This window comes from Pseudomonas putida, from assembly GCF_005080685.1.
In the GTDB taxonomy this organism is placed as follows: Bacteria; Pseudomonadota; Gammaproteobacteria; order Pseudomonadales; family Pseudomonadaceae; genus Aquipseudomonas; species Aquipseudomonas putida_V.
The window spans coordinates 5,089,311-6,003,545 of the sequence record NZ_CP039371.1 but is presented as its reverse complement, the minus strand read 5'-3'; the positions used below and the strand labels follow the sequence as shown (position 1 = coordinate 6,003,545).

Sequence of the window (914,235 nt, the reverse complement as noted above, 5' to 3'; positions counted from 1 at the left end):
CCGTATGCTCGACGTTGCACAGCACTACCTGCACGTCGTCCACCCAACCCGCACCAAACAGCCCTGAAGGACTGCATTCATGACCGTGTTGAAGATGACCGACCTCGACCTGCAAGGTAAGCGCGTACTGATTCGCGAAGACCTCAACGTACCTGTGAAGGACGGCGTTGTCGCCAGCGACGCGCGTATCCAGGCCGCGCTGCCGACCATCAAGCTGGCCTTGGAAAAGGGCGCTGCGGTCATGGTCTGCTCGCACCTGGGTCGCCCGACCGAAGGCGAGTTCTCGGCCGAGAACAGCCTCAAGCCGGTCGCCGAGTACCTGACCAAGGCCCTGGGCCGCGAAGTACCGTTGGTCGCCGACTACCTCGAAGGTGTCGAGGTCAACGCCGGTGACCTGGTGTTGTTCGAGAACGTGCGCTTCAACAAGGGCGAGAAGAAGAACGCCGACGAACTGGCGCAGAAATACGCCGCCCTTTGCGATGTCTTCGTCATGGACGCCTTCGGTACCGCCCACCGCGCCGAGGGCTCGACCCATGGCGTCGCCAAGTTCGCCAAGGTCGCTGCCGCCGGCCCGCTGCTGGCTGCCGAGCTGGATGCCCTGGGCAAGGCCCTGAAGGCTCCGGCCAAACCGATGGCAGCCATCGTTGCCGGCTCCAAGGTGTCGACCAAGCTGGACGTGCTCAACAGCCTGAGCTCGGTCTGTGACCAGCTGATCGTCGGCGGCGGTATCGCCAACACCTTCCTCGCCGCAGCGGGCCACCCGGTCGGCAAGTCGCTGTACGAAGCCGACCTGGTCGACACCGCCAAGGCCATCGCCGCCAAGGTCAGCGTGCCTCTGCCGGTCGACGTGGTAGTGGCCAAGGCGTTCGCCGAGAGCGCCGAGGCTACCGTCAAGGCCATCGCCGACGTCGCTGACGACGACATGATCCTGGACATCGGCCCACAGACTGCAGCCAACTTCGCTGAACTGTTGAAGTCGTCCAAGACCATTCTGTGGAACGGCCCGGTCGGCGTGTTCGAGTTCGACCAGTTTGGCAACGGCACCAAGGTGCTGGCCAAGGCCATCGCCGACAGCGCAGCGTTCTCCATCGCTGGCGGCGGCGACACCCTGGCGGCGATCGACAAGTATGGCGTAGGCAAGGATATCTCCTACATTTCTACCGGTGGCGGTGCGTTCCTCGAGTTCGTCGAAGGCAAGGTTCTGCCTGCCGTGGCAATCCTGGAAGAACGGGCCAAGGCCTGACAATGGCAGCGCCTGGCAAACGGAGCGACCTGATGGTCAAGCTATTGCCTTTGATGATCACCGCCGGTCTGCTGGGCGCCTGCTCCAGCAGCCCGTCTTCGGACGACCCGGCGCAGCCGCCCAAGGGCGGTTGCTACCAGTCGCAGTGGCAGGCCGAGACCGTGCCGGTGATCAACAAGCGCGTGGGCCCGGAGGGCCTGGAAAAGTACGATGAAGAACACCAGCGCCAGGCCCCGGGTTGCCCTTGATCGGTAATCGGGCAACCTAATCGGCATTTGGTGGTCTTGAACACAGGGGCCGCACCGCAGCCCCCCGCGGAGTAATGTGATGAAAGCGCTGATGGCCTCCATGGCCCTGGCGACACTGGCAGGATGCTCGCTGCTGCAGTCGGCGCCAGAGGCCCCGGCTGATGACTGGACCCGCTGGGTCTGCGACACCCAGGCTGAGGTGCTTTGGCGCTTCGCCGACGCGCAACGCGACGCGGTCGACGTGCGCCTTGGCGGCGGCGACCAGGTCTACCGGCTCAAGTCCGAGCCGGGCGCTTCGGGCGCGCTTTACAGCGATGGCGTGCTGGCGTTCCACACCAAGGGTGAGGAAGGCCTGGTCTACTGGGTGGCGACCAACGATCTGATTGGGCGGGGCTGCAAGGCACCGTGACTGGCCGGGCCGCATCGATGGCCCACACTACTTGAACAGCAACCGCCCCTGCGGCAGGCTTGCACGAAACAAACGACGCTTGTCGGGAGAGAGATACACAATGGCACTCATTAGCATGCGCCAGATGCTGGACCACGCCGCCGAGTTCGGTTACGGCGTTCCAGCTTTCAACGTCAACAACCTCGAGCAAATGCGCGCCATCATGGAAGCCGCCGACAAGACCGACTCTCCGGTCATCGTCCAGGCGTCGGCCGGTGCGCGCAAATACGCCGGTGCGCCATTCCTGCGCCACCTGATCCTGGCGGCCATCGAGGAATTCCCGCACATCCCGGTGTGCATGCACCAGGACCACGGCACCAGCCCTGACGTGTGCCAGCGCTCCATCCAGCTGGGCTTCAGCTCGGTGATGATGGATGGCTCGCTGAAGGAAGACGGCAAGACCCCGTCCGACTACGACTACAACGTCCGTGTGACCCAGCAGACCGTGGCATTCGCCCACGCCTGCGGTGTGTCGGTAGAAGGCGAACTGGGCTGCCTGGGTAGCCTGGAAACCGGCCAGGCCGGTGAAGAAGACGGTATCGGCGCCGAAGGCACCCTGGACCACAGCCAGATGCTGACCGACCCGGAAGAGGCCGCCGACTTCGTCAAGAAGACCCAGGTCGACGCCCTGGCCATCGCCATCGGCACCAGCCACGGTGCCTACAAGTTCACCAAGCCACCAACCGGTGACATCCTGGCGATCGACCGCATCAAGGAAATCCACAAGCGCATCCCCAACACCCACCTGGTGATGCACGGCTCGTCCTCGGTACCGCAGGACTGGCTGGCGATCATCAACGAGTACGGTGGCCAGATCAAGGAAACCTACGGCGTGCCGGTCGAAGAGATCGTCGAAGGCATCAAGTACGGCGTACGCAAGGTCAACATCGATACCGACCTGCGTCTGGCCTCGACCGGTGCCATCCGTCGCTACATGGCCGAGCACCCGAGCGAGTTCGACCCACGCAAGTTCTTCGCCGAAACCGTGAAGGCCATGCGTGACGTGTGCATCGCCCGTTACGAAGCCTTCGGCACTGCCGGCAATGCCTCGAAGATTAAGCCGATCTCGCTGGAAGGTATGTTCCAGCGTTATGCCAAGGGTGAGCTGGCCGCCAAGGTCAACTGATTGGCTCTTGCCGTTCAGGCCCCGAAAAAACCCGCAGCGATGCGGGTTTTTTTTTGGGCTTGGGGCTTTGGGCTTGGGTGGTTGGTTCGAGGGATGTAGCGGCGCTACTGGCCCCTTCCGCCTTTACGGCGGGCAACTTTTTTCTTGGAAAAAGTTGCTCAAAACCGCTTGCTCCCACATACGGCCCTCCGCTGCGCTACGGGTCCCCTCGCTTCGGCGGCTTGCGGGCCCGCGCGGCCTACGACTTGCTTCGCAAGTCTACGTCTCGCGCCTTCGGCTGCGCCGAAGGGTGCTGCGCACCTGGCCCTCCAGCCGCCTACGCTCGGCCTCCTGAGGTCGCGGGTAGATCAAGATCAACAGCAAGAGCAAGATCAACAGCCAGAGCAACGGCAGGCGAATCGCTGCGCTCTCGCTGTTTACCTATCGCTTTGTGTTGCAGCGGATAGCGCGGTGTCTCTTTCGAAGATAACGCCAGTGCAGGCGCCGCCCCTAACTTCGCGACGTCAGGAGGCCGAGCGTAGGTGCCTGTAGGGCCAGGTGCGCAGCACCCTTCGGCGTAGCCGAAGGCGCGAGATGTAGACTTGCGGAGCAAGTCGTAGGCCGCGCGGGCCCGGAAGGCGCCGTAGCGAGGGGACCCGTAGCGCAGCGGAGGGCCGGATGCAGGAGCGAGCGGTTTTGCCTACTTTTTCCAAGAAAAAAGTAGGCCGCCGTAAAGGCGGAAGGGGCCAGTAGCGCCGCTACACAAAATGGATCAGCTCACGATCTAAATGCCAAGCCAAGCCAGCTCCCCGACAACCCGTGAAGAACCTTGTTTCGCCTGCACAAACCGGTTGCCCCAACATAGGGTTGGCAAGCTGACCGTTAGTCGGCTAGTTTCATAATTGATGGCGGATGGCCACTTGGTCACGTTGCGAGTTTCCTGCCCACCGCTAGAGTAAACAATCGGATCCAATTGCAAGTCGAAGTCGATCTAACAAGAGACGCAGCATGGATGGCGCTAACCCTCACCCCCCGGAAAACCGTTCGGTCCTTCTGGTGGTAGATGATTACCCCGAGAACCTCATCAGCATGCGGGCGCTGCTGGCCCGTCAGGATTGGCAGGTGGTCACCGCCAGCTCAGGTATGGAAGCCCTGAGTGCATTGCTCGAATATGAGGTCGACCTGGTCTTGCTGGACGTCCAGATGCCGGAAATGGACGGCTTCGAAGTCGCCCGGTTGATGCGTGGCAGCCAGCGCACCCAGCTCACTCCGATCATTTTCCTCACCGCCAACGAGCAATCCGAAGCCGCTGTGCTCAAGGGATACGCCAGTGGAGCGGTGGATTACCTGTTCAAACCCTTCAATCCGCAAATCCTCAAGCCGAAGGTCCAGGCGCTGCTGGACCAGCAACGCAACCGGCGCATGCTGCAGCGGCTGACCCGCGAGCTGGAGGCGGCGCGGGCGTTCAATGCCTCGATTCTGGAGAACGCCGCCGAGGGCATCCTGGTGGTCGACGAGCAAGGCATCATCGGCTTCGCCAATCCAGCGATCTGCGGGCTACTGGAAACCCCCCTGGAGCAGCTCCAGGGTACCCAACTGCTGGGCTTGCTGGCCGTGACTGGCAGTAGCCTGTGGAGCGACTCCGACTTCTACAGGGCCTACCAGGCCAGGCAGATCTTCCGCGTGCACGATGCCCAGTTGCGTACCCATGGCGGGCAACTGGTGCCGGTGGCGCTGTCCTGCGCGCCGTTGCCAGCCGAGCAACGTGCCATGGTGGTGACCGTGCTCGACATGTCGGCGGTGCGCAACCTGCATCAGCAACTGGAATACCAGGCCGTGACGGATCCTTTGACCGGCTTGCTCAACCGCCGTGGCTTCTATCAGGCGGCCGAGGGCGTGTTGCTGCGCAACGAGCGCTCGGAGAAGGCGCAGGCGCTCATGTACATGGACCTGGACGGCTTCAAGCGAATCAATGATTCGCTCGGCCACGAGACCGGTGACCATGTATTGCGTTGGGTTGCCGAGCAACTCAAGGACTGCCTGGGCAGCGAAGCCCTGCTGGCGCGCATGGGCGGTGACGAGTTCACCGCATTGTTCGATGGCCTGCCGTATCCCGAGCAGGCTGGGCGTTTTGCCGAGAAGCTGCTCGAACGCATGTCGGTGTGCCAGCAGGTCAATGGCCTGGACCTGAGCCTTGGCGTCAGTATCGGCATTGCCACCTATCCCGACTGCGGTGCCACGGTCGAAGGCTTGCTGCGTGCTGCCGACGCCGCGATGTACGCGGCAAAGCAGGCGGGCCGCCAGCAGTACCGCTTCTACGACCAGGAACTCAACGGCCGGGCGCGCTCGCGGCTGATGCTCGAAACCAGCGTGCGCAGCGCCATCGAGCAGCGCGACTTCAGCCTGGTCTACCAGCCCCAGGTAGGTTTCACCGACGGCCGTCTGCGTGGCTTCGAGGCCTTGTTGAGGTGGCAGCATCCCAGCGTTGGCGACGTGCCGCCGGGGCTGTTCATCCCCTTGCTGGAGGAGGCGCGCCTGATCAGCCGCCTGGCCAGTTGGATCTATCGCCAGGGGGCCGCCCAGCGCCAGGCTTGGCGCGAACGTTTCCCGGCGGACCTGGTACTGGGTATCAGCTTGAGCAGGGCCCAGTTCACCATGCCCAATCTGGTGGAGGAGTTGCGCCAGGTGATCGAGGCCTGCGAGCTGGAGCCATCGCAGTTGGAAGTCGAGATTGCCGAAACCTCGTTGATGTACAACATCGATGCCGCGGTGAAACAGGTGCATCGCCTGCGCACCCTGGGCGTGCGGGTGGCGCTGGACGATTTCGGCGCTGGCGACTGTTCGCTGCGGATGATCCGTGATCTGCCCATCGATACCCTCAAGCTCGACCGCCACCTGGTGGCGCGGCTGCCTGAGTCGGCGCAGGACGCAGCGTTGGTGCGCAGCGTCATCGGCCTGTGCGCCGAATACCGCATCACGGTGATCGCCGAGGGCGTGGAAACCCAGCCCCAGGCGGCCTGGCTCAAGGCCAACGGTTGCGCCTACGTGCAGGGTTTCCTGGTTGCCCACCCGCTGACCGCAGCGGATGCCGGCAACTTTGCGCCGATTTTCCCCTGGCCGGCCCGCTAGTTGGATAAACTCGCGTCTGTTATCCAAGATTGCCGGGCCATGACCGTTTTACGCTACCTGCAAGCCTACCCGCCGCACCTTCAGGAACAGGTTCGCCAGATGATCGACAGCGATCGCCTGGGCGAGTACCTGCAGCGGCGTTATTTCGAGCGTCATGACGTGCAGAGCGACAGGGCGCTGTACGACTACGCCCAGGGCCTGCGCCAGCAGTACCTGCGCAGTGCGCCGAACCTCGACAAGGTGCTGTTCGACAATCGCCTGGACCTCACCCACCGGGCCCTGGGCCTGAATACCGCGGTGTCGCGGGTGCAGGGTGGCAAGCTCAAGGCCAAGAAGGAAATCCGCATCGCCTCGCTGTTCAAGGAGGCCGCGCCGCAGTTTCTACGCATGATCGTCGTGCACGAACTGGCCCACCTGCGCGAGCGTGACCACAACAAGGCGTTCTACCAGCTCTGCCAGCACATGGAGCCGGACTACCACCAACTGGAATTCGACCTGCGCGTCTACCTGACCTATCGGGAGCTGCCGGGCCACGCTTGAGGACCACGCAGCATGGAAGTGAGCAAGACCAAGAGCAGTTTCTATCGGCGCCTGTACGTGGCCTGGCTGATCGACAGCCAGACCGCCACCAGTGTCCCGGCATTGATGGAGGCTACCGGCATGCCTCGGCGCACTGCCCAGGACACCATCCTCGCGCTGGCCGACCTAGACATCGTTTGCGAGTTCGAGCAGCAGGAGGGGGCGCGCAACCACGCCGGGCATTACCGCATCCACGATTGGGGCGCGATCGACAAGCAATGGATCATCCAGCACCTGCGGCAGATCCGCGAGGTGCTGGGCTACCCTTGACGGCTCAGCCTTTGCGCATGCCGATGTGGGGAATGTCGTCTTCCAGATACGCCTCGCCGGCCACTTCGAAGCCGTGCTGGGCGTAGAAGCCCTGCAGGTGCGCTTGTGCCGAAAGGTAGACCGGGGTGCCTGGCCAGCAGTGTTCGGCCGCTTCCAACCCCTTGAGCAGCAGCGGGTGGCCCAGTTTGGAGCCACGCGCCTGGGGTGAAGTCACCACCCGGCCGATGACCACGTCCCCGCCTTGGGATTGTGGGTCGAGCAGGCGCAGGTAGGCGACCAGCTGATCATCCTGCCAACCCATCAGATGCAGGGTGTCGCCGCTCAGGTCCTGGCCGTCGACTTCCTGGTAGGCGCAGCGTTGCTCGACCACGAACACTTCGGTACGCAGCCGCAGGATGGCGTAGAGTTGCTCCTTGCTCAGGTCGGTATGGTGCTTGCAGATCCAGTCGATGGACATTGGGAAGGCTCCTGAAAAAGAGCTCGATCATCGCAAATCGGTGCGGCGGCGACGAGTGGATCAGTGCTTCATGTCATGTCGACCGAGGCTCGGCCAAAATAGAGGCTAATTGACATTATTGGCGGCTGCCCAGCCGGGCGGCTTTGTGTAATCTCGTAATTCTGGTGTATTGCCTCCACAGCGTGTCCCCCGTTGCAAAAGGACTTGAGCATGAGGTCACTGCTTTGCGTGCTGGGCCTATTGAGCGTAATGCTGTCGCCTCCCATCCTGGCGAAGGACACGCTGCGCCTGGTGGCCGACAACTGGCCGCCCTTCACCGATGCCAGCATGCCGGGCGCAGGCTTGGCGACGCGCATCGTCAGCATGGCGCTGTCGCGCGCCGGCTACACCTGCGTGACCGAGGAAGTGCCTTGGGCGCGCGCGCTGATGGGCATCGGCGAAGGGCGTTACGATGTGCTGGTCAACGCCTGGTACAACGATTCGCGGGCGCGCATCGGCCAGTTCTCCAAGGCCTATCTGACCAACCGCATCCGGCTGCTCAAGCGCAAGGGCGATGACTTTCGCTACCAGCGCCCGGCCGACCTGTACCCGCGCACCATCGCCGTGGTCCGCGACTATGCCTATTCTGCGCAGTTCGATGGCGATAGCCGGTTACGCAAGGTCGAGGTCGTCAACTTCTCGTCTGCCGTGCGCATGCTGGCGGCCGGGCGCGTGGACCTGGCGGTCGAGGATGAATACGTGGCGCGTTACAACCTGCAGCGTGAGCCGGCGCAGGTACGTGAAGCGATCACCTTGGTGGAGCCGCCTTTGGCGGAGAACACCTTGCACATTCTGGTGAGCCTCAAGCATCCCGGGCATGAACAGATAGTCGAGCGCTTCGAGCAAGCTATCGTGGCGATGAAAGCCGATGGCAGCTATGCGCGGTTGTTGCGCCAGTATGGCTTTTGATGGGGGCCGGGCTTGAGGGCCTCTCTTTCAAGCCGGCGCACTCTCCTTGATCAGATGGGCGGCCATGGTCCGTAGTGGCGCCAATTGCCGGCAGATCAAGGCCAGCTGGGTTTGAACCAGGCGCTGATGTTCATCCAGCTCCTCGGGCATCTGTTCCAGTTCGTTGGCCAGGGCTTCCTCGGCATCGCTGTGAATGGCCACCGGCAGGCGAGCGGCCAGGCCATTGGCGATCTCGTCCAGGCTGTTGGCCAGGCTTTGCGCCGCGCCATCGATCAGTTGTTCCTGCACCTCGGCCGGCAACGCGGTGTCGCGGTGCGCGCCGAGGCCCGAGAGGTAGCTGAGCAAGGTGTGTGACAGCACCAGGAAGCGGAAGCCCACGTCGGCTTCCTTGCGAAAGTGCCCAGGCTCCATGAGCATGTTGGCCAGGGTGGTGGACAGCGCCGCGTCGGCGTTGTGGGCGTTGCGCCGGGCCAGGCGGTAGGCCAGGTCGTCACGCTTGCCGTGGGCGTACTGCTGCATGATCTGGCGCAAGTACACGCTGGCGCAGGCCAGGGTGTTGGCCAGCGCCTTGTTCAGGCGCCGACCCTGCCAATCGGGCAGGAACAGGAACACCGCCAGGATGGCGATCAGGCTGCCCACCAGGGTATCGAACAGGCGCGGCAGGAACAGGCCGTAGCCGTCGCCGATCTGGTTGAAGCAGAACAGCACCATCAGGGTGATCGCGGCGGTGGCCAAGGTGTAGCGGGTCGTGCGGTTGACGAAGAAAACCACCCCGGCGACCACGGCGAACATCGACTGGATGATCGGGCTGGGGAACAGGTCGAACAGCGCCCAGCCCACGGTCAGGCCGATGGCCGTGCCGATCACCCGCTGCACCAGCTTGCGTCGGGTGGCGCCGTAGTTCGGCTGGCAGACGAACAAGGTGGTGAGAATGATCCAGTAGCCTTGGGTCGGGTGGATCAGGTGCACCATGCCATAGCCGATCGACAGCGCCAGCGACAGGCGCAAGGCGTGGCGGAACAATAGCGAAGTCGGCGTGAGCTGGGTGCGCAGGCGCGTCCAGACATCCTTGAAGTTGCGCGGCGAGCGGTCCAGCAGGCTGCTGTCACTGGCGTCGGCGAGGCTGTCGGGGTTGCTGGCGGCGCCCAGCAGGCGGTCGAGGGTGGCGAGGTTGGCCGCCAGTGCACGCAGCGAACGCAGCAGGCCGCGCCAGGCCGGATTGCTTTGCTGGCGCAGGTGTTCGAGCGAGGCGTTGAGGTCTTCCAGGGCGTCGGCGAAGCGGCTGTCGAGGACGAACGGCTGGCGCAGGCGGATCGACCGCGCCAGCTCCTGGCACGCCGAGCCCTGCTGGCGCAGCAGGCGCTGGCAACGGAACATCACGTCGCTGTGGAAAAAGGCCTCGGCCAGGGCGTTGTAGGGGTAGTGCGAGGCGCTGACGCGCTCATGGATGTCCTGGGCCAGGAAGTACAGCTTCAGGTAGCGGCTGACCTTGGAGTTGGGCTGGCTGTTGCCGACGCGGTGCAGGATGATTTCCTTGGCGGTGTTGAGCGCCGCCACCACCTTGCCATTTTGCTGAGCAAGCTCCAGGCGCCGGGCTTCGAGGTCAAGGTTGCGGATCGGCTCGAACAGGTTGGCCTTGAGCTTCAGGTACAGGCCCAGCTCCTGGAACAGCTTGGCCAGGCTCTGCTGAACTGGCTGGTTGGAAAACAGCAGTTGCCACAGCACCGATAGCAGGCCATACCAGGCCGCGCCTGCGACCAGCAGCATCGGCTCGTGCCAGAAATCGCTGACCTGGCCGCCGCGCTGGTCGACACCGATCATGGTGTACACCGCCAGGATCAACGTCGCCGAGGCGATCGCCCCATAGCGCTCGCCCAGGGCGCCGAGCATGGTCAGGCCAAACGCCGCCAGGGCGAGGGCGGCGACGAAGATCCAGGGGTAGGGGAACAGCAGCTCCACGGCCAGCGCGGCGATGGCGAAACACACCAGGGTCACGGCCAGGGCGCTGAGCCGGCCTTGCCAGCTATCGTCGGTTTCGGCCAGGGCGCTGGCGATGATGCCCAGGAACAATGGAATCAGCAGGGCCATCTCGTCCTGGTACCAGCACAGCGCCATGCTGCCGGTAAGCGCAACCGTTACCCGGATGCTGTAGCTGAACTTGTCTTGGCCCCACAGGCGACGCAGTGACTGACGGAACGAGCTCGATGACATGATGGCCTGCTAGGCAGTGATCGATTGAATGCATGAGCGCACGGACCAGCAAGAAGCGTTCCGTGCTGCTCGATGGATTCTACTCTACACGAACTGCGCAGCGGCGTTGGCAGAGGCCCAGGCCCACTGGAAATTGAAGCCGCCGAGGTGGCCGGTGACGTCGAGTACCTCGCCGATGAAATACAGGCCCGGGCTCTTCAGCGATTCCATGGTCTTGGACGACACCTCGCGGGTGTCGACACCCCCCAGGGTCACCTCGGCGGTGCGGTAGCCTTCGGTGCCGGCTGGCACCAGTTGCCACGCTGCCAGCTTGTCGGCGATCTGCGTCAGTTCTGCCGGGGTGTACTGCTTCATCGGCCGTGAGTCGAACCACTGCTCGGCCAGCAAGTTGGCGAGCTTGCGGGTGAAGACCTCGCCCAGCACGGTCTTCAGCTCGCTGTTGGCGCGCTCGGCCTGCTGCTGTTGCAGCCATTGCAGGGCATCGCGGTCGGGCAGCAGGTTGAGCTCCAGGGTGTCGCCGGCTTCCCAGAACGACGAGATCTGCAGGATCGCCGGGCCACTGAGACCGCGATGGGTGAACAGCAGGTTTTCCCGGAAGCTGGTGCCATTGCAGCTGGCGATGCAGTCCAGCGAGGTGCCGGAGAGCTCGGTGCACAATGCCTTGAGTTGGGGCTCGGTGATGGTGAACGGCACCAGTCCGGCGCGGGTCGGCAGCAGTGTGTGGCCGAACTGGCGGGCCACCTGGTAACCGAAACCGGTGGCGCCCAGGGTCGGGATCGACAGGCCGCCGGTGGCGATCACCAGCGACTGGCAGGCGAACGGTCCGGCGCTGGTCTGCAGCAGGTAGCCGGCTTCGGTTTTCTCGATGTGCTCGATGCTGGTGTGCATGCGCAGCTCGGCACCGGCCTCGTCGCATTCGGCAAGCAGCATGTCGAGGATGTCGCTGGCCTTGTTGTCGCAGAACAGCTGGCCGAGCTTCTTCTCGTGGTAGGGCACGCCGTGCTTGGCCACCAGCTCGATGAAGTCCCACTGGGTGTAGCGGGCCAGGGCCGACTTGCAGAAGTGCGGGTTGTGCGAGAGGAAGTTGGCGGGCTCGGTGTACATGTTGGTGAAGTTGCAGCGTCCGCCGCCGGACATGAGGATCTTCTTGCCAGGCTTGTTGGCGTGGTCGAGCAGCACCACCCGGCGGCCACGGCGAGCGCTGAGCTGGGCGCACATCAGGCCGGCGGCGCCAGCGCCGATGATGATCACGTCGGTGGTGTGCACGGTGTTACCTCTTGAATGTTTCTGGGACTGCTGTGCCGCCCATTCGCGGGGCAAGCCCGCTCCCACAGGATCTCCATGATCCTTCAGACGGGGGAGTACCTGTGGGAGCGGGCTTGTCCCGCGAATGGCCCGTGCAGCGGCCGCAAAGAATGGTCAGACGATACGAACTTTCAGCGATCGGCCCTTGATCTTGCCGCTGTTGAGTCGCTGCATGGCCTGTTTGGCCAGCGCTCGCTCGACGGCGACGAACGCCTGGAAGTCGAAGATGGCGATCTTGCCCACCTGCTTGCCGGGGATGCCGGCGTCGCCGGTCAGCGCGCCGAGGATGTCGCCTGGGCGCAGCTTGTCCTTGCGCCCGGCGGCGATGCACAGGGTGCTCATGATCGGCAGCAGCGGCTCGCCGCCCTTGTTCTTCAGGCTGTCCAACGGGTCCCAGCGCAGCGGGTTCTTTTGCAGGTCCTCGATGGCCTGGGCGCGGTGCCCTTCGGCTGGGGCCACCAGGCTGACGGCGATGCCTTTTTCGCCCGCACGGCCGGTACGGCCGACACGGTGCACATGGATTTCGGCATCACGGGCCAGCTCGACGTTGATGACCATGTCCAGGCCATCGATGTCCAGGCCTCGGGCGGCCACGTCGGTAGCCACCAGCACCGAGCTGCTGCGGTTGGCGAACATGGTCAGCACCTGGTCGCGGTCACGTTGCTCCAGATCGCCATGCAAGGCCTGGGCGACGATGCCCTTGGCCGTCAGGTGGGCAACGACGTCCTCGCACTGCTGCTTGGTGAAGCAGAACGCCACGCACGATTGCGGGCGATAGTGGCCGAGCACACGGGTCACCGCCTCGAGGCGCTGCTGCGGGTCGATCTCGATGAAGCGCTGCTCGATCTGGTTGTCGGCGTGCAGGCTCTCGACCTTGACCTGCTGCGGCTTGCGCATGAAGTCGGCGGCCAGTTGCTCGATGCCAGCTGGGTAGGTGGCCGAGAACAGCAGAGTCTGGCGGCGCGACGGGGTCTTGCCGATGATGCTGGCGATGGCATCGAAGAAGCCCATGTCGAGCATGCGGTCGGCTTCGTCGAGCACCAGGGTGTTGAGCCCGTCGAGCACCAGGGTGCCTTTGTCCAGGTGTTGCTGGATGCGCCCCGGGGTGCCGACGATGATGTGCGCGCCATGTTCCAGCGAGGCGATCTGCGGGCCGAGCGAAACACCGCCGCACAGGGTCAGGATCTTGATGTTGTCCTCGGCGCGAGCCAGGCGGCGCAGCTCCTTGGCGACCTGGTCGGCGAGTTCGCGGGTGGGGCACAGCACCAGGGCCTGGCAGCCGAAGTAACGTGGGTTGATCGGGTTGAGCAGGCCGATGCCGAACGCCGCGGTCTTGCCGCTGCCGGTCTTGGCCTGGGCGATCAGGTCCAGGCCCTTGAGGATGATCGGCAGGCTTTGCGCCTGAATCGGTGTCATCGAGGCATAGCCGAGGGCGTCCAGGTTGGCCAGCATGGCGGCGGACAGCGGCAGGGAGGCGAAGGCGGTAGAGTCGGTGGTCACGAGGCGGGCCTGCGGTGCGAAGCGAAAAATGTCGCACAGTCTACCAGCCTCATGGCCATTCGCCCTACGATTCCATGTGCGCTTCCGGACGACGGGCACGCCTTCCGTCCGTCGGCGACAACTGCAGGAAGATCGCCGCCGCCAGCATGGCCATGACGCCGATGGTCACGAAGGTCAGTTGGAAGGCCCCCAGGGTGCTGTCCACACCTTCGGCGCTGCCGGCTGCGGTGAACCCTCCGAGCAGTGCACCAGCGCACGCCACACCGAGGCTCAGCGACAGCTGCGCGACCACCGACAGCAGGCTGTTGCCGCTGCTGGCGTGGGCATCGTCGAGGTCGATCAGGGTCACCGTGTTCATGGCTGTGAACTGCATCGAGTTGACCGCGCCGAGCAGGCCGAGGTGGATGAGCAGCACCACGTAAGGGGTCTGCTCGTCGACCAGCCCGAGGCTGGCCAGCAGTATGCCCAGCAGCAGGGTATTGGCGGTGAGGATGATGCGGTAGCCAAAGCGCTCGATCAGCGGTCGGGCAATGGATTTGGCGACCATCGCCGCCGCGGCCAGGGGGATCATGCTCATGCCGGCCTGGGCCGGGGAGTAGCCTAGCGCCACTTGCAGCAGCAGCGGCACGAGGAAGGGCAGGGCGCCGCTGCCCAGGCGGGCGAACAGGTTGCCGAGGATACCGATGGCGAAGGTCCGCACGCGGAACAGGCTGGGCGAAAACAGCGGCTCCGGGTCGCGCCCGGCGCGTAGCCAGTAGGCAGCCAGGCAAGCCATGCCGGCGAACAGCAGCAACATCACCCGCAGGTGCGGCAGGTGCAGCTCGCCCAGGCCCTCCATGGCGATGGTGATGAGCACCATCGCTGCGCCGAACAGCAAGAACCCAGGTCCATCGAAGGTGGTGCGCTCGGCACCGCGCAAGTCGGGGATGAATTTCCACACCGCGTAGCAGCCCAGGACGCCGACCGGCAGGTTGAGCAGAAAGATCCAGTGCCAGCTGAGAATCTCCACCAGCCAGCCGCCCACCGTAGGGCCCAGCAGTGGCCCGAGCAGGCCAGGGATGGTGATGAAGCTCATGATCCGCACCAGGTCGCTGCGCGGGTAGGCGCGCAACACCACCAAGCGCCCGACCGGAAGCATCAGCGCCCCGCCCAGACCCTGCACGACCCGCGCGAAGATCAGAAAGCCCAGGCTGTTGGCGGCGGCGCACAGCAGCGAGCCGAAGCTGAACAGCAGGATCGCGCTGAAGAAGATGCGCTTGGTGCCGAAGCGGTCGGCGATCCAGCCCGAGGCCGGGATCAGCAGCGCCACGGTGAGCATGTAGGCGATGATCACCCCCTGCATGCGCAGCGGGTCTTCGGCCAGCGAGCGGGCCATGGCTGGCAGCGCGGTGTTGAGGATGGTGCCGTCCAGCGATTGCATGAAGAAGGCGATGGCCACCACCCAGGGTATCCAGCGGGCAGTGACAGGGTCCAGCGGGGTGCGTTCGGGCATGACGTCCTCGTTTGTCAGTGCCGGCCCTTTCGCGGGGCAAACCCGCTCCTACATGGATTGCATGATCATCCTGGAGCGGGCTTGCCCGCGAAAGGGCCAGTGGTGCCAATCACAATGTCAGGGTCAGCCCTTTGACCAGCGCCCCCGGCAAATGACTCGATCCGGTACTGCGCTGTCCATAGGTGCTGGTCGACAGAATCATCTCGCGCTCCTGGGTCAGCGCCTCCAGCTCGCTGCCCAACAGGTTGTACAGGCTGTCATCGAAGCGCATGGTGCTCACCGGCCCCTGGATCTCGCCGTTCTCGACCCAGAAGGTGGCGAAACGGGTCAGCCCGGTCATGCGCGCGGCGGGCAAGTCCGAGTAGTTGAGGTACCAGAGGTTGCTGATATATAGGCCGGTGCCGAGCCGCTCGAGTATCTGTGCGTTGGCCAGGTGGCCTGCGGCCAGGCTAAGAGCGCAAGGCGATTCGTAGCTGTCGGCGCCATTGCCCTGCAGTGCGAACTCGGCGGCGCTGCGGGCGCTGATCAGTCGTTCGTGGGCCTGGCCTTGAGTGATCAGAGGTACATCGAGGCGTGGCGCGCCCTCATCGGAAAACGCCGGGCTCAGCGAGCCGCTGATTTGCTCGGCGAAACTCACCAATGGGCTGAGCGTTGCGTCGCCGTTGTACAGGCGCTGCAAGGCGCTGTTGCCGGTGGCCAGGGCCTGTGCCGAGAACCCGCCCCAGCACAGCATGCCGGCGATCTCGTCCATGGCCGCCGGTGCCAGGTAGGCGCGGTAACTGCCAGGTTGCAGGGTAATGGCCGCAAGGCCGAGGAAGCCCAGTTGCTCGCGCGCCTGGCGCAACCTCGCGGTGAAGTCCTCGGCGCTCCAGGCCTGGCCGGCATAGTTGGCCTTGACGGCCTGGCCATTGGCGTGAAACAGGCTCCAATCGAAGTTGAAGCTGTTCGCCTGATGCCAGCCGAAGGCCCCGAACGAGCTGGCGAAGCCCCGGCAGATCGGGCCGGCGGCATAAATGCCGACCAGGTCCAGGTCGCCGGCCTCGCGCTCGACCAGTGCCAGCACCTCGTCCAGCTCGGGCAGGGGATGCTGCTGTTGGCTGTGGGTGTGCCAAGCGCTCTCGTCCAGGCTCAGGTAAGGGTCGACGGCCAGCAGCGGCAGGGTCTGGCGCAGTTGCTGCAACGCTTCGCTCAGGCGGTGCTGATCCAGTTGCGCATCGTCGCTCAAGGTCACCTGCTGCTGCGCCTGGCGACCCTCGTGGACTAGCCGCAGTTGCACACTGGCCTGGGCAACGGTACCGGCCTGGCGCACCTTGGCGTGGTTGAAACGGACGAACTGCGACTGCTCGGCGCTGTAGCCGAGGGTGAACTGTTCACCGGAGCGCAGGGCTGCGCGCAACGCGCTGACCAGCGCCTCGAAGCGGTGTTGTGGCGTGGCGCTCATCAGGCGTCTCCTCCGAATACGTCGATCTGGCGGAACACGCAGGCAGGCGAGGCATGGCCGACGCGCACCACCTGGTTGGGTTCGCCCTTGCCGCAGTTGGGCGTGCCGAGCACCTCGAATGTGCTGCGATCTCCCACTGCCGAAAGGTTGCGCCAGAACTGCGCGGAGATACCGCGGTAGTTGGGGTTCTTGACGATGCCCTTGAGTTCGCCGTCTTCGATCAACTGGCCCCACTCGCAGCCGAACTGGAACTTGTTGCGCGCATCGTCGATCGACCAGGAGCGGTTGTTGCTCATCAGGATGCCCCGCTCGATGCCCTCGACCAGCTGTTGCAAGGTCTGGTCGCCGGGTTCGAGGTTGAGATTGGCCATACGGTCGATCGGTGCGCGGTTCCAACTGCAAGCCCGGCTGTTGGCCACGCCGCCCAGGCCCGAGCGGAACTGCGACAGCGCGCCGCCGAGTGGGCGAACCAGCAGACCGTCACGGATCAGGAACTGCTTGCTGGCCGGTGTGCCGTCGTCGTCGAAGCTGTAGCTGGCCAGTTCTTGTTCGAGGGTCGGGTCGAAGGTGACGTTGAGCAGTTCGGAGCCATAGCGCAGGTGGCCGAAGTCGCTGGCCTTGACGAAGCTGGTGCCGGCGTAGTTGCGCTCGTCGCCGAGGATGCGGTCCATCTCCAGCGGATGGCCGATGGACTCATGGATTTGCAGCATCATCTGGTCGGGCATCAGCAGCAGATCGCGCGGGCCGCCTGGGGTATTGGGTGCCAGCAACAATTGCAGGGCTTCGTCGGCGATGCGCCCGGCAGCACCGATCAGCCCGCAGCGTTGAACGACTTCGAAGCCTCCTTGCTGCCCGAAGTTGCTCAGCCCCAGGCTGCGGCTCTGGCTGTCCTGGCCATCGCTGGCGGTCACACTCAGGCCTGGGTACAAGAAGCGCTGGGCATGGCGCAACTCGGCGCCGGTGGAGTTCAGGTAGGTCTGTTCGACCAGGCTCATGTGCAAGCTCGCCAGCCAGTCCACCAGGCGGCTGTCCTTGGGCACGCTGGCCGACTCGCTGGCCAGCAGGCCAAGGCAATCGGCGAGGCTGGGCAGAGGTTGGTCGAGGTTGGGCGAAAGATGGTCGTGGCGGTCGCTGGTCACCGGTTGCTCGCGCAGGTCGAGCAGGCTGTGCCTGGCGATCTGCCTGGCCAGTGTCTCGGCCTGTTCCAGGGCCCTTTGCAAACCTGCCTGGGACAGATCGGCGGTGGCGGCGTAGGCCTCCACGCCGTTGACCCGTACCGTCAGCATGGCGCCTTCATCCTGGCTGAACGAGGGCGGCTCGGCGACATTGCGCCGCACGCAGAGTGTTTGGTGCGACTGTTTGACGTGGCGCAGGGAAAACACTTCGGCCGTGCTACGCAGCGCGGTGAAGCGCTGGCGCAGCAGGGCGCTGGAATCGAACATGGACAAGCCTCCGTCTACACGGTGGCTCCCCCTAGAACCACCCGTCTTGCATACCGAGGCAAGTGTCGTCGCGGGCCTCGAGCAATGCCAGGTCATTATGGCAGCCAGGCACCTCCCAGGTCAGGAAATAACGCGCAGCCTGCAGCTTGCCCAGATAGAAGTCGCGATCGGCGTGGTTGCACTGAAGCAGGCCGAGTTCGGCGTGGATCGCCTGCTGCAGCCAGCGCCAGCCGATCACGCAATGGCCGAAGGCGTTGAGGTACAGGGTGGCGTTGGCCAATGTCGCGCTGACCTTGCCTTGCGCCAGGTCGCCCAGCAGCGCCAGGGTCACGCCTTGCAGGCGGTTGACCAGTTGCTCCAGTGGCCGGCGCAGGGCGTCCAGGTTGGGATGATGGCTGGCACGTTCGGCGGTGGCGGCGATCAGGCGGATCAGTTGCTTGAGCCCGGCACCGTCGTGTTGGGACAGTTTCCGGCCGAGCAGGTCGAGTGCCTGGATGCCCTCGGTGCCTTCATGGATGGGGTTCAAGCGGTTGTCGCGATAGTATTGTTCGACCGGGTATTCGCGGGTGTAGCCGTGGCCGCCGAGAATCTGCACGGCCAGTTCGTTGGCCTTCAGGCAGTACCGCGATGGCCACGACTTGACGATGGGCGTCAGCAGGTCGAGCAATGCCTGGGCTTGCTGGCGTTCGATCTGGTCTGCCGCGGTATGGGTGTCGTCGAACAGCCGCGCGGCATACAGGCCCAGGTCGAAGGCGCCCTCGACGTAGGCTTTCTGCGCCAGCAGCATGCGCTTGACGTCGGCATGCTCACTGATCGCCACGGGCGGACTGTGTGGGTCCTTGTTGTCCGGCAGGCGGCCTTGTGGCCGCTGGCGGGCGTATTCCAGCGAGTAGAGGTAGCCGGCGTAGCCGAGCATCACTGCGCCCATGCCGACGCCGATACGGGCTTCGTTCATCATCTGGAACATGCATGCCAGGCCTTGGTGGGGCTGGCCGACCAGGTAGCCGACGCACTGGCCGTCGTCACCGAAGTTCAGCGCCGTGGAGGTGGTGCCGCGCCAGCCCATCTTGTGGAACAGCCCAGCCAGCACTACGTCGTTACGCGGGCCGAGGCTGCCATCGGCGTTGACCCGGTACTTGGGCACGATGAACAGCGAGATACCTTTGACCCCGGGTGGCGCATCCGGCAGCTTGGCCAGAACCATGTGCACGATGTTCTCCGACAGTTCGTGGTCGCCGCCAGAGATGAAGATCTTGTTGCCCTTGATCCGGTAGCTGCCGTCGCCTGCCGGTTCGGCGCGAGTGCGGATATCGGCCAGGGAGGACCCGGCGTGGGGTTCGGTCAGGGCCATGGTGCCGAAATAGCGGCCCTCGATCATCGGCTCCAGGAACAGGTGCTTCTGCTCATCGCTACCGAAACTCTCGATCAGGTTGGCTGCGCCCATGGTCAGGAACGGGTAGGCCGTGGTGCCGGCGTTGGCGGCCTGGAAGTGAGCGAAGCAGGCTTGCGAGACCAGGCTGGGCAGTTGCATACCGCCGACTTCCAAGTCGCGGTTGGCGTTGAGGAAGCCGGCCTGGAGGAAGGCTTCTATGGCGGGCTTGACCTCGGGGATCAGCTCGGCCCGGCCCTCGGCGTAGCGAGGCTCGTTTTCATCGGCTTTGCGGTTGTGCGGTGCGAAGAACTTCTCGGCGACGGTGCGAGCGGTCGCCAGCGCGGCGTCGAAGGTTTCGCGGCTGTGCTCGGCGAAACGCGGGCGCTGGGTGAGGGCTTGGGCGTCGAGGACTTCGTAGAGTTCGAAGGCCAGGTTACGGGCGCTGAGCAGGGTGTCGGGCATGGGGGCGGTCCTGGGGCGGGGTGCTGCGAGTCTAGGATCGGTTAGTCAGGTATGGCTACCAAGATTGATCCAGCTTATAGCGATACAGATGTTTCCCACGAAACGCGTTGGGCCTGGACTACTGCGCGTTGGGTGCTGCCTGGTTTTGAATTTGCTCCTTTGTTCATAAGGAAGCGCTTCTCATGAGTGATATTCAGAACGACAAACCTACTGCTGCCGAGGGTAGTGAGCCTTCCTTCTTCGTGGTCGCACCGATGAAGCTTTCTGTTATGACGTTTTTTACTCTGGGCTTTTACTGGGCGTACTGTTTTTACCAGAACTGGAAGTTGCACAGATCTCGAACGGGCGAGAACGTCAGTCCATTCTGGAGGGCAGCATTCGCTCTATTTTTCATCTATCCATTGTTGAGCCGGGTAGACGGCTGTATCCGTGACTCGGGAAGAGTCTATTCGTGGTCCATACCGACACTGGTATGGGGCAGCTATGCGCTAGTTGTGGTCTCGATTACCGCGAGTGTCGTGCTTTTGGAGCAGGTGGTGGCTAGTTATATCGCGGGGCTGGCCTTCCACCTGACCATGTTAGCTATCTTGGTTTCTATGCAAAAAGGGATCAATTTTAGTGCAGGTGATAGTCACGGGGCGGCTAATCGTAGCTTCACGATGGCTAACTGGCTTTGGTTGTTGCCCGGCGCCGCACTTAAACTGGCGGAGCTGTACGGGGTGTTCATGATTGCCTCTATGGATTGAAGTCGCTGGTGAGCGAACAATAAAAAAGGAGAGCCGAAGCTCTCCTTTCCCGTCAGCAACCGCCCACCATCAACCGATGGTCATCAGGCTCGCGTTACCGCCAGCGGCTGCGGTGTTCACGCTCACCGCGCGCTCGATCACCAACCGCTCCAGCGCAATCTGATGGTCGCCGCTGGACAGCCCATGCACACCGACGATGGCGCCGGCGCGCTTGGCCACCTGCTGGCAAACGCCGCGCAACTGGTCCGAGTCGCCATGATGGATCACGGCATCGAACGCCACTTCGTCCTTGTTCCAGTCCGCCACCAGCTTGACCTTGGCCTGCAGCTCCTTCGGCAGGCGGCCACGCAGGGCCTTGCCGGGTTCGCCATCGACCCATACCGCCGAGCTGCCCACCGCCAGTACAGCGGCAAATTGCGCCAGCAGGTCCGCTTCGTTGTCAGCCAGGCACAGCACGTGCTCGCGCGGCAGGATGGTGTAGCTGTTGCGCTCGCCGGTCGGGCCGGGCAGCAGGCGGGCGATGCCGCTCTGCGACTGGCCGGCGAACTGCTCGCACAGCGTGGCCAGTTCGGCCTGCTGGCTGCCCTGGGCCCAGGCCTTGAGCGCGTGCAGCGGCTTGATCAACTGGTCGTGCAGGGCGCGATCCGGCTGGCCGGCGCCATCCTGCTGCTGGAAGTGGCGACCGATCGCGTCGGCCGGGCGGGTCGACAGCAAGCGGTACAGGTACAGCGGGCCGCCCGCTTTCGGGCCGGTGCCGGACAGGCCTTCACCGCCAAACGGCTGCACGCCGACCACCGCGCCGACGATGTTGCGGTTGACGTACATGTTGCCGGCATTGGCGTTTTCCACCACCTTGGCGATGGTCTCGTCGATGCGGGTATGCACGCCGAGGGTCAGGCCGTAGCCGGAGTCGTTGATCTGCTGGATCAGCTGGTCGAGGTTGCGGCGGTTGTAGCGCACCACATGCAGCACCGGGCCGAAGATCTCGCGCTTGAGCTCGTCGAAGCTCTCCAGTTCGATCAGGGTCGGCATGACGAAGGTGCCGCGCTTGACCTCGGCGGCATCGGCGATGGCCACCTGGTAGACCGAGCGGCCTTTCTCGCGCATGCCCTGGATGTGCTTCTCGATGCCGGCCTTGGCTTCGGCGTCGATCACCGGGCCGATGTCCACGGCCAGGCGATCCGGGTTGCCCAGGCGGCTTTCGGCCATGGCGCCCTTGAGCATTTCGATCACGCGGTCGGCGGAGTCTTCCTGCAGGCACAGGACGCGCAGGGCCGAGCAACGCTGGCCGGCGCTGTCGAAGGCCGACGACACCACATCGATGACCACCTGCTCGGTCAGCGCCGAGGAGTCGACGATCATCGCGTTCTGGCCGCCGGTCTCGGCAATCAGCGGGATCGGGCGGCCCTGGTTGTCCAGGCGGCCGGCCACATTGCGTTGCAGCAGGCGGGCGACTTCGGTGGAGCCTGTGAACATCACGCCCTTGACGCGCTCGTCACCGACCAACCCGGCACCGACGCTCTCGCCCTGGCCTGGCAGCAGTTGCAGCACGCCTTCCGGAATGCCGGCTTCGAGCAGCAGGCGCACGGCTTGGGCCGCGATCAGTGGGGTCTGTTCGGCAGGCTTGGCCAGTACCGGGTTGCCTGCAGCCAGTGCTGCAGCCACTTGGCCGGTGAAGATCGCCAGGGGGAAGTTCCACGGGCTGATGCACACCACCGGGCCCAGCGGGCGGTGGGCGTCGTTGCTGAAATCGTTGCGCGCCTGGACCGCGTAGTAGCGCAGGAAGTCCACTGCCTCGCGCACTTCGGCGATGGCGTTGGCGAAGGTCTTGCCGGCTTCGCGGATGAGCAGGCCCATCAGCGGCTGTATCTCGGCCTCCATCAGGTCGGCGGTACGCTCGAGAATCGCGGCACGCTCGGCGGGTGGGGTGGCCTGCCAGATCGGCGCGGCATTGAGTGCGCACTGGATGGCGTTGTCGACATCGGCAACGGTGGCTTCGTGCACGTGGCCGACCACGTCGCGGTGATCCGCTGGGTTCAGCACCGCAATCGCCGGGCTTTCGCTGGCGGCGCAGGCCAGCAGCGGGGTGGCCTTCCAATCGTTGTGTGCGGTGGCCAGCATGGCGCAGGACAGCGATGCCAGGCGGTGTTCGTTGGCCATGTCGATGCCGGCCGAGTTGGCCCGTTCGCTGCCGTACAGTTCGCGTGGCAACGGGATACGCGGGTGCGGCAGGCCGATGCCGCCTTCCTGGGTGGCCATGCGCTCGATGCTGGCGACCGGGTCGGCGACCAGCTCCTGGATGGAAATCGAGTGGTCCGCGATGCGGTTGACGAACGAGGTGTTGGCGCCGTTTTCCAGCAGGCGGCGAACCAGGTAGGCCAGCAGCGTCTCATGGGTGCCAACCGGTGCGTAAACGCGGCAAGGGCGGTTCAGCTTGCCTTCCGAGACCTTGCCGACCACCTGCTCGTACAGCGGCTCGCCCATGCCGTGCAGGCACTGGAACTCGTACTGGCCGGGGTAGTAGTTCTGCCCGGCGATATGGTAGATGGCCGACAGGGTGTGGGCGTTGTGGGTGGCGAACTGCGGGTAGATGGATTCCGGCACTGCCAGCAGCTTGCGTGCACAGGCGACGTAGGACACGTCGGTGTAAACCTTGCGCGTATAGACCGGGTAGCCTTCCAGGCCTTCGACCTGGGCGCGCTTGATCTCGCTGTCCCAGTAGGCGCCTTTCACCAGGCGGATCATCAGGCGGTGGCGGCTGCGCTTGGCCAGGTCGATGACGTAGTCGATCACGTACGGGCAACGCTTCTGGTAGGCCTGGATGACGAAACCGATGCCGTTCCATCCAGCCAGCGACGGCTCGAAGCACAGGCGCTCGAGCAGGTCCAGGGACAGCTCGAGGCGGTCGGCCTCTTCGGCGTCGATGTTCAGGCCGATGTCATATTGCTTGGCCAGCAGGGTCAGCGACAGCAGGCGAGGATACAGCTCTTCCATCACGCGCTCGTATTGGGCGCGGCTGTAGCGCGGGTGCAGGGCCGACAGCTTGATGGAGATGCCCGGGCCTTCATAGATGCCGCGGCCATGGGAGGCCTTGCCGATCGAGTGGATCGCCTGCTCGTAGGAGGCCAGGTATTTCTGTGCGTCATGTTCGGTCAGTGCGGCTTCGCCGAGCATGTCGTAGGAGTAGCGGAAGCCCTTGGACTCGAAACGGCTGGCGTTGGCCAGGGCTTCGGCGATGGTCTCGCCGGTGACGAACTGCTCGCCCATCAGGCGCATGGCCATGTCCACGCCCTTGCGGATCATCGGTTCGCCGCTCTTGCCGATGATGCGGGTGAGCGAGGCGGAGAGGCCGGATTCGTTGTGGGTGGAGACCAGCTTGCCGGTCAGCAGCAGGCCCCAGGTCGCGGCGTTGACGAACAGCGACGGGCTGTTGCCCAGGTGCGGTTGCCAGTTGCCGTTGCTGATCTTGTCGCGGATCAGGGCATCACGGGTGCCTTTGTCGGGGATGCGCAGCAGCGCTTCGGCCAGGCACATCAGCGCCACGCCTTCCTGCGACGACAGCGAGAACTCCTGCAGCAGACCCTGGACGATGCCGGCGCGCCCGCCTGCGCTCTTCTGATTGCGCAGCTTCTCGGCGATACCGGCAGCCAGCTTGTTGGTGGCCTCGGCCTGGGTCGTGCTCAGGCGCGCCTGCTCCAGCAGCATGGGCACCACTTCCGGCTCGGGGCGGCGGTAGGCGGCGGTGATGGCCGAGCGCAATACCGATTGCGGGAGAATGCTTTCGGCGAACTCAAGGAAGCACTGGTGGCTGTGGTCTGCCTGGACCTCGCCGGCATCGTCTGCCAGGTTGCTGGCGTGACCGTTGAGTTCGGTCAGGGTGGCACCACCCTCGAGCTTCTCCAGGTAATTGAAGATCGCTTGCTTGATCAACCAGTGCGGCGTGCGGTCGATGGACTGCGCAGCTGCCTTGAGTCGCTCACGGGTCGGGTCGTCGAGTTTGACCCCCAGGGTGGTCGTCGCCATTTCTTATCCTCGTTATTGCCACGGTTGTGGCCTAAGCTGGCGCCAAGATTAGCTGTAGGCGATTTCGGGTGCAACTAGGTGCAACCTGAATTTTTTGCGGCGTGGTTTCGCTGTGTCACCCAGCGTTATCCACAACCTGAAAATGGTCATTTTAAGTGCAGTTTTTTCTTAAAAAGGCCGTTCTTGCTCCAGAAAGGAGCAAAAAGTAGGCAATTTCGGAAAAATACGCCTTGGTGCAACTGGCGCGGCAAAAAGGGTTGCACCGTATTTGCGTTGTTGCATAGGATGCGCCACCTGGGTGCAACCGTCTCTCGGCGGTTTGTACATGAGATAAAAACAAACGCCAGGGCACACGCATGGGCAATCCACTCACGATCACTTTCGTGATCTACATCGCTGCAATGGTGCTGATCGGCTTCGCTGCCTATCGCTCCACCAAGAATCTTTCCGATTACATCCTGGGTGGTCGCAGCCTCGGCAGCGTGGTCACCGCGCTCTCCGCCGGCGCCTCCGACATGAGCGGCTGGTTGCTGATGGGCCTGCCGGGCGCCATCTACTTCTCCGGCCTCTCCGAAGCCTGGATCGCCATCGGCCTGACCGTCGGTGCCTACCTGAACTGGCTGTTCGTTGCGGGGCGCCTGCGGGTGCAGACCGAGCACAACGGCGACGCGCTGACCCTGCCGGACTACTTCGCCAGCCGTTTCGAAGACAAGAGCGGCCTGCTGCGGATCATCTCGGCCATCGTCATCCTGGTGTTCTTCACCATCTACTGTGCCTCGGGCATCGTTGCCGGCGCACGCTTGTTCGAAAGCACCTTCGACATGCCGTACGAGACTGCCCTGTGGGCAGGCGCCGCGGCCACCATCGCCTACACCTTCGTCGGTGGTTTCCTGGCAGTGAGCTGGACCGATACGGTGCAGGCGTCGCTGATGATCTTCGCGCTGATCCTCACCCCGATCATCGTGCTGATCTCCACCGGCGGTTTCGACACCACCTTCCTGGCGATCGAGGCGCAGAACCCGGCGAACTTCGACATGCTCAAGGGGGCGACCTTCATCGGCATCATCTCGCTGATGGGCTGGGGTCTGGGCTATTTCGGCCAGCCGCACATCCTGGCGCGCTTCATGGCTGCCGATTCGGTGAAGTCGATCGCCAATGCCCGTCGCATCTCCATGACCTGGATGATCCTGTGCCTGGCCGGTACCTGTGCAGTGGGCTTCTTCGGCATCGCCTATTTCTCGGCGCACCCTGACCTGGCAGGTCCGGTCTCCGAGAACCACGAGCGCGTGTTCATCGAGCTGGCGAAGATCCTGTTCAACCCCTGGATCGCCGGTGTGCTGCTGTCGGCCATCCTGGCGGCGGTGATGAGCACCCTGAGCTGCCAGCTGCTGGTGTGCTCCAGCGCGCTGACCGAGGACTTCTACAAGGCATTCCTGCGCAAGAACGCCTCTCAGGTCGAACTGGTATGGGTCGGCCGCCTGATGGTGCTGGCCGTGGCGTTGATCGCCATCGCCATGGCTGCCAATCCGGAGAACCGCGTACTGGGCCTGGTCGCCTACGCCTGGGCTGGCTTCGGTGCCGCCTTCGGTCCGGTGGTGCTGATCTCGGTACTGTGGAAGGGCATGACCCGCAACGGCGCCTTGGCCGGTATCGTGGTCGGTGCAGTCACCGTGATCCTGTGGAAGCAGTTCGACACCTTGGGCCTGTACGAAATCATCCCGGGCTTCCTGTTCGCCAGCATCGCCATCGTGCTGGTCAGCAAGCTGGGCAGCCCGTCGCAGGCCATGCTGCAGCGCTTCGAGACCGCCGATGCGGCGTATCACGCTGAGAAGTAACATCGGCTGAATCGGTGGCGGTGCCACCGCCGGCAAGCCGGCTCCTGCAGGAGCATGACGAACCTGTAGGAGCCGGCTTGCCGGCGATGGCCCTACCACCGACCGACAGCCAGGCCTGACGTCGCCTGCAAGGCAAGGTAAACTTGCCCTCCCCGCAGGAGTTGCCATGAACTATCGTCACGCCTTCCACGCCGGTAACCATGCCGACGTACTCAAGCACATCGTGCTGACCCGCCTCATCGCCCTGATGTCGCGCAAGGAGCAACCGTTCGCCTACATCGACACGCACGCCGGCCTTGGTCTGTATGACCTGCAAGGCGACCAGGCGAGCCGTACCGGCGAATACCTCGAAGGTGTCGCGCGCCTGTGGAATCGCGACGATCTGCCGGCGATGACCGCCGACTACCTGCGCATCATCAAGCGCCTGAACGCCGATGGCGAATTGCGCTACTACCCAGGATCGCCCGAGCTTGCCCGGCGGCTGATGCGTCAGCAGGACCGTGCACTGCTCAACGAGAAGCACCCGGAGGACGGGCCGCTGCTCAAAGAGAACATGAAGAAGGACCCGCGAGTGGTCGTCCACCTGGGCGAGGGCTGGCATGTGCCGCGAGCGCTGCTGCCCGTGCAGGAAAAGCGCGCGATCATGCTGATCGACCCGCCGTTCGAGCAGGCCGACGAGCTCAAACGCTGCACGGTCGCGATGAAAGAGGCGATCAGCCGCATGCGCCAGACCGTCGCCGCCATTTGGTACCCGATCAAGGACCAGCGCGCGCTCACGCGTTTCTATCAGGATCTGACCAGCACGGGTGCGCCCAAGCTGCTGCGCGTCGAGCTGTACGTGCATCACCAGGACAGCCCGCAGGGCCTCAACGGCTCCGGCCTGGCCATCGCCAACCCGCCATGGGGACTGGAGGACGAGCTGCGCGAGTTGCTGCCTTGGCTGGCCAAGGAACTGGCGCAGACCGCTGGCAGCTTCCGCATGGACTGGTTGATCGCCGAGTAAGCGAGCAGCAGTGTCCCTGCAACGCATGCGTTGCGGTTGAACGCCTGGGGCCGCTGTGCGGCCCAATCGCGCCACAAGGCCGCTCCCACAGGCACAGCGCCATGCCTGTGGGAGCGGCCTTGTGGCGCGATCGAAGGCGCAGCCCTCGCAGGGGCATGCGCATGCTGTGCTTTGCGTTATAATCCCGCTCTTTAGCCGCCAGCCACCCAAGAGGCCGCTGGCGCATCTCTACCGAATGAAGAGGCTCATCCCTTGGCATTGACGATTCTTGGCCTGTCCGGCGCCCTTAGCCATGACCCTTCCGCGGCGCTGTACATCGACGGCAAGCTGATTGCCGCCGCCGAAGAAGAGCGCTTCGTGCGTGACAAGCATGCGAAGAACCGCATGCCCTACGAATCGGCGAAGTTCTGCCTGGAGCAGGCTGGCATCAAGCCATCCGACGTCGACGTGGTGGCCATTCCGTTCGCCCCGATCAGCCTGTTCGGCAAGGCTCGCTGGCACTATGCCAAGCGTTACTGGTACGCCCCGGATCGTGCGCTCGACGCCATCCTGATGGGTAACCGTCGCTACAAACGCTACCGCAAGAAGATTGTCTGGTGCCTGGAGCAGCTGGGCTTCGACCCGAAGAAGGTCAAGATCGAGCCGGTCGAGCACCACCTGGCCCACGCCTCCAGCGCCTATCACTGCTCGGGCTTCACGGAAAAGACCGCGATCCTCGGCATCGACGGCAAAGGTGAGTACGCCACCACCTTCTTCGGCTACGGCGAAAACGGCAAGATCCACAAGATCAAAGAATTCTTCGACCCAGATTCCTTGGGCGGCCTGTATGGCGCGATCACCGAGTTCCTCGGCTTCGAGATGCTCGATGGCGAGTTCAAGGTCATGGGCATGGCCCCTTATGGCGATGCCAGCAAGTACGATTTCTCGCGCCTGGCCAGTTTCGAAAACGGCGAACTGGTGATCAACACCGAGTACGCCAACGTCATCGGCCTGCGTCGTTATAAAGAGAAGGGCAAGGGGTTCTACTTCTCGCCCAAGCTGATCGAATGGCTGGGCCCCAAGCGCGAAGGCGATATCGCCGACGAGCCGTACATCCATTACGCGGCCAGCATGCAGGCGCTGTTCGAGAAGCTGGCGCTGCAGATGATCGACCACTACCTGGGCGACACCCTGCGTGAAACCGGCAAGCTGGCCTTCGCCGGCGGCTGCGCGCTGAACGTCAAGCTCAACCAGAAGATCATCGCCCGTCCCGACCTCAAGGAACTGTTCGTCCAGCCGGCGTCCGGCGATGCCGGTACTGCGGTGGGTGCTGCTGCTTACGTGTCCCACGCCCGCGGCGTGCCGGTCGAGAAGATGGAGCACGTCTACCTCGGCCCTGCCTACTCGAACGAAGACGTGATCGCCGCCTGTGCCCGTCATCCGAACGCGCCCAAATGGCGCAAGCTCGACGATACGCCGCAGCGCATCGCCAAGATCATGGTCGACGGCAATCCCGTGGCCTGGTTCCAGGGCCGCATGGAATTCGGCCCGCGTGCCCTGGGTGGTCGCTCGATCATCGGCTGCCCGAGCGTGCCGGGCGTGGCTGACCGGATCAACGAACAGATCAAGTTCCGCGAGCGCTGGAGGCCTTTCTGCCCGTCGATGCTCGACACCGTCGCCCCGCAGATGATCAAGGTCGACCACCCGGCGCCGTTCATGACCTTCACTTTCGAAGTCGCCGAAGAGTGGAAGACCCGCGTCCCGGAAGTTGTCCACGAGGACGGCACTTCGCGCGCCCAGGTGCTCAAGCGCGAGTACAACCCGCGCTACTACGACATGATGAAGGCGCTGGAAGACCTGACCGGCAACGGCGTGTCGCTGAACACCTCGCTCAACCGCCGTGGTGAACCCATGATCTGCTCGCCGACCGACGCCCTGAACATGTTCTTCGGCTCGGATCTGCAGTACCTGATCATGGAAGACATCCTGGTGGTCAAGGACGGCGCGGCCCTGTATGACCAGCCGCTCTGAGCCACGCGTACTGCAGTTCTGCCATGGCTACGACGGGCCGTTCCTCGACTGCGCCCGTCAGTACGCCAGCCTGTTCCAGGGTAGCGGCTACAAGGTCACCACGGTGTTCCTCACTGGCGCCGCCGACCCGCAGGTAGCCGCTGGCTGTGCGTCGGACGAGGTGCTGTTCCTCGAGTTCAGCTCCAAGGCCGTTCGCGGCCTGAAGCTGGGGGCGATCCGCGCGCTGCGCCGGATCGCCGCCGAGCGCGATTTCAGCTTTTGCATCGCCCATCGCTTCAAACCGATCTACATCACCCTGCTGGCGACCGGTCTGCCGGTGATCGGCGTGCACCATGCCTTCGGTGACTACCAGCGCAAAGGCCGTCGGTTGTTCGCCAACCTGTTCCGTCAGCGCCTGAGCCTGCTCGGTGTGTCGGACGCGGTGCGCGACGACATGCGTCGTTGCCTGCCGCAGTGGCCGGCCGAGCGTATCCAGACGCTTTATAACCGCATCGACATTCCGGCATTGCAAACTGCCCTGGTGCCCCGCGCCGAGGCGCGCGCGGCCTTGGGCCTGGATGCGCGGGCGTGGGTCGTGGGCAACGTCGGTCGGCTGCATCCTGACAAGGATCAAGCCACCTTGCTGCGCGGCTTTGCCCAGGCGTTGCCGTCGCTGCCGCCCGGCGCACGCCTGGCGGTGCTCGGGCAAGGTCGCCTGGAGGACAAGCTCAAGGCCCTGGCCACGGAGCTGGGCATTGCCGCCCAGGTCGATTTCCTTGGTCAGGTGCCGGATGCGCGGCGTTATTTCCAGGCCTTCGACGTGTTCGCCCTGAGTTCCGATCATGAGCCGTTCGGCATGGTCCTGCTCGAAGCGATGGTGGCCGGTGTACCCCTGCTGGCTACCGCTTGTGGCGGTGCCCGCGAGGTGGTCGAAGGTGTTGGCGTGCTGTTCCCGCTGGGCGATGCCGCGCAACTGGCCGAGGGCCTGACGCACATGGCCGGGCTGGATGCCGAGCAGCGCGAGGCCTGCGCCGAGCACATGCTGCAGCGCTTGCACGAACGTTTTTCCGACCACGCCGTGCGCGAGGCCTTCTGGCAGTTGCCGCAGGTGCGGGCGCTGGTGGGGCAGGCCTGATGCTCAACCACCTGCAAGCGTTTCGCGAACGCGGTTGGACGCCCATCGACGCGGTTGCCTATGCCGAGGCCTGGACGCGCTTTGGCGGCAGTGTCGCCAGCCATCCACTGGTGATCGAGCAACTGGCCGACCTGGCGCAGATCCCGGTGCGCTACCTGGGCTGGTACCAGGCTGGTGAACTCAAGGCCGCGCTGCCTGCCTGGGGGCGCCACCTGGCGTTGTCCAAGGACGTGCTCAAGCGCGTAGGTAAAAAAGGCCTGTTCGATCTCGGCAACGCCGAGATCATCCTGCCGGCCGATGCCCAGGCCGGTGCCCCGCTGCGTCATGCCGGTCGCTACCTGTCCGAGTTGAATCAGGGGCGCTTCGTCGGCCTCAAACCACAGGCCGAGCAACTGGCCATGGCCCGTGCCCATGAAGACCTGTCGAAGAAATTCCGCTACAACCAGCGCCGCGAACTGCGCCTGCTGGAAGAAGCCGGTGGGCAGGTCATGCCGATCGGCGATTTCGGCTCTGTCGAGATCGCCGCGATGTACTGCGACCTGTTCCAGCGCCGCTGGGGCTTCCCGGCCACCGGAGCCGAGCGCATGGCCGAGGTGCTGGAACGCTTGCGTTCACTGTTGATCGGTTCGGTGCTGTTGCTTGAAGGCAAGGCCATCGCCATTCAGCTGGTGTATCGGGTCGAGGCGCCGGAATGGATCAGCGTCGAGTACGTCAATGGCGGCGTCGACCCCGAGACCAAGGCCTTCAGCCCTGGCAGCGTCCTGAGCTTCCTCAATACCCAGGCTGCCTGGGAAGACGCCCAGGCGCGTAACAAGCCGTTGCGGTTCTCGTTCGGCCGTGCCGATCGCGAGTACAAGGACCGTTGGTGCAACCCTGTGCCGGTGTTCCAGGTGTGAGCCGCAAGCAGCAGTTGCTCAAGCGCCATCGGCGCAACAAGCGCCTGGGCCTGCTCGCGGCACTGGTCGCGCTGCTGTTGCTGGGTGTGTTCAGTTGGTGGTGGTTGCCACTGTTGCTGTTGCCGCTGCTCTGGGCTGGGCATGAGGCCTGGTTCGCCGACCATCTGTTCTACGCGCCAGGCGAGGACTACGCGTACGATTTCGGCGAGCACGCTGTCGAAACGACCGTGAGTCTGCGCGGTGGCATGCTCGTTACCGATGTTGCCCTCGCGGGCGATGAAACCCTGGTGCTGGCGCTGCGCGTCAAAAGTACCTGGCTGGGGCGTTTTCTCGACCCCCGGATCGAGCTGATGGCCGGTGCCCAGAGCGACCGCCAAACGTTCGAGCGCGGCGTCGACGGCCTGCGCTACCTGAACCTCACAGGGCTGGCCGCACCGCTGCAGGCCGGTGGGCTGCGCCTGCGCGGTCGTCACTGTCGGCTGCAGGGCGAGCCACGCCTTTGGGTCACGCCCAGCGTCGAGTTGCGCCGCCGCCGGGTGATGGTCATCGCCCCGCATGCCGACGATGCGGAGCTTGCAGCCTATGGTCTGTACAGCCAGGCCGAGGAGACCTGGGTGGTGACCCTGACCGCGGGTGAAATCGAGGCCGAGCACTACCAGCAGATGGGAATGGGCCAAGCCGATGCCGCACGCCTCAAGGGCCGTCTGCGCGCCTGGGACAGCATCGCGGTGCCGCGCTGGGCGGGCGTGCCGGAGTCGCAGTGCATCCAGTTGGGCTACTTCTGCCTGCAACTGCCAGCGATGCAGGCAGACCCCGACGTGCCTATGGCGTCACGCGAGGCCGAGCTGGACGATATCCGCACCTTCCGTCAGTTCAATCCGCTGCAGTTGCCTGGCGATGTCGACGGTGCACCGACCTGGCGCAACCTGCTGGCCGACCTGCGCGCCCTGCTGGAGCTGGCCAAGCCCCAGGTGCTGGTCATGCCGCACCCACAGCTCGACCCGCACCCCGACCATATCTGCGCCCAGGCGGCGGTGCTCGAGGCCCTCGAAGGCCTGGCCTGGCAGCCGCAGACGCTGCTGTGCTATGCCAACCACCTGCATGACAACGACCGCTGGCCGATGGGCGAGAGTGGCGACGGCGTGGCCTTGCCGCCACAACTCGAAGCCGGCCAGCCATGGGCACCGTGCAGCCTGGTGCTCGACCTGGCTATCCAGCGCGACAAGGCCATGGCCCTGGGCATGATGCATGACCTGCAGCCACCAGCCCCGTTCAAGCGCCGTTTGCGTCGCCTGTTGCAGCGCTGGCTGGCCGGGCGCCGCCCGTCGCCATACGGAGAGAACGAGTTTTTCCGCAAGGCTGTGCGTCGCCATGAGTTGTTCTGGCGGCGCGAGCTGAACAACGACCTTTGATTGAGCGCAATGGCGTGAGCGCCCAAGGAACGCAATGAAAGTCCTATTTCTGGTGCAGCAGGAACAGCGGGCGATCCTCGACCGTTTGTACGATGGCGTCGCGGCCAACTGCGAGTGTGATATCCGTTGGGTCAGCGATGAAGACCAGCGCAACCTGCGCCGCTACTTCAAGCGCGAGATCGATGTCGAGCGCTACGATCGCATCCTGTTCTTCCTGCGTTTCAAGAAGGAAATGCGCCAGGCGTCGTTCATCCGTACCGTGCCCAACCTGGTGATCCTCGAGCACGATGCCTACCAGAACTACATTCCTTGCAAGTACACCGGCAAATTCAGCGCGCACTACCGCAAGATGCCCTGGGCGCGGGTGATCAGTTCCGGTTACAACGTCAGCGAACGCCTGCGCCTGGAAGGTTTCGATGCGGTGTTCGTGCCCAAGGGTTATGACGAGCGACTGCTCAGCGACCAGGGCCGTGAGCGCGACATCGAACTTGCCTTCGTCGGCAGCACCGGCAGCGTCGCCTACAGCGGCCGCAAGGCGTTGCTCGATGAGCTGGGGCGGGTGGAGAACCTGGTGGTGACCAAGACCAAGTCGGGCGAGGACTACTGCAATACCCTCAACCGCATCCGCTTCTTCGTCAGTGCCGACGTCGGCATGGGCGAGTACATGATCAAGAACTTCGAAGCGATGGCCTGCGGTTGCGTGTTGTTCGCCTTCGACCAGGGCGAGGAGGAAAACCGTGCCCTGGGTCTGCAGGACATGCACAACATCGTTTTTTACAAAGATATTCCTACGCTACAAGAGAAACTTCGTACACTGCGTTCGGACTTAGGCCTGGCTCAGCAGATTGCAGAGAACGGTCGCCGTTTGGCAGTATCTCGATTCGCTTTCGGCCAGGTTGGTCGTAGCATCGTCGAACACATGCGCCCTGAACTGAGGCCGCATCCGCCACTTTCGGCCTGGCAGCGCCTGCGCCAGCGCCTGGGAGTCTGATAACAGTACTTTGATGCCCACGGACGGGGTATACAAAGTCGCCTGCTGCAACTCGGAGGGAGTCCGTGCGCTTTTCTGATGACAGTGACATCACGCTGGTGGTGACCAGCTGTGGGCGCTTCGACCTGCTCAAGGACACCTTGGCCAGTTTCGATCGCTACAATACGGCGCCCGTGCGGGAGGTTTTCATTACCGAGGATTCCGGCGACGATGCGGTGCACGCAGCCGTGCCGGAGCACTGGAAGAGCCACTGCACGGTCTTCGTCAACCGTCCCAAGCTAGGCCAGCTACCGTCCATCGACCTGGCCTACAGCCACGTCAAGACGGCCTACATCTTCCATTGCGAGGACGACTGGCAGTTCTACCGCCAGGGCTTCGTCGAGGACTCGCGGGCCATTCTCGAAGTCAGCCCGAACCTGTTGCAGGTCTGGCTGCGCAGTTATGCCCACGACCTGGCGGTGCACAGTCCGTATATCCACCTGGGCGATCGACAGGTCATCGCCGGCGTGCCGTGCTACCCGCTGCTTTCCGAAAAAGCCGAATGGCAGGCGTTCTCGCTCAACCCCGGCCTGCGCCGCTTGAGCGATTACCAACGCTGTGCGCCATTTGCCGCCTATGCTGGAGAGAAGGCACTCTCCCGGCGTTATGCGGAGCTGCAGCTGACGGCCGTCACCCTGGAAGGTGACGCGGTGTTGCACACTGGTTTCGGCAGCCATGTGACCCTGCCGGAAGAGGTCCAGCGCAAGGCCAAGCGGCGTCAACGCGATCGGATCAAACTGGCGGCAACGCTGGTGTTCGGCGCCCTCATAGGCACGGGAATCACCCTTCTTGTTCAATGAATACGCTGTCCCACCTGGCTTGTGCGGGAGAGGGGCGCTGACCCTATGAACATCGTCAACGTGATGTGGGCGGGCGGTTCGCCGTACATGTCGGTGCACAAGGTGCACCGGCAGGTATTGTCGTTGGTTGGTGCGGATGCACGGATCAGCAACTGGCTGCTCACCGGCCACGGCTTGTGCCATGGCCTGGGATCGACGCTCGAGTGGCGTATGCCGCAGCGGGCGTTGAAGGGGCGGGGCTTGTGGCGCCTGATCCGGCCTTGGTTGCGCTATCGCCTGGGCAAGGCGCTGGCAGAGGCCCAGGCCGATGTCGTGCTGATCGATGGGGTAGGGGTCGCACGCATGGTGCTGCCGCTGCTGCATCGGTTGCCCAACCTGCGCGCCAAGGTCATGTTCCATGGCGAAACGCGTCTTAGCGCCCGGGACGTGCGCCTGCTCAACGGTTTTACACCCGAGCGGGTGGCTTTGGCCGCCGTTTCGCGAACCCTGGGTGAGCATCTTGGACAGATCTTGCAGCGCCCTGTGCAGACCTTGCGCATGGCCCACGAGCCGCAGGCGTTCGGGGCCAGCCTGATGAGCCGTGAACAGGCGCGCCAGGCGCTCGAGCTACCACTGGAAGGCGGCCGGGTGTTCGGTGCAGTCGGGCGGCTGGTCGAGAGCAAGGGTTTCGAGATGCTGATCCAGGCCTTTGCCCTGGCCCATGCACAGCATCCGGAAATCCGCCTGGTGGTGCTGGGCGAAGGCAGCGAACGCGCGAGTTTGCAGGCCTGCATCGAGTCGCGGGGGCTGGCCGATTGCATTACCTTGCACGGCCACCGCAAGGACATGCAGCAGCTCTATCGCGCCTTCGACTGGCTGCTGGTGCCGTCCCGCGCCGAAGGCCTGGGCCTGGTGGTGCAGGAGGCGGTGCTGGCGGATGTGCCGGTAATCTGCAGCGAGTTGCCGGTGTTCCGCGAGCAGTTGCAAGATGCTGGGTGCTACCTGCCGATTGGTGATGCCCAGGCCTGGGCCGTGGAGATCCAGCGGGTGGTCAGCCTGAGCCCGCAGGACCAGGTCCGCCAACAGCGCCAGGCCTTGGCGCCCGAGCAATCGTGGCAGGCCTTCAGGGATGGCTCCGAACGCCTGCTGCGCGATTGACCTCAGTCGCCCAGCAGGGCGGCCTGGAAGTCGGCGAGCGGGAAGCGCTCGCCGAGCTTTTCACGCTCGATGTAACGCACCATGTGCTGCACGTTGCGCCGGATCATCCGGGCGGACAACGGTGCGCGCAGGAAACGCATGTCGGCGACGTCGATCAGGCCCAGGCGATCGTCGGGCGTCACCACCACGTTGCCCAGGTGCAACGAGCGGAAGTACACCCCCGAGCGGTGCAGTTGGTGGATCAACTCGACCAGCCTGGGCAGGTAGACATCCCAGCTGAAATTTTCTTCACGGGCCATCTGCAGCAGCGTCCGCCCTGGCAGCGGGCGATACAACACCGCCGTGCGTCCTGGCAGGTCCAGCTTGTGGTGGCTGATCACCTCGAGGGTGGGAATGCCCAGTTGCGCCAGGCGCAGGGCGTTGTCGATGAAGCGCTGGGAGTAGGGGCGCAGCAGCGCGGATGAAAACAAGCGCTTGCGACGAAAAACCTTGAGGAAATTGCCATCGCCAAGCAGGTAGACTTTGGCGCCGTAACTATCCGCCTCCAGAATCTGGGCGCCAAGTGTCAGCTGATCGAAGTCGACCTGAGGTAGCCGGGAGCATTGCATGGATAGGAGCCTTGTCGTCTGGCAAGCAAATTGACCGGCAATAATGCCGAAAATAATGCCGCAGCACCATGATGGTGTCTTGATGATTCACCGGGGGGATGGATGTTGTATCAGAAGAGCTGGGCACGTGCTTGGCTAGGGTTTGGCTTGGTGTGGTTCCTGGGCGCAATTGCTTTGGCGCCCAGTAACAAAATCTATCAACAGGGCATCATTCTCTTTCTGTGGTTGCCTGCATTGGTGATGGCTTGGTCGGGCAGGCGGGTGCTGGTGCAGGCCTGGCGACTGCAACCCGCCTTATGGATCAGCATTTCGCTGCTGTTGGCCTGGAGTGCCATAAGCCTGACCTGGTCGACCACAGCGGAAGGTGGACGCGACGGCAAGCGTTTGCTCTACATCCTACTGTTCCTGATAGCGTTCCCCTTGCTGGCGCAAGCAGGTCTCGGCCGCGTGCGTTGCCTGCTTCAGGTCGGAGCCGGGCTTCTGGCCGTTGCCGCATTGGCATCCATCGTTGTTTTCTATGGCGTACATGGGCGACTCTGGCTTGCGCGGCTGCAAGGGATCGGCGAAATCTCCCACCCCATTCTTGGCGCTTATGTGATCGCGGCTGCAGTGCTTTGCCTACTCCATAACGTGCCACGCCAACGTGGCGCTCAGCTTGCCTGGGTGTTATCCCTGGCGGCGCTGGGAGCGTTCGTGGTGTTGAGCCAGAGTCGCGGTGCTGCTGTTGCACTGGTGCTGACGGTTGTGGCCAGGCCACTGTGGTATCGCAGCCGCCAGAGCCAGGTCTTTGCAGGTTTAGCCGTTGTCGCGACGGGCGTTGCTTTTTACTTGATGTCTGCGGTGATCCTGAGGCGAGGTGCATCCTATCGACCGGAGATTTTCGACGCTGCGCTGCAGATGATTGGTCAACATCCCTGGAGTGGCTTGGGGCTGGGGACGGTCTATCACGTTGTCGTAGGCCGGGCTCAGTTCGATCATACCCACAATATGTTCACCCACGTGGCTGTGGAGTTGGGTATCCCGGGGATGATGCTGTGGATAGCTGTCTGGCTGTTTGCATTTGCAGAAATCGTACGTGCCCGCCATACCGGCATCGGCAAGGCTTTGTTAGGCCTGTGGCTATTTTCAACCCTCGCCATGCAGTTCGACGCAGCGAGCCTTACCGATACTCCGCGGGCCGAGTGGTTCATCAGTTGGCTGCCAGTCGGTTTGGTCATGCTGTTGCCATGGGTGCGTGCCGAAAACAAAGCCTGTGGTAAAATTTCCGGTTCAACCTGAACAGCGAGCTCGATGATGGCCGAAACACCGCGACCGGCGGAGCACAACTCCAGCCTGAAGATCTATTTCCGGCTGCTGAGCTACGTGAAACCCTATGTCGGCATTTTCCTGCTGAGCATCGTCGGTTTCGTGATCTTCGCCTCGACCCAGCCGATGCTGGCCGGGATCCTCAAATATTTCGTCGATGGCCTGAGCAACCCACAGGCAGTCCTGTTCCCCAACGTGCCCTACCTGCGAGACCTGCAGCTGTTGCAGGCGGTGCCGTTGCTGATCATCCTGATCGCTGCCTGGCAGGGCTTCGGCTCGTTCCTGGGTAACTACTTCCTGGCCAAGGTCTCCCTGGGCCTGGTCCACGACCTGCGGGTGGAGTTGTTCAACAAGCTGCTGGTACTGCCCAACCGCTATTTCGACAACCACAACTCCGGGCACCTGATCTCGCGCATCACCTTCAACGTGACCATGGTCACCGGTGCCGCCACCGATGCGATCAAGGTGGTCATCCGCGAGGGGCTGACCGTGGTCTTCCTGTTCGGCTACCTGGTGTGGATGAACTGGCAACTGACCATGGTGATGCTGGCCATCCTGCCGGTCATCGCCATCATGGTCAGCGTGGCCAGCAAGAAATTCCGCAAGCAGAGCAAGAAGATCCAGGTGGCCATGGGCGATGTCACCCACGTCGCCTCGGAAACCATCCAGGGCTACCGGGTGGTGCGCAGCTTCGGCGGTGAAACCTACGAGCAGAAGCGCTTCGAGCGGGCCAGCCAGAGCAACACCGACAAACAGCTGAAGATGACCAAGACCGGTGCCTTGTACACCCCGCTGCTGCAATTGGTGATCTACACCGCCATGGCTGCGTTGATGTTCCTGGTGCTGTTCATGCGTGGCGATTCGTCGGCCGGTGAGCTGGTGGCGTACATCACCGCCGCAGGCCTGCTGCCCAAGCCGATCCGTCAGCTTTCGGAGGTCAGCTCGACCATCCAGAAAGGCCTGGCTGGCGCCGAGAGCATCTTCGAGCAGCTCGACGAAGCGCCCGAGGTGGATACCGGTACCATCGAGAAGGACCGTGTGGAAGGCCGCCTGGAAGTGCGCAACCTGAGCTTCAGCTACCCCGGTACCGATCGTGAAGTGCTGAGCGATATCAGCTTCGTCGCCGAGCCTGGGCAGATGATCGCCCTGGTGGGCCGCTCGGGCAGCGGTAAATCGACCTTGGCTGCGTTGATTCCGCGCTTCTACCACCACGACCAGGGCCAGATCCTCCTCGATGGCCTGGAAATTTCCGATTACCGTCTGCGCAACCTGCGTCGCCATGTGTCCCAGGTGACCCAGCATGTCACGCTGTTCAATGACACCGTGGCCAACAACATCGCCTATGGCGACCTGGCGGGCGCCCCGCGTGCCGACATCGAGGCGGCCGCCGCCGACGCCTACGCCAAGGAGTTCGTCGACAAGCTGCCCAAGGGCTTCGATACCGACGTGGGGGAGAACGGTGTGCTGCTGTCCGGTGGCCAGCGCCAGCGCCTGGCGATTGCCCGGGCCTTGCTGAAAAACGCGCCGCTGCTGATTCTCGACGAAGCCACCTCGGCCCTGGACACCGAGTCCGAGCGGCATATCCAGGCCGCCTTGGATCACGTGATGAAGGGCCGTACCACGCTGGTGATCGCCCACCGCCTGTCCACCATCGAGAAGGCCGACCTGATCCTGGTCATGGACCAGGGCCGTTTGGTGGAGCGCGGCACTCATGCCGAGTTGCTGCAGGCCAACGGTCACTACGCCCGTCTGCATGCCATGGGGCTGGACGAGCCAGAAAAGGCCGATATCACCTGAAACACCGATGCGGGGCCCGTGCGGCCCCGATTGTCACCGGGATTTTCCAGAGCCCAACTGGCCGTAAGGCCGGTGCCGGCCCTGTGCTAATATCCTGCCCCTGTTCATTATTTCTTTTGGGTTGCCCATGAAGTTGTCCATGCCGCGTTTCGATCAAGCCCCGGTACTGGTGGTCGGCGATGTCATGCTCGACCGCTACTGGCATGGCGGTACTTCGCGTATTTCGCCGGAGGCGCCGGTGCCGGTGGTCAAGGTCGATCAGATCGAGGACCGCCCCGGCGGCGCGGCCAACGTCGCCTTGAACATCGCTGCCCTGGGCGCGCCGGCATCGTTGGTCGGCGTCACCGGCCAGGACGAGGCCGCCGAGAGCCTGGCCAACAGCCTGCAGGCTGCCGGTGTGCGCTCGCTGTTCCAGCGCATCGCGCACCAGCCGACCATCGTCAAGCTGCGGGTCATGAGCCGTCACCAGCAATTGCTGCGCATCGATTTCGAAGAGCCGTTCGCCACCGATGCGGTGTCGTTGGGCACGCAGGTCGACAGCCTGCTCGAAGGCGTCAAGGTGCTGGTGCTGTCCGACTATGGCAAGGGCGCCTTGAAAGACCCGCAGGGCCTGATCCAGGCCGCCCGAGGCCGCGGCATTCCGGTGCTGGCCGACCCCAAGGGCAAGGATTTCACCATCTATCGCGGTGCCAGCCTGATCACCCCGAACCTCAGCGAATTCGAAGCCATCGTGGGCCGCTGCGCCGACGAGACCGAACTGGTCGCCAAGGGCCTGCAATTGCTGCAGGACCTGGACCTCGGCGCGCTGCTGGTGACCCGTGGCGAGCACGGCATGACCCTGCTGCGCACCGGCCAGCCTGCATTGCACCTGCCGGCTCGGGCCCGTGAAGTGTTCGATGTCACCGGCGCCGGCGATACCGTCATTTCCACCCTCGCCGTGGCCATCGCTGCTGGCGAAGACCTGCCCCATGCCGTGGCCCTGGCCAACCTGGCGGCGGGTATCGTGGTCGGCAAGCTGGGTACCGCGGCCATCAGTGCCCCGGAACTGCGCCGGGCGATCCAGCGCGAGGAAGGTTCCGAGCGCGGGGTGCTGGGCCTTGAGCAACTGCTGCTGGCGATCGACGATGCACGTGCGCACAAAGAGAAGATCGTCTTCACCAATGGTTGCTTCGATATCCTCCACGCCGGGCATGTGACCTACCTGGAGCAAGCCCGTGCCCAGGGCGATCGCCTGATCGTCGCGGTCAACGACGACGCCTCGGTCAGCCGCCTCAAGGGCCCTGGCCGGCCGATCAACAGCGTCGACCGGCGCATGGCCGTGCTGGCCGGCCTGGGCGCGGTGGACTGGGTCATCAGCTTCCCCGAAGACACCCCGGAAAACCTGCTGGGCGAGGTAAAGCCGGATGTGCTGGTCAAGGGCGGCGACTACGGCATCGAGCAGGTGGTCGGTGCCGATCTGGTCAAGTCCTATGGCGGTACCGTGAAGGTGCTCGGGCTGGTCGAGAACAGCTCGACCACGGCCATCGTCGAGAAAATCCGCAAGAACTGATACTGCTGGGGCCGCATCGCGGCCCCGGGGATCATTTGTGCATCGAGGTCCGCGCTCGCGCCAGCAGCGCCCGGGCCTTGTCGCCGAAGCGTTGCAGGTGGGAGGCGCGGGCCGGCTTGTGCTCTTCCAGCCCTTGCTGCTTCACCCAGTCCTTCCAGCGAATCCGCTCTTCCCCGACCACCCATCCGTCTTGACGGGCAAAGCTCTCGGCCAGGTACAGCCCACGCGTACTGGCGCGCACCAGTTCGTCCTGGCGCAAGGTGTACAGTTCGGCCAATGGCTGGCCGTCCTTCAGCGGCATCAGGTACAGGTCGGGACGCTTGCGGTTGAGCCGTGCTACCAGCTGGTCGCCTTCCAGGCGTTCATCGACGTGGAACAGGCTGAGCTTCTTGGCCTCCCGAGGTACCTGCAAGCGCATGTCGTAGATCAGTTGCAGCGATGCGGTGGGCAGGTGCACGTACGCCCGAGGACGCTCCAGCAGCATCAGGTTGGCGCAGTGCACGGGGCGGGCGGCGCCGGACTGCGGCGTCAGCACGAACGGCAGCGCTTCACGGTAATGCAGGGCCGCGGCATAGGGCGCCGGCAGCCAGGTATCGTTGAAGCGTCCGCCCAGCCAGCCTTCCGGGGTCTCCAGCAGGCACTCTTCGGCCACCTCTTGCACGGCGGTGTGCAGCGGCAGGTTCAGCTCTTGCGCGGGTACGTAGCCGGAGATCAGCTTGAGCACCACGTCGCCCCGGTCCTGGCGCCGCTGGCGTACCAATACCCAGTAGTCGCGGTTCTGCCAGTTCAGGGTCAGGCGCACCGAAACCCCGAGGTTGGCCAGCTCGGCTACGAACCGTTGCGTGTCGGGTAGTTGAATAGCGCGGCGGCGTTGCTGGGTCTGGTTGAAATTCAGCGGCATGCCGATGCTCTGATAGGCCAGCCCTTCCGGGGTGGCCTCGACATGCAGGGGCAGGGTCTTGAAGTTGCTCGGGTTCTTGCGGATCAACGTTCGCGGCACGAGGCTCCTCCTTGCGTCGGTCGCCCTCGCGGGCGTGGCTCAATGCTGGCCCAGGATGCGGGCGACGGTGGCTACGTTATGGGCCAGATGCAGCGGATTGATGGTGCCGACGATAGCACTGCTGACGCCTGGATGGGAAAACAGCAACTCGAAGCTGGCCTGCACCGGGTCTACCCCTGGTGCCAGGCAGATGTGCCCGCTGGCCAAGGCCTTTTTCACCAGGATGGCCTTGCCGTGAGCCGCGGCGTAGTCCAGTACCGGGCGCTCGGCCTGCTCGTTGAGGTTGTAGGTGACCATGGCGCAGTCGCCCTGCTCGAGCGCCTTGAGGCCCCCCGCGGCGGTCTTGCCGGAGAAGCCATAGCCAAGAATCTTGCCCTCGCGCTTGAGCTCGGCGAGGGTCTGGTAGACCTCCTGCTGTTCGAGGATCGCCAGGTCGTTGCCGTCGGAATGCACCAGCACCAGGTCGATGCGGTCGGTTTCCAGGCGTTGCAGGCTGCGCTCCACCGAACGACGGGTGTGGGCGGCGCTGAAGTCGAAGTGCGATTGGCCGTGCTCGAACTCTTCACCGACCTTGCTGACGATCACCCACGCATCGCGCTGTCCGCGCAGCAGTGGGCCCAGGCGCTCTTCGCTACGGCCATAGGCCGGCGCGGTATCGATCAGGTTGATGCCCAGCTCGCGGGCCTGGTTCAGCAGCAGGCGGGCCTCGTCGTCGGCGGGAATGGTGAAGCCGTTGGGGTACTTCACGCCCTGGTCGCGGCCGAGCTTGACCGTGCCCAGGCCCAGCGGCGACACCTTGAAACCGGTGCTGCCCAGGGGGCGGTAGAAGTCGTGCAGGGTCGGCAGGCTCATGGCAGCAGTTGCTCCCAGGCCGGTACGCCGAGGGCTGGGCGTGGCAGGTCGGCAAGTCCGGGCTGAGCTGCCGGGCGCACGCCATCGCGTTCCAGGCTGGCCAGCACGCGGTCGCTGAAGTCCGGTGCCAGCGCCAGTTTGGTCGGCCAGCCGACCAGCAGGCGTTGCTGTTCGGCGAGGAAGGCGTTGTCCGGGCGTACCAGGCCGGATTGCGCGGGCTCTGCGCGGTCGACGCGCAAGGTGGCCCAGCGCATTAGGCTCTGGTCGACCCAGGGCAGCAGGTTGGCGATTTCCTTTTGTGCGGCGGCGATCTGCGCCGCAGGTTCGCGGGCCACGCCATCGGCTTCGGCCAGGTCTCCGCCGAGGTACCAGACCCACTGGCCATCGGCTGCCGGATGGGTCGTGACGGTCACCCGTGGCTTGGGTCCGCCGCCCAGGCAGTGGGCATACAGCGGCTTGAGGTTCGGCCCCTTGGCCATGACCATGTGCAGTGGCCGCAGTTGCATGGCCGGCTGCTCCAAGCCCAGGGCGTGCAGGAGGTCTGCGGTACCACCGCCGGCGCTGAGCACGATACGTTGCGCGCGGATCTGCCGACCGTCGACGCTCAGGCCGACCAGCTCGTCGCCCTCGCGCAGGGGCTCGATGCGCTCGCCGGCCAGCAGGCTGTCACCGGCCAGGTCGGCCAGGTTGGCCAGCAGGCTCGGCACGTCGATCACCAGCTCGGAAAGGCGATACACCTTGCCCTTGAACGCCCGGTCCTGCAGGGCAGGTGGCAGTTGCTCGCCCTTGACCTGCTCGACCCGGCTGCGCACGGCCTTGCTGGCGAAGAAGCTGGTCAGGTTGCCGGCCAGGGTCCCGGGCGACCACAGATAGTGGGCATCGGACAGCAGCCGGGTACCGCTCAGGTCCAGCTCGCCACTGCCGGCCAGGGCCTCGCGCCAGCGTCGCGGCATGTCGGCGATGGCCTCCGAGGCGCCGGTCAAGGCGCCGTGCAAGGCATACTTGGTGCCGCCATGGATGATGCCCTGGGATTTGACCGTCTGTTCGCCACCGAGGCTGGCGCGTTCCACCAATACCGTCGAATAGCCCAGGCGACGCAGCCGGGCATTGAGCCAGAGGCCTGCGACCCCGGCGCCGACGATCAGCACGTCAGTGGAAATGGCAGATGGCATGGCGGTACCTCGAAGACTGGGACAGCTGGCAAGTATACAGGGTGTGCGAACGATCAGTGCCCGACGCTCTTGGAGAACAGCTGGATCACCACCACGCCGCCGACGATAATGGCCATGCCCAGCATTGCCGGAACGTCGAGCTTCTGCCCGTAGATCACCAGCGCCGCCACGCTGATCAGCACGATGCCCAGGCCCGACCAGATGGCGTAGGCGATCCCTACCGGAATGCTGCGCACTACCAGGGTCAGCATCCAGAAGGCGACGGCGTAGCCACACACCATCAACAGCAATGGCAGCGGTGTGCTCAGGCCCTTGACCGCCTTCATCGAGGCAGTGGCGATGACTTCGGCGCAGATGGCGATGGCCAGGTAGGTATAAGCATTCATGATGGGAATCTCCGGTAACTGGGGCGCATTCTAGCGGTTGCCCGGATGGGGTAAAGTCATTACCTATCTGGTCAGGAGATAGGTCGATGCCTCAGCAGTGGAACCTGGAACAACTGCGCACGTTCGTGCGCGTCGTCGAGTTGCGCTCGTTCTCCGCCGTCGCCCGTGAGCAGCACAAGGCGCAATCGGCGATCAGCAATGCCATCGCCCTGCTTGAGGCGGACCTTGGCGTGGCGTTGTTCGACCGCAGCAGTGGGCGGCAACCGAAATTGACCGAGAATGGCGCCGCCCTGCTCGAGGATGCCCATGAGTTGTTGCGCCAATGCGAGCGCATGCAAGGGCGGGCGCTGGCCTTGATGCGCGGGCAGGAAGCGCTGCTGCGCGTGGCCCAGGATGAAGCCATGCCTTATCAGCCGGTGATCGACAGCCTCGACGAGCTGGCCAGCCGTTATCCCTACCTGCAGGTGCAATTGGCCAGCGGAGCCCAGGGCGATGTCGCGCGCAAGCTGGTGGAGCGCCGCGCCGACCTTGGCCTGTTCTTCAACCATGAGCGTATGCCGGCCTCGCTGGAGCGGCGTGCCCTGGGCAGCGTGGAAATGGTCACCGTCTGCGCGGCCGGGCACCCGCTTGCCGGACAGGGCAGGGTCACCTGCCAGCAGTTGGCGCGGCACCGTCAGTTGTTGATAACGCCGCAGGAAAGCGGCTATCCCGGCGGCGAGGTGGTCAGCCCGCAGGTCTGGCGCGCCGACAGTTTCTACGCCATGGCCGAGCTGTTGATGCGCGGCTTGGGCTGGGCCTGGTTGCCGCGTCACGTGGTGCAGTACCCCACCTACCAGGCGCACATGGTCGAACTCGATTGCGAGTGGTGCCCGCCGGCACTGGTGGTGGAGCTGGCCTGGCGTCGCGACGAGCCGCTGGGGCCGGCCGCACAGTGGCTGGCCGAGCGCTTTGCGGTGCACCTGCGCGCGATCGGTTAAACTCCGCCGCCATGAACAGAACACTCTATACCCTGCTATTCCACCTGGGCCTGCCGCTGGTTGCGCTGCGCCTGTACCTGCGGGCGCGCAAGGCGCCCGCCTATCGCCAGCGCATCGCCGAGCGCTTCGCCTGCAACCTGCCGCCGATGCAGCAGGGCGGGATCTGGGTGCATGCCGTGTCGGTGGGCGAAAGCATCGCCGCGGCGCCCCTGGTGCGTGCGCTGCTCAAGGCCTACCCGGGCATGCCGATCACGCTGACCTGCATGACCCCGACCGGCTCCGAGCGCATTCGCGCCCTGTTCGATGGCGAGCCGCGTATCCAACACTGCTACCTGCCCTACGACCTGCCTTGGGCTGCAGGGCGCTTTCTCGACCATGTCCGCCCGCGCCTGGGCATCATCATGGAAACCGAGCTGTGGCCCAACCATATCCACCAGTGCGCCAAGCGCGGCATCCCGGTGGCCCTGGCCAACGCGCGGTTGTCCGAGCGCTCGGCTCGTGGCTACGCGCGCTTTGCCAAGCTGACCCGGCCAATGCTTGCCGAGATGAGCCTGATCGCGGTGCAGACCGAAACCGAGGCCCAGCGCTTTCGTGACCTGGGTGCACGGCCCGAATGCGTGCAGGTGACCGGTTCGATCAAGTTCGATCTCAAGGTCGACGAGCAATTGTTGCCGCGTGCGCGTGCGCTGCGTGAGCAGTGGGGCGCTACCCAGCGTCCGGTGTGGATCGCCGCCAGTACCCATGAGGGCGAGGATGCCTTGATCCTGCAGGCGCACCGGCAGTTGCTGCAGGTGCATGGCGACGCGCTGCTGATCCTGGTGCCTCGTCATCCCGAGCGTTTCGCTGCGGTGCACGCCTTGTGCAGCGAGCAGTTCGCCACGGTGCGGCGCTCATCGGGGGCGGCGGTGGAGGCACAGACCGCGGTGCTGCTTGGCGACACCATGGGCGAGTTGCTGTTTCTCTATGCCCTGGCCGATATCGCCTTCGTCGGCGGCAGCCTGGTCGCCACCGGTGGCCACAATCCACTGGAGCCGGCGGCGCTGGCTTTACCGGTGATCATGGGGCCACACGTGTTCAACTTCCTCGAAATCAGCGCGATGTTGCGTGAGGCGGGAGCGCTGCAGCAAATCGACGATGCCGAGGGGCTGAGCGAGGCGGTACGGCGGCTGGTGGAACTGCCACAGGATGCGCGGCGCATGGGCGAGGCGGGCAGGGCGGTGATGCAGGCCAACCAGGGGGCGTTGCAGCGCTTGCTCGATGGCCTGGGCCGGTTGGTTGGCTGAGGTCCTCATCGCCGGCAAGCCGGCTCCTACAACTACCGCGCCGTTTTTAGCATCTGTGTAGGAGCCGGCTTGCCGGCGATGAGGCCAACACCTGTCTCAAGGGCGCCGCTCGAAATTCTTCGCCGCCGCTGCCGCGAGGTCCGGAGGCAGGAAGTCCTTGTGCGGGTTGTAGTCCGCCTTCAGGTAGCGCTTGAGGTCCTGCAGGTCCTGCGGGCTCAAGGTCCCCGCCGCCTGCTTGAGGCTCAGGTTGTCGAGGATGTAGTCGTAGCGGCTGTTGTTGTAGTCACGCACCGAGGTGTACAGCTGGCGCTGGGCATCGAGCACGTCGACGATGTTGCGGGTGCCGACCTGATAGCCGATCTCGGTGGCCTCCAGCGCGCTCTGGTTGGAGATGATCGACTGCTTGCGCGCCTGCACCTGCTCCACATCGGTATTCACTGCCCGGTGCAGGTTGCGGGTGTTTTCCACCACCTGGCGACGCAGGCTCTCGCGCTGTTGCTCGCTCTGGCTCAGGCGCTGGTACGCCTCTCGCACTTGCGAACTGGTCAGGCCGCCACTGTAGATCGGGATGTTCAGTTGCAGGCCGATGCTGGTCTGCTCCACATCGCCGGCGTAGCGCACGCCGACCTGCGGGTTGCTGAATCCGAGGCTGTCGTTGTCACCCTTCTGATAGCGCGCCACGGCATCCAGCGTCGGCGCATGGCCGGCCTTGCGCTGGCGCAGGGTTTCTTCCGCGGCGTCGACGGCATGGTTGGTCGCCAGCAGGTTGAGGTTCTGCCGCGCCGCGGTATCGACCCAGGCCTTGGCGTCATTGGGGGTCGGCACCTGCACCGGCAAGGTGTGGACCACGCCCTGGATGGCCGAATACTCGCGGTTGGTCAGTGTCACCAGGGCTTCGAAGGCATCCTGCACCTGGCGCTCGGCGATGATCCGGTTGGCCCGGGCGGTGTCGTAGCTGGCCTGGGACTGCAGCACGTCGGTCTTGTCCGACAGGCCCACGTCGAAGCGTTCGTTGGACTGGTCGAGCTGGCGTTTGAAGGCGGCTTCCTCGGCCTTGGTCGCGGCCAGGTTGTCCTGGGCGCGGAGCACGGCGAAGTAGTTCTGCGCGGTTTGCAGGATGAGGTTCTGCTCGGTGGCCGAGAGTTCCAGCGCGGCCTGCTCGTTGACCGCTTCGGCGGCCTGCAACTGGAACCAGCGGTCGGCGCGGAAGATCGGCTGCGACAGGGTCGCGCTCCAGGAGTTGCCGCTGCGCGTGGCGGTGGTCGACGGTTCGTCGAGCTTGGTCCGGGTGTTCATCATTTCGGCACCGGCCGACAGGTTCGGCAGCAGGCCGGCCCTGGCCTGGGGCACCACTTCGCGACGGGCGCCATAGTCGGCGCGGGCCGCTGCCAGGTCGGCGTTGTTCTCGACCGCTTCCTGGTAGACGCTGACCAGGTCGGTCTTCACCGTCGTGGGCACATCCGCTGCCCAGACCACTCCGTTGGACGCACAAGACACGGCTATCGCCAGTGAAAGTTTGCGCAGCATAGAGGCAATCCTTGTACGAAATTAATTACTGAACTATTGAGTATCGAAAGACGGGCCAGTGTAGTGCCATGTCCTGCTGGCAACAATCGTAGTGCGTTCCTTTCATCATTACCCGGTTCTACGCGCTTGGCTTTGCCGACCACTCCAGTCTAGACTGCGCATGTTCTTGTCGGGGTGCCTTGAAGCAAAGGCTGAGATCGCAAAGTTGCGGATCCCGTTGAACCTGATCAGGTTAGCGCCTGCGTAGGGAACAAGATTGCTCGCCTTCCCGGGGAGCCTCTTGTGCCAGGTCCGGGAATGTCTCAGCTCCAGCAGCTTCAGGCACTCCATGTATCCGGCACTGCACTCGTCACAGAGTGCGTCCGCGCCTTTCAGGTTCACCCCGACATTCCATCCGCTAGGAAGCTGTCTGGAGAGCCTGTGATGAGCAAACAAGAAAAAACGATCAACCTCAGCGAGTCGGCGCAAGTCGACCAGCAGTCCGTGCAACCCTTCCCTCGTTCACGCAAGGTCTATGTCGAAGGCTCGCGCCCGGACATCCGCGTGCCCATGCGCGAAATCAGCCTGCACGACACCCCCACCGATTTTGGCGGCGAGAGCAATGCGCCGGTACTGGTCTATGACACCTCCGGCCCGTACACCGACCCTGACGTGATCATCGACGTGCGCAAGGGCCTGGCCGATGTGCGTTCGGCCTGGATCGACGCCCGTGGCGACACCGAGCGCCTGGGTGGCCTGAGCTCGAACTTCGGCCAGCAACGCCTGAACGATGCCGAGCTGGCCAAGCTGCGCTTCAACCATGTGCGCAACCCGCGTCGCGCCAAGGCGGGTGCCAACGTCTCGCAGATGCACTACGCCCGCCAAGGCATCATCACCGCCGAGATGGAATACGTCGCCATCCGCGAGAACATGAAGCTGCAGGAGGCTCGTGCGGCCGGCCTGCTGAGCCAGCAGCACGCCGGTCGCAGCTTCGGCGCCAGCATCCCCAAGGAGATCACCGCCGAGTTCGTCCGTGAGGAAATCGCCCGTGGCCGCGCGATCATCCCGGCCAACATCAACCACACGGAACTTGAGCCGATGATCATTGGCCGCAATTTCCTGGTGAAGATCAACGGCAACATCGGCAACAGTGCCCTGGGTTCCTCGATCGAGGAAGAAGTGGCCAAGCTGACCTGGGGCATCCGCTGGGGTTCGGACACGGTCATGGACCTGTCTACCGGCAAGCATATCCACGAGACCCGCGAGTGGATCATCCGCAACTCGCCGGTGCCGATCGGTACCGTGCCGATCTACCAGGCCCTGGAAAAGGTCGGTGGGGTCGCCGAGGACCTGACCTGGGAGCTGTTCCGCGACACCTTGATCGAACAGGCCGAGCAGGGCGTGGACTACTTCACCATCCATGCCGGCGTGCTGCTGCGCTACGTGCCGCTGACCGCCAAGCGGGTGACCGGCATCGTCAGCCGTGGCGGTTCGATCATGGCCAAGTGGTGCCTGGCGCATCACAAGGAAAACTTCCTGTACACGCATTTCGACGAGATCTGCGAAATCATGAAGGCCTACGACGTCAGCTTCTCGCTGGGCGACGGCCTGCGCCCGGGGTCGATCGCCGACGCCAACGACGCTGCCCAGTTCGGTGAGCTGGAAACCCTCGGCGAGCTGACCAAGATCGCCTGGAAGCACGACGTGCAGTGCATGATCGAAGGCCCTGGCCACGTGCCCATGCAGCTGATCAAGGAGAACATGGACAAGCAGCTCGAGTGCTGCGACGAAGCGCCGTTCTATACCCTTGGCCCGCTGACCACCGATATCGCCCCGGGCTACGACCACATCACCTCCGGCATCGGCGCGGCGATGATCGGCTGGTTCGGTTGCGCCATGCTGTGTTACGTCACGCCCAAGGAGCACCTGGGTCTGCCGAACAAGGACGACGTCAAGACCGGCATCATTACCTACAAGATCGCCGCCCACGCCGCCGACCTTGCCAAGGGGCACCCGGGCGCACAGATACGCGACAATGCGCTGTCCAAGGCGCGTTTCGAGTTCCGCTGGGAAGACCAGTTCAACCTCGGCCTGGACCCGGATACCGCACGCGCCTTCCATGACGAGACCCTGCCCAAGGAATCGGCCAAGGTCGCGCACTTCTGCTCGATGTGCGGGCCGAAGTTCTGCTCGATGAAGATCACCCAGGAAGTGCGTGAATATGCCGCCAAGATCGAGGCCGTGGACGTGACGGTCGAGCAGGGCATGCGTGAACAGGCCGAGCGCTTCCGTCAGGAAGGCAGCCAGCTTTACCACAAAGTGTAAGAACGCTGGGGCCGCTTTGCGGCCCTTTCGCGACGCAAGGCCGCTCCCACAGGGACCGCGCAAGGCCCGATGCTTGCGCGGTCGTTGTGGGAGCGGCCTTGCGTCGCGATTCGAGGACGAAGTCCTCGCCAAGAACACCAACAACATTGCCGGCGAGCGCCAACCATGACATCACCCAGCCACTTCTCCCCCGACCACCCGGTTCCCACCCGTCAGCGCCTGTTCGGCGCCCGCGACCTGTTCTCGCTATGGTTTTCCCTCGGCATTGGCCTGATGGTCCTGCAGGTCGGCGCCTTGCTCGCCCCCGGCCTGGGCCTGTCCGGCGCGCTGCTGGCGATCGTCCTGGGTACCGGCGTCGGCGTGCTGCTGCTGGCCGCGGCGGGTGTGGTCGGCAGCGATACCGGGCTGTCGGCCATGGCCACCCTGCGCCTGACCCTGGGCGGCCACGGCGCGCGGCTGCCGGCCGTGCTCAACCTGCTGCAACTGGTGGGTTGGGGCTCTTTCGAGATCATCGTCATGCGCGACGCCGCCAGCCTGCTGGGCGCGCGCACCTTCGGCGAAGGCAGTGCCTGGAACAACCCGCTGCTGTGGACCCTGTGCTTCGGCGCACTGGCCACCCTGCTGGCGGTCAGCGGCCCCTTGGCGTTCGTGCGCAAGGTGCTGCGCAAATGGGGCATCTGGCTGTTGCTCGGCGCCTGCCTGTGGCTGACCTGGAACCTGTTCGCCAAGGCCGACCTCGCCGCCCTGTGGGGACGTGCCGGGGACGGCTCGCTGTCGTTGGCGGTGGGTTTCGACATCGTCATCGCCATGCCGCTTTCGTGGTTGCCGCTGATCGCCGACTACTCGCGTTTCGGCCAGCGTGCCAGTCGGGTGTTCGGTGGTACCGCGCTGGGCTTCTTCCTTGGCAATGCCTGGCTGATGAGCCTGGGCGTGGCCTACACTCTGGCGTTTGCCGCCGATGGTGAAACCAATGCGCTGCTGCTGGCCCTGGCCGGTGCCGGGTTGGGTATCCCACTGCTGTTGATTCTGCTGGACGAGTCGGAAAACGCCTTCGCCGACATTCATTCGGCCGCAGTGTCCACGGGCCTGCTGGTGCGCCTGAAGGTCGAGCACCTGGCCCTGGCCATCGGGGTGCTGTGTACCCTGATCGCGCTGCTGGCCCCCCTGGCCCAGTACGAGAACTTCCTGCTGCTGATCGGCTCGGTGTTCGCGCCCTTGTTCGGCGTGGTGCTGGTCGACCATTACCTGGTGCGTCGACGCCGTGCGCCGGCGCAGGTGGCGGGTCTGCATTGGCCAGCGCTGCTGGCCTGGGCAGTGGGGGTGGCGGCGTATCACCTGATCGCCGCGCAGGCACCGGACTTCGGCGCGACCCTGCCAGCCTTGCTGCTGGCAGGTGTACTGCACGCGTTACTGTGTCTCAGCCGCGGCCGGGAAACAGCTCGGGCTTGATCACGCCATTGAGGCGCGGGTACGGAATCTTCAGCTCGACGTGGCCCATGGAGTAGGGCGCGATGGCATAGACTTCGTACTTGACCACTACCGCGCCGTACGTCAGGGCGACGTGCGGCGAGCGCTTGAACGGCCAGGTCTTGACGAACTCGGCGTCTTTGTCCATGCCGACGCTGATCAGCCAGGCCTTGTGCGACTCTTCTACGGTTTTCCAGAAGGTCTCTTCCTGGCCGGGCACCAGCATGTCCTGCAGGGTCAGCACCTTGTCCAGCTTGCGCGAGTAGTTGATGAAGCCCCGCCCTGGCATGCCGTGGGCGCCGCCGCTGTCGAGGTAGCTCGACAGTTCGATGATCACCAGCCCGTCATGCTGTTCGCGTACCTTGGCCTGCAGGTAGCTGCTGTTGCGCTTGTCGGCGCTGGCCAGATACTGCTGCTCGTAGGCCTGCAGGGTTGCCGGGGCGGTGCCGTGCTGGTTGTCCTCGGTCAGTTGCAGCAGGCGTTTTTCGACGATGCCGTCGAGCTTGGGCAGGGCCGGGAAGTGGATGGTGTCGATGTTCACCAGCGGGCAGTCGCTTTCGCTGCAGCCGGGTTTGACATGCTCCCAGGCGTCGCGCTTGACCTCGAGCGGAGCCCGGTAATTGGGCGTGAACAGGCTTTGGCAGGCGCCCAGTGCCAGTGCCAGCACGGCCACGGAAGTCAGTTTGACGAGCGTCATGATGATCCTTGCAGAACAGGGAAAAGTCGGCCTTTGACCGTCTGCGCGGCCTTCAGTTCGCCACTAAGCTAACAGAGTAGGCGCTCGCTGTCCCGACCGTGCGAACGGTTGCCCAAGGGGGGTGAAACGTGAAAGCGTGCAGAGTAGGATGGCGCGATGCGGTAAACGAGGTAGTGAGGATTTTCATGTCGGATACGTTGAATTCGGTGCCCAGGACGGTCGAGATCGTCGAACGGGCCAATTGCTTCCAGGGCTTCTACAAGCTCGACAAGGTGCGCCTGCGCCACGAGCTGTTCGCCGGGGGCCTGGGGCGCGAGATCAGCCGTGAGCTGTTCGTGCGCCATGACGCGGTCTGTGTGCTGCCGTACGATCCGTTGCGTGATGAAGTGGTGCTGATCGAGCAGTTCCGTGTCGGCGCCCTGGACAAGGTCGACAACCCCTGGCTGATCGAGATGGTCGCCGGCTTGATCGACAAGGACGAGCAGCCCGAAGAGGTCGCCCACCGCGAAGCCGAGGAAGAAGCAGGCCTGGCCTTCAGCGCCCTGTGGCCGATGACCCGTTATTTCCCGTCTCCGGGCGGCAGCGATGAATACGTGCATCTGTTCCTCGGTCGTTGCAGCAGCGAAGGCGCCGGTGGCCTGCATGGCCTGGAGGAAGAAGGCGAGGACATTCGCGTGCGCGTCTGGTCGTTCGACGACGCGCTGCAGGCGGTGCGCGATGGGCGCATCTGCAATGCCGCGACCATCATTGGCCTGCAATGGCTGGCGCTGAACAAGGACGAAGTCCGAGGTATGTGGAAGTGAACCTGCTGCGCGAGCGTTATCGGGTCGACCTGGCCGGGCTGCAAGCAGCCTGCGAGGCCAACTACGCCCGGCTCATGCGCTTGTTGCCCGAGATGCGCTCTACCATGAGTTCGCGGCGTATCGGTATGGCCCAGGGTGACCAGATGCTCGGCGTGCTGGTGCTCGATGTGCTGCTGGCCTGCCCGTACACCACCACCTTGCGCGTGCGCCAGGAACACAGCCTGCCGTGGTTGCCGGTGCCGCAAATGGAGGTGCAGGTGTACCACGACGCACGCATGGCCGAAGTGGTCAGTGCCGAGCATGCCAGGCGGCTGCGCAGCATCTACCCCTACCCCAACGAAGCGATGCACCAGCCCGACGAGAAGGCCCAGCTCAACCTGTTCCTCGGCGAATGGCTGAGCCACTGCCTGGCCTGCGGTCACGAACTGGCAAGCGTGCGCTGAAATGTGACGCCGTGCTCGTAACAGAGGGTGTGCTGGCTGTTTTCTGACGACCGTTCGCCCGCCATAATTGCCGCTGAATCCGTTCGAGGAGACGGCCGTTGCCGCACCCAGATCCACTCCAGGCCCCCGTGCACGTCGTGCAGTTGACCGATGCCCATCTGTTCGGCGATGCGGCCGGTACCCTGCTTGGCCTCAATACCCGCGACAGCCTTCGCCATGTGATCGCCCAGGTCCGCCGCGAGCAGCCGCGCATAGACCTGCTGCTGTGCACCGGCGACCTGTCGCAGGACGGCAGTGTGGCGTCCTATGAGGCGTTTCGTCAGTTGACCGGCGAGATCCAGGCGCCGACCCGCTGGTTGCCGGGCAACCACGACGAGGCCAGGGTCATGGCCGAAGTAGCGCCGGAGCTGGTCCAGACAGTCACCGATATCGGTGCCTGGCGTGTGGTGATGCTCGATTCGTCGGTGCTCGGCGCCACCCATGGCCTGCTGGAACCTGATCAACTGGCGTTGCTCGACCAGGCCCTGGTCTCGGCAGCAGGGCGTCACTGCCTGGTGTGCTGCCACCACCAGCCGGTCGACATTGGCTGTGCCTGGATCGCGCCGATCGGCCTGCGCAATGCCGACGACCTGTTGCAGCGCCTGAAAGGTTATCCACAGGTCAAGGCGTTGCTCTGGGGGCACATTCATCAAGCGTGGGACGAGCAACGCGATGGCATCCGTTACCTGGCCACGCCATCGACCTGCATCCAGTTCGCGCCGGGCAGCGAGGACTTCAAGGTGAGTGAGGAGCTACCGGGCTATCGCTGGCTGCGCCTGCACGGCGACGGTCGCCTGGAGACCGGCGTCGAGCGGGCTCGCGACTTCGAGGTGCGGCTCGACTTCGACAGCCCAGGCTATTGAGGTGGAGCCATCGCCGGCTTGCCGGCGATCGGGCCGCTGCGCTTGAAGAATATGTTGCAAGACAATCGAGCCAGCACCAAAGCCCGGTGAACACGCTACACTGCGCGTCCCAGCGCCCACCTGTCCGGGCGCGAAGCCACAGACTCCGGGGGCAGCATGTCGGGTTCCATCCTCTATATCCATGGCTTCAACAGCTCGCCATTGTCGACCAAGGCCCGCCAGCTCGAGGCGGTGATGCAACAGCTTGGCCTGGCCGAGCAGTTGCGCGTGCCCCAGTTGCACCATCACCCGCGCCAGGCCATCGCCCAGCTCGAGGCATGCATCGCCGAGCTCGACGCGCCGTTGCTGGTCGGCAGCTCGCTCGGCGGCTACTATGCCACCCATCTGGCCGAGCGCCATGGCCTCAAGGCCCTGCTGGTCAACCCGGCGGTTACCCCGCACAAGCGTTTCGATGGTTACCTCGGCACCCAGCGCAACCATTACAGTGGTGAAACCTGGGAGCTGACGCTGGACCACGTACAGGCGCTGGCCGAGCTTGAAGTCGTACCGCCCGCAGACCCCGGCCGCTATCAGGTATGGTTGCAGACCGGGGACGAAACCCTGGATTATCGCCACGCCGAGCAGTACTACCGAGGCTGCGCCCTGCGTATCCAGGCCGGTGGCGATCATGGCTTCCAGGGCTTCGCCGAACGCCTGCCGGCGCTGCTGGCATTCGCCGGGCTTGCCCCCGGGCAGTATGCGGCGATCGATTTTTCTGTATTTTGACCTTTTTGCATTCACCAGACTGACGACGAGAACCCATGGCCAATCCCAGCGCTAGCGCCTATAACGCAGACGCCATCGAAGTCCTCTCGGGCCTTGACCCGGTCCGCAAGCGGCCGGGCATGTACACCGACACCAGCCGGCCCAATCACCTGGCCCAGGAAGTCATCGACAACAGCGTCGACGAAGCCCTGGCCGGTCACGCCCGTTCGGTGCAGGTCATCCTCCACGCCGACCACTCGCTGGAAGTCAGCGACGACGGCCGCGGCATGCCGGTGGACATCCATCCCGAAGAGGGCGTCTCGGGGGTCGAGCTGATCCTCACCAAGCTGCACGCCGGCGGCAAGTTCTCCAACAAGAACTACCAGTTCTCCGGCGGCCTGCATGGCGTCGGTATCTCCGTGGTCAACGCCCTGTCGACCCAGGTGCGCGTACGCGTCAAGCGCGACGGCAACGAGTACCAGATGACCTTCGCCGATGGCTTCAAGGCCAGCGAGCTGGAGGTGGTCGGCTCGGTCGGCAAGCGCAATACCGGCACCAGCGTGTACTTCAGCCCTGACCCGAAGTATTTCGACTCGCCCAAATTCTCCATCAGCCGCCTCAAGCACGTGCTCAAGGCCAAGGCCGTGTTGTGCCCTGGGCTGCTGGTCAGCTTCGAGGACAAGGCCAGCGGCGAGAAGGTCGAGTGGCACTACGAGGACGGCCTGCGCTCCTACCTGGTCGACTCGGTCAGCGAGTTCCAGCGCCTGCCTGACGAACCGTTCTGCGGCAGCCTGGCCGGCAACAAGGAAGCTGTAGACTGGGCCCTGCTGTGGTTGCCCGAAGGGGGCGACAGCGTCCAGGAAAGCTACGTCAACCTTATTCCCACCGCCCAGGGCGGTACCCACGTCAATGGCCTGCGCCAGGGCCTGCTCGACGCCATGCGCGAGTTCTGCGAGTTCCGCAACCTGCTGCCGCGCGGCGTCAAGCTGGCCCCCGAGGACGTGTGGGAGCGCATCACCTTCGTGCTGTCGATGAAGATGCAGGAGCCGCAGTTCTCCGGGCAGACCAAGGAGCGCCTGTCGTCCCGCGAGGCGGCGGCGTTCGTCTCCGGCGTGGTCAAGGACGCGTTCAGCCTGTGGCTCAACGCCCACCCCGAACTGGGCATGCAGCTGGCGGAGCTGGCGATCAGCAATGCCGGGCGCCGCCTCAAGGCGAGCAAGAAGGTCGAGCGCAAGCGTGTCACCCAGGGCCCGGCATTGCCTGGCAAGCTGGCCGACTGCGCCGGGCAGGACCCGATGCGCGCCGAGCTGTTCCTGGTCGAGGGTGATTCTGCCGGTGGCTCCGCCAAGCAGGCCCGCGACAAGGAATTCCAGGCCATCCTGCCGCTGCGCGGCAAGATCCTCAACACCTGGGAAGTGGACGGCGGCGAAGTCCTGGCCAGCCAGGAAGTGCACAACATCGCCGTGGCCATCGGCGTCGACCCGGGCGCCACCGACCTGTCGCAGCTGCGCTACGGCAAGATCTGCATCCTCGCCGACGCCGACTCCGACGGCCTGCACATCGCCACGTTGCTGTGCGCGCTGTTCGTCCAGCATTTCCGGCCACTGGTCGAGGCCGGGCACGTCTACGTGGCGATGCCGCCGCTGTACCGCATCGACCTGGGCAAGGAAATCTACTACGCCCTCGATGAGGCCGAGCGTGACGGCATCCTCGACCGCCTGGTGGCCGAGAAGAAGCGCGGCAAGCCGCAGGTCACCCGCTTCAAGGGCCTGGGCGAGATGAATCCGCCGCAGTTGCGCGAAACCACCATGGATCCGAACACCCGGCGCCTGGTCCAGCTGACCCTGGACGACCTGCAGGGCACCACCGAGATCATGGACATGCTGCTGGCCAAGAAGCGCGCCGGTGACCGCAAGAGCTGGCTGGAAACCAAAGGCAACCTGGCCGAGGTCCTGGTTTGATTCGTCTGTTTCTGGCGGTCTGCCTCGCCCTGTTTGCCCTGCCGAGCCTCGCGGGCGATTGGCCGCAGCTCAAGCTCACCGCCGAGCACCCCATCGAGGGGATGCGCGGCGGCAATCTTTCCGGCCTGGCCTGGTGCCGTGGAGCCTTGTGGGGCGTTTCCGATCGGGACGACGACCGCATCTACCGCTTCGACCAGCAGGCCGCGGTGTGGCGCGCCCAGCCGTTGACCTTCGCGCCGCCACCGGTGCCGGAAAGCGGTTTGCCCTGGGGCCTGAGGTCGCGTAACTGGGCCGCGGCCCTGGTGCGTGGCGGCGAGTTGGACTTCGAGGGCATCACCTGCGACCAGGCGGGCACTATCTTCCTGGTCAGCGAGGCCCATGCCGCCGTGCTGCAGTTGCCCCTTGAGGGCGAGCCCGACTGGCTGAAGATAGACCCGGCCATGGTGCGCCACGCGCGCGCCAGCGGCATGTTGCTGAACTTCAACGCGCTGTTCGAGGGGCTGGCGATCAACCCCGCCGGCGATCGCCTGTGGCTGGCGGCCGAGCGCGAGCGCCGCGGGCTGGTAGCGATCGAGCGCCAGCAGTCGGTATGGACCTGCGGGCGCCGTTGCGTGCTGCTGAGCGAGGCCGGTGTCGAGATGCAACCGCCGCAAATGCCCAACCCGCGGCCTCTTTCGCGCGATTTCTCCGACCTGGCCTGGTTCGAGGGTAAGCTGTTCACCCTCGAACGCAATGCCTTCCGCGTCTGCCGCCGCGATGCCGACAGCGGCAAGGTGGAGCGCTGTTGGTCGTACGCTGCCGCCGCTCTGGTGCCTGAGCGGCGCTACGACCAGCCGTTCGGCCTGGCCGAGGCGTTGGTGATCGACGCCAAGGGTGCCTGGATCGGCCTGGACAACAACAGCGGCGATCGCGCCGATGGCGAAACACGGCCGATCGTCTGGCGCTTCGAGGCGCCGCAAGGCGGTTGGAGCGCCGAGCCATGACCCAGCCAGCGGGCAAGCGCGCCGGCAAGGTATTGATGATCGTCGCCTGGGCGGCGGCGCTGTTCCTGGCCACGCGTTTCTTCGGCCAATGGGAGGACCGCCAGCGCAACCCCAATGCGCAGGTGCAGTCCGAGCATGGCGATGGCTTCATCGAGGTGCGCCTGCTGGGCAATGGCCAGGGCCACTTCGTGCTGGACGGCGCGATCAACGGCCAGGTGGTGCATTTCATGCTCGACACCGGCGCGACCGACGTGGCGATTCCCGAGGCGCTGGCCAACGAGCTGGGCCTGGCGCGCGGCAGTTCGGTCACCTTGAGCACCGCCAATGGCCGCACCGAGGGCTACCGCACGCGGCTCGACAGCCTGCAGCTTGGCGATATCCGCCTGCAGGGCGTCCGCGCCCTGGTGGTGCCCGGCCTGGACGGGCAGACCGTGCTACTGGGCATGAGCGCCTTGAAACAACTTGAATTTACCCAGCGCGGCGGCACCATGTTGCTGCGCCAGAACCTGAAATGACGAGGCCCGCATGAGCGACTCACTGGAACTCAGCCTGGACGGCGTCGAACGCCGCTCATTGGCTGACTTCACCGAACAGGCCTACCTCAACTATTCCATGTACGTGATCATGGACCGGGCCTTGCCGCACATCGGCGACGGCCTCAAGCCGGTGCAGCGACGCATCGTCTATGCCATGAGCGAGTTGGGGCTCGATGCCGATGCCAAGCACAAGAAGTCGGCGCGTACCGTCGGCGACGTGCTCGGCAAGTTCCACCCCCACGGCGACTCGGCCTGCTACGAGGCCATGGTGCTGATGGCGCAGCCGTTCAGCTACCGCTACACCCTGGTCGACGGCCAGGGCAACTGGGGGGCTCCGGACGATCCAAAGTCGTTCGCGGCCATGCGTTACACCGAAGCGCGCCTGTCGCGCTACTCCGAGGTGCTGCTCAGCGAACTGGGCCAGGGCACCGTGGACTGGGTGCCGAACTTCGACGGCACCCTGCAGGAGCCTGCGGTGCTGCCGGCGCGCCTGCCCAACATCCTGCTCAACGGCACCACCGGTATCGCGGTGGGCATGGCCACCGACGTGCCGCCACACAACCTGCGTGAAGTGGCCAGCGCCTGCGTGCGCCTGCTCGATGAGCCCAAGGCTACCCTCGAACAGCTGTGCGAGCACATCCAGGGTCCGGACTACCCGACCGAGGCCGAGATCATCACGCCGCGTGCTGAGATCCTCAAGATATACGAAAGCGGTCGCGGCTCGATCCGCATGCGTGCGGTGTATCGCGTCGAGGACGGCGATATCGTCGTCACCGCCTTGCCGCATCAGGTCTCCGGGGCCAAGGTGCTGGAGCAGATCGCCGCGCAGATGCAGGCCAAGAAGCTGCCGATGGTCGCCGACCTGCGCGACGAGTCGGACCACGAGAACCCTTGCCGCATCGTCATCATTCCGCGTTCCAACCGGGTGGATGCCGACGAGCTGATGCAGCACCTGTTCGCGACCACCGAGCTGGAAAGCAGCTATCGGGTCAACGTCAACATCATCGGCCTCGATGGCCGGCCACAGTTGAAGAACCTGCGCGCCCTGCTGCTGGAGTGGCTGCAGTACCGTATCGGTACCGTTCGTCGCCGCCTGCAGCATCGCCTGGAAAAGGTCGAGAAGCGCCTGCACCTGTTGGAAGGCTTGCTCACCGCGTTCCTCAACCTGGATGAAGTGATCCACATCATCCGCACCGAGGAACACCCCAAGCAGGCCCTGATCGCCCGCTTCGAGCTGACCGAGATCCAGGCCGACTACATCCTCGAGACCCGCTTGCGTCAGTTGGCCCGCCTGGAAGAGATGAAGATTCGTGGCGAACAGGACGAGTTGCTCAAGGAGCAGGCCAAGCTGCTCGCCCTGCTGGGCGGTGACGCCAAGCTGCGCAAGCTGGTGCGCAGCGAACTGATCAAGGACGCCGAAACCTATGGCGACGACCGCCGGTCGCCGATCGTCGAGCGTGCCGAAGCCAAGGCGCTGTCCGAAAACGAGCTGATGCCGACCGAGCCGGTGACAGTGGTGTTGTCGGAAAAAGGCTGGGTGCGCTGCGCCAAGGGCCACGACATCGACGCCACCGGTCTCTCCTACAAGGCCGGGGACGGCTTCAAGGCCGCCGCTGCGGGGCGTTCGAACCAGTTCGCCGTACTCATCGATTCGACGGGGCGCAGCTACTCGCTGGCGGCCCACAGCCTGCCGTCGGCGCGTGGCCAGGGCGAGCCGCTGACCGGCCGCCTGGCGCCACCGCCGGGGGCTACCTTCGAGTGCGTGCTGCTGCCTGAGGATGACGCGTTGTATGTGGTGGCCTCTGACGCCGGCTACGGTTTCGTGGTCAAGGGCGAGGACCTGCAGGCCAAGAACAAGGCCGGCAAGGGCTTGCTCAGCCTGCCCAACGGCGCCAAGGTCATCACGCCCCGACCAGTGGCCAACCGCGACCAGGATTGGCTGGCGGCGGTTACCACCGAGGGCCGCCTGCTGGTGTTCAAGGTCAGCGACCTGCCGCAGCTGGGCAAGGGCAAGGGCAACAAGATCATCGGCGTGCCGGGCGACCGTGTCGCCAGTCGCGAGGAATATGTCACCGACCTGGCGGTGCTCGCCGAGGGGGCGACGCTTGTATTGCAGGCCGGTAAGCGTACGCTGTCTCTGAAACCCGACGACCTGGAGCACTACAAGGGCGAGCGTGGCCGGCGCGGCAGTAAGCTGCCACGCGGCTTCCAGCGGGTCGATGGGTTGCAGGTGGAAGGTCCGGCGTAATCTGGCGAAACGCCTGGAGCGGCAATATCAGCGTCGCTCCAGGCGGAAATGCTGGAGTCGGACGGTCATTTCGCGGATGATAGTGCCCTTGCGGTGCCGGCGTGGCCGTGTGCCCAAATGAATCTATATCAGTATCATTGCGGTTTGCTCTGTAGCAGCCGCCTGGATGGGATGATGAAATTTCTGCGCCTTCCATTTGCGCTGTTGATGACGGGTTTGCTGGGGCTTGGCGGATGCAGCATGCATCAGCCGATGGCCCTGTATCAACTCGACAGCGGTGATCCTGGCCAGCCTTCGCAAAGCGCGGGCATGGCCGTGGTGCTTGGCCCGGTTTCGATTGCCGATTACCTGCAACGCGAAACCTTCCTGCAGCGCCAAGCTGATGGCAGTCTGAGTTCGGCGACCGACGGTCGTTGGGCGGGCAGCCTGTCATCGGATATCGACCAGCTGCTGGTTCGCCAGCTGGCTTGGCGTCTGGACAGCCAGCGCGTCGTGCTGGCACCGGCAAGCACCGGTTTTTCGCCGGATGTGCAAGTCCTGCTGTCGATCACGCGCCTGGACTCGGGGAAAAACCAACCGGCCGTGCTCGATGCCCAATGGCGCCTGCTCGACCGTCGTGGTCACGTACGTGACAACCGCATCGTGCACCTCGAGCAGCCGCACGAGGGCAGCGAGTCGTCGCAGGTACAGGCCCAGGGCCAATTGCTGCAGAAACTCGCCGAGCAGTTGAGCACGGCGGTCAAGCCGCTGGCCAACCAGCCGGCGATTGCCGAAGAGACGCCGAAGAAACAGGCGGCACCGGCCCAGGTCAAGAAAGGACCGGAAAAAGCCAAGATTCCAATGGCTTCGCCGATTCGTACGGACATGGAGGTGTATCGGTTCTGACCGAGCCGAACACCCACAAAAAAGCCCGCGCTCATGCGGGCTTTTTTGTGGGTGCCGAAAGTACTGGGGCCGCTTCGCAGCCCTATCGCGACACAAGGCCGCTCCCACAAGCCGCTGGACCTGTGGGAGCGGCCTTGTGTCGCGATAGGGCTGCAAAGCAGCCCCAAGGATCTCGAATCAGCCTCGTCGCTCGTCCATCCGCGCCAGCTGGCGTTCCAGCATCGACGGGTATGGCTCCATCAGCCGCTCTACACAACAGGCGCCTTCGGGGCTGGCAATCGGGCGGATGCGCGCGCGTTGGCGGATCAGCGCATCGTCGCTGATCTGCCGCTCGACCAGCAGCAGGTTGCGGCTGTGCTGCGAGAGGGCCAGGGCGTCCTGGGCCTTTTCGGTCATCAGCAGGTCGACCTGCTCCAGCCCCTGCAGGTCGTCGCCATGCACCAGGCCCAGCTGCAGTTGCAGGGTAATGCCGCTGTCGGCCACCTCGATCTGCAGGGCATGACCCAGGGCGCGCAGCAGCTCGCCGCAGCAGATGGCGTTGGTCAGGTAGTCCTCGCCACTGTCGCGGCTGTGGAACAAGACCAGGGTGCTGCCATCGTTGAGTGTGTAGGTTTCGCCATCGTACAGCGAGGCCGCTTGCTCCAGGCAGTCGCGATAGCGCTCCAGCAGTTCGGTCAGGCGGGTACGCGGCAGGCGCCGCAATTGCTCCTGGGAACCCAGTTGCACGGCCAGCACGGCGCTGTTCTGCGGTTCGTCCGATTCGACCATGGCGGCCCTGGGCGCTGGTTCGTCGTTGTCCAGCAGGCCGGCAAAGGCCTCGTCATCGTCCTCGTCGGCGTGAGCCACGCTGCCTGGCCTGGCGACGGCACGCGGCGCGGGTGGCGCATCGTGGTGAGGATCGTCGTGCAGGTCGTCGAAGTCGCCTTCGTCTTCCTCTTCTTCCTCTGGCTCCGGTGGCGGCGGCGGCGCCAGGCGGGTGTGCAGTTGGCGCGCCAGGTCGCCGATCTCGTCCTGGCGGTCGATGGCCGGTGTGTAGGGGTGCGGGTCACGCAGCCAGACACGCAGCTGCAGCAGCGGCGTGGTGATGTAGCGCCCCTGGCGCAGGCTCAGGCTCAAGGCCAGGGCCAGCAGGATCGCGGCAAGGATGCCCATGCTCTGCAGGCTGATCAGCATCGGCTGCTGGAACTGGCTCATGTCCAGGCTGATGCGTAGCTGCCCGGCGGTGACGTCCTGGAAGGTGATCTTGGTCTGGTACAGGCCCTCGGCCTCGCCCAACAGGCTGTTGCGCGGACGCTGGCCGGCCTCGGCGAGGATCCGGTTGTCGACGCTGTAGATCGCCGCGTGCGCCACCAGGGGGTTTTTCACCAGGTTGCCCAGCAGCACGTTGAGACTGAGGATGTCGTTCGACACCAGCAGCTCGGTGGCCGAGGTTGCGGTCTGGGTGGTGAGGCTCTGGCCGAGGGCGTCAGCCTGTTCATGCATGGCCTGCTTGAACTGCAGGCCCATGACACAGGCATAGATCACCAGCGCCAGCGCCACCAGGAATATGTTGGTGCTGGCGATGCGCAGTGCCAGTGGAACGCGACGTTGACGCAGGGCACGGAAGATCATCAGGAAGAAGTTGTCTGGCTTGACGGGCGTGGGCCGGTTCACAGAGCGCGGCTCTTAATGGCAGAAAAGTGTTGCGCAGTATAGCGAGCCGTAATTTGTCGGCAAAGTAGCGATGGTGCCCGATGGTCACGGAAAATCGGTAGAATGCGCATTTTTCATCGAAGTCGGAGCCAGGTTGTGCGCGAAATCGTCCTGATCAACATCACCGGTGAAGACCGTCCCGGTCTCACTGCCGCCCTGACCGGCGTCCTGCTCCAGGGTGGTGTGAACATCCTCGACATCGGCCTGGCGGTCATGCACGGCACCTTGTCGTTCGGCATCCTGGTCGATATCCCGGATAACGAAGTGGCCACCAACCTGCTGCAAAGCGTGCAGGCCAAGGCTCATGAATTGAACCTGCAGGCCCGCTACACGCCGATTTCCGAGGCCGACTACCAGCATTGGGCCGATGGCCACGGCGAGGCGCGACACATCGTGACGCTGCTCAGCCGCAAGATCAAACCTGAGCAACTGCAGCGGGTGAGTGCGGTGATCAGCCAATACGGCCTGACCATTGAGCGCATCGAGCGTCTGTCGGCCCGTGTTTCGCTGGAGGCCGAAGCCGACAAGGGCAAGGCCGCCCTGGAGATTTCCGTACGTGGCGTGCCAAGCGATGCCCAGGCACTGCGCAGCGACTTCTTCGCCCTGGCCGAGGCGCTGGACATCGACATCGCCTTCCAGAAGGACGACCTGTTCCGCCGCAACCGCCGCCTGGCGGTGTTTGACATGGACTCGACGCTGATCGAAGCCGAAGTCATCGACGAACTGGCCAAGGCCGCGGGTGTCGGTGAGCAGGTAGCGGCGATCACCGAGCGGGCCATGCGTGGCGAGCTGGACTTCCGCGCCAGCTTCAAGGAGCGCATGGCGTTGCTCAAGGGCCTGGACGTAGGCGTGCTGGATCAGATCGGTGCTTCGCTGCGCCTGACCGAAGGCGCCGAGAACCTGTTCGCCGAGCTCAAGCGCCTGGGCTACAAGACCGCGATCCTGTCCGGTGGCTTCAGCTATTTCGCCAAGCAGGTGCAGGCACGCCTGGGCATCGACTACGTCTTCGCCAACGAGCTGGAAGTGGTCGACGGCAAGGTCACTGGGGTGGCCGTGGAGCCGATCGTCGACGCCCAGCGCAAGGCTGACTTGCTGCAAAAGCTGGCCGCTGACGAAGGCCTGCAGCTCGAGCAGACCATCGCCGTGGGTGACGGTGCCAACGACCTGCCGATGCTGGCCCTGGCCGGGCTGGGCGTGGCTTTCCGCGCCAAGCCGCTGGTGCGCCAGTCGGCCAAGCAGGCGATCTCGACCCTGGGCCTGGATGGCGTGTTGTACCTGTTGGGTCTGCGTGACCGCGAAGCTCGCGGCTGATCAGATAACGTGGGGCTGCTTCGCAGCCCAATCGCGACACAAGGCCGCTCCCACCGGTTAGGCGCTGCATTAAAAATATGCACCTAACCTGTGGGAGCGGCCTTGTGTCGCGATTGGGCCGCAGAGCGGCCCCGGGGATTCATCAGGCAATCAGGCCTGGGCAGGCGTTGCCAGCAACTCGCCCATGCGCACGGCCGAGCCGGCACCCAGGGTCTGGGCCCACTTCACCTGCTCGGGGCCAAACAGCACGATGGCGGTGGAGCCCAGCTTGAAGCGGCCAAGCTCGGCGCCTTTTTCCAGGTGGATCGGCGCGCGGCTGCCTTCGTCGTAGCGGAAGGTCTTGATCTCACGCTTGGGCGGCGTAACCAGGCCGGCCCAGACGGTTTCGATCGAGGCGACGATCATCGCACCGACCAGCACCACGGCCATCGGCCCACGCTCGGTGTCGAACAGGCACACCACGCGCTCGTTACGAGCGAACAGCTCCGGCACGTTCTCCGCGGTGGTCTGGTTGACCGAGAACAGGCGACCGGGCACGTAGACCATCTCGCGCAGGGTGCCGGCCAGCGGCATGTGCACGCGGTGGTAGTCCTTGGGCGACAGGTACACGGTGGCGAATTCGCCGCCCATGAACGGCGCGGCCAGGGCCGGATCGCCGCCCAGCAACTCCTGGGCACTGAAGCTGTGACCTTTGGCCTGGAAGATGCGGCCATGCTCGATCGGGCCGAGCTGGCTGATCGCGCCATCGGCTGGGCTGAGGATGGCTCCCGGGGTCTCGTCCAGCGGGCGTGCACCCGGTTTGAGCGCGCGGGTGAAGAAGGCGTTGAAGTGCTCGTAGGCGGTGAGGTCCTCGACCAACGCTTCGCTCATGTTGACCTGGTAGCGCTTGGCGAACCAGGCGGTGAAGGCATTCTTGAACCAGCGCGCGCGACACTCGGCAACGCAGCCGGCCAGCCGTGACAGCAAGTGGTGCGGCAGCAGGTACTGGCTGATGATGAACAAACGGGATTTCATGCAGGTTCCTTAGACTTCTACAGGCGTGTCCGGGTGGTTGCCCCATTCGCTCCACGAGCCGGCGTACGCCTTGACCCGTGGGTAGCCGAGGGCCTTGGCCACCAGATAGGTGAAACCGGAGCGGCGGTGGGTCTGGCAGTGGGTGATCACTTCCTTGTCCGGGGTGATGCCCAGGCGCTCGAGCACCTCGGCGATGTCCTTGCGGATGCGCTGGTGATCGTTGAGGTCCATGCCGGCGGTCCACTCGAAGTTGACCGCACCGGGGATGTGTCCGCCCTTGGCCGCCAGCACTTTCTCGCCGTTGTATTCCTGCGGGCCGCGGGCATCCCAGATGACCAGGTCGTCGGCGCCCAGGCGGCTTTGCAGGTATTCGCGGGTGGCGGTCGGCTCGCCGTGCAGCTGCAGCGCCACCTGGGTGTTGCAAGGCGGTGGCACCTCGGTGGTGAGCTTGTCCGCCGGCCAGGCCTGGATGCCGCCGTTGAGGTAGTGGTAGGCCTTGTGGCCGATGACGTCGAGCAGCCAGATGAAGCGCCCGGCCCAGCCGCCGCCCTCATCGTCGTAGACCACGTAGACGGCGTCCTCGCGATGGCCGAGTTCGCTAAACAGTTTCTCCAGGTCGCCCACGGCCGGCAGCAGGCCAGGGGCCGGCGGCTGGCCGAGTTGGGTACGCTTGCCTTCGACGAAGCGGGCGCCGGGGATATGCCCGCTGATGTAGCGATTGGCGCTGCTCAGGTCGACCAGGATCAACTGTGGGCAATCCAGGCGCGGCAACAGGTCTGCGGGCTCGATCACCAGGGGCAGGCCGGAAAAATCAGTCATCCACGTTCTCCAGTGTGGAAAGAGGGCGATTGTAGCGCAAGGCTCAAGGGTTGCGGTTGGCAAACACGGCCAGCGCCCGCTCGATGCATTGCGCGGTTTTGCCGAAGGCCTGCACGCTGACATCGGCCAACGGCTTGCCGCCCTGGTCGGCCACCGCCAGCATCAGGACCTGGTCATCCACCGCCAGCGAGCGCAGCAGCAGGTGCTCGCTGTGGAACAGCGCGCGCAGCGGGGCGGGCAACAGGGCGGCGAACTGGCCGTGGTTCTCGGGCGTCAGGCGCAGTTGCGCAGCCTTGCTCACCAGCTTTTGCAGCAACCTGTTCTGCGGCACTTGCAGGGCAATGGCCGCCGCTTCCTTGGGCAACCCACTGGCCTGCTGCACGCGCAGGTAGTCGCTGGCGCGGTCCAGAGTCAGCAGCAGGATGCGTTGCATGCCGCAGGCCTGCAGCGCCTCGCGGGCCTGGGTGGCCAGGTGCACGGCGTTGGCGAAGGGGCTGGGTTGCGCCAGCAGTTCCTGGCAGAGCTTGCGCCAGCGCGCCAGGTCATCGCTGCCGGGAGGCGGCGGGGTGAGCATGTCCGGGTGCGGGCGACGTTGCTGCCAGGGCCAGATCAGTGCCTCTGCGGGGTGGAACACGGCGTGCCGGGCGTGATGGCGGGCACTGGCCGCAGCCTGCTGGTGCACCTGCTGCTGCACGTCGTCCAGTGAGGTTTGCAGGTACAGCGCGGTCAGCAACTGCCAGCGCAGCAGGTGAGGGTTGTCCCAACCGACCTGGGCAGCCAGGGCCAGGTTGTTGGCCAGCAGCACGGTATTGGCGGGCTGGTTGAACCACCGGCGCAGGCCGGGCTCCTCGTCCAGGCGGTGCTGCTGGCTGAGTTCATCCGGATCGCGGGCGATATTCAGTACCAGCGCCAGTTGCTCGCGCTCTTCGAGCAGCAGCCGGTAGCCCTGGGTAACCCATTGCGGCAGGCGCCAATGCTCGGCCACCGCCTGGCAGAGGGCCATGATGCGTACGCCGAACAGCTCCTGCTCAACGTGCGTGGCGTCCTCGCCCTTGTGGATAACCCGCAGCTCCCACGCGTCGAGCAGCTTGGGGTAGGCCAGGGCCAGCGGCCATAGCGGCGCCAGGAACAGCAAGCTGCCCCAGTGGATCTCCTGCCACAGCCGCGCCAGGCGGCTGGCGAACAGGCCGCTGGCCTGCTGCGAGGCGTGCTGGCTGATCAGCAGGAACTGGCACAGCACCGGCGGTAGCTCGTCTTCCGGCAGCGACGGCAGGCGTTTGAGCAGCTGTTCGCTGCGTGCCAGGCCCAGGCGGTTGAGCGCGATTTCCAGGCTCTCGGCGGGCTCGGCCTGGCTCGGGTTGCCCGGGTGGTTGGCCTCGCGCATCACCGAGAGCACCAGGGCCGGGCTGTCCTGCATCAGTTCGGCGATGTCGCGCAGGGAACGGCGGCTATCGTTGATGGCGGCCATGACCCGGTCGTAACTGTTCTTGGGCACCGGCAGGCGGATGCCGTCGAGTAACGTTACCCAGGCCTTCAACGTGCGCGGAATCTCAGCAGGTACCTTAGTTTCAATTGGCATTTTGACATCAGTCCGAACTGGCTTTTCGCTTTTAGTGGCTATAGTCTGGCGCAGTTCTGCCGATAAGTAGAAGAAGAGTTTTAAAGCTCCCGTCCCCGACCCTGACCACGACTGCAAGTGCTTTGAACCTATGGCTAAAATTATCGGCATCATCGTCGTATTCGCGAGCGTGCTCGGCGGATACGTTCTTTCCCACGGCAAGATTGCGGCGCTGATCCAGCCATTCGAAGTGCTGATCATCGGCGGTGCGGCCTTCGGTGCGTTCCTTCAGGCCAACCCCGGTTACATGACCATGCATGTAATCAAGAAGTCGATGAAGATGTTCGGCTCGCGCTTTACCCATGCCTACTATATGGAAGTGCTGGGCCTGGTCTACGAGATCCTCAACAAGAGCCGCCGTGAAGGCATGATGGCGATCGAGAGCGATATCGAAGATGCCGCGGCCAGCCCGATCTTCGCCAAGTACCCCTCGGTGTTGGGCGATGAGCGCATGACCGCGTTCATCTGCGACTACCTGCGCATCATGTCCACCGGCAACATGGCACCCCATGAGCTCGAAGGCCTGTTCGACATGGAGCTGTTGAACATGAAGGAAGAGCTCGAGCACCCATCGCACGCGGTCAACGGCATCGCCGACGGCATGCCGGGCTTCGGTATCGTCGCGGCGGTACTGGGCATCGTGGTGACCATGGCTTCGCTGGGCGACGGCGACCAGGCCTCGATCGGCCTGCACGTGGGCGCGGCGCTGGTCGGTACCTTCTTCGGTATTCTCGCGGCCTACGGCTTCTTCGGTCCGCTGGCCAAGTGCCTGGAGCACGACGCCAAGGAAGAGATCAATCTCTACGAATCGATCAAGGCCTCGCTGGTTGCCTCGGCCTCGGGCATGCCGCCGTCGCTGGCCGTCGAGTTCGGCCGCAAGGTGCTGTACCCCAAGCACCGCCCAAGCTTCTCCGAGCTGGAACAAGCGGTTCGTGGTCGCTGAGTCATGGAAAACAATCAGCCGATAATCATCAAGCGCGTCAAGCGCTTCGGCGGCGGCCACCATGGCGGAGCCTGGAAGATCGCTTTCGCCGACTTCGCCACGGCGATGATGGCGTTCTTCCTGGTGCTGTGGCTGCTGTCCACGGCCACGCCCGAGCAGAAGATCGCCATTGCCGGATACTTCAAGGACCCGATCGGCTTTTCCGAAAGCGGCACGCCCTACGTCATCGACCTGGGCGGTTCGCCACAACTGGCGCCGGAAAAGACCATCAACCCGGAAGAAAAGTCAGAGCCTACGCCCAATACCAGCATCCAGCTGGACAAGGACCAGGTCGAGACCCTGGCCGAGCAGGTCGAGCGTGAACGCCTGGAGCTGTTGCTGCAGGAGTTGCAGAACAAGGTCGAGGAAAACCCCGAGCTGCAGAAGTTCAAGGACCAGATCCTGTTCGAGATCACCCAGGACGGTTTGCGCATCCAGATCATGGACGCCGAGAACCGGCCGATGTTCGACCTCGGCAGTGCCCGCTTGCAGCCGTATTTCGAGGACATCCTGCTGGCGATGGCCGACACCATCAAGGCGGTGCCGAACAAGATCAGCATCAGTGGCCACACCGACGCCAAGCCCTATGCCGGCACGGGAGATTTCGGCAACTGGGAGCTGTCGGCCAACCGGGCCAACGCGGCGCGTCGGGCGCTGGTTGCCGGAGGCTACCCGGACGAGCAGGTGGCGCGAGTGGTCGGCTACGCCTCGTCATCGCTGTTCGACCGCAAGAACCCGTTCAACCCGGTCAACCGTCGCATTGACATCATCGTCCTGACCAAGAAGGCCCAGCGCGATATCGAAGGCCAGCAAGGCGCGCCGGACGCCGCACCTGCACCTGGCGCCAACCCGCCACCCGCTACGCCTGGCGCACCTGCCGCGCCAGCGGCCTCGGCGACGCCGGGGGCGGGCGATACGCCGATGCAGCCGCGCGAACTGCGGCAGAAGCTGAACATCTTCGAGGATGGCGTGTTGAAGATGGACGAAGCCAAGGGGCAGTAGACGGTGTGGAACATGGGGCCGCTACGCGCCCCTTCGCGGCACAAGGCCGCTCCTACAGGGGAATGCATATCCCTGTAGGAGCGGCCTTGTGCCGCGAAGGGGCGCGTAGCGGCCCCAATTGCATCAGTAGCTGTCTTGCGTGAGGCTGGCGATGATCGAGCGATAGCTGTTCATGCGCTGTGGTTTGATCCGGCCGTCTTCCAGGGCCTTGAGCAGCGCGCAGCCAGGTTCCCGGTCATGCTTGCAATCGCGGAAGCGGCAGGTGCCGAACAGGTCTCGGAACTCGATGAAGCCTGCTTCGACGTCGTCGCGGCTGACGTGGGCCAGGCCGAATTCGCGAATGCCCGGCGAGTCGATCAGGTCGCCGCCGTTGGGGAAGTGGTACAAGCGTGCGGTGGTGGTGGTGTGGGTGCCCTGGCCGGACCACTCGGAGAGGTCGCCGACCCGCGTCCCGGCCTCGGGTAGCAGGCTGTTGACCAGCGACGACTTGCCCACGCCCGATTGCCCGACGAACACGCTGATGTGGCCGTCCAGCATCTGCTGCAAGCGCTGCATGCCATCGCCCTGATGGGCCGAGACTTCCAGCAGCGGATAGCCCAGCTCGCGGTACACCTCGAGCAGCTCATGCAGGCCGGGGCCGTTCTGCTCGTCGATGAGGTCGGCCTTGTTCAGCAGCAGCAGCGGGCGGATGCCAGCATGCTCGGCCGCCACCAGGTAGCGGTCGATGAGGTTGGGGTGGGGTTCGGGGGCCGGGGCGAAGACGATCACGATCAGGTCGACGTTGGCCGCCACCGGCTTGAGCTGACCATGGTTGTTCGGCCTGCACAATTCGGTGCTGCGTGGCATCTGCGCGACGATCACGCCGATGCCCTGGTTGCCGGCACGCCAGACTACGCGATCACCGGTGACCAGCGCTGGCAGGTTGGCCCGCAGGTGGCAGCGGAAGACCTGGCCGGCTGACTCGCCGTCCTGTGCCTCGACTTCCACCTGCACACCGAAGTGGGCGATCACCAGGCCCAACTGTTCAGGCCCCAGGTCGCCGCCCTCCAGTTCCTGCAGCGCATGCTGCTCGCGTTTGGCGGCGCGGGCGGCGCGTTCGTTCTGGATTTTTTCGATACGCCAGTTCTGGCGGCGATTGAGTTGGCGTTTGGCCATGAAGGTTCCGTGTTGGCGGGGCGGTAAGAAAACGGCTGGCAGTTTAGCACGCCGGGCGCTCGACCAGCGGGCTTAGCTGTCGCGGCGCGAATGCACCACGCCGCCTGGCTAGGCTACTATAACGGCCTATACGAGGAGTCTTTCATGCACAACCCACAGAACCTGATCTGGATCGATCTGGAAATGACCGGGCTCGACCCGGACAGCGACGTCATCATCGAGATGGCGACCATCGTCACCGACAGCGAGCTGAACACCCTGGCCGAAGGCCCGGTGATCGCCATCCACCACAGTGACGAGGTGCTGGCGCGCATGGACGAATGGAACACCCGCACCCACGGCGCCTCGGGCCTGACCCAGCGCGTGCGCGACAGCCGCATCGACATGGCCGAGGCCGAGGCGCAGACCCTGGCCTTCCTGGAGCAATGGGTGCCCAAGGGCAAGTCGCCGATCTGCGGCAACAGCATCTGCCAGGATCGCCGCTTCCTCTACCGGCACATGCGCAGCCTGGAAAACTACTTCCACTACCGCAACCTCGACGTGTCCACCCTCAAGGAGCTGGCGGCGCGCTGGGCGCCGGACGTACGCGACAGTTTCAAGAAGGGCAGCACCCACCTGGCGCTCGATGACATCCGCGAATCGATCGCCGAATTGCGTCACTACCGCGAGCACTTCATCAAGGTGTGATCCATGGGGGGCGATCTTCCTGCGCGCGCCCTCTTTTGGTGCCAGAGGCAACTGGTTAGACTGCGCGCCTTTCCCGCACGGACCCGCGCCATGTTGTTGATGCTCTACCTCATCGCCATTACCGCCGAAGCCATGACCGGCGCCTTGTCTGCAGGCCGTCGCGGCATGGACTGGTTCGGCGTGGTGCTGATCGCCTGCATCACCGCACTGGGCGGTGGCTCGGTGCGCGACGTGTTGCTCGGGCACTACCCGTTGACCTGGGTGAAGCACCCCGAGTACTTGGTGCTGACCAGTTGCGCCGCGCTGCTGACGATCTTCATCGCACCGATGATGCGGCGGTTGCGCTCGTTGTTTCTGGTGCTCGACGCCCTGGGGCTGGTGGCGTTTACCCTGATTGGCTGCATGACCGCGCTGGAGATGGGGCAGGGCATGTTGGTGGCCTCGCTCAGCGGGGTGATCACCGGGGTGTTCGGTGGGATCCTGCGCGATATCTTCTGCAACGATATCCCGCTGGTGTTCCGCCGCGAGCTGTATGCCAGCGTGTCGTTCGCGGCGGCCTGGTTCTACCTGGGCTGCGTGTACTTCGAGGTGCCAGCGGAGCAAGGCATGTTGCTGACCTTGTTCGGTGGGTTCCTGCTGCGCTTGCTGGCGATTCGTTTCCACTGGGAAATGCCCAAGTTTCATTACAACGACCAGCAGTGATGACTCCCGAGGCTGTGTTTTGGCTCATCGCCGGCAAGCCAGCTCCTACAAAAGGCGGGGTGGTTACGGGATGCCGTGTCTGGCCAGCGCCCACTCCACATGCTCGCGCACCAGCGCCGAAGCGTCCTCGCGTCGCGCCTTGAGCGCCTCGACCACCGGTATCGTCGTGGGCGCATTGCCAAGCCCCACCGCCAGGTTGCGCAACCAGCGCTCATACCCCGCCCGCCGCAGCGGTCCACCCTCGGTCTTGCGCAGGAAGGTTCGCTCGTCCCAGAGGAACATTTCCGCCAGTTCGGCATTCTCCAGGCCGTGGCGAGGCTGGAAGTCCTGCTCCTTGCTGGGATTGGCGAAGCGGTTCCACGGGCAGACGATCTGGCAGTCGTCGCAGCCGAACACCCGGTTGCCCATCATCGAACGCAGCTCCACCGGGATGGCGCCTTTCAGTTCGATGGTCAGGTACGAGATGCAGCGCCGGGCGTCCAGCACGTAGGGGCCGACGAAAGCCTGGGTCGGGCAGATGTCCAGGCACGCCTGGCAGCGCCCGCAGTGTTCGCTGGTGGTGGCCTCGTCCAGCGGTAGCGGCAGGTCGACGAACAGTTCGGCGAGGAAGAAGTAGCTGCCAGCCTTGCGATTGAGCAGCAAGGTATTCTTGCCGATCCAGCCGAGCCCGGCCTGTTCGGCCAGGGCCTTTTCCAGCACCGGGGCGCTGTCGACGAAGGCGCGGTAGCCGAACGGGCCGATGGCCTCCTGGATGCGATCGGCCAGGTGCTGCACGCGCTTGCGCACCAGCTTGTGGTAGTCGCGGCCCAGGGCGTAGCGCGAGACGTAGGCTTTTTCCGGCTGTGCCAGGCGCTGGGCCATCTGGGTGTCGCCGGGCAGGTAGTCCATGCGCAGCGATACCACGCGCAGCGTGCCGGGGATCAATTGCTCAGGGTGCGCACGCTTGCTGCCGTGGGCCCCCAGGTATTCCATCTCGCCCTGGTAGCCGGCGTCGAGCCAGCGTTGCAGGTGGTGTTCGTGCTCGCCAAGGTCGATCCCGGCGATGCCGACGTGGGCAAAACCGAGTTCTCGGCCCCAATCCTTGATCGATTGGGCCAGGTTGGCGAGGTCAGGTGTGGAGGCAGGCATGGATGGGTAAGGCAATACGGGCTCAGGTGCGTATAATTCTGCCAGACATTGGAGCCTTTGACCCTATGCCCCAGACCAAACACCCCGGCCACACCCCACAATTGCTCAGCAGCCTCAGCGTTCCACACCTGGCAGCGCGCCCGGCGCATGCGCACAAGGGCGATTTCGGCCATGTGTTGGTGGTTGGCGGAGACCTGGGCACGGGCGGGGCGGTGCTACTCAGTGCCGAGGCCGCGTTGCGCTGCGGCGCTGGCCTGGTCAGCGTGGCCACGCGCCCCGAACATGTCGGTGCGGCCCTGGCCCGTCTGCCGGAAACCATGTGCCTGGGGGTGAGCTCAGCCAACCAGTTGATGGGCGTGCTCGAGCGCGCCTCGGTGCTGGTGGTCGGTCCGGGTCTCGGTCAGGCGGCCTGGGGGCGCAGCCTGCTGTCGGCGGTGGCCAACGCCGAGCGTCCGCAGGTGTGGGATGCCGATGCACTCAACCTGCTCACGCCATTGGCATTGCCGCCAGGCAGCGTCCTCACCCCGCATCCGGGGGAGGCGGCGCGCTTGCTCGGGGTTTCCACCGAGGCGGTGCAGGCCGACCGGCCGGGTGCGGCGCTCAAGCTGGCGCGCCGTTATGCCAGCGTCTGCGTGCTCAAGGGCGCGGGCACCCTGGTCGCCGACCCCGGCGGTCGGCTGGCGCTGTGCGAGCGCGGCCACCCGGCGATGGCCGGTGCCGGACTGGGCGACGTGCTGACCGGGGTGCTGGCGGCGTTGCTGGCCCAGGGTCTAGATGCCTGGGGCGCCGCGTGCCTTGGGGTATGGCTGCATGCCTGCGCGGGCGAGCGGTTGGGAGTAAAGGGCAGGGGACTGGCAGCCAGTGACCTGGCGCCGATCATTCGAGAATTGTTGGAGGAGCATTCTGCGTGTCTGGGTTAGAACTGTTTCTGGCCGATGAAGCGGCCATGGTCGCTTTTGGTGCGCGCCTGGCCGAGGTGACCAATGGTCATGGTGTGATTTTCCTGGAAGGCGACCTCGGGGCAGGCAAGACTACCCTGTCTCGCGGCCTGATCCGCGGCCTGGGCCATACGCGGGCAGTGAAAAGCCCGACGTTCACCGTGGTGGAACCCTACGAGATTGGAGACGTTCGCGCCTTCCACTTCGACCTGTATCGTCTGGTCGATCCGGAGGAGTTGGAGTACATGGGGATCCGTGACTATTTCGAAGGCGACCCGCTGTGCCTGTTCGAGTGGCCACAAAAGGGTGCGGGCATTTTGCCAAAGCCCGACCTGACCATTACCATAAGGCCCAAAGCGAGCGGACGCTCGCTGATCCTGTCGCCGCAGGGGGCTCGCGGCGAGGCCTGGTGCGTGGCACTGGCCGAATACCATAATCAGTAAGTGGGGTAGGTATGCGCATACGCGCACTGGTCGCTGTAGTTGGGCTGCTGCTGACAGCGGTGACCGTTGACGCTCTGGCCGTCACTCAAGTCAAGAGCATGCGCCTGTGGCGCGCGCCGGACAACACACGGCTGGTCTTCGACCTGTCAGGGCCGGTGCAGCACAGCGTCTTCACCCTGACTGCCCCGGACCGCCTGGTGATCGACATCAATGGCGCGACCCTGGGCGGGCCGCTGAACGTTTCCACTTCCAATACTCCGATCAGCAGCGTGCGCTCGGCCCAGCGCACGCCTACCGACCTGCGCGTGGTGGTCGACCTGAAGAAGTCGGTCACGCCCAAGAGCTTCACCCTGGCCCCCAATGCCCAGTACGGCAATCGCCTGGTGGTCGACCTGTACGACCAGGAAGCCGACGCCATCGCCGCCAGCAACCCGACGCCGGCGCCAACCCCTGCGCAGACCCCCGTGACCACGCCGGCGGTACCGGTGACGCCGGCCCAGCCGGCAATCAAGCTGCCGCCGGTGCCAAATGGCAAGCGCGACATCGTGGTGGCCATCGACGCCGGCCACGGTGGCGAAGACCCGGGGGCGTCCGGGTCGCGGGGCCAGCACGAAAAGGACATCGTGCTGCAGATCGCCAAGGAACTGCAGCGCCAGATCAATACCGAGAAAGGTTTCCGCGCCGAGTTGACTCGCACTGGCGACTATTTCATCCCGCTGCGTAAACGGACTGAGATCGCCCGCAAGAAGGGCGCCGACCTGTTCATCTCGATCCACGCCGACGCCGCGCCATCGCGCGCCGCCTTCGGTGCCTCGGTGTTCGCCCTGTCCGACCGCGGCGCCACCTCCGAAACCGCGCGCTGGCTCGCCGACACGGAAAACCGTTCCGACTTGATCGGCGGTGCCGGCAACGTCAGCCTCGACGACAAGGACCGCATGCTCGCAGGCGTGCTCCTCGACCTGTCGATGACGGCGACCTTGAGCTCGAGCCTGAACGTCGGGCAGAAGGTGCTGGGCAACATGGGGCGCATCACCTCGTTGCACAAGCAGCGCGTCGAGCAAGCAGGCTTCATGGTGTTGAAGTCGCCGGATATTCCCTCGATCCTGGTCGAGACCGGGTTCATCTCCAACAATGCCGAGGCGGCCAAGCTGGCCACTCGCAGCCATCAGCAGGCCCTGGCCCGTTCGATCCACACCGGCGTGCGCCAGTACTTCCAGCAGAACCCGCCACCGGGCACCTACATCGCCTGGCTGCGCGACAGCGGCAAGATCGCCCAGGGCCCGCGTGAACACACCGTGCGTCCTGGCGAGACCTTGGCGATGCTCGCCGTGCGCTACCAGGTCAGCGTTGCCAGCCTGCGCAGCAACAACAGCCTCAAGAGCGACGAACTCAAGGTCGGCCAGCGCCTGGATATTCCTGCTACCACCCTGGCCTCGCAGCAATGAGTGGCGGCGCGCGCATCCAGCTGCTGACGCCGCGGCTGGCCAACCAGATCGCCGCTGGCGAGGTGGTCGAGCGCCCGGCTTCGGTGGCCAAGGAATTGCTGGAAAACAGCCTGGACTCCGGTGCCCGGCGCATCGATGTCGAGGTCGAGCAAGGTGGCGTCAAGCTGTTGCGGGTGCGTGACGATGGCGGCGGGATCTCCGCCGACGACCTGCCGCTGGCCCTGGCCCGTCACGCCACCAGCAAGATTCGCGAGCTCGAAGACCTCGAAGGCGTACTGAGCCTGGGCTTTCGTGGCGAGGCACTGGCTTCGATCAGCTCGGTGGCGCGCCTGACCCTGACCTCGCGTACCGCCAGCGCCAGCGAAGCCTGGCAAGTGGAGACCGAAGGCCGCGACATGACCCCGCGCGTGCAGCCGGCGGCACACCCGGTAGGCACGTCGGTCGAGGTTCGTGACCTGTTCTTCAATACGCCGGCCCGGCGCAAGTTCCTCAAGGCCGAGAAAACCGAATTCGATCACCTGCAGGAAGTCATCCGGCGCCTGGCCCTGGCCCGCTTCGATGTCGGCTTCCATCTGCGCCACAACGGCAAGAGCATCCTCAGCCTGCACGAGGCCCATGACGACATGGCGCGGGCGCGGCGGGTCGGCGCCATTTGCGGTGCCGGCTTCATGGAGCAGGCGCTGCCCATCGACGTCGAGCGCAACGGCCTGCGCCTGTGGGGCTGGGTCGGCCTGCCGACCTTCTCGCGCAGCCAGGCAGACCTGCAGTATTTCTTCGTCAATGGCCGGGCGGTACGCGACAAGCTGGTCGCCCACGCCGTGCGCCAGGCGTACCGGGATGTGCTGTTCAACGGGCGGCACCCGACCTTCGTACTGTTTCTCGAGCTCGATCCCACCGGGGTCGACGTCAACGTGCACCCGACCAAGCACGAAGTGCGCTTTCGCGAAGGGCGTTCGGTGCATGACTTCCTTTACGGCACCTTGCACCGTGCCCTGGCTGACGTGCGCCCGGAAGACCAGCTTGCCGCCCCGGCAGCAGCCAGCGAGATCGTCCGGCCGAGCGGCTTGCAGGTGGGCGAATTCGGGCCCCAGGGCGAGATGCGCCTGGCCGCTTCGGTGCTCGAACAGCCGCAGGTGCCGCAGCATGCGATTTCCAATGGCGGCAGTGGCGCGGGCTACCAGTACCAGTACACCCCTCGGCCTTCGCAGCCGTTGCCGGTCGCTGAGTCCCAGGCTGTCTATCGCGAGTTCTACAAGCCCCTGAACGACGGCGCCGCGGCGCCTGGCACGACGACGCTGCCGGAAAGCCAGGGCGACATCCCGCCCCTGGGTTATGCGCTGGCGCAGCTCAAGGGCATTTACATCCTTGCCGAGAATGCCGTCGGCCTGGTGCTGGTCGACATGCACGCGGCCCATGAGCGGATCATGTACGAGCGGCTCAAGGTGGCCATGGCCAGCGAGGGCCTCAGCGGTCAGCCGCTGCTGGTGCCCGAGTCCTTGGCGTTGAGCCAACGCGAGGCCGATTGCGCCGAAGAGCATGCCCAGTGGTTCCAGCGCCTGGGCTTCGAGTTGCAACGCCTGGGCCCGGAAACCCTGGCCATCCGCCAGATTCCCGCGCTGCTCAAGCAGGCCGAGGCCAACCGCCTGGTCCAGGACGTGCTGGCAGACCTCATGGAATACGGCACCAGCGACCGCATCCAGGCCCACCTCAACGAGCTGCTCGGCACCATGGCCTGCCACGGTGCGGTGCGCGCCAATCGCCGCCTGGCCATCCCCGAGATGAACGCGCTGCTGCGTGACATGGAAAACACCGAACGCAGCGGCCAATGCAACCACGGTCGACCGACCTGGACCCAGATGGGCCTGGATGACCTGGACAAACTTTTCCTGCGCGGTCGATGAAATGAGCGGCAAGCCTCCTGCGATATTCCTCATGGGCCCGACGGCGGCCGGCAAGACCGACCTCGCCATCGAGCTGACCAAGGTCCTGCCGTGCGAACTCATCAGTGTCGATTCGGCGCTGGTCTACCGTGACATGGACATCGGCACCGCCAAGCCATCCAAGGCGCTGCTGGCCGCGCACCCGCACCGCTTGATCGACATCCTCGACCCGGCCGAGAGCTACTCGGCCGCGCGCTTCTGCAAGGATGCCCTGACGGCCATGGCCGAGATCACCGCGCGCGGCAAGATTCCGCTGCTGGTGGGCGGCACCATGCTGTATTACAAGGCGCTGGTGGAAGGCCTGGCGGACATGCCGCCTGCCGATCCCGCGGTGCGCGCCGAACTCGAGGCCGAGGCCCTGGCGCTGGGGCTGGCCGAATTGCACAGGCAATTGGCCGAGGTCGACCCGGAGTCGGCGGCCCGCATCCACCCCAACGACCCTCAGCGGCTGATCCGCGCCCTGGAGGTCTACCGGGTGAGTGGGCAGAGCATGACAGCCCATCGCCAGCGTCAATTCGCGGAAAGTAGCGGCGCAGACGCAGGCGCTGACGGGCATTTGCCCTATACTGTCGCAAGTTTGGCGATTGCTCCTACAGATCGTCACATTCTGCATCAGCGAATTGCGTTACGATTTTCACAGATGCTGGAACAGGGCTTCGTCGACGAGGTCCGATCGCTGCGAGCCAGAAGTGACTTGCACGCCGGGCTGCCGTCTATACGGGCAGTGGGGTACAGGCAGGTCTGGGATTACCTCGATGGCCAGCTGACTGAGAATGAGATGCGTGAACGCGGTATCATTGCCACACGCCAGTTGGCCAAGCGGCAGTTCACCTGGTTGCGTGGTTGGAACGACGCGCACTGGCTCGATAGCCTGGCCTGCGACAATCTGTCCCGCACCTTGAAATACCTGGGAGCCGTCTCCATATTGAGCTGAGTCCCTGCTGATAGCCGTCTATTCTTGCGAAGGGGCGGCCTAATTTATCGATTTTCTTTGATTTTCTACTATTGATCCTTACAGGAGTGCGGCATATGTCAAAAGGGCATTCGCTACAAGACCCTTACTTGAATACCTTGAGAAAAGAAAAGGTCCCGGTTTCCATCTACCTGGTCAACGGCATCAAGCTGCAGGGCTCGATCGAATCCTTCGACCAGTTCGTGGTGCTGCTGAAGAACACCGTCAGCCAGATGGTCTACAAGCACGCCATTTCGACCGTGGTTCCTGCCCGTCCGGTTCGCCTGCCAAGCCCGTCCGATTCCGACAGCGGTGACAGCGAGCCAGGCAACGCCTGATAGGAGCCTGCATTGTTCTTTGAGCGCCACGGTGGTGGTGAGCGGGCGTTGCTCGTTCACTTGGAAGGTCAGAACCCTGAGGCGCGCGAAGATCCGCAGGAGTTTCAGGAGTTGGCTCTGTCGGCCGGAGCGGAAATCGTTTCGCTGGTGACTGTAGCGCGACACCAGCCTACGGCCAAATACCTGATTGGCAGCGGCAAGGTCGAGGAATTACGCGACCTGGTCAAAGCCGAACAGGTAGATCTGGTGATTTTCAATCACACCCTCACGCCCAGCCAGGAACGCAACCTCGAGCGCGTCTTCGAATGTCGCGTGCTGGATCGCACCGGGCTGATCCTCGATATCTTCGCCCAGCGGGCGCGTACCCATGAAGGCAAGCTGCAGGTCGAACTGGCCCAGCTCGAGCACATGAGCACGCGGCTGGTGCGCGGCTGGACCCACCTTGAGCGGCAGAAGGGTGGTATCGGCCTGCGCGGCCCGGGCGAGACTCAGTTGGAAACCGACCGCCGCTTGCTGCGGGTGCGCCTGCGGCAGATCAAGGCACGCCTGGAGAAGGTTCGCAGTCAGCGCGAGCAGGCCCGCCGTGGCCGTCGTCGCGCCGAGATCCCGTCGGTTTCGCTGGTGGGCTACACCAACGCCGGCAAGTCCACCCTGTTCAACGCCCTGACCACCTCCGAGGTCTACGCCGCCGACCAGCTGTTCGCCACCCTCGACCCGACCTTGCGCCGGCTGGAGCTGGCTGACCTGGGTCCGATCGTGCTGGCCGACACCGTAGGCTTCATTCGCCACCTGCCACACAAGCTGGTCGAGGCATTTAGGGCTACGCTCGAAGAGTCGAGCAATGCCGACTTGTTGCTGCATGTGATCGACGCTCACGAGCCCGACCGCATGGAACAGATCGAGCAGGTGCTGGCGGTATTGGGCGAGATCGGTGCCGAAGGCTTGCCGATCCTCGAGGTCTATAACAAACTCGACCTGCTTGAAGATGTCGAGCCGCAGATTCAACGCGATGCCGATGGCAAGCCTGAGCGGGTCTGGGTTTCCGCCCGTGATGGTCGAGGCCTGGAGTTGGTGGGTCAGGCAGTCGCCGAGTTGCTGGGGGACGATCTGTTTGTCGGTATTTTGTGCCTGGAGCAACGTTTTGCCCGCTTGCGCGCGCAATTCTTCGCTTTGGGTGCGGTGCAGAGTGAAGAGCATGACGAAGAAGGGCGCAGCCTGCTGAGCGTGCGACTGCCCAGGGTCGAACTGAATCGCCTGGTCAGCCGTGAAGGCATGGAGCCGCAAGTGTTTGTCCAGCAACACACTTTGCAATAAATGCCCGGCGAGGTGGCCGGGCAGCAGTGACAGGCATTCTGTAGCATTGGACGGCGCGCCGTGGGTGCGTCTTTGCTTTATCAGATGGAGAGCGCTATGGCTTGGAACGAGCCGGGTGGCAACTCGAACAATCAGGATCCCTGGGGCGGTCGCCGTGGTGGCGGCGGCGGTGGTGGTGACAAGAAAGGTCCGCCGGATCTGGACGAGGCCTTCCGCAAACTGCAGGACAGCCTCAATGGCATGTTCGGCGGTGGCAAGAAACGTGGTGGCGGTGATCGCAATGTCGGCAGGGGCGGTGGCCTCGGGCTGCTGGGCATCGGCCTGGCAGTGCTGGCCGCGATCTGGCTGTACAGCGCCGTGTACGTGGTCGACGAGCAGGAGCAGGCCGTGGTGCTGCGCTTCGGCAAGTACTATGAGACGGTCGGTCCCGGCCTGAACATCTACTTCCCGCCAATTGATCGCAAGTACATGGAAAACGTCACGCGTGAGCGTGCCTATACCAAGCAGGGGCAGATGCTCACCGAAGACGAGAACATCGTCGAGGTGCCACTGACCGTGCAGTACAAGATCACCAACCTGCAGGACTTCGTGCTCAACGTCGACCAGCCCGAGGTGAGCCTGCAGCATGCGACCGATAGCGCCCTGCGCCACGTGGTGGGTTCCACCTCGATGGACCAGGTGCTGACCGAGGGTCGTGAGCAGATGGCCGTGGACATCCGCGAACGCCTGCAGCGCTTCCTCGACAACTACCGTACCGGTATCACCGTCACCCAGGTCAACGTACAGAGCGCGGCAGCCCCGCGTGAAGTGCAGGAAGCCTTCGACGACGTGATCCGTGCCCGCGAAGACGAGCAGCGTGCCCGCAACCAGGCCGAGTCCTACGCCAATGGCGTGGTGCCCGAGGCCCGTGGTCAGGCCCAGCGCATCATCGAGGACGCCAACGGTTATCGCGACGAAGTCATCGCCCGCGCCAAGGGTGAAGCGGATCGCTTCACCAAGCTGGTCGGCGAATACCACAAGGCCCCTGAGGTGACGCGTCAGCGTCTGTACCTGGAGACCATGCAAGCGGTCTACAGCAATTCGAGCAAGGTCATGGTGGCGACCAAGGATGGGCAGAACAACCTGCTCTACCTGCCGCTGGACAAGATGGTCGAAGGCAGCCGCAACCCGTCCGCGCCATCGGCCAGCGTGTCGCCATCGGTCAACGATGCGGCCAGCCGTGCAGCGCAGGACATGCAACAGCAACAGCAGCCGCTGCGTACTAGGGAGAGCCGCTGATGAGCAATAAATCGCTGATCGCCCTGATCGCCGCAGTGGTGCTGGCCGTCGTGGCCTGGAACAGCTTCTACATCGTGTCCCAGACCGAACGTGCGGTCCTGCTGCAATTTGGCCGTGTGGTCCAGGCCGATGTCCAGCCAGGCTTGCACGTGAAGGTTCCTTACGTGAACCAGGTGCGCAAGTTCGACGCCCGCCTGATGACCCTCGACGCCCCGACCCAGCGGTTCCTGACCCTGGAGAAGAAAGCGGTGATGGTCGACGCCTACGCCAAGTGGCGCGTCCAGGATGCCGAGCGCTTCTACACCGCCACGTCCGGCCTCAAGCAGATCGCCGACGAGCGTCTGTCGCGTCGTCTGGAAAGCGGCCTGCGTGACCAGTTCGGTAAACGCACCCTGCACGAGGTGGTCTCCGGTGAACGTGACGCGCTGATGGCCGACATCACTGCCTCGCTGAACCGCATGGCCAACAAGGAGCTGGGGATCGAGGTCATCGACGTCCGCGTCAAGGCCATCGACCTGCCGAAGGAAGTCAACCGCAGCGTGTTCGATCGTATGAGCACCGAGCGTGAGCGTGAAGCCCGCGAGCACCGCGCCAAGGGTAACGAGCTGGCCGAAGGTATTCGCGCCGACGCCGACCGTCAGCGCCGTGTACTGCTGGCAGAAGCCTATCGCGAAGCGGAAGAGACCCGTGGTGATGGCGACGCCCAGGCGGCCTCCATCTACGCCAAGGCCTACACCCAGGACGCTGATTTCTACGCGTTCTACCGTAGCCTGCAGGCCTACCGCGACAGCTTCTCCAGCAAGAGCGACGTGCTGGTCCTGGATCCGAAGAACGAGTTCTTCCGCTTCATGGACAAGAGCAAGCCCTGATCGTCCGAACCGGAATCACCCCGCCCGGCAGCTAATGCACCAGGCGGGGTGCATCCTGAAGGAAAAGGGGTGTATGATGAGTCAGCCGGGAAATTTCCCGGCTTTTTTGCGTCTGCAAGGTTGATTGGCGAACCGCCGGTTGACGGTTTGGTCAGCTCGCAAGGCAATTAGAGGGTATTGGGTACGGTGGTGGCGCTGGGATCAGTGCTGCCTGCTGCTGTGCGCCAATGCCTGCTTTACTGACGGCTCGCCTGCTGGCAAGCCGCCCGGACCAGAGGGGAAATGGCGTAATGGCAACGGTAGACCGCTGGCTGCTGCCAGATGGCATCGAGGAAGTACTGCCACCGGAGGCCGCGCGTATCGAGATCGCGCGGCGCCAGGTGTTGGACCTGTTCCAGAGTTGGGGCTACGAACTGGTCGTCACCCCGCATATCGAGTACCTGGAGTCGCTGCTTACCGGCGCCGGCCAGGACCTGGACCAGCGCACCTTCAAGGTGGTCGACCCGCAGTCTGGCCGTTTGATGGGCTTTCGCGCCGACTTCACACCGCAGGTAGCGCGCATCGACGCCCATACCTTGCGCCGTGAAGGCCCGAGCCGCCTGTGCTACGCCGGCAGCGTGCTGCACGCCCAGCCACGTGCCCTTTCCACCTCGCGCAGCCCGATCCAGCTGGGTGCCGAGCTGTACGGCGATGCCAGCCCAACCAGCGACGTCGAAGTCATCAGCCTGATGCTCGCCACGCTGCAACTGGCCGATGTGCCGGATGTGCACATGGACCTTGGCCACGTCGGTATCTACCGCGGCCTGGCCCGTGCTGCCGGCCTGTCCGGCGCGGTCGAGCAGCAGCTGTTCGACGCCCTGCAGCGCAAGGCGGTCGATGAAGTGCAGGCGCTCACCGCCGACCTGCCGAAGGACCTGGGCAACATGCTGCGCGCCCTGGTCGAGCTGTGCGGTGGCCGCGAAGTGCTGGCCGAGGCCCGCGTACGTCTCGGTCGTGCTCCGGCCAGCGTGCTGGCGGCGCTGGACGACCTGCTGGCGATCGCCGATCGCCTGGCGTCGCGCTTCCCGGACCTGCCGCTGTACTTCGACCTCGGCGAGCTGCGTGGCTACAACTACCACACCGGCGTGGTGTTCGCCGTGTTCGTGCCCGGTGAAGGCCAGTCCATCGCCCAGGGCGGTCGTTACGACGACATCGGCGCCGATTTCGGCCGGGCACGCCCGGCTACCGGATTCTCCACGGATTTGAAGACCCTGGTCACACTGGGGCGAGCGGAGGTCGTATTGCCAACTGGCGGCATCTGGATGCCGGACAGTGGTGACGCGGCCCTCTGGCAGCAGGTCTGCCAGTTGCGCACCGAGGGCCAGCGTGTGGTCCAGGCTCTGCCTGGCCAGCCGTTGAGTGCTGCTCTCGAGGCGGATTGTGATCGGCAATTGATTCAGCAAGACGGGCGCTGGCAGGTTCTGCCGCTGACCCACTGAGTTTCTGCGTCGGCAGTAGGCCGGCACCAAGTTTGCGTGAATGAGGACCAATGTAATGGGTAAGAATGTCGTCGTCCTGGGCACCCAGTGGGGTGATGAGGGCAAAGGCAAGATCGTCGATCTGCTGACCGAACATGCTGCCGCCGTAGTGCGCTATCAGGGTGGCCACAACGCGGGCCACACCCTGGTGATCAACGGTGAAAAAACCGTTCTGCACCTGATTCCGTCCGGCATCCTGCGTGAAGGCGTACAGTGCCTGATCGGCAACGGCGTGGTCGTAGCGCCAGATGCCCTGATGCGTGAAATCACCAAGCTGGAAGAGAAGGGTGTACCGGTGCGCGAGCGCCTGCGCATCAGCCCGGCTGCTCCGCTCATCCTGTCGTACCACGTGGCCCTGGACCAGGCTCGCGAAAAGGCCCGTGGCGAAGCCAAGATCGGCACCACCGGTCGCGGCATCGGCCCAGCCTACGAAGACAAGGTTGCGCGCCGCGGCCTGCGCGTCGGCGACCTGTTCCACCGCGAGCGTTTTGCCGCCAAGCTGGGTGAGCTGCTGGACTACCACAACTTCCAACTGGTGAATTACTACAAAGAGCCGGCAATCGACTTCCAGCAGACCCTGGACGAGTGCATGGCCTACGCCGAGCAGCTCAAGCCGATGATGCTCGACGTCACCGCCGAACTGCACAACCTGCGTCGCGCCGGCAAGGACATCATGTTCGAAGGCGCCCAAGGCTCGCTGCTGGACATCGACCACGGTACCTACCCGTACGTCACCAGCTCCAACACCACCGCTGGCGGTATCTCCACCGGTTCCGGCGTTGGCCCGATGTACCTCGACTACATCCTCGGTATCACCAAGGCCTACACCACCCGTGTCGGTTCCGGTCCGTTCCCAACCGAGCTGTTCGATGAAACCGGCGCCACCCTGGCCAAGCGCGGCCACGAGTTCGGCTCCACCACCGGCCGCGCTCGTCGTTGCGGCTGGTTCGACGCCGTGATCCTGCGTCGCGCCATCGACGTCAACAGCATCTCGGGCATCTGCCTGACCAAGCTGGACGTACTGGACGGCCTGGAAACCATCAACATCTGCGTAGGTTACAAGGATGAAAATGGTGAAGTGATCGAAGCCCCTACCGACGCCGACAGCTACATCGGCCTGCAGCCGGTGTACGAAGAGCTGCCGGGCTGGAGCGAATCGACCCTGGGTGCCAAGACCTTGGAAGAGCTGCCGGCCAATGCGCGTGCCTACATCACTCGCATCGAGCAACTGATCGGCGCGCCGATCGACATCATCTCCACCGGCCCGGATCGCAACGAGACTATCGTGCTGCGTCATCCGTTCGCCTGATCAGCCTTCCGGCTGGTCCGACGCCGCAGTCCCGAAAGGGCCTGCGGCGTTTTTCTTGGTGGGTACCGAGGCTTGGCCGATATCCCCGCCGCGCCCGGCACAGCTCTTGCTCTGACAACGCCTTCGTGGATGCCATCAAAATAGTGGCGCCAGAGAACACGAGGGTTACACCGTGTCTGCCATCTTTTCACTGTTACGAAGCCGCCTGTTGCGGCCTGTGTTTGTAGCGCTTGGTATCGCCCTTTTGGTGCAGGTGCTGGTTGCCGTAGCGCTGACCCGGAGCACCGTCACCGCCTTGGAAGCCGACCTCGGCCAGCGCCTGGGCGCCGACAGTCGCGCGCTTGCCGGCGAGCTGGAGCAGGCTGGGCAAGATGTGCGTTCGGGCCTTGAGAGCCTTTCCAGCAGTACCCGCCAGCGCCTCAGTGCCGGTCTTTCGGCGCGTTTGCAGGCTGAGCAACAGCAGTTGCGAGTGACGCTGGAGAAAAGCCTCAAGGAGTCTGCCAACGACATGGCCGAACTGCTGGCCTCGGTAGCGCCCCGGGCCATCTGGGACAACGATGTGCCGACCTTGTCTGAGTTCGCTCGTCGTGCGCAGCGCAATCCGAACGTGTTGTTCGTGATCTATGACGATGCCCAGGGGCAGCACCTGACCCGCTACCTGAACCGGCAGAATCCGATCAACCAGGCGCTGATGGAAAAGGGCCAGGGCGAGCGGGCACTGGACAAAGTGCTCGATGCTGCCCGGCGCGACCCATCGGTGTACTACGTCGAGGCTTCGATCAGCCCTAATGGTGCGCAGATCGGCAAGGTGCTGATGGGGGTGTCCACTGCTGGCGTGGAGCAGCAGCTGACGGCGCTCGATCAGCGTTTCGCGGCGTTGATCGACAGTGGCGAGCAACTGGTGGGCGACAGCCTTGGCGCCGCTGCCGCCGACAGCGGCAAGGCCCTGCGCGAGCGCCTGGCCACGGCCCAAGGCAGTGCCGCAGCTATGCAGGCCAATACCGCGCAGGCCGTGCGCGAGGCCGCTGAAACGCTGCGCTGGCGCATTGGTCTGGGGCTGGCGCTGGTTGGCCTTGGGGTGCTGCTGGCGGTGGCCCTGGTGCTTGGGCGGCGGGTGCTGAGCAAGCTGCGCCTGTTGATCGCTGCGCTCGATGACTTGGCGGCTGGCGAAGGCGACCTGACCCGCCGCGTTCCACTCGACAGCCGCGATGAGATCGGTGATATGGCCTCGGCGGTCAATCGTTTCGTCGACAAGCTGCAGCCCATCGTCCGCGAGGCCGGCGAGGTGGCCCAGCGCACCGGTATCGAGATCGACAGCATGGCGCAACGCAATGCCGGTGCCGATGCTGCCGCTGCGTTACAACGTGACGAGGTTGCGGCCAGCCTGCGTGCTCTGTCGAGCATGGCCGACGAGGCGCAGGCCGAAAGCCATGCGATGCAGGCTGCCTTGCAGCAGGTCGTGGACATTCGTCAGGCCACCGACCAGAACAGCCGTTCCTCGACGCAACTGGCGAGCCTAATCGAGAGCCTCGCCAGCCAGGTCGAGAACGGCTCCCAGGTCATTGAGCGGCTGGCCAAGCAGAGCGAGCAGATCGAAGTGGTACTGACGGTCATCCACGGCATTGCCGAACAGACCAACCTGCTGGCGCTCAATGCCGCCATCGAAGCTGCGCGGGCCGGTGAAACCGGGCGTGGCTTTGCCGTGGTGGCGGATGAGGTGAGGGCGCTGGCGAGCAAGACGCAGAGCTCGACGGGGGATATCCAGGCGCATATCGCTGCCTTGCAGAAAGGTGCGAAGGAAGCGGTGGCGACCATTGGCCAGGCCGGGCTCAAGGCCAGCGAAGGTTTGCTGGTGCTGCGTGACAACGAGCGTCGGCAGCAATCTGTACAGGCGGCGGTTGAACAGGTGCATGCCGCCATTGGCCTGGCGACCCGCGCCGCCGAGCAGCAGGCCCATGGCGCTCAGGCGGTGCGTGGTCGGGTGGAGAACATCCACGCCCAGGCTGAGCGCTCGGCCGAGGTGGTGATGCAGACCACTGCCAGCAGCAAGGTGCTGGATGATCTCGCGGCCCAGTTGCGGGCGAGCCTGGGGCAGTTCAGGGCTTGAGTGGAGGCTGTCGGGTTGGGAGCTTCGCGGGCAAGCCCGCGAAGCAGGCTACGCCTTGTTCAGGTACATCCGCGTGGTCAGCAGATACACCGGCAACCCCGACACCACGATCAGCAGGGCAGCATAAGGCGCCGCCGCCGCGAACTCGACGTTGGCGGTATGCGCCCAGACCTCGGTGGCCAGGGTGGTCATGCCGGTCGGGCTGAGCAGCAGGGTGGCGGTCAGCTCCTTCATGGCATCCAGGAACACCAGGGCGAAGGCGGCTGCCAATGCCGGGAAGATGATCGGCAGGGTGACCCGGCAGAATGCCGCGAAGCTGCTCGCCCCCAGCGTACGAGCGGCCTCTTCGAGGGTTGGCGAAGCCTTGTTCAGCGCGGTACGTACCGGTGCCTGGGCCAGCGGCAGGAACAGCAGTGCGTAGGCCAGCAGCAACAGTGCGGTGGTCTGGTACAGCGCCGGCACGTAGTGCAGCGAGAACACCACCAGGGTCAGGGCGATGACCAAGCCGGGCAGGGCGTGCAGCAGGTAAGGCAAGCGCTCGGCCCAGATCGCCAGACGACCTTTGTAGCGTACAACCAGGAAGCTCACCGGCAACGCCAGCAGCACGCAGAAGCCTGCGCCGCCCAGTGAGACCGACAGCGAGGTGATCAGGGCCTTGCTGATGGCTGCCACCGGGAATGCAGCCGACGAGCCGACGCTCAGCCAGTAACCGAGCATGGCCAGCGGAATGCCGCTGCCCAGGATCGCCAGGCCCAGGCAGAACAACTGGGCCAGCGGCATCCAGCCGCGCAGGCGCACCGGCTGGCCGCGGCGTGCCACGCCCTGGCCGATGCGCACGTGGCGCGCCTTGCCGCGTACGCGCAGCTCCAGCCACAACATCAACAGGCACAGCGCCAGCAATACTGCCGAAAGCATGGCGGCGTTAGCGTTGCTGAACTCCAGTTCGAACTGCTGGTAGATCGCGGTGGTGAAGGTCTGCAGCCCGAGGATCGACAGCGCGCCGAACTCGACCAGCATGTGCAGGGCGATCAGCAGTGCACCGCCGAGCATCGACGGCCACAGCAGCGGCAGGGTGATCTTGCGGAACACGCCCCAGCTGCCATAGCCCAGGGTGCGGGCCGATTCCTCAACCGAGGTGTCGAGGTTGCGCAGGGTCGCCGCCACTGGCAGGAACACCAGCGGGTACTTGGACAGCGCCATGACCATGATCGCGCCGCCCAGGCCTTCGAAGTCCGAGCTCAGCGACACCCAGGTGAAGCTGCTGACGAACGATGGCACGGCGAACGGCAGGCACAGCACCACGCCCCAGAGCCTGCGGCCCGGCAGGTTGCTGCGCTCGAGCAGCCAGGCCAATGCCAGGCCGACCACCATGCAGGTGAGCGTCACGCCGGCCATCAGCATCAGGGTGTTGCGCATCAGGCCCCATACGAACGGGCGCCAGAGCAGGTGCAACGCTTCGCGCCAGCCTGCTTCCCAGGCCTTCATGGCGACGTAGAGCAATGGCAGCAAGCTCATTGCCACCAGGAACAGCACAGGCAGCACCACCCAAATGGAGGCGCGCTTGCGGCGGGGGACGAAGCGTACCGGCACCGGTTCGGACAGGGCGGCAGTCATCAGAGCAGACCGATCTCGCGTTCAAGCTCCAGCGCTTCCTCGGCATTGCCCAGGTCGGCCGGCGAGATCTTCGGCGGGCGCAGGTCTTCGAACGGTTTCAGGCCGCGGTCGGAGACCATGCCCTTGTGCAGAGGATACTCGGCGGTGGTCTGGGTGATCACGCGCTGGCCTTCTTCGCTGGCCATCCAGTTGAGCAGGGCCTGGGCTTCCTTCGGATGCTTGCTGGCCTTGACCGCGCCGGCGCCGGAGATGGTCACCAGGTTACCGGCATCGCCATCGGCCAGGTAGTACAGCTTGGAGTCGAGCTTGCCGCGCTCGCGCTCCAGGGCGTACCAGTAGTAGTTGTTGACCAGGACGGCGGCGACTTCACCTTTCTCCACGGCCTTCAGGGCGACCATGTTGTTGGTGTAGGTTTTGCCGAAGGCTTTCAGGCCGGTCAGCCATTCTTCGGTAGCTTCGCGGCCATGCATCTTGAGGATGGCCACGGCCTGCTCCTGGAAGGCGCCGCTGGTCGGCACGTAGCCGACACGACCATCCCACTCGGGGTTGGCGAAGTCCATCACCGTGGTCGGCAGGTCTTTCTCGTCGATCTTCTTCGGGTTGAACACCACCACACGGGTACGTGCGGTCACGCCCATCCAGGTGCCGTCGGCGCCGACATACTCCTTGGGCAGCATGTTCAAGGTCGCGTCGTCGATCTTGGCCAGCAGGCCCAATTGACCGAGGTTGTTCAGCGGTGGCGACTCTTCGGTATAGATGATGTCGGCCGGCGAACGGTCGCCTTCCTCGATGATCTGGCTGGCCAGCTGGTTGCTGCTGCCCTTGCGGATATTGATATGGATACCGGTCTTGGCCTCGTAGGCCTTGGCGATGGCTTCGCCGATTTCCTTGTGCTGGCCGTTGTACATGGTCAGCGTGACAGGCTCGTCTGCCATGGCGGCCGGAGCGCCGATCACCAGGCTTAGAACAGCGGCGGCCAGGGTGCGCATCAGCGGTTGCGGGCGGATCGTCATGCGGGTACTTCCTCGCTTACGGCTACATATTTGGCAACAATGGTAAACGAAATCGGTTCTCAAGTGGCCCGGCGACGAGAAATTCATCAGGGCTTTCGGCGAGGGCAATCGCCGGGAAATGCCGGCAGGGGAGGGCGATGCAAAAATCGCAGGCAAGAAAAAACCCACTAGCAAGCTAGTGGGTTTTTGTATGGTGCCCAGGAGAAGACTCGAACTTCCACGACCGTTAAGTCACTGATACCTGAAACCAGCGCGTCTACCAATTCCGCCACCTGGGCAAAGCTTTGCATCATCTGAAGAAGGCGACTATTGTTCGCTTCACTCAGTCGTAATAGATCCTTGGTCATCTATTACTTGAAAATCATTGGTGCCCAGGAGAAGACTCGAACTTCCACGACCGTTAAGTCACTGATACCTGAAACCAGCGCGTCTACCAATTCCGCCACCTGGGCACACATTTCGTCGAGGTCACATGATGCTTTACATCGCGCTTCATCTCAACTACAACGTCGGCTGTCCGTCGTTGTGGTGCGCACTATACGGACGCCTCCGAGGGCTGTAAAGCCCCCGATCAAAAAAAAATTCAAAAAATTCAACTTGTTGATTCCACAGGCCTATTGCCGTTACCTGGACATGCCTCTGGGGCTGTCCAATGCCGAGATTTCCGGTTTCAATACGCCTATGCCAGAATTCATATCTATATACCCCAAGGTGAACCCCTTCTGATGGCCGATTGGCAATCCCTCGATCCCGAGGCCGCTCGCGAAGCGGAAAAATACGACAACCCCATCCCCAGCCGTGAGCTGATCCTGCAGCGCCTCGCCGACCGTGGCGAACCGGCCGCACGCGAGGAGCTGGCGGCCGAATTCGGTCTTCACGAGGAAGACCAGATCGAAGCTCTGCGCCGCCGACTGCGTGCCATGGAACGTGACGGCCAGCTTATCTATACCCGGCGCGGCACCTATGCCCCGGTAGACAAGCTGGACCTGATCTGTGGCCGTGTCTCCGGCCATCGCGACGGCTTCGGCTTCCTGATCCCCGATGACGGCAGCGACGACCTGTTCCTCAGCCCCGCGCAGATGCGCCTGGTGTTCGACGGCGACCGGGCGTTGGCCCGGGTCTCCGGTACCGATCGCCGCGGCCGCCGCGAAGGCGTGTTGGTGGAGGTCATCTCCCGCGCCCATGAAAGCGTGGTCGGCCGCTACTTCGAAGAAGGTGGCATCGGCTACGTGACCCCGGACAACCCGAAGATCCAGCAGGAAGTGCTGGTGACCGCGGGCCGTAACGGCGGCGCCAAGATCGGCCAGTTCGTCGAGATCAAGATCACCCACTGGCCGACCCCGCGTTTCCAGCCGCAGGGTGACGTGGTCGAGGTGATTGGCAACTACATGGCCCCAGGCATGGAAATCGACGTGGCGCTGCGCAGCTACGACATTCCGCATGTCTGGCCCAAGGACGTGATCAAGGAAGCGCGCAAGTTCCGCTCCGAAGTCGAGGAAAAGGACAAGGAAAAGCGCATCGACCTGCGCCATCTGCCCTTCGTCACCATCGACGGCGAGGATGCCCGCGACTTCGACGACGCCGTGTACTGCGAGCCACTGGGCAAGCTGCGCCTGTTCTCCGGTGGCTGGCGCCTGTACGTGGCCATCGCCGACGTTTCCAGCTACGTGCGCCTGGGCTCGGCCCTGGATGTCGAAGCCCAGCAGCGCGGCAACTCGGTGTACTTCCCCGAGCGCGTGGTGCCGATGCTCCCCGAGGAGCTGTCCAACGGCCTGTGCTCGCTGAACCCGCACGTCGATCGCCTGGCCATGGTCTGCGAGATGACCATGAACAAGGCCGGCCAGATGGTCGACTACCAGTTCTACGAAGGCGTGATCCACTCCCACGCCCGCCTGACCTACAACAAGGTCAGCAGCATGCTGGAGCATTCGCGTACCCGTGAAGGCAAGGCGCTGCGCGAGGAGTACAAGGAGGTCCTGCCGGACCTCAAGAACCTGTACAACCTGTACAAGGTGCTCGTCGACGCCCGTCATGCCCGTGGCGCGATCGACTTCGAGACCCAGGAAACCCGCATCATCTTCGGCGATGAGCGCAAGATCGCGGAAATCCGCCCGACCGTGCGCAACGACGCTCACAAGCTGATCGAGGAATGCATGCTGGCGGCCAACGTCGCCACTGCCGAGTTCCTGCAAAAGCACGGCGTACCTTCGCTGTACCGCGTGCACGACGGCCCGCCTCCGGAGCGCCTGGAAAAACTCCGCGCCTTCCTCGGCGAACTGGGCCTGACCCTGCACAAGGGCAAGGACCCCTCGCCAAAGGATTACCAGGCCCTGCTGGCGAGCATCGCCGGGCGCCCGGATTTCCACCTGATCCAGACCGTGATGCTGCGCTCGCTGAGCCAGGCGGTGTACAGCACCGACAACAACGGCCACTTCGGCTTGAACTACGAGGCGTACACGCACTTCACCTCGCCGATTCGCCGTTACCCGGACCTGCTGGTGCATCGTGCCATCCGCAGCGTCATCCGCTCCAAGGTCGATACCCCGCACGTCAAGCGTGCCGGCGCGATGAGCATCCCCAAGGCGCGCATCTACCCGTATGACGTGAACACCCTCGACCAGCTCGGCGAGCAGTGCTCGATGACCGAGCGCCGGGCCGACGAGGCCACCCGTGACGTGGTCAACTGGCTCAAGTGCGAGTTCATGAAAGACCGCGTCGGCGAGACCTTCCCGGGTGTCATCACCGCGGTCACCGGTTTTGGCCTGTTCGTCGAGCTCACCGACATCTATGTCGAGGGCCTGGTGCATGTCAGCGCACTGCCCGGCGACTACTACCACTTCGACCCGGTGCACCACCGTCTGTCGGGCGAGCGCAGCGGTCGCAGTTTCCGCCTCGGCGATACCATCGAGGTCAAGGTCATGCGCGTCGATCTGGACGAGCGCAAGATCGACTTCGAAGTCTCCGACAAGCAGCTCGCCGCACCGGTCGGTCGCAAGGGGCGTGGCGCTGCGCCTGTCACCGAGAAGGCCGAGCCTGCGTCGGAAACCCCGGCCAGGGCCACGCCCAAGCCGCGCAGCCGCAAGAGCGAAACCGCCGAAGCGTACTTCCCGAAGGACGCCGTGCAGCGCAATGCCGAAGTGCGCAAGAGCCGCGAGATGAAGAAGGCGCTGATGAGCGAGGCCCGCACCGGCGGTCACGCCAGCAGCAAGTCGGACAAGGGCGGCAAGTCGTCCGGCAAGCCGACCAAGCACCGTAAGGGGCCGTCGAAGTCCGGCGCGCCACGCAAGAGCAAGAGCAAGTCATGAGTCAGCTGGAAAAGATCTACGGCGTGCACGCCGTGCAGGCATTGCTGCAGCACCATCCGAAGCGGGTCAAGCAGATCTGGCTGTCGGAGGGGCGCAGCGAGCCGCGCGTCCAGGCGTTGCTGGCACTGGCCGCGGAGAACCGCGTGCCGGTCGGCCAGGCCGAGCGCCGTGAACTGGATGCATGGGTAGAAGGCGTGCACCAGGGGGTGGTGGCCGAGGTCAGTCCGAGCCAGGTGTGGGGCGAATTGATGCTCGAGGAATTGCTCGAACGCACGCAGACGCCGCCGCTGATCCTGGTGTTGGACGGTGTCACCGATCCCCATAACCTGGGCGCCTGCCTGCGTACTGCGGATGCCGCCGGTGCCACGGCGGTCGTGGTGCCGAAGGACAAATCGGCGACCCTGACGCCGGTGGTGCGCAAGGTGGCCTGCGGCGCGGCGGAAGTCATTCCGCTGGTGGCCGTGACCAATCTCTCGCGTACCCTGGAAAAACTCCAGCAGCGTGGCCTGTGGGTGGTCGGCACTGCCGGCGAGGCCGAACAGGAGATCTACCAGCAGGACCTGACCGGGCCGCTGGTGATGATCATGGGTGCAGAAGGCAAGGGTATGCGCCGCCTGACCCGCGAGCATTGCGATTTCTTGGTGAAGCTGCCGATGGCCGGTAGCGTCAGCAGCCTGAACGTCTCGGTAGCGACCGGCGTTTGTCTGTTCGAGGCCGTGCGCCAGCGTCAGGCCAAGCGCTGATTGTGATCTTTTAGCCGGGCGCCAGCTCTTGTAGGAGCGGCCTTGCGTCGCGAAAGGACCGCAAAGCGGTCCCGGCGATCTGTAGCTTGACGCATAAACCCTGGGGCCGCTTCGCGGCCCTTTCGCGACGCAAGGCCGCTCCTACAGGCGATCAAGGGCAGGACGGGTCTAAAGTGTTTCCGGCTGTTCAAATATTCACCACTCACCTTGCTTGTGCGCCCCGCCTTCTCTACAATTGCGCCCCTTGCCGAGCTGGCAGGCGCGCATGCGCCTCCCCTCCATGGCAAGACATACAGTGTCATTCACTCCTTGTCTGACCAGATTCGCTGGCAGACTACTAACCCGTAAGGAGCATTCATGCGTCATTACGAAATCATCTTCCTGGTTCACCCGGACCAGAGCGAGCAAGTCGGCGGCATGGTTGAGCGTTACACCAAGCTGATCGAAGAAGACGGCGGCAAGATCCACCGCCTGGAAGACTGGGGCCGTCGTCAACTGGCCTACGCAATCAACAATGTTCACAAGGCTCACTACGTGATGCTGAACGTTGAGTGCACCGGCAAGGCCCTGGCCGAGCTGGAAGACAACTTCCGCTACAACGATGCCGTGATCCGTAACCTGGTCATCCGTCGCGACGAAGCCGTTACCGGTCAGTCCGAGATGCTGAAGGCCGAAGAGAACCGCAGCGAGCGCCGTGAGCGTCGTGAGCGTCCTGAGCATGCTGACTCCGCCGAAGGCGACGACAGCAATGACAGCGACTCCAGCGATAACGCTGACGAGTAATCCACGGACCTTTTGAGGAGCCTATTACATGGCACGTTTCTTCCGTCGTCGTAAATTCTGCCGCTTCACCGCTGAAGACGTGAAAGAGATCGACTTCAAAGATCTCAACACCCTGAAAGCTTACGTATCCGAAACCGGCAAAATCGTTCCAAGCCGTATCACCGGTACCAAAGCTCGTTATCAGCGTCAGCTGGCTACCGCTATCAAGCGCGCCCGCTTCCTGGCCCTGCTGCCCTACACCGACAGCCACGGCCGCTGAGACCGGGTCGTCGACAAGTAGTAAGGGATAAGCATGCGAGCGTTGGCTGATTTCATCATGCGCGGTCGTGTGCAGGCCACCCTGGTGGTGGTTGCAAGTGCGGTATTGCCGCTGCTGTTCTGGTTGAGTGCCGCTGCCGGGAGTCTCGTGCTCCTGCGGCGCGGGTTCAAGGACGCTTCAACGGTCATCGCCTGGGGGCTTTTGCCCGCGGTGGCCATTTGGGTCTTCGGCGACCCGAGCACCTTGCTGGTGTTCGTCGGTACGCTGGGGCTGGCCGCCTTGTTGCGAGCCGGGCATTCCTGGAGCCGGGTGTTGTTGTCCAGTGTGTTGTTGGGGTTGGTCTATAGCCTCATCCTGGACGCGGTACTGCGCGACACCTTCGAAGTACTGGCCAAGGCGCTTGTAGAAGCCCTGCCCAAGTTCGAAGGCAAGCCGGTGATTCCCGGTGAGCTGATCGGCCCCGTGCTGGTCGCTTCCACAGCGGTGATGTTGCAGTTGTTCAGCGTGCTGGCTCTGATGCTGGCGCGTTATTGGCAAGCTGCGTTGTACAACCCTGGAGGCTTCGGTCGCGAGTTTCGCGCCCTGAAGTTGCCGCGAGTGGCCATGCTGGCCCTGGTTGCAGTGATGGTGTTGGGCCCGTTCATCGGCCCGCAGTTCATCGTCCTGGCTTCCGCTTCCAGCCTGGTGCTCGTCCTGGCCGGTGTATCCCTGATGCACGGTCTGGTGGCACAGGGGCGACTGGCCGGTTTCTGGCTGGTAGGCATGTACGTCACGCTGGTGCTGGTGATGCAGCTGATTTATCCGTTACTCGTGGTCCTGGCCATTGTCGACAGCCTGATTGATTTTCGCGGTCGCAAGTCCCCTGAGGGGAATGACTCCGCGAACGGTGAAGGTTAAAAGTTAAGAGGTTTTACCAAATGGAACTGATCCTGCTGGAAAAAGTCGCTAACCTGGGCAACCTGGGCGACAAAGTTAAAGTTAAGGCTGGTTACGGCCGTAACTTCCTGCTGCCGTTCGGCAAGGCCACCGTTGCCAACGCCGCCAACCTGGCCGCGTTCGAAGAGCGTCGCGCCGAGCTGGAAAAAGCAGCTGCTGACCGTAAATCGTCGGCTGAAAGCCGCGCTGCCCAACTGGCCGAGCTGGAAGTGACCATCACTGCCACCGCTGGCGACGAAGGCAAGCTGTTCGGTTCGATCGGCACCCACGACATCGCTGACGCCCTGACCGCCTCGGGCGTCGAAGTGGCCAAGGCTGAAGTTCGTCTGCCGAACGGCACCATCCGTCAGGTTGGCGAATACGACGTAGCCGTGCACCTGCACAGCGACGTTGAAGCCACCGTACGCGTGGTCGTCGTAGCTGCCTAAGCTGCGCTGATCGGCTGGCCGCTCGCGGCCAAGCCGGTTAACATCGGGCACGGTCCTGTTCCGACAGGCCGTGCCCTTTGTCTTTTTCATCCTCCAGAATTCTTTCGTGGCCATGAACGAGATCACCAACCCCGAACAACTCGACCTGCAGACCGCAGCCCTGAAGGTCCCGCCCCATTCCATCGAGGCCGAACAGGCTGTGCTCGGTGGCTTGATGCTGGACAACAACGCCTGGGAGCGCGTGCTGGATCAGGTGTCGGATGGCGATTTCTATCGACATGACCATCGCCTGATTTTCCGTGCCGTGCACAAGCTGGCCGACGCCAACCAACCGTTCGACGTCGTGACCCTGCACGAGCAGTTGGACAAGGAAGGCCTGTCGACCCAGGTCGGTGGGCTTGCGTACCTGGCCGAGCTGGCCAAGAACACCCCGTCGGTGGCCAACATCAAGGCCTACGCCGCGATCATTCGCGAACGTGCCACGCTGCGCCAGCTGATCAGCATCAGTACCGACATCGCCGACAACGCGTTCAACCCGCAGGGTCGCAACGCCGAGGAAATCCTCGATGATGCCGAACGGCAAATCTTCCAGATTGCCGAAGCGCGACCCAAGACTGGCGGCCCGGTGGGGGTCAACGAACTGTTGACCATGGCCATCGACCGCATCGATACACTGTTCAACTCCGACAGCGACATCACCGGCGTCTCCACCGGCTTCACCGACCTGGATGAGAAGACCAGTGGCCTGCAGCCTGCCGACCTGATCATCGTCGCCGGCCGTCCTTCGATGGGTAAGACCACCTTCGCCATGAACCTGGTGGAAAACGCCGTGCTGCGTACCGACAAGGCGGTGCTGGTGTTCTCCCTCGAGATGCCAGGCGAATCGCTGATCATGCGTATGCTTTCGTCCCTGGGCCGCATCGACCAGACCAAGGTGCGTTCCGGCCAGCTGGACGACGACGATTGGCCGCGCCTGACCTCGGCGGTGAACCTGCTCAACGACCGCAAGCTGTTCATCGACGACACGGCCGGTATCAGCCCCTCGGAAATGCGCGCGCGTACTCGCCGCCTGGCCCGTGAGCACGGCGATATCGCCATGATCATGGTCGACTACCTGCAGCTGATGCAGATCCCGGGTTCTGCCGGTGACAACCGGACCAACGAGATTTCCGAGATCTCCCGCTCGCTCAAGGCCCTGGCCAAGGAATTCAACTGCCCGGTCATCGCCTTGTCCCAGCTCAACCGTTCCCTGGAACAACGTCCCAACAAGCGCCCGGTGAACTCCGACTTGCGTGAATCGGGTGCGATCGAGCAGGACGCCGACGTGATCATGTTCGTGTACCGGGACGAGGTGTACCACCCCGAGACCGAGCACAAGGGCGTGGCGGAAATCATCATCGGCAAGCAGCGTAACGGTCCTATCGGTTTCGTACGCCTGGCGTTCATCGGCAAGTACACCCGCTTCGAGAACCTTGCGCCGGGCATGTACAACTTCGACGACGACGAATAACGCATTGAGTTAACAGGGGCTGCTGCTATAGGGGCTGGGAGTGCAATTCAGGTTATGTGCGAGCGGTAGGTAGCCCAGTGTTTTGAGCGATCTTCGTTTCCGCTTGCTTGATGATCCGTCCCTCGCTCAGGGTGATCACCCGGTCAAATCGTTGCAGGGCACTCTGATCATGCGTTACGCAGATTAGCCCTTTCCCTTGCAATGTTTCAAACAGCAGATCCCAGGTCCTGGCAGCCGATCCGGCATCGAGCCCAGCTGTGGGTTCATCAAAGAAATTGAAGTCTCCAGGCCGGTTAAGCAAGCGTAGCAACGTCAACCTGCGGGCTTCGCCACCCGAAATGGATTCTGCCCGTGCATCCAGATCCAGTTCGTACCACTCTTTGCTCAGCCCCAGCCGTTCAAGCCATCGTTCGATTAGAGCGCGATCATGTGCTTGCTCGAACAGCACTGCGCGGGGCAGTGGGCCAGGTATGAAGTGCGCGTCCTGTGGGCAGAGTCGTAAACGACGGAACTGCTCACACCCGTGGAGCGCAGCCAGGCACCTGCCGTGCAAGTAAACATGCTCCCGTAACTGGAATACCGTTCCTGCCAGCGCATGCAGAAGTGTCGACTTGCCACACCCGCTGGGCCCAACCAGTGCGACCCTTTCACCTGCACGTATGGTCAAGGGCTCATCGATCAGCAGTTGCAGCACGTTCCGAGCGCTGAGTTGGCAGGGGGTAATGCGAAGTCCTGCGTCTTTTTCTGAGGGCTCGGTCTCTATGGATTCTGTCGGGCCGAACACCGGAAGTTGGAGCCAGTGTTCGAGCTTGCGTTTGTCGAGTCGGAACTGGTCGAGCACCCGCCAGGCTTCTGCCAGTTGTGCAACGCCGGCGAGCAATCCACTCACCAGAGTAAAGAGGGCAACAAGCTCGCCCAGGCTCAGATGCGGTGTTGCCTGGGATTGATCATGGATACCCCACACCAGCAAACCACTGCTACCCAGGCCTATGAAAAGAGTACGCAAGCCTTGAAGCCATCCGCCACTGTAGGCAACCCCTACCGCTGAGTCGGCATAGTCCGTCAGTGTTTGCTTGACCGGAAACATCGCGGCATCTTCGGCCTTCTCCAGCTTGACCGTTGACGCACTGGCGAAGGTATCTACCCATTGTTCCGCCAGTTCGTCTTCCCGCGAGTTTACTGCCTCAATACGGGGGCGGCGCCAGTGCACCAGGCGATTATTTGCCCACAGATAGGCCAAGCTCAGGGGTACGAGACCGATCAATGCCGAGGTGGCGCCAAGGTATGTGAACAGGGTTACCAGAACCACCGCTTCGGCCAGTACTGGCCACGCCGAGCCAATCAGAAAGCCTAGCCATCGCTCCTGGGCCGTTATTCCCCTATCCAGTACCTTTACCAAGGTTCCGCCATGGAGTTGTCCATAGGCCTCGAAGCGTTTGTTCAGCAACTCTCGGCACCACTGGATGGAAAGCTGCTTCACGCGCTCTTGGCAAAGCCGCGCCAGGCACCAGGCTTGTAAAGGGATCAACGAGGCTTGCAGTGCGACAAGGCATATGAAGGCACCGAGCAGGAAGACAGAAGATGAGGCCGAAGTGGACAGGTTGTCGATAATGTCAGCCAAGATCAGGGCGGGTACGACGGTCGCGACTTTCAATACTAATGTCGCACTCAGGGCGACGAAGAGGCCTCGGTAGGTATGCATATCATTGCCTATAGCCGTTGAATGCGCTCTGTGGCGCGACTGGCATTCCGGACCTTATCAAGTGGAAGCGCTCCAGTCCGGGTATAAAAACTTGTACGGCCGTGGCGAGGTTTGGGTGCTCGTATAGGGTGCGATAGAACACAGATTTATTTTGCTTGCGCAAGTTGGTCAATGTGCGCTTGATCTGCCCGCGAACGCTGAGCTCAATGCGCGGCGGATGATATGTGGGCACATCGTACCGAGGGCACGGGTGTAAAAGTGGGCTGAGTCGTGCTGATTGGGCAAGCATTTTCTTCGTGGTGAGATCGTCTTGTTTTTCTTTCGAGCCAGAAAGCTGCTCGCATTGAATTAGTTCAGTAACAGCACGATACATTGCTGTGGATGGATTTATGGAGCTTCCCGACCCTACGCTGCAGAGAGAGCCTTCTTTTTTGCTGCGAGTAATGGCAATGCAAAATGGCACATCATAGAAGTCGTGGGTCAAGTATATTTCCAATTTGCTCGCGTGGCGGAGAAGCTTTCTGTCGTGGACGAAGGTGTCTTCCAGAAAAGAGTCGGAGGGTCGGTAGATCTGTGGAGGTGAGGTCAGCTTGCAAAGCGACAAGTAGTACATCGACAGGGCGTGGCGCTCTATAGATTCATTGAGGGCGTGCAAGAGGGCTTCGCTCTCGGTACAGCCAATAGCTGTACCAGAGTTTGTCGAATATTTGGCAAGAAACCCTGCTGCAGTCTTCTGAATTTCATCAATGTTTCTGGCTCAGTAAATGTGTAGTTCATGGCTTGAGTGATCTGCAGCATGTTGATTTCAGAACGGCGACGTCCCATGGCTTTTACTCCTTTAGGGATGGTCTGAAGTAGCCATGTGCTTCTGGCCGGCTTCGACCATCGCTGATTTTGAAAGTGGCGAGTCGACCCAAAACGCTCAGATCACTGACTCATTCCTGTCTTTTTAGCCGCAGCGAGCACCTCGCGGCGGCTATTCCCCACATTACAGGCGCACCTCTCCTGCATTGCTCAGTAAATGTCGACGGGCCATCCACAGATTCGACAGGGCAAACAGCGTCAGCAGCTGTGCCGTGTTCTTGGCCAGGCCACGGAAGCGCGTCTTCACATAACCAAACTGGCGCTTGATCACCCGGAACGGGTGCTCGACCTTCGCCCTTACCTGCGCTTTGGCTTTTTCGATCTTGCGCTTGGCTTTGTACAGGACGCTGCGCTTGCCCAGTTTCTGGTAGGTGCTACGCCGGGCGGCAATTTGCCAGATGACCTGACGACCTTCATGCTCGGGGCGTTTCTCCACTCCGGTATAACCGGCATCGGCACAGACCACGTTTTCGTCGCCGTGCAGCAGCTTATCGACCTGCGTGACATCGGCCACATTGGCCGCCGTGCCCACCACACTATGCACCAGGCCCGACTCGTCATCCACACCGATATGGGCCTTCATGCCGAAGTACCATTGATTGCCTTTCTTGGCCTGGTGCATTTCCGGGTCGCGCTTGCCGTCCTGGTTCTTGGTCGAACTCGGCGCATGAATCAGCGTGGCATCGACGATGGTGCCCTGGCGCAGCGACAGGCCGCGATCTCCCAGGTAGCCATTGATCACGCCCAAAATCCCTGCCGCCAGCTCGTGCTTTTCCAGCAGGCGACGGAAGTTGAGGATGGTGGTTTCGTCGGGAATGCGCTCCAGGCTCAGCCCAGCAAACTGGCGCAGAATGGTCGTTTCGTAGAGCGCTTCCTCCATTGCCGGATCGCTGTAGCCGAACCAGTTCTGCATCAGATGTATGCGCAGCATCGCCATAAACGGATAGGCCGGACGACCGCCTTCACCCTTCGGGTAGTGCGGCTCGATCAGGGTAATCAAACCCTTCCACGGCACCACCTGATCCATCTCGATAAGGAACAATTCCTTGCGGGTCTGCTTGCGCTTGCCGGCGTACTCGGCATCGGCGAAGGTCATCTGCTTCATCAGGCGTCTCGGCGGGTGAGATCAGGCATTCTGCCAAATCTGGAAGTCCTCTTCAGAGTTTCCTTAGGGTTGGTTTAAATGCGCTTTGTGCGCAGAGCTTTTGTATCACTTGTTTTTTTCTTAGTTCAAGAGCTGTCCGGGATTTACAGGGGGAGCTTGTTGTGGGGATTGTTTCCGGTGCTTGTAGTATTAATCCTCAAATTATTCGGGTTGACAGAAAAACCATCCGTTAATTAGTGGCTTGGCGCTTGCGAAGGGTTAATGGCTGTAAATAATTTGTGAAAATTTAAGGGTTACGACCCCTCGGCACAGAAGCAGGTGATGAGCCGTCCGGTCGGAAGCAGTTTTTCCTGGGGAATCTTCTGGGTCCTGGTGTTTTTCTAGATACGAGGCACCGCGAGCGCAGCGGCCAGAAGCCCAGCTCCAGCCACCGATATTTCCCATAGCTCCAATGGTCGCCCGCTCCACCAATCCCCACGAACCTAGTCGGATTTGGTCAAAATTTGTGCTATATTCCGCGCCCGCGATTTCCCTGCACACCAGAACCGGTCACTGACATGCAAGCAGCCAAACCACTCTACGACTATCCCAAGTACTGGGCCGAATGCTTCGGGCCAGCACCTTTCCTGCCGATGAGCAGGGAGGAGATGGATCTGCTCGGCTGGGATTCCTGCGACATCATCATCGTGACCGGTGACGCCTACGTCGACCATCCGTCGTTCGGCATGGCCATCATCGGCCGGCTGCTGGAGGCCCAGGGCTTCCGCGTGGGCATCATCGCCCAGCCGAACTGGCAGTCGAAGGACGACTTCATGAAGCTCGGCGAGCCGAACCTGTTCTTCGGCGTCGCAGCGGGCAACATGGACTCGATGATCAACCGCTACACCGCGGACAAGAAGGTCCGTTCCGACGACGCCTATACCCCTGGCGGCCTGGCCGGATCGCGCCCGGATCGCGCCAGCCTGGTGTACAGCCAGCGCTGCAAGGAAGCCTACAAGCACGTGCCGATCGTGCTGGGTGGCATCGAGGCTTCGCTGCGCCGTATCGCCCACTATGACTACTGGCAGGACAAGGTTCGTCATTCGATCCTGATCGATGCCAGCGCCGACATCCTGCTGTTCGGCAACGCCGAGCGTGCGGTGGTCGAGGTGGCTCAGCGCCTGTCCAATGGCGAGAAGATCGAGACCATCACCGACGTGCGCGGTACTGCCTTTGTGCGTCGCGACACCCCGCAAGGCTGGTACGAGATCGACTCCACCCGAATCGACCGCCCGGGCCGCGTCGACAAGATCATCAACCCTTACGTCAACACCCAGGATACCCAGGCCTGTGCCATCGAGCAGGCCAAGGGCGAGGTGGAAGACCCGAACGAAGCCAAGGTCGTGCAGATTCTCGACAGCCCGGCGGTGACCCGGGAAAAGTCGGTGATCCGCCTGCCGTCGTTCGAAAAGGTCCGCAACGACCCGGTGCTCTACGCCCACGCCAACCGCGTGCTGCACCTGGAGACCAACCCGGGTAACGCCCGCGCCCTGGTGCAGAAGCATGGCGAGGTGGATGTGTGGTTCAACCCGCCACCCATTCCGATGAGCACCGAGGAAATGGACTACGTGTTCGGCATGCCCTACGCCCGTGTGCCGCACCCGGCCTACGGCAAGGAGCGCATCCCGGCCTACGAGATGATCCGCTTCTCGGTGAACATCATGCGCGGCTGCTTCGGCGGCTGCACCTTCTGCTCGATCACCGAGCACGAAGGTCGCATCATCCAGAACCGCTCCCACGAGTCGATCCTGCACGAGATCGAGGAAATGCGCGACAAGGTACCGGGCTTCACCGGCGTGGTTTCCGACCTCGGTGGGCCGACTGCCAACATGTACCGCATCGCCTGCAAGAGCCCCGACATCGAGAAGCACTGCCGCAAGCCGTCCTGCGTGTTCCCGGGCATCTGCGAGAACCTCAACACCGATCACAGCTCGCTGATCGAGCTGTACCGCAAGGCCCGTGCCCTGCCGGGTGTGAAGAAGATCCTGATCGCCTCGGGTCTGCGTTACGACCTGGCGGTGGAGTCGCCGGAGTACGTCAAGGAGCTGGTCACCCACCACGTCGGTGGCTACCTGAAGATTGCCCCGGAGCACACCGAGCGTGGCCCGTTGGACAAGATGATGAAGCCGGGTATCGGCACCTACGACCGCTTCAAGCGCATGTTCGAGAAGTTCTCGAAAGAGGCGGGCAAGGAACAGTACCTGATCCCGTACTTCATCGCCGCGCACCCGGGCACCACCGACGAAGACATGATGAACCTGGCCCTGTGGCTCAAGGCCAACGGCTTCCGCGCCGACCAGGTGCAGGCTTTCTACCCGTCGCCTATGGCCTCGGCGACGGCCATGTACCACTCGGGCAAGAACCCGCTGCGCAAGGTGACCTACAAGAGCGAAGGGGTGGAGATCGTCAAGAGCGATGAGCAGCGCCGCTTGCACAAGGCGTTCTTGCGCTACCACGATCCGAAGGGCTGGCCGATGCTGCGTGAGGCCCTGCAGCGCATGGGCCGTGCCGACCTGATCGGTCCAGGCAAGCACCAGCTCATCCCGCTGCACCAGCCGCAGACCGATACCTATCAGAGTGCGCGTCGCAAGAACTCGACCCCGGCCGGTAGCCACAAGGTGGGCAAGGATCAGAAGATCCTGACCCAGCACACCGGTCTGCCGCCGCGCGCCAGTGATGGCAGCAAGCCGTGGGACAAGCGTGAGAAGGCCAAGGCCGAGGCGTTTGCGCGCAACCAGCAGGCAGCCAAGGAGCGCAAGGAAGCGGCCAAGGGTGGCAAGGGCCGCAAGCCGCGCCAGCCGGTGATTCCGCGCTGATCTTACCGGCAGCCTGGAAAACCTGTGGGAGCGGGCTTGTCCCGCGAATGCGAGGGTGAACGCACCGACGCATTCGCGGGCAAGCCCGCTCCTACAGGGAGGGCGGCGTCCGACCGATCAATCAGGCTTCTTGTCGACCCACTTGGGCAGCACCGGCGCCTCGAACCGTTCCATCCCGTCCAGCAGCGCATCGGCCTGCTGCTCGAGCAACAGCATCGCCCGATGCTGCGGCCGCACGAAGCCTTCCTCGACGATATGGTCGAGGAACCCGCCGAGCTTTTCATAGAAGCCGTTCACATCCAGCAGCCCCAGCGGCTTGGCGTGGTAGCCGAGCTGGCCCCAGGTCCATACCTCGAACAGCTCCTCCAGCGTGCCCAGGCCGCCAGGCAGGGCGATGAATGCATCGCTCAGTTCAGCCATGCGCGCCTTGCGTGCATGCATGCCATCGACGACTTCGAGGCGGGTCAGGCCCTTGTGGCCGATCTCGGCGTTCATCAGGCTCTGCGGGATGATCCCCACCACCTCGCCGCCAACGGCCATCGCTGCGTCGGCGACGGTGCCCATCAGGCCCACCGCGCCGCCGCCATAGACCAGGGTCAGGCCACGCCGGGCAATGGCCTGGCCAAGCGCTACGGCCGCGTCACGGTAGGCCGGGTTGGCGCCGATACTGGCGCCACAGAAGACACAAACGGAACATACAGGCATTGCTCATCTCCCTTCACACAGGGTGACAGGGTACGGCGCATGCCCGTCGCTTCCAAGGCCGGCGTCACTCCGGGCGGGTGAATTCGCAGGTTGCTCCTGTGCTCGCGTGGGCGTAGGTAGCGAGCAGAAATTGCATGAAATGTAGGTGGGACATGGGATTGGGCCTAAATGAGAGGTTGTCCCATCGTCCATTAAAAGGGCATGATGTGCTCTTAGATTGGTTGTATACAATCCATTGAACAATTCTACTGGCTGGCCGCTTGACACCCCTTTGATGCATATCAGCCAGCGGGTGCGCGGTTTCAGGCAGTCTTGCGATTGATAAAAACCCCTGCCAAGGAGATTCACGATGTTTGCGAAAGCTGTAGCGGTATCCCTGCTGACCCTCGCCAGCGCCTCCGTCTTCGCAGCCGAGTGTTCGGTAACTGTCGACTCGACCGACCAGATGTCCTACACCAGCAAGGAATTCACCGTCGACAAGAGCTGCAAGGAATTCACCGTCAAGCTGACCCACTCGGGCAACCTGCCGAAGAACGTCATGGGCCATAACCTGGTCATCAGCAAGACGGCCGACATGCAGGGCATCGCCACCGAGGGCATGGGCCAGGGTCTGGACAAGGATTACATCAAGGCCGACAACGCCGCGATCATCGCCCACACCAAGATGATCGGCGCGCCGGAGAAGGAAACCGAAGTGAAGTTCGACACTTCCAAGCTGGAAGCCGGTGGTGACTACAGCTTCTTCTGCACCTTCCCAGGCCACATCTCGATGATGAAGGGCAAGGTTGTAGTCAAGTAACGAAAGCTGGATCGGCCTCTCGGGCCAATTCGCGGGACAAGCCCGCTCCCACAGGTCCATTTATCAGAATCCTGTGGGAGCGGGCTTGTCCCGCGAAGCTTTTTACGGGGCGAACGGCAGTTCGCGCTTGTGCTGGGTCTTGCGGTAGGTGGCGACGATGATGTCGAACGCCTGCTGGTCGACCGGCTGCCCATGCAGGAAAGCGTCGATCTGCGCATAGGTGATGCCATGGGACGCTTCGTCCGGCTTGCCCGGCTCCAGGTCTTCGAGGTCTGCAGTCGGCACTTTCTCCACCAGTGATTCCGGCGCGCCGAAGCTGCGAGCGATCGCCCGGACCTGGTTCTTCACCAGCCCGCTCAGCGGTGCCAGGTCGCAGGCACCATCACCGAACTTGGTGAAGAAGCCCATCACCGCCTCGGCGGCGTGGTCGGTACCGATCACCAGGCCGGCACGGGCGCCGGCGATGGTGTACTGGGCGACCATGCGGGTGCGCGCCTTGACGTTGCCGACGACGAAGTCGACCAGGGTCGGCGAGCCGTTCTTCAACTCGACAACCTCGGCGGCCAGCGCCTTCACGGCTGGGGCGATATCGACAGTGTGCACTTCGTCGGCGTTGATCACGTCCAGGCAGGCCTGGGCGTCATGCTCGTCATGTTGCACGTGATAGGGCAGGCGCACGGCGATGAAGGTGTATGCCTGGTCGCCCGTCTCGGCGCGCAGCTCGTTGATGGCCCGCTGGGCGAGCAGGGCTGCGGTCAGCGAGTCGACGCCGCCGCTGATGCCCAGCACCAGGGTCTTGAGCCGGGCATTGCCCAGGCAATCCTTGATGAATGCCACGCGCCGGGCGACTTCGGCCTCGAGCGCAGCGGCATCGGCGAATGGCGGCTGCACCTTCAGCGCCTGGGCAATCTCTTGCTGAACCGCTTGCATGGGTTACTCCTTGCTGGGGACTTTGAAAACATGCCGCATGTAGGCGACGAAGTTGGGGTCGCGGCACTGGGTCTTGGCCGACTCGTCGGAGATTTTCGCAACCGGCGAGCTGTTGCAGTCGGTCATCTTCAGCACGATGTTCATCGGCGCGACGTTCGGGATGTCGCAGGTCAGGTTGGTGCCGATGCCAAAGCTGACGTTGATCCGACCGCGCAGGGCGCGGAATATCTCCAGCGAGCGGGTGAGGTTGAGGCCATCGGAGAACACCAGGGTCTTGGTCATCGGGTCGATGCCCAGCTTCTGGTAATGGGCGATGGCTTTCTCGCCCCAGGCCACCGGCTCGCCTGAATCGTGGCGCAGGCCGTCGAACAGCTTGGCGAAGTACAGGTCGAAATCGCCGAGGAAGGCATCCATGGTGATGCAGTCGGTCAGGGCGATACCGAGCAGGCCGCGGTATTCGCGCACCCAGCAGTCGAGTGCGGCGATCTGGCTGTCGATCAGGCGCGGGCCGAGCTGCTGATGGGCCATGAACCATTCATGGGCCATCGTGCCTAGCGGCTTTATATCCAGTTTCCATGCCAGGTCGACGTTGCTGGTGCCAACGAAACGGGCCGGGAAGTCGTCGCGCAGCACCCGCACCACCTCTTCCTGCACCCGGCTGGAGAAGCGCCGGCGGGTGCCGAAATCAGCCACCTGCAGCTCGGAGAGTTCTTCCTCGCTGGCGTGCGCGCGAAGCCAGTCGAACTTGCGGTACAGCTGGTCGCGGGCTTCGGCCAGGCGCATGTGCGGATGCAGTTGGCGGTTGCGCACTTCACTGATGATCGCCAGCAAGGGCACCTCGAACAGGATCACGTGCAGCCAGGGACCGCGCAGGCGCAGGCACAGCTGGTCATTCTCGATGCCCAGACGCACATAGCGCAGGTTGAAGCGGAACAGGCCGAGAAAGCGCAGGAAGTCGGGTTTGAGGAAGCTGATGCGTTCGAGGAAGGCCAACTGCCCCTCGTCCAGGGTCAGTTCGCCGAGCCGTTCGATCTGGTTGCGGATCTCGCCCAGATAGGGGCGCAAGTCCTCGCCGTTGCGGCAGCGGAATTCCCACTCGACATCGGCGTCCGGATAGTTGTGCAGCACGGCCTGCATCATGGTGAGCTTGTAGAAGTCGGTGTCGAGCAGGTTGTGCACGATGCGCTCGGCGAATGCGCTCTCGCTCATTGGTGGCCTCCAAGGCTGCGAATGCCGGCCATTGTGCCAGTGTTTTGCGTTGTGTTGGGTCTGTGCCGGCCCTTTGGCGGGTAAACCCGTTCCTACAGGTAGGGCGCTGAAGGATGGATCGGGTGTTTTTCCGTGCACCGGCTAGCCTTGAAAAGGTGCCGCCTGTAGCAGTCGCGCACCATCGGTGTGCACTTCGGTGACGTCGGCTGTTACAGGGCGGTTGCACGTTAACACTTGCCAGGGTTGCAATGATGGCACTCGACGGTTGCTCCTTGTCTGTACGTGTGGTGGCGCCCGCCCCATGGCAGACGGTTGCACGCTCAATAAAGAAAAGGCCGTCGGTCGCCTCAGGGCGATTCGGACAGTGTGTTTCTCCGGATGACAAAACCAATGGCACGGCCCTTGCTCGGAGCAAAGGGCTGAGAAGTTGTAGTGCCAACCAAAAAAAACTCTAGGAGCACCGCCTCATGTCGCAGACGTTTTACAAGAAAGGTTTCCTGGCCCTGGCCGTGGCTACGGCCCTGGGTGTTTCTTCGTATGTTCAGGCCGACATCAAGATCGGCGTCGCGGGCCCGATGACCGGGGCCAACGCAGCGTTTGGCGAGCAATACATGAAAGGTGCCCAGGCGGCGGCCGACAAGATCAACGCCGCCGGCGGGGTGAACGGCGAGAAGATCGTCCTGGTCAAGGGTGACGATGCTTGCGAGCCCAAGCAGGCCGTGGCCGTGGCCAACCGCCTGGTCGATCAGGACAAGGTCGCCGGCGTGGTCGGCCACTTCTGTTCCTCCAACACCATCCCCGCCTCCGAGGTTTACGACGAAGCGGGTGTGATCGCCATCACCCCCGGCTCCACCAACCCGCAGGTCACCGAGCGTGGCCTGAGTGCCATGTTCCGCATGTGCGGGCGTGACGACCAGCAGGGCATCGTCGCCGGCGACTATATCGTCGACGTGCTCAAGGGCAAGAAGGTCGCGGTGCTGCACGACAAGGACACCTACGGCCAGGGCCTGGCCGACGCGACCAAGGCTCAGCTGGAGAAACGCGGCGTCAAGCCGGTGCTGTACGAAGGCCTGACCCGTGGCGAGAAGGACTTCAGCGCCGTGGTGACCAAGATCCGCGCCGCCGGTGCCGACGTGGTCTACTTCGGTGGCCTGCACCCGGAGGCCGGCCCACTGGTTCGCCAGCTGCGCGAGCAGGGCCTGAAGGACGTCAAGTTCATGTCCGATGACGGTATCGTCACCGACGAGCTGGTGGCCACCGCAGGTGGTGCCCAGTACGTCGACGGCGTGTACATGACCTTCGGCGCCGACCCGCGTCTGCTGCCAGACAGCAAGGCGGTGGTAGAAGAGTTCCGAAAAGCCGGCACCGAACCCGAGGGCTACACCCTGTACGCCTACGCCTCGGTCCAGGCCCTGGCTGCCGCCTTCAACGGCGCCAAGTCGAACAAGGGCGAGGATGCCGCCAAGTGGCTCAAGGCCAACCCGGTGCAGACCGTCATGGGCGAGAAGAAGTGGGACAGCAAGGGTGACCTGACCGTCTCCGACTACGTGGTCTACCAGTGGGATGCCAGCGGCAAGTACCACCAGCTGGAAAAACAAAAATAACAACGGCCGCCAGCCCGGGTTCAGGCCCGGGCTCAAGCCCCTGCGGTACCTGTCCTTATTTGGAGACCTGCACGGTTCTGCGCTGCTAGGGCCGCTTCATCCGTGGCTTTGCGTGGTCGGCGCTCGTGCAGTCTCGCTCAGGTGAGATTGCGTTATGGATGGTATTTTCCTGCAGCAACTGGTCAACGGCCTGACCCTCGGGTCGGTCTATGGCCTGATCGCCATCGGCTACACAATGGTCTATGGCATCATCGGCATGATCAACTTCGCGCACGGCGAGGTGTACATGATTTCCGCGTACCTCGCGGCGATCAGCCTGGCATTGCTGGCCTACTTCGGTATCGAGTCCTTCCCGCTGCTGATGCTCGGCACGCTGTTGTTCACCGTGGTCGTCACGGGCGTCTACGGCTTCACCATCGAGCGCATCGCCTACAAACCCCTGCGCAACTCTACTCGCCTGGCGCCACTGATCAGCGCCATCGGTATCTCGCTGATCCTGCAGAACTACGCGCAGATCAGCCAGGGCGCCCGCCAGCAAGGCGTGCCGACCCTGCTCGAAGGCGCCATGCGCATCGAAGTCGGCACCGGCTTCGTGCAATTGACCTACACCAAGATCTTCATCCTGGTGGCGGCCTTCGTCGGCATGGGCCTGCTGACCTACGTGATCAAGTACACCAAGCTCGGCCGCATGTGCCGCGCCACCCAGCAAGACCGCAAGATGGCCTCGATCCTCGGTATCAACACCGACCGGGTGATTTCCTACGTGTTCGTCATCGGCGCGGTAATGGCCGCACTGGCTGGCGTGCTGATCACCATGAACTACGGCACCTTCGACTTCTATGCGGGCTTCATCATCGGCATCAAGGCGTTCACTGCCGCGGTGCTCGGCGGCATCGGCTCGCTGCCAGGGGCCATGCTCGGCGGCATCATCCTGGGCATCTCCGAGTCGTTGTTCTCCGGCTTGATCAACTCCGACTACAAGGATGTGTTCAGTTTCTCGCTGCTGGTGGCGATCCTTATCTTCCGCCCGCAAGGCCTGTTGGGTCGCCCGCTCGTGGCTAAGGTGTGAACATGTCCATTGCCAAAACTGCCTCCATTTCCGAAACCAAGGGTTTCGATCTCAAACGCAGCCTGCTGGAGACCCTCGTCGCCGGCCTGCTGGCGCTCATCGTGTTCGGGCCGGTCGTCGGCGTGGTGCTCGACGGCTACAGCTTCAACGCGCAACCGGCGCGGGTGGCCTGGTTGGTCGGCGGGGTGATGGTCGGGCGCTTCCTGCTCAGCCTGTTCCTGCAGACCGCCAGCGGCCAGCGCATGCTGCAGGGCTTCGACAGCGGCGGCTCCGGTGTGCACGTGCTGGCGCCGGGCTACAAGTCGCGGCTGCGCTATATCATCCCGGCGCTGATCGTCATCGCCATCGTGTTCCCGATCTTCGCCAACAAGTACCTGCTGACCGTGGTCATCCTCGGCCTGATCTACGTGTTGCTGGGCCTGGGCCTGAACATCGTGGTCGGCCTGGCGGGGCTGCTCGACCTGGGCTACGTGGCGTTCTACGCCATCGGTGCCTATGGCCTGGCGCTGGGCTACCAATACCTCGGGCTGGGTTTCTGGAGCGTGCTGCCACTGGCGGCCATCGCTGCGGCCCTGGCCGGGTGCATCCTCGGTTTCCCGGTGTTGCGCATGCATGGCGACTACCTGGCGATCGTGACCCTGGGCTTTGGTGAAATCATCCGCCTGGTGCTCAACAACTGGTTGTCGTTCACCGGTGGCCCGAACGGTATGCCGGCGCCTGCGCCAACCTTCATGGGCCTGGAGTTCGGCCGCCGGGCCAAGGACGGCGGGGTGCCGTTCCATGAGTTCTTCGGCATCGACTACAACCCCAACCTGAAATTCCTGTTCATCTACGCCGTGCTGTTCCTGGTAGTGCTGGCAGTGCTGTACATCAAGCATCGATTGACCCGGATGCCGGTCGGGCGCGCCTGGGAAGCGCTGCGCGAGGACGAGATCGCCTGCCGCTCGATGGGCCTGAACCACGTACTGGTCAAGCTCTCGGCATTCACCCTCGGCGCCTCCACCGCAGGTCTTGCCGGGGTGTTCTTCGCCACCTACCAGGGCTTCGTCAATCCGTCGTCGTTCACCTTCTTCGAGTCGGCGCTGATCTTGGCCATCGTCGTGCTCGGGGGCATGGGCTCGACGGTGGGCGTGGTGATCGCCGCCTTCGTGCTCACCGTGGCGCCGGAGCTGCTGCGCAGCTTCTCGGAATACCGGGTGCTGCTGTTCGGCGTGCTGATGGTGCTGATGATGATCTGGCGACCGCGAGGGTTGATCCGCATCAGCCGTACCGGTGTGGTTCCGCGTAAAGGAGTGGCGCCATGAGCGACGACATCATTCTCTCGGTCGACAACCTGATGATGCACTTCGGTGGCATCAAGGCGCTCAGCGACGTGAGCCTCAAGGTACGACGCAACCAGATCTTCGCCCTCATCGGCCCCAATGGCGCGGGCAAGACCACGGTCTTCAACTGCCTGACCGGTTTCTACAAGGCCAGTGGCGGGCGTATCGAGCTGAACCTGCGCGGCAGCCAGACCAACGTCATCCAGTTGCTCGGCGAACGCTTCCAGGCGGCCGACTTCGTTTCGCCAGCGCGCTTCGCCAAGCGCGTGTACTACAAGATGTTCGGCGGCACCCACCTGGTCAACCGCGCCGGGCTGGCGCGGACCTTCCAGAACATCCGTCTGTTCAAGGAAATGTCGGTCGTGGAAAACCTGCTGGTGGCCCAGCACATGTGGGTCAACCGCAACCTGCTGGCCGGTGTGCTCAACACCAAGGCCTACCGCAAGGCCGAAAGCGATGCCCTCGACCATGCCTTCTACTGGCTGGAGGTGGTCGACCTGGTCGACTGCGCCAACCGCCTGGCCGGCGAACTTTCCTACGGCCAGCAGCGCCGTCTGGAGATCGCCCGAGCCATGTGCACGCGGCCGAAGATCATCTGCCTCGACGAGCCCGCCGCCGGCCTCAACCCCCAGGAAACCGAGGCCCTGAGCCGCATGATCCGTGTGCTGCGCGACGAGCACGACATCACCGTGGTGCTGATCGAGCACGACATGGGCATGGTCATGAGTATTTCCGACCATATCGTGGTGCTCGACCATGGCAACGTGATTGCCGAGGGCGCGCCACAGGACATCCGCCACAACCCGACGGTGATCGCCGCCTACCTGGGTGCCGACGAAGAGGAGCTGGTATGAGTGCACCCATTCTCGAGCTACGCGAGCTGGACGTGTTCTACGGGCCGATCCAGGCCCTGAAGAAGGTCTCGATGCACATTGGCGAGGGCGAGACGGTGAGCCTGATCGGTGCCAATGGCGCCGGCAAGTCGACCCTGCTGATGTCGATCTTCGGCCAGCCGCGGGCGGCGTCCGGGCACATCTTGTACCGCGGCACCGACATCACCCGCAAATCGTCGCACTACATCGCTTCCAATGGCATTGCCCAGTCGCCGGAAGGGCGGCGGGTATTCCCCGACATGACCGTCGAGGAAAACCTGATGATGGGTACCATCCCCATCGGCGACAAGCATGCCGATGAGGACATGCAGCGCATGTACGAGCTGTTCCCGCGGCTCAAGGAGCGGCGTAACCAGCGAGCCATGACCATGTCCGGCGGCGAGCAGCAGATGCTGGCCATCGCCCGGGCGCTGATGAGCCGGCCCAAGCTGTTGTTGCTGGACGAGCCTTCGCTGGGGTTGGCGCCGATCGTGGTCAAGCAGATCTTCGCCACCCTGCGCGAACTGGCCAAGAGCGGCATGACCATCTTCCTCGTGGAGCAGAACGCCAACCATGCGCTGAAGCTGTCAGACCGCGCTTACGTGATGGTCAACGGGCAGATACGCATGACCGGCACGGGCCAGGAGTTGTTGGCCAACGAAGAGGTGCGTAACGCATACCTCGGCGGGCATTGAAGCCTTGTCGCCGGCTTGCCGGCGATAAGACCCGAAAAAGCCCTGCACGACCAATGTGGACAACTTGTCGCATAACCTTCTGCCGCCATCCCACATTTCCCTCGCAAGCCATTGTTTCCACAGGCTGATCTTTTCCACGGATAATGTGGAAGCGCCTGTGGAAAACATGGTGGCATCTCGCTGTATCCCTTATTGGCAAAGGCGCCCAGAGCATTGATCGTTTTTTGATCAACGGTTCCTTGTGGATGATTTCATTGAAGTTTCAAGGGCGCGAAGGGTCGCGAAAATGCCTTATCCTGCCTGTGGATAACTCTGTGCAAAAGCCTTGGACAGACCGCTGCAGCCAGCACCCTTGAAAGCCTTGAGCCATTATCGAGAAATGCCCTGCGGGACCCTCGATGGCTGAAAGGGTTCCGCCCCTCCGTCAAGTTGCCCCCAATCCGTGGGGAAAGGCTTGTGGATAACATGCGCATAGTTGCCGTGCGGCCCTCTGCTACAAGGGTTTGGCGGGTATGTACAAAAAATGATCAAGCACCTTTACGGCTTGCTGCGCGCGCCTGTGGCGGGCATGCTGCAATCCCCTGCCGATGACCTATCTACAAGCGAGGAACACAGCATGACGTCCACCGTATTCATCACTGGTGCCACTTCCGGGTTTGGCGAGGCCACTGCACGGCGTTTTGCCGATGCTGGCTGGAAGCTGGTCCTCACCGGCCGGCGCAAGGAGCGCCTGGACGCCCTCTGTGCAGAACTGTCGGGCAAGACCGAAGTGCACGGCCTGGTGCTCGACGTGCGCGACCGCAAGGCCGTGGAAGCGGCGATCGCCAGCCTGCCACCGGCTTTCGACAAGCTGCAGGCACTGGTCAACAACGCGGGCCTGGCGCTGGGCGTTGACGCTGCGCAGAACTGCAGCCTCGACGACTGGGAAACCATGGTCGACACCAACATCAAGGGCCTGATCTACACCACCCGCCTGTTGCTGCCGCGCCTGATCGCCCACGGCCGTGGGGCGTCGATCCTCAACGTAGGTTCCGTGGCGGGCAACTACCCGTATCCGGGCAGCAATGTGTACGGCGGCACCAAGGCCTTCGTCGGCCAGTTCTCGTTGAGCCTGCGCTGCGACCTGCGCGGCACTGGCGTGCGGGTGAGCAACATCGAGCCGGGGCTGTGCGAAAGCGAGTTCTCGCTGGTGCGCTTCGGCGGTGACCAAGCCAAGTACGACGCCACCTATGCTGGCGCCGAGCCGATCCAGCCGCAGGACATCGCCGAGACCATCTTCTGGATCCTCAACCAGCCTGCACACATCAACATCAACAGCCTCGAGTTGATGCCCGTGAGCCAGGATTGGGCGGGGTTCTCGATCGATCGGTCGAAAGGATGAGCTGGAAGCAGTGAGTGCTACTTGGAGATCATCTTCACGTAGGTTTCGTGCGTTTTAAGCACGCCCAGCTCCTGCAGTACATCGTTGACGGCATCATGCAGCCCATGGTCTTCCCAGGTTGCGGTGCCGTCGAGCACACGGCGGACGCTTTGCAGGAACACAAGCTGGCCTTTGGCAATGTCATGCAGGTCGCCCTCTGGCTTTTTCTTGAACTGGTTGGTGGCCGCTTCGATTTCATTGCTAATGAATTTATCGAACGTTTTTTGGCTCATGATGAAGGCTCCCGACTGTGGAGCCTTCAATCTAACAACCCGTCTACAGGATCGGAACTGGCAGAAATGCCAGGTCAGCCGGCGCCGATCAGCCCCTCAAGACAGGTCGCCAAGTGATAGGGCGTGGTCGAAGGCATGTCGTGCCGACTGACCGCTCCAGCACCATCGCGGCACTCATGCCAACCTCCCTCGTGCAGGAAGCGCGTTGCCAACGCCTCTAGCTGGGTGCGCAACTTCGCCTCGTTGCCAGGGCGCAGCGCCAGCGCCCGCAGGTACTCAGCCTGGGCCCAGATGCGCTGGGTGGCATCGAGCACGTTGCCTTCCACATCGAGCATTGCCAGCACCGCCGAATCCTTCACACCCCACTGTTCGGCAAAGGCGAAGGCGCGGTCGATGGAGCTGTGCAGGGCAGTGCCTCGCAGCAGGGGTGAGGTGTCCAGAAGGTAGAACCACTCGAACTGGTGGCCTGGCTCGAACCAGTTATCCACAGCCCCGCGAGGCTTCTCCAGCATCAGGCCGTGCTGGGGGTCGATGAAATGCGCCTGCAACGCTTCGCACAATTGCAACAACGCCTGGCGGACCGCTGGATCGTCGCGCACGGCGAGCACCTGCAGAAAGGCCTCGGCCAGATGCATTTGCGGGTTCTGCAGCGGGCCGCTGGCAAGATCGGCCCAGTCCTCGGCAAGGCTTGCCTCGTAGAGGCCGTCGTCGCGGGCGAACTGCTGGGCAATCACTTCGAGGGCCGCATTGAGCGTGGATTCCACCAGGCTGTCACCACTCTTGCCCCAGTAGTGCGCGCAGGCGAAGACGATGAACGCGTGGGTGTAGAGGTCCTTGCGCCGATCCAGCGGTTTGCCGGCGGCATCGATGCTGTAGAACCAGCCACCGTGCTCGGCGTCGTGGAAGTGCTTTTGCAGCGAGCGGAACAGCGCGGCTGCCCGCTGCGCTGCGCCCGGTTGCTCGATGCGGCTGCTGAACAGGTACAGCTGGCGGGCGCAGGCCATGGCCCGGTAGCGCTGCACGGGCAGTGGCCGGTGCTCGGCGTCCAGTGCCTCGTAGGGCAGGGCTATTTCGGCGTTCCAGCCTGGGCCTTGCCACAGCGGCACGATGCGTTGGGCAAAGTGCTGGTTGAAGCGAGCCAGTTCGGGCAGGGTAAGGCGGGGGTCGGACATGAAGGCGCTCGTCGCAATCGGGCAGTGCGCCATGGTAGCAGAACGTGATTGTGGGGTGTCTGTGCGGACCCTGTCGCCGGCAAGCCGGCTCCTACCGAGGCGGGTTGTATGTGCAGGCGTCGGCTTACCGGCGATAGGGCCGATTGGTGCGACAGATCAACCGGGGCTGCCCAGCCCTTGCCAATACCGCGCCCCGACGAAAATGAAGCGCAGCTGCTGGGTGATCTTTTCCTGCGCGCTCAAGGCCTGTGGATAACCTGGTCCGGAGCTGTCGATCAGCTCGGGCAAGGTGGCGAACACGGTCTTCACCACCAGGTCGGCCATCACCGCCAGTGCCGCGCCGTCGAGGTGCTGCCAGCGCTGCATCCGCGCAAGATCGGTGGCCAGGTCGTCACTGATGTCCTGGCGCAGGCGGGCGATCGCCTGGCGCACCGCCTGCGAGCCGCCGTACTGCTCGCGGGCCAGGAACAGGAACTGGGCATGGTGGGCGGCTACCACGTCGAGGAAGATCCGCACCGAGGCATCGGTGATGCCGCCCATTTCGAGTTCGTTGTGGCGGACCAGGCGGATGGTCTGGCGGAAAGTGGTGTCGACCTCGGCCACCAAGGCCAGGCCCAGGGCGTCCATATCGGGAAAGTGGCGGTAGAATCCGGTCGGCACGATGCCTGCAGCCTTGGCCACTTCACGCAGGCTGATGCTGCCGAACCCGCGGCCGCTCTCCATCAGCTGGCAGGCAGCATCGAGCAGGGCCTGGCGGGTCTGTAGCTTCTGTTCGGCACGCGGCAGCATGGGGCACGCTTCTTTGGCGGTTGAGGCTCGGCACTCTAGATAAAAAAACGAAGCCCGGTCAATGGACCGGGCTTGGAGGGGAGCAGGCGCGATTGGGTGGGTTGTTCTTCTCGGCCATGGCGATCAGCTCATGTGGCTGAGTTCGACCAGGCGATCGGAGCCACCCTCGGCGACGCGGCCAGAGCGTTCGATGAGGCGATCGGAGCCACCTTCGGCGACGCGACCGGAACGTTCGATGAGGCGATCGGAGCCACCCTCGGCGACGCGACCGGAACGTTCGATGAGGCGATCGGAGCCACCCTCGGCGACGCGGCCAGAGCGCTCGATCAGGCGATCGGAGCCACCTTCGGCGACGCGACCAGAGCGTTCGATCAGGCGATCGGAGCCACCCTCTGCTACTCGACTCGAACGCTCGATCAGACGATCAGAACCGCCTTCGGCAACGGTTTTCAGCGGTTGGGCAACGGCGGCGGCGCTCGAACGCGCTTCGGAAGTCAGTGCTTGGTCATCGGCCGGCATGGCGAATGCGTTGGCGGCGAGGATGGACAGGGTAAGGGTCAGCAGATGGCGTTTCATGTCTCGGTGCTCCTCTGGGGGGCAGGAAAGTGGGTACGAAGCCAATGCTACGCGCGCCCCCGCCAGAGAAAAGTTCATCCGGGTAATGGTAACAATCGACGCGATTGATAGCGTCTCGCGAAGGCTCTGGGTAGGGCCTTGCAGGGGTGATAGTGGCCATGTGCTGGTAGGCGGGCCAAGCCTGGATGCTACCTTTGTCCAGAAGCAAAGCTGAGCAAAAAGGCAAAAAACATTGGCTATCATGGCGCCGCGATAAAACCCTCGGGGCTTTCATCAGTCCCATTTATCAAGAGCCATCTAGGTCACCGCCGCACCCGTTTCGTGCCGTGTCGAAAGGAGAACAACGCAATGACGCGTCCCGCCAGAATCCTCGTCTGGACCCTCGCCAGCCTATTGACCCTGCTGGCCATCCTGGTGGTGCTGATCGCTACCTTCGACTGGAACCGCGTCAAGCCGATGTTGAACGACAAGGTCTCCGAGGCCCTGCACCGGCCCTTCGCGATCAACGGCAACCTCGCCGTGAAGTGGCGCACCGAACCCGAGGAAGGCGGCTGGCGCGCCTGGGTGCCATGGCCGCACTTCATCGCCGAGGACATCACCCTGGGCAACCCAGACTGGCTCAAGGAGCCGCAGATGGCGGGCCTTGAGCGCGTCGAATTCCGCCTGGCGCCGCTGCCGCTGGTGTTCCAGCAGATCGTCATCCCACGTGTCGACCTGACCAAGCCCACCGCCAGCCTGACCCGCCTGGCCGATGGCCGGGCCAACTGGACCTTCGACTTCGGCCCCAAGGACGAAAACGAAGAACCCTCGAAGTGGCAGCTGGACATCGGCGCCATCGGCTTCGACCAAGGCAATGTCAGCTTCGACGACCAGACCCTGAAAACCCGCATGAAGGTGCAGATCGACCCGCTCGGCAAGCCGATCCCGTTCAGCGAGATCGTCGGCAAGGCCAGTGCGGAGAAGGCCGGCGGCGCCCAGGACTATGCGTTCGGGCTCAAGGCCGAGGGCCGCTACAAGAACCAGCCGGTGTCCGGTACCGGCAAGATCGGTGGCCTGCTGGCGCTGCAGGACGCCAAGCAGCCGTTCCCGCTGCAGGCCGACGTGCGCATCGCCGATACCCACGTGGTCCTGGCCGGCACCCTGACCGACCCGCGCAACCTTGGCGCGCTGGACCTGCGCCTGCGGCTGTCGGGCGCGAGCCTGGGCAACCTCTACCCATTGACCGGCGTGACCCTGCCGGACACCCCGGCCTATTCCACCGATGGCCATCTGCGCGCCAACCTGCATGCAGCGCAAGGCGCCACCTTCGATTACCAAGGTTTCAACGGCAAGATCGGCGACAGCGACATCCATGGTGACCTGTCCTTCGTCGCCAGCCAGCCGCGCCCCAAACTGTCGGGTAACCTGGTGTCCAACCAGTTGCTGTTCAAGGACCTGGCGCCGCTGATCGGCGCCGATTCCAATGCCGAGCAGAAGGCCCGGGCGGTGCCAGCAAGCAGCCGACCGGCAAGGTACTGCCGGTGGAAGAGTTCCGTACCGAACGCTGGCGCGCCATGGACGCCGACGTCACCTTCGCCGGCAAGCGCATCGTGCACAGCGAGAAGCTGCCGTTCAACGACCTGTCGGCCCATGTGATTCTCGACGACGGCCTGCTGCGCTTGCAGCCCCTGCGCTTTGGCGTGGCAGGAGGCAACCTCGCTTCGATGATTCGCCTGGATGGCCGCAGCGTACCGCTGCAAGGCCATGCCAAGCTGACCGCGCGGGGGTTCAAGCTCAAGGAGCTGTTCCCAGGGTTCGCGCCCATGCAGACCAGCTTCGGTCAGCTCAACGGCGATGCCGACATCCGCGGTCGGGGCAACTCGGTGGCGGCCTTGCTCGGCACGGCCAATGGTGACCTGCGCATGTTGATCAACGATGGTGCCATCAGCCGCAGCCTGATGGAGATTGCCGGGCTCAACGTGGGCAACTATGTGGTCGGCAAACTGTTCGGCGACGAAGACGTGAAGATCAACTGCGCGGCGGCGGACGTGGGCATCAAGGATGGCCTTGCCACTACCCGGCTGTTCATCTTCGATACCGAGAACGCGATCATCCACATCGACGGCACCGCCAACTTCGCCAGCGAACAGTTGGACCTGAAGATCACACCCGAATCCAAGGGCCTGCGGCTGTTCTCGCTGCGTTCGCCGCTTTACGTTCGCGGGCCGTTCGCCAAGCCGGGCGCGGGGGTCCAGGCCGTGCCTTTGGCACTGCGAGGCGCGGGAATGGTGGCCTTGGGTGTGGCGGTGGGGCCGGCGGCAGGGCTGCTGGCGTTGATTGCGCCGAGCAGCGGCGACGAGCCCAACCAGTGCACGCCGTTGCTCGAGCAGATGAAAGCCGGCAAGGCGCCGGCTGCAGTGAAGGGCAAGAAGTAAAGGACGCTGGCGTTGCCGGCAAACGGGTAAAAAAAAGGCCGCGAAAGCGGCCCTTGGTGATCACAGCCCTTGCAGCAAGTCCGACATATCGTCGGCGTGCTCCTCTTCCTGGGCCAGGATGTCCTCGAAAATACGCCGCGTGGTCGGATCCTTGTCGCCGATGTACTGGATGATCTCGCGGTAGCTGTCGATGGCGATACGCTCGGCCACCAGGTCCTCGAGGACCATTTCCTTCAGCGAGCTGCCCGCGACGTACTGGGCATGGGAGTTCTTGCTCAGGTTGTCCGGGTTGAAGTCTGGCTCGCCGCCAAGCTGCACGATGCGTTCGGCCAGTTTGTCGGCGTGTTCGCTTTCCTGGTTGGCATGCTCGAGAAATTCCGCTGCCGCCACGCTCGCCTTGATGCCGCTGGCCATGAAGTAATGACGCTTGTAGCGCAGCACGCAGACCAGCTCGGTGGCCAGGGATTCGTTGAGCAGGGTGATGATGCGCTCGCGGTCGGCATGGTAACCCTCGGTCACGGCGCCGTTTTCCACATGCTGGCGGGCACGCTGGCGCAGGGTCTGCACATCGGTCAGTTCAGTGGCGTTCATGTTCATCTCCGAAAGAATCAGGGTGGTCATGGGATGTCTCGAGACTTACGCGCCGTGGGCGGCGTCGCTGTCTTCTTGGCGTTGTTTACAGGTCTTGAAACCCTTGGCGTCGACATGCCCGGTAGCGTCGAAGCGCACGTAGTAGGGCTGCTGGTGGCCGTCACGGTTGAGGATGTAGTCGTTGCAGATGCCGCCGTGGGGCAGATCGATGGCGTTGGACGGACTGCCGCCGATGGCGATGACCTTCTGCATGGTCATGCCGTTCTCGACCTGCTTGACCAGCGGCTCGTCGCGGTAGGTGACGTAGTCCACCGGGTTTTCCGGGCGGCTGCCGCAGGCGGCGAGGGTGGCGCTAGCCAGAAGGACTGCCAGGGTCTGCTTGTACATGGTCCCGCTCCTTGCTCAAGGGTCTGTTCAGGTTTGGAACCTCACGCGGCGCCGGGAGTTCGATTGCGATAGCCATTGGCCGCAAGCTAAGGTGATGCCTGCATCCATTGGAAGGGGCTGGGGCATGAGTCGGGAACTGGCTACGCGATACCCGTTGGTGCTGGTGCCGGGCATGCTCGGCTTCGTTCGCGTGCTGCTCTACCCGTACTGGTTCGGCATCGTGCCGGCGCTGCGCAAGGGTGGGGCGCAGGTGTTTCCGGTACAGGTCTCGCCGCTGCATTCCAACGAGGTGCGGGGTGAGCAACTGCTGGCGATCATCGAAGACATCTGCCAGCGCACTGGCGCTGCCAAGGTCAACCTGATCGGCCACAGCCAGGGCGCCCTCAATGCCCGCTACGCCGCGGCCAAGCGCCCCTGGCGAGTCGCCTCGGTGACCTCGGTGGCCGGCCCCAACCATGGCTCGGAACTGGCCGACCACCTCTCGCGCTCGGCACCGGGAGACTCACCGCGGGGGCGCTTGCTCAGGGCGGTGCTGTACGCCTGGGCACGGCTGCAGATGTGGCTGGAGACCGGTTGGCGCCGCGAGTCGCTACCCCTCGATGTGCATGCCTCGCACCAGTCCTTGACCAGCGCCGGGGTAGCACTGTTCAACCAGGCTTATCCACAGGGTCTGCCCGAGACCTGGGGCGGCCAGGGGCCGGCCGAGGTCGACGGCGTACGCTATTACTCCTGGTCGGGCACCGTGCAGCCAGGTCGTACCGACCGGGGCCGCAACCGTTTCGATGGCAGCAGCTATTTCTGCCGGCTGTTCGCGCGCAGCTTCGTCAAGGAAAAGGGCCAGTGCGATGGCATGGTCGGGCGCTTCAGCTCTCACCTGGGGCAGGTGATCGGCGACGATTACCCGCTCGACCACCTGGATATCGTCAACCAGTCCCTTGGCGCCGTGGGCAAGGGCGCCGAGCCGCTGCGCCTGTTCACCGAACACGCCGCCCGGCTCAAGGCCGCCGGCCTCTAGCGGCGCACGGGTGTGGTCCAGCGCTCGGCCAGCACCACACCGGCCAGGGTCAGCAGGCCGCCGGTGAGGTGGTAACTGGCCAGGCGTTCGTCCAGCACCCCTGCGGCGATCACCGCCGTCACTACCGGCAGCAGGTTGAAGAACAGGGTCGTGCGGCTTGGCCCCAGGCGATGCACGGCCTGCATCCAGACCAGTGGGGCGATCATCGAGGCGAGCATGCAGGCATACAGCACCAGGCCGATGTTGCGGCTGTTCAGGCCGGTCTTGTCCGAGAGCAAGAACAGCGGCAGCAATACCACGATAGCCACCAGCACCTGCAGGTACAGCACCTGCATCGGCGGCAGGCGCAGCTGCCATTTTTTCAGCAGGAAGCTGTACAAGGCGTAGGCCACGGTGGCAAGCAGCATCAGCAGGTCGCCGCCGTTGAGCCCCTGGGCCAGCAGGTTGCTGGGGTGGCCGGCGGACACCACGGTGACCACCCCGATCAGCGATACCAAGGCGCCGACCAGGGCGCCATAGCTCAGACGCTGGCCCAGCCAGGCAATGGAGAGGGCCAGCGACATCAGCGGCATCAGCGACAGGATGATGCCCATGTTGGTGGCGCTGGTGATGCCGGCGGCGAAGTAGGCCAGGCTCTGGTACATGGCCATCCCCAGCACGCTGAGGATGGCGATCTTGCCCAGGTGCGGGCGGATCGCCGCGCGGTTGCGCCAGGTGGCGGGCAGCAGGAACGGGGTGAACAGCAGGCCCGCCAGCAGCCAGCGATAGAAGCCGATCTCGGCGGGAAAGATGGCGCCGGCGGACATCTTGGTGACCACGGTATTGCCGGCCCAGATGAGGATGGCGATCAGGGGAAACGCGTAGTTCATGCAGCAGGGGGCTCGTCGTGCTGGCGCAGGCGCCTTGGCCGCACAGTATGCAGGTTGATGCCCCGATGGAATGTAAAAAAATTTGTCTACACTTCAGGCGCATCCCGTGCATCGGGCGCGGAGACAAGGAGATCACTCCATGAAGATGTTGCACGCTCCATTGCTGGTCCTGGCCGTGCTGTTCAGTGCACAAGGATTCGCAGCGACTGCCCAGCAAGAGAAGATGAAAACCTGCAACGCCGATGCCACCGCCAAGGCGCTCAAGGGCGATGAGCGCAAGGCGTTCATGAGCACCTGCCTGAAAAAGGACGTCCCACAGACCCAGCAGGAGAAGATGAAAACCTGCAACGCCGATGCCAACACCAAGGCGCTCAAGGGTGACGAGCGCAAGGCCTTCATGAGTGACTGCCTGAAGAAGAAGTGAGCTGCGCCTATGCCTGCAGGACTAAGGCTGGCAGACTGCGGATCTGTCCTGTTGTCTGCCGTTGAGGCTGTATGACCTTTACCCCCCGCCAGATCACCCTGGCCAGTTGGATCATCGTGTTTGCCGGCCTGTTGCTGGCGCTGCCCCTGAAATTGCTCCCCAGCCTGTTGGCCGGGCTGCTGGTGTTCGAGCTGGTGAACATGCTCACCCCGCGCCTGCAGCCGCTGATCGCCGGGCAGCGCGCGCGCTGGCTGGCGGTGGCGCTGCTCGGCACCCTGGTGGTCACCACCCTGACCTTGCTGATCGCTGGCGCGTTCAGTTTCCTGCTGCACGAAGCGGAAAACCCTGGAGCCTCGCTGGACAAGTTCATGGCCCTGGTGGAGCGCGCCCGTGGCCAGTTGCCGCCGTTCATCGAGGGTTACCTGCCAGCCAGCGCTGCCGAGTTCAAGGTTGCCATCGGCGACTGGTTGAAGAGCCACCTGGGCGAACTGCAGCTGGTCGGCAAGGGCATGGCACACATGTTCGTCACCTTGCTGATCGGCATGATCCTCGGCGCCATCGTCGCCTTGCAGCGCATTCCCGACATTTCCCGGCGCAAGCCGCTGGCCGCGGCGTTGTTCGAGCGCTTGAACCTGCTGGTGCAGGCGTTTCGCAACATCGTCTTCGCGCAGATCAAGATCTCGCTGCTCAACACCACCTTCACCGGCATCTTCCTGGCGGTGGTGCTGCCGCTGTTCGGCGTGCACCTGCCGTTGACCAAGACCTTGATCGTGCTGACGTTCCTGCTGGGCCTGCTGCCGGTGATCGGCAACCTGATGTCCAACACGCTGATCACCATCGTCGGGCTGTCGCTGTCGATCTGGGTGGCGATGGCGGCGTTGGGGTATTTGATCGTCATCCACAAGGTCGAGTATTTCCTCAACGCGCGGATCGTTGGTGGGCAGATCAGTGCCAAGTCGTGGGAGCTGTTGCTGGCGATGCTGGTATTCGAGGCGGCGTTCGGGTTGCCTGGGGTGGTGGCGGGGCCGGTGTACTACGCGTATCTGAAGAGTGAGTTGAAGCGGGCCGAGCTGGTCTGAGTCTGTCTGTACCGGCCCTTTCGCGGGCAAGCCCGCTCCTACACGGGTAGCACCGCCCACGAAACCGGCGCAGATCCTGTAGGCGCGGGTTTACCCGCAACGAGGCCAGTGCAGTCAGTCGCACACTATCAGACCGCCCCGTACCGCTTGCGCGCCTCGATCGCCAACCCGCTGCCGATGCTGCCGAAGATGTTGCCTTCGACATGCCGCGCATTCGGCAGCATCGCCGCCACGCTGTTGCGCAGCGCCGGGATCCCGCTCGAACCACCGGTGAAGAACACCGTGTCGACCTGGGTCTGGCTCACGCCGGCCTTGGCCAGCAGCTCGCTCACGCTGCCGCGCACACGCTGCAGCAGCCCCTCGATGGCTTCCTCGAACAGCACCCGGGTCAGTTCCGCGGCCAGGGCCGGCTCGACCCGGCCCAGGTCGATGTTGCGGCTCGGCTGTTCGGTCAGCTCGATCTTGCTGGCTTCCACTTCCATCGCCAGCCAGTGCCCTGCGCGCTGTTCGATCAACTTGAACAGACGGTCGATACCCTGGGTGTCCTCGATGTCGTAGCGCATGCTGCCCAGGGCCAACTGCGATTTCTGCCCGTACAGGGCGTTGATGGTGTGCCAGGTAGCCAGGTTCAGGTGGTAGCTGGTGGGCATCAACGCACCGCTCTTCATCCGGCTGCCATAGCCGAACAGCGGCATCACGCCCTGCAGGCTCAGCTGCTTGTCGAAGTCGGTACCACCAATGTGCACGCCGCCAGTGGCGAGGATGTCGCTCTGGCGCTCGGCCACTTGATGGCGCTCGGGCGAAAGGCGGATCAGGGTAAAGTCCGAGGTACCCCCGCCGATATCGACGATGAGCACCAGTTCTTCACGGCTGATGCCCGACTCGTAGTCGAACGCCGCGGCAATCGGCTCGTACTGGAACGACACGTCCTTGAAGCCGATCTTGCGCGCCACGTCTGCCAGGGTGTCCTCGGCCTCCTGGTCGGCGGCCGGGTCTTCGTCGACGAAGAACACCGGGCGACCCAGCACGACCTGGTCGAAGCTGCGCTCGGCGGCGGCCTCGGCGCGCTTTTTCAGCTCGCCGATGAACATCCCCAGCAGGTCCTTGAATGGCAAGGCGCTGCCCAGCACGCTGGTGTCGTGCTTGATCAGCTTGGACCCCAGCAGGCTCTTGAGCGAGCGCATCAGGCGGCCTTCGTAGCCCTCGAGGTATTCATGCAGGGCCAGGCGGCCATAGACCGGACGACGCTCCTCGATGTTGAAGAAGACCACCGAGGGCAGGGTGATCTTGCCGTCTTCCAGGGCAATCAGCGACTCGCTGCCAGGGCGGTGCCAGCCGACCGTGGAGTTGGAGGTGCCGAAGTCGATGCCCAGGGCGCGGGCCGGGGATACGTCAGACATGGGAAAAAGCTTCCGAAGGCAAAACGGCCGCGCAGTGTATGCCAGTTGGCTACAGAATCAAGACCGGTCGTCTGCCCCAAGACAAAGCCAAGCGAACCTTGAAAGGCTATGCTTGGCCCTTATCTTCAGATGCAACATGCAAATTCACACGGGTGTTCCGTAGATGGACTTCAAAGACTATTACAAGATACTTGGCGTAGAGCCCACGGCGGACGAGAAGGCGATCAAGACCGCCTACCGCAAGCTTGCGCGCAAGTATCACCCCGACGTCAGCAAAGAGCGTGACGCCGAGGAGAAATTCAAGGAGGCCAACGAGGCCTACGAAGTGCTGAGCGATGCCGAAAAGCGCGCTGAGTTCGACGAGATCCGCAAGTACGGCGGCCAGCACGGTCGGCCCTTCCAGGCCCCGCCGGGCTGGGAGAGCCGAGGCGGCGCGGGCGGCGGCTTCGAAGGCGGCGACTTTTCGGATTTCTTCAGCTCGATCTTCGGCGCACGTGGCGGCAATCCGTTCGGCGGTGGGCGTGGTCAACAACGCAGTGCCGGCAGGCGGGGGCAGGACGTGGAACTGGAACTGGCGATTTTCCTCGAGGAAACCCTCAACAAGGAATCCAAGCAGATTAGCTTCCAGGTGCCGCAGACCAACGCCGCTGGCCAGCGTACCGGTTTCACCACCAAGACCCTGAACGTGAAGATCCCCGCCGGGGTTACCGATGGCGAGCGTATTCGCCTCAAGGGCCAGGGCGCTCCGGGCGTTGGCGGCGGGGCCAATGGCGACCTGTTCCTGACCATCCGCATGGCACCGCATCCGCTGTTCGATGTCGAAGGTCATGACCTGATCATCACGGTACCGCTGGCACCGTGGGAGGCCGCGTTGGGCACCAAGGTGGCCGTGCCGACCCTGACCGGCAAGATCAACCTGACCATCCGCCCCGACAGCCAGAGCGGCCAGCGCCTGCGGGTGCCAGGCATGGGCCTGGCCAACAAGAAAGGCGAACGTGGCAACCTCTACGCGCAGTTGAAGGTGGTGATGCCGCCGACTTCAGACGAGTCTGCCCGCGAACTGTGGACCAAGCTTTCGGAGAAGGCTGCGTTCGATCCGAGGACACAATGGAGTAAGTGACCATGAGCAGCACCCTGATCGTTCAACTGGACATGCGTACCCTTTGTCAGGAAGCCGATATCACGGCTGACTACGTGATCGAGATCGTCGAGCACGGGATCGTCGAACCGTTGGGGCGAACGCCGGAAGACTGGCTGTTCGACGATCAGGCGCCGCTCGTGGCCAAGCGCGCGGCGAAGTTGCACCAGGAGCTGGAGCTCGAATGGGAAGGTGTGGCGCTGGCCCTCGAGTTGCTGCAGGAGGTGCAGCAGTTGCGTCACGAGAACAGCATGTTGCGCCAGCGCCTGGGGCGGTTCACCCAGATGTAAATTTGTTTGCCTGCACCGGCCTCTTCGCGGGACAAGCCCGCTCCCACAGGTACCCCACTATTTTCAGATTCAGTGGGGTACTTGTGGGAGCGGGCTTGTCCCGCGAAGAGGCCGGTGCAGGCAGTGAGAATTCAAGCGGGCTCCCACAGGTACCCCACTATTTTCAGATTCAGAGGGGTACTTGTGGGAGCGGGCTTGTCCCGCGAAGAGGCCGGTGCAGGCAGTGAGAATTCAAGCGGGCTCCCACAGGTACCCCACTATTTTCAGATTCAGTGGGGTACTTGTGAGCGGGCTTGTCCCGCGAAGAGGCCGGTGCAGGCAGTGAGAATTCAAGCGGGCTCCCACAGGTACCCCACTATTTTCAGATTCAGTGGGGTACTTGTGGGAGCGGGCGTGTCCCGCGAAGAGGCCGGTGCAGGCAGTGAGAATTTAAGCGGGCTCCCACAGGTACCCCACTATTTTCAGATTCAGTGGGGTACTTGTGGGAGCGGGCGTGTCCCGCGAAGAGGCCGGTGCAGGCAGTGAGAATTCAAGCGGGCTCCCACAGGTACCCCACTATTTTCAGATTCAGAGGGGTACTTGTGGGAGATTCTATGGTTTTCAGCAAACCAATTTCCCGCCTTTTGTGACGTATTCGTCCTGATTTTTCATCAGGGCGAATGCTACCCGCGCAAGCTTTCTTGCCAGGATTACTAAAGCTTGGGTTGTGGCTTTACCTGTGCTCCGATGCTGTTCGTAAAACCCTCTCCAGGCAGCCGATCTGCTGGCAGCCATCGCAGCGTTATGCAATAAGCGACGAATTTCTGAACAACCTCGCTTGGTGAGGCGGCGGCGTCCATTCTTTTGTCCGGAATCACTCACTCGCAGATCCATTCCCAAGAATGCAATGTACGAGTCACTGCTTTTGAATTCGCCCCTCATAAAAGCCATCACCAACGCGGTGGCGGTGAGAAAACCAATACCCTCTACCGCCTGGCAGCGAGCGACTTGCTCGTGCAGCCCAGCCTCTCGGAGTACTTCTTTAATCTTCTTTTGGATCAATTGATCCAGTCGATCTATCGACTTTAAGAAGGTCTCGAAGGCGGTTTTCAAAAGGCTTTCATTCGCCCAGCTTTGAGTCATAGCCGTGCGAGCAGTCACCAATCTGGCTCTGCGCCGAAGGAGACTCTGAAGCTTGCTGTAGACAGCAGGAGGCGGGCTCCAAGGGCGGAGGTCCTCACCTTCGTTTTTCAGAAAACGGGACAGCAACCGAGCATCAGACGGATCGGTTTTTACCCGCCCACCGACACTTTTTCTGTAGTTGCTGAGTTGAAAGCCATCAATGACATAAACCTCAAAACCCAGGTGATGGGCCAGCTCGACCAAGTCCAGGTGATAGACATTGGTTGCTTCAACTGCGATAGCAGTATTGAGAGGCTGCTGCTTCAGCCACCTTTTGATTTCGAGTTTGGAATTTTTCAGCCTGATGATCTCATCACGATCATCGTGATGGATAACCAGTTCTACTTTCGCGACATCCACCCCCCATGATCAACTTGCTTACCTGCATTGCCATGGGCGGCTCCTCACGTTATGGTTTTTCGGCTTGAAGGGGTTTCACCCAGAGGCGCTGGCTTGCTTCTATCGTCGCTTGCAAACGATGCATTCTTTATCGGCGCTTTGGTGGAAGGGGTGGGGCGATGTCTCCCACGGTCTGTACTGCTGCGAACAGTCAGAATCGGGTATTTAGTCCCACCACCCCTTCAAGTCTAACCATACAAGCGGGCTTGTCCCGCGAAGAGGCCGATGCAGGCAGTGAGAATTCAAGCGGGCTCCCACAGGTACCCCACTATTTTCAGATTCAGTGGGGTACTTGTGGGAGCGGGCTTGTCCCGCGAAGAGGCCGATGCAGGCAGTGCAGCATTCAAGCGGGCTCCCACAGGTACCCCACTATTTTCAGATTCAGTGGGGTACTTGTGGGAGCGGGCTTGTCCCGCGAAGAGGCCGATGCAGGCAGTGCAGCATTCAAGCGGGCTCCCACAGGTACCCCACTATTTTCAGATTCAGTGGGGTACTTGTGGGAGCGGGCTTGTCCCGCGAAGAGGCCGATGCAGGCAGTGCAGCATTCAAGCGGGCTCCCACAGGTACCCCACTATTTTCAGATTCAGTGGGGTACTTGTGGGAGCGGGCTTGTCCCGCGAAGAGGCCGGTGCAGGCAGTGAGAATTCAAGCGGGCTCCCACAGGTACCCCACTATTTTCAGATTCAGTGGGGTACTTGTGGGAGCGGGCTTGTCCCGCGAAGAGGCCGATGCAGGCAGTGAGAATTCAAGCGGGCTCCCACAGGTACCCCACTATTTTCAGATTCAGTGGGGTACTTGTGGGAGCGGGCTTGTCCCGCGAAGAGGCCGATGCAGGCAGTGAGAATTCAAGCGGGCTCCCACAGGTACCCCACTATTTTCAGATTCAGTGGGGTACTTGTGGGAGCGGGCTTGTCCCGCGAAGAGGCCGATGCAGGCAGTGAGAATTCAAGCGGGCTCCCACAGGTACCCCACTATTTTCAGATTCAGTGGGGTACTTGTGGGAGCGGGCTTGTCCCGCGAAGAGGCCGATGCAGGCAGTGAGAATTCAAGCGGGCTCCCACAGGTACCCCACTATTTTCAGATTCAGAGGGGTACTTGTGGGAGCGGGCTTGTCCCGCGAAGAGGCCGATGCAGGCAGTGAGAATTCAAGCGGGCTCCCACAGGTACCCCACTATTTTCAGATTCAGTGGGGTACTTGTGGGAGCGGGCTTGTCCCGCGAAGAGGCCGATGCAGGCAGTGAGAATTCAAGCGGGCTCCCACAGGTACCCCACTATTTTCAGATTCAGTGGGGTACTTGTGGGAGCGGGCTTGTCCCGCGAAGAGGCCGATGCAGGCAGTGCAGCATTCAAGCGGGCTCGGCCCCCGGATTCAACACCAACTGCATGAGCGTCAAATCCAGCCAGCGCCCGAACTTCACCCCCACCTGCGGCATCTGCCCGGTGATCACGAACCCCAGCCGTTCATGCAGGCGCACCGACGCCGCATTGCCACTTTCGATGGCCGCGACCATCACATGCTTGCCGCAGCCCCGCGCCCGCTCGATCAACGCAGCCATCAACAGCGGCCCCAGGCCCTTGCCGCGCTGGTCGTCACGCACGTACACCGAGTGCTCCACGGTCAGGCGAAAGCCCTCGAAGGGCCGCCAGTCGCCGAACGAGGCATAGCCCAGTACGCCGCTGTCATCGACCGCCACCAGGATCGGATAGCCCTGTTCGGCGCGGGCGGCGAACCACGCCTGGCGGTTGGCCAGGTCCACCGGCGTTTCGTTCCAGATCGCGGTGGTATTGCGCACCGCGTCGTTGTAGATGTCGAGGATGCCCGGCACGTCGGTGGGCTGGGCGTCGCGGATGTCGTGGCTCATTGCAGGGTCTCACAGGGTCGATCGGTGCAGATTAAATGGTTACCAGCCCGCGCACACCTTCGGCCTGCATGTTTTCACCGCGCCCACGCTGGACGATCTCGCCGCGGGCCATGACCAGGTACTGGTCGGCCAGCTCTTCGGCGAAGTCGTAGAACTGCTCGACCAGCAGGATGGCCATGTCGCCACGCTCGGCCAGGCGCCGGATGACCGCGCCGATCTCCTTGATCACCGATGGCTGGATGCCTTCGGTGGGTTCGTCGAGGATCAGCAGGCGGGGGCGGCTGGCCAGGGCGCGGCCGATCGCCAGCTGTTGCTGCTGACCGCCGGAGAGGTCGCCACCACGGCGCTGTTTCATCTGTTCCAGTACCGGGAACAGCTCGTAGATGAAGGCCGGGACTTCACGGGCCTCGCGGGCGCTGAAGCGCGAAAGGCCCATCAGCAGGTTCTCTTCCACGGTCAGGCGCGGGAAGATCTCGCGGCCCTGGGGCACGTAGGCGATGCCGGCATGGACCCGTTGTTGCGGCTTGAGCGAGGTGATCGGCTTGCCTTCCCATTCGACGCTGCCTTCGCGGGCCGCCACCAGGCCCATCAGGCAGCGCAGCAGGGTGGTCTTGCCGACGCCGTTGCGTCCGAGCAGGCAGGTCACTTCGCCGACCTTGGCCTCGAAGGACAGGCCGCGCAGGATATGGCTGCCGCCGTAGTATTGGTGCAGGCTGTCGATTTTCAGCATATTTTGTCCTTGGTATTGATCAGCGACCCAGGTAAACCTCGACCACCCGCTCATCGGCCTGCACCTGATCCAGCGATCCTTCGGCCAGCACGCTGCCCTGGTGCAACACGGTGACATGGTCGGCAATGCTGCCGACGAAGCCCATGTCGTGCTCCACCACCATCAGCGAATGGGTGCCGGCCAGGCCCTTGAACAATTCAGCGGTGAACTCGGTCTCGGCATCGGTCATGCCCGCCACCGGCTCGTCGAGCAACAGCAACCGCGGCTCCTGCACCAGCAGCATGCCGATCTCAAGGAACTGCTTCTGCCCGTGCGAAAGCAGGCCCGCCTGGCGCTGGGCCAGGGGCAGCAGGCGCAGGGTGGTCAGCACCTCTTCGATGCGGGTGCTCTGCTCACCGCTCAAGCGCGCGGCCAGGCTGGCCCACACCGACTTGTCGGCCTTGAGCGCAAGCTCCAGGTTCTCGAACACCGTCAGCGCCTCGAACACCGTGGGCTTCTGGAATTTGCGGCCAATGCCTGCCTGGGCGATCTGGTACTCGCTCATGCGGGTCAGGTCGAGGGTGTCGCCGAAATATGCGCTGCCGGTGTCCGGGCGGGTCTTGCCGGTTATCACGTCCATCATCGTGGTCTTGCCGGCGCCGTTGGGGCCGATGATGCAGCGCAGCTCGCCCACGCCGATGTACAGGTTCAGGGCGTTCAGCGCCTTGAAACCATCGAAGCTGACGCTGATGTCCTCGAGGCTCAGCACCGTGCCGTGGCGGGTGTCCAGGCCGGCCTTGCGGGCGTGGCCGAGGCCGATCGCCTCGCGGCCAGAGCCCAGTTGGTCGAACACCGGTTCGAGCATGAATTCCGGGTGTACCGGTGGCAGGCCTTTCATGGCTGGCTCCTTTTCTTCAGCAAGCCGACAACGCCCTTGGGCAGGTACAGCGTGACGAGGATGAACAGGGCCCCGAGGAAGAACAGCCAGAATTCCGGGAAGGCCACGGTGAACCAGCTCTTCATGCCATTGACCAGGCCTGCGCCCAGCAGTGGACCGATCAGCGTGCCGCGCCCGCCGAGGGCCACCCACACGGCGGCCTCGATGGAGTTGGTCGGCGACATCTCGCTGGGGTTGATGATGCCCACCTGGGGCACGTACAAGGCACCGGCCAGGCCGCACAGCACGGCGCTCAGCACCCATACCAGCAGCTTGAAGCCACGAGGGTCGTAGCCACAGAACATCAGGCGGTTCTCGGCGTCGCGCACAGCGGTGAGCAGGCGCCCGAACTTGCTGGTGGTCAGGCGCCAGCACAGGTACAGGCTGGCCAGCAGCAGGCCGACGGTGAGCGTGAACAGCACCGCCCGGGTGCCCGGCGCGGCAATCTCGAAGCCAAGGATGCTGCGGAAACTGGTGAAGCCATTGTTGCCGCCGAAGCCGGTCTCATTGCGGAAGAACAGCAGCATGCCGGCGAAGGTCAGGGCCTGGGTCATGATCGAGAAATACACGCCCTTGATCCGTGAGCGGAAGGCGAACCAGCCGAACACCAGGGCCAGCAATCCAGGGGCCAGGACCGCCAGGCACAGGGCCCAGGCGAAGTGCTGGGTGCCGGCCCAGTACCAGGGCAATTCGGTCCACGACAGGAAGGTCATGAAGCCAGGCAGGCCATCGCCTGCGGCCTGGCGCATCAGGTACATGCCCATGGCATAGCCGCCCAGGGCGAAGAACAGGCCATGGCCGAGCGAGAGCAGCCCGGCATAACCCCAGACCAGATCCAGGGCCAGGGCCACGATGGCGTAGCACAGAACCTTGCCGATCAGGGTCAGCGTATAGGCCGAGACCTGCAGGGCATGGTCCGCCGGCAGCAGTGACAGCAGCGGCAAGGCCAACAGCAGCAGGACGACGACGGCGCCGACGGCCAGCGACAGGCGCGGCCCGGCTTTTTGCGCAGCGGTGACAAGCAGTGGCTGGTTCATCAGTCGATTACCCGTCCCTTGAGGGCGAACAGGCCTTGCGGTCGCTTCTGGATGAACAGAATGATCAATGCAAGGATGAGGATCTTGCCAAGCACCGCACCGATCTGCGGCTCCAGCAGCTTGTTGGCGATGCCCAGGCCGAACGCTGCCCACAGGCTGCCGGCCAGTTGCCCGACGCCGCCCAGCACCACCACCAGGAACGAGTCGATGATGTAGCTCTGGCCCAGGTCCGGGCCGACGTTGCCGACCTGGCTCAGGGCCACGCCGCCGAGTCCGGCGATGCCTGAGCCGAGGCCGAAGGCGAGCATGTCGACGCGGCCGGTGGACACGCCGCAGCAGGCGGCCATGTTGCGGTTTTGGGTCACCGCGCGCACGTTCAGGCCCAGTCGTGTGCGGTTGAGCAGCAGCCAGGTCAGCACCACCACGGCCAGGGCGAAGCCGATGATCACCAGGCGGCTGTAGGGCAGCACCAGGTTGGGCAACAGCTGGATACCGCCGGACAGCCAGGCCGGGTTGCTGACCTCGACGTTCTGCGCGCCGAACAGCAAGCGGATGGCCTGGATCAGGATCAGGCTGATGCCCCAGGTCGCCAGCAGGGTTTCCAGCGGGCGGCCATACAGGTGGCGAATGATGGTGCGCTCCAGCGCCATGCCGACCCCGGCGCTGACGGTGAAGGCCACCGGCAGGGCGATCAGTGGGTAGAACTCGATGGCGCCGGGGGCGTAGCGCTGCACCAGCACCTGGACCATGTAGGTGCTGTAGGCGCCGAGCATGAGCATCTCGCCATGGGCCATGTTGATCACCCCGAGCAGGCCGAAGGTGATGGCCAGGCCCAATGCCGCCAGCAGCAGGATCGAACCCAGCGACAGGCCGCTGAAGGCCTGCCCGAGCAGTTCGCCGAACAGCAGCTTGCGTTTGACCTGGGCGAGGCTGGTCTCGGCGGCGCTTCGCACGTTGGCGTCGGTTTCGGCACCGTCCTGCAGCAACGCTTCGAGGCGGGTACGTGCCAACGGATCGCCGGTTTCCCCGAGCAGGCGCACGGCGGCCAGACGCACCGCAGGTTCGCTGGCACCCAGTTGCAGGTTGGCCAGGGCCAGGCTCAGGGCGGCGTGCACGGCGGGATCGGTTTCAGTGGCAAAGCGCCGGTCGAGGTAGGCCATCTGCGCGGGTTTTGCACTTTTTTGCAGTTGCTGGGCAGCCGCGAGGCGCACGGCGCTGTCGTCGCTGAGCAATTGATGGCTGGCCAGGGCGTTGTCGATCAGGCCGCGCAGGCGGTTGTTCAGGCGCACCTTGCGGGAGTCGTCCGCGGCGATGCGGCCCTGGCGCAGGTTTTCAAGCAGCGCCAGGCGTCCGGCATCGGGTTGCGCCGCCCAGCCTTCGAGCAGGCGGGCTTGCTCGGCGGGCTTGGCGGTGAGGAAGAATTCGCCCTCGCTGGCCTGGGTTGCCAGGGGCAGCAGGAGCAGGAGGGTGAGCAGGAATCTGAGCATTAGGTATTCCTGTGAAGTCAGAATAAGGCGAGGGCTTTGCCCTCGATCGCGACACAAGGCCGCTCCCACAGACAGGACGCGTACCCATGTGGGAGCGGCCTTGCGTCGCGAAAGGGCCGCGAAGCGGCCCCAATCACTTAATTGGCTTTCACCGCGTAGTCAGGCCGCTTGTCGTTGCCCGGGATGAACGGGCTCCAAGGCTGGGCGCGCAGCGGTTGCTCGGTCTCCCACACCACGCTGAACTGACCGTCGTCCTGGATCTCGCCGATCATCACCGGCTTGTGCAGGTGATGGTTGGTCTTGTCCATGGTCAGGGTGAAGCCCGACGGCGCCTTGAAGGTCTGCCCGGCGAGGGCCTCGCGGACCTTGTCGACATCGGTCGACTTGGCCTGCTCGGCTGCCTGTGCCCACATGTGGATGCCGACATAGGTGGCTTCCATCGGATCGTTGGTCACGGCCTTGTCGGCACCCGGCAGGTTCTTGGCCTTGGCGTAGGCCTTCCAGTCGGCGACGAACTTCTGGTTGACCGGGTTATCCACCGACTCGAAGTAGTTCCACGCTGCCAGGTGACCGACCAGTGGCTTGGTGTCGATGCCGCGCAGTTCCTCTTCACCCACCGAGAACGCTACCACCGGGACGTCGGTGGCCTTCAGGCCCTGGTTGGCCAGTTCCTTGTAGAACGGCACGTTGGAGTCGCCGTTGACGGTGGAGATCACAGCGGTCTTGCCACCGGCGGAGAACTTCTTGATGTTGGCGACGATGGTCTGGTAGTCGCTGTGGCCGAACGGGGTGTACACCTCTTCGATGTCCTTGTCGGCCACGCCTTTGCTGTGCAGGAAGGCACGCAGGATCTTGTTGGTGGTGCGCGGGTAGACGTAGTCGGTACCCAGCAGGAAGAAGCGCTTGGCGCCGCCGCCGTCTTCGCTCATCAGGTATTCCACTGCGGGAATGGCCTGCTGGTTCGGCGCGGCGCCGGTGTAGAACACGTTGGGCGACATTTCTTCGCCTTCATACTGCACCGGATAGAACAGCAGCCCGTTGAGCTCCTCGAACACCGGCAGCACCGACTTGCGCGACACCGAGGTCCAGCAGCCGAACACCACCGCGACCTTGTCCTGGGTCAGCAGCTGGCGGCTCTTTTCGGCGAACAGGGGCCAGTTGGAGGCCGGGTCGACCACCACCGGTTCGAGCATCTTGCCGTTTACACCGCCCTTGGCGTTGATCTCGTCGATGGTCATCAGCGCCATATCCTTGAGCGACGTCTCGGAAATGGCCATGGTCCCCGACAGCGAATGCAGGATGCCGACCTTGATGGTCTCGGCGGCCTGGATGCTCCAGCTCAGCCCCATCGCCGCGATCGATGCGCTGAGGGTAAAGGCCTTGATCAGACTGCGACGCTTCATGTGCTCTCTCCGATGCGTGTTTTTTTGGTTTTGGCCAAGCGGAGATAGGCATTGCAAGGGGTGTGCCGGGTGGCAAAAGGGGCAAGATAGAGCGGTTGTGCGAGGTATTGGGGCGTTGCTGCGGTCCAGGTTGGTGCCTGGCGAATTTGCGTGCACAGCATTGGGGCTGCAAAGCAGCCCCGATTTCAATCAGCCGTTACGCACCGCGGTGCGGGGATGGCGCTTGCTGCGCACGAACTGGTAGGTGATCGCCAGCACCACGAACCAGATCGGCGTTACGACGAGCGCCGCGCGGGTGTCCGACTCCAGGCTCAGCAGCACCAGGATGAAGGCGAAGAACGCCAGGCACACGTAGCACATGAAGCGCCCGCCCGGCATCTTGTAGCGCGATGCCTGGTGCAGCGCCGCACGTTGCTTGCGGTAGCTCAGGTACGACAGCAGGATCAGTGTCCAGACGAACATGAACAGCACCGCCGACACCGTGGTGACCAGGGTGAAGGCTTCGACCACATCGGGTACCAGGTAGATCAGCACCGCGCCCAGCAGCAGGCAGGCGCAGGAGAAGTACAGGCCGTTGGCCGGCACGGCGCGCCGCGACAGGCGCTCGAACGCTTGCGGTGCATCGCCTTCCTGGGCCAGGCCGTAGAGCATCCGGCTGGTGGAGAATACGCCGCTGTTGGCCGACGACGCCGCCGACGTCAGCACCACGAAGTTGATGATGCTGGCCGCCGCTGGCAGGCCGGCCAGCACGAACAGTTCGACGAACGGGCTCTTGCCCGGTACCACGTCGCGCCATGGGGTGACCGCCATGATGGCGATCAAGGCTAGCACGTAGAACACGATGATGCGGATGGGGATCGAGTTGATCGCTCGCGGCAAGGTGCGCTCGGGGTTCTTCGCCTCGGCGGCGGTGGTGCCGACCAGCTCGATGCCGACGAAGGCGAACACGGCGATCTGGAAGCCGGCGAAGAAGCCCATCAAGCCGTTGGGGAACATGCCGCCATCGTTCCACAGGTTGGCCAGTTGCGCGGTGCTGCCGCTGGGCGAGGTGAAGCCGGTGACGACCATGTACAGGCCGGTGGCAACCAGGCCGAGGATGGCGACGATCTTGATCAGGGCGAACCAGAATTCCATCTCGCCGAACAGTTTCACCGTGACCAGGTTCAGCGACAGCAGCACGGCCACGCAGGCCAGCGCCGGTTTCCACTGCGGCAGGTCGGGGAACCAGAACTGCGTGTAGGCGGCGATCGCCACTACGTCGGCGATCCCGGTGACCACCCAGCAGAACCAATAGGTCCAGCCGGTGAAATAGCCGGCCCAGGGGCCGAGCAGGTCCGCCGAGAAATCGATGAACGACTTGTAGTTGAGGTTCGACAGCAGCAACTCGCCCATCGCACGCATGACGAAGAACAGCATGAAGCCGATGATCATGTAGACGAACAGGATCGACGGCCCGGCCAGGCTGATGGTCTTGCCCGAGCCCATGAACAGGCCGGTGCCGATGGCGCCGCCGATGGCGATCAACTGGATGTGGCGGTTGGTCAGGTTGCGCTGCAGATGTTGTTCATCTGGCGCTGTGGGTGAAGTTTGCGTCATTAAGCTGCATTCCCTTGAGAGTCAGTCTTCTTGTGTGAAATAGCCGGGTAGGCTAACACGCGCGTCCCAATTCGGGGCGCGACAGATCGACTCGACTTTTGGGTAACAGTATTCCTCCTGCACTGGCCTCTTCGCGGGTAAACCCGCTCCTATAGGCACGGCACAGGCTTCGAAACCGGTGCTGTACCTGTGGGAGCGGGTTTACCCGCGAAGAGGCCGGTGCAGGCTAGGACTCAGGCGCTGGCCAGCAGCCGACGGCGCCTCACCACCAGGCTATCGACCACCCACATGACCACCATCGACACCCCCACCAGCGGGAACAACACCCCGAGCACCAGCATCACCCCCACGGCGGTCTTCCAGCGCGGCAGGTCATGGCGCAGCGGCGGCACGCCCAGCCCGCCCTGGGGCCGGCGCTTCCACCACATCACCAGGCCGCTCACCGAACCCAGCAGAATCATCAGGCACACCAGCAGGATGACGATCTGGTTCAGCGCCCCGAACATCTTGCCCTCGTGCAGCATCACCCCCAGCTCGGTGGCCCGTGCCACCGGGTTGTAGTGGGCCCAGCGCACGTCGGCCAGCACTTCCCCGGTGTACTGGTCGACATGCAAGGTGGCATCGTTGCGCGGGTCGTCGGCGAACACCGAAACGGTGAACACACCGTCGGCGGTGGTCGGCAGGGTGATGCTGTAGCCAGGTTCGACCTTGCGCGCGCTGGCGATGTCCTCGACCTGTTGCAGGCTGACCTGCGGCGCGGCCGGCATGTCGGACATCATGTGATGCCCGGCATGTTCGGCATGCGCCCCGGACTGGGGCATCGGCGTGTTCTCCATCGCCCAAGGCACGGTCTGGCGGTGGGCGTTGTTCAGTTCGCCTGCCTGGCGGTCCGACTTGGGCACATCGTTCCACATGGCTGCCGGGAAGCGGTTCCACACATCGGCGTACTGCTTGCCCCACATGCCGGTCCAGGTCATGCCGCTGAGCAGCATCAACAGCAGCAGCGCCGAGCCCCAGAACCCGCTCACCGCGTGCAGGTCGCGCCAGAGCACGCGCCCCTTGGCGCCGACCCGCGGCCATAGCACGCCCTTGGCGTTGCGCCCGCGCGGCCACCACAGGTACAGGCCGGACACCACCAGCACGATGCCCCAGCCGGCCGCCAGCTCCACCAGGCGGTCGCCGACCGTGCCGACCATCAGCTCGCCATGCAGGGCGCGGGCGATGGCTTGCAGGTTCTGCTTGGCGTCCTGCTCGCCAAGCACCTTGGCGCTGTATGGGTCGACGAACACATTCAGTTCGCGGCCAGCGTCATGCACCACGAACTGCGCGCTGCGCTCGGCGTCGACCGGCGGCAGGTACTGGCCGACATGGCCTTGTGGGTAGGCCTTGCGCACCTCGGCCAGGAGCGTGTCGGCGCCCTGTCGGTGGTGGCCGGCCTCGACGACCATCAGGTCGCGGTACATCCACGGGTCCAGCTGTGGCTTGAACAGGTAGATGATCCCGGTGATCGCCAGCAGGATCATGAAAGGGGCGACGAACAGCCCGGCATAGAAGTGCCAACGCCAGGCCAGGTTGTAGAAGGAAACGCGTGTTCCGCTCATGGGAACCTCCTGTGTGACCAGCTGAAGGCGCGCCCGTGGACGCGCCCGTTGTTGTTGTCAGAAGCTGAAATCGACCTTGGTCCAGAAGGTCCTGCCTGGCTCGTTCACCGGCTGTGGATCGGTGGCCGGGTAGCCGAACCCGGCATTCCCGGCCAGGTTCAGGTGCTCGGCGTAGGTCTTGTCGAACAGGTTGTCGACCCCCGCGCTGAGCTTGAGGTTGTTGTTCACCTTGTAGGCGCCGTTGAGCGAGAACACGCCGAAGCCGGCACTCTTGTCGTAGTCCTTGCCGACCACGTTGCCCTGGTTTTCGGAGATGCGGTTCTGCGCCGCCACCAGTCGCCACAGGGCACCGGCACTCCAGGTGTCGCGGCTATAGGTCAGGCCCAGGCGGCTTTCCAGAGGTGGCATCTGCGGCAGGGCCTTGCCGTCACTGCTGTTCTTGCCCCAGGCGTAGGCCAGGGTGGCGTCGGCCTTCCACTGCTCGGTGAGCTTGTACGCCGCGCCCAGTTCACCGCCCATGATGCGGGCGTCGATGTTCTGTGCCTGGGTGCTGCTCATGCCCATCATGGCGCTGCGATAGTCGAACAGGATGTAGTCGCGGACCTGCCCGACATAACCCGAGGCCCAGGCCTCCAGGCGCGCGTCGCGGTACTGGATGCCGAAGTCGAGCTGGGTGGTCTTCTCCGGCTTGATGCTGTCGAAGGCGTTGAGCGAGCCGGCAGGGCCCTGGTCCGGGGAAAACAGCTCCCAGTAGTCAGGGAAGCGTTGGGCATGGCCGAGCCCGACGTAGGTGGTGGCTGGCAGTGCAGTCAGGTCATGTTCGTAGCGTACGAAGCCGCTGGGCAGGGTGTCGGCGCGGGTGTTGCCGTTGGTGGCGCTGTCGTCGCGAAAATCCCGCGCCGAGGCGCGGTCCAGGCGCAGGCCGGTGATCAACCGATCCTCGCCGGTGGCGTACCAGGTGAGTTCGCCGAAGGCACCGTAGTTGTGGAAGTCGGCGTCCTTGGTCCAGGGCTCGTTCTTGTAGGTGTCGACACCCATGGCGCTGCGGGCGCGGTGCTCGTTGGTCTGTGCGTCGATGCCGCTGATCAGTTGCACATCGGCCCAGCGCCAGGTCGCCTTGATGCGCGCGCCCAGGGTGCGGCGGTCCACGGCCGCGGCCATGGGGCCGGCCATCATGCCGGTGCCCGACGGCGTGCGCAGGCTGTAGTTGTCCATCACATGGTCGGCGTAGTTGTAGTAGACCTGTGCCTCGACCTTGTCGAGCACCTCGCCCAGGTTGGACTTTTCAAAGCGCAGGCCGAGGCTTTCGCGCTTGAACTGCGCGCCGTCCATGCCACGCCCGGCATAGCGCGCCTCGCCATCGCCCTTGCCGGCGGTGAGTTCGAGCAGGGTGTCCTGGTCGGGGGTCCAACCCAGGGTCACGTCGCCGTTCCACTTCTCCCAGCGCGACGGCACGGTATCACCGTTGCCATCCTGGTAGTCGTCGGAGCGTGACTGGTTGCCGACGAAGCGTGCATACGCCTGGCTGTTACCGGCGGCGGCATCGAGCACCTTGTCGAAGCGGCCGTTGGAGCCGGCCAGCAGGCTGGCGTTGACGCGGCTGCCGAGACTGCCGAATCGTTCCGGTTCGCGTTCGAAGAGGATGGTACCGGCCGAGCCGCCTGGGCCCCAGATCACGCTTTGCGGACCTTTGATCACGGTGAGGCGGTCGTAGGTTTCCGGTGAAATGTACGAGGTCGGCGCGTCCATGCGGTTGGGGCAGGCGCCGAGCATCACGCCACCGTTGGTGAGGATGTTCAGGCGCGAGCCGAACATGCCGCGCAGCACCGGGTCGCCGTTGGTGCCGCCGGCACGGATGGCGGAGAACCCCGGGATGGTCTTGAGGTAGTCGGCGCCATCGCTGGCCGGCACCGGCTGGCGTGGGTCCTTGGGGTTGGTGACCACGGTCAGCGGCGAGCTCGGCGCCAGCGCGGTGATCACCGTCGGGCTCAGTTCGGGCGATGTTTGCTCATGGCCTTCATGGCCTGGCTCGGCAGCCAGGGCCAGGGGCGCGATCAGCGAGCCGCACAGGGCAGCGAAGGTCCCTCGCAGGGACAGGGCGGATACAGGGGTGCAGCCGGACATAGTGATTCCAGTCGATCAGTCATGAGTGTGCGCGGGGCCAGTGGGCTCCGTGCTGCAAATAGGTGATTCAGACGACGATCGAAAGGGGCGGGGCGCGGCTGCGGGCGCCGGGGAACACTGCCTGTCGGGCATGGCCGTCAAGCGTTGGCGCGGGTAAGTGGGCGCTGGGCGCGACAGCGCCAGCGGTGAGCGGGCTGAGGGTCTGGGGCAATGCGGGGCAGTTGAACAGCAGGCTGCAATAGCCGCACTTTTCCCACATCACATGCAGTTGGCCATCACCCCCGTGACCATGATGATTGTCCGCCCCGTGCTCGTCGGCCATGGCCATGCTCATCGGCATGCTCATGTCCATCGGCATGTTCATGCCGGCGTGGTGCTCCATCGGCATCGACTGGGAAACCAGCGGTCCGATGAAGATCATCCACATGGCGAACAGGCTCAGCCAGCTGCCCCTGGTGCGTGCGCGTTCAGGGCGTGCGGTGTGGCGTGAGCGATAGCGCGGCAGGCTCATGGCCGGTGCCTGTCAGTGGCTCAGTGCGCGTGTTCGTGCGCCGCTGGCTGATCGCCAGGCGGCTGCTTCTGCACGGCCACCTCGACGGTGACGTCGCCGGCCTTCTCGAAGTGCAGGGTCAGCGGGAAGCGCTTGCCGTCGCTGAGCAGGCTGCGGTCCTTCGGTTGCATGAGCATCACATGGTAGGCGCTGGGGGCGAAGGTCACGTCCTTGCCAGCAGGCACCGCGACGTCGGCGACCTGACGCATCTGCATGGCGCCGCTGGCGGCCTGGGCGTGCTCGTGCAGTTGGACGTCGTCGCTGATCGGGCTGTCGACCGAAAGCAGGCGATCATCGGCCTTGCCGTTGTTGTGCACGACGAAATAGGCCGCGACGTTGGGGGCGTTCGGTGGCAGCTGCAGCGACCATGGATGGGCGATATGCAGGTCGCCGACGGTGTATTCGTGAGCATTGGCGTAGGCGCCAGGCAGCAGCAGGGCAGCCAGTACGAGGGCATGCTTGAGCATGGGGTGATTCTCCGTTGCGTTCAGGTTCAGGCGGTCAGCGTGATGAACTCAGGTCAGCGGAGAGGCACGGGGATTGAGCGCAGGCCATAGCTGGCGCGGCGTCGGTTGGTAGTTGGCAAGCGTTAGCAGGTGCCCGGCCAGCAGCGTGGGCGGGTTGTGCAGTTGTGGCGGATAACCGGGCAAGGCCAGCAGCGGCGCGCCGCCGGAGCAGCACCAGCAGTGCTGCATGTTGGAATGGTCGTCGCTTTGCGTGCCCAGGTCGATCTTGGCCAGGGCCTGGACGTCGGCCTTGGCCTTGCCGGCCATGCTGGAACAGAAAGCCCCCCACAGCAGCTGTTCGGCCGGCCCCTTGGGCGCGGCAGAAGACAGCGGCATGGCCAGCAGGTTGAACAGCACTGCTAGGCAGGCTATCCAGGCTATGTGCCGACGTGGGGGCATGGAGAGATCCGGTCAGGAATCGTGGGCGGTATTGTAAGTCGGAGTATAGGTAAAAAGATCGGGTGCGGTGAAGTGACGCAGTTGGACGGCAAGATGCAGCGGAAGCGGTGCCGTCCACTTCGCGGGCAAGCCAATGTCAGACCTTGCTGCGGCCCATCAGCCCGCGCACGGTCTCCTGCAGGTCGGCCGGCAGCACCACGACCTTGGCGTTGTCGCTGCCCGCCAGGTTCTCCATGGCGCCGATGTAGCGTTCGCCCAGCAAGTACATGGCCGGCACCGTCTCGCTGCCCACGGCTTCCTTGACCAGCGAGATTGCCCGCGCCGAAGCCTCGGCCAGGTTGATCTGCGCTTCGGCGTCGAGCTTGGCCGATTGCAGCCGCGCCTCGGCCTCGAGGATAGCCGCCTGCTTGGCACCTTCGGCACGGGTCACGTCGGCTTTACGTTCACGCTCGGCGGCCGCCTGGCGTTCCATGGCCATCTGCATGTTCTCGGAGGGTTTGATGTCCTGGATTTCCACCGAGCGCACGGTCACGCCCCAGTCTTCGGTTTGCTCGGACATCGCTTCGCGCAGGCGTGCCTTGATCTGCTCGCGGCTCGACAGCGCTTCGTCGAGGTCCATGGCGCCGACGATGGCGCGCAGCGAGGTCATGGTCAGGCTGGTGACGGCGAACGAGAAGTTCTGCACGCCATAGGAGGCCTTCTGCGGGTCGACCACCTTGGCGAAGCACAGGGCATTGGCGACGATCACGGCGTTGTCGCGGGTGATGATTTCCTGCTGCTGGACGTCGAGGATGATGTCCTTGGTCGGCAGGCGGTAGGCGACCACATCCATGTAGGGGATGACGATGTTCAGGCCGGGCTTGAGCGTGCTGTGGTAACGGCCCAGGCGCTCGACGATCCACTCTTCGCCCTGGGGCACGATGCGCACGCCCTTGAACACGGTGATCAGTACGAACACGGCGAGGGCGCCGACGACGATGAGGCTGGTCATGTTGCTAAGTTCCTTTTAGTGCGGGCGTTCGGGGTAGCGTCAGGCGCGAACGACCCGGGCGATGTTGCCTTCGATGGCGACGAGGCGCACGCGCTCGCCGGCGGGGATGTCGCTGTCGGCGACGCAACTCCACTCCTCGTTGCCGAGGATCGGTTTCTGGAAGCGCACGCGGCCTTTCTGGAATTGCGAAACGCTACCGGTCAGCAGGCCGACCTCACCGATGACGCTGTCGGCGGTCCAGCGCACGTCCGGCTTCTTGCGCCGGAACAGCTTGAACCACAGCACGGTGGTCAACGACGAGAACAGCACCCACAGCAGCACCTGCATGTCGAGTTGCAAGCTGGGTACGGCGAGGGCGATGAGCGAGACCAGTACGGCGCCGATGCCAAACCAGATGATGAAGAACGTTGGCAGGACCAGTTCGAGCAGGGTCAGGCCGATGCCGAAGACCAGCCAGATCCACCATTGCATTTCCATATGGGTGACGCCTTCCGAGGGGAAGACCTGAGTGTACGGCAGCGGAGCGGCAGAGGGCCACTTGTGAGGAGGTTGGAATATCTGAAAGAGTTGTGGGAACGATGCCTTACGGTGCCTGTTCAGGCATCTTCGCCGCATTCGCCAACGCCGCTGTCAGCTCCGCCGCCGAGGCGAACACCCGGTCCACTGCCGGCAACAGCGGGCGCTTGAGGATCAGCACCGGTACGCCGCGTTCGCGTGCCACCTCGAGCTTCGGCTCGGTGGCCACGCTGCCGCTGTTCTTGCTCACCAGCACATCGATGGCGCGTCGCTCGAACAGCCCCCGTTCGTCTTCGATACGAAACGGGCCGCGCGCACCGATCACTTCGCAGCGTTCGTTGCCCGGGCAGGCATCCAGTGCTCGCAGGGTCCAGAACTGCCGGGGCGGAATCTCATCGAGGTGCTGCAGTGGCTCGCGGCCAAGGGTGAACAGCGGCCGTTCGAACGGCGCGAGTGCCTTCATCAGGGCGGCCCAGTCGTCCACCTCCCGCCAGTCGTCACCGGGCTGGGCCTGCCAGGCCGGACGGTGCAGGGCCCAGCAGGGAATGCCGGCCATGCGTGCGGCGCAGGCGGCGTTGCGGCTGATCTGCGCGGCATAGGGGTGGGTGGCGTCAACCAGCAAGGAGATGCCTGCCTCGTGCAGGTAGGCGGCCAGACCTTCTGCGCCGCCGTAGCCACCGACCCGTACCTGGCAGGCGAGGTCCTGCGGCACACGGCCGATGCCGGCCAGGCTGTACACGTGCTCGGGGCCCAGCTGGCGGGCGATGGCCAGGGCTTCGGTAACGCCGCCGAGCAGCAGGATGCGCCGGCTCATTGCACGCCTGCCTTGCCAACGATGCCGCCCTGGCGGTCGATGGCGAACACCTCGACCTGGACCTGGGCCGGCACCACGCTGCGCGCGAAGGCCAGGGCGTGCGCGCACACCGCGTCGCCCAGGGCGATGCCGGCGGCGTGGGCCAGCGCCAGAGCCTGCTGGCTGGTATTGGCCGCGACGATCGCTGCCTGCAGCTCGGTGTCGGCGCCGATGTCGGCGGCCCAGCCGGCCAATTGCGGCAGGTCGATGCTCGAGTGGCGGCTGTGCAGGTCCATGTGCCCGGCGGCCAGCTTGCTGATCTTGCCGAAGCCGCCGCACAGGGTCAGCCGCGCCACCGGCACCTTGCGCAGGTGCTTGAGCACCGCGCCGACGAAGTCGCCCATCTCGATCAGGGCGATTTCCGGCAACCCATAGACCCGGCGCATGCAGTCTTCGCTGGCGTTGCCGGTGCAGGCGGCGATGTGCGTGTAGCCATTGGTGTGGGCGACATCGATGCCCTGGTGGATCGAGGCGATGTATGCCGAGCAGGAAAACGGCCGGACGATGCCGCTGGTGCCGAGAATCGACAACCCGCCGAGAATGCCCAGGCGCGGGTTCATGGTCTTCAACGCCAGTTGCTCGCCGTCCTGCACGTTCACCGTGACTTCGAAGCCGCCGGCATAGCTGCAGGCGTCGGCCAATTGCTGCAGGTGCTCGCTGATCATGCGCCGTGGCACCGGGTTGATCGCAGGCTCACCCACCGCGAGTACCAGCCCGGGGCGGGTGACGGTACCGACGCCCACGCCGGCGACGAAGCGGATGCCGGGGGCGTCCAGCAGTCGCACCTGGCTATAGAGCAAGGCGCCGTGGGTGACGTCGGGGTCGTCGCCGGCATCCTTGAGCGTACCGGCCTCGGCGCGCTCGCCATCGCGTCGACAGAACTCCAGGCGCATCTGTACCACTTTGCCTTTGGGCAGGGTAATGCTGACCGCGTCGCTGCCTTCGCCGGTGAGCAGCAGGCGTGCCGCGGCCAGGCTGGTGGCGGTGGCGCAGCTGCCGGTGGTCAGGCCGCTGCGCAGGGGCGCCGGTTGTTCGTGGGTTTCTTCACGCATCGGCAGGCTTCACCACGTCGAGCAAGGTGATCGGCAGGGCCTGGCGCCAGGTATCGAAGGCGCCCAGCGGCTGGGCCTGGGCGACATGGAGGCGGGTCAGCTCGCCGCCGTGGCGCTCGCGGAAATGCGCCAGGGCCAGCTCGCTTTGCAAGGTCACCGCGTTGGCCACCAGGCGTCCGCCGGGGCGCAGGCGGTCCCAGCACAGCGCCAGTACGCCATCGCGAGTGACGCCGCCGCCGATGAAGATCGCGTCGGGCCGCTCGAGCTCGGCCAGCGCCTCCGGCGCCTTGCCGCGCACCAGTTGCAGGCCGGGCACGCCGAGCGCGTCGCGATTGTGCTCGATGAAGCCCTGGCGGCCCTCATCGGCTTCGATGGCCAGCGTGCGACAGGCTGGATGCGCGCGCATCCACTCGATGCCGATCGAGCCGCAGCCTGCACCGACGTCCCACAGCAACTGGCCCGGTTGTGGCGCCAGGCGGGCCAGGGTGATGGCGCGCACGTCGCGTTTGGTCAGTTGGCCGTCATGGCGAAATGCGTCATCGGGAAGGCCGGCTATCCGTGACAGGCGAGGCGCATCGGCGCTGGCCTGGCACTCGATGGCGAGCAGGTTGAGGTCGGCAACCTGAGGGTGCGGCCAATCATCGGCGCAGCCCGATAGCTGGCGCTCGGCGTTGCCACCGAGGTGCTCGAGCACATGCAGGCGGCTGGGCCCGAAGCCGCGCTCGCGCAACAGCGCAGCGACGGCGGCGGGGCTGTGGCCATCGTTGCTCAGCACCAACAGGCGCAGGCCGCTGTATAAATGGGCATTGAGCGCCGCCAGTGGCCGTGCCACCAGCGACACCACCTGCAGGTCCTGCAACGGCCAGCCCAGGCGGGCGGCGGCGAGGGCGCAGGACGACGGCATCGACAGCACCTGCATCTCCTCGGCCGCGACCTGGCGCGCAAGGCTGGCACCGACGCCATAGAACATCGGATCGCCACTGGCCAGCACGCACACCGGCTCGCCGCGCAGCGCCAGCACCGGGTCCAGGGAGAATGGGCTGGGCCAGTTCTGGCGGGTGGCGCTCACGCAGCGCGGCAGCAGTGCCAGTTGCCGTGGGCTGCCGATGATTCGCGTGGCGCCGAGCAGGGCCCGACGGGATTGCTTGCCGAGGCCGCTGAAGCCGTCTTCGCCGATGCCTACTACTGTCAGCCAGGGTGCCATGGGTACTTTTCCGTTATTGCGTTGGGCTGCGTCGTCCTTTTCGCGGGCAAGCCCGCGAAAAGGGCGACGCCGTCCTGAATTTTTTCGCACGATCGCGACGATGCTCGACCACCGGCTTTTCATGCCGCAGGCCAAAGCAGGCATAATACCGCGCCTTCTACACTCAAGCGCATTTTCAGCGATTGCCGGACGCCCCTTTGAAGCAGGTTCATCCCCCTACCGTTTCGCCCCGCCCCTCGGCCTGCCCGGGGTTGTGGCGCATCGTCGCGGCGCGCGACGGTGGGATCTGCCGCATCAAGCTGCCCGGCGGCCTGCTGCGGGTCGACCAGGCCGACGCGCTGGCCAGCGCGGCCGAGCGCTTCGCCGCTGGCGTGATCGAGGCGACCAACCGCGGCAACCTGCAGATTCGCGGCATCGGCACCGACCATGCGGGTTTGATCGAAAGCCTCCTGGGCGCCGGCCTCGGCCCGCGCGAGGCGGCCAGCGATGACGTGCGCAACCTCATGCTCAGCCCCTTGGCCGGGCTCGACCCTTCGATGTTGACGGACGTGCGGCCGTTGGCCGGGCAGATCCTCGACCTGCTCCAGGGCACCCCAAGGTTTCATGAGCTGTCGGCCAAGTTCGCCATCCAACTCGATGGCGGTGAAGGCCTGGCAATGCTCGAACACCCCCACGACCTGTGGCTTTCGGTGCTGCGCCTGGAGCAGCGAACCTGGCTGGCCTTCGGCCTGGCCGGATGCCCCAGCGACGCGCCGCTCGGTGCGGTGCCGCTGGAGCAAGGCCTGGCCCTGGTGCGGGCTGTGCTGGAGCGCTTCCTCGACCTGGCCACTCCCCAGCAGGCGCGCATGCGTCAGCTACTCGAGCAGGTTCCGGCCCTGGCCTTCGTCGATGGGTTGGGGCTGGCTATCCGACGCGATGCCGCCGTGCTCCAGTGGCGGCGTGCGAGCACTTGCACTGCGTGGCTGGGACCGGTGTTGCAACATCAGGGCCTGGCCCTGGGCGTCGCGCCGCCGCTGGGTCGGTTGACACCTGCCATGCTGCGCGGTGCGGCGGGCATCGCCCGGCAGTGGGGCGATGGCAGCTTGCGGATCAGCCCCTGGCAAAGCCTGCTGTTGCCCAATCTGCTGCCAGCGCGCCTCGACCAGGCTCAGGCCGAGCTGGCCGCCCTCGGCCTGTTGTGCCATGTCCATGAGCCCTTGGCCCGCATGGTCGCCTGCACCGGCAGCCACGGCTGCGCCAAGGCCAATGCCGAGACCAAGACCGACGCCGTTACCCTGGCCGCCTTGCTGCATCGCGGCGGGCCAGCCAGCGTGCACTTGTCCGGTTGCGCCCGGTCCTGCGCCGTGGCCCATGTTGCCCCGGCCACCTTGCTGGCCCGTGCACCTGGGCGCTACGACCTCTATCAGCGTGACGCGCACCTGCCGGGCCTGGGTGCCCTGCGCGGCACCGACCTCACCTTGAACGAAGCAGGCGCCATGCTCGACCTGCCGACGGAGCACCTTGATGATTGATTACATCCGCGATGGTCAGGAGATCTATCGCAATTCCTTCCGGATCATCCGCGAGGAAGCCCGGCTCGAGCGGATTCCCGCAGACCTCGAAAAACTCGCCGTGCGCGTGATCCACGCCTGCGGGATGGTCGAGGCGATCGATGGCCTGCAGTTCTCCGAAGGCGCCGGTCAAGCCGGTCGCGACGCCCTGGCCAAAGGCGCACCGATCCTCTGCGACGCGCACATGGTCGCCGAAGGCATCACCCGGGCGCGCCTGCCGGCGGACAACGCGGTCATCTGCACCCTGCGCGATCCGAGCGTGCCAGGCATGGCCAAGGAAGCGGGCAACACCCGTTCGGCACTGGCCCTGGAGCTTTGGCGCCCACACCTGGAAGGCAGTGTAGTGGTCATCGGCAATGCGCCGACCGCGCTGTTCTACCTGCTGGAAATGCTCGACGCCGGTGCACCCAAACCCGCGCTGATCCTCGGCTTCCCGGTAGGCTTCGTCGGCGCTGCCGAGTCCAAGGCGATGCTTGCTGCCGACAGCCGTGGTGTGCCGTTCGTGATCATGCAGGGCCGCCTGGGCGGTAGCGCGATGGCGGCCGCCGCCGTCAATGCCCTGGCCACGGAGGTGGAATGATGGCGCCCCGTGGACAATTGCTGGGCCTGGGCGTGGGCCCGGGTGACCCCGAATTGATTACCCTCAAGGCCCTGCGCCTGCTGCGCGAGGCCCCGGTGGTGGCGTACTTCGTGGCCAAGGGCAAGCGCGGCAACGCTTTCGGCATCATCGAAGCGCACCTGCAGGCCGAGCAGACCCTGCTGCCGCTGGTGTACCCGGTGACCACCGAGGCGCTGCCCGCGCCGTTGTCCTACGAGCAGGTGATCAGCGACTTCTACGACGAAGCCAGCGTGCAGGTCGCCGAGCACCTGGATGCCGGGCGTGACGTGGCGGTCATCTGCGAGGGCGACCCGTTCTTCTACGGCTCGTACATGTACCTGCACGACCGCCTGGCGCAGCGCTACCAGGCCCAGGTGATCCCCGGTGTCTGCTCGATGCTCGGTGGCGCCTCGGTGCTGGGCGCACCGCTGGTATACCGCAATCAGAGCCTGTCGGTGCTCTCGGGCGTATTGCCGGCCGACGAACTCAAGCGCCGCCTGGCCGATGCCGATGCCGCAGTGGTCATGAAGCTGGGACGCAACTTCCCCAAGGTGCGCCAGGTGCTCGGCGAGCTGGGCTTGGACAAGCGCGCCTTGTATGTCGAGCGAGCGACCATGGCCAATCAGAAGATCGTTGCCCTGGATGACGTCGACCCGCAGTCGTCGCCGTACTTCTCGCTGATCATCGTGCCGGGTGAAAAATGGCAGGGATGAACATGCAGGCACCGGCAATCGTCATCCTTGGCCAAGGCAGCCTGGAAACCGCACGGCGTATTCAGCAGCGCTACCCCGAGGCTTCGATCCATGGCCTCAAGGGGCGGGTCGAAGGCGCCGATCAGGACTACACCTCGTTCGGCGAGACCTTGCGTGCGCTATACCGGCAGGCCACGCCGATCATCGCCCTGTGCGCGGCGGGCATCGTCATTCGCAGCCTGGCCAGCCTGCTCGATGAAAAGGGCGCCGAGCCGCCGGTATTGGCGGTGGCCGAGGATGCCAGTGCGGTAGTGCCGCTGCTCGGAGGCCTGGCTGGGGTCAACGTCATGGCCCGCGCCATCGGCGAGGCGCTAGGCGTGGCAGCGGCCATCACCACCAGCGGCGAACTGCGTTTCGGCACCTGCCTGCTGAACCCGCCTGAGGGTTATGCACTGGCCGACCTGGAGCAGGGCAAGCGCTTCGTCTCCGACTTGCTGGCCGGTGAATCGGTACGCATCGAGGGCGACGCACCCTGGTTGCAGCAGGCGAACCTGCCGGCCAGCGAGTCGGCCCAGCGCACCATTCATGTGGGTTGCGTGGCGCGGCCGACCAGCCCCGATGAGTTGCTGATCCATGCCCGTGCCGTGGTCGTGGCGGTGGCGCCGGGCACCCCGGCGCTTGCCGACAGCGTGCGCCAGGCCTTGCACGAAGCGGGTATCGCCCAAGCCTCGCTGGCCTGCCTGCTGGCCGCCGAGCAGGCCATGGCCGACCCGGCGCTGCATGATGCGGCGCAGGCGTTGGGTGTAGCGCTGCGCTTCGCGCCCGCAGCCAGCGGTCTTGCCGACATGGCCGGCAAGACCCTGCCGCAGGCGCGTCTGCATGAACAGGGCAGTTGCGTGATCGCAGTCGCACCGGCACCGGTCGAGGTCGAGCTGGTCGGTCAGCGCCGTGGTCGTCTGGCGGTGATCGGCCTAGGCCCTGGCGCTGCCGAGCTGATGGTGCCGGCGGTCAGGGCCGAGCTTGCGCAAGCCCAGGACATCCTCGGCTACGAAACCTACGTGCGCATGGCCGGGCCGTTTCGCGACGATCAGGTCCAGCATTGCACCGACAACCGCGAAGAGATGCAGCGCGCCCGCCACGCGTTCGGGTTGGCCGCCCAAGGCCGCTCGGTGGTGGTGGTGTCCTCCGGCGACCCAGGCGTGTTCGCCATGGCCTCGGCCGTGCTCGAGGCCTTGCACGGCTCCAGTGACGAGGCCTGGCACCGGGTCGAGCTGGAGATCCTGCCGGGTGTCTCCGCCTCGTTGGCCACCGCAGCCCAGGCCGGTGCACCACTGGGGCATGACTTCTGCGTGATGTCGCTGTCGGACAACCTCAAGCCTTGGGCAGTCATCGAGCAGCGGCTGGACCTTGCCGCCCAAGCCGACCTGGTGCTGGCCTTCTACAACCCGATCTCACGTTCCCGGCCTTGGCAGTTGGGCGTGGCGCTGGACATCGTCCGTCGCCATCGGGAGGGGCAAACGCCCGTAGTCCTTGGTCGAGATATCGGTAGGCCAGGGCAGACGCTGAAGGTAGTCTCGCTGGCTGAGCTGCAGCCAGAAATGGTCGACATGCGCACCATGGTCTTGGTCGGATCGTCCACTACCTGCACCTTCGACCGCGCCGATGGCGGTCTGTGGGTGTACACGCCGCGCTGGTATCCGCAGGCACGCTGAGTCATTCGGGAAGGGCTTCCTGCCTGGCAGACCTGCGTTCGGGCAGTAGGGTGAAACCACCTCGACGGCTCGCGTCGAGGTTCACTCCCGAGGAAGTCCAGCATGACCACTGATATCACTCAGAGAAGCGACCGACCATCTGCAGCTGTCATCGAGCAAATTCTACTGGGGTTCGGCGTTGGCATAGAGCTGGCAGCCGTATCCGACATCAAGTTCGCCATTCACTTCGCATCGCTAGCCGCGAGTAAGAAATTTCCAGGCAGAGGCCAGACCGAGCAATGGTTGGGCGTGTTCGTCGCAGTGATGCGCGACGTCGGCTGGGTGCCGCTCCAGCGATCCTATGACCACGAAGCTTCGTCCTCACAATCGTTGAAGCTCGGCGCGGTAGCCTACAAGGGCATTAAAGTGGTGGGTGAGGCCATCCTCAGCAATCCTGCATCCGATGCGCTGATGCAGATGGCCGCCAAGGCGCTCGAAGGCCTGGGCAATGTTACCGAAGCCCAGAAAGTGCTCGAACGAAATCTCAAGGAAAAGGATGCCGGAACCGTTGGCCTGGCTTCCTGCATCCAGAACGAGGCGGGAGAAATCATCCTGGCCATGAGCGCGGTTGATGCCACGCCGTTCGACGATCATCAACTGGACACCGTGGTGTTCGAGTGGGAGAGCAAGGCGAAGAGAATCTACTCCGGCACCGCTGTGTTCGTCTTCAATCGCGATTTGTACTCTGCCGTCCGAGAGATCATCAAAGACAGGCTCAAAGACTATACCGTCCGTCGCACCCTGGATTGGCAAATCGCGTAAATCGCAGATGCCCTTCGGGGCATCCTCGCCTTCAGGAGGGGTGATGATGAATGACGAAAAATACACGCTATGGCTGGTGTGTGGAGCGGCCTTGCTAATCGACACCACGCTGACGCTGGAGCAGCGCCAGGATGTACTCGACAGTGTGCTCTACGCGCAACTGCGCGCCAACACCCGTTCCCAAGGGCGCTCCAGTGATTATGCCGGTTGGTGGAAACTGCATGTGGGCAGTTTCGATGACCTGGGCTGGTTCCAGCTACAACGCCACCGAAATCAGCCAGAGGCGCAATCGGCCTTGACCTCGCCCTTCCAGCCAATGCGCGATTGGCTGTTGGGGCACGATCAATCGTTGATCGGCGAACTCGATGCCACTGCCCACGCCTTGGGCGCATCGACGGCGCAGAAACACCTCGCTCGCTTCATTGATGATCAGCAAGGGCCGGTGCATGAGCTTGGGGTGGTGTCGAGCGGTAATGTTCTTGCGTTGTGCAGCCTGCACCGCGGGAGCCTGGCGTCGAGCGAGGAAGGCACACTCTCGACTCGGCGACTGCAACTGTGCGCCTGGGTGGGCAGCCCCATCGAGGAGCTCTTCGCGTTGCGCCGCACAGAGTTGCGAGCACTGATCGAAAGCAAGAGTAGCGGCGACTACATCACGTACATCGGGAAGCTTTCGGCAGGTGGTGTGCATGGACAGGCATGAAGCTGCGGTAGTGGGCGGCAGCTTGATATCGTTCCTGCCAGGTTTGACTGTCCAGCAGCGTGAGGCCGTTGAGTTGGCGATCCTGTTCACCGACCGGGTGACTGAAACCGACCGTGCCGGCGGTCTCGTCGACGACTGGTACAGCTACTTCCGCCGGCGCTTGCAGTTTCTGGGATGGGATGCGATCAACCCAGAGCAGGTCCATTGGCCGCAGCGCCGGCGCCAGGCGATTGTCGACAAAGCCTTGTCGATAGTCGAACACGTCGGCGGTGAAAAGTATGCGAGCGGCCTGTCCCTGGCATTGCCGGCACTGCTGCGTAGCGACCAGGCCTTGTTGCACTTGGAACAGCGAAGCCGGGATCGTGGGCTATTTCAGCTGCTACCCTGCGCGCCAGCAAAAAACGGCTATGTCGAAATGGTCCTCTATCATGAGGCGGGTGATCGCCAGGCGTTCACCTCTGGGTTCTTCACCCGCGTGCTCGACTCGACCACGATCAAGGCCGAACTCGTGCGTTTCAATGTTCGCCTGTTCCAGCAGGAATTCCAGGCCGACGTACGCAGGAATGTGGACCGTCTCAGACTAAGAGAGATACGGGCAGTCCAACTCTATGGGACCAGGTAGCCTTTGATGCCAGTGAAGATGATCTGCGCCGCCAGGGCACAGACGAACAACCCCATCAACCGGCTGACGATCTGCAGGCCCTGCTCGCCGAGGATCCGTTCGATGCGGTGGGACAGATAAAGCACCAGACCCACCGTGAAACTGGCCAGCGCGATACTGACGATGGCCAGTAGCTTTTCGTCCCAATGCGGCTGGCTCACCCCCATCACCAGCAAGGCACCGATGGTGCCGGGGCCGACGGTCAGCGGAATGGTCAGTGGCACGATGGTCACGTCCTGCTGCACGTTGTCGGCCTGCACCGCCGATTTGCCCTGGGCCATGCCCAGCGCCGAGATGAACAGCACGCTGCCAGCACCGATGCGGAAGGCGTCGGCGGTGATGCCGAAGACCCCGAAGATCAAGCGCCCGAACAGATACAGCAGCACGCTGGCGACGAACGCGGCGAAGGCGACGCGCCAGGCCAGTTGCTTGCGCTCCTTGCTGGAGTGACCGCGGGTCAGGCCGATGAAGCACGACAGCACGAAGAACGGGCTGTAGAGCACGAGCATCTTCAGGTAGACGCTGGACAGGTCGTGCAGCATGGGGCGGTTGTCCATGGCAGGTAAGGTGAGGGCAAGTGTATCAGCAGCTTCGGGGTTGTCTTCAGCGGTCCTGTCACACCTCAAGAGGTAGGCGCCGGATCCACCTTGGTTTCGCGCTTGTTGGCCCAGAACTGCACCAACTCCCGCAACTGCGACAACTCCACCGGCTTGGCCATATGCCCGTCCATGCCGGCAATGCGCGCGCGTTCCTTGTGCTCGGCCAGTATGTGGGCGGTCAATGCCACCACCGGCGTGCGTTGGCGCTGGGTTGCCGTTTCCCAGGCACGTAATTGTTCGGTGGCCGAGAAGCCATCGAGGATCGGCATCTCGCAGTCCATCAACACCAGGTCATAATGCTGGGCTTTCATGGCCTGCAGCGCTTCCTCGCCATTGCTGGCGGTGTCTGGCTCGAGGTTGAGCTTGCCCAGCATGCCGCGGATCACCTTGGTGGAAATGCTGTTGTCCTCTGCCACCAACACGCGGAAGTCGCTCGGCAGATCGACCGCCACGGCAGTGCCTGGCGGGGCAGGCGGCGGGGCTTGGTCACGGCCGCGCTGGGCCAGTTCCTCGGCCAGGGTAGTCTTGAGGGTATAACCCGCCACCGGCTTGGCCAGGATCCGCTTGACCCCGGCATTGCGCGCAATGATCTTGCTCGGGGCGTTGCTGATGCCGGTAAGCATGACCACCAGGATGTCGTGGTTCAGGCTCGGGTCTTCCTTGATCTTCGCCGCCAGTTGCATGCCGGTCATGCCGGGCATGTTCTGGTCCAGCAGGACCACGTCGAAATAGTCGCGCAGGTGCGCCTTGGTGCGCAGCAGCGCCAGCGCTTCCTTGCCCGAAGGCACTGCACTGACGTTCATGCCCCAGGCGCTGCATTGCTGCACCAGGACCTTGCGGCAGGTGTCGTTGTCGTCCACCACCAGCACACGGGCATCGCGCAGCGGCACGTCGAGGTCGGTCGGTGGTTGTTCCAGGCGCGAAGGGTCGAGCGGCAGGGTCAGCCACAAGGTATTGCCCATGCTGGTGCTGCTCTTGATGCCGAACTCGCCCTGCATCAGGCCGATCAGCTGCTTGGCGATGACCAGGCCGAGGTGGCCGCCAAGCTTGTTGCTGGAAAGAAATTGATGGCTGTGCAGTTCGGCTTGCAGCAGTGCCTCGCGTTCGGCCACCGGCAACGGCGCGCCGCTGTCTTGCACGGCGATGCGCAGGCGCGGGGTTTCGCCGCGCTGGTCGAGGGCCACCACCAGCAGGATTTCGCCCTGGTCGGTGTTCTTCAGAGCGTTGTCCAGCAAACTGGAAAGCGCCTGGCGCAGGCGCGTCGGGTCGCCGCTGATGACCCGCGGCACCTGAGGCTGGGTGAAGCTGATCAGCTCGATGTTCTGCTGCTCGGCCTTGGCGCGGAAGATGTTCAGGCAATCCTCGATCAACGCGTTGAGGTCGAACTGCACGTCATCGAGCTCGATCTGCCGCGACTCGAGCTTGGAGATGTCGAGAATCTCGTTGATCAGGGTCAGCAGCTCGTTGCCGGCGCTGTGGATGGTCTGGACGTAGTCGCGTTGCTTGACCGACAAGGGCGTGCCCAGCAGCAGCTCGGTCATGCCCAGCACGCCATTCATCGGGGTGCGGATCTCGTGGCTGATCTTGGCCAGGAACTCGGCCTTGGCGTTGATCTCGGCGTCACTGGCCGCCAGCGCCCGGCTGACGCTGTAGCGCTCTTCGCTGAGGCGCCGCAGGCGTTCGCTGACCGCAAGGTTGAGCAACAGGCCACTGGCTACCGTGAGGCCGAGCAGTATGCACAACAACCAGGGCGTGGACGTGCGGGTGAGCCCCAGCAGTGCCGGTAGCAGCACCAGGCCGCCGAGGTTGAACACCACCATGGCGACGCTGAACAGGCGCGCCGGCGCATAGCCCCGATACCAGTGATAGCTGCTGACCAGCAGCATGGTCACGCTGCCCAGGGCGAGCAGGGCGTAGGTCATCAGGTTCAGTGGCAGGGTGTCGACGAACAGCAGGATCAGGCCACTGACGCCCACCACCAGCATCTCGCCCTGGAGCAGGCGGTTGATCTGTGGCGAGTTGCAGGACTGGAAGAACTGCTGGGTGAAGTACAGGCCGGCAAGGCCCGCCAGCACCAGGGTCAGATAGGCGGCTGGCGTTTGCGCGGCATGCCAGAGGTGCCACCACGGGCCGCTGAGGTTGAGCAGGATCAGCCCGCTGAGCAGCATGAGGCCGTGGTACAGCGCCAGGTACAACGAGGCGCCGGAGCGGGTGTAGATGAAGCGGATCAGGTTGTGCACCATCAGCATCACCAGGCCGCCCAGCAGCATGCCGAACAGCAGCTCGCGGCTGTGGTCGGAGGCTGCCTCGGCTGCAGGCTCCAGGCTGATGGCCGGGCGCAGCTGGTGTTCCGAGACCAGGCGCAGATAAACGTCTACCGGTTGGCTGCTACGCGGCAGCGGCAGGATATGGTCGCTGCCGCGCAAGGTCGGGCTGCCATTGCTGGCCTGGCGGCCGTGGTGCAGCTGGCGCAGCAGTTTGTCGCCATCGAGGGCGTAGAGGTCGAGGCGAGAAAGATCGGGGCAAACACCCTCAGCAGTTGCTCCTGGTCGCCCGGTTCCAGGCGGTAGTGCAACCACAGCGCCTGTTCGGCGGGGGCGGCGTCCAGTTCGTTGAGGGTCAGGGGGCTGAACTGGTTGCGGTAGCGCTCGGAGCGCACGTCGCTGAGCTGCAGGTTGGCCTGTTCGTCGAGCAGAACGGACCAGCCGGCGCCCTGGTCGGCCGAAGCCGGGAGCAGGCAGAGCAGGGTCAGCAAGCTGACGATCAGAGCTATGGCAATCCGAAGCCGACGCACGACGAGATCCCTTCTAGGCTGATGTGCCGGATACCTACTATGCGCGGGGCCCCAAGCCGAAGGCAAGGCCCCGGCCGGGCCCCGTCGGCGAGCCAATTGCCGCGTCGCCTGGGCGACGCGACAATTGGCAGGGGTTTACTGCTGGTGCTCACCGCGCTCACGGGCGATGGCCCGGTAGCCGATGTCGGTACGGTAGAAGCTGCCGTCCCATTTGACCTGCTCGGCCAGGCGGTAGGCCTGCTGCTGGGCAGCCTCGACCGTTTCGCCCAGGGCGGTGGCGCACAGCACGCGGCCACCGGCGGTGACCACCTGGCCATCCTTCAGTGCAGTACCGGCATGGAACACCTTGCCTTCGAGCTTGGCGGCGGCGTCCAGGCCCTGGATGGCCGCACCCTTGGCGTAGTCACCCGGGTAGCCACCGGCAGCCAGCACCACGCCCAGGCTCGGACGCGGGTTCCACTGCGCCTCGACCTTGTCCAGGGCCTTGGCGAAGGCGGCTTCGATCAGCAGCACCAGGCTCGACTCCAGGCGCAGCATGACCGGTTGGGTTTCCGGATCGCCGAAGCGGCAGTTGAACTCGATGACCTTGGGGTTGCCTGCCTTGTCGATCATCAGGCCTGCGTACAGGAAGCCGGTGTAGACATTACCTTCTTCGGCCATGCCGCGCACGGTCGGCCAGATCACCTGGTCCATCACGCGCTGGTGCACGTCGGCGGTGACCACCGGCGCCGGGGAGTAGGCGCCCATGCCGCCGGTGTTCGGGCCGGTGTCCTTGTCGCCGACACGCTTGTGGTCCTGGCTGGTGGCCATTGGCAGCACGTTGTGGCCGTCGACCATGACGATGAAGCTGGCTTCCTCGCCGTCGAGGAACTCCTCGATCACCACACGCGAACCGGCATCGCCGAAAGCGTTGCCGGCGAGCATGTCACGCACGGCGGCTTCGGCTTCCTCGAGGGTCATGGCGACGATCACACCCTTGCCCGCGGCCAGGCCGTCGGCCTTGATCACGATCGGTGCGCCTTTTTCGCGCAGGTAGGCCAGCGCCGGCTCGATCTCGGTGAAGTTCTGGTAGTCGGCGGTCGGGATCTTGTGACGTGCCAGGAAGTCCTTGGTGAATGCCTTCGAGCCTTCCAGCTGGGCCGCGCCCTTGGTCGGGCCGAAGCAATCCAGGCCGCGGCTGCGGAACAGGTCGACGACACCGATCACCAGTGGCGCCTCGGGGCCGACGATGGTCAGGTCGACGTTCTGCTCGGCGAAGTCCGCCAGTTGCTCCAGGGCGCAGACGTCGATGGCGACGTTCTCGCACTTGGCCTCGATGGCGGTGCCGGCGTTGCCTGGGGCAACGAAGACCTTCTCGACGCGTGGGTCCTGGGCGACTTTCCAGGCCAGGGCGTGCTCACGGCCGCCGCTGCCGATGATCAAAACTTTCATGTCAAAACCTCGAATACTGTCTGGCGCCGATCCCGCGTCTTGTGGGAGCGGCCTTGTGTCGCGAAAGGGGCGCGTAGCGCCCCCAGGTTTTCAGCTTCGCAGCAAAAATTGCCGGGGCCGCGTTGCGGCCCTTTCGCGACACAAGGCCGCTCCTACAAGGGCCGGGGATCGGCCCAGCATCTGTTTAGTGGCGGAAGTGGCGCATGCCGGTGAACACCATCGCGATGCCGGCTTCGTCGGCAGCAGCGATGACTTCTGCGTCACGCATCGAGCCACCCGGCTGGATCACGGCGCTGATACCCACTTTGGCCGCGTTGTCGATGCCATCACGGAACGGGAAGAACGCGTCAGAGGCCATGACCGCACCTTGAACCTGCAAACCTGCGTGCTCGGCCTTGATGGCGGCGATGCGCGCGGAGTTGACGCGGCTCATCTGGCCAGCGCCGACACCGATGGTCTGGCGCTGCTTGGCGTAGACGATGGCATTGGATTTGACGAACTTGGCCACTTTCCAGGCGAATACCAGGTCGTGGATCTCTTGCTCGGTCGGGGCACGCTTGGTAACGATCTTCAGGTCATCGGCGGTGATCATGCCGATATCGCGGCTCTGCACCAGCAGGCCACCGTTGACGCGCTTGAAGTCCCAACCGGCGGCACGCTCGGCTGGCCACTCGCCGCATTCCAGCAGACGCACGTTCTGCTTGGCGGCAACCACTTCACGGGCGGCCTGGGAAATTTTCGGCGCGATGATCACTTCGACGAACTGGCGCTCGACGATGGCCTTGGCGGTTTCGCCGTCCAGCTCGCGGTTGAAGGCGATGATGCCGCCGAACGCCGACTCGGTGTCGGTGGCATAGGCCAGGTCGTAGGCCTTGCGGATGCCGCCTTCGTCTTCAGGTACCACGGCCACGCCGCACGGGTTGGCGTGCTTGACGATGACGCAGGCCGGCTTGACGAAGCTCTTCACGCACTCCAGCGCGGCGTCGGTGTCGGCCACGTTGTTGAACGACAGTTCCTTGCCCTGCAGCTGGATGGCGGTGGAAATGCTGGCTTCGCCTTTCTTGGCCTCGACGTAGAACGCCGCGCTCTGGTGCGGGTTCTCGCCGTAGCGCATTTCCTGGGCCTTGACGAACTGGCTGTTGAAGGTGCGCGGGAACTCGCTGCGCGCTTCGGTGGACAGGGTGTCCTTGGCCTGGTCGATGGTGCCCATGTAGTTGGCGATCATGCCGTCGTAGGCAGCGGTGTGCTCGAACGCCTTGAGCATCAGGTCGAAGCGCTGGGCGTAGGTCAGGCCGCCGGCCTTGAGGCCTTCGAGGACGCCGGCGTAGTCGCTGGCGTTGACTACGATAGCCACGTCTTTGTGGTTCTTGGCTGCCGAACGGACCATGGTCGGGCCGCCGATGTCGATGTTCTCGATGGCGGTCGGCAGGTCACAGCCAGGCTTGGAGATGGTGGCTTCGAAGGGGTACAGGTTGACGGCGACCAGATCGATCGGCTTGATCCCGTGCTCGTTCATGATGGCATCGTCGGTGCCGCGACGGCCAAGGATGCCGCCGTGGATCTTCGGGTGCAGGGTCTTGACCCGGCCGTCCATCATTTCGGCGAAGCCGGTGTAGTCGGCCACTTCCACCGCGTTCACGCCGTTGTCCTTGAGCAGCTTGTAGGTGCCGCCGGTGGACAGGATCTCGACACCGAGCTGTTGCAGCTCACGAGCGAATTCGAGGATACCGGTCTTGTCGGAGACGCTGATCAGGGCGCGGCGGACTGGCAGGCGGGTAGTCTGGTCGGTCATTTCGGGTTCCAATAACGCGGTGGAGTCAGCAAAAAAGGCGTCTCCGTGCAAGGAGCCGCCTTTTTTGATTGGGATTCTGGCTTTACAACAAGTCGTACTGCTTGAGCTTCTTGCGCAGGGTGCCTCGGTTGAGCCCGAGCATCTCGCTGGCCTTGGTCTGGTTGCCCTTGACGTAGTTCATCACGCTTTCGAGCAGGGGCGCCTCGACTTCAGAGAGCACCAGGTTGTACACGTCCGTGACGGTTGCGCCTTCCAGGTGCGCGAAGTAGTTGTGCAGCGCCTTCTCGACGCTGTCGCGAAGGGTCTGGCCCTCTTCGCTCGGCGTGTTGAGGTGCTGTTTGAGGTTGGCGTTGTCGCTCACGGGCGTTGTTCCACTCACTAATGTCTCGGTCATCATCGTCATGCGGCCACCCCTTGTTCGTCCTCTGTCTCAAGGCTCTGTCGACGCTCGCTGAAATAGGCGCGAACGTTGGCGCACTGCGCTTGTGTTTCTTCCAAAGCGTTGAACCGGGCGCGAAACTCCTTGCCCCCGGGTCGGGTTGCCAGGTACCAGCCGACGTGCTTGCGGGCGATACGTACGCCCATCACATCGCCATAGAAGGCATGCAGCGCGGCCAGGTGCTCTAGCAGAATGCGTTCCACTTCGTCCAACTGCGGGGCCGGCAAACGTTGGCCGGTCTCCAGGTAATGCTCGATCTCGCGGAAGATCCATGGCCGCCCCTGGGCGGCCCGGCCGATCAGCAGGCCGTCGACCCCGGTGGCATCCAGCACCGCCCGGGCCTTTTCTGGCGAAGTGATATCGCCGTTGGCGAAAACCGGGATCGACACCGCCTGCTTGATTGCCGCGATGGTGTCGTATTCGGCAACGCCGGTGTACAGGTCGGCGCGTGTGCGGCCATGCACCGCTAGCGCCTGGATGCCGGCCTCTTCGGCAATTCTTGCGACGTTCAGGCCGTTCTTGTTTGCCCGGTCCCAGCCGGTGCGGATTTTCAGGGTCACCGGGACGTCCACAGCGCCGACAACGGCGTGGAGAATCTCGCTGACCAGAACTTCATCTTTCAATAAAGCAGAGCCTGCGGCTTTGTTGCAGACTTTTTTTGCGGGGCAGCCCATATTGATATCGATGATCTGCGCGCCCGCGGCGACGTTCGCCTGGGCGGCCGCCGCCATCATCTGCGCATCGCCACCGGCGATCTGTACCGAGCGTGGCTCGGGATCACCTTCGTGGATGCGGCGCAGGCTCGACTTGCGGCTGTTCCACAGGCTCATGTCGCTGCTGACCATTTCCGACACCACCATGCCCGCGCCCAGGCGCTGGCAAAGTGTACGAAAAGGCTGGTCCGTGACCCCGGCCATGGGCGCTAGGATCAGGTTGTTGCGTAGTGTGTAAGGGCCGATGCGTACCGCCGACATAGGTGTTCCCTGTTGTGGGGCCGAATCATTGGAGTTCGAAAAAGGGTTGGCATAATACCCGCTCTCGATGACCGGATAAAGATGGATTTGGATAAATTCTGAACAGTTGTCGGCTTATGCCGTTTGGTATGTCCGAGGATTTGGGGCTGCACTGCAGCCCCGGCAATCGTGCCCGTTATTCCGGCGAGCGGAAGCTCAGGCTGTAGTTCACGGCCTTGGGGCCTGGGTCGAGGATGTCCAGGGCGATGTGGATCGGCGTCTGGCTGGGCATTTCGCCACGTCCTGCCAGTTCGCCAGACAGATACTCGCTGGGCTTGAAGCGACGGCTGGCGATCAGTTGGCCGTTGAGGTCGGCGAAACGCAACTCGAGCAGCGGGAATGGCTGGGCGAAGGGCGCGCGGTTGTAGATGATCGCGTCGACGATCAGCGCCCCCTTGAAGTCGGGATGGCTACGGACCACCAGGTTGCTGCTCTTGATCCGGGCGATATCGACGCGGGTCGGCACCTGACAGCCGAACATCGGGCACACCTGCTGGAAGATCGGCCGGTACTGGTCCTGACGGGCCAGTTCGTCGAAGTGGAACCACACGTACTGGAACGCCAGCAAGCCGGCGGCCAGCAGGGTCAGCAGGCCCCACAGCAGGCGCCGCCCCCAGTTGGCCTGGGGTTTTTCCCAGTCCAGTTGCAGCGGGTCGTCGACCACGTCGACCAGCGGCTCCTTGCGCGAGGGCCGCTCGGCCTTGGCCGCCAGGCCAGGTTCCAGGCGCTCCATGGGCAGTGGCGCGATGACATCGACATCGTCGTCATCCCGGGCTGACACATGCAGCTCGGGTTCGTCATCGTCCCGGGCACTCAGACCGGTTTCGTGGATTGGCTCGTCATCGTCATGCGTGTCGACGTCGCGTTCGAGGGCGTGAGGCGCGTGGACGTCGTCGATATCGAGGTCGACAGCGGTCCCCAGGGTCGGCTCGGTCCGATCACCGGGGGCCGACTCGAGGTCCAGGTCTTGCGCGGGCTCCACCAGCATCGGTTCGTCGCCGTGGTCTTTCCGGGCTTCGACGGGGGCCTCGGTGGCGGTGCCGAATGGTTTGTCGGCCGCTTCGCTGCGGCGTTCCAGGCGCGCCAGTTCCTCATCCAGGTCGAGTTCGTCGAGTGCCTGGGCGGTCAGGGCCCAGTCCTCACGTGGCTCGGCGACTGGCTCGCTGGCCGGCGCGGCTGGGGGGATGGCCGCTACCGGTGCGGGCGCCGTCGGCGCGCTGGCAGGCAGCGCGCGGTTTTGCTCCAGCAACTGCTTCGCCGCGTTGAACACCTGCAGGCACTGCCCGCAACGCACGACACCACGCGCCACGCTCAGTTGGTGATGGGTGACGCGAAAGCTGGTCTGGCAATGCGGGCACTGGGTGACGAAACTGTCGGTCATGCGGCGATCCGGGAGCTGTGCAGAGGGTTAGTCTAGGCCCGCTTAGCGGCGCCGACCACTGATGCGCACCCAGCCGTCGCGTACGACGATCGGGTCGAGCGCGAAGTCGGCGGCGTAGGCCGCGGCCACTTCTTCACCCTGTTCGGCGAGGATGCCGGACAATGCCAGCAGGCCGCCAGGGCGGACCAGGCCGGACAATTGCGGCGCCAGCGAGACCAGCGGGCCAGCCAGGATATTGGCGACCAGCACGTCGGCCTGCATGGCCGGCATGTGCTCGGGCAGGTACAGGGCGAGCTTTTCGTCGGCAATGCCGTTGCGCCCGGCATTGTCGCGCGAGGCTTCGAGGGCCTGCACGTCGATGTCGGTACCGACCGCCTCGCGGGCGCCCAAGAGCAACGCGGCGATGGCCAGGATGCCCGAGCCGCAGCCGAAGTCCAGCACCTGGGTACCGTCGAGCTGCTGGCCGTCGAGCCACTCCAGACACAGCGCGGTGGTGGGATGGGTGCCGGTGCCGAACGCCAGGCCTGGGTCGAGCAGCAGGTTGACCGCATCCTTCTCCGGCGCGTCATGCCAGCTTGGCACGATCCACAGGCGCTGGCCGAAACGCATGGGCTGGAAGTTGTCCATCCAGCTGCGTTCCCAATCCTGGTCCTCGATCACCTCGGCCTGGTGCTCGGGCAGCGCGTCGGCGGTTAGCAGGCGCAGGTGGGCGAATACCTGCTCTGGGTCGGCATCGGCTTCGAACAGCGCCAGCAGGTGGGTGTGCGACCACAGCGGGGTGGTGTTGAGGTCGGGTTCGAAGATCGGCTGGTCTTCGGCGTCCATGAACGTGACCGAGACGGCACCTACTTCGAGCAGGGCGTCTTCATAGGTTTCGGCTTGTTCCGGGCTGATGGCCAGGCGTACTTGCAGCCAGGGCATGGCGGGCACCTTTGGTAAATCGACAGGGGCAGCCCGAGGCTGCGCGAAGGCTGGCAGTTTACGCGAGTGCAGGGGGTTTGTAGAGGAGGGGCTCAGACCGCGTGGGCTTCTTCGCGGGCAAGCCCGCTCCCACAGGATGAGCGGCGACTTCCTGTAGGCGTGGGCCTGCCCGCGAATTGGCCAGGACGGATCAATGCGCTCGCAGGAATTCCAGCAGTTTCTGGTTCACCTGCTCCGCGGCCTCCATCTGCACCATGTGGCCAACCCCCGGCACCACCAGCACCTCGGCCTCCAGCCCCTGCGCATGCGCCGCCGGGATGATCGCGTCCTCGGCGCCCCAGATCACCAGGGACGGATGCTGGCCCAGCACGTCACGCAGGTCATACCGCTGGCGGTCGCCTTCGGCGAGCGCCGCGCCAAGCTGGCGCAATGCTTGATCGACTCCCTCCAGACGCTTGAACTTGAGCATGTCTTCGAGCATCTGCCGGGTCACCAAACCAGGGTCGGCGAACAATTGCAGCATCGCCGGCTTCAGGGCGTTGCGGTTGGCGGCCGCGACGAAGCCTTGCAGGTAACTGCCATTGATCGCCTCGCCGAGCCCCGCGCTGGCCACCAGGCCCAGGCTGGCCACCCGTTGCGGGGCCAGGCGTGCCACGTTCAGGCACACCGCCCCGCCCATGGAGTGCCCGGCGAAGTGGGCGCGAGGAATGTCCAGGTGATCGAGCAATGCCAGCACGGCTTCACTCAGCTCATCCAGCGTGCCCTGCTGCAACGCCTTGGCCGACTCGCCATGCCCTGGCAGGTCCACGGCGATGACCCGGCGCTCGGCCGCCAGCGCCGGGTGGTTGAACAGCCAGTTATTGAGATCGCCACCAAAGCCGTGCACCAGCACCAGCGGCGTACCGCCCTCGCCAAGCTCGAACCAGCGCAGCAGGCGACCGGCCACCTCGGCCTTCTGCGGCTCGGGACCTTGGGCCTGGTCGGCGCCGCCCTGGGCGACGAACTCGGCCTGGAAGCGTTGCACCACCGCGTCGATTTCAACCTCTTCCACTTCGCCTTCCACGACCACCGCCAACAGGGCGCCGACCGGCAGGGTTTCGTCTGGCTTTGCCACCTGGCGCCGCAGTACGCCAGCGAACGGCGCCTCGACACTGCTGCTGATCTTGTCGGTCTCGACGTCCAGCACTTCGTCACCCTTGGTGATTTCGTCGCCTTCCTGCTTCAGCCACGTATCGACCCGGCCCTCGGTCATCGAGAGCCCCCATTTGGGCATGGTCAAGGTATGGATCTGGCTCATGCGGCGCTCCTTGCAGCTTCGATCACCTTGCGTACCGCTGCCTCGATCTTCGCAGCGTCGGGGATGTACAGGTCTTCCAGGGCATCGGAGAACGGCACCGGCGTGTGCGGCGCAGTGACCATCTCGATCGGGCCCTTGAGCGCCGCGAAGGCTTTCTGGGCGACCAGGGCGCTGATGTCGGTGGCCATCGAGCAGCGTGGGTTGGCTTCGTCGATGACCACCAGGCGGCCGGTCTTTTCCACGCTTTCCAGGATGCTGTCCTCGTCCAGCGGGCTGGTGGTGCGCAGGTCCAGCACTTCGCAGTCGATACCCTGACGGGCCAGGTTGTTGGCCGCCTCCAGTGCCACGTGGACCATGCGCCCGTAGGTCACCAGGGTCACGTCCTCGCCGTCGCGCAAGAAATTGGCTTCGCCAAAGGGCACGGTGTACACCTCTTCGGGCACTTCGCCTTGCATGCCGTAGAGCAGCTTGTGCTCGCAGAAGATCACCGGGTCGTTGTCGCGGATCGCCTGGATCAACAAGCCCTTGGCGTCGTAGGGCGAGGATGGGCACACCACCTTCAGGCCGGGGATGTGCGTCCACAGCGAGGTGAGCATTTGCGAATGCTGGGCGGCAGCACGCAGGCCGGCGCCGTACATGGTGCGCATCACCAGGGGGGTGATTGCCTTGCCGCCGAACATGTAGCGAAACTTCGCCGCCTGGTTGAGGATCTGGTCCAGGCAGCAACCGGCGAAGTCGACGAACATCAGTTCGCAGACCGGGCGCAGGCCTTGGGTAGCGGCGCCGACGGCAGCCCCGACATAGCCGATCTCGGAGAGCGGTGCATCCAGCACGCGGCCGGGAAACTGCGGGTAGAGGCCCTTGGTCACGCCGAGCACGCCGCCCCAGGCGTCTTCCTCGCCAGGGGCACCGGCGCCACCGGCCACGTCTTCGCCGATGATGAACACCGTGTTGTCACGGCGCATCTCCTGGGCCAGGGCCTCGTTGATGGCCTGCTGGTAGCTGATCTTTCTAGCCATGGTGATTCTCCTGTCGTTCTTGTTCTTCGGGCTCAGGGATAGGTGACGTAGACGTCGTTGAGCAGGTCGGCGGGTTGCGGCTTGGGATCGGACTTGGCGCGGCGCACGGCGTCTTCGATCAGGTCGTCGACGCGTGCGTCGATGGCATCGAGTTGCGCGGCCTGTAGCAGGCCGGCGCGGGTGGTCTTGTTGCGGAACTGCATCAGGCAGTCGCGGCTTTCGCGCAGGTTCTTCACCTCGTCCGCTGCGCGATAGGTCTGCGCATCGCCTTCGAAGTGGCCGTAGTAGCGGCTGAGCTTGACTTCGATCAGCGACGGGCCTTGGCCTGCGCGGGCGCGGTCGATGGCGGCGCCTGCGGCCTCGTGCACGGCGAAGAAGTCGAAACCGTCGATGGTCACGCCAGGCATGCCGAAGCCGGCGGCGCGGTCGGCGATATGGTCGCAGGCCACCGACCAGTTCGAGGCGGTGGCTTCGGCGTAGCCATTGTTCTCGGCGACGAAGATGCAGGGCAGGTTCATGATCGAGGCCAGGTTCATAGCCTCGAACACCGCGCCTTCGTTGGAGGCGCCGTCCCCGAAGAAGGCCACGGCCACATCGTCGTTGCCCTTGATCTTGGCCGCCAGCGCGGCACCGGCCACCAGGGGGGCTCCGGCGCCGACGATGCCGTTGGCGCCGAGCATGCCCTTTTCCAGGTCGGCGATGTGCATCGAGCCGCCCTTGCCACCGCACACGCCGGTCTTCTTGCCGTAGATCTCGGCCATCATGCCGTACACGTCGACGCCCTTGGCGATGCAGTGACCGTGGCCACGGTGGGTCGAGGCGATGCAGTCGCTGTCGCGCAGGTGCGCCATCACGCCGGCGGCCGAGGCCTCTTCACCGGCATAGAGGTGGACGAAGCCGGGGATCTCGCCCGTGGCGAACTCCACGTGCAGGCGTTCCTCGAAGGCGCGGATGGTGCGCATCACTTCATAGGCATGCAGCAATTGGTCTGAACTGAGCTGAGTGGACATCTTGTTGTTCTCCAGGGTTTGTCTCAACAGAGGGTTGCGGGGTGCAGCCGATGGCCGTGCGCGACGGCCAGCAAGTGATGGCGAGCGGCATGTGCCAGCACGGCCTCGACGTCGACGCTCAAGGGCCCGTGCAAGTCGAGGGTGACGGTGGGCGTGTCGCCTTCGGCGAACTCGATCTCGCGCTCGCCGTCCAGGGCCAGGGTGCCGGCCGCAAGGCTTAGGCGGTGAGGTACGCCAGGCGGCAGCGTGCCGCTGGCGGTAACGCCACAACCGTGCAGCAGGCCCGGCGCCAATGGCGCGATCAGGGCGTGCTCTGCACCCGGATTGAGGCGCACCCAGGCGCCATGCGTGGCCTGGCGGCTCACAGGGCACCACAGGCCGCACAGCGCTGACAGGCCGATGGCGTGGGGTTCGGCGAAGCAGGCGAAGACTTCGCTGATGTCTTCGCTGCGGCTGAGGGCGCGGGCGCCGATGAAGCGTTGCGGCGAGACGGCTACCTCGACCAGCGCCCATTCGCGCACGGCCTGTTGCGCTACCTCCACCAGCAGGCGCTTGTTGCGGCGCAGGGCGATGCTGGCAGGAATGCGGCCACAGGCGACCAGCCCGCCAGCCAGGCCCGCACTGGTGGCCTCGCGCAGTTCCGGAAAGGCATTGTTGGTGCCGGTGGACAGGGTCAGTAGCGGCGTGTCGCCGGCTTCGGCGGCGACCGCCTTGTGCGTGCCGTCGCCGCCGAGCACGGCGATCAGGACGACGCCGTGCTCGACCATCTGTCGGGTGGCCAGGCGGGTATCGCTGACAGTCTGGGTCAAGGGCAGTTCGAGGATTTGCAGGGGCGGCCAGTGCTGGTCGCGGGCCAGCGGGCCCTCACTGGCTTTGAGTACCGCGGCAGCGATGCCGGTCATGTCGCTTGGCAGCAGCACCTTGGTCACACCCGTGGCACCGAAGGCGGCGAGCAGGCGCTGGATGGCCGAGGCCTTGTCGGTGCTGGAGTAGAGCCCGGCGTTGGCGGTCAGGCGGCGCAGGTCGCGGCCCGAGGCAGGGTTGGCAATGATCCCGACGGTAATGGCGGGTTGCGGCATGGCGCACCTCGTATTCTTGTGTGTCTGGGCTTGAGCAAGCGCGGTGCCAGCTTTTCTCGGGTTGCCTGAAAGCACCGTTGCAGAGCGTTCGAGGCGATACCGCACAGGGCGAGGTCGCATGCCCGGGGAGACGCTGCGTGCCAGCGGCGGCCGGGCCTGGGCGAGACGCTGAGACGCAGCGTCTCAAGCCCACCGGTAATCACGCGGCGCTTGTCGGGGCTCGGCGGCAGGCGCTTAATGGCCGGACAACGACAAGAACAACAGGAACCGGAGGCCTCATGCTTGCCGCGAACTCCCGAGCCCATGTCGATTGCATCAGCCGGGTGCTGAAAAACGCCGAGCGCCTGCCCCAGGCACCGGTGCCGCCGCTGATCCTCGATTCATGGCGCCGTTCCATGGAGCTGTACCGACTCGACCCCGGGTCCCAGCAGGGGCCGCGCATCCTTTCCCAGACCCTGCTCAACGAATGCCGCGAGCGCGCCGAACTGTTCCTGCGCATCGCCAGCGATGCCGTGGCGCGCCTGCACCAGCGTGTACGCGGTGCCGACTACTGCGTGCTGCTGACCGATGCCCAGGGGCGCACCATCGACTACCGGGTCGAGTCGGCCATTCGCAACGACTGCCGCAAGGCCGGGCTGTACCTGGGCACCTGTTGGTCGGAAGGCGAAGAGGGCACCTGCGGAGTGGCGGCGGTGCTGACCAGCAAGGCGCCTGCCACGGTGCACAAGCGCGACCATTTTCGCGCCGCGTTCATTGGCCTGACCTGCACCGCGGCGCCGGTGTTCGACCCTTGTGGTGAACTGTTGGGTGTTGTGGATGTGTCGGCCTTGCAATCGCCGGATGACCGGCGCAGCCAACACCTGATCTTGCAACTGGTCGAGCAGACCGCTCGGGAGATCGAAAACGCCTTCTTCATGCACAGCGTCCAGGGGCACTGGGTGATGCGTGCCCATGGCACCCCTGGCTACGTGGAGAGCCAGCCCGACTATCTGCTGGCCTGGGATGGCGAAGGCCGCTTGCAGGCGATCAACAGCCTGGCCCGCGAACGCCTGCTGGCGCGCCACGGGCGTTTGCCCGAGCACATCGGCGAGCTGTTCGACATGGACCAGTTGCACCGCGCCAGCGACGCTTCGGCCCAGCGACTGCCGGGTTGGGGCGGACTCTACGGGCGCATCAGCGCGCCGCAGCGACGAGGGCGGGTGCAGCCTTTGCAACAACCGCAGGATCCGCGCATCGAACAGCATCTGAGGCTGGCCACGCGGGTCAAGGACTGCAACCTGGCAGTGCTGGTGCAGGGCGAGACTGGGGTCGGCAAGGAAGTCTTCGCCCGCCAGTTGCACCAGCAGAGCCAGCGCAGCGCGGGGCCCTTCGTGCCCCTCAATTGCGCGGCCATCCCCGAAAACCTGATCGAGAGCGAGCTGTTCGGCTATGTCGCCGGGGCGTTCACTGGCGCGTCGAGCAAGGGCATGCAAGGGCTGTTGCAGCAGGCCGATGGCGGCACTTTGTTCCTCGATGAGATCGGCGACATGCCACTGGGCTTGCAAACCCGTTTGCTGCGGGTGCTGGCCGAAGGCGAGGTGGCGCCGCTTGGCGCGGCGCGGCGCGAGCGGGTGGACATCCAGGTGATCTGCGCCACCCACCGCGACCTGGGGGCGATGGTCGGCGAAGGGCGCTTTCGTGAAGACCTGTATTACCGCCTGGCCAATGCCCGTTTCGAGCTCCCGGCCCTGCGCGAGCGCGAGGATCGCCTGGGGTTGATTCATCGTTTGCTGGTTGAAGAGGCGGATGCTTGTGGCGTGGATGTGACGCTGGCCGACGATGCGTTGCAGGCGCTGCTGGTCTATCGCTGGCCCGGAAACCTGCGCCAGCTGCGTCAGGTTTTGCGCTATGCCTGCGCGGTCAGCGAGGGTGGGCAGGTGGGTTTGGAGAACCTTCCACAGGAGCTGCGCGGCGATGCCGTGCCTTCGGCGCAGGTCGGGACCTCCAGCCCTGCTCGGCAACTGTTGCTCGATGCCTTGATCCGCCATCGCTGGAAGCCGGCGGAAGCGGCGCGGGCGTTGGGGATTTCGCGGGCGACCTTGTATCGACGGGTGCATGAGCATCGGATCGAGATGCCGCGGATGAAAGGGTGACAGCCTGCTTTGTAGGTGACGTGAGACATATGTATCTGATGGCGTGCAAGAGACGACTTTAAGGTGGAGGCCTCTTCAATCATTCGAGTGCTCTCCCATGAACGATATCGATGTCCTGCAGCAGCGGTTAACTCAGTGGTGTGTTTGTCGGGGAGCTTGGCTTGGCATTTAGATCGTGAGCTGATCCATTGTGTGTAGCGGCGCTACTGGCCCCTTCCGCCTTTACGGCGGGTCCCTTTTGTCTTGGCAAAAGGGACGCAAAACCGCTCGCTCCTGCATCCGGCCCTCCGCTTCGCTACGGGTCCCCTCGCTACGGCGCCTTCCGGGCCCGCGCGGCCTACGACTTGCTGCGCAAGTCTACATCTCGCGCCTTCGGCTACGCCGAAGGGTGCTGCGCACCTGGCCCTACAGGCGCCTACGCTCGGCCTCCTGACGTCGCGAAGTTAGGGGCGGCGCCTGCACTGGCGTTATCTTCGAAAGAGACACCGCGCTATCCGCTGCAACACAAAGCGATAGGTAAACAGCGAGAGCGCAGCGATTCGCCTGCCATTGCTCTGGCTTTTGATCTGGCTGTTGATCTTGATCTACCCGCGACCTCAGGAGGCCGAGCGTAGGCGGCTGGAGGGCCAGGTGCGCAGCACCCTTCGGCGTAGCCGAAGGCGCGAGATGTAGACTTGCGGAGCAAGTCGTAGGCCGCGCGGGCCCGCAAGCCGCCGAAGCGAGGGAACCCCGAAGCGCAGCGTAGGGGCCGTATGTGGGAGCAAGCGGTTTTGCGCTCCTTTGTCCAAGAACAAAGGAGCCCGCCGTAAAGGCGGAAGGGGCCAGTAGCGCCGCTACACACAATGGATCAGCTCACGATCTAAATGCCAAGCCAAGCCAAGCCAAGCCAAGCCAAGCCAAGCCAAGCCAAGCCAAGCCAAGCCAAGCCAAGCCAAGCTCCCCGACAATCCGTGAAAAACCATAAAAAAACCCCGGCACCAGGCCGGGGTTTTTCGTGCATGACATCACGCTAGCGCGATCACTCCTGGTTGGCCAGTTTGTGCTCGAGGTAGTGGATGTTCACGCCGCCTTTGCAGAAACCTTCATCACGCACCAGGTCGCGGTGCAGCGGGATGTTGGTCTTGATGCCGTCGACGACGATCTCGTCCAGGGCATTGCGCATGCGCGCCATGGCTTCGTCGCGGTCCTTGCCGTAGGTGATCAGCTTGCCGATCAGCGAGTCGTAGTTCGGCGGAACCGAGTAACCGCTGTACAGGTGCGAATCGACGCGTACGCCATTGCCGCCCGGCGCGTGGAAGTGCTTGACCTTGCCTGGGCTCGGAATGAACTTCTTCGGGTCTTCGGCGTTGATCCGGCACTCCAGCGAGTGACCACGGATGACCACGTCTTCCTGGCGGATCGACAGCTTGTTGCCAGCGGCGATGCTGAGCATCTCCTTGACGATGTCGATACCGGTGACCATTTCCGACACCGGGTGCTCAACCTGCACACGGGTGTTCATCTCGATGAAGTAGAAACGGCCGTTCTCGTACAGGAATTCGAAGGTGCCGGCACCGCGATAGCCGATCTCGATGCACGCGTCCACGCAACGCTTGAAGACTTCCTGGCGGGCCTTCTCGTCGATGCCGGGTGCCGGTGCTTCTTCCAGGACCTTCTGGTGACGACGCTGCAGCGAGCAGTCGCGGTCGCCCAGATGGATGGCGTTGCCTTGGCCGTCGGACAGCACCTGCACTTCCACGTGACGTGGGTTGGTCAGGAACTTCTCCAGGTAGACCATCGGGTTGCCGAAGGCAGCGCCGGCTTCGGTGCGGGTGAGCTTGGCCGAGGCGATCAGGTCCTCTTCCTTGTGCACCACGCGCATGCCGCGACCACCACCGCCACCGGCGGCCTTGATGATCACCGGGTAGCCGACGTCACGGGCGATCGCCAGGGCGACCTCTTCGTCTTCCGGCAGCGGGCCATCGGAGCCTGGTACGGTCGGTACGCCCGACTTGATCATGGCGTCCTTGGCCGAAACCTTGTCGCCCATCAGGCGAATGGTGTCGGCTTTCGGGCCGATGAAGGCGAAACCGGATTTTTCCACCTGTTCGGCGAAGTCGGCGTTTTCCGCGAGGAAACCGTAACCCGGGTGGATGGCGGTGGCACCTGTCACTTCGGCGGCGGCGATGATCGCCGGGATGTGCAGGTAGGAATCCTTGGACGATGCAGGGCCGATGCAGACCGACTCGTCTGCCAGGCCCAGGTGCATCAGTTCACGGTCGGCCGTGGAGTGCACGGCGACGGTCTTGATACCCAGTTCTTTGCAGGCACGCAGGATCCGCAGGGCAATTTCCCCGCGGTTGGCGATCAGGACTTTTTCGAGCTTCCCAGACATCGTTGGCTCTCCGCGATTCAAACGATGGTGAACAGCGGCTGGTCGAACTCAACCGGCTGACCGTCTTCGACCAGGATGGCGTCGATGACACCGCCGACATCGGCTTCGATGTGGTTCATCATCTTCATCGCTTCGACGATGCAGAGGGTGTCGCCTTTCTTCACGCTCTGGCCAACTTCAGCGAAGTTCGGCGAGGTCGGCGAAGGCTTGCGATAGAAGGTACCGACCATTGGCGAACGGATCACGGTGCCTTTCAGGGCCGGGGCGGCGGCAGCGGCTTCGGCGACTGGCGCAGCGGCGACTGGAGCGGCAACAGGCGCGGCGGCTACCGGAGCCGGGGCGAAGTACTGCTGGGCGGCTGGGGTCTTGCTGTGGCGGCTGATACGGACCGACTCTTCGCCTTCCTTGATCTCCAGCTCGTCGATGCCAGACTCTTCCAGCAGTTCGATCAGTTTCTTGACTTTACGGATATCCATTAATCATCAACTCCCAAGGTTCGGTCAGGGGGCGTAATTGAAAACGTGTTCAGAACGTTTCGCTCGAACCTCGGCCCACCTGGGCCAAGGTCTCTAAATCATCAGGGCTGTGCGTTGGCAGCCAGTTGTTCCAGCGCGGATTCCAGGGCCAGGCGATAACCGCTGGCGCCCAGACCGCAGATCACCCCTACGGCAACATCGGAAAAGTAGGAGTGATGACGGAACGGTTCGCGTTTGTGCACGTTGGACAGGTGCACTTCGATGAATGGGATGCTCACCGCAAGCAATGCGTCACGTAATGCGACGCTTGTGTGGGTGAAAGCAGCCGGATTGATCAGGATGAAGTCCACACCCTCGTTGCGTGCTGCGTGGATACGGTCGATCAGCTCGTACTCGGCATTGCTCTGCAAATACTGCAGGTGGTGGCCGGCGGCGCGGGCGCGCTGCTCCAGGTCCTGGTTGATCTGGGCCAGGGTCACGGCGCCGTAGTGGCCCGGTTCGCGGGTACCGAGCAGGTTGAGATTGGGGCCGTGAAGCACCAGTAGGGTTGCCATCTGCGGATTCCTTGGATTTGTAGGGCAATTCGACACAGCGCGGCGAGTGTGCCGTAAAGCGACGGCAAGTGTCCAGTTCCCGGCAATAGCCGGCACGATGACCGAGGTTCGCGCGAAGTATGTGACCAAATGTTTAAATCTGGTCACTCATCTCGCCGTTTCTCCCGGCCCGCGGGAAGTTATAGACCGAGTTTGTCGTGCACGCGCGTGAGAATCTCTGCGAATTCGGCGGCGTTTATCTCGCCAATCACCCGATCGGCGGTCATTTCGCTGCCGTTCGCGGCAAAGAACAACAGCGCGGGCGGCCCGAACAGCTGATAGCGGTCGAGCAGGGCGCGCTGCTCGGCATTGCTCTCGGTGATGTCGAAGCGCAGCAGCTTGAACGCGGTCAACTGTGGTTGCACCTCGGCGGCATTGAGCACTTCGTGTTCGATGACCTTGCAACTGATGCACCAGTCGGCGTACCAGTCGAGCAACACCGGTTGGCCGGCGGCCTTTGCCTCGGCCAGTGCAGCATCGAGGGCGGCAGGGGTGGTGATGGTCTGCCAGGCTCCGGCCTGGGTGGCAGGGCTGGCGACGTTGCTGGCCACGACGGGCGCGGGCAGTGGCGCAGTGGATCGCCTTGGCCGCTGAGGGCCCCGTACCAGCAGGCCAGTGCATACACCAGCAGGGCCAGGCCAAGCAGTTGCGCCAGGCGCTGGCGCGGCGCCTTGGGCACGAACTCCAGCGCCCCGAGGAACAGCGCCACGCCGGCGGCCAGCAGGCCGACCAGCAACAATGTCAGCGGCCCCGGCAGCACGCGGCTGAGCAGGCCGATGGCCAGGCCCAGCAGCAGCACGCCGATGGCGTTTTTCACCGTGTTCAGCCAAGGCCCGCTCTTGGGCAGCCAGGCAGCGCCGCCGGTGGCCACCAGCAGTAGCGGGGCACCCATGCCCAGGCCCAGGGCGAACAGCTTGAGCGCACCGCCCAGGGCATCGCCACTGGCGCTGATGTACAGCAGTGCCCCTGCCAGCGGTGCCGAGACGCACGGCGAAACCAGCAGGCTGGAGAGCACGCCGAGCACTGCCGCGCCCAGCAACGAGCCGCCCTGTGTGCGGTTGGCTACGCGGTCCAGGCGGTTGCTCAGGGCTTGCGGCAACTTGAGTTCGAACAGGCCGAACATCGCCAGTGCGAACACTGCGAAGAACAGCGCGAAGGGCACCAGCACCCAGGCCGACTGCAGTCGCGCCTGCAGGTTGAGGCTGGCGCCGAACATGCCCATCAGCGCGCCGAGCACTGCGAACGAGGCGGCCATTGGCAGCACGTAGGCCAGCGATAGACTCAGCCCGCGCAGGCCTCCGACGGCGCCGCGCAGCACCACGCCGGAGAGAATCGGCAGCATGGGCAGCACGCAAGGGGTGAAGGTCAGGCCGACCCCGGCGAGGAAGAACAGCAGCAGCGATTGCCAGTTCCATACCGCACCCGCGGCGCTCTTGCTGCCACCACCGGTGCCGGGGATGTCCAGTCGCTCGGTCTCCGGGGGGTAGCACAGGCCTTTGTCGGCGCAGCCCTGGTAGCCCACCAGCAGGGTGAAGGCACGGCTGTCGTCGGGTTTGCGCGGTAGCTCGATGTCGACCACGCCGTGGTACACCTCGACGTCGCCGAAGAACTCGTCGTGCTTGGCTTCACCTTTGGGGATGACGGGTGCGCCGAGCGCGATGTCGGCAGGTTCGGTGCGCAAGTTGAAGCGGTGGCGGTACAGGTAATAGCCATCGGTGGCGACGAAGCGCAGCTTGATGGTCTGGGCATCGGCCTGCACCAGGCTCAGCTTGAAGGCCTCGTGGACGGGCAGAAAGTCGGCATCGTTGGCCAGCGATGCCGCGCCGAGGGTGGCACTTGGGCGGTTGTCGAGCAGGCCCGTGGCGAAGGCGGGGCTGGCCAGCAGCAGGAACAGCAGGAAAAACAGGCGGCGCATGGCGAACTCGCGAGGTGGAACGTGCCGGGCATGATAACGGAGTTGACGGTGCTTGGCAGGGGGCCGGAGCGCGGGGCGACACATGGCCGCTGGCGGGAGGTTGCCTGTGCCGGCCCTTTCGCGGGACAAGCCCGCTCCCACAGGTACACCGCCAACTTCAGCAACGATGGAAGTCCTGTGGGAGCGGGCTTGTCCCGCGAAAGGGCCGGCTCAGACAAACGTTCAAACCCTGAAAGCCCGCACTGCCCGACTCAGTTCACCCCCAAGGCTCAGCAGTTGCTCCCCTTGCTCACGCCCCTCGCCTATGCGCTGCAGGTTGTCCTCCCCCAGCACATGAATCCGCTCACTGTGCCCGTGGATCTCGCTCACCGCCCCGGATTGCTGGGCCGTGACATCGGCGATGCGCACGGCGGTGTCGGAAATCGTGCGGATCGCACTGACGATTTCATCCAACGCGCCATCGGCCGCCTGGGCCTGGCCGGCGGTGGCCTCGGCATGTTCGAGCTGGGCGCGCATGCCGGTCACCGATTCCCGCGCGGCCTGCTGCAGGCGATCGATCAGCGCCTGGATCTCGCCCGTGGCGCCCGTGGTGCGCTGGGCCAGCGAGCGCACTTCGTCGGCCACCACGGCGAAGCCCCGGCCCATCTCGCCGGCGCGCGCCGCCTCGATGGCGGCATTCAACGCCAGCAGGTTGGTCTGCTCGGCAATCGAGCGGATCACGGTCAGCACGCCTCCGATGGTCGCCGATTCCTCGGCCAGTTGCTCGATCATGCGGGCGTTGCCCTGCACCTCATCGACCAGTTCGCGCAATCCGGACAGGCTCTGGCCGATCACTGTCTGCCCCTGTTCCACGGCGCGCCCGGCATCGCGGCTGGCATCCGCGGCGGCGCTGGCGTCGCCGGCCACCTGCTGGATGGTCGCCTCGAGTTCACCCAGGGCATCGCGGATCTGCCCGGTGTCGCCAGCCTGGCGTTCGGCGCCGTCGTGCAGCGCTGCGCTCATGCCGGCCAGGGCATGGCTGCTGCCCGCGACCTGCTCGGCGTTGTGGCGGATGGTGCCGACCAGTTCCACCAGGTACTGGCGCAGGCGGTTGAGCGAGTCCTGGATGTCATGCAATTCGCGGTTGGTCCGGCCCAGGGCGATGGGGGCGGCGAAGTCGCCTTCGGCCCAACGCGACAGGGCTGGCGCCAGGCTGGTGAGGGTCCGCGCCAGGCGGCGTTGGAGGGTGTCGACGAGCAGGGCGATGAGCAGGATCAGGCCGATCATCAGCCCCTGCATGAGGCGCACTTCGCTCGCGATCTGCGCATGCTGGGCGCGGACCTCCGGCTCAAGGGCGGCGATGGCCTGGCGCACGGCTTCGAGCCGCTGGTTGGTGCTGGCAGCCAGCACGGTACGGCGCTCGATCTGTTCGCGAGTGCGCTGCAGTTCGGCGGGGTAGCGCGTGAGCAGGCTCTGCAATTCGCGCTTGAGGCCCACCGCCACGTCTTCCTGCTGGGCGCTGGCTTCGGTCTGCAGGCCCATCATCGATGCGAAATCGTCGGCGTTGGACTCGGTGGCGCGGGTCACCCCCAGTAGCGGCAGGCCCTCGATGACCATGGCCTGGGCGCGGATCAGCTGCAGTTCGCGCTCGACTTCCTCGGCCAGCTCGGCGCGGCCGCTGCTGACCAGCTTGTCGCGTGCCAGCGACAGGCGGCCCAGATGGGCCGTGGCATCGAGCAGCGGCGGCAGGTAGCGGTTGGCCTCGGGGCCGCCACTGTCGCGGGCGTAGCCGGCCAGTTGCTCGAAGTTCGCCCCCAGCTCGCGTTCGGCCTGCAGCAGCAGTGCTTGCGGGTCACCGGCCAGCTTGCCGGCTGCCAGCAATTCGTTGGCAGTGAATGCCTGCAGGCTGTCCAGGCTTGGCTTGAGCTTGCTCGCCAACGCCTCGGGCCACTCGGTCAGCGAAGCCTTGAGTTGCTGGTTGGCGTCGACTGCCGCGGCATGGCGCAGGGCATCGCCACTGCCCAGGTAGGCCTGGATGTTGTGCGCCGAGCCGTTCTGGAACTGCTGCGAAAGGCCCAGGTAGCGCTCCATCAACTGGTAGGGACGCTCCAGTGCCCGCTGCGACCACCACAGCGTCATGCCCAGGGCGATACACACGGTCACAAGCAATAGGGTATTGAGGTTGGTCAGCCACTTCAGGCGCATAGCCACGCACTTCCTGCCAGGGGATGGAGGTAGGTGCCTGAAGTTATTGCGGTTTTGTGACCAGGTGATGACGACCCGGGGCTGGCGCCCTAAAAAAGTAGCAATGTGCCTCTATCGCTGCGCGACACCGCGTCGCTGCGATATTGCACGCTGTAGCAGTTGGTCGCTTATACCTATGGCGGTGTCTGCTTTATAGTGCTGCGCTACGGGCATGCCATGGCACCCTGGCACAGGCCTGTGGTCCAAGCCCCTGAACCGTCGTGACTGAAATTAAGGACAAAGCCATGCTGGACTGGAAAAACCGCGAGGCCAAAGCCGAGCCGCGCGAGCGCGTCGATGGCCGTGGCGCAGCCGCCCGTAGCTATCTTGGTGGTCTCTGGAGCCGTGCGCTGGGCACCCTCATCGGCCTGTACCTGCTGGTGTGCATCGGCCTGGGCTGGTACTGGAGCGAAGAGCCCGACCTGTTCCCGGTGCAGCAGAATGCCCAGGCCGCAGCCGAGCGCAACGGCCAGCAGATGGTGGTGGGCTATACCACCATCGAGACCCTCAAGACAGTCGCCGACACCCTGCTGACCAAGCCGGGCGGCTACATCTCCAACGACCGATTCCCGCCAGGCATCTGGATGGACAACATGCCAAGCTGGGAGTACGGCGTGCTGGTGCAGGTACGCGACCTGTCGCGAGCCCTGCGCAAGGACTTCGCCCGTTCCCAGTCGCAGTCCACCGAGGATGCCGACCTGGCCAAGGCCGAGCCGCGCTTCAACTTCGACAACAAGAGCTGGATCCTGCCGTCGAGCGAGTCGGAATTCGAAGAAGGCATCAAGTCGCTGAGCCGCTACCAGTCGCGTCTTGCCGCTGGCGACAAGGGGGCGATCTTCTACACCCGTGCCGACAACCTGAACAACTGGTTGGGTGACGTGGCCACCCGCCTGGGCTCGCTGTCCCAGCGCCTGTCGGCCAGCGTTGGCCGGGTCAAGCTCAATACCACGCTCAAGACCGAATCGGTGGTCGCAGGCCAGGCGCCGCAGGTGGACGAGCAACTGGTCGAAACCCCATGGCTGCAGATCGACAACGTGTTCTACGAGGCCCGTGGCCAGGCCTGGGCGCTGTCGCACCTGTTGCGTGCCATCGAAGTCGACTTCGCCGATGTACTGGCCAAGAAGAACGCGACGGTCAGCGTGCGCCAGATCATCCGTGAGCTGGAGGCGTCCCAGGAGCCGCTGTGGAGCCCGATGGTCCTCAATGGCAGCGGCTTCGGCATGTGGGCCAACCACTCGCTGGTGATGGCCAACTATATTTCGCGCGCCAACGCCGCGGTCATCGACCTGCGCCAGCTGCTGTCGCAAGGTTGAGCATGACCATCGATCCCGCCGAGGCCGCTCACCGGGCGGCTTCGGATCGCGAGCTGGTGGCCTGGGTGGACGAGGCCGACCAGGTGCTCGGCGCGCTGCCCAGGGCGGAACTGCGCGAGCGTGGGCTGATCGGCCGATGTACGTTCATCCTGCTGTTCAACGGCGCGGGCGAGCTGTGTGTGCACCGGCGTACCTTGAGCAAGGCGCTGTATCCGGGTTACTGGGATGTAGCGGCTGGCGGCATGGTGGCGGCCGGCGAGGCCTACAGCGACTCGGCGCGGCGCGAGCTTGCCGAAGAGCTGGGGATCGAAGGCGTCGAGCTGCGCTTTCATGAGCGGTTCTACTTCGATCAGCCGGATAACCGCTTGTGGTGCGCGGTGTATTCGGCAGTGTCGGATGCGCCTTTGCGCCTGCAACCCGAAGAAGTGATCGAGGCGCGGTTCGTCAGCTTGGCGCAGGCTGAGCGCGAGAGCCTGGAAAAACCGTATTGTCCCGACTCGTTGGCGGCGTTGCAGCGGTACAAGGCCAGCCTCGGGTGACGGCAGGGACCGCTTTGCGGTCCTTTCGCGGCGCAAGGCCGCCCCCACAAGACCCGCGTCGCTTGCAGTGGGAGCGGCCTTGCGTCGCGAAAAGGCTGCAGAGCAGCCTCCGAGCCTGCGTGGGGTCGCAAAACATTCGCAAAATGGCGCATTCCAGTACTTAGCAATCGCACCAATTACCGTTACACTGCGCGGCCTTTTCGGGCTGTCGCACGTTGTGTGGCAGTAGCGCCGCCCCTGCCAGAGTGGGGCTTCGCGGTCGGCACCCGCCGACCAGTTTTTGTCCTCAGCACAGAGGATCAAAAGTGGCCAAGAAAGCTTCTTCCTTCGCCGCCCTTGGCGGTCTCGTTTACTCCACCGATTCAGGTCGGCACTGCCCCGATTGTGGCCAGCCGGTGGATGCCTGCATCTGCAAGCAGCAGGTCATCCCCGAAGGCGACGGCATCGCCCGCGTACGTCGCGAGAGCAAGGGCCGTGGCGGCAAGACCGTGACCACCGTCACCGGTGTGCCGCTGCCCCTCGACCAGCTCAAGGCGCTGGCCGGCACGCTCAAGCGTCGCTGCGGTACCGGTGGCGCCCTGAAAGAGGGCGTGATCGAGATCCAGGGCGACCATGTCGAACTGTTGATCGGCGAGCTGACCAAGCAGGGTTTCAAGGCGAAGAAGTCCGGCGGCTGAAGCTGTCCGCGCGTTTTCGCCCAGCACTTTCTAAACTCGTTCCCGTGGGCAAGGTCTATGACTGCACACGGATGAATCGTCATTTTCAGCTTTTACACTGCGCCCGCCACCGTGCCGGGGGCAGTGTCTTCGACTTATTCATGGGGGACTTGAATGTCCGTACGACGCACACGCAAAGATGATGGCAGCCAGTGGACCGTGGCCGACAGCCGCAGTGTTTATGGTATCCGCCATTGGGGCGCTGGTTATTTCGCCATCAATGAAGCCGGGCGCGTCGAAGTGCGCCCCAATGGCCCAGACAGTGCCCCCATCGACCTCTTCGAGCAGGTCGACCAACTGCGTCAGAGCGGCCTTTCGCTGCCGTTGCTGGTGCGCTTCCCGGATATCCTGCAGGACCGCGTGCGCCAGTTGACCGGGGCGTTCGATGCCAACATCGCCCGCCTGGAATACCAGAGCCAGTACACCGCGTTGTACCCGATCAAGGTCAACCAGCAGGAAGCGGTGGTGGAGAACATCATCGCCACGCAGAACGTGTCGATCGGCCTGGAGGCCGGTTCCAAGCCGGAACTGCTGGCGGTGCTGGCGCTGGCGCCCAAGGGCGGTACCATCGTCTGCAACGGTTACAAGGACCGTGAGTTCATTCGCCTGGCGCTGATGGGCCAGAAGCTCGGCCACAACGTGTTCATTGTCATCGAGAAGGAGTCCGAGGTCGCCCTGGTGATCGAGGAGGCCGCCGAACTCAAGGTCAAGCCGCAGGTCGGCCTGCGCGTTCGCCTGTCGTCGTTGGCCTCGAGCAAGTGGGCCGACACCGGGGGTGAAAAATCCAAGTTCGGCCTTTCGGCTGCCCAGTTGATTTCCGTGGTCCAGCGTTTCCGTGATGCAGGGCTGGATCAGGGCATCCGCCTGCTGCACTTCCACATGGGCTCGCAGATCGCCAACTTGGCTGACTACCAGCACGGTTTCAAGGAAGCCATCCGTTACTACGGCGAGCTGCGTGCGTTGGGCCTGCCGGTCGATCACATCGACGTCGGCGGCGGCCTGGGCGTGGACTACGACGGCACCCATTCGCGTAACGCCAGCTCGATCAACTACGACATGGACGACTATGCCGGCGTGGTGGTGGGGATGCTCAAGGAGTTCTGCGACGCGCAGGGCCTGCCGCATCCGCACATCTTCTCGGAAAGTGGCCGTTCGCTGACCGCGCACCACGCGATGTTGGTGATCCAGGTGACCGACGTCGAGAAGCACAACGACGAAGTGCCGACCATCGAGAACAAGGAGGCCCTGCCGCAAACCGTGCAATGGCTGGTCGACCTGCTGGGCCCGACCGACATCGAGATGGTCACCGAGACCTACTGGCGTGCCACCCATTACCTGGGCGACGTAGCGGCGCAGTATGCCGATGGCAAGATCACCCTGGCCGAGAAGGCCCTGGCCGAGCAGTGCTACTTCGCCGTCTGCCGTCGCCTGCACAATTCGCTGAAGGCCCGCCAGCGTTCGCACCGCCAGGTACTGGACGAGCTCAACGACAAGCTCGCCGACAAGTACATCTGCAATTTCTCGGTGTTCCAGAGCCTGCCTGATACCTGGGCCATCGGCCAGGTGCTGCCGATCATCCCGCTGCACCGCCTGGACGAGGAGCCGCTGCGCCGCGCTGTGCTGCAGGACCTGACCTGCGACTCCGACGGCAAGATCAACCAGTACGTCGACGAGCAGAGCATCGAGACCAGCATGCCGGTGCATGCGGTCAAGGAGGGCGAGGACTATTTGCTTGGTGTGTTCCTGGTCGGCGCCTACCAGGAGATTCTCGGCGACATGCATAACCTGTTCGGTGACACCGACTCGGTGAACATCTACCAGAACGCCGATGGCAGCGTGTACCACGCGGGTATCGAGACCCACGACACCATCGAGGACATGCTGCGCTACGTGCACCTGTCGCCCGAGGAGCTGATGACTCACTACCGCGACAAGGTTGCCAGCGCCAAGATCAGCGCCCGCGAGCGGACCCAGTTCCTCGACGCGCTGCGCCTGGGCCTGACCCGTTCGTCCTACCTGTCGTCCTGACCGCCAGGGCCGCTCCTGCTCTTTCTGTGGGAGCGGCCTTGCGTCGCGATAAGAGGGCGCAGCCCTCACCTGAGTCACACACGGTAATCATCTCTTATCTTCGAGCAAGATCTGGCCGTGTACTTTTGAATGCAATGTTCAAGGGAGAGCGACATGGACGGTCCCAGTTCCCATCTACTGCGACGAGGCCGCTGGTCCGAGCCAGGGCGCCTTTATCTCGTGACCACCGCCACTCGGAATCGCACCCCTCTGTTCAACGATTTTCGATTGGCGAGGGCCGTCGTTCAGCAACTGCGAACAAGCGAAGAAAACAGGATGTGCAAATCACTGGCCTGGGTTCTGATGCCTGACCATCTGCATTGGTTAATCGAGTTGGGTAATGTCGGTCTGAGCGATTTGATGTGCGCATTCAAATCGCGAAGCAGTTGCGCGCTGTATCGAGCCGGGGTTGATCGACGCCATATCTGGCAGCCCGGTTTTCATGATCGTGCATTGCGGCGAGAGGAAGATATCAAGGCTGTGGCGCGGTATATCATTGCCAACCCCATCCGAGCCGGGCTGGTTAGTCGTGCAAGCGAGTATCCGCATTGGGATTGCATGTGGCTTTAGTTGGGCAGGTGAGGGCTGCGCCCTCATATCGCGATACAAGGCTGCTCCCACAAAGCCCTGCGTACGCCGATCGAAGTGGGAGCGGCCTTGTGTCGCGATAGGGCCGCAAGGCGGCCCCAGCATTATTGAATCCAGAGCCCTTTCTGCTGCAACCGCCACCCAATCCCCCCAGCGTCACCGCCCGCAATCCTGCTGTAGTTGGGCAGGTGAGGGCTGCGCCCTCATATCGCGACACAAGGCCGCTCCCACAAAGTCCTGCGTACACCGTTCGAGGTGGGAGCGGCCTTGCGTCGCGATAGGGCCGCAAGGCGGCCCCAGCATTATTGAATCCAGAGCCCTTTCTGTTGCAACCGCCACCCAATCCCCCCAGCGTCACCGCCCGCAATCCTGCTGTAGTTGGGCAGGTGAGGGCTGCGCCCTCATATCGCGATACAAGGCTGCTCCCACAAAGCCCTGCGTACGCCGATCGAAGTGGGAGCGGCCTTGCGTCGCGATAGGGCCGCAAGGCGGCCCCAGCATTATTGAATCCAGAGCCCTTTCTGCTGCAACCGCCACCCAACCCACCCCAGCGTCACCGCCCGCAATCCCATGAAGCCGAGAAACGCCAACCACAGCCCATGGTTGCCGAATCCGCTCATCAGCCATGCCACGGGCAGGGCGATCAGCACCGATACCAGCATCGCATTGCGCATCTCCCGCGCCCGGGTGGCGCCGATGAACAAGCCATCCAACAGGTAGCTCCACACCGCAACCAACGGCAGCACGGCCAGGTACGGCAGGTACGGGTAGGCCGCTGCGCGCACGCTGTCGATGTCGGTTTGCAGGTCGATGAACAGGTGCCCGGCGAGCAGGAACAGGCCGGCGAAGCCGAGGCTGGTGATCAGCGACCAGCCCCCGGCGACCACCAGCGAGCGGCGCAAGGTCGTGCGCTCGCCCGCACCGATGGCATGGCCGCACAGCGCCTCGACGGCATGCGCCAGGCCGTCGAGGGCATAGGCGGTAAGCAGCAGGCCGTTGAGCAGCAGGGCATTGGCCGCCACCGTCGCTTCGCCCAGCCGCGCACCCTGTACGGTGATGGCCAGGAACACCAACTGCAGCGCCAGGCTGCGCAGGAAGATATCGCGGTTCACCGCCAGCAGGGGGCGCCAGGCCTGCCAGCGCTTGAGCGCCGCCCAGGCGATGCGCCCGGGGTAGGCGCGCAGCGCCGGGCGAGTCAGGGCCAGGCCCAGCAAGGCGGCGCTCCACTCGGCAATCACCGATGCCCGTGCCGAACCCAACACGCCCCAGTCCAGCCCCAGCACGAACCAGAGGTTGAGCGCGATGTTCAGCAGGTTGGTGGTCAGCAGGATCGCCAGCGGCGCCCGCGCGTTCTGCGTGCCGAGGAACCAACCGACCAGGGCGTAGCTGGCCAGCGCCGCCGGCAGGCCGAGCAGGCGCGTATGGAAGAAGGCCTCGGTGGATTGCTGCAGCGCTGCGCTTGGCTGCATGGCCTGCAGGGCCAACTGGCTGAAGGGCAGGGCGAGCAGGCCAATCAGCAGGCCCAGGCCGGCCGCTAGCAGCAACCCTTGCGCCAACACCTGGCGCAGCGCCGCACCATCGGCGCGCCCGGCCGCCTGGGCGGCGAATCCGGTCGAGCCCATGCGCAGGAACCCGAGCAGGCCGACCATGAAGGTGAACAAGGTAGCACCCACGGCCACGGCGCCCAGCTGGTGGGCATGGGGCAGGTGGCCGATGACGGTGCTGTCGACCAGGGCCACCATTGGCACTGAGATGTTGGACAGGATCATCGGCGCGGCCAGTGCCCAGACCCTGCGGTGGGTAGGGCGGTCGCGCCAGTCGGTTAACACGGACATGGTCGTTCCTGATTCGAGGCAGGCCGCATTGTAACGGCCCGGCAACCAAAGCGTGCGAACACTGTCTCATTCGTCGGCCAGGCGCAGGTATCGCGCCGGTCGTTACGTTATAGTTGCTGACCTCATCGTTACGCTGCCCAAGAGTTCCTACTCCATGTTCAACAAAGGATTGTTGCTGGCCTGCGCGCTGGCCTTGCTCAGTGCATGTGACTCCTCCACCCCCGATACACCGACGCCGGCTGAAAAACCAGCCGCCAGTGCCCCCGCTGCGGCCCCAGCGCCCAAGCGCGAGGATCCGGCGGTGCTCGCCAAGCGCTACGAGGGTCGCGAACTCACCGTGCTGGATGTCTCGGAAGTGCAGGTCGACGGAGCCAGTGCCCTGTCCATCAGCTTCTCCGCACCGCTCGAGGCCGACCAGGATTTCGCCAGCCGCGTGCATCTGGTGGACACCGTCAAAGGCAAGCTCGACGGCGCCTGGGAGCTGTCCGACAACCAGATGGAGCTGCGCTTGCGCCACCTGGAGCCGCAGCGCAAGCTGGTGCTGACCGTCGACAAGGGCCTGCGCGCGGTCAACGGCCTGCAGCTGGCCAATGAATCGGTCAGCCGCCTGGAGACCCGCGACATGCAACCGACCGTTGGCTTCGCCAGCCGTGGCTCGTTGCTGCCTACGCGCCTGGCCGAAGGCCTGCCGGTCATCGCCCTGAACGTCGCCAAGGTCGATGTCGAGTTCTTCCGGGTCAAGCCGGAAATGCTCTCGACCTTCCTCGCCAACTGGGGGCGCAACAGCAGCCTGTACTACTACCAGTCGAAAGAGACGCTGAACATGGCCGACCTGGTCTACAGCGGCCGCTTCGACCTCAACCCGGCGCGCAACACCCGCGAGACCGTGCTACTGCCGATCGCCGGCATCAAGCCGCTGCAGGAGCCCGGCGTGTACCTGGCGGTGATGCGAGCCTCGGGCACCTACGATTACTCGCAGCCCGCCACGCTGTTCACCCTGAGCGATATCGGCGTCTCCGCTCACCGCTACCGCGATCGCCTCGACGTGTTCGCCCAGGCCCTGGAAGGCGGCAAGGCGCTCAAGGACGTCAAGCTCGAACTGCACGATGACAAGGGCAAGCTGCTGGCCCAGGCCAGCACCGATGGCGCCGGCCATGCACAACTGCCGATCACCGCCAAGGCCGATACGCTGATCGCCACCCAGGGCGTGCATACCACGCTGCTGCGCCTGAACACCGCAGCCCTGGACCTGGCCGAGTTCGACATCACCGGCCCCCAGGCCAACCCGTTGCAGTTCTTCATCTTCGGCCCGCGCGACCTCTATCGCCCCGGCGAGACGGTGTTGCTCAATGGCCTGCTGCGCGACCAGGACGGCAAGCCGGTCAAGGCCCAGCCGGTCAATGTGGAAGTGCGCCGCCCCGATGAGCAGGTGAGCCGCAAGTTCGTCTGGGAAGCCGATGCCAATGGCCTGTTCCAGTACCAGTTGCAACTGGCCGGTGAGGCCCCGACCGGGCGCTGGCAATTGCTGCTCGACCTGGGCGGTGGGCGCAAGCAGGTATACGAATTCCTGGTCGAGGACTTCCTGCCTGAGCGCCTGGCCCTGGAACTCAAGGGCAGCGCCAAGCCGCTGTCGCCAGAGCAGAATGCCCGCATCCAGGTCAATGGCCGCTACCTCTACGGCGCCCCGGCCGCTGGCAACCGCCTGAGCGGGCAGGCCTACGTACGACCGCTTCGCGAAGCGGTAGCGGCCCTGCCGGGCTACCAGTTCGGTGCGGTCACCGAGACCGACCTGAACCAGGACCTGGAACTGGACGAAGTCACCCTCGACCAGGCCGGCAAAGCCGTGCTGGATATCGAAAGCCGTTGGACCGAAGCCCGCTCGCCATTGCAACTGACCGTGCAGGCCAGCCTGCAGGAGTCCGGTGGCCGGCCGATCACCCGTCGCCTCGAGCAGCCGATCTGGCCCGCCGAGCGCCTGCCTGGCCTGCGTGGCCTGTTCGATGGTGACGAAACCGACAGTGACGGCCCGGTGGAATTCGAGTTTCTGGTAGCCGACCGTGAAGGGCACAAGCTCGCCGCCGACGAACTCAAGGTGCGGCTGGTGCGCGAGCGCCGCGACTACTACTGGAACTACTCCGACAGCGACGGCTGGAGCTACAACTACAACGAGAAATTCCTCACCCAGAGCGAGCAGACGGTCAGCGTCAAGGCCGGCTCCACTGCCAAGCTCACCTTCCCCGTCGAGTGGGGCCCTTACAGGGTCGAGGTCGAAGACCCGCAGACCGGGCTGGTGTCCAGTGAACGCTTCTGGGCCGGCTACCGCGCCCAGGACAATGCCGAGGGTGGCGCGGTACGCCCCGACCAGGTCAAGCTGGCGCTGGACAAGCCGGCCTACGCCGATGGCGCCAGCGCCAAGGTCACCGTGACCCCGCCAGCGGCCGGCAGCGGCTACCTGATGGTCGAGTCCAGCGATGGCCCGCTGTGGTGGCAGGAAATCGACGTGCCGGCCGAGGGCAAGACCTTCGACGTGCAGTTGGACAAGCAATGGGCCCGTCACGACCTGTACATCAGCGCCCTGGTGATCCGCCCAGGCGAGCGCAAGGCCAATGCCACGCCCAAGCGCGCCGTGGGCGTGCTGCACCTGCCGCTGGCACGTGCCGAGCGCAAGCTCGCGCTGAGCCTGCAGGCACCGGAGAAGATGCGTCCCAAGCAACCGCTGACGGTCCGTTTCAAGGCCGCCAACGCCGATGGCAGCATTCCCAAGCAGGTGCATGTGCTGCTGTCCGCCGTCGACGTGGGCATCCTCAACATCACCGACTTCAAGACGCCCGACCCGTTCGCCAGCCTGTTCGGGCGCAAGGCCTACGGCGCCGACCAACTGGACATCTACGGCCAATTGATCGAAGCCGGCCAGGGCCGCCTGGCCAGCCTGGCGTTCGGTGGTGACGCGGCGATGGCCAAGGGCGGCAAGCGGCCCAACACCACGGTGACCATCGTCGCCCAGCAAAGCCTGCCGGTGACCCTGAACGAGCAGGGCGAAGGCGAGGCGACGGTCGCCATCCCCGACTTCAACGGCGAGCTGCGGCTGATGGCCCAGGCCTGGACCGACGAGCACTTCGGCATGGCCGAGGGCAAGACCGTGGTGGCCGCACCGTTGATCGCCGAGCTGTCGGCGCCGCGCTTCCTCGCTGGCGGCGACCAGACCAACCTGGCGCTGGACCTGGCCAATCTGTCTGGCCGCGCTCAGCAACTCAACGTCGAGATCAGCACCGATGGCCAATTGAGCCTGGTCACCAGCGCCCAGCAGAATGTCGCCCTGGCCGAGGGCCAGCGCAGCACGTTGATGATTCCGGTGCAGGCCCAGGGTGGCCTGGGGCAGGGCAAGGTGCACGTGCGCGTCACCGGCCTGCAACTGCCTGGCGAGCCCGCCAATGCCTTCGAGCGTGAGTGGACCCTGGGCGTGCGCCCCGCCTATCCGGCGATGCTCAAGCACTACCGCGTGGCCCTCAAGGACCAGCCGTGGACCCTGCCCGAGGGCGACCTGGCCGCCTTCGAGCCTGCAGGCCTGGAAGCCAGCCTGGCACTCTCGAGCCGCCCGCCGCTGAACCTGGCCGAGCAGATTCGTGCCCTGGAAGCCTACCCGTATGGCTGCCTGGAGCAGACCACCAGCGGCCTGTACCCGTCGTTGTACGCCGATGCCGAAAGCCTCAAGCGCCTAGGGATCAAGGGCGAGCCGACCGAGGTGCGCAAACGCAAGATGGAAATGGGCATCGAGCACCTGCTGGGGATGCAGCGCTACAACGGTAGCTTCGGTCTGTGGAGTTCGGACAGCGAGGAGGAATACTGGCTGACCGCCTATGTCACCGACTTCCTGCTGCGCGCCCGTGACCAGGGTTATGGCGTACCCGCCGAAGCCTTGAAGAAGGCCAACGAGCGCCTGTTGCGTTACCTGCAGGAGCGTAACCTGATCGAGGTCGATTACAGCGAGAATGCCGAGCACACCCGCTTCGCCGTGCAGGCGTATGCGGCGCTGGTACTTGCGCGTAGCCAGCAGGCACCGCTGGGCGCCTTGCGCAGCCTGTTCGAGCGCCGTGCCGATGCGCGCTCCGGCCTGCCGCTGGTGCAACTGGCGGTAGCGCTGGACAAGATGGGCGACAAGCCGCGTTCGCAGCAGGCCCTGCAGGCCGGGCTGGGCATTGGCCGCAGCAAGGGTTGGATGGCCGACTACGGCAGCAGCCTGCGTGACCAGGCGCTGATTCTGGCGCTGTTGCAGGAGAACGACTTGGCCAGCGGCCAGGTCGACCAGCGGCTGTTCGCGCTCTCCGACGAACTGGCGGCCAATCGCTGGCTGTCGACCCAGGAACGCAATGCACTCTACCTGGCCGGCCGTGGCTTGCTCGGTAAGCCGGAAGGCCAGTGGCAGGCGCGCCTGGACAGCGCCGGCGAGGTGCGTGAGCTGAACAATGCCGAGTCCGGGATGAAACTCGAGGGGCCACTGCTGGCTTCCCCGCTGAGCGTACAGAACGAAGGCAGCGAGACCCTCTACCAGCAACTGACGTTGTCGGGATACCCGCGCCAGGCGCCTGCCGCCATGGGTAACGGCATGGAGATCCGCCGCGAATACCTGGGCATGAATGGCCAGGCGCTGGACCTGCACAACCTGCGCAGCGGCGACCTGGTACTGGTACACCTGGCGCTCAAGTCGCAGGACCGGGTGCCCGATGCGCTGGTGGTCGACCTGCTGCCGGCCGGCCTGGAGCTGGAGAACCAGAACCTGGCGCAGAGCGCGGCCAGCCTGGACAACGCCAGCAGCGCGGTGAAGCAGTGGCGCGAGTCGATGCAGAACGCCAGCGTGGTGCACCAGGAGTACCGGGACGATCGTTACGTCGCGGCGCTCAAGCTCGACGGCTATGGCACCACCCACTTGCTGTACCTGGCCCGTGCGGTGACACCTGGCACTTACCGCGTGCCGCCGCCGCAGGTCGAGTCGATGTACAGGCCGAACCTGCAGGCCGTGGGCGATGGGCAGGGAGAGATGACGGTCAAGGCCCGCTAGGGGGCGCGGGCCACCTTGTAGGAGCGGCCTTGTGCCGCGAAAGGGCTGCGCAGCAGCCCCAACGATAGCGGCACCACCGCTTAAACCTCGGGGCTGCTGCGCAGCCCTTTCGCGGCGCAAGGCCGCTCCTACACACAGCCGCGTCACGTAAGCTTCAGTGAATGACCCAGCTCATCACCCACAGCCCCAGCACCAGCCAGATGATCCCGGCGATGACCGAGGCACGCATGAAGGCGCGGATGGCCGAGTACAGCAGCAACAGGCCGATGACCAGGGCCAGGATGCTGACCAGCGAGGTGTCCATGCCCAGCGTGCGTGCCAGGCCATCGATGAAATTGCCCCCGGCATTGGCCAGCAGGTTGAACAACCCGCTCAAGACATCGACGATGAAGCGAATCAACGACCCCAGCGCCTGGCCAAGCCACTCGAAAAAACCTTCTACATGCATAGTTGCTTCCTGATAGACGAATCGGCGCGGTTGCCGCTTCCAAGCCTTTGGCCATCACCTGGCCGGGTCGGTTCCCGATGCCAAGCCCGATGCCTAGCTTAGCCCGGCCGCGCACCCGCATGGCAAGGGGGGGGCGCAACATGGCGTTAGGCATCGTGCTGATGCTCGGGCTGCTGTGGCTGGCCGACCGGCTGTGGCCGTTGCCAATGCCTGCCGACGACCTGGCGCGGGTGGTGCTCGCCGAAGACGGCACGCCGCTGTGGCGATTCGCCGACACCGACGGGGTATGGCGCTATCCGGTCAGCCCCGACGAAGTCTCGCCGTTGTACCTGCAAGCGCTGCTGACCTATGAAGATCGTTGGTTCTACAGTCACCCTGGGGTCAACCCGCTGGCCCTGGCACGTGCGGCCTGGCTCAACCTGCGTGGCGGGCGCGTGGTGTCCGGAGGCAGCACGCTGTCGATGCAGGTGGCGCGTCTGCTCGACCCACACGACCGGACCTTGGCCGGCAAGCTGCGCCAGCTGTGGCGCACGGCGCAACTGGAGTGGCACCTGTCCAAGCGCGAAATCCTCCAGTTGTACCTCAACCGCGCCCCCTTCGGCGGTACCTTGCAGGGTGTGGCAGCGGCAAGCTGGGCTTATCTGGGCAAGTCGCCGCAGCACCTCACTCCAGCCGAAGCCGCCTTGCTCGCGGTACTGCCCCAGGCGCCCAGCCGCCTGCGCCCCGATCGCCACCCCGAACGCGCCCAGCGAGCCCGTGACAAGGTGCTGCAACGCCTGGACGAATACCAGGTCTGGCCGGCCCGGCAGATCGCCGAGGCCCGCGAAGAACCCTTGCTCCTGGCCCCGCGCCAGGAGCCGGCACTCGCGCCACTGCTGGCACGCCGCTTGAACACGCCTGGCAGCCCGCCGTTGATCCGCACCACCCTGGACGCTTCGTTGCAGCGGCGCCTGGAAGACTTGCTGCTGGGCTGGCGGGCGCGCCTGCCCGACCGCACCTCGGCGGCGATCCTGGTGGTCGATGCGCAGAGCATGGCGGTGCGCGCCTACCTGGGCTCGGTCGATCTTGCCGATGAACGCCGCTTTGGCCATGTCGACATGGTGCGTTCGCTGCGCTCGCCGGGCTCGACCCTCAAGCCGTTTCTCTATGGCCTGGCCATGGACGATGGGCTGATCCACTCCGAGTCGCTGTTGCAGGATGTGCCACGACGTTATGGCGACTACCGTCCCGGCAACTTCTCGATGGGGTTCAGCGGCCCGGTGTCAGCCAGCTCGGCGCTGGCACTGTCGCTCAACCTGCCGGCGGTGCAGTTGCTCGAAGCCTACGGGCCGAAACGCTTCGCCGCGCAGTTACGCATGGCCGGTGTGCCCCTGGCGCTGCCGCCACTGGCCGAGCCCAACCTGTCGTTGATCCTCGGTGGCGCTGGCAGCCGCCTGGAAGACCTGGTCGGCGGCTACGCGGCGCTGGCCCGGGGCGGGCACAGTGCACGGGTACGCTTGCAGCCGCAGGACCCGTTGCTGGAACGACGTCTGATGTCGCCGGGAGCGGCGTGGATCATCCGGCGTATCCTCAGTGGCCAGGCGCGGCCTGACCGCGATCCGCACGCCGAGCTGGTGCAACGTGCGCAACTGGCCTGGAAGACCGGCACCAGCTACGGCTTTCGCGATGCCTGGTCGATCGGCGTGGGCCCGCGCTACCTGATCGGCGTGTGGATCGGGCGCCCCGACGGCACCCCCGTGCCGGGCCAGTTCGGCCTGGCTTCCGCCGCCCCGCTGATGCTCCAGGTGCACGACCTGCTGAGCAACCGCGACAGCCAGCGCGGCCTGAGTGCGCCCGTGGAGCAGGTGCCTGCCAGCGTCGGCGTGGCAGCGATCTGCTGGCCGCTGGGGATGCCGATGAATCGCCAGGATCCCAACTGCAGGCGCCAGCGCTTCGCCTGGACCCTCGACGGCACCACGCCGCCGACCTTGCAGGCGGCCGACCAGCCGCTGGGGCTGGGCTTGCACGAGCGGGTCTGGGTCGATGCCCAGGGGCTGCGGGTCGATGGCAGTTGCCCTGGTGCCACGGCACGCGATATCGCCCTCTGGCCGGCCCCGCTGGAACCTTGGTTGCCCCGTGGTGAACGACGGGCGGCGAGACTGCCGGCGGTGGCCGCCAACTGCCCACCCCAAGGCTCGCCGAGCGCGCCGCCGCTATCGATCGTCGGCGTGCGCCCTGGTGACAACCTGCGTCGCCCGGCACAGAGCAGCGAGCCGCTGCAGGTGTATGTGTCGGCCCTGGGCGGCGCTGGCCGGCGTTGGTGGTTCCTCAATGGGCAGCCGCTCGGCGAGACCGAGGCCCAGGGCAACCTGCTGGTGCGCTTCGAAACCACCGGCCAGGTCGAGCTCAGCGCCCTCGACGAGAGTGGCGAGACTGCGCGGGTGGCGTTCCAGGTCGAGTGACGCACAACGGTTGCAGGTCGACGCCCCCTGGTCGCTCGCCTAGGCTTGTGCTTGCAGACTGCGGCACGGATCGGGCGAGCAGGGAGTATCCGCATGCGTCAGTGGGTGGTGACCTGGTTGGCCCTGTGCTCGGCCTGCGCAGCGGGCGCCGCGCCGCTGCCCGGCTTCCTGACCGGCAGCGCCGATGAAAGCCTGCTGCCCGCAAGCAACCTGCCCATCGACGCCTACCGACCCATCGGCGCCGGGCAGTTGCTGCTGGTCGATGGCACGCACCCGCGTCCGGCACTGGACCTCAACGCCCGTGTGCACCTGCGCAAGGTGCGCTTCGAAGGCGGCACGGTCTATCCGTTGAGCGACCTTCGCGAGCACTTCCAGCCCCTGATCGGCCAGGACGTGACCCTGGGGCAGTTGGTCGACTACGCCGACCGCCTGACCCTGCGCTACCAGCAGGACGGCTACCTGCTTTCGCATGCCTACCTGGTGCCCCAGGACCTGGCCGATGGCCGGGTCAGTGTGGTGTTGGTGGAAGGGTATGTGAGCGACTGCGAGGTCCACGGCGATATCGGCCCGGCGAAGGCCTATCTTGAGCAATTGCTGGCAAAGCTCAAGGCCGAACGCCCGCTGACGCGTCAGTCGTTCGAGCGCTACATCGGCCTGATCGAGCGCATTCCCGGTGTGTCGTTGCAGGCCCAGGCGTTGCAGCCAGGTGCCAACGAGCAGGCCATGCACCTGGTGCTGCAGGTGACGCGCAAGCCCATTGGCGCCGCCATCACGTTCGCCGATGGTAGCCGCGACAGCCCGCAGGCGCTGCTGCGTGTCGCCAGCCAGGCGCAAACGCGCTTCGCCGAGCGGTTGAGCGCTGCGGTGCTGCTGCCGCCAGGAGAGGACCAAGCGCACTACTGGCGCCTGGACTACGGGCAGTTCGTCGATGGCGAGGGCAGCCAGGTATTGGCTTCGGCGATGCGTTATCGCAACGATTCGACCACCCGCATTCGCCTGGGTCACGGCGGCTACATGAGCCGCAACCGGGACAACGAGCGTTACAGCGTGGGCATCAGCCAGCCGTTGATCGCGACGGCGGACGAATGGCTGGATGCCGTGGCGCGGTTCGAGGTCGGAACCGATCGTAGCGATACCCAGATGGCGCATGGCGGTCAGCATCTTCGTGATGAGACGGACCTGCGCGTGCTGTCGTTCGAAGCCGATTGGCGCAAGGTCGAAGACGGGCGATTGCGCCTGGTCAGCGGCAGTGTCCATCAGGGCCTCGATCAATTCGGTGCCCGCAGCGATGGCGAGGCGGACCTGGACTTCCTGCGCCTGCACCTGGCGGGCGTGCAAAGCGATGACTGGCCTGGCAATTGGCAGGGCGTGCTGTCGGGCGCCTTTTACTGGAGCGATTATCACGTGCCGGACAGTGAGCGTGCGCCCTTCGGCGGGCAGAACTTCGGTCGCGGATACCCCAGTGACCAGGCCGCGGGCGACAAGGGCTGGGGGCTGGCTTACGAAATCAACTACCGGCTACGGCGCGAGGGCGCCTGGTTCAGCACCGTGCAACCCTACGCAGTACTCGACAGCGCCCGCGCATGGTTCAACCGTGGCGGCATCGAAGATGCGCGTCTGGGTTCCTTGGCCATGGGATTGCGCGCCGGGGATGGCAAGGCCTACAGCCTGGCTCTGGAGCTGGCCAAGCCGCTTGCGGACATCGCCCTGGACAGCCTCGACCGCCGCCCGCGGCTGACCTTGAGCGTCAGCCTGCAGCTCTAGCGGCAGCCTGCAAGGGCCGACTAATGGGTGGTGAAGCGTTGGTGCACTGGCGACGAACTGGGGGTGAGGGCCAGCGCCAGCTGGGTGCGGTTGTGCATGTGGGTCAGGCGCAAGACCTGGGACACGTAGAGTTTGACGGTATTTTCGGTGATGCCCAGCTCGCAGGCGATCTGGTAGTTGGTCTTGCCCTTGCCGACCAGGCGCGCCACTTCGAGTTGGCGAGGGGAGAGTTTCTCGAAGGCGGCGGGCAACTCGCTCTCGCCTTCCTCGACCTCGCCGGCACGGCGGTGCACGCCTTGGCCGCGCGCCTTTTCCAGGTCCTGGTAGAGGTCGTCGATGGACTCGGCGAGGTCCTGCAGGCGCTGGTTGAGGCCGCCCAGATCCTGGAAATTGTTCATACGTTCACGCAGCGCTTGTTCCTGGCGGCGTACGCCTGCGAGCAGCTCGTCCAGGTCCATCGGTTTCTGGTAATAGTCGGCAAAGCCTTCGCGCAGGGCACGGACCACGTCCTGCTTCTCGGCCCGGCCGGTGAGCATGATGGCTTCGAAGATGCGTTGGCGCCCGGCAATCTCCTTGAGCGCGCGGACCAGCTCGATGCCATCGCGCTCTGGCATGTGCAGGTCGCACAGCACCAGGCCGATGCTGTCATCGGCGCGATAGCATTCGATGGCCTGGTCGGTGGAATAGGCCGGGACGCATGGATGGCCCTGGCTTTCGAGAAACTCGCATAACTGCTCGACGATCAGAGGCTGGTCATCGACGACGAGGACCTTTACCTCACTCAATGGCTTGTTCACGGTCAACTCCCTGTTCCGTACCCTGTCCGACTCCAACTACCGTGCTTGACATGTTGGCAGCTAAAAAATAGTCGCACCTGGCGATTATGTACAACTTCTGTACAAGAGATCCGACCACAGGGAGGCTCATTGGATCCATACAGCTGTCAGTAGAAAGCCAACCAGCACGTAAGGTACGAACGCCTGCTTGTCGCCCAACTGCTCGGTCAGGGCCTGCAGGCGCTTCTTGATCTTGGGGTTGAGCAGCGTCCACAGCCGCCTGCGCCCAAGCAGCCAGAACACCACGGTGATACCCGCGCCGATGAACGTGCCGAGCACGTATTGCGGGCTGGTGGCCAACGCCAGGGCGCCCATCAGCTTGACGTCGTCGGCGCCGAAGCGGCCAAGCATGTAGCCGGGCAGGGTCAGCAGCATGACGATCGCCAGTGCCCAGCCGGCGTCGCTGGCGTCGGCGCCGATCCAGCTGTGGCCGGTGGCGAACAGCCAGACCAGTGCACAACCGGCCACGCCCAGTGTCAGCAAGTCGGAAATCTGCCGTTCGCGGATATCTTGTTCAGTGCACAAGGCAAGCCACATCAGAAGAACAATGCTTTGCATTGGCCAATTGCATCCCTATTCGTTGAACGGATCTGTACTGTCACGCAGGTTTCAATGTCAGGGTAGACGCGAACCTGCGAGCGAGCCTGGCGAGATGTGAAAAAGAGCTGGCAGTAGGATGACCGCCTGTGCAGGCCGGTGCCTGCAGGCTGGATGCTGTGCCTGCAGGCGTCGACGAGCCGGAGTTGGGGCGCTTACTTGGCCCGCCCCGGGGGATAGTTGCCCATGACCTTGGCCACGGTGTTGTGGATGGCGCTGGCGCGCTCTTCGGGGCTGGGTGGGTAGTTGTTCATGATCTGCTCGGCGCTGCCGCGCCAGACCAGCTTGCCGTCATGGCCGTCGAACAGGTCGACCTGGATGGTCGCCACTTTGTAGTCGACGGTTCGGGTTTCGTTGTACATCGGCCCACCCCAGTAGCCGCCCCAGTAGCCACCCCAGCCTCCGCCGTAGTTGGTGGAAATCTGCTGCTGGCGCTGCTCGACGATCAGGTAGGCCTGCACCCTGACGTCAGGCTTGGCATTGCCCTGCACCGGGCGCAGGCCACGCTGGTCGAGCTGATCGGCGACTGCCTGGCGGATACGTTGTTCGGTCAGGTCGCTCTTGATCCTGGGATCGTCCGGACGATATTGCAGCGCCGGTTCCTGCCATGCCCAGCTGCGGTAGGCGGCGAAATCGCGGCTGGCGTCGAAGTCCTGCTGCACATTGTTACTCGAGCAGGCGGCGAGTATTAACGCGAACGACAATAGAACGAGACGGCGCAACATGATGGATCTCCGTTGAACGTTAGCTAGGAGGATAGCCGCTGAGTGCCTTGTGCACCGAGTCGCGCAGGGCGGCCTCACGGTCGCGCGGCGAGTCCTTGTCGCTGCCACTCTCGGCGCTGGCGCTCCATACCGGCTGGCCGTTGCGGGCATCGAACAGGTCGATGCGCACCACCATCACCTCCACCTCGTAGGTACGCACGATCGGCACGCTGCCGTAGGCGCCGTAACCATTGCGGTAGCCGCCGAAACCGACGCCACCATAGGGGTACGGGCCGTAATAGGGGTCGTAGTAGTCGTAGTCACGCACCTGGCGCAGGCGCCGCTCCAGGCGGATGTCGGCGCTGACCAGCAGGTCGGCAGTGGCGCCCCTTGCCGGGCGCAGGCCTTGCTGGTCCAGGGCGTTGCTGACCGCCTCGGCCAGTTGCGCCGGGTCGGCGCTGGCGTTGGCGCTCGGCAACTGGCCGTCGCGCCAGCTCCAGCTGCGGTACTTGCCATAGTCGCGGGCCGGGGCCGGATAGGCACTGACATCGAAGGTGCTGGCGGCGCCGGGCGGTGCCGGCGGCAACGGGTTGCTGCTGGCAACGTAGGGGTTGCTGCCCTGGCAGGCGGCCAGGGCGAAGGGCAACAGGACCAGGCACAACGAACGGTACGACATGGTTCCTCCTGGCAGGCGGTTAGCGTGGACGGCAGACCCAGTGCAGGTAGCGGCCGAGCCCGGCGAAGCTGGGGTGTCGGCGGTGGGCCAGTTCCATTTCCAGCAGGTCGAGCAGCTCGGCCTTGGCCTGGAACTCCTTGGGCATGTAGTCGTGGAACACCCTCACGCCACTCTCGCTTTCGACCTGCCACATGAAATCAAGTTGCGCCTTGAGTTCACGCGGATCAAGCGGTTTTTGCGGGGTGAGGCTCTGCTTTTCGCCTTCCAGCCGGTTGCTGCGCAACTTGCGAAAATGCCCCTTCAGCAGGTTGCGGTAGACCAGCGCGTCGCGGTTGTAGAACGCCAGCGACAACCAGCCGCCAGGTGCGGTCAGTTGATGGAGCACCGGCAGGATGCTCTCGGGCTCGGCCAGCCATTCGAGCACGGCGTGGCACAACACCACGTCGAACGGCTCGGTCAGTTGGCCGAGCAGCTCCTGCCAGGGGGCCTGGACGAACGTGGCTTGCTGGCCGGCCTCGGCGAACCGCGCACGGGCGCCTTCGAGCATCGGTGCGGCAGGTTCGGCCAGGGTCACCTGGTGGCCGCGCTCGGCCAGCCACAAGGCCATGTGGCCGAGCCCGGCACCGACGTCGAGGATGCGCAGCGGGCGGTCAGGCAGGGCTTCGGCGAGGTCGGCCTGAAGCACGGCGAGGCGGATCGCGCCCTTGGCGCCGCCGTAGATCTTTTCGGCAAAGCGCGTGGCAAGCTCATCGAAATGGCGGTCGTTCATCGCGCGAAGCGCCTTTCGCTGTCGGCCAGCTTGGCGCGAACCACTTGATCCATGTCCAGGCCCAGTTCGCTGCACAGCAGCAACAGGTAGAGGATCACGTCGCCGACCTCCTGGCCGGCGTGGGCGAGTTTCTCAGGTGGCAGTTGGCGCGATTCATCCTCGCTCAGCCACTGGAATATCTCGACCAGCTCGGCCATTTCGACACTGGCGGCCATGGCCAGGTTCTTCGGGCTGTGGAAGCCGCGCCAGTCGTTGTTGTCGCGGATCTGGTGCAGGCGTTGGGTAAGTTCTTGCAGGTTCATCGGGGCTCTCCTAATGCCGTATAGCTTCGGCGCAGGCCCGGTGCAAAGCAAGAGGCTACAACCGACTCCAGCGCCCGACCATGTGCAGCAGGTCGCCGTGCCCATCCAGGCGCAGTTCCCCGCTGGGCCCGGCCGCGCTGGCACTGAGCACGACCTCCGAGGGCAAGCGCACCGGCTTGCGGAAGTCCACCTCGAAGGCATAACCGCTGTTGGGCAGGTGCGTGCGCAGGGCGGCCAGGGCCATGGCCTTGGTCCACATGCCGTGGGCGATGGCCGTGGGGAAGCCGAACAAGCGCGCGCTGACTACGCTCAGGTGGATCGGGTTGTAGTCGCCGCAGACGTTGGCGTAGCGCCGGCCGATATCGCTGTCGGCGTACCAGCGGGTGGCCTCGGGCAGGGGTTCGGGGGGCAGGTCTTCGGTTTCGCAGGCCTGGCCATCGAGGTGCAGCCCGCGTACCAGCATGCGGCTGGTCTCGCGCCAGAGCAGGCCCAGGCCATCCTCGGCTTCGCTGATCAGGTCGAAGGTGCCGCCCTTGGGGTGCGGTTGCAGGTTGTCGGCATGCACGGCGAAACGCAGGCCATCGATGCCGCCAAGCGGGCGGATCACCTCGATGCGGTTATGCAGGTGCACCAGCCCCAGCAATGGGAAGGGGAAGTCTCTGGCCGTCAGCAGTTGCAGTTGGAGGGGGAACGCCATGATGTGCGGATAGGTGGCCGGCAGGCGTCCGTCGTCGGTGAAGTGACAGAGCCTGCGGTACTTCGCCAGGTTGCCCGGTTGCAGGCGCACGAAGCAGCGCAGGCCGCCGGCTGGCAGGCTGTCGCCGCTGATCTTGCGCTTGCTGGCCGCGCGCAGGTAAAGGCTGGCGCTCGAGTCGGGGGTGTACAGGTCGTGCCATGGGCGGTTCATGTTCAGGCCCCCATCAGTGCCTGGCCACAGACCCGCAGGACCTGGCCATTGACCGCGCCGGAGCCTGGTTGGCTGAGCCAGGCGATGGCTTCGGCGACATCCTGTGGACGCCCGCCCTGTCCCAGCGAACTCAGGCGTCGTCCGGCCTCGCGCAGGCCCATGGGCATGGCGGCGGTCATGTGGGTTTCGATGAAGCCCGGGGCCACGGCATTGATGCTGCCACCGCGCTCGGCCAGCGTGTCGGCCCAGGCCTCGGCGAAGCCGATCAAGCCAGCCTTGCTCGCGGCATAGTTGGCCTGGCCACGGTTGCCGGCGATGCCGCTGACCGACGCCAGCAGGGTCACACGGGCATCGGCGCCGAGCGTGCCGGCCTCGAACAACGCCTGGGTCAGTACCTGCGGCGCCTTGAGGTTGACTGCCAGCACCGCATCCCAGTATTCCGGGGTCATGTTGGCCAATGTCTTGTCGCGGGTGATACCGGCGTTGTGCACGACGATGTCGATGCCGTCGGGCAGCGCCTCGATCAGTTGCGCCGGTGCATCGCTTGCACAGATATCCAGGGCCAGGGCCCTGCCGCCGAGGCGCTCGGCCAGGGCGTCGAGGTCGTTGCGTGCCTGCGGCACATCCAGCAGCGTCACCTCGGCGCCATCGCGGACCAGGGTCTCGGCGATGGCCGCGCCGATGCCGCGGGCGGCGCCAGTGACCAGCGCCCGGCGCCCGGCCAACGGCCGTGTCCAGTCCTCGACCTGGCGCGGGCAGGCCTGCAAGCGCAGCACCTGGCCCGAGATGAAGGCGCTCTTGGGTGAAAGGAAGAAGCGCAGGGCTCCTTCGAGCTGGTCCTGCGCAGCGTCGTCGACGTACAGCAGCTGCGCGGTAGCGCCATTGCGCAGTTCCTTGGCCAGCGAGCGGCTGAAGCCCTCGAGGGCGCGCTGGGCGACGCGGGCGAGCGGGTCGCTGAGGTGCTCGGGCGCGCGCCCGAGAATCACCACATGAGCGCAAGGTGCCAGACTGCGCAGCAACGGCTGGAAAAACTCGCGCAACTGCCGCAGCGCATCGCTGTCGCAGAGATGACTGGCATCGAACACCAGCGCCTTGATCTTCGGCCCCATGCCGGCGACCCAGGCGGGGGATTGCAGGCCGTCGCCGTTGAAGCTGTAGCGTTCGTCGGTAAGCCGTGCGGCGATGGCCTCGACCGCGCCAGCCAGAGGCCCGCCGCCGATCACCAGCGCGCCTTCCACCGGCCGCAGGCGACCGGCCTGCCAGCGTTCCAGGGGCGCCGGGCGCGGCAGGCCAAGGGCATCGACGAGGCGCCGGCCAAGGTTGGAATTGGCAAAGCCGAGATAGCGGTCGCTCATTGCGGGTCTCCCTGAAGGCAAGCTTGCAAGTGTGGACCAACTTTATGGCCAGGTCGTTCGAATGCGGTAAAAACACCTAGGCTCTACGGATCAATTTGTTTCAGGAGGAACATGCGCATGCGTTCATCTCGCCGGGTCGCGATCCTGGGCGGCAACCGAATCCCCTTCGCCCGCTCCAATGGCGCCTACGCCACGGCCAGCAACCAGGCCATGCTCACCGCTGCCCTCGAAGGCCTGGTCGAGCGCTATCGCCTGCATGGCCTGCGCCTGGGCGAGGTGGTCGCCGGCGCTGTGCTCAAGCATTCGCGCGACATGAACCTGACCCGTGAGTGCGTGCTGGGCTCGCGGCTGTCGCCGAGCACCCCGGCCTACGATATCCAGCAGGCCTGTGGCACTGGCCTGGAGGCAGCGTTGCTGGTGGCCAACAAGATCGCCCTGGGGCAGATCGAAAGTGGCATCGCCGGGGGCGTCGACACCACCTCCGATGCCCCGATCGCGGTCAGTGAGGGGCTGCGTCGCCTGCTGTTGCAGGCCAACCGAGGGCGTAGCCTGGGTGAGCGCCTGAAACCTCTGCTCAAACTGCGGCCAAGGCATTTGAAGCCCGAGTTGCCGCGCAATGGCGAACCGCGCACTGGGCTGTCGATGGGCGAGCACTGCGAGCGCATGGCCCAGACCTGGGGCATTGGTCGTGCCGAACAGGACGAACTGGCGCTGCTCAGCCATCAGCACCTGGCGGCGGCCTATGCCGAAGGTTGGCAGGACGACCTGCTGACCCCCTACCTGGGGCTCAGCCGTGACAACAACCTGCGCCCGGACTTGACCCTGGAGCCACTGTCCAAGCTCAAGCCGGTGTTCGAGCGGGGCGGGCGGGGCACGCTGACGGCAGGCAACTCGACGCCGTTGACCGACGGCGCCTCGCTGGTATTGCTGGGTAGCGAACAATGGGCAGAGCAGCAGGGTCTGCCGGTGCTGGCCTATCTGGTGGATGGCGAGACGGCGGCGGTGGACTTCGTCAAAGGCCAGGAAGGGCTGCTGATGGCGCCGGTGTACGCGGTGCCGCGACTGTTGGCGCGCAACGGGCTGAGCCTGCAGGACTTCGACTATTACGAAATCCACGAGGCGTTCGCCGCCCAGGTGCTGTGTACCTTGAAGGCCTGGGAAGACGCCGATTACTGCCGCGACAAGCTGGGCCTGGACACCCCACTGGGGGCCATCGACCGCAGCAAACTCAACGTCAAGGGCAGCTCCCTGGCAGCGGGTCACCCATTCGCCGCTACCGGCGGGCGTATCCTCGCCAACCTGGCCAAGCTGTTGGCCACGGCGGGCAAGGGGCGGGGCTTGATCTCGATTTGTGCGGCGAGTGGCCAGGGCGTGACGGTGATCGTCGAGCGTTGACCGGGCTCTGTTAGGCTTGGCAGGTCACAACCCTAAGAAACCACCATGCCGACCATCGGACTGCCTCGTCCCATTCCCACCCTGGAGCAACTGCCCAGGCCACTCTATGCCCGCGCCGAGAGCCTCGGCGCGGGCTCCTGGACCATGCGCCACCGTCACGACTGGGTGCAGTTCTCCTACGCCATCAGTGGTGTACTGGGGGTGTACACCGACGATGGCAGCTACTTCGCTCCGCCGCAGTGGGGCGTGTGGATACCTGCCGATGCCGAGCATGAGGTGGTGACGTCGGGGCAGGCGGAAATGCGCAGTCTCTACGTGCGTCGCGATGCCTGCCCGTGGGCTGCGCAGCAGTGCCGGGTGCTGGAGGTCACGCCGCTGGCCCGCGAGCTGATCAAGCAGTTCTGCCTGATGCCTGCCGATTATGCAGAAGGCGACAGTGCCGAGGCGCGGTTGGTGGCAGTGCTGCTCGATCAGTTACGTACGTTGCCCGAGGTGGGGTTCTCGCTGCCGCTTCCTCGTCACCCGGGGTTGCTCGCACTGTGCAATGGGCTGATCGCGCAGCCGGATCAACCGCAGACCCTCGGACAGTGGGCGTTGCAGTTGGGCTGCTCGGAAAAGACCTTGATGCGCCTGTTCCAGCGCGAGACCGGGCTGAGTTTTCGCAACTGGCGCCAGCGCATGCGGCTGCTGTCTTCGCTGGCGCTGCTGGAGGCGGGAGAGAGCGTGACCGAGGCGGCGTTGGGGTGTGGTTATGAATCCACGTCGGCGTATATCGCGGCGTTCAGGCAGTTGTTCGGGGCTACGCCTGGGGAGTTGAAGTTGTAGGGGCGCGGGGGATGGCGTGAGATTCGCGGTGGGGCGCATATCGAGCGCCGCCCGCGCGGCGCTCGATTTTGGCATCACCCTGGATCGCGAGACATGCGCCCGCCACCCCTATGCACTCAGGTCCTGAACCGCCGCACCAGCGAATCCAGTTCGTTGGACAGCCCAGCCAGGCTCTCGGAATCCTGACGCGCCGCTTGGGCCAGCTCGGCAACCAGCTGTGCATCGCCATGGATCTGGCTGATATGCCGGTTGATGTCCTCGGCCACCTGATGTTGCTCCTCGGCCGCAGTGGCGATCTGCGTGTTCATGTCGCGAATCACGTCCACCGACTCGCGGATCTGCCCGAAGCTGTCGCGGGCCAGGCCGATACGGCTCACCGACTGCTGCGACACTTCCAGGCTGGCGTGCATCTGCTCGGCCACTTCAGCGGTGCGGCTGGCCAGGTTGCCCAGCAAACCGTCGATCTCTGCGGTGGAGTCGGCGGTGCGCTTGGCCAGCGCGCGTACCTCGTCGGCGACCACGGCGAAGCCTCGGCCCTGTTCGCCGGCCCGCGCCGCTTCGATGGCGGCATTGAGGGCCAGCAGGTTGGTCTGCTCGGCGATCGAGCGGATGGTGCCGAGGATCGATTGGATGGCGTTGCTGTCACGCTCCAGTTGCTGGATCGACTGCGCCGACTGCTCGATCTCCTGGCTCAGGCGATCGACACTGTGTACCGCCGCGTCGATCTGCTGCTGGCCCTCGCGAGCCTGCTGCTGGCCGCTGTCGGCCGATTGCGCGGCCTGGCTGCAGGAGCGCGCCACTTCGTTGGCGGTGGCGACCATTTCGTGGAAGGCAGTGGACACCATGTCAACGGCTTCGCGCTGGCGCCCGGCGGCCTCGGCCATGTCGTTGGAGACTCGGGTCGAGCTGCTCGAGGTGCTGAGAATCTTGCCGGCGGCGCTACCGATGTGCTGGATCAGGCTGCGGATCGCGCCGAGGAACTGGTTGAACCAGCTGGCCAGTTGCGCGGTTTCGTCGCGGCCGCGAATCTCCAGGCTGCGGGTCAGGTCGCCTTCGCCCTGGGCGATGTCTTCCAGGCCATTGGTGACACTGTTGATCGGGCGCACGATGAGCTTGGCGAAGCCGGCGCCGACCACGGCGAACAGTGCCGCCAGCACCAGGGCGATGGTGCCGATCAGCCAGGTCAGGCGGGTGGTGGTTTGCATCACCTCGCTGTGTTGGATCAGGCCGATGAAGGTCCAGCCCAGTTGTGCGTCGGGGTAGACGTTGGCCATGTAGCGTACGCCGTCGATCTCGACCTCGACCAGGCCCTTGCCGGCCTTGGCCAGCTCGCTGTAGCCGCCGCCGAAGCTGTCCAGCTGCTTGAAGTTGTGGCTGGCATCGCGCGGGTCGACCATGACGTTGCCGTTGTTTTCCACCAGCATCAGGTAGCCGCTTTCGCCGAGTTTGATCTGCTTGACGATCTCGGTCAGGCCCTTGAGCGACACGTCGATGTTGACCACGCCGCCAGGGTTGCCCAGTTGGTTGGGCACGGCGCGCACGGTGCTGACCAGCACGGCGTCGTCCGGCGCCCAGTAGTAGGCACCGGTGCGCACGGTCTTGCCCGGGTTGGCCATGGCCAGCTGGTACCAGGGACGCGGACGCGGATCGTAGTTGACGAACTTCTGCCCGGCCGGCCAGCCGACATAGCCGCCATCGCTGACGCCGTAGGACACGTAGGCGTAGCCCGGGTGGGACTCGGCCAGGCGGGTGAACAGGTCGAGCAGTTGTCGGTCCTGGTCGCCGAGCGCGTAGGAGGGGTTGGCGCTCATGAACTTGTTCAGGTTGCCGCCGGTGCTGGCGACCAGCGGCTGGGCGGCCAGGAAGGCGACGTTCTGGTCGATGCCCTGGAAGAAGATGTTCATGGCGTTGCCGACCTGGCGGATTTCCCGACTGCTGTTGTCGAGGAAATCGTCGCGAGCCTCGCCGCGCAGGTTGACGACCACCAACGTGGCCACGAGGACGATGGGCAGGCCGGCGATGACGGCGAAGGCCCAAGTCAGTTTCTGTTTGATGTTCATCGACGCTCCCGGAAATTATTTTTTTCGACACGCGAGGCAGGTAGTCACTGCATCGGCAGCGCCCTGCGTTGTTTGAGCGCCAGCCCCCGTATTTGTGGGGCGAAGTCGTGGGGAGAGATGATTTCGTCGCGTTTAGGCTAATACGGCATACCAAACAGCCTCGGCAGCTTCATCGGCAGCAATCGCTGCCATTGGCAAGGTCCCGGAGAATCGGGCAATCGGGGCGGTCGTCGCCCTGGCAGTGGGTGATCAGCTCGCTCAGTGTGTCGCGCAGGCCGACCAATTCTTCGATGCGCTGGTTGAGTGCGTCGATGTGTTGAACGGCCAGTGCCTTCACATCGGCGCTGGCGCGTTGGCGGTCCTGCCAGAGGGCCAGCAACTTGCCGACTTCGTCCAGGGAGAACCCCAGGTCGCGCGAGCGCTTGATGAACGCCAGGTTATGCAGGTCTTGCTCCTGGTACAGGCGATAGCCGCTGTCGCTGCGCAAGGCCGGCTTGAGCAGGCCGATGGACTCGTAGTAGCGAATCATCTTGGTGCTGAGCCCGGTGCGGCGAGCGGCCTGGCCGATGTTCATGGTGCCTCCTGCGAGTGGTGGGTAGGTTTCCAGGTCTTGAGCCAGAGCGCGTTGCTCACCACGCTGACACTCGACAGCGCCATGGCGGCGCCTGCCAGCACGGGATTGAGGTAGCCCAGCGCGGCCAGGGGGATGCCCACCAGGTTGTAGATGAAGGCCCAGAACAGGTTCTGGCGGATCTTGGCGTAGGTCTTGCGGCTGATCTCCAGGGCGGCTGGGACCAGGCGCGGGTCGCCGCGCATCAGGGTGATGCCGGCGGCCTGCATGGCAACGTCGGTGCCGCCACCCATGGCGATGCCGATATCGGCGGCGGCAAGGGCCGGGGCATCGTTGATGCCGTCGCCGACCATTGCCACCACCCCATCCCGTTTGAGCTGCGCGACAGTGGCGGCTTTGTCGGCGGGCAGCACTTCGGCGTGCACGTCGTCGATGCCCAGACGCTCGGCCACCACCTTGGCGCTGCCGCGGTTGTCACCGGTCAGCAGGTGGCTGCTGATGTGTCGGGCGTGCAAGGCGGCGATGGCTTGCTCGGCTCCGGGCTTGAGGCTGTCGCCGAAGGCCAGCAGGCCGAGCACCTTGGGCTGGCTGCCACGTTCGATCAACCACGACAGGGTGCGCCCCTCGGCTTCCCAGTGCTCGGCCTGGTTCGCCAGGTCGCCGGGCTGCAGGTTGTTTTCGTCGAGCAGGCGGCGGTTGCCCAGGATCAGTTCGCGATTGCCCACGTTACCGGCGATGCCGCGGCCGGCCAGGGCCTGGCTGTGCTCGACGGTGGCAACCTGCAACCCGCGTTCGGCGCAGGCATCGAGCACTGCCTTGGCCAGCGGGTGCTCGCTGCCGCGCTGCAGGGCGCCCGCAAGCATCAGCAGTTCATCGCTATCGCCGGAGACGGCCTGGCTATGGACGACCTGCGGGCTGCCGGAGGTGAGGGTGCCGGTCTTGTCGAACACCACCCGGTTCACCGCGTGGGCGCGCTCCAGCGCCTCGGCGTCCTTGATCAGGATGCCGTGGCGAGCGGCGACACCCGTGCCGGCCATGATCGCCGCCGGGGTAGCCAGGCCCAGCGCACAGGGGCAGGCGATGACCAGCACGGCGACGGCATTGATCAGCGCGGTTTCGAGGGGGGCTCCGGCCAGCCACCAGCCGAGCAGGGTGATCAGTGCCAGCACCAGCACTGCCGGGACGAAGACCTGGCTGACGCGGTCGACCAGCTTCTGGATCGGTGCCTTGGCCGCCTGGGCATCCTCGACCAGGCGGATGATGCGAGCCAGTACGGTCTCGGTACCCAGCGCCTGGGTACGCACCAGCAGGCGCCCTTCGCCGTTGATCGCGCCGCCGGTGACGTTGTCGCCCGGTTGCTTGGGCACCGGCAGGCTTTCGCCGCTGATCAGGGCTTCGTCGGCATGGCTGCTGCCATCCTCTACGCTGCCATCGACCGGGAAGCGCTCGCCCGGCTTCACCAGCACCAGGTCACCCAGGCGCAGTTGGCTGATGGCGACATCTTCTTCCTTGCCATCGACCACGCGCAGCGCACGCTCCGGGCGTAATGCCTCGAGGGCGCGGATGGCGCTGGCGGTCTGGCGCTTGGCGCGGCTTTCCAGGTACTTGCCGAGCAGCACCAGGGCAATCACCACGGCGGAGGCTTCAAAATACAGGTGCGGTGCATGGCCGGCCGGGGCCTGCGCCCACTGGTAGAGGCTCAGGCCATAGCCTGCGCTGGTGCCCAGGGCCACCAGCAGGTCCATGTTGCCGGCCCCGGCGCGCACGGCCTTCCAGGCCGCCACGTAGAAGCGTGCGCCGAGAATGAACTGTACCGGCGTCGCCAGCAGCCACTGCGCCCAGGCAGGCAGCATCCAGTGCAGGCCCAAGGGCTGTACCAGCATCGGCAGAACCAGCGGCAGCGCCAGCAGCAGGGCCGCGGCCACGGCCAGGCGTTCGCGGCGCAGACGCCGTTGCGCGTCGGCCTGCTCATCGTGGTGGGCGTGCGCCAGGCTGGCGCTGTAGCCGGCCTTTTCGATGGCTGCGATCAACTGGTTGTCGTCGACGCAGGCGAGCACCTGGACATGGGCGCGCTCGCTGGCCAGGTTGACCGAGGCCTGTTCGACTCCGGCGACTTTGCCCAGGGCGCGTTCGACGCGCCCGACGCAACTGGCGCAGGTCATGCCGCCGACCTGCAACTCCACCGTGCGGTCTGGCACCTGGTAGCCAGCGTCGCGGACTGCGCCGAGCAGGGCCGGCAGGCTGTCGGCCGGCGCCTGGACCCGTGCCCGTTCGCTGGCGAGGTTGACGCTGACCTGCTCGGCGCCGCTGACCTTGCGCAGGGCGCGTTCGACACGCCCCGCGCAGCTGGCGCAGGTCATGCCGGAGATGGGCAAGTCGAAAGTTGTGGATGCGGGCATGGCACAGCTCCTTTGTTCAGGCCCCCAGCTTCAACCTTGCCACGCGGTCAAGGTCAATAGCCCAGATTGGCTCGCTTGAGTTCGAAGCCGGCTGGGCTGACCGCGATGCGGTACTTGCTGATCTGCCCGGCGTGCAGGGTCAGCCGCGTGCTGCGCTGGTCCTCGACCCCCGGGGCACAACCGGGTGCCTGGCCCGGCAGCAGGCGCAGGCGTACGTCCACCGATCCCGGTGGCAGGTTGAAGGAGGTCGACTGCTCCTGGAACAGGCGTCCGGCCAGTTGGTCGTTGAGGTAGATGCCGATCTCGCAACTGGTGGCCACTTCCAGGCGCTCCCGGGAAATGATCAGCACGCCATAGTCCGAGTTGCCCTCGGCGCTGGCGGGCGGCACGACGGCCAGCGCACCCAGTAACCCGACAAGGCCCAATGCTGCCCTGAACATGATGAATCTCCTGCTTGCAAAAATCGTCAAAGGCGCAGCTTGGCCGACCCGCGCGAGGATTTCCACCCCGACCGTTTGCCGCGGAACTTGACCTTGACCCGGTGGCAAGCTTGAAACTGAGGCAAATCCTGAAGGAGGCAACCCCATGCAAGTGTTCAACGTACAAGGCATGACCTGCGGCCATTGTGTCAAAGCCGTCACCCGTGCGGTGCAGGAGCAGGACGCCGAGGCCCGGGTAGAGGTAGACCTGGCGGGCAAGCAGGTGAAGGTGCAGAGCGGCCTGGCGGCCGAGGCCATCCTGGCAGCGATCCGCGAGGAGGGTTACCAGGCGCAGCAGGCATAGCCGCGACGGGGCTGGACGCAGCCCCTGATCGATGCAAATGTTTTCATCCAGGCGATGTCCACAGCAGGTAGAATGACTGGTTTGCTTAGCCTGCTATGGATTTCCCATGAACCTGCGAATGGTCCTGATCCTGGGCGCACTCAGTGCGTTCGGGCCACTGGCGATCGACTTCTACCTGCCCGCCTTCCCGGCAATGGCGCAGGCGTTCGCCACCGATGAACAACACGTGCAGACCACCCTGGCTGCGTATTTCCTGGGCTTGTCCATCGGCCAGCTGGCCTATGGTCCGGTAGCCGATCGGTTTGGCCGGCGCAAGCCGTTGCTGTTCGGCGTGACACTGTTCACTCTGGCGTCGCTGGCCTGCGCCTATGCGCCCAACCTCGACACGCTGATCGTGGCCCGCTTCGTCCAGGCCCTGGGCGGCTGCGCCGGCATGGTGCTGTCGCGGGCGATCGTCAGCGACAAATGCGACGCAGTGGGCTCGGCCAAGGTGTTCTCGCAGCTCATGCTGGTGATGGGCCTGGCACCGATCCTGGCACCGATGCTCGGTGGCGTGCTGGTCAACTTGGCCGGCTGGCAGTCGATCTTCCTCGCCTTGAGCCTGTTCAGCGCCGCTGCCCTGCTGGCGGTGAGCCTGGGCCTGCCGGAGAGCCTGCCGGCACACATTCCACGCCAGCCACTGTCGGGGGCGCTGCGCCAATACGTGCGCCTGTTGCGTGACCGGGTGTTCCTTGGCCATGCGGTGACCGGCGGAGTCGCGATTGCCGGCATGTTCGCCTACATCGCCGGTTCGCCGTTCATTTTCATCAAGCTGTATGGCGTGCCGGCGGAACACTTCGGTTGGTTGTTCGGCACCAATGCCGCGGGCTTCATTCTGGTTGCCCAGGTGAATGCGCGGCTGTTGTCCAAGCGCGGCCCGGCCTGGTTGCTGGTGCGGGCGGTGGGGGTCTACCTGGCCGCCGGGCTGGTGCTGCTGGCAGTCGCGGCGTCACGACCAGAGCATCTGTGGATGCTTTTGCTGCCGCTTTTCGTATGCATTTCCAGCCTTGGTTGCATCATCCCCAACGCCTCGGCCTGTGCCATGAACGGGCAAGGTGCCAGGGCTGGCAGCGCCTCGGCATTGATGGGCTGCGTGCAGTTCAGTGTCGCGGCCGGGGCCGCGGCGCTGGTCGGCCTGCTGCACGATGGCAGCGCCGTGCCGATGAGCCTGGTCATCAGCCTGTGCGGCGCGCTGGTGGTCAGTGTCGCGCTGCTGACCCGGCGTTTGCAGGCCAGGCAGCTTGCTGCATGAGGGGGTGAGGCGCATTCAGGCGGGTTTCGAGGGTGGCGACGAAGGCTCGGGCTTCGGCCTCGCTGCGGAAGTTCACCACATGCTCGTCGAGCCTCACCTGCCAACGGCAAGTGGGGCTTTGGTTCGAAGCGCTGACGACAATTTTCATCGCGGCATACCTTCGAGAAGGGGGCGGACGCTCTAGTGTAGCGCCGTCCTCTTCGCCCGCCATCGGTGCGACCGAGCGCCTGACTGACGGTCGTCAGGCCATTTCAGGCTCCAGGTCCCATGGCGGGGAGCAATGTTGATCCTTCGCTTTAACTCGCCTTATTTTCGGAAGCTACTCGTCGGCCAAGTCTTCGCTTGTGCTGGCTGTTGCCTGCGCTGTCGATCAACGCTTTACCAACTTTCTCGAGGGTGTGCCTACCCTCGGCGTATATCCAGTGAACTCCCGGGTTTTCACCTACCAGCGCGCCGCCTGCAGCGGCTTATACTGGCGCCTCGGCCAGCACCAGCGAGACAGGTTTCCCTCTTCAGGGACTGCTGCCAAAAGTGCGTGTAGGGCGCGCTGCCGGCGCTGGCCATCGCAGAGCAGCCGTGATCATTCAGGGAGAGTTCGAGCATCATGAATGCAGTGAGCAGTATCAGCCAGATTGCCGGCCTGATGGCCGACCCCAAGCGCAGTGCGATGTTGTGGGCGCTGATCGATGGCACGCCACGTCCTACCGACGAGATCGCCGTCATGGCCGGTCTCACCGCATCCTCGGCCTGTGCGCACCTCTCGCTGTTGTCGTCGGCGGGGCTACTGAGGCTGGAGGCACGCGGGCGCAAGCGTTATTTCAGGCTGGCAACGCCTCAGGTGGGCGCCGCGGTGGAGGCACTGGCCAGCGTCCAGTTGGGCAATGGCGAACGCCAGAGTAGCGCTGTGCAACTGCCGATGTCGCTGCGCCGGGCCCGACGCTGTGGTGATCACCTGGGCGGGGAGTTGGCTGCCGAACTGTACCAGCGGTTGGTAGTCGCGGGCTGGCTCGAAGGCAACGAGCGCCAGTTGATGGTCAGTGAGGAGGGGCGGGTGCAACTGGCGAGCATTGGGGTCTACATCGAGGCCTTGGCGCCACGTCAGCGTGGCAGCTGCGTGATCTGCCATTGCAGCGAATCGAGCGACCAGGGGCCGCATCTGGGTGGCAGCGTGGGGCAGGCATTGCTCAGGTTGTTCCTGCAGTCGGGGTGGATCCGCGAGCCGGAGGGAACCCGGGCGTTGCACATCTGCGCGGTGGGGGTACAGCAGATCAATCGGATCGCCCGAGTGACAACGTTGCAGATGGGATGAGCGCAACGTCGGCGAGGGAGCCGACGTTGCAGCGGGGTGGCGACTTAAACGAGCCTCGCGTCCAGGCTGTTCTGCGCAAGGCGACGGGCCTGGTCCTCGGTCATACCCAGGTGGGTATGGAGGGCGTGGAAGTTTTCGGTGACGTAGCCACCGAAGTAGGCAGGGTCGTCGGAATTGACCGTTACCTTCACGCCACGCTCGAGCATGTCGAGGATGTTGTGTTGGCTCATATGGTCGAACACGCAGAGCTTGGTGTTGGACAACGGGCACACCGTCAGCGGGATCTGTTCCTCGATGATGCGCTGCATCAGGCGTTCGTCCTCGATGGCGCGCACGCCGTGGTCGATGCGCTTGATCTTCAGCAGGTCGAGGGCTTCCCAGATGTACTCGGGTGGACCTTCTTCGCCGGCATGGGCGACGGCGACGAAGCCTTCGTCACGGGCGCGGTCGAACACACGCTGGAACTTGCTCGGTGGATGGCCCATTTCGGAGCTGTCCAGGCCCACGGCGATGAAGGCGTCGCGGAAGGGCAGCGCCTGGTCGAGGGTCTTGTGCGCTTCGTCTTCGCTCAGGTGACGCAGGAAACTGAGGATCAGGCCGCTGCTGATACCCAGCTGCTCGCGGCCATCCTTGAGTGCCTGGTGGATGCCATTGAGCACCACCTCGAACGGGATGCCGCGGTCGGTATGGGTCTGTGGGTCGAAGAACGGCTCGGTGTGGATGACGTTCTGCGCCTTGCAGCGCTGCAGGTAGGCCCAGGTCAGGTCGTAGAAGTCCTGCTCGGTGCGCAGCACGTCCGCGCCCTGGTAGTACAGGTCGAGGAACTCTTGCAGGTTGTTGAAGGCGTAGGCACCCCGCAGGGCCTCGACATCCTTCCAGGGCAGGGCGATCTTGTTGCGCTCGGCGAGGGCGAACAGCAACTCGGGTTCAAGCGAACCTTCCAGGTGCAGGTGCAGTTCGGCCTTGGGCAGGGCGTTCAACCAGTCATACATAAATAAAGCAATCTCGAATCAGGTACGTTCAGGGGGCATTCTACAGGGCCTTGCCGGACAATGCGCCCGGTAAGGCCCCTGGCGGCTCAACCAGCGATCAGCTCGGCGGCGGCCTGGCGGTGGTCGGCGATCAGCCCGCGCACGTCGAGCCCTTCGATCTGGCCGTCGACGACCCGCCACTGGCCGCCGACCATGACCCGGTCGGCGCGATCTGCGCCGCACAGCAGCAGTGCGCTAAGCGGATCATGGCTACCGGAGAAGCGTAGTTCGTCGAGCTTGAACAGGGCCAGGTCGGCCTGCTTGCCTGGCGCCAGCTCACCGATGTCCTGGCGCCCGAGCAGGCGCGCGGAACCACGGGTGGCCCAGCCCAGTGCGCGCTCCGGGGTGATTTGCTCGGCGCCGTAGCGCAGGCGTTGCAGGTACAGGGCCTGACGCGCCTCGAGAATCATGTTCGAGGCATCGTTGGAGGCCGAGCCGTCCACGCCGAGGCCCACGGGGGCTCCAGCGGCTTCCAGCTCTGCGCTCGGGCAGATACCCGAGGCCAGGCGCATGTTGGAACTCGGGCAATGGCAGATGCCGGTGCCCGCCGCGCCGAGGCGGGCGATTTCGTCAGGATTGAAATGAATGCCATGGGCCAGCCAAGTACGTGGGCCGAGCCAACCGACGCTGTCGAGGTAGTCGACGGTACGCAGGCCAAAGCGTTGCAGGCAGAACGATTCCTCGTCGAGGGTTTCGGCCAGGTGGGTATGCAGGCGCACGTCCAGTTCCTCCGCCAGGCTGGCGCTTGCGCGCATGATCTCTGGGGTGACCGAGAACGGCGAGCATGGCGCCAGGGCGATCTGGATCTGGGCGCCGTCGCCACGTTCGTGATAGCTGTGGATAAGTCTCTGGCTGTCGGCCAGGATGACCTCGCCCTGCTGTACCGTCTGTTGCGGCGGCAGGCCGCCATCGGCCTCGCCCAGGCTCATCGAGCCGCGGGTGAGCATGGCGCGCATGCCCAGTTTGCGCACTGCCTCGACCTGCACGTCGATGGCGTTGTCCAGGCCCTGCGGGAACAGGTAGTGGTGGTCGGCGGCGGTGGTGCAACCCGACAGCAGCAGTTCGGCCAGGGCGACTTCGCTGGCCAGTGCCAGTTTGCTAGGGGTCAGGCGCGCCCAGACGGGATACAGGGTTTTCAGCCAGGGGAACAGCGGCTGGTTCACCACCGGGGCCCAGGCCCGGGTCAGGGTCTGGTAGAAGTGGTGGTGGGTATTGATCAGGCCAGGCAGCACCACGTGCTCGCGGGCATCGAAGACGTGTTGGCAAGGGGCGCTGGGGCTCTGGCCGCTGGCCAGAAGTTCGCTGATGCGGCCATTCTCGATGACCAGGCCGCCACGGGCATCGCTGCCGTTGGCCGTGAAGATGGCAAGGGGGGATTTCAACCAGGTGCGGGTCGCAGGCATGGTGCCGGCTCCTCTGAAAGTGGGTTCAGGGTTAGCCAGCTCAGTGTTGCCCTGTCTGCTGATCCAGGTCCGCCGTGGGGGCGAGGCATGGAGTCTACTGCCTCGCCGCGCGGCTTTCAATTCACCAGGTCAGGGCTTCGCCCTTGTAGTTGATGAAGCGCAGGCCGCCCTGGCCCGCCTGGGCCTTGATCTGCTCGAGCATGCCACGGGTACTGGTGAGCACGTCGATCTCGGCGTTCTCACCGCCCATGTCGGTCTTGACCCAGCCAGGGTGCATGGCCAGAACGCACAGGTCCGGGCGCGCAAGCTCGGTGACGAAGCTGTTGATCATCGAGTTCAGTGCAGCCTTGCTCGCCTTGTACAGGCAGATTTCGCTGCCATCGGGGATGGCCACGCTGCCCAGCACCGAACTCATGAAGGCCAGCACGCCGGTGCCCTCGCGCACCTGGCCGACCAGGCGGCGGGCGACGCGGATCGGCGCGACTGCGTTGGTCATGAACAGGTCGCCGATGTCCGAACCCTGCACACGTTCCAGGTCCTGGGGCAGCGGGCCCATCACGCCGGCATTGACGAACACGAGGTCGAAGACTTCGCCTTGCAGGCGCTGCTTGAGGCCATCGAGCTGGGCGGTGTCGTTCATTTCCAGGCGCTCGATACGAACGCCTGGCACCTCGCCCAGGGCACCAGCCTTGGCGGGGTCACGGACGGTGGCGGTGATGTTCCAGCCATCTTCGTGCAGGCGCTGTACCAGGCCCAGGCCGAGCCCACGGGAGGCGCCGATGATGAGGGCAGTTCGTGAAGTTGCCATGGGAACGTTCCTTGAACGGTGGGGAAGGGGATTCAGGATAAATCACCCGAGGCGATGGCGCCTGTTTCGCTGCTGTGCAAAAAATGATCAATCACGTCAAAACCTGTCCAGGCGGGCGCTTGGCTTGTTGGCTAACGGGTTATCCACAGGCTGTTCCACAGTAAATGTGTGCAAGCCCTGCTCACCTCGCTGCGCCCCGCCGCATTCGTGTGGATAAGAACGCTTGGCCAATCAGCGGGTTGGCGTGATCGAGACCCTTGATCAAAATATGATCAAAGCCCTGCAGGCCTTGATATTACGGGCTTGTGTAAGAATGCCCCAAGCTTATCCACAGGCAGGCCCACAGTAGTTGTGAGCAACCGATCAACTGCCCTGCAGGATGATCCGTCCGCGACTCAGGTCGGCGAGTTGCTGTTGCAGCGCCGCCAGGTGTGCTTCGCCCAGGGCGATAGTCAGGTCGACGCCGTTGGCAGTGAACTGCTCGTCCAGCACCAGGCCGTCCACCTCTGCCAGGCGCAGCTTGAGCAATGCCAGCTCGCTGAAACTGCAACTGCAGGTGAATTCGCTGCGCTGCACCAGCAGCCGTTTGGGCGCCTGTTGCAGGCATTTGTTGGCACCGCCGCCATAGGCTCGCGCCAGTCCGCCAGTGCCGAGCTGGATGCCGCCGTACCAGCGGATCACCAGTACCACCACCTGGTCGCAATCCTGCGCTTCGATAGCCGCCAGGATCGGTCGCCCGGCGGTACCGCCCGGCTCGCCGTCGTCATTGCTGCGGTACTGGGCACCGAGTTTCCAGGCCCAGCAGTTATGGGTGGCCGCCAGGTCGCTGTGGCGTTCGATGAAGCTCATGGCTTCGGCGGCGCTGCTGATCGGCCCGGCGAGGGTGATGAAGCGGCTCTTGCGGATTTCCTCGCGAAACGCGCAGAGGTCTAGCAGGGTAGAAGGCATAGGCTATCAGGCGCTCGGCTGGATGCCGCACCCCTTGAGAATGATGTGGATAAGATTGTTGCTGGCATCTTCCATGTCCTGCTTGGTCAGGCGACTACGGCCGGTGACCTGGCAGATCTGCGTGGCGAAGTCGGCATAGTGCTGGGTGCTGCCCCAGAGCAGGAAGATCAGGTGCACCGGGTCCACGGCGTCCATCTTGCCGGCTGCGATCCAGGCCTCGAACACGGCGGCCCGGCCACGGAACCACTCGCGGTAGTCGGCGCTGAAGTACTCGGTCAGGCAACTGCCGCCGCTGATCACTTCCATGGCGAAGATCCGCGAGGCCTGTGGGTTGCGCCGGGAGAACTCCATCTTGGTGCGGATGTAGTTGCTCAGGGCCTCGGCGGGGTCGTCATCGACGCTCAGGGTGTTGAAGGTGCTGTCCCACAACTCGATGATGTTGCTGAGCACGGCGATGTACAGGCCCAGCTTGTTGGTGAAGTAGTAATGCAGATTGGCCTTGGGCAGCCCGGCTTTCACCGCGATGGTGTTCATGCTGGTGCCCTTGAAACCGTGGCGGGCGAACTCGTCTTCGGCGGCCTGGATGATGGCCTGTTCGTTCTTCTGGCGGATGCGGCCGGCGGGCTTGCCCGAGGCGGAAAGGCGGTGCGCAGGGACTTCAAGGGTCATGGACGATTCCGTAGCGGCGGTAATAACGGATGTCGGACAAGATTACCTGCCTGTGCACAGGTGACAAGCACTAGCGTCATGCAGAGGCATCAGCGTGTCGCGGCCAGGCTATCGAGGAAGCTTTCCAGCACCAGGTTTGGCCGCCGGCCTTTGCGCGTCACCCAGCTGAGGCTCAGGTCATAGAAGCGCTGGCCGGGCTTGAGCGCCCGCAGGCGACCCTGCTGGACCCAGAACGTGGCGTAGTGGTCGGGCAGGTAGCCGATGTAGCGCCCGGTGAGAATCAGAAACGCCATGCCTTCACGGTCCGAGGCGCTGGCCGTGCAATTGAGCGATTGGTAGTGCGCCTGGATGTCGGCCGGCAGGCGGAAGGTGGGGGCGATCGCCTCCTGCGCGTTCAGCCGGGCATCGTCGAGCTGCTGGTCGTCGGCATAGAACAGGGGGTGGCCGACGGCGCAGTAGAGCAGCGAGCGTTCGCTGTACAGCGGTTGGTATTCGAGGCCGGAAAGGGGGCTGGTCTGCGGCACCACGCCGACGTGCAGGCTGCCGTCGAGCACGCCCTGTTCGACCTGGCTGGGCGCGATCATGCGGATCTGGATGCGCACGTCCGGACCTCGGTCCTTGAGTTCGGCCAGGGCATGGGTGATGCGCATGTGCGGCAGGGTCACCAGGTTGTCTGTCAGGCCGATGTTGAGTTCGCCGCGCAGGTGCTGATGCAGGCCGTTGACCTCGGTGCGGAAGGTCTCCAGAGCGCTCAGCAGTTGCAGCGCCGAGTGATACACCTCGCGGCCTTCCTCGGTCAGCGAGAAACCGGCGCGCCCACGTTGGCACAGGCGCAGGCCCAGGCGTTGCTCCAGATCGTTCATCTGCTGGCTGATGGCCGAGCGGCCGATGCCCAGCACGTTCTCGGCGGCCGAGAAGCCACCGCATTCGACTACGCTGCGGTAGATCTTCAACAAGCGGATGTCGAAATCGCTGACTTGCGCAAGGGGGTCTGGGCGTCGGCTCATTGTTTAGCTCGGAGCTACCTGAAGGTTAGAAATGCAGGGTTTTTCAGACTTTATCCGCGTGCCAATTTAGCTGCAACAACATCCATCGTTGCCTAATCGTCTTTCGAGGAACCGCCGATGAACCAGCCCGTCAACGCCCCCATCGGGATCGCCAGCCAGCTCAAGCTGGATGCCCACTGGATGCCCTACACCGCCAACCGCAACTTCCAGCGCGATCCACGGCTGATCGTCGCCGCCGAAGGCAACCACCTGGTCGATGACAAGGGGCGCAAGATCTTCGATGCGCTGTCCGGACTGTGGACCTGCGGGGCTGGCCATACCCGCAAGGAAATCACCGAGGCGGTGGCCCGCCAGATCGGTACCCTGGACTATTCTCCGGCGTTCCAGTTCGGTCACCCGCTGTCGTTCCAGTTGGCCGAGAAGATCACCGAACTCACCCCCGGCGATCTCAACCACGTCTTCTATACCAACTCCGGCTCCGAGTGCGCCGACACCGCGCTGAAGATGGTCCGTGCGTACTGGCGCCTCAAAGGCCAGGCGACCAAGACCAAGATCATCGGTCGTGCCCGTGGCTACCACGGGGTGAACATCGCCGGTACCAGCCTGGGCGGCGTCAATGGCAACCGCAAGATGTTCGGCCAGTTGCTGGACGTCGACCACCTGCCCCACACCGTGCTGCCGGTCAACGCATTCTCCAAGGGTTTGCCGGAAGAGGGCGGCATCGCCTTGGCCGACGAAATGCTCAAGCTCATCGAGTTGCATGACGCTTCGAACATCGCCGCGGTGATCGTCGAGCCGCTGGCCGGTTCGGCCGGTGTACTGCCGCCGCCCAAGGGCTACCTCAAGCGCCTGCGCGAGATCTGCAGCCAACACAACATCCTGCTGATCTTCGACGAAGTGATCACCGGTTTCGGCCGCATGGGCGCCATGACCGGCGCCGAAGCCTTTGGTGTCACTCCGGACCTGATGTGCATCGCCAAGCAGGTCACCAACGGCGCCATTCCCATGGGCGCGGTGATCGCCAGCAGCGAGATCTACCAGACCTTCATGAACCAGCCGACCCCGGAATACGCCGTGGAATTCCCCCACGGCTACACCTACTCGGCGCACCCCGTGGCCTGCGCCGCAGGCATCGCCGCCCTGGACCTGCTGCAGAAGGAAAGCCTGGTGCAGTCGGCAGCCGATCTGGCGCCGCACTTCGAAAAACTGCTGCACGGCGTCAAGGGCACCAAGAACGTGGTCGACATTCGTAACTATGGCTTGGCTGGTGCGATCCAGATCGCGGCCCGTGACGGCGACGCCATCGTGCGTCCTTACGAGGCGGCGATGAAACTGTGGCAGGCGGGCTTCTACGTACGCTTCGGTGGCGACACCCTGCAGTTTGGCCCGACCTTCAATACCCAGCCGCAGGAGCTGGACCGCCTGTTCGATGCAGTCGGCGAAGCGCTGAACCAGATCGCCTGATTTCCCGGCCTTGTCTGGCTGGCCCCTGACTGCTTCACGGGCCAGCCTTACCCTTCTTTATATATGGAGTCCCGCATGAGCATTGTTCAGCACCTGATCCACGGTGAGCTGGTCAGCAAGGGCGAACGTACCGCCGATGTCTTCAACCCTTCCACCGGCCAGGCTGTGCGCAAGGTCGAGCTGGCAAGCCGGGCCACGGTCCAGGAAGCCATCGATTCGGCCAAGGCGGCATTTCCGGCCTGGCGCAATACTCCACCGGCCAAGCGTGCCCAGGTGATGTTCCGCTTCAAGCAACTGCTTGAGCAAAACGAAGCGCGCATTTCGCAGATGATCAGCGAAGAGCATGGCAAGACCCTGGAAGACGCCGCTGGCGAGTTGAAGCGCGGTATCGAGAACGTCGAGTTCGCCTGCGCCGCTCCCGAGGTGCTCAAGGGCGAATACAGCCGTAACGTCGGCCCGAATATCGATGCCTGGTCCGACTTCCAGCCGCTGGGCGTGGTGGCGGGTATCACCCCGTTCAACTTTCCGGCGATGGTGCCGCTGTGGATGTACCCGCTGGCCATCGCTTGCGGCAACGCGTTCATTCTGAAGCCTTCCGAGCGTGACCCGAGCTCGACCTTGTTCATCGCCCAACTGTTGCTGGAAGCCGGCCTGCCCAAGGGTATCCTCAATGTGGTGCACGGTGACAAGGAAGCGGTGGATGCGCTGATCGAGGCGCCAGAGGTGAAGGCCTTGAGCTTCGTGGGCTCGACGCCGATCGCCGAGTACATCTATGCCGAAGGCACCAAGCGCGGCAAGCGCGTGCAGGCCCTTGGCGGTGCCAAGAACCACGCGGTGCTGATGCCCGATGCCGACCTGGACAACGCGGTCAGTGCCCTGATGGGCGCGGCGTATGGTTCGTGCGGTGAGCGTTGCATGGCGATTTCGGTCGCGGTGTGCGTGGGCGATCAGGTCGCCGATGCGTTGATCGCCAAGCTGGAGCCGCAGATCAAGGCGCTGAAGATCGGTGCGGGCACTTCGTGTGGCCTGGACATGGGGCCACTGGTAACCGCAGCGGCTCGCGACAAGGTAGTGGGCTACATCGATGATGGCCTGGCCGCTGGTGCCAAGCTGGTGGTGGATGGTCGCGGCTTCCGGGTGGCGGGTAACGAAGATGGCTACTTCGTGGGGGGCACGTTGTTCGATAACGTCACCCCGGAAATGCGCATCTATAAAGAAGAGATTTTCGGGCCGGTACTGTGCGTGGTGCGAGTGAACAGCCTGGAACACGCCATGCAGCTGATCAACGACCACGAATATGGCAACGGTACGTGCATCTTCACCCGTGATGGTGAGGCCGCGCGTCTGTTCTGCGATGAAATCGAAGTGGGCATGGTCGGCGTCAACGTGCCGCTGCCGGTACCGGTTGCCTACCACAGCTTCGGTGGCTGGAAGCGTTCGCTGTTCGGCGACCTGCATGCCTACGGCCCGGACGGCGTGCGCTTCTATACCCGCCGCAAGGCCATCACCCAGCGCTGGCCGCAACGGGCTAGCCATGAGGCGTCGCAGTTCGCGTTCCCTAGCCTGTAAGGTCGGGAAAGAAGCGGGGAGGCCGGTAGGCCTCCCCGCTTTGCTTTTGGGCTTTTTGCTAAATATCTGATTATCTTCAAATTAAGTGTTGACGCCGTTTCTAATCTCCTTATAATGCGCACCACTTCCAGCGACAACGGAACGAAAAACTCCTTGAGATTCAACGAGTTAGATAGTTCGGTAGATGCTGAAAGGGCTTCGATCAACTGATCGGCAGCGGTGAAAAAGGCAGTTGACAGCGGTTTTAAACGCTGTATTATTCGCCTCCCGCTACGAGAGATCGCAGCGAGTCAAGTGTTTGAAGCTAAACGAGTTTCTCGGGAAAAACTTCAAAATAAACGCTTGACACGAAATGAGGAAAGCGTAGAATGCGCGCCTCGGTTGAGACGAAACGCTCTTAGCCAAACGCTCTTTAACAAATTGAATCAAGCAATTCGTGTGGGTGCTTGTGAGTACGGACTGATAGTCAAAAAGATTATCAGCATCACAAGTGACCATGCGAGAAATCACATAGTCATTTGAGATTGCTGAGCCAAGTTTAGGGTTTCTTAAAAACCCAAGCAGTATTGAACTGAAGAGTTTGATCATGGCTCAGATTGAACGCTGGCGGCAGGCCTAACACATGCAAGTCGAGCGGATGACGGGAGCTTGCTCCTTGATTCAGCGGCGGACGGGTGAGTAATGCCTAGGAATCTGCCTGGTAGTGGGGGACAACGTTTCGAAAGGAACGCTAATACCGCATACGTCCTACGGGAGAAAGCAGGGGACCTTCGGGCCTTGCGCTATCAGATGAGCCTAGGTCGGATTAGCTAGTTGGTGAGGTAATGGCTCACCAAGGCGACGATCCGTAACTGGTCTGAGAGGATGATCAGTCACACTGGAACTGAGACACGGTCCAGACTCCTACGGGAGGCAGCAGTGGGGAATATTGGACAATGGGCGAAAGCCTGATCCAGCCATGCCGCGTGTGTGAAGAAGGTCTTCGGATTGTAAAGCACTTTAAGTTGGGAGGAAGGGCAGTAAGCTAATACCTTGCTGTTTTGACGTTACCGACAGAATAAGCACCGGCTAACTCTGTGCCAGCAGCCGCGGTAATACAGAGGGTGCAAGCGTTAATCGGAATTACTGGGCGTAAAGCGCGCGTAGGTGGTTTGTTAAGTTGGATGTGAAAGCCCCGGGCTCAACCTGGGAACTGCATCCAAAACTGGCAAGCTAGAGTACGGTAGAGGGTGGTGGAATTTCCTGTGTAGCGGTGAAATGCGTAGATATAGGAAGGAACACCAGTGGCGAAGGCGACCACCTGGACTGATACTGACACTGAGGTGCGAAAGCGTGGGGAGCAAACAGGATTAGATACCCTGGTAGTCCACGCCGTAAACGATGTCAACTAGCCGTTGGAATCCTTGAGATTTTAGTGGCGCAGCTAACGCATTAAGTTGACCGCCTGGGGAGTACGGCCGCAAGGTTAAAACTCAAATGAATTGACGGGGGCCCGCACAAGCGGTGGAGCATGTGGTTTAATTCGAAGCAACGCGAAGAACCTTACCAGGCCTTGACATGCAGAGAACTTTCCAGAGATGGATTGGTGCCTTCGGGAACTCTGACACAGGTGCTGCATGGCTGTCGTCAGCTCGTGTCGTGAGATGTTGGGTTAAGTCCCGTAACGAGCGCAACCCTTGTCCTTAGTTACCAGCACGTTATGGTGGGCACTCTAAGGAGACTGCCGGTGACAAACCGGAGGAAGGTGGGGATGACGTCAAGTCATCATGGCCCTTACGGCCTGGGCTACACACGTGCTACAATGGTCGGTACAGAGGGTTGCCAAGCCGCGAGGTGGAGCTAATCTCACAAAACCGATCGTAGTCCGGATCGCAGTCTGCAACTCGACTGCGTGAAGTCGGAATCGCTAGTAATCGCGAATCAGAATGTCGCGGTGAATACGTTCCCGGGCCTTGTACACACCGCCCGTCACACCATGGGAGTGGGTTGCACCAGAAGTAGCTAGTCTAACCTTCGGGAGGACGGTTACCACGGTGTGATTCATGACTGGGGTGAAGTCGTAACAAGGTAGCCGTAGGGGAACCTGCGGCTGGATCACCTCCTTAATCGACGACATCAGCCTGCTGATGAGCTCCCACACGAATTGCTTGATTCTTTGTATAAAGACGATGCTGTAACGCGACCCTGTTATAGGTCTGTAGCTCAGTTGGTTAGAGCGCACCCCTGATAAGGGTGAGGTCGGCAGTTCAAATCTGCCCAGACCTACCATTACATGGTGCAGCCTAGAATACGGGGCCATAGCTCAGCTGGGAGAGCGCCTGCCTTGCACGCAGGAGGTCAGCGGTTCGATCCCGCTTGGCTCCACCACGTTTGCTGTAACGCGTAGTACTTGATCAGAACTTAGAAATGAACATTCGTGAATGAATGTTGATTTCTGGCTTTTGTCAGATCGTTCTTTAAAAATTCGGATATGTGATAGATATAGACTGAACATCAGTTTCACTGCTGGTGGATCAGGCTAAGGTAAAATTTGTGAGTTCTGCGCGAAAGCGCAACGTACGAATTTTCGGCGAATGTCGTCTTCACAGTATAACCAGATTGCTTGGGGTTATATGGTCAAGTGAAGAAGCGCATACGGTGGATGCCTTGGCAGTCAGAGGCGATGAAAGACGTGGTAGCCTGCGATAAGCTTTGGGGAGTCGGCAAACAGACTGTGATCCAGAGATCTCTGAATGGGGGAACCCACTCAGCACAAGCTGAGTATCTTGTACTGAATACATAGGTGCAAGAGGCGAACCAGGGGAACTGAAACATCTAAGTACCCTGAGGAAAAGAAATCAACCGAGATTCCCTTAGTAGTGGCGAGCGAACGGGGACCAGCCCTTAAGTTGATTTGAGATTAGTGGAACGCTCTGGAAAGTGCGGCCATAGTGGGTGATAGCCCCGTACACGAAAATCTCTTGTCAATGAAATCGAGTAGGACGGAGCACGAGAAACTTTGTCTGAATATGGGGGGACCATCCTCCAAGGCTAAATACTACTGACTGACCGATAGTGAACCAGTACCGTGAGGGAAAGGCGAAAAGAACCCCGGAGAGGGGAGTGAAATAGAACCTGAAACCGTATGCGTACAAGCAGTGGGAGCCTACTTTGTTAGGTGACTGCGTACCTTTTGTATAATGGGTCAGCGACTTATATTCAGTGGCGAGCTTAACCGAATAGGGGAGGCGTAGCGAAAGCGAGTCTTAATAGGGCGTTTAGTCGCTGGGTATAGACCCGAAACCGGGCGATCTATCCATGGGCAGGTTGAAGGTTAGGTAACACTGACTGGAGGACCGAACCGACTACCGTTGAAAAGTTAGCGGATGACCTGTGGATCGGAGTGAAAGGCTAATCAAGCTCGGAGATAGCTGGTTCTCCTCGAAAGCTATTTAGGTAGCGCCTCATGTATCACTGTAGGGGGTAGAGCACTGTTTCGGCTAGGGGGTCATCCCGACTTACCAAACCGATGCAAACTCCGAATACCTACAAGTGCCGAGCATGGGAGACACACGGCGGGTGCTAACGTCCGTCGTGAAAAGGGAAACAACCCAGACCGTCAGCTAAGGTCCCAAAGTCATGGTTAAGTGGGAAACGATGTGGGAAGGCTTAGACAGCTAGGAGGTTGGCTTAGAAGCAGCCATCCTTTAAAGAAAGCGTAATAGCTCACTAGTCGAGTCGGCCTGCGCGGAAGATGTAACGGGGCTCAAACCATGCACCGAAGCTACGGGTATCATCGTATGATGATGCGGTAGAGGAGCGTTCTGTAAGCCTGTGAAGGTGAGTTGAGAAGCTTGCTGGAGGTATCAGAAGTGCGAATGCTGACATGAGTAACGACAATGGGAGTGAAAAACTCCCACGCCGAAAGACCAAGGTTTCCTGCGCAACGTTAATCGACGCAGGGTTAGTCGGTCCCTAAGGCGAGGCTGAAAAGCGTAGTCGATGGAAAACAGGTTAATATTCCTGTACTTCCAGTTATTGCGATGGAGGGACGGAGAAGGCTAGGCCAGCTTGGCGTTGGTTGTCCAAGTTTAAGGTGGTAGGCTGAGATCTTAGGCAAATCCGGGATCTCAAGGCCGAGAGCTGATGACGAGTTGCCTTTAGGCGACGAAGTGGTTGATGCCATGCTTCCAAGAAAAGCTCCTAAGCTTCAGATAACTGGGAACCGTACCCCAAACCGACACAGGTGGTTAGGTAGAGAATACCAAGGCGCTTGAGAGAACTCGGGTGAAGGAACTAGGCAAAATGGCACCGTAACTTCGGGAGAAGGTGCGCCGGTGAGGGTGAAGCACTTGCTGCGTAAGCCCACGCCGGTCGAAGATACCAGGCCGCTGCGACTGTTTATTAAAAACACAGCACTCTGCAAACACGAAAGTGGACGTATAGGGTGTGACGCCTGCCCGGTGCCGGAAGGTTAATTGATGGGGTTAGCGCAAGCGAAGCTCTTGATCGAAGCCCCGGTAAACGGCGGCCGTAACTATAACGGTCCTAAGGTAGCGAAATTCCTTGTCGGGTAAGTTCCGACCTGCACGAATGGCGTAACGATGGCGGCGCTGTCTCCACCCGAGACTCAGTGAAATTGAAATCGCTGTGAAGATGCAGTGTATCCGCGGCTAGACGGAAAGACCCCGTGAACCTTTACTATAGCTTTGCACTGGACTTTGAATTTGCTTGTGTAGGATAGGTGGGAGGCTTTGAAGTGGGGACGCCAGTTCTCATGGAGCCATCCTTGAAATACCACCCTGGCAACTTTGAGGTTCTAACTCAGGTCCGTTATCCGGATCGAGGACAGTGTATGGTGGGTAGTTTGACTGGGGCGGTCTCCTCCCAAAGAGTAACGGAGGAGTACGAAGGTGCGCTCAGACCGGTCGGAAATCGGTCGTAGAGTATAAAGGCAAAAGCGCGCTTGACTGCGAGACAAACACGTCGAGCAGGTACGAAAGTAGGTCTTAGTGATCCGGTGGTTCTGTATGGAAGGGCCATCGCTCAACGGATAAAAGGTACTCCGGGGATAACAGGCTGATACCGCCCAAGAGTTCATATCGACGGCGGTGTTTGGCACCTCGATGTCGGCTCATCACATCCTGGGGCTGAAGCCGGTCCCAAGGGTATGGCTGTTCGCCATTTAAAGTGGTACGCGAGCTGGGTTTAGAACGTCGTGAGACAGTTCGGTCCCTATCTGCCGTGGACGTTTGAGATTTGAGAGGGGCTGCTCCTAGTACGAGAGGACCGGAGTGGACGAACCTCTGGTGTTCCGGTTGTCACGCCAGTGGCATTGCCGGGTAGCTATGTTCGGAAGAGATAACCGCTGAAAGCATCTAAGCGGGAAACTTGCCTCAAGATGAGATCTCACTGGGATCTTGAATCCCCTAAAGGGCCGTCGAAGACTACGACGTTGATAGGTTGGGTGTGTAAGCGCTGTGAGGCGTTGAGCTAACCAATACTAATTGCCCGTGAGGCTTGACCATATAACACCCAAGCAATTTGCGCGCTGAGCCAAATTGTGGTGGTGAAGACGAAGTAACCGAAAATTCGGCTCACAAATTAAAAGCAGCACAAATTCACATATCCGAATTCGCTGGGCTGTCCATCTGGACGTTCTGGCAACAGAATTTCTTGACGACCATAGAGCATTGGAACCACCTGATCCCATCCCGAACTCAGCAGTGAAACGATGCATCGCCGATGGTAGTGTGGGGTTTCCCCATGTGAGAGTAGGTCATCGTCAAGATTCATTTCGCAAAACCCCTATCTGCGCAAGCAGGTAGGGGTTTTGTCTTTTCTGGCCACGTCGGTCATGGCCCGAAACCCTTTAGCGACACAAGGCCTCTGCTACGAGGTATTGTGTCGTTCCCGGACCGACGCCCACCGCCACCCGAGATCTTTTCATGGCCAACACCACCTCACTTCATCCCGGCTTCATGATCGTGCACGGCAACCGCCTGGACGAACTGCGCAGCCTGGTAGTGAGCTGGATGCGCCGCTATCCCCTGGCGCCGCTGGAAAACGAAATCGCCCTGGTGCAGAGCAACGGCATCGCCCAGTGGCTGAAACTGGCCTTGGCCGAAGACCCGCAAGCCGACGACCAAGGTGGTTGCGGCATCGCGGCGGCGGTGGATGTGCAGCTTCCGGGCAGTTTCATGTGGCAACTGTATCGTCGGGTATTGGGCCGTGACGAGATCCCCGAGGTCTCGTTGCTCGACAAGGCGCCGTTGACCTGGCGCCTGATGCGCTTGCTGCCCGAACTGATCGAGCGCCCGCATTTCGAGCCGCTACGGCGCTTCCTGACCGATGACACCGACCTGCGCAAACGCTATCAGCTGGCCGAGCGCCTCGCCGACCTGTTCGACCAGTACCAGGTCTATCGCGCTGACTGGCTCAAGGACTGGGCGGCCGGCGAGCACGTGCTCAACTCCGCACGGGGTGAGCGTAAGCCGCTGGCCCCCGGCAATCGCTGGCAGGCCGAGCTGTGGCGGGCGTTGCTGCTGGATGTGGGGGAGGAGGGCATGGCCCAGAGCCGCGCTGGTGTGCACCAGCGCTTCATCGAACGCATGAATACCCTGGAGCAGCCCCCGGCCGGGTTGCCTGCCAGGGTGATCGTCTTTGGCATCTCTTCGTTGCCGGCCCAGGCGCTGGAGGCTTTGGCGGGCCTTGCCCGGTTCAGCCAGGTGTTGCTGTGTGTGCACAACCCCTGCCGCCACCATTGGGCCGACATCGTTGCCGACAAGGATCTTCTACGTCACCAGTACAAACGTCAGCAGCGCAAGCAGGGCATGCCCTTGGAGCTGGACGACGAGTCGCTGCACCAGCACGCTCATCCGCTCCTGGCGGCATGGGGTAAGCAGGGGCGTGACTACATCAACCTGCTCGACAGCTACGACGACCCTGGCAGTTACCGCGGGGTGTTCAGCGATGGCCGCATCGACCTGTTCAGTGACAGCGAGCCGACCACGCTGCTCAACCAGCTGCAGGACGATATTCTAGAGCTACGCCCCCTGGCCGAGAGCCGTGCGCTGTGGCCGGACATCGACCCCGGCAAGGACCGCTCGGTGCGTTTCCATGTGGCGCACAGCCCGCAGCGCGAGGTCGAAATCCTTCACGACCAGTTGCTCGCCCGTTTCAGTGCCGACCCAACCCTGCGCCCGCGTGATGTGATCGTCATGCTGCCGGCGATCGACACTTATGCCCCACATATCCGCGCCGTATTCGGCCAGTTGCAACGCAACGATCCCCGCTTCATCCCCTTCACCCTGACCGACCAGGGCCAGCGCGGTCGCGACCCCTTGCTGATCGCCCTGGAGCACCTGCTCAAGCTGCCCGAAAGCCGTTTTGCCGTGAGCGAGGTACTCGACCTGCTCGACGTGCCGGCGGTGCGTGCGCGTTTCGGTATCCGCGAGAGCGACCTGCCAACCCTGCATCGCTGGATCGAGGGCGCGGGTATCCGTTGGGGCCTGAATGCCGAGCAACGGGCCACCCTGGGCTTGCCGGCGGGCCTCGAGCAGAACAGTTGGCGCTTCGGATTGCGCAGAATGCTGCTCGGTTATGCCGTGGGAGTGGGCGAAGGCTGTGACGGCATCGAGCCCTATGACGAAATCGGCGGACTGGATGCCGCTTTGATCGGCCCTCTGGTGGCCTTGCTCGATGCGCTGGACGTCGCTTGCCAGGCATTGGCGCAACCCGCCACTGCCGGCGAATGGGGGGAGCGTCTCAATGCATTGTTGCAAGTGTTCTTCCTGGCCGAGGACGAGCATGACGAGTTCCTCCTGATGCAACTGCAGGACCTGCGCGACAGCTGGCTGGAGGTCTGCGAGACCGTTGGCCTGCAAGACCTGCTGCCACTGACCGTGGTCTGTGAGGCATGGCTGTCGGGCCTCGACCAGGGCAAGTTGTCGCAGCGCTTTCTTGCAGGCTCCGTGAACTTCTGCACGCTCATGCCCATGCGTGCGATCCCCTTCCGCGTGGTCTGCCTGCTGGGCATGAACGATGGCGACTACCCCCGGGCCCAACCGCCGCTGGATTTCGACCTGATGGCCAGCGATTATCGCCCCGGCGATCGTTCGCGCCGCGAAGACGACCGCTACCTTTTGCTCGAGGCATTGCTTTCGGCGCGCGACCAACTCTATATCAGTTGGGTAGGCCGAAGTATCCGCGACAACAGCGAGCGCCCGGCCTCGGTGCTGATCGGCCAGTTGCGCGACCACCTCGCCTCCGGCTGGCAATTGGCAGGTGCGCGCAACGGCGAGCAACAGCAAGCGGGTGAGCAGCTGCTGCATGCCTTGACCCAGGAGCATCCGCTGCAACCCTTCAGCCCACGCTACTTCCAGAAGGGCAGTGCTTTGTTCAGCTATGCCCATGAATGGCAGCATTTGCATCAGGACTCACCTGATACCGTCGATGGCGCGATCGGGCTGCCGCCGTACCAGCAAGATGAAGCATTGACCTTGCCGCAGTTGCAGGACTTTCTCCGCCACCCGGTGCGACATTTCTTCAGCCAGCGCTTGAAGGTCTTCTTCGAAGCACTGGAGGCGCCGACGCCGGACGAGGAACCGTTCGTCCTCGATGCGCTGCAGCGCTATGGCGCCAGCGAGAGCCTGCTGGGCGCCGCCCTGCTCGACCCCGATAACGCCGAGCAGGCGTTGCACTCCCAGGCCCGTCGCTTGCAAGCGTGCGGCCTTCTGCCCTTGGCAGGTTTCGGCGAACTGTTGCAAGCCGAGCTGGTGCAGCCGCTGCCTGATCTGCTGCAACGCCATCGGCAGTTGTTGCTGCGCTGGCCGACGCTGGTGGAGGGGGCGTTACCCATTCGGTTCGAGTACGCCGGACATGAGCTCGAAGGTTGGCTCGGTCGGGTCTATCAGGCCAATGATCAAAGCCTGCTGAGCATCTCGACCGTACCCAATACGATCAGCGCTGGGCGCAACAACCTCAAATGGCATCGTCTGGTCACTACCTGGGTCATGCACCTGGCCGCCTGCGCGGTGGGGTACCCGCTCAATAGCGCCCTGGTCGCCAGCGACCTCACCTTGCTGCTTGCGCCTTTGGCGCGCGAGCAGGCCAGTGAATTGCTCGGTGAACTGCTGGTGGCGCGCCAGGCCGGCATGAATGCGCCGTTGCCGGTGGCCGCCAAGACGGCATTCGCCTGGCTGGCCCAGGAAGACCCGGACAAGGCCCTGGCCGCCGCCGTGCGTGCCTACGAAGGCGACGAGCGCACCCATTTCGGCGAGCGCAGCGAAAGCGTCGCCTTGCTCCGGCAATTCCGTGACTTCACTGCACTCACTGCCGACGAGACCTTCGAAGGCTGGTGCGAAGCCCTTTATCGTCCCCTGTTTGCCGCCCCTTGGCAGACCCTGGGCAACCCGGAGGCCGGCGCATGACCACGGACCGCCCCCTGGCATTGCATTTCCCCCTGCACGGCAGCCAGCTGATCGAGGCCAGCGCCGGCACGGGTAAAACGTTTACCATTTCCGCCCTCTACCTGCGCCTGATCCTCGGTCATGGTGGCGAGCAAGGCTTCGACCGCGAGCTGTTACCACCGCAAATCCTGGTGGTGACCTTCACCGACGCCGCCACCAAGGAGCTGCGCGAACGTATTCGCGCCCGCCTGGCCGAGGCCGCGCGGTTCTTCCGCGGCGAGTTGGAGGCCGCCGATCCCTTGCTGCAGCAACTGCGCGACGACTACAGCCAGGAGCACTGGCCACGTTGCGCCAGCCGCCTGGAGATCGCCGTGCAGTGGATGGACGAGGCAGCGGTCTCGACCATCCATGGCTGGTGCCAGCGCATGCTGCGCGAGCATGCCTTCGACAGCGGCAGCCTGTTCACCCAGAGCCTTGAGACCGACCACAGCGAGTTGCTCGGCCAGGTGATGCGCGACTACTGGCGGCGCTTCTGCTATGGCATGCAAGGCGAGGCGCTGCTCTGGGTACGCAGCCATTGGAGTAGCCCCGATGCGTTGTTGCCGCGTATCCGGCCATTGTTCGGTCGCGTGCGTTCGCAGCAGGAGCAGGGCAGCGAAGAGCCACAAGCGTTGATCGAATCGGCGCTGCGCGAGCGCACCGAGCAGTTGTGCCAGCTCAAGGCGCCCTGGGGCGTGTGGGCCGACCAGTTGCACCAGCTATGCCGCGATGCGGTCGCCGCCAAGCACGTCGACGGGCGCAAACTGCAAGCCCGCTATTTCGACTCCTGGTTCGACAAGCTGCGGGCCTGGGCAGGTGACGCCGAGGTCCTGGAACTCGACCTGGGCACAGGCTTTACCCGCCTGACTCCGGCCGGGATGGCCGAGGCCTGGAAGGTCGGCAGTCCCCCCGATCATCCCGCGCTGGATGCCATGCAGAGCCTGCAGCAGCAGTTGCAAGGCCTGAGCAGCCCGGACGTGCGCCTGCTCGAGCATGCCGCGGCCTGGGTGTCGGCGCGTTTCGAACAGGAAAAACGCCGGCGCGCCGAAATGGGCTTCGATGACATGCTCCTGCGTCTGCAACACGCCTTGGCCAGTGAGGCAGGAGAACGCCTGGCAGGGCTGATCCGCGAGCAGTTCCCGGTGGCCCTGATCGATGAGTTCCAGGACACCGACCCCGTCCAATATGGCATCTTCGAGCGTATCTACCGGATCAGCGAGAACCGTCCGGAAACCGGCCTGTTCATGATCGGCGACCCCAAGCAGGCGATCTACGCATTCCGCGGCGCCGATATCTACACCTATCTTTCCGCTCGCCGTGCGACCGAGGGGCGTCTGCACAGCCTCGATACCAACTACCGCTCAAGCCAGGCCATGGTGGCTGCAGTCAACCAGGTGTTCCTGCAGGCCGAGTCACGCGGGTTGGGACGAGGCGCTTTCCTGTTCCGCGAAGCCGACGATAACCCGCTGCCTTTCATCGAGGTCCGGGCCAAGGGCCGCAGCGAGCAGTTGCTGATCGACGGCCAGGCCTGTGCGGCACTGCAATGCTGGCGGCTGGACAGCGAAGAACCGGTGTCCGGCGCGCTCTATCGTCAGCAGCTGGCAGCCAGTTGTGCCAGCCATATCGTCGCCATGCTCAATGGAGGCCAACAGGGCGTGACCGGCTTTGCCGACAGCAAGGGGCAACTGCGTCCATGCCAGCCGGCGGATATCGCCATCCTGGTGCGTGACGGCCACGAGGCGCAACTGGTGCGTGCCGAGCTGGCGGCGCGTGATGTGCGCAGCGTGTATCTGTCCGACAAGGACTCGGTGTTCGCCGCCCAGGAAGCCCATGATTTGCTGGCGTGGCTAAAGGCCTGCGCCGAGCCCGATTCCGAGCGCCTGCTCAAGGCCGCGCTGGCCAGCCTCACCCTCGACCTGTCGCTGGCCGAGCTGGACCGCCTGAACCAGGACGAGCGGGTTTGGGAAGACTGGGTCATGCGCTTTCGGCGCTACCGCGAAACTTGGCAGCGCCAGGGCGTACTGCCGATGCTGCGGCACCTGCTCCACGACTTCGCCTTGCCACGCACCCTGCTGCGGCGCAGCGAAGGCGAGCGGGTCCTGACCAACCTGCTGCACCTGGCTGAGCTGTTGCAGCAGGCCGCCGCAGAGCTGGACGGCGAGCAGGCCTTGATCCGTCACCTGGCCGAGCACCTGGCCAATGCCGGCCAGGCTGGCGAAGAGCAGATCCTGCGCCTGGAAAGCGACGAACAGCTGGTCAAGGTGGTGACCATCCACAAGTCCAAGGGCTTGGAATACCCGCTGGTCTACCTGCCCTTCATCTGTACCAGCAAGCCGGTCGACGGCACCCGCCTGCCATTGTCCTGGCACGACAGCCAAGGCCTGGCGCACCTGACCCTGGCACCGGACGCCGAGCAGATCGCCCGCGCCGACGACGAGCGCCTGGCCGAGGACCTGCGCCTACTCTATGTCGCCTTGACCCGTGCCCAGCATGCTTGCTGGCTCGGCGTCGCCGACCTCAAGCGGGGTAACCAGAAGAGCTCCCAGTTGCACCGCTCGGCGCTGGGCTACCTGCTGGGCGGTGGGCAGGCATTGCCAGGTTCCGGACAACTCGCCAGCTGGCTGCAGACCTTGGCCAGTGGCTCCCCGCATATCGCCTGCCCGGCGTTGCCCGAGGCGGATGAGCAGGCCTACCGCGCCCCCCGTGGCGAGCGCGACCTGGTGCCGGCACGCAAGCCGCGCCGTGCGGCCTCCGAGCATTGGTGGATCGCCTCCTACAGCGCCCTGCGGGTGGGTGAGCAAACCCTGGGTGCCGACAGTTCCCAGGCCCAGCAACTGCTCGATGACGAAACAGTGGAGGTGCCATTGCCGCGTCAGGTGGTGGCAGACAGCGGCGACATGCATCGCTTCCCGCGTGGCCCTGGCCCCGGTACCTTCCTCCATGGCTTGCTGGAGTGGGCCGGTCGCGAAGGGTTTGCCGATGTCGTCGCCGATCCCGAACGGATCGAACGCACTGTTGGCCAGCGCTGCAACCGCCGCAACTGGACCGGTTGGATTCCCACGCTCAGCCAGTGGCTGCGGGGTTTGCTTGCCGAGCCCCTGCCATTGCCTGGGCAGGAAACCGGCCTGACCCTCGCGCAGTTGCGGCACTACCAGATCGAGATGGAGTTCTGGTTCGCCAGCCATCGCGTGGACGCCGAGCAACTCGATCACCTGGTGGCACGTCATACCCATCCCGGCTTGGCGCGCCCGGCCGCACAGCCGACACTGCTCAACGGCATGTTCAAAGGCTTCATCGACCTGGCGTTCGAGCTCGATGGGCGTTATTACGTGGCCGATTACAAGTCCAACTGGCTGGGAGTGGATATCGACGCCTACGATGCCCCAGCCATGGAGAAGGCGATCCTCGAGCATCGCTACGACCTGCAGTACGTGCTCTACCTGCTGGCCCTGCATCGCCAGTTGCGTGCGCGCCTGCCGGACTACGACTATGACCGCAATGTTGGCGGTGCCTTGTTCATCTTCCTGCGCGGGGCCAGCAGCAGCCATGGGGTGTATTTCGCCAAGCCACCGCGTGCGCTGATCGATGCCCTCGACGCACTGTTCCGTGGCGAAAACCTGCCCGAGCAGCACGACCTGTTTGCCGGAGCCGCGCCATGAGCCGAAGCCTTGCCGATTTGCTGCCCACGCCATTGCACGCCGAGCACCTGCTGGCGTTGGCGCCGCAGCGTGACAGCAATGACCTGTTGTTGCTGCTCGACCGCTGGGTCGAGCGTGGATGGCTGCGTGCCTTGGATCGGGCGTTCGTGTCGTTTCTCGAAGAGCGGGTGCCGGGCAGCGATCCGTTGCTGCTGCTGGCGGCCGCCCTGGCCAGCCATCAACTGGGCCACGGCCATGTCTGTCTCGATCTGAGCCAGACCCTGGATGAGCCCGATTTCGCCCTGTCGCTGCCACCTGAAGGCGACGCCCTGACCGGGCCGTTGCTGCTGCCTTCGCAGTTGCTCGCCAATCTCGACTTGCCCACCTGGCTTGCACGCATTGCCGCCAGCCCGCTGGTGGCCGCAGGTTCTACGCCCGGGCATCAGGCGCGACCGCTGGTGCTCAGTGGCCAGCGTCTGTACTTGCGGCGTTATTGGAGCTACGAGCGGCAGATCGACCAGACGTTGCGTGAGCGCTTGCAACAGGGCGAGGCCACACCGGCCGACCTGCCCGAGCGACTCGCGCAGTTGTTCGACGATGGCGCCCTGGCTGGCCAGATCGATTGGCAGAAACTGGCCTGCGCCCTGGCCACCCGTTCTGGTTTCAGCATCATCACCGGTGGCCCCGGGACCGGCAAGACCACCACGGTGGTGCGCTTGCTGGCCCTGTTGCAGGCACCGGCGGTGGAGCAGGGGCGTCCGTTGCGGATCCGCCTGGCTGCGCCGACCGGCAAGGCGGCGGCGCGTCTGACCGAATCGATCGGCCAGCAGGTCGAGCGCCTGCAGGTTGGTGCCGAAGTGCGCGGGCAGATTCCGACCGATGTCAGCACGGTGCATCGGCTGCTCGGCAGCCGACCGGGCTCGCGGCATTTCCGTCATCACGCTGGCAACCCGTTGCCACTGGATGTGCTGGTGGTCGACGAGGCCTCGATGATCGACCTCGAGATGATGGCCAACCTGCTCGATGCGCTGCCGCCGCGGGCGCGCCTGATCCTGCTGGGCGACAAGGACCAGCTGGCGTCGGTCGAGGCGGGTGCGGTACTGGGCGACCTGTGCCGGGATGCCGAAGAGGGCTGCTACTCACCCGCGACCCAGGCCTGGCTGGAGCGCATCGGCGGCCAGTCGCTGCAAGGTAGCGGGCTCAAACCCGGTGATGGACAACGCCATCCACTGGCGCAGCAGGTGGTGATGCTGCGTTTTTCCCGGCGTTTTGGCGAAGGTAGCGGCATCGGTCAGTTGGCCCGCCTGGTCAACCGCCAGCAAGCGCAGCAGGCGCGGGACTTGTTGACCCTGCCACCGGCCGACGTGTTTGGCCTGGCCCTGCGTGGCGAGCATGACCGTGCATTCGATCGCCTGCTGCTCGACGGCCTGGGCCGAGGTGTCGAGGGGCCGCAAGGCTACCGCAGCTATCTTCGGGCTATCGGCCGTTATCGCCCGGCCCCCGGAACGGCATTCGACGACCCTCGTTGGGACGAATGGGCGAGCAAGGTGCTCCAGCACTTCGAGGATTTCCAACTGCTTTGCGCGGTGCGCAAGGGCGCCTGGGGCGTGGAGGGGCTCAACGAGCGGGTGACACGGGTCCTGCACAACGCTGGCCTGATCGATGCCCAGCAGCCGTGGTATGAAGGGCGACCTGTACTGGTTACGCGCAACGACTACGGCCTGAAGTTGATGAACGGCGACATCGGTATAGCCCTGCGCCTGCCCGACGAGCACGGCCTGCCCCTGCTGCGCGTGGCCTTCCCGCGCAACGATGGCAGTGGCGGAGTGCGCTTCGTGTTGCCCAGCCGTCTGAACGAGGTGGAAACGGTGTTCGCCATGACCGTGCACAAGTCCCAGGGCTCGGAGTTCAGCCACGCCGCCTTGGTGCTGCCCGACGCGCTCAATCCGGTGCTGACCAAGGAGCTGATCTACACCGGCATCACCCGCGCCAAGCATTGTTTCAGCCTGATCGAGCCGCGCCAGGGCATTTTCGAGGAAGCCGTGGCGCGCAAGGTGAGGCGTATCTCGGGCCTGATGTTGGAGCAGGTCTGAGGCGAGCAGCAACGGTTGGTAGTATTTGACCGTGCCTGCAAACTGCAGGAGTGGTGTTGGATAGAATTTATTTCTGGCTAGCGAGAAACTGTTTGATTTCCCCGTAAAGCTTAGTGATTAACGCGCTGCCCCATTCGTCACCGTCTTGGCTGTCCCCTGCGTTCAAGGCAGAACCGAGGATCATGGGCGTTTTGCTTGAGTAGTCAAACTCCTCCAGGATAGCAACAGCTTCCATCTCTACTTGTTCACGTAGTTCGTGATCTTCCACCATATCTAGCTTGTTCAGGAGTACGGCTATGATCGGAACACCGGCATTTTGGCAGAGCTTTAAGTGCTCCCTGGTTTGTTCCTCCGGCCCAGTAGCGATATCGCAAACTAGTATCGCTCCGGCTAGCGTCCCGTTGATCACGCTGTCGGCTGAGTTGCTATCCTTTGGGTATTCCTTTAACTCGAAATTTGGAGAGGCTGAGTGATATCCCATATAACGGTCGAATGCTGATATCAGCGTGCTCTTTCCGTGATTGCTGTGACCCATGACAAGCACCTTGTTCACGGTGGCGGCTTCAGGCTTGGTCATTGGTAAGACTCCTTCAATTAAGAGGTTTTGCCCCCCATATTCCACTTCTGATCTCGGGCTTCCGGCAACTGGCAGAATTACCAGGTGCTTCAAATCTTCTTCAACAGAGTGACTGTTTTTCCTTGAATCTCTGCGTTTGCGTCGCCCCCATCAGCATCGGTGAGTTCAGCTCGGTGACCTCGCGAATGTAATCCCACAGCAAGGTGATCCGCTTCAACTTGCGCAGGTCCTCGCGGCAGTACATCCAGAATTGCCGCGTGACCTCCACCTCATCGGGCAATACCGTGATCAGGCGCGGATCCTGCGCCGCCAGGAAGCACGGCAGTATCGCCAGCCCACGGCCTTGCAACGCCGCCGTGTATTGCGCGATCACGCTGGTGCTGCGCAGGCGGGCGTTGGCGTTGGGGATCAGGTTGGCCAAGTACAGCAACTCCGAGCTGAACGCCAGGTCGTCGACATAACTGATGAACGGATGGCCCGCCAAGTCGCCCAGCGTACGGATCGGCGCATGGTTGTCCAGGTAGTCCCGGGTGGCGTACAGCCGCAGGCGGTAGTCGCACAGCTTGCAGCACACATAGGGCCCATGCTCGGGGCGCTCCAGCGCGATGACGATGTCCGCCTCGCGCTTGGACAAGCTGATGAAGTGCGGTAGCGGCAGGATATCCACCGAAATCGCCGGGTAGGCATCGACGAAATGGCTCAGCTGCGGCGTCACGAAAAAGCTGCCAAAGCCTTCGGTGCAGCCCATGCGCACATGGCCCGACAGCGCCACGCCCGAGCCGGTCACCTGCTCGCACGCCATGTGCAAGGTACTTTCGATGGCTTCGGCATAGCTGAGCAGACGCTGCCCTTCGGCGGTGAGTACGAAGCCGTTGGTCCGCGACTTTTCGAACAACAGGGTGCCGAGCGCCGCCTCGAGCGAGCCGATGCGGCGCGACACCGTGGTGTAGTCGACGTTGAGGCGCTTGGCCGCGCTGCTGGCCTTGCGGGTGCGCGCGACCTCCAGGAAGAACTTGAGGTCGTCCCAGTTCAGGGAGCTTAAGGATGTGAGGTCTTTTTGCATGATGATCCGGTTTTTTTGTGCGTTCTTATGGGATGTATGCACATCTATACTCGAAAAAAGCCCCATGAACCAAGCGCCACCTCGCTGATGTTCAGGCACCGGCGTCGCGTCCGACAATAACTCCAAGGAGAACGCAGATGAACGCACCCCATACCCCCACCCAGACCCAGGTCGAGCAGGTCAAGCTGCTGATCGACGGCCAGTGGGTCGAGTCGAAGTCCAGCGAATGGCGTGACATCGTCAATCCGGCCACCCAGCAGGTGCTGGCGCGGGTCCCATTCGCCACCCCCGAGGAAGTGGACGCGGCCGTGGCCGCTGCCCAGCGGGCGTTCGCCTCGTGGCGCGACACTCCGATCGGCGCCCGCATGCGCATCATGCTCAAGCTCCAGGCGCTCATCCGCGAGCACACCAAGCGCATCGCCCAGACCCTGAGCGCCGAGCAGGGCAAGACCCTCGCCGACGCCGAAGGCGATATCTTCCGCGGCCTGGAAGTGGTCGAGCACGCAGCCTCCATCGGCACCCTGCAGATGGGCGAGTTCGCCGAGAACGTCGCCGGTGGCGTGGACACCTACACCCTGCGCCAACCGATCGGCGTGTGCGCCGGCATCACCCCGTTCAACTTCCCGGCGATGATCCCGCTGTGGATGTTCCCGATGGCCATCGTCTGCGGCAACACCTTCGTGCTCAAGCCTTCCGAGCAGGACCCGCTGTCGACCATGCAACTGGTCGAGCTGGCGCTGGAGGCGGGGGTGCCGGCCGGTGTGCTCAACGTGGTGCACGGCGGTAAGCAGGTGGTGGATGCCATCTGCACTCACCAGGACATCAAGGCGATCTCCTTCGTCGGCTCCACCGAAGTCGGCACCCACGTCTACAACCTGGCCAGCCAGCACGGCAAGCGCGTGCAGTCGATGATGGGGGCGAAGAACCACGCGGTGGTGCTGCCCGATGCCAACCGCGTGCAGACCGTCAACGCCCTGGTCGGTGCCGCGTTCGGCGCGGCGGGTCAGCGCTGCATGGCCACCTCGGTGGCGGTGCTGGTGGGCAAGGCCCGCGAATGGTTGCCGGATATCAAGGAAGCGGCGAGCAAGCTCAAGGTCAATGCCGGTTGCGAGCCAGGCACGGACGTCGGTCCCGTGGTCTCCAAGCGCGCCAAGGAGCGTGTGCTGGGCTTGATCGAGAGCGGTATCAAGGAAGGCGCCAAGCTCGAACTCGATGGCCGTGAGGTGCGTGTACCTGGGTACGAGCAGGGCAACTTCGTCGGCCCGACCCTGTTCTCCGGCGTGAAGACCGACATGCAGGTGTACACCCAGGAAATCTTCGGCCCGGTACTGGTGACCCTGGAAGTCGACACGCTCGACGAAGCCATCGCCCTGGTCAACCGCAACCCGTTCGGCAACGGCACCGGCTTGTTCACCCAAAGCGGCGCAGCGGCGCGCAAGTTCCAGAGCGAGATCGACATCGGCCAGGTCGGCATCAACATCCCGATCCCGGTCCCGGTGCCGTTCTTCAGCTTCACCGGCTCGCGCGGCTCCAAGCTTGGCGACCTGGGCCCGTACGGCAAGCAGGTCGTGCAGTTCTACACGCAGACCAAGACGGTCACTGCCCGCTGGTTCGATGACGAAAGCGTCAATGACGGTGTGAACACCACCATCAGCCTTCGCTAAGCCACACGTCTGCGTCAAGGAGAAAACCATGCGTATCGCATTCATCGGCCTGGGCAACATGGGCGCGCCCATGGCCCGCAACTTGATCAAGGCCGGGCACCAGCTGAACCTGTTCGACCTTAACCAGACCGTGCTGGCCGAGCTCGCCGAACTCGGCGGGCAGGTCAGCGCCTCGCCTAAGGACGCGGCTGCCAGCAGCGAGCTGGTGATTACCATGTTGCCGGCGGCGGCCCATGTCCGCAGCGTCTACCTGGGCGACGACGGCGTGCTGGCCGGCGTGCGCCCCGGCACGCCGACCGTGGATTGCAGCACCATCGACCCGCAGACTGCCCGCGAGGTCTCCAAGGCTGCGGCGGCCAAGGGTGTGGACATGGGCGATGCCCCTGTGTCCGGTGGCACCGGTGGCGCGGCTGCGGGCACCCTGACGTTCATGGTCGGCGCCAGCGCCGAGCTGTTCGCCGCGCTCAAGCCGGTGCTCGAGCAGATGGGTCGCAACATCGTGCATTGCGGTGAAGTCGGCACCGGGCAGATCGCCAAGATCTGCAACAACCTGCTGCTGGGCATCTCGATGATCGGCGTGTCCGAGGCGATGGCCCTGGGCAATGCGCTCGGCATCGACACCCAGGTGCTGGCCGGGATCATCAACAGTTCGACCGGGCGTTGCTGGAGCTCCGATACCTACAACCCGTGGCCGGGCATCATCGAGACCGCGCCGGCGTCGCGTGGGTATACCGGTGGCTTTGGTGCCGAGCTGATGCTCAAGGACCTGGGCTTGGCCACCGAGGCCGCCCGCCAGGCGCATCAGCCAGTGATCATGGGCGCACTGGCGCAGCAGCTGTACCAGGCCATGAGCCTGCGCGGCGATGGCGGCAAGGATTTCTCGGCGATCGTCGAGGGGTATCGCAAGAAGGACTGATTGGCGAGGTAAAACATCGCCGGCAAGCCGGCTCCTGCAGGTACGACACCGTCTGCGCGAACGGAGGGTTATCCGCAGGAGCCGGCTTGCCGGCGATGAGGCCGTTGGATGCGGCGACTTTCTCTGATCAGGCGAAGACGAAGTACTTGCGCACGGTCTCGACCACTTCCCAGGTGCCTTTCATCCCAGGTTCGATGACGAACACGTCGCCGGCCTTGAGATGCTTGGGCTCCTCACCTTCTGGAGTGATGATGCAGTAGCCGTCGAGGAAGTGGCAGAACTCCCACTTCTCGTAGTTGACCTCGAACTTGCCTGGGGTGCAGATCCAGGTGCCCATGATCTTGCTGCCGTCCGCCGACAGGTAGGCATTGAGGTTGACGGTGTGCGGGTCGCCGCCGATGCGCTTCCACTTGGTGGCGTCCACGACCGGCGTCGGGCAGGTCTCGCGCAGGACGGTGATGAAATCGGACATGGAACAACTCCTGGTGACTGGTTGGATGACTCGTCACCTTAGGGCCAACGGCCGAGCCGCAGTTGCCTGGGCTCGACGTCCAGCTGCCTGGCCGCGCTATGCCGACGCATTGATCTCGACAGTGATATGGGCCAGTTCCTCATGCACGGCCAGGGCCTGGCGCACGCTTTCGGCGCTGAGTGCGCCGGTGGTGGCCAGGCTGAGGATGCAGGCGTATCGGTCCTTGCCCACGCGCCACACATGCAAGTCGGTGATGCGCGCCGCCACCGGCAGTTGCGCGACCACCTCGCGAACTTCCTCGACCACTGGCGCATCCATCTCGGCATCCAGCAGCACCCGGCCGGTGTCACGCAGCAGGCCACGCGCCCAGACCGCCACCAGTACTGCGCCGACCAGGCCCATGGCCGGGTCGAGCCAGCCTGCCCCCCAGAGCTTGCCAGCCAAAAGGGCGATGATCGCCAATACCGAGGTGGCAGCGTCGGCGATCACGTGCAGGTAGGCCGAACGCAGGTTGAGGTCCTGGTGGTGATGACCATGGCCGTGGTGATGATCGTGGCCATGATCGTGGTGGTGCGTGTGATCGCCGCGTAGCAACCAGGCGCAGATCAGGTTCAGGGCCAGGCCGATCACGGCGATGAAAATCGCCTCGTCGTAGTGGATCGGGCCAGGGGCGAGCAGGCGTTCTACTGATTGGAAGGCCATCAGCCCGGCTACCCCGAGCAGCAGCAGGGCACTGGAGTAACCGCCGAGGATTTCGATTTTCCAGGTGCCGAAGGCGAAACGCCGGTCGCCGGCATAACGCCGCGCCGCGGCATAGGCCAGCAGCGACAGGCCCAGGGCCAGGGCGTGCGAGCTCATGTGCCAGCCGTCTGCGAGCAGGGCCATGGAGTTGAAGAACCAGCCGCCGGCGATTTCTGCCACCATCATCACGGCCGTCAGCCACACCGCCAGCCGGGTCTTGCGCTCGGCACCGAGGTTGCTGGTGTGGAACTGGTGGCTCAGCCGGCAATGGCCTGAGGTTTGTGTCGCCATGGTTTATCATGATCCGGTAAGGTCGAGAAACATACTATACCCCAGTATACCTATCATGGTGTGAAACGACATGGCACATACCCAGAAGGGCAAGAAGCAGCTGTTGACCCGGGTGCGCAAGATCAAGGGCCAGGCGGCGGCGCTGGAAACCGCGCTGGAGCAGGACAAGGACTGCCTGGCGATCCTGCAGCAGATCGCCGCCGTACGCGGCGCGGTGAACGGACTGATGGCCGAGGTGATGGAGGGCCACATCCGCGAGCATCTGGTGGCGGATGGGCTGAGTGCGCAGGAGCGGCAGGAAGAGGCGGATAAAGTGGCGTCGTTGTTGCGGTCTTACTTGAAGTGATACCCCAGGGGGGTATCTACATATCTGATTTCCTGCCTGTGGGTAGGAATAAGCCCACCTGATTCGTCCAAGCTATCCACTGGTCGCTTTAGGTGTGGATAGTGTGTAGTGCGCATGTTCTATTTCCCGGCAGTTTCACAGCTTGATCGCAGCGGAGATACACCATGAAGTTCCCAGTCGTGTTGCACAAGGACATCGATTCGGTTTACGGCGTCATCGTTCCGGATGTTCCTGGCTGCTTTTCCGCAGCGCAGACCGTTGGCCAGGCACTGCGAAATGTCCAGGAAGCCCTGGCGTTGCATTTTGAGGGATTGGTCGCCGATAACGAGGCACTGCCACAGGCACAGGAAGTCGATGTGCACATCGACAACCCCGACTACGCCGGTGACGTCTGGGCCGTTGTCGACTTCGACGTAACGCCTTATCTGGGAAAGGCCGTGCGCTTCAATGCGACGCTGCCAGAAAACCTGCTGCAGCGGATCGACGAAAAGGTCAAACGTGACCAGCGCTATGCATCTCGCTCAGGGTTTCTCGCCACGGCGGCGCTGCGAGAGCTGGCGCTCGAGCATTGAAGGCAAAAAGGCTACTGGCTGTGGCGCAGCTCGACATCATCATGGGAAGTGACGTTATCGCTCCTGGCGCACGCTCAATCTTTCCACCAACCCTGCGGCATACCCCGGCAGGCTTGGAAAGTCCCGGGCGCACAGCAACAGCTGGCGGTTGGCCCAATCCTCTTCCAGCGGCACCCACTGCATCGGCAGCACGCCTTCCCAGCGTCTTACCGAAGCCTGCGGTACCACGGCCACCCCAGCCCCGCCCGCAACCATGCGTATGACGCCGTCGAAGCCTTCGGCCCTGACGCGCACATGCATCCGCCGGCCTTCGCGCAGGGCCTGTTCCTCCAGGTGAAGAGCCAGTGCGCTGCTGGCGCCGAGGCCGACATGGCCATGGGCAAGGCTATCGATGAAGGTGGGGTTGGCCCGGTCCATCAGTGGATGCCCTGGCGGCATGACCAGTACCAGTGGGTCGTGGCGAAAGGGCAAGGTCTGCAAGTGCGTGCTCGGCGCGGCGGTGGAGATGATGCCGAGGTCGGCCATACCCTGGGTGATCGACTGGACGATGCGCAAGCTTGGCAGCTCCTGCACATCGACACTGACGCCAGGGTTGTCGGCCAGGTAGCTGGCCAGCAGTTCGGGCAGGTATTCGGTCAGTGCCGCGGTGTTGCACAACAGCCGCACCTGGCCCTGCTGACCCTGGGCGTACTGCGCCAAGTCGAATTGCAGGCGTTCGACCTGCTGGCCAATCAACCGCGCGTGCTGCAGCAGTGCCTGGCCGGCCGGCGTTGGCTGCACGCCACGGCGGTTGCGTTCGAGCAGCGCGACACCCAGCGAGGCCTCCATCGCACGGATGCGTGCGCTGGCCGCCGGCAACGAAAGGTGGCTACGGCGTGCCCCGGCGGTGATGTTGCCGCATTCGAGGGTGTGCTGGAACAGCGTCAGGTCGATCAGGTCGAAATGCATCTGCCTATGTCCTGGCAAGAGTCTGGCTCAAGTTATGCCAGATTTTCAGCCGCCGCGCCGCCCGGCATGATGCCGCCCATGAATACCTTGATCGCCTTCTACCAGAATATGGGCTTGCCATTGACCCTGCTGGTGCTCTTCACCTTCCTCCTGGCCGGCGCGGTCAAGGGCGTGATCGGCCTCGGTCTGCCGACTGTCGCCATGGGCTTGCTGGGCGTGGCTATGTCTCCGGCACAGGCAGCGGCACTGCTGATCGTACCTTCGACCCTCACCAACCTCTGGCAGCTTGCGGCGGGCGGTCACGTGCTGACGCTGTTGCGAAGACTCGGGCCGATGCTGCTGACAATCTTCATCGGCACCGGGTTCGGCAGTGCCTGGTTGGGTATCGACAGCGGGCCTTGGGCTGCCCATGCGCTGGGTGCAGCGTTGTTGATCTATGCCTGCTATGGGCTGGTTGGCCCAACCTTGCATGTGGCCCCAGGCAGAGAGCGTTGGCTGGGCCCGCTGTGCGGCCTGGCGACCGGGGTGGTGACGGCGGCCACAGGGGTATTCGTGATGCCAGCGGTGCCCTACCTGCAAAGCCTGGGCCTGAGTCGCGACGAGTTGATCCAGGCCCTTGGGCTGTCGTTCACCGTCTCGACCCTGGCGCTGGCCCTGGGCCTGGCTGGGCAGGACGCCCTCGGTGGCCAGGCCCTCGGGGCGTCGTTGACGATGGTGCTGCCGGCGCTGCTGGGCATGCTGATGGGGCAATGGCTGCGTCTGCGTATCAGCGCGGTGCTGTTCAAACGCTGCTTCTTCATCGGCCTGGCCGCCCTCGGCTGCCACCTGTTGCTCAACGGCTAGCCGAGGAGGGGCTGAGCATGTCGATGCGCTGGATATCGAACTCGCGCTCCAGGTAATCCATGCGTTTTTCGAAGAACTCGGCCATGTGCGGCAGGGCCGAATGTACGTCCAGGGCGGCCTTGCTGGCCCATACCTCGAAGAACACGAACAGGCTCGGGTCCTGCTGATCGCGCAGCATGTGGTACTCGATGCATCCTGGCTCCCGGCGGCTCGGCTCGACGTACGCACGGAACAGGGTCTCGAAGGCGTCGGACATTTCTGGGCGGGTCTTGGCTTGGAGGATGAATGCGTATGGCTCGTTCATCTATGACTACTCGCTGAAGGAAGATGTGGCGAGTTTAGGGCAATAATCGGCATTTGATTTGTGATGTCAGCGCAAATGTATTTTGCCACGTGGCTACTTTTTGCCCAGCTCACGAGCCTTTAATCTGCCGGTCAATCGATTTCCGATTCGACCCAGGCGGCAAGCCTCGGTCGACCCGAACAGACCCGAGGCCAGCATGAAAAAGATCCTTTTGCTCAACGGTGGTAAACAGTTCGCCCATTCCGAAGGCCGTCTGAACCAGACCCTGCATGACGTTGCCATGGCCTACCTGGACCGTGCTGGCTACGACGTCCAGCAGACCTTCATCGACGGTGGCTATGACGTGCAGGCCGAAGTGGAGAAATTCCTCTGGGCCGACGTGGTGATCTACCAGATGCCGGGTTGGTGGATGGGTGCCCCCTGGACCGTGAAGAAGTACGTCGACGATGTCTTCACCGCCGGGCACGGTAGCCTCTATGCCAGCGACGGCCGCAGCCGTTCGGATGCCTCCAAGCGCTACGGCAGTGGTGGCCTGATCCAGGGCAAGCAGTACATGTTGTCGCTGACCTGGAACGCGCCGCTGGAGGCCTTCGACGACCCTGCCGATTTCTTCGAAGGCAAGGGCGTGGATGCGGTGTACTTCCCGTTCCACAAGGCCAACCAGTTCCTCGGCATGACCGGCCTGCCAACGTTCCTGACCAACGATGTGATCAAGAACCCGGATGTGCCGGCGGCGTTGGCGGCCTATGAAGCGCATCTTGCAGAGGTGTTTGGCAAGGCTGAGTGATTGCGTTGCCTGTACCGGCCCCTTCGCCGGTACAGGCACAGCTGGACTTGGCATCGACAAGCGCTATCTAATCCCTGCAAAGTCCCAGCGAAGGCCCAGACGTGAAAACCCGATCCGAAGAGCTCCAGGTATTCGTCGCCGTAATCGACTGCGGCTCGATCTCCGCTGCCGCCGAGCAGATCGGCCAGACCCCTTCAGCGGTCAGCCGTACCCTGTCGCGGCTGGAGGCCAAGCTGGGGACCACCTTGGTCAACCGCACCACGCGGCGCATGGACCTCACCGAAGAGGGGCGGTTCTTCCTCGAACGCGCGCGCCTGGTGCTCGAACAGATGGACGACATGGAAGAGCGCCTGTCGATGCACCGCCAGACGCCGTCGGGGCGCCTGCGCATCAACGCCGCCGCGCCGTTCATGCTGCATGCGATACTGCCCTGGATCGGCGAGTTCCGCCGCCAGTACCCGGCCATCGAGCTCGAACTCAACACCGACGACCTGATCATCGACCTGCTGGAGCAGAGCACCGACGTCGCCATCCGCATCGGCGAGCTGGCCGATTCCAGCCTGCATGCCCGTTCTCTGGGCTGCAGCCCGGTACAGATCCTGGCAAGCCCCGACTACCTGGAACGCCACGGCACACCCACCCAGGTCGAGGATCTGAGCAATCACTGCCTGCTCGGTTTCAGCCAGCCCGAGTCGCTCAACCAATGGCCACTGCGCCATGCCCAGGGCGATCGCTGGAGCATCCGCCCGGCGCTGCTCGCTTCCAGTGGCGAGACCCTGCGCCAGTTGGCCCTGGCCGGCGAGGGCATCGTCAGCCTGTCGCACTTCATGACCCATGAAGACATCCGCGCCGGCCGCCTGCAGGTGCTGCTCGGCGAGGCCAACAACGGCTACCGCCAGCCGATCCATGCGGTGTATTACCGCAATACGCAATTGGCGCTGCGCATCCAGTGCTTCCTCGATTTCATCCAGGACAAACTGGCCCGATACGCCTGTTGAGTTGCCTGTACACGACAAATCCTGCCCCCAGGCGGCGAATTTTCCTTCAAGTGTTTGCACAGTCGGCTCGCTTCGGCCTTACTGACTGATCAACAAAAACAACACCAAGGAAGTGTCATGCGTATTGTCCCGTTCCAGTCCCTGGCGCTCGCGGCCGCGATATTGAGCTGTTCTTCGGCATATGCCTTAACCTTGGAGGGTGGCGCCGTGGCCGCGCCTGATCAATATGGCGCACAGGTGGCCGCCGATATCCTCAAGAAGGGCGGCAACGCAGTGGACGCCGCAGTCGCTACTGCCTTCACCCTGGCCGTGACCTACCCCGAGGCCGGCAACATCGGCGGCGGTGGTTTCATGACCCTGTTCGTCGATGGCAAGCCGTATTTCCTCGACTATCGAGAAGTGGCGCCCAAGGCCGCGACCCGCAACATGTACCTGGATGAAAAGGGCGAGGTGATCGAGAACCTCAGCCTGGTCGGCGCCCGCGCCGCCGGTGTACCCGGCACGGTGATGGGCCTGTGGGAAGCGCACCAGAAGTTCGGCAAGTTGCCCTGGAGCGAGCTGCTGACGCCCGCCATCGGCTATGCCCGCGATGGCTTCAAGATCGCCCGCAAGCAGTATCAGTATCGCGACGATGCCCAGGGCATGTTCAAGACCGCGACCAACTTCAACGACTACTTCGGCAACATGAAAGTCGGCGAGCCGTTCAAGCAGCCGGAAATGGCCCAGACCCTCGAGCGTATCGCCGACAAGGGCGCCAACGAGTTCTACCAGGGCAAGACCGCCGACCTGCTGGTGGCGCAGATGCAGACCGACAAGGGCCTGATCACCAAGGAAGACCTCAAGGACTACAAGGCGCTGTGGCGCGAGCCGATTGCCATCGAGTGGCGCGGCAACGTGGTCTATACCGCACCACCGCCGAGCTCAGGCGGCGTGGCGCTGGCGCAGCTGCTGGGCATCAAGGAAGACCGCGCCGCGGACTTCAAGGGAGTGGCGCACAACTCTGCGCAGTACATCCACCTGCTGGCGGAAATCGAGAAGCGCGTGTTCGCCGACCGCGCCGACTACCTGGGCGACCCAGGCTTCACCAAGGTGCCGGTGGACCAATTGGTGGCCAAGGACTACCTGGCCAAGCGCGCGGCGCAGGTCGACCCCAAGGCGATCTCACCCACCGACCAGGTCAAGCCGGGCCTGGAACCGCACCAGACCACGCACTTCTCGATCGTCGACAAAGAGGGTAACGCGGTGAGCAACACCTACACCCTCAACCTCGACTACGGCAGTGGCGTGGTGGTCAAGGGTGCGGGCTTCCTGCTCAACGACGAAATGGACGACTTCAGCGCCAAACCGGGAACGGCCAACGTATTCGGCGTGGTGGGCGGCGACGCCAACGCCATCGAGCCGGGCAAACGCATGCTCTCGTCCATGAGCCCGAGCCTGATGACCCGCGATGGCAAGGTGGTGCTGGTGCTGGGCACTCCCGGCGGCTCGCGGATCTTCACCTCGATCTTCCAGGTGATGAACAACCTGTACGACTACGACATGCCGCTGGAGAAGGCCGTGGCGGCGCAGCGCGTGCACCATCAGTTGCTGCCCAAGGACACCCTCTACTTCGACAGCTATGCGCCGCTGACCGGTGCGGTGGCCGATGAGTTGAAGAAAATGGGTTATGTGCTGGAGGATCAGGGCTGGGAGATGGGGGATATCCAGGCGATCCGGGTGAGCGGTGAGAAGCTGGAAACAGCCTCGGATCCGCGGGGGCGTGGGGTAGGGATGATCGTCAAGTAAACGGATGTCATTGAGGGCCTCATCGCCGGCAAGCCGGCGCCTACAGGATTCGTAGGCGCCGGCTTGCTTGCGATGAGGCCATATGATCAGACGCGGAACTGACTGACCAGCATCTGCAGATGCCCACCCAGGCGCGCCAGCTCGACGCTGGACGCCGCCGTTTCATCGCTGGCCGCGGCGGTCTGTTCCGACACGTCGCGCACATTGAGGATGCTGCGGCTGATCTCCTCGGCCACCGCGCTCTGCTGCTCGGCCGCTGCAGCGATCTGCTGGTTCATCGACTGGATGTTCGACACCGTACTGGTGATGTTCTCAAGCGACACACCGGCCTTGCGTGCCAGTTCCACGCTGCTGTCGGTCAGGGTGCGGCTACCTTGCATGGCATTGGCCACTTGCTGGGTACCGGCCTGCAGGCCTGCGACCAACTCCTCGATCTCCTCGGTGGACTTCTGCGTGCGCTGGGCCAGCCCGCGCACTTCGTCTGCGACCACGGCGAAGCCGCGCCCGGCTTCACCGGCACGGGCCGCTTCGATGGCGGCGTTGAGCGCCAGTAGGTTGGTCTGCTCGGCCACCGACTTGATCACGTCCATGACGCTGCCGATCTTCTGGCTTTCCTGTTGCAGCAGGTTCATCGCCTCGGTGGAGCGGTGCACTTCCTCGGCCAGGCGTTCGATCTGGCTGATCGCCTCGCCCACCACGCGGTCGCCGGCCCGGGCTTCGCCGTCGGCCCCGGTAGCGGCGTGGGACGCCTGTTCGGCGTTGCGCGCCACTTCCTGCACGGTCGCGGCCATTTCATGCATCGCAGTGGCGACCTGGTCGGTCTCGACCTTCTGGCTGTTGGCGCCTGCGCTGGTCTGCTCGGTGACCGCCGACAGCTCCTCGGCGGCGCTGGCGATCTGCGTGACACCATCGCGGATGCCGCCGATCAGCTCGCGCAAGGTGGTGCCCATGTGGCTGATGCCCTGTTGCAGCACGCCCAGTTCGTCGCGGCGGGTCACACGCAGGTTCTGGGTCAGGTCGCCGCTGGCGATCTTCTCCACCGCTTGCAGGGTTTCACGCAGCGGACGGGTGATCTGGCGAGTGATGATCACCGCGGCCAGCACGCCCACCAGCAACGCCAGCAACGTGGCGATGATCTGCATGCTGCGTGCCTGGGCGCTTTCGGCGTCGCGGCGCTCGATCTGGATCTGGTACAGGGCGTCGCTGTGCTTGACGATATCGGCGCCTTCAACGGTCATTTCGGCGCGTGCGGTGGTGATTTGCACCACTGCGTCGCGCAATTGCCGCACAGCGTCGCGGTAGGCCTGCACGGCTTGGTCGAACGGCTGCAAGCGGGCCGCCTCGTCAGGCAGTTGGCGCTTGAGGTTGTCGACCTGCGCCAGGGTGCTGTCGAGTTGGCCGAGGGCAGCCTGTTCGTTGGCCGCGCTGTTGTCGGCGATGTAGCCGCGCACGGCGATGCGCACCTGCAGCAGTTGCTGGCGCACGTTGCTGATCACCTGGTAGTGCTCCAGGCGCACGTTGTCTGACTCGGGCCGGGCCAGCACCTCGCGGCTGAGGTTGTCCATGGCCTGGTCGGCATTGGCCGCCGAAACGTTCATGGCTTCGCGGGCGGCCAGGCTGTTCTTGTAGCCGACGCGCATCTTGTTCAGCGAGACCTTGTATTGCTCGATGGTGGCGCCCAAGTCTTGCAACAGCTTGACGTTGGCCGGGCTGGTGAAGGTGGTGACCAGGTACTGCTGTTGTTTGGCGAAGGTGTCCAGCTTGGCCTGGGTATTGGCCGCCGCCGCATCGTCGCCGTTGGCGATCATGTACTGCAAGCGCGCGACGCGCAGTTCGGTCAGGTCCTTGTTGAGCTGGCCGATGTCGCCCATCCAGTTGCTACGGTCGATCAGGCTGCCCAGGCTGTTCCAGCCGGTCAGGGCCAGCAGTCCGGTCAGGACCAGGACCAGGCCGAAGCCCAGGCCCAGCTTGAGGTTGACGCTGATATTGGCAAACCAGCTGTTCATGCACGCTCTCCAGAAGTTATTCGCTCACTTGATCGTCGATCGCAGGGCGTTCTTGTTCTGCGAGCCCGCTGATTCGTGCAGGGGTTATCGGCAGGGCAGGGCCAAGCTGAAACGCTTTTTCAGCGGATATGTAACAAGACGAAAACGTTTGCGTCGTTTTTTGCTGACGCATTCGCGGCGAACCGCCGCGAATGGAGGTGAAGGGGAGTCAAAGACTGCGCGCGCTGAAGGTATCGCAGCTATTCACATCGCCCTGGGCGAACCCGGTCTTGAACCAGCGCACCCGCTGCGCCGAGGTGCCATGGGTGAACGAATCAGGCACCACGCGGCCCTGGCCCTGCTGCTGCAGGCGGTCGTCGCCGATGGCATTGGCGGCGTTCAGCGCTTCCTCGATATCGCCCGGTTCCAGCCAGTTCAGGCGCTGCTGCGCCTGGTACGCCCAGACGCCGGCCAGGCAATCGGCCTGCAGCTCCTGACGTACCAGCAGGCCGTTGTCGCCTTCCATGCGTTGGCCGGCGCGGCGCGCAGCGTCGACCTTGGCCGAGACGCCAAGCAAGGTCTGCACGTGATGGCCGATCTCGTGGGCGATGACATAGGCCTGGGCGAAGTCGCCTGCAGCGGCGAAGCGGGTTTCCATTTCGCGGAAGAACGACATGTCCAGATACACCCGCTGGTCGGCCGGGCAGTAGAACGGCCCCACTGCCGCCGAGGCGAAGCCGCAGGCCGAATTCACCTGGCCACTGAACAGCACCAGCTTGGGGTCGCTGTATTGCTTGCCAGCCTGGGAAAACAGCGCCTTCCAGGTATCTTCGGTGTCGCCCAGTACCGAGGCGACGAATTCGGCTTGCTCGTCGTTGGCCGGCGGAGCCTTGCCACCGGCGCCGCTCGGGGCGTGCTGCTGCTGTTCCATCTGGCCTGCGAGCTGACCAAGGATCTGCAAGGGGTCCTGCCCGGTGATCCAGCCGATGCCGACGATCAGCAGGATGGCCCCCAGGCCCAGCCCCTTGCCACCACCGAAGCGCATGCCGCCGCCACCGCCTTCTCCGCGGGCGTCGACGACGTTGTCGCTGCGCCGGCCTTTTCGCCAATCCATGAATAGCTCTCCAAAACCATGAAACATGAAGACATAGACTAGTTCACAGGCGGCGAATCGACTAATACATAACCATTTGGTTATGGATATAAAGGCTGAATTCAATATCCATCAGGTCTGGCCTGCTTGAAACTGCAAGTCCCCGAAGAGGGGCTTCACATAATTCCAAGAGAGGAAAACGGCATGCCCGCCCAGGACAACAGCCGCTTCGTGATCCGTGATCGCAACTGGCACCCCAAGGCCCTCACGCCCGACTACAAGACGTCCATTGCCCGCTCGCCGCGCCAGGCATTGGTCAGCATCCCGCAGTCGATCAGCGAAACCACCGGCCCTGACTTCTCCCACCTGGGCTTCGGTGCCCATGACCATGACTTGCTGCTGAACTTCAACAATGGTGGCTTGCCGATCGGCGAGCGCATCATTCTGGCCGGCCGCGTGCTCGACCAGTACGGCAAGCCGGTGCCCAACACCCTGGTGGAAATCTGGCAGGCCAACGCTGGCGGCCGCTATCGCCACAAGAACGACCGCTACCTGGCCCCGCTGGACCCGAACTTCGGTGGCGTCGGTCGTTGCCTGACCGACCGCGACGGCTTCTACAGCTTCCGCACCATCAAGCCGGGCCCGTACCCATGGCGTAACGGCCCCAACGACTGGCGCCCGGCGCACATCCATGTGTCCGTCAGTGGCCCGGCCCTCGCCACCAAACTGATCACCCAGCTGTATTTCGAAGGCGACCCGCTGATCCCGCTGTGCCCGATCGTCAAGTCGATCGCCAACCCAGAGGCCGTGCAGCAGTTGATCGCCAAGCTCGACATGGGCCACGCCAACCCCATGGACGCCCTGGCCTACCGCTTCGACATCGTGCTGCGCGGCCAGCGCAAGACCCACTTCGAAAACTGCTGAGGACACCGCCATGCCAATCGAACTGCTGCCGGAAACCCCTTCGCAGACCGCCGGCCCCTACGTGCACATCGGCCTGGCCCTGGAAGCGGCAGGCAACCCCACGCGCGACAAGGAAATCTGGAACCGCCTGGCCAAGCCCGACGCGCCCGGCGAACACATCCTGCTGATCGGCCAGGTGTACGACGGCAACGGGCACCTGGTGCGCGACTCGTTCTTGGAAATCTGGCAGGCCGATGGCAACGGCCAGTACCAGGATGCCTACAACCTGGAAAACGCCTTCAACAGCTTCGGCCGTACCGCCACCACTTTCGATGCCGGTGAGTGGACCGTGCACACGGTCAAGCCGGGTGTGGTGAAAAACGCCGCCGGTGTGCCGATGGCACCGCACATTAACCTCAGCCTGTTCGCACGGGGGATCAATATCCACCTGCATACCCGGCTGTATTTCGATGATGAGGCCGAGGCCAACGCCAAGTGCCCGGTGCTCAACCTGATCGAGCAGCCGCAGCGCCGCGAGACCTTGATTGCCAAGCGATGCGAAGTGGATGGGAAGACGGCGTATCGTTTCGATATCCGTATCCAGGGGGAAGGGGAGACGGTGTTCTTCGACTTCTGAGTGAAATTTGGGGGCCGCTCTGCGGCCCTTTCGCGACACAAGGCCGCTCCCACAAACAACACGCATACCTTCAAGATGGCGCGGTATTTGTGGGAGCGGCCTTGTGTCGCGATGGGCTGCAAAGCAGCCCCGGCAATCTTTGGATCAGCGCCGAACCAGCAACACCCCACTCTCCATGTGGTGGGTATAGGGGAACTGGTCGAACAGCGCGCAGCGCTCGATGCGGTGGGTGTCCTGCAGTTGGGCGATGTTCGCCGCCAGCGTCTCGGGGTTGCACGAGATGTACAGGATGCGCTCGAAACGTCGGGTCAGCTCGCAGGTGTCCGGGTCCATCCCGGCACGCGGTGGGTCGACGAACACCGTGCCGAACGCGTAGCTTTTCAGGTCGATGCCTTCCAGCCGGCGGAACGGGCGAACGTCGTTCAGTGCCTGGGTCAACTCTTCGGCCGACAGGCGCACCAGGCGCACGTTGTCCACGGCGTTCTCGTCGAGGTTGCTCAGCGCCGCGTTGACCGAGGTCTTGCTGATCTCGGTGGCCAGCACCTGGCGCACGCGGGTGGCCAGCGGCAGGGTGAAGTTGCCGTTGCCGCAATACAGCTCCAGCAGGTCGTCGTCACGCTCGCCGATGGCATCGAAGGCCCAGCTCAGCATCTTCTGGTTCACCGCGCCGTTGGGCTGGGTGAATGCCCCTTCCGGCTGGCGATAGCTGAACACACGGCCGGCCACGTCCAGTTTCTCCACCGCGTAATCGCGGCCGATCACCAGGCGCTTGCCTTTGGAGCGGCCGATCACGCTCACGTCGAGATCGGCGGCCAGCTGCCGGGCCGCCACTTCCCAGGCCTCGTCCAGCGGGCGGTGGTAGCACATCGTAACCATCGCATCGCCGGCCAGGGTGGTCAGGAATTCGACCTGGAACAAGCGGTTGTTCAGCGCCTCGCTACCCTGCCAGGCGGCTTTGAGGCGCGGCATCAGTTCGTTGATGCGCTGGCTGGCGATCGGGAATTCGTCGATCAGGATCGCCTTGTGCTTGTCGCCCGGGGCGAACATCGCATAGTGGCGCTGGCCGTCCTCGCGCCACAGGCGAAACTCCGCGCGCAGGCGGTAATGCTCGCGCGGCGAGTCGAACACGGCCGGCTCCGGCGCGCCGAAGGGCGCCAGCAGCTCGCGCAGGCGCGCGAGCTTGGCGTCCAGCTGCGTGGCGTAGGAGGAGGGGTCGAAGACGGCACTCATGCGTTGAACCAGCCCAGCTTGATGACGAACAGGATGGAAAGGATCACCAGAGCCGGGTTCAGGTCGCGGTGGCGGCCGGAGATCAGCTTGACGGCGGTCCAGGAAATGAAGCCGAAGGCGATGCCGTTGGCGATCGAATAGGTCAGTGGCATGGCCAGGGCGGTCACCACCACCGGTGCGGCTTCGGTGACGTCGTCCCAGTTGATTTCAGCCAGGCCCGAGGCCATCAGCACCGCGACGAACAGCAATGCCGGTGCGGTCGCGAAGGCCGGTACGCTCCCGGCCAGCGGGGCGAAGAACAGCGCCAGCAGGAACAACACCGCCACCACGATGGCGGTCAGGCCGGTGCGGCCACCGGCACTCACGCCAGCGGCAGATTCGATGTAGCTGGTGGTGGTCGACGTGCCCAGCAGCGAACCTGCCATGGCCGCGGTGCTGTCGGCGATCAGGGCGCGGCCCATCTTCGGCATGTGGCCATCCTTGCCCATCAGGCCGGCGCGCTTGGCCACGCCGATCAGGGTGCCGGAGTTGTCGAACAGGTCGACGAACAGGAAGGCGAAGATCACGCTGACCAGGCCGACGTCCAGGGCGCCCTTGATATCCAGCTGGAGGAAGGTCGGGGCCAGCGAAGGCGGCATCGAGACCACGCCACCGAACGGCGTCACGCCCATCAGGATCGAGGCGATGGTCACCACCAGGATGCCGATCAGCACGGCGCCGCGGACCTTCAGCGACTCCAGGCCGACGATCAGGAAGAAGCCCAGGGTAGCGAGGATCGGCGCCGGCTGCTTGAGGTCGCCCAGGCCAACCAGGGTCGCTGGGTTATCGACGACGATGCCTGCGTTATGCAGCGCGATCAGTGCCAGGAACAGGCCGATGCCGGCGGCGATCGCCGAGCGCAGCGGCAGCGGGATGCTGTTCACGATCCATTCGCGGATGCGGAAGATCGACAGCAGGAAGAACATCACCGCCGAGAGGAACACCGCGCCCAGTGCCACCTGCCAGGTGTGGCCCATGTGCAGGACCACGGTGTAGGTGAAGAAGGCGTTCAGGCCCATGCCCGGCGCGAGCGCGATCGGGTAGTTGGCGATCAGGCCCATGGTCACCGAGCCGATGGCAGCGGCCAGGCAGGTGGCGACGAAGATCGCGCCCTTGTCCATGCCGGTTTCGCCGAGGATGCTCGGGTTGACGAACAGGATGTAGGCCATGGCCAGGAACGTCGTGACACCGGCGAGAATCTCGGTGCGCACGTTGGTGTTGTGTGCTCTTAGTTGAAACAGCCTTTCCAGCATGCCCGCTCCCCAAGGCGCCTTCGGGGCGCCGTGAATGTATCGACCCCATCAGCAAAGCACAGTGCGTACCGGGTACGCAGGTTTTGTGTGGGGCGGAAAAAAGCCGCGCATCATACCAGCATGCAGGGCGGGGGCCTATGGCCGTTGGGGGGATGGGGCTGATGGTATCAGTACCGGCCTCTTCGCGGGGCAAGCCCGCTCCCACAAGATCACCAAAGATGGTGAAGTCTAGGAGTACCTGTGGGAGCGGGCTTGCCCCGCGAAGAGGCCGGTACTGGCATACATCAACCGTTGTGCAGCCTGTCCCGCTTGGCCAGGGTCGGAAACAGTTTTATCCACACCCCCGTCACCACCAGTGTCCCCACGCCCCCCAGGACTACAGCCGGCACCGTGCCGAACCAGTGCGCCGTGACCCCGGACTCGAATTCGCCAAGCTGGTTCGAGGCGCCGATGAACAACCCGTTCACCGCACTGACCCGCCCGCGCATTTCGTCCGGTGTCTCCAGCTGCACGAATGCGCCGCGGATCACCATGCTGATCATGTCCGCCGCGCCCAGCACCACCAGCACCGCCAGCGAGAACCAGAACGACGTCGACAGGCCGAAGGCGATGGTCGCCACGCCGAATATGCCGACTGCGGTGAACATGGTGCGCCCGACCTTGCGCTCGAACGGGAAGCGCGCCAGCCACACCGACATCAGCAGCGCTCCCACTGCCGGCGCCGAGCGCAGCAGGCCAAGGCCCAGTGGCCCGGTGAGCAGGATGTCCTTGGCGAACACCGGCAGCAGCGCCGTGGCCCCGCCCAGCAGCACGGCGAACAGGTCCAGCGAGATGGCCCCGAGTATATCCGGGCGGCTGCGGATGAAGCGGATACCGGCCAGCAGCGACTCCAGGCTGGCACGGCCGCGCTGGGCCACCTGGCCACGCGCGTCCAGGCTCAGGGTGAGCACGCAGGCGATGGCATACAGCGCCACAGTCGGCCCGTACACCCAGATGCTGCCGAAGGCGTACAGGAAGCCGCCCACGGCCGGCGCGACGATGGTCGCCGATTGGGTGGCCGATGCCGAGGCGGCCACGGCGCGCGGAAACAGCCCGGGCGGCACCACGTTGGGCAGCAAGGCCTGGGTCGCCGGCATTTCGAACGAGCGGGTCGCGCCCAGCAGGAAGGCCAGCACGAAAATGAGCTCGCGGCTGACGTTGTCGGTGGCACTGCCCAGCGCCAGGGCCAGCGCGATCAGGCCTTGCAGGCTCTGGCACAGCGCCGCGACCTTGCGCCGATCATAGCGGTCGGCGACATGCCCGGTGTGCAGCATGAACAGCACCCGCGGGGCGAACTCGACCAAGCCGACCAGGCCCAGGTCGAGCACGTTGCCGGTGAGCTGGTAGAGGTGCCAGCCAATCGCCACGGTGAGCATCTGGAAGCCGCTGGCGGTGAACACCCGGGCCAGCCAGAAGGCCAGGAACGGACGGTGATGACGCAACAACTGCGGTGCGGAATCGGACATCGAAAAACCAGTGGCCTCGGCGCAGTAGAGGGGTGCGCAGCGTATCATCTGTTTGTAACAAACAGTTACTGTTTGCCGCTATCGGCACTTTTTCACAGTTTCCGAAAGTGGGTGGGGCATCCGGTCACGCGGCAAACAACCACACGGCCTGCCTGGCCATTCCCGACTATGCTTCCTGTCAAACGTTGATCTGGATCAATGCTTCCAGACGCAACGATTCGTGCCTTCGGGCCAGATTCCCTGCGATCGAACAGAACAATTCCAACGCGCCGTACTCCACTGAAACGTAGGGGCCGTAGGCGACAAGGCCCACCGCCTGGACGCCGGATTTATCTGAAGAGGAAGCACCATGTTCGGAATAGAAGCCCTCGAGCTCGCCCGAATCCAGTTCGCCTTCACCGTTTCGTTTCACATCCTGTTCCCTGCCATCACCATTGGCCTTGCGAGTTACCTGGCGGTACTCGAGGGGCTGTGGCTCAAGACCCACGACAACGTCTACCGCGACCTGTACCACTTCTGGTCGAAGATCTTCGCCGTCAACTTCGGCATGGGCGTGGTCTCCGGGCTGGTCATGGCCTACCAGTTCGGCACCAACTGGAGCCGCTTCTCCGATTTTGCCGGCAACATCACCGGCCCTTTGCTGACCTACGAAGTGCTGACCGCCTTCTTCCTCGAAGCGGGCTTCCTCGGCGTCATGCTGTTCGGCTGGAACCGCGTCGGCCGTGGCCTGCACTTCTTCGCCACGTGCATGGTGGCGCTTGGCACGCTGGTCTCGACCTTCTGGATCCTGGCTTCCAACAGCTGGATGCAGACTCCCCAGGGCCACGAGATCATCGATGGCCGGGTGGTGCCGGTGGATTGGTTGGCGGTGATCTTCAACCCATCGTTCCCGTTCCGCCTGATGCACATGGCCACGGCGGCATTCGTCGCCACCGCCTTCTTCGTCGGGGCATCGGCGGCCTGGCACCTGCTGCGTGGGCGTGACAACCCGGCGGTACGCAAGATGTTGTCGATGGCCATGTGGATGGCCCTGATCGTGGCCCCGGTGCAAGCGGTGATCGGAGATTTCCATGGTTTGAACACCCTCAAGCACCAGCCGGTGAAGATCGCCGCCATCGAGGGGCACTGGGAAAACACGCCCGGTGAGCCAACGCCGCTGATTCTGTTCGGCATCCCCGACATGCAGGCCGAAACCACCCGCTACAAGATCGAGATTCCCGCGCTCGGTAGCTTGATCCTGACCCACAGCCTGGACAAACAGGTGCCGGCGATGAAGGAGTTCCCGCCCGAAGACCGGCCCAACTCGACCATCGTCTTCTGGTCGTTCCGCGTGATGGTCGCCCTGGGGCTGCTGATGATCGCGGCAGGGCTGTGGAGCTTGCTGCTGCGCAGAAGTGGTGGGTTGTACAGCAACCGCCTGTTCCTGCATTTCGTGATGTGGATGGGGCCGTCCGGCCTGATCGCCATCCTGGCCGGCTGGTTCACCACCGAGATCGGGCGTCAGCCCTGGGTGGTCTACGGCCTGATGCGCACCGCAGATGCGGTATCCCAGCATAGCTATAGCCAGCTCGGGTTCACCTTGGTGGCCTTCGTGGTCGTCTACTTCGCGCTGTTCGGTACCGGTTTCGGCTACATGATGCGCCTGGTGCGCAAGGGCCCGCATACCGGGGAGGGCGACGAGCAACGGCCGGGAGGGCCGGGCCAGAAGCGTACCCCGGCGCGGCCGCTGTCCGCCGCCGACGATGGCCATGAGGCCAACTCCGCCAGCTTGAGCAAGGAGAACTGAGCCATGGGTATCGACCTTCCGCTGATCTGGGCCGTGATCATCATCTTCGGCGTGATGATGTACGTGGTGATGGATGGCTTCGACCTCGGCATCGGCATTCTCTTCCCCTTCGTCAAGGCCGAGCGTGATCGCGACGTGATGATGAACACCGTCGCGCCGGTCTGGGACGGCAACGAAACCTGGCTGGTGCTGGGCGGTGCCGGGTTGTTCGGGGCGTTTCCGATGGCCTATGCCGTGGTGCTCGAGGCGCTGTACCTGCCACTGATCCTGATGCTGATCGGCCTGATCTTCCGCGGCGTGGCCTTCGAGTTCCGCTTCAAGGCCACCGCCGAGCGCCGGCATCTGTGGGACAAGGCGTTCATCTGGGGTTCGCTGGTCGCCACGTTCTTCCAGGGCGTGGCCCTGGGCGCCTTCATCGAGGGCTTCAAGGTGGTCGACCGGCATTACGCTGGCGGCTCGCTGGATTGGCTGACGCCGTTCAGCCTGTTCAGCGGCCTGGGCTTGATCGTCGCCTATGCATTGCTGGGCTGTACCTGGCTGATCATGAAGACCGAGGGGGCGTTGCAGGAGCAGATGCACAACCTGGGTCGGCCGCTGGCGCTGGTGTTGCTGGCGGTCATCGGCATCGTCAGCCTGTGGACGCCGATCGCCTATCCGCAAATCGCCGACCGCTGGTTCAGCATGCCCAACCTGATCTGGTTCATGCCGGTGCCGGTGTTGGTGCTGGTGACGTTCTACGGGCTGCTCAAGGCGGTGGCCCGCAACGCCCACTACACGCCGTTCCTGCTGACCCTGGTACTCATCTTCCTGGGCTACAGCGGCCTGGGCATCAGCCTGTGGCCGAACATCATCCCGCCGTCGATCTCGATCTGGGATGCCGCGGCGCCGCCGCAAAGCCAGGGCTTCATGCTGGTGGGCACGTTGTTCATCCTGCCGTTCATCCTTGGCTACACCTTCTGGAGCTACTACGTGTTCCGCGGCAAGGTGACCCATGAAGACGGCTATCACTAGGAGGGTCGCACGATGACCGGTAAGCATGGCCTGGATGAGAAAAGGCCGCTGTGGCAGCGCCTGGGTTGGCTGGTGCTGATCTGGGCGATGAGCGTGGCCGCCCTGGGCGTGGCGGCTTGGGTGATGCGCTTGTTCATGGGGGCGGCGGGGCTTACCACCCATTGAAATTGCAGGGGGCGCTATGCGCCCCTTTCGCGACACAAGGCCGCTCCCACAGTTGAAAGTATCGCGGTCTACTGTGGGAGCGGCCTTGTGTCGCGAAAGGGCTGCAAAGCAGCCCCCTGCGTTCTACTTGCGGGCCTTGAGGATCACGAACTTGGGCGTTGCCGCCACCTGCTCGACGCCCCGGAACAGCCGCGCCAGCTTGCTGTGATAGCCCAGGTGACGGTTGCCCACGATGTACAGCGCGCCACCCACAACCAGCGCCTCGCGGGCCTGCTGGAACATGCGCCAGGCGAGGAAGTCGCCCACGACCTGCTGCTGGTGGAACGGTGGATTGCACAGCACCACGTCCAGTGACTGCTTTTCGACCCCGGCCAGGCCATCGCCGGGCAGCACTTCGACGGGCCGCTCGCCCAGGGCCGCCTGCCAGTTCTCCCGGGCCGACTGCACGGCCATGTACGACTCGTCCACCAAGGTGTAGTGCGCATCCGGATTGGCCAGGGCGCTGGCGATCGCCAGCACGCCATTGCCACAACCAAGGTCGGCGACGCGGGCGTTGCCCAGGTCACGCGGCAAGTGCGCAAGGAAGGCGCGGGTGCCGATGTCCAGCCCATCGCGGCAGAACACGTTGGCATGGTTGATCAGTTCCAGTGCCGGTTCGTCGAGGCGATAGCGGCTCGGGTAGGGCGACTGGGCGGCGGGGCGACCTGCCCAGGTGGCGCTGAGCAGGCGCGCCTTCTTCTGTGCCAGGGAGGCCTGCATCGGGCCAATGTACGTTTCCAGCAGGTCGCCCGCCGCGCGTGGCAGGTGCTTGATCATGGCGCCAGCGATCACCTGCGCACCGGGGGCCAGGTGGCCTTGCAGGCGGATCAACTGTTCCTCGAGCAAGGCCAGGGTCTTGGGAACACGCACCAATACGCGGTCGAACGGGCCTTGCCAAGGCTCGCTGGCCGGGACGAAGGGTACGCTGTCGTACGCTCTGTCATTGCGTGCAAGGTTCTTTTCCAGGGCCATGCGCGCCAGGTGCGAGTCGCCGCTGCTGACCACCCTCAAGTGGCCGGCGAGGCTCGCGGCCAGTGCACCGAAACTGTCGTTGAGCACCAGCACCCGGCAATCGGCTCCCGGCGCCTGGGCATGCAACTGTTCGAGCAGGTACTCGTCGGCGGCGTCGAAGGCTTGCAGGGGGGCGTTGGCCTGGTCCGGCTGGCGGATCAGGTCGAGTTGGGCATACGGGGTGGTGAACAGGGGCATGGCGTCTGGCTCGGGTACGAATCTGCCCGCCGCAGGTCGCGCGGGCTTTTGCCGCAGATTCTACAGGGCTTTGCCGGGGATCGCAGGCAGGACGTCAGATCCATCCGCGCATGGCAGCTATGGCGATGGCGCCGGCTTTGTTGGCCGCGTTGGTCTTGGTGATCACGCTGCGGATGTGGAAGTTCACCGTGCTTTGCGACAACGACAGGATGCAGGCGACATCGGCAGCGGTCTTGCCCGCGGCAGACCATTTCAGCACCTCTAGCTCGCGGTCGCTCATCTTCGGTGTGGGCGGGCAGATCTCTTCCAGGTGATGCTCGCTGAGCACGGCGTGCAGGGTGTGGCACAGCCACTGCACGCTGCCAGCCTTGTCGTAGAGTTCGGTCATGCTGACCTTGGGCGTGGGCCTGGCCACGGTCAACTGGCTTTCATTGTGCTGCAGGTCGTGCACTGACTGCGTCCAGCCGTGGCGCAAGCCGTGTGCGCAGGCCGCTTCGCGAAAGAGCGGGGCTTCTGAGTACAACTCGTCTGTCCACAGCACGGGCATGGTCGAGCCATGGCTGTGTGCCGCTGCCGGGTCCTGGCGGTAGAAGTCATCGTGCTGGTAACGCTCGATCCACTCGCTTGGGTAATTGCTGTAGAGAAACAAGCGAGGGGTTTGCGTGGCCACCTGGATACGCAACTTCAAGCCCAGGTATTCCATACCTAGCTCTTGAGTCAGGTGTACCGCCAGGTTGAACAAGCGTCGCGGCGAGCGCTCGCTGACGAGCTGATGCAGCCGCTCGGAATTCCAGTGACGCGTGGGCATCTGGTCAAACTCCTGATTGTAGTAATTCCCAATCCATGTGAGTTACAGAGAGATTGTAGGAAAGTCCTAGCGGATTGTTGGGTTTTTTTTGCTATATGAGCCTTATTTTACTGGGCAATGGGCCACCCATTGACGCTAGCCCTACAAACCAGTGGTGTTTATTCACATCACTTTGCGCGAAACTTGGCCCATGCAATCCATGGAGTCCCTCATGACCGCCAGCGCCGAGAAATTCACCCGCCAAACCCTGCTCGAAGTCCATCCGTTGACGCCGAACCTGTTCAGCCTGCGGACCACTCGTGACACTGGGTTTCGTTTCCGTGCCGGCCAATTCGCCCGGCTAGGGGTGAGCAAGGCCGACGGCAGCGTGGTGTGGCGGGCTTATTCGATGGTAAGCGCGCCACATGACGAATTTCTGGATTTCTTCTCGATCGTGGTACCTGGCGGCGAATTCACCAGTGAGCTGAGCCGGCTGGGCGAGGGCGATACCCTGCTGGTCGATCGCCAGGCATTCGGTTACCTGACCCTGGATCGTTTCGTCGGCGGCCGCGATCTGTGGTTGCTCGCCACTGGCACGGGTATCGCGCCGTTCATGTCGATCCTGCAGGACTTCGAGGCCTGGGAGCGCTTCGACAACATCAAGCTGGTGTACTCGGTGCGTGAAGCCAAGGAGCTTGCGTACCTGGAGGAAATTGCCGGGTTGGAGCAGCGGGACTACCTGGCCGAGTTCGCCGGCAAGCTGCAGTTCATTCCGGTGGTGACCCGTGAGCAGCACCCGGGTGCCCTGAATGCCCGCATCACCACGCTGATCGAAAACGGTGAGCTGGAGAAAGCCGCAGGCCTCGAGTTCTCGCCCGAGCACTCGCGCATCATGCTGTGCGGCAACCCGCAGATGATCGACGAGACGCGCAAGGTGCTGAAGGCCCGCGACCTGCAACTGAGCCTGAGCAAGCGGCCAGGGCAGGTGGCGGTCGAGAACTACTGGTAAGACGAGGGCCGCCGCGCGGCCCATCCAGCCTTCAGGGCTGTCGGTTCTGGTTCTGCGCCTTGAGCAGGTCGCGGATCTCGGTCAGCAAGGTTTCCTGAGGAGTCGGTACGGGCGGTGCGCTCGGCGCTGCGGCCTCCTCGCGCTTCAAGCGGTTGATAGCCTTGACGCCCATGAAAATGGCGAAGGCGATGATGATGAAGTCGATCACCGTCTGGATGAACTTGCCGTAGGCCAGCACCACTGCCGGGATATCGCCTTCGGCTGCCTTGAGGGTGATGGCCAGGTCACTGAAATCGACGCCGCCGATCAGCAGCCCCAGTGGTGGCATCACCACGTCCCCGACGAACGAGGAGACGATCTTGCCGAAGGCCGCGCCGATGATGATACCGACCGCCATGTCGACGACATTACCTTTGACCGCGAAGGCCTTGAACTCACTGAGCATGCCCATGTTTGGTTCCTTGTAACAAATGGTGAGGTAAACGCAGTGTAAGCCACCGAAACGCTTCATGCGTGGCGCTCAGGGCTAATGACTGCCGTTAGAACGAATAGTTTTGTCGCGTCTCGACGCGTTCGGGACACGTCCGCCTCGGCTATCATGGCGGTTTTTTCCCAGGAGACCTGCCCCATGGCCAAGGCCAAGCGCTTGTATGGCTGCACCGAGTGCGGTGCGACCTTTCCCAAATGGGCCGGCCAGTGCGGCGAATGCGGGGCCTGGAACACCTTGGTCGAGACCATGATCGAGAGCGGCGGGGCCGCAGCGCCAAGCGGCCGTGCCGGTTGGACCGGGCAGCAGGCGCAGATCAAGACCCTGGCCGAGGTCAGCGTCGAGGAAATCCCGCGTTTCACCACCAGCAGTACCGAGCTGGATCGCGTGCTGGGCGGCGGGCTGGTGGATGGTTCGGTGGTGCTGATCGGCGGTGATCCTGGCATCGGCAAGTCGACCATCCTGTTGCAAACCTTGTGCAACATTGCCGTGGGCATGCCCGCGTTGTACGTCACCGGCGAAGAATCGCAACAGCAGGTGGCCATGCGTTCGCGGCGCCTGGGGCTGCCCCAGGACCAACTCAAGGTCATGACCGAGACCTGCATCGAGACCATCATCGCCACTGCCCGCCAGGAAAAACCGCGGGTCATGGTGATCGACTCGATCCAGACCATTTTCACCGAGCAGTTGCAGTCGGCGCCCGGCGGCGTCGCCCAGGTGCGTGAGAGCACGGCGCTGCTGGTGCGCTATGCCAAGCAGAGCGGTACCGCGATCTTCCTAGTCGGCCACGTCACCAAGGAGGGATCGCTGGCAGGTCCCCGGGTGCTCGAGCACATGGTCGACACCGTGCTGTATTTCGAAGGCGAGTCCGATGGCCGCCTGCGTCTGCTGCGTGCGGTGAAGAACCGTTTTGGCGCGGTCAACGAACTGGGCGTGTTCGGCATGACCGATCGCGGCCTCAAGGAGGTGTCGAACCCGTCGGCGATCTTCCTCAACCGCACCCAGGAAGAGGTGCCCGGCAGCGTGGTCATGGCCACCTGGGAGGGAACCCGGCCGATGCTGGTGGAGGTGCAGGCGCTGGTCGACGACAGCCACCTGGCCAACCCGCGGCGGGTCACCCTTGGCCTGGATCAGAACCGCCTGGCCATGCTGCTGGCGGTGCTGCACCGGCATGGCGGCATTCCCACGCACGACCAGGATGTATTCCTCAACGTGGTTGGCGGGGTCAAGGTGCTGGAGACCGCTTCGGACCTGGCCCTGTTGGCTGCGGTGATGTCCAGCCTGCGCAACCGGCCATTGGCCCATGGGCTGCTGGTGTTCGGCGAAATCGGCTTGTCGGGCGAGGTGCGGCCGGTGCCCAGTGGCCAGGAGCGGCTGAAGGAAGCGGCCAAGCATGGCTTCAAGCGCGCCATCGTGCCCAAGGGCAATGCGCCGAAGGAGTCGCCGGCGGGGCTGCAGGTGATTGCCGTCACGCGGCTGGAACAGGCCCTGGACGCCCTGTTCGAGTAATTCCTTATCTGCATCGGCCTCTTCGCGGGCAAGCCCGCGAAGAGGCCACTGCAGACAAAAGAAAAAAGGGAAGCCGACGATGCGCATCGGCTTCCCCCATCACCACTCAATCAGCGTTCAATGCTCGGCCACCGCACTGCGCCTGGGTGCCTCGCTGCTCTTTTCGCCCGGCTCCAGCATCGGCACTTCGTTGCCCTCGGCATCGAACAGCTTGCCATCCTTGAAGTAGTCGCCATCGCGTAGCGCCGAGATGTCGGAATACTGAATGGTGCGTTCGTAGCCTGCGGCGAAGACCGACTGCTGATCCGAATTGCCTTTGGTGAAGTGATTGAAGATCAGGTTAAGCAGGATGGCCATGATCGCCGCAGAGCTGATGCCCGAGTGGAAGATGGTTTCGAACCAGTTCGGGAACTGATGGTAGAAGGTTGGCGCGGCGATCGGGATCATCCCGAAGCCCAACGAAGCGGCGACGATGATCAGGTTGACGTTGTTCTTGTAGCTGACCTTGGAAAGCGTGCGGATACCGCTGGCCGCCACCGTGCCGAACAGCACGATACCCGCCCCGCCGAGCACTGGCGTCGGCACGGCGGCAATGATCCGGCCCATGATCGGCAGCAGGCCGAGCACCACCAGGATTACACCGCCAGTGGCCACCACGTAGCGGCTCTTGACCCCGGTCACGGCCACCAAGCCGACGTTCTGGGCGAATGCGCTCTGGGTGAAGGAGCCGAATACCGGCGCCAGGATGCTCGATGCCATGTCGGCGCGCAGGCCGTTGCCCAGGCGTTTGGAGTCGACCTTGGTGTCGATGATCTCGCCCACTGCCAGGATGTCGGCCGAGGTTTCCACCAGGGTCACCATGATTACGATGCACATCGACAGGATCGCCGCGATGTGGAAGGTCGGCATGCCGAAGTGGAACGGCGTGGGGAAGGCGAACATCGGGCCTTCGGTGACCTTGCTGAAGTCGGCCATGCCCAGGCTCCAGGCGATCAGCGTACCGACCACCATCGCCAGCAGGATCGACAGGCGCGAAATCGCGGCGTTGCCGAGTTTGCTCAGCAGCAGCACGATGGCGAAGGTCAGCGCGGCCAGGCCGATGTTGGCCACGCTGCCGAACTCCGGCGAGGTGCTGTTGCCACCCATCACCCAACGGGCCGCCACGGGCATCAGGGTCAGGCCGATGGTGGTGATGACGATGCCGGTCACCAGGGGTGGGAAGAACTTGGTGATGCGTGAAAACACCGGGGTGATCAGAAAGCCGATCAGCGATGCGGCCATGACCGCGCCCAACACCCCAGGCAGGCCACCGCCACCCTCGCTGCTGAGGATCGCCCCCATGGTCGCCACCCCCGCGAAGGACACGCCCTGCACCAATGGCAGCTGGCAGCCGAAGAAGGGCAGGCCGAGTGTTTGCAGCAACGTGGCCAGGCCACCGGCGAACAGCGAGGCGGCGATCAGCAGGCCGATCTCGGCCGGATTCAGGCCAGCCGCCTGCCCCAGGATGAGGGGTACGGCAACGATCCCCCCATACATGGTCAGCACATGCTGCAGGCCGTAGGCCAGGTTCGCCCCGAGGCCAAGGTTTTCGTCCTCGGGGCGCTGGGCGGGAGACGTGCTAGGAGACGTGGTCATGGAGCAGGCTCTCTGTTTATTTTTGTGTGGCTACTGTAGACAGTTCCTACAAATCATTGCCACAACAATTGTATACAATATTTTGATCGGAGCGCGCACAACGGTGCTCGCAGGGTGCGTAACACCTGAATGCAGATTGCGTTCCAAGTCTGTAGAGGCTGCGTTAGAGGGGTGTACACAAAATGCTGCGCACCAGGCAGAAAGCTGTCTGGGTAGACAGGAAACGCCTGCTGGAGGAGCTATTAGCTAGCTAAAAGATTTCAATATTCGATGAGTTCACGCAGCTCGCGCATCATTTCGGTGCTGTCGGCCACGTTCAATTCCACCAAACGGTGCAAGTGGCTCATCGAGTCGAGGTCCAGGTACAAGCAGATGAAACCCAGCCGGGTGGCTTCCTCGTGGCGCAATTCGACCTGCATCTGTACGTGGGTGCGGTTGTCCAGGTGGATGATGGCATCGAAGTCCTGGGTCAGGTCGGCATCCCAAGGCTCCGGTCGCTCGACCAGCAGGCCCTTGAGTGACAGGTCGAGCAGCCTTACCGGCCAGCGCCGCGCGCCCTGGCGCAGTTCGGTGGGGGCGTCGAAGTCGATGCGTTGGAACCGCCGGCGTTCGTCGTGTGGGTTCATGGTCGGGCTCTCCGAGAGGACATCCTGACTATAGTTAGCTTTATGTGCACATCCGGTGTCGCGAATCAGCCCGCAGAGGCTCTAGACCAAAGCAAGTATGGCAATGCGCGATGACTCGCCCTAGACTCGGTGGGCGGTCTTTCCAATCCACCAGCTGGAAGTAAACCATGAACAACAATAATAGCCTGCTACGCCACATTCCGTGGCTCGCGCTGGCCGTCATAGGAGCCTGTGCGCTGGGTGTGGTTGCCCTGCGTCGCGGCGAGGCGATCAATGCCTTGTGGATCGTGGTCGCAGCAGTGGCCATCTACCTGGTCGCCTATCGCTACTACAGCCTGTTCATCGCCACCAAGGTGATGCAACTCGACCCCCGTCGGGCTACCCCGGCGGTGCTCAACAACGATGGTCTGGACTACGTCCCGACCAACAAGCACATTCTGTTCGGTCACCACTTTGCCGCCATCGCTGGCGCCGGTCCCCTGGTGGGCCCGGTTCTCGCCGCGCAGATGGGCTACCTGCCCGGTACCTTGTGGCTGATCGCCGGCGTGGTGCTGGCCGGCGCGGTCCAGGACTTCATGGTCCTGTTCCTGTCCACCCGCCGCAACGGTCGCTCGCTGGGCGACATGGTGCGCGAGGAGATGGGCCGCATCCCCGGAACCATCGCCCTGTTCGGCTGCTTCCTGATCATGATCATCATCCTCGCGGTGCTGGCACTGATCGTGGTCAAGGCCCTGGCCGAGAGCCCATGGGGCATGTTCACGGTGATGGCGACCATCCCGATCGCCATGTTCATGGGCATCTACATGCGCTACATCCGCCCGGGCCGCATCGGCGAGATTTCGGTGATCGGTGTGGTGCTGCTGCTGCTGTCGATCTGGCTGGGGGGCCAGATTGCCGCAGATCCGGTCTGGGGCCCGGCGTTCACCTTCACCGGCGTACAGATCACCTGGATGCTCGTGGGCTACGGCTTCGTCGCTGCGGTACTGCCGGTCTGGCTGGTACTCGCGCCGCGTGACTACCTGTCGACCTTCCTCAAGATCGGCACCATCGTCGGCCTCGCCATCGGCATCCTGATCATCGCGCCCGAGCTGAAAATGCCCGCGCTGACCCAGTTCACCGACGGCACCGGCCCGGTGTGGAAGGGCACGCTGTTCCCGTTCCTGTTCATCACCATCGCCTGTGGCGCGGTATCGGGCTTCCATGCGCTGATCTCCTCGGGCACCACGCCCAAGCTGCTGGACAACGAAACCAACGCCCGCTACATCGGCTACGGCGGCATGCTGATGGAGTCGTTCGTCGCCATCATGGCCATGGTCGCCGCTTCGGTGATCGAGCCTGGCGTGTACTTCGCCATGAACAGCCCGGCCGCCGTGGTTGGCGCGGATGTCGCCTCGGTGGCGCAGACCGTCAGCAGCTGGGGCTTCCTGATCACCCCCGAGCAACTGGAAGCGGTCGCCCGCGACATCGGCGAGCACACCGTGCTGGCCCGTGCCGGTGGTGCGCCAACCCTGGCGGTGGGTATCGCGCAGATCCTTCACCAGGTCCTGCCAGGTGAGAACACCATGGCCTTCTGGTACCACTTCGCGATCCTGTTCGAGGCGCTGTTCATCCTTACCGCGGTCGACGCCGGTACCCGTGCCGGTCGCTTCATGCTCCAGGACCTGCTGGGTAGCTTCGTGCCAGCCCTCAAGCGCACCGAGTCGTGGACTGCCAACCTGATCGGTACCGCAGGTTGCGTCGCCTTGTGGGGCTACCTGCTGTACCAGGGCGTGATCGATCCGCTCGGTGGCATCAACACCCTGTGGCCGCTGTTCGGTATCTCCAACCAGATGCTGGCCGGTATCGCGCTGATGCTGGGCACCGTGGTCCTGATCAAGATGAAGCGCGAGCGCTATGTCTGGGTCACCCTGTTGCCAGCGGTATGGCTGCTGATCTGCACCACCACTGCGGGCCTGATCAAGCTGTTCGACCCGAATCCGGCGGTCGGTTTCCTGGCCCTGGCCAAGAAGTACAGCGCCGCGCTGGATGCCGGCCAGGTACTGGCGCCGGCCAAGGACATCGGCCAGATGCAGCACGTGATCTTCAATGCCTACACCAACGCCGGCCTGACCGTGCTGTTCCTGCTGGTGGTGTTCAGCGTGCTGTTCTTCGCCGTCAAGGTCGGTTATGCCGCACTTGGACGCAAGGAGCGCAGCGACAAGGAATCCCCGTTCCAGGCCCTGCCTGACGCTTGAGAGGACTGCAACGATGTTCAACGACCTGGGTCGACTGGGTAAATACCTGGGGCAGGCAGCCCGCCTGATGGTCGGCATGCCCGACTACGACAACTATGTCGAGCACATGCAGACCAAGCACCCGGACAAACCGGTGATGAGCTACGAGGCGTTCTTCCGAGAACGCCAGGAAGCGCGCTACGGTGGCAAGTCCGGGCCTAAATGCTGTTGATCCTCAACTGTTGTTAGCTTGCCCTGGCCCCATCGCCGGCAAATCGGCTCCTGCAAAACCGTAGGAGCCGGCTTGCCGACGATGGGGTCTGTGTTTTTTTGCCCAGGAGGCTTTCCGCGTGCATACGCCTATTCCCGTAACAGTGCTCACCGGTTTCCTCGGCGCCGGCAAGACCACGCTGCTCAAGTACATGCTCAAGGCCGAGCACGGCCTGAAGATCGCCGTGATCGAGAACGAATTCAGTGAGGCCGGCATCGACAGCCAGCTGCTGGGCGACGAGCCGGTGCAGGTCATGACCCTGGCCAATGGCTGCGTCTGCTGCAGCATCCACGGCGACCTGACGCGCGCCCTGTACCTGCTGCTCGAACGCCTGGATGCCGGGGAGATCGCCTTCGACCGCCTGGTCATCGAATGCACCGGCCTGGCTGACCCGGCGCCGGTGGCGCAAACCTTCTTCGTCGATGAAGAGTTGCGCGAGCGCTACATCCTCGATGGCATCATCACCCTGGTGGATGCGGCGCATGCCGACACACACCTGGCGCAAACCATCGCCCAGGCCCAGGTGGGCTTTGCCGATCGCCTGCTGTTGAGCAAGACCGACCTGGTCACAGCAGAGGCGGTGGAGGCCCTGCGCGTGCGCCTCGGTCGCATCAACGGCCGCGCGGCCCTGCGCGTGGTCGAGCATGGCCGCATCGACCTGGCCGAACTGCTCGACGTGCGCGGTTTCAACCTCAATCCGGACCTCGGTATCGCGCCCCGGCCAACCCTGCGGCCCATCCTCAAGCCCGCCACGCCGGATCGTATTTCCACCCTGGTGCTGCGCAGCGAGACGCCACTGGACATCGACCGCCTCAGCGACTTCATGAACGAGCTGCTGGAAAACCATGGCAAGCAACTGCTGCGCTACAAGGGGGTGTTGAACATCGCCGGGGATGACCGGCGCCTGGTGTTCCAGGGCGTGCTCAAGCTCTATGGCTTCGATTGGGATGCCGAGTGGGCAGAAGGTGAAGCCCGCGAAAGCGTGATGGTGTTCATTGCCGATGACTTGCCGGAGGAAGCGATTCGGGCTGGTTTTGAGGCTTTGTCTCACGCTTGAAGGCGCCCCGCTGACTCGATAATGCCGCCCAATGGCGGCATTTTTATTGGCCCAATGGAATTTAATCGGGCCAAGTTTCACGGCCCCTTGAAAGGAGTATCTTTTTTGGTACACTTGGCCGTATCGGATCACCAGATCAATGTTCTTTTCTTTCGCAGCGAGCTAGGTAACGAGCCTGTACGCGATTGGTTGAAGGGGTTGTCCCGGGAGCAACGTCAGCTGATCGGCTACGAGATCAAGTCTGTGCAGTTCGGCTGGCCGATTGGCATGCCCTTGGTCCGCAAGATGGAAAGTGGGCTTTGGGAGATTCGCGTCGATCTGGGAGATACAGCCGCGCGAGTCCTGTTCACGATGAGCGAGGGGGCGATGGTCCTGCTCCACGGATTCATCAAGAAATGCCAGAAAACGCCCTTGGTCGATCTCTCACTGGCCAGGCAACGCAAGACAAGCCTCAGGAGGCATATGCCATGAACCCTCATATCGGTTCCGGTTTCGATGATTTTCTCGCCGAGGAAGGCCTTCTGGAGCCCGTCACGGCAGCAGCCCTGAAACGGGTGATCGCCTGGCAACTGACAGAGGCCATGAAGCAGCAGAAGGTCAGCAAGAAGGCGCTCGCAGAGCGCATGCATACCAGCCGTGCAGCGGTAGACAGGGCCTTGGATCAGACCGACCCAGGCATGACACTGGCAACGCTAGCCAGTGCTGCCAGGGCATTGGGGCAGCGTGTGGACATACGCCTGGTGCCTGAACACGGCGTGTGCGCTGCAAGCCCGACGGCAGTCCTGTAGCTCGCATCCATTCGCCCACAAAAAAGCCCGGCACATGGCCGGGCTTTTTCACATCGGGCGATCGCCGATCAGTTGCCGTATACCGGCAGCTTCTTGCAGATGGCCTTGACCTTCTCACGCACGGCGTCGATTACCGCTTCGTTGTTCAGGTCGGCGAGGATGTCGCAGATCCAGCCCGCCAGTTCGCGGCACTCGGTTTCCTTGAAGCCACGGGTGGTCACGGCTGGGGTGCCGAAGCGCAGGCCCGAGGTGACGAACGGCGAACGTGGGTCGTTCGGTACCGAGTTCTTGTTGACGGTGATGAAGGCCTTGCCCAGAGCGGCGTCGGCGTCCTTACCGGAAATTTCCTGCTTGATCAGCGACAGCAGGAACAGGTGGTTCTGGGTGCCGCCGGAAACGACGTCGAAACCACGCTCGATGAACACGCTGGCCATGGCCTGGGCGTTCTTCACCACTTGCTGCTGGTAGGTCTTGAACTCAGGCTGCAGCGCTTCCTTGAAGCAGATCGCCTTGGCTGCGATGACATGCTCCAGCGGGCCACCCTGGGCGCCTGGGAAGACGGCGGAGTTGAGCTTCTTCTCGATTTCTTCGTTCTTGCGCGCCAGGATCAGGCCGCCACGTGGACCGCGCAGGGTCTTGTGGGTGGTGGTGGTGACGACGTCGGCAAACGGCACCGGGTTCGGGTACACGCCTGCGGCGACCAGGCCAGCCACGTGGGCCATGTCGACGAACAGGTAGGCACCGACCTTGTCGGCGATAGCGCGGAAGCGGGCGAAGTCCAGTACCTGCGAGTAGGCCGAGAAGCCGGCGACGATCATCTTCGGCTTGTGCTCGACAGCCAGGCGCTCGACTTCGTCGTAGTCGATCAGGCCGTTGCCGTCGATGCCGTACTGGATGGCGTTGTACAGCTTGCCCGACGAGCTCACGGAAGCACCGTGGGTCAGGTGGCCGCCGTGGGCCAGGCTCATGCCGAGAATGGTGTCACCGGCCGACAGCAGGGCCAGGTAGACCGCGGCGTTGGCCTGGGAGCCGGCGTGCGGCTGGACGTTGGCGTAGTCGGCGCCGAACAGTTGCTTGGCACGGTCGATGGCCAGTTGCTCGACCACGTCGACGTACTCGCAGCCACCATAGTAGCGCTTGCCTGGATAGCCTTCGGCGTACTTGTTGGTCAGTACCGAACCCTGGGCTTCCATGACGGCGGGGCTAGTGTAGTTTTCCGAAGCGATCAGCTCGATATGCTCTTCCTGGCGCAGGGCTTCTTGCTGCATGGCTTCGAAGAGCTCGGCGTCGTACTTGGCAATGGTCAAATCACGGCTGAACATGGCGGTCCTCAAGGATCGGGCTGAATTGGGGGGGCATTCTAACCGATTGCCTCGGGCCTGGCATATGAAGTGACGTCAAGTCGCGGACCAATGGGCCTCATGTTGCATCCCGCACCCTGCCTGGGCTGGCGGCGTGCAGGAGTTGACTCGAAAGTCCGTTTTCAGGTGCGGTTCAGTGCCGCCATGCGTCTTGGTGTGGGAGCGGCCTTACCGGATCAGCGGCAGCCCCTCGTCGGCGAACTGCGCCTCGAACTGGTGGGCCGGCATGGGCCGCCCGAACAGATAGCCCTGCACTTCGTCGCAGCCGTGCTCGCGCAGGAAACCGAGCTGCTCGTGGGTCTCCACGCCTTCGGCGATCACCGCCAGGTTGAGGCTGTGGGCCATGGCGATGATCGCCCGGGCGATTTGCGCATCCTGCTCGCCTTCGGGCAGGCCGTCGACGAAGGTGCGGTCGATCTTCAGCACGTCGATGGGGAACTGCTTGAGGTAGTTGAGCGAGGAATAGCCGGTGCCGAAGTCGTCGACCGCGATGCTCAGGCCCAGCTTCTTCAGGCTGTCGAGGATCTGCATGGCTTCGTTGACCTCGCGCATCAGGATGCTTTCGGTCAGCTCCAGCTCCAGGCACGCCGGTGGCAGGCCGGTCTCGTCGAGAATGGTCGCGATCCGCGTGCCCAACTGGCCATCGGAGAACTGCCGCGCGGAGATGTTCACCGACACCTTCGGTACCCGCACCTTGGCCTTGTGCCAGGCCTTGAGCTGGCGGCTGGCTTCACGCAGCACCCAGTCGCCGACATCCACCACCAGGCCAAGCTCCTCGATCACCGGGATGAAGTCGCCCGGCGGGACCAGCCCGCGCGTCGGGTGGCGCCAGCGCAGCAACGCCTCGGCGCCGGTCAGGCGCAGGCCGTCGCCGCTGAACTGCGGTTGGTAGTAGAGGATGAACTCGTTCTGCTCCAGGGCGTGGCGCAGGTCGCTTTCCAATTCCAGGCGTTCCAGTGCGCTGGCGTTCATCTCGGCTTGGTAGAACTGGAAGTTGTTCTTGCCGCGCTCCTTGGCGTGGTACATGGCGGTGTCGGCGTTTTTCATCAGCTGGCTCAGCTCGCTACCGTCCTGCGGGCTGAGGGCGATACCGATGCTGGCCGTGACGAAGAACTCGCGGCTTTCCAGCACGAACGGGGTCACCAGGCTGCCAAGTATGCTCTCGGCCACATGGATGGCACGGTTCAGCGCCATTTCGCGGGTGGCGCGCGGCTGCAGCAGCAGGGTGAACTCATCACCGCCCATACGTGCCACGGTGTCGTCTTCGTCGACGCAGGCCAGCAGGCGCAGGGCCATGTCCTTGAGCATGCTGTCGCCGGCGGCGTGGCCAAGGGAGTCGTTGATCGGCTTGAAACGGTCCAGGTCGAGGAACATCAGCACCACCCACGACTTCAGCCGCTCGGCCTGCTGCAGCGCGGTGTGCAGGCGGTCCTGGAACAGCGTGCGGTTGGGCAGGTGGGTCAGGGCGTCGTAGTAGGCCAGGCGGTGGATACGCTGCTCGCTGGCCTTGCGCTCGCTGATGTCGGTGAAGAAACACACGTAGCTGGCCAGGTCGCCTTCGTCGTCGAACACTGCGTTAATGCCGACCCAGGCCGGGTAGCGCTCGCCATTGCGGCGCTTGAGCCAGACCTCGCCTTCCCAGCTGTTGTGCTCGTGCAACTGCTTGATCACGTAGCGCAGGTGGCCTTCCTGCTGCTCATCCACGGTGAGCATGCCGGGCAACTCGTCGAGGACCTCATCGGCTGCGTACCCGCTGACCCGGCTGAACGCCTCGTTGGCCTGCACGATGTAGCCGGCGGGGTCGGTGATGAGGATGGCCGAGGTCGAGTGCTCGAATACCGTGGCAGCCATGCGCAGGTCTTTTTCCGCACGACGCTGCTGACTGATGTCGCGGCCGACGCCGAGCACGCCCTCGAAGCGCTGGTGATCGTCCCAGACCAGCACCAGGCGCAGTTCGATAGGGATCTTGCGGCCATCGGCGCGCAGGCAGTCGAACTGGAACAGCTGCATGGGCATCTGGCCACGCAGTTGCTCGAGTTGCTCAGGGTCGCCCATGGCCTTGCTGACCCGCTCCATGAGGCTGTAGATACCCGTGAGCTGGGCCGGGTTGGCGATGATCGAGTGCCAGCCATTGTCGAAGATCCATTCCACCGGGTAGCCCAGCACCGCCTTCACCGATGGGCTGACGTAGTTGAGCTGCAAGCCGCTGTCGGTGGAGAAGATCACGTCGCTGATGCTCTCGGCCAGCAGGCGGTAGCGCTGCTCGCTGTCACGCAGCGACTGGCTGGCCTCGATCTGCACGGTGACGTCCTTGCCCACGCCAATGATGCGGGTGACCAGGCCGTCGGCATCGCGGGTCAGCACCTGCTCGCGGATCTCGTAGCAACGCCAGTTGCCGTCACGGTGGCGGAAACGCAGCTGGCAGTGCAGCGACTCATCGTGGGCATTATCGCGTTGTTGCTGGCGCAGTCCCTGGTAGAGGGCGGCATCGCCTGGATGGAGCAGCAACTCCCAGAAGCGGTCACCCATCTGCGACAGCTCGGTGCGGTCGTAGCCCAAGGTCTGGCCCAGATGGCGGTTGGAGAAGATCATCCGCTGGGCAGACGTCCTGCACGTAGAGTTGGTCAGGCACTGTGCGGACCACGTCCGACCAGAAACTCTCGCGCTCGAGCAGCGAAAGCTCCACCTGCTTGCGGCTGGTGATGTCGCTGATGCTCAGGATCACCGCCTGGTAGTCGCGCCGCTGCTGGGGCAGGCGCGCCATCAGCCACAGGTGCAGCTCGCCGCCCAGCGGCGCCGGCAGGCGCACCTCCAGCTCAAGCAGCGGACGCTGTTCGATCAACGCATCGATCAACTGCATGCCGACGCTGTCGCGGCCATCGCCGCTGCCATCGATCAGGCGCTGCCAGGCGCCCTCGTGGCATTGGACATTGAGTAGCTGCCGGGCTACCTGGTTGATCTCGGTGATCTTCAGTTCCAGCAGCAGCGAACGGCGCAGGTTCGGGTCCAGGGCCAGGCTTTGCTTGAGCGCCGCGTGATTGCGCAGGTGGTAGCGGTCGAGTTGGCCGGGCAGGCTCGACAGGTCGAGCACGCACAGGGCCACTCCGGTGCCTTCGAAGATTTCCTGGTAGCGCCGGCGGTCATCCTGCAGGGCGCGCTGGCGGCGGCGCATGCTCATCAGCGCCAGCACCGGCAAGAGGGCACAGAGCAGCACCAGCAGGCACTTGCCGATCAGCGCCGGCAGCAGCTTCTGGCGTGCCAGGTCGGCGTCGTACAGACCGCGCAACTGCCAGGTGCTGTTGTTGATGAAGGCGAGCATCACGCTCTGCAATGGCGCCGCGCTCGAAGCGCTGGGGCCCTGGCGCTCGAGCACTTCGCCGCTGCGGCTGTTTTCCAGCACCCAGAGGGTGTCCCCTGGGCGCTCGAGGTGGTCGATGAGCGACCGGTAATACACCCGCGACAGGCGCAGCAACCAATAGCCGCGATCCTGCTCGGGCGACTGACGCAGGAGCAGGTAGATGGTCCGGTTGTCCGGGGCATTGGCGAACAGATAGCTGCGGCCCTGGTTGAGCGTCAGTAGTTCGCCAATCATCTGGCGGTCAGGGCTGCCGCTCAGGGTATCGCTGAGGATGCGCCCGTCATGGTCAAGCCAGGCCAGTTGCTGCAGGGTCGGCAGGCGATCGCGCAGGGTTGCCAGCAGGCTGGGCAGGGCGTCGGGCGCCGGCGCCTTGACGTAAGGCTGGACGACATTGGACGCCTGTTCGGCCTTCAGCGCCAGGTTGAGGCTCAGGTGATCGGCCAGTTCGGCGCTGGCCACCAGGTGTTGCTGGCGCTGTTCGGCCTGGGTGTGACGGAACTGGGCGAACAGCTGCCACAGCAGCAACCCCAGCAGAACCAGGGCCAGCAGGGCCAGCCCAGCCTTTACCGTGGCATGCAGCGAGGCTGCGGACGCCTGGCGCGCGAGGGGCGGCAATGACGGTTGATTGAGGTCGGTCAAGCGTTGGTCCTGCGAATGGGCTGGCGATGGCAGGTTCGGAATATGCACGGTATGTGCCGCTGTCAGGGTCGATCAAGGGCGCGCACTATAAGGCCGAGCGCCCGAAATCAGCTAGCATGCCTAGGATTATGTCAAACTGCCAGTATTCGTGCGCTGGTCGACCGACGCCGGTCCTGCGTTCGGCAAGGCCCCGCAAGTTGTGCGAGAATGCCGCCCGCTTCAATGACAACGCATCGGAGATGTTCGGTTTTGGTTACACACTATTCCACCAATGGCCTCGATTCCGCCTGTGGGCGCAGCAGTCAGACCCTTGTCAGCACTGCCGTGACCGACGACGTATCGTGCAAATCCTGCCAGCGTTCGCTGGTCAAGCCTGATCCGGCCGCTGCCGCCAAGGCCAAGTCGCCTTCTTTGGCCGAACTGCGCAATAGCGCCAAGGCCGCCGCACCAGCCGTGGCCCCGGTCGCCTCGGTTGCAGCAGCGCCTGCCGTTGCCGTGAGCAAGCCCAAGGCTGTCGCGGCACACACCAAGGTTGCCGAACAGCCCGCCCGCAGTGGTGGTTTCAGCGCGAAAGCCGCCTGGGCCGCGCGCCTGGCCGAGAAGGGCGACCGTTGCCGGTTGCCGCGGGGCAAGGTAAAGCAGCGTCACGTCTGAGCTGGCGGAACATTGTGCGGGTCGCCAAGAGGCCCGCACAGCCCAATACAAGTCTCCCGGCATCCCCACCATCCGACCACCCTGTGCAACGCTGCGCGTTGGCGTAGAATGGTCGTCTTTGTTCAACGACACCCGTCAACACGTCACCCGGCCGGCCAGGCTGGGCGATCGTCGATGTCTTTACCTATCTAAATTAGAGGGCTTGGTTTTGGCTCAATACGTCTACACCATGCATCGGCTGAGCAAGGTCGTGCCGCCGAAGCGGGAGATTCTCAAGAACATTTCCCTGTCGTTCTTCCCCGGCGCCAAGATCGGCGTGCTCGGCCTGAACGGTGCGGGTAAATCGACCCTGCTGCGGATCATGGCAGGCGTCGACAAGGAATTCGACGGCGAAGCCCGCCCGATGCCCGATATCAATGTCGGCTACCTGCCCCAGGAGCCGCAGCTGGATCCGACCAAGACCGTACGTGAAGTGGTCGAGGAAGCGGTCAGTGTGATCAAGGACGCCCAGGCCCGCCTGGACGAGGTCTATGCCGCCTACGCCGAGCCCGACGCCGACTTCGACAAGCTGGCCGCCGAGCAGGCCAAGCTCGAAGCCATTTTGCAGGCAGCCGACGGCCACAACCTCGAGCGCCAGCTCGACGTCGCCGCCGACGCCCTGCGCCTGCCGGCCTGGGAAGCGAAGATCGAACACCTCTCTGGTGGTGAAAAGCGCCGTGTAGCCCTGTGCCGCCTGCTGCTGTCGGCCCCCGACATGCTGCTGCTCGACGAACCGACCAACCACCTGGACGCGGACTCGGTTGCCTGGCTGGAGCGTTTCCTGCACGACTTCCCCGGCACCGTGGTGGCCATCACCCACGACCGTTACTTCCTCGACAACGTGGCTGGCTGGATCCTCGAACTGGACCGCGGCGCGGGCATCCCGTACGAAGGCAACTACTCGGGCTGGCTGGAGGCCAAGTCGGAGCGTCTGGCGCAGGAATCCAAGCAGCAGAGCGCCCATGAAAAGGCCATGAAGGAAGAGCTGGAATGGGTGCGCAAAGGCGCCAAGGCCCGTCAGTCCAAGTCCAAGGCACGTCTGCAGCGCTTCGAGGAAATGCAGTCGCAGGAATTCCAGAAGCGCAGCGAAACCAACGAGATCTACATCCCGGCGGGTCCGCGGCTGGGCGACAAGGTCATCGAGTTCAAGAACGTCACCAAGGGCTATGGCGATCGCGTGCTGATCGACAACCTGTCGTTCGCCATGCCCAAGGGCGCCATCGTCGGCGTGATCGGCGGTAACGGTGCCGGTAAGTCGACCCTGTTCCGCATGCTGATGGGCAAGGAACAACCGGACTCGGGCAGCATCGAGATCGGCGAAACCGTGCAGTTGGCCTGCGTCGACCAGAGCCGCGAAGACCTCGACGGCGCCAAGACCGTGTTCCAGCAGATCTCCGACGGTTCCGACCAGATCCGCATCGGCAGCTACGAGATCCCGTCGCGTACCTACGTCGGCCGCTTCAACTTCAAGGGCGGCGATCAGCAGAAGTTCGTCAAGGACCTCTCCGGTGGTGAGCGTGGCCGTCTGCACCTGGCCCTGACCCTGAAGGAGGGCGGCAACGTCCTGCTGCTCGACGAACCGTCCAACGACCTCGACGTCGAAACCCTGCGTTCGCTGGAAGAAGCCTTGCTGGACTTCCCTGGTGCCGCGATCGTGATTTCCCACGACCGTTGGTTCCTGGACCGTGTGGCCACCCACATCCTGGCGTACGAAGACGACTCCAACGTGGTGTTCTTCGAGGGTAACTACACCGAGTACGAGGCCGATCGCAAGAAGCGTCTCGGCGACGCGGCCACCCAGCCGCACCGCGTACGGCACAAGAAGCTGGCGCAGTAAGTCGGTTTTGGATGCACAGGAATGGGGCCTTTTTAGGCCCCATTTTTGTGCTTACCCGTAAGTCGCGGCGGCTGCTTCGCGGGCAAGCCCGCTCCTACAGATGATCCACAAACCTTGAGTATCACGAGAGTCCTTGTGGGACCGGGCTTGCCCGCGAAACAGACACCGCCGACAGGAAACTGTATACATTTATATAAAACGCACCAAAAAATTTCATAAAAACGACATTTTGCCCTGTTCCGGTGCGATTGCTTCTTGGTACATTCCTGAAAAAACCAATAAGTCCAATCCCTCTTGGTGAGATGTCTACCATGATCGAATCTGTCGACCATTTCCTCGCACGCCTCCAGCAACGCGACCCAGGCCAGCCTGAATTCCACCAGGCGGTGGAAGAGGTGCTGCGCAGCCTCTGGCCATTCCTCGAAGCCAACCCTCGTTACCTGCAGGCCGGTATCCTCGAACGCATGGTCGAGCCAGAGCGTGCCGTACTGTTCCGGGTGTCCTGGGTCGATGACCAGGGCAAGGTCCAGGTCAACCGCGGTTATCGCATCCAGATGAGCAGCGCCATCGGTCCCTACAAGGGCGGCCTGCGCTTCCACCCCTCGGTGAACCTGAGCGTGCTCAAGTTCCTGGCCTTCGAACAGGTCTTCAAGAACTCCCTGACCTCGCTGCCCATGGGCGGTGGCAAGGGCGGTTCGGACTTCGATCCGAAGGGCAAGAGCGACGCCGAGGTCATGCGCTTCTGCCAGGCCTTCATGAGCGAGCTGTACCGCCACATCGGTGCCGACTGCGATGTACCGGCCGGTGACATCGGCGTGGGCGCGCGCGAAATCGGCTTCATGTTCGGCCAGTACAAGCGCCTGGCCAACCAGTTCACCTCGGTGCTGACCGGCAAGGGCATGACCTACGGTGGCAGCCTGATCCGTCCAGAAGCCACCGGCTACGGCTGCGTGTACTTCGCCGAAGAGATGCTCAAGCGCCAGGACAAGCGCATCGACGGGCGCCGCGTGGCCATCTCCGGCTCCGGCAACGTGGCCCAATATGCTGCACGCAAGGTCATGGACCTGGGCGGCAAGGTCATCTCGCTGTCGGACTCCGAAGGCACGCTTTACGCCGAGGCCGGCCTGACCGATGCCCAGTGGGATGCGCTGATGGAACTCAAGAACGTCAAGCGTGGCCGCATCAGCGAGTTGGCCGGGCAGTTCGGCCTGGAGTTCCGCAAGGGCCAGACCCCGTGGAGCCTGCCATGCGACATCGCCCTGCCATGCGCCACCCAGAACGAACTGTGCAGCGAGGACGCCCGCACCTTGCTCAGCAATGGCTGCATCTGCGTGGCCGAAGGCGCCAACATGCCGACCACTCTGGACGCTGTGGATATCTTCATCGAGGCCGGCATCCTCTATGCGCCGGGCAAGGCATCCAACGCCGGTGGCGTGGCCGTCTCGGGCCTGGAGATGTCGCAAAACGCCATGCGCCTGCTGTGGACTGCCGGGGAAGTGGACAGCAAGCTGCACAACATCATGCAGTCGATCCACCATGCTTGCGTGCACTATGGCGAGGAAGCCGATGGCAGCGTCAACTACGTCAAGGGCGCAAACATCGCCGGCTTCGTGAAAGTCGCCGATGCCATGCTGGCCCAGGGCGTGGTCTGAGTCCGAAACCGCAGGGGCCGCTGCGCGGCCCTATCGCGACGCAAGGCCGCTCCCACACGTACTCTGCGCTTCGTTTGTGGGAGCGGCCTTGCGTCGCGATAGGGCTGCGCAGCAGCCCCAGAGCCCTAGCTCCTCCTAGTACTCTGCGTTTCGTTTGTGGGAGCGGCCTTGCGTCGCGATAGTGCTGCGCAGCAGCCCCAGAGCCCTAGCTCCTCCAAGTACTCTGCGTTTCGTTTGTGGGAGCGGCCTTGCGTCGCGATAGGGCTGCGCAGCAGCCCCAGAGCCCTAGCTCCTCCAAGTACTCTGCGTTTCGTTTGTGGGAGCGGCCTTGCGTCGCGATAGGGCTGCGCAGCAGCCCCCAGGGCCCTAGCCAGCACCGCCGATCTCGATCACCTCGATCGCCAAATCCCCCGCTGGCCGCCGCCACACCACCTCATCCCCCGGCCCTGCGCCCAGCAGCGCCCGCCCCAGTGGCGACCCCCAGTTGATCAACCCGCGCCCAGCATCGGCCTCGTCCTCGCCCACCAATTGCACCTGGTGCTCCTGGTCCTGTTCATCGACGAACCTGACCCGGCTGCCGATTTGCACCTTGCTGCGCGACGTCGCGGCAGGGACTACTTGGGCGCTCTGTACCCGGGCACTGAAATACCGCAGGTCACGCTCGACATCGGCCAGTTGCTGGCGGTCGGCGCGCTCTCCCTGCGCCTGCAGGTCGCTGCGTTGGGCATTGAGTTCGGCCACGCGCTGTTGCAGCTGGCGCAGGCCGGCGGCGGTGACGTAGTTGGGCTGGTCGCTGACGCGTCGCTCCACCGGCTGGCTGGCCTGGGCGGCAGCGTGGTCCTCGTTGACGAATGCTCGGCTCATGTAATGGCCTCCTTGTGCAGAAGACCATGGTGACAGGGGCGGGGTTTCGCCGAATGTCCCGGCGCGACCTACTTGCGTCGATAGGCGCGGGCGGCGTCGCGGTCTTTTTCCTGCTGCCAGTCGCGATCGCGTTCGTCCCAGTAGCGTTCGCGGTACTGGCGCAGGTCTTCGCTGTTCTGCATCGCCTGACACTGGCGGAAACCGTCGTCCCAGCCGTTTTCGTACTGGCGCTCATCCAGGTAGCGCGGCACGTCCTTGCGAAAGCCACCGACCATCAAGCCGGCGGCCTGGCGGCCACTGCTGCAGCCATCCTGAAAACCATCGGCGTAGGCCGGCGGGTATCCCCGTTCGAGCATCTGCTCGTGGGTGGTTTCACAGCCCCACAACGACAACACGACGCACAAGCCGAACACATACCGCCACATAGCCCCTGGACCTCCCGGTGATGCGGGAAGTCTAGGTGGCTATTTGTCGGAGAGGGGTCAAAAACGTGTCAAAGAGTCGGTGGGTTCACGGCCTGGCTCAGTAGTGGTACCACTTCAACTCCAGCGTCACCTCGTTCTGCGCGCTGGCCAGGTGGCTGAACTGCCTTGCTGCACTCAGGCGCACACCCAGGTTCTGGCTGATTTCCCACTGCTGATTGAGACTCAGGCTGCGCCGTACTTCGCCATTGGTGAAGTAGTCGCCCTTGGCCTCCAGGGTCATGTTGCCCAACCCATTGCGCCACAGCAGGCCGCCGTTGAAGCCCGTCGCCGGTGCCACGAACTGGGCGAAGTCGTTGTGATGCTCGACACGCAGCGTGCCCAAGGCAAAGCCCAGCAGGCCGTCGGCCAGTTGCCAGGTGCCGCCAGCGCCGCCGTTGACGTGGCTGACCAGCACTTCGTCGTCATGCTTGCCAGGCACCCGCTCCAGGCCGCCAGCCACTTGCCAGGACCAGGGCTTGAGCAGCTCGTTGCGCGGCGTCAGCGAACGGATGGTGGCCAGGTCCAGGCGTTGCACCTGCCAGTCGTTGCCCTCGTATTGGCGCACCTTGAGCTGGAGGATCTCGATCTGCGCCCCCAGCGGGAAGCCGTAGGCGTTGTCGTTGAGATCGTGGTAGGCCATGCGCAGGCCGTATTCGGCGTATGCCCGGTCTTCGCGAGTGCCCACGCCCAGTTGCCAGGTGCGCGAGTCATGGCCGTCCTCGGGCAACCCGGGGCGCTCGATCTCCAGCGGCGGCGGTGGGTTGCGGTTGATCGCCCGGAGCAACTCGAAGCTGCGCCGGGCCTGTTCGGGGTCGCGTTCCTGGCCGTTGGCGCGGTAGCGCTCCAGGCGGTATGCGGCATCCTGCACCAGGGCCTGGCGTTCGCGGGGCAGGGCGGTGAATTCGGGGGCTTGCAGTTGCCTGGTGTCGGCGCTGACGGCCAGTACCTGGCGCTTCTCGGCATGGTCGAGCGGTTCGGCGCGGGCCAGCAGTTCACGTTCACGCGAGGGCCGGTAGTTGATGCTCGACACCAGGCCCGACTGTTTCACCGCCTTGACCGTGTCGGTGGGGATGGCGGTAAGCGGAAACTGCGAGGTCAGGTCCAGACCTGGCCGCGCCACCTGCAGCAGTTCGAGCAGGCGGTAGGAGCAGTTTTCATCGAAGAAGAAGTAATCGAACTGGATCTGCTTGAGTTCCCACACATGCTCGACCATACGCCCGGTCTCTTCCGGCGTGAGGTCCAGCTGGTATTCCCACAGGTCGCGGTTTTCCAGGCTGCGGTATTCGGACAGTTTCTCCTGGTAGGGCATCAGCGCGAACAGGCCGGGGTAACCACCCATCAGGCCTTTCCAGGCGTAGAGAATGCTGTTGTCGCTGCCTTCGATATAGGCACCGAAGTTGATGGCGTAGCTCAGCAACGTCGTGTCGTCGCTGCGGGTATTGGATTGGTCGATGCGCAGCAGGGTATGGCCGAACATGGACGATGGGCTGTTCAGGTAGGCCGCCGGGAAGATCAGCGCAGCGCTGTGCGGGTCGATCGACTGGTACCAGGTCTTGAATTCCTGGCAGTCCGGTTGCGGCAGGTTCTGCAGGTCGAGCTGTTCACGCAGCCAACGGGTGCGTGCCGGGAAAACGCACTGGGCATGCTTGTCGCCGAGGTTGGCCGGTGCGTACAGCGCGTGCACCGTGGCCCGCAGCTCATGATCGGGATGGTGGGCGCCATCGGCGGCGAGGAAGAAAGCGTCATCGTCCACATAGCTGCGCCAGCCGCCGAGCTTGGCGGTCTCGTAGTGACCGAGGGCGATCCAGTAAGGCGTACCGGCCAGTTGCCGAACACGGGCGTCATCCAGCACGGGCGCTGCGTGAAGCGGGGCGCAGAACAGCAGCGCCAGGGAAGCGAGGCGTTTGAGCATGGGGGCAACTACTTCTCAACGATGCCGAAAGAAAAGCGAAACCCGCCCCGGTAGCGGGGCGGGAGATGCCGGACTCAGGCCTCGGTGGCGTATTTGGCCAGGCGTGGGTCGCTCTTCAGGACAGCCAGGGTGTTGGCATGAACGGTTTCGGCGTTCACGTCGGCGCTGCTGAAGATCTGGTTGAAGTGCTGGTGGGTGACCGATGCGAAGTAGCCGCGGTCTTCAGGTGCGACGCCCAGTACCACCGCATAGGTGGTCAGCGCTTCGCCTTGGCCCATGGCCATGTCTTCGGACAGCTCGTTCATCATGCCATTCATGGCGAACCAGGATTTGCCGCCGTAGGTCAGTGCAGCTTTGGTGGAGCAACCGTTGGTACCGGAGGTCATGCCGAAGGTGGCGTTACCGGAGGTGCCGTTGGTGGTGGAGGCCAGGAAGTGGGCCGGGGTGCCACGTTGGCCTTCGAACAGCAGGTTACCCCAGCCGCAGTTCGGGCCACCTGGCGCTTCGGCCATGGCGTTGAGGGAGACCACGGTGAACAGAGTACCCAGAAGAATCCGTTTCATAGCATTGTTCTCTATTTGTCTTAACCAAGGGTCAGGGTTGTCTGGCAACTCGGTTGCCAGGCGGGAAAGCGTTTTACCCACCCGCGCAGCTTGGAGTTTAGGCACGATCTAAAGGTTGCGTCGTTGATTGCGAAAAATTTGCTGTGCGCCAGGCGAGTACGGCTGCGACATAAAGTCCCAAGGAGCCTTGCAACCCGCGCGTTGGCAGCGCCAGAATGCTCCGTATCGCCCCGCCGAAGTAAGGAAACCCAATGCCCGATCCCGTCGCTGCGCGCCTGCGTCTTGCGCCTGAAGCCCTGACCCGGCGTTTTTCTCCCGAGCAGTTTGCGTTTACCCATACCGACGATCTGGAGCCTTTTCGTGGTGTCCTGGGCCAGGAACGTGCTGTCGAGGCCCTGCAATTCGGCGTGGCCATGCCGCGCCCCGGTTACAACGTCTACGTGATGGGCGAGCCCGGTACCGGGCGCTTCTCGTTCGTCAAGCGCTACCTCAAGGCCGAGGGCAAGCGCCAGCAGACCCCGTCCGACTGGGTCTACGTCAACCATTACGACGACACCCGCGAGCCTCGCGCGCTGGAGCTGCCCTCGGGGACCGCGCACGCCTTCATCGCTGATATGGGTGGGCTGATCGACAACCTGCTGGCCACCTTCCCTGCGGTGTTCGAGCACCCGTCCTACCAGCAGAAGAAAGGCGCCATCGATCGCGCCTTCAACCAGCGCTACGATCGCGCCCTGGATGTGATCGAGCGGGCTTCGCTGGAAAAGGACGTGGCCCTTTACCGTGACGCCAGCAACGTCGCCTTCACCCCCATGGCCGACGGCAAGGCCCTCGACGAAGCCGAGTTCGCCCAACTGCCCGAGGCAGTGCGCGAGCAGTTCCATGAGGACATCGCCGCCCTCGAAGAGCGCCTCAACGAGGAACTCGCCAGCCTGCCGCAGTGGAAACGTGAGTCGAACAACCAACTGCGCCAGTTGAACGAAGAAACCATCACCCTGGCCCTGCAGCCACTGCTGGCGCCACTTTCGGAGAAGTACGCCGAAAACGCAGCGGTGTGCGCCTACCTGCAGTCGGTGCAGTTGAACCTGCTGCGCACCGTGGTCGAACAACTGGTCGACGACAGCAAGGCCGACGCCGTGGCACGCAAGCTGCTCGAGGAGCAATACGCGCCGAGCCTGGTGGTCGGTCACCACGTCGATGGCGGCGCGCCGGTGGTGTTCGAACCGCACCCGACCTACGACAACCTGTTCGGGCGTATCGAATACAGCACCGATCAGGGCGCGCTGTACACCTCGTACCGCCAGCTGCGTCCCGGCGCCCTGCACCGGGCCAATGGCGGTTTCCTGATCCTCGAAGCGGAAAAGATGCTCGGCGAGCCGTTCGTCTGGGACGCGCTCAAGCGGGCGCTGCAGTCGCGCAAGCTGAAAATGGAATCGCCGCTGGGCGAGCTCGGCAGGGTCGCCACGGTGAGCCTGACGCCGCAGATGATCCCGCTCAAGGTCAAGCTGGTGATCATCGGCTCGCGCCAGTTGTACTACGCGTTGCAGGACCATGATCCGGACTTCCAGGAGATGTTCCGCGTGCTGGTCGACTTCGACGAAGACATGCCGATGGTCGACGAGAACCTCGAGCAGTTCGCCCAACTGTTGCGTACCCGCACCAACGAAGAGGGCATGGCGCCGCTGACCAGTGACGCCGTGGCGCGGCTGGCCACGTTCAGTGCACGTCTGGCGGAAAACCAGTCGCGCCTGTCGGCACGGATCGGCGATCTGTTCCAGCTGGTCAGCGAGGCAGACTTCATCCGCCAACTGGCCAGCGACGAGATGACCGACGCCGGGCACATCGAGCGCGCGCTCAAGGCCAAGGCCACGCGTACCGGCCGGGTCTCGCAGCGGGTGCTCGACGACATGCTCGCCGGCATCATCCTGATCGACACCGAAGGCGCGGCGATCGGCAAGTGCAACGGCCTCACCGTGCTCGAGGTCGGCGACTCGGCGTTCGGCATGCCGGCACGCATCTCGGCCACCGTCTACCCCGGCGGTAGCGGCATCGTCGATATCGAGCGCGAGGTCAACCTGGGCCAGCCGATCCACTCCAAGGGCGTGATGATCCTCACGGGCTACCTGGGCAGCCGCTATGCCCAGGAATTCCCCCTGGCGATCTCGGCGAGCATTGCCCTGGAGCAGTCCTATGGCTACGTCGACGGCGACAGCGCATCGCTGGGCGAGGTCTGCACGCTGATCTCGGCCCTCTCGCGTACGCCGCTCAAGCAGTGCTTCGCCATCACCGGCTCGATCAACCAGTTCGGCGAGGTGCAGGCGGTCGGTGGGGTCAACGAGAAGATCGAAGGCTTCTTCCGCCTCTGCGAGGCCCGTGGGCTGACCGGCGACCAGGGGGTGATCATTCCGCGCGCCAACGTCGCCACGCTGATGCTCGACGAGCGTGTGCTGCAGGCGGTCGAGGCCGGGCAGTTCCATGTCTACGCGGTCAAGCAGGCCGATGAAGCGCTCAGCCTGCTGGTGGGCGAGGAAGCCGGGGAACTCGACGACAACGGGCAGTTCACCGAGGGCAGCGTGAACGCCCGGGTGGTCGAGCGCCTGCGTGAAATCGCCGAAATGATCAGCGAGGAAGAGATCAAGGACGCGGAGAAGGAGCGCCTGGAAGAGATGGTGGCCCAGGCCAAGCCGGCCTGAGTCAAGAATCCGGCGCTGGCGGTCATGGCGACCGTTCAGCGCCGGTTTTCCAACTGTGCCGTCGGTCTTCTATGCTGGAGCATAAGGACGGCAGTACGGTCAGGATGTAAACAGCCTGCTCGTTCAGGCTGCACAGCGCTCTTGTGGAGAGGACGCGGCCATGCGCAACCTCAGCCTCACTCGCCAGTGCCTGGGCCTGGTGACCCGCATCGAATGCAGCATTCGCCCGCTGGCCGGTGACAACGGCATGTGGACGCTGCTGTTCGCCGCCGGCATGGCCGGTGAACAACCTTCGGCGATCAAGGCACAAGGGCCGTTCCATGGCCCGCTGGTGGCCGAGTCGGTACTCAACGCCATCGTCGACAGCCTCACCCTGCATGGCTACCAGGTGGCCGAGGATCCGCAGATCTGGTGCCTGCATTTGCAGGCGCAACTGCGGCGCATCAATGGCGAGCGTTGCCGCAATCTGGGGGACTACCAGTTCCATCCCGAGAGCTGAGGGCCTTCGAGGCTGTTGCTGACACAGGTGGCTGGCTATACTCGCCGTCGTTTTTACCACCTGACGAGTCCCAACCCTCAATGGAACGTTTTCTCGAAAATGCGATGTATGCCTCGCGCTGGCTGCTCGCGCCCATTTACTTCGGCCTGTCCCTCGGCTTGCTCGCCCTGGCGCTGAAATTCTTCCAGGAAGTGGTGCACGTCCTGCCCAACGTCTTCGCCTTGAGTGAGGCCGACCTGATCCTGGTGATCCTCTCGCTGATCGACATGTCGCTGGTTGGCGGCCTGCTGGTGATGGTGATGATCTCCGGCTACGAGAACTTCGTCTCGCAACTGGACATCGACGACAGCAAGGAAAAGCTCAACTGGCTGGGCAAGATGGATTCTTCGTCGCTGAAGATGAAGGTCGCGGCGTCGATCGTGGCGATTTCCTCGATCCACCTGCTGCGGGTGTTCATGGACGCGCAGAACATCTCCACGGATTACCTGATGTGGTACGTGATCATCCACATGACTTTCGTCGTGTCGGCCTTCTGCATGGGTTACCTGGACAAGCTGACCAAGCACTGATGCCTTGTGGGCCTCTTCGCGGGCTTGCCCGCGAAGGGGTTAGCGCCGCTCAACTGACGAGCGGCACCGGCAATGCCTTGTGTATTCCCTCGCCCTGTACAAAAAATGAACACTCATGCGTGATCCCCAGCGCGAGGTGTTTCCATGAACCTGCACCAGCTCAACACCGAGGCCCGGGCGGGCCATGTCGACGAACTGAACCTGATCGCCATCGAAGGCGGTGACTACCTTCTCGAGGCCCGTGTCAGTGGGCGAGCCCATCCGCTGGCCGACAATCGTGGCAAGCGCCTGCGGGTTCACTCGGTCGAGGACGCAAGGCTACTGCTGCAGGCCATTCCGCTGATGTCGATGAACCTGGTGCATTGGTCGGTCCAGGACGAAATGTGCGGCATGGGCACCCACCCCGAAGAAGACCTCAAGGTGCCGATTTCCCAGCGTTCGGCCTGGTAGCTGCTCGCAGGCGCCCAGTGTGCTAGGCTGCTCGCCCTTTTCATCAAGGGCGCGGCTGCACTGCGCCCTGCAGTGGAGCACGACAATGTCCGATATCAACCTGTCCACCGACGAAACACGCGTCAGCTACGGCATCGGCCGTCAGCTGGGCGGCCAGCTGCGCGACAACCCGCCACCAGGCGTCAGCCTGGAAGCCATCCTGGTCGGCCTGACCGACGCCTTCAATGGCGCCGAAAGCCGCGTCAGCGAAGCCGACCTGTCGGCCAGCTTCAAGGTCATTCGTGAAGTCATGCAGGCCGAAGCGGCTGCCAAGGCCGAAGCTGCCGCTGCTGCCGGCAAGGAGTTCCTGGTCGAGAACGCCAAGCGTGATGGCATCACCACCCTGGCTTCGGGCCTGCAGTACGAAGTGATCACCGCAGGTGAAGGCGCCCAGCCAACCCGCGAAAGCAACGTGCGCACCCACTACCACGGCACCCTGATCGACGGCACCGTCTTCGACAGCTCCTACGAGCGTGGCCAGCCGGCCGAGTTCCCGGTGGGTGGCGTGATCCCAGGCTGGACCGAAGCGCTGCAACTGATGAACGCTGGCAGCAAATGGCGCCTGTACGTGCCGAGCGAGCTGGCCTATGGCGCCCAAGGCGTTGGCAGCATCCCGCCGCACAGCGTGCTGGTGTTCGACGTCGAGCTGCTCGACGTTCTGTAATGCCCTCGGGGCCGCTTTGCGGCCCATTCGCGGGGCAAGCCCGCTCCTACAGCGATCGTATGCCCTGTGGGAGCGGGCTTGTCCCGCGAAGAGGCCGGCCTTGCCAACCTCAATTCCAGTCTGCTCCCCCAGGGCGCAATGCCCGCGCATAGCAGAACAGAAACAAATTCCTCACCAGCTCCTTGAGCACGATCGGTTCACTCGAACTCAACCCGTTCAAGTCCAGGTCGCCCTGGTCGCGTAGTTCGTCGAGTGCTTCTTCCTCGAGCACCGCGCACACTTCACCGGTTTCCCGATGCAGGATGCGCAGGTAGGGATGGGGGCGGTCCAGCCAGGCGTCGATCAGATAAGTCATGGCTATTCTCCTTGGATAGCGGTTCCAATGAGAATAATTCTTATTATCAGAATAGCAAGCGCCAATCGGCGGATTTTGTCATCAGACCTTACGCACGAACTCGGACTTGAGTTTCATGGCGCCGATGCCGTCGATCTTGCAGTCGATGTCGTGGTCACCGTCGCACAGGCGGATGTTCTTGACCTTGGTACCGACCTTGACCACCAGCGAGGAGCCCTTGACCTTGAGGTCCTTGATCACGGTGACGGTATCGCCGTCCTGCAGGACATTACCGACCGAATCCTTCTTCACCACCTCGTCGCTGGCCGCGTCGGGCTCGCCACTGGCCGACCACTCGTGGGCGCACTCGGGGCAGATCAGCTGAGTGCCATCCTCGTAGGTGTATTCGGAGTTGCATTTGGGGCAGGGTGGCAGCGTGCTCACTTCGGTTCCTTAGACTGACGGGTGGTTAAAAACCCACATTGTATAAGGTTTTGCTGTCGATGTGTTTTGTCCGGACAAAAGCGTCGCGGGCAAGCCCGCCCCTACAGGGATCCCAATCCTGTGGGAGCGGGCTTGCCCGCGAAGAATCCGGCTCGGTCTGTCAGTGCGTACGCGCGACCGCAAACTCGCTCAACTCGACCAGCGCATCACGATATTCACTGGCCGGCAGCACTTCCAGGCAGTCGATCGCACGCTTGACGTAGTCGCGCGCCAACTGCGCGGTGTAGGCCAGTGCACCGGAGGTCTTGACCGCCTCGCGGATCTGCTCGAGGTCTTCCAGGCCACCCTTCTGGATCGCCTGGCGCACCAGCGCAGCCTGCTCCGGCGTGCCTTCGCGCATGGTGTAGATCAGCGGCAGGGTCGGCTTGCCTTCGGCCAGGTCATCGCCGACGTTCTTGCCCAGGGCCTCGGCATCACCTTCATAGTCGAGCAGGTCGTCGACCAGCTGGAAGGCGACGCCCAGGTGGTCGCCGAAGGTGCGCAGGGCTTCGCGCTGGGCCTCGGTGCCACCGGCCAGGGCGGCGGCGCTGTGGGTCGAGGCCTCGAACAGCATCGCGGTCTTGCCGCGGATGACGTCCATGTAGATCTCCTCGGTGGTGCTGGCGTCGCGCACGCGCGACAACTGCAGCACCTCGCCTTCGGCGATCACCCGGGTGGCCTTGGAGAGGATCTGCATGACCGGCATCGAACCCAGTTCGACCATCATCTCGAACGAGCGCGAGTACAGGAAGTCGCCGACCAGCACGCTTGGCGCGTTGCCCCACAGGGCATTGGCGGTGGAGCGGCCGCGGCGCATGCCGGACATGTCGACCACGTCGTCGTGCAGTAGGGTGGCGGTGTGCAGGAACTCGATGGTCGCGGCCAGCAGGCGCAGGTCGTCGCCCTCGCGGCCTAGGGCCTTGCCGCAGAGCAGCACCAGCAGTGGGCGCAGGCGTTTGCCGCCGGCGGACGTGATATAGTCGCCGATCTTCGATACCAGCGGCACGCGCGAGGTCAGCTGTTTCTTGATGATCTCGTCGACGGCGCTGAAATCGTCAGCTACCGCGCGGTAGAAGGTTTGGGGTTGCATCGGCTGCTCCATTCAGGTTGCGCGGCATGCTAGGTCGCGGGTACCGGTGTGTCAAGGCGCGCTGCCCGTAGGGCTGGGGCGCCACTTGCAAGCAAAACCCGGGTTGCGTACAATCGCGCACCCTAACTTCCTGGGCAGCACCTGCCTTACGCAATTGCACCGGGCCGTTCCAGCCCAGTGCAGCCATGCCAGCCAATACTCATCATATAAAGCGCTGGGTGAGCAGGATTATCGGAGAAATACCATGTCTTACGCAGTAATCGTTACCGGCGGCAAGCAGTACAAAGTCGCTGAAGGTGAATTCCTCAAGGTCGAGAAACTGGAAGTCGCCACTGGCGAATCCGTGACTTTCGACCGCGTTCTGCTGGTTGCCAACGGTGAAGAAGTCACCATCGGCGCACCAGTCGTCGCCGGCGCTAAAGTGGTTGCCGAAGTCGTTTCGCAAGGCCGTCACGATAAAGTACGCATCATCAAGTTCCGTCGTCGTAAGCACCACATGAAGCGTATGGGCCACCGCCAGTGGTTCACCGAGATCAAAATCACCGGTATCCAGGCTTAATCCCCTAGGTCCCCTGAATTTATTTGGAGAATTGAACCATGGCTCACAAGAAGGCTGGTGGTAGTACTCGTAACGGTCGCGACTCAGAATCGAAACGCCTTGGCGTGAAGATGTATGGCGGCCAGGTTATCAAGCCAGGCAACATCATCGTCCGTCAGCGCGGCACCGAATTCCACGCTGGCTACGGCGTTGGCATGGGCAAGGACCACACCTTGTTCGCCAAGATCGAAGGCGTGATCAAGTTCGAGAAGAAAGGCGAGTTCATGCGCCGTTACGTGAGCATCGTCGCCGCTTAATCGCGACGTCGCTCCAGAAGCCCCGTCATGCGACGGGGCTTTTTCGTTTGTGGTGAGCCTCTTGCAAAGCTGTTCGTATGGGCTGCCGGCGTTGGTTTCTACGGTCGTACGGGGCCGCCGCGCTCATTTTTGCAAGAGCCTCAGGGTTTGTGTCATTCAGCTCGTCGGTCGACGAGAGGCGGTTTTAAATGAAGTTTGTTGACGAAGTATCGATTCGGGTAAAGGCCGGTGACGGCGGTAACGGTTGCATGAGCTTCCGCCGCGAGAAGTTCATCGAGAACGGTGGCCCCAACGGTGGCGACGGTGGTGACGGCGGCTCGGTGTACATGGTCGCCGACGAGAACCTCAACACCCTGGTGGACTACCGCTATACCCGTCACCACGAGGCCCAGCGCGGCGCCAACGGCGGCAGCACCGACTGCACCGGCAAGAAAGGCGAGGACCTGTTCCTGCGCGTGCCCGTGGGCACCACGGTGATCGATGCCACCACCCAGGAAGTGATCGGTGACCTGATCGCCCCTGGCCAGAAGCTGATGGTCGCCCAGGGCGGCTGGCACGGGCTGGGCAACACCCGCTTCAAGTCCAGCACCAACCGCGCACCGCGCCAGACCACGCCGGGCAAGCCTGGCGACCAGCGCGACCTGAAGATGGAGCTGAAAGTGCTGGCCGACGTCGGCCTGCTGGGCCTGCCGAACGCCGGCAAGAGCACCTTCATCCGTTCGGTCTCGGCCGCCAAGCCGAAAGTCGCCGACTACCCGTTCACCACCCTGGTGCCGAACCTGGGCGTGGTCAGCGTCGACCGCTGGAAGAGCTTCGTCATCGCCGACATCCCCGGCCTGATCGAAGGCGCATCCGACGGTGCCGGCCTGGGTATTCGCTTCCTCAAGCACCTTGCCCGTACCCGCGTGCTGCTGCACCTGGTCGACCTGGCGCCGCTGGACGAGAGCGACCCGGCCGATGCCGCCGAAGTCATCATCAACGAGCTGGCCCAGTTCAGCCCGTCGCTGATCGAGCGTGAGCGCTGGCTGGTGCTGAACAAGTGCGACATGTTGATGGACGACGAGCGCGACGAGCGGGCCAAGGCCGTGATCGAGCGCCTGCAGTGGGAAGGTCCGGTCTACATGATCTCGGCCATCGCCAAGCAGGGCACCGAGAAGCTCAGCCACGACCTGATGCGCTACCTCGAGGAGCGTGCCGATCGCCTGGCCAACGACCCGGCCTACGCCGAAGAGCTCGCCGACCTCGACCAGCGGATCGAAGACGAAGCCCGTGCCCAGCTGCAGGCCCTGGACGACGCGCGTACCCTGCGCCGTACCGGCGTCAAGAGCGTGCACGACATCGGCGACGACGATGGTTGGGACGATGATTTCGAGGACGACGAAGACGGCCCGGAAATCATTTACGTGCGCGACTGATCGGTTGCAGTACACTAAACGCCGCTCCTCGGAGCGGCGTTTTTGTATCTACGGTATCTACAGATTCGACATAGGTTGGAAGAAGATGCGAAGCAAGGTGACAGGCGCCAAGCGCTGGGTCGTGAAGATCGGCAGCGCCCTGCTGACGGCCGATGGCAAGGGCCTCGACCGCGGCGCCATGGCCGTTTGGGTCGAGCAGATGGTGGCATTGCGGGAAGCGGGCGTTGAACTGGTACTGGTCTCCTCCGGGGCCGTGGCCGCCGGCATGAGCCAGTTGGGCTGGACCTCGCGACCGAGCGCGATGAACGAGCTGCAGGCCGCCGCCTCGATCGGCCAGATGCGCCTGGTGCAGGCCTGGGAGTCGAGTTTCGGCGAGCATGGCAAGCACACCGCGCAGATCCTCCTGACCCATGACGACCTGTCCGACCGCAAGCGTTACCTCAATGCCCGCAGCACCCTGCGTACCCTGGTCGACCTGGGTGTGGTGCCGGTGATCAACGAGAACGACACGGTGGTCACCGACGAGATCCGCTTCGGCGACAACGACACCCTCGCCGCGCTGGTGGCCAACCTGGTCGAAGCCGACCTGCTGGTGATCCTCACCGACCGCGATGGCATGTTCGATGCCGACCCGCGCAACAACCCCGAGGCCCAGTTGATCTACGAGGCCCGCGCCGATGACCCGGCGCTGGACGCCGTGGCTGGCGGCACCGGCGGCGCCCTGGGCCGCGGCGGCATGCAGACCAAGCTGCGCGCAGCGCGTCTGGCGGCCCGCTCCGGTGCCCACACCATCATCATCGGCGGGCGCATCGAGCGCGTGCTCGACCGTCTCAAGGCGGGCGAGCGCCTGGGTACCCTGCTGTCGCCCGAGCGCGGCATGCTGGCGGCGCGCAAGCAGTGGCTGGCTGGCCACCTGCAGACCCGCGGCACGCTGGTGCTCGACGCCGGTGCCGTGCAGGCCCTGCGCCAGGCCAACAAGAGCTTGCTGCCGGTCGGCGTGAAAACCGTGCAGGGCAGCTTCCGCCGCGGCGAGATGGTTGTGTGCGTCGGCCCGGACGGTCTTGAGGTTGCGCGTGGCCTGGCCAACTACAGCGCGCTGGAGGCGCAGAAGATCATTGGCCAGCCGTCGGACGCCATCGAGTCCGTGCTGGGCTACATCGCCGAGCCGGAGCTGGTGCACCGCGACAATCTGGTGCTGGTATGAGCGTGCTGAAGCGGGCGCTGGGCGTCCTGGCATTGGCTTTGCCGATGGTGGCCGGGGCCGAGGAGATCGGTCAGGTTTCCACCGTGTTCAAGTTTCTCGGGCCAAACGACCGCATCGTCGTCGAAGCGTTCGACGACCCCAAGGTCGAGGGTGTGACCTGTTACCTGTCGCGGGCCAAGACCGGTGGAGTGAAAGGTGGGCTGGGCTTGGCCGAGGACCGTGCGGAGGCATCGATTGCCTGTCGTCAGGTCGGGCCGATCAGCTTCAGGGGTGAGCTCAAGGATGGCGAGGAGGTGTTTAAGGAGCGCACCTCGCTGGTGTTCAAGACCATGCAGGTGGTGCGCTTCCTGGACAAGAAGCGCAATACGCTGGTGTACCTGGTGTACAGCGACCGCATGATCGAAGGCAGCCCGCAGAATGCGGTGACGGCGATTCCGATCTTGCCGTGGGCTCAATGATCGCCTGGTAGATTGCAGGGAGGCCTTTGGCCTCCATTCGCGGGGCAAGCCCGCTCCCACAAGTACCGCGCTGCCCCGTATCTGTAGGAGCGGGCTTGTCCCGCGAAAGGGCCGCAAAGCGGCCCCCATACACCGAATCAGGCCAGTTCCTCGGCCTCATCCTCACGCACGATCGCCTTCACCTCATCGCGGCGGCTGATGAACTTCCAGTCCGCTTCGTCGATGTAGATGCCATTGGGCCCGCTGCCACCTTCCAGATCGATCGCCACGCGCGCCGAGACCTGCGGCTTCACGCTCGCCAGGATCGGCACGAAGCCCAGTTGCAGGCTGGTTTCCAGCAGCGCCGCCTGGTTGCGTTCGTCGATGTCCGCCGCCTCGTCGAGGTAGTAGGGCAGGCGAATGCGCCCGGCCAGGTCGCGGTCCATCAGGTGCAGCAACAAGTACATGTTGGTCAGCGCCTTGATGGTCATGGTGGTGCCGTTGGACGCGGCGCCGTCGATGTCGGCGTGGATCACCGGCTGGCTGTTGATCTTGGTGATCTCGAAGGCCAGCTCGAACAGGTCCTTGAGGCCCAGCTGGTTGTGGTTGGCCGCCACCAGCCGCGCCAGGTACTCCTTGGCCTCTTCGTTCTTGTGGTCCTGCTCGGCGCTCTGGGTCAGGTCGAACACCGACAGGGTCTCGCCTTCCTCGTACTGGCCGGCGCTGTGGATGATCTGATCGATGTGCTTGAGCGCTTCCTTGTTCGGCGCCAGGACCACGCGGAAGCTTTCCAGGTTGGACACCTGGCGCTTGTTGATCTCGCGGTTGAACAGGGCCAGCTGGTGCTCGAGGCTGTCGTAGTCGCTGCGGATGTTGCGCAGGGTCCGGGCAATGTCGGTCACCGCGGCGCGGCGTGCCTTGGCCAGGGTCAGGGCCTCGTCGGTGCGATGCGCATAGGCGTTCACCAGCAGCTGCAGGCGGCGCTCCATGTCGTCTTCGCTGTCGAACTTGGCCACGCCCTTGAGGCGCACCTGGGCGTACAGCGCCTCGATCTGGTTGTCGACCCGCTGCAGGCTCTGCCAGGCATCCTGGTAGTCGTTGAGCAGTGGCAGCAGGTTGTCCATCGAGTCGTCGACCGCTTCCATGAACGGCGTGCCGAACGGCAGGTCGGCCGGCAGCAACTGGCGGCGGCGCAGGGCGTCTTCGAGGGTGCGTTGCTTGGCTTCGAGGTCGGCGATCTGGCGGCCGACCAGTTGCAGCTTGGCCGACAGTTGCTGGACGCGCTCGGTGAACGCGTCGCTGGAGCGCTTTAGCTCATCCTGTGCGCCTTCGAGCTGCGCCAGTTGCTCGAGCTTCTCCGGCTCCTCGGCCGACAGGGTCTCGCTGCGGCGGTAGTCTTCCAGGGCCTTCTGCGCGTCCAGCACCTGCTGGTACAGCGCTTCGGTCTGCGCCTTGGAGGCACTGCGGTCGGCGGCGACCGACTGCTGGGTCTTGAGCTGCTTGAGCTCCTTCTCCAGGCGCTCCTTCTGGTCGCGCAGGGCGGCGCGGTCGGCCAGGGCCTGCAAGGCAGGCGGGTCGATGTGCGACAGGTCGATGGAGATGCCCGGCGCCTCGAAGCGCTCGCCCTTGAAGCTGTCCAGCACCGCTTCGAGAGATTTCACCCACAGGTCGCTGTCGTCCAGTTCGATGCCACGCTCGCCCAGCGGCAAGCTGAACAGCGCGCCGTTGAACAGGCGCATCAAACGATCGACGTCCTGTTGCGAGAACTCCTCGCGCAGACGGGCGTAGCTGTTGTTGTCGGCATGGTCGAGCTGCTGCTTGACCTGCTTGACGCGTTTTTCCAGGTCGCGCACGCGCTCGTCGAGGTCTTCGGCAGAGAACTGTCGCGACTGGGCAAGGGCGCCGGCGAGCTCGTCGTGGGCGTCCTTGGCCGCCAGCAACTGCTGCTCCAGGACCTTGGCGTCCTCGACCAGGGCGAAGCGGTGCTTGAGCACCGACAGCTCGCCGAGCCAGCGCTGGATACCGGTGATTTCACGCTCCAGGCGCATCAGCTCCTGGGTGCCGCCGCGCTGGTCGTTCTGCAGGCGGTCCTGCTCGCTTCGGAAGTGCTCGGCCTGGATCACCAGCTCTTCCTTGCGCGCCATGGCGTATTCCTGCCAGGTGCCCAGCAGGTTGTCGAGCAGGGGCGAAAGGCGGTGCAGCTTGCCGCGCAGGATGTCGCGCTGGGCGACGCCACCGGCCAGGGCCTCGACCAATGGGCCGGCGGCCACCAGGGCGTTGTAGTCCTGTTCCATGCGGCGTACGTCACGGAACGCTTCTTCGCAGGCGGCGATGTAGTCGACGCTGCCCGAGCGCAGGCTGTGCTCGAAGGCATCGAGGAACAGCTGCTTGAGCTTGGCGGCAGTGATCTCGCGCATGTGCAGCAGGTTGATGAACAGTGCGCGGAAGGTCTTCAGGCTCTGCTCGCTGGTCGAGCGTAGCGGAATCAGGGTCAGGTCCAGCGGCACCGAGGTATGGCCACCGACCAGCAGCCGGCGCAGTTCGTCCGGCTTGAGCTCGTAGGCCTTCAGGCCCAGGCGCTCGAGGTTGGTGAACAGCTCCTTCTGGCGCAGGCAGGTGTCGTTCTTCTGGTAGTGGGCCAGGTCCAGCTCGCCCTTGTAGGCGAAGAACTGGTGGCCGAAGCCGCCGCCCGGGCCGCGACCGACCACGCCGATCACGTGGGGGCCGTGGGGCAGGTTGAGTTCGCAGAGAATGTACGAGGTATCGCTGGCGAAGTAGAAGCGCCGCGACTGCTCCAGGCTGTACTTGCCGAAGCTCATGTCGGACATGCGTGCCAGGATCGGGAACTGCAGGGCGTTGATCGACGCCGATTTACCCAGGTTGTTGGCGCCGTAGACCGACAGCGGGTGCTCCAGAGGGAACAGACCGAGGCTGTAGCCGGCGGTGTTGAGCAATGCGAAGCGGCGGATGCCGTAGCGTTCCTGGCTCATGCGTCAATCTCCTGTTGCTCTTCGCGGATGGCCCGGGCCAGGGCGTCCTCTTCGCTTTCCTCGCCCTCGAATGGCGTGAGGTCGAGCGGGTCGTCGGTGCGGTTGAGTTCTTCGGGGCTTTCTTCCTCGACCAGCACGGGGGTCGGCAGCGGCAGGTCGCTGTGCAGGCTGGCGGCCAGGTCGCGGTCCTGCTGCACCGACAGGCACACGTCGAGGAAACGATGCATCGGGGGCAGGAAGCGGTAGATGCCGCCTTCTTCATGGGCAAAGCCGAGCTGGGTCATGCGGCGCATGATCTTTTCTTCCAGCTCGTCGACGGTCTGCACTTCGGCCTGCAGGAACAGGTCGCGGTACTTGTCCAGCAGCGAGGGCAGTTCGTCGCGGCCGATGCTGCCACCATCGAGCACGGCCATCGGGTCGCGGCCCTGGTCTGCCAGGTGCTCGACCAGGATGAAGGTGAACAGCGACAGGCGCTGGGCGGTCTTGTTGACCTGCGCGGCGGCCTGTTCGGGGACGAAGTAATAGAACCCGCGGGTGTCGCACACCAGCTCGAAGCCCAGGGCTTTGAACAGGGTGCGGTACTGATCCTGGAAGTTCGACAGCTGCGCGTACATCTCGGGGTCGCGGCGGCTGACGTGGAAGCCCTTGAACAGCTCGCGGAAGATCGGCGCGAGCTGGGACAGTTCGGAAAGATCAAGATGCATTGGCTGGGCTCGCGTTGGTTTCAGGTTGCGCTTCGCGGCTGGACGTCAGGGCAAAGGAGCGCAGGCTGACCAGGTGTTCTTGGGTGCTGTATTCACGGCGCTCGAGGCGTTCGCGCTTGAAGCGCTTCTCGCGCGACAGGCGCGAGAACCAGTACAGCAATTCGTCGGTGGCGCCTTCGGGCTCCTGATCCAGCAGCCAGACCATCAGGTCGGGCAGTGGCAGGGCGTCTTCGCAGCGCTCGAGCATTTCCTTGACCGTGCGTGGCGCACTCGGCAGTGGGCCCTTCTGGGTCTTGTGCGCCTTGGGGAAGCGCGCAGGCTTGGGCTCGAAGCGGGCGAGGGCGTAGACGTAGGCCTCGACCTGGCTGGCGCTGCCGAGGAAGGTGCTCTGCGGGCGGGTGAACAGCGGCATGGCCGCCTGCGGCACGGCGTCGATGCCCTTGCGCCGGATCACCGACAGGGCCAGCGCGGCGCCTCGGGTCACGGCGTTGTGCCGGCGCGCTTCCTCGCGCAGCGGCAGCAGCAGTTCGCGGGCGTGGCGCAGGGTCAGCTGGGCGCTGGTCTGCATCTCGAGGATGCGCGCGTGGGTGCGCAGCAGCATGTCGTCGTCGACCAGGTGGCCCAGGCGTGCCTGCTCGCCGAGCAGCTTCAGCAGCACGGTCTCGACCTTGCGCACGCCCTGCTCGAAGGCGCCGTCGGCGTTGACCAGCTGGATCATCGGCTCGACGTATTCGTCCCAGGTCGCCAGGACTTCGGCATAACGCTGGCGCAGCGGGATCTGGCGGTTGCTGGTCTTGGCCCGTTCGGCCACGGCCACCAGTGCCTGCTCGTCGTTGTCGAGCTTCTTGAGCACGTCGCGCACGCGCATGTCGAGCAGGCGCAACTGGCGCGCCAGGTCGTCGCTGTCGCGGTTGTCGAAGGCGTCCTGGATATGCCCGGCCAGGCGCTCCAGGTGGCGCAGGTAGGCCTCGATCTCCAGGCACAGGCCCAGGCGGTGTTCGCGGCGCAGGTAGGCGAGGAAGTCGTGGATCTGGGCATTGAGCTCGAAGCGGTTCGGGCTCTTGGCCACCGGCACGAGGATGTCCAGGCGGATCCACACATCGAGCAGCTGGGTGATGTCCTGCGGGGTGCTTTCCACCTGCTGGCGGCCCAGTTGCTGGCGCAGTTCCACCAGGCTCAGGGTGCCCTGGTCGAAACGCTCGCACAGCGGCTCGATGAGGGCCCAGTGTTCGGCTAGGGCGCGCAGGACGCGCTTGGGTTCGATCATTGGCGTCGACTCGTTGCCAAGTAAAAGGGGGCGATTGTACTGCATCCTAGGGGGAGGATTTCACCCCTTGGTCTGTAATGAGGGGTAACCCTTGTTTCTGTGAGGGAATCCGCTGGCCTGTTCGCGGGTAAACCCGCTCCAGGATCTCCACCCATTTCGAATCCCGAGGGGGATCTGTGGAGCGGGTTTACCCGCGAACGGGCCAGGCGAGGCAACAATTTTCTGCCGACCTGTTGAGGCGCCGGCCGCCCAACGGCGTTAGAATGCCCGACTGACTTCATCCCCCCGGATACCCGAGCCTTGCTGACCGAGCCCCGCCGCCGCGCCTACCTTTCCGCCATGCAAGTGGTGCATTGGCTGCCGCGCGCCGAACTGCCGTTCGCTGCGCCGTCGCGCCCTGAGCTGCTCCTGCCACAGGCGCCGATGGACGAGGTCGAGTTCGAGCCACGGCCCGCGGCAGCTGTCGCCAGCGAGGCACCGGCCGCGCCGCAAGCACGTGCCGTGGAACGCCCGAAGATCGAAGTGCCGCGCCCAGGCAGCACGGCCAAGCCCGTCGCCAAGGTGGTCGAAGCCGAGCAGGACGCCCCCGCCCCGCGCCCGGCGCCGGTCCCGCCGCCACGTTTTGCCCTGCAGCTGCTGCGCGCCGGCAGTTGCCTGCTGCTGGTGGAACTCGCCACTGGCCAGCCTTTCCAGAGCCGCGACCCGTCCTACCTGCTGCTCAAGGACATGCTGCGCGCCGCCGGCCTGCCCGATGCGCCGCAGATCATCGGCGAGCCGGTGCGCTGGCCGCTGTTGGTGCGCGGCAACATGGACCAGGGCCCGGACGCGGCGCGCGATTTCGTCCAGGGCTTCATCCAGGCGCGCCTGGAAGAAGCACCCAGTGCCTGCCTGTGGCTGATCGGCCTGCCGGCCCTGCGCTTCGCTGCCCATGTCGAGGCCGAGGCCTACTACCAAGAACTCAAGGTCGACGGCCTGGGCGATGCCTGGGCCTTGCCGGGCCTTGAACTGTTGATGGACGAGCCGCAGCGCAAGGCGGACGTCTGGAAAGCCATGCGCCAGCTGATGGCGCGCTGGAAGAGCGTTGAATGAGTGACTCGATCAGCTTCCGCCCGATGACCGAGGCGGATCTGGATGCCGTACTTAAGATCGAATATGCCGCGTTCAGTCACCCCTGGACCCGGGGGATTTTCCAGGACGCGCTCAAGTCGTATGAAGTCTGGTTGATGTTCGACGGCCAGCAACAGGTGGGCCACGGTGTGATCAACGTGATCATCGACGAGGCCCACCTGCTCAACATCACCGTCAAGCCCGAGAACCAGGGCTGCGGCCTGGGTCTGCGCCTGCTCGAGCACTTGATGGCGCGCGCCTACCAGCTCAATGGCCGCGAGTGCTTCCTCGAAGTGCGCGCCAGCAACCAGTCGGCCTACCGCCTGTACGAGCGCTATGGTTTCAACGAGATCGGTCGTCGCCGCGACTACTACCCGATCGCCGGTGGCCGTGAAGATGCCCTGGTCATGGCTTGCACCCTGCTCGAAGAGTGACTTGACTGCTTGTCAGTGCCCGCGTGTCTGACGCGAGCGTGCCCGATTGGTCAGGGGAGGGGCGATGCGCAGGATGGTGCTGGCGGCGATGATCTTGGCGGGGTTGGCTCAGGCCGATGAACGCGACCTGTGGATGTTCGCCCAATGGGCAGGAGACCACCAGACCCGGCCCTTTCGCGAGATGCTGGTGGATGCCCGGCTTTACGGGGTGGTGCCGATCCACCAGCTGCTGCGTTCGGCTTCCGACTGGAAGCAATGCCACGCTTCGCCGTTCGCGGTGCCGCCAGCCGGCAACTGGGCGGCGGTGCGCTCCACCCTGGCGCTGATCCATACCCTCGACCAGCAAGGCATCCTGCGCCAGTTCGAGGTGGTGTCTGCCTACCGCGATCGGCAATTGAACCGCTGCGCCGGTGGCGCCGTGGCCAGCGCCCATACCCGAGCGTTCGCCGTCGATCTCCTGCTGCCTGCCTGGTCCGACCCCAATCCGCTGTGCCGCTTTTGGCAGCAGCACGGCCAGGCCTGGAACATGGGCCTGGGGCGCTATCCCAGTGGGCGCATTCATATCGATACCGCCGGCTACCGGACCTGGGGCGGGGACGGCAGTGCCGGGTCGTCGTTCTGCGTGAAACCGATGCCTGCCAGCTAATGTTTTCTGCAGACAAAGAAAAAGGGCTTACCTTGCGGTAAGCCCTTTGACTTGTTTGGTGGCTACACAGGGACTTGAACCCCGGACCCCAGCATTATGAATGCTATGCTCTAACCAACTGAGCTATGTAGCCGATGGCGCGCATTATTCTCTTGCGGCGTACCGCTGTCAACACTCATTTGAAAAAAAATTTGCACGCTTTCAAAAACTTAGCCGTCAGCGGGCGCTTCAGCGCACGATCAGCCACTGGCCGAGCACGCTGTACAACTGCAACTGCTGCTCGGCGGCCAGCTTGGCCAAGGTTTCATCGCTGCGGTCGAGGTTGAAGGTTGCCGTCACACGCCGATAAGCGGCCTGCTCATTCCACAGCGTCAGGCGCTGGCCTCGATGAGCAGCCAGGCGCTCCAGGGCCTCGGCCAGGGGCATGTCCTTGGCGTGCAGATAACCGGTGCGCCAGGCCGTTGCGACCGTGCCATCGGCTTTTTGCACGGCGTCGATCCGTGCGTCGTCGAAGGTGACCCGTTCACCACTGGACACCATGCGCTGGTCGCCGCCCTGGATGACCATGGCCTTGCCGCTCAATACCGTCAGCTCGTTGTGGTCCGCCCGGCGGGCGAGCGTCAGCCGGGTGCCGAGCACCTGGATCCGCGCATCGGCGATTTCGATTTCCATGGCCCGGCCATCGAGCATCACCTCAAGGTCGACCTGGCCCTGCACCAGGTGCAGCAGGCGGGTACGCCCGCGCAGGTCGACGTTGACGGCGCTGGCGCTGTCCAGGTGCAGGGTGGAACCATCGCTCAGGCGCACGCTGCGCCGTTCACCGACATCGGTGTGCAGCTCGCTGCCCAGGCGCTGCATCAATGGCCAGTACAAGTAGGCCAATGCGCCGAGCACCAGCAGGAACAGCAGCGCCAGGCATTTGCCCAGGCGGCTGCGACGCGCCTTGATCGGTTGCGGGCGAGGGCGGGCCGGCGTTGCTGGCTGCAGTTGCTGCCAGCAGGCCTCGAGTTCGGCGTAGGCGTGAGCGTTGAGCGGGTCCTGGCACCAGACGGCGAACGCCTGGCGCGTCTGCGCGTCGCAACCCGGCTGGCGCAAAAGCGAAAACCAGCGCAGCGCCTCCTGCTGAGGGTCGGGTTGTGGCTGCGCGGCGGACATAGGGCTCATGGCGGCTGCTCGCTGAAGGTGGGCGTTTCGCCCAGCGATAACGGGGTGACAGGTTGAGGATGCTAAATATATTGAGAACCATTTACAAGTATGTAGGTGCCGGGTGGCAAATAAGGGTAGCTATGTATCTATTTGTTTCCCGATAATCGGATCCCAACCTGCGGACGGAGATCCAGGCCAATGGCCATCAGTAGCGCCTCCTCGGCTTCCACCAACGGTACGGCGAGCCAAGCCAACCCGCTGGTGATGCGCATCATCACCTTCTGCGCCCTGGCGCATCTGACCAACGACCTGATCCAGTCGGTGCTGCCGGCGATCTATCCGATGCTCAAGGCCAGCTATGACCTGAGCTTCGCGCAGATCGGCCTGATTACCCTGACCTTCCAGATCACCGCCTCGCTGCTGCAGCCGTGGGTGGGCTTCTTCACCGATCGCCGGCCAACGCCGAACCTGCTGCCGGTCGGCACGTTGTGCACCCTGGTGGGGATCGTGATGCTGGCGTTCGTCGGCAGTTTCCCGATGATCCTGCTGGCCTCGGCGCTGGTGGGCATCGGCTCGTCGACCTTCCACCCGGAAACCTCGCGGATCGCCCGCCTGGCCTCCGGTGGGCGCTTTGGCCTGGCCCAATCGACCTTCCAGGTGGGCGGCAACACCGGCTCGGCCATGGGCCCGCTGTTGGCGGCGGCCATCGTCATCCCGTTCGGCCAGACCCACGTGGCCTGGTTCGGCGTGGTCGGCCTGGCGTTCTTCGGCGTGACCCTGATGCTGCGCCGCTGGTACAAGGAGCACCTCAACCAGGCCAAGGCGCGCAAGGCCGTGCAGGCCACCCATGGCATCTCTCGCGGGCGGGTGATTGCGGCGTTGATCGTGCTCGGCCTGCTGGTGTTCTCCAAGTACTTCTACATGGCCAGCTTCACCAGCTACTTCACTTTCTACCTGATCGAGAAGTTCGGCGTTTCCGTGGCCAGTTCACAGCTGCACCTGTTCCTGTTCCTCGGCGCGGTGGCGGCCGGTACCTTCTTCGGTGGGCCGATCGGCGACCGCATCGGGCGCAAGGCGGTGATCTGGTTCTCGATCCTGGGGGTGGCGCCGTTCACCCTGGCACTGCCCTATGCCGACCTGTTCTGGACCACCGTGCTCAGCGTGGTGATCGGCTTCATCCTGGCCTCGGCGTTCTCGGCCATCGTGGTGTATGCCCAGGAACTGGTGCCGGGTAGCGTGGGTATGATCGCCGGGATTTTCTTTGGCCTGATGTTCGGCTTTGGCGGCATTGGCGCAGCACTGCTGGGGTACCTGGCCGACCTGCGCGGGATCGAGTACGTGTATGGGTTGTGCTCGTTCCTGCCGTTGTTCGGATTGCTCGCGGTGTTCCTGCCTAACACGGGTAAACGGTGATATCGCCGGGGCTGCTTTGCAGCCCATTCGCGGGCAGGCCCGCTCCTGCAGGGCCGGTGCGGCGATTGACGATCTGCCCTGCGTTCGCCTAGAGTGCCGGCCTCTTTCCCATACTCCGCGTAGTCAAACACCGCAATGCGCCGTAGCCAGCCCCTCGCCCACACCCGCCAACCTGCCCTGCAGGCCATGCGCCGTGCGTGGCCGAGCGACACGGTGCTCAAGCGGCGGCGCAGCGTGCTGTTCGCCTTCACCTTCTCGCCACACCTCGCCCTGAACTGAACCGCGCCCATGCATCGCCTGGCAACCCGGCGTGCACGTGGGCGCCTGCATTAGCGCGTCTTTTCAGTTTGCGAGGAGTGGTACATGAACATGCGTTTGCTGACCGGCCTTCTGTTCGCCGTGTCGGTCGTGGGCTTCAGCCTGGGGGCCAGCCTGCCGCTGGTGTCGTTGCGTCTGCACGAGGCGGGGGCCGGCACCCTGGAAATCGGCATCATCTCGGCCATTCCGGCAGCGGGGATGATGCTCTCGGCGTTCATGGTCGATGCCTGTTGCCGGCACCTGACCCGGCGCACCATCTACCTGTTGTGCTTCAGCCTGTGCACGGTGAGCATCGCCCTGCTCGAATCGGCCTTCGAGTCGCTGTGGCTGTTGGCTGCGCTGCGCCTGGGGTTGGGCATCGGCATGGGCATTGCGATCATCCTCGGCGAATCCTGGGTCAACGAACTCTGCCCGGACCACAACCGCGGCAAGATCATGGCCCTGTACGCCACCAGCTTCACCGGCTTTCAGGTACTGGGCCCGGCACTGCTGGCGCTGCTCGGCGCCGACAGCCCGTGGATCATCGGTGTGGTCACCCTCGGCTACGGCCTGGCGCTGCTGTGCATCCTGCTGACGGTGCCCAACGACACTGTCGAGCATGGCGAGGAAGGCGAGAAGAGCTTCGGCCTGGCGGGTTTCTTCCGTGTCGCCCCGGCGTTGTGCGTGGCGGTGCTGTTCTTCTCGTTCTTCGATGCCGTGGTGTTGTCGCTGTTGCCGGTGTATGCCAGCAGCCATGGCTTCGCCGTGGGCGTGGCGGCGCTGATGGTGACGGTGGTATTCGCCGGCGACATGGTGTTCCAGCTGCCGCTGGGCTGGCTGGCCGACCGCGTCGAGCGTACCGGGCTGCATTTGGTGTGCGGTCTGGTGGCGATGGCCATCGGCATCGCCTTGCCCTGGTTGCTGGACATGACCTGGCTGCTGTGGCCGATGCTGGTGTTGCTGGGGGCGGTGGCGGGGGCCATCTATACCTTGGCGCTGGTGCTGATCGGTCAGCGTTTCAAGGGCAAGGACCTGGTCACGGCGAATGCCAGCGTGGGCCTGCTGTGGGGCGTGGGTAGCCTGATCGGGCCATTGCTCAGTGGCGCGGCGATGGACGTCGCGCCGCATGGGCTGCCGATGGCGCTTGCGTTGATGGCGGGGTTGTTCGTGTGTGTTGCGCGCCAGTCGTATCGGCGGGTGGGGCGGATGCGAGCGGTGGTGGACTGAGGCGTTTGCAGGGCCTTTACCGGCCTCTTCGCGGGCAAGCCCGCTCCTACAGGGATCTTCACAGTACTTGTAGCGGGTTTATCCGCGAAGAGGCCACCTGGATCAGAAACTCGCGCGCAAGGTCATCGACAGGTTACGTGGAATCACCAGCAAGCTGTTGTCGCCTTGCCCGTTGTACCTGCAGGTTGTGTCAAGCCGCGCCGAGGCTGACCCAATAACGCGTGCGGTAATCGACACGTACTGGCAGGCCGCGTGCCAGCAGTTGCAGAATCTGTTCGGTATCGCCCAGCTGATAGGTGCCGGACACCTTCAACCCGGCGACCTCCGGTGCGCAGCGCAGCACGCCGGGGCGGTAGCGGGAAAGCTCGCTGACGAACTCGGCCAGCGGCATCTGCTGCACGCTGAGCACGCCATCGGTCCAGCCCCAGGGGTCGCCATGCAGGCCCGTCAGCGGGTAGGCGTCGCCTGTCGACACCTGCAGTACCTCACCCGCGCGCACCTGGCGTGGGGAGGGGGAGTGGGGGAACAGCGTGACTTCGCCGCGGCGCACGGCCAACAGCAGGCCTCGGTCGTTTTCGCGCAGCAGCAACAGGCCGTTGCGGGTACCCAGGTCGCCGAAGCGGGTGTTGATCTGGAACGGGCGGTTGTCGCCGGCGTTGCTGTCCAGGCTGACCTCGCCGCGCAGCAGGGTCAGTTCGCGCGCCTCGACGCTGTAACGCAGGTCGATGGCGCTGGCGGTGTTGAGCTGGATGCGGCTGCCGTCGATGCCTTGCAGTTGGCGGCGTTCGCCTGTGCCGGTGCTGGTGTCGGCCAGCAGCGCCGGCAGGCCCAATGGTTCGCGGGCGGCCCAACCGAGGCTGCCGCCTACCGCCAGCACTGCCAGCAGCTTGAGGTGGTCACGCCGGCTGACGCGCTGGCGCTGGCTGCCATCGAGGGTTCGCCGGGTCAGTTCGCTGGGTAGCCCGGCCAGCTCGTCGCTGAGGTTGCTGACCCGTTGCCAGGCCTGGGCGTTGTGCGGGTGAGCGGCCAGCCATTGCTGGAATCGCTGCACGGTTCGCGGGCTCGGATCGTCGAAGCGCAGCTTCACCAGCCATTCGATGGCCTGGTCGACCTGGGCTTGAGCGGGGTTGTGCTCAGTGTTCGGCATAGCGCATTCGGTAGCAGACGGCCAGGGCGCGGGCCAGGTCGCGCTCGATGGTGGCCCGGGAGACGTCCAGGCGCAGTGCGATCTGCGCGATGCTCAGGCCATCGAGTTGCGCCAGCAGGAATGCCTGGCGCGCGCGCGGCTTGAGCTGGTGCAGGGCACGGTCGAGACGCCCGAGGGTGTCGAGAATGACCAGCCGGTGTTCCTCGCTGGGCACTTCGCCTTCCGGTACATGGGCCAGGCTTTCCTGGTAGGCGCGCTCCAGCGCGCGGCGGCGGAACTGGTCGATCATCAAGCCACGGGCAATGCTGCTGAGGTAGGCGCGCGGCTCCTTCAAGGGCGACACCTGGCGGGCGCGCAGCAGGCGCACGAAAGTATCCTGGGCCAGGTCCGCGGCATGTTCGTGGCAACCGACGCGGCTGCGCAGCCAGCCACGCAGCCAGGCGTGGTGGGAACGATAGAGCAGGGCGACCTCGGTTGGCTTGAGCGTGTCGTTGATCTGCATCGTATCGAAAGCCTGGCCCGGTGAGCATATGTGACTGTGAATAGTTCTCAATTCTATGCGCGGATGCCGGCCCGGGGCAATGGCATACCAGGAATTAGCCGCGCAAGAACCGGCGTTTCGCCGCCTCGGTGCTGGGCTAAGATGAGTCGGGTCCGAACCTACAGGAGGCTTTCATGACTCCCGCTGACCCAGCGCCTGACGCTCACCGCGCGGCCATCGACTACCTGGCGACGCTGGACGCCGACTGGGCGCGGCATATCGCTGCGGTCGGGCCGTGCCTGCACCAGGCCAAGCCCGCGCAGGAGCCGTACGAGGCGCTGGTGCGGGCGATCGCCTACCAGCAATTGCATGGGCGTGCCGCCGAGGCGATCCTGGGGCGTATGCTGGCGTTGTTTCCCGACGTGGCGTTTCCGCAGCCAGAGCGGTTGCTGGCGGTGAGTCCCGAGACACTGCGCGCCTGTGGTTTTTCGGCGACCAAGCTGGCGACCATCCGGGGCATCGCCCAAGCGCGCCTGGACGGCCTGGTGCCCAGCCGGGCAGAGGCATTGATGTTGGACGACGAAGCGTTGATCGAGCGATTGGTCACCTTGCGTGGGGTAGGGCGGTGGACCGTGGAGATGCTGCTGATCTACTGCCTGGAGCGGCTGGACGTGCTGCCTGTCGACGATTTCGGCGTGCGCGCCGGGTATCGCCGGCTCAAAGGGCTGGAAAAACCGCCGACGCCGGCGCAATTGCGGGCCCTGGGGATGGCCTGGAGCCCGTTTCGGACGGTGGCGGCCTGGTACCTGTGGCGGGCCTGATGAAGGTTCAGTGGCAGGGCCGGCCTCTTCGCGGGTGAACCCGCTCCTACAGATGCAGCGCAGTTCTCAGGATCACACTATCCCTGTAGGAGCGGGTTTACCCGCGAAGAGGCCGGCACAGACGAAGCAAACATGAGAACCTCCCAGATGATGCCCTACACCACCGACACCCAACGCTGGCAAGCCGTGCAAGCCCGTGACACCGCCGCCGTCGGTCAATTCGTCTACGCCGTGCGCACCACCGGCGTGTACTGCCACCCAGGCTGCAAATCACGCATGGCCAAACGCGAAAACGTCGAGTTCTTCGACACCCCGGCCAACGCCGAAGCCGCAGGCTACCGCGCCTGCCGCCGCTGCCAGGCCAGGCCGGCCGACACTCGCCGCAGCGTGCTGATCACCCAAGCCTGCCGCCTGCTCGAAAGCCACGACAACCCGCCCAGCCTCGACCAGCTCGGCGCCCAGCTGGGGATCAGCCCCTTCCATCTGCATCGCTTGTTCAAGGCCGAGACCGGCCTCACCCCCAAGGCCTACGCCTCGGCCTTCCGCGCCCGGCGGCTGCGCGAGCGGCTGGGCGAAGGGCAGGGCTCGGTCACCGAGGCCATCTACGACGCAGGCTACAACTCAAACAGCCGATTCTATGCCAGCGCCGACCAACGTCTGGGCATGCAGCCGCGGGATTACCGGGCTGGCGGTGCTGGCGCGACCATCCATTTCGCCCTCGGTCAGTGCTCGCTGGGGGCGATCCTGGTGGCGCAAAGTGCCAAGGGCATCTGTGCGATCCTGCTCGGCGATGACCCACAAGCACTGCTCGAGCAGTTGCAGGATCAGTTCCCCAAGGCCGACCTGATCGGTGGCGATGCCGCCTACGAGCGCCTGGTCGCGCAAGTCGTGGGTTTCGTCGAAGCCCCGGCGCTGGGCCTGGACCTGCCCCTGGACGTGCAGGGCACGGCGTTCCAGGAGCGGGTTTGGCAGGCCCTGCGTGAGGTGCCCGTGGGCAGCCGGGTCAGCTACAGCGACATCGCCGAGCGCATTGGCGCGCCGCGTGCCGTGCGTGCGGTGGCCCTGGCCTGCGGGGCCAACCGCATCGCCGTGGCCATCCCCTGCCACCGGGTGGTGCGCCGCGATGGCGAGATCAGCGGCTATCGCTGGGGTGTGGAACGCAAGCGGCAACTGTTGGCGCGAGAAACGGCACTCTCCTGATTGCCTGAAGCCGCGTAGAATCTGCCGCCAAATCGAGATGTAAAGAGGAACATTCGATGAGGCGTGTCAGCCTTGCCCGTTTTTACCTAGGCGTATTGGCCATGATGCTGGCGCTGGCCAGCCCGGCCTGGTCGGCACCGGCCACGCCGCTGTCCAACCTGAGCGTGGCTGAATTGCCAGTGCTGGATGAGAATGCCAGCCTCGAGCAGCTCAGCGATCGTCTCGACCAGATCCGCCAGGGCGTCACCAGCGATGCCAACGACGACTTGCTGGCCCAGTTGCGCCTGGCCGCCATCCAGGTCCAGCGCCAGGCCGATGTACTCAGTGCGCAACGAACCGCCGACGTCGACAAGCTCGACGACAAGCTCAAGGTGCTGGGCCCGGTGCAACCGGACGAAGCCGAGGCCCTGACCCAGCAGCGTAAACAGCTCGATGCCGAGAAGAAGGCGCTGGTGGCCCAGCAGGACCAGGCGACCAAGCTGACCCAGTCGGCACGCGACCTGTCGACCCAGATCGTCAACCTGCGCCGTAGCCAGTTCAACTCCCAGGTCACCAGCCGCGCCGCCTCGCCACTGAGCCCGGCGTTCTGGCAGAGCATCATCCGCCCGACCCAGGATGACGTGGCGCGCCTGCGCGACTTGCGGGGCGAGGCCGCCGATGCCATCGCCAGTGCGTTCGATGCCGACCACCGCTGGCTGTTCATCACCAGCCTGGTCGCCGCGATCCTGGTATGGACCGTGGTGCGCGGCCTGATCGAGCGCTTGCTGGCGCATGCCATGGTGCGCTGGTTCCCGGAGGGGCGGCTGCGCCGCAGCGCCCTGGCCGTGGGCGTGAGCCTGGCGACCCTGGGCACCATTGCAGGCTCGGTATCGCTGCTGCGCTGGGGGCTGGAGAGCAGCGCCGAGCTGGGGACGGACATCGCCAGCGTCACCAACCATGTGCTGACCCTGGTGGTGTTCAGTGCGTTCATCACCGGCCTTGGCCGTGCCATGCTGATGTTGCAGCGGCCCTCCTGGCGGCTGCCGCCGATCCACGACGAAGTGGCCAGTGCGCTGGGCTGGTTCCCCAAGCTGCTGGCCCTGGCATTGATGGTCATGGTGACCATGGAACGCATCAACAGCGTGATCGGGGCCAGCCTGGCGCTGACCCTCGCGGTCAATGGCCTGACCGCCCTGGTGGTGGCGGTGATCTTCGCCACGGCCCTGGCCCGCTATCGCCGCACCTTGCGCAAGCATGACCTGGAGCGCCCCACGGGCCTTGCCGGGTTGATTCCCTTCGTGATGGTGCTTTGGCTGGCTGCGATCCTGTTGGCGCTGCTGGCCGGCTACCTGACCCTGGCCTATTACCTGACTGCCAAGCTGCTGTGGGTGAGCCTGGTCATCACCTGCGCCTACCTTTTGACCACCTTCCTCGGCGACCTGTGCGAGACGTTGCTGTCGCCGCGCCAACCCGGCGGCTTGGCCCTGGCCGCATCGCTCGGCCTGGCGCCACGGCACCAGGCCCAGGCCAGTACCATCCTGGCCGGGATCGGTCGTACGGTCTTGCTGTTCCTCGCCCTGTTGCTGGCGCTGATGCCCTCGGGCACCAGCCCCGCCGAGCTGCTGGCGAGCCTGGGCGATTGGGACGGCACCGGTGGCAAGGTGCTGGGCAACCTGAACATCGTGCCCCAGGACATCCTGGTCGCGTTGCTGATGTTTTTCGCCGGGCTGTTCGGCATTCGCGTGGTCAAGCGCTGGTTGAGCGAGCGCCTGCTGCCGGAAACCGACATGGATGCCGGCATGCGTGCCTCGCTGGTGACCCTGGTGGGCTACCTGGGCTTCATCTTCCTGGCCATGCTGGTGATGTCGACCCTGCACATCAACCTGACCAGCCTGACCTGGGTGGTCAGTGCGTTGTCGGTCGGTATCGGTTTCGGTTTGCAGCAGATCGTGCAGAACTTCATTTCTGGCCTGATCCTGCTCACCGAGCGGCCGGTCAAGGTGGGCGACTGGGTGAGCCTGGCCGGGGTGGAAGGCGACATTCGCCGGATCAACGTGCGCGCCACCGAGATCCAGATGTCTGATCGTTCGACGGTGATCGTGCCCAACTCGCAGTTCATCTCGCAGAACGTGCGCAACGTGACCATGGGTAATGCGCTGGGTGTGGTCGGTATTACCTTGACCTTGCCGTTGGAGACCGATGCCAACCGCGTGCGCGAGTTGCTGCTGGCGGCCTATCGTGAGCATGAAGGGATTCTCGATGCGCCGGCGTGTTCGGTGACGTTCAAGGACCTGACCGCCAGTGGCATGGTGATCAGTGTCAGTGGCTATGTGGCGGGGCCTCGGCAGGTGTCGGGGGCGCGTAGCGATCTGTTGTTCACCATCCTGGGGCGGTTGCGGGACGAGGGTATTGCCTTGTCTTCGCCGCAGAGCATGGTGTTGCTGCAGGATGGTGGGCGGTCGGGGGAAGAGCCGGTTTAGCGGGGGGGCGCGGGGTGTGCGCTTGAGATGTGCAGCGCGGCGGAAATCGAGCGCCGCCCGCGCGGCGCTTCGCGGGGCAAGCCCGCTCCCACATCTGTTTCGGGCCAATTATGTCCGATAGGCCATGGTTGTCAGCCTGGTGGGCCCGGCGCGATATCTGTGTTGGCGCAGGGCGCACCCCGATCTTCCGTGGTGCCCCCAAAGGCGAACAACCATGGCCTGACAGACAGTGGCACGTTGCAACAAACTGTGGGAGCGGGCTTGCCCCGCGAAGCGCCGCGCGGGCGGCGCTCGATTTCCGCGCCACTACAAAACCCCAGACGAGCCCCCCGCAAGCAACACAGTCCATATCCCACGCTGCTTTCAGATGCGTCCTACCCATCCGTACTGGCGGTCCCGCGCCCAGCGAAATACCCTACGAGTCGCGTCGACACGCGTCTGATTGTCCCGGAAATCCTGGCCCCCTAGGCTGTCCGCGTCGCTGATGTTCAGCGATCGGGTGTGGAAACCCGGACAATCATCAAGTACTTGCCGTAATGGCATCTGTGCGCGGGAGGCCGTGAGGCCTGCCGGGGTTCCTTGATGACCGGTTTTCCACCCCGCGTACAGTTGCCGCCCTTCGTGTGGAAACGGCGGTGGCAACTCCTGAAATCTTCAAGGAATTGCTATGAAAACAATCGTCCCCGACCCACCGCATTTCTACCAGATCCCCGACGGTAGCACTCTCAGCAATGCCATCATCGAGCGCCATGTGCCGTTGAACCATGTGGTGATGAACGTCACCCATTACCTGATGATCGCCTATAACCGATGCCGCTATGCCGTCGACAGCATCGAAGATGAAGCCATGCGCGAATCGGTCGAGAACGGCCTGCGCGCCATGCAGATTGCCTGGGCTCAGGCGGATGCCTTGTTGTTGGCATTGGAGCGCAAACCAAGCCTGCATTGATAGCGGCCTAACCGGCCTCTTCGCGGGTAAACCCGCTCCTACAGATACAGCGCCAACTTCAAACTCGGCGCTGTACCTGTAGGAGCGGGTTTACCCGCGAACACCGGCCCCGCCGGTGCCATCCCCCACCGAATTCAGGAAACCGCCCCCATGGACACAACCGACCCCACCCGCACCACCACCGCCGGCATCGAAACCTTCGACCTGTTCCGCCTGCAACCCGGCATCCCCTTCGACCACGCCTTCAGCCAACTCTCGATCCTGCTCGGCTGCATCCGCCACCTCACCACCGAAGCCGAAATGGAAAACGACCGCAAGGCCGGCAGCGCAGCGCGCATCCTCAGTGAGATGGCCAAGGCGCTGATCGACGACATCGAGTTGGGGCTGAACAAGACCCACTAACCTCTGTGGGAGCGGCTTTGCGTCAAGAAGGACCCTTTGAGACGCTCATATTCCCTTTGTATAGGACATTTTTTCGAGCAACTGCTTCTGATCCCCCAATCCTGACCGCCTGTAACGCAAATGGATTTACGTCTATACATTTGCGTTACGATTTTATAGGCTTGGATCAGTCGAGCGAATCGGTCGACCTGGCGGCCCGCGTGGAACGGGCAAGGAGTCATCAATGAGTGAAATGCACATCCGGGATCGCAGCAAGGCGGTTCCATTGAACATGCGAGTCGCCGAATATCGCCGGGATCTGATCGACGCGGCGGTAGAGGTCGTCGGCGGAGATCGCACCAGCTTCGTCTTGGAGGCAGCCTGCAAACGGGCCGAAGAGGTACTGATGGAGCGGCGCTTGTTCCTGCTCGACGAGGAGGCGTTCGATACGTTCACGCAGGCGCTGGAAGACCATCCCATCAGGAGTAACGAATGCGTGAAGAAACTGCTGGCCAGGCCGAAGCGCTGGAGTTGACTGCTCCGCAGGTCCTGAATATTTCCCATGATCTGAAACGGTTCGATTGCGGTGAACCTTCGATCAATAGTTATCTCTGGGAGAAGGCGTTAAAAGCTCAGCAGGCCAAGCATGCCGTGATTTATGTCACCTGCTTCAAGGGCTCGAATAGTGTCGCAGGGTATTACACGCTTTCGAACGGGTCGGTTGCCCGTACGCATGGGGTTTCGGCCAAGCTCAGACGCAATGCACCCGACCCTCTACCGGTGATTGTATTGGGGCGGATGGGGGTGACCCGTAGCGCTGCAGGACAAGGCGTGGCAACGGATCTACTGCAGGATGCGATCGAGCGAGCTTTGGCAGCCTCGGAGGTGGTAGGTTGCGTCGCGATGGTCGTTCATCCCCTGACCGAGCGATTGGAACAGTTCTATGCCAAGTACGCTGGATTCAAGCTTTGCCCTGAACTCTCGCCAAAGACGATGATGATGTCGCTGCAGTAACTCTAATGGTGTTCACTTAAGAATGCCGGGGGCCGCAAAGCGGCCCCAATGCCGGCGATGAGCTTTACCCCTTGGGGTAGTTATCTCCAAGCGGGCTTCATCGATGCACGCTTTGTTTTACCCCAGACACCGCGTCACATGCTTGACCGACTGATACGCCGCCAACCCCCAAGGCCCAAGCTCCCGGCCAATGCCGCTGCCCTTGGTGCCACCCCACGAAGTCTCGACGAACACCGCCTGGATCGAGTTGATCCACACATGCCCGACTTCCAGCGCATCGGCCACCCGTTCGGCACGTGCCAGGTCGGCCGAGCAAACGGTAGCGACCAGCCCGAAGCGGCTGTCGTTGGCCTCGGCGATGGCCTGGGCTTCGCTGGTGAAGCGACGGGCGCACAGCACCGGGCCGAAGATTTCTTCTGTCCACAAGCGGCTCTCGGTCGGCACATCGACATAGAGCGTCGGGCTGACGAACCAGCCGTCGCGCTCCAGCGCCTTGCCACCGGCCAGACAATTCAGGCCTTCCTCGCGGGCGGTGGCGAAGTAGCTGACCACCTTGAGCCACTGCGCCTGGCTGGTCAGCGGGCCCATCTGCACGTCCTCGCTCAGCGGGTTGCCCACCTGCAGCTCTTGCAGCGCTTGCTGCAAACGCGCCAGCAGGGTGTCGGCGATGCCATCCTGCACCAGCAAACGCGAGGTCGCCGAGCACATCTGCCCGGCGTTCCAGGTGATACCCGCGACGATCCACTGCACCGCCTGGTCCACGTCGCAATCGTCGAACACCACGATCGCCGACTTGCCGCCCAATTCCAGGGTCACCGGCCGGCAATAGGCCGCGGCGCTACGCATCACCTGGCTGCCGACACTGTTGCTGCCAGTGAACGACAGTTTGTCCAGGCCCGCATGGTTGCTCAGCGCGGCACCGACTTCGGCCTTGCCGTTGACGATGTTCAACACCCCTGCCGGCAACCCTATGGCATCGGCGATCTGGCCGTAGGCCTGCTCCACCAGCGGGGTGACTTCCGAAGGCTTGAGCACCACGGTGCAACCGGCGGCCAGGGCCGGGGCGATCTTCCAGGCGCTGGTCACCAGCGGGAAATTCCACGGCACGATCAGGCCGACCACGCCCACCGGTTCGAGCCGGGTACGGGCGCTGAAACCTGCAGCGGCCAGGGCCACATCGCGGTCTTGCAAGGGCAACTGTTCGGCCAGGTCGGCGTAGTAGGCGAAGGTCGCCTGGGCATCATCCAGATCAATTTCCGCCTCGTGCCGGGGCTTGCCGTTGTTGCGTATCTGCAGCTCGATCAACGCTTCCCGACGTTGCCCAAGCTGCTGGGCGAACCCGCGCAAGAAGGCGGCACGGGCCGAGGCGTCGACTCGCTTCCAGGCCGGCAGGGCCTGGCGTGCGGCGGCAACGGCCTCATCGACCTGGGTCACGCTGGCTGCCATCAGTTCAGCGAAGGGTTGCCCCAGGGCGGGATCGTTGACGCTGATGCAGTCATTGCCCAGGCCTTCGACCCAACGGCCGGCGATGTAGTGGGAGGTGGTCATGTTCAGTATCCAGTCAGGCCAGGTCGGCAAGGGTCACGGGGGTGTGCTGGGTGCTTTTGCAACGCACCCAGCGGGGGCCGTTGGGGCCGTATACGCCAGCAGGCTCGGGGAACAGGTTGAGCAGTAGCATGTACAGCAGGCCGGCCATGCCGAGGGTCACCGGCAGGCTCAGGTCGATGCCGTCGGCCAGATTCCCCAGTGGGCCGACGAACTGCCCAGGAAGGTTGACGAAGCACAGCCCGATCACTGCGCTGGGGATCCATGCGCCCATGCCGCGCCAGTTCCAGCCGTGCAAGAACCAGTAATGGCCGCCGCGCTGGCCGCGGGTGAACACCTGCAGGTCGTCGGCGTGGTAGAAGCCGCGACGGGTGACCAGGCCGAGGATCATGATCACCATCCACGGGCTGGTGCAGGTGATGATCAGCACGGCGAAGGTCGACACGCTCTGCACCAGGTTGAAGGTGAAGCGGCCGATGAAGATGAAGGCGATGGCCAGCACGCCGATCAGCAGGGTGGCGCCCGCGCGGCTGAGCAAGCGTGGGAACACGCTGGACATGTCCAGGCCCGTGCCGTACAGGGCCGTGGTGCCGGTGGACATGCCGCCGATCACCGCGATCAGGCACACCGGCAGGAAGAACCAGCTCGGCGAAACCGCCAGCAGGCCGCCGACGTAGTTGTTGGCAGCGATGTAGTCCGGCGCCTGGCTGGCCACCAGGGTGGCGGTGCACAGGCCGAACAGGAACGGGATCAGCGTCGCGGCCTGGGCGGCGATCACCGCCAGCATGATGCGTGCCTTGGGCGTGTGCCGCGGGATGTAGCGCGACCAGTCACCGAGGAAGGCGCCGAATGACACCGGGTTGCTCATGGCCAGGATCGCCGCGCCGACGAAGGCTGACCAGAAACCGGCCTGTCCGAGGTTCACGCTGCCGGCGTAGCCCGCGTCGAACGGCCCGGCGAAGGCGACGATACCCAGCAGGAACAGCAGGCTCGAGGCCCACACGGCGATCTTGTTCACCCACAGCATGAAGCGGAAGCCGAAGATGCACACCACCAGTACCAGCACTGCGAACAGGCCATAGGCCAGGCCCAGGGTCAGGTCGGTTTCCGGTAGCCCGGCCAGGCGCTTGGCGCCCCCGACCAAGGCATCGCCCGAACTCCACACCGACAGCGAGAAGAACGCCACGGCGGTCAGCAGCGACAGGAACGAGCCGACGATACGCCCGTGCACGCCGAAGTGGGCGCCCGACGACACGGCGTTGTTGGTGCCGTTCAGTGCGCCGAACAGCCCCATGGGGGCGAGGATCAGCGCGCCCACGCCAACCCCGAGCAGGATCGCCCAGACACCCGCCTGGAACGATAGGCCGAACAGCACCGGGAAACTGCCCAGCACGGCGGTGGCGAAGGTGTTGGCGCCGCCGAAGATCAGGCGGAACAGGTCCAGCGGGGATGCGTCGCGTTGATCGTCGGGGATCTGTTCGACGCCATTGGTCTCGATACCGGTCGAGTGGCTCATGGTGATGCTCCAGCGCGGTTGTTGTAGGCCCGGTGCGCGGGCCCTTTTGTGGGTGCGATGGCAGGGCGGCAAGGCCGCAGGAATTCGAATCAGGCCGCGGTCACGACCGAGAGGTGTTCATGGCACGCCAGCCAGCGTTCGCCGTGGCGACGGAAGACGATGGTCTCGCGTTCTGCCAGCAGGTGCTCTTCCCCGGCGCTGCGGATATGCGTGGCCACGTCGTGCATGAAGATCGCCACGTCGCCTTGCAGGCTGACCTGGGCGTTGCTCGACTGGCAACCGAGCACGGCAAAGCCCTCGGCTTGCCATTGGCCCCACAGTTCTTCATAGGCGCGGCGCGACAGCAGTGGCTGCGGCAAGGTGTGGAAGAGGAAGGTGGCATCTTCGCTGAAACAGGCGAAGTAGCGCGCGGTATCGTTGCTGGCGAAGGCTTCGACCAGGGCGGCGGCGGCCTGGCGTACCTGGAGTGTCTGGTCCACGGGAGTGGCCTCACGGTTATTGTGATTGTGGTCAGGCGATTCTGGTGGGGGGCGGCGGGTGGAAAAATCGCTGGGAGGAAATAATTAGTTCAGGAATTTGTGAACCAATGCTCCGGCTGCCTTTACCCATGGCTATGCAGTGGATAAGGTGACGACAAACGCTGGCGCGCAGCCGCCAGATGGATTGTCAAAGGATGCAAGCAATGAGCAAGTACGAGCCGCCGCTGACGCTAACGCCACGCATGTTGGCCCTGGTCGCAGAGATCAGTGAGCAGGTGGGGCTGTTGACGGCCTATCGGGATGATGCACTGACACCCCAGTTGCGTAGAGGCAACCGTATCAGGACCATCCAAGCTTCGCTCGCCATCGAGAACAACACACTGAGTGTCGAGCAGGTCACGGCATTGCTTGAGGGTAAGAGGGTTCTGGGATTGCCGCGTGAAATCCAGGAAGTCCGAAACGCCTTTGTCACCTACGATGCGATGCCTTCATGGCAGCCGGGCCGTCAAGCGGACTTGCTGGCAGCCCATGCCTTGTTGATGCAGGGGTTGATCGATGATGCCGGGCATTTCCGGCAGGGCGGGGTCGGTATCTATCGAGGCTCGCGATTGCTTCATATGGCGCCCCCCGCCAGTCGAGTGGCCGCTCTGATTCAAGATCTGTTGCATTGGTTATCCCACAGCGAATGGCACCCGCTGATAGTCAGTTGCGTGTTCCATTACGAATTCGAATTCATCCATCCATTCGCCGACGGTAATGGGCGGATGGGAAGGTTGTGGCAGACGCTTCTGCTCAGCCGATGGCGGGGCGTCATGGCATATTTGCCAGTCGAGACTGTCATTCGGGAGCAGCAAGATGCTTACTACGCCGCTCTAGCGAGTGCGGATCGGGCTGGCGAGGCGACGCCTTTTGTCGAGTTCATGTTGAAAGCCCTGCTGCAAGCTCTCGCCGAAGCAGGCTCTACCGATCAAGTGACCGATCAAGTGACCGATCAAGTAACCGATCAAGTAGCGAACTTGCTGAAAGTCCTGCCGGAAGGAAGTGCGTTGAAAGCCAGTGAATTGATGCAGCGGCTTGGGCTATCGCATCGCCCCACCTTCAGCAAGGCTTATCTTAAACCCGCTTTGGCTGCTGGGTTGATAGAAATGACGGAGCCTGGATCCCCACGCAGCCCCTCCCAGCAGTACCGGCGTCGGAGAAAGTAGTTCAGCCCCCACTGGCGCCGTGTCCCGACTGACGGTCTCTCTCACCCCTCATCCTTGCCTACGCTGATACTCCCAACCCTTTTGTTCCCCGGAGCTGCGCATGGCCTTCCAATACAAACGCCTGGACAAGAATGACACCGCCGTCCTGCTGGTCGATCACCAGGCCGGCCTGTTGTCGCTGGTGCGCGACATCGATCCTGATCGTTTCAAGAACAATGTCCTGGCCCTGGCCGACCTGGCCAAGTACTTCAAGCTGCCGACCATTCTCACCACCAGTTTCGAAACCGGCCCCAACGGGCCACTGGTGCCGGAGCTCAAGGCGCTGTTCCCCGACGCGCCCTACGTCGCCCGCCCCGGCAACATCAACGCGTGGGACAACGAAGACTTCGTCAAGGCGGTGAAGGCCACCGGCAAGAAGCAGCTGCTGATCGCCGGGGTGGTCACCGAGGTCTGCGTGGCCTTCCCGGCCCTGTCGGCGCTGGAGGAAGGCTTCGAGGTGTTCGTCGTCACCGATGCCTCCGGTACCTTCAACGAACTGACCCGCGATTCTGCCTGGCGTCGCATGGAAGCTGCCGGCGCGCAACTGATGACCTGGTTCGGCGTGGCCTGCGAACTGCACCGGGACTGGCGCAACGACGTAGAAGGGCTGGCGACGTTGTTCTCCAACCACATTCCCGACTACCGCAACCTGATGACCAGCTACGACAAACTGGCCAAATAACGGCACCGGCAGGGGCGCGCAACGCGCCCCTGCAACTCGGCAACAAGCGAAACGGCAAATCGTCATGGATCGACCATACTGACTCCTCATCACCCCTCGGGAGATCGCCATGGCCAAGTCGTCCAGGAAAAAACAGCCGAAAGAGCAGCCGGAAAAAAAACTGGGCGGCAAAGACTACGAGAAAGCACTCAAGCGCCTGCACGTCGAGCTGGTCAAGCTGCAGGAGTGGGTGGTCGCCAAGGGGCTCAAGGTGTGCATTGTCTTCGAGGGCCGCGATGGGGCCGGCAAGGGCGGCACCATCAAGGCCATCACCGAACGGGTCAGCCCGCGAGTGTTTCGCGTGGTGGCGCTGCCTGCGCCGACCGAGCGGGAAAAGTCGCAAATGTACGTGCAACGTTATCTCGGCCACATGCCTGCCGCAGGCGAGGTGGTGATCTTCGACCGCAGTTGGTACAACCGCGCCGGCGTCGAGCGGGTGATGGGGTTTTGCACCCCCGAGCAGGCCGACAAGTTCCTCACCGTGGTGCCGTTGTTCGAGAAAATGATGGTCGAGTCGGGGATCATCCTCATCAAGTACTGGCTCGAGGTCAGCCCCGAAGAGCAGACCCGCCGCCTGCAGGATCGTATCAACGATGGGCGCAAGCTGTGGAAACTGTCGCCCATGGACCTCAAGTCCTACACCCGCTGGGATGACTACACCCGTGCCCGCGACCAGATGTTCTGTGCCTCGGACTCGTCGTGGGCGCCCTGGTTCATGGCGCACTCCAACGACAAGCGGCGAGCCCGGCTGAACATCATCAGCCATCTGCTGACCCGCGTGCCCTACAAGGACATTACCCGCGAACAGGTGGTCAAGCTGCCCAAGCGCGGCAGAATCGGCAAGTACACGTCCATCGCCTATCCCTTCAAGGTGGTCGACGAGCGTTTCTGACACCTCTCCCTGCAGTGCATGCAAGGGTACGAAGCCATGCCACATGACGGCAGCCTGCTCCAGGCAACGGTGGTTTTCCTTCTAGCCGTGGTACTTCTGGTGCCACTGGCGCAGCGCTTGAAAATGGGCGCGGTCCCCGGATACCTGCTGGCCGGCATCCTGATCGGCCCGTCGGTCCTGGGCCTGCTCGACAATCCGCACAACGTCGCCCGCCTGTCGGAAATGGGCGTGGTGATGCTGTTGTTCGTCATCGGCCTGGAGCTGTCGCCACGGCGGCTGTGGAACATGCGCCGGGCACTGTTCGGCGTCGGTACCTTGCAGGTGGGGCTGACGGCGCTGGTGCTGGGCTTGCTGGCGTACTTCCTGTTCGGCCAGCCCAAACCTGCGGCGATCATCCTTGGCCTGGGGCTGGCGTTGTCTTCCACGGCCTTTGGCCTGCAGGTACTGGCCGAACGCAAGGAACTGGGCAAGCCACCGGGCCGCCTGGCCGTGGCGATCCTGCTGTTCCAGGACATCGCGGCGATTCCGTTGATTGCCGTGGTGCCGTTGCTCGGCGGCAGCGTCAGCAGCGCCGACGAAGGGGCCTGGCCGCTGCTGGCGGTGGCGCTCGGCATCACCGTGCTGATCGTCTTCGGTCGCTACCTGCTGACTCCGGTGTTCAAGTGGACGGTCGGCTCCGGCCTGCCCGAGTTGTCGACGGCGACCGCCTTGCTGGTGGTGCTGGGCACGGCCTGGGTGATGGAGCACGTCGGTGTTTCGATGGCGCTGGGGGCATTTCTCGCCGGCGTGCTGATGGCCGAGTCGCCGTTTCGTCACGAGTTGGAGACCCAGATCGAGCCGATCAAGGGCCTGTTGCTCGGGTTGTTCTTCGTTGGCGTGGGCATGAGCGCCGACCTGCGCCTGCTGTTCGGCATGCCCCTGGCCGTGTTCGGGCTGACGCTGTTGCTGGTGGGCATCAAGTTGCCGCTGCTGGTGGCGTTGGGGCGCCTGGCCGGCGGGCTCAACCGGCCCCAGGCGCTGTGCCTGGGCGTGGTGCTGGCATCTGGCGGTGAGTTCGCCTTCGTGGTGTTCAAGCTGGCACTCGGGCATCAGGTGTTGACCCAGCAGGTGCACGATCTGCTGGTGCTGGCCATCACCCTGTCGATGGCGGTGGTGCCCCTGGTGATGATGGCCCTGGCGCGGCGCCTGCGTGACGATGCGCCGCAACCGGTGGCCGAAACTGAGCATTGAATCGCGCCTGCAGGCGCATTGAACGTTCGGAGGTGAAGCATGCAGCCGCGTTTCAATCTCGACAGCGCCCTGTCCCGGGGGTTGCTGGACGTGCTGATCAAGGCGGGGTTGGTGGCCGCCCTGGTGATTTTCTCCTTCCAGGTATTCCAGCCGTTCCTGGAGTTGATGCTGTGGTCGGTGATCCTCGCGGTCACGCTGTACCCCCTGTATGGCCGCATCAAGCGCGGCACCGGGCTCAAGGACGGCTACGCGGCGACCTTGGTGGTGCTGCTGGTGCTGGTGGTGCTGCTGGTGCCGATCTACCTGGTGGTGATGTCCATCGGCGAGTCGGTGGACAGCCTGGTGACGCTGCTCAAGAGCGGTACCTGGAGCGTGCCGGCACCTGCGGAGTCGGTGGCCGGCTGGCCATTGATCGGGCCCAAGGTGTATGCGTTGTGGCTGTCGGCCTCGGAAAACCTGGCCAGCGTGATCAACCAGTGGCTGCCCCAGCTCAAGGGCGCCGGGCGCACGGTGCTGGGCGCCGCGGCGAGTGCTGGCGGCGCGTTCCTGTTGTTCATCGGCGCGATCATCATCTCCGGGGTGATCATGGCCTTCGGCGAGCGCGGGGAGATCGCCGCCCAGCGCATCGCCATGCGGGTGTCCGGCGAGGAGCGCGGCAAGCCACTGGCCAAACTGTGCACCGCGACCATTCGTGCCGTCGCCCAGGGCGTGATCGGTATCGCCTTCATCCAGATGCTGCTGATCGGCGTCGGCTTCGTGATCAAGGGGGTGCCGGGGGCCGGGATGCTGGCCATCGTCATCCTGATGCTGGGCATCGCCCAGGCACCGGCGACGCTGATCACGGTGCCGGTGATCATCTATGTGCTGAACGTCGAGGGCTTCACGGTGGCGACCATCATCTTCGCTGTCTATACCTTCGTCGCCGGCCTCGCCGACAACGTCCTCAAGCCGCTTTTGCTGGGGCGTGGCGTGGACGTACCGATGCCGGTTGTGCTGATCGGCGCGTTGGGCGGCATGGTGGTCAAGGGCATCATCGGCCTGTTCATCGGCCCGGTGATCCTGGGCGTGACCTACGTGCTGTTCTGGCAGTGGGTGGCATTGCAGGTGCCGGAGCAACCGGCCCTGCCGGCCCCTCCGGCTGCCTGAGCCAGGGCCTGCCATGCCCAGGCGCGTGCGCCCCTGTGCGTTGGGCCTGCTGGCGTTGATGGCCGGTTGTACCCAGGTCGGTCCGGACTTTGAAAAGCCCCCGGCCCCGTGGTTGGACCGCTGGAACACGGCGATGCTGGAGCAGGCCGGGCGCACCGCCCCGGTGCCCGACCTGCGACGCTGGTGGGCAGTGTTCGGCGATCCGATCCTCGATGGCTTGATAACCGAAGCCGATGCCAACAACACCAACCTGCGGGTGGCTGGCCTACGCATCGCCGAAGCCCGGGCGCAGTTGGCCATCGTCCAGACCGGACGTTATCCACAGCTGCAGCAGTTGCGGGCGCAGAGCCTGTACCTCAAGCAGGACCAATCCGGCACACCCACCGCCCGCGACTCGGTGTTCTGGCAGTCCAGCGTGGGTTTCGACATTGGCTGGGAAATCGACTTCTGGGGCCGTTTCAGCCGCGCCATCGAAAGCGCCGATGCCGTCTACTTTGCCTCGCGGGCCAACTTCGCCGATACCAGGGTGCTGTTGCGCGCACAGGTGGCCGATACCTACTTCGCCCTGCGCACAGCCGAGGCGCGGTTGGCCATCGCCGAAGAAAACGCCCGGCGCCAGGCGCGCAGCCTGGAGATCACCGAACGGCTGTTCCGCCATGGCGAGAACGACGAGCTCGACTGGCAGCAGGCCCGCACCCAGTACCTGGCGACCCAGGCCACCATTCCTCAGTTCGAAAACCAGCTCAACGCCCTGCGCAACACGCTCAGCGCCTTGCTGGGCCGGCCACCGGGACCGCTGCCGACCTTGCAGGCGCGCCACGGCCAGTTGCCGCTGCCTGATCGCGCAGTGCTGCAGGATGTGCCTGCTAGCCTGTTGCAGCGCCGCCCAGATATCCGCGCTGCCGAGCAAGCGGTGGTGGCGCAGTCGGCACTGGTCGGGGTGGCCGAGGCGGACCTTTATCCACAGCTGAGCCTGCTTGGCAGCATCGGCTGGAGTTTCGTTTCCGCCAGCCACTTGCCCGATACCTTCGACCTCGCCGCAGGCCCGAGCCTGATCTGGAACCCCTTCGACTACGGCCGGCGCAAGAATGCCGTGCGCGTCGAGGACGCTCGTCTGCAACAGCTGATCGAGCTGTATCAGCAGGCGGTACGCGAGGCGGCGCGGGAGGCCGACGATGCCGCCAGCGGCCTGGTGCGCTCGCTGCAAAGCGCCGGCATTCGCCAGAACGCCGCGCAGGCCGCGCAGCGTTCGCTGGACCTGGCCACGTCGCAGTATCGCGAAGGCTTCGCCGACTTCCAGCGTGTGCTCGATGCCCAGCAGCTGTTGTTGCAGCAGCAGGATGGCTACCTGGTCAGTCGCGGCAACGCCGTGAGCAGCCTGGTGACCTTGTACAAGGCCTTGGGCGGCGGCTGGGACAGCGGCCGCGAGCCGATCGATCCGGCCACCCGCAAGCGTATGCAACAGCGTACCGACTGGGGCGAGTTGCTCGACGAGCCGCCCCTCACCGCTCCCGAACAAGGTGAACCGAAATGAGCGACGCCACCTCCACGCCGCCCAGCCCCTCGTTGCCAGCGCAGGCTCCGGCCCCCGACCGGGGCATGCGCTGGGTGTTGCTGGTGATCCTGGTGAGCCTGGTCTGGTACCTGCTCGCCGACCGTTTCACGCCTTATACCCAGCAAGCCCGGCTGCAGGCCTACGTGGTGCCGGTGGCCGCCGAGGTCGCGGGGCAGGTCCGGCGGGTGGCGGTGGGCAACAACCAGGAGGTGCGCAAGGGCGAGGTGTTGTTCGAGTTGGACCAGGAGCAGTACCGCATCGCCCTGGCGCGGGCGGAGGCCGACCTGGACACCACGCGCCGACAGATCGGCGCCCATACCGCCGGCATCGACTCGGCGCAGGCCGCGCTGGTTGCGGCTCAGGCCAACGAGCGCAAGGCCCGCCAGGATGCCGAGCGGCTCAAGCGGTTGATCGAGGAAGATCCCGGCACGGTGTCGGTGCGCCGCCTGGAGGGCGCCCAGGCGACCCGTGACCAGGCGATCAGCCAGGTGGCCGCCGCCCGTGCCGAGGTCGAGCGGGCACGGGAGCAGCAAGGCGGGGACGAGGCGGACAACGCGCAACTGCGCAGCGCCGCAGCGAACGTGGAAAAGGCCCGCCTGGACCTCGCCCGCACGGTGGTGAAGGCAGATGCCAACGGGTTGATCACCGACCTGCGCACCGACGTCGGCCACTACGTGGGTGCCGGCAGCCCGATGATGACGCTGATCGCCATCCACGACCTGTGGATAAGTGCCGACATGACCGAGAACAACCTCGGTCGCCTGCGTCCGGGGTCGCCAGTGCTGGTGGTGCTCGACGCCTTGCCCGGTAGCGTGCTGAAGGGGCGTGTGCGCAGCATCGGCTATGGCGTCAGCGTTGGCCAGAGCACCCCGCCGGGTGGCTTGCCGACGGTGCAGAACAGCCGCGAGTGGTTGCGCTCGGCGCAGCGCTTTCCGGTGATCGTTGAACTCGACCGCGACCAGTTGGCAGACAAATCGGTACTGCGCGTGGGTGGCCAGGCCGAGGTCATGGCGCTGCCCAGCGAGGGCAACCCGTTGAACCTGCTGGGGCGCGTGTTCATGTGGTTGATGAGCTGGTTGTCGTATGCCTATTGAACTGCGCCGCCTGCGGGCGCTGCGCCTGGCCTGGGGCGTGGCGCTGTGCCTGGCGGCAAGTTTCGGCATGGGCCTGCCGGTACCGATCCTGGCGCCGGTGTTCGCCACGCTGCTGCTGGCCATGCGCAGCGCGCCCCTGCCGTTGAAGGCCGCGCCGGCGTTGGCGGTGCTGGTCCTGCTCGCATGCGGCAGCGGCCTGTTGCTGGTGCCGTTGCTGCGCCATGCCCCTCTGAGCGGGATCATGCTGGTGGCTGCCGGGGTATTTCTGGTGCTGCGGTACGCGCTCAAGGGCGGCAATGGCCTGGTGGCCAATCTGCTGGTGATCGGCCTGACCATGATCGCCGCAGCGGGCACCAGCGACTTCACCCTGGCGCTGTCGGTGGTGGAGGCATTGGCCAAGGGCATGCTGCTGGCGGTGCTCGGCACGGCAGTGGCGCATGTGCTGTTTCCGGAGCCCGCCGATGCGCCGATGCAGCCTGCGCCGCCATTGCTCGACGATGGGGAGGTCGGCTGGGTGGCGCTACGTGCCACGCTCATCGTCATGCCGGCGTTTCTCTTGGCGTTGATCGCGCCGGATCAATTCATGCCGTTGATCATGAAGTCGGTCAGCGTTGGTCAGCAGGCGGGCGAGACCCGCGCCCGGCATGCCAGCCGCGAGCTGATCGGCTCGACCTTGCTGGCCGGGGCGTTGGCGATACTGCTGTGGGGCGCGTTGAGCCTGTTCGTGCACCTGTGGATGTTCTTCCTCTGGGTGTTGCTGTTCACCCTGTGGCAGGGGCGGCGCTTGTATCGGGCGGTGGCGACCCGGCAGAGCCCTGCCTATTGGGTCAGCTGCCTGACGACCATGCTGATACTGCTGGGGCAGTCGGTACAGGACAGCGCGGGCGGGCAGGATGTATACAAGGCCTTCGCCGTGCGCCTGGCGCTGTTCCTGGCGGTGTCGGTGTATGCCAGTGCCATGTTGATCTGGATCGACCGGCGGCGCGTGAGGATTGCTTGATTTGCCTGCCCTGGCCCTTTCGCGGGCAACCTAAGGCTGCCAATCGACCCCAGTGTCCTCCAGATACGCATCCACCGCCGCACCGACCGTGGGATGGAAAGCCTTCTCGCCAATTCGCTCGAACAGCTCGAAGCGCTTCATCTTGTCCTTCACCGGGTCTTTCATCTCGGCAAACTGCAACTCCACGCCGCGTGCCTCCAATGCCCGGTCGAGCTCGTCGAGCATGTCCGCCGAGGTGATGTCGATGCTGGTGACCGGCTCGGCCGCGATCACCAGCCGCTGAACCGGTGTCGGCGATTCGTGCACCGCCGCCAGTACCGTGCCCTGGAACTGCTCGGCGTTGGCGAAGAACAACGGCGCATCCCAGCGCAGCAGCACCAGCCCCGGAATACGCCGGGCCTGTGGATAACGTTTCACGTCATGGTAGCCGCGGGTGCCGTCGACCCGCCCGAGCACCGCGTAGTGCGGGCGCCAACCATCCCAGAGGAATTCGATCACCGAAATCGCCACGGCGATGCAGATGCCGGGGATCGCACCGAACACCGCCACGCCGACGAAACAGGTGAACGACAGCCAGAACTCCCACTGCTGCATGCGGAAGATGCGCTTGAGGTCGGCGAACTCGAACAGGCCCAACGCTGCCGCGATCACCACCGCTGCCAGGGCGCTGTTGGGCAGGTGCTGCATGAGGTTGGGCGCCACCAGCAACAGCAGGGTGACCGCCAGCGCGCCGATGATGCCGGTGAGCTGGGTCTTGGAGCCCGCGGCCTCGGCCACCGGCGTGCGTGATGAGCTGCTGCTGATCGGGATGCCCTGGAACAGCCCGGACGCCAGGTTGGCTACGCCCAGGCCGAACATTTCCTGATTCGGATTGACCGGGCTCTTCAGGCGTGCGGCGTACGAGCGCGACAGCACGCTGGTGTCGGCGAACGACACCAGCGCCACAGCGATCCCGCCCAGTATCACCTCGACCAGGTCGATGCCGCTTACCCACGGGAATACCAGGCTGGGCAGGCCCTGGGGTAGCTCACCGAGCACCTTGACGCCTTTCTGGTCGAGGCTGAACAGGCTCACCGCCAAGGTTGCCAGCACCACGGCGATGAGGATGCCCGGCAGGCGCTTGAATGGCTTGAGCAGCAGGATCAGCGCCAGGCTGCCGGCGCCTATGGCAACGCTCGGCCAGTGGCCGTTGCCCGCGATCAACGATTGCGCCAGGCGCGACAGGTCGCGCAGCGGTCCCTGGCTGTCGACGGAGATACCGAACAGCTTGGGCAACTGGCTGATCAGCACGGTGAGGGCGATGCCATTCATGTAGCCATAACGAATCGGCTTGGACAGCAGTTCGGTGATGAAGCCAAGGCGCAGCAACCCGGCGATCACGCAGAAGGCGCCGGCGACCAGGGCCATCAGGCTGGCAATGGCGATGGCCCGCTGCGGGTCGCTGGCGGCGTACTGCACCACCACCGCCAGGATCGGCGCGGCCAACGCCGAGTCTGGGCCGAGCACGAGGATGCGGCTGGGGCCGAACAGGGCGTAGGCCAGCAGCGGCACGATGGTCGCGTACAGGCCGTAGATGCCCGGTACGCCGGACGCCTCGGCATAGGCGATGCCGACCGGTACCAGCATGGTGGTGAGCACCAGCCCCGCGGCGATGTCCTTGGGCAGCCAGGCGGGCTGGTAGTGCAGCAAGGTCGCAAGGCCAGGGAGCCAGCGTTGCCAGTCGAAGGCTGGGGAGGGGGGCGTTGCGGGCATGGTGCAGGCTCCAGAGCGCTCACTGGCTTTAGCTTAGATGCTGAGGCCTGGCCTGGTTGGAGGCTGTGATGGTCGGGCGCGTGGGAAACCCTCCCTTGAAGCCATGGCGACCTCAAGGGAGAAGACCGGCTTACCAGTTGTAGCTCACCTTGGCCGTCACTTCGCGACCTGGGTTGTAGTAGTTCGCCGTGCCGGAACCGACCACGTGCTGTTCATCGAAGAGGTTGCTGACATTCACGGCCAGGTTGGTGCCCTTGGCAATCTCGTACTTGAGCGCGGCGTCGAACAGCGTGGTGCCATCGGTTTTCTTGTCGTTGGCGGCATCCATGTAATAGGCGCCCACATAGCGTGCGCCCAGGCCAACGCTGACGTCGGTGCCAGGTACGTCGTAGTAGGTCCAGAGCGAGGCCGAATGCTTCGGCGCAGTGGTGAGCGCGTTACCTTTGATCGAGCTGCCGTCGTACAGCGTGCCGCGTACGACTTCGGAATCCATGTAGGAATAACCACCGATCACGCTGACGTTTTCCGTCACTTGCGCCTTGGCTTCCAGGTCGAGGCCACGTACCCGCGACTCACCGACGGTCTGCTGCTCGATGATGCCGCTGGGAAGCACCACGGCGATGGTGACGTTTTCCTGGGTCAGGTCGTAAATGGCTGCGGAAAACAGCGCATCCATCGCCATGGGCGAATACTTCACACCCACTTCGTACTGCTTGCCCGTCTGCGGGGTAACGCCAACCTCGGGGGGCGACACGGACTCCACCATGCTCACGTAGGTGGAAACCTCATCGTTGACGATGTAGGTCAGTGCGCCGCGGTAACTGGTCTCCGAGAAGCTGTCGCTGTTGTCGTACTGCACGGGGCTTGAGAACAGGTTGTAGCCTTTGCTGGACAGGTCCATGGAGTCATTGCGCACGCCTGCCGTGACGATGAAGCGATCGTAGAACGACAGGTTCTGCTGGAGGAAGACAGCCTTGGTTGTCGCGTCGTTCTTCTCGCTGGTATAGGGCGTGATGCCGCCTGGAACACCGGTGAATACGGGGTTGGCAATGTCGATGGAGGACGTCACGTCGTAGACGGAGCTGCTTTTGGTCGACGAATCGAGATACTCCACGCCCACCAGGGTGCTGCTGTCGATGTGCTCGAAGCGGGCGTCGTATTGCAGCATCAGGTTGCCGTTGAACTGGTCGGCATCGCTGTCGGTACCAAAGACGTAACGGGGAATCGTGGTACCCACACGCGAGGCACTGTCGCTCAGGTAGACATAACCGAAGTCGTCGGTGAGCTCGCTGTAGCGCAGATTGCTGCGCAGCACGAAGCCATTGTCGAAGTCGTGTGTGATGTTGCCGCTGAGGCTGGTGCGCTCGACATCGTGAAAGTTGTAGCCAGGCTCGCCGAAGAAGTCGCTGCGGTCGTATTCCTTGTCCAGTGGATAGCCACCACTGTTGGGCGAGCTGTTGGTTTTCAGGTAGTCCAGCACCATGGTGGCGGACGTGTAGTCCGTGGGCGCCCAGGTGAGGCCACCCATCACCAGCCGGCTGTCGTCCTGCGAGTGATCGTACTCACGGTCGCTGTTCTGCACCTTGGCGGTGAAGCGGCCGGCTAGGGTGTTGTCGCTGTTCAGCGCATTGCCTACATCGATGCCTGTCTCGGCGTGGTCGAACGAGCCGTAGGTCACGTAACCCTCACCGAAGGATTCGAAGCGCGGCTGTTTGGACACGAAATTCACCGAGCCACCCGGGTCTGCGGGCCCGAACAACGTGGAGTTGGCACCCCGCAGAATCTCGATGCGCTCATAGGCAAAAGGATCCTCGCGCACACCGCGCATCGAGCTAAGGGTCAGGCCGTCACGGTAGGTGGTGGCCTGGAAGCCGCGGATCTGGAAATAGTCATTGCGGTCGTCGGTGCCGTAGTAGTCGCTGACCACGCCTGGGGTGTATTGCAGGGCCTCTTCCGTGGTGCTGACGCTGCGCTGCTCCATTTCCTTGCGGGTGACCACAGACACCGATGCAGGGGTATTGAGGATGCTGGTCGCCACTTTACCGCCGACCCAGAGCTCCTTGGCGACCACCGAATTGGTATCGTCATCTGCGCTGGCCTTGACCTTGGCATTGATGATGACCGGTGCGAGGCGGTAATCCTCTGTCGCCGACGCGCCGAGGTCCAGCGGGCCATCAGGCTTCTCGCTGGGTATCAACAGGTACGCCGTTGGGCTTTGCTGCGCACTTTGCAGATCGCTTCCCTGGAGCAACGTCGACAGCGCTGTCGATGTATCGAGTGCGCCGCTTACGCCTGCAGTGGTGCGGTCCGCCACGCTTGGCCCATCGAAGGAAAGGCTGATGCCGGCCTCCCGAGCAAAGCGATCGAGCGCCGGCGCCAGCGGGCCGGCAGGGATGTTCCACTGATGAACCTGTTGGCTGGGATCAGCGCTCGAAGGTTGCGCGTGTGACGGCAGCGCGTAGCTGCTGACGATCAAACCAAAGGCCGCAGCCTGGATGGCGCGACTCAAGGGATGGCGCAGTGGAACAGGGGACGAACTCATATTCTCGCTCCGTGGAAGGGATCGGCAGATTGGCCTGTATTCCGGCTTTCCTAGAGGCCGAACGAGAATGAGAAACACCTCATTTTGTTTTGCAGGGATGGCGAAAAATGCTTCTTCACGGATGAGTGGAGGCTGGGCATTCGTAGCGCAGCGTCAAACCAGCCCTTGCTTGGACACCATCAGCCACACGATCACGAACATCCCGGCAAAACCTGCCACCCCCATCCACAGCCAGGGGCGGTAAAGCCTGTTCCAGTCCGCAGGCAGTGGCATGCCGTTGGCGGCGGCTCGCTCGGCAAGATGCTGCATGCGTTTTTGCAGCACCAGCACCGGTAGCCATAACAGGCCGACGGCGAAGAAAACGATGAGTGATCACGTAGCCAGGGCAGGGTAGGTGGCATGCCGGTCAAGTGCAGCATGCCCAGGCCGCTGGCCAGTTGCAGCACGCCGGCCGGGGTGGTGATCCAGGTGTCGAAGCGCACTACTTGCCTGGCCACCTGGGCAATCACCGTCGGGTTGCGGGTACCTTGGGCTGCGATCAGGTACAGGTACGAGCCCATGCCAAAGCCAAACAGGAACACTGCCGCGATGACATGCATGTATTTGAGGTAGATATAACTCACGGCTGGCCCTGATGACGTACGTCCAGATGTATGTCCTGTGGCGAATCGATCGCGGCCAGGTACTCGTCCACGTTGATCTCCCCCACGCAGGGGCGAGCCCCGGCAACCGGGCGATAGCCGTTCATCATCTTCAGGGCCAGGGCTACCGAGGCACAGCTCGGGATTTCCGGGCCCTTGTTGCGGCGGGCGGTGAGCTGGATGTTCAAGTACCGTGGCTGGTCGCTGTGGTCGACACCGCGGACCTCGATGTACAGCGCGCTGAGGCCGTCACCAAAACGCTCGCAGGCGCTGCCCAGGCGGTGCAAGCGTTTGGCCCAGGGCGTTGGGTCGCCGATCAGACCGGCGCGGCGTGCCCAAGCCAGGGCCGCATTCGCCAGGGCACCGGGCATCAGGCCTGGGCCCGCCTTGAACACCAGGTCGGTGGCGCCGTAGCGTTCGCCGAACAGGTCCATGTCCGGCACATCGACATTGGCCAGCCAGCGCCAGCCCAGGCCCGGCAGGTTGCGCCGTTGCAAACCGAGCCAGCCGGCCACTGCGTATGGCTTGCCATTGCGCCGTTGCAGGATCGGTTTACCGGCATAGGCGAGTACGCCTTCCACGGTTGCCAGGCCAGGCATTTTTGCCGAAGACGAGATGCCGTGTTCGATACGGTCAATGCGTTTGAAGGGCGCGCGGTTTTCGTCGAGTAGCGCAGCCGCGAGACTGGGCACCGAACTGCAACCACTCAGCACTGCCACGCCGGCCGCTTTGGCTGCTTGGTCGAGCACATTGATACCGTTGACGAAGGTGCGGCAGTCGGCAAGGTCGCAGTAATTCACACCTGCAGCGATGCAATGTTCGGCAACCCGGTAAGGCTGGCCCTGAAAAGGCCCGCCGGTGTGAATCAGCAGGTCCACGCGTTGTTCTTGCAAGATGTCGGTGAAGCCCGGGCCTTGGGCGTCTGTGCATAACGTTTGCAGCGGCAGTTGCCGGGCCAGGGCATCAAGGCGTGTGCGGTCGCGCCCCGTGGCGATTACATCGATACTGCCGACCCCGGCCAGGTGCCGGCAGATGATCGAGCCAAAATTGCCGTAGCCGCCGACTACCAGAACCCTGAGTGACATTGTTCGTCCTTTTTCAATGAAGGTGGATTCTAGGGAGGGGGGGGCGAATGGGGCAAGTTCGAAGGGCGGTTTTACATTTGATGGGCCAGCCATGTCCTTTCGCGACAAGAACGCCCCTCACGTCCTTCTTCTGGCCCAAAAACACAAAACCCCCGTATCGCCTGGCGATCACGGGGGTTTTGCAGTCTTTCAAGCACCTTGGACTTCCACGGCACCCATCAGACGTTAAAGCGGAAGTGCATCACGTCACCGTCCTTGACGATGTAGTCCTTGCCTTCCAGGCGCCACTTACCGGCTTCCTTGGCACCGCTTTCACCCTTGAACTGGATGAAGTCGTCATAGGCCACCACTTCGGCGCGGATGAAGCCTTTTTCGAAATCGGTGTGGATAACACCCGCCGCCTGCGGCGCGGTTGCACCGATGCGTACGGTCCAGGCGCGCACTTCCTGCACGCCGGCGGTGAAGTAGGTCTGCAGGTTGAGCAGCTCGTAACCGGCGCGGATCACGCGGTTCAGACCAGGCTCTTCCAGGCCCAGGGCCTCGAGGAACATGTCCTTCTCCTCGCCGTCGTCCAGCTCGGCGATTTCGGCTTCGATCTTGTTGCACACCGGCACAACCACCGCGCCTTCTTCCTCGGCGATGGCCTTGACCACGTCCAGGTGCGGGTTGTTGTCGAAGCCGTCTTCGGCAACGTTGGCGATGTACATCACCGGCTTGCTGGTCAACAGGTGGAAGCCGCGGATGACCGCCTTGTCTTCGGCGCTCATGTTCTTCATCAGGCTGCGCGCAGGCTTGCCTTCGGTGAAGTGCGGGATCAGCTGTTCGAGGATGGCCTTTTGCGCCAGGGCTTCCTTGTCGCCGCCCTTGGCGTTGCGGGCGACCTTCTGCAGCTGCTTCTCGCAGCTGTCGAGGTCGGCGAAGATCAGCTCGAGGTCGATGATCTCGATGTCACGCTTGGGGTCGACGCTGTTGGAAACGTGAATCACGTTCTCGTCTTCGAAGCAGCGCACCACGTGGGCAATGGCGTCGGTCTCGCGGATGTTGGCGAGGAACTTGTTGCCCAGGCCTTCACCTTTGGAGGCACCGGCCACCAGGCCTGCGATGTCGACGAACTCCATGGTGGTCGGCAGGATGCGGTTTGGCTTGACGATTTCCGCCAGCGCTGCCAGGCGCGCATCGGGCATCGGCACGATGCCGCTGTTCGGCTCGATGGTGCAGAAGGGGAAGTTCTCCGCCGCGATGCCAGACTTGGTCAGGGCGTTGAACAGGGTGGACTTGCCGACGTTGGGCAGGCCGACGATGCCGCAATTGAAACCCATGGGTATTCCCCTCTCTAGGAAATCAGGCCTTCTGGCCGTGCAGCTCGCGCATGGCCTTGGCGAAGTCGCCGGCCAGCACTTCCGGCAGCACGCCGAGGGCAAAATCGATGCTGGCGTCGAGCTTCTCCTGCTCGGCGCGCGGCGCGCGGCCCAGGACGAAGTTGGAGACCAGTTTGGCGTCACCCGGGTGGCCGATGCCAAGCCGCAGGCGGTAAAAGTCGTTCTGGTTGCCGAGCTGCGCGATGATGTCGCGCAGGCCGTTGTGCCCCCCATGGCCGCCGCCGCGCTTGAGCTTGGCAACGCCCGGAGGCAGGTCGAGTTCGTCGTGCGCCACCAGGATCGCTTCCGGCTTGATGCGGAAGAAGTTGGCCAATGCCGCCACGGACTGGCCGCTGCGGTTCATGTAGGTGGTGGGGATCAGCAGGCGAACATCGTTGCCCTGATGGCTGAACTTAGCCGTCAGGCCAAAATATTTTTTGTCAGCGGTCAGCGAAACGCGCTGGGCGCTGGCAATGCGTTCTACGAAAAGAGCCCCTGCGTTATGCCGGGTCTGTTCGTATTCGGGGCCGGGGTTACCCAGGCCGACGATCAACTGGATGGCGGTCACGTCAGGGGCTCTTCCTTGGAGTTGGTGGGTTACAGGGCGCGGGGCGCACTGTAACCCGATCAACACCGGCGCGCGAGTGGATTACTCGGCAGCGCCTTCGTCAGCAGCTTCGGCGGCAACGCGCGGAGCGTGAACGTTGGCAACAGCTTTGTCATCACCGTGGGCCAGAGCGACGAACTCTACGCCTTTCGGAGCTTTCAGGTCCGACAGGTGGATGATGGTGCCGATTTCAGCCTTGGCCAGGTCGACTTCGATGAACTCTGGCAGGTCTTTGGCTTCGCAGGAAACTTCGATCTCGGACTCGACGTGGGAGATCTCGCCGCCTTTCTTGACCGGGGCTTCTTCGTTGATGAAGTGAACCGGTACCTTGGCGGTCAGCTTCTGGCCAGCGACGACGCGAACGAAGTCGGCGTGCATGATGAAGCCTTTGGCTGGGTGGCGCTGCAGAGCCTTGACCACGACGTCTTGCTTGGTGCCGTCGACGTTCAGCTGCAGAACGTGGCTGAAGGCAGCTTCGTCTTCGAACAGCTTGGTGATGTCCTTGGCCAGGATGGTCAGGGACTGAGCGTCCTTGTTACCACCGTAGACAACGGCTGGGATGTGAGCGGAGTGACGCAGGCGGCGGCTCGCACCTTTCCCCAGGTCAGTACGCGCTTGGGCGTTCAGGGTGAAATCAGTCATTTTGTTTCTCCAAAATAGCCCCCCGAGGGCGTTTGCGACCAGCGCCAACGGGGATGGCAAAAAAGCCCCGCCCCAACACATGCTGGGGCGGGGCGCTTCACATCAACACGTGTTCCGCTTAGCGGAACATCGCGCTGATCGATTCTTCGTTGCTGATGCGGCGAACCGCTTCAGCGACAACCGGTGCGATATCCAGCTGACGGATACGGTCACAGGCTTGAGCAGCGGCGGACAGCGGAACGGTGTTGGTCACCACCAGCTCGTCCAGTACCGACTTCTCGATGTTCTCGATCGCGCGGCCCGACAGGACAGGGTGCGTGCAGTAGGCGTAAACCTTCGCAGCGCCGTGTTCTTTCAGGGCTTTGGCCGCATGGCACAGGGTGCCGGCGGTGTCGACCATGTCGTCTACCAGGATGCAGGTGCGTCCTTCGACGTCGCCGATGATGTGCATCACTTCGGAGTGGTTGGCCTTTTCACGGCGTTTGTCGATGATACCCAGATCGACACCCAGGGACTTGGCGACGGCACGTGCGCGCACGACACCACCGATGTCCGGGGAGACGATCATCAGGTTCTCGAAACGCTGGTCTTCGATGTCGTCGACCAGTACGGGCGAGCCGTAGATGTTGTCGACGGGGATATCGAAGAAGCCTTGGATCTGGTCAGCGTGCAGGTCGACGGTGAGTACACGGTCGATACCCACGACAGTGAGCATGTCAGCGACGACTTTGGCGCTGATGGCTACACGTGCCGAACGCGGACGGCGGTCCTGGCGGGCGTATCCGAAGTAAGGAATCACGGCGGTGATTCGGGAGGCTGAGGAGCGGCGGAAGGCGTCGGCCATCACTACCAGTTCCATCAGGTTATCGTTGGTCGGGGCGCAGGTCGGCTGAATAATGAAGACGTCTTTACCGCGAACGTTTTCATTGATCTCAGTGCTGATCTCACCGTCGGAGAATTTACCGACAGAGACGTCACCGAGTGGGATATGCAGCTGACGTACGACACGCCGAGCCAGATCGGGGTTAGCGTTCCCCGTAAAGACCATCATCTTGGACACGCGCAGTACCTGAAGGCTGAGGGTATACCTGGATGAGTATAAGGAAAATGGCAGGGGCGGCTGGATTCGAACCAACGCATGGCAGGATCAAAACCTGCTGCCTTACCGCTTGGCGACGCCCCTGTATCTGTTGCTGCGAACTCTTATGAGCTCGACTTCTTGATCAGACTTTGCAGCTTGCGATGCAACATCGAAATATTGCTTCCTTTCGCCACAAACCCTGCTTGGGTCGCTGAAAGAAGGGCCAGAACTTTATCAGCTTCGGCTTTGCTTGGGAAGGCCCCAAACACGCAACTTCCAGTGCCGGTCAATCGAGCATTTGTGAATTTACCCAGTGAATTCAGCGCATTGCGAACTTCCGGATAACTCTGCTCTACCACCGGTTGGCAGTCATTTCGACTGTTTCCCTCGGGAACGGGGCGCATCTTAAGGGGGAGGGAATCACGTGTCAACTGCGGATGTGAAAAAATTTCTACAGTGCTGACAGACACTTGCGGCACCAGCACGACATACCAGGGTTCCTCCGGATCGACTGGTGTCAGTTGCTCGCCGACGCCCTGGGCGAACGCCGCATGGCCGCGCACGAAGACCGGCACGTCGGCACCCAGGGTCAGGCCCAGGGCAGCCAGGCGGTCTTCGTCCCAGTCGAGCTGCCACAGGTGCGCCAGGCCAAGCAGGGTGGTGGCGGCATCCGAGCTGCCGCCGCCGATGCCACCGCCCATGGGCAGCACCTTGGTCAGCCAGATGTCGGCGCCCAGCGTCGTGCCGGATTGCTCTTGCAGCTTGCGCGCGGCGCGCACGATCAGGTTGCTGTCGTGGGGCACCGCGTCGATTTCGGTGTGCAGACGGATCACGCCGTCCTCGCGCAGGGCGAATCGCAGTTCGTCGCCGTGCTCGAGAAACTGGAACACGGTTTCCAGATCGTGGTAGCCATCGGCGCGGCGGCCGATGATGTGCAGCCACAGGTTGAGCTTGGCCGGGGCGGGCAGGGTCAGCGTATGCATGGGGTCAATGCCCCAGCTGGCGGGGCTGCCAGTCCTTGACCACCAGGGTCACGTCGAGGTTCTCGCCATGCAGTTTCATGCGTTCGGGCAGCCAGTAGCCGTTCTGCTCGGTGTAGCTCAGGTACTGCACCTGCCAGCCGTCCTGGCTCAGGCTGGCCAAGCGGCTGTCGCCGTCCAGGGTCAGTTGGCTCTTGGTGTCCGGGGCGGGCAGGCCGCGCACCCACCAGACCAGGTGCGAGACGGGCAGTTGCCAACCCAGTTGCTCTTCCAGCAGCGCCTCGGGGCTGTCGGCTTCGAAACGACCCTGGTTGGCCACTTCCAGCACCACGCCACCGGGGCGACCGGTCAGGCGCGCGGCGCCACGGCCCAACGGGCCGGCCAGGCGGATGTCGTAGTAGTCCTGGCGCTGCAGCCAGAACAGCGTACCGCTGCCGGAGTCACGAGGGGCGCGGATGCCGACCTTGCCGTTGATCTGCCAGCCGTCGAGGCTGCTCAGCTGGGTCTTATGGGCCTGCCACTGCTTGGGGTCGCCGTGGCCCTGGAGGGCTTCGCGGCTACCGAAGCCGGCACAGCCGGCGAGCAGGGCAATCAGGGTGAAGGTGATGCAATGGCGCAAGAACATGGTTTAGAGGGTCTCTGATCCGGTCAGGCGCAGCAGGGTCTGGCGCAGGACGCTGCTGTCGGGTTGGGCTTGCAGGGCCTTGGCCCACACCTGGCGGGCTTCGCGGCGCTTGCCGTTGGCCCAGAGCACTTCACCCAGGTGGGCAGCCACTTCATGGTCGGGGAAACGTTCGAATGCCTGGCGCAGGTAGCGTTCGGCCTCGTCCAGGTTGCCCAGGCGGTAGTTGACCCAGCCCAGGCTGTCGAGCACGGCCGGGTCGTCAGGGGTCAACTGGTGGGCTTTCTCGATCAGGGCCTTGGCTTCGGCGTAGCGGGTGGTGCGGTCGGCCAGGGTGTAGCCCAGGGCGTTGAGGGCCATGGAGTTTTCCGGCTCGCGAGCGATGATGGCGCGCAGGTCCTGTTCCATTTGCGGCAGGTCGTTGCGCTTTTCGGCCAGCATGGCGCGGGTGTAGAGCAGATTCAGGTCGTCCGGGAAGCGCTTGATGCCTTGCTGCAGCACCTGGTCGGCCTGGGCGTCCTTGTTGTTGTTGCTGTAGCTTTCCGACTCGATCAGGTACAGCTGGATGGCGTAGTCCGGCTGCGCTTCGCGGGCCTCGGCGAGCAGGCGCGAGGCGTCGGTGCCGCGGCCGTTGGCGATGAGGATGTCGGCCTGGCGCAGTTGCGCCGGCAAATAGTCCGGGCCTGGGCCGACCAGTGCATATTCGCGCAGGGCACCTTCGGGGTCGTTGCGTTCTTCCTGGATTCGGCCGAGGTTGAGGTGCGCGGCGTCGACGTTGCTGTCGCGCTCGATCAGCTCGCGCAGGTAGCTCTCGGCTTCGTCCCAGTCCTTGTTTTCCAGGCACACCAGGGCCAGCGAGTAACGCAGTTCGTCGTCCTCGGGGTACTGCTGGACCAGGCTGAGGAACTCGCCCTTGGCATCGGCGATGCGATCCTGCTCGACCAGCGTGCGCGCGTAGGTCAGGCGCAGGCGCTTGTCGTCAGGGTTGTCGCGAATCGCCCCGCGCAGCAGCGGCAGGGCCTCGGGGCCGCGGTCGAGGGCCTGGAGCAGGCGCGCACGCAGCAGGATCGGAGCGATTTCGCCGTTTTGCGCTGGGTGCGCCTCGAGCAGGTCGAGGGCCTCCTCGGCCTTGCCATCCTGGTTCAGCAGCAGCGCCTTGCCGAACACCAGCTGGCTGTTGTCAGGATACTTGACCAGCAACCGCTCGAAGCTCTGCATCAAGCCGTCGCGGGTGCTCTGGTCGGTTTCGGCGGCCGACAGGGCAAGGAAATCGAAATGGGTGTCGCCCTGGCCCTGGAGCACTTTCTCCATATAGGCCATGGCATCGTCGTAGCGACCGGCGCGGGCCAGCTGGATGGCGGCGGCACGCTGGGCGTCGAGATTCTGTGGGTCGTTGCGGGCCCAGACGAGGGCGTTTTCCAGGGCCGGTTCGTCGGCGCCGAGGTATTCGGCGATGCGGTAGGCACGCTCCGATACACCTGGGTCCTGGGTTTTCTGCGCCTGGTCGGTGTAGTTGGCCAGGGCGATGTCGAAGCGGTTGCGCTGGCCGGCCAGCTCCGCTACCAGCAGGCTGTACAGCGTGTCCTGCTTGAACGAGCCGTACACCACAGGCTTTTCGGCTGCCTCCTTGCCTGCCTCGGCGACGGGAGGCTCGGCCTTGTGCGGGGCCAGGCTCTGGCAGCCCTGGAGCAGGGCGAAGGCAAGCAGCAATGCGTAGGGTCTGTTCATAAAGGAGGCTTAGGAGGACTAACCGGCGGTCGGAGCATGATGACACAAGCGCGGGGGCAAACCCACCTGTGGCGTGTCTGGTTAATTGCGACCTTTTGAGGAGGGGAGGGTTCCTTGGCGCCCGACTCTCGACCTGCCCTACCTCTCATGCCTGGCACCCATCACTATCACGACAATAGCGAACGGTGGTTGTTCTAAAACCTGCGAAGTAGGACAATTATCGGCTTCACGTCCCAACCAGCGACCTTGCATGGCCTTTCTTGCACTTGGTATCAACCATAAGACTGCCTCGGTAGACGTACGCGAGCGCGTGGCGTTTACCCCAGAGCAGCTGGTCGACGCCCTGCAGCAGCTCTGTCGACTCACCGCCAGCCGCGAGGCGGCGATCCTGTCGACCTGCAACCGTAGCGAGCTATATATAGAGCAGGACCACCTGGCAGCCGATGCCGTGCTGCAATGGCTGGCCGACTATCACCAGCTGAGCCTCGACGAGCTGCGCGCCAGTGCGTACGTCCACGAGGAGCACGATGCTGTCAAGCACATGATGCGGGTCGCCTCCGGCCTGGATTCGCTGGTCCTGGGCGAGCCGCAGATCCTCGGCCAGATGAAGTCGGCCTACGCCGTGGCACGTGAGGCCGGGACCATTGGCCCATTGCTGGGCAGATTGTTCCAGGCCACCTTCAGCGCCGCCAAGCAGGTGCGCACCGACACGGCCATCGGCGAGAACCCGGTGTCGGTGGCGTTTGCCGCCGTCAGCCTGGCCCGGCAGATCTTCAGCGACCTGGGCCGCAGCCAGGCGCTGCTGATCGGCGCCGGTGAAACCATCACCCTGGTCGCCCGTCACCTGCACGAGCAGGGCGTGCGTCGTATCGTCGTGGCCAACCGGACCCTGGAGCGCGCCAGCATCCTCGCCGAGCAGTTCGGCGCGCACGCGGTGTTGTTGGCCGACATTCCCCAGGAGCTGGCCAACAGCGACATCGTCATCAGTTCTACCGCCAGCCAGTTGCCGATCCTCGGCAAGGGCGCGGTGGAAAGCGCCCTCAAGCAGCGCCGACACAAGCCCATCTTCATGGTCGACATCGCCGTGCCGCGTGATATCGAGCCTGAGGTAGGCGAGCTCGACGATGTCTACCTGTACACCGTCGACGACCTTCACGAAGTCGTCGCGGAAAACCTCAAGAGCCGCCAGGGTGCGGCCCAGGCGGCCGAGGAGCTGGTCTCGGTGGGCGCCGAGGACTTCATGGTGCGCTTGCGCGAGCTGGCCGCGGTCGATGTGCTGCGCGCCTACCGCCAACAGAGCGAACGCCTGCGCGACGAAGAGCTACAAAAGGCCCAGCGCCTGCTGGCCAACGGCGGCAACCCCGAGGATGTACTGGCCCAACTGGCCCGGGGGCTCACCAACAAACTCCTGCATGCGCCCAGCGTGCAGTTGAAAAAGCTCTCGGCCGAGGGGCGCGTCGACGCGCTGGCCATGGCCCAGGAACTCTTTGCCCTCCACGAGGGCTCGACGGACAAATCCCCGCAATGAAAGCGTCGCTGCTGAACAAACTGGACACGCTCCAGGACCGCTTCGAGGAACTCACCGCGCTGCTGGGTGATGCCGAAGTCATATCCGACCAGACTCGCTTTCGCGCCTATTCCCGTGAATACGCCGAAGTCGAGCCGGTGATCGCTGCCTATAAAGAGTGGCGCAAGGTCCAGGACGACCTCGAAGGTGCCCAGGCACTGCTCAAGGACGCCGACCCCGACCTGCGTGAGATGGCCGTCGAAGAAGTGCGCGAAGCCAAGGAGCAACTGGTCGGCCTCGAGTCGCAGCTGCAGCGCATGCTGCTGCCCAAGGACCCTAACGACGGGCGTAACGTGTTCCTTGAAATCCGTGCCGGTACCGGTGGCGACGAGGCAGCGATCTTCTCTGGCGACCTGTTCCGCATGTACTCGCGCTATGCCGAGAAACGCGGCTGGCGTCTCGAGATCCTGTCCGAGAACGAAGGCGAGCACGGCGGCTACAAGGAAATCATCGCCCGTGTCGAAGGTGACAGCGTGTACGGCAAGCTCAAGTTCGAGTCCGGCGCGCACCGCGTGCAACGCGTGCCGGAAACCGAGTCCCAGGGCCGTATCCACACCTCGGCGTGCACCGTGGCGGTGTTGCCCGAGCCGGACGAGCAGGTGGCGATCGAGATCAACCCGGCCGACCTGCGGGTGGACACCTACCGCGCCTCTGGCGCCGGTGGCCAGCACGTCAACAAGACCGACTCGGCGATCCGCATCACCCACTTGCCCACCGGCATCGTCGTCGAGTGCCAGGAAGAGCGCTCGCAGCACAAGAACCGCGCCCGCGCCATGTCGTGGCTGTCGGCCAAGCTCAATGACATGCAGACCAGCGCCGCGCAGAACGCCATCGCCAGCGAGCGTAAGCTGCTGGTCGGTTCGGGTGACCGTTCCGAGCGCATCCGCACCTACAACTATCCACAGGGCCGGGTCACCGATCACCGCATCAACCTGACCCTGTACTCCCTCGACGATATCCTCGCCGGTAGCGTCGACGCGGTGATCGAGCCTTTGCTGGCCGAATACCAGGCCGATCAACTGGCGGCCCTGGGGGACTAATGACCATCATCGCCAGCCTGCTGCGCAACGCGCAGCTGCCCGACTCGCCCAGCGAGCGCCTGGACGCCGAGCTGCTGCTGGCCGCCGCCATCGGCAAGTCGCGCAGCTTCCTGCACACCTGGCCCGAGCGCATCGTCAGCCGCGAGGCCGCCGAAACCTTCGCCGGCTACCTGCAGCGGCGCCGTGCCGGTGAGCCGGTGGCCTACATCCTTGGCCAGCAGGGTTTCTGGAAGCTCGACCTGGAAGTGGCTCCGCACACCCTGATCCCACGCCCGGACACCGAACTGCTGGTCGAGGCCGCGCTGGAGTTGCAGGCGGCCACCTCGGCCAAGGTGCTCGACCTGGGCACCGGTACCGGTGCCATCGCCCTGGCACTGGCCCATGATCGCCCGGCCTGGCAGGTGACGGCCGTGGACCGGGTCGAGGAGGCCGTGGCCCTGGCCGAACGCAACCGCCAGCGCCTTGGCCTGGGCAACGTCCAGGTGCTGGCCAGCCATTGGTTCGGCGCGCTGGGTGGGCAACGCTTCGACCTGATCATCAGCAACCCGCCCTACATCGCCGCCGCAGACCCGCACCTGGCTGCCGGCGACGTGCGCTTCGAGCCCAGCAGTGCCCTGGTCGCAGGCACGGACGGCCTGGACGACCTGCGCCTGATCGTGGACCAGGCGCCCGAGCACCTGCTGCCCGGCGGCCGATTGTTGCTCGAGCACGGTTACGATCAGGCCGAGGCGGTACGCCGGCTGATGACCGAACGCGGCTTTGCCGAGGTCGAAAGCCGCCGCGACCTGGGCGGTCATGAACGCATGACCTTGGGGCGCCTGCCATGCTGACCGACCAGGAACTGTTGCGCTACAGCCGGCAGATCCTGCTGGCCCAAGTCGATATCGAGGGCCAATTGCGACTCAAGCAGGGCAAGGCGCTGATCGTCGGCCTGGGCGGGCTGGGCTCGCCCGTGGCGCTGTACCTGGCCGCCGCCGGCGTGGGCGAGTTGCACCTGGCTGACTTCGACACGGTCGACCTGACCAACCTGCAACGCCAGGTCATCCACGACAGCGCCAGCGTCGGCATGGCCAAGGTCGACTCGGCGATCCAGCGCCTGCAGGCGATCAACCCCGAAGTGACCTTGGTGCCGCATCGCCAGGCCCTGGACGAGGATTCCCTGGCCGAAGCCGTTGCGGCCGTCGACCTGGTGCTCGATTGTTCCGACAACTTCGGCACCCGCGAAGCGGTCAACGCTGCCTGCGTGAGCGCGGGCAAGCCCCTGGTCAGCGGTGCGGCGATCCGCCTCGAAGGGCAGCTTTCGGTGTTCGACCCGCGTCGCGACAGCAGTCCTTGCTACCACTGCCTGTATGGCCATGGCAGCGAAGCCGAACTGACCTGCAGCGAGGCCGGGGTGATTGGCCCGCTGGTAGGCTTGGTCGGTAGCCTGCAGGCCCTGGAAGCCCTGAAGCTGCTGGCCGGTTTTGGCGAGCCTTTGGTGGGCCGGCTGTTGTTGATCGATGCCCTCACCACGCGCATGCGCGAGTTGCGGGTCAAGCGCGATCCGGGCTGTGCGGTCTGTGGCAGCCGGCATGGCTGAGCGCTCGGCGCCGGTGGGCGTGATGGACTCGGGGGTCGGCGGCTTGTCGGTACTCGCCGAGATCCAGCGCTTGCTGCCCAACGAATCGTTGCTTTACGTGGCCGACTGCGGGCACGTGCCCTACGGGGAAAAGACCCCGGACTACATCCGCCAGCGCTGCCGGCACATTGCCGGTTTCTTCCGCGAGCAGGGCGCCAAGGCCATGGTCCTGGCGTGCAATACCGCCACCGTGGCGGCGGTCGCCGACCTGCGCGAGTTGTATCCCGATTGGCCGCTGGTGGGCATGGAGCCTGCGGTCAAGCCGGCGGCGGCGGCCACCCGCTCTGGCGTGGTCGGCGTACTGGCCACCACCGGTACCTTGCAGAGCGCCAAGTTCGCTGCCTTGCTCGATCGCTTCGCCAGCGATGTGCGCGTGGTCACCCAGCCTTGCCCGGGCCTTGTCGAGCGCATCGAAACCGGGGACCTGGCCAGCCCGCAGTTGCGCCAGTTGCTGCAAGGCTACGTGCAGCCTCTGCTGGACGCAGGCTGCGACACCTTGATCCTCGGCTGCACCCATTACCCGTTCCTGCGCCCGCTGCTGTCCGGCTTGGTGCCAGCCGAGGTGGCGATCATCGACACTGGCGCCGCCGTGGCCCGTCAGTTGCAACGCCTGCTGGCCGACCGCGATCTGCTTTGCGAAGGGCCGCCACGGGGCGTCGGATTCTGGAGCAGCGCCGACCCGCAAGCCCTGCGCGACATACTTCCCGTGCTCTGGCAGGTGGATGAAAAGGTGTTGCCGCTGGGCGTGTAAAAATTTTGTGAAAAAATCCCGTTAATTACTGAACTATCGTTCCAACGCCGATTTCTATGCTTATGCCTGATAAAGGCCTGAATACTTACAACAGCATAGGAAAAAGGACGTTTCTCATGAAGAAACTGATCGGTTTGGCAGCGGTGGCTGTCCTGGGGATGGCACAACTGATGCCGGCACAGGCTGCCGATGTCACGTTTGCGGTGGGGCAGACGGGGGACTCGACCATGGTCTACCGCCTGGGGCTGCAATCGAACTGGGACGCAAGCTGGTGGCAGACCAGCGTCGGCCGGCTCACCGGCTATTGGGATGGGGCGTACACCTACTGGGACGGCGACAAGACTGCCAGTAACCACAGCCTGTCGTTCGCACCGGTATTCGTCTATGAATTCGCCGGCGAATCGGTGAAGCCCTACATCGAGGCGGGTATCGGTGTGGCGGCGTTCTCCAGCACCGAGGTGGAGAGCAATCAGCTGGGGTCGGCTTTCCAGTTCGAGGATCGCATCGGCTTCGGTCTGCGTTTTGCGGGTGGGCATGAAATCGGCGTGCGCGCCGTTCATTATTCCAATGCCAGCATCAAGCAACCCAACGATGGCGTAGAAACCTACACCCTTCATTACCGCATGGCCCTGTAGGCCCTGCCTGCCAGTGGCCGCTCAGCGCGACAGCGGCCACAGCTCGTTCAACTCCAGCGCTTCGAGCACCAGTTCTCCTTCACGTTGCGTCAGCCGCAGCAGCAGCTCGTTTGCTGCCGTTTGCGCCGTCCACCGCTCGGGCGTGGCGTGGATGGACGTGACGGGTGTTTTCAACGATTGCGGCGCCACCAGTATCAGCCCAACGCCCATTGCCTGCAGTGTCTGGCGCTGTTGGCGGAACCATTGCGGTACGTTGTTGGCTGCGTTCGGCAACTGTGAGGGTGCGTACAACTGCAGGGCCGAATAGCGGCTGAAGACAGCCATCACCTGGGGTTCGTCGCCTTTTGCCAGCAGCGGCAAAGCGCTCGCCAGGCTTTGCTTGGCCGCCTCCAGATTGCCACTGACGATGGCTTCGAATACGTCGCTGTCAGGCACGTCGTCGGTCAGGTAGTCGCAGGTACCGGCGTTGACGATCAGGGTATCCAATGCCCCCCAGGTGCCGGCAATTTGCGCACGGGCAGCCTCGGCCTGGCCAGGCGTGTGCAATTGCCCGGGCACGCGCAGCAATGCCGCGCCATGGCGTTCGGCCAGGTCATCCAATGCCTGGCACTTGTTGCTACTGGCGGCAACACGGTGCCCCTGCTCGAGCAGCTGTTCCACCAACGCCAGGCCAAGCCCAGCGGTCGCTCCGGTCACCCAAAAACTGCGTGAGTGCTCTGCCATGGCCCCTCCACCTGTTACTGCCGGCGTGGAAGTGCCTTGAAGGCATCCAGTGCACGTCGGCGACTGCTTGCAAGATCGACGATAGGGTCGTGGTAAGTAGTATTAGTCAAATTATCGGCAAGCATTAGTGGGGCATGAATTTTTTTATCATCCAGGCCCTTGAGTTGGGGGAGCCAGTGGCGGATGAAACGGCCCTGCGGATCAAAGCGTTGCGACTGCGATATGGGGTTGAAGATACGAAAATAGGGTACTGAATCGGTTCCGGTGGAGGCACTCCATTGCCAACCGCCGTTGTTCGCGGCCAGGTCGCCGTCTATCAGATGGCGCATGAAATGGCGTTCGCCCAGGCGCCAGTCGATCAGCAGGTTCTTGCTCAGGAACATGGCCACCAGCATGCGCAGGCGGTTGTGCATCCAGCCGGTGTGCAGCAATTGCAGCATCGCGGCGTCGATGATCGGGATGCCGGTGCGCCCCTCCTGCCAGGCCTTGAAGTCCTCGGGGGCATCGCGCCAGGGCAGCGCTTCGGTGTGGGCGCGGAAGGCGCGATGCCGCGAGACCTCGGGATAACCGGTGAGAATGTGCTTGTAGAACTCGCGCCAGAGCAGCTCGTTGACCCATGTCTGCACGCCCACGCTGCCGCTGTCGAACTCGCCCCGGTTGCTGCTCAATGCCGCGTGCAGGCATTGCCGTGGCGAAATCACCCCGGCTGCCAGGTAGGCGGACAACTGGCTGGTGCCGGGCTGGGCGGGCAGGTCGCGCAGGCGCTGGTAATCTTCGACGGTTTCGTCGAGGAAGCGGGTCAGGCGGTCTTGCGCCTCTTCTTCGCCGGCTGGCCACAGGTTGCGCAGGCTGTCGGGCGGGGTTTCGAAACCCTCTACATGGCGGGGGATAGGGTCGCTGGCGATGCCCAGTGGCGCCTGGCGCCGGACCTTGGGCGCCAGTGCCGGCAGGCTGCGATGCAGGTGCTCCAGGCAGGCCTTCTTGAACTGGCTGAACACCTGGTAGTAACCACCGCTGCGGGTGAGGATGGTGCCAGGAGCCAGCAGCAGTTGGTCGAGGTAGCTGTGGGCCTGGATGCCGGCGTCTGCCAGGAGCGTGCGCGTGGCGTCGTCGCGGCGGGTTTCGTTGAGCCCGTACTCGTCGTTCCAGTGCACCGCCTCGACCTGGTGCTGGTGGCAAACCTTGAGCACGGCGGGCGCGGCTTCGTCCCAGGTGTCGATCTTGCGAATCAGCAGGGGGATGTTCAGCACGTCCAGGGCCTGGCGCATCTCGCGCAGGTTGCGCAGCCAGAAGTCGACCTTGCACGCGGCGTCGTCGTGAGCCTGCCACTGGCCGGGGCTGACCAGCCACAGGGCAATGCTCGGACCGCGCTCGCAGGCGGCGCTGAGGGCGGTATTGTCGGTGATGCGCAGGTCGCTGCGCAGCCAGATCAGTTGCATGAAGCCTCTCTAGGAATGCAGGGTCTGCAGGGTCCGCAAGGCGGCCTGCGGGGTGTCGAAGAGTTTCAGTCGGGGCAGATCGAAGCGGGCCAGTTGCGCCTCGTGCAGGGGCAGGCAGGCGCCGCCTGCCAAGGTGGGCACCTCAAGGGCGGCCAGCGTGCGCTGCAGGGCCTTGGCGTCGATGCGTGGGCCCAGGTGCAGCAGCACGGCACGTGGCTGCAAGGCGGCAACCGCACGTTCGAGTTGCGCACCGCCCACCGGACGTTCCAGTACCTCGACCGCAATGCCGTTGCTGCTGAGCAACCAGGCGTACAACCACAGGCTGGGGTCCGATGGCCGTTCGCTGTCCTCGGCGAGCAGCACCGCGCAGCCATGCAGGGCCTGGTTGTCGTGGTAGACGCGGGCCCCGAGCTTGCTGCGCAGCCAGGTGTGGAAGAACACCTGCTCGAGCTGTGCGTTGAAGAACGTATGCCAGCGCAGCTCCAGCGCCTGCTGCAAGGGCAGCAGCAGCCGCTCGCAGAGGGTGGTGGCCGGGTACAGGGCCATGACCTGGTTGAACTGCTGGTCGAGTGCGCGTTGCGCCAGGCTGGCGATGGACTCGATGATTTGCTGTTGGCGCACGGCCCAGTCCCCCAGCGGTGCTTCTTCGGCTGGGCGGTCGAGCAGTTCGCGGACCTGACCGACCGAAGCGCCGCGCGCCAGCCAGGCGAGCACGGCCTCGACCCGCTCGACCTGCGCCTGGGAATACAGGCGATGGCCTTTGGCGGTGCGCGTCGGTTTCAGCAGGCCGTAGCGCCGCTCCCAGGCACGTAGGGTCACCGGGTTGACCCCGGTGCGCCGCGCCAGCTCGCCGATCGGCAGCAAGGGCTCAGACGGCATTGCGCAGGCCCAGGCTCTCGGGGTGAGGCTGCAGATACGCCTGCTGCAGCAGGTAGGGATCGGGGTGCTTGCGCAGGTGATGCTTGAGCAGGGTCAGCGGCACTACCAGCGGCACCACGCCTTGTTGATACTGGCCGATCACATTCTGTAGCTCGCGCTTGTCCTGGGGCGTGAGGGCATCGCGCAGGTAGCCGCTGAGGTGCTGCAGCACATTGCCGTGGGTGCCACGGCTGGCGCAGCGGCGCAAGGCCTGCATCAGTTGGCTGAAGTAGCGCGGGCCGGCCACCGCCGGGTCGTCTTCCCGGCGCAGGCTGCCGAGCATGCGGCCGAGCTCACGGTAGGCCTGGGGATTGTTCGCCATCAGCAAGTACTTGTAGCGGGAGTGAAAGCGGATCAGCGCGCCGCGGCTCAGGCCTTCGGCCAGTTGGCGCTGCCAGTCGGCATAGGCATACACGCGGCTGATGAAGTTCTCGCGCAGCACCGGGTCGTGCAGGCGGCCTTCCTCCTCGACCGGCAGGTCCGGGCGCTGGGCACAGAAGGCGGCGGCATAGGCGCCGCGGCCGCCCTGGTGTGCGGGACGGCCGTCGTCCTGGTAGACCTTGACCCTCTCCAGGCCGCAGGACGGAGACTTCTGCATGAAGATGTAGCCGCAGATATCGTCGAGCCGTTCGGCCATCTGCTCGCCATAGGCGCGCAGGCTGCCGGCGAGATCGGGGCCAGGGGTGCGTGTGCCGACCACGCCGGGCCGAGCAGGGTCACCCACCAGGCGAATGGGGTCACGCGGCACGCTCAGGCCGATGGCCACCTCCGGGCACACCGGCACCCACTCGAAATGGGTTTCCAGTTGCGAGCGGCACAGGTCGGAGGACTTGTGGCCGCCGTTGTAGCGCACGCTGTGGCCGGTCAGGCAGGCACTGATACCGATGCGGGGTCGGCTGTGAGCGGTAGGATCTTGCATGGCGGCCTCCAGAAACTTGTACATTATTAAATTCTTGTACAAGTACATTCCAGCACAGCCGGCGATGGGAGCAAACCCTTATTTTGGTGTTAAACCCCCAGGGCGTTATTCCATATGCTCAAGCAACCGGCGCGCCGCTTCCTGGCCGCTGAGCCAGGCACCTTCGACACGGCCCGACAGGCACCAGTCGCCACAGGCGTACAAGCCCTGGTCGGCATCAGCCAGCGCGCCCCATTCGTGACTGCCAGCGGGGCGTGCGTAGAGCCAGCGGTGGGCCAGGGCAAAGGTCGGTGCCGGCACCACGCAGCCGACCAGCTCGGCGAACTCACCCCAGAGTTGCTCGATCACTTGCTCCTTGGACAAGTCGATGTGTTGCTTGCTCCAGGTCGAGGTGGCGTGCAGCACCCAGGTGTCGAGATGTTCGTCGCGCCCGGGTTTGCTGCGATTGCGGGCCAGCCAGTCGAGCGGGTTGTCCTGGACGAAGCAACCCTGCATGGGCGTGTCCAGGGGAGTCTGGAAGGCCAGGGCAATGGCCCAGGTGGGCTCCATCTGCACGCCGGCGGCCACTGCCGCGAGTTTTGGCGTAGCGGCCAGCAGTGGCGTGGCCTGCGGCGCCGGAACGGCAATCACCACGCGGCTGTAGGGGCCATGGCTGCAGCCTTCGGTGTCCTGCAGGTGCCAGTACTGCTTGCCGCGGAAGACCTCGGCGATGCGACAGCCGAAGTTCACCGTGACATCCTTGAGCAGGCCGCGGGTGATTGCGCTCATGCGCGGCACGCCGACCCAGCGGGTCTGTTCGTCGGGGGAGGGGTCAGTTCGCCGTCGCGGTAGTTGTACAACTGCGGCTTCCACTGCTCGGCCCAACCGGCGGCGACCCACTGTTGCACCTGCTCGACGAAACGTCGGTCGCGCGCGGTGAAGTACTGGGCACCGAGGTCGAGTGCGCCGGCCTCGCTGCGCTTGCTGGCCATGCGCCCGCCACTGCCGTGGCCTTTGTCGAACAAGTGAACGGATTGCCCGGCCTTCTGCAAGGCCTGGGCTGCGGACAGGCCGGCGATACCGGCACCGATGATGGCAATAGGTACTGTCATGATGGCCTCTTCGAACCTTTGCTTTACGCAGACTACGCTTTCAGTTAAACCTGTACAATGCTCAAAGTTTGTATAAGGTTATTCCGCTTCATAGGACAGGTTGGCCTATGTCCTATCCTTATCCGAGAGCGTTCGGTCTAGAAAAGTGCCTTGATCTTAAAAATAGACCATGGCCGCACTCTGCGAGGACACAGCCATGCATATATTGCTGACGGGCGGTACCGGCTTGATCGGCCAGCACCTGTGCCAGTTCTGGCTCGCCCGGGGCCACCGGCTGACGGTATGGAGCCGGCGCCCCGAGCAGGTCCCCGCTTGTGCGGCAGCGGCGTGCGCGGGATTGCCCGGCTGGAGGACATCGGCGCCGACGACGCGGTGGCTGCGGTCGTCAATCTGGCCGGCGCGCCGATTGCCGATCGGCCCTGGACCGCGGCCCGGCGCAACCTGCTGTGGGCGAGCCGGGTGGCGTTGACCGAGCGCTTGCTGGAATGGCTTGGCAGCCGCGAGCAGCGCCCAGGCGTGCTGATTTCCGGTTCTGCGGTGGGGTGGTATGGCGATGGTGGCGAGCGCGAACTGAGCGAAGCATCGCCACCGGTACGCGAGGACTTCGCCAGCCAGTTATGCATCGCCTGGGAGGAAACCGCCCAGCGTGCGCAAGCCATGGGCATGCGTGTGGTACTGGTACGCACTGGCTTGGTACTGGCCAGCGACGGCGGCTTTTTGTCGCGCCTGCGCTTGCCGTTCAAACTCGGACTGGGTGGCCCCTTGGGCGATGGGCGGCAGTGGATGCCCTGGGTCCATATAGACGATCAGGTCGCCTTGATAGATTTTCTCTTGCAGCACAACGACACCAGCGGTCCTTATAATGCCTGCGCACCGGAGCCGGTGCGCAATCGCGAGTTCGCCAAGCGTCTGGGCCGCGCCTTGCACCGACCGGCTTTCATGCCGATGCCGGGCGTGCTGCTGAAGGCCGGGCTGGGCGAGCTGTCGACCCTGTTGCTCGGCGGTCAGCGGGCGCGCCCGGTGCGCCTGCTGGCGGCAGGTTTCACTTTCCGCTTCAACGATCTGCAATCGGCCCTGGACGATCTGTCCAGCCGCCTCTGACATAGGACGCTGCATGACCGATCACGCCCTGCTGCTGGTCAACCTGGGTTCCCCTGCTTCGACCTCGGTTGCCGATGTGCGCCGCTACCTCAATCAGTTCCTCATGGACCCCTACGTCATCGACCTGCCATGGCCGGTGCGGCGGCTGCTGGTGTCGCTGATCCTGATCAAGCGCCCCGAGCAGTCGGCCCATGCCTATGCCTCGATCTGGTGGGACGAGGGCTCCCCGCTGGTGGTGTTGACCCGTCGCCTGCAGGCGGCGATGGTCGAGCACTGGCCCCATGGTCCTGTGGAAATCGCCATGCGTTACGGCCAGCCGGCCTTGCCCGAGGTGCTGGCGCGCCTGGCCGCCCAAGGCGTGCGCAAGGTCACCCTGGCGCCGCTGTACCCGCAATTTGCCGACAGTACCGTGACCACCGTGGTGGAGCTGGCGCGCCAGACCCTGGACGAGCGCCAGTTGTCGCTGGAGCTGCGGGTATTGCAGCCGTTCTACGAGCACCCCGACTACATCGAGGCCCTGGCCGCCAGCGCCGAGCCCTACCTGCAACAGGACTACGACCACCTGCTGTTGAGTTTCCATGGCTTGCCGGAGCGGCACCTGAAGAAGCTCGACCCTACCGGCAATCACGATTTCCAGGCGGCCGACTGCTGCCAGGATGCCAGCGCCGAGATGCGTGCGGTGTGCTATCGCGGCCAGTGCCTGGCCACCGCCCGGGCGTTCGCCACCAGGATGGGTATCGCCGATGGCAAATGGTCGGTGTCGTTCCAGTCGCGCCTGGGGCGGGCCAAGTGGATCGAGCCCTATACCGAGACGCGTTTGGATGAGCTGGCCAAGGCCGGGGTGAAGAAGCTGCTGGTGATGTGCCCGGCGTTCGTCGCCGATTGTATCGAAACCCTGGAAGAGATCGGCATGCGCGGCAGCGAGCAGTTCGTCGAGGCGGGGGGCGAGGAGTTGGTGCTGGTGCCGTGCCTGAACGATCATCCGCAGTGGGTGAAGGTGTTGGCGGGGATGTGCGAAAAAGCCTGAATAGCTGGGGCCGCTTTGCGGCCCTTTCGCGACACAAGGCCGCTCCTACAAGGAGATCGCAGTCCCCTGTAGGAGCGGCCTTGTGTCGCGAAAGGGCTGCGAAGCAGCCCCAAGATCTCAAGACTGCCGATCATCCAGCTTCTTGTGCTTCCAGCCGTCGTTGCCAGGCAGGATCAGGTTCAGTGCGATCGCTACCACGGCGCACAGGGCGATGCCTTTCAGGCCCCAGTCATCCGGGCCGTCACCGCTGCCGATCAACACGCCACCGATACCGAACACCAGCGTCACCGAGACGATCACCAGGTTGCGCGCTTCGGCCAGGTCGATCTTGTGGCGGATCATGGTGTTCATGCCCACCGCAGCAATCGAGCCGAACAGCAGGCAGAGGATGCCGCCCATCACCGGTACCGGGATGCTCTGCAGCAGCGCGCCGAACTTGCCGATGAAGGCCAGGGTAATGGCGAAGACCGCCGCCCAGGTCATGATCTTCGGGTTGTAGTTCTTGGTCAGCATCACCGCGCCGGTCACTTCGGCATAGGTGGTGTTGGGCGGGCCGCCGAACAGGCCGGCGGCAGTGGTGGCCAGGCCGTCACCGAGCAGGGTGCGGTGCAGGCCGGGTTTTTTCAGGTAGTCGCGACCGGTCACGCTGCCCACGGCGATGACGCCACCGATGTGTTCGATGGCCGGCGCCAGTGCCACCGGGACGATGAACAGGATGGCCTGCCAGTTGAACGCCGGGGCGGTGAAGTTGGGAATTTCCAGCCAGGGCGCGGCGGCGATCTTGGCGGTGTCGACCACGCCAAAGGCGAACGACAAGGCAAAGCCGACCAGTACGCCGGCGATGATCGGTACCAGGCGGAAGATGCCCTTGCCGAACACCGCGACGATCAGCGTGGTCAGCAGGGCCGGCATGGAGATCAGCATGGCGGTCTTGTACGGCAACAGCACGCTGCCGTCACCGGCCTTGCCCATCGCCATGTTGGCAGCGATGGGGGCCATGGCCAGGCCGATCGAGATGATCACCGGGCCGATCACCACCGGCGGCAGCATGCGGTCGATGAAACCGGTGCCCTTGATCTTCACCATCAGGCCCATGAAGGTGTACACGAAACCTGCGGCCATGACCCCGCCCATGGTCTCGGCCAGGCCGAACTGGCCTTTGGCGAGGATGATCGGGGTGATGAAGGCGAAGCTTGAGGCCAGGAACACCGGTACCTGACGGCCGGTGACCAGCTGGAACAGCAAGGTGCCGATGCCGGCCGTGAACAGTGCCACGTTAGGATCGAGGCCGGTGATCAGCGGCATCAGCACCAAGGCGCCGAATGCCACGAAGAGCATCTGCGCGCCCGAAACGACCTGGCGCCAGAGCGGGTCGTTGAAGCCGTCCTGCATGGTCAGGCGTCCTTCTGCTTGGTGCCGAAGATCTTGTCGCCGGCATCGCCCAGGCCTGGGACGATGTAGCTGTCTTCGTTGAGCCCCTGGTCGATCGAAGCGGTATAGATGCTCACGTCGGGGTGGGATTTCTCGACGGTGGCGATACCTTCGGGCGCGGCGACCAGCACCATGGCGCGTATTTCCTTGCAGCCGGCCTTTTTCAGCAGGTCGATGGTGGCGACCATCGAGTTGCCGGTGGCCAGCATCGGGTCGATGATCAGGGCCAGGCGCTGGTTGATGTCGGGGGCCAGTTTTTCCAGGTAGGTGTGCGCCTCAAGGGTTTCCTCGTTACGCGCAACGCCCACGGCGCTGACCTTGGCGCCCGGGATCAGGCTGAGCACGCCGTCGAGCATGCCGATGCCGGCGCGCAGGATCGGTACCACGGTGATCTTCTTGCCGGCGATCTTCTCGACCTGGACCTTGCCGCTCCAGCCGTCGATTTCATAGGTTTCCAGCGGCAGGTCCTGGGTGGCTTCGTAGGTCAGGAGCGCGCCGACTTCCTGGGCGAGTTCGCGAAAATTCTTGGTGCTGATGTCGGCACGGCGCATCAGGCCGAGCTTGTGGCGGATCAGCGGGTGGCGGATTTCACGAGTGGGCATAGGGGGCTCCGAAAGGCGGGCAAAAAAACCGCGCTAGATTAATCTATTCAGCCTGTGCTGTCGTGCGTCATTCTGGACGTTAGTCCATAAATGCTTGATCTGTGACGAGCGGATGCGTACCTTTGCCCGCTTTTCCAAAATGCACCCCCGGAGAGCGCCATGTCCGCCGATCTCGAGCATATCCGCCAAGTCATGCGTGAAGCAGACTGCCTGTACACCGAAGCCGAGGTCGAGGCCGCCATCGCCAAGGTCGGCGCGCAGATCAGCGAAGACCTGCACGACAAGAACCCGGTGGTCTTCTGCGTGATGAACGGTGGCCTGATCTTCGCCGGCAAGCTGCTGACCCACCTGCAGTTCCCGCTGGAGGCCTCGTACCTGCACGCCACCCGCTACCGCAACCAGACCAGCGGCGGTGAGTTGTTCTGGAAGGCCAAGCCGGAAGTGTCGTTCATCGACCGTGACGTGCTGATCGTCGACGACATCCTCGACGAGGGCCACACCCTCAGCGCCATCATCGATTTCTGCAAGCACGCCGGCGCGCGTGCCGTGCATACCGCGGTGCTGATCGACAAGGACCACGACCGCAAGGCCAGCCCCGACCTCAAGGCCAGCTACATGGGCCTGCCGTGCGTCGACCGCTACATTTTCGGCTATGGCATGGACTACAAGGGCTACTGGCGCAACGCCAACGGCATCTTCGCCGTCAAGGGGCTGTAACCGCGGTAGTGGCTGTCGTCAGCCTGCCTGCGTTGTGAGCAAGCAGGCTGACAACCAGGGGGCGGGAGTTACTTCTTGGCTGCCTGATACAGGGGCATCACTTTCGGGATGGCCGCCTGCAGCGAGGCGATCCGGCTGCTTGATGCCGGGTGGGTGCTCATGAACTCAGGCGGTGCACCCTCGGACGCTGCGCTCATCTTGTTCCACAGGGTGATGGCGGCGTTCGGGTCGTAGCCTGCGCGGGCCGACAGTTCCAGGCCGATCAGGTCTGCTTCGTTCTCGTTGGAGCGGCTGTTGGGCAGGGTCATGGCGTAGTTCACCACCTGGTCCGCCAGGCCCAGGGTGTCATCCCCCAGCCCAAGCAGGGCGCCAGCACCCTGGCGGGCCATCGCCACGCCATAGGCCTTGGACATCGCCTCGCGGCTGTGCTCGCGCAGGGCGTGGGCGATCTCGTGGCCGACCACTGCTGCGATCTCGGCGTCGGTCAGCTTGAGCTGGTCGATCAGGCCGGTGTAGACGATGATCTTGCCGCCAGGGCCGCAGTTGGCGTTGAGCTCGTCGCTCTTGATGACGTTGACTTCCCAGTTCCACTGCGCGGCATCCGGGCGAAACTGCGGTGCCTGGGCGATCAGCCGCGTGGCGATAGCCTGCACGCGCTTGGCATCGCTGCTGGACTTGTCCAGTACGCCCTTGGTTTTCGCCTCGCCGAGGGTTTCGGTGTATGACTGGGCATACATCTGGTTGACCTCATCGGTCGAAAGCATGCTGAACATGTACTGCTTGCGTTCGACCCCGACGGCGCCGCCGCTGGTGGTGTTCACCGCCTGGCAGCCGGCCAGCAGGATGCTGGCGCTCAGGACGCTGACAACAAATGACTTACGCATGAAAAACACTCCCTTTTTTGCATGGCGGTATCCTAGGCGCAGTCCGCCCAGGGCGGCTATAGCCGCACAGAAGATTTATATCGGCAGGGCGACGCGAGGCTTCAGGCCGGCGTCAGGCACTCCGGCGCATCCAGCTTCGGGTCGTTGACGAAATGCGCCAGGGCCCGCTCGCGCAGGGTTGCCGGCGGGCTCGCGAGCAGTTCGTGCAGGCGCGCCAGCGGGGTGTCCGGGTCCAGCCACGCCGCTTGTCCGGCTTCATCGAGGATCAGCGGGCGGCGCTGGTTCATGGCCGCCTGGGTGACCACCGCGCAGCTCAGCCAGACCTGGTCCTGCACCGGGTAGGCCTCCCACACCGCAGCGAAGTACAGCGCCGAACCCTCTCCAGGGGTCAGCCAGTACGGGCGCTTGCGCACCGTGCCGCGCCATTCGTAGAAGCCGTTGGCCGGCATCAGGCAGCGGCGCTGGCGCAGTGCCTCGCGGAACATCGGCTGCTCAGCCAGGGTTTCGGCCCGCGCATGGGCTGGCGTGCGGGACAGGTCGGTGAGCCAGGCCGGGGTCAGCCCCCAGCGCGCCCTGGCCAGTTGCGCCTGGCCATCGATCTGGCGTTGGATCAGCACCGAGGCGCCGGGCGAGATGTTCCATTGCGCAGGCTGGCCCTGCGGGAAACCTGGCAGGGTAGCCAGGGCCTGGGGCCAGCGAAACAGGGCGTAGCGTCCACACATGGGCGAATTGAAAACCTAGCAGATCAAGGTACCGGGAACGTGCTCCGGTTCGTCGCCGGCAAGCGGCAGGGCATCATTGTACGCATCGATCAGCTGCCGTGCGTAGTCGGCCTGCTCGTCCGGCACGGCCAGGCCAAGCAGGCCGTGCAGCGGTAGTTCGCCGACGCCGCCGATCAGGTCGCGCCCGATCAGGTGTACCTCGACCCCTTCGCTGGCGAGCATGCCGATCAGCATCTGCGCCTCCAGCAGGTTTTCCGGTTCGTAGATCCTGCGCATCAGGCATCGTCCTCGCGTCTGACATCGAGCATCCATTCGTCACCGTGCACCTGCAGGATGAATACCACGGGTCGACAACATACCTGGCAGTCCTCGATGTACACCTGGTCGCCGCCGGAAAGGTCGATCGTGGTTTCCACGCGTTCGCCACAATAAGGACAATCATAGAAGTCGGTTTCCAGCATCGCGGCCTCCGCGCTGACTTGTGCGTATAATTGCCGATCTGTCTACAGGGCCTGTGCGTGTCCGAGCCGTTTCTTGGGCCCCTCCCTGATTTATTACCCTAGCCGTTTCCAACAAGAGAGCATGATGGGCGAATTCGATGCCATCCGACCGTACGACGACGCTGAGGTCCCTGCCGTTCTGGCGCGCCTGCTCAGCGACCCGGCATTCCTCGATATCCTCACCCACTTCCGCTTCCCGCGTGCAGCGGGTTCGTTCGGCTGGCTGCTCAAGCCGCTGATCGCCCGTCGCCTGCGCAAAGAGTTCGCCGACGTCACCTGCGTCGCGACCCTGCAGGACAAGGTCGAGTACTACGTCGACCGGACCATCGATCGCGCCACCGACGGGGTCACCTATTCGGGCGTCGAACAGCTCAAGTCGGGCACGGCCTACCTGTTCCTGGCCAACCACCGCGACATCGTCATGGACCCGGCGTTCGTCAATTACGCCGTGTACCACGCCGGCCTGCCGACGCCACGTATCGCCATTGGCGACAACCTGCTGCAAAAGCCCTTCGTCAGCGACATGATGCGCCTGAACAAGAGCTTCATCGTGCACCGCTCGATCAGTGGCCGGCGCGAGAAACTCGCCGCCTACCAACTGCTGTCGGCCTACATCAATCATTCGATCCGCAACGATTGCGTGTCGATCTGGATCGCCCAGGCCGAAGGCCGGGCCAAGGACGGTGACGATCGCACCGATTCGGCGATCCTCAAGATGTTCCACATGAGCCGCAAGGACGAGGCGTTCGGCGCGGTGATCCAGGGCCTGAACCTGATTCCGGTGTCGATCAGCTACGAATACGACCCCTGCGACCAGGCCAAGGCTCGCGAGCTGTACATCCGCGCCACCACCGGCACCTACAAGAAGGCGCCGGGCGAGGACGACAACAGCATCGCCAAGGGCATCACCGGCTACAAGGGCCGGGTGCACATCAACTTCGCGCCGCCGGTGACCGAGTACTACGAGGACACCAAGCAGCTGGCGCAAGAAATCGACCGGCAGATTCTCGGTGGCTACCGGCTGTTCCCGGTGCATTACCTAGCCTACGCGATGTGGGACGAGAAAGACGAGGCGCTGCAGGTGCCGAGCGCCGAGAAGGTGTTCCCAGGCGAAGAACTGGCCAAGGCCAGGGAAGAGTGGCAGCGCCGCCTGGACGCCTGCCCGGAAGAACAGCGGCCGTATCTGGTGCTGCAATACGCGACCCCGGTGCGCAACCAGTACCAGGTCAAGCAGCAGGCGCCGGTGGCCTGACCCCAGAGGGCCGCAACGCGGCCCTGCAGGTCAGATCCAGGTGCTGAACCAGGACAGCAGCAGCGCCATGGCCAGGCACGAGAAACCGAGAATGTAGTAGTAGCGGGGCACGCGCTGGTCGAAGGTATCTACCGTGCCTTCGTCCACCGCCAGGTGTTCACGGGCGACGGCCTCGCGGCGCCGGGCGTTCTGCAGCAGCAACCCGCCTGGGCAGGTCAGCAGCAACGCCAGCAGATTGATCAGCTTGGTCGGGTGGGCAGCCAGGAACCCCCAGAGCACGTGCAAGGACATCGAGCAACCTCGGTCGGAACATCGGAAGGCTGGCATTCTACCCAAAGCCTACGACCGCGCTCAGGCTTGGCGACCAACTGTCATCTAATTTCATCTGTCACACGCTCGTCATCAGAACAGGCCACCCTGTCGGCCTTTCGACCAGACGGAGCTAGTCATGCTGCACGCCGAAAACCAGGACCGCCTCTACCTCATCGCCCAGAGCGACGAGCAGCAGGCGTTGATCGACGGTTTCGCCATCAATGTCCAGGACCGCCATTGGCTGGTCTATTGCGCGCTGGGTGGGCATGCCCACGACGACCTGCCCGAGGTGGATGCCGGTACCGGTGTCAGCTTGCTCGACTTCCATATAGAAGCGGCCTAGGCCTGGATTGCCGCGCAAGAAAAAGCCCGCTGCCGGGTACCCGGCAGCGGGCTTCTGGCCTTGAAAGGAAGCGCTTACTCGGCCAGGACCTGGCCGATGGTCGGATCCTTGAACAGGCGGGTGAGGGCGTCGCTGAGCACGTCGCTCACCAACTTGGTGTTGGTTTCCTGGTTCGGTGCCATGCCGAAGCGCTGGTCCAGCGAAGCGCCATAACGGCCGCTGTAGCGGCGGCTGGCGTTGGACACGTCGGCGCGGAAGGTGGCACCGATGGTGGCTTCGGTCACGTACAGGTTGTCCTTGGGCGACTGGTACTTGAGTTCGGCCAGGGTCACGGTCAGCTGCGGGGCGTTGCCGGCGTTGGGCGTCGGAGTGAAGCCCAGCAGGCGCACGGCGGCTTCGGCCTGGGCCTGCAGTTTGGGCACCACGTCGTTGCCGCTGACGCTGATGGTGCTGGTCTCGGGGTACATGCCACCGCGAGTGCCCAGCGATTGCGAGGCCCGGCCATCGACCACGCGCACCACCACCGGCTGGCCGTGGCCGACCGGAGCGAGCTGAGCGGTGAGTTGGGGTTGCGGGCTGAGTTGTTGCGGGCTGTGGGCACAACCGACCAGGCTGAGGCTGGCCACGGCGAGCACACTGAACAACAGACGTTGCAACATGCGCGTTTCTCCAGAAAAGACGGCAAAGGCGCACAGTATACCTAGGCTCACGCGGCCCAGTCATCGGTCGCGAAGAGCCTCTGCGGCGGGTTTTTGCAACCGGGCACAACGCCGCATGCAGGGGCGCAGTCCGATAAACGGACAAACGCTGCAATAAAAACCACGATTTCCGACCTTTCTGTCCGCGACATCGTTATAATCTCCCCCCGATTATAAGGACGTCTCCTGATCGGGCCCCGCATTCGCCGCTTGACCCCGGCACCTTTACCGCTTCGCCCACAGAGAGCCTTCCACTCAGGTCTTGCATCGGCTGTCGTGCCTGCTTTTCCGGCCCTTCGCACTGCATGAACCTGTGGGTTGCCATCGCGCAGTCCCCTTTTGAGGTTCACGACTCCAAAAGAGCGTGAAAAAACGGTTTTTCACAACTTCACGAGAGTGTGGCGAGCAATGAACAGTCTGGCATGTGTAAAAGCGGCAGATGTGTCCCGAACAGCCCTGAACAGGCGGCAAGATCGCTCATCGCGGATGGGTGGCTGAACCGTTCCCTTAACGCACGCAGGGACCCTCGACCATAAGTCGAATTGCCGCACCCGTGGCAAACGGCGTTCAATACCTGAACCCGAAGACTGGTTGGCGGTGTCCGCGGAAGTTGCAAGAACTGCGAAGAGTCGGACATGGCGATTCCTGGTGACCCCAGTGGTCCTATGCTGTCAATTAGGTAGCTGTAGATTGTGGAGACGCGTTAAATGGCGCAGAACGAATCGGTTGATGTGGTATTGGTAGGCGCGGGCATCATGAGTGCCACCCTGGCCGTACTGCTCAAGGAGCTCGACCCGACCCTCAAGCTGGAGGTCGTCGAGGCGATGGACTCCGGGGCCGCGGAAAGCTCCAACCCCTGGAACAACGCAGGTACCGGCCACGCCGGCCTGTGCGAGCTGAACTACACGCCCCAGGCCGCCGATGGCAGCATCGACATCAAGAAGGCCGTGCACATCAATACCCAGTTCGAGGTCTCGCGCCAGTTCTGGGCCTACCTGAGCAAGAAAGGCAATTTCGGCTCGGCCCGTGCCTTCATCAATCCGGTCCCGCACCTGAGCTATGTCGAGGGTGAGAAAGGTATCGGCTTCCTCAAGAAGCGCTACGAGTTGCTCAAGCAGCACCATGCCTTCGCCGAGATGGAATACACCGAAGACCAGGCCGTGATGAAGGACTGGATGCCGCTGATGATGCCGGGGCGACCTGCTGACCAGCGCATTGCCGCCACCCGCGTGCTCAAGGGCACCGACGTCAACTTCGGCGCCTTGACCAACAAGCTGCTCAAGCTGCTGGGTGACGCGCCCGACGCCCAGGTCAAGTACAGCAAGAAGGTCGTCGGCCTGCGTCGTAACGGCAGTGGCTGGACCGTCAGCATCAAGGACGTCAACAGCGGCGGCAGCCGTGAAGTCGACGCCCGTTTCGTGTTCCTCGGCGCCGGTGGCGCGGCCCTGCCGCTGCTGCAGCTGTCGGGCATCCCGGAGAGCAAGGGTTTTGGCGGATTCCCGGTCAGCGGCCAATGGCTGCGTTGCGACAACCCGGAAATCGTCAAGCAGCACCAGGCCAAGGTCTACAGCCAGGCCGCGGTCGGTGCGCCGCCCATGTCGGTGCCGCACCTCGACACCCGTGTGGTCGATGGCAAGAAATCGCTGCTGTTCGGGCCGTACGCAGGCTTCACCACCAAGTTCCTCAAGCATGGTTCGTTCATGGACCTGCCGCTGTCGGTGCGCATGGGCAACATCGGCCCGATGCTGGCCGTGGCGCGCGACAACATGGACCTGACCAAGTACCTGGTCAGCGAAGTGATGCAGTCCATGGAGCAACGCCTGGAGTCGCTGCGTCGCTTCTATCCGCAGGCAAAGGCCGAGGACTGGCGCCTGGAAGTGGCCGGCCAGCGCGTGCAGATCATCAAGAAGGACCCGAAGAAGGGCGGCATCCTGCAGTTCGGTACCGAGCTGGTCTCGGCCGAGGACGGCAGTCTGGCGGCATTGCTTGGCGCCTCGCCAGGCGCTTCGGTGACCGTGTCGATCATGCTCGAGCTGATCGAGCGCTGCTTCCCCGAGCAGGCAAAGGGCGCCTGGGCTGCCAAGCTCAAGGAAATCTTCCCGGCGCGTGAGAAGACCCTGGCGACCGATGCGGCGCTGTACCACAAGATCAGTGCCGACAACGACGTGGCGCTGGAGCTGGTGGAAAACAGCCCGGCCAAGCATTACGCCTAAGCTTGCCTGAACGAAAAAAACGCCCCTCGGGGCGTTTTTTTGTGGCATTGGTTGTCTGTACTGGCCTCTTCGCGCCGAACCGCCGCGAAGAGGCCAGTACAGACGACCGATCAGCCGCGGGCGTTGGCGATGATCTCTATGTACTCCGGCGCGTTGCGCTGGTCTTCGATCAGTTGCACGAAGGTCTTGCCATGCTCGTCCTTGCCGTCCAGGTCGAAGCCTGCTTCGACGAAGAAGCCGACGAAGCGCTCGAAGTCGTCGACGCGCAGGCCGCGGTAGGCCTTGACCAGCTTGTGCAGCGACGGCGAGGTCACGCCATCGGCCGGTTCGAACTGAAGGAACGTCTTGACGTAGTCATCGCTGATCTCGTCACCAATCACCTGCTTCTTGTCTTTGCGCATTGCCGGCTCCAACTGGACCATCACGGAATTTCGAAGGCCGGCAGTGTACCCCCCTGGAGTGGCGCGCCTCAACGCGTACGTACGGTGCCGGTGTGCAGGTCAGCCCAGACATGGCCATTGGCGTAGGTCAGGAACTGCACGTACAGGGTCTCGTTGCGCAGCAGGTCCATGATCACCCGGTAGTCGCTCACCGGGTAGTTCAGGCTCAGGGTGCGGGTCTGCTCGTCGTACACCGGCTTCTTCAGGCTCTTGCCGGCTTCGCCGTCGAAGGTCAGCAGCACCTGGCTGATGGTCGCGCCCTTGCTCAGCGGCTTGCCCTTCAGACGCATCTGCAGCGACGAGGTGATCGGGATGGGCTGCTGGTCGGACGGGCGCTGGGCGCCGACCACCACCGAGTAGTCGGTGACCTGCAGCAGTTGCTGGCCGGTCGGCGCTTCCTGGCGCAGCGACTGGTCGTCCGGAGGCAGGAACTGGCCGTGCAGCGGAGCAGCGACGGCGGGCAGGCTGAGCGCCAGCAGCAAAGGGAGGATCGCACGCATGTGTAGCTCCATAGGTTGCTCCTTGTGGCTCCTTGGCATGAGCAAGGCACTCTAGCACCGGAACAGGGCTGCCAGGCAGCCCTGTGTCGGTCGTCAGCCGACCCAGCCACTGGCCTTCATCGCCGAGTACACGGCGACGATCGCCAGCACGAAGAAGGCAGCGGCGGCCAGGCGGCGGATCAGTGCCAGCGGCAGTTTGTCGGCGGCGAAATTACCGGCCAGGACCACGGGTACGTTGGCGATCAGCATGCCCAGGGTGGTGCCGATGATGACCATGATCAGGTGCGGGTATTGGGCGGCCAGCATCACCGTGGCGACCTGGGTCTTGTCACCGATTTCGGCGAGGAAGAAGGCGATCAGCGTGGTCAGGAACGGACCGAAGCGGCGTGCCGGGTTCTCGTCGTCGTCCATCTTGTCCGGCACCAGGGTCCACAGCGCGGTGGCGGTGAAGCTCGCGGCGAGGATCCAGTGCAGCATCGTTTCGGTGAAGAATCCACTGACCCAAGCGCCTACGGCACCGGCTGCGGCGTGGTTGGCCAGGGTGGCGGCGATGATGCCGGCAATGATCGGCCAAGGCTTGCGGAAGCGGGCAGCGAGGATGAGCGCGAGCAATTGCGTCTTGTCGCCGATTTCAGCGAGGGCGACGATTGCGGTGGGGACGAGCAGAGATTCCAGCATCAGGTTTCCTACGGGGGCGGGTCGACACGGCTATGACACGTACGACCTCCCCGCCCCGGGTAAGGTGTGCGTGTCATAGGTCTTGTCAAACCCTGGGTCCGTCTGCGCGGACCTCGGGTCGCACGCGCCATGGCCTGTGGGCCAAGTATGTTGACGCGTACCGGGCGAGCTGGGGGCTCGCGGGAGACTACTCCCCTAGGACGGAGCGGATTCTGCCTAGTCGAATCGATTTCGGCAAGCCCTGATTTTAGGTCCTTCATGGAATAGCGGGGGGGGTTGGAGTTTGGGATTGGGCTTGGGCTTGGGGGCTGATCCGAGGGATGTAGCGGCGCTACTGGCCCCTTCCGCCTTTACGGCGGGCTCCTTTGTTCTTGGACAAAGGAGCGCAAAACCGCTTGCTCCCACATACGGCCCCTACGCTGCGCTTCGGGGTTCCCTCGCTTCGGCGGCTTGCGGGCCCGCGCGGCCTACGACTTGCTCCGCAAGTCTACGTCTCGCGCCTTCGGCTACGCCGAAGGGTGCTGCGCACCTGGCCCTCCAGCCGCCTACGCTCGGCCTCCTGAGGTCGCGGGTAGATCAAGATCAAGATCAACAGCCAGAGCAACGGCAGGCGAATCGCTGCGCTCTCGCGGTTTACCTATCGCTTTGTGTTGTAGCAGATAGCGCGGTGTCTCTTTCGAAGATAACGCCAGTGCAGGCGCCGCCGCTAACTTCGCGACGTCAGGAGGCCGAGCGTAGGCGCCTGTAGGGCCAGGTGCGCAGCACCCTTCGGCGTAGCCGAAGGCGCGAGATGTAGACTTGCGGAGCAAGTCGTAGGCCGCGCAGGCCCGGAAGGCGCCGTAGCGAGGGGACCCGTAGCGCAGCGGAGGGCCGGATGCAGGAGCGAGCGGTTTTGCCTACTTTTTCCAAGAAAAAAGTAGGCCGCCGTAAAGGCGGCAGGGGCCAGTAGCGCCGCTACACAAAATGGACCGTTCCCAATCTCAATGCCAAGCCAATCTCCCCCGCCAATCCGTGAAGAGCCTGACCTTATCCACGTGTGGCTCGGTAGATGCGAAAGCCATCGGCTTCGGCGCGTGTCTGGCAGTTGCCCAGGGCGCCTTCGATCAACGGTTGATAGCGTAGGAAGCTGTTGGCGACCAGGCGCATTTCGCCACCTTTTCGCAGATGTTGGCCAGATTTTTTCAGCAGGTTTTCCGAAGCCTGGTAGTTGGTGTGGACCCCGGTATGGAACGGCGGATTGCTCAGGATCAGGCTCAGGTCATCAGGTGCGGCATCGATGCCGTCACCGCTGATGACCTCGCCTTCCAGGCCATTGGCGGCCAAGGTCAGGCGGCTCGCGGCCACGGCGAAGGCGTCCACGTCCAGCAGGGTGACCCGGCTCTGGGGATAACGTCGCTTGACCGTGGCGCCGAGCAACCCGGCGCCGCAGCCGAAGTCCAGTACATGGCCGACCGGCAGCTCGTCGAGGTGCTTGAGCAGCAGCGCGCTGCCGCGATCGAGGCGGCCGTGGCTGAATACGCCGGGCAGGCTGACCACCTGCAACGGGCCATCTTCGAGGTCCAGCTCGAAGCGTTCGGCCAGGCTTTCCAGTGGCTTGGCTTCAGGGGTGTGCTCTACCGTCACCTGCCACAACTGGCAATGGCGGGCACTGTCGAGCTTGCGTGGCTTGCCCAGGGCTTGCAGTTGCTTCGCCGCGCCCTCGATGCCACCGCGTTTTTCGCCGACCAGGTAGAGCTCGCGTCCACCCAGGCGCGAAGCCAGGGCGTTGATCAGGTAGGCGGCCAGGTCACGCGACTTGGGCAGGAACAGCACGGCGGCGTCGAAGGCCACTGCCGGCGCCTCGACGCCAAAGTGGCTGCGACCGGCGAAACGGCTGTCGAGCATGGCCTGGTCACCGGCATGCCAGACCCACGCCTGGGCCTGCGGCAACTGCCCGAGCAGGCCGTCGGCGGGGGCGCCGGCGAGCAGCAGCGGACCCTGGAACAGGTCCGCCTGGCGGAGCAACACTTCACTGCGCGGGTCCATGGACGACGCCTCCTGGAAAAAGTCGCGCAGTGTAGCAGAGGCCGTCGCTGGGCTCAGCTGACCACGCGGCGGGGCTGACCCGCGAAGAACGCCTGGGCATTCTCGCCGAGCTGGCCGACGATGCGCTGGCGGGCCTCTACCGCGCCCCAGGCGCTGTGCGGGGTGATCAGCAGGCGCGGGATGTCGCTGGCCAGCAGTGGGTTGCCGGCGACCGGTGGCTCGACGCTGAGCACGTCGGTGGCGGCGCCACCCAAATGGCCGCTGCGCAGGGCGTCAGCCAGGGCCTGCTCGTCGATCAGGCCGCCTCGGGCGGTATTCACCACCAGAGCGCCGGGCTTGAGCAGGGCCAGTTCGCGGCTGCCGATCATGTGCCGGGTGTGTTCGTTCAAGGGGCAGTGCAGGGTCAGAGCGTCGATCTGCGGCAGCAGTTCGTCCAATGGCAGGCGGTCGTCACGGGCCGGGCGGCCAGGGATTTGCCCGCTCAGCACGCGCATGCCGAAGGCTTCGGCCAGGCGCGCCACCGCGCCGCCCAGCTCGCCGTGGCCGAGCAGGCCGAGGGTCTTGCCCTCCAGCTCGACGATCGGGAAGTCCAGCAGGCAGAACTGTTGCGCCTTGGCCCATTGCCCAGCGGCCACCGCCTGGTTGTAGTCGACCAGGCGCGTGGCCAGCGCCAGCAGCAGCGCCAGGGTGTGCTGGGCCACTGAAGGGGTGCCGTAGCCCTGGCAATTGCTCACGGTGATGCCTTGGGCGCGGGCGGCAGCCAGGTCGACGTTGTTGGTACCGGTGGCCGCTACCAGGATCAGCTTGAGCTGCGGGTTGGCCGCCAGCACCTCGGCGTCGAGCACGACCTTGTTGCTGACCACCGCGACAGCGCCCTGCAAGCGCTCGGCCACCTGCTCGGGACGGGTGGCGGCGAACAGCTCGAACTCGTCGAACTGCTGCTTGAGGGGCGAGAGGTCGAGATCGCCCAGGTCCAGGGACTGGTGATCGAGAAACACGGCGCGACGCGGGGTGGGCATGGGAAGCTCCGGTGGCTTGGTGAATTGTTGTCAGCGCAGTGTCTAGCTCGCGGCTGGCACTCGTCAACGCTTGCCGCTCATACCTTGTGCAAGCAAATCATTCCTTCGGCTGATTTGGCCGTCACATTGGCGGTCTACAGTACATCCAGACTTTTGTCCGGCACGTCGTTCAAGAAGGGATAACCATGCTGCAGACCCGCATCATCAAGCCCGCCGAGGGCGCCTACACCTTTCCACTGTTGATCAAGCGACTGCTGATGTCGGGCAGCCGTTACGAAAAGACCCGCGAGATCGTCTACCGCGACCAGTTGCGCCTGACCTACCCGCAGCTCAACGAGCGCATCGCCCGCTTGGCCAACGTGCTCACCGAGGCCGGGGTCAAGGCCGGAGACACCGTGGCGGTGATGGACTGGGACAGCCATCGCTACCTGGAGTGCATGTTCGCCATTCCGATGATCGGCGCCGTGGTGCACACGATCAACGTGCGCCTCTCGCCCGAGCAGATCCTCTACACCATGAATCACGCCGAGGACCGCTTCGTGCTGGTCAACAGCGACTTCGTTGGCCTCTACCAGGCCATCGCCGGGCAGTTGACCACGGTGCAGAAGACCGTGCTGCTGACCGACGGCGAAAGCAAGCGCGCAGACCTGCCCGACCTGGTCGGCGAGTACGAGCAACTGCTCGCCGCCGCCAGCCCGCGCTACGACTTCCCCGACTTCGACGAAGACTCGGTGGCCACCACCTTCTACACCACCGGCACCACCGGCAACCCCAAGGGGGTGTATTTCACCCATCGCCAGCTGGTGCTGCACACCCTGGCCGAAGCGTCGGTCACCGGCAGTATCGACAGCGTCAGGCTGCTGGGCAGCAACGACGTGTACATGCCCATCACGCCGATGTTCCACGTGCACGCCTGGGGCATCCCGTATGCCGCCACCATGCTGGGCATGAAACAGGTGTACCCGGGGCGCTACGAGCCGGACATGCTGGTGAAGCTGTGGCGCGAGGAAAGGGTTACGTTCTCGCACTGCGTGCCGACCATCCTGCAGATGCTGCTCAACTGCCCGTCGTCCCAGGGCCAAGACTTCGGCGGCTGGAAGATCATCATCGGCGGTAGCGCGCTCAACCGCTCGTTATACCAGGCGGCTCTGGCCCGTGGCATCCAGCTGACCGCTGCCTATGGCATGTCGGAAACCTGCCCACTGATCTCGGCCGCGCACCTGAACGACGAACTGCAAGCCGGTGGCGAGGACGAGCGCGTCACCTATCGGATCAAGGCTGGGGTGCCGGTGCCGCTGGTCGAGGCGGCCATCGTCGATGGCGATGGCAATTTCCTCCCGGCTGACGGCGAAACCCAGGGTGAGCTGGTATTGCGGGCGCCGTGGCTGACCATGGGCTACTTCAAGGAGCCGGAAAAGAGCGAGCAACTGTGGCAGGGCGGCTGGCTGCACACCGGTGACGTCGCCACCCTCGACGGCATGGGCTACATCGATATCCGCGACCGCATCAAGGATGTGATCAAGACCGGCGGAGAATGGGTATCGTCGCTGGACCTCGAGGACCTGATCAGCCGACATCCGGCCGTGCGCGAAGTGGCGGTGGTGGGCGTGGCCGACCCGCAGTGGGGCGAGCGCCCATTCGCCCTGCTGGTGGTGCGCGACGGCCATGCGGTGGATGCCAAGGCCCTGAAGGAACATCTCAAGCCCTATGTCGAGGAAGGTCACATCAATAAGTGGGCCATTCCCAGCCAGATCGCCGTTGTTACTGAAATTCCCAAGACCAGCGTCGGCAAGCTGGACAAGAAGCGTATCCGCCTGGACATCACCCAGTGGCAGGCCAGCAACAGCGCATTCCTGTCGACCCTGTGAAGGGCGTGCGGGTTGTGGGTCAGGTTCCGCAACCCGCGAAATAGAGGGGTTTGTCCTTGCCAAATGAAAAAAATACGCCATGCTTTCGCGCTATTCACGCGCAGGTTTCGACCTGCGTCGGCAAGTGTCGCAGTGGCTGTGCAAATCACACTTTAGAGGGATCAAGCGCCTGTGCCTGCTGGCTATAGTCGGGCCAGGTGATTTTCAGGAATGGGGGAGGGCGACACGCGCAAACCGTGTCGCTGCGGGCGCAGGCTCGCGCACCGGTCGCACGGGCCGTTTCTGAAAGGACTCACTGCCATAACAAAAAAGTACATGGAGTAGCGTCGATGAAATCTGCAAACCTGTTCTGGCGCCGGGCCAAGCTGCCCATGGCCGTCAGCCTTGCTTCCACGCTCGCAAGTCCTGCTTTTGCCGTCAGCTTCAACATCGGGGAGATCGAGGCGCAGTTCGACTCGTCGCTCTCCATCGGTGCCAGCTGGTCCACTGCCAACCCCAACAAGAACCTGATCGGTGCCAACAACGGCGGCAAGGGGCTGTCGCAGACCTCCGACGACGGCCACCTGAACTTCAAGAAGGGCGAAACCTTCTCGAAGATCTTCAAGGGCATCCATGACCTGGAACTCAAGTACGGCGACACCGGTGTGTTCGTCCGTGGCAAGTACTGGTACGACTTCGAGCTCAAGGACGAGGGCCGCGAGTTCAAGGACATCAGCGACTCCAACCGCAAGGAAGGCGCCAAGTCGTCCGGGGCCGAACTGCTCGACGCCTTCGTCTATCACAACTACAGCATCGCCGACCTGCCGGGCACCGTGCGCCTGGGCAAGCAGGTGGTGAGCTGGGGTGAAAGCACCTTCATCGGTGGCGGCATCAACGCCATCAACCCGATCGATGTCTCGGCCTTCCGTCGCCCCGGGGCGGAAATCAAGGAAGGCCTGATCCCGGTGAACATGTTCTACCTGTCGCAGAGCGTCACCGACAACCTGTCGGTCGAGGGCTTCTACCAGCTGGAATGGGACCAGACGGTGGTCGACAACTGCGGCACCTTCTTCTCCCAGCCGGACGTGATCGCCGATGGTTGCAACAACAACCTGGCGGTACTCGCCAAGCAATCGACCCTGAGCGGCGCCCTCGGCCCGTTGTCGGCGCCGGTGCTCGGCACCCTTGGCGCGCAGAACGTGACCTGGGGTTCGCCCGACGAGGGTGTGATCGTGCGCCGCGGCGCCGACCGCGATGCCCGGGACAGCGGCCAGTTCGGCGTGGCCATGCGCTACATGTTCGAGCCACTGAACACCGAGTTCGGCGGTTACTTCATGAACTATCACAGCCGCGCGCCGATCTTCAGTGGGCATGGCGCCGATGCCCAGTATTTCGATCCGAACAACCTGGCTGCCGCATTGGTTGGCGCTGGTGTACCCGCGTCGGTGCTGGCCAACCTGATGCCGTCGCTGATGCCATTGGTGGTGGCCGGCAACTCCAGCTACTACGTCGAGTACCCAGAGGACATCCGCCTCTACGGCCTTAGCTTCTCGACCACCTTGCCCACCGGCACTGCCTGGAGCGGTGAGATCAGCTACCGCCCCAACGCACCGGTGCAGATCAACACCACGGACATCCTGTATTCCGGCCTGACCCCGCTCAACCCCGACGTGTCGGTGCTGGAGGGCACGCCAGGTGCAGACCAGCCTGGCTACCGGCGCAAGGAAATCACCCAACTGCAGACCACCTTCACCCACTTCTTCGACCAGGTGATGGGCGCCGAGCGCCTGACCATGGTCGGCGAAATCGGCTGGACTCATGTCGGCGGCCTGGAGAGCACCCGCAAGATCCGTTACGGACGCGACCCGGTATTCGGCCCCGGCCCGCTGCCAAACGGCCAGTGCGAGGCGCTGAACACCAGCACCCTGGGCACCAGCGACGCCAACAACGTGTCGCGCTACTGCGAGAACGACGGCTACACCACCACCGACTCCTGGGGCTACCGCGTCCGCGCCATCTGGGACTACAACAACGTCTTCGCCGGGGTGAACCTGCGCCCGAGCGTGGCCTGGTCGCATGACGTCGATGGCTACTCGCCGGGGCCGGGCGGCAACTTCGAGGAAGGGCGCAAGGCGATCAGCCTGGGCCTGGATGCCGAATACCAGAACACCTATACCGCCAGCCTGTCGTACACCAACTTCTTCGACGGCAAGTACAGCACCGTGGATGACCGCGACTTCGTCGCCCTCAGCTTCGGCGTGAACTTCTAAGAACTTCGATCCAGGACGACACGAGATGAACAAGACCAGAAGTCTGCTGCAAGCCGGTGTACTGGGCCTGTCCCTGCTGGCGACCAGTGTCATGGCTGCGGTATCCGCCGACGAGGCGGCCAAGCTCGGCACCACCCTGACGCCGATGGGCGCGGAAAAGGCCGGCAACGCCGATGGCAGCATCGGCGCCTGGGCGCCCCTGGCGAAGACTGCCGGTAGCGTCGATGGCAAGGGGTTTTTGTCCGACCCGTACGGCAACGAGCAGCCGCTGTTCACCATCACCGCGCAGAACGTCGAGCAGTACAAGGACAAGCTGTCGCCGGGGCAGGTGGCGATGTTCAAGCGCTACCCACAGACCTACAAGATCCCGGTGTACAAGACCCACCGTGGCTCTACCGTGCCTGACGAGGTGTTCGCCGCCATCAAGGAGAACGCCACCAAGACCACCCTGGTCGAGGGCGGTAATGGCTTGAACAACTTCCGCACTGCCGTGCCGTTCCCGATTCCCAAGAGCGGCGTCGAAGTGATCTGGAACCACATCACCCGTTACCGCGGCGGCAGCGTGACCCGCCTGGTGACCCAGGCCACGCCACAGCAGAACGGCTCCTACAGCCTGGTGAACTTCCAGGACCAGTTCGTCTTCCGTGACCGGATGAAGGACTACGACCCGAACGACCCGGGCAATGTGCTGTTCTACTTCAAGCAGAAGGTCACCGCGCCGGCGCGCCTTGCCGGGACGGTGCTGCTGGTGCACGAGACCCTCGACCAGGTCAAGGAGCCCCGCAAGGCCTGGATCTACAACGCCGGCCAGCGTCGCGTGCGCCAGGCGCCACAGGTGTCGTATGACGGGCCGGGTACTGCCGCCGATGGCCTGCGCACTTCGGACAACCTCGACATGTACAACGGCGCCCCGGACCGCTACGACTGGAAGCTCGAGGGCAAGAAAGAGCTGTACATCGCTTCGAACACCTACAAGCTCGACTCGCCCAGCCTGAAGTACGCCGACATCCTCAAGGCCGGGCACATCAACCAGGACCTGACCCGTTACGAGTTGCGTCGCGTCTGGCATGTGGTGGCGACGTTGAAGCCGGGCCAGCGGCACATCTACGCCAAGCGTGACTTCTACATCGACGAAGACACCTGGCAGGCAGCGGTGATCGATCAATACGATGGCCGCGGCCAGCTGTGGCGGGTGTCCGAGGCCCATGCCCAGGATTACTACAACGTGCAGGTGCCCTGGTACACCCTGGAGGCGATCTACGACCTGCAATCGGGCCGCTACCTGGCCCTGGGCATGAAGAACGAGGAGAAGCGGGCCTACGATTTCGGCTTCAGTGCCAGCAAGAGCGACTTCCAGCCGGCGGCGCTGCGTCAGGATGGGGTGCGTTGAGGCGGGCCTGCCTTTACATCTTCAGCGCCTAGGATATCGAGCGCCGCGCGGGCGGCGCTTCGCGAAGCGTGCGCTTGGGTTGTGTGGTGCCGCATACATCGAGCGCCGCCCGCGCGGCGCTTCGCGGGACAAGCCCGCTCCCACAGTTTGTTGCAACGAACCTATGTCTGTCAGGCCAGGGTTGTTCGCCTTTGGCGGCACCACCGAATATCGTGGTGTGCCCTGCGCCAACACAAATAGCGCGCCGGGCCCACCAGGCTGACAACCATGGCCTATCAGACATAATTGGCCTGAAACAGATGTGGGAGGATGGGGTGCGTTGAGGCGGGCCTGCCTTTACATCTTCAGCGCCTAGGATATCGAGCGCCGCGCGGGCGGCGCTTCGCGAAGCGTGCGCTTGGGTTGTGTGGTGCCGCATACATCGAGCGCCGCCCGCGCGGCGCTTCGCGGGACAAGCCCGCTCCCACAGTTTGTTGCAACGAACCTATGTCTGTCAGGCCAGGGTTGTTTGCCTTTGGCGGCACCACCGAATATCGTGGTGTGCCCTGCGCCAACACAAATAGCGCGCCGGGCCCACCAGGCTGACAACCATGGCCTATCAGACATAATTGGCCTGAAACAGATGTGGGAGGATGGGGTGCGTTGAGGCGGGCCTGCCTTTACATCTTCAGCGCCTAGGATATCGAGCGCCGCGCGGGCGGCGCTTCGCGAAGCGTGCGCTTGGGTTGTGTGGTGCCGCATACATCGAGCGCCGCCCGCGCGGCGCTTCGCGGGACAAGCCCGCTCCCACAGTTTGTTGCAACGAACCTATGTCTGTCAGGCCCGGGTTGTTTGCCTTTGGCGGCACCACCGAATATCGTGGTGTGCCCTGCGCCAACACAAATAGCGCGCCGGGCCCACCAGGCTGACAACCATGGCCTATCAGACATAATTGGCCTGAAACAGATGTGGGAGCGGGCTTGTCCCGCGAAGCGCCGCGCGGGCGGCGCTCGATATCTGCGGCACTGCAAATCTCCAGCGCACGCTTCTGCGGCTCACCGTTACCCAACCCGCCCCCCATAAAATCCCTGAATACCCCGCCAAACCCCCACTCTAGCCAGGGCCAAGCGAACTTGTCGCTTTTTGTCTCAGTCTTTCGCCCGCGAATGGCTCCCATCATCTTCAAATGTGCCGAGTTACCGGCTAGTCTCGGAACAATCCGTTTACCGCCGTAGTTTGCCAACCAGAACGAGCCGGCCATGACTGATCTGTCCCGTACGCATGGATTCGCCAGCCAGGCCCTGGGCCTGCTGGACGGGCGTTTCTTTCGGCCGCCGCTGCCGGAGGGGCACATTGTCCGTCCGCGCTTGTGCCAACGCCTGCAGGCCGGCCTGGGCGGGCGCTTGCTGCTGGTCAATGCTCCGGCGGGGTTCGGCAAGAGCTCGCTGGCCGTCGAATTCTGCCAGGCACTACCCGAGCATTGGCGCAGCCTGTGGCTCGGCCTGAGCCAGCGAGACGCCGATCCAGGTCGCTTCCTCGAGCGCCTGCTCGAAGGTCTGCAGCAGTACTGCCCGGCACTGGGGGGCCAGGCCATGGGCCTGTTGAAGATGCGCCAGCGGCATCAGCCGTTCGCCTTCGAAGAATGGCTCGATGGCCTGCTCGACGAGCTGGCCCTGTACCTGCAACCCGATACGCCGTTGCTGCTGGTACTCGATGACTACCATCTGGCGCAGGGCCCGGTGCTCGACCGCTGCCTGCAGTTTTTCCTCAATCACCTGCCACCTGGCCTGGTGCTGCTGGTCACCAGCCGCCAGCGCCCCGACTGGCACCTGGCGCGGCTGCGCCTGTCGCGCCAACTGGTCGAACTCAACGAGCAAGACCTGCGCCTGACCGCCGACGAGGCCCTGGCGGTGATCGGCTGCCAGCCCACCGGCCTGCGCGGCCAGGCCCTGGACAACCTGATCCAACGCAGCGACGGCTGGGTGGCGGGGCTGCGTTTTTGGCAACTGGCGGCCAGCGAAGGCGCCGACGAGCAGGCGCTGCCCCAGGCGCTGCATGGCGGCGAGGGGCTGATACGCGACTATCTGCTGGAAGAAGTGATCGACATCCTGCCGCCCGAAGTACAGGCGTTCCTCGACGATACCGCCTGCCAGGAGCGCTTTTGCGCCGAGTTGTGCGACGCCTTGCGCGAACGGGACGACAGCCTGGCGATCCTGCGATATCTGCAGGCTCATCAAGTGTTTCTGGTGCCGCTGGACGAGCATGGCTACTGGTTTCGTTATCACCACCTGTTTTCCGACCTGTTGCGCAGCCGCCAGGCCAGCGAGCCGCTGGCGCGCCTGCATCTGCGGGCCTGCCGCTGGTTCCAGGGCCAGGGCCTGCTGGACGAGGCGGTGGAACAGGCGCTGCGCGCCGGGCATCTGGATGTGGCGGCCGACCTGGTGCAGAGCCTGTCGGAGGAGCAATTGCTGGCGGAACAGAACGTCGGCATGTTGCTGCGTTGGAAGATGGACCTGCCCGACAGCCTCCTGATCAGTACGCCGCGCCTGATCGTGCTGTACAGCTGGGCCTTGGGCCTGGCCTGCCAGCTGGATGCGGCCGAGGAATTGGCCGGCTACCTCAGCCGGTTCCTGCCGGCGCCCTCGGCCACCGCGCAGCGCTCCATGCTGGCCCAGTGGTTGGCGCTCAGCGGAGTGATCGCCCGCGGCCGCGGCGACCGTGCACGCACCCTGGCCTTTTGTGGCGAGGCCCTGCAAAGCCTGCCGGACAAGCGCTACGGTCAACGTCTGGTGTGCCTCTCGACGCTATCCAACCTGGCCATCGCCGACGCCGACTTCTGGCGCGCCCGTGGCTGGAATCGCGAGGCATTGGAGCTGGCCCAGCGGGTCGGCAATCCGTTGTTCGAAGCCTTGGCCCACTATGACCGGGCGCGGGTGCTGCACGCCCGTGGCGAGGTGCTGCGAGCCTTGGACGAGGTGCGCGAGGGGCAGCAGCGGCTGCAGGGGTTATCGGTGCAGCGCCTGTATGCGGTGCGCGCCCGCCTGACCCTGTACGAAGGCTACCTGCTGGTGGCGCGCCTGCAAAATACCCAGGGCCGTGCGCGCTTGCGTGCCGGGCTCAGCGAGGCCCGCGCATGCCGGGACATCAGCGTTCTCATCGGGCACTGCGTGATCGCCTCGCTGGATGGCCGCGAGGGCCAGTTCGCCGAGGCCTTCGCCGAACTGGCCGAGGCCGAGCGGTTGATGCATATCTGGGACGTGCCGCCCATCTTCTACCTGGCGATGATCACCCTGGTGAAGTGTGAACTCTGGCTCGCCCAGGGGCGCACCGACCTGGCTGAGTCGTGGCTGTTGCGCCTGGGCCAGACCTACGGCGGCGAGCAGCCGGCGGCGGCGCCGGAATTCCACCCGTTGCTGCCTCTGCACATCGAACTGCAACAGGCCTTGCTCGAGCGTGCCCAGGGGCACACCGAGCAGGCGAGCCAGCGGCTGGCTGCGCTGGTCGAACGAGGTCGTTCCAGCGGCGGTACGCTGCTGACGGCCCATGCGCTGTGCCAGTCGATGGCGCTGCGGCTTGGCCAGGGCAGGACGCCCAGGCCGCCGCGCTGCTGCCCCAGGCCTTGGAGGCGGCCCGTGGCGGCGTACTGCAGACATTCCAGCGATTGTTGCAGGAACATCCGCTCTGGCTGCGTGAACAATTGCTGGCAAGCCCCGGCTGCCCGGCACAGGCGCAGTTGCTGGCATTGCTGCCGGGGCTGCCGGTGGTCGAAAGTGGCAATGGCGAAACGCTGAGCGGGCGCGAGATGGCCGTGCTCGAACTGATCGCCCAGGGCTGCTCGAACCAGCAAATCAGTGAGCGCTTGTTCATCTCGTTGCACACGGTCAAAACCCATGCCAGTCATATCAACAGCAAGCTCGGGGTAGAGCGCCGCACACAGGCCGTCGCCCGTGCCCAGTCCCTGGGCTTGTTGTCCTGACGCTGGCCCTACGGCGGATTGCCCGATAAGATAGTGGCAAGATGCCATTGCTCTTTCATCGCTTGGGCGCGCCGCGCTCATCTTTCCCGGCCCGCTGCCGATAGAGTGTTCGGCGGGATGCATCGCCACGCACCCTTTTCCCATCACCCCAAGACAGGTCGTGTTGATGCTGCAGTACGGGCAAAAAAACTTTCTGATCGTCGACGATTTCACCGACTTCCGCACCTCGACCCGGTCCATGCTGCGTGAGCTGGGCGTACGCGACGTCGACACCGCCGACAGCGGCGAGCAGGCGCTGCGCATGTGTGGGCAGAAGCGCTACGACTTCATCCTCCAGGACTTTCACCTCGGCGACGGCAAGAAGAACGGCCAGCAGGTATTGGAGGACCTGATCCTCGACAAGCTGATCAGCCATGAATGCGTGTTCATCATGGTCACCGCCGAGAGCAGCCAGTCGATCGTGCTCAGTACCTTGGAGCACGAGCCCGATGCCTACCTGACCAAGCCGTTCAACCGCGTCGGCCTGGCCCAGCGCCTGGAGAAACTGACCCAGCGCAAGACCTTGCTCAAGCCCATTCTCCAAGCGCTGGACCGCGGTCGCCCAGCCGAGGTGCTGGCCGCCTGCGCCGAGCTGTGCAAGCAGGACCCGCGCTTCGCGCCGCTGTGCCTGCGCTATCGAGCCGACGCGTTGCGCGATCTCAACCGCTTCGACGAGTTGGAGAAGTTTCTCAAGTCGATCCTTGCCAGTCGTCCGCAGCCCTGGGTGTATTCGGCGCTGGGCAGCTTGTTGCACAAGCGCGGCCAGCAGGACCAGGCGCAGGGTGTATATGAACAGGCATTGAAGGCGTTTCCGATCATGCCGGCGCTGTACGACGGCATGGCCGAGGTGCTGGTGGCGCAGGGCGAAACCAAGCGTGCCCAGCACATGCTCGAAGAGGCCGTGCGCCTGTCGCCGTTGGCGGTGCGCCGGCAAGCCGCGCTGGGCAAGCTGGCGTTGGACAACGAGGATTTCGAGAGCGCCTCCAAGGCCTACCGCCATGCCGTGAACCAGGGGCAGAGCTCACGCTACAAGGACGCCGAGAGCAACCTCGGGCTGGTCCAGGCGCTGATGAACAAGAATGCAGGCTTTGGCCTGGATGCCCGTACCCGGGTCGAGATCAACACCGTGCTCGGTGAAGTGGCCAAGGAAAATGTCGAGGATCAGGGCCTGCAGGTCCGGGCGCGCTTGATGAAGGCGGCCAGCCTGCAGCAGGCCGGCGACGCCGAGACTGCGGCCAAGCTCACCGAGCAGGCCATGCAGCGCCTGGACAAGATGGAGCAGTTCTTCTCCGTCGAAGCGGCGTTGACCGTGGCCAAGCAGTTGCAGGCGTTGGGCCAGGAGTCGGCCGGTGGCGCCATTCTCAAAGGATGCGTGGAAACCTACGGCGATGACCCCAAGGTCATGCAGAGCGTGGCCAAGCTCACCGACGATCCGGCGGTGCTGGGCGCTGTCACCGAGGCCGTCGACCTCAACCGCCAGGGTGTTCGCAGCTACCAGCTCGGGCAACTCAACGAGGCCTTGGAAATGTTCCGCAAGGCGCTGGCCCTGCAACCCAAGAACATCAGCATTGCCCTCAATACCGCCCAGGCGTTGTTGCGCATCGGCGGTGAAAGCCCGTCGGCCGAGCTCATGCAGGAATGTCGCGCCTGCCTGCACAGCGTGGCAGGCATTCCGGCCAGCGACAGCCGTCATGATCGTTATCGCAAGTTGCACATCCGGGTATTCGGCGCATGAGCCAGGCTGACCAGGGGCTGGACTTTTCCACGGTGATCGCCTCCACCGTGCACGACCTGAAAAACTCACTGTCGGCGTTGATCCAGGCTCACGACCAGTTCCTCGCCCGTCTGCCCGAAGGGCTGCGCCAGGGCACCGAGCAGGGCGTGATCGAACACGAGTTCCGCCACCTCAACGGCATGCTGGTGCAGATGCTCGGCCTCTATAAGCTGGGCGTGAACCAGTTGCCGCTGTGCCCGGACTACCACGAGCTGGAAGACTTCATCGAGGCCCAGTTGGCCGCGCACCAGGAAGTGCTGGAGCACCGCGACATCCTTGCCACCTGGCGCATCGACACGCAAAGCCCGCTGGGTTTCTTCGACCGCGAGCTGGTCGCTTCGGTAGTGGCCAACGTGCTGACCAATGCCATCCGCTATGCCGGTCACGCCCTGCTGATTGGCATCGAGGAGCAGGACGAGCAACTGGTGATCAGCGTCAACGACGATGGCCCGGGTTATCCACAGCGCATGCTCGAGCGCCAGCAGGATTATGTGCAGGGCATCGATGCGCACAGCGGCAGCACCGGCCTGGGCCTTTACTTCGCGGCGCGCATCGCCGCCCTGCATGAGCGCGATGGCGTGCAGGGGCGAATCGAAATCAGCAATGGCGGGGCATTGGGGGGTGGGTTGTTCAGGTTGTATTTGCCGTGAGTGGTTGGTCTGGCAGCGAGAATGTTTGAGTGGTTTCCCAAGGCCGTGTAGGGGCTTTCCATATCGACGTGTCGAGGCTTTTTTTTAAGCCTTGTGAGTGCCAATGTAGAGACTTCGTATCTACTTTTGCTTGCAAACACCATGGAGGTTCCTAGTATGTATCTACCTTGGGAGATACTTATGCAGATCAAGATTCAGCAATGGGGTAACAGCGCAGCGATTCGTCTTCCTGCTGGAGTGCTCAAGCAGATGCGTCTTGGCGTGGGGTCCACGCTCAGCCTCGATACTGCAGGCGAGGCGCTGGTGCTTAAACCTGTCCGGTCCAAGCCCAAGTACACCCTTGAGGAGCTCATGGCGCAGTGTGATCTGGACGCCCCCGAGCCTGCGGACATGGCCGACTGGAATGCAATGCGCCCTGTAGGGCGTGAGGCATGAGGCGAGTGAAGTTTGCCAGAGGAGACATCGTGCGGATCAACCTTGAGCCTGTTGTCGGCCGAGAGCAGCAGGGTGTGGCTCGCCCAGCCCTGGTATTGTCCCCTGCAGCGTTCAATGCATCCGGACTGGCGGTTATCGCTCCGATCTCTCAAGGCGGTGATTACGCCAGACATGCGGGCTTCGCCGTTTCGCTCTGCGGCTCAGGCACGCAAACCCAAGGCGTGATGTTGTGTAACCAGATCCGTACCGTAGATCTCGAAGCCCGGCAAGCCAAACGCATCGAAACAGTTCCGGAAGCGATCATTCTCGACACGCTTGCGCGCGTTCAAACCCTCTTCGATTAATCTGGTGTACCGCAGCTCATGGAAACAGCATCTTTCGCCCTCATCCGCGAAACCTTCCCCGTCGGCCCGCTGCAATGCAATTGCACCCTGATCGGCGACCCCGTCAGCAAGAAGGCCATCGTCGTTGACCCGGGCGGTGATCCGGAGAAGATTCTCGCCCGTCTGCAAGCCCACGGCCTGACCTTGGTAAGCATCATCCACACCCACGCCCATTTCGACCATTTCCTCGCCTCGGGCAAGCTCAAGGAGCTGACCGGGGCGACCTTGCACCTGCACAAGGACGACCAGCCGCTGTGGGACAACCTGGAAATGCAATGCCAGATGTTCGGCGTGCCCTACACCCCGGTGCCAGCCCCCGACCGCTGGCTGGGTGACGATGAAGAGCTGGCCTGCGGCTGTGGCGTGGCCCTGCACACGCCGGGGCATACGCCGGGCTCGATGAGCTTCTGGTTCGCCGATGCCAAGCTGTTGATCGCCGGCGACACCCTGTTCCGTCGCGGCATCGGCCGCACCGATTTGTGGGGTGGGGATCAGCGGGCTATCGTTCGTTCGATCAAGGAGCGGCTGTATCGCCTGGATGAAGAGGCCATCGTGGTCACCGGCCATGGTGCCGATACCCGTCTGGGCGACGAGATGCGCGAGAATCCGTTCGTGCGTGCGTAAGCCGCATGACAAAGGCTTCATGGAATTTTTCCTTGCCTGTGCGATCCAAGGCTGGCAATGATCCGTTCGCGATCCGCCGCACATATGAATTTCAGTAGGAGCTTGTCCATGTTCACCATGCGTCGTCTGATTATCGTCGCAACCGCCGCCGCCCTGATGACCGGCTGCGCCACCCAGAACCCCTACGACTCCCAGGGTTCCTCGGGCATGAGCAAGACCGCCAAGTACGGCGGACTGGGCGCATTGGCCGGTGCAGTGGCAGGCGCTGCCATCGATCACAACAACCGTGGCAAGGGCGCGCTGATCGGCGCTGCCGCGGTCGGCGCCGCCGCAGCCGGTTATGGTTACTACGCCGACAAGCAGGAAGCGGCGTTGCGTGCGCAGATGGCCAATACGGGTGTCGAAGTCCAGCGCCAGGGTGACCAGATCAAGCTGATCATGCCGGGCAACATCACCTTCGCCACCGACTCGGCCAACATCTCGCCAAGCTTCTACACCCCGCTGAACAACCTGGCCAATTCGTTCAAGCAGTTCAACCAGAACACCATCGAGGTGGTTGGCTTCACCGACAGCACCGGCAGCCGCCAACACAACATGGACCTGTCCCAGCGTCGCGCCCAGGCGGTCAGCAGCTACCTGACCTCCCAGGGAGTCGATGGCTCGCGGGTGAGCGTGCGTGGCATGGGCCCTGACCAGCCGATCGCGAGCAACGCCGATGCCAACGGCCGTGCGCAGAACCGCCGCGTCGAGGTCAACCTGAAGCCGATCCCTGGCCAGCAGTATGACCAGCAAGGGCAGGTACAGCAGTATCCCTGATCTGCGTCGAAGCCCGATCGCCGGCAAGCTCGCTCCTGTAGGAGGCGGCTTGCCGGCGATTTTTTAATCGGCGACGCTGGCCTGGATCGCCGTCAGGGCGATGGTATGTACGATATCGTCGACCTGCGCCCCGCGCGGCAGGTCGTTCACCGGCTTGCGCAACCCTTGTAGCATCGGCCCGAGGCTGACCCCATCGGTGCTGCGCTGCACCGCCTTGTGGGTGGTGTTGCCGGTGTTCAGGTCGGGGAACACGAAGACCGTTGCCTGTCCGGCCACCGGACTTTTCAGTGCCAGCTGGCGGGCTACCTGAGGATTGGCCGCGGCATCGTATTGCAGGGGGCCGTCGATCAGCAGTTGCTGCTCGCCGCGCTGGGCCAGGCGCGTGGCCTCGCGCACCTTTTCCACTTCCTCGTCGCTTGCCGAATCGTTCGAATAGCTGATCATCGCCACCCGGGGCGCGATGCCGAAGGCCTGGGCCGACTCGGCGCTCTGCCGGGCGATCTCCGCCAGTTCGGCGGCGCTGGGATGGGGGTTCATCACGCAGTCGCCATAGACCAGCACTTGCTCCGGAAACAGCATGAAATAAACCGATGACACCAGGCTGCTGCCTGGTGCGGTCTTGATCAGCTGCAAGGCCGGGCGAATGGTGTTGGCGGTGGAGTGGACCAGGCCCGAGACCAGGCCATCGACCTCGTCCAGGGCCAGCATCATGGTGCCGATCACGACCGGGTCTTCCAGCTGCTGTTCGGCCATCGGCGCGTTGAGGTTCTTGCTCTTGCGCAGCTCGACCATGGGCTCGACGTAGCGGGCACGGATGCGCTCGGGGTCGAGGATCTCCAGGTCGGCCGGCAGGCTGATACCTTGGGCACGGGCTACCGCCTCGACTTCCTCGGGCTTGGCCAGCAGCACGCAACGGGCGATGCCGCGAGCCTGGCAGATGGCGGCGGCTTGTACCAGCAGCGGTTCGGCGCCCTCGGGCAGGACGATACGCTTGTTGGCCTGCTGCGCGCGCTGGATCAACTGGTAGCGGAACACCGCTGGCGACAGGCGTGGCTCGCGAGGCGTGCCGCAGCGCTGATGGAGCCAGGCGGCATCGAGGTGGCTGGCAACGAAGTCGGTGATGAATTCGGCGCGCTCGCGATCGTCCACCGGGATCTCGCGGTTGAGCGAGTTGAGCTGGTTGGCGGTGTCGTACGAACCGGTGCTCACCGACAGGATCGGCAGCCCGGCCTGCAAGGCGCCGCGGCACAGCTCGAGGATACGTGAGTCGGGCTTGCTGTCGCTGGTCAGCAGCAGCCCGGCCAGGGGCACGCCATTGATCGCCGCCAGGCTCACGGCGAGGATGATGTCGTCGCGGTCGCCGGGGGTCACCACCAAGGTGCCGGGGGTCAGCAGCGGTACGGTATTGGCCACGGTGCGTGCGCAGATGATGATCTTGTTCATGCGCCGTTGTTCATAGTCGCCGGCGTTGAGCACCTGGGCACCGAGCAGCTCGGCCACATCGCGGGTGCGCGGGGCGTTCAGCTCGGCCTGATAGGGGATGCAGCCGAGCAGGCGGAAGTCGTTGCCGCGCAGCAGTGGCGAGTGCTCGCGCAGGCGGGTGGCGAAATCGGCCATGCTCTCGTCGGTGCGGACTTTGTTCAGCACTACCCCGAGCACCTTCGGGTCACGCGGGCCGCCGAACAGTTGCGCCTGCAACTCGACTCGCCCGGACAATTCGCTGAGCACTTCGTTTTCCGCTGCCGAGACCAGGATCACCTCGGCATCCAGGCTCTTGGCCAGGTGCAGGTTGACCCGCGCGGCATAGCTGGCGTGGCGGGTCGGCACCATGCCCTCGACCACCACCACGTCGTTGTCCACGCAGGCTTGCTGGTAGAGGCGGATGATTTCCTCGAGCAACTCATCCAGCTGGCCATCGCCGAGCATGCGCTCGACCTGGGCCAGGCTCAGCGGCAACGGCGGTTTTATACCGTGGGTCCGGGCCACCAGTTCGGTGGAGCGCTCGGGGCCGGTGTCGCCGGGGTGAGGCTGGGCGATCGGCTTGAAGAAGCCGACTTTCAGGCCGGCCCGCTCCAGGGTGCGAACCAGGCCAAGGCTGATCGATGTCAGGCCGACACCGAAGTCGGTCGGCGCAATGAAAAATGTCTGCATGCGTGCTTCTCGAAATAAGCGGTGCAAGGATTCAATGGCCAAGGGTAGCGCCATTGGTCCCCTGTGCGCACCAGCCACAGGCAAAAGGCTGGCCGATGCGCTGCGCCCTTTGCTCTGCGTCGAGCACCCATGGCCGTGCTTGCCACGGTGGCTGGTGGCGCAGATGCTGGGTATGGCCACAGCTCAGGTCGACCACCCAGTGCCCGTCCTGGTCCTGGTGGAAGCCCTCGATCCGACTGATGGGCCGCTGCTCGTCCGAGGTGCGTTCGCAATCGGGCGATGGCTTGGTTACACTTGTCCGTTCTACATTCTTTTGCAAAAGGTCTTGCCCCATGCTGATCGCCGCCAACAAGGCAGTCTCCATCGACTATACCCTGACCAATGACGCCGGGGAGACCATCGACAGCTCCGCCGGTGGCGCCCCACTGGTTTACCTGCACGGTGCCAGCAACATCATTCCAGGCCTGGAGAAAGCCCTGGAAGGCAAGCAGGCCGGTGACGAGCTGGAAGTCGCCATCGAGCCTGAAGAAGCTTACGGCGAATACCTGGCCGAGCTGGTCAGCACCCTGAGCAGCAGCATGTTCGAAGGTGTCGACCAACTGGAAGTCGGCATGCAGTTCCACGCCTCGGCGCCAGATGGCCAGATGCAGATCGTTACCATCCGCGACATCGACGGCGACGACGTGACCGTCGACGGCAACCACCCACTGGCTGGCCAGCGCCTGAACTTCAAGGTCAAGGTAGTCGACGTTCGTGACGCCAGCGAAGAAGAAATCGCGCACCGCCACATCCACGGTGAAGGTGGCCATCACCACTGATTTTCTGCGCTAAGCTCAGAAAGTCCAAGGCGCTCGGGCAAGCCGACTTGCCTTCCCAACGGGAGGTGGATGGCTTGAACGAGCGCCTTTTTAGTGGGCGGATTTTGCCCCGCGGTCTATGGGAACCTGAGAGGGGAACACAACATGAGTGCATTTCACGACCTGACGTTGAAGGCGCTGAACGGCGAGGATCTGCCCCTCGCACCGTTCAAGGGCCAGGTGGTGCTGGTGGTCAATGTCGCTTCCAAGTGCGGGCTGACGCCGCAATACAAGGCCCTGGAAAACCTGTACCAGCAGTATAAGGACAAAGGCTTCAAGATCCTTGGCCTGCCGTGCAACCAGTTTGCTGGGCAAGAGCCGGGCAGCGAGAAGGAAATCCGCGAGTTTTGCGAGCTCAACTATGGGGTGAGCTTTCCGTTGGGGAGCAAGTTGGAGGTCAATGGCCCGCAACGCCATTCGCTGTACCGCCTGCTGGCAGGCGAGGGCGCCGAGTTCCCAGGTGATATCAGCTGGAACTTCGAGAAGTTCCTGGTTGGCAAGGATGGTCGCGTGCTGGCGCGCTTCGCCCCGCGCACCACGCCCGATGACCCGGCCGTGGTACAGGCCATCGAGAAAGCCCTGGGCTGAGCCATCCGGGCTGCCTCGCAGCCCTCTCTCTGCTACCCCTGGCCGGCGCGGCCTGCCGAACCTGGCTTGATTGCCAGCGCTGCGCCGGCCGGCTGATCGCTGCCCGCGCCCGCTGTGCGGCAGGCATTGCGCAGGTGGTTCTCGAACTGATCGACGATGGCCGGCCAACCCTGGCGGCTGGCATGCTGCCGGGCGTTGAGGCGGACCCGGCGCAGCGTCTCGCTTTCTTCCAGCAACCAGCAGGCGGCGTCGATGAAGGCGGCCTGGTCGCCGGGCATGGCCAACGCGCCGCTATGCCCATGACGGATGTGCTGGGCCGCAGCTGCCTCGTCATAGGCGACCACCGCGAGCCCTGAGGCCATCGCTTCGAGCACCACGTTGCCGAAGGTTTCGGTCAGGCTGGGAAACAGGAACAGGTCGCCGCTGGCGTAGTGTTCGGCGAGGTCCTCGCCGCGTCGGACACCGCAGAACACCGCCCCCGGCAGCGACTGTTCAAGGGCGGCGCGCTGCGGCCCATCGCCGACCACCACCAGACACAGGCGTTTGTCTGGATAGGCGCGTTGCAGGGCCTGAATGCTCGGGCGCAGCAGGCCGAGATTCTTTTCTACCGCCAGCCGGCCGACATGCAGGACGGCAACGTCGTCCGGCCCCAGCCCCCATGCCAGGCGCAAGGCATGGTTGCGGCGTGCCGGATTGAACAGGCCTGCGTCGACGCCGCGCGCCAGCAAGGCCAGGCGCTCGAAGCCGCGGCGCTCCAACTCCAGGCGCTGGCTCTGGCTGGGCACCAGCGTCGCCACGCTGCGGCGGTGGAACCAGCGCAGGTAATGGGTGAGCAGGCGCGCCAGCAGGCCCAGCCCGTACTGGCCGCAATACTGCGGGAAATTGGTATGAAAGCCGCTGACCACGGCAATGCCCAGGCGCCGTGCAGCCCGTAGCGCACTCAGCCCCAGTGGACCTTCGGTTGCGATGTACAGTACATCCGGTCGTTGCCGTCGCCAGCGGCGGAGCAACTTGTGCACCGACACCTCGCCCCACTGCAGGCCTGGGTAGCCCGGCAGCCCCCAGCCGCGGCACAACATCTGCTGTGGATCGTCGGCCATCGGCGTTTCACCGGCCTGGCGCGGGCGCACGATCTCTACCAGGTGACCACGCAGACGCAGGCCTTCGCTGAGGCGTCCAAGGGTGTTGGCCACGCCGTTGATCTCGGGTGGGAAGGTTTCGCTGACCAGGGTGATGCGTAGGGCGGGTGCGTTCATGACAAAAAGTTTCCGCCTGCCGCGTTGCGTCAATGTGACAGTTGCGTGACGCGCTAATGACGCCTGATTTCTGGCTGCTGCAGCGGCTGGAAATTTCCACTTGGCCTGCTCAAGAGGCCCGCCCCATGGCCGATGAACTTGCATCCAAATCGAGTAGATACGCTCCGGGAGAGCGGTATGTTCAACAGCAAGCTCAAGAAAGAAAACCAGCTACTGCGTGAAGAATTGATGGCCATCGAGCAGGTCAAGAGCAGCCTCGACAGCGAGATGCTGGTGCTGCAACTCGATCCCCAAGGGCGCATCGAACAAGTCAACGACAACTTCGAGACCGAGATGCTCTACCGCGCCGAGCAGTTGTTGGGGCGCAACATCGAGGACATCGTGCCCACCCATGTGAAAAAGCTCGATTTCTACCAGCGCATGAAAAGCGCCATTGCCCGCGGGGAACACCTCAACGGCGCGTTTCGCCTGCTGCGTGGCGACGGCAAGGAGGCCTGGTTGCGCTCGATCCTGCAGCCGGTGAAGAACGCGGATGGGCGCATCAAGCACTTTTCGCTGCACTCCAGTGACCTGACCCGCACCATCGAGACATCGCGGGAGCATGAGAGCCTGATCAAGGCGCTGATGCGCTCCACCGCAGTCATCGAGTTCAACCTCGATGGCATCGTGCTGGCCGCCAATGAACGCTTCCTGCAGTCGGTGGGCTACAGCCTGGAACAGGTGCGCGGCAAGCATCACCGTATGTTCTGCGAGCCGGAGGAAGCCAATTCGGCCGAGTACCGGGTGTTCTGGGACAAGCTGCGCCGTGGCGAATACGTCGCCGACCGTTTCAAGCGAATCGACGCCCGCGGCCGCGCGGTGTGGCTGGAGGCGTCCTATAACCCGATCTTCGATGCCCATGACGTGCTGTACAAGGTCGTGAAGTTCGCGACCGTCGTCACCGACCAGGTCACCCAGGAACAGGCCGTGGCCCAGGCTGCGGACATCGCCTACAACACCTCGCTGACCACCGACGACAGTGCGCGCAGAGCCACCGATGTAGTGACCCAGACCGTGGAGGTGATGCGTGGCCTCGAAGGCTCGATGCAGGATGCCGCAGAAAGCATCCAGGCGCTGGACGAGCAGTCCAAGGTGATCGGCGCGATCATCAAGACCATCAGCGATATCGCCGGCCAGACCAACCTGCTGGCGCTCAATGCGGCTATCGAGGCTGCGCGTGCCGGGGAGCAGGGCCGTGGCTTTGCCGTGGTTGCCGACGAAGTGCGCCAGTTGGCCTCGCGCACCAGCAGCGCCACGGAAGAGATCGCCCGGGTGGTGCAGCAGAACGAACAGCTTGCCCAGGCGGCAGTTGGCATCATCGACACCAGCAAGCGCCAGGCCGAGCAGGGTTTGGCCTTGGCCGCCGATACCGGTGGAGTGATCGTCGAGATCCAGGAAGGGGCGAAGAAGGTCGTGGACGCGGTGGGGCAGTTTTCCAGTCAGTTGAACCACTGACTGGAAAACTGCCCGGCTAATGAAGGGGCCGCATGTTGGCCCCCTCGCGGGTAGGTCTATCAACCCGCCTGTTCGGTCTGCTTGATATGCTTGTAGACGATCTGCATCGCTTCATCGATGAGGGGGATATCGGCGTTGATGAGCTGATCGAAGCTTGTCACCCCACGTTGACGGAACAGGCCGCCGTGCAGGCCGATGCCTGGGAAATCGCTGTCCACCACGGCCTCGGTGAGGATTTCTACCAGCGACTTGCTGTAGTTGACCACACCGTCTTCGTCGAACGTGGTGAAAAAAATGGCCTCGTAGGGTTCCTTGATGCCTTGGTGCTCGAGTATCTCCCGCAAGCGCCATTTCACTCGGTGTTCGGCGATTCGGGTGCCGTGCAGGTGTTCGGGAATGCCGGCCAGTTCGATGAAGTCCTTCGATTTGATGTCGGTGAATTCCATGCTGGATCTCCAGGTCAAGGTCGCGTTATTGCGACCTGGGAGATTTAAATCCGAACCCTGCGCCACCCGGCGGTAGCTATGTACTACGTGCGCTCACGTACCCAGAACAGCGTCGCACCCGCCACCGCAGCCGGCATCATCACCACGTTGACCAGCGGAATCATCAGCGCCAGGTAGGTGATGCCGCCGAACCCCAACGACTGCCAGCGCTTTTGCCGCAGCCAGGCAAGCATGTCCTGCCAGCTCATCTTGTTGTTGTCCGCCGGGTAGTCGATGTACTGGATGGCCATCATCCAGACGCCGAATACCAGCCACAGTGGCGCCGCCACCACGTTGACCACCGGGATGAACGACAGGATGAACAGGCCGATGGCTCGCGGCAGGAAGTAGCCGAGCTTGCGCATCTCGCGGCCGAGGGTGCGTGGCACCATGGCGACCAGTTCGCCCCAGCTGAATGCCGGGAAGGGATCCTGGCCGCGTACCACCACTTCCACTTTCTCGGCCAGGAAGCCGTTGAACGGCGCGGCGATGACGTTGGCCACCAGGGTGAAGGTGAAGAACACCATCAGCACCACCAGAGCGACGAACAGCGGCCACAGGATATAGGTGAGAAAGCCCAGCCAGTCGGGCAGGGTTGGCATCAGGCTGTCGACCCAGACGCTGAACTGGTGGCCGGCGAAGTAGATCAGGCCACCGAACAGCAGCAGGTTGATCGCCAGGGGCAGCAGCACGAACAGCCGCAGGTTGGGGCTCAGTACCAGTTTCAGGCCTTCGCGCAGGTACTGCGGGCCGGAGAGGGCGGGGGCTTGCATCGGGACACTCCGCAAAACGAGGGGAAACGCGCTGACCTTACCGAGTTTGCCGCGCCGACGAAAGGCGGCGGCCCATGAAGACATCGCCTGTAACAAACCTTGAAGGCTTTTCAGCTAGGTTGATTGTTCGGATAGAGGATGGCTATGAGGTGGATTGTCGGAGGATATTTCCTTAATCTCTGCGACCTCGTTAAAGTGCGCTCATCTTTTTGGTTTTGGACCGACGCGTTGTAGCCTTCCCCAAGTGCTGCGTAGGTCCTTTTTAATACCAGTCGGCGCAGCCGGTACACCGATGCCGGCCCTGCGCCGCCGGCTCGACAGGAGTTCGACATGTCCGAAGTACGTCATTCGCGGGTAATCATCCTTGGTTCCGGCCCAGCCGGTTACAGCGCCGCGGTCTACGCCGCCCGCGCCAACCTCAAGCCGCTGCTGATCACCGGCATGCAGGCGGGTGGCCAGTTGACCACCACCACCGAAGTCGACAACTGGCCGGGCGATCCCCACGGCCTGACCGGCCCGGCACTGATGCAGCGTATGCAGGAGCATGCCGAGCGTTTCGAGACCGAGATCGTCTTCGATCACATCAACGCCGTCGACCTGGCCAACAAGCCGTTCACCCTGCAGGGCGACAGCGGCACCTATACCTGTGACGCGCTGATCGTCGCCACTGGCGCCAGCGCCCGCTACCTGGGCCTGCCGTCCGAGGAAGCCTTCATGGGCAAGGGCGTCTCGGCCTGTGCCACCTGCGATGGTTTCTTCTATCGCAACAAGCCGGTCGCGGTCATCGGCGGCGGCAACACCGCCGTGGAAGAGGCCCTGTACCTGGCCAACATCGCCAGCAAGGTGACCCTGGTGCACCGCCGCGACACCTTCCGCGCCGAGAAGATCCTGGTCGACAAGCTGCATGCCCGCGTTGCCGAAGGCAAGATCGAACTCAAGCTCAACGCCACCCTGGACGAAGTGCTGGGTGACAACATGGGTGTGACCGGTGCTCGCCTCAAGAACAACGACGGCAGCAGCGATGAAATCAAGGTCGACGGCGTATTCGTCGCCATTGGCCACACGCCGAACACCTCGCTGTTCGAAGGCCAGTTGACCCTGAAGGACGGCTACCTGGTGGTTCATGGCGGTCGCGAAGGCAATGCCACTGCCACCAACGTCGAAGGCGTGTTCGCCGCTGGCGACGTGGCCGACCACGTCTATCGCCAGGCGATCACCTCGGCCGGCGCCGGCTGCATGGCCGCACTGGACGTCGAGCGCTACCTGGACGGCCTGGCCAACGCCTCGTTCTGATCGCGCTGAAAAAACCGGCCCTGTGGGCTTATGCTGTTCACTTAAGCTCTGCATCGCCGCCATTGGGGCCGCCTTGCGGCCCATCGCGACACAAGGCCGCTCCCACAATGACCGTGAAAGCCCTTATCTACGGGGTAAGCACGGAAAATGTGGGAGCGGCCTTGCCGGAGCGCCGGACCGGTCGGAAAGGGCTGCGCAGCAGCCCCGGCATTCTTAAGTGAACAGCATTAGCCCTATGGGCCGGTTTTTTCTGCCTGGGGTTTCTTGGGTCCGCTCTCAGAGGCTCAAGCGCATGGACAGGTCCACCGCCTTGACGTCCTTGGTCATCGCACCAATCGAGATGTAGTCCACGCCCGTCTCGGCAATCACCCGCAGCGTGCTTTCATTGACCCCGCCACTGGCCTCCAGCTTGGCCTTGCCGGCGTTGATGCGCACCGCTTCGCGCATTTCATCCAGGGAAAGCTCGTCGAGCATCACGATGTCGGCGCCGGCATCCAGCGCCTGGCGCAGTTCGTCGAGGCTCTCCACTTCGATCTCCACCGGCTTGCCCGGGGCGATGCGGTGCGCCGCGGTGACCGCCTCGGCTACGCCACCGCACGCGGCGATGTGGTTTTCCTTGATCAGGAAGGCATCGTACAGGCCGATGCGATGGTTGTGGCAGCCGCCGCAGGTGACCGCGTACTTCTGCGCCAGGCGCAGGCCCGGCAAGGTTTTGCGGGTGTCGAGCAGGCGCACTTCGGTGCCTGCCACCAGATCTGCGAGGAAGTGCGCACGGGTGGCGACGCCAGAGAGCATCTGCAGGAAGTTCAGCGCCGCGCGTTCGCCACTGAGCAGCGAGCGGGCCGGGCCTTCGAGGTGGAACAGCGCCTGGTTGGCCTTGGCCTGGTCGCCATCGGCGACCTGCCAATGCACCGCGACCCTTGGGTCGAGCTGACGGAACACCGCATCGACCCAGGCGGTGCCGGCGACCACGCAGTCCTCGCGGGTGATGATGGTGGCCTTGGCCAGGCGCTCGGCGGGGATCAGTTGCGCGGTGATGTCGCCGCTGCCGATGTCTTCCAGCAACGCGCGGCGCACGTTGGCTTCGATTTCGGCAGTCAGGTCGGCGAGGCGTAGGTTCGGCATGGTCGGCTCCACAAGCTAGGTGCCGGGATTATCGGACAGCGGAGGCGGGTGTGTACAGCGGCCCGGCGGCGCCAGGGACGTGGCGGCCGGCACTTGCGCACCACTGGTCAGGGCGGTTGAGCAATTTGTCGATTTGGCGGTCTTTAACCTGCCAGAGTCTCAGGTGCTGGCGTACCCCACGAGTGCCCAGCAAGGAGATCGGGATGCAAACAGAAGGCAAGGTGGTGCCATTGGCAGCCGCCATCGAACGTGGTGTTTCCTTGCCCGGCCTTCCGCTGCTGCTCCTGCAAGTGCGTGACAAGGCGGCGCTGCAGCTGCGCCAGGGCTTGCAGACCTTGTTCGACAATGCCGACGACAGCCTGTTCGAGATGGCCGACAAGGCCTGCGACCGGCGAGACCAGAACCTCTGTTTCGAAGCGATGCGTGACCTGCGGCTAAAGCGCAAGGGCATCGAGCGCAATGTGCTCGACGCGTTCTATGGTGCCTTTGCCCGAATCGGCCAGGCCGATGCGCCGGGCGCACCAGCGCAGGCGCGACTGGAGCGCGATAGCGGAGCCGAGGCGATGGTCGCCCGGGTGCTTTCGCGCGATGGCCTGGCGCTCGGGCAGTTGCTGCAACGCTTGCAGGTCCTGCTCGAGCGGCAATTGCCCGAGCATGGCAATCCGCTCGCCCCAGCCACCTTGTGCGGGTTGTTCATCGATGCTGGGCGCCGTCTTGGGGTGGGGCCGCGAGTTCGGCCGATCCTGCTGAAGTTGTTCGAGCGGCATGTCCTGCGTGAAATGCACCTGATATACGGCGATGCCAACCAGTTGCTCGCCGGCGCCGGAATCTTGCCCGACCTGCCGGCATTGCCGCGGCGCCGTGCCGAGGATCGGCGCGGCACAGCGCCTCGAAGCGGCAGCGCCGTCCAGGAAGTCGCGCAGGACGATGCAGCGGGCATGGCGGTGTTCCATACCGTGCAAGGTTTGCTCGGGCACGCCGGTGCGCCGCAGGTTGCAGTGCATGACACCGCCGTGGGGCGACCGGTAAGCCGCGCCGACCTGCTGCGCCTGCTGACTCACCTGCAACATCAGGTGCCCGCTACCTTCGAGCCCGATGGCTTCGACCTTGGCCAGCAGCTGGACCAGTTGCTGTGGCGTGTCGGTGCGCGCAGTGCGACCCTGCGGCGGCTCGGCCGCACCGACGAAGACATGATCGAGCTGGTCGGCCGGCTGTTCGGCTATATCCAGACCGATGACAACCTGCCGGCGAGCCTGCGCGCCCTGATCGCTCGCCTGCACATCCCAGTGCTCAAGGTCGCACTGCTGGACACGGGCTTGTTCGGCCGCGCCAGCCATCCGGTTCGGCGGCTGCTCAACGAAATGGCTGCTGCCGCCATCGGCTGGGAAGCCAGCGACGATGGCCTGCGTGACAGCCTCCATCTGCGTGTGGAGCGGACCGTCCAGCGCGTGCTCAATGACTTCAGCGACGACCCTGGGCTGTTTGCCGAGTTGCTCGACGATTTCCTCGCCTTCAACCAGGATGAGCGCCGGCGCAATGCATTGCTCGAACAGCGCACTCGGGACGCTGAAGAGGGCCGCGTGCGCTTCCTGCAAGCGCGCCTGCAGGTGCAGCGTGCACTCAATGCGCGCTTGCGCGGGCAGGTGTTGCCACAGGGGGTACTGCACGTGCTGGTGCAAGGCTGGAGCCAGGTGATGCTATTGGCCCTGCTCAAGCACGGCGAGGCCTCCGCGCCCTGGCGCGGTGCCCTGGCGACCCTTGACACGCTGCTGGGCAGCATCGTCCCGCACCACGATCCGATTGCCCGCGAGCAGTTGCTGCAGCGGGTGCCCGGGTTGCTCAAGGCCCTGCGCGACGGGCTGGCCGGCGTGGCGCTGGACTCGACTGTTACCCGCGAGTTCTTCCAGCAGCTGCAGCTGCTGCACCTGCGCGCTTGCGCAGGACCCGGCGCGCCAGGTCGCGATACACCGTTGGCCGAGGTGCGGGTGGAGGAGGACATCGTGCTGGTGCTTGCCGAGGAGCAGGCCTGTGCGCCGTTGCGACCGCTCGATGAGCTCGTGCAGCCGCTACGCCAAGTGCAACGGCTGCGCCTTGGCGCCTGGGTCGAGGTGCGCGACGAGGACCAGGCGCTGCGCTGCAAGCTGGTGGCGCGCCTGGACAGCAGCGACCGCCTGGTGTTCGCCAACCGCAGCGGGCTCAAGGTCCGCGAATGGAGTGCGGCAGGCTTGGCGCAGGCGCTGCGTCGCGGCGATGCACGGCTGCTGGACGATGGCCTGCTGTTCGAGCGGGCGCTGCAGTCGGTGCTCGACGAGTTGCGCCAGCGCCAGGCGCGTTGAACGCGCCACGATTTACATGCAAACGGCTGCAGCCGCGAGGCATACTGCGGGTCTGTACCGGCGTTCTACAGGATTTTTCCATGCAATTGGACCGTGCCACGGGGTGGTTCGACGGCGTCACCCACTGCCCTTCGCCGAATTTCAATGCCCGCCCCGATGGCGAAGCGATCTCGCTGTTGGTTATCCACAACATCAGCCTGCCACCGGCGTGTTTCGGCACCGGCAAGGTGCAGGCGTTTTTCCAGAATCGCCTCGACCCTGACGAGCATTCCTACTTTCAAGGCATCTGCCACCTGACCGTATCGGCGCACCTGTTCGTCGAGCGCGATGGCGCCGTGACCCAGTTCGTATCGCTGCTGGACCGCGCCTGGCATGCTGGCGTCTCGTGCTTCCAGGGCCGTGAAGGGTGCAATGACTTCTCCATCGGCATCGAACTCGAGGGCACCGACGAGCTGCCCTATACCGATGCCCAGTACGCCGTGCTGGCACAGTTGACCGGAGAGATTCGCCAGGCCTTCCCGCTGATCGGCCCAGACCACATCCAGGGCCATTGCGACATCGCTCCGGTGCGCAAGACCGACCCCGGTCCGGCCTTCGACTGGCAGCGTTATCGGCTATCCCTGCAGACCAACGAGGACAAGGCATGAGTTTTCTGGTGTTGTTGCTGGTGCTGTGGGTCGAGAAGTTCTCGGCCTGGCGCAAGCGATTGCAGCATGATGGGTTTTTCATTGGCGAGCTGACGCGCCTGGAGCGCAGCGGCAAGGTGCATCCCTGGTGGACCCTGGCCATCCCGGTGGCGGCACCGGTGGCGCTGCTGGTGTTGTTGCTGCATGTGCTGGAACCGGTGGCCTATGGCTTGCTGGCGCTGCCGGTGCACTTGGTGGTGCTGATCTACAGCCTGGGCCGTGGCGATACCAAGGCGGCCCTGGGGCCGTTTCGCGATGCCTGGCGACGTGGCGACGAGCAGGCCGCGCTGCACGTGGCCGAGCGCGATCTGGGCCTGGTGGCGGACACCCCGCGTGGGTTGTTGGTGCGGGTGCAGGGCTACCTGCTATGGCAGGCCTACCAAAGCTTCTTTGCGGTGATCTTCTGGTACTTCGTGCTCGGCCCTGCTGCGGCATTGGCCTATCGGTTGCTGGCGCTGACCGCTGCCAACAGCGGGCAACCCGCGCTCAAGGCGCGTGCCGAACAACTGCGCCACATCATGGACTGGCTGCCGGTGCGGGTGCTGACCTTGAGCTTCGCCCTGGTCGGCAACTTCGTCGCGGTCATGCGGCTGATGCTGCACGAGCTGCTGAACTGGCACATCAGTGCCGGGCACCTGGTGGCCAGGGTAGGGCGGGTGGCCGATGACATTCCCGAGGAGGAAGACGACCAGCGTGGTCTGGCCCGGCTGGACAGCCTGTGGGAGTTGCTGCAGCGCTGCGCGGTGTTGTGGTACGCCGGCTTCGCGCTGTGTACGGTGTTGCTCTGAAGTAGTTACGCGCCTGCCCTGCAGTGCAGGCGCGGTCGATCAAGCCAGGGAGTCGTTCAGGTTGTTGACCACCACGCTTCCACTCACTTTGGTTTCGTCTGGCTGGTCGGTATCCACCACGAACTCGAAGCTGGCCTTGAACAGACCGGAAGCAGGGTCCCACTCAACGTCGTGGATCTGCCCGTTCTTGGCATAGCCGGAGCGGGGAATCTTGGTGGAGCCGAGATAAGCGCCTGCCGGCGCGGATTCGCCTTGACCCAGCTCGTGCTTGGGCAGGTTGAGCTGATCTTTCGGCAACCAGATGTCGACTACGAAGTACGCGTGGTCTTCATGAAAGAGCGCCCAGCCTTGAATGCTGACACTGTTACCCTGGTCACTGACGAAAACGCTTTGGTTCATCTTCAGGATTTCGCTGGCACCTTGCCAGGTGACCGTGGCATCCATTTGGCCGTCGACGAACGATTGGATTTGATTACTGCTCATGGGAGATCCTCCGTTGTGTGAGACACAAGGATGAAATGAGGGGGTATTTGCCACAACTGGCAGAATTACCAGGAACTCCGAACCGGTTACCAGCCGAACAACGCTATGGCGTTGCCCGTGCTGGCTTCGGCCAGTAGCTGGGCGTCCACACCCATGAGCCCGGCCAGCGCATCGGCGATCTCGGGCAGGTGCTCCGGGCTGTTGCGCAGGCCTGGGAACATCGCCGGTGCCATGTCGGGGGAATCGGTTTCCAGCACGATGCTGTCCAGCGGCAGCCGGCCAATGGTTTTACGCAGGCGCAGTGCCTGCGGCCAGGTTCCGGCACCGCCAAGCCCAAGCTTGAAGCCCAGCTTGATGTACTCACGCGCTTCTTCGTAGCTGCCGGCGAAGGCGTGGATCACGCCAGCGCGGCGCGGCTTGTAACGCTTGAGCGTGGCGATGACCTGGGCGTGGCTGCGGCGCACATGCAACAGCGCCGGCAGCTCGAAATCGCAGGCCATCTGCAGTTGGGCTTCGAACAGGTCTTGCTGGCGCTGGCGGTCCAACGTCTCGACGTAGTAATCCAGGCCGAACTCGCCCACCGCGCACAGCCGCCGGTCGCCGTGCAGGCGTTCGAGCCACTGGCGCAACTCGAGCACGTGCTCCGGGCGATGTTGGTCGAGGTAGATCGGATGCAGCCCCAGCGCCGCAACCAGGCGTTCATCGGCGCAGGCCAAGTCCCAGACACGCTGGAAATTACCCTGGAAGACACCCAGCACCACCATGCGCTCGACCCCACGCGCCGCCGCGTTGGCCAGCAGGCGCGTGCGGTCGGCGTCGAACTCGGGGAAGTCGAGGTGGGTGTGGGTGTCGATCAGGCGCATGCTCAGGCCTTGCTGATACGTTGCTTGAACGTTCGACCGATGGCATGCACGCCGGGTTCGTAGCGTTTGTGTTCGATCGCCGCCAAGGCCAGGTCCAGCGCGGTAGCGGCGATCTGGCCGTGTTGCTGGGCCATGGCGTTCACCGGCAGGGGCAGGAAGTCGAGCAACTGGTTGTCACCGAAGGTACCCAACTGCAACTCGCGCTCGCCAGCCGGGCGCGCTTGCAGGGCGTCGAATACCCCTTGCAGCAGCACGTACGAGGTGGTCACCAACGCATCCGGCAGGCCGCCCAGTTCGTCGACCAATTGCTGCATCAGGCGCTGCCCGCACTCACGGCTGAAGGCTTCGCCCTGGTAGCGCCGCACGTCACCTGCAAAACCGACCAGGGCCTGGTCGAAACCACCGGCCCGCGCCTGGCTGACCGACAGCTCCGGCCGCGCGCCGATCAGGGCGATGCTGCGCGGCTTGGTGTTCAGCAGGCTTTCGGTGAGTTGCTGGCTGGCGTCGAGATCGTCGCTGATCACCGAGCAGAAGTACGCCGGGTCCAGGCGTCGGTCGATGGCGATCACCGGCAGGCCCTTGTCTTGCAGTTCGCGGTAGCTGCCGTCCTGCGGTGGCAGGCAGCTGGCGACGAACAGCGCGTCGCAGCGGCGGGCGCGGAACAGCTGCTGCAATTGGCGCTCGCTGTCGGGCTGGTCGTCGCTGCTGGCGATCAGCAGCTGGTAGCCCCGGGCGCGTGCGCCTTGTTCGAGCTGCTTGGCAATGCGTGCATAGCTTGGGTTCTCCAGATCCGGGAGAATGAAGCCCAAGGTGCGGGTGTGGCGGCTGCGCAGGCCGGCGGCCTGGGGGTTGGGCGTGAAGCCATGGGCTTCGACCACGGCCCGCACGCGCTCGACAGTGCTATTGCTGATGCGCTGCTGTTCGGCCTTGCCATTGATGACGTAGCTGGCAGTGGTCACGGACACACCGGCCAGACGGGCGATATCGCTGAGTTTCACCGAGTTTTCCTTGTTATTACCGGGGCTGGCGACGAGCCCTGACCGGGTAGTTTGACCCAGTCGGTGCACCGCGCGCAGACGACCATTGTCGCAATTGTCCGACAGGATGGGGCTTTTTCGTCGGAAGATAATCGAGTACCGTGGCCACCTGATCAGATTAATCGTTTCAGCAGGCTATTTTCTGCCGTCGTTACAGCCTGCTGAAGGCCATCCTAATGGCCATTCGCTTGGAATTCACAACAATACCTCAGTACCCGACCTGGGGCTGGAAAAGGAGAAGGTCATGCTCGAACTCGCCAAGGAGCAGATCGCCATGGGCCAGTCGGCCGCCGACAAGGCCGAGGCGTTGCGCCTGATGGCTGAACGCCTGGTCGCCGATGGCCTGGTCGCCGAGGGTTACCTGGAGGGTCTGCAGGCCCGCGAGGCGCAAGGTTCGACGTTCCTCGGCCAAGGTATCGCCATTCCCCATGGCACGCCGCAGACCCGCGATCTGGTGTTCGCCACGGGTGTACGCCTGTTGCAGTTTCCCGAAGGCGTGGACTGGGGCGATGGCCAGACCGTCTACCTCGCCATTGGTATCGCGGCACGCTCTGACGAACACCTGCGCCTGCTGCAGTTGCTCACCCGAGCCCTGGGCGAGACCGACCTGGCCGAGGCACTGCGCCGGGCGACCTCCGCCGAGGCGCTGCTCAAGCTGCTGCAGGGCGCGCCCCAGGCGCTGGCCCTGGACGCGCAACTGGTCGGCTTGAACCTGCCCGCCGAGGATTTCGACGAACTCGCCTGGCGTGGGGCGCGCCTGCTGCAACGTGCCGGTTGTGTCGATCCGGGCTTTGCGGCGTTGCTCCAGCAGGCCGAGCCGCTGCCCTTGGGCGAAGGCTTGTGGTGGCTCAACAGCGAGCGCCAGGTGCGCCAACCGGGCCTTGCCTTCGTCACCCCGCAGCAGCCCTTGCGTTACCGCGACCAGCCACTCAACGGCCTGTTCTGCCTGGCCAGCATGGGCGCCGGCCATCAGGCCTTGCTCGAGCGCCTGTGCGAGGTGCTGATCGAAGGCCGCGGGCAGATGCTCTACCAGGCCACCAGCAGCCGCGCGGTGCTCGAAGTGCTGGGCGCCGATGCACCGGCCGACTGGCCGAGCGTGCGTCAGGTACTGGCCAACCCGCACGGCCTGCATGCCCGTCCGGCCAAGGTGCTGGCGCAGTTGGCCAAGGGCTTCGATGGTGAGATTCGTGTGCGCGTGGTCGACAGCGGCCAGCCGGGCGTGTCGGTCAAGAGTCTGAGCAAGCTGCTGGGCCTCGGCGCACGGCGTGGCCAGGTGCTGGAACTGGTGGCCGAGCCGTCGATTGCCGAGCAGGCGCTACCGGTGCTGCAGGCCGCCATCGAACAAGGCCTGGGCGAGGAGGTCGAGCCACTGCCGAGCGTTGCCGAAGTCGCTTCGAGCACCCCGGACGATGAGCTTGTGGCACCTGCTGCCGGCAGCCTGATCCAGGCGGTCGGCGCGGCCCCTGGCATCGCCTGCGGGCCGGCGCATGTCTGTGTCGAGCACGTCATCGACTACCCATTGCGTGGTGAATCCCCCGCTCAGGAACGCCTCAAGCTGCACACCGCGCTGGCCGCGGTACACGACGAACTCGACGCGCTGGTGCGGCGCAGCGACAAGGCGATTGGCGAGATTTTCATCACCCACCAGGAAATGCTCGCCGATCCGGCGCTGGCCGATGACGTCGAGCAGCGTCTGCTCCAGGGCGAAAGCGCTGCGGCCGCCTGGATGAGCGTGATCGAGGCGGCAGCACGGCAACAGGAGTCGTTGCATGACGCGCTGCTTGCCGAACGCGCCGCCGACCTGCGCGACATCGGTCGCCGGGTACTGGCGCAGCTGTGTGGCGTGCAGGCCCTGTCCGAACCCGAGCAAGCCTATGTGCTGGTGATGGCCGAGGTCGGCCCGTCCGATGTCGCCCGCCTGGACCCGGCGCGGGTCGCCGGCATCGTCACCGCCTATGGCGGCGCCACCGCGCACAGCGCCATCGTCGCTCGCGCCTTGGGCATTCCGGCGGTGGTTGGCGCCGGCCCTGCGATCCTGCTGCTCGACAACGCCACGCCGCTGTTGCTCGATGGCCAGCGCGGGCACGTCCAGGTCGCGCCCTCGGCCGATGCGCTGGAGCGGTCGCTGGCCGAGCGCGAGCTGCGTGAAAAGCGCTTGCAGGCTGCCTGGGCCAACCGCCACGAGCCAGCCGTGACCCGCGACGGGCATGCCATCGAAGTGTTCGCCAACATCGGCGACAGCAGCGTCATCGACAAGGTGGTGGAGCAGGGCGCCGAAGGCGTCGGCCTGTTGCGCACCGAACTGATCTTCATGGCTCACTCCCAGGCGCCGGATGTCGCCACCCAAGAGGCCGAGTACCGCCGCGTGCTCGATGGCCTGGCGGGCCGGCCGTTGGTGGTGCGCACCCTCGACGTGGGCGGCGACAAGCCCTTGCCGTACTGGCCGATCGCTGCGGAGGACAACCCGTTCCTCGGCGTGCGTGGCGTGCGCTTGACCCTGCAACGCCCACAGGTCATGGAAGAACAACTGCGCGCCTTGCTGCGTGCCGCCGACCAGCGGCCGCTGCGCATCATGTTCCCGATGGTCGGGCAGATTCACGAGTGGCGTCAGGCACGCGCGATGGTCGAGCGCCTGCGCGAGGAAATCCCGGTCGCCGACCTGCAGGTCGGAATCATGGTCGAAGTGCCTTCGGCTGCGCTGCTGGCGCCGCAATTGGCCCGGGAGGTCGACTTCTTCAGCATCGGCACCAACGACCTGACCCAATACACCCTGGCCATCGACCGGGGTCACCCGAGCCTGTCGGCCCAGGCCGACGGCCTGCACCCTGCGGTGCTGAGCCTGATCGACATGACGGTGCGCGCCGCCCATGCCCACGGCAAGTGGGTAGGGGTGTGCGGCGAGCTGGCCGCCGACCCGCAGGCGGTGGCCGTGCTGCTGGGCCTGGATGTCGATGAGCTGAGCGTCGCCGCCCCGAGCATCGCCGAAGTCAAGGCCCTGGTCCGCCAGGCCGATCACCAGACCGCCCGCGCCCTGGCGCGCGAGGCCCTGCAACAGGACAGCGCTGCGGCGGTTCGCGCGCTGGTGGAGCGTTACTGATGGCCAAGATCCTCACCCTGACCCTCAACCCGGCGCTGGATATCACCATCGGCCTCGATCTTTTGCGGGCGGGAGCGGTCAACCGCGCCCAGACCCAGCAGAGCCACGCGGCCGGCAAGGGCTTGAACGTGGCCCAGGTACTGGCCGACCTTGGCCATAGCGTCACCGTCGCCGGCTTTCTCGGCCAGGACAACCTGCAACCGTTCGAGGAGCTGATCGCCTGGCGCGGTTTCGCCGACTGTTTCGTGCGCGTGCCCGGCGAGACCCGCAGCAACATCAAGCTGGTCGAGGCCGATGGGCGGGTCACCGACATCAATGGCCAGGGGCCGGAAGCCGACGAGGCCGCGCGCAGTGCGCTGATGCGCCGGTTGCTGCAGGTGGCGCCGGGGCATGCGGCAGTGGTGGTGGCAGGCAGCCTGCCGCGCGGCATCAGCCCCGAATGGTTCTGCCAGTTGCTCGATCAACTCAAGGGCCTTGGCCTCAAGGTTGCCCTCGACAGCAGCGGCCAAGCGCTGCGTGCCGGGCTTGGCAGTACGCCTTGGCTGGTCAAGCCCAATACCGAGGAGCTCGGTGAAGTGCTCGGCGTCGACGTGCACGGCCTGGCTGAACAGCGTAGCGCCGCCCAGCAGTTGCTGGCCCGCGGTGTCGAGCATGTGGTGGTGTCCGACGGCGCCCAGGGCGTCAGCTGGTTTGCCACGGGAATTGCCCTGCATGCCCAACCACCGAAGGTGCGGGTCGCCAGCACGGTGGGCGCGGGCGATTCGTTGGTGGCGGGGATGGTCCACGGGCTGTTGCAGGCCGAGCCCGCCGTGCAGACCCTGCGCCGGGCAACGGCCATCGCCGCACAGGCGGTCAGCCAGGTCGGCTTCGGCATCCGTGACAGCGAGCAGTTGGCCCATCTCGAAGCCGGCGTGCGCCTGACAGAACAACAAGAGGGTTGCCGATGAACATCGCCATCGTTACTGCCTGCCCCAATGGCCAGGTGTCCAGCATACTCAGTGCCCGCCTGCTGGCGGCCGCGGCGCAGCGGCGCGGTTGGCAGACCTGCGTCGAGGTGCTGGATACAGAGCATTCCGAGCGCCAGTTGAGCGCTGCGCAAATCGCCGATGCCGACTGGGTGCTGGTGGTCAGCACCGGCCCGGTTGCGTTGGATCGCTTCGTTGGCAAGCGCGTCTACCAGAGCACTCCGGCGCAGGCATTGGCCGACCGCGAGGGCTTTCTCGACGAGGCTGCGGCGGGCGCCGCATTGCTTGAGCAGTCGCCGGCCCCGACAGAGGCCCCTGCGCCTGGCGCGGGGGCTCGCATCGTTGCGGTCACCGCGTGCCCGACTGGCGTCGCGCACACCTTCATGGCCGCCGAGGCCCTGCAACAGGCGGCCCAGCAGTTGGGCTACCAGTTGAGCGTCGAGACCCAGGGCTCGGTCGGTGCACGCAACCCGTTGTCCGCCCAGGCCATCGCCGATGCCGACGTGGTGCTGTTGGCTGCCGATATCGAAGTGCCGACCGCGCGCTTCGCCGGCAAGCGCATCTACCGCTGCGGCACCGGCATCGCCCTCAAGCAGGCCAGCGCCGTGCTGGACAAGGCCTTGCGCGAGGCCAAGCAGGAAAACGCTGGCGCTGCCACGCCCAGCGCCGACAAAGCCGAGAAGACCGGCGTGTACAAGCACCTGCTCACCGGCGTGTCGTTCATGTTGCCGATGGTGGTGGCCGGTGGCTTGCTGATCGCGCTGTCGTTCGTGTTCGGCATCGAGGCCTACAAGGAACCGAACACCTTGCCCGCCGCGCTGATGCAGATCGGCGGCGAGGCCGCGTTCAAGCTGATGGTGCCGTTGCTGGCCGGTTACATCGCCTGGTCGATCGCCGACCGCCCGGGCCTGGCGCCGGGGATGATCGGCGGATTGCTGGCAAGCACGTTGGGGGCGGGGTTCATCGGCGGTATCGTCGCCGGCTTCCTGGCCGGTTACAGCGCCAAGGCCATCGCCCGTTGGGTGCGCCTGCCGAGCAGCCTGGAGGCGCTCAAGCCGATCCTGATCATTCCGCTGCTGGCCAGCCTGTTCACCGGGCTGGTGATGATCTACGTGGTCGGCCAGCCGGTGGCGGCATTGCTGGTGGGGTTGACGCATTTCCTCGACAGCATGGGCAGCACCAATGCCATCCTGCTCGGCCTGCTGTTGGGCGGGATGATGTGCGTCGACCTGGGCGGCCCGATCAACAAGGCGGCCTACGCCTTCTCGGTCGGCTTGCTGGCCTCGTCGAGCTATGCGCCGATGGCCGCGACCATGGCCGCTGGCATGGTGCCACCGATCGGCCTGGGTATCGCCACCTTCCTGGCCCGGCGCAAGTTTGCCCAGAGCGAGCGCGAAGCCGGCAAGGCTGCCTTGGCCCTGGGCCTGTGCTTCATTTCCGAAGGCGCCATTCCGTTCGCTGCCAAGGATCCGCTGCGGGTGATCCCGGCCAGCATCGCCGGTGGCGCCTTGACTGGGGCATTGTCGATGTACTTCGGCTGCAAGCTGATGGCGCCCCACGGCGGGCTGTTCGTGTTGCTGATTCCCAATGCCATCAACCACGCGCTGCTGTACCTGCTGGCGATCGTTGCCGGCAGCCTGGTGACGGCAGTGGTGTATGCCGTGATCAAGAAAGGTGAGCAGGTGGAGTTGGCGGTGGCGCCGGCCAAGGGCTAGACAAACCTCTCTGGAGGTCGATTACCTTGTGGGAGCGGCCTTGTGTCGCGAATGGGCTGCGCAGCAGCCCCAGCAGTTTATGCAGCGGTGCTGAAATCTTGGGGCTGCTGCGCAGCCCATTCGCGACACAAGGCCGCTCCCACAATGCCCCCGTGGGGTGGTCAACGCTGATGCTTCTGGCGCAAGGGTACCAATAGATCGGCCAGACCGTTGTGATCGACCTCGTGCATCAATGCCAGCAAGCCGCCCAGTTCACCTGTCGGAAAGCCCTTGCGGGCAAACCAGGCCAGGTAGTCGCCTGGCAGGTCGGCGATGATCCGCCCCTGGTACTTGCCAAAAGGCATGGTCCGGGTGACCAGCAGTTCCAACATCTCGGGTTTCATCGGCTTGCCTGGCAGTGGAAAACGCCGACCATACTGCAAACTGCACGAACGCCCAAGCGGCAATCATGCAGAAAACCGCTTCGCAAGGTGTGTGGTCGTTTTATAAGTAATTGATTTATAAGGATTATATTTATCGATCAGGTTTGGCACGCAGCCTGCAATTCCACTGGTGACTATCACCTGCCTAGGAGTTCGTGCCATGAGCAACCCAAACAAAGACGTGATCGATGTACTGAACGACCTGATTGAGTACAGCAAGGATGGGGAGAAGGGTTTCAGGGAGTCGGCCGACGACGTCAAGAACCCCGAACTCAAAGCCTTCTTCGTGCAACGTGCCGGGGAATGCGCTAACGCAGCCGCCGAGCTGCAGAGTGAAGTACGCCGTCTCGGTGGCGACCCTGAAACCTCCACCAGCGTCAGTGGTGACCTGCACCGTGGCTGGGTCAGCCTCAAGTCGATGGTGACCGGTAAGAGCGAGGAAGCAGTGCTCAATGAAGTCGAGCGCGGCGAGGACCACGCGTTGAAAGCCTACAAGGAAGCCCGGGAAAAACTGGTCAAGCATGGCCGCACTGCTACCGATACGGCCTACGCGTTGGTCGAGAAGCAACTGCAAGGTGTGCAGCGCAACCATGACCAGGTGAAAGCCCTGCGCGATTCCGCCCGCGCCCGCTCCTAAGCGTCGGGCCCTTCTACTCGGTTACGGCCCTTGGCCTTGGCCCGGTAGGCCGCTTCGTCCGCGGCACCCAGCACGCTCGCCAAATCGTGTTGGGTGCCCGGTTGATAAAGACCGATGCCAATGCTGACTGTCACCGAATGGGTGTCCTCGCCCAAGGGGGCCAAGGCCTCGACGCTGGCACGGATCCGTTCTGCCAGCAGCCGTGCCCCCGCCAGATCGGTTTCCGGCAAGATGACCTGAAACTCCTCCCCGCCATAGCGAGCCGCGAGGTCGGCCGGGCGCCGAATGCAGCGCTCGATGGTCTTGGCCACCTCACGCAAGGCGTGATCCCCACCCGCATGCCCGTGACGCTGGTTGAATGCCTTGAAGTGGTCCACGTCCACCATCAGTACCGCCAACGGTTTGCGGTTGCGCTGCGCACGCGCCCATTCCTGGCGTAGCACCTGATCGAGACGGCGACGATTGGGCAGCCCGGTCAGGCTGTCGGTGGCGGCGAGAGTAGCCAAGCCGCGCTCGGCCAGTTGCCGGCGGCGCAGTTCGCGGCCCAGCAACAGTGTCAGCCAGAGAATGCCGATGCACAGCAGCCCAGTGGCCACGCTCACCAGCATCGCCGTGCGCCGCCAGGGCTGGAACACTTCGTCGGTGGCATGCACGACCAGCACGATCAGTGGCAGGTCGCTGACCCGGGCGAAGGTATACATGCGCTGCCCGCCGTACACGCCCGAGTGCGCGGTAAAAGTGCCGCTGTGCTGGCCAAGGATGCGCTTGAAATTGGGGTATTCGGCGAAATTGGTGCCGATCAGCGGGTCTTGGGGGCGCGTGGGCTGACGCGCCAGCAACTGGCCGTCGGTATTGAGCAGGTTGATGCTGCTGTCTTCGCCGATATCCAGGCGTTGGAACAGTTCGCTGAAGTAGGACAGGCGCAAGGCCCCCGCTGCTACTCCGGCGAATTGGCCGTTGGCACCATTGATACGACGGCTGAAACTGATGCTCCACTGCTGGTTGGCCAGCTTGGCCTTGAACGGCGGGCCGATCAGCAGACCGAGATCGGGGTTGCGCAGGTGGGCCTGGAAAAAGCCAGCCTCGCCGAAATTGGCCTGGCGCGGGACGATGCTGGTGGAGTCGCCGACTACGTTGCCCTGTCGGTCGAGCCAGAGTACGTCACCGCGTGAGCTGTCGATGGCCTGGTTGAACAGCAGGCGCTGGCGCAGCACGCCGGGGATTTCCGGCAATTCCTTGCGGCCCACCGCCCAGATCAGCTCCTGCAAGGAATGGTCGTAGAGTTCGACGTTACGCAGGGTGTCGCTTTCGATGAGCTGGACGATATTGTTCGACGAGCGTATGGCCGACTGCTCGACATTCACCCGTTCGCGCACCAGCAGGTAGCCGACGATCGCCACGATGGCGAGCACGGCGAGGCAACTGCCCAGGGTGAGGATCAGCTCGGGGTGCGACCTGTAAACGGCGAAACGCGATGATCGAATGAGCATGCTCGCTACTGCGGTGGCAGGGCCATGGTACGGCGCGCGACATTCTAGGGAAGCGGGGATTGTCTAACAAGGTCGGGGTATGACATCCGACGGCTGGAAAGGCTGCGTTCGCGCGGGCGGCGCGCGATTTCCGTGGCGCTGCAACGCCCAGGCGAACCACAGGGGGCCAATACCTGACCCCCTGCCGTGCCGTCTTAGAAAATGTTCAACGGATAGTCGACGATCACCCGCAGCTCGTCGTTATCTTCTGTCGCATCGGCAGCCGAGTAGCCCTGTCCACCCCGGTGGGTGGCGTAGCGCACCTGTACCGCCAGATCCTTCAGGTCGCCTTCCTGGAACACGTACTTCACGTCCAGGTCGCGTTCCCAGTGCGTAGCGTTCTTGCCATTGGCGTTGTAGTAATAGTTGTAGTGCTGGTTGTTCTGGTCAACCTTGCTCAGGTCGGCTTCACCGCGCGAGTACGACAGCGACGAAGTCAGGCCGGGGATGCCGAGGCCGGCGAAGTTGTAGTCGTACTGCAGCTTCCACGAACGCTCGTTCGGGGCGTTGAAGTCCGAGTACATGCGCGAGTTGTCCAGGTAAACGCTGTCACCCTGGTTGATGTAGTCGAACGGCGTATCGCCGTTGACCCGCTGGTAGGCGGCAGTGACGCTGTGGTAACCGGCGTTGACGGTGAAGTGCACGCTGTAGGTGTTGTTGTCGATCTTGCCGAGCAGCGCCTGGCCGGTGTCCTGGGTGTGGTAGAAGTGCACGCCCGGGTTGAGGCTGACCCTGTCGTTGACCACGTAGGTGTAGTCGAAGTCGGCGTAGTACTGGTTCCAGATGTCCTTGAGCTCGGACGCGTAAAGGTTGGCGGTGATGTTCTCGGTGCCGCTCCACGACAGGCCGGCCCAGTTCAGGTGCTTGCTCTTGGCGTTGTCATCGAGCAGGCCGTAGAAGGTGTCGATGCGGCGGTGGCCGCTCTGGTTGTACGGCTTGGTGAAGCTCACCTGGCCACCTTCGAGCATCAACCCATCGATGCTGGTGTTGGTCAGGCCGAAGCCACGGAAGGTTTGCGGCAGCATGCGCGTCTCACCGCCGGCGATCACCGGGTTGGTGAGGAACAGGTCGCCGGCCTTGAGCTCGGTGTCGAAGGCCTTGATCTTGACGGCAGCGCCTGCGGTAGAGAACGAACCCGGGGCGGCAGCCAGATCACCATTGTCCTTGTGGCTGACCGGCAGGATGCTGCTGCCTGCATGACCGCCGCCGCCGTCGAGCTTCAGGCCCAGCATGGCGTGGGCGTCGAGGCCGAAGCCCACGGTTCCTGGGGTGTAGCCGGACTCGAAGCGCAGTACCGCGCCTTGGCCCCACTCGCGGGTGTCGTTCTTGCCGGTGTTGTGGTTGTCGCGGTTGAAGTAGGCGTTGCGCAGATGCAGGTTCAGTGAAGAACCCTCGATGAAGCCCTCTGCCTGGTCTTCATCTGCCTGGGCGGCGAGAGGCATCGTTGCGGCCAATGCAATGAACAGCGGGGTAAAACGGAACGCGGTAGGCACCGGTACTAGCTCCTTTGGTCTGACGTTGTGGCAGTTTTTATTTTTGAATGTGCAACTTTCTTATTAGGAACGAAACGCCGGGGCTTAGCGTTACAGCACATAAAAAAAGCCGCTGATCGGCAGCGGCTTTAAAAGGCTAACATACGGGCACCCAGGGTGCCCATGGTATAGCCGAGGGAAATCGGAAACTCGAGCAGGGCAAGATCAGCTGTCGGCATCGGCGTCTTGGCTGGTTTTCGAAGCGGTCTGTTCTGCGGCTTTGCCGGCATCTGACTTGTGTGCAATGGCGTCGCGGGCTTGTTGATGAACAGCGGCGAGTTCGGCATTGCGGGCGACGAAAGCCTGGGATTCTTCGGCCATGGCCAGGGGCGACAACAACAGGGAAGACAGAATGAAAACGCTGGCAACACCCATACTGTTGGACATTTGTTTCTTACCTTCTTGCGATGCAAGTGCTATGAGGACAGGGCCTAAGTTAGTCGCTTCGGCAGTTGGGAAACAGCACCGGGCGCGATAAGCACTGTTGCGCAAAAGGTAACGATCAGGCAGCGAACGTCCGCTCAAATGCGCCAAACGCCCGTTCTAGAGGCTCTGGCCATGAATCGGCAGACGCATGCCGAAGATGTTCGCGCCACCTTCGCTGCGCACGAATACCTCACCCCCATGCATCAGCGCGATGGCCTTGACGATCGCCAGCCCCAGGCCGTGGTTGCCGCCGCCGCTGTTGCTGCGTGCGGCGTCCACTCGATAGAAGCGTTCGAACAGCAGCGGCAGGTGCGCGGCGTCGATGGCCGGGCCGGGGTTGCTCACGGCGATGCTGACCTGCCCGGCGCCGGCATCGATGCGGACCTCGATCACCTCGTGCGGCGTGGTGTGTTGCACGGCGTTGTTCAGCAGGTTGATCAGTGCCCGGCGCAGCTGCGCTTTCTCGATCGGCGCCTGGGCATCGCCGCTCACGCGTACGCTCACCTGGGCGTCCTCGAGGATGAAGTCCAGGTAGTCGAGGGTGGTGGCGACTTCCTCGGCCAGCGAGGCCTGGGTCAGTGCGGTGGCCTTGCTGCCCTGGTCGGCGCTGGCCAGGAACAGCATGTCGTTGATGATGCTGCGCAGGCGTTCGAGTTCTTCGAGGTTCGACTGCAGCACCTCGAAGTAGTGCTCGGCGCTGCGCCCGCGGGTCAGGGCGACCTGGGTCTGGCCGATCAGGTTGGTCAGCGGCGAGCGCAGTTCGTGGGCGACGTCGGCGTTGAACGCCTCCAGGCGCGAATAGGCCTGGCTGACGCGATCGAGCGCGGCATTGAACGCGCCGGCGAACTGCGCCAGCTCCGGCGCCAGGTTCACGGTTTGCAGGCGCCCGTCCAGGCGCGGCGGCGCCAGCGCCTGGGCCTCGTTGGACAGCGCCAGCAGCGGGCGCAGGCCGATGCGCGCGACCCAGTAGCCAAGCACCGACGCCAGCAGCACGCCGAGCACCGCCAGGCCGACGATGGCCACCAGCAGGCTGTGCTGCGCCTGCCAGAAGGTCTCGGTATCGATGCCGATCAGAAAGCGCAGCGCTGGGCGATCGCCCAGGGCGGGCAATTCGCTGACCAGCACCTTGTACGGGTAGGGGTGTTCAGGCAAGCGCAGGTCGCGCATGCCCTCGGCGCCTTCGGCGAATGCGCGCACCAGCTCGCTGGGATGACCGTACTCGAAGGCCGGGTCGCTGCCGACTACCCAGAAGCGGATGCGTTTGTCCTCCTCGCTGAGCAGGTTGAGCTTGTTGTTGATCTTCGCCCAGTGTTCGGGCGTACCGAAGCGGTTGAGGGTCGATTCCAGCACGCTGAAGCGGGCGTCCAGTTCGGCTGCCGGCAGCAGGTCGAGGCTGCGGTCGACCTGGCGATACAACGCCGAGCCGATCAGCACGAACACACCCAGCGCCACCAGGATGAACAGCGCCGACAGACGCAGAGCGATGGAATTAACCGGCACGGTTTTCCAGGACATAGCCCATGCCTCGAATGGTGTGCAGCAACTTGTTGTCGAACGGCCCGTCGAGCTTGGCACGCAAACGCTTGATCGCCACCTCGACGACATTGGCGTCGCTGTCGAAATTGATGTCCCAGACCAGTTCGGCGATGGCGGTCTTGGACAGGATCTCGCCCTGGCGCCGGGCCAGTACGCTGAGCAGCGAAAACTCCTTGGCGGTCAGCTCCAGGCGGGTGCCTGCGCGGCTGGCCTTGCGAGCCATGAGATCGATCCACAGGTCGCCGACCTGGATCTGCAGCGGTTCGTGGCTGCTGCTGCGACGGGTCAGCGCCTGCAGGCGGGCGACCAGTTCGAGGAAGGAAAACGGCTTGCCCAGGTAGTCGTCGGCACCTTCACGCAAGCCATGGATGCGGTCTTCCACGCGTTCGCGGGCGGTGAGCATGATCACCGGCGTCTGTTTGCGCGCACGCAGGGCGCGCAGCACGCCATAGCCATCCAGGCCAGGCAGCATCACATCCAGCACGATCACCGCGTAGTCGCCCTCCAGGGCCAGGTGCAAGCCATCGATGCCATCGCGGGCCAGGTCGACGGTGAAACCCTGCTCGCTCAGGCCGCGGTGCAGGTAGTCGGCGGTTTTTTCTTCGTCTTCGATGATCAGCACACGCATGGCTTGTTCTCAACTGGCACTGGGCGCGGCCGCACGAGCGGCCTGGCGGCGATGGAACAGGCGTTCCAGGGCCAAGTATATGACCGGGGTGGTGAACAGCGTCAGCATCTGGCTCACCAGCAAGCCGCCGACCACGGCGATGCCCAGCGGCTGGCGCAGCTCGGCACCGGCACCGAAGCCGAACATCAGTGGCACCGCGCCGAGCAGGGCGGCCAGAGTGGTCATGATGATCGGACGAAAGCGCGTCAGGCACGCCTGGTGGATCGCCTGCTCGGGTGTCATGCCCTGATGGCGCTGCGCCTCCAGCGCGAAGTCGATCAGCAGGATGCCGTTCTTCTTGACGATGCCGATCAGCAGCACCACGCCGATCAGGCCCATGATGCTGAAGTCCTGGCCCATGGCCCAGAGCAGGATCAACGCGCCCAGGCCCGCCGAGGGCAGGGTGGAAATGATCGTCAGCGGGTGGACGAAGCTCTCGTACAGCACGCCGAGGATGATGTACACCGCCACCAATGCGGCGAGGATCAGCCATGGCTGGCTCGACAGCGAACTCTGGAAGGCCTGGGCTGCGCCCTGGAAGTTGCCGCTGATCGAGTCGGGCATGCCCAGCTCGCGCTGGGTCCGGTCGAGGATCTGCACCGCATCGCCCAAGGCCACGCCGGGGGCCAGGTTGAACGACAGGTTGGCGGCCGGGAACAGCCCGTCGTGGCTGATCGACAGCGGCCCGGTGGTCGGCGGGGCGACGTGGGCCAGCGCCGACAGCGGCACCATTTCGTTGGTCAGTGGCGAGCGCAGGTAGAAGAAGTTCAGGCTCTCTGCCTTGCCGCGTTGCTGCGCATCGAGTTCGAGAATGACCTTGTACTGGTTGGTCTCGGTCTGGAACTCGCTGATCTGCCGCTGGCCGAAGGCGTCGTACAGCGCCTGGTCGACGTCGGTGGTGGTCAGGCCGAAGCGCGCCGCGGCCTGGCGGTCGATGTCGATGTGCGTGACGCTGGCGCCCAGCTGCAGGTCGTTGGACAGGTCACGGAACGCCGGGTTTTCGCGCAGACGCTCGGTCAGGCGCTGGGTCCACAGGTTCAGCGCGGCGCCGTCGTTGCTCTTGAGCACATACTGGTACTGGGTGCGCGAGGGGCCGGAGCTGAGGTTGATGTCCTGCCCTGCGCGCATGTACAGCACCACGCCAGGCACCTGGGCGAGCTTGGGTCGCAGCCGGTCGATCAGCTCGCTGGCCGACACGTCGCGTTCTCCGCGTGGCTTGAGGGCGATCCAGAAGCGCCCCGTGGCGATGGTCTGGTTGCTGCCGGTCACCCCCACCGAATGCGAGAAGGCACGCACGGCGGGGTCGGCTTCGATGATTTTCGCCAGCGCCAGGTGCTTCTCGATCATGGCTGGGTACGACACGTCTGCCGCCGCCTCGCTGGTGCCGAGGATCAGGCCGGTGTCCTGCAACGGGAAAAAGCCCTTGGGGATCGCCACGTAGCCGACCACGGCCAGCGCCAGGGTCAGGCCGAACACGCCGAGGGTCAGGCGCTGGTGGGCCAGGGCGCGGACCAGGCCCTTTTCGTACCAGCGCACCAGGCGCTCGCTGAAGCCGCCATGGTGCTCGCTGGGCGGGCGGCGCATGAACAGCGCGCAGAGGGTCGGCGCCAGGGTCAGCGAGACCACCACCGAGATCAGGATGGTTGCCGTGGCGGTCAGGGCGAACTCCTTGAACAACCGGCCGACCACACCGCCCATGAACAGCAACGGGATGAACGCGGCGATCAGCGAGAAGCTGATCGACACCACGGTGAAGCCGATCTCGCCTGCGCCCTTGAGCGCCGCGGTGCGGCTGTCGTCGCCGGCCTCCAGGTGGCGGTGGATGTTCTCCACCACGACGATGGCATCGTCCACCACGAAGCCCACGGCGATGACGATGGCCACCAGGGTCAGGTTGTTGAGGCTGAAACCGAGCACGTACATCAGCGCGCAACTGGCGATCAGCGACACCCCGAGCACGCTGGACACCACCAGGGTCGCCGACCATTGCCGCAGGAACAGCGCCATCACCCCGATCACCAGGGCCACGGCGATCATCAGGGTCAGCTCCACTTCGTGCAGCGAGGCGCGGATGGTCTGGGTGCGGTCCTGCAACACAGAGACCTCGACCGAGGCGGGTAGCATCTGCTCGAGCTTGGGCAAGGCTGCCATGACCCTGTCCACGGTATCGACGATGTTGGCGCCGGGCTGGCGGAACACCACCAGGTTCAACCCGGGTTTGTCCCCCGACCAGGATTTTACGTAGGCGTTTTCGGCGCCGTTGATCACCTTGGCCACATCCTGCAGGTGCACCGGTGCGCCGTCACGGTACGAGACGATCAGCCGGGCGTAGTCCTCGGGGTGGAACAACTGGTCGTTGGCGGCGATGGTCGAGACACTGTGCTCGCCGTACAGCGCGCCTTTGGCCAGGTTGAGGCTGGTCTGCTGGATGGCCAGGCGCAGGTCGGCCAGGGTCAGGCCGATGGCGGCGAGCTTCTCCGGTTGGGCCTGGACGCGGATCGCCGGGCGCAACTGGCCGGTGATGTTGATCAGGCCTACCCCTTCGATCTGGCTCAGCTGACGGGCCAGCAGCGTCTCGGCGTAGTCGCTGAGTTCGTTGCCGGGCATCTGCTCGGAACTGACGGTGAGCACCAGCACCGGGCTGTCGGCCGGGTTGACCTTGCGCCAGGTCGGTGGGTTGGGCAGGTCCTGGGGCAGACGCGCTGTGGCGGTGTTGATCGCTGCCTGGACTTCCTGGGCGGCGGTGTCGATGTTCTTGTCGAGGGTGAACTGCAGGATCAGCGTGGTCGAGCCCAGCGCACTGCTGCTGGTCATCTGGGTCATGCCGGGGATGGCGCTGAACTGCACCTCCAGCGGAGTGGCCACCGACGAGGCCATGGTCTCGGGGCTGGCACCGGGCAACTGAGCAGTGACCTGGATGGTTGGGAAGTCCGCCTCCGGCAGCGGTGCCACCGGCAGGCGCGGGAAGGCGATGGCGCCGAGCAGCACCAGGGCGAAGGTCAGCAGCAGGGTGGCGATCGGGTGATCGATGCACCAGGCCGAGACACCGTTGCGGGTGTTCATGGCTGGCTCCGGCTAGCGGCGACTTGCTCCGGGGCTGGCGCGCCCGCTGTGACTTCGACCCGTGCGCCGGGCTTGAGCCGCGACTGGCCGTCGAGCACCAGGCGCTCACCAGGCTTTACCCCGGCGATGATGTTCAATTCGCTGTCCTGGTACAACACCTTGACCGGTACGCTGGTGACCTTGTCGCCGTCCAGGCGATAGACGAAATGCCCCTCGGCACCACGTTGCACCACCGGGGGCGGCACCACCAGGGCGTTCTCGTCGACGGCGGTACGCAGGCGGATGGTGACCAGCTGGCCAGGCCACAGGTGGCCGGCCTTGTTGTCGAACTCGGCCTTGACCCGCACCGTGCCGGTAGTGGCCGAGATCTGGTTGTCGATCAGCGCCAGGTGGCCTTCGCCGAGCAGGTTGCGGTCGCCGTTGGCGTCCATGTATGCCTCTACCAAGGCCGGCGTGGGCGCTTCGAGCAAGCGCTGCAGGGTGGGCAGCATCTGTTGCGGCAGGGCGAACTCCACCGCGATCGGGTCGATCTGGGTGACACTGAACAACCCCTGGGTATCGCTGGTGCGGACCAGGTTGCCGGGATCGACGTTACGGATGCCGACCCGCCCCGTGACCGGTGAGCGGATCTGCGTGTAGGAAAGCTGCACCTGGGCATTATCGATGGCCGCCTGGTTGCCCTTGACCGTGGCCTGCAGCTGGTTGACCAAGGCCTGCTGCTGGTCGAGGGTCTGCTTGGATACCCCGTCGTCGGTGCTCAGCAGGCGGTAGCGGCGCAGGTCGACATGAGCCACCTGCAATTGCGCCTGGCTCTGGCCGAGCTGGGCGCGGGCCTGGTCGAGGCTGGCGCGAATGGCCCGGTCATCGAGGGTGGCGAGCAGATCGCCGGCCTTGACCCACTGGCCTTCCTTGACTAGTACTTGGGTCAGCACGCCCTCGACCTGGGGCCGGATCTCGACACTGTGCAGCGACTGTACCGAGCCGATGGCGCTGGCGAAGCGCGGCACGTCCTGCTGCGCGACGCTGACCACCCGCACCGGCACGGCGGCCTGTGCATGGTTGGCAGGAGTGCCCTGGCGCAAGCCGAACCAGGCGGCCAGAAGCAACAGCGCCAGCAGCGCTGCGCCGGCAAGGAATAGGGAACGGGTGCGAAGGCGCATCGTGGCGGGGACCTTGGCCAGGATAGGGGATAGTCAGGTTATAGCGCCCGAACCGGGTCGCCAGCGTGACGTCAGGCTGACAGCGCTGACAGTTTCGCCGCGGCAATGGCCAATTGCCAATGACTACGCCTTGCTTATTTGACCCCTGGATTCCACTCGCTGACCGAGGCCACCGCTTTCTCGCGGTTGTACAGGCACAACTCGGTGCCTCGCTGGCCGTTCATGTGCTTCTGCGGGTACATCCCTTCGATCAACAGCGCGCTGATGCCGACCTGGTCGTCGAACTCGGCGAGTTTGCTGAGCACATACGGGGCCTTGAGCTGGCTGGCGTGGAGACAGGCATCGACCACCTTCTTGCGGTAGTCGTCCCAGGCCTGGCTGCTTGAAGCCTGGGCGACGCCGCTGAACAGCGCATAGGAAATCAGGAGAGTGCTGAGAAACTTCATACGCGATTCCGGCAAAAAAACATGCGAGGGGCGCGAATTATGCCCGAGACACCCCTGGACTCGAGCCAGGGAGTTTGTCGCTGAATATAACAGCGCCAGGGCAGACGCCCCACCTGTCAATTATGACGGGTGCTGGTCAACGCTCGCCGAACACCACGGCCCGCGCCGCCACAACCAGGCAATCAGTCAGCTCGGGCGAGGAAAACTTGGTGAGGATGGCGTTGGCCCCGGCCTGCCTGGCCTTCTCGCCGCTCATGGTGCTGTCCAGCGAGGTGTGCAGCAGCACGTACAGGTGCTGGAAGTCCGGGGTCTCGCGCAGGGTGCGGGTGAAGGCGTAGCCATCCATCTCCGACATCTCGATATCGGAGACGACGATGTTGATTTCCTGGGCGGTACCCTGCAGTTCCAGCAGTACGTTGATCGCGTCCTTGGCGCTGCGCGCGGTGTGGCATTCGATGCCGAGGTTGCGCAGGGTGTGCACTGATTGCTGCAAGGCGACCTGGCTGTCATCGACCACCAGGATATTGGCGGCGGCCAACAGACTGGCCGCTTCCTCGTCCAGCTCGCCGGGGTGCGCTTCAGGCGCGGGAGGGGCAATCGCGTGGATGACTTTCTCGATATCCAGCACCTGTACCAGCGTGTTGTCCACACGGGTCACGCCGGTGATGAACGAGCGGTTGCCCGAGCCGAAGGGCGGCGGTTTGATGTCGGTGCTCAGGCAATGCACGATGCGGCTCACCGCCTGCACGTGCAGGCCCTGGCGCGAGCGGCTGATCTCGGTGACGATCAGGCAGCCGCCGTCGGGGTCGGCCAGTGGGCGCTCGCCGATGGCCCGCGACAGGTCGATCACCGACAGCGAATTGCCGCGCAGGGTGGCCACGCCTTTTACGTGCGGGTGCGCTTCGGGCAGCCGGGTCAGCGGTGGGCAGGTGATGATTTCGCTGACCTTGAGCAGGTTGATTGCCATCAGCTTGCCGCTGCGCAACGTGAACAGCAGCAGCGACAGCGAGTCCGCGCGGGCGTTTTGCGTGGGCATGGTGACCTTCGAGGAAGACGGGGGATGACGGGTTATCGGCCTGGATTGGGTGGGCTTTAGGTTTTTGCGCGGGCGGCGCTCGATATCCGCAACCCCCACAACCTCACCGCCGGGCTCCGCATGCCCCAAACCCCATCCTTACCGCTCGCGCAGCGCCTCCTTGGCCCGGTTCAACGGTTTGATCAGGTAATCGAGAATGGTCTTCTCCCCCGTGCGGATGTCCACCGTGGCAATCATCCCCGGCACGATCGCGAACCGCTTGCCGGCCTTGTTCTGCAGGCTGTCCTGCTCGGTGCGGATGAACACCCGGTAATAGTAGATCTCCGGTTTCACCTCATCCTGCAAGGTGTCCGGCGAGATGCCCACGACCTTGCCGTCCAGGCCGCCGTACACCGAATAATCGTAGGCGCTGATCTTCACCTTGGCCGCCTGGTCGGGGTGAATGAAGGCGATATCGCGTGGGGCGATGCGGGTCTCGATCAGCAGGCGCTCGTCCATCGGCACGATCTTCATCACCTGGCCACCCGGCTGCACCACGCCGCCCAGGGTGTTGACTTCGATGTCCTTGACGATGCCGCGCACCGGCGAGCGCAGGGTCAGGCGCGTCAGCGAATCGCTGCGCCCGCGGATCACCTCCGACAGGCTGTCGGCTTCGGCGCTGGCCTTGGCCAGATCTTCCCGGGCCCGCACCAGGTAGTCGGAACGGGCTTCGTTGGCCTTGAGTTCCAGTTCCGAGCGCTGGCGGTTCAGGCGGATCACCTCGACCCGGCTCGAAGCCCCCATCTTGGCCAGGTTCTCGGTGATCTGCAGTTCGCTGCGCACCAAGCGCAACGAATCCTCGATGCCCGCCAGGGTTTGCTCCAGGCCGCGGCGGCGGGTCTGGTACAAGGCAGTTTCGGTCTCGATCAATTCGGGAGAGTCGCGCAAGCTGTCGGGAAAACTCAGCGGCTTGCCGGTGACCTCGGCGCGCAAGCGAGCCACGCTGGCCGTGGCGGCGCGGTACTTGGCCTCGCTTTCGCCGACACTGGAGGCGGTCTTGGTCGGGTCGAGCTGGGCGAGGATCTGGCCGCGCTCGACCAGGTCGCCCTCGGCCACGTTCATCTGCGCGACGATACCGCCTTCGAACGACTGGATCACCTGCTCGCGGGAGCTGGGGATGACCTTGCCGGTGCCAGTGGAGACTTCGGTCACCTCGAACCAGGCGGCCCAGGCGAGGAAGGCGGCGAGCATGACGGCGCAGACCATGATCACCCGGCCGGCGCGCAGCACCGCCTGGTCGTCCTGGCCATCGAGGTACGAGGCGGGAAGTTCGTGGTTGCTCATGCCTGGCCTCCTTGCAGTTTGGCCAGCGCGGCATCGCGCAGGTCGTCGACGACGATGCGCCCGCCATCGAGCACGATGATCCGGTCCACCCGCTGCAACACACTCAGGCGGTGGGTGGCGATCAGCAAGGTGCGGCCCTGGCAGAAGCGTTCCAGGTTATCCAGCAGCTTGCGCTCGGTCATGTCGTCCAGCGAGGCCGTGGGTTCGTCCAGCAGCAGCACTTGCGGTTGGCGCACCAGCAGCCGCGACAGCACCAGGGCCTGGCGCTGGCCACCGGACAGGCCCAGGCCGCCTTCGAGGATCAGGTGGTCCATGCCCTTGGGCAGGCGTCGCACGAAGTCCAGTGCCCCGGTGGCGGCCAATGCCGCGACCAGCTCCTGATCGCTGGCTTGGCCGGCGCCGAGGGTGAGGTTTTCCCGCAGGGTGCCGTGGAACAGGCGAGCGTACTGCGGCAGCAGGCCGACGTCGCGGCGCAGGTCGGCGGGGTCGAGGTGGGCCAGGGCGATGCCGTCCAGCGTGATCTCGCCTTCGACCAGGTCCATCGCCCCACCCAGGGCTTGCAGCAGGGTGGACTTGCCGGCGCCGTTGCGCCCGAGCACGGCGATGCGTTCGCCCGGTTTGTCAAGCTGACCGATGTTCAGCACCGGCGGGGATTCGGGGCTGTAGCGGAAGTTGGCCTGGCGCAGGGCGTACTCGCCGCGAATCGCCGGCAGGTGTACGCGGGCCTCGCCTTCGGGATGATCGACCGGCGACTGCATGAGCTTGTCCAGCCCCTGCAAGGCCACCTTGGCCTGCTGCCAGCGGGTCAGCACGTGGGTCAGTTGCGCCAGCGGCGCCATCATCCGCGACGACAGCATCGAGGCCGCCACCAGGCTACCGGTGGTGAGGTCGCCGGCGATGACCATCGGCGCGCCGACCACGATGACCACGGCGAACACCGCGCCCTGGACGTTCTGGGTCCAGGTCACCAGGCCGTTGGTGAGGGTGCGCAGACGCAGGTTGGTGTGCGCGCAGGCGGCGTTGTACTGGTTCCATTGGCGCTCGAAGCGCGCCTCGGCCTGCAGGGCCTTGATTTCGTCCAGGCCCTGGATGCTTTCCACCAGCATCGCGTTGCGCAGCGCCGACTCGCGCATCGACGCATTGGCCAGGCGCGCCAGGCGCCGCTGCGCCAGCAGCCCAGGCAGGACCATGGCCAGCAATGCCACCAACGGGATGATGACCAGCACCCCGCCGATCAGCCAGAACACGAACAGGAACAGCAGGAAGAACGGCAGGTCGGCCAGGGCCGTGGCGGTGCTCGAGGTGATCAGGTCGCGGATCGATTCCAGCTCGCGCAACTGCGAAATGAAAGACCCGGTGGACTTCGGCCGCACCGAGTTGCGCAGGCGCAGCGCATGGCCATAGACCAGGTCGGACACCCGCAGGTCGGCGCGCTTGCCGAGCAGGTCGGTGACCTTCAGGCGCAGCAGGCGCATGCTGAAGTCGAACCCCAACGCCAGTACCACCCCGCCGAACAGCACATACAAGGTCGGCAGCGACTCGGCCGGGATCACCCGGTCATAGACCTGCATCGAGAACAGCACCCCGGCCAGGGCCAGCACGTTGGCCACCAGGGAGGCGATCATCACCTGGCCATAGGGGCGCAGGTCGCGCAGTACGATGCGGGCGAACCAGTGGCGGTCGTAGGGCGCGGTGTAGTCGTCGGTGCGCACGTCGCGCAGCGGGCGTGCCGGGCGCATCAATGCCACGCGAACGATGCGGCCTTCCAGTGCCTCTCGGGGCAGGCGGGAAGTCAGGCCCTGGTCGCCAGCGAAGACCACGGCCAGTTCGTTTTCCTCGGTGACCGCTTCGACGGTGGCCAATTGACCATCGTCCAGTTCCAGCACCAGCGGCGTGCGCCACTGCCGCAAGCCCTTGGCGTCGAAACGCACGAAGCGCAGCGTAAGCCCGGCCTGGCGGGCCATGTGCCTGAGGATCTCGTCCAGCGGGCGGGCATCTTCGACCGCAGCCAGGCGGATTCGCTGGGGCGAAACATCGAGACGATAGTGATGGGCTACCTGGAGCATCACCTCCAGCCATGGCCCAAGGTCGGGACGCGGGGTCACCAGGTGTTCGCTGCTTGGCGCCTGGCCAGTCTGGGCCAGGTTGACGGTATCGTTCATGGCTCGATCTCCACACCTTGCAGGTTGCGCCCTTCGAGCCCGAAGGCGGTGCGCAGGGCCCCGGTGTTGTAGAGGCAGTCGACATCCAGGCGCAGCAGGTCCGAGCGCGTGCCGGCGAGGTCGAAGCGGGACTGGTAGATTTCCTGTTCGGCGTTGAGCAGGTCGAGCAGTGGCCGGGTTCCCAGGTCCAGGTATTGCCGGCCGTAGAGCATGCGCGCTTCCTGAATGCTGCCCTGGCGTGCCTCCAGCGAACTCAGGCGCCGGCCCAGGCCGGACGTTTGTGCCATGGCCTCGGCCAGGCCGCGCCGCGCTTGCAGGCGGGCGGCATCCTCGGCCGAATCGGCGGCAGTCAATGCGTAGCCGGCGGCGCGGGAGCGGGCATTGATCGCGCCGCCCTGGTAGATCGGTACCTCGAGGTTCAGGTAAATGCCCGCCTGGGTACGGTCGAGGCGGCTGTTGTCGCGGTCGTAGTCGTTGTCCAGGTAGTGATTGACCTGAGGTTGCAGCGACAGCGTCGGGTAGGCCTCGGCCTTGGCCTGGGCCAGTTCGGCCTGGGACTGGGCGCGCTGGGCCAGGGCCATGAGCACGGCCGGCAAGCGGTCGTCTCCGGCGCCCGGGCGCTTGCAGGCGCTGTCCAGCTCCGGCGGCGACTCCTCGGCCAGGGCCGGTGGCGTGACACGCCCGAGCAGGGCGGCGAGGGTGGAGCGCCAGCGTTCGTACTGCGACTGGTATTCCTCGAGGGTGGCGCGGGCGGCCTCGACGCGCGATTCGGCCTGCACCACATCGCTGCGGGTGCTGGCCCCCATATCGCTGCGCTGACGGGCCATGCCGGCGATATCGCCGACGCCGCGGATCTGGTCGCGGGCGATGATCATGAGCTGCTCGTAGCGACGCGTCTCGATCCAGGCGTACGCGGTGTCGCGGGCGAGCTCGTCCAGCACCAGCAGGATATTGGCCTGGGCCCGGGCTGCGGCGGCGCGCGCGGCATCCACCGCCTTATCGACCTTGCCGAAATCGTAGAGCATCTGCTTGAGCGAGAGGTTCAGCGCCTGGCTGCCGCGATCGGCACCGTTGCCGGTGTCGTAGCCGGCGCGGATGCCGCCGCTCACTTGCGGGTAGTAACCGGCGCGGGCCACGGTGATGCCCTCGCCTTGCTTGTAGAGGTTGCCGATGGCTTCGGCAATGCTGGGGTGCCACTGCGCGGCGGCTACTACCGCCTCGGCCAGCCCGAGGCGATCGCGGCCGGTGGCGGCTTGGCCAGTAGGGGGACGGGCGGGGATGGCGTTGGGTGCATCGCGTAGCAACGAAGGCCCGATGGTGCGCAGTTGTGGATCGATGTCATTGTCTGCCATGGCCGGCGGACTCAGGGTGAAACTCAGGACCAGGAGCCCGCAGGCTCCCAGCAACAGCGGTGACAGCGGATTGCTTCGCTTCACATCATTCCCTTACTGCTGTCATTCCATGCCGCCGGGCGTGTGCCCGGCGGGTTGCAGCGACCTCAGACGACATGGATGCCGTTCTGCACCCACAAGTGGTGGCTCGGATCCTCCTGGGCCGTGTATTGGGTATAGTCGATGCCGTCAGCGGTTTGGTTCCCTACCAATGTCCAGTTATCCGTCATGTGTACGGAGTCCTTGTCATCCCCCTTGATCATGAGCGTGTCCTTGCCGGTTTCGGTGATGGCCACGACATCCGCGAGATTGAGCGTCAGCGCCACGGAACTGGTGTCGTTGAGGTCGATGACCTCGATGTCGTGGACCCGCCCGACCAGGTTGCCGAGGTCGATGCTGGCATCGCCGCCACCCCATAGCAGGGTGTCGGTACCCGTACCGCCATCGACGCTGGCGAAGTTCTGGTCGACCACCACCAGGGTGTCGTCGCCCGCGCCGCCTTGCAGGGTGATCGCCCCGCCTTGGCTGCCATCGAGATGATCGTTGCCATCGCTACCGGCGAGCACCTCGCTGGAGGCTGAAGCCGCCACACTGGCCAGCGCCGTGGTTTCATCGCCGGTGTCGGCCAGCAACGAGGAGAAGGCGGTGACGCTGGCGGCGTTGTTCAGATTGACGGTCAGCGTTGCGGTGTCGGTGGTGCCATTGGGGTGGGTCAGCTCGTAGGTGAAGGTGTCGTGCTGGCCGATGACCGCCGAGGTCAACCCGCTCTTGAGGGTATAGCTGTAGCTGCCATCGGCTTGCACGAGCAGCGTGCCGTACTGACCGGTGACCGATACCCCGTTCTGACCCGGAATCGTGTAGGTGTTGGCCGCCACCAGGACGCTTAGTACCGTGAGTGAAGAACCGAGGTTATCGGCGCCGCTGCCGGTCAGCAGGTTGCCGGTAACTGCGGTGTAACTGCCCACATCGAACTGGTTGTTATAGGTCGTGGTGGTGTTGAGGTTGGTGGTCACCGAGGCGGCCAGCCCGATGCCGCCGGCAGTGACGCGGATGTGGTAGGTACCTGCGGTCTGATCCTGGAAGGTGTAGCCGGCAGCGCCGGTGCCCAGCCCTACCAGCGAACTGCCTTGCACCGCTTGTACCAGCACGTACTGTCCGGTGGCGGGGTTGAGTTTGAGCAGTTCGATGGTGGCGCCGTTGAGTAGCGACAGGATGCTGGTGGAGTTGAGCACCACTTGCAGGTCGGCCGTGGTGTCGGCGCCGACCGTGGTGGTGTAGGTGGCTGCCTTGGAGCCGAGCAGAGGCAACGTCAGGCTGCCCAGGGTAGCGCTGCTGGTGGTCTCGTGGTTGACCAGGGTGATGCGCGTGTTGCTGACGTCGTTGACGGCATCGACCACCGTGGCCGGTGCGCTCAGGTTGCTGTCACTCCACACCTCGGTGGCTTGCGGGCTGTCGATGCGCACGTAGAGATTGGCGGTGTCGCTCTTGCCGTTTGCGTGCAGCAGTTGATAGCTGAACACATCCACCTTGCCGACGCTGCTCGGGCTGCCGTTGGGGGTGTAGGTGTAGCTGCCGTCTGCGCGGATCACCAGGGTGCCGTACTGGCCCTGCACCGTGGTAGCGCTGCCGGCCGAGACGTAGCTGCCGTTTTTCAGTACCTGCAGCACGGCGCCGCTGTCCGGGCCGAGGGCGTCGGTGGTGCCATCGGTGCCTGCGTCGGTGATCACGTTGCCGTTGGTTGGCGTGCCGGTGCCGGTGAACTGGGTCAGGCTGGTGGTCTCGATGTCCAGGGTGGTGGTCACCGTGGTCAGCAAGCCGATGCCGCCACTGGCCACGGTCAGGCGATACTCACCTGCCAGCAGTTCGCCGATGTCGACGCGAATACCCTGGCCCAGGGGTAGCAGGACCAGGTCGAGCAGGCCCTGGCTGGTGCCGGTGGCGAGGGTCACCCAGGCGCCGCTGGCGTTCTTCACTTGCAGAGTGAAGGTGGAGTTGTCCAACAGGGCCAGGGCGCTGCTGGTGGTCAGGGTCAGGGTTGGGTCGACCGAGGTGCCGGCACCGACCGTCCAGGTGTAGGTCTTGGAGAAGCCCGACAGCAGGGTGGTGAAGCTGTCCTGGTAGGTCTGGGTGCTGACCACCGCTGCCAGGTTGACGGTGGCGGTGGCCAAGTTGTCGCTGGCCACCACTGGCGCGTTGGCATCGACGTCCGGCGCGGTGATATTGACGTTGCCGGAGACGTTGTTGCGTGGGTCGGTGAGGGTCACCGACAGCACCTGGCCGTTGTCCTGCACCGGGCTCAGGGTCAGCGTGAAGCTGCCGTTGGGCTGCACCGTGCCGGTTTGCAACACGGTGCCGCTGGGACCCCGCACGGTCACCGTGGCACCGGGCTCGCCACTGCCTGTGAGGGTGCTGCCATCGGCACTGACCACCAGGTTGGCGGCGGCGGCCGGTGGGGTGAAGTCCGGCGCGGTGACGGCGGTCGGGTTGGAGGTGTTGCCGGCGGCATCGGTGAGGGTGACGCTCAGTGCCTGGTTGTCCACTTGCGCTGCGGTCAGGCTAACCACGAACAGGCCGTTGCTGCCGACCGTGGCGGTGCCGAGCACGGTGCCGGCGCTGTTGCGCACGGTGACCGTGCTGCCGATCTGGCCGGCGCCGCTGATCGACGTGCCGTTGGCATTGATGGTCGCTGTCGGGGCCGTGGGTGGCGTGGTGTCCGGTGCGGTGACGCTGGCGCTGCCGGACTGGTTGCTGGCCGCGTCGGTCTGGCGCACGGTGAGCACTTGCCCATCGTTCTGCGTCGTGTTCAGGTCGATGCTGAACGTGCCGTTGGGCAGCACCGTGCCGGTGCCGAGTGTGGCACCGTTGGCGCCGAGCACGGTGACGGTCGCGCCGGGTTCACCAAAACCGGTGAGCGTGGTGCCGGCATTGATGACGGCGAGGTTGGTGGGTGCCACTGGCGCCTGCACATCCGGCGCGGTGAAGCTGGTGCTGCCGGAGGCATTGTTGGCGGCATCGGATTGGGCCACGCCCAGTACCTGGCCGTTGAGCTGCGCGCTGGAGAGGTTGACGGTGAATCCGCCTGCGGCGTTGACCACGGCAGTGCCGAGGATGACGCTGCCGGGGCCTGTCACGGTGACCGTGGCGCCGGCCTCGCCGGTACCGGTGAGCACCAGGCCGTTGGCCGACAGGGCCGTTACCACGGGGTTGTCGGGCGCAGTGACGTCAGCGGCCTGGACCACGACCGGCACCGATTCGCTGCCCAGCACTGCCTGGGCGGTGACGGTGAACGTCTCGCCATTGAGCTGCGCACTGTCCAATTGCAGACTGAAACTGCCATTCAGGACATTGGCCACGCCTGTGCCGAGCAGGTCGCCGTTGACATCGTATACGCGGATGATGGCCCCCGCAGCGGCGGTACCCGTCAGCGTCAGGCCATCGGCCCCCAGCGCGACATCGAGTGGCGCTGCAGTCGGCGGCTCCGCCGGTGTCACATAAGTTTCGACATCCGAGGTATTGCCGCTACGGTCGGTCTGGGTGACGGTAAGCGATGCATCCGAGCCTGCAGCCGGGTCGAGGGTTACCTCGAAGAAGCCATTGGCGCCTACCACGGCGGTACCGAGTACATCGTCCCCGAGTCTTACCGACACGGTCGCACCAGGTTCGCCGCGGCCGCTGAGCACGTCGTACGTCGTATTGATGGCCAGCTCGGTAACGACGGCGGGCGGCGCGGTGTCTGCCGTCTGGAAGGTCGCCGGCAGCGACGCGTTGCCGGCGTCGTCGGTGGCGATCACGGTCAGCTGCTGGCCATTGTTCTGCGCCGGATCCAACGTCACGCTGAAGGAACCGTTCGCCGGCACCTCGATGGTGCCAACCTCGGTGCCGTCAGGCGCCAGGACGGTGATGGTACTACCCGCTTCTGCGGTGCCGGTCAGCGTCGTGCCGTTGTTGGTCACGGCGATATCGGTCGGCGCGGCTGGGGCGGTCAGGTCCGGTGCGGTCACTTCGGTTGGCGTCGACGGATTGCCGGTGGCATCGCGAGCGATGATCGACAGCACCTGGCCATCGACCTGGGGCGTGGTGAGGTTGAGCACGAAGTTGCCGTCGGCATCGACCCGGCCTTCACCGACCATGTCGCCACGGTCGTTCATCACCACCAGGCGCGCGCCGGCTTCACCGGTGCCGGTGAGCTGGGTGCCGCTGGCATTGAGGGTGGCCGTGACGGCGACGGGTGGGGTGATATCCGCTGCGGTCAGGGTGCTGATCGCAGAAATGTTGCCGCTGGCATCCTCCAGGGTCACCTGCAACTGCTGGCCATTGGTCTGCGGGGCGTCCAGGGTGACCACGAAAGTGCCATTGGCACCCACCACGGCGGTTCCGATCGGATCGGCGCCGAGGTATACGGTCACGGTAGTGCCGGCTTCGCCGGTGCCGCTCAACTGGCTGCCATCGGCGCTAAGGCGCAATTGCGTCGCAGCCTCCGGTGGCGTCAGGTCCGGTGCGTCGACGGTGACTGCCGGACTGACGTTGCCAGGTGGGTCGGCCTGCTGCACCGACAGTACCTGTTGGTTGATCTGCGCCGGGCTCAACTCTACCCGGAAGGTACCGTCGGCCAGCACCGTGGTAGTGCCGATCACTACACCGTTGGGGTCGGTCACGGTGACGGTCGCGCCGGCCTCGCCCAGGCCGCTGACCACGCTGCCATCGGCGTTGATGACCACCTCGGTGAGTTCGGCAGGTGGTGTGAAATCGGGCGTCTGCAGGGTGGCGACGGGCGAGGCGTTGCCGGCCGCATCGGTCTGCACCACGCTGAGCACTTCGGCATTGCTCAGCGGTGTGTCGAGGGTGAGGGTGAAGTGGCCGCTGGCGTCGACGATGGCCGTGCCGATCTCGTCGCCATTCGGGTCGCTCACCACCACCGTGGCGCCCGGCTCGCCGCGACCGGTGATGGTCGCGCCGTCGCTGCCGATGGCAAGTTCGCTGACGGCTGTCGGCGGGGTGGTATCCGGCGCGGTAATGGCCGCGGCAGTGGACTGGTTGCCTGCCGCATCGCTGAGCACCACCTGCACCGCCTGGCCGTTGGCCAGTGGCGGGCTCAGGGTTACCTGGAAGGTGCCGTCGCCGCGAACTACCGCTGTACCCAGTTCACTGCCGTCAGCTGCCAGCACGCGCACGTTGGTACCGGCCTCACCGGTACCGTTGAGCAGGCTGCCGCCTGCGCTGAAGGCCAGGTCCTCGGCGGCGTCCGGCGCTACGCGGTCAGGCGCCGTGAGGCTGCTGCTATCGGATTCGTTGCCGGCCACGTCGGTCTGGCTGGCGCTGAGCAGCTCGCCGTTGAGCTGCGCTGCTTCGAGGTCGACGCTGAAGGTGCCATCTGCACCGACCACGGCGCTGCCAAGGTCGACACCGCCTTCGCCGATCACATTGACCGTGGAACCCGGTTCGCCACGGCCGCTGAGTACCAGGCCGTCGGCAGACAGCGCCAGTTGCGTCAGTGGCTGCGGTGCGGTGGTATCCGGTGCTTGCAACGTGGCGGGCAGCGAGGCGCTGCCGTCGGTGCCGACGGCGCTCACCTGGAGTACTTCGCCATTGGCCTGGGCACTGCCCAGGTTGACGCTGAAGGTGCCGTCGTTGCCGACCGTGGCGGTGCCCAGGAGCAGGCCATTGGGGCCATAGACGTTGACCGTGCTGCCGGCCGAGCCGCTGCCGCTGACCACCAGGCCATCGGCGGACAACGCCAGGTCATCGGGAATGGCCGGCGCCAGGGCGCCGGGCGCGGTGATCGACTGTGCGGGCGAAGCATTGTTGGCGGCGTCGGCCTGCACCACGTTCAGGCTGTCGCCAGTGCCTGCCGGCGGAGCGAGAGTGACGCTGAAGCGGCCGTCGGCACCGACCGTTGCACTACCCAATGCGCTGCCATCGGCACCGCGCACGGTCACGGTTGCACCGGCCTCACCGGTGCCGGTGAGGGTGGCGCCGTCGGTGGATACCGCCAGGTTGGCCACTGCCTCTGGTGCAGTGGTGTCCTGCGCGGTGTAAGCGGTGCTCGGCGACACGTTGCCCGCGGCGTCGGTTGCAGTGACGGAGAGAGCCTGGCCGTTGGTCTGGGCGCTGTTGAGGGTGACCTGGAAGGTGCCGTTGCTGGCTGCCACTGCAGTGCCCAGCACATTGCCAGCGGCATCGCGCACGGTCACCGTGCTGCCGGCTTCGGCCGTGCCGCTCAGTTGCACACCACTGCTGGCCAGGGCCAGGGCAGTGGGGGCCGCGGGTGGGGTGAAGTCGGGGGCGATGACCTGGGTCGGGCTGGAAGTGTTATTGCCAGCGTCGGTCTGGGTAACGCTCAGGCGTTGGGCGTTGAGCTGGGCGCTGTCGAGGGTGAGGGTGAAGCTGCCGTTGGCCGCCACCAGCCCGGTGCCGATGATGGTGCCATCCGGGCCGCGTACGGTCACCGTGGCGCCGGCTTCGCCCAGCCCGGTGAGGGTCAGGCCGTTGTTGTTGAGGACCAGGTTGGTCAGCGCAACGGGCGCGGTCAGGTCCGGCGTCGAGACGTTGACGGCAGGCGAGGTGTTGCCGGCGGCATCCACTTGGGTGACGCCGATCGCCTGGCCACTGGCCTGGGGCGTGTCGAAGGTGACGGTGAAGCGTCCATCGGCACCGACCGTTGCCGTGCCCAGCACGGTACCTGCGGCATTGCGTACCTGCACCGTGGCGCCCACTTCACCGCTACCGGACAACTGACGGCCATCGCCGCTGAGCACGGTGTCGGAAACGGCAGCTGGCGGTGTACGGTCCGGGGTCGCCAGGTTGATGGGGGGGGAGGTGTTGCCAGCGGCATCGGTAAGGGTCACCTGCAGTGGGCTACCGCTGGTCTGCGCGCTGGGCAGGGTGATCTGGAATTGACCGCTCTGGTTCACCGTGCCGGTGGCCAGCACCGCACCGCTGGCATCGCGTACGGTCACTGTCGAGCCGGCTTCGCCCTGGCCACTGACTACCGTGGCGGCGTTGTTGAGGGTCACGCTGCTGGCTGCTTGCGGCGCCTGCAGGTCGGGGGCCGTCACGCTGGCGGCCAGCGAAACGTTGCCGGCGGCATCGGCCTGGGTGATGGTGAGGCTCTGCGCATTGGCCTGTACAGGGTCGAGACTGATGCTGAACAGCCCGTTGCTGCCAACGGTCGCGGTGCCGACCACGACGCCCTGGGCATCCACCACGCTGACCGTGGCGCCCACTTCGCCGCGCCCGGTCACGGTCGTGCCGGTGCGGTCGATGGTGACATTGGTTGGGGCATCCGGCGCGGTGTTGTCGTCGGCGACGATGGTCGCTGGCAGCGACGGTTTGCCGTCTGCCCCCGCGCGGGCCGAAACCTGCAAGGTCTGGGCATTGAGCTGGGCGTTGCTGAAGAACACGCGGAATATGCCGTCGCTGCCGACCGTGGCGGTACCCAGGGTGGTGCCACCGGACGTCACCGTGATCAGCGCTCCGACCGTGCCTTGGCCGGTCAGCAGGAAACCATCGTCGCTGAGGCTGAGGTCGGTAGGCGTCGCCACTTCGGTGCCGTCGGGGCCGGTCACCTCGACGACGGTGTCGTTGCCCCCACCGTCACGAACCACCACCTCCACGGTTTCGCCATTGGCGATCGGCGGTGAGACCGGAATGGTGAAGGTGCCGTCTGGCCCGACCACCACGCTGCCGCGTTCAGAGTTGTCGACCGGGTCGCGCACGATCACCGTGCTGCCCGGCTCGGCGCCGCCACCGACGATGGCGCCATCCGGGCTTACCGCGACATTGGTCGGTTCGGCCGGAAGCGTGGTGTCCGGGGCATCTACCGTGGTGGGCAGGGTTGCGTTGCCAGCGGCGTCGCGCACCACCACGCTCACGGTCTCGCCATTGCTGAGCGGGGTATCGAGGTCGACGCTGAAGCTGCCATCGGCCTCTACAGGCACGGTGATCGGTGTGCCGTTCGGACCGGTCACGGTCACCTCGGTGGCACCCGGTGCGCTACCGGTGACCGTGGTGACACCGCCCGTGTTGGTGACTGCCAGGCCGGTCGGATCGGCGGGCGGCGTGAGGTCTGGCGCTGTTGCGGTCGCCGAACCGCCGGCATTGCCAGTGGCGTCGGTCAAGCTCACGGTGAGCGATCCACCGTCGAGTTGTGCAGGGTCGAGTGGTACCTGGAAGCTTCCGCCTGCCGGGATGGTGACGCTGCCGAGCAGGTTGCCGTCGGCATCGCGCACTTCGACGGTGGCCCCGACTTCGCCGGTGCCCTGCACCGATGTGCCGTCGGCGCTTACGCTGAGCCCGGTAGGCGCGGTCGGGCCGGTGGTGTCGGGTGCGGTAAGGGTGGCCGAAGGCGAGGCGTTGCCGGCGCCATCGGTGAGCACCACGGAAATCGTTTCGCCGTTGGCCTGTGCAGGGTTCAGGGTGATGCTGAAGTTGCCGTCTGCGTCGACCTCGCCTTCACCGAGCAGAACCCCAGCGGCATTGCGCACCTCGATCGTGCTGTTGGGTTCGCCTTGGCCGGCAAGAATGCTGCCGCCCCCGGTCAGGGCCAGACCTTCGGCAGGTTCAGGGGCCTGCACGTCGCGGGCGGTTACCTCATAGGCATCGGAGGTCTGGCCGGCAGCGTCGGTCTGCGTGACCGAGACCGTCTGGCCGTTGAGTTGCGCAGGCGAGATCGTCACGCTGAAGCTGCCGTCGGCCTGCACTACGGCATTGCCCAGCGGCACGCCGCCTTCGCCGACAACCCGCACCTGCGCGCCAGGCTCGCCGGTACCTGTGATGGTGGTGCCATCGGCCGATAGCACCACGCCGTCGGGGGCGTCGGGAGCCTGGGTGTCAGGCGCTGCCAGGTCGACCGACGACGAAACATTGCCTGCCGTGTCGCGCTGCTCGACGGTCAGGGCCTCGCCGTTGGTCTGCGGTGGATCCAGTGTGACTTCGAAGCTGCCGTCGGCATTGGCCACGGCGCTGCCCAGCTCGGTGCCGTCAGGCGCACGGACGATGACCGTGGCGCCGGGCTCGCCGGTGCCGCTGACCGTGGTGCCGGTGCCATCGATGGTCGGTGTGTCGACCGCCTGCGGTGGGGTGCTGTCCGGTGCGGTGATATCCACGGTGCCCGAACTGTTGCCGGCCCCGTCGGTCGCTTCGACGGTGAGGCTTTCGCCATTGCGTTGCGGTGGGTCCAGCGGCACCTGGAAGCTACCGTCGGCGCCTACGGTGGTGCTGCCGAGAACGTTGCCATCGGCGTCGCGCACGGTCACGGTCGAGCCGCTCTGGCCGCTACCGGTGACCACCGTGCCGTTGCCGCCGACCGCTACATCCGTCGGTTGCAGCGGGCCGTCGAGGTCCGGTGCGGTGAGTGTGGCGGTGGAGCTGTTGCCGGCGGTATCGCGCAGCACCACGTCGAGCAGTTGGCCGTCGGTCTGGGCTGGCGACAGGGTGACGGTGAAGGTGCCATTGGCGCCGACCACCGCGGTGCCGAGCACGGCGCCCTGGGCATCGGTGACCTCGACCCGTGCGCCGACTTCGCCTCGGCCGGTGAGCGTCACGCCGTTGGCGCTGAGGGCCAGGTCGCTGGCCTCGGTGGGCGCGGTGATGTCCGGCGCGGTGATCTGCGTCGGCAGCGAAGCATTGCCGTCGGCGTCGATGGCAACCACGTCGAGCAGTTCGCCATTGGCCTGGGCCGGGTCGAGCGGGATGGTGAACGTGCCGCCATTGCCCACCTGGACGCTGCCAACGACGGTACCGTTGGCGTCGCGCACTTCGACCAGGCTGCCCACGGGTGCGGTGCCGCTGATCGAGGTGCCGTCACCGTTCAGTACCAGGCCGTCGGGGCTATCCGGCAACGCGGTGGCGGGCACTGTGACGGTCAGGCTGGGCGACGGGTTGCCGGCGGCGTCGGTTTGCACCAGTTGCAACGCGTCACCGCCGCCCACCGGGCTGTCGAGGTCGACCAGGAATGTACCGTTGGCGGCCACGGTGCCGGTGCCAAGGAGCGTGCCGTTGGCATCGCGGACCTCGACGGTGGCGCCAGGCTCACCGCGCCCGCTGATCGTCAGGCTGCCGGCGCCGACCACCACGTTGCTGATGATGGCGGGCGGGGTGGTGTCCGGTGCGGTGTATTCCAGGGGCACCGAGCTGTTGCCCGCGGCATCGACTACGCGGATAGCCAGTTCCTGGCCGTTGGCCTGGGCCGGGTCCAGGGTCAGGCTGAAGTTGCCGTCGGCGCCGACGATGACGCTTCCGATCAGCGTGCCACTGGCATCGCGCACCTCGACCCGAGCGCCGGCTTCGGCGTGGCCGGTCAGGGTGGTGCCGTTGTCCAGCGCCAGATCTGTGGGCTGCGCGGGGGCAACCAGGTCCGGGGTCTTCAGCGAGCTTGGCGTGGAGACGTTGCCGGCGGCATCGGTGAGGCTGACCTGCACGGTCGAGCCGTTGATGATCGGCGTGCCCAGTTGCAAGGTGAAATGGCCGTCGGCTTGCACGGTGCCAGTGGCGACCACGTTGCCTTGATCGTCGAGGATGCGCACCGTGGAGCCTGGTTCGCCACGACCGGAAACCGTGCGCCCGTCCTTGCTGATGGCCAGCTCGCTGGCCGGCTGTGGCGGCGTGGTGTCGGTCGGCGTACTGCCGTCCGGAGCCGTGACCGTGCCGGCCTCGGAGGGGTTGCCGGCGCGGTCGCTGGCGATTACGCGCAGTTGCTCACCATCGATCTGCGGTGGGCTCAGGGTGATGCTGAACACGCCGTTGGCGCCTGCGGTCGCACGGCCCAGTTCGGTGCCGTCGGCGGCCAGCACGCGTACGGTGCTGCCAGGTTCGGCACGGCCGGTGAGGTGGCTGCCGTCGGCGGACACCGCCAGGTTGGTCGGCTCGTCCGGCGCGGTGATGTCGGGTGCGGTGATCTGCCCGGGCAACGAGGATGCCCCCGTGCTGTCGATGGCCACCACATCCAGCAGTTCGCCGTTGGCTTGTGGCGGGACCAGCACCACGGTGAACTGGCCGTTGGCGCCTACGACCACGGTACCGATCACTGTGCCGCTGGCATCGCGGACTTCGACACGGCTGCCAGCTGCGGCGTTGCCGCTGATGCTGGTGCCGTTAGCGTCGATGCTGAGGTTGCTGGGTGTGGTCGGCGCGGTGGTGAGCGGTACTTCGAAGTCGAGGCGGGGCGAGATGTTGCCGCTCGGGTCGACTTCCACCAGGGTCAGGTGCTGGCCCGCCTGCACAGGCGAGTCGAGGGTGATGACGAAGGTGCCGTTGGCACTGACCACGGCGCTGCCGATCAGTGTGCCGGCCGCATTGCGCACCTCGACCGTGGCGCCGGGTTCACCACGGCCACTGAGGGCCAGGCCGCCGTTGCCGACCACGATGCCACTGACGGCGACTGGCGGGGTGATGTCCGGGGCATCGAACTGCAACGGCGTGGAGCTATTGCCGGCGGCATCGACCAGGCGCACGTCGAGTGCTTCGCCGTTGGCCTGGGCGGGGGAGAGCGTGAGGCTGAAGTTGCCGTCGGCATCGACGCGACCGCTGCCAATCAGGACGCCGGCGGCGTTGCGCACCTGCACGGTGCTGCCGGGCTCGCCACGACCGGTCAAGGTAACGCCATTGGCCAGCGCCAGGTCGGTCGGCTGCTCCGGCGCCAGCAGGTCCGCCGAGGTCACGGACCCTGGCTGGGAGACGTTGCCGGCAGCATCGGTCAGGGTCACTTGCAGTTTGCTGCCATCGACCACCGCGGGGTCCAGGGTGATCTGGAACGTGCCGTCGGCGCCGACGGTACCGGTGGCGATGACGTTGCCCTCGGCATCGCGGACCTGTACCCGGGTACCGGCCTCGCCGCGGCCGGTCAGCTGGCGCCCGGCCTGAGCGACGACCAGATTGGTCGGGGCATCGGGAGGCGTGGTGTCGGGCGGGTTGGTGCTGCCATCGTCCGGGGCGGTGATGGCGGCGCCGGAGGAAGTGTTGCCGGCGGCGTCCTCGGCGGTCACCTGCAAGGCCTGGCCGTCGGTCTGCGGTGGTTGCAGGGTGATGCTGAACGCGCCATCGGCACCGGCCACGGCACTGCCCAGCAGAGCCCCGTTGGCGCCGCGCACCTGCACGGTGGAGCCGGGCTCGGCGCGACCGGTGAGGGTCGTGCCGCTGTCGTTGATCGCAAGGTCGGTGGGGCATCGGGGGCGGTGATGTCCGGAGCGGCGACATTACCGGGGGCCGAGACGTTGCCGGCCTCGTCGGTGAGGGTGACGTCGAGGTTCTCGCCGTTGACCTGGGGTGGGTCGAGGGCGACGTCGAAACGACCATCGGCACCGACGGTGCCGGTGCCGATCAGGTTGCCGGCGGCATCGCGAATGTTCACCGTGCTACCCGGCTCGCCGCGCCCGGTCAGGCGCAGGCCATCGGGCGATACCAGCAAGTCGATCGGCGTGGCCGGAGCTTCGGTGTCACCACCGCCGCTGCCACCCCCACCTCCACCGCCGCCACCACCATCGGCGGCTGCCGCTGCACCGCCAATACCGAGCAGGCTCAAGCCGGCGATGGCCCAGGTCGGCATGGCGCTACCCGCTTCACCGATACCGGCGACCAGTTGATCGAGCGAGTCGACCTCGTCGAAGGTGAAACCTGTGAAGGCCTCGGCATCGTAGTTGGCGTGCCACAGCGTGCCGTCCTCGCCGACGAAGACCATGTCACTGGCAGTCCCTGCCTGATCCACGGCGAAGAAATTGCCGACGGTGACCTTTTCGCCCGACTTGAGGGTGACGATCAGGTCCTGGCCGCGTTTGGTGACGGTGGCCACCTGGTCGGGTGCGACCGGCATTTGCACCACACCTGGACTGTTCAGGCTGAGGTTGCCCCAGGCGTTCTGGGTGGCGACTGCGGATTGCTTATCGGCGACTACGATGTTGTCCATGGGTGCTCCCTGCTTATGTTCGCGATACAGGGCTGACTGCCGGTACCCGGGCTTGGCGCAGGCCCTCCGACGAATGGAGGCACTGCACGAAACCCAGGCACGAGTAACGGCCCTGTTAGCGCTCGTTAGGGAGATATAGCAGCCTGGTGGCACCCAACCAGATGGCTTTCTGGACTAATCCTTTTGTTAACGCATGGGTTCAGCGTACGCCCAGACGGCGTGCCAGGCGGCTCAGGTTGGCGCGGTCCAGGCCCAGTTCGCGGGCGGCTGCGGCCCAGTTGTCCTGGTGCTTTTGCAGGCAGCTTTCGACGATGGTGCGCTGGTACTGATCGACCGCCTCGCGCAGACCTCCAGCGGGCAAGGGGAACGGTTCGAGCGCGGGGAGAACCGGCGTGTTTTCGACCGGCGCGACGGCGCGCAGGTCGAGGTCGCTCGCTTCCAGGGTCAGGATGCGCGGACGTTGTAGGTGTTGGCCCATGGCCTTGAGCGCGCAGCGACCAATCAGGTGCTCCAGCTCACGCACGTTGCCTGGCCAGTCGTAGGCCAGCAGCGCGGCCTGGGCCTCGCCGCTCAGGCGCAGGCTGCCGAGCCCCAGCCGCGAGCGATTCTGTTCGAGGAAGTAGCCGGCCAGCAGCAGCACGTCGCGGCCACGCTCGCGCAACGGCGGCACCTGCAGCGGGTACACGCTCAAGCGGTGATAGAAGTCGGCGCGGTAGTTGCCGCTGCGCACCTCTGCGGCCAGGTCGCGGTTGGTGGCGGCGATCAGGCGCACGTCGACCCGGTGCTCGCGGTCCGAGCCCAGGCGCTGCAACTGGCCACTCTGCAACACGCGCAGCAGCTTGGCTTGCACGGCCAGGGGCAGTTCGCCGACTTCGTCGAGGAACAGCGTGCCGCCGTTGGCCAGTTCGAACTTGCCGCGACGTTCTCCGTGGGCGCCGGTGAAGGCGCCGCGTACATGGCCGAACAGTTCGCTTTCCACCAGGGTGTCGGGCAGCGCTGCACAGTTCAGGCTGATCAGCGGCTTGTCGGCGCGGTTGCTGGCCTGGTGCAGGGCTTGGGCGACCAACTCCTTGCCGACGCCGGTCTCACCGGTGATCAGCACGGTGAGGTCGCTGCCGCCCACCAGGCGAATCTCCTCCACCAGGCGCTTGTGCGCCTTGCTCTGGCCGATCAGCTCGCGGTCCTGGCCGCTGGCCTGGCGATAGACCTCGGCGCGTTGGTGTTCGTCCTCGACGCGCAGGGCCAGGCCCTCGATGCGCTCGGCCACGGTGACGGTGGCGGCGGCCAGGCTGGCGAACGCCTGCAGGGCGTCCAACTCCAGGCTCTGGAACTGGCCGGGGGTCAACGCATCGAGGGTCACCAGCCCCCATGGGCGTTCGTCCACCATCAACGGGCAGCCCATGCAGTCGTGCACTTCCAGGTCGGCGTCGGGAGCGTTGACCAGGCCGTCGTAGGGGTCAGGCAATTGCGAGTCGCTGGCGAAGCGCGTGGGCTCGGGGCGGCTGAGCAGAATCTGGAAGCGCGGGTGCTCGCTGACCCGGAAACGCCGCCCCAGGGTGTCGGGCGACAGGCCATCGACTGCCAGCGGCACCAGCCATTCGCCGTCCAGGCGCAGCAGTGCGGCGGCGTCGCACGGCAACAGCCCGCGCATGGCCTGCAGCAGTCGGCGGTAACGTTCCTGGTCGGGAAGTTCGCGGGACAGGTCGCTGACCAAGGGGAGGAGGGCGGTAAGCAGTGGCTTTGCAGTCATAAGGACTCCTGTAGGTCTTTATGACTATACGCCGTGCTTGGTCATTTTGACATAGACAGCCCTAAGCCCTCGATTTCAGGGGGCTGCAGAGTTGGCACGATTGCTGAAGTACCCCTTGCAACCCATTCGAAGCCCAAGGCTCAGGAGTCGTTGCAAATGCTCACTGCCGAACAACGTGCAATCATCAAGGCCACCGTCCCCCTGCTGGAAAGCGGTGGCGAAGCGCTTACCACCCATTTCTACAAGATGATGCTCAGTGAACACCCGGAGGTTCGCCCACTGTTCAACCAGGCCCACCAGGCCAGTGGCGACCAGCCACGCGCCTTGGCCAACGGCGTGCTGATGTATGCCCGTCACATCGACCAGCTCGAGCAGTTGGGCGGCCTGGTCGGTCAGATCATCAACAAGCATGTCGCCCTGCAGATCCTGCCGGAGCACTACCCCATCGTCGGCGGTTGCCTGCTGCGCGCCATCAAGGAAGTGCTCGGCGAAGACATTGCCACCCCAGCGGTGATCGATGCCTGGGGCGCGGCCTACGGCCAACTGGCGGACATCCTGATCGGTGCCGAGGAAGGTCTGTACCAGCAGAAGGAAGAGGCGTCCGGCGGCTGGCGCGGCAGCCGCGCGTTCCGCGTGGTACGCCGGGAACAGGAAAGCTGCGAAATCGTCTCGTTCTACTTCGCTCCGGTCGACGGCAAGCCGGTACTCAAGGCCGAGCCTGGCCAGTACATCGGGCTGCAGCTGTTCATCGACGGCGTCGAGCAACGCCGCAACTATTCCCTGTCGGCCCTGTGCGATGGCAAGGAATACCGCATCAGCGTCAAGCGCGAGGCTGAGGGCAAGGTATCCAACTTCCTGCACGACGTATTGCAGGTTGGCGATACCCTGCAGCTGTTCCCGCCAGCAGGCGATTTCATTCTGGCGGCCAGCGATAAGCCGCTGGTGCTGATCAGCGGCGGCGTGGGCATCACCCCGACCCTGGCCATGCTCGAGGCGGCGCTGCAGGGCGAGCGCCCGGTGCACTTCATCCACTGTGCGCGCAACGGCGCGGTACATGCCTTCGCTGACTGGATCGATGCTCTGGCGGCGCGTCACCCGCAGCTCAAGCGTTTCTACTGCTATGCCGAGGACGACGGCAGCCAGCGCGCCGATGCTGTTGGCCTGCTGAGCCAGGCGCAACTGGGCCAGTGGCTGCCCGAGGAACGTGACGTGGATGCCTATTTCCTGGGGCCCAAAGGCTTCATGGCGGTGGTCAAGCGCCACCTCAAGGGGCTGGGCGTGCCGGAGCAGCAGAGCCGTTACGAGTTCTTCGGGCCGGCGGCTGCGCTGGAGTGATGGATTGACCGCAGCGGCCCCATCGCCGGCAAGTCGGCGATGGGGCCGCTGCAGACACTCGATCGTCCCTGCTACTTCCTGCCTATATATAAAGGAAGGAGATGAGCCGCCCCGGGGCGATCTTTCATCTTTAATCCTCCGTTAATCACGGTATCCTTCACTCCCGGGTGTCGAGGGGCTTGCCCCTGCGCGGCGCCCGGGCAGGCGCTTTTTTGCCGGCTGGCATTGAACCCGTTCGGCGCTCGCCGGTCACAAGGCCTCTGCGGATAGCGCAGCATAGCTCCGGCCGCTTCCTCGGCATGCTCTGAAGACCATGCCAGCGTGTAGACTTGCGCGAGGCAGGCTCCCACGCTGCCACTATCCATCGAAGGAACCGGCAATGAACGAACAAACACTGCGCCTGAACCGCGAGCGGCGCTTCCTGGTGTTGCTTGGGGTAATCTGCCTGTCGCTGATCGGCGGTGCGCTGTACATGCAGATCGTGCTCGGCGAGGCGCCTTGCCCACTGTGCATCCTGCAACGCTACGCACTGCTGCTGATCGCGCTGTTCGCCTTCATCGGCGCGGCCATGCCGGGGCGCCGCAGCCTGACGTTGTTCGAGGGGCTGGTGGTGCTCAGTGCGATTGGTGGAATCATTGCAGCGGGCAACCATGTGTATATACTCGCCAACCCGATGGTCAGCTGCGGCATCGATACGCTGCAACCGATCGTCGATGACCTGCCCCTGGCCAAGGTCTGGCCATTGGTGTTCCAGGTCGATGGCTTCTGCAGCACGCCATACCCGCCGATCCTCGGCTTGTCGTTGGCGCAATGGGCCTTGGTGGCCTTTGTCCTGACCGCTGTGCTGGTGCCGCTGGGCATCATCCGCAATCGGCGCCGGGGTTAGACAAAAGTCCCGAATTGCGCAGGGTCTTTTACAGGGGATGAGAAGAGCGAAAAGTCGCCCATCGCTTACTTCAGATCAACCTCTAGGCCTTGCGCGGCGCGGGTTTCAGGGCTGGCAAGCGGGGTGCGACAAACTGTCGCGAAGTTGATTTATCGAGCAGTATTGTTGCGTATTCTGTAAAAGACTGTTGCTCAATAAGTCATAGTCAAGGGTTGGCGACCTATCTACAATCGCCCCCAATTTCCGTTCGGCACTGCTTGCGAGTCGCAGGATTGAAGGAAGCCCCAGCGCTCCTTTTTGCTGACTTCGTCAAGTTTCGCCCAACGGCGATCCCGGGCGGACCCCCCTCCGCGTTTTCCGCACCAAATGGACTTGGTCTGAAGTACAGGCCTTTTGCCTACGAAACCAAAAGCACCGCTAACACGCTTGAAGCCAGGATCCTGCAGTCGGACCCCGGCAGGAGCGAGTACGGGCGCACATTGCTGACACCTGGCAGGACGACGTGTTGGCTACCAAAACACAAATTGCATTGAAGCAAGCTGATCTAGAGGTCGTGAGATGAGTAAAAAGCGTTACCCCAGACTGTTTGGCATATTGCCCTTTTTAGGCATGCTTTTACTCAGTGGGTGCAACTGGACCCTGCTCGACCCGAAGGGCCAGGTGGGCATTGAGCAAAAGAACCTGATCCTGATCGCTACCGGCCTGATGCTGCTGGTGGTAATCCCGGTCATCATCATGACCGTGGCCTTCGCCTGGAAGTACCGTGCTTCCAACAAGGCTGCCACCTATACCCCCGACTGGTCGCACTCGACCAAGATCGAGGCTGCGGTGTGGATCATCCCGATCATCATCATCATCGCCCTGGGTTACGTCACCTACAAATCCACCCACAAGCTGGACCCGTACCGTCCACTGGATTCCGATGTGAAGCCGGTGCAGATCGACGTGGTCGCTCTGGATTGGAAGTGGCTGTTCATCTACCCGGAGCAGGGTATCGCCACGGTCAACAAGATCGTCTTCCCGGCTAATACCCCGGTCAACTTCCGCGTCACCTCCGACGCCGTGATGAACTCGTTCTTCATCCCGGGTCTGGGCGGCCAGATCTACGCCATGGCCGGCATGACCACCAAGCTGCACCTGATCGCCAACGAGAACGGCGAGTTCGACGGTATCAGCGCCAACTACAGCGGCGCTGGCTTCACCGGCATGAAATTCAAGGCCACTGCCACCTCCCAGGAAGACTTCGACAAGTGGGTCGCCGAGGTCAAGCAGTCGCCTAAGAAGCTGGACAAGGCCGAATACGAAGCCTTGGCCAAACCAAGCGAAAACAACCCAGTCGCGCTGTATAGCGAGGCTTCGCCTGACCAGTTCCAGCTGATCGTCGACAAGTACGAAGGCATGAACCGCGGTCGTCCGAGCCACGAAGAAGCAGGCAGCAAAGATCTGGCCACAACCAAGGGTGTGGAAACGAGTATGCAACCAGCTGCCGGTGCAGAGGAGTAAGAGATGTTCGGTAAATTAAGCCTGGAGGCGATACCCTATCACGAGCCGATAGTCATGGTGACGCTTGCCATGATCGCGCTCGGTGGTATCGCTGTCGTCGGTCTTATCACCTATTTCCGCAAGTGGACCTACTTGTGGAGCGAGTGGCTGACCACGGTCGACCACAAAAAGATCGGCGTGATGTACATCATCGTCGCGATGGTCATGCTGCTGCGCGGCTTTGCCGACGCGATCATGATGCGTACCCAGCTGGCTGCCGCTACCGGTGGCTCCGAAGGCTACCTGCCGCCTGAACACTATGACCAGATCTTCACCGCTCACGGTGTGATCATGATCATCTTCATGGCGATGCCGTTCTTCACCGGCCTGATGAACCTCGCGGTTCCTCTGCAGATCGGTGCACGTGACGTTGCCTTCCCGTTCCTGAACTCCCTGAGCTTCTACCTGCTGCTGGCAGGCGTGCTGCTGGTCAACATCTCGCTGGGCGTTGGTGAATTCGCCAAGACCGGCTGGGTTGCCTATCCGCCGCTCGCAGGCATCCAGTACAGCCCTGGGGTAGGTGTCGACTACTACATCTGGGCGCTACAGTTATCTGGCCTTGGTACGACACTGACAGGCGTGAACTTCCTGGTTACTGTCCTGAAGATGCGTGCCCCTGGCATGAAGCTGATGGACATGCCGATCTTCACCTGGACCTGCACCTGGGCCAACGTGCTGATCGTCGCTTCGTTCCCGATCCTGACCGCTGCACTCGCTCTGCTGACCGTTGACCGTTATCTGGACTTCCACATCTTCACCAACGAGCTTGGTGGGAACCCGATGATGTACGTCAACCTGTTCTGGGCGTGGGGTCACCCTGAGGTTTACATCCTGATCCTGCCGGCCTTCGGCGTGTTCTCGGAAGTCACCTCGACGTTCTCTGGCAAGCGTCTGTTCGGCCACCACTCGATGATCTACGCATCGGGCGCCATCGCCGTCCTGGGCTTCGCCGTATGGCTGCACCACTTCTTCACCATGGGTGCCGGCGCCAGCGTCAACACCTTCTTCGGCCTGGCGACGATGCTGATCTCCATTCCGACCGGTGTGAAGCTGTTCAACTGGCTGTTCACCATGTACCAGGGCCGTGTGCGTTTCACCGCACCGATGCTGTGGACCCTGGGCTTCATGATCACCTTCTCCATCGGTGGTATGACTGGCGTTCTGCTGGCTGTTCCAGGTGCTGACTTCGTTCTGCACAACAGCCTGTTCGTAATCGCTCACTTCCACAACGTGATCATCGGCGGTGCGGTATTCGGCTATATCGCCGGCTTCGCCTACTGGTGGCCGAAGGCCTTCGGCTTCAAGCTGAACGAGAAGTGGGGCAAAGCTGCCTTCTGGTTCTGGATCTCGGGCTTCTACGTAGCGTTCATGCCGCTGTACGCCCTGGGCTTCATGGGCATGACTCGTCGTCTGAACCACTCCGACAACCCGCTGTGGGAACCCTACCTGTACGTAGCCGTCGTCGGCGCCGTGCTGATCCTGTTCGGTATCGCCTGCCAGCTGATCCAGATCGTCGTTTCGATCCGCGACCGCAACCAGAACCTGGACGTGACCGGCGACCCATGGGGCGGCCGCACCCTGGAATGGTCGACTTCTTCGCCACCTCCGTTCTACAACTTCGCTCACATGCCTGAGAAAGTTGGCCTGGACTGCTGGCACGAAGCGAAGGAAGCCGGTGTTGCCTACAAGGCGCCTGGCAAGTACGAGCCGATCCACATGCCGAACAACACCTCTACCGGTCTGTTCATGGGTCTGTTCCTGACCATCTTCGGCTTCGCCTTCATCTGGCACATCTGGTGGCTGGTCGGCGCGAGCCTGGTTGCAACCATCGCTGTCTTCGTTCGCCACGCCGCGCGTGACGACCAGGGCTACATGGTTCCGGCCGAAGAAGTGGCGCGCATCGAAGGCGAGCGCATGAAAGCGCTGGCCCAAGCAGGTGCTCTGCCTGCCGGCGCACGTGTCGAATCGTTTGAGCGGGTGTAATCAATGTCCAGTCAAGTAATCCACGGCGGCGCTCATGGTCACGACCATGGGCACGACGATCACCACCACGACTCGGGCCAGATGACCGTATTCGGTTTCTGGCTGTACCTGATGACCGACTGCATCCTGTTTGCGTCGCTCTTCGCCACCTATGCGGTGCTGTCCGGCAGTTTTGCCGGCGGCCCGTCGGGTCACGACATCTTCCAGCTCGACTTCGTAGCGGTTGAAACGCTGTTCCTGCTGCTGTCCTCGATCACCTTCGGCTTCGCCATGCTGAAGATGTTCGACGGCAAGAAAGCGGGCGTACTGGGCTGGTTGGCCGTGACCTTCCTGTTCGGTGCAGGCTTCATCGCGATGGAAATCTATGAATTCCATCACCTGATCGGCGAAGGCTTCGGCCCGAACCGCAGTGGCTTCCTGTCGGGCTTCTTCGCCCTGGTAGGTACCCACGGTCTGCACGTGACCGCCGGCCTGATCTGGATGGCAATCATGATGTACCAGATCAACAAGCACGGCATCACGCCGACCGCCAAGACCCGCATGAGCTGCCTGAGCCTGTTCTGGCACTTCCTGGACGTGGTCTGGATCTGCGTATTCACCGTCGTCTACCTGCTGGGAGTTCTGTAATGGCTAACGCACACGACACTCATCACGAAGGTAATCACGGCAGCGTGAAGTCGTACATGATCGGCTTCGTCCTGTCGATCATCCTGACCGCGATCCCGTTCGGCCTGGTGATGTACCCGAGCCTGCCGAAGAACCTGACCGTTCTGATCGTTGTTGCCATGGCCGTCATCCAGGTAGTTGTGCACCTCGTGTACTTCCTGCACATGGACCGCTCGAAAGAGCAACGCAACAACGTATCGACGTTCCTGTTCACCACCTTGGTGATCGCTCTGCTGGTCGGCCTGTCGCTGTGGATCATGTTCAGCATCCACTTCGAAATGTTGGCCAAGTGAGGTAAGACTGCATGTCCGTTAAGCACTTTATCCAAATCACCAAACCGGGGATCATTTTCGGTAACGTGCTTTCCGTGGCAGGCGGATTCTTCCTTGCCGCGAAGGGCCATGTGGATTTCGCCCTGTTCCTGGCAGTGGTGGTGGGTACTTCCCTGGTGGTGGCGTCCGGTTGCGTGTTCAACAACTGCATCGACCGCGACATCGACCAGAAGATGGAACGTACCAAGAACCGCGTCATGGTTCAGGGCGGCATGTCGCTGCCCCTCGCACTGATCTACGCCACCCTGCTCGGGGTGGCGGGCTTCAGCCTGCTGTATGTCCAGGCCAACCCGCTGTCGGCGTTCTGCGCAGCTATAGGCTTCATCGTCTACGTCGGTTTCTACAGCCTCTGGCTGAAGCGCAAATCGGTGCACGGCACCTTGGTCGGCAGCCTGTCCGGTGCCATGCCTCCGGTGATCGGCTACTGCGCCGTGAGCAACAGCTTCGACCTGGCTGCAGTGACGCTGCTGGTGATGTTCAGCCTGTGGCAGATGCCGCACAGCTTTGCCATCGCCATCTTCCGCTTCAAGGACTACAGCGCTGCCAACATTCCGGTCCTGCCGGTGGCGCGCGGTATCCTCGCGGCGAAAAAGCAGATCGTGCTGTACGTGCTGGCCTTCGTGCTCGCGACCTTGATGCTCACCCTCGGCGGTTACGCCGGCCTCGGCTACCTGGCCGTGGCAGCGGCCATGGGCCTGTACTGGCTGTACATGGCCTGGGGTGGCTACAAGGCCGAGGACGACAGCAAGTGGGCCCGCAAGGTGTTTGGCTTCTCGATCCTCACCGTCACCGCACTGAGCGTGATGATGTCGGTGGATAGCCAGACCGCTGCGGACGTGCTGATGACCTACGCTCGCTGATAGCTGCCTGCTGCAGAGAAAACCCCGGCCATGTGCTGGGGTTTTTTATCTTCGCGAGTTAGGGGGCTTTGGCCTTGGGGGCTGATCCGAGGGGTGTGGCGGCGCTACCGGCCCCTTCCGCCTTTACGGCGGGTCCCTTTTTTCTTGGAAAAAGGGACGCAAAACCGCTTGCTCCCACATACGGCCCCTACGCTGCGCTTCGGGGTTCCCTCGCTTCGGCGGCTTGCGGGCCCGCGCGGCCTACGACTTGCTCCGCAAGTCTACATCTCGCGCCTCCGGCTACGCCGGAGGGTGCTGCGCACCTGGCCCTCCAGCCGCCTACGCTCGGCCTCCTGAGGTCGCGGGTAGATCAAGAGCCACATCAAAAGCCAGATCAAGAGCCAGAGCAATGGCAGGCGAATCGCTGCGCTCTCGCGGTTTACCTATCGCTTTGTGTTGTAGCGGATAGCGCGGTGTCTCTTTCGAAGATAACGCCAGTGCAGGCGCCGCCGCTAACTTCGCGACGTCAGGAGGCCGAGCGTAGGCGCCTGTAGGGCCAGGTGCGCAGCACCCTTCGGCGTAGCCGAAGGCGCGAGATGTAGACTTGCGGAGCAAGTCGTAGGCCGCGCGGGCCCGGAAGGCGCCGTAGCGAGGGGACCCGTAGCGCAGCGGAGGGCCGGATGCAGGAGTGTACGGGTCACCCTCATGGGTTACACAAAAGTTCGTTCACATAGGTGACAACACCTGAAGTCTTACATAACCATCATCGGCTTCTCGCTCATCGACCCTGCCGAGAATGATTGGGCCGAAAATAACATCCCACACCCCATCCCCGACCCGCTCCAGCCCAATGGTCTGGTGCTTGAGCACATAACCTACATAGATCCTCAAACCCCGGCGGTTGACGATGCCACTACAATCAGCTTGCAGGCTCTCGATATGACTGGGGTAAGTCATTTCGGGTAGTTGCTCCGGAAACGGGCGTGGCGAAGGCTGATAACAGGACGCCGGCGTTTTCTGCTTCAGCGCTTCGTGCAATCGCTCGTAATTGTAGTGTTGCCGAAAGCGGTCGAAGTGCCGCTGTTGAGCCTCCCAAGCCACTGCAGGCGGGGATGGAAGCGTACTTTTGAGTGTCCGGTGCATACGCTCGTGCCGACCATTTTGCTCCGGCCTGCCAGGCGCAATACGTTCAGGAATGATGCCCAGGCGCAGCCACCAAATGGACAGCTGGGAGAGGCCTGCGCGTCCTTTACTCGCAAACGGCACGCCGTTATCGGTTCGGATACGTTCAGGTAGCCCGTTTTCGCGAAAGACCTCAGCGAACACAGCCTGTGTCTCCAGGAAGTTCGTGTTGGCCATGCTGTGGCACGCAAGCAAGAAGCGACTGGCGTGATCCATGATCGTCAACGGATAGCACCAGACCCCTGCTCCTGTCAGAAACTGGCCTTTGTAGTCCGCAGTGAATAGCTGATTGGGCGACTCCGCTTTCTCCAATGGCTTGGGATAGACCGCTACACGCTGACGCAGGCGTCGCGGTTTGATCAGCTCGGCCTTCTTGAGGATGTTGTAGATCGTGGTCTTGGAGGGAGGCGCCTGGTCGGGAAAACGCGCCTGCAATGCTGCCTGGATCTTCTTGGGTCCAGGCTCCGTCTGGCCTTGACCACGCAGCTCGATGATGGCCTCGCGAACGGCGACGGGTACAACCCAGTCTTGTGTCAGCCGGCGACGACTGCGCTCCTCCAGGCCCGCCGGGCCCTCTTTCTCGTACCGCTCGACCCATTTGTATCCGGTCTTTCGACTGATCTCGTAGGCCTCGCAGAGGGCGCTGAAGCTAGGCGGACCCTGCAGGTAATCCGCGATGAAAAGCGTTTTCATGTCCATAGGTTTCAGCTCTCGCCAAGGCATGGTCAGATCCTCGAAAAACCGACCCTGCCAGTTAAAAACTGTTACCTATGTGCGTGAACTGATTTGTAACCCATGTGGGTGAGTCATACCGGAGCGGGCGGTTTTGCGTCCCTTTTTCCAAGAAAAAAGGGACCCGCCGTAAAGGCGGAAGGGGCCAGTAGCGCCGCTACACAAATTGGACCGTTCCCAATCTCAATGCCAAGCCAAACCCGCTACTGAATACATGGATTCTGAATTTACACATCATTCATCTGAAAAGGTCTAACAAAACAGGAAATTAACCTTTACAGAAATCCTATTTCGGCATTATCTTCTGATCCAGGCCGCCACATCGGCCAACGTCGCTCGGACGGTTCCGGGCGCTTACGTCTCCAGAGGAAGCCATGGCCAACCCAGGTTCGCCGCGCCGCTTTGCGCGCATTGATCGTCTCCCCCCCTACGTCTTCAACATCACTGCCGAACTCAAGATGGCTGCCCGCCGCCGTGGCGAGGACATCATCGACCTGAGCATGGGCAACCCCGACGGCGCCACGCCGCCGCACATCGTCGAAAAGCTCGTGCAGGTTGCCCAGCGTGACGATACCCATGGCTACTCCACCTCCCGTGGCATCCCGCGCCTGCGCCGCGCCATCTCCAACTGGTACAAGGAGCGCTACGACGTCGCCATCGACCCGGAGAACGAAGCCATCGTCACCATCGGCTCGAAAGAGGGCCTGGCGCACCTGATGCTCGGCACCCTCGACCATGGCGACACCGTGCTGGTACCCAACCCGAGCTACCCCATCCACATCTACGGCGCGGTGATCGCCGGCGCTCAGGTGCGCTCGGTGCCCCTGGTGCCAGGCGTGGATTTCTTCAACGAGCTGGAGCGGGCCATCCGCGAGTCGATCCCCAAGCCGAAGATGATGATTCTGGGTTTCCCCTCCAATCCCACGGCGCAGTGCGTGGAGCTGGACTTCTTCGAGCGCGTGGTGGCCCTGGCCAAACAGTACGACGTGCTGGTAGTGCACGACCTGGCCTATGCCGACATCGTCTACGACGGCTGGAAGGCACCGTCGATCATGCAGGTGCCGGGCGCCAAGGACATCGCGGTGGAGTTCTTCACGCTGTCCAAGAGCTACAACATGGCGGGCTGGCGTATCGGCTTCATGGTTGGCAACCCCGAACTGGTGAGCGCCCTGGCGCGGATCAAGAGCTACCACGACTATGGCACCTTCACACCGCTGCAGGTCGCGGCCATCGCCGCCCTCGAAGGCGACCAGCAATGCGTGCGCGATATCGCCGAGCAATACCGCCAGCGCCGCAACCTGTTGGTCAAGGGCTTGCATGAGCTGGGTTGGATGGTCGAGAACCCCAAGGCGTCGATGTACGTCTGGGCGAAGATCCCGGAGCAATACGCGCACCTGGGTTCGCTGGAGTTTTCCAAGAAACTGCTGGCCGAGGCCAAGGTGTGCGTGTCTCCGGGTATCGGTTTCGGCGACTATGGCGATGACCATGTGCGCTTTGCCCTGATCGAAAACCAAGACCGCATTCGCCAGGCCATCCGCGGCATCCGACAGATGTTCCGCGCCGACGGACTAGCCCGCAAGTAACGCTTTCCCGAGCCCGCCTTGGCGGGTTCGGGCCAGCCGGATAAGCGGCGAACTATTTTTGCTTCACCCCCTTCTCAGCCGACCTGGCTTCGATTACAAATGGCGCGCGGGCCCAGCCCCGATAACAATAACCTTCCCTCCGTGCCATCATGTCCGAATACAACCCTTGCCTTGACTGCGGCGCCTGCTGCGGGTTTTTCCGTGTGTCCTTCTTTTGGGGTGAATGCCAGTCTGCCGGCGGCCTGGTGCCGGATGATCTGGTCGTGCAGATCAACCCAACCCGTGTCGCCATGATCGGCACCGACGCCAAGCCATGCCGCTGCGTGAGCCTGCAAGGCGAGATCGGCAAGGAGGTGGCGTGCAGTATCTACGCCAACCGATCCAGCCCTTGCCGCGAGTTCGAGGCATCGTGGGAAGGCGGGGTGCACAACCCCAGCTGCGACGCTGCGCGGGCCGCCTATGGCCTGCCGCCGCTGACCCCGCCTGGGGCCAACGAGCCGCATTGGCCGGATGACGGGGCCGAGGTGGCCTGATCCCAGCGCATCAAGGGCGAGCTGGCTCCTACAGGCGCAACGGCGTCTCGTGGGCGTCGGCTCGGTGGCGATCGGGTGCTACAAACCGCCACATGACGTTAAGATGTCATCTCCCCAGCCATGGACAGGAGATCCGGCGTGACCCCACCCCGCAGTTTCCCCAGTGACCTCTGCCTCGACAGCCCGCGCTTGCAGCTGCGCCCCATGCGCCACGCCGATGCCGCTCAATGGCTGACGATCATGGCCGACCCCGAGGTCATGCGTTACTGGCACCACGCCCCCTGGCAGGACCTGGCCGAGGCCCAGAGCGCCCTTGCCGCCGACCGCGAAGCCTATGCCAACGGTGACCAGCTCAAGCTCGGCATGTACCGCCGCGACAACGGCGAACTGATCGGCATGGTCCAGTTGTTCAATATCGATGACGTTTCCCGTCGTGGCGAGATCGGCTACTGCCTGGCCAGCGCCGTGCAGGGCAGGGGCTACATGGACGAAGCCCTGACCTGCTTCATCGACTACATCGCCCACACCCTGCACATGCGCCGCCTGGAAGGCGAAATAGACCCGCGCAACCAAGGCTCGGCGCGTACCCTCGAGCGCCAGGGCTTCGTCCTCGAAGGCACTCTGCGGGCGCGTTGGTGCGTGGCCGGCGAGCTGTCCGACTCGGGAATCTACGGGCTGTTGCTCGAACCGCCTGTCGCCTGACGAGGTCGTACTGTATGGTCGGCAGTTTCACGACCTGTCGCGGAGCAATCGTTTGCCAGCCTTCTACATCGCCATAAGCCTTGCCCTGTACCTGCTCAGCCTGGCGTTCGACGGCGCGCTGATGGGCGCCGGGCGGCACATGCCAGCCTTGCAGATGTTGCTGTATGGGCCCTGGGGCGTACCATTCGGGCTGTTTCAGTGGTTCGCCAACCCCTTGCTGGCGCTGGCGATCCTCGCCCATCGACGCTTTCGGCGTCTGGCCCTGGTGCTGGGCCTGGCAGCCTTGTACCTGGCGGCGACCAGCCTCGGCATCGAGCGCCTGCCCGACAACCGGAGCTACGAGTTCCACGACCTGACCGGCTTTGGCGCCGGTTTCTACCTGTGGTTGCTGGCGATCCTGGGGTTCTGCCTCGGCCAGGCCTGGCAGTGCTGGAAGGCACGCCGCGCCGACGACGTGCCGGGCTGGCACTGGCTCGACGTGGTGCTGATCGCGGCGCTCGCGGTCACCCTGTATGCCGCCACGCAGATGCCTGCGTTGCGCTTCGAGCCGGGCAAGGTACTGATGCCGCCGGAGCAACCGCAGACGCTGTAGACGTTCACCAGGAGGGATGCTCGATGAACAAGCGATACCTGATCGGACTTGCGCTGGCTTGCCTGGCGCCACTGGCCATGGCCGAGGACAACTCGTCGGCCTATACCGCGTGCATGGACAAGGCTTCCAGTACCGTGGCCATGAGCAGTTGCATCCAGGCCGAAACCAAGCTGCAGGATGAGCGGCTCAACCGTGTGTACAAGCAGCTGGCGACCCAGCTCGATACCGGCCCGAAGAAGAGTCTGCGGGATGTGCAGCGGCAATGGATCGCCTATCGCGACGCCAACTGCAAGTTCCATGTGCAGGCCAGCGAGGGGACCATGGCCCAGCTGGAGGGCGGCATGTGCATGCTGGACATGACCCGTGAGCGCGGGGCGGAGCTTGAGCGGGTGCTGAGCCCTGGGCAGTGATGGCGCCCGCGAGTGCCCTATCGCCGGCAAGTCGACTCCTACACCAGAACCCTTGCACCTGTAGGAGCCGGCTTGCCGGCGATGGGCTGCAAAGCAGCCCTGCTAGTTGGACCTGGGTGCGCGCAAGGCGCGGGCCTTGAGGTACTCGCGCACCTCGACACCATCGCCGGCGAACTCGATGCGCTCGGCCTTGGCCTCGCGCTGATAGGCGTACATCGGGTCGTAGTATTCCTTCAGCAAGCCTTCGATCCAGCCCCGGTGCAGGTCCACCGCACCACTGCGCTGCTGCTCCTCCAAGGCCTGGCCGAGGATCTCGGACAATCGCTGGAAGCGCTCGCCGCCCAGGCGCTTGTGGATGTTGTTCATGCTCTGCAGCATGCGCTCGGCGAACAGCCGACGGCCATCCTCCTCGCCGTGCACAGCGATGAATTCAGCGCAGAGATTGATCACATAGTCGCGCAGGATGCGTTCGACCCGGTTCTCGAAACTGTCCTCCAGCCACACCAGCGGGTACTGCTGCATACCTTGGTACAGCTCCAGCGGCAGCGAACAGCTTCCGACGATGCGACCCTCGTCTTCGAGCACGAACTGCTCGATGCCGCGGGCGCGTTTCTTCAGCACGTCGATGGCCAGCTTGTTCTCGAAGTCGATCTGCGACGGCTGTGCGGTGGCGCGCTTGCCGAAGCTCGAACCACGGTGGTTGGCGTGGCCCTCGAGGTCCAGTACGTTGCTCAGCTCGTGCAGCACATCGGTCTTGCCGGTGCCGGTCAAGCCGCCGACCAGGACGAAATCGCATTGCTCCACGGCTTGCTGGGTGGTTTCCAGCAGGAAGGTGCGCAGCGCCTTGTAGCCCCCCTTGATGCGCGGGTAATCGATGCCGGCTTCATCGCGCAGCCATTGCTGCACGATCAACGAACGCAGGCCGCCGCGAAAGCAGTACAGGTAGCCATCGGGATGCGCCTTGGCGAAGCTGGCCCAGGCATGCAGCCGCTCGCGCTTGGTGGCGCCGCTGACCAGCTGGTGGCCGAGGGTGATGGCGGCGGCCTGGCCCTGCTGCTTGTAGCAGGTGCCGACCTTCTGCCGTTCGTGGTCGGTCATCAGCGGCAGGTTGACGACACCGGGGAAGGCGCCCTTGGCGAATTCGATCGGTGCGCGCATGTCCATCATCGGCGCGTCGTCGAGGAACAGTTGACGGAAATCGGTGCAGTCAGGGCGCATCAGTTCACCTCGACTGCGTGGCTCTGTCGCTCGACCAACTGGCCGATCGGCGAGAGTTGCAGACCCAATTCGGCGGCCACGGCAAGAAACTGGGCCTCGCCCTCGGGCGTCACGGCCACCAGCAGGCCACCGCTGGTCTGTGGATCGCACAGCAGGTGCTTCTGCTCCTCGCTCAGGGCGCCGAGCTTGTGCCCATAGCTGTCGAAGTTGCGCAGGGTGCCGCCGGGGATGCAGCCTTCTGCCAGGTAGTGATCGACGCTCGGCAGGCGGGGCACCGCGGCATAGTCCAGCACGGCGGTCAGGCCGCTGCCTTCGGCCAGTTCGACCAGGTGGCCAAGCAGGCCGAAGCCGGTCACGTCGGTCATCGCCTTGACCCCGTCGAGTTTGCCGAAGCGGCTGCCGGGGGTGTTGAGCGTGCACATCCAGTCACGCGCCAGGCCCTGGTCCTGTTCGCGCAGCTTGGCCTTCTTCTCGGCGGTGGTGAGAATGCCGATGCCCAGCGGCTTGGTCAGGAACAGGCGGCAGCCGGCAGTGGCGGTGTCGTTGCGCTTGAGGTGGCGCTTGCTGACCACGCCCGTCACGGCCAGGCCGAAGATCGGCTCGGGAGCATCGATCGAGTGGCCGCCGGCCAACGGGATGCCGGCTTCGGCGCACACGGCGCGACCGCCCCGGATCACTTCGCGAGCGACTTCCGGCGCCAGCACGTTGACCGGCCAGCCGAGGATGGCGATGGCCATCAGCGGATCGCCACCCATGGCGTAGATGTCGCTGATGGCATTGGTGGCGGCGATACGGCCGAAGTCGTACGGGTCATCGACGATCGGCATGAAGAAATCGGTGGTCGAGACCACTCCACGCTCGTCGTCCAGGGCATACACCGCAGCGTCGTCGCGCGAGGCATTGCCTACCCATAGCTTCGGGTCCAGGGCCTGGACGCCGCTTTCGGCGAGGATCACGTCCAGTACCTTGGGGGAGATCTTGCAGCCACAACCGGCACCGTGGCTGTACTGGGTCAGGCGAATCGGCTCGCTCATACGTACCTCAAGGGGGTAATTGATTGCGCGATTGTAGCAAAGCTGGCCTTTGCGCCCGTGCCTCTTATAATTCCCAGCGTCGGCACGTCGCCGGCACTTTCCCCGCTATTGAACCGGAGAACCTCCATGCTCAAACGCCCTTTGGCGCTCGCCGCCGGCCTCGTGCTGTCCTGCTGTGCCGTTGTCGCCCAGGCCGCCGACACCCTGCGTGTCAGTGCCATTCCCGACGAAGCGCCGACGGAACTGCTGCGCAAGTTCAAGCCGCTGGGCGAGTACCTGTCCAAGCAACTGGGCATGGAGGTGAAGTTCGTCCCCGTGGCCGACTATCCGGCGGTGGTCGAGTCGTTGGCCAGCAATCGCCTGGACATGGCCTGGCTGGGGGGCTTCACCTTCGTCCAGGTGCACTTGAAGGACCCTACCGCCACGCCGCTGGTGCAGCGTGAACAGGACGCGCAGTTCACCTCCAAGTTCATCACTGCCAACCCGGACGTCAAAAGCCTGGCCGACCTCAAGGGCAAGTCGTTCGCCTTCGGCTCGATCTCGTCCACGTCCGGTAGCCTGATGCCGCGCTACTTCATGCTCAAGGAAAACGACATCAAGCCGGAAACCTATTTCAGCCGCGTGGCCTATTCCGGTGCCCACGACGCGACGGTGGCCTGGGTCCAGGCTGGCAAGGTCGATGGCGGCGTGCTCAACGCCAGCGTATGGCAGAAGCTGGTCGATGCCGGTAAGGTCGATACCAGCAAGGTCAAGGTGTTCGCCACCACGCCGACCTACTTCGACTACAACTGGACCGTGCGCGGCAATATGGACCCGGCACTCAAAGAGAAGATCAAGCAGGCCTTCCTCCAACTCGACCCGGCCAATCCGGAGCACAAGGCGATCCTCGACCTGCAGGCGGCCAGCCGCTTCATCGAGACCAAGCCGGAGAACTACGTGGGTACCGAGCAAGCGGCACGCGAGGCCGGCCTGCTCAAGTGACTATCCATGTACAAGGCGCCGGCCTGCGCCATGGCCAGGTCCGCGCGCTCGATGACGTGAGCCTGCGCATCGAACAGGGCGAACGCGTGGCGATCATCGGCCCCTCCGGGGCCGGCAAGTCCAGCCTGCTGCACCTGATGGCCACTGCTGTGCAGCCTGGCAGCGGGCGTCTTGAACTGTTCGGTGAGCGACCCTGGACGTTGTCGGCCGGGGCCAGGCAACGCCTGCGTGCCCGTATTGGCCTGGTGCACCAGGCGCCGCCGCTGCCACCGCGCCAGCGGGTGGTGACGGCGGTGCTGGCCGGGCGCCTCGGGCAGTGGGGCCTGGCGCGCGGGTTGCTCAACCTGGTGTATCCGACCGACGTGCCTGGCGTGCGTCAGGTATTGGCCGAGCTGGGCCTGGCCGACAAACTGTTCGTGCAGTGCGGGCAGTTGTCCGGTGGGCAGTTGCAGCGCGTCGGCATCGCCCGGGCGCTGTATCAACGCCCCGAGATCCTGCTGACCGACGAGCCGGTGTCGGCCATGGACCCGGTCCTCGCCGACCACAGCCTGGCGCTGCTCAACCGCCATGCCCAGGCCAATGGCGTGACCCTGGTGGCCAGCCTGCACGCGGTCGACCTGGCGCTGGCGCACTTCCCGCGAGTGATCGGCATCCGCGAGGGCAGGGTGGCCTTCGACTGCCCGGCCGAAGCGGTGACCGAGCCCTTGCTCGATGCGTTGTACGCCAATGAGCAACTGGCCTCGCCACAAGTCCAGGGGCCGACCCTGAACGTGCAGATTCCGCGATGCTGAAAACCGACACCCGCGATCCGGCGGCGTTGCCGCGTCTGCTGATGACCCTGCTGGCCCTGGCCCTGTTGTGGCCCGGGCTGCACTTGAGCGAGTTGAACCCAGGGGTGTTGTTGCAGGCGGAAAACCGTCAGCAGATCGCCAGCTTCACCCGCGCCTTCTGGCCACCGGCACACGATGCCGAGTTCCTCGAGCTGCTGTACCAGTCGACTTTGCAGACGTTGGCCGTGGCCACCGCCGGCATGGCCCTGGCGCTGCTGTTGGCGATTCCCACCAGCTTGTTGGCCAGCCGTGCGCTGTCGCTGCGCGCGGCCTCGCGAGGCGGGCGGGCCGGGCTGTGGTCACGGCTGTTGCGCTTGCCGGTGCGCGGCTTGCTGATCTTTCTGCGCAGCGTGCCGGAGATTGTCTGGGCGCTGCTGTTCGTGCGTGCGGTGGGCCTCGGGCCGACCGCTGGCGTGCTGGCCATCGCCATCACCTACAGCGGCATGCTGGGCAAGGTCTACGCCGAAATCTTCGAGTCGGTCGACCAGCGTCCGGCGCATGCCTTGCTGCAGGCCGGCAGTGGCCGGTTGACGGCATTCTTCTATGGCATCCTGCCCAGCGCTGCGGCGGAGTTGGTGTCGTACACGGTCTACCGCTGGGAATGCGCGGTGCGCGCCTCGGTGGTGATGGGCTTCGTCGGCGCCGGTGGCCTGGGGCAGCAGATCGACCTGTCGATGCGCATGTTCGCCGGCGGTGAAGTGGCGAGCATGCTCCTGGCCTTCCTCGGCCTGGTGCTCCTGGCCGACTTGCTCAGCCGCTTGCTGCGCGGGAGGCTGGCATGAATCGGGTGATCAACCTGTTGCTGATCGCGGGCATCGTCGCGGCGGTGGTGGCTTCGTTCGGCTACCTGGAGTTGGACCTGCACGCCCTGGTCGGCAATGGCGGTCTGGGGCAGATGGGCGAATATGCGGGGCGTTTCCTGCATCCTGACCTGTCTGCCGAGCACCTGCGCGCGGTGGGTCGGGGCGCCCTGGAAACCCTGGCCATGTCGGGGTTGGGGACGTTGTTGGCGATGGTGCTGGGGATGCTGCTCGCGCTGCCGGCGGCGGGGCGCTTCGGCTGGCCGTTGCAATCGGTGGCACGCCTGCTGCTCAACGCCTTGCGTGCCATCCCCGAACTGGTCTGGGCGGCGCTGACGGTGCTGGCTGCCGGGCTCGGCCCGAATGCCGGTACCCTGGCCCTGGCGCTGCATACGGCGGGCGTGCTGGGGCGCTTGTTCGCCGAGGCACTGGAGAATGCGCCAGCCGAGCCAGCGGCGGCCATTCGCCTGCAAGGGGGCGGGCAGGTGACGGCGTTCTGTTTCGGCACCTTGCCCAACCTCTGGCCGCAACTGCTGGCGTACAGCCTGTACCGTTGGGAGAACAACATCCGCATGGCCAGCGTGCTTGGCTTCGTCGGTGCCGGCGGGTTGGGCCAGATGCTCTACACCACCCTGAGCCTGTTCCAGGAGGCCCAGGCCAGCACGGTGATCCTCGCCATGCTGGTGCTGGTATTGCTGGTGGATGCGTTCAGCGATGTATTGCGCCAGCGCTATGTTCGGGCCTGAGCGCTAGCGGCCCTTCACTGCACCAACTCACCGCATTGCGCCTCGCGCTGCATCGACTCCAGGTTGCGCTCGATGGTTTCGCAGATGGTGTCCATCTGGATCTGATGCTCACTGAAGCGAAACGGGCTTTGCAGGTCGGTGCCGATGCGCTCGATCGCCAGCAGCATGAAGCCGACCACGGTCGAGGCCAGCGGGGTGAACCAGCCGAGCGACTCGACCAGCCCCACCGGCACGATCAGGCAGAACAGCGTGATGAACAGCCGTGGGAAATAGACATAGGGGTAGGGCAGTGGCGTGTTGGCGATGCGCTCCATGCCGCCCTGGGCATTGGACAGGTCGACCAGGGTCGACTCCAGCCGCGCCAGGCGGATGCTGTCCAGACGCCCGGCCTGGTACTCCCGCGCCAGCAGCGCGGCGGAGCCGCCGAGGATGTCGTTGGCGAAATTGTTCGACTTGTTGCGGCGCTCGAATTCGGCCGGTGGGATGAAGGCCATCAGTTCGTCGGGGCACGCGCCGCCCTTGAGGTGCGCCGCCAGGCAGTTCACATAGGCGATATGCCGGCGCAGCAAGGTGGCCTTGACCGGATTCAGCCCCTCGTCGGGGTCATCGATCAGCGTCAGCGTCTGCCGGGCGAAGCTGCGCGAACTGTTCACCAGCGCGCCCCACAACGTGCGCGCCTCCCACCAGCGGTTGTAGGCGCTGCTGTTGCGAAAACTCACCAGCACCACCAGCGCCGAGCCGAGCAGGGTCAGCGGGATCAGCGGCAGGGTGAATTCGCTGTTGAAGAACAGCATGAAATCGATGGTGACCAGCACGTCCCAGGCCAGCAGCCATAAGAGCGACCAGCCGATGTAGCCGAAGGTCTTCACCATCAGGCGGTACTTGCGGGCGATGATCTCTTTCACACGGGCTACCTCGAAAAGCGTGGGATGAAGAATCCGACGTCGAGGGTGGGGGAAGGTTCGCTGGAGGGGTGTTGCAAGAGGTGTTGGTGGGTATGTGCGGGGGATTTTTCTGACGTTAGTACAAGAGGCCGCTGAGTTTTTCACGCGCCAGCGTTTGCCAGAGTGGAGCACATCCATTCTTGTAAATATGTATCCAATAGGATACTGTGGAGCATCGTGTGAATCATGCTATAGCGCAGACTAGAAGCTTTTCCCGTTGGTGGATGAGTTTGAAAGACACCAAAGCGAAGGTTGCAATCGGTCGCAGGATCGAGCGTATACAAAGCGGAAATCTTGGCGATTACAAGGCGCTTGGCGGAGGGCTTGGTGAGTTGCGGATCGATCTTGGTGCTGGTTACCGAGTCTATTTTGTCCGCAGGGGAGAGACACTGATTTTCCTTCTTGCAGGGGGCGACAAGTCCTCCCAAACCAACGATATAGCGAAAGCCAGAAAACTGATAAGGGAGCTGAAATGAGCGTGGAATTGATCCCCTTCGACATGGCCGCTGTGCTCGACAGCGATGAAGCGATCAGCGAATACCTCAGCCAGGTGCTAGCCGACGGTGATACCGATGAAATCATACGCGCGCTAGGCCATATCGCCAGGGCGCGTGGCATGGGCCAGATTGCGGCGCACAGCGGTTTGGGGCGAGAGAGTTTGTACAAAGCTCTTAGCCCGGGCGCAAAACCTCGATTCGATACCGTCCTCAAAGTCATTCGTGCTTTGGGGATCGATCTTTTTGCCCAACCTCATCCTGCCTCACGCTGAATGCGTGACCGAGGGTAACGGGTATCATCGTTCATGCGTTATTTCGTCTACCCGGTTTGTAGGCGGATTCGCAGTGCTGGCACAATGCCTTTAACGCCGAACCGAAGGGCACTTTTCTGCCCGCCAACCTGTCCGGTGAATTTCAAAGGACCGTTTTTTCGGTGATCCCGCCATGAACGAGCGCAGGGGCAAGGGCCTTTCTTTCGCCAAGCGTATGTACGTCCCCCGTGCCATCGGCACGGGCCTGGGCTTTTTCTGCGTGCTGATCGGCATCGCCCCGATGGCACCGGGGTGGTGGATCTGGGCTTTGTTGCTGGGCCATGGCTTCGTCTGGCCGCACCTGGCTTATCAATTGGCGCGCCGTTCACGCCACCCCTTTCGCGCCGAGCAGCGCAACCTGATCTTCGACGGCTTTGCCGGTGGCTGCTGGGCCGGGGTGATGGGCCTGAACCCATTGCCGAGCGTGATCATCCTGTCGATGATCGCCATGGACAAGATCGCTGCCGGCGGCTGGCACATGTTGGTCAAGACCCTGCTGGCCCAGGCGTTGGGCATCGGGGTTGGGTTGTGGCTGTATGCTCCGCCGCTGTTCCCGCAGACCAGCCAGGCGCAGATGCTCGCCTGCCTGCCGATCTTGCTGATCTACCCGATGGCCATCGGCATGATCTGCTACCAGGTCACCGTGCAGTTGACCCAGCACAAACGCGCCCTGGCGCGCCTGAGCGAAACCGACAGCCTCACCGGCCTGCGCAACCACGGTGCCTGGCAAGGCATGCTGATCCGGGAGTTCCAGCGTTGCCAGGGCAACGACGCCAGCTGCCACCTTGCACTGATCGACGTCGACCACTTCAAGCGGATCAATGACCGCCATGGCCATCTGGTCGGCGACGACATCCTGCGCACCATCAGCGCCAAGCTGTCGCTGCACTTGCGCAAGCGTGATCCCGCGGCGCGCTACGGTGGGGATGAATTCTGCGTTCTGTTGCCCGATACCACCGCCGAGCAGGCTGTCGAAATCCTCGAGCGCCTGCGCCAGTCCATCGAGGCCTACCACGACCCGGCGTTGCCACAGCTGTCGTTGAGCCTGAGCATCGGCGTGGCACCCTACGCCGATCGGTTCGCCAACGCCGAAGCCTGGCTGCACGCGGCGGACATGGCGCTGTATGCGGCCAAGAGTGCCGGGCGCAACCGTATCATGCTGGCCGACGAGGCTGGGCAGGCCGAGCATTCGGCCTGAGCGTCAGGGCTTGCTTGCTACCGTGATGAAGCCTTGAACCGCAGCGGGCGCGCGGGGCTTGGCCTTGTTCGCCATCTGGTACTGGTAGCGACGCCATTCCTTGTCGATTTCGGCATATGACATGAACACGCTGATGCGCTCCCGGCCTGCCAGGTCGGGACGCTTTTGCGCATCGATTTCGCGGGTGGGAATGAACGCGACATTGATGCCCACCACCTTGCCGTCGTCGGCGAACACCGGGCCGCCGGACATGCCCTTGGCCATCGGGCCGTCATGTACCGAGTAGAAGACGCTACCCGGCGTACCTTGCAGGCGCACCAGCGAGGGCAGGGTGTGGCCCTTGCCCTGCACCGGCATCATCAGGCTGTTGAAGCCCACCGCAGTGACCTGTTCGCCAGGAACGTACTGGCGCCACTCCGGCACCGTGCTCGCCTTGTGCTTGAAGAACACCAGGTCACCGAGGCCCTCGTGCACCACGCCCCGCAAAAACGGCGTGTGCTTGGCGGTAACGGCGTATTCAGCATTCCACTGGATGGCGGTGGCCATCAGCAGCATTGGCAAGGGGGGGCCTGAGGTGACTACGAAAGCCTGGTCATAGACGGGATCGGAAACGTATGTCGTGGGCAATCCATTGCACCCACTGAGCAGCATCATGGCTGCCAGGCAGGGCAGGGTAGGTTTCATAATGGCGGCGGTGATAGTTGGTTGGAGATAGCACTATCGTATGCTGCCAATATGACATCAATACTTTGATGATATATCCGACGTATGGCCGCTGTGCTGGGTTGCTTCCTGTGTCGGCCGGCTTTCCCGAAACATGAGCGCAAGCTTGCTACGGGGAGCCAGGCCGACCCTCAAGCGTCAGAAGCTGATGATGCTGTAGGCAAACTCGTTGGGCTTATGAGCGATGCCATTGAGCGAGGTCTGCACCTGGACCTGATCGTCATCGTGCACCAGCAGCAATTGGTTGGGACCAAGGGTGGTCACGCCTTCGGGCTTGTTGGCGAAGCGCAGTGGCGCACCGTCGGCGCCCTTGACCAGCCTTGGCTTGCCTGGCTTTCCGTCGGTCCATGGCACCTCCCATAGATAGCCGCCAATGCCCTGGTCGTCCTCCATGCTGGTCACCGCGTAGAAGCGGTCGTTGCTGAAGCTGTCGAAGACCAGGCCCGACAGCCCGAGCAGGCGGGATTCGTCAGGAACGCGTGGCGTGATGTCGAGGATCTTGCGGAAGGTGCCGGTGAGTTCCATGACCTCATGGTTGAGGTTGAAGGGGGCGGCTATGAGCATGAACGAATGGACGGAGTCACGCGAGCTGTTGCCATGCTTGCGGATGCCGAGCACCAATTGGTTTCCGGGGGCGACCGCAAGGGACTCAACCTTGAAGTAGCCTGAGCCGATCGCCTCGCTTAACGGTTTGCGCAGACTGATCGAGCTGGTGATGCCGCTACGGCTGGTCGGTTCGAGCACCTTTGCAGCATGCGCAGCGTTCGCAGGCCAGTAGACGATGGCGTTCAGCTTGTCGTCCTTGGGGTCGTTCTTGGTACCGCTGCGGATGAACGCCGTGCTGGCGATGATGTAGCGCCCATCCGGGGTCGAGGTCAGCGCTTCGTACTTGTCGGCGCCGTCGATGGCTGGGCTTTTCAGGTAGGTAGGCGGGGTGTCGCCGATCCTGCCGTCTGCCAACGGCAAGCTGAAGATCGCCGAACTCCCCTCGCCGGGAATGGGCTTGTCGTTGGCGAATACCAACGTCTCGGCGCTGCGCACGACTCCGGACACCTGGCATAGCGCCGCGCTGCCGCCCGGGGGCAGGTGCGCGGGGTCCATGCATTGCGCGACATGGTGGGTGACCGAGCGCGCCGGCCGCTCGGGGCCGGCGGCGGATGCGCCATGGCTTGCAAGGCTGAGCAAGAGCGCTGTCGTTGTTGTGGTGCGCGCGAACATTGGAACATTTCCTTTGGCGGGAGGTCAGTCCGAGCCTAAAAGGCGTTCCGCTTCCAAGGATACTGGCAGTTTTACCAGGTGCGCCGTGGCAAGGGGTGTGGTTAGGTGGAGCTGGCGGTGCCCCTGATCGCCGGCAAGCCGGCTCCTACGACTACGCCACCGCTCCAGGGTGAGTGGGGTATTCGTAGGAGCCGGCTTGCCGGCGATCAGGGGCGGCGCAGCTGTTAGTGCGAGTGCCGTGGCATCCCGCCTTCACGGGCGATCACGCGCATGTGCAGGGTCGCAGGCTCCAGGCACCCGCCGGTGGACAATTGCCCCACCAACTGACGATAGAGCTCTTGCCAAGGCGTCTGCGAAGCCGGGATGTTCGGCTTCCAGGCGGCGCGACGACGCGCCATTTCCTCGTCGTCCACCAACAGGTCGACACGCCGCTGGTTGAGGTCGACGCGCAGGATGTCGTTGGTCTGCAACAGCGCAAGGCCACCGCCAACCGCCGCTTCCGGTGACATGTTGAGGATCGACGGGCTGGCCGAGGTACCGCTCTGGCGGCCGTCACCCAGGCAGGGCAACGAGTCGATGCCTTTCTTGATCAGTGCCGCCGGTGGCGCCATGTTGACCACCTCGGCGCTGCCCGGATAACCCACGGTACCGGCACCGCGGATCACCAGGATGCACCGTTCGTCGATGTCCAGCGCTGGGTCGTCGATTCGCGCGTGGTAGTCCTCCGGGCCTTCGAACACGATCGCCCGTGCCTCGAAACTGTTCTCCTTGCCCGGTTCGGCCAGGTAGGTCTTGCGGAAGGCCTCGCCGACTACCGACATCTTCATGATCGCGCTGTCGAAGAAGTTGCCGCTGAGCACGATGAAGCCGGCGCTGTGCTTGAGGGGCTGGTCGAAGGGCAGGATCACGTCACGGTTGCTGGTGACGGTATCGCTGACCACTTCGCCGATGCTCTTGCCGCTGACCGTGGCGCACGCCTCGTGCAGGCGTCCGGCCTTGCGCAGCTCGTGCATCACCGCAGGCACCCCGCCGGCGCGGTGGAAGCCCTCGCCCAGGTACTTGCCTGCCGGCATGCAGTTGACCAGCAGCGGCACGTCCTCGCCGATGCGCTGCCAGTCGTCCAGCGACAGCTCGATGCCCATGTGCCGGGCGATGGCGATCAGGTGTGGCGGGCAGTTGCTCGAGGCGCCCAGGGCCGAAGCCACGGCGATGGCGTTCTCGAATGCCTCGCGGGTCATGATCGACGAGGGGCGCACGTCCTGCATCACCAGCTCGCAGATCCGTCGCCCGGTGGCGTAGGCCATTTGCCCACGTTCACGATAGGGCGCGGGGATGCTGGCGCAGCCTGGCAGCGACATGCCCAGTGCCTCGGCCAGGGCGTTCATCGACAGCGCCGTACCCATGGTGTTGCAGTGGCCCACCGACGGCGACGCGGCGGTGGTCATCTCCATGAAGCCCTCGTAGTCGATCTCGCCAGCGGCCATCAGGTTGCGCGCATGCCACAGCACCGTGCCCGAGCCGATCAGCTGGCCCTTGTGATGGCCGTCGAGCATCGGCCCGCCGGACAGCACGATAGCTGGCAGGTCGGTGGTCGCGGCCGCCATCAGGCAGGCGGGGGTGGTCTTGTCGCAACCGGTGGTCAGCACCACGCCGTCCAGCGGGTAGCCGTGGAGGATTTCCACCAGGCCCAGGTAGGCCAGGTTGCGGTCCAGCGCGGCGGTAGGGCGGCGGCTCTGTTCGGCGATCGGGTGGACCGGGAACTCCATGGGGATGCCGCCGGCATCGCGGATGCCGGCCTTGACCCGCTGGGCCAGCTCGATGTGGTGGCGGTTGCAGGGCGTCAGGTCGCTGCCGGTCTGGGCGATGCCGATGATCGGCCGCCCGGACTGCAGTTCGTCGCGGGTCAGGCCGTAGTTCATGTAGCGCTCGACGTACAGCGCGGTCATGTCGGCGTGGCTTGGGTCGTCGAACCATTGCTGGCTGCGCAGCGGGCGTTTCAGGGTATCGGTCATGTCGTTCTCTCTTGTAATTCATTCACGCCGGTCAGCGTTGCAGCACAGCGTTGCCTGCGCGGCTGTGCTCAGGTGTTGCGCCGCTTCCCACCGCGTCGTCCAGCGCGGTCAGGTCACGGCCACGGGTTTCGGTCGACAGGCAGGTGCCGATCAGGGTCAGGCCGCACAAGGCCAGGGTGTACAGCGCCAGCACCCAGTAGGCGCCGCCGGCCAGGCCGACCAGGAAGATACCCAGGATCGGCGCCAGGCCGCCGGACAGCATGGCGCCCAGTTCCCGCGCCAGGGCTACTCCGGAGTAGCGGTAGCGGTTGCCGAATAGCTCGGTGAAGTGCGCGCACTGGGCGCCGAGCATGCTGTTGGCGGCCAGGGCGAAGCCGCCGACCACGGCGATGCACACCAGGGTCGAGTCGCCGCTGTCGATCATCCACCACGACGGGAAGGCCCACAATGCACCGAACAGGGCGCCGCCACGGTATACCGCCAGGCGCCCGAAGCGATCGGAGAGGGCACCGAACAAAGGCGTGGTCAGGACGCTGAGGATGCTGGCGGCCAGCACGGCATTGGTCCCGATGCTGGCCAGGCTGGCACCGTCCTGGCCCAGGTGGCGGCTGGCGAAGCCGGTCAGGAAGGCGATGGACACCGTGGCGTAGAGGGTCGAACAGCCGGTTTCGGCCATGCGCATCAAGGTTGTCGCCGCCAGGGGCCGGCGGGCATTGCGCAGCACGGCACGCATGGGCGATTCGATCACCTGCTGGCTCTGGCTCAACTGCTGGAACACCGGGCTTTCCTTGAGTTTCAGGCGGATCCACACGGCCATGAAGATCAGCACCACGCTGGCCAGGAACGGCACCCGCCAGCCCCAATCGAGCAGTTGCTCCTGGGTCAGCGAGGTCTGCATCACGCGGAAGGTGATGGTGGCCAGGGCGAGGCCGCTGAACACCCCGATGAAGGGCAGCGCGGCATAGAAGCCTCGTCGCTCACGGGGCGCCAGTTCAGCCATCAGGGTTGCGGCGCCAGTCTGTTCGGCTCCGGCGCCAAAGCCCTGCAGCAGGCGCAGCAGCACCAGCAGCACGGCCCCGGTGGCACCGGTCGGCAGCAGGCCGATCAGGGTGGTGGCGGTACCCATCAGGGCGATGGTCAGCAACAGCACCAACTTGCGGCCCTTGCGGTCGCCGAGCGAGCCGAAGAACAGCCCGCCGAACGGCCGCGCCAGGAACCCCGCGCCATAGGTGGCGAAACTGGCCAGCAGCGCGCCGGTGGTGCCCAGGGACGGGAAGAAGATATGGCCGAAGACCAGCGCCGAGGCCAGCCCATAGATGGCGAAATCGTAGTACTCCAGGGCACTGCCGATGGCGCCGGTATAGATGGCCCGGCGCAGTTGGCGTGGGTCGGGGACGGTGTCTGGGGTTTGGGTCTGCATGTTCTGCCTCGCTTCTTGTTGTTATGGATGCGGCGGTGCCCAGTGCATTCAGGGTTGCAGCAAACCTCGGGCGGCCAGGTTGCGCATCAGCGCGGACAAGCCGAAGGTCCAGGGGGCGGCCTGGTCACTGGTGGTGACCTGATTGCGCAGTTGGCCCAGTAGCGGGCTGGCGATGCGCACGCTGTCACCGGGTTTGTGGGTGAAGCCGGCCCCTGGCTGGTCGCGGTCTTCGGTAGGGGCGAACAGGGTACCCAGGAACAGCAGGAAACCGTCGGGGTACTGGTGGTTCTCATTCAGGGTCTGCCGGACCAGATCCTCGGGGTCGCGGCTGATCTGGTCCATCGAGCTGCTGCCGACCAGGCGGTAACCGTCGCTGCCCTGGACTTCCAGATCGACCACGCAACGGCGTACCGCGTCCAGGTCGAAGGTCTCGTCGAACAGGCGAATGAACGGACCAATGGCGCAGGACGCGTTGTTGTCCTTGGCCTTGCTCAGGAGCAGGGCGCTGCGCCCCTCGAAGTCGCGCAGGTTGACGTCGTTGCCCAGGGTCGCGCCATGGATGCGACCGCGGCTGTCGACCGCCAGCACCACCTCGGGTTCGGGGTTGTTCCACGCCGAGTGCGGGTGCACGCCGATGGCGCTGCCGCTGCCGACCGCTGCCAGTACCGGGGCCTTGGTGAATACCTCGGCATCGGGGCCGATGCCCACCTCCAGGTATTGCGACCACATGCCCTGTTCGATCAGCAGCGTCTTCAGCGCCATGGCCTGTTGCGAACCGGGGCGCACCGCACGCAGGTTATCGCCGATCACCGAACGCACCGTGGCGCGCACGGCCTCGGCCTTGCTGGCATCGCCACCGGCCTGCTCTTCGATCACCCGCTCGATCATGCTGGCGGCGAAGGTCACGCCCGCGGCCTTGATCACCTGCAGATCGACCGGCGCGAGCAGATAGGGCTGGCTGGCGTCGAAGGCCGCACCGCTGTTACCCAGCAATGCCTCGACGCTGCCCAGGAAGCGGCCGGGGGTGGTGCGCACAGCCTGCAGCGGGTTTTCGCTTTCGAGCAACTGGCTGAGGGTGGCGAAGCGTTCGGACAGGTCGAACACGCCGTCGGCGCGCAGGGTGATCAACGATGGGCCGCCAGGCTCGCCGGGGTCCAGGCGCGGCCGATCAGGGTGCCGGTCAGGCCGTCCTCGGGCAGGGTGTTGGCGGGAGTGAGCGTCATCGGCATGGCATCAAAGTCTCTTGGATCTGGAAAGCTGCACGCTAGGCAAGCCACGCGATAAACTCCAATGGCATCTTTTCACTATTCGATAACATCAGGTTATTGCACCAAAGGTGGATTCCATGTCGGACCTGTCCTTCTCCCACGTCTGCAACTGGCTCAAGTTTCGTCACCTGCTGCTTATCGACACGCTCGGGCGCACCCACAACATGCACCTGGCCGCGCAGCAGATGAACCTCAGCCAGCCGGCGATCAGCAAGATGCTCAAGGAGATCGAGAACCTGCTCGGCTTCGCCCTGTTCGAACGCCTGCCGCGCAGCATGCCGCCGACCGCGCTGGGCGAGCAGGTGGTGCGCTACGCCCAGGTCGCGCTCAACGATGCGCGCAACTTCGTCGACCAGATCGACAGCCTGCGCCAGGGGGGCCATGGACATTTGAAGGTGGGCGGCATCTTCGCCGCCACCGCGGTGGCGCTGCCGGATGCGATCGTCGAGATCAAGCAGCGCAAGCCCTTGTTGTCGATCGAGGTGGTGGAGCAGACCAGCGACCACCTGATGGCCATGCTCGAAGACAAGAACCTGCACCTGGCCGTGGCCCGCTTTACCGATGTCTCGCAGCACCAGCGCTTCGATTTCCAGCCGCTGGCGCCGGAGCCGTTCTGCTTTGTGGTCAACGACCAGCATCCGTTGAGCGCCGTGGGGCCTGTGACCCTGCCACAGTTGCTCGAGTGGCCATGGATTCTCTATCCCAAGGGCACGCCGATTCGCGGGCGCATGGAGCGGGCCTTCGCCGAGGCAGGCGTGGCGGTGCCGCGCAACACCATCGATACCATTTCCATGCAGACCTTCCTCAAGGTGCTGTTGGGCGGGCCGATGATCGGCATGCTGCCCCAGGCGATGGTCGAGCCTCACCTGGCCAGTGGCGTATTGGTCAACCTCGACACGCCCCTGCACCTGACACCCCAGGATTACGGGATCCTCACTCGCAAAGGCGAGCCCTTGAGCGGCGCGGCGTTGGAGTTTGCCGAGATCCTCGTGGCCAACGCACGGCGAACGCAAGGTGACTGATAACAAAGCGTTATCGGATGATCCCTAAAAGCCATTGGGCAAGAATCGCAGAGCCGCCTAGATTAGCGCCCAATGTCTTTCGCAACGCCAAGGAACCACCCATGACTTCACTCGCAGGCCAACAATTCATCGGCGGGGGTCGCCGCGCTACCGGCCAGGCGGCCTTGCACAGCGTCGACGCACGCACCGGGCAGGCGCTGGCACAGGCGTTTCACCAGGCCACGGTAGAGGAAGTGGACGCAGCTGCGCTCGCGGCAGCGGCGGCCTACCCGATCTACCGAGCGCTGTCCGCCGCACGCCGGGCCGAATTCCTCGATGCCATTGCCGAGGCGCTGGATGCCCTGGGCGACGATTTCATCGATACCGTATGCCGTGAAACGGCATTGCCCGCTGGCCGTATCCAGGGTGAGCGAGCGCGCACCAGCGGCCAGCTGCGGCTGTTCGCCACGGTACTGCGCCGGGGGGATTTCGCAGGCGCACGCATCGATCGGGCGCAGCCCCAGCGCGCTCCGCTGCCGCGCCTGGACATCCGCCAGTGCCGCATGGGCCTGGGCCCGGTGGCGGTGTTCGGTGCCAGCAACTTCCCCTTGGCGTTCTCCACCGCCGGCGGCGATACCGCTGCGGCACTGGCTGCGGGCTGTCCGGTAGTGTTCAAGGCGCACAGCGGGCATATGGCCACGGCGCAGTGGGTGGCCGAGGCCATCGTCGGGGCCGCCGAGCGTTGCGGCATGCCGGCTGGCGTGTTCAACATGATCTTTGGCGGGAGCGTCGGCGAGGCGCTGGTCAAGCACCCCGCCATCCAGGCCGTCGGCTTCACCGGCTCGCTCAAGGGCGGCCGCGCCCTGTGCGACATGGCTGCGGCGCGGCCGCAGCCGATCCCGGTGTTTGCTGAAATGAGCAGCATCAACCCGGTGCTCGTCCTGCCGCAGGCGCTGGCTGCCCGTGGCGAGGCTGTCGCTCGCGAGCTAGCTGCTTCGGTGGTGCTGGGCTGTGGACAGTTCTGCACCAATCCAGGCCTGGTGTTGGGCGTACGCTCGCCTGAGTTCAGCGCGTTCGTCGAGCACCTGCGCGTGCAGATGGCCGACCAGGGGCCGCAGACCATGCTCAACATCGGCACCCTGGCCAGTTATGCCCACGGTGTGGCCACGCTCAAGGCGCAGGCTGGCGTGCAGCATCTGGCGGGTGCCGAGCAGCAGGGCAACCAGGCCTGGCCGCAGTTGTTCCAAGCCGATGCGCAGTTGCTGCTGGACGGTGAGCCCTTGCTGCAGGAAGAAGTCTTCGGCCCGGCCACGGTGGTGGTCGAGCTGGCCGACCAGGCCCAGTTGCTGGCCGCGCTGCACGCACTGGGTGGGCAACTGACCGCGACCCTGATCGGCGAGCCTGCCGACCTCGCCGAGGCGGGGCCGCTGGTGGCGGTACTCGAACAGAAGGCCGGTCGAGTGCTGGTCAACGGCTACCCCACCGGTGTCGAGGTGTGTGACGCCATGGTCCACGGCGGCCCGTATCCGGCCACCTCCGATAGCCGTGGCACCTCGGTCGGGACCCTGTCGATCGACCGCTTCCTGCGCCCGGTGTGCTACCAGAACTTCCCCGATGCGTTGCTGCCCGAGGCACTGCGCGACGCCAACCCCCTGGGGCTGTTGCGCCTGGTCGATGGCCAGCCCAGCCGTGAACCGATTCGCTGACCAGCATCACCACCGGGCGCGGTCGCGTCCGGTGCTTTTTCGATAACAACAATCAGGCATGCACGACATGCCGAGAGGCTTGGCCATGGATCATCAAACTGTCGACCCCGTTCGCGATCAGGCATTCGAAGATCGCACCTACCGCAAGGTCATCTTGCGTATCCTGCCGGTCCTGCTGCTGTGCTACATGGCAGCCTATCTGGACCGCGTCAACATCGGCTTCGCCAAGTTGAGCATGCTCGACGACCTGCAGTTCAGCAACACCGTGTATGCCCTGGGCGCCAGCGTGTTCTTCTGGGGCTACTTCCTGTTCGAGGTGCCGAGCAACCTGCTGCTGCATCGCTATGGCGCGCGTTTCTGGATCGCCCGCATCATGCTGAGCTGGGCGATCATCTCGATGGCCGTGGCGTTCACCCAGCCGCTGGCGGCGTTTTTCCATATCGAGTCCAGCACCATGTTCTACGTGCTGCGCTTTTTGCTCGGGATCTGCGAGGCCGGTTTCTTCCCCGGCGTGATCCTGTACCTCAACTACTGGTTCCCGACCCATCGGCAGAGCCGGGTGATGTCGGGTTTCCTGATGGCGATGCCGGTCAGCCTGACCTTGGGCGGCGTGCTGTCGGGCTGGCTGATGACCAGCCTCGATGGCTGGCACGACATGGCCGGCTGGCAGTGGATGCTGCTGATCGAAGGCGTGCCTTCGGTGATCATGGCGGTGGTGGTGTTCACTTGCCTGTGCGACAACATCGACAAGGCCGGCTGGCTATCGGATGCTGAAAAGCAGATGCTCAAGGCCAACTTGCAGCAGGAGGAGCACGGCAAGGTCTCGCGCCTGGGCGATGTGTTCTTCAACCCGCGTGTGTGGCTGCTGGTGTTCATCCTGCTGACCTTCAACACCGGCTTCTACGGCCTGGCCTTCTGGATGCCGTCGATCATCAAGAGCGCGGGCGTGACCAGCAGCCTGGAGATCGGCCTGCTGACCGCTATTCCCTATGGCGTGGCGGTGATCGCCATGTTCCTCAACGCACGCCACTCCAATCGCACGGGCGAGCGCCGCCTGCATGCTGCGGTGCCTGCGTTCATCGGAGGCTGCGGGCTGATCCTCAGCGCGGCGTTCTCCGGCAATGTGGTGCTGTCGATCCTGTTCCTGACCGTGGCCGCTTCCGGTGTGCTCAGCCTCATGCCGATCTACTGGACCCTGCCGGGTACCGTGCTTTCCGGCGTAGCGGCTGCTGCGGGGATTGGCATGATCAACGCCATCGGCAACCTGTCGGGCTTTACCGGTTCGATGATCACCGCTGTGGCGGAGAACCTCACCGGCGACATCAACAATGGCACCTATGTGCTCGGTCTGTGCCTGTTCGTCAGCGGCGTGCTGATCATGGCGATCCCGGCAGCGATGCTCGGGCGGTCCAAGGCATCCTCGAACTCGCGCCTGGAACTGGAGGCCGCATGAACGAGGCGCAAGGGGGGACGGCCAAGCCGGCACTGCTGATGCTGGCGCCGCTGCTGGCCGAGCATGAGGCCCGCCTGGCCGAGCGCTTCGTGCTGGTGCGTGCATACGATGCCGATGCCCGCCGGGCGCTGTGGGCCGAGCGGCCGGAGCGCTTCGCGGCACTGGTCACCAATGGCGCGCAGGGCGTGCCGCCTTTGCTCATGGCGGCGTTGCCCAAGCTGTCGCTGATTGCGGTCAATGGCGTCGGCGTCGATGCCATCGACCTGGAGCAGGCGCGCCTGCGGGGAATTCGTGTCAGCACTACCGACGACATCCTCACCGATGCGGTGGCCGACCAGGCTGTGGCGTTGCTGTTGGCGTTGTTGCGCCAGGTATGCTTGGCCGACCGTTTCGTACGGGCCGGCCACTGGCGCCAGGGGGGCTTCCCGCTGCTGGGGACCAGCCTGCGCGGGCAACGGGTGGGCATCATCGGCCTGGGGCGCATCGGCACGGCGATTGCCGAGCGTTTGCGGCCGTTTGGCGTCGAACTGGCTTACCACAATCGACGGGCATTGGCGGGTTGTGAGTATGCGTACCACGGTGACCCACGTAGCCTGGCCGAGGCCAGCGACATCTTGCTGGTGGCGGCGGCGGGTGGCGCGGGGTCCAGGCATCTGGTCGATGCCCAGGTACTGGAGGCGCTTGGCGCAGGAGGCGTACTGGTGAACGTGGCCCGTGGCAGCGTGGTCGACGAGGGCGAGTTGGTGGCGCGGTTGAGCGATGGTCGGCTCGGCGGTGCGGCGCTGGATGTGTTCGCAGACGAACCCCAGGTGCCCGAGGCATTGTTTGCCCTGGACAATGTGGTGCTGCAACCGCACCTGGGCAGCGCGACGCTGCAGACGCGGCGAGCGATGGCCGATCATGTGGTGCGCGCGGTGCTGGCGGGTTAGGGCGCTTGCAGGCACACCTTGGTACAACGCAGGCCCTGAGCGGGTTCACCTGCAAACAAAGCACCGCGGTGTATGGCACCGGCTTCGCCGGTGTTCGCGGGTAAACCCGCTCCTACAGGTACGGCGCAGGCCATGGCAGCAGTGGAGATCCTGTAGGAGCGGGCTTGCCCGCGAAGCAGACGCCGCGGTGTATGGCACCGGCTTCGCCGGTGTTCGCGGGCAAGCCCGCTCCCACAGGTACGGCGCAGGCCATGGCAGCAATGGAGATCCTGTAGGAGCGGGTTTACCCGCGAAGCAGACACCACGGTGTATGGCACCGGCTGTGCCGATGTTCGCGGTCAAGTCGCTCCTAGCGGTCAGAACGTCCCTTTCAGGGTCACCATGAAGTTGCGCGGCTCGCCATAGAAGTTGCCCCATCCAGGCGCACCAATGGTCGCGTAGTACTTCTTGTCGAACAGGTTGTTGCCATTGAGCGCGACGCTCCAGTTCTGGTCGATGCGGTACTGCACACGGCCGCTCCAGAGCGTATAACCAGGCTGCACCACGCGAGTGGTGCCGGTCCTGCGCGAATTGTCGCTCTGGCTGTTCACGCCTGCGCCGAGCGTCCAGCGATCCAGCGCGCCGGCCAACTGATAATCACCCCAGACCTTGAGCATGTGCCGCGGAATGAAGCTGGAAGTGAAGGTCAGCTCGGTCGGGTCGGTGTCGTTGATGGTCTTCAAGTACTTGGTCTGGGTGTAGGTATACCCGGCCAGCAGCTGCAGGCGGTCGATCGGTGAACCACTGACTTCGGCCTCGAACCCCTGGGCACGGACCTTGCCGCTGTCGGTGTAGCAATAGCCGTCTCCAGACCCTGCGCAAGTCCCGATGAAGTCGGTCTCGGCGCGGTGGTCCTCGATGGTGCGGAACAGGTTGAACGCAGTGTTCAACCCGCCGTCGAGCAATTCGCCCTTGATGCCGATTTCATAGTTGGCGCCGGTTTTTGGCTGTAAGGATTGGCCTTCGGCGTTCACCAGGTTGCTCTGCGGCTGGAAGATATCCGAATAGCTGGCGTAGGCGGTCCACTGGTCGTTCAGGTCGTACAGCACAGCGGCGAACGGGGTGACCTGGCCGTTTTCCTGGCTGCGGTTGTTGACCCAGTAACCTCCCCAGGCCTGGGTGAAGGAATCGCTACGGTTGCGGTACCAGCTCACCCGTGCGCCCAGTACCAACGTCAGTGGCTCTGCCAGTTTCAAGCGCAGGTTGGCGTACGTACCCCACTGGCGGGTGCGCGTTTCGGTGGGCACGCTGCTGCCACGGATCGGGTCGACCAGGTAGTCGTCCTTGGACGGATGGGGAAAGTCCGAGGAGGGGTCGAACGGGTTCTGGCTACCGGTCAGCCTCATGAGCGCGAAGTAATCATGGGTCTTCTGGTCGCTGGCGTTGGCGCCGACGATGATCTCGTGCTCCAGGCCGAACGCCTCGAACTTGCCGTCGACGTAGCTATCGAAGCCGTAGTCGTCCTGGTCGTAGTCGAAGCGCCCGGCGTAGCGGCTCATGGCCCCGCTGCTGGCACCGACCGGGACCGAGCCCTCGGAGTAGCCATACTCGATGTTCTGGTTGTTGTGGGTGTAGATCGAGGCGAAGTTCAGCGTCCAGTCTTCGTTGAAACGGTGCTTGAGGTCGGCGAAGGCGGTGATGCGCTGGCTTTGCAGGTCGTTCCAGCTGGCGCCCAGGCAGGTCGAACGCGACAGCTTGAGGTCGGCGCCATCGGCGTAGCGCGGCAGGCCGTGGTAGCACGGCGAGGCGTCGACATCCTCGTAGGCCAGGCCGAAGCCCAGGGTGGTGTCCTCGGTGACGTCCCAATCGAGGGCGCCGTACAACACCTGGTCCTGGCGATCGGCATTGTCGTAGAAATACTGGCGGTCCTGCAGCGTCGCCACGGCGCGGCCACGCAAGGTGCCCGACTCGTTCAGCGGGCCGCCGACATCCACCTGGCCGCGGTAGTTGTCCCAGCTGCCGGCGGACAGCGTGACCGTGGTGGTGGGCTTGTCCTGGCCACGCTTGCGCACGAAATTGACGCCACCGGCCGAGGAGCCGGAGCCTTTCATCATGCCGGCCGCGCCCTTGAGGATCTCGACCCGGTCATAGAACGCCATGTCGCTGGAAAAGCTGTTGGCCTGCACGTAGTTGCCGCCCACATCCAGCGGCACGCCGTCGTACTGGTACTGGCCGTCGAGGTTGAAGCCGCGCGAATAGAAGTACTTGCCGCCCATGGGCGAGTCGTAGACGGTGATGCCTGGGGTCTTGTCCAGCACCTGCTCGAGGGTGTTGAGGTTCTGGTCGTCGAGCATCTTGCGGGTCATCACCGTGACCGACTGCGGGGTTTCACGCAGGCTGTGCACGCCCTTGCCGATGGTTACCGCTCGAGCGGCGTAGGAGCCCGTGCCTTCCGAGGTCGCGTTCAGGAGCTGGCTGGAGATTGTCGTCGCGCCCAGCTCCAGGGCACCTGCGCTGTCGGGGGCCAGGGAGAAGCTGCCGTCGTCGACCGCGATGATGTGCAGCCCTGTGCCACCGAGCAGAATCTGCAAGGCTTCGCCGGGGCTGTGCTCGCCACTGACGCCTGGGCTACGCAGGCCACGGACCAGCTCCGGCTCGTAGGACACGCTGGTCGAGGTGGCGGCGGCGAACTGCTTGAGCGCGGTTTCCAGCGGGCCGGCGGCGATCGCCACGGTGGTCGCGGTCGGGTGGGGCTGGGCGTGCAGTGGCACGCTGGCGAGCACCAGCACGCTACCCAGCAGGGCCCGGCGCAGGGCCTGCTGCAAGGGAGCGTATCGATATCCGCGGATCAGAGCGGTGGAGGGCATGGGAGTTCCTTTCGCCGAGTTGGCCAGGTGAGTGCAGTTACAGACCAAGTCGAATGAGAAAGAAAATCGATAACCCCCAGGCGATATTTTTTTCAGGTGACCGTCAGGCCGGTTGCAACTGCACCCAGTAGCGCGTGAAGTGGCGGGCCTGCAGCGACAGCGTGGTGCACAGGTTACGCAGCACCAGGTCACTGTCGGTCAGTTGGAACGCGCCGGAAATCCGCAACGCCGCGATGTCGGCCGAGCAGCCAAGGTGCCCGCGCCTGTAGCGTCCGAGCTCGCGCAAGAATGCCTCCAGGCGCCAGTTGTGGACCACCAGCATGCCCTGGGTCCAGGCATCTTCGTCACCGCTGGCCGGCTGGACCGCCTGGCAATGTTGCGCGTCGAAGCTGACGCACTGCCCGGCCTCGACACGGGTGACCTGCCCTGTAAGCGAGGCCGGGCGCACTTCTACCGCATGCTCCTGCACGCTGACCTGCGACCCTTCGCCCTTGCGGCGTACCACGAACCGCGTGCCGAGGGCGTGCACCGAACCCTCGGGTGTATGCACGAGCAAAGGCCGGCCCAGTGGGTCCGGCCTGGTACTGATGGCGATTTCGCCGCGTACCAGTTCGATGCTGCGCAGGCGTGCATCGAAGCGGATGTTCACCGCGCTGGCGGTGTTGAGTTGCAACTGGCTGCCATCGGCCAGGGTCAGGTCGCGCCGTTCGCCAATGGCGGTCTGCTCGTCGGCCCGCAATGCTCGCAGCGTCGGTTGGCGCCAGCCGAGCAAGCCACTGCCACCCACGAGCATGAGCACGCCGAGCACCTTGAGGCTGGCGCGGCGTCGGGCGAAGGCGCTATTGAGGGTGCGCTCGCCGATGCCGGGGGTGATGCGCTCGAGCTTGCTCTGCAGCATGCCCACGCGGCTCCAGGCTGCCGCGTGGCTGGGGTCGGCCGCCAGCCAGCGGCTGTGCGCGCCGAGCAGCGCCGGGTCGCCGGGCGCGCAGCGCAGTTCGACGTACCAGCTGGCAGCGGCTTCGAGCACTTCGCGGTTCAGCGCCGGGCTCATGGCTCAGCCCTCCAGGTGCAGCAGGACGTGGGTCAGGGCCCGGGTCGCGTGCTTCTTCACGGTGGTGACCGACAGCGACAGGCGCCGGGCGATCTCCACGTAGCTCAGCCCTTCGAGTTGCGACAGCAGGAACACGCTACGGGTGCGGGCACCCAGGCCATCGAGCATGGCATCGATTTCGACCAGGGTTTCGAGGATCAGCAGGCGTGTTTCCGGCGAGACCTCCAGCGCCTCGGGCAGATTGGCCAAGGTCTCCAGATAGGCGCGCTCGATCGAGCGGCGACGGTAGCTGTCGATGAGGATGCTGCGCGCCACGCTGCTCAGATAGGCCCGCGGCTGGCGCAGGTCGAACACCCGGCGTGTGCTCAGCAGGCGCACGAAGGTGTCGTGGGCGAGGTCGGCGGCAGTCTCGCTGCAGGCCATGCGCTTGCGCAGCCACTGGTGCAGCCAGTCGCTGTGGTCGCGGTACAGGGTGCCGACGGTGTCCTGGGGTGAGGGGGGCGAGGAAGCTGGCATGTGGCGTCAGTTAATGAGAATTGTTTCCGCGATTCTCCGATACTGATGGCACTGGATGCAAGCGGGGGGCTGTAGGGGCGTCATCGCCGGCAAGCCGGTTCCTACCGTTTCTCTCTCAGGGCCTGAACCCGGTCTTGTCCGCGTCGGTGATAGGCCGCAGGACCCGGCACGGCACGCCGGCGGCCACTACGTTCGGCGGTATGTCCGAAGTCACTACGCTGCCTGAACCAATCACGCTGCCGTCACCGATGGTCACGCCCTGGTTCACATGCACGCCGGCGCCGATCCATACCCGGTTGCCGATGCGCACGGGCTTGGCATAACAGCCGCCCGCCGCGCGCTCGGCGGCGTCGATGGCATGGTTGGAGGTGTAGATCCCGACCCGTGGGGCCAGCAGCACGTCGTCACCGATGAAGATCCCGCCGCCGTCGAGCATCACGCAGTCGAAGTTGGCGTAGAAGTTGTTGCCGATGTGGATGTTGCGCCCGAATTCACAGCGAAATGTAGGCTCGAAATGCACACCCTCGCCGATGCTGCCGAGCAAGCGGCGCAGGATGGCCTGCCGTTCGGCAGCGGGGCGCGAGAAGCTGGCGTTGTATTGGTTGCTGAGCAGCACGGCCTGCTCGCGGGCGGCTACGAGCTCGGGGGTGAGGTCGTTGTACATCTGGCCTGTGCGGATGCGTTCGAATTGAGTGTCTAGGTTTTGCACGCGAAGGTCTCCTGGTTTCGGCGAGCGTTTGGCGAACTGAGACGGTAATGAGGGTATGCGGATTTCAGTGAATATCCAGGTGCCTGGGCAGGCCCGGTCCCCTCGGCTTGTGGCCATGGCAAGCTTGCGCCCGCAAGGGTAGCGGCCGGTTTGTCAGTTTGCGCCATCGATTGAGGACGCTGGCTTGTCAGCGATCAGACCTGCCCAGGCGAAACGTGGCCAGCCCTAGGGCAGCGTCTGCGCTTGCGTGGGCATCATGGGCATGTCTTGACGGAAGATTGGAGGTGGATCGGGAACGATCTTGAGCATCGGTATAGGCCTGTTCATGAGTGGGCGCCATCACCGCTTGCTGTCAAACAAGAAGGTGGCGGCTATGTATGGGTTGACAGACCGGTGAACAGAACCAAAAGCCGGCGCACACGAGGTGCCCCACACACAGCCACCATAAAGCGATGCCATGCGGTTCGTTCAGGGCGGCCTGTCAAAGCCGCATCGTTGATTAGCAACGACACCCCGAGACTAGAACGCTGATGAGCAACGCCGCAATGGAAATCAGGCGGTGGCAGTATCTTTGGGAAACGGACTACAAGTAAGGGGCTAAGTCTGATTTTTCCCGAGCGTAGAGCCACTGTTGACGGCATAGTCGCCACCCGCGACCGCGACCAGAAAAGCTCGATCGGCGATCGTGCGCAAGTCACGCCATTCGTTCCAGTCGATCAGTTTCTGGCGATTCATCTCATCGGCTTGGCGCAGCAAGGTTTCGTGGTACGTGCTTGGGCAATCCATGCGCATTCGCACGTCCTCATACGTCGCGTACCAGGCGTCCATCGCTACCATCCGCAGATCGCTCGGCGTGGTCGAACGGGGCAATGTGATCATGACAGGCTCCACAGCTTCGTTTGCCTGTGGAGTACCTGCTACCGCGGACGGTTCAGCTGATGATCATGGACGGTCGCAATGTTGTTGCGGTAAATCCGCTCACAGCGGAGGCAAGATGAGCGGTTATCGACTAGCTACATAAGGAATTTGTTGCCTGGAGGGTTATCTGCGCCCATTTCAAGATGAGAGCGCAGGTCCTCGATCTGTTGGCCGATTGCCTGGGTGACGTAATGCCAAAACTCTGAATTCCTGACCGTCTGCATGACTACCTGAAGTGGCAGAAATCGTTGCATCTCGTTTGCGAAGTCTCGCTGTGTTTGCGCCAATGCCAAGCTGGCGGTGCGCTCCGCCCCCTGATGTAGGAAATGCCCGACCGTAACCGAATGGTCCTGAAGCTTGCGCTCTGTGAGTTCATACGCTGGCTAACGCCTCGCTGGCGAAGCCAGGCCAGATCCCAGATGTCGCGATTTTTTATGCGCCCTCGACGCAAGGCAAATGCCAACAGCTTGTCGACAAAAATTTCTTCGAGGCTCTGCGCGTTGACGATAAGGCCTTCGGTTCCCATGTCGACCCCATACGGGTTGAGCAAGACCATGGGCTGGCGTTGGTAGGAAGGCACAGCGCAGATGTCGATATGGATTTGCTGTGCGGGCAAACTGCGCGCTTCGGGGCGGGTTTGTACGCGTAGTTTCCAGGTATCCACGTTACCCGTTTCGCGGACGGGTTCACTGACCTGCACCTGTAGCCCGTATTTGTCATTGAGTTTGGTCGTCAGGTTTTGCTTCAGCGTGGAGAAGTCCTCACGTTTGAAGCTTGCACCACCGGTGAAGTCCAGGTCTTCGCTCAACCGCCTGGAGCCGTAACAGGTGCGCAAGCACGTTCCACCGATGAAACAAAGGCTCCTCAGCAGTCCGGACTCGCTAAGTATCCGCATGATGTCGTGGTGCAGCAGTTCTTTTTCGACAACCACCTGTAGAGGGGCGAGCTCCGGGGAGTTGGTCAGGGCCTGCTCGACGAGTCGGTCAAACAAGTTCATCGGCAATGCTCCAGTCGATCAGCTCGAGGCTGCGCCGGGTTCTCTTCATGTCTGACAAGGCCAGAGTGGGGCTGGCTCGCCACATCCGACAGCGCTCGTCGTAGGCAAGTTGGCTATGCAGGTCGGCCGCCTTGCGGCTGGTGTGGATGAACTCGACCGTGCCGTATGCCCCACAACGAATGGTCTGGCTTCGCCCTGAAGACATGATGGTGACCCAATTCAGCGGGACTTGGGATATCACTCCAGCGTCGCTGAGCGCCGATTCGAGACTGATGTAGTTGAAGTTGTCTGCCCGCAGGCGTGCGGCAGCGTGGTACAGGATTCGCCCTGGGTTTGGCTTGGCCTGTGTGTATAGGTAAAGGCCTCGGCACAATCTGATCAATTCGTCGCTGTCGGCAGCACGGCTCAGAAGGGACCGATACGCTGTGTCGGACAATTCGGGGAGCAGACCGCGCATGTCTGCAGGGGTGAACAGGCAGCGCTGAGGGGACGCGAACTGACGTAGGCCTTGATAAAGACGGTGCAGTGGCTGACGGGTCATGAGCTTGCTCTACAGAAAGTGGCGATTTGTGCAACTTAGTGTAGAGCTAGCGGGGACTGTTGGACCACCCAAAAGCACCCAAAAGGGGACCACCCAAAAGGGGACAGATTTATTTGTTCCGGCCGCTCGATAACGAGAATAAATCTGTCCTATTTGTTCGCACGGACGGTTCAGCTGACGATCATGGACGATAAGCCATCATGCAGGGCTCACGGTCACCGGCCTCGCTCGGTGGTAGAGCATCGTCGTTGCAGTAAAGCCGCACACAGCGGCAAACATCAGCCAGAACGCCGGAGAGGCCTTGTCCCCCGTCGTCTGCACCAGCAGCGTCGACACCGCCGGCGTGAACCCACCGAACAACGCCGTGGCCAGGCTGAATGCCAGGGAGAACCCCACCACCCGCACGTTCTGCGGCATGACCTCGGTCAGCGCCGCGACCATGGCACCGTTGTACATGCCGAAGAAGAACGAGAAATACAGCAGCACCGCCAGCAGCCGCTCGAAGCTCGCAGCTTCGGCCAGCCAGTGCATGGCGGGGTAGGCGGTGAAGATGCACAGCAGCGAGATCGCCAGCAGCAGTGGCTGTCGGCCGATGCGGTCGGACAGGCTGCCACCGATGGGCAACCAGATGAAGTTGCTCACCCCGACTAGCAGCGTGACCACCAGGCTGTCGGTGGTGCTCAGGTGCAGCACGGTCTTGCCGAAGGTCGGCGTATACACCGTGATCAGGTAGAACGTGGTGGTGGTCATCGACGCCAGCAAGCCGCCGGCGAGCACCGTGCGCCAGTTGTCGCGCATCGAGCGGAACACTTCGCCGGCGCTGGGGTGGTGCTTGCGCGCCTTGAACGCTTCAGTCTCCTGCAGCGAGCGACGGATGATGAAGATGAACGGAATGATCACGCAGCCGATGAAGAACGGGATGCGCCAACCCCAGGCGGCCACCTCGGCCGCTTCCATCGAGGCATTGAGCGTGTAGCCCAATGCTGCTGCCACCACGATCGCCACTTGCTGGCTCGCCGACTGCCAACTGGTATAGAAACCGACGTGCCCCGGCGTGGAGATCTCCGAGAGGTAGACCGAAACCCCGCCCATTTCCGCGCCCGCTGAAAAGCCTTGCAGCAACCGCCCCAGCAGCACCAGCAGCGGTGCCAGCAGGCCGATGCTGGCATAGCCCGGCACCAGGGCGATCAGCACCGTGCCGGCGGCCATGATCGACAACGTCACGATCAGGCCTTTGCGCCGCCCCACCTTGTCGATGTAAGCCCCCAGCACGATGGCGCCGAGGGGGCGCATCAGGAAGCCCGAGCCGAACACCGCGAAGGTCATCATCAGTGAGGCGAACTCACTGCTGGCCGGAAAGAAGGTGCGGGAAATGTAGGTCGCATAGAAGCCGAACAGAAAGAAGTCGAACTGTTCGAGGAAGTTGCCGCTGGTGACCCGCAGGATGGCGCCCAGCTTGGCCCCCCTGGTTTGCATTGTTGTTTTCATCATGGCTACCGTTGTGCTCGATTTTGTTGTTTTTGAGGGTGAGTGCAGCAGTCAGTCGCTTGCGGCATTGATCGGGTTGGGTTGGCGTTTTTCGATGGCGTACTTGAGCAGTGCCGCGCTGCGGAAGATGCCGTGGGCGAACTTGCTGTAGGGCATGGTCAGGAAGAACGCCATGACCAGGCCCAGGTGAATGGCCAGCAGCAGGCCAAGGGCCGCCGTTTCGCGAAACGCTAGCAGGGCCAGGCCGCTGGCGCTGACCAGGAACAGCAAGGCAATGAAGCCGCGATCCATCGGCTTCTGCTGGGCGTCGCCGTGGGCCTCGTTGCGGCGCAGGTTCAGGTAGAGCAGTCCGGCAGGGCCTACCAGCAGGCCCAGGCCACCGGTGATGCCGAGCAGCACCGGCGCGCTGAGCACCGGGTAGGGCGCCGCCATGCCCAGCAGATAGTGGTAGAGCGTGGCGGTGGCGGTGGCAGCGAGGCAGAGCAGGAAGCCGTAGAAGGTCAGGTGGTGGAAGCGCCGGCGCCACAGGGTGAAGCGGTCATCGGCGTTGTTGCAGCCTTGGCCGTGGCCACCATCGAGGTACTTGAGCCGGGCCACGCTGGCGGTCGCTTCCAGTGCGGCCGAGGTTTTCAGTGCAGCAGCAGCGGCTGGGGGCGAGACATCGCGCCAGAACTTGCGCACCCCCACGCCCAGGGCGATCAGTGCGAATCCGAACACCGCGCCGAACATCAGCGCCAAGGTGTTGTGCGGGAAGATTCGGTAGAAGTTGCCACCGGGCATGGCGCTGAACAAATTGCCCATGGCCAGCAGGCTCAAGCACAGGAACAGCACCAGGCCGAAGCCGGACGCCAAGGCCAGGGTCAGGCCGTTGCGTTGGTACAAGCGGCCCATGGCGCGTGGCCAGGCGTATTCGCTGTAGGTGTCGAGGCGGACCTTGGCCATGGCCTTGGGCACGTTGACCTCGAAGGCATGGGGCGCGGCGTACTGACAGGCATGCAGGCAGGCGCCGCAGTTGTGGCAGAGGTTGGCCAGGTAGTGGATATCCGCCTGGGCGAACTCCAGTCGGCGGGTCATGGCCGGGAACACCGCGCAGAAACCTTCGCAGTAGCGGCAGGCATTGCAGATGCTCATCTGCCGCTGGACTTCGGACTCCTGGACATTCAGTACCGGGATCAGCTGTTGGGTGGTGTTGGGATCAAACAGCTGCATGGCGAGCCTCCATTGGCTGGGTGCAGGCTGCAAAACCTGCGCTGGCCGCCGCCTGGACTCCGGCGATGCGGCCAAAGGCCGTGCCGATGGCCATGCCGATACCTGCGGTGTAGCCCTTGCCCAATACGTTACCGGCCATCATTTCTCCTGCGACGAACAGATTGCGGCTCGGCTTGCCGGCGAAATGCACGGCGGCGGTTTCGTCGGTGGCCAGGCCCAGATAAGTGAAGGTCACGCCCGGCTTCAGCGGATAGGCGTAGAACGGGGCTTGACCAGTGGTCGCGCCCAGTGGGTCTTGGCAGGCGTCAGCCCTTGGGTGTGGCAATCGTCCAGGGCGGTATGGTCGAAGGTCCCGACTCGGCAGGCGCGGTTGAAGTCCTCGATGGTCTGGATGAACTGCGCTTGCGGCAGGCCCAGCTTGCCGGCGAGCTCGGCCAGGGTATTGGCGCTGGTGCCTGGGAAAACCGGAGGCATGAAACGGCCGATGGCCTGTTGGTCGATGATCGAGTACGCCTGTTGCCCGGGTTGCCCGGCCACCAGGCGGCCCCAGATGGCATAGCGCTTGGGCCAGAAATCCTCGCCCTCGTCGTAGAACCGCTCGCCGTCCCGGTTGACCACCACCCCCAGCGACACGCAGTCGATACGGGTGCAGATACCGCCGTCATACAGGGGCGCGCGGGCGTCGATGGCGACCATGTGCGCCTGGGTCGGGTCACCGATGATGTCGGCGCCCAGTTCGCCCATGCGCTTGAGCAGAACGCCGGTATTGAACCGGGTTCCGCGGATCAGGAAATTGTCCGAGGGCCACTCCCCGCGCTCGTTCTGCCCCCAGGCTTGGCGCAGCCACTCGCGGTTGGACTCGAAACCGCCCGCAGCCAGCACGCAGGCCTTGGCGACGATGCGTTCGGCGGGCAGTCGTTGCCCGTCGACTTCGCGCTCGGCAAGGTGGGCGGCGACGAAACGGCCATGGTCAAGTTCGATATCGCTGACTTGGGCGTCATAGCGGATCTGCACGCCCAGCCGCTCGGCACTGCGAAAGTAGGCGTTGACCAGCGCTTTGCCGCCGCCCATGAAAAACGCATTGGTCCGCGCGACATGCAGCGCGCCGGACAGCGGCGGCTGGAAGTGCACCCCATGCGCGCGCATCCAGTCCCGGCAGTTGGACGAGGCGCGAATCGCGATGCGCGCCAGCTTCTCGTTGGTCAGGCCGCCAGTCACCTTGAGCAGGTCCTGCCAGTACTCCTCCTCGGGATAGGCATCCACCAGCACGTCCTGCGGGGCATCGTGCATGCAGCGCAGGTTGCGGGTGTGTTGCGAGTTGCCACCGCGCCAGGCTTTCGGTGCGCCTTCGAGCAGCATGACGCTGGCCCCGGCCTCACGCGCCATCAGCGCCGCGCAGAGGGCGGCGTTACCTCCGCCAATTACAAGAACATCGATCATCTTCGCTCCTCGGTCGCAAGGAGGCATGAACGAAGGGCCCCTTGCGGATGAGCGCAAGGTAGGCAAACCGCCAGTTTGTCGAAAGGCGCGGCGGGCTGTGGGGTGTTTAGTTTTTCTAAAGGCTTTTGGCGTCAGGTGCTCTGGTCGGCGATCCAGGTCGCGCCGGGCCAGTGCCGCTCGGCGACCAGCCGTCGGGCGACATCGACGATCACCCGGCGCGCCGCCAGCGCGGCTGGCGACAGTTCGTCGTCCGCCAGGGTCGCCAGCAGGTTGCGACGCCCGACGTGGGCGTCGCTGATCTGCGCGACGCGCAAACCGGACTCGCCCTTGAGCGCTGCCGCGGCGCCTGGCTGGATGGTCGCGGCGTGCCCGGCGCGCACGGCGTTCATCAGCACCGCGAGGCCATCGACCTCCATGGTGATGTTAGGCGCCAGGCCCGAGCGTTCGAACGCTGCCATCAGCGTCGAGCGCAGGCCGTGCTGGGCGCTGGGCATGACCAGCGGCAACTGGCCGAGGTCCGCCAGTTGCACGCTGTCGTGGGCGAGCGCCTGGGCCAGGTGCGGTGGGCTGATGACGAACAGCTTTTCATCGAGCAGCGGCGTCACGCTCCAGCGTTTGCCGCCCTCCAGCTGGAACAGGATGGCCAGGTCGATCTGCCGGGCATTGAGCTGCGCGGCCAGGTGCCCGGAGAGCATCTCGACCAGGTGCAACTGGATGTCGGGGTAGTGTTCACGCATGGCGTTGATCAGCGGCAGGGCCAGGACCGTGGCGGTGGTCGGCGGCAGGCCGACGGTGACGTAGCCGCTGCGCCGCCCACGATGCGCGGCCAGCACGGCGTTCTCGGCCTGGCGCAGGCTCAACTGGGCATGGTGCAGGAAGGCCACGCCGGCGCTGGTCGGGGTGACGCCCGTGGTGGTGCGGTTGAGCAGTCGGGTGCTCAGTTCGTTTTCAAGCTTGGCAATCTGCTGGCTCAACGCCGAAACGCCGACATCCAGCTCGAGCGCGGCGCGGCCGAGGCTGCCGTGTTCGATGATCTTGACGAAGTAGCGCAGTTGCCTGAGTTCCAAGGGAGGCTCCAGAGGGGAAACTAGGCGCATAGGGTAGCTTGAATCGGAGCTTGGACGCGTGCGCCTGGGATGTGCTCGATTCATGTAACAGCCGAAGGATCGAGTCCTGCCGCCGGAGGATTGCTAGCGTTCTTAGGTAGGCGCTAATCATTCAGGCATAAAAAAACCGACCATATAGGTCGGTTCTTTCGGATTTGGTGCCCCGAGGGAGACTCGAACTCCCACTCCTTTCGAAAACGGATTTTGAATCCGCCGCGTCTACCAATTCCGCCATCAGGGCGTGTGGCGCGCAGTATAGAGAGGTGCCAAACGTCGGTCAATCGGGTTTCATGGTCAATTTTCACACATTGGGCTAAACTTCCCGGCCCTGCCGAACCGAACATCATCATGCGCGTCGCCGATTTTTCCTTCGAACTCCCCGATTCCCTGATCGCCCGCCACCCACTGGCCGAGCGCCATGGTAGCCGCCTGCTGGTCCTCGATGGGCCGAGCGGGGCGCTGGTGCATCAGCAATTCCCCGACCTGCTCGAGTACCTGCGCCCGGGCGACCTGATGGTGTTCAACAACACCCGGGTAATTCCGGCGCGGCTGTTCGGCCAGAAAGCCACCGGCGGCAAGCTGGAAGTGCTGGTCGAGCGTGTGCTCGACAGCCACCGCGTGCTCGCCCACGTGCGCGCCAGCAAGGCGCCCAAGGTCGGCACGCAAATTCTCATCGACGGCGGCGGCGAGGCACAAATGACCGCCCGCCACGACACGCTGTTCGAACTGCGTTTCAGCGAGGAGGTGCTGCCGCTGCTCGACCGCGTCGGCCACATGCCGCTGCCGCCGTACATCGACCGTCCCGACGAAGGCGCCGACCGCGAGCGCTACCAGACCGTCTACGCCGAGCGCGCCGGCGCGGTGGCAGCGCCCACCGCTGGCCTGCATTTCGACGAGGCGCTGCTGGAAAAGATCGCCGCCAAGGGCGTGGAGCGGGCCTTCGTCACCCTGCACGTCGGCGCCGGTACTTTCCAGCCGGTGCGGGTCGACAAGATCGAAGACCACCACATGCACAAGGAATGGCTCGAAGTGAGCCAGGACGTGGTCGATGCCATCGAGGCTTGCCGCGCCCGAGGCGGTCGCGTGGTGGCGGTAGGAACCACCAGTGTGCGCTCGCTGGAGAGCGCGGCGCGCGATGGCGTGCTCAAGGCCTTCAGTGGCGACACCGATATCTTCATCTACCCAGGCAGGCCGTTCCACGTGGTCGACGCCCTGGTCACCAATTTCCATCTGCCGGAGTCCACGCTGCTGATGCTGGTCTCGGCCTTCGCCGGTTACCCCGAGACCATGGCTGCCTACGCGGCGGCGGTCGAGCAGGGCTACCGCTTCTTCAGTTACGGTGATGCCATGTTCATCACCCGCAATCCGGCGCCACGCGGCCCAGAGGATCAAGCATGAGTCGCACCTGTCGAATGTCCTTCGAACTGCTGGCCACCGACGGCAAGGCCCGTCGTGGCCGCCTGACCTTTCCCCGTGGCACGGTAGAGACCCCGGCGTTCATGCCGGTCGGTACCTATGGCACGGTCAAGGGCATGCTGCCGCGCGATATCGAGGCCATCGGCGCCGAAATCATCCTCGGCAACACCTTCCACCTGTGGCTGCGCCCAGGTACCGAGGTGATCAAGAAGCACAACGGCCTGCACGACTTCATGCAGTGGAAGGGCCCGATCCTCACCGATTCCGGTGGTTTCCAGGTATTCAGCCTGGGCGCCATGCGCAAGATCAAGGAAGAAGGCGTGACCTTCGCCTCGCCGGTCGACGGCTCCAAGGTGTTCATGGGGCCCGAGGAATCCATGCAGGTCCAGCGCGACCTGGGCTCGGACATCGTCATGATCTTCGATGAATGCACGCCGTACCCGGCCGAGCACGACGTCGCGCGCACCTCCATGGAGCTGTCGCTGCGTTGGGCCCAGCGTTCGAAGAACGCCCACGCCGACAACACCGCGGCGCTGTTCGGCATCGTCCAGGGCGGGATGTACCAGGACCTGCGCCTGCGCTCGCTGGAAGCCCTGGAGAACATCGGCTTCGACGGCCTGGCCATCGGCGGCCTGTCGGTGGGCGAGCCCAAGCACGAAATGATCAAGGTACTCGACTACCTGCCGGGCCAGATGCCGGCTGACAAACCTCGTTACCTTATGGGGGTAGGCAAACCGGAAGATCTCGTTGAGGGTGTGCGCCGCGGCGTCGACATGTTCGACTGCGTGATGCCGACACGTAACGCACGCAATGGCCATTTGTTCGTCGATACAGGGGTGATCAAGATCCGCAATGCGTTCCATCGCCATGATGATTCGCCGCTGGATCCGACCTGTGATTGCTATACCTGCACCAACTTCTCCCGCGCGTATCTCCATCACCTGGACAAATGCGGCGAAATGTTGAGCAGCATGCTGAATACCATCCACAACTTGCGCCATTACCAGCGCTTGATGGCCGGTTTACGCGAGGCTATTCAACAGGGTAAATTGGCCGCCTTTGTCGACGCCTTCTATGCCAAGCGTGGGCTGCCTGTGCCGCCCTTGGACTGACTGTCCGCTCTTATAAACAACTTAGCAACTGGAGTGCCTAATGAGCTTCTTGATTCCCGCCGCCTACGCGGACGCTGCAGCACCTGCCGCTGGCCCAGCCGGTACCGGCTTCGAGTGGATCTTCCTGGTCGGTTTCCTGGTCATCTTCTACCTGATGATCTGGCGTCCACAGGCCAAGCGTGCCAAAGAGCAGAAGAACCTGCTGAGCAACTTGCAGAAAGGCGACGAAGTTGTCACCAATGGCGGTATCGCCGGCAAGATCGTCAAGGTCGCCGATGACTTCGTGGTCCTGGAAGTGTCCGACAACGTCGAGCTGAAGTTCCAGAAGGGCGCCATCGCCGCGACCCTGCCAAAAGGTACGCTCAAGGCTATCTGAGTTACCGGTTTTATTTTTCCAGTGGGGCGCGCAACGCGCCCCGCGTCTTGAACGGGCGGCGTGATGCTGAACAAATATCCTCTGTGGAAATACGCACTGATCGTGCTGGTACTGGCGGTCGGTTTTATTTATTCCGCACCCAACCTCTACCCGGATGACCCGGCGGTGCAGATCAGCGGTGCCAGCTCGGCGCTGCAGGTGAGCCAGGCCGACCTCGACCGCGTCAGCAAGGCGCTGGCCGATGCCAAGATCACCGTCAAGGGCGCGAGGCTCGGCGAGAAGGGCAGTGGGCTGATTCGCCTGACCAATCAGGAAGACCAACTGCCGGCCAAGGATGTGGTGCGCAAGGCACTGGGCGATGATTACGTCGTGGCCCTCAACCTCGCCCAGACCACTCCTCAGTGGCTGCGCAACCTGGGCGCGAGCCCGATGAAGCTGGGCCTGGACCTGTCCGGTGGTGTGCACTTCCTGCTGGAAGTGGACATGGACAAGGCCATGACCGCCCGCATGAAAGTCTACGAAGGCGAGGTCAAGACCTTGCTGCGTAAAGAGCGCGTCCGCTACCGCAGCCTGCCGCAGCAGGATGGCGCTGTGATGCTGGGCTTCGCTGACGATGCTACCCGCGAACAGGCACGTGCCCTGATCCGCAAGAATTTCAATGATTTCGACCTGACCACCAGCGAGCGCAACGACCTCGCCGTGCTGCGTCTGGCGCTGACTCAGGCCAAGGTTGCCGAGATCCGCGAATACTCGATCAAGCAGAACCTCACCACCGTTCGCAACCGTGTGAACGAACTGGGCGTGGCCGAGCCGCTGGTTCAGCGCCAGGGCGCCAACCGCATCGTGGTCGAGCTGCCAGGCGTGCAGGACACTGCCGAAGCCAAGCGTATTCTCGGCAAGACCGCGAACCTTGAGTTCCGCTTCGGTGCCGAACCTGGCGCCTCCAAGGCCACTACCGAGGTCTTCGAGTTCCGTGAAGGCGGCCGTTCCGCCCCGGTCGAGCGTGGCTTGATCATCACCGGTGACCAGGTCACCGACGCCCAGGCCAGCTTCGACGAGCACGGTCGCCCGCAGGTCAACATCCGCCTGGATGGCCACGGCGGCGAGCTGATGAGCCGCGCAACGCGCAGCAACGTGGGCCGCAGCATGGCGGTGATCTTCATCGAGCAGAAGCCGATCACCCGTTACGTCAAGCAGACCGTCGACGGCGTCGAGAAGGACGTTGCCGTACAGAGCTTCCAGGAAGAGAAGAAGATCATCAGCCTGGCGACCATCCAGTCGCCGCTGGGCAGCCAGTTCCGTATCACCGGCCTCAACGGCCAGGGTGAATCGTCCGAACTGGCCCTGCTGCTGCGGGCCGGTGGCCTGGCAGCGCCGATGTACTTCGCTGAAGAGCGCACCATCGGTCCGAGCCTGGGTGCCGACAACATCACCAAGGGCATCGATGCGTCCCTGTGGGGCATGCTGTTCGTCTCGCTGTTCATCATCGCCATCTACCGCGGCTTCGGCGTGATCGCAACCATCGCCCTGGCGGGCAACATGGTGCTGCTGCTGGCGCTGATGTCGCTGTTGGGCGCTACCCTGACCCTGCCGGGTATCGCGGGTATCGTGTTGACCATGGGTATGGCGGTCGACGCCAACGTGCTGATCTTCTCGCGTATCCGCGAGGAGCTCAAAGCCGGCATGTCCGTGCAGCGCGCCATCCACGAAGGCTTCAACCGTGCCTACACCGCGATCATCGACGCCAACCTGACCAGCCTGCTGGTCGGCGGTATCCTGTTCGCCATGGGTACCGGCCCGGTCAAGGGCTTCGCGGTTACCATGTCCCTCGGGATTTTCACCTCGATGTTCACCGCGGTCATGGTGACCCGTGCCATGGTCAACCTGACCTGTGGCGGGCGTGACATCAAGAAGCTGTGGGTTTGAGGGAGCTGCGATGAAAACCATCAATTTCATGGGCGTGCGCAATGTCGCGTTCGCCATTACCGTGCTCCTCACCGTGCTGGCATTGTTCAGCTGGTGGCAGAAAGGCCTGAACTTCGGCCTCGACTTCACCGGCGGTACGCTGATCGAGCTGACCTACGAGCGCCCGGCCGACCTCAAGGCGGTGCGTGCCGAGCTGGTCGATTCGGGCTTCCACGAGGCCGTGGTGCAGAGCTTTGGCGCCACCACCGACCTGTTGGTGCGCATGCCGGGCGACGACCCGCAGCTGGGTAACAAGGTGGCTGCAGCCCTGCAAAAGGCAGGCGGCGACAACCCGGCCACGGTCAAGCGTGTCGAGTTCGTCGGCCCGCAGGTGGGCGAGGAGCTGCGTGACCAGGGCGGCATGGGCATGCTCCTGGCCCTCGGTGGCATCCTCATCTACCTGGCATTCCGCTTCCAGTGGAAGTTCGCCGTGGGTGCGATCATCTCGCTGATCCACGACGTGGTGGTCACCCTGGGTATCCTGTCGTTCTTCCAGATCACCTTCGACCTGACGGTACTGGCGGCGGTGCTGGCGATCATCGGCTACTCGCTCAACGACACCATCGTCGTGTTCGACCGGGTGCGCGAGAACTTCCGCGTCATGCGCAAGGCTTCGCTGATCGAGAACATCAACGTCTCGACCACCCAGACCTTGCTGCGCACCATCGCCACCTCGGTGTCGACCCTGCTGGCGATCGCTGCGCTGCTGTTCTTCGGTGGCGACAACCTGTTCGGCTTCTCCCTGGCACTGTTCATCGGTGTCATGGCGGGTACCTACTCGTCGATCTACATCGCCAACGTGGTGCTGATCTGGCTGAACCTGAACAGCGAAGACCTGATCCCGCCGGCCAAGACCGAGGGTGTGGACGACCGTCCATAAGGCTTTTGCCTACGCCGCTCGGCGGCTTAAAAGGCGCAAGTGCTGAACTTGCGCCTTTTTTTATGCTCCAAGGCAGGGAGAAGGCGGGCCAGTTCCCGCGGTCAGGTCAGGAGGTTCATGTGAATAAATCAATGCTGGTGGGTGCGGTTCTGGGTGCTGTCGGTGTAACCGCCGGAGGTGCTGTGGCGACCTACAGCTTGGTGAATAAAGGGCCCGAGTACGCGCAAGTCACCGACGTGCAGCCGATCAAGCAGCAGGTCAAGTCGCCGCGTGAGGTCTGCAAGGACGTCACCGTGACCCGTCAGGCGCCGGTCAAGGACCAGCACCAGATCGCAGGTACCGTTGTCGGCGCCCTGGCAGGTGGCTTGCTGGGCAACCAGATCGGCGGTGGTACCGGCAAGAAGATCGCTACCGTGGCCGGTGCGGTCGGTGGTGGCTATGCCGGTAACAAGGTGCAGGAAGGCATGCAGGAGCGTGACACCTACACCACCACGCAAACCCGCTGCAATACCGTCAATGACATCAGCGAGAAGGTGGTTGGCTACAACGTCAAGTACACCCTCGGTGATCAGGTGGGGCAGGTGAAGATGGATCGTGAGCCTGGCTCGACCATTCCGGTGGACAAGAACGGCAAACTGATCCTGAGCGAAGCCGATCAGTGATCCCAGGCCTGCACTGCTTTTTGTGGGAGCGGCCTTGCGTCGCGAATGGACTGCGAAGCAGTCCCGGCAATTTTTGATGCGACAAAGATTCCCGGGGCCGCTTCGCGACCCTTTCGCGACGCAAGGCCGCTCCCAAAGGGCTGGTCATTGGACACAAAAAAAGCACCCCGCGGGGTGCTTTTTTGTGCTTGCAATCAGCGCTTAGCGCTTCATGTACTCGGGCAGGTGTGGCTGGATGGCAGTCAGCACGGCCTTGAAGCACTTGATGTTGCCAGCGACGATATGGCCCTTCTCGAGGAAGTCGTGGCCGCCGTTGAAGTCGCTCACCAGGCCGCCCGCTTCCTGGATCAGCAGTACGCCTGCCGCCATGTCCCACTCGGACAGGCCCGACTCCCAGAAGGCGTCGAAGCGGCCGGCAGCAACGTAGGCCAGGTCCAGGCTGGCGGAGCCGGCGCGGCGGATGCCGGCGGTCTGGCCAGTCAGGGCGCGGAACATGCCCAGGTAGTTGTCCATCTCGGCCATCTGGTTGTCACGGAACGGGAAGCCGGTACCCAGCAGGGCGCCTTCCAGGCTGGTGCGCGAGCTGACGCGCAGGCGGCGACCGTTGAGCTGGGCGCCGCGGCCACGGCTGGCGGTGAATTCTTCCTGGCGAACCGGGTCGACGATCACGGCGTGCTCGAGGCGGCCACGGTATTTGCAGGCGATGCTGACGGCGAAGTGCGGAACGCCACGCAGGAAGTTGGTGGTGCCGTCCAGTGGATCGATGATCCACAGGTAGTCCTTGCCTTCTTCGCCGGTGCCGGCGTGCAGGCCGGTTTCCTCGCCCTGAATGGAGTGGTTCGGGTAGGCCTTGCGCAGGGCGTTGACGATGCTCTGCTCGGCGGCGCGATCAACCTCGGAGACGTAGTCCTTTGCCTCTTTCTCGTCGACCTTGATGCTATCCAGGCGTTCGATGGAGCGGAAAATCAGTTCACTGGCGCTGCGAGCGGCGCGCAGGGCGATATTCAGCATAGGCTGCATGGGCGGGTCACCTGGAGATGTTAAAGAAGAAAGCCGGACATTCTAACAGAAAAGTTTGGCGGCAGAAGTGTCACATTTGCTTTCGTGGCGTTACGCTGGTCGGTTCTGTAAGATCGTTAGCCCCCAAACCCACATCTGTGAGCACAACACCTTGCTGCAAAATATTCGTGTTGTTCTGGTCAATACCAGCCACCCCGGCAACATCGGCGGCGCTGCGCGTGCCATGAAAAACATGGGCTTGTCGCGCCTGGTGCTGGTGCAGCCGAAAGAATTCCCGTCCGCCGACGCCAGTGCGCGCGCCTCGGGTGCCGATGACATCCTGGCCAATGCCCAGGTGGTCGGCAGCCTCGAGGACGCGCTGGTCGGCTGCACGCTGGTCATGGGTACCAGCGCCCGTGAGCGCAGCATCCCCTGGCCGCTGATCGATCCGCGCGAGTGCGGGGCCAAGGCGGTGGAGCACGCCGGCGATGGCGAAGAGATCGCCCTGGTGTTCGGGCGCGAGCACGCCGGCCTGACCAACGAAGAACTGCAGCGATGTCACTTCCACGTGCATATTCCGTCGAATCCCGACTTCAGTTCGCTGAACCTCGCTGCCGCGGTCCAGGTGCTCGCCTACGAGGTGCGCATGGCCTGGTTGGCGGCCGAAGGCGCGCCGTCGAAAGTCGAGAAGTTCGAGGCCAGCTCGTTGCGCAGCAACGAGCCGGCGACCATGGACGAAATGGAGCTGTTCTACGAACACCTGGAGAAGACCCTGGTGGACATCGGCTTCCTTGACCCCGAGAAGCCCAAGCACCTGATGCCGCGCCTGCGCCGGCTGTACGGGCGCAGCGCGGTCAATCGTTCGGAAATGAGCATTTTGCGCGGCATCCTCACCGAGACCCAGAAGGTCGCACGGGGCGAGCCGCATAAACGGAAGGACTGACAGATGTTCGAACGTCTGCGTGAAGATATCCAGAGCGTATTCCATCGTGACCCCGCGGCGCGCAACGCCTTCGAGGTGCTCACCTGCTATCCGGGCATGCATGCGATCTGGTTGCACCGCCTCGGCCATGCCCTGTGGACGCGTGATTTCAAGTGGCTGGCGCGCCTGGTGTCCAACTTCGGTCGCTGGATGACCGGTATCGAGATTCATCCTGGCGCCACCATCGGGCGACGCTTCTTCATCGATCATGGCATGGGTATCGTCATCGGTGAAACCGCGGAGATCGGCGACGATGTGACGCTTTATCAGGGCGTGACCCTGGGTGGCACCAGCTGGAACAAGGGCAAGCGCCACCCGACCCTGGAAAACGGCGTGGTGGTCGGTGCCGGAGCCAAGGTGCTCGGGCCGTTCACTGTCGGTGCCGGGGCCAAGATCGGCTCCAACGCGGTGGTCACCAAGGCGGTGCCGGCCGGCGCCACTGCAGTCGGCATCCCGGGGCGGATCATCGTCAAGAGCGAGGAGAGCGAAGTCGAGGCCAAGCGCAAGGCCATGGCCGAAAAGATCGGCTTCGACGCCTATGGTGTCAGCGGCGACATGCCTGACCCGGTGGCGCGTGCCATCGGCCAGATGCTCGACCACCTGCAGGCGGTGGACGAACGCCTCGAGGGCATGTGCGGTGCGCTGACCAAGATGGGGAGCGACTACTGTGCCAAGGAGCTGCCGGCGCTGCCCGAAGATGATTTTGCCGATCAGACCCAGGCTGCCCAACGCGACACTCAGCCGCATTGATTGCGCCGCGATGGCGGCCCTCTGACATATGGAGCGTGTGCTCACGCCCCATTGCTGCTACAATCGCGCCCGCCTCCCTGATGCAAACCCGACTAAAGCAGTAGGTCTAATAGTTGACTTAAATGCTCGGGAATCGCATACTCGCTCACATCCTGTAACTCCCGTGGTACCCATTAGCCATGCGACTGACTACCAAAGGCCGATACGCCGTGACTGCCATGCTCGACCTGGCATTGCACGCGCAGCATGGGCCTGTGTCTTTGGCCGACATTTCCGAACGCCAGGGCATCTCCCTCTCTTATCTGGAGCAGCTGTTCGCCAAGCTGCGCCGCAGCAGCCTGGTCTCCAGCGTGCGCGGCCCGGGCGGTGGTTACCAGCTGTCGCGGGGCATGGAGACCATCCAGGTCGCCCAGGTCATCGATGCGGTCAACGAATCGGTCGATGCCACCCGTTGCCAGGGGCTGGGGGATTGCCATGCCGGTGACACCTGCCTGACCCACCACCTGTGGTGCGACCTCAGCCAGCAGATCCACGAATTCCTCAGCGGCATCAGCCTGGCCGACCTCGTCATGCGCCGTGAGGTGCAGGAAGTTGCCCAGCGCCAGGACCTGCGTCGTGTCGCAGGCCGTTGCGCCCAGTTGGACAAGATTGAGACGTCCGCCGTCGATTGACCCGGATCCGATGACAGCGACGAGCGACGCCACCGCCTGATAGGAGATACCCAATGAAGTTGCCGATCTACCTCGATTACTCAGCGACAACCCCAGTCGACCCGCGCGTAGCCCAGAAGATGGCCGATTGCCTGCTGGTCGACGGGAACTTCGGTAACCCGGCCTCGCGTTCCCACGTGTTCGGCTGGAAGGCCGAGGAAGCGGTCGAGAATGGCCGCCGCCAGGTGGCCGAGCTGATCAACGCCGACCCGCGCGAAATCGTCTGGACCAGCGGTGCCACCGAGTCCGATAACCTCGCACTGAAAGGCGTGGCGCACTTCTATCAGACCAAGGGCAAGCACATCATCACCTCCAAGATCGAGCACAAGGCGGTCCTGGATACCGCTCGCCAGCTCGAGCGTGAAGGTTTCGAAGTTACCTACCTCGAGCCAGGTGAAGACGGCATCGTCACCCCGGCCATGGTCGAGGCAGTGCTGCGCGACGACACCATCCTGGTCTCGCTGATGCACGTCAACAACGAAGTCGGCTCGATCAACGACATCGCTGCCATCGGTGAGCTGACCCGTTCGCGCGGCGTACTGTTCCACGTCGACGCCGCTCAGTCGGCCGGCAAGGTCGAGATCGACCTGCAGAAACTCAAGGTCGACCTGATGTCGTTCTCGGCGCACAAGGTCTACGGCCCGAAAGGCATCGGCGCGCTGTACGTCAGCCGCAAGCCGCGCGTTCGCCTGGAAGCCATCATTCACGGCGGTGGTCATGAGCGCGGCATGCGTTCGGGCACCCTGCCGACCCACCAGATCGTCGGCATGGGCGAAGCCTTCGCCATCGCCAAGCAGGAAATGGTCGCCGAGAACGCGCGTATCAAGGCCCTGAGCGACCGCTTCTTCGAGCAGGTTTCCAACCTCGAAGAGCTGTACGTCAACGGCAGCCGTACCCACCGCGTACCGCACAACCTGAACCTGAGCTTCAACTACGTCGAAGGCGAGTCGCTGCTGATGTCGCTGAAGGACATCGCCGTATCCTCGGGTTCGGCCTGCACCTCCGCTTCCCTCGAGCCGTCCTACGTGCTGCGCGCCCTGGGCCGCAACGACGAACTGGCACACAGCTCGATCCGCTTCTCCTTCGGTCGTTTCACCAGCGAGGAAGAAGTCGACTACGCCGCGCAGAAAGTCTGCGAGGCCGTTAACAAACTGCGTGAGCTGTCGCCGCTGTGGGATATGTACAAAGACGGCGTTGACATCTCCAAGATCGAGTGGGCCGCCCACTAAGCAGTCGCCGGCAAGAGCGGCTCCCTGATGAGGAAGGAATTGCACCATGGCATACAGTGAAAAGGTCATCGACCACTACGAAAACCCACGCAACGTCGGCAAGATGAATGCCGAGGACCCGGATGTCGGTACCGGCATGGTCGGCGCCCCAGCGTGCGGTGACGTGATGCGTCTGCAGATCAAGGTCAACGAGCAGGGCGTCATCGAAGACGCCAAGTTCAAGACCTACGGCTGCGGTTCGGCCATCGCTTCCAGCTCCCTTGCCACCGAGTGGATGAAGGGCAAGACCCTGGACGAAGCCGAAACCATCAAGAACACCCAGCTGGCGGAAGAACTGGCCCTGCCGCCAGTGAAGATCCACTGCTCGGTACTCGCCGAGGATGCCATCAAGGCAGCCGTGCGCGACTACAAGCAGAAGAAAGGCTTGCTCTAAGCCGCCCGTTGCAAGGTAAGAGGTAAGGAGTTTCGATGGCTATCAGCATGACAGAAGCCGCCGCCAGCCACATTCGCCGTTCCCTCGACGGGCGCGGCAAGGGTGAGGGTATTCGCCTGGGCGTGCGCACCACCGGTTGCTCGGGCCTGGCCTACGTGCTGGAGTTCGTCGACGAACTGGCCGAGGAAGACACCGTCTTCGAGAACCACGGGGTGAAGGTGATCATCGATCCCAAGAGCCTCGTCTACCTCGACGGCACCGAGCTTGACTTCGTCAAGGAAGGGTTGAACGAAGGCTTCAAGTTCAACAACCCCAACGTGCGCGGTGAGTGTGGCTGCGGCGAAAGCTTCAACGTTTGAGGCTGGCTGTGGGTACTCCTTGTCATTTCGCTCTGTTCGACCTCCAGCCCTGCTTCTGTCTGGACCTCGATAAGCTGGCCACTCGCTACCGCGAGCTGGCTCGCGAGGTGCACCCGGACCGTTTTGCCGACGCTTCCGAGCGCGAGCAGCGCGTGGCGCTGGAAACGTCCGCTGCCCTCAACGACGCCTACCAGACATTGCGCAGCGCGCCGCGTCGCGCCCGTTATCTGCTGGCCATCGGTGGCCATGAAGTGCCTCAGGAAGTCACGGTTCACGACCCTGACTTCCTGTTGCAGCAGATGCAGTGGCGTGAAGAGCTCGAAGAGCTGCAGGACGAAGCCGATCTCGACGGCGTGGCCGTGTTCAAGAAGCGCCTCAAGGCCGCCCAGGACACGCTCAACGACGATTTCGCAGCCTGCTGGGATGTGCCTGCCGAGCGTGAACAGGCCGAACGCCTGATGCGCCGCATGCAGTTCCTCGACAAGCTCGCCCAAGAAGTGCGCCAACTGGAAGAGCGCCTCGACGATTAACCCGGTGTCGCCCGTGATGACGCCTAAGGTATTCAGATAAGCATGGCCCTACTGCAGATCGCCGAACCCGGTCAAAGCCCTCAGCCGCACCAGCGTCGCCTGGCGGTGGGTATCGACCTTGGCACCACCAATTCCCTGGTCGCTGCCGTGCGCAGCGGTCGCAGCGAGCCCCTGCCCGATGCGCAGGGTAATGTCATTCTGCCTTCGGCGGTGCGTTACCTGGCCGGCCACAGTGAAGTCGGCCTTGCCGCGCGCGAGGCGGCCTCCAGCGATCCGCTCAACACCGTGCTGTCGGTCAAGCGCCTGATGGGGCGTGGCCTGGCCGACGTCAAGCAACTGGGTGAGCAACTGCCATACCGATTCATCGGCGGTGAGTCGCACATGCCGTTCATCGATACCGTCCAGGGGCCGAAAAGCCCGGTGGAAGTTTCGGCGGATATCCTCAAGGTGCTGCGTGAGCGCGCCGAGCAGACGCTTGGCGGCGAGCTGGTGGGCGCGGTCATCACCGTGCCAGCCTATTTCGACGACGCCCAGCGCCAGGCCACCAAGGACGCTGCGCGTCTGGCCGGGCTGAGCGTGCTGCGCCTGCTCAACGAACCGACCGCCGCAGCGGTGGCGTATGGCCTGGATCAGAATGCCGAAGGCGTGGTGGCGATCTACGACCTGGGCGGCGGCACGTTCGACATTTCCATTCTGCGCCTGACCGCTGGCGTGTTCGAAGTACTGGCCACCGGTGGCGACACTGCCTTGGGCGGTGACGACTTCGACATGGCCATCGCCGGTTGGATCATGGAACAGGCCGGGCTGTCGTCCGACCTCGACCCAGCCACCCAGCGCCAGCTGCTCGAGGCTGCCTGCGCTGCCAAGGAAGCCTTGACCGACGCCGATGTGGTGAGCGTCAGCCACGGCGCCTGGCAGGGCGAGCTGAGCCGCGCCGCCTTCGAAGCGATGATCGAGCCGCTGATAGCCCGCAGCCTCAAGTCCTGCCGCCGCGCCGTGCGCGACAGTGGCGTGGAACTCGAAGAGGTCGGTGCGGTGGTGATGGTAGGTGGTTCGACGCGTGTGCCGCGCGTGCGTGAGGCCGTGGGCGCGCTGTTTGGTCGCACCCCGCTGACCTCGATCGACCCCGACCAGGTGGTGGCCATCGGCGCCGCCATCCAGGCCGATACCCTGGCCGGCAACCGCCGTGAAGATGGCGAGTTGCTGCTGCTCGATGTCATCCCGCTGTCGCTTGGTCTGGAGACCATGGGCGGGCTGATGGAGAAGGTGATTCCGCGCAACACCACCATTCCGGTGGCGCGCGCCCAGGAATTCACCACCTACAAGGATGGCCAGTCGGCCATGATGATCCACGTGCTGCAGGGCGAGCGCGAGCTGATCAGTGACTGCCGTTCCCTGGCGCGCTTCGAGCTGCGCGGTATCCCGGCCATGGTCGCTGGGGCGGCGAAGATCCGCGTGACCTTCCAGGTCGACGCCGACGGTCTGCTCAGCGTCGCTGCGCGCGAGCTGGGCTCGGGCGTGGAGGCCAGTATCCAGGTCAAGCCGTCCTACGGCCTGACCGATGGCGAGATCGCCCGCATGCTCAAGGACTCCTTCGAGCACGCAGGCTCCGACAAGCAGGCCCGTCAACTGCGCGAGCACCAGGTCGACGCCGAGCGCCTGCTCGAAGCGGTGCAGGGCGCCCTGGATGCCGACGGCGAACGCCTGCTCAGCGAAGACGAGCGGATCGCCATCGGGTTCCAGATGCAAGAATTGCGTGATTTGCTGAGCGGCACCGATGGCGCGGCCATCGAGCAACAGACCAAGCGTCTGTCGCAGGTGACCGATGCTTTTGCCGCCCGTCGCCTTGATTCGACGGTCAAAGCCGCACTGGCCGGGCGCAACCTGAATGAGATCGAGGAGTAATCGATGCCGCTGGTAACCTTCCTGCCGCATGAGAAGTTTTGCCCCGAGGGGCTGACCGTGGAGGTCGAGCCCGGGACCAACATCCTGGAGCTGGCCCACGAGCATCACATCGAGATGGAAAGCGCATGTGGCGGTGTATGCGCCTGCACCACCTGCCATTGCGTCGTGCGCAAGGGCTTCGACTCGCTCGAGGAAGCGGACGAGCTGGAAGAGGATATGCTGGACAAGGCCTGGGGCCTGGAGGCGCAATCGCGCCTGGCCTGCCAGGTGGTGGTGGCTGACGAGGACGTCACCATCGAGATTCCCAAGTATTCGCTCAACCACGCTGCCGAAGCGCCGCACTGAGGTTTTTGTACATGAGTCTGAAATGGGTTGATGTACTTGAGATCGCCATCCAGCTTGCGGAAAGCAAGCCTGAGGTCGATCCTCGTTATGTGAATTTCGTCGATCTGCACCGCTGGGTGCTGGCCTTGCCAGAGTTCAGCGACGATCCGTCACGCGGCGGTGAGAAAGTGCTCGAGGCCATCCAGGCGGCCTGGATCGAAGAAGCCGACTGAACGCATTCTGCAGGTTAGGCAATCCCCTGGAACCCGCGTATAATTCGCGGGTTTAATTTTTCGCAACACTCATATTTCTGGAGTTTTCCATGGCTGTTCAACGTACTTTCTCCATCATCAAGCCTGACGCCGTTGCCAAGAACGTCATCGGCGAGATCACCACTCGCTTCGAGAAAGCCGGCCTGCGCGTCGTCGCTTCGAAAATGAAGCAACTGTCCAAAGCCGAAGCCGAAGGCTTCTACGCTGAGCACAAAGAGCGCGGCTTCTTCGGCGACCTGGTTGCCTTCATGACTTCCGGTCCGGTCATCGTTCAGGTTCTGGAAGGCGAAAACGCCGTTCTGGCCAACCGCGAGCTGATGGGCGCCACCAACCCTAAAGAAGCTGCTGCCGGCACCATCCGCGCCGACTTCGCCGTTTCCATCGACGAGAACGCCGTTCACGGTTCCGACTCGGAAGCTTCGGCTGCCCGCGAAATCGCTTACTTCTTCTCCGCTACCGAGCTGTGCGACCGCATTCGCTAAGCGAAGCAGGTCTTGGGTGATTCCATGAGTGACATGACTGGCAAGATCAACCTGTTGGGCCTGACCCTGCAGGAAATGGAAAAATTCTTCGAGTCCATCGGAGAGAAGCGTTTTCGTGCCGGTCAGGTCATGAAATGGATTCACCACTATGGCGTCGACGATTTCGCCGCCATGACCAATGTCGGCAAGGTCTTGCGCGAAAAGCTCGAGGCCGTTGCCGAGATTCGGGGCCCGGAAGTGGTCAGTGAAGACATTTCCGCCGACGGTACCCGTAAGTGGGTGGTCCGCGTTGCCTCTGGCAGTTGCGTCGAAACCGTCTACATCCCTACCGACGATCGCGGCACCCTGTGCGTATCGTCGCAAGCCGGCTGCGCCCTGGATTGCAGTTTCTGCTCCACCGGCAAGCAAGGCTTCAACAGCAACCTCACCGCCGCCGAAGTCATCGGCCAGGTGTGGCTTGCGAACAAATCCTTCGGGACCGTTCCGGCCAAGATCGACCGCGCCATCACCAACGTGGTCATGATGGGCATGGGCGAACCCCTGCTGAATTTCGACAATGTCATCGCCGCCATGAAGATCATGATGGAAGATCTGGGCTATGGCATTTCCAAGCGTCGCGTCACCTTGTCCACTTCGGGCGTGGTGCCGATGATCGACGAACTGGCCAAGCACATCGACGTGTCCCTGGCCCTGTCGCTGCATGCGCCCAACGACGAACTGCGTAACCAGCTGGTGCCGATCAACAAGAAGTACCCGCTGAAGATGCTGCTGGAGTCGTGCATGGGCTACATGTCGACCCTGGGTGGCAAGCGCGTGCTTACCATCGAGTACACCCTGCTCAAGGACGTCAACGACCAGCCCGAGCATGCTGCGCAGATGATCGAACTGCTGCGCGACGTACCGTGCAAGATCAACCTGATCCCGTTCAACCCGTTCCCGCATTCGGGCTATGAGCGGCCGAGCAACAACGCGATCCGTCGCTTCCAGGACCTGCTGCACCATGGCGGTTTCAACGTGACCACCCGCACCACTCGTGGCGACGACATCGACGCCGCCTGTGGCCAGCTGGTCGGCCAGGTCAACGATCGTACCCGCCGCAGCGAGCGCTACATCGCCGTGCGCCAGTTGTCCGCCGACGCTGAGCTTCCAGACAGCGCCGTGCGCCACTGAGTTCGGGCCCGTCATGAGCCTGCGCGCCGCGCTGTCGATCCTTGCGCTTTCGCTGCTCGCCGGCTGTGTGTCGGGTGGCGCGCATCATCCCCTGGCCAGCAGTCAGGGGCGGGCCGAGGCGGGGCGGGCTTATGTGCAGTTGGGCCTGGGCTATTTGCAACAAGGTTTGACCGAGCAGGCCAAGGCACCACTGGCCAAGGCGCTCGCTCTCGAACCCCGTGACGCCGACGCCCATGCCGCATTGGCCCTGGTGTTCGCCGCCGAAGCAGAGCCGGCGCTGGCCGAAATGCATTTTCGCAAGGCCCTGGCGGCGCGCTCCGGTGACACGCGAATTCGCAACAACTACGGCAGTTTCCTATATGCTCAGCAACGTTTCCCCGAAGCTGAGCAGATGTTTCGCCTGGCCAGTGCCGATACCCTGTATCCTGAACGTTCGCGGGTCTACGAGAACCTCGGCCTGACGGCCTTGCGACTCGATGCCCACGACCAGGCACATGCTTATCTGACCAAGGCCCTTCAACTCAACCCTCGGCAACCCAGAGCGTTGTTGGAAATGGCTGAGTTGTCCTTCGAAAACAGGCATTATGTGCCGGCCCGGGATTACTACGAACGTTTCAGCCAGTTGAGCGACCATGGCGCCCGTAGTCTCCTGTTGGGCAGCCGCCTTGCCAGGGTGTTCGACGAGCAGGGCACGCAGGCCGAACTGGGCCAGCAACTACAACGACTTTATCCCGGTACGCCGGAATATCAGCAATACCTGTCGGAGCAACGATGAAAGCCGCGCATCCCGAAGTAGCAGCAGCGACTGGCCAGAACCCCGGCGAGCTGTTGCGCCAGGCCCGCGAGAAACGGGAGTGGTCGCAAGCCGAGGTGGCCCGCAAGCTGAACCTCACTGTAAGTTCGCTGAACCACGTGGAAACCGGCGCCTTCGACAAGTTGCCGGGGCATACCTTCGCCCGTGGTTATATTCGCGCCTATGCCAAGCTGATGGACATGGACCAGGCGCCCCTGGTCGCCGCTTTCGACCAATTCACCGGCACCCATGCCAAGGGCAGCGAGGTGCACTCGCTGGGCCGCATCGAAGAACCGGTACGCCTGTCGCACAATATCCTGCGTGGCGTCAGCCTGCTGTTGCTGGTTGCCGTGGTCGGTGGCGGTTTCGTCTGGTGGCAGGACCAGGGTAGCCTCAAAGGCAAGGACCTGGCCAAGATCGCCCTGGAGCACGTCGAAGTCGAGAGTGCCGACGGCACCACCCAGATTCACCCGCTGGACGAGCCCGAAGACCAGGCGGTAACCGCGGGGCAACAGCCTGAAGCCGCTCCGCTGCCGCTCGAGGCTACCAGTACCGAACAGGCTGGCGAAGCCGCCGCCCCTGCGGCCGAGGCCAACCCGGCAACCGCAAGCTCTGCACCTGCACCTGCACCTGCACCTGCACCCGCTCCGGTCGAGCAGGCGGCCCCGCACCTGCGCCAACGACGCCTGTGGCGCCCGTCGCGCCCGTTGCACCCGCCGCCAGCGTGCCAGCCACTGCCGCCGCGGAACCTGCCGCCGTGCCTGCCGGCAGCGCCAAGGTCGCCATCCAATTCACCGCCGATTGCTGGACCCAGGTCAGCGACGGCAACGGCAAGGTGCTGTTCAGCGCCATCAAGCGCAAAGGCGACAATCTGGAACTGACCGGCAAGCCTCCGTTCGCGGTGCGCCTGGGCTTCGCCCGCGGCGCCCAGGTCAGCTACAACGGCCAAGCCGTCGATGTCGCCCCGTTCACCAGTGGCGAGACCGCTCGCCTGAAGTTGGGACAGTAAGTCATGCACGGCGAATCTCCGATCAAACGTCGCGAATCCCGCAAAATCTGGGTCGGCAATGTGCCGGTGGGTGGCGATGCCCCATCGCGGTGCAGAGCATGACCAACACCGACACCAACGACGTGGCCGCCACCGTGGGGCAGATCCAGCGCCTGGTCGACGCTGGCGTCGACATCGTGCGTGTCTCGGTACCGGACATGGATGCCGCCGAAGCCTTCGGCCGCATCAAGCAGCAGGTCAGCGTACCGTTGGTCGCCGACATCCACTTTGACTACAAGATCGCCCTGCGCGTGGCCGAACTGGGCGTCGACTGCCTGCGTATCAACCCGGGCAACATCGGCCGTGAAGACCGCGTTCGTGCGGTGGTCGATGCCGCCCGCGACCGTGGCATCCCGATCCGTATCGGCGTCAACGCCGGCTCCCTGGAAAAGGACCTGCAGAAGAAGTACGGCGAACCGACCCCGGCAGCGCTGGTCGAGTCGGCCCTGCGCCATGTCGAGCACCTCGACCGCCTGGATTTCCAGGACTTCAAGGTCAGCGTCAAGGCCTCCGACGTGTTCATGGCCGTCGAGGCCTACCGCCTGCTGGCCAAGCAGATCGTCCAGCCCCTGCACCTGGGCATCACCGAGGCCGGTGGCCTGCGTTCCGGAACGGTGAAATCCGCCGTTGGCCTGGGTATGCTGCTGGCCGAGGGGATTGGCGATACCATCCGCATCTCCCTGGCCGCCGACCCGGTCGAGGAAGTGAAGGTCGGCTACGACATCCTCAAGTCGCTGCACCTGCGCTCGCGTGGCATCAACTTCATCGCCTGCCCGAGCTGCTCGCGGCAGAACTTCGATGTGGTCAAGACCATGAACGAGCTGGAAGGGCGCCTGGAAGACCTGCTCGTACCGCTGGACGTGGCGGTGATCGGCTGCGTGGTCAACGGCCCCGGTGAAGCCAAGGAGTCCCACGTGGGGCTGACCGGCGGTACGCCGAACCTGGTCTACATCGACGGCAAGCCGGCGCAGAAGCTGACCAATGACAACCTGGTCGATGAGCTGGAAAAGCTCATCCGCCAGAAAGCGGCCGAAAAGGCCGATGCCGACGCGGCGCTGATCGCCCGTGGCTGACACACAGATTCGTAAGGACATTTCGTGAGCAAATCGCTGCAAGCCATCCGTGGCATGAACGACATCCTGCCCGAGCAGTCACCCCTGTGGCGCTATTTCGAAAGCACCGTGGCCGGCCTGCTGGACACCTACGGGTATAGCCAGATCCGTACCCCGATCGTCGAGTTCACCGAGCTGTTCAAGCGTTCGATCGGTGAAGTCACCGACATCGTTGAAAAAGAGATGTACACCTTCGAGGACCGCAACGGCGATTCGCTGACCCTGCGTCCCGAAGGCACTGCCGCCTGCGTGCGCGCTGTGCTCGAGCACGGCATCACCGGCAACGGCCAGGTGCAGAAGCTGTGGTACATCGGCCAGATGTTCCGCCACGAGCGTCCGCAGAAAGGCCGCTACCGCCAGTTCCACCAGATTGGCGTCGAAGTGTTCAACCTCGACGGGCCGGACATCGACGCCGAACTGATCATGCTCACCTGGCGCCTTTGGGGCCTGCTGGGCATCCAGGACGCGGTCAAGCTCGAGCTCAACAGCCTGGGCACCAGCGAAGCCCGGGCACGCTACCGTGACGCGCTGGTCGAGTTTCTCTCGGCGCGCCTCGAGCAGCTCGACGAAGACAGCCAGCGCCGCCTCAAGAGCAATCCGCTGCGCATCCTCGACAGCAAGGATCAGGGCACCCAGGCGGTGCTGGTCGGCGCGCCGAAGCTCGAAGACTATTTGGACGAAGATTCGCGTGTGCACTTCGCCGGCCTCAAGGCCCGCCTGGACGCCGCCGGGATTCCGTTCGTGATCAACACCAAGCTGGTGCGCGGCCTGGATTACTACAGCAAGACCGTGTTCGAGTGGGTCACCGACAAGCTTGGTGCCCAGGGCACCGTCTGCGCCGGTGGCCGCTATGACGGCCTGGTCGAGCAGATGGGTGGCAAGCCGACCCCGGGCGTGGGTTTCGCCATGGGTATCGAGCGCCTGATCCTGCTGCTGGAAACCTTGGGCAAGGTGCCCGAGTCGATCAACCGCCAGATCGACGTCTACCTGTGCGCCTTCGGCGAGCAGGCCGAGCTTGCCGGCCTGCGTCTGTCCGAAAGCCTGCGTGACCGTCTGCCGGGCCTGCGCCTGGCGGTCAATGCCGGCGGTGGCAGCTTCAAGAGCCAGTTCAAGAAGGCCGACAAGAGCGGGGCGCTGTTCGCCCTGATCCTCGGTGACGACGAACTGGCCAAGCAAGAGATCGGCCTGAAGCCCCTGCGTGGCCAGGGCGAACAACAGAACATTGCCTGGGATGCTCTGGCTGAGCACCTGGAAACCGCGATCGCTCAAGCGTAACGCGGTTCAACAAGCGAATAGGCGAAAAGGAGTATTGGGGTGTCGAGTACCGATGATGATGATCTGGCAGGGGTCAAGGACTGGTGGAACCGCAACGGCAAGCCGCTGCTGACCGGCGCGCTGCTGGCAGGTGTGGTGGTGCTGGGCTGGAATACCTGGCACAAGTACCAGAACAACCAGTCGCAAGGTGCCTCGCAGTTGTACCAGGCCCTGCTGGAGACCAGCCTGACGCCAAGCGGCCAGCCTGACGCGACCAAGGTCGCGGAACTGGCAGGCAAGCTCAAGAGCGAGTTCGGTGGTACCGCCTACGCCCAGTACGGCAGCCTGTTCGTGGCCAAGGTCGCGGTAGAGAGCGGCAAGCTCGACGACGCTGCCGCCGAACTCAAGGGCGTGCTGGACAAGCCGGCCGACGTGACGCTGGGCGAAATCTCACGTCAGCGCCTGGCTCGTGTACTGGCCGCGCAGGACAAAGCCGCCGATGCGCTCAAGCTGCTCGATGGCGACACCGACAAGGCCTTCCTGGCCAGCCGCGAGGAATTGAAGGGTGACCTGCTGGTACAGCTGGGTCGCGCCGACGATGCTCACACCGCATATGAAAAAGCCAAGGCTGCGCTGTCGGATGACGCCGCGGTCGGTGGCCTGCAACTGAAGCTGGACGACCTGGCCAAAGGGGACGCGTGACGTGATCGGTTGGAAACAAGCAGCAGTGCTGACCCTGGCCGTATTGGCCGCAGGTTGCAGCAGCAACAGCAAGAAGGAACTGCCTCCGGCCGAGCTGACCAAGTTCACTGAGGAAGTGGTGCTGAAGAAACAGTGGAGCCGTTCGATCGGTGACGGCCAGGGTGAGACGTACAATACCCTGGTTCCGGCTATCGAGAACGACCGCATCTACGCCTCCGACGTCAACGGCGATGTCTACGCCCTCGACCGCGTCACCGGCAAGGTGGTCTGGAACAAGGACCTGGACCTGCCGGTTTCCGGCGCTGTCGGCGTAGGCTACGGCCTGGTCATGCTGGGTACCCTCAAGGGCGAGGTCATCGCCCTGGATTCCAGCACCGGCGAGGAGCGCTGGCGTTCCCGCGTGACCAGCGAAGTGCTGGCTCCGCCTGCCAACAACGGTGACGTGGTGGTGGTGCAGACCCAGGACGACCGCCTGATCGGCCTCGATGCCGCTACCGGCGACCGCCGCTGGATCTACGAGAACACCCCGGCCGTACTGACCCTGCGTGGTACCGGTGCGCCGATCGTCACCAACCGCATGGCTGTCGCCGGCCTGTCCACCGGCAAGGTGGTGGCTGTCGACATCAACAACGGCGTGCCAGTCTGGGAAAGCCGCGTGGCCATCCCGCAGGGTCGCTCCGAGCTGGACCGTGTGGTCGACATCGACGGCGGCCTGCTGCTGTCCGGTGGCACGTTGTACGTCAGCACCTACCAGGGTCGTGTCGCCGGCCTGGACCTGGAAAGCGGCCGTGTGCTGTGGCAGCGTGATGCCTCCAGCTACGTGGGTGTCGCCCAGGGCTTCGGTAACGTCTACGTCAGTGAAGCCAGCGGTAGCGTCGAAGGCGTCGACGAGCGTTCCAGCTCCGCCCTGTGGACCAACGATTCGATGGCCCGTCGCCAGCTGACCGCCCCCGAGGTGTTCTCCAGCTACGTGGCAGTGGGTGACTTCGAGGGCTACCTGCACCTGCTCAGCCAGGTCGATGGTCGCTTCGTCGGCCGTGAGCGTATCGACAGCGATGGCCTGCGCGCCCGCCCCCTGGTGGTCGGCGACACCATCTATGTCTTCGGCAACAGCGGCAAGCTCGAGGCACTGACCATCCGCTGAAGCTATGCTTGAAGCCTTGATGGGCTTCAGGCTGCGGCGTAGGACACGCCGCCCGAACTCCGGCCGCTGCCTTGCAGCGGCCTTTGCATTTTCTAGAATTCAAGAGTGGAGAGCCGCATGGTTCCCGTAATCGCCCTGGTGGGACGGCCGAACGTCGGCAAATCCACCATGTTCAACCGCCTGACCAAAACCCGCGATGCCATCGTCGGTGACCTGTCGGGCCTGACCCGTGACCGCCAGTACGGCGATGCCTCCTGGCAGGGTCGTTCCTACATCCTCATCGACACCGGTGGTATCACCGGTGATGAAGTGGGCATGGACGAAAAGATGGCCGAGCAGTCGCTCATGGCCATCGAGGAAGCCGACTATGTCTTGTTCCTGGTCGACGCCCGCGCCGGCATGACCGCCGCCGACCAGATGATTGCCGAGCACCTGCGCAAGCGCAACAAAGAGGCGATCCTGGTCGCCAACAAGATCGACAACATCGACGCCGACGTCGCCCGCGCCGAGTTCTCGCCGTTGGGCATGGGCAACGCCATTCCGGTGGCCGGCTCCCAAGGCCGTGGCATCAACGCCCTGATGGAAGCCGTGCTCGGCCACGTCCCGCGTGACGCCGAGGAAGAAGCGCTCGACGAAGAAGTCGCCGAAGGCGAGGAAGCGACGCGCATTCCAGGCCCGAGCGAGAAGGATGGCATCAAGATCGCCATCATCGGCCGCCCTAACGTGGGCAAGTCGACCCTGGTCAACCGCATGCTCGGCGAAGAGCGCGTGGTGGTGTACGACCAGCCGGGTACTACCCGCGACAGTATCTACATCCCGTTCGAGCGCGATGGCGAGAAGTACACCTTCATCGACACCGCAGGTGTGCGCAAGCGCGGCAAGATCCACGAGGAAGTCGAGAAGTTCTCGGTGGTGAAGACCCTCCAGGCGATCAAGGACGCCAACGTGGTGATCTTCGTCATGGACGCCCGGGAAGGCGTGGTCGACCACGACCTCAACCTGCTGGGCTTCGCTCTCGAGGCCGGTCGTGCCATCGTCATCGCGCTGAACAAGTGGGACGGCATGGAGCCGGGCGAGCGCGACTACGTCAAGACCGAACTCGAGCGCCGGTTGTTCTTCGTCGACTTCGCCGACATCCACTTCATCTCGGCGCTGCATGGCACCGGTGTCGGCCACCTGTACAAGTCGGTGCAGGCCGCGTTCAAGTCGGCGGTCACCCGCTGGCCGACCAGCCGCCTGACGCAGATCCTCGAGGATGCAGTCAGCGAGCACCAGCCGCCGCTGGTCAATGGCCGTCGCATCAAGTTGCGCTATGCCCACCTGGGCGGTGCCAACCCGCCGCTGATCGTGATCCACGGCAACCAGACCGACAAGATTCCGAAGTCGTACTCGCGTTACCTGGAAAACACCTATCGCCGCGTGCTGAAACTGGTCGGTACGCCGATCCGTATCGAGTACAAGGGCGGTGAGAACCCGTTCGAGGGCAAGAAGAACACCCTCACCGATCGCCAGGTCAACAAGAAGCGTCGCCTGATGTCGCACCACAAGAAGGCCGAGAAGAAGCGCCGCGACAAGCGCTGATTCCGTGTCCACCTCCTCGCGGGCTTGCCCGCGTGGAGGCGCTTCGCTGCAACGCAATCTCCCTATTGTTTCAACCTTTTTCCTGACTGCTCGATCCGCTATGCTCGGACTCCACCCCGTGCCGGATACACCCCAGGAAAGAGGGCTCCATGATCCGCAGCAAACTGCCGAATGTCGGCACGACCATCTTCACCACCATGTCCCAGCTCGCCGCGCAAACCGGCGCGCTCAACCTTTCCCAAGGCTTTCCCGACTTCAATGGTCCGCAGGCATTGCTCGATGCAGTGGGCCGCCACGTGGCCGCGGGGCATAACCAGTACGCGCCAATGACCGGCCTGCCGGCCCTGCGTCAGCAAGTGGCGGCCAAGGTCGAGCGTTTGTATGGCGCCAAGGTCGACGCCGACCAGGAAGTGACCATCACCCCAGGCGCCACCGAAGCGATCTTCTGTGCCATCCAGGCGGTGATCCAGGCGGGTGACGAAGTGATCGTCTTCGACCCTTGCTACGACAGCTACGAGCCTTCGGTGACCCTGGCTGGCGGACGCTGCGTGCATGTGCAATTGAGCGATGGTGATTTTCGCATCGACTGGCAGGCGTTCAGCGATGCGCTCAGTCCGCGCACGCGCATGGTCATCCTCAACTCGCCGCACAATCCAAGCGGGGCGCTGATCACTCGCGAGGACCTCGACCAGCTCGCGCGGCTCATTGCCGATCGCGATATCTACCTGGTCAGCGACGAGGTCTACGAACACTTGGTGTACGACGGCGTGCGCCACGCCAGTGTGCTGGCCCACGCCGAGCTGTATGCCCGCGCCTTCGTGGTCAGCTCGTTCGGCAAGACCTACCACGTGACTGGCTGGAAGACTGGCTATGTCATCGCGCCAGTGGCCCTCAGCGCCGAGCTGCGCAAGGTGCACCAGTACGTCAACTTCTGCGGTGTCACGCCGCTGCAGTGCGCGCTGGCCGATTTCATGGCCGAGCATCCGCAGCATATCGATGAATTGCCGAGCTTCTATCAGGCCAAGCGCGACCTGTTCTGCGACCTGCTCGAAGATTCGCGTCTGCGCTTTACCCGCACGGCGGGTACATACTTCCAGCTGGTGGATTACTCGCAGATCCGCCCGGACCTGAACGACGTCGACATGGCCCTGTGGCTCACGCGTGAGCACGGCGTGGCGACCATTCCAGTGTCGGTGTTCTACCAGCAACCCATCCCCGAGCAACGCCTGGTGCGCCTGTGCTTTGCCAAACGAGAGGAGACGCTGCGTCAGGCGGCGGAAAAACTATGCGCGATCTGAGCCAACTGCCCAACCTGAAAATCGCCCTGGTGCAGACCACCCTGGCGTGGCATGACCGCGAGGCCAACTACGCGCACTTCGAGGTGCTGCTGGAGCAGGTCGGTGACGCCGACCTGGTGATTCTCCCCGAGATGTTCACGACGGGTTTCTCCATGGAGTCCGAGCGCCTGGCGGAGCCTGAGAATGGTCCGACCTACAAGTGGCTGAAGGCCCAGGCAGCGAAGATCGGCGCGGTGATCACCGGCAGCCTGATCGTCCAGGCCGCGGACGGCAGCCATCGTAATCGCCTGTTGTGGGCACGCCCGGATGGCGAAATCCTGTTTTACGACAAGCGTCACCTGTTCCGCATGGCCGGCGAGCACAAGCACTACACCCCAGGCGAGCGGCAGGTGCAGTTCGAGGTCAAGGGTTGGCGCGTGCGTCCGTTGATCTGCTACGACCTGCGCTTCCCGGTGTGGAGCCGTGACGCACAGGACACCGACCTGCTGCTGTACACCGCCAACTGGCCGGCAGCGCGCCGTCAGCACTGGAACCGGCTGTTGCCGGCGCGGGGCATCGAGAACCTGTGCTATGTCGCCGCGGTGAACCGGGTGGGCACCGATGGCAAGGGCTTCGCCTATTCCGGCGACAGCCAGGTACTGGACTTCCAGGGCGAGAGCCTGCTGAGCGCAGGCGAGGCGGATGGGGTGTTCACAGCGGTGCTGAGCTCGGCGGACCTGGCCAGCTATCGGACCCGGTTCCCGGCCAATCTGGATGCCGATACCTTCGAGTTGCACTGAAACATCACCGGCCTCTTCGCGGGGCAAGCCCGCTCCTACAGGTCCAGTGAGGTCCCTGTAGGAGCGGGCTTGCCCCGCGAAGAGGCCGGTGCTGGCTACATCAGCTTCCGCTCAATATACATCCCGCCGATACCGCCCATCCTCGATCAGCTGCTGTACCGCAGCTTCACCGAGCATGCCATGAAGCGCTGCATCCACCCCCGCGGCCATGCCTTGCAGGCTGCCACAGACGTACACGCAAGCTCCCTCGGCGACCCAGCGCTTGAACTCGTCGGCGTGCTCGAGCAGCACATCCTGCACATAGATCTTCTCGGCCTGGTCCCGTGAGAACGCCAGGTCCAGGCGCGCCAGGTCACCGCTTGCCAACCAACCTTGCAGTTCATCGCCACACAACAGGTCATGGGCGCGGTTGCGCTCGCCAAACAACAGCCAGTTGCGTTGCTCGCCGCTGTTGATCCGCGCGCGTATCAGGCTGCGCAGGCCGGCCAGGCCCGTGCCGTTGCCGATCAAGATCATCGGCGCCGAGCTCTCCGGCAGGTGGAAGCCGCTGTTGCGGCGCAGGCGTAGGCTCAGGGTGCCATCCAGGGGCAGGTACTCGGTGAGCCAGCCCGACCCAAGCCCCAGCTGACCATCGGCATGGCGTTCCTGGCGTACGATCAGTTCCAGGGCGCCATCGCTGGCGATCGAGGCGATCGAGTATTCGCGGCTGCCGATCGGCACGAGTGCATCGACCAAGGCTTGCGCGTGCAGGCCGATGAGGTGATCGCGACGGCTTGGCAATTGACGTCCGGCCAGGGCCTGGCCGAGGGTTTCCTCGATACCGTCGACCTGCACCGGGGCGTTGGCGTCCAGCGCCATGCCGGCGAGGAAGGCAGCGATGCGCGGTTGGCCATTGAGCGGCAGGATCTCTACCAGGTCGCCGGCTTCCCAGCTGGCTGGCTGCTCGGGCAGCAAGCCCAGCAGGTACACCGGTTGGCCCTGGCTGCCTGGGTTGAGCAACTCGCGGCGCACCAGGCTCCAGTTAGCAAAGCTTGGCGGCTGCCAGGCCGATACCGGCTGTGCGCCGGTCAACTGCGCAAGTTCTTGCTGCCATTGCTGCAGGGCGGCCTGGTCGGCGTTGTCCACTTCCACCGGGCTGAACGCCGAGCTGGCGCCGCGTTCGCCAAGCCAGGCCTGCAAGCGCCGGGCAAAGCCGCAGAAATGCGGATACTGGCGATCACCCAGGGCGAGCAGGGCATAGCTGAGATCGTTCAGTGCCCAGGGCTGGCCCAGTACCTTGCGTTCGAAGCCGCGGGCGCTGTCGGGCGCCTCGCCGTCGCCGAAGGTACTGACCACGAACAATGCGCGGCGTGCCTGGCGCAGGTCGTTTTCGCCGAGCTCGGCCAGGGCGCGGACCTGTACGGGAAGGCCGGCGGCCTGCAATTGCCCGGCGCTTTGCCAGGCCAGTTGCTCGGCGAAGCCGCTCTGGCTGGCGAAACCGATCAGCCAGCTATCGCCGCTGGCCGCCACATTGCCGACGCTGCCACGGGCTGCGCGGACCTGGCGCTTCTTGCGCCGACGGTCGAGGTAGAGCAGCCAGCCGGTGACGAAGAACAGCGGCATGGTCAGGCTGGCGATGGTAACGATGATCCGCCCGGGCAGGCCGAAGTACTCACCCACATGCAGAGCGTAGACGCTTTGCAGCAACTGTGCCTTGAACGACTTGTCGGCGTAGCGCTCCTCGCGCTTGACCTGGCCTGTGGCCGGGTCGATCACCAAGGTATTGAATGCCCGCGGGTGCGCGGCGTTGTCCTGCAGGTAGAACAGGTTGGCCGTCTGGCCACCCACTGGCGGCAGGCGCAGGTTGTAGGTGGTCAGGTTCGGCCCTGCCGATTGCTGGAGGCTGGCCCAGATGGCGTCGTAGTCGACCACCAGCGGCGGTGCGTTCTTGTCTACTTTCTGTGGCCCGTGACGGCCTCGGCCTTCGCCGCGCTTGTGCTGCTCGCCTGCTGGCGGTTGATCGGCCAACAGCCGGTTGAGGCCCTCGCGATACCATTCGTAGGACCAGAACAGCCCTGTCAGGGCGAACAGAAGATAGAACAACAGGCACCAGGTACCGGCCACTGCGTGCAGGTCCCAGTTGAAGGCGCGGCCTTTCTTGGCCCAGTCGAAGGTCAGCCAGGTACGCCAGGTCAGGGCCTTGCGCGGCCAGCGCAGGTACAGGCCGGACAAGCAGAAGAACACCAGCATCAGGGTGCAGGCACCGGTGATCTGCCGACCGGTGTCGCCCATGGCCAGGAAGCGGTGCAGCTGCAGCATCAGGTTGAAAAAGCCTTGCCCCGAGGCCTCGCCCTTGAGTTCGCCGGTATAGGGGTCGGCATAGCGCAGCTCGCCACGGCGCTCGCCCGGAGGCGGGGTGAAGAAGATCCGGGCGGCGTTGCCTTCGCGTGTATCTACCCACAGCATCGACACCTTGTCGCCCTGTTCGGCCTCGACCCGGCGTACCAGTTCGGCTGGCGGCAGTACACCCTCGGGGCGTACCTCGACCTTGAGCACGTCGGCGTTGAAGGCGCGCAGCAGCTCCTCCTGGAATGAATAGAGCGCCCCGGTGATGCCCATCAAGGCCAGCACCAGGCCGGCGGTGATGCCAAAGAACCAGTGCAACTGGAACAGCGTCTTTTTCAGCACATCGATCACCTTGTATTGCTGCCACGTACTGCGCGGCGTGCATTATGCCTTGATACGCAAAAGCCCCGCTCACTGGAATGAACGGGGCTCGGGGGTGTTGCTTTAGAAATGGAAGCTGGTGGTCAACAGCGTGGTCCGCCCGGCTGCCTGGTTGGCGTAGTGCGCACTGTAGGCCTTGTCGTAGTAAACCTCGTTGGTGAGGTTCTGCACGTTCAGCTGCAGGTCGACGTTCTTGGTCAGCTTGTAGCTGGCCATGGCGTCGTAGCGCCAGTACGAATCGACCATCACGCTGTTGGTGGTGTTACCGAACACATCGTCGACGTAGAAGGCACCGCCACCGACGGTCAGTTTCGGTGTGACGTTGTAGGTGGTCCACAGGGTCAGGCTGTTGTTCGGCGTGTTGGGCAACTGGTTGCCATCGTTATAGCCATCGATGAATACCGTGCCGACTCTCTGCGCTCCGCCGTCGGTCAACTTGGCGTCCATGTAGGTGTAGCCGGCGAACACTTGCCAGTTTTCGGTCAGCTTGCCGCTGGCGCTGAGTTCCAGGCCGTCCACCCGGGTCTTGCCGACGTTCTGGTAGGTATTGTTATCCACCAGGACGCGGGCATTTTCCTTCTCGGTGCGGAAAATTGCCGCGGTCAGTGCCAGGCGTTCATTGAACAGGTCCCACTTGGTACCGATTTCGTAGTTGGTGGTCTCTTCCGGTTTCAGCTCGCTGGTGGTGGTGGCGGTGACCAGCGCGTTGCCGTCGGAACCTTCGCCGAGCGAGGCACCAGGCGGGGTGGCGGAGGTGGCGTAGGACACATAGATACTGCCGTTTTCAGCAGGCTTCCAGGTCAGGCCCAACTGGCCGGTGACGAACTCGCTGGTGTCTTCTGTCTTGAAGCTGGTCGAACCGTCGGCCAGTTTGGTCTTGGCCTTGGTGTCGAAGTGGTCGTAGCGCAGGCCCATGGTCAGCAACCAGGCCGGGTCGAGCTCCAGCGTGTCGGTGAAGTAGATCGCGCGCGTGTTGCCTGCCGTGTCGGCACCGGCCTGGGTGCGGCTGATCGTGCCGTCCCACTCGTCATGCGGGTTGGGGTTCGGGAACGAGGTACAGACGCCGGAAATCTGTCCAGTTGCATTCGAGCAACTGCCGGAGCTGAAGCCGGTGACGTTGTAACCGGTCTTCACCGAGGTTTCACGGCTGAACTCTATCCCGGTGGAGAAGGTGTTCTTCATGCCGCCGATGTAGAAATCGCCGAACAGGTCGGTCTGGTTGGTGGTAGTGCGGGTATTGGCCACGCGGTTGTTCGGGCGGCGCCAGACTTCACCGTTGAGGATGTTGCCCTTGCTGTCGTCGGGCTGGCTGTAGATGTAGTCCTGCAGCGTGTTGCCGTGGCGCAAGGTGTTCTTGATGGTCAACGAGTCACTCAGGTCGTGCTCGATGCTGATGGTCGAGATATCGGCACGGCTCTTGGAAAAATCGCGACCGACCAGGCCGTAATAGTTGCTGCTGCTGCCACCACCGTGGGTCGGTTTGTCCGGATTGGCCGAAGTGCGGGCGGCCGAGCTGCCAGAGCGCAAGCTGTAGGGAATACCCGAATCCGGCAGGTCGTCGCTTTCCATGTGGTAGTAGTCAAGGCTCAAGCGGGTGTCGGTACCCAGGCCGAAGACCAGCGAAGGTGCCACGCCCCAGCGGTCGTAGTTGACCTCGTCGCGGCCCGCGACGTTGCTTTTGTGGGTCATCAGGTTGAGGCGGCCGGCGACGGAGTCGCTGAACTGATAGTTACCATCCAGGGTGTAACGCTGGGTCTGGTCGCTGCCCCAGGTCCAGGCGCCATCGAGCGAGTTACCCAGGTGCGCGCGTTTGCTCACCATGTTGATGGTGCCGCCGGCAGCGCCGCGGCCACCGATCGAGGAGTTCGGGCCCTTCGCCACTTCCACCGATTCGATGGCAAAGATCTCACGGGTCTGCGAACCGGTATCGCGCACGCCGTCCAGGTACATCGAACTCTGGCTGTCGAAACCGCGAATGAACGGGCGGTCGCCGGATGGGTTGCCGCCTTCGCCAGCACCCATGGTGATGCCCGGTACGGTGCGCAGCGCATCCTGCAGCGTCAGGGCACTGGTGTCCTTGATCACTTGCTGTGGGATCACGGTGACCGAACGCGGGGTGTCCACCAGAGGCGCGGTGTACTTCTGCGAAGAGACTTTGTCGACCTTGTAATCGGTGTTGGCTTGTTCAGCCTTGCCATTGACGCTGGTAGCGTCGAGGGTCACGGCACTGCTGGCAGCCGGGTCGGCGGCGTAGGCGGTCGAAGCGCTGAGGGCGACGCCGATTGCCGAGGCGATCAGGCGTGGTGAACTCACTGCAGGTGGTACGTGGCGCATTGTTGTAGACCTTCCCCAAGGTGTGAAGGCGGCGGATGTTAATGTAAGCAATTGTGACTCACAATTGAGAGTCGTTACCATTCGTGAAGAATTTACAATCTTTACAATTTGCCTTTCCGGTTTACACCTGCTGAAACGTCAAAGGTCGCAAAAGGGGTTGTGCGACGTAAAAGGGAATCAATATCATTGGCCCCTTTACAGTTCTTTACGGTGCCGCCGCCATGCTGCTTCACATCCCCGGCTTGTTCGACGAAGGTGAGCTCGCCCGTATCCGCGAGGCGCTGGAGCAGGCCGACTGGGCAGATGGCAAGGTCACGGCCGGGTATCAATCGGCCAAGGCCAAGTACAACCTGCAGTTGCCCGAGGGCCATGCCCTGGCCAAGGAAATCGGCACTGCCCTGATCGAGCGGCTGTGGCGCAACCCGCGCTTCATGTCGGCCGCCTTGCCGCACAAGGTGTTCCCGCCGTTGGTCAATTGCTACCGCGAGGGTGGCAGCTTCGACTTTCACATCGACAACGCCCTGCGCCAACCCAAGGGCAGCATGGAGCGGGTGCGTACCGACCTGTCCTCGACGTTGTTCCTCAGCGACCCGGACAGCTACGACGGCGGCGAGCTGGTGATCCAGGACACCTACGGCGTGCAACAGGTCAAGTTGGCCGCTGGCGACCTGGTGCTGTACCCCGGCACCAGCCTGCACAAGGTCAATCCGGTAACCCGTGGCGCCCGCTATGCGGCGTTCTTCTGGACCCAGAGCCTGATCCGCGAAGACAGCCAGCGCGCGCTGCTGTTTGAGATGGACACGGCCATCCAGCAACTGACGGTCGACGTGCCGGACCATCCCTCGCTGCTGCAACTGACCGGCACCTATCACAATCTGTTGCGCCGCTGGGCCGAGGTCTAACCGTGTCCTACCCGTTGCGTCGTGAGGAAGTGGTGGATATCGCCGAGCTGAAGGCCATGCTCGAAGGCCGTCCAGGCAAGGCCGCCCAGGCGATCCTGGCGGCGGCCGGGCAGGGCGTGGTCGAGGCGCAGCTGTTGCTCGGGCAGATCCTGCTCGACGGGCGCGGCATCGAGCAGGACTGCAGCGTCGCACGGCGTTGGTTCGGCATTGCCGCGCAGGGTGGCAACGCCATGGCGCACAACATGCTCGGGCGTTGCCTGGAGCATGGCTGGGGTGGCGAGGTGAGCCTGTCCCAGGCGGCCATTCATTACGCCCGTGCGGCCGATGCCGGCCTCGATTGGGGGCTCTACAACCTTGGCAACCTGTTGGCCACCGGACGGGGCGTGCCGGCCAACCAGGCGCAGGCATTGGCCTGCTATGAGAAAGGTGCGCAGTTGGGCCATGCCAAGTCGATGAACCTGTACGGGCGTTACCTGGAACAGGGCATTGCCACCGCGCCCAGCCCGGCACGGGCAGTGCGCTGGTATCGGCGTTCGGCCGAGGCGGGTGATTTTCGCGGGATGTTCAGCTTGGCCATGGTGCTGGTCGAGCGCGGCCAACTGGCCGAGGCCACGCCTTGGCTGGAGAAGGCCAGGGTCGAGGGCAATGGCAATTTCCTGCGCGCTGCCTTGGTCACCTTGCAGAAGGCAGGGCCTGTGCTGATGGCCTTCGCTGGCCGCTATGCCGAGGAGCTGGAACGGCGCGGAGCTTGAAGGTCACTGTCCCGGCCCTATCGCCGGCAAGCCGGCTCCTACAAGGGCGTTGTACCGGTAGGAGCCGGGTTGCCGGCGATAGGGCCGGGACAGACCCACAAAAGAAGACGGGGCCTTTCGGCCCCGTCGTGCATTACAGGTAGAACGCCTTCAGCGGCGGGAAGCCGTTGAACTCCACCGCGCTGTAGCTGGTGGTGTAGGCGCCGGTCGACAACCAGTACAGGCGGTCGCCGATGGCCAGGTTCAGCGGCAGGCCATACTTGTAGTGCTCATACATGATGTCGGCGCTGTCGCAGGTCGGGCCGGCGATGACCACTTCTTCCATCTCGCCTTTCTTCTCGGTCCAGATCGGGAACTTGATGGACTCGTCCATGGTTTCGATCAGGCCCGAGAACTTGCCTACGTCGGTGTAGACCCAACGCTCGACGGCGGTGCGCGATTTACGGGCTACCAGCACCACTTCGCTGACCAGGATACCGGCGTTGGCGATCAGCGAACGGCCAGGCTCGAGGATGATTTCCGGCAGGTCGTCACCGAAGTCTTCCTTCAGGAAGCGGATGATTTCCTCGGCATAGGTCTCGAGGCTGTTGGTGCGGGTGATGTAGTTGGCCGGGAAGCCGCCACCCATGTTGATCAGTTTCAGCTCGATACCGTCTTCTTCCTTCAGGCGCTCGAAGATCACCTTGACCTTGGCGATCGCCGCATCCCAGACGCTGATGTCGCGCTGCTGGGAACCGACGTGGAAGGAAATGCCGTACGGAACCAGGCCCAGGTCACGGGCGAGGATCAGCAGGTCCATGGCCATGTCGGTCTGGCAGCCGAACTTGCGCGACAGCGGCCAGTCGGCAGTGGTCGAGCCTTCGGTCAGGATGCGCACGTACACCTTGGAGCCCGGGGCGGCCTTGGCGATGTTGCGCAGGTCGGCTTCGGAGTCGGTGGCGTAGAGGCGAACGCCCTTCTCGTAGAAGTAGCGGATGTCCTTGGACTTCTTGATGGTGTTGCCGTAGCTGATGCGATCGGCGCTGACACCCTGGTTCATCACCTTGTCCAGTTCGTAGATCGAGGCGATGTCGAAGTTCGAGCCTTTTTCCTTGAGCAGGTCGATGATCTCGACGGCCGGGTTGGCCTTGACTGCGTAGTAGACCTTGGCGAACTCGAAACCCGCGCGCAGGTCGTCGTAGGCCTGGCTGATCATCTGGGTGTCGATGAGTACGAACGGGGTTTCCTGTTTGTCGGCGAACGCCTTCATTTTCTGGAAGGTATCACGCGCGAAATAGTCTTCGACCTGGATCGACATGCTCAGGGACTCCATGGGCAAACTGAATGTTTAAGTGGCTGCAAACTGAACGTCCTCCGTATCCCCACTTTGGTTCGCCTACTCAGTACTTGAGCCGGATGGATCGTTTCCAGCATGGACGTTCGGCGCGCACTTTAGGGCGTGAAGAATGCAGAATCAACAGGCAATCCGGGCACGATCGTCGCGGATCGACGACCAGCCATTTGAATAACCGACCGATGTGACTACCTGACGTTCCATCGCGGCTTTCAAGCGTAAAAAATTGTGGAATGGAGCGGTTCGCAGCCTCTGCGGACATGCCCGTCTCAAGGGCCTCACGCGCTACGGGAGGCAGGGGCTTATCCGCGAAAAGGCCTCAAGTGTTCATATTTATGGCCACGGACCTGCGACGCCCAAGTCCGCAAAAAAGACGATAAATTTTTTGTTACTGATGGACGGATTTGCTGCCTTTGATGAGAAACATTACTATTCGCACCCTCACCTGCCTCCCTGACGACACTTCCCGTGGCTGGACACAAAGGCTTCCTCGACCATTACCATGAGCTGATCGGCACCTGGACGCGCAAACTGCGCAGTCGTCAGCAGGCCGAGGACCTCACCCACGATGCCTTCGTCCGGGTGCTGGAAACCTCGCGCGAACAGGTCGACCAGCCACGGGCCTACCTGCACCAGACGGCGCGTAATATCGCTGTGGATGGTTTTCGCCGCGAGGACCGGCGCCAGGCCCTGGAGCGCGAAGCCTTGGATGAGAGGAGCGCTGCCAGCGACGACCCAGAAGCCTATGTACATGCCCTGGAACTCGCCGACAGTGTCGAGCGAGCGCTGGCCGAGCTGCCGCTGAACTGCCGCCGGGTATTCGTCTGGCAGAAGCTCGAGGGCCTGACCCAGGCCGAGATCGCCGAGCGCATGGGTTTGTCCAAGAACATGGTCGAAAAGTATATGATCCGCACGCTCCGGCATCTGCGTGAGCACCTGGATGTGTCGGCGAGATGAGGCAGGAGACCCTTTCCATGAAACAGCACGGTACCGAGACGGTCCGCGAGCAGGCGGCGCAATGGTTCGCCCGCGTGCATGACGCGCCGAACGATGCCGCGCTGCAGGCCGGTTTGCAGGCGTGGTTGGCGACCGACCCGCTGCACGCGCAGGAGTACCAGCAACTGCTGCGGCTCTGGCAAGCCGCCGATCTGCTTGGGCGCCAGCGGCTCGAGGCACTGTGCCAGGCGGACCCGGTGCAGCAGTTGCCACGCCGGCGGTTCCTGCGCCAGGCGCTGGCGGCCAGTGTCGGGCTGCTGGCTCTGGGGCTTGGCTGGGGCGGTTGGGAGTACCAGAAGCTCAATCACCAGGATTTTCTGCAGACCGCCTTCGGCGAGCGGCGCCAGGTCGAACTGCCTGATGGCTCTCGGCTGGATCTCAATGGCGCTACGCGAATGCGCGTCGATTTCAGCGCCGCGCGCCGGCGCATCCACCTGGACGCCGGTGAGGCAATGTTCGTCGTCGCCCACGACGGCAACCGGCCGTTCGTGGTCGACACCGCCCAGGGCAGCGTCACCGTGACCGGCACCCGCTTCGATGTCCGGCTCGATCCGGCCATCACCCGCGTGGCGGTGGAGCAGGGGTCGGTGCGGGTCCAGGGCAAGGACGCCTCGCTGGCGCAATTAAGCGCTGGCCAGGGTTCGCACATCGATGCCCAGGGTGTGGTGGCGGCGCCTTATGCAGTCAATACTGCCGCCGTTACCGCCTGGCGCCAGGGCAAGCTGGTGTTCGACGACGCAACGCTGGCCGAAGTGGTCGCCGAGACCTCGCGCTATCGTGCCCAGCCCTTGCGCGTGGCACCCGGCAAGGTGGCCCGCTTGCGCCTGTCCAGCACCTTCAGCACCGACGACACGGATGCTCTGTTGCGCGCCTTGCCGAGCATCCTACCGGTGGCCATCAAGGCCCATGAGGACGGCTCCCAGGAAATAAACGCGAAATAGATTCAGGTTTTTTTTCACTCGTTCGTCTTCCCCGCCAGCTGCAACTGCCAAGCATTTTCATTTGCATGCGGTTGGGTCCATTCCGTATTTCCAGGATGTTTCGACGACGTGAACAACAATAAGCCATTCCCCCGCATGCGTGCCCTTGCGCTGGCCCTCGCCGTCGCGAGCGTTGCCGCCACCAGCCAGGCCGAAGAGGCCCCCCGCGCCCTGCAGATTCAGGCACAACCCTTGGCCTCGGCGCTGACCGCGCTGGGCCAGCAGACCGATCTGCAACTGTTCTTCAGCCCCGAATTGGTCGCCGGTAAGCAAGCGCCGGCGGTGTCCGGCACGTTGCTGGCCGAGCAAGCGCTGCAACAACTGCTCGAAGGCAGCGGGCTGACCTATGAAAAGTCCCAGGACACCGTGGTGGTCAAGCCTGCCGAGTCGGCCGGCTCGCTGAACACCGGCAGCCTGGAACTGGCCCCGATCGATGTGAACGTGGTGGGCGATTGGCTGGGCGATGCCGACCAGGCGGTGGTGCAGAACCATCCCGGCGCACGCACCGTGGTGCGCCGCGAGGCCATGGTGGAGAAGGGCGCGATGAACGTGCGCGACGTGCTGCGTGGCATCCCTGGCGTGCAGGTGCAGGATTCCAACGGCACGGGCGGCAGCGACCTGTCGCTGAACGTTGGCGTGCGTGGCCTGACCTCGCGACTGTCGCCCCGCTCGACGGTGCTCATCGATGGCATCCCCGCCGCCTTTGCGCCTTATGGCCAGCCGCAGTTGTCGATGGCGCCCATCTCCTCGGGTAACCTCGACAGCATCGATGTGGTACGTGGCGCCGGCTCCGTGCGCTATGGCCCGCAGAACGTCGGCGGGGTGATCAACTTCGTCACCCGGGCGATTCCCGAGAAGCCTTCGGCGCAGTTGTCCACCACCCTGGAGACCTCGCAGCATGGCGGCTGGAAGCACACCGAGTCGGCGTTCGTCGGGGGCACCGCCGACAACGGCATGGGTGTGGCCTTGCTCTACACCGGGGTCAATGGCCACGGCTACCGGGAAAGCAACAACGGCAACGACATCGACGACGTCATCCTCAAGACCCACTGGGCGCCCACCGACGTCGACGAGTTCTGGCTCAACTTCCATTACTACGATGGCCGCGCCGACATGCCCGGCGGCCTGACCCAGGCCCAGTACGACAGCAAACCGTTCCAGTCGCTGCGCGACTACGACTATTTCGCCGGGCGGCGCAAGGACGTGTCGTTCAAGTGGCAACGCCAGCTCGACGATGCCACCCAGTTCGAGGTGCTGACCTACTACACCGACAGCTTCCGTGGCAGTGCCATTGCCTCGCGGGACATGAAGACCCTGTCGTCGTACCCGCGCAACTACCATACCTTCGCCATCGAACCGCGGCTGTCGCGGATCTTCTTCGCTGGCCCAACCACCCAGGAAGTCAGTGTCGGCTATCGCTACCTCAAGGAAGCGATGCGCGAACAGTCGACGCGCCTGGCTCTGATCGACAACGTACCCACCTCCACGCCGACCTCCGACGGCCACGTGTTCCAGGATCGCAGCGGTGGCACTGAAGCCAGCGCCTACTACATCGACGACAAGATCGACGTCGGCAACTGGACGATCACTCCGGGTATCCGCTTCGAGCACATCAACACCGATTGGCGCGACCGCCCGGTGCTCGGCGCCAACGGCTAGCCGGTGGCGGAGAAGAAACGCAGCATCACCAGCAACGAGCCGCTGCCGGCATTGAGCGTCATGTACCACATCTCCGATGCCTGGAAGGTGTTCGCCAACTACGAGACGTCCTTCGGCAGCCTGCAGTACTTCCAGCTTGGCCAGGGCGGCAGCGGCAACAGCACGGCCAACGGCCTGGAACCGGAAAAGGCCAAGACCTATGAAATCGGTACGCGCTATGACAAGGGTGGTTTCGCTGGCGAGCTGACGGCGTTCTACATCGATTTCGATGACGAGTTGCAGTACATCAGCAACGATGTCGGTTGGACCAACCTGGGTGCGACCAAGCACCAGGGGATCGAGGCTTCGGTGCGCTACGATTTGGCCGGCCTGGACCCGCGTCTGGAAGGCCTGTCGGTCAATGGTGGCTATACCTACACCCGTGCGACCTACGAAGGAGAGATTCCGGGCTTCAAGGGCCGCGACCTGCCGTTCTATTCACGCCAGGTGGCCACTGCCGGGCTGCGCTACGCGATCAACCGCTGGACCTGGAACCTCGATGCCTATGCCCAATCCAAGCAGCGCGCGCCGGGGACCGGAATCAACAGCGATGGCAGTTTCAATGGCGACTACATCACCGAGCCAAGTGCCGATGGGCAGTATGGCGACATCCCGGGCTACGTGACCTGGCATGCCCGTGGGGGGTATGACTTCGGGCCGCAGATGTCCAACCTCAAGCTGGCGGCGGGGGTGAAGAACCTGTTCGACAAGCAGTACTTCACCCGCTCGAGCGACAACAATGCCGGGATCTATGTGGGTGAGCCACGGACCTTCTATGTGCAGGCCAGTGTGGGGTTCTGATAACGCGTCGTCCCCTTCGCGGGCAAGCCCGCTCCCAGAGAACTAAACATAACTCATTGATTTAACTGGACTCTGTGGGAGCGGGCTTGTCCCGCGAACACCGGCGAAGCCGGTGCCATTCACCGCGTCGCCCCATTCGCGGGACAAGCCCGCTCCCACCGGTACAGCGCCAGCCCACAGGCAGGCATAGGACCGGTGGGGCGGGCTTGCCCGCGAAGGGGGAGGCGCTATTTCAAGAGGCCGCCACCTCGGCCGGCGACACGATACTGGTCTTCGCCCCACGCGAGCGCCCCGAGCTCAGGTACGCCGCGATCGATTCCTGGGTCACCTCGCCCAGGAATACCTGCTCGGCATCGAGCACCGGCAACCACGCGCGATTGAACTCGTACATCCGCGACAGCAGGATGCGCAGGTGTTCATCGTGCGAAGCGGTGGCGTTGAACTGGCGCAGGAAGTCGCCGCAGGTGCCTTGCTGGCGGTGCATGTCGCGGCGGCGCACATAGCCCAGCGCTTTGTTCTGCGCATCGGTCACCACCACGTAGCGGCGGTCGTGTTCGTCGAGCAGCTCCAGGGCATCGGCCACGGGGGTTTCCGGGCTGACCGACGGGGCGTTGTCCGCCGCGTCCTCGGCGCGCACCAGCAGCAGGCGCTTGAGGGTGCTGTCCTGGCCGACGAAGTTGCTGACGAAATCATCCACCGGGTGCGCCAGCAGGGTGTCCGGGTGATCGAGCTGCAGCAGCTTGCCGGCGCGGAAGATGGCGATCTTGTCGCCCAGCTTGATGGCCTCGTCGATGTCGTGGCTGACCATGATCACGGTCTTGTTCAGCGCCCGCTGCATCTCGAAGAACTCGTTCTGGATCATCTCCCGGTTGATCGGGTCAACCGCGCCGAACGGCTCGTCCATCAGCAGCACCGGCGCATCGGCGGCCAGCGCGCGGATCACGCCGATACGCTGCTGCTGGCCACCGGACAGCTCGCGCGGATAGCGCTGCAGGTACTGCTTGGGCTCGAGCTTGATCATGTGCATCAGCTCGCGGGCGCGGTCGTGGCACTTCTGCTTGTCCCAGCCGAGCAGGCGCGGGACCACGGTGATGTTCTCCTCGATGGTCATGTTGGGGAACAGGCCGATCTGCTGGATCACGTAGCCGATGTGCCGACGCAGGGTCACTTCGTCCAGCGCGCTGGTGTCTTCGCCGTTGATGAACACCTGCCCGGAGGTCGGTGTGATGAGGCGGTTGATCATCTTCAACGTGGTGCTCTTGCCGCAACCCGAAGGGCCGAGGAACACGCAGATCTCGCCTTCGTTGACAGTGAGGCTTACCGAGTCGACGGCCTTGACGTCCTTGCCGTTGACGTTGAAGGTCTTGCTGAGGTTCTTGAGTTCGATCATGAGCGCAGTCCTTCTGGAGTCAGGGCACGTTGCAGGGTTTGCAGGAGCAGGTCGGCGACGATGGCCAGCAGGCTGACCAGCACGGCGCCGACCAGCAGCATCGACATGTCGCTGCGGCTGATGGACGTCAGGATGAGTACGCCAAGGCCACCGGCGCCGATGGTCGCGGCGATGGTCATGACGCCGATGTTCATGACCACGGCGGTGCGCACGCCAGCGAGGATCACCGGCACCGCGATGGGCAACTCGACCATGCGCAGGCGTTGGCCGAAGGTCATGCCGATGCCGCGTGCCGCTTCGCGGATGCCAGGCTCGACGTTGGTCAGGGCCAGGTAGGTGTTACGCAGGATCGGTAGCAATGAATAAAGGAACACTGCGGTGATCGCCGGCAACGGCCCCAGGCCCTGGCCGAACTTGGAGTAGAACGGCAGCAGCAGGCCGAACAGGGCGATCGACGGGATGGTCAGCAGCACCGTGGCGCTGGCCTGCAGGGGGCCGGCGAGGGCGGGGAAGCGGGTCATCAGGATGCCCAGCGGCACGCCGATGACGATCGCCAGGCTCACGGCGACGCCGACCAGCATGATGTGTTGCCAGGTCAGTTGCAGGACCTGGGCCCAGTCGAGGTGGGCGAAGGTGTCGAGCAGGTTCATGGCTGTACCTCGCGGAGGGGGTGTTCACGCAGGAACGCAGCGGCGACGGCGGTCGGGTTCTGGTGCTCGACATCGACCTTGGCGTTGAGCTGGCGCATGGTCTCGTCGTCGAGCTGCTCGGCCAGCGGCTTGAGCAGGTTGGCCAGCTGCGGGCTGGCGTCGAGCACGGCCTTGCGGATCACCGGGGCGGCGGTGTAGTCGGGGAAGTAGTGCTTGTCGTCCTCGAGCAGCTTGAGGTTGAAGGCGCTGAGACGGCCGTCGGTGGTGTAGACCAGGCCGGCGAACACCTGGTTGTTGTGCATGGCGGTGTACACCAGGCCGGCATCCATCTGGCGGATGTTGGCGCGGCCCACTTGCAGGTCGTACATTGCCTTCAGGCCGACCAGGCCGTCGGGGCGGTTGGCGAACTCGGTATCCAGTGCCACCAGGTGGTTGCGATCATGCTCGTCGCGCAGTACCTGGTTGAGGTCGCTGATGGTCTGGATCTGTGGATACGCATCGGCCACCTGCTTGGGCAGGCCCAGGGCGTAGGTGTTGCTGAACTTCGACGGCGTCAGCCAGATCAGGTCCTTTTTCGCGTCCAGTTCCTTGACCTTGGCGTAGGTGGCCTCGGCACTGGGCATGCGTTCTTCGATATGGTTGTACGACACCAGCGAAACCCCGGTGTATTCCCACATCAGGTCGAGCTGGCCGGTTTCCTGTGCCTGGCGCGCAATGTTGCTGCCAAGGCCAGTGGTGACGCGCACGTCAAAGCCATTGGCACGCAGGTACTGGGCAGTGATTTCGGCAAGTACGGTCTGTTCGGTGAACACCCGCGCGCCGATGCGGATCAGCGGTTTGTCCGCCGCCTGGGCAAAGCCTGCGAACAGCAGGGCCGCGCCCAGCAGCAAGGCGATTCTCTTCTTCATACGTTCCCTCTTTTATTGGGCCAGGCCACGTTCCAGCCAGCGCTTGCTGGAGAAACTCACCGCGGCGTCCAGCACCAGCGCCAGCAACGCCGTGCAGGCGGCGCCCAGCAGCAGTTGCGGCTGGTTGTTCAGGGCGATGCCGGGGAAGATCAGGCTGCCAAGGCTGTTGGCGCCGATCAGGAAGGCCAGCGGTGCAGTGCCCACGTTCAACGCCAAGGCCACGCGCACGCCGCCGACGATGATCGGCACGGCGTTGGGCAACTCCACTTGCCACAGTTGCTGGCGCGGCGTCATGCCGATGCCGGTGGCGGCTTCCTTGAGCGAGGCGGGGACGTTTTTCAGGCCCTCGTAGGTGTTGCGCACGATGGGCAGGAGGGAGGCGAGGAACAGCGCGAAGATCGCGGGGCCTGCGCCGATGCCCAGAATACTCAGGGCAATGGCCAGAACGGCCAGGGGGGGAATGGTGTTGCCAACGTTGAAGAACTGCATGAAGCGTTCGGCTTTGTCGACCCGGTGCGGTCGACTCAGGGCAATGCCGGCGGGGATGCCCACGGCCAACGCCGCCGCCATCGAAGCCAGCACCAGAACCAGGTGCGCTTGCAGGTAGAACCCAAGATCGTCGCGGTAACGCGCGATCGTGTCGATGCCGATCCAGTGGACCAGCAGGGCCAGGATGACGAGCACGGCGGCCCATCCCAACAGCCCCTTTCCGTAGCGTTTAGCCACAGGCGGACTCCTTGTGTTGTCGGCGAGCACACTTCTGTGTAGCCGGCCCTCGAGGCCGGCAGGTGGTGTGTTCGCGAGTAGCAGCGTGATGCTTGCCGAGGGCAGCGATCAGGCCATGAGCCGAACCCCGTCGGGCCCGAAAATGCTGATGAAACCAGTCCCCAAGCGAAGCGGCTTGCAGGGGAGTGGACGTCTCCGTGGGCGTAAAGGTTCCCATCTGATGCGGCATTTGGCCAGCGTTAATCACTGGTAAGGGCGATTTTTCGCACGAGAAAACAGCGCTTTTCTTGCCTGAAGGCGTTTAATTACCTGCTATCGAGCCATTTGTCCCCTGAGCACAATCACCCTCTGAAATTTCCTCGAAATCTCCTTGAGGGAATATTCCTTCGGGGGCATGTTGCAGTGACCCTTCTCGCTGTGCGCTACTGTTGGTAGCCGGGGACAAGGCAGGCACCAGTGAGCGTAGATTTTACCGGAGCCTGATCGAGCGTGCCGATGCACGTTTTGAACGACACCTGTTCAGAGGTTGAATTATGAAAACGCTTGATGATGTCATGAACGAGCTTTCGCCTGACCGCAGGGCGAAAATCGAGGCCCGCGGGGTTGAATTGATCTGTGAGGAGATGACCTTGCAAGCATTGCGCAGGCAGTTGGAAATCACCCAGGAAGGGCTGGCGGAACGCCTCGATATCCGGCAGAGCAATGTTTCCAAGGTGGAGCAGCGCAACGACATGTTGATTTCCACCCTCCGCAGCTACGTGGAGGCTCTGGGTGGGAGATTGGAGCTTGTTGCACATATCCCTGGCCGTCCCCCTGTCACGCTTGACGGGTTTTCTGAGGCGCAGGTGAAACGCGTCTAGCCGTTACCCTGGACCCGCGTCCAGGGATCGGGTTTTGGTACCCAGCCCAACATCAGGTATGATATCGCCCCTTTTAAATCCCCCAGTCAGGCGATTTCCCATGACCAACCAGGCCGCCGAAGTCGCGAAGCGCCGCACTTTCGCAATCATTTCCCACCCCGACGCCGGTAAGACCACCATCACCGAGAAGCTTCTGCTGATGGGCAAGGCCATTGCCGTCGCCGGTACCGTGAAGTCGCGCAAGTCCGACCGCCACGCCACCTCCGACTGGATGGAAATGGAGAAGCAACGCGGCATCTCCATCACCACCTCGGTGATGCAGTTCCCCTACCGCGAGCACATGATCAACCTGCTCGACACCCCCGGCCACGAAGACTTCTCCGAAGATACCTACCGCACCCTGACCGCGGTGGACTCGGCGCTGATGGTGCTCGACGGCGGTAAGGGCGTCGAGCCGCGGACCATCGCCCTGATGGACGTCTGCCGCCTGCGGGACACGCCGATCGTCAGCTTCATCAACAAACTCGACCGTGACATCCGTGACCCGATCGAACTGCTCGACGAAATCGAAGCGGTGCTCAAGATCAAGGCTGCGCCGATCACCTGGCCGATCGGTTGCTACCGCGATTTCAAGGGTGTGTACCACCTGACCGGCGACTACATCATCGTCTACACCCCGGGCCACGGCCACGAGCGTACCGAAGCGAAGATCATCCAGAAGCTGGATTCCGACGAGGCCCGCGCGCATCTGGGCGACCAGTACGACTCTTTCGTCGAGCAACTCGAACTGGTGCAGGGCGCCTGCCATGAGTTCGACCAGGACGAATTCATCAACGGCCAACTGACCCCGGTATTCTTCGGGACCGCGCTGGGCAACTTCGGTGTCGATCACGTGCTCGATGCGGTCGTCGACTGGGCGCCGCGCCCGTTGGGCCGTGTGGCACACGAGCGGACCGTCGAGCCGACCGAGGAGAAGTTCACAGGTTTCGTGTTCAAGATCCAGGCGAACATGGACCCGAAACACCGCGACCGTATCGCTTTCATGCGCATCTGCTCGGGCAAGTACGAGAAGGGCATGAAAATGCGCCACGTACGCCTGAACAAGGACCTGCGCATCGGCGATGCCCTGACCTTCTTCTCGTCCGAGCGTGAGCAGCTCGAAGAAGCCTATGCCGGCGACATCATCGGCCTGCACAACCACGGCACCATCCAGATCGGCGACACCTTCACCGAAGGCGAGGCGCTGGGCTTCACCGGTATCCCGCACTTCGCCCCGGAGTTGTTCCGCCGCGTGCGCCTGAAAGACCCGCTCAAGTCCAAGCAACTGCGCCAGGGCCTGCAGCAGTTGGCAGAAGAGGGCGCGACCCAGGTGTTCTTCCCTGAGCGCAGCAACGACATCATTCTCGGTGCGGTCGGTGTACTGCAGTTCGACGTCGTCGCCAGCCGCCTGAAGGAAGAGTACAAGGTCGAATGCGCCTACGAGCCGATCACCGTCTGGTCGGCCCGCTGGATCGGCTGCGACGATAAGAAGAAGCTCGAGGAATTCCAGAACAAGGCCATGGAGAACCTGGCCATCGACGGTGGCGGTCACCTGACCTACCTGGCGCCGACCCGCGTCAACCTGTCGCTGATGGAAGAGCGCTGGCCGGACATCAAGTTCCGCGCTACCCGCGAGCATCACTGATCATTGAAACAGGGGCCGCAAAGCGGCCCCAGCCTCAATTGCCGGCCTTGATGCTGGTCCAGATCCGCGTCCTGATCCGGTCGATCTTCGCCGGCATCGCCTCCAGGGCATACAACTTGCCCATCACATCCTCGCTCGGGTAGATCATGCTGTTGCCCTTCATGGCCGGGTCCACCAGCCCGTCGGCCTTGAGGTTGCCGTTGGCGTACTGCACATGGTTGCTGATGTTGGCCATCACCTCAGGTTGCAGCAGGTAGTTCATGTAGGCATAGGCTGCTTTCTCGTCCGGCGCATCGGCGGGCATGGCGACCATGTCGAACCACATCGGCGCGCCTTCCTTCGGAATCGAGTAACCCACCTTCACCCCGTTCTTCGCCTCCTCGGCGCGGTTCCTGGCTTGCAGCACATCCCCCGAGAACCCCACCACCACGCACACATCGCCATTGGCCAGGTCGCCGGTGTACTTCGACGAGTGGAAGTAGCTGATGTACGGCCGCACCTGCATCAACAACGCCTTGGCCTTTTCATAGTCCGCAGGGTCCTGGCTGTGATGCGGCAGGCCGAGGTAATGCAGGGCGATGGGCAACAGCTCCGGCCCATTATCCAGCACGGCGACGCCGCAGCTTTTCAGCTTGCTCATGTACTCGGGTTTGAAGATCAGATCCCACGAGTCGACCGGCGCATTGTCGCCGAGCACTGCCTTGACCTTGTCGATGTTGTAGCCGATGCCGGTGCTGCCCCACAGGTAGGGGAAGCCGTACTGGTTGCCCGGATCGTTGACTTCCAGCGCCTTGAGCAATACCGGATTGAGGTTGTGCCAGTTGGGCAACTGCGAGCGGTCCAGGCGTTTGAGTGCCTTGCCCTGGATCTGGCGGGCCATGAAGTGGTTGGAGGGAAACACCACGTCATAGCCGGAGTTGCCGGTCATCAGTTTGCCATCGAGGGTCTCGTTGCTGTCGTACACGTCGTAGGTCGGCACGATGCCGGTGGCTTGCTGGAAGTTCTTCAGGGTGTCGGGCGCGACGTAGCTGGACCAGTTGTAGATCTTCACCGTTTCGGCGGCGCTGGCCACGCTGGCGGCCAGCATCAGGGGAGCGAGGATGAACGTACGCATGTCGGGTTTACCTTGCTTTGTCTGTTGTTATCGAAGGCAGGCGATCAGCGGATCAGAAAATGAGAACGTAGGTCTTGCGCACCGTTTCCTGGATGTCCCAGGTGCCGGTGCTGTTGGCCGGTAGCATCAGGGCGTCTCCGGCTTCTATGACCAGGGTCTCGCCACCGTCGGGGGTGAAGGTGCAGCGGCCCTTGATGAAATGGCAGAACTCCTGTTGCACGATCTGTCGCCGCCAGCGCCCGGGGGTGCATTCCCAGATGCCGGTTTCGACGCCATCGCTGCGCTCCACGCAGGTGACCGAGGTCACCGCCACGGGTTCGCCGAGCGGCACCGCGACCGGGCTGGAACTCTCGAGCACGGCGCTGCCTGTGTGTTTGAACTGGGTGATGCTCATTGCCGGTAGGTCCTCTGTGGGGAAGTGGCGAATCAGTGCATGAAGCTTTCCATGAAGTTCGCCAGGGAGCTGGCCAGGCGCCGTCGCCAGGGGGCACTGGCCGGGTTGGCGAGGGTCTGATCCTCGTGCACGAAACTCTGGATGATTGCGTTGTAGCCCAGCCAGCGGCAGGGTTCCGGTGGCCAACTGGCCAGGCTCGACACGGGACGGTTGTCGAGTACCCAAGGCTGCCCGGTCAATTGGTTGTGCTGGTTCTGGATCAGTGCTGCCAGCGTGCGCCCGGCCAGGTTGGTGGCGCCGACCCCTTCGCCGCCGTAGCCACCAGCCAGGGCAATGCCACGCTGGCGATCGCAGAGCATGTGCGGGCGGAAGCGCCTCGCCATGCCCAGGTTGCCACCCCAGGAATGGGTGATGCGCACGTGCTTGAGCTGCGGGAACAGTTCGCCGAACAGATAGCGGCGCAGCTCGATTTCCTGTTCGTCGAGGTTGAAGTTTTCCCGCAGGCGACCGCCGAAGCGGTAGCCGCCGCGGGCGCCGAACACCAGGCGGTTGTCGACGGTTCGCTGGCCATAGGTGACCTGGCGGCTGCTTTCGCTGAAGGCCTGGCCCTGGGTAAGCCCGATCTGCTCCCAGGTCGATTCGGGCAATGGTTCGGTGGCTACCAGCAGGCTCTGTACGGGCAGTTGATGCTTGCCCAGCGGCGGCAGGCTGGCGGCGTAGCCCTCGACGGCAGGCACTGTCCACTGGCAGCGGATGCGCGCTAGCGGCGAGCGCACTTCGCCAGGCTGCCAGTCAAGGGCGGGCGTGTTCTCGTAGATCGTCACGCCTAGCGCCTCAACTGCCCGAGCAAGGCCGCGGACCAACTTCGCCGGCTGGATGGTCGCGGTGTGCGGGCTGTAGATGGCGCCGTAGGCGTTACTCACGCGCAACTGGGCATCCAGCTGCTCGGGGCGTAGCCAGCGGTAGTCGTCTTCGGTCATGCCCTGGCGATAGAGGTCGTCGAGGTAGGCGCGCAGGCTGCGTTCTTGTTCCGGATAGCGGGCAGCACAGTACAGCACGCCGCCTTTGCGGTAGTCGCAGGCAATGGACTCGCGCTGCAGCACTGCCTGCACTTCATCGGGAATACCGTGCAACAGGTCGATGCTGGCGCGACGTTGTTGGGGCGACAGCGCTGCGAGCAGGCGGTCTTCACCCAGCAGATTGCCCATCAGCCAACCGCCGTTGCGCCCCGAGGCGCCGAAGCCGGCAATCTGGGCATCGATCACAGCGATGTTCAGGTGCGGTGCCTGGCGCTTGAGGTAATAGGCCGTCCACAGTCCGGTGTAGCCAGCGCCGATGATGCACACGTCGACTTCCAGATCCGCCTCCAGGGCCGGGCGCGGGCTCAGCGGCTCGTCGAGTTGGTCCATCCACAGGCTGAGTGTGCGCAGGGCTTGCATCGAGGGGTGGCTCCACATCCGTCAGGGTCTGTGGGCGATCCTAGTGGGGGCGGGCAGGGGCTGTCTTACGTGCGTGCACGCAGGGAAATTTGCCGCAGATAGGCCTTGGGGGTGAGCCCCGTGTGTTCGCGGAAGCACTTGTAGAACGCCGACAGGGAATTGAAGCCGGCATTGAACGCGAGGTCGTCGATCGGTGCCTCGACGCTGTCATCGTCGAGGCTGGCCAGCAAGTGCTGCAGGCGGGCCTGGTTGACGTAGCGGTAGAAGCTCTGGCCGAGCACCTGGTTGAGCAGGTAGGAAATCTGGTTGCGGCTGTAGCCGCTGGCATCGGCGACCTGTTGCAGGTCCAGCTCCGGATCGAGATAGGGGCGCTGGCGCTGGAAGTAGTGTTCCAGGTCCTGGGCCATGGTCGATAGCTGCCGGGGTGACAGGCCCAGGCGGCTGGTGGCAGGGCGTGGGCCGCTGTTGGCGCTGCCGGCGCCGTTGTTGCGAACCAGCGTGGCATATTCATTGACGCGCCAGATCAGGCCGTCCCTGACGGTGATCGCCTCGCTGGATTGGAACGCCACAAGGCCTTCGCCCCCCTGGACAGTTACCTGGTATTGGATGAATGCGGTGCAGCCGTCCACGCGGATGCGGTCGCTGTGGACGATGTCTTCGCCGGCCTCGTGGGGCAGGCAGGCGCGTACGTAGTCGCGCAGCTCGTGGTAGCCGAGCACGCGATTCTGGAAGAAGTCGTGGTACTGCACTTCGGGGTGATAGAGCGCGATCACGCCGTCGAGGTCGCGCTGCTTCCAGCACAGGTGGTAGCGCAGCACGGTGTCCGCCGTCAGCGGAGTCTGGTCGGGGCCGTCGGGTAGTAGTGGCGCGGTCATGGCTCGATAGTGCATTGCAGAACACCCCGGCGCAAGGGCGTGAATCCGGCATTTTGCACGGTTTCAACAAGCGGCGTTTACGCTAACTCGTTGTTTTATATGCATGTAATTTTTTGACACGGATGGCATGGGCGCTGCAACGGATCAAGTAACCTCACACAAGGAGAAAGGTTATGCGCTCGATACTGCTATGGATGATTGGCGTTCCGATTCCGGTGATCATTCTGATCTGGTTCTTCATGCATTGAGATCGTTGGGGCTGCTGCGCAGCCCATCGCGACACGAGGCCGCTCCCACAGCAATTGCCTATGACCTGTGGGAGCGGCCTTGCGTCGCGATAGGGGCGCACAGCGCCCCCTGGGATCTAGAGAAACTGCTCCGCGTAATGGCACGCCACCTGTCGCGTGCCCACCGGCCGGAACGCCGGTACTTCGCTGGCACAGCGTTCGGTGGCGTACGGGCAACGCTTGTGGAACGCACAACCATCCGGCGGATTCAGCGGGTTAGGTAACTCCCCAGCGATGCGTATCTTCGGTTTCATCGGGTCCGGATGGATCGCCGGCGTTGCCGAAAGCAAGGCCTGGGTATACGGATGCAGCGGCTTTTCGTAGATATCCTCTTTTGGCCCCATCTCCGCCGGACGCCCGAGATACATCACCAGCACTTGATCGGCCACGTGACGTACTACTGCCAGGTTGTGCGAGATGAACACGTAGGCGGTGTCGAATTCCTTCTGCAGGTCCATGAACAGGTTCAGCACCTGCGCCTGGATCGACACGTCCAACGCCGACGTCGGCTCATCCGCCACCAGCACCTTGGGCTGCAGCATCATCGCGCGGGCCAGGGCGATACGCTGGCGCTGACCGCCCGAGAACATGTGCGGGTAGCGCTGGTAATGCTCGGGGCGCAGACCGACCTGTTCCATCATTCGCTGAACTTTGTCGCGCCGTTCGGCCTTGCTCAGCGAGGTGTTTATCAGCAGCGGCTCGGCCAACTGGTCGCCGATCTTCTGCCGTGGGTTGAGCGAGGCGTAGGGGCTCTGGAAGACCATCTGCACGTCGCGTCGCAATTGCTTGCGGGCGGCCTTGCTGGCACCGGCCACCTCGGTACCGGCGATCTGCAGCGAACCGGAGGTGGGCGACTCGATCAAGGTCAGGGCACGTGCCAGGGTCGATTTGCCACAGCCGGACTCGCCGACCACGGCCAGGGTCTTGCCGGCCTCCAGTTCGAACGACACGCCATTGAGTGCGCGCACCAGGGCATGGCCCTTGAACAGCCCACGGGACACCTCGTAATGGCGGGTCAGCTCCCGCGCGGTGAGTACCACAGCCATCAGGCCACCTCCTGGTTCAGCGGGTAGAAGCAGCGTGCCAGGCTGTGGGCCTGGGGATCGAGGGCCGGACGTTGCTGCCGGCAGTCGTCCTGCACATAGGGGCAGCGCGGTGACAGCAGGCAGCCCTGCGGCCGGTCGTAGCGACCGGGAACGATGCCCGGCAGGGTGGCCAGGCGTTCGGCACCGATACTGTGCTCAGGGATCGCCGCCAGCAATGCCTCGCTGTACGGGTGCGCGGGAACGTCGAACAGCTCGGGCACCTGGCCCACCTCGACGGCCTGGCCGGCATACATCACGCACACGCGGCGGGCAGTCTCCGCGACCACGGCAAGGTCGTGGGTGATCAGGATCAGCGCCATGTTGCGCTCCTCCTGCAGGTGCACCAGCAGCTCCATGATCTGTGCCTGGATGGTCACGTCCAGGGCGGTGGTCGGCTCGTCGGCGATCAGCAGTTTCGGCTCGCCGGCAATCGCCATGGCAATCGCCACGCGCTGGCTCATGCCGCCTGAAAGCTGGTGCGGATAGGCGTCCAGACGGCTTTCCGGGGCTGGGATCTCGACCTTTTTCAGAAGCTCCAGGGCCCGTTGGCGGGCGGCTTTGCCCTTGAGCCCAAGGTGCTGGCGCAGCACTTCCTCGATCTGGAAGCCCACGGTATAGCTGGGGTTGAGCGCGGTCATCGGGTCCTGGAAGACCATGGCGATGTCCTTGCCGACGATCTTGCGCCGCTGCCGGGCGCTGAGCTTGAGCATGTCGGTGCCGGCAAAATCGAGGGCGTCTGCGCTGATGCGCCCGGGGGCCTCGATCAGGCCCATCAGGGCCATCATGGTCACCGACTTGCCCGAGCCGGACTCGCCGACGATGGCCAGGATCTCGCCGGCATCCACCGCCAGGTCGAGTCCGTCCACTACCGGCACGGCATCGGCGTCGCCGAAGCGCACGTTGAGGTTCTTGATCTGCAACAGTGACATGGCGTGCTCCTCAGGCGGCGTTCTTGAGTTTCGGGTCCAGCGCGTCGCGCAGGCCGTCGCCCATCAGGTTGATTGCCAACACGCTGAGCAGGATGGTCAGGCCCGGCAGGCTCACCACCCACCAGGCGCGCTCGATGTAGTCGCGCGCGGAGGCCAGCATGGTGCCCCACTCCGGCGTCGGCGGTTGCACGCCCAGGCCGAGGAAGCCCAGGGCTGCGGCGTCGAGAATGGCCGACGAGAAGCTCAGGGTGGCCTGCACGATCAGCGGCGCCATGCAGTTGGGCAGCACGGTCACGAACATCAACCGTGGCAGCCCGGCGCCGGCCAGCCGCGCGGCGGTGACGTAGTCGCGGTTGAGTTCGCCCATCACCGCGGCGCGGGTCAGGCGCACATAGGAGGGCAACGACACGATGGCGATGGCGATCACCGTGTTGATCAGGCCAGGGCCGAGGATGGCGACGATGGCCACCGCCAGCAGCAGCGACGGCAAGGCCAGCATCACGTCCATCAGGCGCATGATCGACGGGCCGAGCAGGCGCGGGAAGAAGCCGGCCAACAGGCCCAGGAGAATGCCGGGGATCAGCGACATCACCACCGACGACAGGCCGATCAGCAGCGACAGGCGCGCCCCGGTGATCAGGCGCGAGAGCAGGTCGCGGCCCAGCTCGTCGGTGCCCAGCACGAACTGCCAGCTGCCGCCTTCGAGCCACACGGGCGGGGTCAGTAGGAAGTCGCGGTATTGCTCGCTGGGGTCGTGCGGTGCCACCCACGGCGCGAAGAGTGCGCAGAACACCACCAGGCACATGAAGGCCAGGCCCAGCACCGCGCCCTTGTTGCGGGCGAAGGCTTGCCAGAACTCCTTGAACGGGGAGGGGTAGAGCAGGCTGGTGTCCACCGGCTGGGCCGGCGCGACGGTTTTTACGGTCGGACTGGTCATGGGAGGCCTCAGCGCTGATGACGGATGCGTGGGTTGGCCAAGCCGTAGAGGATGTCCACGACGAAGTTGACCAGGATGACCAGGCAGGCGATCAACAGGATGCCGTTCTGGACCACGGGGTAGTCACGGGCGCCGATGGCTTCGATCAGCCATTTGCCGACGCCCGGCCAGGAGAAGATGGTTTCGGTCAGCACCGCGCCGGCCAGCAGTGTGCCGACCTGCAGGCCGAACACCGTCAGCACCGGGATCAGCGCGTTGCGCAGGCCGTGCACGAACACCACGCGGGCTGGCGACAGGCCCTTGGCCCGCGCGGTGCGGATGTAATCCTCGCGCAGCACCTCGAGCATCGACGAGCGGGTCATGCGCGCGATCACCGCCAGGGGGATGGTACCCAGCACGATGGCGGGCAGGATCAGGTGCATGACCGCGTCCTTGAACGCGCCTTCCTCGTCGCTGAGCAAGGTGTCGATCAGCATGAAGCCGGTCGTTGGCTCGACGTCGTAGAGCAGGTCGATGCGCCCGGACACCGGTGTCCAGCCCAGGCTGACGGAGAAGAACATGATCAGGATCAGGCCCCACCAGAAAATCGGCATGGAGTAGCCGGCCAGCGAGATACCCATCACCCCATGGTCGAACAGCGAACCGCGCTTGAGCGCGGCGATCACCCCGGCCAGCACGCCGAAGGTGCCGGCGAACAGCAGGGCGGCGAGCGACAGTTCGAGGGTGGCCGGGAACAGCGTGAGGAACTCGGTCCATACGCTCTCGCGGGTACGCAGCGATTCGCCAAGGTCACCGTGGGCAAGCTTGCCGACGTAGTCCAGGTACTGGACCGGCAGCGGTTTGTTCAAGCCGAGGCGCTCCATGGCCTGGGCGTGCATCTCGGGATCCACCCTGCGCTCGCCCATCATCACTTCCACCGGGTCGCCGGGGATCAGGCGTATGAGCGCGAAGGTCAGCAAGGTGATACCGAAGAAGGTCGGTATCAGCAGGCCCAGGCGCCGGGCAATAAAACTCAACATTGTCGGGGTTACCTCAATCGGCCGGTCAGGCAGTGCCGCCAGTCCCCTCGTGGGTTGCCGGCGGTCGTTGTTGTTCTACTTCACCCGGGTGGTGGCGAAGTTGTTGTTGGTCAGGGGGCTGATCACGTAGCCCTCCACGTTGTCGCGCATGGCGGTGAACATCTTCGGATGGGCCATGCCGATCCAGGGTTGGTCGTCATCGTACACCTTCAATGCCTCGGCATAGAGCCTTGCGCGCTCGTCGTTGTCGATCACTGCGCGGGCGCGGGTGATCAGGTCCTGGAACTTCGAGTTGCACCAGCGTGCGTAGTTCTCGCCGGTTTTCGCCGCATCGCAGCTCAGCAGCGGGGTCAGGAAGTTGTCGGGGTCGCCGTTGTCGCTGGCCCAGCCACTGGATACCAGATCGGCCTCGCCGTTCTTGGCGCGGCGCAGCATCTCGGCCCATTCCATCACGCGGATGTCGAGGCGGATGCCGATCTTGGCAAGGTCCGCCTGGAGCATTTCCGCGGACAGGCGCGGGTTGGGGTTGGTCGGGCCACCGCCATTGCGGGTGAACAGGGTCAGCACCGTGCCCTCCGGCACCCCGGCCTGTTCGAGCAATGCACGTGCCTGTTCGAGGTCGCGTGGCGGGTTACGGTTCTCGGTGTTGAAGCCGATCATGCTCGGCGGATACGGGTTCACCGCCAGCAGTGCATTGCCCTTGCCGAACAGTTGGTCGACGTGGGTCTGGCGGTCGAACGCCAGGTTCAGTGCCCGGCGTACGCGCACGTCACCCAGGTAGCGATGCTGGGTGTTCATGGCGATGTAGCCGGTGACCAGCGCGGAGGTTTCGACGACCTTGAGCCTGGGGTCGGCCTTGATCGATGGCACGTCGCCGGGCTTGGGGTACAGCGCTACCTGGCACTCGCCGGCGCGCAGCTTTTGCAGGCGCACGTTGTTGTCGGTGGCGATGGCGAAGATCAGCGCATCGCTCGGTGGTTTGCCACGGAAGTAATCCGGGTTGGGCTTGTAGCGCACCTGGGCATCCTTGTTGTAGCGCTGGAAGATGAACGGCCCGGTGCCGATCGGCTTGCTGTTGAGGTCGCCGGTGTTTCCCGTCCTGAGCAACTGGTCGCCATACTCGGCAGAGTAGATCGACGTGAAGCCCATGGCCATGTCCCGCAGGAACGGGCCTTCCGGGCGGGTGAGGGTGATCACCACGGTGTATGCGTCGCGCTTGTCCACCGACTTGAGCAGTTGGCCGAAGGCCATGCTTTCGAAGTACGGGTAGCCGGCGCTGGTCTTGTCGTGCCACGGGTGGTTGGGGTCGAGCTGGCGGCGCAGGCTCCATAACACGTCGTCGGCATTGAAGTCGCGGGTCGGCGTGAAGTAGTCGGTGGTGTGGAATTTCACCCCTTGGCGCAGGTGGAAGGTGTAGGTCAGGCCGTCGTCGGATATGTCCCAGCGCTCGGCCAGGGCCGGCTCGATCTCGGTGGTCCCTGGCTTGAAGTCGACCAGGCGGTTGAACACCGCCTCGGCCGAGGCATCGGCGGTCACCGCAGTGGTGTACTGGACGATGTCGAAGCCTTCCGGGCTGGCTTCGGTACACACCACCAGCGGCTTGGCCGAGGTCTGCCCGGCGGCGCCAAGGATGAGCGCGGCGAGAAGGGCGCGCAATGCGGGTGAATTCATGAAACCTCCCAGTGAGCGTTGTTTCCAGCGTAGCTGCCAGGGCCCCGGATGGTGGCGGGCCCTGGCGCCAGCGATCAGAGGATGTCGAACGGTATGGTGGTGACGATGCGCAATTCGTCGAGACTGCCGTCGGCCTGGGCCTTGCTGGCCCGGTGCGCGGTGTAGGTGGCGCGGATGCTGGTGTCGCGCAGCGGGCCGCTCTGTACCGCGTAGCTGGTGCCGATGCCCCACTCGTAATGGCTCTCGCCGTCCAGGCCACGGACGTCGTAGGCCGTGCCGCGATAGTGAGTGCCGTCGATGCCCCAGCCGCGGGCGTTGTACAGGTTGAACTTCAGCCCCGGCACGCCATAGGGCGCCATGTTCAGGACGTAGGAGAGCTGCACGGATTTCTCGTTCGGGCCGTTGAAGTCCGATAGCAGTGAGTTGGCCAGGAAAATGCCGTTGGTTTCATGCAGGTAGTCGAAGTACTCGTTGCCGTCGACCTGCTGCCAGGCAGCGGTGAAGGTGTGCGCCTGGTGCGTCAGGCCGAGCGACAGGCTGTAGGTGTCGTTGTCGATCTGGCCCAGCTTGCGGCTGCCCTGGTCCACGGTCTTGTAGTAATTGAGGCCGGTGGTCAGGCTCAGTGCCGCGCTGTCGCCCAGCACGTGGCTGGCGCCGAAGTAGTACTGGTTCCAGAAGTCGTTGGCGCGGGTGGCGTAGAGGCTGGTGGTCAGGCTCTGCAGAGGCTGGTAGCTGACGCCGGCAGTGCTGGCGCGGTCGGTTTCCACGCCGGTGGCGCCGTATTCGCTGCGAAACTTGCTCAGGCTTTGTTCGGAACGCGGCGAGACGCGGTCGAAGGTGCCCAGGTCGAAGGACAGATTGTCGAATTCGGCGCTGTGCAGAAAGGCGCCCTGAAAGCTCGAGGGCAGGGCCCGGTTGCCGATTTCAGCGATCATCGGCGTGTCGACGGATTGCCGGCCGAGGGTCAGGGTGGTGTTGCCGATCCTGGCCTTGACGTTGCCCAGGCCCATCTTGCTCCACTGGTCCAGGGGCTCGCCGTCGCTGTGGGTGAGGGTGCGGTTGTTCGGCCCGGCCACGGCGGCGCGGCCCCGTTCCAGGGCGATGGCGTTGTAGCCGGCGGCTTCGACGGCAAAGCCTACGGTGCCCTGGGTGAACCCCGAGCGGTAGCGCAGGATGGTGCCCTGCAGCCAGTTGTCGCGGCTGTGGCTATCGTGCGGGCTGCCGTCGTGCTTGTAGTACCTGAACAGCGGCGCGCGGGTGGCGCGTTCGCGGGAATACCAGTTGCGCGTGCTGCCAGACAGGCTCTGGCCGTCGATGAATCCCTTGGCCTGGTCCTGCTCGCGGGTGGTTTTCAGGCTGAGCGGGAAGAAGTCCTGGCTTTGTGGCTCGGCCTGGGCCATGGCCGAGAGTGCACCGAGGGCCAGTGCAGTGAAGGTGAATGGTTTCAAGATGAAGCTCCCTTTCGTGCTTTCTAGTGTTCGCCGAGCCTTATGGCCGGCTGCGAGGTGACGCAGAGGCCGTGCGGGATCGCCGCATGGGCCTCTCGCCGGCCAGCCGGCTCCCACAGCCGTCGCCTCCGTGCGGGCAGTAGGGAGCCGGATTGCCGGCAACGGCTCGCCGACCCCGGTGCGCAAGGCACCGAAGCGGCAAGGTTTCAGGGTTGGGGAGGGCGGCGGGTTACTTGGCCACGCTGACGCCGTAGAACGAGTTCAGAGCGAAGGGACTGATCTTGAAGCCCTGCACCTTGACACTCATCGGCTGATAGACCGTGGAGTGGGCGATCGGCGTGATCGGCACCTGTTCCTTGAGGATGTGCTGGGCCTTCTGGTACAGCTCGGTACGCTTGGCCTGGTCGGAGGTAGCCTTGGCTTGCTTGATGAGGTCGTCGTAGGGCTTGTAGCACCACTTGGAGAAGTTGTTGCCGTCGATGGCATCGCAACCGTAGAGCGTGCCCAGCCAGTTGTCGGGGTCACCGTTGTCGCCACTCCAGCCGATCAGCATGGCGCCCTGCTCGCCACCTTTGGAACGTTTGATGTACTCGCCCCACTCATAGCTGACGATCTTCGCCTTGATGCCGATCTTGCTCCAGTCGGACTGGAGCATCTCGGCCATCAGCTTGGCGTTGGGGTTGTAGGGGCGCTGCACGGGCATGGCCCAGAGGGTGATCTCGGTACCCTCCTTGATGCCGGCTTCCTTGAGCAGTTGCTTGGCTTTTTCCGGATCGTAGGGCGCATCCTTGATGCTTGTGTCATAGGACCACTGGGTGGGTGGCATGGCGTTGACCGCCAACTGCCCCGCGCCCTGGTAGACCGACTCGATGATCTTCTTCTTGTCCACGGCCATGTCCAGTGCCTGGCGTACTTTCAACTCGGCCAGCGGGTTGGGCACGCTGCTGCCCTTGAGCTTGTCCATCACGTTATAGGCGATGTAGCCGAGGTTGAAGCCAGCCTGATCCGGCATCTGCAGGTTCTTGTCGGCCTTGAGCGGCTCGATGTCGGCCGGGCGTGGGAACAGGGTGATCTGGCACTCGTTCTTCTTCAGCTTCTGCATGCGCACCGAAGCGTCGGTGGTGATGGCGAAAATCAGGTTGTCGATCTTCACGTCGTCAGGCTGCCAGTAGTCCTTGTTGCCCTTGAAGCGGATCTGCGCGTCCTTCTGGTACTTGCTGAACACGAACGGGCCGGTGCCGATCGGCTTCTGGTTGATGTCGGCGGCCTTGCCCTGCTTGAGCAGTTGCTCGGCGTATTCGGCGGACTGGATCGAGGCGAAACTCATCGCCAGGTTCTGGATGAACGCGGCGTCGACCTGGTTGAGGGTGAAGCGCACGGTGTGCTCGTCGAGCTTCTCGATCTGGGCGATGTTCTGGTCCATGCCCATGTCGGTGAAGTAGGGGAACTCGGTGGGGTAGGCCTTGCGGAACGGGTGGTTCTTGTCACGCATGCGGTCGAAGGTGAAGAGCACGTCGTCGGCGTTGAATTCGCGGCTGGGCTTGAAATAGTCGGTGGTGTGGAACTTGACGCCCTCGCGCAGATGGAAGGTGTAGACCTTGCCGTCGTCGGACACCTCCCACTGGGTGGCCAGCCCTGGAATCACCCTGGTGCCGCCGCGCTCGAACTGGGTCAGGCGGTTGAACACGGTTTCGGCCGAGGCGTCGAAGTCGGTTCCGGTGGTGTACTGCCCTGGGTCGAAGCCTGCCGGGCTGCCTTCGGAGCAGAACACCAGGTTGGACGCCGCGAGGGCGGCTGGGGTCTGGGCGATCAGGCCTGCGCCGAGCAGGAACGGAATGACTGCATGTTTGAGCATGGTGGCCTCATTGTTGTCATTGTTGAATGCGAGGTGGCCTCGTGAGCCGACCTGCGGATCCTTATGCAGGGGGATGCCCCAATGCAATCCTCAGAAGGATAGTCGGCAGGTAAAAAGTAGGACGGACGTACATGGATGTCGCATCCATGTAATTTTTGCCGAAGTTGAACGTTTGCGTGGCAAAAATGCAGGAGTTTTCGGGATGTTTCTAATTGGGGTTTTCTGTAGGACGCAGCCGAATTGTGCGCCGGAAAGGTCTGAAATTGCCGCCCCCCTTAGGGTCGGGGGCGGCAGCAGTGATCAGGGCATCTGCACTTCGATCAAGCCGTCGGCGTTCATGCTGACTTCGCTGGTGCCGGCTTCGATGTCCGGCGCCGGGGCCGCTTCGTCGGCGACCATGGATTTCATGGCCATCGGTGCGCTGCGCAGGTAAGGGCGGGGGTAGCCGCTGCTGTTGAGGTTCAGGCTGACGATCTTGTAGCCCTTGCCACCCAGTGCTTCAGTGGCCAGTTGGGCGCGGGCCTTGAAGGCGTTGACCGCGTCCTTGAGCAGCGCGTCTTCGCTGGACTTGCGCGTGGCGGGGGCGATGGAGAAGTCCATGGCGCCCATCTTCAACTCCTGCAGCAGGTCGGCGGTCAGTTGCGAGAGCGCCGGGAAGTCCGCGCTTTCCAGGCGCAGCTCGGCGCGTTCGCGCCAGCCGGTGATCTTCTGGCCCTTGCTGTCATAGACCGGGTAGCTGTTGCGGCTGCCCTGGCTGAGCTTCACGTCCTTGACCTGGCGGGCCTGTTGCACCGCCTTGTTCATGGTTTCGGTGATCTGCTTGGCGAGCTTGCCTGGGTCGGCGTTCTGCGCTTCGCTGTAGAGGGTCACGACCATCAGGTCGCGGGCCACTTCCTTGCTCACTTCGGCGCGCAGGGATATCTGGTTGTAGCGCGGTTCGTCGGCCGCCAGGGCCGGCAGGCTGGCAAGCAGGCCGCAGGACAGGATCAGGGCGGCGCCGCGACGTGGGATTGGCATGTGTTACTCCTTGGCAATGAAGGGCGTGGTTCGAGGTCTTCCATTCCACGCATGGCCCATCAGACCGACACCCGTGTAGTGGGTTCAAAAGTGCCATCATGAACCTGTGACAAAGTGTGGCGCTTTGCCGCATCGCTGCAGCGATGCGCCCGGCTTCGGTATACTCCAGCCGATTTTCCTGGAGCACTCATCAGGAGAGCTCATGCTCGCTGCCGTACAACCGCTGTCCGCTACTCGCCAGAATCTCTGGCGCCTGACCGTCATCCGCGTGCTGGTACTGGCTGCCCAGGCCGGCTCCGTGGGCGTCGCCTACTGGACCGACCTGCTGCCGCTGCCATGGTTGTCGCTGGCCGCCACACTGGCGCTGTCGTCGATCCTCTGCGCCTTCACGGCCTTGCGCCTGCGCCTTTCGTTGCCGGTCACCGAGCTCGAATATGCCTTGCAGTTGGCCTGCGACCTGCTGATCCACAGCGCGTTGCTGTATTACTCCGGCGGCTCGACCAACCCGTTCGTATCCTACTATCTGGTGCCGCTGGCGATTGCCGCGGTGACCTTGCCCTGGCTGTATTCGCTGATACTGTCGGGCATCGCGCTGACGGCCTACAGCTTGTTGCTGGTGCAGTTCTACCCGCTCGAAGGGCTGCCGATGGCGCGGGACAAGATGCAGGTCTATGGCATGTGGCTGAGCATTGCCCTGGCCGCCGCGGTGATCACCTTCTTCGCCGCGCGCATGGCCGAGGAGTTGCGCCGCCAGGAGCAATTGCGTGCCGAGCGCCGTGAAGAAAGCCTGCGTGACGAGCAGTTGCTGGCGGTGGCTACCCAGGCCGCGGGGGCGGCGCACGAGCTGGGCACCCCACTGGCGACCATGAGCGTGCTGCTCAACGAGATGCGCCAGGATCACGCCGACCCGCAGTTGCAGGAAGACCTGGCGATCCTCCAGGACCAGGTCAAGCTGTGCAAGGAAACCCTCCAGCAGTTGGTGCGCGCCGCCGAGGCCAACCGCCGCCTGGACATCGGCGAGCAGGACGTCACCGCCTGGCTGGACGAGGCGCTGAACCGTTGGCACCTGATGCGCCCCGAGGCCAGCTACCGCTTCCAGCGTCTGCGTGACGGCCAGGTACCACGGCTGACGCCGCCGCCAGACCTGACCCAGGCCCTTTTGAACCTGTTGAACAACGCCGCCGATGCCTGCCCGGACGATCTCGAGGTGCGCCTGGACTGGGACGCCGAGGACATCCTGATCAGCATTCGCGACCATGGCCCGGGCGTGCCGCCGGCCATTGCCGAGGCCATCGGCAAACCCTTTATTACCACCAAAGGCAAGGGCTTCGGCCTGGGCCTTTTCTTGAGCAAGGCCAGCGTTACGCGTGCGGGCGGTTCGGTAAAACTCTATAGTCATGAACAGGGTGGCACCCTCACCGAACTGCGCCTGCCCTATGGCAAGCGAGGAGATGAATGATGAGTGACGAAAACCAGGTCGAAGGCGAAGAACTGCCGCACCTGCTGTTAGTGGACGACGATGCCACCTTCACCCGGGTGATGGCGCGCGCCATGAGCCGCCGCGGTTTCCGCGTGAGCACTGCCGGATCCGCCGAGGAAGGGCTGGAGCTGGCCCAGCAGGACCTGCCTGACTATGCGGCGCTGGACCTGAAGATGGAGGGCGACTCGGGCCTGGTGCTGCTGCCCAAGCTGCTGGAGCTGGATCCAGAGATGCGCGTGGTGATCCTGACGGGTTATTCGAGCATCGCCACGGCGGTCGAGGCGGTCAAGCGCGGGGCCTGCAACTACCTGTGCAAGCCGGCCGATGCCGACGATGTGCTGGCGGCGTTGCTGTCCGAGCACACCGACCTCGATACCCTGGTCCCCGAGAACCCGATGTCGGTCGACCGTTTGCAGTGGGAGCACATTCAGCGCGTGCTCAATGAGCACGAGGGCAATATCTCGGCCACCGCCCGGGCGCTGGGCATGCACCGCCGGACCTTGCAGCGCAAACTGCAGAAGCGGCCGGTTCGGCGCTGATCCGTTGCGGTCCATGCCGGCCTCTTCGCGGGTGAACCCGCTCCTACAGATGCTCTGCTGCTGATAACTGTGCAGCTCCTGTAGGAGCGGGTTTACCCGCGAAGAGGTCGGCACAGGCAAGATGCTTATTTTATCCCCCTAGATCCCCGCATTTCCTGACGCGTTGGCGTATCATCTGCCCCTTAAACGGCAACCCTTCCTCAGGACCGCTTGCGCATGCTCGCCCTTCTCATCCAGACGCTGAATATCACGGCGCCCGTCTTCGCCATGCTGTTCATGGGCATTCTGCTCAAACGCATTCACCTCATCGACGACAATTTCAACCGTGTCGCCTCGCAGCTGGTGTTCAACGTCTGCATGCCGGCGCTGCTGTTCCTCGGTATCTACCACGCCGACCTGGCTGCGGCAGTCAAACCGGGGGTAATCCTTTATTTCGTCGCCGCCACCCTGGTCGGCTTCGCAGTGGCCTGGGGCCTGGCGATCTGGCGTAGCCCGCTGGCCGACCGGGGCATCTACACCCAGGGAGCCTTTCGCGGCAACAATGGCGTGATCGGCCTGGCCCTGGCCGCCAGCCTCTATGGCGACTACGGCATTTCCCTGGGAGCAGTGCTCGCCGGCCTGGTCATCCTCATGTACAACTCGCTGTCGGCAGTGGTGCTGGCGGTGTACAGCCCGGACCTCAAGTCCGACCCGTGGAGCATCTGCAAGAGCATCTTCAGCAACCCGCTGATCATCAGCGTGCTGGTGGCGACGCCAATGGCCTACGGCCAGGTACCATTGCCCAACTGGCTGCTCACCTCGGGCGACTACCTGGCGCAGATGACCCTGCCGCTGGCGCTGATCTGCATCGGCGGCACCTTGTCGCTGACGGCGCTGCGCGACAGCGGCAAGCTGGCCATCGATGCCAGCCTGGTGAAGATGGTCTGGCTGCCGCTGATCGGCACGCTCGGCGCCTGGCTCTGCGGGTTCCGTGGTGCCGAGCTGGGCATCCTGTTCCTGTACATCGGCAGCCCCACCGCGGCTGCCAGCTACGTCATGGCCCGTGCGGCCAATGGCAACCACGAGCTGGCCGCGTCGATCATCGTGATCACTACATTGATGGCGGCGATCACCACCAACATCGGCATTTTCATCTTGCAGTGGGGCGGATGGATCTAGATCCTCGACTGCATACAACAGCAACAACACTGCCTCACTGAGCCAAAGGACACTTCATGCAAGACCAGAGCACGCCCGAGCAGTTGCAGCGCGGGCTGAAGAACCGTCATATCCAGCTGATCGCGCTGGGCGGTGCCATCGGCACCGGGTTGTTCCTGGGCATCGCCCAGACCATTCAGCTGGCCGGCCCGTCGGTTCTGCTGGGGTATGCCATCGCCGGCCTGATGGCCTTCCTGATCATGCGCCAACTGGGCGAGATGGTGGTCGAAGAGCCGGTTGCAGGCAGTTTCAGCCACTTCGCCCACCAGTACTGGAGCGAGTTCGCGGGGTTCGTCTCGGGCTGGAACTACTGGGTGGTGTACGTGCTCGTGGGCATGGCCGAGCTCACCGCCGTGGGTATCTACGTGCAGTACTGGTGGCCCGGCTTCCCGACCTGGGCCACGGCGGCGATCTTCTTCGTGATCATCAACCTGATCAACCTCACCCAGGTGAAGGTCTATGGCGAGATGGAGTTCTGGTTCGCCTTGATCAAGGTGGTGGCGATCGTCAGCATGATCGGCTTCGGCGCCTGGCTGCTGGGCAGTGGCCACGGTGGCCCGGATGCCAGCGTGGCCAACCTCTGGCAGCACGGTGGATTCTTCCCCAACGGCGTCGGTGGCCTGGTCATGGCCCTGGCGGTGATCATGTTCTCGTTCGGCGGCCTGGAGTTGGTCGGCATCACCGCGGCCGAGGCCGCCAACCCGCGGGCGAGCATTCCCAAGGCCACCAACCAGGTGGTGTACCGCATCCTGATCTTCTACATCGGCGCACTGGCGGTACTGCTGTCGCTGTACCCGTGGCAGAAGGTGGTGCAGGGCGGCAGCCCGTTCGTGATGATCTTCCACGAGCTGGACAGCGACCTGGTGGCGACCATTCTCAACGTGGTGGTGCTCACCGCCGCGCTGTCGGTGTACAACAGCTGCGTGTACGCCAACAGCCGCATGCTGTTCGGCCTTGCCAGCCAAGGTGATGCGCCGCGCCAGCTGCTCAAGGTGAGCCGCCGTGGCGTGCCGTTGACGGCCCTGGGGGTCTCGGCGTTCGCCACCGGGTTGTGCGTGCTGATCAACTACCTGCGGCCGGGTGAGGCGTTCGGCCTGTTGATGGCGCTGGCGGTGTCGGCGCTGGTGATCAACTGGGCGAGCATCAGCATCACCCATCTGAAGTTCCGCAAGGCCAAGTTGGCGGCGGGCATCACGCCGTTCTACAAGAGCCTGGGGCACCCGCTGACCAACTACCTGTGCCTGGCATTCATCGTATTGATCCTGGTGGTCATGTTCCTGACCCCGAGCGTGCGTATCTCGGTGCTGCTGATCCCGGCGTGGATCCTGGTGCTGTGGGTGGCGTTCTGCATCAAGAAGGCCCGGCAGGCCAGGTAATCGCGTTCAGTGCTGCCGTCGCCAGGCCCGCACCGTGGTGAACAGCAGCACCGCCCCGAGCACCGGCAGCACATAGAACAGCATCAGCCGTTCCAGGCGGCCGGCCAGCGGCATGCCCATGGTGAAGGCCGCCACGTGCAGGCCGTAGGCCAGGTACAGGCAGAGGAACACCAGGCCCTCGGCGCGGGTGATGCGGTAGCCGGAGTAGAACACCGGCAGGCTCAAGGCGGCGACGCCGAGCATCACCGGCAGGTCGAAGCCCAGGGCATTGGGTGAAATGCTCAACGGCTCGGGGGTGACCAGCGCGGTCAGCCCCAGCACCGCCAGCAGGTTGAACAGGTTGCTGCCAATCACCGTGCCCACGGCGATCTCCCGCTCGCCGCGCAGGGCGGCGACCAGCGCGGCGGCCAGTTCCGGCAGGGACGTGCAGACCGCGACCACTGTCAGGCCGATGATCCGCTCGGACAACCCCAGGTCGGTGGCCACCTCGACGGCGGCCTCCAGCAGCAAATGACCCGCCAGGCTCAGCATCGCCAGGCCGAAGGCAACCTGCAGCATCGTCACCGACCAGAAGCGGCCGGGTTTTACGGCGACCGGTGCCGGAGCCGGATAGGTGCGTGCATAGTGGCGCGACTGGTGCCATAGCATGGCCAGGTAGCCGACCAGGGCCAGCAACAGCAGCAGCCCTTCGACACGGCCCAGTTGGCCATTGGCGCAAAGCGCGTAGACCAGGCCGCTGGCGACGATCATCAAGGGAATGTCCAGGCGTACCAGCTGGCGGGATACCCGCAGTGGAATGATCAGCGCGGCCAGGCCGAGGATCACCAGCACGTTGAAGATGTTGCTGCCGATCACGCTGCCTACGGCAACGTCGGGCGCCCCCTGGTAGGCGGCCTGCAGGCTTACCGTGAGTTGTGGCGCGGTGCTGCCGAAAGCCACCAGGCTCAGGCCGATGATCAGCGGCCGAACGTGCAGGTGCTGGGCCAGGCGCAGGGCGACACGCACGAGCAGGTCGGCACCGCCGATCAGCAACACCAGTGCCACGCCCAGTTGCAGGAGGCTGAAGGTGGGGAGGGTGGCCAGGTCGAAAATGGTCGAGGCTCCTGTCAGGTCAGGTGTCAGCTTAGTCGCTCAGCCCTTGTACCCGGACTCGCGCGGTTCCGCTACGCAGCATGCCGATTTTTTCCGCTGCGGCGCGTGACAGGTCGATCAACCGCCCGCGCGTGTGCGGGCCACGGTCGTTGATGCGGACCACGACGCTGCGCTGGTTGGCGAGGTTGGTCACCAGCACCTTGCTGCCGAACGGCAGGCTGCGGTGGGCAGCGGTGAGGCCGTGCTGGTTGAAGGCTTCGCCGCTGGCGGTGCGTTTGCCGTGGTGACGCGAGCCGTAATACGAGGCGGTGCCGGTCTTGTCGTAACCGCTGGGGTCGATGTCTTGGCTGGCGCAGCCGGCCAGGAGGGAGAAGAGGGCCAGGGTGCCCAAGGATCTAATTAGCAAGATGGAAGCTCCGGTGCTGCCGTTGGGCGCGCTTGACGGCGAGCGGCCTTGTGTCGCGAAAGGGCCGCAGAGCGGCCCCAGGGTCAGATTACTGCTTGAACCGCTGGGGCTGCTCTTCGCAGCCCTTTCGCGACCTAAGGCCGCTCCTACAAAGCTCACCCTTCGAGCTTGGCCTTGAGCAATTGGTTCACCTGCCCCGGGTTGGCCTTGCCTTTGGACGCCTTCATCGCCTGGCCGACGAAGAAGCCGAACATCTTGCCACGCTTGGCCTCGTCGGCAGCGCGGTACTGTTCGACCTGCTCGGCGTTGGCGGCCAGCACTTCGTCGAGCATCTTGTCGATGGCACCGGTATCGGTAACCTGCTTGAGGCCTTTGCTTTCGATGATGCTGTCGGCATCGCCTTCACCGGCAGCCATGGCCTCGAACACGGTCTTGGCGATCTTGCCGCTGATGGTGTTGTCGCGGATGCGCAGCAGCATCCCGCCCAGATGCGCGGCGCTGACCGGTGCCTGGTCGATCTCGATACCCAGCTTGTTCAGCAGGCTGCCCAGTTCGACCATGACCCAGTTGGCGGCCAGCTTGGCGTCGCCGCCAATCTTCACCACTTCCTCGAAGTAATCCGCTTGTTCACGGCTGGAAGCCAGCACGTTGGCGTCGTAGGCCGACAGACCGTACTGGCTCTGGAAACGCTCGACCTTCTGCGGAGGCAGCTCCGGCAGGCCGGCGCGGACGGTTTCCAGGAAACTGTCCTCGATGACTACCGGCAGCAGGTCTGGATCGGGGAAGTAACGGTAGTCGTTGGCTTCCTCCTTGCTGCGCATCGAGCGGGTTTCGTCCTTGTTCGGGTCGTACAGGCGGGTTTCCTGCACCACCTTGCCGCCGTCTTCGATCAGGTCGATCTGGCGCTGGATCTCGCTGTTGATGGCGCGCTCGATGAAGCGGAACGAGTTGACGTTCTTGATCTCGCAGCGGGTGCCGAACTCGGCCTGGCCCTTCGGGCGGATCGACACGTTGCAGTCGCAACGCAGCGAGCCTTCGGCCATGTTGCCGTCGCAGATGCCCAGGTAGCGCACCAGGGCGTGGATCGCCTTGACGTAGGCCACCGCTTCCTTGGCGCTGCGCATATCAGGCTCGGAAACGATTTCCAGCAGCGGCGTGCCGGCGCGGTTCAGGTCGATGCCGGTGGAGCCGCTGAAGTCTTCGTGCAGGCTCTTGCCGGCGTCTTCTTCCAGGTGCGCACGGGTGACGCCGATACGCTTGATGGTGCCGTCTTCAAGGGCGATGTCCAGGTGGCCCTTGCCGACGATCGGCAGGTCCATCTGGCTGATCTGGTAGCCCTTGGGCAGATCGGGGTAGAAGTAGTTCTTGCGCGCGAACACGTTGCGCTTGCCGATCTCGGCATCGATCGCCAGGCCGAACATGCAGGCCATGCGCACGGCCTCCTGGTTCAGCACCGGCAGCACGCCCGGCATGCCGAGGTCGACCAGGCTGGCCTGGGTGTTCGGCTCGGAGCCGAAGGTGGTGGCGCTGCCGGAGAAGATCTTCGACTGGGTGGCCAGCTGGGTATGAATCTCCAGCCCGATCACAACTTCCCATTGCATGTGTGAATTCCTCAGAAGCCGTTAGGGGCGCGGGTGTGCCAGTCGGTGACTTGCTGGTAGCGGTGCGCGACGTTGAGCAGGCGGCCTTCCTGGAAGTACGGCGCCAGCAGCTGGACGCCGACCGGCAGGCCGTCGACGAAGCCGGCCGGCATCGACAGCCCGGGCAGGCCCGCCAGGTTGGCGGTGATGGTGTAGACGTCTTCGAGGTAGGCGGCGACCGGGTCGCTGCTCTTGGCGCCGAGCTTCCAGGCCGGGTTCGGCGTGGTCGGGCCGAGGATCAGGTCAACGTCTTCGAAGGCGGACATGAAGTCGTTCTTGATCAGGCGACGGATCTGCTGCGCCTTGACGTAGTAGGCGTCGTAGTAGCCGGCCGACAGGGCATAGGTGCCGACCATGATGCGGCGCTGCACCTCGGTGCCGAAGCCTTCGCCACGCGAGCGCTTGTACAGGTCGGTGAGGTCCTTGGGCTCTTCGCAGCGGTAGCCGAAGCGCACGCCGTCGAAACGCGACAGGTTCGAAGAAGCTTCTGCGGGGGCGATCACGTAGTACGCCGGGATGGCGTGCTGCATGTTCGGCAGGCTGATTTCCTTGACCACTGCGCCGAGCTTTTCCAGCTCCTTGACGCTGGCCTGGACCAGTTCGGCGATGCGCGGATCGAGGCCGGCGCCGAAGTATTCCTTCGGCAGGCCGATACGCAGGCCCTGCAGCGAGCCGTTGAGCCCGGCGCTGTAGTCCGGCACCGGTTCGTCGATGCTGGTGGAGTCCTTGGCGTCGAAGCCGGCCATGCCTTGCAGCAACAGGGCGCAGTCTTCGGCAGTGCGCGCCAGCGGGCCACCCTGGTCGAGGCTCGAGGCATAGGCGATCATGCCCCAGCGCGACACCCGACCGTAGGTCGGCTTGAGGCCGGTGAGGTTGGTCAGTGCCGCTGGCTGGCGGATCGAGCCGCCGGTGTCGGTGCCGGTGGTGGCCGGCAGCAGGCGCGCGGCGACCGCGGCGGCCGAGCCACCGGACGAGCCGCCGGGGACGTGCTCGAGGCTCCATGGATTCTTCACCGCGCCGTAGTGGCTGGATTCGTTGGCCGAACCCATGGCGAACTCGTCCATGTTGGTCTTGCCCAGCGTGACCATGCCGGCTTCGGCCAGCTTGGCGACCACGGTGGCGTCATAGGGCGCCTTGAAGTTGTCGAGCATCTTCGAGCCGCAGCTGGTGCGTACGCCGAGGGTGCAGAACAGGTCCTTGTGGGCGATGGGGGCGCCAAGCAGCGCACCGGCCTCGCCAGCGGCGCGACGGGCGTCGGCGGCACGGGCCTGGCCCAGGGCCAGTTCCTCGGTGACGCTGATGAAGCTGTTGATCTGCGGGTCGAGTTGCTTGACGCGCGCCAGCAGGGCGGTGGTCAGCTCTTCGGAGGAAAACGACTTGTCGGCGAGTCCGCGGGCGATCTCGGCCAGGGTCAGTTGATGCATGGCAGGCTCTATCCCTTACTCGATGACTTTGGGAACCAGGTACAGACCGCTTTCGGTCGAAGGTGCGATGGCCTGGTAGGCGTCGCGCTGGTTGTGTTCGGTGACCTGGTCGGGACGCAGGCGCTGGCTCGCTTCCAGTGGGTGGGCCAGTGGCTCGATGCCAGTGGTGTCGACCGCTTGCATCTGGTCGACCAGGCCGAGAATGCTGTTCAGTGCATCGGTAATGCGTGGAAGTTCGCCTTCATTCAGGCCCAGACGGGCCAGATGGGCGATCTTTTCCACGTCGCAGCGTTCAAGCGCCATGGTGATCTCCGGGGGAAACAAAGAACGGAATAAGGGTCCGTGATGAGGAACATGCCGGCATTTTGGCGGTCATACGGCCGCGATCATCTGTCGGCGTGCTCGGAAAAACAGCCAATTTAACATATTGGCTCCTTGCCCAAAATCCCTGCCATTGTTAGAGTTTGCCGCACTTTTTTACCCACGCTTTCCCCAGGGTCACTTTCCCATGTTCAAGAAACTGCGTGGCATGTTTTCCAGCGATCTCTCCATCGACCTGGGTACTGCCAACACCCTTATTTACGTGCGTGAGCGCGGTATCGTCCTGAATGAGCCCTCGGTTGTTGCCATCCGTACCCACGGCAACCAGAAAAGCGTCGTGGCCGTCGGTACCGAAGCCAAGCGCATGCTGGGCCGTACGCCTGGCAACATCGCTGCCATTCGTCCGATGAAGGACGGCGTCATCGCCGACTTCAGCGTTTGTGAAAAAATGTTGCAGTACTTCATCAACAAGGTTCACGAGAACAGTTTCCTGCAGCCCAGCCCACGCGTGCTGATCTGCGTGCCGTGCAAGTCGACCCAGGTCGAGCGCCGCGCCATTCGTGAATCGGCCCTCGGTGCCGGTGCCCGTGAAGTGTTCCTGATCGAAGAGCCAATGGCCGCTGCGATCGGTGCCGGCCTGCCGGTCGAAGAGGCTCGCGGCTCGATGGTCGTCGATATCGGTGGCGGTACCACCGAGATCGCCCTGATCTCGCTGAACGGCGTGGTCTATGCCGAATCCGTCCGCGTCGGCGGCGACCGCTTCGACGAAGCCATCGTCACCTACGTGCGCCGCAACTACGGCAGCCTGATCGGCGAATCCACCGCCGAGCGCATCAAGCAGGAAATCGGCACTGCCTATCCAGGTGGCGAAGTCCGTGAAGTCGACGTGCGCGGCCGTAACCTGGCCGAAGGCGTACCGCGCGCCTTCACCCTGAACTCCAACGAGGTGCTCGAGGCCCTGCAGGAATCGCTGGCGACCATCGTCCAGGCGGTCAAGAGCGCCCTGGAGCAATCGCCACCGGAGCTGGCCTCCGACATCGCCGAGCGTGGCCTGGTGCTGACCGGTGGTGGCGCCTTGCTGCGTGACCTGGACAAACTGCTGGCCCAGGAAACCGGCCTGCCGGTCATCGTCGCCGAAGACCCGCTGACCTGCGTCGCCCGTGGCGGCGGTCGCGCCCTGGAGATGATGGACAAGCACGCGATGGACCTGCTCTCCAGCGAGTGATCCCGCTCGCTGTACCCGAGCGCCCGGTTTACAGGTAGCACGCACAGTGCTACCTGTATGCGTTGGGCAGGCGCATGTCGTGCGCCGTTTCCGTCAACCCGCAACCAGGCTGGTGCGTTGTCCCATGTCCAATGACTTCCTGAGTCGTCCACGAGGAACGGCCCATTAAACCGCTTTTCTCCAAGGGCCCCTCGCTGGGCGTGCGCCTGCTCGTACTGGTGGTGCTGTCCGTCGCGCTGATGGTGGTCGACGCGCGCTTTGCCGTGCTCAAGCCGGTGCGCAGCCAGATGGGCCTGGTGTTGATGGAGTCGTACTGGATCACCGACCTGCCGCAGCGTCTGTGGCAAGGCGTGGCTGGCCAGTTTGGCAGCCGCACCGAGTTGATTGCCGAGAACGAGAAGCTCAAGACCGAGGCCCTGCTGCTGCAGGGGCGCCTGCAGAAGCTGGCGGCCCTGACCGAGCAGAACGTGCGCCTGCGCGAGCTGCTCAATTCGTCGGCACTGGTCAACGAAAAGGTCGAGGTAGCCGAACTGATCGGCGTCGATCCCAATCCGTTCACCCATCGCATCCTGATCAACAAGGGCGAACGAGATGGCGTGTTCCTCGGCCAGCCGGTACTCGATGCCCGCGGCCTGATGGGCCAGGTGGTCGAGCTGATGCCCTACACCTCGCGGGTGCTGCTGCTCACCGACACTACCCACAGCATTCCGGTGCAGGTCAACCGTAACGGCTTGCGGGCGATCGCCAGTGGCACCGGCAACCCCGAGCGCCTCGAATTGCGCCATGTGGCCGACACCGCCGACATCAAGGAAGGCGACCTGCTGGTCAGCTCCGGCATGGGCCAGCGTTTCCCCGCAGGCTATCCGGTGGCAACGGTCAACGAAGTCATCCACGATTCCGGCCAGCCGTTCGCCATCGTGCGTGCTATCCCCACTGCCGCCCTCAATCGCAGCCGCTACATGCTGCTGGTGTTCAGTGATCGGCGCACGCCAGAGCAGCGCGCCACCGATGCGGCCATCGCCCAGGAAGAAGCCGACCGCAAAGGCGCGGCCACTCCGGCCCAGCCGGCGACCGAAGCCGCAGCGCCGGGGGCGGGCACGCCTGCCGCTCCTGCAACGGCTGCGCCTGCACCTGCCGCTGAGCCTGCGGCTCCGGCGCCAGCCGCGGCGACGCCGACCCAACCCCGGAGACAATGATGGCCGCTTCGCGACGCAACCACGGCTGGGTGATCTGGCTGACCTTCGCCATCGGCCTGCTGCTCAGCGTGTCGCCCATGCCGCAGTTCATGGAAGTGTTCCGGCCCATGTGGCTGGCCCTGCTGGTGTCGTTCTGGACCTTGGCGGTACCGAACAAGGTCGGCATGACCACGGCCTTCGTCCTCGGCCTGGCCGAGGACGTGCTGTATGGCACGCTGCTCGGGCAGAACGCCCTGATCCTCACCCTGATCACCTTCCTGGTGCTGTCCCTGCAACAGCGCCTGCGCATGTTCCCCATGTGGCAGCAGAGCCTGGTGATCCTGGTCATCTTCGGCATCGCCCAGCTCATCCAATTGTGGCTCAGCGCGCTGACCGGAAACCGCCTGCCGACCCTGGCACTGGTCTGGTCGGCGGTCATCAGTGCCTTGCTCTGGCCGTGGATCAGCTTCGCCCTGCGCGACCTGCGCCGGCGCCTGCACATCAACTGACGGCGACGCCGCGACTGACAGGGAGACGTCCGTATGACCCCGCTTTACCTGGCTTCCGGCTCGCCGCGGCGGCGTGAACTGCTGACCCAGATCGGCGTTCCGTTCAGCGTCGTCACTGCCCCCATCGATGAAACCCCATTGCCCGGTGAGGCCGTCACCCAGTACGCCGTGCGCCTCGCCCGCGCCAAGGCTGCGGCGGGTTTTGCCTGCCTGGATGGGCCTGGCGTGGTGCTGGCCGCCGATACCGTGGTCGTGGCCAAGGGCCAGATGCTGGGCAAGCCGCGTGACCGCGAGCATGCCCTGGCCATGCTCGCCGACCTTTCCGATGGTCAGCATCAGGTGCTCACGGCCGTTGCCGTGACCGATGGCAAGCGTTGCCTGGACGTGTGCGTGGCCACCGATGTGCATTTTCGTGCCATTGGTCGCGACGAGGCCTTGCGCTACTGGGCCACGGGTGAACCGCTGGACAAGGCCGGCGGCTACGCCATCCAGGGCCTGGGAGCGGTGTTCGTCAAATCCCTGGCGGGCAGCTACTCGACGGTGGTCGGTCTGCCGCTGTTCGAAACCGCCCAGCTGCTGGAGCAGTTCTGCATCGCCTGCTGGCAGCAACACGAGGTTTCAGCACCGCGCTAGCCAGTGAACCGACAGCGATCCATCATTACCGAAGACTTTGGACGAGAGCCTGCCATGAGTGAAGAGATCCTGATCAACATCACCCCGATGGAATCGCGCGTGGCAGTGGTGGAAAACGGCGTGCTGCAAGAGGTGCACGTCGAGCGTACGCAGCGCCGTGGCATCGTCGGCAATATCTACAAGGGCAAGGTGGTGCGCGTGCTGCCGGGCATGCAGGCGGCATTCGTCGACATCGGCTTGGAGCGCGCCGCGTTCATTCACGCCTCGGAAATTTCCCAGCGCGAGGGCTCCGCAGTCGAGAACATCACTGCCCTGGTGCACGATGGCCAGGCCCTGGTGGTGCAGGTGACCAAGGACCCGATCGGCACCAAGGGCGCCCGCCTGACCACGCAGTTGTCCATTCCCTCACGCTACCTGGTGTACATGCCGCGCAGCAGTCATGTCGGCATTTCGCTGAAGATCGAAGACGAAGCCGAGCGTGAGCGCCTCAAGCAGGTGGTCAGCGACTGCATGGACAGCGAGAACATCAAGGACGCCGGTGGTTTCATCCTGCGCACCGCCGCCGAAGGCGCGCGCAGCGAAGAGATCCTCCAGGACATCCGTTACCTGCGCAGGCTCTGGGAGCAGATTGGCAGCCAGATCCAGACCTGCGGCGCACCGACGGTCATCTATGAAGACCTGGGCCTGGCCTTGCGTACGCTGCGCGACCTGGTCAACCCGAAGATCGAGAAGATCCGCATCGACTCGCGGGAAACCTTCCAGAAGACCACGCAGTTCGTCGCCGAATTGATGCCGGAAATCGCCGATCGCCTGGAGCACTATCCCGGCGAACGGCCGATCTTCGACCTGTATGGCGTCGAGGACGAAATCCAGCGGGCACTGGAACGCAAGGTGCCGCTCAAGTCCGGTGGCTACCTGGTGGTCGATCCCGCCGAGGCGATGACCACCATCGACGTCAATACCGGTGCGTTCGTCGGCCACCGCAATCTCGAGGAAACCATCTTCAAGACCAACCTCGAGGCGGCCACCGCCATCGCCCGGCAACTGCGCCTGCGCAACATTGGCGGCATCATCATCATCGACTTCATCGACATGGAAGACGAAGAGCACCAGCGCCAGGTGCTGCGGACCCTTGAAAAGCAGCTCGAACGCGACCATGCCAAGACCAACATCATCGGCATCACCGAGCTGGGCCTGGTGCAGATGACCCGCAAGCGCACCCGCGAAAGCCTCGAACAGGTGCTCTGCGAACCTTGCGTGGCGTGCCAGGGGCGGGGCAAGCTGAAAACCCCCGAAACCATTTGCTACGAGATCTTCCGCGAGATCCTCCGCGAGGCCCGCGCCTACCAGGCGGAGGGCTATCGCGTACTGGCCAACCAGAAGGTGGTCGATCGCCTGCTCGACGAGGAGTCGGGCAATGTGGCGGAGCTGGAGACGTTCATTGGCCGAACGATTCGCTTCCAGGTCGAGTCGATGTATTCACAGGAACAATACGATGTGGTGCTGCTCTGACCCCCTATAGAAGCCGGTCAGGCTGGCAAAACCGGTACTTCGGGCCATGATGGATAAACGACTTGGAGGGCCACGGCAATGGGGCGTCTGACCCGCGTTCCGGTTGCCATGACCCGCTGGGGCCTTGGCATCTGCGCGCTGCTGGCAGTGATCGTCGCGTTGTACGTCAGCCTCGGTCGGCAACTGGTGCCGCTGGTGGCCGAATACCGCGCAGACGTGGAAGCCAAGGCCGAGCAGGCCTTGGGCCTGCCGGTGCACATCGGTGCGCTCGAAGGGCGCTGGAGCGGGCTGGTGCCGGTGCTGCGCCTGCGTGACCTGCAGTTGGGCGAAGGGGCTTCGGCCCTGCGCCTGGACGACGTTCGGGCAGTGCCCGATCTGTGGGCCAGCCTCATGGCCCGCGAGGTGCGCCTGGCCCATATCCAGCTCAGTGGCCTGCAACTGATCGCCCGCGAGGACGAGCAGGGCGGTTGGTCGCTCGAAGGCTTGCCGAAGAAGGACGACGCCCCGCTCGACCCGGCCGCGACGCTCGAGCGCCTGCGCCAGCTTGGCCGTGTCGATGTGTTCGACAGCCAGGTCACCCTGCAGCCGTGGCAGCGCGATCCGATGACCCTCACCTACGTCAGCCTCGGTTTGCAGGCCGGCACCTCGCGCCAGGCCCTCGATCTGCGTGCCACCTTGCCCGACGGCCAGCCCATGGCATTGAACCTGCGCAGCCGCGCGACGGCCGATGCCTGGCACGAGGGCAGTGCCGAGGTCTACCTGAGCCTGCCGCAGAGCGACTGGTCGCGCTGGCTGCCGCCGCGCCTGCTGGGCCAGTGGCAAGCCGACGCGTTGCGCGCCGGAGGCGAGTTCTGGGTCGACTGGCGCAAAGGTGCACTGGAGCGAGCGGTGGTGCGCCTCAATGCACCCGAACTGCGAGGCGCCTACACCGGACGCAAGGCGGCGAAGCTGGACAACCTGGCGTTGGCAGCCTGGTTCCAGCGCCGCGAACAGGGCTTCGACGTGGTGGTCGACTCCCTGGCTGCCAGCATCGGCGAGAAGCGCTGGGAGTCGCACCTGCAACTGCGCCAGCGCGAAGGTCAGGATGCTGCAGGGCCAACCTGGCAGATCCAGGCCGACCGTCTCGACCTGACGCCGCTGACACCCTTGATCGATGCGCTTGCGCCGCTACCGGAAAAACTCATGGCCGTGGTCGATGGCCTGAAGGTCACCGGTTCGCTGCGCAACGTGCGACTGGATGTTCGTCCCAAGGCCGAAGGCGACAAGCGCCTGCAGTTCGCCGCCAATCTCGACAAGGTCGGCTTCGATGCGTATCACGGCGCGCCGGCTGCCGGCAATGTCAGCGGCAGCATCAGTGGCGATCTCGGCCACGGCGAGCTGCGCCTGGATACCGACGCCTTCATGCTGCATCTGTATCCGATCTTCGGCAAACCCTGGCATTACCTGAAGGCCAATGCGCGCCTGACCTGGGCGCTGGACAAAGAAGGTTTCACCCTGATCGCGCCCTACATCAAGGTGCTGGGCGAGGAGGGCAAGATCGCCGCGGACTTCCTCATTCATCTGTTCTTCGAACCTGGGCACGAAAGCTACATGGACCTGCGCGTCGGCCTGACCGATGGCGATGGCCGCTATACCGCCAAGTACCTGCCGGAAGTTCTCAGTCCGGCCCTGGACGAATGGCTGCGCAGCGCCATCGTCAAGGGCAACGTCGAGCAGGGCTACTTCCAGTACCAGGGCTCGCTCAACCATGGCGCCCCGCCCGAAGCCCGCAGCATCAGCTTGTTCTTCAAAGTCAATGATGCGGCGCTCGACTTCCAGCCTGGCTGGCCGCAGGTGCAGCATGTCGATGGCGATGTGCTGATCGAGGACAGCGGCGTGCGCATCAAGGCGCGCAAGGGGTTACTGCTCGACACCCAGGTCAGCGATGTCAGTGTCGATATCCCGCATGTGGAAGAGGGCCAGCACAGCCACTTGTACCTGGACGGCGACTTTGCCGGCACCCTGGGCGACGGCTTGAAGATTCTCAAGGAAGCCCCGATCGGCACCGGTGAGATCTTCGCCGGCTGGGAAGGTGAAGGCCCGCTCAGTGGCAAGGTCAAATTGGACATTCCACTGGCCCACGGCGAGCAGCCGAAGGTGCTGGTCGATTTCGCCACCCGCGACGCTCGCCTCAAGGTGGCGCCGCCGACCTTGGAGCTAAGCCACCTGAAAGGCGATTTCAGCTTCGATCTGGACAAGGGCTTGAGTGGCAAGGGCATCAGCCTGGAGGCATTTGGCAAGCCGGTGACCGCGCAGATCGTTGCCCAGGGCGCACCGGGGCAGATGCAGACCCGCATCGACGCCAAGGGCCAGGTGGGGCTCAAGGCCCTGACTGACTGGTTGCAATTCAACCAATCACTGCCGGCTTCGGGCGAATTGCCCTATCAGTTGCAGGTCAACCTGGGTAAGCGCGACAACAGCCTGAATGTCAGTTCGTCGCTCAAGGGCCTGACGATCGACCTGCCGGCCCCGTTCGGCAAGGCGGCCAGCGACACCCGCGACAGCCGCTTCAGCATGAATCTGCAAGGTGCCGAGCGCCGCTTCGATGCGGCCTACGCCGATCTTACGCGGTTCGCCTACGCGGCACCCGCCGACAAGCTGGCACAGGGCCGGGGCGAGCTGCTGCTCGGTGCTGGCACTGCCCAGGTGCCAGCTGGCCAGGGCCTGCGCGTACGCGGGCGGCTGGAATCGCTCGATCTCGCGCCCTGGCAGGCGCAGGCCGAGCGGCTTGGCGGCAGTGACCCTGGCGGCAGCGCCCGGCAGAGCCTGCAGAGCGTCGACCTGAGCATCGGTCAGCTCAAGGCCTTCGGCATGGACCTCAACCAGGCCGTGGTGCGCCTGGCCCGCAGCGGGCCAGCATGGGACCTGCGTCTGGACAGCCGGGAGGTGATCGGCAATGCGCGCCTGCCGGACGCCAAGGGCGCGGCGATGGCGGTACGCCTGCAAACCTTGCGCCTGCCGGCAGCCGATCCGGCCCAGGCGCAGGCCGAGGAAGGGCCGGATCCGCTTGCCGACTTCGACCCGCGCAAGGTCCCGGCGCTGGACCTGTCCATCGACAAGCTCTACCGCGGCGACGACTTCTTCGGCAGCGCATCGATCAAGCTGCGCCCCACCGCGCGTGGTGTTTCGGCAGAAGACATCGACCTGTCCTTCAAGGGCCTGCGCATCGATGGCGGGGGGGGCTGGGAAGGCGTGCCAGGTGCCACCAGCAGTTGGTACAAAGGGCGGCTCGATGGCAAGGATCTGGGCGACGTGCTCAAGGCCTGGGGCTTCGCGCCCACCGTCACCAGCCGCGACTTCCGCCTGGACGTCGATGGTCGCTGGCCGGGCTCGCCAGCCTGGGTGGGCCTCAAGCGCTTCTCCGGGAGCATGGACGCGGCCTTGCGCAGCGGCCAGTTCGTCGAGGTCGAAGGCAGTGCCCAGGCTTTGCGCGTGTTTGGCCTGCTCAACTTCAACGCCATCGGTCGGCGCCTGCGCCTGGACTTCTCCGACCTGTTTTCCAAGGGCCTCGCCTACGACCGGGTGAAGGGCCTGCTGGTGGCCAGCAATGGCGTCTACGTCACGCGTGAGCCGATCACCGTCACCGGGCCTTCGAGCAACTTCGAACTCGAAGGCACGCTGGACATGGTTCGCGACCGGGTCAACGCCAATCTGCAGGTATCGCTGCCGGTGACCAACAACCTGCCCCTGGCGGCGCTGATCGTCGGTGCACCGGCAGTGGGGGGCGCCTTGTTCCTGGTCGACCGCCTGATCGGCGACCGGGTATCGCGCTTCGCCAGCGTGCACTATCGCGTCGAGGGGCCGGTGAAAGAGCCTAGAATCACATTTGTGAAACCTTTCGATAAATGAACCCAGGGGTACGCATGAAGGCAGCGGTGATCCAGATGGTCAGCCAAGACGATGTTCTGGCCAACCTGCAACGTGCCGGCGCCCTGCTGGAGCAGGCGGCCATGGGCGGTGCACGACTGGCCGTGCTGCCAGAAAACTTCGCGGCCATGGGCCGACGCGATGCTGCCGCGATCGGCCGCGCCGAAGCACTGGGTGACGGGCCGATCCTGCCCTGGTTGAAACGCACCGCCCGTGACCTCAAGTTATGGATTGTCGGCGGTACCTTGCCGCTGCCACCGCAAGGTCGACCTGATGCCAAGGCCCACGCGTGCTCGCTGCTGATCGATGAGTACGGCGAGGTCGCGGCGCGCTACGACAAGTTGCATCTGTTCGATGTGGACGTGGCCGACCAGCGGGGCCGTTATCGCGAGTCCGACGATTACGCCCATGGCGCCCAGGTGGTGGTCGCCGAGACGCCGGTGGGGCGGGTGGGCTTGAGCGTTTGCTACGACCTGCGGTTCCCGGAGCTGTACAGCGCCCTGCGCGCTGCCGGCGCCGAGCTGATCACCGCACCTGCGGCGTTCACCGCCGTGACAGGGGCGGCGCACTGGCAAGTGCTGATCCGCGCACGCGCCATCGAGACCCAGTGCTACGTGTTGGCTGCGGCGCAGGGCGGTATCCATCCAGGGCCACGGGAAACCCATGGCCACGCGGCGATCGTCGACCCCTGGGGGCGGATCGTCGCTGAACAGGCGCAAGGCGAAGCGGTATTGCTGGCCGAGCGCGACATCGATGAACAGGCGTCCATACGGGCGCGCATGCCGGTGGTTTCGCACCGGCGCTTTTTCTCGCAGGACGCATTGCGGCCTGCGCACACCGCGGAGTGATTATGAGCCAGATGTTATCCACCGTCAGCGAGCAGCTCCTGGCCCCCGGCGGGCTGACCCTGGACAGCCTGCAGGCTGTGCTGGGCGAGCTGGCCGGCCCCGGTATCGACGCTGCCGACCTGTATTTCCAGGGCCAGATCTCCGAGACCTGGGCGCTCGAGGACGGCATCGTCAAGGAAGGCAGCTTCAACCTCGACCAGGGCGTTGGGGTACGTGCCCAGTCTGGCGAAAAAACCGGCTTCGCCTACAGCAACGCCATCAATCTCGAAGCCTTGACCTCCGCTGCCCGTGCCGCCCGGTCGATTTCCCGCGCCGGGCAAAATGGCAAGGTCCAGGCGTTTCGTGCTCAGCAGGTGCCGGCCCTGTACACGGCGGACAACCCGCTCGACGTACTCAGCCGCGCCGAGAAAGTCGACCTGCTCAAGCGGGTCGATGCCGCCACTCGGGCACTGGATCCGCGTATCCAGCAGGTCACCGTGAGCATGGCTGGGGTCTGGGAGCGGATTCTGATCGCCGCTGCCGATGGCAGCCTGGCCGCCGATGTGCGGCCGCTGGTGCGCTTCAACGTGAGCGTCATCGTCGAGCAGAACGGCCGGCGTGAGCGCGGCGGGCAGGGCGGCGGCGGGCGTACCGACTATCGCTTCTTCACCGAGGAGCGGGTCATGGGCTATGCCCGCGAGGCGCTGCGCCAGGCCCTGGTCAATCTCGAAGCGATTCCCGCCCCGGCTGGCACGCTACCGGTGGTGTTGGGCTCGGGCTGGTCCGGCGTGCTCCTGCACGAAGCGGTCGGGCATGGCCTGGAAGGCGATTTCAACCGCAAGGGAAGCTCGGCGTTCAGTGGTCGAATTGGTGAGAAAGTCGCTTCGAGCCTATGCACCATCGTCGATGACGGTACCCTCGAAGGCCGCCGTGGATCGCTCAGCGTCGATGACGAAGGGACCCCGACCGAGTGCACCATGCTGATCGAGAACGGCATCCTCAAGGGTTACATGCAGGACAAGCTCAATGCCCGCCTGATGGGCATGGCGGTAACCGGCAACGGCCGCCGCGAATCCTATGCGCATTTGCCGATGCCACGCATGACCAACACCTACATGCGTGCCGGCGAAAGCGACCCGCAGGAGATCATCGCCTCGGTGAAGAAGGGCATCTACTGCGCCAATCTCGGCGGCGGTCAGGTGGATATCACCAGTGGCAAGTTCGTGTTCTCCACCAGCGAGGCGTACCTGATCGAGGACGGCAAGATCACTGCCCCGGTCAAGGGCGCGACGCTGATTGGCAACGGCCCCGAGGCCATGAGTCGGGTATCGATGGTCGGTAACGACCTGGCCCTGGACAGCGGCGTGGGGACGTGCGGCAAGGATGGGCAGTCGGTGCCGGTGGGCGTCGGGCAGCCAACCTTGAAACTGGATGCGATCACCGTGGGCGGAACGGGGGCTTGATGGTCCGGCGGGCCTATGTGGAAGCAGGCTTGCCTGCTTCCACGGGTACCGAGGCGATCAGCGCAGGCCGCGCTGCAGTTCGTCGAGCTCGCGGATGTACTTGAACACCTTGCGCGCAGCGGCAGGCGGTTTGTTCCGTGCTTTTTCGTGCTGGGCGTGGCGGATCAGCGAGCGCAGTTGCTGGCGATCGGTGTCGGGATACTCGTTGACGAAACGCTCGAGATCTTCGTCGTTACCGTCGATCAGGCGGTCGCGCCAGCGCTCGAGTCCGTGGAAGCGCTCGTTGTACTGGCGTGTGGAGCTGTCGATCTGCTCCAGCACGGCGTGGATCGCGTCCAGATCCTGGACGCGCATCAGCTTGCCGACGAACGACATGTGCCGTTTGCGTGCACCGTGGGCGGTGTGCTTGGACGCTTCGTCCAAGGCCTTGCGCAGCTCGTCGGTCAGCGGCAGGCGCGCCAGGGTGTCGGCCTTGAGCGTGGTGAGACGCTCGCCGAGTTCGACCAGCGCATGCAGCTCGCGCTTGATCTGGGTTTTGCTTTTTTCGCCGTCGAAGGCGTCGTCGTATGAATCAACCATGGTGGCAGTCCGCTTGGGTTTTTATGAAAAGTCGCCGAGCGGCGAGCAGGCAAGGCGAAAACAGGCGAGGAAGCGGAGTTTACAGGTTGTAAATGAGCATTCCGAGCCTGTTTTCAACGCAGCATGGTCGTCGCGCAGGCACTTTTCGTACAAAGCATAGAAATTGCCGCCATGATAACCAGCCGGGGGCCGCTTGTCCGGCCCGGTCGTAGAATGACCCTTGCCGAACGCAGAATTTGAGTGGAGAAAACCATGAGTGCAGTCCAGAGCGTAGGCCCCAAGGACCTGCCAGCATTGCAGGAGCAGGTCGAGGCAATCGTCGCCGAGGCGCGCCGCCAGGGCGCCAGCGCTTGTGAGGTGGCGGTATCGTTGGAGCAGGGCCTGTCCACCAGCGTGCGTCAGCGCGAGGTCGAGACGGTCGAGTTCAACCGTGACCAGGGTTTTGGCATCACCTTGTACGTCGGCCAGCGCAAAGGCTCGGCGAGTACCTCGGCGAGCGGCCCGGAGGCGATCCGCGAAACCGTCGCGGCGGCCCTGGCGATCGCCAAGCACACCTCCGAGGACGAATGCGCGGGCCTGGCCGATGCGGCGCTGATGGCCCGGGAAATTCCGGACCTCGATCTTTATCATGACTGGGCACTGGAGCCGGAGAAGGCCATCGAGATGGCCCTTGAGTGCGAGGCTGCAGCGTTCGATGCAGACCCGCGCATCCTCAACGCCGACGGCACCACCCTCAATACTCACCAGGGCTGCCGGGTGTATGGCAACAGCCACGGCTTCATCGGCAGCTATGCCTCGACCCGACACAGCCTCAGCTGCGTGATGATCGCCGAAGGCGGGGGGCAGATGCAGCGTGACTACTGGTACGACGTCAACCGCCAGGGCAACCTGTTGGCAGACCCACGCAGCATTGGCCAGCGCGCCGCGCAACGCGCTGCCAGCCGCCTGGGCGCGCGTCCGGTGCCGACCTGCGAAGTACCGGTGCTGTTCTCCGCCGAGCTTGCCGGTGGCTTGTTCGGCAGTTTCCTGTCGGCGATCTCCGGCGGCAACCTGTACCGTAAGTCGTCCTTCCTCGAAGGGGCGATCGGGCAACGTCTGTTCCCATCCTGGCTCTCGCTCGACGAGCGCCCGCATATCCCGCGGGCCCTGGGCAGCGCCGCATTCGATGGCGACGGCTTGGCGACCTATGCCAAACCGTTCGTCGACAAGGGCGAGTTGGTGTCTTACCTGCTCGGCACCTACTCGGGGCGTAAGCTGGGCTTGCCTAGCACGGCTAACTCCGGTGGCGTGCATAACCTGTACGTCAGCCATGGCGTAGAGGACCAGGCGGCTTTGATTCGGCGGATGGGTCGGGGCTTGCTGGTGACCGAGCTGATGGGACACGGTTTGAACATGGTGACCGGTGACTACTCCCGAGGTGCGGCGGGCTTCTGGGTCGAGAACGGCGAGATCCAGCATGCCGTGCAGGAAGTGACCATCGCCGGCAATATGAAGGACATGTTCCAGCAGATCGTGGCGATTGGCAGCGATCTTGAAACGCGTAGCAACATTCATACAGGGTCGGTGCTGATCGAGCGGATGACGGTCGCGGGCAGTTGATCCATGGGCTGGACCGGCCCTTTCGCGGCGGTTCGGCGCGCCGATGGACCGTCGCGAAAGGGTCAGAGCAAGCACCAGAAAATTTCGAGATACCTTCAACACGCCAGAGACCCGGCCACCGCGCCGGGTTTTTTCTTTCATCAGTTTCTAGTTGAAGTGATTCTATTTATCACTTAATAATGAATATCATTATCCAGTCACCCGGCGATGATGTTCATGAAAACCGTCCTCCACGAGCTGCCCTACCTGGAAAACTGGCGCTGGCTCAGCCGGCGTATCCGCTGCGCCCTCGAGCCCGACGAGCCGCGCCTGATCGAGCACTACCTGGCCGAGGGCCGCTATCTGGTGTGCTGCACCGAGACGTCGCCATGGACCGTGGCACTGACCTCCTTCCGCCTGCTGCTCGATACCGCCTGCGACCGCATGCTGCCATGGCATTGGCGCTGCCTGTGCCTTGACCAGGCGTGGCGCCCACTGCTGCAGCTGCGCAACCTCGACCGCCAGGAACAGAACCAACGCTGGCAGCCCTATGCCTTGCAACTGGCCAACTGTGTGCTGCTGCCTTCGATTTCCCCCGATGACCTGATGCAAGGATTTGATGATGAGTGATACCCGAATCGAGCGCGACAGCATGGGCGAACTGCAGGTGCCGGCCCAGGCCCTGTACGGTGCCCAGACCCAGCGCGCGGTCGACAACTTCCCGATCAGCGGCCAGCGCATGCCGGCCCAGTTCATTCGCGCGCTTCTGCTGGCCAAGGCGGCGGCAGCCAAGGCCAACATCGAGCTGGAGCAGCTCTCGGCCGCTCAGGGCCAGGCCATCGTCAGTGCCGTGGAGCAATTGCTGGCAGGTGACTTCATCCAGCATTTCCCGGTGGATGTGTTCCAGACTGGCTCTGGCACCAGTTCGAACATGAACGCCAACGAGGTGATCGCTACCCTGGCCAGCCGCGTGCTCGGTGAGCCGGTCAATGCCAACGACCACGTCAACTGTGGCCAAAGCAGCAACGACATCATCCCCACCACCATTCACACCAGCGCTGCGCTGGCCCTGCACGAACAACTGCTGCCGGCGCTCGACCACCTGGTGCAGGTGATCCAGGCCAAGTCCGCGCAGGTGCATCAGTACGTCAAGACCGGCCGTACCCACCTGATGGACGCCATGCCGGTGCGCATGAGCCAGGTGCTCGACGGCTGGGCTGCGCAGGTCGGAGCCGCCAAGGCGCATATCGAGGCGACCCTGCCGAGCCTGCAGGCCCTGGCTCAGGGCGGCACCGCCGTGGGCACCGGGATCAACGCCCACCCGCAGTTCGCTGCTGGCTTCGCCCGCCAACTCAGCGTCCTCACCCGGATCGAGTTCACCCCAGGGCAGAACCTGTTTGCCCTGATCGGCTCCCAGGACACCGCCGTGGCGTTGTCGGGCCAGCTCAAGACCACCGCAGTAGCGCTCATGAAGATCGCCAACGACCTGCGCTGGATGAACTCCGGCCCCCTGGCCGGGTTGGGCGAGATCGAGTTGCAGGGCCTGCAGCCGGGTTCGTCGATCATGCCGGGCAAGGTCAATCCGGTCATTCCCGAAGCCACCGCCATGGTTGCTGCCCAGGTCATCGGCAACGACGCGACCATCGCCGTGGCCGGCCAGTCGGGCAATTTCGAACTGAACGTGATGCTGCCGGTGATCGCTCGCAACATGCTGGAAAGCATCGAGCTGATGGCCAATGCCAGCCGCCTGCTGGCCGACAAGGCCATCGCCAGCTTCAAAGTCAACGAAGGCAAGCTCAAGGAGGCCCTGGCGCGCAACCCGATCCTGGTCACCGCGCTGAACCCGATCATCGGTTACCTCAAGGCGGCCGAAATCGCCAAGACCGCCTACAAGCAGGGGCGTCCGATCATCGACGTGGCGCTGGAGCACACCGATCTGTCGCGTGACCAGCTCGAAGCGCTGCTGGATCCGGAAAAACTCACCGCTGGCGGCATCTGACGCGTCGTCAGCGGCCAGGAGAACGACGTCATGCAGCACTGGAAACGTACCACCGAAACCGCCAACCGCCTGTTCGAACAGGGTGAGTGGGTAGATGCCCGCGAGCATTACCTGCAAGCCCTGGCCCTGGCTCAGGTGCTGTTCGAGCGCTGGAATGACGTGGATGAAGCGGTGGCCGCATTGGTCATCGCCCATCACAACTTGGCGGACTTGCACCTGCGGCTGAACCAGCCGCACGAGAGCGCCGACTACCTGTGTGCGGCCCACCAGCGTCTGCTCCAGGCCAGCGGCGATGGTCGGCTGCCCCAGGCGCTGCGTGAAGCGGCGCTGCGCCACAGCGGCCGCACTTACACCGAACTGCTCAGTTTCATCGCCGAGTACGGCCAGTATCCGCGCACCGAGCGGTTGCTGGCGCGCTATTCGCCCGAGCCGGGGGAACTGGCCGGGCGGCCCGATGAGACGCCTCGTACACCTTCCTATGGAATCCACTGACATGCCTCATACCTTGCCTGCTTTGCCCTACGCCTATGACGCACTGGAGCCGCACATCGATGCCCAGACCATGGAAATTCACCACAGTAAGCACCATCAGACCTACATCAATAACCTGAACGCCGCCATCGAAGGCACCGAGTGGGCCGATTGGCCGGTGGAAAAACTGGTGGCAGCGGTCAAGCAATTGCCGGCGAACCTACAGGGCGCGGTGATCAACCAGGGTGGCGGCCATGCCAACCACACCTTGTTCTGGACCGTGATGTCGCCCCAGGGCGGCGGGCAGCCGCAAGGCCAGGTGGCCAAGGCCATCGAGTCCGAGCTTGGCGGCTTCGAGGCGTTCAAGGAGGCGTTCACCAAGGCGGCGCTGTCGCGCTTCGGCAGTGGCTGGGCATGGTTGAGCGTCAACCCGCAGAAGACGCTGGTGGTGCAAAGCAGCGGCAATCAGGACAGCCCGCTGATGGACGGCAACACGCCGATCCTCGGCCTGGACGTCTGGGAGCATGCGTACTACCTCAAGTACCAGAATCGTCGTCCGGAATACATCGGTGCGTTCTACAACGTCATCGACTGGGCGGAAGTGGAACGCCGCTATCTCGAAGCCCTGAAGTGAGTCGATCGGCATGCGCTCAGATGTGATGTCTGTCAGCAGTGTGCGCCTGTTCCGCGTGGCGCTGGGTACTTTGCTGTTGCTGGTGGGCACCGCGTTGCTGGTCGCACGGGGCATCGCCTGGCTGGATTTGGAGCCGCGCATGCTGCGGGCCCTGGAGGGTGGAGCGCTGTGCGCGCTGGGCACGGCGCTGGGCGCTGTGCCGGTACTGGTCATCCGCAACATGCCCGTGGCCCTGGCCGACATGCTGCTGGGCTTTGGTGCCGGGGTGATGTTGGCGGCGACGGCGTTCTCGCTGATCATCCCGGGCCTGGAGGCTGCCCAGGCTATCGGCTTCAGCCCCTGGGGCGCCGGTGGCTTGATCAGTGCGGGCCTGTTGTTCGGCGCGATGTGCCTGTTCCTGGTCGACCTCAAGGTGTCCGGCGTTTCGCCGGACGCTTTGGTCGCCACCGCCCAGCCGCCGGTCATCCCCGCGCGGATCTGGTTGTTCGTGATCGCCATCGTCGCCCACAACATTCCTGAAGGCATGGCCATCGGTGTTTCTGCCGGTGGCGGCATGGCCGATGCTGACAGCCTGGCCATGGGCATCGCCTTGCAGGATGTACCAGAAGGTCTGGTGGTTGCGCTGGTGTTGGCAGGGGCGGGGATGTCGCGGTTCCGGGCGTTCCTGATCGGCGCTGCATCCGGCCTGGTGGAGCCCTTGGCCGCCGTGGTGTGTGCGTGGCTTGTGAATGTCGCTGAACTGCTGCTGCCGCTGGGCCTGGCCTGTGCGGCGGGGGCCATGTTGCTGGTGGTGACCCAGGAGATCATTCCCGAGTCACGCAGCAACGGCAATCACCGCCTGGCCAGCCTTGGGCTGTGTATCGGCTTCTGCCTGATGATGGCGATGGATACGGCGATGTCGTGATTTACCCTGAGTACGCCATGTGGCGATCTTGGCAGCTCCGGGGCGCTTACGGCGAGCCCGCTTACTCGCCCTCGTCGAAGAAGTTTTCGATCAACGCCACCAGCGCTTCCATGGCTTCGCCATCCTGCTCACCCTCGGTGTGCAGGTGCACCGGGGTGCCTTTGCCGGCGGCCAGCATCATCACCGCCATGATGCTCTTGCCGTCCACCAGTTTGTCCGGCGCCCGGCCGACCCGTACCTGGCAGGGGAAGCGCCCGGCCACGCCGACGAACTTGGCGGCCGCCCGTGCGTGCAGGCCAAGTTTGTTGATGATGGTGATTTCGCGGGCGGGCATCGTGGGGTGGAATCCTGTGGGCTAGAGGTCGCGGTGGCGGACCTGGACGTTTTTCAGGGATTGCTGCAGCAACTGGCCAAGGCGCTCGGTGATGTACACCGAGCGGTGATGACCACCGGTGCAGCCGATGGCGATGGTGACATAGGCGCGGTTGCTGGCGGCGAAGCGTGGCAGCCATTTCAGCAGGTAGCTGGAGATGTCGTGGAACATTTCTTCCACATCCGGCTGGGCGGCCAGGTAGTCGATCACCGGTTGCTCGAGCCCCGAATGGTCGCGCAGCTCAGGCTTCCAGTACGGGTTGGGCAGGCAGCGTACGTCGAATACCAGGTCGGCATCGACCGGCATGCCGCGCTTGAAACCGAACGACTCGACCAGGAACGCGGTACCGGGCTCGGGCTGGTTGAGCAGGCGCAGCTTGATCGAGTCGCGCAACTGGTACAGGTTCAAGCTGGTGGTGTCGATCTTGAGGTCGGCAAGGTCGGAGATCGGACCCAGCAGTTCACTTTCGACGCGGATCGCTTCGGCCAGCGAGCGATCGGCATTGGTCAGCGGGTGGCGTCGGCGCGTCTCGGAAAAGCGCTTGAGCAGGGTGTCTTCGTCGGCGTCGAGGAATAGCACATCGCACTTGATATGCCGGGCGCGGGCTTCCTCGAGCAGTTCGGGGAAGCGCGACAGGTGGCTGGGCAGGTTGCGTGCATCGATGGATACGGCCACCTTCGGCTGCAACAACTCGGTGTTGATCAGCGCGTTTTCCGCCAGTTGCGGTAGCAGGCCGGCGGGCAGGTTGTCGATGCAGTAGTAACCGTTGTCTTCCAGGACATCGAGGGCGGTGCTCTTGCCGGAGCCGGACCGCCCACTGACGATGATCAGGCGCATGTTCAGTGCTCGTTCTGTACGTCCAGGACTACCTGGTACAGGGCCTCGCTGCTGTCGGCGGCACGCAGGCGATCGCGAACCTCCCTGCGATCGAGCATGCTGGCGATCTGGCGCAGCAGTTCAAGGTGGGCATCGGTGGCGGCTTCGGGCACCAGCAGGACGAACAGCAGGTCGACCGGCGCGCCGTCGATGGCGTCGTAATCGATGGGCGCTTCCAGGTGCAGCAGAGCGCTCACGGGGGCGGTGCAGCCTTCAAGCCGGCAGTGGGGGATGGCGATGCCGTTGCCAAAGCCGGTCGAGCCGAGTTTTTCGCGGGCCACGAGCTTTTCGAAGACGTCTTGCATCTCCAGCTCAGGCACCTGCTCGGCGATAACGGTAGCGACCTTTTCCAGGGCGCGCTTCTTACTGCCTCCCGGCACGTTCACGAGGGAACGGCCGGGGGTCAGGATGGTTTCAAGTCGGATCATGGATGAGGGGGATCAGCGGGCGGCTGCACCTTGCAGCAGGCTTTGCTGTTTTTCCTTGTGTTTTTTCAGTTGGCGGTCGAGCTTGTCGGTCAAGGCGTCGATCGCTGCATACATGTCTTCGTGTTCCGCGTTGGCAACCACTTCGCCGCCGGGAATCTGCAGGGTCGCTTCGACCTTCTGCTGCAGCTTCTCGACCTTCATGATGACCTGCACGTTGGTAATCTTGTCGAAGTGGCCTTCCAGCTTCTTGAGTTTCTGCTCGACGTAGTCGCGCAGTGGCTGGGTGACTTCTACATGCTGTCCACTGATATTGACTTGCATACAGCTTCTCCTTTGTTGCCCGTGCATAAGGAGGCAGGTATTGCACCTGCCCCGAAAACGCTATGGCACATCCAGGGGCTACATCAGTCGCTTGCGCTCGCTCGACGGTGCGATGCCGAGGGACTCGCGGTACTTGGCGACGGTGCGACGGGCTACCTGAATGCCTTGTGCCTCCAGTAAACCAGCGATCTTGCTGTCACTCAATGGCTTTTTCTGATTTTCCGCAGCCACCAGTTTCTTGATGATCGCGCGGATCGCCGTGGATGAGCATTCGCCGCCTTCAGCGGTGCTGACATGGCTCGAGAAAAAGTATTTCAATTCATAGATGCCACGCGGCGTGTGCATGTATTTCTGCGTGGTCACCCGGGAGATCGTCGACTCGTGCATGCCCACCGCCTCGGCGATGTCGTGCAGCACCAGTGGCTTCATCGCCTCGTCGCCGTGGTCGAGGAAGCCGCGCTGGTGCTCGACGATCTGCGTCGCGACCTTCATCAGCGTTTCGTTGCGACTCTGCAGGCTCTTGATGAACCAGCGCGCCTCTTGCAGCTGGTTGCGCATGAAGGTGTTGTCGGCGCTGGTGTCGGCGCGGCGTACGAAGCCTGCGTACTGTGGGTTGACCCGCAGGCGGGGGATGGCTTCCTGGTTCAGCTCGACCAACCAGCGGTCGCTGTCCTTGCGCACGATCACGTCCGGGACCACGTACTCCGGCTCGCTCGACTCGATCTGCGAGCCAGGGCGAGGGTTGAGGCTCTGCACCAGCTCGATCACCTGGCGCAGTTCGTCTTCCTTGAGCTTCATGCGGCGCATCAGCTGGCTGTAGTCGCGACCGCCGAGCAAGTCGATGAAGTCGGTGACCAGGCGTTGGGCTTCGGCCATCCAGGGGGTGTTCTTCGGCAGCTGACGCAGTTGCAGCAGCAGGCATTCGCCCAGGTTGCGCGCGCCGACACCGGCCGGCTCGAACTGCTGGATGCGGTGCAGCACGGCCTCGACCTCGTCGAGTTCGATATCCAGCTCGGGGTCGAAGCCCTGGCAGATTTCCTCGAGCGTGTCTTCCAGGTAGCCCTGGCCGTTGATGCTGTCGATCAGGGTGACTGCGATCAGACGGTCGGTGTCGGACATCGGCGCCAGGTTCAGCTGCCACAGCAGATGGCTCTGTAGGCTCTCGCCAGCGGAGGTACGGGTGGTGAAGTCCCACTCGTCGTCATCGTTGCTGGGGAGGCTGCTGGCGCTGGTCTGGTAGATGTCTTCCCAGGCCGTGTCGACCGGCAGTTCGTTGGGGATGCGCTCGTTCCATTCACCTTCTTCCAGGTTCTCGGCGCTGGCCGTGGTCTCCTGGAAGCTGTTGTCCTGGACTTCGGCAACCGGCTTGTTCTCGGCGTTGTCCGCCATCGGGTCGCTGTTGTCGAAGTCGTCGCCGTCTTCCTGACGTTCGAGCATCGGGTTCGACTCCAGCGCTTCCTGGATCTCCTGCTGAAGGTCCAGGGTAGAAAGCTGGAGCAGACGGATGGCCTGTTGCAACTGCGGGGTCATCGTCAGTTGCTGGCCCATTTTTAGGACGAGCGATGGTTTCATGGCAGGGGCTTAATACCTTGTTCGCCGGCGCGCATGCGCCATCCACTACAGGGCGCCGGAGCGCCGAATTCAAGCAAGTTTTATGCCTTAATTTGTAGCGTTTGCCTAGAGCACTGTAACAACTTAGGCCGGCTTGTGGCCGGTTTGCCAGTGCTCGGGCAGGCCCGGGGTCAGAGTCGGAACTCGTGGCCCAGGTAAACCTCTTTCACCAGTTCGTTGGCCAGGATGGTCTCGGCATCGCCTTCGGCGATCAGTTGGCCATCGTTGACGATGTAGGCGGTTTCGCAGATATCCAGGGTCTCGCGGACGTTGTGGTCGGTGATCAGTACACCGATGCCCTTGGCCTTGAGGTGGTGGATGATCTGCTTGATGTCGCCTACCGAAATCGGGTCGACGCCCGCGAAGGGTTCGTCGAGCAGGATGAATTTCGGCGCGGTAGCCAGGGCACGGGCGATTTCCACGCGGCGACGTTCACCGCCGGAGAGGCTCATGCCGAGGTTGTCGCGGATATGGCTGATGTGGAACTCCTGCAACAGGCTTTCGAGCTCCTTGCGCCGGCCGTCGCGGTCGAGGTCCTTGCGGGTTTCGAGGATGGCCATGATGTTGTCGGCCACCGACAGCTTGCGGAAGATCGAGGCCTCCTGCGGCAGGTAGCCGATACCGGCGCGGGCGCGGCCGTGCATGGGTTGGTGGCTGACGTCGAGGTTGTCGATCAGCACGCGCCCCTGCTCGGCCTGGACCAGGCCCACGATCATGTAGAAGCAGGTGGTCTTGCCGGCGCCGTTGGGGCCGAGCAGGCCGACGATCTGGCCGCTGTCGATCGACAGGCTGACGTCGCGTACCACCTGTCGGCCCTTGTAGCTCTTGGCCAGGTGCTGGGCTTTGAGGGTTGCCATTTACTCGGCCTTCTTCTTCGGCTGGATGACCATGTCGATGCGCTGACGCGGAGAGGTCACGTTGCCGCCACGACCCGCGGTCGCCACCTGGGTCTTGGTGTTGTAGACGATCTTCTCGCCTTCGGTGGTGTTGCCCTCGTTCTCGACCTTGGCGCGGTCGGTGAGGATCACCATGTCCTTCTGTGCCTGGTACTGGATGGTCACCGCCCAGCCTTTCATCTTGTCGGGCTTGGCCGCGCTCTGCTGCTGTTCGAAGTAGGCCAGGTTGCCCACCGAGGTCACCACGTCGATGTCGCCGGATTGGGCGCGGGTGATGGTCACGGTGTTGCCTTTGATCATCATCGAGCCTTGCGTGATGATGACATCGCCGGTGTAGGTCGCCACGCCTTGCTTGTCGTCCAGATGCGCGTTGTCGGCCTGGATGCGGATAGGCTGGTCACGGTCGTTAGGCAGGGCGAAGGCGCTCGCGCTTCCCAGTGCTGCGCTCAGGCTGAGCAAAAGGGGGAGGGTTTTAACGAGCCTCATACTGTCCTCTTACGTTAGAGAGCAAGTCCATCTTGCTTTCTTTCAAATACGCTTTCATTCCTTTGCCCGTAGTTGTGCCACCGGCGCCGTCGATTCTAACGGCTTGATCGGTCTGCGCATATTGCTTCTGCGGGAATACGGTCATGCGTGAGCTGGTAATGATGGTTTCGCGCTGCTTTTCGTCGGTGCGAGCGACGCGGACCTTGTCGATCAGTTCCACCTCGGTACCGTCCGGGTTGACCTCGGCGCGCACGCTCTGCACGTGCCAGGGGTATTCGGTGCCCCGGTACAGGTGCAGGTCGGGCGTGGTCACCAGGGTGACCTCGCTGGCCTTGAGGTGCTCGACCTTGTCGGCGGTCATCTCGTACTGCAGCTTGCCGTCCGGCAAGAACTGCAGAGTGTGGGCGTTGACCGCGTAATAGTCGATGGCGCTTTCGTCGACCTGCGCCACCGGTTTGTCGAGGAAGCTCTCGGGGCTGACGTTCCAGTAGCCGACGGCCACCAGCAGGGCGGCGATCACCCCGAGCAGCGCGATGTTTCGGGCTTTCTTGCTGAACATGGGCAGCCTTACAGGTAGTTGGCGTTGGCAGCGTCCAGGGTGCCCTGGGCCTGCATGATCAGTTCACAGAACTCGCGGGCGGCACCTTCGCCGCCGCGTGCCTGGGTCACGCCATCGGCGTGCTGGCGAACGAACGGCGCGGCGTTGGCCACCGCCATGCCCAGGCCGACGCGGCGAATCACCGGCAGGTCGGGCAGGTCGTCGCCCAGATAGGCGACCTGCTCATAGCTTAGGCCCAGTTCGGCGAGCAAGCCGTCCAGTACCACCAGTTTGTCTTCGCGGCCCTGGTACAGGTGGGGTATGCCGAGGTTCTTCGCCCGGCGCTCGACCACCGGGGTCTTGCGCCCGCTGATGATCGCCGTGGTCACGCCCGAGGCCATGAGCATCTTGATGCCCTGGCCGTCGAGGGTGTTGAAGGTCTTGAACTCGCTGCCGTCCTCGAGGAAGTACAGGCGCCCGTCGGTGAGTACGCCGTCGACGTCGAATACCGCCAGTTTGATGGCCTTGCCGCGTTGCATCAGGTCTTGGTTCATTTACATCACTCCGGCGCGCAGCAGGTCGTGCATGTTCAGGGCACCGGACGGGCGGTCGTCCTGGTCCACGACCACCAGCGCGCCAATCTTGTGGTCTTCCATGATCTTCAGGGCCTCGGCGGCGAGCATTTCGGCGCGGGCGGTCTTGCCATGCACGGTCATCACCTGATCGATCAGGGTGGTGTGCACGTCGATGTTGCGGTCCAGGCTGCGACGCAGGTCGCCGTCGGTGAACACCCCGGCCAGCTTGCCGTCGGCCTCGAGGACCACGGTCATGCCCAAACCTTTGCGAGACATTTCAAGGAGCGCGTCCTTGAGCAGGGTGCCGCGTTGCACCGATGGTAGCTCGTCGCCGCTGTGCATGACGTTCTCGACCTTGAGCAGCAGGCGCCGCCCCAGGGCACCGCCGGGGTGCGAGAAGGCGAAGTCTTCGGCGGTGAAGCCGCGGGCCTCGAGCAGGGCAATGGCCAGCGCATCGCCGAGCACCAGCGCTGCGGTGGTCGAGGAGGTGGGTGCCAGGTTCAGCGGGCAGGCTTCCTGGGGGACTCGGGCGTCGAGGTTGACTTCCGCAGCCTGGGCCAGGGGCGAGTCCGGGTTGCCGGTGAGGCTGATCAGCTGGATGCCCAGGCGCTTGATGAGAGGCAGCAGGGTCACGATTTCGGCGGTGCTGCCGGAGTTGGACAGAGCCAGGATGACATCGTCGCGGGTGATCATGCCCATGTCACCGTGGCTGGCTTCGGCCGGGTGCACGAAGAACGCCGGCGTGCCGGTGCTGGCCAGGGTGGCGGCGATCTTGTTGCCGATGTGCCCGGACTTGCCCATGCCGACCACGACGACCCGGCCCTTGCTCGCCAGGATCAGCTCGCAGGCCTTGACGAAACTGGCGTCGATGCGCGCCAGAAGGCCTTCGACGGCTTCGAGTTCAAGGCGCAGGGTGCGCTGGGCGGATTGGATCAGCTCGCTGGATTGGCTCATGTCGAAAAAGCAATGCCTGATGAAAAGGCGCCGATTATAGCGACAATGTGCGAAAGCCTCATCATTCGATTGTCACATGGCGGCCAGGTTGCCTGTCTGGGGGCTGAACAAGCGTGGCAATGGCCTTGGGGGCGGCCTGCCAGCGGTGCTATAGTTCGCCGCTATTCGGCCTGTCAGGGGCGCGTGTGCCTTCATGATGGGGGCCGGCGTCCATTAGGACGAGGCTGCATCAGCAAGGAGTCTAGATGAGTGTGGATAGCGCCTACGCGGTCGAGTTGAAGGGAGTCACCTTCAAGCGCGGTTCGCGCAGCATTTTCAGCAACGTCGATATCCGTATCCCGCGTGGCAAGGTCACCGGGATCATGGGGCCGTCGGGTTGCGGCAAGACCACGCTGCTGCGCCTGATGGGCGCGCAGCTGCGGCCGTCGAGCGGCGAGGTGTGGGTGGCCGGGCAGAACCTGCCGGCGCTGTCGCGCAGCGACCTGTTCGACGCCCGCAAGCAGATGGGCGTGCTGTTCCAGAGTGGTGCTCTGTTCACCGACCTCGACGTGTTCGAGAACGTGGCGTTCCCGCTGCGGGTGCATACCCAGCTGTCGGACGAGATGATTCGCGACATCGTGCTGATGAAGCTGCAGGCCGTGGGCCTGCGCGGTGCCATCGACCTGATGCCCGATGAGCTGTCCGGCGGTATGAAACGCCGCGTGGCACTGGCTCGGGCGATTGCGCTCGATCCGCAGATCCTCATGTACGACGAACCGTTCGTCGGCCAGGACCCGATCGCCATGGGTGTGCTGGTGCGTCTGATCCGCCTGCTCAACGACGCGCTGGGCATCACCAGCATCGTGGTGTCGCACGACCTTGCCGAAACCGCCAGCATCGCCGACTACATCTACGTGGTCGGTGATGGCCAGGTCCTTGGCCAGGGCACGCCCGACGAATTGATGGGGGCGGACAATCCGCGTATCCGCCAGTTCATGAAGGGCGACCCGGACGGTCCGGTGCCATTCCACTTTCCTGCGCCTGATTACCGCGCCGACCTGCTGGGAGCGCGGTGATGCGCAGAAAATCCTTACTCGAACGCATCCGCCTGTTCGGTCGCTCGGCGATCGACGTGCTGGCGGTCCTGGGGCGTTCCTGCCTGTTCCTGTTCCATGCGCTGGTCGGTCGTGGCGGCATCGGGGGCGGCTTCCAGCTGCTGACCAAGCAGCTGTATTCGGTGGGCGTGCTGTCGCTGGCGATCGTCGTCGTCTCCGGCGTGTTCATCGGCATGGTGCTGGCCCTGCAGGGCTATAGCATCCTGACCAAGTACGGCTCGGAACAGGCGGTGGGGCAGATGGTCGCCCTGACCCTGCTGCGAGAGCTTGGCCCGGTGGTCACGGCGTTGCTGTTCGCTGGCCGCGCAGGCTCTGCGCTGACCGCCGAGATTGGCAACATGAAGTCCACCGAGCAACTGTCGAGCCTCGAGATGATCGGCGTCGACCCGCTCAAGTACATCGTCGCGCCACGCCTGTGGGCCGGTTTCATCTCGCTGCCACTGCTGGCGCTGATTTTCAGCGTGGTCGGCATCTGGGGTGGCTCGTGGGTCGCGGTCGACTGGCTGGGCGTCTACGAAGGCTCGTTCTGGGCCAACATGCAGAACAGTGTTTCGTTCACCGACGACGTGCTCAACGGGCTGATCAAGAGCCTGGTGTTCGCCTTCGTCACCACCTGGATCGCCGTGTTCCAGGGGTATGACTGTGAGCCCACCTCCGAGGGGATCAGCCGTGCCACCACCAAGACCGTGGTCTACGCCTCGTTGGCAGTACTGGGTCTGGACTTTATTCTGACCGCCTTGATGTTTGGAGATTTCTGATGCAAAACCGCACCCTGGAAATCGGTGTCGGCCTGTTCCTCCTGGCCGGGATCCTGGCGCTGCTGCTGCTGGCCCTGCGTGTCAGCGGGCTGTCCGCCAGCCCGAGCAGCGATACCTACAAAGTTTATGCGTACTTCGACAATATCGCCGGTCTGACGGTCAGAGCTAAAGTGACCATGGCCGGTGTGACCATCGGCAAGGTCACCGCCATCGATCTGGACCGTGATTCCTACACGGGTCGGGTGACCCTGCAGCTGGACAAGTCGGTCGACAACCTGCCGACCGACTCCACTGCCTCGATCCTGACCGCCGGCTTGCTTGGCGAGAAGTACATCGGTATCAGCGTGGGCGGTGAGGAAGACGTGCTCAAGGATGGCGCCACCATCCACGACACCCAGTCGGCGCTGGTGCTGGAAGATCTGATTGGCAAGTTCCTGCTCAATACCGTGGGCAAGGAACCGAAAGAAGCGCAACCGGCTAATTAAGGAGTTTCCATGATTTCGATCCTGCGACGTGGCCTGCTGGTCCTGCTGGCGGCCTTCCCCCTGCTGACGTTGGCTGCGCAATCGCCGCGTGACGTGGTGCAAGGCACCACCACCGAGCTGCTCAGCGACCTCAAGGCCAACAAGGAACAGTACAAGTCCAACCCCAACGCCTTCTACGATGCACTCAACCGCATCCTCGGCCCGGTGGTGGACGCCGACGGTATTTCCAAAAGCATCATGACCGTCAAGTACTCGCGCAAGGCTTCGCCCGAGCAGATGCAGCGCTTCCAGGAAAACTTCAAGCGCAGCCTGATGCAGTTCTATGGCAACGCATTGCTCGAGTACAACAACCAGGGCATCACCGTCGACCCGGCCAAGCCCGATGACGGCAAGCGCGCAAGCGTTGGCATGAAGGTCACCGGCAACAATGGCGCCGTGTACCCTGTGCAATACACCCTGGAAAAACTCGGTGACGAGTGGAAGGTGCGTAACGTGATCGTCAACGGCATCAACATCGGCAAGTTGTTCCGCGACCAGTTCGCAGATGCCATGCAGCGCAACGGCAACGACTTGGACAAGACCATCAATGGCTGGGCCGGCGAAGTGGCCAAGGCCAAGCAGACCGCCGACAGCTCGCCAGAGAAGACCGTCAAATGAGTGAAGCTGTTGTAAGCATGGCCGAACCGGGCGTATTGCGCCTGGCTGGCGTGCTGGACTACCGCAGCGGCCCGGCCTTGCGCAAGCAGGGCAAGGCGTTGATCGATGCCGCCCGTGAATCACGCCTGGTGCTCGATTGCTCGGCGGTAGAGAAATCGTCCAGTGTCGGCCTGTCGCTATTGCTGGCGTTCATCCGTGATGGCCAGTCCAGCGGCAAGGTCTGCGAAGTGCGTGGCATGCCTGACGACATGCGGGAAATCGCCGAGGTCTACGACCTCGATGAGGTATTGGCAAGCTGATAGCTCGCCATGAGTGGAAGGCCCCTCGGTCAGCGTACTCCTCTGTTGGGCTTCGCAGGCGAGGGGCTTTTTTGTATGATGGCCGACCCGTGCGCATCGGGCGCCGATTGAGGTTGAGCATGCAGGCCGTAGAAGTTAAGAGCTTCCTTGAAGAAAAATTGCCGGGATCCCGGGTCGAAGTTGAAGGCGAAGGCTGCAACTTCCAGTTGAACGTGATCAGCGACGAGTTGGCTGGCCTGAGCCCGGTCAAGCGTCAGCAGGCGATCTATGCTCACCTTAATCCCTGGATCGCCAATGGCAGCATCCATGCGGTAACCATGAAATTTTTCAGCAGCGCAGCCTGGGCTGAGCGCACCTGAGCCAACTTGGCGGCGAGACTCCAATGGACAAACTGATTATCACTGGCGGCGCCCGTCTCGACGGCGAGATCCGCATTTCGGGCGCGAAGAACGCGGCCCTGCCGATCCTCGCGGCGACCCTGCTGGCCGATGGCCCGGTCACCGTCGGCAACCTGCCACACCTGCACGACATCACCACCATGATCGAGCTGTTCGGTCGCATGGGCATCGAGCCTGTGATCGATGAAAAGCTCGCGGTGGAAATCGACCCCCGCACCATCAAGACCCTGGTCGCGCCCTACGAGCTGGTCAAGACCATGCGTGCCTCGATCCTGGTGCTGGGCCCGATGGTCGCCCGTTTCGGCGAGGCCGAAGTGGCCCTGCCAGGCGGTTGCGCCATCGGCTCGCGCCCGGTCGACCTGCACATCCGTGGCCTCGAGGCCATGGGTGCGAAGATCGAGGTCGAAGGTGGCTACATCAAGGCCAAGGCCCCTGAAGGCGGCCTGCGTGGCGCGCACTTCTTCTTCGATACCGTCAGTGTGACCGGTACCGAGAACATCATGATGGCCGCAGCCCTGGCCAAGGGCCGCAGCGTGCTGCAGAACGCCGCGCGGGAGCCTGAAGTGGTCGACCTGGCCAACTTCATCAACGCCATGGGCGGCAAGGTGCAAGGCGCCGGCACCGACACCATCGTCATCGATGGCGTCGAGCGCCTGGATTCGGCCAACTACCGCGTGATGCCTGACCGTATCGAGACCGGCACCTACCTGGTCGCCGCTGCCGTGACCGGTGGTCGCGTCAAGGTCAAGGACACCGATCCGACCATCCTCGAGGCGGTACTGGAAAAACTCAAGGAAGCCGGCGCCGATATCACCGCCGGTGAAGACTGGATTGAGCTGGACATGCACGGCAAGCGGCCAAAGGCCGTCAACCTGCGTACCGCCCCGTACCCGGCGTTCCCGACCGACATGCAGGCGCAGTTCATCTCGCTCAACGCCATCGCCGAGGGCACTGGCGCGGTGATCGAGACGATCTTCGAGAACCGCTTCATGCACGTCTACGAGATGCACCGCATGGGCGCGCAGATCCAGGTCGAGGGCAACACCGCCATCGTCACCGGGGTCACCGCACTCAAGGGCGCGCCAGTCATGGCCACCGACCTGCGTGCCTCGGCCAGCCTGGTGCTGTCGGCCCTGGTTGCCGACGGCGACACGCTGATCGATCGCATCTACCACATCGACCGTGGTTACGAGTGCATCGAAGAAAAACTGCAGATGCTCGGCGCGAAAATCCGCCGCGTACCGGGCTAGTCGCATGGTGTGGGAGCGGGCTTGTCCCGCTCCCACACACGAATTGAATGCGGTCGGGCCAAGCGCCCGGCCGGCTGTAGCCGCTTAAGGACCGACGTTCCAATGTTGACCATCGCGCTTTCCAAAGGCCGCATCCTCGACGACACCCTGCCACTGCTGGCCGAAGCCGGCATCGTGCCGACCGAGAATCCGGACAAGAGCCGCAAGCTGATCATCCCCACCACGCAGGATGACGTGCGCCTGCTGATCGTGCGCGCCACCGACGTGCCGACCTATGTCGAGCATGGCGCCGCCGACCTGGGCGTGGCCGGCAAGGACGTGCTGATGGAGTACGGCGGCCAGGGCCTGTACGAGCCGCTGGACCTGCAGATCGCCCAGTGCAAGCTGATGACCGCTGGCGTGGTCGGTGCGGCGGAGCCCAAGGGCCGTCTGCGGGTCGCGACCAAGTTCGTCAACGTAGCCAAACGCTATTACGCCGAGCAGGGCCGCCAGGTCGACATCATCAAGCTGTACGGCTCCATGGAGCTGGCACCGCTGATCAACCTCGCCGACAAGATCATCGACGTGGTCGATACCGGCAATACCCTGCGCGCCAACGGCCTGGAACCCCAGGATCTGATCGCCACGATCAGCTCGCGCCTGGTAGTCAACAAGGCTTCGATGAAAATGCAGCACGCCCGCATCCAGAGCCTGATCGACACCTTGCGCCAAGCGGTCGAATCGCGACACCGCGGCTGACGCTCTACCTCCTGCGCGCGACCTCTGCTGTCGCGCCCGTCTATCCGTGTCATAGCCATTTTTCTCGGGTGCCCGCACGGATGGACTGGTAGCCTAGGGCGCCTGAGCATTCGCTAATAATCGAGGCCCTCGCCATGACCGTGTCCACTGCAATTGCCCGTCTCAATGCCGCTGATCCGGATTTCGCCCGACATCTGGATCATCTGCTGAGCTGGGAAAGTGTGTCCGATGACGCGGTCAACCAGCGCGTGCTGGACATCATCAAGGCTGTTCGTGAGCGCGGCGATGCGGCACTGGTGGAGTTCACCCAGCGTTTCGATGGCGTCGAAGCCACTTCCATCGATGATCTGATCCTCGGTCGCGAGCGCCTGGAGCTGGCCCTGACCCGCATCACCGATGCCCAGCGTGCGGCCCTGGAGAAGGCCGCCGAGCGCGTGCGTGTTTACCACGAGCGTCAGAAACAGGACTCCTGGCAATACACCGAAGCCGACGGTACCGTGCTCGGCCAGAAGGTCACCCCGCTGGATCGCGCCGGCCTGTATGTACCAGGCGGCAAGGCGTCCTACCCATCGTCGGTGCTGATGAACGCCATCCCGGCCAAGGTTGCCGGTGTTGGCGAGGTGGTGATGGTGGTACCGACCCCGCGTGGCGAGGTCAACGAACTGGTGCTTGCCGCCGCCTGCATCGCCGGTGTCGACCGTGTGTTCACCATCGGTGGTGCGCAAGCCGTCGCAGCCCTGGCCTACGGCACCGAGAGCGTGCCGCAGGTCGACAAGGTCGTCGGCCCTGGCAACATCTATGTGGCCACTGCCAAGCGCCACGTGTTCGGCCAGGTCGGCATCGACATGATCGCCGGTCCTTCGGAGATCCTCGTCGTATGCGACGGCCAGACCGATCCGGACTGGATCGCCATGGACCTGTTCTCCCAGGCCGAGCACGACGAAGACGCCCAGGCCATCCTGGTCAGCCCTGACGCCGCCTTCCTCGATCGCGTGGCCGCCAGCATCGACAAGCTGCTGCCGACCATGGAGCGCGCCGAGATCATCGAAAAATCGGTTAACGGCCGCGGCGCGCTGATCCAGGTGCGCGACATGCAGCAGGCGATCGAGGTGGCCAACCGCATCGCCCCCGAGCACCTGGAGCTGTCGGTGGCCGACCCGCAGGCCTGGTTGCCGCAGATCCGCCACGCCGGCGCGATCTTCATGGGCCGCCACACCAGCGAGGCGCTGGGCGACTACTGCGCAGGTCCCAACCATGTGCTGCCGACCTCCGGCACCGCGCGTTTCTCCTCGCCGCTGGGGGTGTATGACTTCCAGAAGCGTTCGTCGATCATCTTCTGCTCCGAGCAGGGCGCATCCGAACTGGGCCACACCGCCTCGGTCCTGGCCCGTGGCGAGTCTTTGACCGCCCACGCCCGCAGCGCCGAATACCGTATCCTCACCCAAGACAAGGGGAACTGAACATGAGCCGTTTCTGGAGCTCCTTCGTCAAGGACCTGGTGCCTTACGTGCCGGGCGAGCAACCCAAGCTGGCCCGCCTGGTCAAGCTCAACACCAACGAGAACCCCTACGGCCCGTCGCCCAAGGCGCTGGAGGCCATGCGCGGCGAGCTCGACGACAACCTGCGGCTGTACCCGGACCCGAACGGCGACCGCCTCAAGCAGGCCGTGGCCGAGTACTACGGCGTCTCGCCGCAGCAGGTATTCGTCGGCAACGGCTCGGACGAGGTGCTCGCGCACATCTTCCACGGCCTGTTCCAGCATGGCGGCCCGCTGCTGTTCCCAGACATCAGCTACAGCTTCTATCCGGTCTACTGCGGCCTGTACGGCATCCCGTTCGAGCCGGTGGCGCTGGACGAGCAGTTCCAAATCCGTGTCGAAGACTACGCCAAGCCCAATGCCGGCATCATCTTCCCCAACCCCAATGCGCCGACAGGTTGCCTGCTGCCGTTGCAGGCCATCGAGCAGTTGCTGCAGGCCAACCGCGATTCGGTGGTGGTGGTGGACGAGGCCTACATCGATTTCGGCGGTGAAACCGCCATCGGCCTGGTATCGCGCTACGACAACCTGCTGGTGGTCCAGACCTTGTCCAAGTCGCGCTCGCTGGCGGGCCTGCGAGTCGGCCTGGCGGTCGGCCACCCGGAGCTGATCGAGGCGCTGGAACGCATCAAGAACAGCTTCAACTCCTACCCGCTCGATCGCATGGCGATCGTCGGTGCCGCTGCGGCCTTCGAGGATCGCGCCTACTTCGACGCGACCTGCCGCAAGGTCATCGACAGCCGCGAGGCGTTGGTCGAACAGTTGGTCGCCCGTGGCTTCGAGGTGCTACCGTCGGCAGCCAACTTCATCTTCGCCCGTCATCCCCAGGAGGACGCCGCACAGCTGGCGGCCCGCCTGCGTGAACAAGGGGTGATCGTGCGGCATTTCAAGCAGGCGCGGATCGCCCAGTTCCTGCGCATCACCATCGGCACGCCAGAGATGAACCAGGCATTGCTCGATGCGCTGAACTGATCGCGCCTTGAAACGACCCCGGCCTGCCTTGCGGCATGCCGGGGTTTTTCATGGGCGCTTCAACGGTTGCGCAGCGGTGCGCCGTCAAGGTGCCACTGCGGCTGGAGCTCGACCCGCATGTGGCGGAGCACGGTCGGCGCGATGGCGGTCTGTGGGACGAATTGGTACAAGGCGTTGCTATTTTGGCGGGGGGCGCTGGCTTCGCTCGCCTGCAGGTCGAATGCGCGATTGCTGGCGAAGAAGATGGTCTTTTCCTGGGTCGACCCTTGGCCATGGCCGCGGCCGCGCTCGTCTCGACCATGGTCGGTGGTCACGATCACCAGCCAGTCTTCCTCCGGGTGTCGGTAGCTACGCGCCTCGACTTCGTCGAGCATACGGCCGATGCGTAGGTCGGCGGTGCGCAAGGCTTGTTGATAGCGATGACCGAAACCGTTGTCCCGGCCGACCCGCTCGGGGTCGCCCAGTTGGATGAAGGTGAAGTCGGCAGGGGTGCCACGGATGATCTGCACGCTGCGGTCGATGACCTGCTGGTCGTCCAGCCCGCTTTCGCGCACATCGATCAACGGAGCGTCGCGCAGTAGAAAGGCCGTGTTGATCGCTGGCCAGTTCACCACGCTCGACAGGTAGGCGTTGGGCTTCGCTGCTCGCAGGCGCCCGAACAGGCTGGGGTAGCTCGGCGCCAGGCGCCATTTCTCGTCGTCGTTGATGACCCCGTGCTTGTTGGCCCAGACGCCGGTGAGCACGGTCATCCAGCCGGGGCCGGCCAGGGTCGCTTGTTCGCTGGGCTGGCCGGACACGCCGCCGGTAAAGGCTTTGCCGTAGTGCAGGCGTTTGCTCAAGGTGGTACCTGGGCCGAGTGACTCATAAGGTTCGAGCTGAATGCCATCGACACCGATCAGCAGGGTCTTGGGCTGAACAGGCGCAGTCGCCGGCTTGCAGCCTACAGCGGTCAAGCAGGCGGCGAGCAGCAGTTGGGGCAGGGGCATGGGTGTTCCTTGGGGTTTTTCCTAAGCCTGACGAGCCTGTGCAAGGCTCGACAACTGGTAAAACTGCCAGTTGATCTGGCTTGGAAAATGCGCCGTGCCCGTGCAACGCTTTGCCCGGCACTAAGGTCGAGTCGGACGAAGCATTGCAGGAAGTCATCAAGGCGTGCGAGCGATGAGCGCCAGCGCCGCCCTCACCAATACAGCCCGGGCCAGTAACGTGGCAGTTTGACTGGGTAGGCGTCGGGGACCCCCTCTTTATCCATGTCGTATTTCAGATAGGTCATGTCATCAAGAAAGAAGAACGCGGAATTCTTCTCGCCGTTTCTGACGGCAGCGACGATTTTATCCCTGTGCGGCGCGACGCCAGGCCAAAGGTTGTTGCTGACCTGGAGTGGATAACCTGAGTCCATTTTGTCCGCCTTGACGTCGTAGCGCAGGTAGCGGTTGTCGTTCAGGAAGATGAAAACCTTGTCGTTCTTCCAGCGCACGGCGGTTTTGATTTTTTTTGCATAGACCTCCAGTCCCGGCCAGTTGCTGTCTCGAATGGCTCTTGGATAACCGGACATGCTTTCGGTGGACGTGTTGTACTTGATGTAGCTGCCGTCGTTCAGGAAGAACATCACATGCTCGGCATCCCATTTGAACGAGGCGACGATGCTGGATTGATATGCGGCGAGCCCTGGCCAATTGTCCTGGGTGATGGCCGTCGGGTAGCCGGCGTCCATCCTGTCCCTGGCCAAGTCGTAGCGGCTGTAGTTGCCATGATCGAAGAAGAACATCAACTTGTCGTTGCCCCAGTCCAGGACTGACCGGATGTAAGGCGTGCCGACCGGGGACTGGGTAGCGTTCTGCAAGATCGAGAAAGCGTTGCCCGGCGCCGCCACTGCATCATCTTCCCACTGCTGAGCATCACCTCGCTGGTAGGCCTGGAACGTTTCATTTTTATAGATTCCGACATTACCGGTTTTTTCCGTATGCCAGGTGAGTGCCTTCCTGCGCTTGTCCAGCCGTGGTTTTCGAACGCCCAGGTCGCCGATAAGCGGGATGGAGTCCAGTCGCCAGGATTCGATCTGCTGCAGTGCCCCCATATGCCGCAGGATGGTCGGCACGATCGCGGTATGGGCTGCATAGCCATAGAGTTCGTGCAGTCCCGGAATCATCACCGGGTTGGTCAATTCAGCGTTGGGCGCAAGATTGGTGGCAATGAAGACGGTTTTCTCGTCAATGCTGTGGCCGCCGTGGCTATGGCCTCGGCCGGCACGCCCATGATCGGTGGTCAGTACGATCAGCCATTGTTCTTCAGGGTACTTGCGCTGCCGATCCTCGACGGCTCTGCGCAGCACTTCGATCTGGGTAAATGCGGTGATCAAGGATTCATCGTAGCGGGCACCGTAGCCGTGATCGTGGCCGGTGTAGTCCGGATCGCTCAGTTGCAGGAAGTTGATATCTGCGCCGTTTTCAATATGCGATTTCACATGCCTGACAGCGCCTGCGTCATCCTTTTCAAAGGCGGCGACGTCGATACCGCTGAGCTGGTTCGCAAAGAAATCATGGATCGGCAACCACGTCACCGTGCTGGTGATCGTCAACGCCCGGTTGTAATCCTTCATATGACGCAGTATGCAGGGATAGAGTGGGTTGGCGCGTTGTGAAGCGCTGTTGCCGGTAATGAGGTGTTTGTTGGCCCAGACGCCCGTCAGTGCCGTGGCCCAACCGGGCCCGCTCCAGGTACCGACTTGCGTTGCTTCGCCGACAATGCCGCCGGTGTAGGCTTTGTGATAGTGCCAGTGGTGCGACGTACTGAAGCGTTTTTCGAAGCGGGTGTAATCCACGCCATCGATACCGATGTACAAGGTTTTGGGGATCATGTCCGTGTCACGCTCTTGTTGAGTGATCAGGGGCGGCCGGCATGCCTGCGCGTGCGGAAATGACTTGGCCGCTCGATACTGTCGAGCCCCCAGCTTGACCAGTAGGGCGCGGGCGGCCTAGTCGCAGGTCTGGGAGTTGTGCTGTCGCCAATCTCGTGTTTCACTAGTCGTCGCTTAAACATCGGATGATTGGTTGAATACGATGACTACGGAATTACCCAAGCGCTCGCTGGTCGAGTTGGCCGTGGACCGAATGCGGCAGCGCATTCTTCAGGGCGACTGGCATGTGGGGCAGCGTCTGCCGACCGAGCCGGAGCTGGCGGTCGAGCTCGGGATCAGCCGCAATACGGTTCGGGAAGCCATGCGCGTGCTGGCGTTCAGTGGCCTGGTGGAAATCCGTCAGGGCGACGGCAGTTACCTGCGCACCGCCCAGGACCCTTTGCAGGCGGTGCATGCCATGTCCCGCTGCACGCCGGAACAAGCTCGGGAGACCCGTCATATTCTCGAGGCGGAGGCCATCGGCCTCGCAGCGTTGCGCCGCACCGAGGATGACCTTGCAGCCTTGCGCGCTTCGCTGGCGGGCAGTGCAGGGCACTTTCATGGTGATCTGGATACCTACGTCGCTTGCGACATGGTGTTTCACCAGCAACTGGTCGATGCCGCCCACAACCCGGCGCTGAGCGAGCTCTATCGGTATTTCTCGGGGGTGGTCGCCGCCGCGGTGCAGCACAACCTGAGCGCCGTGCCGCGCTGCCAGGCGACCTTCGACCTGCATGGGCAGATCCTCGACGCCATCGAACAACGTGATCCGGAGCGGGCCAAGCGCCTGAGTCGGGCACTCATCGAATCCTGACAACGAGAACGTCATGACTGAATCAATGACCCGCGGCCCCCGTGCGCCTGCATCCGAGCGGCAAATCGAAGAGCTGCTGATAGACGCCGAGGCCGACGATGCGCACGTACAACAGCCAGTGACGCCACGGCGGCCCTGGTTGCTGCTGCTGGGCCTGGTGCTGGTGGCGCTGAACCTGCGCCCGGCGTTGTCGAGCATGGCCCCGGTGCTCGGCCAGGTGTCCGAGGCGCTGGGGCTCAATGCCTCGCTGGCTGGCCTGCTGACCACCTTGCCGGTTTTGTGCCTTGGGCTTTCCGCGCCGTTGGCGCCGATACTGGCACGACGCTTCGGCAGTGAGCGGGTGATCTTCGGGATTCTCGCCACGCTGGCGCTGGGCATCGTCCTGCGCAGCAACCTGGGCGCCCTGGGGGTATTTCTCGGCAGCCTGCTGGCCGGCGCCAGCATCGGTATCATCGGCGTGCTGTTGCCGGGCATCGTCAAACGCGATTTCCCTCGCCAGGCCGGCACGCTGACCGGGGTCTACACCATGGCCTTGTGCCTGGGCGCAGCAATGGCCGCGGGCACCACGGTGCCGCTGACCCAGCATTTCGGCAACAGCTGGGCCCTCGGGCTGGGCTTCTGGGTGGTGCCGGCGCTACTGGCGATGCTGGCCTGGCTGCCCCAGGCACGCCAAGGCCATGGCGCGCACAAGGTGGCTTACCGGGTGCGAGGGCTGTGGCGTGACCGCCTGGCCTGGCAGGTAACCCTGTACATGGGCTTGCAGTCGTCGCTGGCGTATATCGTCTTCGGTTGGTTGCCCTCGATCCTCATCGGCCGGGGCTTGAGCCCTACCCAGGCGGGGCTGGTGCTGTCGGGGTCGGTGATCGTCCAACTGGCCAGCTCGTTGGCTGCGCCTTGGCTGGCAACGCGGGGCAAGGACCAGCGGCTGGCGATCGTGGTGGTGATGCTGACGACCTTGGCGGGGTTGTTCGGCTGCCTGTATGCACCGCTGTCGGGCCTGTGGGGTTGGGCGGTGGTGCTGGGCGTGGGGCAGGGCGGGACGTTCGCCTTGGCCCTGACCTTGATCGTGTTGCGCTCGAAGGATGCCCACGTGGCCGCCAACCTGTCGAGCATGGCCCAGGGCGTTGGCTACACACTGGCTTCGATGGGGCCGTTCGCGGTGGGCTTGGTACACGACCTGACCGGGGGCTGGGCGGCGGTGGGCTGGATTTACGCCGTGCTGGGCGTCGGCGCGATCGTGTTCGGGTTGGGGGCAGGGCGAGCGCTGCATGTGCAGGTGACCAGCGAGAAGCTTTGAGCGGGTAGTGCCGGCTGCATGGGATGTACAGACCCCTGTGGCACGGACTATCTTTCAACTTTCCCAGCCCCAGGACGGACCCGCTCCATGAACGACGCCAACCGTGACCTGATCACCCGCTTCTACCAGGCCTTCCAGCGCCTGGATGCCGAAGCGATGGTGGCCTGCTACAGCGACGATATCGTCTTCAGCGATCCGGTCTTCGGCACCCTGCGCGGCCAGGATGTCGGCGACATGTGGCGCCTGCTGACACGGCGCGCCAAGGACTTCTCGCTGACGTTCGACCAGGTCCGGGCCGATGCCCAGAGCGGGTGTGCACGCTGGGTGGCGACCTACCAGTTCAGCCAGACCGGGCGCACCGTGGTCAACGATATCCAGGCCCGGTTCGTCATCCGTGACGGCTTGATCTGCCAGCACGACGATAGCTTCGACCTGTGGCGCTGGTCGCGACAGGCGTTGGGTGCGCCCGGCCTGTTGCTGGGTTGGTCGCCGCTGTTGCAGAACAAGGTCCGCCAGCAGGCTTTCAAAGGGCTGCGGGCGTTCCAGCAGGCGGGTTAAGCTGTCGGCTTTCCATCAGCAAGAAGCATCGTGAGCGACGTATCCGAAATCCAGGTGGGCAAACCCTGGTACGTGTATCTGGTACGAGCCGCCAATGGCTCGTTGTACTGCGGCATCAGCGATGACCCGCAGCGGCGTTTCGTGGCCCACCAGAAGGGGCAGGGCGCACGCTACTTCAAGACCAGCCCGGCGCAGGCGTTGGTCTACGTCGAGCAATGGCCGGACAAGAGCGAGGCGCTGCGCCAGGAGCGCCTGGTGAAGAAGCTGCGCAAGTCGGCCAAGGAGGCGCTGGTGGCCTCCTATGTGGCGCTCGGCTAGTCCTTGCGGCGCTTGAGCTGATCCACCAACTGCGTTGGCAGCCCCTTGATGATCAAGGTGCCCGCGGCCTCGTCGTACTCCACCTTGTCGCCCAGCAGATGGGCCTCGAAACTGATCGACAGGCCTTCGGCGCGCCCGGTGAAGCGGCGGAACTGGTTGAGGGTGCGTTTATCCGCCGGGATCTCCGGCGACAGGCCGTAGTCCTTGTTGCGAATATGGTCGTAGAACGCCTTGGGGCGGTCTTCGTCGATCAGGCTCGACAACTCTTCCAGGGTCACGGGTTCGCCGAGCTTGGTCTGGGTGGTGGCGTACTCGACCAGGGTCTGGGTCTTCTCGCGCGCGGCCTCCTCGGGCAGGTCCTCGCTTTCGACGAAGTCGCTGAAGGCCTTGAGCAGGGTACGGGTTTCACCTGGGCCGTCGACGCCTTCCTGGCAACCGATGAAGTCGCGGAAGTAATCGGATACTTTCTTGCCGTTCTTGCCTTTGATGAACGAGATGTACTGTTTGGACGCCTGGTTGTTCTTCCATTCCGAAAGATTGATGCGCGCCGCCAGGTGCAACTGGCCGAGGTCGAGATGGCGAGACGGCGTGACGTCCAGTTCGGCGTTCACTGCCACGCCTTCGCTGTGGTGCAGCAGGGCGATGGCCAGGTACTCGGTCATGCCTTGCTGGTAATGGGCGAAGAGGATGTGCCCGCCGGTGGACAGGTTGGACTCTTCCATCAACTTCTGCAGGTGTTCGACCGCCACCCGGCTGAACGCGGCGAAGTCGGTTTCCGCATCCAGGTACTGCTTCAGCCAGCCGCTCAGCGGGTAGGCGCCGGACTCGCCGTGGAAGAATCCCCAGGCCTTGCCTTGCTTGGCGTTGTAGCTGTCGTTGAGGTCGGCCAGCAGGTTCTCGATGGCGTCCGACTGCCCCAGTTCGGTGTCTCGGGCATGGAGCACGGCGGGGCTGCCATCGGGCTTCTTGTCGATCAGGTGAACGATGCAATGACGGATTGGCATGGGAAACTCTCGGGTGATCGGGGCGGTGCGCGACCGCGCTGCAAAAGTCGTCCAGTTTACCCCAGCCGGCAGGTGATGCAGTGGCCGGATGTTGGCAGAAATGGCGGTTGTTCAGTTTTTGTTCGATTTTGTGCGTTTTCTGTTCAAACCCCCGAAAAACCTGCATTAAATCGAGGTGGGCTGCGGATATTTCTCGATTCGTGTGGTAGCTTTGCGCGGTCTTGCGCACCCTGTGTGGCGCATTGCTGGCAGTGTGCTCACAGCACGTCGAACCAAACGCCAAATTGCGCATCTACATGCGCGGTTGGCGCGGCCCTCCAAAACTTCAGGGGCTGGCCCGATAACGTCGTAGCATGCTGCATAACTACTGAATTTTGATAGGGAAGGAACACCACCATGGCATTGACTAAAGACCAACTGGTTGCCGACATCGCCGAATCGATCTCCGCGCCTAAAGCCACCGCCAAGAACGCTCTGGAGCAACTGGGCCAGATCGTTGCCGACCAGCTGGAAAACGGCGCTGAAATCACTCTGCCAGGCATCGGCAAGCTGAAAGTCTCCGAGCGTCCTGCCCGTACCGGCCGCAACCCTTCGACTGGCGCCGCCATCGAAATCGCTGCCAAGAAAGTCGTCAAGTTCGTCCCAGCCAAAGTGCTGACCGACGCCATCAACAAGTAATTTGTTGAAGCTATGACGAAACCGCGCCCGGCTTGCCCGGGCGCGGTTTTTTCATGCCTGCGTTTTGCCCCGGGCAAGCCACGCCAGGCGCGCCTGGTCGTCATGAAAGCTCCAGGCGAACATGCGGCTCTGCTTCTGCCCCTGGCCCATCTCGACGACGCGCACAGCCTTGGCACCGGCTTTTTTCGCCGCGGCCTCGATGCCGGGCAGGTTGCTGGCCTTGGACACCAGGCTGGTGAACCACAACACCTGGGCTGCGTACTGCACGCTTTCGCCGACCAGTTGGGTGACGAAGCGAATCTCGCCCCCTTCACACCACAGTTCGTTGTTCTGTCCGCCGAAGTTCAGCACCGGTAGCTTGCGCTTGGGGTCCTGCTTGCCGAGGTTTTTCCATTTGCGCTGGCTGCCGCGGGTGGCCTCCTCGCGTGAGGCATGGAACGGCGGGTTGCACAGGGTCAACTCGAAGCGCTCGTCGGCATCGAGCAGGCCGCTGAGGATATGCGTGCGGTTGGCTTGCTGGCGCAGGCCGATGGCCTTGCCCAGGCCGTTGGACTGGACGATGGCCTTGGCCGTGGCCAGGGCCAGTGGGTCGATGTCCGAGCCCAGGAAGCGCCAGCGATAGTCGCTGTGGCCGAGCAAGGGGTAGATGCAGTTGGCACCGACGCCTACGTCCAGGGCGCGCACCTGTGAGCCTCTGGGGACCTCGCCGGCATTGTCTGCGGCCAGTAGGTCGGCGGCGACGTGGACATAGTCGGCGCGTCCGGGAATCGGCGGGCACAGGTAGTCGGCGGGGATGTCCCAATGCTGGATGCCGTATTGGGCCTTGAGCAGGGCGCGGTTGAACACCCGAACGGCCTCGGGGTTGGCGAAGTCGATGCTGGGTTTGCCGTGGGGGTTGGTGATGGTGAAGCGCGCCAGATCAGGGTGGGCCTTGATCAGGCTGGGGAAGTCGTAGCGACCCTGGTGGCGGTTGCGCGGATGCAGGGTGGGTTTCACGGTCATGGTCGGGTCCGGTGTAGCAGGCCAGGGGGCTGCTGCGCAGCCCTTTCGCGGCACAAGGCCGCTCCTACAGGATAGCGGCGCCCTTAAATCCGGCGCCGTCCTGTGGGAGCGGCCTTGTCGACGGTCTTTCTAGAAGTTACAGCGCCGCAATCCGCGCATGCTGCTCGGTGAAGTTGGCCAGGGCCTGTTCCGACTCGGCCAGCTTGGCGCGTTCTTTTTCGATCACCGCAGGCGGAGCCTTGTCGACGAAGGCGGCGTTGGACAGCTTGCCGCCGACCCGTGCCACCTCGCCTTGCAGGCGCTGGATTTCCTTGTTCAGGCGCGCAAGCTCGGCATCCTTGTCGATCAGCCCGGCCATCGGCACCAGCACCTGCAAGTCGCCCACCAGTGCGGTGGCCGACAGCGGCGCTTCGTCGGCGTCGCCAAGCACGGTGAACGACTCGACCTTGGCCAGTTTCTTCAGCAGCGCTTCGTTTTCCTGCAGGCGACGCTGGTCGTCGGCGTTGGCGTTCTTGAGGAACAACGGCAGCGGCTTGCCCGGGCCGATGTTCATCTCGGCGCGAATGTTGCGCAGACCGACCATCAGCTCCTTGAGCCATTCGATGTCGCCTTCGGCGGCAGCATCGATGCGGGCCTCAACGGCCACCGGCCACGGTTGCAGCATGATGGTCTTGCCGTCGATGCCGGCCAGCGGCGCGATGCGCTGCCAGATTTCTTCGGTGATGAAGGGCATGAACGGATGCGCCAGGCGCAGGGCCACTTCCAGCACGCGCACCAGGGTGCGGCGGGTGCCACGGGCACGCTCGACCGGGGCGTTTTCGTCCCACAGTACCGGTTTGGACAGCTCCAGGTACCAGTCGCAGTACTGGTTCCAGATGAACTCGTACAGCGCCTGGCTGGCCAGGTCGAAGCGGAATTGCTCGAGCTGGCGGGTCACCTCGGCTTCGGTGCGCTGCAGTTGCGAGATGATCCAGCGGTCGGCCAGCGACAGCTCGTAGGCTTCGCCGTTCTGGCCGCAATCCTCGCCTTTGTCCAGCACGTAGCGGGCGGCGTTCCAGATCTTGTTGCAGAAGTTGCGGTAGCCCTCGACGCGGCCCATGTCGAACTTGATGTCACGACCGGTGGATGCCAGCGAGCAGAAGGTGAAGCGCAGGGCATCGGTGCCGTAGCTGGCGATGCCTTCGGGGAATTCCGCCTTGGTCTGTTTGGCGATCTTCTCGGCGAGCTTTGGCTGCATCATGCCGCTGGTGCGTTTTTCCAGCAGCGCGTCGAGAGTGATGCCGTCGACGATGTCCAGCGGGTCGAGCACGTTGCCCTTGGACTTGGACATCTTCTGGCCCTGGCCGTCGCGTACCAGGCCGTGCACGTACACGGTCTTGAACGGGACTTGCGGGGTGCCGTCCTCGTTCTTGATCAGGTGCATGGTCAGCATGATCATGCGCGCAACCCAGAAGAAGATGATGTCGAAGCCGGTGACCAGCACGTCGGTGGAGTGGAAGGTCTTGAGGAATTCGGTCTGCTGCGGCCAGCCCAGGGTCGAGAAGGTCCACAGGCCAGAGCTGAACCAGGTGTCGAGCACGTCGTCGTCCTGGCGCAGCTTCACGTCGGCGCCCAGGTTGTGCTTGGCGCGGACCTCGGCCTCGTCGCGGCCGACGTAGACCTGGCCGGCCTCGTCATACCACGCCGGAATGCGATGGCCCCACCACAGCTGGCGGCTGATGCACCAGTCCTGGATGTCGCGCATCCAGCTGAAGTACATGTTCTCGTACTGCTTGGGCACGAACTGGATGCGGCCGTCTTCCACGGCGGCGATGGCAGGCTCGGCCAGCGGCTTGGTGGAAACGTACCACTGGTCGGTCAGCCAAGGTTCGATGACGGTGCCGGAGCGGTCGCCCTTCGGGACCTTGAGGGCGTGGTCGTCGATGCTGACCAGCAGGCCCTGGGCGTCCAGGTCGGCGACGATCTGCTTGCGCGCGACGAAACGGTCGAGGCCGGCGTATTGCGCGGGCAGGCGGGTGTCGACCTGCTCGTTGACGCTGCCGTCGAGGTTGAAGGCCTGGGCGCTGGCAAGCACCATGGCGTTCTTGTCGAAGATGTTGAGCAGCGGCAGGTTGTGGCGCTTGCCGACTTCATAGTCGTTGAAGTCGTGGGCCGGGGTGATCTTCACGCAGCCGGTGCCGAACTCGGGGTCGCAGTAGTCGTCGGCGATGATCGGGATGCGGCGACCGACCAGCGGCAGCTCGACGAACTTGCCGATCAGGGCCTGGTAACGCTCGTCGGTCGGGTTGACCGCGACTGCGGCGTCACCCAGCAGGGTTTCCGGACGGGTGGTGGCGACCACCAGGTAGTCCTTGCCTTCTGCGGTCTTGGCGCCATCGGCCAGCGGGTAGCGCAGGTTCCACAGGTGGCCCTTCTCGTCGTGGTTTTCCACTTCGAGGTCGGAGATGGCGGTGTGCAGCTTGGTGTCCCAGTTGACCAGGCGCTTGCCGCGGTAGATCAGGCCGTCTTCATGCAGGCGGACGAAGGCTTCCTTGACCGCTTCGGACAGGCCGTCGTCCATGGTGAAGCGCTCGCGGCTCCAATCGACGGACGAGCCCAGGCGACGGATCTGACGGCTGATGTTGCCACCGGACTGATCCTTCCATTCCCAGACCTTTTCCAGGAACTTGTCGCGGCCCAGGTCGTGACGGTTCTGGCCCTTGGCCTCGAGCTGGCGTTCGACCAGCATCTGGGTGGCGATACCGGCGTGGTCGGTACCTGGCTGCCACAGGGTGTTGCGGCCTTGCATGCGGCGGAAACGGATCAGGGCGTCCATGATCGCGTTGTTGAAGCCGTGGCCCATGTGCAGGCTGCCGGTCACGTTCGGCGGCGGAATCATGATGGTGTAGGACTCGCCTGCACCTTGCGGGGCGAAATAGTTCTCGGACTCCCAGGTGTTGTACCAGGAAGTTTCGATGGCGTGCGGCTGGTAGGTCTTATCCATGCGCGGCGGGACCCTGTGCATTTATTCGGGAAAGCCGAAAAGTATAACCAAGGCGCAGGGTTTAGGCGACAGCCGCTGGGGCCGCTTTGCAGCCCTTTCGCGACACAAGGCCGCTCCCACAGAAGGAATGCGTACAACTGTGGGAGCGGCCTTGTGTCGCGAAAGGGTCGCAACGCGGCCCCAGGATCCTCACTCGGAACGCTTGATCAACCGCTCCATGCGGGCATCCAGGCGGCGTTTGATTTCGGTTTCGATATGCGGGGTGAAGTCGTTGATCACGTCCTGCATGATCGCCTGCGCGGCAGCGCGCAGCTCGGCTTCCAGGTGCAGCAAGGTGTCCTGGCGGCGCGTCTGCGGGTCGTCCTCGGGCGCGCTGGGTTCAGGCTCAGGCTCAAGGGCCGGTACCGGGTTGCCGGCAGGCTCGTCGAGCAGTAACGGGATCTGCTCGACCGTGTCGGTCAACAGCGGCGGCTGCAGGTCGGCATCGCCCAACAGCTGGCGAATCGACTCCAGGTCGTCGAGCAGGTGGGCGGAGTCAGGCAGGGCGGAAGGCTTGTCCATCATCGTCAGAGTCGCTGTAAGCGGTGGTCTTGCAGAGCATAGCCCTGTTCGCGGTAGAAACGGAATCGCTCACGGGCCGATTGGCGTATACCGGCCTCCTCGACGACGATTTCAGCCACCCGTTCGAACTGGCCGACGAAGCCGGGCACGCTGGCGCCGAGGTTGATCAACAAGCCATCGTGATCCCCGGCAGCGTCGCCAAGCCCCAGGGCCACCGCAGCGTCGGCATGGGCCTCGGCCAGGTCGTGGGGCACGAATGCCTCGCCTTTGAAGCGCCACAGGCGCAGGTCCAGTTCGTCGCGTTGTTCGGCGTCCTGGCAGTGCAGATAGACCCGGTGGCCTAGGCGCCAGGCCTTTTCGCACAATTTGCAGGCGAAATCGAGCCGCGCCGACAACGAGTCGGTGGGCAGGATGTAGAAGTCGACTTTGCTCATGGTTGGGTCTGCCAACCGGTGGCGCAAGGGGCGCCACCGGTTTCATGGCATCAGGCGCCAGCGCGGTCGAGCAGGTACTGGGTCAGCAGGGGCACCGGGCGACCGGTGGCACCCTTGTCCTTGCCGCCGCTGATCCAGGCAGTGCCGGCGATGTCCAGGTGCGCCCACTGGTAGGCCTTGGCGAAGCGCGACAGGAAGCAGCCGGCGGTGATGGTGCCGGCCTTCGGCCCGCCGATGTTGCCCATGTCGGCGAACGGGCTGTCCAGTTGTTCCTGGTACTCGTCGAACAGCGGCAGTTGCCAGGCGCGGTCGTCGGCACGTTTGCCGGCCTCGAGCAGTTGCCCGACCAGGGTGTCGTCGTTGCCCATCAGGCCCGAGGTGTGGCTGCCCAGGGCGACGATGCAGGCGCCGGTGAGGGTGGCGATGTCGATCACTGCCTGCGGCTTGAAGCGTTCGGCGTAGGTCAGGGTGTCGCACAGCACCAGGCGGCCTTCGGCGTCGGTGTTGAGGATCTCGACGGTCTGGCCGCTCATGGTGGTGACGATGTCGCCTGGGCGGGTGGCGCCGCCGCTGGGCATGTTCTCGGCGCAGGCCAGCAGGCACACCAGGTTGATCGGCAACTGCAGTTCGAGCACGGCGCGCAGGGTGCCGAACACGCTGGCGGCACCGCACATGTCGTACTTCATCTCGTCCATGCCGGCGCCCGGCTTGAGGCTGATGCCACCGGTGTCGAAGGTGATGCCCTTGCCCACCAGCACGAATGGCTTGTCGGCCTTCTTGGCGCCCTGGTAATTGAGCACGATCAGGCGTGGCGGCTGGTCGCTGCCCTGGCCCACGGCGTAGAACGCGCCCATGCCCAGGTCCTTGATCTTCTTCTCGTCGAGCACTTCGACCTTCAGGCCCTTGTGCGCCTTGCCCAGTTCCTTGGCCTGTTCGGCCATGAAGGTTGGGTGGCACAGGTTGGGTGGCAGGTTGCCGAGGTCGCGGGTGAAGGCCATGCCGGTGGCGATGGCGCTGGCATGCTTGACCGCACGCTCGGCCTCGGCCAGGCCGGCCTTGGCGGCGAGCAGGGTGATTTTCTTCAGGGCGCGAGGTTCGACCTTCTGGCTTTTGAAACGGTCGAATACGTAGGTGCCGTCGAGCAATGTCTCGGCCAGCAGGCGGTACTTGCCGTAGTAGGCATCGCGGTTGTTCACGGCGATGTCGTCCAGGGCCAGTACCGCATCGCTGCCGCCCAGGCCCTTGAGCACGCCGGCGACGCTGGCTACCAGCTTGCGCCAGGCGCGGTCGCCCAGCGCCTCGTCCTTGCCGCTGCCCACCAGCAGCACACGCTCGGCCTTGAGGCCCGGCAGGCTGTGCAGCAGCAGGGTCTGGCCCGGCTTGCCGGCCAGGTCGCCGCGCTTGAGCACGGCGCTGATGGCGCCGGCCGCCGCTTCGTCGATGGCTTTGGCGACGGTGCCGAGCTTGCGGCCTTCACCGACCGGCACGACCAGGGTGGCGGTTTTTACGGATGCAGCAGCTACGCTTTTTACAACCAGTTCCATGTCAGGGTCCCCGAATGTTCTCTACAGTTGGCGCCAAGTGTTCGCGCGCGTGCTCTTGCGCTCTGGCCGGCCCCGGCCACGTGGTCGCGTACCGGGTGAAAAGCTGCCAGTTTGAGCCTGTGGCAAGCGTGCTGACAACCCCGATGTACGGCTTCATGCCTGGCCAAGTGACAGGCGCGGTCAATCACAGGATAATGCGCGCACTTTACATGGAGGTTCGCCCTTGGCGAACCGGCATTGGTCTCGGTTGTACTAAGTCATCGTCTGGCGCCAGTGTCTGGCAGTCCACCCTGACAACCCAGGAGTGTCTGGTTTGATCGTCTTTCGTTATCTGTCCCGCGAGGTCCTGGTGACCTTGAGCGCCGTCAGCGCCGTGCTGCTGGTGATCATCATGAGCGGGCGCTTCATCAAATACCTGGCCCAGGCGGCCCAGGGCGTGCTCGATCCGGGCGTGCTGTTCCTGATCATGGGCTTCCGCCTGCCTGGCTTCCTGCAACTGATCCTGCCCCTGGGGCTGTTCCTCGGTATTCTGCTGGCCTATGGCCGGCTGTACTTGGAAAGCGAGATGACCGTGCTCTCGGCCACCGGCATGAGCCAGCAGCGCCTGCTGGCGCTGACCCTGGCGCCGGCCGCGCTGGTCGCCCTGCTGGTGGCCTGGCTGAGCCTGAGCCTGGCGCCCCAGGGTGTTGCCCAGGTGCAGAAGATCATCAACCAGCAGGACGCTCTCACCGAGTTCGATACCCTGTCGCCCGGTCGATTCCAGACCCTGCGCGATGGCTCCCGGGTGACCTATACCGAGGAGCTGTCCGACGATCGTGTCAAGCTGGGCGGTGTGTTCATCTCGGAAAAACGCTTCAACGCGGACAAGACCAAGGACCGTGCGCCTTCGGTGCTGGTCGCCGAAAAAGGCCACCAGGAAATCCAGGCCGATGGCAATCGCTATCTGGTGCTGGAAAACGGCTACCGCTACGACGGCAACCCGGGCCAGGCCGACTACCGCGCCATCAAGTACGACACCTACGGCGTCCTGCTGCCCAAACCCGAGGTCAGCGAGGAAGTCACCGAGCGTGAAGCCATCCCGACCTCTGACCTGTTCGGCCAGAAGGGCCTGCGCGAGCGCGCCGAGTTGCAGTGGCGGATGTCGTTGCCGATCCTGGTGTTCATCGTGACCCTGATGGCGGTACCGCTGTCCAGGGCCAACCCGCGCCAGGGCCGTTTCCTCAAGCTGCTGCCGGCGATTCTTCTGTACATGGCCTACCTGACGATGCTGATTTCCGTACGCGGCGCCCTGGAAAAGGGCAAGCTGCCAATCGCCCTGGGCATGTGGTGGGTCCACGGCCTGTTCCTGCTCATCGGCCTTGGCCTGATGTACTGGGAGCCGCTGCGCCTCAAGCGCGCCGCTCGCCGTGCGGAGGTGGCCCATGGGTAAGCTCGATCGCTATATCGGCCAGAGTGTGCTGCTGGCCATCCTGGCGGTGCTGGGGATCATCCTCGGGCTGGCCTCGTTGTTCGCCTTCATCGACGAAATGAGCGACCTGTCCGATACCTACACGGTGCTCGACGCCGGGGTCTTCACCCTGCTGACCGCGCCGCGCCGGCTCTATGACATGCTGCCGATGGCGGCGCTGATCGGCTGCCTGATCGGCCTGGGTACCTTGGCCAGTAACAGCGAGCTGACCATCATGCGCGCCGCGGGAGTATCCATCGGTCGCATCGTCTGGGCGGTGATGAAGCCGATGCTGGTGCTGATGCTGGCCGGTATTCTGATCGGCGAATACGTCGCCCCGGTGACCGAGAACAAGGCCCAGGCCGACCGTTCGCTGGCCCAGGGCGGTGGTGAGGCGCAGAGCTCCAAGCGCGGCATGTGGCACCGCCAGGGCGATGAGTTCGTGCACATCAACTCGGTGCAGCCCAACGGCCTGCTGCTGGGCGTGACGCGCTACCGCTTCGACGACGAACGCAAGATCGTCACCTCCAGCTTCGCTCGCCGCGCGCAGTACCAGGACGACCATTGGGTGCTCAGCGACGTCGCCACCACGCACTTCCGTGGCGACCATACCGAGGTGATCAAGAGCCCGCAGGAGCAGTGGGATGTCTCGGTGACCCCGCAGTTGCTCAATACCGTGGTGGTAGCTCCGGAGTCGCTGTCGATCACTGGGCTGTGGGAGTACATCCACTACCTGGCCGATCAAGGGCTGAACAACGCGCGCTACTGGCTGGCGTTCTGGACCAAGGTCCTGCAGCCGGCGGTGACTGCGGCTCTGGTGCTGATGGCGATTTCGTTCATCTTCGGCCCGCTGCGGTCGGTGACCCTGGGTCAGCGCGTGTTCACTGGCGTGCTGGTGGGCTTTGTGTTCCGCATTGCCGGTGACCTGCTCGGGCCATCGAGCCAGGTGTTCGGCTTCCCGCCGTTGCTGGCGGTGGTGATACCGGCCGGGATCTGCGCAATCGCGGGCCTTTGGTTGTTGCGCCGGGCGGGTTAACGGCCTTTGCTGCATGAAAAAGCCGACCCTTGGGTCGGCTTTTTTGTGGCCTTGTGTCGGCCTCTTCGCCAGCGATGCGCTGAACATCATTTTTTCCGCTTGGGCAGTCGCACCAGCTGGGTGTCCGAGTAGATGTCGTGCCAGCCGCGTTTACGCTTGTCGACCAAGGCCCAGAAGAAACCCAGCCCCAGGCACAGCCACGAAGCAATCGAAACCACGAAGCGCAACAGCGCCTGCCACAGGCTGATGGCGCTACCATCGGCATTTTGCACCCGCACGCCCCACACTTGCATGCCCAAGGTCTGGCCGCCGTGGGTCCAGAACTTGGCGAAGAAGCCGAACAGGGCGAACAAAAGAATCGTCGACAGCAATGGGTCGCCATCCAGGGCGCCGGCCTCGGTGAGTTCGCGCATGCGGGCTTCGCCGATGATCGCCATCTGGATCATCTTGTAGGCGCCCGCGGTAACGATCAGCAGCGCCGTGCACAGCAAGAAGTCATAGAACATCGCCGCCAGGCGTCGGCCCAGGCCGACCGGTGGAAAATCACCCTGGGGGGAGAGCAGAGGCTTGGACATGCAGGACGGCTCCGAAAGGCGAAGCCGGTATTCTACGGGCAAAAAAAAGCCCCTGCACATGGCAGGGGCTTTTCTTCGAAGTCGGTGCGGCTTAGCTGGCGACTTGAACCTTGTCAGCCTGCATGCCTTTCTGGCCTTGGACTGCTTCGAAGGTCACCTTCTGGCCTTCTTTCAGGCTCTTGAAGCCGTTGCCTTCGATAGCACGGAAGTGCACGAACAGATCCGGACCGCTTTCTGGGGTGATGAAGCCGTAACCTTTTTCGTCATTGAACCACTTGACGGTACCGTTCTGACGCTCAGCCATTGTCTTATTTCCTATGAAGCTTAAATTTTGATGACAGTTTCTTTCACATGTTTTGACGCGAAAGAGTACCGGGCTGGGTTGCAGGAAAGTAAGAGACGTCGAACGGGTTGTAGCAGATTGCGGCTACTGGCCCAGGTCACGAACTGTTGCGACCCATGCAAACACAGTGGAGTGACTCTACGCCAACTCCCGAGCGAAAAACAAGCCCTCCCGGCTGCAGGAAATCGGGCATTTGCCGATAACCGACAAATTTGTCGGAAACGGCATGGCGCCTGGCCTGCCGCCATGTTCCAAAGTTATAGAAGAGGTTCGAAAACGAATATCGCCGAACCTCAGAGGGTGCATTCAACCGCGATAGTAACGTTGTGCAACGAAAGGCATTTTGCTGACTTTCAGGGCAACTTGCTTACCGCGTACCAGGGCGAACAAAGCGGTATCGAGCGCGGCATGTTCGACTTCGATGTAGCCCATGGCCAGCGGGGCGCCGAGCGTCGGACCAAAACCGCCGCTGCAGACCCGGCCAACGGTCTTGCCAGCCGAGTCGACGATCTCCGCGCCTTCGCGTACCGGGGTGCGTTCCTGCGGCAGCAGACCCACGCGCCTGCGCGGCACACCTCGTTGCTGCTGGGCGAAGACGGTGTCGGCTCCCGGGAAGCCGCCTGGACGTGCGCCATCGGCACGGCGGACCTTGGAAATGGCCCATAGAAGGCTGGCTTCGACCGGCGTAGTGGTGGTGTCCATGTCGTGGCCATACAGGCACAGGCCGGCTTCCAGGCGCAGCGAGTCGCGGGCACCCAGGCCGATCGGTTGTACTTCGGGCTCGGCCAGCAGGCGGCGGGCCAGGCCTTCGGCAGCGGCGACCGGCACCGAGATCTCGTAGCCGTCTTCGCCGGTGTAGCCCGAGCGGCTGACGAAGCAGTCCTCACCCAGTAGCGTCAGCGGGCGGAACTGCATGAAGGTCATGCCGACCACCTCCGGCGCCAGGCGCTCGAGCACCTTCACCGCCGCCGGCCCCTGCAGGGCGAGCAGGGCGCGTTCGGCAAACAGCGGCTGGATCTCGCAACGATCGCCGATGTGCTGCTGCAAGTGGGCCAGGTCCTGGTCCTTGCAGGCGGCGTTGACCACCAGGAACAGGGTGTCGTCACCCAGGTTGGCGACCATCAGGTCGTCGAGGATGCCGCCTTGCTCGTTGGTGAACATGGCATAGCGCTGCATGCCCACCGGCAGGTCGATGATGTCCACTGGCACCAGGCTTTCCAGGGCCTTGGCGGCCTCGCTGCCGCGCAGCACGATCTGGCCCATGTGCGAGACGTCGAACAGCCCTGCCTGGTCGCGGGTGTGCAGGTGTTCCTTGAGCACGCCAAGCGGGTACTGCACCGGCATGTCATAGCCGGCGAACGGCACCATGCGTGCACCCAGCTCCAGGTGCAGGGCGTGCAATGGGGTCTTGAGCAGTGTTTCGGACATCGATGACTCCTTGGTTTGCTGTTCGGGTCAACATTCGATGATGTTGACGGCCAGACCGCCGCGGGCGGTCTCCTTGTATTTGCTTTTCATGTCTGCGCCGGTCTGGCGCATGGTGCGGATGACCTTGTCGAGCGAGACGAAATGCTGTCCGTCGCCGCGCAAGGCCATGCGCACCGCATTGATCGCCTTCACCGAGCCCATGGCGTTGCGCTCGATGCAAGGCACCTGGACCAGCCCGCCGATGGGGTCGCAGGTCAGGCCCAGGTTGTGTTCCATGCCGATTTCGGCGGCGTTCTCCACTTGCTGGGGCGTTCCGCCCATCACTTCGCACAGCGCTCCGGCCGCCATCGAACAGGCCACGCCCACTTCGCCCTGGCAGCCGACTTCGGCGCCCGAGATCGAGGCGTTTTCCTTGTACAGGATGCCGATGGCCGCAGCGGTGAGCAGGAAGCGCACCACACCGTCCTCGTTGGCTGCGGGGGCGAAGCGCATGTAGTAATGCAGCACTGCCGGGACGATGCCGGCCGCGCCGTTGGTCGGGGCAGTGACCACGCGGCCGCCGTGGGCGTTTTCTTCGTTGACCGCCAGGGCGTAGAGGTTGACCCAGTCGAGCACCGACAAGGCATCGCGCAGGCTCGCCTCCGGGTGCTGGCTGAGCTGGCGATAGAGAGCCGGCGCGCGGCGCTTGACCTTGAGCCCTCCGGGCAGGATGCCTTCGTGCCGGCAGCCGGCGGCGACGCAGTCCTGCATCACCTGCCAGATGCGCAGCAAGCCGGTGCGGGTCTCGGCCTCGGGGCGCCAGGCCGACTCGTTGGCGAGCATCACCTGGCTGATCGAAAGCTGCTGCGCGACGCAGTGACCGAGCAGTTCCTTGGCGGTCTTGAACGGATAGGCCAGTTCGGTGCGGTCCTCGACGATGCGGTCCTTGCCGGCGGCATCTTCGTCGACCACGAACCCGCCGCCGACCGAGTAGTACTCGCGGCTGCGGATCTGCAGGCCAGCGGCGTCGAAGGCGCGGAAGATCATGCCGTTGGGGTGGTAGGCCAGCGGTTTGCGAATCATCGCCAGGTGTTGCTTCTCGACGAAGGCGATGGGGTGCTCGCCCAGCAGGCGCAGGCTGCCGCTGTCGCGAATCGCCTGGAGGCGGGCGGGGATCGATTCGGTGTCGACGCTATCGGGGTGCTCGCCTTCGAGGCCGAGCAGCACAGCCTTGTCGCTGCCATGGCCTTTGCCGGTGGCGCCCAGCGAGCCGTACAGCTCGGCCTTGACGCAGGCGGTGCTGGCCAGCAGGCCGTCGCGACGCAGGCCTTCGGCGAAGCGCGCGGCGGCACGCATCGGGCCGACAGTGTGGGAGCTGGAGGGGCCGATGCCGATCTTGAACAGGTCGAAGACGCTCAAAGACATGATGACCTCCTAACCGGCTCTTGAGGTAGACGGTGACCTGTAGGAGCGGGTTTACCCGCGAAAGCGCCAGCGAAGCCTGCATCACATTCGCGGGTGAACCCTCTCCTACAGGGCGGTAGCGAGCCCGAGGGCCATCAGACGTCCTGATAGCTCTCGATCGATGGGCAGGCGCAGACCAGGTTGCGGTCGCCGAACACGTTGTCGACCCGGCCGACCGGTGGCCAGTACTTGCCTTCCACCAGGCTCGGCAACGGGTACACCGCCTGCTCGCGGCTGTAGCCATGGGACCACTCGCCAACCAGCTCGGCCGCAGTGTGCGGGGCGTTCTTCAGCGGGTTGTCGTCCTTGTCCAGGCTGCCGGCCTCGACCGCACGTATCTCTTCACGGATGCGGATCATCGCGTCGCAGAAGCGGTCCAGTTCTTCCTTGGATTCGCTCTCGGTCGGTTCGATCATCAGTGTACCGGCCACCGGGAACGACATGGTCGGGGCGTGGAAACCGAAGTCGATCAGGCGCTTGGCCACGTCATCGACACTGATGCCGCTGGTGTCCTTGAGCGGGCGCAGGTCGAGGATGCATTCGTGCGCCACCAGGCCATTGCCACCGCTATACAGAACAGGATAGTGCTCTTCCAGGCGACGGGCGATGTAGTTGGCGTTGAGGATGGCCATCTGCGAGGCACGCTTGAGCCCGGCGCCACCCATCATGCGGATGTACATCCAGGTGATCGGCAGGATGCTGGCGCTGCCGAACGGCGCTGCGCAGACCGCGCCGCCCGTGTTCTCGAGCTGGGCGTGGCCTGGCAGGAACGGCGCCAGGTGCGACTTCACGCCGATCGGGCCGACACCTGGGCCGCCGCCACCGTGCGGGATGCAGAAGGTCTTGTGCAGGTTTAGGTGGGACACGTCGCCGCCGAACTTGCCCGGGGCGCACAGGCCGACCATGGCGTTCATGTTGGCGCCGTCGATGTACACCTGGCCGCCGTTGTCGTGGATGATCGCGCAGATTTCGCCGATGGCCTCCTCGAACACGCCGTGGGTCGACGGGTAGGTGATCATGATCGCTGCCAGGCGTTCGCGGTGCTCGATCGCCTTGGCTCGCAGGTCTTCCACGTCGACGTTGCCACGGGCGTCACAGGCGGTGACCACCACGCGCATACCGGCCATGTGCGCGGTCGCAGGGTTGGTGCCATGGGCCGAGGAGGGGATCAGGCAGATGTCGCGGTGGGCTTCGCCACGGCTGCGGTGGTAGGCGCGGATGGCCAGCAGGCCCGCGTACTCGCCCTGGGAGCCGGCGTTGGGCTGCAGCGACACGGCGTCGTAGCCGGTGGCGGCGCAGAGCATGGCTTCCAGCTCGGTGGTCATTTGCAGGTAGCCCTGGCTTTGCTCGGCCGGGGCGAACGGGTGCAGGTTGCCGAACTCGGCCCAGGTCACCGGGATCATCTCGCTGGCGGCGTTGAGCTTCATGGTGCACGAGCCCAGCGGGATCATGCTGCGGTCCAGCGCCAAGTCCTTGTCGGCCAGGCGACGCAGGTAGCGCATCAGCTCGGTTTCGCTGTGGTAGCGGTTGAATACCGGGTGTTGGAGGATGGCCGACTGGCGCAGCAGGGCCGCTGGCAGGCGCGAGGCGGTGCTGGCGGCCAGGGCGGCGAAGTCCGGCTGCGCCTGGTCAGCGCCGAACAGCTGCCACAACGCCTCGACATCGGCCTGGGTGCTGGTCTCGTCGAGCGAAAGGCCCAGGTGCTCGGCATCGATCTGGCGCAGGTTGATGCGCTGGGCGCGGGCCTTGTCGTGCAGGCCGGCGGTGGCCGTGCCGGTGGCCAGGGTCAGGGTGTCGAAGGCGCTCTCGCCGACCACCTTCAGGCCCAGGCGCTCAAGGCCGGCGGCCAGGATCGACGTCAGGTTGTGGGTGCGCTGGGCGATGCGCTTGAGGCCCTCTGGGCCGTGGTACACGGCGAACATGCTGGCGATGTTGGCCAGCAGTACCTGGGCGGTGCAGATGTTGCTGGTGGCTTTCTCGCGACGGATGTGCTGCTCGCGGGTCTGCATGGCCAGGCGCAGGGCGGTCTTGCCGAAGCGGTCGATCGACACGCCTACCAGTCGGCCCGGCATGTCGCGCTTGAATGCGTCGCGGGTGGCGAAGTAGGCCGCGTGCGGGCCACCGAAGCCCAGGGGCACGCCAAAGCGTTGGGCGCTGCCGATGGCCACGTCGGCGTCGAACTCACCCGGTGCGGTGAGCAAGGTCAGGGCCAGCAGGTCGGCGGCGACCGCCACCAGGGCGTTGGCAGCGTGGAAGCGTTGCACCAGCTCGCGATAGTCGAACACCTCGCCATTGCTGGCCGGGTATTGCAACAGCGCGCCGAAGAACGCGGACACGTCGCTCAGTTCGGCTTCGTCGCCGACCACGATCTCGATGCCCAGCGGTTCGGCGCGGGTGCGCAGCACGTCGAGGGTCTGTGGGTGGCAGTGCTGCGAAACGAAGAAGGCATGGCTGGCCTTGTTCTTCGACAGGCGCTTGCAGAAGGTCATGGCTTCAGCGGCGGCGGTGGCTTCGTCGAGCAGCGAGGCGTTAGCGATCGGCAGGCCGGTGAGATCGCTGACCAGGGTCTGGAAGTTCAGCAGCGCTTCCAGGCGGCCTTGGGAAATCTCTGGCTGATACGGGGTGTAGGCCGTGTACCAGGCCGGGTTTTCCAGCAGGTTGCGCAGGATTGGCGCCGGGGTGTGGGTGTTGTAGTAGCCCTGGCCGATGTAGCTCTTGAACAGTTGGTTCTTGCCGGCGATGGCCTTGAGCGCGGCGAGAGCGTCGGCCTCGCTCTGGCCGTCCTCGCTGCCGAGCACGCTGGTGCCCTTGATGCTGTCGGGGATGACCGCGGCAGACATGGCCTCCAGCGAGTCGAAACCGAGACTGGTGAGCATGGCCTGCTCGTCGGCGCTACGCGGGCCGATGTGGCGGGCGATGAATTCGTTGGCGGTGCCGAGGTTGATGGTCATGGTGGCGGTTCCTCAGGCGTTGTCGTTGGCGGTGATCAGGCGATCGTAGGCGTCCTGGTCGAGCAGGGCGGCCACGGCTTGGGCATCGGTCGGCTTGAAGCGGAAGAACCAGCCTTCGCCCAGCGGATCCTCGTTGACCAGCTCGGGGCTGTCGTTGAGGCCTTCGTTGACCGCGATCACTTCACCGGCCAGGGGCATGTACACGCCGCTGGCGGCCTTGACCGATTCGACAGTGGAGGCTTCCGCACCCTTGTCGTAATGCTGCAGCTCGGGCAGTTGCACGTAGACCACATCACCCAGGGCATTCTGGGCGTAGGCGGTGATGCCCACGGTGACACTGCCGTCGGCTTCGACGCGCAGCCATTCGTGATCTTCGGTGAAACGCAACTCGCTCATGGGAATTCCTCGGGAAGCAGGGGCTTGTAGGCGCGGTGGGCCACGCTCTTTCAGTGCTGCTTCTTAAGCAAAAAGGCTGCCACTCATAAAAAGTGTTTTTATATCAATGACTTATTTATTTTCCGCAGGGCGGCTGACACTTGCATTGGAATGAAATCGATACAGTTCCATTGCCGATGTAAAAGGTTTGATCCATCAAACCCTTGGCTATAACAAGTCAGGATGATGTGTATTGATATCGATACGCTGTACTGATATCGATACGAATTGGCCTTCGGCCACCGCCTAGCGAGGGCAATCTCGACTTCGACGGCGTTGCGCCGAGCGGTTATTGCTGCAGGGCCCTCGGCCTATGGCTACGCTGCTCGTCCTGGACGTCGCTCGCCGGTTGCAACTGGAAGTCGAAGCGCACGGCGGCGAAGCGCCCGTCAATGCCACTGCTGGGGTCTTCGGTCAGCGTGACGTCGCCCACCAGCCCATCGCGGGTGGCGTGGGCGAAGTCGTCCCAGAGGTATTGGTCGCCGGCGAGGTTGATCTGGGTGGTCAGGTGGCGATGGCCGGGGGCGGAAATGAAGAAATGGATGTGCGCCGGACGCTGCCCATGGCGGCCCAGCAGGTCCAGGCATTGCTGGGTCGGCCCATCGGGCGGGCAACCATAGCCACTGGGCACGATGCTGCGGGCGCGATAGCGGCCCTGGGCGTCCGTGCGGATGCGCCGACGCAGGTTGTAGTCGCTCTGGCTCGAGTCGAAGTAGGAATACAGCCCTTGGGTATTGGCATGCCAGACATCGACGATGGCGCCGCTGATCGGCTGGCCCTGCAGGTCGAGCACCTGGCCTTCCAGCAGCATCGGCATGCCTGCGTCGCTGCCATCGTCCAGCCGCGCCTGGCCTTCGCTCAATGGCGCGCCGGCCACGTACAGCGGGCCTTCGATGGTGCGCGGCGTACCGCCGACGTGTCCGACTTGCTGGTCGCGGGCATCGCTGAGCAGGTCGAGGAAATGCTCCAGGCCCAGCCCGGCCACCAGCAGCCCGGCCTCGCCACGGCCACCCAGGCGGTTCAGGTAGTCGACCGCCGTCCAGAACTCGTCGTCACTGATCTCAAGGTCTTCGATCAGGCGGGCGCAGTCCTGCAACAGGCGCAAGACGATTTGCTTCACGCGGGGGTTGCCTTGCGCGCTGGCACTGCCGGCGGCCTTCTCGAAGAAGGCCTGCAGTTCGGCGGTATGAGCGATCTTTGCAGTCATGGGATACCTCACAGGTCATTGTTGTTGTTTTGCCGGTGAAGTCGGTTTTGCAAACCCGGTGCCAGTTGGCCTTTCCAGGGGTTGCGCGGGCTCCAGGCCGGGAACCTGGCAGGCCACTCGACCATATGATCAAGCGGGCCTGCCGGCATTGCGCAAATGCTCAAGCCTTGCCCGGGGCCTCCTCGCCGGGCGCCTTCTTCAGCCGGTAGGCCAGGGCCGGGCGGGTCATGCCCAGCAGCCGCGCCGCCTCGGAGACATTCTGCTGGCAGCGCGTCATGGCCTCCTGCATCAACGCAGCCTCCACGGCTTCGAGGCTGGTGCCGCTGTCGATGATCTGCGCGATCCAGCCCGCCGCGCCAGGGGCATGGTCGGCGACCAGGCGCCCGTCATTGCCCAGGCCGATGCAGTCGTCGGCGGCTGGGGCGTGGGGGAAGAGCGCGTCCACGGCGATGCTCTGGTTGTCGTCGGTGATGATCACGCCGCGCTCCATGAGGTTCTCCAGCTCACGGATGTTGCCCGGCCAGTCATAGTGCAGGCACGCCTCCATCGCCCGGTCGCTGAGGCCACGGGTCTTCTTGCCGTAGCTTTCGTGCAGGCGTGCGAGGAAGTGCTCGATGAGCAGCGGGATGTCCTCGCGGCGCTCGCGCAGGGCAGGGATGCGCACCGGGAACACGTTCAGCCGATAGAACAGGTCGGCGCGAAAACGCCCTTGCTTGACCGCTTGCTCGAGGTCTTCGTGGGTGGCGGCGATGACCCGCACATCGACCTGGCGGGTACGGGTGTCGCCCACCCGCTCCAGTTCGCCTTCCTGCAGCACGCGCAGCAGGCTGGCCTGGGCACGCGGGGTGAGCTCGACGATTTCATCGAGGAACAGCGTGCCGCCGTTGGCCCGTTCGAAGCGCCCCATGCGCGCCTGCTGGGCGCCGGTATAGGCGCCTTTTTCCACTCCGAACAGCTCGGCTTCGATCAGGTCGTGAGGGATCGTCGCGCAGTTCAGGGCCACGAATGCGGCGCCGGCCCGTTCGCTGCGCAGGTGCAGGCTGCGGGCGATCACTTCCTTGCCTACGCCGGTTTCACCCAGCAACAGCACCGAGGCCTTGCCGGCGGCCACCTTGTCGATCAAGGTGCAGCAGCGCCGGTACACCACCGAGTCGCCGATGCCATAGAACTGCCCTGCCGCGTACTGCAGGCGCTGGCGCAGATTGGCCACCTGCACCTGCAGGCTCTGCAATTCGTCAATGATCGGGTCGCTCTGGAAGTAGCGCATGAATTCGTCGGCATCGTCCCACTGCTCCACCGGCTTGCCGATGATGCGGCACTGCGCGCCGCCGCAACCGCGGCAACTGACCTCCTTGTACAGCACCTGGCGGCCGAGGAAGAACGAGCTGTAGCTGATCGCATAGCCCAGCAGCATCCAGCAGATCGGCTGGTCGGAGTGCAGGTTCTCCTGCTGGCAGTTCTCCACCTCGTAGGAGTCCTGCCATTGGATGTCGGCATAGAAGTGGCCGCTTTCCAGGTCGATCTCCAACTGCAGTGGGCGGACCTTGACCATGCCCTTGAGCGAATGCAGTTGCGGGCCGATGAAGAACATCTCGACCGGATTGCCGTTGGGCCTCAGCTTGCGGGCAAGTTCCGCATCCTTGAGCCCGGACTGGTAGCCCAGGCGCAGGAAGAAGCCCTTGGCGCGTTCGACGCCGAGCATTTCGATCAGCTCGCGGCGCATGCTCGCCATCACCGCAGCCTGGACCAGCAGCATGCGTTGTTCGTCCAGCCAGATCTTGCCTTCGGTGCCGAGAAAGCGGACCCGCTCGGTCAGGTCCGTCAACGCCGGAGCCGGTTCCGGTGCCCGGTACTGGGTGATCATAAGCAGCGCCCCTTGATTGTAGTTGTATGGGGTTTGGGCATGGCCCGCTCAGGCTGGCGGGTGGTGCATGCCGGGGCGGCCTCGGGGTGCACGCATGGTCGGGCCGTCTCGCCTACTAAAACCGCCTGAAAGCCAGGCAAAAGTCAATCACCGGCTGAATTGGTCATTTGCTGCATCACGGCGATCAGGCTTGAGCAAATGATCAATCGGCTGCGGGCGCGACAGGCTCGGCGGCCGCTGGCGCTCCCCGAATTTCATCGGTTCTTGTTCTTTAATTCTTTTCGAATCAAGCAATTAAGTGCTCGTGCGGGTTGTGAAGGAGGGTCTGGCACAGCTGTTGCTCTGACCCTCTTGAGCCCAGATGGAGCATCTTCACCATGACCCAAGCCACTTCCTCACTCCAACAAATGCCGCATTACGTTCGCGTACGCAGCGAGCCGGACGCGGCCTTCGTCGAGTTCGATTTCGCCATCGGCTACCCGGACCTGTTCGTCGAGCTGGTCCTGCCCCAGGCCGCCTTCGTCAGCTTCTGCGATCACAACCAGGTGCTGCACATGGACGCAGCGATGGCCGCCGCCGTCGATGCCGACATGCGCAAGTGGCGCTACGGCGAGAGTCGCGACCAGGACGACTGAGGCGCTGCCAGCCAGCGCGTTGCATCCCCACAACAACAAATACAGGACGCCTTGCATGAGCATTGAAATTAAGACAGCCACCGTCGAGCCGATCCGCCAGACCTTCAGCCATATCCGTCGGCGTTTCGGTGACAAGCCTGCCAGCCGCTACCAGGAAGCCAGTTTCGACATCGAGGCAGCCACCAACTTCCACTACCGTCCGCTTTGGCAGCCCGACAAGCTGCTCAACGACCCTACCCGCACCGCCGTGCGCATGGCCGACTGGTACGCCGTCAGCGACCCTCGCCAGTACTACTACGGCACCTACGTGCAGGCCCGGGCACGCATGCAGGAAAACGCCGAGCACAGCTTCGCCTTCTGCGAGAAACGTGAACTGCTGGCCAACCTGCCGGCGCCCCTGCGCGCCTCGATCGCCCGCTTGCTGCTGCCGCTGCGCCATGCCGAGCTGGGCGCCAACATGAACAACAGCGGTATCGCCGCCGATGCCTTCGGCACCAGCGTCACCCAGATGCACATGTTCCATGCCATGGACCGCCTGGCCATCGCCCAGTACCTGTCGCGCATCGGCCTGCTGCTCGAGGAAGACGGCCTGGCGCTGCTCGCCGACGCCAAGCAGCGCTGGCTCGACGACCCGGCCTGGCAGGGCCTGCGCCGCTACGTGGAAGACACCTTGGTGGTGCGCGACTGGTTCGAGCTGAGCCTGGCGCAGAACCTGGTCAGCGATGGCCTGCTGTACCCGCTGCTGTTCGAGCGCTTCGACGATCAGTTGGCCGCTGCTGGCGCCGCCCCGGTCAGCATGCTCACCGAGTTCATGCGCCTGTGGTTCGGCGAGAGCCAACGCATGGTCGATGCCCTGGTCAAGACCGCCAGCGCCGCCAGCCCGGAAAACCAGCGCCTGATCGATGGCTGGGTCAGCCACTGGCGCAGCCGGGCGCTGGAGGCGCTGCGGCCTTTGGCCGACCTCGGCCCGGGCCGGGAGGCCCTCGACGCGGTCGACAGCGCCTTTGGCGCAAGGCTGGCAAAACTCGGCCTCACGGGAGCGCGCGCATGACTTCCCTCGTCTACATCGCCTTTCAGGATAACGACAGCGCCCGCTACATCGTCGAGGCCATCACCCAGGACAACCCTCACGCCCAGGTCCAGCACCAGCCGGCGATGATCCGCGTGCAGGCCGAAGGCCGTCTGGAAATCCACCGTGCCACGGTGGAGGAAAAGCTCGGCCGCGAATGGGACGTGCAGGAAATGCTGATCGACGTGATCACCCTCGGCGGCAACGTCGAGGAAGACGAAGACTGCTTCGCCCTGCACTGGAACTGATCCGTACAACGACAAGAATCCGGAGAACCACCATGGCCGCCAAACGCCTGAACCAGAAAGACAAGTACCGCTGCATGACCCGCGACCTGGGCTGGGAGCCGAGCTACCAGAGCAAGGACGACATCTACCCGTACGAGCGGTTCGAGGGCATCAAGATCACCGATTGGGACAAGTGGGAAGATCCGTTCCGCCTGACCATGGACGCCTACTGGAAATACCAGGCGGAGAAAGAAAAGAAGCTCTACGCGATCTTCGACGCGTTCGCCCAGAACAACGGCCACCAGAACATTTCCGATGCCCGCTACGTCAACGCCCTGAAGCTGTTCCTCAGCGGCGTCACCCCCCTGGAGTACCAGGCCTACCAGGGCTTCGCCCGGGTCGGACGGCATTTCGGCGGCGCCGGCGCCCGCGTCGCCTGCCAGATGCAGGCCATCGACGAACTGCGTCACGTGCAGACCCAGGTGCACGCGATGAGCCACTACAACAAGCATTTCAACGGCCTGCACGACTTCGCCCACATGCACGACCGGGTCTGGTTCCTGTCGGTGCCCAAGTCGTTCTTCGAGGACGCCCGCACCGCCGGCCCGTTCGAGTTCCTCACGGCCATCTCGTTCTCGTTCGAGTACGTGCTGACCAACCTGTTGTTCGTGCCGTTCATGTCCGGCGCCGCGTTCAACGGCGACATGGCCACGGTGACCTTCGGTTTCTCGGCGCAATCCGATGAAGCCCGGCACATGACCCTGGGCCTGGAGGTGATCAAGTTCCTGCTCGAGCAGCATGAAGACAACGTGCCGATCGTCCAGCGCTGGATCGACAAGTGGTTCTGGCGCGGTTACCGCCTGCTGACCCTGGTCGGGATGATGATGGACTACATGCTGCCGAACAAGGTCATGTCCTGGGCCGAGGCCTGGGAGGTGTACTTCGAGCAGGCCGGCGGCGCGCTGTTCAAGGACCTGGAGCGCTACGGCATCCGGCCACCGAAGTACGTCGAGCAGACCACCATCGGCAAGGAGCACATCACCCACCAGGCCTGGTCGATCTTCTACCAGTACAGCCAGGCGACCAACTTCCACACCTGGATCCCCACCGACGAGGAACTGGACTGGCTGTCGGCCAAGTACCCGGACACCTTCGACCAATACTACCGACCGCGCTACGAACACTGGCGCGAACTGCAGGCGCGTGGCGAGCGCTTCTACAACCCGACGCTGCCGATGCTCTGCCAGATCTGCCAGATCCCGCTGGCGTTCACCGAGCCGGACAACCCGACCCAGCTCAGCCACCGCAGCCTGGTGCATGAGGGCGAGCGCTACCACTTCTGCTCCGACGGCTGCTGCGACATCTTCGCCCACGAGCCTGATAAGTACGTCCAGGCCTGGCTGCCGGTGCACCAGATCCTGCAGGGCAATTGCGGCGGCGGTGACGTCGAGGCAGTGGTGCGTGACTACTACAACATCGACCCCGGCCAGGACAATTTCGACTACCAGGGCTCGCCCGAGCAGCAACGCTGGCAGGCGCTGCACAGCAACGAACGCAAGGCCGGCTGATCGCTACCCGGGGCGGCGTATACCGCCCCGTACCTACAAGAACAAGAGGACACTGTCATGCCCGTGACCGCCATCGGTACCTATACCGCCCAACCCCTGGACCTGCAGGCCAACTTCCACGGCGCGCAACTGGTCTACCTGTGCTGGGAAAACCACCTGCTGTTCTGCGCACCGTTCACCTTGCCGGTCGACCCGGCGCTGCCCTTCGGTGATTTCATCGAGCAGGTGGTCAAACCGGCCATCGCCCTGCACCCCGATGCCGCCCAGGTGAATTTCGACGTCGCCCGCTGGCGCCTGGACGAACGACCGTTCGCCCCTGACCTTGCCAGCGGCCTTGCCGCCAACGGTGTCGTCCACAAGAGCCTGCTGCACCTGCACACCCCTGGCCTCGAAGGCCTGGGTGGCAGCTGCAACTAGAGGAGCAGGGCCATGAGCTACCAAGTCACGATCGAACCCACCGGTGACCAGATCGAGGTCGAGGAGGGCCAGACCATTCTCCAGGCGGCCCTGCGCCAGGGCGTCTGGTTGCCGTTCGCCTGCGGCCACGGCACCTGCGCCACCTGCAAGTGCCAGGTACTGGAAGGCGACGTGGACATCGGCGCCGCCTCGCCTTTCGCCCTGATGGACATGGAGCGCGAGGAGGGCAAGGTGCTGGCGTGCTGTGCCATCCCGCAGAGCGACCTGGTGATCGAGGCCGACATCGATGTCGATCCGGACTTCGCCGGCCTGCCGGTGCAGGACTACCATGCCGTGGTCACCCACCTGGTGGAGCTGTCGCCGACCATTCGCGGCGTGCACCTCAAACTCGACCGACCCATGGCGTTCCAGGCCGGGCAATACATCAACCTGCAACTGCCGGGCATCGAAGGCACACGGGCGTTTTCCCTGGCCAACCCGCCGGAGCGGGCCGACGAGGTCGAGCTGCACGTGCGCCTGGTCGAAGGCGGCCTCGCCACCGCCCATATCCACCAGCGCTTGCAGGTGGGCGACAAGGTCGAGCTGTCGGGGCCCTATGGGCAGTTCTTCGTGCGCAGCTGCCAGCCGGGGAATTTGATCTTCATCGCCGGCGGGTCGGGGCTGTCCAGCCCGCAGTCGATGATCCTCGACCTGTTGACCCAGGGCGACACCCGGCACATGACGCTGTTCCAGGGGGCGCGCACCCGCGCCGAACTGTACAACCACGACCTGTTCGTCAGCCTGGCCGAGCGCTACCCCAACTTCAGCTACGTGCCGGCACTGAGCCAGGCTGGCGACGACAGCAACTGGAGCGGTTTTCGGGGGTACGTGCATGACGCGGCGAAGGCGCATTTCGACGGCCGCTTCAGCGGCCACAAGGCCTACCTGTGCGGCCCGCCGCCGATGATCGATGCTGCCATCACCTGTCTCATGCAGGGCCGGTTGTTCGAACGTGACATCTTCATGGAGCGCTTCTACAGCGCCGCCGACGGGGCCGGGGAAGGCCAGCGTTCGGCCTTGTTCAAGCGTATCTGAGCCCGATTGCCGGGTACCTCGCCAGGGCGCGGGGTGCCCGCGTGCACCCGACCGATAACAACAACAAAGGTTGACCTGAATGAACCCGACCCTTGCGACCCTGCTTCGCCTCGCCGCCGGCCTGAGCCTGTTCGGTGCCGCCAACCTGACCCATGCCACCGAAGGCGGGGGCACCTCCTACCCGCTGGGCGCCGAGAACTACATGAGCGGCGCCATGCCGCCGCCAGGCTTCTATGGCCAGTTGTTCGTCAATCACTACGAAGCCAACAACCTGCGCGGCAACGATGGCCGCAAGTTGCCGGTGGACTTCAGCGTGCGCGCCAACGCCATCGTGCCGCGGCTGATCTGGGTCAGCGACTACACCCTGTTCGGCGCCAGCGTCGGCCTGCACGCGATCGTGCCGCTGGTGGACGTCAAGGTGAGCCTCAATGGCCAGTCGCAGCACAACAGCGGCCTGGGTGACGTGATCTTCGGCCCGGCGCTGGGCTTTCACCACAGCGAGAAATTCCACAGCATCCTGGCCTTCGACATGATTGCCCCCACCGGCCGCTACGACAAGGACGACCTGGCCAACCCCGGGCGCAACTACTGGGTGTTCGAGCCGGTCTACGCGATGACCTACGTCGACCCCGACGGGCTCAATGCCGATGCCAAGATCATGTACGACTTCAACCGCCGCAACCCCGACACCGATTACCGTTCCGGCCAGGAATTCCACGTCGACTACGCCATCGGCTGGGGCTTTGGCAACGGCTGGGTGGCCGGCATCGGCGGCTACTACTACCGCCAGACCACCGACGATCGCCAGGACGGCGAGCGGATCGATGACAACAAGGGCCGCAGCTTCGCCATCGGCCCGTCGATCAAGTACAGCGACAAGGACGGCTGGTTCGTCACCGCCAAGTGGTCCAAGGAAACCGAAGTGCGTAACCGAGCCCAGGGCGATGCCTACTGGGTCAAGCTGACCGTGCCGTTCTGAGCGTATCCCCTCACTGGCATGTCTCCCTCGCGCAGGGTGTGCCGGGATCGGTCGTGGCGGGCTCTATCACTGGCGTTTAGCCGCTATGATTGAGCAGTCCGTAGCGGCTGAACATCAGCGCTCAGCGAGGGAGAGCTACCCATGCGCACGTTGTTGAACACGCGGTATTCATTGATGGCACTGGCGTTCCTGGCGCTGTCCTGGTCGTTCTGGTTCAGCCCCAGCTGGTTGCAGCTGGCGGCGGGCCTGGCACTGTTCATCTTTGGCATGCAAAGCCTGGAGCAGGGACTCAAGAGCCTGGCTGGCGGCCGGCTGGAAACCTGGCTGGCGCAAAGTACCGCGACGCCGGTGAAAGGCCTGATGTTCGGCTGCGTGGCGACCTTCATCATGCAGTCGAGCACCCTGGTCTCGTTGTTGACCATTGCCTTCCTCAGCACCGGCCTGATCACCCTGGCCGGCAGCATCGCGGTGCTGTTCGGGGTCAACCTGGGTGCCACCAGCGGCATCTGGTTCCTGGCCATGGCCGGGCAGAACCTGAGCATGTCGGCCCTGGCCATGCCGTTGTTGGTGTTTGGCGTGTTGCTGAGTTTCGCGGGTGAAAAGAGCAAGGCCATTGGCCGCTTCCTGCTGGGGATCTCGATGATCTTCCTCGGGATCGATGGCATCAAGGAAGGCTTCTTCGGCTTCGGCGACCTCGACCTGCGCAACTACAGCGCCAGCGGTTTGCAGGGTGTGTTGCTGTTCACCGCCATCGGTACGCTGATCACCGTGGTGGTGCAGTCGAGCCACGCGACGCTGATGCTGACCCTGGTGGCGCTGGCCAGCGATCAGCTGCAACTGCCCCAGGCCTTGTGCATTGCCGTCGGATCCAACGTCGGTAGCAGCATTTCCACAGCGTTCATGGGCATGATCGGCAGTACCCGCAGCGGCCAGCGCCTGGCCATCGCCCATGCCCTGTTCAACTGCACGACGGCGGTGTTGTCGCTGCTGCTGTTGGCCCCGCTGAAGTGGTTGGTGGTCAATGCCACAGGCCTGGTTGGCCTGGGCAGCAATACCCTGATCCAGCTGGCCCTGTTCCACACCCTGTTCAATGCCATGGGCGTGGCGGTGTTCTGGCCCTGGCAGCAAGCACTGGCAGGCGCGCTGGAGCGTTGGCTGCCAGACAAGATCGAGCCTGAAGAGTTGTTGGCCGAGCAGTCGCCTGGGCGGGTCGAGGTCACCCATGCCCGCTACCTCATGCCAGCGGCCTTGCAGACGGCGGACAGTGCGGTGATCGCTGTGGCCGAGGAGTTGCAGCACCTGGGCCGATTGGGCCAGGAAGTGGTGGCGCATGCGCTGTACTGCCCGTTGGGCCAGCTGGACTCCCCGGGCGACGACGATGCGGCGTTGCGTGCCCGAGCGCAGTCCGGTCACATGGATGCCGAGCAGCTCTACCACCTGCACATCAAGGGGGTCTACGCCGATTTGCTCGAATTCATGGGGCGCATGGAGCAGCCGCTGGAGCCTGAGCAGCTGGCCTTCTGGCGCAACTGCCAACTGGCGGCGTTCCAACTGGTGGATGCGGTCAAGCACACCCGCCGGCTGCAGAAGAACTTGCGTCGCTACGTGGCGGAGCCACACGAGTCGGTGGCGCGGCAAAACTACCTGGCGCTGCGCCAGCACGTGCTGGAAAGCCTGCGCGAGATTCGCCAACTGAGCCTGGCCGATGTCGAGGCCGCACAATGGGCGGTGCGTTTCCAGGCCTTGAACGAGCGCGAACAGCACTTCGAGGAGCGCTTCCGGCAGTCGTTGTACGAAGGCATCCGCAACGGCGCGCTGGATGGCATGGTCACCAGTTCGCTGGTCAACGACCTGGGATCGAGCCACAACATCGTACGTGGCTTGCGTGCGGTTCTGGTGGTGCTCGGTGAGGGCCGCGAGGCCAAGCGTCAGCGCGGGGTCTTGCTCGGCCCGGAGCCGCTGCTGGCCGACCTGGCCTGAAGCACGCTCAAGGTTTGCCGGGGATCCCGTACTTGCGCAGCCGCTGGGCAATGGCGGTGTGCGAGGTCTGCAAGCGTCCGGCCAGTTGCCGGGTCGAGGGGTAGCTGGCGTACAGGCGCTGCAGCAGCTCGCGCTCGAAATCGCCCACCGCCTGCTCCAGACTCGCCACTTCGCCGTCCTGGCCTCGGGCGACCGAAGTGCCGGCGATGTCCAGGTCGCCGATGTCCACCAGCGAGCCCTCGCAGATGGCTGCGGCGCGGAAGATCACGTTCTGCAGCTGGCGCACGTTGCCCGGCCAAGGGTTGGCCAACAGCGCCGAGTGGGTGGCCGGGGCCAGGCGGCAAGCCGGGCGCTGGATCTGCGTACAGGCTTGCTGCATGAAGAAATGCGCGAGCATCAGGATGTCCTGGCCACGGTCGCGCAGCGGCGGCACCTGCAGGTTGAGCACGTTCAGGCGGTAGAACAGGTCTTCGCGGAAGGTGCCTTCGGCGACCATGCGCTCCAGATCACGGTGGGTCGCGCTGATGATGCGCACATCGACCTTCACCTCGCGGTCGCCGCCCACCCGGCGGAAACTGCCATCGTTGAGAAAACGCAGGAGCTTGGCCTGCAGGTAGGGCGACATTTCGCCGATCTCGTCGAGAAACACCGTGCCCTGGTTGGCCAGCTCCATCAGCCCCGGCTTGCCGCCGCGCTGGGCGCCGGTGAAGGCGCCGGGGGCATAGCCGAACAACTCGCTCTCGGCCAGGCTCTCGGGCAGGGCTGCGCAGTTCAGCGCCAGGAAAGGCGCGGCGTGGCGGCTGCTCAAGGCGTGGCAGGCGCGGGCCACCAGCTCCTTGCCGGTGCCGGTCTCGCCATGCACCAGCAAAGGTGCGTCGAGGGCCGCCACCCGCAGCGCACGAGCCTTGAGGGTGCGGATCGCCGGCGATTCGCCGAGCAAGGCATCGAAGCCTTCGGCGTGGTCGTGGTGCAGGGCCGACAGCCGCTCGCCCATGCGCGTGGGCGGGTACAGGGTCAGCAGGCCACCGGCGTTGGTGATGGGCGTGGCGTCGAGCAGCAGGCTCTGGCCGTTGAGCTGCATCTCGCGCATTGGCAGGTGGAAGTTGTTGTCCAGCAGGGCCTGCAGCAGCCCAGGGTCGGCGAACAGCTCGCCTACCGAGCGCCCCGCCGATTCGCGCCCGCACAGGGCGATCAGCGCCGGGTTGGCCAGCAGCACCTTGCCTGCGCTGTCCACGGCCAGCACCGGGTCGCTCATGGCGGCGAGCAGGGCATCGAGTTGCAGGTGACGGCGCTGGCCAGGGAGGATGTCGACCACCTCGACCGACTGTACGCCTTGCACTTCGAACAAGGCGTCGTGCAGTTCCTCGAGCACGGCGGGGCTCAGGGTCGGGGCGTCGATGTAGACGTTCGGTGGCACCATCTCCACCGCATCCAGGTTGAGGTTGCGGGCGCCGAGCAGGGCCAGGACTTCCTGGGTGATGCCGACGCGGTCGATGAAGCTGACGTGGATGCGCATGGGAAGGCGGGGGTGGTGGCCGGGGAGGGCGTTAGTATGCCCCTAGTCGGGGTACATGCCCAAGGACGGCGGTGGCGGTATCGCCGGCAAGCCGGCTCCTACAGGAGAGTGTGGGAGCCGGCTGGGTGGGATCAGGCGTTACCTAGATGTTCGGGTTTGACCGGGTCGCCGGATTTCACATCCAGTTTTTCTCGAATGTCGCTGAACATGTGGTCGTAGAGTTTGTGTGGAGAGCTCAGGCTTTCGAATTTCTTCGGCGGTGGCAGGTAGGACTGTGCCTTGCGGCTCAGCAGCATGAGGAAGCTGGGCAGTACCTGGTCCTTGGCCAGGAAGAACTTTTCGTCGACCGTCTTGCCTTCGATGGTGCCATGCATGCGGAACTGGATACCTCTGCCTTCCTTGGGGTCGGTTTCAGCTTCGTAATCGATCTTGAGATCGTAGCTGTGGTCGTTCTGGTTCAGCGCGGTGCGCTCGATATGTACATGACCGGGCTCGTACGTGGCCATGGTGAATCCTCCGGAAGGTTGAAATTGGCGGGCGAACAGCGCCCGCCCAGTGCATCAACGGTAGCTTATTCCGGGGTTGGCGGTGGAAACCCGAGTGCCGGCGGCGCCCTTGACGATGTCCTCGATCTTTTCCAGCGAGCTGATCACCGCCACCTTGCCGGTGTTGCGGGCGAAGTTGCTGGCGGCCTGCACTTTCGGCCCCATGGAGCCGGCGGCGAAGCCCAGGCGCTCGAGTTCGTCGGGGTGGGCCTGGGCGATGGCCTTCTGCGTCGGCTTGCCCCAGTCGATGTAGGCGGCGTCGACGTCGGTGGCGATCACCAGCAGGTCGGCCTCCAGCTGCTCGGCCAGCAGTGCCGAGGCCAGGTCCTTGTCGATCACCGCCTCGATGCCCTTGAGCTTGCGGTTTTCATCGTACATGGTGGGAATGCCGCCACCGCCTGCGCAGATCACGATGCTGCTCTTTTCCAGCAGCCATTTGATCGGGCGAATCTCGAAGATGCGCTTGGGTTTCGGGCTGGCCACCACGCGGCGGTACTTGTCGCCGTCCGGCTTGACCACCCAGCCCTTTTCCTTGGCCAGCTTTTCGGCTTCTTCCTTGCTGTAGACCGGACCGATGAACTTGGTCGGATCCTTGAAAGCAGGGTCGTTGGCGTCAACCTCGACCTGGGTGAGCAGGGTGGCGAACGGCACCTCGAATGCCAGCAGGTTGCCCAGCTCCTGTTCGATCATGTAGCCGATCATGCCCTCGGTCTCGGCGCCCAGCACGTCCAGCGGGTAGGCCTCGTCGGGTTTGTAGGCCATGCCCTGGAGCGACAGCAGGCCGACTTGCGGGCCGTTGCCGTGGGCGATGACCAGTTCGTTGCCGGGGTGGATCTTGGCGATCTGTTCGGTGGCGGTGCGGATGTTGGCGCGCTGGTTTTCAGCGGTCATCGGCTCGCCGCGACGCAGCAGGGCGTTACCGCCCAAAGCTACAACGATACGCATGGGGAATGTCCTTTAACTGAGAAAGGGAGTGCTGCCGTCGCCAACGACACCGTCCCTGTAGGAGCGGGTTTACCCGCGAATGCGCCAGCAGGCCCCTTGAGGTTGTCTGGACTGGCGCTTTCGCGGGTGAACCCGCTCCTACAGGGAGCAGGTGGTCCGCGATGCCGAGGCAGCCCTTACAGATCGGCCAGGGTCGACACCAGGATCGCCTTGATCGTATGCATGCGGTTTTCCGCCTGCTCGAAGGCGATGCAGGCCGGCGACTCGAACACGTCATCGGTCACTTCGATGCCGTTCGACAGCTCCGGATACTGTTCGGCGATCTGCTTGCCGACCTTGGTCTCGGAGTTGTGGAACGCCGGCAGGCAGTGCATGAACTTGGTCCGTGGATTGCCGGAGGCCTTCATCAGCTCCTTGTTCACCTGGTACGGCTTGAGCAACTTGATACGCTCGCCCCAGGCTTCGATCGGCTCGCCCATCGATACCCAGACGTCGGTGTGGATGAAGTCCACGCCCTTGACCGCGGCCTTGGCGTCCTCGGTCAGGGTGATGCGCGCGCCGCTCTCTTCAGCGTACTTCTTGCAGCGCTCCACCAGTTCGTCGAGCGGCCACAGCTCCTTGGGCGCAGCGATGCGCACGTCCATGCCGAGCTTGGCACCGATCAGCAGCAACGAGTTGCCCATGTTGTTGCGGGCATCGCCCAGGTACACGTAGCTGATGTCGTGCAGCGGCTTGTCGCTGTGCTCGCGCATGGTCAGCACGTCGGCGATCATCTGGGTCGGGTGGTATTCGTCGGTGAGGCCGTTGAACACCGGTACGCCGGCGAATTTCGCCAGCTCCTCGACGATCTCCTGCTTGAAGCCGCGATACTCGATGGCATCGTACATGCGCCCGAGCACGCGGGCGGTGTCCTTCATGCTTTCCTTGTGGCCGATCTGCGAGGAGTTGGGGTCGATGTAGGTGACGTTGGCGCCCTGGTCATAGGCGGCGACCTCGAAGGCGCAGCGGGTGCGGGTGGAGGTCTTCTCGAAGATCAGGGCGATGTTGTTGCCCTTCAGGTGCTGCTGCTCGGTGCCGGTGTATTTGGCGCGCTTGAGGTCGCGGGACAGGTCCAGCAGGTACTTCAGCTCGCGGGTAGTGTGGTGTTCGAGGCTGAGCAGGTTGCGATTGTGGATGTTGAACGCCATGACGGAGTCTCCTTAGGCTTTCAAAGAATTCGGCTGTTGGCTGCCCGGCGGCCCGGTTGGGCACCGCCGGGGTTGGTCGTACTAGTAGTCGACCGGGTCGCGCACGATCGGGCAGGTCATGCAGTGACCGCCGCCACGGCCCCGGCCCAGTTCGCCGGCGCTGATGGTGATGACTTCGATGCCGGCCTTGCGCAGCAGGGTGTTGGTGTAGGTGTTGCGGTCGTAGCCGACCACCACGCCTGGTTCGATGGCCACCACGTTGTTGCCGTCGTCCCACTGTTCACGCTCGGCGGCGAAGCTGTTGCCACCGGTTTCCACCACCCGCAGCTTGACGCCAAGCTGCTCGCCCACCACCTCGATGAACGATTTGTTGATGCGGCGCACGTCCATGCCGTAGGGCTTGCCTTCGTCCGGGCGGATGATGAACGGCACGATCTCGTTGACCACTTCCGGGAAGACCGTGACCAGGTCGCGGTCGCAGAAGCTGAACACGGTGTCCAGGTGCATGGCGGCGCGGGATTTCGGCAGGCCGGCGACGATGACTTCGCTGGCCGCGCCCTTGGCGAACAGGTTCTGCGCCAGTTGGCCGATGGCCTGGCGCGAGGTGCGCTCGCCCATGCCGATGAGCACGATGCCCTTGCCGATCGGCATCACGTCACCGCCTTCGAGGGTGGCGCTGCCGTGGTCCTTGTCCGGGTCGCCATACCAGACCTGGAAGTCGGCCTTGGTGAACTCGGGGTGGAACTTGTAGATGGCGGTGGTCAGCAGGGTTTCCTGACGTCGCGCCGGCCAGTACATCGGGTTGAGGGTCACGCCGCCGTAGATCCAGCAAGTGGTATCACGGGTGAACTGGGTGTTGGGCAGCGGCGGCAGAATGAAGCTCGAGTGGCCCAGGTAGTCGTTGTACATCTTGACCACATCGGCGCCTTCGCTTTGCGGCAGGTCCTGGCCGGCGACACCGCCGATCAGGAACTCCGCCAGGTGACGGGGTTCCAGGCCTTCGAGCCAGCTGCGCACCTCGTTGGTCAGGCCTACGCCAACGGTGTCAGGGGTGATCTTGCGATCGAGGATCCATTTCAGGGCTTCTTTGTTCTGCACGATGTCGGTCAGCAGGTTGTGCATCTCCAGCACCTCGACGCCGCGTTCGCGCATCTTGGTGACGAAGTCGAAGTGGTCCCGCTTGGCCTGGTCGACCCAGATCACGTCGTCGAACAGCAGTTCGTCGCAGTTGCTGGGGGTCAGGCGCTTGTGCGCCAGGCCCGGAGCGCAAACCATCACCTTGTGCAGCTTGCCGGCCTCGGAGTGGACACCGTACTTCTGTTTTTCAGTGGACATGGTTCAAATCCTCCAATAGTGCGAAGACCAGGATCAAAGAGTCAGGAATCCGTCGTACAGGCCGTAGGCGGCCACCAGGGCACCCACGACAACCGCGGCGAAGACCAGTTTTTCGATGTTGGTGAAGATAGGTTGGCCGATTTCGCGCTTGGCCTTGGCGAACAGGATGGCGCCAGGGGCATACAGCAGTGCGGAAAGCAGCAGGTATTTCACGCCGCCGGCATACAGCAGCCAGATGGCGTAGACGAGCGCGATGCCGCCGATCAGCAGGTCCTTGCTGCGCTCGGATGCGGCTTGTTCATAGGTTTCGCCACGCAAGGCCAGCAGGAAGCCGTAGGCTGCCGACCACAGGTAGGGCACCAGGATCATCGAGGTGGCGAGGTAGATCAGCGACAGGTAGGTACTGCTGGAGAACAGGGTGATGACCAAGAAGATCTGCACCATCGCGTTGGTCAGCCACAGCGCGTTGGCCGGCACCTGCTTGCTGTTCTCGCGGCGCAGGAACTCCGGCATGGTGTGGTCCTTGGCGGCGGCGAACATGATCTCCGCGCACAGCAGCACCCACGACAGCAGCGCCCCGAGCAGCGAGATGACCAGGCCGACGCTGATCAGCACCGCGCCCCAGTGGCCTACCACGTGCTCGAGCACGGCGGCCATCGACGGGTTCTGCAGCTTGGCCAGTTCCGGTTGGGTCATCACGCCAAGCGACAGCACGTTGACCAGTACCAGGAACAGCAGCACGGTGATGAAGCCGATGACCGTGGCCTTGCCCACGTCCGAGCGTTTCTCGGCACGCGATGAGAAGATGCTCGCGCCCTCGATGCCGATGAACACCCACACGGTGACCAGCATCATGTTGCGCACCTGGTTCATCACGCTGCCCAGCTCAGGAGCGCCCACGCCCCAGATGTCGGCGGTGAAGATGTCGAGCTTGAACGCGAACAGGCAGATCAGCACGAAGATCAACAGCGGCACGACCTTGGCCACGGTGGTGATCAGGTTGATGAACGCTGCCTCCTTGATGCCGCGCAGCACCAGGAAGTGCACGGCCCAGAGCAGCACCGAGGCGCCGATGATGGCCGCCGGTGTATTGCCTTCGCCGAAGATCGGGAAGAAGTAGCCGAGGGTGCTGAACAACAACACGAAGTAGCCGACGTTGCCCAGCCAGGCACTGATCCAGTAGCCCCAGGCCGAGGAAAAGCCCATGTAGTCGCCGAACCCGGCCTTGGCGTAGGCGTACACCCCGCCGTCCAGGTCAGGCTTGCGGTTGGCCAGGGTCTGGAACACGAAGGCCAGGGTCAGCATGCCGACGGCGGTGATTGCCCAGCCGATGAGCACGGCCCCCACCTCCGCGCTGGCCGCCATGTTTTGCGGCAGCGAGAAGATCCCGCCGCCAATCATCGAGCCGACAACAAGTGCAACTAACGCGCCGAGTTTTAGTTTTCCGGAAGAATCAGACATTTAACAACTCCTGCCAGGAGAAAGTTGACGACAGATTAAATCCGACGCCGGAGTCATGAACTGACACAAATCAGTTCATGACCACGTGAAGTAGGAAATTTCCTTCACGCGGCTCCTGGAGAGTGCCGACAGCTCAGCTGCAGGCCTTGGGCGCTGGCACCTCCATGTCTTTCTAGAGCAAACGCTCTGTGTAGCCTGCGAACTCTCAAGCTAGCCGCTTTTGAGCGTTTCGCAAATTTTTCAAATGAATTTTGAGTTCTAGTGCGTTGTCTTATATTTTCTGTGCTGACACGGTTGTAATAGAGCTGGCCTATAGACAAATGAGTTATGAGTGCTATAGGTTTAATGATCAGTGCCATATAAGTATGGGTACTTAGTATGGCCTGCGTTGCTGTTTCAAACGAATGACAGCGTGCAGAAAAGGAGCGCCATGAGCGAACCGGGACAGAAGCTACGCCTTGGCGCACTGATCGCATTGGTGGTCGGGTCGATGATTGGCGGCGGGATCTTCTCGCTGCCGCAGAACATGGCGGCCCGCGCCGACGTCGGTGCGGTATTGATCGGCTGGGGTATCACCGCCGTTGGCATGCTGGCCCTGGCCTTCGTGTTCCAGACCCTGGCCAACCGCAAGCCCGAACTCGATTCCGGCGTGTACGCTTACGCCAAGGCCGGATTCGGCGAGTACATGGGCTTTTCCTCCGCCTGGGGCTATTGGATCAGCGCCTGGCTGGGCAACGTCGGCTACTTCGTGCTGCTTTTTAGCACCCTGGGGTTCTACTTCCCGGTGTTCGGCGAGGGCAATACGCCGATCGCCATCGGCTGTGCCTCCCTGCTGCTCTGGACCGTGCATTTCATCGTGTTGCGCGGCATCAAGGAGGCGGCGTTCATCAACCAGGTCACCACCGTGGCCAAGGTCGTGCCACTGTTGATCTTCGTGGTGATTGCCGCGTTCGCCTTCAAGGCCGATGTCTTCACCCGCGATATCTGGGGCCTGAGCAATCCGCAGTTCGGCAATGTGCTCGAGCAGGTGCGCAACATGATGCTGGTGACGGTATTCGTGTTCATCGGCATCGAGGGCGCCAGTGTCTATTCCGGTCGGGCGCAGAACCGCTCGGACGTGGGCAAGGCCACGGTGATAGGGTTTCTCGGTGTGCTGGCCTTGCTGGTGCTGGTCAACGTCCTGTCGCTGGGGGTCATGACCCAGCCGGAACTGGCCGGGCTGCAGAACCCGTCGCTGGCCGCCGTGCTCGAATACATCGTCGGGCCCTGGGGTGGCCTGCTGATCAGTATCGGCCTGGCGGTCTCGCTGCTGGGGGCCTTGCTGTCGTGGGCACTGCTGTGCGCGGAGATCCTCTACGCCACTGCCCGTGACAAGACCATGCCGCGCTTCCTGGTCAAGGAAAACGCCAACCATGTGCCGGCCAATGCCCTGTGGCTGACCAACTGCATGATCCAGGGCTTCCTGCTGATCACCCTGTTCTCGGCGGGCACCTACACCAGCCTGATCTACCTGGCTTCGTCGATGATCCTGGTGCCCTACCTTTGGTCGGCAGCCTATGCTGTGCTGCTGGCGGCGCGCGGTGAAACCTATGCGGGCCAGCCGAAGCGGCGCCACAAGGACCTGGTGGTGGGAATGCTGGCGCTGCTGTACGCGGTATGGCTGCTGTACGCAGGCGGTTTGAAATACCTGCTGCTGTCGGCGCTGCTGTATGCCCCAGGCGTGATCCTGTTCGCCCAGGCCAAGCGCGAGCAGGGCCAGACCCTGTTCACCCCGTGGGAAAAACTCATCTTCGCGGCCGTGCTGGTGGGGGCTGCTGTGGCGGCCTATTCGCTGTACTCAGGGCTGCTGAGCCTGTGACCCCGGCACGCCGGCCTGTTCGGGCCGCGACCAGATCCACAGGTTGCCCAGGGTCATGCCGCCAATGGCCAGGAACACGGGCCAGCGGTGCTCGAGAAACACCAGCATCAGCCCTGCGCACACCAGCATGCTCACGGTGGCGCTGACCTTCGCCCGGCGCTGGATGACCTTGCCGTTGCGCCAGTTGTACAGGATCGGCCCGAACAGCCGGTGGTTCTCGAGCCAGGCCGACAGCCGCGGCGAGCTGCGTGTCGCGGCCCAGGCGGCGAGCAGGATGAACTCGGTGGTCGGCAGGCCGGGGATGACGATGGCCACCAGGCCGATGCCCAGGCTCACGTAAGCCAGGATGCCATACAGCAGGCGCGACAGTTTGGAGCGGGCAGGTCGGGTCATGGTCTCACTGCGAAAAACGGTCCGGCCACCGGAAGGGTGGCCGGGTGGTGCGTATCAGGCCGGTGTGGCGTGCCGGCTGTTGCTGGTGCCGGCGTAGGCGTGCTTGAGCAGCTCGGTGAAGCGCTCGAAGGCGGCCACCGCAGCACGTTCGGCGGCAGCGTCTTCCTCGGGCGACAGCGCCAGGCCGTCGAGAATCCGGGTGAACTGCTTCCAGCCTTCGGCACGGCCTCCGGCCGGCTCGCCCAGGTGCCTGGCGCCGAAACTGTCGGACAACTGCAAGGCCACTGCACGCTTGATCAGAAACGCAGCGCCCAGTTTGGAGCCTTCGGAGACGAAGATCCAGCCCAAGGCTTGCGCCACGCTGGGGTTGTGCAACGCACCCGGCACGGCGCCAGGCACCTCGGTGCCGAGGTCGGCAAGGTCCAGCCGGGCTTGTTCGGCGCGGCAGCGCTGGGCCAGGTCGGGGACGATGGCGATCAGGCGTGGGTCGTTGTACAGGGCCTGCAGCTCGGCCTGGAACAGGTATTGGGCCACGACGAAGCGGGCGAAGCTTTCTCGGCTGTCGAACGGCGCGTGGGATTTGACCAGGGCGTCGAGTTCGCTGTGCGGGGCGTGGGTGACTTGGTTGAGGCGTTGCGAGCGCAGTGCGGGGCGGTCGGTCATGGGGGTGTCCTTGGGAAAATGAGGGCGTCTAGTGACAAGACGAAACGGACGACAGGTGACAGTAAAAAATCTGGATTTTTCTGCTTAAGCTTCTGGCCCTTTCGCGGGCAAGCCCGCTCCCACAGGGGAACCAGCGGTTTCAGGTACCGCGGTGAATCTGTGGGAGCGGGCTTTGCCCGCGAAAGGGCCGCTGCTGACAATGCAGATCAGCGGCGATGCAGATCAGATATCCCACACCACGTTGACCGCGAAATTGCGTCCCGGCATGGTCAGGCGGTCGAGGTTGGCCGGCTGGGTCACGCCGGCCTCGCCCTGGCCGTCGTAGCTGCGCACCGAGTCCCACTGCCAGTACTTCTTGTCGGTGAGGTTGTACAGGCCGGCGTTGACGGTCACGTCGTTGGTTACCTTGTAGAAGCCGGTCAGGTCCAGCACGCCGTAGCCCGGGGTGCGGAATTTCGACGAGGAGCCGTCGGCGTCGAAGTACGAGGTGTCGTCGACGCGGGTCTTGCGCTTGACCAGGGTCCAGCTCAGCAGGCCGCCATAGTTGTCCTGGTCGTAGCCCAGGCCGAATACGCCCTTGAGCGGGTTGACCGAGTTCAGCGGCTCGCCGGTGTCGTCATTGCGGCCGTAGGTGTAGGCGATCGAGCCTTGGGTGTAGAGGCCCTGCGGTGCACCGAAGTGATCCAGGTTCAGGCGGCCCTTGACCTCGGCGCCCTTGATGGTGGCGTGCTTGATGTTGGCTGCCTGGAAGGTTTGTCCCAGCGTGGCGCTCTGCACGGCGTCCTCATCGATGAAGTCGCGGTACTTGTTGTAGTACACCGCGACGTCGAAGTTGCCAGCATTGAAGTTACCACGCAGGCCGGTTTCGTAGCCTTTGCTCTTCTCAGGCTCGAGCCCCGGATTGCCCTTGACTGTATAGCCGACAGTCTCGTTGGTGAAGCGGCCGAACATGGACTTGGCTGTCGGCGTGCGGAAGCCCTCGGCGTATTGGCCATACCAGGTGTAGTTGTCGTTGAACGCGTAGGTGATGCCGAACTTGGGCGATACGCGATGCCATTTCTTGGTCGAGTCGTCTTGTGAATCGGGGCCCGTGGTGCTGGAGCCCTGGATGCCGCGCAGGAATTCCTCGGTGAATTTCGGCTCCATGCGGGTGTAGTCGTAGCGCGCGCCCGGCAGGAAGGTCCAGTCGTTCCAGCGGATCTGGTCCTGGACGAACAGGCTGTAGGTGTCGATGGTCGGGTCCGGGAAATCGCTGACCAGTTGCTGGCGATCGCTCGGGCTGTCGGCGCCGACGGCGGTGCAACCCGCGCCCACCGCCAGGCAGGTGCCGTTGCCGCTGCGCGAGCCGGTGACTTTCTCATGCTTGACGGTGGCGCCGTAGGTCAGCTCGTGATCGGTCTGGCCGATGCTGAAGGCCTTGTCGAGCTGGGCATCGAAGACCCACTGGCGATCCTTGTAGGTGGTATTGCGGGTACGGTAGACCTGGCGAACGAAGGGTACGTAGATTTCTGCGGTGTCCTGGTTGGTCTTGGCGACCTGGTAGTTCAGGCTCCACTTCACGTGATCGGCCATTACCGAGTCCAGGCCGAACTCGTGGTTGATGCCGAAGCGTTCACGGGTGATGGTGTCCTCGGCCTGCCGCGATTTGTACATGCCCATGGCCGTGCCGTTGGCATAGGGGCCGTTGACGGCGCTCAACACGTTCTGGTCGCGGTCGTCCTTGTAGTTCTCATAGGTGAAGCCCAGGCGTGCATCGTCGGCGTAGTTCCAGCCCAGCTTGGCCAGCACGTTGGTGGTGCGCACGTCGGTTGGGTTGGCTTCGGTGCGGTCGATGCCGGCGCCGCCATGGCTGCCGTACGACTCGGTTTCGTGGCCGTTGCGCTGGCTCAGGTGCAACAGGCCGTCGACGTCGCCGTGGCGGCCGGCCACGGTGGCCGAGGTCAGCCAGCTTTCGTCTGCCGAGCTGTAGCCGGTCTTGAGGCGGGCGCCGACGTCCTTGCCTGGCTTGATGATGTCGTCGGGGTCGAGGGTGAAGTAGCTCACCGCGCCGCCGATGGCGTTGCTGCCGTACAGGACCGAGGCCGGGCCGCGAAGGATTTCCACACGCTTGACGATCTCGGGGTCGACGTAGTTGCGCTGGGTCTGGGCGTAGGGCCCGTAGAAGAAGCTGTCCGGGATCGACACGCCGTCGATCTGGGTGAGGATGCGCTCGCCGTCGATGCCGCGGATGTTGTAGCCGTTCAGGCCACTGCGCTGGCCGGTGCCGGCCACCGATACGCCCGGCTCGTAGCGCACCAGGTCCTGGATGTTGTTGACGTTGTCGCGGTCCAGCTGCTCGCGGGTGTGAACGCTCACGGTGCTAGGCACCTGGCTGACGTCCTGGGCGCTACGAGTGGCGCTGACGGTCATCTGCTGCAGGGCGATGGCATTGCCCGCGGCCTGGCGCTCGAGCACCACGTTGCCGCTGCCGATGCTACGGAAACTCAGGCCGGTGCCGTGCAGCAGGCGCTTGAGCGCGGCTTGCGGCGCCAGCGATCCCTGCACGCCCGGCGAGGCGATACCGTCGGCCAGTTCGGCGCTGAAGCCAACCTGCCAGCCGGTCACCTGGCTGAACGCGTTGATGGCCGAGACCAGTGGCTGCTGGGCGATGTCGAAGCGGTAGTCGCCCATGCGTGGGCTGCTGGCCTGGGCCGGTTCGGCGGCCAGTGCCGGCAGGCTGCAGGCGCCGCCAGCGAGCAGGGCCAGGTTCAATAGTGAAAGGCTCAGCAGCGACGGCTGCCCGGTACGGGGGGGAAGGGTGGACGGGCGATTTTGACCTGTGGACATCGAAGGCGCTCCCAGACGCGCGAACTGTTATAGGTGATGACCGATCCCTCATGAAACAAGAATCAGTTGCATTGGCTATAACGAGACGACTGGGCTATCGCGATCGCGTAAAAATAATTCGGCCCGCGTTAGCGGGCGGTGTTCATCAGTTGAGAATGACCAGGGCGGGGTACTCGTGCAGTTGCGCCGAGGTGATCTGGGCCAGGGCGCGCAGGGTCTGCAGCGGTTGGTCGAGGCGGTAGTTGCCGGTGACCGCGATGTCGTCCAGCTGGCCGTTGCGGTTGATGATCCAGCCGGGGTAGTAACGCCGAACCTCGGCGAGCACTTCGCGCAGCGGGCAGTTCTCGAACACCAGGCGACCGTCGATCCAGGCCAGGTCCTTGTGCATGTCGGGGCGTTGGCGCTGGCCGAAACCTGCAGGGCCGACGCTGATGCTGTCGCCGGCACTGAGGCGAATGCGTTGGTCGCGGGCCCCCTGCAGGTCGACATCGCCGCGCTGGACTCGCACTTGCGCCTCGCCGTCGAGATAGCGCACGGCGAAGTCGGTATCGCGCACCTGGGCGCGCAGGGGACCGGCCTGAACCTCGAGCGGCATCTGCCCGCCAGCCACCTGGAAGTAGGCTTCACCCTGCAGCAGGCGGGCGACCTGGCGGCCGTCGCGCAGGTCGCTGGCGAAGGCCGAGTTGGTGTTGAGCAGTACCTTGGCGCTGTCGCCCAGCTCCAGACGCTGGCGTTCGCCGACCACGGTCAGGTGGTCGGCCTGCAGGCGCACCGGCAGGTTGCCGAAGGTGAACAGGCCGACCAGCAGCAATGCAGCGGTGGCCAGGGGTTTCCAGTGGCTACGCAGGCGTCCGCGCACCGAGCGGCGCTGGTCCTGGTGCAGTTGCACGGCGGCCTCGCGCAGCGGTTTGCCATTCCACAAGGCTTCGGCTTGCACATAGGCTTCGGCGTTTTCGGTCGCCGCGCCCAGCCATTGCTCGAAAGCCAGGGTGTCCTGCTCGGTGGCGCATTGCAGGCGCACGAGCCAGTCCAGCGCTTCGTCCATGGCGCGGGCGCGTGCGTCGGGCCCGGTGGATGGCGGGCGAGGGACGGGGCTGTCGGTCACGGTGGATCCCTGGAATGGTTTTTCGCGCATGATCAAGGCAAAGGCCGGGTGTGGCAAGGGAATTGGATTTCCTCGTGAGCCGCTGGTCGTTTCACTTGAGGCGATCGGCCACGCCCATGCAGATGGCCATGATCAGCTTCAGTTCCTTCTGCATGGTGCTGGCTGAAACCTTCAACTGCTCGGCGATTTCCAGGTAGCTGGCGCCATGCACTCGGCTGAGGATGAAAATGCGCTGCTGGCGTTCGCTCAGTTGCCCGAGGCTGGCGCTCAACTGCTTGAGCAGGCGCTCGGCATGGGCGGCATCCTCGCTGTTGCTGGCGGGCGCGGCGACGTTGTGCAGTACCGCCTCGGGCACGTCGTCGACCAGCGTGCGGGCTTGCACGCGGCGGCTGCGCAAGTGGTCCAGGGCCAGGTTGCGGGCGGTCTGGAACACGAAGGGCTCGAGGTGCTCGATGGGGCGCTCGCTCACTGCCCGGGACACGCGCAGGTAGGTTTCCTGCAGCAGGTCTTCGGCCGTGCTGGGGTTGCCCACCATGCGCTGGAGGGTACGCAGCAGGGAAAGGCGCTGGACGAGAAACACGGAATTGAACCGGGACTGACTCACGGTGGGACCTGGCCGACGAAAGGTGAATGATAATGCTTATCATCTGCTCGTCAGGTCAAGTATCGAATTGTTAGGAAAAGGTAAAGATTGTGGCGGTTGGCCATGAATGGGGCGTCGGGGGAGGAGTACTCTGGAGAGTTGTGGTGCCGCACAAATCGAGCGCCGCCCGCGCGGCGCATCGCGACGCAAGGCCGCTCCCACATTTGTTGCAACGTACCTCTGTCTGATAGGTCATGGTTGTCAGCCTGGTGGGTCCGGCGCGACTCCTCGACAGGCGCCAAAAGCGAACAACCATGGCCTGACAGACATAGGTTCGTTGCAACAGATGTGGGAGCGGCCTTGCGTCGCGATGCGCCGCGCGGGCGGCGCTCGATTTGCGCGGCACCACACCACTCAAGCGCACACATCACTCACCGAGCGTTACAGAGCGCCAGGCAGTTATCCAGCATACGGTTGGAGAACCCCCATTCGTTGTCGTACCAGGCCAGCACCTTGAGCATGTGACCGTTGGCGCGGGTATGGTTGGCATCGAAGATCGACGACAGCGGGTTGTGGTTGAAATCGCACGACACCAGCGGTAGGGCGTTGTAGCCCAGCACCCGGGAATGCCGGCTGGCTTCGAGGAACAACTGGTTGACCTGCTCGGCGCTGGCCTCGCGCTTGAGGTTGACCGTGAGGTCGACCAGCGACACGTTGATCACCGGCACGCGCACGGCCATGCCGGTCAGCTTGCCGGCGAGCTCCGGCAGCACCAGGCCCACCGCCTCGGCGGCGCCGGTCTTGCTGGGGATCATCGACTGGGTGGCCGAGCGGGCGCGGTAGGGATCGCTGTGATAGACGTCGGTCAGTACCTGGTCGTTGGTGTAGGCATGGATGGTGGTCATCAGGCCTTGTTCGATGCCGAACTCGCGGTGCAGCACCTGGGCGATCGGCGCCAGGCAGTTGGTGGTGCAGGAAGCGCTGGAGATGACCTGGTGCGACGGGCGCAGGATGTCGTGGTTTACGCCATATACGATGGTGGCATCGGCGCCCTTGGCCGGCGCCGAGACGATCACCTTGCCGGCCCCGGCCGCCAGGTGCGCCGCGGCCTTGGCTCGTTCTGTGAACAGGCCTGTACACTCGAACACGACGTCGATCGCTTCGGCTTTCCAGGGCAGGTCGGCGGGGTTGCGGATGGCGCTGACCGCAATCCGGTCACCGTTGACGGTCAGGCTCTCGTGATCGGCCTCGACCGTGGCGTCGAAGGTGCCGTGCACGCTGTCGTACTTGAGCAGATGGGCATTCATGGTGCTGTCGCCAAGGTCGTTGATGGCGACGACCTGCAGGTCCTGGCGGTAGCCTTGGGTATACAGTGCGCGCAGGACGTTGCGTCCGATGCGGCCGAATCCGTTGATGGCGATGCGTAGAGTCATGGCAGTACCTCTGGCAGTCAGAGTGAAACCTGTGGCACAAAGGAGCTTCACTGAAACGGTTTTGTTGTTGGAATTACAAGATTATTCACTATCAGATAGAAAACAAGCCTTTTTACTGGCAGAATTTTGTTTAAACATACAACGAGTGGTTGGCTGGTCCGCCTCCTCGATGCGTCAGGCCCCTTTGTACTTGAGCCTAGGACGCGATCGGTGGGAGGGGAAATGTCCGGTACGGCCACCCTTACAGTTAGCCTGGAGTCCAGTACATGCATCCGCGCATCCTTGAGGTCACCCGACGGCTGGTAGAGCGCAGCCGTGCCACCCGTGAACGCTACCTGCGCCTGATTCGCGGGGCGGCCAGTGACGGACCCATGCGTGCCGGCCTGCAATGCGCCAACTTCGCCCACGGCGTGGCCGGTTGCGGTGCCGAAGACAAGCACAGCCTGCGCCTGATGAACGCCGCCAACGTGGCCATCGTCTCGGCTTACAACGACATGCTCTCGGCGCACCAGCCCTACCAGCACTTTCCCGAGCAGATCAAACAGGCCCTGCGCGAGGTCGGTTCGGTCGGCCAGTTCGCCGGTGGCGTGCCGGCCATGTGCGACGGCGTGACCCAGGGCGAGCCAGGCATGGAACTGGCCATCGCCAGCCGCGAAGTGATCGCCATGTCCACCGCAGTGGCGCTGTCGCACAACATGTTCGATGCCGCGATGATGCTCGGCATCTGCGACAAGATCGTCCCGGGCCTGATGATGGGCGCGCTGCGCTTCGGTCACCTGCCGACGATCTTCGTCCCGGGTGGCCCGATGACCTCGGGGATCTCCAACAAGGAAAAGGCCGACGTACGTCAGCGCTATGCCGAGGGCAAGGCCAGCCGCGAGCAGTTGCTCGAATCGGAGATGAAGTCTTACCACGGCCCGGGCACCTGCACCTTCTACGGCACCGCCAACACCAACCAGCTGGTCATGGAAGTGATGGGCCTGCACCTGCCGGGCGCCTCGTTCGTCAACCCTTACACGCCGCTGCGCGATGCGCTCACCGCCGAGGCGGCGCAGCAAGTCACGCGCATGACCAAGGCCAGCGGCAGCGGCTTCATGCCGCTGGGTGAAATCGTCGACGAGAAGGCGCTGGTCAACGCCATCGTTGCCCTGCACGCTACCGGCGGCTCGACCAACCACACCCTGCACCTTCCGGCTATCGCCCAGGCGGCGGGCATCCAGCTCACCTGGCAGGACATGGCCGACCTGTCCGAAGTGGTACCGACCTTGTCGCACGTGTATCCCAACGGCAAGGCCGACATCAACCATTTCCAGGCGGCGGGTGGCATGGCCTTCCTGATTCGCGAGCTGCTCGATGCCGGACTGCTGCACGAAGACGTCAACACCGTTGCCGGCCGCGGCCTGCGCCGCTACACCCAGGAGCCGTTCCTCGACGACGGCCGCCTGGTATGGCGCGAAGGGCCGCGGCAGAGCCTTGACGAAAGCATCCTGCGACCGGTGGCGCGACCGTTCTCGGCCGAGGGTGGCTTGCGGGTGATGCACGGCAATCTCGGCCGCGGCGTGATGAAAGTGTCCGCGGTGGCGCCGGAGCACCAGGTGGTGGAGGCGCCGGCACGGATCTTCGACGACCAGCAGTCGCTGGCCGACGCCTTCAAGGCCGGCGAGTTGGAGCGCGATTTCGTCGCAGTGGTGCGTTTCCAGGGGCCACGCTGCAACGGCATGCCTGAGTTGCACAAGCTCACGCCGTTTCTCGGCGTGCTGCAGGATCGCGGCTACAAGGTCGCGTTGGTGACCGACGGGCGCATGTCCGGCGCCTCGGGCAAAATTCCGGCGGCAATCCACGTCTGCCCCGAAGCGTTCGACGGTGGTCCGCTGGCAAAGGTGCGTGACGGTGATATCGTGCGGGTCGATGGTGTCGAAGGTACGTTGCAGGTGATGGTGTCGGCCGAGGTACTGGCCAGCCGCGACCTGCCAGCGCCTGCGCAGGGCAACGACGAGGGCTGCGGGCGCGAACTGTTCGGCTTCATGCGCATGGCGTTCAGCCCGGCCGAGCAGGGCGCCAGTGCCTTCACCTCGGCATTGGAGAACCTCAAATGAAGGAACTGCTGGTTGGCGACATCGGTGGCACCAATGCCCGCTTCGCGTTGTGGCGCGACAACCAGCTGCACGCGGTGAAGGTATTCGCCACCGCCGACCACACCAGCCCCGAGCAGGCCATCGCGGCCTACCTGGACGACCAGGGCATCGCCGGTGGCGACTTGGCGGCGGTGTGCCTGGCAGTGGCCGGGCCGGTGGATGGCGACGACTTTCGTTTCACCAACAACCATTGGCGTCTGAACCGCAAGGCGTTCTGCCAGACGCTGCAGGTCGAGCACCTGTTGCTCACCAACGATTTCTCCGCCATGGCCCTGGGCATGACGCGCCTGCGCGCCGGTGAATTCCATGAAGTATGCCCCGGCCAGGCCGACACCCTGCGCCCGGCGTTGGTGATCGGCCCTGGCACCGGTCTCGGCGTCGGCAGCCTGTTGCACCTGGGCGAACGCGGCTGGCTGGCGCTGCCGGGCGAGGGGGGGCACGTCGATCTGCCAGTAGGCAATGCCCGCGAGGCGGCGATCCACCAGCAGATCCACGGCCAGATCGGCCACGTCAGTGCCGAGACGGTGCTCAGCGGTGGCGGCCTGGTGCGGTTGTACCAGGCGATCTGCGCACTCGACGGCGACACTCCTCGACACAAAACCCCGGCAGAGATCACCGACGCCGCCCTGGCCGGCGAACCACGGGCGCTGGCGGTGATCGAGCAGTTCTGTCGATTCCTCGGCCGGGTGGCCGGTAACAATGTCCTCACCCTGGGGGCCCGCGGTGGGGTCTATATTGTCGGCGGCGTGATCCCGCGTTTTGCCGAGCTGTTCCTGCGCAGTGGATTTGCCCAGAGTTTTGCCGACAAAGGCTGCATGAGCGGTTATCTTGCCGGGGTGCCGGTGTGGTTGGTCACGGCGGAGTTTTCCGGGCTGCTGGGCGCTGGCGTTGCATTGCAACAGGCGCTGGACCACTGATTGACTGCTGATTGACCGATCGGGGAGCAGGGTGCTCCCTTTTAGCGGTGCGATAACAACAATGAGGGCGGGACACCTTGAGTACTGCCGGAAAATCCATCCTGATGGTCGACGACGATCAGGAGATCCGCGAACTGTTACACACGTACCTGAGCCGCCTGGGCTACCAGGTACATGCCGAAGCCGATGGCCAGGGCTTTCGCCAGGCACTGGATACCACGCCCTGCGACCTGGTGATACTCGACGTGATGTTGCCCGGCGAGGACGGTTTCAGCCTGTGCCGCTGGGTGCGTCAGCACCCCCGCCAAGCCCGCGTGCCGATCATCATGCTGACCGCCAGTTCCGACGAGACCGACCGGGTCATCGGCCTGGAACTGGGCGCCGACGACTACCTCGGCAAACCATTCAGTCCGCGTGAGCTGCAGGCACGCATCAAGGCCCTGCTGCGCCGCGCCGACTTCGCCCAGACGGCGCCGGGTGGCGCGGTGCTGGCCTTCGACGAATGGCGGCTGGACACGATCAGCCACCGACTGTTCCATCGCGACGGCGAAGAAGTGATGCTGTCCGGTGCCGACTTCGCGCTGCTCAAGCTGTTTCTCGACAACCCCCAGCAGATCCTCGATCGCGACACCATTGGCAATGCCACCCGTGGCCGTGAGCCGATGCCGCTGGATCGCATCGTCGACATGGCCGTCAGCCGTTTGCGCCAGCGCCTGCGTGATACCGACCGGCCACCCCGCTTGATCCGTACCGTACGCGGCAGTGGTTACCTGCTGGCTGCCCATGTCCGCTGCACGGGCTGAACGGCGCTGGCGCCTGTTGCCGCGCTCCTTGCTCGGCCGCATGCTGTTGCTGACGCTGCTGGCGGTGCTGCTCGCCCAGGGGCTGTCGAGCTTCATCTGGGTCGCGCAGCTGCGTTCCAGCCAGCTTCAGGGGCTACGGGCCAGCGCCAGCAGCCTGGCCCATTCGATGAGTGCCAGTGTCAGCTACTTCCGCTCGCTGCCAGTGGCCTACCGGCCGATGGTCCTCGACCAGTTGCGCAGCATGGGCGGCACGCGCTTTTTCGTCTCGCTCAACGTCAAGCCGCTGGTCATGCCGGAGCTGCCGGCGACGCCCCGCAAGCAGGCGGTGATCGAGGTGGTCCAGCAGGTGCTGCACGAACGACTGGGCGCCCAGATGGATATCTCGGTGGAATTCGTCGGCCCCGACGACCTGCGCATCTTCAACAGCGGCCTCAAGCTCGACGAGCTGCCGCGTTCGTGGGCCCACTATTCACTGACCCTGGAGCCGCTCAACCCGCCGGTGCTGGTGACCCAGATCCGCCTGGGCGAGGGTGAGTGGCTGTACATCGCCTCACTGCTGCCCGAACCCTACACCAGCCTCGAGGCCGAGCGCCTGCCACGCCAGCAGGTCGGTTTCATTTTCCTGACCACCGCCTTGCTGTTGCTGTTCATCGGCCTGCTGGTGCATTGGCAGAGCTGGCCGCTCAAGCGCCTGGCCCGCTCTGCCCGGGAGTTGTCGCTGGGCGCCGACGTCGCGCCGGTGGCCGAGCGTGGAGGCAGCGAGGTAGTCGAGGTGGGGCGGGCGTTCAACAGCATGCGCGAGCGCATCAGCCGCTACCTGACCGAGCGCAGCCAGTTGTTCAGCGCCATTTCCCATGACTTGCGCACGCCCATCACGCGCCTGCGCCTGCGTGTGGAGCTGCTCGAGGATGAGCGCTTGCAAGCCAAGTTCAGCCAGGACCTCGACGAGCTGGAGCTGCTGGTCAAGGGTGCCCTGCAGTGCGTGAAGGACACCGATATCCACGAGAACATCGAGCCGATCGACCTCAATCAGGTCCTGGAGCTCCTGGCCGAACCCTACCTGGTCGATGGCCGCATCACCGTCGAGGGGCAGGCGCTGGCGCCATATCCGGGCAAGGCACTGGCCCTGCGCCGGTGTATCGGCAACCTCATCGACAATGCCATCAAGTACGGCGAGCGGGCGCGCCTGCGGATTCTCGACAGTACCGAGAGCTTCGTCCTGCAGGTCGACGACCACGGCCCTGGGGTGCCCGAGCAGCAACTGGAACAGGTGTTCGAGCCGCATGTGCGCCTAGCAGGGCTGCAGCAGGGCTATGGGCTGGGGTTGGGGATCGCGCGGAACATCGCCCATAGCCACGGTGGCGAAGTCAGCTTGCTCAATTTGCGTGGGGGTGGGTTGCGGGTAACGCTGTATCTGCCGCGCGATGTCACCGGGCTGTGACATACAGGCGGAGCTTTGTGACATGCCAGCCAAGCGCGCTCGCTAGAATTCGCACATGATGGCAAGGACGCGGTGGCCCATGAACGATACCTGTCTCAACTGGCTCGACGCTTCGGTGCACGCCGCCTGGCGCCTGGCCGAAGGGCAGCGCCTGCTGGACTTCGCCAAGGCAGCCTGGCTGCCCGACGGCTTTGGCAGCCTCGACGCAACCGGCCACCTGCTACCGGGGGCTGGTGCCGACACCCTGCACACCGCGCGCATGACCCACTGTTTCGCCTTGGCGCACATCCAGGGCGTGCCGGGTTGCCTGGCCTATGCCGAGCATGGCGTGGCCGCCCTGTGCGGGGCGATGCGCGATGCCAACTATGGCGGCTGGTTCAGCCATCCGGGTGGTCAGGATGACAGCGGTAAGTCAGCCTACCTGCATGCATTCGTCGCCCTGGCCGCCAGCTCCGCGCAGGTGGCGGGCGCCGCTGCTGCCGACCTGTTGCTGGCGGACGCGGTGCGGATCATCGAGGCGCATTTCTGGAGCGAAGAAGAGGGCGCCATGCGCGAAACCTTCTCGCGCGCCTGGCAGTTGCCCGAGCCCTATCGTGGCGCCAACAGCAACATGCACGCGACCGAAGCCTTCCTCGCGCTTGCCGATGTCACTGGCGATCCGTGCTGGCTGGATCGCGCCCTGCGCATCGCCGAGCGGATCATCCATAGCCTGGCCGCGGCCAACCAGTATCGGGTGGTCGAACATTTCGATGCGCACTGGCAGCCCTTGCCCCATTACAACCTGGAGCATCCTGCCGATCATTTCCGGCCCTATGGCACGACCCCGGGCCATGGCCTGGAGTGGGCTCGCCTGTTGTTGCACCTGGAAGCCAGCCTGACCCAGGCTGGCCGGGAGGTACCGGCTTGGTTGCTGCCCTGCGCACGTGGGCTGTTCGACAGCGCTTGCAACCTGGCCTGGCACGTCGATGGCACGGAAGGCTTCATCTACACCCTCGACTGGGACAACCGCCCCGTGGTCAGAGCGCGTCTGCATTGGGTGCACGCCGAGGCTTGCGCCGTCGCCGCGGCGTTGCTGCTGCGCACCGGCGAAGCCGATTACCAGCGTTGGTATCAACGGCTCTGGGGGTTCATCGACAACCACTTCATCGACCGCGTGAGCGGTAGCTGGCACCACGAACTCGACGCCAACAACCGGCCGGCCGGGACGATCTGGCCAGGCAAGCCCGACCTGTATCACGCCTACCAGGCGCTGCTGTTGCCAGGGTTGCCACTGGCGCCGAGCCTGGCGAGCAACCTGGCGCGCAATGTAACCAAACGATGACATTCATGCATCGCTTCGTTACCTAGCGAAGCGGGTGGGCTGATTAGACTCCATGCAATGCAAGCGACCGACTTGCTCGGCATAACAACAAGAAACTGGAAAGGTACCTTCATGAACGCTGCCCTTCGCCTTGCTGGCGCTCTCTCCCTTGCTTCGCTGTTCCCGCTCACTGTCCTTGCTGCCGAGTCCAAAGGCAGTGTCGAGGTCGTGCACTGGTGGACCTCCGGTGGTGAAAAAGCCGCCGTGGACGTGCTCAAGGCCCAGGTCGAGAAAGATGGTTTCACCTGGAAGGACGGCGCCGTCGCCGGTGGTGGCGGGGCCACGGCGATGACCGTGCTCAAGAGCCGGGCGGTGGCCGGCAATCCGCCCGGCGTCGCGCAGATCAAGGGGCCGGACATCCAGGAGTGGGCTTCGACCGGCCTGCTCGACACGGACGTGCTCAAGGACGTGGCCAAGCAAGAACAGTGGGACTCGCTACTCGACAAGAAGGTCGCCGATACCATGAAGTACGACGGTGACTACGTCGCCGTGCCGGTGAACATCCACCGTATCAACTGGTTGTGGATCAACCCGGACGTGTTCAAGAAAGCCGGCATCAAGCAGCCGCCCACCACCCTCGAACAGTTCTATGCGGCGGCCGACAAGCTCAAGGCTGCAGGCTTCATCCCGCTCGCCCACGGCGGCCAGCCATGGCAGGACAGTACCGTGTTCGAAAGCGTGGTGCTGTCGGTGATGGGGGCCGAGGGTTACCAGAAGGCGCTGGTCGACCTGGACAAGGATGCGCTGACCGGGCCCGAGATGGTCAAGGCGCTGACCGAGTTGAAAAAGGTCGCTACCTACATGGACCCTGACGGCAAGGGCCAGGACTGGAACCTTGAAGCGGCGAAGGTCATCAACGGCAAGGCCGGCATGCAGATCATGGGTGACTGGGCCAAGAGCGAATGGACCCTGGCCAAGAAGGTTGCCGGCAAGGACTACCAATGCGTGCCTTTCCCAGGCACCGACAAGGCCTTCCTCTACAACATCGACTCGCTGGCGGTGTTCAAGCAGAAGGACCAAGGCACCGCCGCCGGCCAGCAGGACATCGCCCGCAAAGTCCTCGGCCAGGACTTCCAGAAGGTGTTCAGCATCAACAAGGGTTCGATCCCGGTGCGCAACGACATGCTCGCCGACATGGGCAAGTACGGCTTCGATGCCTGTGCGCAGACCTCGGCCAAGGACTTCCTGGCCGACGCCAAGACTGGCGGGCTGCAGCCCAGCATGGCGCACAACATGGCCACCACGCTGGCCGTGCAAGGGGCATTCTTCGATGTAGTGACCAACTACATCAACGACCCCAACGCTGATCCAGCCGATGCCGCGAAAAAACTGGCGGCGGCGATCTCAGCGGCCAAGTAACGACGATTCGCGGGCAAGCCCGCTCCCACAGGCTCGGCGCCCTGCCCAAGGCCTGTGGCGAGCTGGGCCTATGTGGGAGCGCCGATCCGGCGCTAACCGGTGCCAAACCGCCCCTCCCTCGAGAACCAAAACATGACGACAGTTACCGCCCAACTGCGCGCTTCCCCTATGGACGTCTTGCAGCGCTGGCTACCCAAGCTGGTGCTGGCGCCAAGCATGTTCATCGTCCTGGTGGGCTTCTACGGCTACATCCTGTGGACCTTCGTGCTTTCCCTCACCACTTCGACCTTTTTGCCGACCTACAAATGGGCGGGCCTCGCGCAGTACGCCCGACTGTTCGACAACGACCGCTGGTGGGTCGCCAGCAAGAACCTGCTGCTGTTCGGCGGCCTGTTCATCACCATCAGCCTGGCCATCGGCGTGCTGTTGGCGGTACTGCTCGACCAGCGCATCCGCCGCGAAGGCTTCATCCGCACGATCTACCTGTACCCGATGGCGCTTTCGATGATCGTCACCGGTACCGCCTGGAAGTGGTTGCTCAACCCCGGCATGGGGCTCGACAAGCTGCTGCGTGACTGGGGCTGGGAAGGCTTTCGCCTGGACTGGCTGATCGACCCCGACCGCGTGGTGTATTGCCTGGTGATCGCGGCGGTGTGGCAGGCCTCGGGCTTCATCATGGCGATGTTCCTCGCCGGCCTGCGCGGGGTCGATCCGTCGATCATCCGCGCAGCGCAGATCGACGGCGCCAGTCTGCCGCGCATCTATTGGAAAGTGGTGCTGCCCAGCTTGCGTCCGGTGTTCTTCAGCGCCCTGATGATCCTTTCGCACATTGCCATCAAGAGTTTCGACCTGGTAGCGGCGATGACCGCCGGCGGGCCAGGGTACTCCTCCGACTTGCCAGCGATGTTCATGTACTCGTTCACCTTCAGTCGCGGGCAGATGGGCATGGGCTCGGCCAGTGCCATCCTCATGCTCGGGGCGATCTTGGCGATCCTGGTGCCCTACCTGTACTCGGAGTTGCGGAGCAAACGCCATGCATAGTCCAGCGCATAAACCGGCCACGAGCCTTAGCCGCCTGTTGATCCATGCCGTGCTGCTGATCGCCGTGCTGTTGTACCTGGTGCCGCTGGTGGTGATGCTGCTCACCAGCTTCAAGACCCCCGAGGACATCGGCAGCGGCAACCTGCTGAGCTGGCCGACCGTGGTTACCGGCATTGGCTGGGTCAAGGCCTGGAGCACGGTCAGCGGGTATTTCTGGAACTCGGTGCTGATCACCGTGCCGGCAGTGCTGATTTCCACCGCCATAGGCGCGCTGAATGGCTACGTGCTGTCGATGTGGCGTTTTCGTGGCTCGCAGCTGTTTTTCGGTTTGCTGCTGTTCGGCTGCTTCCTACCGTTCCAGACCGTGCTGCTGCCAGCCTCGTTCACCCTTGGCAAGCTGGGCCTTGCCAGCACCACCACAGGTCTGGTGCTGGTGCACGTGGTGTATGGCCTGGCTTTCACCACGCTGTTCTTTCGCAACTTCTACGTGAGCATTCCCGACGCCCTGGTCAAGGCCGCGCGCCTGGATGGCGCCGGCTTCTTCACCATCTTCCGGCGCATCATCCTGCCGCTTTCGACACCGATCATCATGGTCTGCCTGATCTGGCAGTTCACCCAGATCTGGAATGACTTCCTGTTCGGCGTGGTGTTCTCCAGCGGCGATTCGCAACCGATCACCGTGGCCTTGAACAACCTGGTCAATACCAGCACCGGCGCCAAGGAATACAACGTCGACATGGCAGCGGCGATGATCGCCGGCCTTCCAACCCTGCTGGTCTACGTGGTGGCAGGCAAGTATTTCGTGCGCGGCCTGACCGCCGGCGCCGTCAAGGGGTAATCCATGGCAACGCTTGAACTTCGCAACGTCAACAAGACCTACGGCAGCGGCCTGCCGGATACCCTCAAGGACATCCAGTTGTCGATCAAGGACGGTGAGTTCCTGATCCTGGTCGGCCCCTCGGGATGTGGCAAATCCACCCTGATGAACTGCATCGCCGGCCTTGAGCAGATCACCGGTGGCGCGATTCTGATCGACGAGCAGGACGTCAGTGGCATGAGCCCCAAGGATCGCGACATCGCCATGGTGTTCCAGTCCTACGCCTTGTACCCGACCATGAGCGTGCGCGAGAACATCGAGTTTGGCCTGAAGATCCGCAAGCTGCCCCAGACCGCCATCGATGAGGAGGTGGCGCGGGTGGCCAAGCTGCTGCAGATCGAGCATCTGCTGGCACGCAAACCTGCGCAGCTTTCTGGCGGCCAGCAGCAGCGGGTGGCCATGGGCCGGGCGCTGGCTCGGCGGCCCAAGCTCTATCTGTTCGACGAGCCGCTGTCGAATCTCGATGCCAAGCTGCGGGTCGAGATGCGCACCGAGATGAAACTGATGCACCAGCGCCTGAAGACCACCACCGTGTATGTCACCCACGACCAGATCGAGGCCATGACCCTCGGCGACAAGGTGGCGGTGATGAAAGACGGCATCATCCAGCAGTTTGGCACCCCCCAGCAGATCTACAACGACCCGGCCAACCAGTTCGTGGCCAGCTTCATCGGCTCGCCGCCGATGAATTTCATTCCCGTGCGTGTGGTCAAGCGCGACGGCCGCCTGCTGGCGCTGCTCGATAGCGGCCAGGCGCGCTGCGAGCTGCCGCTCGGCGCGGTAGGCGACGAACTCGAAGGCCGCGAAGTGATTCTCGGGCTACGTCCCGAGCAGGTCAGCGTGGGCATAGGGCAGGGTGCTGGCCAGGCCGCCATTCGCGCCGAAGTGCAAGTCACCGAGCCCACCGGCCCCGACATGCTGGTGTTCGTCAGCCTCAACCAGACCAAGGTGTGTTGCCGCCTGGCGCCCGATGTGGCGTGTCGGGTGGGTGACTGCCTGGACCTGCAGCTCGACCCGGCCCGGGTACTGCTGTTCGACGCCCAAAGCGGCGAGCGGCTGGACCGCCGTGCGCCGCCCGGCGCCGTGAGGGATAACGTGGCCTTGTTCAAAGGCCGTTGAAATCGTCTACACCACCAATAAGAAAAAAGAGGACGTAACAGGATGAAACAGCGCAATCGCATCAGGACGTTGGGCTCGTTGGCCCTGCTGGCGCTCGTCGGTAACACCAGCGCGCAGGCTGCCGAGGCCTTCTCCAGCGAATCGAAATGGATGACCGGCGACTGGGGCGGTACGCGCACCGAGCTGCTGGAAAAGGGCTACGACTTCACCCTCGACTATGTCGGCGAGGCTGCCGGCAACCTCAATGGTGGCTACAACGATGACAAGACCGCGCGCTACAGCGACCAGTTCGCCCTGGGCGCGCACCTGGACCTGGAGAAAATCTTCGGCTGGAAGGACACCGAGTTCAAGCTGGCGATCACCGAACGCAGCGGCCGTAACCTGTCCAACGACCGCATCAGCGACCCACGCGCCGGGCAGTTCAGCTCGGTGCAGGAAGTCTGGGGCCGTGGCCAGACCTGGCGGCTGACGCAGATGTGGATCAAGCAGAAGTACTTCGACGGCGCCCTGGACGTGAAATTCGGCCGCTTTGGCGAAGGCGAGGACTTCAACAGCTTCCCTTGCGACTTCCAGAACCTGGCTTTCTGCGGCTCGCAGGTGGGCAACTGGGTCGGAGGCATCTGGTACAACTGGCCGGTCAGCCAGTGGGCGCTGCGGGTCAAGTACAACATCACCCCGGAATTCTTCGTTCAAGTCGGAGCCTTCGAGCAGAACCCTTCCAACCTGGAGACCGGCAACGGCTTCAAGCTCAGCGGCAGCGGCACCAAGGGCGCGATCCTGCCGGTCGAAATGGTTTGGTCGCCGCAGGTCAACGGCCTGCCCGGCGAGTATCGCCTGGGTTACTACTACAGCACGGCCAAGGCCGACGATGTGTTCGACGACGTCAATGGCAACCCCCAGGCGCTGTCCGGCGAAGCCTTCAAGTCGCATTCGAGCAAGCATGGCTGGTGGGTGGTGGCGCAGCAGCAGGTGACCGCCCATGGCGCAGACGTCAATCGCGGCCTGAGCCTGTTCGCCAACTTCACCGTGCATGACAAGGCCACCAACGTGGTCGATAACTACCAGCAGGTCGGCCTGGTGTACAAAGGTGCCTTCGACGCGCGGCCCAAGGACGACATCGGTTTCGGCGGGGCGCGTATCCATGTGAACGATGATGTGAAGAAGCGTGCCGAGTTGCTCAACGCCCAGAGCGGCATCGATGACTACGACAACCCAGGGTTCGTGCCGCTGCAGCGCACCGAATACAACGCCGAGCTCTACTACGGGTTCCACGCCACCAACTGGCTGACCGTCCGGCCCAACCTGCAGTACATCAAGAGCCCGGGTGGCGTGGACGAGGTCGACAACGCGCTGGTCGCGGGTTTGAAGATTCAGTCGTCTTTCTGAGCCGGTTTGTTGTAAATTTACGCCAATCCACGTCGACACCTGGCATCCACTGGCTTTGCAGTGGATTGCCAGGGTAGGCAAAGACAGCGCTATCTCAAACAACAAGAGCCCGTCACCATGCCCGAACATCCGCTTCATCGCTTCTTCAGCACGCAACGGCCCAGGCCGACGTTCGAATGGGAGCGTTACCAGCAGCGCGATGTCCTGGTCATCGATCACCCGCGTTGCCAGGCGGTGTTCAGCCGTCAGGGCGCACAGTTGCTGCATTTCCAGCCCGCCGGCGAGCGCCCCTGGCTGTGGTGCGCCGAGCAGTGGCCGCAAGTGGGTGCCATTCGTGGTGGCGTGCCGGTCTGCTGGCCCTGGTATGGCCGCCACCCCAGCGAAGACCTGTGGCCCGCTCATGGCTGGGCACGGCTGCTGGACTGGAAACTGGTGGACAGCCGCGAGGACGAGGAGGGCGTGACGCTGAAGTGGCGACTGGACCTGTGCGACTGGCAGGTCGACCTGCATGCGCGCTTGGGCAGCCGTATGGAACTGCGCCTTAGCACCGAGCATCAGGACAGCGAGCCCTGCCAGTTGAGCCATGCGTTGCTGGCCTATTGGCGTATCAGCAACGTTTCGGAGATAGCGCTGTCTGGGTTGGAGGATGTCGAAGGCTATGACCGCCTCAACCGCCAGGCATGCCGCGACGAAGGGGCTTTGAAGGTCAAGGGCGGCTGCCAGCGGGTGTACCCGGGCACGGCCCAGGTGCAACTGCAGGACCCGGCCTGGCAGCGGGCGTTATGCATCGATACCGGCGACAGCGACGATACCGTGGTCTGGCACCCGGGCAACCGGCCGCTGATGGGCGTGACCGGGCGCGAGTGCCAGGGGTTCGTCTGCGTCGAGGCCGCCAGCGGCAGTGGCGAGGGCCTGAGCCTGGCGCCCGGTGAGCGTGCGCACCTGCGTTTGCAGGCGCACCGGCTCAGTTGAGCTCGTCGTCCTCGATCGGGTAGCGGCTGGCGTTGAGGCTTTCCTTGATCTTGCGCAGGTGGGGCTGGAAGTCCACGCCACGGCGCAGGGTCATGCCGGTGGCAAGCACGTCGAGCACGGTCAGCTGGATGATCCGCGAGGTCATCGGCATGTAGATGTCGGTGTCCTCGGGCAGCGGGATGTGCAGGCTCAGGCTGCAGACACTGGCCAGCGGCGAATCGGCAGCGGTCAGGCCGAGTACCGAGGCGCCGTTTTCACGGGCCAGGCGCGCGACGTCGACCAGCTCGCGGGTACGGCCGGTATAGGAGATGATCACGAACAGGTCGCCGGTATGGGCCACCGAGGCGAGCATGCGCTGCATCAGCACGTCGGCATGCGCCGAGACGGCCAGGTTGAAGCGGAAGAACTTGTGCTGCGCATCCAGTGCCACCGGCGCCGAGGCACCGAGGCCGAAGAAGTGGATCTGGCGGGCCTGGATCATCATGTCGACGGCGCGGCTGACCTGCTGCGGATCGAGCTGTTGGCAGGCGCTGTCGAGCGAGGCGATGGCGCTGCCGAAGATCTTCTGGGTGTAAGCTGCCGGATCATCGTCGGCTTCCACCGCACGGCTCACGTAGGCGGCGCCGCTGGCCAGGCTCTGCGCCAGCTGTAGCTTGAGCTCGGGGTAGCCGCTGACGCCGAACGAGCGGCAGAAGCGGTTGACCGTGGGTTCGCTGACCTTGGCCGCCTGGGCCAGTGCAGCGATGCTGAAACGGGTGGCTTGTTGCGGGTTGAGGAGGATGACTTCGGCGACTTTGCGTTCGGCCTTGTTCAGCTCGTCGAGGCGTCCCTGGATCTGCTCCAGGAGATTTCGCACGCGGTCCATGGGGTTTTCCTTGGGTCGGAAGGCAGGCGGCTTACGAGACAGCAGGCCTTTTACAGAGTTGTCTATCGTACTGTCGGTGCGCTTGGTGCACCACTTGTCTGTAACATGTGACGTTAATGTTGTGGTTTTTACTACATTTTTCCTTGAAAACCACCTGTGAAAGCGGTATTTCTAGTCCAACTTTAGGAAAGAACCAACATCATGGCTGCGATCAGTGTAGACCCTTGCACCTTTGCCCTGTTTGGCGCCCTCGGCGACCTGGCACTGCGCAAGCTGTTTCCCGCCCTCTACCAGCTCGACCGGGCCGACCTGCTGCACGCCGATACCCGTCTGCTGGCGCTGGCCCGTGAGCCCGGTAGTGCCGAGGAGCATCTGGCCACCATCGAAGCCCACCTGCGCCGCCATGTGCCTGCGGCGGACATCGAGCCAGCGGCGCTTGGCCGTTTTCTCGGGCGCCTGAGCTACCAGCATCTGGACTTCCTCCAGCCCGAGGGTTACCAAGCCCTGGCCGAGCGGGCCGCTGGCCAGCCGCTGATCGCCTATTTCGCCACTGCGGCCGCCGTCTATGGCGCCATCTGCGAAAACCTCGAGCGCGTAGGCCTGGCGGAGCGCACCCGGGTGGTGCTGGAAAAACCCATCGGCCACGATCTGGAGTCATCGCGCCGGGTCAACGATGCCGTGGCGCGCTTCTTCCCGGAGAGTCGTGTCTATCGCATCGACCACTACCTGGGCAAAGAAACCGTCCAGAACCTGATTGCCCTGCGCTTTGCCAACAGCCTGTTCGAGACCCAGTGGAACCAGAACTCGATCTCCCACGTGGAAATCACCGTGGCCGAGAAGGTCGGCATCGAAGGCCGCTGGGGCTATTTCGACAAGGCTGGCCAGTTGCGCGACATGATCCAGAACCATCTGTTGCAGCTGCTGTGCCTGATCGCCATGGACCCGCCCAGCGACCTTTCGGCCGACAGCATCCGCGATGAGAAGGTCAAGGTGCTCAAGGCCCTGACACCGATCACTGGCGAGGCCCTCGGCACCCATGTGGTGCGCGGCCAGTACATTGCCGGCTACAGCGACGGCAAGCCGGTACCGGGTTACCTCGAGGAGGAGAACGCCAACGCCCAGAGCGATACCGAGACCTTCGTCGCCCTGCGTGCCGACATCCGCAACTGGCGCTGGTCGGGCGTGCCGTTCTACCTGCGCACCGGCAAGCGCATGCCGCAGAAACTGTCGCAGATCGTCATCCACTTCAAGGAAACCCCGCACTACATCTTCGCTCCGGAACAGCGTTTGCAAATCGGTAACAAGCTGATCATTCGCCTGCAACCGGACGAAGGCATTTCTTTGCGAGTGATGACCAAGGAGCAAGGGCTGGACAAGGGCATGCAACTGCGCAGCGGGCCCTTGCAGCTGAATTTTTCCGACACCTGGCGCAGTGCGCGGATTCCGGATGCCTACGAACGCCTGCTGCTCGAGGTGATGCGTGGCAACCAGAACCTGTTCGTGCGCAAGGACGAGATCGAATATGCCTGGAAGTGGTGCGACCAGCTCATCGCCGGTTGGCGCAACAGCGGTGACGCGCCCAAGCCCTATGCGGCCGGGTCGTGGGGGCCGATGAGCTCGATTGCATTGATCACACGCGATGGGAGGTCGTGGTATGGCGATATCTGAACTGCAACTGCCGGCAACGGTACAGCTTCGTGAGCTGCCGGACGGCAAGGTGCTTGCCGCCACCCTGGCCCATGATGTCGCTGAGCGTCTGCGCGTCGCCATCGCCAGCAAAGGCCGGGCCTGCCTGGTGCTGTCCGGCGGCCGAAGCCCGGTGCCGTTTCTCGAACAGCTGGCCAGCGAGGCGCTGGACTGGTCGAAGGTTACCGTGAGCCTGGCCGACGAGCGCTGGGTGCCGGTAGAGCATCCCGACAGCAATGCTGGCCTGTTGGCCCGTCATTTGTTCAAGGGCGATGCCGCCCGTGCCCGTTTCGTCGGCCTTTACCAGCAGGCCGAAAGCCTCGATTCGGCGGCCCTCAAGGCTGACCAGGCGTTGGCCGAGCTGCCGCCGATCGATGTGCTGGTGTTGGGCATGGGCGACGATGGCCACACGGCTTCATTGTTCCCACACAGCCCTAACCTCGCTCAGGGCCTGGACCCGGCTGGCACTCGCCGTTGCCTGCCGTTGTTGGCGCCGAGCGTGCCGCACCAGCGTCTGTCGATGACCCGCTCGCTGCTCGCCAGCGCGGCCTTCATCGCCCTGGCCGTGCAAGGCCCGGGCAAACTCGCTACGCTGCGCGCCGCGCTGGCTGGCGACGCCATTGCCGAAATGCCGATTCGCGCTTTTCTTCACGATCCACTGAGCATCTTCTGGTGCCCATGAGCCAAGGACACACTGTCATGACCACCCTCGAACGCCCACAGCCTTTGCTCTCGATGGCCGAAAAAGCCGCTCGGATCGACGCGATTTGTGACCAGGCGCGCATCCTCCCGGTGATCACCATCGCCCGTGAACAAGACATCCTGCCCCTGGCCGACGCTTTGGCTGCTGGCGGCATCCGCACGTTGGAAGTGACCCTGCGCTCCCAGCATGGCCTGAAGGCCATCGAGGTGCTGCGTGAGCAGCGGCCAGAATTGTGCGTCGGTGCTGGCACTGTACTCGACCGCGGCATGTTCGATGCGGTCGAGGCAGCGGGTGCGCAGTTCGTGGTGACGCCAGGCGTGACCCAGGACATCCTCGAGGCCGGCGTCGCCAGCGACATCCCGCTGTTGCCAGGCATCAGCACCCCGTCCGAGATCATGATGGGCTACGCCCTGGGTTACCGCCGCTTCAAGCTCTTCCCTGCGGAAATCAGCGGTGGCGTGGCGGCGATCAAAGCCTTTGCCGGCCCGTTCGGCGATATCCGCTTCTGCCCCACAGGCGGGGTCAACCCGGCCAACGTACGTAACTACATGGCGCTGCCCAACGTGATGTGCGTGGGCGGCACCTGGATGCTGGACAGCAGCTGGATCAAGAACGGCGATTGGGCGCGCATCCAGGCCTGCAGCGCCGAGGCGATGGCACTATTGGACTCCAACTGAATTTGTTGTGTGCTTTACGGCTTATGGGGCGCTTGGTCGGCGCCCCTTTTTTTTGCGCTTTGGATTTGCAGGGCGACGCTCGATATCTGCAGCGCTGCAGCTCTCCCGACGGGTACCGCGCCCCAAAAAAAAGCCCGCATCAAGGATGCGGGCTCAGGTGTTGCGCGGTTGGCCTCAGGCCGCTTTGGCCGCCTGCTGGCTCAACGAGCGGTTCAGTGCACTGAACAGCGCCTTGAAGCTGGCGGTGGTGATGTTTTCATCGATGCCCACGCCGTGTACCGGACGACCACCGGCCACGCGCAGTTCGATGTAGGCTGCCGCCTTGGCATTGGTGCCAGCACCGATGGCGTGCTCGTTGTAGTCCATGATTTCCACCGAGATCGGCAGGCCTGCTACCAATGCTTCCAGGGCGCCGTTGCCCTTGCCGCGCCAGTGCAGGGTGGTTTCGCCTTCGCCGGCGACTTCCACTTCCACGGCGCTGTGGCCGTTTTCTTCCTGCAGGCGGTGGCTGACCAGTGCGTAGGGTGCGTTGGCCTGGAGGTATTCCTTGTGCAACAGGCTGTAGATCTGCTGTGCGGTCATTTCCAGGCCCAGGCGGTCGGTTTCACCTTGTACCACCTGGCTGAACTCGATCTGCATGCGGCGTGGCAGGCTGATGCCGTACTCCTGCTCGAGCAGGTAGGTGATGCCACCTTTGCCGGACTGGCTGTTGACGCGGATGACCGCCTCGTAGCTGCGGCCGATGTCGGCCGGGTCGATCGGCAGGTACGGCACCTCCCACAGCTCGCTGTCCTTCTGCTTGGCGAAGCCCTTGCGGATGGCATCCTGGTGCGAGCCGGAGAACGCGGTGTGGACCAGGTCGCCCACGTACGGGTGACGCGGGTGCACCGGCAACTGGTTGCATTCTTCGACGACCTTGCGCACGCCGTCGATGTCGGAGAAGTCCAGCTCCGGATCGACGCCCTGGGTGTACAGGTTCAAGGCCAGGGTCACCAGGTCGACGTTGCCGGTACGCTCGCCGTTGCCGAACAGGCAGCCTTCGGCACGGTCGGCGCCGGCCATCAGGCCCAGCTCGGTGGCGGCGATGCCGGTACCACGGTCGTTGTGGGTGTGCAGGCTGATGATCACGCTGTCACGACGGCTGATGTTGCGGCAGAACCATTCGATCTGGTCGGCGTAGATGTTCGGCGTGGCGACTTCCACGGTGGCCGGCAGGTTGAGGATGACCTTGTGCTCGGGCGTCGGGTTCCACACTTCGATGACCGCGTCGCAGACTTCCTTGGCGAATTCGAGTTCGGTGGCGCTGAAGGTTTCCGGCGAGTACTGGAAGGTCCACTGGGTTTCCGGCTGCTGGGCGGCGTACTTGACGAACAGCTTGGCAGCGCTCACCGCGATGTCCTTCACGCCTTGCTTGTCCTGGTTGAAGACGATGCGGCGGAACGACGGGCTGGTGGCGTTGTACAGGTGGACGATGGCCTTCTTGGCCCCGCGCAGCGACTCGAAGGTGCGCGCGATGAGGTCTTCACGGGCTTGGGTGAGCACCTGGATGGTGGTGTCGTCCGGGATGTGGCCGTCCTCGATCAGGGTGCGCACGAAGTCGAAGTCGGTTTGCGAAGCGGAGGGGAACGACGCTTCGATCTCTTTTACGCCGACCTGCACCAGGGTCTTCCAGAAACGCAGCTTCTTCTCCGAATCCATCGGCTCGATCAGCGACTGGTTGCCATCACGCAGGTCGGAGCTGCACCAGATCGGTGCCTGGGTGATGGTCTTCGACGGCCAGGTACGGTCGGGCAAATCGATGGTCGGGAAGGCGCGGTATTTCTTCGAAGGGTCTTTGAGCATGGTCATGGAAGCAATCCTTTTGTGTGCGGCCGAGATCGGGCCTGCCGTGCAATAACGAGATGAAGGGGCGAGGCGACGCGATTCAGCCTGGTAGTCGGGCGCTGACCAGGCAGAGGCTGCGATGTTGTCGGAGCAGGATGAGGGTGCTGAAGGTTTTCATGGCTTCAACCCTAACCAGTGGGGTGGGGGAAGGCAAGTGCCGGAAAAAATTTGAGATAAATGCTTAAAAAAAGCTGATCGGCGAGATTTTATGGCTTTAATTTGCAAGATGCTTACTGGTTGTTGCGCGGTATTTTTCGTTGGCGCAAGACGTAGAATTAGGCTTTGACGGTACAGGCCTTTTCGCGGGTAAACCCGCTCCTACAGGGGCACGCAGGGCTCGAAAGCGGCGCATGACCTGTAGGAGCTGGCTTGCCGGCGATGAAGGCAACGCGGTCTCAGGGCTGGAACGCCCCGATGAAAATAGCCGGGTCCACCCGTGCATCGTTGAGGCTGACGTTCCAGTGCATGTGCGGCCCGGTCGCCCGCCCGGTCGAGCCCACGCGCCCTACTACGTCGCCCCGGCGCAGTTGCTGGCCTACCTGCACATCGATCTTCGACATGTGGCAAAACATGCTGATGAAGCCCTGGCCGTGGTCGACGAACACCGTGCGGCCGTTGAAGAAGTAGTCACCCACCAGGATCACCTTGCCGTTGGCCGGGGTCTTGATCGGTGTGCCGGCAGGCACGGCGAAGTCCAGGCCGGCATGCGGGTTGCGCTCCTCGCCATTGAAGAAGCGGCGCACGCCGAACTTGCTCGACAGCGGCCCGTTGACCGGCTTGTCGAGCACCAGGTTGCTTGGCAGGTTGGGGCTGAAGCTGCGATACGCCTTGACCTGCTCGGCCAACTCACGATCGATGCGCTTGAGGTCGGCCGGGTTGGGATTGACCTGGCGCTTGTTCTTCAAGGTGATGTGCTGCTCGGGGTACTTCTTGTGCCCGACACTGAAGGGCAGGCTGCGGCCGTCCTGGCTCAGGGTGGCGGTACCAGGCTTCTGGGTCAGCGGGATGCCGACGATGGCCAGCCAGTTGTTTTGCTCCTTGACCACCAGCACCGGTTTGCCATCGAAGCGCGCGCTGGGCGTTTGCGCCGAAGGACCGAGGTCGACCACGGCCACGCCACCGGGCACGGGCTTGTTCAGCGTGCGGGTGATATAGCTGGCCTGGGCGCCACTGGCCAGCAGCAGGAGGGAGAGGGCAAGCAGGGGCGCGAACAGGCGGGGCATGTGTCAGTCCAGTAGGGAAAGGGTGACCGGAGTCAGGTGGTTGTCCTCGACCCGCACCTGCAGCTCGCCTTCATTAAGGCGGGCGGTGAGGCGTTGGCCGTTGCGGGTCTGTCCGGCGCTGCGGATGGCCTGGCCACGCTCGTCGAGCAGGATGCTGTAGCCGCGAGCCAGCGTGGCCAGCGGGCTGACCACTTGCAGCGTCTGCAGTTGCGCCTGGAAGCGTTGGCGACGATCCTTGAGCACCTCGCGCATCGCCCTTGGCAGGCGTTCGGCCAGGCTGTCGAGACGCTGGCCGAGCAGCTTCAGGGTGCGCCCAGGGTGTTGCGCGGCCAGGCGGGTGTCGAGGCGGACCAGGCGCTCGCGGCGCTGGTTGAGGTTGAGCATGAAGGCCCGGCGCAGGCGCATGTCCAGGTCGTCCAGGCGTTGGGCCTGTTGGCGCAGGCGTTCGCCCGGATGGCGCAGGCGCCGGGTCAGTGACTCCAGGCGCAGGCGGTCGTGGGTCAGGCGGTTCTGCATGCGCAGCATCAGGCGCCGGTGCAGGCCGTCCAGGCGTTGCTGCAGGCCGCTGCTGTCCGGCGCCAGCAGTTCGGCGGCGGCGGACGGGGTGGGGGCGCGGACGTCGGCGACGAAATCGCTGATCGACACATCGGTCTCATGGCCCACGGCGCTGACGATCGGCGTGACGCACGCGGCCACGGCGCGGGCCACGGCTTCTTCGTTGAAGCACCAGAGGTCTTCCAGCGAGCCGCCGCCACGCGCCAGGATCAGCGCATCGAAGCCGCGGCTGTCGGCCAGTTGCAGGGCGCGGACGATCTGGTTGATGGCCTCGCGACCTTGCACGGCGGTGGGGATCAGGTTCAGTTCGACCTGTGGCGCGCGACGCCGGAACACGCTGATGATGTCGCGGATCACCGCGCCAGTGGGCGAGGTGACGATGCCGATGCGCTGTGGATGGGCTGGCAGCGGCTTCTTGCGTTCGGCGCTGAACAGCCCTTCGTTACCGAGTTTTTCCTTCAAAGCCTCGAAGGCCAGGCGCAGGGCACCGTCACCGGCGGGCTCGACGGTATCGAGGATCAGCTGGTAGTCGCCGCGCCCCTCGAACAGCGAGACCTTGCCGCGCACCCGCACCGCGAGGCCATCGCGCAGGGCCTGGCGCACGCGGGTTGCGTTCTGCCGGAACAGCGCGCAGCGCACCTGGGCGCCGCTGTCCTTTAGGGTGAAGTACATGTGGCCGGAGGCCGGGCGGGCGAGGTTGGATATCTCGCCTTCCACCCAGACGCTGCGGAACACGTCTTCCAGCAATACGCGGGCGCGGCCGTTGAGTTGGCTGACGGTGAGGACCTCGCGGTCCAGGCCGAGTCGTTCGAAAGGGTCTTTGATCATGCCGGGCATCATAAAGGACAAGCGGGAGCGATGCACCGGGTGCGGTGCTGACAGGATGTGTCCTACCCTGCCTGGCGAGTTCGAGGGCTTACCGACCGATCGTGGCGGAGCCTAGCCTGGGTGCCTCAATTGCAAGGAGGTGTTCATGTACGACGTCGACTCCACCACATACCGCTCGAAGGCATTCAACCGCCGAGTACGCTTTTTGGTTTTCCATTACACCGCAATCAACTTCAATGGCTCGGTCAACGCTCTGGCAAAGGGAAGCCAGGTCAGTGCGCACTACCTGCTGCCCACGCCCGCCGATCCGAGCTATCAACGTGCAGGTTTCGACCGGGTGCGTATCTTCAACCTCGTTGACGAAAGCGAGCGGGCATGGCACTCAGGCGTCAGCGCCTGGGGAGGGCGAAGCAACCTCAACGATACAGCGATCGGTATCGAACTGGTCAACGAAGCTTCGGTGAGCAACGGCCAGTTCACCTTTGCGGAATATCACCCGGAGCAAATAGCGGCATTGATACAACTGAGCCGAGACATTCTCCAGCGGTATCCGGACATCTCACCGACACACGTGCTCGGCCACAGTGACATCGCCATCGGACGCAAAAGCGATCCAGGGGCGGCTTTTCCGTGGCACACCCTGCACGAAGCAGGTATCGGCGCGTGGTATGACGATGCGACCAAGGCGCAATTTCAAGCGCAGTTCGCAAGCGACATGCCTAAGCCCGAGGACGTCCAGGCTAAGCTGCGCACCTACGGCTACAGCGTTCCAAGCCAACCCAGCGGCAGTTACATGCGTTCGCTGTTCAGGGCTTTCCAGTTGCACTTTCGCCCCGGTGATCACCGGGGGGTGGTCGATGCCGAGACCGTGGCCATCCTTTACGCCCTGATGCAACGCTATCAGTCCTGAAGTGTGTCCTTTGCCTATGGCGCACAATTGCATCAACCGCTGTCTGGCGTGGTGTTGCCGACGAACGGATGCTGCAGAGGCTAAGATGTGCCGGTCGCCCTTGGAACTCACTTCATGCTCGCCCAGCTATCGTTTGCCGGCCTTGATTGGCTGGCCATCCTGTTCGCCATCGGCGCCGCCTACATCGTCTTCGGCATCGCCGGTTTCGGCACGGCATTGGTCGCAGGCCCTGTGCTGATTCACTTCATGCCGTTGTCACGGATTATCCCGCTCCTGGTGCTTCTGGACTTCGTCGCCGCCTTCGGCAACCTGCTGCCTTCGCGGCGCGACGTGGTTCGCGGTGAGTTGCTGCGCCTGCTGCCGTGTATGGCCGTAGGCTGTACCCTGGGCGTGGTTTTCCTCTTGCGGCTGAAGTCGGACGTGCTGCTGTTGCTGATGGGGCTGTTCGTCACTGCCTACGCAATTTACGGCTTGGCTGTGAAGGTGCGGCCGGCCAGATTGGCTGGCTACTGGGCGGTGCCGATGGGCACCATCGGCGGCCTGTTCGGCGCCTTGTTCGGCAGTGGCGGCTTTCTGTACGCGATCTACCTGAGCGCTCGCCTGGAGGCCAAGGAGCAGGTGCGGGCAACCCAGAGCGCGCTGATCAGCTGCAGCACGCTGGTGCGCTTGTCGCTGTTCCTGATTGCCGGGGTGTATGCCGATACTGGCCTGCTGCTGCTCGCCGCCTGCCTGCTGCCGGTGATGTTCGCCGGACTGTGGCTCGGCCGTCGGCTGACCTTGAAGCTGTCCCGCGAAGCTTTCGTGCGCTTGGTGACCTGGCTGGTGCTCGCCAGTGGCCTTGCGCTGCTCGGTCGCTACCTCAGTGGCTGAGCAACCGGTAGAATTGCGCCATTACCGTAGTTTCCAGGCCTGTCCCGCCCATGAACACCCAGAGCATCATCGTTCCCAAGCTTTCCACCGTGCCGGTTCACGAAGCCCGTGCCCGCGCCATCCTGCGCTGGCTGGTGCGGGAAAACGTGGTGGAGGAACAACTGACCACCTGCGGCCGCACTGGCAATCGCATGGGGCACGCCCTGGCCGAGGGCGCCCGCAAGTTCGCCCTGCATCCCGAAAAGTTGCCGTTCGGCGAGCCGGTCAACGGCCTTGAAGTGGTGCTCAAGCGCTGCATCTATACGCCCAGCGATGGTTTTCTCGAGGAGGCCGGCTGCCCGGAATGCCGACGCGAGGTCGGCGAGCCGCTGTTCGAAAGCCTGGAAGAGTGGATGCCGGGGGTGAGCGACAACTTCACCTGCCCACTGTGCGGCTTCGAGGACGATATCAATGGCTTTCTTTTCCTGCAGCCATGTGCCTTTTCCAACCTCGGGTTCATCTTCAACAACTGGGGCGAGGCCGGTTTCACCCAGGCCTTTGTCGACAGCTTCGCCGACTGGCTCGACCAGCCGGTGGCGGTGGTACAGGTAAAACTGCCACAAGGCTGACCGAAGGCCCTTATTTTGCATTGAGCGGCGCGCCGTGGATGAGTATAATGGCGCGCTTCCATTTTTCCCGCCCGGGAGCCCCCGCGATGCTGCGTATCAGCCAAGAAGCCCTGACCTTCGACGATATCCTCCTTGTACCTGGCTATTCCGAGGTACTGCCCAATGAAGTCAGTCTCAAGACCCGTTTGACCCGCGGCATCGAGCTGAACATTCCGCTGGTTTCCGCTGCCATGGATACCGTGACCGAAGCGCGCCTGGCCATCGCCATGGCCCAGGAAGGCGGCATCGGCATCATCCACAAGAACATGACCATCGAACAGCAGGCCGGCGAAGTGCGCAAGGTCAAGAAGTTCGAGGCTGGCGTGGTCAAGGACCCGATCACCATCGACGCCGACGCCACCGTGCGCGACCTGTTCGACCTGACCCGCCTGAACAACATCTCCGGTGTTCCGGTGCTGGAGAACGGCGACCTGGTCGGTATCGTCACTTCCCGTGACGTGCGTTTCGAGAGCCGCCTGGATGCCAAGGTGCGCGACGTGATGACGCCTAAAGAGCGTCTGGTCACCGTGCGCGAAGGCGCCGACAAGAACCAGGTCCGCGAGCTGCTGCACAAGCACCGTCTGGAAAAAGTCCTGATCGTCGACGACAAGTTCAGCCTCAAGGGCATGATGACCGTCAAGGACATCGAAAAGGCCAAGGCCTACCCGCTGGCCAGCAAGGACGACCAGGGTCGCCTGCGCGTCGGCGCTGCCGTCGGTACCGGCAAGGACACCGGTGAGCGCGTTGCCGCCCTGGTTGCCGCCGGCGTCGACGTGGTGGTGGTCGACACCGCCCACGGTCACTCCAAGGGTGTGATCGATCGCGTTCGCTGGGTCAAGGAAACCTACCCGCAGGTGCAGGTGATCGGCGGTAACATCGCCACCGGCGCAGCCGCCAAGGCCCTGGCCGAAGCAGGCGCCGACGCGGTCAAGGTCGGTATCGGCCCTGGCTCGATCTGCACCACCCGTATCGTCGCCGGTGTCGGCGTGCCGCAGATCAGCGCCATCGCCAACGTTGCCGCGGCACTGGAAGGCACTGGCGTGCCACTGATCGCCGACGGCGGTATCCGCTTCTCCGGTGACCTGTCCAAGGCCATCGTCGCCGGTGCCTCGTGCGTGATGATGGGTTCGATGTTCGCCGGTACCGAAGAGGCGCCAGGTGAGGTCGAGCTGTTCCAGGGGCGTTCTTACAAGGCCTACCGCGGCATGGGTTCGCTGGGTGCCATGGCCCAGGCGCAAGGCTCCTCCGATCGCTACTTCCAGGACTCCTCGGCAGGCGCCGAGAAGCTGGTTCCGGAAGGTATCGAAGGCCGCGTGCCGTACAAGGGCGCCCTGGCGGCGATCATCCACCAGCTGATGGGCGGCCTGCGTTCGTCCATGGGCTACACCGGCAGTGCGACCATCGAAGAGATGCGCACCAAGCCGGAGTTCGTGCGTATCACCGGTGCCGGCATGGCCGAGTCCCACGTGCATGACGTGCAGATCACCAAAGAAGCCCCTAACTACCGCGTAGGCTGAGGCTTTTAGCTACACCAGCAAGCGGGGCTGTCACGACAGCCCCGCGTCGTTTCCGATTTCCACTGACGAGATTGAGTCATGGCCCTCGACATTCACGCTCACCGCATCCTGATCCTCGATTTCGGTTCCCAGTACACCCAGCTGATCGCTCGCCGCGTGCGCGAAATCGGTGTGTATTGCGAACTGCATCCGTTCGACATGGACGATGAAGCGATTCGCGAATTCAACCCGCGCGGTATCATCCTCGCCGGCGGCCCCGAGTCGGTCCACGAAGCCAACAGCCCACGCGCCCCGCGGGCGGTCTTCGACCTGAACGTACCGGTGCTGGGCATCTGCTACGGCATGCAGACCATGGCCGAGCAGATGGGCGGCAAGGTCGAAGGCTCTGAGCTGCGTGAGTTCGGCTACGCCCGTGTCGACGTGGTCGGCAAGAGCCGCCTGCTCGATGGCATCGAAGACCACGTCGATGACGACGGTGTGCTGGGCCTGGACGTGTGGATGAGCCACGGCGACAAGGTCACCCAGATGCCAGGCAACTTCCATGTGCTGGCCAGCACCCCAAGCTGCCCGATCGCCGGCATGTTCGACGATTCGCGTGGCTACTACGGCGTGCAGTTCCACCCGGAAGTGACCCACACCAAGCAGGGCGGTCGCATCCTGTCCCGTTTCGTGCAGGACATTTGCGGCTGTGAAGCCCTGTGGACACCGTCCAACATCGTCGACGACGCCATCGCCCAGGTGCGTGAGCAGGTCGGCTCGGCCAATGTCCTGCTGGGCCTGTCCGGCGGTGTCGACTCCTCCGTGGTTGCCGCGCTGCTGCACCGCGCCATCGGCGACCAGCTGACCTGCGTATTCGTCGACAACGGCCTGCTGCGCCTGCACGAAGGCGACCAGGTGATGGCCATGTTCAAGGAGAACATGGGCGTCAAGGTGATCCGCGCCGATGCCGAGAAGCAGTTCCTCGACAACCTGGCCGGCGAAGCTGACCCAGAGAAGAAGCGCAAGATCATTGGCCGCACCTTCATCGACGTGTTCGATGCCGAGGCCAGCAAGCTGGAAAACATCCAGTTCCTCGCCCAGGGCACCATCTACCCGGACGTGATCGAGTCGGCTGGCGCCAAGAGCGGCAAGGCCCACGTGATCAAGTCGCACCACAACGTCGGTGGCCTGCCGGAGGAGATGAACCTCAAGCTGGTCGAGCCGCTGCGTGAGCTGTTCAAGGACGAAGTACGCAAGATCGGCCTGGAACTGGGCCTGCCGTACGACATGGTCTACCGCCACCCGTTCCCGGGTCCAGGCCTGGGCGTGCGCATCCTCGGTGAAGTGAAGAAGGAATACGCCGACATCCTGCGTCGTGCTGACCACATCTTCATCGAAGAGCTGCGCAAGGCCGACTGGTACCACAAGACCAGCCAGGCCTTCGTGGTGTTCCAGCCGGTCAAGTCGGTCGGTGTGGTCGGCGATGGCCGCCGCTACGCCTGGGTCGTCGCGTTGCGCGCGGTCGAGACCGTGGACTTCATGACCGCACGTTGGGCGCACCTGCCGTACGAACTGCTGGAAACCGTCAGCGGCCGTATCATCAACGAAATCGAAGGCATCTCGCGCGTTACCTATGACGTGTCGAGCAAGCCGCCTGCCACCATCGAGTGGGAGTGAGTTGAACGAAGAGGGCGCCGCGAGGCGCCCTTTTTGCATTTATGATTCAAACCTCGACGTACGTTAAGCCGCGACGCGAAAGCAGGGCCTTTATCTGCGCCTGGCTCTCCAGTCGCCGGCCGCTGATCCACGGCCATTCAGGTCTGTCGATATAGAGGTACCTGGCGTCTCGTCGAAGGGGCGTGTACTTCAGTTGCCCGTCTTTGCTTCGGTGTATCAGGTTCATTTGCCCGTCGATCTCCTCGAACGTGAAGTTACCCGGAGGTGTCAATGCGCGCTCCAGGTCGCTTCCGGACAGTGGGCGACCGCCCACGGCATCCTGCGTGCGCAGGTTGCTTCCAAGGCGTGGGCGAGGCCTCACGGCAGCTTGCACGCGCAGGTCGCCTTTCACGCGTTGCGCCGTGGCGTTGTCCTGGGTGATCGAGAGCCCGGGATCTTCACCTATTCGATAGGGCTGGCCAGCGGGAACATCCTCGAAACGCAGCCCGATTGCCCCTTCGATCTCGCTCAGCCCTGGTACGCCTTCGAAGGTATTCGAATGCGAGTTGCCGACCAGCGCCACCCATCTGCTGGCACCCCGCGTTGCTTGGTCGGCCTCGATGATGCGGTGGGCGTAGAAATTCATCATTCGTTGGCGTGTCAGCGGTCCAGGCGAACGCATCCAGGCCTGGCGGTAGCTGGCCAGACAGTCGATTGCCTGGACGCGGATGCCGTTCTTCTGGGCGGTGGTCAGCACCTGCATGAAGGTGTAGCCGTTGGCGCGGTCGGTAGCGTGCCCGATGTCCTGGGCGCTGACATAAGTCTTCAGGTTTTCCGGCATTTCTCCTGTCTTGTGGAACAGATCCAGGTCCGCCTGGTGAAAGTCGGTCATGAAGTGCTCCATGTAGAGCACCCGCACCTTCTGTTTCTTCAACAACGCCATGCTGTCGATCAGGAAGCGCTTACTGCCTGTGTGAAAGTGGGACTCGCCAATGACCAGGCCGTTGCTGCGCTCGTAGACACTGGCGATTATCTGTTTCGGGCTGGCCTCGGCAGGCAGTTTGGGTATCTCTGGACGGGCAGGTAGTTCGGGGTCGATGAAGTATTCGTTGGTATCGGCCAGCAGCTGATCGCGAAGCTTTCTGAACTCGACGAACGCTGCCTCTTCGCTTGGGTTGAAGCTACCGAAGACACCGCTGAAGGCCCTGTCGTCGCTCGAAAGGATTGCCGGTGCCAGCGTCGAGCGCATATCGGGTGGTATCTCGTAGGGCGTTGCGGGCAGGGCTGGCAACTCGGTCGCTGTCGTGCGCCCCCACAGGCTGAGCAGCTTGCGCGGCATCCCTTCGCCTATCAGATCAGGGCGGGCCAGCGGCTGCCAGGAGCCTTCGGCGCTTTGCTCGATCGGCACGTTGCGGTAGAACGAGTAAGGGTTCTCCGGGTCGATCACCACCCAACTGCGCGTTTCCCCGACGTAGCGAACCTGATAGGGAATACCGTCGATCTCTGCATAGTAATTGCCCTCCTGCAGGAAGATGCCCGCCATCTCACCCGTGCCTGGCTCGCCATACAAGATCACGTTGGCCTCGAACGCGTTCAGTAGCTCTGGCTGCGCGATGGGCTTGAAGGGTTCCGGAACCCAGGTCCGCAGTTCTGCAGGGGTGGCGGGGGCATCCTCCGCTGATGGCAGTGGCTTCTCCGCGGGATGCCCTCCGCGGTTTCTCCCAACTCCGCGAGGGTACTGGGGGACTCACCCAGCAGGAAGGTTGCGTTGAACAGGGTGTCGATGGCGGCGACTACCGCTCCGAGCACGCCGGCCTGGCGCTCGGCCGTGGTGTGGCCGGTGATGGCCTGGTCGATGTTCAGGCCGGTTTCGGCGAGCCCAGCCCCGACGACAGCCAGGGTCACCGGCCAGTCCACGCCGGCCATCGGGCCGAAGGTTTGACCGAACGCCTTGAGGTAGCCGATCCACAGCTGCTTCCTCAGGTCGGCATTGGAGCGCAATGCGAAGTCGGCGTCATCGTGCATGCGCTGGCGTGCGGTGTCGCGCAGATGATCGAAGGCGTCGCCCGGCAGCGTCGTGTCCCGCTGGTCAAGGACAGCTGGGTATTGCCCGCCCCAGTGGTAGAACAGTAAATCGAGCAGGTGGTTCAGCCCGGCATCGCTGCCCTTTTCGGCGTGGCTGGCCATTGGGAAGTGCGTCATGAACCTGGCGCGATTATCGGCCTGGTTGGTGTTCATCAGCACCCACCAGTAGAGCGCCTGACGGTCTGGGAACAGGTGCAACGGCTGATCCTCGCCAGGGATGTACAACAGTTGTGCGCCATCGGCCATTTCCACCCGCAGGATATCACTGGCGACATGGCCACCGATGTCGAAGGTGCAAAGGCGGTAGCCGGTGGCGGGTGTCACGCGACGGTTCAGTTGTTCGAGTGTCGGTGGCCAGGTGTCGATGTCCGTCAGTGCCTTGGCGACTTCGAGGGCCCGCTTGGCCAGGGCAGGGTTGTCGCCGTCGAGGGTTTCGAAGACTTTCCCCAGGAAGTTGACCTTGGCCAGCAGACGAAAGCTGTCGGCATGCGCCTGCCAGAACGCATCGCACTTCTGCTTGAATGCTTGGCTGAAATCCAGCGCCCAGAAGGCTTCGAGTATGTCGCCGGGGGCGATAGGGACTTCATTGTGTTCGTCGAAGACGTCCTTTTCCATGCCGTCCTTGTAGAAACCCGTGAGGTAGCTGAGCAGGTCGGCGTTGTCTTGGTCGTGTACGTCGAAGCGCTGCATCACCAGTTGCGGGAGGGTCAGCGATTGGTAGGGGGTCTCGTAGTGCTGCCATCCGCTGAAGGTGCGTGGGCTGCTCTGCGCGGTATGGAAGCGATTGAGAAAGACATGATCGGGGTCCAGCGCGCTCTGGAGGTGTTGCGCCAGAAGCGACTGCGCGACATCGCGGGCCATCTGACGCATATCCGGGCAGTCGGGGACCAGGAGGTTGGCCTGCTGCTTCAGGTGCTGGCGAGTGGTCTGTTGGGCTTGGGGGAGGGCCATGAGGTTTCCTCGGGCTGGTGGAAACCTCAGGTTCCTCCGCAGCCAGGAGGATAGGGCGGTAGATAGCTAGTACCTGCCATGAGCCTATTGAGCGTGGAGTGCAAGTGAGTTGAGCTCAACGACAAGGGCGCCGAACGGCGCCTTCGCCGTGCTGGCATCTGGTTCAGGTGCGGCGATAGCGCAGCCCAGCTCGCTCGAGGGTCGCCCGCAGTTCCACGAGGTCACGCAGCGGCCTGCCACTGACCCATGGCCAGTCGGGTTTGTTGATCTGCAGGCGATCGCCCTGCTGCCTTATCGGTGTGTGCTTGAGTGTGCCGTCATGGCCACGGTGGATCAGGTTAGGCTGGCCAGCCACGCTCTTGAACGTGAAATCACCCGTATTGCGCAGGCACGTTTCCAGATCGCGCGCCGGCAGTTCGTCGTGGGTGATGGGCACCTGTAACCTAAGGTCGCCGCGCACGCTTTGCATGCTCAGGTCGCTTTCGATCACCGTCAGGCCGGGGTCGATGCCGATGCCACCTACCTGATCCACTGGAATGTCCTCGATACGCAGGCCGATGGCTCCTTGCAACTCGCTGATGCCTGCAACGCCCTCGAATGTGTTCGAATGCGTGTTGCCCACCAATGCCACCCATCTGGCCGGACCACGGTTGGCCTGATCGGCCTCGATGATCAGGTGGGCGAAATAGTTCATCATCTTCTGCCTTGCATGCGAGGGAGGCAGGTCGTTCCATGCTTGTCGATAACTGGCCAGGCAGTCGATGGCCTGCAGGCGGATGCCATACTCGCGAGCGCTGGCGAGTACCTTCTCGAAGGTGTAGCGGCAGCCCGCGTCGGTGGCGTGGCCGAAATCCTGGGCTTGCACATAGGTGCGCAGGTTCGCTGGCATTTGCCCGGTGCGGTTGAAGGCGTCCAGGTCGGCCTGATTGAACTCGGTCATGAAGTGCTCGAGGTACAGCACCTTGACCCGTGCTTTGCTCAGTTGCGCCATGTTGTCGATCAGAAAGCGCTTGCTGCCCAACTGTGAATGGCTTTCTCCGATGACCAGGCCGTCGGCCTGAGCGTAGGCGGCGCGAATGATCTGCTTTGGGCTGGCCTGGGGAAGCAGCTCTGGCAGCGTTGGCCGGGCGCGGGGTGTGTGGGTGGCGAGGTAGCCGCTGGCCTCGGCGGCGAGCTTGTCACGCAATCTGCGAAAGGTTTCGAACGCGGCCTCGGCGCCGGGGATGAGGTCGACATGGGCGCCGGACAACGCGTGCAAGTTTCCTGACAGGGCCGCATTCTCGAGTGCAGGGCGTAATTCGACAGGTACCTCATAAGGGGATGGCGGTAGCTCCGCCAGCGCCGGGTTGGGCGCTGTTCTGCCCCAGAGGTTGAGCCATTTACGAGCCAGCATGCCGCCCTTCAAGCCCGGGCGCGGGTAGGGATGCCATTGCCCGGCGTCGAATCGTACAGGCACGTTGCGGTAGAAAGAGTACGGGTTGGCGGGGTCGACGATGATCCAGCTTTGCATTTGTCCGACCCACCGTACCTGGTAGGGGGCCTGGTCGATCAGCACATAGTGGTTCCCTGCTTGGGTGTAGATGTTTTCGAGCGCGCCGCTGCCCGCTTCTCCCTCGATGACGATGTTTGCCATGAACGGTTCGAGTAGGGTGGATTGCTCCGTTTGCCTGGCGCTGGCGGGCACCCAGGTCTGGATTTCGGTGGCTGTCGCTGGCGCGAGTTCATCCTCTGGCTCGACGGGAGCGTTTTCGCCGACGCCCAGGGCCTCGAGGTCCTGGCCGGCGGCTTTGAGCAGGCTGGCTAAGGCAACGGCATCGAACAGGGTGGCAATCGCTCCGATCACTGCAGCAATGACACCGGCCTGGCGTTCGGCGGTGGTTCGCCCGGTGATCGCCTGGTCGATATGCAGGCCGACCTGCATGAGGCCTGCGCCCACCACGGCCAAGGCTATGGGCCAGTCCACCGCGGACATCGGGCTTGCTATCTGGCTGAATGCACTGAGATAGCCTATCCACAACTGTTTGCGTAATTCGGCGTTGGAGCGCAGGGCGATATGGGCGTCATCGAACATGCGTTGTCGGGCATTGTCGCGCAGCGTGTTGAAGGCGTCTGTGGTGATCACGCTGTCGAGTTGGTTGAGGCAGGCATGGCGTTCGCTTCCCCAGTTGTAGAACAGCAGGTCGAGCATGTGGTTGAGCCCGACGCTGTCGTGTTTGTCTGTCTGAGACGCGAGCGGAAAGTGGCTCATGAAACGGCTTCGGTTGTCGGCGTGGTTGCTGGTGTTCAGTACCCACCAATACAGGTCGCGCTCAGTTGCAAACAACTGCAAGGGCTCTACCTCGCCGGGGATGTACAGCAGTTGATAGCCATCCTGCATGCGTACCCGCAGGATATCGCTGGCCAGGTGGCCGCCGATGTCGAAGCTGCAGAGCCGATATTCCGGCACTGGCAAGATTTCCTGATGCAACTGCTCCAGCGTGGGTGGCCAGGAGATGGGGCCGACCAATGCTCGTGCCACTTGTAGCGCGCGTCTGGCCAGTTCGCTTTTGGCGTCGGCTTCGCAAGCCTCGAGCACTGCGCCGAGAAAGTGCACCTTGGCCAGGATCCGGTAGGTGCCGGCATGCTGTTGCCAGAACGCTTCGATCCGCTGCTGGAACTGGGTGCTGAAATCGATTGCCCAGAAGTCCGTGAGCACGTCACTGGGGGCGAGGGGGATTTCGTTGCGCTCATCGAACACGCTTGCGCCGCTACCCTCGCTATAAAAGCCAGCGCGGTAGTTGAGCAGGTCAGCGTTGTCCTGGTCATTCACGTCGAACCGATGCATCACCAGCTGCGGCAGGGTAAAGGACTGCACCGGTGCATCGTGGTGCGCCCAGCCTGAAAAGGTATGTGGGCTGGACTGGGCCGTCTCGAAGCGGTTGAGATAGACCTGATCGGGGTCCAGGTGCGGATGCCCGTATTTGGCCAGAATGGTCAGGGCTGTTTCCCGGGCCATCTGACGCATATCGGGGCAGTCTAAAACCAAAGGCCTGGCAAGTTGCTGAAGTTGTGCGTATGTCTGTTGCTGTCGATCGGAAGAAACCATGCGCAAATGCTCGGCAGTTTAGGAAGCTGGAGTGTGATGCCGGCTTTTCGAGGGATGCGGTTGATATGTCTGTACGTAGCGCTGTAGCACCCTGCGGCAAGACTTCACTTAATCTTTCGCAAATGCAGGTGTATCGTATTCGCCCTTCATTGCCGGCCATGCTGGCAGCTTGATTGCGCAGAAAGAGGTACCCGCAGCGATGTCCTTTACCCGTCGACAAATGCTCCAAGGCCTGACCGGTCTGGTGGTGGTAGGCCTGGGCGCCGGTGGTGCAGCGCGTTACTGGCTGGGCAAGGTCGAGGACGAGAACGCCGGGCATGACTACCAGCTCATCGCAGCGCCCCTGGACGTCGAACTGGTGCCAGGGTTCAAGACCGAGGCCTGGGCCTTTGGCCCGTCGGCGCCAGGCACCGAGCTGCGCGTGCGCCAGGGCACCTGGCTGCGGGTGCGCTTCATCAACCAGCTACCGGTCGAAACGACCATCCACTGGCATGGCATCCGCCTGCCGTTGGAAATGGACGGGGTGCCGTATGTTTCGCAGTTGCCGGTCAAGCCAGGCGAGTATTTCGACTACAAGTTCCGCGTGCCCGATGCCGGCAGCTATTGGTATCACCCCCATGTCAGCAGTTCCGAGGAGCTCGGCCGTGGCCTGGTCGGCCCGCTGATCGTCGAGGAGCGCGAGCCCACCGGCTTCAAGCACGAACGCACGCTCAGCCTGAAGAACTGGCACGTCGACGAGCAGGGCGCCTGGCTGCCGTTCAGCATCCCCCGCGAAGCTGCGCGCAACGGCACCGCCGGGCGCCTGATCACCATCAACGGCCAGGCCGAATCGGTCACCGAGCTGCCGGCTGACCAGGTGGTGCGGGTGCGATTGCTCAACCTGGACAACACCTGGACCTACCGCATCAACCTCAAGGGCAACTGCGAGGCGATGATCTATGCCCTCGACGGCAACCCGGTGACGCCGCGCAAGCTCGACGACGACTACTGGCTCGGCCCTGGCATGCGCATCTGCCTGGCTATTCGTATTCCACAGGCGGGCGAGGAGATCTCCCTGCGCGACGGTTTCGTGCGCCTCGGCACACTGCGCTCCGTGGCGCATGACGAGGCGCCCGGTGAGTGGCCGCCAGCACTGCCGCCCAACCCCATCGCCGAGCCGGACCTGGCCAACGCCGAGAAGCTCAACTTCAATTTCGAATGGGTCGGCAAAGTTTCGGTCAATACCGACAACGGCAAGCCGCCGAGCCTGTGGCAGATCAACGGGCAAGCTTGGGACATCACCGACAAGACCTGCGCCGATCGCCCCATTGCCACTTTGCAGAAGGGCAAGAGCTACATCTTCGAGCTGAAGAACATGACCCAGTACCAGCATCCGATCCACCTGCACGGCATGAGCTTCAAGGTGATCGCCTCGAACCGCCACGACATCAAGGAGCCGTGGTTCACCGACACCTACCTGCTGGGCAAGAACGAGCGGGCCCAGGTGGCGTTGGTGGCGGATAACCCCGGCACCTGGATGTTCCACTGCCACGTCATCGACCACATGGAAACCGGCCTGATGGCCGCGATCGCGGTGGTCTGATGCGCCCACAGATCATCGATCGCAGCCGCGACCAGGAATTCATGCGCATGGCCCTGGCCCTGGCCGCCGAGGGCGCAGCCATGGGCGAGGTGCCGGTGGGGGCGGTGCTGGTGCAGCATGGCCAGGTGATCGGCCAGGGCTTCAACCGGCCGATCTTCGACAGCGACCCCAGCGCCCATGCCGAGATGGTGGCCATTCGAGCGGCAGCCAAGGCTGCCAGCAACTACCGGCTGCCGGGTAGCACCCTGTACGTGACCCTGGAGCCCTGCAGCATGTGCGCCGGGCTGATCGTGCATTCGCGGGTGGCGCGGGTGGTGTACGGGGCCCTGGAGCCCAAGGCGGGCATCGTGCAGAGCCAGGGACAGTTTTTCGGGCAGGCTTTTCTCAACCATCGGGTGATGGTGGAAGGTGGGGTGCTGGCGCAGGAGTGTGGACAGATCCTGAGCGAGTTCTTCAAGGCCCGACGGGCGAAAGCCTGAATCACATCGGTGGCGACTGGTCTGCCGGCTTGTCCTTGTTCACCCCTGGCACGTGCAGGTTGCCTTCGGCCACCTGGCCTTCGAGCTGTGGCTGGGTCACCCAGGTGAGGATGTCGTAATAGCGGCGGATGTTGGCCACGAAGTGCACTGGCTCGCCGCCTCGGGCATAGCCGTAGCGGGTCTGCCGGTACCACTGTTTCTGCGACAGGCGTGGCAGCATCTTCTTCACGTCCAGCCACTTGTTCGGGTCGAGCTTTTCCCGCTTGGCCAGGGTGCGGGCGTCTTCCAGATGGCCGCTGCCGACGTTGTAGGCGGCCAGGGCGAACCAGGTGCGGTCCGGTTCCTTGATGCTGTCGTCGAGCTCGGCCTTGATCTTCATGAAGTACTTGGCCCCGCCCTGGATGCTCTGCTTGGGGTCCAGTCGGTTGGAGACGCCCATGGCCTGCGCGGTGCGCTGGGTCAGCATCATCAACCCGCGCACGCCGGTCTTGGAGGTGACCTCTGGCTGCCACATCGATTCCTGGTAGCCGATGGCCGCCAGCAGGCGCCAGTCGACCTGCTCGACCTTGGCGTAGCTCTTGAAGTGCTTCTCGTACTTGGGCAGGCGTTGTTGCAGGTGCTGGGCGAAGGTGTACGCGCCGACGTAGCCGAGCACGTCGACATGGCCGTAATAGCGTTCTTTCAGGCGCTGCAGGGTGCCGTTCTTCTGCGCCTTGTCGAGGAACTCGTTGACCTCGTTGAGCAGGCTGTTGTCGTCGCCAGTGGCCAATGCCCAGCGCTGCTCGCGGCTGTCGCCCAGGTCGAAGGCGACCCGCACGTTGGGGAAGTACACCTGGTTCATCGCCAGCTCATTGGAATCGACCAGGGTCAGGTCGATCTGCCCCTCGTCGACCATGCGCAGCAGGTCGACCACTTCGACGGCGTCGGATTCTTCGTATTCCAGGCCCGGATAGCGCTTTTTCAGCTCGGCCAGCTGGTCGGCGTGGCTGCTGCCCTTGAGCACCATGATCTTCTTGCCGATCAGATCCTTTGGCTCGGTGGGGCGGGAGCGGCCATTGCGGTAGATGACCTGCGGCGTCACTTCCAGGTACGGATGGGAGAATTTGGCCTGGGCCTGGCGCCGTTCATTGCTGACCAGGCCGGCCGCCGCCAGCACCGGGCCGGAGGGCTTGCCCAACTGATCGAACAGTTCGTCGAGGTTGTCGGCGGTTTCGATCTCCAGCTTCACGCCGAGATCGTCGGCGAAACGCTTGACAAGTTCGTACTCGAAGCCGGTTTCGCCGTTGCGGTCCTGGAAGTAGGTGGCCGGGCTGTTGCGGGTGATCACGCGCAGCACGCCGTCCTCCTTCACACGCTCGAGGGTGCTGGGTTTTTCAACACAGGCACCGAGCATCAGAAAGAGACCGGTTGCGAAGAGCCATCTGGCGCAGCGCTGGCGCAAAGCAGTACGGGCGAACATAGCTTGCAGTATACGCAAAGGACCGGCAGCGCCATATCTCGACAATGGGCGGGTTGTCTGGTATCGGCCCGGTAATCGTTGCATCTATTGGAACAGCGGAAAACATCGGAATTTTCTGACCTCCGGGTCCGGTTAAGCCGCCCGGCAGGCTTGGCTTAGAGCGGGTGCCGAAAGCCATCGATTTAGGCTAGAATGCACGGCCTCTAAGCACACCCCTTCCTGAGGCTGTCCCGACGATGTTGATCCTGCGCGGCGCTCCTGCCCTTTCTGCCTTTCGCCACGGTAAATTACTCGAGCAACTGAGCCAGAAAGTCCCCGCTGTTACTGGTTTGTATGCCGAATTTGCCCACTTCGCCGACGTTGACGGCGAGCTGACCGCCGACCAGCAGCAGGTGCTGGGCCGTCTGCTCAAGTACGGCCCGAGCGTGCCGGTGCAGGAGCCAAGCGGCCGCCTGTTCCTGGTCGTGCCGCGGCTGGGCACCATCTCGCCCTGGGCCAGCAAGGCCAGCGACATCGCTCACAACTGTGGCCTGCAGTCGATCCAGCGCCTGGAGCGTGGTATCGCCTACTACGTCGCAGGTTCGCTGAGCGACGCCGACGCCGAGCTCATCGCCGCCGAGCTGCATGACCGCATGACCCAGCGCGTGCTGGCCAAGCTGGAGCAGGCCGCCGATCTGTTCAGCCACGCCCAGCCCAAGCCGATGACCTCGGTCGATATTCTTGCCGGCGGCCGCCAAGCCCTGGCCCAGGCCAACATCGACCTGGGCCTGGCCCTGGCCGAAGACGAGATCGACTACCTGGTCAACGCCTTCCAGAACCTGGCGCGCAACCCGAACGACATCGAGCTGATGATGTTCGCCCAGGCCAACTCCGAACACTGCCGTCACAAGATCTTCAACGCCAGTTGGGACATCGACGGCCAGGCTCAGGAAAAGAGCCTGTTCGGCATGATCAAGAACACCTACCAGATGCACAACGAAGGTGTGCTCTCGGCCTACAAGGACAACGCCTCGGTCATCGTCGGCAATGTCGCCGGGCGCTTCTTCCCGAACCCTGAGACCCGCCAGTACGGCGCGGTGCAGGAGCCGGTGCACATCCTGATGAAGGTCGAGACGCACAACCACCCGACCGCCATCGCCCCGTTCTCCGGCGCCTCCACCGGCTCCGGCGGCGAGATCCGCGACGAAGGTGCCACCGGCCGAGGCGCCAAGCCAAAGGCCGGCCTGACCGGCTTCACCGTGTCCAACCTGCGCATCCCCGGCTTCGAACAGCCATGGGAAAAGGCCTACGGCAAGCCGGACCGTATCGTCGATGCCCTCGACATCATGATCGAAGGCCCGCTGGGCGGCGCCGCGTTCAACAACGAATTCGGTCGTCCGGCGCTGACCGGTTACTTCCGTACCTTCGAGCAGGCCATCAATACCCCGCACGGTGAAGAAGTGCGCGGCTACCACAAGCCGATCATGCTCGCCGGCGGCATGGGCAACATCCGTGAAGACCACGTGCAGAAGGGCGAGATCACCGTCGGCGCCAAGCTGATCGTGCTCGGCGGCCCGGCCATGCTGATCGGCCTGGGCGGCGGCGCTGCTTCGTCGGTCGCCACCGGTGCCAGCTCCGCCGATCTCGATTTCGCCTCGGTACAGCGCGAAAACCCGGAAATGGAGCGCCGCTGCCAGGAGGTCATCGACCGGTGCTGGCAGCTGGGCGACGACAACCCGATCGCCTTCATCCACGACGTCGGCGCCGGTGGTATCTCCAACGCCTTCCCCGAACTGGTCAACGACGGTGGCCGCGGGGGCCGCTTCGAGCTGCGCAACGTGCCCAACGACGAGCCGGGCATGGCCCCGCACGAGATCTGGAGCAACGAATCGCAGGAACGTTACGTGCTGGCCGTCAGCGCCAAGGATTTCGAGCGCTTCCAGGCCATCTGCGAACGCGAGCGCTGCCCCTTCGCCGTAGTGGGTGAAGCGACCGAAGAGCCGCACCTGACCGTGACCGACAGCCACTTCAACAACACCCCGGTGGACATGCCGCTCGACGTGTTGCTGGGCAAGCCGCCGCGCATGCACCGTTCGGTGACCCGCGAAGCGGAGCTGGGTGACGACTTCGACCCGAGCGAGCTGGACCTGGACAGCGCCGTGCAGCGTGTGCTCAACCACCCGGCCGTGGCCAGCAAGAGCTTCCTGATCACCATCGGCGACCGTACCATCACAGGCCTGGTGTCCCGTGACCAGATGGTCGGCCCATGGCAGGTGCCGGTTGCCGACTGCGCCGTTACCGCCACCAGCTTCGACGTCTATACCGGTGAAGCCATGGCCATGGGCGAGCGTACGCCGCTGGCGCTGCTGGACGCCCCGGCGTCCGGCCGCATGGCGATCGGCGAGACCCTGACCAACCTGGCTGCCGCGCAAATCGAAAAGCTGTCCGATATCAAGCTGTCGGCCAACTGGATGTCCGCCGCCGGCCATCCCGGTGAAGACGCCCGTCTGTACGACACCGTCAAGGCAGTCGGCATGGAGCTGTGCCCGGAGCTGGGCATCACCATCCCTGTCGGCAAAGACTCGATGTCGATGAAGACCAAGTGGAGCGAAGCGGGCGAGGAGAAGAGCGTGACCTCGCCGATGTCGCTGATCATCACCGGCTTCGCCCCGGTCACCGACATTCGCAAGACCCTGACCCCGCAACTGCGCATGGACAAGGGCGAGACCGACCTGATCCTGATCGACCTGGGCCGTGGCAAGAACCGCATGGGTGCCTCGATCCTGGCGCAGACCTACGGCAAGATCGCGGCCCAGGCACCGGACGTCGACGACGCCGAAGACCTCAAGGCGTTCTTCGCCGTGATCCAGGGTCTGAACGCCGACGGCCACCTGCTGGCCTACCACGACCGTTCCGACGGCGGCCTGCTGACCACCGTGGTGGAAATGGCCTTTGCCGGCCATTGCGGCCTGGACCTGCAACTCGACCCGCTGACCGATAACAGCAAGGACGTGCCGGCCATCCTCTTCAACGAAGAGCTGGGAGCGGTGATCCAGGTTCGCCAGGATGCCACCCCGGACGTGCTGGCGCAGTTCAGCGCTGCAGGCCTCGGTGAAGAATGCGTTGCAGTGATCGGCAAGCCGGTCAACAACGGTGAAGTGTCCATCAGCCTCAATGGCGAAGTGCTGTTCGACGACGACCGTCGCATGCTGCAGCGCCAGTGGGCCGAGACCAGCTACCAGGTCCAGCGCCTGCGCGACAACGCCGACTGCGCCGACCAGGAATTCGACGCGCTGCTCGAAGAAGACAACCCAGGCCTGTCGGTGAAACTGGGCTATGACGTCAACGACGACATCGCCGCGCCGTACATCAAGAAGGGCGTGCGTCCGCAAGTGGCGATCCTGCGCGAGCAGGGTGTCAACGGCCAGGTCGAGATGGCAGCCGCCTTCGACCGCGCAGGCTTTGCCGCCATTGACGTGCACATGAGCGACATCCTCGCTGGCCGTGTCGATTTCGCCGAGTTCAAGGGGCTGGTGGCCTGCGGTGGCTTCTCCTACGGTGACGTGCTGGGCGCCGGTGAAGGCTGGGCCAAGTCGGCGCTGTTCAACAGCCGTGCCCGCGATGCCTTCCAAGGCTTCTTCGAGCGCAGCGACAGCTTCGCCCTGGGCGTGTGCAACGGTTGCCAGATGATGTCCAACCTGCACGAGCTGATTCCGGGCACCGAGCACTGGCCGCACTTCGTGCGCAACCGTTCGGAGCAGTTCGAGGCGCGCGTGGCCATGGTCGAAGTGCAGAAGTCGAACTCGATCTTCCTGCAGGGCATGGCCGGTTCGCGCATGCCGATCGCCATCGCCCACGGCGAAGGCCATGCCGAGTTCGCCAGTGAAGAAGCACTGCTGGCAGCAGACATGTCCGGTTGCGTGGCCCTGCGTTACGTCGACAACCACGGCAAGGTCACCGAAGCCTACCCGGCCAACCCGAACGGCTCGCCGCGCGGGATTACCGGCCTGACCAACCGCGATGGCCGCGTCACCATCATGATGCCGCACCCCGAGCGTATGTTCCGCGCCGTGCAGAACTCCTGGCGCCCGGACGAGTGGCAGGAAGACGCCGCGCTGATGCGCATGTTCCGCAATGCGCGGGTGTGGGTGAACTAAGGCGTGTACAAGCTCGCCTTCTTCGTCCCGGCCAGCCATGTGGACGTGGTCAAGGAAGCCGTGTTCGCCGCTGGCGGCGGACGCATTGGCGACTACGACCACTGCGCCTGGCAGACCTTGGGCCAGGGCCAGTTTCGCCCGTTGGACGGCAGCCAGCCGTTCATCGGGCAGGCAGGCCAGGTCGAGGTGGTCGAGGAGTGGAAGGTGGAGCTTGTGGTGGCTGACGATCTGATCACCCAGGTCGTCGCGGCGCTCAAGCAGAGCCACCCGTACGAGACGCCAGCCTATGAGGTCTGGCGGCTCGCCGAGTTCTAGAGCGCAGTGGCTCCATCGCGGGCAAGCCCGCTCCCACAGGTACAGCACAGTTCTTGGTCGCTGTGCTGTACCTGTCGGAGCGGGCTTGCCCGCGAATAGCCTCACATCGCCGTATCAGATTGTTCCAATCTCCCCGCCATCGATCCGTTGAATCACCACCGTCGCCGCCCGCGGTCGCACTCGCGTGCCCGCTGGTGTGGCATCGGTCGCCTTGTCGGTATACGGCCAATTGGCCGGGTGCTGCACGTTGATGAACAGCGTCTTGTTGTCCGGAGTAAAGGTGATACCCGTCATTTCGCAGCCGTTCGGACCAACGAAAAAGCGGCGTAGATCTGCCTGGTTCTGCGCATCGACCGGTACCTGCTTGCCATCGGCGCCCACCAGTTGCGTAGGAATCACCGCCAGCAACTGATCGTTGGTGTAGTCGGCAACGCTCTTCTCGCTGTTGTCGGTCTCGAACCACAACACACCACGGCTATCGAAACTCATGCCATCGGGGCTGGCGAACTGGTTCAGTTCGCTCAGGCCCGAGCGGTTGATTTCGGCGCCACCACCGGCGTTTGCGCCGTACACGAAGATATCCCAGGCAAAGCTCAGCTGATCGTCGCTGTCGTGCCAGCGGATGATATGGCCATGCAGGTTGGGCCCGCGTGGGTTGGCGGCATCGGTCTTGTCGGCGCTGCGCACGCTATTGTTGGTCAAGGTCAGGTAGGCGTCGCCATTGAGTGGGTTGACGGCGGTCCACTCCGGCCGGTCCATGGGGGTCGCGCCTACGGCGTCGGCGGCGCCGCGGGTGTTGACGATGATGCCCGGCAAGTCGCCATACAGCGCGCCCAGGGTGCCACCAGCGGCGGTCTTGCTGGCGACGTCCAGCAATAGCCAGACACCCGTGCCATCGGCATCGAAGCGGGCCACGTAGAGCTTGCCGTGGTCCAGGTACTTGGCGCCTGTGGCCAGGCGGTCGCGGGGGGTGGCATCCGCCGCGTCCCACACCGCGTCGGAGACGAACTTGTACAGGTACTCGTTGTTGGAGTCGTCGCCCATGTACCAGACCAGCGGCTTGCCTGCCACCGCCAGGCCCGGGCAACAGCCTTCATGGCGCAAACGCCCCAGCGCGGTGCGCTTGGTGGCGCGGGTGCTGGCATCGAAGGGGTCGATCTCGACGATGTAGCCGAAGGTGCTGGCTTCGTTGCGGTAATCGTCGGTGGCGCTCTCGCCGCGAGGGGTCACGTCGAAACGGGTGAATTCATCGTCTACCTCGCTGCTATCGCCAGCGGCGCTTTCCCACTTGTACAGGCCGCTGGAGGTGACGACGCCGATGCGCGACTGGTCGGCGGGCAGGGTGCCTTTGTTGACGAAGATCCCCGGCCAGTTCTCTTCGCAGGTGAGGTAGGTGCCCCACGGCGTGTAGCCGTTGCCGCAGTTGTTGTTGGTGCCGCGGCAACGGGTGCCGTCGGGCGAGAAGCGGGTCTTGACGTGGTCGCTGCCTCGCAAGGGACCGCTGATGTCCATCTGCGAGGCGGTGGTGAAGCGGCGGTTGAGCGGGTCGTTGTCGACCACCTGCCAGCGCCCGTCGAGCTTTTTCAGGCGGACCACGCCGGCACCATGGGCGTTGATCTCCTTGCGCACCTCCTCGGCCGGGCGCTTGCCGCTGGCATCGAGCGTCGGGCCGGCAGGGTGCAGTGCCTGCTGATCGATGTATTCGAAGTTGATGGCCAACAGACCCTCTTCGGAACTGCCTTCGATGGGGAAGAAGTGCATGCCGTCGTGGTGCATGCCCATGGCGTTGGCCTGGTCGGCGGCGCTGTTGCTGCCGTCGGCTTTCCAGGCGTTGCCGGCACTGTTCAATGGCGTCCCCCAAGGGGCCAGGACGTAGGCGCTGTAACCGCTGGCGAGGGTGCAGGCATCGGTGCGCGAGCCGGGGATGGACTGGAAGCCCAGCGACAGCTGCGTGGGCTTCGTGGGCTGCGGGCCGGGCGAGGTGGCGCCATCGTCCTTGCCGGGGTTGCTGTCGAAGCAACCTGCCAGGCCCCCACCGGCGATCATGGCAATGGCGGCACCCAGGCTGCCACGCATTACGCTGCGCCGGCTCAGGTACAGGTCCATGACGCTGGTCATCGGTGCATTGCCGCTGTGGTTGCGGTCCAGGTTGTCGCCGCTGTCTCGGCTCATCGAGCTGTCCTTGTAGTGACTGAGTTGGCAGAACCCGCGACTGTAAGTCGCAAGTATGATGATCAGTTGACAGAAATGTGATGGGCGGGAAATTCCTGTGTGCGCATGTTGCCCAGCGCCGCCGCCGGAGGACCGTCAGGCGGCGCTGGGCGTGCGGCGTTTAGTCAGCCTTGCCTTGGATGTGCGAAGACCACTGCTCACTGCGGTTGTGCCCGCTGGTGCGCAACAGCCCCAGGTCCAGCGCGTTGTCGCCGTCAGCAGCCCCCTTGCCCTTGGCCATATCGGCGATGGCGGTACCCAGGTCGACGGGAGAGTTGGAGGCGTCGATCGACAGATCGCGGCGCCAATCGGTGCCGCTCAGCGTTTCTCGGGTCACGCTCGCCGCGTCGAGCGCTACCTCGCCCTTGGCCGACTGCATCCGCGCACCTACCAGGTGCGCCTCGCCGGCCACGTTCAGGTCGATGCCCGCGCTACCTTTGAGGGTGGCTTGGTGGGCCACCGTGTCACGCTGCTGCTTGGACATCTCGAGTTTGAAGGTCGGGGAAAGGCCAGGTTCGACCTTGCTCAGCGTCGGGCCGGCCTTTTCGCCCACCTTGCCGCCGAAGGGGCCTGCCACGGCTCTGGCTGCGTTGGTGTAGCCCTGCGGGTTCTTCTCGTGGCTCAAGCGGGCGTCCACCTTGACGCTCAGGCTGTCGATGCTGTCCTTGCGGCTGGCGACACGCAGGTCGCCGCCGATGTTGCCAGTGATCTGGCCAGCCTCCAGGCTGACGCCCTCCAGACGCGTGTCGCCGAGGCTTTGCACGTCGATGTGATCGGCGCGCAGGGTGTCGGCGTTCCAGGTGTGGTTGTTGCGTTGGTCCAGGTTGACCTGCACGCGCCCATGTATACCGCGGGTATCGGTTGCGCCCTTGGACTGGTTGAAGCCGGCTCCGGCGGTGATGTCGAGGTTGTCGCGGCGTTCCTGGTTGGACGACGCCTCGATCAGCATGCCGCCGTTGCTCGCGTACAGCTCGATCTGCTCGGCAGAAGCCTGCAGGCCTTGCAGATGCAGGGCGAGGTCTTCGCGGGCGCGGCTGTCCAGGCTGAGCTTGCTGGCGCTGGCGAACTGGGCGTCGATCGCCTGGCGAGCCTCCTCGTCCTGCCTGCCATGGTTGAAGTGGCCACCGACTGCGCCGCCCTTGGTACCGCCGGTCTTCAAGCCGAGCTCCAGGCCGCCGCCAAGGCCGCTACCGCTGGCCTGCTGGGTATCGCTGGCGGCCTTGATGGTCAACAGGCCATCGCTCTTCAGGTGCAGGTCGGCCACCTTGGCCTCGCGCTTGCCGATACGAGTGCCTTCGAGCAGCAGGTCGCCGCCACTGCCCAGGCGTACCTCGCCCCTGGCATCGATCTGGGCCACCTGGGCCTTGGTCTGGCTGGCCTGGCGCTGACCGTGGTCCAGGTAGCCGCGACCATCGACACCGGTGCTGCCCGGGCGATTGCCCACCTTGGCCCAGGCGTTGCCGTCGAGTTTGCCCGACGTCTGGCTGGCCTTGTCGGTGGCTTGGAGCAGGGAAAGGTTGCCGCCACTCTGCATCACCACGCCACCTTCGCCGCCATCGATGCGTGTCCCCTCGTAGCGACCATCGCTGCCTAACTGAACCTGGATACCGCTCTTGCCCTGGAGGCTACCCGGCACGGCAGTACTGGCCTGCTCCTGGGTCGCCAACGAGCCGCCCTTGCCGGCGACGCGCACGTTCAAGTCTTGTCCGGTGCTGGTGTCGACCCGCAGATCGCCGCCATAGGCCAGGTGCTGTACCTCGTGCGCCTGGGTGTTGTGGGCGGCGCGCATGTGGTGTTGCTGGGCGTCGATCTGCAGCTTGCCAGCGTCGGCACGCCAGGCAGTGCCTTCGTCGTCGATACGCTCGGCCTTCACCGCAACCTGCGCCCCGGACAGTTCGCTGACCTGGGCGAAGCCGCGGCGCTGGTTTTCCAGGCGCTTGAGGTGCTCGACGGTCATGTCGCCTCCCACGCTGGGGGCGACCATCGCATCCTCGGGGGAGGCCTGCTGGAAGCGCGCGGCTTCCTCACCCTGGACCAGGCGTTCGATTGGCCGGGTGAGGTCGCGGTATTCGAGGCTGGCGCCAAGGCTGCCAGCCCATTTTTCCTGGCGTTTCTCCCGTTCGTGGATGTCTTCTACGGCGCGGTTGTCGATGTGCTTGGCGGCCACCTCGAGGGTACCGCCGGCATTGACCCGCGCCGCTTCGCTGACCAGCTCGTCAGCCTTCAGGCGCAGGTCGCCGCTGGCCCGCAGCTCGCTGCGTTGCACTGTGCTGTCACGCTCGACGGTGCTGTCGATTTGGTGATGGCCTTCGAACAGCGAGCCCAGCCGGTCGATGCCGCCGGTCAGCGTCAGGCCACCACCGCTGCGCGTCTGCTCGGTGCTCGACTGCGTTTCGTTGCGCCTGGCGCCAAGGGTCACCTGTTTGGCTTGCACGTCGAGGTCTCCCGCCGAGGCCTCGACCCTGGCGCCATTGACTTGCAGGTGCGCATCGCTGCTCAGTGCCACCGAAGCGCCTTTGAGCTGGCTGCCCTCATGGGTGACCTGGCGTTGCGAGCTGGTGCGAGTGCTCACGTCATAGCCGACACTTGCCGTGTATTGACGCGACCCAGGCTTACCGTCCTGGGCCTCTTGGGTCTGCCCGACGCTGGCGCTGAAGCCGCGTTGCTGGCTGCGAGTCTCGCGTTCATTGATCGCTTGCGCGCCATCGATCAGCACATCGCCCTTCGCCGCGACCTGCAAGTGGCCGCCCGCTTCGACCTTGGCGCCCTGGATGCGCAGCTCCTCGGCGCTGGCCAGGCGCAGGTTGGTGCTCGAGCCGACGTCGCTGCGCAGCACCTGTTGGCTGCGGGTGGTGCTGTCGTCGTTGTTGGCGAACAGGCCGAACAGCTTGCTGTTGCGCTGGTGGTCGGAGGAGGTCAGGTTGCCGTGGTCGGCCTCGATGACCAACGAGCCTTTGCTGCCATACAGCAACGCATCCTGCTCGCCATGCACGCGGCTGCCCTTGATGTCGACCTGCTCGGCGGTGACCTGCAACTTGCCGTCGGCGGTGATGTTGCTGCCGGTGACTGCCCGGCCCTGGGTATCGTTACCCTTGCGGTCGCCAAAGAATGCACCGGACACCAGATCGCCACGGTAATTGCGTCGAGTGCCGTGTTGTTCCAGTGCGGTGGTGCCGACCTCGACCTTCTTCGCGGCGATGTCGAGGTCGCCACGGCTGTGCAGGTTGCTGCCCGCGACCTTCAGCCGCTCCTTGGCGGTGACGTTCAGGTGCCCGCCATCGAGTGTGCTGGCGCGGGCGCTTTCGCGATACTGGTCGGTGTCCGTATCGCCGCGCCACAAGTGCTTGCGGTGGCGGACCTGTTCCTCGATGCGCTGGCTGTCGATACCGGCGACGATGTCGAGATTGGCCCCGCTGTCCACTGCAAGTTTGCCGCCAGCGCGGATATCGGCAGCCGCCAGGCGCATATCGGCGCCGGACTCCAGCCGTATGCTGTCAGTGGCCCGCAGTTCGGTGCCCTGCTGCTGGCGGTCGGTGGTGGTGCGCTTGCGCTCGTAGGTTTCGTGGGTGACGAACCAGAACTTCTTGTTCCAGCGCTTTTGGTCCTTGGCGATGCTCTCGGCGGTTTTCGCGTCCAGGGTCAGCTTGTTGCCGGCCTTGATCTCGATGCGCTCGGCATGGCCTTTGGCGGCGCGCATGTCGAGGTCGTCGGCGGCCGTCAGCTTCAAGTCGCCACGTTCGCTATGCAGTTGGCTCGGGAGATCGGCCTCGCCAGCGATCTCGAGCGCGCCGGCGGAATGAATGGCGATACCTTGGTCAGCCCAGACCTTCACCGGCCCGACACGCACGCCAGCGCCTTCGGCAGTGCTGACCACGCGAATGCGCCCGGCGCGCATCGCGCCGAACAGGTTGGCGTCGATGTTCGACGGCGTGCCGGGTAAATGCTGCAGCACTTCGCCAGTGGCGTAGTCGATGCGATTGCGCCCCAGGGTGAGGTTGAGGTCGCTCTTGGCCTGGAGCAGGCCTTTGCTGTCGATACGTGGCGCGATCAGGTCCAGGGCACCTTCGGCATTGCTCCCTCCGCCGCCGAGCACGTGCAGGCTGCCCTGGGCATCGAGCGTGCTGAGGTGGTTGAGCCGTGCGTCCTGCAGCTCGGGGCTGCCGACCAGCAAGCCAGCCCGGGTGGTGTTGATGAAGCTGCCGCCATTGATCGTGATGCCATTGGGGTTGGCCAGGATGTAGTCGGCGCGCCGACCGAAGATCTCCTGCGGGCCTTCGATCAACGACGTATTGCGGCTGATCACCTCGTTGAGGATGGTCGACGCCGCCTGCCCCTGGAACTGCGAATTGGCCTGCAGCGCCCCGGCCAACTGCGACTGCCCGGCCTGGGTGGCGTTGTTGAGCACCACGCCAGGCTTGCCGACGTTGTAGTCGAGGAACTGGTTGTGCGAGAGGCCGCTGGCATTCGGTGCGACGATATCGATCACCGGCACGCCGTGGCCGCTGCCGATCAGCGGGGTGCCACCAGGCCCCCGTGCTGGCGTCAGTGCCGGTTGTGCCAGGGTTGGTGTCGACGCCAGCAACGCAAGGGAAATGGCCCAGCGCAAGGTGTCGGGACGCAAGGGAGGTAGCTGCGAGATTGTCTGCATGTTCTCGTTCTCTTTGTTGTTGAATCAAAGGCTGAAGGTCCACTCCATCACCCAGAAGCCCGATTCCAGGCGTGGGCGAGGGGTGTCGTTGGCATGCAAGGCGCGCTGGTAGTCCAGGCGCAGGCGACTGCTGGGAAGGCTCAGCTCCACGCCGGCGGCGGCGCCGACCAGGTGCTGGGTGTGCTTGGCCTGAAGTGGCCGGGTCCAGCCCATGTCCAGGCCGATGTAAGGCCGCACCTGCAGTGGCTGGGCCTGAGGCAGTGTCAGGGCTTGGCTGAAGGTGTTGCGCCAGACCGCACCGCTGGAGCCGGAATAGCTGCTCAGGCGGAACCCGCGCACGGTCGAGTCGTCACTGAGCAGCAACTGCTCGGCGGCTGGCAGTGGGTCGCGGCTGTACTGCAGGCTCAGCTCGCTCTGCCAGCGCCAGGGGCGGTTCGCTGGCCCTTGGCGCAGGTGCAGCAGGTTGGCGCGGTATTTGAGGAAGTCGGGGCGTGGGGCATCTTCGTGCAGGGGGGACTGGTCGGCGCCGAACCAGTCCACGCCGCGGGCAACGCCGACAAAACCGTGCCACAGGCCGTGTTCGAGCCACAGCAGGTTGATACCCGCTTCCAGGCTGGTGAGGGTAGGGCTTTGCAGTTTGATTTCGGTCTTGCCGATGCGGTTGAGCAGTTGCTTGCGGTCGAGTCGGGCGCTGGCGCTGAGCATGCCTTGCTGGTTGCGCCAGATCACGCGTTCGGCACTCACGCCCTGGAAGCTGCTGCTGCCGTGACTCATCCGGTGTTTTTGGGGGATGGGCGCCTGGTAACTCAACTGGCTGGCGCTGACGGCGAAAGTCCAGAAGCCGTAGGGGAGGCTGTAGTAAAGGGACAGCCCCTGGCTGCGCCCAGGGGCATCGAGCACGGTCGACGACAGGCCCAGGCGCAAGTCGTCGTTCAAGCCCAGCGGGCTGTCCAGACCGAGGCCGAGATTCAGGCGATGGCGGCCGGTCAGGCTACTGCCGCGGTTGTCGAAACGGCTGTCGAGGTGCCAGCGCGAGGCCACCTGCTGCGCCTGTACGCTTACGCGAGTGGCGCCGGTTAGCGTGCCTGGCAGCAGGTCGGCAGACAGCTCGAAGGCGCGCAGGCGATTGAGTTGGTCCAGGCCCTGCTCGAGGGCGGGCAGGTACAGGGGCTGACCGAGCAGGTCAGGGAACGCGCCCTGCAGCCACAACGGCAGTTCGGCGCCCATCTCGATCGATTCGACGAAGCCCTCGACCACCACGATGTCGAGTGGTTGGTCATCCTGCGGGGGTTGGCTCAGGTAGGGGCGACTGGTGGGGTAGCCGGCCTCTACGTAGAGGCGGGTGATGGCCTTCAGCAGTTGGTTGAGGTCGTCGACGCCCAGGCAAGGGCGCAGCTGGCTGCGGATGCCTGATTCCAGCACACGGGCCGTGAGCCGATGGTTGCCGGCCAGGCGTACGCCGGTGACGGCCCAGCAGTGGCCGGTGATGGGCATTTGCGCTGGCGGCTGGTCGGGGGGCTGCTGCGTGGGGGCGCGCTGCCAGCGCTGCAGGCGCAACTGCTGCTCCAGCTGCTGTTGACTGTGTTGCTGGTCGCGCAGTTGCTGGCTGGCGGGATCGTCGCCCAGTGCCGCCGGCACCGGCAGCAAGGCGGCCAGGCAGCAGGCAAGCAGGCTGCTGGCAAATCGACAGAATCGGGACGGCATGGACTACCCCGCAAATGGCGTACGCTTCGCGTACTCGTTTGCGGGGATGCTATGAATTCAGCCCATCGTTTGGATGCAGTACAGCCCCTAGGCGCTCGTAGGGCGCAGGAGTGTTTTAGGTAGGAAGCTGCCTACAGCCTCAGCGTGCGACAGGAGCTGTCAGGGGCGAATCTCGATCAGCGTGCCATCGCGTACCAGGTCCCAGACCTCGCGCATGTCCGAATTGCGCATGGCGATGCAGCCGTCGGTCCAGTCCAGCGTGTGGAAGTACCACTCCGGATAATCGTCGTTGAGCGGCGTGCCGTGGATCATGATCATGCTGCCGGGGCTGACGCCCTCGCGGGTCGCCTGGGCGGCATCGCGAATGTTGGGGTAGGTGATGTGCATGGCCAGGTTGAAACGATCGCTTTCCTTGCGCCAGTCGAGCCAGTACAGGCCTTCAGGGGTCTTCTTGTCGCCTTCGCGCTGCTTGGCGCCCTTGGGCTGCTTGCCCAGGGAGATGCGGTAGGTCTTCAGCGGTTCGCCACGGCTGATCAATTGCAGGCGACGTTCGGACTTGATCACCAGCACCTTGTCGATCAGCGGCTGCATGGCCGCCTGCGACTGCGATTGCGCTGCCACCGGCGGCTGTGGCTTGCGAATGATGGTCTCGGTGAAGGCCGCCTGGGACACCGAGGTAACGCAAAGGCAGAAGAGGGCGAACAACCAACGCATGGAACGGTATCCTGAAATGCTAGGAAGTGGACGAGACGTTCATCGGCGGCAGGTACTCATGGCCAATGGGGTAATGCTGCTCGATGCGGTCGCGATAATAGCATTCTAGTGTGCGCGCGACGGTGCGGAAAGCCAGCTCGTCCCATGGCACCTCATGCTCCTCGAACAACCGCACTTCCAGGCTTTCGACACCCACATCGATGTCCAGGTCGGCCAGTTCGGCGCGGAAGAACACATGTACCTGGTTGATGTGCGGCAAGTCGAACAGTTGGTACAGGCTCATGGCGCCGACCCGCGCACAGGCTTCTTCCACGGTTTCGCGACGGGCGGCCTGGTCGAGGGTCTCGCCGTTCTCCATGAAACCGGCCGGCAAGGTCCAGTAGCCGCGGCGCGGTTCGATGGCGCGGCGGCACAGCAGCACCTGGCTGCCCCAGGTGGGGAGAATCCCGGCGACGATATTGGGGTTCTGGTAGTGGATGGTGTGGCAGGACTCGCAGACATACCGCAGGCGGCTGTCGCCCTCGGGGATCCGCTGAATGACCGGTTGGCCGCACGCGCTGCAGAATTTCATGCTCGGGTTCCTTGTGCTCGGCCTTATCTTGGCGCGCCTGCCGGGTCGGGGGCAAGCGCAGGGGGCAAGCGCGCGGGGCTTGGGTGTGTCGCGGCTTTTGGTGCATCATGCAAGGCAGGCCTTGGAAACGAGAGTGCGCAATGCTGGACGAGCTACTTCGCCGAATGAGCAACCATGTACCCACGTCGCTGGAAACCGACCGACGGTTCCCCGAAGCGGCGGTACTCTTGCCCATCACTCGAAGCGAAGCGCCTGAGCTGGTCCTCACCCTGCGTGCCAAGGGCTTGTCCACCCATGGTGGCGAGGTCGCCTTCCCCGGTGGCCGTCGCGACCCCGAAGACCCCGACCTGGTGTTCACCGCCCTGCGCGAGGCAGAAGAAGAAATCGGCCTGCCGCCTGGCCTGGTGGAGGTGGTCGGCCCGCTGAGCCCGTTGATTTCCCTGCACGGCCTGAAGGTGACGCCATTCGTCGGGCTGATCCCGGACTACGTCGAATACCGTGCCAACGATGCCGAAATCGCGGCAGTATTCAGCGTGCCGCTGGAATTCTTCCGCCAGGATCCGCGTGACCATACCCATCGCATCGATTACCAGGGGCGCAGTTGGTATGTGCCCAGCTATCGCTTTGGCGAGTACAAGATCTGGGGCTTGTCGGCGATCATGATCGTCGAGCTGGTCAACCTGTTGTTCGACGCCGGCATCAGCCTGCACGAGCCGCCTGCGCAGTATATTGAAACCTGAATTCGAAACCCGAGCGGGGTCCACCCCGCCGATTGTCACTAGCCGCCGATGAGTCAAGGAAAGCCTATGAAATATCGCCTGGGCGACCTGCGGGTCGAAACCCACCCCACCAGTTGGGCCGCGCCTACTGCCACCCTGATCGGCAAGGTACGCCTGCAGGCCCATGCCAGTGTGTGGTTCGGTGCAGTGCTGCGTGGCGATAACGAACTGATCGACATCGGCGAGGGCAGCAACGTCCAGGACGGTACCGTGATGCACACCGACATGGGTTCACCGCTGACCCTGGGCAAGGGCGTGACCGTGGGTCATAACGCCATGCTGCATGGCTGCAGCGTCGGCGACTACAGCCTGATTGGCATCAATGCCGTCATTCTCAATGGCGCGCGTATCGGCAAGCACTGCATCATCGGCGCCAACGCCTTGATCGCCGAGGGCAAGGACATCCCCGATGGTTCGCTGGTGATGGGCTCGCCGGGCAAGGTGGTACGTGAGCTCACCGAACAGCAAAAGCGCATGCTCGAAGCCAGCGCCGCGCACTATGTGCACAACGCCGAGCGCTACGCCCGCGAGCTGGTGGCCGATGATGAGTGAGGTTGCCGTGGAACGCCCTGTAGCGTCGCCATGCGTGAGCATCTGTGCACTGGACGAGGAGGACGTCTGCACCGGTTGCCAGCGGACCGTGGCCGAGATCGGTCGTTGGGGGAAGATGGACAATGCCGAGCGTCGGGCGGTGCTCAAGCGCTGTCATGAACGGGCGGTGGCGGCTGGATTGATCATTGGCGCGTGACGCCGCGTCCGCTTGGTCGCGGGTTTACCCGCGGACAAGCCAGAGGTAATCTGTCGGGCTTGCCAACAGACAACCACCCCATGTTCTATCTCATTGCCTATATCAGCAGCGTAGTGCTGATCAACTACGCCTTTTCCAGTGCCCCGCACCTGGATGTCATCTGGTCCGCCTGGGGCGGCCTGGTGTTCATCCTGCGTGACATGGTGCAGACCCGCTTCGGCCATGGCGCGTTGGTCGCGATGCTGCTGGCGCTTGTGCTGTCCTATGTCACCTCGGAGCCGGCCATCGCCCTGGCCAGCGCTACCGCGTTCTTCATTTCCGAGCTGATCGACTGGCTGGTGTTCAGCATCACCCGCCGGCCGTTGCGTGATCGCCTGTGGCTGAGCTCGGCGCTGAGCATCCCGGTCGACACGCTGATCTTCTTCGGCATGATCGGCGCCCTCACGCCGGTGGTGATCGGTACAGCCCTGGCCTCGAAATTCGCAGGCGTCACTGCCGTCTGGCTGGCCATGGCATTTCGTGCCCGGCGCGCCGCCGTGGCGGGTTGATGGTGTAGAATACCGGTCCTTTTTCAGTGGGTCGCGCCTTCGCCTGATGCGGCCCCGGACGCCTTCGAGGACCTGAAATGACCCGTATCGGAACCCCATTGTCGCCCACCGCGACCCGTGTACTGCTCTGCGGCTGCGGCGAGCTGGGCAAGGAAGTGGTGATCGAGCTGCAGCGCCTGGGCGTCGAAGTGATCGCCGTGGACCGCTACGCCAATGCCCCGGCGATGCAAGTCGCGCACCGCAGCCACGTGGTCAACATGCTCGATGGCGTTGCCCTGCGGGCGGTCATCGAGGCCGAGAAGCCGCATTACATCGTGCCCGAGATCGAAGCCATCGCCACCGCCACCCTGGTCGAGCTGGAGAGCGAAGGTTTCACCGTGGTGCCGACCGCCCGCGCCACTCAATTGACCATGAACCGCGAAGGCATCCGTCGCCTGGCCGCCGAAGAGCTGGACCTGCCGACCTCGCCCTACCACTTCGCCGACACCTTCGAGGACTATGCCAAGGCCGTCGCCGACCTGGGTTACCCATGCGTGGTCAAGCCGGTGATGAGCTCCTCCGGCAAGGGCCAGAGCCTGCTGCGCAGCGACGCCGACCTGCAGCAAGCCTGGGACTACGCCCAGGAGGGCGGCCGTGCCGGCAAGGGCCGGGTGATCATCGAAGGCTTCATCGATTTCGATTACGAGATCACCTTGCTGACCGTGCGTCATGTCGGTGGCACCACCTTCCTCGAGCCGGTTGGCCATCGTCAGGAGAAGGGCGACTACCAGGAGTCCTGGCAGCCTCAGGCCATGAGCCCGAAGGCGCTGGCCGAATCGCAGCGGGTGGCCAAGGCGGTGACCGACGCACTGGGCGGCCGTGGCCTGTTCGGCGTGGAGTTGTTCGTCAAGGGCGACCAGGTCTGGTTCAGCGAAGTCTCGCCGCGTCCGCATGACACCGGCTTGGTGACCCTGATTTCCCAGGACCTGTCGCAGTTCGCCCTGCATGCCCGCGCCATCCTCGGCCTGCCGATCCCGGTGGTGCGCCAGTTCGGGCCTTCGGCTTCGGCGGTGATCCTGCCCGAGGGGCAGTCGCAGCAGACCAGCTTCGCCAACCTCGGCGCCGCCCTGAGCGAGCCGGACACCGCGATTCGCCTGTTCGGCAAGCCGGAAATCAACGGCACCCGCCGCATGGGCGTATGCCTGGCGCGTGACGAGTCGATCGAAGCCGCGCGGGCCAAGGCGACCCGGGCTTCGCAGGCGGTCAAGGTCGAGTTCTGATGCAAGAGGGGCCGCGCTGCGGCCCATTCGCGGGACAAGCCCGCTCCCACAGGATAACTACCGCCCTCAAGCCCAGCGCTGTACCTGTGGGAGCGGGCTTGTCCCGCGAATGGGCTGCAAAGCAGCCCCAATCACTTAAAGCTCGGTATTACGGGTTTCCTTCAGGCACAGCACGGCAATCAGGCTGATCACCGCCGCAGCCGACACATAGCCGCCCACCCAGCTCAACCCACCCATGCTTACCAGCTTCTGAGCGAAGAACGGTGCCGCCGAGGCGCCAACGATACCGCCCAGGTTGTACGCCGCCGACGCGCCGGTGTAGCGCACGTGGGTCGGGAACAGTTCAGGCAGCAAGGCACCCATTGGCGCGAAGGTCACCCCCATCAGGAACAACTCGATGCTCAGGAACAGGGTCACGCCTGCGGTCGAGCCCGAGGTCAGCAACGGTTCCATGGTGAAGCCCGAGGCCACTGCCAGCAGGGCGCCGACGATCAGCACCGGCTTGCGCCCGTAGCGGTCGCTGAGCCAGGCCGACAGCGGCGTGGCCAAGGCCATGAAGACCACGGCGAAGCACAGCATGCCGAGGAACGATTCGCGGGTGTAGCCCAGGGTCGATACGCCATAGCTCAGCGAGAACACCGTGGAGATGTAGAACAGCGCGTAGCACACCACCATTGCCGCTGCGCCCAGCAGGGTCGGCAGCCAGTATTTGGCGAACAGGTCGACCACCGGCATCTTCACCCGCTCGTGGCGAGCCACTGCCTTGGCGAATACCGGGCTTTCCTCCAGTTTCAGGCGCACGTACAGGCCCACCATCACCAGCGCGGCGCTGAGCAGGAACGGAATGCGCCAGCCCCAGTCGCGGAACTGCTCGTCGCTCAGAACCAGAGCCAGGGTCAGGAACAGGCCGTTGGCGGCCAGAAAGCCGATCGAAGGGCCCAACTGCGGGAACATGCCGAACCAGGCGCGCTTGCCTTCCGGCGCGTTCTCGGTGGCCAGCAATGCCGCGCCACCCCATTCGCCCCCCAGGCCCAGGCCCTGGCCGAAGCGCAGCAGGCAGAGCAGCGCAGGCGCCCACATGCCGATGCTGTCGTAGCCCGGCAGCACGCCAATCAGGGTGGTCGACACGCCCATCAGCAGCAGCGAGGCGACCAAGGTGGATTTGCGCCCGATGCGGTCGCCAAAGTGGCCGAACAGCGCCGAGCCCAGCGGGCGGGCGAGGAAGGCGATGCCAAAGGTGATGAAGGCCGCCAGCATCTGCGCGGTGCCCGACCCGGAGGGGAAGAACACCGGGCCGATCACCAGCGCAGCCGCCGTGGCATACACGTAGAAGTCATAGAACTCGATGGCGGTGCCGATGAAGCTGGCAGTGGCCACCCGGGCAGGGGAGTTGGCCGGCGCGGCAGGCGCTTGGGCGTAGGTGGTGCTGGTTGTCATCTAATAGGTCCCTAACAGTCTGGTGCAGCTCCTGGGCATGATCCGCATCGGCCAGGCAGGCACGGGGTCGCGGACGCCGGAGCGTATTGTTCTTTTGCGCGCCTACTGACGAGAGCCCGAGGGGGATAGGGGCGGGTGCGGGTACTGTTCGGGGTGTTGAAGCAGGACCACGGGGCGTGTCAGTGGAGCGGACTGGCCGTGGGGCGCCGGGTGCGGGTAGCAGGCGGGACGGCGGGGCTGGGTAAGCGTGACCGAAGTATAGCTATCGGGTCACGGTCCACACCAGTACCTTGCTGGCGCAATTGTCCTCGGTTTCGAGAATTTCCAGGCGATAGCGGCCTATTTTCAGGCAGACGGCGCTTTCCGGAATGCTTTCCAGTGCTTCGGTGACCAGGCCGTTGAGGGTTTTCGGGCCGCCGTCGCAGGGCAGGTGCCAGCCCAGGGTGCGGTTGATCTCGCGTAGCGATGCTGCGCCGTCGATGACGAAGGTGCCGTCGGACTGGGGGTGGACGTGGGGGTTGTCCAGGCTCTGTTCGTCCTCGAACTCGCCGACGATCTCCTCGAGGATGTCCTCCAGGGTCACGATGCCCAGTACCTCGCCATACTCGTCGACCACCACGCCGAGGCGGCGCTGCTGCTTGTGGAAGTTCAGCAACTGCATTTGCAGCGGTGTGCTTTCCGGCACGAAGTATGGATCGTAGCAGGCGCCTTGCAGGGCTTCGAAGGTCAGTTCGGCCTTGGGGAGCAGGTGACTGATCAGTTTGGTGTTGAGGATCGCCTCGACCTGGTTGATATCGCTGTGAAAGACCGGCAAGCGGGTATGGCGGCTGACGATCAGCTGTTCGATGATCTGCTCGATCGGGTCGTCCAGGTTGACGCCGTCCACCTCGTTGCGAGGCACCAGGATGTCATTGACGGTGATCTTGTCCAGCGATTGCAGGCCATCGAGCAGGCCGTGGTGGGCGGCTTGCTCGTCGTCTTCGTCAGCGAAATGCTCTTCCTGCTGCGGATGCAGCGCCACGGCCGTGGGCTGTACGCGGAACGGACGCAGAATCAGCTTGGCCAGGCCGTCGAGCAGGCAGGCCAGCGGCTGCAGCAGCGCCAGCGGCCATTTCAGGCTGGCGCCCAGGCTGACGAATGCCTGGGGGCTGCGCCGTGCCAGGCGTCGGGGTAGGAACTCGGCGAACACCAGCAGGACCAGGCTGGCGCTCAGCCCAGCCAGCCAGAAACCCTGGTCGCCATAGTGACGCTGGCCGGCCAGGCAGGCCAGACCGAGCACCAGTAGCTTGCCCAGGCAAGCGCACAGTACCAGGGCCTGGGCCGGCACTTTGGTCGGGGCGCCGTTGCCGTTGCGTTGGTGGCCATTGAGCTGCTGGCGCGCGGCGTCCACGGCAGTGAACAAGGCCGACCAGAGCAGGGCCAGTGCGAGGATGCCGAGAAGCGGTGCGTACGGCAGCGTGTCCATGGGCTATCAGATATGCAGGATGAATTCGCGGACCAGCTTGCTGCCGAAATAGGCCAGCATCAGCAGGCAGAAACCGGCCAGGGTCCAGCGGATCGCCTTGTGCCCGCGCCAGCCAAGGCGCGTGCGGCCCCACAGCAGCACGCTGAACACCACCCAGGCGACGCAGGCCAGCAGGGTCTTGTGCACCAGGTGCTGGGCGAACAGGTTCTCGAGGAACAGCCAGCCGGAGATCAGTGACAGCGACAGCAGGCACCAGCCGGCCCAGAGGAAGCCGAACAGCAGGCTTTCCATGGTTTGCAGGGGCGGGAAGTTGCGGATCAGGCCTGACGGGTGCTTGTTCTTCAGCTGGTGGTCCTGCAGCAGCAGGAGCAGCGACTGGAACACGGCAATGGTGAATAGTCCGTAGGCGAGGATCGACAGCAGGATGTGGGCGAGAATGCCGGGCTCTTCGTTGATCAGCGGAACGGTGCCGGGTGGGGCGAACTGGGCCAGCAGCGCCGTGACGGCGCCGAGCGGGAACAGCAGCACGAGGAGGTTTTCCACCGGTATGCGCAGGCAGGCCAGCAGGGTCAGGGTGATGACCGCCACGGCGATCAGGCTGGCGGCGCTGAAGAAGTCCAGGCTCAGGCCCAGCGGGGTGATCAACTGGAAGAACAGGGCACCGCCCTGGGCGACCACGGCGAGGGCGCCGAGCAGGACGAGCAGCCGTTTGTCGGCTTTGCGGCCCTTGGCCAGGTAGGAGCCCTGGTAGATGGCCGCGGCTATATAAAGGCCGGCGGCGATCAGATTGGGGATGAGGCTGGGTGAGGAGACCATAAGTCCTGGAAGGCGAGCCTTAAAGGGACGGAGTTTGGCATAGATCGCCGCTGCCAAGGAAGACCAGGAAGGCCCCTATCGCCGGCAAGCCGGCTCCTACAGGATGTGAGTCGCCGTGGACCCTGTAGGAGCCGGCTTGCCGGCGATGCGGCCACCGACTATCCAGAGCCATCAGCACAAGGTGTCCGCCGCCGCCGCTCTTCGCTATAATCGCCGCCTTGCTGTGCCCCGCGCCTGCGCGTGACCACCAGGGCACCTGACAACTCCCGGCTTTTCTGGGCCTGAAAGGATCACCATGTTCGAAAACCTGACCGACCGCCTGTCACAGACGCTGCGCCATGTCACCGGCAAGGCCAAGCTGACCGAAGACAACATCAAGGACACCTTGCGCGAAGTGCGCATGGCCCTGCTCGAGGCCGACGTCGCGCTGCCGGTGGTCAAGGATTTTGTCAACAGCGTCAAGGAACGTGCGGTCGGCACCGAGGTGTCGCGCAGCCTGACCCCGGGCCAGGCGTTCGTGAAGATCGTCCAGGCCGAGCTCGAAAGCCTGATGGGCGCGGCCAACGAAGACCTCGCGCTCAATGCCGCGCCACCCGCCGTGGTGCTGATGGCCGGCTTGCAGGGCGCCGGTAAGACCACCACCGCCGGCAAGCTGGCGCGCTTCCTCAAGGAGCGCAAGAAGAAGAGCGTGATGGTGGTCTCGGCCGACGTCTACCGCCCGGCGGCGATCAAGCAGCTGGAAACCCTGGCCAACGACATCGGCGTGACCTTCTTCCCGTCCGACATCAGCCAGAAGCCGGTAGCCATCGCCGAAGCGGCCATCCGCGAGGCCAAGCTCAAGTTCATCGACGTGGTCATCGTCGACACCGCCGGCCGCCTGCACATCGATGCCGACATGATGGACGAGATCAAGGCGCTGCATGCCGCGGTCAAGCCGATCGAGACCCTGTTCGTGGTCGATGCCATGACCGGCCAGGACGCCGCCAACACCGCCAAGGCCTTCGGCGAAGCCCTGCCGCTGACCGGCGTGGTGCTGACCAAGGTCGACGGTGACGCCCGTGGCGGTGCCGCGCTGTCGGTGCGTGCCATCACCGGCAAGCCGATCAAGTTCATCGGCATGGGCGAGAAGACCGAGGCGCTCGAGCCGTTCCACCCCGACCGCGTCGCATCGCGCATCCTCGGCATGGGCGACGTCCTCAGCCTGATCGAGCAGGCCGAGCAGACCATCGACAAGGCCAAGGCCGACAAGCTGGCCAAGAAGCTCAAGAAGGGCAAGGGCTTCGACCTCGAAGACTTCCGCGACCAACTGCAGCAAATGAAGAACATGGGCGGCCTGGGCGGCCTGATGGACAAGCTGCCAAGCATCGGTGGGGTCAACCTGTCGCAGATGGGCAACGCCCAGGGCGCGGCCGAGAAGCAGTTCAAGCAGATGGAAGCGATCATCAACTCGATGACCCCGGCCGAGCGCCGCGACCCTGACCTGATCAGCGGCTCGCGCAAGCGCCGGATCGCCCTCGGTTCCGGTACCCAGGTGCAGGATATCGGCCGTTTGATCAAGCAGCACAAGCAAATGCAGAAGATGATGAAGAAGTTTTCTGCCAAAGGCGGCATGGCCAAGATGATGCGCGGCCTGGGCGGTATGATGCCTGGCGGCGGCATGCCGAAGATGTGACCCATTTCAGGGCGCCGGCCTTTGCCGGCGGGCGCCCGGAACCCCGCTTCGGCGGGTTAACGGCCGCGTGTTTGCGCGGCGCAACCGGCAGAGCTGAACGCCAGGGCCTGGCCCCGGCGAAAAAGTCATTTGCAAATGTCCGTGTATTCCCCGAGAATATGCGGCCTTTTGGGCACGCGTGTGCCTATTTGGCATTCAGTTTTGCAGCACCGACTATAGGAACGATGTTCACATGGTAACCATTCGTCTGGCCCGTGGCGGCTCGAAAAAGCGCCCTTTCTACCACCTGACCGTGACCAACTCGCGTAACGCCCGTGACGGCCGTTTCGTTGAGCGCGTAGGTTTCTTCAACCCGATCGCTGCTGGCGCCGAAGTCAAGCTGTCGGTCAACCAGGAACGCGTCAACTACTGGCTGAGCCAGGGCGCGCAGCCGTCTGAGCGTGTTGCTCAGCTGCTGAAGGACGCTGCCAAGGCTGCCGCCTGAGCAATATGAACGCGACGCCAGAAAAGGCTGACGACCTCATCGTCGTTGGCAAGATTTTTTCGGTTCACGGCGTTCGCGGCGAGGTGAAGGTGTATTCCTTTACCGATCCGATTGAAAACCTGTTGGATTATCCACGCTGGACGCTTCGGCACGAAGGCACGGTAAAGCAGGTAGAGCTGGTCAACGGTCGTGGTTCCCAAAAGGGCCTGGTCGTTAAACTGAAAGGCCTCGACGATCGCGATGAAGCCCGTCTTCTGAGCGGTTACGAAATCTGCATCCCGCGGAGCCTTTTGCCCAACCTGGCCGCTGACGAGTACTACTGGTACCAGTTGGTGGGTCTGAAGGTCATCAACCAGGACGAACAGCTGTTCGGCAGGGTCGATCACCTGTTGGAGACCGGCGCGAACGATGTAATGGTGGTCAAGCCCTGCGCAGGCAGCCTGGATGATCGCGAGCGTCTGTTGCCCTATACGGAGCAATGCGTGCTGGCAGTCGACCTGGAAGCAGGCGTGATGCGGGTTGAGTGGGACGCGGACTTCTAATCGATGGGTAACCTTCGCGTAGACGTCATCACGTTGTTCCCCGAGATGTTCTCGGCCATCACGGAGTACGGCATTACCAGCCGCGCGGTGAAACAGGGGTTGCTTCAAGTGACTTGCTGGAACCCGCGGGACTACACCACAGATCGCCACCATACCGTGGATGATCGGCCGTTTGGCGGTGGTCCGGGCATGGTGATGAAAATCAAGCCTCTGGAAGATGCACTGGTTAGCGCCAGGCAAGCGACCGGAGCTGCGGCGAAGGTGATCTACCTCTCCCCGCAAGGCCGCAAGCTGACTCAGCAAGCGGTCAAAGGCCTGGCCGAGCAGGAATCGTTGATCCTGATCGCCGGTCGTTATGAAGGCATCGACGAGCGCTTTATCGAGGCTCATGTCGATGAGGAGTGGTCGATTGGCGACTATGTGCTATCCGGTGGCGAGCTGCCGGCCATGGTACTGATCGATGCGGTTACGCGGCTGCTGCCCGGAGCTTTAGGGCATGTGGACTCGGCGGAGGAAGATTCCTTCACCGACGGTCTGCTCGATTGCCCGCACTACACCCGACCCGAGGTGTATGCGGATCAGCGTGTTCCCGACGTGTTGCTAAGTGGCAACCATGCACACATCCGGCGTTGGAGGATGAAGCAGTCCCTTGGTAGGACCTTCGAACGACGCGCCGATCTTCTGGAAAGTCGCTCACTTTCTGGAGAAGAGAAGAAGCTGCTCGAGGAATATCTCCGCGAGCGGGACGATAGTTAAACGTATCGATGGTGGATCACGTATCCATCTTAGGAGCACAGCATGACCAACAAGATCATCCAGCAGCTCGAAGCCGAGCAGATGAGCAAGGAAATCCCGACCTTCGCACCAGGCGACACCATCGTCGTCCAGGTTAAAGTGAAGGAAGGTGAGCGTTCCCGTCTGCAGGCGTTCGAAGGCGTCGTTATCGCCAAGCGTAACCGCGGTCTGAACAGCGCCTTCACCGTGCGCAAGATCTCCAGCGGCGTTGGCGTAGAGCGTACCTTCCAGACCTACAGCCCGCAGATCGACAGCCTGGCCGTGAAACGTCGTGGTGACGTGCGTAAAGCCAAGCTGTACTACCTGCGCGACCTGTCCGGCAAAGCCGCTCGCATCAAGGAAAAACTGTCCTGAGTACAGTTTGCCCGGTGGCCAAGGCCGCCTAGCGAGAAAAAAGCAGCCTTCGGGCTGCTTTTTTGCGTTTTGAAATCCTTGTAGATGTGAGTGTCATGACTACCCGAGACCAGGAAATCCAGCGCCGCACCGAACTTTCGGTGACCCGCGTGACCAAGGCGGTGTTCCCCAACACCACCAACCACCACAACACCTTGTTCGGCGGCACCGCCCTGGCCTGGATGGACGAAGTCTCGTTCATCGCCGCCACGCGCTTCTGCCGCCTGCCGCTGGTGACCGTGTCCACCGACCGGATCGACTTCAAGCACCCAATCCCGGCGGGCTCGATCGTCGAGCTGGTGGGCACGGTGATCAAGGTCGGCAATACCAGCCTGCAGGTCCAGGTGGACGTGTTCGTCGAGAACATGTACCTCGATGGCTGCGAGCGGGCGATCCATGGTGTGTTCAGCTTCGTCGCCATCGACGAGGACAAGCGCCCGGTGCCGGTGTTGCCCGAGGCCTGACCCTCATCGCCCGGTACTGCCGGTAGCGTCGGCCGGCGCCGGCTCGATCAGCGCCACCAAGGTCCAGCCGGGCTGAGGACGCAGTGGCGCGTCAGGGGTCGATACATGCACCCAGCCATGGCTGTCGCGGGCGAACAGCAAGTGTGCCCGCTGGCCATGCAGTGCCTGGTAGGCCTCCCAGTCGAACCCGTCGGTCAAGGTGGTGCTGTACAGCTCGGCGCCCTGATGCAGGTGATTGGCCAGTTGTTGGTAGGTCATCGGTTGGCTGCCCAGCAGGTGGCCGCGGTGTTCCTGGCTGGCCCGGTGCTTGTCGCTGCGCTTTTTCTCCAGGCCGCTGGCCAGCACGAACAGCCGCCCCGGGCCGAAATCATGGCGAAATCGCGCGCAGGCCAGGGCATTGATTTCACCGGCCGGCGACAGGCCCAGCAAGTGCCCCAAGCCGACCAGGTCGAGGTGGGCGTCGGCATGCTGCGAAGCGGGGTTGCCAAAGTACGTCGGCAATCCTTCCATGCGCGCCGCACGGATGTTCTCCCAGCTCGAATCGGTCAGCAGAACGCGGCAGCCCAGCTGCTGCAAGGCTTTGCCGAGGGTGCGCGCCGGCCCGTTGGCACCGACGATCAGAAAGCCGCTCGGCGCAGGCTCCGCCACCTTCAGCAAGCGCGCCAAGGGCCGGGCCGTGGCGCTTTGCAGGACCACGGTGCCGATGATCACGGCGAAGGTCAGGGGCACCAGCAACAGCGCATCTTCATGGCCGGCCTCATGCAGGCGGATGGCGAAGATCGCCGACACTGCCGCAGCCACGATGCCCCGTGGAGCGATCCAGGCCAGTAGCGCACGTTCACGCCAGTTCAACGACGAACCCAGGGTCGACAGCACGACATTGAGCGGCCTGGCCAGCAGCTGGATGACCAGCAGCAGCGCCAGTACGGCGGGGCCCAGTTCGAACATGGCATGCAGGTCGAGGCGCGCGGCCAGCAGGATGAACAGCCCGGAAATCAGCAATACGCTGAGGTTTTCCTTGAAGTGCAGGATCTGCCGAACGTCGACGCCCGGCATGTTGGCCAGCCACATGCCCATGATCGTGACCGCCAGCAGGCCGGATTCGTGGACGATCTGGTTGGCCGCGATGAAGATCCCCAGCACCGCTGCCAGCGAGGCCAGGTTGTGCAGGTATTCGGGCAGCCATTGCTCGCGCATGATCTGCCCGAGCAGCCAGCCACCCGCCGCGCCGAGGGCGCAGCCGGCGACGATGACGCCGGCGAACGTGCCCAGGCTCTGGCTCAGGCCGTCGCCGCTGGCGATGATGAAGCTGTAGACCACCACGGCGAGCAGTGCGCCGATCGGGTCGATCATGATGCCTTCCCAACGCAGGATGTTGGCGATGGTCGCCTTGGGCCTTACCACACGCAGCATCGGCACGATCACCGTAGGGCCGGTGACCAGGGTCAGGGTGCCGAAGAGTATCGCCAGGGGCCAGTCGAAGCCCAGCAGCCAGCGGGTGGCCAGGGCGATCACCACCCAGGTGACCAGCGCCCCGAGGGTGACCATGCGGTGCACCACGCTGCCGATTTCACGCCACTGCGACAGGTGCAGGGTCAGGCTGCCTTCGAACAGGATCAGCGCCACTGCAAGCGATACCAGGGGCATCAGCAGCGGGCCGAACAGTGCTTGCGGGTCGAGCCAGCCCAGGGCCGGGCCGGCGACGATACCCGCCAGCAGCAGGAACAGGATCGCCGGTAGCTTCAGGCGCCAGGCCAGCCACTGGCAGACGAGGGCGGCGGCGCCGATGCCGCCTACGCTCAGGAGAATCTGCTGTTCGCTCATATGGGCTCCCTATGCCGATGATGTTATGAAAGACTAAGCGCCAATCCGATGTTTGCCACCGAGTTTCCATGCCCGCCCTCGACCACCCCCTCATCGACCAGTTCCTCGACGCCCAGTGGCTTGAAAAGGGCCTCTCCGACAACACCCGGGCCTCCTACCGCAGCGACCTCGCGTTGTTCAACGGCTGGTTGCAGGAGCATGCCGTGGCGCTGCCCGACGCTGGGCGCGAACTGATCCTCGACCACCTGGCCTGGCGCGTCGACCAAGGCTATAAACCGCGCTCGACCGCACGTTTCATCTCCGGCTTGCGTGGCTTTTTTCGTTACTTGCTGCGTGAAAAGCTGATCGGAGTCGACCCGACCCTGCTGGTGGACATGCCGCAACTGGGGCGCCCGTTGCCCAAGTCCCTGTCCGAAGCCGATGTCGAGGCGCTGCTGCAGGCCCCGGACCTGGCCGAGGCCATCGGCCAGCGCGACCGCGCCATGCTCGAAGTGCTGTACGCCTGCGGCCTGCGCGTGACCGAGCTGGTCAGCCTGACCCTGGACCAGGTCAACTTGCGCCAGGGCGTGCTGCGGGTGATGGGCAAGGGCAGCAAGGAGCGCCTGGTGCCGATGGGCGAGGAGGCGGTGACCTGGGTCGAGCGCTACCTGCGTGACGGCCGGGCAGAGTTGCTCAATGGTCGCCCCAGCGATGTGCTGTTCCCCAGCCAGCGCGGCGAGCAGATGACCCGGCAGACCTTCTGGCACCGCATCAAGCACCAGGCCCGGGTCGCCGGCATCGACAAGCCGCTGTCGCCGCACACGTTGCGTCATGCTTTCGCCACCCACCTGCTCAACCATGGCGCCGACCTGCGTGTGGTGCAGATGCTGCTGGGTCACAGCGACCTGTCGACGACGCAGATCTATACCCATGTGGCCAAGGCGCGCCTGCAGCAACTCCACGCTCAGCACCATCCGCGTGGATGAATCATTTTCATGTTCCGCCGACCGGTACCTGCAAGCCCCTTCAACCCCGGCCCGATGTGGTAGGCTTGGGCGGTTTGCACCAAGGGCCGCACGGTCGCCACGGTTCGTTAGCCGGCGACACCCTCCGGCCCCTGTCCGCCCTCAGGAGTTCCCCATGCGCGTGACCCAGTTTTTCGCCGCCGCCGCCATGGCGCTGGCCAGTACCTTTGCCGTTGCCGCGGCTACCGACGCCAACAGTGGCGCGGAGCAGGCGATTCGCAAGTCGTTGCAAAACCTCGAGCTCGAAGTCCCGGTGGAAAGCGTCGGCAGCAGCCCGGTCAGTGGCCTGTACGAAGTCAAGCTGCAGGGTGGTCGCGTGCTGTACGCCAGCGCCGACGGCCAGTTCGTGATGCAGGGCTACCTGTTCCAGATCCAGGACGGCAAGCCGGTCAACCTCACCGAAAAAACCGAACGCCAAGGCATCGCCAAGCTCATCAACGGCATTCCAGCGGCCGAGATGGTGGTTTATCCTGCCAAGGGTGAAACCAAGTCGCACATCACCGTCTTCACCGACACCACCTGCCCCTACTGCCACAAGCTGCACGCCGAAGTGCCCGAGCTCAACCGCCGCGGTATCGAAGTGCGCTACGTCGCCTTCCCGCGCCAGGGCCTCGGCTCGCCGGGTGACGAGCAGTTGCAGGCGGTGTGGTGCTCCAGCGACCGCCGCGCGGCGCTGGACAAGATGATCGACGGCAAGGAAATCAAGGCCGCCAAGTGCGCCAACCCGGTCGATAAACAGTTCCAGCTGGGCCAGTCGATCGGCGTCAACGGCACGCCGGCGATCGTCCTCGAAAGCGGCCAGGTGATTCCGGGCTACCAGCCGGCGCCGCAAGTGGCCAAGCTGGCCCTGGCTGGCCAGGCGCAAGCCGCCAAGTAATCAATTCAGTACGCCGTCGTCATGGGGTGACGGCATGTTTCACGGTCGGCGAAGGCGCCGGCCGTACAATGGGGAGTTCACAGTGAAACCGGTCAAAGTAGGCATCTGTGGGTTGGGGACCGTCGGTGGCGGAACCTTCAATGTACTTCAGCGCAACGCCGAGGAGATTGCCCGCCGTGCCGGGCGCGGTATTGAAGTGGCACAGATTGCCATGCGCTCGCAGAACCCGAACTGCCAGATTACCGGTACCCCCATTACCGCTGATGTGTTCGAAGTCGCGAGCAACCCGGAAATCGACATCGTCATCGAGCTGATCGGTGGCTACACCATCGCCCGCGACCTGGTGCTCAAGGCCATCGAAAACGGCAAGCACGTGGTCACCGCCAACAAGGCGCTGATCGCCGTCCACGGCAACGAGATCTTCGCCAAGGCCCGCGAGAAGGGCGTCATCGTCGCCTTCGAGGCCGCCGTGGCCGGTGGCATCCCGGTGATCAAGGCGATCCGCGAGGGCCTCTCGGCCAACCGCATCAACTGGCTGGCCGGCATCATCAACGGCACTGGCAACTTCATCCTGACCGAGATGCGCGAAAAAGGCCGTGCCTTCCCCGATGTGCTGGCCGAAGCCCAGGCGCTGGGGTATGCCGAAGCCGATCCGACCTTCGACGTCGAAGGTATCGATGCTGCGCACAAGCTGACCATCCTGGCGTCGATCGCCTTCGGTATTCCGCTGCAGTTCGAAAAAGCCTACACCGAAGGCATCACCCAGCTGACTACCGCTGACGTGAACTACGCCGAAGCGCTGGGCTACCGCATCAAGCACCTGGGCGTGGCGCGTCGCACCGCCGAGGGTATCGAGCTGCGCGTGCACCCGACCCTGATCCCGAGCGATCGCCTGATCGCCAACGTCAACGGCGTGATGAACGCCGTGATGGTCAATGGCGATGCCGCAGGTTCCACCCTGTACTACGGTGCCGGTGCCGGCATGGAGCCGACCGCGTCGTCGGTGGTGGCCGACCTGGTCGACGTGGTGCGTGCCATGACCTCCGACCCGGAAAACCGCGTGCCGCACCTGGCCTTCCAGCCCGATTCGCTGTCGGCGCATCCGATCCTGCCGATCGAGGCCTGCGAAAGCGCCTACTACCTGCGTATCCAGGCCAAGGACCATCCCGGCGTGCTGGCCCAGGTGGCGAGCATCCTGTCCGAACGTGGCATCAACATCGAGTCGATCATGCAGAAGGAAGCCGAGGAACAGGACGGCCTGGTGCCGATGATCCTGCTGACCCACCGCGTGGTCGAGCAGGGCATCGACGACGCCATCGTCGCCCTGGAAGCCCTGCAGGACGTGGTCGGCAAGGTCGTGCGCATTCGCGTCGAACAGCTCAATTAACGAATCGTGCCGTCGGGCCGCCAGCGCGGCCCGGCCTCAGCATCGAAGGTTTGCACCCATGCGCTATATCAGTACCCGCGGCCAGGCTCCGGCCCTGAATTTCGAAGACGTCCTGCTGGCCGGCCTCGCCAGCGATGGCGGCCTGTACGTGCCTGAAAACCTGCCACGCTTCACCCAGGAAGAAATCGCTTCCTGGGCCGGCCTGCCCTATCACGAGCTGGCGTTCCGCGTGATGCGCCCATTCGTCGAAGGCAGCATCGCCGACGCCGACTTCAAGAAGATCCTCGAGGAGACCTACGGCGAGTTCGCCCATGCCGCCGTGGCGCCGCTGCGCCAGCTCAACGGCAACGAATGGGTCATGGAGCTGTTCCACGGCCCGACCCTGGCGTTCAAGGACTTCGCCCTGCAACTGCTCGGCCGCCTGCTCGACCACGTGCTGGCCAAGCGCAACGAGCGTGTGGTGATCATCGGCGCCACCAGTGGTGATACCGGCTCGGCGGCCATCGAAGGTTGCCGCCGTTGCGACAACGTCGACATCTTCATCCTGCACCCGCACCAGCGCGTGTCGGAAGTGCAGCGCCGCCAGATGACCACCATCTTCGGCGACAACATCCACAACATCGCCATCGAAGGCAACTTCGACGACTGCCAGGAAATGGTCAAGGCCAGCTTCGCCGACCAGTCATTCCTCAAGGGCACCCGCCTGGTGGCCGTGAACTCGATCAACTGGGCGCGGATCATGGCCCAGATCGTCTACTACTTCCATGCTGCGCTGCAGCTCGGTGGCCCGGCCCGCTCGGTGGCGTTCTCGGTGCCGACCGGCAACTTCGGCGACATCTTCGCCGGCTACCTGGCGCGCAACATGGGCCTGCCGATCAGCCAGCTGGTGGTCGCGACCAATCGCAACGACATCCTCCACCGCTTCATGAGCGGCAACCAGTACGTCAAGGAAACCCTGCACGCGACCCTGTCGCCGTCGATGGACATCATGGTCTCGTCCAACTTCGAGCGCCTGCTGTTCGACCTGCACGGCCGCAATGGCGCCGCACTGGCCGAACTGATGGCGACCTTCAAGCAAGGTGGCGGCTTCAGCGTTGAGCAGGACCGTTGGACCGAAGCACGCAAGCTGTTCGATTCCCTGGCCGTCAGCGACGAGCAGACCTGCGAGACCATCGCCGAAGTCTTTGCCAGCACCGGCGAAGTGCTCGACCCGCACACCGCGATCGGCGTCAAGGCCGCCCGCGAGTGCCGCCGCAGCCTGGACACGCCGATGGTAGTACTGGGTACCGCGCATCCGGTCAAGTTCCCCGAAGCGGTGGAGAAGGCCGGTGTCGGCAAGGCGCTGGAGCTGCCTGTGCACATGAGCGACCTGTTCAGCCGCGAGGAACGTTGCACTGTCCTGGCCAACGACCTCAAGGCCGTCCAGGCCTTCGTCAGCCAGCACGGCAACCGCGGCAAGCCGTTGTAAGCCTCTTGGTCACGGGGCCGGCGCGCAATGCGCCGGCTCCGTTGTCGGCCGCGCAGCACTTTCAGAATTTTCCGATTCAAGGCCCTGGCCGCCTCGCTTAGTGTGACGTCGATCCTTCCTACCGGGAGCGGCTCATGCTCAGGCCCTACGTGTTGCTTCATCAAGCCCGTCCTTCGCACCAGATCCTCCTGCACCAGGCCTGCAATGCCCTGGGCATCTTCGACGTGCGCGTCACGCGCGACCTCGCCGATCTTCAGGCTTGTTTGGTGCGAGAGCGTGTCGCCGATCTGCTGATCCTCGATCCGGACATGGCCCCTGCCGGTGCCCTGGCATTGTTCGAGCGGCTTGCCGAAAGTGGGCAGACGCCGGCTCTGCTGTTCGTCGGCAGCCCAGCCGACGAGAGCGCCATGTCCCTGGCGGGGGCGGCTCGCGAGCGTGGTTTCAAGGTATTGGCAGAGCTGTCCTGGCCACTGCCGATGCGGCGTTGGCAGCAGGCGCTGGAGCGTATTCGAACTGTCATGTCGGCCCGCATGCTCACTGAAACAGGCGCAGCCTGACGAACTTTCCGCTGCGCTTGCTGGTCAGTGCCTATATAGCCCACCACGCAGCGAGTGATCCGGATGGAAAGAATCTGCAGACTGCTCAACGAAGCCCTGAGCCCTTATCAGACCCAGCTTGGCCCCGTGGACGCCGGCGGTAATCGCCAGCTGACCGTATTCGATAGCCTTGGCGGCACCACATTGCGGCGCACCGTCAGCCTGCGTCAGTTGCAGGAACAGCGCCTGCTGGTCGACCTGGTCGATGGCTTGCACCGTGACCTGCAAATTGCCGATGGGCGTTTGCAGCCTTGCGTGATCGCGGCAATGCGTCAGTGTCAGCAACCTCAGGGAACCTTTGCCTGAGTGCATCCTCAGAATCAGTAGAAGCCACCTGCCAGCGCACAGCTCCGGCGTCGGTAGGGGGCTTTGGGAAGCCCATGCAGGCTTTCGGTTGACCCCGGGCGTGTTTCCCCAGCGCCCGGGGTTTCTTTTTGGCTCTTCACGGATTGTCGGGGGGCTGGCTGGTTTGGCATTGAGATTGGGAACGATCCATTGTGTGTAGCGGCGCTACTGGCCCCTTCCGCCTTTACGGCGGGCTCCTTTGTTCTTGGACAAAGGAGCGCAAAACCGCTTGCTCCCACATACGGCCCCTACGCTGCGCTTCGGGGTTCCCTCGCTTCGGCGGCTTGCGGGCCCGCGCGGCCTACGACTTGCTCCGCAAGTCTACATCTCGCGCCTCCGGCTACGCCGGAGGGTGCTGCGCACCTGGCCCTCCAGCCGCCTACGCTCGGCCTCCTGAGGTCGCGGGTAGATCAAGATCAACAGCAAGATCAACAGCAAGATCAAAAGCCAGAGCAACGGCAGGCGAATCGCTGCGCTCTCGCTGTTTACCTATCGCTTCGTGTTGGAGCGGCCAGCGCGATCTGTCCTTCGAAGATAACGCCAGTGCAGGCGCCGCCGCTAACTTCGCGACGTCAGGAGGCCGAGCGTAGGCGCCTGTAGGGCCAGGTGCGCAGCACCCTTCGGCGTAGCCGAAGGCGCGAGATGTAGACTTGCGGAGCAAGTCGTAGGCCGCGCGGGCCCGGAAGGCGCCGTAGCGAGGGGACCCGTAGCGCAGCGGAGGGCCGGATGCAGGAGTGTACGGGTCACCCTCATGGGTTACACAAAAGTTCGTTCACATAGGTGACAACACCTGAAGTCTTACATAACCATCATCGGCTTCTCGCTCATCGACCCTGCCGAGAATGATTGGGCCGAAAATAACATCCCACACCCCATCCCCGACCCGCTCCAGCCCAATGGTCTGGTGCTTGAGCACATAACCTACATAGATCCTCAAACCCCGGCGGTTGACGATGCCACTACAATCAGCTTGCAGGCTCTCGATATGACTGGGGTAAGTCATTTCGGGTAGTTGCTCCGGAAACGGGCGTGGCGAAGGCTGATAACAGGACGCCGGCGTTTTCTGCTTCAGCGCTTCGTGCAATCGCTCGTAATTGTAGTGTTGCCGAAAGCGGTCGAAGTGCCGCTGTTGAGCCTCCCAAGCCACTGCAGGCGGGGATGGAAGCGTACTTTTGAGTGTCCGGTGCATACGCTCGTGCCGACCATTTTGCTCCGGCCTGCCAGGCGCAATACGTTCAGGAATGATGCCCAGGCGCAGCCACCAAATGGACAGCTGGGAGAGGCCTGCGCGTCCTTTACTCGCAAACGGCACGCCGTTATCGGTTCGGATACGTTCAGGTAGCCCGTTTTCGCGAAAGACCTCAGCGAACACAGCCTGTGTCTCCAGGAAGTTCGTGTTGGCCATGCTGTGGCACGCAAGCAAGAAGCGACTGGCGTGATCCATGATCGTCAACGGATAGCACCAGACCCCTGCTCCTGTCAGAAACTGGCCTTTGTAGTCCGCAGTGAATAGCTGATTGGGCGACTCCGCTTTCTCCAATGGCTTGGGATAGACCGCTACACGCTGACGCAGGCGTCGCGGTTTGATCAGCTCGGCCTTCTTGAGGATGTTGTAGATCGTGGTCTTGGAGGGAGGCGCCTGGTCGGGAAAACGCGCCTGCAATGCTGCCTGGATCTTCTTGGGTCCAGGCTCCGTCTGGCCTTGACCACGCAGCTCGATGATGGCCTCGCGAACGGCGACGGGTACAACCCAGTCTTGTGTCAGCCGGCGACGACTGCGCTCCTCCAGGCCCGCCGGGCCCTCTTTCTCGTACCGCTCGACCCATTTGTATCCGGTCTTTCGACTGATCTCGTAGGCCTCGCAGAGGGCGCTGAAGCTAGGCGGACCCTGCAGGTAATCCGCGATGAAAAGCGTTTTCATGTCCATAGGTTTCAGCTCTCGCCAAGGCATGGTCAGATCCTCGAAAAACCGACCCTGCCAGTTAAAAACTGTTACCTATGTGCGTGAACTGATTTGTAACCCATGTGGGTGAGTCATACCAGCAAGCGGTTTTGCGTCCCTTTTTCCAAGAAAAAAGGGACCCGCCGTAAAGGCCATCCCTTTCAAGGTCTTCGGTAGAATCCACTGAAATCCAGTCAGGAAGATCCGAGATGTGGGCTGATGTACTAGCGCGATTCGAGAAAAAAGCACCCGCCAGCGTAATGGCCAAACTTGCCTTGGAGCAGGCCATTGCGCCGGAGTGGATCGATCAGGTTTTCGAGGAGCACCGGCAACGGCAGTATTCTCGCGAGCTGCTGTTCTCGACCATCGTCAAGTTGATGTCGCTTGTTTCATTGGGTTTGAAGCCATCGCTGCATGCTGCGGCCAGACAACTGGACGACCTTCCCGTCAGCTTGGCAGCCCTGTACGACAAGATCAGTCGAACCGAACCTGCCCTGTTGCGTGCTCTGGTGACAGGCTGCGCGCGGCGCTTGGCGCCCACAATCCATGAATTGGGCTGTTCAGCCATGCTTCCTGGCTGGCAAGTTCGAGTGGTCGATGGAAGCCACTTGGCCTCTACCGAAAAGCGTCTTGGCGCGTTGCGCCAAGAGCGCGGGGCGGCTCGCCCCGGGTTCTCGGTGGTGGTTTACGACCCCGATCTGGATCAGGTAATTGACCTCCAGCCGTGCGAGGACGCCTACACAAGCGAACGAGTTTGTGTTTTGCCGTTGCTGGCTGAAGCAAAGGCCAATCAGGTTTGGATTGCTGACCGGCTCTACTGCACGCTGCCTGTAATGGAGGCATGCGAGCAGGTGAACACATCGTTTGTCATTCGCCAGCAGGCCAAGCATCCACGCTTGATCCAGGAGAGTGAGTGGCAGGCGCCAATGCCCGTAGCGACAGGCACAGTGCGCGAACAATCCATCGAAGTAAAAGGCGGGCACCGCTGGCGGCGTGTGGAACTGACACTTCATTCACCAAATGACTCAGGTGACAAAAGCTTGATGTTCTGGAGCAACCTGCCCGAGAGCATCAGTGCACAACAGATCGCAGATTTCTATCGGCGTCGCTGGAGCATTGAGGGGATGTTCCAGCGACTGGAAGCGATTCTGGAAAGTGAAATCGAAACCCTCGGCAGTCCGCGAGCGGCCTTGCTTGGATTCACCACTGCCGTGCTGGCATACAACGTTCTGGCCTTGCTCAAGCGAAGTGTTGAACAGGCTCACCGCGATGCCTTGCCCGAGAATTGGGAAGCTTCGATCTATCACTTGGCGGTGCAGATCAGAGGAGGTTACGAAGGCATGCAGATTGCCTTGCCAACCGAGTACATGCCGGTTGTCTCTATGGAAGACCTGGCCCGGCGGCTACTTGAACTGGCCAGAAACATCCAGCCCAAGCAAGTAGCTAAAAGCCCCCGAGGTCCCAAGGTGCCCAAGCCCAAAGCCTGGGTCCAAGGCACGGCAGTGCATGCACACGTTTCAACCGATCGGGTCATTAAGGCCGCCAAAACCAAAAGACCTTGAAAGGGATGGCCGTAAAGGCGGAAGGGGCCGGTAGCGCCGCTACACCCCTCGGATCAACCACCCAATTCCAAAGCCCCAAAGCCCCAAAGCCCCAAAGCCCCAAAGCCAGCCCCCACTATTCCGTAAAGAACCTGCTTTGCCCTTCAGCAATCAGGGCGCGGTGAAGAACTGCTGGCTCTGCTCCAGGTAATCCTCACGCAGGGCCGGATCCAGCCAGTGTGCATAAAGCGCCGGCAAGGTGTCCCGGCGCAGTGCTGGCAACAGCTGATCGATATGCGCGATAGCGGCACGTCCCAACGGCGTATTGGCACAGCCCACATGAAGGAACTGGTAGCGATTGACGCCCTGGATCGGGTGGAACCGATAGTCGTCCGGCGAGCCGCCGTGCTCCTGGATCAGGTAACGCATCTCCGGCCAATAACCCAGTACCAGTTGCAGGCGCCCCAGTTGCTGCATCTGCAACAGGCTGGCGGTGGCGTCGTTGCCATAGTGGCGATTGAACGCTGTGTCGGGCAGGCCGCGGAGCATATCGTCGATCTGCGTGCCATAGCTACGCTCGGCAACGATACCGAGCTTGAGCGGCGTTTGCGTGAGCAGGCCGGTGAGGTCGATGTCGGCGCCGTCGCTGAAGCCTGCCAGCCTGTGCTCGTTCTGCTTGTGCACCACCAGGCCGCTGCTCAGGGCTCCCAGGGCAGGCATGGAGTACTGCACGAAGCGCGCACGCTCGGCGGTCCAGATCAGCGTCGGGTCGCAAACGAAATGGCCGGCCTGCAGCATCTGCAAGCCTCGGGCACGGTTGACGCGAACGATGCGGTGGTCGTATTCGGGCATCTGCCGGATCAGCAGGGGCAGCATCTGGTCGATCACCCCCCGGCCTTTTTCGCTGCCGTCGAAGATGGTGAACGGCGGCAGGTCGCGGACCAGCCAGATCAACCGCTCCTTGGCCGCGGCTGGTTGCACGGCCAGGGCGAGCAGCAGCCCGCACAGCGCCAGTAGCGCCTGCCCCAATCGTGCGGTGGGGGTTGACGTGGTCAGACCGTGCCTGCTGCGCGAAGGTTGGCGATGGCGCTGGCGTCGTAGCCAAGGCCAGCCAGCAGCTGGTCGGTATGCTCGCCCAGGGTTGGCCCGACCCACTCGGCCGAACCCGGTGTGTCGGACAGCTTGGGTACGATGCCCGGCATCTTGAACGGCTTGCCATCGGGCAGCTTGGCCTGGAGGAACATCTCCCGGGCCAGGAACTGCGGATCATTGAACATGTCCTCGGCCGAGTAGATGCGGCTGGCTGGCACCTCGGCGTCGGTGAGCACTTGCATCACCTGCTGCAACGGCAGGCTGTTGGCCCAGCGGTCGATCACCCCATACAACTCGTCCCGTCGTGCATCGCGGCCGTCGTTGCTGGCCAGACTCGGGTCGTCGGCGAGGTCCGGGCGGCCGATGGCCTGCATGAAACGCTTGAAGATCGCATCGCCGTTGGCGCCGATCTGCACGTGCCTGCCATCGGCGCTGGTGTGGATGGAGGAGGGCGTGATGCCAGGCATGATGTTGCCGGTGCGCTCACGGATGAAGCCGAACACATCGAACTCGGGGACCATGCTCTCCATCATGGCGAAGATCGCCTCGTACAGGGCCACGTCCACCACCTGGCCCTGGCCGCCGTTGACCTCGCGATGACGCAACGCCATCAGCGCGCCGATCACGCCCCATAGCGCCGCGATCGAGTCGCCGATGGAGATGCCGGTACGCACCGGCGGGCGGTCCTCGAAGCCGGTGATGTAGCGCAAGCCGCCCATCGACTCGCCGACCGCGCCGAAGCCGGGCTGGTCCTTCATCGGGCCGGTCTGGCCGAAGCCCGACAGGCGCACCATGACCAGGCGCGGGTTGAGCGCGTGCAGCACGTCCCAGCCCAGGCCGAGCTTTTCCAGCACGCCGGGGCGGAAGTTCTCGATCAGGATGTCGGCCTCGGCCAGCAGGCGCTTGAGGATCTCGCGGCCTTCTGGGTGCTTGAGGTTGAGCGTCAGCGATTGCTTGTTGCGGGCCTGCACGAACCACCACAGCGACGTGCCCTCGTACAGCTTGCGCCATTTGCGCAGCGGGTCGCCGCCGTCGGGCGACTCGACCTTGACCACCTCGGCGCCGAATTCGGCGCAGATGCGCGAGGCAAACGGGCCGGCGATCAGGGTACCGAGTTCGACGACCTTGAGGCCGGCGAGGGGTTTGCTGGGGGTAGACATGAGGCATCCGTGGCAACTGGTCAGACCCGAGGTTTTATCATAGGTCCGGGGCGGCAGAAACTCCCTCGGCGCAACGAACGGCAGGATCGGTTAGACTGTGGCACATTTCTTTGTGCAAGAAGCCCGTCGACCATGGCCCAGCCGTCCACCACCTATAAATTCGAACTGAACCTGACCGATCTCGATCGCGGTGTGTACGAAAACGTTCGGCAGACCATTGCCCGCCACCCCTCGGAAACCGAAGAACGCATGGCCGTGCGGCTGCTGGCCTACGCCCTTTGGTACAACGAGAACCTGTCGTTCGGCCGCGGCCTGTCCGATGTCGACGAGGCTGCCCTGTGGGAAAAGAGCCTGGATGACCGCATCCTGCACTGGATCGAAGTCGGCCAGCCGGATGCCGAGCGCCTGACCTGGTGCTCGCGCCGCACCGAACGCACCAGCCTGCTGGCTTACGGCAGCCTGCGGGTGTGGGAGGGCAAGGTCGTGGGCGCGGTCAAGGGCCTGAAGAACCTGAGCATCGCTGCAGTCCCGCAGGAGGTGCTGGAAGTACTGGCCACCGACATGCCGCGCACCATCAAGTGGGACGTCATGATCAGCGAAGGCACGTTGTTCGTCACCGACGACCGTGGCCAGCACGAAGTGCAGCTCCAGTGGCTGCTCGGCGAGCGTGGCTGAACCGACCGATAGCCGACTGCCGAAGATCCCATGCGTATCGAACCCCGCCCACTGCCACCGACCCTGCCATCGCTGGGTAACCTGCCACCCTTGCTGACCCGCCTGTATGCTGCCCGTGGCGTGCAGTCCGAAGCCGAACTGGACAAGAGCCTGGCGCGGCTGCTGCCCTACCAGCAACTCAAAGGTATCGATGCTGCGGTCGACCTGCTGGTCGAGGCCCTCGATCAGCGCCAGCGCATCCTCATCGTCGGCGACTTCGACGCCGATGGTGCCACCGCCAGTACGGTCGGCGTGCTCGGCCTGCGCCTGTTGGGCGCGGCCCATGTCGATTACCTGGTGCCCAACCGTTTCGAGTACGGCTATGGCCTGACCCCGGAAATCGTCGAGGTGGCGCTACAGCGCCAGCCGCAGTTGCTGGTGACCGTGGATAACGGCATTTCCAGTGTCGAGGGTGTCGCGGCGGCCAAGGCTGCCGGGCTCAAGGTGCTGGTTACCGACCACCACCTGCCGGGCGCGCAACTTCCGGACGCCGACGCCATCGTCAACCCGAACCAACCGGGCTGTGCATTTGCGAGCAAGTCGCTGGCCGGGGTCGGGGTGATCTTCTACGTGCTCATGGCCCTGCGGGCGCGCCTGCGCAGCCTGGGGCGGTATGAAACGCAAGCGCAGCCGAACATCGGCGAGCTGCTCGACCTAGTCGCCCTGGGCAGCGTCGCCGACGTTGTGCCACTGGATGCCAACAACCGCATCCTCGTGCACCAGGGCCTCGAACGCATCCGTGCCGGCCGTGCACGGCCGGGGCTGAAGGCGATTCTCGAAGTGGCGCGTCGCGACCACCGCCGCATCACTTCGACCGACCTCGGGTTCATCCTCGGCCCGCGGCTGAATGCGGCCGGGCGCCTGGACGACATGAGCCTGGGGATCGAGTGCCTGCTGTGCGAGGATGCCGCCCTGGCCCAGGACATGGCCCAGCAACTGGATGACCTGAACCAGGACCGCAAGTCGATCGAGCAGGGCATGCAGCGCGAGGCATTGGCGCAGCTCAAGGACCTGCCGGTGGAGTCGATGCCCTACGGCCTGTGCCTGTTCGACGCCGACTGGCATCAAGGGGTGATCGGTATCCTGGCTTCGCGCCTGAAAGAGCGTTACCACCGCCCGACCATCGCCTTTGCCGACGCCGGCGACGGCATGCTCAAGGGCTCGGCGCGTTCGGTGCCGGGCTTTCATATTCGCGATGCCCTGGATGCGGTGGCCGCGCGTCACCCGCAACTGATCAGCAAGTTCGGCGGCCACGCCATGGCCGCCGGCCTGTCGCTGCCAGAGGGCAACTTCCCGGCGTTTGCCGAGGCCTTCGATGAGGAGGTCCGGCGTCAGCTGCGCGAAGAGGATCTCACTGGCCGCCTGCTGTCGGATGGCACCCTGGCAGTGGAGGAATTCCATCTCGACCTGGCCAAGGCCCTGCGCCATGCCGGGCCTTGGGGGCAGCACTTTCCCGAGCCGTTGTTCCATGGCGTGTTCCAGCTGGTCGAGCAGCGGGTGGTGGGGGAGCGGCACCTCAAGGTCGTGCTCAAGAGCGAGTGTGGCTCGGTGCGGCTGGATGGCATTGCCTTCGGCATCGACCGCGAGGTGTGGCCGAATCCGACGGTGCGTTGGGTGGAGCTTGCGTACAAGCTGGATGTGAACGAGTTTCGCGGGAATGAGAGTGTGCAGTTGATGATTGCGCATATTGAGGCGCGGTGAGGTGAGCGGTGTCAGTTTGCTTTACCGCCACAGGCAACCAGATAGCCCTGTCTGTATTTCGAGCGCCTGCGTCCTGTACCTCGATTTGCTGGATGGCCGGGGACGCCCCCCGGAACTGGCCGACCACCTGAGGAATCGCTTGGAGACGCTATGGGCACTTGGTAATTCCTTCCTCTCTCCTGATAGATTTCTGGTTGCTGGGCCGGCCCTTTCGCGGGTAAACCCGCTCCTACAGGTACCCCGCCGTTCGCAATAGCGGCGCAATACCTGTAGGAGCGGGCTTGCCCGCGAAAGGGCCTTCAGCCGTAAGAAGATTCTGAACCTGAAACCAAGTGCCTCAGATCGGGTGGCGCGAGGAATTATCCTACGCACCGTGTCGAATGCCGTCTGATAGGCAGGCACATGCATCAGTAGTAACGTTTCTGATGTCTTTCGGTGTGGACATGTCGCTGAAATGGCATTTTGGTGACACGTTTAACGCATATGTCGCTGTCAGCGACACGACTGCGTAATGCGTCGCTAAAATTGAAAAATAACGACACGTCAGCCGCCCAGCTCTACAATTGAACGAGGAAAGTGACGTTTCCAAGACCGCCTTCGCCAGCAATTGGTCCAAGGACAGCCCCATACATGACTACACCCCATCTTCCCTGGCAAGCCAACAAGCCCTATAACCATCTTCCTCTTTTGCCGCCCGCCGCAGACCTGGAAACCCGTGCAGTACTAAAGCGCTGTATCGATGCGCGCACGGCCCTCGCCGAGTTGAAACAGATTGCCGAGTTGATCCCTAATCAGACGATGCTCATTAACACTATCCCCTTGCTGGAGGCCAAGGATAGCTCGGAAATCGAAAGCATCGTCACCACCACGGACCTACTCTTCCAGCATGCCCAGGCAGGTGACCAAAGCGCCGAACCCGCGACCAAGGAAGCCCTGCGCTACCGCAAGGCCTTGCATCGGGGTTACCATTCGCTGTCCGAGCGTCCGCTTTCGACCAGTACGGCAGTTGAAATTTGCCGCACGCTCAAGGGCGTGAACATGGATATACGCCGAGTGCCAGGGACCCAACTGTCTAATGAGCGCACTGGCGAAATAATCTATACCCCACCGGATGGTGAAGATCGTTTACGTAGCCTGCTCGCTAACTGGGAACGCTTCCTGCACAACGAGACTGACTTGGACCCACTCGTGCGGATGGCCGTGGCGCATTACCAGTTTGAAGCCATTCACCCATTTACTGATGGCAATGGCCGTACCGGGCGTGTGCTCAATAATCTGTATCTAATTCAACAAAATCTGCTAACCCTGCCGATTCTTTATCTTAGCCGTTACATTATCGCCCACCGAGCCGACTACTACCGCTTGTTACTCGAGGTTACCCGCGATCAGTCATGGGAGCCGTGGCTGCTATACATGCTCGGTGCCGTGGAGGAAACCGCACGTTGGACGAGTGCGAAAATTTCGACTATCCGCAGCCTGTCCGAGCACACCTCCCAGTACGTTCGCGAGCAGTTGCCGAAAATCTATTCACGCGAACTGGTTGACGTGATTTTCGAGCAGCCTTATTGCCGAATTAGCAATGTTGTCGATAAACAGATTGCGCAGCGACAGGCCGCGTCCCGGTACCTCAAAGAGTTGGTTGATATTGGCGTGCTGCGAGAAGTGCAGGTCGGTAAGGAAAAGCTCTTTATCCATCCCCAGTTGATGCAGTTGTTAACTCGCGACAGTAATGACTTCGAGCTCTACACCTGACTGCCATTATCTGGTCAGATCAGTGGCAAGCCTACAATTTCAGGTTGCTGGGCCGGCCCTTTCGCGGGTAAACCCGCTCCTACAGGTACCCCGCCGTTCTCAATAGCGGCGCAATACCTGTAGGAGCGGGCTTGCCCGCGAAAGGGCCATCAGCCGTAAGAAGATTCTGAACCTGAAACCAAGTGCTTCAGGCTGGGTGGCTCAAGGAATTATCCTACTGCTCGTGTCGAATGCCGTCTGATAGGCATGTTTCCATTCTCAAGGTTATCGTTCCGAAGTCGCCGCAAATGGCGATCGGGTGTGAGAAGCCCGCCGTTGTGGAATCGCATGTCAGTTATGGCAGCTGTGCGCGAGCAAGCTTTGGCTTGACCGTGCGTGATTCCAGCGCGGGCTTCTCACCTTGCGTACGGCTGCCACCCTAATCTGTGAGAAGGAGCAAGGTGGTCGCATTCCTAAAACTTTGGAATCGACTATGAAAAAAATCGTACCTGATCCACCGACTGACCAACCCACATTCTACGTCCTGACCACCCCACCACTCACTCGCGAACAAGCCATTGCCCGCGCTACCAGCCTCATGCACCGCCTCTCGAAAGCCGGTGAGGAGTACCTGAAAGCCGAGACCGACGAAGAAATCATCTTCGCACTCGACACCCTGGAGATCCTCAACGAAGTACTGGGTGGGCTGATAAGCCATATCAAGAGACTGGAGAGTGCGTCATGAAGACAGCGCTCGGCTCACATACCACCGCAGGCCAAACCAAATTCTCCGAGATGTACGCGATTCGCCCCGGTATCCCCCTCGATCATGCGTTCTCCGAACTCTCCACCTTGCTGGGTTGCATCGAGCACCTGACCGAAGAGGCCGAGATGGAGAGCAATCTGATCGCCGGCAGTGCGGCGCGTATGCTCAGTGCCATGGCCAAGGCGCTGATCAATGACATGGAGATTGGGATCAATTGTCGCAAGTGATGCGTTGGTCGACCTAGCAGGGGTGGGCGGTGCTCGATATCCGCCCACCGCAACCCTCCCCACCAATCCCATGGAACCTTCCCCCCACCCAATCTGGTCTAGTCTGAGTAATGACCGGAACCGGGCCAGGATCGCGCATGAGCCCGGCCGGATCACCATTGGAGTCCCTGGGAGGTGCCCTCATGAGCCTGCTGCTCGAGCCTTACACCCTGCGTCAGCTGACACTGCCCAACCGCATCGCCGTTTCGCCGATGTGCCAGTATTCCGCCGTCGATGGCCTGGCCAACGACTGGCATCTCGTTCACTTGGGTAGCCGCGCCGTCGGTGGCGCAGGCCTGGTCATCACCGAGGCGGTCGCGGTTACCGATGACGGGCGGATCACCGCCGAAGACCTCGGCCTGTGGAACGACGACCAGATCGCCCCGTTGCAACGCATCACCCGCTTCATCACCGCCCAGGGCGCCGTGCCCGGCATCCAGCTGGCCCATGCCGGCCGCAAGGCCAGTACCTATCGGCCCTGGCTGGGCAAGCACGGCAGCGTCAAGGTCGAGGAGGGCGGTTGGCAGCCGGTCGGGCCGTCGAAAATCGCCTTCGACCCACAACACACCCCGCCACGGGAACTGAGCAAGGACGAAATCCAGGATATCGTCGGATCATTCGTCGCAGCCACCGAGCGGGCCGTGCAGGCCGGCTTCAAGGTGGTCGAGATCCACGCCGCGCATGGCTACCTGCTGCACCAGTTCCTCTCGCCGCTGAGCAACCAGCGCCGCGACGAATACGGTAGCTGCTTCGAAAACCGCATCCGCCTGACCCTGGAGGTGACCGAGGCGGTGCGCAAGGTCTGGCCGCAGGAGCTACCGCTGTTGGTTCGCGTCTCGGCTACCGATTGGGTCGAGGATGGCTGGAACCCGGACGAAACCGTCGAGCTGGCGCGCCGGCTGCGTGTGCTTGGGGTCGATCTGATCGACGTATCGTCAGGCGGCACTTCGGTCAATGCCGAGATCCCCACCGGCCCCGGCTACCAGACCCGCTTCGCCGAACGTGTGCGCAAGGAATCGGAAATTGCCACCGGCACGGTGGGCATGATCACTGAACCGGCCCAGGCCGAACACATTCTGCGTACTGGCCAGGCAGATGTGATCTTCCTCGCCCGCGAGCTGCTTCGTGATCCTTACTGGCCGCTGCATGCCGATGACGACCTGGGTGGCAACAAGGCAACCTGGCCGGCGCAGTATCAGCGGGCGACCAGCCGGGCGAATCCGATTCATGAGTCGGATTTGCGGGACTGAACTGTTCCGGCTCGTGATGTCGGAGCGTGCCTGTGTTCAGCGTAGTCAGAACACAGGCACGGGCTCACGATTAACTCCTAAAAGTGCGCTGTACCTTTAACAAACTCCAAGTAATCATCCACTGCTTCCTTGAATGCGGCTGACAACCGACGGCGGGAAATTGCATGGAAACCAATTATGGCTTCCGTTATTGACACCCGCCCCACCCACGCCCGATCTTCCTTGCTATAGCTGACTGTTGCAGAGAATCCGCGATATTTCATTCCATTGCCCTGAAAGTCTCAATTGCAGCTTTTCAATCTAGTGGAACTGGCTTCGGATATGACCGAATACTTTGTAGGCCAGTTCTGGGATCGAGAGGTTAGAGCAACTCGATCCCCGTACTTCAATGCTTGATCATCACATGCCGCACACAGGTGTAATCTTCCAACCCATACATCGACATATCCTTCCCATACCCCGAATGCTTCTGCCCCCCATGGGGCATCTCGCTGACCAGCATGAAGTGGGTATTCACCCAGGTGCAGCCATACTGCAACCGCGCCGCCAACCGATGCGCGCGCCCGGTGTCGCGGGTCCATACCGACGAGGCCAGGCCGTACGCTGAGTCGTTGGCCCACTCCAGCGCCTGTGCTTCCTCGGTAAAGCGCGTCACCGACACCACCGGGCCGAATACCTCGTGGCGCACGATCTCGTCATCCTGCAAGGCATCGGCCAGCACCGTCGGCTCGAAGAAGAAACCATCCCCCGCCAGCGCCTTGCCCCCGGTGACCAGGCGGATGTGCGGCTGGGCAATGGCGCGCTGCACCAGGCCCGCCACCTTGTCGCGGTGCTGGGCGCTGATCAGCGGACCAAGCTCGGTCCCTTCGGCCTCCTGCAGGCCCGGTTTGAGGCTGGAAACCGCTTCGCCCAGGCGTTCGACGAAGCGTTCGTAGATGCCATCCTGCACATACAGGCGGCAGGCCGCCGTGCAGTCCTGGCCAGCGTTGTAGAAGCCAAAGGTACGGATGCCCTCGATGGCGGCATCGACGTCGGCATCGTCGAACACCAGCACCGGTGCCTTGCCGCCGAGCTCCATGTGCATGCGCTTCACGCTGTCGGCGGTGGCGCCGATGATGTGCGCGCCGGTGGGGATCGACCCGGTCAGCGAGACCATGCGCACCTTGGGGTGGGTGACCAGCGGGTTGCCGACCGTCTGGCCACGGCCGAACAGAATGTTCAGCACGCCGGCGGGCAGCACGTCCTTGGCCAGTTCGCCCAGGCGCAGGGCGGTGAGCGGGGTGAGCTCCGAGGGCTTGATCACCACCGTGTTGCCTGCCGCCAAGGCCGGAGCGATCTTCCACGCCAGCATCATCAGCGGGTAGTTCCAGGGCGCGATCGAGGCCACCACGCCCAGCGGGTCGCGGCGGATCATCGAGGTGTGGCCCGGCAGGTATTCTCCTGCCGCCGAGCCGCCCAGGCAGCGGGCGGCGCCCGCGAAGTAGCGGAACACGTCGGCAATGGCCGGCAGTTCGTCGTTGCGTGCGGCAGCGAGCGGCTTGCCGCAGTTCTGCGATTCCAGCCCGGCGAGTTCGTCGGCGTGTGCATCGACGACATCGGCCAGCGCCAGCAGGGCCAGCGAACGCTCGCGCGGGGAGGTCTGCGACCAGGTGTCGAAGGCCTGATCTGCAGCGCGCACCGCGGCGTCGACCTGCGCTTCGGTGGCTTCGTTGATTTGCGCCAGGGCCGCTCCGCGGGCCGGGTCGAGCACGGTCCAGGCCGGGCCTTGGCCCGCCACCAGGTGGCCGTTGATCAGCATTCGGGTTTGCATGGGGGACTCCTCCAAGGTCATTTGCCGCTGCCCGCGACGCTTTCGCCGCCCCGGGTCAGGTAATAGGCGCCGAGGATCGGCAGCATGGTCACCAGCATCACCAGCATGGCGACCACGTTGGTCACCGGCACGTCGCGCGGGCGGCTCAATTGGTTGAGGAGCCAGATGGGCAGGGTGCGTTCGTGGCCCGCGGTGAAGGTGGTGACGATGATCTCGTCGAACGACAGCGCGAAAGCCAGCATGCCGCCGGCCAGCAATGCCGAACCGAGGTTGGGCAGGATGATGTAGCGGAATGTCTGCCAGCCGTCGGCACCGAGGTCCATCGAGGCTTCGATGAGGCTCTGCGAGGTGCGGCGCAGGCGGGCGATGACGTTGTTGTAGACGATGACCACGCAGAAGGTGGCGTGGCCGACGACGATGGTGAAGACGCCCGGTTCGATCCCCAGACTCTTGAACGCCGAAAGCAGGGCGATGCCGGTGATGATGCCGGGCAGGGCGATCGGCAGGATCAGCATCAGCGAAATGCTCTCCTTGCCGAAGAAGCTGCGCTTGTACAGCGCCGCCGAGGCCAGGGTGCCGAGTACCAGGGCGATCAGCGTGGCCAGGCAGGCCACTTGCAGCGACAGCTTGATGGCTTCGAGCACATCGGCCCTGGCGAAGGCCACGGCGAACCAGTGCAGGGTGAAACCCTTGGGCGGGAAGCTGAACGCCGCATCTTCGGTATTGAAGGCATAGAGGAAGATGATCAGGATCGGGAAGTGCAGGAACACCAGCCCACCCCACGCCGCCAGGCGCAGGCCCACCGACGCTTTTTCAGAGTGCATCGAAGGCCCCCAGGCGCTTGACGATGGACAGGTAGAGAGCGATCAGCACGATCGGCACCAGGGTGAAGGCCGCCGCCATCGGCATGTTGCCGATCGCGCCTTGCTGGGCATAGACCATGCTGCCGATGAAGTACCCCGGCGGCCCGATCAGTTGCGGGACGATGAAATCGCCCAGGGTCAGCGAGAAGGTGAAGATCGAGCCGGCAGCGATGCCTGGAATCGACAGCGGCAGGATCACCTGCACGAAGGTTTGCCCGGGCCTGGCGCCGAGGTCTGCCGAGGCCTGCAGCAGCGAGGGCGGCAGGCGTTCGAGCGCCGCCTGGATCGGCAAGATCATGAACGGCAGCCAGATGTACACGAACACCATGAAGCGCCCCAGGTGCGAGGTCGACAGGGTGCTGCCGCCGACCCCCGGTATTACCAGCAGGGCCTGCAGCAGGCTGTCCAGGTGCAGCAGCTGGACGAACCATTGGGCCACGCCGCCCTTGGCCAGCAGCAGGGTCCAGGCGTAGGTCTTGACGATGTAGCTGGCCCACATCGGCATCATCACCGCGATATAGAAGAACGCCTTGGTCTTGCCGCTGGTGTAGCGGGCCATGTAGTAGGCGATGGGGAACGCCAGCACCGCGCTGGCCAGCGACACCGCCACGGCCATGGCCAGGGTGCGCAGGATGATGTCGAAGTTGGACGGGTTGAACAGGGCGGCGAAGTTGCCCAGGGTAAGGTCTGGCGTCACCGCCATGGTGAAGTCGTCGAAGGTGTAGAAGCCTTGCCACAACAGGTTCAGCAACGAGCCCAGGTAGATGGCGCCAAACCAGGTCAGCGGCGGCACCAGCAACAGCGCCAGGTACAGGTTCGGGCGCCGGTACAGCAGGTTGCTGGCGCCGCGCAGCGGGCCTGGGCGGGCATTGGCAGGGGTGTTCATCTCAAACGCCCTCGGCAGGCGTGCTGTCACGCAGCGCCGTCATCGCTTCGCGGGACCAGTGAGCCTGCACGCGCTGGCCCGGTTGCCAAGGCTGGGCGTGCTCCTGCCAACGGTCGTTGGCCTGGCTCACCGCCAGCAACTGGCCGTTGTCCAGTTGCAGTTCGTAGCGGGTCGCGCTGCCCTGGTACTGCACGTCGCGAAGAACGCCGCTGACCTTTATCGGGTCGCCAGCCATCGCGGGTTCGCCCAGGCGGATGTGCTCGGGGCGGATGGAAAAAGGCTGGGCGTTGCCGCTCAACTGCTCGGCGAGGGCTCCCCTCACCACGTTGGACGTACCGACGAACTCGGCGACGAACGTGGTGGCCGGCTTCATGTACAGGTTGCGCGGGGTGTCGACCTGCTCGATGCGGCCGCGATTGAACACCGCGACCCGGTCGGACATCGACAGGGCTTCGGTCTGGTCGTGGGTGACGAAGATGAAGGTGATGCCCAGCTGGCGCTGGAGTTTCTTCAACTCGCCCTGCATCTGCTCGCGCAACTTCAGGTCGAGGGCGCCCAGCGGCTCGTCGAGCAGCAATACCCGCGGGCGGTTGACCAATGCCCGGGCCAGGGCGACACGCTGGCGCTGGCCGCCGGACAACTGTGCCGGCTTGCGCTGGCCGAAGCCTGCCAGGGCGACCATGGCCAGCGCTTCCTCGGCGCGGCCCTGGCGTTCTGCCTTGGCCACGCCCTTGACCTTGAGGCCGTAGGCGATGTTGTCGAGCACGTTCATGTGCGGGAACAGCGCGTAGTCCTGGAACACGGTGTTGACGTCGCGCTCGTAGGGCGGCACCCCGGCGGCCTCTACGCCATGAATGCGAATCGAGCCGCTGCTGGGTTGCTCGAAGCCTGCGATCAGGCGCAGGCAGGTGGTCTTGCCCGAGCCCGAGGGGCCGAGCATGGAGAAGAACTCGCCGTCGTCGATGTCGATGCTGACCTGGTCGACGGCCTTGACCTCGCCGAAGGTGCGGGACACCTGGGTGAACTGGACTGCTAGGGGCATGGGCGGTACTCAGCTGTACTGGTGTTACCTCTAGTGGCCCATTCGCGGGACAAGCCCGCTCCTACAGGCGAATTTGTGGGAGCGGGCTTGTCCCGCGAAGGGGCCACCACAGGCTCAATGGACCTCAACGCCCTCCCATGATCGCAATGTAGTCCTGGGTCCAGCGGCTATAGGGCACGAACTTGCCGCCCTGGGCCTGCGGGGTCTTCCAGAAGGCGATCTTGTCGAAGTTGTCGAAGCCATTGGTCTTGCAACCCTCGGCCCCGAGCAGCTCGCTGTTGGTGCAGGCCGCCGGCACCGCTGGTAGCGAGCCGAACCAGGCCGCCACGTCGCCCTGTACCTTCGGTTGCAGCGACCAGTCCATCCACTTGTAGGCGCAGTTGGGGTGCTTGGCCTCGCTGTGCAGCATGGTGGTGTCGGCCCAGCCGGTGGCACCTTCCTTGGGTATGGTCGAGGAAACCGGCTGGTTCTCGGCCTTCAGGCCATTGACCATGTAGCCCCACGAACTCGAGGCGACCACGCCTTCGTTCTTGACGTCGCTCATCTGTACCGTGGCGTCATGCCAGTAGCGGTGCACCAACGGTTGCTGCTGGCGGAGCAGTTCGAGCACCGCTTTGTACTGGGCCTCGTTCAGCTCGTAGGGGTCCTGGATGCCCAGTTCCGGCTTGGCCGACTTCAGGTACAGGGCGGCATCGGCGATGTAGATCGGCCCGTCATAGGCCTGGACGCGGCCCTTGTTCGGCTTGCCGTCCGGCAGGTCCTGCGGCTCGAACACCACGTTCCAGCTGGTCGGCGGCTGTTTGAACACCGCGGTGTTGTACAGCAGCACGTTCGGCCCCCACTGGTAGGGCGTGCCATAGACCTGCTTGTCGACCACGTACCAGCCGCCGTTCTGCAGGCGAGGGTCGAGGTTCTTCCAGTTGGGGATCAGCGCGGTGTTGATCGGCTGCACGCGCTTGCCGACGATCAGGCGCAGCGAGGCATCGTCCGAGGCGGTGACCAGGTCGTAGCCGCCCTTGGTCATGAGGCTGACCATTTCGTCGGAGGTGGCGGCAGTCTTGACGCTGACCTTGCAGCCGGTTTCTTTCTCGAACCCCGTGACCCAGTCGTAGGCCTTGTCGCTTTCACCGCGTTCGATATAGCCGGGCCAGGCGACGATATCCAGGCGCCCTTCGCCTTCGCCCAAGGCTTTGGGCAACTCGGCGGCCTGCAGGCTGGCACCGGCCAGCAGCGCGCCGGTCACGGCGCCGAGCAATGCGGTCTTGTGCACTGACATGGTGTTCCCTCTTCTTGGAGATTTTGGTCGGGGCAGTCATCAAGAAAGCGGTGCAGCGATTGTTATAAGCGTAGTGCGGATATGCGGGATGTTGGCGAAAACGAGTCTAGTTGGCTTTTTGCCAGTTGATGCAACATCCCGAAGCAAATCCATCGCTGGTTCCTGGCCAGGCAGGGCTTACCCTGGGCCTTTACCTGTGCCCCCTGGAGATGCGTGACATGAACACCCGTGGACTGCTCGACCAACTGCTCAAATCCGGCCAGGCGCTGCTCGACAAGCAGGCCGGCGGCACCGCCAGCAAGCCCGGTGCGGCCGGTGGCCTTGGCAGCCTGTTGTCCGGGGCCGGTGGCGGCGCCCTGGCCGCTGGTGCCATGGGCCTGTTGCTGGGCAACAAGAAGGCCCGCAAGTATGGCGGCAAGGCCTTGACCTACGGCGGCCTGGCGGCGCTCGGGGTGCTGGCCTACAAGGCCTACGGCAACTGGCAGGCGCGCCAGGGCAATACCCAGGCCAGCGAGCCACAGACCCTCGACCGCGTGCCGCCGGCCCAGGTCGAGCAGCACAGCCAAGCGGTGTTGCGGGCACTGGTGGCGGCGGCCAAGGCCGATGGCCATATCGATGCCCGCGAACGCGAGCTGATCGAAGGCGAATTCACCCGTCTGGACAACGACCAGCAACTGCAGCACTGGCTGCATACCGAGCTGAACAAGCCGCTCGACCCCGCTGAAGTGGCGCGCGCCGCGCAAACCCCGGAGATGGCTGCCGAGATGTACCTGGCCAGTGTCATGATGGTCGACGAAGAGCACTTCATGGAGCGCGCCTATCTCGACGAACTGGCCCGCCAACTCGGCCTGGACCCGGCCCTGCGTCAGGCGCTCGAGGAACAGGTGCGCCAGGCTGGGGTGACGGGTTAAAGGCAAATGGCCATTTTTCTGGCAGGGATGCCTATTTAACCCTCATTTCAGCCGTAAAAGCGTAGGAACCCTGGGCTATACTTCGGCGATTTTTCCCGCTCGTAGTGAATTCCTGAGGGCTGAATGTGAAGAACTGGACCTTGCGCCAACGGATCCTGGCAAGTTTCGCCGTGATCATCGCCGTCATGTTGCTGATGATCGTGGCGGCCTACTCGCGGCTGGTGGCGATCGAAAAAGCCGAGCAAGCCGTAGGCACCGACAGCATCCCAGGCCTTTACTACAGCTCGATGATCCGCAGTGCCTGGGTCGACATGTACACCACCAGCCAGCAGTTGGTGGGCCTTTCCAACCGTCGCGACCTCACCCCGGCCGACGTGGAATTGTTCAAGGGCTTCGATGAGCGCCTGAAACAGCACATGGCCAGTTACCAGGGCACCATCCAGGACACCGACGACCAGGAGCGTTTCGACCAGTTCGTCAAGCAGGAGGCCACCTACGTCAAGCTTGTCGACCAGGTGTTGGAGACCTACCGGCAGCGCAATTTCAGTGAAGCCGAGCGACTGGTCACCGACGAACTGGCGCCGGCCTGGATGGAAGGGCGCAAGCACCTCAACGCAGTCATCGAGCACAACCGCGAGTCCACCGACGCCGCTTCCGACCAGATCGTCAGCGCCGTGGCGACGGCCAAGGGCAGCATGGTGGTTTCGCTGCTGCTGGCGATCATCGCCGCTGGCGTCTGCGGCCTGTTGCTGATGCGCGCCATCACTGCCCCCGTGCAGCGCGTGGTCCATGCCCTCGACAAGCTGCGCTCGGGCGACCTGAGCATGCGCCTGAGCCTGGAGCGCAAGGATGAATTCGGCGCCATCGAGAGTGGCTTCAACGAAATGGCCGAAGCCTTGGCCAACCTCGTCGCCCAGGCCCAGCGCTCGTCGGTGCAGGTCACCACTTCGGTGACCGAGATCGCCGCCACCTCCAAGCAGCAGCAGGCGACCGCCACCGAGACCGCCGCCACCACCACCGAAATCGGCGCGACCTCGCGGGAAATCGCCGCCACTTCGCGTGACCTGGTGCGTACCATGACCGAGGTCACCAGCGCCGCCGACCAGGCCTCCAGCCTGGCGGGTTCCGGCCAGCAGGGCCTGGCGCGCATGGAAGACACCATGCACCAGGTGATGGGCGCCGCCGACCTGGTCAACGCCAAGCTGGCGATCCTCAACGAAAAAGCCAGCAACATCACCCAGGTGGTGGTGACCATCGTCAAGGTCGCCGACCAGACCAACCTGTTGTCGCTTAACGCCGCCATCGAAGCGGAAAAAGCCGGGGAGTACGGGCGCGGCTTCGCCGTGGTCGCCACCGAGGTGCGGCGCCTGGCCGACCAGACCGCCGTGGCCACCTACGACATCGAGCAGATGGTCCGCGAGATCCAGTCGGCGGTTTCGGCCGGGGTCATGGGCATGGACAAGTTTTCCGAGGAGGTGCGCCGCGGCATGGCCGAGGTGCAGCAGGTGGGCGAGCAGCTCAGCCAGATCATCCATCAGGTGCAGGCCCTGGCGCCGCGGGTGCTGATGGTCAACGAGGGCATGCAGGCCCAGGCCACCGGTGCCGAGCAGATCAACCAGGCGCTGGCCCAGCTCAGCGATGCCAGTACCCAGACCGTCGAGTCGCTGCGCCAGGCCAGTTTCGCCATCGACGAATTGAGCCAGGTTGCCGCGGGCCTGCGCGGTGGTGTATCGCGGTTCAAAGTCTGACGACGATGAACGACTTGCACCCCAAGACCGCGGCGGGCCCTGGCAAGGGCGCGTTGTACCTGCAGTTTCACCTGGGCGGGCAACGCTTTGCCCTGGATGTGCGCGAGGTGATCGAAGTGCTGCCTCGGCGCCCGCTCAAGCCGATCGCCCAGGCGCCGGCCTGGGTGAACGGCATCCTTGCCCATCGCGGCCAACTGGTACCTGTGATCGACTTGTGCGCCTTGAGCTTCGGTGAGCCCGCAGCGCAGCGCACCAGCCCCGCCTGGTGCTGGTGCGCTACCGTGGCGAGCATGTGCTGGGGCTGGTGCTGGAGCAGGCCACCGAGACCCTGCGTTGCCAGCCCGAGGAGTTCCAGCCCTATGGCCTGGACAACGGCGACGCCCGCTACCTGGGACCCGTGCGCCAGGATGCCCGGGCCTGCTGCAGCGCATCGAAGTGGACGACTTGCTCACCGATGCGGTGCGCCAGGTGTTGTTTCCTGCCGCCGAGGGCGAGGGCGTAGCATGAGCGAGCAGCGCTTCTTCCGTTTTCTGCAGGCGCGGATCGGCCTGGACGTCGACTCGGTCGGCGTGCCGATGGTGCAGAGGGCCTTGCGCCAACGCTGCGTGGCGACCGGGGCCTTCGACCTCGATGACTACTGGCTGCAGTTGCAACAGTCGGCGGATGAGCAGCAGGCGCTGATCGAGGCGGTCATCGTTCCCGAAACCTGGTTTTTCCGTTACCCCGAGTCCTTCACCGCCTTGGTCGGGTTGGCCCACAAGCGCCTCGCCGAATTGGCCGGGTCGCGCCCGCTGCGGTTGCTCAGCCTGCCATGCTCGACCGGGGAAGAACCCTATTCGCTGGCCATGGCGCTGCTCGACAGCGGCATGCCGGCGCAGGCATTTCGCATCGACGGCATGGACGTCAGCCCCAGCTCGGTGGCCAGGGCCGAGCAGGCGATCTACGGACGCAACGCGTTCCGCGGGAACGATCTGGCATTCCGTGATCGGCACTTCGACCCCCTCGAAGATGGCCATCGATTGCACGAGCGGGTTCGCCAGCAGGTCAACCTGCAGGTCGGCAATGTGCTCGACCCAGCGCTGGCCAGCCGCGAGGGGCTGTACGACTTCGTGTTTTGCCGCAACCTGCTGATCTATTTCGACTCGACTACCCAACAGCGGGTGTTCGAGGTGCTCAAGCGTCTGGCCCACGCCCAGGGCGTACTGTTCATCGGCCCGGCCGAGGGCGGCCTGCTGGCGCGCCTGGGCATGCGGTCGCTGGGCATTGCCCAGGCCTTCGCCTATACCCGCCAGGTGGATGATCGCGCAGCGCCAAAACTGCCACCAAGGCCGCCTGAATCACGGCCCCCTGTAGCATTTTCCGCGCGGCCCTTGCGCACTGCCCCTGGACTGGCCAGGGGGGTGACGCCGCCATCACCTTCGCCACCCTCCGAAAGCGCGGAGCAGTTGCTGGCCAGCATCGCCCGCCAGGCCAACGCCGGCGACAACGCCCAGGCCCGCGCCAGTTGCCAGCGCTACCTGCGCGCGTTCCAGCCCAACGCCCAGGTGTACTACTGGCTCGGGCTGCTCAGCGACACCGAAGGCGATGCCGCCCAGGCGCTGAGTCTCTACCGCAAGGCGTTGTACCTCCAGCCCCAGCACGCCGAGGCCTTGATTCACCTGGCCACGCTGCTGGCGGCCCAGGGCGATGAAGCCGGTGCCCGCCGCCTGCACGAGCGGGCCGCACGTATTGGTCGGGAGCCTGAACGATGAATGGCGAAGAGTTGTTGCAAACGCTCGCCCAACAAGACCTGCACATCGATGATTGCTGGAACCGCATCGGCGTGCAGGGTGACAAGCAGTGCCCATTGCTGGCGCGGCACATCCACTGCCGCAACTGCGAAGTCCACGCCGCGGCCGCGACCCGGTTGCTCGACCGCTATGCGCTGCTGGATGAGGACGAGCCCGCTCCAGCGTTCCCAGCTGAGCGTACCAGCGGGCATTCGTTGTTGCTGTTCCGTCTGGGCGAGGAGTGGCTGGCCCTGGCCACCGCCAGCCTGGCGGAGGTCGCGCCGATGCAACCGGTGCATTCGCTGCCTCACCAGCGCTCGCGGGTGCTGCAGGGCGTGGCCAATGTACGAGGCGCGCTGGTGCCCTGCGTGTCGCTGGCCGACCTGCTCGAGGTGCAGGGCGAGGGGATCGCCGAACGGGTCGGCCGAGCACTGCCACGCATGTTGATCCTGGCCGCCGAGGGCGGGCCGGTGGTCATCGCCGTGGACGAAATCGATGGCATCCACCGCCTTGACCCGGGCCTGTTGGGCCAGCATGCCGACGCCATGCCTTTTACCGCTGCCGTACTGCAGTGGCGTGGGCGCAGCGTGCGTGTGTTGGACCCACAACAATTACTGTCTGCCGTGCAGCGGAGCCTGTCCCGACCCCAGAGCAAATGCGCGACGCATCGTTGCTCGAACTGTTTGGCCTGGAGGCTGAAGCGCAGACCCAGGTGCTCAACGCCGGGCTGCTGGCGCTCGAGCGTGACCCGACCCAGGCCGACCAGCTCGAGGCCTGCATGCGCGCGGCCCATTCGCTCAAGGGCGCGGCGCGGATCGTTGGCATCGATGCCGGGGTCGGCGTGGCCCATGCCATGGAAGATTGCCTGGTGGCGGCGCAGGAGGGCCGTTTGCGCTTGCGCGCCGAGCATATCGATGCGTTGCTGCGCGGCACCGACATCCTGCTGCACATCGCAACGCCCGGCGACCCACAGGGCGAGGTCGCGGTCCCGGGCTTCCTGACGCACCTGGCCAGCCTGCTCGATGGCACGCCCGCGCTGCCCGCGCCAGCCGCCACGCAGCCGCCGGCTGGCGAAACGGTGGCGGCGCAGAGCGCAGCAGTGATGCCCGCTGCCGAGAGCGAGCCTCTGCCGCGCAAGGCTGCCAAGCGCACTGCCGAAGGCGGCGAACGGGTGCTGCGGGTCACCGCCGAGCGCCTCAATGGCCTGCTCGACCTGTCGAGCAAGGCGCTGGTCGAGACCCAGCGACTGAAACCCTACCTGGCCACCTTGCAACGGCTCAAACGCATGCATGGCCAGGGCATGCGCGCCCTGGATGGCCTGAAGGTGCAACTCGAGGGCAGTGGCCAGGGCCCCGACGTGCTCGATGCCTTGGCCCAGACCCAGCGGTTGCTGTTGGAAACCCAGCAGATCCTGCAGCAACAGGCTGCCGACCTGGATGAGTTCGGCTGGCAGGCCAGCCAGCGCGCCCAGTCGTTGTACGACACCGCCCTGGCCTGCCGCATGCGCCCGTTCGCCGACGTGCTCAGCGGCCAGAGCCGCATGGTTCGCGACCTCGGTCGTTCGCTGGGGAAACAGGTACGCCTGGACATCGAAGGCGAGAAGACCCAGGTCGACCGCGATGTGCTGGAGAAGCTCGAGGCGCCGCTGACGCACCTGCTGCGCAATGCCGTCGACCACGGTATCGAGCTGCCGGAGCAGCGGGCATTGTCGGGCAAGCCGGAAGAGGGTGTGATCCGCCTGCGCGCGTCGCATCAGGCAGGCCTGTTGGTGCTCGAGCTGATCGACGATGGTGCCGGCATCGACCTGGAGCGCCTGCGCCGCAGTATCGTCGAGCGCGGCCTGGCGCCGTTCGACAGCGTTTCGCTAATGAGCGAGGCGGAACTGCTGGCGTTCCTGTTCCTGCCCGGCTTCAGTTTGCGCGACCAGGTCACCGAGGTGTCAGGCCGAGGCGTCGGGCTCGATGCGGTGCAGCACATGGTGCGGGGCCTGCGCGGCTCGATCGAGCTGACCCAGGAAGCGGGCCAGGGTTGCCGGTTCCACCTCGAAGTGCCGTTGACCTTGTCGGTGGTGCGCAGCCTGGTAGCGACGGTGGGTGGCGAGGCCTATGCCTTCCCCCTGGCGCACATCGAGCGGACCCTTGAGGTCGACGCCCAGCAGATCGTGCAGATCGAGGGGCGCCAGCACTTCTGGCACGAGGGCCGGCACATCGGCCTGGTGGCGGCCAGCCAGTTGCTCAATCGCCCGGCGGGGCAGGATGAGCAGGCACGCCTGCCGGTGGTGGTGATCCGCGAGCGGGAGCAGTTGTATGGCGTGGCCGTCGAACGACTGGTCGGCGAGCGGGTGCTGGTGGTGATGCCGCTGGATGCCCGCCTGGGCAAGGTTCAGGACATTTCTGCAGGGGCGCTGCTCGATGACGGCTCGGTGGTGCTGATCGTCGATGTGGAGGATCTGCTGCGGTCGCTGGAGAAGCTGCTCAGCACCGGCCGCCTGGAGCGTGTCGAACGCGGCGGGCAAGGTGGCCGGGTGCAGGCGCGCAAGCGCATCCTGGTGGTCGATGATTCGCTGACCGTGCGTGAGCTGCAGCGCAAACTGTTGAGCAACCGCGGCTACGAGGTGGCGGTGGCGGTCGATGGCATGGACGGCTGGAACGCCCTGCGCGGCGACAACTTCGACCTGCTGATCACCGACATCGACATGCCGCGCATGGACGGCATCGAGCTGGTCACCCTGGTGCGCCGGGACCAGCGGCTGAAAGGCTTGCCGGTGATGGTGGTGTCGTACAAGGATCGCGAGGAAGACCGACGGCGTGGCCTGGACGCTGGCGCGGACTACTATTTGGCCAAGGCCAGCTTCCATGACGATGCGTTGCTGGACGCCGTAGGCGAACTGATCGGAGGTGCTCAGGGATGAAGATCGCCATCGTCAACGACATGCCCCTGGCTGTCGAGGTCCTGCGTCGAGCCTTGGCCTTCGAGCCCAGGTACCAGGTGGCCTGGGTGGCGCACGATGGTGCCGAGGCGGTGCGCCAGTGCGCCCAGGACCTGCCGGACCTGATTCTCATGGACCTGCTCATGCCGGTGATGGATGGCGTGGAGGCGACCCGGCGGATCATGGCCGAAACGCCATGCGCTATCGTCATCGTCACCGTCGACCGTACTCGCAACATGGACCGGGTGTTCCAGGCCATGGGCCATGGTGCCCTGGATGTGGTCGACACGCCTGCCGTGGGCGTCGGCGACCCGCGTGAAGCGGCGGCCCCGCTGCTGCGCAAGATCCTCAATATCAGCTGGTTGATCGGCCAGCAACGGCCTCGGGCCACCGCCGCGGTGGCCGCGCCGGTGCGTGACGTGGTGCAGCGCCACGGCCTGGTGGCCATCGGTTCGTCTGCCGGTGGGCCGGCGGCGCTGGAGGCGTTGCTCAAAGGGCTGCCGCGCAGTTTTCCGGCGGCGGTGGTGCTGGTCCAGCACGTCGACCAGGTCTTTGCCAGCGGTATGGCCCAATGGCTGGGCAGCGCCGCCGGGCTGCCGGTGCGTCTGGCCCGCGAAGGCGAGCCGCCACAGCCCGGCCAGGTATTGCTGGCGGGCACCAATCACCACATTCGCCTGCTGCAAAACGGCCAACTGGCCTACACTGCCGAGCCTGTGGATGCTATCTATCGGCCCTCGATCGATGTGTTCTTCGAGAGCGTGGCGTCGTACTGGCGTGGCGACGCGGTGGGCGTATTGCTCACCGGCATGGGCCGCGATGGCGCCCAAGGGCTTAAACTGATGCGTCAGCAGGGCTTCCTGACCATTGCCCAGGACCAGCACAGCAGCGCGGTGTATGGCATGCCCAAGGCCGCCGCGGCCATTGATGCGGCGGTGGAAATACGCCCCTTGGGAAGCATCGCCGGGCGCTTGCTGGAGGTGTTCGGCAAATGACTACACGTATGGAATCAGGCCGCCGGTGTGGCGCTGATCGGGTGAAAACAGGATGAACGATCTACCGCTCGACGGGCTCAGCGACACCAACGAAAACGCGGCGATGGTCTTGCTGGTCGACGACCAGGCGATGATCGGCGAAGCCGTGCGGCGGGGTCTGGCGCAGGAGGAGAACATCGATTTTCACTTTTGCGCCGACCCGCACCAGGCGGTGGCCCAGGCCATGCGGATCAAGCCTACGGTGATCCTCCAGGACCTGGTCATGCCGGGTCTTGACGGCCTGAGCCTGGTACGCGAGTACCGCAACAACCCGGTCACCCAGGACATCCCGATCATCGTCCTGTCGACCAAGGAAGACCCGCTGGTCAAGAGCGCGGCCTTCGCCGCCGGGGCCAATGACTACCTGGTGAAGTTGCCGGACACCATCGAGCTGGTAGCGCGCATTCGCTATCACTCGCGCTCCTACCTCACCCTGTTGCAGCGCGACGAGGCGTACCGGGCGCTGCGGGTGAGCCAGCAGCAACTGCTCGACACCAACCTGATGCTGCAGCGGCTGATGAACTCCGACGGGCTCACCGGCCTGTCCAACCGCCGCCACTTCGACGAGTACCTGGAGCTGGAGTGGCGCCGGGCCATGCGCGAACAGCAGCAGTTGTCGTTGCTGATGGTCGATGTCGACTACTTCAAGGTGTACAACGACAGTTTCGGCCACCTGGCCGGTGACGAGGCCCTGCGCCAGGTCGCCGAGGCCCTGCGTGGGGCCTGCGCGCGGCCGACCGACCTGCCGGCGCGCTATGGCGGCGAGGAGTTCGCCCTGGTGCTGCCCAATACCTCGCCGGGCGGGGCACGGTTGATCGCCGAGAAGCTGCGCCAGACGGTACTCGCCCTGGATATCCCGCACACCGCGCCCGAGGCCGGTTCGCGCCTGACCGTGAGCATCGGCCTGGCGACCCAGACGCCGCCGGTCGGCAGCCATTGCCGGCAGTTGATATCGGCGGCGGACAAGGGGCTGTACCAGGCCAAGCACAACGGCCGCAATCAGGTTGGGATCGCCTGACGTAGCCATGGCGTGCCACCGCCCGGCGGGTCTGCCGCCGGGCGCCAGACTCGGTTATACTCGCAGGCTTTTCACCGAATTCGTACGAGAGCCGCGCACCCATGGAAATCCAACCGATCCTGAACACCATCAAGGACCTCACCGAACGCTCCCAGTCCATTCGGGGGTATCTTTGACTACGATCACAAGCATGACCGCCTGATCGAAGTCAACCGCGAGCTGGAAGACGCAGCCGTCTGGAACAAGCCCGAGTACGCCCAGGCCCTGGGCCGCGAGCGGGCCATGCTGGCGCAGGTCGTCGAGACCCTGGACAAGATGTCCGGTGGCCTGGCCGACTGCCAGGACCTGCTCGACATGGCCGTCGAGGAAAATGACGAAGGCGCTGTAAGCGACGTCGTGACCGAGCTGCAGGCCCTGGAGGAATCCCTGGCCCAGCTTGAGTTCCGTCGCATGTTCAGTGGCGAGATGGACATGAACAACGCCTACCTGGACATCCAGGCCGGCTCCGGTGGTACCGAGGCGCAGGACTGGGCCAACATCCTGCTGCGCATGTACCTGCGCTGGGCCGACAAGCGTGGTTTCGACGCCACCATCATCGAGCTCTCCGAAGGTGAAGTCGCCGGCATCAAGGGCGCCACCGTGCACATCAAGGGCGAATACGCCTTCGGCTGGCTGCGTACCGAAATCGGCGTGCACCGCCTGGTGCGCAAGAGCCCGTTCGACTCCGGCGCCCGTCGCCACACCTCGTTCTCGGCAGTGTTCGTCTCGCCTGAAATCGACGACAAGGTCGAGATCGAGATCAACCCGTCCGACCTGCGTATCGACACCTACCGCTCCTCCGGCGCCGGTGGCCAGCACGTCAACACCACCGACTCGGCGGTCCGTATCACCCACGTGCCGACCAACACCGTGGTGGCTTGCCAGAACGAACGCTCCCAGCACGCCAACAAGGACACCGCCATGAAAATGCTGCGGGCCAAGTTGTACGAGCTGGAAATGCAAAAGCGCAACGCCGCCTCGCAGGCGCTGGAAGACAGCAAGTCGGACATCGGCTGGGGCCACCAGATCCGCTCCTACGTGCTGGATGACTCGCGTATCAAGGACCTGCGTACCGGCGTCGAGCGCAGCGACTGCCAGAAGGTCCTGGACGGCGATCTCGACCAGTACCTGGAAGCGAGCCTCAAGCAGGGGCTGTAAGCCGCACACCACTGCCGCGATGCCCGGCCACCCGCCGGGATCGCGTGCCCTGCCCGAAAAGGGCAACGAACACCTGATGGAAAGAATGACGACATGAGCGACCTCAAGACCGAATCGCAAGACCTGCAACAGGAAGAAAACGCCCTGATCGCCCTGCGCAAGGAAAAACTTGCCGCAGAGCGCGCCAAGGGCAATGCCTTCCCCAACGACTTCCGTCGCGACAGCTACTGCAACGACCTGCAGAAGCAATACGCGGACAAGACCAAGGAAGAGCTGGAAGCAGCCGCGATTCCGGTCAAGGTTGCCGGCCGCATCATGCTCAACCGTGGCTCGTTCATGGTCATCCAGGACATGACTGGCCGTATCCAGGTCTACGTCAACCGCAAGACCCTGCCGGAAGAAACCCTGGCGGCGGTCAAGACCTGGGACCTGGGCGACATCATCAGCGCCGAAGGCACCCTGGCCCGTTCCGGCAAGGGCGACCTGTACGTCGAGATGACCAACGTGCGCCTGCTGACCAAGTCGCTGCGCCCGCTGCCGGACAAGCACCACGGCCTGACCGACACCGAGCAGCGCTACCGCCAGCGCTACGTCGACCTGATGGTCAACGAGGAAACCCGCCACACCTTCCGCGTGCGTTCGCAGGTAATCTCGCACATCCGCAAGTTCCTCATCGAGCGCGACTTCCTCGAAGTCGAGACGCCGATGCTGCAGACCATCCCGGGCGGCGCCGCGGCCAAGCCGTTCGAAACCCACCACAACGCCCTGGACATGGCCATGTTCCTGCGTATCGCGCCGGAGCTGTACCTCAAGCGGCTGGTGGTCGGTGGTTTCGAGAAGGTGTTCGAGATCAACCGCAACTTCCGTAACGAAGGCGTCTCGACCCGGCACAACCCCGAGTTCACCATGCTCGAGTTCTACCAGGCGTACGCCGACTACCGCGACAACATGGACCTCACCGAGGAACTGTTCCGCGAGCTGGCGCAGCTGGTGCTGGGCAGCACCGACGTGCCGTATGGCGACAAGGTGTTCCACTTCGGCGAGCCGTTCGTGCGCCTGTCGGTGTTCGACTCGATCCTCAAGTACAACCCCGAGCTGACTGCCGCTGACCTGCAGGACGTCGACCGCGCCCGTGACATCGCCAAGAAAGCCGGTGCCAAGGTGCTCGGCCACGAGGGCCTGGGCAAGCTGCAGGTGATGATTTTCGAAGAGCTGGTCGAGCACAAGCTGGAGCAGCCACACTTCATCACCGAATACCCGTTCGAAGTTTCGCCGCTGGCGCGCCGCAACGACGACAACCCGGCCGTCACCGATCGCTTCGAGCTGTTCATCGGTGGCCGCGAGATCGCCAACGCCTACTCCGAGCTCAACGACGCCGAAGACCAGGCCGAGCGCTTCCTGGCCCAGGTGGCCGAGAAGGACGCCGGTGACGATGAAGCCATGCACTACGACGCCGACTTCGTACGCGCATTGGAATACGGCATGCCGCCAACGGCAGGTGAGGGTATCGGTATCGACCGCCTGGTGATGCTGCTGACCAACTCGCCGTCGATTCGCGACGTGATCCTGTTCCCGCACATGCGCCCGCAGGCCTGAGCGAAGTGAACAAGCCGCCTCTCGGGGCGGCTTTTTATTGCCTGAAGCCTTGTGTTGGCAGTGCTGGCCTCTTCGCGGGTAAACCCGCTCCTACAGGTTCGCTAACCCCTGTAGGAGCGGGTTTACCCGCGAAGAGGCCGACATTGACAACCACCGTCCATGAGGTACCCCCGTGACACCCGCAATGGCTCATCAAGGCGCCGCCGGCATTGCCACCGCCGTCGCCGAAAGCGTGCAGTACCAGGGTCGCAAGACCGCCCGCCCAGGCAGCGAGCAGCGCCGCCAGGCGATCCTCGACGCCGCCATGCGCATCGTGGTGCGCGATGGCGTGCGTGGCGTGCGGCACCGCGCGGTGGCTGCCGAGGCCGACGTGCCGCTGTCGGCGACCACCTATTACTTCAAGGACATCGAAGACCTGCTGACCGACACCTTTGCCCAGTACGTCGAACGCAGCGCCGCGTACATGGCCAAGCTGTGGGCCAACAGCGAGGTGGTGTTGCGTCAGTTGCTGGCCCAGGGCGACGGCAGCCCCCAGGCCCGCGCCCGGCTGGCCGACGATATCGCTCGGATGATGACCGACTACGTGTCGCGCCAGCTGCGTAGCCGGCGCGACTACCTCATGGCCGAACAGGCCTTCCGCCAGGAGGCCCTGTTGTGCCCGCGCTTGGCCGAGTTGGTGTGTGCCCACGAGCAGATCCTGCTGCACGGCGCGCGGCAGATGCTTCAAGTGGTCGGCTCGCAACAACCGGAACAGGACGCCCAGATGTTGACGGCGATAATCGAGCAGATGGAATATCAGGGCCTGCTCAAGGATGCCGACGCGCAAGCCGATGGGCAGATGCTCGCTATGCTTACCCGTTACCTGCACCTGGTGCTGGCAGCGGCCTGAGCCGAGATCGTATTTTCAAGGAGAACCGGATGAAAGCCTGGCGTGTGGTGTTGTTGACGTTGTCATTCCTGCTGCTGGGCGGTTGTTTGGTGACCTTCCATGAGCCGCTGCCGAGCAACCAGGCCGCGCCCAAGGCCCTGCTCGGCAAATGGAGCAGCAAGGACGCCTGGGGCGAGCCGCTGAAGCTGGTGATCAGCCGCAGTGGCGGCGATGCCTACAAGGCCGTTGCCACGGCCAAGGGCAAGGCCCCCGAGGAGTACGTGTTCACCGTCTCGCGCCACGGCAACCGCTGGTATCTCTCGGCCGGTGTGCCCAAGCGCCTGGGCGGCAACTTCCTGATCGGCGGCTTCGAGGTCGTCGATGGCAAGGAGTTGGTGGTCTACAACCTTGATGTCGACCAGGTCCAGCAGGCCGTGCAGCACAAGGAACTGACTGGCCGCAGCACCCAGGTAGCCGAGGACAATGGCGAGGGCGTGCTGATCGACAGCCCTGCCGCGCGGGTCCTGGCGTACCTGGACGACCCGGCCAATTCCGACCTGTTCGTCGAGGTGGCGCGGTTCCAGCGTTCCGGTAAGTAGCGAATTACGCGTGCGCCTTAACAAGGAGTCCCCAGTGGACGAATACCAGCAAACCATCCGCGCCCTGTCCGACCGTATCGTCGCGGCGCAGACGCCAATCCGTGTCCTCGATGCGGTGAAGTGGGATGACAGCATCCGCCAGGGCTTTCTCAAGGCCAAGGGCAAGGAGCCACCGGCGGTGGACCGGGCGTACTATCAGGCCCGTCCCCTGTCGTTCGACTCCAGTGCGGTGAAGGCGGAATTTCAAGGCATCGAGCGCGACATCATTCGCCAGCTTGGCCAGTTCAACCCGGTCGGCCAGATCATGAAGCGCATGTGCCGCGAGTACCGCATGGTGGTGCGCATGCTCGAGGCGCGCGGCACCGAGGATTTCGGCCTGATCTCCCAGGAGCTCTACGGCGCTGCCTCCGATGCCTTCCACGCGGGTGATCCGACCCTGGCCGACCTCGGCCTGATGCTGTCGGACTACCTGAACAACATCGACGGCCGTGGCGACCTCAAGGACGAACCGAAGAACCTCACCGCCAAGGAAGCCGTGGACATTCTCCAGCGCCGCCTGAACAAGGTGTTCGGCGAAGCCGAGGAGACCATCCGCGTGTTCGAGTCCGACGGTATCGTCGCCGACGCCGCGGCGGGCGCCGACTACATCAAGGTGCGTGCCGACGCCATGTTCAACAGCCGCGACGTGCGTGCGCTGGAAGTCCACGAAGGATTGGTGCATGTCGGCACCACACTCAACGGCCTCAATCAGCCGATCTGCACCTTCCTGGCCAAGGGCCCACCCTCGTCGACGGTGACCCAGGAAGGCCTGGCGATCCTCATGGAGGTGATCGCCTTCGCCTCCTATCCCAGTCGCCTGCGCAAGCTGACCAACCGTACCCGCGCCATCCACATGGTCGAGGAGGGCGCCGACTTCATGCAGGTCTATGAGTTCTTCCGCGCCCAGGGCTTCGAGATGGCGCAGAGCTACAGCAACGCCAGCCGGGTGTTCCGTGGCTCGGTGCCCAATGGCTTGCCATTCACCAAGGACTTGTCCTACCTCAAGGGCTTCATCATGGTTTACAACTACATTCAGTTGGCCGTGAAGAAGGGCAAGCTCGAGCAGATCCCGCTGCTGTTCTGCGGCAAGACCACCCTGGAAGACATGCGTACCTTGCGCCAGTTGGTGGAGGAGGGGCTGGTGGAGCCGCCCAAGTACCTGCCGGAGCAGTTCCGCGACCTCAACGCTCTCTCGGCGTGGATGTGTTTCTCCAACTTCCTCAATCACCTGAGCCTGGATCGCATTGAAGCCGACTACGCGAACATTCTCTGAACGCTGCCGCCTGCTGACGCTGGCGGTGGCCCTGCTCGCCATGGCCGGCTGCAGCAGCCTGCTGTTCTACCCCGAACCGGGGCAGCCGTTCACGCCAGAGCGGGCCAAGCTTGAATTCCGCGACGTCACCCTGACCACCGCCGATGGCATTCGCTTGCACGGTTGGTGGCTGCCGGCCAAGGCCGGTATCGAGGTCAAGGGCACGGTGCTGCACCTGCACGGCAACGGCGGTAACCTGCCCGGGCACCTGGGCGGCAGCTATTGGCTGCCGGAGCAGGGCTATCAGGTGCTGATGATCGACTACCGTGGCTATGGCCTGTCCGAAGGAAAGCCGAGCCTGCCCGAGGTGTACGAGGACATCGACGCGGCGATGACCTGGCTGGCCCAGGCCCCCGAGGTGCGGGGCAAGCCCCTGGTGCTGCTGGGCCAGAGCCTTGGCGGGGCGATGGCGATCCACTACCTGGCGGCGCACCCCGAGCAGAGCGCGCGCTTCCATGCCCTGGTGTTCGATGGCGTACCGGCGAGTTATCGCGCGGTCGGTCGCTATGCCTTGAGTACCTCGTGGATGACCTGGCCGCTGCAGGTGCCACTGTCGTGGCTGGTGCCGGACGGCGACAGCGCGATCCGCTCGATCGAGCGGCTGAGCAGCCCGCCGAAGCTGTTCTTCCACAGTATCGACGACAATCTGGTGCCGATGGACAACGGCATTCGCCTGTACCAGCACGCGCCACCCCCGCGGGTGCTGCAACTGACCCGTGGCGGCCATGTACAGACCTTCGCCGACCCGGTGTGGCGCCAGGTGATGCTGCGTTTCCTCGATGACCCCAGCCATTTCAACGGCCTGCGGCGGCTCGCCGAAGTGCCAAACTACCCTGACGAGAAGAACAAGCAATGAGTGAAGAACGCAACGCCATCCCGTTGATCCTGACCGGTGTCGGCAGCATCATCGTGACGGTGGGGGCTCTCTGGTACTACGGCTACCTGCATTTCGCCAAGCCCGAGGATGCCCTGTTGCTGCAGGACTACACCATGCTCAAGACGGTGCCTGGCGAAGACTACAAGGCATCCCTCGAGCCTGCGCCGCAGGTGGCGCAATGCGTCGATGGCGTGTTGGTGTTGTTCGATGTCCAGCAGAAGGGCCTGACCGGGGTGCTGGTGGACAACCGCAAGCGGGCGGTGCGCTGCATGGGCGAGGAAACGCCGCAGCAGGTGCAGTGAGGCGGGTTCTTCAGCAACTGCATCCTTCTCAGCCTTCGGCTTCGGCGATGAGCTCATCTATGTCCACTTTCACAGTGGGCTTTCCACGTCGTTGGCGAACCCGCTCGGCCAGTTGCATGTCGTCGATCAGTTCCATCATCGCTTCGTAGCGCTCCGGCGGTACCGCATAAAAGGCCGGCTCGTTGCGATTGAGGATGACCACGGTTTCACCAGCGGCTTCGCGGATAGTACCCATGGGGTCTCTCTTCAAGTCGGTGATGGATGCTGCCAGATCGGCGAGAACGGCGTAGGTCATAGTTGTATCAACTCATGAAGCGGGATTTTGAGTCTGGTAATCCTAGTGCTTTCAAGAGTGCTTTTAAAGGTGTCTTTTGGGTTCAAACATGAAAAACCCGCCATCAGGCGTAATGCTGTTCACTTAAGAATGCCGGGGCTGCTGCGCAGCCCATCGCGACACAAGGCCGCTCCCACATTGTCCGTGCTTGCCCTGTAGATAAGGGCTTACGCGGTCAGTGTGGGAGCGGCCTTGTGTCGCGATGGGCCGCAAAGCGGCCCCAATGCCGGCGATGTCGAGCTTAAGTGAACAGCATTACGCCATCAGGCGGGGTTTTTACTGTCAACCAGGCCGACTGCTTAGCGCTGGCTAACCGAGCGCGGTGCCACTGGCTGGTTGTCGTTGGAGATGGTCACTTCCACCCGACGGTTCTGCGCACGGCCCGAGTTGCTGGAGTTGTCCGCCACCGGGTACTCCTTGCCATAACCCTGGGCGACGATACGCGCCGGGTCCACGCCCGCACGCACCAGCGCCATGCGCACGCTGTTGGCGCGGCGTTCGGACAGGGTCTGGTTGTAGTTGGCCGAACCGACGCTGTCGGTGTAGCCCTCGACGATCACCTTGCGCTCCGGGTTTTCCTGGAGGAACTGGGCCAGCTTGGTGACGTTGGGCAGGGCGCTGCTCTTCAGGTCGGCCTTGTTGAAGTCGAACAGCACGTCACCGAAGGTCACCAGGGTGCCGCGATCGGTCTGCTTGGCGTTGAGGCTGTCCTGCAGCTTCTTGATCTGTGCGTCACGCGCATCGAGCTTGGCCTGGGCGCGTTGGGCCGAGGCGTTTTTCAGCTCGCCTTCGGCAGTGCGCAGGGCGATGGTCTGCTTGGCCACTTCGACACGCTGGTTGGTCAGGTAGGCCAACTGGTCGACTTTCTGGGTGTCCTCGCGTTCCATGAAGGCCTTGTCGGCTTTGTTCAGCCAGTCCTGGGCGTCCTTGGTTTCCAGCGCGGCGACCTTGCTCGACTGCGGGTCGCTTTGCAGCGCGGAGAAATTGGTACGGGCCGATTCCAGGTTCGGGTTCGGGTCGTGCGAGCAGGCAGCGAGACCGACACTCAGGGCCAGCAGGGCGGGAATCATTACGTAGTTGCGCATAGTGTTCATCCTTTGATCGTTGGCGAAGGCTTGAGTTGGCTGGGCAGGGCTCATTCGGCGCTGCGCAGGCCTTCCTCACGTACGTCCTGAACGCCCTGGCGGGCATCCTGCACGGCCTTCTGGGCCTTGGCCGCCTGGGCCTTGCGCTCGGCGACGCGAGCATCCCATTCAGCCTGCTCGGCCAGACGCTTGGCATCGTCGTACTTCTTGTCGTGCATGGCGATTTCGGCCTGCTTGAACTTGTCCTGCGCCGCCTTCATTTCGACGGCGGCGAACTCGGTACCGCCCGCGCTGACGGCGGAGTTCACGGCGGACTGGGTCACGGCGTACTGCTCGGTAGGTGGGTTCCCTGCACAGCCGGCCAGAACCAGGCTACTGCCCAGGGCCAGCGCGGCCAGCTTGAACCCGCGCACGTGAGTGGATGAGGATTGCGAAGTGCGGGTCTTCATGGTGGTCAGCTCCATTGGATCACTCCTGATAACGACGTTGTCCGTAGCACTCCATCGCTCAATCCCTGACATTCCGCGAGCTTCAGCCGAACTGTGCACAACGGCAGGTGTGCAGGGTTTTAGCGTGATGGCTATTGGCTGGGACTGGCGGGTTTTTCCAATGGTTCAGAAAAATTACACTTCGTGAGGGATTTTTTTCTGACTGATCAGTCAGTGAAATGGCCCCGGAGCGGTGGGCGCGAATGCGATTTCGCGAGCCTCTTCAGACTCGCGAATCCTTGCGGTTCGATCATTTCTGGTCGTCGGATGCCGTGTTGCTGAGCGCCTGCAGATGATGCCTTGAAAGGGCTAGAAAACGTGGGGTGGAACCGATGTCTTCATACAACGGGTCACCTTCTTCGTCGGTGGCGATCACCTGCCGGCCGGGCACATAGGGGAAGCTTGCTTCCACCTCTTCGAGGGCGGCGGCGACCAGTTCGCCGAGCAGTTCCTCGGCCGTGCGCTTGGGGTACATGTCGATCAGCGCGGCCAGGCGCGCTTCGGACTCCAGGTCCAGGTGCAACACGTGGCTGGTCGGGCTCATGCGCCCGGCGGCGTTCTGTTCCCAATGTTGCGCGAGTTCACGGATTTTCATGAAGACCTCTGTCTACGCCTCGAAAGGCTGCATTGCATGGGAGTGCTCTACATTCACTTTAGTTTGCTTTGCCTGATCGCGGCTTGCCACGGTGCCCCGGCTATGGGCACTCTTGGGGCAGCGCTGTTCACGACAAGTGCGCGGGCAAGCCGCGCCGAAGAGAGGGCCAATGACCGATATCGATGTGCGATTGCGTGAAGATGTCCATCTGTTGGGAGAACTGCTCGGCGAGACCATTCGCCAGCAGCACGGCGACACCTTCCTGGGCAAGATCGAGGACATCCGCCACAGTGCCAAGGCCGACCGCCGGGGCGCCGCCGAGCAGTTGAGTTCGACCTTGGCCAACCTCGGCGAAGATGACCTGTTGCCGGTGGCGCGGGCCTTCAACCAGTTTCTCAACCTGGCCAACATGGCCGAGCAATACCAGTTGATTCGCCGGCGCGACGCCGACCAGCCGGAGCCGTTCGAGGCGCGCGTGCTGCCCGAGTTACTGGCGCGCCTGAAACAGGCCGGCCATGGTGATGACGCCCTGGCCCGGCAACTGGCCAAGCTGGATATCCAGCTGGTGCTCACTGCGCATCCCACCGAAGTGGCGCGGCGCACGTTGATCCAGAAGTACGACGCCATCGCCGGGCAACTGGCCGCCCAGGACCATCGGGACCTGACCGCTGTCGAGCGCCAGCAGGTGCGTGAGCGCCTGCGCCGGCTGATCGCCGAGGCCTGGCACACCGAAGAGATTCGCCGCACGCGACCGACCCCGGTAGATGAAGCCAAATGGGGCTTCGCGGTCATCGAACACTCGCTGTGGCAGGCCGTGCCCAGCCACCTGCGCAAGGTCGACACGGCGCTGTTCGAGACCACCGGCCTGCGCTTGCCGCTGGAGGCCGCGCCGATCCGCTTCGCCTCGTGGATGGGCGGCGACCGTGATGGCAACCCCAACGTCACGGCGGCGGTGACCCGCGAAGTGCTGCTGCTGGCCCGTTGGATGGCGGCCGACCTGTTCCTGCGCGACATCGATGGCCTGGCCGCGGAGCTTTCCATGCAGCAGGCCAGCCGTGCCGTGCGCGAGCGCGTGGGCGACAGTGCCGAACCTTACCGAGCGCTGCTCAAGCAATTGCGCGACCGGCTGCGGGCGACCCGCAGCTGGGCCCACGCATCGTTGGGTGGCAGCCAGCCGGCCAGTGCCGAGGTGCTGACCGACAACCGCGACCTGATAGCACCGCTCGAGCTCTGCTACCAGTCGCTGCATGAATGCGGCATGGGTGTGATCGCCGATGGGCCGTTGCTCGACACCCTGCGCCGCGCCGTGACCTTCGGTCTGTTCCTCGGGCGTCTGGATGTGCGCCAGGATGCCGCCCGGCACCGCGATGCCCTGTCGGAAATCACCGACTACCTGGGGCTTGGTCGCTACGCCGATTGGGACGAAGAACAGCGCATCGACTTCCTCCAGGCCGAGTTGAAAAACCGCCGCCCATTGCTGCCGGCGCACTTCAAGCCCCAGGCCGACACCGCCGAGGTGCTCGCCACCTGCCGCGAGATCGCTGCCGCCCCGGCAGCCTCGTTGGGCTCGTACGTGATCTCGATGGCCGGCGCGGCTTCGGACGTGCTGGCGGTGCAGTTGTTGCTCAAGGAAGCCGGGCTGACCCGGCCGATGCGGGTGGTGCCACTGTTCGAAACCCTCGCCGACCTGGACAACGCCGGGCCGGTGATGGAGCGCCTGCTCGGCCTGCCGGGCTACCGCGCCGGCCTGCGAGGCCCGCAGGAGGTGATGATCGGCTACTCCGACTCGGCCAAGGACGCCGGCACCACGGCCGCCGCGTGGGCCCAGTACCGGGCCCAGGAAAACCTGGTGCGCATCTGTCGCGAGCACCAGGTCGAGCTGCTGCTGTTCCATGGCCGCGGTGGCACCGTCGGTCGTGGCGGTGGTCCGGCCCACGCGGCGATCCTGTCGCAGCCGCCAGGTTCCGTGGCGGGGCGTTTCCGGACCACCGAGCAGGGCGAGATGATCCGCTTCAAGTTCGGCTTGCCCGGTATCGCCGAGCAAAACCTCAACCTCTACCTGGCTGCCGTGCTCGAAGCGACCTTGTTGCCGCCGCCCCCGCCGGAGCCGGCCTGGCGCGAGCTGATGGACCAGTTGGCCGCAGACGGCCTCAAGGCCTATCGCGGCGTAGTGCGTGAGAACCCCGATTTCGTCGAGTACTTCCGCCAGTCCACCCCCGAACAGGAGCTCGGCCGCCTGCCACTGGGCAGCCGGCCAGCCAAGCGCCGTGCTGGCGGCATCGAGAGCCTGCGGGCGATTCCATGGATTTTCGGTTGGACCCAGACGCGCCTGATGCTACCGGCGTGGCTGGGCTGGGAGACGGCCTTGAGCAACGCGTTGGCCCGTGGCCAAGGCGAGTTGCTGGCGCAGATGCGCCAGCAATGGCCTTTCTTCCGCACCCGTATCGACATGCTCGAGATGGTGCTGGCCAAGGCCGATGCACAGATCGCCGAAGCCTACGACGAACGTCTAGTGCAACCGGGGTTGCGTGCATTGGGTGTGCATCTGCGCGACCTATTGTCGCAGTCGTGCCAGGTAGTCCTGGGCCTGACCGGCCAGCCGGTGCTACTGGCGCACAGCCCGGAAACCCGGGAATTCATCAGCCTGCGCAATACCTACCTGGACCCGCTGCATCGCCTGCAGGCCGAACTGCTGGCGCGTTCGCGCAGCCGCGAAGCCGCTCTGGATGGCCCGTTGGAGCAGGCCTTGCTGGTGACCGTGGCTGGTATCGCCGCGGGTCTGCGCAACACCGGATGAGGCTGTTGCGGCACGCCCCCGGGTACTGCCGACAATGACGTTGCCCGCGTGGCAGGCGAGTGGTTGCGCTGGGCGCAACCACTCGCCGACGGGGGCGCGGATGGCACATTCCTGCAACTTTGTGGCGCTTGTCTGGCTGCCGAGCGCTGTGTATCTTGAGCAGCCTTTTGACCGATTTAGGGTCTTACCCGATTTTCCGGACTTGGCCCTGGTTGCCGAATCCATTGAATTTCATAAAAAAATTTGAGGAGCACAAGATGCGCGTAATTCTGCTGGGAGCTCCCGGGGCCGGTAAAGGTACTCAGGCAAAGTTCATCACCGAAAAATTCGGTATTCCGCAGATCTCCACCGGCGACATGCTGCGTGCCGCGGTCAAGGCCGGCACCCCGCTGGGCCTGGAACTGAAGAAAGTCATGGACGCCGGCCAACTGGTCTCGGACGAGCTGATCATCAGCCTGGTCAAGGAGCGCATCGCCCAGCCGGACTGCGCCAACGGCTGCCTGTTCGACGGTTTCCCTCGGACCATTCCCCAGGCTGAAGCCATGGTTGCCGCCGGTGTCGATATCGACGCCGTGGTCGAGATCGCCGTCGACGACGAAGAGATCGTCGGTCGCATGGCGGGCCGCCGCGTGCACCTGGCCTCGGGCCGTACCTACCACATTCAGTACAACCCGCCGAAAGTGGAAGGCAAGGACGACGTCACTGGCGAAGACCTGATCCAGCGCGACGACGACAAGGAAGAGACCGTGCGGCATCGCCTGTCGGTCTACCACAGCCAGACCAAGCCACTGGTCGACTTCTACCAGAAGCTGTCGGCCGCCAACGCCGGCAAGCCGAAGTACAGCCACATCGAAGGCGTCGGCTCGGTCGAAGCCATCACCGCCAAGGTGCTGGCAGCCCTGAGCTGATCAACGCCTGACGCACGGTCCGCTTTTTGTGGGAGCGGCCTTGCGTCGCGAAAGGGCCGCAAAGCGGCCCCAGGGTGTCAGCGACGTGGCGAAATTGATGGGGCCGCTATGCGGCCCTGTCGCGACGCAAGGCCGCTCCCACAGGGGCCGCTGCTGCTCTATACTGCCGCTCTTTTCCCTCACACCCCGGAAACTCGTTCGATGACCACCCTGCTGGCCCTGGATACCGCCACCGAAGCCTGTTCCGTCGCATTGCTGCATGACGGCAAGGTGACCAGCCATTACGAGGTGATCCCGCGCATGCATGCGCAGAAGCTGCTGCCGATGATCAAGCAGCTGCTGGCCGACTCTGGCGTCGCGCTCACTGCCCTGGATGCCATCGCCTTTGGCCGCGGCCCGGGCGCGTTCACCGGTGTGCGTATCGCCATTGGCGTGGTCCAGGGCCTGGCGTTTGCCCTGGAGCGCCCGGTGCTGCCGGTGTCCAACCTGGCCGCCTTGGCCCAGGGGGCTCTGCGCGAGCACGGCGTGCAACAGGTGGCTGCCGCTATCGATGCGCGGATGGACGAGGTGTATTGGGGCTGCTACCAAGACCAGGCCGGTGAAATGCGCCTGATCGGCCAGGAGGCGGTGCTGCCGCCCGAGCGCGTCACCCTGCCCGAAGACATCGGCGGTGACTGGTTCGGTACCGGGACCGGTTGGGGCTATGGCGAGCGCCTGGCGGTGGCAACCCGCGCGCAGAATGCCGCAGCCTTGCCGCACGCCCAGGATGTGCTCAGCCTGGCGCGTTTCGCCTGGGCGCGAGGCGAGGCGATTGCCGCCGAGCAGGCGCAACCGGTGTATCTGCGCGATAATGTAGCCACCCCCAAGGCGCGTTGAAGGTTGCTCGTCGGTTATTGCCGGTCACGATAAAACCTTTTTCCCGAACTGTGGTCCAGTTATCACGCGGGCATTAGCGAAGGATCCCTGGTGCTGCTAAATTGCCACTATTGGTCCTGAGTGCTCCTTCATGCGTATCGATGGCTTCTCATCGCAGTCCTACCCGATCAAGCGCACACCGCGCAAGGCAGCGGTGCGCGACGAGTCCATCGACGACGCCGAGCTGGTCGAGGACGTCGAGGCAGCCCAGGCCGCTCCGGTGCGCCCGCGCAGTGGCGGCTTGCCAGCCCGTCAGCAGGACCTGGTGTTCCCCCGTGCCAGCGACCGGCGAACGGCCAGGGCCTTGGCCAGCTACCTAAGTACGGCCGGCTTCAATGACTGGGACATGGAAGTACTGGGGCTCGACCTGTACATTTGACGGATGAATCCGTCCCCCCTGCCTTATTTTCTCGGTTGTCCGTCCTGGAGCGAAAACGCCTGGCGCGACTACCTGTATCCCGCCGATGCCCGCCCTGCCGAGTTCCTCGGGCTGTACAGCCAGGTGTTCAATGCAGTCGAGGGCAATACCACCTTCTACGCACGCCCGGCACCCGGGACCGTGGCCCGCTGGGCCCAGGTGATGCCCGGGCACTTTCGCTTCACTGCCAAGTTTCCGGGTGATGTCAGCCATGAAGGCGACCTGCGCGATCGGCTCGAGTCGGCGTTTGATTTCACGCGCTTGCTGGCGCCACTGGGCGAGCGGGTGGCGCCCTATTGGCTGCAGTTGCCCGCCCAGTTCGGCCCGGCACGCCTGGCCGAGTTGAGCCAGTTCCTCGACGAGATCGGCGTGCCGGTGGCCGTCGAGGTGCGCAACCAGGCGTTCTTCGCCAAAGGCGAGGAAGAACGCCTGCTCAATCGCCTGCTGCATGAGCGCCAGGTGGAGCGTATCTGTCTCGACCCTCGTGCGCTGTTCAGTTGCACGTCACGCGAGCCGGCGGTGTTGCATGCCCAGTCCAAGAAGCCGAAGGTGCCGCCGCGCCCGGCTGCGTTCAGCCAGCATCCACAAGTACGCTTCATCGGCCACCCGACGCTGGCGGCCAACGTCAGCTTTCTCACGCCTTGGGTGGCCAAGGTCGCCGAATGGATCGAGGAAGGGCGCAGCCCCTATGTGTTCCTCCATACGGCGGACAATCGCTTGGCAGCGGCGCTCGCCCAGCACTTCCACCAGCGCCTGATGGCACGTCTGCCGGGCCTCGCCGCTTTGTCTGAATTGCCGCGCGGCCCTGAGGTCGAACAATTGGGGCTACTCTGACGCCACCCCATTGCCCGATCGACCTGCTGGAGATGCCACCATGGATGTACAAACCCTGCGAGCCGAAGCCTTCAAGGCGCTGCACGAGCGTGACGGCGCCTTCGTCATCCCCAACCCGTGGGATGCCGGCTCGGCGAGGCTGCTGGCGAGCCTCGGCTTCGAGGCCCTGGCCACGACCAGTGCCGGGCTTGCCTTCAGCCTGGGGCGGCCGGATGCCGAGGCGGCCCTGAGCCTGGACGAGACGCTGGACAACGCCAAGGCGATCGTCGACGCCACGCCTTTGCCGGTTGCCGCAGACCTGGAAAACGGCTTCGGCGACCTGCCGCAGGACTGCGCGCAAGCGATCCTGCGTGCAGCCGAGGCGGGGCTGGTGGGGGGTTCGATCGAGGATGCCACTGGCCGCGGCGACGCGCCTATCTACGACCTGGCCCTGGCGGTAGAACGCGTGCGTGCAGCGGTGCAGGCTGCACGCAGCCTGCCGTTCCCCTTCACCCTGTGTGCCCGGGCCGAAAACCTCCTGCACGGCCGAATGGACCTGGACGATACCATCCTGCGCCTGCAGGCCTTCGCCGAAGCGGGAGCCGATGTGCTCTATGCGCCGGGGTTGCGCAGCGTCGATGAAATTCGCGCGGTGGTTCAGGCGGTGGCGCCGAAGCCGGTGAACGTGCTGATGGGACTGGCTGGCGTGCCCTTGAGCGTCAACCAGCTACAGGACCTGGGGGTAAAGCGTATCAGTGTAGGCTCCTCGATGGCCCGCGCCGCGCTGGGCGCCTTGCAGCGTGCGGCGCTGGAGATCCGCGAACAGGGCACCTTCGACTACGCCGAGCAGGCGCTGCCGTTCGCCCAGCTCAACGACCTGTTCCGCCGCTGAGCCATGCGCTGGCTGCTGGTGCTGCTACTCGGCCTGGCGCTGGTCGCCGGCCTTGCCTGGCAGCTGGGTTGGCGACCGCCTGCAGCGTGGAACCCTTGGGCGCCCCTGGATGTTCGCCAGCCTCCGAACCTGCTGACCTCATACAAACTGTCGCGTTTGGCCAGCGACCCAGCCTTGTGCCGGCAGGCCTTGCAACGCTCCGCCCTGCGCTATCGAGCCCAGGCCGACAGCCCGCCTTCGGCCAAGTGCCCTTTGCGTAATGTGTGGCGTGTCGAAGGGGGGCAGGCGCGCTTGTCCAGCAGCTTCCTGGCCAGTTGCCCATTGGCGGTGGCCTATGCGTTGTTCGAGGAGCATGGCCTGCAACCTGCGGCCCAGCGGGTGTTTGGCCAACCGGTGGTGCAGGTCGAGCACCTGGGTAGCTTTGCCTGTCGCAACGTTTACAACCGTGCCCAGGGCCGGCTCAGCCAGCATGCCACGGCCAATGCCCTGGATATCAGCGGTTTTCGGCTGAAGGACGGTCAGCGGGTGATGTTGGCGCGGGACTGGCAGGGCGAGGGGGAGAAGGCGACGTTCCTGCGCGAGGTGCGCCAAGCGGCGTGCGAGGTGTTCGGGACGGTGTTGGGGCCAGATTACAACGCCGCGCACCGCGACCACTTTCACCTGGACATGGGGCAGTGGCAGGTCTGCCGCTGACCTCAGGCGTAAGCGCGAACGTTGTTCAGCACCACCGGGCGCGCCCAGTGGGTGTCGAATTCCAGGTCCTGCTGTTGTTGCGCCAGGGTGACCTCATCGAATGGCTCGGGGGCGGGCGGTAGCAGGTCCATCTCGAATTCGGCGATCGGCAGGTGCAGCGGTCGGGTGGCCGGGGCTGCGCCGGGTTGCGGCAGCTCATGACCCTGGCTCATGACCACGGGGCGCAACCAGCTGTTGTTGACGTCGAGCTGGCGTTGCTGCTCGATCAGTTCGGCGGCGCTGTAGGGTTCGGCGGCCGGCGCGAGCAGGTGGGCTTCCAGTTCCGCCTTGGGCAGGAACAGCGGCTCGGGCGGGGCCACTTCGGTGTCCTGCACGTTGCAGGCGCGCTGCGCATCGATCAGCGCCAGCGCCCGGGCGCCACCGATGGGCTCGCCACTTTGCTTGTCGTATTGCTCGACCAGCGCCTGGCTGAAGGTGTCGGGTTCCGGCGCTTGCTGCTCGGCCATGGCGCGGGCGAAGAAATCCTGCCACAGGTGGCTGACGCCCCCCAGTGCCTGGGTATTCTGCCGACCGTAGTTGTCGACAGGCGACAGGTAGGTCAAGCCGATGGAAAGAGTTTCTGACATGGCAGTCGTGCGCGCTGTGCTCTGGCAGAATAGCGGGATATTGCCTGTATCGGCCGTGGCCGGTGATTCATTAAGGCTCGATCACAATTTTTGGGTGCGGTGCTGATGGTAGAGCAGGAACAGGGTGCGGGGATCAGGGTCGAGGCGCTGAGCCCGGAGTATGTCGGGCGGGCGAGCGAGTGGGCCGAGCGCCTCGGGCTGCCGCTGGTGGACGAGACCGCCGGGTTCGCCGTGCAGGTCGGCGCCGATGGCTTGCAGATCCAGCAGCTTGGGCCGCAGGCGCCAGGGCCGGTAAGGGTGGACTTCGTCGAAGGCCAGGCCGCGCACCGGCGCTTGTTCGGTGGTGGCAACGGGCAGATGATCGCCAAGGCCGTAGGCATCGCCCAAGGTGTGCGTCCGCAGGTGCTCGATGCCACTGCCGGGCTGGGCAAGGACGCCTTCGTACTGGCCAGCCTCGGTTGCCAGATGACCCTGATCGAGCGCCAGCCACTGATCGCGGCCTTGCTCGAGGATGGCCTGGCCCGCGCGGTCGGGGATGCCGAAGTGGGGCCGATCGTCGCGCGCATGCGCCTGCTCACCGGCAATGCCATCGAGCGCATGCGTGGCTGGGAAGGCGAGGCGCCCCAGGTGATCTACCTCGACCCAATGTTCCCGCACCGCGACAAGAGCGCGTTGGTGAAGAAGGAGATGCGCGTGTTCCGGCCGTTGGTAGGTGACGATCTGGACGCCCCGGCCTTGCTGGAGGCAGCACTGGCGCTGGCCAGTCACCGGGTGGTGGTGAAGCGCCCGCGCAAGGCGCCGATCATCGACGGGCCCAAGCCGAGCCATAGCCTGGAGGGCAAGTCGAGCCGGTATGACATTTATCCGAAGAAGGCGCTCAAGGCCTGATCAGGTAGGCCTGTGCCGGCCTCTGCGAAGAGGCCGGCGCAGACGCCATCAAGCGCTCAGGGCCGAAACGCCCGCAGGAACACCCCGACCACCTCGCGCACATGCGCCTCGGCCTCTTCCTCTTCGAGCGGCCCCGCACATCCCAGTAGCAAACGATAATCCGGCGCACCCTTGACCAGGCAGAAGAAGTGCTCCGCCGCGTGCAACGGATTGGCAATCCGGAGCAGCCCCCGCGCATCGATATCCCGCAGCAACGCTTCCATTCCAGCCAGCACGCGCTTGGGGCCTGCCTCGTAGAAGTACTCGCCAAAGCTTGGGTCCTGGCTGCCCTGGGCCATGATCAAGCGGCTCAGTTTCACCGCTTCGTCACTGCTGATGAGCGCTTGGAAACCCCGGGCAATGTTCAGCAGCACCTCGTCCACCGGCGCGCCGTCGGGGTATTCGAACAGCAGGTCTGGCAATTGGATCTGGCAGGTCGCCATCACCGCCGAGCAGAACAGTGTCTGCTTGTCGGTGAAGTGGCTGTACACCGTGAGCTTCGAAACCCCTGCCGCTGCAGCGACCGCATCCATGCTGGTATTGGCATAGCCGAGGCTGAGGAACAGCGACTTGGCTGCCTCGAGGATGGACTCGCGCTTGGCCAGGTCCTTGGGCCGCCCTGGGCCGTTGGGTGCATCGTTGGGCATTGGAATCCGCATGTGGATGAATGGACGCCTATCTTAGCCGCTCAATGGCGTTCGGGCTGCAACTGATGCCGCACGCTAATGTGGTTTTTCTTGCCAAGGCCGGCTTCCCGGCTTCGCTTGCCTGGCTTAATATACTCGCCAGTTTAGTTATTCGACATAGCTCTTCGCGAAAGGATTCATCATGTTGCGCCACGCCTTGTCCCTCGCTGTGCCGGCGCTTGCCGCCCTGTTGCTCGTTGCCTGCGGCCAGGAGGCCGCGCCGCCCACTGCGCCGCGCCCGGCGCTGGTGGTCCAGCCGCAACCGCTCGAAGCCGGGGCCGATAGCTACCCTGGCGAGGTGCACGCGCGCTTCGAGCCGGACCTGGCCTTCCGCATCGCCGGCAAGGTCAGCAAACGCCTGGTCGAAGAGGGGCAGCGGGTCAAGGCCGAACAGCCGTTGGCCGAGTTGGACCCGCAGGACGTCCGTCTGCAACTGGAAGCCAATCGCGCCCAGTTGGCAGCCGCCGAGGCCAACCTGTCGCTGGTGCGCGCCGAACGTGATCGCTACCAGAAACTGCTGGACCGGCAGATGGTCAGCCATTCCCAGTACGACAATGCCGAGAACCTCTACCGCGCCGGTTTGGCCCGCCTGAAACAGGCCAAGGCCGAATTCGACGTGGCCGGCAACCAGGCCGAGTACGCCGTGCTGCGCGCCCCCCAGGCCGGGGTCATCGCCAAGCGCCAGGTCGAGGTCGGCCAGGTGGTCGCCGCCGGGCAAACGGTGTTCACCCTGGCTGCCGACGGCGAGCGTGAAGTCGCCATCAGCTTCCCGGAGCAGCAGTTTTCCCGCTTTGCCGTGGGCCAGGCGGTCAGCGTCGAGCTATGGTCGCACCCCGGCGAGCGCTTCGAGGGGCGCATCCGCGAGCTTTCGCCGGCGGCCGATCCGCGCTCGCGTACCTTCGCTGCGCGCATCGCCTTCGCTTCGGCCAAGGCGCCGGCCGATCTGGGCCAGAGTGCCCGGGTCTATATCGCTCATGACGGCCTGGTGCCGCTGGCAGTGCCCTTGTCGGCTATCAGTGCGGAAAATGGCCAGGCCTACGTCTGGCGCATCGATCCGCAGCGCCGCCTGGAGCGCGTCACGGTACGCCTGGGGCCTTATGGCAGCGAGAGCGTGCCGGTGCTGGAGGGGCTCAACCCCGGTGATTGGATCGTCGCTGCCGGTGGTCATGTGTTGCGCGAAGGCCAGGAGGTGCGGCCGGTGGATCGCAGCAACCGGGTGATCGACCTGAAGGCCAAGGAGTAAGTCCCGATGGGTTTCAACCTTTCCGCCTGGGCGCTGCGCAATCGCCAGATCGTGTTGTTCCTGATGATCCTGCTGGCTGCAGTGGGCGTGATGTCCTACACCAAGCTGGGGCAGAGCGAAGATCCGCCGTTCACCTTCAAGGCCATGGTCATCCAGACCCTGTGGCCGGGCGCCACTGCCGAGGAGGTATCGCGCCAGGTCACCGAGCGCATCGAGAAGAAGCTGATGGAAACCGGCGAGTACGAGAAGATCGTCTCGTTCTCGCGTCCGGGCGAATCCCAGGTGACTTTCATGGCCCGCGACTCGATGCCTTCCAAGGACATCCCCGAGCTGTGGTATCAGATCCGCAAGAAGGTCGCGGACATTCGCCACACCCTGCCGCCGGAGATCCAGGGGCCGTTCTTCAACGACGAGTTCGGCACCACCTTCGGCAATATCTATGCGCTGACCGGCGAAGGCTTCGATTACGCGGTGCTCAAGGACTACGCCGATCGCATCCAGATCCAGCTGCAGCGGGTCAAGGACGTGGGCAAGGTCGAGCTGATCGGCCTGCAGGACGAGAAGGTCTGGATCGAACTCTCCAACCTCAAGCTGGCCACCCTCGGCGTGCCGCTGGAGGCCGTGCAACAGGCCCTGCGCGAGCAGAATGCGGTGAGCACGGCAGGCTTTTTCGAAACCCCCAGCGAGCGCCTGCAGTTGCGCGTGAGCGGGCGCTTCGACAGCGTCGAGCAGATCCGCCAGTTCCCCATCCGGGTCGGTGACCGCACCCTGCGCATCGGTGATGTCGCCGAGGTGCACCGCGGCTTCAACGACCCGCCCGCACCGCGCATGCGCTTCATGGGCGAAAATGCCATTGGCCTGGCCGTGGCGATGAAGGACGGCGGCGATATCCTGGTGCTGGGCAAGGCACTGGAAGGCGAGTTCGAACGCCTGGCGCGCAATCTGCCGGCGGGCATGGAGCTGCGCAAGGTCTCGGACCAGCCGGCGGCGGTCAAGGCCGGGGTCGGCGAGTTCGTCCAGGTGCTGGCCGAGGCGCTGATCATCGTGCTGCTGGTGAGCTTCTTCTCGCTGGGCTTGCGCACCGGCCTGGTGGTGGCCCTGGCCATTCCGCTGGTGCTGGCCATGACCTTCGCCGCGATGCATTACTTTGGCATCGGCCTGCACAAGATCTCGCTCGGCGCCCTGGTGCTGGCGCTGGGCCTGCTGGTGGACGATGCGATCATCGCCGTGGAAATGATGGCGATCAAGATGGAACAGGGCTTCGACCGCCTCAAGGCGGCCAGCTACGCCTGGACCAGCACTGCGTTCCCCATGCTCACGGGCACGCTGATCACCGCGGCGGGCTTCCTGCCTATCGCCACTGCAGCGTCGAGTACCGGTGAGTACACGCGCTCGATCTTCCAGGTGGTGACCATCGCGTTGTTGACCTCCTGGGTCGCGGCGGTACTGTTCGTTCCCTATCTTGGCGAGCGGCTGTTGCCGGACCTGGCCAAACTGCATGCTGCCCGGCACGGCAAGGATGGGCATGCCCCGGACCCGTACGCTACGCCGTTCTATCAGCGGGTGCGGCGCGTGGTGGAATGGTGCGTGCGGCGGCGCAAGACAGTGATCCTGCTGACCATCGCCGCGTTCGTCGGCAGCATCCTGTTGTTCCGCTTCGTGCCGCAACAGTTCTTCCCCGCTTCTGGGCGTCCCGAGCTGATGGTCGACCTCAAGCTCGCCGAAGGCGCTTCGCTGGCCAATACGGCCGAGCGGGTCAAGCAACTGGAGGCACTGCTCAAGCAGCAGGACGGCATCGACAACTACGTGGCCTATGTCGGCACCGGCTCGCCGCGTTTCTATCTGCCGCTGGACCAACAATTGCCTGCGGCAAGCTTTGCCCAGTTCGTGGTGCTGGCCAAGTCGCTTGAAGACCGCGAACACCTGCGTAGCTGGCTGATCGATACGCTGGACCAGCAGTTCCCCGACCTGCGCGGGCGCGTCACGCGCCTGGAGAACGGCCCACCGGTGGGCTACCCGGTGCAGTTCCGGGTGACCGGCGAGCACATCGAGCAGGTCCGTGCCCTGGCCCGTGAAGTGGCGGGCAAGGTGCGCGAGAACCCGCATGTGGTCAACGTGCACCTGGACTGGGAAGAGCCGAGCAAGGCGGTGTACCTGAACATCGACCAGGACCGGGCACGTGCGCTGGGCGTGAGCACCGCGCACCTGTCGAGCTTCCTGCAGAGTTCGCTGACCGGCACTTCGGTGAGCCAGTATCGCGAAGATAACGAGCTGATCGAGATCCTTCTGCGCGGAACCCCGCGTGAACGCGGCGAGCTGGGTAACCTCGGCAGCCTGGCGCTACCCACCGACAATGGCCAGAGCGTGGTGTTGTCGCAGGTGGCGACATTGGAGTACGGCTTCGAGGAGGGCATCATCTGGCACCGCAACCGCCTGCCCACGGTGACCGTGCGTGCCGATATCTACGATCAGGAACAGCCCGCCACCCTGGTGCGGCAGATCGAACCGACCCTGGCCGCGATCAAGGCCAAGCTGCCCGACGGCTACCTGCTCGAAGTGGGCGGCACCGTGGAGGATTCCGCACGCGGCCAGAAGTCGGTGAACGCCGGCATGCCGCTGTTCGTGGTGGTGGTGCTGAGCTTGTTGATGATCCAGCTGCGCAGCTTCTCGCGCACCGTGATGGTGTTCCTCACCGCGCCGCTTGGGCTGATCGGCGTGACCCTGTTCCTGTTGGTGTTCCGCCAGCCTTTCGGCTTCGTCGCCATGCTCGGGACCATTGCCCTGGCGGGGATGATCATGCGTAACTCGGTGATCCTGGTCGATCAGATCGAGCAGGACATCGCGGCCGGGCTAGACCGCTGGCAGGCGATCATCGAGGCCACCGTGCGGCGATTCCGGCCCATCGTGCTGACCGCGCTGGCGGCGGTGCTGGCGATGATTCCGTTGTCGCGCAGTGTGTTCTACGGGCCGATGGCAGTGGCGATCATGGGCGGGTTGATCGTGGCCACGGCGTTGACGCTGCTGTTCCTGCCGGCGCTGTATGCGGCGTGGTTCAGGGTGAAGAAGGGCTGACGAGCAGCCGGCTTGCCGGCGATGGGGCTGCAACGCAGCCCCAGGTGCCTCAGATGGCGCCGAAGACCTTCTTGGCCAGGCTGGTAGCCGCTTGCGCCGGGTTCTGGCGAATGCTCTGTTCTTCCTTGGCGATCATCTCGAACAGACCGTCCAGGGCCTTCTCGGTCACGTAGTTCTCGATGTTGGCGTCTTCCTTGATCAGGCCCAGGCCTTTGGCCTGGCCGGCGAAGGCGTTGTACTGCTGGGCGACGCCGACCTTGTCGGTGGCTTGCTTGACGATTGGCAGGAACTTGGCGCGGATCTGTTCGCGGCTGCTCTTGTCCAGGTACTCGGTGGCCGAGTCGTCACCGCCGCTGAGGATACCCTTGGCGTCGGCCACGCTCATCTTCTTCACCGCGTCGACGAGGATCGCCTGGGCCTGTGGCACGGCGGCCTCGGCAGCGGCGTTCATGCTGTTTTCCAGGGCTTCGACCTTGTCGCCCTGGCCGAACATCTTCATGGCCTTGGCCGCCTTGCCGAGCTTGCCGGGCAGTTCGATGCGCACATCCGGGTTGTCGTTGAAGCCGCCTGGGGTGCTCAGTTGCTTGACGGCAAGCTGCGCGCCCTGGGTCAGGGCATCCTTGACGCCGGCGCTGGCGTCGGTCTGCGACAGGTCGCCCAGCGACAGGGCCATGGCACTGGCCGAGAGCACCAGGCCGGTGCAGAGGGAGGTGAAGCGCAGGGTGGAGCGAATCATGTGTACTTCCTTATCGACGAATGGGTGCGGCGTTCAGCGAACCGGGTCGACCTTGACCCGTACCGGTTGCGGGTCGCTGCCGTCGAGCAGCACGCCGTGGTGTTCGGTGTTGATGAACAGCAGCTTGCCGTCCAGTTCGATACGGGCGCTCAGCGCGTAGCGGTGGCCGGGCTTGACCTGGGTGGGGTCGTAGGTGAGGTGGAACGGCAGCGGCACGTTGCCTTTGACCGGGCCTGCCTGGCGGGCCAGGGTCATGGCCGGGGCGTCCATCAGCGACACGTCCTGCAACTGCACGCTGAGGGTGGCGGCAGGCGGCAGGGCGATGCGTTGCAGATAGAAGACTTCGCCGTCGAGCTGCGCTTGCTGGGCGGGCTCGTGGCTGGAGCAGGCCGCGAGCAGGGCGGCGCAGAACAGCATCAAGGGTTTTTTCATGGAGTCTCCGGTGTTGTGGGAGCAGGCTCGTCGTGGTGCAACGCGACCTGGCGGATCGACAGGCGAAGTTCGGCTGAAAGCACGCGCTTGGCCACCCCTTCGGTGAGTTCGCCGAGCTTGTCGTGGTAGCCCAGCTTGCCGTTGCCGTCCGGGCGCAGCACGCCTTGTTCGAGCAAGGTCTGGATGAAGTGGCGGAACAAGGTCTTGTCGAAGAATTCGGGCGCGTTGAGGCCATGCAGAATCGACAGGCGCTGCGCCATCATCACGCACAGGTCTTCGAGCGCTTCGGCGCTGAGCGTGTGCTGGCCGCTGTTGAGCAGCAGCGAGGTCGCCATGTAGAAACGTTGCAGGGTCTGGGTGATGGCGCGGGCCAGCAGGGTCAGCAGGACGAACTGCCGTGAGCTTGGTGCCGGGCGCATGAATACGTCGCCTTCGCGGCGCAGCAAGCCTTGCTCGACCAGCACGGCCAGCCATTGGTCGATCGCCTCGTCCAGTTGCTCGGGTGCCCAGCGCAGGAACAGCTCGGCCTGCAGGTAGGGATACAGCGCGTGCACATACTGGCCGAGCAGTTCGCGGCTCATCCGCGAGCTGCTGAGGAAGAAGCTCGCCAGCAAGCCTGGCAGGGCGAAGATATGCAGCACGTTGTTGCGGTAGTAGGTCATCAGCACCGCATTGGCTTCATCCAGGTAGAGGATTCGGCCCATGGCATCTTTCTGCTCGGACAGCAGGTCCATGCCCCTGACATGTTCGATCAGCGCCTGCCCATCGCCCTCGGGCAGGGTGGTGTGCCTGGAGTACGGCACTTGGCGCAACAGCGCCAGGTACAGGTCGAGCACGCGGACCAGGGCGCGTTCGTCGAGGGCCAGGCGGCTGGTGGAAAGCAGCGCCAGGGCGACCAGGTTGACCGGGTTGACCGCTGCCGCCTCGTTGAGGTGACGGGCCACGGTTTCGCCCAGGCGGCTGGTGGTTTCGTTGAGCCAGGCTGGACGGAACTGCGGGCCGAGGTCCTGCTCGCGCCATCCAGGTTGCTGCTGGTCGAGGAAACCCGCCAGGCGGATCGGCTCGCCGAAATTGACATAGACCTGGCCAAAGCGCTGTTTCAGTGCGCCGATGACCTTGAAGATATCGAAGATCGACTCTTTCTTCTTGCTCGCGCCACGCAGTTCGCCCAGGTAGGTACGGCCTTCGAGCACCCGCTCATAGCCGATGTACACCGGCACGAAGACGATCGGCGTGCGCGAGGAGCGCAGGAAGCTGCGCAGGGTGATCGCCAGCATGCCGGTACGCGGTTGCAACATGCGCCCGGTGCGCGAGCGGCCGCCCTCGACGAAGTACTCCACCGGGAAACCCTTGGTGAACAAGGTGTGCAGGTACTCGTTGAACACGGCCGTGTACAGCGGGTTGCCCTTGAAGGTGCGGCGCATGAAGAACGCGCCGCCACGGCGCAGCAGGCTGCCGATCACCGGCATGTTGAGGTTGATCCCGGCAGCGATGTGCGGCGGGGTCAGGCCATTGCGAAACAGCAGGTAGGACAGCAGCAGGTAGTCGATGTGGCTGCGGTGGCAGGGAACGTAGATGACTTCGTGGCCGGGAGCGATGCCTTGCACCTGCTCGATGTGGTTGACCTTGATGCCATCGTAGATCTTGTTCCAGAACCAGCTGAGCACCACTTCGAGGAAGCGGATGGCGGTGTAGGTATAGTCCGAGGCGATCTCGTTGCCGTAGCGCAGGGCCAGGGCCTCTGCCTTGGCCACCGGGATGTTCTCGCGGGCCGCTTCCTCGCCGATGGCCTGGCGCACCAGTGGGGCATGGACCAGGCCTTTGACCAGGTTGCGCCGGTGCGAGATGTCCGGGCCGATGACCGCGGTCTTGAGGTTGCGAAAGTGCACGCGCATCAGGCGTTGGGCCATGCGCACCGTGCGTTCGTGCCCCTTGTTGTGCGCCACCAGTTCGCGCAGGTGAATGGGCGCGGAGAATTGCACGCGGGTCTTGCGGCCGAGTATGAGAACGGTCAGCAGCCGGCGCAGGCGCCCGGTGACGGCCCAGCTGTCGGCGAACAGCAGCTTCCACGGGCTCGACTCGCTGGCCGGGGTCTGCCCCCAGAACACGCTCACCGGAATGATCTGCGCATCTTCCTCAGGGTGCTGGCTTACCGCCGTGACCAGGCGCTGCAGGGTGGGTGGGGCACCGCGTTTATCCTGGCGCCCGAGCCAGTCTGGCTCTGGCGTCAGGTAGAAGAAGGCTGCAGGTTCCTGCTCGCCGCCCACGCTCACCGGCAGTACAGGGCGTGGCAGGCCTGCCTTGGTGCACTCATGGTCGATCACTGCCAGGTCGGTCAGCGAGGGCGAGGGCAGGGCGTAGAACACCGGGCGGCTGCGGTCGAGCTGCAAGGCCGGCGACGACTGGTTGATCGTTTCGGAGCGCACCCACAGGTACAACAGGCGACGTAGGCCGCCGAAGATCAGGCGGCGCAGGGGAGAACGGGTCATGAAGTGAGTGCCTGGGCAGAATTTCAATGATTATGCAGGCACTTAGTCTGCCGTATCTGCGCAAGTTCAGCAAAAAACGGTAATTCCTACGCCCGTCATGAATATTTTTTGTTCTGTGTCATATACTCGGCCTGCCACTTGCAAGATATTCGCGCAAGCGGCGTCGGCACAGGGGGGTGACCTTGTGCCTGCAAGGCGATCTTCACAATAAAAAACCGGAGTAGTTCAGATGTCGTCTCGTGAGACTGGGAATGTAAAGTGGTTCAACGATGCCAAGGGTTATGGCTTCATTCAGCGCGAAGGTGGTGCGGATGTCTTCGTCCACTATCGGGCGATCCGCGGTGAGGGGCATCGTACCCTGGTCGAAGGGCAGCGCGTGGAATACGCCTGCGTGCAGGGCCAGAAAGGCCTGCAAGCCGAGGACGTGGTAGGCCTCTGAGCCTCTGGCTGTAAGCGTGTAGGAGCGGGCTTGCCCCGCGAACACCGGCGCAGCCGGTGCCAGTCACCGCGGTGCCTGCTTCGCGGGACAAGCCCGCTCCTACAGAGAACACCAGGCTGTCAGGTGCGCCAGGTGATTTCCTCTTCACCATCGGCGCTGATGCGGATCCATCGATCGGCATCCTCTTCCCCATCTTCCTCGACCCAGCCACCCGGCGCGCAGCGGACTTCCACGCCTAATGCGGCAAAGGCAGCGCGTGCGCAGGCGACATCGTCTTCCCATGGCGTCTGGTCGCTTTCCAGATAAAGACTGTTCCATTTCCCCACAGCCTTGGGTAACCAGGTGACCGAAATGTTACCGGCCTTGCACTTGAAGGTCTGGCCTTTTTGCTGCCATTCGCTGCAAGTGCCCACGGCCTGGCCGAGCCACTGTGCGATTCGCTTGTGGTCGACGTCGGCGTCTTTGAGGTAGATCTCGATATCAGGTTGGCGCATAGGGGCTCCGGTGTGCTCAGTCTTGGCGCACGAAATAGTCATAACGCATGGAAACCGTGACCTCGAACGGCTCGGGCTGGTCGATCACCCGGGCGCGCTTCTCGGCACTGGCACGCCAGCCGTGCGGGGTCATCGCCAGCAGGTCGGCACGGGCCTTGGGCGCGGCCAGGCTCAAGCGGAACGCCAGGGTTTCGCTGTGGCCGTGGACCATGCCGGGCGGCACCAGGGCCAGGTGCTTGTCGTCGGCGTAGGGGCGTACTTCATCGTAGAGCACTTCCCGCAGCTCCATCAGGTGGCCACTGGTCGGGCCAACCCGCATCAGGCCGCCGCCAGGGCTGAGCACACGCTTGGCCTCGGCCCAGTCCAGCGGGCTGAATACGCTGGCGATGAACTGGCAACTGGCATCGGCCAACGGCACCCGGGCCATGCTGGCCACCATCCAGGTCACCGATGGGGCCCGCCGGCAGGCGCGCTTGACCGCCTCCCGGGAGATGTCCAGGGCGTAGCCTTCGGCCTGGGGTACGGCCTGGGCGATCTGCGCGGTGTAGTAGCCTTCGCCGCAGCCAATGTCGAGCCAGGCGTTGGGCTGGCGTTCGGCGGCAAGCTCGGCCAGGCGCCGGGCCACTGGCGCATAGTGGCCAGCCTCGAGGAAGTCGCGGCGGGCCTCGACCATGGCCTGGTTGTCACCAGGGTCGCGGCTGTTCTTGTGCTGCACCGGCAGCAAATTCAGGTAACCCTGGCGAGCGCGGTCGAAGCGGTGGCCGGCCGGGCACACCACGCCGTTGTCGAGCCGCGTCAGGGCCGCCTGGCAAAGAGGGCAGGTGAGCATCAGGCGAGCAACCGCACCAGGGTCTGGTAGTAGATTTCGGTCAGCAGGTCGAGGTCGCTGGCCAGGATACGTTCGTCGACCTGGTGGATGGTGGCGTTGACCGGGCCGAGTTCGACCACCTGGGTACCCATGGTGGCGATGAAGCGACCATCGGAGGTGCCGCCGCTGGTGGAGGGCTGGGTATCGCGGCCGGTGACGCCCTTGATGCTGGCCGACACCGCATCGAGCAGCTCGCCCGGTTCGGTGAGGAACGGCAGGCCGGACAGCGCCCAGTCGATCGACCAGTCCAGCTGATGCTTGTCGAGGATCGCCGAAACGCGTGCTTGCAGGCCCTCGACGGTCGACTCGGTGGAGAAGCGGAAATTGAACAGGGCGGTCAGGTCGCCTGGCACCACGTTCGTGGCGCCGGTACCGGAATTGAGGTTGGAGATCTGGAAGCTGGTCGGTGGGAAGAATGCGTTGCCTTCGTCCCAGTGCTCGGCGGCCAGTTCCGCCAGGGCGGGTGCGGCCAGATGGATCGGATTGCGCGCCAGGTGCGGGTAGGCCACATGGCCCTGCTTGCCGCGCACGGTGAGCTTGGCGCCCAGCGAGCCACGCCGGCCGTTCTTGACCACATCGCCAAGCAGGGTAGTGCTCGACGGCTCGCCGACGATGCACCAGTCCAGGCGCTCGTTGCGTGCCTTCAGGCGCTCGACCACGGCCTTGGTGCCATGGTGCGCAGGGCCTTCCTCGTCACTGGTGATGAGGAAGGCGACCCGGCCCCGGTGGTTCGGGTAGTCCTGCACGAAGCGCTCGCTGGCGATCACCATGGACGCCAGGCTGCCCTTCATGTCGGCGGCGCCTCGGCCGCAGAGCATGCCATCGGCATCGATCAGCGCCTCGAACGGCTCATGCTGCCACTGCTGTACCGGGCCGGTGGGGACCACGTCGGTATGGCCGGCGAAGCACAGTACCGGGCCGTCCTGGGTGCCATGGGTCGCCCAGAAGTTGTCGACGTCTTCGATGCGCATCGGTTCGAGCTGGAAGCCCACGGCGCCCAGGCGATTCATCATCTGCGCCTGGCAATCGGCATCGACAGGGGTGACCGACGGGCGACGGATCAGGTCGCAGGCCAGTTGCAGGGTGGGGGACAGGTCGGCTGGGGCCGTCATCGTGGTACTCCGGAAGCGGGCAAGGCGGGCAAGGGGGCAATAGTCTAAAGCAAAATGGCCATGGCTGAGCATCCGTGGCCCTGGCTTTTCCGGCCGACAGTGCGCGGTTTCGATGACTTGTCAGGGAATCGGTGCCCCCTGCCGACATCATTGCAAGATCAATAGTCTTGCCCGTGCCCTTGCCTACAACCCTTAACCAATCATCAAGGAGCCTGGATGAAACGGGTATCAATTCTCTTCGTCGCCGCGAGCCTGTGTGCGAGCGGTCTAGCTGTCGCCGGTAGCGCCGACGTGAAAGTCACCGGCCTGATCAAGCCAGGGCCTGCATGCCCACCCTCAGCGGGGGCGGCCTCTACGATTTCGGCACCATCGGTACCCGTCAGTTGAGTCGGGAGCGCAACAGCCGCTTCAACTCGGACTACCAGGCACTCACTGTAGTGTGCGATACGCCGACCCGCTTCGGTATCCGTGCATATGACTCCCGGGCTGCCAGCGCGTCGACCGATAACTTCCTGTTTGGCCTTGGCATGAGCGGCCACAAGCCAATCGGTAATTATCGCCTGGCGCTTCAGGGAGCCAGCATCGAGGTCGATGGCAGCAAATCGGTATCGCGTTTGTTCAGTAACGACGGGGGCGCGAACTGGAGGCGGGACGACGGGGTAGATCACACATTGATCAGCAACAGCCGGACCAACGCCTTGCACAGCTTCGCGCCGGCAGGCAGCAGCCTTCCCGTGCCGATACAGCGGCTGAGCGCTGACTTGAGAGTGGAGCTGTTCATCTCGCCGCTCAGTGACCTCGACGTTGCCGATGGTATTCAGCTCGATGGCGCCTCGACTCTGGAAGTGCATTACCTCTGAGCCGATGCGACAAGGCGTCCATGAAAACTTCCCCGTACATTTTCTGCTGCATTGCCGCCCTGGCTTCGATGGCGCATACCCCGGTCAGGGCAGATGGCATGGTTCCGGAAACCTCCATCGTCATCGTCCATGAAGCCGACGGTGAGGCTTCGCTTCGTGTGCGCAACGACGACAGCCGGGTGGCATTGTTGTTGGTGGATTTGCAGGATATTCCGGAGGACGAAGAACCGCTGTTGTTCCTCACCCAGCCGGCTTGGCGTGTGGAGGCAGGCAAGGAGCAAGTGGTGCGGTTCATTTTACGTACCGACATCCCCTTGACCACCCAGCGCCTCAAGCGTGTGGTGTTCGAAGGTGTACCCGCAGTGCTGGAGGCCGATGGCGAACCTTCGCGGGTGGGTGTGAGTATTCGTCAGAACCTGCCGGTGCTGATTCATCCCAAGGGCCTGGACTTCGACCGCACCCCCTGGACCAGGCTGCATTGGCGCGTGCTTGACGACGCGCTGCAGGTGCACAACCCCAGCCCCTACGTGGTGAGGTTGGCCCAGGAGTTGGTGCTGCAGCCCTCTGGCCAGCAAGTGCGGCTGCCCCGGGGCTACATCTTGCCAGGTGAGGCGTTGCGGGTTGCGTTGGAGCAGGGTATCCATGCCCCCGTCGAACGGGTCCGGTTGTTTCCTGCCCGGGTATACGGAGCCGCGACGCAGTTCCATGAAGCGTCGCTGCGCCAGCCAGATCACTGATGTGGGGCAGGTGGCGGCTGATATGTCTGGGCTACGCGTGCGTCGCTGGGCTCAACCCAGGACAAGCGCGTAGTGCGGAGGCAGTGTTTGACCTGCAGACCTTGCGCGCGCGTGGCGTCGATCCGGCGGTAGCGGCGTACCTCGGCCAGTCGCCACGCTTTATACCCGGGCTCCAGCGGGTCAAATTGAGGGTCAACGACCGCTCTCTGGGAACTGTCGAAGTGCGTTTCTCCGAAGCAGGGCGCTTGTGCTTCGATCGGTCGTTGCTGGAGGCTGCCCAACTGCAGGTTCCTGCCGATCAGTCCAGCGATCCAGGCACCGATTGTCATCGGTTCGCTCTCGAGCATCCGCAGACCCAGGTGTCGCTCGACCCCCAGAACGCCGTGGTCGACCTGAGAGTGCCCGCTTCCGGGCTGATGCCGCTTCACGCTGGCAAGCCGTTGCTGGAATACGATACCGGTGGCGTGGCGGGGATTCTCAACTACGACCTGTCTTGGGCTAATCATCGCTTCAAGCGTGGTGCCGAGGACGCTTGGGCCGCCAGGACCGAGCTTGGCATGAATGCCGGGGGCTGGGCACTGCGCACGAACCAGATTTTCAGCCAATTCGGCGGTCGGCAACGCCGCACGCTGCTCGATGCCTACGCCCAGCGCGGCCTCGCTGACCAGGGCTTGGTCTTGCAACTTGGCCAGATCAACTTGGGGAATCCCGTGCTGAGCGGCCTGGCGGTCACAGGGGGGCAGGTGTTTCCCGAGCAAGCCTTGGCAGGGCAGTGGCAGCGGCGGTTGGTCGAGGGTATCGCGCAAACCCAGGCCCGCCTGGAGGTGCGACAGGCGGGGCGGCTGGTGCATACGGCATGGGTGGCTGCCGGCCCGTTCGCTGTCGAGCTGCCCGCGCAGGTGGACGCGCATGCTCCCTTGCAGGTGACGATCATCGAGGCCAGCGGCGAACGGCGGGAGCGACGATTGTCGGCGGCGCCGGCTGCGGCAGCGGATTCACCGACCGGTTTTACCTTTGGCCTGGGCACGCTGCGCGGAGTCCGACAGTCGCCGGCGGTGCTCAGTGGCGGCTGGAACGGGGCCCTGGCCGAAGGCCTCAGTGCAAGCCTGGGAGGGCTTTCCAGTAGTGGTTACCAAGCGCTGGGGTGGGGGCTTGGCATGCAACCCTGGGTCGACGCCCAAGCATCGGCAACGGTGCGTCATTCCCTGGTAAGCCATAGTGCGCGGGTCGGGGCGCAGGGGCAGCTTCAGCTGTCGCAGCGCTTGGCGCCGAATTGGCAAGTGACGCTCGGCTATTTGCGCCAAGGTCAGGGCTATCGGGAGTTTCATGACACCTTGCCTGGTGCCTACAGAGTGCGACGTGTGTTCGAGCGCGATCAATACAGTCTGGGTGGGTCCTGGCAGCATGCCGTCATCGGTGGCTTGAACCTGTCGGTCAGTCGGTCGCGCCTGATCGATGGCGAGCGTTCGGGCCGGCTCGGGTTGGCGTGGTCCAAGCAACTGACCCAGTTTTCCGTCAATGCTGGAATGGACTGGGGAATGGGCGCTGCGGGGGATCGGGCGCGAGCTATGCATCTTGGTGTGAGCGTACCACTGGGTGGCAGCCGCCGGCTGCGCACGACCTTCCGAAACGCAGGGAACCTGCAGCGAGTTGGCGTGACCTTTCATGAGCGATTGAACGATCGCGTGGCCTACGATCTCGGACTTGAGCGGCACAGTGGCGAAGACCTGCTGCAAAGCCGTATCGGCCTGTCGCTGATGTCGCGCTACAACCAAGTACGTCTGGATCACGTCGATACCGGGCGGGGGCGGCGCAGCCTGACTGCCCAGGTTCGTGGTGGGGCTGTCGTTCACGACGCTGGCCTCACCCTTTCGGCCTACCCCGTGCAGGACACGTTCGCCTTGTTGAGCATTGGGGAACTGGCTGGCGTCAAGGTCAACACCCCAAGCGGTCCCGTCTGGACCGATGGTAACGGCCGCGGGGTGGTCGCCCGCGTCGAGCCTTTTGGTAGCAGCCAGGTTCAAGTTCACGCCCCCAGCCTGCCTCGCAACGTCGAACTGGGCAATGCCCTGGCGACCGTGCAGGCGCAGCGTGCAGCGGTGTCACAGGTGGTGTTCGAGGCCTACGAGCGGCGCCGCTTGTTATTGCATGGCGCGTTCGCTGGCCAGCCATTGCCTACCGGAGCTGCGGTGAGCGATGAGGTGGATGGTTTCATCACGGTAGTTCAGCGTGGTGGACTGATCTTTTTGCATGACTTTCGTCCCGGACGCCGCCTGAGGGTAGAGTCGCCCGAACTGGGCACCTGTGTCCTGGAGTTCCAGCCTGCCGACCCGTCGGACCCCACCCTGTATTACGAAACACTGCCGGCAATTTGTCGGGCGGTCTGAGCGCTGCGACCGCCCGCGTATGCGCCACTACACCTGCACGGGGTTTTCCTGCGGAGCAGGCTTGGGCAGGGATGACAGCAATGCCATCACCAGTGCCGCAAGGTACGGCAACGACTGCACCAGCAGCATGGCGACCCAGAAGCGCATATCCGAACTTGGCAGCCCCTGCACCAGGAAGATGCCAGCGGCGGCCCCCCACAGCAGCAACATGATGAACAGCTCTTCCCGGGCCTCGGAAATCGCCACCAGTACCCCATGGCTGTCGGCGTTTTTCGGTGTACGGAAGAACGGCATGCTGCTGGTGAAGAAGCCGTACAGCACTGCCTTGGCGATCGTGTGCGACAACGCCAGCCCCGCCAGTGCGGCAGCGAAGGCGTCCTTGAGGTCGACCCCCACCGCGCGGCGGTAGAGGAAGACGATCTTGCCGACCTTGAAGAAGAACAGCGCCAGCGGCGGGATGGCGAAGATCATCAAGGGTGGGTCGACCCGGTGCGGGACGATGATCATCGCCGCCGACCACAGCAAGGCGCCGACGGTGAAGAAGATGTTCATGCCATCGGCGATCCACGGCAGCCAGCCGGCTAGGAAGTGGTAACGCTGGCCGCGGGTCAGTTCGCTGCCCTTGCCACGCAGCAGTTCGCTGGCATGGTGCTTGATGATCTGGATGGCGCCGTAGGCCCAGCGGAAGCGTTGCTTCTTGAAGTCGATGAAGGTGTCGGGCATGAGGCCCTTGCCATAGCTGTTGTGGGCATAGGCCGCCGACAAGCCTTTCTCGAATACGCGCAGGCCAAGCTCTGCGTCTTCGCAGATGCACCAATCGGCCCAGCCGAGCTCTTCCAGTACGGTGCGCCGGGTCATGGTCATGGTGCCGTGCTGGATGATGGCGTCGCGGTCGTTACGGGTGACCATGCCAATATGGAAAAAGCCCTTGTATTCGCTGTAGCACAGCTTCTTGAAGGCGCTTTCGTGCTGGTCGCGGTAGTCCTGCGGCGATTGCACCACGGCGATCTTCGGATCGGCGAAGTGCGGCACCATGTGCTTGAGCCAGTTGCGGTCCACGCAGTAGTCCGAGTCGATGACCGCGATCACCTCGGCATCCTTGGCGGTGTGCGGGATCAGGTAGTTGAGCGCGCCACCCTTGAAGCCGGCCAGGGGCGCGACATGGAAGAACTTGAAGCGCTCGCCGAGCTTCTCGCAATGGGCCTTGAGCGGTTCCCACACGGCCGGGTCCTTGGTGTTGTTGTCGATCACCAGCACTTCGTAGTCGGGGTAGTCCAGGGCCGCCAGGGCGTCGAGGGTCTGCTTGACCATCTCCGGCGGCTCGTTGTAGCACGGCACATGCACCGAGACCTTGGGCCGGTAGGCACTGTCGCCTGGGACTGGCAGGAACTCCCGGCGGCGCTTGTGGATCCACACCGCTTCGGCCAGTTCGTGGGCCTCGGTCAGCAACACGATGAATACGCCCAGGGCACCCAGGGCCAGCAACACGCCAACGGTCAAGCTGAACCAGGTGCTGTACTGCTGGCTGTAGTCATAGGCGATCCATACCAGCACCGATCCGCACAGGAAGGTGATGAACGTCAGGAAGGTCCTGCCCCGCTGACGCAGGGCCGAGCCGTCGATCAGCAGCACGGCGAGGGCGATCATCGCCAGTACCACCGACGCTACCGCCAGGGCACGCCATTGGGGAATCGCCACCACCGGCCCCTCGAAGTTGAACTTCTGCTGGCGCTCGGCGTTGAACACGCCCCAGTAGGCGCCTACCGAACCTTCGTCGCTGGCCTTCCACGGCTGGTCGTAGGCTTCGATGACGAAGTAGTTGTAGCCCCGGCGGTTGAGGGTGTTGACCAGGGTCCGCAGGTAGATCGCCTGGTCGGCCTGGGTCGCGTCGGCACCGCCGCGCATGCGGCCGTTGCTCGGCCAGCCGACTTCCGACAGCAGCAGCGGCTTGCGCGGGAACTGACGCTTGAGTTCGCGGGCGCGGTCGAGCACGAATTCAACCGAGTCCTTCATGGGCACGAATTCCCAGTAGGGCAGGATGTGCGCGGCGATCAGGTCGACATGGCGGGCCAGTTCCGGGTGCTCTTTCCAGATGTGCCATTGCTCGCTGGTGGTGACCGGAACCTTGACCGCTGCGCGGACCCGGTCCAGATACTGGATCAACGCTTCGGGGGTGACCTCTTCGCGGAACAGCGCTTCGTTGCCGACCACCACGCGCACGACGCTGCGCGATGTATTGGCCAGCTCGATGGCTTTGCTGATCTCGCGTTCGTTACGCTCCAGGTCGGGGCTGATCCAGATGCCCAGGGTCACGCGCAGGCCCAGTTCTTCGGCCAGGCGCGGGATCTCGGCCTGGGTGCCTTCCACGGTGTAGATTCGGATGTTGTCGGTGAGCTTGCTCATCTGCTCCAGATCCTGGCGCATCTCGTCGTCGCTGGGGTACTGGCCCTTTTGTGGGCTTTCGCCCAGGCGGAACGGCGAGTATGAGAAGCCGGAGATCTGGTCCGGCCAGGCGGGAGCGGAGACTGGGCGGTTGATCAGCGCCCAGAAGCCGGTGAACAACGCGGCGATGGCCAGGACCACCACCAGGTTCATGCCGAATTTACGTGAAGACATCGTCGTCCAAATCTGTCGAAGGGATAGGACATTAAAGCAGGGTTGGTAGGGTCTTTCCTAACCGTGGAGGTCAGGGAGCGACTGGCCTATAATGCGCGCCGGTTTTTGAGGCATGAGCGTCGGGGTATCCACATGAGCACAGAAGATCCACGTTTCGCCGGCGTTGCCCGCTTGTATGGCGACGAAGGCTTGCATCGCCTGCGCCAGGCCCATGTGGCGGTGGTCGGCATCGGCGGGGTCGGCTCGTGGGCGGCCGAGGCGCTGGCGCGCAGCGGCGTGGGTGAGATCACCCTGTTCGACCTGGATGACGTGTGCGTCAGCAATACCAACCGCCAGGCCCATGCACTGGAAGGACAGGTCGGGCGGCCCAAGGTCGAGGTCATGGCCGAGCGCCTGCGGGCGATCAACCCGGCCTGCACGGTGCATGCGGTGGCCGACTTCGTGACCCGCGACACCATGGTCGAGTACATCACCGAGCACCTCGATTGCGTCATCGACTGCATCGACAGCGTGATGGCCAAGGCGGCGCTGATCGCCTGGTGCCGGCGGCGCAAGATTGCCGTGGTGACCACCGGTGGTGCCGGCGGGCAGATCGACCCGACGCAGATCCAGATCGGCGACCTCAACAAGACCTTCAACGACCCGCTGGCCTCACGGGTACGCTCGACCCTGCGCCGCGACTACAACTTCTCGCGCAATGTCAGCCGCAACTATGGCGTGCCGTGCGTGTTTTCCAGTGAACAGCTGCGCTATCCCAAGGGAGATGGCAGTGTGTGCCTGCAAAAGAGTTTCGTCGGCGAAGGCGTGCGCCTGGACTGTGCCGGGGGCTTCGGCGCGGTGATGATGGTGACCGCGACCTTCGGCATGGTAGCGGCCAGCAAGGCCGTGGAGAAGCTGGTGGCGGGGGCGCGGCGGCCGTCGGAGCGGGTCAAGCCTGAATAGCCGCGGCGGCTTGCTCGCGGGGCAAGCCCGCTCCCACAGGCACCCCGCCGAACCTGAACATGGTGGTGATCCTGTAGGCGCGGCGGTTCGGCGCCCCGACTTGCCCTCGAAGGGCACACCGCCGACTCAACAGGAAGCCACCAACTCAGCCATTCGCATCAGCACCGCATGCAACCCGTTGCTGCGCGAGGGCGACAATTGGCGCTCCAGCCCAAGTTGGGTGAACCACTCGCGCAGATCCAGGCCAGCCAGTTGCGTACCGGTCATCCCCTGCACCCGCACCAGCAGCAACGCCAGCAAACCACGCAACAGCCGCGCGTCGCTGGCGGCCTTGAACCGCCATTGCCCATCCTGCTGCTGCGCCACCAACCACACCAGGCTCTCGCAGCCATGCACGCGGTTGGCCTCGACCTTGTCCGCCTCGCCGAGCGGCTCGAGGCGGTCGCCCCACTGCATCAACAGCCGCGCACGCTGTTCCCAGCCGCGTGCCTGTTCGAAATGATCCAAGGCTTCCCGGGCCTCTGCCGGCAGGTTCATTGCAGCAGCTCCAGGCCTTGGTCGAGCGCATCGAAGAAGCGTTGCAAGTCGTCGCTGTCGTTGTACAGCCCTAGCGAAACCCGGATCGCGCCGTCCAGCCCCAACCCCTTTAGTAACGGCATGGCGCAATGGTGCCCGGCGCGCACGGCGATGCCTTGCTCGGTGAGGACGTGGGCGATATCGGCGTTATGCACGCCGTCGATGACGAAGCTGGCCAGCGCCGCCTGAGGGGCGCCGAGCAGACGTACGCCTTCGCGGTCGGCCAGGCCGCGCAGCAAATGCTGGTGCAGGTTCGCTTCGTGGACCTGGACGGCCTGCAGGTCGAGGCTGGCCAGGTAGTCCAGCGTCGCACCCAGGGCGATCACCGCGCCGATTGGCGGCGTGCCGGCCTCGAACCCCAGTGGCGCGGGGCGGAAACTGGCCCCCTGGTAATCGGCCAATTGCACCATTTCGCCGCCGAACTGCCAGTGGCGCAGCAGCCCCAGCGCCTCGGAGCGCCCATACAGCACGCCGACGCCTTCCGGGCCATACAGCTTGTGGCCGGAGAACACATAGAAGTCACAGCCCAACTGGCTCACATCGGTGCGTCCATGAACGACCCCCTGTGCCCCGTCGACCACGGTCAGCGCGCCTTGGGCACGGGCGTGGGCGAGCAGGGCGGGCAAGGGCTGCCAGGTGCCCAACACGTTGGATAGCTGGCTCACGGCCAGCACTCGGGTGCGCGGGCCGATCAGTTGCAGGGCCTGCTCCAGATCGATAAAGCCGCGACTATCCAGCGGCAGCACGACCAGGCGCAGGTTGCGTCGCTGCGCCAGTTGTTGCCAGGGCAACAGGTTGGCGTGGTGCTCGAGGGCGCTGATGGCGATTTCGTCCCCCGGCTCGAAACGGTATTCCAGGCCGTAGGCCAGCAGGTTCAGTGCCGAGGTGGCGCCGTGGGTGAAGACGATCTGCCGGGAGTCGGCAGCATTGAGCCAGGCCGCCAGCTTGTCACGGCTTGCCTCGAAAGCCTGGGTCGCCAAGGCGCCGGGCAAATGCTGGGCCCGGTGCACGTTGGCCGCGCCATGGCCGTAGTAATGGCCGAGGGCGTCGATCAGGGCTTGGGGCTTCTGGGTGGTGGCGGCGCTGTCCAGGTAGGTCTGGTGCTGCCGTTGCAGGGCGGCGATGGCTGGGAAATCGGCACGCCAGGGGGAGGGCTGGAACATGTGAGCGGGGCCTGGAATGAAAAATCGGGTCTGACACGACATCAGACCCGATCTTATCACTTCAAACCGAGCAGGGTTCTCAGTTGTGGGCGTGCAGCGCCTCATTCAGCTCGATGGCCGACTTGTGGGTCTTGCACTCCACAGCGCCGTTCAGCGAGTTGCGGCGGAACAGCAGGTCGGTCTGGCCGGCCAGGTCGCGCGCCTTGACCACCTTGACCAGGACGTTGTTCTCGTCCAGCAGGTTCACCTTGGTACCTGCGGTGATGTACAGGCCGGCTTCGACGGTGTTGCGGTCGCCCAGTGGGATGCCGATACCGGCGTTGGCGCCGATCAGGCAGCCTTCGCCCACCTTGATGACGATGTTGCCGCCACCGGACAGGGTGCCCATGGTCGAGCAGCCGCCGCCCAGGTCCGAACCCTTGCCGACGAATACGCCAGCGGATACGCGGCCTTCGATCATGCCTGGGCCTTCGGTGCCAGCGTTAAAGTTGACGAAGCCTTCGTGCATGATGGTGGTGCCTTCGCCGATGTAGGCGCCCAGGCGCACGCGGGCGGTGTCGGCGATACGCACGCCGGCCGGGACCACGTAGTCGGTCATCTTCGGGAACTTGTCGACCGAGAACACTTCCAGCAGCTCGCCCTTCAGGCGCGCTTCCAGTTGCAGTTCGGCCAGTTCGCTCAGGTCGACGGCGCCCTGGTTGGTCCAGGCCACGTTCGGCAGCAGCGGGAAGATACCGGCCAGGCTCACGCCGTGCGGCTTGACCAGGCGGTGCGAGAGCAGGTGCAGCTTGAGGTAGGCCTCTGGGGTCGAGGTCAGGGCGGCGTCTTCGGCCAGCACGGTGGCGACCAGCGGCTTGTGGCTTTCTGCCAGGCGGGTCAGCAGGGCGGCCTGGGCTGCGTCGACGCCTTTCACGGCCTCGGCCAGTTGGGCGGCCTGGGCAGTGCTGAAGGTGATCGCCTGGTTGCCACCTTCGTACCCGAGGATCGGTGCCACGGCGGCGACCAGTTCGGCGCTCGGGTTGACCAGGGGTTGTGCGTAGAAGACTTCCAGCCAGGTGCCCTGGCGGTTCTGGGAGCCGACACCGAAGGCCAGGCTGAACAGAGTGTTGGACATAGGATTACCTCATGCGAAATAGGGGGTGGAACGTAGACCGGTTCAGGCCAGCGCTGCGGCGTACAGGTCGGGCTTGAAGCCGACCAGGGTGCGTTTGCCGAGGTCGAGCACCGGGCGTTTGATCATCGACGGCTGGGCCAGCATCAGTTCGACGGCCTTGGCCTGGTCGAGATCGGCCTTGCTGGCGTCGTCGAGCTTGCGGAAGGTGGTGCCGGCACGGTTGAGGATGACTTCCCAGCCGTGTTCGTCACACCAGCGGTTGAGGCTGTCGCGGTCGATGCCCTGGGTCTTGTAGTCGTGGAATTCGTAGCCGATGGCCTGGTCTTCGAGCCAGGTGCGGGCTTTTTTCATGGTGTCGCAGGCTTTTATGCCGTAGAGCGTATAGGTCATCGTGTTCATTGGGGAGGCGCCACCCCAATCTCTCCGTTGCCGAATGTCAGTCGCGGGATTATGCGGGAACGATCGGTCGAGCGCCACGGTTGCGACGGGTTGGACTTGTGATGAACGGGCGCCTTCGACAGTTGCCTACTATGTGCAAGTTGCGTATGGTTTGCCGCATGGAAGCCATTTTTTTTCGAGACGTCGATCTTCACCGCCACCGTGTCGGACTACCTGAGCGATGATGAGTACAAGGCGTTGCAGCAGGATTTGCTGACAAACCCCGAGTGCGGCGACGTGATGCCTCGCACGGGTGGTTTCAGGAAGCTCCGCTGGGGAGACAGGCGCCGAGGCAAGGGCAAGCGCGGCGGCCTGCGGGTCATTTACTACTGGTTGTCCAGCGATGGGCAAATGTGGATGTTCGCTATTTACGACAAGGACGAACTTGAGAATCTCACCTGTGAACAGGAGAGGGCTTTGAAACAGGCCATCACTGCTGAGGTCGAGGCGCGTAAAGCGAAGCGATCGGTCAAGCAGAGGAGGAATTGAATGAAAAAGCGCGATTTGTTTGCCGAACTGATGAGCGGCATCGACGATATGCACGCTCAGCGCGAAGGGAAAATCACGTTGCGTCAGCATCACGTCAAGGTAACCGATGCACCCAAGGTCACATCGCAGGAAATCGTGGCCATTCGCGAACGCCTGCGTATGTCGCAAGAGGTATTCGCGAGGTGCATACGGACCAAGGCTGCCACGCTCAGGAATTGGGAGCAGGACAAGGCTAGCCCCAACCCGCAAGCCGCCATGCTTTTGAAACTCGTCGAAAAGTACCCAGATATGCTCGAACGGCTGGAAGCTGTCTGAGTGCGTGACCCTGCAATGACCCGCCTAGGCGGGTTTTTGTTTTTAAGGCCTAGGAAGCATTGTGTTACATATTCGCCCTCCACTTGCGACTATCGTGCAGCGGCTCCGTTGCTTCAGGCGCCGCTAACATACTGTTTCAATGGCGATGTTTCGCCCCGTTGTCGTTTTAGGTTCACAAAGGAAGCTTTCACGGATGCAGTCCGCCTACACCGTCCTCATCCTGCTGACACTGGTAAGCGTCTCGAAACTGGTCGGCAGGGTGATCCCGCTGCCGCTCCCTCTGGTGCAGATCGCCGCTGGCGCATTGTTGGCCTGGCCGACCCTCGGCTTGCATGTTGCCCTCAATCCCGAGCTGTTCCTGTTCCTGTTCCTGCCGCCGCTGCTGTTCGCCGACGGCTGGCGTATCCCCAAGCGCGAGCTGTGGCGCATCCGCGGGCCAGTGGTGGCATTGGCGGTTGGCCTGGTGCTGTTCACCGTGGTCGGTGCGGGCCTGTTCATTCACTGGCTGCTGCCGTCCATCCCGCTGGCAGTCGCCTTCGCCCTGGCTGCGGTGCTGTCGCCTACCGACGCCGTGGCGGTGTCGGCCATCACCCAGGACCGCCTGCCAACGCCGCTGATGCACATGCTGCAAGGCGAGGCGTTGATGAACGACGCTTCGGGTCTGGTGACCTTCAAGTTTGCCCTGGCCGCGGCAATTACCGGGGTGTTCTCGCTGACCGACGCCAGCGTCAGTTTCGTCCTGGTTGCCCTCGGAGGCCTGGCGGTGGGGGTGGCCTTGAGTTGGCTGATCGGCCGGCTACGTACCTGGATGATCGCGCGTGGCTGGGACGATCCGGCGACCCACGTGGTATTCATGCTGCTGTTGCCGTTTGCCGCCTACGTGCTGGCCGAGCGCCTGGGGGTGTCGGGCATTCTTTCGGCGGTGGCGGCCGGCATGATGCAGAGCTGGCTTGACCTGCTGCCGCGCCAGACCAGCACCCGTTTGCTCAACCGCAGCGTCTGGTCGTTGCTGGAGTTCGCCTTCAACGGCCTGATCTTCCTGCTGTTGGGCCTGCAATTGCCGGACATCATCAAGGCCGTGGTCAGCCACGAGGCCACGGTCTGGCCAACCCTGGCCTGGCGCTGCCTGGACGTGGTGGCGATCTTCGCCGCGCTGATCCTGTTGCGGTTCATCTGGGTACAAAGCATCTGGCGAGCTATCGGCGTGGTCCGCCGCTGGCGCGGCAAGCCGGCGCTGGTACTGCTGCCCACCACGCGCTCGTGCTGGCTGATGACGCTGGGGGGCGTGCGTGGTGCGGTGACCTTGGCCGGCGTGATGTCGATCCCGCTGTTGATGGGGGCGGGCAAGGCATTCCCCGAGCGTGACCTGCTGATCTTCATCGCTGCCGGGGTGATCCTGCTGTCGTTGATCAGTGCCTGTATCGCCCTGCCGCTGCTGTTGCGCGGGGTGACCAAGAGCCCTGACGAGCGCTTGCACCAGGAAGTCCAGGAGGCTTGGCGGCGTACGGTGGAGGCGGCGATCCATGCGCTGGAGGCCGAGGAGGTCATCGATGCCAACGCGCCCCAGGATGCCGCCCAGGCGACCCTGGCTACCGAGCTGAAAGCGCGGTTGATGGCCGAGTACCGGGCCGAGCTAGACAGCTACAACGACACCGCCGAGGCGCGAGCCCTGGCCGAGCAGATGGACTTGCTGGAGCGTCGTTTGCGTGTGCGCGCGCTGCGGGCGCAGCGGCTGGAGCTGTACAACCTGCATCGCCAGCATCTGGTGGGCGATGAGGTGGTACGGCAGGTGCTCGGTGAGCTGGACATGAGCGAGGCCAACCTGGGGCCGGTCAAGTAGATCTGCCTGGGAATGGGGCGCAAAGCGCCCCGGACCCATCAGCGGCTTTGCAGGAAGGCGCGAATCCGCTCCGCTGCCTCGATGCATTCTGCCAGCGGCGCGACCAGTGCCATGCGCACCCGCCCAGCCCCTGGGTTGACGCCATCCACCTCACGCGACAGGTACGAGCCCGGCACCACGGTCACGTGCTGCGCCTCGAACAGGTCACGGGTGAAGTCGGCATCGCTGCCGGGCACCTTGGCCCACAGGTAGAAACTGCCATCCGGGCGCTGCACGTCCATCACTGGCTGCAGGATGTCGAGCACGGCGTCGTACTTGGCCCGGTACTGATCGCGGTTCTCGCGAACATGGGCTTCGTCCTGCCAGGCGGCGATGCTGGCCAGCTGGGTCTGCACCGGCATGGCGCAGCCATGGTAGGTGCGGTACAGCAGGAACGGCTTGATGATCTCGGCGTCGCCGGCCACGAAGCCCGAGCGCAGCCCCGGCAAGTTGGAACGCTTGGACAGGCTGTGGAACACCACGCAACGCTTGAAGTCGCTGCGACCGAGCTCGGCGCAGGCGGTCAGCAGGCCCGGTGGTGGTGCATCCTCGTCGAAGTACAGCTCGCTGTAGCACTCGTCGGCGGCGATCACGAAGTCGTGCTCGTCGGCTAGGGCGATCAGCTTCTTCAGGGTATCCATCGGCACCAAGGCGCCGGTCGGGTTGCCTGGCGAGCAGAGGAAGAGGATCTGGCAACGTTTCCAGACCTCGGCCGGCACGGCGTCGAAGTCGGGGTTGAAGCCGTTGTTTTCCAGGCACGGCAGGTAGTGCGGGGTGGCACCTGCCAGCAGCGCGGCACCTTCGTAGATCTGGTAGAACGGGTTGGGGCTGATCACCAGTCCGTCATCGGCACGGTTGACCACGGCTTGGGTGAAGGCGAACAGCGCCTCGCGGGTGCCATTGACCGGCAGCACGTGGCGGTCGGCGTCCAGCCAGCCGGCCGGCACGCCGAAACGGCGCTCGCACCATTGGGCAATGGCCTGGCGCAGGGCCGGCAAGCCGATGGTGCTGGGGTAGACGGCCAGTTTGTCGAGGTTGTCGGCCATGGCTTGGGCGACGAATGCCGGCGATTCGTGCTTCGGCTCACCGATCGACAGGGCAATGGCGCGTTTGTCTGCGGCTGGCTTCACGCTACCCAGCAGGGCGCGGAGTTTCTCGAACGGGTAGGGCTGCAGCTGGGTCAAGGCATGGTTCATCGGCGCAAGGTCTCGTCAATCGTCTATCTAATCGTTAAAAGGTCACGCGGCTGGGGCTGGCGTCGCTGCCCTGGCCTGCCTGCAGTTGCTGCACGATGGCTTCCTGCAGGCGGCTGCACAACTGCGGGTCGGACAGCGGCTGATTGTCGGCGTCGGTGATGAAGAACACGTCCTCCACCCGCTCGCCGAGCGTGGCGATCTTGGCGTTCTGCAGCGACAGGTCGAACTCCAGGAAGATCCGCCCGATCCTGGCCAGAAGCCCCGGCCGGTCGGGGGCGATGATCTCGAGGACGGTCACCGGTCGTTGGGCGTCGTTGTGGATGGTCACCTGCGGAGCGAACGTGAAGTGCTTGAGCTGGCGCGGTACCCGGCGCTGAATGATGGTCGGGTAGTCCTCGGGGGTGCGCAAGGCTTCGGTCAGCCCCTCGCGTATCTGCTTGACCCGCTGCGGGTTGTCACCGATCGAGCCGCCGTCGTTGTCGAGCACGATGTAGGTGTCGAGGGTGAATTGACTGCTGGAGGTGATGATCCGCGCATCGTGGATGTTCAGGTTCAACTGCGACATGGCGGCCACCGTCACGGCGAAGAAGTCGTGCTGGTCGGGGGCGTAGATGAAGATCTGGGTGCCGCCTTCGAACTCGCGCTGGGTGGTTTCCTTGATCAGCACCAGCGGCCCGCCATCGGCCGGCTGCTGGAGGATCGCATCGCTGTGCCAGGCCACGTCGGCGGCGGTGTGCTTGAGGAAATAGTCATCCCCCAGCTGTGACCATAGCTGTTCGACGTCGTCCGGGTCGGTGCCTTCGCGGATCAGGATGTCCAGGGCCGCGCTTTGCGTCTGGCGAATCTGCTCCTCGCGGTCCAGCGGGTTCTCCAGGCCCCGGCGCAAGGCGCGCTTGGTCTCGGTGTAGAGTTGGCGCAGCAGGCTGGCGCGCCAGGAGTTCCACAAGCTGGGGTTGGTGGCGTTGATGTCGGCCACGGTCAGCACATAGAGGTAGTCCAGGCGGGTCTCGTCGCCCACGTGCAAGGCGAAATCGTTGATCACCTGTGGGTCGGACAGGTCCTTGCGCTGGGCGGTGGTGGACATCACCAGGTGGTTTTGCACCAGCCAGACGATCAGGCGCGAATCCCAGGCCGGCAGTTGATGGCGTTCGCAGAACTTCTGCGCATCCACCGCGCCGAGCTCGGAGTGGTCGCCCTGGCGACCCTTGCCGATGTCGTGGTACAGGCCGGCCAGGTAGATCAGCTCGGGCTTGGGCAGGCGGCCCATGAGCTTGCTGGCCAGCGGGAATTTCTCGGACACCGGCGTGTACTGCAGCTTGCGCAGGTGCTTGATGAGATTGAGGGTGTGCGCGTCCACGGTATAGATGTGGAACAGGTCGTGCTGCATCTGCCCGACGATCAGGCCGAATTCCGGCAGGTAGCGCCCGAGGATCCCGTAGCGGTTCATCCGGCGCAGGTTGCGGTGGATGCCGACCTCGCACTTGAAGAGTTCGATGAACAGGCTGGTGTTGCGGATATCGTTGCGGAAGGTCTCGTCGATCAGGTGCCGATGCTCGCGCAGCAGGCGCACGGTGTCGGCGCGCACGCCCTTGATCTCCGGGTGCTGGGCCATCAGCACGAAAATCTCCAGCATGGCGAACGGCGTGCGTTTGAACACGTTGGCGTGGGCTGCCTCGATATAGCCGTCGTGCAGGCGGAAGCGGGCATTGAGTGGCTGGGTGCTGCCGCTGTCGTCGTCGGCGAGGATGACTTCCTCGAAATGCTGGATGATCAGGTCGCACAGCTGGCTGATGCTCATCACCACCCGGTAGTACTGCTGCATGAACTGCTCGATGGCGCGCTTGGGGTTCTCGTCGCTGTAGCCCAGCAGCGCGGCGATGCTGCGCTGGTGGTCGAACAGCAGGCGGTCCTCGGAGCGCCCCGCGAGCATGTGCAGCGCGTAACGCACCTTCCACAGGAAGTCCTGGGAGGAAGCCAGCAGCTCGTTCTCGCTTTCCAGCAGGAAGCCTTCACCGGCCAGCGCGTGGAGGTTCAGGGTGCCGTACTGGCGCCGGGCCACCCAGAGCACCGTCTGGATGTCGCGCAGCCCACCGGGCGAACCCTTGACGTTGGGCTCGAGGTTGTACTCGGTGTCGTTGTACTTGTGATGGCGAGCCTTGAGCTCGGCGCGCTTGGCCAGGAAGAACTCCCTGCTCGGCCACATGTTGGCGGTGCTGGTCACCTCCAGCATGCGCTGGCGCAGGGCCTCGGGGCCGGCGATGGTACGGCTTTCCATCAGGTTGGTGATTACCGTCAGGTCGGCGCGGGCCTGCTCGGCGCATTCGCCGACGCTGCGCACGCTCTGGCCGACTTCCAGGCCGATGTCCCAGAGCAGGGTCAGGAAGCGCTCGATGGCTTCGCGGTACTGCTCATGCTCGGCGGCACCGAGCAGGATCAACAGGTCGATGTCAGAGTGCGGGTGGAGTTCGCCGCGGCCATAGCCGCCTACCGCCACCAGGGCGATGCCGCCGGCATCGCCCCAGTCGAACTGGTTCCACGCCTGTTGCAGGATATTGTCGACGAGCCAGGCGCGATCCTCGATCAGGCTACGGATTTCCCGACCTTCGCGAAAACGCTTGTCGAGCACCTCGCCGGCCTGGCGGATGGCCTTCTTGAAAGCGGCGATGGGGCTTGCCTTGAGGGCCAGTTCCGCCTGGAACTGGCCACGGTCGAACAGCTCGGGGTCCACCTGGGGCATGCTGTCGCGTTCCTGTCGTAAAGTGGCCGGGTAAGGTCAGGCGGAAGTGCGCGGGATGGTGTCGTCCTTGCGCAGGGTGAAGATTTCGTAGCCGGTGGCGGTCACCACCAGGGTGTGTTCCCACTGGGCCGAGAGTTTGCGGTCCTTGGTGATGGCGGTCCAGCCGTCGCCCAGCACCTTGGTGTCGGCCTTGCCCTGGTTGATCATCGGCTCGATGGTGAAGGTCATGCCTTCCTTGAGTTCCATGCCGGTGCCGGCCTTGCCGTAGTGGAGGATCTGCGGCTCTTCATGGAATACCTTGCCGATGCCGTGGCCGCAGAATTCGCGTACCACCGAGAAGCCGTTCTTTTCGGCGTGCTTCTGGATCACCTCGCCGATGTCGCCCAGGCGGCAGCCCGGCTTGACCAGCTCGATGGCCTTGTACATGCATTCCTGGGTGACCTTGGACAGGCGCTCGGCCCAGGCCGGCACGGTGCCTACGTGGAACATGCGGCTGGTGTCGCCGTGGTAGCCGTCCTTGATCACGGTGACGTCGATGTTCAGCGTGTCGCCGTCCTTCAGTGGTTTTTCACCGGGAATGCCGTGGCAGACGACGTGGTTGACCGATGTGCAGATCGACTTGGGGAAGCCCTTGTAGTTGAGCGGCGCCGGGATGGCCTGCTGGACATTGACGATATAGTCGTGGCACAGGCGGTCGAGCTCTTCGGTGGTGACGCCGGGCTTGACGTGTTCCTCGATCATTTCGAGCACTTCGGCGGCCAGGCGGCCGGCGATGCGCATCTTTTCGATGTCTTCTGCGGTCTTGATGGTAACGGTCATTGCAGGCTCTCTACGGCGCCATCTAGGGCGCGAACAAACGGGAAAGGCCGGATTCTACCAGAGCGGGGCTGCAATCTGTCGGGATAAAGGCGGCCAGGATGTGGTCCAATAGAAGGCATTCTGGCGCCAAAGCCTTGGTGCTGCAAAAGCCGCTGACGGACGCAACATTATCCGGGTTCCGTTTGCCGGCGGTCTGTGGTATAAAATGCGCCGCTTTCGGGGAGGTCCCCGGAAGCACAAACCCACACACGTGTCGACACGATGGCCTGGGTGCCCCGTTTCCCTCGAACTTGGTTCAGGAACGTGGGTTGGTCATTGGGATGCGTGGAGGCCCAACCCGACTTATCAAGGAACTATCATGTCCCAAGTCAACATGCGCGATATGCTGAAGGCCGGTGTGCACTTCGGCCACCAGACCCGTTACTGGAACCCGAAAATGGGCAAGTTCATTTTCGGCGCGCGCAACAAGATCCACATCATCAACCTGGAAAAAACCCTGCCAATGTTCAACGACGCTCTGGCGTTCGTAGAGCGCCTGGCTCAGGGCAAGAACAAGATCCTGTTCGTCGGTACCAAGCGTTCCGCTGGCAAGATCGTTGCCGAGCAAGCTGCTCGCGCAGGTTCGCCATACGTTGATCACCGTTGGTTGGGCGGCATGCTGACCAACTACAAAACCATCCGCGCCTCGATCAAGCGTCTGCGCGACCTGGAAACCCAGGCCGAAGATGGCACCTTTGCCAAGCTGACCAAGAAAGAAGCCCTGATGCGTTCGCGCGATCTGGAAAAGCTGGATCGTAGCCTGGGTGGTATCAAGGACATGGGCGGCCTGCCTGATGCCCTGTTCGTGATCGACGTCGATCACGAGCGCATTGCCATCACCGAAGCCAACAAGCTGGGCATCCCGGTTATCGGCGTTGTCGATACCAACAGCAGCCCAGAAGGCGTTGACTACGTCATCCCAGGTAACGACGACGCCATCCGCGCCATCGAGCTGTACATGACTTCGATGGCCGACGCCATCATCCGCGGCCGCAACAACGTTGCTGGTGGCACCGAAGTCTACGCTGAAGAAGCGGCTGCACCTGCTGCCGAGTAATAGGCGCTAGCGTCTACTTGGCACGCAAAAAGGGGGCTTTGCCCCCTTTTTGCCACCTTGAAATCCTGCTGTCAGCATCGCCCTCGCATCATGGTCGAGCTGAGATACCAGCAGCGGATTTGCAGAATTTAACGCCCGTGACGAACGGGTGGAATGGTTGAAAAACTTTCCAAGAGGATTTTGAAATGGCAGCAATTACTGCAGCGCTGGTCAAAGAACTGCGCGAGCGTACCGGCGAAGGCATGATGGATTGCAAGAAGGCCCTGGAAAAGGCCGGCGGCGACATCGAAAAAGCCATTGACGACATGCGTGCCTCGGGCGCCATCAAGGCCGCCAAGAAGGCCGGCAACGTCGCTGCTGAAGGCGCTATCGCCGTCAAGACCGACGGCAAGGCCGCGGTCCTGCTGGAAGTCAACTCGCAGACCGACTTCCTGGCCCTGCAAGACGACTTCAAGAACTTCGTGGCCGAAAGCCTGGAAGAAGCCTTCGCCCAGAAGCTGACCGACGCAGCTCCGCTGATCGCATCGCGTGAAGCCGCTCGTGAAGCCCTGGTCGCCAAGTGCGGCGAGAACGTCAACATCCGTCGCCTGGTGCGCGTTGAGGGTGACGTTGTCGGTGCCTACCTGCACGGCAACAAGATCGGCGCTGCCGTTGTTCTGAAGGGCGGCGACATCGAGCTGGCCAAGAACATCGCCATGCACGTTGCCGCTTCGAACCCAGAGTTCCTGGATTCGTCGGAAATCTCCGCCGAGGCCATCGAGCGCGAGAAGGGCGTCTTCCTGCAGCTGAACGCTGACAAGATCGCCGGCAAGCCGGAAAACATCGTTGAAAACATGGTCAACGGTCGTATCGCCAAGTTCAAGGCCGAAGCCTCGCTGAAAGAGCAGGCTTTCGTCATGAACCCGGAAGTCAAGGTTGGCGAGCTGGCCAAGAAAGCCGGTGCTGAAATCGTTTCCTTCACCTACTTCAAGGTTGGCGAAGGCATCGAGAAGCCCGTCGACGACTTCGCTGCCGAAGTTGCCGCTCAGGTAGCTGCTGCCAAGCAGTAAGACAGCCCCGTCTGTCGCCCCAAAGAGGCTGCCCGCTCACGCGCGCAGCCTCTTTGTCAAAACGGAGGAGGGTTTATCCGACCCGTCTCCGCTGGCACCGAAGCGGTGCCACGCTACAGTTAGCAAGCTGTAAACAGCTCGCACGAATTTTCTAAAAGTACGCCGCAGGAGAGACTCGCAATGGCTCAGCAGGTGAGTGGTCGCCAACCTCGCTATAAACGCATTTTGCTCAAACTTAGCGGCGAGGCCCTGATGGGCTCGGAAGACTTCGGGATCGACCCGAAGGTACTGGATCGCATGGCCCTTGAAGTCGGCCAGCTGGTAGGGATCGGTGTCCAGGTCGGCCTGGTGATCGGTGGTGGCAACCTGTTCCGTGGTGCCGCGCTCAGTGCGGCCGGCATGGATCGCGTCACCGGTGACCACATGGGCATGCTCGCCACCGTGATGAACGGCCTGGCCATGCGCGATGCGCTGGAGCGCTCGAACATCCCGGCCCTGGTGATGTCGGCCATCTCCATGGTGGGCGTGACCGACCATTACGATCGTCGCAAAGCTATTCGCCACCTCAACTCCGGGGATGTGGTAATTTTCTCCGCCGGTACCGGCAACCCGTTCTTCACCACCGATTCCGCAGCCTGCCTGCGCGGCATCGAAATCGATGCAGATGTGGTGCTGAAGGCTACCAAGGTTGACGGCGTGTACACTGCCGATCCATTCAAGGACCCGCATGCCGAGAAGTTCGATCACCTGACCTACGATGAGGTCCTGGATCGCAAGCTCGGTGTCATGGACTTGACCGCGATCTGCCTGTGCCGTGACCACAATATGCCGTTGCGGGTATTCAACATGAACAAGCCTGGCTCCCTGCTGAACATCGTAGTGGGTGGCGCCGAAGGCACTTTGATCGAGGAAGGCCAAGCATGATCAACGACATCAAGAAAGACGCCCAGGAGCGCATGGGCAAGTCCCTCGAATCCCTGGCTCGCAACCTGGCGGCAATTCGCACGGGTCGCGCTCACCCAAGCATCCTGGATGCCGTCAAGGTCACTGCCTGGGGCAGCGAGATGCCGCTGAACCAGGTCGCTGCGATTACCGTCGAAGATGCCCGTACCCTGAAGATCGTCGCTCACGACAAGAACCTCAGCGCGGCCATCGAAAAGGCCATCCTGACCTCCGACCTGGGCCTGAACCCATCCAGCGCCGGTACCACCATCCGCGTACCGATGCCGGCCCTGACCGAGGAAACCCGCAAGGGCTACACCAAGCAGGCCAGCGGCGTTGCCGAAGACGCCAAGGTGGCCGTGCGCAACGTGCGGCGCGATGCCCTGGGTGACCTGAAGAAGCTGACCAAGGATAAGGAAATCAGCGAAGACGAAGAGCGTCGTGCCGCGGACGAGATCCAGAAGCTGACCGACAAGTTCATTGCTGAGGTCGATGCCGCATACAAAGCCAAGGAAAAGGACCTTATGGCCGTCTAAGGCCGAGGTTTTTTAATGGAAAAGACCAAGCTGGCGGCACCTTCATCGGTGCCGCGTCACGTCGCGATCATCATGGATGGCAACAATCGCTGGGCGAAGAAGCGCCTTTTGCCTGGCGTTGCCGGGCATAAGGCCGGCGTCGATGCGGTGCGTGCGGTCATCGAGGTGTGCGCCGAGGCCGGGGTCGAGGTACTGACCCTGTTCGCCTTCTCCAGTGAAAACTGGCAGCGCCCGGCCGATGAGGTCGGCGCCCTGATGGAGCTGTTCTTCTCGGCCCTGCGCCGCGAGGCCAAGCGTCTCAACGAGAACAGGATCAGCTTGCGCATCATCGGTGATCGTTCGCGTTTCCATCCCGAGTTGCAGGCTGCCATGCGCGAAGCCGAAGCGCTGACCGCAGGCAACAATCGCTTCATCCTGCAGATCGCCGCCAACTATGGTGGTCAGTGGGATATCGCCCAGGCCGCGCAGCGCCTGGCGCGTGAGGTTCAGGCTGGGCATCTGCGTCCGGACGACATCACGCCGGGGTTGTTGCAAACCTGCCTGGCGACGGGCGATCTGCCGTTGCCGGACCTGTGCATCCGTACCGGCGGCGAGCACCGCATCAGCAACTTTCTGTTGTGGCAGCTAGCCTATGCCGAGCTGTATTTCTCCGACCTCTTCTGGCCGGACTTCAAACACGAGGCCATGCGCAAAGCACTGGCCGATTTCGCTTCGCGCCAGCGCCGCTTTGGGAAAACCAGCGAGCAGGTCGAGGCTGGAGCTCGTGCTTAATGCTTAAACAACGCATCATTACCGCGCTGATCCTGCTGCCGATCGCGGTGGGTGGGTTTTTCCTGCTCAACGGTGGGGATTTTGCCCTGTTCATCGGATTCGTGGTGACGCTGGGCGCCTGGGAGTGGGCGCGCCTGGCCGGGCTGATGGCCCAGCCGCTGCGCATCGCCTATGCGCTCGTCGTCGCCGGGGCGCTGATGCTGCTGTATATCCTTCCCGAGCTGGCCCCGTGGGTGCTGGGGGCGTCGGTGATCTGGTGGGCGCTGGCGACTTGGCTGGTGCTGACCTTCCCACGCACCAGCGAGCTGTGGGCGAGCGCCGCCTGTCGCCTGCTGATCGGCTTGCTGGTGCTGCTGCCGGCATGGCAGGGCTTGGTGCTGCTCAAGCATTGGCCGCTGGGCAACTGGCTGATTCTGTCGGTCATGGTCCTGGTATGGTCTGCTGACATCGGCGCATACTTCTCGGGTCGCAAGTTCGGCAAGCGCAAGCTGGCGCCGCAAGTCAGTCCCGGCAAGAGCTGGGAGGGCGTCTATGGCGGCCTGGCGCTGAGCCTGCTGATCACCCTGGTGGTCGGTCTGAATCGCGACTGGGGTTTCGGCCAGATCCTGCTGGGCCTGCTGGGTGCGGCGCTGGTGGTCATGTCGTCGGTGGTGGGTGACCTCACCGAGAGCATGTTCAAACGCCGCTCCGGTATCAAGGACAGCAGCAACCTGTTGCCTGGGCATGGTGGTGTGCTCGACCGCATCGACAGCCTGACCGCGGCCATCCCGGTGTTCGCCGTGCTGTTGTGGGCCGCCGAATGGGGTGTGATGTGAGTGCAGTGCAGCGCATCACCGTGCTCGGCGCCACCGGCTCGATCGGTCTCAGCACGCTGGACGTGATCGCCCGGCACCCTGATCGTTACGAAGTGTTCGCCCTCAGCGGCTATTCGCGCATCGACGAGTTGCTGGCCCTGTGCCTGCGCCATCGCCCGGCCTATGCCGTGGTGCCGGCCGCCGAGCAGGCCGCACGCCTGCGTGAAGGTCTGGCCGCTGCCGGCTGCGCCAGCGAGGTGCTGGTGGGCGAGGCGGGGTTGTGCCAGGTGGCAGCGGCCGCCGAGGTAGATGCCGTGATGGCCGCCATCGTCGGTGCTGCTGGGCTGCGTCCTACCCTGGCTGCGGTGGAGGCCGGCAAGAAGGTGTTGCTGGCCAACAAGGAAGCCCTGGTGATGTCCGGCGCGCTGTTCATGGACGCTGTGCGGCGCAGTGGCGCCGTGCTGTTGCCGATCGACAGCGAGCACAATGCGATTTTCCAGTGCCTGCCCGGCGACTATGCCCGCGGCCTGAGCCAGGTGGGTGTGCGGCGTATCCTGCTGACCGCATCGGGCGGGCCGTTCCGCGAGACGCCGCAGGCGGCGCTGATGGATGTCACGCCCGAGCAAGCCTGTGCTCACCCCAATTGGTCCATGGGTCGCAAGATCTCGGTGGACTCGGCCAGCATGATGAACAAAGGCCTGGAGCTGATCGAGGCTTGTTGGTTGTTCGATGCTGCACCTGCCAAGGTGGAGGTCGTGGTGCATCCGCAAAGCGTGATTCACTCGCTGGTCGACTACGTCGATGGTTCGGTGCTGGCCCAGTTGGGCAACCCGGACATGCGCACCCCTATCGCCAATGCCCTGGCGTGGCCTGAGCGCATCGATTCGGGGGTCGCCCCGCTGGACCTGTTCGCCATCGCCCGTCTGGATTTCCAGGCCCCCGACGAACAGCGCTTCCCTTGCCTGCGCCTGGCGCGGCAGGCTGCCGAGGCGGGCGACAGCGCCCCGGCCGTGCTCAATGCGGCCAACGAAGTTGCCGTGGAGGCGTTTCTCCAGCGGCGTATCCGCTTCCCGCAGATCGCGGGTATGATCGAACAGGTGCTCGACCAGGAACCGGTGGTGGCACTGCCTTCGCTGGACGCGGTGTTCGCCGCCGACCAGCGCGCCCGGGAGCTGTCCCGGGAATGGCTGAGGCGCCACGGCCACTGATGCCGCCGGCCTCCAGGTTCCGCTGAACGTCATTCGGAGATAGACATGACTGCGCTCTACATGATTATCGGCACACTGGTGGCCTTGGGTGTTCTGGTCACCTTCCACGAATTCGGTCACTTCTGGGTGGCGCGTCGTTGTGGCGTCAAGGTGCTGCGCTTCTCGGTCGGCTTCGGCACACCGCTGTTGCGCTGGCATGACAAGCACGGCACCGAGTTCGTGGTGGCGGCGATTCCGCTCGGTGGCTACGTGAAGATGCTCGACGAGCGTGAGGGCGAGGTGCCACCAGCGTTGATCGAGCAGTCGTTCAATCGCAAGTCGGTGCGCCAGCGTATTGCCATCGTCGCGGCGGGACCGATCGCCAACTTCCTCCTGGCAATCCTGTTCTTCTGGATCCTGGCCATGCTCGGCACCCAGCAGATTCGCCCGGTGATCGGCGCGGTCGAGCCTGGGAGCCTGGCCGCGTCGGCAGGCCTGATGGCTGGCCAGGAAATCGTCTCCATCGACGGCGAACCGACCAGCGGTTGGTCGGCGGTCAATTTGCAGTTGGTTCGCCGCCTGGGCGAGAGCGGTACCTTGCAGGTGGGCGTGCGTGATGATGGCGTGAGCGCCGAGCATCGCCTGCAGATCAAGCTCGACGCCTGGCTCAAGGGCGCCGACGAGCCGGATCCCATCCAGTCCCTGGGCCTGCGTCCTTGGCGCCCGGCGATTGCCCCGGTGCTCGCCGAGATCGCCCCGAAGAGTCCCGCTGCCGCTGCCGGCCTGAAAACCGGCGACAAGCTGCTGGCCCTCGATGGCGTGGCAATGAGCGACTGGCAGCAGTTGGTGGACGCGGTGCGCGCTCGTCCGGAAACAAAAGTGACTTTGCGTGTCGAACGCGACGGTGCACAGCTCGAGGTGCCGGTGACCCTGGCCCGTCACGGCGAGGGCAAAGGCTCCGGCGGCTACCTGGGCGCAGGCGTCAAGGCCGCGCAATGGCCGGCCGACATGCTCCGCGAGGTCAGCTATGGCCCGGTGGATGCGGTGGGCGAAGGCCTGTCGCGGACCTGGAACATGAGTGTGCTCACCCTCGAGTCGCTGAAGAAAATGCTGTTCGGGGAGCTCTCGGTAAAAAACTTGAGCGGACCGATAACCATTGCTAAAGTGGCGGGCGCTTCAGCCCAGTCCGGCGTGGGGGATTTCTTGAATTTCCTGGCCTACCTGAGCATAAGCCTGGGGGTTCTTAACCTGCTGCCCATCCCCGTACTGGATGGGGGGCATTTGCTGTTTTACCTGGTCGAGTGGGCGCGCGGTCGTCCGCTGTCGGATCGGGTGCAAGGTTGGGGGGTCCAGATCGGTATCAGTTTGGTCGTAGGGGTGATGTTGCTCGCCCTGATCAACGATCTGGGTCGACTATAAAAGCTTCGCTCAATTGCGAACCTGCCGCCTTTTCGCGGCAGGTTGTTTATTGCCAGTTGGAATAAAAGGACTTCATGAAACGTCTGCTGCTAACTGCGGTCATGTCCGCACTGATGATCGCTGAAGTTCACGCCGAGTCCTTCACCATCTCCGATATCCGAGTCAACGGCCTGCAGCGGGTGTCCGCCGGCAGCGTCTTTGGCGCCTTGCCCCTGAACGTGGGCGACCAGGCCGATGATCGGCGCCTGGTGGAATCGACCCGTTCGTTGTTCAAGACCGGGTTCTTCCAGGACATCCAGCTGGACCGCGACGGCAACGTCCTGATCATCAACGTGGTCGAGCGCCCCTCGGTGTCGAGTATCGAGATCGAAGGCAACAAGGCGATCAGCACCGAAGACCTGATGAAAGGCCTGAAACAGTCGGGCCTGGCCGAAGGCGAGATCTTCCAGCGTGCCACCCTCGAAGGCGTGCGTAACGAACTGCAGCGCCAGTACGTGGCCCAGGGTCGCTACTCGGCCGAGGTCGACGCCGAGGTGGTGCCGCAGCCGCGCAACCGTGTCGCGTTGAAGATCAAGATCAACGAAGGCACCGTGGCCGCCATCCAGCACATCAACATCGTCGGCAACAACGTGTTCGACGACGATACCCTGGGGCAGCTGTTCGAGCTTCACACCACCAACTGGCTGTCGTTCTTCAAGAACGACGACAAATACGCCCGCGAAAAGCTCTCCGGTGACTTGGAGCGCCTGCGTTCCTACTACCTGGACCGCGGCTACATCAACATGGACATCGCTTCCACCCAGGTGTCGATCACCCCGGACAAGAAGCACGTCTACATCACCGTCAACATCAACGAAGGCGAGAAGTACACCGTCCGCGACGTCAAGCTGTCCGGTGACCTCAAGGTGCCGGAAGACCAGGTCAAGTCGCTGCTGCTGGTGCAGCCGGGCCAGGTATTCTCGCGCAAGGTGATGACCTCGTCCTCCGACCTGATCACCCGTCGCCTGGGTAACGAAGGCTACACCTTCGCCAACGTCAACGGCGTGCCGCAGGCCAACGACGAAGACCACACCGTCGATATCACGTTCGTGGTCGATCCGGGCAAGCGTGCCTACGTCAACCGCATCAACTATCGCGGCAACACCAAGACCGAAGACGAAGTGCTGCGTCGCGAGATGCGCCAGATGGAAGGCGGCTGGGCTTCGACCTACCTGATCGACCAGTCCAAGACCCGTCTCGAGCGCCTGGGCTTCTTCAAGGAGGTCAACGTCGAGACTCCGCCGGTGCCTGGCACCGACGACCAGGTCGACGTCAACTACAGCGTCGAGGAGCAGGCGTCCGGTTCGATCACCGCCAGCGTCGGCTTCGCCCAGAGCGCCGGCCTGATCCTCGGCGGCTCGATCAGCCAGAGCAACTTCCTCGGTACCGGTAACAAGGTCTCCATCGGCCTGACCCGTTCGGAATACCAGACCCGCTACAACTTCGGCTTCGTCGATCCCTACTTCACCGCCGATGGCGTGAGCCTGGGTTACAACGCGTTCTACCGCAGCACCGACTACGACGACCTCGACGTCGACGTGGCCAGCTATGCGGTGGACAGCCTGGGTGCCGGCGTCAGCCTGGGCTACCCGATCAGCGAAACCTCGCGCCTGACCTACGGCCTGAGCGTGCAGCAGGACAAGATCAAGACCGGTAAGTACACCGTCGACGAGATCTTCGACTTCCTGGAAGAAGAGGGTGACAACTTCCTCAACTTCAAGGCCTCGATCGGCTGGTCCGAGTCGACCTTGAACAAAGGCGTGCTGGCGACCCGTGGTCACTCCCAGAGCCTGACCCTGGAATCGACCATTCCGGGCAGCGACCTGTCGTTCTACAAGCTCGACTACCGTGGCCAGTTGTTCCAGCCGATCAACAACGACTACACCCTGCGCCTGCACACCGAGCTGGGCTATGGTGATGGCTTTGGCGGTACCTCCGGCCTGCCGTTCTACGAGAACTACTACGCGGGTGGTTTCAATTCGGTACGTGGCTTCAAGGACAGCAGCCTGGGCCCACGCAGTACGCCAAGTACCGGCAAGAACGATGGTACCGTCCGTGACCCGGACCAAGACCCGCTGCCGTTCGGTGGCAACGTGCTGGTGCAGGGCGGCGTAGAACTGTTGTTCCCACTGCCGTTCGTCAAGGACCAGCGCTCGCTGCGTACTTCCGTGTTCTGGGATGTGGGTAACGTCTTCGACACCAACTGCGGTAGCAAGCCGGACTGCGCGAAGGTCGGTTTCTCGGACATGGCCAGCTCTGTGGGCCTCGGCGTCACCTGGATCACCGCACTCGGCCCGCTGAGCTTCAGCCTGGCGATGCCGATCAAGAAGCCGGACGACGCCGATACCCAGGTGTTCCAATTCTCTCTGGGCCAGACCTTCTAAGGTCGGCCCTTGCTCAAACAACGGTTTATCCAGGAGTGCATCGTGCGTAAGTTGACCAAACTGGCCTTCGTGGCCGCGGCGCTGGTCGCCACCCCGGCTTTCGCTGAAATGAAGGTTGCCGTGCTGAACTATCAGATGGCTCTGCTCGAATCGGACGCGGCCAAGAAGTACGCGGTCGATGCCGAGAAGAAGTTTGGCCCGCAGCTGACCAAGCTCAAGACCCTGGAAAGCAGCGCCAAAGGCATCCAGGACCGCCTGATCAAGGGCGGCGACAAGATGCAGCAGCAGGAGCGTGAGCGCCTGGAGCTCGAATTCAAGCAGAAGGCCCGCGACTTCCAGTTCCAGTCCAAGGAACTGAACGAAGCCAAGGCCGTGGCCGACCGTGACATGCTCAAGCAGCTCAAGCCAAAGCTGGACGGCGCTGTCGAGGAAGTGATCAAGAAAGGCGGCTACGACCTGGTCCTCGAGCGCGGTGCGGTCATCGATGTCAAACCTCAGTACGACATCACCCGCCAAGTCATCGAGCGCATGAACCAAGCGCGTTGATATGACCGTGACCATGACACTCGGCCAGTTGGCCGAGGCTCTCGGCGCCACCCTCAAGGGCGCCGAGGCCGTGCAGATTACCGGGCTGGCTACCTTGCAGGAGGCCGGCCCCGGTCAATTGAGCTTCCTCGCCAACCCGCAGTACCGCAAGTACCTGGATGACAGCCAGGCCGCGGCGGTGCTGTTGAAGGCGGCGGATGCCGAAGGCTTTGCCGGCAATGCCCTGATCGTTGCCGATCCGTACCTGGCATATGCGCGCATTTCGCACCTGTTCGATCCCAAGCCCAAGGCTGTGGCGGGTATTCATCCCAGCGCCGTGGTAGCGGAAGACGCCCAGGTCGATGCCAGTGCCTGCGTCGGGCCATTCGTGGTGGTCGAAAGCGGTGCACGTATCGGAGCCCATGTCACCCTCGGCGCCCACTGCGTGGTCGGCGCCCGCAGCGTGATCGGCGAAGGTGGCTGGCTGGCACCGCGGGTTACGCTGTACCACGACGTGACCATCGGCAAGCGCGTGGTGATCCAATCCGGCGCGGTGATCGGCGGCGAGGGCTTCGGCTTCGCCAACGAGAAGGGCGTGTGGCAGAAGATCGCCCAGATCGGTGGTGTGACCATTGGCGACGACGTGGAGATCGGCGTCAACACCGCCGTGGACCGCGGTGCCCTGTCCGACACCCGTATTGGTGATGGCGTCAAACTCGACAACCAGATACAGATCGCGCACAACGTGCAAATCGGCGACCACACCGCCATGGCAGCCTGTGTCGGGATCTCCGGCAGTGCGCGCATCGGCAAGCACTGCATGCTCGCCGGCGGCGTTGGCCTGGTGGGGCATATCGATATCTGCGATAACGTATTCGTTTCCGGAATGACCATGGTGACCCGTTCGATCACCGAACCGGGCTCTTATTCTTCCGGGACTGCCATGCAGCCTCTGGCTGATTGGCGCAAGAGCGCCGCGCGTATTCGCCAGCTGGATGACATGGCCAAGCGCCTGCAGCAGCTGGAAAAACGCGTCGATACCGTGACCTCAGGTGGCCAGCCGGCATCAGAAGGCTGATACCATTTCCTGAGCAAGAGTGAACAGTCGCTAGCTGGCTCCTCTTTGGATTGCAAAAGGAGCGTGCGGTCAGCCCCTGCGCTCCCTATTCTTATTACAGGCTTCCCCCCGAAATGATGGACATCAACGAGATTCGCGAATACCTGCCTCACCGCTACCCGTTCCTGCTGGTAGATCGCGTGACGGATCTGGACTTCGAGGCCCAGAGCATTCGTGCCTACAAGAATGTCAGCATCAACGAGCCGTTCTTCAATGGCCATTTCCCGGCGCATCCGATCATGCCGGGCGTTCTGATCATCGAGGCCATGGCCCAGGCGGCCGGCATCCTCGGTTTCAAGATGCTCGATGCCAAGCCGGCAGATGGCACGCTGTATTACTTCGTCGGGTCCGACAAGCTGCGTTTCCGCCAGCCAGTGCTGCCGGGTGACCAGCTGGTGCTCGAGGCCAAGTTCCTCAGCCGCAAGAGCATGATCTGGAAGTTCGAGTGCCGTGCGCTGGTCGACGGCAAGCCAGTCTGCTCGGCTGAGATCACCTGCGCGGAACGCTCCCTATGAGTTCGATCGACCCTCGGGCGATCATCGATCCGTCGGCCAAGCTGGCCGACGGCGTCGAAGTCGGCCCCTGGTCCATCGTCGGTCCCGACGTCGAGATCGGCGAAGGTACGGTCATCGGCCCGCACGTAGTGCTCAAGGGCCCGACCCGTATCGGCAAGCACAACCGTATCTACCAGTTCTCGTCGATCGGCGAAGACACCCCAGACCTCAAGTACAAGGGTGAGCCGACCCGCCTGGTGATCGGTGATCACAACGTGATCCGCGAAGGTGTGACCATTCACCGTGGCACCATCCAGGACCGCGCCGAGACCACCTTGGGCGACCACAACCTGATCATGGCCTATGCCCACATCGGCCACGACAGCGTGATCGGCAATCATTGCATCCTGGTCAACAACACCGCCTTGGCCGGGCACGTCCACGTCGGCGACTGGGCAATCCTGTCCGGCTACACCCTCGTGCACCAGTACTGCCATATCGGTGCCCATGCGTTTTCCGGCATGGGGACGGCCATCGGCAAGGACGTGCCGGCGTTCGTCACGGTGTTCGGCAGCCCTGCCGAAGCCCGCAGCATGAACTTCGAAGGCATGCGCCGCCGTGGCTTCAGCGATGAAGTGATCCACGCCCTGCGTCGTTCCTACAAGATCGTCTATCGCCAGGGCCTGACCGTGGAAGACGCGCTCAAGGAACTCGACGAGCTGGCGGGCCAGTACCCTGAAGTCGAGTTGTTCCGCCAGTCGATCCTGACCTCCGCCCGCGGCATCACCCGCTGACATGGCGCAGCTCTGTGTAGCCTTGGTCGCGGGTGAGGCCAGCGGCGATATTCTTGGTTCTGGCCTGATGCACGCGCTCAAGGCGCGTCATCCCGATGTGCGTTTCATCGGTGTCGGTGGCCCGCTGATGGAGGCCGAGGGCCTGAGCTCGTACTTCCCCATGGAGCGCCTGGCGGTCATGGGGCTGGTCGAGGTGCTTGGGCGCCTGCGCGAGCTGCTCAAGCGGCGCAAGGCGCTGATCCAGACGCTCATCGCCGAAAAACCCGATGTGTTCATCGGCATCGATGCTCCCGATTTCACCCTCAATATCGAACTGAAGCTGCGCCAGGCCGGGATCAAGACCGTGCACTACGTCAGCCCTTCGGTGTGGGCGTGGCGGCAGAAGCGGGTGCTGAAGATCCGCGAAGGCTGCGACCTGATGCTGACGCTGCTGCCGTTCGAGGCGCGGTTCTACGAAGAGCAGGGCGTACCGGTGCGTTTCGTCGGTCACCCGCTGGCCGACACGATTCCCCTGGATGCCGACCGTCAGGCCGCACGCCAGGCGCTGGGCCTGGGCGAGGGGCCGCTGGTGGCCTTGATGCCCGGCAGCCGGGGCGGCGAGGTGGGGCGCCTGGGCGCATTGTTCCTCGACGCCGCGCAACGTTTGCAACAGCTGGTGCCCGGCGTACGTTTCGTGCTGCCTTGCGCCAATGCCACGCGGCGCACTCAGATCGAACAGATGCTCGACGGTCGCAACCTGCCGCTGACCTTGCTCGATGGCCAGTCGCACCAGGCCCTGGCCGCTTGCGATGCGGTGTTGATCGCCTCGGGCACTGCTACGCTTGAAGCCTTGTTGTACAAGCGGCCGATGGTCGTGGCCTATCGGCTTGCGCCGCTGACCTACTGGATTCTCAAGCGGTTGGTAAAAAGCCCCTACGTGTCGTTGCCCAATCTGCTCGCCCAACGCGAACTGGTTCCGGAACTGCTGCAGGACGACGCCACCAGCGAAGCCCTGGCCCAGACCCTGGCGCCGCTGGTCGCCGATGGCCGCCAGCAGACCGAGCGCTTCGACGAGATTCACCGCACCTTGCGCCGCGACGCCTCCAACCAGGCGGCCGACGCGGTGCTGGCCCTGCTCGAGGACCGCTGACATGCAGATGGGACTGGATTTCAACCTGGTCGAGGACCTGGTCGCCGGCGTCGATGAAGTGGGCCGTGGCCCATTGTGCGGCGCGGTGGTCACCGCAGCGGTGATCCTCGATCCGGCGCGGCCGATCCTCGGCCTCAACGACTCGAAGAAGCTCACCGAAGCCAAGCGCGAAGCGCTGTTCGACGAGATCTGCGAAAAAGCCCTGAGCTTTTGCATTGCCCGGGCCGAAGTCGAGGAAATCGACCGGCTGAACATTCTCCAGGCCACCATGCTGGCCATGCAGCGTGCGGTCGAGGGGCTGAGCGTCACGCCCAAGCTCGCACTGATCGACGGTAATCGTTGCCCCAAGCTGGCGGTGCCGGCCGCACCGGTGGTGCAGGGCGATGCCAAGGTGCCGGCGATTGCCGCCGCGTCGATCCTGGCCAAGGTCAGCCGCGATCGCGAGATGAGTGCGTTCGAGCTGATCTACCCGGGTTATGGCATCGGTGGGCACAAGGGGTATCCGACGCCGGTGCATCTCGAGGCTTTGGCCCGGCTTGGCCCGACGCCGATTCATCGGCGCTCGTTCGCGCCGGTGCGGGCGGCTTGGGAAGCGCGTGAAGGCGTCACCAGCTCGCTGATCTAGAACCATCTGGCCCATTCGCGGGACAAGCCCGCTCCCACAGGTACTTCGCCTGGTGTGAAATGTGTGCGGGACCTGTGGGAGCGGGCTTGTCCCGCGAATGGGCTGCACAGCAGCCCAAAACCCCCGCCCTTTTACGCTACAATCCCGCCCTTGTCGTTCAGCACTGCTACAGGATCATCCATGTCGGTTCCCTTCGTTCACCTGCGCGTACACTCCGAATTCTCGCTGGTCGACGGCCTGGTGCGGATCAAACCGCTGGCCAAGGCGCTGGCCGGGATGAACATGCCGGCGGTGGCGATCACCGACCAGAGCAACATGTGCTCGCTGGTCAAGTTCTACAAGACCGCCATGGGCGCTGGCATCAAGCCGATCTGCGGTGCCGACATGTGGCTGGCCGGGGCGGACCCTGAAGCACCGTTGTCGCGGATCTGCTTCCTGGCCATGGACCCGAAGGGCTACCGCAACCTTACCGAGCTGATCTCGCGCGGCTGGACCGATGGCCAGCGCAATGGCCTGGTGATTCTCCAGCGCGAGTGGATCGCCCCGGCCAGCGAGGGCTTGATCGCCTTGTCGGCGGCCCGGGAAGGCGATATCGGCATGGCCCTGATGAACGGCCGCACGGAAGACGCCGAGGCGTTGCTGGGCGACTGGATGGCCATGTTCCCCGAGCGCTTCTATGTCGAGGTGCAGCGCACCAACCGTGCGGGTGACGAAGAGTACGTGCACGCCGCCGTGGCCCTGGCCGACAAGCTCGGCGCGCCGCTGGTGGCGACCAACGATGTGCGTTTCATCAAGCAATCAGACTTCGATGCCCACGAAACCCGCGTCTGCATCGGCGAGGGCTGGACCCTCGACGATCCGCGGCGCCCGCGCAACTACAGCGACCAGCAATACCTCAAGTCGGCCGAGGAAATGGCCGAGCTGTTCAGCGACCTGCCCGATGCCATCGCCAACACGGTCGAGATCGCCAAGCGCTGCAACATCCAGGTGCAACTGGGCAAGTACTTCCTGCCCGACTTCCCGACGCCCAATGGCATGGGGATCGACGACTACCTGCGCCACGTCTCCCACGAGGGCCTGGAAGAGCGCCTGGCGGTGCTCTGGCCCAAGGAGACCACGCCCAATTACGAAGAGAAGCGCCAGGTCTACCTGGACCGCCTGAAGTTCGAGCTGGACATCATCATCCAGATGGGCTTCCCCGGTTACTTCCTGATCGTTATGGACTTCATCAAGTGGGCCAAGAACAACGACGTGCCGGTTGGCCCCGGGCGGGGTTCGGGTGCCGGCTCGCTGGTGGCCTACGTACTGAAGATCACCGACCTCGATCCGCTGGCCTATGACCTGCTGTTCGAACGCTTCCTCAACCCCGAACGTGTTTCCATGCCCGACTTCGACGTCGACTTCTGCATGGATGGCCGTGACCGGGTGATCGACTACGTGGCCGAGGCCTATGGCCGCAACGCGGTGAGCCAGATCATCACCTTCGGCACCATGGCTGCCAAGGCGGTGGTGCGCGACGTGGCGCGGGTGCAGGGCAAGTCGTACGGCCTGGCCGACCGCCTGTCGAAGATGATCCCGTTCGAAGTCGGCATGACCCTGGAAAAGGCCTACGAGCAGGAAGAAATCCTCCGCGATTTCCTCAAGGGCGACGAAGATGCCCGCGAGATCTGGGACATGGCCCTGAAGCTCGAGGGCGTCACCCGTGGTACCGGCAAGCACGCCGGTGGCGTGGTCATCGCGCCTACCAAGCTCACCGACTTCTCGCCGATCGCCTGCGACGAAGAAGGCGGCGGCCTGGTGACCCAGTTCGACAAGGACGACGTCGAGGCCGCGGGCCTGGTGAAGTTCGACTTCCTCGGCCTGCGTACGCTGACCATCATCAAGTGGGCGATGGAGATCATCAACCGCGAGCAGGCCAAGAAGAACCTGCCCGACGTCAACATCGACTTCATTCCGCTGGACGACCGCAAGACCTACGAGCTGCTGCAAAAGGCCGAGACCACGGCGGTGTTCCAGCTCGAATCGCGGGGCATGAAGGAGCTGATCAAGAAGCTCAAGCCCGACTGCCTGGAAGACCTCATCGCACTGGTGGCACTGTTCCGCCCGGGCCCGCTGCAATCGGGCATGGTGGACGACTTCATCAACCGCAAGCACGGCCGCGCCGAGCTGGCCTACCCGCACTCGGACTACCAGTACGAAGGACTCAAGCCGGTACTGGCACCTACCTACGGCATCATCCTGTATCAGGAACAAGTGATGCAGATCGCCCAGGTGATGGCCGGCTATACCCTCGGTGGCGCCGACATGCTGCGCCGGGCGATGGGTAAGAAAAAGCCCGAAGAAATGGCCAAGCAGCGCGGTGGCTTCATCGAAGGTTGCGTTGCCAACAATATCGATGCGGACCTGGCCGGTAACATCTTCGACCTGGTGGAAAAGTTCGCAGGCTACGGCTTCAACAAATCCCACTCCGCCGCCTACGGGCTGGTGTCGTACCAGACCGCCTGGCTGAAGACCCACCATCCGGCGCCGTTCATGGCCGCGGTGCTCTCGGCGGATATGCACAACACCGACAAGGTCGTGGTGCTGGTCGAGGAAGTACGCAGCATGAAGCTGCGCCTCGACGCGCCGGACGTGAACTTCTCCGACTTCAAGTTCACCGTCAACAATGACGGCCGTATCGTCTATGGACTGGGAGCGATCAAGGGCGTCGGCGAAGGCCCGGTGGAGGCGATCGTCGAGGCGCGCGCGGAGGGCGGACCGTTCAAGGACCTGTTCGACTTCTGCGAGCGCATCGACCTCAAGCGGGTCAACAAGCGCACCCTCGATGCACTGATCCGCAGTGGTGCGCTGGACCGCCTGGGCCCGCACTTCCATGACGAGATCAAGGCCTACCACGCCAGCATCGATATCAACCGTGCAACCCTGCTCTCGGCGCTGGGTGAGGCCATCAAGGCTGCCGAGCAGGCGGCACATACCGCTGACAGTGGTCACGTCGACCTATTCGGCAGCATGTTCGACGAGGTGGATGTCGACGTCTACGCCAACCACCGCAAGGTCCGCGGGCTGACGCTCAAGGAGCGTTTGAAGGGCGAGAAGGACACCCTGGGCCTGTACCTGACCGGGCACCCGATCGACGAGTACGAAACCGAGATCCGCCGCTTCGCCCGCCAGCGCATCATCGACCTCAAGCCGTCGCGCGAGACGCAGACGGTGGCCGGCATGATCATTGCGTTGCGGGTAATGAAGAACAAGAAGGGTGACAAGATGGGCTTCGTCACCCTCGACGACCGCTCCGGGCGCATCGAGGCCTCGCTGTTCGCCGACGCCTACATGGCGGCCCAGGCGCTGCTGCAGACCGACGCGATGGTGGTGGTCGAAGGCGAGGTCAGCAATGACGACTTTTCCGGCGGGCTGCGCCTGCGGGTCAAGCAGGTGATGACCATGGAGGATGCGCGGACCAAGCTCGCCGAGAGCCTGCGCCTGAAAGTGGCGCACGATGCACTCAAGGGCGACCGCCTGAACTGGCTGGGCGAGTTGATCACCCGCCACCGAGGTGGCTGCCCGATCACGCTCGAATACACCGGCAGCGATGCCAAGGCCATGCTGCAGTTCTCCGATGAATGGTCGATCGACCCAGCGGATGGCCTGATTCAGGCGCTGCGTGACCAGTTCGGGCGTGAGAACGTCTTCCTGCAATATCGTTGAACCGACGAATTTTAATCTCGACCTGAATGCGCCTGATCCCTTAAGGTAGGGCGCCAAACGGATCAACCGGCCGGCCGCCTGGCCGTAGACCCAAGACGGATGCCTATGAACCCGAATTTCCTCGATTTCGAACAGCCGATTGCCGACCTGCAAGCCAAGATCGAAGGGCTGCGCCTGGTGGGCAACGACAACTCGCTGAACATCAGCGATGAGATTGCCCGTCTGCAAGACAAGAGCAACACCCTGACCGAAAGCATCTTCGGCAACCTGACTAGCTGGCAGATCGCCCGCCTGGCCCGTCACCCGCGTCGTCCCTACACCCTGGACTACCTCGAGCACATCTTCACCGAGTTCGAAGAGCTGCACGGTGACCGCCACTTCTCCGACGACGCCGCCATCGTCGGTGGTACTGCGCGCCTGGATGGCAAGCCGGTCATGGTCATCGGCCACCAGAAGGGCCGTGAAGTGCGCGAGAAGGTACGCCGTAACTTCGGCATGCCGCGCCCTGAAGGCTACCGCAAGGCCTGCCGCCTGATGGAAATGGCCGAGCGCTTCAAGATGCCGATCCTGACCTTCATCGACACCCCGGGCGCCTATCCGGGTATCGATGCGGAAGAGCGCAACCAGAGCGAGGCAATCGCCTGGAACCTGCGCGTCATGGCCCGCTTGAAAACCCCGATCATCGCCACCGTGATCGGCGAGGGCGGTTCCGGCGGTGCACTGGCCATTGGCGTGTGCGACCAGCTGAACATGCTGCAGTACTCCACCTATTCGGTGATCTCGCCGGAAGGATGCGCCTCGATCCTGTGGAAGACTGCCGACAAGGCAGCCGATGCCGCCGAGGCCATGGGCATCACCGCCGATCGCCTGAAGAGCCTGAACATCGTCGACAAGGTGATCCAGGAGCCGCTGGGCGGCGCCCACCGCGATCCGGCGAAAATGTCCGAAAGCATTCGTGCCGACCTGGTCGAGCAACTGGAGATGCTGGGCAAGTTCGACAACGACGCGCTGCTGGCCCGTCGCTACGAGCGACTGATGAGCTACGGCCTCTGAGAGATCGCCGGGGCCGCATCGCGGCCCATTCGCGGGCAAGCCCGCTCCCACAAGGTCTGCGCTGCACATGAGGCTTGCGCTGTACCTGCGGGAGCGGGCTTGCCCGCGAATGCGGTATCGAACCGTTCGAGGTCCTGATGATTGATCTCACCCCCTGGCGCAACGCCCCCACCTGGTACATCGCCTTCTCCGGTGGCCTCGACTCCACCGTCCTTTTGCACCTGCTGGCTGACCACGCCCGTCACCAGGCCATCCCGCCGCTGCGTGCCCTGCACATTCATCACGGCCTGCAACCGGCCGCTGACGCATGGCCCGCGCACTGCCAGTCCGTCTGCGATGCGCTTGGCATACCGCTCCAAGTCATCCACGTCCAGGTCGCCCCCGGCGCCAGCCTCGAACAGGCTGCCCGTGATGCGCGCTATGCCGCCTTCGAACAGGTGATGAACCCCGGCGACGTCGTTTTCACTGGCCAGCACCGCGACGACCAGGCCGAAACCTTGCTCTTTCGCCTGCTGCGCGGCGCTGGCCTGCGTGGCCTGGCCGGCATGCCGGGGCAGCGGCCGCTAGGGCAGGGCAGCCTGGTCAGGCCGCTGTTGTCGATGAGCCGGGATCAATTGCACGGCTATGCCCTGGCCCATGGCTTGAGCTGGATCGAAGACCCCTCCAACTGCGATACGCACTTCGCCCGCAACTACCTGCGCGGCGAGGTGCTGCCATTGTTGCACCAACGCTGGCCGCAGGCCGCGCAGAGCATGGCGCGTTCGGCCGAGCACCTGGGCGAGGCGCTGGGCCTGCTCGACGAGATGGCCGAGGGCGACCTCGCCGCAGCCGAGGCGGCCGCGCCAGGGCCATGGGCCGGGCTGGACTCGCTCGAGCTTGCCGCGCTCGTCGCCCTGTCGCCGGCGCGCCAGCGCAACGCCCTGCAATACTGGCTGCGCCGCCGCACCCGGCTACCCGATGCACGCCACTGGTCAGGCTGGGTAGACCTGCGGGACGCTGCCATCGATGCCTGCCCCGCATGGCGCCTGGCCGATGGCCAACTGGCCCGCAGCCACGGGCGTATCTGGTGGTTGAGTGGCGACTGGCTCAGCTCTCCCGAAGGGCGACAACCCTGGGTACAGCCGAGCATCCCGCTGGCATTGCCCGACAACGGCAGCGTGAGCCTGCAGGCGCCGAGCCCTCTGGAAGGCCTGCATATCGCCTACCGCCAGGGTGGCGAGGTACTCGAACTGCCCGGTCGCGGTCGGCGCGATCTGAAGCGTTTGCTCAACGAGCTGCAGGTGCCGCATTTCATGCGCCCGCGCCTGCCGCTGCTGTACCAGGGCGAACGCCTGCTGGCGGTGGCCAACCTGCCTGGCCTGGCGCAGGCCGATTGCCAGCTGCACTGGCAGTTGCCGACGAACGCGCAAGGTTTGAGATGAAGGGTACATTCGGGTAGACTACCCTCCCTTCTTGATACAGCTTCTGTGGGTTCCTCGAAAACACAGCAGTTGCCGATTACCAAGCAGTTTTTTGCTGGGCTGATTCTTAAAATGACGAGCGAGCTCCATGCCGGGGATACCCCTGGTCTGTACAGACGCGGCAGTTTTTCGAGATGCACTGTGATTGACGCAGGTGATCGGGGGCTTCGGCCTTCCTTCGCTTTCTCCGGCGGCGCTGGCCGCCTTAACGCAGACTTCTAGGGTTTTTCATGACGCGCTACATATTCGTCACGGGCGGTGTTGTTTCTTCATTGGGGAAAGGCATTGCCTCGGCTTCCCTGGCGGCCATCCTGGAAGCGCGGGGGCTCAAGGTCACCATGCTCAAGCTGGATCCGTACATCAACGTCGATCCCGGCACCATGAGCCCGTTCCAGCACGGTGAGGTGTTCGTCACCCACGACGGCGCCGAGACCGACCTCGACCTGGGCCACTACGAGCGGTTCATCCGCACGACCATGACCCAGAACAACAACTTCACTACCGGCCGTATCTACGAGCACGTGCTGCGCAAGGAGCGCCGTGGTGATTACCTGGGCGCGACCATCCAGGTCATCCCGCACATCACCGACGAGATCAAGCGTCGCATCATCAAGGGCGCCGGCGATGCCGACGTGGCCCTGGTGGAGATCGGCGGTACCGTGGGTGACATCGAGTCGCAGCCGTTCCTCGAGGCGATCCGCCAGCTGCGTGTCGAAGTGGGCTCCAAGCGCGCCATGCTGATGCACCTGACCTTGGTCCCGTACATCGCCACCGCCGGCGAGACCAAGACCAAGCCGACCCAGCACTCGGTCAAGGAACTGCGTTCCATCGGCCTGCAGCCTGACGTGCTGATCTGCCGCTCCGACCACCCGGTCGATGCTTCTTCGCGCCGCAAGATCGCGCTGTTCACCAACGTCGAAGAGCGTGCGGTGATCTCCCTGGAAGACGTCGACACCATCTACAAGATTCCTGGCGTGCTGCACGCCCAGGGCCTGGACGACTTCGTCGTCGAGCGCTTCGGTCTGCAGTGCAACAGCGCCGACCTGTCCGAGTGGGACCAGGTCGTCGATGCCAAGCTCAATCCCGAGCAGGAAGTGACCATCGCCATGGTCGGCAAGTACATGGAGCTGCTGGATGCGTACAAGTCGCTGATCGAAGCGATGAGCCACGCCGGCATCACCAACCGTACCAAGGTCAACCTGCGCTACATCGATTCCGAAGACATCGAGAACCAGGGCACCAGCCTGCTCGAAGGTGCCGATGCCATCCTCGTTCCGGGCGGTTTCGGCCTGCGCGGCGTCGAAGGCAAGATCACCGCGGTGCAATACGCCCGTGAGAACAAGGTGCCGTACCTGGGTATCTGCCTGGGCATGCAGGTGGCCGTGATCGAGTTCGCCCGTAACGTGATGGGCTGGAAAGACGCCAACTCCACCGAGTTCGACCGTAACAGCGGCCACCCGGTCGTCGGCCTGATCACCGAGTGGGCCGATGCTACCGGCGCAGTCGAGACCCGTACCGAAGCTTCCGACCTGGGCGGCACCATGCGTCTGGGCGCACAGGACTGCCAGCTGGCTGCCGGTTCCAAGGTGCACGATTGCTACGGCAAGGACATCATCACCGAGCGTCACCGCCACCGTTACGAGGTCAACAACAACCTGCTGCCGCAGCTGGTCGATGCTGGCCTGGTGGTTTCCGGTCGTTCCGAGGACGGCGCGCTGGTCGAAGTGGTCGAGTCCAAGGATCACCCATGGTTCGTCGCCTGCCAGTTCCACCCCGAGTTCACCTCGACCCCGCGTGACGGCCATCCGCTGTTCAGCGGCTTCGTCAAGGCAGCCCTGGCACAGAAGAACAAGGCCTGATTCATGACCCAGAAGATCATTCGCGTCGGTAACATCGAGATCGCCAACGACAAGCCGTTCGTGCTGTTCGGCGGCATGAACGTGCTGGAGTCCCGCGACCTGGCATTGAAAGTCTGCGAAGAGTACGTGCGGGTTACCGAGAAGCTCGGCATTCCCTATGTGTTCAAGGCCAGCTTCGACAAGGCCAACCGTTCGTCGGTCACCTCGTACCGCGGTCCGGGCATGGAAGAAGGGCTGAAGATCTTCGAGGAGATCAAGCAGACCTTCAACGTGCCGGTGATCACCGACGTACACGAGCCCTACCAGTGCGAACCGGTGGCCAAGGTGTGCGACATCATCCAGCTGCCGGCCTTCCTGTCGCGCCAGACCGACCTGGTGGTCGCCATGGCCAAGACCGGCGCGGTGATCAACATCAAGAAAGCCCAGTTCCTCGCGCCCCAGGAAATGAAGCACATCCTGGCCAAGTGCGTGGAAGCCGGTAACGATCAACTGATTCTCTGCGAGCGTGGTTCCAGCTTCGGTTACAACAACCTGGTGGTGGACATGCTCGGCTTCGGCATCATGAAGCAGTTCGAATACCCGGTGTTCTTCGACGTGACCCATTCCCTGCAAACGCCAGGTGGCCGCGCCGATTCCGCCGGTGGCCGCCGCGCCCAGGTCACCGACCTGGCCAAGGCCGGTATGAGCCAGGGCCTGGCTGGCCTGTTCCTCGAAGCCCACCCCGACCCGGACAACGCCAAGTGCGATGGCCCATGCGCGCTGCGCCTGGACAAACTGGAGCCATTCCTGGCCCAGCTCAAGCAATTGGACGACCTGGTCAAGAGTTTTCCGACGGTAGAAACCGCGTAAAGCTCATTTCTCGGGTAAAGTACCGCCCGTTTCCCCCTGACCTGCCGGTCAGGGGGCCTGTTCATCAGGCCTGCCTGCCGCGTGCTATCGCCTGGTGAAGCAAGGATTTCCCAAGCTGCGTTGTTTTCGTCAATTCTGGAGTGCTTACAACAATGGCAAAGATCGTCGACATCAAAGGTCGTGAAGTTCTCGATTCGCGTGGCAACCCCACCGTGGAAGCCGATGTACTGCTCGACAACGGCATCATCGGCAGCGCCTGCGCGCCGTCCGGTGCTTCCACCGGCTCGCGCGAAGCGCTGGAGCTGCGTGATGGCGACAAGAGCCGTTACCTGGGCAAGGGCGTGCTGAAAGCCGTCGGCAACATCAACGGCCCGATCCGTGACCTGCTGCTGGGCAAGGATCCTTCCGACCAGAAGGCCCTGGACCGTGCCATGATCGAACTGGACGGTACCGAGAACAAGGCCAAGCTGGGCGCCAACGCCATCCTCGCCGTGTCGCTGGCTGCTGCCAAGGCCGCTGCACAGGACCAGGACCTGCCGCTGTACGCACATATCGCCAACCTCAACGGCACCCCAGGCCAGTACTCGATGCCGGTTCCGATGATGAACATCATCAACGGCGGCGAGCACGCCGACAACAACGTCGACATCCAGGAGTTCATGGTTCAGCCGGTTGGCGCCAAGACCTTCTCCGACGGCCTGCGCATGGGCACCGAGATCTTCCACCACCTCAAGGCCGTGCTCAAGGCCCGTGGCCTGAACACCGCAGTGGGTGACGAAGGTGGCTTCGCGCCGAACCTGGCTTCCAACGAAGACGCCCTGGGCGCCATCGCCGAAGCCGTGGAAAAAGCCGGCTACAAGCTGGGCACCGACGTGACCCTGGCCCTGGACTGCGCTGCTTCCGAGTTCTTTGAGGACGGCAAGTACAACCTCTCCGGCGAAGGCAAGTCGTTCGACGCCGAAGGTTTCGCCGACTACCTGAAAGGCCTGACCGAGCGCTTCCCGATCATCTCGATCGAAGACGGCCTGGACGAGTCCGACTGGGCTGGCTGGAAGATCCTGACCGACAAGATCGGCGAGAAGGTGCAACTGGTCGGTGACGACCTGTTCGTGACCAACACCAAGATCCTCAAGGAAGGCATCGAGAAGGGCATCGGTAACTCGATCCTGATCAAGTTCAACCAGATCGGCTCGCTGACCGAAACCCTGGAAGCCATCCAGATGGCCAAGGCCGCTGGCTACACCGCAGTGATCTCGCACCGCTCCGGCGAAACCGAAGATTCGACCATCGCCGACCTGGCCGTGGGTACCGCTGCCGGCCAGATCAAGACTGGTTCGCTGTGCCGTTCCGACCGCGTTTCCAAGTACAACCAGCTGCTGCGCATCGAAGAGCAACTGGGCGCCAAGGCCGTGTACCGTGGTCGTAGCGAGTTTCGCGGCTAAGCAAGAGATGGTAAAAAGACAGCAGCCGAGGCTGTCGGACTTTTCATACTGAAATTTCCGATGCTTCACGCGGGTTTCTGTCAACGAAGCCTGGCCTCGGCCAGGCTTCGTGCTATATGACGCCCCTGTGCGGCGGTCTTTAACCTGGATACCTTGATGCGCAGTCCCTATTGGTTGTTTCTTGTCCTGCTCCTGCTGCTCGGTGGCCTGCAATACCGCCTTTGGGTCGGTAACGGCAGCCTGGCGCAAGTGGCCGAGCTCAAGCAGCAGATCGACGAACAGCACGCCGAGAACGAACGGCTGCTGGAGCGTAACCGCGTGCTCGATGCCGAGGTGCTGGAGTTGAAGAAAGGTATGGAGACCGTCGAAGAACGGGCTCGTCATGAACTGGGAATGGTCAAAGAGGGCGAGACCCTCTTCCAGCTGCCGCAAAAATGACTGAAACGCTACCGGCCTTCTGGGCCGTGATTCCTGCCGCGGGCGTGGGTGCCCGCATGGCTGCCGACCGCCCCAAGCAATACCTGCAGCTGGGTGGGCAGACCTTGATCGAGCATAGTCTCGACTGTTTCCTTGGCCATCCGTCGCTCAAGGGCGTGGTGGTCAGCATCGCCGCCGATGACCCGTACTGGCCCAATCTGCGTTGCGCCAGCGATGCGTGCATCCAGCGCGCCCCGGGAGGGCGTGAGCGTGCCGACTCGGTACTCAATGCCTTGCTGGTGTTGCATGCGCAGGGCGCGGCGGACAGCGACTGGGTGTTGGTGCACGACGCGGCGCGGCCTAACTTGGCGCGCAGTGATCTGGACCGCTTGTTATCGGAACTCGCGGATGACCCTGTAGGGGGACTGCTGGCAGTGCCGGCTCGCGATACGCTCAAACGGGCCGATGCCAACGGGCGGGTCAGTGCCACGGTGGATCGCAGTACCATCTGGCAGGCCTATACCCCGCAGATGTTCCGCCTGGGGACCTTGCATCGGGCGCTGGCCGAGTGCCTGGTGGCCGATGTGGTGGTCACCGACGAGGCGTCCGCCATCGAGTGGACTGGCCTGGCTCCGCGGCTGGTCGAAGGGCGCAGCGACAACATCAAGGTGACCCGCCCGGAAGACCTGGAGTGGCTGCGCCAGCGCTGGTCAGCGCGTAACTGATCGTCGTATTCCTCTATCGGCATCGATGCGGGCACCGCAGTGTATGGCACCGGCCCAGCCGGTGTTCGCGGGTAAACCCGCTCCTACAGGATCATCACCATGCTCAGGTTCGTAGGAGCGGGTTTACCCGCGAGAAGGCCGATAGAGCCAGCACATCAGCCAAGCCGATACTCCGGCAACCCCGCCAACCCCTGCTTCAGATGATCCACCAAGCGCCTGACCTTGGGCGACAGGTGCCGCTGCTGCGGATACAACGCCCACACGGCGGTATTGGGCGGCTGATGGGCTTCGAGCAACGATACCAGCGCACCACTGTTCAGGTGCTCGAGCACGTAGTAATCCGGCAACTGGCACAATCCCATCCCCAGCAATGCTGCATCCAGCACCGCCTGGCCGCTGTTGCAACGCCAGTTGCCTTGTACCCGCTGGCTGATTTCCCGACCCTCCTGCTGCAATGCCCACAGGTCAGTGCTGCCCACCAGGCAATTGTGCCGCGCCAGTTCCGACAGGCTGTGCGGCCGACCGTAGCGCTCGAGGTAGTCGGGCGAGGCGCACAGGTACATGCGCCTTGGCGCCAGGCGCGTGGCCACCAGGCGTGAGTCCTGCAAGCGGCCCAGGCGAATGGCCAGGTCCATGCCTTCGTGCACCAGGTCGAGGGTGCGGTTGCTCAGTTCCACGTCGACCCGCAGTTGCGGGTACGAGGCCATGAAGCGGGTCACCAGCGGGACGATGAAACGCTCGCCATAGGCCACCGCGCAGGTCATGCGCAGCAGGCCCTTGGGCTCGCTGGTCAGGTCGCCGATGGCGCGCAGGGCTTCGTCGCGGCCATCTTGCAGGCGTTGGCAATGCTGCAGGAAGGTCTGGCCGGCCTCGCTCAGGGTCACCCGCCGGGTGCTGCGGTACAGCAGGCGGGTCTGCAGGCGCTCTTCCAGGCGGGCGATCTGCCGGCTCACATGCGAGGAAGAAACGCCGAGGCGCTCGGCGGCAGCGGTGAACTGGCCCGATTCGGCGACCGCGACGAACTCGTCGATGCCTTCCCAGCGGCTACTCATCGATTATCCCTGTATGGCAATAATGTTTTGTCTTTGGCTCGATTATTAATCAAAAGGCGCTGAATTACACTGGCTGTCTGAGTTCATCTATCTGAGTGGAGACCGTCGATGATCAAGTCCCGTGCTGCCGTAGCCTTCGAGGCCAAGAAACCCCTGGAAATCGTCGAAGTCGACGTGGCCATGCCCAAGGCCGGCGAAGTGCTGCTGCGCGTGGTCGCCAGCGGTGTCTGCCATACCGATGCCTACACCCTGTCGGGCGCCGACCCTGAAGGCATCTTCCCATCGATCCTCGGCCACGAAGGCGGCGCGATCGTCGAGGCAGTGGGCGAAGGCGTGACCTCGGTGGCCGTCGGCGACCACGTCATCCCGCTGTACACCCCTGAATGTGGCCAGTGCAAATTCTGCCGCTCGGGCAAGACCAACCTGTGCCAGGCGATCCGCGCTACCCAGGGCAAGGGCCTGATGCCTGACGGTACTACCCGTTTTTCCTATAAGGGTCAGCAGCTGTTCCACTACATGGGGACCTCGACATTCTCCGAGTACACCGTGCTGCCGGAGATCTCCGTGGCCAAGATCCAGAAGGAAGCTCCGCTGGAGAAAGTCTGCCTGCTGGGTTGTGGCGTCACCACCGGTATCGGTGCGGTGCTCAACACCGCCAAGGTCAAGCCGGGTGACACCGTGGCCATCTTCGGCCTGGGCGGCATCGGCCTGTCGGCGGTGATCGGTGCGGTCAAGGCCAAGGCCTCGCGCATCATCGCCATCGACATCAACCCAGCCAAGTTCGAGATCGCCCGCCAACTGGGTGCTACCGACTGCGTCAACCCCAAGGACTACGACCGTCCGATCCAGGAAGTCATCGTCGACCTTACCGACGGCGGCGTGGACTTCTCCTTCGAGTGCATCGGCAACGTGCAACTGATGCGTGCGGCCCTGGAATGCTGCCACAAGGGTTGGGGCGAATCGGTGATCATCGGCGTGGCCGGTGCCGGCCAGGAAATTGCCACCCGTCCGTTCCAGCTGGTGACCGGTCGCGTTTGGCGCGGGTCGGCGTTCGGCGGCGTGCGTGGCCGCAGCGAGCTGCCGAGCTACGTGGAAATGTCCGAGAAGGGCGAGATTCCGCTGGATACCTTCATCACCCACACCATGGGCCTCGAAGATATCAATAAGGCCTTCGACCTGATGCATGAAGGCAAGAGTATCCGCAGCGTCATCCACTTCTGAGGTCTGCCATGAGCCTGGATAACATCTCCTGCCAGAAAAGCTTCGGCGGCTGGCACAAGCGTTACCGGCATCACTCCAAGGTGCTGGGCTGCGACATGGTGTTCGCGGTCTACCTACCGCCGCAGGCCGAGCAGGGCGAGAAGCTGCCAGTGCTGTACTGGCTCAGCGGCCTCACCTGCACCGATGAGAACTTCATGCAGAAGGCCGGCGCCCAGCGCCTGGCCGCCGAGCTTGGGTTGATCATCGTGGCGCCGGACACCAGCCCGCGGGGCGAGCAGGTGCCCGGCGACCCCGATGGCGCCTATGACTTTGGTCTCGGCGCCGGTTTCTACCTCAATGCCACCCAGCAACCCTGGGCCCAGCACTACCGCATGCACGATTACGTGGTGCAGGAGCTGCCGGCACTGATCGAGGCGCATTTCCCGGCCTCCGACCAGCGCAGCATCAGCGGCCATTCCATGGGCGGCCACGGCGCGCTGGTGTGCGCCTTGCGCAACCCCGGGCGCTACCGTTCGGTATCGGCGTTTTCGCCGATCGGCAACCCGATGGACTGCCCCTGGGGCGAGAAGGCCTTCAGCCGCTACCTGGGCGAAGACCGCGCGCGCTGGCGCGAGTGGGATGCCAGCGTACTGTTGGCCGAGACGCCGGCCGGGCAGTGCCCGCCGCTGCTGGTCGACCAGGGTGACCGCGATGACTTCCTCGAGAAGCAGCTCAAGCCCGAGTCGCTGGAGCAGGCTGCACGCAAGGGCGGGCATGAACTGACCCTGCGCATGCAGCCTGGCTATGACCACAGCTACTACTTCATCGCCAGCTTCATCGATGAGCACCTGCGCCACCATGCGGTGGCGTTGGGGCGGGTATAGCGACAGCCGTAATCCCCGGGCTGCGAAGCAGCCCCAATACGGCATAAAGCAGGTAGAATCACGCCCTGACTCAATCAGGGCGTTTTTTTATGCGTATTGGCCACGGCTACGATGTGCACCGTTTCTGCGACGGTGATTTCATTACCCTGGGCGGGGTGCGTATCCCCCACAAATACGGCCTGCTGGCCCATTCCGACGGTGACGTGCTGCTGCATGCCCTGAGCGATGCCTTGCTCGGTGCCGCCGCACTGGGTGACATCGGCAAGCACTTCCCCGACACCGACCCGCAATTCAAGGGCGCCGACAGCCGCGTGCTGCTGCGCCACGTGGTGGGTATCGTCGCGGCCAAAGGCTGGAAGGTCGGCAACGTCGACGCCACCATCGTCGCCCAGGCGCCAAAGATGGCCCCGCACATCGAAGCCATGCGCCAGACCATCGCCGAAGACCTGCAGGTCGAACTCGACCAGGTCAACGTCAAGGCCACCACCACCGAGAAGCTCGGCTTCACCGGCCGCGAGGAGGGCATCGCCGTGCATGCGGTCGCCCTGCTGCTGCCGGCATGACCGAACTCGAACTGCTGGGCCCGCGCGCATCGGGCGAATCGTTGGGCACTGCCGTGCTCAAGGCGGTGGCCGAGGACTTCCAGGTCGACGAGGTACTCGACATCCCGCTTTCCGGCGAAGGCGAGCACCTGTGGCTGTGGGTCGAGAAGCGCGATCTCAACACCGAGGAAGCCTCGCGCCGTCTTGCCCGGGCTGCGGGCGTACCGGTACGGGCCATCAGCTACGCTGGGCTCAAGGATCGCCAGGCGCTGACCCGTCAGTGGTTCAGTCTGCACCTGCCAGGCAAGGCCGATCCCGACCTGTCGCGTGCCGAGGATGCCAGCCTGCGCGTGCTCAAGCAGGTGCGCCACCAGCGCAAGCTGCAACGCGGGGCGCATTCGGCCAACGGCTTCACCCTGCGCCTGACCGCGCTCGCCGCCGATCACGCGGCGCTGGATGCACGCCTGGAAACGCTCAAGGCGCATGGCGTACCGAACTATTTCGGCAGCCAGCGCTTCGGTCATGCTGGCGGCAACGTGCAGGACGCCCTGGATTGGGCCGCGCGCAAGGCCCTTCCCGAGCAGCGCAATGTGCGTTCGAGGCTGCTCTCGGCGGCCCGCAGCTACCTGTTCAACCAGGTGCTGGCGGCGCGCGTGGTCGACGGTAGCTGGCAGCGGGCCCAGGTCGGCGACTTGCTGGCATTCACCACCAGTCGTAGCTTCTTTCCTGCAGGCGAGCAGGAATGCAACGATCCGCGTCTGGCGATTCTCGACCTGCACCCTACCGGTCCGCTGTGGGGCGAAGGCTCCGTACCGACCGGCGACGCCCCGGCGCGCTGGAATCGGCGGTCGGCGAACGTCACCCGCAGCTATGCCAGTGGCTGGCGCAGGCGGGCATGGATCACGAACGACGTATCCTGCGGCTCCCTATTGGCGGCCTGACGTGGCATTATCCAGAGCCTGATATCCTGCAACTGGAATTCGTCCTTCCGGCCGGATGCTTCGCCACCGTGGTGGTGCGCGAACTCGTCGATCTGGTGCCGGTAGGGCAGACGGACAGCCCATGCGTATTCTGATTTCGAATGACGACGGTGTTACCGCACCCGGCCTCGCCGCGCTTCACGCTGCGCTGGCGGATTACGCCGAGTGCGCGGTAATTGCCCCGGATCAAGACAAGAGCGGCGCCAGCAGTTCGCTGACGCTGGATCGGCCACTGCACCCGCAGACCCTGGCCAACGGCTTCATCAGCCTCAACGGCACGCCGACGGACTGCGTGCACCTGGGGTTGAACGGGCTGTTGCCCGAGGCCCCGGACATGGTCGTGTCGGGCATCAACCTGGGGGCCAACCTGGGCGATGACGTGCTGTATTCCGGCACTGTCGCCGCCGCTCTGGAGGGCCGCTTCCTGGGTGGAACCTCGCTGGCGTTCTCGTTGCTCTCGCGCCAGCCGGACAACCTGCCGACGGCCGCCTACATCGCCCGGCGCCTGGTCGAGGCGCAATCGCGTCTGCAATTGCCGCCGCGCACCGTGCTCAACGTGAACATCCCCAATTTGCCGTTGGAGCACATCCGCGGCATCCAGCTCACCCGCCTGGGCCACCGCGCCCGTGCTGCGGCGCCGACCAAGGTGGTCAACCCGCGTGGCAAGGAAGGCTACTGGATCGCCGTGGCCGGTGACGCCGAGGACGGTGGGCCGGGAACCGACTTCCATGCGGTGATGCAGGGCTACGTGTCGATCACGCCGCTGCAACTGGACCGCACCTTCAACGATGCCTTCGAACAACTCGATGGCTGGCTGGGGGGCGTGCTCTGATGCGCGAACAGGACGATCTGCTGCGCCGCGGCATCGGCATGACCTCCCAGCGCACCCGGGAGCGGTTGATCCAACGCCTGTGCGAAGAGGGCGTGTCGAACCCCAAGGTGCTCGAGGCCATCCGCCGCACCCCGCGCCATTTGTTTGTCGACGAAGCCCTGGCGCATCGGGCCTACGAAGACACCGCGCTGCCGATTGGCCATAACCAGACCATCTCCCAGCCGTTCATGGTCGCGCACATGAGCGAGCTGCTGCTCGAGGCGGGGCCGCTGGACAAGGTGCTGGAGATCGGCACCGGCTCTGGCTACCAGACCGCGATCCTCGCCCAGCTGGTGGAGCGGGTGTTCTCGGTGGAGCGGATCAAGGTCCTGCAGGATCGTGCCAAGGAGCGTCTGGTCGAACTCAACCTGCGCAATGTGGTGTTTCGCTGGGGCGATGGTTGCGAAGGCTGGCCGGCCCTGGCGCCGTATAACGGCATCATCGTCACCGCGGTGGCGCCGGAGGTGCCACAGGCATTGCTCGACCAGATGGCCCCAGGCGGGCGCATGGTGATCCCGGTCGGCCCGGCGGGCGAGGTGCAGCAGCTTATGTTGATCGTGCGCGAGGAGCATGGCTTCTCGCGGCGCGTGCTGGGTGCGGTGCGTTTCGTACCGTTGCTCAATGGCCCGGTGGCCTGAGGCGCCGGGCTTTTTCGCAGTTGTCGCGAATTCTTGTGCAGGCCGCCTGTCTATCTGGCGGGGCTTCTAGTATTCATGCATTACCAGGCCGTGCAGCTCTCCCATTGCGGGTGGGCTTGGTTATAATTGCAACAATATTGCATTTCATTTCGTCTTTACGTTTTTTGGCACCATGAGGGGAGCGCGGGTGGGTCACACAGGCATGCGGCAGCGCAGGGATCGAGCGGGTTTCAAGCTTCTGGCCATTGCGCTGGCCATGGGGACCCTGTTGGCGGGGTGCTCGAGCACCGGCTCCAGCGGCGCACGCGTAGTCGATCGCAGCAATGCGAGTGCGGCACCTAAACGACCTACCGTGACCTCCGGACAATATGTCGTCAAGCCGGGCGATACGCTGTTCTCCATCGCCTTCCGCTATGGTTGGGATTACAAGGAGCTGGCAGCGCGCAACGGTATCGCCGCGCCGTACACCATCCGTCCGGGCCAGGCGATTCGTTTCAGCAGCGGTTCCGGTGGCAGCACCACGGTGGTGTCCAGCCCATCGTCTTCGAGCCGCACCACGGTCATCCGGCGGCCTGCAGGGACCACCACGACGACCACCACCAGCACCAGCAAGCCGGCGACTACCCCGGCGCCGACCAGCACCACGGTGGTCACTACCGTGCCCGCCGCGGAGCGCGCGGTAGGCGGCTGGACCTGGCCTGCCAACGGCGTGCTGATTGGAAAATTTGCTTCAAACGGTAGTTTGAATAAAGGCATTGATATCGCCGGTGATTTGGGACAGCCTGTTTTTGCTGCGTCTGATGGTTCGGTGGTCTACGCCGGGAGTGGCTTGAGGGGCTACGGCGAGCTGATCATCATCAAGCACAGCGATACCTACGTCAGTGCCTACGGCCACAACCGCAGGCTTTTGGTTCGGGAGGGGCAGCAGGTCAAGGCAGGGCAGTCGATTGCTGAAATGGGGTCCACGGGCACTGATCGGGTGAAGCTGCATTTCGAGATTCGCCGCCAGGGCAAACCCGTCGATCCACTCCAGTTCCTGCCACGTCGTTGACCGTTGAGCCTGGCCTGTTCCTTTGATGTAGAGGGGACGGGCTCCAGCGATGCCAGGGATACAGGCGCCGCTCGAGTCTGAGTTCGAACTCAGCAAAGGACTATAACAATGGCTCTCAGTAAAGAAGCGCCGGAGTTTGACATCGACGATGACGTCCTCCTGATGGAGACGGGCATCGTTTTGGAAACGGATGTGGTGTCAGACGAACCTGCTGTACCTTCGGTTCGGACCAGGGCCAAATCAGGCTCTTCGCTCAAGCAGCACAAATACATCGATTACAGCCGGGCGCTCGATGCCACCCAGCTGTATCTCAACGAGATCGGCTTCTCGCCTCTGCTGTCGCCGGAAGAGGAAGTGCACTTCGCACGCCTCTCGCAAAAAGGTGACCCTGCCGGTCGCAAGCGCATGATCGAAAGCAACCTGCGCCTGGTGGTTAAAATCGCTCGCCGCTACGTCAACCGTGGTCTGTCGCTGCTCGACTTGATCGAGGAGGGCAACCTGGGCCTGATCCGTGCGGTGGAGAAGTTCGATCCCGAGCGTGGCTTCCGCTTCTCGACCTATGCGACCTGGTGGATCCGCCAGACCATCGAGCGGGCGATCATGAACCAGACCCGCACCATTCGCCTGCCGATCCACGTGGTCAAGGAGCTCAACGTCTACCTGCGTGCTGCGCGGGAACTGACCCAGAAGCTCGATCACGAGCCCTCTCCGGAAGAAATCGCCACGCTGCTGGAAAAACCGGTCGCCGAGGTCAAGCGCATGCTTGGTCTGAACGAGCGGGTATCCTCGGTGGACGTATCGCTCGGGCCGGACTCCGACAAGACCCTGCTCGACACCCTTACCGACGATCGTCCCACCGATCCATGCGAGCTGCTGCAGGACGATGACCTGTCGCAGAGTATCGATCAGTGGTTGGGCGAGCTGACCGACAAGCAACGTGAAGTGGTGGTACGTCGCTTTGGCTTGCGTGGGCACGAAAGCAGCACCCTGGAAGATGTTGGCCTGGAGATCGGCCTGACGCGCGAGCGAGTGCGGCAGATCCAGGTCGAAGGGCTCAAGCGCTTGCGTGAGATCCTCGAGAAGAACGGCCTGTCCAGCGAGTCGCTGTTCCAGTAACGCGATCTCGTTCTGAAAAGCCCCGCCCTCGGCGGGGCTTTTTGTATGCGCGGACCTGGGCCGATGCCTCGAATCCACACGTGTAAACGGTGTCGTGCGCTACCTTCGTAGCGTTGCATGTAAGCCTTTGCTTACTCTTTGTGTAAGCCATCCGTGGAATGATCAGTAAATCATTGTCGTTTCCTAATCTAGAATTAATCTAAGTTATTGAAACTACGTGATTTTTTGGATGTGTGGAAGTGTGTCCCTGGCAATGTCTTGTGAGGTTTCGCGGTTTGCGACGCCGGCTCAAGTCGCTAGTATTCGAACTGTGCACAGGGACATGCACAGGCTTTCAACGGATGAAGGCCAAGGACATCGCAAGAAGCGATTTCATCAGGACGATGTTCAGGACAAGCAGGGACTACGGAAAAAATGTGGGCGGGTCAAACCGCCCCTTTTTTTTGCCTGCCGAAAATGAAAAAAGGCCCTCGCGGGCCTTTTTCGTACGCAGCGCGATCAGCGCTCCAGATCGGCGATCTTGCCGGTCTTGCCATCCCACTCCTCGGCATCAGGCAGTGCGTCTTTCTTCTCGGTGATGTTCGGCCAGATTTCCGCCAGCTCTGCGTTGAGCTCGATGAAGTTTTCCATGCCTGCAGGGATCTCGTCTTCCGAGAAGATCGCCTGGGCCGGGCACTCAGGCTCGCACAGTGCACAGTCGATGCACTCGTCCGGGTGAATGACCAGGAAGTTCGGGCCTTCGTAGAAGCAGTCCACCGGACAGACTTCCACGCAGTCGGTGTATTTGCATTTGATGCAGTTGTCGGTGACGACGAAGGTCATTTCTAGTTCTCTCCTCAGGCGACGGCGGCGGCCCTTCCTCTCAGGGCCGCGCGGCTCACTGGCAATTGGCTGCAGGCCAGGCTAATAACCTGCAGCACCAGCAAACCGCGGCGGATTCTACCAGCTTGTAGTGGGCGCCGTTATAACAGGTTCTTTAGTTGATATAGCGTTTCGATAGCTTGACGCGGGGTCATGTCGTCCAGTGCCAGCTTGCCCAGCTTCTCGATGGCTGGGTGGGGCAGGCTGGCGAACAGGTCGCTCTGGTGCGGCACGCTCGGTGCGTCAGGGGTTTTCTTGGTCACCGGTGCCTCATGCGGCAGGCTGCTGGTTTCCAGGCGGCCCAGATGCTCGCGGGCGCGTTGGATGACCGGCGCCGGCACGCCGGCCAGTTGCGCCACGGCCAGGCCGTAGCTCTGGCTGGCCGGGCCTGGCAACACATGGTGCAGGAAGACGATGCGCTCGTTGTGCTCGGTCGCGTTCAGGTGCACGTTGGCCACCAGCGGCTCGCTTTCCGGCAGTACCGTCAGCTCGAAGTAGTGAGTGGCGAACAGCGTATAAGCGCGCAGCTGGGCCAGGCGCTCGGCGGCAGCCCAGGCCAGTGACAGGCCATCGAAGGTGCTGGTGCCGCGGCCGACCTCGTCCATCAGCACCAGGCTGCGGTCGGTGGCGTTGTGCAGGATGTTGGCGGTTTCGCTCATTTCCACCATGAAGGTCGAGCGGCCACCGGCCAGGTCGTCGCTGGAGCCGATGCGGGTGAAGATGCGATCGACCAGCGACAGCTCGCAACGGGCCGCCGGCACGAAGCTGCCGATATGGGCCATCAGCACGATCAAGGCGGTCTGGCGCATGTAGGTCGACTTACCGCCCATGTTCGGGCCGGTGATGATCAACATGCGGGTGCTGTCGTCCAGGCTCAGGTCATTGGCCACGAACGGCGTGGTCAGTACCTGCTCGACCACAGGATGGCGACCCTGGTCGATGCGCAGGCAGGGCTCGTCGACGAAGGTCGGGCAGTTCAGGTCGAGGTTCAGCGCGCGTTCGGCCAGGTTGCTGAGCACGTCCAGCTCGGCCAGGGCGGCGGCGCTGTCCTGCAGCGGCGCCAGGTGGCCGATGAGGTTTTCCAGCAACGCGTCGTAGAGCATCTTCTCGCGGGCCAGGGCACGGCTCTTGGCCGACAGTGCCTTGTCTTCGAAGGCCTTGAGCTCCGGCGTGATGAAGCGCTCGGCGCCCTTGAGGGTCTGGCGACGGATATAGTCGCCCGGCGCCTGCTCGGCCTGCTTGGTCGGCAGCTCGATATAGTAGCCATGCACACGGTTGTAGCCGACCTTGAGGTTGGCCAGGCCCGTGCGAGCTTTTTCCCGGGCTTCCAGGTCGATGAGGAACTGGCCGGCGTTTTCGCTCATTGCCAGCAGATCGTCGAGCTCGTTGTCGTATCCGGTCTTGAGCACGCCACCGTCACGGATCACCGCCGGCGGGTTGTCGATGATCGCCCGCTCCAGCAGGCTGGCCAGTTCCGGATAGGTACCGGTGATGGCGGCCAGGCGCGCCAGGTGTGGCGCCTCCAGCTCGGCCATGGCGTTCTGCAATTCGGGCAGCGCGCCGAGGGCGTCGCGCAGACGCGCCAGGTCACGCGGGCGGGCATTGCGCAGGCCGATACGGGCGAGAATCCGCTCGATGTCGCCGATTTCCTTGAGCTGCGGCTGCAGCTTCTCGAAGCGGTAGCCGTCGAGCAGGCAGCGAATCGACTGCTGGCGCGCCTGCAGAACCTTCAGGTCGCGCAGCGGGCGGTTCAGCCAGCGGGTCAGCAGGCGGCTGGCCATGGCGGTCTGGCAGCGGTCGATGACCGACTGCAAGGTGTTGTCGCGGCCACCGGCCAGGTTGATGTCCAGCTCCAGGTTGCGGCGGCTGGCGCCGTCGAGGATCACCGTGTCGTCCATGCGCTCGTGGCGCAGGCTGCGCAAGTGCGGCAGGGCGGTACGCTGGGTTTCCTTGGCGTAGGTCAGCAGGCAACCGGCGGCGCCGATGGCCAGGGTCAGCTTGTCGCAGCCGAAGCCCTTGAGATCCTGGGTGGCGAACTGCTGGCACAGGCTCTTGCGCGCCGAGTCGCGATCGAAGTCCCACGGCGCACGGCGGCGCGCACCTGGGCGCTTCTCTGCGGGCAGGCCCTGGGGCCAGTCGTCGGGGATCAGCAGCTCGACCGGGTTGAGGCGCTCGAGCTCGGCCAGGAGGTTTTCCCAGCCTTTTATTTCCTGCACGCTGAAGTTGCCGCTGGTGATGTCCAGCACGGCCAGGCCGAACAGGCGTTCGTCACCCAGCAGGGCGGCGATCAGGTTGTCGCGGCGCTCGTCGAGCAGGGCTTCGTCGCTGACGGTCCCGGGGGTGATGATGCGCACCACCTGGCGTTCGACCGGACCCTTGCTGGTGGCAGGGTCGCCGATCTGTTCGCAGATGACCACCGATTCGCCGAGCTTGACCAGCTTGGCCAGGTAGCCCTCGACCGAATGGAATGGAATGCCGCACATGGGGATCGACTGGCCCGCCGACTGCCCGCGGGCGGTCAGGGTGATGTCCAGCAGTTTTGCGGCTTTCTTCGCATCTTCGTAGAAGATCTCGTAGAAATCGCCCATACGGTAGAACATCAGCTGGTCTGGATGCTGGTTCTTCAGCTTCCAGTATTGCTGCATCATCGGGGTGTGTGCGGATAGATCAGACATTCAGGGCCTTACAGCGGTCATCTGGTTGGCATTTTTCGAACCGCGCATTCTACAGGGATTTTCCCGGCAAAGGGGCACGCCGCGCCTCTCTATCACGCATTCATGCATGGTTGCATTTCCATGGGTTCGCTTGCATGATGCACGTTATGCAAAAGCGCAACGTAGCCACCGTACTCAGAGAACTGCTCGACCGCCACGGCCTGTCCCCGACGGAGCTGCATCGGCGCACGGGCGTACCGCAATCTACCCTGTCACGGATCCTCAGCGGCAAGATCGTCGATCCATCCGATAAGCACGTGTCGAAAATCGCCGAGTATTTTGCCGTGAGCACCGATCAGTTGCGCGGCAGGGCCGAGCTTGGCGAAACCCGCGAGGTGGCCAGGACGGCGCATGGTCATGCGCAGTTGAGCGACATCAGCCTGTGGGACGATGAAACCCCCGTCGAGGATGACGAGGTCTGCGTGCCTTTCCTTCGTGAGGTCGAGTTGGCAGCCGGATCAGGACGATTTGTCATCGAGGAAAGCGAGAGAGCCCGTTTGCGTTTCGGCAAGCGCAGCTTGCGCCATAATGGCGTGCAGTTCGATCACGCCAAATGCGTCACCGTGCGGGGTAACAGCATGCTCCCGGTGCTGCGCGACGGGGCTACGGTCGGGGTGAACACCGGCAAGTGCTCGATCGGCGACATCATCGATGGCGATCTCTACGCCATCAACCACAACGGCCAGTTACGCGTGAAGCAGGTGTACCGCCTGCCCACTGGCATCCGCCTGCGTAGCTTCAACCGCGACGAACACCCCGACGAGGACTACAGCTTCCAGCAGATGCAGGACGAGCAGATCAGCCTGCTCGGCCATGTGTTCTGGTGGGGCATGTACGCACGTTGACCCCGCCTTCCTGAGAAAACCCGCTTCGGCGGGTTTTTTTTCGCCTTCAGAAAATCCCTACAGCCCAAGCGACGCATGGCCTTCATGCATTTCAGCAATTCTCAGCGCATAAAAATAGTTAAAAATGCATTGACTGCATATGCATCAATGCATAATGTGTGTCTCAAGCCGGTCGGACACCGGTTGTTACACAGGCAGCGATGAACAGGCCTCGACTGTTCAGAGGGTTGGCAACTGGCCCGGGTGTGCAGCGTAAAGCACCACGATCAGTTATCCGGCGGGCAGGTGGCCGCGGTCGGAGACACCAATTCGTGCAAGCAACCGCCCGGCGTCACCAGTCGTGGCCGGCGGTTCGACAACGCATTACTGAAAAGCCCGGGCTCCGGGCTTTTTGGAATGCCGCGTTCCACCCATCGCTCGCCGGCCACCGCCGGTGGGCTTCACACAGGAGACAGGACAGTGACGAACGAGCAACAAGCGTTGCTGGAGATGCCGCTCTGGCTGGTGATCGTCCTGGCATTGCTGGGCGGCCTCAGCGGCGAGATGTGGCGCGCCGACAAGGCTGGAGCCACTGGCTGGTCGCTGCTGCGACGCCTGGTATTGCGCTCTGGGGCCTGCGTGGTCTGCGGGGTTTCGACGGTGATGCTGCTGTATGCCTGCGGCCTTTCCATCTGGACCGCCAGCGCCTTTGGCTGCCTGACCGCCGTGGGCGGCGCCGATGTAGCCATGGGCCTTTACGAACGCTGGGCAATGAAACGCCTGGGCCTGCGCGACGCCGGGCCTTCCGCCGATCGATCGAGGGGCGACACATGAACGAACTAGCCACACTGCATGCGACCGTGACCGCGACCATCCGTGAGTCTATGCCAGACCTGGTGTCGGTTGATGCATACACGAATGTAGGAAATGCACTTGAGCGCCCAGCGCTGCGACACGGCGTGGTCCGCATGACGGCCGATGCCGCGCCGAGGGATGGGCGCTCGGTGCTGATCGCCACCTTCGAGGCGGACATCACCGCCGACAGCGCCAACCCCGACGCGCGGCTGCAGGGCAGCCTGCTCGCGGCGCAACTGATGGACCTGCTGCGCCAGCAGCAATGGGGCCTGGAGTTCGTCGAGGCGAGTCGCAACGTGCAGGCGCAGTTCGAGGGCAGCGCCTGGAGCGTGAGCTGGGAGCAGCCGGTATTGTTCGGCGAGCCGCGCTGGGACTGGCCCGACCAGCCGCCGGGCAGCCTGCGCCTGGGCTTCAGCCCGGACACCGGCCCTGGCAACGAAGGCCAGTACCTGGCACCGGAGGAGCTGGCATGAGCTACGTCAGCGCAATGCACGACCGCATGCTGGCGTGCCTGTTGATCCCCTGCCGGGTGGTCGCGGTGGACCTCGCCGCGGCGCGGGTACGGGTCTCGGACGGTGCCGGCTGGACCAGTGCCTGGTTGCGCTGGCATGCCCTGGCGGCCGGCGCGGCGCGCCATTGGCGGGCACCGGGCCTGGGCGAGCAGGGGGTGTTGCTGAGCCCCAGTGGCGAGCCGGCCCAGGGCACCTTCATTCCCGGCTTGTACGGCAATGCCGGCCTGGCGCCAGACAACCGCGAATCCACCGAGGCCTGGCATTTTCCCGACGGCGGCTCGCTGGTCTACGACTGGCAGGCCAAACGCTACGACATCCAGTTGCCCAGCGGCAGCGCCCGCATCCAGGTCGGCCCCAGCAGCGTGCTGGTCAGCGACGGCGCCATTCATCTGGAAGCCAGCAGCATCAGCCTTGCAGGCAATGTCGCCATCGACGGCCCGTTGAGCGTCAGCGGCGACATCAACGGCGGTGGGCGGATTATCGATACCGCTGGCAACACCGCCAACCACAAACACTGAGTCAGGAGCTTGCCATGCAGACAAGAACAACCGGAGGTGCGCCGTGATCGGCCTGGACCGCCGCACCGGCCAGGCGCTGGCCGGCGTCGCCCACCTGCGCCAGTCCATCGAAGACATCCTCGCCACGCCCCTGGGTAGCCGACGCATGCGCCCGGAATACGGCAGCCAGCTGCGCCGTTACGTCGACCTGCCGGTCAACGAAGGTTGGAAGAGCGCGGTGCAGGCCGAGGTCGCCCGCGCCCTGGGGCGTTGGGAGCCACGCCTGCGGCTGGAGCGGGTCAAGGTGGTGGCGGTGCTCGACGGCCAGGTCAGCCTGGTCTTAAGCGGTCGCTACCTGGGTGAAGATGCACAGGTGGAGGTGAATGTATGAGCCAGGTCGACCTGTCGCAACTGCCAGCGCCGCAGTTGCTCGAAGACCTCGATTTCGAGGCGCTGTACCAGGCGGACCTGGACACCTTCCGCGAGTACCTGGGCGAGGGCTGGACCGCCAATCTGGAAAGCGATCCGGTGACCAAGCTGCTGGAGGTCGGGGCCTACCGCAAGCTGCTAGACCGGGCGCGTACCAACGACGCAGCCAAGGCGTTGCTGCTGGCCTATGCCCAAGGCAGCGACCTCGACCAGTTGGCGGCCAACGTCAGCCTGCAGCGCCTGGTGATCCAGGCCGAGGACCTGACCACCACACCGCCCACCGAGGCCGTGCTCGAGTCGGACGACGCCCTGCGCGAGCGGGTGCAGTTGGTCTACGAAGGCCTGACCACGGCGGGGCCGCGCAACAGCTATATCCTGCATGCCCGCAACGCCTCGGGGCTGGTCGCCGATGCCACCGCGCAGAGTCCGGCCCCGGCCGAAGTGGTCGTGAGCGTGCTGGCACTGGAGGGCAATGGCGAGGCCTCGGCGGACCTGTTGCAAACCGTGCAGGGCTATTTGAGTGATGACGATGTGCGCCCGGTCGCTGATCGGCTGACGGTGCAATCGGCGCAGATCCTGCCGTATCGCATCGATGCCCTGGTGTACATGGCCGGCACCGGCCCGGAGAACGAGGCGGTGCTCGCCGAATGCAAGGCGCGCCTGCAAGCCTGGGTGAACCCCCGGCGCCGGCTGGGCGTGGAGGTGGCGCGCTCGGCGATCGATGCCCAGTTGCACATCAGTGGCGTGGCCCGGGTGGAACTCCCCGGCTGGGCCGACATCCGGCCAAGCACTGCCCAGGCCGCCTGGTGCGAGGGATTCACGGTCGAGCGGGGTGAAAAAGCATGAACAGCCTGCTACCGCTCAACAGCACCGCCCTGGAGCGGGCGGTGGAGGTAGCCGGTGTCGACAACGCCGCCGTCCCCTTGCGCACGCTTTACGACCCCGACACCTGCCCCGCGCACCTGCTTTACCAACTGGCCTGGGCGTGGTCGGTGGACCGCTGGGATGACAGCTGGCTAGACGCGGTCAAGCGCTCGGTCATTCGCTCGTCGTTCTACGTTCATGCCCACAAGGGCACCATCGGCGCGCTGCGCAGGGTGGTCGAGCCATTCGGCTATCTGATCGAGGTGCAGGAATGGTGGCAGACCGAGCCCTTGGGCGTGCCCGGCACTTTCGCCGTCAAGGTCGGGGTGGCCGAGGAGGGCATCAGCGAGGAGACCTACCGCGAGCTGTCCTGGCTGATCGACGACGCGCGCCCGGTGAGCCGACACATGACCGGGCTGGTGATCAGCCTGGAAACCGCTGGCCGGGTGTACTTGGCCACGTCGATTTCCGAGGGCGACGAACTAGATGTCTACCCGCCACGCGCCGTGGACCTGGAGGTCAGCGGCAGCATTGGCCGGGGTGGGCGTGAACACACCATCGATTACCTGGATATTCATTATGGTTGACCAGACTTCACAGTTTTACGCGATCCTGACCAATGTCGGCGCGGCCAAGCAGGCCAACGCCGATGCCCTGGGCATAGCCTGGAAGATTACCGACATGGCCGTGGGCGATGGCAACCCCGGCAACGTCGAGAATCCGGCATTGCCGCAGCCTTCGGCGAACTGGACGGCCTTGCTGAATGAATGGCGCAGGGCGCCGTTGAATCAGTTGAAGGTCGATGACAAGGACAGTTCGATCATTGTCGCCGAGCAGATCATTCCGGCGGATATCGGCGGGCGCTGGATTCGCGAGCTCGGGTTGTATGACGCCGATGGGGATCTGGTGGCGGTGGCCAATTGTGCGCCGACCTACAAGCCGCTGCTGAACCAGGGGTCGGGGCGTACCCAGGTGGTGCGGATGAACCTGATCGTGAGTAGTGCCAGTAATGTGCAGCTCAAGATTGATCCTAGTGTGGTGCTGGCTACTCGGGAGTGGGTGACAACGGGGCTTGCCGGGAAAGTGAATGCTGCTGACAAGGCCACCAAAGCAATTGCTGAGGCTGGGGTTGATGACTCCAAATGGATGACCTCCTTCTCGGTGCTTCAATCGGTTATGAAACAGCTCGACAAGGTGGGGCTAGCGGACACTTCCCCACCAGTGTTAGCCAATTTTGAAGCAGTCGTACCTAGTGGCATCTATATGGGGTACTCCAGCGGGCACCCTACTACCCCTACCCCAGGTGGCCCTCCCTCCGAAGGGAACAACCTAATCAGTATTCTTGCAATGTCTCCCCGGTCGGATGCCACGCATTATTTTGCCATGGAGAACGGTGGCACTTCAGCACGCAGGCGAATGTGGTACGGCCAATACAATGCGCAGGCTCCCGCAGCTAGTATGTTTTGGTCGTCAGTGTTGACATCTGATCAATTAGCAACCCAAGCAGAAGTCGATGCCGGGGCAGCAGATGATGTCGTCGTCACGCCAAAGAAAATGCGCTTTGGCTTTGCCGCGAACATCGCGCTCAATGGGTACATTGTTTTCCCATCCTGGTTGGGCGGGTTGGTCATTCAGTGGGGAGGGTTTAGTCACGGTGAAGCGACCAACTACGTGGCCATGAGCGTCCCCTTCAACATTGCGTTTCCATCTGCTTGCTACAACGTTCAGTGCATTTCGGATGCCGGCGTAACGACCTCGGATCTGAACGGGTTCACGCGGGTGAATGTAGGTGTGACGCTCGCATCCCGGGACCCTACTGGCCTTGTCGTAGCCGGCACGCTCTATTGGATAGCCTTCGGTAAATAAGGGGAAAAAGGATGCGCTTTTATAGTCCAAGTACAGCGTGTTGTTACCTGACCGGTATCCACGAAGAAATGCCGTCAGATGCTCAGCCAATCAGCGAAGAAATTTATCAGTCTGTAATCGCTAACCCTGAGCGCGGGAAGGTCAGAAGCCACGACTCTGCGGGCCAACCTAACCTAATTGATCCACCGCTATACGAACCGACACTCGAAGATCTAAAGGCTGGGGAGCGTACCTGGCGAGATTCCTATCTCACCGCGACAGAATGGCTTGTAACCCGATACCGCGATGAAAAAGACATGCAACGAGCCCCCACGCTGACTATCGAGCAATTTAACGAGTTGCTGGTATACCGCCAAGCGCTTCGCGACTGGCCACAATCGGAATCTTTCCCCGATTCTGCCTGCCGCCCCGTCGAGCCCACCTGGCTTCCCACCCAATTCCAATAACGCCCCGCACCCCGGGGCGTTTTCTTTTCTGCTGTACCACCTCCGGCCCCGCCCTCGCGGGGCCTTCTTCTTTCTGGAGTATCTATGAGCGGATTTTTCCACGGCGTCACCGTGACCAACGTCGACACCGGAGCCCGCAGCATCGCGCTGCCTTCCTCCTCGATCATCGGCCTGGTCGACACCTTCACCCCCGGCGCCGATACCACGGCCCAGCCCAACGACCTGGTGCTGATTACCAGCGAACGCGAAGCGGTCGCGGCGTTCGGGCAGAACTCGGCCATCACCCGCGCCTGCCGCGCCATCTATACCCGGGCCAAGGCCGTGATCGTCGCCTGCGGCGTGGCCAAGTTGGAGGATGACGCCGAGCAGACCTCGGCGATCATCGGCAACGTCCAGGCCGACGGCAAACGCACCGGCCTGCAGGCGCTGCTCGATGGCAAGAGCCGTTTCAACGCCCAGCCACGCCTGCTGGCCACACCTGGCCACAGCGCCACCCAGGCCGTCGGCACCGCCCTGGTGGCGCTGGCCGACAAGCTGCGCGGCATCGCCATCATCGACGGCCCCAACACCACCGACGAAGCGGCCATCGGCTACGCCGAGAACTTCGGTGCCAAGCGCGCGTTCCTGGTCGACCCCGGCGTGCAGTACTGGGACAACGGCGACGAAGCCACCCTCGACGCGCCAGCTTCGGCCTGGGTCGCCGGGCTGTTCGCCTGGACCGACAGCGAGTACGGCTTCTGGGCCTCGCCCTCGAACAAGGAGTTCGTCGGCATCACCGGCACCACCCGCGCAGTCGAGTTCCTCGATGGCGACGATACCTGCCGCGCCAACCTGCTCAACAACGCCAACATCGCCACCATCATTCGTGACGACGGCTTCCGCCTGTGGGGCAACCGCACCCTGTCGAGCGACCCGAAATGGGCGTTCGTCACCCGCGTACGGACCATGGACATCGTCATGGACGCGATCCTCTACGGCCACAAGTGGGCCGTCGACCGCGCCATCACCGCCACCTACGTCAAGGACGTCACCGAGGGCCTGCAGGCGTTCATGCGCGACCTCAAGAACCAGGGCGCGATCATCAACTTCGAGGTGTTCGCCGACCCCGACCTGAACACCGCCAGCCAGCTCGAGCAGGGCAAGGTCTACTGGAACATCCGCTTCACCGACGTACCGCCTGCCGAAAACCCCAATTTCCGCGTCGAAGTCACCAACCAGTGGCTGACCGAAGTCCTCGATTCCGCCGCCTAAGGAGCGCACACACATGGCAATGATTCCCGAAACCCTGGCCAACCTGAACCTGTTCGTCGACGGCGTCAGCTTCCAGGGCGATGTACCCAGCCTGACCCTGCCCAAGCTCACCCTGAAGATGGAAGAACATCGCCCCGGCGGCCTGGACATGCCGGTGGAGATGGACATGGGCATGGAGAAGCAGGAAGCAGCGTTCACCACCACTGGCGTGCGCCGCGAAGCGCTGAAATTCTTCGGCCTGGCCGATGGCAGCGGCTTCAACGGCACCTTCCGCGGCGCCTTCAAGGGCCTCAAGGGCAAGATCAATCCGGTGGTGGTGACCCTGCGCGGCAGCCTCAAGGAGATCGACATGGGCGACTGGAAATCCGGCGAAAAAGCCGAGATCAAGCACAGCGTCGGCCTGACCTACTACAAGCTCGAAGTCGATGGCCGGGTGATCTACGAGATCGACGCCCTGGGCATGAAGCGGGTGATCGACGGCGTCGACCAACTGGCCGCCCAGCGCGCCGCACTCGGCCTGTGAGGAGAAGCACCGTGGCCCAAGCGAAAAAGCAGCCGCAGTGGCTGACCCTGGACGCCGAGCGCGTCACCGTGCGCCTGTCGCGCTCCAGCGAGGCCAATGGCGTGCAGGTCGACAGCCTGACGCTGCGGGCACCGACCGTGCGCGACATCCGCAATGCCCAGGCCGGTGGCGCCAGCGACGACGAGCAGCGCGAGCTGAACCTGTTCGCCTCGCTGGCCGAGGTCGGCATCAAGGATCTCGAAGGCCTTGCCCTGAAGGACTATAGCCGCCTGCAAAGCGGCTATTTTCGCCTGGTGCAGGACGACGAACTTTGACCCCGCCCGGCAAAAGGCCGCTGCCAGGCGGCTGGCCAAGGAGCTGAATTTTTCCGCGAGCGACATCATGACCATGTCCTATAGCGACATGGTCTGGTGGCTCGCCCCGTGACAAGGAGGACTCCATGGCGAGCACACAGGTGTTCACCCTCGGGCTCGGCGTCACCTTCACCAATCCTCTGGGCACTGCCATCGAGCAGCTGCGCCGTGATTTCGAACGCCTGCGCAGGCAGGCCGACGGCACCCGGCTCGGCAGGCTCATCGGCGAAGTGATCCGCCTGGGTCTGGAGCTGGGCAAGGTACGCCAGGTCGAACGCGAGTTGGCGTTGGATCAGCAACAGCAACATGAGGAACAGATTGCCCGCCTGGACGACGAGGTCGGCGCCGTCGAGCGCCTGCGCCGACATTATCTGCTGCTGGATCAGGTGCTCACTGGGTTGGCGCGTTTCAAACCGCTGCGCATCCAGTCGACGCTGGTCGTCGTCCAGCATTCGTCGTTGGTCATGCAACACGCAAGCGTTGCCGCATCGGGGCAATCGCAGGCACGGCCTCCAGCGGCCTCGCCGGCTAAGCAGGACAACGCGGGCGCGGCGCTCAGAGGCGCGGGGGCGGTCGCCGCGATCGGTGGCACTGCGGTCGCTGGCGGCTATGTTGCGCGTGAGGGCATGCGTCGCCTGCCTCCCGACACGCGGCGCGAGATAACCGATTTGGCCCGTAAGGAATTGCGGGAAAACAGTGCCGGGACCATCGGCAAGATCGGCAAGGCGCTGATCACCGGTGAGGACGGCGAGGCCAAGGCCAAAGGTGTCGGTGGCGCGCTTGGCGAACTTGGTGGTCGCATGTTCGGTACGGTGCTGTCCGGTTTGTTCAAAAGCAAGTGGGCTAAAGAGTATGGCGCCGATGTGCTCGGTCCAGTGGGTGAGGGCATCGGTGAACGTGTCGCGAGCCTGCTGTACAACTGGGGCAGCCAGGATGCCAAGGCGCAGCGGGACGATGGCGGGAAACCTGGCAGCGAGGCTGCGGATACCCCTGCTGCACCGGCTCAGGAGCAACCGCAGTCAGCGGCTTCGACGATTGGCACCACCGCCGTTGTAGCCAGCGGCCTCGTGGTCGTTTCAGGGCTTGGATCAGACAGCGCAACGAATACGCAGATGACGATCGTCAGTGCGACGAGTGCGCACTGGCACGACAGCCGAACTGCTTTCAATGGCGTGTCGTTGCGTCCCGGGGACGAGGGACGCGACGCTGGCACTGTGGCCGGTGAAGTGGACGAAGCGGCACCGCGTGGTAAGGCCGGTGACAATGCTCGGCGTGGAAATGGCCAGCCGCAGGGCGCAGAGCAATCGCAAGCGCTGCAAGAACAGGCGGGCGATGCGACGTTACCGACGGCCACCGCCAGCCCTCCAACGGCGGGCACCCCACTTGTTTTTCCCTTACCTGGCAAACCGACGCTTGGCGCGAGCCTGCACCTGCCCAAGGCCGCAACGCTGCTCAAACGTGTTCCTGGACTTGCCTACCTCAGTGCCGGGCTGCAAGCAGTTGATACCTACACCAGCGACGGCACGACAGCACAGAAGCTTGAGGGTTACGGCCAGGCAGCAGGAGGGCTGGGCGGGACGCTGGCCGGCGTGGCCGCAGGTGCTGCGCTCGGGTCCGTGGTGCCGGTGCTCGGCACTGTATTGGGTGGCCTGATAGGCGGCGTGTTGGGCGGCATGGTCGGGGAAAGCGCAGGCAGCCAGCTGGGCAGGGCCGTGGCTTCGTTCACTGGCAACGATGCTTCGGTTGCGGGCGAGGGCACTGCAACGCCCGCTGTGCAGCCCGTCCAGGTTACCGAACCGATCAAAAGCACCTCGCAGTCCGAGTCCGCTTCGGCGACACCCGAATCGCTACCCACCCCGCCACCCATCATCAACCAACAGTTCACGTTCACCGCCAACATGCCGGTGACCTTGAACAACAACTTCGACGACCCGACCACCCTGCAGCAACTGGAAGCCATCGCCCGTCGGGTGCTGGACGACCTGATGCGTCAGGCGCGTTCGGTGCAGATGGTCGATCAACCCAACCCATGAGGAGTACCCATGACCTACCTGGAGCAGTTGCAAGGCGGCTTGCATGCACTGGTCAAGGCGGGCGAGGAGGGGCGTCGGCGTGCCGACGCCATGCTCGAACCGATGGACCAGGCGGTTGGCCATGTGAAGGAGGCGGCTGCCGAACTCGAAGCGTTGCCCTGGATCGGCCCGGAGATCGGCAAGCGACTGCAACGCACGATGCGCGCGATCGACTCGGCCAAGCAGCGCGTGGACAACGTGATCGCCAAGTACGACCAGACCGTCGAAACGGTGCGCAAGGTGCGTGACCGCGTCGATGCCTTCGCCGAGCACCTGGGCAAGGCTGGCGCGGCAATCCGTCGGGTGATCGGTGACGCGCAGGCCGTGGCCAGCGGCGTGATGTCCGCGCTCGGCTTTGCGCCGCTGACCACACCCGCTGCCGAAGCGATCACGCCGTTCCCGCATCTGTTGGTGCTGCAGCCGCTCAAGGCCAATGCCGCGCCCTACTACTTCAACCTCGACACCGCTGCCTTCGACCAGTTGCGTCGGCAAACGCGTTTTCGCTGGGCCGCTCAGGAGCGCCTGAGCCGAGAAAACGCCCAGCAGGCTGTAAGCCTGGGCGAAGAAACCATCAGCATCCGTGGGGCCATTTTCCCAGGTTTCAGAGGTGGCCTCGGCCAGTTGCAAACCCTGCGTGACATCGGTCGCCAGTTGCTGCCGCTGTCGTTGACCACAGGCTATGGCGAAGTGCTCGGCAACTGGTGCCTGACCAGCATCGAGGAGGACCAGGGCCTCCTGCTGGCGGGTGGCATTCCGCGTAAACAAGGCTTCTCACTGGAGTTCGTCAGCTATGGCCAAGACCTGCAGAACCTCTGAGGGCGATGTCCTCGACACGCTTTGCCAGCATTACTACGGCCACCTCAACGGCACCGTCGAGGCGGTGCTCAAAGCCAATCAGGGCCTGGCGGACGAGGCACAACCGTTTCGCAGCGGCGTGTTGATTCGCTTGCCCGAGGTCAGCGTGCCGGGCATGGCCACCGTCCAGTTGTGGGACTGATGGCGCAACCCCAACGGAGCCACACCCATGCAACCGCAATTTCGCATCGTTGCCGACGGCAACGACATCACCTTCCAGATCAACGACCGCCTGCTGCTCTTGCGCACCACCGATAAACCCGGCATGGAGTCCGATGACTTCGAGCTGCGCATCGATGCCCGCGATGGCGTCGTGGCCCTGCCAGCCCGGGGTGCATCGATCGAGGTGCACCTGGGCTATATCGGCCAGCCCCTGGCGCGTCTGGGGCGCTACACGGTGGACGAGGTGGAACTGTCAGGTCCACCGGACACCCTGGTAATCCGCGGCAAGGCCAGCGACCTGCGTGGCAGCGGCCGGACCATCCGCAGCGGTAGCTGGGAAGCCGTGACCCTGCAGCGCATCGTCGCCGAGATCGGCGCGCGCAATGGTTGGCAGGCGATCTGCCCGGTGCTCACCCAGGTGGCCAGGGTCGATCAGTACAACGAATCGGACTTCAACTTCATCACCCGCCTGGCCCGCCAGTACGACTGCACCGCCAAGCTGGGCAACGGCCAGTTGCTGGTGCTGCCACGCCAGGCGGGGCAGAGCGCCACTGGCAAGCCCTTGGGCGTGGTCAACCTGACTCGCGCCGACGTCGGACAGTGGCAGTTCCGCCTGGATGACAAGGCCGCGCGAGCCATCGTACGCACCCGCTACCAGGATCCCGCCACTGGCGAGCAGAAAGTTGTGGAACTGGCCAACGGACAAGCGGCGAACGGTCAGCGGCCGGTGCACACCGACCGCCACCTGTACCCCGACCGCAGCGCTGCCGAACAGGCCGCCAGGGCGCGCCTGGCCAGTTTCAACCGCGACACCGCCAGCGTGCGCCTGGACCTGCCAGGGCGCACCGACCTGTTCGCCGAGCGCAGCATTGACCTGGAAGGCTTTGCCACTGGGCTCGACGGCCAATACCTGATCGACTCGGTGGAACAGGTTTTCACCGCGTCCGGCTGGCTCACCACCGTGCAGTGCAACGGCGGCAAGGCGGGCAAGGTGCAGGCCAAAGGTAGCGTCAGGCGACGCTGATTGATGACTCATTGGAAGAGGTAAACAAGAATGCTCAGCGAATCACAACTGGTGCAGATACTGCCCAACGCCCGCCCTGTAGCGGGCGATTTTCTACCGGCGCTCAATGCCTGCATGCCGCGCTGGGAAATCGACAATCCCAGGCGCGTGGCGGCTTTTCTCGCCCAGGTCGGACATGAATCCGGCCAATTGCGTTATGTGCGCGAACTGGGCAACGACCGATACCTGGCGCGTTACGACACTGGCAGCCTGGCGCTACGCCTGGGCAACACGCCCCAGGCCGATGGTGATGGCCAGCGTTACCGGGGGCGGGGGCTGATCCAGGTCACCGGTCACAATAATTACCAGGCTTGCAGCCGCGCCCTGTTTGGCGACGAACGTCTACTGGAGCAGCCGCAACTGCTCGAGCAACCGCGCTGGGCGTGCGAATCGGCGGCCTGGTTCTGGCAATCGCGCGGCCTCAATGCGCTCGCCGACCAAGGCGAGTTCAACCGCATTACCCGGCTCATCAATGGCGGGCTCAATGGTCTGGAAGATCGCCTCAAACTGTGGGCGAGAGCGCGGGAGGTACTGTGCTGAGCCGTGTGCAGTTGGCCGTGGGCGGGCTGCTGATGCTGGTGTGCGCGGTGCTCGGCTGGCATGCCCAGGGTTGGCGCTGCGGTCGTTCGCTGGCGGAGCAGGGCGCGGCCCAGGCCCAGGCGCTGGTAGCGCAGTTGAAGGGGGAACGCGAGCAACGCCAAGGCCTGGAACAGCGTCTGCGTGACAGCGAAAGCCGTTACTTCAAGGAGTTGAGCGATGCGCAACAGTCTCAAGCACGCCTGCGTGATCGCCTGGCTACTGCCGATGTGCGCTTGTCGGCCCTGGTCGAGCGCGATGGCGCCTGCACCTTTGTGCCAGCCGCTGCCAGCGCCGGCGGCATGGATCATGGCGCCGTACGCGCCCGACTTGAGCCGGCGCATGCTGGACGAATTATCGCCATTACCGATGAAGGTGACCGGGGATTGATGGCGTTGCGGGGGTGTCAGGATTATGTGCGCGAGGTGCTTGGGAACGCGCAGTAGCTGTGGGAGCGGCCTTGTGTCGCGAAAGGGCTGCAGAGCAGCCCCGGGTTTTAGCCGCGATCCTGGAGTATGGGGGCCGCTGTGCGACCCTTTCGCGACACAAGGCTGCTCCCACCGGGGTCTTGTGGAGGTCAATCACCACAATTGAAGCCGATCTCCATGTCGTTGATCAGAGCCTTGGCCATGGCGCTGAGGATACGCGCTGCGCTGCCGGCGACCAGGTTGCTCTCCATTTCGGCCTCCGCCATAAGGTGCTCGATGCAGCCGAGCAGGGCGGAGAGTTCGGAGAAGGCATGATCGAGGGGGATACCCGGGCGGATGGCGTATAGCTCGGAGAATTTCGTCTGGCCTGCGGTGGTGCGGGAGCCGAGCGTGGTTTTCATCGCGCACGCTCCAGGTTTTGGAGGTGGATGAGGACTGCTGCCAGCAAGTCGGTGGGTCTTGCCAGTTCGTCGAGGGCGGACGTGGCGGCTTCATCGGTTTTGGCGTTCAGGTACTTGTCGCTGGCTTTGGTGAGGCTTTCCATGAGCTTGGCGGCGTAAAGCAGGGCTTGTTCGCGGGGGAGGTGAGGGGGAAATGTGTAGCGGGGGGAATTGAGGTCAGTGGGTGGGTCGGGTACCATTTTTTTCATGGTGATTTCCACGGGGTTAATCCAAAAAAACCGCCACCATGCACTTCTCACAGATCGGGTGGCAGCCGTACGCGAGGTGAGAAGTCCGCGCCCCGAGTTCGCGGCTAGACCGAAGTCTGCACGCGCACGGCTGCCATGACAGAAAGCCACTGCAGTAGGGGGCACGACGGCTTCTCACAGCCGCTCGCCATATGGGCGAACCGTGACCTTACCCCTGGGGTATTTCCCCGCCTATCAGACGGCATCCGACACGGGGCGTAGGATAGTTCGGCATGGTTGTGCCACTGAAGCATTTGGATTCAGGTTCGGAATCTTCTTACAGGTGGTGGGGTGGGGGCATGGCGGAGAAGCGGCGGTGGTTCAGGGTGTGCGCTTGAGAGGTGCAGCGCCGCGCAAATCGAGCGCCGCCCGCGCGGCGCTTCGCGGGACAAGCCCGCTCCCACAGTTTGTTGCAACGAACCTATGTCTGTCAGGCCAGGGTTGTTCGCCTTTGGCGGCACCACCGAATATCGTGGTGTGCCCTGCGCCAACACAAATATCGCGCCGGGCCCACCAGGCTGACAACCATGGCCTATCAGACATAGGTTTGTTGCAACGAACTGTGGGAGCGGGCTTGTCCCGCGAAGCGCCGCGCGGGCGGCGCTCGATTTGTGCGGCGCTGCACCTCTCAAGTGCACACCTCGCGAACCACAGTTCGGGCGCCGCTACATTTCTCAATCGCACACCCCAAATGCTACGGTATCCCCCACCTCCCCAAGGACCCCACCCATGGACCCGATCACCGTTCTCGCCACCCGCCTGGGCGAACACCTGCGCCGCTTCAACGCCCACGTCACCACCGCCGAATCCTGCACCGGCGGCGGCATCGCCGAGGCCATCACCCGTGTGCCGGGCAGCTCGGCCTGGTTCGAGGCCGGTTACATCACCTACTCCAACAGCCAGAAAACCCGCCAGCTGAACGTCCCCGAGACCCTGTTCGGCCAAGTCGGCGCAGTCAGCCAGGAAGTCGTCGAGGCCATGGCCCGTGGCGCCCAGGCCGCCAGCGGCGCACGCTTTGCCGTTGCGGTGAGCGGCGTGGCCGGGCCAGACGGCGGATCACCCGCCAAGCCAGTGGGCACCGTGTGGCTGGCCTGGGCCGATGGCGACCATGTCAGCAGCGAGCGCCGGCACTTCGACGGCGACCGCGAAGCGGTGCGTCGACAGACGGTGATCGCCGCGTTAGACGGCTTGTTACAGCTCGGCGCTGAGTAAATCGACGACAGGGGTTTGCCTCGGCGCTCGCCTGTGGAATAATACTGGCTACTTATACAGGTATTCCGGCCGTCAGGGCCAAGTCGAACACGTGAGGATTTCAATGGACGACAACAAGAAGCGCGCCTTGGCTGCGGCCCTGGGTCAAATCGAACGCCAATTCGGCAAAGGCGCGGTCATGCGCATGGGTGACCATGAGCGCACTTCCATCCCGGCCATCTCCACCGGCTCCCTGGGCCTGGACATCGCCCTGGGCATCGGCGGCCTGCCAAAAGGCCGTATCGTCGAAATCTACGGCCCGGAGTCGTCGGGTAAAACCACGCTGACCCTGTCGGTCATCGCCGAAGCCCAGAAAAACGGCGCCACCTGCGCCTTCGTCGACGCCGAGCACGCCCTCGACCCCGAGTACGCCGGCAAGCTGGGCGTCAACGTCGACGACCTGCTGGTTTCCCAGCCGGACACCGGCGAACAGGCCCTGGAAATCACCGACATGCTGGTGCGCTCCAACGCCGTTGACGTAATCATCGTCGACTCCGTTGCCGCCCTGGTACCCAAGGCCGAGATCGAAGGCGAGATGGGCGACATGCACGTGGGCCTGCAGGCTCGCCTGATGTCCCAGGCGCTGCGCAAGATCACCGGTAACATCAAGAACGCCAACTGCCTGGTCATCTTCATCAACCAGATCCGTATGAAGATCGGTGTCATGTTCGGCAGCCCGGAGACCACCACCGGCGGTAACGCCCTGAAGTTCTACGCCTCGGTGCGTCTGGACATCCGTCGTACCGGTGCGGTCAAGGAAGGTGACGAGGTGGTCGGTAGCGAAACCCGCGTCAAGATCGTCAAGAACAAGGTCTCGCCGCCGTTCCGTCAGGCCGAGTTCCAGATTCTGTACGGCAAGGGTATCTACCGCAACGGCGAAATCATCGACCTGGGTGTTGCCCAGGGCTTGGTGGAAAAATCCGGTGCCTGGTACAGCTACCAGGGCAACAAGATCGGCCAGGGCAAGGCCAACGCCGCCAAGTACCTGCAAGAAAACCCAGCCATCGGCAACGAGATCGAGAAGCAGATCCGTGACAAGCTGCTCAACGCTGGTGCCGTTGCCGCCGCTGGCAAGGCTGCTGCCGCCGATGCCAACGCTGACGATGTAGCCGACGCCGACGCTGGCTACTGATAGACGCGTATGCCCGTCGTACTCGACAACCCCGTCGCGGTCCGGCGGGCAGCCATGGACCTTCTCGCGCGCCGCGAGCATGGTCGAGTGGAGCTGACGCGCAAGTTACGTCAGCGCGGCGCAACCGATGAGCTGATCGAGCCTGCGCTCGATCGGCTTGCCGAAGAAGGGCTGCTCAGTGAAGCCCGCTACCTCGAAAGCTTCATCCGCTACCGCTCCGGTTCCGGCTACGGTCCTGCACGCATCCGCGAGGAATTGGGCCAGCGTGGCCTTAACCGTGGTGATGTCGACCAGGCACTGCGCGAAAGCGAAGTGGACTGGGCGGCGCTACTCAGGGACACCTGGCAGCGCAAGTTCGCGGGGCAGCGCCCTCATGATCCTCGTAGTCGTGCCCAGCAGACGCGGTTCCTCGCCTACCGTGGCTTCCCCATGGACATGATCGGCCGCCTGCTCAACGGGCGAGATCTGGACGATTACTGATTCGATGGCCTCATCGCCGGCAAGCCGGCTCCTACAGGTTTGCATAAAGCCTGTAGGAGCCGGCTTGCCGGCGATGAGGCCGTTAGCCTTGATCAAGCCCTAGGCCCTCTAGCTGGCCTTCAACGCTTCCCGGGCACGCTGCGTGGTATGCATCGGCTGTGGTTTGGCCCAGTTTTCCGGCAGGTTGATGAAGTCCACCAATTCGCGCAGCCTGCCCTGGTCTCGGCCGTTGAAGGCAAAAGTCAGCCGCGTTAGGTGGCTGAAATTACCCACCTCGTGTTCAAAGCCGTTGTCCGCTTGCTGATGGTATTTTCCGCTCAGGCGCAAGTCGGCGAAACCTTCCTGTATGTCGTACAGCGCCGCTTCGCTCAGTGCATGGTGCATGCGGATGACGAACTGGTTCTTCAGCCAGCGACTGGAGTGATAGTTGCTGTAGAACTGATTGATTTCCTCCACCGCCTCGTCGGCGCTGTGCACCAGGCGCACCAGCTTGAGGTCGGTTGGCAGGATGTAGCGGTTCTCTTCCAGTTGGCGGGTGATGAAGCCCAGGCAATCGCGCCAGAACGAACCTCCAGGGGAGTCCAGCAAAACCACCGGCACCAGCGGGCTCTTGCCGGTCTGGATCAGCGTCAACACTTCCAGCGCCTCATCGAGGGTACCGAAGCCGCCAGGGCACAACACCAGCGCATTGGCTTCCTTGACGAAGAACAGCTTGCGAATGAAGAAGAAATGGAAGGGCAGCAGCTTGTCGGTGCCATCCACCGTGGCATTGGCATGTTGCTCGAAAGGCAAGGTGATGTTGAAGCCCAGGCTATGGTCGCTGCCGGCCCCTTCGTGGGCCGCGGCCATGATGCCACCACCGGCTCCGGTGATGACCATCAGGTCGGAACGGGCCAGGGTCGCGCCGAGTTCGCGGGCCAAGGCGTACATGGGGTGTTCCAGTGGCGTGCGCGCCGAGCCGAATACGGTGACCTTGCGGCGGCCTTTGTAGCGCTGCAGGGTACGGAAGGAGTGGTCGAGTTCTCGCAGCGCCTGCAAGGTGATCTTGGCGCTCCAGCGGTCGCTGTCGTCGTGAGCCATGCGCAGGATGGTCAGCATCATGTCGCGGTAGAGCGGCAGATTGGGGCTGTTCGGGGCCACCAATTGCAGTTGTTCGTCGATGTTGCTCAGGTCGATGCCATTTTCTGAGAAGTAATTGAACAGGCGTTCGTTTGGAAGGTAAGGCATTCAACGTCTCCTTCTGCAGCAAAACCTCATGGACACTTCGTGTGTCTCGGGCTGCCGTGGCTCGAGCATGCCACTCGAGCATTGCAGTGGGCCTGCAAGGCCGTGCTGCAGGTCGCAGTAAGTTCATCTCGTTTTTCTTGGACGCTCGCTATCAATCTAGACCCTCAGCCTCGTTCGTGCCGAAGCGGATTGGCATTCGCCACTCGTCGGCACCTGGCCACAGGGCGTGCGGCTTTGGTTAACTGGGGAAGCGAAGGTGCTGAAGACGGGGAGGTGGCCTATGCATCGCTTGGTCATCGAGGTAGACCGGCAGCTGTATCAGCAGCTGGAACATGCGGCGCATGAGCATCATGTGAGCCTTGAGGCCGAATGTCGGCGCAGGCTGGCAGTGCTTGAGTGCCAGTCCCGCTACCTGCAGGCGATGCTAGCGGAGATGCGCGCCGACGAGGATTCGCGGCGCGCCCATGAGGATCAGCCGAGCTAGTTACTTCTTCTTGTTGCCAGCCGTGCAACTGGCGGCGTCGAAGGCCTGGTCCATGACCGGCTGGTTGGTCTTGTACACGGTGAAGCGATAGACCATGACCGCGCCTTTGGACATCAGATTGCGGAAGCCGCTGTTGCGGCACACGCTATCACCCATCTGGCTACGCACGATCTCGGGGTTTTCCTGCATGCGCGCGGCATGCTCGGCGCGTACGCTCAAGTGGTTGACCAGCGCCTTGCCCTCGACGGTATAGCCTTGGTCCAGGATGTCTTCGTTGATTGCACGCGGCGTACCGACGCTGCTCTCCTTGGCGACCTTCTGCAGTGTTTTGTTCAGGTCGTAATCCTGCTTGGAGGCAGCCTGGGCTGCCAATGGCAGGGCAAGCAGCAGGCTCAGGGTCGGGACGATAAGACGCAGCATGAATCTCTCCTGGTTCGTTGACTGGCGCTTTGACATGCGCCGGCAGGCGACGTTCCGTGAAACCCTACGGGCGAGGGCATTCTTTGGCCGCCAAAGCGCGGATTATAAGGGCGGGCGGGAGCGCTTGCACGGGCAAAAGGTGGCTGTTCTGGTAGACTGGCGCTCTGTCTACTCCGAGTTACCGCAGTGTTCACTTTCTACTCGTCCCAAGGCTCGCCAGCATGAGCCACGCCGTAGCGCGCCTGCGCGCCGAGCGCCTGGCCCGCAGCATCAAGCCTTTCATTGCCCGTGGATCCCGTGCCATCCGTTGCTCGGACTGCCGCGTCATCGCCAGCCATTGCCTGTGCCAATGGAAACCCAAGGTCCAGGCCGATTCAGGCGTGTGCTTGCTGATGCATGACACCGAGCCATTGAAGCCGACCAACACGGGCTGGCTGATCGCCGACCTGATCGAGGATACCTCGGCATTCGGCTGGTTGCGCACGTCGGTCGATGAGCAGTTGCTGGCGCTGCTCGAGCAGCCGCAGTGGCAACCCTACATCGTCTTCCCTGGCGAGTTCGTCGCCCAGGAACGCGTGGTCACCGAGGTGGTGCGCGAGCCGGGTAAGCGGCCATTGTTCATTCTGCTCGATGCCACCTGGACCGAAGCGCGCAAGATGTTCCGCAAGAGCCCGTACCTGGACCGTTTCCCGGTGTTGAGCCTTGAGGCCGAGCAAATGTCGCGCTACCGCCTGCGCCGCTCCAAGCGCGACGATCACTTCTGCACCGCCGAGGTCGCGGCCATGTGCCTGGAGCTGGCCGGCGACGTGCGCGCCTCCCAGGCGCTGGATGCCTACCTCGACGTGTTCAGCTTGCATTACCTGAGCGCCAAGCGGCACCTGCCGCTGGATGAGCAGGACGCTGCCCACCAGCGTTTGCATACCTTCCTATAGTCCAAGGGGCATATGCCCTGGATTGGTTCATAATATCGGGGCTGGCAGCCAGGGTGGGCGTGTTCGGCAGGGCGTTTGGCTTGACCATCCCCGGCCGTGCTCGGCATCCTTGCTGCCGATTCCCCGCCAGGCGCTCTACCTACCCCCGCACGCGCCTGGCACAGAACAGGATCCATAGATCGATGGCCACATACGAAATCCTGATTGCCGATGACCACCCGCTGTTTCGTAGCGCGTTGCGCCAGGCCGTTACCCTCGGACTGGGCCCGGATGTCCGACTGGTTGAAGTGGCGAGCATCGCCGAGCTGGAAACCCGCCTGAGTGAGAAATCCGACTGGGACCTGGTCCTGTTGGACCTGAACATGCCCGGTGCCTACGGGTTCTCCGGGCTGGTCCTGTTGCGTGGACAATACCCGCAGATTCCAGTGGTGATGGTCTCGGCCCAGGAAGAAGCCGCAGTGGTGGTGAAGTCGCGTGAATTCGGGGCCAGTGGTTTCATCCCCAAGTCCAGCGGGCTCGAAGTGATCCAGGACGCTGTGAGAAAAGTGCTGGATGGCGAGGTCTGGTGGCCACCGCAGGCGTTCGAGAAGGTCGATGTCTCGGCCGAGGCCAAGGCGGCCAGCGAAGGCTTGGCCAGCCTCACGCCACAGCAGTTCCGCGTCTTGACCATGGTCTGCGAAGGCTTGCTGAACAAGCAGATCGCCTATGAGCTGAACGTGTCCGAGGCGACCATCAAGGCCCACGTGACCGCGATCTTCCGCAAGTTGGGCGTGCGTACCCGAACCCAGGCAGCGCTGCTGCTGCAACAACTGGAATCGGTTGCCAGCAACTGAGCGGCTGCCAATTCACGCTTTTTTGACCCAGGCCCGACTAGGCTGCGGGCCTTTTTTATTGGTGAAGGGACGCATATGTCGCCATTCAAGGGCAAGACGGGCCTGAAACGCATCTTCAACGCCGCCGGCTATTCGCTGGACGGCCTGCGTGCGGCCTACAACGGGGAAGCGGCGTTTCGCCAGCTGGTATTGCTCAACGTGGTGTTGATCCCGTTGGCATTCTGGTTGTCGGTGAGCCGTGCCGAAAGGGCCATCATGATCGCGGTGTGCCTGCTGGGGCTGATCGTCGAGCTGTTCAACTCTGCAGTGGAGGCGGCCATCGACCGCATCTCGCTGGAGCGTCACCCGCTGTCGAAAAACGCCAAGGACATGGGCAGCGCTGCGCAGTTCGTGGCCTTGACCATGGTTGCGCTGGTCTGGGGCGTGATCCTGCTTTAAGCGATCTGCGGCAACACGATTTCATCACTGCGGGTGAAGCCCGCGGTGAAGCTGCGGCATAGCTCGAGAAACTCGCGCATCGTCGAGGTCTGGTATTTCTGCTTGTGCCAGATGAAGTAGAACTGGCGCATCAGGTCCAGTTCCGGGGTCTCGATCGGTACCAGGCTGCCGCGGCGGAAGGCGTCGCGCAGGGCCAGGCGCGAGATGCAGCCTATGCCCAGGCCTGACTCCACCGCACGCTTGATGGCTTCGGTGTGTTCCAGTTCCAGGCGGATGTTCAGATTGGCGCGATGATGGCGCATGGCCTGGTCGAAGGTCAGGCGCGTGCCAGAACCTTGTTCGCGCAGGATCCATGCTTCGTGCGACAGGGTTTCGACATCGGCGTGGCCAATCGTGGCCAATGGATGTTGCGGCGCGCAGAACACCACCAGTTCGTCCTCGACCCAGGGCTGCACTTCGAGGTCGGGATGATTGCAATCGCCTTCGATCAGACCCAGGTCAATTTCGTAGTGGGCAACCTGCTGCACAATGTGCGCAGTGTTCTGCACATGCAGCTTCACTTGGCTTTCCGGGTGCACCTGCATGAAGCTGCCGATCAGCAGGGTGGCCAGGTAGTTGCCGATGGTCAGCGTCGCGCCCACCGCCAGCGAGCCGAAACCGGACTTGCCGTTGAGCAGGTCTTCGATTTCCTTGGCCTGGTCGAGCAGCGCCACGGCCTGGGGCAGCAGTTGATGGCCAAGCGCATTGAGCGCCAGGCGTTTGCCGGCACGGTCGAACAGTTGGCAGCTCGATTGCCGCTCGAGTTCGGTGATCGAGGTACTGGCGGCCGACTGGGAAAGCGCCAGCACGCTGGCGGCCCGTGACACGCTCTGGTGCTGGGCGACGGCGACGAAAACCTGCAGCTGACGAAGTGTGAATCGCATATCTATATAACCGATAACACATATCTTGATAATTCAGTTAACAGATATTGTCGCTGCCCCTAAACTATCGCGCAACTGCGCGTCTTGCGCGCGCTGCGTTTTTCTTCAGGAGCCATTTAAATGAGCAACATGAACCACGAACGTGTCCTCAGTGTGCACCACTGGAACGACACCCTGTTCAGCTTCAAGTGCACCCGCGACCCGGGTCTGCGCTTCGAGAACGGTCAGTTCGTGATGATCGGCCTGCAACAAGACAACGGCCGTCCGCTCATGCGCGCCTACTCCATCGCCTCGCCGAACTGGGAAGAGCACCTGGAGTTCTTCAGCATCAAGGTCCCCGATGGCCCGCTGACCTCGCAGCTGCAGCACCTGAAGGAAGGCGATGAGATCATCATCAGCAAGAAGCCTACCGGCACCCTGGTACTGGACGACCTGAACCCAGGCAAGCACCTGTACCTGCTGAGCACCGGTACGGGCCTCGCGCCATTCATGAGCGTCATCCAGGACCCGGAAACCTACGAGCGTTTCGAAAAAGTGATCCTGGTCCACGGCGTTCGCTACGTCAACGAAGTGGCCTACCGTGAGTTCATCACCGAGCACCTGCCGCAGAACGAGTTCTTCGGCGAGGCGGTACGCGACAAGCTGATCTACTACCCGACCGTGACCCGCGAGCCGTTCGAGAACCAGGGCCGTCTGACCGACCTGATGCGCAGCGGCAAGCTGTTCAGCGACATCGGCCTGCCACCGATCAACCCGCAGGACGACCGCGCCATGATCTGCGGCAGCCCAAGCATGCTCGACGAAACCAGCGAAGTGCTGGACAGCTTCGGTTTGAAGATCTCCCCGCGCATGCGTGAGCCGGGTGACTACCTGATCGAGCGCGCCTTCGTCGAGAAGTAAGACGAACGCGGTAACGAAAAAACGCAGACCTGGGTCTGCGTTTTTTTATGCCTGCCGGTCAGCCCTGCAGGAGCCCGCTTTCCGGCGATAGGAGCAGGCCTGAAAACCCATGGTCTCAGCCTTCGCGCACCACTTCCAGCACGCGGATCCGATCCGGCTGAGGATAATGCCACCGGACCTGCACATCCCAGAACTTCACGCCATACACCCGCTCGGGCGGCGGCAGCTGATAGGCCGGCCGCGGATCCTGCGCCAGGCATTGCTCGATCAGCTCGACCAGCGGTTCAGCCAGGCGCAGGGCATGCTCGCGGGCCTGGGGCAGGGCGTTGTCCTGCCACTGCACGGCAATAGCCGGCGGCGCCTCGCTGGCCATCTGGTTGCGAGCATCGCCGACGCTATCGGCATAGGGAACGTAGGGCTTGATGTCGAGCACCGGGGTGCCATCGAGCAGGTCTATGCCCGAGAGTAACAGACGCCCAGGCTCGACGCCCTCCAGGCGCACCACCGATTGGCCGATGCCATTTGGGCGGTGGGTGGCCCGGGTAGCGAACACGCCCATGCTCTTGTTGCCACCCAGCCGTGGCGGGCGAACCTTAAGCCGCGGTTTGTCCTCCAGGGCCTGGTGGAACAGGAACAGGATCCAAACGTGGCTGACCTGCTCCAGGCCGGCGACCGCATCGCCTTGGTCGAACGGCGGCAGCAGCTCCAGCACGCCGCGTGCAGCGGGCGCCAGCTGTGGCTGGCGCGGGATGGCGAACTTCTCCTTGAAGCAGGAGCGCACGATGCCGACCGGCGAAACCGAGTACTGCATGTTCACTCAGCCACGCACGCGCAAGGTCAGGCCCTTGAGGAAGTTGCGCAGCAACTGATCGCCGCAGGGGCGATAGTTGTCGTGGCCGGCCTTGCGGAACAAGGCGCTGAGCTCGGGCTTGGACACCGGGAAGTTCACCGACTTGAGAATCGCATGCAGGTCGTCCTCCTTGAGTTCGAAGGCCACCCGCAGCTTCTTCAGCACGGTGTTGTTGGTCACCGGTAGCTCGACCGGTTGCGGCGCACGGCTGTCGTCCTTGCCACGACGATGGATCACCAAGCCATCGAGAAAGTGTGCCATCACCCGTTCAGGGCAGCGCACGAAGCCCGCCTCGTCTTCTTTCTTGAGGTAGGTGGCGAGTACCACCGGGTTAACTTCGAGGCCGGACAGCGCGATGATCTCGGCCATCTTGGCGTCGTTCACCTTGAGCATGTAGCGCAGGCTGCGCAGGACATCGTTGTGGTTCATGTGACTCGGATCCTGTTCAGAGCCGCGCCTCCAGGCGCGACGGGCATTGCTTAGAAACGTTCGGTGCTGGCCACGTAGCGCCATTGGCCGAGGGGCAGCTTGCCCATGGGCACGCCGCCCAGGCGGATGCGGCGCATGCCGACCACCTCCAGACGCAGGTAGGCGCACAGTTCGGCGATCTGACCCGGCTGCGGGTTCTTCAAGGCCATGCGCAAGTGGGTCTCGTTCTGCCAGCTGGCCTTGGCCTTGGGCAGCTCACGGTCGTTGCGCGTGGCACCACGGGCCAGGCGCTCGAGGGCCTGAGGCGTGGTTTCGCCGCGGACTTCGATGATGTATTCCTGCTCCATGCGACGCATGTCAGCGTCGAGCTTGCGGCTGACGCGCCAGTCCTGGGTGAACAGCTGCAGGCCGCTGGCACCGCGTTCCAGTGGCGCCACGCAGGTGAGCCGGGAGAAATGGCCGTGCAATGGGCGCACGCCTTCGCGATGGGCTTCACCGAGGTTGCCCATGTTCAGGCTAGCGCGGGCGGTTTCGCTGTCCACGCCCGCAGCCTGGTGCAGCAACAGTGTCACTGGCTCCAGGGCTTCGGCGCGGGCGCCTGGGAGCAGTTCGACGCGCTGGGCGTCGACCTTGAACTGCGGCTGCTCGACCACCACGCCATCGACCGTGACCCAGCCGCCTTCGATATACAGCTCGGCTTCGCGGCGTGAACAGCCGAGCTGCTCGATGAGGCGTTTGGACAGGCGCACGGGTTCTGACATGACAGCGATTCACACGGAAGGGAAAGACCTACATTGTACCTGTCTGGCCGGCCAAGATGATGGGAATCCATGTCAAATACGCCATTTCCGAAACATTGCACGGCATCCTTCGCGCTTGTCCTAGGAAGCCGTAGGAATCCGCCGCATATGCAGTAGCGGGTAGGGCTGACCAAGGCCGTCGGTTTCCGAACGGCCAATCACCTCGAAACCTTCGTGAAGGTAGAAGTCCAAGGCCTGGTGATTCTGCTCGTTGACGTCCAGGCGCTCGGCATTGAGCTCGGCCACGGCGTAACGCAACAGCCGCTTGCCCACGCCCTGGCGATGGTACTCAGGTGCGACGAAGAGCATGGCGATCTGGCCGTTGGTGACCCCGGCAAAGCCGCAGATACGCTGGCGGGCATCCTTGCAGCAAATCAGCATCACGGCATCCAGGTAGCGGCGCAGCACCTGTTCGCGCAGCAGCACGATGTAGTACTCGGGGAGAAAGTCATGTGTCGCGCGCACCGAGGCCTCCCAGACCTCGACCAGCTCGGGGAAGTCGCTCGGGTGCGGGGTTTGTAGCGTCAGTACCGAATGCATGCTGGATCTCCTCCATCGCCTTACAGCAAACATAGATGTAAAACCTGGCGCTGCCAGGCCGGTCCCAGACCCTCTCGCTACTCACCTCGGATCGCTCCAGGTTCAACCGTCGGTCGCCTTTTGCATGCGCCGCTTGAACAGCGGCTGGGAGAGGTCTATTAATTTGATGTGGGAAAAATTCCCACGCAAAGAAAAGATAAAACATACAACGAATTCTTCACCTGATTTGGCGTTTCTCGCGGTAATGACCAGGAGACGGAAAATGCAGATCCATTGGCTGTTCAAGAGGGCTCTACTGGCGGTGGCCGTTGCTGGCGTGTTGTCGACCTCCATCGTTTTGATTCCCGACTCGATTTCCCAAGGCTCCAGCGCCTTCGCCAAAGATGGCGGCGGCGGTGGCGGCCATGGTGGTGGCGGTGGTGGTCATGGTGGCGGCAGCGGCGGTGGCGGCGGTCATGGTGGCGGCAGCGGCGGTGGCGGCGGTCATGGCGGTGGCGGCAGCGGCGGTGGCGGCGGTCATGGCGGTGGCGGCAGCGGCGGTGGCGGCGGTCATGGCGGTGGCGGAAGCGGCAGTGGTGGTGGCCATGGCGGTGGTAGCGGAAGCGGTGGCGGCCATGGCAGCGGTAGCGGCCACGGCGGTAGCAGTGGCGGCAGTGGCCACAGTGGTAGCGGGCACGCAAGTTCCGGCGACAGCGGCAGTGGCCACGACTCAGGCCGCGGCCACGAAGGCAACTCCAACTCTGGGCGTAGCAGCAACCATGCTGAACCTGGTGATGATCATGGCAACCACGTTGGCGGTGAGCCCGGTGACGATCATGGCAATCACGTGGGTGGTGAGCCCGGTGACGATCATGGCAATCATGTGGGTGGTGAGCCCGGTGACGATCATGGCAATCATGTTGGCGGTGAGCCTGGCGATGACAATGGCAATCACGTTGGCGGTGAACCTGGTGATGATCGCGGCGATCATGTGGGTGTCGAACAAGGTGATGACCGCGGTGCTCATGTCGGCGGCGAACCCGGGGATGACAATAGCAGGAGCTGACGGGCTGTGACGGAGCGGGTGCTTGCTCCACGCAACGCGTGAGTATTGAGCGCTGACGAACTATTCCTCAACTCTGGAGGGAAGTGGATACAGATCGTGTGGGATCTTTTCCCGCGACGTATACTGCTTTCATCTGTCAAGGAACGCGCTCAATGCAACCGCCTACCCTACCACCCTCTATGTTAAGCGCGCTGCGCCGGGTCGTTCGGCCCCTGGTGCGCTTGATGCTGCGCAAAGGGGTCACCTACACGGTGTTCACCGACCTGCTCAAGGAAGTCTTCGTCGATGTGGCGCACCGGGAGTTTCGTCTGGACGACAAGGCCCCCAGCGACAGCCGCATCAGCCTGTTGACCGGGGTTCATCGCAAGGATGTACGGCGCTTGCGCGCCGAGAGCGATGCATCGCCAGAAGGGCTGCCGGAGAACATCACCTTGGGTGCCCAACTGGTGACCACCTGGACCCGTTGCCCGCCGTTCTGCAACGAGTCCGGCCAGGCCTTACCGCTGCCGCGGCTGAGCAGCGTTGGCGGCGACTGCTCCTTCGATGCCCTGGTGGCCAAGGTCAGCACGGATATCCGTGGGCGGGTGGTGCTCGACGAATGGTTGCGTCTGGGTGTCGTGCGGGTCGACGAGCAGGATTGCGTACACCTTGAGGCCCAGGCGTTCGTGCCGCAAAAAGGTTTCGATGAAAAAGCCGCGTATTTCGGTCACAACCTGCATGACCACGCCAGCGCAGCGGTGCATAACCTGAGTGGGGAAGGTCAGCCATTTTTCGAGCGCAGCGTGCACTACGATGCGCTGACGCCCGCCAGCGTCGACACCCTGCGCGATGCCGTCGCCAGTGACGGCATGCAGGTGTTGCTGGATTTCAGCCGCCGCGCCGCAGACCTCGAAAGCGCCGATGTGCCCGTCCCCGAGCGACGCCAGCGCATCACCATCGGGCTCTATTTCTACACTGAACCTACCGATCCGGATTCTTCCAAGACGCCTAGCCCATGAATGCCCTTATGCGCTGCCTCAGTGTCGTCGCGCTGATCCTGGGTTTCGGATCAGGCCTGATGACGCCCATGGCAGTGCAAGCGGCGCCGGTATGTGTCAGCCGCGACGAACTGGGCATGGCGGGGGCCGCCGGCATGCAGTTCCCCGGCGGTGTGGGCGGTACCGGCGCCAAGACCGGTGGTGTTGGGGGGACCGGTGCGCGCACTGACAACGGTGGCGTTGGCGGTACTGGCGCGCCACTGCAGAAGCGCCCTGGCGGTACCGGCGGGACTGGCGCGGTGGCGGAGGGCGTGGACGGTAGCCTGTATGAGCGCGGCAATGGCGGTGTCGGTGGCACCGGCGCACCGATCCTGAGCCCAGGCGGCACCGGAGGTACCGGGATCGTCGGCACCATTACCGGGTTCGCGTCGATCTGCGTGAACGGCCTGGAAGTGCACTTCGGCAAGGACGTGCCGGTGAACGAAAACGGCGTCGCTTCCAGCAGCGATCACCTGGCGATAGGCCAAGTGGTGGCGGTTGAAGCGTTTGCCGGCAATCGAGGCCTGCAAGCCGGGCGTATTTCCATCCTGAACGTGTTCGAAGGGCCGCTTACCTCGATGCCCAATGCATCGGCGCCGCTGCGTGTCATGGGGCAAGCGGTGCGGCTCGCTCCGGGTGCGCGGGTCGCCGAAGGGCTGCGGCCGGGCGATCCGGTCAAGGTCAGCGGTTTGCGCGATGCCAATGGTGCAGTGGTGGCGAGCCGTATCGCCCGGGCGCCAGGGCTGAAACAAGCCAGTGCCATCGGGTCGGTCGACCGTACCGGCACCCTGCAAGGGCTGAAACTGGGCAGCCGAGTGGCACCGACGCCGGATGTGCTGGTGCGTGGCCAGTGGACCGGGCGTCAGCTGGAGGTCGCGCAGAGCCGTCCCGACCCGAGCCTGCCGTTCACCGGTCGAGTGCACCAGGCCGTCATCGAGGGCCTGGTGCAGCGCCGCCAGGATGGCCAACTGGTGGTCGCAGGCGTCCAGGTGAAACTGGGCCGCGATACCGTGTTCGTCGGCAAGCAGGCCGAGTCCTTGGCGGTCGACCAACGGCTACGGGTCAGCGGGGTGTTCAGTGGCACGCGTGAAATCCGTGCCGTGCGCGTCGAGTTCGATGACGATCGCGTCGATAACCCGGAAAGAGGCCACAGGGGCCACGATGCCGAGCATGAAGGCAGTGGCTCGGGGCGGTCGAGCAATAGCGGTCATGGTGACAGTGGCAGCACCGGGCGCAGTGGTAGCAGTGACGATCATGGCGGTGGGCGCTCTGAGGTGCGCGAAGATGACCATGACAAGGCTGAGACCGTGGACACGTCGGGTAAATCGGAGCAAGTCGAGACTGTGGACCACTCCGGAAGCGGTAGTAACAGTGGTCGCTCCGACAGGGTGGAAAAAGTCGAGGAAGTGGAGAAGGTCGAAGTCGAGAAGGCCGAAGACGTTGAGAAGGTCGAGCTGGAGAACGTAGAAAAAGCGGAAAAGGTCGAGAAAGCCGAGAAAGTGGAAAAGGCGGAGAAGGTCGAAAAAGCGGAGAAAGTGGAAAAAGTCGAAAAGGTGGAGAAGGTCGAAAAGGTAGAGAAAGTCGAGAAGGTGGAAAAGGTCGAGAAGGTCGAGAAAGTCGAAAAGGTGGAAAAGCCTGAGAAAGTGGAAAAAGTAGAAAAGGTAGAGAAGATCGAGAAAGTGGAAAAGGTGGAAAAAGTCGAAAAACCCGAGAAGATCGAGAAAACCGAAAAGCTAGAGCGGCCCGATCGATCCGGGCGTTGATTCCACCAGAAAGACACCTCACAGTTGGCCGATTAGCAACTAGGCTGGGTACATCGACACCACTTCCTTCCGGGATATTGAGGTGCAGATGAAACCCATGCTCCCTCTCTTTGCGAGCCTGTTGTCAGGCATCGGCTTGTCGGCTTCTGCCGATACCTTCAGCACCGCTGTAGGCATGGACTATTCCAGCGGTGACTATGGCACCGGCACCACGTCGGAAATCTGGTATCTCCCGGTGATGGCGAAGTACGAAACCGGCCCAATGACCTATAAGGTCACCGTACCCTGGCTGCATATCACCAATCCCGAAGTAGGCCCCGATGGCGACCCGCTGCCCGGTGGCTGCCGGGATGTGGAAAGCGGCCTGGGCGATACGGTCGCCAGCGCCGCCTATGCGTTGCTCGAGGGTAGCCAGAATGGCGTATTGCTCGACCTGATCGGCAAGGTCAAGTTTCCCACCGCAGATGAAGACCAGTGCCTGGGCACCGGCGAGTACGACTACACTGCCCAGGTCGATATCGCCAAGGCGTTCGGCCCGGTGACCGGCTTCGCGACCCTGGGCTGGAAGAAATTCGGCGACCCGCCCGACAGCGACTTCGACGACCCGGTATTCGCCAGCCTCGGTTTCGCCGTCCCGGTAGTCGCCGGCACTACGGCGGGCGCTTCCTACGACTGGCGGCAGAAAGTCGTTTCCACCGGGTCACAGATCAAGGAACTGACCCTGTTCCTTACCCACAAGCTCAACCAGCAGTGGAAGGTCCAGCTGTATGCGGTCAAGGGCTTTTCCGACGCGAGCCCCGATGGCGAAGGCGGGCTGATGCTGTTCCACACCTTCTGATCGAACGACCCGCATCCCATACCAAAAAGCCCCTGGCCCCGCATCGTCTTCGTCAGCATGCGGGGCCAGGGGCTTTTCAGTCAGGCAGCCGCCTCAGACAGGCTCGGCCCACATGTCGTACTCGTCGGCGTCGACGACGCGGCAACGGACCTTGTCGCCTGGCTTGAAGCCATGGTCGCCATCGATGAAAACGCTACCGTCGATTTCCGGAGCATCGAAGAAGCTGCGGCCGACCGAGCCCTGCTCTTCGACTTCGTCGATCAGCACGTCGATTTCCTTGCCGATGCGCAGTTGCAGGCGTGCCGCGCTGATCGCCTGCTGGTGGGCCATGAAGCGGTCCCAGCGATCCTGCTTGATGTCATCGGGTACCTCTTCCAGGCCCAGGTCGTTGGCCGGGGCGCCTTCGACCGGCGAATACTGGAAGCAGCCGACGCGATCGAGCTGGGCTTCGGTCAGCCAGTCGAGCAGGTACTGGAAGTCTTCCTCGGTCTCGCCCGGGAAGCCGACGATGAAGGTCGAGCGGATCACCAGTTCCGGGCACTGTTCGCGCCAGTTCTTGATGCGTGCCAGGGTGCGGTCTTCGAAGGCCGGGCGCTTCATCGACTTGAGCACCTTGGGGCTGGCGTGCTGGAACGGGATGTCCAGGTACGGCAGGATCTTGCCGGCGGCCATCAGCGGGATCACGTCGTCGACGTTCGGGTACGGGTACACGTAGTGCAGGCGTACCCAGGCGCCCAGGCTGCTCAGGGCTTCGCAGAGCTCGAGCATGCGGGTCTTGACCGGGCGGCCGTTCCAGAAATCGGTCTTGTACTTGACGTCGACGCCATAGGCGCTGGTGTCCTGGGAAATCACCAGGATCTCCTTGACGCCGGCCTTGACCAGGCGCTCGGCCTCGCTCAGCACTTCACCTACCGGGCGGCTCACCAGCTTGCCGCGCATCGAGGGGATGATGCAGAAGCTGCAGCTGTGGTTGCAGCCCTCGGAAATCTTCAGGTAGGCATAGTGGCGCGGGGTCAGCTTGACGCCCTGTGGCGGCACCAGGTCGATCAACGGATTGTGGTCCTGGCGCGGCGGCACGACTTCGTGCACGGCGTTGACCACCTGCTCGTACTGCTGCGGGCCGGTGACCGACAGCACGCTCGGGTGCACGTCGCGAATGTTGCCTTCCTCGACACCCATGCAGCCGGTGACGATGACCTTACCGTTTTCCTTGATCGCTTCGCCGATCACTTCCAGCGACTCGGCCTTGGCGCTGTCGATGAAGCCGCAGGTGTTGACCACCACCACGTCGGCGTCCTCGTAGGTGGGCACGACTTCATAACCTTCCATGCGCAGCTGGGTCAGGATGCGCTCGGAATCGACCAGGGCCTTGGGGCAACCCAGGGATACAAAGCCGACCTTCGGCGTGGCGGGAGTGGTGGACATGGCTAACCTCGGTATTGAATGCAGGTCGCCCGGCCGCTGACGGGGGCGATCTCGACGGGCGCTTGTGGCGCCTCTGATCAAAAAGTGCGCAATTCTAGCGAGCAGAAGGGCGCTTGACCAGCAGAAAAGCGACGAACGCTGCGCTATGCTTCGCGGCATTGCGCCCGGGTTTCAGCAAGGCCTTGGCGTCTGGGGAATTCTACGGGTCTTCACGGCGGTCTGCGGGAGTGGTCGATGGTTCAGGCAAGCAGTCACGCCGAAGGCGGGCACGCGGGGAAGCAGGGTGCGGCGCGGTCGATTAGCCTGCTCGTGGCAGCGGTTGGGGTGGTGTATGGCGATATCGGTACCAGCCCTCTTTATACGCTCAAGGAAGTCTTTACCGGCGGCTACGGCGTGCCGGTGAACCATGATGGCGTGCTCGGGATCCTGTCGCTGATCCTCTGGTCGCTGCTGTGGGTGGTGTCGTTCAAGTACGTGATGTTCATCCTGCGCGCCGACAACCAGGGCGAAGGCGGGACCATGGCGCTGACGGCCCTGGCGCGCAGGGCAACGGCGCAATACCCGCGTCTGCGCTCGCTGATGGTCATCTGTGGGCTGATCGGGGCTTCGCTGTTCTACGGCGACAGCATGATCACCCCGGCGGTGTCGGTGCTTTCCGCGGTGGAGGGCATGGGGTTGGCTTTCGACGGCATCGACCACTGGGTGGTGCCGCTGTCGCTGGTGGTGCTGGTGGCGCTGTTCCTGGTGCAGAAGCATGGCACCGAGAAGATCGGCAAGCTGTTCGGGCCGATCATGGTCGCCTGGTTCCTGGTCCTGGCGGCGCTGGGGGTGCATGGCATCTCGCAGAGCCCCGAAGTACTCAAGGCGTTCAACCCGGGCTGGGCTGTCAACTTCTTCGTGGTCCACCCTGGAATGGGCGTGGCCATTCTCGGCGCCGTGGTGCTGGCGCTGACCGGCGCCGAGGCGTTGTACGCCGACATGGGCCATTTCGGTCGCAAGCCGATCGCCCGTGCCTGGTTCGCCCTGGTGCTGCCGGCGCTGGTGCTGAACTACTTCGGCCAGGGTGCGATCCTGCTGCAGAACCCCGACGCGGCGCGCAACCCGTTCTATCTGTTGGCACCGGGCTGGGCCTTGCTGCCGCTGGTCGGGCTGGCGACCATGGCCACGGTCATCGCCTCGCAGGCAGTGATTTCCGGGGCGTTCTCCCTCACCCGCCAGGCCATCCAGCTCGGCTATATTCCACGCATGCAGATCCAGCACACGTCCAGTGACGAGCAGGGGCAGATCTACATCGGCGCGGTGAACTGGACGCTGATGGTCGGCGTGGTGCTGCTGGTCATCGGCTTCGAGTCCTCCGGCGCGTTGGCCGCGGCCTACGGCGTGGCAGTGACCGGGACCATGCTGATGACCACGATCTTGGTGTCGTCGGTGATGCTGCTGCTCTGGAAGTGGCCACCGCTGCTGGCGGTTCCCATCCTGCTGGGCTTTCTCTTCGTCGACGGGTTGTTCTTCGCCGCCAACGTGCCGAAGATCGTCCAGGGTGGCGCCTTCCCGGTATTGGCCGGTGGCGTGCTGTTCCTGCTGATGAGCACCTGGAAACGCGGCAAGCAGATTCTGGTCGAGCGTATCGATGAGGCAGCGCTGCCGCTGCCGGTGTTCATCGCCAGCATCCGCGTGCAGCCGCCGCACCGGGTCGAGGGCACGGCGATATTCCTCACCGCGCGGCCGGACGCAGTGCCCCATGCGCTGTTGCACAACATGCTGCACAACCAGGTGCTGCACAGCCAGGTCGTACTGTTGACGGTGGTGAGCGAGGATCGGCCGCGGGTGCCGGAACATGAGCGCTTCGAAGTCGAGGCATACGGTGATGGCTTCTTCCGCGTGCTGCTGCACTTCGGCTTCATGGACGAGCCGGATGTGCCGGCGGCCTTGAAGTTGTGCCATCTGGAGGAGCTGGATTTCAGCCCGATGCGCACCACCTACTTCCTCAGCCGGGAAACGGTGATCGCCTCCCGGTTGGAGGGAATGTCACGTTGGCGTGGGAATCTGTTCGCCTTCTTGCTGAAGAATGCCAACGGCAACCTGCGTTTCTTCAACTTGCCGTTGAACCGGGTGATCGAGTTGGGAACCCAGGTCGAGATCTGAACAAAGATCCCGCCCTCCAGGTTGCAACCGGTTTATGTGGGAGCGGCCTTGCCGGAGCGCCGGACCGGTCGCAAAGGGCTGCACAGCAGCCCCTGCAGGATCGGCACAAGGCCGCTCCGACAAGGGCGCCATCAAGCCCGCCTTGCGATGCTCAGTTCTGTTCCGCCACGCTGGACTTGCCCTGGCGGGTGTCGATCTCGCCGGCCAGGCGCTTGGCCAGTGCCGGGTAGTTCTCGTCGAAGTGGTGGCCACCCGGCAACTTCATGCGTTCACCCACTGCTGTCTTGTCGGTGCAGCCACTCTCGTCGGCCTCTTCCACCCCATACACGCAGACCACCTTCGACGCTGGCAACTTGGCCATTTCCGGCCCGGTCGGGGCCTCCTGGCCTTCCTTGCCCAGCCAGCCTTCCACCTCGATCTCGAAGCTGCCGCTGCGGGCGAAGGCCAGCAACATGACCGCATCGACCCGCTGTTGGTCTTCGGCTGGCAGGCGGTTGTAGATCGCCGGCAGCACGTCGGCGCCGAACGAGTAGCCGGCGAGCACGAAGCGCTTGGTGCCCCACTTCTGACGGTAGTGCTGCATCAGTTCCGACAGGTCGGCAGCGCTTTGCTCCGGGGTCTTGTGCTGCCAGTAGTAGCGTAGGGTGTCGATGCCCACCACCGGGTAGCCGAGCTTGGCCATTTCCCCGGCCACGTCGCGGTCCAGATCGCGCCAGCCGCCGTCACCGGAGAGGAACAGGGTCACGGTGTCGGTGGTCTGTCCGGCGGGCACCTCGACCACGGGAATGGCCAGCGCGTTGCCGTCGCGGCCAACCAGGGCCTGGGTCAACTGGGCCTTGAGTACCTGTGGCAGGTGGATGTCGTAATCGCTGATGCTGGTTTCGGCGTTCGCCTGGTCGCGTACGAAACCGGCACTGGCGTCGTCCGGGTTGTCGTTCCACGCCACGTTCCAATGGCCGTGCGTGGCTGCCTTGGGCAGCGCGGCCGTGCAGCCCGGTTGCTCCAGGCTGAAGTCGACCGAAATGGCCCGGGCCTTGTCGTCGGACTGGCTGGCCAGCCAGCGCCAGGCCTGGCTCGCGCCCGGGCCGATACCGGCGACCACGGTTGGCTTGCCAGCCAGTTGGTCGATCGCCTGGTCCACGGCCTGCTGTTGCTGGGTGCAGTCGTTGGGCGGCAGGATCACCTGCACCAGTTGCGCTTCGCCAGCCTGGCTCAGGTCGAGCAACTGCTTGTCGCTCAGGGCCTGGTCCTGGGGTACGCCAATCGCCACGCGGGCCTTGGCGTGCACACCGGGCGTCACACGGGTCATTTGCAAGCCGCCGACGGCCAGTTGTTCGAGGCGCGCCTCGGGGGCTGGGCGGGTCCACAGCCAGAAGGCCACGGCGCCGGCCGCAGCGGCCAGAAGCAGGGGTATCAGTACATACAGCCAATAGCGTCGGATCATCAACGTTTCACCAATCCAGTCAGGCCGCCAGCGATCAGGGCGGCGGTGTCAGCCAGTGCCACCAGGGGGTCCAACCCGGCCGGCACGGCCATGTAGCGAGGTTCCCAGTCCGGCTGGAACTTGTCCTTGAAGCGCCGCAGGCCTTGGAAGTTGTAGAGCTGTTCGCCACGGCGGAACACCATCGAGCCCAGGCGTTGGGTCAGGGGGGCTCCGCGCCGGGGCTGCAGGCCCGAGAGCGGTACCATGCCCAGGCTGAAGCGGCCGTAGTCATGGCTTTTGTAGTGCAGGATGAGGCCGATCATCATGAATTCCATGGTCGACTTCGGCGCCTCGGGGTGGGCACGCATCAGGTCGAGGCTGGCCAGTTCGTTGCCATGGGTTTCCAGCAGGTTGGCGAAGGCCACCGGTCGCCCCTGGAAGCGAATCAGGGCAATGCGGAAGTGTTGCAGGTAATCGGGGCTGAAGCGCCCGAGCGAAAAGCCTTTCTCACGCACGTTCTTGCCGCCGAGCCAGGCGTCGGAGATTTCCTTGAGGGCGTCCAAGGGGGCCTGGCCGGGTTCGTGGATCTCCAGGGTCAAGCCGTCGCGGCCGCCGCGGTTCCAGGTGTAACGCAGGTCCTTCATTTCCTTGCCCTTGGCTTCCAGGTCGAAGCGACGCAGGTCGACCCGCGCTTCTTCGCCGAGCTTGAGCGCTGTCAGGCCGATGTCCATGTAGAACGGCAGGTTCTCCGCACGCACCTGGTAGAACACCGGACGCGCATGGTGCAGGTCGCACAGGTCGCGGAATTGCCAGATCATCTCGGCGCGCTCCTGGGCCGGGCCGATCGGGTCGTACAACGCCACCAGGCTGCGGCCTCGGCGGGCGTACATGAGGAAGGCGTTGTCATTGGGGTGGAACAGCAGGGCCTTGTCACCGGTCAGGGCCAGGCCGCCGTCGGGTTGGTCGGAGGCCAGCAGGATACGGTTGGCGCGTTGCAGTTCGTCGTCATCGGGCAGGTGGATGGTCGGCCGTGCGGTGCGCAGTAGCCAGGTCAGCGAGACGATCACCAGCAGCACCGCACTGCCCATCGCCGCCCGCAGTCCACGTGGCGCATCGGCGTCGAGGGTGAACTGCCACCAAAGCTGGTGGCTGTAGGGCACATCCTGGTAGGCGAACAGCAACAGCCACACCGACGCGCCGACCACGCAGGCGCTGGCCACCAGGTATACCGGCGACAATGGCAGTTCGAGCAGGCGGCTGGGACGATAGAACGAACGGCGGAACAACGCCAGCAGGGCGGCGGTGAGGGTCAGCAGGCAGGCTTCTTCCCAGTCGAAGCCCTTGAGCAGCGACAGCAGCGAGCCGACCAGCAACAGTACCGTGGTCAACAGCCAGGCGGCGGACAGGCGACGGCGCAGGCCTTGGGCGAGCAGCAGGCAAAGTACACCGATCAGGCTGGCGCCGAAGTGCGAGGCATCGATCAACCGATGCGGCACCAAAAAGCCCATGTGTTCCAGGCGGGTGTCGATTTCCGGAGTGGCTCCAGAGAACAGCAGCACGACGCCTGAAAGAAACACCAGGATCGCCAGGATCGGTGCCGCCAAGCCGGACGCCGCCTTGATCGCCTGGTGCGTGAACAGCAGGCGCCGCGCTTCGTTGGCGAGCAGCAACACGCAGGCCACGAGCAGGGGCAACACCACATAGATCAAACGGTACAGCAGCAATGCCGCAGCCAGTGGCGCGGCGCCCAACTGGTCGGCGAAGGCCGCCAGCAGGATCGCTTCGAATACGCCCACCCCGCCAGGCACATGGCTGAGCACGCCAGCGGCCAGGGCCAGCAGGTAAACCAGAAGGAAGGCACCAAACGGTGGCGCCTCGGGCAACAGCAGGTACAGCACGGTGGCGGCGGCAGCCACATCCAGGGCGGTGATCAGCAGTTGCAGCGCGGCCAGGCGTGCACCTGGCAGGCGCAAGGTGCGGCGGCCCAATTGGACCAGCAAAGCGTCGGTCAGCGGCTGCTCGGCCAGGCGCCTGCGGTACAGCCCGATGACCAGTGCCCCCGCAGCGACCAGCACGGCGATGGCGATGCCGGCCAGCACGCTGGCGGGCAGGCGCAATGCCGCAGCCGCCGCCGGCAGGTTGCTCAAGGTAGCCAGGGCTGCCAGTGGCGGCAGTGCGCAGCCGAGCGAAAGGCTGGCGAACACGGTCATGCGCGCCACTTCTGCGGCCCCCAGGCCTCTGCGCGCATACAAGCGATAGCGCACCGAGCCACCGGAAAGCATCGACAGGCCAATGGCATTGCCGATGGCGAAGGCACTGAAGCCGCCCAGCAGCAGGGTACGCGCGGGCAATTTCACTCCGGCATAGCGGCTGGCCGACCATTCGTAGCCCAGCAGGATTACGAAGCCCACCACCGTCGCCAGCAAGGCGCCCAGTAGCGATGCGGTCGGCACGCTGAGCATGGCGTCATGCAAGGCATACAAGTCCAGTTCGCTGAGCAGATGGCGGCAGGCGATCAGCGCCATGGCGAACAGCAGCAGGGTGACCGCAAGACCGATCGGTTGCCGGTAGCGGCTCACGCGCTCGAGCAGGGGCAGGCGTTGCACGGCCGCAGGCAATGCCGAGGCGAGGGGCGCCGGGTGTTCGGGTGGATTGGAAGTCATCGGTTACCTCGGGCATGAAGCGCGAGGATGGGGGAGGGGGCGGCCAAGTGAAGTTCCCTTTGAAAAACGTATCCTGATATTACTCCTGGCGGAGACGCTTTCAGCCGTCCGCGCGGGTTAAAGATAGTTCATGGTCAGGGTGGCTTTGCATGCCGGGGCCGGCGGTACAGGGGAGGAGGTTTGCGGAAGACGAAAACAACAACGCCCACGCTGTTTTCACAGTGTGGGCGTTGTTCTGACGATATGGTTGCGGGAGCCGGATTTGAACCGACGACCTTCGGGTTATGAGCCCGACGAGCTACCAGGCTGCTCCATCCCGCGTCAGTGGGGCGCATTCTACAGTTTGGCTGGCGGGTGTCAAGCGCTAACTATTGATTTCCCTGGATTTTCTGCAGCGCCTCTGTTCGAGGCAAAGAAAAAGGCCACTGCATAACAGTGGCCTTTTCTTGAATCTGGTTGCGGGAGCCGGATTTGAACCGACGACCTTCGGGTTATGAGCCCGACGAGCTACCAGGCTGCTCCATCCCGCGTCAGTGGGGCGCATTCTACAGCTTGGCTGACAGGTGTCAAACGCTAACTGGAGATTTGCTGAAAACTTCTTCAGCGGCTTTTTTCCAGGCAAAGAAAAAGGCCACTGTCTGAACAGTGGCCTCTTCTCGAATCTGGTTGCGGGAGCCGGATTTGAACCGACGACCTTCGGGTTATGAGCCCGACGAGCTACCAGGCTGCTCCATCCCGCGCCTGTGGAATCGAATTCTACGGATTTCCGCTCGGCTGTCAAGCGTTAATGTAAAAAAACCCTTTTTCGTTCAATCCCTTAGCGCCAAAAACTGGGCCGTAGCTCAGGCGCTACGGGGCTTGTAGGCCGATTATCGCCCAACCCCGCGCTCAGGCTGTCTTGGCAATAGGTCCATGCGGTACTATCTGTATGAATTTACAGTGCTGGCGAGCCTCCATGTCATTGCGCAAGATCATCCATGTCGACTGCGATTGCTTTTATGCCGCGATCGAGATGCGCGATGACCCGCAATTGGCGGGCCGGCCGATGGCGGTGGGCGGCTCGGCAGATCGCCGTGGGGTGATCGCTACCTGTAATTATGAGGCCCGCGCCTATGGCGTGCGCTCGGCGATGTCTTCCCGTCATGCGCTCAAACTCTGCCCTGACTTGGTGATCGTAAAGCCCCGGTTCGATGCGTACCGCGAGGCGTCACGCGAGATCCACACGATCTTTCGCGACTACACCGAGATCATCGAACCGCTGTCGCTGGATGAGGCCTACCTCGATGTCAGCGACAGCCAGTGGTTTTCCGGCAGCGCCACGCGCATCGCCGAAGACATTCGTCGCCGGGTTGCCCGTACGTTGCATATCACCGTTTCCGCTGGGGTAGCGCCGAACAAGTTCCTGGCCAAGATCGCCAGTGATTGGCGCAAGCCCAATGGTCTTTTCGTCATCACCCCGGGTGAGGTCGAAGCCTTCGTTGCCGCCTTGCCAGTTGCCAGGTTGCACGGTGTGGGCAAGGTGACGGCCGACAAGCTGACGCGCCTGGGCATCGACAATTGCCTGCAACTGCGGGACTGGCCACGGCTGGCCCTGGTGCGTGAGTTCGGCAGCTTTGGCGAGCGTCTGTGGGGGCTGGCGCGAGGGATCGATGATCGCGCCGTACATAACGACAGCCGCCGGCAATCGGTCAGTGTCGAAAACACCTACGATACCGATCTGCCGGACCTGGCCAGTTGCCTGGAGCGTCTGCCGGATCTGCTGGCCAGCCTGAACGAGCGGATCGAGCGCATGGACAGCAGCTATCGGCCGGACAAGCCGTTCGTCAAGGTCAAGTTCCATGATTTCAGCCAGACCACCCTGGAGCAAGCCGGTGCGGGCAGGGACCTGGACAGCTATCGGCAGTTACTGGGACAGGCATTCGCCCGGGGCGGCAAGCCGGTGCGCTTGCTCGGGGTGGGGGTCAGGCTGCGCGACCTGCGCGGTGCGCATGAACAATTGGAGCTGTTTCCACCGAAATGAAAAGGGCCGCATCGCGGCCCTCGTTCATCATTGCACGCCGGGATCGGCCACCAGGCGCCCGGTAGCCTTGGTCAAGGCCTGCAGGAATTCCTGTTGCAGTTCCGGGTCGTTGCGGGTGAGCTCGATGAGGCTTTGCTCCATCTCGCTGGCTTCTTCTTCCAGGCCCAGCTCGGACAGACGCTTGACCCGGTGCACCCACTGGCCCACATCGTCGTCCTCGAGGTCATCGAAGATCAGTTCGTGTGCCTCGAGCAGTTTGTTGCGCAGGTTGGCGCTGACCAGCAGGCTGGCATCACCGCGGACCGCGTTGTCCTCGTCGAGCACCTGCAGGTGCAGGGTGCCGACGTGGTTGAGGTTCTGCTCGGAGAACGGGCTGTCGAGCAGGTTCAGGCGCAGCACGCCATTGCGGTCGGTGGTCAACTCGTGGGTCATCTTGCCGGCCTTGACCTCCACCAGCCGCTCGCTCCACGGCAGGCTGCTGGACTCCTCACGCTTGTCCTTCTGCACTTCGCTGACCGCCGCCAGGTTCTGCTGGGCACGGCCATTGGACTGCACGTTCATGAACGGGTTGAGTCCGGCCACGCCGTAGCTCAGCCAGTCATGGGTCACGCTTTCCGGCAGGTTGCCCAGGGCGAACACGTTGACCACGTTGGCACCGACACCGGCCACCACGGCCACCGCACCCAGCGGGATCTCGTAGATCTCCCGCCAGGGTTGGTAAGGCGTATAGCGATCGTAGCGGCGGGTGACTTCGAACTCGGTAACTTCGAAGCGCTGTTCCTCGTGGACACGCACGCGTCGTTGCGGGAGCTCCATTACCTTCGGCTCGCCGACATCGATCTGCAGGGTATGTTCGAGCAGCTTGCGCTCGACGCGCTCCTCATGCTCGCTGCGCTGGGACATCTGGTTGGCGCAACCGCTGACGAGCAGGGCGCCGCACAAGGCGGCGCCCCCCAGGGTAAAGGTACTTCGCTTTGACATGATCACTCGTGCATTGATTATCAGCGGCGAACGCGGGCCTGCAGGAAGGTCAGTACCTCATCGAGCGGCAGCGTCTGGGCGTCCTGCTCGGTGCGGTGCTTGTACTCCAGGTTGCCGTCGGCCAGGCCGCGGTCGCTGACGACGATGCGGTGAGGGATGCCGATCAGCTCCATGTCGGCGAACTTGATGCCGGGGCTGGTTTTCTTGTCGCGGTCGTCGAGCAGCACTTCGTAACCGGCGGCGGTCAGTTCGGCGTACAGCTTGTCGGTCGCCTCGCGGACCACGTCGGTTTCATAGCGCAGCGGGACCAGGGCGATCTGGAAGGGCGCCAGGGCATCGTTCCAGATGATGCCCTTGTCGTCGTAGCTCTGCTCGATGGCAGCGGCGACCACGCGCGACACGCCAATGCCGTAGCAGCCCATGGACAGGACCACCGGCTTGCCGTTCTCGCCCAGTACCTGGCACTTGAGTGCCTCGCTGTACTTGGTGCCGAGCTGGAAGATGTGGCCCACTTCAATGCCGCGCTTGATCACCAGGGTGCCCTGGCCGTCCGGGCTCGGGTCGCCCTCGACGACGTTGCGCAGGTCGGCGACCTGCGGAACCGGCAGGTCACGCTCCCAGTTCACGCCGAAGTAGTGCTTGTCGTCGATGTTGGCGCCGATGCCGAAGTCGCTCATCAGGGCGACCGAACGGTCGATCACGCATTCCAGTGGCAGGTTCAGCGGGCCCAGCGAGCCTGCGCCGGCGCCGATGGCGTCACGCAGCTCGGCATCGGTGGCCATGACCAGCGGGTCGGCGACCTGTTCCAGCTTGGCAGCCTTGATTTCGTTCAGCTCGTGGTCGCCACGGACGATCAGGGCGACCAGCTTGCCTTCTTCGGCGCCGCGCACGATCAGGGTCTTGACGGTCTTCTCGATCGCCAGGCCGTGGTTTTCGACCAGTTGCGCGATGGTCTTGGCGTCCGGGGTATCGACCAGGCGCAGCTCCTCGGTAGGGGCTGGGCGCACGGTTTCACGCGGGATGGCCTCGGCCTTCTCGATGTTGGCGGCGTAGTCGGAGCTGTCGCTGAAGATCACGTCGTCTTCGCCGGACTCGGCCAGTACGTGGAATTCATGCGAGTAGCTGCCACCGATGGAGCCGGTGTCGGCCTGCACCGGACGGAAGTCCAGACCCAGGCGGGTGAAGATGTTGGTGTACGCCTGGTGCATGCGGTCGTAGGTTTCCTGCAGGGAAGCCTGGTCGGCATGGAAGGAGTAGGCGTCCTTCATGATGAACTCGCGGCCACGCATCAGGCCGAAGCGCGGACGGATCTCGTCACGGAACTTGGTCTGGATCTGATACATGTTGAGCGGCAGCTGTTTATAGCTGGACAGCTCGTTGCGGGCCAGGTCGGTGATGACCTCTTCGTGGGTCGGGCCGACGCAGAAGTCGCGCTGGTGGCGGTCCTTCAGGCGCAGCAGCTCAGGGCCGTACTGCTCCCAGCGGCCGGACTCCTGCCACAGCTCGGCAGGCTGGATGCTCGGCATCAGCACTTCGAGGGCTCCGGCGGAGTTCATTTCCTCGCGGACCACGTTCTCGACCTTGCGCATTACCCGCAAGCCCATCGGCAGCCAGGTGTACAGGCCGGAGGCCAGTTTGCGGATCATGCCGGCGCGCAGCATGAGCTGGTGGCTGATGACCACTGCGTCGGCAGGGGTTTCTTTCTGGGTGGCGAGCAAATATTGACTGGTGCGCATGGTGGGCCGTGTCGATTGCCTAAGACGTTGAAATGACCCCGCATTGTACGGGGGCGAAACGAAGGCGTACAGGATGCCCCATGGGTGGGGCGCTTGTCAGCCAAGAAAAAGCCCGGCGGGATGGCCGGGCTCTTTCAGGTGCGGGGCACAGGTAAGCCAGGCTTACAGGATGCTCAGCGGGTACTCGACGATCAGGCGCAGTTCGTCCAGCGATGGGGAGCCGTAGTAGACGCCGTCGGAGGAGCGGTAGGTAGCCTGGCGGACGCGGAAGCTGAGGTCCTTGGCCGGGCCTTCCTGGAGCACGTATTTGATGTCGATGTCGCGTTCCCATTCCTTGCCGTTGGTGGTGCCGTCGACGTTGGCGTCGGTACCACGGATGTAACGGGTCATGAACGACAGGCCTGGGACGCCCCATTCGGCGAAGTTCAGGTCGTAGCGTGCCTGCCAGGACTTCTCGTCTTCGGCGTTGAAGTCGGAACGGGCCACGGAGTTGGCCAGGTAGACGGTACCGCCACCGTCGATGCCGTAGGCGTAGTCGCCGTCACCGCTGACCTTCTGGTAGGCGACGGTGAAGGTGTGCGCGCCGATGTTGTAGGCAGCCGAGAGGCTGAAGGCGCGGTTGTCGAGCTTGTCACCATCGAAGGCGCGGGCGCGGTCGCCATCGCTCTTGGTGTCATAGATGTTGAAGTCGAACACCAGGCCCTGGTTGTCTGCGATCGGCAGTGCCCAGTTGACGTTGGCGTAGTACTTGCGCCAGTAGTCTTCGACCTTCGAGTAGTACAGGCTGGTGCTCAGGTTGTCGGTGAAGGCGTAGGTGCCGCCGACGAAGTTGGCGTCGGTCAGGCCTGGGTTCTTCAGACCGGTGTCGGCGTCGCGGCCGCCGATGCTGTCCTTGTAGGTCTGGGCTTGGGCGTTGAGGCGGGTGAAGTGACCGGCGTTCAGTTCCAGGCCTTCGATTTCCTTGCTGGTGAGCAGGAAGCCTTCGGCGACTTCTGGCAGCAGGCGGCTGTCATCGGTGGCGAACACGGGCACGGCGGTGAATTGGCCGCCGTATTTCAGCGTGGTGTTGGAGATACGCAGTTTGACCGCGCCATGGGCCTCGGAGTAGTCGTCTGCAGCGCGGCCGTCGTCGTTGATCGGGAACAGGCCCATGCCGGCACGGCCGCGGCCGGTGTCGAGCTTGATGCCGAGCAGGCCGATGGCATCGACGCCAACGCCTACGGTGCCTTGGGTGAAGCCGGACTCGAAGGTGCCGATGAAGCCTTGGCCCCATTCTTCGTTGCGGCTCTGGCCGCTGTCGTTGTTGCGATAGTCACGGCTGAAGTACAGGTTGCGCAGCTTTACGCCAGCCGTGCTGTCTTCGAGGAAACCCTTGGACTCGTCTTGCGCAGAGGCGAACGCCAACTGCGAGGTCCCTGCCGAAACGGCCAGGGCGATCATGCTCCACTTCATCACGCGCATCGTGATTTGCTCCTTTGGTTTTAGGAAGAGTACCGCTGCGCCCAACGTGTTTTAGTTATATGGGGCAGCTCTTTCTTGTTATGTCGGCGAAAATGTATAGCACGCTGACTGTTATTGGCGATATGACGAAAAAGATCCTTTCGGTAAGTTTATTCGCATGTCGCTTTAAAGTATTTCCATGTCGCAAATCACACCCCTGCATTCAGGGCGTACAACGCCAGCGCTGTCTCTTTCACCGTAACGAAACTGTAATAGGCGTTTCGGTTTCGGAAAACTCCCTGGGTAACCAATGCCGCTGTTGTTATTTGTCGCGTGCACCTGTCGATGCAGGTGTCGTGCCGACTTGGCGTGAAGGGAATGCAACAAGCGTGCTCAAAATACGCAACACTTCATGAAATTTTCACAAAGTGGGGCTGGAGTGGGGAAAACCTGCCGAAAACACGGGCTTTGGGTTGTCTTATGGTGTGCCATAGTTAGCTTGCTTACTTTTGTTCAAAGGTGCCATCCAACTCAATGTGTTACCGACAACTGTTGATCCGCAGTGGTGGATGTAGCGGTAAGTGCAGTTCCGCCCGCTGGGTGGCCTCATTTTGGTGCGAAAAGTAGCGCAGTGTTACCGCCTTCGTGCATGCCTGCCTAAAAGCGTGAGCGAGGGGGCGCAGAAGAGTATCCTTGCGCACAGGTTGCCAGTGCTCGCTGGCCAGATTTTCCCCGAGGAGGTTTACCGTGTTCGTCCTGGATTCACGTTTGCAGCAGGATTCCCTGGTGCTGGGCGATTTTCCCCTGTGCCGGCTGTTGCTGAGCAAGGATGCCAACTATCCGTGGTTCATCCTGGTGCCGCGCCGTGCCGACATCAGCGAGGTGTTCCAGCTCGAGGGTGACGACCAACAGCAGCTGTGGAGCGAAACCAGCTACCTGGCCGAGGCGCTCCAGGCGGCGTTTGCCGCCGACAAGATGAACGTCGCGGCGCTGGGTAACGTGGTCAGCCAGTTGCATATGCATGTAATCGTGCGTTACCGCGATGACGTGGCGTGGCCGGCACCGGTATGGGGCAAGTGCCAGGCGCAGGCCTACACCGACGAACAGGTGGAAGGTATTCGCCAGCGCCTGCGCGCCGTGCTCGATGCACGATTCGAGGAGGCTTGAGGTGTCGCTGGAGGATCGCATCGTCGAACTGGAGATGCGCCAGGCATTTCAGGACGACACCATTCAGGCGCTCAATGACGTGATTGCCGTGCAAGGCCAGGCGATCGAGCGCCTGCAGTTGCAGATGGCCGAGCTGATCAAGCGCTATGAGGAGGTGGTCGGTCAGTATGGTGCGGAGGAAGGTGAGGAAGCGCCGCCGCCTCATTATTAATGCAGCGGCGCTTTTGCGGCGCCGGCCCTGGGCTTGCCCCGGGGCCGGCAAGGATCAGCGGCGCGATACCGCCACCACGTCTTCGGCCTGCAGGCCCTTGTCGCGGTGCATTACCGAAAACTCCACGCGTTGACCTTCGACCAGGATGCGATGGCCTTCCCCGCGAATCGCGCGAAAGTGCACGAAGATATCGTCACCCGAGTCTCGGGAAATGAAGCCAAAGCCCTTGGAGGTGTTGAACCACTTCACGGTGCCGGTATCGCGTTTGCCGGCGTCCTGCGGCGAGCTTTGCGCGCTGCGGGCCTTGCGTCCAGTGCGGGCGAAGCCGGCGGCCAGGTGCAGGACCACGGCCAGGGCAGCGCAGACCAGGGCCGCCAGGTTGCCCAGCTCCGGACGTGCCAGCAGGGTCAGGGTCTGCAGCACCACGGCCACTACCAGCAGGGCACAGGCCAGATGTTGCAGCTGTTGCCGGACGCCTCGGTAGTAGAGGGGCACGACCGGGGCGAGCAGCAGGTTGAGCAGGCCGAGCAAGGCCAGGTAGACCGCGTCGGGTTGTTGCAGGAAGGGTGTTGCGTCGGTTTTCAGGCTGGGTATGAGCGACAGCAGCAAGGCCGCTACGCCCGTCACCAGATGGACGATCTTGAACATGGGATTGGCTCACAGTCGATAAGGCCGGTCACAGAAAAAAGCTGGCGGCACGGTGCGCATGAGGTGTAGGCGCGAACACGTGTTGGGTCAGCCTATGCACCCGGCAATAGCAGTCCGCACGGGTGGCACGGTGCCTATTTAACCGCAAAGCCGGGGGCTTCTCAAACCAAGTCGCCGAGCGACCGTTACCTTGCCCTGTGTCACGGGCGGGGTGTGGTAACTGTTGCTACAGTGTGCGGTGCCTGCTTGATCACCAAGCCAAATGGAAAGGGGAGATTCATGGCAATTGATATCGGTATCAGTGAAGAAGATCGCAAATCCATCGTCGACGGGCTTTCCCGGTTGCTGTCGGACACCTATGTCCTGTACCTGAAAACCCACAACTTCCATTGGAACGTCACCGGGCCTTCGTTCCGCACCCTGCACCTGATGTTCGAGGAGCAATACAACGAGCTGGCCCTGGCGGTCGATTCGATCGCCGAGCGCATCCGTGCGCTGGGTTTCCCGGCGCCGGGTTCATACGCCTTCTACGCCAAGCACTCTTCCATCAAGGAAGAGGCCGGCGTGCCGCCTGCGGATGAAATGATCCGCCAGTTGGTGCAAGGCCAGGAAGCCGTGGTGCGCACGGCGCGGAGCATTTTCCCGGTGGTGGACAAGGTCAGTGATGAGCCGACCGCCGACCTCCTGACCCAGCGCATGCAGGTCCACGAAAAGACCGCCTGGATGCTGAGGGTACTGCTCGACGGCCAATAATCGGCGCTTCGCGCAAGAGCCCGGCGACACAGGTGTCCCCGGGCTTTCTTGCCTGATCAGGAAGGTTTTGCCGCTGCACTCGCGACGAGCCAGGGCGCTTCATGGGCGGACTACAACCGCTGATCATGGAGTGTGCTGGTGGAATGCAAGGTGCAAGTCAATAAAGGAAGGGCAGGCCAGGGGCCTTGGCCCGGTCGCCAGTGCGTCGACCCGTTCGACACGGATTTCGACATGCGGCAGGCGTTGCCGGTCTCGCGATCGGTAAGACTCAATGGTTTTTCCACCTGTCTGCGTCTGGAGGCCGTGTACTGGCGAATCCTCGAACGCATTGCCGAAGTCAATCGCTGTTCGGTCAGTGCCGTGCTGTCCTACATTGACCGAGAAGTGCACCTGCGTCAGGGCGGTGTGCGTAACTTCAGCGGCCTGATCCGGGTGATCTGCGTTGCCTGGCTGCTCGACCCACCTCGTTTACGCTAATCGCCGGGCGGGCTGCGCAGCGCTCCTTAACCATATATAATCCCGCTTTTTGCTGCCTTGGCAGCCTGCGTTGTGGTTGACGAGAGACACCCATGCCCCTTTATGACTATCAATGTGCATCCTGCGATCACAGGATGGAAGTACTGCAGAAGATCAGCGCAGCGCCGCTGACCGACTGCCCGGCCTGTCAGGCGCCGGCATTGAAAAAACTGCTGTCTGTACCCGGCTTTCGCTTGAGCGGCAACGGTTGGTACGAAACCGACTTCAAGACCGGGGCGAAGAAGAATCTGGCAGGCGGCGACAAGGCCGACTGAGTTGAAGTGCATTAGCCGGGTCTTGCAGTATTAGTCCCAAGGGGCGGTCAAGGCCTTACCGAATTACACGAATCACGAGAAGCGAAACCACCATCATGATGCGCAGCCATTATTGCGGCCAACTGAACGAGAGCCTGGACGGCCAGGAAGTCACCCTTTGCGGCTGGGTCCATCGTCGCCGCGACCACGGCGGGGTGATCTTCCTCGACATCCGTGACCGCGAGGGCATGGCCCAGGTCGTATTCGACCCGGATCGCGCCGAAACCTTCGCCGCCGCTGACCGCGTGCGCAGCGAGTACGTGGTGCAGATCACCGGCAAGGTGCGCAAGCGCCCTGACGGCGCGGTGAACGCCAACATGGCCTCCGGCGCCATCGAAATCCTAGGCTACCAGCTGAACGTGCTCAACGAAGCCGAGACGCCGCCGTTCCCGCTGAACGAATATTCCGACGTTGGCGAGGAAACCCGCCTGCGCTACCGCTTCATCGACCTGCGTCGCCCGGAAATGGCCGACAAGCTGCGCCTGCGTTCGCGCATCACCAGCAGCATCCGCCGCTACCTGGACGAGAACGGCTTCCTCGACGTCGAGACGCCGATCCTCACCCGCGCCACGCCGGAAGGCGCGCGCGACTACCTGGTACCGAGCCGTACTCACGCCGGCAGCTTCTTCGCCTTGCCGCAGTCGCCCCAGCTGTTCAAGCAGTTGCTGATGGTGGCCGGTTTCGACCGCTACTATCAGATCGCCAAGTGCTTCCGTGACGAAGACCTGCGTGCCGACCGCCAGCCTGAATTCACCCAGATCGACATCGAGACCAGCTTCCTCGACGAAAGCGAGATCATGGGCCTGACCGAAGGCATGATCCGCAAGCTGTTCAAGGAAGTCCTGGACCTGGAGTTCGGCGAATTCCCGCACATGACCTACGAAGAGGCCATGCGCCGCTACGGTTCCGACAAGCCGGACCTGCGTATTCCGCTGGAACTGGTCGACGTTGCCGATCAGCTCAAGGACGTCGACTTCAAGGTCTTCGCAGGCCCGGCCAACGATCCCAAGTGCCGCGTCACCGCCCTGCGCCTGCCAGGCGGCGCGAGCATGCCGCGCAGCAAGATCGACGAATACACCAAGTTCGTCGGCATCTACGGTGCCAAGGGCCTGGCGTACATCAAGGTCAACGAGCGCGCCAAGGGTGTCGAGGGTCTGCAGTCGCCGATCGTCAAGAACATCCCTGAGGCCAACCTCACCACCATCCTCGATCGCGTTGGCGCCGTGGACGGTGACATCGTGTTCTTCGGCGCCGACAAGGCCAAGATCGTCAGCGAAGCCCTGGGCGCGCTGCGTATCCGCCTGGGTCACGACTTCGAGTTGCTGACCTGCGAGTGGGCACCGATGTGGGTGGTCGACTTCCCGATGTTCGAAGAGAACGAAGACGGCAGCTTCACCGCATTGCACCACCCGTTCACCGCGCCGAAGTGCACCCCCGAAGAGCTCGAGGCCAACCCGGCCACCGCGCTGTCGCGTGCCTACGACATGGTGCTCAACGGCACTGAGCTGGGCGGCGGTTCGATCCGTATTCACCGCAAGGAAATGCAACAGGCCGTGTTCCGCCTGTTGGGTATCGAGGCGGCTGAACAGGAAGAGAAGTTCGGCTTCCTGCTCGACGCCCTGAAGTTCGGTGCACCACCTCACGGTGGCCTGGCCTTCGGCCTGGACCGTCTGGTCATGCTGATGACCGGTGCCCAGTCGATCCGTGAAGTGATCGCTTTCCCGAAAACCCAGAGCGCCGCGTGCGTCATGACCCAGGCCCCAGGCATGGTCGACGCCAAGGCCCTGCGCGAGCTGCATATCCGTCTGCGCGAACAGACCAAGGTCGAGTAAGCGGACCCCGGGCGCATCCACATGGATGCGCCTTTGCGTTACGGCGCAGAATTTTTCGTTGCGCCCCGTCAGGGGCGCACTTGTTTGTGTTTCAAAGTATTCGGAGTCGTTATGGCTGGTCATTCCAAGTGGGCGAACATCAAGCACCGCAAAGAGCGCCAGGATGCCAAGAGAGGCAAGATCTTCACCAAGTGGATCCGCGAGCTGACCGTCGCCGCGAAACAAGGCGGCGGTGACCCGGCCTCCAACCCGCGCTTGCGCCTGGCCCTGGACAAGGCCCTGGGCGCCAACATGAGCCGCGACATCATCGACCGCGCCGTGGCCCGTGGTGCCGGCACCAACGAAAGCGACAACGTCGAAGAGCTGAGCTACGAAGGCTACGGCCCGGGCGGCGTGGCGATCATGGTCGAGGCCATGACCGACAACCGCAACCGTACCGCAGCTGCCGTGCGTCACGCCTTCACCAAGTGTGGCGGCAACCTCGGCACCGATGGTTCGGTGGCCTACCTGTTCGAGCGCAAGGGGCAGTTGAGCTTTGCGCCCGGCGTGGACGAAGACGCCTTGATGGAAGCCGCGATGGAGGCCGATGCCGACGACGTGGTCAGCAATGACGATGGCTCGTTCGAGGTGTTCACCTCGTTCAGCAGCTTCTATGCCGTGCGTAACGCGCTGGAAGAGGCGGGCTTCAAGGCTGCCGACGCGGAAATCGTCATGCAGCCGACCACCAGCGCCGAACTGGACCAGGAGGGTGCGGAGAAGGTGCTCAAGCTGATCGACATGCTCGAAGACCTGGATGACGTGCAGAACGTCTACTCCAATGCGCAGATTTCCGACGAGATCATGGAGAATCTCGGCTAAGGTGGTCTGGCGATTCGCGTCAGGCCTGTGAGCTTGTTACCGCCTGTACCGGCCCTTTCGCGAGTGAACTCGCTCCTACAGGTACTGCGCCGCAATTGAAATCGGTGCTGTACCTGTAGGAGCGGGTTTACCCGCGAAAGGGCCGGTACAGTTTGCACATATGTATCCGTTAACACGACAGGCGTTATGACTCTGATTCTTGGTATCGACCCCGGCTCGCGCATCACCGGTTACGGCGTGGTACGCCAGACCGCTCGAGGTTGCGAGTACGTGGCATCGGGTTGTATCCGCACTGGCAGCGGCGAGCTGCACGAACGGTTGCAGATCGTTTTTCGCGGCGTGAGCGAGGTCATCCGCCTGCACGGCCCGATGACCATGGGCATCGAACGGGTGTTCATGGCACGCAACGCCGATTCGGCGCTCAAGCTCGGCCAGGCGCGCGGCGCGGCCATCGTCGCCGCCGCCGAAGCGGGCCTCGAGATCGCCGAGTACAGCGCCACCCAGGTCAAGCAGGCCGTCGCCGGTACCGGCGGGGCGAACAAGGAGCAGGTCATGCTGATGGTCATGCACCTGCTCAAACTCACCCAGAAGCCGCAGATCGACGCCTCCGACGCCCTGGCCATCGCCCTGTGCCATGCCCATACCCGTTCCAGCCTGGTGCCTCATGGCCTGACCACGGCGCGGCGGCGTGGCGGGCGCTTGCGTCTTTAGGCGCTTCATGCGCTGATACACATTTTGTTCGGGTGAAGCGTTCACCCGTTGCATTTGCTGATAGGGTTGAGCGGTCTTCGACCGGCTCCCCGAGAGGAAGGATCGGAACGTGATTGGACGTTTGCGCGGCACCCTGGCGGAAAAACAGCCGCCGCACCTGATTATCGACGTCAACGGCGTGGGCTATGAGCTGGAAGTGCCCATGACGACCCTGTATCGCCTGCCCAAAGTGGGCGAGCCAGTGACCGTGCACACCCACCTGGTGGTGCGCGAAGACGCCCATTTGCTTTATGGCTTCGCTGAAAAGCGCGAGCGCGAGCTGTTTCGCGAACTCATCCGCCTCAACGGCGTGGGGCCGAAACTGGCCCTGGCGCTGATGTCCGGGCTGGAAATCGATGAGTTGGTGCGCTGCGTGCAGGCCCAGGATACTTCGGCCCTGGTACGTGTGCCCGGCGTCGGCAAGAAAACCGCCGAGCGCCTGCTGGTCGAACTCAAGGATCGTTTCAAGGCCTGGGAAACCTCCCCGGCCATGTTCACCCTGGTGTCCGACAGCCCGTTGCCGGTCAGCAGCGGCTCCACGGCCGAGGCCGATGCGGTCAGTGCGCTGGTGTCCCTGGGCTACAAGCCGCAGGAAGCGAGCAAGGCGGTTTCGGCGATCAAGGACAAGGCCGGCCTGAGCAGCGAAGAGCTGATCCGTCGCAGCCTTAAAGGGATGATTACCAAGTGATCGAAGCCGACCGCCTGATCGCCGCCAACGGGCGCGACCGAGAAGAGGTCCAGGACCGGGCAATCCGTCCGCTGCGCCTCGACGAATACATCGGCCAGCCGGTGGTCCGCGAGCAGATGGCGCTGTTCATCCAGGCTGCCCGTGGTCGTAACGAATCGCTCGACCATACGCTGATCTTCGGCCCGCCCGGCCTTGGCAAGACCACCCTGGCCAACATCATCGCCCAGGAAATGGGCGTGTCGGTGAAGAGTACTTCTGGGCCGATTCTCGAGCGCCCGGGCGACCTGGCGGCGATGCTGACCAACCTCGAGCCCCACGACGTACTGTTCATCGACGAGATCCACCGCTTGTCACCCGTGGTCGAGGAGGTGCTGTATCCGGCCATGGAGGACTTCCAGCTCGACATCATGATCGGCGAAGGCCCTGCGGCCCGTTCGATCAAGCTCGACCTGCCGCCGTTCACCCTGGTTGGCGCCACCACCCGGGCCGGCATGCTCACCAACCCGCTGCGCGATCGTTTCGGCATCGTCCAGCGCCTGGAGTTCTACAGCAATGCGGACCTGGCCACCATCGTCAGCCGGTCGGCCGGTATCCTGGGCCTGGCCATCGAGGACCAGGGCGCCTTCGAAATCGCCCGTCGTGCCCGTGGCACGCCACGTATCGCCAACCGCCTGCTGCGCCGCGTGCGCGATTATGCCGAGGTGCGGGGCAAGGGCCAGATCACCAAGGCGGTCGCGGACATGGCGCTGAACCTGCTGGATGTCGACGAGCGCGGTTTCGACCATTCCGACCGCCGCCTGCTGCTGACCATGATCGAGAAGTTCGACGGCGGCCCGGTGGGCGTCGACAACCTTGCCGCCGCTATCAGCGAGGAGCGCCACACCATCGAGGACGTGCTCGAGCCGTACCTGATCCAGCAAGGCTACATCATGCGCACCCCGCGTGGCCGCGTGGTGACCCGGCATGCCTACCTGCACTTTGGCCTGAATGTGCCTGGGCGCTTGGGCGACAGTGGAGAATTTTCCGATTCCGGCGATGAATGACAGATCGAAACCGGCTTTTCGTGGTCCTAGCGCTGGCATGCCGAAAGGGTGCTGGCAATCCGACATTGATGAAGAAAAAACAGTTGCCGCAGCGGATTGGCAAGCTGAGGAGTAAGCACTAGAGTATGCGCGCGCAAAAAGGCCTGGAACCATTCGCACACCGTTGTCGCGTCTATTACGAAGACACCGATGCGGGCGGCGTGGTGTATTACGTCAATTACCTGAAATTCATGGAGCGCGCGCGCACCGAACGCCTGCGGCACCTGGGCTTTTCCCAGTCGCAGTTGGCCGAGGACAACCTGTTGTTCGTGGTCCATTCCAGCGAGGCGCGTTATCACGCGCCGGCGCGCCTGGACGACGAGCTGCGGGTAACCGCGCAAGTACTTGAACTCAATCGCGCCAGCCTGCGCTTCGTGCAGCAGGTGTGGCGAGAAAAGGATGAAACGCTGCTCTGCGAAGGGCAGTTCCTGGTGGCCGCCGTGCGCGCCGACACTTTCAAACCCCGAGCCATACCCCCGGAGCTGCGCGACGCCTTTGCGGCGGACGGCTTGGGTCATCAATCGAATGCAGGAGAATAAGCGTGGAAGCTAACGTCGTCGACCATACCTCCATGTGGAGTCTGGTCAGCAATGCCAGCGTGGTAGTACAGCTGGTGATGCTGACCCTGGTGGCCGCCTCGGTCACCTCATGGATCATGATCTTCCAGCGCAGCACCATGCTGCGCGCCGGTCGTCGTGCGCTGGATGCCTTCGAGGAGCGCTTCTGGTCGGGCATCGACCTGTCCAAGCTGTACCGCCAGGCAGGCAGCAACCCTGACCCCGATTCCGGTGTCGAGCAGGTATTCCGCGCCGGTTTCAAGGAATTCTCGCGCCTGCGCCAGCAGCCGGGCGTCGACCCGGACGCGGTGATGGAAGGCGTTGGCCGTGCCATGCGCGTGGCCATCTCGCGTGAGGAAGAGAAGCTCGAGCAGAGCCTGCCGTTCCTTGCCACCGTGGGTTCGACCAGCCCCTACATCGGCCTGTTCGGTACCGTATGGGGCATCATGAACTCGTTCCGCGGCCTGGCCAGCGCCCAGCAGGCGACCCTCGCCACCGTCGCTCCCGGTATCGCCGAGGCCCTGGTGGCTACCGCGATCGGCCTGTTCGCGGCAATTCCCGCGGTCATCGCCTACAACCGATTCGCAGCACGCAGCGAAGTGCTGATCGGTCGCTACTACACCTTCGCCGACGAGTTCCAGGCGATCCTGCACCGTAAAGTGCACACCAGCGAAGAGTAAGCAGGTACTAACCCCATGGCCCGAGTTCGCCAAAAACGCAAGCCGGTCGCCGAGATGAACGTGGTGCCCTACATCGACGTGATGTTGGTGCTGCTGGTCATCTTTATGGTGACGGCCCCCATGCTCAACCAGGGCGTGAAGGTCGACCTGCCCAAGGTTTCCAGCGAAGCCCTGCCGCAGGACAACAACGTCCAGATCCTCACCATCTCCATCAAGGCCGACAAGACCTATTACTGGAACCTCGGCAGCGAAGTCGATACCGACAAGCAGATGGACAAGGCCATGACCTTGCCGGAAATGACCGGCGCAGTGACCAAGATCATTGCCGCTGGTCGCGACCAGGGCAAGCAGACACAGGTCTTCATTCGTGGCGACAAGGCTGTCGACTACGGCGCGGTCATGGGTGCCATGGGCGGGTTGCAGAAGGCCGGTGTCGGTAACGTTGGCCTGATTACCGAGGCGCCCTGATGCAACAGCGAGAGCCATCCGCCTCGGAAAGCTACTTCTGGCCCAGTGTCTGGGCCATCGGCCTGCATGTGCTGGTGTTCGGGATGCTGTTCGTCAGTTTCGCCATGACGCCGGAACTGCCGCCTTCCAAGCCGATCGTTCAGGCTACCCTGTACCAGCTCAAGTCCAAGAGTCAGGCGACCACCCAGACCAATCAGAAGATTGCCGGGGAAGCGAAGAAAACCGCCTCGCGCCAGACCGAAGTCGAGCAGCTGGAGCAGAAGAAGGTCGAGCAGGAGGCCATCAAGGCCGCGGAACAAAAGAAAGCCGACGCCGCTCAAAAGGCCGAAGAAGCCCGCGAGGCCGCCGAGGCGAAGAAGGCCGAGGATGCCGCCAAGGCCGCCGATGCCAAGAAAGCCGCCGAAGCCAAGAAGGCCGAAGAGGCGAAGAAGCAGCAGGCCGACATCGCCAAGAAAAAGGCTGAAGACGAGGCCAAGAAGCAGGCCGAGGAAGAAGCCAAGAAGCAAGCCGCCGAGGAGGCCAAGAAAAAGGCCGCTGATGAGGCGAAGAAAAAAGCAGCCGAGGACGCCAAGAAGAAAGCGGCGGCCGAAGATGCGAAGAAGAAGGCAGCTGAAGAGGCCAAGAAAAAGGCCGCTGCAGATGCCCAGAAGAAGAAGGCACAGGATGCAGCCCGCAAAGCGGCGGAAGACAAGAAAGCCCAGGCCCTGGCCGAGCTGTTGTCCGACACCACCGAGCGCCAGCAAGCCTTGGCTGACGAGCAGGGTGACCAGGTGGCCGGCGACTTCGACGACCTGATCCGCATGCGCGCCGCCGAAGGCTGGGCACGTCCACCTTCCGCGCGCAAGGGCATGACGGTAGTCCTGCAGATCAACATGCTGCCGGATGGCACCATCACCAACGTCAGTGTGTCGCGCTCCAGTGGCGACGGCCCGTTCGACAGTTCGGCGGTGGCAGCGGTGAAGAACATTGGTCGTTTGACCGAGATGCAGGGCTTGAAGCCGAACGAGTTCAATCCGTACCGTTCGTTCAAGATGACATTTACACCTGAGGATCTAGCGTTGTGATTAAACTCCTTCGAGGAATGCTGGTCATGCTCTGCTGCGTGGCTGGCATGGCCATGGCAGAGGAAAAGAACATCCTGGTCACCAGCGGCAGCGATCGGGCCACGCCCATCGCCGTAGTGCCGTTCGGGATGCAGGGTGGCAGCGTACTGCCGGAAGACATGGCCGATATCATCGGCAACGACCTGCGTAACTCGGGCTACTACTCGCCGATTCCGCGGCAGAACATGATCAGCCAGCCCACCCAGGCCAGCGAAGTCATCTTCCGTGACTGGAAGGCCCTGGGCGCCCAGTACGTGATGGTCGGCAGCATCGTGCCTGCCGGCGGTCGCCTGCAGGTGCAGTACGCGCTGTTCAACGTCGCCACCGAGCAGCAAGTGCTGACCGGCAGCGTGACCGGCGGTACCGATCAACTGCGCGACATGGCGCACTACATCGCCGACCAGTCGTTCGAAAAGCTCACCGGCATCAAGGGCGCGTTCTCTACCCGCATCCTGTACGTGACTGCCGAGCGCTTCTCGACCAACAGCACCCGCTACACCCTGCAGCGTTCGGACTACGACGGTGCGCGTGCGGTGACCCTGCTGCAGTCGCGTGAGCCGATCCTGTCGCCGCGTTTCGCACCGGATGGCAAGCGTATCGCCTACGTGTCGTTCGAGCAGAAGCGTCCACGTATCTTCGTGCAGAACATCGATACCGGGCGTCGTGAGCAGATCACCAACTTCGAAGGCCTGAACGGTGCGCCAGCCTGGTCGCCGGATGGTTCGCGCCTGGCATTCGTGCTGTCCAAGGACGGCAACCCTGACATCTACGTGATGAACATGGGCTCGCGCCAGATCAGCCGTGTCACTGCCGGTCCCGGGATCAACACCGAGCCGTTCTGGGGCAAGGATGGCAATACCCTGTACTTCACTTCCGACCGTGGCGGCAAACCGCAGATCTACAAACAATCGGTCAGTGGTGGTGGTGCCGAGCGTGTAACGTTCGTCGGTAACTACAATGCCAACCCGAAACTTTCGGCCGATGAAAAGACTCTGGTAATGATTCATCGCCAACAAGGTTTCACCAACTTCAAGGTGGCGGCCCAGGACTTGCAACGCGGAAGTGTAAAGATTCTCACGGAGACCAGTCTTGATGAGTCTCCCACTGTTGCGCCCAACGGCACCATGCTAATCTACGCCACCCGCCAGCAGGGCCGGGGAGTCTTGATGCTCGTGTCGCTTAATGGCCGCGTGAGGCTCCCACTTCCTACCGCTCAAGGCGAAGTCAGAGAACCGTCCTGGTCCCCTTACCTGAACTGATTGCGGCGTAATACGTTTTGCTTAACACACTGGGGTTTCATTAGGAGTTTCACGATGGAAATGCTGAAGTTTGGTAAATTCGCTGCGCTGGCTCTGGCCATGGCCGTAGCTGTAGGTTGCTCCTCCAAGGGCGGCGACAACGCTGGTGAAGGCGCTGCTGTCGATCCGAACGCTGGCTACGGTGCTAACACCGGCGCCGTTGACGGTTCCCTGAGCGAAGAAGCCGCCCTGCGCGCAATCACCACCTTCTACTTCGAATACGACAGCTCGGACCTGAAGCCAGAAGCCATGCGCGCTCTGGACGTTCACGCCAAGGACCTGAAAGCCAACGGCAACCGCGTTGTCCTGGAAGGCCACACCGACGAGCGTGGTACCCGCGAGTACAACATGGCTCTGGGTGAGCGCCGCGCCAAGGCCGTTCAGCGCTACCTGGTTCTGCAGGGCGTTTCCCCTGCTCAGCTGGAACTGGTTTCCTACGGCGAAGAGCGTCCAGTTGCCACCGGCAACGACGAGCAGTCCTGGGCTCAGAACCGTCGCGTAGAACTGCGTAAGTAAGTTCTTATGCGTATGTGCCGTCGTGTTGTAACCGTCCTCGCACTCAGCCTTCCGCTTTCGGCGTGGGCTGCGGTCCCTGTAGTAGATGACAACGCCGGTGGTTATCCACCAGCGGGTTATGGCACGAGCGGCGCCTATGCCGGGTCAGGGGCTTCGGCCCCTGCCTCTGCACAGGGCCAGCTGTTCATGCAGCTGCAACAGATGCAGGATCAGATTTCCCGCCAGCAGGGCATCATCGAAGAGCTGCAGAACGATGTGGCCCGCATGAAGCAGGAAAACCTGGAGCGTTACCAGGATCTGGACCGTCGCATCAACAGTGGTGGCGCGTCAGTCGCGAACCCTGACAATTCTTCCTCCGGTGGCGCATCCGATGCCGCCGGTGCAGCAGCGGGTGCCGCCGCCGGCGCCGCTGCACAACAACCGGCCGCCAGCAGCGAGCCGGGTGATCCGGCGAAAGAGAAGCTCTATTACGACGCTGCTTTCGACCTGATCAAGCAAAAGGACTTCGACAAGGCCAGCCAGGCGTTCAATGCCTTCCTGCGCAAGTACCCCAACAGTCAGTATGCCGGCAACGCCCAGTACTGGTTGGGTGAGGTCAACCTGGCAAAGGGTGACCTGCAAGGTGCCAGCCAGGCTTTCGCCCAGGTCAGCCAGAAGTACCCCAAGCACAGCAAGGTGCCTGATTCGCTGTACAAGCTGGCCGACGTCGAGCGCCGTTTGGGCCATACCGACAAGGTCAAGGGCATCCTGCAACAGGTCATCACCCAGTACCCCGGCACTTCCGCCGCGCAACTGGCGCAACGCGATCTGCAGAAGCTCTAATCGGCAGCTTTTTAAAAAACCCGCGCTTGTCGCGGGTTTTTTCGTTAGAATCTCAGCCCTTTTTCTTACACACGCCACCCCGGATAACGCTATGTCGAGTTCGCGGTGGTGCCTGACGGAGGCGGACAGCCTGTTTAGCTGTCACGCCCGTGGCGATCATGCAAGACACACTACGCATCACCGAAGTCTTTTACTCGTTGCAGGGTGAAACACGAACGGCCGGGCTGCCCACGGTATTCGTGCGCCTCACCGGTTGCCCCCTGCGCTGCCAATATTGCGACAGTGCCTACGCCTTCAGCGGCGGCACCCTGCGCACCCTCGACTCGATCCTCGAGCAGGTGGCCGGCTTCAAACCGCGCTATGTCTGCGTCACCGGTGGCGAGCCATTGGCCCAGCCGAATGCCTTGCCGCTGCTGCAGCGCCTGTGCGACGCCGGTTATGAGGTGTCGCTGGAAACCAGCGGCGCACTGGATATCAGTGGCACCGACGTGCGCGTCAGCCGTGTGGTCGACCTCAAGACCCCAGGGTCGGAAGAGTCGCACCGCAACCGCTACGAGAACATCGAGCTGCTGACCCGTAACGACCAGGTCAAGTTCGTCATCTGCTCACGCGAGGACTACGACTGGGCGGTGTCCAAGCTCATTCAGTACAACCTGGCCGAACGCGCCGGCGAAGTGCTGTTCTCGCCGAGCCATCATCAGGTGAGCGCCACCGACCTGGCCGACTGGATCGTCGCCGACAACCTGCCCGTACGTTTCCAGTTGCAGTTGCACAAACTGCTGTGGAACGACGAACCCGGACGTTGATTGAGAGTAAACAGACATGACTGAGAAACGCGCGGTAATCCTGCTGTCCGGCGGCCTCGATTCGGCCACGGTCGTCGCCATGGCCAAGGCCGAGGGCTACAGCTGCTACACCATGAGCTTCGATTACGGGCAGCGCCATCGTGCCGAGTTGAACGCGGCAGCTCGCGTCGCCCGCGACCTGGGTGCGGTGGAGCACAAGGTGATCGGCCTGAACCTGGACGGCATCGGTGGCTCGGCCCTGACCGACAGCAGTATCGATGTACCCGAGACCCCCGGCGAAGGCATTCCGGTGACCTACGTGCCGGCGCGCAACACCGTGTTCCTGTCGCTGGCCCTGGGTTGGGCGGAGGTGCTGGAGGCGCGTGATATCTTCATCGGCGTCAATGCTGTGGATTACTCCGGTTACCCCGACTGCCGCCCCGAGTTCGTCGAAGCCTTCGAGCGCATGGCCAATCTCGCCACCAAGGCTGGCGTGGAGGGGCAGGGCTTCCGTATCCAGGCGCCACTGCAGAACATGAGCAAGGCGCAGATCGTCCAGGCTGGTATCGCCCGTGGGGTGGACTACAGTCTTACCGTGTCGTGCTACCAGGCCGACGACGACGGCCGCGCCTGTGGCAAGTGCGACAGTTGCCGGCTGCGCGCCGAAGGGTTCAAGAACGCCGGGGTACAGGATCCGACACGTTATTTTTGAAAAAAAAGCGCGTGAGGTGTTGATTTCCCGTTAGAAATCAGTATTATACGCGCCATCCAACGGGTCGTTAGCTCAGTTGGTAGAGCAGTTGGCTTTTAACCAATTGGTCGTAGGTTCGAATCCTACACGACCCACCATATTCACAGCGGTTCGTGAGTTCTAGAGAGGGGGGCTTCCCAGCCAGTTTCTAGTCTTGCAGCCGTCTGGAGCGAACCTTAGGCTCGCTGCAGCGTGATGTCAATATGGAATAGCCCGCCGCTTATGGCGGGCTTTTCCGTTTCTGGGTCAAAAAACTCAAAGACTTAGTGCATTTTTGAGCTGTCACAGCTCTATGAAATGATGTCGTGAATGGATCCCAAATCCCGCGCAGCCAAAGGCATGACGCCAGTTTCCTAGGATCATGACTGGGGCAGAATTTTCCTGCTTTAAACTGCTTCAGCTATCGGAATGGTGGCTGATTGCCATTCGTCGATTTGTCTTACTCTATGGGGATGCCCTCGCGCTAAACGCACGTGCTGCTCCAGTTGATGAAGAGCGCTCGAATGGTTTAGCACGCATGCTCGAGGTCATCAGGCTGAACAGTAGGGTGGGACAAAAGAGTTCCTCGGGGGGGAGCGGAATCTGAGAGCTGGAACAGATCTGTTCGAGGGGGTATTGATGTCCTGGTTCAGGACCGCCCCCGCCATGATGACTCTGCTCAACAGTCCTTCGCCGACCGGATTCGATACGAGCCTGGGTTTGACCTGTTCGTGAACCGGGCGCGGCGCTTTCATCTGCGCGACGGATCAGGTGCAATGCACCTTGCTGCAGGCTGCGCTCATGCAGAACGTCCCGCATGTGATCGTAGTCGGCTTCGATGTAGCTCATCGTCGTAGCGATGTTCGAATGATTCAGCAAATTTTTGGTGAGGTGGATGTTCCTTTCTGGCTGCTTCATCAGGTCGGTCGCCAGCGTGTGCCGGAAACGATGCGGGGTCATGCGAACCCCAAGCCTGTCGATCAGCTTCTTGTACATCGCTTCGACCTGATCGGAGTTCATCTCCTGCCGTTTGTAAAATCGAGAGAACCGATTGACGTTGAACAATTGATCTTCGGCGGCGAAACCAGCTCGGGCTGCTTCATCTACGAGGCGCCGAATATGCGGTGCTAACCCGTCCATGATGGGAATGCGGAACTCGCGGTGTGTTTTCTCAGTTTCGCCGCGGACTAAGACTAGTTGCCGATCCCAGTCCACATCCTGGAGCCGGATGCACAGCAGCGCATTCAGCCGAATTCCGGTGTAATAGAACATCTCGAAAGTGGCCAGCCAGAACCATGCTGGTGTGATTTTGGCGCGCTCGCCGGTTGCGGTCTCCTGATCTGCGAGGCTTTTCAGCCAGCGTCGGGCCTGGTGTATAGCCTCGCCGGCAATGATCTTGCTCGGTCGTTTCGGTGCTATGACAGTGGTTTTCTTGAACGGGTTAGCCCCAGCGTTCGTGAGGATTCCGTACTCAATGCCGTAGCCCCAAATCGTGCGCAGGTGGTTCGAGTATGTGTTCCAGCTGCGCTTTGACAGACCTCCCTCGATGACCCTGTTTCGCCAGGAGAGGATGTCTCGGCGATCGATGGTCTCGATGTCGACAGCTGTGCCGAAGTGTTTTTCAAAGGACTTCATGGCCGCGCCGTAAATCTTGGCGCTGGCCTGCCTTAGGTCATGGTCGATCAGGTACTCCTGCAGCAACTCTTGAGGCGTCATCTGTCAGCCCCTTCCACTACCCTGCGCAAGCTGGGGTTATTCAAGGGCTGCTCTGGGAATAACAGCTTCGGATCGAGAAGCAGATACCCCCTCAACTGGGTGGTCTTCCTTGGACCTATTACATCGTAGGTCCAGATGTTCAACTGCTTGGTGGTTTTCTGGTGGCTCTTCTCTTTCTCAAATGCGCGTTGTACATGCTGCCAGGCCGCTGTCCCTGGTTTACCGACGGTCTTCTCAAGCTCCGGGTGCTCCAGCACATATCGCTTGAAGATCCCAGGGGTAACAAGCATTGCTGTGTCGTCGACGGTGTGGATCAGGGCCTTGGTGTCGTTGATGATCAATTTGTGGGAGGCGACGCCTGCTTGTAGCCAAGCGATGAAAGCCCCTCCCAGCGAACTACTCGTAGGCATTGTGGTTACATCTTTTTGTGCAGCATTCCTTGCTATGGATGCTAGAGAATCGTCAGCCGGCCCTACCTCATCGTGTCCTTGATGGGGAGGGGAGGCGGCTGCTGAGCCTGGGCTAGCACTTAGCTTTTCTGATGGCGCAGTGATATTACTATACAGTGACAGAAGTTCTTCGCGCTCAGACGATTGGATTCCTTCGCTTGGTGTTGGCTGGACCAAGGCTCGAGGCCGTGCTGGGGGTTGAGCTGCGTCACCCATGGAGCCGACTGGCTCATCCGGTACCGCACAGACGGTTTCCGCACTGCTGCCCACCTGCGTTACTGTCTCCGGTTCCTGCTCCAGGGTAAGGGTGCCCGCATATTGAGGGGGGCGATCGTCAGGATTCGGCCAAACGAGTGCCGGCGAGACTTTTAAGAAGGTGAAGCTGTTCTTCCAACCGCGGCCGTTGTCGATGGTGGCTTTCCAGATTGCCTTATCCTGGGCATTGGTCTGGATGATTGCCTGGTCCTGCAGCATGTTGAAGAACGGGGCATTGGAGCTAGGCACTCCCTCAATACCTTGGGTCAGCATGTACGCCCGGAGCTGGTCTGCTGCTGGTTTACTCACCAGCCAAAGCGCATCCTGAGTCAGCCAGCCATCTGCAGGTCCGTCCGGGTGATTGAGCTTGAGTTTCTCCCGCACCAGGAATCGCAGGCCGTCGGCGAGTTGCCGCTGCAGTGATTGTTTGGGGGCTGTAAGCGCGCGCTCCGGATTTCCTCCCAGTTGCTGGGCAACGGAAGCTTTGTCTGCCTGGACCACAATTTCGCCGAGGATACCGGCGTGCTCGTATTGACCTGCGAGGAGGTAGATCAGCTGCTTCCACAGTTCAGGGAAGCCACTGAGCCAGTCCAGGATTCCGTTGTCCAGGACCTGCATATACACAAGGGCTGAAGCAGCACCGTGTAGCTGGTACTCCCTACCTTTGACGTACTTGAACCGGTAGGGGCGGCTCATCGGTCCGTGCCACGGGTGCCACGCTCGGCCATCCTCGAGCTCCACGCGGAGGTCAACAGCGATCTTCCCCAAGTCGTGTAGCAACGCGCCGTAGGCAGCCGCTGCAGTCCAGGCTTCTGCTTGAGCAGATTGGGACTCGGGTGGAGCGCCTATTGGCAGCAGGTGCGTCTGCCGGATCTTCAGGGCGTAGGCCATGATCTCAAGGCCATGGTCCAGCAGCCCCCAAGATGCGCGTGGTGGTGATTCTCAGATGCAGGGAGCAGCTGCACCAGCTCAGCGTAGCGCTCGAGCGGCTTGAGGTAGAGGGTGTTGAACTGAGCTCGCGAGAGCGAAGCCCGGCGCCAGATGTTCTCCAGGAGCTGCTGACGGAGTGGGCTCTGCAGGAGAGCAGTAGCCTTCGCCGGCAGATGGAAGCCCTGTGGTGAGGCTTCTGATGTTGGTTTAGCCGGTTTGCGGCTCAACCAGGAGAGGAGTTGCATAGATTGCTCCATGGGGTGTGCATGGAGCGGGCTTTTCGTTGAAATGGCCTCTTGCTATCTACCTTAAATTATTTCCAGGTGGGCGTATCATTTTGAGTCAGATGGCCATCATCCATCACTAAAAACCTACCTCATCTTTAAGGTTGGTGACTGTGATGTGCTGGGTGTGTGGTCTGGTCTGGAAGGAGCAGGAAACAGGTTCGGCGCATATTCATGCAGAGCTTGAGTCTCGACCACGATTCCTGCCTGGCTTACTCCAAGAACTGTTGAGAATGTTTCTAGGTTCATCCCGTCGCCGCTCCCGACGCGACCGTCTGATTTTTTATGTGCGGCTAGTAGCTCAAGATACATATAAAATTCTTCCTTGGTGACACCTTGTTCTAATATGTTTGTGGCGTCGTAGTAGTATTTTTCTTCGTTGGTGTCAAAGTAGAGCTCTGCTCTCAAGTCAAACTTGCTATCTTTGATGGCCCCATAGATGAAGTAGTGGTGCCTATACTCTCCAAGTTCCTCTTTGGCTTTGTTGTAATCCAAAAATAAAGATTTCTCGGTGGGTAATTGATCGCAAGTTCTTTTGAATTCGACGAGTACGAATTTATCCGCATTGCCAAAAACTGTATCGCCCGCCCAGCTCTCATGTACGCCAGCCAATGGGGCCGCAAATCCCATTTGTCCATTGAGTACGAGTTTGGCCACATAAGCATATTCAACAGTTTTCTCAAACCATACTGGCGTGTTTCGCATCTTTATCCGTGTCCTTTAGCTAAACAGCCCTTTCGGGTAGGGCTTTTACCCTTGTGATCCATTCCATTACCCATTCAAACCCATTTGTTTCTGAACCATTTCCCTTTTACTACTGATGCAGATGGTTCAAATGCTGAGTAATCTCCATCGCGTCGTAGAGAACCCGTAGGATTTCAACGACCTGGTCTGTCTCAGTGCGGTAGAACACGATATGTCGAGGTATTATCCTGCGGCCGTCAGTCATCTGCAGCACGTTGAATGACAGGTGAAGGCTGCGAAGGCCATGGGAAAGCTCATCACGCATCTTGCTGACTACCGGCGTCGGCTGCTCAGCTAGGGCGAGGAGCGTTTCCTGTAGCAGGTCTTGATACCGATTCCTGATGGACAGACCGTGTCTTACCTCAGTGAAGCGAAGCGTATCGGCGATGTCGATGCGTGCCTGGGATGACATGCGAACCATGGCCCTGCTCATTCTTTATCGCCCGCTATTCTTCCAAGATTGTACAAGTAGGCTGCCAGATTGGCCGGATCGATTTCATCGTACTGGCCTGCTTCGACCTGCATGATGCCCACTGATGTTGCGTTCCGCAGCGCTTCTAGCCTGGCTGCCTCAGCTGCTTCACGCTCAAGCAGCATCCGGATACCAGCACGAACGACCTCGCTGAAGTTCTGGTACCGGCCAGTGTTGACTAGATCCTCAATGGACTGCTCCATCGGCTTGGGAACGACGACATTGTGTGTGGTCATGGATGCGAACCTGATGAGTGCTGATGGCGTTTTATGCCATACCTCTTGCGAAAATGCCAAAGGTGTCGTATATCTGATGGCAAGATGCTCTCACAGAGCAAGGAGATGGATCATGGGCGCAGTCACAAAGAACTCGATATCCTTCCGCTTGGGGCGGGCTCTGGGAGGCGTGGCGCGCTTTTGCGTGCATGATCGGAACACAAAGGTGCGTTGGGTCAAAAGGGCTGTGCTTGCAGCTATATCCCTGTTCGTCTTTCTTAACTCCCTTAATTGGCTGGCTTCAGTTGCCATCTGGATCGGTATCATTGCATTGGCAGTATACGGGTACAGAAGTCCTGGGAAGGCTTGGACTGATGATGAGTGGGAGAGGTTTGAAGCTCCTTATGGTCGGGACATCTGTGGTACCCCGGTAGATATTTGGGGGCGGCCTTTGGATGCTTATGGCCAATCGCCTGAAGATTAATGCTCTTTGCTTTCATGGTCATTCAGCTTAATGCTGGAGTTAAGCCGCCAACTCAAGTTGGCGGTGTGGTTTAGGATTTTATAATTGAGTCACCTCCTCGTTTTACTGCGGACTCCATAAACTTTCCGCCCCTCTCTCCAGCACCCTGTACCCCCTTGGTGCCTTCAGCTAATCCGCTCAGCACACTTCCGGCCTTAACTCCTGCCCATCCTATAGCAGTCATCCAAAACGCAGGAAGGACTATGAACATTGCCCCCATGACAAAATTTAGTATCGCATCTTGAGTTGTAGTATTTAGCCCCATCACCGGGTCAAATGACATGTGAGGAGATCCGGAACCATACAGAGCGTCGATGACAGTACTATCGACCCATCGGGCGAGTTGGAACCAGAAGTCTACGAAGATCAGCGCAAACATGGTGACAGACATTGTCATCGCTACTTCAAGTCGATAAGCGCCTATGATCAGCACAATTGGAATACAGATCACCAGCGCCATTTTCAAGAAAGCCATGACCATCGGTAGGGCTTGTCGCACAACGTCCATACCGGGGAAGTAGGCGAGGGAGCCTAATGCAACACCGAGCGTGCCTGCGCCGCGCGCCATACCGTTCCAGATCGTGCCATCAATCTGGCCGCCATAGTCGGTGTAGACATTGCCGCTGACCTGGCTGGATGGCGACACGATCTGCCGAATCATAGAGTCGGTCACTTCCTCTTGGGACAGCCACTTTGCCCACCCGAGGAACTGGTTCAGCAGACTAGGATCGACTTGGGCTTTCAGTCGGTCCCGCAGGCCGATGGTCCCGTCTGACCACCACTGTTTGCAAGTGGGGTATCCCCCACCACCGGTAACCTGGGGCATGCCGTCATCTCGTTTCGTGTCATACGGCCAGGATGTACGGGGTGTTCTGGAGTAATCCGTGTCGTAGTAACCAGCCGTGTTCAGCAGGTAGTGGGAACCGATCCAGTTCAGATCCTGAAGGGCCTTCTGGTCCTTGGCGATCGATGCAATGTCGGGCTGACGCATAAACAAGCGCGCGCGGGAAGGACCGAAACAATCGTGGGTGAAGTCTGCCACCTCCTGTGCGAGCAGGGGATTGTCGATTCTCATCGCGTCGACTTCCATACGCATCTGCCTGAGATCTGTACCGCATGGGATTGCTGCAACAGCACCGCTATTCAATCCCTTGGACAGCGCGTGTACGAGGGCCCACCACACCGGCACCTTGGCGCTCTTGCCGGCCAGCGAACTGAATGTCGTGTTCCAGCCGGTCTCCGAGGGTGCCGGCGTCAGCACCTGGCACTGCGTCCCTCGCGACTGGTCGAACTGCAGAGTGTCAAACCCCACCGAGATGGCTGGCACAGCACAGAGTGAAACGACCACATACCCGACGTACAACTGGGTTTCGATGCGCGCCAGGGAGAGCACCCCCTTGTTGCCCTCGTCAGCACCTTCTCCTCGTACCTTGATCCATTCACGGGCCACGACGATGATAAAGGGCAAGGCGAACAGGCCCGTGTCCGAAATCATGTCCCAGATCCCGTTGTTAATGATCCACCCTACCAGGGTGAGGTAATACTCGAGGTAGTCATTCGTGTAGAGCGTCATAGGACCTCCGACCAGGTGATTGGCGCTTTCGAGATCTCAAGGATCACGAACAACAGGAGTACCAGAGTCTCAATCCGCTGAACCCCCTTCGATGCCTGCTCTACCTCGGTCTCAGGCAGGCGCGCTTTGAGCTTCACCCAGGCGAAGACGATGCTGCCGTAGAGAGCAAGTCGCCATAGCAGCAGTGGCAAGTAGTTCCCCTCGCGCCACTTCAACCAGGTGTCGAACACGCCCAGATGATTGACCGCGATGATGCCGAGCAACACGCAGAGCAACAGCATCACCACACTCAATAACACGCCTTTCAGGAGGAGTTTGAGAGGGTGGATTTTTTTCTCGGCATCTTCGGACATGATCACTCCTCGCCGGCAGGCTTCTGCAGTTGAAGCAGGCGATCCTGTTCAGGCGCCGCTTCGTAGATCGATCGGGAGTTTTCGGCGCGTGACCTGCTGCGCTCGATGATCTTCATCGGGGAGTTGTTGGCGAGCTGCTGTCGCATGTCGAGCTCGGTCTTGAGGTTGGTGATGAGTTGCTGGAGCGTGTCGACCTGGCCGAGTGTGGCCTCAACGGCCAGCTTGTTCGCATTCACGTTGGGTTCCTTGCTGCCTGTAATCAGCATGCGCTGCAGCAGCAGACCCTTCTCAAGGACATCCGCTAGGGCAACCTCGGATGCCAGGCGGGAGGCCAACACCGCCTGATCTCGCTCGTCACGAAGAGCTGTAACTACGCCGCGGGTAATGGGGAGGGAGTCGCTGCTTGCCTCACGTAGCTTCTCGGAGGTGATCTGTGTCCCGGGCTTCAAGAGCTCCTGCAGGGCAGCAAGCTTCTTGTCGTATGTTTCCTGGATCAGCGGCGTTAAGCCCACACCCGGAGTCGAGGTGGTGGTGCAGCCTTCACAGGTCTGCAGCTGCTGCTCACCCAGGACTCGGTTTGCGAATTGAGCGGCTTCGGTCGGAGATTCCCAACTGCCGCAGACCAGTCCATTAGAGCAGCTGGACTGCGGGATGCTCGAGGTGTCCTGAGCTGCGCGATTGTTGAGGAGGTTGTATCCCGCTTTGGCGACGTCTCCAACCACCTTGATGGGCTGCTGCCCATTCCCACCGGCCTGTTTTCCGCCGACCCACGTCACGCCATTCGATCCTGGTGCTTCTTCGACCTGGTCGACGACTGCCACGGCATCGTTGCTGGTTGCCAGGGCTTCCCCCATCTTCTGACCCTCGGCAACCTTGCCCCACCCCATCTGGCCGCCTGCAATGTCGGCCATCCGTTCGGCCATCGCCCGACAGGTTCCCTTCGAACGGTCGTAGTCGAGGCGAGCTTGCAGGATCCCGTTAGTCAGCAGGTTATAGAGGGCGGGATTGGCTCGTTGCAGAATCAGTGCCGGCAGTGATGTTACAGCGCCGGTCGCGTTCTGAATGACGCTGCTCATAATCTGCTGGAAGCCCTGGGTTGCGCCGTTCAGCTGGTTTTGCAAAGTGTTGCTGAGGTCCATGTTTCCGCAGACCAGGTTGTTCTGCCAGCCGGCGCCGACGGTGATGCTTTCCATCTGGCCAGCACTGCCCATCTGAACAGCGCTGCCACCGCCGATACTGTAGAGCACGTCGTCCCCGATCACGCTGCCCTGGGATTCTACCTTGATTGGGTCAGCGGCCTCGGCCATGCACCAGGTGCTGCTCATGCCAGCTGCGAGCATGATGGCGATGGTTATTTTGTTCATATAGCTCTCCAGGTCATATCTCATTGGAAGTCAGTGCTGCCCAGGAAGGTCTGGCCCTTGCGCTGGCAGCATGAATAGGGCCTCCACAGGGCCCAGGCATAGGCCTCGTCGATGGCTTCGGCATCAGGGCCAGGGGAGGGGAACACAGCACAGCTTGGGCTCATGGTTGGAGTGAGTTGTTGCCATTTGCCGGTGCTGGCGTCCCCTTCAATCAGCTCGCCAGCGGGCCAGTAGCCTGGCTCCATCATCCCAAGCATCGGCTGGTAGACATGGGGTTGGCCGTTGCGAGTAGTGATGTCTCCCGCGCGCTGCGCGATCACTGCTGCTGCTTTGAAATCGTCCGTTTGATGAATGAAGCCGCTGCGTGGGTAGACGCTTCCCCACAGGTCGCCAGAAAGCGTTCCTCCGACTTCGCGCTTGCCCGGTACCAACGCCTCTGGATAGACAGATTCGGGGACACCGTAGCGCCATGCGAGAGTGTCCAAGGTGCTGAGCATGTAGGGGACCAAAGGAGTCGTTGCACCATGGCAGGAGTAGCCCATCGAGCTGACGAACCTGCTGAATACTGCAGCTCCGGGATGGCCTATGACATCAGCCTCCTTGAACTTCGTGATGTTGTTTTCGGCGATGTGGTTGGTGGTGCCATCGTTGCCGGCCTGCGCTGTGGCGTTTGGTGCCCCCATCGAGCTCACCTCAGCCCATGGGTTCTCTCCGGTGTTGGCATAAGCCGATACCACTGCGTCCGGGACGTAGTGCCTGACTTTGGTCGAGGTCTTCACCGTGCATCCGTACGGCGTACAGAAGAGCCAGTAGCAGATGCCAACCACTTTGTATTCCAGACAGGTAGGCGAGGTGGTGGAGGCGAGAATCGCCGCCGAGCTGATGGCTGCGGAGGCTGAGAAAGGTAGCGCCGAGGTTAGAAGTCCAGCTAATGTGAGTCGCGAGATTCGCTTCATTACCGTCCCCTTGCCTGGTTGATTGCTTGAACGGCTGCAACCACGTCGGGTTGGCCGTACACCACATACCGGCGATCGACAACGATTGCCGGCACCTTTGAGACCCCGACACTCCAGGCATCGGCATTGCCCTGCTGAGCGGCAACCAGCTGCTGCATAAGGGCAGCTCCGGCAGGCGTGCCCATTAGTTGCCTAGCGGCGAGCGCGGCTTGGTGCGGGTTGGGTGGTAACTTCCTGGACAACTGCTCCTCGATGCGCTGTTGATCATCGAGCTTGATGACACGCACATCTGCCGGTACCGAGGTGAGTGGGTGCGCCGCGTCAGTGATGGCCCAGGTCTCTGCATGCGCGGTACCGGTGGCCAGCGCGGCGACGAATAACGGGATCACTTGCGATGAAGGCGGGGGGATATTGAACATGAGGCTGCACCTGAAGTGGGGACGGGTACAGGAAAACGGAACGGCCCGCCAGGCGCAGTAGTAAATAGATATTTGACGGCACTTGGATTTCTTGGTGAATCGTCACACGGGCGTAAGCAAAGCGTTTTCGGTCTGGCAGGTTCCTTTATGTGGCTCCATACTGCCCGGATTGGCACTTACACTGGAACGGACATGCGCAACAGAGGACAAGTATTCTGGGAGTGGGCCGATCCCGATCTGCACTTCAGGAACTTCGATGAGCGGATGGGCGACGGCTCCCTCATTAACATTCAGGTGCGGGTCTCTCGCGAGCACCTTACTCAGCTATTTCTCGGTATCTATGCCCTGGATGGAACGCTTCTACTCGAAGAGGGCCATATGGACTGCAAAGGACAGACGATGACGGCTGCGATGACCTGGGCCCTTCAGCGCGCTTACTCTTGGATGGAGAATCATAAGTCCTCCGACTGATGAACGGTTGATGGCATTTGAGTGGCACTGAGGTATTTTCTACCCTGGCTAAACGAACGGAGTGGCTTAGCTATGGACGCCATACCCACCAACCAAGAAGTGGCAGCCATTCTCGAAATTGATGAGTCATCGGTTAAGGAGTTTCGGCAGGAAACCCATCGCTTGCAGGACGGCGCGTGGTTAATCCAATTTGCTTATTGGATGCCCAAGGAGCTGCGCCAAGGCCTCACAGGTAGTTTCACGCTGACTATCACACTTCCTCAAGATCCTCTTGATCGTCGAGAGCGTCAGTGACTTGCGGTCACTCGGTTTCTGATGGACAAGTCCTAGCACCGGGTGATCTTGTTCGGCGTATTACTGCCTCCAGGACATCCCGCTGCAGTTCGCAAATGTCATCGTTGAGGTGCATCACAGCTGCCGAAAAACCGGTAGCGTCATGTTGGTCGGAAAGCTGCTGATAGAGCTTTTCAAGTCGGACGCTCAAGCAGCTATGTCTGCTGGCGAATCCCTGTAGATCCATCATCTCATTTACCTCTAAGAACGCATTGACTGTGACAAAGATAGGGGCAAATTCGTTCCTCTTCGTACTGTTTTCAACCCCATAGGTCTCAACTAGTGCAATCATTCCCCGTCATCGGCAGGCAGTTCGACTAGATTCATGTCGCGTTCCAGCCGCAGCTCGATCACGGACCCAGGGGCGGGAGCGTACCAGTCGACGATCACAAATTGTCCTTTACCTGTGGCAGAGTCGTACTCCTTGAGTAGACAGTCGTCATCCCATTTCTGCAGAGCCCAGCCTAACTCATCATGCGTGGGTAGTTCTTCTCCGGCCGGATCAAGCTGAAACCATCCGTGACCCAAGCCTGCGCTGGGAAAGAACCTGCTTGGCAGGTTGCTCTCGTCGTCATTGTTGTCGGTGCGCGAAACTGTGAGTTTGATCATTACTCTGACTACTCCTTGCGCTAAATGGCCTGGGCGGCGAGGGCATCAATGACTGACAGCAGCGTGTCGCCTTCCACCGGACCTTCCAGCCGAATGCTCAGGCCAGTCAGACTGTCCGCGACCTCGATCGTGGGAGTTGCGGCTATGCCGCGGCTCCTTGCCAGTGCCAGCTGCCGATCAACCGCTGCATGCACATCAGGGTTCGTTTTAGCGCAGTGGGAAAGATCCTCGGCCGAAATGTCGGGTAGCTCCAGTTGATCTGTGAGCCCCTGTCCATTACTTCGTGTGCGAAGGAAGACCTGGTCGATCGCTTGCCAGAATGCCGAAGCTCCCCCTATCGATCCCGCACATTGAACTACCCGGGCTTCCGATAGTGCTGCAGCTCCGTGGGTCTCGAGAGGGAAGTGATGCCAGGCAAGCTTTACATTCTCTTGATCGCTCACCCACCGCTTCAGTTGAGGGGTGTATGCCCTGCAATAAGGGCATTCGAGGTCGGCGTACTCAGTGATTACCCATCTGGCATCCGATTGCCCGAAATACCAGGTCTGATCTGGGCTTCTGGCATTCGAATTGGTTGCGAGCTGCCACCAGGCGCCTAATCCTGCGATCACCATGAAGACGAACAAGGTGAGGTTAAGCCTACGCTTAGGCATGCTCTCCCCCAAACTCATCAGGATGGGCTCCAGGCTGGCCGAGTTTCTGCAAGGCGACTTGGAGATCCTGAATGGCCCCATCAGGTTGGGGATGCTGCTTCAGCCACTCATTCAACACGGACTGAACCAGAGGAATGATGTCACGACGATCGAGGGCGTTATTTTTGATCTGTTGCAGCTCGTCAATGAGCACTGGTGCGCAAACCGACAGTGACTGGAGTGTGTCGTGCCCGGGCTCTTTGAGCAGCTGGGTCAGGCTATCAATGATGTTCTGGGTCAGAGTATTCATGACTCTCATGCCACGCGCTCCACGGCCTTCTTAGGTTCGGGAAAGGAAATGGGGAAGGGGGTAATACCGCGTTTGCGGTCCAGATCTGCAGCCACCTGCAGCGCGGCGTGTAATTCATCGCATCCGAGCGCCTGCATGATTTCGTAACGTTGTCGTTTTTCTTCCGGCTCTGTCATGGCCAGGGCAAGGCACAAGCTGGGTGGCACCACCCGGAACAGCATCTCGATCCGCTTGGCCAGGACGATGCCCTCAGTGAACTTGCCGTTCTCCTTCCGTGCCGAGAGCATCATCGTCTTCTGCGCGGGCGTGAGCTCACGAAAACGCGCGATTTTCTCCACCTCGTCGGGCGGCATGTTCAAACAGATCCACCACTCAATCATGTTGAGCAGTGCGGATGCTTCTGGGGGGATGTCGTCGACGTTCTGGGTTGCCATCCAGTACCAGGCCCCCAGTTTTCGCCACATTTTGGTGATCTTCACCGAATAAGGGGAAAGCAGTGGCACCTTCAAGGGGATGTGGCCTTCGTCGGTGAAGGCAATCAGTGGCCGACCTTTGAACTGGTCCCGCTCCGCGATGTTGTTGATGGTGTTCAGTAGTGAGATGTAGGCGATAGCCATCTGGGCCTGATAGCCCTCACGCGCGTAGGTGGCCAAGTCGACGATCGTGATGTCCGCTTCCGGCCAGGCGGTACCAGGACGATTGAACATTTCAGCCTCGGTACCCATGGTGAACATCCCCATGGCCTCGGACATCTCCATGAATCTGTTGCGCCGGATTTCAGGGAGCTTGTCGTCGCTGGCCATCGCCTGCAGCGCTGCGCTGATATCTTCAGTGAGCACTGGACGGTTCTCGCTGACACACAGCTCGGCGGCGTTGAGGATGCACTGGCGGATGGCACTGCGGTCAGCCCGAGTGAGTCGAGCATCTTCCTTGGACTCGCCGCCTGTGATCATCAATCGGGCAGTGATCTCAAGCTCGCCCAAGATATCCCTCTGCTCGTCTTCCATCCCCGCCAGGGCGTCGGCCAGGTGTTGGTCCGAGGCATCCACGTCCGAGGCATTCAGGACCTTGACCTGGTCCTTGTTTTTGACGAGTTGCACCGCGTCTACAAACGGGGCGAGGCTCACACCGCTGCCTGGGGCGAGCCGTACCCGGTTGACGGTCAGGCCGAGCCGCTTGGCGAAATCGCCCAGCAGACCGAAGCTGTTGCCGGCCTCTATGATGAAGAACCTTGGACGGTATAGCGCGATGGCTTGCATGATCAGGTAGTTGGCTGTGGCCGACTTACCCGCGCCGGTAGGGCCGAACAAGAACAGGTGGGCGTTCATCTGACGGTCGAGCTTGTTCAACGGGTCGAAGGTCAGCGTTGCACCTCCCCTGTTAGACAGCGTGAAGCCTGGATTACCTGTCCCAGTGGAGCGCCCCCATACGGGGGCCAGGTTCGCGATGTGCTGGGTGAACATCAGCTGGGTGTACCAATCCAGGGCGCGGTTTTCATTCGGATCGAAGTTGCAGGGTAACCACCGCAGGTAGCTGTTCAGGGGAGCTACCTCGTCCTGAGGCTGGACTGGCTGCATGCCGGCGCCGAGGAGAACGTTGCACAAGCTGGTCGTGCGCTCCTCGAGCACGGCTTTATTCTGCCCACGGAGGAAAAAAGCAACACTGCCCCTGTAGAGCTTGTGCTTGCGCCCGAGGATGGACCGTGCCGTTTGTACGTCATCCCGCGTGTGGCTGGATGCCTGGGTGTCGCCGATGGCCTTCCTGGAGAGTTGTTCAAGATGCCCTTCCAGCAGATCCTGCGGGGTCGGCACCATGGTGATGCACAGCGCGGTATCTTCAGGTAGGCGGTCGAACAGCGAGTTCAATGAGTCTGCCTGTTTGGTCTCACCGGTGAGGTGCCCGGTAAGGGGGGCATTTTTCAGGCGATCAAGTATCACAACTCGGTGTGGCATGCCGTCGAACGACCAAAGGCCGCTGTCGACATCCGACCGAGGTTCTCGGAAGAACAGGTTCTCGGAAAAGTCGGTACCGCTGGCCACCGGCAGCTCACCCTCATCGAGCTCGCAGGTTGGTTGACAAACTGTGTCGTAGAATCGACGGATATCCCGATCGGTGGAGCCCAGATGATCAGGGTATGGGTTGAACCAGCCAACGAGCCAGCGCTTGATTGCATGGCCATCCATGCGTTTGGTTGAAACGCCGGCGTTGGCCAGGGAGCCTTTGAGACGATCACAGATTGCCTTGAGGTAGGCGGCAGGCTCCTGTCCCCGAACCACGAGGTCCTGTTTTCTCACCCGGCGGTACACCACCAGGCGGACTTTCCGGGTCTGCCCACGCCACGGGAGGTTGCTGACTGCTGTGTCGACAAACAGCCCGCCCGGCTTCGAGATGGATTCGAGGTGGTGGCGGAATAGCGCAAGATACAACTTGGTGAAATCCGTGTTGTCAGCTCGAGGCTGAACGTAGGCCTGGAGTTTCTGTAGGTAGTCACTCCAGTCCGTTTCGTCTTGGGCATAGAGCTGGACCACCCAGTGAGAACTCTCCAGCTCATCGAAACTGTCCTGAAGGACGCCTTGCAACGCATCGCGAGCTTGTTGAAGCCAGTCGTCGGAGCGCCCCTCTGTGCCGATCGGGACCAACTCGAAGAAAGCCGCCCTGGAAATGCCATCCTCGAGGAGCATGGCCTCTTCGTTAGGGAGGTATTCTGCCCATGGCAGCATGTCCACGAACGAGGGGTTGACCTCGTACATCCTCGACACGTCAGCTTTCGTCGCCGGCCGACGTTTAGGGTTTTGCCAGTCGATAGGTGAAGGGATGCCCATGGACTCCAGGCGAGCAATGTACCGGTCATTCGCAGCCTGGCGCTTTTCCTCGTTGAGCGCCGTACTGCCCGTTGCGGAATAGTCGTCGACTAGGTCGGAATCGGTTGTTGTCTGGCTGAGCACGGGCTCGATATGCGTTGCAGGGCCTTTGCCCAGCAATTTGCTGAGGAACTCCATCAGTACTCCTCCGTCCGCTCGCCTGGCATGGCGTACTGCACGCGTTGATACATCGGAAACACCGTCGTGTAGCCGGGGACTGGAACCGGATCTGTACCAGCCAGGTGCGGGAACACGTACATGACCAGGTCAGGGTTCGGCAGGCGCTTGAACTGGCTATAAATTTCGTTTTGGGGCGTACGGTTGAAGGCGTCAGCGCTTGCCTGTAAGCGAGCCACCTGAGCCTCATCGAGCGGTCGGCGAAGCTCTTGGCGCGCATCCAGCAGCATTCTGCTGTTGGAGCTGCCAGAGCTCCCGCCAGACGTGCCGTGTTGCCACACGTCCATCATGTTGGCTTCCCCGTGGGGGAGCAGCTCGTCTTTGTCAGTCGTGCATCCGCCTAGAATGAGGGCGAGCACGAGCCAGGCCCCGGCCTGCAGGCGGGGCTTAGTCCAGGTATGCGGATACATGTGTGGCTCCGGCGTTGTAATCGACCTTGCGGCCTTTGATCTCGTAGTCGATGGCGAGCTGCTGGTCCAAATGGACGGCGACTTTCGCCCCAGGCTGGACGTATATGGCGGCGAATGCTTCGCCGTAGAGTTTGTTCATCCATGAGCGGATATCGCTCACCCCGCCGGTGAGGATGGAGCCCATGGCGGAGTTCCCCGAGGAGCCCGTGGTACCGAATGACGTACCCCCGCTGCTGAAAGTCGTCGAGTTGTTCTGCTCATCGGTTTTCAGCAGCTTGGCGATGCCGGCTCCTGCGGCTGTCACCAGGGATTGGTTGGTCAGGTATTCCTTGGCGTTGGAGCGGCGTTCACCGGATATGCAAGGGATACCATAGGAGTCGCTGATCCAGCCGAGTCCGCCCTGGATCGCAGGTTGCCCGCTCCCGTTGCTACTGGCCTGGTTGTTGTTTTGGCTGCCGTTGGCCTCTTCTGCCGGCGCAGGGAACGACCGGACCGTGCCGTCGGCGAATACGAAGGTCAGACTCCGCACTTGCCCACGCACGCAGGACAACGTCCAGTCGCCCGAGGCGGTACCGCTGGCGACGGCACCAACGACATCTGGGAGCTCGATGCCGTTTGCGGTCAGGTTATCCGGACCGATCAGGACCTTGAAAGGGAAGGGGTCATTGACTGTTCCATCGATCGGGACCCGGCCAATGAGCGCCGACATGGCTACCGACCCCATCAATGTCGAGTTCTGGGGGAGGGTGTAGACTTTGCGCACTTGTTTGCGGGCATCCTGAGTAGACATCTCAGCTCCAACGTTCTGCGCCGTCGCGCTAAGAACGGTCTGGCCTTTATCCAGGGTGCTGCCAAAGCTGGTAGGAAAATTGAAGCCGCTGGCCGCCTGGGCGGAGCCGGGTTGAAGTGGCTTACCGTTAGCGTCTACGGCAGTGGCATCGGTGGGCTCAACCCACACGAGACCATTGGACTTTGTACCTTTATCGAAACCCGCGCCGTCACCGGGTTGCACGCCTAGCCCGATGGGGAGATCTTGTCCAGCGGCATTGGGGTTCTGTGACAGGTTATCCAACTGACGCTGGAACTGGTCCAGCAGGCCCATGCTCTGATTCTTAACTTGCTCCTGTAGCTCGCCTTTCGCGGTATTCAGCTTGCTGTCGACATTCTGGTCTATGCGCGAAAGCCGGAGCTGGAGCTCTGCGTTCTGGTCCTTGATTTCTTTGTTGTCGGTCAGCACCTTCGCGATCTGGTCTTTCACCTCCCGGCTTTCAGCGACCACGGTGCGGAGGGTGTCGGCGGGGGTGTCACCGTCCACCCCAAGCTTGCGTGCGGTGTCTCCTCCGATCGTGATCGTTTCTTCTTCAGGAGCCTTTACCTCTGCCTTTTTACTCCCCCCCTTGAACGCGATGATGAGCGCGCCGATCAGCACGGGGATGAGCAGGTACTTGAGGAGTGGATTACTTTTCAGACTGCCCACGGCGCCCTCCTGCTTTCGGATCAATTTGGCTGACCGACGACGGCAGCAGGGCGTCTTTCAGCCCCTTTCCTTGGGTGACCAAGTAAAGCGTGGTGGTATCGCTGGCATTTCCACGAGCCCCGAGGTATGGGTGCTGGAATGTCGCAGTGGTGAAGTTGCCCATCAGCTCTGTTGCATTCATCGTCAACTGCTGGGTACTCAGGTTTCTGAGTTTGACCGCTGTGACATAGCTGTTGTCGAGGCGCCAAGCCCCCAGTACCGATGCCTCCACCGGCAACACTGGCAACAAGGTGCTGAGGTCCAAAGCGCGATCAACACGCACCTGGCTAATGCCGGCGACAGGCTCAACGGTCCGGAGTGGGGCGTACAGCATTTGCGCCGCGTAGCGGGTCAGGGCCACCGGCGCAGGAGTCTCATGTCGGGGCGCCGGCGGAACATCCTCTTCCTCCGACGTCGCAGATCGCTTGGTCGGAGCTTGCGCTGAGGTGGTATCGCCGTAGAAGGTGGAAGGGGCCGCACCGGCAACGATCTTCGCGGGCTCGAGCTTAGCTTGGCCCTCTGTCGCTGGTGTCGCGGCAATGTCCACCAACATGATCTCGCCAGTGGCCACGTTCTGCAGTTGCAGCCTGGTCGGTGGAATTTCCTGGTTGGCCAGCAAATAGACGGCGCCGCCGGTGCTCTGGACCCGCAGCTGGCCCACAAGCTGCGGGGGCATGCCTACGCGTACGTTTTGGTCGACGAACACAATGCGCTCTTGCCCGACAATCAATGGGATCGCCATTGGAATGCGGTCCCACTGCATCAGCTCGACCGCTTTCACATCGGCGACCGTGAAGAGGCCAAGAGCAAGGAGCCAGATGCGGACATTCATGGCTTCACTCCAACGGCTTGCAGATCGACCTCGATGCGTTGCGGGTTGGACGCATAGCAGTTCCACATCAACCCAAACGGATTTTTCTCCGGGTTGACGTCAGCCCGGACGATGGACAGTGGATAACGGGTCATTGCACGCTTAACCCGCTCCCCGTTCACCGACTCGTCAGCGAGCAGGTCCAGGTTGACTGTCCAATCGTTGATTCCGATTTCTTTCACGCGCAGCACGCCAGGGTCGGTCAACCCGTGGCCAGGGATTTCTGAGACATTCCGTTCACGGCGGCGCAGCTCACCGGCGTTACGGCGCATCTCGTAGTCTTTCTGCAGGTACTCCTTGCAGCTTGGGGTCACGTAGGAGGCCAGACGCTCGATGTTGTCCTGGTAGTCGTCGTCCCCGTTCTTCTCCCAGCGCTGCATCTGCTGGAAGATATAGAACCCGAAGGCATACACGTTCTCTGGTGGCACCTCCCACCATTTGCGTGTACTGCCGGAGCGGAGGTCCGGCGGCACATGCACGGTCAGGTCTTCGGGGGCTTTGTGCCAGCCGTAGAACGCAAATAGACTGACTGCGCCGAGCACAATGACCGCGATTCGCAAGCTGAGGATGTGTGCTTGCTGAGCATCCACTCGTTTTCGAAAACTCATGAAGATCCCTACTTTCCTGTACGACGGCATGCCCACGCGCCCTTCCAGATGACCAACTGGGGGCCACCGAGGAAGGAGAGGTGTTGAGCCTTGTAGAATTGGAGCTGGCGGTAAAACCATGTATCCGGTCGGCCACGCTTCATTTTCCGGAGGATCCGGCTTGCAACGGTCAGGCCCAGAGCCCCACCGACAAGAGCGCAAGCAATGAAGAGAGCTGGGTTGCCGAACAAGAACGACACCGGGATGCCCAGAAGCACTCCGGCCCCCCACAAACACCGACCGTTCCCCACATTTCATCTGCAGTGAGGCCGCCCATGACGATGGGCTGTCTATTCAGGTTGTGGGGAAGAAAGTCGAGCGTTCCATCTTTCAGGTAAGTGGTCTCAGCCATGTTCCATCACCGGTTAGAGAACGCCAGTTGCCTTGGTCACCATGAAAATGCCTACGCCGATCAGGCAGACACCGACCACGGCGGTGAGGCCCAGGTCTCGCCACTTTTTCTTGCCCTCGTGGATATCGTGGTAAACGCCGTAGGCATGGGAGGCGACCCCAACCATCATGGCCCCGAGCAGGATGAGCCCGATTAGCATGAACCCGTCGTAACCATAGTTCTGCATGGTTTGCAGCCAACTCGTTCCCTCGCCGCGTGTTGGGGCTTGTGCTGCTGGTAAAGCGGCAGCGGCAACGAGTGGATGCAGACCCATAATCAATGCGGCGGCGCTGGTGAGTGACTTGGTTATGGTGCGGATAGACATCGGTTAGCTCCTTGGCTAGCTGAGAACGAGTGTGGCTAGGATCAGCAGCAGGACGATGACCTTGACGGTCGATGCGGCTGCAATGTTTCTGTCGATGTTTTGGGTCGCCCAGCCTCGGTAGATGCTGTACAGCGCCCAAGCACCCCAGAGGGTCGACAGTGCGATAACGGTGCCTACGAACAGCACGGTGCTCGCCTGTGGGGTGACGCCGCTCGCAGCGTTGAAAGCTGCGACTTGAGTGCCGCTCATACTCATTGCATGCGCCCGCCGGTGAGGGTGTATTTGCCCGCCAGCTCTGCCGGATCCCGCGGCTGTGCTCGACTTGGGGTCAAGTAATCTTGCAGGCCCTGGCGAACCCGCTGGATATCGCCGGCTAGGCGTTCATAGTCGAAGTAGTAGCGCTGGCCAGGTTCACTGGCGATCGTGGCGCTGCGTCGCGCCGAGTCCTCCAGCGCATTCAGTTGGCGGATCATCACCTCGATGTTGGCTTGTTCGGATGCGCCGGCAGCCAGGGCGTTGGGCATGAGTGAAAAGCAGCCGCTGACGCTGATCAGCGCGCCAATTAGGATTCGGCGAGGAGATGCAAGGAGGAGGGATGGCTTGTTCACGGCTGTGCTCTGGCAAGACTGACTATGGGCGTCAGGATGCCGAGGCCAGGGGCTGGACTGCCTCAAGAAATACTTATCTGGGCTCCGTAGAATTTTTTCTCGAAGCAGGTCACGCTTTGGTAAAGGAGATGGATCCACTTTGGTGGGGCAACTGAGCGGTCCCGACCAATTACAAAGAGCCGAAGTTAAGCCAGGATGTAGGCATACGGAAAACTGATCTGTGGGGAGTCTTATGGTGCGGAAAACTACCACCTCGCCGGCGTTTGAAGCTTGGGTGTCAGACTATCTAGGTGCGCGTTTCCGAGATGAAGGTTGCTACGACAAAGCGATCTTGGCCGCCGAGATGCTGCAGCACCGACGAGAGGTCAGCTCAATGGAGCTTGTCGAGATGGTCAGGAGGGCCAACGCCATGATGGCCCTGCTCCCAGGACATGAGGATGAAGCCTAGAGCGCCGGATTGCTCGGGCTACTGACCCGGGTTGTAGAGAACTGCTAGCTGATTAGCTCAAGAATTTCCTCCAGGCTTTCTACTACACGCACATCCGATGCGGCATTCAGAGTGGAAATGGACGGGTTCACCAGAAAGCCTTGGCTGGCCCGCCGCAGCATGTTGAGGTCATTGAAGGCATCACCAACCGCTACGACCTGCTGCCCTTGGGCTAGGGCTTCGTTGACATGGTCTTCCTTCCCTTTGCGTGGGTAGTAGTCGCAGCCCGAGACAATTCCTTCGTTATCAACCGTCAGGTGGTGGCACAAGATTGTCGGCTCGCCCAGCTTGTGCAGCAGTGGAGCAGCCAGCTCATGGAAGCAGTCAGAGATGATGTTGACCCGGTAACCGTTGGCCTCCAAGGTCTGCAGAAATGACAAGGCGCCCGTGAAAGGCTCGATCGCTACGAGGATGCGCTGGAGTTCACTCAAAGTGATTCCATGCTTGCGTAGCAAGACGATTCGCTGGCGCATTAGCGCTTCATAGTCAGGAATTTCCCTGGTCGTAGCGAACAGCTCTTTAATGCCTGTCCGTACCGCAATTGCCGGCCACAACTCAGGTACCAACACGCCTTCTAGGTCAATGCAGGCCAGTTTATCCATGCGCTCCATCAGCGTGCCACTCCAGGCAGCACTAGGCTCACGCCCAGCCCGATGAGCATCGTGCCAATCACCTTATCAAGAATATGCTGCTTGGCGAGCATCCGCTGGCGCAGGGCCTCGGCCGAGAAGAAAAGGGCAACGAAGCTGAACCACACCCAGTGTGAGAATGACATGAACAACCCGTAGGCGAAGTTGGTCGCTAGGCTGTTGCTGAGCTGCACCACTTGGCTATAGGTGGCTACCACGAACAGCATGGTTTTCGGATTCAGCGCATTTGTCAGAAAACCCATGGCGAACGCCCTGCTGTTGGATGGTCGCGGGCCATTGGCGGTACCCACTTGCAGGTTTGACTTGCTCGTCAGTGACTTCCATCCCAGGTATATCAGGTAACCCGCGCCTAGGCCTTTCATGGCCATGAATAGCACTGGAGAGTGGGTGATAATAAGGGCGATACCAAGCACGGTATAGAACACATGCACTTGCACGCCGCAGGCAATCCCGAAGGCAGCCATGAGCCCGCTGCTACGCCCATAGGCGTAACTATTGCGGGTGACCATCGCGAAGTCCGGACCTGGGCTGATCACTGCAAGGATGGTGATCGCGGCTACGGCTATTAATTCGTTCATGCAAGGACTCCAGGCGGCATGGGCTAGCCATGCCGCAATAACGTTCAGCGTTTGCTGAAGGTGATGACAAGCACATCCCGGTAGCCTGGCTGCAGCGGGTTGAGCTTGATGATGGGCGTAACCCCATGCATGGTCTGTTCATCGTTGACGATGGCTGCCTCCATCGCCTCGGAGAGTGTGTACTGACTGAGGGGGCGTTTGTGGCGGTCAAAGATGCTCGTTTCGCCGTTAACAACATTGACCCGATTAACCATCATCATGAATACGAAGTTCACGCCGTCACGGTGCACCCCTTCCGGAGTGGGCGAGGCCGCTTGCTCCGACGCATTGATGCGGAACTGATGGACCTCAATGTGCCAGTTGTAATACGGCGCTAGTCGGCTGAAGGTCGTGCAGCACAGTTCCAGTGCTGCCGTCATCACTTTGTTCTGCGTGATACCTGCCTCGACCGGGGCGAAGTGGCGGGCAATGTCGCCGTTGAGCGGGTTGTAGTTCAAACTTTGGTAGTGGGGCTGATGGGCCTCAAGCTTCGGAGAGATGCTGCCAGGCGTAGCACTGTAGGTAGCATGGCGACGAAAGCGATAAGTGCCACCGTCCCTCATGAACATGTCTTGCTCCAGGCGGTTCCAGCTCTGTTGAAAGTCCGTCCAATCTTCCAGTACGTCCGGTTCGATAGCGCTGAGTAGGCCCGCGATCTTACGTGAAGACACGATGGCGAAGTCTTTTTGCGCTACGATTTCACACAGATTGTGAACAGTGTGTTGGCTCGCGAAATAGAAGTCTTGTTGCTGGATTTGCGTTGTGACCCGGTCCATAGCATCCATCAGTAAATCCTCCGTGCTGGCCGAAATTGGGCAGGTGCGCAGCGGAATGGAGCATCGCAATTTGGCCGACCGATGAAAAACGATTTATAGTCGACGTAATCTGTGAGAGATCATCGTCTATATGAAGCTGCCAGCCCTGACGTCTTTTCACTTCTTCACGGTCGCGGCCCAGACCGAGAGCTTCGTTCAAGCCGCGCGCCTGCTCCATGTCACACATGGTGCGGTAAGTCGCCAGGTGAGGCAGTTGGAGGAAGCTATTGGCATCGAATTGTTCGAGCGCCGCAACCGGGCGATCTTTCTCAATGACGCGGGCAGGGAGCTTTACAATGTCACCCGTCCCTTCTTTGAACAGCTCGAAGGAGCCCTCCACCGATTGCAGCGCGAAGCCCGCGAAGAGGTGTTGGTAGTGTCCTGCGAACCGACCATCGCGATGAAATGGCTGATTCCTCGGCTGCCGGATTTCCATGCGTCACACCCGAATCTGCGATTGCAATTGCTCGCTGCTGGGGGACCCATCGATTTCACTCGTGCAGGCGCAGACGTCGCGCTACGTCGAGACGATTTCTATTGGGGGGAGACCATTCACTCCGCGACGATCTGTGAAGAATGGATCGGGCCGGTTTGCGTCCCTGCTTTGTGGACGGCGGGTCAACAATTCGATGACGTGCGCCTGCTGCGAAGCACGACTCGACCCCTCGCTTGGGACAATTGGATGCGGCTGGCAGATGTCGTCCCAGCGGGGGCGACATGGGTGGAATATGAACATTTCTATCTTTGCATCCAGGCAGCGGCGGCGGGGCTGGGCGTCAGCATGGCGTCCTTCCTCATGGTGCAAGATGAATTGAAATCTAGACAGCTTATTGCCCCATTCGGATTCAGACGAGACGGCTCAAGATATTGCCTATTGTCCCCCCGTCCTTTTGATGAGAGCTCCAAGTGCAAGATATTCCTTGATTGGATCACCCAGCAAATGGCAGAAACCATTCAACAGTGCAGAGCGTCTTACTAGTCGGAACAGGATGCGCTTTGTATCTCGCCTCGCAAGTACGGATCGAGTGCCTGTTTCCGCGATCAAGGACAGCCCAGCTACGATCACTTGAGGCAGTATCGAATTTTCCTCGACAGTTTTAGTTGCCCCGACGCTCGCGCTTGAAAAAGAGCAGATATCCCACCGGCATAGGGAAACCGTAGGACCAGGCCTGGGCATTTTGATTGCCCACCTTAATCTCGCCTCGGCACACTGGCTGTGTGCTGACGAGTTCCCAGCCTTCAGCGCCGAGCACGAGCATCTTCTTCTGCAGTTGCTCCTCTTCGGCCAGAAGAGACGCAACGTCGGGCTCCAATGTCTGTTCCGTGCTCTTGAAGATCCAAGCGCCGCTAGTCGCGTTTTTGAATGGGATAGCGACGTACTCAGCTCGGTGTTCGAATTGCTTGCTCATAATGACTCCTTAATGCAATCAACCGCGCGCTTTACGCGCCCCAGGTGCGAGAGCGTCGAGATAGCGTTCCATGATGGACAGCACCAGACTGTTGATCGCGAGGATCTTCATCGCTCTGGTAACGGCCACATACAGAAGGTTCAGTTCATCATCTCGTCGACCTGTATCGATATCAGGTGAGAGCGGATCTGACGTGAAGTCGTCAAAGAGCCCGACAAAATCCCACTCCAGGCCTTTCGACTTGTGGGCAGAGGTTAGGGTGATAGTTGCGTCCAGCTCCTTGTCCACCGTGCATGAGCGTAGAGCCAAGATTCGCTGGGGCAGGTCCGGGTACATGTTGATGATCTTGATCGAGCGGATCATCTCGCTGTCCTGGCTTACCTCGGCGATTTCTATGTACTGGGCATAGTCTCGGTAATCACGGAACAGCTTTTTGTTCTGGACTAGATCGCGCTGTTGGCGACTGAAATAGAACAGGTCCTCGAGGTCGCGCACGGAATAGCTGTCGATACCGCCAACCCAGTAGATTTTGGGCTTCTCGGTGACAAGGCACAGTGCGTTTTCAATCACCCCGATGACGGTTCGATGAATGTATGTCCTGTGCGGCAGCCCGATCGGCAGCGCCTTCTTCACCAACGTCTGCTCGCCCAGTCCCTGCAGCTTCCTGGTTTCTCCCTTGAAGGACAGGATGATGTTGGCGACGTGGGCTACTGCGGGTCCAAATCTGAAGCTCTGGGTCAGGTAGTGCTTTTCAGCCCCGGCCATCCAGCTGGCATTTAGAGCGTCTTCCGCCCCTCTAAAGCGATAGATTTGCTGATGACGATCACCCACGGTTACCTTGCGAATACGCTGAATGCGCACAATGTCAGCTATAACGGGGTTGACGTCCTGTCCCTCATCGAGCATGACACAGTCGAAGCGCTGGCTCAGGTCGGGTTTGCTCAACTGGTACAGCTTCAGATATCCGTCATGCGTGATCTGCACCGCTGTGTCCTGCAGGTCAGTCATTCGCCTCCAGACGTCCATCGCTGCTACGAGCGCCTGTTTCAGGTAGCGCTCCTGGGCGGAGGTAAGCATCGGGCGGTCACGGAAGCGGGGAAAGTGACAACGCTCGATCAGATCGTCGGCGCTGGCCATGTAGTTGTTCAGGGTCGTCAGTACGTCTCTGACCAACTCCCAGTCCTGTGTATCAATTGCACGGGCGATATCGGTCAGCCGCAGGTTTTTGGTCTGCTTATGGCTGAACTGTGTGCCATAGACGGCGTAGGCCAGGCCGTGTGCGGTTTTGTTCACCACGTTGCGCGGAAATCGGCCCCGCGCGGCGATCTCGACCGACTTGTTGTAACAGAGATAGAGAATCCGTAGACGGGAGTGGTGTTGCGCATAGCCCACCAGCGTTGTGGTCTTGCCACTGCCAGCGCCGGCCTGGATAAGGAGTTTCGGCTCATCCGACTGGATGATTGGCGACTGCTCGTGTGTCCATTGCATCGTTCTCTTCCTCACAAATACTTCTTGAAGCTCGCGGCCGTAATGCTCACGGATACGCCAAGCAAGGCAGCGCAGGGGAGTAGTACCAGCATGGGGCTGATGCTGATCGGGAGCGCCAAGTACAAAGTCCAGGGGAAAATAGCCAACGGCATCATCGTTGCCCTGGCCTTGTGGTACAGGTAGCTGGACTCTCTGCCGGCACCAAATTTACGGAGGTCTCGCCGCACCAGACCGTCGACCAGGCCTGTGAGTGCGGCCATGGCAAAAAGCGGTACCGTCATCAGCAGCACGACCAGCCGCACGCAAAACACCAGGACAGTGAAGAGCGCAGCCAGGGCGTAGTTTTGTACCGTTGAGAGGCTCTGCGCTGCCCAATAGCGCATGTCCAGCTCGTTGCGGGGACCGGCTTTAGCGATCGACTCCATGCCTTGGACCCAACTAAGCATCCCGGTCTTCACGACCAGCCAGTCGTAAGCTTGAGTCACCAGCCAGGTCGCGGTGCGCCCGGGCTCTTGCACGACAGCGCTATGGACCAGCCCCTTGGACAACCAGCCGACTTCGCTGACCAGCATTTGCTGGCCGTGCCGCCACCCTGCCTCTGGCCAGAAGAAGTACAGGCATACCCAGTCGACCACGATGGCGAGAAACAGCGAGCTGAACATCACGCCGATGAAGGTAATCGGGAACCAGAAGATCTTGCTGAACAGCGATTCCTGTCGCTCTTGCTGCTGTTCGGCCTTCTTTGAAACGTCGTCTGCCATTGGCTACACCTCAAGCTGCATCATCGATGGCCACCTGGCGGAAATCTTCAACCAGGTCTTCAGGCAAAGCTGATTTCAGCTCTTGGAAGCCAGGGGCTTCCCACCAGTCGCTCGACGACGCCGCCGATCGGCGCATGCCGGCGGCCAGGTCCTGCAGGTTGCCGGGCATGACCTCGTCCGGGTCATTCGCAGGAAGCGGCATTCGAATCTTCCAGAGATTTCCCCCCTCAATGAGCGCGAAGGCCTGCCCCTTGGGTAACCCGACCACGTGGGCGGGCTCAATCATCGGCACACTTGCAAGCTGCACCTGGTCATGGGCGCTCGAGGTGAATGCGGTTTTTCCGTTGACCGAGTCGTTCGCACTGCTCGCTGGCGTGCTGTTGTAGATCTGCACCTTGGGCAGCTGGTTGGTCAGCAGCTCGGCGGTTGCAGTTTCGCGGACGCGGAGCATGAACAGGTTGTTGAAGTTACCGATCACCTGGCCAGCCTTGGCTTTCGAGCCAATCTTCGCCTCGACGTCGCTCACGGTCTGGGTATAGGCGGTGACCTGTATGCCGGCGCCGCCACCTTTGTTCACCATGGGGATGAACTCGTCCCCGATCAGTTCGTTGAACTCATCAGCGTGGAGATTGATGCGAACCTTGCCACCGGCCATATGGCCGGGTAGACCATCATCGATACCATGCTTGTAAATGTGGCCGGCGACGGAGACCAGGTCGCTGAACATCGAGTTGCCCACCGCTGCCGCGACCTCGGTGTCGGACAGCGCGTCCAGACCTATGTAGACGACCGCTCGCTTCCGAATCACTTGCATCCAATCGAAAATCGGTCGCTGGTCAGCAAGATCCAGGTAGTCGGGTGCGAGGAGTTCAGCGATACGCCCAGTGGTGAGTTTCTCCAAAAGTGGCAGCAGGGACGCGACGATCTTGTCGAAGTAGGTCTTGTCGTAGCGCACGGCGCTGCGCAGACCGTCCATGACGGAGTCGTTGATGCGTTTCTGGGTGAGATACATGTCGATGGCCACGACGCGCAGCGGGCGGTCTTTCATGGCGAAAGACAGGTTCTTGCGATCGATCTTCCCTTCAAGCTCGACGATGGTTTGCCAGGCCTTGGGATCATGTTCTGCGAAGTACTTCTGCGCGTACTCGATGAACAGCTCGTCGATGTTGATGACGTGACGGCGGATCTGTTCGTAATCAGGGCGACGACCGAGCGCGACCAGAGACTGGGCGATGATGTTGACGAAACGCCAGGCGAACTCTCGAAACGCTGCAGAGTTGCCCTCACCGGAAAGCTGGCCAGCGATGCGAGTGGCCACCTCACTGATTCGTCCGAAGCGGCCGATGGCGTTGTAGCGTGCGGAAATATCTGGCCACCCCAGATGGAACACGTAGAACTCATCAAGGCGCCCGGCGCGCTTGCACTCGACGTACATGCGCTTGAGCAAGTCAGCATCGCCTTTCGGGTCGAAGACGATCACGACCTCGTGGTCGGCCTGCTGATCCGCTTGCCGTCGCCGGCTCCAGCGATGGGCGGTTTGGCTCCTGCGTCCCATACGGACGCGCGGTCCGCGTCGATGCGTTCGGCGAATGTCCTGCGTGATAAATACTTCAGCCAGGCGAGTCTTTCCCACCCGTGTGGTTCCCAGCACCAATGTATGGCCTACGCGCTCCCCGAGGGGCAGGCTCACGTTTTGCTCATCAGGCTCGATTCCATGCAGTCTCGGCAGGCCACCTACTGGTGGCAGAGGCCTAGCGGGGTTCCAGTTGGAGTCCCAGCCAGTGAGCTTGGTGATCAATTTCAGCGGGAACGGGGCGAACTCCAAGCGCTCCTCCAGCCAGCGCGCCCGCACATATAGGTTCGTCGGTTCGACGTAAGCCGCGAACTGGGGAAGGTAGGTGTCTGCCAGGCGCTGTGTGTGCTTCTGTGTCCACCGGAATCCGCGGCCTATGAACAGGCGCTCGTTGCTGATCGGCATTTCAGCGCTGGTCATTGTGTAGTGAGGAAGCCGCCTGAGGTTCGCCTGGTAGCGTAGGACTCTCCGCGCCTGGAGCAGCCGAATGGTGCCCAGATAAATAAAGCCCAGGGCGGCGACAATCCCGAATAGTGGAGTCAGTGCAAAAGCCCAGGGAGCGCCGATGCAAAGCGCAGCTGCCACATAGCAGACTGCAGTGCTGAAAAGCTCCACCGGAGGCCGGAGCAGGGATTCAAGGGTGTATGCTGCCATCTCATGTCCTCGCGGTGTAGGTCATGGCGTCAACTTCGGCGCGCGCATGCTCAACCTGGTCCGGTGTCAGCCGCTCGGCCAGGCGCTGGGCGAATGCGTGTTCATTGCGCTCGGAGATTCCTGTCAAGCGGCCACCGTAGAGCTCACTCACATGGCGGACCTGCTCGATCAGTTGCTCCCGGCCGGGGCGGTGCAGGGGATGGCTGATGATCAGTGTGAACACCGGCGATAGTCGTGGTAGGCGCATTCCTGTTCTCACTGCTGAAGGGTTGTAGCCGTGATCAGCACGGGGTAGTGCTGCAGTCCCAGGCGAGCAGCAATATCGCTGGCAGGTACAGGCATTACCTGCAATCCAGGTGCCCAGCGGCGGATTTCTTGCAGCCGTGCAGAGTTGCTGACATTCACGGCGAGTCCCACTGCCTGGAGGCCTTGAAGTGCTGACAGTTTCTGTCCGAGCCAGGCCTGGGACGTTGGATCATCCCCGACGATGAACATCGGCTGCAGGCCTGCCGCGTTGATTGCACGTCCCTGTACGGGGCCTGGACTCAGTTCTGGAGTCGACACCGGGAATGCCCCACCCGACCGGACGCCAGTTGCAGCCGGGGGAGAGTGCGTAGGCTCAGGCTCGATATCCTGGTAATAGGGCAGAGCAGATGATCCGCCGCGGTCCTCCACCACTGTGAGCACCGCTTGTTGGTCAGCATTGGAGGGCAGGGCAAGGCTGGTTGCGATCGCAAAGGTAAGGGCTTGGACGACGTGTGAGCGCCATGCCTGGTAATAAGTCATGGGTTCTGTACCTCGAACTTGATGCCGGTGACCCGGCTGAGATGTTTCGCGAAGTAGCTACGGTATTTCGCAGCCGGGGCTCCCCCAGCGGGGCGGTGATACCGCCCCGCCGCATCGATCCAGCTTCCACCTTTGGCCTTTTGTTCAGCCAAGATCTGAGCGGTCACCGCCAGGTTTTTGTATGGGTCCAGGCCTTCGCAGGGATAGCTGTAACGATGCCCGTTGAAGCGAATATTGGTCTGTCCCAGCCCCACATCGACCCGAGCAGGCCCAGCCTTAACAATCGCGATCATCAGGGCTTGGCAAGCATCAGCTCGTGTGGCGAAGCGATAGCCGGTACCGGCGACATTCAACGTCCATGGCCAAGGCACAAGCTGCCCGCGCAGTCGTGTGCCGCTTTCCTGCAGCGCCACTGAATAGAGAACAACGGGAGGAACCCCGTGTCTGATTGCGATCGCCTTGTAAGCTTGTGGTGGATCTTCTGCGCCCCATGTGTTGCCGGCGAGCAGCAGCAACGGCAGAAGGCTGAGCCGCCACCCGCTCATTGACGACGCCATAATCCATTCACCTGCGTCACGGCAGCTGGTAGCGAGCCACCGAGCCCGAGTCGTACCCAACGGCCCTGGTCATGATTGAGGGTGATCAGTCGGCTTTTAACGCTGGAGGGGTCAATACCCGCGAGAATTGCCCAGCGGCGGATCCGTTCATCGTCGTTCTGACTACCGACGAAATATAGGTCAAACGGCGTCTGGGATGCCTGCAGCCGTTTGACCTGGTCGATGCATGGCAGGCAGTCGTCTTTGACGAAAAGTGCCATCCGTCCATTGCCCTCAAGAGCAGGGCCACTGCCAGATCCGGCATGGCCCGCAGGGGAGGTCGAAATTTCGATGGCTTTGATGCCAGGGAATAGGCGCTGGTACGCCTCATCGTAAGCTCGCTGATAGGCGAGCTCCCGATCGACTCGCTGACGCTCTGCTTGGACTTGCAGCTCAGCGAACCGACGCCGTTCGCTATCGGATCGGGCCTCGATTCCCAGCGCCGTAAGTGGATCAAGCCCTGGCGAATACACTCCTCGTGGGCCCTGCATCAGCTCTTGATATCGTTCGTACTCCTTGGAGGTTAGGCCCCACTCCTGCGCGACTCTGTCATTGAGCTTGTTCTGCGACAGGGGACTTTCGCTGGTTAACTGGTGAACACTGGAGGCGGGTCCGCCAGCTGCAGTAGGAAGTGGCGCGGCTTCAAGGCCTATTGCGGTAAATGCGCAGGCGCAGGCGATGGCTCGAACGATCGGTAAGTTCATGATGTTTTACTCATGGCTGGATGCTCAGGGTTCGGGTTGTTCCGCCCGCGTCGAAGGTTGCGGTTCGTTCATTCACAGCCTTGAGGCGCCAGGTGCTGCCGCTGACCACTTCGCCAGGCCGAATCAGGTAGATCTGGCTCAGTCGCGTGCTACCGGTGGGGGCAACAGACAGGAAACGCTCTCCGCCTCGATATTCGAGGCCGACCATCTGAAAGGGTGGGGGATCTTGCGGGATGGGTGGGGCTTTAACTGGTGCGGGCTTCGGCTTCGGTCTGGAGGCGGGTTTGCGGGTTGATGCAGTCGCCTGAACCTGGGGCGTGCCCATTTTCTGCAGTTTGCCGTTAAGCGACTCAAGGTCAGCTTTCAGTACCAGGAGATCGCCCGCAGTCGCGGATGAGCGAGTGACTTCTGCTGCAGCTTCGTGGGCTTGCTTTGCAGTGGCTTGAACAGCATCGATCCGGCTCGAGAGCGCTTGTTGGCTGACACGGAAATCTTCCATCGTGACCAGGGGTTTGCCTGACACAGTATCGAGTCGATCGTCGATCGCGCTCACCCTGTTCTGGAGTGCATCGATGGATACTTTTTCTGCTGCTCCATTCACGGTGCGAGATAGGGTCGACAGCTGGTACTGCTGGTACGCAATGATTGCGCTCAGGATGAGCAGTCCCGCAGCGATAGGCAGATGTTTTCGGATCGGCAGTTTCATGGGGGTCCTCTCGAAGCCGAGTACACCCTCGCGTAAGCACGATTCTGTTTCAGCAGAAAATGCTTAGCCCGCCCGCGCGGATTTTTTTGTTTGACGATGACTCCAGCCCGGCACTTCGCTGGACTGCGCCGTAGCTCGATACAGCAGGTTTATCAAGAACTTACGCGCGTCCATCATATGCCGGTGCTTTCTGAAACTTGACCCGGTTTTCCCTCGCGCCGCTCCTATCTGGCTCTTGGAATTCGGGTCGTTCCAAGGAGTCATCATGGCGAAGATCAAGCTCACCAAGACCGCCGTAGAGTCGGCGCAACCCCAGGCCAAGGACATCGAACTACGGGATACCGTGGTGCCGGGTTTCCTCTGCAAGATTACCCCGAAGGGCCGCCGGGTGTTCATGCTCCAGTACCGCACGAACTCCGGGCAGCCCCGCAAGCCCTCGCTGGGCCTGTTCGGGGAACTGACCGTGGAGCAAGCGCGCGTCATGGCGCAGGACTGGCTGGCCGAGGTTCGCCGGGGCGGCGACCCCGGCGGCGCCAAGGCCGAGGCACGCAAGGCACCCACGGTCGAAGCGTTGTGCAAGAAGTTCATGGAGGACTACTCCAAGAAGCGCAACAAGCCCAGCACGCAGCGCGGCTATCAGGCGGTCATCGACCGCTGCATCGTCCCGCTGATTGGTCGCAAGAAGGTGCAGGACGTGAAGCGGCCCGACATTGCCGGATTGATGGAAAAGCTGGCCTACAAGCCGGCCGAGGCGAACAACGCCTTCGGCGTCCTGCGCAAGATGTTCAACCTGGCCGAAGTGTGGGGCTACCGCCCGGACGGCACGAACCCGTGCCGCCACGTCCCGATGTTCCCGCCCGGCGAGGAAACCCGGCTCATCGTGGACGACGAACTGGCGCTGATCTTCCGCCAGTTGGAGAAGCTGGAGGCGGAAGGACTGGAGAACTACGTCATCCCGCTGGCGATTCGCCTGCAATTCGAGTTCGCCGGCCGCCGCTCCGAAATCTGCATGCTTGAATGGGATTGGGTCGATCTGGAGAACCGGCGCGTGGTCTGGCCCGACAGCAAGACCGGCGGCCTCTCCAAGCCCATGAGCGCGGAAGCCTATCGGCTGTTTTCGACGGCGCCGCGCCGTGAAGGCTGCCCCTATGTCCTGCCGTCGCCCAACGACCCGACCAAGCACCTGACCTTTGGCGAGCACTACGGCGGCTGGTGCCGGGTGCTCAAGGCCGCCGGCGTCCCGCACGTCGGCACGCACGGCATCCGCCACCGCTCCACGACCGACATTGCCAATTCGGGCGTGCCGACCAAGGTAGGCATGAAGCTGACGGGCCACAAGACCGTGGCGATGTTCATGCACTACGTCCACACCGAGGACAAGCCGGTGCGGGATGCGGCCGAACTGGTGGCGAGTCGGCGGCAGGCCATCACGGGCGCGCGGCGCCCTGCGGAGGCCACGGCATGAGCAAGAGGACGCTTTCGGTGGCATCCCCGGCTGCCTTGCCGACCGACTATCCCCGTTCCGCAATTTCCGAGACAGTGTCTGGGAAATTCGGCCTCGCCGAGCTGGCCAAGGTCTTCACGCTGCCGTGGTCGGCCTATGCGCTGCTGATTTCGGTCAAGGATGCCCGCGTGACCGGTGGCCGGCATCCCGTCCTGTCGGCTCTGATTGTCGTGCCGGCGTCACGACAATCGGGCGGGTCATCCCTTCTATCTAGGTGCTACACCGGAGACTGGAAAATTATGCCCGTTTCGGGTATAGTTTGGAGGTCGAAGTGACGGACATCCTCAAGCGCAAGGACTTTGCACGCTGGCAGTCGGGCGAGAAGCTGTCCGATGCCGCGTTGTGCAAGGCGGTTCAGGAGATGGAAAGCGGTCTGATCGACGCGGACTTGGGCGGCTCCCTCTACAAGAAGCGGGTGGCCCGCCCCGGCGGTGGCAAGAGCGGCGGTTACCGCACGCTGGTATCGGCCAGGATCGGCAGCCGCTA

The 914,235-nt window shown here is 63.7% G+C and carries 798 protein-coding genes, 11 tRNA genes, 3 rRNA genes, 23 pseudogenes and 2 riboswitches (2 of these 837 running past the window's edge); of the genes and pseudogenes, 462 read left to right on the top strand and 373 right to left on the bottom strand.

The features are described from left to right. The 8 genes from epd to E6B08_RS27800 form a co-directional block, all read left to right on the top strand. Window positions 1–67, top strand: the end of a protein-coding gene (gene epd / locus E6B08_RS27835; RefSeq protein WP_136916906.1) for an erythrose-4-phosphate dehydrogenase. 995 nt of this gene lie to the left of the window's left edge; the window shows 67 of its 1,062 coding nt (coding positions 996–1,062); its start codon lies off the left edge, out of view; it ends in the stop codon at window positions 65–67. A gap of 12 nt (window positions 68–79) precedes the next feature. Next, entirely contained in the window at window positions 80–1,243 is a 1,164-nt protein-coding gene (locus E6B08_RS27830; RefSeq protein WP_136916905.1) for a phosphoglycerate kinase, read from the top strand. 32 nt (window positions 1,244–1,275) lie between these two features. Then, a complete protein-coding gene (locus E6B08_RS27825) occupies window positions 1,276–1,491 on the top strand; it encodes a hypothetical protein (RefSeq protein WP_136916904.1) in 216 nt (71 codons plus the stop codon). A gap of 79 nt (window positions 1,492–1,570) precedes the next feature. Further along, window positions 1,571–1,900, top strand: coding sequence for an MliC family protein (locus E6B08_RS27820; protein WP_136916903.1), 330 nt, complete (start codon window positions 1,571–1,573; stop codon window positions 1,898–1,900). A 100-nt stretch (window positions 1,901–2,000) separates the two neighbouring features. After that, on the top strand, window positions 2,001–3,065 hold the full coding sequence (gene fba / locus E6B08_RS27815; RefSeq protein ID WP_136916902.1) for a class II fructose-bisphosphate aldolase: 1,065 nt from the start codon (window positions 2,001–2,003) through the stop codon (window positions 3,063–3,065). A gap of 987 nt (window positions 3,066–4,052) precedes the next feature. Beyond that, window positions 4,053–6,173: a putative bifunctional diguanylate cyclase/phosphodiesterase gene (locus E6B08_RS27810; protein ID WP_136916901.1), complete on the top strand. Its 2,121-nt coding sequence runs from the start codon at window positions 4,053–4,055 to the stop codon at window positions 6,171–6,173. A 39-nt stretch (window positions 6,174–6,212) separates the two neighbouring features. After that, on the top strand, window positions 6,213–6,713 hold the full coding sequence (locus E6B08_RS27805; RefSeq protein ID WP_136916900.1) for a M48 family metallopeptidase: 501 nt from the start codon (window positions 6,213–6,215) through the stop codon (window positions 6,711–6,713). Between the two features lie 12 nt (window positions 6,714–6,725). Beyond that, entirely contained in the window at window positions 6,726–7,022 is a 297-nt protein-coding gene (locus E6B08_RS27800) for a winged helix-turn-helix domain-containing protein (RefSeq protein ID WP_136916899.1), read from the top strand. Window positions 7,023–7,026: 4 nt separating this feature from the next. Here E6B08_RS27800 and E6B08_RS27795 read toward each other — a convergent pair whose 3' ends face one another. Next, window positions 7,027–7,479: a GNAT family N-acetyltransferase gene (locus E6B08_RS27795; RefSeq protein WP_136916898.1), complete on the bottom strand. Its 453-nt coding sequence runs from the start codon at window positions 7,477–7,479 to the stop codon at window positions 7,027–7,029. Window positions 7,480–7,689: 210 nt separating this feature from the next. Between E6B08_RS27795 and E6B08_RS27790 the strand changes: the two genes are divergently transcribed. Next, on the top strand, window positions 7,690–8,427 hold the full coding sequence (locus tag E6B08_RS27790; RefSeq protein WP_136916897.1) for a substrate-binding periplasmic protein: 738 nt from the start codon (window positions 7,690–7,692) through the stop codon (window positions 8,425–8,427). Between the two features lie 27 nt (window positions 8,428–8,454). Here the strand turns inward: E6B08_RS27790 and yccS are convergent, their stop codons facing one another. The 7 genes from yccS to E6B08_RS27755 form a co-directional block, all read right to left on the bottom strand. After that, the gene (yccS, locus tag E6B08_RS27785) at window positions 8,455–10,638 is read right to left on the bottom strand and encodes a YccS family putative transporter (RefSeq protein WP_136916896.1); all 2,184 of its coding nucleotides are present in this window, start codon (window positions 10,636–10,638) and stop codon (window positions 8,455–8,457) included. Window positions 10,639–10,722: 84 nt separating this feature from the next. Beyond that, a complete protein-coding gene (locus E6B08_RS27780; protein ID WP_136916895.1) occupies window positions 10,723–11,904 on the bottom strand; it encodes an NAD(P)/FAD-dependent oxidoreductase in 1,182 nt (393 codons plus the stop codon). A 153-nt stretch (window positions 11,905–12,057) separates the two neighbouring features. Next, window positions 12,058–13,395 (bottom strand): ATP-dependent RNA helicase DbpA, encoded by a 1,338-nt coding sequence (gene dbpA, locus E6B08_RS27775; RefSeq protein ID WP_238349371.1) that lies wholly within the window; start codon window positions 13,393–13,395, stop codon window positions 12,058–12,060. Window positions 13,396–13,507: 112 nt separating this feature from the next. Beyond that, complete coding sequence (gene mdtD / locus E6B08_RS27770) at window positions 13,508–14,935, bottom strand: multidrug transporter subunit MdtD (protein ID WP_136916893.1); 1,428 nt, start codon at window positions 14,933–14,935, stop codon at window positions 13,508–13,510. Window positions 14,936–15,044: 109 nt separating this feature from the next. Continuing rightward, entirely contained in the window at window positions 15,045–16,376 is a 1,332-nt protein-coding gene (locus E6B08_RS27765) for a TldD/PmbA family protein (RefSeq protein ID WP_136916892.1), read from the bottom strand. Further along, window positions 16,376–17,818 (bottom strand): TldD/PmbA family protein, encoded by a 1,443-nt coding sequence (locus E6B08_RS27760; RefSeq protein ID WP_136916891.1) that lies wholly within the window; start codon window positions 17,816–17,818, stop codon window positions 16,376–16,378. The genes E6B08_RS27765 and E6B08_RS27760 overlap by 1 nt, the downstream gene beginning before the upstream one ends. A 31-nt stretch (window positions 17,819–17,849) precedes the next feature. Then, entirely contained in the window at window positions 17,850–19,652 is a 1,803-nt protein-coding gene (locus tag E6B08_RS27755) for an acyl-CoA dehydrogenase (RefSeq protein ID WP_136916890.1), read from the bottom strand. A 182-nt stretch (window positions 19,653–19,834) separates the two neighbouring features. On the opposite strand from E6B08_RS27755, the gene E6B08_RS27750 reads away from it, so the two are divergent. Continuing rightward, a complete protein-coding gene (locus E6B08_RS27750; RefSeq protein WP_238349268.1) occupies window positions 19,835–20,398 on the top strand; it encodes a hypothetical protein in 564 nt (187 codons plus the stop codon). Between the two features lie 69 nt (window positions 20,399–20,467). Here E6B08_RS27750 and putA read toward each other — a convergent pair whose 3' ends face one another. Next, window positions 20,468–24,421 (bottom strand): trifunctional transcriptional regulator/proline dehydrogenase/L-glutamate gamma-semialdehyde dehydrogenase, encoded by a 3,954-nt coding sequence (gene putA / locus E6B08_RS27745; RefSeq protein ID WP_136916889.1) that lies wholly within the window; start codon window positions 24,419–24,421, stop codon window positions 20,468–20,470. Window positions 24,422–24,777: 356 nt separating this feature from the next. Between putA and putP the strand changes: the two genes are divergently transcribed. From putP to E6B08_RS27700, 9 genes are all read left to right on the top strand, one after another. Beyond that, on the top strand, window positions 24,778–26,256 hold the full coding sequence (gene putP / locus E6B08_RS27740) for a sodium/proline symporter PutP (protein WP_136916888.1): 1,479 nt from the start codon (window positions 24,778–24,780) through the stop codon (window positions 26,254–26,256). A gap of 166 nt (window positions 26,257–26,422) precedes the next feature. After that, complete coding sequence (locus tag E6B08_RS27735) at window positions 26,423–27,259, top strand: 23S rRNA (adenine(2030)-N(6))-methyltransferase RlmJ (protein ID WP_136916887.1); 837 nt, start codon at window positions 26,423–26,425, stop codon at window positions 27,257–27,259. 252 nt (window positions 27,260–27,511) lie between these two features. Next, window positions 27,512–29,269 carry a carbamoyltransferase gene (locus E6B08_RS27730; RefSeq protein ID WP_136916886.1) on the top strand — a complete coding sequence of 586 codons (1,758 nt, stop codon included), beginning with the start codon at window positions 27,512–27,514 and terminating at the stop codon, window positions 29,267–29,269. Beyond that, window positions 29,253–30,383, top strand: coding sequence for a glycosyltransferase (locus E6B08_RS27725; RefSeq protein ID WP_136916885.1), 1,131 nt, complete (start codon window positions 29,253–29,255; stop codon window positions 30,381–30,383). Before E6B08_RS27730 ends, E6B08_RS27725 begins: the two co-directional genes overlap by 17 nt. After that, complete coding sequence (locus tag E6B08_RS27720; protein ID WP_136916884.1) at window positions 30,383–31,279, top strand: antimicrobial resistance protein Mig-14; 897 nt, start codon at window positions 30,383–30,385, stop codon at window positions 31,277–31,279. Before E6B08_RS27725 ends, E6B08_RS27720 begins: the two co-directional genes overlap by 1 nt. Next, window positions 31,276–32,691, top strand: a complete 1,416-nt coding sequence (locus E6B08_RS27715; protein ID WP_136916883.1) for a PIG-L deacetylase family protein — start codon at window positions 31,276–31,278, stop codon at window positions 32,689–32,691. The genes E6B08_RS27720 and E6B08_RS27715 overlap by 4 nt, the downstream gene beginning before the upstream one ends. Window positions 32,692–32,725: 34 nt before the next feature. Beyond that, on the top strand, window positions 32,726–33,682 hold the full coding sequence (locus tag E6B08_RS27710; RefSeq protein ID WP_136916882.1) for a glycosyltransferase family protein: 957 nt from the start codon (window positions 32,726–32,728) through the stop codon (window positions 33,680–33,682). A gap of 65 nt (window positions 33,683–33,747) precedes the next feature. Next, window positions 33,748–34,521: a glycosyltransferase family 2 protein gene (locus E6B08_RS27705; RefSeq protein WP_136916881.1), complete on the top strand. Its 774-nt coding sequence runs from the start codon at window positions 33,748–33,750 to the stop codon at window positions 34,519–34,521. Window positions 34,522–34,566: 45 nt separating this feature from the next. Beyond that, complete coding sequence (locus E6B08_RS27700; RefSeq protein ID WP_136916880.1) at window positions 34,567–35,658, top strand: glycosyltransferase; 1,092 nt, start codon at window positions 34,567–34,569, stop codon at window positions 35,656–35,658. 2 nt (window positions 35,659–35,660) lie between these two features. Here E6B08_RS27700 and E6B08_RS27695 read toward each other — a convergent pair whose 3' ends face one another. Then, window positions 35,661–36,266, bottom strand: a complete 606-nt coding sequence (locus tag E6B08_RS27695; protein WP_136916879.1) for a toluene tolerance protein — start codon at window positions 36,264–36,266, stop codon at window positions 35,661–35,663. Window positions 36,267–36,368: 102 nt separating this feature from the next. Here E6B08_RS27695 and E6B08_RS27690 point away from each other — a divergent pair, with 102 nt between their 5' ends. From E6B08_RS27690 to hldE, 3 genes are all read left to right on the top strand, one after another. Next, complete coding sequence (locus E6B08_RS27690) at window positions 36,369–37,544, top strand: O-antigen ligase family protein (RefSeq protein WP_136916878.1); 1,176 nt, start codon at window positions 36,369–36,371, stop codon at window positions 37,542–37,544. 15 nt (window positions 37,545–37,559) lie between these two features. Beyond that, on the top strand, window positions 37,560–39,368 hold the full coding sequence (gene msbA, locus E6B08_RS27685) for a lipid A export permease/ATP-binding protein MsbA (RefSeq protein ID WP_136916877.1): 1,809 nt from the start codon (window positions 37,560–37,562) through the stop codon (window positions 39,366–39,368). A gap of 127 nt (window positions 39,369–39,495) precedes the next feature. Continuing rightward, window positions 39,496–40,917 (top strand): bifunctional D-glycero-beta-D-manno-heptose-7-phosphate kinase/D-glycero-beta-D-manno-heptose 1-phosphate adenylyltransferase HldE, encoded by a 1,422-nt coding sequence (gene hldE / locus E6B08_RS27680; RefSeq protein WP_136916876.1) that lies wholly within the window; start codon window positions 39,496–39,498, stop codon window positions 40,915–40,917. A 31-nt stretch (window positions 40,918–40,948) separates the two neighbouring features. Here hldE and E6B08_RS27675 read toward each other — a convergent pair whose 3' ends face one another. Genes E6B08_RS27675 through E6B08_RS27660 form a run of 4 tightly spaced genes read right to left on the bottom strand, consistent with a single transcriptional unit; the run spans window position 40,949 to window position 44,327 of the window. Beyond that, a complete protein-coding gene (locus E6B08_RS27675; RefSeq protein WP_136916875.1) occupies window positions 40,949–41,917 on the bottom strand; it encodes a metal ABC transporter ATPase in 969 nt (322 codons plus the stop codon). Between the two features lie 39 nt (window positions 41,918–41,956). Next, complete coding sequence (locus E6B08_RS27670) at window positions 41,957–42,769, bottom strand: aldo/keto reductase (RefSeq protein WP_136916874.1); 813 nt, start codon at window positions 42,767–42,769, stop codon at window positions 41,957–41,959. Then, window positions 42,766–43,941, bottom strand: coding sequence for an NAD(P)/FAD-dependent oxidoreductase (locus E6B08_RS27665; RefSeq protein ID WP_136916873.1), 1,176 nt, complete (start codon window positions 43,939–43,941; stop codon window positions 42,766–42,768). The genes E6B08_RS27670 and E6B08_RS27665 overlap by 4 nt, the downstream gene beginning before the upstream one ends. Before the next feature lie 53 nt (window positions 43,942–43,994). Further along, entirely contained in the window at window positions 43,995–44,327 is a 333-nt protein-coding gene (locus E6B08_RS27660) for a DMT family transporter (protein WP_136916872.1), read from the bottom strand. Between the two features lie 86 nt (window positions 44,328–44,413). Here E6B08_RS27660 and E6B08_RS27655 point away from each other — a divergent pair, with 86 nt between their 5' ends. After that, window positions 44,414–45,304, top strand: coding sequence for a LysR family transcriptional regulator (locus E6B08_RS27655; RefSeq protein WP_136916871.1), 891 nt, complete (start codon window positions 44,414–44,416; stop codon window positions 45,302–45,304). A gap of 11 nt (window positions 45,305–45,315) precedes the next feature. Next, window positions 45,316–46,587: a lipid IV(A) 3-deoxy-D-manno-octulosonic acid transferase gene (gene waaA, locus E6B08_RS27650; RefSeq protein WP_136916870.1), complete on the top strand. Its 1,272-nt coding sequence runs from the start codon at window positions 45,316–45,318 to the stop codon at window positions 46,585–46,587. Between the two features lie 96 nt (window positions 46,588–46,683). Here waaA and E6B08_RS27645 read toward each other — a convergent pair whose 3' ends face one another. Then, window positions 46,684–48,114, bottom strand: coding sequence for a TolC family outer membrane protein (locus E6B08_RS27645; RefSeq protein WP_136916869.1), 1,431 nt, complete (start codon window positions 48,112–48,114; stop codon window positions 46,684–46,686). Between the two features lie 160 nt (window positions 48,115–48,274). Continuing rightward, window positions 48,275–48,381: riboswitch (TPP riboswitch) on the top strand. A 156-nt stretch (window positions 48,382–48,537) separates the two neighbouring features. Here E6B08_RS27645 and thiC point away from each other — a divergent pair. Both thiC and cytX read left to right on the top strand, forming a co-directional pair. Next, window positions 48,538–50,418 (top strand): phosphomethylpyrimidine synthase ThiC, encoded by a 1,881-nt coding sequence (gene thiC, locus E6B08_RS27640; RefSeq protein WP_136916868.1) that lies wholly within the window; start codon window positions 48,538–48,540, stop codon window positions 50,416–50,418. 165 nt (window positions 50,419–50,583) lie between these two features. After that, window positions 50,584–51,867 (top strand): putative hydroxymethylpyrimidine transporter CytX, encoded by a 1,284-nt coding sequence (gene cytX, locus E6B08_RS27635; RefSeq protein WP_136916867.1) that lies wholly within the window; start codon window positions 50,584–50,586, stop codon window positions 51,865–51,867. On the opposite strand, the gene E6B08_RS27630 is transcribed toward cytX, so the two are convergent. Further along, window positions 51,836–52,582 carry an RsiV family protein gene (locus E6B08_RS27630; RefSeq protein WP_136916866.1) on the bottom strand — a complete coding sequence of 249 codons (747 nt, stop codon included), beginning with the start codon at window positions 52,580–52,582 and terminating at the stop codon, window positions 51,836–51,838. The two genes, cytX and E6B08_RS27630, sit on opposite strands and share 32 nt — an antisense overlap. A gap of 185 nt (window positions 52,583–52,767) precedes the next feature. Between E6B08_RS27630 and E6B08_RS27625 the strand changes: the two genes are divergently transcribed. The 9 genes from E6B08_RS27625 (at window position 52,768) to E6B08_RS27585 (ending at window position 62,087) form a co-directional block, all read left to right on the top strand. Beyond that, window positions 52,768–53,385: an NUDIX domain-containing protein gene (locus E6B08_RS27625; protein WP_136916865.1), complete on the top strand. Its 618-nt coding sequence runs from the start codon at window positions 52,768–52,770 to the stop codon at window positions 53,383–53,385. Next, window positions 53,376–53,828: a DUF1249 domain-containing protein gene (locus E6B08_RS27620; RefSeq protein WP_136916864.1), complete on the top strand. Its 453-nt coding sequence runs from the start codon at window positions 53,376–53,378 to the stop codon at window positions 53,826–53,828. The genes E6B08_RS27625 and E6B08_RS27620 overlap by 10 nt, the downstream gene beginning before the upstream one ends. A 98-nt stretch (window positions 53,829–53,926) precedes the next feature. Beyond that, window positions 53,927–54,730 carry a 3',5'-cyclic-AMP phosphodiesterase gene (gene cpdA, locus E6B08_RS27615; RefSeq protein ID WP_136916863.1) on the top strand — a complete coding sequence of 268 codons (804 nt, stop codon included), beginning with the start codon at window positions 53,927–53,929 and terminating at the stop codon, window positions 54,728–54,730. 156 nt (window positions 54,731–54,886) lie between these two features. Continuing rightward, entirely contained in the window at window positions 54,887–55,495 is a 609-nt protein-coding gene (locus E6B08_RS27610) for a YqiA/YcfP family alpha/beta fold hydrolase (protein WP_136916862.1), read from the top strand. Window positions 55,496–55,530: 35 nt separating this feature from the next. Next, window positions 55,531–57,435 (top strand): DNA topoisomerase IV subunit B, encoded by a 1,905-nt coding sequence (gene parE / locus E6B08_RS27605; protein WP_136916861.1) that lies wholly within the window; start codon window positions 55,531–55,533, stop codon window positions 57,433–57,435. Beyond that, window positions 57,432–58,418, top strand: a complete 987-nt coding sequence (locus tag E6B08_RS27600; protein ID WP_136916860.1) for an esterase-like activity of phytase family protein — start codon at window positions 57,432–57,434, stop codon at window positions 58,416–58,418. Before parE ends, E6B08_RS27600 begins: the two co-directional genes overlap by 4 nt. Further along, entirely contained in the window at window positions 58,415–58,933 is a 519-nt protein-coding gene (locus E6B08_RS27595; RefSeq protein ID WP_136916859.1) for a retropepsin-like aspartic protease family protein, read from the top strand. Before E6B08_RS27600 ends, E6B08_RS27595 begins: the two co-directional genes overlap by 4 nt. A gap of 10 nt (window positions 58,934–58,943) precedes the next feature. After that, window positions 58,944–61,202, top strand: a complete 2,259-nt coding sequence (parC, locus tag E6B08_RS27590) for a DNA topoisomerase IV subunit A (RefSeq protein WP_136916858.1) — start codon at window positions 58,944–58,946, stop codon at window positions 61,200–61,202. Window positions 61,203–61,376: 174 nt separating this feature from the next. After that, window positions 61,377–62,087 carry a PqiC family protein gene (locus E6B08_RS27585; RefSeq protein WP_136916857.1) on the top strand — a complete coding sequence of 237 codons (711 nt, stop codon included), beginning with the start codon at window positions 61,377–61,379 and terminating at the stop codon, window positions 62,085–62,087. A gap of 177 nt (window positions 62,088–62,264) precedes the next feature. Here E6B08_RS27585 and E6B08_RS27580 read toward each other — a convergent pair whose 3' ends face one another. After that, on the bottom strand, window positions 62,265–63,740 hold the full coding sequence (locus E6B08_RS27580) for an AhpA/YtjB family protein (RefSeq protein WP_136916856.1): 1,476 nt from the start codon (window positions 63,738–63,740) through the stop codon (window positions 62,265–62,267). A gap of 135 nt (window positions 63,741–63,875) precedes the next feature. On the opposite strand from E6B08_RS27580, the gene serB reads away from it, so the two are divergent. After that, window positions 63,876–65,090, top strand: coding sequence for a phosphoserine phosphatase SerB (gene serB, locus E6B08_RS27575; RefSeq protein ID WP_192938597.1), 1,215 nt, complete (start codon window positions 63,876–63,878; stop codon window positions 65,088–65,090). Window positions 65,091–65,240: 150 nt separating this feature from the next. Here serB and asd read toward each other — a convergent pair whose 3' ends face one another. Genes asd through E6B08_RS27560 form a run of 3 tightly spaced genes read right to left on the bottom strand, consistent with a single transcriptional unit; the run spans window position 65,241 to window position 68,502 of the window. Then, a complete protein-coding gene (asd, locus tag E6B08_RS27570; RefSeq protein WP_136916854.1) occupies window positions 65,241–66,104 on the bottom strand; it encodes an archaetidylserine decarboxylase in 864 nt (287 codons plus the stop codon). A gap of 9 nt (window positions 66,105–66,113) precedes the next feature. After that, on the bottom strand, window positions 66,114–66,923 hold the full coding sequence (locus E6B08_RS27565) for a rhodanese-like domain-containing protein (protein WP_136916853.1): 810 nt from the start codon (window positions 66,921–66,923) through the stop codon (window positions 66,114–66,116). Window positions 66,924–66,966: 43 nt separating this feature from the next. Continuing rightward, on the bottom strand, window positions 66,967–68,502 hold the full coding sequence (locus E6B08_RS27560; protein WP_136916852.1) for an HDOD domain-containing protein: 1,536 nt from the start codon (window positions 68,500–68,502) through the stop codon (window positions 66,967–66,969). Between the two features lie 130 nt (window positions 68,503–68,632). Here E6B08_RS27560 and motA point away from each other — a divergent pair, with 130 nt between their 5' ends. Next, on the top strand, window positions 68,633–69,484 hold the full coding sequence (gene motA / locus E6B08_RS27555) for a flagellar motor stator protein MotA (RefSeq protein WP_136916851.1): 852 nt from the start codon (window positions 68,633–68,635) through the stop codon (window positions 69,482–69,484). A gap of 3 nt (window positions 69,485–69,487) precedes the next feature. Continuing rightward, the gene (motB, locus tag E6B08_RS27550) at window positions 69,488–70,525 is read left to right on the top strand and encodes a flagellar motor protein MotB (protein ID WP_136916850.1); all 1,038 of its coding nucleotides are present in this window, start codon (window positions 69,488–69,490) and stop codon (window positions 70,523–70,525) included. 123 nt (window positions 70,526–70,648) lie between these two features. Here the strand turns inward: motB and rsgA are convergent, their stop codons facing one another. Then, window positions 70,649–71,680, bottom strand: coding sequence for a small ribosomal subunit biogenesis GTPase RsgA (rsgA, locus tag E6B08_RS27545; protein ID WP_136916849.1), 1,032 nt, complete (start codon window positions 71,678–71,680; stop codon window positions 70,649–70,651). 144 nt (window positions 71,681–71,824) lie between these two features. Between rsgA and orn the strand changes: the two genes are divergently transcribed. After that, a complete protein-coding gene (gene orn, locus E6B08_RS27540; RefSeq protein WP_136916848.1) occupies window positions 71,825–72,367 on the top strand; it encodes an oligoribonuclease in 543 nt (180 codons plus the stop codon). A gap of 90 nt (window positions 72,368–72,457) precedes the next feature. After that, window positions 72,458–73,069: a trimeric intracellular cation channel family protein gene (locus E6B08_RS27535; RefSeq protein WP_136916847.1), complete on the top strand. Its 612-nt coding sequence runs from the start codon at window positions 72,458–72,460 to the stop codon at window positions 73,067–73,069. 63 nt (window positions 73,070–73,132) lie between these two features. Here E6B08_RS27535 and queG read toward each other — a convergent pair whose 3' ends face one another. Next, window positions 73,133–74,197 carry a tRNA epoxyqueuosine(34) reductase QueG gene (gene queG, locus E6B08_RS27530; RefSeq protein WP_136917502.1) on the bottom strand — a complete coding sequence of 355 codons (1,065 nt, stop codon included), beginning with the start codon at window positions 74,195–74,197 and terminating at the stop codon, window positions 73,133–73,135. A 65-nt stretch (window positions 74,198–74,262) separates the two neighbouring features. Here queG and E6B08_RS27525 point away from each other — a divergent pair, with 65 nt between their 5' ends. The 13 genes and pseudogenes from E6B08_RS27525 (at window position 74,263) to E6B08_RS31600 (ending at window position 88,647) form a co-directional block, all read left to right on the top strand. Then, window positions 74,263–75,117: an NAD(P)H-hydrate dehydratase gene (locus E6B08_RS27525; protein ID WP_136916846.1), complete on the top strand. Its 855-nt coding sequence runs from the start codon at window positions 74,263–74,265 to the stop codon at window positions 75,115–75,117. Continuing rightward, window positions 75,105–75,578 carry a tRNA (adenosine(37)-N6)-threonylcarbamoyltransferase complex ATPase subunit type 1 TsaE gene (gene tsaE, locus E6B08_RS27520; protein ID WP_136916845.1) on the top strand — a complete coding sequence of 158 codons (474 nt, stop codon included), beginning with the start codon at window positions 75,105–75,107 and terminating at the stop codon, window positions 75,576–75,578. Before E6B08_RS27525 ends, tsaE begins: the two co-directional genes overlap by 13 nt. An 11-nt stretch (window positions 75,579–75,589) precedes the next feature. Next, window positions 75,590–77,023, top strand: a complete 1,434-nt coding sequence (locus E6B08_RS27515) for an N-acetylmuramoyl-L-alanine amidase (protein ID WP_136916844.1) — start codon at window positions 75,590–75,592, stop codon at window positions 77,021–77,023. Further along, entirely contained in the window at window positions 77,020–78,924 is a 1,905-nt protein-coding gene (gene mutL / locus E6B08_RS27510) for a DNA mismatch repair endonuclease MutL (protein ID WP_136916843.1), read from the top strand. Before E6B08_RS27515 ends, mutL begins: the two co-directional genes overlap by 4 nt. Window position 78,925: 1 nt before the next feature. Further along, window positions 78,926–79,897 (top strand): tRNA (adenosine(37)-N6)-dimethylallyltransferase MiaA, encoded by a 972-nt coding sequence (gene miaA, locus E6B08_RS27505; RefSeq protein WP_136917501.1) that lies wholly within the window; start codon window positions 78,926–78,928, stop codon window positions 79,895–79,897. 95 nt (window positions 79,898–79,992) lie between these two features. Next, the gene (gene hfq / locus E6B08_RS27500) at window positions 79,993–80,253 is read left to right on the top strand and encodes an RNA chaperone Hfq (RefSeq protein WP_133324650.1); all 261 of its coding nucleotides are present in this window, start codon (window positions 79,993–79,995) and stop codon (window positions 80,251–80,253) included. A gap of 12 nt (window positions 80,254–80,265) precedes the next feature. Then, window positions 80,266–81,567: a ribosome rescue GTPase HflX gene (gene hflX, locus E6B08_RS27495; protein WP_136916842.1), complete on the top strand. Its 1,302-nt coding sequence runs from the start codon at window positions 80,266–80,268 to the stop codon at window positions 81,565–81,567. Window positions 81,568–81,663: 96 nt separating this feature from the next. Then, window positions 81,664–82,845 carry an FtsH protease activity modulator HflK gene (gene hflK / locus E6B08_RS27490; RefSeq protein WP_136916841.1) on the top strand — a complete coding sequence of 394 codons (1,182 nt, stop codon included), beginning with the start codon at window positions 81,664–81,666 and terminating at the stop codon, window positions 82,843–82,845. Continuing rightward, the gene (gene hflC / locus E6B08_RS27485) at window positions 82,845–83,714 is read left to right on the top strand and encodes a protease modulator HflC (protein ID WP_136916840.1); all 870 of its coding nucleotides are present in this window, start codon (window positions 82,845–82,847) and stop codon (window positions 83,712–83,714) included. The genes hflK and hflC overlap by 1 nt, the downstream gene beginning before the upstream one ends. A 290-nt stretch (window positions 83,715–84,004) precedes the next feature. Beyond that, entirely contained in the window at window positions 84,005–85,192 is a 1,188-nt protein-coding gene (locus E6B08_RS27480) for an ATP phosphoribosyltransferase regulatory subunit (protein ID WP_136916839.1), read from the top strand. A gap of 55 nt (window positions 85,193–85,247) precedes the next feature. Beyond that, window positions 85,248–86,540 (top strand): adenylosuccinate synthase, encoded by a 1,293-nt coding sequence (locus E6B08_RS27475; protein ID WP_136916838.1) that lies wholly within the window; start codon window positions 85,248–85,250, stop codon window positions 86,538–86,540. A 508-nt stretch (window positions 86,541–87,048) separates the two neighbouring features. Next, window positions 87,049–87,741: pseudogene (locus E6B08_RS31605) on the top strand (methyl-accepting chemotaxis protein); the annotation flags it as partial. A 21-nt stretch (window positions 87,742–87,762) separates the two neighbouring features. Then, window positions 87,763–88,647 (top strand): methyl-accepting chemotaxis protein, encoded by an 885-nt coding sequence (locus E6B08_RS31600; protein ID WP_416194415.1) that lies wholly within the window; start codon window positions 87,763–87,765, stop codon window positions 88,645–88,647. A gap of 48 nt (window positions 88,648–88,695) precedes the next feature. On the opposite strand, the gene E6B08_RS27465 is transcribed toward E6B08_RS31600, so the two are convergent. The 4 genes from E6B08_RS27465 to E6B08_RS27450 form a co-directional block, all read right to left on the bottom strand. Further along, on the bottom strand, window positions 88,696–90,261 hold the full coding sequence (locus E6B08_RS27465; protein WP_136916836.1) for an ABC transporter permease: 1,566 nt from the start codon (window positions 90,259–90,261) through the stop codon (window positions 88,696–88,698). Further along, window positions 90,261–91,274: an extracellular solute-binding protein gene (locus tag E6B08_RS27460; RefSeq protein WP_136916835.1), complete on the bottom strand. Its 1,014-nt coding sequence runs from the start codon at window positions 91,272–91,274 to the stop codon at window positions 90,261–90,263. Before E6B08_RS27460 ends, E6B08_RS27465 begins: the two co-directional genes overlap by 1 nt. A gap of 191 nt (window positions 91,275–91,465) precedes the next feature. Next, window positions 91,466–91,552, bottom strand: a tRNA-Leu gene (locus tag E6B08_RS27455). An 87-nt stretch (window positions 91,553–91,639) separates the two neighbouring features. Continuing rightward, a tRNA-Leu gene (locus E6B08_RS27450) sits at window positions 91,640–91,726 on the bottom strand. Between the two features lie 273 nt (window positions 91,727–91,999). On the opposite strand from E6B08_RS27450, the gene rnr reads away from it, so the two are divergent. The 7 genes from rnr (at window position 92,000) to dnaB (ending at window position 99,238) form a co-directional block, all read left to right on the top strand. Beyond that, window positions 92,000–94,579 carry a ribonuclease R gene (rnr, locus tag E6B08_RS27445; protein ID WP_136916834.1) on the top strand — a complete coding sequence of 860 codons (2,580 nt, stop codon included), beginning with the start codon at window positions 92,000–92,002 and terminating at the stop codon, window positions 94,577–94,579. Next, window positions 94,576–95,322 carry a 23S rRNA (guanosine(2251)-2'-O)-methyltransferase RlmB gene (gene rlmB / locus E6B08_RS27440; RefSeq protein ID WP_136916833.1) on the top strand — a complete coding sequence of 249 codons (747 nt, stop codon included), beginning with the start codon at window positions 94,576–94,578 and terminating at the stop codon, window positions 95,320–95,322. The genes rnr and rlmB overlap by 4 nt, the downstream gene beginning before the upstream one ends. 357 nt (window positions 95,323–95,679) lie before the next feature. Continuing rightward, window positions 95,680–96,105: a 30S ribosomal protein S6 gene (gene rpsF / locus E6B08_RS27435; protein WP_003249557.1), complete on the top strand. Its 426-nt coding sequence runs from the start codon at window positions 95,680–95,682 to the stop codon at window positions 96,103–96,105. Between the two features lie 28 nt (window positions 96,106–96,133). Further along, window positions 96,134–96,364, top strand: a complete 231-nt coding sequence (gene rpsR / locus E6B08_RS27430) for a 30S ribosomal protein S18 (protein WP_003249563.1) — start codon at window positions 96,134–96,136, stop codon at window positions 96,362–96,364. 33 nt (window positions 96,365–96,397) lie between these two features. Beyond that, window positions 96,398–97,261: a hypothetical protein gene (locus tag E6B08_RS27425; protein ID WP_136916832.1), complete on the top strand. Its 864-nt coding sequence runs from the start codon at window positions 96,398–96,400 to the stop codon at window positions 97,259–97,261. 20 nt (window positions 97,262–97,281) lie between these two features. Beyond that, window positions 97,282–97,728, top strand: a complete 447-nt coding sequence (gene rplI / locus E6B08_RS27420; protein WP_012316464.1) for a 50S ribosomal protein L9 — start codon at window positions 97,282–97,284, stop codon at window positions 97,726–97,728. Between the two features lie 112 nt (window positions 97,729–97,840). After that, window positions 97,841–99,238: a replicative DNA helicase gene (gene dnaB / locus E6B08_RS27415; protein ID WP_136916831.1), complete on the top strand. Its 1,398-nt coding sequence runs from the start codon at window positions 97,841–97,843 to the stop codon at window positions 99,236–99,238. Between the two features lie 52 nt (window positions 99,239–99,290). Here the strand turns inward: dnaB and E6B08_RS27410 are convergent, their stop codons facing one another. The 3 genes from E6B08_RS27410 to E6B08_RS27395 form a co-directional block, all read right to left on the bottom strand. Further along, entirely contained in the window at window positions 99,291–100,940 is a 1,650-nt protein-coding gene (locus E6B08_RS27410; protein ID WP_136916830.1) for an ATP-binding cassette domain-containing protein, read from the bottom strand. 1 nt (window position 100,941) lies between these two features. After that, window positions 100,942–101,679 (bottom strand): YcaO-like family protein, encoded by a 738-nt coding sequence (locus E6B08_RS27405; RefSeq protein ID WP_265411760.1) that lies wholly within the window; start codon window positions 101,677–101,679, stop codon window positions 100,942–100,944. Between the two features lie 249 nt (window positions 101,680–101,928). Continuing rightward, the gene (locus E6B08_RS27395) at window positions 101,929–102,909 is read right to left on the bottom strand and encodes an IS5 family transposase (protein ID WP_136912775.1); all 981 of its coding nucleotides are present in this window, start codon (window positions 102,907–102,909) and stop codon (window positions 101,929–101,931) included. Window positions 102,910–103,466: 557 nt separating this feature from the next. Between E6B08_RS27395 and E6B08_RS27390 the strand changes: the two genes are divergently transcribed. Further along, window positions 103,467–105,764: a YgiQ family radical SAM protein gene (locus tag E6B08_RS27390; protein ID WP_136916829.1), complete on the top strand. Its 2,298-nt coding sequence runs from the start codon at window positions 103,467–103,469 to the stop codon at window positions 105,762–105,764. A gap of 117 nt (window positions 105,765–105,881) precedes the next feature. On the opposite strand, the gene E6B08_RS27385 is transcribed toward E6B08_RS27390, so the two are convergent. Continuing rightward, on the bottom strand, window positions 105,882–106,469 hold the full coding sequence (locus E6B08_RS27385) for a TIGR00730 family Rossman fold protein (protein WP_136916828.1): 588 nt from the start codon (window positions 106,467–106,469) through the stop codon (window positions 105,882–105,884). A 349-nt stretch (window positions 106,470–106,818) separates the two neighbouring features. On the opposite strand from E6B08_RS27385, the gene azu reads away from it, so the two are divergent. Further along, window positions 106,819–107,268: an azurin gene (gene azu / locus E6B08_RS27380; protein ID WP_136916827.1), complete on the top strand. Its 450-nt coding sequence runs from the start codon at window positions 106,819–106,821 to the stop codon at window positions 107,266–107,268. A gap of 102 nt (window positions 107,269–107,370) precedes the next feature. Here azu and nadE read toward each other — a convergent pair whose 3' ends face one another. Both nadE and pncB read right to left on the bottom strand, forming a co-directional pair. Beyond that, window positions 107,371–108,198 carry an ammonia-dependent NAD(+) synthetase gene (gene nadE, locus E6B08_RS27375; RefSeq protein ID WP_136916826.1) on the bottom strand — a complete coding sequence of 276 codons (828 nt, stop codon included), beginning with the start codon at window positions 108,196–108,198 and terminating at the stop codon, window positions 107,371–107,373. A gap of 3 nt (window positions 108,199–108,201) precedes the next feature. Continuing rightward, window positions 108,202–109,407, bottom strand: a complete 1,206-nt coding sequence (gene pncB, locus E6B08_RS27370) for a nicotinate phosphoribosyltransferase (protein ID WP_136916825.1) — start codon at window positions 109,405–109,407, stop codon at window positions 108,202–108,204. 467 nt (window positions 109,408–109,874) lie between these two features. On the opposite strand from pncB, the gene E6B08_RS27365 reads away from it, so the two are divergent. The 6 genes from E6B08_RS27365 (at window position 109,875) to E6B08_RS27340 (ending at window position 116,350) form a co-directional block, all read left to right on the top strand. Next, the gene (locus E6B08_RS27365) at window positions 109,875–111,011 is read left to right on the top strand and encodes a branched-chain amino acid ABC transporter substrate-binding protein (protein WP_136916824.1); all 1,137 of its coding nucleotides are present in this window, start codon (window positions 109,875–109,877) and stop codon (window positions 111,009–111,011) included. A 154-nt stretch (window positions 111,012–111,165) separates the two neighbouring features. Next, on the top strand, window positions 111,166–112,080 hold the full coding sequence (locus E6B08_RS27360; protein WP_136916823.1) for an ABC transporter permease subunit: 915 nt from the start codon (window positions 111,166–111,168) through the stop codon (window positions 112,078–112,080). Between the two features lie 2 nt (window positions 112,081–112,082). Then, the gene (gene livM, locus E6B08_RS27355; RefSeq protein WP_136916822.1) at window positions 112,083–113,384 is read left to right on the top strand and encodes a high-affinity branched-chain amino acid ABC transporter permease LivM; all 1,302 of its coding nucleotides are present in this window, start codon (window positions 112,083–112,085) and stop codon (window positions 113,382–113,384) included. After that, on the top strand, window positions 113,381–114,256 hold the full coding sequence (locus tag E6B08_RS27350; protein ID WP_136916821.1) for an ABC transporter ATP-binding protein: 876 nt from the start codon (window positions 113,381–113,383) through the stop codon (window positions 114,254–114,256). Before livM ends, E6B08_RS27350 begins: the two co-directional genes overlap by 4 nt. Beyond that, window positions 114,253–114,969 (top strand): ABC transporter ATP-binding protein, encoded by a 717-nt coding sequence (locus E6B08_RS27345; protein ID WP_136916820.1) that lies wholly within the window; start codon window positions 114,253–114,255, stop codon window positions 114,967–114,969. Before E6B08_RS27350 ends, E6B08_RS27345 begins: the two co-directional genes overlap by 4 nt. A 616-nt stretch (window positions 114,970–115,585) precedes the next feature. Further along, entirely contained in the window at window positions 115,586–116,350 is a 765-nt protein-coding gene (locus E6B08_RS27340; protein WP_136916819.1) for an SDR family oxidoreductase, read from the top strand. Between the two features lie 17 nt (window positions 116,351–116,367). Here the strand turns inward: E6B08_RS27340 and E6B08_RS27335 are convergent, their stop codons facing one another. The 4 genes from E6B08_RS27335 to E6B08_RS27320 form a co-directional block, all read right to left on the bottom strand. Then, window positions 116,368–116,622, bottom strand: coding sequence for a hypothetical protein (locus E6B08_RS27335; RefSeq protein ID WP_136916818.1), 255 nt, complete (start codon window positions 116,620–116,622; stop codon window positions 116,368–116,370). A gap of 74 nt (window positions 116,623–116,696) precedes the next feature. Further along, a complete protein-coding gene (locus tag E6B08_RS27330; protein WP_136916817.1) occupies window positions 116,697–117,794 on the bottom strand; it encodes an AGE family epimerase/isomerase in 1,098 nt (365 codons plus the stop codon). Between the two features lie 156 nt (window positions 117,795–117,950). After that, window positions 117,951–118,583 (bottom strand): TetR family transcriptional regulator, encoded by a 633-nt coding sequence (locus E6B08_RS27325; protein WP_136916816.1) that lies wholly within the window; start codon window positions 118,581–118,583, stop codon window positions 117,951–117,953. 123 nt (window positions 118,584–118,706) lie between these two features. Next, the gene (locus tag E6B08_RS27320; RefSeq protein ID WP_136916815.1) at window positions 118,707–119,159 is read right to left on the bottom strand and encodes a phage infection protein; all 453 of its coding nucleotides are present in this window, start codon (window positions 119,157–119,159) and stop codon (window positions 118,707–118,709) included. A 348-nt stretch (window positions 119,160–119,507) separates the two neighbouring features. Here E6B08_RS27320 and E6B08_RS27315 point away from each other — a divergent pair. Further along, a pseudogene (locus tag E6B08_RS27315) lies at window positions 119,508–121,573 on the top strand (AsmA family protein). 60 nt (window positions 121,574–121,633) lie between these two features. Here E6B08_RS27315 and E6B08_RS27310 read toward each other — a convergent pair. Continuing rightward, on the bottom strand, window positions 121,634–122,164 hold the full coding sequence (locus E6B08_RS27310; protein ID WP_136917500.1) for a ferritin-like domain-containing protein: 531 nt from the start codon (window positions 122,162–122,164) through the stop codon (window positions 121,634–121,636). 45 nt (window positions 122,165–122,209) lie between these two features. Beyond that, window positions 122,210–122,551, bottom strand: a complete 342-nt coding sequence (gene osmE, locus E6B08_RS27305; protein WP_136916814.1) for an osmotically-inducible lipoprotein OsmE — start codon at window positions 122,549–122,551, stop codon at window positions 122,210–122,212. A gap of 124 nt (window positions 122,552–122,675) precedes the next feature. On the opposite strand from osmE, the gene E6B08_RS27300 reads away from it, so the two are divergent. Further along, a complete protein-coding gene (locus E6B08_RS27300; RefSeq protein ID WP_136916813.1) occupies window positions 122,676–123,566 on the top strand; it encodes an esterase/lipase family protein in 891 nt (296 codons plus the stop codon). Here the strand turns inward: E6B08_RS27300 and E6B08_RS27295 are convergent. Beyond that, a complete protein-coding gene (locus E6B08_RS27295) occupies window positions 123,563–124,435 on the bottom strand; it encodes a DMT family transporter (RefSeq protein WP_136916812.1) in 873 nt (290 codons plus the stop codon). The two genes, E6B08_RS27300 and E6B08_RS27295, sit on opposite strands and share 4 nt — an antisense overlap. 139 nt (window positions 124,436–124,574) lie before the next feature. Between E6B08_RS27295 and E6B08_RS27290 the strand changes: the two genes are divergently transcribed. Together E6B08_RS27290 and E6B08_RS27285 are read left to right on the top strand one after the other, a co-directional pair. After that, a complete protein-coding gene (locus E6B08_RS27290; RefSeq protein WP_136916811.1) occupies window positions 124,575–124,859 on the top strand; it encodes a PsiF family protein in 285 nt (94 codons plus the stop codon). A gap of 71 nt (window positions 124,860–124,930) precedes the next feature. After that, entirely contained in the window at window positions 124,931–125,938 is a 1,008-nt protein-coding gene (locus E6B08_RS27285) for an AI-2E family transporter (protein WP_136916810.1), read from the top strand. A gap of 128 nt (window positions 125,939–126,066) precedes the next feature. On the opposite strand, the gene E6B08_RS27280 is transcribed toward E6B08_RS27285, so the two are convergent. Beyond that, window positions 126,067–127,338 (bottom strand): Hsp70 family protein, encoded by a 1,272-nt coding sequence (locus tag E6B08_RS27280; RefSeq protein WP_136916809.1) that lies wholly within the window; start codon window positions 127,336–127,338, stop codon window positions 126,067–126,069. 163 nt (window positions 127,339–127,501) lie between these two features. On the opposite strand from E6B08_RS27280, the gene cbpA reads away from it, so the two are divergent. Both cbpA and E6B08_RS27270 read left to right on the top strand, forming a co-directional pair. After that, window positions 127,502–128,458 carry a curved DNA-binding protein gene (gene cbpA, locus E6B08_RS27275; RefSeq protein WP_136916808.1) on the top strand — a complete coding sequence of 319 codons (957 nt, stop codon included), beginning with the start codon at window positions 127,502–127,504 and terminating at the stop codon, window positions 128,456–128,458. Window positions 128,459–128,460: 2 nt separating this feature from the next. After that, window positions 128,461–128,766 carry a chaperone modulator CbpM gene (locus E6B08_RS27270; RefSeq protein ID WP_136916807.1) on the top strand — a complete coding sequence of 102 codons (306 nt, stop codon included), beginning with the start codon at window positions 128,461–128,463 and terminating at the stop codon, window positions 128,764–128,766. Between the two features lie 600 nt (window positions 128,767–129,366). Here the strand turns inward: E6B08_RS27270 and E6B08_RS27265 are convergent. The 18 genes and pseudogenes from E6B08_RS27265 to cbiE form a co-directional block, all read right to left on the bottom strand. Further along, window positions 129,367–130,321 (bottom strand): annotated as a pseudogene (locus E6B08_RS27265) (IS110 family transposase). Window positions 130,322–131,672: 1,351 nt separating this feature from the next. Next, window positions 131,673–132,188, bottom strand: a complete 516-nt coding sequence (locus E6B08_RS27260) for a GNAT family N-acetyltransferase (protein ID WP_136916806.1) — start codon at window positions 132,186–132,188, stop codon at window positions 131,673–131,675. Between the two features lie 31 nt (window positions 132,189–132,219). Continuing rightward, on the bottom strand, window positions 132,220–132,918 hold the full coding sequence (gene urtE, locus E6B08_RS27255) for an urea ABC transporter ATP-binding subunit UrtE (protein ID WP_136916805.1): 699 nt from the start codon (window positions 132,916–132,918) through the stop codon (window positions 132,220–132,222). 19 nt (window positions 132,919–132,937) lie between these two features. Next, window positions 132,938–133,795: an urea ABC transporter ATP-binding protein UrtD gene (urtD, locus tag E6B08_RS27250; RefSeq protein ID WP_192938596.1), complete on the bottom strand. Its 858-nt coding sequence runs from the start codon at window positions 133,793–133,795 to the stop codon at window positions 132,938–132,940. Continuing rightward, window positions 133,792–134,871, bottom strand: a complete 1,080-nt coding sequence (gene urtC / locus E6B08_RS27245) for an urea ABC transporter permease subunit UrtC (RefSeq protein ID WP_136916804.1) — start codon at window positions 134,869–134,871, stop codon at window positions 133,792–133,794. Before urtC ends, urtD begins: the two co-directional genes overlap by 4 nt. Next, a complete protein-coding gene (urtB, locus tag E6B08_RS27240; RefSeq protein WP_136916803.1) occupies window positions 134,871–136,358 on the bottom strand; it encodes an urea ABC transporter permease subunit UrtB in 1,488 nt (495 codons plus the stop codon). The genes urtC and urtB overlap by 1 nt, the downstream gene beginning before the upstream one ends. Before the next feature lie 137 nt (window positions 136,359–136,495). Continuing rightward, window positions 136,496–137,761 (bottom strand): urea ABC transporter substrate-binding protein, encoded by a 1,266-nt coding sequence (urtA, locus tag E6B08_RS27235; RefSeq protein WP_136916802.1) that lies wholly within the window; start codon window positions 137,759–137,761, stop codon window positions 136,496–136,498. A gap of 189 nt (window positions 137,762–137,950) precedes the next feature. After that, a complete protein-coding gene (gene cycA / locus E6B08_RS27230) occupies window positions 137,951–139,357 on the bottom strand; it encodes a D-serine/D-alanine/glycine transporter (RefSeq protein ID WP_136916801.1) in 1,407 nt (468 codons plus the stop codon). 233 nt (window positions 139,358–139,590) lie between these two features. Then, window positions 139,591–140,958, bottom strand: coding sequence for a PepSY-associated TM helix domain-containing protein (locus E6B08_RS27225; RefSeq protein WP_136916800.1), 1,368 nt, complete (start codon window positions 140,956–140,958; stop codon window positions 139,591–139,593). A gap of 57 nt (window positions 140,959–141,015) precedes the next feature. Beyond that, complete coding sequence (locus tag E6B08_RS27220) at window positions 141,016–143,082, bottom strand: TonB-dependent copper receptor (protein ID WP_136916799.1); 2,067 nt, start codon at window positions 143,080–143,082, stop codon at window positions 141,016–141,018. Window positions 143,083–143,149: 67 nt separating this feature from the next. Further along, window positions 143,150–143,593: a DUF2946 domain-containing protein gene (locus E6B08_RS27215; RefSeq protein ID WP_136916798.1), complete on the bottom strand. Its 444-nt coding sequence runs from the start codon at window positions 143,591–143,593 to the stop codon at window positions 143,150–143,152. A gap of 20 nt (window positions 143,594–143,613) precedes the next feature. After that, complete coding sequence (locus E6B08_RS27210; RefSeq protein ID WP_136916797.1) at window positions 143,614–144,099, bottom strand: copper chaperone PCu(A)C; 486 nt, start codon at window positions 144,097–144,099, stop codon at window positions 143,614–143,616. A 48-nt stretch (window positions 144,100–144,147) separates the two neighbouring features. Then, window positions 144,148–144,537: a DUF2946 domain-containing protein gene (locus E6B08_RS27205; RefSeq protein WP_136916796.1), complete on the bottom strand. Its 390-nt coding sequence runs from the start codon at window positions 144,535–144,537 to the stop codon at window positions 144,148–144,150. Window positions 144,538–144,673: 136 nt separating this feature from the next. Next, on the bottom strand, window positions 144,674–145,528 hold the full coding sequence (locus E6B08_RS27200) for an SPFH domain-containing protein (protein ID WP_136916795.1): 855 nt from the start codon (window positions 145,526–145,528) through the stop codon (window positions 144,674–144,676). A gap of 39 nt (window positions 145,529–145,567) precedes the next feature. Beyond that, window positions 145,568–146,005, bottom strand: coding sequence for an NfeD family protein (locus tag E6B08_RS27195; RefSeq protein WP_136916794.1), 438 nt, complete (start codon window positions 146,003–146,005; stop codon window positions 145,568–145,570). Window positions 146,006–146,111: 106 nt separating this feature from the next. Next, window positions 146,112–146,858 carry a cobalt-precorrin-6A reductase gene (locus tag E6B08_RS27190; RefSeq protein ID WP_136916793.1) on the bottom strand — a complete coding sequence of 249 codons (747 nt, stop codon included), beginning with the start codon at window positions 146,856–146,858 and terminating at the stop codon, window positions 146,112–146,114. Beyond that, the gene (locus E6B08_RS27185; RefSeq protein ID WP_136916792.1) at window positions 146,855–147,949 is read right to left on the bottom strand and encodes a cobalt-precorrin-5B (C(1))-methyltransferase; all 1,095 of its coding nucleotides are present in this window, start codon (window positions 147,947–147,949) and stop codon (window positions 146,855–146,857) included. Before E6B08_RS27185 ends, E6B08_RS27190 begins: the two co-directional genes overlap by 4 nt. Further along, window positions 147,942–149,153 (bottom strand): precorrin-6y C5,15-methyltransferase (decarboxylating) subunit CbiE, encoded by a 1,212-nt coding sequence (cbiE, locus tag E6B08_RS27180; protein WP_136916791.1) that lies wholly within the window; start codon window positions 149,151–149,153, stop codon window positions 147,942–147,944. Before cbiE ends, E6B08_RS27185 begins: the two co-directional genes overlap by 8 nt. Before the next feature lie 182 nt (window positions 149,154–149,335). Between cbiE and cobG the strand changes: the two genes are divergently transcribed. The 7 genes from cobG (at window position 149,336) to E6B08_RS27145 (ending at window position 155,828) form a co-directional block, all read left to right on the top strand. Further along, a complete protein-coding gene (gene cobG, locus E6B08_RS27175) occupies window positions 149,336–150,664 on the top strand; it encodes a precorrin-3B synthase (protein WP_136916790.1) in 1,329 nt (442 codons plus the stop codon). Then, window positions 150,657–151,283 carry a precorrin-8X methylmutase gene (locus E6B08_RS27170; RefSeq protein WP_136916789.1) on the top strand — a complete coding sequence of 209 codons (627 nt, stop codon included), beginning with the start codon at window positions 150,657–150,659 and terminating at the stop codon, window positions 151,281–151,283. Before cobG ends, E6B08_RS27170 begins: the two co-directional genes overlap by 8 nt. Further along, entirely contained in the window at window positions 151,280–152,014 is a 735-nt protein-coding gene (locus tag E6B08_RS27165; RefSeq protein WP_136916788.1) for a precorrin-2 C(20)-methyltransferase, read from the top strand. Before E6B08_RS27170 ends, E6B08_RS27165 begins: the two co-directional genes overlap by 4 nt. Further along, the gene (gene cobJ / locus E6B08_RS27160; RefSeq protein WP_136916787.1) at window positions 152,002–153,705 is read left to right on the top strand and encodes a precorrin-3B C(17)-methyltransferase; all 1,704 of its coding nucleotides are present in this window, start codon (window positions 152,002–152,004) and stop codon (window positions 153,703–153,705) included. The genes E6B08_RS27165 and cobJ overlap by 13 nt, the downstream gene beginning before the upstream one ends. Before the next feature lie 102 nt (window positions 153,706–153,807). Continuing rightward, window positions 153,808–154,506: a hypothetical protein gene (locus E6B08_RS27155; protein ID WP_136916786.1), complete on the top strand. Its 699-nt coding sequence runs from the start codon at window positions 153,808–153,810 to the stop codon at window positions 154,504–154,506. 43 nt (window positions 154,507–154,549) lie between these two features. After that, window positions 154,550–155,206: a hypothetical protein gene (locus E6B08_RS27150; RefSeq protein ID WP_136916785.1), complete on the top strand. Its 657-nt coding sequence runs from the start codon at window positions 154,550–154,552 to the stop codon at window positions 155,204–155,206. Continuing rightward, window positions 155,193–155,828 (top strand): hypothetical protein, encoded by a 636-nt coding sequence (locus E6B08_RS27145; RefSeq protein ID WP_136916784.1) that lies wholly within the window; start codon window positions 155,193–155,195, stop codon window positions 155,826–155,828. The genes E6B08_RS27150 and E6B08_RS27145 overlap by 14 nt, the downstream gene beginning before the upstream one ends. On the opposite strand, the gene E6B08_RS27140 is transcribed toward E6B08_RS27145, so the two are convergent. The 12 genes and pseudogenes from E6B08_RS27140 to E6B08_RS27085 all read right to left on the bottom strand — a co-directional run bounded on the left by E6B08_RS27140 (window position 155,813) and on the right by E6B08_RS27085 (window position 170,642). Next, a complete protein-coding gene (locus tag E6B08_RS27140; RefSeq protein WP_192938707.1) occupies window positions 155,813–156,406 on the bottom strand; it encodes a MarC family protein in 594 nt (197 codons plus the stop codon). The two genes, E6B08_RS27145 and E6B08_RS27140, sit on opposite strands and share 16 nt — an antisense overlap. A gap of 83 nt (window positions 156,407–156,489) precedes the next feature. Continuing rightward, window positions 156,490–159,260: pseudogene (locus E6B08_RS27135) on the bottom strand (response regulator). A gap of 135 nt (window positions 159,261–159,395) precedes the next feature. Beyond that, window positions 159,396–160,691: a phosphoribosylamine--glycine ligase gene (purD, locus tag E6B08_RS27130; RefSeq protein ID WP_136916782.1), complete on the bottom strand. Its 1,296-nt coding sequence runs from the start codon at window positions 160,689–160,691 to the stop codon at window positions 159,396–159,398. A 184-nt stretch (window positions 160,692–160,875) separates the two neighbouring features. Next, window positions 160,876–162,483, bottom strand: a complete 1,608-nt coding sequence (purH, locus tag E6B08_RS27125; protein ID WP_136916781.1) for a bifunctional phosphoribosylaminoimidazolecarboxamide formyltransferase/IMP cyclohydrolase — start codon at window positions 162,481–162,483, stop codon at window positions 160,876–160,878. Window positions 162,484–162,565: 82 nt separating this feature from the next. Continuing rightward, on the bottom strand, window positions 162,566–162,886 hold the full coding sequence (fis, locus tag E6B08_RS27120) for a DNA-binding transcriptional regulator Fis (protein ID WP_008093076.1): 321 nt from the start codon (window positions 162,884–162,886) through the stop codon (window positions 162,566–162,568). Further along, complete coding sequence (gene dusB, locus E6B08_RS27115; protein WP_136916780.1) at window positions 162,883–163,896, bottom strand: tRNA dihydrouridine synthase DusB; 1,014 nt, start codon at window positions 163,894–163,896, stop codon at window positions 162,883–162,885. Before dusB ends, fis begins: the two co-directional genes overlap by 4 nt. A 175-nt stretch (window positions 163,897–164,071) precedes the next feature. Beyond that, on the bottom strand, window positions 164,072–165,316 hold the full coding sequence (locus tag E6B08_RS27110) for a DUF3426 domain-containing protein (protein WP_136916779.1): 1,245 nt from the start codon (window positions 165,314–165,316) through the stop codon (window positions 164,072–164,074). A gap of 42 nt (window positions 165,317–165,358) precedes the next feature. Then, on the bottom strand, window positions 165,359–166,237 hold the full coding sequence (prmA, locus tag E6B08_RS27105) for a 50S ribosomal protein L11 methyltransferase (RefSeq protein ID WP_136916778.1): 879 nt from the start codon (window positions 166,235–166,237) through the stop codon (window positions 165,359–165,361). A gap of 190 nt (window positions 166,238–166,427) precedes the next feature. Further along, entirely contained in the window at window positions 166,428–167,534 is a 1,107-nt protein-coding gene (locus E6B08_RS27100) for an acetoin dehydrogenase dihydrolipoyllysine-residue acetyltransferase subunit (protein WP_136916777.1), read from the bottom strand. Then, window positions 167,531–168,553 carry an alpha-ketoacid dehydrogenase subunit beta gene (locus tag E6B08_RS27095; RefSeq protein WP_136916776.1) on the bottom strand — a complete coding sequence of 341 codons (1,023 nt, stop codon included), beginning with the start codon at window positions 168,551–168,553 and terminating at the stop codon, window positions 167,531–167,533. Before E6B08_RS27095 ends, E6B08_RS27100 begins: the two co-directional genes overlap by 4 nt. Window positions 168,554–168,585: 32 nt before the next feature. Beyond that, on the bottom strand, window positions 168,586–169,563 hold the full coding sequence (locus tag E6B08_RS27090; protein ID WP_136916775.1) for a thiamine pyrophosphate-dependent dehydrogenase E1 component subunit alpha: 978 nt from the start codon (window positions 169,561–169,563) through the stop codon (window positions 168,586–168,588). Between the two features lie 23 nt (window positions 169,564–169,586). After that, complete coding sequence (locus tag E6B08_RS27085; protein WP_136916774.1) at window positions 169,587–170,642, bottom strand: ATP-NAD kinase family protein; 1,056 nt, start codon at window positions 170,640–170,642, stop codon at window positions 169,587–169,589. Window positions 170,643–170,920: 278 nt separating this feature from the next. On the opposite strand from E6B08_RS27085, the gene E6B08_RS27080 reads away from it, so the two are divergent. Further along, on the top strand, window positions 170,921–172,774 hold the full coding sequence (locus E6B08_RS27080; protein WP_136916773.1) for a sigma-54-dependent Fis family transcriptional regulator: 1,854 nt from the start codon (window positions 170,921–170,923) through the stop codon (window positions 172,772–172,774). 1,018 nt (window positions 172,775–173,792) lie between these two features. On the opposite strand, the gene accC is transcribed toward E6B08_RS27080, so the two are convergent. The 5 genes and pseudogenes from accC to E6B08_RS27055 all read right to left on the bottom strand — a co-directional run bounded on the left by accC (window position 173,793) and on the right by E6B08_RS27055 (window position 180,316). Further along, window positions 173,793–175,148 carry an acetyl-CoA carboxylase biotin carboxylase subunit gene (gene accC / locus E6B08_RS27075; protein ID WP_070090425.1) on the bottom strand — a complete coding sequence of 452 codons (1,356 nt, stop codon included), beginning with the start codon at window positions 175,146–175,148 and terminating at the stop codon, window positions 173,793–173,795. A gap of 17 nt (window positions 175,149–175,165) precedes the next feature. After that, a complete protein-coding gene (gene accB / locus E6B08_RS27070) occupies window positions 175,166–175,624 on the bottom strand; it encodes an acetyl-CoA carboxylase biotin carboxyl carrier protein (RefSeq protein WP_136916772.1) in 459 nt (152 codons plus the stop codon). Window positions 175,625–175,725: 101 nt separating this feature from the next. Further along, window positions 175,726–176,178, bottom strand: coding sequence for a type II 3-dehydroquinate dehydratase (gene aroQ / locus E6B08_RS27065; RefSeq protein WP_008093086.1), 453 nt, complete (start codon window positions 176,176–176,178; stop codon window positions 175,726–175,728). A gap of 179 nt (window positions 176,179–176,357) precedes the next feature. Beyond that, window positions 176,358–178,132: pseudogene (locus tag E6B08_RS27060) on the bottom strand (protein-disulfide reductase DsbD). Between the two features lie 222 nt (window positions 178,133–178,354). Beyond that, entirely contained in the window at window positions 178,355–180,316 is a 1,962-nt protein-coding gene (locus tag E6B08_RS27055; RefSeq protein WP_136916771.1) for a methyl-accepting chemotaxis protein, read from the bottom strand. A 284-nt stretch (window positions 180,317–180,600) separates the two neighbouring features. Here E6B08_RS27055 and E6B08_RS27050 point away from each other — a divergent pair, with 284 nt between their 5' ends. The 5 genes from E6B08_RS27050 to E6B08_RS27030 all read left to right on the top strand — a co-directional run bounded on the left by E6B08_RS27050 (window position 180,601) and on the right by E6B08_RS27030 (window position 185,560). Further along, on the top strand, window positions 180,601–181,668 hold the full coding sequence (locus E6B08_RS27050; protein ID WP_136916770.1) for a DUF2333 family protein: 1,068 nt from the start codon (window positions 180,601–180,603) through the stop codon (window positions 181,666–181,668). A 2-nt stretch (window positions 181,669–181,670) separates the two neighbouring features. Next, window positions 181,671–182,207: an NUDIX hydrolase gene (locus E6B08_RS27045; RefSeq protein ID WP_136916769.1), complete on the top strand. Its 537-nt coding sequence runs from the start codon at window positions 181,671–181,673 to the stop codon at window positions 182,205–182,207. 305 nt (window positions 182,208–182,512) lie between these two features. Next, entirely contained in the window at window positions 182,513–182,884 is a 372-nt protein-coding gene (locus E6B08_RS27040) for a translation initiation factor Sui1 (protein ID WP_136916768.1), read from the top strand. Between the two features lie 153 nt (window positions 182,885–183,037). Continuing rightward, window positions 183,038–184,951 carry an arginine decarboxylase gene (speA, locus tag E6B08_RS27035; RefSeq protein ID WP_136916767.1) on the top strand — a complete coding sequence of 638 codons (1,914 nt, stop codon included), beginning with the start codon at window positions 183,038–183,040 and terminating at the stop codon, window positions 184,949–184,951. A 153-nt stretch (window positions 184,952–185,104) separates the two neighbouring features. Further along, window positions 185,105–185,560, top strand: coding sequence for an REP-associated tyrosine transposase (locus E6B08_RS27030; protein ID WP_136916766.1), 456 nt, complete (start codon window positions 185,105–185,107; stop codon window positions 185,558–185,560). A 518-nt stretch (window positions 185,561–186,078) separates the two neighbouring features. Here E6B08_RS27030 and E6B08_RS27025 read toward each other — a convergent pair. Then, entirely contained in the window at window positions 186,079–187,413 is a 1,335-nt protein-coding gene (locus E6B08_RS27025) for an MATE family efflux transporter (protein WP_136916765.1), read from the bottom strand. Between the two features lie 154 nt (window positions 187,414–187,567). On the opposite strand from E6B08_RS27025, the gene E6B08_RS27020 reads away from it, so the two are divergent. Continuing rightward, window positions 187,568–192,469, top strand: a complete 4,902-nt coding sequence (locus tag E6B08_RS27020; protein ID WP_136916764.1) for an alpha-2-macroglobulin family protein — start codon at window positions 187,568–187,570, stop codon at window positions 192,467–192,469. A gap of 154 nt (window positions 192,470–192,623) precedes the next feature. Here the strand turns inward: E6B08_RS27020 and E6B08_RS27015 are convergent, their stop codons facing one another. After that, a complete protein-coding gene (locus E6B08_RS27015; protein WP_136916763.1) occupies window positions 192,624–192,917 on the bottom strand; it encodes a hypothetical protein in 294 nt (97 codons plus the stop codon). 89 nt (window positions 192,918–193,006) lie between these two features. Here E6B08_RS27015 and pbpC point away from each other — a divergent pair, with 89 nt between their 5' ends. Beyond that, a complete protein-coding gene (gene pbpC / locus E6B08_RS27010; RefSeq protein WP_136916762.1) occupies window positions 193,007–195,358 on the top strand; it encodes a peptidoglycan glycosyltransferase PbpC in 2,352 nt (783 codons plus the stop codon). Between the two features lie 93 nt (window positions 195,359–195,451). Beyond that, complete coding sequence (locus E6B08_RS27005; protein ID WP_136916761.1) at window positions 195,452–197,122, top strand: ShlB/FhaC/HecB family hemolysin secretion/activation protein; 1,671 nt, start codon at window positions 195,452–195,454, stop codon at window positions 197,120–197,122. Between the two features lie 20 nt (window positions 197,123–197,142). Here E6B08_RS27005 and E6B08_RS27000 read toward each other — a convergent pair whose 3' ends face one another. The 8 genes from E6B08_RS27000 to E6B08_RS26965 form a co-directional block, all read right to left on the bottom strand. Beyond that, a complete protein-coding gene (locus E6B08_RS27000; protein ID WP_136916760.1) occupies window positions 197,143–197,919 on the bottom strand; it encodes a response regulator transcription factor in 777 nt (258 codons plus the stop codon). Window positions 197,920–198,045: 126 nt separating this feature from the next. After that, window positions 198,046–198,516, bottom strand: a complete 471-nt coding sequence (locus tag E6B08_RS26995; RefSeq protein WP_136916759.1) for an A24 family peptidase — start codon at window positions 198,514–198,516, stop codon at window positions 198,046–198,048. 194 nt (window positions 198,517–198,710) lie between these two features. Continuing rightward, window positions 198,711–199,280, bottom strand: coding sequence for a DUF4136 domain-containing protein (locus E6B08_RS26990; RefSeq protein WP_136916758.1), 570 nt, complete (start codon window positions 199,278–199,280; stop codon window positions 198,711–198,713). Window positions 199,281–199,299: 19 nt separating this feature from the next. Then, on the bottom strand, window positions 199,300–199,935 hold the full coding sequence (locus tag E6B08_RS26985; RefSeq protein WP_136916757.1) for a DUF4136 domain-containing protein: 636 nt from the start codon (window positions 199,933–199,935) through the stop codon (window positions 199,300–199,302). Between the two features lie 19 nt (window positions 199,936–199,954). Next, on the bottom strand, window positions 199,955–200,704 hold the full coding sequence (locus tag E6B08_RS26980; protein ID WP_136916756.1) for a methyltransferase domain-containing protein: 750 nt from the start codon (window positions 200,702–200,704) through the stop codon (window positions 199,955–199,957). Further along, the gene (locus tag E6B08_RS26975; RefSeq protein WP_136916755.1) at window positions 200,701–201,006 is read right to left on the bottom strand and encodes a MazG-like family protein; all 306 of its coding nucleotides are present in this window, start codon (window positions 201,004–201,006) and stop codon (window positions 200,701–200,703) included. Before E6B08_RS26975 ends, E6B08_RS26980 begins: the two co-directional genes overlap by 4 nt. A gap of 55 nt (window positions 201,007–201,061) precedes the next feature. Further along, entirely contained in the window at window positions 201,062–201,913 is an 852-nt protein-coding gene (locus E6B08_RS26970; RefSeq protein ID WP_136916754.1) for a MaoC family dehydratase, read from the bottom strand. A 2-nt stretch (window positions 201,914–201,915) separates the two neighbouring features. Then, window positions 201,916–203,268, bottom strand: a complete 1,353-nt coding sequence (locus tag E6B08_RS26965) for a 3-oxoacyl-ACP reductase (RefSeq protein ID WP_136916753.1) — start codon at window positions 203,266–203,268, stop codon at window positions 201,916–201,918. Window positions 203,269–203,385: 117 nt separating this feature from the next. Between E6B08_RS26965 and E6B08_RS26960 the strand changes: the two genes are divergently transcribed. Together E6B08_RS26960 and E6B08_RS26955 are read left to right on the top strand one after the other, a co-directional pair. After that, window positions 203,386–204,663: an acetyl-CoA C-acetyltransferase gene (locus E6B08_RS26960; RefSeq protein ID WP_136916752.1), complete on the top strand. Its 1,278-nt coding sequence runs from the start codon at window positions 203,386–203,388 to the stop codon at window positions 204,661–204,663. Between the two features lie 45 nt (window positions 204,664–204,708). Beyond that, window positions 204,709–205,488, top strand: a complete 780-nt coding sequence (locus tag E6B08_RS26955) for an AraC family transcriptional regulator (protein WP_136916751.1) — start codon at window positions 204,709–204,711, stop codon at window positions 205,486–205,488. A 116-nt stretch (window positions 205,489–205,604) separates the two neighbouring features. Here the strand turns inward: E6B08_RS26955 and E6B08_RS31595 are convergent, their stop codons facing one another. The 5 genes and pseudogenes from E6B08_RS31595 to E6B08_RS26935 all read right to left on the bottom strand — a co-directional run bounded on the left by E6B08_RS31595 (window position 205,605) and on the right by E6B08_RS26935 (window position 210,958). Continuing rightward, complete coding sequence (locus E6B08_RS31595; protein ID WP_409524738.1) at window positions 205,605–206,333, bottom strand: methyl-accepting chemotaxis protein; 729 nt, start codon at window positions 206,331–206,333, stop codon at window positions 205,605–205,607. A gap of 129 nt (window positions 206,334–206,462) precedes the next feature. Next, window positions 206,463–207,392, bottom strand: a pseudogene (locus E6B08_RS31590) (cache domain-containing protein); the annotation flags it as partial. A gap of 325 nt (window positions 207,393–207,717) precedes the next feature. After that, a complete protein-coding gene (gene cueR / locus E6B08_RS26945; RefSeq protein ID WP_136916749.1) occupies window positions 207,718–208,122 on the bottom strand; it encodes a Cu(I)-responsive transcriptional regulator in 405 nt (134 codons plus the stop codon). Next, window positions 208,119–210,518: a heavy metal translocating P-type ATPase gene (locus tag E6B08_RS26940; RefSeq protein WP_136916748.1), complete on the bottom strand. Its 2,400-nt coding sequence runs from the start codon at window positions 210,516–210,518 to the stop codon at window positions 208,119–208,121. The genes cueR and E6B08_RS26940 overlap by 4 nt, the downstream gene beginning before the upstream one ends. Before the next feature lie 53 nt (window positions 210,519–210,571). Continuing rightward, the gene (locus tag E6B08_RS26935; RefSeq protein WP_136916747.1) at window positions 210,572–210,958 is read right to left on the bottom strand and encodes a hypothetical protein; all 387 of its coding nucleotides are present in this window, start codon (window positions 210,956–210,958) and stop codon (window positions 210,572–210,574) included. A gap of 145 nt (window positions 210,959–211,103) precedes the next feature. On the opposite strand from E6B08_RS26935, the gene E6B08_RS26930 reads away from it, so the two are divergent. Next, complete coding sequence (locus E6B08_RS26930) at window positions 211,104–211,301, top strand: heavy-metal-associated domain-containing protein (RefSeq protein ID WP_136916746.1); 198 nt, start codon at window positions 211,104–211,106, stop codon at window positions 211,299–211,301. Window positions 211,302–211,407: 106 nt separating this feature from the next. After that, the gene (locus E6B08_RS26925; RefSeq protein ID WP_136916745.1) at window positions 211,408–212,592 is read left to right on the top strand and encodes a multidrug effflux MFS transporter; all 1,185 of its coding nucleotides are present in this window, start codon (window positions 211,408–211,410) and stop codon (window positions 212,590–212,592) included. Here the strand turns inward: E6B08_RS26925 and E6B08_RS31230 are convergent. Continuing rightward, window positions 212,540–212,740 carry a hypothetical protein gene (locus E6B08_RS31230; RefSeq protein WP_136916744.1) on the bottom strand — a complete coding sequence of 67 codons (201 nt, stop codon included), beginning with the start codon at window positions 212,738–212,740 and terminating at the stop codon, window positions 212,540–212,542. The genes E6B08_RS26925 and E6B08_RS31230 overlap by 53 nt on opposite strands. Before the next feature lie 456 nt (window positions 212,741–213,196). Between E6B08_RS31230 and E6B08_RS26915 the strand changes: the two genes are divergently transcribed. After that, the gene (locus tag E6B08_RS26915) at window positions 213,197–213,901 is read left to right on the top strand and encodes an ArsR/SmtB family transcription factor (RefSeq protein WP_136916743.1); all 705 of its coding nucleotides are present in this window, start codon (window positions 213,197–213,199) and stop codon (window positions 213,899–213,901) included. A 44-nt stretch (window positions 213,902–213,945) separates the two neighbouring features. On the opposite strand, the gene E6B08_RS26910 is transcribed toward E6B08_RS26915, so the two are convergent. From E6B08_RS26910 to E6B08_RS26885, 6 genes are all read right to left on the bottom strand, one after another. After that, a complete protein-coding gene (locus E6B08_RS26910; protein WP_136916742.1) occupies window positions 213,946–214,893 on the bottom strand; it encodes an adenosine deaminase in 948 nt (315 codons plus the stop codon). Window positions 214,894–214,979: 86 nt separating this feature from the next. Then, window positions 214,980–216,335, bottom strand: coding sequence for an 8-oxoguanine deaminase (locus tag E6B08_RS26905; RefSeq protein WP_136916741.1), 1,356 nt, complete (start codon window positions 216,333–216,335; stop codon window positions 214,980–214,982). A 121-nt stretch (window positions 216,336–216,456) separates the two neighbouring features. After that, complete coding sequence (locus E6B08_RS26900) at window positions 216,457–217,143, bottom strand: SDR family oxidoreductase (protein WP_136916740.1); 687 nt, start codon at window positions 217,141–217,143, stop codon at window positions 216,457–216,459. A 363-nt stretch (window positions 217,144–217,506) separates the two neighbouring features. Beyond that, the gene (locus E6B08_RS26895) at window positions 217,507–218,091 is read right to left on the bottom strand and encodes an IMPACT family protein (RefSeq protein WP_136916739.1); all 585 of its coding nucleotides are present in this window, start codon (window positions 218,089–218,091) and stop codon (window positions 217,507–217,509) included. A gap of 6 nt (window positions 218,092–218,097) precedes the next feature. Next, window positions 218,098–218,760, bottom strand: a complete 663-nt coding sequence (locus E6B08_RS26890; protein ID WP_136916738.1) for a TetR/AcrR family transcriptional regulator — start codon at window positions 218,758–218,760, stop codon at window positions 218,098–218,100. 89 nt (window positions 218,761–218,849) lie between these two features. Next, the gene (locus E6B08_RS26885) at window positions 218,850–219,767 is read right to left on the bottom strand and encodes a LysR family transcriptional regulator (RefSeq protein WP_136916737.1); all 918 of its coding nucleotides are present in this window, start codon (window positions 219,765–219,767) and stop codon (window positions 218,850–218,852) included. 117 nt (window positions 219,768–219,884) lie between these two features. On the opposite strand from E6B08_RS26885, the gene E6B08_RS26880 reads away from it, so the two are divergent. From E6B08_RS26880 to recD, 10 genes are all read left to right on the top strand, one after another. Then, window positions 219,885–221,231, top strand: a complete 1,347-nt coding sequence (locus tag E6B08_RS26880; RefSeq protein WP_136916736.1) for an aspartate aminotransferase family protein — start codon at window positions 219,885–219,887, stop codon at window positions 221,229–221,231. Window positions 221,232–221,306: 75 nt separating this feature from the next. Then, window positions 221,307–222,800: a CoA-acylating methylmalonate-semialdehyde dehydrogenase gene (locus E6B08_RS26875; RefSeq protein ID WP_136916735.1), complete on the top strand. Its 1,494-nt coding sequence runs from the start codon at window positions 221,307–221,309 to the stop codon at window positions 222,798–222,800. 568 nt (window positions 222,801–223,368) lie between these two features. Continuing rightward, window positions 223,369–224,905 (top strand): 16S ribosomal RNA (locus E6B08_RS26870). A gap of 86 nt (window positions 224,906–224,991) precedes the next feature. Continuing rightward, window positions 224,992–225,068, top strand: a tRNA-Ile gene (locus E6B08_RS26865). A 23-nt stretch (window positions 225,069–225,091) separates the two neighbouring features. After that, window positions 225,092–225,167 (top strand) — tRNA-Ala (locus E6B08_RS26860). Window positions 225,168–225,414: 247 nt separating this feature from the next. After that, window positions 225,415–228,307, top strand: a 23S ribosomal RNA gene (locus tag E6B08_RS26855). 147 nt (window positions 228,308–228,454) lie between these two features. Then, a 5S ribosomal RNA gene (gene rrf / locus E6B08_RS26850) occupies window positions 228,455–228,570 on the top strand. Together the 16S, 23S and 5S rRNA genes with 2 tRNA genes alongside form the textbook arrangement of a ribosomal RNA operon. A 157-nt stretch (window positions 228,571–228,727) precedes the next feature. Next, window positions 228,728–232,210 (top strand): exodeoxyribonuclease V subunit gamma, encoded by a 3,483-nt coding sequence (recC, locus tag E6B08_RS26845; RefSeq protein ID WP_136916734.1) that lies wholly within the window; start codon window positions 228,728–228,730, stop codon window positions 232,208–232,210. Beyond that, a complete protein-coding gene (gene recB, locus E6B08_RS26840) occupies window positions 232,207–235,887 on the top strand; it encodes an exodeoxyribonuclease V subunit beta (RefSeq protein ID WP_136916733.1) in 3,681 nt (1,226 codons plus the stop codon). Before recC ends, recB begins: the two co-directional genes overlap by 4 nt. Beyond that, window positions 235,884–237,959, top strand: a complete 2,076-nt coding sequence (recD, locus tag E6B08_RS26835) for an exodeoxyribonuclease V subunit alpha (RefSeq protein WP_136916732.1) — start codon at window positions 235,884–235,886, stop codon at window positions 237,957–237,959. Before recB ends, recD begins: the two co-directional genes overlap by 4 nt. Window positions 237,960–238,026: 67 nt before the next feature. Here recD and E6B08_RS26830 read toward each other — a convergent pair whose 3' ends face one another. Both E6B08_RS26830 and E6B08_RS26825 read right to left on the bottom strand, forming a co-directional pair. Continuing rightward, the gene (locus tag E6B08_RS26830) at window positions 238,027–238,536 is read right to left on the bottom strand and encodes a GTP-binding protein (protein WP_136916731.1); all 510 of its coding nucleotides are present in this window, start codon (window positions 238,534–238,536) and stop codon (window positions 238,027–238,029) included. A gap of 100 nt (window positions 238,537–238,636) precedes the next feature. Continuing rightward, window positions 238,637–239,599: a LysR family transcriptional regulator gene (locus E6B08_RS26825; protein WP_136916730.1), complete on the bottom strand. Its 963-nt coding sequence runs from the start codon at window positions 239,597–239,599 to the stop codon at window positions 238,637–238,639. Window positions 239,600–239,736: 137 nt separating this feature from the next. Here E6B08_RS26825 and E6B08_RS26820 point away from each other — a divergent pair, with 137 nt between their 5' ends. After that, entirely contained in the window at window positions 239,737–241,263 is a 1,527-nt protein-coding gene (locus E6B08_RS26820; RefSeq protein ID WP_136916729.1) for a CoA-acylating methylmalonate-semialdehyde dehydrogenase, read from the top strand. A 28-nt stretch (window positions 241,264–241,291) separates the two neighbouring features. Next, window positions 241,292–242,179, top strand: a complete 888-nt coding sequence (mmsB, locus tag E6B08_RS26815) for a 3-hydroxyisobutyrate dehydrogenase (RefSeq protein WP_136916728.1) — start codon at window positions 241,292–241,294, stop codon at window positions 242,177–242,179. A gap of 127 nt (window positions 242,180–242,306) precedes the next feature. On the opposite strand, the gene E6B08_RS26810 is transcribed toward mmsB, so the two are convergent. Both E6B08_RS26810 and dmeF read right to left on the bottom strand, forming a co-directional pair. Beyond that, window positions 242,307–242,651: a cupin domain-containing protein gene (locus tag E6B08_RS26810; protein ID WP_003258412.1), complete on the bottom strand. Its 345-nt coding sequence runs from the start codon at window positions 242,649–242,651 to the stop codon at window positions 242,307–242,309. A 96-nt stretch (window positions 242,652–242,747) separates the two neighbouring features. Next, window positions 242,748–243,683 carry a CDF family Co(II)/Ni(II) efflux transporter DmeF gene (gene dmeF / locus E6B08_RS26805; RefSeq protein WP_136916727.1) on the bottom strand — a complete coding sequence of 312 codons (936 nt, stop codon included), beginning with the start codon at window positions 243,681–243,683 and terminating at the stop codon, window positions 242,748–242,750. A 70-nt stretch (window positions 243,684–243,753) separates the two neighbouring features. Here dmeF and E6B08_RS26800 point away from each other — a divergent pair, with 70 nt between their 5' ends. Beyond that, on the top strand, window positions 243,754–244,029 hold the full coding sequence (locus E6B08_RS26800; RefSeq protein ID WP_133332169.1) for a metal/formaldehyde-sensitive transcriptional repressor: 276 nt from the start codon (window positions 243,754–243,756) through the stop codon (window positions 244,027–244,029). A gap of 164 nt (window positions 244,030–244,193) precedes the next feature. Further along, entirely contained in the window at window positions 244,194–244,601 is a 408-nt protein-coding gene (locus E6B08_RS26795; RefSeq protein ID WP_136916726.1) for a type II toxin-antitoxin system HicB family antitoxin, read from the top strand. A gap of 54 nt (window positions 244,602–244,655) precedes the next feature. Here the strand turns inward: E6B08_RS26795 and E6B08_RS26790 are convergent, their stop codons facing one another. Then, window positions 244,656–245,549, bottom strand: a complete 894-nt coding sequence (locus tag E6B08_RS26790) for a LysR family transcriptional regulator (protein WP_136916725.1) — start codon at window positions 245,547–245,549, stop codon at window positions 244,656–244,658. Between the two features lie 78 nt (window positions 245,550–245,627). On the opposite strand from E6B08_RS26790, the gene E6B08_RS26785 reads away from it, so the two are divergent. After that, window positions 245,628–246,392, top strand: coding sequence for a sulfite exporter TauE/SafE family protein (locus E6B08_RS26785; protein ID WP_136916724.1), 765 nt, complete (start codon window positions 245,628–245,630; stop codon window positions 246,390–246,392). On the opposite strand, the gene E6B08_RS26780 is transcribed toward E6B08_RS26785, so the two are convergent. Continuing rightward, window positions 246,382–246,696, bottom strand: a complete 315-nt coding sequence (locus E6B08_RS26780) for a putative quinol monooxygenase (RefSeq protein WP_136916723.1) — start codon at window positions 246,694–246,696, stop codon at window positions 246,382–246,384. The genes E6B08_RS26785 and E6B08_RS26780 overlap by 11 nt on opposite strands. A gap of 196 nt (window positions 246,697–246,892) precedes the next feature. Between E6B08_RS26780 and E6B08_RS26775 the strand changes: the two genes are divergently transcribed. The 3 genes from E6B08_RS26775 (at window position 246,893) to ggt (ending at window position 250,266) form a co-directional block, all read left to right on the top strand. After that, window positions 246,893–247,483, top strand: coding sequence for an NAD(P)H-dependent oxidoreductase (locus tag E6B08_RS26775; RefSeq protein WP_136916722.1), 591 nt, complete (start codon window positions 246,893–246,895; stop codon window positions 247,481–247,483). A gap of 101 nt (window positions 247,484–247,584) precedes the next feature. Next, window positions 247,585–248,481, top strand: coding sequence for a LysR family transcriptional regulator (locus E6B08_RS26770; protein ID WP_136916721.1), 897 nt, complete (start codon window positions 247,585–247,587; stop codon window positions 248,479–248,481). 117 nt (window positions 248,482–248,598) lie between these two features. Then, a complete protein-coding gene (ggt, locus tag E6B08_RS26765) occupies window positions 248,599–250,266 on the top strand; it encodes a gamma-glutamyltransferase (protein WP_136916720.1) in 1,668 nt (555 codons plus the stop codon). An 86-nt stretch (window positions 250,267–250,352) separates the two neighbouring features. Here the strand turns inward: ggt and E6B08_RS26760 are convergent, their stop codons facing one another. Together E6B08_RS26760 and E6B08_RS26755 are read right to left on the bottom strand one after the other, a co-directional pair. After that, complete coding sequence (locus tag E6B08_RS26760) at window positions 250,353–252,272, bottom strand: methyl-accepting chemotaxis protein (protein ID WP_136916719.1); 1,920 nt, start codon at window positions 252,270–252,272, stop codon at window positions 250,353–250,355. 208 nt (window positions 252,273–252,480) lie between these two features. Beyond that, window positions 252,481–253,365: a neutral zinc metallopeptidase gene (locus E6B08_RS26755; RefSeq protein WP_136916718.1), complete on the bottom strand. Its 885-nt coding sequence runs from the start codon at window positions 253,363–253,365 to the stop codon at window positions 252,481–252,483. A 183-nt stretch (window positions 253,366–253,548) separates the two neighbouring features. Between E6B08_RS26755 and pcaH the strand changes: the two genes are divergently transcribed. After that, a complete protein-coding gene (gene pcaH / locus E6B08_RS26750) occupies window positions 253,549–254,268 on the top strand; it encodes a protocatechuate 3,4-dioxygenase subunit beta (RefSeq protein ID WP_136916717.1) in 720 nt (239 codons plus the stop codon). Between the two features lie 10 nt (window positions 254,269–254,278). Next, complete coding sequence (pcaG, locus tag E6B08_RS26745; RefSeq protein ID WP_136916716.1) at window positions 254,279–254,884, top strand: protocatechuate 3,4-dioxygenase subunit alpha; 606 nt, start codon at window positions 254,279–254,281, stop codon at window positions 254,882–254,884. A gap of 144 nt (window positions 254,885–255,028) precedes the next feature. On the opposite strand, the gene trmA is transcribed toward pcaG, so the two are convergent. From trmA to E6B08_RS26730, 3 genes are all read right to left on the bottom strand, one after another. Next, entirely contained in the window at window positions 255,029–256,114 is a 1,086-nt protein-coding gene (trmA, locus tag E6B08_RS26740) for a tRNA (uridine(54)-C5)-methyltransferase TrmA (RefSeq protein WP_136916715.1), read from the bottom strand. Beyond that, complete coding sequence (locus E6B08_RS26735) at window positions 256,111–257,406, bottom strand: NCS2 family permease (RefSeq protein WP_136916714.1); 1,296 nt, start codon at window positions 257,404–257,406, stop codon at window positions 256,111–256,113. Before E6B08_RS26735 ends, trmA begins: the two co-directional genes overlap by 4 nt. Before the next feature lie 284 nt (window positions 257,407–257,690). After that, window positions 257,691–258,911 (bottom strand): MFS transporter, encoded by a 1,221-nt coding sequence (locus E6B08_RS26730; RefSeq protein WP_136916713.1) that lies wholly within the window; start codon window positions 258,909–258,911, stop codon window positions 257,691–257,693. A 349-nt stretch (window positions 258,912–259,260) separates the two neighbouring features. Between E6B08_RS26730 and E6B08_RS26725 the strand changes: the two genes are divergently transcribed. From E6B08_RS26725 to E6B08_RS26715, 3 genes are read left to right on the top strand one after another with little or no spacing between them, the layout of a single operon-like run. Further along, a complete protein-coding gene (locus tag E6B08_RS26725) occupies window positions 259,261–260,697 on the top strand; it encodes a cytochrome ubiquinol oxidase subunit I (protein WP_136916712.1) in 1,437 nt (478 codons plus the stop codon). Window positions 260,698–260,700: 3 nt separating this feature from the next. Further along, complete coding sequence (gene cydB, locus E6B08_RS26720) at window positions 260,701–261,708, top strand: cytochrome d ubiquinol oxidase subunit II (RefSeq protein ID WP_136916711.1); 1,008 nt, start codon at window positions 260,701–260,703, stop codon at window positions 261,706–261,708. A 12-nt stretch (window positions 261,709–261,720) separates the two neighbouring features. Further along, a complete protein-coding gene (locus E6B08_RS26715) occupies window positions 261,721–261,873 on the top strand; it encodes a DUF2474 domain-containing protein (protein WP_136916710.1) in 153 nt (50 codons plus the stop codon). Between the two features lie 123 nt (window positions 261,874–261,996). Here the strand turns inward: E6B08_RS26715 and E6B08_RS26710 are convergent, their stop codons facing one another. Together E6B08_RS26710 and E6B08_RS26705 are read right to left on the bottom strand one after the other, a co-directional pair. Further along, a complete protein-coding gene (locus E6B08_RS26710) occupies window positions 261,997–263,121 on the bottom strand; it encodes a methyltransferase (protein ID WP_136916709.1) in 1,125 nt (374 codons plus the stop codon). A gap of 94 nt (window positions 263,122–263,215) precedes the next feature. Beyond that, entirely contained in the window at window positions 263,216–263,929 is a 714-nt protein-coding gene (locus tag E6B08_RS26705) for an autoinducer binding domain-containing protein (protein ID WP_136916708.1), read from the bottom strand. Window positions 263,930–264,140: 211 nt separating this feature from the next. Between E6B08_RS26705 and E6B08_RS26700 the strand changes: the two genes are divergently transcribed. After that, the gene (locus E6B08_RS26700) at window positions 264,141–264,917 is read left to right on the top strand and encodes a ferredoxin--NADP reductase (protein WP_136916707.1); all 777 of its coding nucleotides are present in this window, start codon (window positions 264,141–264,143) and stop codon (window positions 264,915–264,917) included. Window positions 264,918–264,948: 31 nt separating this feature from the next. On the opposite strand, the gene mscL is transcribed toward E6B08_RS26700, so the two are convergent. Then, window positions 264,949–265,368, bottom strand: coding sequence for a large-conductance mechanosensitive channel protein MscL (gene mscL / locus E6B08_RS26695; RefSeq protein ID WP_133332150.1), 420 nt, complete (start codon window positions 265,366–265,368; stop codon window positions 264,949–264,951). 177 nt (window positions 265,369–265,545) lie between these two features. Here mscL and radA point away from each other — a divergent pair, with 177 nt between their 5' ends. Next, window positions 265,546–266,913 carry a DNA repair protein RadA gene (gene radA / locus E6B08_RS26690; RefSeq protein WP_136916706.1) on the top strand — a complete coding sequence of 456 codons (1,368 nt, stop codon included), beginning with the start codon at window positions 265,546–265,548 and terminating at the stop codon, window positions 266,911–266,913. 117 nt (window positions 266,914–267,030) lie between these two features. Here radA and E6B08_RS26685 read toward each other — a convergent pair whose 3' ends face one another. Together E6B08_RS26685 and E6B08_RS26680 are read right to left on the bottom strand one after the other, a co-directional pair. Beyond that, window positions 267,031–268,548, bottom strand: a complete 1,518-nt coding sequence (locus E6B08_RS26685) for a nucleobase:cation symporter-2 family protein (protein WP_136916705.1) — start codon at window positions 268,546–268,548, stop codon at window positions 267,031–267,033. Between the two features lie 260 nt (window positions 268,549–268,808). Then, window positions 268,809–269,174, bottom strand: coding sequence for a PilZ domain-containing protein (locus tag E6B08_RS26680; protein ID WP_136916704.1), 366 nt, complete (start codon window positions 269,172–269,174; stop codon window positions 268,809–268,811). Between the two features lie 167 nt (window positions 269,175–269,341). Here E6B08_RS26680 and E6B08_RS26675 point away from each other — a divergent pair, with 167 nt between their 5' ends. From E6B08_RS26675 to E6B08_RS26655, 5 genes are all read left to right on the top strand, one after another. Further along, window positions 269,342–271,408 (top strand): carbon starvation CstA family protein, encoded by a 2,067-nt coding sequence (locus E6B08_RS26675; protein WP_136916703.1) that lies wholly within the window; start codon window positions 269,342–269,344, stop codon window positions 271,406–271,408. Window positions 271,409–271,421: 13 nt separating this feature from the next. Further along, complete coding sequence (locus E6B08_RS26670) at window positions 271,422–271,619, top strand: YbdD/YjiX family protein (protein WP_008094130.1); 198 nt, start codon at window positions 271,422–271,424, stop codon at window positions 271,617–271,619. Window positions 271,620–271,737: 118 nt separating this feature from the next. After that, window positions 271,738–272,715 (top strand): GTPase, encoded by a 978-nt coding sequence (yjiA, locus tag E6B08_RS26665; RefSeq protein WP_136916702.1) that lies wholly within the window; start codon window positions 271,738–271,740, stop codon window positions 272,713–272,715. Between the two features lie 135 nt (window positions 272,716–272,850). Next, window positions 272,851–273,186 (top strand): type II toxin-antitoxin system RelE/ParE family toxin, encoded by a 336-nt coding sequence (locus tag E6B08_RS26660; RefSeq protein ID WP_238349370.1) that lies wholly within the window; start codon window positions 272,851–272,853, stop codon window positions 273,184–273,186. Next, entirely contained in the window at window positions 273,183–273,503 is a 321-nt protein-coding gene (locus E6B08_RS26655; RefSeq protein ID WP_136916701.1) for a helix-turn-helix domain-containing protein, read from the top strand. The genes E6B08_RS26660 and E6B08_RS26655 overlap by 4 nt, the downstream gene beginning before the upstream one ends. Before the next feature lie 68 nt (window positions 273,504–273,571). On the opposite strand, the gene glyA is transcribed toward E6B08_RS26655, so the two are convergent. Together glyA and E6B08_RS26645 are read right to left on the bottom strand one after the other, a co-directional pair. Further along, window positions 273,572–274,825 (bottom strand): serine hydroxymethyltransferase, encoded by a 1,254-nt coding sequence (gene glyA / locus E6B08_RS26650; protein WP_136916700.1) that lies wholly within the window; start codon window positions 274,823–274,825, stop codon window positions 273,572–273,574. A 207-nt stretch (window positions 274,826–275,032) separates the two neighbouring features. Further along, window positions 275,033–278,861, bottom strand: a pseudogene (locus E6B08_RS26645) (EAL and GGDEF domain-containing protein). A gap of 249 nt (window positions 278,862–279,110) precedes the next feature. On the opposite strand from E6B08_RS26645, the gene E6B08_RS26640 reads away from it, so the two are divergent. The 3 genes from E6B08_RS26640 to gdhA all read left to right on the top strand — a co-directional run bounded on the left by E6B08_RS26640 (window position 279,111) and on the right by gdhA (window position 283,043). Next, entirely contained in the window at window positions 279,111–279,515 is a 405-nt protein-coding gene (locus tag E6B08_RS26640; RefSeq protein ID WP_136916699.1) for a hypothetical protein, read from the top strand. A 208-nt stretch (window positions 279,516–279,723) separates the two neighbouring features. After that, window positions 279,724–281,391, top strand: a complete 1,668-nt coding sequence (gene ettA, locus E6B08_RS26635; protein WP_136916698.1) for an energy-dependent translational throttle protein EttA — start codon at window positions 279,724–279,726, stop codon at window positions 281,389–281,391. 311 nt (window positions 281,392–281,702) lie between these two features. Then, window positions 281,703–283,043, top strand: a complete 1,341-nt coding sequence (gene gdhA / locus E6B08_RS26630; RefSeq protein WP_136916697.1) for an NADP-specific glutamate dehydrogenase — start codon at window positions 281,703–281,705, stop codon at window positions 283,041–283,043. 366 nt (window positions 283,044–283,409) lie between these two features. Here gdhA and E6B08_RS26625 read toward each other — a convergent pair whose 3' ends face one another. The 4 genes from E6B08_RS26625 to E6B08_RS26610 form a co-directional block, all read right to left on the bottom strand. Further along, entirely contained in the window at window positions 283,410–283,907 is a 498-nt protein-coding gene (locus E6B08_RS26625; RefSeq protein WP_136916696.1) for a GreA/GreB family elongation factor, read from the bottom strand. Between the two features lie 68 nt (window positions 283,908–283,975). Continuing rightward, window positions 283,976–284,332: a hypothetical protein gene (locus E6B08_RS26620; RefSeq protein WP_136916695.1), complete on the bottom strand. Its 357-nt coding sequence runs from the start codon at window positions 284,330–284,332 to the stop codon at window positions 283,976–283,978. Window positions 284,333–284,429: 97 nt separating this feature from the next. Next, on the bottom strand, window positions 284,430–286,283 hold the full coding sequence (locus E6B08_RS26615) for a DUF4105 domain-containing protein (RefSeq protein WP_136916694.1): 1,854 nt from the start codon (window positions 286,281–286,283) through the stop codon (window positions 284,430–284,432). A gap of 74 nt (window positions 286,284–286,357) precedes the next feature. Further along, the gene (locus E6B08_RS26610) at window positions 286,358–286,846 is read right to left on the bottom strand and encodes a DUF3015 domain-containing protein (RefSeq protein WP_133331165.1); all 489 of its coding nucleotides are present in this window, start codon (window positions 286,844–286,846) and stop codon (window positions 286,358–286,360) included. 251 nt (window positions 286,847–287,097) lie between these two features. On the opposite strand from E6B08_RS26610, the gene E6B08_RS26600 reads away from it, so the two are divergent. The 5 genes from E6B08_RS26600 (at window position 287,098) to E6B08_RS26580 (ending at window position 291,757) form a co-directional block, all read left to right on the top strand. Further along, the gene (locus E6B08_RS26600) at window positions 287,098–289,536 is read left to right on the top strand and encodes a Lon protease family protein (protein ID WP_136916692.1); all 2,439 of its coding nucleotides are present in this window, start codon (window positions 287,098–287,100) and stop codon (window positions 289,534–289,536) included. Window positions 289,537–289,696: 160 nt separating this feature from the next. After that, window positions 289,697–290,035: a hypothetical protein gene (locus tag E6B08_RS26595; protein ID WP_016713353.1), complete on the top strand. Its 339-nt coding sequence runs from the start codon at window positions 289,697–289,699 to the stop codon at window positions 290,033–290,035. An 80-nt stretch (window positions 290,036–290,115) separates the two neighbouring features. Next, window positions 290,116–290,604, top strand: a complete 489-nt coding sequence (locus tag E6B08_RS26590; protein ID WP_133331171.1) for a TIGR00645 family protein — start codon at window positions 290,116–290,118, stop codon at window positions 290,602–290,604. 144 nt (window positions 290,605–290,748) lie between these two features. Continuing rightward, the gene (locus E6B08_RS26585) at window positions 290,749–291,054 is read left to right on the top strand and encodes a DUF6482 family protein (protein WP_136916691.1); all 306 of its coding nucleotides are present in this window, start codon (window positions 290,749–290,751) and stop codon (window positions 291,052–291,054) included. Between the two features lie 85 nt (window positions 291,055–291,139). Further along, a complete protein-coding gene (locus E6B08_RS26580) occupies window positions 291,140–291,757 on the top strand; it encodes an FKBP-type peptidyl-prolyl cis-trans isomerase (protein WP_136916690.1) in 618 nt (205 codons plus the stop codon). 109 nt (window positions 291,758–291,866) lie between these two features. Here E6B08_RS26580 and E6B08_RS26575 read toward each other — a convergent pair whose 3' ends face one another. From E6B08_RS26575 to E6B08_RS26565, 3 genes are all read right to left on the bottom strand, one after another. After that, entirely contained in the window at window positions 291,867–292,112 is a 246-nt protein-coding gene (locus tag E6B08_RS26575; protein WP_136916689.1) for a hypothetical protein, read from the bottom strand. Between the two features lie 81 nt (window positions 292,113–292,193). Continuing rightward, window positions 292,194–292,535, bottom strand: a complete 342-nt coding sequence (locus E6B08_RS26570; RefSeq protein WP_136916688.1) for a zinc ribbon domain-containing protein YjdM — start codon at window positions 292,533–292,535, stop codon at window positions 292,194–292,196. Window positions 292,536–292,695: 160 nt separating this feature from the next. Then, window positions 292,696–293,664: a polyprenyl synthetase family protein gene (locus E6B08_RS26565; RefSeq protein ID WP_133331181.1), complete on the bottom strand. Its 969-nt coding sequence runs from the start codon at window positions 293,662–293,664 to the stop codon at window positions 292,696–292,698. 244 nt (window positions 293,665–293,908) lie between these two features. Here E6B08_RS26565 and rplU point away from each other — a divergent pair, with 244 nt between their 5' ends. The 5 genes from rplU (at window position 293,909) to E6B08_RS26540 (ending at window position 297,596) form a co-directional block, all read left to right on the top strand. Continuing rightward, entirely contained in the window at window positions 293,909–294,223 is a 315-nt protein-coding gene (rplU, locus tag E6B08_RS26560) for a 50S ribosomal protein L21 (protein WP_023533254.1), read from the top strand. Window positions 294,224–294,261: 38 nt separating this feature from the next. After that, window positions 294,262–294,519: a 50S ribosomal protein L27 gene (rpmA, locus tag E6B08_RS26555; RefSeq protein ID WP_003247464.1), complete on the top strand. Its 258-nt coding sequence runs from the start codon at window positions 294,262–294,264 to the stop codon at window positions 294,517–294,519. 188 nt (window positions 294,520–294,707) lie between these two features. Beyond that, a complete protein-coding gene (gene cgtA, locus E6B08_RS26550) occupies window positions 294,708–295,934 on the top strand; it encodes an Obg family GTPase CgtA (RefSeq protein WP_136916687.1) in 1,227 nt (408 codons plus the stop codon). A gap of 85 nt (window positions 295,935–296,019) precedes the next feature. Then, the gene (gene proB / locus E6B08_RS26545; RefSeq protein WP_136916686.1) at window positions 296,020–297,138 is read left to right on the top strand and encodes a glutamate 5-kinase; all 1,119 of its coding nucleotides are present in this window, start codon (window positions 296,020–296,022) and stop codon (window positions 297,136–297,138) included. Further along, window positions 297,135–297,596: a CreA family protein gene (locus E6B08_RS26540; RefSeq protein ID WP_136916685.1), complete on the top strand. Its 462-nt coding sequence runs from the start codon at window positions 297,135–297,137 to the stop codon at window positions 297,594–297,596. The genes proB and E6B08_RS26540 overlap by 4 nt, the downstream gene beginning before the upstream one ends. A gap of 137 nt (window positions 297,597–297,733) precedes the next feature. Here the strand turns inward: E6B08_RS26540 and mksF are convergent, their stop codons facing one another. Genes mksF through mksB form a run of 3 tightly spaced genes read right to left on the bottom strand, consistent with a single transcriptional unit; the run spans window position 297,734 to window position 302,536 of the window. Beyond that, complete coding sequence (gene mksF, locus E6B08_RS26535; protein ID WP_136916684.1) at window positions 297,734–300,565, bottom strand: Mks condensin complex protein MksF; 2,832 nt, start codon at window positions 300,563–300,565, stop codon at window positions 297,734–297,736. After that, on the bottom strand, window positions 300,562–301,269 hold the full coding sequence (gene mksE / locus E6B08_RS26530; protein WP_136916683.1) for an Mks condensin complex protein MksE: 708 nt from the start codon (window positions 301,267–301,269) through the stop codon (window positions 300,562–300,564). The genes mksF and mksE overlap by 4 nt, the downstream gene beginning before the upstream one ends. Next, window positions 301,259–302,536 (bottom strand): Mks condensin complex protein MksB, encoded by a 1,278-nt coding sequence (gene mksB / locus E6B08_RS26525; protein ID WP_136916682.1) that lies wholly within the window; start codon window positions 302,534–302,536, stop codon window positions 301,259–301,261. Before mksB ends, mksE begins: the two co-directional genes overlap by 11 nt. A gap of 300 nt (window positions 302,537–302,836) precedes the next feature. On the opposite strand from mksB, the gene E6B08_RS26520 reads away from it, so the two are divergent. The 3 genes from E6B08_RS26520 to E6B08_RS26510 all read left to right on the top strand — a co-directional run bounded on the left by E6B08_RS26520 (window position 302,837) and on the right by E6B08_RS26510 (window position 304,723). Next, complete coding sequence (locus E6B08_RS26520; protein WP_136916681.1) at window positions 302,837–303,625, top strand: energy transducer TonB; 789 nt, start codon at window positions 302,837–302,839, stop codon at window positions 303,623–303,625. Beyond that, on the top strand, window positions 303,622–304,077 hold the full coding sequence (gene rimI / locus E6B08_RS26515) for a ribosomal protein S18-alanine N-acetyltransferase (RefSeq protein WP_136916680.1): 456 nt from the start codon (window positions 303,622–303,624) through the stop codon (window positions 304,075–304,077). Before E6B08_RS26520 ends, rimI begins: the two co-directional genes overlap by 4 nt. Before the next feature lie 64 nt (window positions 304,078–304,141). Further along, complete coding sequence (locus tag E6B08_RS26510; RefSeq protein WP_192938595.1) at window positions 304,142–304,723, top strand: D-Ala-D-Ala carboxypeptidase family metallohydrolase; 582 nt, start codon at window positions 304,142–304,144, stop codon at window positions 304,721–304,723. A gap of 56 nt (window positions 304,724–304,779) precedes the next feature. Here the strand turns inward: E6B08_RS26510 and E6B08_RS26505 are convergent. Beyond that, window positions 304,780–304,856, bottom strand: a tRNA-Met gene (locus E6B08_RS26505). A 95-nt stretch (window positions 304,857–304,951) separates the two neighbouring features. Continuing rightward, entirely contained in the window at window positions 304,952–305,878 is a 927-nt protein-coding gene (locus E6B08_RS26500) for a FecR family protein (RefSeq protein ID WP_136917496.1), read from the bottom strand. A 189-nt stretch (window positions 305,879–306,067) separates the two neighbouring features. Here E6B08_RS26500 and E6B08_RS26495 point away from each other — a divergent pair, with 189 nt between their 5' ends. The 3 genes from E6B08_RS26495 (at window position 306,068) to E6B08_RS26490 (ending at window position 308,806) form a co-directional block, all read left to right on the top strand. Then, the gene (locus E6B08_RS26495; protein ID WP_136916679.1) at window positions 306,068–307,282 is read left to right on the top strand and encodes an MFS transporter; all 1,215 of its coding nucleotides are present in this window, start codon (window positions 306,068–306,070) and stop codon (window positions 307,280–307,282) included. 135 nt (window positions 307,283–307,417) lie between these two features. Then, window positions 307,418–307,561 carry a hypothetical protein gene (locus tag E6B08_RS30910; RefSeq protein WP_192938594.1) on the top strand — a complete coding sequence of 48 codons (144 nt, stop codon included), beginning with the start codon at window positions 307,418–307,420 and terminating at the stop codon, window positions 307,559–307,561. An 84-nt stretch (window positions 307,562–307,645) separates the two neighbouring features. Next, window positions 307,646–308,806: an MFS transporter gene (locus tag E6B08_RS26490; RefSeq protein ID WP_136916678.1), complete on the top strand. Its 1,161-nt coding sequence runs from the start codon at window positions 307,646–307,648 to the stop codon at window positions 308,804–308,806. A 190-nt stretch (window positions 308,807–308,996) separates the two neighbouring features. On the opposite strand, the gene E6B08_RS26485 is transcribed toward E6B08_RS26490, so the two are convergent. Both E6B08_RS26485 and E6B08_RS26480 read right to left on the bottom strand, forming a co-directional pair. After that, window positions 308,997–309,953 (bottom strand): FecR domain-containing protein, encoded by a 957-nt coding sequence (locus E6B08_RS26485; RefSeq protein WP_136916677.1) that lies wholly within the window; start codon window positions 309,951–309,953, stop codon window positions 308,997–308,999. After that, complete coding sequence (locus tag E6B08_RS26480) at window positions 309,940–310,455, bottom strand: sigma-70 family RNA polymerase sigma factor (RefSeq protein WP_136916676.1); 516 nt, start codon at window positions 310,453–310,455, stop codon at window positions 309,940–309,942. The genes E6B08_RS26485 and E6B08_RS26480 overlap by 14 nt, the downstream gene beginning before the upstream one ends. A gap of 173 nt (window positions 310,456–310,628) precedes the next feature. On the opposite strand from E6B08_RS26480, the gene E6B08_RS26475 reads away from it, so the two are divergent. The 7 genes from E6B08_RS26475 (at window position 310,629) to E6B08_RS26445 (ending at window position 317,258) form a co-directional block, all read left to right on the top strand. Then, window positions 310,629–311,255, top strand: a complete 627-nt coding sequence (locus tag E6B08_RS26475) for a DNA-3-methyladenine glycosylase family protein (RefSeq protein ID WP_136916675.1) — start codon at window positions 310,629–310,631, stop codon at window positions 311,253–311,255. 147 nt (window positions 311,256–311,402) lie between these two features. After that, a complete protein-coding gene (gene ada / locus E6B08_RS26470; RefSeq protein WP_136917495.1) occupies window positions 311,403–312,455 on the top strand; it encodes a bifunctional DNA-binding transcriptional regulator/O6-methylguanine-DNA methyltransferase Ada in 1,053 nt (350 codons plus the stop codon). 56 nt (window positions 312,456–312,511) lie between these two features. Next, window positions 312,512–314,914, top strand: coding sequence for a DUF3772 domain-containing protein (locus E6B08_RS26465; protein ID WP_136916674.1), 2,403 nt, complete (start codon window positions 312,512–312,514; stop codon window positions 314,912–314,914). A 667-nt stretch (window positions 314,915–315,581) separates the two neighbouring features. Beyond that, the gene (locus tag E6B08_RS26460; RefSeq protein ID WP_136916673.1) at window positions 315,582–315,863 is read left to right on the top strand and encodes a hypothetical protein; all 282 of its coding nucleotides are present in this window, start codon (window positions 315,582–315,584) and stop codon (window positions 315,861–315,863) included. A gap of 150 nt (window positions 315,864–316,013) precedes the next feature. Next, on the top strand, window positions 316,014–316,265 hold the full coding sequence (locus E6B08_RS26455; RefSeq protein ID WP_136916672.1) for a DUF3077 domain-containing protein: 252 nt from the start codon (window positions 316,014–316,016) through the stop codon (window positions 316,263–316,265). 223 nt (window positions 316,266–316,488) lie between these two features. Next, window positions 316,489–316,779, top strand: coding sequence for a DUF1778 domain-containing protein (locus E6B08_RS26450; RefSeq protein WP_136916671.1), 291 nt, complete (start codon window positions 316,489–316,491; stop codon window positions 316,777–316,779). Beyond that, window positions 316,737–317,258, top strand: coding sequence for a GNAT family N-acetyltransferase (locus E6B08_RS26445; protein ID WP_136916670.1), 522 nt, complete (start codon window positions 316,737–316,739; stop codon window positions 317,256–317,258). Before E6B08_RS26450 ends, E6B08_RS26445 begins: the two co-directional genes overlap by 43 nt. Window positions 317,259–317,375: 117 nt before the next feature. Here the strand turns inward: E6B08_RS26445 and E6B08_RS26440 are convergent, their stop codons facing one another. The 3 genes from E6B08_RS26440 to E6B08_RS26430 form a co-directional block, all read right to left on the bottom strand. After that, on the bottom strand, window positions 317,376–318,806 hold the full coding sequence (locus E6B08_RS26440) for an aldehyde dehydrogenase family protein (protein ID WP_136916669.1): 1,431 nt from the start codon (window positions 318,804–318,806) through the stop codon (window positions 317,376–317,378). A gap of 13 nt (window positions 318,807–318,819) precedes the next feature. Further along, the gene (locus E6B08_RS26435) at window positions 318,820–320,319 is read right to left on the bottom strand and encodes a purine-cytosine permease family protein (RefSeq protein WP_136916668.1); all 1,500 of its coding nucleotides are present in this window, start codon (window positions 320,317–320,319) and stop codon (window positions 318,820–318,822) included. An 89-nt stretch (window positions 320,320–320,408) separates the two neighbouring features. Beyond that, complete coding sequence (locus E6B08_RS26430) at window positions 320,409–320,798, bottom strand: YybH family protein (RefSeq protein ID WP_136916667.1); 390 nt, start codon at window positions 320,796–320,798, stop codon at window positions 320,409–320,411. Between the two features lie 203 nt (window positions 320,799–321,001). On the opposite strand from E6B08_RS26430, the gene E6B08_RS26425 reads away from it, so the two are divergent. From E6B08_RS26425 to E6B08_RS26390, 8 genes are all read left to right on the top strand, one after another. Then, entirely contained in the window at window positions 321,002–322,003 is a 1,002-nt protein-coding gene (locus tag E6B08_RS26425; protein ID WP_136916666.1) for a Fic family protein, read from the top strand. Between the two features lie 100 nt (window positions 322,004–322,103). After that, window positions 322,104–322,724 (top strand): isochorismate family cysteine hydrolase YcaC, encoded by a 621-nt coding sequence (ycaC, locus tag E6B08_RS26420; protein WP_136916665.1) that lies wholly within the window; start codon window positions 322,104–322,106, stop codon window positions 322,722–322,724. A gap of 109 nt (window positions 322,725–322,833) precedes the next feature. Further along, entirely contained in the window at window positions 322,834–323,655 is an 822-nt protein-coding gene (gene ppk2, locus E6B08_RS26415) for a polyphosphate kinase 2 (protein WP_136916664.1), read from the top strand. A 36-nt stretch (window positions 323,656–323,691) separates the two neighbouring features. Continuing rightward, window positions 323,692–324,885: a monovalent cation:proton antiporter-2 (CPA2) family protein gene (locus tag E6B08_RS26410; RefSeq protein ID WP_136916663.1), complete on the top strand. Its 1,194-nt coding sequence runs from the start codon at window positions 323,692–323,694 to the stop codon at window positions 324,883–324,885. A 39-nt stretch (window positions 324,886–324,924) separates the two neighbouring features. Further along, the gene (locus E6B08_RS26405) at window positions 324,925–326,031 is read left to right on the top strand and encodes an AI-2E family transporter (RefSeq protein ID WP_136916662.1); all 1,107 of its coding nucleotides are present in this window, start codon (window positions 324,925–324,927) and stop codon (window positions 326,029–326,031) included. A gap of 13 nt (window positions 326,032–326,044) precedes the next feature. Next, on the top strand, window positions 326,045–327,565 hold the full coding sequence (locus E6B08_RS26400) for an efflux transporter outer membrane subunit (protein ID WP_136916661.1): 1,521 nt from the start codon (window positions 326,045–326,047) through the stop codon (window positions 327,563–327,565). Continuing rightward, window positions 327,562–328,680: an HlyD family secretion protein gene (locus E6B08_RS26395; RefSeq protein ID WP_136916660.1), complete on the top strand. Its 1,119-nt coding sequence runs from the start codon at window positions 327,562–327,564 to the stop codon at window positions 328,678–328,680. The genes E6B08_RS26400 and E6B08_RS26395 overlap by 4 nt, the downstream gene beginning before the upstream one ends. Next, window positions 328,670–329,680 (top strand): DUF2955 domain-containing protein, encoded by a 1,011-nt coding sequence (locus E6B08_RS26390; protein WP_136916659.1) that lies wholly within the window; start codon window positions 328,670–328,672, stop codon window positions 329,678–329,680. The genes E6B08_RS26395 and E6B08_RS26390 overlap by 11 nt, the downstream gene beginning before the upstream one ends. A 30-nt stretch (window positions 329,681–329,710) precedes the next feature. Here the strand turns inward: E6B08_RS26390 and E6B08_RS26385 are convergent, their stop codons facing one another. The 12 genes and pseudogenes from E6B08_RS26385 to E6B08_RS26330 all read right to left on the bottom strand — a co-directional run bounded on the left by E6B08_RS26385 (window position 329,711) and on the right by E6B08_RS26330 (window position 342,718). Further along, window positions 329,711–331,432, bottom strand: coding sequence for a SulP family inorganic anion transporter (locus E6B08_RS26385; RefSeq protein WP_136916658.1), 1,722 nt, complete (start codon window positions 331,430–331,432; stop codon window positions 329,711–329,713). Between the two features lie 130 nt (window positions 331,433–331,562). Next, window positions 331,563–333,974, bottom strand: a complete 2,412-nt coding sequence (locus E6B08_RS26380; protein WP_136916657.1) for a TonB-dependent siderophore receptor — start codon at window positions 333,972–333,974, stop codon at window positions 331,563–331,565. 153 nt (window positions 333,975–334,127) lie between these two features. After that, a pseudogene (locus tag E6B08_RS26375) lies at window positions 334,128–334,597 on the bottom strand (DUF2269 family protein). Next, complete coding sequence (locus tag E6B08_RS26370; protein WP_136916656.1) at window positions 334,594–335,700, bottom strand: saccharopine dehydrogenase NADP-binding domain-containing protein; 1,107 nt, start codon at window positions 335,698–335,700, stop codon at window positions 334,594–334,596. Before E6B08_RS26370 ends, E6B08_RS26375 begins: the two are co-directional and overlap by 4 nt. Before the next feature lie 218 nt (window positions 335,701–335,918). Then, window positions 335,919–337,019 carry a redox-regulated ATPase YchF gene (ychF, locus tag E6B08_RS26365; RefSeq protein WP_136916655.1) on the bottom strand — a complete coding sequence of 367 codons (1,101 nt, stop codon included), beginning with the start codon at window positions 337,017–337,019 and terminating at the stop codon, window positions 335,919–335,921. Between the two features lie 22 nt (window positions 337,020–337,041). After that, window positions 337,042–337,626 carry an aminoacyl-tRNA hydrolase gene (gene pth, locus E6B08_RS26360; RefSeq protein ID WP_136916654.1) on the bottom strand — a complete coding sequence of 195 codons (585 nt, stop codon included), beginning with the start codon at window positions 337,624–337,626 and terminating at the stop codon, window positions 337,042–337,044. A gap of 81 nt (window positions 337,627–337,707) precedes the next feature. After that, window positions 337,708–338,307: a 50S ribosomal protein L25/general stress protein Ctc gene (locus E6B08_RS26355; protein WP_136916653.1), complete on the bottom strand. Its 600-nt coding sequence runs from the start codon at window positions 338,305–338,307 to the stop codon at window positions 337,708–337,710. Between the two features lie 118 nt (window positions 338,308–338,425). Continuing rightward, window positions 338,426–339,367, bottom strand: coding sequence for a ribose-phosphate pyrophosphokinase (locus E6B08_RS26350; protein ID WP_003247410.1), 942 nt, complete (start codon window positions 339,365–339,367; stop codon window positions 338,426–338,428). Window positions 339,368–339,415: 48 nt separating this feature from the next. Continuing rightward, window positions 339,416–339,490: transfer RNA gene (locus tag E6B08_RS26345), tRNA-Gln, on the bottom strand. A gap of 20 nt (window positions 339,491–339,510) precedes the next feature. Then, a complete protein-coding gene (gene ispE / locus E6B08_RS26340; protein ID WP_136916652.1) occupies window positions 339,511–340,371 on the bottom strand; it encodes a 4-(cytidine 5'-diphospho)-2-C-methyl-D-erythritol kinase in 861 nt (286 codons plus the stop codon). A gap of 4 nt (window positions 340,372–340,375) precedes the next feature. Continuing rightward, window positions 340,376–340,993, bottom strand: a complete 618-nt coding sequence (gene lolB / locus E6B08_RS26335) for a lipoprotein insertase outer membrane protein LolB (protein ID WP_136916651.1) — start codon at window positions 340,991–340,993, stop codon at window positions 340,376–340,378. A gap of 3 nt (window positions 340,994–340,996) precedes the next feature. Then, window positions 340,997–342,718 (bottom strand): tetratricopeptide repeat protein, encoded by a 1,722-nt coding sequence (locus E6B08_RS26330; protein WP_136916650.1) that lies wholly within the window; start codon window positions 342,716–342,718, stop codon window positions 340,997–340,999. A 250-nt stretch (window positions 342,719–342,968) separates the two neighbouring features. Between E6B08_RS26330 and hemA the strand changes: the two genes are divergently transcribed. The 6 genes from hemA (at window position 342,969) to E6B08_RS26300 (ending at window position 348,329) form a co-directional block, all read left to right on the top strand. Then, complete coding sequence (gene hemA, locus E6B08_RS26325; protein WP_136916649.1) at window positions 342,969–344,246, top strand: glutamyl-tRNA reductase; 1,278 nt, start codon at window positions 342,969–342,971, stop codon at window positions 344,244–344,246. Continuing rightward, on the top strand, window positions 344,243–345,325 hold the full coding sequence (gene prfA, locus E6B08_RS26320; RefSeq protein ID WP_136916648.1) for a peptide chain release factor 1: 1,083 nt from the start codon (window positions 344,243–344,245) through the stop codon (window positions 345,323–345,325). Before hemA ends, prfA begins: the two co-directional genes overlap by 4 nt. Then, window positions 345,325–346,155, top strand: a complete 831-nt coding sequence (prmC, locus tag E6B08_RS26315; RefSeq protein ID WP_136916647.1) for a peptide chain release factor N(5)-glutamine methyltransferase — start codon at window positions 345,325–345,327, stop codon at window positions 346,153–346,155. The genes prfA and prmC overlap by 1 nt, the downstream gene beginning before the upstream one ends. Continuing rightward, window positions 346,149–346,904, top strand: a complete 756-nt coding sequence (locus E6B08_RS26310; protein WP_136916646.1) for a molybdopterin-synthase adenylyltransferase MoeB — start codon at window positions 346,149–346,151, stop codon at window positions 346,902–346,904. The genes prmC and E6B08_RS26310 overlap by 7 nt, the downstream gene beginning before the upstream one ends. Further along, window positions 346,897–347,694, top strand: a complete 798-nt coding sequence (gene murI / locus E6B08_RS26305) for a glutamate racemase (protein ID WP_136916645.1) — start codon at window positions 346,897–346,899, stop codon at window positions 347,692–347,694. Before E6B08_RS26310 ends, murI begins: the two co-directional genes overlap by 8 nt. 116 nt (window positions 347,695–347,810) lie before the next feature. Next, window positions 347,811–348,329: an acyloxyacyl hydrolase gene (locus E6B08_RS26300; protein WP_136916644.1), complete on the top strand. Its 519-nt coding sequence runs from the start codon at window positions 347,811–347,813 to the stop codon at window positions 348,327–348,329. A 21-nt stretch (window positions 348,330–348,350) separates the two neighbouring features. Here the strand turns inward: E6B08_RS26300 and E6B08_RS26295 are convergent, their stop codons facing one another. The 5 genes and pseudogenes from E6B08_RS26295 to E6B08_RS26275 form a co-directional block, all read right to left on the bottom strand. Further along, window positions 348,351–349,052 carry an SDR family oxidoreductase gene (locus E6B08_RS26295; protein ID WP_136916643.1) on the bottom strand — a complete coding sequence of 234 codons (702 nt, stop codon included), beginning with the start codon at window positions 349,050–349,052 and terminating at the stop codon, window positions 348,351–348,353. A 14-nt stretch (window positions 349,053–349,066) separates the two neighbouring features. Further along, complete coding sequence (gene phrB, locus E6B08_RS26290; protein ID WP_136916642.1) at window positions 349,067–350,491, bottom strand: deoxyribodipyrimidine photo-lyase; 1,425 nt, start codon at window positions 350,489–350,491, stop codon at window positions 349,067–349,069. 9 nt (window positions 350,492–350,500) lie between these two features. Beyond that, window positions 350,501–351,370: a MerR family transcriptional regulator gene (locus E6B08_RS26285; RefSeq protein ID WP_136916641.1), complete on the bottom strand. Its 870-nt coding sequence runs from the start codon at window positions 351,368–351,370 to the stop codon at window positions 350,501–350,503. Continuing rightward, entirely contained in the window at window positions 351,360–352,328 is a 969-nt protein-coding gene (locus tag E6B08_RS26280; RefSeq protein WP_136916640.1) for a YbgA family protein, read from the bottom strand. The genes E6B08_RS26285 and E6B08_RS26280 overlap by 11 nt, the downstream gene beginning before the upstream one ends. Before the next feature lie 105 nt (window positions 352,329–352,433). After that, a pseudogene (locus tag E6B08_RS26275) lies at window positions 352,434–353,419 on the bottom strand (NAD(P)/FAD-dependent oxidoreductase). Window positions 353,420–353,615: 196 nt separating this feature from the next. On the opposite strand from E6B08_RS26275, the pseudogene E6B08_RS26270 reads away from it, so the two are divergent. Both E6B08_RS26270 and hemH read left to right on the top strand, forming a co-directional pair. Next, a pseudogene (locus E6B08_RS26270) lies at window positions 353,616–354,520 on the top strand (TIGR01777 family oxidoreductase). Window positions 354,521–354,533: 13 nt separating this feature from the next. After that, window positions 354,534–355,547, top strand: coding sequence for a ferrochelatase (gene hemH, locus E6B08_RS26265; RefSeq protein ID WP_136916639.1), 1,014 nt, complete (start codon window positions 354,534–354,536; stop codon window positions 355,545–355,547). 117 nt (window positions 355,548–355,664) lie between these two features. Here the strand turns inward: hemH and E6B08_RS26260 are convergent, their stop codons facing one another. Then, entirely contained in the window at window positions 355,665–356,939 is a 1,275-nt protein-coding gene (locus E6B08_RS26260; RefSeq protein WP_136916638.1) for a uracil-xanthine permease family protein, read from the bottom strand. A gap of 2 nt (window positions 356,940–356,941) precedes the next feature. Continuing rightward, on the bottom strand, window positions 356,942–357,580 hold the full coding sequence (gene upp / locus E6B08_RS26255; RefSeq protein ID WP_136916637.1) for a uracil phosphoribosyltransferase: 639 nt from the start codon (window positions 357,578–357,580) through the stop codon (window positions 356,942–356,944). 159 nt (window positions 357,581–357,739) lie between these two features. Here upp and E6B08_RS26250 point away from each other — a divergent pair, with 159 nt between their 5' ends. Then, entirely contained in the window at window positions 357,740–358,297 is a 558-nt protein-coding gene (locus tag E6B08_RS26250) for a hypoxanthine-guanine phosphoribosyltransferase (RefSeq protein ID WP_136916636.1), read from the top strand. A 68-nt stretch (window positions 358,298–358,365) separates the two neighbouring features. Here E6B08_RS26250 and E6B08_RS26245 read toward each other — a convergent pair whose 3' ends face one another. From E6B08_RS26245 to E6B08_RS26230, 4 genes are all read right to left on the bottom strand, one after another. Further along, window positions 358,366–359,181: a M48 family metallopeptidase gene (locus E6B08_RS26245; protein ID WP_136916635.1), complete on the bottom strand. Its 816-nt coding sequence runs from the start codon at window positions 359,179–359,181 to the stop codon at window positions 358,366–358,368. A 101-nt stretch (window positions 359,182–359,282) separates the two neighbouring features. After that, window positions 359,283–359,903 carry an SOS response-associated peptidase gene (locus E6B08_RS26240; RefSeq protein WP_136916634.1) on the bottom strand — a complete coding sequence of 207 codons (621 nt, stop codon included), beginning with the start codon at window positions 359,901–359,903 and terminating at the stop codon, window positions 359,283–359,285. A gap of 15 nt (window positions 359,904–359,918) precedes the next feature. Next, complete coding sequence (locus E6B08_RS26235) at window positions 359,919–360,179, bottom strand: putative signal transducing protein (RefSeq protein WP_136916633.1); 261 nt, start codon at window positions 360,177–360,179, stop codon at window positions 359,919–359,921. Next, window positions 360,179–360,364: a CPXCG motif-containing cysteine-rich protein gene (locus E6B08_RS26230; RefSeq protein ID WP_136916632.1), complete on the bottom strand. Its 186-nt coding sequence runs from the start codon at window positions 360,362–360,364 to the stop codon at window positions 360,179–360,181. The genes E6B08_RS26235 and E6B08_RS26230 overlap by 1 nt, the downstream gene beginning before the upstream one ends. Before the next feature lie 121 nt (window positions 360,365–360,485). On the opposite strand from E6B08_RS26230, the gene E6B08_RS26225 reads away from it, so the two are divergent. Further along, complete coding sequence (locus E6B08_RS26225; RefSeq protein WP_192938593.1) at window positions 360,486–361,655, top strand: 1-acyl-sn-glycerol-3-phosphate acyltransferase; 1,170 nt, start codon at window positions 360,486–360,488, stop codon at window positions 361,653–361,655. A gap of 30 nt (window positions 361,656–361,685) precedes the next feature. Here the strand turns inward: E6B08_RS26225 and E6B08_RS26220 are convergent, their stop codons facing one another. Continuing rightward, window positions 361,686–361,946: a hypothetical protein gene (locus tag E6B08_RS26220; protein WP_136916631.1), complete on the bottom strand. Its 261-nt coding sequence runs from the start codon at window positions 361,944–361,946 to the stop codon at window positions 361,686–361,688. Between the two features lie 157 nt (window positions 361,947–362,103). Between E6B08_RS26220 and E6B08_RS26215 the strand changes: the two genes are divergently transcribed. Continuing rightward, the gene (locus tag E6B08_RS26215) at window positions 362,104–362,310 is read left to right on the top strand and encodes a hypothetical protein (protein WP_136916630.1); all 207 of its coding nucleotides are present in this window, start codon (window positions 362,104–362,106) and stop codon (window positions 362,308–362,310) included. 74 nt (window positions 362,311–362,384) lie between these two features. On the opposite strand, the gene E6B08_RS26210 is transcribed toward E6B08_RS26215, so the two are convergent. Continuing rightward, on the bottom strand, window positions 362,385–362,969 hold the full coding sequence (locus E6B08_RS26210) for a YajG family lipoprotein (RefSeq protein ID WP_136916629.1): 585 nt from the start codon (window positions 362,967–362,969) through the stop codon (window positions 362,385–362,387). A gap of 746 nt (window positions 362,970–363,715) precedes the next feature. On the opposite strand from E6B08_RS26210, the gene mqo reads away from it, so the two are divergent. Further along, complete coding sequence (gene mqo, locus E6B08_RS26205) at window positions 363,716–365,221, top strand: malate dehydrogenase (quinone) (protein WP_136916628.1); 1,506 nt, start codon at window positions 363,716–363,718, stop codon at window positions 365,219–365,221. A 110-nt stretch (window positions 365,222–365,331) separates the two neighbouring features. Here mqo and E6B08_RS26200 read toward each other — a convergent pair whose 3' ends face one another. The 5 genes from E6B08_RS26200 to E6B08_RS26180 form a co-directional block, all read right to left on the bottom strand. Continuing rightward, window positions 365,332–365,622, bottom strand: a complete 291-nt coding sequence (locus E6B08_RS26200; RefSeq protein ID WP_136916627.1) for a PA4642 family protein — start codon at window positions 365,620–365,622, stop codon at window positions 365,332–365,334. Window positions 365,623–365,690: 68 nt separating this feature from the next. Beyond that, a complete protein-coding gene (locus E6B08_RS26195; protein WP_136916626.1) occupies window positions 365,691–366,161 on the bottom strand; it encodes a hypothetical protein in 471 nt (156 codons plus the stop codon). 93 nt (window positions 366,162–366,254) lie between these two features. Continuing rightward, window positions 366,255–366,836: a TMEM165/GDT1 family protein gene (locus tag E6B08_RS26190; protein ID WP_192938706.1), complete on the bottom strand. Its 582-nt coding sequence runs from the start codon at window positions 366,834–366,836 to the stop codon at window positions 366,255–366,257. 91 nt (window positions 366,837–366,927) lie between these two features. Then, window positions 366,928–367,047, bottom strand: a riboswitch (yybP-ykoY riboswitch). An 818-nt stretch (window positions 367,048–367,865) separates the two neighbouring features. Continuing rightward, on the bottom strand, window positions 367,866–368,864 hold the full coding sequence (locus E6B08_RS26185) for a class I SAM-dependent methyltransferase (RefSeq protein ID WP_136916624.1): 999 nt from the start codon (window positions 368,862–368,864) through the stop codon (window positions 367,866–367,868). Between the two features lie 53 nt (window positions 368,865–368,917). After that, on the bottom strand, window positions 368,918–369,883 hold the full coding sequence (locus tag E6B08_RS26180) for a 2-hydroxyacid dehydrogenase (protein ID WP_136916623.1): 966 nt from the start codon (window positions 369,881–369,883) through the stop codon (window positions 368,918–368,920). A 185-nt stretch (window positions 369,884–370,068) separates the two neighbouring features. Here E6B08_RS26180 and E6B08_RS26175 point away from each other — a divergent pair, with 185 nt between their 5' ends. The 10 genes and pseudogenes from E6B08_RS26175 (at window position 370,069) to E6B08_RS26125 (ending at window position 384,066) form a co-directional block, all read left to right on the top strand. After that, on the top strand, window positions 370,069–371,751 hold the full coding sequence (locus E6B08_RS26175; RefSeq protein WP_136916622.1) for a fatty acid--CoA ligase: 1,683 nt from the start codon (window positions 370,069–370,071) through the stop codon (window positions 371,749–371,751). 329 nt (window positions 371,752–372,080) lie between these two features. Next, window positions 372,081–374,000, top strand: a complete 1,920-nt coding sequence (locus E6B08_RS26165) for a DUF1302 domain-containing protein (protein ID WP_136916621.1) — start codon at window positions 372,081–372,083, stop codon at window positions 373,998–374,000. Window positions 374,001–374,025: 25 nt separating this feature from the next. Further along, window positions 374,026–375,390 (top strand): DUF1329 domain-containing protein, encoded by a 1,365-nt coding sequence (locus E6B08_RS26160; protein WP_136916620.1) that lies wholly within the window; start codon window positions 374,026–374,028, stop codon window positions 375,388–375,390. Between the two features lie 1,238 nt (window positions 375,391–376,628). After that, window positions 376,629–379,345, top strand: a pseudogene (locus tag E6B08_RS26155) (LuxR C-terminal-related transcriptional regulator). 166 nt (window positions 379,346–379,511) lie between these two features. Next, on the top strand, window positions 379,512–381,119 hold the full coding sequence (locus tag E6B08_RS26150; protein ID WP_136917493.1) for a tetratricopeptide repeat-containing response regulator: 1,608 nt from the start codon (window positions 379,512–379,514) through the stop codon (window positions 381,117–381,119). Continuing rightward, the gene (locus tag E6B08_RS26145) at window positions 381,116–381,808 is read left to right on the top strand and encodes a sensor histidine kinase (protein ID WP_136916619.1); all 693 of its coding nucleotides are present in this window, start codon (window positions 381,116–381,118) and stop codon (window positions 381,806–381,808) included. Before E6B08_RS26150 ends, E6B08_RS26145 begins: the two co-directional genes overlap by 4 nt. A 156-nt stretch (window positions 381,809–381,964) precedes the next feature. Beyond that, window positions 381,965–382,243 carry an AbrB/MazE/SpoVT family DNA-binding domain-containing protein gene (locus tag E6B08_RS26140; protein ID WP_136916618.1) on the top strand — a complete coding sequence of 93 codons (279 nt, stop codon included), beginning with the start codon at window positions 381,965–381,967 and terminating at the stop codon, window positions 382,241–382,243. Continuing rightward, window positions 382,240–382,587, top strand: a complete 348-nt coding sequence (locus tag E6B08_RS26135) for a type II toxin-antitoxin system ChpB family toxin (RefSeq protein WP_136916617.1) — start codon at window positions 382,240–382,242, stop codon at window positions 382,585–382,587. Before E6B08_RS26140 ends, E6B08_RS26135 begins: the two co-directional genes overlap by 4 nt. 18 nt (window positions 382,588–382,605) lie before the next feature. After that, on the top strand, window positions 382,606–383,250 hold the full coding sequence (locus tag E6B08_RS26130) for an MBL fold metallo-hydrolase (RefSeq protein ID WP_136916616.1): 645 nt from the start codon (window positions 382,606–382,608) through the stop codon (window positions 383,248–383,250). A 108-nt stretch (window positions 383,251–383,358) separates the two neighbouring features. Beyond that, complete coding sequence (locus E6B08_RS26125) at window positions 383,359–384,066, top strand: OmpA family protein (protein WP_136916615.1); 708 nt, start codon at window positions 383,359–383,361, stop codon at window positions 384,064–384,066. A 63-nt stretch (window positions 384,067–384,129) separates the two neighbouring features. Here E6B08_RS26125 and pta read toward each other — a convergent pair whose 3' ends face one another. Together pta and E6B08_RS26115 are read right to left on the bottom strand one after the other, a co-directional pair. Continuing rightward, the gene (gene pta / locus E6B08_RS26120) at window positions 384,130–386,217 is read right to left on the bottom strand and encodes a phosphate acetyltransferase (RefSeq protein WP_136916614.1); all 2,088 of its coding nucleotides are present in this window, start codon (window positions 386,215–386,217) and stop codon (window positions 384,130–384,132) included. A 31-nt stretch (window positions 386,218–386,248) separates the two neighbouring features. Next, on the bottom strand, window positions 386,249–386,551 hold the full coding sequence (locus tag E6B08_RS26115; protein WP_136916613.1) for a DUF3565 domain-containing protein: 303 nt from the start codon (window positions 386,549–386,551) through the stop codon (window positions 386,249–386,251). On the opposite strand from E6B08_RS26115, the gene E6B08_RS26110 reads away from it, so the two are divergent. Together E6B08_RS26110 and E6B08_RS26105 are read left to right on the top strand one after the other, a co-directional pair. After that, window positions 386,550–387,035: an FKBP-type peptidyl-prolyl cis-trans isomerase gene (locus E6B08_RS26110; RefSeq protein WP_136916612.1), complete on the top strand. Its 486-nt coding sequence runs from the start codon at window positions 386,550–386,552 to the stop codon at window positions 387,033–387,035. The genes E6B08_RS26115 and E6B08_RS26110 overlap by 2 nt on opposite strands. Before the next feature lie 144 nt (window positions 387,036–387,179). Beyond that, window positions 387,180–387,662 (top strand): glutathione peroxidase, encoded by a 483-nt coding sequence (locus tag E6B08_RS26105; protein ID WP_136916611.1) that lies wholly within the window; start codon window positions 387,180–387,182, stop codon window positions 387,660–387,662. Window positions 387,663–387,694: 32 nt separating this feature from the next. On the opposite strand, the gene E6B08_RS26100 is transcribed toward E6B08_RS26105, so the two are convergent. Then, window positions 387,695–388,918 (bottom strand): glycosyltransferase family 4 protein, encoded by a 1,224-nt coding sequence (locus E6B08_RS26100; protein WP_136916610.1) that lies wholly within the window; start codon window positions 388,916–388,918, stop codon window positions 387,695–387,697. Window positions 388,919–389,095: 177 nt separating this feature from the next. Here E6B08_RS26100 and E6B08_RS26095 point away from each other — a divergent pair, with 177 nt between their 5' ends. Then, a complete protein-coding gene (locus E6B08_RS26095) occupies window positions 389,096–390,412 on the top strand; it encodes a methyl-accepting chemotaxis protein (protein WP_136916609.1) in 1,317 nt (438 codons plus the stop codon). Between the two features lie 59 nt (window positions 390,413–390,471). Here the strand turns inward: E6B08_RS26095 and E6B08_RS26090 are convergent, their stop codons facing one another. Both E6B08_RS26090 and cysZ read right to left on the bottom strand, forming a co-directional pair. Next, window positions 390,472–390,858 carry a hypothetical protein gene (locus E6B08_RS26090; RefSeq protein WP_136916608.1) on the bottom strand — a complete coding sequence of 129 codons (387 nt, stop codon included), beginning with the start codon at window positions 390,856–390,858 and terminating at the stop codon, window positions 390,472–390,474. 83 nt (window positions 390,859–390,941) lie between these two features. Beyond that, window positions 390,942–391,670: a sulfate transporter CysZ gene (cysZ, locus tag E6B08_RS26085; RefSeq protein WP_136916607.1), complete on the bottom strand. Its 729-nt coding sequence runs from the start codon at window positions 391,668–391,670 to the stop codon at window positions 390,942–390,944. 330 nt (window positions 391,671–392,000) lie between these two features. On the opposite strand from cysZ, the gene trxB reads away from it, so the two are divergent. Next, the gene (trxB, locus tag E6B08_RS26080; protein WP_136916606.1) at window positions 392,001–392,963 is read left to right on the top strand and encodes a thioredoxin-disulfide reductase; all 963 of its coding nucleotides are present in this window, start codon (window positions 392,001–392,003) and stop codon (window positions 392,961–392,963) included. Window positions 392,964–393,239: 276 nt separating this feature from the next. On the opposite strand, the gene nadC is transcribed toward trxB, so the two are convergent. Continuing rightward, window positions 393,240–394,088 (bottom strand): carboxylating nicotinate-nucleotide diphosphorylase, encoded by an 849-nt coding sequence (nadC, locus tag E6B08_RS26075; RefSeq protein ID WP_136916605.1) that lies wholly within the window; start codon window positions 394,086–394,088, stop codon window positions 393,240–393,242. A 203-nt stretch (window positions 394,089–394,291) separates the two neighbouring features. On the opposite strand from nadC, the gene E6B08_RS26070 reads away from it, so the two are divergent. The 3 genes from E6B08_RS26070 (at window position 394,292) to ampE (ending at window position 397,898) form a co-directional block, all read left to right on the top strand. Beyond that, the gene (locus tag E6B08_RS26070) at window positions 394,292–396,424 is read left to right on the top strand and encodes a DUF1631 domain-containing protein (RefSeq protein ID WP_136916604.1); all 2,133 of its coding nucleotides are present in this window, start codon (window positions 394,292–394,294) and stop codon (window positions 396,422–396,424) included. Window positions 396,425–396,504: 80 nt separating this feature from the next. Then, the gene (gene ampD / locus E6B08_RS26065) at window positions 396,505–397,071 is read left to right on the top strand and encodes a 1,6-anhydro-N-acetylmuramyl-L-alanine amidase AmpD (protein ID WP_136916603.1); all 567 of its coding nucleotides are present in this window, start codon (window positions 396,505–396,507) and stop codon (window positions 397,069–397,071) included. Then, the gene (gene ampE, locus E6B08_RS26060; protein ID WP_136916602.1) at window positions 397,068–397,898 is read left to right on the top strand and encodes a regulatory signaling modulator protein AmpE; all 831 of its coding nucleotides are present in this window, start codon (window positions 397,068–397,070) and stop codon (window positions 397,896–397,898) included. The genes ampD and ampE overlap by 4 nt, the downstream gene beginning before the upstream one ends. A gap of 39 nt (window positions 397,899–397,937) precedes the next feature. On the opposite strand, the gene E6B08_RS26055 is transcribed toward ampE, so the two are convergent. From E6B08_RS26055 to cra, 3 genes are all read right to left on the bottom strand, one after another. Further along, window positions 397,938–398,381, bottom strand: a complete 444-nt coding sequence (locus E6B08_RS26055; RefSeq protein WP_136916601.1) for a hypothetical protein — start codon at window positions 398,379–398,381, stop codon at window positions 397,938–397,940. An 86-nt stretch (window positions 398,382–398,467) separates the two neighbouring features. Then, on the bottom strand, window positions 398,468–399,244 hold the full coding sequence (locus E6B08_RS26050) for a TatD family hydrolase (protein WP_136916600.1): 777 nt from the start codon (window positions 399,242–399,244) through the stop codon (window positions 398,468–398,470). Between the two features lie 2 nt (window positions 399,245–399,246). Beyond that, window positions 399,247–400,242, bottom strand: a complete 996-nt coding sequence (gene cra, locus E6B08_RS26045) for a catabolite repressor/activator (RefSeq protein ID WP_136916599.1) — start codon at window positions 400,240–400,242, stop codon at window positions 399,247–399,249. 283 nt (window positions 400,243–400,525) lie between these two features. Between cra and ptsP the strand changes: the two genes are divergently transcribed. From ptsP to E6B08_RS26030, 3 genes are read left to right on the top strand one after another with little or no spacing between them, the layout of a single operon-like run. Beyond that, the gene (gene ptsP / locus E6B08_RS26040) at window positions 400,526–403,378 is read left to right on the top strand and encodes a phosphoenolpyruvate--protein phosphotransferase (protein WP_136916598.1); all 2,853 of its coding nucleotides are present in this window, start codon (window positions 400,526–400,528) and stop codon (window positions 403,376–403,378) included. After that, the gene (gene pfkB, locus E6B08_RS26035) at window positions 403,378–404,325 is read left to right on the top strand and encodes a 1-phosphofructokinase (protein ID WP_136916597.1); all 948 of its coding nucleotides are present in this window, start codon (window positions 403,378–403,380) and stop codon (window positions 404,323–404,325) included. The genes ptsP and pfkB overlap by 1 nt, the downstream gene beginning before the upstream one ends. Further along, entirely contained in the window at window positions 404,322–406,058 is a 1,737-nt protein-coding gene (locus E6B08_RS26030; RefSeq protein ID WP_136916596.1) for a PTS fructose-like transporter subunit IIB, read from the top strand. Before pfkB ends, E6B08_RS26030 begins: the two co-directional genes overlap by 4 nt. A 161-nt stretch (window positions 406,059–406,219) precedes the next feature. Here E6B08_RS26030 and E6B08_RS26025 read toward each other — a convergent pair whose 3' ends face one another. Further along, entirely contained in the window at window positions 406,220–406,441 is a 222-nt protein-coding gene (locus E6B08_RS26025; protein WP_136916595.1) for a DUF3820 family protein, read from the bottom strand. 199 nt (window positions 406,442–406,640) lie between these two features. Between E6B08_RS26025 and E6B08_RS26020 the strand changes: the two genes are divergently transcribed. After that, on the top strand, window positions 406,641–407,117 hold the full coding sequence (locus tag E6B08_RS26020) for a ferritin-like domain-containing protein (protein ID WP_136916594.1): 477 nt from the start codon (window positions 406,641–406,643) through the stop codon (window positions 407,115–407,117). Here the strand turns inward: E6B08_RS26020 and E6B08_RS26015 are convergent. The 14 genes and pseudogenes from E6B08_RS26015 to norR form a co-directional block, all read right to left on the bottom strand. Next, on the bottom strand, window positions 407,114–408,607 hold the full coding sequence (locus tag E6B08_RS26015; protein ID WP_136916593.1) for a sensor domain-containing diguanylate cyclase: 1,494 nt from the start codon (window positions 408,605–408,607) through the stop codon (window positions 407,114–407,116). The genes E6B08_RS26020 and E6B08_RS26015 overlap by 4 nt on opposite strands. A gap of 194 nt (window positions 408,608–408,801) precedes the next feature. Continuing rightward, window positions 408,802–410,139 (bottom strand): OprD family porin, encoded by a 1,338-nt coding sequence (locus E6B08_RS26010; RefSeq protein ID WP_136916592.1) that lies wholly within the window; start codon window positions 410,137–410,139, stop codon window positions 408,802–408,804. A gap of 204 nt (window positions 410,140–410,343) precedes the next feature. Continuing rightward, window positions 410,344–410,565 carry a hypothetical protein gene (locus E6B08_RS26005; RefSeq protein WP_136917492.1) on the bottom strand — a complete coding sequence of 74 codons (222 nt, stop codon included), beginning with the start codon at window positions 410,563–410,565 and terminating at the stop codon, window positions 410,344–410,346. Between the two features lie 156 nt (window positions 410,566–410,721). Then, window positions 410,722–412,119, bottom strand: coding sequence for a heavy metal sensor histidine kinase (locus tag E6B08_RS26000; protein ID WP_136916591.1), 1,398 nt, complete (start codon window positions 412,117–412,119; stop codon window positions 410,722–410,724). After that, window positions 412,094–412,768, bottom strand: coding sequence for a heavy metal response regulator transcription factor (locus tag E6B08_RS25995; protein ID WP_136916590.1), 675 nt, complete (start codon window positions 412,766–412,768; stop codon window positions 412,094–412,096). Before E6B08_RS25995 ends, E6B08_RS26000 begins: the two co-directional genes overlap by 26 nt. 9 nt (window positions 412,769–412,777) lie before the next feature. Continuing rightward, entirely contained in the window at window positions 412,778–415,870 is a 3,093-nt protein-coding gene (locus E6B08_RS25990) for a multidrug efflux RND transporter permease subunit (RefSeq protein ID WP_136916589.1), read from the bottom strand. Continuing rightward, window positions 415,867–417,030 carry an efflux RND transporter periplasmic adaptor subunit gene (locus E6B08_RS25985; RefSeq protein WP_136916588.1) on the bottom strand — a complete coding sequence of 388 codons (1,164 nt, stop codon included), beginning with the start codon at window positions 417,028–417,030 and terminating at the stop codon, window positions 415,867–415,869. The genes E6B08_RS25990 and E6B08_RS25985 overlap by 4 nt, the downstream gene beginning before the upstream one ends. A 134-nt stretch (window positions 417,031–417,164) precedes the next feature. Beyond that, window positions 417,165–417,476 (bottom strand): hypothetical protein, encoded by a 312-nt coding sequence (locus E6B08_RS25980; protein ID WP_136916587.1) that lies wholly within the window; start codon window positions 417,474–417,476, stop codon window positions 417,165–417,167. 136 nt (window positions 417,477–417,612) lie between these two features. Then, complete coding sequence (locus E6B08_RS25975; protein WP_136916586.1) at window positions 417,613–418,512, bottom strand: chemotaxis protein; 900 nt, start codon at window positions 418,510–418,512, stop codon at window positions 417,613–417,615. Between the two features lie 138 nt (window positions 418,513–418,650). After that, window positions 418,651–419,835, bottom strand: a complete 1,185-nt coding sequence (locus tag E6B08_RS25970; protein ID WP_136916585.1) for an HlyD family type I secretion periplasmic adaptor subunit — start codon at window positions 419,833–419,835, stop codon at window positions 418,651–418,653. Then, window positions 419,832–421,997, bottom strand: a complete 2,166-nt coding sequence (locus E6B08_RS25965) for a type I secretion system permease/ATPase (RefSeq protein ID WP_136916584.1) — start codon at window positions 421,995–421,997, stop codon at window positions 419,832–419,834. Before E6B08_RS25965 ends, E6B08_RS25970 begins: the two co-directional genes overlap by 4 nt. After that, window positions 421,994–423,433, bottom strand: coding sequence for a TolC family outer membrane protein (locus tag E6B08_RS25960; protein ID WP_136916583.1), 1,440 nt, complete (start codon window positions 423,431–423,433; stop codon window positions 421,994–421,996). Before E6B08_RS25960 ends, E6B08_RS25965 begins: the two co-directional genes overlap by 4 nt. Before the next feature lie 62 nt (window positions 423,434–423,495). After that, a pseudogene (locus tag E6B08_RS25955) lies at window positions 423,496–436,286 on the bottom strand (BapA/Bap/LapF family large adhesin). Between the two features lie 199 nt (window positions 436,287–436,485). Then, window positions 436,486–438,036, bottom strand: a complete 1,551-nt coding sequence (gene norR, locus E6B08_RS25950; RefSeq protein ID WP_136916582.1) for a nitric oxide reductase transcriptional regulator NorR — start codon at window positions 438,034–438,036, stop codon at window positions 436,486–436,488. A 156-nt stretch (window positions 438,037–438,192) separates the two neighbouring features. Between norR and hmpA the strand changes: the two genes are divergently transcribed. The 7 genes from hmpA (at window position 438,193) to cyoE (ending at window position 445,640) form a co-directional block, all read left to right on the top strand. Next, window positions 438,193–439,371, top strand: coding sequence for an NO-inducible flavohemoprotein (gene hmpA / locus E6B08_RS25945; protein ID WP_136916581.1), 1,179 nt, complete (start codon window positions 438,193–438,195; stop codon window positions 439,369–439,371). Between the two features lie 379 nt (window positions 439,372–439,750). Next, window positions 439,751–440,257, top strand: coding sequence for a disulfide bond formation protein B (locus E6B08_RS25940; RefSeq protein WP_136916580.1), 507 nt, complete (start codon window positions 439,751–439,753; stop codon window positions 440,255–440,257). Window positions 440,258–440,815: 558 nt separating this feature from the next. Next, window positions 440,816–441,760, top strand: coding sequence for a ubiquinol oxidase subunit II (gene cyoA / locus E6B08_RS25930; RefSeq protein WP_136916578.1), 945 nt, complete (start codon window positions 440,816–440,818; stop codon window positions 441,758–441,760). Window positions 441,761–441,763: 3 nt separating this feature from the next. Then, the gene (gene cyoB / locus E6B08_RS25925) at window positions 441,764–443,782 is read left to right on the top strand and encodes a cytochrome o ubiquinol oxidase subunit I (protein ID WP_136916577.1); all 2,019 of its coding nucleotides are present in this window, start codon (window positions 441,764–441,766) and stop codon (window positions 443,780–443,782) included. Between the two features lie 3 nt (window positions 443,783–443,785). After that, window positions 443,786–444,409 carry a cytochrome o ubiquinol oxidase subunit III gene (cyoC, locus tag E6B08_RS25920; protein ID WP_133332081.1) on the top strand — a complete coding sequence of 208 codons (624 nt, stop codon included), beginning with the start codon at window positions 443,786–443,788 and terminating at the stop codon, window positions 444,407–444,409. After that, window positions 444,409–444,741: a cytochrome o ubiquinol oxidase subunit IV gene (gene cyoD, locus E6B08_RS25915; RefSeq protein WP_133332080.1), complete on the top strand. Its 333-nt coding sequence runs from the start codon at window positions 444,409–444,411 to the stop codon at window positions 444,739–444,741. Before cyoC ends, cyoD begins: the two co-directional genes overlap by 1 nt. Window positions 444,742–444,752: 11 nt before the next feature. Next, window positions 444,753–445,640, top strand: a complete 888-nt coding sequence (gene cyoE / locus E6B08_RS25910) for a heme o synthase (protein ID WP_136916576.1) — start codon at window positions 444,753–444,755, stop codon at window positions 445,638–445,640. Window positions 445,641–446,345: 705 nt separating this feature from the next. Here cyoE and E6B08_RS25905 read toward each other — a convergent pair. Then, on the bottom strand, window positions 446,346–447,524 hold the full coding sequence (locus E6B08_RS25905) for an integrase core domain-containing protein (protein WP_136913586.1): 1,179 nt from the start codon (window positions 447,522–447,524) through the stop codon (window positions 446,346–446,348). 383 nt (window positions 447,525–447,907) lie between these two features. Here E6B08_RS25905 and alaC point away from each other — a divergent pair, with 383 nt between their 5' ends. The 5 genes from alaC (at window position 447,908) to E6B08_RS25880 (ending at window position 451,353) form a co-directional block, all read left to right on the top strand. Further along, a complete protein-coding gene (gene alaC, locus E6B08_RS25900) occupies window positions 447,908–449,116 on the top strand; it encodes an alanine transaminase (protein ID WP_136916575.1) in 1,209 nt (402 codons plus the stop codon). A gap of 149 nt (window positions 449,117–449,265) precedes the next feature. Further along, window positions 449,266–449,649, top strand: coding sequence for a YkgJ family cysteine cluster protein (locus E6B08_RS25895; RefSeq protein ID WP_136916574.1), 384 nt, complete (start codon window positions 449,266–449,268; stop codon window positions 449,647–449,649). A gap of 138 nt (window positions 449,650–449,787) precedes the next feature. Then, window positions 449,788–450,351, top strand: a complete 564-nt coding sequence (locus E6B08_RS25890) for a GNAT family N-acetyltransferase (RefSeq protein WP_136916573.1) — start codon at window positions 449,788–449,790, stop codon at window positions 450,349–450,351. Between the two features lie 52 nt (window positions 450,352–450,403). Then, entirely contained in the window at window positions 450,404–450,943 is a 540-nt protein-coding gene (locus E6B08_RS25885; RefSeq protein WP_136916572.1) for a hypothetical protein, read from the top strand. A gap of 23 nt (window positions 450,944–450,966) precedes the next feature. After that, window positions 450,967–451,353 carry a lysozyme inhibitor LprI family protein gene (locus E6B08_RS25880; protein ID WP_136916571.1) on the top strand — a complete coding sequence of 129 codons (387 nt, stop codon included), beginning with the start codon at window positions 450,967–450,969 and terminating at the stop codon, window positions 451,351–451,353. A gap of 102 nt (window positions 451,354–451,455) precedes the next feature. On the opposite strand, the gene mnmH is transcribed toward E6B08_RS25880, so the two are convergent. Next, the gene (mnmH, locus tag E6B08_RS25875) at window positions 451,456–452,571 is read right to left on the bottom strand and encodes a tRNA 2-selenouridine(34) synthase MnmH (RefSeq protein ID WP_136916570.1); all 1,116 of its coding nucleotides are present in this window, start codon (window positions 452,569–452,571) and stop codon (window positions 451,456–451,458) included. Next, window positions 452,571–453,605: a selenide, water dikinase SelD gene (gene selD, locus E6B08_RS25870; RefSeq protein ID WP_136916569.1), complete on the bottom strand. Its 1,035-nt coding sequence runs from the start codon at window positions 453,603–453,605 to the stop codon at window positions 452,571–452,573. Before selD ends, mnmH begins: the two co-directional genes overlap by 1 nt. Window positions 453,606–453,731: 126 nt before the next feature. On the opposite strand from selD, the gene E6B08_RS25865 reads away from it, so the two are divergent. From E6B08_RS25865 to phnE, 4 genes are read left to right on the top strand one after another with little or no spacing between them, the layout of a single operon-like run. Continuing rightward, window positions 453,732–454,586: a putative selenate ABC transporter substrate-binding protein gene (locus tag E6B08_RS25865; protein ID WP_136916568.1), complete on the top strand. Its 855-nt coding sequence runs from the start codon at window positions 453,732–453,734 to the stop codon at window positions 454,584–454,586. Then, window positions 454,583–455,377: a phosphonate ABC transporter ATP-binding protein gene (locus E6B08_RS25860; protein WP_136916567.1), complete on the top strand. Its 795-nt coding sequence runs from the start codon at window positions 454,583–454,585 to the stop codon at window positions 455,375–455,377. Before E6B08_RS25865 ends, E6B08_RS25860 begins: the two co-directional genes overlap by 4 nt. Then, on the top strand, window positions 455,371–456,198 hold the full coding sequence (locus E6B08_RS25855; RefSeq protein ID WP_136916566.1) for a PhnE/PtxC family ABC transporter permease: 828 nt from the start codon (window positions 455,371–455,373) through the stop codon (window positions 456,196–456,198). Before E6B08_RS25860 ends, E6B08_RS25855 begins: the two co-directional genes overlap by 7 nt. Beyond that, window positions 456,195–456,962, top strand: coding sequence for a phosphonate ABC transporter, permease protein PhnE (gene phnE, locus E6B08_RS25850; RefSeq protein ID WP_136916565.1), 768 nt, complete (start codon window positions 456,195–456,197; stop codon window positions 456,960–456,962). The genes E6B08_RS25855 and phnE overlap by 4 nt, the downstream gene beginning before the upstream one ends. Window positions 456,963–456,976: 14 nt before the next feature. On the opposite strand, the gene E6B08_RS25845 is transcribed toward phnE, so the two are convergent. Continuing rightward, a complete protein-coding gene (locus E6B08_RS25845; RefSeq protein WP_136916564.1) occupies window positions 456,977–457,867 on the bottom strand; it encodes a bestrophin family protein in 891 nt (296 codons plus the stop codon). A 218-nt stretch (window positions 457,868–458,085) separates the two neighbouring features. On the opposite strand from E6B08_RS25845, the gene E6B08_RS25840 reads away from it, so the two are divergent. The 3 genes from E6B08_RS25840 to E6B08_RS25830 all read left to right on the top strand — a co-directional run bounded on the left by E6B08_RS25840 (window position 458,086) and on the right by E6B08_RS25830 (window position 459,912). Continuing rightward, the gene (locus tag E6B08_RS25840) at window positions 458,086–458,382 is read left to right on the top strand and encodes a type II toxin-antitoxin system RelE/ParE family toxin (RefSeq protein ID WP_136916563.1); all 297 of its coding nucleotides are present in this window, start codon (window positions 458,086–458,088) and stop codon (window positions 458,380–458,382) included. Next, window positions 458,379–458,675, top strand: a complete 297-nt coding sequence (locus tag E6B08_RS25835; RefSeq protein WP_136916562.1) for an addiction module antidote protein — start codon at window positions 458,379–458,381, stop codon at window positions 458,673–458,675. Before E6B08_RS25840 ends, E6B08_RS25835 begins: the two co-directional genes overlap by 4 nt. A gap of 172 nt (window positions 458,676–458,847) precedes the next feature. After that, the gene (locus E6B08_RS25830) at window positions 458,848–459,912 is read left to right on the top strand and encodes a diguanylate cyclase (RefSeq protein ID WP_136916561.1); all 1,065 of its coding nucleotides are present in this window, start codon (window positions 458,848–458,850) and stop codon (window positions 459,910–459,912) included. Window positions 459,913–459,915: 3 nt separating this feature from the next. Here E6B08_RS25830 and E6B08_RS25825 read toward each other — a convergent pair whose 3' ends face one another. From E6B08_RS25825 to E6B08_RS25805, 5 genes and pseudogenes are all read right to left on the bottom strand, one after another. Continuing rightward, complete coding sequence (locus E6B08_RS25825; protein WP_136917491.1) at window positions 459,916–460,563, bottom strand: trypsin-like peptidase domain-containing protein; 648 nt, start codon at window positions 460,561–460,563, stop codon at window positions 459,916–459,918. A 210-nt stretch (window positions 460,564–460,773) separates the two neighbouring features. Then, window positions 460,774–461,820: a hypothetical protein gene (locus E6B08_RS25820; protein ID WP_136916560.1), complete on the bottom strand. Its 1,047-nt coding sequence runs from the start codon at window positions 461,818–461,820 to the stop codon at window positions 460,774–460,776. Window positions 461,821–462,077: 257 nt separating this feature from the next. Beyond that, a complete protein-coding gene (locus E6B08_RS25815; RefSeq protein WP_136916559.1) occupies window positions 462,078–463,865 on the bottom strand; it encodes an IlvD/Edd family dehydratase in 1,788 nt (595 codons plus the stop codon). A 31-nt stretch (window positions 463,866–463,896) separates the two neighbouring features. Further along, window positions 463,897–465,285, bottom strand: coding sequence for an MFS transporter (locus E6B08_RS25810; protein WP_136916558.1), 1,389 nt, complete (start codon window positions 465,283–465,285; stop codon window positions 463,897–463,899). Window positions 465,286–465,333: 48 nt separating this feature from the next. Then, window positions 465,334–466,514, bottom strand: a pseudogene (locus tag E6B08_RS25805) (fumarylacetoacetate hydrolase family protein). A gap of 116 nt (window positions 466,515–466,630) precedes the next feature. Here E6B08_RS25805 and E6B08_RS25800 point away from each other — a divergent pair. The 4 genes from E6B08_RS25800 (at window position 466,631) to E6B08_RS25785 (ending at window position 471,642) form a co-directional block, all read left to right on the top strand. Further along, window positions 466,631–467,575, top strand: a complete 945-nt coding sequence (locus tag E6B08_RS25800; RefSeq protein ID WP_136916557.1) for a LysR family transcriptional regulator — start codon at window positions 466,631–466,633, stop codon at window positions 467,573–467,575. A 101-nt stretch (window positions 467,576–467,676) separates the two neighbouring features. Further along, the gene (locus tag E6B08_RS25795; RefSeq protein ID WP_136916556.1) at window positions 467,677–469,260 is read left to right on the top strand and encodes an aldehyde dehydrogenase (NADP(+)); all 1,584 of its coding nucleotides are present in this window, start codon (window positions 467,677–467,679) and stop codon (window positions 469,258–469,260) included. A gap of 67 nt (window positions 469,261–469,327) precedes the next feature. Then, complete coding sequence (locus E6B08_RS25790; protein WP_136916555.1) at window positions 469,328–470,713, top strand: MFS transporter; 1,386 nt, start codon at window positions 469,328–469,330, stop codon at window positions 470,711–470,713. After that, window positions 470,710–471,642, top strand: coding sequence for a 2-hydroxyacid dehydrogenase (locus E6B08_RS25785; RefSeq protein ID WP_136916554.1), 933 nt, complete (start codon window positions 470,710–470,712; stop codon window positions 471,640–471,642). Before E6B08_RS25790 ends, E6B08_RS25785 begins: the two co-directional genes overlap by 4 nt. A gap of 356 nt (window positions 471,643–471,998) precedes the next feature. On the opposite strand, the gene E6B08_RS25780 is transcribed toward E6B08_RS25785, so the two are convergent. The 12 genes and pseudogenes from E6B08_RS25780 to E6B08_RS25725 all read right to left on the bottom strand — a co-directional run bounded on the left by E6B08_RS25780 (window position 471,999) and on the right by E6B08_RS25725 (window position 484,704). After that, on the bottom strand, window positions 471,999–474,488 hold the full coding sequence (locus E6B08_RS25780) for a TonB-dependent siderophore receptor (RefSeq protein WP_136916553.1): 2,490 nt from the start codon (window positions 474,486–474,488) through the stop codon (window positions 471,999–472,001). A gap of 103 nt (window positions 474,489–474,591) precedes the next feature. Further along, entirely contained in the window at window positions 474,592–475,539 is a 948-nt protein-coding gene (locus tag E6B08_RS25775; protein ID WP_136916552.1) for a FecR domain-containing protein, read from the bottom strand. Window positions 475,540–475,542: 3 nt separating this feature from the next. Continuing rightward, the gene (locus tag E6B08_RS25770) at window positions 475,543–476,055 is read right to left on the bottom strand and encodes a sigma-70 family RNA polymerase sigma factor (protein ID WP_136916551.1); all 513 of its coding nucleotides are present in this window, start codon (window positions 476,053–476,055) and stop codon (window positions 475,543–475,545) included. A gap of 115 nt (window positions 476,056–476,170) precedes the next feature. Then, on the bottom strand, window positions 476,171–476,764 hold the full coding sequence (locus E6B08_RS25765) for a sugar O-acetyltransferase (RefSeq protein ID WP_202877483.1): 594 nt from the start codon (window positions 476,762–476,764) through the stop codon (window positions 476,171–476,173). 597 nt (window positions 476,765–477,361) lie between these two features. Continuing rightward, entirely contained in the window at window positions 477,362–477,643 is a 282-nt protein-coding gene (locus tag E6B08_RS25760) for a hypothetical protein (RefSeq protein ID WP_136916550.1), read from the bottom strand. 265 nt (window positions 477,644–477,908) lie between these two features. Then, on the bottom strand, window positions 477,909–478,679 hold the full coding sequence (locus E6B08_RS25755) for a nucleotidyl transferase AbiEii/AbiGii toxin family protein (protein ID WP_238349264.1): 771 nt from the start codon (window positions 478,677–478,679) through the stop codon (window positions 477,909–477,911). Continuing rightward, window positions 478,666–479,220, bottom strand: coding sequence for a type IV toxin-antitoxin system AbiEi family antitoxin (gene abiEi, locus E6B08_RS25750; protein ID WP_136916549.1), 555 nt, complete (start codon window positions 479,218–479,220; stop codon window positions 478,666–478,668). Before abiEi ends, E6B08_RS25755 begins: the two co-directional genes overlap by 14 nt. 198 nt (window positions 479,221–479,418) lie before the next feature. Then, entirely contained in the window at window positions 479,419–480,711 is a 1,293-nt protein-coding gene (locus E6B08_RS25745) for an MFS transporter (protein WP_136916548.1), read from the bottom strand. A gap of 48 nt (window positions 480,712–480,759) precedes the next feature. Then, entirely contained in the window at window positions 480,760–481,917 is a 1,158-nt protein-coding gene (gene tcuB, locus E6B08_RS25740) for a tricarballylate utilization 4Fe-4S protein TcuB (RefSeq protein WP_136916547.1), read from the bottom strand. Continuing rightward, a pseudogene (gene tcuA / locus E6B08_RS25735) lies at window positions 481,904–483,357 on the bottom strand (FAD-dependent tricarballylate dehydrogenase TcuA). Before tcuA ends, tcuB begins: the two are co-directional and overlap by 14 nt. Before the next feature lie 131 nt (window positions 483,358–483,488). Continuing rightward, window positions 483,489–484,424, bottom strand: coding sequence for a LysR substrate-binding domain-containing protein (locus E6B08_RS25730; protein ID WP_136916546.1), 936 nt, complete (start codon window positions 484,422–484,424; stop codon window positions 483,489–483,491). A 195-nt stretch (window positions 484,425–484,619) separates the two neighbouring features. Continuing rightward, window positions 484,620–484,704: transfer RNA gene (locus E6B08_RS25725), tRNA-Leu, on the bottom strand. A gap of 107 nt (window positions 484,705–484,811) precedes the next feature. On the opposite strand from E6B08_RS25725, the gene queA reads away from it, so the two are divergent. The 6 genes from queA to E6B08_RS25695 all read left to right on the top strand — a co-directional run bounded on the left by queA (window position 484,812) and on the right by E6B08_RS25695 (window position 490,874). Then, window positions 484,812–485,861, top strand: coding sequence for a tRNA preQ1(34) S-adenosylmethionine ribosyltransferase-isomerase QueA (gene queA, locus E6B08_RS25720; RefSeq protein ID WP_136916545.1), 1,050 nt, complete (start codon window positions 484,812–484,814; stop codon window positions 485,859–485,861). Between the two features lie 14 nt (window positions 485,862–485,875). After that, entirely contained in the window at window positions 485,876–486,991 is a 1,116-nt protein-coding gene (gene tgt, locus E6B08_RS25715) for a tRNA guanosine(34) transglycosylase Tgt (RefSeq protein WP_192938705.1), read from the top strand. Window positions 486,992–487,031: 40 nt separating this feature from the next. Then, window positions 487,032–487,367: a preprotein translocase subunit YajC gene (gene yajC, locus E6B08_RS25710; RefSeq protein ID WP_110735801.1), complete on the top strand. Its 336-nt coding sequence runs from the start codon at window positions 487,032–487,034 to the stop codon at window positions 487,365–487,367. A 63-nt stretch (window positions 487,368–487,430) separates the two neighbouring features. Continuing rightward, window positions 487,431–489,293, top strand: coding sequence for a protein translocase subunit SecD (secD, locus tag E6B08_RS25705; RefSeq protein ID WP_136916543.1), 1,863 nt, complete (start codon window positions 487,431–487,433; stop codon window positions 489,291–489,293). A 10-nt stretch (window positions 489,294–489,303) separates the two neighbouring features. Then, window positions 489,304–490,212: a protein translocase subunit SecF gene (gene secF, locus E6B08_RS25700; RefSeq protein WP_136916542.1), complete on the top strand. Its 909-nt coding sequence runs from the start codon at window positions 489,304–489,306 to the stop codon at window positions 490,210–490,212. A 119-nt stretch (window positions 490,213–490,331) separates the two neighbouring features. Further along, complete coding sequence (locus E6B08_RS25695) at window positions 490,332–490,874, top strand: glycine zipper 2TM domain-containing protein (protein WP_136916541.1); 543 nt, start codon at window positions 490,332–490,334, stop codon at window positions 490,872–490,874. Window positions 490,875–491,075: 201 nt separating this feature from the next. Here the strand turns inward: E6B08_RS25695 and suhB are convergent, their stop codons facing one another. After that, on the bottom strand, window positions 491,076–491,894 hold the full coding sequence (suhB, locus tag E6B08_RS25690) for an inositol-phosphate phosphatase (RefSeq protein ID WP_136916540.1): 819 nt from the start codon (window positions 491,892–491,894) through the stop codon (window positions 491,076–491,078). A gap of 151 nt (window positions 491,895–492,045) precedes the next feature. On the opposite strand from suhB, the gene trmJ reads away from it, so the two are divergent. The 21 genes and pseudogenes from trmJ (at window position 492,046) to E6B08_RS25585 (ending at window position 510,730) form a co-directional block, all read left to right on the top strand. Beyond that, a complete protein-coding gene (trmJ, locus tag E6B08_RS25685; RefSeq protein WP_136916539.1) occupies window positions 492,046–492,816 on the top strand; it encodes a tRNA (cytosine(32)/uridine(32)-2'-O)-methyltransferase TrmJ in 771 nt (256 codons plus the stop codon). A gap of 3 nt (window positions 492,817–492,819) precedes the next feature. Continuing rightward, entirely contained in the window at window positions 492,820–493,605 is a 786-nt protein-coding gene (gene cysE, locus E6B08_RS25680) for a serine O-acetyltransferase (RefSeq protein WP_136916538.1), read from the top strand. A gap of 179 nt (window positions 493,606–493,784) precedes the next feature. After that, window positions 493,785–494,276 (top strand): Fe-S cluster assembly transcriptional regulator IscR, encoded by a 492-nt coding sequence (gene iscR / locus E6B08_RS25675; RefSeq protein ID WP_136916537.1) that lies wholly within the window; start codon window positions 493,785–493,787, stop codon window positions 494,274–494,276. A 53-nt stretch (window positions 494,277–494,329) separates the two neighbouring features. Continuing rightward, entirely contained in the window at window positions 494,330–495,544 is a 1,215-nt protein-coding gene (locus tag E6B08_RS25670; protein ID WP_136916536.1) for an IscS subfamily cysteine desulfurase, read from the top strand. Window positions 495,545–495,590: 46 nt separating this feature from the next. Next, entirely contained in the window at window positions 495,591–495,977 is a 387-nt protein-coding gene (iscU, locus tag E6B08_RS25665; RefSeq protein ID WP_002552476.1) for a Fe-S cluster assembly scaffold IscU, read from the top strand. Window positions 495,978–496,012: 35 nt separating this feature from the next. Then, complete coding sequence (iscA, locus tag E6B08_RS25660) at window positions 496,013–496,336, top strand: iron-sulfur cluster assembly protein IscA (RefSeq protein ID WP_136916535.1); 324 nt, start codon at window positions 496,013–496,015, stop codon at window positions 496,334–496,336. 8 nt (window positions 496,337–496,344) lie between these two features. After that, entirely contained in the window at window positions 496,345–496,866 is a 522-nt protein-coding gene (hscB, locus tag E6B08_RS25655; RefSeq protein ID WP_136916534.1) for a co-chaperone HscB, read from the top strand. Between the two features lie 42 nt (window positions 496,867–496,908). Continuing rightward, the gene (hscA, locus tag E6B08_RS25650; protein WP_136916533.1) at window positions 496,909–498,771 is read left to right on the top strand and encodes a Fe-S protein assembly chaperone HscA; all 1,863 of its coding nucleotides are present in this window, start codon (window positions 496,909–496,911) and stop codon (window positions 498,769–498,771) included. A 3-nt stretch (window positions 498,772–498,774) separates the two neighbouring features. Beyond that, window positions 498,775–499,116 (top strand): ISC system 2Fe-2S type ferredoxin, encoded by a 342-nt coding sequence (fdx, locus tag E6B08_RS25645; protein WP_136916532.1) that lies wholly within the window; start codon window positions 498,775–498,777, stop codon window positions 499,114–499,116. An 11-nt stretch (window positions 499,117–499,127) separates the two neighbouring features. Next, the gene (gene iscX, locus E6B08_RS25640; protein WP_136916531.1) at window positions 499,128–499,328 is read left to right on the top strand and encodes a Fe-S cluster assembly protein IscX; all 201 of its coding nucleotides are present in this window, start codon (window positions 499,128–499,130) and stop codon (window positions 499,326–499,328) included. Between the two features lie 89 nt (window positions 499,329–499,417). Beyond that, on the top strand, window positions 499,418–499,849 hold the full coding sequence (ndk, locus tag E6B08_RS25635; RefSeq protein ID WP_013971021.1) for a nucleoside-diphosphate kinase: 432 nt from the start codon (window positions 499,418–499,420) through the stop codon (window positions 499,847–499,849). Window positions 499,850–499,873: 24 nt separating this feature from the next. Next, window positions 499,874–501,019, top strand: a complete 1,146-nt coding sequence (gene rlmN, locus E6B08_RS25630) for a 23S rRNA (adenine(2503)-C(2))-methyltransferase RlmN (protein WP_136916530.1) — start codon at window positions 499,874–499,876, stop codon at window positions 501,017–501,019. A 13-nt stretch (window positions 501,020–501,032) separates the two neighbouring features. After that, complete coding sequence (pilW, locus tag E6B08_RS25625) at window positions 501,033–501,794, top strand: type IV pilus biogenesis/stability protein PilW (RefSeq protein WP_136916529.1); 762 nt, start codon at window positions 501,033–501,035, stop codon at window positions 501,792–501,794. Next, a pseudogene (locus tag E6B08_RS25620) lies at window positions 501,791–502,821 on the top strand (RodZ domain-containing protein). Before pilW ends, E6B08_RS25620 begins: the two are co-directional and overlap by 4 nt. Window positions 502,822–502,824: 3 nt before the next feature. Then, a pseudogene (ispG, locus tag E6B08_RS25615) lies at window positions 502,825–503,933 on the top strand (flavodoxin-dependent (E)-4-hydroxy-3-methylbut-2-enyl-diphosphate synthase). A 24-nt stretch (window positions 503,934–503,957) separates the two neighbouring features. Then, on the top strand, window positions 503,958–505,247 hold the full coding sequence (hisS, locus tag E6B08_RS25610) for a histidine--tRNA ligase (protein WP_136916527.1): 1,290 nt from the start codon (window positions 503,958–503,960) through the stop codon (window positions 505,245–505,247). Between the two features lie 39 nt (window positions 505,248–505,286). Further along, entirely contained in the window at window positions 505,287–505,928 is a 642-nt protein-coding gene (locus E6B08_RS25605; protein ID WP_136916526.1) for a tetratricopeptide repeat protein, read from the top strand. A gap of 1 nt (window position 505,929) precedes the next feature. Continuing rightward, the gene (gene bamB / locus E6B08_RS25600) at window positions 505,930–507,072 is read left to right on the top strand and encodes an outer membrane protein assembly factor BamB (protein ID WP_136916525.1); all 1,143 of its coding nucleotides are present in this window, start codon (window positions 505,930–505,932) and stop codon (window positions 507,070–507,072) included. 117 nt (window positions 507,073–507,189) lie between these two features. Then, window positions 507,190–508,653 carry a ribosome biogenesis GTPase Der gene (gene der / locus E6B08_RS25595; protein WP_136916524.1) on the top strand — a complete coding sequence of 488 codons (1,464 nt, stop codon included), beginning with the start codon at window positions 507,190–507,192 and terminating at the stop codon, window positions 508,651–508,653. A gap of 149 nt (window positions 508,654–508,802) precedes the next feature. Further along, window positions 508,803–509,951 (top strand): pyridoxal phosphate-dependent aminotransferase, encoded by a 1,149-nt coding sequence (locus E6B08_RS25590; RefSeq protein WP_136916523.1) that lies wholly within the window; start codon window positions 508,803–508,805, stop codon window positions 509,949–509,951. Then, complete coding sequence (locus tag E6B08_RS25585) at window positions 509,939–510,730, top strand: amidohydrolase (protein ID WP_136916522.1); 792 nt, start codon at window positions 509,939–509,941, stop codon at window positions 510,728–510,730. Before E6B08_RS25590 ends, E6B08_RS25585 begins: the two co-directional genes overlap by 13 nt. 111 nt (window positions 510,731–510,841) lie before the next feature. On the opposite strand, the gene E6B08_RS25580 is transcribed toward E6B08_RS25585, so the two are convergent. After that, complete coding sequence (locus tag E6B08_RS25580) at window positions 510,842–513,397, bottom strand: sulfite reductase flavoprotein subunit alpha (RefSeq protein WP_136916521.1); 2,556 nt, start codon at window positions 513,395–513,397, stop codon at window positions 510,842–510,844. 102 nt (window positions 513,398–513,499) lie between these two features. Next, a complete protein-coding gene (locus E6B08_RS25575; protein WP_136916520.1) occupies window positions 513,500–515,770 on the bottom strand; it encodes a TonB-dependent receptor in 2,271 nt (756 codons plus the stop codon). Window positions 515,771–515,991: 221 nt separating this feature from the next. Here E6B08_RS25575 and E6B08_RS25570 point away from each other — a divergent pair, with 221 nt between their 5' ends. Next, complete coding sequence (locus tag E6B08_RS25570) at window positions 515,992–516,672, top strand: Fe2+-dependent dioxygenase (protein ID WP_136916519.1); 681 nt, start codon at window positions 515,992–515,994, stop codon at window positions 516,670–516,672. Between the two features lie 2 nt (window positions 516,673–516,674). Continuing rightward, window positions 516,675–517,424 (top strand): tetratricopeptide repeat protein, encoded by a 750-nt coding sequence (locus E6B08_RS25565; RefSeq protein ID WP_136916518.1) that lies wholly within the window; start codon window positions 516,675–516,677, stop codon window positions 517,422–517,424. A 133-nt stretch (window positions 517,425–517,557) separates the two neighbouring features. On the opposite strand, the gene E6B08_RS25560 is transcribed toward E6B08_RS25565, so the two are convergent. After that, window positions 517,558–518,721 (bottom strand): type III PLP-dependent enzyme, encoded by a 1,164-nt coding sequence (locus E6B08_RS25560; protein ID WP_136916517.1) that lies wholly within the window; start codon window positions 518,719–518,721, stop codon window positions 517,558–517,560. Between the two features lie 504 nt (window positions 518,722–519,225). Here E6B08_RS25560 and E6B08_RS25555 point away from each other — a divergent pair. The 3 genes and pseudogenes from E6B08_RS25555 (at window position 519,226) to E6B08_RS25545 (ending at window position 523,232) form a co-directional block, all read left to right on the top strand. Then, window positions 519,226–519,714 (top strand): sigma-70 family RNA polymerase sigma factor, encoded by a 489-nt coding sequence (locus E6B08_RS25555; protein ID WP_136916516.1) that lies wholly within the window; start codon window positions 519,226–519,228, stop codon window positions 519,712–519,714. A 17-nt stretch (window positions 519,715–519,731) separates the two neighbouring features. Beyond that, complete coding sequence (locus E6B08_RS25550; RefSeq protein WP_136916515.1) at window positions 519,732–520,694, top strand: FecR family protein; 963 nt, start codon at window positions 519,732–519,734, stop codon at window positions 520,692–520,694. A 108-nt stretch (window positions 520,695–520,802) separates the two neighbouring features. Then, window positions 520,803–523,232 (top strand): annotated as a pseudogene (locus tag E6B08_RS25545) (TonB-dependent siderophore receptor). Between the two features lie 232 nt (window positions 523,233–523,464). Here the strand turns inward: E6B08_RS25545 and E6B08_RS25540 are convergent. From E6B08_RS25540 to E6B08_RS25525, 4 genes are read right to left on the bottom strand one after another with little or no spacing between them, the layout of a single operon-like run. Further along, window positions 523,465–524,622 (bottom strand): betaine/proline/choline family ABC transporter ATP-binding protein, encoded by a 1,158-nt coding sequence (locus E6B08_RS25540; RefSeq protein ID WP_136916514.1) that lies wholly within the window; start codon window positions 524,620–524,622, stop codon window positions 523,465–523,467. Then, window positions 524,619–525,272 carry an ABC transporter permease gene (locus E6B08_RS25535; RefSeq protein WP_136916513.1) on the bottom strand — a complete coding sequence of 218 codons (654 nt, stop codon included), beginning with the start codon at window positions 525,270–525,272 and terminating at the stop codon, window positions 524,619–524,621. Before E6B08_RS25535 ends, E6B08_RS25540 begins: the two co-directional genes overlap by 4 nt. Continuing rightward, a complete protein-coding gene (locus tag E6B08_RS25530; protein ID WP_136916512.1) occupies window positions 525,269–526,180 on the bottom strand; it encodes a glycine betaine ABC transporter substrate-binding protein in 912 nt (303 codons plus the stop codon). Before E6B08_RS25530 ends, E6B08_RS25535 begins: the two co-directional genes overlap by 4 nt. A gap of 12 nt (window positions 526,181–526,192) precedes the next feature. Continuing rightward, window positions 526,193–526,906, bottom strand: a complete 714-nt coding sequence (locus E6B08_RS25525; protein ID WP_136916511.1) for an ABC transporter permease — start codon at window positions 526,904–526,906, stop codon at window positions 526,193–526,195. Window positions 526,907–527,439: 533 nt separating this feature from the next. Between E6B08_RS25525 and E6B08_RS25520 the strand changes: the two genes are divergently transcribed. Then, on the top strand, window positions 527,440–527,766 hold the full coding sequence (locus E6B08_RS25520) for a helix-turn-helix domain-containing protein (RefSeq protein ID WP_238349263.1): 327 nt from the start codon (window positions 527,440–527,442) through the stop codon (window positions 527,764–527,766). A gap of 100 nt (window positions 527,767–527,866) precedes the next feature. Further along, window positions 527,867–529,450 (top strand): peptide chain release factor 3, encoded by a 1,584-nt coding sequence (locus E6B08_RS25515; protein ID WP_136916509.1) that lies wholly within the window; start codon window positions 527,867–527,869, stop codon window positions 529,448–529,450. Between the two features lie 34 nt (window positions 529,451–529,484). Here the strand turns inward: E6B08_RS25515 and E6B08_RS25510 are convergent, their stop codons facing one another. The 12 genes from E6B08_RS25510 to E6B08_RS25455 form a co-directional block, all read right to left on the bottom strand. Beyond that, window positions 529,485–530,564, bottom strand: coding sequence for a polyamine ABC transporter substrate-binding protein (locus tag E6B08_RS25510; RefSeq protein ID WP_136916508.1), 1,080 nt, complete (start codon window positions 530,562–530,564; stop codon window positions 529,485–529,487). A 52-nt stretch (window positions 530,565–530,616) separates the two neighbouring features. Beyond that, entirely contained in the window at window positions 530,617–530,958 is a 342-nt protein-coding gene (locus E6B08_RS25505; protein WP_136916507.1) for a cupin domain-containing protein, read from the bottom strand. A 32-nt stretch (window positions 530,959–530,990) separates the two neighbouring features. Beyond that, the gene (locus E6B08_RS25500; protein WP_136916506.1) at window positions 530,991–532,397 is read right to left on the bottom strand and encodes an NAD(P)/FAD-dependent oxidoreductase; all 1,407 of its coding nucleotides are present in this window, start codon (window positions 532,395–532,397) and stop codon (window positions 530,991–530,993) included. Window positions 532,398–532,462: 65 nt separating this feature from the next. Next, window positions 532,463–533,272: an AraC family transcriptional regulator gene (locus E6B08_RS25495; protein ID WP_136917489.1), complete on the bottom strand. Its 810-nt coding sequence runs from the start codon at window positions 533,270–533,272 to the stop codon at window positions 532,463–532,465. A gap of 364 nt (window positions 533,273–533,636) precedes the next feature. Then, a complete protein-coding gene (locus E6B08_RS25490) occupies window positions 533,637–534,605 on the bottom strand; it encodes a peptide ABC transporter ATP-binding protein (RefSeq protein ID WP_136916505.1) in 969 nt (322 codons plus the stop codon). Beyond that, the gene (locus E6B08_RS25485) at window positions 534,605–535,573 is read right to left on the bottom strand and encodes an ABC transporter ATP-binding protein (protein ID WP_136916504.1); all 969 of its coding nucleotides are present in this window, start codon (window positions 535,571–535,573) and stop codon (window positions 534,605–534,607) included. The genes E6B08_RS25490 and E6B08_RS25485 overlap by 1 nt, the downstream gene beginning before the upstream one ends. 10 nt (window positions 535,574–535,583) lie before the next feature. Then, on the bottom strand, window positions 535,584–536,510 hold the full coding sequence (locus E6B08_RS25480; protein WP_136916503.1) for an ABC transporter permease subunit: 927 nt from the start codon (window positions 536,508–536,510) through the stop codon (window positions 535,584–535,586). 8 nt (window positions 536,511–536,518) lie between these two features. Further along, complete coding sequence (locus tag E6B08_RS25475; protein ID WP_136916502.1) at window positions 536,519–537,529, bottom strand: ABC transporter permease subunit; 1,011 nt, start codon at window positions 537,527–537,529, stop codon at window positions 536,519–536,521. 75 nt (window positions 537,530–537,604) lie between these two features. Then, complete coding sequence (locus E6B08_RS25470; protein ID WP_136916501.1) at window positions 537,605–539,200, bottom strand: ABC transporter substrate-binding protein; 1,596 nt, start codon at window positions 539,198–539,200, stop codon at window positions 537,605–537,607. A gap of 74 nt (window positions 539,201–539,274) precedes the next feature. Further along, a complete protein-coding gene (locus E6B08_RS25465) occupies window positions 539,275–540,648 on the bottom strand; it encodes an OprD family porin (RefSeq protein WP_136916500.1) in 1,374 nt (457 codons plus the stop codon). A 229-nt stretch (window positions 540,649–540,877) separates the two neighbouring features. Continuing rightward, window positions 540,878–542,503, bottom strand: a complete 1,626-nt coding sequence (locus tag E6B08_RS25460) for an ABC transporter substrate-binding protein (protein ID WP_136916499.1) — start codon at window positions 542,501–542,503, stop codon at window positions 540,878–540,880. Between the two features lie 300 nt (window positions 542,504–542,803). Next, the gene (locus tag E6B08_RS25455) at window positions 542,804–543,520 is read right to left on the bottom strand and encodes an SIMPL domain-containing protein (RefSeq protein ID WP_136916498.1); all 717 of its coding nucleotides are present in this window, start codon (window positions 543,518–543,520) and stop codon (window positions 542,804–542,806) included. Window positions 543,521–543,722: 202 nt separating this feature from the next. Here E6B08_RS25455 and E6B08_RS25450 point away from each other — a divergent pair, with 202 nt between their 5' ends. From E6B08_RS25450 to E6B08_RS25435, 4 genes are all read left to right on the top strand, one after another. Then, the gene (locus tag E6B08_RS25450; RefSeq protein ID WP_136916497.1) at window positions 543,723–544,979 is read left to right on the top strand and encodes an ATP-binding protein; all 1,257 of its coding nucleotides are present in this window, start codon (window positions 543,723–543,725) and stop codon (window positions 544,977–544,979) included. Further along, a complete protein-coding gene (locus tag E6B08_RS25445) occupies window positions 544,979–545,539 on the top strand; it encodes a response regulator transcription factor (protein WP_136916496.1) in 561 nt (186 codons plus the stop codon). Before E6B08_RS25450 ends, E6B08_RS25445 begins: the two co-directional genes overlap by 1 nt. Window positions 545,540–545,755: 216 nt before the next feature. Further along, entirely contained in the window at window positions 545,756–546,697 is a 942-nt protein-coding gene (locus tag E6B08_RS25440) for an AEC family transporter (RefSeq protein WP_136916495.1), read from the top strand. A 56-nt stretch (window positions 546,698–546,753) separates the two neighbouring features. Further along, complete coding sequence (locus E6B08_RS25435; RefSeq protein WP_136916494.1) at window positions 546,754–548,112, top strand: amino acid permease; 1,359 nt, start codon at window positions 546,754–546,756, stop codon at window positions 548,110–548,112. A 6-nt stretch (window positions 548,113–548,118) separates the two neighbouring features. Here E6B08_RS25435 and E6B08_RS25430 read toward each other — a convergent pair whose 3' ends face one another. From E6B08_RS25430 to gatC, 5 genes are all read right to left on the bottom strand, one after another. Continuing rightward, window positions 548,119–549,162 (bottom strand): calcium/sodium antiporter, encoded by a 1,044-nt coding sequence (locus E6B08_RS25430; protein WP_136916493.1) that lies wholly within the window; start codon window positions 549,160–549,162, stop codon window positions 548,119–548,121. A 73-nt stretch (window positions 549,163–549,235) separates the two neighbouring features. Continuing rightward, a complete protein-coding gene (locus E6B08_RS25425) occupies window positions 549,236–549,610 on the bottom strand; it encodes a septal ring lytic transglycosylase RlpA family protein (RefSeq protein WP_136916492.1) in 375 nt (124 codons plus the stop codon). Window positions 549,611–549,765: 155 nt separating this feature from the next. Beyond that, complete coding sequence (gene gatB / locus E6B08_RS25420; RefSeq protein WP_136916491.1) at window positions 549,766–551,211, bottom strand: Asp-tRNA(Asn)/Glu-tRNA(Gln) amidotransferase subunit GatB; 1,446 nt, start codon at window positions 551,209–551,211, stop codon at window positions 549,766–549,768. A gap of 11 nt (window positions 551,212–551,222) precedes the next feature. Then, window positions 551,223–552,674 (bottom strand): Asp-tRNA(Asn)/Glu-tRNA(Gln) amidotransferase subunit GatA, encoded by a 1,452-nt coding sequence (gatA, locus tag E6B08_RS25415; RefSeq protein WP_136916490.1) that lies wholly within the window; start codon window positions 552,672–552,674, stop codon window positions 551,223–551,225. A 15-nt stretch (window positions 552,675–552,689) separates the two neighbouring features. Further along, entirely contained in the window at window positions 552,690–552,977 is a 288-nt protein-coding gene (gatC, locus tag E6B08_RS25410) for an Asp-tRNA(Asn)/Glu-tRNA(Gln) amidotransferase subunit GatC (protein ID WP_136916489.1), read from the bottom strand. A gap of 205 nt (window positions 552,978–553,182) precedes the next feature. On the opposite strand from gatC, the gene mreB reads away from it, so the two are divergent. The 8 genes from mreB to tldD all read left to right on the top strand — a co-directional run bounded on the left by mreB (window position 553,183) and on the right by tldD (window position 564,245). After that, window positions 553,183–554,220, top strand: a complete 1,038-nt coding sequence (gene mreB, locus E6B08_RS25405; RefSeq protein ID WP_003255163.1) for a rod shape-determining protein MreB — start codon at window positions 553,183–553,185, stop codon at window positions 554,218–554,220. Window positions 554,221–554,384: 164 nt separating this feature from the next. After that, entirely contained in the window at window positions 554,385–555,416 is a 1,032-nt protein-coding gene (mreC, locus tag E6B08_RS25400; protein ID WP_136916488.1) for a rod shape-determining protein MreC, read from the top strand. Then, the gene (gene mreD / locus E6B08_RS25395) at window positions 555,416–555,904 is read left to right on the top strand and encodes a rod shape-determining protein MreD (RefSeq protein ID WP_136916487.1); all 489 of its coding nucleotides are present in this window, start codon (window positions 555,416–555,418) and stop codon (window positions 555,902–555,904) included. Before mreC ends, mreD begins: the two co-directional genes overlap by 1 nt. Before the next feature lie 33 nt (window positions 555,905–555,937). Then, window positions 555,938–556,537, top strand: coding sequence for a Maf family protein (locus tag E6B08_RS25390; protein WP_136916486.1), 600 nt, complete (start codon window positions 555,938–555,940; stop codon window positions 556,535–556,537). Window positions 556,538–556,591: 54 nt separating this feature from the next. After that, a complete protein-coding gene (rng, locus tag E6B08_RS25385) occupies window positions 556,592–558,049 on the top strand; it encodes a ribonuclease G (RefSeq protein ID WP_136916485.1) in 1,458 nt (485 codons plus the stop codon). A gap of 78 nt (window positions 558,050–558,127) precedes the next feature. Beyond that, window positions 558,128–561,937 (top strand): YhdP family protein, encoded by a 3,810-nt coding sequence (locus E6B08_RS25380; protein WP_136916484.1) that lies wholly within the window; start codon window positions 558,128–558,130, stop codon window positions 561,935–561,937. 14 nt (window positions 561,938–561,951) lie between these two features. Next, window positions 561,952–562,803 (top strand): carbon-nitrogen hydrolase family protein, encoded by an 852-nt coding sequence (locus tag E6B08_RS25375; RefSeq protein ID WP_136916483.1) that lies wholly within the window; start codon window positions 561,952–561,954, stop codon window positions 562,801–562,803. 2 nt (window positions 562,804–562,805) lie between these two features. Next, the gene (gene tldD / locus E6B08_RS25370; protein ID WP_136916482.1) at window positions 562,806–564,245 is read left to right on the top strand and encodes a metalloprotease TldD; all 1,440 of its coding nucleotides are present in this window, start codon (window positions 562,806–562,808) and stop codon (window positions 564,243–564,245) included. A 57-nt stretch (window positions 564,246–564,302) separates the two neighbouring features. On the opposite strand, the gene yjgA is transcribed toward tldD, so the two are convergent. Beyond that, on the bottom strand, window positions 564,303–564,824 hold the full coding sequence (gene yjgA / locus E6B08_RS25365) for a ribosome biogenesis factor YjgA (protein WP_133326394.1): 522 nt from the start codon (window positions 564,822–564,824) through the stop codon (window positions 564,303–564,305). A gap of 252 nt (window positions 564,825–565,076) precedes the next feature. Between yjgA and pmbA the strand changes: the two genes are divergently transcribed. From pmbA to E6B08_RS25335, 6 genes are all read left to right on the top strand, one after another. Beyond that, window positions 565,077–566,423 (top strand): metalloprotease PmbA, encoded by a 1,347-nt coding sequence (gene pmbA / locus E6B08_RS25360; RefSeq protein ID WP_136916481.1) that lies wholly within the window; start codon window positions 565,077–565,079, stop codon window positions 566,421–566,423. A 207-nt stretch (window positions 566,424–566,630) separates the two neighbouring features. Continuing rightward, window positions 566,631–567,032 carry a FagA protein gene (locus tag E6B08_RS25355; protein ID WP_136916480.1) on the top strand — a complete coding sequence of 134 codons (402 nt, stop codon included), beginning with the start codon at window positions 566,631–566,633 and terminating at the stop codon, window positions 567,030–567,032. Continuing rightward, window positions 567,025–568,401, top strand: coding sequence for a class II fumarate hydratase (locus tag E6B08_RS25350; RefSeq protein ID WP_136916479.1), 1,377 nt, complete (start codon window positions 567,025–567,027; stop codon window positions 568,399–568,401). Before E6B08_RS25355 ends, E6B08_RS25350 begins: the two co-directional genes overlap by 8 nt. A gap of 30 nt (window positions 568,402–568,431) precedes the next feature. Further along, window positions 568,432–568,893 carry a hypothetical protein gene (locus E6B08_RS25345; protein ID WP_136916478.1) on the top strand — a complete coding sequence of 154 codons (462 nt, stop codon included), beginning with the start codon at window positions 568,432–568,434 and terminating at the stop codon, window positions 568,891–568,893. Between the two features lies 1 nt (window position 568,894). Beyond that, window positions 568,895–569,506 carry a superoxide dismutase gene (locus E6B08_RS25340; RefSeq protein ID WP_136916477.1) on the top strand — a complete coding sequence of 204 codons (612 nt, stop codon included), beginning with the start codon at window positions 568,895–568,897 and terminating at the stop codon, window positions 569,504–569,506. Between the two features lie 10 nt (window positions 569,507–569,516). Continuing rightward, window positions 569,517–570,410, top strand: a complete 894-nt coding sequence (locus E6B08_RS25335; RefSeq protein ID WP_136916476.1) for a ZIP family metal transporter — start codon at window positions 569,517–569,519, stop codon at window positions 570,408–570,410. A 61-nt stretch (window positions 570,411–570,471) separates the two neighbouring features. Here the strand turns inward: E6B08_RS25335 and E6B08_RS25330 are convergent, their stop codons facing one another. The 10 genes from E6B08_RS25330 to E6B08_RS25285 all read right to left on the bottom strand — a co-directional run bounded on the left by E6B08_RS25330 (window position 570,472) and on the right by E6B08_RS25285 (window position 577,468). Next, window positions 570,472–570,744, bottom strand: a complete 273-nt coding sequence (locus tag E6B08_RS25330; protein ID WP_136916475.1) for an HPr family phosphocarrier protein — start codon at window positions 570,742–570,744, stop codon at window positions 570,472–570,474. 21 nt (window positions 570,745–570,765) lie between these two features. After that, entirely contained in the window at window positions 570,766–571,620 is an 855-nt protein-coding gene (gene rapZ, locus E6B08_RS25325; protein ID WP_136916474.1) for an RNase adapter RapZ, read from the bottom strand. A gap of 2 nt (window positions 571,621–571,622) precedes the next feature. Then, complete coding sequence (gene ptsN, locus E6B08_RS25320) at window positions 571,623–572,087, bottom strand: PTS IIA-like nitrogen regulatory protein PtsN (RefSeq protein WP_136916473.1); 465 nt, start codon at window positions 572,085–572,087, stop codon at window positions 571,623–571,625. A gap of 12 nt (window positions 572,088–572,099) precedes the next feature. Next, complete coding sequence (gene hpf / locus E6B08_RS25315; RefSeq protein ID WP_136916472.1) at window positions 572,100–572,408, bottom strand: ribosome hibernation-promoting factor, HPF/YfiA family; 309 nt, start codon at window positions 572,406–572,408, stop codon at window positions 572,100–572,102. A 78-nt stretch (window positions 572,409–572,486) separates the two neighbouring features. Next, window positions 572,487–573,980, bottom strand: coding sequence for an RNA polymerase factor sigma-54 (locus tag E6B08_RS25310; protein ID WP_136916471.1), 1,494 nt, complete (start codon window positions 573,978–573,980; stop codon window positions 572,487–572,489). Between the two features lie 170 nt (window positions 573,981–574,150). Further along, window positions 574,151–574,876, bottom strand: coding sequence for an LPS export ABC transporter ATP-binding protein (gene lptB, locus E6B08_RS25305; protein ID WP_133326376.1), 726 nt, complete (start codon window positions 574,874–574,876; stop codon window positions 574,151–574,153). Beyond that, a complete protein-coding gene (gene lptA, locus E6B08_RS25300) occupies window positions 574,877–575,401 on the bottom strand; it encodes a lipopolysaccharide transport periplasmic protein LptA (protein ID WP_136916470.1) in 525 nt (174 codons plus the stop codon). After that, window positions 575,388–575,960 (bottom strand): LPS export ABC transporter periplasmic protein LptC, encoded by a 573-nt coding sequence (gene lptC / locus E6B08_RS25295; RefSeq protein ID WP_136916469.1) that lies wholly within the window; start codon window positions 575,958–575,960, stop codon window positions 575,388–575,390. Before lptC ends, lptA begins: the two co-directional genes overlap by 14 nt. A gap of 8 nt (window positions 575,961–575,968) precedes the next feature. Then, a complete protein-coding gene (locus E6B08_RS25290) occupies window positions 575,969–576,493 on the bottom strand; it encodes a KdsC family phosphatase (RefSeq protein ID WP_136916468.1) in 525 nt (174 codons plus the stop codon). Continuing rightward, window positions 576,494–577,468 (bottom strand): KpsF/GutQ family sugar-phosphate isomerase, encoded by a 975-nt coding sequence (locus tag E6B08_RS25285; RefSeq protein ID WP_136916467.1) that lies wholly within the window; start codon window positions 577,466–577,468, stop codon window positions 576,494–576,496. Between the two features lie 245 nt (window positions 577,469–577,713). On the opposite strand from E6B08_RS25285, the gene E6B08_RS25280 reads away from it, so the two are divergent. The 10 genes from E6B08_RS25280 (at window position 577,714) to hisC (ending at window position 585,656) form a co-directional block, all read left to right on the top strand. Next, window positions 577,714–578,523 carry an ATP-binding cassette domain-containing protein gene (locus E6B08_RS25280; RefSeq protein ID WP_136916466.1) on the top strand — a complete coding sequence of 270 codons (810 nt, stop codon included), beginning with the start codon at window positions 577,714–577,716 and terminating at the stop codon, window positions 578,521–578,523. Continuing rightward, window positions 578,523–579,320 carry a lipid asymmetry maintenance ABC transporter permease subunit MlaE gene (gene mlaE, locus E6B08_RS25275; RefSeq protein ID WP_136916465.1) on the top strand — a complete coding sequence of 266 codons (798 nt, stop codon included), beginning with the start codon at window positions 578,523–578,525 and terminating at the stop codon, window positions 579,318–579,320. Before E6B08_RS25280 ends, mlaE begins: the two co-directional genes overlap by 1 nt. After that, window positions 579,320–579,805, top strand: coding sequence for an outer membrane lipid asymmetry maintenance protein MlaD (gene mlaD / locus E6B08_RS25270; protein ID WP_136916464.1), 486 nt, complete (start codon window positions 579,320–579,322; stop codon window positions 579,803–579,805). The genes mlaE and mlaD overlap by 1 nt, the downstream gene beginning before the upstream one ends. A 9-nt stretch (window positions 579,806–579,814) precedes the next feature. After that, window positions 579,815–580,462: an MlaC/ttg2D family ABC transporter substrate-binding protein gene (locus E6B08_RS25265; protein WP_136916463.1), complete on the top strand. Its 648-nt coding sequence runs from the start codon at window positions 579,815–579,817 to the stop codon at window positions 580,460–580,462. Beyond that, the gene (locus tag E6B08_RS25260; RefSeq protein ID WP_136916462.1) at window positions 580,459–580,761 is read left to right on the top strand and encodes an STAS domain-containing protein; all 303 of its coding nucleotides are present in this window, start codon (window positions 580,459–580,461) and stop codon (window positions 580,759–580,761) included. Before E6B08_RS25265 ends, E6B08_RS25260 begins: the two co-directional genes overlap by 4 nt. A gap of 119 nt (window positions 580,762–580,880) precedes the next feature. Continuing rightward, window positions 580,881–581,120: a BolA family protein gene (locus E6B08_RS25255; RefSeq protein WP_003255121.1), complete on the top strand. Its 240-nt coding sequence runs from the start codon at window positions 580,881–580,883 to the stop codon at window positions 581,118–581,120. 23 nt (window positions 581,121–581,143) lie between these two features. Next, the gene (gene murA, locus E6B08_RS25250; protein WP_136916461.1) at window positions 581,144–582,409 is read left to right on the top strand and encodes a UDP-N-acetylglucosamine 1-carboxyvinyltransferase; all 1,266 of its coding nucleotides are present in this window, start codon (window positions 581,144–581,146) and stop codon (window positions 582,407–582,409) included. Window positions 582,410–582,511: 102 nt separating this feature from the next. Then, complete coding sequence (gene hisG, locus E6B08_RS25245; RefSeq protein WP_136916460.1) at window positions 582,512–583,147, top strand: ATP phosphoribosyltransferase; 636 nt, start codon at window positions 582,512–582,514, stop codon at window positions 583,145–583,147. 134 nt (window positions 583,148–583,281) lie between these two features. Further along, entirely contained in the window at window positions 583,282–584,607 is a 1,326-nt protein-coding gene (hisD, locus tag E6B08_RS25240; RefSeq protein WP_136916459.1) for a histidinol dehydrogenase, read from the top strand. 2 nt (window positions 584,608–584,609) lie between these two features. Beyond that, window positions 584,610–585,656, top strand: coding sequence for a histidinol-phosphate transaminase (hisC, locus tag E6B08_RS25235; RefSeq protein WP_136916458.1), 1,047 nt, complete (start codon window positions 584,610–584,612; stop codon window positions 585,654–585,656). A gap of 59 nt (window positions 585,657–585,715) precedes the next feature. On the opposite strand, the gene E6B08_RS25230 is transcribed toward hisC, so the two are convergent. Further along, window positions 585,716–586,642, bottom strand: coding sequence for a hypothetical protein (locus tag E6B08_RS25230; protein WP_136916457.1), 927 nt, complete (start codon window positions 586,640–586,642; stop codon window positions 585,716–585,718). 191 nt (window positions 586,643–586,833) lie between these two features. Next, window positions 586,834–588,510: a hemopexin repeat-containing protein gene (locus E6B08_RS25225; protein ID WP_136916456.1), complete on the bottom strand. Its 1,677-nt coding sequence runs from the start codon at window positions 588,508–588,510 to the stop codon at window positions 586,834–586,836. Between the two features lie 202 nt (window positions 588,511–588,712). On the opposite strand from E6B08_RS25225, the gene E6B08_RS25220 reads away from it, so the two are divergent. The 4 genes from E6B08_RS25220 to E6B08_RS25205 all read left to right on the top strand — a co-directional run bounded on the left by E6B08_RS25220 (window position 588,713) and on the right by E6B08_RS25205 (window position 591,536). After that, window positions 588,713–589,363, top strand: coding sequence for a FadR/GntR family transcriptional regulator (locus E6B08_RS25220; RefSeq protein ID WP_136916455.1), 651 nt, complete (start codon window positions 588,713–588,715; stop codon window positions 589,361–589,363). 13 nt (window positions 589,364–589,376) lie between these two features. Further along, window positions 589,377–590,660 (top strand): CynX/NimT family MFS transporter, encoded by a 1,284-nt coding sequence (locus E6B08_RS25215; RefSeq protein ID WP_136916454.1) that lies wholly within the window; start codon window positions 589,377–589,379, stop codon window positions 590,658–590,660. Window positions 590,661–590,747: 87 nt separating this feature from the next. Next, window positions 590,748–591,218 (top strand): nuclear transport factor 2 family protein, encoded by a 471-nt coding sequence (locus E6B08_RS25210; RefSeq protein WP_136916453.1) that lies wholly within the window; start codon window positions 590,748–590,750, stop codon window positions 591,216–591,218. A gap of 27 nt (window positions 591,219–591,245) precedes the next feature. Beyond that, on the top strand, window positions 591,246–591,536 hold the full coding sequence (locus tag E6B08_RS25205; RefSeq protein WP_416194414.1) for a GIY-YIG nuclease family protein: 291 nt from the start codon (window positions 591,246–591,248) through the stop codon (window positions 591,534–591,536). On the opposite strand, the gene yejK is transcribed toward E6B08_RS25205, so the two are convergent. Continuing rightward, window positions 591,533–592,540, bottom strand: a complete 1,008-nt coding sequence (yejK, locus tag E6B08_RS25200) for a nucleoid-associated protein YejK (protein WP_136916451.1) — start codon at window positions 592,538–592,540, stop codon at window positions 591,533–591,535. The two genes, E6B08_RS25205 and yejK, sit on opposite strands and share 4 nt — an antisense overlap. Before the next feature lie 396 nt (window positions 592,541–592,936). On the opposite strand from yejK, the gene E6B08_RS25195 reads away from it, so the two are divergent. After that, window positions 592,937–593,218 (top strand): HU family DNA-binding protein, encoded by a 282-nt coding sequence (locus tag E6B08_RS25195; protein WP_136916450.1) that lies wholly within the window; start codon window positions 592,937–592,939, stop codon window positions 593,216–593,218. Window positions 593,219–593,269: 51 nt separating this feature from the next. Here E6B08_RS25195 and rlmF read toward each other — a convergent pair whose 3' ends face one another. The 5 genes from rlmF to E6B08_RS25170 all read right to left on the bottom strand — a co-directional run bounded on the left by rlmF (window position 593,270) and on the right by E6B08_RS25170 (window position 599,742). Then, on the bottom strand, window positions 593,270–594,220 hold the full coding sequence (gene rlmF / locus E6B08_RS25190) for a 23S rRNA (adenine(1618)-N(6))-methyltransferase RlmF (protein ID WP_136916449.1): 951 nt from the start codon (window positions 594,218–594,220) through the stop codon (window positions 593,270–593,272). Between the two features lie 136 nt (window positions 594,221–594,356). Further along, window positions 594,357–597,203 carry a valine--tRNA ligase gene (locus E6B08_RS25185; protein WP_136916448.1) on the bottom strand — a complete coding sequence of 949 codons (2,847 nt, stop codon included), beginning with the start codon at window positions 597,201–597,203 and terminating at the stop codon, window positions 594,357–594,359. A gap of 189 nt (window positions 597,204–597,392) precedes the next feature. Further along, window positions 597,393–597,764: a DNA polymerase III subunit chi gene (locus E6B08_RS25180; RefSeq protein ID WP_136917488.1), complete on the bottom strand. Its 372-nt coding sequence runs from the start codon at window positions 597,762–597,764 to the stop codon at window positions 597,393–597,395. Between the two features lie 5 nt (window positions 597,765–597,769). Next, on the bottom strand, window positions 597,770–598,198 hold the full coding sequence (locus E6B08_RS25175; RefSeq protein ID WP_136916447.1) for a DNA polymerase III subunit chi: 429 nt from the start codon (window positions 598,196–598,198) through the stop codon (window positions 597,770–597,772). A 50-nt stretch (window positions 598,199–598,248) separates the two neighbouring features. Then, a complete protein-coding gene (locus tag E6B08_RS25170) occupies window positions 598,249–599,742 on the bottom strand; it encodes a leucyl aminopeptidase (RefSeq protein WP_136916446.1) in 1,494 nt (497 codons plus the stop codon). Window positions 599,743–600,055: 313 nt separating this feature from the next. Between E6B08_RS25170 and lptF the strand changes: the two genes are divergently transcribed. Both lptF and lptG read left to right on the top strand, forming a co-directional pair. Next, on the top strand, window positions 600,056–601,171 hold the full coding sequence (gene lptF, locus E6B08_RS25160) for an LPS export ABC transporter permease LptF (RefSeq protein ID WP_136916444.1): 1,116 nt from the start codon (window positions 600,056–600,058) through the stop codon (window positions 601,169–601,171). Next, window positions 601,164–602,225: an LPS export ABC transporter permease LptG gene (gene lptG, locus E6B08_RS25155; protein ID WP_136916443.1), complete on the top strand. Its 1,062-nt coding sequence runs from the start codon at window positions 601,164–601,166 to the stop codon at window positions 602,223–602,225. The genes lptF and lptG overlap by 8 nt, the downstream gene beginning before the upstream one ends. Window positions 602,226–602,311: 86 nt before the next feature. Here the strand turns inward: lptG and E6B08_RS25150 are convergent, their stop codons facing one another. From E6B08_RS25150 to E6B08_RS30905, 9 genes are all read right to left on the bottom strand, one after another. Next, window positions 602,312–602,800, bottom strand: a complete 489-nt coding sequence (locus tag E6B08_RS25150; RefSeq protein WP_136916442.1) for an RDD family protein — start codon at window positions 602,798–602,800, stop codon at window positions 602,312–602,314. A 91-nt stretch (window positions 602,801–602,891) separates the two neighbouring features. Continuing rightward, window positions 602,892–603,104 (bottom strand): cold-shock protein, encoded by a 213-nt coding sequence (locus E6B08_RS25145; RefSeq protein WP_054905899.1) that lies wholly within the window; start codon window positions 603,102–603,104, stop codon window positions 602,892–602,894. 345 nt (window positions 603,105–603,449) lie between these two features. Continuing rightward, entirely contained in the window at window positions 603,450–604,571 is a 1,122-nt protein-coding gene (gcvT, locus tag E6B08_RS25140; RefSeq protein ID WP_136916441.1) for a glycine cleavage system aminomethyltransferase GcvT, read from the bottom strand. A gap of 27 nt (window positions 604,572–604,598) precedes the next feature. Continuing rightward, the gene (locus tag E6B08_RS25135; protein WP_136916440.1) at window positions 604,599–605,975 is read right to left on the bottom strand and encodes an L-serine ammonia-lyase; all 1,377 of its coding nucleotides are present in this window, start codon (window positions 605,973–605,975) and stop codon (window positions 604,599–604,601) included. 134 nt (window positions 605,976–606,109) lie between these two features. After that, window positions 606,110–608,965 carry an aminomethyl-transferring glycine dehydrogenase gene (gcvP, locus tag E6B08_RS25130; protein WP_136916439.1) on the bottom strand — a complete coding sequence of 952 codons (2,856 nt, stop codon included), beginning with the start codon at window positions 608,963–608,965 and terminating at the stop codon, window positions 606,110–606,112. A gap of 12 nt (window positions 608,966–608,977) precedes the next feature. Next, window positions 608,978–609,361 (bottom strand): glycine cleavage system protein GcvH, encoded by a 384-nt coding sequence (gene gcvH, locus E6B08_RS25125; RefSeq protein WP_136916438.1) that lies wholly within the window; start codon window positions 609,359–609,361, stop codon window positions 608,978–608,980. Between the two features lie 328 nt (window positions 609,362–609,689). Next, window positions 609,690–610,607: a catechol 1,2-dioxygenase gene (gene catA / locus E6B08_RS25120; protein WP_136916437.1), complete on the bottom strand. Its 918-nt coding sequence runs from the start codon at window positions 610,605–610,607 to the stop codon at window positions 609,690–609,692. Between the two features lie 160 nt (window positions 610,608–610,767). Beyond that, a complete protein-coding gene (locus E6B08_RS25115; protein ID WP_136916436.1) occupies window positions 610,768–612,471 on the bottom strand; it encodes a sigma-54-dependent Fis family transcriptional regulator in 1,704 nt (567 codons plus the stop codon). Between the two features lie 147 nt (window positions 612,472–612,618). Continuing rightward, complete coding sequence (locus tag E6B08_RS30905; RefSeq protein ID WP_192938591.1) at window positions 612,619–612,765, bottom strand: hypothetical protein; 147 nt, start codon at window positions 612,763–612,765, stop codon at window positions 612,619–612,621. Between the two features lie 83 nt (window positions 612,766–612,848). On the opposite strand from E6B08_RS30905, the gene E6B08_RS25110 reads away from it, so the two are divergent. The 8 genes from E6B08_RS25110 to E6B08_RS25075 all read left to right on the top strand — a co-directional run bounded on the left by E6B08_RS25110 (window position 612,849) and on the right by E6B08_RS25075 (window position 620,420). Then, on the top strand, window positions 612,849–613,106 hold the full coding sequence (locus E6B08_RS25110; protein ID WP_136916435.1) for a phenol hydroxylase subunit: 258 nt from the start codon (window positions 612,849–612,851) through the stop codon (window positions 613,104–613,106). 55 nt (window positions 613,107–613,161) lie between these two features. Then, window positions 613,162–614,157, top strand: coding sequence for an aromatic/alkene monooxygenase hydroxylase subunit beta (locus tag E6B08_RS25105; protein ID WP_136916434.1), 996 nt, complete (start codon window positions 613,162–613,164; stop codon window positions 614,155–614,157). Continuing rightward, window positions 614,154–614,423 carry an MmoB/DmpM family protein gene (locus tag E6B08_RS25100; protein WP_056802508.1) on the top strand — a complete coding sequence of 90 codons (270 nt, stop codon included), beginning with the start codon at window positions 614,154–614,156 and terminating at the stop codon, window positions 614,421–614,423. Before E6B08_RS25105 ends, E6B08_RS25100 begins: the two co-directional genes overlap by 4 nt. Window positions 614,424–614,455: 32 nt before the next feature. Continuing rightward, on the top strand, window positions 614,456–615,970 hold the full coding sequence (locus E6B08_RS25095; protein WP_136916433.1) for an aromatic/alkene/methane monooxygenase hydroxylase/oxygenase subunit alpha: 1,515 nt from the start codon (window positions 614,456–614,458) through the stop codon (window positions 615,968–615,970). Between the two features lie 57 nt (window positions 615,971–616,027). After that, window positions 616,028–616,387 carry a phenol hydroxylase subunit P4 gene (locus E6B08_RS25090; RefSeq protein WP_136916432.1) on the top strand — a complete coding sequence of 120 codons (360 nt, stop codon included), beginning with the start codon at window positions 616,028–616,030 and terminating at the stop codon, window positions 616,385–616,387. 12 nt (window positions 616,388–616,399) lie between these two features. Continuing rightward, window positions 616,400–617,461 carry an NADH:ubiquinone reductase (Na(+)-transporting) subunit F gene (locus E6B08_RS25085; protein ID WP_136916431.1) on the top strand — a complete coding sequence of 354 codons (1,062 nt, stop codon included), beginning with the start codon at window positions 616,400–616,402 and terminating at the stop codon, window positions 617,459–617,461. Window positions 617,462–617,540: 79 nt separating this feature from the next. Further along, entirely contained in the window at window positions 617,541–618,440 is a 900-nt protein-coding gene (locus E6B08_RS25080; RefSeq protein WP_136916430.1) for a SphA family protein, read from the top strand. 141 nt (window positions 618,441–618,581) lie between these two features. Next, window positions 618,582–620,420 carry a Na/Pi cotransporter family protein gene (locus tag E6B08_RS25075; RefSeq protein WP_136916429.1) on the top strand — a complete coding sequence of 613 codons (1,839 nt, stop codon included), beginning with the start codon at window positions 618,582–618,584 and terminating at the stop codon, window positions 620,418–620,420. 7 nt (window positions 620,421–620,427) lie between these two features. Here E6B08_RS25075 and E6B08_RS25070 read toward each other — a convergent pair whose 3' ends face one another. The 6 genes from E6B08_RS25070 to arcD (E6B08_RS25045) form a co-directional block, all read right to left on the bottom strand. Beyond that, window positions 620,428–621,936, bottom strand: a complete 1,509-nt coding sequence (locus E6B08_RS25070; protein ID WP_136916428.1) for a sigma-54-dependent transcriptional regulator — start codon at window positions 621,934–621,936, stop codon at window positions 620,428–620,430. 131 nt (window positions 621,937–622,067) lie between these two features. Then, window positions 622,068–622,442: a DUF5064 family protein gene (locus E6B08_RS25065; RefSeq protein WP_136916427.1), complete on the bottom strand. Its 375-nt coding sequence runs from the start codon at window positions 622,440–622,442 to the stop codon at window positions 622,068–622,070. A gap of 54 nt (window positions 622,443–622,496) precedes the next feature. After that, window positions 622,497–623,426 carry a carbamate kinase gene (arcC, locus tag E6B08_RS25060; RefSeq protein ID WP_136916426.1) on the bottom strand — a complete coding sequence of 310 codons (930 nt, stop codon included), beginning with the start codon at window positions 623,424–623,426 and terminating at the stop codon, window positions 622,497–622,499. A 176-nt stretch (window positions 623,427–623,602) separates the two neighbouring features. Then, window positions 623,603–624,613, bottom strand: coding sequence for an ornithine carbamoyltransferase (locus tag E6B08_RS25055; RefSeq protein WP_136916425.1), 1,011 nt, complete (start codon window positions 624,611–624,613; stop codon window positions 623,603–623,605). An 81-nt stretch (window positions 624,614–624,694) separates the two neighbouring features. Continuing rightward, window positions 624,695–625,948 (bottom strand): arginine deiminase, encoded by a 1,254-nt coding sequence (gene arcA, locus E6B08_RS25050; RefSeq protein ID WP_136916424.1) that lies wholly within the window; start codon window positions 625,946–625,948, stop codon window positions 624,695–624,697. Window positions 625,949–625,981: 33 nt separating this feature from the next. Further along, window positions 625,982–627,409, bottom strand: a complete 1,428-nt coding sequence (gene arcD, locus E6B08_RS25045) for an arginine-ornithine antiporter (protein WP_136916423.1) — start codon at window positions 627,407–627,409, stop codon at window positions 625,982–625,984. 430 nt (window positions 627,410–627,839) lie between these two features. On the opposite strand from arcD (E6B08_RS25045), the gene arcD (E6B08_RS25040) reads away from it, so the two are divergent. Continuing rightward, entirely contained in the window at window positions 627,840–629,267 is a 1,428-nt protein-coding gene (gene arcD, locus E6B08_RS25040; RefSeq protein ID WP_136916422.1) for an arginine-ornithine antiporter, read from the top strand. Here arcD (E6B08_RS25040) and E6B08_RS25035 read toward each other — a convergent pair. The 6 genes from E6B08_RS25035 to gap all read right to left on the bottom strand — a co-directional run bounded on the left by E6B08_RS25035 (window position 629,247) and on the right by gap (window position 636,270). Next, on the bottom strand, window positions 629,247–629,660 hold the full coding sequence (locus E6B08_RS25035) for a YbaN family protein (protein WP_136916421.1): 414 nt from the start codon (window positions 629,658–629,660) through the stop codon (window positions 629,247–629,249). The two genes, arcD (E6B08_RS25040) and E6B08_RS25035, sit on opposite strands and share 21 nt — an antisense overlap. Window positions 629,661–629,714: 54 nt before the next feature. Next, window positions 629,715–630,323 (bottom strand): biliverdin-producing heme oxygenase, encoded by a 609-nt coding sequence (locus E6B08_RS25030; protein WP_136916420.1) that lies wholly within the window; start codon window positions 630,321–630,323, stop codon window positions 629,715–629,717. Between the two features lie 222 nt (window positions 630,324–630,545). After that, window positions 630,546–633,149, bottom strand: a complete 2,604-nt coding sequence (locus E6B08_RS25025; RefSeq protein ID WP_136916419.1) for a TonB-dependent receptor — start codon at window positions 633,147–633,149, stop codon at window positions 630,546–630,548. A gap of 145 nt (window positions 633,150–633,294) precedes the next feature. Continuing rightward, a complete protein-coding gene (locus E6B08_RS25020; protein ID WP_136916418.1) occupies window positions 633,295–634,254 on the bottom strand; it encodes a FecR family protein in 960 nt (319 codons plus the stop codon). Window positions 634,255–634,345: 91 nt separating this feature from the next. Continuing rightward, window positions 634,346–634,858, bottom strand: coding sequence for an RNA polymerase sigma factor (locus E6B08_RS25015; RefSeq protein WP_136916417.1), 513 nt, complete (start codon window positions 634,856–634,858; stop codon window positions 634,346–634,348). Window positions 634,859–635,268: 410 nt separating this feature from the next. Then, a complete protein-coding gene (gene gap / locus E6B08_RS25010; protein WP_136916416.1) occupies window positions 635,269–636,270 on the bottom strand; it encodes a type I glyceraldehyde-3-phosphate dehydrogenase in 1,002 nt (333 codons plus the stop codon). 266 nt (window positions 636,271–636,536) lie between these two features. Between gap and edd the strand changes: the two genes are divergently transcribed. The 11 genes from edd (at window position 636,537) to E6B08_RS24955 (ending at window position 649,680) form a co-directional block, all read left to right on the top strand. Then, on the top strand, window positions 636,537–638,366 hold the full coding sequence (gene edd / locus E6B08_RS25005; RefSeq protein WP_136916415.1) for a phosphogluconate dehydratase: 1,830 nt from the start codon (window positions 636,537–636,539) through the stop codon (window positions 638,364–638,366). After that, window positions 638,363–639,322, top strand: coding sequence for a glucokinase (locus tag E6B08_RS25000; RefSeq protein WP_136916414.1), 960 nt, complete (start codon window positions 638,363–638,365; stop codon window positions 639,320–639,322). The genes edd and E6B08_RS25000 overlap by 4 nt, the downstream gene beginning before the upstream one ends. A 77-nt stretch (window positions 639,323–639,399) precedes the next feature. Next, window positions 639,400–640,125 carry a response regulator gene (locus tag E6B08_RS24995; RefSeq protein WP_136916413.1) on the top strand — a complete coding sequence of 242 codons (726 nt, stop codon included), beginning with the start codon at window positions 639,400–639,402 and terminating at the stop codon, window positions 640,123–640,125. Further along, the gene (locus E6B08_RS24990; RefSeq protein WP_136916412.1) at window positions 640,106–641,566 is read left to right on the top strand and encodes an ATP-binding protein; all 1,461 of its coding nucleotides are present in this window, start codon (window positions 640,106–640,108) and stop codon (window positions 641,564–641,566) included. The genes E6B08_RS24995 and E6B08_RS24990 overlap by 20 nt, the downstream gene beginning before the upstream one ends. A 79-nt stretch (window positions 641,567–641,645) precedes the next feature. Further along, window positions 641,646–642,887: an AGE family epimerase/isomerase gene (locus E6B08_RS24985; RefSeq protein ID WP_136916411.1), complete on the top strand. Its 1,242-nt coding sequence runs from the start codon at window positions 641,646–641,648 to the stop codon at window positions 642,885–642,887. A 111-nt stretch (window positions 642,888–642,998) separates the two neighbouring features. Further along, window positions 642,999–644,285, top strand: coding sequence for an ABC transporter substrate-binding protein (locus E6B08_RS24980; RefSeq protein WP_136916410.1), 1,287 nt, complete (start codon window positions 642,999–643,001; stop codon window positions 644,283–644,285). Window positions 644,286–644,417: 132 nt separating this feature from the next. After that, entirely contained in the window at window positions 644,418–645,326 is a 909-nt protein-coding gene (locus E6B08_RS24975; RefSeq protein WP_136916409.1) for a carbohydrate ABC transporter permease, read from the top strand. After that, window positions 645,319–646,164, top strand: a complete 846-nt coding sequence (locus tag E6B08_RS24970; RefSeq protein WP_136916408.1) for a carbohydrate ABC transporter permease — start codon at window positions 645,319–645,321, stop codon at window positions 646,162–646,164. Before E6B08_RS24975 ends, E6B08_RS24970 begins: the two co-directional genes overlap by 8 nt. Before the next feature lie 3 nt (window positions 646,165–646,167). Next, entirely contained in the window at window positions 646,168–647,322 is a 1,155-nt protein-coding gene (locus E6B08_RS24965; RefSeq protein WP_136916407.1) for an ABC transporter ATP-binding protein, read from the top strand. A gap of 42 nt (window positions 647,323–647,364) precedes the next feature. After that, window positions 647,365–648,708 carry a carbohydrate porin gene (locus tag E6B08_RS24960; protein WP_136916406.1) on the top strand — a complete coding sequence of 448 codons (1,344 nt, stop codon included), beginning with the start codon at window positions 647,365–647,367 and terminating at the stop codon, window positions 648,706–648,708. 117 nt (window positions 648,709–648,825) lie between these two features. Then, entirely contained in the window at window positions 648,826–649,680 is an 855-nt protein-coding gene (locus E6B08_RS24955) for a D-hexose-6-phosphate mutarotase (protein WP_136916405.1), read from the top strand. Here E6B08_RS24955 and hexR read toward each other — a convergent pair. After that, on the bottom strand, window positions 649,673–650,536 hold the full coding sequence (gene hexR, locus E6B08_RS24950; protein ID WP_192938704.1) for a DNA-binding transcriptional regulator HexR: 864 nt from the start codon (window positions 650,534–650,536) through the stop codon (window positions 649,673–649,675). The two genes, E6B08_RS24955 and hexR, sit on opposite strands and share 8 nt — an antisense overlap. Before the next feature lie 210 nt (window positions 650,537–650,746). On the opposite strand from hexR, the gene zwf reads away from it, so the two are divergent. From zwf to E6B08_RS24935, 3 genes are read left to right on the top strand one after another with little or no spacing between them, the layout of a single operon-like run. Next, on the top strand, window positions 650,747–652,213 hold the full coding sequence (gene zwf / locus E6B08_RS24945; protein WP_136916403.1) for a glucose-6-phosphate dehydrogenase: 1,467 nt from the start codon (window positions 650,747–650,749) through the stop codon (window positions 652,211–652,213). Then, window positions 652,200–652,913, top strand: coding sequence for a 6-phosphogluconolactonase (pgl, locus tag E6B08_RS24940; protein ID WP_136916402.1), 714 nt, complete (start codon window positions 652,200–652,202; stop codon window positions 652,911–652,913). The genes zwf and pgl overlap by 14 nt, the downstream gene beginning before the upstream one ends. A gap of 17 nt (window positions 652,914–652,930) precedes the next feature. Further along, window positions 652,931–653,611 carry a bifunctional 4-hydroxy-2-oxoglutarate aldolase/2-dehydro-3-deoxy-phosphogluconate aldolase gene (locus E6B08_RS24935; protein ID WP_136916401.1) on the top strand — a complete coding sequence of 227 codons (681 nt, stop codon included), beginning with the start codon at window positions 652,931–652,933 and terminating at the stop codon, window positions 653,609–653,611. A 174-nt stretch (window positions 653,612–653,785) separates the two neighbouring features. On the opposite strand, the gene leuA is transcribed toward E6B08_RS24935, so the two are convergent. From leuA to xseA, 3 genes are all read right to left on the bottom strand, one after another. Continuing rightward, window positions 653,786–655,459, bottom strand: coding sequence for a 2-isopropylmalate synthase (gene leuA, locus E6B08_RS24930; RefSeq protein ID WP_136916400.1), 1,674 nt, complete (start codon window positions 655,457–655,459; stop codon window positions 653,786–653,788). 431 nt (window positions 655,460–655,890) lie between these two features. After that, window positions 655,891–656,718, bottom strand: a complete 828-nt coding sequence (locus E6B08_RS24925; RefSeq protein WP_136916399.1) for a peptidoglycan DD-metalloendopeptidase family protein — start codon at window positions 656,716–656,718, stop codon at window positions 655,891–655,893. Between the two features lie 3 nt (window positions 656,719–656,721). Next, complete coding sequence (xseA, locus tag E6B08_RS24920) at window positions 656,722–658,101, bottom strand: exodeoxyribonuclease VII large subunit (protein ID WP_136916398.1); 1,380 nt, start codon at window positions 658,099–658,101, stop codon at window positions 656,722–656,724. Between the two features lie 145 nt (window positions 658,102–658,246). Here xseA and E6B08_RS24915 point away from each other — a divergent pair, with 145 nt between their 5' ends. From E6B08_RS24915 to guaA, 5 genes are all read left to right on the top strand, one after another. Beyond that, a complete protein-coding gene (locus E6B08_RS24915; protein ID WP_136916397.1) occupies window positions 658,247–659,011 on the top strand; it encodes an N-acetylmuramoyl-L-alanine amidase in 765 nt (254 codons plus the stop codon). Window positions 659,012–659,125: 114 nt separating this feature from the next. Continuing rightward, the gene (locus E6B08_RS24910; RefSeq protein ID WP_136916396.1) at window positions 659,126–659,881 is read left to right on the top strand and encodes a sulfite exporter TauE/SafE family protein; all 756 of its coding nucleotides are present in this window, start codon (window positions 659,126–659,128) and stop codon (window positions 659,879–659,881) included. Window positions 659,882–659,931: 50 nt separating this feature from the next. Then, window positions 659,932–660,489: a sugar ABC transporter ATPase gene (locus E6B08_RS24905; protein WP_136916395.1), complete on the top strand. Its 558-nt coding sequence runs from the start codon at window positions 659,932–659,934 to the stop codon at window positions 660,487–660,489. A gap of 86 nt (window positions 660,490–660,575) precedes the next feature. Then, entirely contained in the window at window positions 660,576–662,045 is a 1,470-nt protein-coding gene (gene guaB, locus E6B08_RS24900) for an IMP dehydrogenase (protein ID WP_136916394.1), read from the top strand. Between the two features lie 78 nt (window positions 662,046–662,123). Beyond that, the gene (guaA, locus tag E6B08_RS24895; RefSeq protein ID WP_136916393.1) at window positions 662,124–663,701 is read left to right on the top strand and encodes a glutamine-hydrolyzing GMP synthase; all 1,578 of its coding nucleotides are present in this window, start codon (window positions 662,124–662,126) and stop codon (window positions 663,699–663,701) included. A 46-nt stretch (window positions 663,702–663,747) separates the two neighbouring features. On the opposite strand, the gene E6B08_RS24890 is transcribed toward guaA, so the two are convergent. The 3 genes from E6B08_RS24890 to E6B08_RS24880 form a co-directional block, all read right to left on the bottom strand. Then, window positions 663,748–665,256, bottom strand: a complete 1,509-nt coding sequence (locus E6B08_RS24890) for a membrane-targeted effector domain-containing toxin (RefSeq protein ID WP_136916392.1) — start codon at window positions 665,254–665,256, stop codon at window positions 663,748–663,750. A gap of 17 nt (window positions 665,257–665,273) precedes the next feature. Continuing rightward, window positions 665,274–666,716, bottom strand: coding sequence for a dermonecrotic toxin domain-containing protein (locus E6B08_RS24885; RefSeq protein WP_136916391.1), 1,443 nt, complete (start codon window positions 666,714–666,716; stop codon window positions 665,274–665,276). Window positions 666,717–666,879: 163 nt separating this feature from the next. After that, entirely contained in the window at window positions 666,880–669,801 is a 2,922-nt protein-coding gene (locus E6B08_RS24880) for a membrane-targeted effector domain-containing toxin (protein ID WP_136916390.1), read from the bottom strand. A gap of 199 nt (window positions 669,802–670,000) precedes the next feature. Here E6B08_RS24880 and E6B08_RS24875 point away from each other — a divergent pair, with 199 nt between their 5' ends. Both E6B08_RS24875 and tadA read left to right on the top strand, forming a co-directional pair. Beyond that, the gene (locus E6B08_RS24875) at window positions 670,001–671,383 is read left to right on the top strand and encodes a multicopper oxidase family protein (protein ID WP_136916389.1); all 1,383 of its coding nucleotides are present in this window, start codon (window positions 670,001–670,003) and stop codon (window positions 671,381–671,383) included. After that, on the top strand, window positions 671,383–671,862 hold the full coding sequence (gene tadA / locus E6B08_RS24870; RefSeq protein ID WP_136916388.1) for a tRNA adenosine(34) deaminase TadA: 480 nt from the start codon (window positions 671,383–671,385) through the stop codon (window positions 671,860–671,862). The genes E6B08_RS24875 and tadA overlap by 1 nt, the downstream gene beginning before the upstream one ends. Window position 671,863: 1 nt before the next feature. On the opposite strand, the gene mltF is transcribed toward tadA, so the two are convergent. Then, window positions 671,864–673,321, bottom strand: coding sequence for a membrane-bound lytic murein transglycosylase MltF (gene mltF, locus E6B08_RS24865; RefSeq protein WP_136917487.1), 1,458 nt, complete (start codon window positions 673,319–673,321; stop codon window positions 671,864–671,866). A 236-nt stretch (window positions 673,322–673,557) separates the two neighbouring features. Between mltF and purL the strand changes: the two genes are divergently transcribed. Next, window positions 673,558–677,457: a phosphoribosylformylglycinamidine synthase gene (purL, locus tag E6B08_RS24860; RefSeq protein WP_136916387.1), complete on the top strand. Its 3,900-nt coding sequence runs from the start codon at window positions 673,558–673,560 to the stop codon at window positions 677,455–677,457. Window positions 677,458–677,460: 3 nt separating this feature from the next. Further along, window positions 677,461–677,772 carry an NGG1p interacting factor NIF3 gene (locus E6B08_RS24855; protein WP_136916386.1) on the top strand — a complete coding sequence of 104 codons (312 nt, stop codon included), beginning with the start codon at window positions 677,461–677,463 and terminating at the stop codon, window positions 677,770–677,772. A gap of 114 nt (window positions 677,773–677,886) precedes the next feature. On the opposite strand, the gene E6B08_RS24845 is transcribed toward E6B08_RS24855, so the two are convergent. The 5 genes from E6B08_RS24845 to E6B08_RS24825 all read right to left on the bottom strand — a co-directional run bounded on the left by E6B08_RS24845 (window position 677,887) and on the right by E6B08_RS24825 (window position 687,620). Next, entirely contained in the window at window positions 677,887–679,944 is a 2,058-nt protein-coding gene (locus E6B08_RS24845; RefSeq protein WP_136916384.1) for a PhoX family protein, read from the bottom strand. Between the two features lie 160 nt (window positions 679,945–680,104). Further along, window positions 680,105–684,631, bottom strand: coding sequence for a hemagglutinin repeat-containing protein (locus E6B08_RS24840; RefSeq protein WP_136916383.1), 4,527 nt, complete (start codon window positions 684,629–684,631; stop codon window positions 680,105–680,107). A gap of 24 nt (window positions 684,632–684,655) precedes the next feature. After that, the gene (locus tag E6B08_RS24835; RefSeq protein WP_136916382.1) at window positions 684,656–686,335 is read right to left on the bottom strand and encodes a ShlB/FhaC/HecB family hemolysin secretion/activation protein; all 1,680 of its coding nucleotides are present in this window, start codon (window positions 686,333–686,335) and stop codon (window positions 684,656–684,658) included. 159 nt (window positions 686,336–686,494) lie between these two features. After that, the gene (locus tag E6B08_RS24830) at window positions 686,495–687,049 is read right to left on the bottom strand and encodes a L,D-transpeptidase family protein (protein ID WP_136916381.1); all 555 of its coding nucleotides are present in this window, start codon (window positions 687,047–687,049) and stop codon (window positions 686,495–686,497) included. Window positions 687,050–687,068: 19 nt separating this feature from the next. Further along, complete coding sequence (locus E6B08_RS24825; RefSeq protein ID WP_136916380.1) at window positions 687,069–687,620, bottom strand: NUDIX hydrolase; 552 nt, start codon at window positions 687,618–687,620, stop codon at window positions 687,069–687,071. A 140-nt stretch (window positions 687,621–687,760) separates the two neighbouring features. Here E6B08_RS24825 and E6B08_RS24820 point away from each other — a divergent pair, with 140 nt between their 5' ends. From E6B08_RS24820 to purT, 5 genes are all read left to right on the top strand, one after another. Then, window positions 687,761–688,360 (top strand): CoA pyrophosphatase, encoded by a 600-nt coding sequence (locus tag E6B08_RS24820; protein ID WP_136916379.1) that lies wholly within the window; start codon window positions 687,761–687,763, stop codon window positions 688,358–688,360. 66 nt (window positions 688,361–688,426) lie between these two features. Then, complete coding sequence (locus E6B08_RS24815) at window positions 688,427–688,951, top strand: gamma carbonic anhydrase family protein (RefSeq protein WP_136916378.1); 525 nt, start codon at window positions 688,427–688,429, stop codon at window positions 688,949–688,951. Further along, on the top strand, window positions 688,941–689,147 hold the full coding sequence (locus tag E6B08_RS24810; protein WP_136916377.1) for a DUF1289 domain-containing protein: 207 nt from the start codon (window positions 688,941–688,943) through the stop codon (window positions 689,145–689,147). The genes E6B08_RS24815 and E6B08_RS24810 overlap by 11 nt, the downstream gene beginning before the upstream one ends. A gap of 80 nt (window positions 689,148–689,227) precedes the next feature. Then, entirely contained in the window at window positions 689,228–689,695 is a 468-nt protein-coding gene (locus E6B08_RS24805; protein ID WP_136916376.1) for a VUT family protein, read from the top strand. Between the two features lie 77 nt (window positions 689,696–689,772). Continuing rightward, window positions 689,773–690,954, top strand: a complete 1,182-nt coding sequence (gene purT, locus E6B08_RS24800) for a formate-dependent phosphoribosylglycinamide formyltransferase (protein ID WP_136916375.1) — start codon at window positions 689,773–689,775, stop codon at window positions 690,952–690,954. Between the two features lie 135 nt (window positions 690,955–691,089). Here the strand turns inward: purT and E6B08_RS24790 are convergent, their stop codons facing one another. From E6B08_RS24790 to E6B08_RS24780, 3 genes are all read right to left on the bottom strand, one after another. Continuing rightward, entirely contained in the window at window positions 691,090–692,391 is a 1,302-nt protein-coding gene (locus tag E6B08_RS24790) for an MFS transporter (RefSeq protein ID WP_136916373.1), read from the bottom strand. Between the two features lie 262 nt (window positions 692,392–692,653). Next, complete coding sequence (locus E6B08_RS24785; RefSeq protein ID WP_136916372.1) at window positions 692,654–693,856, bottom strand: transporter associated domain-containing protein; 1,203 nt, start codon at window positions 693,854–693,856, stop codon at window positions 692,654–692,656. Window positions 693,857–693,862: 6 nt separating this feature from the next. Continuing rightward, window positions 693,863–694,672, bottom strand: coding sequence for a cytochrome C assembly family protein (locus tag E6B08_RS24780; RefSeq protein ID WP_136916371.1), 810 nt, complete (start codon window positions 694,670–694,672; stop codon window positions 693,863–693,865). 295 nt (window positions 694,673–694,967) lie between these two features. Between E6B08_RS24780 and ffh the strand changes: the two genes are divergently transcribed. The 6 genes from ffh to E6B08_RS24750 all read left to right on the top strand — a co-directional run bounded on the left by ffh (window position 694,968) and on the right by E6B08_RS24750 (window position 699,022). Further along, window positions 694,968–696,344 carry a signal recognition particle protein gene (gene ffh / locus E6B08_RS24775; RefSeq protein ID WP_136916370.1) on the top strand — a complete coding sequence of 459 codons (1,377 nt, stop codon included), beginning with the start codon at window positions 694,968–694,970 and terminating at the stop codon, window positions 696,342–696,344. 232 nt (window positions 696,345–696,576) lie between these two features. After that, complete coding sequence (rpsP, locus tag E6B08_RS24770) at window positions 696,577–696,828, top strand: 30S ribosomal protein S16 (protein WP_003259424.1); 252 nt, start codon at window positions 696,577–696,579, stop codon at window positions 696,826–696,828. Between the two features lie 5 nt (window positions 696,829–696,833). Beyond that, a complete protein-coding gene (gene rimM / locus E6B08_RS24765; RefSeq protein WP_136916369.1) occupies window positions 696,834–697,370 on the top strand; it encodes a ribosome maturation factor RimM in 537 nt (178 codons plus the stop codon). Window positions 697,371–697,373: 3 nt separating this feature from the next. Next, entirely contained in the window at window positions 697,374–698,126 is a 753-nt protein-coding gene (trmD, locus tag E6B08_RS24760) for a tRNA (guanosine(37)-N1)-methyltransferase TrmD (protein ID WP_003252146.1), read from the top strand. Between the two features lie 42 nt (window positions 698,127–698,168). Further along, entirely contained in the window at window positions 698,169–698,519 is a 351-nt protein-coding gene (rplS, locus tag E6B08_RS24755; RefSeq protein WP_008094487.1) for a 50S ribosomal protein L19, read from the top strand. 95 nt (window positions 698,520–698,614) lie between these two features. Beyond that, window positions 698,615–699,022 (top strand): acyl-CoA thioesterase, encoded by a 408-nt coding sequence (locus E6B08_RS24750; protein WP_136916368.1) that lies wholly within the window; start codon window positions 698,615–698,617, stop codon window positions 699,020–699,022. 3 nt (window positions 699,023–699,025) lie between these two features. Here the strand turns inward: E6B08_RS24750 and E6B08_RS24745 are convergent, their stop codons facing one another. Beyond that, the gene (locus E6B08_RS24745) at window positions 699,026–700,846 is read right to left on the bottom strand and encodes a cation:proton antiporter (RefSeq protein ID WP_136916367.1); all 1,821 of its coding nucleotides are present in this window, start codon (window positions 700,844–700,846) and stop codon (window positions 699,026–699,028) included. A gap of 68 nt (window positions 700,847–700,914) precedes the next feature. Between E6B08_RS24745 and xerD the strand changes: the two genes are divergently transcribed. The 6 genes and pseudogenes from xerD (at window position 700,915) to E6B08_RS24715 (ending at window position 706,484) form a co-directional block, all read left to right on the top strand. After that, complete coding sequence (xerD, locus tag E6B08_RS24740; protein ID WP_136916366.1) at window positions 700,915–701,811, top strand: site-specific tyrosine recombinase XerD; 897 nt, start codon at window positions 700,915–700,917, stop codon at window positions 701,809–701,811. A 154-nt stretch (window positions 701,812–701,965) separates the two neighbouring features. Beyond that, window positions 701,966–702,727 (top strand): DsbC family protein, encoded by a 762-nt coding sequence (locus E6B08_RS24735; protein WP_136916365.1) that lies wholly within the window; start codon window positions 701,966–701,968, stop codon window positions 702,725–702,727. A gap of 82 nt (window positions 702,728–702,809) precedes the next feature. Continuing rightward, window positions 702,810–704,114, top strand: coding sequence for a homoserine dehydrogenase (locus tag E6B08_RS24730; RefSeq protein ID WP_133326154.1), 1,305 nt, complete (start codon window positions 702,810–702,812; stop codon window positions 704,112–704,114). A gap of 58 nt (window positions 704,115–704,172) precedes the next feature. After that, window positions 704,173–705,582, top strand: coding sequence for a threonine synthase (thrC, locus tag E6B08_RS24725; protein ID WP_136916364.1), 1,410 nt, complete (start codon window positions 704,173–704,175; stop codon window positions 705,580–705,582). 134 nt (window positions 705,583–705,716) lie between these two features. Further along, window positions 705,717–706,123 (top strand): annotated as a pseudogene (locus E6B08_RS24720) (histidine kinase). A 79-nt stretch (window positions 706,124–706,202) separates the two neighbouring features. Continuing rightward, the gene (locus E6B08_RS24715) at window positions 706,203–706,484 is read left to right on the top strand and encodes a DUF3509 domain-containing protein (protein ID WP_136916362.1); all 282 of its coding nucleotides are present in this window, start codon (window positions 706,203–706,205) and stop codon (window positions 706,482–706,484) included. Window positions 706,485–707,295: 811 nt separating this feature from the next. Here the strand turns inward: E6B08_RS24715 and E6B08_RS24710 are convergent. Continuing rightward, window positions 707,296–708,474 (bottom strand): integrase core domain-containing protein, encoded by a 1,179-nt coding sequence (locus E6B08_RS24710; protein WP_136913586.1) that lies wholly within the window; start codon window positions 708,472–708,474, stop codon window positions 707,296–707,298. A 251-nt stretch (window positions 708,475–708,725) separates the two neighbouring features. Here E6B08_RS24710 and E6B08_RS24705 point away from each other — a divergent pair, with 251 nt between their 5' ends. Then, window positions 708,726–710,027 (top strand): IS4 family transposase, encoded by a 1,302-nt coding sequence (locus E6B08_RS24705; protein WP_136917345.1) that lies wholly within the window; start codon window positions 708,726–708,728, stop codon window positions 710,025–710,027. 150 nt (window positions 710,028–710,177) lie between these two features. Here the strand turns inward: E6B08_RS24705 and E6B08_RS24700 are convergent, their stop codons facing one another. Together E6B08_RS24700 and E6B08_RS24695 are read right to left on the bottom strand one after the other, a co-directional pair. After that, window positions 710,178–711,035, bottom strand: a complete 858-nt coding sequence (locus tag E6B08_RS24700; protein WP_136916361.1) for a TIGR02285 family protein — start codon at window positions 711,033–711,035, stop codon at window positions 710,178–710,180. A 23-nt stretch (window positions 711,036–711,058) separates the two neighbouring features. Next, the gene (locus tag E6B08_RS24695; protein WP_136916360.1) at window positions 711,059–712,258 is read right to left on the bottom strand and encodes a CaiB/BaiF CoA transferase family protein; all 1,200 of its coding nucleotides are present in this window, start codon (window positions 712,256–712,258) and stop codon (window positions 711,059–711,061) included. Between the two features lie 132 nt (window positions 712,259–712,390). On the opposite strand from E6B08_RS24695, the gene E6B08_RS24690 reads away from it, so the two are divergent. From E6B08_RS24690 to E6B08_RS24665, 6 genes are all read left to right on the top strand, one after another. Beyond that, complete coding sequence (locus E6B08_RS24690) at window positions 712,391–712,933, top strand: YaeQ family protein (protein WP_133326142.1); 543 nt, start codon at window positions 712,391–712,393, stop codon at window positions 712,931–712,933. Between the two features lie 30 nt (window positions 712,934–712,963). Continuing rightward, window positions 712,964–714,673, top strand: coding sequence for a single-stranded-DNA-specific exonuclease RecJ (recJ, locus tag E6B08_RS24685; protein ID WP_136916359.1), 1,710 nt, complete (start codon window positions 712,964–712,966; stop codon window positions 714,671–714,673). A 630-nt stretch (window positions 714,674–715,303) separates the two neighbouring features. Further along, window positions 715,304–716,425 carry a protein adenylyltransferase Fic gene (gene fic, locus E6B08_RS24680; protein ID WP_136916358.1) on the top strand — a complete coding sequence of 374 codons (1,122 nt, stop codon included), beginning with the start codon at window positions 715,304–715,306 and terminating at the stop codon, window positions 716,423–716,425. 472 nt (window positions 716,426–716,897) lie between these two features. Next, window positions 716,898–717,149: a hypothetical protein gene (locus E6B08_RS24675; RefSeq protein WP_136916357.1), complete on the top strand. Its 252-nt coding sequence runs from the start codon at window positions 716,898–716,900 to the stop codon at window positions 717,147–717,149. After that, window positions 717,146–717,397 (top strand): DUF3077 domain-containing protein, encoded by a 252-nt coding sequence (locus tag E6B08_RS24670; protein ID WP_136916356.1) that lies wholly within the window; start codon window positions 717,146–717,148, stop codon window positions 717,395–717,397. Before E6B08_RS24675 ends, E6B08_RS24670 begins: the two co-directional genes overlap by 4 nt. A 182-nt stretch (window positions 717,398–717,579) precedes the next feature. After that, window positions 717,580–718,686 (top strand): NADH:flavin oxidoreductase/NADH oxidase, encoded by a 1,107-nt coding sequence (locus E6B08_RS24665; protein WP_136916355.1) that lies wholly within the window; start codon window positions 717,580–717,582, stop codon window positions 718,684–718,686. A gap of 385 nt (window positions 718,687–719,071) precedes the next feature. Here E6B08_RS24665 and E6B08_RS24660 read toward each other — a convergent pair whose 3' ends face one another. The 5 genes from E6B08_RS24660 to ydcS form a co-directional block, all read right to left on the bottom strand. After that, a complete protein-coding gene (locus tag E6B08_RS24660; protein WP_136916354.1) occupies window positions 719,072–720,496 on the bottom strand; it encodes a gamma-aminobutyraldehyde dehydrogenase in 1,425 nt (474 codons plus the stop codon). A gap of 17 nt (window positions 720,497–720,513) precedes the next feature. Next, on the bottom strand, window positions 720,514–721,320 hold the full coding sequence (locus E6B08_RS24655; protein ID WP_136916353.1) for an ABC transporter permease: 807 nt from the start codon (window positions 721,318–721,320) through the stop codon (window positions 720,514–720,516). Continuing rightward, window positions 721,310–722,245, bottom strand: coding sequence for an ABC transporter permease (locus E6B08_RS24650; RefSeq protein WP_136916352.1), 936 nt, complete (start codon window positions 722,243–722,245; stop codon window positions 721,310–721,312). The genes E6B08_RS24655 and E6B08_RS24650 overlap by 11 nt, the downstream gene beginning before the upstream one ends. 1 nt (window position 722,246) lies before the next feature. Next, a complete protein-coding gene (locus E6B08_RS24645) occupies window positions 722,247–723,287 on the bottom strand; it encodes an ABC transporter ATP-binding protein (protein ID WP_136916351.1) in 1,041 nt (346 codons plus the stop codon). 124 nt (window positions 723,288–723,411) lie between these two features. Next, entirely contained in the window at window positions 723,412–724,563 is a 1,152-nt protein-coding gene (ydcS, locus tag E6B08_RS24640; RefSeq protein ID WP_136916350.1) for a putative ABC transporter substrate-binding protein YdcS, read from the bottom strand. Window positions 724,564–724,781: 218 nt separating this feature from the next. Between ydcS and E6B08_RS24635 the strand changes: the two genes are divergently transcribed. From E6B08_RS24635 to E6B08_RS24565, 15 genes and pseudogenes are all read left to right on the top strand, one after another. Further along, window positions 724,782–725,474, top strand: a complete 693-nt coding sequence (locus E6B08_RS24635) for a tellurite resistance TerB family protein (RefSeq protein ID WP_136916349.1) — start codon at window positions 724,782–724,784, stop codon at window positions 725,472–725,474. Window positions 725,475–725,599: 125 nt separating this feature from the next. After that, window positions 725,600–727,222, top strand: a complete 1,623-nt coding sequence (locus tag E6B08_RS24630) for a methyl-accepting chemotaxis protein (protein WP_136916348.1) — start codon at window positions 725,600–725,602, stop codon at window positions 727,220–727,222. Between the two features lie 5 nt (window positions 727,223–727,227). Next, window positions 727,228–727,729 (top strand): annotated as a pseudogene (locus E6B08_RS24625) (chemotaxis protein CheW). Then, the gene (locus tag E6B08_RS24620; protein WP_136916347.1) at window positions 727,726–728,973 is read left to right on the top strand and encodes a CheR family methyltransferase; all 1,248 of its coding nucleotides are present in this window, start codon (window positions 727,726–727,728) and stop codon (window positions 728,971–728,973) included. Before E6B08_RS24625 ends, E6B08_RS24620 begins: the two are co-directional and overlap by 4 nt. After that, a pseudogene (locus tag E6B08_RS24615) lies at window positions 728,970–729,632 on the top strand (chemotaxis protein CheW); the annotation flags it as partial. The gene E6B08_RS24620 and the pseudogene E6B08_RS24615, both read left to right, overlap by 4 nt. A gap of 14 nt (window positions 729,633–729,646) precedes the next feature. Then, window positions 729,647–731,902: a hybrid sensor histidine kinase/response regulator gene (locus tag E6B08_RS24610; RefSeq protein WP_136916346.1), complete on the top strand. Its 2,256-nt coding sequence runs from the start codon at window positions 729,647–729,649 to the stop codon at window positions 731,900–731,902. Continuing rightward, a complete protein-coding gene (locus E6B08_RS24605; protein ID WP_136916345.1) occupies window positions 731,899–732,912 on the top strand; it encodes a chemotaxis response regulator protein-glutamate methylesterase in 1,014 nt (337 codons plus the stop codon). Before E6B08_RS24610 ends, E6B08_RS24605 begins: the two co-directional genes overlap by 4 nt. 52 nt (window positions 732,913–732,964) lie before the next feature. After that, window positions 732,965–733,969, top strand: a complete 1,005-nt coding sequence (locus tag E6B08_RS24600; RefSeq protein WP_136916344.1) for a response regulator — start codon at window positions 732,965–732,967, stop codon at window positions 733,967–733,969. A gap of 101 nt (window positions 733,970–734,070) precedes the next feature. Beyond that, a protein-coding gene (gene prfB / locus E6B08_RS24595; RefSeq protein WP_136916343.1) for a peptide chain release factor 2 occupies window positions 734,071–735,166 on the top strand; the annotation gives its coding sequence in 2 pieces (ribosomal slippage) (window positions 734,071–734,142 and window positions 734,144–735,166; 1,095 coding nt in all). A 93-nt stretch (window positions 735,167–735,259) separates the two neighbouring features. Continuing rightward, window positions 735,260–736,762 (top strand): lysine--tRNA ligase, encoded by a 1,503-nt coding sequence (lysS, locus tag E6B08_RS24590; protein ID WP_012270790.1) that lies wholly within the window; start codon window positions 735,260–735,262, stop codon window positions 736,760–736,762. Between the two features lie 184 nt (window positions 736,763–736,946). Beyond that, a complete protein-coding gene (locus E6B08_RS24585) occupies window positions 736,947–737,651 on the top strand; it encodes a TetR/AcrR family transcriptional regulator (RefSeq protein ID WP_136916342.1) in 705 nt (234 codons plus the stop codon). A 29-nt stretch (window positions 737,652–737,680) separates the two neighbouring features. After that, window positions 737,681–738,229, top strand: a complete 549-nt coding sequence (locus tag E6B08_RS24580; RefSeq protein ID WP_136916341.1) for a hypothetical protein — start codon at window positions 737,681–737,683, stop codon at window positions 738,227–738,229. Between the two features lie 34 nt (window positions 738,230–738,263). After that, window positions 738,264–739,541 carry a flavohemoglobin expression-modulating QEGLA motif protein gene (locus E6B08_RS24575; protein ID WP_136916340.1) on the top strand — a complete coding sequence of 426 codons (1,278 nt, stop codon included), beginning with the start codon at window positions 738,264–738,266 and terminating at the stop codon, window positions 739,539–739,541. Further along, complete coding sequence (locus E6B08_RS24570) at window positions 739,513–740,436, top strand: alpha/beta hydrolase (RefSeq protein WP_136916339.1); 924 nt, start codon at window positions 739,513–739,515, stop codon at window positions 740,434–740,436. Before E6B08_RS24575 ends, E6B08_RS24570 begins: the two co-directional genes overlap by 29 nt. Beyond that, complete coding sequence (locus tag E6B08_RS24565) at window positions 740,433–740,759, top strand: hypothetical protein (RefSeq protein WP_136916338.1); 327 nt, start codon at window positions 740,433–740,435, stop codon at window positions 740,757–740,759. The genes E6B08_RS24570 and E6B08_RS24565 overlap by 4 nt, the downstream gene beginning before the upstream one ends. A gap of 28 nt (window positions 740,760–740,787) precedes the next feature. Here the strand turns inward: E6B08_RS24565 and E6B08_RS24560 are convergent, their stop codons facing one another. The 4 genes from E6B08_RS24560 to E6B08_RS24545 all read right to left on the bottom strand — a co-directional run bounded on the left by E6B08_RS24560 (window position 740,788) and on the right by E6B08_RS24545 (window position 743,261). Further along, window positions 740,788–741,054 (bottom strand): type II toxin-antitoxin system Phd/YefM family antitoxin, encoded by a 267-nt coding sequence (locus tag E6B08_RS24560; protein WP_136916337.1) that lies wholly within the window; start codon window positions 741,052–741,054, stop codon window positions 740,788–740,790. A gap of 338 nt (window positions 741,055–741,392) precedes the next feature. Next, on the bottom strand, window positions 741,393–742,178 hold the full coding sequence (locus E6B08_RS24555; protein ID WP_136916336.1) for an OmpA family protein: 786 nt from the start codon (window positions 742,176–742,178) through the stop codon (window positions 741,393–741,395). Between the two features lie 50 nt (window positions 742,179–742,228). After that, on the bottom strand, window positions 742,229–742,642 hold the full coding sequence (locus tag E6B08_RS24550) for a DUF4398 domain-containing protein (protein ID WP_136916335.1): 414 nt from the start codon (window positions 742,640–742,642) through the stop codon (window positions 742,229–742,231). A 274-nt stretch (window positions 742,643–742,916) separates the two neighbouring features. Further along, window positions 742,917–743,261, bottom strand: coding sequence for a pilin assembly protein (locus E6B08_RS24545; RefSeq protein ID WP_136916334.1), 345 nt, complete (start codon window positions 743,259–743,261; stop codon window positions 742,917–742,919). A gap of 169 nt (window positions 743,262–743,430) precedes the next feature. Here E6B08_RS24545 and ppc point away from each other — a divergent pair, with 169 nt between their 5' ends. The 7 genes from ppc (at window position 743,431) to E6B08_RS24510 (ending at window position 750,697) form a co-directional block, all read left to right on the top strand. Next, entirely contained in the window at window positions 743,431–746,058 is a 2,628-nt protein-coding gene (ppc, locus tag E6B08_RS24540) for a phosphoenolpyruvate carboxylase (RefSeq protein ID WP_136916333.1), read from the top strand. Between the two features lie 257 nt (window positions 746,059–746,315). Continuing rightward, window positions 746,316–746,966 (top strand): adenylate kinase, encoded by a 651-nt coding sequence (gene adk, locus E6B08_RS24535; RefSeq protein ID WP_029885102.1) that lies wholly within the window; start codon window positions 746,316–746,318, stop codon window positions 746,964–746,966. Between the two features lie 201 nt (window positions 746,967–747,167). Beyond that, window positions 747,168–747,842, top strand: coding sequence for a tRNA (adenosine(37)-N6)-threonylcarbamoyltransferase complex dimerization subunit type 1 TsaB (tsaB, locus tag E6B08_RS24530; protein WP_136916332.1), 675 nt, complete (start codon window positions 747,168–747,170; stop codon window positions 747,840–747,842). 130 nt (window positions 747,843–747,972) lie between these two features. Then, on the top strand, window positions 747,973–748,260 hold the full coding sequence (locus tag E6B08_RS24525; protein WP_136916331.1) for a hypothetical protein: 288 nt from the start codon (window positions 747,973–747,975) through the stop codon (window positions 748,258–748,260). A 3-nt stretch (window positions 748,261–748,263) separates the two neighbouring features. Then, the gene (locus tag E6B08_RS24520; protein ID WP_136916330.1) at window positions 748,264–749,133 is read left to right on the top strand and encodes a DUF72 domain-containing protein; all 870 of its coding nucleotides are present in this window, start codon (window positions 748,264–748,266) and stop codon (window positions 749,131–749,133) included. A 40-nt stretch (window positions 749,134–749,173) separates the two neighbouring features. After that, window positions 749,174–750,004 carry an isocitrate lyase/PEP mutase family protein gene (locus E6B08_RS24515; RefSeq protein WP_136916329.1) on the top strand — a complete coding sequence of 277 codons (831 nt, stop codon included), beginning with the start codon at window positions 749,174–749,176 and terminating at the stop codon, window positions 750,002–750,004. A gap of 3 nt (window positions 750,005–750,007) precedes the next feature. Further along, window positions 750,008–750,697, top strand: coding sequence for an extensin family protein (locus tag E6B08_RS24510; RefSeq protein ID WP_136916328.1), 690 nt, complete (start codon window positions 750,008–750,010; stop codon window positions 750,695–750,697). A gap of 2 nt (window positions 750,698–750,699) precedes the next feature. Here the strand turns inward: E6B08_RS24510 and E6B08_RS24505 are convergent, their stop codons facing one another. Further along, a complete protein-coding gene (locus tag E6B08_RS24505; protein ID WP_136916327.1) occupies window positions 750,700–751,323 on the bottom strand; it encodes an energy transducer TonB in 624 nt (207 codons plus the stop codon). 105 nt (window positions 751,324–751,428) lie between these two features. Here E6B08_RS24505 and E6B08_RS24500 point away from each other — a divergent pair, with 105 nt between their 5' ends. Then, entirely contained in the window at window positions 751,429–752,211 is a 783-nt protein-coding gene (locus tag E6B08_RS24500) for a class I SAM-dependent methyltransferase (protein WP_136916326.1), read from the top strand. Window positions 752,212–752,267: 56 nt separating this feature from the next. Here E6B08_RS24500 and E6B08_RS24495 read toward each other — a convergent pair whose 3' ends face one another. Then, complete coding sequence (locus E6B08_RS24495) at window positions 752,268–752,909, bottom strand: TetR/AcrR family transcriptional regulator (RefSeq protein ID WP_136916325.1); 642 nt, start codon at window positions 752,907–752,909, stop codon at window positions 752,268–752,270. Between the two features lie 169 nt (window positions 752,910–753,078). On the opposite strand from E6B08_RS24495, the gene E6B08_RS24490 reads away from it, so the two are divergent. Further along, window positions 753,079–754,179 (top strand): efflux RND transporter periplasmic adaptor subunit, encoded by a 1,101-nt coding sequence (locus E6B08_RS24490; RefSeq protein WP_136916324.1) that lies wholly within the window; start codon window positions 753,079–753,081, stop codon window positions 754,177–754,179. 6 nt (window positions 754,180–754,185) lie between these two features. Next, window positions 754,186–757,251, top strand: a complete 3,066-nt coding sequence (locus E6B08_RS24485) for an efflux RND transporter permease subunit (protein ID WP_136916323.1) — start codon at window positions 754,186–754,188, stop codon at window positions 757,249–757,251. 49 nt (window positions 757,252–757,300) lie between these two features. On the opposite strand, the gene E6B08_RS24480 is transcribed toward E6B08_RS24485, so the two are convergent. The 3 genes from E6B08_RS24480 to plsB are packed head-to-tail and all read right to left on the bottom strand — an operon-like array spanning window position 757,301 to window position 760,908. Further along, window positions 757,301–757,987: a DUF4197 domain-containing protein gene (locus tag E6B08_RS24480; protein WP_136916322.1), complete on the bottom strand. Its 687-nt coding sequence runs from the start codon at window positions 757,985–757,987 to the stop codon at window positions 757,301–757,303. Between the two features lie 33 nt (window positions 757,988–758,020). Continuing rightward, window positions 758,021–758,419: a YbaY family lipoprotein gene (locus E6B08_RS24475; RefSeq protein ID WP_136916321.1), complete on the bottom strand. Its 399-nt coding sequence runs from the start codon at window positions 758,417–758,419 to the stop codon at window positions 758,021–758,023. Continuing rightward, on the bottom strand, window positions 758,416–760,908 hold the full coding sequence (gene plsB / locus E6B08_RS24470; protein WP_136916320.1) for a glycerol-3-phosphate 1-O-acyltransferase PlsB: 2,493 nt from the start codon (window positions 760,906–760,908) through the stop codon (window positions 758,416–758,418). The genes E6B08_RS24475 and plsB overlap by 4 nt, the downstream gene beginning before the upstream one ends. 229 nt (window positions 760,909–761,137) lie before the next feature. On the opposite strand from plsB, the gene E6B08_RS24465 reads away from it, so the two are divergent. Then, window positions 761,138–761,347 (top strand): cold-shock protein, encoded by a 210-nt coding sequence (locus tag E6B08_RS24465; RefSeq protein ID WP_003252255.1) that lies wholly within the window; start codon window positions 761,138–761,140, stop codon window positions 761,345–761,347. A 119-nt stretch (window positions 761,348–761,466) separates the two neighbouring features. Here E6B08_RS24465 and E6B08_RS24460 read toward each other — a convergent pair whose 3' ends face one another. Genes E6B08_RS24460 through dapE form a run of 3 tightly spaced genes read right to left on the bottom strand, consistent with a single transcriptional unit; the run spans window position 761,467 to window position 763,821 of the window. Next, window positions 761,467–761,841 (bottom strand): hypothetical protein, encoded by a 375-nt coding sequence (locus tag E6B08_RS24460; RefSeq protein ID WP_136916319.1) that lies wholly within the window; start codon window positions 761,839–761,841, stop codon window positions 761,467–761,469. 16 nt (window positions 761,842–761,857) lie between these two features. Next, the gene (locus E6B08_RS24455; protein ID WP_136916318.1) at window positions 761,858–762,670 is read right to left on the bottom strand and encodes a putative RNA methyltransferase; all 813 of its coding nucleotides are present in this window, start codon (window positions 762,668–762,670) and stop codon (window positions 761,858–761,860) included. Then, on the bottom strand, window positions 762,670–763,821 hold the full coding sequence (dapE, locus tag E6B08_RS24450) for a succinyl-diaminopimelate desuccinylase (RefSeq protein ID WP_136916317.1): 1,152 nt from the start codon (window positions 763,819–763,821) through the stop codon (window positions 762,670–762,672). The genes E6B08_RS24455 and dapE overlap by 1 nt, the downstream gene beginning before the upstream one ends. A gap of 326 nt (window positions 763,822–764,147) precedes the next feature. Between dapE and E6B08_RS24445 the strand changes: the two genes are divergently transcribed. From E6B08_RS24445 to E6B08_RS24435, 3 genes are all read left to right on the top strand, one after another. Continuing rightward, on the top strand, window positions 764,148–764,681 hold the full coding sequence (locus E6B08_RS24445; RefSeq protein ID WP_136916316.1) for a DUF1120 domain-containing protein: 534 nt from the start codon (window positions 764,148–764,150) through the stop codon (window positions 764,679–764,681). Window positions 764,682–764,701: 20 nt separating this feature from the next. Next, window positions 764,702–765,418, top strand: a complete 717-nt coding sequence (locus E6B08_RS24440) for a fimbria/pilus chaperone family protein (protein WP_136916315.1) — start codon at window positions 764,702–764,704, stop codon at window positions 765,416–765,418. 83 nt (window positions 765,419–765,501) lie between these two features. Continuing rightward, window positions 765,502–767,805 carry a fimbria/pilus outer membrane usher protein gene (locus E6B08_RS24435; RefSeq protein WP_192938589.1) on the top strand — a complete coding sequence of 768 codons (2,304 nt, stop codon included), beginning with the start codon at window positions 765,502–765,504 and terminating at the stop codon, window positions 767,803–767,805. A gap of 27 nt (window positions 767,806–767,832) precedes the next feature. Here E6B08_RS24435 and E6B08_RS24430 read toward each other — a convergent pair whose 3' ends face one another. Continuing rightward, window positions 767,833–770,421, bottom strand: coding sequence for a glycosyltransferase (locus E6B08_RS24430; RefSeq protein WP_136916313.1), 2,589 nt, complete (start codon window positions 770,419–770,421; stop codon window positions 767,833–767,835). A gap of 132 nt (window positions 770,422–770,553) precedes the next feature. On the opposite strand from E6B08_RS24430, the gene tcdA reads away from it, so the two are divergent. Continuing rightward, a complete protein-coding gene (tcdA, locus tag E6B08_RS24425; RefSeq protein WP_136916312.1) occupies window positions 770,554–771,363 on the top strand; it encodes a tRNA cyclic N6-threonylcarbamoyladenosine(37) synthase TcdA in 810 nt (269 codons plus the stop codon). A 126-nt stretch (window positions 771,364–771,489) separates the two neighbouring features. On the opposite strand, the gene E6B08_RS24420 is transcribed toward tcdA, so the two are convergent. The 4 genes from E6B08_RS24420 to E6B08_RS24405 form a co-directional block, all read right to left on the bottom strand. Further along, window positions 771,490–771,900: a SufE family protein gene (locus E6B08_RS24420; RefSeq protein ID WP_136916311.1), complete on the bottom strand. Its 411-nt coding sequence runs from the start codon at window positions 771,898–771,900 to the stop codon at window positions 771,490–771,492. Continuing rightward, window positions 771,897–773,102, bottom strand: a complete 1,206-nt coding sequence (locus E6B08_RS24415) for a cysteine desulfurase (RefSeq protein WP_136916310.1) — start codon at window positions 773,100–773,102, stop codon at window positions 771,897–771,899. The genes E6B08_RS24420 and E6B08_RS24415 overlap by 4 nt, the downstream gene beginning before the upstream one ends. A 79-nt stretch (window positions 773,103–773,181) precedes the next feature. After that, complete coding sequence (gene dapD, locus E6B08_RS24410; RefSeq protein WP_136916309.1) at window positions 773,182–774,216, bottom strand: 2,3,4,5-tetrahydropyridine-2,6-dicarboxylate N-succinyltransferase; 1,035 nt, start codon at window positions 774,214–774,216, stop codon at window positions 773,182–773,184. Between the two features lie 42 nt (window positions 774,217–774,258). Then, entirely contained in the window at window positions 774,259–774,606 is a 348-nt protein-coding gene (locus tag E6B08_RS24405; RefSeq protein ID WP_192938703.1) for an ArsC family reductase, read from the bottom strand. A 210-nt stretch (window positions 774,607–774,816) separates the two neighbouring features. Here E6B08_RS24405 and E6B08_RS24400 point away from each other — a divergent pair, with 210 nt between their 5' ends. The 3 genes from E6B08_RS24400 (at window position 774,817) to E6B08_RS24390 (ending at window position 777,298) form a co-directional block, all read left to right on the top strand. Further along, complete coding sequence (locus tag E6B08_RS24400) at window positions 774,817–775,143, top strand: hypothetical protein (RefSeq protein ID WP_322349398.1); 327 nt, start codon at window positions 774,817–774,819, stop codon at window positions 775,141–775,143. After that, the gene (locus E6B08_RS24395; protein ID WP_136916306.1) at window positions 775,144–775,458 is read left to right on the top strand and encodes a helix-turn-helix domain-containing protein; all 315 of its coding nucleotides are present in this window, start codon (window positions 775,144–775,146) and stop codon (window positions 775,456–775,458) included. 193 nt (window positions 775,459–775,651) lie between these two features. Further along, a complete protein-coding gene (locus E6B08_RS24390; RefSeq protein ID WP_136916305.1) occupies window positions 775,652–777,298 on the top strand; it encodes a Na+/H+ antiporter in 1,647 nt (548 codons plus the stop codon). Window positions 777,299–777,336: 38 nt separating this feature from the next. On the opposite strand, the gene dapC is transcribed toward E6B08_RS24390, so the two are convergent. From dapC to map, 3 genes are read right to left on the bottom strand one after another with little or no spacing between them, the layout of a single operon-like run. Further along, on the bottom strand, window positions 777,337–778,533 hold the full coding sequence (gene dapC, locus E6B08_RS24385; RefSeq protein WP_136916304.1) for a succinyldiaminopimelate transaminase: 1,197 nt from the start codon (window positions 778,531–778,533) through the stop codon (window positions 777,337–777,339). Between the two features lie 34 nt (window positions 778,534–778,567). Beyond that, entirely contained in the window at window positions 778,568–781,270 is a 2,703-nt protein-coding gene (locus E6B08_RS24380; RefSeq protein ID WP_136916303.1) for a [protein-PII] uridylyltransferase, read from the bottom strand. A gap of 36 nt (window positions 781,271–781,306) precedes the next feature. Further along, entirely contained in the window at window positions 781,307–782,089 is a 783-nt protein-coding gene (gene map / locus E6B08_RS24375; protein WP_133326028.1) for a type I methionyl aminopeptidase, read from the bottom strand. A 358-nt stretch (window positions 782,090–782,447) separates the two neighbouring features. Between map and rpsB the strand changes: the two genes are divergently transcribed. The 23 genes from rpsB (at window position 782,448) to ispD (ending at window position 808,500) form a co-directional block, all read left to right on the top strand. Continuing rightward, window positions 782,448–783,185 (top strand): 30S ribosomal protein S2, encoded by a 738-nt coding sequence (rpsB, locus tag E6B08_RS24370; RefSeq protein WP_133326026.1) that lies wholly within the window; start codon window positions 782,448–782,450, stop codon window positions 783,183–783,185. A gap of 185 nt (window positions 783,186–783,370) precedes the next feature. Next, entirely contained in the window at window positions 783,371–784,234 is an 864-nt protein-coding gene (tsf, locus tag E6B08_RS24365) for a translation elongation factor Ts (RefSeq protein ID WP_085673257.1), read from the top strand. Between the two features lie 180 nt (window positions 784,235–784,414). Then, window positions 784,415–785,158, top strand: coding sequence for a UMP kinase (gene pyrH / locus E6B08_RS24360; protein WP_136916302.1), 744 nt, complete (start codon window positions 784,415–784,417; stop codon window positions 785,156–785,158). Then, window positions 785,155–785,712 (top strand): ribosome recycling factor, encoded by a 558-nt coding sequence (frr, locus tag E6B08_RS24355; protein ID WP_136916301.1) that lies wholly within the window; start codon window positions 785,155–785,157, stop codon window positions 785,710–785,712. Before pyrH ends, frr begins: the two co-directional genes overlap by 4 nt. Window positions 785,713–785,727: 15 nt before the next feature. Then, window positions 785,728–786,483 (top strand): polyprenyl diphosphate synthase, encoded by a 756-nt coding sequence (uppS, locus tag E6B08_RS24350; RefSeq protein ID WP_136916300.1) that lies wholly within the window; start codon window positions 785,728–785,730, stop codon window positions 786,481–786,483. Continuing rightward, a complete protein-coding gene (locus E6B08_RS24345) occupies window positions 786,483–787,298 on the top strand; it encodes a phosphatidate cytidylyltransferase (RefSeq protein ID WP_136916299.1) in 816 nt (271 codons plus the stop codon). The genes uppS and E6B08_RS24345 overlap by 1 nt, the downstream gene beginning before the upstream one ends. Continuing rightward, window positions 787,295–788,485, top strand: coding sequence for a 1-deoxy-D-xylulose-5-phosphate reductoisomerase (gene ispC / locus E6B08_RS24340; protein WP_136916298.1), 1,191 nt, complete (start codon window positions 787,295–787,297; stop codon window positions 788,483–788,485). Before E6B08_RS24345 ends, ispC begins: the two co-directional genes overlap by 4 nt. A gap of 45 nt (window positions 788,486–788,530) precedes the next feature. Then, complete coding sequence (gene rseP, locus E6B08_RS24335) at window positions 788,531–789,883, top strand: RIP metalloprotease RseP (protein ID WP_136916297.1); 1,353 nt, start codon at window positions 788,531–788,533, stop codon at window positions 789,881–789,883. A 74-nt stretch (window positions 789,884–789,957) separates the two neighbouring features. Beyond that, window positions 789,958–792,306, top strand: coding sequence for an outer membrane protein assembly factor BamA (gene bamA, locus E6B08_RS24330; protein ID WP_136916296.1), 2,349 nt, complete (start codon window positions 789,958–789,960; stop codon window positions 792,304–792,306). A 42-nt stretch (window positions 792,307–792,348) separates the two neighbouring features. Further along, window positions 792,349–792,852: an OmpH family outer membrane protein gene (locus E6B08_RS24325; protein ID WP_136916295.1), complete on the top strand. Its 504-nt coding sequence runs from the start codon at window positions 792,349–792,351 to the stop codon at window positions 792,850–792,852. Window position 792,853: 1 nt separating this feature from the next. Continuing rightward, the gene (gene lpxD, locus E6B08_RS24320; protein WP_136916294.1) at window positions 792,854–793,909 is read left to right on the top strand and encodes a UDP-3-O-(3-hydroxymyristoyl)glucosamine N-acyltransferase; all 1,056 of its coding nucleotides are present in this window, start codon (window positions 792,854–792,856) and stop codon (window positions 793,907–793,909) included. A gap of 113 nt (window positions 793,910–794,022) precedes the next feature. Continuing rightward, window positions 794,023–794,463 (top strand): 3-hydroxyacyl-ACP dehydratase FabZ, encoded by a 441-nt coding sequence (gene fabZ, locus E6B08_RS24315; RefSeq protein WP_003252314.1) that lies wholly within the window; start codon window positions 794,023–794,025, stop codon window positions 794,461–794,463. Further along, entirely contained in the window at window positions 794,460–795,236 is a 777-nt protein-coding gene (gene lpxA / locus E6B08_RS24310; RefSeq protein WP_136916293.1) for an acyl-ACP--UDP-N-acetylglucosamine O-acyltransferase, read from the top strand. Before fabZ ends, lpxA begins: the two co-directional genes overlap by 4 nt. 1 nt (window position 795,237) lies before the next feature. After that, on the top strand, window positions 795,238–796,365 hold the full coding sequence (lpxB, locus tag E6B08_RS24305; RefSeq protein WP_136916292.1) for a lipid-A-disaccharide synthase: 1,128 nt from the start codon (window positions 795,238–795,240) through the stop codon (window positions 796,363–796,365). Window position 796,366: 1 nt separating this feature from the next. Then, on the top strand, window positions 796,367–796,990 hold the full coding sequence (rnhB, locus tag E6B08_RS24300; protein ID WP_136916291.1) for a ribonuclease HII: 624 nt from the start codon (window positions 796,367–796,369) through the stop codon (window positions 796,988–796,990). A gap of 180 nt (window positions 796,991–797,170) precedes the next feature. After that, window positions 797,171–800,695 (top strand): DNA polymerase III subunit alpha, encoded by a 3,525-nt coding sequence (gene dnaE, locus E6B08_RS24295; protein ID WP_136916290.1) that lies wholly within the window; start codon window positions 797,171–797,173, stop codon window positions 800,693–800,695. 105 nt (window positions 800,696–800,800) lie between these two features. Beyond that, entirely contained in the window at window positions 800,801–801,748 is a 948-nt protein-coding gene (locus E6B08_RS24290) for an acetyl-CoA carboxylase carboxyl transferase subunit alpha (protein ID WP_136916289.1), read from the top strand. 137 nt (window positions 801,749–801,885) lie between these two features. Further along, window positions 801,886–803,169: a tRNA lysidine(34) synthetase TilS gene (gene tilS / locus E6B08_RS24285; RefSeq protein ID WP_136916288.1), complete on the top strand. Its 1,284-nt coding sequence runs from the start codon at window positions 801,886–801,888 to the stop codon at window positions 803,167–803,169. A 269-nt stretch (window positions 803,170–803,438) separates the two neighbouring features. Then, window positions 803,439–805,067: a CTP synthase gene (locus E6B08_RS24280; protein ID WP_136916287.1), complete on the top strand. Its 1,629-nt coding sequence runs from the start codon at window positions 803,439–803,441 to the stop codon at window positions 805,065–805,067. Window positions 805,068–805,070: 3 nt separating this feature from the next. After that, on the top strand, window positions 805,071–805,916 hold the full coding sequence (gene kdsA / locus E6B08_RS24275; RefSeq protein WP_136916286.1) for a 3-deoxy-8-phosphooctulonate synthase: 846 nt from the start codon (window positions 805,071–805,073) through the stop codon (window positions 805,914–805,916). 152 nt (window positions 805,917–806,068) lie between these two features. Next, window positions 806,069–807,358, top strand: a complete 1,290-nt coding sequence (gene eno, locus E6B08_RS24270; RefSeq protein WP_136916285.1) for a phosphopyruvate hydratase — start codon at window positions 806,069–806,071, stop codon at window positions 807,356–807,358. A 156-nt stretch (window positions 807,359–807,514) separates the two neighbouring features. Continuing rightward, window positions 807,515–807,796 (top strand): cell division protein FtsB, encoded by a 282-nt coding sequence (gene ftsB, locus E6B08_RS24265; RefSeq protein ID WP_023534037.1) that lies wholly within the window; start codon window positions 807,515–807,517, stop codon window positions 807,794–807,796. Then, entirely contained in the window at window positions 807,793–808,500 is a 708-nt protein-coding gene (gene ispD / locus E6B08_RS24260) for a 2-C-methyl-D-erythritol 4-phosphate cytidylyltransferase (RefSeq protein ID WP_136916284.1), read from the top strand. The genes ftsB and ispD overlap by 4 nt, the downstream gene beginning before the upstream one ends. A gap of 155 nt (window positions 808,501–808,655) precedes the next feature. Here the strand turns inward: ispD and E6B08_RS24255 are convergent, their stop codons facing one another. Continuing rightward, the gene (locus E6B08_RS24255; RefSeq protein ID WP_136916283.1) at window positions 808,656–809,552 is read right to left on the bottom strand and encodes a LysR substrate-binding domain-containing protein; all 897 of its coding nucleotides are present in this window, start codon (window positions 809,550–809,552) and stop codon (window positions 808,656–808,658) included. Between the two features lie 108 nt (window positions 809,553–809,660). Here E6B08_RS24255 and E6B08_RS24250 point away from each other — a divergent pair, with 108 nt between their 5' ends. The 8 genes and pseudogenes from E6B08_RS24250 (at window position 809,661) to rpoS (ending at window position 816,834) form a co-directional block, all read left to right on the top strand. Further along, window positions 809,661–810,773, top strand: a complete 1,113-nt coding sequence (locus E6B08_RS24250; RefSeq protein ID WP_136916282.1) for an S-(hydroxymethyl)glutathione dehydrogenase/class III alcohol dehydrogenase — start codon at window positions 809,661–809,663, stop codon at window positions 810,771–810,773. An 8-nt stretch (window positions 810,774–810,781) separates the two neighbouring features. Then, entirely contained in the window at window positions 810,782–811,636 is an 855-nt protein-coding gene (gene fghA / locus E6B08_RS24245) for an S-formylglutathione hydrolase (RefSeq protein WP_136916281.1), read from the top strand. Window positions 811,637–811,725: 89 nt separating this feature from the next. Continuing rightward, complete coding sequence (ispF, locus tag E6B08_RS24240) at window positions 811,726–812,199, top strand: 2-C-methyl-D-erythritol 2,4-cyclodiphosphate synthase (RefSeq protein WP_136916280.1); 474 nt, start codon at window positions 811,726–811,728, stop codon at window positions 812,197–812,199. Next, window positions 812,196–813,253 (top strand): annotated as a pseudogene (gene truD / locus E6B08_RS24235) (tRNA pseudouridine(13) synthase TruD). The gene ispF and the pseudogene truD overlap by 4 nt, the downstream one beginning before the upstream one ends. Next, window positions 813,241–813,990 carry a 5'/3'-nucleotidase SurE gene (surE, locus tag E6B08_RS24230; RefSeq protein WP_136916279.1) on the top strand — a complete coding sequence of 250 codons (750 nt, stop codon included), beginning with the start codon at window positions 813,241–813,243 and terminating at the stop codon, window positions 813,988–813,990. The pseudogene truD and the gene surE overlap by 13 nt, the downstream one beginning before the upstream one ends. 38 nt (window positions 813,991–814,028) lie before the next feature. Further along, the gene (locus tag E6B08_RS24225; RefSeq protein WP_192938702.1) at window positions 814,029–814,667 is read left to right on the top strand and encodes a protein-L-isoaspartate(D-aspartate) O-methyltransferase; all 639 of its coding nucleotides are present in this window, start codon (window positions 814,029–814,031) and stop codon (window positions 814,665–814,667) included. Window positions 814,668–814,854: 187 nt separating this feature from the next. After that, entirely contained in the window at window positions 814,855–815,718 is an 864-nt protein-coding gene (locus E6B08_RS24220; RefSeq protein ID WP_136916277.1) for a peptidoglycan DD-metalloendopeptidase family protein, read from the top strand. Window positions 815,719–815,826: 108 nt separating this feature from the next. Then, window positions 815,827–816,834 carry an RNA polymerase sigma factor RpoS gene (rpoS, locus tag E6B08_RS24215; protein ID WP_016392283.1) on the top strand — a complete coding sequence of 336 codons (1,008 nt, stop codon included), beginning with the start codon at window positions 815,827–815,829 and terminating at the stop codon, window positions 816,832–816,834. Window positions 816,835–817,332: 498 nt separating this feature from the next. Here rpoS and fdxA read toward each other — a convergent pair whose 3' ends face one another. Together fdxA and mutS are read right to left on the bottom strand one after the other, a co-directional pair. Next, on the bottom strand, window positions 817,333–817,656 hold the full coding sequence (fdxA, locus tag E6B08_RS24210; protein ID WP_136916276.1) for a ferredoxin FdxA: 324 nt from the start codon (window positions 817,654–817,656) through the stop codon (window positions 817,333–817,335). 140 nt (window positions 817,657–817,796) lie between these two features. Continuing rightward, window positions 817,797–820,370, bottom strand: coding sequence for a DNA mismatch repair protein MutS (mutS, locus tag E6B08_RS24205; RefSeq protein ID WP_136916275.1), 2,574 nt, complete (start codon window positions 820,368–820,370; stop codon window positions 817,797–817,799). A 146-nt stretch (window positions 820,371–820,516) separates the two neighbouring features. Here mutS and E6B08_RS24200 point away from each other — a divergent pair, with 146 nt between their 5' ends. The 18 genes from E6B08_RS24200 (at window position 820,517) to E6B08_RS24115 (ending at window position 834,003) form a co-directional block, all read left to right on the top strand. Further along, window positions 820,517–821,254 (top strand): LexA family transcriptional regulator, encoded by a 738-nt coding sequence (locus tag E6B08_RS24200; protein ID WP_136916274.1) that lies wholly within the window; start codon window positions 820,517–820,519, stop codon window positions 821,252–821,254. 459 nt (window positions 821,255–821,713) lie between these two features. Further along, the gene (locus E6B08_RS24195) at window positions 821,714–822,067 is read left to right on the top strand and encodes a phage holin family protein (protein ID WP_136916273.1); all 354 of its coding nucleotides are present in this window, start codon (window positions 821,714–821,716) and stop codon (window positions 822,065–822,067) included. After that, window positions 822,064–822,561, top strand: a complete 498-nt coding sequence (locus E6B08_RS24190) for a hypothetical protein (RefSeq protein ID WP_136916272.1) — start codon at window positions 822,064–822,066, stop codon at window positions 822,559–822,561. The genes E6B08_RS24195 and E6B08_RS24190 overlap by 4 nt, the downstream gene beginning before the upstream one ends. After that, window positions 822,558–823,118, top strand: coding sequence for a phage baseplate assembly protein V (locus tag E6B08_RS24185; RefSeq protein WP_136916271.1), 561 nt, complete (start codon window positions 822,558–822,560; stop codon window positions 823,116–823,118). Before E6B08_RS24190 ends, E6B08_RS24185 begins: the two co-directional genes overlap by 4 nt. A 43-nt stretch (window positions 823,119–823,161) precedes the next feature. Next, complete coding sequence (locus E6B08_RS24180; RefSeq protein ID WP_136916270.1) at window positions 823,162–823,488, top strand: GPW/gp25 family protein; 327 nt, start codon at window positions 823,162–823,164, stop codon at window positions 823,486–823,488. Continuing rightward, complete coding sequence (locus tag E6B08_RS24175) at window positions 823,485–824,372, top strand: baseplate assembly protein (protein WP_136916269.1); 888 nt, start codon at window positions 823,485–823,487, stop codon at window positions 824,370–824,372. The genes E6B08_RS24180 and E6B08_RS24175 overlap by 4 nt, the downstream gene beginning before the upstream one ends. Then, entirely contained in the window at window positions 824,369–824,977 is a 609-nt protein-coding gene (locus E6B08_RS24170) for a phage tail protein I (protein ID WP_136916268.1), read from the top strand. The genes E6B08_RS24175 and E6B08_RS24170 overlap by 4 nt, the downstream gene beginning before the upstream one ends. Beyond that, on the top strand, window positions 824,970–826,256 hold the full coding sequence (locus E6B08_RS31400) for a phage tail protein (RefSeq protein ID WP_136916267.1): 1,287 nt from the start codon (window positions 824,970–824,972) through the stop codon (window positions 826,254–826,256). The genes E6B08_RS24170 and E6B08_RS31400 overlap by 8 nt, the downstream gene beginning before the upstream one ends. Before the next feature lie 11 nt (window positions 826,257–826,267). Further along, window positions 826,268–826,702: a phage tail assembly chaperone gene (locus tag E6B08_RS24160; RefSeq protein WP_136916266.1), complete on the top strand. Its 435-nt coding sequence runs from the start codon at window positions 826,268–826,270 to the stop codon at window positions 826,700–826,702. An 84-nt stretch (window positions 826,703–826,786) separates the two neighbouring features. Then, on the top strand, window positions 826,787–827,953 hold the full coding sequence (locus E6B08_RS24155; RefSeq protein WP_136916265.1) for a phage tail sheath family protein: 1,167 nt from the start codon (window positions 826,787–826,789) through the stop codon (window positions 827,951–827,953). A gap of 13 nt (window positions 827,954–827,966) precedes the next feature. Further along, window positions 827,967–828,476, top strand: coding sequence for a phage major tail tube protein (locus tag E6B08_RS24150; protein WP_133325952.1), 510 nt, complete (start codon window positions 827,967–827,969; stop codon window positions 828,474–828,476). Window positions 828,477–828,487: 11 nt separating this feature from the next. Beyond that, a complete protein-coding gene (locus tag E6B08_RS24145) occupies window positions 828,488–828,790 on the top strand; it encodes a phage tail assembly protein (RefSeq protein ID WP_136916264.1) in 303 nt (100 codons plus the stop codon). Between the two features lie 125 nt (window positions 828,791–828,915). Beyond that, on the top strand, window positions 828,916–830,862 hold the full coding sequence (locus tag E6B08_RS24140) for a hypothetical protein (protein ID WP_136916263.1): 1,947 nt from the start codon (window positions 828,916–828,918) through the stop codon (window positions 830,860–830,862). 9 nt (window positions 830,863–830,871) lie between these two features. Continuing rightward, the gene (locus tag E6B08_RS24135) at window positions 830,872–831,717 is read left to right on the top strand and encodes a phage tail protein (RefSeq protein ID WP_136916262.1); all 846 of its coding nucleotides are present in this window, start codon (window positions 830,872–830,874) and stop codon (window positions 831,715–831,717) included. After that, a complete protein-coding gene (locus tag E6B08_RS24130; protein ID WP_136916261.1) occupies window positions 831,692–831,898 on the top strand; it encodes a tail protein X in 207 nt (68 codons plus the stop codon). Before E6B08_RS24135 ends, E6B08_RS24130 begins: the two co-directional genes overlap by 26 nt. Before the next feature lie 27 nt (window positions 831,899–831,925). Further along, window positions 831,926–832,942: a phage late control D family protein gene (locus tag E6B08_RS24125; protein WP_136916260.1), complete on the top strand. Its 1,017-nt coding sequence runs from the start codon at window positions 831,926–831,928 to the stop codon at window positions 832,940–832,942. Between the two features lie 30 nt (window positions 832,943–832,972). Beyond that, the gene (locus E6B08_RS24120) at window positions 832,973–833,521 is read left to right on the top strand and encodes a glycoside hydrolase family 19 protein (protein ID WP_136916259.1); all 549 of its coding nucleotides are present in this window, start codon (window positions 832,973–832,975) and stop codon (window positions 833,519–833,521) included. Further along, on the top strand, window positions 833,518–834,003 hold the full coding sequence (locus E6B08_RS24115) for a lysis system i-spanin subunit Rz (RefSeq protein WP_238349368.1): 486 nt from the start codon (window positions 833,518–833,520) through the stop codon (window positions 834,001–834,003). Before E6B08_RS24120 ends, E6B08_RS24115 begins: the two co-directional genes overlap by 4 nt. A gap of 131 nt (window positions 834,004–834,134) precedes the next feature. Here the strand turns inward: E6B08_RS24115 and E6B08_RS24110 are convergent, their stop codons facing one another. Together E6B08_RS24110 and E6B08_RS24105 are read right to left on the bottom strand one after the other, a co-directional pair. Continuing rightward, on the bottom strand, window positions 834,135–834,386 hold the full coding sequence (locus E6B08_RS24110; protein ID WP_136916258.1) for a DUF3077 domain-containing protein: 252 nt from the start codon (window positions 834,384–834,386) through the stop codon (window positions 834,135–834,137). After that, window positions 834,383–834,646 (bottom strand): hypothetical protein, encoded by a 264-nt coding sequence (locus E6B08_RS24105; RefSeq protein WP_136916257.1) that lies wholly within the window; start codon window positions 834,644–834,646, stop codon window positions 834,383–834,385. Before E6B08_RS24105 ends, E6B08_RS24110 begins: the two co-directional genes overlap by 4 nt. Before the next feature lie 756 nt (window positions 834,647–835,402). Here E6B08_RS24105 and E6B08_RS24100 point away from each other — a divergent pair. The 3 genes from E6B08_RS24100 to recX all read left to right on the top strand — a co-directional run bounded on the left by E6B08_RS24100 (window position 835,403) and on the right by recX (window position 837,536). After that, a complete protein-coding gene (locus tag E6B08_RS24100; RefSeq protein WP_136916256.1) occupies window positions 835,403–835,885 on the top strand; it encodes a CinA family protein in 483 nt (160 codons plus the stop codon). A 103-nt stretch (window positions 835,886–835,988) separates the two neighbouring features. Next, on the top strand, window positions 835,989–837,056 hold the full coding sequence (recA, locus tag E6B08_RS24095; RefSeq protein WP_136916255.1) for a recombinase RecA: 1,068 nt from the start codon (window positions 835,989–835,991) through the stop codon (window positions 837,054–837,056). Between the two features lie 9 nt (window positions 837,057–837,065). Then, on the top strand, window positions 837,066–837,536 hold the full coding sequence (recX, locus tag E6B08_RS24090) for a recombination regulator RecX (RefSeq protein ID WP_136916254.1): 471 nt from the start codon (window positions 837,066–837,068) through the stop codon (window positions 837,534–837,536). A gap of 108 nt (window positions 837,537–837,644) precedes the next feature. Here the strand turns inward: recX and E6B08_RS24085 are convergent, their stop codons facing one another. After that, window positions 837,645–838,763 (bottom strand): LOG family protein, encoded by a 1,119-nt coding sequence (locus tag E6B08_RS24085; RefSeq protein ID WP_136916253.1) that lies wholly within the window; start codon window positions 838,761–838,763, stop codon window positions 837,645–837,647. Between the two features lie 280 nt (window positions 838,764–839,043). Between E6B08_RS24085 and E6B08_RS24080 the strand changes: the two genes are divergently transcribed. After that, window positions 839,044–839,247, top strand: coding sequence for a hypothetical protein (locus E6B08_RS24080; protein ID WP_136916252.1), 204 nt, complete (start codon window positions 839,044–839,046; stop codon window positions 839,245–839,247). On the opposite strand, the gene E6B08_RS24075 is transcribed toward E6B08_RS24080, so the two are convergent. Then, window positions 839,248–839,667, bottom strand: a complete 420-nt coding sequence (locus E6B08_RS24075) for a quorum-sensing-regulated virulence factor family protein (RefSeq protein WP_136916251.1) — start codon at window positions 839,665–839,667, stop codon at window positions 839,248–839,250. Between the two features lie 221 nt (window positions 839,668–839,888). Between E6B08_RS24075 and E6B08_RS24070 the strand changes: the two genes are divergently transcribed. The 3 genes from E6B08_RS24070 to E6B08_RS24060 all read left to right on the top strand — a co-directional run bounded on the left by E6B08_RS24070 (window position 839,889) and on the right by E6B08_RS24060 (window position 841,870). Beyond that, on the top strand, window positions 839,889–840,599 hold the full coding sequence (locus E6B08_RS24070; protein ID WP_136916250.1) for a tRNA-uridine aminocarboxypropyltransferase: 711 nt from the start codon (window positions 839,889–839,891) through the stop codon (window positions 840,597–840,599). A 182-nt stretch (window positions 840,600–840,781) separates the two neighbouring features. After that, window positions 840,782–841,432: a response regulator transcription factor ErdR gene (gene erdR, locus E6B08_RS24065; RefSeq protein ID WP_136916249.1), complete on the top strand. Its 651-nt coding sequence runs from the start codon at window positions 840,782–840,784 to the stop codon at window positions 841,430–841,432. Between the two features lie 75 nt (window positions 841,433–841,507). After that, window positions 841,508–841,870 carry a diacylglycerol kinase gene (locus E6B08_RS24060; RefSeq protein WP_136916248.1) on the top strand — a complete coding sequence of 121 codons (363 nt, stop codon included), beginning with the start codon at window positions 841,508–841,510 and terminating at the stop codon, window positions 841,868–841,870. Here the strand turns inward: E6B08_RS24060 and finR are convergent. Beyond that, window positions 841,867–842,793: a LysR family transcriptional regulator FinR gene (gene finR, locus E6B08_RS24055; RefSeq protein WP_136916247.1), complete on the bottom strand. Its 927-nt coding sequence runs from the start codon at window positions 842,791–842,793 to the stop codon at window positions 841,867–841,869. The genes E6B08_RS24060 and finR overlap by 4 nt on opposite strands. Before the next feature lie 120 nt (window positions 842,794–842,913). Here finR and fpr point away from each other — a divergent pair, with 120 nt between their 5' ends. After that, entirely contained in the window at window positions 842,914–843,693 is a 780-nt protein-coding gene (fpr, locus tag E6B08_RS24050) for a ferredoxin-NADP reductase (protein ID WP_023381933.1), read from the top strand. Between the two features lie 115 nt (window positions 843,694–843,808). On the opposite strand, the gene tsaA is transcribed toward fpr, so the two are convergent. The 4 genes from tsaA to E6B08_RS24030 form a co-directional block, all read right to left on the bottom strand. Next, window positions 843,809–844,504, bottom strand: coding sequence for a tRNA (N6-threonylcarbamoyladenosine(37)-N6)-methyltransferase TrmO (gene tsaA / locus E6B08_RS24045; RefSeq protein ID WP_136916246.1), 696 nt, complete (start codon window positions 844,502–844,504; stop codon window positions 843,809–843,811). A 6-nt stretch (window positions 844,505–844,510) separates the two neighbouring features. Then, window positions 844,511–844,972 carry a DUF1456 family protein gene (locus tag E6B08_RS24040; RefSeq protein WP_136916245.1) on the bottom strand — a complete coding sequence of 154 codons (462 nt, stop codon included), beginning with the start codon at window positions 844,970–844,972 and terminating at the stop codon, window positions 844,511–844,513. A 50-nt stretch (window positions 844,973–845,022) separates the two neighbouring features. Continuing rightward, entirely contained in the window at window positions 845,023–845,733 is a 711-nt protein-coding gene (locus E6B08_RS24035; protein ID WP_136916244.1) for an rRNA pseudouridine synthase, read from the bottom strand. Window positions 845,734–845,853: 120 nt separating this feature from the next. After that, window positions 845,854–846,312 carry a GNAT family N-acetyltransferase gene (locus E6B08_RS24030; RefSeq protein ID WP_136916243.1) on the bottom strand — a complete coding sequence of 153 codons (459 nt, stop codon included), beginning with the start codon at window positions 846,310–846,312 and terminating at the stop codon, window positions 845,854–845,856. Window positions 846,313–846,574: 262 nt separating this feature from the next. Here E6B08_RS24030 and E6B08_RS31220 point away from each other — a divergent pair, with 262 nt between their 5' ends. The 4 genes from E6B08_RS31220 to E6B08_RS24000 all read left to right on the top strand — a co-directional run bounded on the left by E6B08_RS31220 (window position 846,575) and on the right by E6B08_RS24000 (window position 850,974). After that, a complete protein-coding gene (locus E6B08_RS31220; protein WP_322349397.1) occupies window positions 846,575–847,357 on the top strand; it encodes a hypothetical protein in 783 nt (260 codons plus the stop codon). 152 nt (window positions 847,358–847,509) lie between these two features. Further along, window positions 847,510–848,355, top strand: a complete 846-nt coding sequence (locus E6B08_RS24010; protein WP_136916240.1) for a DUF6502 family protein — start codon at window positions 847,510–847,512, stop codon at window positions 848,353–848,355. Then, window positions 848,352–850,136 (top strand): DUF5666 domain-containing protein, encoded by a 1,785-nt coding sequence (locus E6B08_RS24005; protein ID WP_136916239.1) that lies wholly within the window; start codon window positions 848,352–848,354, stop codon window positions 850,134–850,136. Before E6B08_RS24010 ends, E6B08_RS24005 begins: the two co-directional genes overlap by 4 nt. An 88-nt stretch (window positions 850,137–850,224) precedes the next feature. Beyond that, the gene (locus tag E6B08_RS24000) at window positions 850,225–850,974 is read left to right on the top strand and encodes a hypothetical protein (protein ID WP_136916238.1); all 750 of its coding nucleotides are present in this window, start codon (window positions 850,225–850,227) and stop codon (window positions 850,972–850,974) included. A gap of 93 nt (window positions 850,975–851,067) precedes the next feature. Here E6B08_RS24000 and rimO read toward each other — a convergent pair whose 3' ends face one another. Next, on the bottom strand, window positions 851,068–852,399 hold the full coding sequence (rimO, locus tag E6B08_RS23995) for a 30S ribosomal protein S12 methylthiotransferase RimO (RefSeq protein WP_136916237.1): 1,332 nt from the start codon (window positions 852,397–852,399) through the stop codon (window positions 851,068–851,070). Window positions 852,400–852,633: 234 nt separating this feature from the next. Between rimO and E6B08_RS23990 the strand changes: the two genes are divergently transcribed. Further along, complete coding sequence (locus E6B08_RS23990) at window positions 852,634–854,544, top strand: potassium transporter Kup (protein ID WP_136916236.1); 1,911 nt, start codon at window positions 852,634–852,636, stop codon at window positions 854,542–854,544. Window positions 854,545–854,695: 151 nt separating this feature from the next. Here the strand turns inward: E6B08_RS23990 and E6B08_RS23985 are convergent, their stop codons facing one another. The 5 genes from E6B08_RS23985 to E6B08_RS23965 form a co-directional block, all read right to left on the bottom strand. Next, window positions 854,696–855,988: a virulence factor family protein gene (locus tag E6B08_RS23985; protein ID WP_136916235.1), complete on the bottom strand. Its 1,293-nt coding sequence runs from the start codon at window positions 855,986–855,988 to the stop codon at window positions 854,696–854,698. Next, the gene (gene mprF / locus E6B08_RS23980) at window positions 855,988–858,630 is read right to left on the bottom strand and encodes a bifunctional lysylphosphatidylglycerol flippase/synthetase MprF (protein ID WP_136916234.1); all 2,643 of its coding nucleotides are present in this window, start codon (window positions 858,628–858,630) and stop codon (window positions 855,988–855,990) included. Before mprF ends, E6B08_RS23985 begins: the two co-directional genes overlap by 1 nt. 244 nt (window positions 858,631–858,874) lie before the next feature. After that, window positions 858,875–858,951, bottom strand: a tRNA-Met gene (locus tag E6B08_RS23975). 132 nt (window positions 858,952–859,083) lie between these two features. Further along, window positions 859,084–859,160: transfer RNA gene (locus E6B08_RS23970), tRNA-Met, on the bottom strand. A gap of 133 nt (window positions 859,161–859,293) precedes the next feature. Then, window positions 859,294–859,370: transfer RNA gene (locus E6B08_RS23965), tRNA-Met, on the bottom strand. 221 nt (window positions 859,371–859,591) lie between these two features. Between E6B08_RS23965 and dinB the strand changes: the two genes are divergently transcribed. Beyond that, window positions 859,592–860,650, top strand: coding sequence for a DNA polymerase IV (dinB, locus tag E6B08_RS23960; protein WP_192938701.1), 1,059 nt, complete (start codon window positions 859,592–859,594; stop codon window positions 860,648–860,650). A 27-nt stretch (window positions 860,651–860,677) separates the two neighbouring features. Here dinB and E6B08_RS23955 read toward each other — a convergent pair whose 3' ends face one another. From E6B08_RS23955 to E6B08_RS23945, 3 genes are all read right to left on the bottom strand, one after another. Next, window positions 860,678–861,631, bottom strand: a complete 954-nt coding sequence (locus E6B08_RS23955) for a hypothetical protein (protein WP_136916232.1) — start codon at window positions 861,629–861,631, stop codon at window positions 860,678–860,680. Window positions 861,632–861,651: 20 nt separating this feature from the next. Continuing rightward, complete coding sequence (locus E6B08_RS23950; protein ID WP_136916231.1) at window positions 861,652–863,367, bottom strand: proline--tRNA ligase; 1,716 nt, start codon at window positions 863,365–863,367, stop codon at window positions 861,652–861,654. Window positions 863,368–863,529: 162 nt separating this feature from the next. Next, window positions 863,530–864,828: an OprD family porin gene (locus tag E6B08_RS23945; RefSeq protein ID WP_136916230.1), complete on the bottom strand. Its 1,299-nt coding sequence runs from the start codon at window positions 864,826–864,828 to the stop codon at window positions 863,530–863,532. Window positions 864,829–865,554: 726 nt separating this feature from the next. Here E6B08_RS23945 and E6B08_RS23940 point away from each other — a divergent pair. Then, window positions 865,555–865,974: an HIT domain-containing protein gene (locus E6B08_RS23940; RefSeq protein WP_136916229.1), complete on the top strand. Its 420-nt coding sequence runs from the start codon at window positions 865,555–865,557 to the stop codon at window positions 865,972–865,974. A gap of 1 nt (window position 865,975) precedes the next feature. Beyond that, window positions 865,976–866,185, top strand: coding sequence for a SlyX family protein (locus E6B08_RS23935; RefSeq protein WP_136916228.1), 210 nt, complete (start codon window positions 865,976–865,978; stop codon window positions 866,183–866,185). A 54-nt stretch (window positions 866,186–866,239) separates the two neighbouring features. Here E6B08_RS23935 and E6B08_RS31395 read toward each other — a convergent pair whose 3' ends face one another. Continuing rightward, on the bottom strand, window positions 866,240–866,833 hold the full coding sequence (locus E6B08_RS31395; RefSeq protein ID WP_136916227.1) for a cold-shock protein: 594 nt from the start codon (window positions 866,831–866,833) through the stop codon (window positions 866,240–866,242). Between the two features lie 279 nt (window positions 866,834–867,112). On the opposite strand from E6B08_RS31395, the gene E6B08_RS23925 reads away from it, so the two are divergent. From E6B08_RS23925 to E6B08_RS23840, 18 genes are all read left to right on the top strand, one after another. Further along, the gene (locus tag E6B08_RS23925; protein WP_136916226.1) at window positions 867,113–867,586 is read left to right on the top strand and encodes a Dps family protein; all 474 of its coding nucleotides are present in this window, start codon (window positions 867,113–867,115) and stop codon (window positions 867,584–867,586) included. A gap of 231 nt (window positions 867,587–867,817) precedes the next feature. After that, window positions 867,818–868,063: a ribbon-helix-helix domain-containing protein gene (locus E6B08_RS23920; protein WP_416194413.1), complete on the top strand. Its 246-nt coding sequence runs from the start codon at window positions 867,818–867,820 to the stop codon at window positions 868,061–868,063. Between the two features lie 92 nt (window positions 868,064–868,155). Further along, window positions 868,156–868,377 carry an FmdB family zinc ribbon protein gene (locus E6B08_RS23915; RefSeq protein ID WP_043209521.1) on the top strand — a complete coding sequence of 74 codons (222 nt, stop codon included), beginning with the start codon at window positions 868,156–868,158 and terminating at the stop codon, window positions 868,375–868,377. A 95-nt stretch (window positions 868,378–868,472) separates the two neighbouring features. Beyond that, window positions 868,473–870,248 (top strand): aspartate--tRNA ligase, encoded by a 1,776-nt coding sequence (aspS, locus tag E6B08_RS23910; protein ID WP_136916224.1) that lies wholly within the window; start codon window positions 868,473–868,475, stop codon window positions 870,246–870,248. 111 nt (window positions 870,249–870,359) lie between these two features. Continuing rightward, on the top strand, window positions 870,360–871,106 hold the full coding sequence (locus E6B08_RS23905) for a YebC/PmpR family DNA-binding transcriptional regulator (protein ID WP_136916223.1): 747 nt from the start codon (window positions 870,360–870,362) through the stop codon (window positions 871,104–871,106). A 186-nt stretch (window positions 871,107–871,292) separates the two neighbouring features. Beyond that, complete coding sequence (gene ruvC, locus E6B08_RS23900) at window positions 871,293–871,817, top strand: crossover junction endodeoxyribonuclease RuvC (protein ID WP_136916222.1); 525 nt, start codon at window positions 871,293–871,295, stop codon at window positions 871,815–871,817. A gap of 109 nt (window positions 871,818–871,926) precedes the next feature. Further along, window positions 871,927–872,544 (top strand): Holliday junction branch migration protein RuvA, encoded by a 618-nt coding sequence (ruvA, locus tag E6B08_RS23895; protein WP_136916221.1) that lies wholly within the window; start codon window positions 871,927–871,929, stop codon window positions 872,542–872,544. Next, complete coding sequence (gene ruvB / locus E6B08_RS23890; protein WP_136916220.1) at window positions 872,541–873,587, top strand: Holliday junction branch migration DNA helicase RuvB; 1,047 nt, start codon at window positions 872,541–872,543, stop codon at window positions 873,585–873,587. The genes ruvA and ruvB overlap by 4 nt, the downstream gene beginning before the upstream one ends. Window positions 873,588–873,712: 125 nt before the next feature. After that, window positions 873,713–874,165, top strand: a complete 453-nt coding sequence (gene ybgC, locus E6B08_RS23885) for a tol-pal system-associated acyl-CoA thioesterase (protein ID WP_136916219.1) — start codon at window positions 873,713–873,715, stop codon at window positions 874,163–874,165. 2 nt (window positions 874,166–874,167) lie between these two features. Continuing rightward, entirely contained in the window at window positions 874,168–874,863 is a 696-nt protein-coding gene (tolQ, locus tag E6B08_RS23880; protein WP_054902637.1) for a protein TolQ, read from the top strand. 15 nt (window positions 874,864–874,878) lie between these two features. Beyond that, window positions 874,879–875,331 (top strand): protein TolR, encoded by a 453-nt coding sequence (gene tolR, locus E6B08_RS23875; RefSeq protein ID WP_136916218.1) that lies wholly within the window; start codon window positions 874,879–874,881, stop codon window positions 875,329–875,331. After that, window positions 875,331–876,395 carry a cell envelope integrity protein TolA gene (tolA, locus tag E6B08_RS23870; RefSeq protein ID WP_136916217.1) on the top strand — a complete coding sequence of 355 codons (1,065 nt, stop codon included), beginning with the start codon at window positions 875,331–875,333 and terminating at the stop codon, window positions 876,393–876,395. Before tolR ends, tolA begins: the two co-directional genes overlap by 1 nt. Window positions 876,396–876,412: 17 nt before the next feature. Further along, window positions 876,413–877,693 carry a Tol-Pal system beta propeller repeat protein TolB gene (tolB, locus tag E6B08_RS23865; RefSeq protein WP_192938700.1) on the top strand — a complete coding sequence of 427 codons (1,281 nt, stop codon included), beginning with the start codon at window positions 876,413–876,415 and terminating at the stop codon, window positions 877,691–877,693. Window positions 877,694–877,747: 54 nt separating this feature from the next. Beyond that, entirely contained in the window at window positions 877,748–878,248 is a 501-nt protein-coding gene (gene pal / locus E6B08_RS23860; protein WP_043209505.1) for a peptidoglycan-associated lipoprotein Pal, read from the top strand. A 6-nt stretch (window positions 878,249–878,254) separates the two neighbouring features. Further along, entirely contained in the window at window positions 878,255–879,070 is an 816-nt protein-coding gene (gene ybgF, locus E6B08_RS23855) for a tol-pal system protein YbgF (RefSeq protein WP_136916215.1), read from the top strand. Window positions 879,071–879,228: 158 nt separating this feature from the next. Then, complete coding sequence (gene queE, locus E6B08_RS23850) at window positions 879,229–879,876, top strand: 7-carboxy-7-deazaguanine synthase QueE (RefSeq protein WP_136916214.1); 648 nt, start codon at window positions 879,229–879,231, stop codon at window positions 879,874–879,876. A 16-nt stretch (window positions 879,877–879,892) separates the two neighbouring features. Continuing rightward, window positions 879,893–880,567 (top strand): 7-cyano-7-deazaguanine synthase QueC, encoded by a 675-nt coding sequence (queC, locus tag E6B08_RS23845; protein ID WP_136916213.1) that lies wholly within the window; start codon window positions 879,893–879,895, stop codon window positions 880,565–880,567. A 61-nt stretch (window positions 880,568–880,628) separates the two neighbouring features. Next, window positions 880,629–880,704: transfer RNA gene (locus tag E6B08_RS23840), tRNA-Lys, on the top strand. Window positions 880,705–881,050: 346 nt separating this feature from the next. Here the strand turns inward: E6B08_RS23840 and E6B08_RS23835 are convergent. The 10 genes and pseudogenes from E6B08_RS23835 to E6B08_RS23790 all read right to left on the bottom strand — a co-directional run bounded on the left by E6B08_RS23835 (window position 881,051) and on the right by E6B08_RS23790 (window position 890,838). Continuing rightward, entirely contained in the window at window positions 881,051–882,301 is a 1,251-nt protein-coding gene (locus E6B08_RS23835) for a site-specific integrase (RefSeq protein ID WP_136916212.1), read from the bottom strand. Continuing rightward, window positions 882,298–884,192: pseudogene (gene mobH / locus E6B08_RS23830) on the bottom strand (MobH family relaxase). Before mobH ends, E6B08_RS23835 begins: the two are co-directional and overlap by 4 nt. A gap of 114 nt (window positions 884,193–884,306) precedes the next feature. Then, window positions 884,307–884,924: a hypothetical protein gene (locus E6B08_RS23825; RefSeq protein ID WP_136916211.1), complete on the bottom strand. Its 618-nt coding sequence runs from the start codon at window positions 884,922–884,924 to the stop codon at window positions 884,307–884,309. Window positions 884,925–885,033: 109 nt separating this feature from the next. After that, the gene (locus E6B08_RS23820) at window positions 885,034–885,384 is read right to left on the bottom strand and encodes a type II toxin-antitoxin system RelE/ParE family toxin (protein ID WP_136916210.1); all 351 of its coding nucleotides are present in this window, start codon (window positions 885,382–885,384) and stop codon (window positions 885,034–885,036) included. A gap of 8 nt (window positions 885,385–885,392) precedes the next feature. Continuing rightward, window positions 885,393–885,671, bottom strand: coding sequence for a type II toxin-antitoxin system ParD family antitoxin (locus E6B08_RS23815; protein WP_136916209.1), 279 nt, complete (start codon window positions 885,669–885,671; stop codon window positions 885,393–885,395). 533 nt (window positions 885,672–886,204) lie between these two features. Then, window positions 886,205–887,746, bottom strand: coding sequence for a conjugal transfer protein TraG N-terminal domain-containing protein (locus E6B08_RS23810; RefSeq protein ID WP_136916208.1), 1,542 nt, complete (start codon window positions 887,744–887,746; stop codon window positions 886,205–886,207). After that, window positions 887,743–888,099 carry a hypothetical protein gene (locus tag E6B08_RS23805; protein ID WP_136916207.1) on the bottom strand — a complete coding sequence of 119 codons (357 nt, stop codon included), beginning with the start codon at window positions 888,097–888,099 and terminating at the stop codon, window positions 887,743–887,745. The genes E6B08_RS23810 and E6B08_RS23805 overlap by 4 nt, the downstream gene beginning before the upstream one ends. 2 nt (window positions 888,100–888,101) lie before the next feature. Further along, window positions 888,102–889,463 carry an integrating conjugative element protein gene (locus tag E6B08_RS23800; protein ID WP_136916206.1) on the bottom strand — a complete coding sequence of 454 codons (1,362 nt, stop codon included), beginning with the start codon at window positions 889,461–889,463 and terminating at the stop codon, window positions 888,102–888,104. A 20-nt stretch (window positions 889,464–889,483) separates the two neighbouring features. Next, the gene (locus tag E6B08_RS23795; RefSeq protein ID WP_136916205.1) at window positions 889,484–890,419 is read right to left on the bottom strand and encodes a TIGR03756 family integrating conjugative element protein; all 936 of its coding nucleotides are present in this window, start codon (window positions 890,417–890,419) and stop codon (window positions 889,484–889,486) included. Then, window positions 890,419–890,838, bottom strand: a complete 420-nt coding sequence (locus E6B08_RS23790; protein WP_136916204.1) for a TIGR03757 family integrating conjugative element protein — start codon at window positions 890,836–890,838, stop codon at window positions 890,419–890,421. Before E6B08_RS23790 ends, E6B08_RS23795 begins: the two co-directional genes overlap by 1 nt. A gap of 192 nt (window positions 890,839–891,030) precedes the next feature. Between E6B08_RS23790 and E6B08_RS23785 the strand changes: the two genes are divergently transcribed. Together E6B08_RS23785 and E6B08_RS23780 are read left to right on the top strand one after the other, a co-directional pair. After that, a complete protein-coding gene (locus E6B08_RS23785; protein ID WP_136916203.1) occupies window positions 891,031–891,309 on the top strand; it encodes a hypothetical protein in 279 nt (92 codons plus the stop codon). Window positions 891,310–891,381: 72 nt separating this feature from the next. Beyond that, on the top strand, window positions 891,382–891,603 hold the full coding sequence (locus E6B08_RS23780) for a hypothetical protein (RefSeq protein WP_136916202.1): 222 nt from the start codon (window positions 891,382–891,384) through the stop codon (window positions 891,601–891,603). Window positions 891,604–891,930: 327 nt separating this feature from the next. Here the strand turns inward: E6B08_RS23780 and E6B08_RS23775 are convergent, their stop codons facing one another. The 15 genes and pseudogenes from E6B08_RS23775 to E6B08_RS23705 all read right to left on the bottom strand — a co-directional run bounded on the left by E6B08_RS23775 (window position 891,931) and on the right by E6B08_RS23705 (window position 903,538). Then, a complete protein-coding gene (locus tag E6B08_RS23775) occupies window positions 891,931–892,251 on the bottom strand; it encodes a hypothetical protein (RefSeq protein ID WP_136916201.1) in 321 nt (106 codons plus the stop codon). A 20-nt stretch (window positions 892,252–892,271) separates the two neighbouring features. After that, on the bottom strand, window positions 892,272–892,922 hold the full coding sequence (locus E6B08_RS23770) for a DsbA family protein (RefSeq protein WP_238349259.1): 651 nt from the start codon (window positions 892,920–892,922) through the stop codon (window positions 892,272–892,274). Continuing rightward, complete coding sequence (locus E6B08_RS23765; protein ID WP_136916200.1) at window positions 892,897–893,202, bottom strand: hypothetical protein; 306 nt, start codon at window positions 893,200–893,202, stop codon at window positions 892,897–892,899. The genes E6B08_RS23770 and E6B08_RS23765 overlap by 26 nt, the downstream gene beginning before the upstream one ends. Then, window positions 893,199–896,192 carry a conjugative transfer ATPase gene (locus E6B08_RS23760; RefSeq protein WP_192938587.1) on the bottom strand — a complete coding sequence of 998 codons (2,994 nt, stop codon included), beginning with the start codon at window positions 896,190–896,192 and terminating at the stop codon, window positions 893,199–893,201. The genes E6B08_RS23765 and E6B08_RS23760 overlap by 4 nt, the downstream gene beginning before the upstream one ends. Further along, window positions 896,192–896,641: a TIGR03751 family conjugal transfer lipoprotein gene (locus E6B08_RS23755; protein ID WP_136916199.1), complete on the bottom strand. Its 450-nt coding sequence runs from the start codon at window positions 896,639–896,641 to the stop codon at window positions 896,192–896,194. The genes E6B08_RS23760 and E6B08_RS23755 overlap by 1 nt, the downstream gene beginning before the upstream one ends. Further along, a complete protein-coding gene (locus E6B08_RS23750) occupies window positions 896,619–898,118 on the bottom strand; it encodes a TIGR03752 family integrating conjugative element protein (protein ID WP_136916198.1) in 1,500 nt (499 codons plus the stop codon). The genes E6B08_RS23755 and E6B08_RS23750 overlap by 23 nt, the downstream gene beginning before the upstream one ends. Then, a complete protein-coding gene (locus tag E6B08_RS23745) occupies window positions 898,099–898,989 on the bottom strand; it encodes a TIGR03749 family integrating conjugative element protein (RefSeq protein ID WP_136916197.1) in 891 nt (296 codons plus the stop codon). Before E6B08_RS23745 ends, E6B08_RS23750 begins: the two co-directional genes overlap by 20 nt. Next, the gene (locus tag E6B08_RS23740) at window positions 898,986–899,636 is read right to left on the bottom strand and encodes a PFL_4703 family integrating conjugative element protein (RefSeq protein ID WP_136916196.1); all 651 of its coding nucleotides are present in this window, start codon (window positions 899,634–899,636) and stop codon (window positions 898,986–898,988) included. The genes E6B08_RS23745 and E6B08_RS23740 overlap by 4 nt, the downstream gene beginning before the upstream one ends. A gap of 8 nt (window positions 899,637–899,644) precedes the next feature. Beyond that, a pseudogene (locus tag E6B08_RS31390) lies at window positions 899,645–900,027 on the bottom strand (TIGR03750 family conjugal transfer protein). A gap of 13 nt (window positions 900,028–900,040) precedes the next feature. Continuing rightward, window positions 900,041–900,340 carry a TIGR03745 family integrating conjugative element membrane protein gene (locus E6B08_RS23730; protein ID WP_238349367.1) on the bottom strand — a complete coding sequence of 100 codons (300 nt, stop codon included), beginning with the start codon at window positions 900,338–900,340 and terminating at the stop codon, window positions 900,041–900,043. Between the two features lie 66 nt (window positions 900,341–900,406). Then, a complete protein-coding gene (locus E6B08_RS23725; protein ID WP_023628666.1) occupies window positions 900,407–900,646 on the bottom strand; it encodes a TIGR03758 family integrating conjugative element protein in 240 nt (79 codons plus the stop codon). Next, window positions 900,643–900,960 carry an RAQPRD family integrative conjugative element protein gene (locus E6B08_RS23720; RefSeq protein ID WP_416194412.1) on the bottom strand — a complete coding sequence of 106 codons (318 nt, stop codon included), beginning with the start codon at window positions 900,958–900,960 and terminating at the stop codon, window positions 900,643–900,645. Before E6B08_RS23720 ends, E6B08_RS23725 begins: the two co-directional genes overlap by 4 nt. Window positions 900,961–901,491: 531 nt before the next feature. Further along, window positions 901,492–902,097, bottom strand: a complete 606-nt coding sequence (thrH, locus tag E6B08_RS23715; protein ID WP_136916193.1) for a bifunctional phosphoserine phosphatase/homoserine phosphotransferase ThrH — start codon at window positions 902,095–902,097, stop codon at window positions 901,492–901,494. After that, window positions 902,097–902,714 carry a LysE family translocator gene (locus E6B08_RS23710; RefSeq protein WP_136916192.1) on the bottom strand — a complete coding sequence of 206 codons (618 nt, stop codon included), beginning with the start codon at window positions 902,712–902,714 and terminating at the stop codon, window positions 902,097–902,099. The genes thrH and E6B08_RS23710 overlap by 1 nt, the downstream gene beginning before the upstream one ends. 44 nt (window positions 902,715–902,758) lie before the next feature. Next, window positions 902,759–903,538, bottom strand: a complete 780-nt coding sequence (locus tag E6B08_RS23705) for a 2OG-Fe dioxygenase family protein (protein WP_136916191.1) — start codon at window positions 903,536–903,538, stop codon at window positions 902,759–902,761. Window positions 903,539–903,659: 121 nt separating this feature from the next. Here E6B08_RS23705 and E6B08_RS23700 point away from each other — a divergent pair, with 121 nt between their 5' ends. Beyond that, a complete protein-coding gene (locus tag E6B08_RS23700) occupies window positions 903,660–904,547 on the top strand; it encodes a LysR substrate-binding domain-containing protein (protein WP_136916190.1) in 888 nt (295 codons plus the stop codon). A 118-nt stretch (window positions 904,548–904,665) separates the two neighbouring features. Here E6B08_RS23700 and E6B08_RS23695 read toward each other — a convergent pair whose 3' ends face one another. From E6B08_RS23695 to E6B08_RS23655, 9 genes are read right to left on the bottom strand one after another with little or no spacing between them, the layout of a single operon-like run. Beyond that, entirely contained in the window at window positions 904,666–904,977 is a 312-nt protein-coding gene (locus tag E6B08_RS23695; RefSeq protein WP_136916189.1) for a hypothetical protein, read from the bottom strand. Between the two features lie 18 nt (window positions 904,978–904,995). Beyond that, complete coding sequence (locus tag E6B08_RS23690; RefSeq protein ID WP_136916188.1) at window positions 904,996–906,465, bottom strand: UvrD-helicase domain-containing protein; 1,470 nt, start codon at window positions 906,463–906,465, stop codon at window positions 904,996–904,998. A gap of 11 nt (window positions 906,466–906,476) precedes the next feature. Then, window positions 906,477–907,226: a TIGR03747 family integrating conjugative element membrane protein gene (locus E6B08_RS23685; RefSeq protein ID WP_136916187.1), complete on the bottom strand. Its 750-nt coding sequence runs from the start codon at window positions 907,224–907,226 to the stop codon at window positions 906,477–906,479. 10 nt (window positions 907,227–907,236) lie between these two features. Beyond that, window positions 907,237–909,453, bottom strand: a complete 2,217-nt coding sequence (gene traD, locus E6B08_RS23680) for a type IV conjugative transfer system coupling protein TraD (RefSeq protein ID WP_136916186.1) — start codon at window positions 909,451–909,453, stop codon at window positions 907,237–907,239. Window position 909,454: 1 nt separating this feature from the next. Continuing rightward, window positions 909,455–909,700 carry a hypothetical protein gene (locus E6B08_RS23675; RefSeq protein ID WP_136916185.1) on the bottom strand — a complete coding sequence of 82 codons (246 nt, stop codon included), beginning with the start codon at window positions 909,698–909,700 and terminating at the stop codon, window positions 909,455–909,457. An 8-nt stretch (window positions 909,701–909,708) separates the two neighbouring features. Further along, window positions 909,709–910,239 carry an integrating conjugative element protein gene (locus E6B08_RS23670; protein WP_136916184.1) on the bottom strand — a complete coding sequence of 177 codons (531 nt, stop codon included), beginning with the start codon at window positions 910,237–910,239 and terminating at the stop codon, window positions 909,709–909,711. Further along, the gene (locus E6B08_RS23665) at window positions 910,236–910,784 is read right to left on the bottom strand and encodes a lytic transglycosylase domain-containing protein (RefSeq protein ID WP_136917483.1); all 549 of its coding nucleotides are present in this window, start codon (window positions 910,782–910,784) and stop codon (window positions 910,236–910,238) included. The genes E6B08_RS23670 and E6B08_RS23665 overlap by 4 nt, the downstream gene beginning before the upstream one ends. Then, complete coding sequence (locus E6B08_RS23660; RefSeq protein WP_136916183.1) at window positions 910,781–911,539, bottom strand: TIGR03759 family integrating conjugative element protein; 759 nt, start codon at window positions 911,537–911,539, stop codon at window positions 910,781–910,783. The genes E6B08_RS23665 and E6B08_RS23660 overlap by 4 nt, the downstream gene beginning before the upstream one ends. Window positions 911,540–911,549: 10 nt before the next feature. Beyond that, entirely contained in the window at window positions 911,550–912,245 is a 696-nt protein-coding gene (locus E6B08_RS23655) for a methyl-accepting chemotaxis protein (RefSeq protein ID WP_136916182.1), read from the bottom strand. A 265-nt stretch (window positions 912,246–912,510) separates the two neighbouring features. Between E6B08_RS23655 and E6B08_RS23650 the strand changes: the two genes are divergently transcribed. The 3 genes in view from E6B08_RS23650 to E6B08_RS23640 are tightly spaced (each overlapping or abutting the next) and all read left to right on the top strand, a layout consistent with a single transcriptional unit that may run on beyond the window. Further along, complete coding sequence (locus E6B08_RS23650) at window positions 912,511–913,710, top strand: tyrosine-type recombinase/integrase (protein ID WP_115759684.1); 1,200 nt, start codon at window positions 912,511–912,513, stop codon at window positions 913,708–913,710. Further along, window positions 913,707–914,024 (top strand): hypothetical protein, encoded by a 318-nt coding sequence (locus tag E6B08_RS23645; protein ID WP_115759683.1) that lies wholly within the window; start codon window positions 913,707–913,709, stop codon window positions 914,022–914,024. The genes E6B08_RS23650 and E6B08_RS23645 overlap by 4 nt, the downstream gene beginning before the upstream one ends. Beyond that, on the top strand, window positions 914,021–914,235 hold the 5' portion of the coding sequence (locus tag E6B08_RS23640; protein WP_115759871.1) for a type II toxin-antitoxin system RelE/ParE family toxin. It continues 169 nt past the right edge of the window; 215 of the gene's 384 nt are visible here — the first part of the coding sequence; its start codon is at window positions 914,021–914,023; its stop codon lies off the right edge, out of view. Before E6B08_RS23645 ends, E6B08_RS23640 begins: the two co-directional genes overlap by 4 nt.

Excerpts from the sequence above, each read along its gene's own strand:
- E6B08_RS27830 (WP_136916905.1), top strand. The coding sequence starts at position 80 with ATGACCGTGTTGAAGATGACCGACCTCGACCTGCAAGGTAAGCGCGTA.
- E6B08_RS27825 (WP_136916904.1), top strand. The coding sequence starts at position 1,276 with ATGGTCAAGCTATTGCCTTTGATGATCACCGCCGGTCTGCTGGGCGCC.
- E6B08_RS27820 (WP_136916903.1), top strand. The coding sequence starts at position 1,571 with ATGAAAGCGCTGATGGCCTCCATGGCCCTGGCGACACTGGCAGGATGC.
- fba (WP_136916902.1), top strand. The coding sequence starts at position 2,001 with ATGGCACTCATTAGCATGCGCCAGATGCTGGACCACGCCGCCGAGTTC.
- E6B08_RS27810 (WP_136916901.1), top strand. The coding sequence starts at position 4,053 with ATGGATGGCGCTAACCCTCACCCCCCGGAAAACCGTTCGGTCCTTCTG.
- E6B08_RS27805 (WP_136916900.1), top strand. The coding sequence starts at position 6,213 with ATGACCGTTTTACGCTACCTGCAAGCCTACCCGCCGCACCTTCAGGAA.
- E6B08_RS27800 (WP_136916899.1), top strand. The coding sequence starts at position 6,726 with ATGGAAGTGAGCAAGACCAAGAGCAGTTTCTATCGGCGCCTGTACGTG.
- E6B08_RS27795 (WP_136916898.1), bottom strand. The coding sequence starts at position 7,479 with ATGTCCATCGACTGGATCTGCAAGCACCATACCGACCTGAGCAAGGAG.
- E6B08_RS27790 (WP_136916897.1), top strand. The coding sequence starts at position 7,690 with ATGAGGTCACTGCTTTGCGTGCTGGGCCTATTGAGCGTAATGCTGTCG.
- yccS (WP_136916896.1), bottom strand. The coding sequence starts at position 10,638 with ATGTCATCGAGCTCGTTCCGTCAGTCACTGCGTCGCCTGTGGGGCCAA.
- dbpA (WP_238349371.1), bottom strand. The coding sequence starts at position 13,395 with ATGCTGGCCAACCTGGACGCCCTCGGCTATGCCTCGATGACACCGATT.
- mdtD (WP_136916893.1), bottom strand. The coding sequence starts at position 14,935 with ATGCCCGAACGCACCCCGCTGGACCCTGTCACTGCCCGCTGGATACCC.
- E6B08_RS27765 (WP_136916892.1), bottom strand. The coding sequence starts at position 16,376 with ATGAGCGCCACGCCACAACACCGCTTCGAGGCGCTGGTCAGCGCGTTG.
- E6B08_RS27760 (WP_136916891.1), bottom strand. The coding sequence starts at position 17,818 with ATGTTCGATTCCAGCGCCCTGCTGCGCCAGCGCTTCACCGCGCTGCGT.
- E6B08_RS27755 (WP_136916890.1), bottom strand. The coding sequence starts at position 19,652 with ATGCCCGACACCCTGCTCAGCGCCCGTAACCTGGCCTTCGAACTCTAC.
- E6B08_RS27750 (WP_238349268.1), top strand. The coding sequence starts at position 19,835 with ATGAGTGATATTCAGAACGACAAACCTACTGCTGCCGAGGGTAGTGAG.
- putA (WP_136916889.1), bottom strand. The coding sequence starts at position 24,421 with ATGGCGACGACCACCCTGGGGGTCAAACTCGACGACCCGACCCGTGAG.
- putP (WP_136916888.1), top strand. The coding sequence starts at position 24,778 with ATGGGCAATCCACTCACGATCACTTTCGTGATCTACATCGCTGCAATG.
- E6B08_RS27735 (WP_136916887.1), top strand. The coding sequence starts at position 26,423 with ATGAACTATCGTCACGCCTTCCACGCCGGTAACCATGCCGACGTACTC.
- E6B08_RS27725 (WP_136916885.1), top strand. The coding sequence starts at position 29,253 with ATGACCAGCCGCTCTGAGCCACGCGTACTGCAGTTCTGCCATGGCTAC.
- E6B08_RS27720 (WP_136916884.1), top strand. The coding sequence starts at position 30,383 with ATGCTCAACCACCTGCAAGCGTTTCGCGAACGCGGTTGGACGCCCATC.
- E6B08_RS27710 (WP_136916882.1), top strand. The coding sequence starts at position 32,726 with ATGAAAGTCCTATTTCTGGTGCAGCAGGAACAGCGGGCGATCCTCGAC.
- E6B08_RS27700 (WP_136916880.1), top strand. The coding sequence starts at position 34,567 with ATGAACATCGTCAACGTGATGTGGGCGGGCGGTTCGCCGTACATGTCG.
- E6B08_RS27695 (WP_136916879.1), bottom strand. The coding sequence starts at position 36,266 with ATGCAATGCTCCCGGCTACCTCAGGTCGACTTCGATCAGCTGACACTT.
- E6B08_RS27690 (WP_136916878.1), top strand. The coding sequence starts at position 36,369 with ATGTTGTATCAGAAGAGCTGGGCACGTGCTTGGCTAGGGTTTGGCTTG.
- msbA (WP_136916877.1), top strand. The coding sequence starts at position 37,560 with ATGGCCGAAACACCGCGACCGGCGGAGCACAACTCCAGCCTGAAGATC.
- hldE (WP_136916876.1), top strand. The coding sequence starts at position 39,496 with ATGAAGTTGTCCATGCCGCGTTTCGATCAAGCCCCGGTACTGGTGGTC.
- E6B08_RS27670 (WP_136916874.1), bottom strand. The coding sequence starts at position 42,769 with ATGAGCCTGCCGACCCTGCACGACTTCTACCGCCCCCTGGGCAGCACC.
- E6B08_RS27665 (WP_136916873.1), bottom strand. The coding sequence starts at position 43,941 with ATGCCATCTGCCATTTCCACTGACGTGCTGATCGTCGGCGCCGGGGTC.
- E6B08_RS27660 (WP_136916872.1), bottom strand. The coding sequence starts at position 44,327 with ATGAATGCTTATACCTACCTGGCCATCGCCATCTGCGCCGAAGTCATC.
- E6B08_RS27655 (WP_136916871.1), top strand. The coding sequence starts at position 44,414 with ATGCCTCAGCAGTGGAACCTGGAACAACTGCGCACGTTCGTGCGCGTC.
- waaA (WP_136916870.1), top strand. The coding sequence starts at position 45,316 with ATGAACAGAACACTCTATACCCTGCTATTCCACCTGGGCCTGCCGCTG.
- E6B08_RS27645 (WP_136916869.1), bottom strand. The coding sequence starts at position 48,114 with ATGCTGCGCAAACTTTCACTGGCGATAGCCGTGTCTTGTGCGTCCAAC.
- thiC (WP_136916868.1), top strand. The coding sequence starts at position 48,538 with ATGAGCAAACAAGAAAAAACGATCAACCTCAGCGAGTCGGCGCAAGTC.
- cytX (WP_136916867.1), top strand. The coding sequence starts at position 50,584 with ATGACATCACCCAGCCACTTCTCCCCCGACCACCCGGTTCCCACCCGT.
- E6B08_RS27630 (WP_136916866.1), bottom strand. The coding sequence starts at position 52,582 with ATGACGCTCGTCAAACTGACTTCCGTGGCCGTGCTGGCACTGGCACTG.
- E6B08_RS27625 (WP_136916865.1), top strand. The coding sequence starts at position 52,768 with ATGTCGGATACGTTGAATTCGGTGCCCAGGACGGTCGAGATCGTCGAA.
- E6B08_RS27610 (WP_136916862.1), top strand. The coding sequence starts at position 54,887 with ATGTCGGGTTCCATCCTCTATATCCATGGCTTCAACAGCTCGCCATTG.
- parE (WP_136916861.1), top strand. The coding sequence starts at position 55,531 with ATGGCCAATCCCAGCGCTAGCGCCTATAACGCAGACGCCATCGAAGTC.
- E6B08_RS27595 (WP_136916859.1), top strand. The coding sequence starts at position 58,415 with ATGACCCAGCCAGCGGGCAAGCGCGCCGGCAAGGTATTGATGATCGTC.
- parC (WP_136916858.1), top strand. The coding sequence starts at position 58,944 with ATGAGCGACTCACTGGAACTCAGCCTGGACGGCGTCGAACGCCGCTCA.
- E6B08_RS27585 (WP_136916857.1), top strand. The coding sequence starts at position 61,377 with ATGAAATTTCTGCGCCTTCCATTTGCGCTGTTGATGACGGGTTTGCTG.
- asd (WP_136916854.1), bottom strand. The coding sequence starts at position 66,104 with ATGAAATCCCGTTTGTTCATCATCAGCCAGTACCTGCTGCCGCACCAC.
- E6B08_RS27565 (WP_136916853.1), bottom strand. The coding sequence starts at position 66,923 with ATGACTGATTTTTCCGGCCTGCCCCTGGTGATCGAGCCCGCAGACCTG.
- E6B08_RS27560 (WP_136916852.1), bottom strand. The coding sequence starts at position 68,502 with ATGCCAATTGAAACTAAGGTACCTGCTGAGATTCCGCGCACGTTGAAG.
- motA (WP_136916851.1), top strand. The coding sequence starts at position 68,633 with ATGGCTAAAATTATCGGCATCATCGTCGTATTCGCGAGCGTGCTCGGC.
- motB (WP_136916850.1), top strand. The coding sequence starts at position 69,488 with ATGGAAAACAATCAGCCGATAATCATCAAGCGCGTCAAGCGCTTCGGC.
- rsgA (WP_136916849.1), bottom strand. The coding sequence starts at position 71,680 with ATGGCCAAACGCCAACTCAATCGCCGCCAGAACTGGCGTATCGAAAAA.
- orn (WP_136916848.1), top strand. The coding sequence starts at position 71,825 with ATGCACAACCCACAGAACCTGATCTGGATCGATCTGGAAATGACCGGG.
- E6B08_RS27535 (WP_136916847.1), top strand. The coding sequence starts at position 72,458 with ATGTTGTTGATGCTCTACCTCATCGCCATTACCGCCGAAGCCATGACC.
- queG (WP_136917502.1), bottom strand. The coding sequence starts at position 74,197 with ATGCCTGCCTCCACACCTGACCTCGCCAACCTGGCCCAATCGATCAAG.
- E6B08_RS27525 (WP_136916846.1), top strand. The coding sequence starts at position 74,263 with ATGCCCCAGACCAAACACCCCGGCCACACCCCACAATTGCTCAGCAGC.
- E6B08_RS27515 (WP_136916844.1), top strand. The coding sequence starts at position 75,590 with ATGCGCATACGCGCACTGGTCGCTGTAGTTGGGCTGCTGCTGACAGCG.
- mutL (WP_136916843.1), top strand. The coding sequence starts at position 77,020 with ATGAGTGGCGGCGCGCGCATCCAGCTGCTGACGCCGCGGCTGGCCAAC.
- miaA (WP_136917501.1), top strand. The coding sequence starts at position 78,926 with ATGAGCGGCAAGCCTCCTGCGATATTCCTCATGGGCCCGACGGCGGCC.
- hfq (WP_133324650.1), top strand. The coding sequence starts at position 79,993 with ATGTCAAAAGGGCATTCGCTACAAGACCCTTACTTGAATACCTTGAGA.
- hflK (WP_136916841.1), top strand. The coding sequence starts at position 81,664 with ATGGCTTGGAACGAGCCGGGTGGCAACTCGAACAATCAGGATCCCTGG.
- hflC (WP_136916840.1), top strand. The coding sequence starts at position 82,845 with ATGAGCAATAAATCGCTGATCGCCCTGATCGCCGCAGTGGTGCTGGCC.
- E6B08_RS27480 (WP_136916839.1), top strand. The coding sequence starts at position 84,005 with ATGGCAACGGTAGACCGCTGGCTGCTGCCAGATGGCATCGAGGAAGTA.
- E6B08_RS27475 (WP_136916838.1), top strand. The coding sequence starts at position 85,248 with ATGGGTAAGAATGTCGTCGTCCTGGGCACCCAGTGGGGTGATGAGGGC.
- E6B08_RS31600 (WP_416194415.1), top strand. The coding sequence starts at position 87,763 with ATGGCCTCGGCGGTCAATCGTTTCGTCGACAAGCTGCAGCCCATCGTC.
- E6B08_RS27465 (WP_136916836.1), bottom strand. The coding sequence starts at position 90,261 with ATGACTGCCGCCCTGTCCGAACCGGTGCCGGTACGCTTCGTCCCCCGC.
- E6B08_RS27460 (WP_136916835.1), bottom strand. The coding sequence starts at position 91,274 with ATGACGATCCGCCCGCAACCGCTGATGCGCACCCTGGCCGCCGCTGTT.
- rnr (WP_136916834.1), top strand. The coding sequence starts at position 92,000 with ATGGCCGATTGGCAATCCCTCGATCCCGAGGCCGCTCGCGAAGCGGAA.
- rlmB (WP_136916833.1), top strand. The coding sequence starts at position 94,576 with ATGAGTCAGCTGGAAAAGATCTACGGCGTGCACGCCGTGCAGGCATTG.
- rpsF (WP_003249557.1), top strand. The coding sequence starts at position 95,680 with ATGCGTCATTACGAAATCATCTTCCTGGTTCACCCGGACCAGAGCGAG.
- rpsR (WP_003249563.1), top strand. The coding sequence starts at position 96,134 with ATGGCACGTTTCTTCCGTCGTCGTAAATTCTGCCGCTTCACCGCTGAA.
- E6B08_RS27425 (WP_136916832.1), top strand. The coding sequence starts at position 96,398 with ATGCGAGCGTTGGCTGATTTCATCATGCGCGGTCGTGTGCAGGCCACC.
- rplI (WP_012316464.1), top strand. The coding sequence starts at position 97,282 with ATGGAACTGATCCTGCTGGAAAAAGTCGCTAACCTGGGCAACCTGGGC.
- dnaB (WP_136916831.1), top strand. The coding sequence starts at position 97,841 with ATGAACGAGATCACCAACCCCGAACAACTCGACCTGCAGACCGCAGCC.
- E6B08_RS27410 (WP_136916830.1), bottom strand. The coding sequence starts at position 100,940 with ATGCATACCTACCGAGGCCTCTTCGTCGCCCTGAGTGCGACATTAGTA.
- E6B08_RS27395 (WP_136912775.1), bottom strand. The coding sequence starts at position 102,909 with ATGAAGCAGATGACCTTCGCCGATGCCGAGTACGCCGGCAAGCGCAAG.
- E6B08_RS27390 (WP_136916829.1), top strand. The coding sequence starts at position 103,467 with ATGCAAGCAGCCAAACCACTCTACGACTATCCCAAGTACTGGGCCGAA.
- E6B08_RS27385 (WP_136916828.1), bottom strand. The coding sequence starts at position 106,469 with ATGCCTGTATGTTCCGTTTGTGTCTTCTGTGGCGCCAGTATCGGCGCC.
- azu (WP_136916827.1), top strand. The coding sequence starts at position 106,819 with ATGTTTGCGAAAGCTGTAGCGGTATCCCTGCTGACCCTCGCCAGCGCC.
- nadE (WP_136916826.1), bottom strand. The coding sequence starts at position 108,198 with ATGCAAGCGGTTCAGCAAGAGATTGCCCAGGCGCTGAAGGTGCAGCCG.
- pncB (WP_136916825.1), bottom strand. The coding sequence starts at position 109,407 with ATGAGCGAGAGCGCATTCGCCGAGCGCATCGTGCACAACCTGCTCGAC.
- E6B08_RS27365 (WP_136916824.1), top strand. The coding sequence starts at position 109,875 with ATGTCGCAGACGTTTTACAAGAAAGGTTTCCTGGCCCTGGCCGTGGCT.
- E6B08_RS27360 (WP_136916823.1), top strand. The coding sequence starts at position 111,166 with ATGGATGGTATTTTCCTGCAGCAACTGGTCAACGGCCTGACCCTCGGG.
- livM (WP_136916822.1), top strand. The coding sequence starts at position 112,083 with ATGTCCATTGCCAAAACTGCCTCCATTTCCGAAACCAAGGGTTTCGAT.
- E6B08_RS27350 (WP_136916821.1), top strand. The coding sequence starts at position 113,381 with ATGAGCGACGACATCATTCTCTCGGTCGACAACCTGATGATGCACTTC.
- E6B08_RS27345 (WP_136916820.1), top strand. The coding sequence starts at position 114,253 with ATGAGTGCACCCATTCTCGAGCTACGCGAGCTGGACGTGTTCTACGGG.
- E6B08_RS27340 (WP_136916819.1), top strand. The coding sequence starts at position 115,586 with ATGACGTCCACCGTATTCATCACTGGTGCCACTTCCGGGTTTGGCGAG.
- E6B08_RS27335 (WP_136916818.1), bottom strand. The coding sequence starts at position 116,622 with ATGAGCCAAAAAACGTTCGATAAATTCATTAGCAATGAAATCGAAGCG.
- E6B08_RS27330 (WP_136916817.1), bottom strand. The coding sequence starts at position 117,794 with ATGTCCGACCCCCGCCTTACCCTGCCCGAACTGGCTCGCTTCAACCAG.
- E6B08_RS27325 (WP_136916816.1), bottom strand. The coding sequence starts at position 118,583 with ATGCTGCCGCGTGCCGAACAGAAGCTACAGACCCGCCAGGCCCTGCTC.
- E6B08_RS27320 (WP_136916815.1), bottom strand. The coding sequence starts at position 119,159 with ATGAAACGCCATCTGCTGACCCTTACCCTGTCCATCCTCGCCGCCAAC.
- E6B08_RS27310 (WP_136917500.1), bottom strand. The coding sequence starts at position 122,164 with ATGAACGCCACTGAACTGACCGATGTGCAGACCCTGCGCCAGCGTGCC.
- osmE (WP_136916814.1), bottom strand. The coding sequence starts at position 122,551 with ATGTACAAGCAGACCCTGGCAGTCCTTCTGGCTAGCGCCACCCTCGCC.
- E6B08_RS27300 (WP_136916813.1), top strand. The coding sequence starts at position 122,676 with ATGAGTCGGGAACTGGCTACGCGATACCCGTTGGTGCTGGTGCCGGGC.
- E6B08_RS27295 (WP_136916812.1), bottom strand. The coding sequence starts at position 124,435 with ATGAACTACGCGTTTCCCCTGATCGCCATCCTCATCTGGGCCGGCAAT.
- E6B08_RS27290 (WP_136916811.1), top strand. The coding sequence starts at position 124,575 with ATGAAGATGTTGCACGCTCCATTGCTGGTCCTGGCCGTGCTGTTCAGT.
- E6B08_RS27285 (WP_136916810.1), top strand. The coding sequence starts at position 124,931 with ATGACCTTTACCCCCCGCCAGATCACCCTGGCCAGTTGGATCATCGTG.
- E6B08_RS27280 (WP_136916809.1), bottom strand. The coding sequence starts at position 127,338 with ATGTCTGACGTATCCCCGGCCCGCGCCCTGGGCATCGACTTCGGCACC.
- cbpA (WP_136916808.1), top strand. The coding sequence starts at position 127,502 with ATGGACTTCAAAGACTATTACAAGATACTTGGCGTAGAGCCCACGGCG.
- E6B08_RS27270 (WP_136916807.1), top strand. The coding sequence starts at position 128,461 with ATGAGCAGCACCCTGATCGTTCAACTGGACATGCGTACCCTTTGTCAG.
- E6B08_RS27260 (WP_136916806.1), bottom strand. The coding sequence starts at position 132,188 with ATGAGCCACGACATCCGCGACGCCCAGCCCACCGACGTGCCGGGCATC.
- urtE (WP_136916805.1), bottom strand. The coding sequence starts at position 132,918 with ATGCTGAAAATCGACAGCCTGCACCAATACTACGGCGGCAGCCATATC.
- urtD (WP_192938596.1), bottom strand. The coding sequence starts at position 133,795 with ATGAAAGGCCTGCCACCGGTACACCCGGAATTCATGCTCGAACCGGTG.
- urtC (WP_136916804.1), bottom strand. The coding sequence starts at position 134,871 with ATGAACCAGCCACTGCTTGTCACCGCTGCGCAAAAAGCCGGGCCGCGC.
- urtB (WP_136916803.1), bottom strand. The coding sequence starts at position 136,358 with ATGCTCAGATTCCTGCTCACCCTCCTGCTCCTGCTGCCCCTGGCAACC.
- urtA (WP_136916802.1), bottom strand. The coding sequence starts at position 137,761 with ATGAAGCGTCGCAGTCTGATCAAGGCCTTTACCCTCAGCGCATCGATC.
- cycA (WP_136916801.1), bottom strand. The coding sequence starts at position 139,357 with ATGACGCAAACTTCACCCACAGCGCCAGATGAACAACATCTGCAGCGC.
- E6B08_RS27225 (WP_136916800.1), bottom strand. The coding sequence starts at position 140,958 with ATGAGCGGAACACGCGTTTCCTTCTACAACCTGGCCTGGCGTTGGCAC.
- E6B08_RS27220 (WP_136916799.1), bottom strand. The coding sequence starts at position 143,082 with ATGTCCGGCTGCACCCCTGTATCCGCCCTGTCCCTGCGAGGGACCTTC.
- E6B08_RS27215 (WP_136916798.1), bottom strand. The coding sequence starts at position 143,593 with ATGAGCCTGCCGCGCTATCGCTCACGCCACACCGCACGCCCTGAACGC.
- E6B08_RS27210 (WP_136916797.1), bottom strand. The coding sequence starts at position 144,099 with ATGCTCAAGCATGCCCTCGTACTGGCTGCCCTGCTGCTGCCTGGCGCC.
- E6B08_RS27205 (WP_136916796.1), bottom strand. The coding sequence starts at position 144,537 with ATGCCCCCACGTCGGCACATAGCCTGGATAGCCTGCCTAGCAGTGCTG.
- E6B08_RS27200 (WP_136916795.1), bottom strand. The coding sequence starts at position 145,528 with ATGACCAGCCTCATCGTCGTCGGCGCCCTCGCCGTGTTCGTACTGATC.
- E6B08_RS27195 (WP_136916794.1), bottom strand. The coding sequence starts at position 146,005 with ATGGAAATGCAATGGTGGATCTGGCTGGTCTTCGGCATCGGCCTGACC.
- E6B08_RS27190 (WP_136916793.1), bottom strand. The coding sequence starts at position 146,858 with ATGAGCCGGCGCATCCTGCTGCTCGGCGGCGTTACCGAAGCCCTGGCC.
- E6B08_RS27185 (WP_136916792.1), bottom strand. The coding sequence starts at position 147,949 with ATGCGTGAAGAAACCCACGAACAACCGGCGCCCCTGCGCAGCGGCCTG.
- cbiE (WP_136916791.1), bottom strand. The coding sequence starts at position 149,153 with ATGGCACCCTGGCTGACAGTAGTAGGCATCGGCGAAGACGGCTTCAGC.
- E6B08_RS27170 (WP_136916789.1), top strand. The coding sequence starts at position 150,657 with ATGATTGATTACATCCGCGATGGTCAGGAGATCTATCGCAATTCCTTC.
- E6B08_RS27165 (WP_136916788.1), top strand. The coding sequence starts at position 151,280 with ATGATGGCGCCCCGTGGACAATTGCTGGGCCTGGGCGTGGGCCCGGGT.
- cobJ (WP_136916787.1), top strand. The coding sequence starts at position 152,002 with ATGGCAGGGATGAACATGCAGGCACCGGCAATCGTCATCCTTGGCCAA.
- E6B08_RS27155 (WP_136916786.1), top strand. The coding sequence starts at position 153,808 with ATGACCACTGATATCACTCAGAGAAGCGACCGACCATCTGCAGCTGTC.
- E6B08_RS27150 (WP_136916785.1), top strand. The coding sequence starts at position 154,550 with ATGATGAATGACGAAAAATACACGCTATGGCTGGTGTGTGGAGCGGCC.
- E6B08_RS27145 (WP_136916784.1), top strand. The coding sequence starts at position 155,193 with ATGGACAGGCATGAAGCTGCGGTAGTGGGCGGCAGCTTGATATCGTTC.
- purD (WP_136916782.1), bottom strand. The coding sequence starts at position 160,691 with ATGAAAGTTTTGATCATCGGCAGCGGCGGCCGTGAGCACGCCCTGGCC.
- purH (WP_136916781.1), bottom strand. The coding sequence starts at position 162,483 with ATGACCGACCAGACTACCCGCCTGCCAGTCCGCCGCGCCCTGATCAGC.
- fis (WP_008093076.1), bottom strand. The coding sequence starts at position 162,886 with ATGACGATGATGACCGAGACATTAGTGAGTGGAACAACGCCCGTGAGC.
- dusB (WP_136916780.1), bottom strand. The coding sequence starts at position 163,896 with ATGTCGGCGGTACGCATCGGCCCTTACACACTACGCAACAACCTGATC.
- E6B08_RS27110 (WP_136916779.1), bottom strand. The coding sequence starts at position 165,316 with ATGACCGACAGTTTCGTCACCCAGTGCCCGCATTGCCAGACCAGCTTT.
- prmA (WP_136916778.1), bottom strand. The coding sequence starts at position 166,237 with ATGCCCTGGCTGCAAGTACGCCTGGCCATCAGCCCGGAACAAGCCGAA.
- E6B08_RS27100 (WP_136916777.1), bottom strand. The coding sequence starts at position 167,534 with ATGAGCCAGATCCATACCTTGACCATGCCCAAATGGGGGCTCTCGATG.
- E6B08_RS27095 (WP_136916776.1), bottom strand. The coding sequence starts at position 168,553 with ATGGCTAGAAAGATCAGCTACCAGCAGGCCATCAACGAGGCCCTGGCC.
- E6B08_RS27090 (WP_136916775.1), bottom strand. The coding sequence starts at position 169,563 with ATGTCCACTCAGCTCAGTTCAGACCAATTGCTGCATGCCTATGAAGTG.
- E6B08_RS27085 (WP_136916774.1), bottom strand. The coding sequence starts at position 170,642 with ATGCCGCAACCCGCCATTACCGTCGGGATCATTGCCAACCCTGCCTCG.
- E6B08_RS27080 (WP_136916773.1), top strand. The coding sequence starts at position 170,921 with ATGCTTGCCGCGAACTCCCGAGCCCATGTCGATTGCATCAGCCGGGTG.
- accC (WP_070090425.1), bottom strand. The coding sequence starts at position 175,148 with ATGTCTGGGAAGCTCGAAAAAGTCCTGATCGCCAACCGCGGGGAAATT.
- accB (WP_136916772.1), bottom strand. The coding sequence starts at position 175,624 with ATGGATATCCGTAAAGTCAAGAAACTGATCGAACTGCTGGAAGAGTCT.
- aroQ (WP_008093086.1), bottom strand. The coding sequence starts at position 176,178 with ATGGCAACCCTACTGGTGCTTCACGGCCCCAATCTCAACCTGCTCGGT.
- E6B08_RS27055 (WP_136916771.1), bottom strand. The coding sequence starts at position 180,316 with ATGCGCCTGAAGTGGCTGACCAACCTCAATACCCTATTGCTTGTGACC.
- E6B08_RS27050 (WP_136916770.1), top strand. The coding sequence starts at position 180,601 with ATGCTGGACTGGAAAAACCGCGAGGCCAAAGCCGAGCCGCGCGAGCGC.
- E6B08_RS27045 (WP_136916769.1), top strand. The coding sequence starts at position 181,671 with ATGACCATCGATCCCGCCGAGGCCGCTCACCGGGCGGCTTCGGATCGC.
- speA (WP_136916767.1), top strand. The coding sequence starts at position 183,038 with ATGTCCGTACGACGCACACGCAAAGATGATGGCAGCCAGTGGACCGTG.
- E6B08_RS27030 (WP_136916766.1), top strand. The coding sequence starts at position 185,105 with ATGGACGGTCCCAGTTCCCATCTACTGCGACGAGGCCGCTGGTCCGAG.
- E6B08_RS27025 (WP_136916765.1), bottom strand. The coding sequence starts at position 187,413 with ATGTCCGTGTTAACCGACTGGCGCGACCGCCCTACCCACCGCAGGGTC.
- E6B08_RS27020 (WP_136916764.1), top strand. The coding sequence starts at position 187,568 with ATGTTCAACAAAGGATTGTTGCTGGCCTGCGCGCTGGCCTTGCTCAGT.
- E6B08_RS27015 (WP_136916763.1), bottom strand. The coding sequence starts at position 192,917 with ATGCATGTAGAAGGTTTTTTCGAGTGGCTTGGCCAGGCGCTGGGGTCG.
- pbpC (WP_136916762.1), top strand. The coding sequence starts at position 193,007 with ATGCCTAGCTTAGCCCGGCCGCGCACCCGCATGGCAAGGGGGGGGCGC.
- E6B08_RS27005 (WP_136916761.1), top strand. The coding sequence starts at position 195,452 with ATGCGTCAGTGGGTGGTGACCTGGTTGGCCCTGTGCTCGGCCTGCGCA.
- E6B08_RS26995 (WP_136916759.1), bottom strand. The coding sequence starts at position 198,516 with ATGCAAAGCATTGTTCTTCTGATGTGGCTTGCCTTGTGCACTGAACAA.
- E6B08_RS26990 (WP_136916758.1), bottom strand. The coding sequence starts at position 199,280 with ATGTTGCGCCGTCTCGTTCTATTGTCGTTCGCGTTAATACTCGCCGCC.
- E6B08_RS26985 (WP_136916757.1), bottom strand. The coding sequence starts at position 199,935 with ATGTCGTACCGTTCGTTGTGCCTGGTCCTGTTGCCCTTCGCCCTGGCC.
- E6B08_RS26980 (WP_136916756.1), bottom strand. The coding sequence starts at position 200,704 with ATGAACGACCGCCATTTCGATGAGCTTGCCACGCGCTTTGCCGAAAAG.
- E6B08_RS26975 (WP_136916755.1), bottom strand. The coding sequence starts at position 201,006 with ATGAACCTGCAAGAACTTACCCAACGCCTGCACCAGATCCGCGACAAC.
- E6B08_RS26970 (WP_136916754.1), bottom strand. The coding sequence starts at position 201,913 with ATGAACCGCCCATGGCACGACCTGTACACCCCCGACTCGAGCGCCAGC.
- E6B08_RS26965 (WP_136916753.1), bottom strand. The coding sequence starts at position 203,268 with ATGAGCGACCGCTATCTCGGCTTTGCCAATTCCAACCTTGGCCGGCGC.
- E6B08_RS26960 (WP_136916752.1), top strand. The coding sequence starts at position 203,386 with ATGCGTTCATCTCGCCGGGTCGCGATCCTGGGCGGCAACCGAATCCCC.
- E6B08_RS26955 (WP_136916751.1), top strand. The coding sequence starts at position 204,709 with ATGCCGACCATCGGACTGCCTCGTCCCATTCCCACCCTGGAGCAACTG.
- E6B08_RS31595 (WP_409524738.1), bottom strand. The coding sequence starts at position 206,333 with ATGGTGTCCACTGCCTTCCACGAAATGGTCGCCACCGCCAACGAAGTG.
- cueR (WP_136916749.1), bottom strand. The coding sequence starts at position 208,122 with ATGAACATCGGCCAGGCCGCTCGCCGCACCGGGCTCAGCACCAAGATG.
- E6B08_RS26940 (WP_136916748.1), bottom strand. The coding sequence starts at position 210,518 with ATGCCCGCATCCACAACTTTCGACTTGCCCATCTCCGGCATGACCTGC.
- E6B08_RS26935 (WP_136916747.1), bottom strand. The coding sequence starts at position 210,958 with ATGTTCAGGGCAGCATTGGGCCTTGTCGGGTTACTGGGTGCGCTGGCC.
- E6B08_RS26930 (WP_136916746.1), top strand. The coding sequence starts at position 211,104 with ATGCAAGTGTTCAACGTACAAGGCATGACCTGCGGCCATTGTGTCAAA.
- E6B08_RS26925 (WP_136916745.1), top strand. The coding sequence starts at position 211,408 with ATGAACCTGCGAATGGTCCTGATCCTGGGCGCACTCAGTGCGTTCGGG.
- E6B08_RS31230 (WP_136916744.1), bottom strand. The coding sequence starts at position 212,740 with ATGAAAATTGTCGTCAGCGCTTCGAACCAAAGCCCCACTTGCCGTTGG.
- E6B08_RS26915 (WP_136916743.1), top strand. The coding sequence starts at position 213,197 with ATGAATGCAGTGAGCAGTATCAGCCAGATTGCCGGCCTGATGGCCGAC.
- E6B08_RS26910 (WP_136916742.1), bottom strand. The coding sequence starts at position 214,893 with ATGTATGACTGGTTGAACGCCCTGCCCAAGGCCGAACTGCACCTGCAC.
- E6B08_RS26905 (WP_136916741.1), bottom strand. The coding sequence starts at position 216,335 with ATGCCTGCGACCCGCACCTGGTTGAAATCCCCCCTTGCCATCTTCACG.
- E6B08_RS26900 (WP_136916740.1), bottom strand. The coding sequence starts at position 217,143 with ATGGCAACTTCACGAACTGCCCTCATCATCGGCGCCTCCCGTGGGCTC.
- E6B08_RS26895 (WP_136916739.1), bottom strand. The coding sequence starts at position 218,091 with ATGCCTTCTACCCTGCTAGACCTCTGCGCGTTTCGCGAGGAAATCCGC.
- E6B08_RS26890 (WP_136916738.1), bottom strand. The coding sequence starts at position 218,760 with ATGACCCTTGAAGTCCCTGCGCACCGCCTTTCCGCCTCGGGCAAGCCC.
- E6B08_RS26885 (WP_136916737.1), bottom strand. The coding sequence starts at position 219,767 with ATGAGCCGACGCCCAGACCCCCTTGCGCAAGTCAGCGATTTCGACATC.
- E6B08_RS26880 (WP_136916736.1), top strand. The coding sequence starts at position 219,885 with ATGAACCAGCCCGTCAACGCCCCCATCGGGATCGCCAGCCAGCTCAAG.
- E6B08_RS26875 (WP_136916735.1), top strand. The coding sequence starts at position 221,307 with ATGAGCATTGTTCAGCACCTGATCCACGGTGAGCTGGTCAGCAAGGGC.
- recC (WP_136916734.1), top strand. The coding sequence starts at position 228,728 with ATGGCCAACACCACCTCACTTCATCCCGGCTTCATGATCGTGCACGGC.
- recB (WP_136916733.1), top strand. The coding sequence starts at position 232,207 with ATGACCACGGACCGCCCCCTGGCATTGCATTTCCCCCTGCACGGCAGC.
- recD (WP_136916732.1), top strand. The coding sequence starts at position 235,884 with ATGAGCCGAAGCCTTGCCGATTTGCTGCCCACGCCATTGCACGCCGAG.
- E6B08_RS26830 (WP_136916731.1), bottom strand. The coding sequence starts at position 238,536 with ATGACCAAGCCTGAAGCCGCCACCGTGAACAAGGTGCTTGTCATGGGT.
- E6B08_RS26825 (WP_136916730.1), bottom strand. The coding sequence starts at position 239,599 with ATGCAAAAAGACCTCACATCCTTAAGCTCCCTGAACTGGGACGACCTC.
- E6B08_RS26820 (WP_136916729.1), top strand. The coding sequence starts at position 239,737 with ATGAACGCACCCCATACCCCCACCCAGACCCAGGTCGAGCAGGTCAAG.
- mmsB (WP_136916728.1), top strand. The coding sequence starts at position 241,292 with ATGCGTATCGCATTCATCGGCCTGGGCAACATGGGCGCGCCCATGGCC.
- E6B08_RS26810 (WP_003258412.1), bottom strand. The coding sequence starts at position 242,651 with ATGTCCGATTTCATCACCGTCCTGCGCGAGACCTGCCCGACGCCGGTC.
- dmeF (WP_136916727.1), bottom strand. The coding sequence starts at position 243,683 with ATGGCGACACAAACCTCAGGCCATTGCCGGCTGAGCCACCAGTTCCAC.
- E6B08_RS26800 (WP_133332169.1), top strand. The coding sequence starts at position 243,754 with ATGGCACATACCCAGAAGGGCAAGAAGCAGCTGTTGACCCGGGTGCGC.
- E6B08_RS26795 (WP_136916726.1), top strand. The coding sequence starts at position 244,194 with ATGAAGTTCCCAGTCGTGTTGCACAAGGACATCGATTCGGTTTACGGC.
- E6B08_RS26790 (WP_136916725.1), bottom strand. The coding sequence starts at position 245,549 with ATGCATTTCGACCTGATCGACCTGACGCTGTTCCAGCACACCCTCGAA.
- E6B08_RS26785 (WP_136916724.1), top strand. The coding sequence starts at position 245,628 with ATGAATACCTTGATCGCCTTCTACCAGAATATGGGCTTGCCATTGACC.
- E6B08_RS26780 (WP_136916723.1), bottom strand. The coding sequence starts at position 246,696 with ATGAACGAGCCATACGCATTCATCCTCCAAGCCAAGACCCGCCCAGAA.
- E6B08_RS26775 (WP_136916722.1), top strand. The coding sequence starts at position 246,893 with ATGAAAAAGATCCTTTTGCTCAACGGTGGTAAACAGTTCGCCCATTCC.
- ggt (WP_136916720.1), top strand. The coding sequence starts at position 248,599 with ATGCGTATTGTCCCGTTCCAGTCCCTGGCGCTCGCGGCCGCGATATTG.
- E6B08_RS26760 (WP_136916719.1), bottom strand. The coding sequence starts at position 252,272 with ATGAACAGCTGGTTTGCCAATATCAGCGTCAACCTCAAGCTGGGCCTG.
- E6B08_RS26755 (WP_136916718.1), bottom strand. The coding sequence starts at position 253,365 with ATGGATTGGCGAAAAGGCCGGCGCAGCGACAACGTCGTCGACGCCCGC.
- pcaH (WP_136916717.1), top strand. The coding sequence starts at position 253,549 with ATGCCCGCCCAGGACAACAGCCGCTTCGTGATCCGTGATCGCAACTGG.
- pcaG (WP_136916716.1), top strand. The coding sequence starts at position 254,279 with ATGCCAATCGAACTGCTGCCGGAAACCCCTTCGCAGACCGCCGGCCCC.
- trmA (WP_136916715.1), bottom strand. The coding sequence starts at position 256,114 with ATGAGTGCCGTCTTCGACCCCTCCTCCTACGCCACGCAGCTGGACGCC.
- E6B08_RS26735 (WP_136916714.1), bottom strand. The coding sequence starts at position 257,406 with ATGCTGGAAAGGCTGTTTCAACTAAGAGCACACAACACCAACGTGCGC.
- E6B08_RS26730 (WP_136916713.1), bottom strand. The coding sequence starts at position 258,911 with ATGTCCGATTCCGCACCGCAGTTGTTGCGTCATCACCGTCCGTTCCTG.
- E6B08_RS26725 (WP_136916712.1), top strand. The coding sequence starts at position 259,261 with ATGTTCGGAATAGAAGCCCTCGAGCTCGCCCGAATCCAGTTCGCCTTC.
- cydB (WP_136916711.1), top strand. The coding sequence starts at position 260,701 with ATGGGTATCGACCTTCCGCTGATCTGGGCCGTGATCATCATCTTCGGC.
- E6B08_RS26715 (WP_136916710.1), top strand. The coding sequence starts at position 261,721 with ATGACCGGTAAGCATGGCCTGGATGAGAAAAGGCCGCTGTGGCAGCGC.
- E6B08_RS26710 (WP_136916709.1), bottom strand. The coding sequence starts at position 263,121 with ATGCCCCTGTTCACCACCCCGTATGCCCAACTCGACCTGATCCGCCAG.
- E6B08_RS26705 (WP_136916708.1), bottom strand. The coding sequence starts at position 263,929 with ATGCCCACGCGTCACTGGAATTCCGAGCGGCTGCATCAGCTCGTCAGC.
- E6B08_RS26700 (WP_136916707.1), top strand. The coding sequence starts at position 264,141 with ATGACCGCCAGCGCCGAGAAATTCACCCGCCAAACCCTGCTCGAAGTC.
- mscL (WP_133332150.1), bottom strand. The coding sequence starts at position 265,368 with ATGGGCATGCTCAGTGAGTTCAAGGCCTTCGCGGTCAAAGGTAATGTC.
- radA (WP_136916706.1), top strand. The coding sequence starts at position 265,546 with ATGGCCAAGGCCAAGCGCTTGTATGGCTGCACCGAGTGCGGTGCGACC.
- E6B08_RS26685 (WP_136916705.1), bottom strand. The coding sequence starts at position 268,548 with ATGACCACGTCTCCTAGCACGTCTCCCGCCCAGCGCCCCGAGGACGAA.
- E6B08_RS26680 (WP_136916704.1), bottom strand. The coding sequence starts at position 269,174 with ATGAACCCACACGACGAACGCCGGCGGTTCCAACGCATCGACTTCGAC.
- E6B08_RS26675 (WP_136916703.1), top strand. The coding sequence starts at position 269,342 with ATGAACAACAATAATAGCCTGCTACGCCACATTCCGTGGCTCGCGCTG.
- E6B08_RS26670 (WP_008094130.1), top strand. The coding sequence starts at position 271,422 with ATGTTCAACGACCTGGGTCGACTGGGTAAATACCTGGGGCAGGCAGCC.
- E6B08_RS26655 (WP_136916701.1), top strand. The coding sequence starts at position 273,183 with ATGAACCCTCATATCGGTTCCGGTTTCGATGATTTTCTCGCCGAGGAA.
- glyA (WP_136916700.1), bottom strand. The coding sequence starts at position 274,825 with ATGTTCAGCCGTGATTTGACCATTGCCAAGTACGACGCCGAGCTCTTC.
- gdhA (WP_136916697.1), top strand. The coding sequence starts at position 281,703 with ATGATCGAATCTGTCGACCATTTCCTCGCACGCCTCCAGCAACGCGAC.
- E6B08_RS26625 (WP_136916696.1), bottom strand. The coding sequence starts at position 283,907 with ATGAGCCGAGCATTCGTCAACGAGGACCACGCTGCCGCCCAGGCCAGC.
- E6B08_RS26620 (WP_136916695.1), bottom strand. The coding sequence starts at position 284,332 with ATGTGGCGGTATGTGTTCGGCTTGTGCGTCGTGTTGTCGTTGTGGGGC.
- E6B08_RS26615 (WP_136916694.1), bottom strand. The coding sequence starts at position 286,283 with ATGCTCAAACGCCTCGCTTCCCTGGCGCTGCTGTTCTGCGCCCCGCTT.
- E6B08_RS26610 (WP_133331165.1), bottom strand. The coding sequence starts at position 286,846 with ATGAAACGGATTCTTCTGGGTACTCTGTTCACCGTGGTCTCCCTCAAC.
- E6B08_RS26600 (WP_136916692.1), top strand. The coding sequence starts at position 287,098 with ATGCCCGATCCCGTCGCTGCGCGCCTGCGTCTTGCGCCTGAAGCCCTG.
- E6B08_RS26595 (WP_016713353.1), top strand. The coding sequence starts at position 289,697 with ATGCGCAACCTCAGCCTCACTCGCCAGTGCCTGGGCCTGGTGACCCGC.
- E6B08_RS26590 (WP_133331171.1), top strand. The coding sequence starts at position 290,116 with ATGGAACGTTTTCTCGAAAATGCGATGTATGCCTCGCGCTGGCTGCTC.
- E6B08_RS26585 (WP_136916691.1), top strand. The coding sequence starts at position 290,749 with ATGAACCTGCACCAGCTCAACACCGAGGCCCGGGCGGGCCATGTCGAC.
- E6B08_RS26580 (WP_136916690.1), top strand. The coding sequence starts at position 291,140 with ATGTCCGATATCAACCTGTCCACCGACGAAACACGCGTCAGCTACGGC.
- E6B08_RS26575 (WP_136916689.1), bottom strand. The coding sequence starts at position 292,112 with ATGACTTATCTGATCGACGCCTGGCTGGACCGCCCCCATCCCTACCTG.
- E6B08_RS26565 (WP_133331181.1), bottom strand. The coding sequence starts at position 293,664 with ATGCAACCCCAAACCTTCTACCGCGCGGTAGCTGACGATTTCAGCGCC.
- rplU (WP_023533254.1), top strand. The coding sequence starts at position 293,909 with ATGTCTTACGCAGTAATCGTTACCGGCGGCAAGCAGTACAAAGTCGCT.
- rpmA (WP_003247464.1), top strand. The coding sequence starts at position 294,262 with ATGGCTCACAAGAAGGCTGGTGGTAGTACTCGTAACGGTCGCGACTCA.
- cgtA (WP_136916687.1), top strand. The coding sequence starts at position 294,708 with ATGAAGTTTGTTGACGAAGTATCGATTCGGGTAAAGGCCGGTGACGGC.
- proB (WP_136916686.1), top strand. The coding sequence starts at position 296,020 with ATGCGAAGCAAGGTGACAGGCGCCAAGCGCTGGGTCGTGAAGATCGGC.
- E6B08_RS26540 (WP_136916685.1), top strand. The coding sequence starts at position 297,135 with ATGAGCGTGCTGAAGCGGGCGCTGGGCGTCCTGGCATTGGCTTTGCCG.
- mksF (WP_136916684.1), bottom strand. The coding sequence starts at position 300,565 with ATGAGCCAGGAACGCTACGGCATCCGCCGCTTCGCATTGCTCAACACC.
- mksE (WP_136916683.1), bottom strand. The coding sequence starts at position 301,269 with ATGCATCTTGATCTTTCCGAACTGTCCCAGCTCGCGCCGATCTTCCGC.
- mksB (WP_136916682.1), bottom strand. The coding sequence starts at position 302,536 with ATGATCGAACCCAAGCGCGTCCTGCGCGCCCTAGCCGAACACTGGGCC.
- rimI (WP_136916680.1), top strand. The coding sequence starts at position 303,622 with ATGAGTGACTCGATCAGCTTCCGCCCGATGACCGAGGCGGATCTGGAT.
- E6B08_RS26510 (WP_192938595.1), top strand. The coding sequence starts at position 304,142 with ATGCGCAGGATGGTGCTGGCGGCGATGATCTTGGCGGGGTTGGCTCAG.
- E6B08_RS26500 (WP_136917496.1), bottom strand. The coding sequence starts at position 305,878 with ATGTCCGCCGCGCAGCCACAACCCGACCCTCAGCAGGAGGCGCTGCGC.
- E6B08_RS26495 (WP_136916679.1), top strand. The coding sequence starts at position 306,068 with ATGGCCATCAGTAGCGCCTCCTCGGCTTCCACCAACGGTACGGCGAGC.
- E6B08_RS30910 (WP_192938594.1), top strand. The coding sequence starts at position 307,418 with ATGCGCCGTAGCCAGCCCCTCGCCCACACCCGCCAACCTGCCCTGCAG.
- E6B08_RS26490 (WP_136916678.1), top strand. The coding sequence starts at position 307,646 with ATGAACATGCGTTTGCTGACCGGCCTTCTGTTCGCCGTGTCGGTCGTG.
- E6B08_RS26485 (WP_136916677.1), bottom strand. The coding sequence starts at position 309,953 with ATGCCGAACACTGAGCACAACCCCGCTCAAGCCCAGGTCGACCAGGCC.
- E6B08_RS26480 (WP_136916676.1), bottom strand. The coding sequence starts at position 310,455 with ATGCAGATCAACGACACGCTCAAGCCAACCGAGGTCGCCCTGCTCTAT.
- E6B08_RS26475 (WP_136916675.1), top strand. The coding sequence starts at position 310,629 with ATGACTCCCGCTGACCCAGCGCCTGACGCTCACCGCGCGGCCATCGAC.
- ada (WP_136917495.1), top strand. The coding sequence starts at position 311,403 with ATGATGCCCTACACCACCGACACCCAACGCTGGCAAGCCGTGCAAGCC.
- E6B08_RS26465 (WP_136916674.1), top strand. The coding sequence starts at position 312,512 with ATGAGGCGTGTCAGCCTTGCCCGTTTTTACCTAGGCGTATTGGCCATG.
- E6B08_RS26460 (WP_136916673.1), top strand. The coding sequence starts at position 315,582 with ATGAAAACAATCGTCCCCGACCCACCGCATTTCTACCAGATCCCCGAC.
- E6B08_RS26455 (WP_136916672.1), top strand. The coding sequence starts at position 316,014 with ATGGACACAACCGACCCCACCCGCACCACCACCGCCGGCATCGAAACC.
- E6B08_RS26450 (WP_136916671.1), top strand. The coding sequence starts at position 316,489 with ATGAGTGAAATGCACATCCGGGATCGCAGCAAGGCGGTTCCATTGAAC.
- E6B08_RS26445 (WP_136916670.1), top strand. The coding sequence starts at position 316,737 with ATGCGTGAAGAAACTGCTGGCCAGGCCGAAGCGCTGGAGTTGACTGCT.
- E6B08_RS26440 (WP_136916669.1), bottom strand. The coding sequence starts at position 318,806 with ATGACCACCTCCCACTACATCGCCGGCCGTTGGGTCGAAGGCCTGGGC.
- E6B08_RS26435 (WP_136916668.1), bottom strand. The coding sequence starts at position 320,319 with ATGAGCCACTCGACCGGTATCGAGACCAATGGCGTCGAACAGATCCCC.
- E6B08_RS26425 (WP_136916666.1), top strand. The coding sequence starts at position 321,002 with ATGAGCAAGTACGAGCCGCCGCTGACGCTAACGCCACGCATGTTGGCC.
- ycaC (WP_136916665.1), top strand. The coding sequence starts at position 322,104 with ATGGCCTTCCAATACAAACGCCTGGACAAGAATGACACCGCCGTCCTG.
- ppk2 (WP_136916664.1), top strand. The coding sequence starts at position 322,834 with ATGGCCAAGTCGTCCAGGAAAAAACAGCCGAAAGAGCAGCCGGAAAAA.
- E6B08_RS26410 (WP_136916663.1), top strand. The coding sequence starts at position 323,692 with ATGCCACATGACGGCAGCCTGCTCCAGGCAACGGTGGTTTTCCTTCTA.
- E6B08_RS26405 (WP_136916662.1), top strand. The coding sequence starts at position 324,925 with ATGCAGCCGCGTTTCAATCTCGACAGCGCCCTGTCCCGGGGGTTGCTG.
- E6B08_RS26400 (WP_136916661.1), top strand. The coding sequence starts at position 326,045 with ATGCCCAGGCGCGTGCGCCCCTGTGCGTTGGGCCTGCTGGCGTTGATG.
- E6B08_RS26395 (WP_136916660.1), top strand. The coding sequence starts at position 327,562 with ATGAGCGACGCCACCTCCACGCCGCCCAGCCCCTCGTTGCCAGCGCAG.
- E6B08_RS26390 (WP_136916659.1), top strand. The coding sequence starts at position 328,670 with ATGCCTATTGAACTGCGCCGCCTGCGGGCGCTGCGCCTGGCCTGGGGC.
- E6B08_RS26385 (WP_136916658.1), bottom strand. The coding sequence starts at position 331,432 with ATGCCCGCAACGCCCCCCTCCCCAGCCTTCGACTGGCAACGCTGGCTC.
- E6B08_RS26380 (WP_136916657.1), bottom strand. The coding sequence starts at position 333,974 with ATGAGTTCGTCCCCTGTTCCACTGCGCCATCCCTTGAGTCGCGCCATC.
- E6B08_RS26370 (WP_136916656.1), bottom strand. The coding sequence starts at position 335,700 with ATGTCACTCAGGGTTCTGGTAGTCGGCGGCTACGGCAATTTTGGCTCG.
- ychF (WP_136916655.1), bottom strand. The coding sequence starts at position 337,019 with ATGGGTTTCAATTGCGGCATCGTCGGCCTGCCCAACGTCGGCAAGTCC.
- E6B08_RS26355 (WP_136916653.1), bottom strand. The coding sequence starts at position 338,307 with ATGACTGATTTCACCCTGAACGCCCAAGCGCGTACTGACCTGGGGAAA.
- ispE (WP_136916652.1), bottom strand. The coding sequence starts at position 340,371 with ATGCATACGCTGACCCTGCCCGCCCCGGCCAAGCTCAACCTGTGGCTG.
- lolB (WP_136916651.1), bottom strand. The coding sequence starts at position 340,993 with ATGTTCTTGCGCCATTGCATCACCTTCACCCTGATTGCCCTGCTCGCC.
- E6B08_RS26330 (WP_136916650.1), bottom strand. The coding sequence starts at position 342,718 with ATGAACAGACCCTACGCATTGCTGCTTGCCTTCGCCCTGCTCCAGGGC.
- hemA (WP_136916649.1), top strand. The coding sequence starts at position 342,969 with ATGGCCTTTCTTGCACTTGGTATCAACCATAAGACTGCCTCGGTAGAC.
- prfA (WP_136916648.1), top strand. The coding sequence starts at position 344,243 with ATGAAAGCGTCGCTGCTGAACAAACTGGACACGCTCCAGGACCGCTTC.
- prmC (WP_136916647.1), top strand. The coding sequence starts at position 345,325 with ATGACCATCATCGCCAGCCTGCTGCGCAACGCGCAGCTGCCCGACTCG.
- E6B08_RS26310 (WP_136916646.1), top strand. The coding sequence starts at position 346,149 with ATGCTGACCGACCAGGAACTGTTGCGCTACAGCCGGCAGATCCTGCTG.
- murI (WP_136916645.1), top strand. The coding sequence starts at position 346,897 with ATGGCTGAGCGCTCGGCGCCGGTGGGCGTGATGGACTCGGGGGTCGGC.
- E6B08_RS26300 (WP_136916644.1), top strand. The coding sequence starts at position 347,811 with ATGAAGAAACTGATCGGTTTGGCAGCGGTGGCTGTCCTGGGGATGGCA.
- E6B08_RS26295 (WP_136916643.1), bottom strand. The coding sequence starts at position 349,052 with ATGGCAGAGCACTCACGCAGTTTTTGGGTGACCGGAGCGACCGCTGGG.
- phrB (WP_136916642.1), bottom strand. The coding sequence starts at position 350,491 with ATGCAACTGATCTGGCTGCGCAGCGACCTGCGCATCACCGACAATACC.
- E6B08_RS26285 (WP_136916641.1), bottom strand. The coding sequence starts at position 351,370 with ATGCCGTCTGAGCCCTTGCTGCCGATCGGCGAGCTGGCGCGGCGCACC.
- E6B08_RS26280 (WP_136916640.1), bottom strand. The coding sequence starts at position 352,328 with ATGCAAGATCCTACCGCTCACAGCCGACCCCGCATCGGTATCAGTGCC.
- hemH (WP_136916639.1), top strand. The coding sequence starts at position 354,534 with ATGACCGATCACGCCCTGCTGCTGGTCAACCTGGGTTCCCCTGCTTCG.
- E6B08_RS26260 (WP_136916638.1), bottom strand. The coding sequence starts at position 356,939 with ATGCAGGACGGCTTCAACGACCCGCTCTGGCGCCAGGTCGTTTCGGGC.
- upp (WP_136916637.1), bottom strand. The coding sequence starts at position 357,580 with ATGCCCACTCGTGAAATCCGCCACCCGCTGATCCGCCACAAGCTCGGC.
- E6B08_RS26250 (WP_136916636.1), top strand. The coding sequence starts at position 357,740 with ATGTCCGCCGATCTCGAGCATATCCGCCAAGTCATGCGTGAAGCAGAC.
- E6B08_RS26245 (WP_136916635.1), bottom strand. The coding sequence starts at position 359,181 with ATGCGTAAGTCATTTGTTGTCAGCGTCCTGAGCGCCAGCATCCTGCTG.
- E6B08_RS26240 (WP_136916634.1), bottom strand. The coding sequence starts at position 359,903 with ATGTGTGGACGCTACGCCCTGTTTCGCTGGCCCCAGGCCCTGGCTACC.
- E6B08_RS26235 (WP_136916633.1), bottom strand. The coding sequence starts at position 360,179 with ATGCGCAGGATCTACGAACCGGAAAACCTGCTGGAGGCGCAGATGCTG.
- E6B08_RS26230 (WP_136916632.1), bottom strand. The coding sequence starts at position 360,364 with ATGCTGGAAACCGACTTCTATGATTGTCCTTATTGTGGCGAACGCGTG.
- E6B08_RS26225 (WP_192938593.1), top strand. The coding sequence starts at position 360,486 with ATGATGGGCGAATTCGATGCCATCCGACCGTACGACGACGCTGAGGTC.
- E6B08_RS26220 (WP_136916631.1), bottom strand. The coding sequence starts at position 361,946 with ATGTCCTTGCACGTGCTCTGGGGGTTCCTGGCTGCCCACCCGACCAAG.
- E6B08_RS26215 (WP_136916630.1), top strand. The coding sequence starts at position 362,104 with ATGCTGCACGCCGAAAACCAGGACCGCCTCTACCTCATCGCCCAGAGC.
- E6B08_RS26210 (WP_136916629.1), bottom strand. The coding sequence starts at position 362,969 with ATGTTGCAACGTCTGTTGTTCAGTGTGCTCGCCGTGGCCAGCCTCAGC.
- mqo (WP_136916628.1), top strand. The coding sequence starts at position 363,716 with ATGGCGCAGAACGAATCGGTTGATGTGGTATTGGTAGGCGCGGGCATC.
- E6B08_RS26200 (WP_136916627.1), bottom strand. The coding sequence starts at position 365,622 with ATGCGCAAAGACAAGAAGCAGGTGATTGGTGACGAGATCAGCGATGAC.
- E6B08_RS26195 (WP_136916626.1), bottom strand. The coding sequence starts at position 366,161 with ATGCGTGCGATCCTCCCTTTGCTGCTGGCGCTCAGCCTGCCCGCCGTC.
- E6B08_RS26185 (WP_136916624.1), bottom strand. The coding sequence starts at position 368,864 with ATGGACCCGCGCAGTGAAGTGTTGCTCCGCCAGGCGGACCTGTTCCAG.
- E6B08_RS26180 (WP_136916623.1), bottom strand. The coding sequence starts at position 369,883 with ATGCCCACCCCGCGTCGCGCCGTGTTTCTCGATCACCAGTCCCTGGAC.
- E6B08_RS26175 (WP_136916622.1), top strand. The coding sequence starts at position 370,069 with ATGCTGCAGACCCGCATCATCAAGCCCGCCGAGGGCGCCTACACCTTT.
- E6B08_RS26165 (WP_136916621.1), top strand. The coding sequence starts at position 372,081 with ATGAAATCTGCAAACCTGTTCTGGCGCCGGGCCAAGCTGCCCATGGCC.
- E6B08_RS26160 (WP_136916620.1), top strand. The coding sequence starts at position 374,026 with ATGAACAAGACCAGAAGTCTGCTGCAAGCCGGTGTACTGGGCCTGTCC.
- E6B08_RS26150 (WP_136917493.1), top strand. The coding sequence starts at position 379,512 with ATGCTGCAGTACGGGCAAAAAAACTTTCTGATCGTCGACGATTTCACC.
- E6B08_RS26145 (WP_136916619.1), top strand. The coding sequence starts at position 381,116 with ATGAGCCAGGCTGACCAGGGGCTGGACTTTTCCACGGTGATCGCCTCC.
- E6B08_RS26140 (WP_136916618.1), top strand. The coding sequence starts at position 381,965 with ATGTATCTACCTTGGGAGATACTTATGCAGATCAAGATTCAGCAATGG.
- E6B08_RS26135 (WP_136916617.1), top strand. The coding sequence starts at position 382,240 with ATGAGGCGAGTGAAGTTTGCCAGAGGAGACATCGTGCGGATCAACCTT.
- E6B08_RS26130 (WP_136916616.1), top strand. The coding sequence starts at position 382,606 with ATGGAAACAGCATCTTTCGCCCTCATCCGCGAAACCTTCCCCGTCGGC.
- E6B08_RS26125 (WP_136916615.1), top strand. The coding sequence starts at position 383,359 with ATGTTCACCATGCGTCGTCTGATTATCGTCGCAACCGCCGCCGCCCTG.
- pta (WP_136916614.1), bottom strand. The coding sequence starts at position 386,217 with ATGCAGACATTTTTCATTGCGCCGACCGACTTCGGTGTCGGCCTGACA.
- E6B08_RS26110 (WP_136916612.1), top strand. The coding sequence starts at position 386,550 with ATGCTGATCGCCGCCAACAAGGCAGTCTCCATCGACTATACCCTGACC.
- E6B08_RS26115 (WP_136916613.1), bottom strand. The coding sequence starts at position 386,551 with ATGGGGCAAGACCTTTTGCAAAAGAATGTAGAACGGACAAGTGTAACC.
- E6B08_RS26105 (WP_136916611.1), top strand. The coding sequence starts at position 387,180 with ATGAGTGCATTTCACGACCTGACGTTGAAGGCGCTGAACGGCGAGGAT.
- E6B08_RS26100 (WP_136916610.1), bottom strand. The coding sequence starts at position 388,918 with ATGAACGCACCCGCCCTACGCATCACCCTGGTCAGCGAAACCTTCCCA.
- E6B08_RS26095 (WP_136916609.1), top strand. The coding sequence starts at position 389,096 with ATGTTCAACAGCAAGCTCAAGAAAGAAAACCAGCTACTGCGTGAAGAA.
- E6B08_RS26090 (WP_136916608.1), bottom strand. The coding sequence starts at position 390,858 with ATGGAATTCACCGACATCAAATCGAAGGACTTCATCGAACTGGCCGGC.
- cysZ (WP_136916607.1), bottom strand. The coding sequence starts at position 391,670 with ATGCAAGCCCCCGCCCTCTCCGGCCCGCAGTACCTGCGCGAAGGCCTG.
- trxB (WP_136916606.1), top strand. The coding sequence starts at position 392,001 with ATGTCCGAAGTACGTCATTCGCGGGTAATCATCCTTGGTTCCGGCCCA.
- nadC (WP_136916605.1), bottom strand. The coding sequence starts at position 394,088 with ATGCCGAACCTACGCCTCGCCGACCTGACTGCCGAAATCGAAGCCAAC.
- E6B08_RS26070 (WP_136916604.1), top strand. The coding sequence starts at position 394,292 with ATGCAAACAGAAGGCAAGGTGGTGCCATTGGCAGCCGCCATCGAACGT.
- ampD (WP_136916603.1), top strand. The coding sequence starts at position 396,505 with ATGCAATTGGACCGTGCCACGGGGTGGTTCGACGGCGTCACCCACTGC.
- ampE (WP_136916602.1), top strand. The coding sequence starts at position 397,068 with ATGAGTTTTCTGGTGTTGTTGCTGGTGCTGTGGGTCGAGAAGTTCTCG.
- E6B08_RS26055 (WP_136916601.1), bottom strand. The coding sequence starts at position 398,381 with ATGAGCAGTAATCAAATCCAATCGTTCGTCGACGGCCAAATGGATGCC.
- E6B08_RS26050 (WP_136916600.1), bottom strand. The coding sequence starts at position 399,244 with ATGCGCCTGATCGACACCCACACCCACCTCGACTTCCCCGAGTTCGAC.
- ptsP (WP_136916598.1), top strand. The coding sequence starts at position 400,526 with ATGCTCGAACTCGCCAAGGAGCAGATCGCCATGGGCCAGTCGGCCGCC.
- pfkB (WP_136916597.1), top strand. The coding sequence starts at position 403,378 with ATGGCCAAGATCCTCACCCTGACCCTCAACCCGGCGCTGGATATCACC.
- E6B08_RS26030 (WP_136916596.1), top strand. The coding sequence starts at position 404,322 with ATGAACATCGCCATCGTTACTGCCTGCCCCAATGGCCAGGTGTCCAGC.
- E6B08_RS26025 (WP_136916595.1), bottom strand. The coding sequence starts at position 406,441 with ATGAAACCCGAGATGTTGGAACTGCTGGTCACCCGGACCATGCCTTTT.
- E6B08_RS26020 (WP_136916594.1), top strand. The coding sequence starts at position 406,641 with ATGAGCAACCCAAACAAAGACGTGATCGATGTACTGAACGACCTGATT.
- E6B08_RS26015 (WP_136916593.1), bottom strand. The coding sequence starts at position 408,607 with ATGCTCATTCGATCATCGCGTTTCGCCGTTTACAGGTCGCACCCCGAG.
- E6B08_RS26005 (WP_136917492.1), bottom strand. The coding sequence starts at position 410,565 with ATGTCCAACAGTATGGGTGTTGCCAGCGTTTTCATTCTGTCTTCCCTG.
- E6B08_RS26000 (WP_136916591.1), bottom strand. The coding sequence starts at position 412,119 with ATGTCCTGGAAAACCGTGCCGGTTAATTCCATCGCTCTGCGTCTGTCG.
- E6B08_RS25995 (WP_136916590.1), bottom strand. The coding sequence starts at position 412,768 with ATGCGTGTGCTGATCATCGAAGACGAAGAAAAAACCGCCGACTACCTG.
- E6B08_RS25990 (WP_136916589.1), bottom strand. The coding sequence starts at position 415,870 with ATGAACACCCGCAACGGTGTCTCGGCCTGGTGCATCGATCACCCGATC.
- E6B08_RS25985 (WP_136916588.1), bottom strand. The coding sequence starts at position 417,030 with ATGCGCCTTCGCACCCGTTCCCTATTCCTTGCCGGCGCAGCGCTGCTG.
- E6B08_RS25980 (WP_136916587.1), bottom strand. The coding sequence starts at position 417,476 with ATGAAGTTTCTCAGCACTCTCCTGATTTCCTATGCGCTGTTCAGCGGC.
- E6B08_RS25975 (WP_136916586.1), bottom strand. The coding sequence starts at position 418,512 with ATGCCCACGCAAAACGCCCGCGCGGACTCGCTGTCGCTGCTGCTGTTC.
- E6B08_RS25970 (WP_136916585.1), bottom strand. The coding sequence starts at position 419,835 with ATGAGCAACCACGAACTTCCCGCCTCGTACCTCGATGGCCAGGACGAC.
- E6B08_RS25965 (WP_136916584.1), bottom strand. The coding sequence starts at position 421,997 with ATGAACGATACCGTCAACCTGGCCCAGACTGGCCAGGCGCCAAGCAGC.
- norR (WP_136916582.1), bottom strand. The coding sequence starts at position 438,036 with ATGACTGCAAAGCCACTGCTTACCGCCCTCCTCCCCTTGGTCAGCGAC.
- hmpA (WP_136916581.1), top strand. The coding sequence starts at position 438,193 with ATGCTCACTGCCGAACAACGTGCAATCATCAAGGCCACCGTCCCCCTG.
- E6B08_RS25940 (WP_136916580.1), top strand. The coding sequence starts at position 439,751 with ATGAACGAACAAACACTGCGCCTGAACCGCGAGCGGCGCTTCCTGGTG.
- cyoA (WP_136916578.1), top strand. The coding sequence starts at position 440,816 with ATGAGTAAAAAGCGTTACCCCAGACTGTTTGGCATATTGCCCTTTTTA.
- cyoB (WP_136916577.1), top strand. The coding sequence starts at position 441,764 with ATGTTCGGTAAATTAAGCCTGGAGGCGATACCCTATCACGAGCCGATA.
- cyoC (WP_133332081.1), top strand. The coding sequence starts at position 443,786 with ATGTCCAGTCAAGTAATCCACGGCGGCGCTCATGGTCACGACCATGGG.
- cyoD (WP_133332080.1), top strand. The coding sequence starts at position 444,409 with ATGGCTAACGCACACGACACTCATCACGAAGGTAATCACGGCAGCGTG.
- cyoE (WP_136916576.1), top strand. The coding sequence starts at position 444,753 with ATGTCCGTTAAGCACTTTATCCAAATCACCAAACCGGGGATCATTTTC.
- E6B08_RS25905 (WP_136913586.1), bottom strand. The coding sequence starts at position 447,524 with ATGCCTTGGCGAGAGCTGAAACCTATGGACATGAAAACGCTTTTCATC.
- alaC (WP_136916575.1), top strand. The coding sequence starts at position 447,908 with ATGGCCAACCCAGGTTCGCCGCGCCGCTTTGCGCGCATTGATCGTCTC.
- E6B08_RS25895 (WP_136916574.1), top strand. The coding sequence starts at position 449,266 with ATGTCCGAATACAACCCTTGCCTTGACTGCGGCGCCTGCTGCGGGTTT.
- E6B08_RS25880 (WP_136916571.1), top strand. The coding sequence starts at position 450,967 with ATGAACAAGCGATACCTGATCGGACTTGCGCTGGCTTGCCTGGCGCCA.
- mnmH (WP_136916570.1), bottom strand. The coding sequence starts at position 452,571 with ATGCGCCCTGACTGCACCGATTTCCGTCAACTGTTCCTCGACGACGCG.
- selD (WP_136916569.1), bottom strand. The coding sequence starts at position 453,605 with ATGAGCGAGCCGATTCGCCTGACCCAGTACAGCCACGGTGCCGGTTGT.
- E6B08_RS25865 (WP_136916568.1), top strand. The coding sequence starts at position 453,732 with ATGCTCAAACGCCCTTTGGCGCTCGCCGCCGGCCTCGTGCTGTCCTGC.
- E6B08_RS25855 (WP_136916566.1), top strand. The coding sequence starts at position 455,371 with ATGCTGAAAACCGACACCCGCGATCCGGCGGCGTTGCCGCGTCTGCTG.
- phnE (WP_136916565.1), top strand. The coding sequence starts at position 456,195 with ATGAATCGGGTGATCAACCTGTTGCTGATCGCGGGCATCGTCGCGGCG.
- E6B08_RS25835 (WP_136916562.1), top strand. The coding sequence starts at position 458,379 with ATGAGCGTGGAATTGATCCCCTTCGACATGGCCGCTGTGCTCGACAGC.
- E6B08_RS25830 (WP_136916561.1), top strand. The coding sequence starts at position 458,848 with ATGAACGAGCGCAGGGGCAAGGGCCTTTCTTTCGCCAAGCGTATGTAC.
- E6B08_RS25825 (WP_136917491.1), bottom strand. The coding sequence starts at position 460,563 with ATGCTGCTCAGTGGGTGCAATGGATTGCCCACGACATACGTTTCCGAT.
- E6B08_RS25815 (WP_136916559.1), bottom strand. The coding sequence starts at position 463,865 with ATGACCGATACCCTGAAACGCCCGCTGCGCAGCCAGCAATGGTTCGAC.
- E6B08_RS25810 (WP_136916558.1), bottom strand. The coding sequence starts at position 465,285 with ATGCAGACCCAAACCCCAGACACCGTCCCCGACCCACGCCAACTGCGC.
- E6B08_RS25800 (WP_136916557.1), top strand. The coding sequence starts at position 466,631 with ATGTCGGACCTGTCCTTCTCCCACGTCTGCAACTGGCTCAAGTTTCGT.
- E6B08_RS25795 (WP_136916556.1), top strand. The coding sequence starts at position 467,677 with ATGACTTCACTCGCAGGCCAACAATTCATCGGCGGGGGTCGCCGCGCT.
- E6B08_RS25790 (WP_136916555.1), top strand. The coding sequence starts at position 469,328 with ATGCCGAGAGGCTTGGCCATGGATCATCAAACTGTCGACCCCGTTCGC.
- E6B08_RS25785 (WP_136916554.1), top strand. The coding sequence starts at position 470,710 with ATGAACGAGGCGCAAGGGGGGACGGCCAAGCCGGCACTGCTGATGCTG.
- E6B08_RS25780 (WP_136916553.1), bottom strand. The coding sequence starts at position 474,488 with ATGCCCTCCACCGCTCTGATCCGCGGATATCGATACGCTCCCTTGCAG.
- E6B08_RS25775 (WP_136916552.1), bottom strand. The coding sequence starts at position 475,539 with ATGAGCCCGGCGCTGAACCGCGAAGTGCTCGAAGCCGCTGCCAGCTGG.
- E6B08_RS25770 (WP_136916551.1), bottom strand. The coding sequence starts at position 476,055 with ATGCCAGCTTCCTCGCCCCCCTCACCCCAGGACACCGTCGGCACCCTG.
- E6B08_RS25760 (WP_136916550.1), bottom strand. The coding sequence starts at position 477,643 with ATGATCACATTGCCCCGTTCGACCACGCCGAGCGATCTGCGGATGGTA.
- E6B08_RS25755 (WP_238349264.1), bottom strand. The coding sequence starts at position 478,679 with ATGAACTTGTTTGACCGACTCGTCGAGCAGGCCCTGACCAACTCCCCG.
- abiEi (WP_136916549.1), bottom strand. The coding sequence starts at position 479,220 with ATGACCCGTCAGCCACTGCACCGTCTTTATCAAGGCCTACGTCAGTTC.
- E6B08_RS25745 (WP_136916548.1), bottom strand. The coding sequence starts at position 480,711 with ATGATGAAAACAACAATGCAAACCAGGGGGGCCAAGCTGGGCGCCATC.
- tcuB (WP_136916547.1), bottom strand. The coding sequence starts at position 481,917 with ATGCAGCTGTTTGATCCCAACACCACCCAACAGCTGATCCCGGTACTG.
- queA (WP_136916545.1), top strand. The coding sequence starts at position 484,812 with ATGCGCGTCGCCGATTTTTCCTTCGAACTCCCCGATTCCCTGATCGCC.
- tgt (WP_192938705.1), top strand. The coding sequence starts at position 485,876 with ATGTCCTTCGAACTGCTGGCCACCGACGGCAAGGCCCGTCGTGGCCGC.
- yajC (WP_110735801.1), top strand. The coding sequence starts at position 487,032 with ATGAGCTTCTTGATTCCCGCCGCCTACGCGGACGCTGCAGCACCTGCC.
- secD (WP_136916543.1), top strand. The coding sequence starts at position 487,431 with ATGCTGAACAAATATCCTCTGTGGAAATACGCACTGATCGTGCTGGTA.
- secF (WP_136916542.1), top strand. The coding sequence starts at position 489,304 with ATGAAAACCATCAATTTCATGGGCGTGCGCAATGTCGCGTTCGCCATT.
- suhB (WP_136916540.1), bottom strand. The coding sequence starts at position 491,894 with ATGCAGCCTATGCTGAATATCGCCCTGCGCGCCGCTCGCAGCGCCAGT.
- cysE (WP_136916538.1), top strand. The coding sequence starts at position 492,820 with ATGTTCGAACGTCTGCGTGAAGATATCCAGAGCGTATTCCATCGTGAC.
- iscR (WP_136916537.1), top strand. The coding sequence starts at position 493,785 with ATGCGACTGACTACCAAAGGCCGATACGCCGTGACTGCCATGCTCGAC.
- E6B08_RS25670 (WP_136916536.1), top strand. The coding sequence starts at position 494,330 with ATGAAGTTGCCGATCTACCTCGATTACTCAGCGACAACCCCAGTCGAC.
- iscU (WP_002552476.1), top strand. The coding sequence starts at position 495,591 with ATGGCATACAGTGAAAAGGTCATCGACCACTACGAAAACCCACGCAAC.
- iscA (WP_136916535.1), top strand. The coding sequence starts at position 496,013 with ATGGCTATCAGCATGACAGAAGCCGCCGCCAGCCACATTCGCCGTTCC.
- hscA (WP_136916533.1), top strand. The coding sequence starts at position 496,909 with ATGGCCCTACTGCAGATCGCCGAACCCGGTCAAAGCCCTCAGCCGCAC.
- fdx (WP_136916532.1), top strand. The coding sequence starts at position 498,775 with ATGCCGCTGGTAACCTTCCTGCCGCATGAGAAGTTTTGCCCCGAGGGG.
- iscX (WP_136916531.1), top strand. The coding sequence starts at position 499,128 with ATGAGTCTGAAATGGGTTGATGTACTTGAGATCGCCATCCAGCTTGCG.
- ndk (WP_013971021.1), top strand. The coding sequence starts at position 499,418 with ATGGCTGTTCAACGTACTTTCTCCATCATCAAGCCTGACGCCGTTGCC.
- rlmN (WP_136916530.1), top strand. The coding sequence starts at position 499,874 with ATGAGTGACATGACTGGCAAGATCAACCTGTTGGGCCTGACCCTGCAG.
- pilW (WP_136916529.1), top strand. The coding sequence starts at position 501,033 with ATGAGCCTGCGCGCCGCGCTGTCGATCCTTGCGCTTTCGCTGCTCGCC.
- der (WP_136916524.1), top strand. The coding sequence starts at position 507,190 with ATGGTTCCCGTAATCGCCCTGGTGGGACGGCCGAACGTCGGCAAATCC.
- E6B08_RS25590 (WP_136916523.1), top strand. The coding sequence starts at position 508,803 with ATGATCCGCAGCAAACTGCCGAATGTCGGCACGACCATCTTCACCACC.
- E6B08_RS25585 (WP_136916522.1), top strand. The coding sequence starts at position 509,939 with ATGCGCGATCTGAGCCAACTGCCCAACCTGAAAATCGCCCTGGTGCAG.
- E6B08_RS25575 (WP_136916520.1), bottom strand. The coding sequence starts at position 515,770 with ATGCGCCACGTACCACCTGCAGTGAGTTCACCACGCCTGATCGCCTCG.
- E6B08_RS25570 (WP_136916519.1), top strand. The coding sequence starts at position 515,992 with ATGCTGCTTCACATCCCCGGCTTGTTCGACGAAGGTGAGCTCGCCCGT.
- E6B08_RS25560 (WP_136916517.1), bottom strand. The coding sequence starts at position 518,721 with ATGTCGATCCAGGTCGAAGACTATTTCGCGCGTGATACCTTCCAGAAA.
- E6B08_RS25550 (WP_136916515.1), top strand. The coding sequence starts at position 519,732 with ATGAAACAGCACGGTACCGAGACGGTCCGCGAGCAGGCGGCGCAATGG.
- E6B08_RS25540 (WP_136916514.1), bottom strand. The coding sequence starts at position 524,622 with ATGATCGAACTCAAGAACCTCAGCAAGACCTTCAACGTCAACGGCAAG.
- E6B08_RS25535 (WP_136916513.1), bottom strand. The coding sequence starts at position 525,272 with ATGAACCTGCTCGACACCTTCGCCCACCTCGACTGGGCCCAGGTCCTG.
- E6B08_RS25530 (WP_136916512.1), bottom strand. The coding sequence starts at position 526,180 with ATGAAGAAGAGAATCGCCTTGCTGCTGGGCGCGGCCCTGCTGTTCGCA.
- E6B08_RS25520 (WP_238349263.1), top strand. The coding sequence starts at position 527,440 with ATGAAAACGCTTGATGATGTCATGAACGAGCTTTCGCCTGACCGCAGG.
- E6B08_RS25515 (WP_136916509.1), top strand. The coding sequence starts at position 527,867 with ATGACCAACCAGGCCGCCGAAGTCGCGAAGCGCCGCACTTTCGCAATC.
- E6B08_RS25510 (WP_136916508.1), bottom strand. The coding sequence starts at position 530,564 with ATGCGTACGTTCATCCTCGCTCCCCTGATGCTGGCCGCCAGCGTGGCC.
- E6B08_RS25505 (WP_136916507.1), bottom strand. The coding sequence starts at position 530,958 with ATGAGCATCACCCAGTTCAAACACACAGGCAGCGCCGTGCTCGAGAGT.
- E6B08_RS25500 (WP_136916506.1), bottom strand. The coding sequence starts at position 532,397 with ATGCAAGCCCTGCGCACACTCAGCCTGTGGATGGACCAACTCGACGAG.
- E6B08_RS25495 (WP_136917489.1), bottom strand. The coding sequence starts at position 533,272 with ATGACCGCGCCACTACTACCCGACGGCCCCGACCAGACTCCGCTGACG.
- E6B08_RS25490 (WP_136916505.1), bottom strand. The coding sequence starts at position 534,605 with ATGGCTGTGGTACTCACCGCGCGGGAGCTGACCCGCCATTACGAGGTG.
- E6B08_RS25485 (WP_136916504.1), bottom strand. The coding sequence starts at position 535,573 with ATGTCACTGTTGCAGATCAAGAACCTCAACGTGCGCTTCGGCGACGCC.
- E6B08_RS25480 (WP_136916503.1), bottom strand. The coding sequence starts at position 536,510 with ATGACCAGTCCGACCGTAAAAACCGTCGCGCCGGCCCAGCCGGTGGAC.
- E6B08_RS25475 (WP_136916502.1), bottom strand. The coding sequence starts at position 537,529 with ATGTTGAGTTTTATTGCCCGGCGCCTGGGCCTGCTGATACCGACCTTC.
- E6B08_RS25470 (WP_136916501.1), bottom strand. The coding sequence starts at position 539,200 with ATGAATTCACCCGCATTGCGCGCCCTTCTCGCCGCGCTCATCCTTGGC.
- E6B08_RS25460 (WP_136916499.1), bottom strand. The coding sequence starts at position 542,503 with ATGCTCAAACATGCAGTCATTCCGTTCCTGCTCGGCGCAGGCCTGATC.
- E6B08_RS25455 (WP_136916498.1), bottom strand. The coding sequence starts at position 543,520 with ATGCCAATCCCACGTCGCGGCGCCGCCCTGATCCTGTCCTGCGGCCTG.
- E6B08_RS25450 (WP_136916497.1), top strand. The coding sequence starts at position 543,723 with ATGCTCGCTGCCGTACAACCGCTGTCCGCTACTCGCCAGAATCTCTGG.
- E6B08_RS25445 (WP_136916496.1), top strand. The coding sequence starts at position 544,979 with ATGAGTGACGAAAACCAGGTCGAAGGCGAAGAACTGCCGCACCTGCTG.
- E6B08_RS25440 (WP_136916495.1), top strand. The coding sequence starts at position 545,756 with ATGCTCGCCCTTCTCATCCAGACGCTGAATATCACGGCGCCCGTCTTC.
- E6B08_RS25435 (WP_136916494.1), top strand. The coding sequence starts at position 546,754 with ATGCAAGACCAGAGCACGCCCGAGCAGTTGCAGCGCGGGCTGAAGAAC.
- gatB (WP_136916491.1), bottom strand. The coding sequence starts at position 551,211 with ATGCAATGGGAAGTTGTGATCGGGCTGGAGATTCATACCCAGCTGGCC.
- gatA (WP_136916490.1), bottom strand. The coding sequence starts at position 552,674 with ATGCATCAACTGACCCTGGCCGAGATCGCCCGCGGACTCGCCGACAAG.
- gatC (WP_136916489.1), bottom strand. The coding sequence starts at position 552,977 with ATGGCGCTTGAACGCTGCGACGTGGAAAAGATCGCCCATCTGGCCCGT.
- mreB (WP_003255163.1), top strand. The coding sequence starts at position 553,183 with ATGTTCAAGAAACTGCGTGGCATGTTTTCCAGCGATCTCTCCATCGAC.
- mreD (WP_136916487.1), top strand. The coding sequence starts at position 555,416 with ATGGCCGCTTCGCGACGCAACCACGGCTGGGTGATCTGGCTGACCTTC.
- E6B08_RS25390 (WP_136916486.1), top strand. The coding sequence starts at position 555,938 with ATGACCCCGCTTTACCTGGCTTCCGGCTCGCCGCGGCGGCGTGAACTG.
- rng (WP_136916485.1), top strand. The coding sequence starts at position 556,592 with ATGAGTGAAGAGATCCTGATCAACATCACCCCGATGGAATCGCGCGTG.
- E6B08_RS25380 (WP_136916484.1), top strand. The coding sequence starts at position 558,128 with ATGGGGCGTCTGACCCGCGTTCCGGTTGCCATGACCCGCTGGGGCCTT.
- E6B08_RS25375 (WP_136916483.1), top strand. The coding sequence starts at position 561,952 with ATGAAGGCAGCGGTGATCCAGATGGTCAGCCAAGACGATGTTCTGGCC.
- tldD (WP_136916482.1), top strand. The coding sequence starts at position 562,806 with ATGAGCCAGATGTTATCCACCGTCAGCGAGCAGCTCCTGGCCCCCGGC.
- yjgA (WP_133326394.1), bottom strand. The coding sequence starts at position 564,824 with ATGGTTGATTCATACGACGACGCCTTCGACGGCGAAAAAAGCAAAACC.
- pmbA (WP_136916481.1), top strand. The coding sequence starts at position 565,077 with ATGAGTGCAGTCCAGAGCGTAGGCCCCAAGGACCTGCCAGCATTGCAG.
- E6B08_RS25355 (WP_136916480.1), top strand. The coding sequence starts at position 566,631 with ATGATGTTCATGAAAACCGTCCTCCACGAGCTGCCCTACCTGGAAAAC.
- E6B08_RS25350 (WP_136916479.1), top strand. The coding sequence starts at position 567,025 with ATGAGTGATACCCGAATCGAGCGCGACAGCATGGGCGAACTGCAGGTG.
- E6B08_RS25345 (WP_136916478.1), top strand. The coding sequence starts at position 568,432 with ATGCAGCACTGGAAACGTACCACCGAAACCGCCAACCGCCTGTTCGAA.
- E6B08_RS25340 (WP_136916477.1), top strand. The coding sequence starts at position 568,895 with ATGCCTCATACCTTGCCTGCTTTGCCCTACGCCTATGACGCACTGGAG.
- E6B08_RS25335 (WP_136916476.1), top strand. The coding sequence starts at position 569,517 with ATGCGCTCAGATGTGATGTCTGTCAGCAGTGTGCGCCTGTTCCGCGTG.
- E6B08_RS25330 (WP_136916475.1), bottom strand. The coding sequence starts at position 570,744 with ATGCCCGCCCGCGAAATCACCATCATCAACAAACTTGGCCTGCACGCA.
- rapZ (WP_136916474.1), bottom strand. The coding sequence starts at position 571,620 with ATGCGCCTGATCATCGTCAGTGGGCGGTCCGGCTCCGGCAAGAGCACC.
- ptsN (WP_136916473.1), bottom strand. The coding sequence starts at position 572,087 with ATGATCCGACTTGAAACCATCCTGACCCCCGGCCGTTCCCTCGTGAAC.
- hpf (WP_136916472.1), bottom strand. The coding sequence starts at position 572,408 with ATGCAAGTCAATATCAGTGGACAGCATGTAGAAGTCACCCAGCCACTG.
- E6B08_RS25310 (WP_136916471.1), bottom strand. The coding sequence starts at position 573,980 with ATGAAACCATCGCTCGTCCTAAAAATGGGCCAGCAACTGACGATGACC.
- lptB (WP_133326376.1), bottom strand. The coding sequence starts at position 574,876 with ATGGCAACCCTCAAAGCCCAGCACCTGGCCAAGAGCTACAAGGGCCGA.
- lptA (WP_136916470.1), bottom strand. The coding sequence starts at position 575,401 with ATGAGGCTCGTTAAAACCCTCCCCCTTTTGCTCAGCCTGAGCGCAGCA.
- lptC (WP_136916469.1), bottom strand. The coding sequence starts at position 575,960 with ATGTTCAGCAAGAAAGCCCGAAACATCGCGCTGCTCGGGGTGATCGCC.
- E6B08_RS25290 (WP_136916468.1), bottom strand. The coding sequence starts at position 576,493 with ATGAACCAAGACCTGATGCAACGCGGCAAGGCCATCAAACTGGCGGTA.
- E6B08_RS25285 (WP_136916467.1), bottom strand. The coding sequence starts at position 577,468 with ATGAGCCAATCCAGCGAGCTGATCCAATCCGCCCAGCGCACCCTGCGC.
- E6B08_RS25280 (WP_136916466.1), top strand. The coding sequence starts at position 577,714 with ATGAGTGTGGATAGCGCCTACGCGGTCGAGTTGAAGGGAGTCACCTTC.
- mlaE (WP_136916465.1), top strand. The coding sequence starts at position 578,523 with ATGCGCAGAAAATCCTTACTCGAACGCATCCGCCTGTTCGGTCGCTCG.
- mlaD (WP_136916464.1), top strand. The coding sequence starts at position 579,320 with ATGCAAAACCGCACCCTGGAAATCGGTGTCGGCCTGTTCCTCCTGGCC.
- E6B08_RS25265 (WP_136916463.1), top strand. The coding sequence starts at position 579,815 with ATGATTTCGATCCTGCGACGTGGCCTGCTGGTCCTGCTGGCGGCCTTC.
- E6B08_RS25260 (WP_136916462.1), top strand. The coding sequence starts at position 580,459 with ATGAGTGAAGCTGTTGTAAGCATGGCCGAACCGGGCGTATTGCGCCTG.
- E6B08_RS25255 (WP_003255121.1), top strand. The coding sequence starts at position 580,881 with ATGCAGGCCGTAGAAGTTAAGAGCTTCCTTGAAGAAAAATTGCCGGGA.
- murA (WP_136916461.1), top strand. The coding sequence starts at position 581,144 with ATGGACAAACTGATTATCACTGGCGGCGCCCGTCTCGACGGCGAGATC.
- hisG (WP_136916460.1), top strand. The coding sequence starts at position 582,512 with ATGTTGACCATCGCGCTTTCCAAAGGCCGCATCCTCGACGACACCCTG.
- hisD (WP_136916459.1), top strand. The coding sequence starts at position 583,282 with ATGACCGTGTCCACTGCAATTGCCCGTCTCAATGCCGCTGATCCGGAT.
- hisC (WP_136916458.1), top strand. The coding sequence starts at position 584,610 with ATGAGCCGTTTCTGGAGCTCCTTCGTCAAGGACCTGGTGCCTTACGTG.
- E6B08_RS25230 (WP_136916457.1), bottom strand. The coding sequence starts at position 586,642 with ATGCCCCTGCCCCAACTGCTGCTCGCCGCCTGCTTGACCGCTGTAGGC.
- E6B08_RS25225 (WP_136916456.1), bottom strand. The coding sequence starts at position 588,510 with ATGATCCCCAAAACCTTGTACATCGGTATCGATGGCGTGGATTACACC.
- E6B08_RS25220 (WP_136916455.1), top strand. The coding sequence starts at position 588,713 with ATGACTACGGAATTACCCAAGCGCTCGCTGGTCGAGTTGGCCGTGGAC.
- E6B08_RS25215 (WP_136916454.1), top strand. The coding sequence starts at position 589,377 with ATGACTGAATCAATGACCCGCGGCCCCCGTGCGCCTGCATCCGAGCGG.
- E6B08_RS25210 (WP_136916453.1), top strand. The coding sequence starts at position 590,748 with ATGAACGACGCCAACCGTGACCTGATCACCCGCTTCTACCAGGCCTTC.
- yejK (WP_136916451.1), bottom strand. The coding sequence starts at position 592,540 with ATGCCAATCCGTCATTGCATCGTTCACCTGATCGACAAGAAGCCCGAT.
- E6B08_RS25195 (WP_136916450.1), top strand. The coding sequence starts at position 592,937 with ATGGCATTGACTAAAGACCAACTGGTTGCCGACATCGCCGAATCGATC.
- rlmF (WP_136916449.1), bottom strand. The coding sequence starts at position 594,220 with ATGACCGTGAAACCCACCCTGCATCCGCGCAACCGCCACCAGGGTCGC.
- E6B08_RS25185 (WP_136916448.1), bottom strand. The coding sequence starts at position 597,203 with ATGGATAAGACCTACCAGCCGCACGCCATCGAAACTTCCTGGTACAAC.
- E6B08_RS25180 (WP_136917488.1), bottom strand. The coding sequence starts at position 597,764 with ATGGACAAGCCTTCCGCCCTGCCTGACTCCGCCCACCTGCTCGACGAC.
- E6B08_RS25175 (WP_136916447.1), bottom strand. The coding sequence starts at position 598,198 with ATGAGCAAAGTCGACTTCTACATCCTGCCCACCGACTCGTTGTCGGCG.
- E6B08_RS25170 (WP_136916446.1), bottom strand. The coding sequence starts at position 599,742 with ATGGAACTGGTTGTAAAAAGCGTAGCTGCTGCATCCGTAAAAACCGCC.
- lptG (WP_136916443.1), top strand. The coding sequence starts at position 601,164 with ATGGGTAAGCTCGATCGCTATATCGGCCAGAGTGTGCTGCTGGCCATC.
- E6B08_RS25150 (WP_136916442.1), bottom strand. The coding sequence starts at position 602,800 with ATGTCCAAGCCTCTGCTCTCCCCCCAGGGTGATTTTCCACCGGTCGGC.
- E6B08_RS25145 (WP_054905899.1), bottom strand. The coding sequence starts at position 603,104 with ATGGCTGAGCGTCAGAACGGTACCGTCAAGTGGTTCAATGACGAAAAA.
- gcvT (WP_136916441.1), bottom strand. The coding sequence starts at position 604,571 with ATGTCCGAAACACTGCTCAAGACCCCATTGCACGCCCTGCACCTGGAG.
- E6B08_RS25135 (WP_136916440.1), bottom strand. The coding sequence starts at position 605,975 with ATGTCTTTGAGCGTCTTCGACCTGTTCAAGATCGGCATCGGCCCCTCC.
- gcvP (WP_136916439.1), bottom strand. The coding sequence starts at position 608,965 with ATGACCATCAACCTCGGCACCGCCAACGAATTCATCGCCCGCCACATC.
- gcvH (WP_136916438.1), bottom strand. The coding sequence starts at position 609,361 with ATGAGCGAGTTGCGTTTCACCGAAGATCACGAATGGCTGCGCGTCGAA.
- catA (WP_136916437.1), bottom strand. The coding sequence starts at position 610,607 with ATGACTGCAAAGATCGCTCATACCGCCGAACTGCAGGCCTTCTTCGAG.
- E6B08_RS25115 (WP_136916436.1), bottom strand. The coding sequence starts at position 612,471 with ATGATCACCCAGTACCGGGCACCGGAACCGGCTCCGGCGTTGACGGAC.
- E6B08_RS25110 (WP_136916435.1), top strand. The coding sequence starts at position 612,849 with ATGACCCAAGCCACTTCCTCACTCCAACAAATGCCGCATTACGTTCGC.
- E6B08_RS25105 (WP_136916434.1), top strand. The coding sequence starts at position 613,162 with ATGAGCATTGAAATTAAGACAGCCACCGTCGAGCCGATCCGCCAGACC.
- E6B08_RS25100 (WP_056802508.1), top strand. The coding sequence starts at position 614,154 with ATGACTTCCCTCGTCTACATCGCCTTTCAGGATAACGACAGCGCCCGC.
- E6B08_RS25095 (WP_136916433.1), top strand. The coding sequence starts at position 614,456 with ATGGCCGCCAAACGCCTGAACCAGAAAGACAAGTACCGCTGCATGACC.
- E6B08_RS25090 (WP_136916432.1), top strand. The coding sequence starts at position 616,028 with ATGCCCGTGACCGCCATCGGTACCTATACCGCCCAACCCCTGGACCTG.
- E6B08_RS25085 (WP_136916431.1), top strand. The coding sequence starts at position 616,400 with ATGAGCTACCAAGTCACGATCGAACCCACCGGTGACCAGATCGAGGTC.
- E6B08_RS25080 (WP_136916430.1), top strand. The coding sequence starts at position 617,541 with ATGAACCCGACCCTTGCGACCCTGCTTCGCCTCGCCGCCGGCCTGAGC.
- E6B08_RS25075 (WP_136916429.1), top strand. The coding sequence starts at position 618,582 with ATGCGCACGTTGTTGAACACGCGGTATTCATTGATGGCACTGGCGTTC.
- E6B08_RS25070 (WP_136916428.1), bottom strand. The coding sequence starts at position 621,936 with ATGCGCATCCACGTCAGCTTCATCGACCGCGTCGGCATCACCCAGGAA.
- E6B08_RS25065 (WP_136916427.1), bottom strand. The coding sequence starts at position 622,442 with ATGGCCACGTACGAGCCCGGTCATGTACATATCGAGCGCACCGCGCTG.
- arcC (WP_136916426.1), bottom strand. The coding sequence starts at position 623,426 with ATGCGTATCGTTGTAGCTTTGGGCGGTAACGCCCTGCTGCGTCGCGGC.
- E6B08_RS25055 (WP_136916425.1), bottom strand. The coding sequence starts at position 624,613 with ATGGCGTTCAACATCCACAATCGCAACCTGCTCAGCCTCGAACACCAC.
- arcA (WP_136916424.1), bottom strand. The coding sequence starts at position 625,948 with ATGTCCACTGAAAAACAGAAGTACGGTGTCCACTCCGAGGCCGGCAAG.
- arcD (WP_136916423.1), bottom strand. The coding sequence starts at position 627,409 with ATGTCTGATTCTTCCGGAAAACTAAAACTCGGCGCGTTAGTTGCACTT.
- arcD (WP_136916422.1), top strand. The coding sequence starts at position 627,840 with ATGAGCGAACCGGGACAGAAGCTACGCCTTGGCGCACTGATCGCATTG.
- E6B08_RS25035 (WP_136916421.1), bottom strand. The coding sequence starts at position 629,660 with ATGACCCGACCTGCCCGCTCCAAACTGTCGCGCCTGCTGTATGGCATC.
- E6B08_RS25030 (WP_136916420.1), bottom strand. The coding sequence starts at position 630,323 with ATGACCGACCGCCCCGCACTGCGCTCGCAACGCCTCAACCAAGTCACC.
- E6B08_RS25025 (WP_136916419.1), bottom strand. The coding sequence starts at position 633,149 with ATGTCCACAGGTCAAAATCGCCCGTCCACCCTTCCCCCCCGTACCGGG.
- gap (WP_136916416.1), bottom strand. The coding sequence starts at position 636,270 with ATGACTCTACGCATCGCCATCAACGGATTCGGCCGCATCGGACGCAAC.
- edd (WP_136916415.1), top strand. The coding sequence starts at position 636,537 with ATGCATCCGCGCATCCTTGAGGTCACCCGACGGCTGGTAGAGCGCAGC.
- E6B08_RS25000 (WP_136916414.1), top strand. The coding sequence starts at position 638,363 with ATGAAGGAACTGCTGGTTGGCGACATCGGTGGCACCAATGCCCGCTTC.
- E6B08_RS24990 (WP_136916412.1), top strand. The coding sequence starts at position 640,106 with ATGTCCGCTGCACGGGCTGAACGGCGCTGGCGCCTGTTGCCGCGCTCC.
- E6B08_RS24985 (WP_136916411.1), top strand. The coding sequence starts at position 641,646 with ATGAACGATACCTGTCTCAACTGGCTCGACGCTTCGGTGCACGCCGCC.
- E6B08_RS24980 (WP_136916410.1), top strand. The coding sequence starts at position 642,999 with ATGAACGCTGCCCTTCGCCTTGCTGGCGCTCTCTCCCTTGCTTCGCTG.
- E6B08_RS24975 (WP_136916409.1), top strand. The coding sequence starts at position 644,418 with ATGACGACAGTTACCGCCCAACTGCGCGCTTCCCCTATGGACGTCTTG.
- E6B08_RS24970 (WP_136916408.1), top strand. The coding sequence starts at position 645,319 with ATGCATAGTCCAGCGCATAAACCGGCCACGAGCCTTAGCCGCCTGTTG.
- E6B08_RS24965 (WP_136916407.1), top strand. The coding sequence starts at position 646,168 with ATGGCAACGCTTGAACTTCGCAACGTCAACAAGACCTACGGCAGCGGC.
- E6B08_RS24960 (WP_136916406.1), top strand. The coding sequence starts at position 647,365 with ATGAAACAGCGCAATCGCATCAGGACGTTGGGCTCGTTGGCCCTGCTG.
- E6B08_RS24955 (WP_136916405.1), top strand. The coding sequence starts at position 648,826 with ATGCCCGAACATCCGCTTCATCGCTTCTTCAGCACGCAACGGCCCAGG.
- zwf (WP_136916403.1), top strand. The coding sequence starts at position 650,747 with ATGGCTGCGATCAGTGTAGACCCTTGCACCTTTGCCCTGTTTGGCGCC.
- pgl (WP_136916402.1), top strand. The coding sequence starts at position 652,200 with ATGGCGATATCTGAACTGCAACTGCCGGCAACGGTACAGCTTCGTGAG.
- E6B08_RS24935 (WP_136916401.1), top strand. The coding sequence starts at position 652,931 with ATGACCACCCTCGAACGCCCACAGCCTTTGCTCTCGATGGCCGAAAAA.
- leuA (WP_136916400.1), bottom strand. The coding sequence starts at position 655,459 with ATGACCATGCTCAAAGACCCTTCGAAGAAATACCGCGCCTTCCCGACC.
- E6B08_RS24925 (WP_136916399.1), bottom strand. The coding sequence starts at position 656,718 with ATGCCCCGCCTGTTCGCGCCCCTGCTTGCCCTCTCCCTCCTGCTGCTG.
- xseA (WP_136916398.1), bottom strand. The coding sequence starts at position 658,101 with ATGATCAAAGACCCTTTCGAACGACTCGGCCTGGACCGCGAGGTCCTC.
- E6B08_RS24915 (WP_136916397.1), top strand. The coding sequence starts at position 658,247 with ATGTACGACGTCGACTCCACCACATACCGCTCGAAGGCATTCAACCGC.
- E6B08_RS24910 (WP_136916396.1), top strand. The coding sequence starts at position 659,126 with ATGCTCGCCCAGCTATCGTTTGCCGGCCTTGATTGGCTGGCCATCCTG.
- E6B08_RS24905 (WP_136916395.1), top strand. The coding sequence starts at position 659,932 with ATGAACACCCAGAGCATCATCGTTCCCAAGCTTTCCACCGTGCCGGTT.
- guaB (WP_136916394.1), top strand. The coding sequence starts at position 660,576 with ATGCTGCGTATCAGCCAAGAAGCCCTGACCTTCGACGATATCCTCCTT.
- guaA (WP_136916393.1), top strand. The coding sequence starts at position 662,124 with ATGGCCCTCGACATTCACGCTCACCGCATCCTGATCCTCGATTTCGGT.
- E6B08_RS24885 (WP_136916391.1), bottom strand. The coding sequence starts at position 666,716 with ATGGCCCTCCCCCAAGCCCAACAGACCACTCGCCAGCACCTGAAGCAG.
- E6B08_RS24880 (WP_136916390.1), bottom strand. The coding sequence starts at position 669,801 with ATGGTTTCTTCCGATCGACAGCAACAGACATACGCACAACTTCAGCAA.
- E6B08_RS24875 (WP_136916389.1), top strand. The coding sequence starts at position 670,001 with ATGTCCTTTACCCGTCGACAAATGCTCCAAGGCCTGACCGGTCTGGTG.
- tadA (WP_136916388.1), top strand. The coding sequence starts at position 671,383 with ATGCGCCCACAGATCATCGATCGCAGCCGCGACCAGGAATTCATGCGC.
- mltF (WP_136917487.1), bottom strand. The coding sequence starts at position 673,321 with ATGTTCGCCCGTACTGCTTTGCGCCAGCGCTGCGCCAGATGGCTCTTC.
- purL (WP_136916387.1), top strand. The coding sequence starts at position 673,558 with ATGTTGATCCTGCGCGGCGCTCCTGCCCTTTCTGCCTTTCGCCACGGT.
- E6B08_RS24845 (WP_136916384.1), bottom strand. The coding sequence starts at position 679,944 with ATGAGCCGAGACAGCGGCGACAACCTGGACCGCAACCACAGCGGCAAT.
- E6B08_RS24840 (WP_136916383.1), bottom strand. The coding sequence starts at position 684,631 with ATGCAGACAATCTCGCAGCTACCTCCCTTGCGTCCCGACACCTTGCGC.
- E6B08_RS24835 (WP_136916382.1), bottom strand. The coding sequence starts at position 686,335 with ATGCCGTCCCGATTCTGTCGATTTGCCAGCAGCCTGCTTGCCTGCTGC.
- E6B08_RS24830 (WP_136916381.1), bottom strand. The coding sequence starts at position 687,049 with ATGCGTTGGTTGTTCGCCCTCTTCTGCCTTTGCGTTACCTCGGTGTCC.
- E6B08_RS24825 (WP_136916380.1), bottom strand. The coding sequence starts at position 687,620 with ATGAAATTCTGCAGCGCGTGCGGCCAACCGGTCATTCAGCGGATCCCC.
- E6B08_RS24820 (WP_136916379.1), top strand. The coding sequence starts at position 687,761 with ATGCTGGACGAGCTACTTCGCCGAATGAGCAACCATGTACCCACGTCG.
- E6B08_RS24815 (WP_136916378.1), top strand. The coding sequence starts at position 688,427 with ATGAAATATCGCCTGGGCGACCTGCGGGTCGAAACCCACCCCACCAGT.
- E6B08_RS24810 (WP_136916377.1), top strand. The coding sequence starts at position 688,941 with ATGATGAGTGAGGTTGCCGTGGAACGCCCTGTAGCGTCGCCATGCGTG.
- E6B08_RS24805 (WP_136916376.1), top strand. The coding sequence starts at position 689,228 with ATGTTCTATCTCATTGCCTATATCAGCAGCGTAGTGCTGATCAACTAC.
- purT (WP_136916375.1), top strand. The coding sequence starts at position 689,773 with ATGACCCGTATCGGAACCCCATTGTCGCCCACCGCGACCCGTGTACTG.
- E6B08_RS24790 (WP_136916373.1), bottom strand. The coding sequence starts at position 692,391 with ATGACAACCAGCACCACCTACGCCCAAGCGCCTGCCGCGCCGGCCAAC.
- E6B08_RS24785 (WP_136916372.1), bottom strand. The coding sequence starts at position 693,856 with ATGGACACGCTGCCGTACGCACCGCTTCTCGGCATCCTCGCACTGGCC.
- E6B08_RS24780 (WP_136916371.1), bottom strand. The coding sequence starts at position 694,672 with ATGGTCTCCTCACCCAGCCTCATCCCCAATCTGATCGCCGCCGGCCTT.
- ffh (WP_136916370.1), top strand. The coding sequence starts at position 694,968 with ATGTTCGAAAACCTGACCGACCGCCTGTCACAGACGCTGCGCCATGTC.
- rpsP (WP_003259424.1), top strand. The coding sequence starts at position 696,577 with ATGGTAACCATTCGTCTGGCCCGTGGCGGCTCGAAAAAGCGCCCTTTC.
- rimM (WP_136916369.1), top strand. The coding sequence starts at position 696,834 with ATGAACGCGACGCCAGAAAAGGCTGACGACCTCATCGTCGTTGGCAAG.
- trmD (WP_003252146.1), top strand. The coding sequence starts at position 697,374 with ATGGGTAACCTTCGCGTAGACGTCATCACGTTGTTCCCCGAGATGTTC.
- rplS (WP_008094487.1), top strand. The coding sequence starts at position 698,169 with ATGACCAACAAGATCATCCAGCAGCTCGAAGCCGAGCAGATGAGCAAG.
- E6B08_RS24750 (WP_136916368.1), top strand. The coding sequence starts at position 698,615 with ATGACTACCCGAGACCAGGAAATCCAGCGCCGCACCGAACTTTCGGTG.
- E6B08_RS24745 (WP_136916367.1), bottom strand. The coding sequence starts at position 700,846 with ATGAGCGAACAGCAGATTCTCCTGAGCGTAGGCGGCATCGGCGCCGCC.
- xerD (WP_136916366.1), top strand. The coding sequence starts at position 700,915 with ATGCCCGCCCTCGACCACCCCCTCATCGACCAGTTCCTCGACGCCCAG.
- E6B08_RS24735 (WP_136916365.1), top strand. The coding sequence starts at position 701,966 with ATGCGCGTGACCCAGTTTTTCGCCGCCGCCGCCATGGCGCTGGCCAGT.
- thrC (WP_136916364.1), top strand. The coding sequence starts at position 704,173 with ATGCGCTATATCAGTACCCGCGGCCAGGCTCCGGCCCTGAATTTCGAA.
- E6B08_RS24715 (WP_136916362.1), top strand. The coding sequence starts at position 706,203 with ATGGAAAGAATCTGCAGACTGCTCAACGAAGCCCTGAGCCCTTATCAG.
- E6B08_RS24710 (WP_136913586.1), bottom strand. The coding sequence starts at position 708,474 with ATGCCTTGGCGAGAGCTGAAACCTATGGACATGAAAACGCTTTTCATC.
- E6B08_RS24705 (WP_136917345.1), top strand. The coding sequence starts at position 708,726 with ATGGCCAAACTTGCCTTGGAGCAGGCCATTGCGCCGGAGTGGATCGAT.
- E6B08_RS24695 (WP_136916360.1), bottom strand. The coding sequence starts at position 712,258 with ATGTCTACCCCCAGCAAACCCCTCGCCGGCCTCAAGGTCGTCGAACTC.
- E6B08_RS24690 (WP_133326142.1), top strand. The coding sequence starts at position 712,391 with ATGGCCCAGCCGTCCACCACCTATAAATTCGAACTGAACCTGACCGAT.
- recJ (WP_136916359.1), top strand. The coding sequence starts at position 712,964 with ATGCGTATCGAACCCCGCCCACTGCCACCGACCCTGCCATCGCTGGGT.
- fic (WP_136916358.1), top strand. The coding sequence starts at position 715,304 with ATGACTACACCCCATCTTCCCTGGCAAGCCAACAAGCCCTATAACCAT.
- E6B08_RS24675 (WP_136916357.1), top strand. The coding sequence starts at position 716,898 with ATGAAAAAAATCGTACCTGATCCACCGACTGACCAACCCACATTCTAC.
- E6B08_RS24670 (WP_136916356.1), top strand. The coding sequence starts at position 717,146 with ATGAAGACAGCGCTCGGCTCACATACCACCGCAGGCCAAACCAAATTC.
- E6B08_RS24665 (WP_136916355.1), top strand. The coding sequence starts at position 717,580 with ATGAGCCTGCTGCTCGAGCCTTACACCCTGCGTCAGCTGACACTGCCC.
- E6B08_RS24660 (WP_136916354.1), bottom strand. The coding sequence starts at position 720,496 with ATGCAAACCCGAATGCTGATCAACGGCCACCTGGTGGCGGGCCAAGGC.
- E6B08_RS24655 (WP_136916353.1), bottom strand. The coding sequence starts at position 721,320 with ATGCACTCTGAAAAAGCGTCGGTGGGCCTGCGCCTGGCGGCGTGGGGT.
- E6B08_RS24650 (WP_136916352.1), bottom strand. The coding sequence starts at position 722,245 with ATGAACACCCCTGCCAATGCCCGCCCAGGCCCGCTGCGCGGCGCCAGC.
- E6B08_RS24645 (WP_136916351.1), bottom strand. The coding sequence starts at position 723,287 with ATGCCCCTAGCAGTCCAGTTCACCCAGGTGTCCCGCACCTTCGGCGAG.
- ydcS (WP_136916350.1), bottom strand. The coding sequence starts at position 724,563 with ATGTCAGTGCACAAGACCGCATTGCTCGGCGCCGTGACCGGCGCGCTG.
- E6B08_RS24635 (WP_136916349.1), top strand. The coding sequence starts at position 724,782 with ATGAACACCCGTGGACTGCTCGACCAACTGCTCAAATCCGGCCAGGCG.
- E6B08_RS24620 (WP_136916347.1), top strand. The coding sequence starts at position 727,726 with ATGAGCGAGCAGCGCTTCTTCCGTTTTCTGCAGGCGCGGATCGGCCTG.
- E6B08_RS24610 (WP_136916346.1), top strand. The coding sequence starts at position 729,647 with ATGCGCGACGCATCGTTGCTCGAACTGTTTGGCCTGGAGGCTGAAGCG.
- E6B08_RS24605 (WP_136916345.1), top strand. The coding sequence starts at position 731,899 with ATGAAGATCGCCATCGTCAACGACATGCCCCTGGCTGTCGAGGTCCTG.
- E6B08_RS24600 (WP_136916344.1), top strand. The coding sequence starts at position 732,965 with ATGAACGATCTACCGCTCGACGGGCTCAGCGACACCAACGAAAACGCG.
- lysS (WP_012270790.1), top strand. The coding sequence starts at position 735,260 with ATGAGCGACCTCAAGACCGAATCGCAAGACCTGCAACAGGAAGAAAAC.
- E6B08_RS24585 (WP_136916342.1), top strand. The coding sequence starts at position 736,947 with ATGGCTCATCAAGGCGCCGCCGGCATTGCCACCGCCGTCGCCGAAAGC.
- E6B08_RS24580 (WP_136916341.1), top strand. The coding sequence starts at position 737,681 with ATGAAAGCCTGGCGTGTGGTGTTGTTGACGTTGTCATTCCTGCTGCTG.
- E6B08_RS24565 (WP_136916338.1), top strand. The coding sequence starts at position 740,433 with ATGAGTGAAGAACGCAACGCCATCCCGTTGATCCTGACCGGTGTCGGC.
- E6B08_RS24560 (WP_136916337.1), bottom strand. The coding sequence starts at position 741,054 with ATGACCTACGCCGTTCTCGCCGATCTGGCAGCATCCATCACCGACTTG.
- E6B08_RS24555 (WP_136916336.1), bottom strand. The coding sequence starts at position 742,178 with ATGCGCAACTACGTAATGATTCCCGCCCTGCTGGCCCTGAGTGTCGGT.
- E6B08_RS24550 (WP_136916335.1), bottom strand. The coding sequence starts at position 742,642 with ATGGAGCTGACCACCATGAAGACCCGCACTTCGCAATCCTCATCCACT.
- E6B08_RS24545 (WP_136916334.1), bottom strand. The coding sequence starts at position 743,261 with ATGAAAATCCGTGAACTCGCGCAACATTGGGAACAGAACGCCGCCGGG.
- ppc (WP_136916333.1), top strand. The coding sequence starts at position 743,431 with ATGACCGATATCGATGTGCGATTGCGTGAAGATGTCCATCTGTTGGGA.
- adk (WP_029885102.1), top strand. The coding sequence starts at position 746,316 with ATGCGCGTAATTCTGCTGGGAGCTCCCGGGGCCGGTAAAGGTACTCAG.
- tsaB (WP_136916332.1), top strand. The coding sequence starts at position 747,168 with ATGACCACCCTGCTGGCCCTGGATACCGCCACCGAAGCCTGTTCCGTC.
- E6B08_RS24525 (WP_136916331.1), top strand. The coding sequence starts at position 747,973 with ATGCGTATCGATGGCTTCTCATCGCAGTCCTACCCGATCAAGCGCACA.
- E6B08_RS24520 (WP_136916330.1), top strand. The coding sequence starts at position 748,264 with ATGAATCCGTCCCCCCTGCCTTATTTTCTCGGTTGTCCGTCCTGGAGC.
- E6B08_RS24515 (WP_136916329.1), top strand. The coding sequence starts at position 749,174 with ATGGATGTACAAACCCTGCGAGCCGAAGCCTTCAAGGCGCTGCACGAG.
- E6B08_RS24510 (WP_136916328.1), top strand. The coding sequence starts at position 750,008 with ATGCGCTGGCTGCTGGTGCTGCTACTCGGCCTGGCGCTGGTCGCCGGC.
- E6B08_RS24505 (WP_136916327.1), bottom strand. The coding sequence starts at position 751,323 with ATGTCAGAAACTCTTTCCATCGGCTTGACCTACCTGTCGCCTGTCGAC.
- E6B08_RS24500 (WP_136916326.1), top strand. The coding sequence starts at position 751,429 with ATGGTAGAGCAGGAACAGGGTGCGGGGATCAGGGTCGAGGCGCTGAGC.
- E6B08_RS24495 (WP_136916325.1), bottom strand. The coding sequence starts at position 752,909 with ATGCGGATTCCAATGCCCAACGATGCACCCAACGGCCCAGGGCGGCCC.
- E6B08_RS24490 (WP_136916324.1), top strand. The coding sequence starts at position 753,079 with ATGTTGCGCCACGCCTTGTCCCTCGCTGTGCCGGCGCTTGCCGCCCTG.
- E6B08_RS24485 (WP_136916323.1), top strand. The coding sequence starts at position 754,186 with ATGGGTTTCAACCTTTCCGCCTGGGCGCTGCGCAATCGCCAGATCGTG.
- E6B08_RS24480 (WP_136916322.1), bottom strand. The coding sequence starts at position 757,987 with ATGATTCGCTCCACCCTGCGCTTCACCTCCCTCTGCACCGGCCTGGTG.
- E6B08_RS24475 (WP_136916321.1), bottom strand. The coding sequence starts at position 758,419 with ATGAAAAAACCCTTGATGCTGTTCTGCGCCGCCCTGCTCGCGGCCTGC.
- plsB (WP_136916320.1), bottom strand. The coding sequence starts at position 760,908 with ATGACCCGTTCTCCCCTGCGCCGCCTGATCTTCGGCGGCCTACGTCGC.
- E6B08_RS24465 (WP_003252255.1), top strand. The coding sequence starts at position 761,138 with ATGTCGTCTCGTGAGACTGGGAATGTAAAGTGGTTCAACGATGCCAAG.
- E6B08_RS24460 (WP_136916319.1), bottom strand. The coding sequence starts at position 761,841 with ATGCGCCAACCTGATATCGAGATCTACCTCAAAGACGCCGACGTCGAC.
- E6B08_RS24455 (WP_136916318.1), bottom strand. The coding sequence starts at position 762,670 with ATGCTCACCTGCCCTCTTTGCCAGGCGGCCCTGACGCGGCTCGACAAC.
- dapE (WP_136916317.1), bottom strand. The coding sequence starts at position 763,821 with ATGACGGCCCCAGCCGACCTGTCCCCCACCCTGCAACTGGCCTGCGAC.
- E6B08_RS24445 (WP_136916316.1), top strand. The coding sequence starts at position 764,148 with ATGCCCACCCTCAGCGGGGGCGGCCTCTACGATTTCGGCACCATCGGT.
- E6B08_RS24440 (WP_136916315.1), top strand. The coding sequence starts at position 764,702 with ATGAAAACTTCCCCGTACATTTTCTGCTGCATTGCCGCCCTGGCTTCG.
- E6B08_RS24430 (WP_136916313.1), bottom strand. The coding sequence starts at position 770,421 with ATGTCTTCACGTAAATTCGGCATGAACCTGGTGGTGGTCCTGGCCATC.
- tcdA (WP_136916312.1), top strand. The coding sequence starts at position 770,554 with ATGAGCACAGAAGATCCACGTTTCGCCGGCGTTGCCCGCTTGTATGGC.
- E6B08_RS24420 (WP_136916311.1), bottom strand. The coding sequence starts at position 771,900 with ATGAACCTGCCGGCAGAGGCCCGGGAAGCCTTGGATCATTTCGAACAG.
- E6B08_RS24415 (WP_136916310.1), bottom strand. The coding sequence starts at position 773,102 with ATGTTCCAGCCCTCCCCCTGGCGTGCCGATTTCCCAGCCATCGCCGCC.
- dapD (WP_136916309.1), bottom strand. The coding sequence starts at position 774,216 with ATGTCCAACACTCTGTTCAGCCTGGCCTTCGGTGTCGGCTCCCAGAAC.
- E6B08_RS24405 (WP_192938703.1), bottom strand. The coding sequence starts at position 774,606 with ATGACCTATACGCTCTACGGCATAAAAGCCTGCGACACCATGAAAAAA.
- E6B08_RS24395 (WP_136916306.1), top strand. The coding sequence starts at position 775,144 with ATGAAAAAGCGCGATTTGTTTGCCGAACTGATGAGCGGCATCGACGAT.
- E6B08_RS24390 (WP_136916305.1), top strand. The coding sequence starts at position 775,652 with ATGCAGTCCGCCTACACCGTCCTCATCCTGCTGACACTGGTAAGCGTC.
- dapC (WP_136916304.1), bottom strand. The coding sequence starts at position 778,533 with ATGAACCATGCCTTGACCCAGCTGCAGCCCTACCCGTTCGAGAAACTC.
- E6B08_RS24380 (WP_136916303.1), bottom strand. The coding sequence starts at position 781,270 with ATGCCCCAGGTGGACCCCGAGCTGTTCGACCGTGGCCAGTTCCAGGCG.
- map (WP_133326028.1), bottom strand. The coding sequence starts at position 782,089 with ATGACCGTTACCATCAAGACCGCAGAAGACATCGAAAAGATGCGCATC.
- rpsB (WP_133326026.1), top strand. The coding sequence starts at position 782,448 with ATGTCCCAAGTCAACATGCGCGATATGCTGAAGGCCGGTGTGCACTTC.
- tsf (WP_085673257.1), top strand. The coding sequence starts at position 783,371 with ATGGCAGCAATTACTGCAGCGCTGGTCAAAGAACTGCGCGAGCGTACC.
- pyrH (WP_136916302.1), top strand. The coding sequence starts at position 784,415 with ATGGCTCAGCAGGTGAGTGGTCGCCAACCTCGCTATAAACGCATTTTG.
- frr (WP_136916301.1), top strand. The coding sequence starts at position 785,155 with ATGATCAACGACATCAAGAAAGACGCCCAGGAGCGCATGGGCAAGTCC.
- uppS (WP_136916300.1), top strand. The coding sequence starts at position 785,728 with ATGGAAAAGACCAAGCTGGCGGCACCTTCATCGGTGCCGCGTCACGTC.
- E6B08_RS24345 (WP_136916299.1), top strand. The coding sequence starts at position 786,483 with ATGCTTAAACAACGCATCATTACCGCGCTGATCCTGCTGCCGATCGCG.
- rseP (WP_136916297.1), top strand. The coding sequence starts at position 788,531 with ATGACTGCGCTCTACATGATTATCGGCACACTGGTGGCCTTGGGTGTT.
- bamA (WP_136916296.1), top strand. The coding sequence starts at position 789,958 with ATGAAACGTCTGCTGCTAACTGCGGTCATGTCCGCACTGATGATCGCT.
- lpxD (WP_136916294.1), top strand. The coding sequence starts at position 792,854 with ATGACCGTGACCATGACACTCGGCCAGTTGGCCGAGGCTCTCGGCGCC.
- fabZ (WP_003252314.1), top strand. The coding sequence starts at position 794,023 with ATGATGGACATCAACGAGATTCGCGAATACCTGCCTCACCGCTACCCG.
- lpxA (WP_136916293.1), top strand. The coding sequence starts at position 794,460 with ATGAGTTCGATCGACCCTCGGGCGATCATCGATCCGTCGGCCAAGCTG.
- lpxB (WP_136916292.1), top strand. The coding sequence starts at position 795,238 with ATGGCGCAGCTCTGTGTAGCCTTGGTCGCGGGTGAGGCCAGCGGCGAT.
- rnhB (WP_136916291.1), top strand. The coding sequence starts at position 796,367 with ATGCAGATGGGACTGGATTTCAACCTGGTCGAGGACCTGGTCGCCGGC.
- dnaE (WP_136916290.1), top strand. The coding sequence starts at position 797,171 with ATGTCGGTTCCCTTCGTTCACCTGCGCGTACACTCCGAATTCTCGCTG.
- E6B08_RS24290 (WP_136916289.1), top strand. The coding sequence starts at position 800,801 with ATGAACCCGAATTTCCTCGATTTCGAACAGCCGATTGCCGACCTGCAA.
- tilS (WP_136916288.1), top strand. The coding sequence starts at position 801,886 with ATGATTGATCTCACCCCCTGGCGCAACGCCCCCACCTGGTACATCGCC.
- E6B08_RS24280 (WP_136916287.1), top strand. The coding sequence starts at position 803,439 with ATGACGCGCTACATATTCGTCACGGGCGGTGTTGTTTCTTCATTGGGG.
- kdsA (WP_136916286.1), top strand. The coding sequence starts at position 805,071 with ATGACCCAGAAGATCATTCGCGTCGGTAACATCGAGATCGCCAACGAC.
- eno (WP_136916285.1), top strand. The coding sequence starts at position 806,069 with ATGGCAAAGATCGTCGACATCAAAGGTCGTGAAGTTCTCGATTCGCGT.
- ftsB (WP_023534037.1), top strand. The coding sequence starts at position 807,515 with ATGCGCAGTCCCTATTGGTTGTTTCTTGTCCTGCTCCTGCTGCTCGGT.
- ispD (WP_136916284.1), top strand. The coding sequence starts at position 807,793 with ATGACTGAAACGCTACCGGCCTTCTGGGCCGTGATTCCTGCCGCGGGC.
- E6B08_RS24255 (WP_136916283.1), bottom strand. The coding sequence starts at position 809,552 with ATGAGTAGCCGCTGGGAAGGCATCGACGAGTTCGTCGCGGTCGCCGAA.
- E6B08_RS24250 (WP_136916282.1), top strand. The coding sequence starts at position 809,661 with ATGATCAAGTCCCGTGCTGCCGTAGCCTTCGAGGCCAAGAAACCCCTG.
- fghA (WP_136916281.1), top strand. The coding sequence starts at position 810,782 with ATGAGCCTGGATAACATCTCCTGCCAGAAAAGCTTCGGCGGCTGGCAC.
- ispF (WP_136916280.1), top strand. The coding sequence starts at position 811,726 with ATGCGTATTGGCCACGGCTACGATGTGCACCGTTTCTGCGACGGTGAT.
- surE (WP_136916279.1), top strand. The coding sequence starts at position 813,241 with ATGCGTATTCTGATTTCGAATGACGACGGTGTTACCGCACCCGGCCTC.
- E6B08_RS24225 (WP_192938702.1), top strand. The coding sequence starts at position 814,029 with ATGACCTCCCAGCGCACCCGGGAGCGGTTGATCCAACGCCTGTGCGAA.
- rpoS (WP_016392283.1), top strand. The coding sequence starts at position 815,827 with ATGGCTCTCAGTAAAGAAGCGCCGGAGTTTGACATCGACGATGACGTC.
- fdxA (WP_136916276.1), bottom strand. The coding sequence starts at position 817,656 with ATGACCTTCGTCGTCACCGACAACTGCATCAAATGCAAATACACCGAC.
- mutS (WP_136916275.1), bottom strand. The coding sequence starts at position 820,370 with ATGTCTGATCTATCCGCACACACCCCGATGATGCAGCAATACTGGAAG.
- E6B08_RS24200 (WP_136916274.1), top strand. The coding sequence starts at position 820,517 with ATGCAAAAGCGCAACGTAGCCACCGTACTCAGAGAACTGCTCGACCGC.
- E6B08_RS24190 (WP_136916272.1), top strand. The coding sequence starts at position 822,064 with ATGAACGAACTAGCCACACTGCATGCGACCGTGACCGCGACCATCCGT.
- E6B08_RS24185 (WP_136916271.1), top strand. The coding sequence starts at position 822,558 with ATGAGCTACGTCAGCGCAATGCACGACCGCATGCTGGCGTGCCTGTTG.
- E6B08_RS24175 (WP_136916269.1), top strand. The coding sequence starts at position 823,485 with ATGAGCCAGGTCGACCTGTCGCAACTGCCAGCGCCGCAGTTGCTCGAA.
- E6B08_RS24170 (WP_136916268.1), top strand. The coding sequence starts at position 824,369 with ATGAACAGCCTGCTACCGCTCAACAGCACCGCCCTGGAGCGGGCGGTG.
- E6B08_RS31400 (WP_136916267.1), top strand. The coding sequence starts at position 824,970 with ATGGTTGACCAGACTTCACAGTTTTACGCGATCCTGACCAATGTCGGC.
- E6B08_RS24160 (WP_136916266.1), top strand. The coding sequence starts at position 826,268 with ATGCGCTTTTATAGTCCAAGTACAGCGTGTTGTTACCTGACCGGTATC.
- E6B08_RS24155 (WP_136916265.1), top strand. The coding sequence starts at position 826,787 with ATGAGCGGATTTTTCCACGGCGTCACCGTGACCAACGTCGACACCGGA.
- E6B08_RS24150 (WP_133325952.1), top strand. The coding sequence starts at position 827,967 with ATGGCAATGATTCCCGAAACCCTGGCCAACCTGAACCTGTTCGTCGAC.
- E6B08_RS24140 (WP_136916263.1), top strand. The coding sequence starts at position 828,916 with ATGGCGAGCACACAGGTGTTCACCCTCGGGCTCGGCGTCACCTTCACC.
- E6B08_RS24135 (WP_136916262.1), top strand. The coding sequence starts at position 830,872 with ATGACCTACCTGGAGCAGTTGCAAGGCGGCTTGCATGCACTGGTCAAG.
- E6B08_RS24130 (WP_136916261.1), top strand. The coding sequence starts at position 831,692 with ATGGCCAAGACCTGCAGAACCTCTGAGGGCGATGTCCTCGACACGCTT.
- E6B08_RS24125 (WP_136916260.1), top strand. The coding sequence starts at position 831,926 with ATGCAACCGCAATTTCGCATCGTTGCCGACGGCAACGACATCACCTTC.
- E6B08_RS24120 (WP_136916259.1), top strand. The coding sequence starts at position 832,973 with ATGCTCAGCGAATCACAACTGGTGCAGATACTGCCCAACGCCCGCCCT.
- E6B08_RS24110 (WP_136916258.1), bottom strand. The coding sequence starts at position 834,386 with ATGAAAACCACGCTCGGCTCCCGCACCACCGCAGGCCAGACGAAATTC.
- E6B08_RS24100 (WP_136916256.1), top strand. The coding sequence starts at position 835,403 with ATGGACCCGATCACCGTTCTCGCCACCCGCCTGGGCGAACACCTGCGC.
- recA (WP_136916255.1), top strand. The coding sequence starts at position 835,989 with ATGGACGACAACAAGAAGCGCGCCTTGGCTGCGGCCCTGGGTCAAATC.
- recX (WP_136916254.1), top strand. The coding sequence starts at position 837,066 with ATGCCCGTCGTACTCGACAACCCCGTCGCGGTCCGGCGGGCAGCCATG.
- E6B08_RS24085 (WP_136916253.1), bottom strand. The coding sequence starts at position 838,763 with ATGCCTTACCTTCCAAACGAACGCCTGTTCAATTACTTCTCAGAAAAT.
- E6B08_RS24080 (WP_136916252.1), top strand. The coding sequence starts at position 839,044 with ATGCATCGCTTGGTCATCGAGGTAGACCGGCAGCTGTATCAGCAGCTG.
- E6B08_RS24075 (WP_136916251.1), bottom strand. The coding sequence starts at position 839,667 with ATGCTGCGTCTTATCGTCCCGACCCTGAGCCTGCTGCTTGCCCTGCCA.
- E6B08_RS24070 (WP_136916250.1), top strand. The coding sequence starts at position 839,889 with ATGAGCCACGCCGTAGCGCGCCTGCGCGCCGAGCGCCTGGCCCGCAGC.
- erdR (WP_136916249.1), top strand. The coding sequence starts at position 840,782 with ATGGCCACATACGAAATCCTGATTGCCGATGACCACCCGCTGTTTCGT.
- E6B08_RS24060 (WP_136916248.1), top strand. The coding sequence starts at position 841,508 with ATGTCGCCATTCAAGGGCAAGACGGGCCTGAAACGCATCTTCAACGCC.
- finR (WP_136916247.1), bottom strand. The coding sequence starts at position 842,793 with ATGCGATTCACACTTCGTCAGCTGCAGGTTTTCGTCGCCGTCGCCCAG.
- fpr (WP_023381933.1), top strand. The coding sequence starts at position 842,914 with ATGAGCAACATGAACCACGAACGTGTCCTCAGTGTGCACCACTGGAAC.
- tsaA (WP_136916246.1), bottom strand. The coding sequence starts at position 844,504 with ATGCAGTACTCGGTTTCGCCGGTCGGCATCGTGCGCTCCTGCTTCAAG.
- E6B08_RS24040 (WP_136916245.1), bottom strand. The coding sequence starts at position 844,972 with ATGAACCACAACGATGTCCTGCGCAGCCTGCGCTACATGCTCAAGGTG.
- E6B08_RS24035 (WP_136916244.1), bottom strand. The coding sequence starts at position 845,733 with ATGTCAGAACCCGTGCGCCTGTCCAAACGCCTCATCGAGCAGCTCGGC.
- E6B08_RS24030 (WP_136916243.1), bottom strand. The coding sequence starts at position 846,312 with ATGCATTCGGTACTGACGCTACAAACCCCGCACCCGAGCGACTTCCCC.
- E6B08_RS31220 (WP_322349397.1), top strand. The coding sequence starts at position 846,575 with ATGCAGATCCATTGGCTGTTCAAGAGGGCTCTACTGGCGGTGGCCGTT.
- E6B08_RS24010 (WP_136916240.1), top strand. The coding sequence starts at position 847,510 with ATGCAACCGCCTACCCTACCACCCTCTATGTTAAGCGCGCTGCGCCGG.
- E6B08_RS24005 (WP_136916239.1), top strand. The coding sequence starts at position 848,352 with ATGAATGCCCTTATGCGCTGCCTCAGTGTCGTCGCGCTGATCCTGGGT.
- E6B08_RS24000 (WP_136916238.1), top strand. The coding sequence starts at position 850,225 with ATGAAACCCATGCTCCCTCTCTTTGCGAGCCTGTTGTCAGGCATCGGC.
- rimO (WP_136916237.1), bottom strand. The coding sequence starts at position 852,399 with ATGTCCACCACTCCCGCCACGCCGAAGGTCGGCTTTGTATCCCTGGGT.
- E6B08_RS23990 (WP_136916236.1), top strand. The coding sequence starts at position 852,634 with ATGGTTCAGGCAAGCAGTCACGCCGAAGGCGGGCACGCGGGGAAGCAG.
- E6B08_RS23985 (WP_136916235.1), bottom strand. The coding sequence starts at position 855,988 with ATGATCCGACGCTATTGGCTGTATGTACTGATACCCCTGCTTCTGGCC.
- mprF (WP_136916234.1), bottom strand. The coding sequence starts at position 858,630 with ATGACTTCCAATCCACCCGAACACCCGGCGCCCCTCGCCTCGGCATTG.
- E6B08_RS23955 (WP_136916232.1), bottom strand. The coding sequence starts at position 861,631 with ATGTCAAAGCGAAGTACCTTTACCCTGGGGGGCGCCGCCTTGTGCGGC.
- E6B08_RS23950 (WP_136916231.1), bottom strand. The coding sequence starts at position 863,367 with ATGCGCACCAGTCAATATTTGCTCGCCACCCAGAAAGAAACCCCTGCC.
- E6B08_RS23945 (WP_136916230.1), bottom strand. The coding sequence starts at position 864,828 with ATGCGCGTGATGAAGTGGAGCATGATCGCCCTGGCCGTTTCGGCAGGG.
- E6B08_RS31395 (WP_136916227.1), bottom strand. The coding sequence starts at position 866,833 with ATGTTCAAGATCGTCCATCTGGTGACGGGCGTAGCGGCCTTGCTGCTG.
- E6B08_RS23925 (WP_136916226.1), top strand. The coding sequence starts at position 867,113 with ATGGCAATTGATATCGGTATCAGTGAAGAAGATCGCAAATCCATCGTC.
- E6B08_RS23920 (WP_416194413.1), top strand. The coding sequence starts at position 867,818 with ATGCGGCAGGCGTTGCCGGTCTCGCGATCGGTAAGACTCAATGGTTTT.
- E6B08_RS23915 (WP_043209521.1), top strand. The coding sequence starts at position 868,156 with ATGCCCCTTTATGACTATCAATGTGCATCCTGCGATCACAGGATGGAA.
- aspS (WP_136916224.1), top strand. The coding sequence starts at position 868,473 with ATGATGCGCAGCCATTATTGCGGCCAACTGAACGAGAGCCTGGACGGC.
- E6B08_RS23905 (WP_136916223.1), top strand. The coding sequence starts at position 870,360 with ATGGCTGGTCATTCCAAGTGGGCGAACATCAAGCACCGCAAAGAGCGC.
- ruvC (WP_136916222.1), top strand. The coding sequence starts at position 871,293 with ATGACTCTGATTCTTGGTATCGACCCCGGCTCGCGCATCACCGGTTAC.
- ybgC (WP_136916219.1), top strand. The coding sequence starts at position 873,713 with ATGCGCGCGCAAAAAGGCCTGGAACCATTCGCACACCGTTGTCGCGTC.
- tolR (WP_136916218.1), top strand. The coding sequence starts at position 874,879 with ATGGCCCGAGTTCGCCAAAAACGCAAGCCGGTCGCCGAGATGAACGTG.
- tolA (WP_136916217.1), top strand. The coding sequence starts at position 875,331 with ATGCAACAGCGAGAGCCATCCGCCTCGGAAAGCTACTTCTGGCCCAGT.
- tolB (WP_192938700.1), top strand. The coding sequence starts at position 876,413 with ATGCTGGTCATGCTCTGCTGCGTGGCTGGCATGGCCATGGCAGAGGAA.
- pal (WP_043209505.1), top strand. The coding sequence starts at position 877,748 with ATGGAAATGCTGAAGTTTGGTAAATTCGCTGCGCTGGCTCTGGCCATG.
- ybgF (WP_136916215.1), top strand. The coding sequence starts at position 878,255 with ATGCGTATGTGCCGTCGTGTTGTAACCGTCCTCGCACTCAGCCTTCCG.
- queE (WP_136916214.1), top strand. The coding sequence starts at position 879,229 with ATGCAAGACACACTACGCATCACCGAAGTCTTTTACTCGTTGCAGGGT.
- queC (WP_136916213.1), top strand. The coding sequence starts at position 879,893 with ATGACTGAGAAACGCGCGGTAATCCTGCTGTCCGGCGGCCTCGATTCG.
- E6B08_RS23835 (WP_136916212.1), bottom strand. The coding sequence starts at position 882,301 with ATGACGCCTCAAGAGTTGCTGCAGGAGTACCTGATCGACCATGACCTA.
- E6B08_RS23825 (WP_136916211.1), bottom strand. The coding sequence starts at position 884,924 with ATGCGAAACACGCCAGTATGGTTTGAGAAAACTGTTGAATATGCTTAT.
- E6B08_RS23820 (WP_136916210.1), bottom strand. The coding sequence starts at position 885,384 with ATGGTTCGCATGTCATCCCAGGCACGCATCGACATCGCCGATACGCTT.
- E6B08_RS23815 (WP_136916209.1), bottom strand. The coding sequence starts at position 885,671 with ATGACCACACACAATGTCGTCGTTCCCAAGCCGATGGAGCAGTCCATT.
- E6B08_RS23810 (WP_136916208.1), bottom strand. The coding sequence starts at position 887,746 with ATGACGCTCTACACGAATGACTACCTCGAGTATTACCTCACCCTGGTA.
- E6B08_RS23805 (WP_136916207.1), bottom strand. The coding sequence starts at position 888,099 with ATGTCCGAAGATGCCGAGAAAAAAATCCACCCTCTCAAACTCCTCCTG.
- E6B08_RS23800 (WP_136916206.1), bottom strand. The coding sequence starts at position 889,463 with ATGAACAAAATAACCATCGCCATCATGCTCGCAGCTGGCATGAGCAGC.
- E6B08_RS23795 (WP_136916205.1), bottom strand. The coding sequence starts at position 890,419 with ATGAAGCGAATCTCGCGACTCACATTAGCTGGACTTCTAACCTCGGCG.
- E6B08_RS23790 (WP_136916204.1), bottom strand. The coding sequence starts at position 890,838 with ATGTTCAATATCCCCCCGCCTTCATCGCAAGTGATCCCGTTATTCGTC.
- E6B08_RS23785 (WP_136916203.1), top strand. The coding sequence starts at position 891,031 with ATGCGCAACAGAGGACAAGTATTCTGGGAGTGGGCCGATCCCGATCTG.
- E6B08_RS23780 (WP_136916202.1), top strand. The coding sequence starts at position 891,382 with ATGGACGCCATACCCACCAACCAAGAAGTGGCAGCCATTCTCGAAATT.
- E6B08_RS23775 (WP_136916201.1), bottom strand. The coding sequence starts at position 892,251 with ATGATCAAACTCACAGTTTCGCGCACCGACAACAATGACGACGAGAGC.
- E6B08_RS23770 (WP_238349259.1), bottom strand. The coding sequence starts at position 892,922 with ATGAGTTTGGGGGAGAGCATGCCTAAGCGTAGGCTTAACCTCACCTTG.
- E6B08_RS23765 (WP_136916200.1), bottom strand. The coding sequence starts at position 893,202 with ATGAGAGTCATGAATACTCTGACCCAGAACATCATTGATAGCCTGACC.
- E6B08_RS23760 (WP_192938587.1), bottom strand. The coding sequence starts at position 896,192 with ATGGAGTTCCTCAGCAAATTGCTGGGCAAAGGCCCTGCAACGCATATC.
- E6B08_RS23755 (WP_136916199.1), bottom strand. The coding sequence starts at position 896,641 with ATGTATCCGCATACCTGGACTAAGCCCCGCCTGCAGGCCGGGGCCTGG.
- E6B08_RS23745 (WP_136916197.1), bottom strand. The coding sequence starts at position 898,989 with ATGAATGTCCGCATCTGGCTCCTTGCTCTTGGCCTCTTCACGGTCGCC.
- E6B08_RS23740 (WP_136916196.1), bottom strand. The coding sequence starts at position 899,636 with ATGAGTTTTCGAAAACGAGTGGATGCTCAGCAAGCACACATCCTCAGC.
- E6B08_RS23730 (WP_238349367.1), bottom strand. The coding sequence starts at position 900,340 with ATGGGTCTGCATCCACTCGTTGCCGCTGCCGCTTTACCAGCAGCACAA.
- E6B08_RS23725 (WP_023628666.1), bottom strand. The coding sequence starts at position 900,646 with ATGAGTATGAGCGGCACTCAAGTCGCAGCTTTCAACGCTGCGAGCGGC.
- thrH (WP_136916193.1), bottom strand. The coding sequence starts at position 902,097 with ATGGAGCGCATGGATAAACTGGCCTGCATTGACCTAGAAGGCGTGTTG.
- E6B08_RS23710 (WP_136916192.1), bottom strand. The coding sequence starts at position 902,714 with ATGAACGAATTAATAGCCGTAGCCGCGATCACCATCCTTGCAGTGATC.
- E6B08_RS23705 (WP_136916191.1), bottom strand. The coding sequence starts at position 903,538 with ATGGATGCTATGGACCGGGTCACAACGCAAATCCAGCAACAAGACTTC.
- E6B08_RS23700 (WP_136916190.1), top strand. The coding sequence starts at position 903,660 with ATGAAGCTGCCAGCCCTGACGTCTTTTCACTTCTTCACGGTCGCGGCC.
- E6B08_RS23695 (WP_136916189.1), bottom strand. The coding sequence starts at position 904,977 with ATGAGCAAGCAATTCGAACACCGAGCTGAGTACGTCGCTATCCCATTC.
- E6B08_RS23690 (WP_136916188.1), bottom strand. The coding sequence starts at position 906,465 with ATGCAATGGACACACGAGCAGTCGCCAATCATCCAGTCGGATGAGCCG.
- E6B08_RS23685 (WP_136916187.1), bottom strand. The coding sequence starts at position 907,226 with ATGGCAGACGACGTTTCAAAGAAGGCCGAACAGCAGCAAGAGCGACAG.
- traD (WP_136916186.1), bottom strand. The coding sequence starts at position 909,453 with ATGGCAGCATACACCCTTGAATCCCTGCTCCGGCCTCCGGTGGAGCTT.
- E6B08_RS23675 (WP_136916185.1), bottom strand. The coding sequence starts at position 909,700 with ATGCGCCTACCACGACTATCGCCGGTGTTCACACTGATCATCAGCCAT.
- E6B08_RS23670 (WP_136916184.1), bottom strand. The coding sequence starts at position 910,239 with ATGACTTATTACCAGGCATGGCGCTCACACGTCGTCCAAGCCCTTACC.
- E6B08_RS23665 (WP_136917483.1), bottom strand. The coding sequence starts at position 910,784 with ATGAGCGGGTGGCGGCTCAGCCTTCTGCCGTTGCTGCTGCTCGCCGGC.
- E6B08_RS23660 (WP_136916183.1), bottom strand. The coding sequence starts at position 911,539 with ATGAACTTACCGATCGTTCGAGCCATCGCCTGCGCCTGCGCATTTACC.
- E6B08_RS23655 (WP_136916182.1), bottom strand. The coding sequence starts at position 912,245 with ATGAAACTGCCGATCCGAAAACATCTGCCTATCGCTGCGGGACTGCTC.
- E6B08_RS23650 (WP_115759684.1), top strand. The coding sequence starts at position 912,511 with ATGGCGAAGATCAAGCTCACCAAGACCGCCGTAGAGTCGGCGCAACCC.
- E6B08_RS23645 (WP_115759683.1), top strand. The coding sequence starts at position 913,707 with ATGAGCAAGAGGACGCTTTCGGTGGCATCCCCGGCTGCCTTGCCGACC.